At 67.1% G+C, this 922,746-nt stretch carries 809 protein-coding genes, 14 tRNA genes, 1 other RNA gene, 10 pseudogenes and 3 riboswitches (2 of these 837 running past the window's edge); of the genes and pseudogenes, 355 read left to right on the top strand and 479 right to left on the bottom strand.

The features are described from left to right. The 6 genes from POS15_RS04400 to POS15_RS04375 all read left to right on the top strand — a co-directional run. Nucleotides 1-233: the 3' portion of a GntR family transcriptional regulator gene (locus POS15_RS04400; protein WP_019185943.1), read on the top strand. It extends 130 nt beyond the left edge of the window; the window shows 233 of its 363 coding nt (coding positions 131-363); its start codon lies beyond the left edge, outside the window; the stop codon is at nt 231-233. Beyond that, nucleotides 230-1,105: an ABC transporter ATP-binding protein gene (locus POS15_RS04395; RefSeq protein WP_019185942.1), complete on the top strand. Its 876-nt coding sequence runs from the start codon at nt 230-232 to the stop codon at nt 1,103-1,105. Before POS15_RS04400 ends, POS15_RS04395 begins: the two co-directional genes overlap by 4 nt. Then, nucleotides 1,102-2,130 carry a hypothetical protein gene (locus tag POS15_RS04390; RefSeq protein ID WP_019185941.1) on the top strand — a complete coding sequence of 343 codons (1,029 nt, stop codon included), beginning with the start codon at nt 1,102-1,104 and terminating at the stop codon, nt 2,128-2,130. Before POS15_RS04395 ends, POS15_RS04390 begins: the two co-directional genes overlap by 4 nt. Before the next feature lie 28 nt (nt 2,131-2,158). After that, nucleotides 2,159-3,040, top strand: coding sequence for a DUF4097 family beta strand repeat-containing protein (locus tag POS15_RS04385; RefSeq protein ID WP_070470545.1), 882 nt, complete (start codon nt 2,159-2,161; stop codon nt 3,038-3,040). A 28-nt stretch (nt 3,041-3,068) separates the two neighbouring features. Then, on the top strand, nt 3,069-3,677 hold the full coding sequence (locus POS15_RS04380; RefSeq protein WP_019185939.1) for a DUF2884 family protein: 609 nt from the start codon (nt 3,069-3,071) through the stop codon (nt 3,675-3,677). A gap of 95 nt (nt 3,678-3,772) precedes the next feature. Next, nucleotides 3,773-4,198 carry a hypothetical protein gene (locus POS15_RS04375; protein WP_046273903.1) on the top strand — a complete coding sequence of 142 codons (426 nt, stop codon included), beginning with the start codon at nt 3,773-3,775 and terminating at the stop codon, nt 4,196-4,198. A 167-nt stretch (nt 4,199-4,365) separates the two neighbouring features. Here POS15_RS04375 and POS15_RS04370 read toward each other — a convergent pair whose 3' ends face one another. Next, nucleotides 4,366-5,778 carry a class II fumarate hydratase gene (locus tag POS15_RS04370; RefSeq protein WP_284129055.1) on the bottom strand — a complete coding sequence of 471 codons (1,413 nt, stop codon included), beginning with the start codon at nt 5,776-5,778 and terminating at the stop codon, nt 4,366-4,368. 295 nt (nt 5,779-6,073) lie between these two features. Between POS15_RS04370 and POS15_RS04365 the strand changes: the two genes are divergently transcribed. The 7 genes from POS15_RS04365 to lpdA all read left to right on the top strand — a co-directional run bounded on the left by POS15_RS04365 (nt 6,074) and on the right by lpdA (nt 17,028). Continuing rightward, complete coding sequence (locus tag POS15_RS04365; RefSeq protein WP_019185936.1) at nt 6,074-7,396, top strand: hemolysin family protein; 1,323 nt, start codon at nt 6,074-6,076, stop codon at nt 7,394-7,396. A gap of 37 nt (nt 7,397-7,433) precedes the next feature. Continuing rightward, complete coding sequence (gene purB / locus POS15_RS04360) at nt 7,434-8,801, top strand: adenylosuccinate lyase (protein ID WP_026070207.1); 1,368 nt, start codon at nt 7,434-7,436, stop codon at nt 8,799-8,801. A gap of 63 nt (nt 8,802-8,864) precedes the next feature. Beyond that, entirely contained in the window at nt 8,865-10,268 is a 1,404-nt protein-coding gene (locus tag POS15_RS04355; protein ID WP_284129054.1) for a cupin domain-containing protein, read from the top strand. A gap of 11 nt (nt 10,269-10,279) precedes the next feature. After that, a complete protein-coding gene (locus POS15_RS04350; RefSeq protein WP_019185933.1) occupies nt 10,280-11,188 on the top strand; it encodes a GNAT family N-acetyltransferase in 909 nt (302 codons plus the stop codon). A gap of 184 nt (nt 11,189-11,372) precedes the next feature. Continuing rightward, nucleotides 11,373-14,204 (top strand): 2-oxoglutarate dehydrogenase E1 component, encoded by a 2,832-nt coding sequence (locus POS15_RS04345; RefSeq protein ID WP_284129053.1) that lies wholly within the window; start codon nt 11,373-11,375, stop codon nt 14,202-14,204. A 43-nt stretch (nt 14,205-14,247) separates the two neighbouring features. Continuing rightward, the gene (sucB, locus tag POS15_RS04340; protein ID WP_284129052.1) at nt 14,248-15,456 is read left to right on the top strand and encodes a dihydrolipoyllysine-residue succinyltransferase; all 1,209 of its coding nucleotides are present in this window, start codon (nt 14,248-14,250) and stop codon (nt 15,454-15,456) included. A gap of 135 nt (nt 15,457-15,591) precedes the next feature. Continuing rightward, nucleotides 15,592-17,028: a dihydrolipoyl dehydrogenase gene (gene lpdA / locus POS15_RS04335; protein ID WP_019185930.1), complete on the top strand. Its 1,437-nt coding sequence runs from the start codon at nt 15,592-15,594 to the stop codon at nt 17,026-17,028. Between the two features lie 211 nt (nt 17,029-17,239). Here the strand turns inward: lpdA and POS15_RS04330 are convergent, their stop codons facing one another. From POS15_RS04330 to POS15_RS04295, 8 genes are all read right to left on the bottom strand, one after another. After that, nucleotides 17,240-17,455, bottom strand: coding sequence for a hypothetical protein (locus tag POS15_RS04330; RefSeq protein WP_102787997.1), 216 nt, complete (start codon nt 17,453-17,455; stop codon nt 17,240-17,242). 162 nt (nt 17,456-17,617) lie between these two features. Then, nucleotides 17,618-23,266: an autotransporter domain-containing protein gene (locus tag POS15_RS04325; RefSeq protein WP_284129051.1), complete on the bottom strand. Its 5,649-nt coding sequence runs from the start codon at nt 23,264-23,266 to the stop codon at nt 17,618-17,620. A gap of 231 nt (nt 23,267-23,497) precedes the next feature. Beyond that, a complete protein-coding gene (locus tag POS15_RS04320) occupies nt 23,498-24,922 on the bottom strand; it encodes a replicative DNA helicase (protein ID WP_019185928.1) in 1,425 nt (474 codons plus the stop codon). Nucleotides 24,923-25,136: 214 nt separating this feature from the next. Beyond that, a complete protein-coding gene (locus POS15_RS04315; protein ID WP_266085144.1) occupies nt 25,137-25,697 on the bottom strand; it encodes an NADPH-dependent FMN reductase in 561 nt (186 codons plus the stop codon). Between the two features lie 165 nt (nt 25,698-25,862). Continuing rightward, a complete protein-coding gene (gene asnB / locus POS15_RS04310; RefSeq protein ID WP_284129050.1) occupies nt 25,863-27,806 on the bottom strand; it encodes an asparagine synthase (glutamine-hydrolyzing) in 1,944 nt (647 codons plus the stop codon). Between the two features lie 3 nt (nt 27,807-27,809). Further along, the gene (locus POS15_RS04305) at nt 27,810-30,089 is read right to left on the bottom strand and encodes a thiamine pyrophosphate-dependent enzyme (protein WP_284129049.1); all 2,280 of its coding nucleotides are present in this window, start codon (nt 30,087-30,089) and stop codon (nt 27,810-27,812) included. A 109-nt stretch (nt 30,090-30,198) separates the two neighbouring features. After that, nucleotides 30,199-30,750 (bottom strand): GNAT family N-acetyltransferase, encoded by a 552-nt coding sequence (locus POS15_RS04300; RefSeq protein WP_284129048.1) that lies wholly within the window; start codon nt 30,748-30,750, stop codon nt 30,199-30,201. Between the two features lie 131 nt (nt 30,751-30,881). Then, entirely contained in the window at nt 30,882-31,712 is an 831-nt protein-coding gene (locus POS15_RS04295) for a glycine zipper 2TM domain-containing protein (protein WP_019185923.1), read from the bottom strand. Nucleotides 31,713-31,871: 159 nt separating this feature from the next. Between POS15_RS04295 and POS15_RS04290 the strand changes: the two genes are divergently transcribed. Beyond that, nucleotides 31,872-32,096: a DUF6116 family protein gene (locus tag POS15_RS04290; RefSeq protein ID WP_046274184.1), complete on the top strand. Its 225-nt coding sequence runs from the start codon at nt 31,872-31,874 to the stop codon at nt 32,094-32,096. Then, nucleotides 32,093-32,854 (top strand): TatD family hydrolase, encoded by a 762-nt coding sequence (locus POS15_RS04285; protein ID WP_284129047.1) that lies wholly within the window; start codon nt 32,093-32,095, stop codon nt 32,852-32,854. The genes POS15_RS04290 and POS15_RS04285 overlap by 4 nt, the downstream gene beginning before the upstream one ends. Before the next feature lie 19 nt (nt 32,855-32,873). On the opposite strand, the gene POS15_RS04280 is transcribed toward POS15_RS04285, so the two are convergent. Next, entirely contained in the window at nt 32,874-33,686 is an 813-nt protein-coding gene (locus POS15_RS04280; protein ID WP_019185920.1) for a tRNA threonylcarbamoyladenosine dehydratase, read from the bottom strand. A 96-nt stretch (nt 33,687-33,782) separates the two neighbouring features. Here POS15_RS04280 and POS15_RS04275 point away from each other — a divergent pair, with 96 nt between their 5' ends. Both POS15_RS04275 and POS15_RS04270 read left to right on the top strand, forming a co-directional pair. Continuing rightward, the gene (locus tag POS15_RS04275) at nt 33,783-34,223 is read left to right on the top strand and encodes a hypothetical protein (RefSeq protein ID WP_284129046.1); all 441 of its coding nucleotides are present in this window, start codon (nt 33,783-33,785) and stop codon (nt 34,221-34,223) included. A gap of 118 nt (nt 34,224-34,341) precedes the next feature. Continuing rightward, nucleotides 34,342-34,827 (top strand): glycine zipper 2TM domain-containing protein, encoded by a 486-nt coding sequence (locus POS15_RS04270; RefSeq protein WP_019185918.1) that lies wholly within the window; start codon nt 34,342-34,344, stop codon nt 34,825-34,827. An 85-nt stretch (nt 34,828-34,912) separates the two neighbouring features. Here POS15_RS04270 and POS15_RS04265 read toward each other — a convergent pair whose 3' ends face one another. Beyond that, nucleotides 34,913-35,116, bottom strand: coding sequence for a cold-shock protein (locus POS15_RS04265; protein WP_019185917.1), 204 nt, complete (start codon nt 35,114-35,116; stop codon nt 34,913-34,915). A gap of 232 nt (nt 35,117-35,348) precedes the next feature. Between POS15_RS04265 and POS15_RS04260 the strand changes: the two genes are divergently transcribed. From POS15_RS04260 to arsC, 3 genes are all read left to right on the top strand, one after another. Further along, nucleotides 35,349-35,834: a DUF456 domain-containing protein gene (locus POS15_RS04260; RefSeq protein ID WP_046274186.1), complete on the top strand. Its 486-nt coding sequence runs from the start codon at nt 35,349-35,351 to the stop codon at nt 35,832-35,834. 153 nt (nt 35,835-35,987) lie between these two features. Further along, nucleotides 35,988-37,154: a phospholipase A gene (locus tag POS15_RS04255; RefSeq protein WP_046274187.1), complete on the top strand. Its 1,167-nt coding sequence runs from the start codon at nt 35,988-35,990 to the stop codon at nt 37,152-37,154. Continuing rightward, nucleotides 37,154-37,507, top strand: a complete 354-nt coding sequence (gene arsC, locus POS15_RS04250) for an arsenate reductase (glutaredoxin) (protein ID WP_070425495.1) — start codon at nt 37,154-37,156, stop codon at nt 37,505-37,507. The genes POS15_RS04255 and arsC overlap by 1 nt, the downstream gene beginning before the upstream one ends. Before the next feature lie 117 nt (nt 37,508-37,624). On the opposite strand, the gene POS15_RS04245 is transcribed toward arsC, so the two are convergent. From POS15_RS04245 to POS15_RS04235, 3 genes are all read right to left on the bottom strand, one after another. Further along, nucleotides 37,625-38,008 (bottom strand): hypothetical protein, encoded by a 384-nt coding sequence (locus tag POS15_RS04245; protein ID WP_046274189.1) that lies wholly within the window; start codon nt 38,006-38,008, stop codon nt 37,625-37,627. Nucleotides 38,009-38,064: 56 nt separating this feature from the next. Further along, nucleotides 38,065-38,700 carry a glutathione S-transferase family protein gene (locus POS15_RS04240; RefSeq protein WP_284129045.1) on the bottom strand — a complete coding sequence of 212 codons (636 nt, stop codon included), beginning with the start codon at nt 38,698-38,700 and terminating at the stop codon, nt 38,065-38,067. Nucleotides 38,701-38,849: 149 nt separating this feature from the next. Next, complete coding sequence (locus POS15_RS04235) at nt 38,850-40,367, bottom strand: fumarate hydratase (protein WP_019185911.1); 1,518 nt, start codon at nt 40,365-40,367, stop codon at nt 38,850-38,852. Between the two features lie 154 nt (nt 40,368-40,521). On the opposite strand from POS15_RS04235, the gene POS15_RS04230 reads away from it, so the two are divergent. The 5 genes from POS15_RS04230 to POS15_RS04210 all read left to right on the top strand — a co-directional run bounded on the left by POS15_RS04230 (nt 40,522) and on the right by POS15_RS04210 (nt 45,615). Beyond that, a complete protein-coding gene (locus POS15_RS04230; RefSeq protein WP_284129044.1) occupies nt 40,522-41,418 on the top strand; it encodes an RNA polymerase sigma-70 factor in 897 nt (298 codons plus the stop codon). Between the two features lie 35 nt (nt 41,419-41,453). Continuing rightward, nucleotides 41,454-41,897: a carboxymuconolactone decarboxylase family protein gene (locus tag POS15_RS04225; RefSeq protein WP_026070203.1), complete on the top strand. Its 444-nt coding sequence runs from the start codon at nt 41,454-41,456 to the stop codon at nt 41,895-41,897. A gap of 234 nt (nt 41,898-42,131) precedes the next feature. Continuing rightward, nucleotides 42,132-44,003: an ABC transporter ATP-binding protein gene (locus POS15_RS04220; RefSeq protein WP_070470337.1), complete on the top strand. Its 1,872-nt coding sequence runs from the start codon at nt 42,132-42,134 to the stop codon at nt 44,001-44,003. A gap of 95 nt (nt 44,004-44,098) precedes the next feature. Beyond that, a complete protein-coding gene (locus POS15_RS04215) occupies nt 44,099-44,878 on the top strand; it encodes a ferredoxin--NADP reductase (RefSeq protein ID WP_046274192.1) in 780 nt (259 codons plus the stop codon). Between the two features lie 191 nt (nt 44,879-45,069). Next, nucleotides 45,070-45,615 carry a TlpA disulfide reductase family protein gene (locus POS15_RS04210; RefSeq protein ID WP_266085134.1) on the top strand — a complete coding sequence of 182 codons (546 nt, stop codon included), beginning with the start codon at nt 45,070-45,072 and terminating at the stop codon, nt 45,613-45,615. Between the two features lie 219 nt (nt 45,616-45,834). Here POS15_RS04210 and POS15_RS04205 read toward each other — a convergent pair whose 3' ends face one another. Continuing rightward, complete coding sequence (locus POS15_RS04205; protein WP_284129043.1) at nt 45,835-46,320, bottom strand: glutathione peroxidase; 486 nt, start codon at nt 46,318-46,320, stop codon at nt 45,835-45,837. 257 nt (nt 46,321-46,577) lie between these two features. Here POS15_RS04205 and POS15_RS04200 point away from each other — a divergent pair, with 257 nt between their 5' ends. Beyond that, nucleotides 46,578-48,749, top strand: coding sequence for a M3 family metallopeptidase (locus POS15_RS04200; RefSeq protein WP_019182903.1), 2,172 nt, complete (start codon nt 46,578-46,580; stop codon nt 48,747-48,749). A 75-nt stretch (nt 48,750-48,824) separates the two neighbouring features. Here the strand turns inward: POS15_RS04200 and cfa are convergent, their stop codons facing one another. From cfa to POS15_RS04185, 3 genes are all read right to left on the bottom strand, one after another. Further along, complete coding sequence (gene cfa, locus POS15_RS04195) at nt 48,825-49,943, bottom strand: cyclopropane fatty acyl phospholipid synthase (protein WP_046274196.1); 1,119 nt, start codon at nt 49,941-49,943, stop codon at nt 48,825-48,827. A 14-nt stretch (nt 49,944-49,957) separates the two neighbouring features. Further along, nucleotides 49,958-50,812, bottom strand: coding sequence for a DUF3298 and DUF4163 domain-containing protein (locus POS15_RS04190; protein ID WP_019182901.1), 855 nt, complete (start codon nt 50,810-50,812; stop codon nt 49,958-49,960). 65 nt (nt 50,813-50,877) lie between these two features. Then, entirely contained in the window at nt 50,878-51,180 is a 303-nt protein-coding gene (locus POS15_RS04185) for a GNAT family N-acetyltransferase (protein WP_019182900.1), read from the bottom strand. Between the two features lie 213 nt (nt 51,181-51,393). Here POS15_RS04185 and POS15_RS04180 point away from each other — a divergent pair, with 213 nt between their 5' ends. Continuing rightward, a complete protein-coding gene (locus POS15_RS04180; RefSeq protein ID WP_019182899.1) occupies nt 51,394-51,573 on the top strand; it encodes a hypothetical protein in 180 nt (59 codons plus the stop codon). A 201-nt stretch (nt 51,574-51,774) separates the two neighbouring features. On the opposite strand, the gene POS15_RS04175 is transcribed toward POS15_RS04180, so the two are convergent. Further along, nucleotides 51,775-52,398, bottom strand: coding sequence for a rhomboid family intramembrane serine protease (locus POS15_RS04175; protein ID WP_019182898.1), 624 nt, complete (start codon nt 52,396-52,398; stop codon nt 51,775-51,777). Between the two features lie 7 nt (nt 52,399-52,405). Next, the gene (locus POS15_RS04170) at nt 52,406-53,968 is read right to left on the bottom strand and encodes an oligopeptide:H+ symporter (RefSeq protein ID WP_070470348.1); all 1,563 of its coding nucleotides are present in this window, start codon (nt 53,966-53,968) and stop codon (nt 52,406-52,408) included. A 177-nt stretch (nt 53,969-54,145) separates the two neighbouring features. Between POS15_RS04170 and POS15_RS04165 the strand changes: the two genes are divergently transcribed. After that, entirely contained in the window at nt 54,146-54,994 is an 849-nt protein-coding gene (locus tag POS15_RS04165; RefSeq protein ID WP_019182896.1) for an endonuclease/exonuclease/phosphatase family protein, read from the top strand. An 80-nt stretch (nt 54,995-55,074) separates the two neighbouring features. Here POS15_RS04165 and POS15_RS04160 read toward each other — a convergent pair whose 3' ends face one another. Next, complete coding sequence (locus tag POS15_RS04160) at nt 55,075-55,686, bottom strand: superoxide dismutase (RefSeq protein WP_284129042.1); 612 nt, start codon at nt 55,684-55,686, stop codon at nt 55,075-55,077. Nucleotides 55,687-55,952: 266 nt separating this feature from the next. Here POS15_RS04160 and POS15_RS04155 point away from each other — a divergent pair, with 266 nt between their 5' ends. After that, nucleotides 55,953-56,417, top strand: coding sequence for a ribonuclease domain-containing protein (locus tag POS15_RS04155; protein ID WP_019182894.1), 465 nt, complete (start codon nt 55,953-55,955; stop codon nt 56,415-56,417). After that, entirely contained in the window at nt 56,414-56,860 is a 447-nt protein-coding gene (locus POS15_RS04150; RefSeq protein WP_284129041.1) for a barstar family protein, read from the top strand. Before POS15_RS04155 ends, POS15_RS04150 begins: the two co-directional genes overlap by 4 nt. 108 nt (nt 56,861-56,968) lie before the next feature. Here the strand turns inward: POS15_RS04150 and POS15_RS04145 are convergent, their stop codons facing one another. Both POS15_RS04145 and POS15_RS04140 read right to left on the bottom strand, forming a co-directional pair. After that, nucleotides 56,969-58,711 (bottom strand): hypothetical protein, encoded by a 1,743-nt coding sequence (locus POS15_RS04145; protein ID WP_284129040.1) that lies wholly within the window; start codon nt 58,709-58,711, stop codon nt 56,969-56,971. 9 nt (nt 58,712-58,720) lie between these two features. Then, on the bottom strand, nt 58,721-59,320 hold the full coding sequence (locus tag POS15_RS04140) for an NfuA family Fe-S biogenesis protein (RefSeq protein WP_019182890.1): 600 nt from the start codon (nt 59,318-59,320) through the stop codon (nt 58,721-58,723). A gap of 90 nt (nt 59,321-59,410) precedes the next feature. Here POS15_RS04140 and POS15_RS04135 point away from each other — a divergent pair, with 90 nt between their 5' ends. The 3 genes from POS15_RS04135 (at nt 59,411) to zupT (ending at nt 61,171) form a co-directional block, all read left to right on the top strand. Beyond that, complete coding sequence (locus POS15_RS04135) at nt 59,411-59,752, top strand: 4a-hydroxytetrahydrobiopterin dehydratase (RefSeq protein ID WP_019182889.1); 342 nt, start codon at nt 59,411-59,413, stop codon at nt 59,750-59,752. A 4-nt stretch (nt 59,753-59,756) separates the two neighbouring features. Next, nucleotides 59,757-60,176 (top strand): energy transducer TonB, encoded by a 420-nt coding sequence (locus POS15_RS04130; RefSeq protein ID WP_019182888.1) that lies wholly within the window; start codon nt 59,757-59,759, stop codon nt 60,174-60,176. Between the two features lie 185 nt (nt 60,177-60,361). Further along, complete coding sequence (gene zupT, locus POS15_RS04125; protein ID WP_019182887.1) at nt 60,362-61,171, top strand: zinc transporter ZupT; 810 nt, start codon at nt 60,362-60,364, stop codon at nt 61,169-61,171. Nucleotides 61,172-61,385: 214 nt separating this feature from the next. Here the strand turns inward: zupT and POS15_RS04120 are convergent, their stop codons facing one another. After that, nucleotides 61,386-62,324, bottom strand: coding sequence for an RluA family pseudouridine synthase (locus POS15_RS04120; RefSeq protein ID WP_019182886.1), 939 nt, complete (start codon nt 62,322-62,324; stop codon nt 61,386-61,388). A gap of 442 nt (nt 62,325-62,766) precedes the next feature. Here POS15_RS04120 and POS15_RS04115 point away from each other — a divergent pair, with 442 nt between their 5' ends. Beyond that, nucleotides 62,767-66,195 (top strand): Rne/Rng family ribonuclease, encoded by a 3,429-nt coding sequence (locus POS15_RS04115; RefSeq protein WP_284129039.1) that lies wholly within the window; start codon nt 62,767-62,769, stop codon nt 66,193-66,195. A 277-nt stretch (nt 66,196-66,472) separates the two neighbouring features. Here POS15_RS04115 and POS15_RS04110 read toward each other — a convergent pair whose 3' ends face one another. The 10 genes from POS15_RS04110 to POS15_RS04065 form a co-directional block, all read right to left on the bottom strand. Next, a complete protein-coding gene (locus tag POS15_RS04110; protein WP_235319029.1) occupies nt 66,473-67,282 on the bottom strand; it encodes an endonuclease/exonuclease/phosphatase family protein in 810 nt (269 codons plus the stop codon). A gap of 68 nt (nt 67,283-67,350) precedes the next feature. Next, nucleotides 67,351-70,533 carry a discoidin domain-containing protein gene (locus tag POS15_RS04105; RefSeq protein ID WP_261996995.1) on the bottom strand — a complete coding sequence of 1,061 codons (3,183 nt, stop codon included), beginning with the start codon at nt 70,531-70,533 and terminating at the stop codon, nt 67,351-67,353. Further along, nucleotides 70,530-71,366 carry a carbohydrate ABC transporter permease gene (locus POS15_RS04100; protein WP_019182882.1) on the bottom strand — a complete coding sequence of 279 codons (837 nt, stop codon included), beginning with the start codon at nt 71,364-71,366 and terminating at the stop codon, nt 70,530-70,532. The genes POS15_RS04105 and POS15_RS04100 overlap by 4 nt, the downstream gene beginning before the upstream one ends. Further along, nucleotides 71,363-72,244 (bottom strand): sugar ABC transporter permease, encoded by an 882-nt coding sequence (locus POS15_RS04095; RefSeq protein WP_019182881.1) that lies wholly within the window; start codon nt 72,242-72,244, stop codon nt 71,363-71,365. The genes POS15_RS04100 and POS15_RS04095 overlap by 4 nt, the downstream gene beginning before the upstream one ends. Then, the gene (locus tag POS15_RS04090) at nt 72,241-73,557 is read right to left on the bottom strand and encodes a sugar ABC transporter substrate-binding protein (RefSeq protein ID WP_046274201.1); all 1,317 of its coding nucleotides are present in this window, start codon (nt 73,555-73,557) and stop codon (nt 72,241-72,243) included. Before POS15_RS04090 ends, POS15_RS04095 begins: the two co-directional genes overlap by 4 nt. A gap of 33 nt (nt 73,558-73,590) precedes the next feature. After that, complete coding sequence (locus tag POS15_RS04085; protein ID WP_019182879.1) at nt 73,591-75,204, bottom strand: glucoamylase family protein; 1,614 nt, start codon at nt 75,202-75,204, stop codon at nt 73,591-73,593. Nucleotides 75,205-75,430: 226 nt separating this feature from the next. Further along, nucleotides 75,431-78,490, bottom strand: a complete 3,060-nt coding sequence (locus tag POS15_RS04080; protein ID WP_019182878.1) for a TonB-dependent receptor — start codon at nt 78,488-78,490, stop codon at nt 75,431-75,433. 90 nt (nt 78,491-78,580) lie between these two features. Further along, entirely contained in the window at nt 78,581-79,618 is a 1,038-nt protein-coding gene (locus POS15_RS04075; protein WP_019182877.1) for a LacI family DNA-binding transcriptional regulator, read from the bottom strand. Between the two features lie 148 nt (nt 79,619-79,766). Beyond that, nucleotides 79,767-80,036 carry a BolA family protein gene (locus POS15_RS04070; protein ID WP_070470362.1) on the bottom strand — a complete coding sequence of 90 codons (270 nt, stop codon included), beginning with the start codon at nt 80,034-80,036 and terminating at the stop codon, nt 79,767-79,769. Continuing rightward, on the bottom strand, nt 80,033-80,332 hold the full coding sequence (locus POS15_RS04065) for a YciI family protein (protein WP_019182875.1): 300 nt from the start codon (nt 80,330-80,332) through the stop codon (nt 80,033-80,035). The genes POS15_RS04070 and POS15_RS04065 overlap by 4 nt, the downstream gene beginning before the upstream one ends. A 220-nt stretch (nt 80,333-80,552) precedes the next feature. On the opposite strand from POS15_RS04065, the gene POS15_RS04060 reads away from it, so the two are divergent. From POS15_RS04060 to POS15_RS04050, 3 genes are read left to right on the top strand one after another with little or no spacing between them, the layout of a single operon-like run. Next, nucleotides 80,553-81,584 carry a ScpA family protein gene (locus tag POS15_RS04060; RefSeq protein WP_284129038.1) on the top strand — a complete coding sequence of 344 codons (1,032 nt, stop codon included), beginning with the start codon at nt 80,553-80,555 and terminating at the stop codon, nt 81,582-81,584. A gap of 15 nt (nt 81,585-81,599) precedes the next feature. Continuing rightward, nucleotides 81,600-82,637 (top strand): SMC-Scp complex subunit ScpB, encoded by a 1,038-nt coding sequence (gene scpB / locus POS15_RS04055; protein ID WP_019182873.1) that lies wholly within the window; start codon nt 81,600-81,602, stop codon nt 82,635-82,637. After that, nucleotides 82,630-84,390 carry a pseudouridine synthase gene (locus tag POS15_RS04050; protein ID WP_261996998.1) on the top strand — a complete coding sequence of 587 codons (1,761 nt, stop codon included), beginning with the start codon at nt 82,630-82,632 and terminating at the stop codon, nt 84,388-84,390. The genes scpB and POS15_RS04050 overlap by 8 nt, the downstream gene beginning before the upstream one ends. A gap of 150 nt (nt 84,391-84,540) precedes the next feature. Here POS15_RS04050 and POS15_RS04045 read toward each other — a convergent pair whose 3' ends face one another. From POS15_RS04045 to POS15_RS04035, 3 genes are all read right to left on the bottom strand, one after another. Then, entirely contained in the window at nt 84,541-84,975 is a 435-nt protein-coding gene (locus tag POS15_RS04045; RefSeq protein WP_019182871.1) for a hypothetical protein, read from the bottom strand. Between the two features lie 183 nt (nt 84,976-85,158). Beyond that, nucleotides 85,159-85,965, bottom strand: a complete 807-nt coding sequence (locus POS15_RS04040; protein ID WP_026069731.1) for an amidohydrolase — start codon at nt 85,963-85,965, stop codon at nt 85,159-85,161. A gap of 17 nt (nt 85,966-85,982) precedes the next feature. After that, a complete protein-coding gene (locus POS15_RS04035; protein WP_026069730.1) occupies nt 85,983-87,131 on the bottom strand; it encodes a pyridoxal phosphate-dependent aminotransferase in 1,149 nt (382 codons plus the stop codon). A gap of 102 nt (nt 87,132-87,233) precedes the next feature. Between POS15_RS04035 and ccmA the strand changes: the two genes are divergently transcribed. The 11 genes from ccmA (at nt 87,234) to POS15_RS03980 (ending at nt 95,612) form a co-directional block, all read left to right on the top strand. Further along, complete coding sequence (gene ccmA / locus POS15_RS04030) at nt 87,234-87,863, top strand: heme ABC exporter ATP-binding protein CcmA (protein ID WP_019182868.1); 630 nt, start codon at nt 87,234-87,236, stop codon at nt 87,861-87,863. After that, nucleotides 87,860-88,555, top strand: coding sequence for a heme exporter protein CcmB (gene ccmB / locus POS15_RS04025; protein ID WP_019182867.1), 696 nt, complete (start codon nt 87,860-87,862; stop codon nt 88,553-88,555). The genes ccmA and ccmB overlap by 4 nt, the downstream gene beginning before the upstream one ends. 123 nt (nt 88,556-88,678) lie before the next feature. Continuing rightward, nucleotides 88,679-89,443 (top strand): heme ABC transporter permease CcmC, encoded by a 765-nt coding sequence (ccmC, locus tag POS15_RS04020; RefSeq protein WP_019182866.1) that lies wholly within the window; start codon nt 88,679-88,681, stop codon nt 89,441-89,443. Continuing rightward, nucleotides 89,440-89,625 (top strand): heme exporter protein CcmD, encoded by a 186-nt coding sequence (gene ccmD / locus POS15_RS04015; protein ID WP_019182865.1) that lies wholly within the window; start codon nt 89,440-89,442, stop codon nt 89,623-89,625. Before ccmC ends, ccmD begins: the two co-directional genes overlap by 4 nt. Further along, nucleotides 89,622-90,083, top strand: coding sequence for a cytochrome c maturation protein CcmE (gene ccmE, locus POS15_RS04010; RefSeq protein WP_019182864.1), 462 nt, complete (start codon nt 89,622-89,624; stop codon nt 90,081-90,083). The genes ccmD and ccmE overlap by 4 nt, the downstream gene beginning before the upstream one ends. Further along, nucleotides 90,084-91,997, top strand: coding sequence for a heme lyase CcmF/NrfE family subunit (locus POS15_RS04005; protein WP_284129037.1), 1,914 nt, complete (start codon nt 90,084-90,086; stop codon nt 91,995-91,997). It abuts the gene before it with no gap. Nucleotides 91,998-92,006: 9 nt separating this feature from the next. After that, nucleotides 92,007-92,618: a DsbE family thiol:disulfide interchange protein gene (locus POS15_RS04000; RefSeq protein WP_019182862.1), complete on the top strand. Its 612-nt coding sequence runs from the start codon at nt 92,007-92,009 to the stop codon at nt 92,616-92,618. 64 nt (nt 92,619-92,682) lie between these two features. Next, nucleotides 92,683-93,069 carry a cytochrome c-type biogenesis protein gene (locus POS15_RS03995; RefSeq protein WP_046273306.1) on the top strand — a complete coding sequence of 129 codons (387 nt, stop codon included), beginning with the start codon at nt 92,683-92,685 and terminating at the stop codon, nt 93,067-93,069. Further along, complete coding sequence (locus POS15_RS03990; RefSeq protein ID WP_026069728.1) at nt 93,063-94,091, top strand: tetratricopeptide repeat protein; 1,029 nt, start codon at nt 93,063-93,065, stop codon at nt 94,089-94,091. Before POS15_RS03995 ends, POS15_RS03990 begins: the two co-directional genes overlap by 7 nt. A 73-nt stretch (nt 94,092-94,164) precedes the next feature. Continuing rightward, entirely contained in the window at nt 94,165-95,277 is a 1,113-nt protein-coding gene (locus tag POS15_RS03985) for a homoserine O-acetyltransferase (RefSeq protein WP_019182859.1), read from the top strand. Between the two features lie 50 nt (nt 95,278-95,327). Further along, complete coding sequence (locus POS15_RS03980; protein ID WP_284129618.1) at nt 95,328-95,612, top strand: DUF1294 domain-containing protein; 285 nt, start codon at nt 95,328-95,330, stop codon at nt 95,610-95,612. Between the two features lie 31 nt (nt 95,613-95,643). On the opposite strand, the gene POS15_RS03975 is transcribed toward POS15_RS03980, so the two are convergent. From POS15_RS03975 to cydD, 3 genes are all read right to left on the bottom strand, one after another. Further along, entirely contained in the window at nt 95,644-96,978 is a 1,335-nt protein-coding gene (locus POS15_RS03975; protein WP_284129036.1) for a S41 family peptidase, read from the bottom strand. A 106-nt stretch (nt 96,979-97,084) separates the two neighbouring features. Beyond that, nucleotides 97,085-98,755, bottom strand: coding sequence for a thiol reductant ABC exporter subunit CydC (gene cydC / locus POS15_RS03970; RefSeq protein ID WP_019182856.1), 1,671 nt, complete (start codon nt 98,753-98,755; stop codon nt 97,085-97,087). Continuing rightward, complete coding sequence (gene cydD, locus POS15_RS03965; protein ID WP_046273186.1) at nt 98,752-100,482, bottom strand: thiol reductant ABC exporter subunit CydD; 1,731 nt, start codon at nt 100,480-100,482, stop codon at nt 98,752-98,754. The genes cydC and cydD overlap by 4 nt, the downstream gene beginning before the upstream one ends. A 227-nt stretch (nt 100,483-100,709) precedes the next feature. Between cydD and POS15_RS03960 the strand changes: the two genes are divergently transcribed. From POS15_RS03960 to POS15_RS03940, 5 genes are all read left to right on the top strand, one after another. Then, nucleotides 100,710-102,299: a cytochrome ubiquinol oxidase subunit I gene (locus tag POS15_RS03960; RefSeq protein WP_019182854.1), complete on the top strand. Its 1,590-nt coding sequence runs from the start codon at nt 100,710-100,712 to the stop codon at nt 102,297-102,299. Between the two features lie 15 nt (nt 102,300-102,314). Next, nucleotides 102,315-103,469, top strand: coding sequence for a cytochrome d ubiquinol oxidase subunit II (gene cydB, locus POS15_RS03955; protein WP_019182853.1), 1,155 nt, complete (start codon nt 102,315-102,317; stop codon nt 103,467-103,469). 30 nt (nt 103,470-103,499) lie between these two features. Continuing rightward, entirely contained in the window at nt 103,500-103,613 is a 114-nt protein-coding gene (gene cydX, locus POS15_RS03950) for a cytochrome bd-I oxidase subunit CydX (protein WP_019182852.1), read from the top strand. A gap of 48 nt (nt 103,614-103,661) precedes the next feature. Beyond that, nucleotides 103,662-103,738 (top strand) — tRNA-Pro (locus POS15_RS03945). A gap of 139 nt (nt 103,739-103,877) precedes the next feature. After that, nucleotides 103,878-103,954 (top strand) — tRNA-Pro (locus tag POS15_RS03940). Nucleotides 103,955-104,269: 315 nt separating this feature from the next. On the opposite strand, the gene POS15_RS03935 is transcribed toward POS15_RS03940, so the two are convergent. The 6 genes from POS15_RS03935 to POS15_RS03910 are packed head-to-tail and all read right to left on the bottom strand — an operon-like array spanning nt 104,270 to nt 116,739. Further along, nucleotides 104,270-104,788 carry a hypothetical protein gene (locus POS15_RS03935; protein WP_152663728.1) on the bottom strand — a complete coding sequence of 173 codons (519 nt, stop codon included), beginning with the start codon at nt 104,786-104,788 and terminating at the stop codon, nt 104,270-104,272. 60 nt (nt 104,789-104,848) lie between these two features. Next, entirely contained in the window at nt 104,849-105,280 is a 432-nt protein-coding gene (locus tag POS15_RS03930; RefSeq protein WP_284129035.1) for a hypothetical protein, read from the bottom strand. Beyond that, nucleotides 105,273-105,686, bottom strand: coding sequence for a hypothetical protein (locus tag POS15_RS03925; protein WP_284129034.1), 414 nt, complete (start codon nt 105,684-105,686; stop codon nt 105,273-105,275). The genes POS15_RS03930 and POS15_RS03925 overlap by 8 nt, the downstream gene beginning before the upstream one ends. Before the next feature lie 28 nt (nt 105,687-105,714). Beyond that, the gene (locus tag POS15_RS03920; RefSeq protein WP_284129033.1) at nt 105,715-106,122 is read right to left on the bottom strand and encodes a hypothetical protein; all 408 of its coding nucleotides are present in this window, start codon (nt 106,120-106,122) and stop codon (nt 105,715-105,717) included. Beyond that, a complete protein-coding gene (locus POS15_RS03915) occupies nt 106,119-114,974 on the bottom strand; it encodes a hemagglutinin repeat-containing protein (protein WP_284129032.1) in 8,856 nt (2,951 codons plus the stop codon). The genes POS15_RS03920 and POS15_RS03915 overlap by 4 nt, the downstream gene beginning before the upstream one ends. Nucleotides 114,975-115,029: 55 nt before the next feature. Then, on the bottom strand, nt 115,030-116,739 hold the full coding sequence (locus POS15_RS03910; protein WP_284129031.1) for a ShlB/FhaC/HecB family hemolysin secretion/activation protein: 1,710 nt from the start codon (nt 116,737-116,739) through the stop codon (nt 115,030-115,032). A gap of 512 nt (nt 116,740-117,251) precedes the next feature. Between POS15_RS03910 and POS15_RS03905 the strand changes: the two genes are divergently transcribed. The 5 genes from POS15_RS03905 to pgaD all read left to right on the top strand — a co-directional run bounded on the left by POS15_RS03905 (nt 117,252) and on the right by pgaD (nt 124,489). Continuing rightward, nucleotides 117,252-118,463, top strand: a complete 1,212-nt coding sequence (locus POS15_RS03905) for an MFS transporter (RefSeq protein WP_284129030.1) — start codon at nt 117,252-117,254, stop codon at nt 118,461-118,463. Nucleotides 118,464-118,809: 346 nt separating this feature from the next. Continuing rightward, complete coding sequence (gene pgaA / locus POS15_RS03900) at nt 118,810-120,846, top strand: poly-beta-1,6 N-acetyl-D-glucosamine export porin PgaA (RefSeq protein WP_284129029.1); 2,037 nt, start codon at nt 118,810-118,812, stop codon at nt 120,844-120,846. A 10-nt stretch (nt 120,847-120,856) separates the two neighbouring features. Further along, the gene (gene pgaB / locus POS15_RS03895) at nt 120,857-122,752 is read left to right on the top strand and encodes a poly-beta-1,6-N-acetyl-D-glucosamine N-deacetylase PgaB (protein ID WP_284129028.1); all 1,896 of its coding nucleotides are present in this window, start codon (nt 120,857-120,859) and stop codon (nt 122,750-122,752) included. A 7-nt stretch (nt 122,753-122,759) separates the two neighbouring features. Beyond that, the gene (gene pgaC / locus POS15_RS03890) at nt 122,760-124,007 is read left to right on the top strand and encodes a poly-beta-1,6-N-acetyl-D-glucosamine synthase (RefSeq protein WP_019182844.1); all 1,248 of its coding nucleotides are present in this window, start codon (nt 122,760-122,762) and stop codon (nt 124,005-124,007) included. Then, nucleotides 124,004-124,489, top strand: a complete 486-nt coding sequence (pgaD, locus tag POS15_RS03885; RefSeq protein WP_019182843.1) for a poly-beta-1,6-N-acetyl-D-glucosamine biosynthesis protein PgaD — start codon at nt 124,004-124,006, stop codon at nt 124,487-124,489. The genes pgaC and pgaD overlap by 4 nt, the downstream gene beginning before the upstream one ends. Before the next feature lie 96 nt (nt 124,490-124,585). Here pgaD and POS15_RS03880 read toward each other — a convergent pair whose 3' ends face one another. From POS15_RS03880 to POS15_RS03830, 11 genes are all read right to left on the bottom strand, one after another. Then, nucleotides 124,586-125,848, bottom strand: a complete 1,263-nt coding sequence (locus tag POS15_RS03880; protein ID WP_284129027.1) for a glutamate-5-semialdehyde dehydrogenase — start codon at nt 125,846-125,848, stop codon at nt 124,586-124,588. A 115-nt stretch (nt 125,849-125,963) separates the two neighbouring features. Then, nucleotides 125,964-127,112, bottom strand: a complete 1,149-nt coding sequence (gene proB, locus POS15_RS03875; RefSeq protein WP_284129026.1) for a glutamate 5-kinase — start codon at nt 127,110-127,112, stop codon at nt 125,964-125,966. Nucleotides 127,113-127,125: 13 nt separating this feature from the next. Then, on the bottom strand, nt 127,126-127,386 hold the full coding sequence (locus POS15_RS03870; protein ID WP_019182840.1) for a YciI family protein: 261 nt from the start codon (nt 127,384-127,386) through the stop codon (nt 127,126-127,128). Between the two features lie 69 nt (nt 127,387-127,455). After that, on the bottom strand, nt 127,456-128,751 hold the full coding sequence (argH, locus tag POS15_RS03865; protein ID WP_070425538.1) for an argininosuccinate lyase: 1,296 nt from the start codon (nt 128,749-128,751) through the stop codon (nt 127,456-127,458). Nucleotides 128,752-128,825: 74 nt separating this feature from the next. After that, a complete protein-coding gene (gene argC / locus POS15_RS03860) occupies nt 128,826-129,779 on the bottom strand; it encodes an N-acetyl-gamma-glutamyl-phosphate reductase (RefSeq protein WP_284129025.1) in 954 nt (317 codons plus the stop codon). Then, on the bottom strand, nt 129,776-130,375 hold the full coding sequence (locus tag POS15_RS03855; protein WP_284129024.1) for a GNAT family protein: 600 nt from the start codon (nt 130,373-130,375) through the stop codon (nt 129,776-129,778). Before POS15_RS03855 ends, argC begins: the two co-directional genes overlap by 4 nt. A gap of 5 nt (nt 130,376-130,380) precedes the next feature. Continuing rightward, complete coding sequence (locus tag POS15_RS03850) at nt 130,381-131,706, bottom strand: acetylglutamate kinase (protein WP_046273198.1); 1,326 nt, start codon at nt 131,704-131,706, stop codon at nt 130,381-130,383. 73 nt (nt 131,707-131,779) lie between these two features. Continuing rightward, nucleotides 131,780-132,868 (bottom strand): acetylornithine deacetylase, encoded by a 1,089-nt coding sequence (locus tag POS15_RS03845; RefSeq protein WP_019182835.1) that lies wholly within the window; start codon nt 132,866-132,868, stop codon nt 131,780-131,782. Between the two features lie 158 nt (nt 132,869-133,026). Further along, nucleotides 133,027-134,220, bottom strand: a complete 1,194-nt coding sequence (locus tag POS15_RS03840) for an argininosuccinate synthase (protein WP_019182834.1) — start codon at nt 134,218-134,220, stop codon at nt 133,027-133,029. A gap of 131 nt (nt 134,221-134,351) precedes the next feature. Beyond that, nucleotides 134,352-135,362, bottom strand: coding sequence for an N-acetylornithine carbamoyltransferase (locus POS15_RS03835; RefSeq protein WP_019182833.1), 1,011 nt, complete (start codon nt 135,360-135,362; stop codon nt 134,352-134,354). A 360-nt stretch (nt 135,363-135,722) separates the two neighbouring features. Beyond that, nucleotides 135,723-136,295, bottom strand: a complete 573-nt coding sequence (locus tag POS15_RS03830; RefSeq protein ID WP_070425542.1) for a hypothetical protein — start codon at nt 136,293-136,295, stop codon at nt 135,723-135,725. 256 nt (nt 136,296-136,551) lie between these two features. On the opposite strand from POS15_RS03830, the gene cysS reads away from it, so the two are divergent. From cysS to POS15_RS03815, 3 genes are all read left to right on the top strand, one after another. Then, nucleotides 136,552-137,919 carry a cysteine--tRNA ligase gene (gene cysS / locus POS15_RS03825; protein WP_284129023.1) on the top strand — a complete coding sequence of 456 codons (1,368 nt, stop codon included), beginning with the start codon at nt 136,552-136,554 and terminating at the stop codon, nt 137,917-137,919. A gap of 149 nt (nt 137,920-138,068) precedes the next feature. Next, complete coding sequence (locus tag POS15_RS03820; RefSeq protein WP_070470164.1) at nt 138,069-138,509, top strand: SufE family protein; 441 nt, start codon at nt 138,069-138,071, stop codon at nt 138,507-138,509. Then, nucleotides 138,506-139,759 (top strand): MFS transporter, encoded by a 1,254-nt coding sequence (locus POS15_RS03815; RefSeq protein ID WP_046273203.1) that lies wholly within the window; start codon nt 138,506-138,508, stop codon nt 139,757-139,759. Before POS15_RS03820 ends, POS15_RS03815 begins: the two co-directional genes overlap by 4 nt. A 67-nt stretch (nt 139,760-139,826) precedes the next feature. Here the strand turns inward: POS15_RS03815 and dksA are convergent, their stop codons facing one another. Further along, nucleotides 139,827-141,098, bottom strand: coding sequence for an RNA polymerase-binding protein DksA (dksA, locus tag POS15_RS03810; RefSeq protein ID WP_284129022.1), 1,272 nt, complete (start codon nt 141,096-141,098; stop codon nt 139,827-139,829). A gap of 272 nt (nt 141,099-141,370) precedes the next feature. Between dksA and yidD the strand changes: the two genes are divergently transcribed. The 3 genes from yidD to POS15_RS03795 are packed head-to-tail and all read left to right on the top strand — an operon-like array spanning nt 141,371 to nt 143,817. After that, nucleotides 141,371-141,628, top strand: coding sequence for a membrane protein insertion efficiency factor YidD (gene yidD, locus POS15_RS03805; RefSeq protein ID WP_019182827.1), 258 nt, complete (start codon nt 141,371-141,373; stop codon nt 141,626-141,628). After that, a complete protein-coding gene (locus tag POS15_RS03800) occupies nt 141,629-142,975 on the top strand; it encodes a dihydroorotase (RefSeq protein ID WP_046273205.1) in 1,347 nt (448 codons plus the stop codon). After that, nucleotides 142,975-143,817 carry a M23 family metallopeptidase gene (locus POS15_RS03795; protein WP_026069721.1) on the top strand — a complete coding sequence of 281 codons (843 nt, stop codon included), beginning with the start codon at nt 142,975-142,977 and terminating at the stop codon, nt 143,815-143,817. The genes POS15_RS03800 and POS15_RS03795 overlap by 1 nt, the downstream gene beginning before the upstream one ends. Nucleotides 143,818-143,894: 77 nt before the next feature. Here POS15_RS03795 and POS15_RS03790 read toward each other — a convergent pair whose 3' ends face one another. The 5 genes from POS15_RS03790 to efp form a co-directional block, all read right to left on the bottom strand. Continuing rightward, the gene (locus tag POS15_RS03790) at nt 143,895-144,602 is read right to left on the bottom strand and encodes a squalene/phytoene synthase family protein (RefSeq protein ID WP_284129021.1); all 708 of its coding nucleotides are present in this window, start codon (nt 144,600-144,602) and stop codon (nt 143,895-143,897) included. Nucleotides 144,603-144,620: 18 nt separating this feature from the next. Continuing rightward, entirely contained in the window at nt 144,621-145,304 is a 684-nt protein-coding gene (locus tag POS15_RS03785; protein WP_284129020.1) for a phosphoglycolate phosphatase, read from the bottom strand. Next, nucleotides 145,297-146,028, bottom strand: coding sequence for a bifunctional 2-polyprenyl-6-hydroxyphenol methylase/3-demethylubiquinol 3-O-methyltransferase UbiG (ubiG, locus tag POS15_RS03780; protein WP_284129019.1), 732 nt, complete (start codon nt 146,026-146,028; stop codon nt 145,297-145,299). The genes POS15_RS03785 and ubiG overlap by 8 nt, the downstream gene beginning before the upstream one ends. A 16-nt stretch (nt 146,029-146,044) precedes the next feature. Further along, nucleotides 146,045-147,388, bottom strand: a complete 1,344-nt coding sequence (locus POS15_RS03775; protein WP_284129018.1) for a TRZ/ATZ family hydrolase — start codon at nt 147,386-147,388, stop codon at nt 146,045-146,047. A 253-nt stretch (nt 147,389-147,641) separates the two neighbouring features. After that, nucleotides 147,642-148,211, bottom strand: a complete 570-nt coding sequence (efp, locus tag POS15_RS03770) for an elongation factor P (RefSeq protein WP_019182820.1) — start codon at nt 148,209-148,211, stop codon at nt 147,642-147,644. A 126-nt stretch (nt 148,212-148,337) separates the two neighbouring features. Here efp and epmB point away from each other — a divergent pair, with 126 nt between their 5' ends. After that, nucleotides 148,338-149,342: an EF-P beta-lysylation protein EpmB gene (epmB, locus tag POS15_RS03765; RefSeq protein ID WP_284129017.1), complete on the top strand. Its 1,005-nt coding sequence runs from the start codon at nt 148,338-148,340 to the stop codon at nt 149,340-149,342. On the opposite strand, the gene POS15_RS03760 is transcribed toward epmB, so the two are convergent. Genes POS15_RS03760 through POS15_RS03750 form a run of 3 tightly spaced genes read right to left on the bottom strand, consistent with a single transcriptional unit; the run spans nt 149,343 to nt 153,224 of the window. Continuing rightward, complete coding sequence (locus POS15_RS03760) at nt 149,343-151,469, bottom strand: EAL domain-containing protein (protein ID WP_070425552.1); 2,127 nt, start codon at nt 151,467-151,469, stop codon at nt 149,343-149,345. Beyond that, on the bottom strand, nt 151,466-152,398 hold the full coding sequence (locus POS15_RS03755) for a phosphate/phosphite/phosphonate ABC transporter substrate-binding protein (RefSeq protein ID WP_139146270.1): 933 nt from the start codon (nt 152,396-152,398) through the stop codon (nt 151,466-151,468). The genes POS15_RS03760 and POS15_RS03755 overlap by 4 nt, the downstream gene beginning before the upstream one ends. 52 nt (nt 152,399-152,450) lie before the next feature. Next, nucleotides 152,451-153,224: an RNA methyltransferase gene (locus POS15_RS03750; RefSeq protein WP_284129016.1), complete on the bottom strand. Its 774-nt coding sequence runs from the start codon at nt 153,222-153,224 to the stop codon at nt 152,451-152,453. Between the two features lie 119 nt (nt 153,225-153,343). Between POS15_RS03750 and POS15_RS03745 the strand changes: the two genes are divergently transcribed. Beyond that, the gene (locus tag POS15_RS03745; protein WP_019182815.1) at nt 153,344-154,171 is read left to right on the top strand and encodes an inositol monophosphatase family protein; all 828 of its coding nucleotides are present in this window, start codon (nt 153,344-153,346) and stop codon (nt 154,169-154,171) included. 113 nt (nt 154,172-154,284) lie between these two features. On the opposite strand, the gene htpX is transcribed toward POS15_RS03745, so the two are convergent. Continuing rightward, a complete protein-coding gene (htpX, locus tag POS15_RS03740) occupies nt 154,285-155,157 on the bottom strand; it encodes a protease HtpX (protein ID WP_019182814.1) in 873 nt (290 codons plus the stop codon). A 93-nt stretch (nt 155,158-155,250) separates the two neighbouring features. Between htpX and gluQRS the strand changes: the two are divergent. The 3 genes and pseudogenes from gluQRS to phaR all read left to right on the top strand — a co-directional run. Next, nucleotides 155,251-156,153 (top strand): annotated as a pseudogene (gene gluQRS / locus POS15_RS03735) (tRNA glutamyl-Q(34) synthetase GluQRS); the annotation flags it as partial. 56 nt (nt 156,154-156,209) lie between these two features. After that, nucleotides 156,210-156,950, top strand: coding sequence for an acetoacetyl-CoA reductase (gene phbB, locus POS15_RS03730; RefSeq protein WP_019182812.1), 741 nt, complete (start codon nt 156,210-156,212; stop codon nt 156,948-156,950). A gap of 180 nt (nt 156,951-157,130) precedes the next feature. Continuing rightward, complete coding sequence (gene phaR, locus POS15_RS03725; RefSeq protein WP_019182811.1) at nt 157,131-157,670, top strand: polyhydroxyalkanoate synthesis repressor PhaR; 540 nt, start codon at nt 157,131-157,133, stop codon at nt 157,668-157,670. Nucleotides 157,671-157,772: 102 nt separating this feature from the next. Here phaR and POS15_RS03720 read toward each other — a convergent pair whose 3' ends face one another. From POS15_RS03720 to POS15_RS03695, 6 genes are all read right to left on the bottom strand, one after another. Next, nucleotides 157,773-158,735: a TraB/GumN family protein gene (locus POS15_RS03720; protein ID WP_019182810.1), complete on the bottom strand. Its 963-nt coding sequence runs from the start codon at nt 158,733-158,735 to the stop codon at nt 157,773-157,775. Between the two features lie 2 nt (nt 158,736-158,737). After that, nucleotides 158,738-159,679: a DUF1684 domain-containing protein gene (locus POS15_RS03715; RefSeq protein WP_019182809.1), complete on the bottom strand. Its 942-nt coding sequence runs from the start codon at nt 159,677-159,679 to the stop codon at nt 158,738-158,740. A 10-nt stretch (nt 159,680-159,689) separates the two neighbouring features. Continuing rightward, the gene (mutL, locus tag POS15_RS03710) at nt 159,690-161,564 is read right to left on the bottom strand and encodes a DNA mismatch repair endonuclease MutL (protein ID WP_284129015.1); all 1,875 of its coding nucleotides are present in this window, start codon (nt 161,562-161,564) and stop codon (nt 159,690-159,692) included. A 104-nt stretch (nt 161,565-161,668) separates the two neighbouring features. Further along, nucleotides 161,669-163,279 carry an N-acetylmuramoyl-L-alanine amidase gene (locus tag POS15_RS03705; RefSeq protein WP_152663737.1) on the bottom strand — a complete coding sequence of 537 codons (1,611 nt, stop codon included), beginning with the start codon at nt 163,277-163,279 and terminating at the stop codon, nt 161,669-161,671. 88 nt (nt 163,280-163,367) lie between these two features. Then, complete coding sequence (gene tsaE / locus POS15_RS03700) at nt 163,368-163,850, bottom strand: tRNA (adenosine(37)-N6)-threonylcarbamoyltransferase complex ATPase subunit type 1 TsaE (protein ID WP_284129014.1); 483 nt, start codon at nt 163,848-163,850, stop codon at nt 163,368-163,370. A gap of 2 nt (nt 163,851-163,852) precedes the next feature. Continuing rightward, complete coding sequence (locus POS15_RS03695; protein WP_284129013.1) at nt 163,853-165,331, bottom strand: NAD(P)H-hydrate dehydratase; 1,479 nt, start codon at nt 165,329-165,331, stop codon at nt 163,853-163,855. A gap of 72 nt (nt 165,332-165,403) precedes the next feature. Between POS15_RS03695 and queG the strand changes: the two genes are divergently transcribed. After that, on the top strand, nt 165,404-166,492 hold the full coding sequence (gene queG, locus POS15_RS03690; protein ID WP_046273216.1) for a tRNA epoxyqueuosine(34) reductase QueG: 1,089 nt from the start codon (nt 165,404-165,406) through the stop codon (nt 166,490-166,492). Between the two features lie 61 nt (nt 166,493-166,553). After that, the gene (gene xseA / locus POS15_RS03685) at nt 166,554-167,894 is read left to right on the top strand and encodes an exodeoxyribonuclease VII large subunit (RefSeq protein ID WP_284129012.1); all 1,341 of its coding nucleotides are present in this window, start codon (nt 166,554-166,556) and stop codon (nt 167,892-167,894) included. 30 nt (nt 167,895-167,924) lie between these two features. On the opposite strand, the gene POS15_RS03680 is transcribed toward xseA, so the two are convergent. Both POS15_RS03680 and POS15_RS03675 read right to left on the bottom strand, forming a co-directional pair. Continuing rightward, complete coding sequence (locus POS15_RS03680) at nt 167,925-168,827, bottom strand: M48 family metallopeptidase (RefSeq protein WP_284129011.1); 903 nt, start codon at nt 168,825-168,827, stop codon at nt 167,925-167,927. Nucleotides 168,828-168,930: 103 nt separating this feature from the next. Further along, the gene (locus POS15_RS03675) at nt 168,931-170,802 is read right to left on the bottom strand and encodes a formylglycine-generating enzyme family protein (protein WP_284129010.1); all 1,872 of its coding nucleotides are present in this window, start codon (nt 170,800-170,802) and stop codon (nt 168,931-168,933) included. Between the two features lie 252 nt (nt 170,803-171,054). On the opposite strand from POS15_RS03675, the gene rnd reads away from it, so the two are divergent. Continuing rightward, nucleotides 171,055-172,134 (top strand): ribonuclease D, encoded by a 1,080-nt coding sequence (gene rnd / locus POS15_RS03670; protein WP_070471061.1) that lies wholly within the window; start codon nt 171,055-171,057, stop codon nt 172,132-172,134. Nucleotides 172,135-172,220: 86 nt separating this feature from the next. On the opposite strand, the gene POS15_RS03665 is transcribed toward rnd, so the two are convergent. Then, entirely contained in the window at nt 172,221-174,566 is a 2,346-nt protein-coding gene (locus POS15_RS03665) for a TonB-dependent receptor (RefSeq protein WP_046273219.1), read from the bottom strand. Between the two features lie 365 nt (nt 174,567-174,931). On the opposite strand from POS15_RS03665, the gene POS15_RS03660 reads away from it, so the two are divergent. Both POS15_RS03660 and POS15_RS03655 read left to right on the top strand, forming a co-directional pair. After that, complete coding sequence (locus POS15_RS03660) at nt 174,932-175,120, top strand: hypothetical protein (protein ID WP_019182798.1); 189 nt, start codon at nt 174,932-174,934, stop codon at nt 175,118-175,120. Nucleotides 175,121-175,223: 103 nt separating this feature from the next. Continuing rightward, a tRNA-Ala gene (locus tag POS15_RS03655) sits at nt 175,224-175,299 on the top strand. 69 nt (nt 175,300-175,368) lie between these two features. On the opposite strand, the gene POS15_RS03650 is transcribed toward POS15_RS03655, so the two are convergent. Beyond that, a complete protein-coding gene (locus POS15_RS03650; RefSeq protein ID WP_019182797.1) occupies nt 175,369-175,539 on the bottom strand; it encodes a hypothetical protein in 171 nt (56 codons plus the stop codon). A gap of 124 nt (nt 175,540-175,663) precedes the next feature. After that, nucleotides 175,664-176,686, bottom strand: a complete 1,023-nt coding sequence (locus POS15_RS03645; RefSeq protein WP_284129009.1) for an NADP-dependent oxidoreductase — start codon at nt 176,684-176,686, stop codon at nt 175,664-175,666. Nucleotides 176,687-176,909: 223 nt separating this feature from the next. Here POS15_RS03645 and POS15_RS03640 point away from each other — a divergent pair, with 223 nt between their 5' ends. Then, the gene (locus POS15_RS03640) at nt 176,910-177,299 is read left to right on the top strand and encodes a hypothetical protein (protein ID WP_046273221.1); all 390 of its coding nucleotides are present in this window, start codon (nt 176,910-176,912) and stop codon (nt 177,297-177,299) included. Here the strand turns inward: POS15_RS03640 and POS15_RS03635 are convergent. Then, complete coding sequence (locus POS15_RS03635; RefSeq protein WP_052727519.1) at nt 177,289-178,095, bottom strand: helix-turn-helix transcriptional regulator; 807 nt, start codon at nt 178,093-178,095, stop codon at nt 177,289-177,291. The genes POS15_RS03640 and POS15_RS03635 overlap by 11 nt on opposite strands. A 92-nt stretch (nt 178,096-178,187) precedes the next feature. Here POS15_RS03635 and POS15_RS03630 point away from each other — a divergent pair, with 92 nt between their 5' ends. The 3 genes from POS15_RS03630 (at nt 178,188) to POS15_RS03620 (ending at nt 181,297) form a co-directional block, all read left to right on the top strand. Beyond that, on the top strand, nt 178,188-179,369 hold the full coding sequence (locus POS15_RS03630) for a YbfB/YjiJ family MFS transporter (RefSeq protein ID WP_046273222.1): 1,182 nt from the start codon (nt 178,188-178,190) through the stop codon (nt 179,367-179,369). Nucleotides 179,370-179,572: 203 nt separating this feature from the next. Beyond that, nucleotides 179,573-179,648: transfer RNA gene (locus POS15_RS03625), tRNA-Phe, on the top strand. A gap of 986 nt (nt 179,649-180,634) precedes the next feature. Next, complete coding sequence (locus POS15_RS03620) at nt 180,635-181,297, top strand: SOS response-associated peptidase (protein WP_284129008.1); 663 nt, start codon at nt 180,635-180,637, stop codon at nt 181,295-181,297. Between the two features lie 13 nt (nt 181,298-181,310). Here the strand turns inward: POS15_RS03620 and POS15_RS03615 are convergent, their stop codons facing one another. The 38 genes from POS15_RS03615 to POS15_RS03430 form a co-directional block, all read right to left on the bottom strand. Continuing rightward, nucleotides 181,311-182,285: a hypothetical protein gene (locus tag POS15_RS03615; RefSeq protein ID WP_284129007.1), complete on the bottom strand. Its 975-nt coding sequence runs from the start codon at nt 182,283-182,285 to the stop codon at nt 181,311-181,313. Nucleotides 182,286-182,377: 92 nt separating this feature from the next. Continuing rightward, on the bottom strand, nt 182,378-185,020 hold the full coding sequence (locus tag POS15_RS03610) for a hypothetical protein (RefSeq protein ID WP_284129006.1): 2,643 nt from the start codon (nt 185,018-185,020) through the stop codon (nt 182,378-182,380). Nucleotides 185,021-185,024: 4 nt separating this feature from the next. Then, complete coding sequence (locus POS15_RS03605; protein WP_284129005.1) at nt 185,025-185,723, bottom strand: DUF2612 domain-containing protein; 699 nt, start codon at nt 185,721-185,723, stop codon at nt 185,025-185,027. Continuing rightward, nucleotides 185,713-187,179: a hypothetical protein gene (locus POS15_RS03600; RefSeq protein ID WP_284129004.1), complete on the bottom strand. Its 1,467-nt coding sequence runs from the start codon at nt 187,177-187,179 to the stop codon at nt 185,713-185,715. Before POS15_RS03600 ends, POS15_RS03605 begins: the two co-directional genes overlap by 11 nt. A 3-nt stretch (nt 187,180-187,182) precedes the next feature. Then, nucleotides 187,183-187,545 (bottom strand): hypothetical protein, encoded by a 363-nt coding sequence (locus tag POS15_RS03595; RefSeq protein ID WP_284129003.1) that lies wholly within the window; start codon nt 187,543-187,545, stop codon nt 187,183-187,185. Further along, a complete protein-coding gene (locus tag POS15_RS03590) occupies nt 187,542-188,171 on the bottom strand; it encodes a Gp138 family membrane-puncturing spike protein (RefSeq protein WP_284129002.1) in 630 nt (209 codons plus the stop codon). The genes POS15_RS03595 and POS15_RS03590 overlap by 4 nt, the downstream gene beginning before the upstream one ends. Beyond that, nucleotides 188,168-189,088: a hypothetical protein gene (locus tag POS15_RS03585; protein WP_284129001.1), complete on the bottom strand. Its 921-nt coding sequence runs from the start codon at nt 189,086-189,088 to the stop codon at nt 188,168-188,170. Before POS15_RS03585 ends, POS15_RS03590 begins: the two co-directional genes overlap by 4 nt. Then, nucleotides 189,088-189,429: a hypothetical protein gene (locus tag POS15_RS03580; protein ID WP_019185006.1), complete on the bottom strand. Its 342-nt coding sequence runs from the start codon at nt 189,427-189,429 to the stop codon at nt 189,088-189,090. The genes POS15_RS03585 and POS15_RS03580 overlap by 1 nt, the downstream gene beginning before the upstream one ends. Beyond that, nucleotides 189,429-190,034, bottom strand: coding sequence for a phage baseplate protein (locus tag POS15_RS03575; protein ID WP_284129000.1), 606 nt, complete (start codon nt 190,032-190,034; stop codon nt 189,429-189,431). Before POS15_RS03575 ends, POS15_RS03580 begins: the two co-directional genes overlap by 1 nt. A 2-nt stretch (nt 190,035-190,036) precedes the next feature. Continuing rightward, nucleotides 190,037-191,023, bottom strand: a complete 987-nt coding sequence (locus POS15_RS03570) for a hypothetical protein (protein WP_284128999.1) — start codon at nt 191,021-191,023, stop codon at nt 190,037-190,039. 65 nt (nt 191,024-191,088) lie between these two features. Further along, the gene (locus tag POS15_RS03565) at nt 191,089-193,101 is read right to left on the bottom strand and encodes a phage tail tape measure protein (protein ID WP_284128998.1); all 2,013 of its coding nucleotides are present in this window, start codon (nt 193,099-193,101) and stop codon (nt 191,089-191,091) included. 2 nt (nt 193,102-193,103) lie between these two features. Beyond that, nucleotides 193,104-193,253 carry a hypothetical protein gene (locus POS15_RS03560; RefSeq protein WP_284128997.1) on the bottom strand — a complete coding sequence of 50 codons (150 nt, stop codon included), beginning with the start codon at nt 193,251-193,253 and terminating at the stop codon, nt 193,104-193,106. Further along, nucleotides 193,253-193,732 (bottom strand): phage tail assembly chaperone, encoded by a 480-nt coding sequence (locus POS15_RS03555; RefSeq protein ID WP_284128996.1) that lies wholly within the window; start codon nt 193,730-193,732, stop codon nt 193,253-193,255. The genes POS15_RS03560 and POS15_RS03555 overlap by 1 nt, the downstream gene beginning before the upstream one ends. Continuing rightward, nucleotides 193,732-194,163 (bottom strand): phage protein, encoded by a 432-nt coding sequence (locus POS15_RS03550; protein WP_284128995.1) that lies wholly within the window; start codon nt 194,161-194,163, stop codon nt 193,732-193,734. Before POS15_RS03550 ends, POS15_RS03555 begins: the two co-directional genes overlap by 1 nt. Before the next feature lie 11 nt (nt 194,164-194,174). After that, nucleotides 194,175-195,257, bottom strand: a complete 1,083-nt coding sequence (locus POS15_RS03545; RefSeq protein WP_284128994.1) for a DUF3383 family protein — start codon at nt 195,255-195,257, stop codon at nt 194,175-194,177. A gap of 69 nt (nt 195,258-195,326) precedes the next feature. Further along, nucleotides 195,327-195,833, bottom strand: a complete 507-nt coding sequence (locus tag POS15_RS03540; protein WP_284128993.1) for a hypothetical protein — start codon at nt 195,831-195,833, stop codon at nt 195,327-195,329. Then, complete coding sequence (locus tag POS15_RS03535; protein WP_284128992.1) at nt 195,830-196,201, bottom strand: hypothetical protein; 372 nt, start codon at nt 196,199-196,201, stop codon at nt 195,830-195,832. The genes POS15_RS03540 and POS15_RS03535 overlap by 4 nt, the downstream gene beginning before the upstream one ends. After that, nucleotides 196,201-196,605: a hypothetical protein gene (locus POS15_RS03530; RefSeq protein ID WP_284128991.1), complete on the bottom strand. Its 405-nt coding sequence runs from the start codon at nt 196,603-196,605 to the stop codon at nt 196,201-196,203. The genes POS15_RS03535 and POS15_RS03530 overlap by 1 nt, the downstream gene beginning before the upstream one ends. Before the next feature lie 32 nt (nt 196,606-196,637). Then, nucleotides 196,638-197,039, bottom strand: coding sequence for a DUF4054 domain-containing protein (locus POS15_RS03525; RefSeq protein WP_284128990.1), 402 nt, complete (start codon nt 197,037-197,039; stop codon nt 196,638-196,640). Between the two features lie 3 nt (nt 197,040-197,042). Then, on the bottom strand, nt 197,043-197,363 hold the full coding sequence (locus POS15_RS03520) for a hypothetical protein (RefSeq protein ID WP_284128989.1): 321 nt from the start codon (nt 197,361-197,363) through the stop codon (nt 197,043-197,045). Further along, on the bottom strand, nt 197,363-198,325 hold the full coding sequence (locus tag POS15_RS03515; RefSeq protein WP_284128988.1) for a DUF2184 domain-containing protein: 963 nt from the start codon (nt 198,323-198,325) through the stop codon (nt 197,363-197,365). The genes POS15_RS03520 and POS15_RS03515 overlap by 1 nt, the downstream gene beginning before the upstream one ends. A gap of 67 nt (nt 198,326-198,392) precedes the next feature. Next, complete coding sequence (locus POS15_RS03510) at nt 198,393-198,851, bottom strand: hypothetical protein (protein WP_284128987.1); 459 nt, start codon at nt 198,849-198,851, stop codon at nt 198,393-198,395. Between the two features lie 4 nt (nt 198,852-198,855). Beyond that, entirely contained in the window at nt 198,856-199,926 is a 1,071-nt protein-coding gene (locus POS15_RS03505; protein WP_284128986.1) for a DUF2213 domain-containing protein, read from the bottom strand. A gap of 10 nt (nt 199,927-199,936) precedes the next feature. Next, nucleotides 199,937-200,731, bottom strand: a complete 795-nt coding sequence (locus POS15_RS03500) for a phage minor head protein (protein ID WP_284128985.1) — start codon at nt 200,729-200,731, stop codon at nt 199,937-199,939. Next, nucleotides 200,728-201,969, bottom strand: coding sequence for a DUF1073 domain-containing protein (locus POS15_RS03495; RefSeq protein WP_284128984.1), 1,242 nt, complete (start codon nt 201,967-201,969; stop codon nt 200,728-200,730). Before POS15_RS03495 ends, POS15_RS03500 begins: the two co-directional genes overlap by 4 nt. A 38-nt stretch (nt 201,970-202,007) precedes the next feature. Beyond that, nucleotides 202,008-203,429, bottom strand: coding sequence for a phage terminase large subunit (terL, locus tag POS15_RS03490; RefSeq protein WP_284128983.1), 1,422 nt, complete (start codon nt 203,427-203,429; stop codon nt 202,008-202,010). A gap of 1 nt (nt 203,430) precedes the next feature. After that, on the bottom strand, nt 203,431-203,904 hold the full coding sequence (locus POS15_RS03485) for a DUF2280 domain-containing protein (RefSeq protein WP_046272767.1): 474 nt from the start codon (nt 203,902-203,904) through the stop codon (nt 203,431-203,433). Nucleotides 203,905-203,935: 31 nt separating this feature from the next. Next, nucleotides 203,936-204,556: a putative metallopeptidase gene (locus POS15_RS03480; RefSeq protein ID WP_284128982.1), complete on the bottom strand. Its 621-nt coding sequence runs from the start codon at nt 204,554-204,556 to the stop codon at nt 203,936-203,938. Nucleotides 204,557-204,558: 2 nt separating this feature from the next. Continuing rightward, nucleotides 204,559-205,029, bottom strand: coding sequence for a lysis system i-spanin subunit Rz (locus tag POS15_RS03475; RefSeq protein ID WP_284128981.1), 471 nt, complete (start codon nt 205,027-205,029; stop codon nt 204,559-204,561). Beyond that, on the bottom strand, nt 205,026-205,373 hold the full coding sequence (locus POS15_RS03470) for a holin (RefSeq protein ID WP_284128980.1): 348 nt from the start codon (nt 205,371-205,373) through the stop codon (nt 205,026-205,028). The genes POS15_RS03475 and POS15_RS03470 overlap by 4 nt, the downstream gene beginning before the upstream one ends. After that, a complete protein-coding gene (locus POS15_RS03465) occupies nt 205,370-205,846 on the bottom strand; it encodes a hypothetical protein (RefSeq protein WP_284128979.1) in 477 nt (158 codons plus the stop codon). Before POS15_RS03465 ends, POS15_RS03470 begins: the two co-directional genes overlap by 4 nt. Then, entirely contained in the window at nt 205,843-206,403 is a 561-nt protein-coding gene (locus POS15_RS03460) for a hypothetical protein (protein ID WP_284128978.1), read from the bottom strand. The genes POS15_RS03465 and POS15_RS03460 overlap by 4 nt, the downstream gene beginning before the upstream one ends. Before the next feature lie 14 nt (nt 206,404-206,417). Further along, a tRNA-Met gene (locus tag POS15_RS03455) sits at nt 206,418-206,492 on the bottom strand. 64 nt (nt 206,493-206,556) lie between these two features. After that, nucleotides 206,557-206,631: transfer RNA gene (locus POS15_RS03450), tRNA-Gly, on the bottom strand. Nucleotides 206,632-206,975: 344 nt separating this feature from the next. Next, nucleotides 206,976-207,060, bottom strand: a tRNA-Tyr gene (locus POS15_RS03445). Between the two features lie 119 nt (nt 207,061-207,179). Next, a complete protein-coding gene (locus tag POS15_RS03440) occupies nt 207,180-207,893 on the bottom strand; it encodes a hypothetical protein (protein ID WP_284128977.1) in 714 nt (237 codons plus the stop codon). Nucleotides 207,894-208,118: 225 nt separating this feature from the next. Then, nucleotides 208,119-208,559 (bottom strand): RusA family crossover junction endodeoxyribonuclease, encoded by a 441-nt coding sequence (locus tag POS15_RS03435; protein ID WP_284128976.1) that lies wholly within the window; start codon nt 208,557-208,559, stop codon nt 208,119-208,121. Beyond that, nucleotides 208,556-208,864, bottom strand: coding sequence for a nuclease domain-containing protein (locus POS15_RS03430; RefSeq protein ID WP_284128975.1), 309 nt, complete (start codon nt 208,862-208,864; stop codon nt 208,556-208,558). The genes POS15_RS03435 and POS15_RS03430 overlap by 4 nt, the downstream gene beginning before the upstream one ends. 50 nt (nt 208,865-208,914) lie before the next feature. Between POS15_RS03430 and POS15_RS03425 the strand changes: the two genes are divergently transcribed. Further along, nucleotides 208,915-209,481: a hypothetical protein gene (locus POS15_RS03425; RefSeq protein ID WP_284128974.1), complete on the top strand. Its 567-nt coding sequence runs from the start codon at nt 208,915-208,917 to the stop codon at nt 209,479-209,481. Between the two features lie 16 nt (nt 209,482-209,497). Here the strand turns inward: POS15_RS03425 and POS15_RS03420 are convergent, their stop codons facing one another. From POS15_RS03420 to POS15_RS03380, 9 genes are read right to left on the bottom strand one after another with little or no spacing between them, the layout of a single operon-like run. Then, nucleotides 209,498-209,917 (bottom strand): recombination protein NinB, encoded by a 420-nt coding sequence (locus POS15_RS03420; RefSeq protein ID WP_284128973.1) that lies wholly within the window; start codon nt 209,915-209,917, stop codon nt 209,498-209,500. Further along, nucleotides 209,917-210,204, bottom strand: a complete 288-nt coding sequence (locus tag POS15_RS03415; protein WP_284128972.1) for a hypothetical protein — start codon at nt 210,202-210,204, stop codon at nt 209,917-209,919. The genes POS15_RS03420 and POS15_RS03415 overlap by 1 nt, the downstream gene beginning before the upstream one ends. After that, nucleotides 210,201-210,506: a hypothetical protein gene (locus POS15_RS03410; protein ID WP_284128971.1), complete on the bottom strand. Its 306-nt coding sequence runs from the start codon at nt 210,504-210,506 to the stop codon at nt 210,201-210,203. The genes POS15_RS03415 and POS15_RS03410 overlap by 4 nt, the downstream gene beginning before the upstream one ends. Then, nucleotides 210,503-210,694, bottom strand: coding sequence for a hypothetical protein (locus POS15_RS03405; protein WP_284128970.1), 192 nt, complete (start codon nt 210,692-210,694; stop codon nt 210,503-210,505). Before POS15_RS03405 ends, POS15_RS03410 begins: the two co-directional genes overlap by 4 nt. Next, on the bottom strand, nt 210,684-211,133 hold the full coding sequence (locus POS15_RS03400; protein ID WP_284128969.1) for a hypothetical protein: 450 nt from the start codon (nt 211,131-211,133) through the stop codon (nt 210,684-210,686). The genes POS15_RS03405 and POS15_RS03400 overlap by 11 nt, the downstream gene beginning before the upstream one ends. Next, nucleotides 211,111-212,058, bottom strand: coding sequence for a DUF1376 domain-containing protein (locus POS15_RS03395; protein ID WP_284128968.1), 948 nt, complete (start codon nt 212,056-212,058; stop codon nt 211,111-211,113). The genes POS15_RS03400 and POS15_RS03395 overlap by 23 nt, the downstream gene beginning before the upstream one ends. Before the next feature lies 1 nt (nt 212,059). Next, nucleotides 212,060-212,377 (bottom strand): winged helix-turn-helix domain-containing protein, encoded by a 318-nt coding sequence (locus POS15_RS03390; RefSeq protein ID WP_019184971.1) that lies wholly within the window; start codon nt 212,375-212,377, stop codon nt 212,060-212,062. After that, nucleotides 212,374-212,556, bottom strand: coding sequence for a hypothetical protein (locus POS15_RS03385; protein ID WP_284128967.1), 183 nt, complete (start codon nt 212,554-212,556; stop codon nt 212,374-212,376). The genes POS15_RS03390 and POS15_RS03385 overlap by 4 nt, the downstream gene beginning before the upstream one ends. Further along, entirely contained in the window at nt 212,553-213,032 is a 480-nt protein-coding gene (locus tag POS15_RS03380) for a phage regulatory CII family protein (RefSeq protein ID WP_345782479.1), read from the bottom strand. The genes POS15_RS03385 and POS15_RS03380 overlap by 4 nt, the downstream gene beginning before the upstream one ends. Before the next feature lie 54 nt (nt 213,033-213,086). Here POS15_RS03380 and POS15_RS03375 point away from each other — a divergent pair, with 54 nt between their 5' ends. Together POS15_RS03375 and POS15_RS03370 are read left to right on the top strand one after the other, a co-directional pair. Next, nucleotides 213,087-213,284 carry a hypothetical protein gene (locus POS15_RS03375; protein ID WP_284128965.1) on the top strand — a complete coding sequence of 66 codons (198 nt, stop codon included), beginning with the start codon at nt 213,087-213,089 and terminating at the stop codon, nt 213,282-213,284. 70 nt (nt 213,285-213,354) lie between these two features. Next, nucleotides 213,355-213,840: a hypothetical protein gene (locus POS15_RS03370; RefSeq protein WP_284128964.1), complete on the top strand. Its 486-nt coding sequence runs from the start codon at nt 213,355-213,357 to the stop codon at nt 213,838-213,840. Nucleotides 213,841-213,971: 131 nt separating this feature from the next. On the opposite strand, the gene POS15_RS03365 is transcribed toward POS15_RS03370, so the two are convergent. Further along, nucleotides 213,972-214,214: a Cro/CI family transcriptional regulator gene (locus POS15_RS03365; protein WP_046273919.1), complete on the bottom strand. Its 243-nt coding sequence runs from the start codon at nt 214,212-214,214 to the stop codon at nt 213,972-213,974. Between the two features lie 74 nt (nt 214,215-214,288). On the opposite strand from POS15_RS03365, the gene POS15_RS03360 reads away from it, so the two are divergent. The 18 genes from POS15_RS03360 (at nt 214,289) to POS15_RS03275 (ending at nt 227,029) form a co-directional block, all read left to right on the top strand. Next, on the top strand, nt 214,289-215,008 hold the full coding sequence (locus POS15_RS03360) for a S24 family peptidase (protein ID WP_080114890.1): 720 nt from the start codon (nt 214,289-214,291) through the stop codon (nt 215,006-215,008). After that, nucleotides 214,920-215,492, top strand: coding sequence for a hypothetical protein (locus POS15_RS03355; protein WP_284129677.1), 573 nt, complete (start codon nt 214,920-214,922; stop codon nt 215,490-215,492). The genes POS15_RS03360 and POS15_RS03355 overlap by 89 nt, the downstream gene beginning before the upstream one ends. Before the next feature lie 638 nt (nt 215,493-216,130). Next, nucleotides 216,131-216,493 carry a hypothetical protein gene (locus POS15_RS03350; RefSeq protein ID WP_284128962.1) on the top strand — a complete coding sequence of 121 codons (363 nt, stop codon included), beginning with the start codon at nt 216,131-216,133 and terminating at the stop codon, nt 216,491-216,493. Further along, on the top strand, nt 216,490-216,702 hold the full coding sequence (locus POS15_RS03345) for a hypothetical protein (RefSeq protein WP_284128961.1): 213 nt from the start codon (nt 216,490-216,492) through the stop codon (nt 216,700-216,702). Before POS15_RS03350 ends, POS15_RS03345 begins: the two co-directional genes overlap by 4 nt. Next, nucleotides 216,699-216,836 (top strand): hypothetical protein, encoded by a 138-nt coding sequence (locus tag POS15_RS03340; RefSeq protein ID WP_284128960.1) that lies wholly within the window; start codon nt 216,699-216,701, stop codon nt 216,834-216,836. The genes POS15_RS03345 and POS15_RS03340 overlap by 4 nt, the downstream gene beginning before the upstream one ends. After that, a complete protein-coding gene (locus POS15_RS03335; protein ID WP_284128958.1) occupies nt 216,833-217,105 on the top strand; it encodes a hypothetical protein in 273 nt (90 codons plus the stop codon). The genes POS15_RS03340 and POS15_RS03335 overlap by 4 nt, the downstream gene beginning before the upstream one ends. Continuing rightward, nucleotides 217,102-217,902, top strand: coding sequence for a recombinase RecT (locus POS15_RS03330; RefSeq protein WP_284128957.1), 801 nt, complete (start codon nt 217,102-217,104; stop codon nt 217,900-217,902). Before POS15_RS03335 ends, POS15_RS03330 begins: the two co-directional genes overlap by 4 nt. Next, entirely contained in the window at nt 217,899-219,683 is a 1,785-nt protein-coding gene (locus POS15_RS03325; protein ID WP_284128956.1) for a lambda-exonuclease family protein, read from the top strand. The genes POS15_RS03330 and POS15_RS03325 overlap by 4 nt, the downstream gene beginning before the upstream one ends. Nucleotides 219,684-219,776: 93 nt before the next feature. Further along, nucleotides 219,777-220,052 carry a KTSC domain-containing protein gene (locus tag POS15_RS03320; protein ID WP_284128955.1) on the top strand — a complete coding sequence of 92 codons (276 nt, stop codon included), beginning with the start codon at nt 219,777-219,779 and terminating at the stop codon, nt 220,050-220,052. Nucleotides 220,053-220,077: 25 nt separating this feature from the next. Next, entirely contained in the window at nt 220,078-220,986 is a 909-nt protein-coding gene (locus POS15_RS03315) for a recombination-associated protein RdgC (protein ID WP_284128954.1), read from the top strand. A 2-nt stretch (nt 220,987-220,988) separates the two neighbouring features. Further along, nucleotides 220,989-222,071 carry a hypothetical protein gene (locus POS15_RS03310; RefSeq protein WP_284128953.1) on the top strand — a complete coding sequence of 361 codons (1,083 nt, stop codon included), beginning with the start codon at nt 220,989-220,991 and terminating at the stop codon, nt 222,069-222,071. A gap of 8 nt (nt 222,072-222,079) precedes the next feature. Further along, a complete protein-coding gene (locus tag POS15_RS03305; RefSeq protein WP_284128952.1) occupies nt 222,080-222,331 on the top strand; it encodes a hypothetical protein in 252 nt (83 codons plus the stop codon). Next, entirely contained in the window at nt 222,331-222,978 is a 648-nt protein-coding gene (locus POS15_RS03300) for a hypothetical protein (RefSeq protein WP_284128951.1), read from the top strand. The genes POS15_RS03305 and POS15_RS03300 overlap by 1 nt, the downstream gene beginning before the upstream one ends. Further along, nucleotides 222,971-225,001: a DNA cytosine methyltransferase gene (locus tag POS15_RS03295; protein ID WP_284128950.1), complete on the top strand. Its 2,031-nt coding sequence runs from the start codon at nt 222,971-222,973 to the stop codon at nt 224,999-225,001. Before POS15_RS03300 ends, POS15_RS03295 begins: the two co-directional genes overlap by 8 nt. Continuing rightward, nucleotides 225,001-225,186 carry a hypothetical protein gene (locus POS15_RS03290; protein ID WP_284128949.1) on the top strand — a complete coding sequence of 62 codons (186 nt, stop codon included), beginning with the start codon at nt 225,001-225,003 and terminating at the stop codon, nt 225,184-225,186. The genes POS15_RS03295 and POS15_RS03290 overlap by 1 nt, the downstream gene beginning before the upstream one ends. After that, on the top strand, nt 225,183-225,437 hold the full coding sequence (locus tag POS15_RS03285; protein ID WP_284128948.1) for a hypothetical protein: 255 nt from the start codon (nt 225,183-225,185) through the stop codon (nt 225,435-225,437). The genes POS15_RS03290 and POS15_RS03285 overlap by 4 nt, the downstream gene beginning before the upstream one ends. Further along, on the top strand, nt 225,434-225,745 hold the full coding sequence (locus POS15_RS03280) for a hypothetical protein (RefSeq protein ID WP_284128947.1): 312 nt from the start codon (nt 225,434-225,436) through the stop codon (nt 225,743-225,745). The genes POS15_RS03285 and POS15_RS03280 overlap by 4 nt, the downstream gene beginning before the upstream one ends. A gap of 180 nt (nt 225,746-225,925) precedes the next feature. Beyond that, a complete protein-coding gene (locus tag POS15_RS03275) occupies nt 225,926-227,029 on the top strand; it encodes a site-specific integrase (RefSeq protein ID WP_284128946.1) in 1,104 nt (367 codons plus the stop codon). A 56-nt stretch (nt 227,030-227,085) separates the two neighbouring features. On the opposite strand, the gene POS15_RS03270 is transcribed toward POS15_RS03275, so the two are convergent. From POS15_RS03270 to POS15_RS03260, 3 genes are read right to left on the bottom strand one after another with little or no spacing between them, the layout of a single operon-like run. Next, complete coding sequence (locus tag POS15_RS03270) at nt 227,086-227,379, bottom strand: hypothetical protein (RefSeq protein ID WP_284128945.1); 294 nt, start codon at nt 227,377-227,379, stop codon at nt 227,086-227,088. Continuing rightward, nucleotides 227,369-227,833 (bottom strand): type II toxin-antitoxin system HicB family antitoxin, encoded by a 465-nt coding sequence (locus POS15_RS03265; RefSeq protein ID WP_284128944.1) that lies wholly within the window; start codon nt 227,831-227,833, stop codon nt 227,369-227,371. The genes POS15_RS03270 and POS15_RS03265 overlap by 11 nt, the downstream gene beginning before the upstream one ends. Next, on the bottom strand, nt 227,830-228,111 hold the full coding sequence (locus POS15_RS03260; protein WP_284128943.1) for a hypothetical protein: 282 nt from the start codon (nt 228,109-228,111) through the stop codon (nt 227,830-227,832). Before POS15_RS03260 ends, POS15_RS03265 begins: the two co-directional genes overlap by 4 nt. A gap of 328 nt (nt 228,112-228,439) precedes the next feature. Between POS15_RS03260 and POS15_RS03255 the strand changes: the two genes are divergently transcribed. From POS15_RS03255 to dxs, 7 genes are all read left to right on the top strand, one after another. Then, nucleotides 228,440-229,126: a hypothetical protein gene (locus tag POS15_RS03255; RefSeq protein ID WP_284128942.1), complete on the top strand. Its 687-nt coding sequence runs from the start codon at nt 228,440-228,442 to the stop codon at nt 229,124-229,126. A gap of 126 nt (nt 229,127-229,252) precedes the next feature. Then, complete coding sequence (locus tag POS15_RS03250) at nt 229,253-229,969, top strand: hypothetical protein (RefSeq protein ID WP_019182791.1); 717 nt, start codon at nt 229,253-229,255, stop codon at nt 229,967-229,969. A gap of 123 nt (nt 229,970-230,092) precedes the next feature. After that, nucleotides 230,093-230,632 carry a lipocalin family protein gene (locus POS15_RS03245; protein ID WP_046273224.1) on the top strand — a complete coding sequence of 180 codons (540 nt, stop codon included), beginning with the start codon at nt 230,093-230,095 and terminating at the stop codon, nt 230,630-230,632. A gap of 174 nt (nt 230,633-230,806) precedes the next feature. Further along, nucleotides 230,807-231,292, top strand: coding sequence for an LEA type 2 family protein (locus POS15_RS03240; RefSeq protein ID WP_046273225.1), 486 nt, complete (start codon nt 230,807-230,809; stop codon nt 231,290-231,292). A gap of 47 nt (nt 231,293-231,339) precedes the next feature. Then, the gene (locus POS15_RS03235) at nt 231,340-233,133 is read left to right on the top strand and encodes an acyl-CoA dehydrogenase C-terminal domain-containing protein (RefSeq protein WP_284128941.1); all 1,794 of its coding nucleotides are present in this window, start codon (nt 231,340-231,342) and stop codon (nt 233,131-233,133) included. A gap of 260 nt (nt 233,134-233,393) precedes the next feature. Next, on the top strand, nt 233,394-234,053 hold the full coding sequence (locus POS15_RS03230) for an HNH endonuclease (RefSeq protein ID WP_019182787.1): 660 nt from the start codon (nt 233,394-233,396) through the stop codon (nt 234,051-234,053). 116 nt (nt 234,054-234,169) lie between these two features. After that, the gene (gene dxs, locus POS15_RS03225; protein ID WP_284128940.1) at nt 234,170-236,080 is read left to right on the top strand and encodes a 1-deoxy-D-xylulose-5-phosphate synthase; all 1,911 of its coding nucleotides are present in this window, start codon (nt 234,170-234,172) and stop codon (nt 236,078-236,080) included. A 116-nt stretch (nt 236,081-236,196) separates the two neighbouring features. Here the strand turns inward: dxs and POS15_RS03220 are convergent, their stop codons facing one another. The 3 genes from POS15_RS03220 to POS15_RS03210 form a co-directional block, all read right to left on the bottom strand. Further along, entirely contained in the window at nt 236,197-236,754 is a 558-nt protein-coding gene (locus tag POS15_RS03220; RefSeq protein WP_046273229.1) for a DUF3011 domain-containing protein, read from the bottom strand. 167 nt (nt 236,755-236,921) lie between these two features. Beyond that, nucleotides 236,922-237,182, bottom strand: coding sequence for a hypothetical protein (locus POS15_RS03215; RefSeq protein ID WP_284128939.1), 261 nt, complete (start codon nt 237,180-237,182; stop codon nt 236,922-236,924). Nucleotides 237,183-237,243: 61 nt separating this feature from the next. Beyond that, nucleotides 237,244-238,284 carry a linear amide C-N hydrolase gene (locus POS15_RS03210; RefSeq protein ID WP_343313038.1) on the bottom strand — a complete coding sequence of 347 codons (1,041 nt, stop codon included), beginning with the start codon at nt 238,282-238,284 and terminating at the stop codon, nt 237,244-237,246. Between the two features lie 282 nt (nt 238,285-238,566). Here POS15_RS03210 and POS15_RS03205 point away from each other — a divergent pair, with 282 nt between their 5' ends. After that, nucleotides 238,567-238,842: a peptidase gene (locus POS15_RS03205; RefSeq protein WP_284128937.1), complete on the top strand. Its 276-nt coding sequence runs from the start codon at nt 238,567-238,569 to the stop codon at nt 238,840-238,842. Between the two features lie 12 nt (nt 238,843-238,854). Here the strand turns inward: POS15_RS03205 and POS15_RS03200 are convergent, their stop codons facing one another. The 3 genes from POS15_RS03200 to POS15_RS03190 all read right to left on the bottom strand — a co-directional run bounded on the left by POS15_RS03200 (nt 238,855) and on the right by POS15_RS03190 (nt 241,208). Beyond that, the gene (locus POS15_RS03200; RefSeq protein WP_019182781.1) at nt 238,855-239,103 is read right to left on the bottom strand and encodes a hypothetical protein; all 249 of its coding nucleotides are present in this window, start codon (nt 239,101-239,103) and stop codon (nt 238,855-238,857) included. Nucleotides 239,104-239,172: 69 nt separating this feature from the next. Continuing rightward, entirely contained in the window at nt 239,173-240,537 is a 1,365-nt protein-coding gene (locus POS15_RS03195) for a HAMP domain-containing sensor histidine kinase (protein WP_284128936.1), read from the bottom strand. Further along, nucleotides 240,534-241,208, bottom strand: coding sequence for a response regulator transcription factor (locus POS15_RS03190; protein WP_019182779.1), 675 nt, complete (start codon nt 241,206-241,208; stop codon nt 240,534-240,536). Before POS15_RS03190 ends, POS15_RS03195 begins: the two co-directional genes overlap by 4 nt. Nucleotides 241,209-241,323: 115 nt before the next feature. Between POS15_RS03190 and POS15_RS03185 the strand changes: the two genes are divergently transcribed. The 4 genes from POS15_RS03185 (at nt 241,324) to POS15_RS03170 (ending at nt 243,688) form a co-directional block, all read left to right on the top strand. Continuing rightward, complete coding sequence (locus tag POS15_RS03185; RefSeq protein ID WP_019182778.1) at nt 241,324-242,112, top strand: MipA/OmpV family protein; 789 nt, start codon at nt 241,324-241,326, stop codon at nt 242,110-242,112. 2 nt (nt 242,113-242,114) lie between these two features. Continuing rightward, nucleotides 242,115-242,327 (top strand): hypothetical protein, encoded by a 213-nt coding sequence (locus POS15_RS03180; RefSeq protein ID WP_046273230.1) that lies wholly within the window; start codon nt 242,115-242,117, stop codon nt 242,325-242,327. 38 nt (nt 242,328-242,365) lie between these two features. Beyond that, nucleotides 242,366-242,782, top strand: a complete 417-nt coding sequence (locus POS15_RS03175) for a hypothetical protein (protein ID WP_284128935.1) — start codon at nt 242,366-242,368, stop codon at nt 242,780-242,782. A 135-nt stretch (nt 242,783-242,917) separates the two neighbouring features. Further along, the gene (locus tag POS15_RS03170) at nt 242,918-243,688 is read left to right on the top strand and encodes a transporter (RefSeq protein ID WP_284128934.1); all 771 of its coding nucleotides are present in this window, start codon (nt 242,918-242,920) and stop codon (nt 243,686-243,688) included. Nucleotides 243,689-243,782: 94 nt separating this feature from the next. Here the strand turns inward: POS15_RS03170 and POS15_RS03165 are convergent, their stop codons facing one another. From POS15_RS03165 to POS15_RS03150, 4 genes are all read right to left on the bottom strand, one after another. Further along, a complete protein-coding gene (locus POS15_RS03165) occupies nt 243,783-243,956 on the bottom strand; it encodes a DUF1328 family protein (RefSeq protein ID WP_019182774.1) in 174 nt (57 codons plus the stop codon). Nucleotides 243,957-244,052: 96 nt separating this feature from the next. Next, complete coding sequence (locus POS15_RS03160) at nt 244,053-244,508, bottom strand: GNAT family N-acetyltransferase (protein ID WP_046273232.1); 456 nt, start codon at nt 244,506-244,508, stop codon at nt 244,053-244,055. Nucleotides 244,509-244,880: 372 nt separating this feature from the next. Then, nucleotides 244,881-245,726: a 3-methyl-2-oxobutanoate hydroxymethyltransferase gene (panB, locus tag POS15_RS03155; RefSeq protein ID WP_019182771.1), complete on the bottom strand. Its 846-nt coding sequence runs from the start codon at nt 245,724-245,726 to the stop codon at nt 244,881-244,883. A gap of 31 nt (nt 245,727-245,757) precedes the next feature. Beyond that, nucleotides 245,758-246,375 carry a LysE family translocator gene (locus POS15_RS03150; protein ID WP_019182770.1) on the bottom strand — a complete coding sequence of 206 codons (618 nt, stop codon included), beginning with the start codon at nt 246,373-246,375 and terminating at the stop codon, nt 245,758-245,760. A gap of 119 nt (nt 246,376-246,494) precedes the next feature. Here POS15_RS03150 and POS15_RS03145 point away from each other — a divergent pair, with 119 nt between their 5' ends. After that, a complete protein-coding gene (locus tag POS15_RS03145; RefSeq protein ID WP_026069711.1) occupies nt 246,495-246,956 on the top strand; it encodes an Lrp/AsnC family transcriptional regulator in 462 nt (153 codons plus the stop codon). 82 nt (nt 246,957-247,038) lie between these two features. Then, nucleotides 247,039-248,001 carry a hypothetical protein gene (locus POS15_RS03140; protein WP_019182768.1) on the top strand — a complete coding sequence of 321 codons (963 nt, stop codon included), beginning with the start codon at nt 247,039-247,041 and terminating at the stop codon, nt 247,999-248,001. 86 nt (nt 248,002-248,087) lie between these two features. Here POS15_RS03140 and POS15_RS03135 read toward each other — a convergent pair. The 9 genes from POS15_RS03135 to thrS form a co-directional block, all read right to left on the bottom strand. Continuing rightward, a tRNA-Pro gene (locus POS15_RS03135) sits at nt 248,088-248,164 on the bottom strand. A gap of 67 nt (nt 248,165-248,231) precedes the next feature. After that, on the bottom strand, nt 248,232-248,588 hold the full coding sequence (locus POS15_RS03130; RefSeq protein WP_019182707.1) for a MerR family transcriptional regulator: 357 nt from the start codon (nt 248,586-248,588) through the stop codon (nt 248,232-248,234). Beyond that, nucleotides 248,569-248,868, bottom strand: a complete 300-nt coding sequence (locus POS15_RS03125) for an integration host factor subunit alpha (protein WP_005410432.1) — start codon at nt 248,866-248,868, stop codon at nt 248,569-248,571. The genes POS15_RS03130 and POS15_RS03125 overlap by 20 nt, the downstream gene beginning before the upstream one ends. Nucleotides 248,869-248,894: 26 nt before the next feature. Beyond that, complete coding sequence (pheT, locus tag POS15_RS03120) at nt 248,895-251,276, bottom strand: phenylalanine--tRNA ligase subunit beta (protein ID WP_019182706.1); 2,382 nt, start codon at nt 251,274-251,276, stop codon at nt 248,895-248,897. 90 nt (nt 251,277-251,366) lie between these two features. Beyond that, nucleotides 251,367-252,362, bottom strand: coding sequence for a phenylalanine--tRNA ligase subunit alpha (locus tag POS15_RS03115; RefSeq protein WP_019182705.1), 996 nt, complete (start codon nt 252,360-252,362; stop codon nt 251,367-251,369). Between the two features lie 196 nt (nt 252,363-252,558). Further along, nucleotides 252,559-252,918 (bottom strand): 50S ribosomal protein L20, encoded by a 360-nt coding sequence (gene rplT / locus POS15_RS03110; RefSeq protein ID WP_017355264.1) that lies wholly within the window; start codon nt 252,916-252,918, stop codon nt 252,559-252,561. A gap of 10 nt (nt 252,919-252,928) precedes the next feature. Further along, nucleotides 252,929-253,126, bottom strand: a complete 198-nt coding sequence (gene rpmI, locus POS15_RS03105) for a 50S ribosomal protein L35 (RefSeq protein WP_017355265.1) — start codon at nt 253,124-253,126, stop codon at nt 252,929-252,931. A 476-nt stretch (nt 253,127-253,602) separates the two neighbouring features. After that, nucleotides 253,603-254,142 (bottom strand): translation initiation factor IF-3, encoded by a 540-nt coding sequence (gene infC / locus POS15_RS03100; protein ID WP_172838068.1) that lies wholly within the window; start codon nt 254,140-254,142, stop codon nt 253,603-253,605. A gap of 48 nt (nt 254,143-254,190) precedes the next feature. Further along, a complete protein-coding gene (gene thrS, locus POS15_RS03095) occupies nt 254,191-256,095 on the bottom strand; it encodes a threonine--tRNA ligase (RefSeq protein ID WP_019182703.1) in 1,905 nt (634 codons plus the stop codon). A gap of 409 nt (nt 256,096-256,504) precedes the next feature. Here thrS and POS15_RS03090 point away from each other — a divergent pair, with 409 nt between their 5' ends. The 4 genes from POS15_RS03090 to POS15_RS03075 all read left to right on the top strand — a co-directional run bounded on the left by POS15_RS03090 (nt 256,505) and on the right by POS15_RS03075 (nt 259,828). Further along, nucleotides 256,505-256,801, top strand: coding sequence for a hypothetical protein (locus POS15_RS03090; RefSeq protein WP_046273234.1), 297 nt, complete (start codon nt 256,505-256,507; stop codon nt 256,799-256,801). Then, nucleotides 256,801-257,064 carry a hypothetical protein gene (locus tag POS15_RS03085; protein ID WP_019182701.1) on the top strand — a complete coding sequence of 88 codons (264 nt, stop codon included), beginning with the start codon at nt 256,801-256,803 and terminating at the stop codon, nt 257,062-257,064. Before POS15_RS03090 ends, POS15_RS03085 begins: the two co-directional genes overlap by 1 nt. 10 nt (nt 257,065-257,074) lie before the next feature. Further along, a complete protein-coding gene (locus POS15_RS03080) occupies nt 257,075-258,640 on the top strand; it encodes a PepSY-associated TM helix domain-containing protein (RefSeq protein WP_019182700.1) in 1,566 nt (521 codons plus the stop codon). A 108-nt stretch (nt 258,641-258,748) separates the two neighbouring features. Next, nucleotides 258,749-259,828 carry a serine hydrolase gene (locus POS15_RS03075; protein ID WP_019182699.1) on the top strand — a complete coding sequence of 360 codons (1,080 nt, stop codon included), beginning with the start codon at nt 258,749-258,751 and terminating at the stop codon, nt 259,826-259,828. Here the strand turns inward: POS15_RS03075 and POS15_RS03070 are convergent. Next, complete coding sequence (locus tag POS15_RS03070; RefSeq protein ID WP_037553027.1) at nt 259,797-261,395, bottom strand: winged helix-turn-helix transcriptional regulator; 1,599 nt, start codon at nt 261,393-261,395, stop codon at nt 259,797-259,799. The two genes, POS15_RS03075 and POS15_RS03070, sit on opposite strands and share 32 nt — an antisense overlap. A 50-nt stretch (nt 261,396-261,445) precedes the next feature. Continuing rightward, entirely contained in the window at nt 261,446-262,630 is a 1,185-nt protein-coding gene (locus POS15_RS03065) for a glycoside hydrolase family 18 protein (RefSeq protein ID WP_284128930.1), read from the bottom strand. Nucleotides 262,631-262,973: 343 nt separating this feature from the next. On the opposite strand from POS15_RS03065, the gene POS15_RS03060 reads away from it, so the two are divergent. After that, entirely contained in the window at nt 262,974-263,357 is a 384-nt protein-coding gene (locus POS15_RS03060; protein WP_216636719.1) for a VOC family protein, read from the top strand. A gap of 171 nt (nt 263,358-263,528) precedes the next feature. Here POS15_RS03060 and pnp read toward each other — a convergent pair whose 3' ends face one another. The 27 genes from pnp to POS15_RS02925 all read right to left on the bottom strand — a co-directional run bounded on the left by pnp (nt 263,529) and on the right by POS15_RS02925 (nt 291,438). Then, entirely contained in the window at nt 263,529-265,640 is a 2,112-nt protein-coding gene (gene pnp / locus POS15_RS03055; protein WP_019182695.1) for a polyribonucleotide nucleotidyltransferase, read from the bottom strand. A 147-nt stretch (nt 265,641-265,787) separates the two neighbouring features. Continuing rightward, the gene (gene rpsO, locus POS15_RS03050; RefSeq protein WP_019182694.1) at nt 265,788-266,048 is read right to left on the bottom strand and encodes a 30S ribosomal protein S15; all 261 of its coding nucleotides are present in this window, start codon (nt 266,046-266,048) and stop codon (nt 265,788-265,790) included. 173 nt (nt 266,049-266,221) lie between these two features. Continuing rightward, nucleotides 266,222-267,133 (bottom strand): tRNA pseudouridine(55) synthase TruB, encoded by a 912-nt coding sequence (gene truB, locus POS15_RS03045; RefSeq protein WP_019182693.1) that lies wholly within the window; start codon nt 267,131-267,133, stop codon nt 266,222-266,224. A gap of 118 nt (nt 267,134-267,251) precedes the next feature. Then, nucleotides 267,252-267,674 carry a 30S ribosome-binding factor RbfA gene (gene rbfA / locus POS15_RS03040; RefSeq protein ID WP_019182692.1) on the bottom strand — a complete coding sequence of 141 codons (423 nt, stop codon included), beginning with the start codon at nt 267,672-267,674 and terminating at the stop codon, nt 267,252-267,254. Nucleotides 267,675-267,749: 75 nt separating this feature from the next. After that, nucleotides 267,750-270,392: a translation initiation factor IF-2 gene (gene infB, locus POS15_RS03035; RefSeq protein WP_019182691.1), complete on the bottom strand. Its 2,643-nt coding sequence runs from the start codon at nt 270,390-270,392 to the stop codon at nt 267,750-267,752. 95 nt (nt 270,393-270,487) lie between these two features. Next, entirely contained in the window at nt 270,488-271,999 is a 1,512-nt protein-coding gene (gene nusA, locus POS15_RS03030) for a transcription termination factor NusA (RefSeq protein ID WP_019182690.1), read from the bottom strand. Between the two features lie 4 nt (nt 272,000-272,003). Continuing rightward, nucleotides 272,004-272,594, bottom strand: coding sequence for a ribosome maturation factor RimP (gene rimP, locus POS15_RS03025; protein WP_019182689.1), 591 nt, complete (start codon nt 272,592-272,594; stop codon nt 272,004-272,006). A 472-nt stretch (nt 272,595-273,066) separates the two neighbouring features. Further along, nucleotides 273,067-273,143: transfer RNA gene (locus POS15_RS03020), tRNA-Met, on the bottom strand. A gap of 217 nt (nt 273,144-273,360) precedes the next feature. Continuing rightward, nucleotides 273,361-273,437, bottom strand: a tRNA-Met gene (locus POS15_RS03015). Between the two features lie 121 nt (nt 273,438-273,558). Beyond that, nucleotides 273,559-275,019: an NADH-quinone oxidoreductase subunit NuoN gene (nuoN, locus tag POS15_RS03010; RefSeq protein WP_046273236.1), complete on the bottom strand. Its 1,461-nt coding sequence runs from the start codon at nt 275,017-275,019 to the stop codon at nt 273,559-273,561. Between the two features lie 36 nt (nt 275,020-275,055). Then, complete coding sequence (locus POS15_RS03005) at nt 275,056-276,564, bottom strand: NADH-quinone oxidoreductase subunit M (protein ID WP_019182687.1); 1,509 nt, start codon at nt 276,562-276,564, stop codon at nt 275,056-275,058. 23 nt (nt 276,565-276,587) lie between these two features. Continuing rightward, entirely contained in the window at nt 276,588-278,780 is a 2,193-nt protein-coding gene (gene nuoL, locus POS15_RS03000; RefSeq protein WP_284128929.1) for an NADH-quinone oxidoreductase subunit L, read from the bottom strand. A 7-nt stretch (nt 278,781-278,787) separates the two neighbouring features. Then, on the bottom strand, nt 278,788-279,093 hold the full coding sequence (gene nuoK, locus POS15_RS02995; protein ID WP_019182685.1) for an NADH-quinone oxidoreductase subunit NuoK: 306 nt from the start codon (nt 279,091-279,093) through the stop codon (nt 278,788-278,790). Continuing rightward, a complete protein-coding gene (locus POS15_RS02990) occupies nt 279,090-279,746 on the bottom strand; it encodes an NADH-quinone oxidoreductase subunit J (RefSeq protein ID WP_026069700.1) in 657 nt (218 codons plus the stop codon). The genes nuoK and POS15_RS02990 overlap by 4 nt, the downstream gene beginning before the upstream one ends. A 9-nt stretch (nt 279,747-279,755) precedes the next feature. Continuing rightward, the gene (nuoI, locus tag POS15_RS02985) at nt 279,756-280,244 is read right to left on the bottom strand and encodes an NADH-quinone oxidoreductase subunit NuoI (RefSeq protein ID WP_017355930.1); all 489 of its coding nucleotides are present in this window, start codon (nt 280,242-280,244) and stop codon (nt 279,756-279,758) included. A gap of 3 nt (nt 280,245-280,247) precedes the next feature. After that, nucleotides 280,248-281,354, bottom strand: a complete 1,107-nt coding sequence (nuoH, locus tag POS15_RS02980) for an NADH-quinone oxidoreductase subunit NuoH (protein ID WP_019182683.1) — start codon at nt 281,352-281,354, stop codon at nt 280,248-280,250. Further along, nucleotides 281,351-283,585: an NADH-quinone oxidoreductase subunit NuoG gene (gene nuoG, locus POS15_RS02975; RefSeq protein ID WP_019182682.1), complete on the bottom strand. Its 2,235-nt coding sequence runs from the start codon at nt 283,583-283,585 to the stop codon at nt 281,351-281,353. The genes nuoH and nuoG overlap by 4 nt, the downstream gene beginning before the upstream one ends. After that, nucleotides 283,582-284,922: an NADH-quinone oxidoreductase subunit NuoF gene (nuoF, locus tag POS15_RS02970; protein ID WP_019182681.1), complete on the bottom strand. Its 1,341-nt coding sequence runs from the start codon at nt 284,920-284,922 to the stop codon at nt 283,582-283,584. Before nuoF ends, nuoG begins: the two co-directional genes overlap by 4 nt. A 3-nt stretch (nt 284,923-284,925) precedes the next feature. Beyond that, the gene (nuoE, locus tag POS15_RS02965) at nt 284,926-285,453 is read right to left on the bottom strand and encodes an NADH-quinone oxidoreductase subunit NuoE (RefSeq protein WP_019182680.1); all 528 of its coding nucleotides are present in this window, start codon (nt 285,451-285,453) and stop codon (nt 284,926-284,928) included. A gap of 94 nt (nt 285,454-285,547) precedes the next feature. Then, the gene (locus POS15_RS02960; RefSeq protein WP_046273237.1) at nt 285,548-286,855 is read right to left on the bottom strand and encodes an NADH-quinone oxidoreductase subunit D; all 1,308 of its coding nucleotides are present in this window, start codon (nt 286,853-286,855) and stop codon (nt 285,548-285,550) included. After that, nucleotides 286,852-287,604, bottom strand: a complete 753-nt coding sequence (locus POS15_RS02955; protein ID WP_019182678.1) for an NADH-quinone oxidoreductase subunit C — start codon at nt 287,602-287,604, stop codon at nt 286,852-286,854. Before POS15_RS02955 ends, POS15_RS02960 begins: the two co-directional genes overlap by 4 nt. A gap of 32 nt (nt 287,605-287,636) precedes the next feature. Then, nucleotides 287,637-288,191 (bottom strand): NADH-quinone oxidoreductase subunit B, encoded by a 555-nt coding sequence (locus POS15_RS02950; RefSeq protein WP_019182677.1) that lies wholly within the window; start codon nt 288,189-288,191, stop codon nt 287,637-287,639. Continuing rightward, the gene (locus POS15_RS02945; RefSeq protein ID WP_026069699.1) at nt 288,182-288,538 is read right to left on the bottom strand and encodes an NADH-quinone oxidoreductase subunit A; all 357 of its coding nucleotides are present in this window, start codon (nt 288,536-288,538) and stop codon (nt 288,182-288,184) included. The genes POS15_RS02950 and POS15_RS02945 overlap by 10 nt, the downstream gene beginning before the upstream one ends. Nucleotides 288,539-288,650: 112 nt before the next feature. After that, nucleotides 288,651-288,735, bottom strand: a tRNA-Leu gene (locus tag POS15_RS02940). 49 nt (nt 288,736-288,784) lie between these two features. Then, entirely contained in the window at nt 288,785-289,225 is a 441-nt protein-coding gene (gene secG, locus POS15_RS02935) for a preprotein translocase subunit SecG (protein ID WP_026069698.1), read from the bottom strand. Nucleotides 289,226-289,280: 55 nt separating this feature from the next. Continuing rightward, the gene (tpiA, locus tag POS15_RS02930; protein ID WP_046273238.1) at nt 289,281-290,036 is read right to left on the bottom strand and encodes a triose-phosphate isomerase; all 756 of its coding nucleotides are present in this window, start codon (nt 290,034-290,036) and stop codon (nt 289,281-289,283) included. A gap of 466 nt (nt 290,037-290,502) precedes the next feature. After that, the gene (locus POS15_RS02925) at nt 290,503-291,438 is read right to left on the bottom strand and encodes a 2-oxoglutarate and iron-dependent oxygenase domain-containing protein (protein WP_019182673.1); all 936 of its coding nucleotides are present in this window, start codon (nt 291,436-291,438) and stop codon (nt 290,503-290,505) included. A gap of 92 nt (nt 291,439-291,530) precedes the next feature. Between POS15_RS02925 and POS15_RS02920 the strand changes: the two are divergent. After that, nucleotides 291,531-292,160, top strand: a pseudogene (locus POS15_RS02920) (glycosyltransferase family 4 protein); the annotation flags it as partial. Beyond that, entirely contained in the window at nt 292,147-293,001 is an 855-nt protein-coding gene (locus POS15_RS02915) for a polysaccharide deacetylase family protein (RefSeq protein WP_284128928.1), read from the top strand. The pseudogene POS15_RS02920 and the gene POS15_RS02915, both read left to right, overlap by 14 nt. Before the next feature lie 72 nt (nt 293,002-293,073). On the opposite strand, the gene glmM is transcribed toward POS15_RS02915, so the two are convergent. The 5 genes from glmM to trpB form a co-directional block, all read right to left on the bottom strand. After that, on the bottom strand, nt 293,074-294,426 hold the full coding sequence (gene glmM, locus POS15_RS02910) for a phosphoglucosamine mutase (protein ID WP_284128927.1): 1,353 nt from the start codon (nt 294,424-294,426) through the stop codon (nt 293,074-293,076). After that, complete coding sequence (gene accD, locus POS15_RS02905; protein ID WP_019182669.1) at nt 294,426-295,310, bottom strand: acetyl-CoA carboxylase, carboxyltransferase subunit beta; 885 nt, start codon at nt 295,308-295,310, stop codon at nt 294,426-294,428. The genes glmM and accD overlap by 1 nt, the downstream gene beginning before the upstream one ends. 138 nt (nt 295,311-295,448) lie before the next feature. After that, complete coding sequence (gene trpA, locus POS15_RS02900; protein WP_026069697.1) at nt 295,449-296,255, bottom strand: tryptophan synthase subunit alpha; 807 nt, start codon at nt 296,253-296,255, stop codon at nt 295,449-295,451. Between the two features lie 7 nt (nt 296,256-296,262). Continuing rightward, complete coding sequence (locus POS15_RS02895; protein WP_019182667.1) at nt 296,263-296,961, bottom strand: hypothetical protein; 699 nt, start codon at nt 296,959-296,961, stop codon at nt 296,263-296,265. Continuing rightward, complete coding sequence (gene trpB, locus POS15_RS02890; protein WP_019182666.1) at nt 296,958-298,184, bottom strand: tryptophan synthase subunit beta; 1,227 nt, start codon at nt 298,182-298,184, stop codon at nt 296,958-296,960. The genes POS15_RS02895 and trpB overlap by 4 nt, the downstream gene beginning before the upstream one ends. Nucleotides 298,185-298,279: 95 nt before the next feature. Here trpB and POS15_RS02885 point away from each other — a divergent pair, with 95 nt between their 5' ends. Then, complete coding sequence (locus tag POS15_RS02885) at nt 298,280-299,170, top strand: LysR family transcriptional regulator (protein WP_019182665.1); 891 nt, start codon at nt 298,280-298,282, stop codon at nt 299,168-299,170. A 140-nt stretch (nt 299,171-299,310) separates the two neighbouring features. Here POS15_RS02885 and POS15_RS02880 read toward each other — a convergent pair. The 7 genes and pseudogenes from POS15_RS02880 to prmB all read right to left on the bottom strand — a co-directional run bounded on the left by POS15_RS02880 (nt 299,311) and on the right by prmB (nt 307,343). Next, a pseudogene (locus tag POS15_RS02880) lies at nt 299,311-299,965 on the bottom strand (phosphoribosylanthranilate isomerase). After that, nucleotides 299,962-300,735, bottom strand: coding sequence for a tRNA pseudouridine(38-40) synthase TruA (gene truA, locus POS15_RS02875; RefSeq protein WP_046273243.1), 774 nt, complete (start codon nt 300,733-300,735; stop codon nt 299,962-299,964). The pseudogene POS15_RS02880 and the gene truA overlap by 4 nt, the downstream one beginning before the upstream one ends. A 146-nt stretch (nt 300,736-300,881) precedes the next feature. Beyond that, on the bottom strand, nt 300,882-302,945 hold the full coding sequence (locus POS15_RS02870) for a FimV/HubP family polar landmark protein (RefSeq protein ID WP_046273316.1): 2,064 nt from the start codon (nt 302,943-302,945) through the stop codon (nt 300,882-300,884). 88 nt (nt 302,946-303,033) lie between these two features. Next, nucleotides 303,034-304,059: an aspartate-semialdehyde dehydrogenase gene (locus POS15_RS02865; RefSeq protein WP_019182660.1), complete on the bottom strand. Its 1,026-nt coding sequence runs from the start codon at nt 304,057-304,059 to the stop codon at nt 303,034-303,036. Nucleotides 304,060-304,265: 206 nt separating this feature from the next. After that, entirely contained in the window at nt 304,266-305,321 is a 1,056-nt protein-coding gene (locus POS15_RS02860) for a D-glycerate dehydrogenase (protein WP_284128926.1), read from the bottom strand. Continuing rightward, on the bottom strand, nt 305,314-306,417 hold the full coding sequence (gene aroC / locus POS15_RS02855; protein WP_070425600.1) for a chorismate synthase: 1,104 nt from the start codon (nt 306,415-306,417) through the stop codon (nt 305,314-305,316). Before aroC ends, POS15_RS02860 begins: the two co-directional genes overlap by 8 nt. After that, nucleotides 306,414-307,343 carry a 50S ribosomal protein L3 N(5)-glutamine methyltransferase gene (gene prmB, locus POS15_RS02850; protein ID WP_019182657.1) on the bottom strand — a complete coding sequence of 310 codons (930 nt, stop codon included), beginning with the start codon at nt 307,341-307,343 and terminating at the stop codon, nt 306,414-306,416. The genes aroC and prmB overlap by 4 nt, the downstream gene beginning before the upstream one ends. A 147-nt stretch (nt 307,344-307,490) precedes the next feature. On the opposite strand from prmB, the gene POS15_RS02845 reads away from it, so the two are divergent. Then, nucleotides 307,491-308,141, top strand: a complete 651-nt coding sequence (locus tag POS15_RS02845; RefSeq protein WP_019182656.1) for an SCO family protein — start codon at nt 307,491-307,493, stop codon at nt 308,139-308,141. Next, nucleotides 308,138-308,980, top strand: a complete 843-nt coding sequence (gene asd / locus POS15_RS02840; protein WP_046273246.1) for an archaetidylserine decarboxylase — start codon at nt 308,138-308,140, stop codon at nt 308,978-308,980. Before POS15_RS02845 ends, asd begins: the two co-directional genes overlap by 4 nt. Nucleotides 308,981-309,079: 99 nt before the next feature. Here asd and POS15_RS02835 read toward each other — a convergent pair whose 3' ends face one another. Together POS15_RS02835 and POS15_RS02830 are read right to left on the bottom strand one after the other, a co-directional pair. After that, the gene (locus tag POS15_RS02835) at nt 309,080-309,421 is read right to left on the bottom strand and encodes a ribonuclease E inhibitor RraB (RefSeq protein ID WP_046273247.1); all 342 of its coding nucleotides are present in this window, start codon (nt 309,419-309,421) and stop codon (nt 309,080-309,082) included. A gap of 114 nt (nt 309,422-309,535) precedes the next feature. After that, the gene (locus POS15_RS02830) at nt 309,536-311,140 is read right to left on the bottom strand and encodes a transglycosylase SLT domain-containing protein (RefSeq protein WP_284128925.1); all 1,605 of its coding nucleotides are present in this window, start codon (nt 311,138-311,140) and stop codon (nt 309,536-309,538) included. A gap of 121 nt (nt 311,141-311,261) precedes the next feature. Between POS15_RS02830 and POS15_RS02825 the strand changes: the two genes are divergently transcribed. Both POS15_RS02825 and greB read left to right on the top strand, forming a co-directional pair. Beyond that, nucleotides 311,262-312,767 carry a helicase HerA-like domain-containing protein gene (locus tag POS15_RS02825; RefSeq protein WP_019182652.1) on the top strand — a complete coding sequence of 502 codons (1,506 nt, stop codon included), beginning with the start codon at nt 311,262-311,264 and terminating at the stop codon, nt 312,765-312,767. A 55-nt stretch (nt 312,768-312,822) separates the two neighbouring features. After that, entirely contained in the window at nt 312,823-313,326 is a 504-nt protein-coding gene (gene greB, locus POS15_RS02820; RefSeq protein WP_019182651.1) for a transcription elongation factor GreB, read from the top strand. Between the two features lie 110 nt (nt 313,327-313,436). On the opposite strand, the gene POS15_RS02815 is transcribed toward greB, so the two are convergent. Next, nucleotides 313,437-314,267, bottom strand: coding sequence for a DUF3025 domain-containing protein (locus POS15_RS02815; protein WP_284129617.1), 831 nt, complete (start codon nt 314,265-314,267; stop codon nt 313,437-313,439). Next, the gene (gene rimO / locus POS15_RS02810) at nt 314,267-315,631 is read right to left on the bottom strand and encodes a 30S ribosomal protein S12 methylthiotransferase RimO (RefSeq protein ID WP_261997113.1); all 1,365 of its coding nucleotides are present in this window, start codon (nt 315,629-315,631) and stop codon (nt 314,267-314,269) included. The genes POS15_RS02815 and rimO overlap by 1 nt, the downstream gene beginning before the upstream one ends. A 203-nt stretch (nt 315,632-315,834) precedes the next feature. Between rimO and POS15_RS02805 the strand changes: the two genes are divergently transcribed. Genes POS15_RS02805 through POS15_RS02795 form a run of 3 tightly spaced genes read left to right on the top strand, consistent with a single transcriptional unit; the run spans nt 315,835 to nt 317,111 of the window. Beyond that, nucleotides 315,835-316,512, top strand: coding sequence for a dienelactone hydrolase family protein (locus POS15_RS02805; protein WP_284128924.1), 678 nt, complete (start codon nt 315,835-315,837; stop codon nt 316,510-316,512). Next, nucleotides 316,509-316,931 (top strand): HIT family protein, encoded by a 423-nt coding sequence (locus POS15_RS02800; protein ID WP_019182648.1) that lies wholly within the window; start codon nt 316,509-316,511, stop codon nt 316,929-316,931. Before POS15_RS02805 ends, POS15_RS02800 begins: the two co-directional genes overlap by 4 nt. Nucleotides 316,932-316,946: 15 nt before the next feature. Continuing rightward, nucleotides 316,947-317,111 carry a DUF5668 domain-containing protein gene (locus POS15_RS02795; protein WP_167390309.1) on the top strand — a complete coding sequence of 55 codons (165 nt, stop codon included), beginning with the start codon at nt 316,947-316,949 and terminating at the stop codon, nt 317,109-317,111. Nucleotides 317,112-317,339: 228 nt separating this feature from the next. Here the strand turns inward: POS15_RS02795 and dcd are convergent, their stop codons facing one another. Next, nucleotides 317,340-317,912, bottom strand: a complete 573-nt coding sequence (gene dcd / locus POS15_RS02790; RefSeq protein WP_019182646.1) for a dCTP deaminase — start codon at nt 317,910-317,912, stop codon at nt 317,340-317,342. A 184-nt stretch (nt 317,913-318,096) separates the two neighbouring features. Beyond that, a complete protein-coding gene (gene apbC / locus POS15_RS02785; protein ID WP_087947494.1) occupies nt 318,097-318,939 on the bottom strand; it encodes an iron-sulfur cluster carrier protein ApbC in 843 nt (280 codons plus the stop codon). Between the two features lie 219 nt (nt 318,940-319,158). Between apbC and POS15_RS02780 the strand changes: the two genes are divergently transcribed. The 6 genes from POS15_RS02780 (at nt 319,159) to POS15_RS02755 (ending at nt 336,268) form a co-directional block, all read left to right on the top strand. Beyond that, nucleotides 319,159-321,960 carry a TonB-dependent receptor gene (locus POS15_RS02780; RefSeq protein WP_046273250.1) on the top strand — a complete coding sequence of 934 codons (2,802 nt, stop codon included), beginning with the start codon at nt 319,159-319,161 and terminating at the stop codon, nt 321,958-321,960. Nucleotides 321,961-322,381: 421 nt separating this feature from the next. Continuing rightward, complete coding sequence (locus tag POS15_RS02775; protein WP_026069695.1) at nt 322,382-325,189, top strand: TonB-dependent receptor; 2,808 nt, start codon at nt 322,382-322,384, stop codon at nt 325,187-325,189. 408 nt (nt 325,190-325,597) lie between these two features. Then, a complete protein-coding gene (locus POS15_RS02770) occupies nt 325,598-328,411 on the top strand; it encodes a TonB-dependent receptor (protein ID WP_284128923.1) in 2,814 nt (937 codons plus the stop codon). Nucleotides 328,412-328,631: 220 nt separating this feature from the next. After that, entirely contained in the window at nt 328,632-330,740 is a 2,109-nt protein-coding gene (locus POS15_RS02765; RefSeq protein ID WP_174704342.1) for a M13-type metalloendopeptidase, read from the top strand. A 220-nt stretch (nt 330,741-330,960) separates the two neighbouring features. Then, on the top strand, nt 330,961-334,053 hold the full coding sequence (locus POS15_RS02760; RefSeq protein WP_019182639.1) for a TonB-dependent receptor: 3,093 nt from the start codon (nt 330,961-330,963) through the stop codon (nt 334,051-334,053). 202 nt (nt 334,054-334,255) lie between these two features. Then, complete coding sequence (locus POS15_RS02755) at nt 334,256-336,268, top strand: M13 family metallopeptidase (protein ID WP_046273319.1); 2,013 nt, start codon at nt 334,256-334,258, stop codon at nt 336,266-336,268. Nucleotides 336,269-336,370: 102 nt separating this feature from the next. Here the strand turns inward: POS15_RS02755 and POS15_RS02750 are convergent, their stop codons facing one another. From POS15_RS02750 to POS15_RS02725, 6 genes are all read right to left on the bottom strand, one after another. Beyond that, a complete protein-coding gene (locus POS15_RS02750) occupies nt 336,371-337,045 on the bottom strand; it encodes a rhomboid family intramembrane serine protease (protein WP_019182637.1) in 675 nt (224 codons plus the stop codon). Between the two features lie 89 nt (nt 337,046-337,134). Continuing rightward, complete coding sequence (locus POS15_RS02745; protein WP_284129616.1) at nt 337,135-337,482, bottom strand: MGMT family protein; 348 nt, start codon at nt 337,480-337,482, stop codon at nt 337,135-337,137. A gap of 11 nt (nt 337,483-337,493) precedes the next feature. Further along, nucleotides 337,494-338,414 (bottom strand): DMT family transporter, encoded by a 921-nt coding sequence (locus POS15_RS02740; protein ID WP_284128922.1) that lies wholly within the window; start codon nt 338,412-338,414, stop codon nt 337,494-337,496. Nucleotides 338,415-338,675: 261 nt separating this feature from the next. Beyond that, the gene (gorA, locus tag POS15_RS02735) at nt 338,676-340,031 is read right to left on the bottom strand and encodes a glutathione-disulfide reductase (protein ID WP_019182634.1); all 1,356 of its coding nucleotides are present in this window, start codon (nt 340,029-340,031) and stop codon (nt 338,676-338,678) included. 154 nt (nt 340,032-340,185) lie between these two features. Continuing rightward, nucleotides 340,186-341,433, bottom strand: coding sequence for a DUF418 domain-containing protein (locus tag POS15_RS02730; RefSeq protein ID WP_070425613.1), 1,248 nt, complete (start codon nt 341,431-341,433; stop codon nt 340,186-340,188). An 83-nt stretch (nt 341,434-341,516) separates the two neighbouring features. After that, a complete protein-coding gene (locus POS15_RS02725) occupies nt 341,517-341,996 on the bottom strand; it encodes a peptidylprolyl isomerase (protein ID WP_019182632.1) in 480 nt (159 codons plus the stop codon). 111 nt (nt 341,997-342,107) lie between these two features. On the opposite strand from POS15_RS02725, the gene POS15_RS02720 reads away from it, so the two are divergent. The 3 genes from POS15_RS02720 (at nt 342,108) to POS15_RS02710 (ending at nt 345,139) form a co-directional block, all read left to right on the top strand. Next, entirely contained in the window at nt 342,108-342,647 is a 540-nt protein-coding gene (locus POS15_RS02720; protein WP_019182631.1) for a C40 family peptidase, read from the top strand. Between the two features lie 146 nt (nt 342,648-342,793). After that, the gene (locus POS15_RS02715) at nt 342,794-343,555 is read left to right on the top strand and encodes a C40 family peptidase (RefSeq protein WP_235318920.1); all 762 of its coding nucleotides are present in this window, start codon (nt 342,794-342,796) and stop codon (nt 343,553-343,555) included. A 246-nt stretch (nt 343,556-343,801) separates the two neighbouring features. Beyond that, nucleotides 343,802-345,139: a sigma-54 dependent transcriptional regulator gene (locus POS15_RS02710; RefSeq protein ID WP_019182629.1), complete on the top strand. Its 1,338-nt coding sequence runs from the start codon at nt 343,802-343,804 to the stop codon at nt 345,137-345,139. Nucleotides 345,140-345,170: 31 nt separating this feature from the next. Here the strand turns inward: POS15_RS02710 and POS15_RS02705 are convergent, their stop codons facing one another. The 6 genes and pseudogenes from POS15_RS02705 to POS15_RS02680 form a co-directional block, all read right to left on the bottom strand. Continuing rightward, nucleotides 345,171-346,487, bottom strand: coding sequence for a hypothetical protein (locus POS15_RS02705; RefSeq protein WP_284128921.1), 1,317 nt, complete (start codon nt 346,485-346,487; stop codon nt 345,171-345,173). A gap of 48 nt (nt 346,488-346,535) precedes the next feature. Continuing rightward, nucleotides 346,536-347,300 (bottom strand): hypothetical protein, encoded by a 765-nt coding sequence (locus tag POS15_RS02700; RefSeq protein WP_019182627.1) that lies wholly within the window; start codon nt 347,298-347,300, stop codon nt 346,536-346,538. Between the two features lie 9 nt (nt 347,301-347,309). After that, a pseudogene (locus POS15_RS02695) lies at nt 347,310-347,995 on the bottom strand (C39 family peptidase). A 159-nt stretch (nt 347,996-348,154) separates the two neighbouring features. Then, nucleotides 348,155-349,621, bottom strand: coding sequence for an adhesin (locus POS15_RS02690; protein WP_284128920.1), 1,467 nt, complete (start codon nt 349,619-349,621; stop codon nt 348,155-348,157). A gap of 56 nt (nt 349,622-349,677) precedes the next feature. Next, complete coding sequence (locus POS15_RS02685) at nt 349,678-350,316, bottom strand: hypothetical protein (protein WP_046273258.1); 639 nt, start codon at nt 350,314-350,316, stop codon at nt 349,678-349,680. Next, entirely contained in the window at nt 350,313-350,843 is a 531-nt protein-coding gene (locus tag POS15_RS02680; protein ID WP_019182623.1) for a hypothetical protein, read from the bottom strand. The genes POS15_RS02685 and POS15_RS02680 overlap by 4 nt, the downstream gene beginning before the upstream one ends. 694 nt (nt 350,844-351,537) lie before the next feature. On the opposite strand from POS15_RS02680, the gene POS15_RS02675 reads away from it, so the two are divergent. Continuing rightward, on the top strand, nt 351,538-352,758 hold the full coding sequence (locus POS15_RS02675; RefSeq protein ID WP_284128102.1) for an ISL3 family transposase: 1,221 nt from the start codon (nt 351,538-351,540) through the stop codon (nt 352,756-352,758). Nucleotides 352,759-352,815: 57 nt separating this feature from the next. Here the strand turns inward: POS15_RS02675 and POS15_RS02670 are convergent, their stop codons facing one another. Beyond that, the gene (locus POS15_RS02670) at nt 352,816-354,144 is read right to left on the bottom strand and encodes a dicarboxylate/amino acid:cation symporter (protein WP_019182622.1); all 1,329 of its coding nucleotides are present in this window, start codon (nt 354,142-354,144) and stop codon (nt 352,816-352,818) included. Nucleotides 354,145-354,293: 149 nt separating this feature from the next. Here POS15_RS02670 and POS15_RS02665 point away from each other — a divergent pair, with 149 nt between their 5' ends. From POS15_RS02665 to POS15_RS02645, 5 genes are all read left to right on the top strand, one after another. Beyond that, a complete protein-coding gene (locus POS15_RS02665) occupies nt 354,294-356,006 on the top strand; it encodes an alkaline phosphatase (protein ID WP_284128919.1) in 1,713 nt (570 codons plus the stop codon). Next, nucleotides 356,006-356,590 (top strand): WG repeat-containing protein, encoded by a 585-nt coding sequence (locus POS15_RS02660; RefSeq protein ID WP_284128918.1) that lies wholly within the window; start codon nt 356,006-356,008, stop codon nt 356,588-356,590. The genes POS15_RS02665 and POS15_RS02660 overlap by 1 nt, the downstream gene beginning before the upstream one ends. 64 nt (nt 356,591-356,654) lie before the next feature. Continuing rightward, nucleotides 356,655-357,944, top strand: coding sequence for a tRNA lysidine(34) synthetase TilS (gene tilS / locus POS15_RS02655; protein WP_284128917.1), 1,290 nt, complete (start codon nt 356,655-356,657; stop codon nt 357,942-357,944). Between the two features lie 36 nt (nt 357,945-357,980). Next, complete coding sequence (locus POS15_RS02650) at nt 357,981-358,241, top strand: exodeoxyribonuclease VII small subunit (RefSeq protein ID WP_019182618.1); 261 nt, start codon at nt 357,981-357,983, stop codon at nt 358,239-358,241. Then, entirely contained in the window at nt 358,231-359,109 is an 879-nt protein-coding gene (locus POS15_RS02645) for a farnesyl diphosphate synthase (protein ID WP_019182617.1), read from the top strand. Before POS15_RS02650 ends, POS15_RS02645 begins: the two co-directional genes overlap by 11 nt. 102 nt (nt 359,110-359,211) lie before the next feature. Here POS15_RS02645 and POS15_RS02640 read toward each other — a convergent pair whose 3' ends face one another. Then, nucleotides 359,212-359,589 (bottom strand): DUF4870 domain-containing protein, encoded by a 378-nt coding sequence (locus POS15_RS02640; protein ID WP_019182616.1) that lies wholly within the window; start codon nt 359,587-359,589, stop codon nt 359,212-359,214. A gap of 78 nt (nt 359,590-359,667) precedes the next feature. Beyond that, a complete protein-coding gene (gene pmbA / locus POS15_RS02635; RefSeq protein WP_019182615.1) occupies nt 359,668-361,035 on the bottom strand; it encodes a metalloprotease PmbA in 1,368 nt (455 codons plus the stop codon). 68 nt (nt 361,036-361,103) lie between these two features. Between pmbA and yjgA the strand changes: the two genes are divergently transcribed. Then, nucleotides 361,104-361,718 carry a ribosome biogenesis factor YjgA gene (gene yjgA / locus POS15_RS02630; protein ID WP_019182614.1) on the top strand — a complete coding sequence of 205 codons (615 nt, stop codon included), beginning with the start codon at nt 361,104-361,106 and terminating at the stop codon, nt 361,716-361,718. 78 nt (nt 361,719-361,796) lie between these two features. Here yjgA and tldD read toward each other — a convergent pair whose 3' ends face one another. From tldD to POS15_RS02610, 4 genes are read right to left on the bottom strand one after another with little or no spacing between them, the layout of a single operon-like run. Further along, nucleotides 361,797-363,242 carry a metalloprotease TldD gene (tldD, locus tag POS15_RS02625; RefSeq protein ID WP_284128916.1) on the bottom strand — a complete coding sequence of 482 codons (1,446 nt, stop codon included), beginning with the start codon at nt 363,240-363,242 and terminating at the stop codon, nt 361,797-361,799. A gap of 54 nt (nt 363,243-363,296) precedes the next feature. Beyond that, entirely contained in the window at nt 363,297-367,157 is a 3,861-nt protein-coding gene (locus tag POS15_RS02620; RefSeq protein WP_284128915.1) for a YhdP family protein, read from the bottom strand. Nucleotides 367,158-367,187: 30 nt separating this feature from the next. After that, a complete protein-coding gene (rng, locus tag POS15_RS02615) occupies nt 367,188-368,675 on the bottom strand; it encodes a ribonuclease G (RefSeq protein ID WP_019182611.1) in 1,488 nt (495 codons plus the stop codon). Continuing rightward, complete coding sequence (locus POS15_RS02610; protein WP_019182610.1) at nt 368,668-369,249, bottom strand: Maf-like protein; 582 nt, start codon at nt 369,247-369,249, stop codon at nt 368,668-368,670. The genes rng and POS15_RS02610 overlap by 8 nt, the downstream gene beginning before the upstream one ends. 130 nt (nt 369,250-369,379) lie before the next feature. Here POS15_RS02610 and POS15_RS02605 point away from each other — a divergent pair, with 130 nt between their 5' ends. Together POS15_RS02605 and POS15_RS02600 are read left to right on the top strand one after the other, a co-directional pair. Further along, on the top strand, nt 369,380-370,114 hold the full coding sequence (locus tag POS15_RS02605) for an SIMPL domain-containing protein (protein WP_019182609.1): 735 nt from the start codon (nt 369,380-369,382) through the stop codon (nt 370,112-370,114). Nucleotides 370,115-370,472: 358 nt separating this feature from the next. Continuing rightward, nucleotides 370,473-373,307, top strand: coding sequence for a TonB-dependent receptor (locus POS15_RS02600; protein ID WP_019182608.1), 2,835 nt, complete (start codon nt 370,473-370,475; stop codon nt 373,305-373,307). A 125-nt stretch (nt 373,308-373,432) separates the two neighbouring features. Here the strand turns inward: POS15_RS02600 and POS15_RS02595 are convergent. From POS15_RS02595 to POS15_RS02560, 8 genes are all read right to left on the bottom strand, one after another. Then, nucleotides 373,433-373,509: transfer RNA gene (locus tag POS15_RS02595), tRNA-Asn, on the bottom strand. A gap of 57 nt (nt 373,510-373,566) precedes the next feature. Continuing rightward, a complete protein-coding gene (gene rlmH, locus POS15_RS02590; protein WP_019183383.1) occupies nt 373,567-374,037 on the bottom strand; it encodes a 23S rRNA (pseudouridine(1915)-N(3))-methyltransferase RlmH in 471 nt (156 codons plus the stop codon). A gap of 84 nt (nt 374,038-374,121) precedes the next feature. Then, the gene (gene rsfS / locus POS15_RS02585) at nt 374,122-374,490 is read right to left on the bottom strand and encodes a ribosome silencing factor (protein WP_087947504.1); all 369 of its coding nucleotides are present in this window, start codon (nt 374,488-374,490) and stop codon (nt 374,122-374,124) included. A 121-nt stretch (nt 374,491-374,611) separates the two neighbouring features. Then, on the bottom strand, nt 374,612-375,277 hold the full coding sequence (nadD, locus tag POS15_RS02580; protein WP_019183385.1) for a nicotinate-nucleotide adenylyltransferase: 666 nt from the start codon (nt 375,275-375,277) through the stop codon (nt 374,612-374,614). Between the two features lie 4 nt (nt 375,278-375,281). Further along, nucleotides 375,282-376,319: a DNA polymerase III subunit delta gene (holA, locus tag POS15_RS02575; protein WP_019183386.1), complete on the bottom strand. Its 1,038-nt coding sequence runs from the start codon at nt 376,317-376,319 to the stop codon at nt 375,282-375,284. A 31-nt stretch (nt 376,320-376,350) separates the two neighbouring features. Further along, on the bottom strand, nt 376,351-376,941 hold the full coding sequence (lptE, locus tag POS15_RS02570) for an LPS assembly lipoprotein LptE (protein WP_019183387.1): 591 nt from the start codon (nt 376,939-376,941) through the stop codon (nt 376,351-376,353). A gap of 162 nt (nt 376,942-377,103) precedes the next feature. Next, nucleotides 377,104-379,752 (bottom strand): leucine--tRNA ligase, encoded by a 2,649-nt coding sequence (gene leuS / locus POS15_RS02565; RefSeq protein WP_019183388.1) that lies wholly within the window; start codon nt 379,750-379,752, stop codon nt 377,104-377,106. A gap of 186 nt (nt 379,753-379,938) precedes the next feature. Beyond that, complete coding sequence (locus tag POS15_RS02560) at nt 379,939-380,550, bottom strand: DUF998 domain-containing protein (RefSeq protein WP_284128914.1); 612 nt, start codon at nt 380,548-380,550, stop codon at nt 379,939-379,941. Between the two features lie 129 nt (nt 380,551-380,679). Here POS15_RS02560 and trxA point away from each other — a divergent pair, with 129 nt between their 5' ends. The 5 genes from trxA (at nt 380,680) to POS15_RS02535 (ending at nt 386,357) form a co-directional block, all read left to right on the top strand. After that, nucleotides 380,680-381,543: a thioredoxin gene (trxA, locus tag POS15_RS02555; protein WP_266085420.1), complete on the top strand. Its 864-nt coding sequence runs from the start codon at nt 380,680-380,682 to the stop codon at nt 381,541-381,543. Nucleotides 381,544-381,794: 251 nt separating this feature from the next. Continuing rightward, a complete protein-coding gene (locus POS15_RS02550; RefSeq protein WP_284128913.1) occupies nt 381,795-383,417 on the top strand; it encodes a FecR domain-containing protein in 1,623 nt (540 codons plus the stop codon). Then, nucleotides 383,414-385,045, top strand: coding sequence for a CHASE2 domain-containing protein (locus POS15_RS02545; RefSeq protein WP_284128912.1), 1,632 nt, complete (start codon nt 383,414-383,416; stop codon nt 385,043-385,045). The genes POS15_RS02550 and POS15_RS02545 overlap by 4 nt, the downstream gene beginning before the upstream one ends. A gap of 68 nt (nt 385,046-385,113) precedes the next feature. Further along, entirely contained in the window at nt 385,114-385,578 is a 465-nt protein-coding gene (locus POS15_RS02540) for a DUF4442 domain-containing protein (protein WP_019183393.1), read from the top strand. Between the two features lie 50 nt (nt 385,579-385,628). Continuing rightward, nucleotides 385,629-386,357 carry a hypothetical protein gene (locus POS15_RS02535; RefSeq protein ID WP_284128911.1) on the top strand — a complete coding sequence of 243 codons (729 nt, stop codon included), beginning with the start codon at nt 385,629-385,631 and terminating at the stop codon, nt 386,355-386,357. 22 nt (nt 386,358-386,379) lie between these two features. Here POS15_RS02535 and POS15_RS02530 read toward each other — a convergent pair whose 3' ends face one another. Further along, on the bottom strand, nt 386,380-387,651 hold the full coding sequence (locus POS15_RS02530) for a hypothetical protein (RefSeq protein WP_284128910.1): 1,272 nt from the start codon (nt 387,649-387,651) through the stop codon (nt 386,380-386,382). Nucleotides 387,652-387,749: 98 nt separating this feature from the next. Here POS15_RS02530 and POS15_RS02525 point away from each other — a divergent pair, with 98 nt between their 5' ends. The 8 genes from POS15_RS02525 (at nt 387,750) to rnfB (ending at nt 395,863) form a co-directional block, all read left to right on the top strand. Then, nucleotides 387,750-388,427 (top strand): DUF502 domain-containing protein, encoded by a 678-nt coding sequence (locus POS15_RS02525; RefSeq protein WP_019183396.1) that lies wholly within the window; start codon nt 387,750-387,752, stop codon nt 388,425-388,427. Nucleotides 388,428-388,558: 131 nt separating this feature from the next. Beyond that, nucleotides 388,559-390,475 (top strand): DUF885 family protein, encoded by a 1,917-nt coding sequence (locus POS15_RS02520; protein ID WP_284128909.1) that lies wholly within the window; start codon nt 388,559-388,561, stop codon nt 390,473-390,475. 18 nt (nt 390,476-390,493) lie between these two features. Beyond that, nucleotides 390,494-391,573, top strand: coding sequence for a serine hydrolase domain-containing protein (locus POS15_RS02515; protein WP_284128908.1), 1,080 nt, complete (start codon nt 390,494-390,496; stop codon nt 391,571-391,573). Continuing rightward, on the top strand, nt 391,570-391,989 hold the full coding sequence (locus POS15_RS02510) for a VOC family protein (RefSeq protein ID WP_046273280.1): 420 nt from the start codon (nt 391,570-391,572) through the stop codon (nt 391,987-391,989). The genes POS15_RS02515 and POS15_RS02510 overlap by 4 nt, the downstream gene beginning before the upstream one ends. Nucleotides 391,990-392,090: 101 nt before the next feature. Further along, nucleotides 392,091-392,534, top strand: a complete 444-nt coding sequence (locus POS15_RS02505; RefSeq protein WP_266085437.1) for a DUF2147 domain-containing protein — start codon at nt 392,091-392,093, stop codon at nt 392,532-392,534. 97 nt (nt 392,535-392,631) lie between these two features. Then, nucleotides 392,632-394,710 (top strand): methionine--tRNA ligase, encoded by a 2,079-nt coding sequence (metG, locus tag POS15_RS02500; RefSeq protein ID WP_046273281.1) that lies wholly within the window; start codon nt 392,632-392,634, stop codon nt 394,708-394,710. 60 nt (nt 394,711-394,770) lie between these two features. After that, nucleotides 394,771-395,412, top strand: coding sequence for an HAD-IB family phosphatase (locus POS15_RS02495; RefSeq protein ID WP_284128907.1), 642 nt, complete (start codon nt 394,771-394,773; stop codon nt 395,410-395,412). Between the two features lie 28 nt (nt 395,413-395,440). Next, entirely contained in the window at nt 395,441-395,863 is a 423-nt protein-coding gene (gene rnfB / locus POS15_RS02490) for an Rnf electron transport complex subunit RnfB (RefSeq protein ID WP_019183403.1), read from the top strand. An 80-nt stretch (nt 395,864-395,943) separates the two neighbouring features. On the opposite strand, the gene POS15_RS02485 is transcribed toward rnfB, so the two are convergent. After that, the gene (locus tag POS15_RS02485; RefSeq protein ID WP_019183404.1) at nt 395,944-396,291 is read right to left on the bottom strand and encodes a RidA family protein; all 348 of its coding nucleotides are present in this window, start codon (nt 396,289-396,291) and stop codon (nt 395,944-395,946) included. A gap of 195 nt (nt 396,292-396,486) precedes the next feature. Here POS15_RS02485 and mprF point away from each other — a divergent pair, with 195 nt between their 5' ends. Next, the gene (gene mprF, locus POS15_RS02480) at nt 396,487-399,051 is read left to right on the top strand and encodes a bifunctional lysylphosphatidylglycerol flippase/synthetase MprF (protein WP_070471012.1); all 2,565 of its coding nucleotides are present in this window, start codon (nt 396,487-396,489) and stop codon (nt 399,049-399,051) included. Between the two features lie 23 nt (nt 399,052-399,074). On the opposite strand, the gene POS15_RS02475 is transcribed toward mprF, so the two are convergent. From POS15_RS02475 to POS15_RS02460, 4 genes are all read right to left on the bottom strand, one after another. Continuing rightward, entirely contained in the window at nt 399,075-400,421 is a 1,347-nt protein-coding gene (locus POS15_RS02475) for an AcvB/VirJ family lysyl-phosphatidylglycerol hydrolase (RefSeq protein WP_102788086.1), read from the bottom strand. 78 nt (nt 400,422-400,499) lie between these two features. Next, nucleotides 400,500-401,147 (bottom strand): DUF998 domain-containing protein, encoded by a 648-nt coding sequence (locus tag POS15_RS02470; protein ID WP_019183407.1) that lies wholly within the window; start codon nt 401,145-401,147, stop codon nt 400,500-400,502. 14 nt (nt 401,148-401,161) lie between these two features. Beyond that, nucleotides 401,162-401,341, bottom strand: coding sequence for an oxidoreductase-like domain-containing protein (locus tag POS15_RS02465; protein WP_037553198.1), 180 nt, complete (start codon nt 401,339-401,341; stop codon nt 401,162-401,164). 60 nt (nt 401,342-401,401) lie between these two features. Next, nucleotides 401,402-402,007 (bottom strand): hypothetical protein, encoded by a 606-nt coding sequence (locus POS15_RS02460; RefSeq protein WP_019183409.1) that lies wholly within the window; start codon nt 402,005-402,007, stop codon nt 401,402-401,404. 229 nt (nt 402,008-402,236) lie between these two features. Here POS15_RS02460 and POS15_RS02455 point away from each other — a divergent pair, with 229 nt between their 5' ends. Beyond that, a complete protein-coding gene (locus POS15_RS02455; protein ID WP_019183410.1) occupies nt 402,237-403,379 on the top strand; it encodes a tetratricopeptide repeat protein in 1,143 nt (380 codons plus the stop codon). Between the two features lie 6 nt (nt 403,380-403,385). Here the strand turns inward: POS15_RS02455 and POS15_RS02450 are convergent, their stop codons facing one another. Next, nucleotides 403,386-403,721: a zinc ribbon domain-containing protein YjdM gene (locus POS15_RS02450; protein ID WP_019183411.1), complete on the bottom strand. Its 336-nt coding sequence runs from the start codon at nt 403,719-403,721 to the stop codon at nt 403,386-403,388. A gap of 119 nt (nt 403,722-403,840) precedes the next feature. Here POS15_RS02450 and POS15_RS02445 point away from each other — a divergent pair, with 119 nt between their 5' ends. The 3 genes from POS15_RS02445 (at nt 403,841) to POS15_RS02435 (ending at nt 406,004) form a co-directional block, all read left to right on the top strand. Beyond that, nucleotides 403,841-405,196, top strand: coding sequence for an Hsp70 family protein (locus tag POS15_RS02445; protein WP_284128906.1), 1,356 nt, complete (start codon nt 403,841-403,843; stop codon nt 405,194-405,196). Between the two features lie 317 nt (nt 405,197-405,513). Next, a complete protein-coding gene (locus POS15_RS02440; protein ID WP_080114834.1) occupies nt 405,514-405,813 on the top strand; it encodes a YkgJ family cysteine cluster protein in 300 nt (99 codons plus the stop codon). Between the two features lie 11 nt (nt 405,814-405,824). Then, nucleotides 405,825-406,004: a hypothetical protein gene (locus tag POS15_RS02435; RefSeq protein ID WP_019183415.1), complete on the top strand. Its 180-nt coding sequence runs from the start codon at nt 405,825-405,827 to the stop codon at nt 406,002-406,004. A 45-nt stretch (nt 406,005-406,049) separates the two neighbouring features. Here the strand turns inward: POS15_RS02435 and POS15_RS02430 are convergent, their stop codons facing one another. From POS15_RS02430 to POS15_RS02420, 3 genes are read right to left on the bottom strand one after another with little or no spacing between them, the layout of a single operon-like run. Then, complete coding sequence (locus tag POS15_RS02430; protein ID WP_019183416.1) at nt 406,050-406,931, bottom strand: DUF4097 family beta strand repeat-containing protein; 882 nt, start codon at nt 406,929-406,931, stop codon at nt 406,050-406,052. An 11-nt stretch (nt 406,932-406,942) separates the two neighbouring features. After that, the gene (locus POS15_RS02425) at nt 406,943-407,467 is read right to left on the bottom strand and encodes a hypothetical protein (protein WP_019183417.1); all 525 of its coding nucleotides are present in this window, start codon (nt 407,465-407,467) and stop codon (nt 406,943-406,945) included. Next, complete coding sequence (locus tag POS15_RS02420; RefSeq protein WP_019183418.1) at nt 407,464-408,048, bottom strand: sigma-70 family RNA polymerase sigma factor; 585 nt, start codon at nt 408,046-408,048, stop codon at nt 407,464-407,466. Before POS15_RS02420 ends, POS15_RS02425 begins: the two co-directional genes overlap by 4 nt. A gap of 135 nt (nt 408,049-408,183) precedes the next feature. Between POS15_RS02420 and POS15_RS02415 the strand changes: the two genes are divergently transcribed. Continuing rightward, on the top strand, nt 408,184-408,375 hold the full coding sequence (locus POS15_RS02415) for a hypothetical protein (RefSeq protein WP_019183419.1): 192 nt from the start codon (nt 408,184-408,186) through the stop codon (nt 408,373-408,375). Nucleotides 408,376-408,455: 80 nt separating this feature from the next. Continuing rightward, nucleotides 408,456-409,037 (top strand): mechanosensitive ion channel family protein, encoded by a 582-nt coding sequence (locus tag POS15_RS02410; protein ID WP_019183420.1) that lies wholly within the window; start codon nt 408,456-408,458, stop codon nt 409,035-409,037. A gap of 76 nt (nt 409,038-409,113) precedes the next feature. Here the strand turns inward: POS15_RS02410 and POS15_RS02405 are convergent, their stop codons facing one another. Both POS15_RS02405 and POS15_RS02400 read right to left on the bottom strand, forming a co-directional pair. Then, nucleotides 409,114-409,380, bottom strand: a complete 267-nt coding sequence (locus POS15_RS02405) for a DksA/TraR family C4-type zinc finger protein (RefSeq protein ID WP_019183421.1) — start codon at nt 409,378-409,380, stop codon at nt 409,114-409,116. Nucleotides 409,381-409,489: 109 nt separating this feature from the next. Continuing rightward, on the bottom strand, nt 409,490-410,044 hold the full coding sequence (locus POS15_RS02400) for a DUF2058 domain-containing protein (RefSeq protein ID WP_019183422.1): 555 nt from the start codon (nt 410,042-410,044) through the stop codon (nt 409,490-409,492). A 73-nt stretch (nt 410,045-410,117) separates the two neighbouring features. On the opposite strand from POS15_RS02400, the gene POS15_RS02395 reads away from it, so the two are divergent. From POS15_RS02395 to POS15_RS02385, 3 genes are all read left to right on the top strand, one after another. Further along, the gene (locus POS15_RS02395) at nt 410,118-410,615 is read left to right on the top strand and encodes a M48 family metallopeptidase (protein ID WP_019183423.1); all 498 of its coding nucleotides are present in this window, start codon (nt 410,118-410,120) and stop codon (nt 410,613-410,615) included. Between the two features lie 81 nt (nt 410,616-410,696). Continuing rightward, on the top strand, nt 410,697-411,407 hold the full coding sequence (locus POS15_RS02390; RefSeq protein ID WP_019183424.1) for an rRNA pseudouridine synthase: 711 nt from the start codon (nt 410,697-410,699) through the stop codon (nt 411,405-411,407). Between the two features lie 48 nt (nt 411,408-411,455). Next, nucleotides 411,456-413,033 (top strand): phospholipase D family protein, encoded by a 1,578-nt coding sequence (locus POS15_RS02385; RefSeq protein WP_019183425.1) that lies wholly within the window; start codon nt 411,456-411,458, stop codon nt 413,031-413,033. A gap of 1 nt (nt 413,034) precedes the next feature. On the opposite strand, the gene POS15_RS02380 is transcribed toward POS15_RS02385, so the two are convergent. Beyond that, nucleotides 413,035-414,141 carry an HDOD domain-containing protein gene (locus POS15_RS02380; RefSeq protein ID WP_152663735.1) on the bottom strand — a complete coding sequence of 369 codons (1,107 nt, stop codon included), beginning with the start codon at nt 414,139-414,141 and terminating at the stop codon, nt 413,035-413,037. Nucleotides 414,142-414,435: 294 nt separating this feature from the next. Here POS15_RS02380 and POS15_RS02375 point away from each other — a divergent pair, with 294 nt between their 5' ends. Beyond that, nucleotides 414,436-415,533 carry a Glu/Leu/Phe/Val dehydrogenase dimerization domain-containing protein gene (locus POS15_RS02375; protein WP_026069816.1) on the top strand — a complete coding sequence of 366 codons (1,098 nt, stop codon included), beginning with the start codon at nt 414,436-414,438 and terminating at the stop codon, nt 415,531-415,533. A 77-nt stretch (nt 415,534-415,610) separates the two neighbouring features. Here POS15_RS02375 and POS15_RS02370 read toward each other — a convergent pair whose 3' ends face one another. After that, nucleotides 415,611-418,553, bottom strand: a complete 2,943-nt coding sequence (locus tag POS15_RS02370) for an autotransporter serine protease (RefSeq protein ID WP_284128905.1) — start codon at nt 418,551-418,553, stop codon at nt 415,611-415,613. A gap of 176 nt (nt 418,554-418,729) precedes the next feature. On the opposite strand from POS15_RS02370, the gene POS15_RS02365 reads away from it, so the two are divergent. From POS15_RS02365 to POS15_RS02355, 3 genes are all read left to right on the top strand, one after another. After that, complete coding sequence (locus POS15_RS02365; protein ID WP_019183429.1) at nt 418,730-419,905, top strand: thiolase family protein; 1,176 nt, start codon at nt 418,730-418,732, stop codon at nt 419,903-419,905. Between the two features lie 124 nt (nt 419,906-420,029). Further along, nucleotides 420,030-420,371 (top strand): hypothetical protein, encoded by a 342-nt coding sequence (locus tag POS15_RS02360; protein WP_019183430.1) that lies wholly within the window; start codon nt 420,030-420,032, stop codon nt 420,369-420,371. Nucleotides 420,372-420,523: 152 nt separating this feature from the next. Then, the gene (locus tag POS15_RS02355; protein ID WP_019183431.1) at nt 420,524-420,928 is read left to right on the top strand and encodes a hypothetical protein; all 405 of its coding nucleotides are present in this window, start codon (nt 420,524-420,526) and stop codon (nt 420,926-420,928) included. Nucleotides 420,929-421,002: 74 nt separating this feature from the next. On the opposite strand, the gene POS15_RS02350 is transcribed toward POS15_RS02355, so the two are convergent. Continuing rightward, nucleotides 421,003-422,634 (bottom strand): isovaleryl-CoA dehydrogenase, encoded by a 1,632-nt coding sequence (locus tag POS15_RS02350; protein WP_019183432.1) that lies wholly within the window; start codon nt 422,632-422,634, stop codon nt 421,003-421,005. A 109-nt stretch (nt 422,635-422,743) separates the two neighbouring features. Here POS15_RS02350 and POS15_RS02345 point away from each other — a divergent pair, with 109 nt between their 5' ends. From POS15_RS02345 to pdeM, 4 genes are read left to right on the top strand one after another with little or no spacing between them, the layout of a single operon-like run. Then, nucleotides 422,744-423,751 (top strand): ligase-associated DNA damage response exonuclease, encoded by a 1,008-nt coding sequence (locus POS15_RS02345; protein WP_019183433.1) that lies wholly within the window; start codon nt 422,744-422,746, stop codon nt 423,749-423,751. Beyond that, nucleotides 423,748-425,352: an ATP-dependent DNA ligase gene (locus POS15_RS02340; protein ID WP_284128904.1), complete on the top strand. Its 1,605-nt coding sequence runs from the start codon at nt 423,748-423,750 to the stop codon at nt 425,350-425,352. Before POS15_RS02345 ends, POS15_RS02340 begins: the two co-directional genes overlap by 4 nt. Before the next feature lie 14 nt (nt 425,353-425,366). Then, nucleotides 425,367-427,814, top strand: a complete 2,448-nt coding sequence (locus POS15_RS02335; protein WP_284128903.1) for a ligase-associated DNA damage response DEXH box helicase — start codon at nt 425,367-425,369, stop codon at nt 427,812-427,814. Beyond that, entirely contained in the window at nt 427,804-428,448 is a 645-nt protein-coding gene (pdeM, locus tag POS15_RS02330) for a ligase-associated DNA damage response endonuclease PdeM (RefSeq protein ID WP_019183436.1), read from the top strand. The genes POS15_RS02335 and pdeM overlap by 11 nt, the downstream gene beginning before the upstream one ends. Before the next feature lie 44 nt (nt 428,449-428,492). Here pdeM and POS15_RS02325 read toward each other — a convergent pair whose 3' ends face one another. The 8 genes from POS15_RS02325 to POS15_RS02290 all read right to left on the bottom strand — a co-directional run bounded on the left by POS15_RS02325 (nt 428,493) and on the right by POS15_RS02290 (nt 434,250). Continuing rightward, the gene (locus POS15_RS02325) at nt 428,493-428,762 is read right to left on the bottom strand and encodes a hypothetical protein (protein ID WP_019183437.1); all 270 of its coding nucleotides are present in this window, start codon (nt 428,760-428,762) and stop codon (nt 428,493-428,495) included. Nucleotides 428,763-429,018: 256 nt separating this feature from the next. Next, nucleotides 429,019-430,275: an NAD(P)/FAD-dependent oxidoreductase gene (locus POS15_RS02320; protein WP_284128902.1), complete on the bottom strand. Its 1,257-nt coding sequence runs from the start codon at nt 430,273-430,275 to the stop codon at nt 429,019-429,021. A 63-nt stretch (nt 430,276-430,338) separates the two neighbouring features. After that, nucleotides 430,339-430,545: a cold-shock protein gene (locus POS15_RS02315; RefSeq protein ID WP_019183439.1), complete on the bottom strand. Its 207-nt coding sequence runs from the start codon at nt 430,543-430,545 to the stop codon at nt 430,339-430,341. 88 nt (nt 430,546-430,633) lie between these two features. Continuing rightward, nucleotides 430,634-431,380: an S-methyl-5'-thioinosine phosphorylase gene (locus POS15_RS02310; RefSeq protein WP_070425660.1), complete on the bottom strand. Its 747-nt coding sequence runs from the start codon at nt 431,378-431,380 to the stop codon at nt 430,634-430,636. Next, nucleotides 431,380-431,934: a hypoxanthine-guanine phosphoribosyltransferase gene (locus tag POS15_RS02305; RefSeq protein WP_284128901.1), complete on the bottom strand. Its 555-nt coding sequence runs from the start codon at nt 431,932-431,934 to the stop codon at nt 431,380-431,382. Before POS15_RS02305 ends, POS15_RS02310 begins: the two co-directional genes overlap by 1 nt. After that, nucleotides 431,934-432,941 (bottom strand): beta-N-acetylhexosaminidase, encoded by a 1,008-nt coding sequence (gene nagZ, locus POS15_RS02300; RefSeq protein WP_019183442.1) that lies wholly within the window; start codon nt 432,939-432,941, stop codon nt 431,934-431,936. Before nagZ ends, POS15_RS02305 begins: the two co-directional genes overlap by 1 nt. Nucleotides 432,942-433,008: 67 nt before the next feature. Beyond that, entirely contained in the window at nt 433,009-433,701 is a 693-nt protein-coding gene (locus POS15_RS02295) for a DsbA family oxidoreductase (protein WP_019183443.1), read from the bottom strand. 45 nt (nt 433,702-433,746) lie between these two features. Beyond that, entirely contained in the window at nt 433,747-434,250 is a 504-nt protein-coding gene (locus POS15_RS02290) for a CYTH domain-containing protein (RefSeq protein WP_026069817.1), read from the bottom strand. Nucleotides 434,251-434,330: 80 nt separating this feature from the next. On the opposite strand from POS15_RS02290, the gene POS15_RS02285 reads away from it, so the two are divergent. Further along, the gene (locus tag POS15_RS02285) at nt 434,331-434,942 is read left to right on the top strand and encodes a hypothetical protein (RefSeq protein ID WP_019183445.1); all 612 of its coding nucleotides are present in this window, start codon (nt 434,331-434,333) and stop codon (nt 434,940-434,942) included. Here the strand turns inward: POS15_RS02285 and rlmD are convergent, their stop codons facing one another. Further along, nucleotides 434,943-436,277, bottom strand: a complete 1,335-nt coding sequence (gene rlmD / locus POS15_RS02280; protein WP_284128900.1) for a 23S rRNA (uracil(1939)-C(5))-methyltransferase RlmD — start codon at nt 436,275-436,277, stop codon at nt 434,943-434,945. 137 nt (nt 436,278-436,414) lie between these two features. Between rlmD and POS15_RS02275 the strand changes: the two genes are divergently transcribed. Next, nucleotides 436,415-437,149 carry a hybrid sensor histidine kinase/response regulator gene (locus POS15_RS02275; RefSeq protein ID WP_284128899.1) on the top strand — a complete coding sequence of 245 codons (735 nt, stop codon included), beginning with the start codon at nt 436,415-436,417 and terminating at the stop codon, nt 437,147-437,149. A gap of 69 nt (nt 437,150-437,218) precedes the next feature. Here the strand turns inward: POS15_RS02275 and recO are convergent, their stop codons facing one another. The 9 genes from recO to rpoE form a co-directional block, all read right to left on the bottom strand. Beyond that, entirely contained in the window at nt 437,219-437,944 is a 726-nt protein-coding gene (gene recO / locus POS15_RS02270; protein WP_070471053.1) for a DNA repair protein RecO, read from the bottom strand. Between the two features lie 31 nt (nt 437,945-437,975). Continuing rightward, nucleotides 437,976-438,872, bottom strand: coding sequence for a GTPase Era (era, locus tag POS15_RS02265; RefSeq protein WP_019183449.1), 897 nt, complete (start codon nt 438,870-438,872; stop codon nt 437,976-437,978). Next, entirely contained in the window at nt 438,869-439,549 is a 681-nt protein-coding gene (gene rnc, locus POS15_RS02260) for a ribonuclease III (protein ID WP_019183450.1), read from the bottom strand. Before rnc ends, era begins: the two co-directional genes overlap by 4 nt. After that, a complete protein-coding gene (locus POS15_RS02255; RefSeq protein ID WP_046273302.1) occupies nt 439,539-439,922 on the bottom strand; it encodes a DUF4845 domain-containing protein in 384 nt (127 codons plus the stop codon). The genes rnc and POS15_RS02255 overlap by 11 nt, the downstream gene beginning before the upstream one ends. A gap of 32 nt (nt 439,923-439,954) precedes the next feature. After that, nucleotides 439,955-440,749, bottom strand: a complete 795-nt coding sequence (gene lepB, locus POS15_RS02250; RefSeq protein WP_019183452.1) for a signal peptidase I — start codon at nt 440,747-440,749, stop codon at nt 439,955-439,957. A 100-nt stretch (nt 440,750-440,849) separates the two neighbouring features. Beyond that, nucleotides 440,850-442,640, bottom strand: a complete 1,791-nt coding sequence (lepA, locus tag POS15_RS02245; RefSeq protein ID WP_019183453.1) for a translation elongation factor 4 — start codon at nt 442,638-442,640, stop codon at nt 440,850-440,852. 167 nt (nt 442,641-442,807) lie between these two features. Continuing rightward, entirely contained in the window at nt 442,808-444,334 is a 1,527-nt protein-coding gene (locus tag POS15_RS02240; protein WP_019183454.1) for a DegQ family serine endoprotease, read from the bottom strand. An 84-nt stretch (nt 444,335-444,418) separates the two neighbouring features. Next, complete coding sequence (locus POS15_RS02235; protein WP_284128898.1) at nt 444,419-445,321, bottom strand: sigma-E factor negative regulatory protein; 903 nt, start codon at nt 445,319-445,321, stop codon at nt 444,419-444,421. After that, nucleotides 445,318-445,938 carry an RNA polymerase sigma factor RpoE gene (gene rpoE, locus POS15_RS02230; RefSeq protein ID WP_019183456.1) on the bottom strand — a complete coding sequence of 207 codons (621 nt, stop codon included), beginning with the start codon at nt 445,936-445,938 and terminating at the stop codon, nt 445,318-445,320. Before rpoE ends, POS15_RS02235 begins: the two co-directional genes overlap by 4 nt. Nucleotides 445,939-446,175: 237 nt before the next feature. Between rpoE and POS15_RS02225 the strand changes: the two genes are divergently transcribed. The 4 genes from POS15_RS02225 to POS15_RS02210 all read left to right on the top strand — a co-directional run bounded on the left by POS15_RS02225 (nt 446,176) and on the right by POS15_RS02210 (nt 450,790). After that, entirely contained in the window at nt 446,176-448,239 is a 2,064-nt protein-coding gene (locus POS15_RS02225) for a 3-hydroxyacyl-CoA dehydrogenase NAD-binding domain-containing protein (protein ID WP_284128897.1), read from the top strand. Between the two features lie 159 nt (nt 448,240-448,398). Continuing rightward, on the top strand, nt 448,399-449,262 hold the full coding sequence (locus tag POS15_RS02220; RefSeq protein WP_284128896.1) for a pirin family protein: 864 nt from the start codon (nt 448,399-448,401) through the stop codon (nt 449,260-449,262). Nucleotides 449,263-449,375: 113 nt separating this feature from the next. Then, the gene (gene aqpZ / locus POS15_RS02215; RefSeq protein WP_019183459.1) at nt 449,376-450,098 is read left to right on the top strand and encodes an aquaporin Z; all 723 of its coding nucleotides are present in this window, start codon (nt 449,376-449,378) and stop codon (nt 450,096-450,098) included. 230 nt (nt 450,099-450,328) lie between these two features. Next, nucleotides 450,329-450,790, top strand: a complete 462-nt coding sequence (locus POS15_RS02210; protein WP_019183460.1) for a hypothetical protein — start codon at nt 450,329-450,331, stop codon at nt 450,788-450,790. Nucleotides 450,791-450,914: 124 nt separating this feature from the next. Here POS15_RS02210 and POS15_RS02205 read toward each other — a convergent pair whose 3' ends face one another. Then, a complete protein-coding gene (locus POS15_RS02205) occupies nt 450,915-451,766 on the bottom strand; it encodes a pirin family protein (RefSeq protein ID WP_284128895.1) in 852 nt (283 codons plus the stop codon). A 227-nt stretch (nt 451,767-451,993) separates the two neighbouring features. On the opposite strand from POS15_RS02205, the gene POS15_RS02200 reads away from it, so the two are divergent. Together POS15_RS02200 and POS15_RS02195 are read left to right on the top strand one after the other, a co-directional pair. Beyond that, nucleotides 451,994-454,075 (top strand): carbon starvation CstA family protein, encoded by a 2,082-nt coding sequence (locus POS15_RS02200; protein WP_070425673.1) that lies wholly within the window; start codon nt 451,994-451,996, stop codon nt 454,073-454,075. Next, a complete protein-coding gene (locus POS15_RS02195) occupies nt 454,075-454,299 on the top strand; it encodes a CstA-like transporter-associated (seleno)protein (protein ID WP_019183464.1) in 225 nt (74 codons plus the stop codon). The genes POS15_RS02200 and POS15_RS02195 overlap by 1 nt, the downstream gene beginning before the upstream one ends. A gap of 138 nt (nt 454,300-454,437) precedes the next feature. Here POS15_RS02195 and POS15_RS02190 read toward each other — a convergent pair whose 3' ends face one another. From POS15_RS02190 to POS15_RS02180, 3 genes are all read right to left on the bottom strand, one after another. Next, nucleotides 454,438-455,688: a DUF819 family protein gene (locus POS15_RS02190; RefSeq protein WP_019183465.1), complete on the bottom strand. Its 1,251-nt coding sequence runs from the start codon at nt 455,686-455,688 to the stop codon at nt 454,438-454,440. A gap of 114 nt (nt 455,689-455,802) precedes the next feature. Next, nucleotides 455,803-457,134: a HAMP domain-containing sensor histidine kinase gene (locus POS15_RS02185; RefSeq protein ID WP_284128894.1), complete on the bottom strand. Its 1,332-nt coding sequence runs from the start codon at nt 457,132-457,134 to the stop codon at nt 455,803-455,805. After that, nucleotides 457,121-457,822, bottom strand: coding sequence for a response regulator transcription factor (locus POS15_RS02180; protein WP_019183467.1), 702 nt, complete (start codon nt 457,820-457,822; stop codon nt 457,121-457,123). The genes POS15_RS02185 and POS15_RS02180 overlap by 14 nt, the downstream gene beginning before the upstream one ends. 130 nt (nt 457,823-457,952) lie before the next feature. Here POS15_RS02180 and POS15_RS02175 point away from each other — a divergent pair, with 130 nt between their 5' ends. The 4 genes from POS15_RS02175 to POS15_RS02160 all read left to right on the top strand — a co-directional run bounded on the left by POS15_RS02175 (nt 457,953) and on the right by POS15_RS02160 (nt 464,350). Then, on the top strand, nt 457,953-459,662 hold the full coding sequence (locus tag POS15_RS02175; RefSeq protein ID WP_284128893.1) for a glycosyltransferase family 39 protein: 1,710 nt from the start codon (nt 457,953-457,955) through the stop codon (nt 459,660-459,662). A gap of 101 nt (nt 459,663-459,763) precedes the next feature. Beyond that, nucleotides 459,764-460,534, top strand: a complete 771-nt coding sequence (locus POS15_RS02170; RefSeq protein WP_284128892.1) for a phosphatase PAP2 family protein — start codon at nt 459,764-459,766, stop codon at nt 460,532-460,534. Further along, on the top strand, nt 460,531-462,183 hold the full coding sequence (locus tag POS15_RS02165; RefSeq protein ID WP_284128891.1) for a phosphoethanolamine--lipid A transferase: 1,653 nt from the start codon (nt 460,531-460,533) through the stop codon (nt 462,181-462,183). Before POS15_RS02170 ends, POS15_RS02165 begins: the two co-directional genes overlap by 4 nt. Before the next feature lie 172 nt (nt 462,184-462,355). Then, nucleotides 462,356-464,350, top strand: coding sequence for a M2 family metallopeptidase (locus tag POS15_RS02160; RefSeq protein WP_284128890.1), 1,995 nt, complete (start codon nt 462,356-462,358; stop codon nt 464,348-464,350). A 142-nt stretch (nt 464,351-464,492) separates the two neighbouring features. On the opposite strand, the gene POS15_RS02155 is transcribed toward POS15_RS02160, so the two are convergent. From POS15_RS02155 to POS15_RS02145, 3 genes are all read right to left on the bottom strand, one after another. Further along, on the bottom strand, nt 464,493-464,903 hold the full coding sequence (locus POS15_RS02155) for a hypothetical protein (RefSeq protein ID WP_046273971.1): 411 nt from the start codon (nt 464,901-464,903) through the stop codon (nt 464,493-464,495). 80 nt (nt 464,904-464,983) lie between these two features. Beyond that, nucleotides 464,984-465,877 carry a siderophore-interacting protein gene (locus POS15_RS02150; RefSeq protein WP_037553227.1) on the bottom strand — a complete coding sequence of 298 codons (894 nt, stop codon included), beginning with the start codon at nt 465,875-465,877 and terminating at the stop codon, nt 464,984-464,986. A gap of 157 nt (nt 465,878-466,034) precedes the next feature. Continuing rightward, the gene (locus tag POS15_RS02145) at nt 466,035-467,258 is read right to left on the bottom strand and encodes a multidrug effflux MFS transporter (protein WP_284129615.1); all 1,224 of its coding nucleotides are present in this window, start codon (nt 467,256-467,258) and stop codon (nt 466,035-466,037) included. A 292-nt stretch (nt 467,259-467,550) separates the two neighbouring features. After that, nucleotides 467,551-467,652, top strand: a riboswitch (glycine riboswitch). Nucleotides 467,653-467,749: 97 nt separating this feature from the next. Here POS15_RS02145 and gcvP point away from each other — a divergent pair. Continuing rightward, nucleotides 467,750-470,620: an aminomethyl-transferring glycine dehydrogenase gene (gcvP, locus tag POS15_RS02140; protein WP_046273973.1), complete on the top strand. Its 2,871-nt coding sequence runs from the start codon at nt 467,750-467,752 to the stop codon at nt 470,618-470,620. 179 nt (nt 470,621-470,799) lie between these two features. Here gcvP and POS15_RS02135 read toward each other — a convergent pair whose 3' ends face one another. After that, nucleotides 470,800-472,194, bottom strand: a complete 1,395-nt coding sequence (locus POS15_RS02135) for an amino acid permease (protein WP_046273974.1) — start codon at nt 472,192-472,194, stop codon at nt 470,800-470,802. Between the two features lie 81 nt (nt 472,195-472,275). Beyond that, nucleotides 472,276-472,986 carry an AraC family transcriptional regulator gene (locus POS15_RS02130; protein ID WP_019183477.1) on the bottom strand — a complete coding sequence of 237 codons (711 nt, stop codon included), beginning with the start codon at nt 472,984-472,986 and terminating at the stop codon, nt 472,276-472,278. A gap of 182 nt (nt 472,987-473,168) precedes the next feature. Here POS15_RS02130 and POS15_RS02125 point away from each other — a divergent pair, with 182 nt between their 5' ends. Next, nucleotides 473,169-475,259: a catalase gene (locus POS15_RS02125; protein WP_019183478.1), complete on the top strand. Its 2,091-nt coding sequence runs from the start codon at nt 473,169-473,171 to the stop codon at nt 475,257-475,259. A 36-nt stretch (nt 475,260-475,295) separates the two neighbouring features. Beyond that, nucleotides 475,296-475,781 carry a HupB gene (locus POS15_RS02120; protein WP_284129614.1) on the top strand — a complete coding sequence of 162 codons (486 nt, stop codon included), beginning with the start codon at nt 475,296-475,298 and terminating at the stop codon, nt 475,779-475,781. Between the two features lie 75 nt (nt 475,782-475,856). Here the strand turns inward: POS15_RS02120 and POS15_RS02115 are convergent, their stop codons facing one another. From POS15_RS02115 to POS15_RS02100, 4 genes are all read right to left on the bottom strand, one after another. Further along, on the bottom strand, nt 475,857-476,645 hold the full coding sequence (locus POS15_RS02115) for a hypothetical protein (RefSeq protein ID WP_284128889.1): 789 nt from the start codon (nt 476,643-476,645) through the stop codon (nt 475,857-475,859). A 62-nt stretch (nt 476,646-476,707) separates the two neighbouring features. Then, nucleotides 476,708-477,973 (bottom strand): HAMP domain-containing sensor histidine kinase, encoded by a 1,266-nt coding sequence (locus POS15_RS02110; protein ID WP_284128888.1) that lies wholly within the window; start codon nt 477,971-477,973, stop codon nt 476,708-476,710. Then, the gene (locus POS15_RS02105) at nt 477,970-478,656 is read right to left on the bottom strand and encodes a response regulator transcription factor (protein ID WP_019183482.1); all 687 of its coding nucleotides are present in this window, start codon (nt 478,654-478,656) and stop codon (nt 477,970-477,972) included. Before POS15_RS02105 ends, POS15_RS02110 begins: the two co-directional genes overlap by 4 nt. A 3-nt stretch (nt 478,657-478,659) precedes the next feature. Continuing rightward, entirely contained in the window at nt 478,660-479,787 is a 1,128-nt protein-coding gene (locus POS15_RS02100; protein WP_284128887.1) for a DJ-1/PfpI family protein, read from the bottom strand. 190 nt (nt 479,788-479,977) lie between these two features. On the opposite strand from POS15_RS02100, the gene POS15_RS02095 reads away from it, so the two are divergent. Further along, entirely contained in the window at nt 479,978-480,838 is an 861-nt protein-coding gene (locus POS15_RS02095; protein WP_046273976.1) for a PA4780 family RIO1-like protein kinase, read from the top strand. A 95-nt stretch (nt 480,839-480,933) separates the two neighbouring features. Here POS15_RS02095 and POS15_RS02090 read toward each other — a convergent pair whose 3' ends face one another. Continuing rightward, on the bottom strand, nt 480,934-483,066 hold the full coding sequence (locus POS15_RS02090) for a methyl-accepting chemotaxis protein (RefSeq protein WP_284128886.1): 2,133 nt from the start codon (nt 483,064-483,066) through the stop codon (nt 480,934-480,936). A 206-nt stretch (nt 483,067-483,272) separates the two neighbouring features. Here POS15_RS02090 and POS15_RS02085 point away from each other — a divergent pair, with 206 nt between their 5' ends. Both POS15_RS02085 and POS15_RS02080 read left to right on the top strand, forming a co-directional pair. Further along, complete coding sequence (locus POS15_RS02085; protein WP_037553222.1) at nt 483,273-484,253, top strand: L,D-transpeptidase; 981 nt, start codon at nt 483,273-483,275, stop codon at nt 484,251-484,253. Between the two features lie 4 nt (nt 484,254-484,257). Then, complete coding sequence (locus POS15_RS02080; RefSeq protein ID WP_284128885.1) at nt 484,258-484,956, top strand: M23 family metallopeptidase; 699 nt, start codon at nt 484,258-484,260, stop codon at nt 484,954-484,956. Here the strand turns inward: POS15_RS02080 and POS15_RS02075 are convergent, their stop codons facing one another. After that, nucleotides 484,957-485,283, bottom strand: a complete 327-nt coding sequence (locus POS15_RS02075; RefSeq protein ID WP_284128884.1) for a hypothetical protein — start codon at nt 485,281-485,283, stop codon at nt 484,957-484,959. Between the two features lie 231 nt (nt 485,284-485,514). Here POS15_RS02075 and POS15_RS02070 point away from each other — a divergent pair, with 231 nt between their 5' ends. Next, on the top strand, nt 485,515-485,925 hold the full coding sequence (locus POS15_RS02070; protein ID WP_284128883.1) for a hypothetical protein: 411 nt from the start codon (nt 485,515-485,517) through the stop codon (nt 485,923-485,925). Nucleotides 485,926-486,015: 90 nt separating this feature from the next. On the opposite strand, the gene POS15_RS02065 is transcribed toward POS15_RS02070, so the two are convergent. The 4 genes from POS15_RS02065 to hflK form a co-directional block, all read right to left on the bottom strand. Beyond that, nucleotides 486,016-487,308, bottom strand: coding sequence for an adenylosuccinate synthase (locus tag POS15_RS02065; protein ID WP_019183490.1), 1,293 nt, complete (start codon nt 487,306-487,308; stop codon nt 486,016-486,018). A gap of 372 nt (nt 487,309-487,680) precedes the next feature. Continuing rightward, a complete protein-coding gene (locus tag POS15_RS02060) occupies nt 487,681-487,869 on the bottom strand; it encodes a DUF2065 family protein (protein ID WP_019186092.1) in 189 nt (62 codons plus the stop codon). Between the two features lie 69 nt (nt 487,870-487,938). Continuing rightward, nucleotides 487,939-488,802 (bottom strand): protease modulator HflC, encoded by an 864-nt coding sequence (locus POS15_RS02055; RefSeq protein WP_019186091.1) that lies wholly within the window; start codon nt 488,800-488,802, stop codon nt 487,939-487,941. Beyond that, nucleotides 488,799-489,920, bottom strand: a complete 1,122-nt coding sequence (gene hflK, locus POS15_RS02050) for an FtsH protease activity modulator HflK (RefSeq protein ID WP_284128882.1) — start codon at nt 489,918-489,920, stop codon at nt 488,799-488,801. The genes POS15_RS02055 and hflK overlap by 4 nt, the downstream gene beginning before the upstream one ends. 176 nt (nt 489,921-490,096) lie before the next feature. Between hflK and POS15_RS02045 the strand changes: the two genes are divergently transcribed. Both POS15_RS02045 and pilH read left to right on the top strand, forming a co-directional pair. Further along, nucleotides 490,097-491,092 carry a YhdH/YhfP family quinone oxidoreductase gene (locus POS15_RS02045; RefSeq protein WP_019186089.1) on the top strand — a complete coding sequence of 332 codons (996 nt, stop codon included), beginning with the start codon at nt 490,097-490,099 and terminating at the stop codon, nt 491,090-491,092. Between the two features lie 89 nt (nt 491,093-491,181). Continuing rightward, nucleotides 491,182-491,565 carry a twitching motility response regulator PilH gene (gene pilH, locus POS15_RS02040; RefSeq protein WP_019186088.1) on the top strand — a complete coding sequence of 128 codons (384 nt, stop codon included), beginning with the start codon at nt 491,182-491,184 and terminating at the stop codon, nt 491,563-491,565. Nucleotides 491,566-491,575: 10 nt separating this feature from the next. On the opposite strand, the gene POS15_RS02035 is transcribed toward pilH, so the two are convergent. After that, nucleotides 491,576-492,472, bottom strand: a complete 897-nt coding sequence (locus POS15_RS02035; RefSeq protein ID WP_019186087.1) for a DnaJ C-terminal domain-containing protein — start codon at nt 492,470-492,472, stop codon at nt 491,576-491,578. 250 nt (nt 492,473-492,722) lie between these two features. Between POS15_RS02035 and POS15_RS02030 the strand changes: the two genes are divergently transcribed. Both POS15_RS02030 and POS15_RS02025 read left to right on the top strand, forming a co-directional pair. Then, a complete protein-coding gene (locus POS15_RS02030; RefSeq protein ID WP_019186086.1) occupies nt 492,723-493,205 on the top strand; it encodes a peroxiredoxin in 483 nt (160 codons plus the stop codon). A 29-nt stretch (nt 493,206-493,234) separates the two neighbouring features. Beyond that, complete coding sequence (locus POS15_RS02025; protein ID WP_019186085.1) at nt 493,235-493,819, top strand: ferritin-like domain-containing protein; 585 nt, start codon at nt 493,235-493,237, stop codon at nt 493,817-493,819. A gap of 172 nt (nt 493,820-493,991) precedes the next feature. Here POS15_RS02025 and pbpC read toward each other — a convergent pair whose 3' ends face one another. The 10 genes from pbpC to prpB form a co-directional block, all read right to left on the bottom strand. Next, the gene (pbpC, locus tag POS15_RS02020; RefSeq protein ID WP_284128881.1) at nt 493,992-496,367 is read right to left on the bottom strand and encodes a penicillin-binding protein 1C; all 2,376 of its coding nucleotides are present in this window, start codon (nt 496,365-496,367) and stop codon (nt 493,992-493,994) included. Nucleotides 496,368-496,420: 53 nt separating this feature from the next. Continuing rightward, nucleotides 496,421-501,340 carry an alpha-2-macroglobulin gene (locus POS15_RS02015; RefSeq protein WP_284128880.1) on the bottom strand — a complete coding sequence of 1,640 codons (4,920 nt, stop codon included), beginning with the start codon at nt 501,338-501,340 and terminating at the stop codon, nt 496,421-496,423. Nucleotides 501,341-501,474: 134 nt separating this feature from the next. Next, nucleotides 501,475-502,932: a bifunctional 2-methylcitrate dehydratase/aconitate hydratase gene (locus POS15_RS02010; protein ID WP_046272707.1), complete on the bottom strand. Its 1,458-nt coding sequence runs from the start codon at nt 502,930-502,932 to the stop codon at nt 501,475-501,477. Nucleotides 502,933-502,952: 20 nt separating this feature from the next. After that, on the bottom strand, nt 502,953-504,143 hold the full coding sequence (gene prpF, locus POS15_RS02005) for a 2-methylaconitate cis-trans isomerase PrpF (RefSeq protein ID WP_284128879.1): 1,191 nt from the start codon (nt 504,141-504,143) through the stop codon (nt 502,953-502,955). After that, a complete protein-coding gene (locus POS15_RS02000; protein ID WP_284128878.1) occupies nt 504,140-504,574 on the bottom strand; it encodes a type II toxin-antitoxin system RelE/ParE family toxin in 435 nt (144 codons plus the stop codon). Before POS15_RS02000 ends, prpF begins: the two co-directional genes overlap by 4 nt. Then, on the bottom strand, nt 504,537-504,794 hold the full coding sequence (locus tag POS15_RS01995; RefSeq protein WP_019186079.1) for a type II toxin-antitoxin system ParD family antitoxin: 258 nt from the start codon (nt 504,792-504,794) through the stop codon (nt 504,537-504,539). The genes POS15_RS02000 and POS15_RS01995 overlap by 38 nt, the downstream gene beginning before the upstream one ends. Nucleotides 504,795-504,835: 41 nt before the next feature. Next, nucleotides 504,836-505,552, bottom strand: a complete 717-nt coding sequence (locus POS15_RS01990) for a hypothetical protein (RefSeq protein WP_284128877.1) — start codon at nt 505,550-505,552, stop codon at nt 504,836-504,838. 97 nt (nt 505,553-505,649) lie between these two features. After that, nucleotides 505,650-508,265 (bottom strand): Fe/S-dependent 2-methylisocitrate dehydratase AcnD, encoded by a 2,616-nt coding sequence (acnD, locus tag POS15_RS01985; protein ID WP_284128876.1) that lies wholly within the window; start codon nt 508,263-508,265, stop codon nt 505,650-505,652. A gap of 139 nt (nt 508,266-508,404) precedes the next feature. Then, complete coding sequence (prpC, locus tag POS15_RS01980) at nt 508,405-509,562, bottom strand: 2-methylcitrate synthase (RefSeq protein ID WP_123730477.1); 1,158 nt, start codon at nt 509,560-509,562, stop codon at nt 508,405-508,407. A 28-nt stretch (nt 509,563-509,590) separates the two neighbouring features. Continuing rightward, a complete protein-coding gene (gene prpB, locus POS15_RS01975) occupies nt 509,591-510,481 on the bottom strand; it encodes a methylisocitrate lyase (protein WP_284128875.1) in 891 nt (296 codons plus the stop codon). 157 nt (nt 510,482-510,638) lie between these two features. On the opposite strand from prpB, the gene prpR reads away from it, so the two are divergent. Further along, nucleotides 510,639-512,261, top strand: coding sequence for a propionate catabolism operon regulatory protein PrpR (gene prpR, locus POS15_RS01970; RefSeq protein ID WP_284128874.1), 1,623 nt, complete (start codon nt 510,639-510,641; stop codon nt 512,259-512,261). Here the strand turns inward: prpR and pdxH are convergent, their stop codons facing one another. Continuing rightward, nucleotides 512,262-512,861, bottom strand: coding sequence for a pyridoxamine 5'-phosphate oxidase (gene pdxH / locus POS15_RS01965; protein ID WP_046272701.1), 600 nt, complete (start codon nt 512,859-512,861; stop codon nt 512,262-512,264). A gap of 41 nt (nt 512,862-512,902) precedes the next feature. Here pdxH and POS15_RS01960 point away from each other — a divergent pair, with 41 nt between their 5' ends. Further along, the gene (locus POS15_RS01960; protein ID WP_019186072.1) at nt 512,903-513,730 is read left to right on the top strand and encodes a D-glycerate 3-kinase; all 828 of its coding nucleotides are present in this window, start codon (nt 512,903-512,905) and stop codon (nt 513,728-513,730) included. 27 nt (nt 513,731-513,757) lie between these two features. Here POS15_RS01960 and POS15_RS01955 read toward each other — a convergent pair whose 3' ends face one another. Further along, nucleotides 513,758-513,961, bottom strand: coding sequence for a dodecin family protein (locus tag POS15_RS01955; RefSeq protein WP_019186071.1), 204 nt, complete (start codon nt 513,959-513,961; stop codon nt 513,758-513,760). A gap of 95 nt (nt 513,962-514,056) precedes the next feature. Between POS15_RS01955 and POS15_RS01950 the strand changes: the two genes are divergently transcribed. From POS15_RS01950 to mdtD, 5 genes are all read left to right on the top strand, one after another. Next, nucleotides 514,057-514,599: a shikimate kinase gene (locus POS15_RS01950; protein WP_046272698.1), complete on the top strand. Its 543-nt coding sequence runs from the start codon at nt 514,057-514,059 to the stop codon at nt 514,597-514,599. Next, nucleotides 514,596-515,705: a 3-dehydroquinate synthase gene (aroB, locus tag POS15_RS01945; RefSeq protein ID WP_046272697.1), complete on the top strand. Its 1,110-nt coding sequence runs from the start codon at nt 514,596-514,598 to the stop codon at nt 515,703-515,705. Before POS15_RS01950 ends, aroB begins: the two co-directional genes overlap by 4 nt. Nucleotides 515,706-515,776: 71 nt before the next feature. Beyond that, nucleotides 515,777-516,028 (top strand): WGR domain-containing protein, encoded by a 252-nt coding sequence (locus tag POS15_RS01940; protein WP_019186068.1) that lies wholly within the window; start codon nt 515,777-515,779, stop codon nt 516,026-516,028. Nucleotides 516,029-516,089: 61 nt separating this feature from the next. Beyond that, nucleotides 516,090-517,163 carry a uroporphyrinogen decarboxylase gene (gene hemE, locus POS15_RS01935; RefSeq protein ID WP_019186067.1) on the top strand — a complete coding sequence of 358 codons (1,074 nt, stop codon included), beginning with the start codon at nt 516,090-516,092 and terminating at the stop codon, nt 517,161-517,163. Between the two features lie 184 nt (nt 517,164-517,347). Continuing rightward, nucleotides 517,348-518,751, top strand: coding sequence for a multidrug transporter subunit MdtD (mdtD, locus tag POS15_RS01930; RefSeq protein WP_019186066.1), 1,404 nt, complete (start codon nt 517,348-517,350; stop codon nt 518,749-518,751). Nucleotides 518,752-518,802: 51 nt separating this feature from the next. On the opposite strand, the gene POS15_RS01925 is transcribed toward mdtD, so the two are convergent. The 4 genes from POS15_RS01925 to POS15_RS01910 all read right to left on the bottom strand — a co-directional run bounded on the left by POS15_RS01925 (nt 518,803) and on the right by POS15_RS01910 (nt 533,163). Next, nucleotides 518,803-522,354 (bottom strand): ATP-binding protein, encoded by a 3,552-nt coding sequence (locus POS15_RS01925; protein ID WP_046272695.1) that lies wholly within the window; start codon nt 522,352-522,354, stop codon nt 518,803-518,805. Between the two features lie 53 nt (nt 522,355-522,407). Further along, nucleotides 522,408-525,917 (bottom strand): response regulator, encoded by a 3,510-nt coding sequence (locus tag POS15_RS01920; protein WP_192814296.1) that lies wholly within the window; start codon nt 525,915-525,917, stop codon nt 522,408-522,410. Beyond that, the gene (locus POS15_RS01915) at nt 525,914-529,420 is read right to left on the bottom strand and encodes a sensor histidine kinase (RefSeq protein WP_284128873.1); all 3,507 of its coding nucleotides are present in this window, start codon (nt 529,418-529,420) and stop codon (nt 525,914-525,916) included. The genes POS15_RS01920 and POS15_RS01915 overlap by 4 nt, the downstream gene beginning before the upstream one ends. Before the next feature lie 194 nt (nt 529,421-529,614). Further along, nucleotides 529,615-533,163, bottom strand: coding sequence for an ATP-binding protein (locus tag POS15_RS01910; RefSeq protein ID WP_284128872.1), 3,549 nt, complete (start codon nt 533,161-533,163; stop codon nt 529,615-529,617). Nucleotides 533,164-533,358: 195 nt separating this feature from the next. Between POS15_RS01910 and POS15_RS01905 the strand changes: the two are divergent. From POS15_RS01905 to POS15_RS01895, 3 genes and pseudogenes are all read left to right on the top strand, one after another. Beyond that, nucleotides 533,359-533,964, top strand: a pseudogene (locus POS15_RS01905) (YceI family protein); the annotation flags it as partial. 104 nt (nt 533,965-534,068) lie between these two features. Further along, the gene (locus POS15_RS01900) at nt 534,069-534,641 is read left to right on the top strand and encodes a cytochrome b (protein WP_019186060.1); all 573 of its coding nucleotides are present in this window, start codon (nt 534,069-534,071) and stop codon (nt 534,639-534,641) included. Nucleotides 534,642-534,643: 2 nt separating this feature from the next. Next, entirely contained in the window at nt 534,644-535,210 is a 567-nt protein-coding gene (locus POS15_RS01895) for a YceI family protein (protein ID WP_019186059.1), read from the top strand. Between the two features lie 80 nt (nt 535,211-535,290). On the opposite strand, the gene POS15_RS01890 is transcribed toward POS15_RS01895, so the two are convergent. Beyond that, nucleotides 535,291-535,509 (bottom strand): glutaredoxin family protein, encoded by a 219-nt coding sequence (locus POS15_RS01890; RefSeq protein ID WP_019185096.1) that lies wholly within the window; start codon nt 535,507-535,509, stop codon nt 535,291-535,293. A gap of 97 nt (nt 535,510-535,606) precedes the next feature. Here POS15_RS01890 and POS15_RS01885 point away from each other — a divergent pair, with 97 nt between their 5' ends. Both POS15_RS01885 and POS15_RS01880 read left to right on the top strand, forming a co-directional pair. Beyond that, nucleotides 535,607-536,989, top strand: coding sequence for an L-serine ammonia-lyase (locus POS15_RS01885; protein ID WP_019185097.1), 1,383 nt, complete (start codon nt 535,607-535,609; stop codon nt 536,987-536,989). 206 nt (nt 536,990-537,195) lie between these two features. Continuing rightward, nucleotides 537,196-538,197, top strand: a complete 1,002-nt coding sequence (locus POS15_RS01880) for an alpha/beta hydrolase (protein WP_284128871.1) — start codon at nt 537,196-537,198, stop codon at nt 538,195-538,197. Between the two features lie 119 nt (nt 538,198-538,316). On the opposite strand, the gene POS15_RS01875 is transcribed toward POS15_RS01880, so the two are convergent. From POS15_RS01875 to POS15_RS01865, 3 genes are read right to left on the bottom strand one after another with little or no spacing between them, the layout of a single operon-like run. Next, nucleotides 538,317-539,384, bottom strand: coding sequence for a homoserine dehydrogenase (locus tag POS15_RS01875; RefSeq protein WP_019185099.1), 1,068 nt, complete (start codon nt 539,382-539,384; stop codon nt 538,317-538,319). Next, nucleotides 539,381-540,625, bottom strand: a complete 1,245-nt coding sequence (locus tag POS15_RS01870) for an O-succinylhomoserine (thiol)-lyase (protein WP_284128870.1) — start codon at nt 540,623-540,625, stop codon at nt 539,381-539,383. Before POS15_RS01870 ends, POS15_RS01875 begins: the two co-directional genes overlap by 4 nt. Continuing rightward, nucleotides 540,591-541,652, bottom strand: coding sequence for a homoserine O-succinyltransferase (locus tag POS15_RS01865; protein WP_284128869.1), 1,062 nt, complete (start codon nt 541,650-541,652; stop codon nt 540,591-540,593). Before POS15_RS01865 ends, POS15_RS01870 begins: the two co-directional genes overlap by 35 nt. A 78-nt stretch (nt 541,653-541,730) precedes the next feature. Further along, nucleotides 541,731-541,852: riboswitch (SAM riboswitch) on the bottom strand. 126 nt (nt 541,853-541,978) lie between these two features. Between POS15_RS01865 and POS15_RS01860 the strand changes: the two genes are divergently transcribed. The 4 genes from POS15_RS01860 (at nt 541,979) to POS15_RS01845 (ending at nt 547,556) form a co-directional block, all read left to right on the top strand. Beyond that, a complete protein-coding gene (locus tag POS15_RS01860; protein ID WP_037553775.1) occupies nt 541,979-542,872 on the top strand; it encodes a M23 family metallopeptidase in 894 nt (297 codons plus the stop codon). Between the two features lie 75 nt (nt 542,873-542,947). After that, nucleotides 542,948-544,552: a peptide chain release factor 3 gene (locus POS15_RS01855; protein ID WP_019185103.1), complete on the top strand. Its 1,605-nt coding sequence runs from the start codon at nt 542,948-542,950 to the stop codon at nt 544,550-544,552. Nucleotides 544,553-544,652: 100 nt separating this feature from the next. Beyond that, on the top strand, nt 544,653-545,291 hold the full coding sequence (locus tag POS15_RS01850) for a hemolysin III family protein (RefSeq protein WP_026070085.1): 639 nt from the start codon (nt 544,653-544,655) through the stop codon (nt 545,289-545,291). A 282-nt stretch (nt 545,292-545,573) separates the two neighbouring features. Beyond that, complete coding sequence (locus POS15_RS01845) at nt 545,574-547,556, top strand: AsmA family protein (protein WP_284128868.1); 1,983 nt, start codon at nt 545,574-545,576, stop codon at nt 547,554-547,556. A 63-nt stretch (nt 547,557-547,619) separates the two neighbouring features. Here the strand turns inward: POS15_RS01845 and POS15_RS01840 are convergent, their stop codons facing one another. Genes POS15_RS01840 through mtgA form a run of 3 tightly spaced genes read right to left on the bottom strand, consistent with a single transcriptional unit; the run spans nt 547,620 to nt 549,819 of the window. Then, nucleotides 547,620-548,051 (bottom strand): CBS domain-containing protein, encoded by a 432-nt coding sequence (locus POS15_RS01840; RefSeq protein ID WP_019185106.1) that lies wholly within the window; start codon nt 548,049-548,051, stop codon nt 547,620-547,622. Beyond that, on the bottom strand, nt 548,011-549,030 hold the full coding sequence (locus POS15_RS01835) for a glycosyltransferase family 2 protein (RefSeq protein WP_284128867.1): 1,020 nt from the start codon (nt 549,028-549,030) through the stop codon (nt 548,011-548,013). Before POS15_RS01835 ends, POS15_RS01840 begins: the two co-directional genes overlap by 41 nt. 39 nt (nt 549,031-549,069) lie before the next feature. After that, nucleotides 549,070-549,819 carry a monofunctional biosynthetic peptidoglycan transglycosylase gene (mtgA, locus tag POS15_RS01830; protein WP_019185108.1) on the bottom strand — a complete coding sequence of 250 codons (750 nt, stop codon included), beginning with the start codon at nt 549,817-549,819 and terminating at the stop codon, nt 549,070-549,072. Nucleotides 549,820-549,898: 79 nt separating this feature from the next. Here mtgA and POS15_RS01825 point away from each other — a divergent pair, with 79 nt between their 5' ends. The 3 genes from POS15_RS01825 (at nt 549,899) to POS15_RS01815 (ending at nt 554,949) form a co-directional block, all read left to right on the top strand. Further along, on the top strand, nt 549,899-550,795 hold the full coding sequence (locus POS15_RS01825) for an Hsp33 family molecular chaperone HslO (RefSeq protein ID WP_019185109.1): 897 nt from the start codon (nt 549,899-549,901) through the stop codon (nt 550,793-550,795). Nucleotides 550,796-550,947: 152 nt separating this feature from the next. Next, nucleotides 550,948-551,772 (top strand): hypothetical protein, encoded by an 825-nt coding sequence (locus tag POS15_RS01820; protein ID WP_200899491.1) that lies wholly within the window; start codon nt 550,948-550,950, stop codon nt 551,770-551,772. 351 nt (nt 551,773-552,123) lie between these two features. Continuing rightward, nucleotides 552,124-554,949, top strand: coding sequence for a TonB-dependent receptor (locus POS15_RS01815; protein WP_019185112.1), 2,826 nt, complete (start codon nt 552,124-552,126; stop codon nt 554,947-554,949). Nucleotides 554,950-555,089: 140 nt separating this feature from the next. Here the strand turns inward: POS15_RS01815 and POS15_RS01810 are convergent, their stop codons facing one another. Then, the gene (locus POS15_RS01810; RefSeq protein ID WP_019185113.1) at nt 555,090-555,692 is read right to left on the bottom strand and encodes a TetR/AcrR family transcriptional regulator; all 603 of its coding nucleotides are present in this window, start codon (nt 555,690-555,692) and stop codon (nt 555,090-555,092) included. Between the two features lie 139 nt (nt 555,693-555,831). Between POS15_RS01810 and POS15_RS01805 the strand changes: the two are divergent. The 3 genes and pseudogenes from POS15_RS01805 (at nt 555,832) to POS15_RS01795 (ending at nt 559,762) form a co-directional block, all read left to right on the top strand. Continuing rightward, nucleotides 555,832-556,754, top strand: a pseudogene (locus POS15_RS01805) (alpha/beta fold hydrolase). After that, complete coding sequence (locus POS15_RS01800; protein WP_019185115.1) at nt 556,751-559,228, top strand: acyl-CoA dehydrogenase; 2,478 nt, start codon at nt 556,751-556,753, stop codon at nt 559,226-559,228. Before POS15_RS01805 ends, POS15_RS01800 begins: the two are co-directional and overlap by 4 nt. A gap of 63 nt (nt 559,229-559,291) precedes the next feature. Continuing rightward, nucleotides 559,292-559,762, top strand: coding sequence for a hotdog fold domain-containing protein (locus tag POS15_RS01795; protein WP_284128866.1), 471 nt, complete (start codon nt 559,292-559,294; stop codon nt 559,760-559,762). Between the two features lie 85 nt (nt 559,763-559,847). Here POS15_RS01795 and POS15_RS01790 read toward each other — a convergent pair whose 3' ends face one another. Both POS15_RS01790 and POS15_RS01785 read right to left on the bottom strand, forming a co-directional pair. Next, nucleotides 559,848-560,204, bottom strand: a complete 357-nt coding sequence (locus POS15_RS01790; protein ID WP_284128865.1) for a DUF1304 domain-containing protein — start codon at nt 560,202-560,204, stop codon at nt 559,848-559,850. Nucleotides 560,205-560,235: 31 nt separating this feature from the next. After that, nucleotides 560,236-561,570: an MFS transporter gene (locus POS15_RS01785; RefSeq protein ID WP_037553782.1), complete on the bottom strand. Its 1,335-nt coding sequence runs from the start codon at nt 561,568-561,570 to the stop codon at nt 560,236-560,238. A gap of 200 nt (nt 561,571-561,770) precedes the next feature. Here POS15_RS01785 and POS15_RS01780 point away from each other — a divergent pair, with 200 nt between their 5' ends. From POS15_RS01780 to POS15_RS01760, 5 genes and pseudogenes are all read left to right on the top strand, one after another. Next, nucleotides 561,771-563,360, top strand: coding sequence for a choline dehydrogenase (locus POS15_RS01780; protein WP_019185119.1), 1,590 nt, complete (start codon nt 561,771-561,773; stop codon nt 563,358-563,360). Nucleotides 563,361-563,525: 165 nt separating this feature from the next. Further along, nucleotides 563,526-564,920 carry a serine hydrolase domain-containing protein gene (locus tag POS15_RS01775; RefSeq protein ID WP_019185120.1) on the top strand — a complete coding sequence of 465 codons (1,395 nt, stop codon included), beginning with the start codon at nt 563,526-563,528 and terminating at the stop codon, nt 564,918-564,920. 262 nt (nt 564,921-565,182) lie between these two features. Continuing rightward, a pseudogene (locus POS15_RS20410) lies at nt 565,183-565,638 on the top strand (hypothetical protein); the annotation flags it as partial. Between the two features lie 89 nt (nt 565,639-565,727). Further along, nucleotides 565,728-565,919, top strand: a complete 192-nt coding sequence (locus POS15_RS01765; RefSeq protein WP_020424295.1) for a hypothetical protein — start codon at nt 565,728-565,730, stop codon at nt 565,917-565,919. A gap of 414 nt (nt 565,920-566,333) precedes the next feature. Then, the gene (locus POS15_RS01760; RefSeq protein ID WP_284128864.1) at nt 566,334-566,486 is read left to right on the top strand and encodes a hypothetical protein; all 153 of its coding nucleotides are present in this window, start codon (nt 566,334-566,336) and stop codon (nt 566,484-566,486) included. Nucleotides 566,487-566,563: 77 nt separating this feature from the next. Here POS15_RS01760 and gcvH read toward each other — a convergent pair whose 3' ends face one another. From gcvH to nudE, 8 genes are all read right to left on the bottom strand, one after another. Then, entirely contained in the window at nt 566,564-566,959 is a 396-nt protein-coding gene (gene gcvH, locus POS15_RS01755) for a glycine cleavage system protein GcvH (protein WP_019185123.1), read from the bottom strand. Nucleotides 566,960-567,056: 97 nt separating this feature from the next. Further along, nucleotides 567,057-568,169: a glycine cleavage system aminomethyltransferase GcvT gene (gene gcvT / locus POS15_RS01750; RefSeq protein ID WP_019185124.1), complete on the bottom strand. Its 1,113-nt coding sequence runs from the start codon at nt 568,167-568,169 to the stop codon at nt 567,057-567,059. 86 nt (nt 568,170-568,255) lie between these two features. Then, entirely contained in the window at nt 568,256-568,687 is a 432-nt protein-coding gene (locus POS15_RS01745; RefSeq protein WP_019185125.1) for an NfeD family protein, read from the bottom strand. Between the two features lies 1 nt (nt 568,688). Then, complete coding sequence (locus tag POS15_RS01740) at nt 568,689-569,651, bottom strand: SPFH domain-containing protein (protein ID WP_046272684.1); 963 nt, start codon at nt 569,649-569,651, stop codon at nt 568,689-568,691. A 93-nt stretch (nt 569,652-569,744) separates the two neighbouring features. Continuing rightward, entirely contained in the window at nt 569,745-570,068 is a 324-nt protein-coding gene (locus POS15_RS01735; protein WP_284128863.1) for a YnfA family protein, read from the bottom strand. Beyond that, nucleotides 570,065-570,877, bottom strand: coding sequence for a nucleoside triphosphate pyrophosphohydrolase (mazG, locus tag POS15_RS01730; protein ID WP_284128862.1), 813 nt, complete (start codon nt 570,875-570,877; stop codon nt 570,065-570,067). Before mazG ends, POS15_RS01735 begins: the two co-directional genes overlap by 4 nt. 16 nt (nt 570,878-570,893) lie before the next feature. Further along, nucleotides 570,894-571,697 carry a 3'(2'),5'-bisphosphate nucleotidase CysQ gene (gene cysQ / locus POS15_RS01725; RefSeq protein WP_070425744.1) on the bottom strand — a complete coding sequence of 268 codons (804 nt, stop codon included), beginning with the start codon at nt 571,695-571,697 and terminating at the stop codon, nt 570,894-570,896. Further along, the gene (gene nudE, locus POS15_RS01720) at nt 571,694-572,242 is read right to left on the bottom strand and encodes an ADP compounds hydrolase NudE (RefSeq protein ID WP_019185130.1); all 549 of its coding nucleotides are present in this window, start codon (nt 572,240-572,242) and stop codon (nt 571,694-571,696) included. The genes cysQ and nudE overlap by 4 nt, the downstream gene beginning before the upstream one ends. A gap of 50 nt (nt 572,243-572,292) precedes the next feature. On the opposite strand from nudE, the gene bioA reads away from it, so the two are divergent. Together bioA and POS15_RS01710 are read left to right on the top strand one after the other, a co-directional pair. Next, nucleotides 572,293-573,684, top strand: a complete 1,392-nt coding sequence (gene bioA / locus POS15_RS01715; protein WP_046272683.1) for an adenosylmethionine--8-amino-7-oxononanoate transaminase — start codon at nt 572,293-572,295, stop codon at nt 573,682-573,684. Beyond that, the gene (locus tag POS15_RS01710; RefSeq protein ID WP_284128861.1) at nt 573,675-574,409 is read left to right on the top strand and encodes a 16S rRNA (uracil(1498)-N(3))-methyltransferase; all 735 of its coding nucleotides are present in this window, start codon (nt 573,675-573,677) and stop codon (nt 574,407-574,409) included. The genes bioA and POS15_RS01710 overlap by 10 nt, the downstream gene beginning before the upstream one ends. A 94-nt stretch (nt 574,410-574,503) precedes the next feature. Here POS15_RS01710 and POS15_RS01705 read toward each other — a convergent pair whose 3' ends face one another. The 7 genes from POS15_RS01705 to pilG all read right to left on the bottom strand — a co-directional run bounded on the left by POS15_RS01705 (nt 574,504) and on the right by pilG (nt 586,466). After that, complete coding sequence (locus tag POS15_RS01705; protein ID WP_019185133.1) at nt 574,504-574,977, bottom strand: chemotaxis protein CheW; 474 nt, start codon at nt 574,975-574,977, stop codon at nt 574,504-574,506. A gap of 30 nt (nt 574,978-575,007) precedes the next feature. Next, complete coding sequence (locus tag POS15_RS01700; protein ID WP_026070089.1) at nt 575,008-576,294, bottom strand: chemotaxis protein CheB; 1,287 nt, start codon at nt 576,292-576,294, stop codon at nt 575,008-575,010. Further along, nucleotides 576,281-582,979, bottom strand: coding sequence for an Hpt domain-containing protein (locus POS15_RS01695; protein ID WP_284128860.1), 6,699 nt, complete (start codon nt 582,977-582,979; stop codon nt 576,281-576,283). Before POS15_RS01695 ends, POS15_RS01700 begins: the two co-directional genes overlap by 14 nt. Before the next feature lie 94 nt (nt 582,980-583,073). After that, nucleotides 583,074-585,110 (bottom strand): methyl-accepting chemotaxis protein, encoded by a 2,037-nt coding sequence (locus tag POS15_RS01690; protein WP_284128859.1) that lies wholly within the window; start codon nt 585,108-585,110, stop codon nt 583,074-583,076. A gap of 43 nt (nt 585,111-585,153) precedes the next feature. Beyond that, nucleotides 585,154-585,684 (bottom strand): chemotaxis protein CheW, encoded by a 531-nt coding sequence (locus POS15_RS01685; RefSeq protein ID WP_019185137.1) that lies wholly within the window; start codon nt 585,682-585,684, stop codon nt 585,154-585,156. Then, a complete protein-coding gene (locus tag POS15_RS01680) occupies nt 585,684-586,046 on the bottom strand; it encodes a response regulator (RefSeq protein WP_019185138.1) in 363 nt (120 codons plus the stop codon). The genes POS15_RS01685 and POS15_RS01680 overlap by 1 nt, the downstream gene beginning before the upstream one ends. A gap of 18 nt (nt 586,047-586,064) precedes the next feature. After that, entirely contained in the window at nt 586,065-586,466 is a 402-nt protein-coding gene (gene pilG, locus POS15_RS01675; protein WP_019185139.1) for a twitching motility response regulator PilG, read from the bottom strand. Nucleotides 586,467-586,725: 259 nt separating this feature from the next. Here pilG and gshB point away from each other — a divergent pair, with 259 nt between their 5' ends. Both gshB and POS15_RS01665 read left to right on the top strand, forming a co-directional pair. Continuing rightward, on the top strand, nt 586,726-587,676 hold the full coding sequence (gene gshB / locus POS15_RS01670) for a glutathione synthase (protein ID WP_019185140.1): 951 nt from the start codon (nt 586,726-586,728) through the stop codon (nt 587,674-587,676). Then, nucleotides 587,673-588,560: an energy transducer TonB gene (locus POS15_RS01665; RefSeq protein WP_046272680.1), complete on the top strand. Its 888-nt coding sequence runs from the start codon at nt 587,673-587,675 to the stop codon at nt 588,558-588,560. Before gshB ends, POS15_RS01665 begins: the two co-directional genes overlap by 4 nt. A 106-nt stretch (nt 588,561-588,666) precedes the next feature. Here POS15_RS01665 and tsaB read toward each other — a convergent pair whose 3' ends face one another. The 4 genes from tsaB to mrcB all read right to left on the bottom strand — a co-directional run bounded on the left by tsaB (nt 588,667) and on the right by mrcB (nt 594,494). Beyond that, a complete protein-coding gene (gene tsaB / locus POS15_RS01660; RefSeq protein ID WP_019185142.1) occupies nt 588,667-589,377 on the bottom strand; it encodes a tRNA (adenosine(37)-N6)-threonylcarbamoyltransferase complex dimerization subunit type 1 TsaB in 711 nt (236 codons plus the stop codon). 5 nt (nt 589,378-589,382) lie between these two features. Next, nucleotides 589,383-591,440 carry an ATP-dependent DNA helicase gene (locus POS15_RS01655; RefSeq protein WP_284128858.1) on the bottom strand — a complete coding sequence of 686 codons (2,058 nt, stop codon included), beginning with the start codon at nt 591,438-591,440 and terminating at the stop codon, nt 589,383-589,385. Between the two features lie 69 nt (nt 591,441-591,509). Then, nucleotides 591,510-592,037 carry a hypothetical protein gene (locus POS15_RS01650; protein ID WP_070471301.1) on the bottom strand — a complete coding sequence of 176 codons (528 nt, stop codon included), beginning with the start codon at nt 592,035-592,037 and terminating at the stop codon, nt 591,510-591,512. A 15-nt stretch (nt 592,038-592,052) separates the two neighbouring features. Beyond that, nucleotides 592,053-594,494 (bottom strand): penicillin-binding protein 1B, encoded by a 2,442-nt coding sequence (gene mrcB, locus POS15_RS01645; protein WP_284128857.1) that lies wholly within the window; start codon nt 594,492-594,494, stop codon nt 592,053-592,055. Between the two features lie 96 nt (nt 594,495-594,590). Here mrcB and POS15_RS01640 point away from each other — a divergent pair, with 96 nt between their 5' ends. Beyond that, entirely contained in the window at nt 594,591-596,690 is a 2,100-nt protein-coding gene (locus tag POS15_RS01640) for a glycosyltransferase (protein WP_019185146.1), read from the top strand. On the opposite strand, the gene POS15_RS01635 is transcribed toward POS15_RS01640, so the two are convergent. Together POS15_RS01635 and POS15_RS01630 are read right to left on the bottom strand one after the other, a co-directional pair. After that, nucleotides 596,687-598,252: a hypothetical protein gene (locus POS15_RS01635; RefSeq protein WP_284128856.1), complete on the bottom strand. Its 1,566-nt coding sequence runs from the start codon at nt 598,250-598,252 to the stop codon at nt 596,687-596,689. The two genes, POS15_RS01640 and POS15_RS01635, sit on opposite strands and share 4 nt — an antisense overlap. 29 nt (nt 598,253-598,281) lie before the next feature. Then, nucleotides 598,282-600,435, bottom strand: coding sequence for a bifunctional (p)ppGpp synthetase/guanosine-3',5'-bis(diphosphate) 3'-pyrophosphohydrolase (locus POS15_RS01630; protein WP_019185148.1), 2,154 nt, complete (start codon nt 600,433-600,435; stop codon nt 598,282-598,284). Between the two features lie 132 nt (nt 600,436-600,567). Here POS15_RS01630 and POS15_RS01625 point away from each other — a divergent pair, with 132 nt between their 5' ends. Beyond that, entirely contained in the window at nt 600,568-601,080 is a 513-nt protein-coding gene (locus POS15_RS01625; protein WP_019185149.1) for a hypothetical protein, read from the top strand. 45 nt (nt 601,081-601,125) lie between these two features. On the opposite strand, the gene hrpA is transcribed toward POS15_RS01625, so the two are convergent. Then, nucleotides 601,126-605,229 carry an ATP-dependent RNA helicase HrpA gene (gene hrpA / locus POS15_RS01620; protein WP_102788152.1) on the bottom strand — a complete coding sequence of 1,368 codons (4,104 nt, stop codon included), beginning with the start codon at nt 605,227-605,229 and terminating at the stop codon, nt 601,126-601,128. 96 nt (nt 605,230-605,325) lie between these two features. Here hrpA and POS15_RS01615 point away from each other — a divergent pair, with 96 nt between their 5' ends. The 6 genes from POS15_RS01615 (at nt 605,326) to POS15_RS01590 (ending at nt 611,924) form a co-directional block, all read left to right on the top strand. Beyond that, a complete protein-coding gene (locus POS15_RS01615) occupies nt 605,326-605,877 on the top strand; it encodes a Dps family protein (RefSeq protein WP_019185151.1) in 552 nt (183 codons plus the stop codon). 159 nt (nt 605,878-606,036) lie between these two features. Further along, nucleotides 606,037-607,842, top strand: coding sequence for a DNA helicase RecQ (recQ, locus tag POS15_RS01610; protein ID WP_019185152.1), 1,806 nt, complete (start codon nt 606,037-606,039; stop codon nt 607,840-607,842). 94 nt (nt 607,843-607,936) lie between these two features. Further along, nucleotides 607,937-608,335 carry a CopL family metal-binding regulatory protein gene (locus POS15_RS01605; RefSeq protein WP_046272672.1) on the top strand — a complete coding sequence of 133 codons (399 nt, stop codon included), beginning with the start codon at nt 607,937-607,939 and terminating at the stop codon, nt 608,333-608,335. A 104-nt stretch (nt 608,336-608,439) separates the two neighbouring features. Then, a complete protein-coding gene (locus tag POS15_RS01600) occupies nt 608,440-610,233 on the top strand; it encodes a copper resistance system multicopper oxidase (protein WP_046272671.1) in 1,794 nt (597 codons plus the stop codon). Nucleotides 610,234-610,247: 14 nt separating this feature from the next. Further along, nucleotides 610,248-611,312 carry a copper resistance protein B gene (locus tag POS15_RS01595; protein WP_284129613.1) on the top strand — a complete coding sequence of 355 codons (1,065 nt, stop codon included), beginning with the start codon at nt 610,248-610,250 and terminating at the stop codon, nt 611,310-611,312. A 99-nt stretch (nt 611,313-611,411) separates the two neighbouring features. Then, nucleotides 611,412-611,924, top strand: a complete 513-nt coding sequence (locus tag POS15_RS01590; protein ID WP_284128855.1) for a GNAT family N-acetyltransferase — start codon at nt 611,412-611,414, stop codon at nt 611,922-611,924. A gap of 18 nt (nt 611,925-611,942) precedes the next feature. On the opposite strand, the gene POS15_RS01585 is transcribed toward POS15_RS01590, so the two are convergent. Beyond that, the gene (locus POS15_RS01585; protein WP_019185157.1) at nt 611,943-612,239 is read right to left on the bottom strand and encodes a zf-TFIIB domain-containing protein; all 297 of its coding nucleotides are present in this window, start codon (nt 612,237-612,239) and stop codon (nt 611,943-611,945) included. Between the two features lie 152 nt (nt 612,240-612,391). Here POS15_RS01585 and POS15_RS01580 point away from each other — a divergent pair, with 152 nt between their 5' ends. From POS15_RS01580 to POS15_RS01570, 3 genes are all read left to right on the top strand, one after another. After that, nucleotides 612,392-613,156 (top strand): CPBP family intramembrane glutamic endopeptidase, encoded by a 765-nt coding sequence (locus tag POS15_RS01580; RefSeq protein ID WP_284128854.1) that lies wholly within the window; start codon nt 612,392-612,394, stop codon nt 613,154-613,156. Between the two features lie 122 nt (nt 613,157-613,278). Next, nucleotides 613,279-613,677 carry a response regulator gene (locus POS15_RS01575; protein ID WP_019185159.1) on the top strand — a complete coding sequence of 133 codons (399 nt, stop codon included), beginning with the start codon at nt 613,279-613,281 and terminating at the stop codon, nt 613,675-613,677. Between the two features lie 109 nt (nt 613,678-613,786). Further along, nucleotides 613,787-614,452: a DUF3011 domain-containing protein gene (locus POS15_RS01570; protein ID WP_019185160.1), complete on the top strand. Its 666-nt coding sequence runs from the start codon at nt 613,787-613,789 to the stop codon at nt 614,450-614,452. 21 nt (nt 614,453-614,473) lie between these two features. On the opposite strand, the gene POS15_RS01565 is transcribed toward POS15_RS01570, so the two are convergent. Then, a complete protein-coding gene (locus tag POS15_RS01565) occupies nt 614,474-615,142 on the bottom strand; it encodes a lysozyme inhibitor LprI family protein (protein WP_019185161.1) in 669 nt (222 codons plus the stop codon). Nucleotides 615,143-615,419: 277 nt separating this feature from the next. On the opposite strand from POS15_RS01565, the gene POS15_RS01560 reads away from it, so the two are divergent. Continuing rightward, nucleotides 615,420-616,895, top strand: a complete 1,476-nt coding sequence (locus POS15_RS01560; protein WP_284128853.1) for a S41 family peptidase — start codon at nt 615,420-615,422, stop codon at nt 616,893-616,895. A gap of 69 nt (nt 616,896-616,964) precedes the next feature. Here the strand turns inward: POS15_RS01560 and POS15_RS01555 are convergent, their stop codons facing one another. The 19 genes from POS15_RS01555 to aspS form a co-directional block, all read right to left on the bottom strand. After that, nucleotides 616,965-617,579, bottom strand: coding sequence for a DUF922 domain-containing protein (locus POS15_RS01555; RefSeq protein ID WP_046272668.1), 615 nt, complete (start codon nt 617,577-617,579; stop codon nt 616,965-616,967). Between the two features lie 85 nt (nt 617,580-617,664). Then, nucleotides 617,665-617,740, bottom strand: a tRNA-Lys gene (locus POS15_RS01550). Between the two features lie 72 nt (nt 617,741-617,812). Next, complete coding sequence (gene queC / locus POS15_RS01545; protein ID WP_019185214.1) at nt 617,813-618,478, bottom strand: 7-cyano-7-deazaguanine synthase QueC; 666 nt, start codon at nt 618,476-618,478, stop codon at nt 617,813-617,815. Nucleotides 618,479-618,553: 75 nt separating this feature from the next. Beyond that, nucleotides 618,554-619,252 carry a 7-carboxy-7-deazaguanine synthase QueE gene (queE, locus tag POS15_RS01540; protein WP_046272627.1) on the bottom strand — a complete coding sequence of 233 codons (699 nt, stop codon included), beginning with the start codon at nt 619,250-619,252 and terminating at the stop codon, nt 618,554-618,556. A 132-nt stretch (nt 619,253-619,384) separates the two neighbouring features. Beyond that, the gene (ybgF, locus tag POS15_RS01535; protein ID WP_046272626.1) at nt 619,385-620,191 is read right to left on the bottom strand and encodes a tol-pal system protein YbgF; all 807 of its coding nucleotides are present in this window, start codon (nt 620,189-620,191) and stop codon (nt 619,385-619,387) included. A 3-nt stretch (nt 620,192-620,194) separates the two neighbouring features. After that, nucleotides 620,195-620,710: a peptidoglycan-associated lipoprotein Pal gene (gene pal / locus POS15_RS01530; protein WP_019185217.1), complete on the bottom strand. Its 516-nt coding sequence runs from the start codon at nt 620,708-620,710 to the stop codon at nt 620,195-620,197. A gap of 64 nt (nt 620,711-620,774) precedes the next feature. Next, the gene (gene tolB / locus POS15_RS01525) at nt 620,775-622,094 is read right to left on the bottom strand and encodes a Tol-Pal system beta propeller repeat protein TolB (RefSeq protein ID WP_046272625.1); all 1,320 of its coding nucleotides are present in this window, start codon (nt 622,092-622,094) and stop codon (nt 620,775-620,777) included. Between the two features lie 216 nt (nt 622,095-622,310). Further along, on the bottom strand, nt 622,311-623,372 hold the full coding sequence (tolA, locus tag POS15_RS01520; protein WP_284128852.1) for a cell envelope integrity protein TolA: 1,062 nt from the start codon (nt 623,370-623,372) through the stop codon (nt 622,311-622,313). Next, entirely contained in the window at nt 623,362-623,790 is a 429-nt protein-coding gene (gene tolR, locus POS15_RS01515) for a protein TolR (protein ID WP_284128851.1), read from the bottom strand. Before tolR ends, tolA begins: the two co-directional genes overlap by 11 nt. 23 nt (nt 623,791-623,813) lie before the next feature. Then, nucleotides 623,814-624,593: a protein TolQ gene (tolQ, locus tag POS15_RS01510; protein ID WP_019185221.1), complete on the bottom strand. Its 780-nt coding sequence runs from the start codon at nt 624,591-624,593 to the stop codon at nt 623,814-623,816. 10 nt (nt 624,594-624,603) lie between these two features. Further along, the gene (gene ybgC / locus POS15_RS01505) at nt 624,604-625,047 is read right to left on the bottom strand and encodes a tol-pal system-associated acyl-CoA thioesterase (RefSeq protein ID WP_019185222.1); all 444 of its coding nucleotides are present in this window, start codon (nt 625,045-625,047) and stop codon (nt 624,604-624,606) included. Next, entirely contained in the window at nt 625,037-626,077 is a 1,041-nt protein-coding gene (gene ruvB / locus POS15_RS01500) for a Holliday junction branch migration DNA helicase RuvB (RefSeq protein ID WP_019185223.1), read from the bottom strand. The genes ybgC and ruvB overlap by 11 nt, the downstream gene beginning before the upstream one ends. 221 nt (nt 626,078-626,298) lie before the next feature. Continuing rightward, the gene (locus POS15_RS01495) at nt 626,299-628,149 is read right to left on the bottom strand and encodes a potassium transporter Kup (RefSeq protein WP_172407548.1); all 1,851 of its coding nucleotides are present in this window, start codon (nt 628,147-628,149) and stop codon (nt 626,299-626,301) included. 127 nt (nt 628,150-628,276) lie between these two features. Next, nucleotides 628,277-628,867: a Holliday junction branch migration protein RuvA gene (gene ruvA / locus POS15_RS01490; RefSeq protein WP_019186143.1), complete on the bottom strand. Its 591-nt coding sequence runs from the start codon at nt 628,865-628,867 to the stop codon at nt 628,277-628,279. A 10-nt stretch (nt 628,868-628,877) separates the two neighbouring features. Then, on the bottom strand, nt 628,878-629,399 hold the full coding sequence (ruvC, locus tag POS15_RS01485; RefSeq protein WP_019186142.1) for a crossover junction endodeoxyribonuclease RuvC: 522 nt from the start codon (nt 629,397-629,399) through the stop codon (nt 628,878-628,880). A gap of 129 nt (nt 629,400-629,528) precedes the next feature. Further along, nucleotides 629,529-630,260, bottom strand: coding sequence for a YebC/PmpR family DNA-binding transcriptional regulator (locus POS15_RS01480; protein WP_019186141.1), 732 nt, complete (start codon nt 630,258-630,260; stop codon nt 629,529-629,531). An 83-nt stretch (nt 630,261-630,343) separates the two neighbouring features. Beyond that, nucleotides 630,344-630,976 carry an alpha/beta fold hydrolase gene (locus tag POS15_RS01475; protein WP_026070240.1) on the bottom strand — a complete coding sequence of 211 codons (633 nt, stop codon included), beginning with the start codon at nt 630,974-630,976 and terminating at the stop codon, nt 630,344-630,346. 110 nt (nt 630,977-631,086) lie between these two features. Then, nucleotides 631,087-631,620 (bottom strand): GNAT family N-acetyltransferase, encoded by a 534-nt coding sequence (locus POS15_RS01470; RefSeq protein WP_019186139.1) that lies wholly within the window; start codon nt 631,618-631,620, stop codon nt 631,087-631,089. Nucleotides 631,621-631,791: 171 nt separating this feature from the next. Continuing rightward, complete coding sequence (gene aspS, locus POS15_RS01465) at nt 631,792-633,549, bottom strand: aspartate--tRNA ligase (RefSeq protein ID WP_019186138.1); 1,758 nt, start codon at nt 633,547-633,549, stop codon at nt 631,792-631,794. A gap of 219 nt (nt 633,550-633,768) precedes the next feature. Between aspS and POS15_RS01460 the strand changes: the two genes are divergently transcribed. Then, nucleotides 633,769-634,671 (top strand): DUF3011 domain-containing protein, encoded by a 903-nt coding sequence (locus POS15_RS01460; RefSeq protein WP_343313054.1) that lies wholly within the window; start codon nt 633,769-633,771, stop codon nt 634,669-634,671. Nucleotides 634,672-634,756: 85 nt separating this feature from the next. On the opposite strand, the gene POS15_RS01455 is transcribed toward POS15_RS01460, so the two are convergent. After that, nucleotides 634,757-635,392: a hypothetical protein gene (locus POS15_RS01455; RefSeq protein ID WP_051010555.1), complete on the bottom strand. Its 636-nt coding sequence runs from the start codon at nt 635,390-635,392 to the stop codon at nt 634,757-634,759. A 162-nt stretch (nt 635,393-635,554) separates the two neighbouring features. Between POS15_RS01455 and POS15_RS01450 the strand changes: the two genes are divergently transcribed. Together POS15_RS01450 and ggpS are read left to right on the top strand one after the other, a co-directional pair. Next, complete coding sequence (locus POS15_RS01450; protein WP_284128849.1) at nt 635,555-636,823, top strand: MFS transporter; 1,269 nt, start codon at nt 635,555-635,557, stop codon at nt 636,821-636,823. Beyond that, nucleotides 636,820-639,132, top strand: a complete 2,313-nt coding sequence (gene ggpS, locus POS15_RS01445) for a glucosylglycerol-phosphate synthase (RefSeq protein ID WP_019186135.1) — start codon at nt 636,820-636,822, stop codon at nt 639,130-639,132. The genes POS15_RS01450 and ggpS overlap by 4 nt, the downstream gene beginning before the upstream one ends. A 171-nt stretch (nt 639,133-639,303) precedes the next feature. On the opposite strand, the gene blaL2 is transcribed toward ggpS, so the two are convergent. After that, nucleotides 639,304-640,206, bottom strand: a complete 903-nt coding sequence (gene blaL2, locus POS15_RS01440) for a L2 family extended-spectrum class A beta-lactamase (protein WP_284128848.1) — start codon at nt 640,204-640,206, stop codon at nt 639,304-639,306. A 205-nt stretch (nt 640,207-640,411) separates the two neighbouring features. Between blaL2 and POS15_RS01435 the strand changes: the two genes are divergently transcribed. Next, complete coding sequence (locus POS15_RS01435; RefSeq protein ID WP_284128847.1) at nt 640,412-641,272, top strand: LysR substrate-binding domain-containing protein; 861 nt, start codon at nt 640,412-640,414, stop codon at nt 641,270-641,272. A gap of 107 nt (nt 641,273-641,379) precedes the next feature. On the opposite strand, the gene POS15_RS01430 is transcribed toward POS15_RS01435, so the two are convergent. Further along, nucleotides 641,380-643,236, bottom strand: coding sequence for an ABC-F family ATP-binding cassette domain-containing protein (locus POS15_RS01430; protein ID WP_019186132.1), 1,857 nt, complete (start codon nt 643,234-643,236; stop codon nt 641,380-641,382). Nucleotides 643,237-643,580: 344 nt separating this feature from the next. Between POS15_RS01430 and POS15_RS01425 the strand changes: the two genes are divergently transcribed. Continuing rightward, the gene (locus POS15_RS01425; RefSeq protein WP_284128846.1) at nt 643,581-645,974 is read left to right on the top strand and encodes a TonB-dependent receptor; all 2,394 of its coding nucleotides are present in this window, start codon (nt 643,581-643,583) and stop codon (nt 645,972-645,974) included. 283 nt (nt 645,975-646,257) lie between these two features. Then, nucleotides 646,258-647,961: a YbaL family putative K(+) efflux transporter gene (gene ybaL, locus POS15_RS01420; protein WP_019186130.1), complete on the top strand. Its 1,704-nt coding sequence runs from the start codon at nt 646,258-646,260 to the stop codon at nt 647,959-647,961. A 6-nt stretch (nt 647,962-647,967) separates the two neighbouring features. Here ybaL and POS15_RS01415 read toward each other — a convergent pair whose 3' ends face one another. The 4 genes from POS15_RS01415 to POS15_RS01400 all read right to left on the bottom strand — a co-directional run bounded on the left by POS15_RS01415 (nt 647,968) and on the right by POS15_RS01400 (nt 654,530). Continuing rightward, complete coding sequence (locus POS15_RS01415; RefSeq protein ID WP_284128845.1) at nt 647,968-648,849, bottom strand: AraC family transcriptional regulator; 882 nt, start codon at nt 648,847-648,849, stop codon at nt 647,968-647,970. 247 nt (nt 648,850-649,096) lie between these two features. Next, complete coding sequence (locus tag POS15_RS01410; protein ID WP_019186128.1) at nt 649,097-650,398, bottom strand: aminotransferase class I/II-fold pyridoxal phosphate-dependent enzyme; 1,302 nt, start codon at nt 650,396-650,398, stop codon at nt 649,097-649,099. Nucleotides 650,399-650,522: 124 nt separating this feature from the next. After that, complete coding sequence (gene clpB, locus POS15_RS01405) at nt 650,523-653,108, bottom strand: ATP-dependent chaperone ClpB (protein WP_046273851.1); 2,586 nt, start codon at nt 653,106-653,108, stop codon at nt 650,523-650,525. A gap of 105 nt (nt 653,109-653,213) precedes the next feature. Next, nucleotides 653,214-654,530, bottom strand: a complete 1,317-nt coding sequence (locus POS15_RS01400; protein ID WP_080114919.1) for a retropepsin-like aspartic protease — start codon at nt 654,528-654,530, stop codon at nt 653,214-653,216. A gap of 114 nt (nt 654,531-654,644) precedes the next feature. On the opposite strand from POS15_RS01400, the gene POS15_RS01395 reads away from it, so the two are divergent. After that, nucleotides 654,645-655,355, top strand: a complete 711-nt coding sequence (locus tag POS15_RS01395) for a glutathione S-transferase (protein ID WP_046273849.1) — start codon at nt 654,645-654,647, stop codon at nt 655,353-655,355. 247 nt (nt 655,356-655,602) lie between these two features. Here the strand turns inward: POS15_RS01395 and POS15_RS01390 are convergent, their stop codons facing one another. From POS15_RS01390 to POS15_RS01375, 4 genes are all read right to left on the bottom strand, one after another. Then, nucleotides 655,603-657,201 (bottom strand): membrane protein, encoded by a 1,599-nt coding sequence (locus POS15_RS01390; protein ID WP_046273848.1) that lies wholly within the window; start codon nt 657,199-657,201, stop codon nt 655,603-655,605. Between the two features lie 204 nt (nt 657,202-657,405). Further along, nucleotides 657,406-659,127, bottom strand: coding sequence for a thiamine pyrophosphate-dependent enzyme (locus POS15_RS01385; protein ID WP_284128844.1), 1,722 nt, complete (start codon nt 659,125-659,127; stop codon nt 657,406-657,408). Between the two features lie 84 nt (nt 659,128-659,211). After that, nucleotides 659,212-660,072 carry a hypothetical protein gene (locus tag POS15_RS01380; RefSeq protein ID WP_019186279.1) on the bottom strand — a complete coding sequence of 287 codons (861 nt, stop codon included), beginning with the start codon at nt 660,070-660,072 and terminating at the stop codon, nt 659,212-659,214. Between the two features lie 35 nt (nt 660,073-660,107). Beyond that, nucleotides 660,108-660,590 carry a DUF3574 domain-containing protein gene (locus POS15_RS01375; protein ID WP_019186280.1) on the bottom strand — a complete coding sequence of 161 codons (483 nt, stop codon included), beginning with the start codon at nt 660,588-660,590 and terminating at the stop codon, nt 660,108-660,110. A gap of 251 nt (nt 660,591-660,841) precedes the next feature. On the opposite strand from POS15_RS01375, the gene POS15_RS01370 reads away from it, so the two are divergent. The 4 genes from POS15_RS01370 to otsA all read left to right on the top strand — a co-directional run bounded on the left by POS15_RS01370 (nt 660,842) and on the right by otsA (nt 667,453). Then, complete coding sequence (locus tag POS15_RS01370) at nt 660,842-663,292, top strand: TonB-dependent receptor (protein WP_284128843.1); 2,451 nt, start codon at nt 660,842-660,844, stop codon at nt 663,290-663,292. Nucleotides 663,293-663,465: 173 nt separating this feature from the next. Further along, a complete protein-coding gene (gene otsB / locus POS15_RS01365) occupies nt 663,466-664,224 on the top strand; it encodes a trehalose-phosphatase (RefSeq protein ID WP_070427450.1) in 759 nt (252 codons plus the stop codon). A gap of 86 nt (nt 664,225-664,310) precedes the next feature. Further along, a complete protein-coding gene (locus POS15_RS01360; RefSeq protein ID WP_070471236.1) occupies nt 664,311-666,092 on the top strand; it encodes a glycoside hydrolase family 15 protein in 1,782 nt (593 codons plus the stop codon). Then, entirely contained in the window at nt 666,089-667,453 is a 1,365-nt protein-coding gene (gene otsA / locus POS15_RS01355) for an alpha,alpha-trehalose-phosphate synthase (UDP-forming) (RefSeq protein ID WP_284128842.1), read from the top strand. The genes POS15_RS01360 and otsA overlap by 4 nt, the downstream gene beginning before the upstream one ends. 71 nt (nt 667,454-667,524) lie before the next feature. Here the strand turns inward: otsA and pgeF are convergent, their stop codons facing one another. After that, the gene (gene pgeF, locus POS15_RS01350) at nt 667,525-668,304 is read right to left on the bottom strand and encodes a peptidoglycan editing factor PgeF (protein WP_019183948.1); all 780 of its coding nucleotides are present in this window, start codon (nt 668,302-668,304) and stop codon (nt 667,525-667,527) included. Continuing rightward, complete coding sequence (rluD, locus tag POS15_RS01345) at nt 668,304-669,299, bottom strand: 23S rRNA pseudouridine(1911/1915/1917) synthase RluD (protein ID WP_046273842.1); 996 nt, start codon at nt 669,297-669,299, stop codon at nt 668,304-668,306. The genes pgeF and rluD overlap by 1 nt, the downstream gene beginning before the upstream one ends. Before the next feature lie 116 nt (nt 669,300-669,415). Here rluD and POS15_RS01340 point away from each other — a divergent pair, with 116 nt between their 5' ends. Both POS15_RS01340 and POS15_RS01335 read left to right on the top strand, forming a co-directional pair. Next, on the top strand, nt 669,416-670,300 hold the full coding sequence (locus POS15_RS01340) for an outer membrane protein assembly factor BamD (RefSeq protein ID WP_026069896.1): 885 nt from the start codon (nt 669,416-669,418) through the stop codon (nt 670,298-670,300). Nucleotides 670,301-670,440: 140 nt separating this feature from the next. Then, a pseudogene (locus POS15_RS01335) lies at nt 670,441-671,669 on the top strand (lipase family protein). A gap of 26 nt (nt 671,670-671,695) precedes the next feature. On the opposite strand, the gene POS15_RS01330 reads toward POS15_RS01335, so the two are convergent. The 3 genes from POS15_RS01330 to sucC all read right to left on the bottom strand — a co-directional run bounded on the left by POS15_RS01330 (nt 671,696) and on the right by sucC (nt 675,761). Further along, nucleotides 671,696-673,330: an NAD+ synthase gene (locus POS15_RS01330; protein ID WP_284128841.1), complete on the bottom strand. Its 1,635-nt coding sequence runs from the start codon at nt 673,328-673,330 to the stop codon at nt 671,696-671,698. A 364-nt stretch (nt 673,331-673,694) separates the two neighbouring features. Next, the gene (sucD, locus tag POS15_RS01325; RefSeq protein ID WP_019183943.1) at nt 673,695-674,570 is read right to left on the bottom strand and encodes a succinate--CoA ligase subunit alpha; all 876 of its coding nucleotides are present in this window, start codon (nt 674,568-674,570) and stop codon (nt 673,695-673,697) included. Between the two features lie 21 nt (nt 674,571-674,591). Further along, the gene (gene sucC, locus POS15_RS01320; protein WP_019183942.1) at nt 674,592-675,761 is read right to left on the bottom strand and encodes an ADP-forming succinate--CoA ligase subunit beta; all 1,170 of its coding nucleotides are present in this window, start codon (nt 675,759-675,761) and stop codon (nt 674,592-674,594) included. A gap of 333 nt (nt 675,762-676,094) precedes the next feature. On the opposite strand from sucC, the gene POS15_RS01315 reads away from it, so the two are divergent. Together POS15_RS01315 and POS15_RS01310 are read left to right on the top strand one after the other, a co-directional pair. After that, nucleotides 676,095-677,708: an ATP-binding protein gene (locus POS15_RS01315; protein ID WP_284128840.1), complete on the top strand. Its 1,614-nt coding sequence runs from the start codon at nt 676,095-676,097 to the stop codon at nt 677,706-677,708. A 70-nt stretch (nt 677,709-677,778) separates the two neighbouring features. Then, nucleotides 677,779-679,164, top strand: a complete 1,386-nt coding sequence (locus POS15_RS01310; RefSeq protein ID WP_046273839.1) for a sigma-54 dependent transcriptional regulator — start codon at nt 677,779-677,781, stop codon at nt 679,162-679,164. A gap of 92 nt (nt 679,165-679,256) precedes the next feature. Here POS15_RS01310 and pilB read toward each other — a convergent pair. Further along, nucleotides 679,257-680,984, bottom strand: a pseudogene (gene pilB, locus POS15_RS01305) (type IV-A pilus assembly ATPase PilB). A 128-nt stretch (nt 680,985-681,112) separates the two neighbouring features. Beyond that, nucleotides 681,113-681,502, bottom strand: a complete 390-nt coding sequence (locus tag POS15_RS01300; RefSeq protein WP_284128839.1) for a prepilin-type N-terminal cleavage/methylation domain-containing protein — start codon at nt 681,500-681,502, stop codon at nt 681,113-681,115. 361 nt (nt 681,503-681,863) lie between these two features. Here POS15_RS01300 and POS15_RS01295 point away from each other — a divergent pair, with 361 nt between their 5' ends. The 3 genes from POS15_RS01295 to coaE are packed head-to-tail and all read left to right on the top strand — an operon-like array spanning nt 681,864 to nt 684,616. Then, complete coding sequence (locus POS15_RS01295) at nt 681,864-683,123, top strand: type II secretion system F family protein (protein ID WP_284128838.1); 1,260 nt, start codon at nt 681,864-681,866, stop codon at nt 683,121-683,123. Between the two features lie 7 nt (nt 683,124-683,130). Beyond that, nucleotides 683,131-683,994: an A24 family peptidase gene (locus POS15_RS01290; RefSeq protein WP_019183936.1), complete on the top strand. Its 864-nt coding sequence runs from the start codon at nt 683,131-683,133 to the stop codon at nt 683,992-683,994. 10 nt (nt 683,995-684,004) lie between these two features. Continuing rightward, nucleotides 684,005-684,616 carry a dephospho-CoA kinase gene (gene coaE / locus POS15_RS01285; protein ID WP_284128837.1) on the top strand — a complete coding sequence of 204 codons (612 nt, stop codon included), beginning with the start codon at nt 684,005-684,007 and terminating at the stop codon, nt 684,614-684,616. Nucleotides 684,617-684,675: 59 nt separating this feature from the next. On the opposite strand, the gene POS15_RS01280 is transcribed toward coaE, so the two are convergent. The 7 genes from POS15_RS01280 to POS15_RS01250 form a co-directional block, all read right to left on the bottom strand. Beyond that, on the bottom strand, nt 684,676-685,998 hold the full coding sequence (locus POS15_RS01280; protein ID WP_172838036.1) for a HAMP domain-containing sensor histidine kinase: 1,323 nt from the start codon (nt 685,996-685,998) through the stop codon (nt 684,676-684,678). 4 nt (nt 685,999-686,002) lie between these two features. Continuing rightward, nucleotides 686,003-686,680 carry a response regulator transcription factor gene (locus POS15_RS01275; protein WP_019183933.1) on the bottom strand — a complete coding sequence of 226 codons (678 nt, stop codon included), beginning with the start codon at nt 686,678-686,680 and terminating at the stop codon, nt 686,003-686,005. Nucleotides 686,681-686,823: 143 nt separating this feature from the next. Continuing rightward, a complete protein-coding gene (locus POS15_RS01270) occupies nt 686,824-687,291 on the bottom strand; it encodes a hypothetical protein (protein ID WP_026069893.1) in 468 nt (155 codons plus the stop codon). Between the two features lie 252 nt (nt 687,292-687,543). Next, nucleotides 687,544-688,437 (bottom strand): 30S ribosomal protein S6--L-glutamate ligase, encoded by an 894-nt coding sequence (gene rimK / locus POS15_RS01265; protein ID WP_019183931.1) that lies wholly within the window; start codon nt 688,435-688,437, stop codon nt 687,544-687,546. Nucleotides 688,438-688,583: 146 nt separating this feature from the next. Continuing rightward, a complete protein-coding gene (locus POS15_RS01260; protein ID WP_284128836.1) occupies nt 688,584-688,979 on the bottom strand; it encodes an SgcJ/EcaC family oxidoreductase in 396 nt (131 codons plus the stop codon). A 292-nt stretch (nt 688,980-689,271) separates the two neighbouring features. Then, nucleotides 689,272-689,345 (bottom strand) — tRNA-Gly (locus tag POS15_RS01255). A 124-nt stretch (nt 689,346-689,469) separates the two neighbouring features. Beyond that, nucleotides 689,470-691,299 (bottom strand): autotransporter domain-containing esterase, encoded by a 1,830-nt coding sequence (locus POS15_RS01250; protein ID WP_019183929.1) that lies wholly within the window; start codon nt 691,297-691,299, stop codon nt 689,470-689,472. 206 nt (nt 691,300-691,505) lie between these two features. On the opposite strand from POS15_RS01250, the gene thiS reads away from it, so the two are divergent. The 4 genes from thiS to POS15_RS01230 are packed head-to-tail and all read left to right on the top strand — an operon-like array spanning nt 691,506 to nt 695,145. Further along, a complete protein-coding gene (gene thiS / locus POS15_RS01245; protein ID WP_019183928.1) occupies nt 691,506-691,706 on the top strand; it encodes a sulfur carrier protein ThiS in 201 nt (66 codons plus the stop codon). 38 nt (nt 691,707-691,744) lie between these two features. Then, complete coding sequence (locus tag POS15_RS01240; RefSeq protein ID WP_019183927.1) at nt 691,745-692,539, top strand: thiazole synthase; 795 nt, start codon at nt 691,745-691,747, stop codon at nt 692,537-692,539. Next, entirely contained in the window at nt 692,539-693,273 is a 735-nt protein-coding gene (trmB, locus tag POS15_RS01235) for a tRNA (guanosine(46)-N7)-methyltransferase TrmB (protein ID WP_070425797.1), read from the top strand. Before POS15_RS01240 ends, trmB begins: the two co-directional genes overlap by 1 nt. A gap of 24 nt (nt 693,274-693,297) precedes the next feature. Next, entirely contained in the window at nt 693,298-695,145 is a 1,848-nt protein-coding gene (locus tag POS15_RS01230) for an SLC13 family permease (RefSeq protein WP_019183925.1), read from the top strand. Between the two features lie 136 nt (nt 695,146-695,281). On the opposite strand, the gene POS15_RS01225 is transcribed toward POS15_RS01230, so the two are convergent. Further along, complete coding sequence (locus tag POS15_RS01225) at nt 695,282-695,629, bottom strand: Rieske (2Fe-2S) protein (RefSeq protein WP_026069892.1); 348 nt, start codon at nt 695,627-695,629, stop codon at nt 695,282-695,284. A 179-nt stretch (nt 695,630-695,808) separates the two neighbouring features. Here POS15_RS01225 and POS15_RS01220 point away from each other — a divergent pair, with 179 nt between their 5' ends. From POS15_RS01220 to POS15_RS01205, 4 genes are all read left to right on the top strand, one after another. Then, nucleotides 695,809-696,084: a hypothetical protein gene (locus POS15_RS01220; protein ID WP_019183923.1), complete on the top strand. Its 276-nt coding sequence runs from the start codon at nt 695,809-695,811 to the stop codon at nt 696,082-696,084. A 108-nt stretch (nt 696,085-696,192) separates the two neighbouring features. Next, nucleotides 696,193-696,900, top strand: a complete 708-nt coding sequence (locus POS15_RS01215; RefSeq protein WP_019183922.1) for a fumarylacetoacetate hydrolase family protein — start codon at nt 696,193-696,195, stop codon at nt 696,898-696,900. Between the two features lie 58 nt (nt 696,901-696,958). Continuing rightward, on the top strand, nt 696,959-697,372 hold the full coding sequence (gene mscL / locus POS15_RS01210; RefSeq protein WP_019183921.1) for a large-conductance mechanosensitive channel protein MscL: 414 nt from the start codon (nt 696,959-696,961) through the stop codon (nt 697,370-697,372). Nucleotides 697,373-697,587: 215 nt separating this feature from the next. Further along, the gene (locus POS15_RS01205) at nt 697,588-699,009 is read left to right on the top strand and encodes a M28 family peptidase (protein WP_284128835.1); all 1,422 of its coding nucleotides are present in this window, start codon (nt 697,588-697,590) and stop codon (nt 699,007-699,009) included. Between the two features lie 308 nt (nt 699,010-699,317). On the opposite strand, the gene POS15_RS01200 is transcribed toward POS15_RS01205, so the two are convergent. The 7 genes from POS15_RS01200 to POS15_RS01170 form a co-directional block, all read right to left on the bottom strand. Further along, nucleotides 699,318-700,097 carry a TrmH family RNA methyltransferase gene (locus tag POS15_RS01200; protein ID WP_237740307.1) on the bottom strand — a complete coding sequence of 260 codons (780 nt, stop codon included), beginning with the start codon at nt 700,095-700,097 and terminating at the stop codon, nt 699,318-699,320. Between the two features lie 52 nt (nt 700,098-700,149). After that, the gene (locus POS15_RS01195) at nt 700,150-701,667 is read right to left on the bottom strand and encodes an alanine/glycine:cation symporter family protein (RefSeq protein WP_019183918.1); all 1,518 of its coding nucleotides are present in this window, start codon (nt 701,665-701,667) and stop codon (nt 700,150-700,152) included. Nucleotides 701,668-701,796: 129 nt separating this feature from the next. Then, complete coding sequence (locus POS15_RS01190) at nt 701,797-704,922, bottom strand: efflux RND transporter permease subunit (protein WP_019183917.1); 3,126 nt, start codon at nt 704,920-704,922, stop codon at nt 701,797-701,799. After that, on the bottom strand, nt 704,919-706,007 hold the full coding sequence (locus POS15_RS01185) for an efflux RND transporter periplasmic adaptor subunit (RefSeq protein WP_070471401.1): 1,089 nt from the start codon (nt 706,005-706,007) through the stop codon (nt 704,919-704,921). Before POS15_RS01185 ends, POS15_RS01190 begins: the two co-directional genes overlap by 4 nt. 248 nt (nt 706,008-706,255) lie before the next feature. Then, the gene (locus tag POS15_RS01180) at nt 706,256-708,313 is read right to left on the bottom strand and encodes a TonB-dependent copper receptor (RefSeq protein WP_284128834.1); all 2,058 of its coding nucleotides are present in this window, start codon (nt 708,311-708,313) and stop codon (nt 706,256-706,258) included. A gap of 70 nt (nt 708,314-708,383) precedes the next feature. After that, nucleotides 708,384-708,830, bottom strand: a complete 447-nt coding sequence (locus POS15_RS01175) for a hypothetical protein (protein WP_284129612.1) — start codon at nt 708,828-708,830, stop codon at nt 708,384-708,386. Between the two features lie 248 nt (nt 708,831-709,078). After that, nucleotides 709,079-710,062 (bottom strand): LysR family transcriptional regulator, encoded by a 984-nt coding sequence (locus POS15_RS01170; protein WP_019183912.1) that lies wholly within the window; start codon nt 710,060-710,062, stop codon nt 709,079-709,081. Nucleotides 710,063-710,300: 238 nt separating this feature from the next. On the opposite strand from POS15_RS01170, the gene cysK reads away from it, so the two are divergent. Then, nucleotides 710,301-711,260 carry a cysteine synthase A gene (cysK, locus tag POS15_RS01165; protein ID WP_284128833.1) on the top strand — a complete coding sequence of 320 codons (960 nt, stop codon included), beginning with the start codon at nt 710,301-710,303 and terminating at the stop codon, nt 711,258-711,260. Nucleotides 711,261-711,498: 238 nt separating this feature from the next. Next, nucleotides 711,499-712,098, top strand: coding sequence for an O-acetyl-ADP-ribose deacetylase (locus POS15_RS01160; protein ID WP_019183910.1), 600 nt, complete (start codon nt 711,499-711,501; stop codon nt 712,096-712,098). Here the strand turns inward: POS15_RS01160 and POS15_RS01155 are convergent. The 8 genes from POS15_RS01155 to gap all read right to left on the bottom strand — a co-directional run bounded on the left by POS15_RS01155 (nt 711,989) and on the right by gap (nt 723,555). Continuing rightward, nucleotides 711,989-713,419, bottom strand: a complete 1,431-nt coding sequence (locus POS15_RS01155) for a M1 family metallopeptidase (RefSeq protein ID WP_284128832.1) — start codon at nt 713,417-713,419, stop codon at nt 711,989-711,991. The two genes, POS15_RS01160 and POS15_RS01155, sit on opposite strands and share 110 nt — an antisense overlap. Nucleotides 713,420-713,546: 127 nt before the next feature. Next, a complete protein-coding gene (locus tag POS15_RS01150; RefSeq protein ID WP_019183908.1) occupies nt 713,547-714,551 on the bottom strand; it encodes a class I fructose-bisphosphate aldolase in 1,005 nt (334 codons plus the stop codon). A gap of 152 nt (nt 714,552-714,703) precedes the next feature. Continuing rightward, nucleotides 714,704-716,170 carry a pyruvate kinase gene (gene pyk, locus POS15_RS01145; RefSeq protein ID WP_019183907.1) on the bottom strand — a complete coding sequence of 489 codons (1,467 nt, stop codon included), beginning with the start codon at nt 716,168-716,170 and terminating at the stop codon, nt 714,704-714,706. Between the two features lie 213 nt (nt 716,171-716,383). Further along, entirely contained in the window at nt 716,384-717,025 is a 642-nt protein-coding gene (locus POS15_RS01140; RefSeq protein WP_284128831.1) for an HAD-IA family hydrolase, read from the bottom strand. Continuing rightward, nucleotides 717,022-718,197, bottom strand: a complete 1,176-nt coding sequence (locus POS15_RS01135; RefSeq protein WP_019183905.1) for a phosphoglycerate kinase — start codon at nt 718,195-718,197, stop codon at nt 717,022-717,024. The genes POS15_RS01140 and POS15_RS01135 overlap by 4 nt, the downstream gene beginning before the upstream one ends. Before the next feature lie 155 nt (nt 718,198-718,352). Continuing rightward, nucleotides 718,353-719,708 (bottom strand): DUF3999 domain-containing protein, encoded by a 1,356-nt coding sequence (locus POS15_RS01130; RefSeq protein ID WP_284128830.1) that lies wholly within the window; start codon nt 719,706-719,708, stop codon nt 718,353-718,355. Further along, on the bottom strand, nt 719,705-722,374 hold the full coding sequence (locus POS15_RS01125; protein ID WP_284128829.1) for a DUF2339 domain-containing protein: 2,670 nt from the start codon (nt 722,372-722,374) through the stop codon (nt 719,705-719,707). The genes POS15_RS01130 and POS15_RS01125 overlap by 4 nt, the downstream gene beginning before the upstream one ends. A gap of 179 nt (nt 722,375-722,553) precedes the next feature. Further along, nucleotides 722,554-723,555, bottom strand: a complete 1,002-nt coding sequence (gap, locus tag POS15_RS01120) for a type I glyceraldehyde-3-phosphate dehydrogenase (RefSeq protein ID WP_046273181.1) — start codon at nt 723,553-723,555, stop codon at nt 722,554-722,556. Nucleotides 723,556-723,755: 200 nt separating this feature from the next. Between gap and POS15_RS01115 the strand changes: the two genes are divergently transcribed. Continuing rightward, nucleotides 723,756-724,385, top strand: a complete 630-nt coding sequence (locus POS15_RS01115; protein WP_046273182.1) for an OmpW family outer membrane protein — start codon at nt 723,756-723,758, stop codon at nt 724,383-724,385. 125 nt (nt 724,386-724,510) lie between these two features. Here the strand turns inward: POS15_RS01115 and POS15_RS01110 are convergent, their stop codons facing one another. Then, nucleotides 724,511-725,212, bottom strand: a complete 702-nt coding sequence (locus POS15_RS01110) for an aspartate/glutamate racemase family protein (RefSeq protein WP_284128828.1) — start codon at nt 725,210-725,212, stop codon at nt 724,511-724,513. Nucleotides 725,213-725,333: 121 nt separating this feature from the next. Here POS15_RS01110 and POS15_RS01105 point away from each other — a divergent pair, with 121 nt between their 5' ends. Together POS15_RS01105 and POS15_RS01100 are read left to right on the top strand one after the other, a co-directional pair. After that, the gene (locus tag POS15_RS01105; RefSeq protein ID WP_284128827.1) at nt 725,334-726,149 is read left to right on the top strand and encodes a S1/P1 nuclease; all 816 of its coding nucleotides are present in this window, start codon (nt 725,334-725,336) and stop codon (nt 726,147-726,149) included. Nucleotides 726,150-726,159: 10 nt separating this feature from the next. Beyond that, entirely contained in the window at nt 726,160-726,972 is an 813-nt protein-coding gene (locus POS15_RS01100) for an MBL fold metallo-hydrolase (RefSeq protein WP_019183898.1), read from the top strand. A gap of 32 nt (nt 726,973-727,004) precedes the next feature. On the opposite strand, the gene POS15_RS01095 is transcribed toward POS15_RS01100, so the two are convergent. The 3 genes from POS15_RS01095 to POS15_RS01085 are packed head-to-tail and all read right to left on the bottom strand — an operon-like array spanning nt 727,005 to nt 729,110. Further along, the gene (locus POS15_RS01095; protein ID WP_026069889.1) at nt 727,005-727,577 is read right to left on the bottom strand and encodes a hypothetical protein; all 573 of its coding nucleotides are present in this window, start codon (nt 727,575-727,577) and stop codon (nt 727,005-727,007) included. Next, the gene (locus POS15_RS01090; protein WP_284128826.1) at nt 727,574-728,752 is read right to left on the bottom strand and encodes a TonB family protein; all 1,179 of its coding nucleotides are present in this window, start codon (nt 728,750-728,752) and stop codon (nt 727,574-727,576) included. Before POS15_RS01090 ends, POS15_RS01095 begins: the two co-directional genes overlap by 4 nt. After that, nucleotides 728,745-729,110: a BlaI/MecI/CopY family transcriptional regulator gene (locus POS15_RS01085; RefSeq protein WP_026069888.1), complete on the bottom strand. Its 366-nt coding sequence runs from the start codon at nt 729,108-729,110 to the stop codon at nt 728,745-728,747. The genes POS15_RS01090 and POS15_RS01085 overlap by 8 nt, the downstream gene beginning before the upstream one ends. Before the next feature lie 117 nt (nt 729,111-729,227). Between POS15_RS01085 and POS15_RS01080 the strand changes: the two genes are divergently transcribed. Together POS15_RS01080 and POS15_RS01075 are read left to right on the top strand one after the other, a co-directional pair. Beyond that, a complete protein-coding gene (locus POS15_RS01080; protein ID WP_046274000.1) occupies nt 729,228-729,785 on the top strand; it encodes a flavin reductase family protein in 558 nt (185 codons plus the stop codon). A gap of 31 nt (nt 729,786-729,816) precedes the next feature. Then, nucleotides 729,817-731,769 carry an acetyl-CoA hydrolase/transferase C-terminal domain-containing protein gene (locus POS15_RS01075; RefSeq protein ID WP_284128825.1) on the top strand — a complete coding sequence of 651 codons (1,953 nt, stop codon included), beginning with the start codon at nt 729,817-729,819 and terminating at the stop codon, nt 731,767-731,769. A gap of 198 nt (nt 731,770-731,967) precedes the next feature. Here POS15_RS01075 and tkt read toward each other — a convergent pair whose 3' ends face one another. The 13 genes from tkt to POS15_RS01010 form a co-directional block, all read right to left on the bottom strand. After that, nucleotides 731,968-733,977: a transketolase gene (tkt, locus tag POS15_RS01070; RefSeq protein WP_046274002.1), complete on the bottom strand. Its 2,010-nt coding sequence runs from the start codon at nt 733,975-733,977 to the stop codon at nt 731,968-731,970. Between the two features lie 151 nt (nt 733,978-734,128). Further along, nucleotides 734,129-735,472 (bottom strand): dicarboxylate/amino acid:cation symporter, encoded by a 1,344-nt coding sequence (locus POS15_RS01065; RefSeq protein WP_019183891.1) that lies wholly within the window; start codon nt 735,470-735,472, stop codon nt 734,129-734,131. A gap of 67 nt (nt 735,473-735,539) precedes the next feature. Beyond that, the gene (locus POS15_RS01060) at nt 735,540-737,243 is read right to left on the bottom strand and encodes a BatD family protein (RefSeq protein ID WP_284128824.1); all 1,704 of its coding nucleotides are present in this window, start codon (nt 737,241-737,243) and stop codon (nt 735,540-735,542) included. Further along, entirely contained in the window at nt 737,240-738,991 is a 1,752-nt protein-coding gene (locus POS15_RS01055; RefSeq protein ID WP_284128823.1) for a tetratricopeptide repeat protein, read from the bottom strand. The genes POS15_RS01060 and POS15_RS01055 overlap by 4 nt, the downstream gene beginning before the upstream one ends. Next, entirely contained in the window at nt 738,988-739,995 is a 1,008-nt protein-coding gene (locus tag POS15_RS01050; RefSeq protein WP_070425821.1) for a VWA domain-containing protein, read from the bottom strand. The genes POS15_RS01055 and POS15_RS01050 overlap by 4 nt, the downstream gene beginning before the upstream one ends. Continuing rightward, on the bottom strand, nt 739,992-740,453 hold the full coding sequence (locus tag POS15_RS01045; protein ID WP_019183887.1) for a DUF4381 domain-containing protein: 462 nt from the start codon (nt 740,451-740,453) through the stop codon (nt 739,992-739,994). The genes POS15_RS01050 and POS15_RS01045 overlap by 4 nt, the downstream gene beginning before the upstream one ends. Next, on the bottom strand, nt 740,450-741,373 hold the full coding sequence (locus POS15_RS01040) for a DUF58 domain-containing protein (protein WP_284128822.1): 924 nt from the start codon (nt 741,371-741,373) through the stop codon (nt 740,450-740,452). Before POS15_RS01040 ends, POS15_RS01045 begins: the two co-directional genes overlap by 4 nt. 5 nt (nt 741,374-741,378) lie before the next feature. Continuing rightward, nucleotides 741,379-742,401 carry a MoxR family ATPase gene (locus POS15_RS01035; RefSeq protein WP_026069886.1) on the bottom strand — a complete coding sequence of 341 codons (1,023 nt, stop codon included), beginning with the start codon at nt 742,399-742,401 and terminating at the stop codon, nt 741,379-741,381. Between the two features lie 138 nt (nt 742,402-742,539). After that, entirely contained in the window at nt 742,540-744,528 is a 1,989-nt protein-coding gene (locus tag POS15_RS01030) for a type IV pilus secretin PilQ family protein (protein ID WP_026069885.1), read from the bottom strand. A 20-nt stretch (nt 744,529-744,548) separates the two neighbouring features. Continuing rightward, nucleotides 744,549-745,085: a pilus assembly protein PilP gene (locus POS15_RS01025; protein WP_019183883.1), complete on the bottom strand. Its 537-nt coding sequence runs from the start codon at nt 745,083-745,085 to the stop codon at nt 744,549-744,551. Further along, nucleotides 745,082-745,756, bottom strand: coding sequence for a type 4a pilus biogenesis protein PilO (locus tag POS15_RS01020; protein WP_019183882.1), 675 nt, complete (start codon nt 745,754-745,756; stop codon nt 745,082-745,084). The genes POS15_RS01025 and POS15_RS01020 overlap by 4 nt, the downstream gene beginning before the upstream one ends. Beyond that, the gene (locus tag POS15_RS01015; RefSeq protein ID WP_019183881.1) at nt 745,753-746,589 is read right to left on the bottom strand and encodes a PilN domain-containing protein; all 837 of its coding nucleotides are present in this window, start codon (nt 746,587-746,589) and stop codon (nt 745,753-745,755) included. The genes POS15_RS01020 and POS15_RS01015 overlap by 4 nt, the downstream gene beginning before the upstream one ends. Then, nucleotides 746,589-747,647: a pilus assembly protein PilM gene (locus tag POS15_RS01010; RefSeq protein ID WP_019183880.1), complete on the bottom strand. Its 1,059-nt coding sequence runs from the start codon at nt 747,645-747,647 to the stop codon at nt 746,589-746,591. The genes POS15_RS01015 and POS15_RS01010 overlap by 1 nt, the downstream gene beginning before the upstream one ends. Before the next feature lie 223 nt (nt 747,648-747,870). Here POS15_RS01010 and POS15_RS01005 point away from each other — a divergent pair, with 223 nt between their 5' ends. Both POS15_RS01005 and POS15_RS01000 read left to right on the top strand, forming a co-directional pair. Next, on the top strand, nt 747,871-750,300 hold the full coding sequence (locus POS15_RS01005; protein WP_019183879.1) for a penicillin-binding protein 1A: 2,430 nt from the start codon (nt 747,871-747,873) through the stop codon (nt 750,298-750,300). A gap of 186 nt (nt 750,301-750,486) precedes the next feature. After that, nucleotides 750,487-751,134, top strand: a complete 648-nt coding sequence (locus tag POS15_RS01000) for a hypothetical protein (RefSeq protein ID WP_019183878.1) — start codon at nt 750,487-750,489, stop codon at nt 751,132-751,134. Between the two features lie 25 nt (nt 751,135-751,159). Here POS15_RS01000 and POS15_RS00995 read toward each other — a convergent pair whose 3' ends face one another. Continuing rightward, complete coding sequence (locus tag POS15_RS00995) at nt 751,160-751,924, bottom strand: alpha/beta hydrolase (protein WP_284128821.1); 765 nt, start codon at nt 751,922-751,924, stop codon at nt 751,160-751,162. Here POS15_RS00995 and POS15_RS00990 point away from each other — a divergent pair. After that, on the top strand, nt 751,923-752,795 hold the full coding sequence (locus tag POS15_RS00990; protein WP_284128820.1) for a helix-turn-helix transcriptional regulator: 873 nt from the start codon (nt 751,923-751,925) through the stop codon (nt 752,793-752,795). The two genes, POS15_RS00995 and POS15_RS00990, sit on opposite strands and share 2 nt — an antisense overlap. A 65-nt stretch (nt 752,796-752,860) precedes the next feature. On the opposite strand, the gene POS15_RS00985 is transcribed toward POS15_RS00990, so the two are convergent. From POS15_RS00985 to POS15_RS00940, 10 genes are all read right to left on the bottom strand, one after another. Continuing rightward, the gene (locus tag POS15_RS00985) at nt 752,861-753,226 is read right to left on the bottom strand and encodes a NirD/YgiW/YdeI family stress tolerance protein (RefSeq protein ID WP_019183875.1); all 366 of its coding nucleotides are present in this window, start codon (nt 753,224-753,226) and stop codon (nt 752,861-752,863) included. Nucleotides 753,227-753,293: 67 nt separating this feature from the next. Then, complete coding sequence (locus tag POS15_RS00980) at nt 753,294-754,571, bottom strand: citrate synthase (protein ID WP_019183874.1); 1,278 nt, start codon at nt 754,569-754,571, stop codon at nt 753,294-753,296. A gap of 315 nt (nt 754,572-754,886) precedes the next feature. Beyond that, entirely contained in the window at nt 754,887-755,147 is a 261-nt protein-coding gene (locus POS15_RS00975) for a type B 50S ribosomal protein L31 (RefSeq protein ID WP_019183873.1), read from the bottom strand. A 112-nt stretch (nt 755,148-755,259) separates the two neighbouring features. After that, nucleotides 755,260-756,195 (bottom strand): nucleoside hydrolase, encoded by a 936-nt coding sequence (locus POS15_RS00970; protein WP_019183872.1) that lies wholly within the window; start codon nt 756,193-756,195, stop codon nt 755,260-755,262. Nucleotides 756,196-756,361: 166 nt separating this feature from the next. Beyond that, nucleotides 756,362-758,473, bottom strand: a complete 2,112-nt coding sequence (gene recG, locus POS15_RS00965) for an ATP-dependent DNA helicase RecG (RefSeq protein WP_284128819.1) — start codon at nt 758,471-758,473, stop codon at nt 756,362-756,364. Between the two features lies 1 nt (nt 758,474). Next, complete coding sequence (locus POS15_RS00960) at nt 758,475-758,867, bottom strand: RidA family protein (RefSeq protein ID WP_019183870.1); 393 nt, start codon at nt 758,865-758,867, stop codon at nt 758,475-758,477. A 218-nt stretch (nt 758,868-759,085) separates the two neighbouring features. Further along, complete coding sequence (locus POS15_RS00955; RefSeq protein WP_070425831.1) at nt 759,086-761,245, bottom strand: bifunctional (p)ppGpp synthetase/guanosine-3',5'-bis(diphosphate) 3'-pyrophosphohydrolase; 2,160 nt, start codon at nt 761,243-761,245, stop codon at nt 759,086-759,088. A gap of 157 nt (nt 761,246-761,402) precedes the next feature. Further along, on the bottom strand, nt 761,403-761,702 hold the full coding sequence (rpoZ, locus tag POS15_RS00950; RefSeq protein ID WP_005410877.1) for a DNA-directed RNA polymerase subunit omega: 300 nt from the start codon (nt 761,700-761,702) through the stop codon (nt 761,403-761,405). 112 nt (nt 761,703-761,814) lie between these two features. Further along, nucleotides 761,815-762,480 (bottom strand): guanylate kinase, encoded by a 666-nt coding sequence (gene gmk / locus POS15_RS00945; protein WP_046274013.1) that lies wholly within the window; start codon nt 762,478-762,480, stop codon nt 761,815-761,817. Continuing rightward, the gene (locus tag POS15_RS00940) at nt 762,477-763,337 is read right to left on the bottom strand and encodes a YicC/YloC family endoribonuclease (protein ID WP_019183867.1); all 861 of its coding nucleotides are present in this window, start codon (nt 763,335-763,337) and stop codon (nt 762,477-762,479) included. Before POS15_RS00940 ends, gmk begins: the two co-directional genes overlap by 4 nt. A 120-nt stretch (nt 763,338-763,457) precedes the next feature. Here POS15_RS00940 and rph point away from each other — a divergent pair, with 120 nt between their 5' ends. The 7 genes from rph (at nt 763,458) to pepQ (ending at nt 770,805) form a co-directional block, all read left to right on the top strand. Continuing rightward, nucleotides 763,458-764,186, top strand: a complete 729-nt coding sequence (rph, locus tag POS15_RS00935) for a ribonuclease PH (protein ID WP_046274014.1) — start codon at nt 763,458-763,460, stop codon at nt 764,184-764,186. Next, complete coding sequence (locus POS15_RS00930; protein ID WP_019183865.1) at nt 764,183-764,572, top strand: VOC family protein; 390 nt, start codon at nt 764,183-764,185, stop codon at nt 764,570-764,572. The genes rph and POS15_RS00930 overlap by 4 nt, the downstream gene beginning before the upstream one ends. Beyond that, the gene (gene rdgB / locus POS15_RS00925; protein WP_019183864.1) at nt 764,569-765,162 is read left to right on the top strand and encodes an RdgB/HAM1 family non-canonical purine NTP pyrophosphatase; all 594 of its coding nucleotides are present in this window, start codon (nt 764,569-764,571) and stop codon (nt 765,160-765,162) included. Before POS15_RS00930 ends, rdgB begins: the two co-directional genes overlap by 4 nt. Next, the gene (hemW, locus tag POS15_RS00920) at nt 765,162-766,379 is read left to right on the top strand and encodes a radical SAM family heme chaperone HemW (protein ID WP_284128818.1); all 1,218 of its coding nucleotides are present in this window, start codon (nt 765,162-765,164) and stop codon (nt 766,377-766,379) included. The genes rdgB and hemW overlap by 1 nt, the downstream gene beginning before the upstream one ends. 196 nt (nt 766,380-766,575) lie before the next feature. Then, on the top strand, nt 766,576-769,047 hold the full coding sequence (locus tag POS15_RS00915; protein WP_284128817.1) for a DUF1631 domain-containing protein: 2,472 nt from the start codon (nt 766,576-766,578) through the stop codon (nt 769,045-769,047). Continuing rightward, a complete protein-coding gene (locus tag POS15_RS00910) occupies nt 769,044-769,394 on the top strand; it encodes a PilZ domain-containing protein (RefSeq protein WP_019183861.1) in 351 nt (116 codons plus the stop codon). The genes POS15_RS00915 and POS15_RS00910 overlap by 4 nt, the downstream gene beginning before the upstream one ends. Nucleotides 769,395-769,476: 82 nt before the next feature. Further along, a complete protein-coding gene (pepQ, locus tag POS15_RS00905) occupies nt 769,477-770,805 on the top strand; it encodes a Xaa-Pro dipeptidase (protein WP_019183860.1) in 1,329 nt (442 codons plus the stop codon). 218 nt (nt 770,806-771,023) lie between these two features. Here the strand turns inward: pepQ and POS15_RS00900 are convergent, their stop codons facing one another. Both POS15_RS00900 and POS15_RS00895 read right to left on the bottom strand, forming a co-directional pair. Then, nucleotides 771,024-772,349, bottom strand: a complete 1,326-nt coding sequence (locus POS15_RS00900; RefSeq protein WP_284129610.1) for an aminopeptidase P N-terminal domain-containing protein — start codon at nt 772,347-772,349, stop codon at nt 771,024-771,026. A 7-nt stretch (nt 772,350-772,356) separates the two neighbouring features. Next, nucleotides 772,357-772,905: a UPF0149 family protein gene (locus POS15_RS00895; RefSeq protein ID WP_019183858.1), complete on the bottom strand. Its 549-nt coding sequence runs from the start codon at nt 772,903-772,905 to the stop codon at nt 772,357-772,359. A gap of 165 nt (nt 772,906-773,070) precedes the next feature. On the opposite strand from POS15_RS00895, the gene POS15_RS00890 reads away from it, so the two are divergent. From POS15_RS00890 to POS15_RS00855, 8 genes are all read left to right on the top strand, one after another. Further along, a complete protein-coding gene (locus POS15_RS00890; RefSeq protein ID WP_019183857.1) occupies nt 773,071-773,292 on the top strand; it encodes a TIGR02449 family protein in 222 nt (73 codons plus the stop codon). Next, nucleotides 773,289-773,588, top strand: coding sequence for a cell division protein ZapA (locus POS15_RS00885; protein ID WP_019183856.1), 300 nt, complete (start codon nt 773,289-773,291; stop codon nt 773,586-773,588). Before POS15_RS00890 ends, POS15_RS00885 begins: the two co-directional genes overlap by 4 nt. A 130-nt stretch (nt 773,589-773,718) precedes the next feature. Continuing rightward, nucleotides 773,719-773,903, top strand: a non-coding RNA gene (gene ssrS / locus POS15_RS00880) — 6S RNA. A gap of 79 nt (nt 773,904-773,982) precedes the next feature. Continuing rightward, nucleotides 773,983-774,582, top strand: a complete 600-nt coding sequence (locus POS15_RS00875; RefSeq protein WP_284128816.1) for a 5-formyltetrahydrofolate cyclo-ligase — start codon at nt 773,983-773,985, stop codon at nt 774,580-774,582. A gap of 13 nt (nt 774,583-774,595) precedes the next feature. Continuing rightward, a complete protein-coding gene (locus POS15_RS00870; RefSeq protein ID WP_284128815.1) occupies nt 774,596-775,072 on the top strand; it encodes an EVE domain-containing protein in 477 nt (158 codons plus the stop codon). Between the two features lie 27 nt (nt 775,073-775,099). Then, nucleotides 775,100-775,747 (top strand): ribose-5-phosphate isomerase RpiA, encoded by a 648-nt coding sequence (rpiA, locus tag POS15_RS00865; RefSeq protein ID WP_070425838.1) that lies wholly within the window; start codon nt 775,100-775,102, stop codon nt 775,745-775,747. A gap of 47 nt (nt 775,748-775,794) precedes the next feature. Continuing rightward, nucleotides 775,795-776,247: a DUF192 domain-containing protein gene (locus POS15_RS00860; protein ID WP_070425839.1), complete on the top strand. Its 453-nt coding sequence runs from the start codon at nt 775,795-775,797 to the stop codon at nt 776,245-776,247. Between the two features lie 62 nt (nt 776,248-776,309). Next, a complete protein-coding gene (locus POS15_RS00855; protein ID WP_284128814.1) occupies nt 776,310-777,155 on the top strand; it encodes a tetratricopeptide repeat protein in 846 nt (281 codons plus the stop codon). Nucleotides 777,156-777,185: 30 nt separating this feature from the next. Here POS15_RS00855 and POS15_RS00850 read toward each other — a convergent pair whose 3' ends face one another. Next, a complete protein-coding gene (locus POS15_RS00850; protein WP_037553342.1) occupies nt 777,186-777,377 on the bottom strand; it encodes a rubredoxin in 192 nt (63 codons plus the stop codon). Between the two features lie 72 nt (nt 777,378-777,449). On the opposite strand from POS15_RS00850, the gene thiE reads away from it, so the two are divergent. Further along, nucleotides 777,450-778,082: a thiamine phosphate synthase gene (gene thiE, locus POS15_RS00845; protein WP_284128813.1), complete on the top strand. Its 633-nt coding sequence runs from the start codon at nt 777,450-777,452 to the stop codon at nt 778,080-778,082. 15 nt (nt 778,083-778,097) lie between these two features. After that, on the top strand, nt 778,098-779,387 hold the full coding sequence (gene hemL / locus POS15_RS00840) for a glutamate-1-semialdehyde 2,1-aminomutase (RefSeq protein ID WP_284128812.1): 1,290 nt from the start codon (nt 778,098-778,100) through the stop codon (nt 779,385-779,387). A gap of 103 nt (nt 779,388-779,490) precedes the next feature. Here hemL and azu read toward each other — a convergent pair whose 3' ends face one another. Then, nucleotides 779,491-779,949, bottom strand: coding sequence for an azurin (gene azu / locus POS15_RS00835; protein ID WP_284128811.1), 459 nt, complete (start codon nt 779,947-779,949; stop codon nt 779,491-779,493). A 113-nt stretch (nt 779,950-780,062) separates the two neighbouring features. Here azu and POS15_RS00830 point away from each other — a divergent pair, with 113 nt between their 5' ends. Next, nucleotides 780,063-780,674, top strand: a complete 612-nt coding sequence (locus tag POS15_RS00830; protein ID WP_284128810.1) for an HAD-IA family hydrolase — start codon at nt 780,063-780,065, stop codon at nt 780,672-780,674. Nucleotides 780,675-780,722: 48 nt separating this feature from the next. Here the strand turns inward: POS15_RS00830 and POS15_RS00825 are convergent, their stop codons facing one another. Then, a complete protein-coding gene (locus tag POS15_RS00825; protein ID WP_284128809.1) occupies nt 780,723-781,952 on the bottom strand; it encodes an acetylornithine transaminase in 1,230 nt (409 codons plus the stop codon). A 65-nt stretch (nt 781,953-782,017) separates the two neighbouring features. Here POS15_RS00825 and POS15_RS00820 point away from each other — a divergent pair, with 65 nt between their 5' ends. Continuing rightward, nucleotides 782,018-782,890 carry an ion transporter gene (locus POS15_RS00820; RefSeq protein WP_019183844.1) on the top strand — a complete coding sequence of 291 codons (873 nt, stop codon included), beginning with the start codon at nt 782,018-782,020 and terminating at the stop codon, nt 782,888-782,890. Between the two features lie 40 nt (nt 782,891-782,930). On the opposite strand, the gene POS15_RS00815 is transcribed toward POS15_RS00820, so the two are convergent. Together POS15_RS00815 and POS15_RS00810 are read right to left on the bottom strand one after the other, a co-directional pair. Beyond that, entirely contained in the window at nt 782,931-783,896 is a 966-nt protein-coding gene (locus POS15_RS00815) for a YiiG family protein (protein ID WP_019183843.1), read from the bottom strand. Nucleotides 783,897-783,986: 90 nt separating this feature from the next. After that, nucleotides 783,987-784,805 carry an NAD(P)-dependent oxidoreductase gene (locus tag POS15_RS00810; protein WP_070425847.1) on the bottom strand — a complete coding sequence of 273 codons (819 nt, stop codon included), beginning with the start codon at nt 784,803-784,805 and terminating at the stop codon, nt 783,987-783,989. 116 nt (nt 784,806-784,921) lie between these two features. On the opposite strand from POS15_RS00810, the gene POS15_RS00805 reads away from it, so the two are divergent. Then, nucleotides 784,922-785,593: a hypothetical protein gene (locus tag POS15_RS00805; protein ID WP_070473558.1), complete on the top strand. Its 672-nt coding sequence runs from the start codon at nt 784,922-784,924 to the stop codon at nt 785,591-785,593. Between the two features lie 19 nt (nt 785,594-785,612). Here the strand turns inward: POS15_RS00805 and POS15_RS00800 are convergent, their stop codons facing one another. After that, the gene (locus POS15_RS00800; RefSeq protein WP_019183840.1) at nt 785,613-786,275 is read right to left on the bottom strand and encodes a serine/threonine protein kinase; all 663 of its coding nucleotides are present in this window, start codon (nt 786,273-786,275) and stop codon (nt 785,613-785,615) included. A gap of 102 nt (nt 786,276-786,377) precedes the next feature. Between POS15_RS00800 and POS15_RS00795 the strand changes: the two genes are divergently transcribed. Beyond that, on the top strand, nt 786,378-788,381 hold the full coding sequence (locus POS15_RS00795; RefSeq protein WP_070473560.1) for a bifunctional DedA family/phosphatase PAP2 family protein: 2,004 nt from the start codon (nt 786,378-786,380) through the stop codon (nt 788,379-788,381). 51 nt (nt 788,382-788,432) lie between these two features. Here the strand turns inward: POS15_RS00795 and POS15_RS00790 are convergent, their stop codons facing one another. The 3 genes from POS15_RS00790 to POS15_RS00780 all read right to left on the bottom strand — a co-directional run bounded on the left by POS15_RS00790 (nt 788,433) and on the right by POS15_RS00780 (nt 791,285). Then, nucleotides 788,433-789,011 carry an LON peptidase substrate-binding domain-containing protein gene (locus POS15_RS00790; RefSeq protein WP_019183838.1) on the bottom strand — a complete coding sequence of 193 codons (579 nt, stop codon included), beginning with the start codon at nt 789,009-789,011 and terminating at the stop codon, nt 788,433-788,435. A 12-nt stretch (nt 789,012-789,023) separates the two neighbouring features. Beyond that, the gene (gene mpl / locus POS15_RS00785) at nt 789,024-790,388 is read right to left on the bottom strand and encodes a UDP-N-acetylmuramate:L-alanyl-gamma-D-glutamyl-meso-diaminopimelate ligase (protein ID WP_284128808.1); all 1,365 of its coding nucleotides are present in this window, start codon (nt 790,386-790,388) and stop codon (nt 789,024-789,026) included. Between the two features lie 333 nt (nt 790,389-790,721). Beyond that, nucleotides 790,722-791,285, bottom strand: coding sequence for an adenylate kinase (locus POS15_RS00780; protein WP_019183836.1), 564 nt, complete (start codon nt 791,283-791,285; stop codon nt 790,722-790,724). A 141-nt stretch (nt 791,286-791,426) separates the two neighbouring features. Here POS15_RS00780 and POS15_RS00775 point away from each other — a divergent pair, with 141 nt between their 5' ends. After that, nucleotides 791,427-792,683 carry a 6-phosphofructokinase gene (locus POS15_RS00775; RefSeq protein WP_284128807.1) on the top strand — a complete coding sequence of 419 codons (1,257 nt, stop codon included), beginning with the start codon at nt 791,427-791,429 and terminating at the stop codon, nt 792,681-792,683. 187 nt (nt 792,684-792,870) lie between these two features. Here POS15_RS00775 and POS15_RS00770 read toward each other — a convergent pair whose 3' ends face one another. Then, complete coding sequence (locus POS15_RS00770; protein WP_284128806.1) at nt 792,871-793,374, bottom strand: hypothetical protein; 504 nt, start codon at nt 793,372-793,374, stop codon at nt 792,871-792,873. A 363-nt stretch (nt 793,375-793,737) separates the two neighbouring features. Here POS15_RS00770 and POS15_RS00765 point away from each other — a divergent pair, with 363 nt between their 5' ends. Then, nucleotides 793,738-795,765 carry a sodium-translocating pyrophosphatase gene (locus tag POS15_RS00765; protein ID WP_284128805.1) on the top strand — a complete coding sequence of 676 codons (2,028 nt, stop codon included), beginning with the start codon at nt 793,738-793,740 and terminating at the stop codon, nt 795,763-795,765. A 62-nt stretch (nt 795,766-795,827) separates the two neighbouring features. Here POS15_RS00765 and POS15_RS00760 read toward each other — a convergent pair whose 3' ends face one another. From POS15_RS00760 to POS15_RS00740, 5 genes are all read right to left on the bottom strand, one after another. Then, the gene (locus POS15_RS00760; RefSeq protein WP_284128804.1) at nt 795,828-796,556 is read right to left on the bottom strand and encodes an energy transducer TonB; all 729 of its coding nucleotides are present in this window, start codon (nt 796,554-796,556) and stop codon (nt 795,828-795,830) included. Then, nucleotides 796,553-796,978 (bottom strand): TonB system transport protein ExbD, encoded by a 426-nt coding sequence (gene exbD, locus POS15_RS00755; RefSeq protein ID WP_019183831.1) that lies wholly within the window; start codon nt 796,976-796,978, stop codon nt 796,553-796,555. Before exbD ends, POS15_RS00760 begins: the two co-directional genes overlap by 4 nt. Before the next feature lie 9 nt (nt 796,979-796,987). Next, nucleotides 796,988-797,719 (bottom strand): tonB-system energizer ExbB, encoded by a 732-nt coding sequence (gene exbB / locus POS15_RS00750; RefSeq protein ID WP_284128803.1) that lies wholly within the window; start codon nt 797,717-797,719, stop codon nt 796,988-796,990. Nucleotides 797,720-797,833: 114 nt separating this feature from the next. After that, on the bottom strand, nt 797,834-798,226 hold the full coding sequence (locus POS15_RS00745) for a YbaN family protein (RefSeq protein ID WP_019183829.1): 393 nt from the start codon (nt 798,224-798,226) through the stop codon (nt 797,834-797,836). A gap of 49 nt (nt 798,227-798,275) precedes the next feature. Continuing rightward, on the bottom strand, nt 798,276-798,863 hold the full coding sequence (locus tag POS15_RS00740) for a biliverdin-producing heme oxygenase (protein ID WP_019183828.1): 588 nt from the start codon (nt 798,861-798,863) through the stop codon (nt 798,276-798,278). Between the two features lie 165 nt (nt 798,864-799,028). Here POS15_RS00740 and POS15_RS00735 point away from each other — a divergent pair, with 165 nt between their 5' ends. Beyond that, nucleotides 799,029-799,286 carry a DUF2789 domain-containing protein gene (locus tag POS15_RS00735; RefSeq protein WP_019183827.1) on the top strand — a complete coding sequence of 86 codons (258 nt, stop codon included), beginning with the start codon at nt 799,029-799,031 and terminating at the stop codon, nt 799,284-799,286. Between the two features lie 93 nt (nt 799,287-799,379). On the opposite strand, the gene POS15_RS00730 is transcribed toward POS15_RS00735, so the two are convergent. From POS15_RS00730 to POS15_RS00710, 5 genes are all read right to left on the bottom strand, one after another. Then, nucleotides 799,380-802,295, bottom strand: coding sequence for a TonB-dependent receptor (locus POS15_RS00730; RefSeq protein ID WP_284128802.1), 2,916 nt, complete (start codon nt 802,293-802,295; stop codon nt 799,380-799,382). 190 nt (nt 802,296-802,485) lie between these two features. After that, on the bottom strand, nt 802,486-803,430 hold the full coding sequence (locus POS15_RS00725; RefSeq protein WP_284128801.1) for a FecR domain-containing protein: 945 nt from the start codon (nt 803,428-803,430) through the stop codon (nt 802,486-802,488). Between the two features lie 134 nt (nt 803,431-803,564). Then, nucleotides 803,565-804,065 carry a sigma-70 family RNA polymerase sigma factor gene (locus tag POS15_RS00720; RefSeq protein ID WP_046274129.1) on the bottom strand — a complete coding sequence of 167 codons (501 nt, stop codon included), beginning with the start codon at nt 804,063-804,065 and terminating at the stop codon, nt 803,565-803,567. 104 nt (nt 804,066-804,169) lie between these two features. Further along, entirely contained in the window at nt 804,170-804,646 is a 477-nt protein-coding gene (locus POS15_RS00715; RefSeq protein WP_284128800.1) for a hypothetical protein, read from the bottom strand. Continuing rightward, on the bottom strand, nt 804,643-805,233 hold the full coding sequence (locus POS15_RS00710) for a hypothetical protein (RefSeq protein WP_284128799.1): 591 nt from the start codon (nt 805,231-805,233) through the stop codon (nt 804,643-804,645). Before POS15_RS00710 ends, POS15_RS00715 begins: the two co-directional genes overlap by 4 nt. A 169-nt stretch (nt 805,234-805,402) precedes the next feature. Between POS15_RS00710 and ppa the strand changes: the two genes are divergently transcribed. After that, entirely contained in the window at nt 805,403-805,939 is a 537-nt protein-coding gene (ppa, locus tag POS15_RS00705) for an inorganic diphosphatase (RefSeq protein ID WP_019183821.1), read from the top strand. A 153-nt stretch (nt 805,940-806,092) separates the two neighbouring features. After that, nucleotides 806,093-807,211, top strand: coding sequence for an HDOD domain-containing protein (locus POS15_RS00700; protein WP_284128798.1), 1,119 nt, complete (start codon nt 806,093-806,095; stop codon nt 807,209-807,211). 56 nt (nt 807,212-807,267) lie between these two features. Here POS15_RS00700 and POS15_RS00695 read toward each other — a convergent pair whose 3' ends face one another. The 6 genes from POS15_RS00695 to thiC all read right to left on the bottom strand — a co-directional run bounded on the left by POS15_RS00695 (nt 807,268) and on the right by thiC (nt 816,814). After that, nucleotides 807,268-807,474, bottom strand: coding sequence for a hypothetical protein (locus tag POS15_RS00695; RefSeq protein ID WP_019183819.1), 207 nt, complete (start codon nt 807,472-807,474; stop codon nt 807,268-807,270). A 172-nt stretch (nt 807,475-807,646) separates the two neighbouring features. Then, on the bottom strand, nt 807,647-810,505 hold the full coding sequence (locus tag POS15_RS00690) for a TonB-dependent receptor (RefSeq protein ID WP_284128797.1): 2,859 nt from the start codon (nt 810,503-810,505) through the stop codon (nt 807,647-807,649). A 69-nt stretch (nt 810,506-810,574) separates the two neighbouring features. Continuing rightward, nucleotides 810,575-811,456 carry a helix-turn-helix transcriptional regulator gene (locus tag POS15_RS00685; RefSeq protein WP_019183817.1) on the bottom strand — a complete coding sequence of 294 codons (882 nt, stop codon included), beginning with the start codon at nt 811,454-811,456 and terminating at the stop codon, nt 810,575-810,577. 113 nt (nt 811,457-811,569) lie between these two features. Then, complete coding sequence (locus POS15_RS00680) at nt 811,570-813,909, bottom strand: winged helix-turn-helix domain-containing protein (RefSeq protein WP_284129608.1); 2,340 nt, start codon at nt 813,907-813,909, stop codon at nt 811,570-811,572. 251 nt (nt 813,910-814,160) lie between these two features. Continuing rightward, nucleotides 814,161-814,838, bottom strand: coding sequence for an ion channel (locus POS15_RS00675; RefSeq protein ID WP_284128796.1), 678 nt, complete (start codon nt 814,836-814,838; stop codon nt 814,161-814,163). Nucleotides 814,839-814,936: 98 nt separating this feature from the next. Continuing rightward, nucleotides 814,937-816,814, bottom strand: coding sequence for a phosphomethylpyrimidine synthase ThiC (gene thiC, locus POS15_RS00670; RefSeq protein ID WP_019183814.1), 1,878 nt, complete (start codon nt 816,812-816,814; stop codon nt 814,937-814,939). 113 nt (nt 816,815-816,927) lie between these two features. Beyond that, a riboswitch (TPP riboswitch) is annotated at nt 816,928-817,029 on the bottom strand. Nucleotides 817,030-817,316: 287 nt separating this feature from the next. Between thiC and POS15_RS00665 the strand changes: the two genes are divergently transcribed. After that, complete coding sequence (locus POS15_RS00665; RefSeq protein ID WP_019183813.1) at nt 817,317-818,885, top strand: BCCT family transporter; 1,569 nt, start codon at nt 817,317-817,319, stop codon at nt 818,883-818,885. A 212-nt stretch (nt 818,886-819,097) separates the two neighbouring features. Here POS15_RS00665 and ggt read toward each other — a convergent pair whose 3' ends face one another. Continuing rightward, a complete protein-coding gene (ggt, locus tag POS15_RS00660; RefSeq protein WP_026069875.1) occupies nt 819,098-820,816 on the bottom strand; it encodes a gamma-glutamyltransferase in 1,719 nt (572 codons plus the stop codon). Nucleotides 820,817-821,474: 658 nt separating this feature from the next. On the opposite strand from ggt, the gene ilvC reads away from it, so the two are divergent. The 9 genes from ilvC to gdhA all read left to right on the top strand — a co-directional run bounded on the left by ilvC (nt 821,475) and on the right by gdhA (nt 831,860). Beyond that, nucleotides 821,475-822,449: a ketol-acid reductoisomerase gene (gene ilvC, locus POS15_RS00655; protein ID WP_019183812.1), complete on the top strand. Its 975-nt coding sequence runs from the start codon at nt 821,475-821,477 to the stop codon at nt 822,447-822,449. A gap of 39 nt (nt 822,450-822,488) precedes the next feature. Further along, nucleotides 822,489-824,222 (top strand): acetolactate synthase 2 catalytic subunit, encoded by a 1,734-nt coding sequence (gene ilvG, locus POS15_RS00650; RefSeq protein WP_046273524.1) that lies wholly within the window; start codon nt 822,489-822,491, stop codon nt 824,220-824,222. Further along, nucleotides 824,206-824,460 carry an ACT domain-containing protein gene (locus POS15_RS00645; protein WP_019183810.1) on the top strand — a complete coding sequence of 85 codons (255 nt, stop codon included), beginning with the start codon at nt 824,206-824,208 and terminating at the stop codon, nt 824,458-824,460. Before ilvG ends, POS15_RS00645 begins: the two co-directional genes overlap by 17 nt. 207 nt (nt 824,461-824,667) lie before the next feature. Beyond that, nucleotides 824,668-825,765, top strand: coding sequence for a threonine dehydratase (locus POS15_RS00640; RefSeq protein WP_284129675.1), 1,098 nt, complete (start codon nt 824,668-824,670; stop codon nt 825,763-825,765). A 2-nt stretch (nt 825,766-825,767) separates the two neighbouring features. Further along, nucleotides 825,768-827,315, top strand: a complete 1,548-nt coding sequence (locus tag POS15_RS00635; protein WP_037553334.1) for a 2-isopropylmalate synthase — start codon at nt 825,768-825,770, stop codon at nt 827,313-827,315. Nucleotides 827,316-827,355: 40 nt separating this feature from the next. Continuing rightward, on the top strand, nt 827,356-828,777 hold the full coding sequence (gene leuC / locus POS15_RS00630; RefSeq protein ID WP_026069872.1) for a 3-isopropylmalate dehydratase large subunit: 1,422 nt from the start codon (nt 827,356-827,358) through the stop codon (nt 828,775-828,777). Further along, complete coding sequence (gene leuD, locus POS15_RS00625) at nt 828,777-829,355, top strand: 3-isopropylmalate dehydratase small subunit (protein WP_019183806.1); 579 nt, start codon at nt 828,777-828,779, stop codon at nt 829,353-829,355. The genes leuC and leuD overlap by 1 nt, the downstream gene beginning before the upstream one ends. Further along, nucleotides 829,345-830,406: a 3-isopropylmalate dehydrogenase gene (leuB, locus tag POS15_RS00620; RefSeq protein ID WP_019183805.1), complete on the top strand. Its 1,062-nt coding sequence runs from the start codon at nt 829,345-829,347 to the stop codon at nt 830,404-830,406. Before leuD ends, leuB begins: the two co-directional genes overlap by 11 nt. 110 nt (nt 830,407-830,516) lie before the next feature. After that, the gene (gene gdhA / locus POS15_RS00615; RefSeq protein ID WP_019183804.1) at nt 830,517-831,860 is read left to right on the top strand and encodes an NADP-specific glutamate dehydrogenase; all 1,344 of its coding nucleotides are present in this window, start codon (nt 830,517-830,519) and stop codon (nt 831,858-831,860) included. A gap of 11 nt (nt 831,861-831,871) precedes the next feature. On the opposite strand, the gene POS15_RS00610 is transcribed toward gdhA, so the two are convergent. The 3 genes from POS15_RS00610 to POS15_RS00600 form a co-directional block, all read right to left on the bottom strand. Beyond that, nucleotides 831,872-832,948, bottom strand: a complete 1,077-nt coding sequence (locus POS15_RS00610; protein WP_157267042.1) for a hypothetical protein — start codon at nt 832,946-832,948, stop codon at nt 831,872-831,874. A gap of 201 nt (nt 832,949-833,149) precedes the next feature. Further along, nucleotides 833,150-836,314, bottom strand: coding sequence for an efflux RND transporter permease subunit (locus POS15_RS00605; RefSeq protein ID WP_284128795.1), 3,165 nt, complete (start codon nt 836,312-836,314; stop codon nt 833,150-833,152). A gap of 4 nt (nt 836,315-836,318) precedes the next feature. Continuing rightward, on the bottom strand, nt 836,319-837,464 hold the full coding sequence (locus POS15_RS00600; protein WP_284128794.1) for an efflux RND transporter periplasmic adaptor subunit: 1,146 nt from the start codon (nt 837,462-837,464) through the stop codon (nt 836,319-836,321). 121 nt (nt 837,465-837,585) lie between these two features. On the opposite strand from POS15_RS00600, the gene POS15_RS00595 reads away from it, so the two are divergent. The 5 genes from POS15_RS00595 (at nt 837,586) to mgtE (ending at nt 843,092) form a co-directional block, all read left to right on the top strand. Continuing rightward, nucleotides 837,586-838,251 (top strand): TetR/AcrR family transcriptional regulator, encoded by a 666-nt coding sequence (locus POS15_RS00595; RefSeq protein WP_019183800.1) that lies wholly within the window; start codon nt 837,586-837,588, stop codon nt 838,249-838,251. Between the two features lie 131 nt (nt 838,252-838,382). Next, nucleotides 838,383-839,030, top strand: coding sequence for a protein-L-isoaspartate O-methyltransferase (locus tag POS15_RS00590; RefSeq protein WP_019183799.1), 648 nt, complete (start codon nt 838,383-838,385; stop codon nt 839,028-839,030). Between the two features lie 16 nt (nt 839,031-839,046). Beyond that, nucleotides 839,047-840,408: a TolC family outer membrane protein gene (locus POS15_RS00585; RefSeq protein WP_019183798.1), complete on the top strand. Its 1,362-nt coding sequence runs from the start codon at nt 839,047-839,049 to the stop codon at nt 840,406-840,408. Between the two features lie 458 nt (nt 840,409-840,866). Beyond that, complete coding sequence (locus POS15_RS00580) at nt 840,867-841,535, top strand: hypothetical protein (RefSeq protein ID WP_284128793.1); 669 nt, start codon at nt 840,867-840,869, stop codon at nt 841,533-841,535. Nucleotides 841,536-841,709: 174 nt separating this feature from the next. Continuing rightward, nucleotides 841,710-843,092 carry a magnesium transporter gene (gene mgtE / locus POS15_RS00575; RefSeq protein ID WP_046273515.1) on the top strand — a complete coding sequence of 461 codons (1,383 nt, stop codon included), beginning with the start codon at nt 841,710-841,712 and terminating at the stop codon, nt 843,090-843,092. 45 nt (nt 843,093-843,137) lie between these two features. On the opposite strand, the gene waaA is transcribed toward mgtE, so the two are convergent. Continuing rightward, nucleotides 843,138-844,436, bottom strand: coding sequence for a lipid IV(A) 3-deoxy-D-manno-octulosonic acid transferase (waaA, locus tag POS15_RS00570; protein ID WP_019183795.1), 1,299 nt, complete (start codon nt 844,434-844,436; stop codon nt 843,138-843,140). Nucleotides 844,437-844,531: 95 nt separating this feature from the next. On the opposite strand from waaA, the gene POS15_RS00565 reads away from it, so the two are divergent. Continuing rightward, nucleotides 844,532-845,452, top strand: coding sequence for an LpxL/LpxP family Kdo(2)-lipid IV(A) lauroyl/palmitoleoyl acyltransferase (locus POS15_RS00565; RefSeq protein ID WP_019183794.1), 921 nt, complete (start codon nt 844,532-844,534; stop codon nt 845,450-845,452). Nucleotides 845,453-845,543: 91 nt separating this feature from the next. On the opposite strand, the gene POS15_RS00560 is transcribed toward POS15_RS00565, so the two are convergent. From POS15_RS00560 to POS15_RS00545, 4 genes are all read right to left on the bottom strand, one after another. Then, the gene (locus POS15_RS00560; protein WP_019183793.1) at nt 845,544-845,999 is read right to left on the bottom strand and encodes a transposase; all 456 of its coding nucleotides are present in this window, start codon (nt 845,997-845,999) and stop codon (nt 845,544-845,546) included. Between the two features lie 107 nt (nt 846,000-846,106). Next, nucleotides 846,107-847,429, bottom strand: a complete 1,323-nt coding sequence (locus tag POS15_RS00555; RefSeq protein WP_046273513.1) for an O-antigen ligase family protein — start codon at nt 847,427-847,429, stop codon at nt 846,107-846,109. Beyond that, nucleotides 847,410-848,522 (bottom strand): glycosyltransferase, encoded by a 1,113-nt coding sequence (locus tag POS15_RS00550; RefSeq protein WP_019183791.1) that lies wholly within the window; start codon nt 848,520-848,522, stop codon nt 847,410-847,412. The genes POS15_RS00555 and POS15_RS00550 overlap by 20 nt, the downstream gene beginning before the upstream one ends. A gap of 15 nt (nt 848,523-848,537) precedes the next feature. After that, nucleotides 848,538-848,735 carry a zinc-finger domain-containing protein gene (locus POS15_RS00545; protein WP_019183790.1) on the bottom strand — a complete coding sequence of 66 codons (198 nt, stop codon included), beginning with the start codon at nt 848,733-848,735 and terminating at the stop codon, nt 848,538-848,540. 385 nt (nt 848,736-849,120) lie between these two features. On the opposite strand from POS15_RS00545, the gene POS15_RS00540 reads away from it, so the two are divergent. Together POS15_RS00540 and POS15_RS00535 are read left to right on the top strand one after the other, a co-directional pair. Beyond that, nucleotides 849,121-852,477, top strand: a complete 3,357-nt coding sequence (locus POS15_RS00540) for a GH92 family glycosyl hydrolase (RefSeq protein ID WP_284128792.1) — start codon at nt 849,121-849,123, stop codon at nt 852,475-852,477. Between the two features lie 8 nt (nt 852,478-852,485). Then, the gene (locus POS15_RS00535) at nt 852,486-853,172 is read left to right on the top strand and encodes a basic secretory protein-like protein (RefSeq protein ID WP_284128791.1); all 687 of its coding nucleotides are present in this window, start codon (nt 852,486-852,488) and stop codon (nt 853,170-853,172) included. A gap of 426 nt (nt 853,173-853,598) precedes the next feature. On the opposite strand, the gene POS15_RS00530 is transcribed toward POS15_RS00535, so the two are convergent. Both POS15_RS00530 and POS15_RS00525 read right to left on the bottom strand, forming a co-directional pair. Continuing rightward, the gene (locus POS15_RS00530) at nt 853,599-855,893 is read right to left on the bottom strand and encodes an NADP-dependent malic enzyme (protein ID WP_019183787.1); all 2,295 of its coding nucleotides are present in this window, start codon (nt 855,891-855,893) and stop codon (nt 853,599-853,601) included. Between the two features lie 199 nt (nt 855,894-856,092). Then, entirely contained in the window at nt 856,093-857,442 is a 1,350-nt protein-coding gene (locus POS15_RS00525; protein ID WP_070425883.1) for a dicarboxylate/amino acid:cation symporter, read from the bottom strand. Between the two features lie 264 nt (nt 857,443-857,706). Between POS15_RS00525 and POS15_RS00520 the strand changes: the two genes are divergently transcribed. Next, nucleotides 857,707-858,873 (top strand): porin, encoded by a 1,167-nt coding sequence (locus POS15_RS00520; protein ID WP_046273511.1) that lies wholly within the window; start codon nt 857,707-857,709, stop codon nt 858,871-858,873. 56 nt (nt 858,874-858,929) lie between these two features. Then, nucleotides 858,930-861,593, top strand: a complete 2,664-nt coding sequence (locus POS15_RS00515) for a PAS-domain containing protein (protein ID WP_019183784.1) — start codon at nt 858,930-858,932, stop codon at nt 861,591-861,593. Here POS15_RS00515 and POS15_RS00510 read toward each other — a convergent pair. Next, nucleotides 861,590-862,240, bottom strand: coding sequence for a response regulator transcription factor (locus POS15_RS00510; protein WP_019183783.1), 651 nt, complete (start codon nt 862,238-862,240; stop codon nt 861,590-861,592). The two genes, POS15_RS00515 and POS15_RS00510, sit on opposite strands and share 4 nt — an antisense overlap. A gap of 111 nt (nt 862,241-862,351) precedes the next feature. Here POS15_RS00510 and POS15_RS00505 point away from each other — a divergent pair, with 111 nt between their 5' ends. Then, on the top strand, nt 862,352-863,653 hold the full coding sequence (locus POS15_RS00505) for a citrate:proton symporter (protein WP_070473624.1): 1,302 nt from the start codon (nt 862,352-862,354) through the stop codon (nt 863,651-863,653). A gap of 38 nt (nt 863,654-863,691) precedes the next feature. On the opposite strand, the pseudogene POS15_RS00500 reads toward POS15_RS00505, so the two are convergent. The 3 genes and pseudogenes from POS15_RS00500 to POS15_RS00490 all read right to left on the bottom strand — a co-directional run. After that, a pseudogene (locus tag POS15_RS00500) lies at nt 863,692-864,720 on the bottom strand (ABC transporter substrate-binding protein); the annotation flags it as partial. Next, on the bottom strand, nt 864,717-866,114 hold the full coding sequence (locus tag POS15_RS00495) for a sensor histidine kinase (RefSeq protein ID WP_235318946.1): 1,398 nt from the start codon (nt 866,112-866,114) through the stop codon (nt 864,717-864,719). The gene POS15_RS00495 and the pseudogene POS15_RS00500, both read right to left, overlap by 4 nt. After that, nucleotides 866,089-866,790: a response regulator transcription factor gene (locus POS15_RS00490; protein WP_019183779.1), complete on the bottom strand. Its 702-nt coding sequence runs from the start codon at nt 866,788-866,790 to the stop codon at nt 866,089-866,091. Before POS15_RS00490 ends, POS15_RS00495 begins: the two co-directional genes overlap by 26 nt. Before the next feature lie 156 nt (nt 866,791-866,946). Here POS15_RS00490 and POS15_RS00485 point away from each other — a divergent pair, with 156 nt between their 5' ends. Genes POS15_RS00485 through phbB (POS15_RS00475) form a run of 3 tightly spaced genes read left to right on the top strand, consistent with a single transcriptional unit; the run spans nt 866,947 to nt 870,263 of the window. Next, entirely contained in the window at nt 866,947-868,128 is a 1,182-nt protein-coding gene (locus POS15_RS00485; RefSeq protein ID WP_284128790.1) for a porin, read from the top strand. Between the two features lie 40 nt (nt 868,129-868,168). Then, nucleotides 868,169-869,497, top strand: coding sequence for a CitMHS family transporter (locus tag POS15_RS00480; protein WP_070427462.1), 1,329 nt, complete (start codon nt 868,169-868,171; stop codon nt 869,495-869,497). Between the two features lie 25 nt (nt 869,498-869,522). Continuing rightward, complete coding sequence (phbB, locus tag POS15_RS00475) at nt 869,523-870,263, top strand: acetoacetyl-CoA reductase (protein ID WP_019183776.1); 741 nt, start codon at nt 869,523-869,525, stop codon at nt 870,261-870,263. A 221-nt stretch (nt 870,264-870,484) separates the two neighbouring features. On the opposite strand, the gene POS15_RS00470 is transcribed toward phbB (POS15_RS00475), so the two are convergent. From POS15_RS00470 to rsgA, 3 genes are all read right to left on the bottom strand, one after another. Continuing rightward, complete coding sequence (locus tag POS15_RS00470) at nt 870,485-872,776, bottom strand: TonB-dependent receptor (RefSeq protein ID WP_284128789.1); 2,292 nt, start codon at nt 872,774-872,776, stop codon at nt 870,485-870,487. 177 nt (nt 872,777-872,953) lie between these two features. Beyond that, a complete protein-coding gene (locus POS15_RS00465) occupies nt 872,954-874,195 on the bottom strand; it encodes a flavohemoglobin expression-modulating QEGLA motif protein (RefSeq protein ID WP_284128788.1) in 1,242 nt (413 codons plus the stop codon). 31 nt (nt 874,196-874,226) lie between these two features. Further along, nucleotides 874,227-875,333, bottom strand: a complete 1,107-nt coding sequence (gene rsgA / locus POS15_RS00460) for a ribosome small subunit-dependent GTPase A (protein WP_019183772.1) — start codon at nt 875,331-875,333, stop codon at nt 874,227-874,229. A 176-nt stretch (nt 875,334-875,509) separates the two neighbouring features. On the opposite strand from rsgA, the gene POS15_RS00455 reads away from it, so the two are divergent. From POS15_RS00455 to POS15_RS00435, 5 genes are all read left to right on the top strand, one after another. Beyond that, nucleotides 875,510-876,784: a pyridoxal phosphate-dependent aminotransferase gene (locus POS15_RS00455; protein ID WP_019183771.1), complete on the top strand. Its 1,275-nt coding sequence runs from the start codon at nt 875,510-875,512 to the stop codon at nt 876,782-876,784. Next, entirely contained in the window at nt 876,784-877,404 is a 621-nt protein-coding gene (locus POS15_RS00450) for a GDSL-type esterase/lipase family protein (protein ID WP_019183770.1), read from the top strand. Before POS15_RS00455 ends, POS15_RS00450 begins: the two co-directional genes overlap by 1 nt. Nucleotides 877,405-877,421: 17 nt before the next feature. After that, nucleotides 877,422-878,105, top strand: a complete 684-nt coding sequence (locus tag POS15_RS00445; RefSeq protein ID WP_026069866.1) for a class I SAM-dependent methyltransferase — start codon at nt 877,422-877,424, stop codon at nt 878,103-878,105. A 68-nt stretch (nt 878,106-878,173) separates the two neighbouring features. Continuing rightward, the gene (locus POS15_RS00440) at nt 878,174-878,545 is read left to right on the top strand and encodes a hypothetical protein (protein WP_019183768.1); all 372 of its coding nucleotides are present in this window, start codon (nt 878,174-878,176) and stop codon (nt 878,543-878,545) included. Between the two features lie 35 nt (nt 878,546-878,580). Beyond that, nucleotides 878,581-878,904: a hypothetical protein gene (locus POS15_RS00435; protein ID WP_046273502.1), complete on the top strand. Its 324-nt coding sequence runs from the start codon at nt 878,581-878,583 to the stop codon at nt 878,902-878,904. A 30-nt stretch (nt 878,905-878,934) separates the two neighbouring features. Here the strand turns inward: POS15_RS00435 and POS15_RS00430 are convergent, their stop codons facing one another. Then, nucleotides 878,935-879,711: a polysaccharide deacetylase family protein gene (locus POS15_RS00430; RefSeq protein WP_019183766.1), complete on the bottom strand. Its 777-nt coding sequence runs from the start codon at nt 879,709-879,711 to the stop codon at nt 878,935-878,937. A 58-nt stretch (nt 879,712-879,769) separates the two neighbouring features. Between POS15_RS00430 and grxD the strand changes: the two genes are divergently transcribed. Then, nucleotides 879,770-880,696 (top strand): Grx4 family monothiol glutaredoxin, encoded by a 927-nt coding sequence (gene grxD, locus POS15_RS00425; RefSeq protein ID WP_046273500.1) that lies wholly within the window; start codon nt 879,770-879,772, stop codon nt 880,694-880,696. A gap of 77 nt (nt 880,697-880,773) precedes the next feature. Here grxD and POS15_RS00420 read toward each other — a convergent pair whose 3' ends face one another. From POS15_RS00420 to POS15_RS00410, 3 genes are all read right to left on the bottom strand, one after another. Then, entirely contained in the window at nt 880,774-881,313 is a 540-nt protein-coding gene (locus tag POS15_RS00420) for a DUF924 family protein (protein WP_019183764.1), read from the bottom strand. 52 nt (nt 881,314-881,365) lie between these two features. Next, the gene (locus tag POS15_RS00415) at nt 881,366-882,142 is read right to left on the bottom strand and encodes an AMP nucleosidase (protein ID WP_019183763.1); all 777 of its coding nucleotides are present in this window, start codon (nt 882,140-882,142) and stop codon (nt 881,366-881,368) included. A 110-nt stretch (nt 882,143-882,252) separates the two neighbouring features. Continuing rightward, nucleotides 882,253-885,834, bottom strand: a complete 3,582-nt coding sequence (locus tag POS15_RS00410) for an autotransporter serine protease (RefSeq protein ID WP_284128787.1) — start codon at nt 885,832-885,834, stop codon at nt 882,253-882,255. Between the two features lie 252 nt (nt 885,835-886,086). Here POS15_RS00410 and POS15_RS00405 point away from each other — a divergent pair, with 252 nt between their 5' ends. From POS15_RS00405 to POS15_RS00380, 6 genes are all read left to right on the top strand, one after another. Beyond that, complete coding sequence (locus tag POS15_RS00405; protein ID WP_046273498.1) at nt 886,087-887,493, top strand: amidohydrolase; 1,407 nt, start codon at nt 886,087-886,089, stop codon at nt 887,491-887,493. Beyond that, entirely contained in the window at nt 887,490-888,770 is a 1,281-nt protein-coding gene (locus tag POS15_RS00400) for an amidohydrolase family protein (RefSeq protein ID WP_046273497.1), read from the top strand. The genes POS15_RS00405 and POS15_RS00400 overlap by 4 nt, the downstream gene beginning before the upstream one ends. Before the next feature lie 72 nt (nt 888,771-888,842). Next, entirely contained in the window at nt 888,843-889,475 is a 633-nt protein-coding gene (locus POS15_RS00395; RefSeq protein WP_156785804.1) for a DsbA family protein, read from the top strand. Between the two features lie 90 nt (nt 889,476-889,565). Further along, entirely contained in the window at nt 889,566-890,510 is a 945-nt protein-coding gene (locus tag POS15_RS00390) for a DegV family protein (protein WP_046273496.1), read from the top strand. Between the two features lie 112 nt (nt 890,511-890,622). Beyond that, nucleotides 890,623-890,961, top strand: coding sequence for a hypothetical protein (locus tag POS15_RS00385; protein WP_026069862.1), 339 nt, complete (start codon nt 890,623-890,625; stop codon nt 890,959-890,961). A 142-nt stretch (nt 890,962-891,103) separates the two neighbouring features. Further along, a complete protein-coding gene (locus POS15_RS00380) occupies nt 891,104-891,667 on the top strand; it encodes a DUF3916 domain-containing protein (protein ID WP_284128786.1) in 564 nt (187 codons plus the stop codon). Between the two features lie 42 nt (nt 891,668-891,709). Here POS15_RS00380 and POS15_RS00375 read toward each other — a convergent pair whose 3' ends face one another. The 4 genes from POS15_RS00375 to POS15_RS00360 form a co-directional block, all read right to left on the bottom strand. Beyond that, nucleotides 891,710-893,125, bottom strand: a complete 1,416-nt coding sequence (locus POS15_RS00375) for an efflux transporter outer membrane subunit (protein WP_046273493.1) — start codon at nt 893,123-893,125, stop codon at nt 891,710-891,712. Further along, nucleotides 893,122-894,177, bottom strand: coding sequence for an HlyD family secretion protein (locus POS15_RS00370; protein ID WP_046273492.1), 1,056 nt, complete (start codon nt 894,175-894,177; stop codon nt 893,122-893,124). Before POS15_RS00370 ends, POS15_RS00375 begins: the two co-directional genes overlap by 4 nt. A 17-nt stretch (nt 894,178-894,194) precedes the next feature. After that, nucleotides 894,195-895,736: an MFS transporter gene (locus POS15_RS00365; protein WP_284128785.1), complete on the bottom strand. Its 1,542-nt coding sequence runs from the start codon at nt 895,734-895,736 to the stop codon at nt 894,195-894,197. 180 nt (nt 895,737-895,916) lie between these two features. After that, the gene (locus tag POS15_RS00360; RefSeq protein ID WP_046273490.1) at nt 895,917-896,831 is read right to left on the bottom strand and encodes a LysR family transcriptional regulator; all 915 of its coding nucleotides are present in this window, start codon (nt 896,829-896,831) and stop codon (nt 895,917-895,919) included. A gap of 148 nt (nt 896,832-896,979) precedes the next feature. Here POS15_RS00360 and POS15_RS00355 point away from each other — a divergent pair, with 148 nt between their 5' ends. Next, nucleotides 896,980-897,426 carry a universal stress protein gene (locus POS15_RS00355; RefSeq protein WP_284128784.1) on the top strand — a complete coding sequence of 149 codons (447 nt, stop codon included), beginning with the start codon at nt 896,980-896,982 and terminating at the stop codon, nt 897,424-897,426. A 120-nt stretch (nt 897,427-897,546) separates the two neighbouring features. On the opposite strand, the gene fghA is transcribed toward POS15_RS00355, so the two are convergent. The 5 genes from fghA to POS15_RS00330 form a co-directional block, all read right to left on the bottom strand. Then, nucleotides 897,547-898,377, bottom strand: a complete 831-nt coding sequence (gene fghA / locus POS15_RS00350; protein ID WP_284128783.1) for an S-formylglutathione hydrolase — start codon at nt 898,375-898,377, stop codon at nt 897,547-897,549. Nucleotides 898,378-898,425: 48 nt separating this feature from the next. Further along, nucleotides 898,426-899,535 (bottom strand): S-(hydroxymethyl)glutathione dehydrogenase/class III alcohol dehydrogenase, encoded by a 1,110-nt coding sequence (locus POS15_RS00345; protein WP_019183748.1) that lies wholly within the window; start codon nt 899,533-899,535, stop codon nt 898,426-898,428. A gap of 55 nt (nt 899,536-899,590) precedes the next feature. Next, entirely contained in the window at nt 899,591-899,866 is a 276-nt protein-coding gene (locus tag POS15_RS00340) for a metal/formaldehyde-sensitive transcriptional repressor (RefSeq protein WP_019183747.1), read from the bottom strand. A 96-nt stretch (nt 899,867-899,962) separates the two neighbouring features. Then, nucleotides 899,963-900,418 (bottom strand): hypothetical protein, encoded by a 456-nt coding sequence (locus POS15_RS00335; protein WP_152663753.1) that lies wholly within the window; start codon nt 900,416-900,418, stop codon nt 899,963-899,965. Between the two features lie 62 nt (nt 900,419-900,480). After that, nucleotides 900,481-901,365, bottom strand: coding sequence for a LysR family transcriptional regulator (locus POS15_RS00330; protein WP_019183745.1), 885 nt, complete (start codon nt 901,363-901,365; stop codon nt 900,481-900,483). A 106-nt stretch (nt 901,366-901,471) separates the two neighbouring features. On the opposite strand from POS15_RS00330, the gene POS15_RS00325 reads away from it, so the two are divergent. Beyond that, nucleotides 901,472-902,530, top strand: a complete 1,059-nt coding sequence (locus tag POS15_RS00325; RefSeq protein WP_019183744.1) for an NAD(P)-dependent alcohol dehydrogenase — start codon at nt 901,472-901,474, stop codon at nt 902,528-902,530. Nucleotides 902,531-902,593: 63 nt separating this feature from the next. Here POS15_RS00325 and POS15_RS00320 read toward each other — a convergent pair whose 3' ends face one another. Further along, nucleotides 902,594-903,958: a glutamate--cysteine ligase gene (locus POS15_RS00320; RefSeq protein WP_046273486.1), complete on the bottom strand. Its 1,365-nt coding sequence runs from the start codon at nt 903,956-903,958 to the stop codon at nt 902,594-902,596. Nucleotides 903,959-904,165: 207 nt separating this feature from the next. Here POS15_RS00320 and POS15_RS00315 point away from each other — a divergent pair, with 207 nt between their 5' ends. The 3 genes from POS15_RS00315 to POS15_RS00305 all read left to right on the top strand — a co-directional run bounded on the left by POS15_RS00315 (nt 904,166) and on the right by POS15_RS00305 (nt 906,774). Beyond that, nucleotides 904,166-904,864: a VIT family protein gene (locus tag POS15_RS00315; protein WP_070425924.1), complete on the top strand. Its 699-nt coding sequence runs from the start codon at nt 904,166-904,168 to the stop codon at nt 904,862-904,864. Nucleotides 904,865-904,867: 3 nt separating this feature from the next. Next, nucleotides 904,868-905,701 carry a helix-turn-helix transcriptional regulator gene (locus POS15_RS00310; protein WP_019183741.1) on the top strand — a complete coding sequence of 278 codons (834 nt, stop codon included), beginning with the start codon at nt 904,868-904,870 and terminating at the stop codon, nt 905,699-905,701. Between the two features lie 95 nt (nt 905,702-905,796). After that, nucleotides 905,797-906,774 carry an MBL fold metallo-hydrolase gene (locus POS15_RS00305; protein WP_284128782.1) on the top strand — a complete coding sequence of 326 codons (978 nt, stop codon included), beginning with the start codon at nt 905,797-905,799 and terminating at the stop codon, nt 906,772-906,774. 153 nt (nt 906,775-906,927) lie between these two features. On the opposite strand, the gene yihA is transcribed toward POS15_RS00305, so the two are convergent. Continuing rightward, a complete protein-coding gene (gene yihA, locus POS15_RS00300; protein ID WP_019183739.1) occupies nt 906,928-907,551 on the bottom strand; it encodes a ribosome biogenesis GTP-binding protein YihA/YsxC in 624 nt (207 codons plus the stop codon). A gap of 155 nt (nt 907,552-907,706) precedes the next feature. On the opposite strand from yihA, the gene POS15_RS00295 reads away from it, so the two are divergent. The 7 genes from POS15_RS00295 to betA all read left to right on the top strand — a co-directional run bounded on the left by POS15_RS00295 (nt 907,707) and on the right by betA (nt 916,323). After that, entirely contained in the window at nt 907,707-908,504 is a 798-nt protein-coding gene (locus tag POS15_RS00295) for a c-type cytochrome (protein WP_070473673.1), read from the top strand. Between the two features lie 129 nt (nt 908,505-908,633). Beyond that, the gene (locus POS15_RS00290; RefSeq protein ID WP_019183737.1) at nt 908,634-909,278 is read left to right on the top strand and encodes a thiol:disulfide interchange protein DsbA/DsbL; all 645 of its coding nucleotides are present in this window, start codon (nt 908,634-908,636) and stop codon (nt 909,276-909,278) included. 122 nt (nt 909,279-909,400) lie between these two features. After that, a complete protein-coding gene (locus POS15_RS00285) occupies nt 909,401-910,228 on the top strand; it encodes a thiol:disulfide interchange protein DsbA/DsbL (RefSeq protein WP_284128781.1) in 828 nt (275 codons plus the stop codon). Nucleotides 910,229-910,278: 50 nt separating this feature from the next. Then, nucleotides 910,279-911,016 carry an endonuclease/exonuclease/phosphatase family protein gene (locus tag POS15_RS00280; protein ID WP_026069860.1) on the top strand — a complete coding sequence of 246 codons (738 nt, stop codon included), beginning with the start codon at nt 910,279-910,281 and terminating at the stop codon, nt 911,014-911,016. A gap of 122 nt (nt 911,017-911,138) precedes the next feature. Continuing rightward, entirely contained in the window at nt 911,139-913,118 is a 1,980-nt protein-coding gene (betT, locus tag POS15_RS00275; RefSeq protein ID WP_019183734.1) for a choline BCCT transporter BetT, read from the top strand. A 36-nt stretch (nt 913,119-913,154) separates the two neighbouring features. Further along, nucleotides 913,155-914,627 carry a betaine-aldehyde dehydrogenase gene (gene betB / locus POS15_RS00270; protein WP_284128780.1) on the top strand — a complete coding sequence of 491 codons (1,473 nt, stop codon included), beginning with the start codon at nt 913,155-913,157 and terminating at the stop codon, nt 914,625-914,627. 25 nt (nt 914,628-914,652) lie between these two features. Further along, a complete protein-coding gene (gene betA / locus POS15_RS00265; protein WP_019183732.1) occupies nt 914,653-916,323 on the top strand; it encodes a choline dehydrogenase in 1,671 nt (556 codons plus the stop codon). A 202-nt stretch (nt 916,324-916,525) separates the two neighbouring features. On the opposite strand, the gene POS15_RS00260 is transcribed toward betA, so the two are convergent. Further along, nucleotides 916,526-917,404, bottom strand: a complete 879-nt coding sequence (locus tag POS15_RS00260) for an EamA family transporter (protein ID WP_046274420.1) — start codon at nt 917,402-917,404, stop codon at nt 916,526-916,528. A gap of 72 nt (nt 917,405-917,476) precedes the next feature. On the opposite strand from POS15_RS00260, the gene POS15_RS00255 reads away from it, so the two are divergent. After that, nucleotides 917,477-917,956 (top strand): Lrp/AsnC family transcriptional regulator, encoded by a 480-nt coding sequence (locus POS15_RS00255; protein ID WP_019186256.1) that lies wholly within the window; start codon nt 917,477-917,479, stop codon nt 917,954-917,956. 6 nt (nt 917,957-917,962) lie between these two features. Here POS15_RS00255 and POS15_RS00250 read toward each other — a convergent pair whose 3' ends face one another. The 3 genes from POS15_RS00250 to POS15_RS00240 all read right to left on the bottom strand — a co-directional run bounded on the left by POS15_RS00250 (nt 917,963) and on the right by POS15_RS00240 (nt 920,476). Next, nucleotides 917,963-919,000 (bottom strand): alpha/beta fold hydrolase, encoded by a 1,038-nt coding sequence (locus POS15_RS00250; protein ID WP_284129674.1) that lies wholly within the window; start codon nt 918,998-919,000, stop codon nt 917,963-917,965. Between the two features lie 41 nt (nt 919,001-919,041). Beyond that, on the bottom strand, nt 919,042-919,893 hold the full coding sequence (locus POS15_RS00245) for an AraC family transcriptional regulator (protein ID WP_284128779.1): 852 nt from the start codon (nt 919,891-919,893) through the stop codon (nt 919,042-919,044). A gap of 103 nt (nt 919,894-919,996) precedes the next feature. Continuing rightward, a complete protein-coding gene (locus tag POS15_RS00240; protein WP_284128778.1) occupies nt 919,997-920,476 on the bottom strand; it encodes a VOC family protein in 480 nt (159 codons plus the stop codon). A gap of 373 nt (nt 920,477-920,849) precedes the next feature. Here POS15_RS00240 and fhuE point away from each other — a divergent pair, with 373 nt between their 5' ends. Beyond that, nucleotides 920,850-922,746, top strand: partial view of a ferric-rhodotorulic acid/ferric-coprogen receptor FhuE gene (fhuE, locus tag POS15_RS00235; protein ID WP_046274408.1) — the 5' portion only. Its footprint extends 269 nt past the window's final position; the window shows 1,897 of its 2,166 coding nt (coding positions 1-1,897); it begins with the start codon at nt 920,850-920,852; its stop codon lies beyond the right edge, outside the window.

The following is a 922,746-nucleotide window of genomic DNA, read 5'->3' as shown; positions in this document are numbered from 1 at the left end:
AGTACCAGCTCAATCCCATCACCGTTTCGCGCGCCTACCAGGAACTGGCTGATGAAGGCCTGGTCGAGAAGCGCCGCGGCCTGGGCATGTTCATGACCGAAGAAGCGGCCACGCAGCTGCGCAGCAGCGAGCGCGACCGGTTCCTCAATGAAGAATGGCCGCTGGTCCTGGAACGCATCCAGCGCCTGGGCCTGAACCTCGACGAATTGCTGCCCCAGGGGAAATCCTCATGAATGCCGTTGCAAGTGATGTCGTCATTTCCGCTCGAGGCCTGCGCAAGGCCTATAAACAGACCGTGGCACTGGACAACACCAGTTTCACGATCGCGCCCGGCCGCATCACCGGCCTGATCGGCCCCAACGGCGCCGGCAAGACCACCCTGCTCAAGGCGCTGCTGGGCCTGACCTCGGTGGAAGGCGAGCTGCGCGTGCTCGGGCTGGACCCGACCGTACAGCGCAACGCCCTGATGAACGATGTGTGCTTCATCGCCGACGTGGCGGTGCTGCCGCGCTGGATGAAGGTGCGCGAGGCCATCGATTTCGTCGCCGGCACCCACCCGCGTTTCGACCGGGCGCGCTGCGAACGCTTCCTGGCCTCCACCAAACTGCATCCCAAGCAGCGCGTGCGCGAACTGTCCAAGGGCATGATCGTGCAGCTGCACCTGGCGCTGGTGATGGCCATCGATGCCAAGGTCCTGGTGCTGGACGAACCGACCCTGGGCCTGGACATCCTGTACCGCAAGGAGTTCTACCAGCGCCTGCTGGAGGACTACTTCGACGAGCAGAAGACCATCATCGTCACCACCCACCAGGTGGAAGAGATCGAGCACATCCTCACCGATGTGATGTTCATCCGCGATGGCCGCATCGTGTTGACCACCGACATGGAAGACATCGGCGAACGCTATACCGAAGTGCTGGTGTCGGCCGATGCGGTGGAGGCCGCACGCGCGCTCAAGCCGATCGACGAACGTGCCCTGCCCTTCGGCAAGACCGTGCTGCTGTTCGACGGGGTGCCACGCGCCCAGCTCACGCCCCTGGGCGAAATCCGCAGCCCGGGGCTGGCGGATCTGTTCGTGGCCATCATGAAGGGAACCTACGCATGAACACCGTCAACCATCCCATCAGCAAGGCCAGTGCGTTCAAGTGGCTGCTCAAGCGTGAGTACTGGGAAAACCGCGGCGGCTTCCTGTATGCGCCGGTGATCGCCGGCGGCATCTCGCTGGTGATGAGCCTGCTCGGCATCGTGTTCGGCCTGGTCGCCATGCACCGTGCGGTCAAGAGCGGCGGCATCCACATCGACAACGAAAGCGTCAACATCAACGGCCTTGACCTGAGCCTGCTGACCAGCAAGCTCGATGCCAAGGACCTGCACGACCTGGCCAATGGCCTGGACCTGACCCTGATCCTGAGCTCGGGCTGGCCGCTGATCGTGCTCGCCTTCGTGGTGTTCTTCTACTGCCTGGGCGCCCTGTACGACGACCGCCGCGACCGCAGCATCCTGTTCTGGAAATCGCTGCCGCTGTCGGATACCGCCACGGTGCTGTCCAAGGCCGTGAGTGCGCTGCTGATCGCCCCGATCATCGCGGTGATCGCCTCGGCCCTGACCATGCTCGGTTTCCTGGTGATGATCTCGATCGTGGTGATCGCCCACGGCGGTGATCCGATGATGCTGATCTGGGGCCCTGCCAGCCCGCTGACCATCATCGCCGGCCACCTGTCCTGGATTCCGGTCTACCTGCTCTGGGCGCTGCCGACCGTTGGCTGGTTGCTGCTGTGCTCGGCCTGGGCCAAGACCAAGCCGTTCCTGTGGGCGGTGATGCTGCCGCTGTTCGCCGGCATCATCGTCAGCACCACCAAGGTGATGACCCTGTTCGACCTGACCGGCGGCTGGTTCTGGAAGCATATCGTTGGCCGCCTGCTGCTCAGCGCGGTCCCGGCCAGCGACCAGTTCTACCGCGGTGAGTCCATGTTCAGTGGCAACGGCAACATGGACAACCTGGTCAACGAACTGGGCCCAAGCCACCAGCTGGCCGCCCTGGCCATGCCGGAACTGTGGATCGGGGCTGCCGCCGGCGTGGTGTTCCTGTTCCTGGCCATCCGCCTGCGCCGCCGCGCTGGCGAAATCTGATCCCCCGCCCTTCTTCGAGGAGCCACCCATGATCCGCAAGCTCGCTGTTGCTTCCCTGTTGCTGCTGCCGCTGACCGCGCTCGCCAATGAACCGCAGTGCAAGTTCAACGAACCGCGCGACCTCAAGCTCGACCTGGCCGGTGCCAAGGCCGTGGTGTTCGAAGTGAACCAGCACGACCTGGTGCTGCAGGCCGGCCCCGGTGCGGCCCAGCTCGGCGGGCGCGCCTGCGCCTCCAACGCGGACTGGCTGCGCCAACTCACGGTCACCCAGCAGAAGGTCGGCGACAAGCTCGTCGTCCGCCTGCAGCGCGAAGGGCGCAGCCTCACCATGAGCGGCAGCAGCTATGCCTACCTGGACCTGCGCGGCACGGTGCCGGACACGCTCCTGGTCCAGATGAAGGTCGGCTCCGGCGATGCCAGCGTCAGCGGTGCGCATTCGCTCAGCGCCGATGTCGGCTCCGGGGATATCAAGCTGGAGAACATCAAAGGGCTGGTGACCGCGGCAGTCGGCTCGGGCGATGTCATCCTCGATGGGGCCGGTGCACTGAACCTGCTCTCGGTCGGCTCGGGTGATTTCAAGGCCCGCAACGTACGCGGCGACGCCAAGGTCGGCACCATCGGCTCGGGCGACTTCGAGCTGGATACCGTCGGCGGCAATGTCGAGATCGGCGTGGTCGGCTCCGGCGACACCGACGTGCGCCAGGCCAAGGGCAACGTGCGGATCGGCACCGTCGGCTCCGGCGATACCGAGCTGCGCGACATCGGCGGCAGCGTCACGGTGGAACGCCATGGCTCCGGCGATGTGACGGCCCGTGATGTCGGTGGCGACCTGCGCGTCGCCAACAGTGGCAGCGGCGATATCCGCCACAGCAATGTACGCGGCCGGGTTGAACTGCCGCGCGGCAAGTAAGCCTCTTTACCCTCAACGGATACGGACCATGACAACTCGACTGCTGCTGCCTGCCCTGCTGTTGTGCCTGCCCATCGCAGCCTGTACCGCCCCGGACAGCGGAAAGGGCAAAGCCCCCGCCGACCAGAGCGCCGCCGCCCCGGCCACCAGCGCGCTGGATACCGACAGCATCGGCAAGACCGTGCAGGAAGCCACTGACAAGGCCCGCCGGGAAATCGCCCAGGGCAACATCTCCATCTCCAATGGCAAATCTCCCAAGGCCGAGATCAGCCCCCAGGGCGACCTGCTGATCGATGGCAAGGCGGTGCCGGTGGATGCCCACCAGCGTGCGCTGCTGCAGGACTACCGCAAGCAGGTCGAGTCGCTGGCCAGTGCGGGCATGGAGATCGGCGTGGCCGGCGCCAATCTCGGCGTGAAGGCGGCCGGTGAGGCGATCAAGGGCATGTTCTCCGGTGACACCCAGGGCATCGAAGCGCGGGTGAACGAGGAGGCCAGGAAGATCGAAGGCCAGGCCCAGAAGCTGTGCGGCCTGCTGCCCGGGATGATGGCCAGACAGCAGGCGCTGGCGGCCGCGCTGCCGGCCTTCCAGCCCTACGCGACCATGGACCAGAAAGACATCGACGACTGCGGCAAGTAAGCGGCCCCTGCCTGCGACGATGCGTCGCAGGCAGGCCCTTCCCGGCGCCAGGGGACTACAATCTGCGTTCCCGCCGCACGCGTTGTTGCCTGCTCATGAAGAAGCTGAGTCTGTTGCTGTTCGCCCTGTTCTGCCTCGTCGCCACCGGTTGCGACCAGGAGTACCGCAATCACCGCGCCGAGCGCAGCAAGCCGAAGATCACCGTCAGCGACGGCATGGTCACCGTGCGCCGCGCACCTGCGCCGAACATCATCATCCTGCCCAACGGGCACATGAAGATCGATGAGATCGAGATCCCGCTCAACGAAGAGCAGCAGGCGATGCTGCAGGGCATGTTCGGCCAGTTGCAGGTGCTGCGCCAGAACACCTTGACCGATGCTCCGCCGGACCCGGCCAAGCGCTCGGTGAAGATCCAGGTGCCCGATGGCATGCAGCCGATCCCGCCGGACCTGACCACGAAGATTCCCGAATTCAAGGATTACACCGAGACCTTCGGCAATCTGCAGGCCGACCGCCACTGACTGAGCCCCGCAGCGGCCGGCAGGCCCCTGGGCAAATGTCCCCCGTCCGCCGCCTGGCAGCGACGACCTCCTCCTTGATTTTGCCCTGGGGCCGACGGCCGCTACGGGGCTCACGCAGAAAAAAACGGGCCATTCGGCCCGTTTTTCGTTTCAGGTAGTACGCGCGCTCAACCGCCCCCGCCGCCGCCGGCGTGGATGCCACCAGCGGTCAGCGCGGCCGGATCGAGCAGCTTGCGCAGTTCGGCCTCGGACAGACCGCTGTCTTCCTTGGCCACCTCCAGCACCGGGCGCTGTTCCTTGTAGGCACGCTTGGCGATCGCGGCGGCTTTCTCATAGCCGATGATCGGGTTCAACGCGGTCACCAGGATCGGATTGCGGTCCAGTGCCTCGCGGACGCGATCCTCGCGCACCTTCAACCCGGCGATCGCGGTATCGGCCAGCAGGCGGGTCATGTTGGCCAGCAGATTGATGCCATCCAGCAGGTTCGCGGCGATCAACGGCAGCGTCACGTTCAACTGGAAGTTGCCGGTCTGGCCGGCCACGGTGATCGCGGTGTGGTGGCCGATCACCTGGGCGCACACCATCACGGTGGCTTCGGGAATCACCGGATTGACCTTGCCCGGCATGATCGAGCTGCCCGGCTGCAGCGCCGGCAGTTCGATCTCGCCAAGTCCGGCCAGCGGACCGGCATTCATCCAGCGCAGGTCGTTGGCGATCTTGATCAGTGCCACCGCCAACGCGTTGAGCTGGCCGGACAGTTCAACCGCATCGTCCTGCGCGGCCAGGCCTTCGAACTTGTTCTCGGCGCTGTCGAACTTGATGCCGGTCTGCTGCTTGAGCTGCCTGGCCACCTGCACGCCGAAACGCGGGTCGGCATTGATGCCGGTGCCGATGGCGGTGCCGCCCAGCGGCAGCCGACGCAGGCGCTTGAGGCTGTCTTCGATGCGCTCCTGGGCAGAGGACAACTGCGCCGACCACGCACCGAATTCCTGTTCGAAGGTCAGCGGCATCGCATCCATCAGATGGGTGCGGCCGGTCTTGACCACCTTGCGCAGCGCGCGGCCACGCTTGTCGATAGTCTTGCGCAGGTGCACCAGCGAAGGCAGCAGCTGCTCATGCACGCCCAGCAGCGCCGAAACGCGCAGCGCGGTCGGGATCACGTCGTTGGAGCTCTGCCCCTGGTTGACGTGATCGTTGGGATGCACCGCGGTCTTGCCCGCCTTGCCGGCACGGTTGGCCAGCGTGGCGATGACCTCGTTGGCATTCATGTTCGAGGAAGTGCCCGAACCGGTCTGGTACACATCGATCGGGAAGTGCGCGTCATGGCGCCCATCGGCGACTTCGGCAGCGGCCGCTTCGATGGCCTTGCCGATGTTGCGCGGCAGATGGCCCAGCTCGACGTTGACGTTGGCCGCAGCCCCCTTGACCAGGCCGAGCGCGCGGATGAAACCGCGCGGCATGCGCTGGCCCGACACCGGGAAATTATCGACGGCGCGCTGGGTCTGCGCGCCCCACAACGCATCGGCGGGCACCTGCAGTTCGCCCATGCTGTCGTGTTCAATCCTGAAACCCTTGCTCATTGCTTCAACTCCGCACATCTTTCGTGGATGAAAGGGAACCTGCGGCTGGCAACGGGCCTGATTCCCTGGCTGGCGGCTCTGATCACGATACTCCCAAGCACCGTTGAAACCCAACCACGCGGTGGATCGGCTAGACTCGGGATTCGTTTTCATTCAGACAGACTGCCGCCCCCATGGGTGACGATCCCGACAGTAGTACCGGGCGTGCGAGCGCGCACGCACCGATGACCGCCCTCGCCGCCCTGGCGACCGCGGGTGCCATTCCGCTCCAGGCAGCAGCGCTGCGGGGCCGCGGATGATCGGCAATCTCCTGCTTCTGCTGCTGGCCCTGCTGCTGGTGGTACTCAACGGCTTCTTCGTGGCCGCCGAGTTCGCCCTGGTGAAGCTGCGCCATACCCAGGCCGTCGGCCTGGCCGAGAACCATGGCTGGCGGGGGCGGCTGCTGCTCAACGTGCACTCGCACCTGGATGCGTACCTGTCGGCCTGCCAGCTGGGCATCACGCTGTCCTCGCTGGGCCTGGGCTGGGTCGGTGAGCCGGCCTTCGCACACCTGCTGCAGCCGTTGTTCGACACCTTGGGGCTGACCCCGGAAGCCTCGCGCCTGACGTCCTTCATCATCGCCTTCAGCCTGATCTCGTTCCTGCACATCGTGTTGGGCGAACTGGCGCCGAAATCGATGGCGATCCGTCGCCCCGAGGCGATGTCGCTGTGGACGGCCGCGCCGTTGTACCTGTTCTATTGGGCCATGTACCCGGCCATCTGGCTGCTCAACAACAGCGCCAATGCGCTGCTGCGCCTGGCCGGCTGGGGCGATGTGGAGCACACCTCGCACCGCTATTCGCGCGAGGAGCTCAAGCTGATCGTGGGTCGCCAGCAACCGGTCGGCAGTGCGCCGGACCAGGACCTCACCTTGATGAGCCACGCGCTGGAGCTGCCCGAGCTGGTGGCCGGCGACCTGATGCGCTCCCGCGACCACATGCGCTCGTTCCGCGAAGGCATGCGCCTGGCCGACGTCATGGCCGAGTTCGCCGAAAGCCGCTACAGCCGCTACCCGTGGTTCGACCGCGATGGCGAGGAAGTGCTGGGCATCCTGCACATGAAGGACCTGCTGGTCGAGATCGCTCGAGGCAATCCCACCGACGACCTGCGCCCGCTGCTGCGCCCGGCCAACCTGATCGCGCTGGAAACCCCGGTACCGCTGGTGCTGGAGCGCTTCCGCACCGGCACCACCCACCTGGCGCTGTGCGTGGAAGAACATGGCCGCATCCTGGGCTATTTCACCCTGGAAGACCTGCTGGAAGTGGTGGTCGGGGATATCGAGGACGAACACCCGCATATCGTCAAGGACGCCCCCACCCGTGGCGCCGACGGCACCCTGCTGGTGGCCGGCTCGACCTCGATCTTCCGGCTGGAGCGGCTGCTGGGGCACGACCTGAGCGCGCCTGACCACCTCAATTCGGTCGGCGGGCTGATCGTGCACCAGCTCCAGCGGCTGCCCGAGGAAGGCGAGCAGCTGGAGATCGACGGGCACCAGTTCACGATCAAGCGCATGGCCGGGCACCGGATCCAGGCCGTGACGGTGCGCATGGCACAGGCCGAGGACGCCGGGGCAGCGTAGAATGGCGGCCCCCGCTGCCACCGATCTGCGCCCTGCCATGTCCGAATTCGCCCTGCTCGCCCTGTCCCCGCTCGATGGCCGCTACGCCGGCAAGGTCGACGCCCTGCGCCCGATCTTCTCCGAATACGGCCTGATCAAGGCCCGCGTGAAGGTGGAAGTGGAATGGCTGCTGGCACTGGCCAATGAGCCGGGCATCGTCGAACTGGCGCCGTTCTCGGCTGCCGCCACCGCGCGCCTGCGCGCCTTGGCCGACGACTTTGCCCCGGCCCACGCCGCGCGGGTGAAGGAGATCGAGCGCACCACCAACCACGACGTCAAGGCCGTGGAGTACTTCATCAAGGAGCAGCTCACCGCCGATGCGGAGCTGGGCCCGGCGCTGGAGTTCGTGCATTTCGCCTGCACCAGTGAAGACATCAACAACCTCAGCTACGGGCTGATGCTCGAGCAGGCCCGCCGCGAAGTGCTGCTGCCCTCGCTGGACAACATCGCCGGCGTGCTGCGTGCCCTCGCCCATGCCCAGGCCGCCCAGCCGATGCTCTCGCGCACCCATGGCCAGACCGCTTCGCCGACCACCCTGGGCAAGGAAGTGGCCAACGTCGTGGCCCGCCTGGAGCGCCAGCGCCGCCAGATCGCCGCCGTCGAACTGACCGGCAAGATCAATGGCGCGGTGGGCAACTACAACGCGCACGTCATCGCCTACCCGGACGTGGACTGGCCGGCCTTCGCCCAGCGCTTCGTGGAAAGTCTCGGCCTGGTGTTCAACCCGTACACCACCCAGATCGAGCCGCACGACAACGTCGCCGAGATCGGCGATGCCGCGCGCCGCGCCAACATCATCCTGATCGACCTGGCGCGCGACGTCTGGGGCTACATTTCGCTGGGCTACTTCAAGCAGAAGCTCAAGGAAGGCGAAGTCGGCTCCTCGACCATGCCGCACAAGGTCAACCCGATCGACTTCGAAAACGCCGAAGGCAACTTCGGCATCGCCAACGCCCTGTTCGAGCATTTCAGCGCCAAGCTGCCGATCAGCCGCTGGCAGCGCGACCTGACCGACTCCACCGTGCTGCGCGCGGTCGGCACCGCCTTCGGCCATACCCAGGTCGCCCTGGACTCGCTGGCCAAGGGCCTGGGCAAGCTGACCGTCAATCCGGAACGCCTGGATGCCGACCTGGACGCCGCATGGGAAGTGCTGGCCGAAGCGGTGCAGACCGTCATGCGCCGCCATGGCCTGCCCAACCCGTACGAACAGCTCAAGGCGCTCACCCGCGGCCAGGGCATCACCACCGAATCGATGCAGGCCTTCGTTGAATCGCTGGACCTGCCCGCCGACGCCAAGCAGAGCCTGCGCGCCCTGACCCCGGGCGGCTACATCGGCCTGGCAGCGGACCTGGCCAAGGCGATCTGAAGGCATGGGCGCCGCCCTGCTGCGCCCCCGAACTACCGTCTACACGCTCCAAGGATCTCCCCCATGGCCGCACGCAAGATCAAAACCCCCGTCATCGAAATCCAGGCCCGCCCCGGCCTGCCGCTGGGCATGCCCGCCGCTACCTTCCTGCGCGATTACTGGCAGAAGCGCCCGCTGCTCATCCGCGGCGCCTTCCCCGATTTCGAGACCCCGGTGCAGCCCGAAGACCTCGCCGGTCTGGCCTGTGAAGAAGGCGCGCTGTCGCGGCTGATCACCCACGACCGCGCCACCGATGGCTGGACCGTGCGCACCGGCCCGTTCCAGGAAGAAGAATTCCCCGGCATGCCGGACCACGACTGGACCCTGCTGGTCCAGGACGTGGACAAGTGGGACGCCGACGTGCGCGCCCTGATCAGCCACTTCGATTTCCTGCCGCGCTGGCGCATGGACGATGTGATGATCAGCTTCGCCGCCACCGGCGGCTCGGTCGGCGCCCATGTGGACCAGTACGACGTCTTCCTGCTGCAGGCTTATGGCCACCGCCGCTGGCAGATCGACGCCAGCGAATCCATCAAGGGCAAGCGCCCGCCGCTGGACTTCCGCGACGACGTCGAGCTCAAGCTGCTGCGCCGCTTCAAGCCGACCCACGACTGGGTGCTGGCCCCGGGCGACATGCTCTACCTGCCGCCGAACGTGCCGCACAACGGCGTTGCCGAAGACCCCTGCCTGACGTTCTCCTTCGGCATGCGCGCCCCGGCCTCGGCCGAACTGATCAGCGACTACCTCGATACCCTGATCGAGGGCGCCGACGAGTCCATCCGTTACCAGGATCCGGACCTGAAGGTGCCGGAGGATCCGAACGAGATCGACGTGGTCTCCATGAACCGCGTCGTCGAAGCGCTCAACGCCATCCGGATGAACGATCCGGACAAGCTCGGCGACTGGTTCGGCCGCTTCATCACCACCTACCGTGCCGCCGGGGAAGTGATGGCGCAGGGCGAACCGCTGCCGCGCGAAGAGATCGAGGCTGCCCTCGCTGCCGGCGTGGAACTGCATCGCCATCCCTGGGCCCGCCTGGCCTGGCGCCGTGCCAAGCGTGGCGCCAGCCTGTACTGCAGCGGCCTGGACTTCGCCCTGCCGGTCAAGGATGCCCAGGCGCTGGCCGGCGCCGAACAGATCGACGCGGCGCTGTACCAGAAGCTCTCGGCCAAGGGCCGTGATGCCGTGCAGGCACTGGTCGCCGGCGGCTTCTACCAGCTGGTGGAAGACACCGGCCTGGAGGACGAAGACGACTACGTTGCCGAGTACGATATCGTCGACGGCACCGAGGCAGTCGACGTGGTCGATGACGAGGCTGTCGAGGCCGACGTGCACGAGGTGACCATCCATGACGACGGCATCGAGGTGATCGTCGATTTCGACGACAGCGACGAGACCGACGGCAAGGACGAGCCCCAGCGCGGCTGACCGCCCCCGCCATGACCGGCCCCGGCTTCCACGTTGATGTGGTCGACTACCCGGCGCAGCACGCCGCGCTGCACCGGGTCCGGTTCACCGTGTTCGTCGACGAGCAGCAGGTCCCCGCCGAACTGGAGATCGACGCGCTCGACCCCCTGAGCGTGCATGTCCTGGCCTGCGACACCGCCGGCACCCCGATCGGAGCCGGACGGCTCACCCCGGACGGCCGGATCGGCCGCATGGCGGTACTGGCCGCCTGGCGTGGCAAAGGCGTCGGCGAAGCCCTGCTACTGGCCCTGGTCGACCAGGCCCGGGCCCGGGGCTGGCGCGAGGTCGGGCTGCATGCGCAGCTGCCGGCCCGCGTGTTCTATACCCGGCAGGGCTTTCTGCCGGAAGGCGAGATCTTCGAAGAGGCCGGCATCGCCCACCAGCACATGCGGCTGGCCCTGTCCGGTGCAGTCGCGATCGAGCGCGCCGAAGAGGCCGTGGCGATCACTACGGCGCTGATCCACCGCGCCCGCCGCCAGCTGTGGATCCATAGCCGCCAGCTCGACCCCGGCCTGCTCGATGCACCGCCGGTGCTGGAAGCGTTACGCCGCTACGCCACCGCCCGCCACGACAAACAGGCCTGGCTGATCGTCCACGACAGCGCCGCCATCCGTCAGGCCGGCTCACCCGTGCTGAGCCTGCTCCAGCGGCTGCCGAGCGTCTTCCGGGTGCGCGAGGTGAGCGATCCGATCGACCGCGCGACGCCATCTGCCTGCCTGCTCAACGATACGGGCGACTACTACTTTCGTCTGAGCGGCCACCGCTTCGATGGCGAGGCCGGGCTGGCCCAACCGGCACGTTCACGACCGTTGCAGGAAGGTTTGCAGCGCGTATGGGAACGTTCGCGTGATTGCAGCGAACTGCGGGCACTCGGCCTGTAGCCCACCGCGCGGCCCCGAACCTGTCTGGGAATGACACCGCGGTTCCCGCACTGGACCGTACGGTGCCCCTTCCTGTCGCGTTGGGGGTACAATTTGGGGCGTTAGATACCGCCCGCGCAGGCTATTCACTTTTCCCTGCCGGATCATCGAAGCCTTACCCCACAAGCGAATCCGACTCTCCATCGTGGACAATCAACTGAAGCAGTTTGCGCAATCTTCGCAGCTCGCCGGCGGCAACGCCTCCTATATCGAGGATCTGTACGAGCAGTACCTCGTTTCTCCGGACAGTGTCGATCCCAAATGGAAGACCTACTTCGACGGCTTCCAGGGCCGCGAAGCCGGTGATATTCCGCATTCGGCCGTCATCGCCCACATTGCCGACGCCGCCAAAAACGCCATCAAGAGCGGCACCGCTGATGGTGCCGGCGACGAGCGCGAGCGCAATGTCGGCCGCCTGATCACCGCTTACCGGTCGCGTGGCCACCTCGGTGCCCGCCTTGACCCACTGAGCCTGACCGCGCCGACCAATCCGCCGGACCTGGGCCTGCCGTTCCACAGCCTGTCGGAAAGCGACCTGGGCAGTGAGTTCAGCACCGGCGGCGTCGCCGGCCAGCCGCGCATGAAACTGCGTGACCTGCTGGAGCGCCTGAAGAAGACCTACACCGGCTCGATCGGTGCGGAATTCATGCACATCTCCGAGGTCGAGCAGCGCCAGTGGCTGTACCAGCGCCTGGAAATGGCCGGTGGCAACTACAACCTGGACGCAGACACCCAGCGCCGTACCCTGGAGCGCCTGACGGCTGCCGAGGGTCTGGAGCGCTACCTGCACACCAAGTACGTGGGCCAGAAGCGCTTCTCGCTGGAAGGCGGCGATTCGCTGATCCCGATGATGGACACCATCATCCGTGACGCCGGCAAGGATGGCGTCAAGGACGTGGTGATCGGCATGGCCCACCGCGGCCGCCTGAACGTGCTGGTCAACACCCTCGGCAAGAGCCCGCGCAAGCTGTTCGACGAGTTCGAAGGCAAGTTCGAGCACGACGACCACGCCTCGGCCGGCGATGTGAAGTACCACATGGGCTTCTCGGCCGACGTCGCCACCACCGGCGGCGCGGTCCACCTGGCGCTGGCGTTCAACCCGTCGCACCTGGAAATCGCCGATCCGGTCGTGGCCGGCAGCGTCCGTTCGCGCCAGGAACGCCGTGGCGATACCGCCCGCAAGCAGGTGATGCCGATCCTGATCCACGGTGATGCGGCCTTCGCCGGTCAGGGCGTGGTGATGGAGCTGTTCCAGATGTCCCAGGCCCGCGGCTTCGCCGTTGGTGGCACGGTGCACATCGTGGTCAACAACCAGGTCGGCTTCACCACCTCCAATCCGGAAGATTCGCGCTCCACGCTGTACTGCACCGACGTGGCCAAGATGATCGCCGCGCCCGTGCTGCACGTGAACGGCGACGATCCCGAAGCGGTCGTGTTCGCCGCCAAGCTGGCCTTCGAGTTCCGCCAGAAGTTCAGCAAGGACGTGGTCATCGACCTGATGTGCTACCGCCGCTGGGGCCACAACGAAGCCGATGAACCGGCGATCACCCAGCCGCTGATGTACCAGGTCATCCGCAAGCACCAGACCACCCGCGAGCTGTACGCCGCGACGCTGGAAGCCGCCGGCGTGATCGAAGCCGGTGGCGGCAAGGCCCTGGTCGATGCGTACCGCAACAAGCTCGATGCCGGCGAAGTCACCACCGAGCTGGCCCAGGTCGAGAAGACGCCGGCCACCAGCAAGATGTACGTGGACTGGCCCAAGCTGCTCAACGGCAAGCTGTCCGACGCCGTCTCCACTGCCGTGGGCATGGAGAAGGTCAAGCAGCTGGCGCAGATGATCAACACCGTGCCGGAAGGCGTGGAACTGCACTCGCGCGTGGCCAAGGTCTATGACGACCGCCGCAAGATGGCCGCCGGCGAGATCCCGGGCGACTGGGGCTTCGCCGAGAACCTGGCCTACGCCACCATCCTCGACGAAGGCAACAACCTGCGCCTGGTCGGCCAGGACGTCGGCCGCGGTACGTTCACGCACCGCCACGCGATCCTGCACGACCAGAAGACCGACAACTACTACCTGCCGCTGCGCCAGCTGGTCGAGTCGCCGGAACAGGCCACCATCATCGATTCGCTGCTCAGCGAAGAAGCCGTGATGGCCTATGAGTACGGCTTCTCCACCACCGATCCGAACACCCTGTGCATCTGGGAAGGCCAGTTCGGCGACTTCGCCAACGGCGCCCAGGTCGTGATCGATCAGTTCATCGCCGCCGGCGAAGCCAAGTGGGGCCGCATCACCGGCCTGACCCTGCTGCTGCCGCACGGTTATGAAGGCCAGGGCCCGGAGCACAGCTCCGCACGCCTGGAGCGTTTCCTGCAGCTGTGCGCGCTGGAGAACATGCTGGTGTGCGTGCCGTCGACCCCGGCGCAGGCGTACCACATGCTGCGTCGCCAGATGCGCATGACCACCCGCAAGCCGCTGATCGTGATGTCGCCCAAGTCGCTGCTGCGCCACAAGCTGGCCGTGTCGACCCTGGACGAACTGGCCAACGGCGAGTTCCAGCACCTGATCGGCGATGCCAACGCAGACGCCAGGAAGGTCAAGCGCGTGGTGCTGTGCTCGGGCAAGGTCTACTACGACCTGCTGGAAGACCAGACCAAGCGTGGCCAGGACGATGTCGCCATCATCCGCGTGGAGCAGCTGTATCCGTTCCCGCGCGTGGCACTGGCAGCAGAGCTGAAGAAGTACGGCAAGGCGGCCGATGTGGTGTGGTGTCAGGAAGAACCGCAGAACCAGGGTGCCTGGTACCAGATCCGTCACCACCTGCAGGCGTGCCTGGCCGATGGCCAGAGCATCCATTACGCAGGTCGCGCCCGTTCGGCATCGCCGGCCGCTGGACACATGGCTGACCACATCATCGAGCAGCAGAAGCTGATCGCCGATGCCCTGGTCAACCCGTTCAACGACTCGGTCGCTGAATAACTCTCCCCCTCATTCTAGAAAAGACAAACCAGGAAGCTCCCGCATGGCCACCGAAGTCAAAGCCCCGGTACTGCCCGAATCCGTCGCCGACGGCACCATCGCCACCTGGCACAAGAGGGTCGGCGATGCCGTCAAGCGCGATGAAAACCTGCTTGATCTGGAAACCGACAAGGTCGTCCTGGAAGTGCCGTCGCCGGTCGATGGCGTGCTGAAGGAGATCAAGTTCGAGGTGGGCGCCACCGTGACCTCCAGCCAGGTCGTGGCCATCATCGAAGAAGGTGCGACCGCTGCTGCTGCGCCGGCCGAAGAGAAGAAGGCCGACGCCCCGGCCGCTGCTCCGGCACCGGCCGCTGCCGCGCCGGCCGCTGCCGCAGCGCCGGCCCCGGCGGCCAAGTCCGCTGCCGATTCGCTGCCCCCGGGCGCCCGCTTCACGGCCATCACCGAAGGCGTGAATCCGGCCGACGTGGACGGCACCGGCCGCCGCGGCGCGGTGACCAAGGAAGACATCGTCAACTTCGCCCGCAACGGTGGCGCCGGCAAGTCCGGTGGCGCACGTCCGGAAGAACGCGTGCCGATGACCCGCATCCGCAAGCGCATCGCCGAGCGCCTGATGCAGTCCAAGAACGGCACCGCGATGCTGACCACCTTCAACGAGGTCGACCTGTCCAAGGTCTCGGCCGCGCGCAAGGAGCTGCAGGACGAGTTCGTCAAGGCGCACGGCATCAAGCTGGGCTTCATGAGCTTCTTCGTGAAGGCCGCCGCCAACGCACTGCAGCGCTTCCCGCTGGTCAATGCCTCGATCGATGGTGACGACATCATCTATCACGGCTACTCGGACATCTCGATCGCCGTGTCGACCGAGAAGGGTCTGGTGACCCCGGTGCTGCGCAACGTCGAGCGCATGTCCTTCGCCGATATCGAAAAGACCATCGCCGACTACGCCAAGAAGGCCCGTGACGGCAAGCTGAGCCTGGAAGAACTGCAGGGCGGCACCTTCACCGTGACCAACGGCGGCACCTTCGGTTCGCTGCTGTCGACCCCGATCATCAACCCGCCGCAGAGCGCCATCCTGGGCATGCACGCCATCAAGGAGCGTCCGATCGCGCAGAACGGCCAGGTCGTGATCGCGCCGATGATGTATCTGGCGCTGTCCTACGATCACCGCATCATCGACGGCAAGGACTCGGTCCAGTTCCTGGTGGACATCAAGAACCAGCTGGAAAACCCGGGCCGCATGCTGTTCGGCCTGTAAGACCTCCCACCCCTCCGCGCCCGCGCGGAGGGGTTCTGGTTTTACGGCACTGCACCGCACTGCCCTGCTCTCTCCCCCGGCGCCTGCGCGCCACCGGCTTCAAGCGAAGCTCGGGAATGCAACAAGGAACTATCAATGGCTGAACAATTCGACGTCGTCGTCATCGGTGCCGGTCCGGCCGGCTACCATGCCGCCATCCGCGCCGCGCAGCTGGGTCTGAAGACCGCCTGCATCGATGCTGCGCTGGGCAAGGACGGCAAGCCGGCCCTGGGTGGCACCTGCCTGCGCGTGGGCTGCATCCCGTCCAAGGCGCTGCTCGATTCCTCGCGCCAGTTCTGGAACATGGGCCACATCTTTGGCGACCACGGCATCAGCTTCAAGGATGCCAAGATGGACGTCGAGGCGATGGTTGGCCGCAAGGACAAGATCGTCAAGCAGTTCACCGGCGGCATCGCCATGCTGTTCAAGGCGAACAAGGTCACCGCGTACTACGGTTTCGGTGAGCTGCAGCCGGGCAACATCGTCAAGGTCAAGCAGCACGACGGTTCGGAAGTCGAGCTGAAGGGCACCAACGTCATCATCGCCGCCGGTTCGGACTCGATCGAACTGCCGTTCGCCAAGTTCGATGGCGAAACCATCGTCGACAACGTCGGCGGCCTGGATTTCACCGAAGTGCCGGCTCGCCTGGCCGTGATCGGTGCCGGCGTGATCGGCCTGGAACTGGGCAGCGTCTGGAAGCGCCTGGGTTCGGAAGTGACCATCCTGGAAGCGCTGCCGGACTTCCTGGCCGCTGCCGATGCCGAAGTGGCCAAGACCGCCTTGAAGGAATTCAAGAAGCAGGGCCTGGACATCCGCCTGGGCGCCAAGGTCTCCAAGGCCGAGGTGACCGGCAAGGGCAAGAAGAAGGAAGTCGCCCTGACCTACGCCGATGCTGAAGGCGAAAAGAGCCTGGTCGTGGACAAGCTGCTGGTGGCCGTCGGCCGTCGCGCCGCCACCAAGGGCCTGCTGGCCGAAGGCACCGGCGTCAAGATCAACGAGCGTGGCCAGATCGAAGTGGACGCACACTGCCACACCGGCGTCGATGGCGTCTGGGCGGTCGGTGACTGCGTGCGCGGCCCGATGCTGGCGCACAAGGGCTTCGAGGAAGGCATCGCCGTGGCCGAGCTGATCGCGGGCCTGCCGGGCCACGTCAACTTCGACACCATCCCGTGGGTGATCTACACCGAGCCGGAGCTGGCCTGGGTCGGCAAGACCGAGCAGCAGCTCAAGGACGAAGGCATCCCGTACAAGGCCGGCAGCTTCCCGTTCGCCGCCAACGGCCGTGCCGTGGCGATGATCGAGCCGTCGGGCTTCGTGAAGGTCCTGGCACACGCCGAGACCGACCGCATCCTGGGCATGCACCTGGTCGGCGCGAACGTCTCCGAGCTGGTGCACGAAGGCGTGCTGACCATGGAGTTCAGCGGTTCGGCCGACGACCTGGCGCGCATCTGCCACGCCCACCCGTCGCTGTCGGAAGTGGTGCATGACGCCGCGATGGCCGTGAGCAAGCGCGCGATCCACAAGGCCAACTGAGCCTTGTTGGTGGCGTAACGAAAAACCCCGCTTCGGCGGGGTTTTTTGTGGGCGACAGGCAGCGCCGGCCGCTGCCCGGCTCCTCGCCTTGGTAGTGCCGGCCGCTCGCCGGCTCCCCGTCATTGGTAGTGCCGGCCGCTGGCCGGCTCCCCGTCATCCCGACAGCAAGAGCCGCCGGCCAGCGACCGGCACTACCCGATCCCATTCCTGTTCAGGCCGTTGCGACGCGCCCGCCACCCAGCAGCCGCGCCGGAAGCATCAACAGCGCGCGCAGGAAGGCAAACAGCGCCGAGAACGTGATGCCGACCAGGCGGAACGGCAGGCTGACCAGCCACACCAACGGCCACGCCACCAGGGCCAGGAGCGCCAGCGGCCAGCACAGCACGAACAGCAGGCACCACACGCCCAGCGCGAACAGGGTCTTCATCGTCGGTCTCCTTCGACTCGGGGCAACGTCGCCCACCGGGCCACGTTGCCCCGCGCCGGGGAACGCGACAAGCGCGCTGCGACGAACCACGCCCCAGCGCGGATGAAACTGCCGCTGCGGCGATGAAACCGGCGTGCCGACCGTGGCCGGCGCGCCGCCCACTCACGGTACCGGCGGTGACTCCACCGCGCCGCCCTGCCCGCCCGAGCTCAGGCGCAGGCCGATGCTGCTGGCACGATCCGCGCCGCGCGCCTGTTCATGGCCCAGCAGCAACGACAGGCTCCAGCCACGCTGGATCGCCAGATCCACGCCGGCCTGCAGCGACAACACATCATCGTTGTAGCTGCGGAGTGCTACCTGGTAGTCCTGCGGCCGTGACCACGTCGCGTAGTTCAGCGAAGCCATCCCGCGGTCCTGCAGCGCCCGCCGGTACTCGATGCTCCAGAACGGACGCAACCGGCTTTCGGCCGATACCTGCGCACTGCCCTCCACCCCGATGGCCAGCGCGCGGTTTTCCACGGTCTGGCGGCCATAGGCGAGATCCAGCACGCCCAGGCCGTGCTCGCGGTAGGCATCCAGGGTGGTACGGCTGGCATCCCAGCGGGCGTACCCGGTCAGTCGGGTTGCCGCCAGCATCTGCTCGTAGCCCAGGCCGAGCGAACCGAACCACTGAGTGCCATCGCGCCGCGCCTGCGCCTGCGCATCGGCATCGGTGCTCCAGCGCTGCAGATCGAACTGCAGGTTGCCGGTGGCGATCATCGCGTCCACGTACAGGTGCGCGTTGCCACGCCACAGTCCGTACAGCGCCAGCGAGCGCTGGTCGGCGCGCAGGCGGGTGCGATCGTCGTCCTGGTCGCTGTCGCTGCGGCCCACGCTGCCGGCCACGCCGAGCAGCGTGCGTTCGCCGAGACGGCGGTCCACACCGACGCTCAGCCCGTCGCTGCGCAGGTCATAGCGGCCACCTGCGGTGGCCCCGCCGCGGCCGTAGCTCGCGGTACCCGCGGCCCAGGTTCCCCAGCCGGCCGGCAACCACGCCGCGCCGGTACCGAGTGCGCTGCCCAGCGGCAGCGATGCGGCGTTGGGGCCGCCACCGCCACTGGACACCGACAGCGTGTTGCTGGCGGGGTTGCCGCCGTCGCGCAGCTGGCGCAGGCGATCGCGGATGTTGCCCTGTTGCGCGGCGGCGAAACGGACGCTCGCATCCACCTGCGCCTGCAGCAGTCCGGTGACGCCCGGGTCGCGGGTCGGGTCAGGGCGCACATTGACCACCAGCCGCAGTTCCACGCGGGCGGCGGCGTAACCACCACTGGCGGCCTGCTGTGCGGTGATCACGGCGCTGCCTTCAGCGTGTACCTGGACTGTGCGGCCGTCGATGCTGGCCACCGCCGGCGCACTGCTGTGGAAGGTGAACGCACCGGGGCTGACACTGGTCGGCAGCGGCAGCTCGAAGCTGCCCTGCTCCAGCAGACGCGACATGTCTGCCGGCCAGGCCAGCTCCGGCACCGCGGCGGCGATGTCCACGTCCAGGCGCTGCTGTGCCGCGACCTGGTGGTTGGCGTCGCCGGCCTGGTCGGCGGTCAGGCTGCACCGCCCGGACGCCAGCATGACCACGCGCGGGCCGTCCACGCTGCACACCGCCGGGGTGGTGCTGGCGAAGATGATCGGCTGCCCCGAGGCGCCGCCCTGGGCGCTCAACAGGAAGCTGCCTCCCGCGCTGAACACCGGGGCGCCGGGATCGGCGACGAAGGCGCTGATGGCCTGCGCGGCCTGCGCGACCACGAAGCGGTAGCCGAGCGCGGCGGTAAAGCCATGCGCATCGCGGACCTCGACCTGCACCTCGAACGTGCCGGCCTGGATGGCGGTGCCCTCAAGCAGCCCATCAGCGGTCAACCGCACGCCCGGCGGCAGCGCGCCGGACAGCAGCCGGAACGCATACGGGGCGACGCCGCCACGCACTGGCAGGCGCGTGCTCACTGCCTGCCCCAGGGCGACCTCCGGCGGTGCAGTGTCGCCGGGGATGATCTGCGGCGCGTCCACCAGCAGCACCATGCTGCGGCGGGCCTGGAACGGGCCGTCGCCGGTGCTGCTGTCGGTAACCTCGACATCGACCGCAAAGCGGCCCGCAACCACTGGTGTGCCGATCAGTTGCCCGCCCGGCGTCAGCGCCATCCCGGCCGGCAATGCGCCCCCCACCAGCGCATAGCGGTAGGGCGCACTGCCCCCGCGGCTGAGCAGCTGCAGCGTGTAGGGGCTGCCGGCGGTGGCCGCGTCGGGCACGATGTCATCGATCGCTACACTCGGCGCGGCCACGGTGATCGTCACGGTCGCCGGTGCGGAGGTGCTGAAGGCATCGCTGGCGGTGTAGTCCACGCTGTCGGCGCCGGCATAACCGGCGTGCGGGGTGTAGCGCAGCGTGGTGCCCTGCACCTCCAGCGTGCCATGCTGCGGCGCGCGGACAACGTCGATGCGGGTGACGGCACCCTGCAGCGTCAACGGCAGCACGATGCCCGCTGCGCCGTAGGCGATGCCGATGCGGCTGTCCGCCGCGCCCAGGACCGGCAACGGAGTGACCGCCGCCGAAGGCGCCGAGGCCGCGCCTTGGCCGTGTTCGCTGCGTGCGACCACGATGAAACGATACGCGGTGCCGTTGGCCAGCCCGGTCACGGCAATCGGCGAGCCGCTGCCGGTAGCGCTGATGCCGCCCGGTTGCGCGCTCACGGTGTAGTCGAGGATCGCGCCGCTGCCGGCGCGGGCCGGCGCAATGAAATGCACCAGCACCTGGCCATCGGCGGCCACGCCACGCACATCGGCCGGCGCGCCCGGCAGCTCGACGCCGACCAGCACCGCCACCGTGCTGCCGACACCGTGCAATGCGGTCGCCGCGTCGGTGCCTTGTACATTGCGCAGGCTGCCTGCAGCGGCCTGCAGCGCCTCCACGGCGATCCCATCCTCATCGAGGTCATCGGCCTGCACGGTGTAGCCAAAGCGCAGCACGGTGCCCTGCGCATCGGCCGCCTGCGCGAGCAGCACGGCCTCGCGCTGCTGTGCGCCGATACGCAACTGCAGTACCGGTGGCACGCCGACCTGCAGCGGCTGGTCGAAGCCGACCTGGAACGCAAGCGTCTGCCCCGCCAGATAGCGGCCCGCTGCAGGCGGAGTGACCCGCAGCACGCGCGGCGCATCCAGCACGGTCAGCGCGTCCGATGGCGCCGAGGCCGCGCCGCTGCCCACGCGGTTGATGGCGGTAACGGTAAAGCGCTGCGCGACGCCGGCAGGCAGGCCACCGATGCGCAGCGGGCTGCCCGCGCCGCGCACGCTCTGCCCGCCTGGCAGCGCCTGCACCAGGTAGCCGGTGATCGGGCTGCCACCGTCGAACGCCGGGGCCACGAAACGGATCTCGGCAGTCTGGCTGGACGCCAGCACGACCTGCACGATCGCTGGCGCACCCGGTGCCACCGCCCGCACTTCGAAGCGATGCGAGACGCGTACGGCGGCACGGGTGGCGGCATCGCCGGGCTGGTCGGCATCGATGCCGCAGGTGCCGGCCGCCAGCAGGGTCAGCGTGCCGTCGGGGCCCACGCTGCACACCGCCGGTGTGGTGGCCGTCCACTGCACCGGCAACTGGCTGCTGGCGGTGGCGGTCAGCCGCGGCGACGTGCCGAGGTCCTGCGGGCCCGGATCGGCGAACTGGATCTGCTGGTCGGCCATCGGCACCACCGGTGCCGACAGCGCCGAGGCCGCGCCCGTGCCGGCCGCGTTGCGCGCGGCGACGGTGAAGCGGTACGCCGTACCGTTGCGCAGGTTGGTCAGCACCGCCGGCGATTGTGCCACCGGTACCTGCAGGCCACCGGGCTGCACGGTGACGATGTAATCCAACACCGTGCCGCCGCCGTTCTGCTGCGGCGGATCGAAGGTCACCGTCGCCGTACCGTCGTCCGCACGGACGGCGGTGATGGTCGGCGCATCAGGCGCCACGGCCCCCACGGTGATGCCAGCGGTGGAACCGACGCCGGCCAGGACCAGCACCGCATCGACGCCGTCGGCGTTGCGCAACCTGCCCCCGTTCAATCCGAGCGATTCGATCGCGATCCCGTCCAGATCCCGCTGCCCGGGCAGTACGGTGTAACGGAAATCAAGCGTGGTGCCGCCCGAGCCGGCGTCGTACTGCGCCGCCACGCGCTCGCTGCCGATCACCAGCATCAGCTGCGGCGTACCCGTCACCTGCACCGGCTGGTCGAAGACAAGCTGGAAGTCGAGCGACTGGCCGGCAACATAGCGACCCCCGGCCGGTACCTGCACCGCGCTGATCCGCGGCACGGTCGGCAGGGTGACCGGGTTGGAGGCCACCGACATCGTCCCGGGACCGCTGGCCGTGCGTGCGCGCACATGGAACGTGTAACGTCCCCCTGCCTGCAGGCGCTCCACCCGTATCGGGCTGGCGGCACCGGAAACCACCGATGCACCTGGCAGGGTGATCACCTCGTAGGCTGTGATCGCGCTGCCGCCATCACTGCCAGGCGGGTCGAAGAATACGTCCACGCTGGTGGCGCCCGCGCGTTCGGCGCGCAACATGGTGGGTGCCGACGCGGTGCCGGGCACCACCATGAAACTGCGCGCTACCGGCGTGGCTGCGGTGATGCCGGCCGTGCCGGGCTGCTCGGCGAGCACGGTACAGGTGCCGGTGCTGAGCAGGCGGACGCTGGCAGGCGCTTCGGCCTGGCACACCAACGGAGTCTGGCTGCTGTACTGCACCGGCAGCCCGCTGCTGGCCGTGGCGGTGAGCGACAACAGGGTGCCGACCGGCTGTGGGGCCGGCAACGGGAAGGTGATGGCCTGGCTGGCCTGCGGGGTGACCGTGTTGCTCGGGTCCGAGTCGACACTCACCTCGGTGCCGTTGTCGGCACGCACGCGGAACTGTACCGGCACGCCATTGGCCAGCCCGGTGACGGGGATCGGCGAGGCGCTGCCGGTGGCCTGCGCGCCGCCGCTGGAGATCACGACGTAGTGCGCGATCGGCGCCCCGCCGTTGCGGGCCGGCGCCTGGAAGCTGATGCTGGCTTCGCCGTCTGCGGCGGAGGCGACCACCCGGGTCGGCGCGTCCGGTACACCCGCCGCGACGCTGCCCGCGTAACCCGAACTGGCGCTGGCCCTGGTCGCATCGGCCACGGTGATGGTGGCACTGAAGCCACCGGCCTGTTCGGGCACCCCGTGCACGCGGCCATCGGGCTCCAGCACCAGGCCGGCAGGCAGTTGCCCTGCCGTGATCGTGAAGGCGTAGGGCGCGGTGCCGCCGCGAACCCCCAGGGTCTGGTCGACGTTGCGGCCCACGGTCATCACTGGCGGCGTGATGGCGTCCAGCGTGAGCGGCGCGGCCGAGGCGTTCTCACAGCGTACGACCGCGTTCATGAGGTAGCCGCCGCGGGTACTCACGGAAAGGTACAGGCCGTTGGCCACCAGGTATCCGGCCGGCGTACTGCCCGTATGAGGGCCTGGCGTCCCGGTGAAACTGCGATAGTCGTATGCCACCGAGGAAAAGTTCGCCGCACGCAGGATGACGCTGTCCGACTGGGTCAGGTTGATACGTGGGTCCAGCCCGCTGTCGAGGAAGGTGACGGAGACGATGTCACCCGGCAGGAATTTCGTGGGCTGCTGACTGGTCGTCATCGTGACGCCACCGCTCAACGCGTTGACCGCCGCACACCCCTGTGATTCGGCCATGGCCATGCCGCTGCCCAGCACCAGCTGCAGCACACCGGCGCCCATCCAGATGGCGGCCCGCGCCAGCCTGCCCTTCCCTGCCCCTGACAGCATCCGCACTTCCCCTTGCCCGTCCGTTCAGCGCGCGCCGCCGTGGTCCGGTCGGCAACGCCGTCGCTGTGGTGATCGTCGAGATGGGGAAACGCACACGGCCGCACACCGCGTGGCGGTGGCGACATGGCTGGATTCCCCTGGTACCGGGTGCGGTAACGGCCCGGCGCAGGGGATCTTTAGCGGTTTGTGGGCGCCATCACAGTGCAGGCCAATGCGCGATGCCCCGGCCGCTTACTCGAACGAACCCACCGAATCGTGCGACAGATTGTCGAAGCGGGTGTATTCACCGAAGAACTTGAGCTTGCACGAGCCGGTCGGGCCGCCTCGGTGCTTGCCGATGATGATCTCGGCCAGGCCCTTGTCCGGGGAGTTTTCCTTGTTGTAGTAATCGTCGCGGTAGATGAAGACGATCATGTCCGCATCCTGCTCGATAGCGCCGGATTCGCGAAGATCGGCCATCACCGGGCGCTTGTCGGTACGCGTTTCCAGCGAGCGGTTGAGCTGGGACAGGGCGATCACCGGCACGTTGAGCTCCTTGGCCAGGCCCTTCAACGAACGCGAGATTTCCGAGATTTCGGTCGCGCGGTTTTCGCTGTTGCCCGGCACGCTCATCAGCTGCAGGTAGTCGATCACGATCAGGCCCAGGTCGTGCTCGCGCTTGAGGCGGCGGCACTTGGAGCGCAGGATTTCCGGCGACACGCCCGGCGTATCGTCGATGAAGATCTTGGTTTCCTTCAGCATCCGGATCGCGCCGGTGACGCGGCTCCAGTCCTCGTCTTCCAGCTGGCCGGTACGCAGGCGCTGGGCGTTGATGCGGCCATTGGAGGAAATCAGGCGCATCGCCAGCTGCGAGGCCGACATTTCCATCGAGAACACCGCCACGCCCTTCTTGGATTTGATCGCGGCGTACTCGGCGATGTTCAGCGCGAAGGTGGTCTTGCCCATGGCCGGACGCGCGGCCAGGATGATCAGGTCGGTCGGCTGCAGGCCGGCGGTCATCGCGTCGAAGTCGGCATACCCGGTCGGCAGGCCGGTGATGTTGCCGCCGTTCTCGAAGCGGATGCGGAGCTCTTCGAAGGCATCCTTCAGCGCGCCGGGCATCGCCACGAAATCGGTGCGGCCGCGCGCGCCCTGCTCGGCGATCGCGAACACGGACTTTTCCGCGGCCGAGAGCAGCTCGCTGCTCTCGCGCCCTTCGGGCTGGAAGCCATCGTTGACGATGTCGGTGCCGACCTGGATCAGCTGGCGCAGCACCGCCTTGTCGCGCACGATCTCCGCATAGGCGGCAATGTTGGCGGCCGACGGCGTGGTGCTGGCCAGTTCGATCAAGTAGGCGCCATCGCCGACCAGCTCCATCTTGCCCTGCGATTCGAACCACTCGCCCAGGGTCACCGCATCGAACGGGCGGTCGCGCTCGGACAGCTCGCGGATCGCGCGGTAGATCATCTGGTGATCGCGGCGGTAGAAGTCGGTTTCGGTCAGCTGGTCGTTGACCCGGTCATAGCTTTCCGGGGCCAGCATCAGCCCGCCCAGCACCGCCTGCTCGGCCTCGATCGAATGCGGCGGCACGCGCAGGGCGTCGATGCGCATCTCATCGCGATCAAAGCGGTCACCGCGGTCTTTGCGGTCGGAACGGAAACCAGAACGGGCGGACATGGGGGGCGTACTTCCTGCAGTGTGAGGCGTGGGACATGGTAGGCACGCGGGGAGCCCCGCAGCCATGCACAAACCTGTGGATAAGCAGTGGATGGGCTGGGGATACCGGCGCCTGCCGGAACGATCGGCCGGGGCCGTCGCATTGCATGCGACGGACGCCATTGCGACGCCCGTCCACGCCATTATCGCAGAAGCGCCACCCGCCCGCGGTGGATCAGTGCGTGCCGCCGTGGGTGCCGACCCAGGCGATGAACGTGTCCACGAAGCCCTGCAGGAAGTCCTTGGTGCCCTCGTTGCTGATCGTGCCCTGCTCGTCGATCAGCCCTTCCTTGAAGTGCAGGAAGGCCTCGGGCTGGCCCAGCACCGGCATGTCCAGGTAGGCCAGGATGTTGCGCAGGTGCTGCTGGGCCAGGGCGGTGCCGATCACGCCGATCGAGGCACCGATCACCGCCGCCGGCTTGCCGGCAAAGGCACTGTCGCCATACGGGCGAGAGCCGAGGTCGATGGCGTTCTTGAGCACGCCCGGCACCGAGCGGTTGTATTCGGGGGTGACGAACAGCACCGCATCGGCGTCACGGATCTGCTGTTTGAGGCGGACGCCCTGGCTGGGGTAGTCCTTGTCGAAATCCTGGTTGTACAGCGGCAGGTCGCCGATCTCCACGTAGGAGAACGCCGCCTTGCCGGCGGCCAGCTTTTCCAGCGCGCGCGCCAGCGCCTGATTGTGCGAGCCCTTGCGCAGACTACCGACGAGTACGGCGATCTTGTATTCGGCCATCACGTTTGCTCCGTTGGGGGGAAAGGTCCAGCCTAGGCGGACCTACCTTCGGCAACGGTGAAGGCGACGTCAGCCACGCATGGCGCGGCGCTACGGCCGACACCACATACGCTAGAGCCACCCCACGGGTGGCTGCCTTCCGTGTCCGGACCGGCACGCGTTGCGCTATGCGCGCGTCGCGTCCGCGCGTGCGTTGCGCCAATGCGCCTGCCAGGCCTGGAACATCAGCACGTTCCACAGGTGCGTGTGCCATTTGCGCTCGCCCTGCTTGAACTGCTGCCACAGCGGGGCGACCGCCTCGACATTGAACACGCCCTCCTCGGCCAGCCGCGCCGGATCCAGCAGTTCATCGGCCCAGCCGCGCAGGTCGCCCTTGAGCCACGCGCTGACCGGGGCACCGAAGCCACGTTTGGGGCGGTGCACCATGTCCTGCGGTACGTAGCGGCCCAGCACGCGCTTGAGCAGGTACTTGCTCACGCCATCGCGCTGCTTCATCGCCATCGGCAGCGACCAGGCAAACTCGGCCACGCGCCAGTCCAGCAGCGGTGCACGGGCTTCCAGGCTGACCGCCATGCTGGTGCGGTCCACCTTGCACAGCAGATCATCGGGCAGGTAGGTGCTGAAATCGGCCAGCATCATCGCGTCGGCCGGCGAGCCGGCACCGTGCAGCGGATCGGCCAGGTCGTAGAAGCTGCCGGCCGCCTGTGCGCCACGCACGGCCGCCACCGGGTCACGCCAGCGCGAAATGCGGTTGCGGTAGACATCGCCGATGCCGCGCGCGCCCGACTCGGCCAGCAGCGCGGCCAGCCCACCGGTGCGCGAGGCCTCGCCCTGCGTGTGTGAATGGCTGGCCATCCAGCGCCGCAGCGGCGCCGGCACCTTGCCCAGCAGCCGCCAGTTGCGCATCGCCCGCTGGTAGCGGGTGTAACCGAAGAACAGTTCGTCGCCGCCGTCACCGGACAGCGCCACCGTCACGCCCTGCCGCGCCAGCCTGGCGACCAGCGCCGTGGGCACCTGCGAGGCATCGGCGAAGGGTTCATCGAACATCGCCGGCAGGCTGGGCACCACGGCCAACGCATCGGCGCCGCTGACATACAGCTCGGTGTGATCGCAGCCCAGGTGCTGGGCCAGCGATTTGGCCAGCGGCGCCTCGTCATGGCCCGAACCGGTAAAGCCGATGCTGAAACTGTGCACCGCCTGGCTCGATTGCGCCTGCATCAACGCCGCCACCACCGAGGAATCGGTACCGCCGGAGAGGAACACGCCGACCGGCACATCGGCCACCATGCGCAGCGCCACCGCGTCGCGCAGCACCGCATCCAGGCGTTCTTCGGCCTCGGCATCGTTGCCCGTGAACGGGGCGGCCAGCGCCTGCTGCATGCGCTCGCGCGCATTCCAGAATGGCTGCTGCAGCTGATCCGGGCGATGCGCGGCAGCACCGGCGGCCACCGCCTCGGCATCGAGCCGCAGCACGCGGCCGGGCATCAGCTTGAAGCAGCGCTCGTGGATGCAGTGCGGCGCGGGAATGTAATCCAGCCGCAGCAGCAGCGTCAGCGCATCGCGGTCGACCTCGTTGTCGAAGGCCGGGTGCTGCCAGAGGGCCTTGAGCTCGGAGCCGAACACCAGCGTCTCACCGGCCCAGCCATAGTACAGCGGCTTCTTGCCGACCCGGTCGCGGGCCAGCCACAGACATCGCTCGGCGCGGTCCCACAGCGCGATGGCGAACATGCCGTTGCTGCGCTGCAGGGTTTCCTCGAAGCCCCACTGGGTGATCGCGGCGAGCAGCACTTCGGTATCCGAATGGCCGCGGAAGCCATGCCCCAGCGCTTCCAGCTCGGCGCGCAGCTCGGCGAAGTTGTAGACCTCGCCGTTGTAGGCCAGCACGTAGCGGCCATCCACCGAGGTCATCGGCTGATGGCCCAGCGGCGACAGGTCCAGGATGCTCAGCCGGCGGTGCGCCAGCGCAATCCCGGCCGAGGCATCGGCCCATACCCCGCTGTCATCCGGGCCACGGTGCACCAATGCGTCGCCCATGCGCCGCGCCTGTTCTTCCAGTGCTGCCTGCTCCCTTGCCGGAGCGGGCAGCAGCATGCCTGCCAATCCACACATGTATCAATGGTCCTGCGCCAGCGCGAGGGCGGCGTTCAATACCGCATTGTCGCTTGGAAGCACGCACAATGCTGCCCCCGCCAGTGGCGTGTAGGTATCGGCCCCGCACACCCGCTGGATCGGCAGGTGCCCCAGCCCGGCCTCGACCAGCGCGGTGATCACCCCCTCCCCCACCCCGGCGCTGTGCCGGCCCTCATCGACCACCAGCACGCGCTGGGCATCGGCGGCCTGGCCGCTGATGAACCCGGCGTTGAGCGGCACCAGCCAGCGCAGGTCGACAATGCGCACCTGCCAGCCCAGCTGCTGCTCGATCGCACGCGCCGCACGCAGGCTCATCGGCACGCCGTTGCCATAGGTGAAGACGACCAGGTCACTGGCCTCCGGCGCGTAGACCCGGCCCTCGCCGAGCACCAGTGCCTGGTCCGGTGCCGGATACGGGAACAGCCATTGGCCATCGCCCGGCGCGTGCAGGTCCTTGCTCATGTACAGCGCGATCGGCTCGAGGAACACCGCGACCCGGCCATCGACCGTCGCCAGCGCGGCCAAGGTCCGCAGCATCATCGCCGCATCGTCGCCGCGCGAGGGACAGCCGACCACCAGGCCGGGGATGTCGCGCAGCGCGGCGATGGAGTTGTCGTTGTGGAAATGCCCGCCGAAGCCCTTCTGGTAGCCCAGCCCCGCGATCCGCACCAGCATCGGGTTGCGGTACTGGTCATTGGAGAAGAACTGCAGCGAGCACGCTTCACCCCGCAGCTGGTCGGCCGCGTTGTGGAGATAGGCCAGGTACTGGATCTCCGGGATCGGCAGCATCCCCAGGTTGGCCAGCCCCTGCGCCATGCCCAGGATCATGGTTTCGTCCAGCAGGGTGTTGAACACCCGGCGCGGGCCGAACGCCTTGAGCAGGCCCTTGCTGACCGTATACACCCCGCCCTTCTGCGCGACATCCTCACCGAACAGCAGCGTGGCCGGGTACTTGGCCATCAGATCGTGCAGGGCCTGGTTGATCTGTATCGCCAGGTGGCGCGGCGGTTGTGTTTCGGGCAGCTGCGCCGCACCGCCAAACGCAGCGACGCGCGCCTCATCAGCGGCCGTGCGCGTGGCTTCTGCCTGGACGGCCGCCGGCGAGTACGGCGCCAGCGGCGCCACGACCTCGGCCAGATCGGTCAGCTTCGGCCGTCGATCCGCTTCGGCGGCCGCGGCGAAACAGCGCGCGCGCACGCGGTCGTAGAGATCGAGTACCTGCGCGGCGGTCATCCAGCCGGACTGCATCGCGATCGCCGCCGAGCGCAGCAGTGGATCGCTCGCTTCTGCCGCGCACAGCTCCGGCAACGGCCGCCATTCGATTTCGAAATCCGTACCGGCGTGGCCCATCAAACGCGTGGTGCGCAGGTGCAGGAAGGTCGGCCGCCGGGTCTGCCGGCAATGGGCCAGCGCGCGCTCCACCTGTGCATGCCCCTCCACCAGATCCAGGCCGTCAGCGTAGAAATAATCCAGGCCCGGGCGGTGCGCGAAACTCTGCGCGATCCAGCCATCCGGGGTCTTCACCGAGATACCGATGCCGTTGTCCTCGCAGACGAACAGGATCGGTGCCGGCAGCCGCTGGTACGCCGCCCACGCGGCGGTGTTGAACGCAGTCTGCGCGGTGGCGTGGTTGGCCGAGGCATCGCCGAAGGAGCAGATCACCACGCTGTCCTCGGGAATCGGCAGCGTGTGGCCGATGCGTCGCCCACTTTCGATGGCCAGCGCCGTGCCCAGGGCCTTGGGCAGGTGCGAGGCGATGGTGGAGGTCTGCGGCAGCACCCACAGTGGTTTGCTGCCCCACACCTTGTGGCGCCCACCGCTGGCCGGGTCGTCCCGGCTGGCCGCGAACGAGAGCGCCGCGTCCATCACCGGGTCCATGCCCGGCAGCTTGCGGAAGCGCTCGGCCATGAAACCGCCGGAGCGGTAATGCAGGAACGCCGGATCGGTATGCCGCGCCAACCGTGCCACCAGCGCATTGCCCTCATGGCCGGACGAGCCGATCGTATAGAAGACCTTGTTCTGCACGCGCAGCACGCGCGCCATCAGGTCAAGATGGCGGCTGACCAGCTGTGATTCGAACAGTTCGGCGAAACCTTGAGCATCCAGGGTGCTGCCGGGCAGGATCGGCGCGTCGGGTGCCGGCGTCGGCGCGGGATCGCCGCGCCACTGCTGCACGAAATCGATGAAGTTGGCGTCGCAGATTTCGGCCCGGTTGAGGCCCTTCATGCGCGCGGGAATCGGCTCGGGAACCACGGCAAACATGCATCACCCTCCGTGACGTGCTGCGTAGGCGGACAACCGGATGGGGCGGCCTGCCCACGATGCCGAGTCTGGCCTCACCCCATCGCATTTGCCAAGCGCGGGTGCAGCATCACCGCTGCGTGACGCGACGCTGCTGCCACTGCTGCCGCGACTGGCCCCAGATCTCGATCGGCTTGCCGGCGTGCGGCGGCGGCAGCTCGCCCATGCGCAGCAGCGAGCTGCCGAGCTTGCGCGCGACCACCTTGGAGTTTTCGTTGGCCGCATCGATGGTGTGGATGATCTCTTCCCAGCCGAGCGTGTCGAACGCCCAGTCCATGCTGGCCACCGCCGCTTCGGGCGCATAGCCCTTGCCCCAGCTCTCGCGGCGGATGCTCCAGCCGACCTCGGTGCCCGGCCAGTCCAGCGGTTGCCACGGGCCCATGCGGCCAACCCACTCGCCGCTGCTTTTTTCGATCACCGAGAACATCGAAAACCCATACAGGTGCCAGCTGCCCACCAGGCAGCTGAAACTGCGCCATGCCTGGGAGGGGGCCTGCACGCCACCCAGGTGCTGCATCACCTCAGGGTCCGAGCAGAAGCGCAGGAAATCATCGAAATCCTCGGCGCGCGGCGGGCGCAGGATCAGGCGCTCGGTCTCCAGCTGGAGGTCGAAAATGCTCATGGCGTCCTCGTCTGTTGCGTGTGTACCGCCATGATCGCAGACGCAGCCACCGGCATGCCGTGCCCCGTTCCCCACAACGCAACACGCCGGCAGTTGCCGGCGTGTTGGTGGTGCGTTGGAACGGCTGCGCTTTACTGGTTGTTCGCGCCCAGCGCGGCGGTCTGGGTGACCAGCTGACCGTCGATCACCGGCAGGCGATCGCTGCTCGGCTTGTTGTCCATCTTCACGGTCTTTTCGGCGCCGTCGTAACGGTAGGTCACGTTATAGCCGGTGACCGCATTGGTGGTGCCCATCGGGATGCGGTTGCCCGGCTTGCTGGCCATGCGCATCGTGCCGGTGGTGCCATCCTCATTGCGGTAGGTGACGTTGTAGCCGGTCACCCGGGTCGACTCGGAGGTCGCGGTTTCGGTATGGCACTGGCGCTCGGTACGGTTGACCACGCGGCCACCCACATGGCGCTTGTCCACCTGGTTGCCGATCATGCCGCCGGCAACGGCACCGGCGGCCGTGGCTGCCTTGCGGCCATTGCCACCGCCGACCTGGTTGCCCAGCAGGCCGCCGATCACGGCACCGGCGACGGTACCGCCAACGTTGCCGTCGCGTTCGGGCAGGCGTTCCTGGACCACCACGTCCTGGCAGACTTCATGCGGCGTCTGCGTGCTGGACGTCTCGCGCACCGGCTCGGTGCCGATCACGGTGGCATAGGCCTTTTCCTTCCTGGTCAGCGGATCGACCTTGACGATGTCGGCGTATTCCAGCTTGCCGGCCTTGTCTTCAATGGCCAGCTGGTCGGTGCGCGCGCCATCGTCGGCGAGTGGCGTGGTGTCCAGGGTGGGCCGGGTCTGAGCAGCGGTCACCGCATCGGGCGAGGCACTGCCGCCCTTCATGAAGGCAGCAGTGGCGATCCCGCCGACCAGCAGCGCACCTGCAGCGACCAAAGCAGTAGTAGTTGTACTTTTCATAACCGGCTCCTTGCGGACGATCCGCAACGTTCTTGAGTGAATTCCAGCACGGCCAGCCTGAACGGAATCTCGACGGATCGTGAACATCCTCCCGCCCATTCAGGTTCGGTGAGCCCCAGGCTCGTGATAGCGTTTACAGCATCTGCCCAGGAGTGCCCCATGTCCAACCCCATACTGTTGCCGGTGCTGGAATGGGCGCGTCGGCTGCGCTACCCCACCCTGTTCAAGATCACGGCCGCGCTGTTCGCGGTGACCCTGGTGATCCCCGACCCGCTGCCGTTCGTGGATGAAATCCTGTTCGGCCTGGGCACGCTGCTGCTGGCCAACTGGAAACGACGCGGCGACTCGACGCCACCGCCATTGCCGAGCAAGCGCCGCGCGTGAGGTTGGTCGACAGTCATTGCCACTTGGATGCGGGGGAGTTCGATGCCGATCGGCCTGAGGTGATCGCACGCGCCCGCACGGCGGGTGTTTTCGCGCAAGTGGTGCCGGCCGTCACCGCCGCCAGCTGGCCCGGGCTGCGGGAGGCCTGCAGGCTGGCCGACGGATTGCACCCGGCATACGGACTGCACCCGATGTTCCTGGATCAGCACCGCCCCGAGCACCTGGACGAACTACGCGCGTGGCTCGAGCGCGAGCGCCCCTGCGCGGTTGGCGAGTGCGGGCTGGATTTCTTCGTCGAAGGGCTGGACCCGGACACCCAGCAGCATTACTTCCTCGGCCAATTGAGGCTGGCGCGCGAATTCGACCTGCCGGTGATCGTGCATGCGCGCCGCGCGGTGGATGCGGTGATCGCGGCGATCAAGCAGATCGGCGGGCTGCGCGGCGTGGTCCACAGTTTCTCCGGCAGCTCCGAGCAGGCGCGGCAGCTGCACCAGCTGGGCTTCCTGATCGGGCTGGGCGGCCCGTTGACCTATGACCGCGCCCAGCGCCTGCACCGCCTGGTGGCCAACATGCCCCTGGAGCAGCTGCTGCTGGAGACCGACGCACCGGACCAGCCGGATGCAGGCATCCGCGGCGAGCGCAATGAGCCGGCGCGGTTGCCGGTGATCCTGGAGGCGGTGGCGCGGCTGCGCGGGGAGCCGGCCGCGGCGATTGCCGCGCAGACCACGGCCAATGCCGAGGCATTGTTCGGCCTGTGAGCGGACCGGTCCGCCCGGATCAAGCCTCGACGGCCGCTGCACCCTTCTTCGGCTTCATCAACATCTCCAGCGCCTTGCCCACCGCCGCAAACGCGAACGCACCGGTGATGTGGGTGGCCGCGCCCAGGCCCGCGCCGCAGTCCAGCTTCAGCGCCGCGTCCGCGCCGAGGTTCGGGCGGATGCCGCAGACACTGCCATCGGCCTGCGGATACTTCACGTTTTCCAGCGAGTACACCGCCGGCACGCCGAAGTAGCGCGAGGCGTTCTTGGGGAAGTTGAAGTCGCTGCGCAGTTTCTTGCGGATCAGCGCCATCATCGCGTCGTGCTCGGTGCGCGACACGTCCCGGATCCGCACCAGGGTGGGATCGGTACGGCCGCCGGCAGCGCCCACGGTCAGGATCGGCAGCTTGCGGCGGCGGCACCAGGCAATGGTCTCGACCTTGACCCGGAAGCTGTCGCACGCATCGATCACCAGATCGAAATCGCGGTCCAGCAGCTCGACCATGTTGGACACGGTCAGGAACGAGGCGATCGCATCAACGCTGATGTCCGGGTTGATCGCCCGGCAGCGCTCGGCCATCGCCTCGGCCTTGTTGCGGCCGTACTGGCCGGCCAGCGCGGGCAGCTGGCGGTTGGTGTTGGACACGCAGATGTCATCGGCATCGATCAGGGTCAGATGCCCGACCGCCGTGCGCGCCAGCGCTTCCACCACCCACGAGCCAACCCCGCCCATGCCCACCACCGCCACCCGGCGGGTGGCGAGCAGATCCACGGTGCCTACCCCATACAACCGGTCGATGCCGGCAAATCGTTCGCGCAGTACGTCGTTCATCCGGACATTTTAATGCGCGCAGGCCAGCGCCGGTACGCGCCGTGGACAGGACGCGTCGTACCATCGCCGCAGCCACCTCTCAAGGAAGCCTTCACCATGAACGACCCCGTGACGCCGTCCCACCGCCCCTCCGCCGCCTATCGCTACCTGTTCGTCGGCCTGCTCGGGCTGGTGATCGGCCTGATCGCCACGGTGATGGTCTCGCGCGCCATCCAGGCCCGCCAGGATCCCTTCCCGGATGCGCTGATGCACGTGATGAACCGCCAGGTGGAGCTGCTGCAGGCGGCGCAGGCGCAGAACCGCTGCAGCCTGGCCGATACCGTGCCGCGGCTGCAGACCCTGCGCTCGCTGTCCAATGATCTGGACCTGGCCTTTCCCGGCCTGAAGGACAGCCAGGGCTTCCAGCAGCACGCCAGCGCCCTGCGCGCCACGCTCAACGAGGCATTGGCCGCGCCGCCGACCGACTGCCCGGGCATGGCCACGCTGGTGGAAAAGATCCAGACCGCCTGCAAGGCCTGCCACCAGGATTTCCGCTGATTCATCTTCCAGCCACGCTGGCAGCCCGGGATTGGCACGCTGTTCACGCAGCACAGGACACGATCTGCCCCATGCGCACCAGACGCATTCGACCACCCCTCTGGCCAGGAGATACACCATGAAGATTCAACTGATCGCCGCCGCTGCTGTTGCCACCGTCGCCCTGGCTGGCTGTGCCACCACCTCGCCGGGCTACGGCAGCAGTGGCTACAACAACGGTTACGGCAATTCCGGCGGCAACTACAACACCAACCGCTGCGCTGACTGCGGCATCGTGACCCGCATCAACCAGGTCGCTTCGGGCCGCAGCGCGCCGAGCGCGACCGGCGCGGTCCTGGGTGGCATCGTCGGCGCGGTCGCCGGCCATGAAATCTCCGACCACACCGGTGGCAGCCGTGGCAACAAGAACATCGCCGCCGCCGCAGGCGCGGTGGGTGGTGCACTGGCCGGCAACCAGATCCAGAAGAACGTGACCAGCGATACCTTCGACATCACGGTACGCATGGATGACGGTCGCACGGTCGTGGTCAACCAGCGCGATCTGGGCGGGATCCGCGAGAACACCTATGTCCGCGTGGTCAACGGCAAGGTGATCCTGCGCTGATCTGCCCCGCACACGGCGTGCAATGAAAAGGGCCCGCTTGCGCGGGCCCTTTTCATGTCTCAACCAGGCAGGACCCGGCGTGCGCTCAGAGCGGCTTGACCTTGTCGGCCTGCAGGCCCTTCTGGCCAGTCACCACTTCGAACTCGACCGCTTGACCTTCCTTCAGGCTCTTGAAGCCCTGGGATTCGATCGCACGGAAGTGCACGAATACATCTTCGCCGCTCTCACGGCTGATGAACCCGAAACCCTTCGCGTCGTTGAACCACTTGACGGTGCCCTTCTCAGCCATCTCAGCTACTCCCTAACTGTCTTGTTGTTGGATACACCCGTACAGGCGGCTGACAGCAAGGGGGAAGCGAGGTGCAACGATGCAGCGGATCCGGAAGATCTACCATCATCAGGCCACGATCCACGGTGACCTTGCCAAGCTCAGCGCCTGCAACTTAACCCGAGCAAAACGAAAAAGCAACTAGCCAAAAGCTTGCGATGTCAACCCCATTTCAGGAACCATACTGGACAGCATGGACCCTTCATTCATCTTGTATCTGCTAGCCGTCCTCCTGGTGCTGGTTGGCATCGCCGGCATCATCCTCCCCGCCCTGCCCGGCATTCCGCTGGTGTTCGCCGGCCTGCTGCTGGCCGCATGGGCCGATGGCTTTGTGCATGTGGGCTGGCTGCCGCTGACGCTGCTCGGCCTGTTGACGCTGGTTTCCTTCGCCGTGGACATCCTGGCCACCGTGGTCGGCGCGCAACGCGTAGGTGCCAGCCGCAAGGCCCTGTGGGGTACGTTCCTGGGCAGCATCGCCGGCGTGTTCTTCATGCCGATCGGTCTGTTCGTCGGGCCGTTGGCCGGCGCCCTGCTGGGCGAGTACTGGCACACACGCGAGCTTGGGCGGTCCACCAAGGTGGGCCTGGCGACGTGGCTGGGCATCCTGCTCGGATTCGCCCTGAAGCTGGCGCTGGTGATCGCGATGCTGAGCCTGTTCGCCTTTGCCTGGATCTTCTGACCGCCCACGACACGCGGACGTTCACACCCCGAGCACACCACTGACCGGCATAAACCCGGTCAGATCCATGGCATCGCGTGCTGGCAGGAATGCCGGGCAGCGGCGACACTGTGCGATCAGACCCATTCATTTTTGTCACGCGGCCCTGCTCCCATGACCCTGCCCTATTCCCGCTCCGCCCTGTTCACTGCCCTGGCCTTGGCCGGCACCGCCCTGCCCGCTGCAGCACAGGAGGCGGCACCGAAGCCGGCGTCACCGGAGGCCTGCGCCCTGGTGGACACCGACGCGGCGCGTCTGGCGTGCTACGACACGCTGTTTGGTCGTACGCCGGACGTGACCTTGGCCGCCGATGCGGCGGCCACCGCCGCAAAGCAGGAACGCCGCGAAGAGCGCCAGGCCGCACGCGGGGCCGAGGCCGATGCGCCTGCGGCACAGCGGGTGAAGCAGCGTCTTGGCGAAGTGTTCAAGAACGACGGCCATCAGGACGCCCTGGCCAACGCCGGCAAGGGCTCGCTGCTGGACAGCCGCTGGGAACTGGCCCAGGACTCCAAGCTGGGCGCCTTCCAGCTGCGCGCCTACAAGCCGGTCTACCTGCTGCCCGCCTTCTGGACCAGCGACAAGAACCAGATGCCGCAGTCGCCCAACCCGGTCAATACGGTCACCACCTCGCAGCAGCTGGACAGCGCGGAACTGAAGTTCCAGCTCAGCTTCAAGACCAAGGTCGTGGAGAACCTGTTCGGCGACAACGGCGACATCTGGGCCGGCTACACGCAGAGCTCGCGCTGGCAGGCCTACAACGCCGACAACTCGCGTCCGTTCCGTGAGACCAATTACGAGCCGGAAGTGATGCTGATGTTCCGCAACGGCTACTCGATCGGCGGCTGGCGCGGGCGCATGAGCGGAATCAGTGTCAACCACATGTCCAACGGCCGCGCCGATCCCCTGTCGCGCAGCTGGAACCGGGTGATCGCCACCGTCGGCCTGGACCGCGAGAACTGGGCGCTGGTCCTGCGCCCGTGGTATCGCATCCCGGAAGACCGCAAGGACGACAACAACCCGGACATCTCCGATTACATGGGCCGCGGCGACGCCACCCTGACCTGGAACAAGAACGGTCACGAGGTCTCGCTGATGGCGCGGCACTCGCTGCGTGGCGGTGATCGCTCGCACGGTGCGCTGCAGCTCGATTACGGCTTCCCGATCAGCAACCTGCTGCGCGGTCACGTGCAGATCTTCGATGGCTATGGCGAGAGCATGATCGACTACAACCACAAGGCCACGTATGTGGGCCTGGGTGTGTCGCTGCTGGAGTGGTATTGATGGCGGTGACGATCTGGCACAACCCGCGCTGCAGCAACTCACGCGGGGCGCTGGAACTGCTGCGTGAGCACGGCATTGAGCCGGTGGTGATCGAGTATCTGAAGACGCCGCCCAGCCGTGCCACGCTGGCCACCCTGATCACGCGCATGGGCATCGCCCCGCGCGCGTTGCTGCGCAGCAAGGAGCCGGCCTATGGTTCGCTCGGGCTGGACGACGCCGCGCTATCCGATGCCGCGCTGATCGAGGCGATGGTCGCCCATCCCGAACTGATCAACCGGCCGATCGTGGAGACCCCGCGCGGGACACGCCTGTGCCGGCCGCCGGAGACGGTGCTGGAGATCCTGCCGGCGTAAGGCTGCGCCTCAGCTGCCTCCGCAGCGGCTGGTACACCGGTTGTTATCCTCGCCGCAGGTCAGTGCGGGCAGCCGGTTGCGGCAACAGCACTGCCGGCCAGCTTTGCAGGCAGGCGGTCAGCGCTCCACCATCGTCCCGCCACAGTCAAGTGCACAGAGCTCCCAGCGCTCCCTGCATGGCGAGGTGTTGGCCGTGGGAGTGATGCAGCTCGTGCCGCCATTGGCGGTTTCGCAGCGGTGCCGGTCGCTCTCGCTGGTATACGCCGAACAGCGGCTCGCCAGCCGCTGCTGGCTGAAGGCACACGAATCGCCCTCCGAACGCGCCACCGCCTCTGCCTGCCAGGTGCACTGATCCCGCCGCGCATCGCAGGTCTGCATGCACTGCTGTCCCGTAGCGCTGATCGGGCGCTGGATCTCGTAGCCCGCGCACCCGGCCAGCCCCGCCATCACCAGCAACGGCAACAGCCACAGCACGCTCCCTTTTACGCCCATCGCGATCATCCTTGAACGGCACACGCCCGACTTTAGCAGCACTTCTTTCCGACCTGCCATCGACCTCAGCGCCAGTCGGTGATGCCCTCGCGCCGGTAGACCTCGGCGAACGCCGGCCGTGCTTTCAGACGATCGGCGTAGGCCTTCAACGCCGGCCAGGTGTCACTCGGCGTGGGCATGTTGCGCGACCAACGCATCAGCATCACCAGCATGAAATCGACGACGCTCAACGCGTCGCCCAGCACATACGGCCCGCGCGTGGACAGATGCTCGGCCAGGTGCTGCCACGCGCCTTCCAGCCGCTCGCGCGCCCGCTGGCGGGTCGCCTCCGCATGCTCGGGGCCGGCCATTTCCTGCGGGTAGAACCATGCCCGGTACGCCGGCTGCACGGTGTTGGCACACCAGAACATCCAGCGGTAGGCCTCGGCGCGATCGGCAGTCCCCGGGGCTGGCAGCAGGGCCGCTTCCGGATGGCGGTCGGCCAGGTGCAGCGCGATCGCTGCCGCTTCGGTCAATACCTGCCCGTCCAGCACCAGCGTCGGCACCAGGCCCGCGGGATTCAACGCGAGATACGCGGCATCCTTGTGCTCGCGCTTGTCGAAATCCAACAGCACCAGATCGTGCTCGATCTGCAGTTCCAGCAACAGCCAATGGACGACCAGGGCGGCGGTACTCGGCGATCCATACAACGTGGTGCGCATGCGTGGGTGCCTCTCAGGGGAAGGCCCGCATTATGCGGGCGGCACGCGCAGGGGTGGGCAACGAAAAACGGCGCCCTCGGGCGCCGTTTTCGTTTCAGCAGCGTATCGACCCGTGGCCGATACCTGCCGTATTGCCGCGACCGGAAGCCTCAGGCAACCACGACCGGAATCTTGCCGATGCGGGCCTGCCATTCGCGCGGGCCGGTCTGGTGCACGGACTCGCCGGTGGAATCCACCGCCACGGTGACCGGCATGTCCTGCACGGTGAACTCGTAGATCGCTTCCATGCCCAGATCGGCGAAGCCGACCACCTTGGCTGCCTTGATCGCCTTGGACACCAGGTACGCCGAGCCGCCGACCGCCATCAGGTAGGCCGATTTGTTGTCACGGATCGCTTCGATCGCCGCCGGGCCGCGCTCGGCCTTGCCGACCATGCCCAGCAGGCCAGTCTGTTCCAGCACCTGGCGGGTGAACTTGTCCATGCGGGTGGCGGTGGTCGGGCCGGCCGGGCCCACCACTTCGTCGCGCACCGGATCGACCGGGCCGACGTAGTAGATGAAGCGGCCCTTGAGGTCGACCGGCAGCGGCTCGCCCTTGTCCAGCATTTCCACCATGCGCTTGTGCGCGGCGTCGCGGCCGGTCAGCAGCTTGCCGTTGAGCAGCAGGGTCTGGCCCGGCTTCCAGCTGGCGACGTCTTCCGGAGTGATCGTGTCCAGATCGACACGGGTGCCCTTGGAGGCGTCGTAGGTGATCTGCGGCCAGTCTTCCAGCGAGGGCGGGTCGAGCATCACCGGGCCACTGCCATCCAGGGTGAAGTGCGCATGGCGGGTGGCCGCGCAGTTCGGGATCATCGCCACCGGCAGATTGGCGGCGTGGGTCGGGAAGTCCTTGACCTTGATGTCCAGCACGGTGGTCAGGCCGCCCAGGCCCTGCGCACCGATGCCCAGCGCGTTGACCTTGTCGAACAGCTCCAGGCGCAGCTCTTCGGCGCGGTTGGAGGCGCCACGGGCCTTGAGCTCGTTGATGTCGATCGGCTCCATCAGCGATTCCTTGGCCAGCAGCATCGCCTTCTCGGCGGTGCCGCCGATGCCGATGCCGAGCATGCCCGGCGGGCACCAGCCGGCGCCCATGGTCGGCACGGTCTTGAGTACCCAGTCCACGATCGAGTCGGACGGGTTGAGCATGGCGAACTTGCTCTTGGCTTCCGAACCGCCGCCCTTGGCCGCGACGATCACCTCCACGGTGTCACCTGGCACCACCTTGACGTTGACCACGCCCGGCGTGTTGTCCTTGGTGTTGATGCGCTTGCCGGCCGGATCGGCCAGCACCGAGGCGCGCAGCTTGTTGTCCGGGTAGTTGTAGGCGCGGCGCACGCCTTCGTTGGCCATGTCCTCCACGCCCATGGTGGCGTCGTCCCAGCGCACGTTCATGCCGATTTCCAGGAACACGGTGACGATGCCGGTGTCCTGGCAGATCGGCCGGTGGCCTTCGGCGCACATGCGCGAATTGATCAGGATCTGGGCCATCGCCTCCTTCGCGGCCGGCGACTCTTCGCGCTCATAGGCAGCGTTGAGGCTCTTGATGTAATCGACCGGGTGGTAGTACGAGATGTACTGCAGCGCGTCGGCGATGGACTGGATGAGGTCTTCCTGCTTGATCGATGTCACGACTTGCTCGCTTGCTGGAGGCTGGCGGGGGTTGAACCGCCGATTTTAACAACTACCGCCCGGCGGCGTTGAGAATCGCTCGCGGTGGCGGGGTTTGGTGCACAGTGGGCGCCCCGCCTTGTCACAGCGGCCTGCCCGGCCGCGTCCTCCTGGCATGACCCCGACCGATACCTTCCAGACCCACCGCCCCCGCCTGTTCGCCCTGGCCTACCGCCTGCTGGGCAGCCGCAGCGACGCCGAGGACATCGTCCAGGACGCCTGGCTGCGCTGGCAGGGCGCCGACACCGGCGTGATCCGCGACCCGGAGGGCTGGCTGGTGACGGCCACCACCCGGCTCGGCCTGGACCGGCTGCGCGCCCTGCGCAGCGCGCGCGTGGAGTACGTCGGGCCGTGGCTGCCCGAGCCGCTGGAGATCGCCCTGGACCCGGACCCGCTGCAGGACCCAGCCGAGCGCCATGCCCTCGCCGACGAGGTCTCGGTGGCTTTCCTGGCGCTGCTGGAGCAGCTCAAGCCGGATGAGCGCGCCGCCTTCCTGCTCAAGGATGTGTTCGACTACGACTACCCGGACATCGCGCCCCTGCTGGAGCACTCCCCCGCCAACTGCCGGCAACTGGTGCACCGGGCGCGGCAGCGACTGCAGACGGGCGCCCCACGCTTCACGGTCTCGCCCGCCCAGCACCGCGACCTGCTGGCGCGCTTCATGGACGCCTCGCAGCAGGGTGATCTGGAAGCGATCCGCGCCCTGCTTGATGCCAATGCCGAGATGATCTCCGACGGCGGTGGCCGCGTGACCGCAGCGATCCGCCCCCTGCTCGGCGCCGAGCGCATCGCGCAGCTGTACTGGGCGATCGCGCGCCGCAACGGCCAGCATCCGGCGCAGCTCGGCCAGGTCAATGGCGAGCCGGCGATCCTGCGTTTCGCGGGCGACCAGCTGCACTCGGTGACGATGATCACGGTCGATGCCGGACGGATCGTGCGCGTGCTCAGCGTGCTCAATCCGGAAAAACTCACCGGCCTTGTCACAGCGCGCGATGCTGGCGCGTCCTCCTGATGAAGACGGCCATTGCGGCCGTCATGGAGTCCCCGATGTCCACCTCACCGCGCGTTCCATACACCCGCCTCGCCGCCGAGGCCTTCAAGGGCCTGCTCGCCACCAGCAAGGCCGTGCACGACAGTTCGATCGACCCCGTATTGATGGAACTGGTGTTCCTGCGTGTCTCGCAGATCAATGGCTGCGGCTACTGCATGGACATGCATGCCACCACCCTGCGCAAGGGCGGCATCGAACCGCGCAAGCTCGATACGCTGCCAGCCTGGCACGAGAGCCGCTTCTTCGATGCGCGCGAGCGCGCCGCGCTGGGCTGGGCCGAGGCGCTGACCCGCTTGAGCAGCGCCGCCCCGTCCGATGCCGCCTACGACGCCCTGGCACCGCATTTCGATGAGAAGGGCATCAGCGACCTGAGCATGGGCATCGCGGTGATCAACGCCTGGAACCGCCTCGGCGCCGGCCTGCTGCCGCCGCTGCCATAAGCAACGGGTAGTGCCGGCCGCTGGCCGGCTCCGCATGATCGTCATGCTGCACGGGTAGTGCCGGCCGCTGGCCGGCTCCGCACGATGCTGGATGCCACCTGGAGCCGGCCAGCGGCCGGCACTACCGGGTAGCGGTGTACCGGCTGCACCGTTCTGCGGGACGTACGCGTCTGCAATCTGCGCAGGCACTGACTTCATGCATCAACCACGGTCACGGCGCGCACAACACCGCCCATGCCCGCCTCCCCCGCTGCCGGTGCACCCGGCCAGAAGAATCCCAGCCTGCGTGAGCGCGTCAATGCGATGCGCAACCTGCCCCCGTTCCTGCGCCAGGTCTGGCAGACCAGCCCGGGGCTGACCCTGGCCAGCCTCGGCCTGCGCGTGATCCGTGCGTTGCTGCCGGTGGCGATGTTGTACGTCGGCAAGTTGATCATCGATGCCGCCGTGCAGCTCAGCCAGCATGATGCCGGCTTCCCGCCGTTCGGCGAGGCGCTGTCCAGTGGCCTGCTCAATCCCCTGCTGGGCCTGCTCGCGCTCGAGTTCGGCCTGGCGATGGCCTCGGACCTGCTTGGCCGCATGGTCAGCTACGCCGATACCCTGCTGTCGGAGCTGTTCACCAACGTCACCAGCGTGCGCTTGATGGAACACGCCGCCGAGCTGGACCTGGAGGATTTCGAAGACCCCGACCTGCAGGACAAACTGGACCGGGCACGGCGCCAGACCATGGGCCGGATGAACCTGATGAGCCAGCTGTTCGGCCAGGTGCAGGACAGCATCACGGTGGCCAGCCTCGCGGTCGGCCTGATCGTGTACGCGCCGTGGTTGATCCTGCTGCTGGCGGTCGCACTGATCCCGGCCTTCATCGGCGAATCGCACTTCAACGCAGCCGGCTACAGCCTCAACTTCCAGTGGACGCCCGAGCGCCGCCAGCTGGAGTACCTGCGCCAGATCGGGGCCAGCGTGGAGACCGCCAAGGAGGTGAAGATCTTCAACCTCCATCGCTTCCTGATCGATCGCTACAAACTACTCGCCGAGAAGTTCTATCTCGCCAACCGTGCGCTGGCCCGCAAGCGTGCGATCTGGGGCACGCTGCTGGCAGCACTCGGTACGCTGGGCTATTACGCCGCCTACGCCTACATCGCCTGGCGCACCGTGCGCGGCGATTTCTCGATCGGCGACCTCACCTTCCTGGCCGGCAGCTTCCTGCGCCTGCGCCAGCTGCTGGAAGGCCTGCTGATCGGCTTTTCACAGGTTGCCGGCCAGGCGCTGTACCTGGACGATCTGTTCTCGTTCTTCCAGATCGAACCGGAAATCCACTCGCGCCCGGATGCCATCGCCATCCCGCAGCCGATCACCCAGGGCTTCGTGTTCGAGAACGTCGGTTTCCGCTATCCCGACGCCGAAAGCTGGGCGGTGCGGCATCTGGATTTCGACCTGCGTGCCGGTGAAGTACTGGCGCTGGTGGGTGAGAACGGTGCCGGCAAAACCACCCTGGTCAAGCTGCTGGCCCGCCTGTACGACCCCGATGAAGGCCGCATCCTGCTCGATGGCCGCGACCTGCGCGACTACGACCTGGATGACCTGCGCGCCAACATGGGCGTGATCTTCCAGGATTTCGTGCGCTACAACCTCAGCGCCGGCGAGAACATCGGCGTCGGCCTGGTCGAGGCGATGGGCGACGACGCCCGCATCCGCGATGCCGCCCGGCGCGGCATGGCCGACGAGGTGATCGCCGGCCTGCCCGGTGGCTACGACCAGCTGATCGGCCGCCGCTTCAAGATGGGCGTGGACCTGTCCGGTGGCCAGTGGCAGAAGATTGCGATCGCGCGGGCCTACATGCGCGATGCGCAGGTCATGATCCTGGATGAACCGACCGCGGCGCTGGATGCGCGCAGCGAGTTCGAGGTGTTCCAGCGCTTCAAGGAACTGTCCGACAACCGCACTGCGGTGTTGATCTCGCACCGCTTTTCCTCGGTGCGCATGGCCGACCGCATCCTGGTGCTGGCCGGCGGCCGGATCGAGGCCAGCGGCACCCATGCCGAGCTGATGACCCAGGGCGGCCGGTATGCCGAACTGTTCGAACTGCAGGCGGCCGGTTACCGCTGAAACCCAGACACGACAGGCCTGTCCGGCCAGTCAATGAGAATTTATCTCATTTAAGATAAACTAGACCCGACGAAACCGACCAGAACCCCACCCCCATGTCTTCCGCTTTTGGCGCCGAAACGGTGCTTGAGGTCCGTCACTGGACCGACGCCTACTTCAGCTTCACCACGACCCGCGACAGCGGCTTCCGCTTCGAGAACGGCCAGTTCGTGATGATCGGCCTGGAAACCGAAGCGCGCCCATTGCTGCGCGCGTACTCCATCGCCAGTGCCAACTGGGAAGAAAACCTGGAGTTCTTCAGCATCAAGGTGCAGGACGGCCCGCTGACCTCGCGCCTGCAGCACATCAAGCCGGGCGACAAGGTGCTGGTCGGCAAGAAGCCTACCGGCACCCTGCTGATCAGCGACCTGCACCCGGGCAAGCACCTGTACCTGCTCGGCACCGGCACCGGCCTGGCGCCGTGGCTGTCGGTGATCAAGGACCCGGAAACCTACGAGCGCTTCGACAAGGTGATCCTCACCCACGGCGTGCGTTACGAAAAGGACCTGGCCTACCGCGAGCTGTTCGAGAAGGAACTGCGCGAGCACGAATTCCTCGGCGAGATGATCGGCGACAAGCTGCTCTACTATCCGGCCGTCACGCGCGAAGCCTTCCCCAACCAAGGCCGCCTGACCTCGCTGATGGAAAGCGGCGAGATGCAGAAGACCCTCGGCCTGCCGCCGCTGGATCCGGAAAACGACCGCGCCATGATCTGCGGCAGCCCGCAGATGCTGGCCGACCTGCGCACCGTGCTGGACAGCCGCGGCTTCCAGACCTCGCCGCGCATCGGCACCCCGGGCCACTACGTCTTCGAACGCGCCTTCGTCGAAAAGTAGGCTCCGCGCGGCTGATCGACCAACCTGCGCGCCAGCCGGACAGAGCCCGGCTCTACGGAGCTGATTCGCCGACCGCGGCCCTGCCGGGCAGAGCCGACCCTTGGTCGGCTCTCGCGGCAACGAACGCATGCACGTTGGGCTATATTCCGCGTCAGCCCGGCAACGGCCGGGCCTGACCTGGAGCCGTACCGATGATCAGGAAGATCCGCCCCGCCCTCGCCTGCCTGCTGCTCGCCATGAGCCTGGCTGCCAGCGCCGCCGCGCCCGCGACGCCCTCACCGAGAGCCGGCGATATCCCGCCGCAGATCCTGGGCAAGGACCGCCAGGGCAATGTGGTGGACCTGGCCAGCCAGCGCGGCAAGGTCGTCATCGTCACGTTCTGGGCCTCGTGGTGCGGCCCGTGCCGCAAGGAACTGCCGATCCTGGGCCAGCTGCAGAAGGTCATCGGGCATGACGCGCTGCAGGTCTACGCGGTGAACCTGAAGGAACCGCGCGCCGATTTCGCCGCCATCGCCCGCAGCCGCAAGGCCCCGCCACTGGACTACATCCACGACGCCAAGGGCGAGGTCAGCGACCAGTACGGCATCCAGACCATCCCGCACATGTTCATCATCGGCCACGACGGCAGCATCGCCGGCGTGCATCGCGGCTACTCCGAGAAGAGCCTGCCAAAGATCGTCGACGACATTCTCGCCCTCCTGCCCGAAGACGTGCGCAACCGGAAAGCAGGCAGCTGATTCCATCGCTGCGGTGTAGAGCCACGCCATGCGTGGCTGGAACGTTGGGCAATCCGGTGATGCGAGCCGGTAGAGCCACGCCATGCGTGGCTGGAACGTTGGGCGAACCGGTGATGCAAGCCGGTAGAGCCACGCCATGCGTGGCTGGGACATGTGGCCATCCGGTGATGCGAGGAGCCGGCCAGCGGCCGGCACTACCGGGACGCATTCCGGCCGGTATCAGCCGGCCAGCGCGGCCTCGATATCGCCGCGCAGCGACTCGGGCTTGTCGGTCGGCGCATAGCGGCCCAGCACCTGCCCATCGCGGCCGACCAAAAACTTGCTGAAGTTCCACTTGATCCCCCGCGTGCCCAGCACCCCGGCCTTCTCGGCCTTGAGCCACTGCCACAGCGGATCAGCGCCGTCGCCGTTGACCTCGACCTTGTCCGACATCGGGAAACTGACCCCATAGGTCAGCGAACAGAACTCCCCGATCTGCGCCGCATCGCCCGGCTCCTGATGCCCGAACTGATCGCAGGGAAACCCGATCACCACCAGCCCGCGCGGCCCGAATTCCCGCCACAACGCCTCCAGCCCCTCGTACTGCGGCGTGAAGCCACACTTGCTGGCCACATTGACCAGCAACAACACCTTGCCCCGGTACTGCGCCAACGCCTGTGGCTGGCCCGACAGGTCCACGAACGGGAAATCGAAGGCAGTGGTCATGGCAGGGGCTCCGGTGGAAAGGCCTCTCATCTTAGCTCGCCCAGCGTATTCGGCCTGGTGGGCTGAGGAGCCGGCCGGTGGGCCGAGGAGCCGGCCAGCGGCCGGCACTACGCCTCGGGACGGCAACGACCGGGCTGGCTCTTGCAGTGGTGCACCCTTCGCAATGCCCTGGCCTGGCCAAAACATGCCTTTCGACACAAGCCGCTCCCCAACGGCCCGGGTTACCCTCAAAGACTTGTCTGACCGGAGAATTCCCCTTGACCACCCGTCTTGCCCTCGCCGTCGCCGTGACCCTCGGCCTGGCCCTGCCCGCCTATTCCGCCACCGCCGCCACCCCGGCCGCGACCACCGCCCAGCAGGCCAACCCGTTCTTCGCCGACAGCCCGCTGCCGCTGCACTTCCCGCAGTTCGACAAGATCAAGGACAGCGACTTCGCCCCCGCCTTCGACGCCGGCATGGCCCAGCAGCTGAAGGAAGTGGAGGCGATCGCCAACAACAAGGCCAAGCCGACCTTCGACAACACCCTCATCGCCCTGGAAAAGAGCGGTGAGACCCTGGACCGCGCCACCACCGTGTTCTTCAGCCTGGTCGGTGCCGATACCAACGACGCACGCAAGAAGCTGCAGGCCGACTACTCCGCCCGCTTCGCCGCGCACAGCGACGCCATCGCGCTCAACGGCAAGCTGTTTGCCCGCATCCAGACCCTGTATGACACCCGCACCCAGCTCGGCCTGGACGCCGAAGGCATGCGCCTGGTCGAGAAGTACTACGAGAGCTACGTCCGCGCCGGCGCCAAGCTGTCCGAAGCCGACAAGACCAAGCTCAAGGAAATGAACGCCGAGCTGGCCAACCTGGGCACCAAGTTCAGCCAGAACGTGCTGGCCGAAGTGAATGCCTCGGCGATCACCGTCGATGACGTCAAGGACCTGGACGGCCTCTCGCAGGAGCAGATCTCCGCCGCTGCCGAAGCCGCCAAGGCCCGTGGCCAGGACGGCAAGTACGTCATCACCCTGCTCAACACCACCGGCCAGCCGCCGCTGACCAACCTGGCCAACCGCGCCCTGCGCCAGAAGATCTACGAAGCCTCCATCACCCGCGGCAGCCGCGGCGGTGAGTACGACAACACCGCCCTGGTCTCGCGCATCATGCAGCTGCGTGCCGACAAGGCCAAGCTGATGGGCTTTGCGAACTTCGCCGCCTACAACCTGACCAACCAGACCGCCAAGACCCCCGAAGCGGTCAACGCCATGCTCGGCCAGCTCGCCCCGGCCGCCGTCGCCAACGCCAAGCGCGAAGCCGCCGACCTGCAGGCGATGATCGACAAGGAGCAGAAGGCCGCCGGAAAGCCCACCTTCAAGCTGGAAGCATGGGACTGGGCGTTCTACAGCGAGAAGGTCCGCCAGGCCAAGTACAACTTCGACGAATCCCAGCTCAAGCCGTACTTCGAAATGAAGAACGTGCTCGAAAACGGCGTCTTCCACGCCGCCCAGCTCGAGTTCGGCCTGACTTTCAAGCAGCGCACCGACCTGCCGGTCTACCACGACGACGTCACCGTCTATGACGTGTTCGATGCCGACGGCAGCCAGCTGGCGATCTTCATCTTCGACCCGTATGCACGCGCCTCCAAGCGCGGCGGTGCGTGGATGAACTCGTACGTCTCGCAGTCCGAGCTGACCGGCTTCAAGCCGGTGGTCGCCAACCACCTCAACATCCCCAAGCCGCCGGCCGGCAAGCCGACCCTGCTGACCTGGGATGAAGTGACCACCACCTTCCACGAATTCGGCCACGCCCTGCACGGCATGTTCTCGAACGTGAAGTACCCCTACTTCTCGGGCACCTCGGTGCCGCGCGACTTCGTCGAGTTCCCCTCGCAGGTCAACGAGATGTGGGCCGATGACCCGGTCATCCTGAAGAACTACGCCAAGCACTACCAGAACGGCACGGCCATGCCGCAGGCCCTGCTCGACAAGGTCGTCGCCGCCGCCAAGTTCAACCAGGGCTTCGCCACCACCGAATACCTCGGTGCGGCCATGCTCGACCAGCGCTGGCACCAGATCGGTCCGGACCAGGTCCCGGCCGCCAAGGACGTGATGAAGTTCGAAGCCGAGGCCCTGGCCAAGGACGGCATCTTCTACGCGCCGGTCCCGCCGCGCTACAAGACCCCGTACTTCAGCCACATCATGGGCGGCTACTCGGCCGGCTACTACGCCTACATCTGGTCTGAAGTGCTCGACGCCAATACCCAGAAGTGGTTCCGCGAAAACGGCGGCCTGAGCCGCAAGAACGGCGATCACTTCCGCCAGACCCTGCTTTCCAAGGGCGGCAGCGTGGATGCAATGGAACTGTTCCAGAACTTCGCCGGCCATGCCCCGCAGATCGAGCCGCTGCTCGAAAAGCGCGGCCTGACCTCGGGTGACGGCAAGAAGTAAGCGTCCGCCTCAACGACGTGCACAACGAAAAACGCCCGGCACCGCCGGGCGTTTTTTTTGTGCCGCCAGCTCATCTCACCGTGGCGCTACGTAGCCTCCAGGCACGCCATTGGGCGACAACACCAGCTGCCACAACTGTGCATGCCGGCAGCGGAAACTCGCCATCGAACCGGCCAGATAGAACCGCCACATCCGGCGGAACCGTTCGTCATACCGCTGCGCATCCAGGCGCGGCCACGCCGCCTCGATGTTGGCCCGCCACGCCTGCAGGGTCCGGTCGTAATCGGTGCCGAAGTTGTGCCAGTCCTCCAGCACGAACAACCCTTCGAACGCGTCGGTCACCTGCGCCGCCGAGGGCAGCATCGAGTTCGGGAAGATGTACTTTGCGATCCACGGATCGGTGCGATGCCGCGACAGATTGCTGCCGATCGAATGCAGCAGGAACAATCCTTCCGGCCGCAGGCAGCGCCGCGCCATCTCGAAGTACCCGCGATAGTTCTTGTCGCCCACGTGCTCGAACATCCCCACCGACAGGATCGCGTCGAAGGACTCCTCCACGTCGTGGTAGTCCTGCAACCGTATCTCGACCGGCAACCCCGCGCACAACTGCCGCGCATAGTCCGCCTGCTCCTGCGAGATCGTCACGCCGACGCCGGAGACGCCATAGCGCTCGGCCGCGAACTTCAGCGCCTCGCCCCACCCGCAGCCGATATCCAGAATGCGCTGGCCGGGGCGCAGGCCCAGCTTGCGGCAGATCAGATCGAGCTTGGCCTCCTGCGCCGTGTCCAGGTCCGCAGCTTCGCGCCAGTAACCGCAGCTGTAGACCAGCCGCTGGCCGAGCATCGCCTCGTACAGATCATTGCCCAGGTCGTAATGGCGACGGCCGACCTCGAAACTGCCGGCGCCGGCCTGCAGATTGAACACCCGCGCCTTGATCGCATCGGCCAGATCGCGCCAGCCGTGCACGCGTTCGTCCAGATGCGCCTGCATCAGATGAAAGAGGAAGTCGTCCAGCGCGCGGGCATCCCACTGCCCGTCCATGTAACTCTCGCCCAGGCCCAGCGAGCCCTGGGCCATGACCCGTGCATAGAAGCGCGGGTCGTGCACCGTGATGTCCTGCGGCTGGTCACCGCCAACGGTGACCCCCGCTTCGTGCAGCAACCCCGTGACCCGTCGTTGCAGCCCAGCGTCCACATCGCCTCCGTCGATCAGCCCCGGGCGAACAACCCCGCGACATCCTGACCCACGTGCGGCACCAGCACGGCGGCCGGGACGTCCACGGTCTGCGTGCCGTCCGAGTACGGCCCTACCTGGTAGGGCGGGAACACGAAGCGTATCGCAGAGATGCGTCCGTCGGAACCGGTCAGCGGCTGGAACTGGCTGAAGTTGTCCGCGCTGGGCCCGGTGCCATCGGCGATCATCCGGCTGGCGTTGCGCAGGGATTCCTGCATCTGCGCAGGCTCCATCTCATCGCCGCTCAGGCGCGTGGCCACGCGTTCGCGCAGCTGGTCGGCCACGTAGTCGCTGATCGCCTTCCAGCCCTTGGCATCGGCCACCAGCTTGTCGGCGGTCAGCATCTGCTGCTGCTCCGGCAGCCATACGAAACGTGCCACCAGCGGCTCACCGTGGGCGCCACCGGTGTAACGGCTGCCATCGGCGGTCACCACCACCAGCTGCGGCGTCTCCAGCACCTTCTCGAAGGTCAGCGAGAGCTCGTAGGGCATGGTCGGCTTGTCGTTGCCCAGCCCGTCCAGCGCCTGCTGCAGCTCGGCCCGGGCGCTGTCGGCATAGCTGCCCAGCGTCTTGGCCAGGCCCGGATACCGCGCGATGTCCGGCGGATAGGTAATCCCGACCACCGCCTGCGGCGAGGTCTCGATCACGTCGCGCAGCTCGACCGGCGCATCCGGCGTCGCCGTCGGTGCAGCCGGTTCGGCGGCGGTATCTGCCGCTGCCACCGGCGCCTGTGCGTCACCGTCGCGCTTGCAGCCTGCCACCACCACCAAGCCCATAGCCAAGGCCAACGCGCTGGTGCGCAGCGCGCAACGGTTTCCTGCGATGTTCATCCTGAAATCCCCTTGTTGTAACCCACCATCATGATCGGCCATCCCTGAAGCATGACCCGCTGCCCTCATCGGACCAGCAGGTCGTCGTACTCCTCGTGCCGCTGCAGGAACGCTTCGGCGTACGCGCAGGCAGGCACTACCTTGAATCTGTGTTCGCGCGCGTAGCGCAGCGCCACCTTCGTCAACTCACCGGCCACGCCACGGCCGGCGATCGGCTCGGGCACCTCGGTGTGGGTGATGATCATCCGCTTGCGCTTGATCTGGTAATCCAGCAGCGCCAGATGCCCTTTGACCCGGGCCTGGAACCGGTGATGGGCCAGATCGTGCTCCACCTCGTAAGCCAGTCCGGGCGGCGTGACCGAAGCCATGAGCGGTGTCTCCTGCGGCGACTGCAGCGATAGTGCGCAGCCGGCCGCCATGATCGCGTGAAGCCTGAACAGGGGCAAGCAGCGACGTGGCGCGTCACATCCGGCCCTAAAGGCTGGAGCCGCCACGCCGATATCGGATCCGGACAGGGCGTAAAAGCTGGCATGGCTTTTGCGAAGACCTGCCTGCACGCACCCGCTCTTCCGGAGGTCCGCATGGACAACACCGCACCTGCCCCCGCCGCCCACGGCGATGCCGACAGCTCCCTGCTCGAGGGCCTGTTCCAGCTGGCCGTGAACGGCCAGACCCAGGGCTGGGAATTCGACCAGATCAACCACGAGGTCTACGCCCGGCTGCTCAGCACCTATGGCGTGGACGGCAAGAAGGCCGCCTGACGGTTGCCGGGCTCACGACCAACGGTCGTGAGCTCCCCCCCGGCGCGACGACGCATCGACCCACCGTCGGCAGGTACCGACCGTGGGTCGGTACGCCCGCCCCCCAGCGCGACGACGTAGGTACCGACCGTTGGTCGGTACGCCCCACCCCGCGCCAGATACCACGTCGTAGGTACCGACCGTTGGTCGGTACGCGCCGAATCAACCGCCGAGGCGGAAGGTGGGGTTGCTCAGCTCACGCAGGAAGTGGCTGAAGATGCTCGGCTGCATGGCCAGCATGAACAGCACGCCGAAGGCCGCACCGGCCAGGTGCGCGCTGTGGTTGATGCGGTCGCCGCCACGGCGGTCCATCCAGATGCTGTAGCCGACGTAGAACACCGCATAGATGATCGCCGGGGCCGGAATGAACAGCACCAGGATGATCGACCACGGCTTGATCAGGATGAAGGCGAACAGCACTGCCGAGACCGCGCCCGATGCCCCCAGGCTGAGGTAGTTCGGATTCTTCTGGTTCTTCAGGTAGCTGGGCAGGATCGAGACCAGCAACGCACCCAGGTAGAACGCCGGATAGGTCAGGTAGCTGCCGCTCAACTGCAGCATCACCTGTTCGATGAAGCCGCCGAAGAAGAACAGCGTGATCATGTTGAACGCCAGGTGGGACAGATCGGCGTGGATGAACCCGTAGGTGATCAGGCGATCGTACTGACGGTTGCGGTCCACTGCCGGCGGCCACAGGATCAGGCGGTCGGCGAGCGCACGGTTCTTGAACGCCATCCACGACACGATGACGGTGATGGCGATCAGCAGCAGGTTGACTGGGGTCATGTCAGGCTCAGGCGGTGCGGTAGTTGTCGACCATACGATAGCGCTTGGCATACCAACCGAAGGCCAACGCCGCCAGGAACGCAAAGCCGGCGAAGAAGAACATCAGGAACGCCGCCTCGCTCAAGCCGGTACTGGCGATCTGGTGGGTCACCGTGTCGTTGCGCACCGCCGCGTTGGACAGCAGCACCCACAGGTTGCCGATGGTGGTGGTCAGGTTCCAGAAGCTCATCACCACGCCCTTCATGGCCTGCGGCGCCTGGCTGTAGGCGAACTCCAGGCCGGTGGCCGAGACCAGCACTTCACCGAAGGTCAGCAGCGCGTAGGGCAGCATCTGCCAGAAGATGGACATGACGTTGCCGCCATCCATCATCACCTGGATACCGCCGACCACGATCCAGGCCAGGCCGCTGAAGGCGATGCCGGCGGTCATCCGGCGCAGCGCGGTCGGCTCGAAGCCGAAGCGGCGCAGCATCGGGTACAGCACCAGGTTGTTGAACGGGATCAGGATCATCACCAGCAGCGGGTTCAGCGCCTGCATCTGCGAGGCGGTGAACCAGCTCGGCATCGCCATCTGCTGGCCCTGCAGGACCCAGGTCGAGGCCTTCTGGTCGAACAGCGAGAAGAACGGCGTGGTCAGGGCGAAGATCACCAGCACGCGCAGCACCGAGCGCACGCCCTCCACCGCCTCGGCCGGGTGCACGGCGCGGGCGCGGTCCAGCTGGATCCAGGTGCCGCCACCGATGCCGGCCAACAGCAGGACCAGCGCGATGCACAGGCAGATCACGATGCCCAGGCTGCCGACCAGCCCCATCGAGGCCACCGCCAGCACCGCACCGAGGATGGCAAGGGTACGACCCGGACGGCCCTTGCCCGGCACCTGCGCCGACAGCGCGGTACGCACCACGTTGCCGAACGAATGCGGGTCCTTGGGCGGCAGCGGGACCAGCACGTAGCGCTTGCGGCCCATCCAGAACACGAAGGTGGCCACGAACATCAGGATGCCCGGGATGCCGAAGGCCCACGACGGACCCAGGTTCTTCAGCGCCAGCGGAATCAGCAGCGAGGCGAACAGCGAGCCGAAGTTGATGATCCAGTAGAAGGCGTCGAACACGACCTTGGCCAGATGCTTGTTGCTCTGGTCGAACTGGTCGCCCATGAACGAGGCCACCAGCGGCTTGATGCCGCCGGCACCCAGCGCGATCAGGCCCAGGCCGACGAAGAAGCCCTGGCGGCTGTCCTCGAAGATGGCCAGGCAGGCGTGGCCGGCGCAATAGATCAGGCTGAACCACAGGATGGTGTGGTACTTGCCGAAGAATTTGTCGGCCAGCCAGCCACCGAGCAGCGGGAAGAAATACACGCCGATCATGAAGCTGTGCATGATGTCCTTGGCCTCGCCGGCCCGGCCATCGGCGGTGATCTCCTGCAGCAGCAGCGAGGTGATCAGGAACTGCACCAGGATGTTGCGCATCCCATAGAAGCTGAAGCGTTCGCAGGCCTCATTGCCGATGATGTAGGGAATCTGGCGCGGCATCTTTCCTTTGCCGGCGCTGGCGGCTGCGATATTGCTCATCCTGTGGGGCTGTCCTGCGAACACGAAAGGACCAAGATTACCGGAAGCCCCCACCCCAGCGCACGCTGCACAGCTGCATGACAGGGGCCGCCGGACATGGCAGGCGGGCCGGAATCCCATCCGCGCGATGGCACCCGTGTCACGGATCGTCGACGGCGAAAGCGTAAACTTATCGTTATGCGCACGCACATCACCGGTGGGACCCGAGGTTGGACAGGCTGGATCCTGCTGCTGTTGCTGGCCGCGCCCGCCGCCGGCGCGCACGCGCGCCAGGCCGAGGACGCCCTGCCCTCGCTGAAGATCGCCACGCTGGAACTGCCGACCCAGGACGATGCCCAATGGCAACAGCGGCGTGACCAGGTGCTGCAGCTGCTGGAGTCGATGCAGCCGGACGTGATTGCGGTGCAGCGGGTGCTGCAGACCCAGGGCCGCAACCCCGCCTGCTGGCTGGCCAGCCGGCTGCGCTACAGCTGCGATTTCGTCACCGCCGATCCGCCCAGCCAGCCGCTGCGCCACGGCAGCGCCATGCTGACCCGGCTGCCGGTGACGGATGACGCCGTCACCCTGCTGCACCCGCCGGGGCAGTTCAGCGCGGCCGGGATGCTGCGGGTCAAGCTGCGCGAGGAACTGATCAACATCTACGTGGCCCGGCTTCGCCCGGAACCGGACGACGCGCAGATCCGCCGGCACCAGACCACCGATCTGATGACCTGGATCGGCGCGACCGCCGACGGCCTGCCTTCGCTGATCGCCGGCGACTTCTCGGCCGAGATCACCGAGCTGGTGGGAAGTACCCCGGGCTTCCAGCCGGCCCGCAAGAACCCCGGCGAACGCGTGGATCCGCCGTCGCTGGCCGGCGCGGCACGGGGGCACGGCCTGGACGTGCTGTTCCAGGTGAAGCACTTCGGCGGCATCCGCCAGGACAGCATCAAGCTGCCGGCCAGCGAGGGCGACGCTGCGGCGATGCGGCTGGGCACCATGGCCACCCTGCGCCTGCAGACGCCGGAAAGCACCAGCGCGCCCTGACCGGCACCGTTTGCGGAGGCCCAACGAAAAACGGCCAGGCATTACTGCCTGGCCGTTGGTGTTTCAGGCAACCGTGCCGATCAGGCGATGGCTTGCTGGTAACGACGCTCGACTTCGTTCCAGTCGACGACGTTGAAGAACGCGCCGATGTATTCCGGGCGACGGTTCTGGTACTTCAGGTAGTACGCGTGTTCCCACACGTCCAGGGCCAGGATCGGCGTGTTGCCGTCCATCAGCGGGCTGTCCTGGTTGGCGCTGCTTTCCACCACGACCTTCTTGTCCGGGGTGACGCTCAGCCAGGCCCAGCCGCTGCCGAAGCGGGTCAGCGCGGCCTTGGTGAAGGCCTCTTTGAACTTCTCGACACCGCCCAGCTGCGAATCGATCGCCTTGGCGACGTCACCGACCGGAGCGCCGCCGCCATTGGGCGACATCACGGTCCAGAACAGGGTGTGGTTGGCATGGCCGCCGCCGTTGTTGCGCACGACGCCCTGCAGGTTTTCCGGCAGCGACTTGGTCTTCTTGACCAGCTCTTCCACCGGCAGGTCGGCATATTCGGTGCCTTCCAGCGCAGCGTTGACGTTGTTGATGTACGTCTGGTGATGCTTGGTGTGGTGGATTTCCATCGTCGCTGCGTCGATATGCGGCTCGAGCGCGTCGTAGGCGTAGGACAGCTTGGGGAGGGTATAGGCCATGTGGTTCTCCTGGTAGCTCACTCACCCGGCAAAGACCGGGCGTTGCGGAGTCGATGATGGGGATGGCCGACAAGCTTACCAAGGGCGATGTAAAGGAAACTTCGTCCTGCGTGGTCGATGGCGTGTCGGCCGCGTTACGCGACAGTGACGGTGTACACCGGTGCGGCGCAGGCCCCGCGGTGCAGCATGCCTGTTCGGCTGGGCCTCACCGTGCCGGGCGATGATCGCAGTAGAGTAGTGGCCTCGCCCCTCTTCGCTGGCCCCTCATGCGCAAGCCGCTGTTGTTGTTGATCGCCATCGTGCTGCTGGTGGGAGGCCTGGCCGCCATCAAGCTGGCCCAGCGCCCGCCCGCGCCGCAGTTTGCGCCATCGCTGACCCAGCCCGACAGCGCGCCGGCCGCCCCTGCACCGACGTCATCGAGCCGGACGACGCGCGATCCCCTGCCCCCGTTCCTGCCGGCCGAAGCGCGCGACACCATCGCGCTGATCCAGCGTGGCGGCCCGTTCCCGCACCGCCAGGACGGCAGCATCTTCAGCAACCGCGAACAGCGGCTGCCGCAGCGGCCGCGCGGCTATTACCACGAATACACGGTGGACACGCCCGGCGCAGGCAATCGCGGCGCACGGCGCATTGTCACCGGCGGCACCCCCCCTACTGGCTGGTTCTATACCGATGATCACTATGAAACGTTCCGCAGTTTCGACGTTCCACCTGCCGGGAGCTGGCAATGACGCATGACGGATTCGAGTTGGGCCTGCACGACATCAACAACGCCGGCATCTATGCGATCGGCAACGATGATGTCGCCCCGTTGTCGGCGGCGATGCGCGATGCCGGCCTGCGTGTGATCCAGATCGACCTGGCCGGCTGCCAGGACAAGCGCACTTTGCTGATGCGGCTGGCCGCCCGCCTGGACTTCCCGACCGGCTTCGGCGGCAACTGGGATGCACTGACCGACAACCTGCGTGACCTGGCGTGGCTGCCGGCCAATGGCTATTCCCTGTTCTTCAACGACGCCGATACGCTGCGCAGCGAGGCGGGCGCGGAGTTCGACACGCTGCTGGATGTGCTGGACGAAGCCAGCCGCTACTGGGGCGAGAGCAACGTGCCGTTCTGGGCGTTCGTCGCGCTGCAGGACGCGGACGTGGAACCGGACGCGGACCCCGCAGCGTAACGCCCAGCATCCGGTAGAGCCACGCCATGCGTGGCTGCGAGGCGCCGTGACACCCGGCCGAAACCCAGCCACGCATGGCGTGGCTCTACCCGCCGCCGAGGCCGCGCCTCATCGGCTGCCGTTGTCTTCCTGCAGTTCCTTCTTGAACGGGATGTCCGGCGGCGGACGCGCGATGGCTGGCTGGTCCTGCATGTTCGGATCGCTCAAGCCACAGCCGCCGCCGAACTGCAGCACGGAGATCACGCAGGAAATCGACGAGCTCGTGCCAGGGATCGGAATCTCCACCGCCTTGATGCCCTTGCGGACCCATTCGGCCAGCAACGATTCGTTGGGCGCCCAGTACTTGTCGAACGAGGTCGGGGTGTAGTCGTACGGCGGGCGCTTGAGCCAGGTGCCGGACTGCGCGATGCGTTCTTTGCTCCAGCCATCTTTCTCGCCGCCCGGTGCGCCGCGCTCGCTGTTGCCGTGACCCTCCTGGCCGGGCACGCGCACACTGCCATCGGCCTTGAACAGACTGCTGCCATTGCCCTGGGTCGCACTGACGGCACGGCCGTTGAGATCGGCGTCCTGCGGATGATTGGCCGCGCCCCAGTCATCGGACCGGTTGGGCGTGGTCCAGCTGCCGGGCGGTGCCTTGGATGGGCTCGCCGGGGCGCGGGTCGCGGTCGGCGACGTGGACGTGCTGGCGGCCGTGCTGGCATTGGCGGCCGCCGGCGCCGTCGTCGTACTGCTCGCCGCGGCCGGTGATGGCGGTGCCGGACGCGGTGCGGCGTTGGGCACCGCGCGTTCGCGCACGGCGACCTCAGGCGATCGGCCCGGTACGGCCACCTCGCGCGTGGGCAGCGTGGCCACGTTCACCGCCGGCGCGGTCACCGGCCGGATCTCGCGTTCGCGCACCTGCACCTCACGTTGCGGCATGGTCGCCTCCACCCGGGGCCCGGCAATGGCCACGGTGGGGGTCGGGGCTTCGACCACCGTGACCTGCCGCTCCTGCACGGTCAGCTCGGGCGTGCGCAATTGCGGTTCGGCCGTTCGCGGAGTCGGCACGGTGGTACGCGGCGTCGGCGCTTCCACCGTGACCACGGTGCGCTCACGCACCGCGATGTCCTGCGGCTCGCGCGTCATCACCCGCACTTCGGTGCGCGGCACGCTGGTCGGCGGCACCACGAAATCGGTCGTGGCCTGGGCCACCTCGGTCGCCTGGACGGGCTGCTCCACCGCCGGCGTGGCGGGCGCCGGTGGCGCCGGTTGTGGCTCGCTTGGCGGTGCCGGCGCCGCGGCCGGCTGCGGGGCCGATGCTGTGCGCGCATCCGCTTCGGCCTGCGCCATCGCCTGCGCATTGGCCATCGCCGCAGCGATCGCCGCGTCCGCCGTGGCCGGCTCGGCAGCGGCCGGTGACGCCCCTTGCTCCTGCTGCGGGGTGCCGCGGCCGACTAACTCGACCTGCACGCGCCCGCTCTCGCCGCCCTGTTCGGGCTCGCTTGGCGGGCGGATCAAGGCCACCCACAGCAACAACAGCGCGAACATCAGATGCAGCAGCGCGCTGATCAGCGCAGAGGTCCAGCGCATCCAGCGCTGATCGCGCGGGGCCGGGTCCCAGCCCTGCCAGAGCAGCCGGCGCATCGCCTGGATGAAACTCAGTTCGGGCAGGCGCCCACCAGTGGGCATCGGCTCACGCTGGGCCAGTTCGGCAAGTACTTCGCTGGCCCGGAACGGCCGCGGCAATGGCGACAACGCGCGCAGCCACAGGCCCCACCCATAGGGGAGGCCCGTGGTTTTTTCGAGAATGCGCTTGTCCGGCTGGCGAGCCAGCAGCCAATCGAGGATGTCGTCAGCCCGGCGCAGTGGCACGCAGCGCGATCAGGCAGCCGTGCCGCGGGGAATGTACGGCGCGTCGCCACTCTCGTGGTCGGTCGCGTCGCGCACCGCGGTGATGCCGGGCACACGTCCCATCAAGGTCTTTTCGATGCCCTGCTTGAGCGTGACGTCGGCCATGCCGCAGCCCTGGCAGCCGCCGCCGAAGCGCAGCAGCACCACGCCCTCGGCCGAGACTTCCTGCACTGCGACCTTGCCGCCATGCGAGGCCAGCTGCGGATTGACTTCGTTCTCCACCACCCAGCGCACGCGCTCGACCAGGGAAGAACCTTCCGTCGGCGCCTCGCCCTTGATCTTCGGCGCCTTGATGGTCAGCTGCTGGCTGCCGGTGGCGTTGGTGACGAAATCGATCTCGGCGCCATCAAGCCAGGCCACGCTGGTGGCGGCCACGTAGAGGGTGAAGCCATCGCAGTCCACCGCCCACTCATCACCGAGCAGCTCGCCGGGATCGGCGAACTCCAGGCGGGCATCGGCGCGCGGGGTACCCGCATCGACGGCGGTAAGGCGCACACCCATGCCGGGCACGGCCTCACGCTCGATCAGCTTGCGGAAATAGGATTGGGCAGTGTCGGATATCTGGATCATCGGGCTATTCTAGCCAATCCCTTGTTATGCGCTCATTTGGTTTATACACCGGACCGCGCATTGTTCAGTCATCCAGATGTGGAGGAACCCATGGCCGACCTGATTCCGCTGGCGCAGGCCCATTGCGTGCCGCGCAAAGGCAGCGACCACAAGCTCGGCACCGCCCGGGTCACCGAGCTGCTGGCCCAGATTCCCGGATGGGAGCTGGCCGAGGCCGGCCAGGCGCTGACCCGCACCTTCCGCTTCGACAACTACCACGGCACCATGGCCTTCGTGAACGCCCTGGCCTGGGTTGCCCATCGCGAAGACCACCACCCGGACCTGGGCGTGCATTACGACCGCGCCGTGGTGCGATTCTCCACCCATGATGTGGGTGGCCTGAGCGAAAACGACTTCATCTGCGCGGCGAAAGCCTCGGCCCTGACGGAGTAAGCCCATGAAACTGCAGTACATCGTGCTGTCCAGCCTTGCCGTGGCGGCCCTGGCCGGCTGCAACAAGACGCCCGAACAACCGGCCGCCCCGGTCGCGGCGCCCACGGAGGTCGCCGCGGTCAAGACGCCACCGCCGGAGTACCCCATCGAACTGGCGTGCCAGGGCATCGGCGGCACCAGTACGTTCAAGGTCACCATCGCCGCCGACGGCCAGCCCAGCCAGGTCCAGCTCGCCAGTGGCAGCGGCAACGCCCAGCTCGACGAGCAGGCGCAGAAGGCGGTCCAGGCCTGGCAGTTCAAGGCCGGCACCCGTGCCGGGCAGACGGTCTCGACCACGATCCAGGTACCGGTCAGCTTCAATCCGCCGCAGCCCAAGCCGGACGAGTGCTTCGCGATCGAAGAACGGCTGCGTCGCGGCGGCTGATCGCCGCAGGGTGTTGAGGTCAGCCGCCGCAAGCCGCGCATCATGGATCGTCAAGGCGCCCGTCGGATCGACGCGTCGCCACGCGCCCGGTGAACACCGCCCCCACGGAGCCCCGCATTTCAGCGGCCCGGTGGGGAGGTGGGGACCGCACGGCGCACTTTTCTCGTACAAGGACGCGTTGGCGGATGCCTGATATTTCCAGTGAAAACGTATGGATCGCCCTGGCGGTCACCCTGGCCGCCGGCCTGGCCACCGCGCTGGGCAGCCTGATGGTGCTGTTCTCGCGCCGCCCCAACCCGCGCCTGCTGGCGTTCGGGTTGGCGTTTGCCGGTGGCGCGATGGTCTTCGTCTCGCTGACGGAGATCCTCAACAAGGCCATCGATTCATTCACCCAGGCCTATGACGCCCGACTGGGCTTCGCCTACGGCACCGCGGCCTTCCTGGTCGGCGTGCTGCTGATCGTGGTGATCGACCACCTGATCCCGAACCCGCACGAGAGCCTGGACAAGCAGGACCCGCTGTTCCGCGACAACAACAAGGCCTACATCAAGCGGGTCGGCCTGCTGACCGCCGTGGCGATCACCGCACACAACTTCCCCGAGGGGCTGGCGACGTTCTTCGCCACCCTGGAGAGCCCCTCGGTCGGCATGCCGCTGGCCTTCGCCATCGCCATCCACAACATCCCCGAGGGCATCGCGATCGCGGTGCCGGTGTATTTCGCCACCCAGAACAAGTTCTATGCGTTCGGCGCCAGCCTGCTGTCCGGGCTGGCCGAGCCGATCGGTGCGGCGATCGGCTATGTCGCCCTGTCCGGGGTGCTCAACCATGCCACCTTCGGCTGGGTGTTCGGGATCATCTCCGGCGTGATGGTGTTCCTGGCCCTGGACGAACTGCTCCCGGCGGCCAAGCGCTACGCCAAGGGCCACGAAACCGTGTACGGCCTGGTGGCCGGCATGGGCAGCCTGGCGATCAGCCTGGTGCTGTTCAAGTGGTGATGCCGAGGGCTCCATCCCGGCAACTCCGGGCCCTTTCAACCGGGTAACGTCGGCGCAGGGTCCCACCGCCCGGTAGTGCCGGCCGCTGGCCGGCGCTTCCCGACGTCGGATGTCGATCGACACCGTGAAGAGCCGGCCAGCGGCCGGCACTACCTTTATCGGTCGGGATTGTGCAGAGCCGGCCAGCGGCCGGCACTACCCTTGTCGGTCGGCCTTATTTGAGCCGGTTCAAGACCTCGACCAGCTCCTCGGCCAGCGGCGCATTGATCAGATAAGGGGTTTTGCCCGCATCCAGCGCGAACTCCAGCGAGGCCGCGTGCAGGAACAGCCGTTTCAGGCCGATCTGCTCACGAAGCCGCTTGTTGACGTCCGGATCGCCGTATTTGTCGTCACCGGCCACCGGATGACCCAGATGCTGGGCATGCACGCGGATCTGGTGGGTCCGGCCGGTTTCGATCCGCACTTCGCAGTACGAATGGCCGCCCTTGCGCTCCAGCACCTTGAAGTGGCTGATCGACTCCTTGCCGATCGGATTGACCTGCACGTGGCGCTCGCCACCCTGGCGCAGGCCCACGTGCAGCGGGGCGTCCACGGTCATGGTGCCATCGGGCATGCGGCCGGCCAGCAGCGTCAGGTAGCGCTTGCGGATGCCGGCGCCGTGGTCTTCACGCAGCAGCGCCTGCAGCTCGCTCAGGGCCGAGCGCTTCTTGGCCACGATCAGCAGGCCGGAGGTATCCCGGTCCAGGCGATGGACCAGCTCCAGGGTCTTGCCCGGCCGCAGTGCGCGCAGGGTTTCGATGGCGCCGAAACTGATGCCGCTGCCGCCGTGACTGGCCACGCCCGACGGCTTGTTCAGCGCCAGCAGCCGATCGTCTTCGAACACGATGGCATCTTCCAGCCGCTTCATGAACGCGGCCGGCGGGCCAGCCTTGTCGCCCTCTTCGTTGAGACGGACGGGCGGCACCCGGACTTCGTCGCCGCCCTCCAGCTTGCGCTCGGCCTTGGCGCGGCCGCCATTGACGCGGACCTGGCCACTTCGCACGAGCTTGTAGATCAGGCTGCGCGGTGCACCCTTGAGCTGGCCGAGCAGGAAGTTGTCCAGGCGTTGCCCGGCACGGTCGGCCGGAACAGTGATGATACGTACGCTGGTCATGGCTTCAGCGGCTTTGGGGGTGGGCTCGGTAACGGTCATTGGCCTTTTATTCTGTTACACTCGGCGGGCGAGATAAGGGATTGATTTCGTTGGAAGTTGCTCTGGGCCAGAAGCCCGACTTCCCGCGATTCCGGCACAGTGCGCAGCCACCGCCCCCGGGGCGGCCATGTTAGCGGCTCACCGGCGGTCCCGGCCATCGCCGGATGTCTGACACACATTCGCGCTGAACATGTCCCTGTGGCGCTCCAGCCTGGCTGAAAGCTGCCTCCGGCCCAGTTACACCCAAACCAAAACAAATGAAGCGCTCCCGCGGCCTGCCGTGGTGTCGTAGCGCTGGAAACCCAAACCGCCCTCCCCGCGCATGCGCGATGGGCGGTGAAGCGTGACCAGAAGCGAAACCCCATGGCGTTCCGCGCGGTAGCAGCGCGCGAGGAACGCAAGAATGAAGCGAATGCTGATCAATGCCACGCAGGCTGAAGAGCTGCGGGTAGCCATCGTGGATGGCCAGACGCTGTACGACATCGACATCGAACAGCCGTCCAAGGAACAGAAGAAGTCGAACATCTACAAAGGCCGCATCACGCGCCTTGAGCCTTCACTGGAAGCGGCCTTCGTCGAGTACGGCGGTGAGCGCCATGGCTTCCTGCCGCTGAAGGAAATCTCCCGCGATTACTTCCAGGCTGGCGTCGACCACAACAAGGCCGGCATCCGCGAGCTGCTGCGTGAAGGCCAGGAAGTCGTGGTCCAAGTGGACAAGGAAGAGCGCGGCAACAAGGGCGCTGCCCTGACCACGTTCATCTCGCTGGCTGGCCGCTACATGGTCCTGATGCCGAACTCGCCGAGCGCCGGTGGCGTCTCGCGTCGCATCGAGGGCGAAGACCGTGCCGCGCTGAAAGACGCGCTGGACAAGCTGAACATCCCCGACGACATGGGCGTGATCATCCGCACCGCCGGCGTCGGCCGCGATGCCGAAGAGCTGCAGTGGGATCTGGATTACCTGCTGCAGGTGTGGAAGTCGATCGCCGAAGCGGCGCTGACCAAGCCGGCCTCGTTCCTGATCTACCAGGAATCGCGCCTGATCGTGCGCGCCCTGCGTGACTACCTGCGCGCCGATGTCGGCGAGATCCTGGTGGACACCGAGGAGCTGTACGAGACCGCCCAGGAGTTCATGCAGCAGGTGATGCCGCAGACCCTGCGCAAGCTCAAGCATTACAAGGACGACATCCCGCTGTTCAACCGCTTCCAGATCGAATCGCAGATCGAAGGCGCGTATGAACGCAACGTCCGCCTGCCGTCCGGCGGCTCGATCGTGGTCGACCAGACCGAAGCGCTGACCGCCATCGACGTGAACTCCTCGCGCGCCACCAAGGGCAGCGACATCGAGGACACCGCCTTCCAGACCAACCTGGAAGCGGCTGAAGAAGTGGCCCGCCAGCTGCGCCTGCGCGACCTGGGCGGCCTGGTGGTCATCGATTTCATCGACATGGCCTCCAACAAGCACCAGCGCGAAGTCGAGAACCGCCTGCAGAACGCGCTCAAGTACGACCGTGCGCGCGTGCAGCTGGGCCGCATTTCGCGCTTCGGCCTGATGGAAATGAGCCGCCAGCGCCTGCGCCCGAGCCTGGGCGAATCCAGCCAGATCGTCTGCCCGCGTTGCGATGGCCATGGCCGCATGCGCAGCGTCGAGTCGCTGTCGCTGTCCATCATCCGCGTGGCTGAAGAGCATGCGATGAAGGAGAACACCGGGCAGGTGCTGGTCCAGGCCCCGGTCGAGATCGCCAACTACCTGCTCAACGAAAAGCGCAGCGCGCTGCGTGAGATCGAACAGCGCCATGACGCGCCGATCGTGATCGTGGCCGATGAGCAGCTGCACACCCCGCATTACGAAGTGACCCGCCTGCGCGAGAACGAGCTGGGCGAAGAGAGCGGCAAGCCGAGCTACCAGCGCGGCACCCCGCGCAAGCTGCCCGTGCATGCACTGACCAAGGCCCAGCTGAACATCCCGGTCGCCCCGGTGGTGACCCAGGTCAAGCACAGCCAGCCGGCCCCGGTGCGTGAAGCCCCGGAACCGGTGGCCGCACCGGCCCCGGTCGCCGCCCCTGTTGCCGCCCCGGCCGCCACCGGCGTGGTGGGTTGGCTCAAGCGCATCTTCGGTGGCGAACCGGCCCCGGCCGCCGCACCGCAGCCGAGCAGCCGCCCGGGCCAGGACGGCAACCGCAACGGTCGCAACAAGGACCGCAACGGCAAGGACCGCAACGGCCGCCGCGATGAGCGTGGCGAGCGCGGCGGTAACGGCAATGCGCAGGCGCAGGGCCGTGGCAAGGACCGTGGTGAGCGTGGCGAGCGCGGCCCGAAGGGCGAGCGTCGTGACGAGCGCCGCCAGGACACCGCCGCACCGGCCAATGGCAACGCAGCACAGGTGCAGGCGCCCAGCCAGGGCAAGCCGCGCAACGAGCAGCAGCCGGCCAAGCCGCGCAATGAAGCGCGCAATGACCAGCAGCAGCCGAAGCTGAAGCAGAAGCAGGGCCAGAACGGCCAGGCCAAGCCCCAGCAGAATGACGGCGACAAGCCGGCCGTGAGCGAAAAGCCCGCGCGCCAGCCGCAGGCCGATGCACCCAAGCCGACCACCGCTGCCCCGGTCGCCGCCGATGCCGCGGTGATCGCCGCCGCTGCCGTGGTCGCCACCGATACTGCTGCATCGGCTGCCCACGCGCAGGACGCGACCAAGGCCGTTGTGGCCGAGGATGCGCAGGCTGCAGTGAGCGAGGCCACCGAACAGGGTGACGCCCCGGCCAACGCCGAAGACGGTACCGGCGAAGGCGCTTCGCGTCGTCGTCGTGGTCGTCGCGGTGGCCGTCGTCGTCGTCGTGGCAACGGTGAGCAGGCCGCCGGCAGCGATGGCCTCAATGGTGACGAGAACGGTCTGGATGACGAGGGCGACGATCAGGATGGCGATCAGGACGGCGACACCGCCGCCCCGGCCGAGCGCCAGGTCGCCAACCATGGTCAGCCGCAGCCGGAGTTCGAGTTCGACGACGAATCCGGCAACGCGCCGGCCGCCACCCCTGCCCCGGTCCAGGCCCCGCGCCCGGCTCCGGCAGCCGCTGTCGCCGCTGCCGCTCCGGTGGCGGTGGTCAGCAGCCCGGTCGTGACGGCGGGCCACACCGAGCCGACTCCGGCGCCGGTGGCAGCACCGGTCGCCGAAAAGGCACCGACCCCGGTCGTTGAAAAGGCCGCTGCCCCGGCAGCCGAACCGGTCGCCGAGAAGGCCCCGGCCTCCTACAACGACCCGGTGCCGTTCGTGGAAAGCCCGAAGCCGACCCCGGCCGCTGCGCAGCCGGCTGCACCGGTGGAAGCACCGCGTGTGGTTGAACCGGTGGCTGCTCCGGCGGCTCCGGCTCCGGTGGCTGCTCCGGTGGCTCCGGCTCCGGTGGCTGCTCCGGCAGCTCCGGCCCCGGTCGCTGCTCCGGTGGCTCCGGCCCCGGTGGTTGCTCCGGCGGCTCCGGCTCCGGTGGCTGCTCCGGCAGCTCCGGCTCCGGTCGCTGCTCCGTCGGCCCCGGTCGTCGAGACCGCCCCGGAAGAAGTGAAGGAGCCGACCGCCGCGCCGGTGCAGACCAGCATGCTGGATGCCGTCGATGCGACCCAGGCCCCGGCACAGCCGGCAGCCCCGCAGGCCCGCACCGAATCGGCCCCGGCCGGCCCGGTCGTGCATAACGGCCAGCTGTTCGGTGCGACCGCCAGCGAAGCCCCGGCCACCACCAATGCCGCCGAACAGGCCGCCCAGGCCGAGGCCCGCGAGGACATCCCCACCGATGCCCCGCAGGCCGATGAAGGCGACAAGGCTGACCAGGAAAAGAAAGACACGCTCTGATCCTGGGTGAGTGACGCAACAAACAGACAGCGGCCTTCGGGCCGCTGTCTGCGTTTGGGCGGTTGGATGGCGGAGCCAGCGGCGCCGGTCAGGCAGTCATGATGGCGGCGTTGAGCGTATCCACGCACGGCGTGGATCTACACAGGCCGTGGGATGCAGCAAGGGTAGATCCACGCCATGCGTGGATCCCGGATCGGTCGCATCAAGGGCAGATCCACGTCATCCGTGGAGGCAGCCGGTAGCGCGCTACACCATCACCGACGACGCGGCGCGCGCCTCAGGGCGTCGTCGCGCCGGCGTTGCCGGTACCCGGCGCGAACTGCAGCCGGGTCCACACGCCGTAGTGATCCGAGGCCCAGCGGCCATCAGCGTACGGCTGATCGAACAGGAGCTTCGCTTCGCGGGCAAGCAGGCGATCCTGCTGGAAGAAGATATGGTCGATGCGCGATGGCGCATCGTAGTAATGCCGGTTGAGCGTGCTGACCTGGGCCAGCTCGTTGTTGACGTGCACGCTGCCGTAGCTGTCGCCGTAGTGATTGCGCAGCTCGCTCAGGTCACCTGCATCCACCAGCGCGTTGAAGTCCCCGGCCACGACCACCGGCGCATCACCTGCGGTCTGCGCGATGAACGTCAGCAGATCGGCCACCTGCTCGCCGCGGATGCGGCTGCCCACCTCGTCCGAGCGCTCGTTCAAGTGCGTGGCATAGACGTTGACCGGCCGACCGTCCACATCGATGCGCAGATGCGCCACGGTGCGGTAGTCGTTGATCGGTGCCAAGAGGTGGTCGTTGCGCGTCAGCACCGGGCGCCGGGTCAGCAGTGCATTGCCATAGCGCTTGAACCGCCCCGGCGGATCGGTGGAAACGAACTGGTACTCATAGCCCAGCTTGCGCGCCAGCCACGCGGCCTGGTTGCGCACATGGGGCTTCTGGATCACCTCCTGCAACGCGATCGCATCGGGCTGCAGGGTCTGCAGCTCACGCAGGATCACCTGGCGGCGGGCCGGCCAGTTTTCGCGGTCGTGGTGCAGGTTGAAGGTGACCATGGTCATCTCCTGCGTGGCCCCTGTCCCGTTGGCCTGCGCCATCGCGACCACCGGCGCGAACGCCAGCACGGCGGCCAGCAGGCCGCGCCTCAACTTCGTCATCTGCCGCATTACGGTGCCTTGCGTTCCGCCCGGCGTACCGATGCCGGAATTTCGATCTCGACTTTGGCCGGCACCTGCATCACCCGCAGCTCGCCGCCCACCCATTGCGCTGGTTCACCGTTGATGGTGGTGGCGCCCGGCTCGCCGCTGTACGGCCATGGCAACACCACGCCACCGGCGGGCGGAATCAGGCCGGCCGACACGGTCAGGGTGAGCTGTTTGTCATTGCGGACCAGTGCGTAGTTGAGCTGACCGTTCGGCGTACGCAGGCCCTGCACGCCGACCCCCTTGCCTTCCAGCCAACGCGACGGCACCCCGGCGGCCAGCACCAGGCTGTCGTCGATGTCGCGGCTGTAGGCGAACATGTCCAGCGCGGAGCGCACGAAGTCCGAGGCCACCCAGGCGTGTGGCAGGTCGCCCAGGAAGAACGGCTTGCGCGGCGTGCGCGAGACCACTTCGGCCCACTGGTTCCAGGGCTGCGGCGCGCGGTCTTTGAAGAAAAACTCGGTCGCCTGCCAGGCGCGGTCGCGCCAGCCCAGGCGCACGAACGCAGCCACGTTGCGCCACTCGTACGGGGTGTAGTCCTTCCACTCGCGCTTGCCATCACGACGCGCTTCGAACTCGCTCCAGTAGCGCTCGAAGGTGTTGTTCAAGTACGGCTGCGGCAGGCGCCCCTGCTCACCGGCAGGGGCCAGTGCGATGGTGGTCGAGGTCGCGTCGAAATCGCCCAGCTCGGCCGAACCGGGCAGGTAGTCGATGCTGTGCTGCGCGGTCGCTGCCAGCAACGAGGCCTGCAGGTCGTCACGGAACTGATCGCGCGACTCGCTGATCTGCATTGCCTCGGCCTTGCCCAGGGTGCTGGCGATGATCGCGGCATCCTTGTAGCCACGCAGCGCCCAGAAGTTGTCCCAGTAGGAATGCATCGGCTTGGCCGAATAGCCCTCGTGGCTGATCGAGACCGGCATCATTCCGTAGAAGGCTGGGTTGCGGGCGCGGTTTTCCTCGGTGCGCTCGCTCAGGCGCAGCTGCTCCATGTACTGGTAGGCGCCCTGCACGTGCGGCCACATCACTTCCAGGAAGGTGGTGTCGCCGGTGTAGCGCCAGTATTCGGCGATGTTGAAGATCAGCTCGCCGTGGCTGTCGTTCTCCGGCACCGGATCGCTGCCGCGCGAGTCCACGCAGCACGGCACCTTGCCGTTGTCGAACTGGTACGGCGCGTACCAGTTCACGTACTGGCGCACCGCATCACTACGGCCCATGCGCAGCAGGCCCTCGGAAATCATCGCGCCGTCGCGTATCCAGCTGCGCGAGTACGAGCGCGTGCCCGGCTGGATGCTCGGCCCGATCCGCGAGATCAGCATGTGCGCCAGCGCGGTGCGCAGGGTATCGGCCAGCGGCTTGCCGGCGGCCGGCACCTGCAGCGTCACCTGGTCCAGCTTGGTCCGCCACATCGAGGCGACCTGCTGTTGCGCCTTGGCGGCATCAAAGGCCTTGGGCATCGTCCAGTTGCCGGTCTGCGGCAGCACGATGGCGACCTCCCGGCTCTGGCCGGGCTCCAGTTTCCAGCGGTACAGCAGCGCGCCGGAGGCCAGGCCGGTGCCGTCCTTCACTTCGGTGGTGCCCGGCAGCTTGCCGCTGGCCAGGTGGACCACGTCCAGCTTGCTGTCGAAGGCGGTGGCGAAGGCCGCATCCGGCGCCTGCGCCGGATACAGGCGCGGCTTGCCGTTGACGTCCACATGGGTCGGGTCGACCGACAGGTTGTCGATCCGGCTCACACCGCCAACGGTGTTGAGGAACTGGGTCGGCGGGTTGACCTGCCACGGGCGCACCGCCAGGGCCAGGGTGTACTCGTGGGCGACCTTGTCCGGGTTGCGCAGGGTGTAACGCCCGACCAGCTGCGCATTGTCCGGCGTGCCCTGCACGAAGCCGGTGACCTGCAGGCCGGCCTTGTCGTGGGTCCAGCCGACATTGGCGATCGGCAGGTAATCATCCTGCAGCGACTGGCTCGTCTTGACGTCGGCCCAGCTCAGCAGCTTGTTGTCCACCAGCACGAACGGCTCCACGCTGAAGCTGGACTTGGCCACTTCCAGCGCACCGTCTTCGCCGATCAGGGCCTGTTCGCGACCGCCATCCAGGCCCAGCAGCGTCCAGTACGGTTGTTCACCGGTGAAGCCACGCGGCACCGAACCGCGCGGCAGGTCGGCGCCCACCGAGCGGACGAAATCATTCGGGGTGTCGGCGAACTCGAGCGGCTTGAGCGTGATGTCACGGATGCCGTAGCGCCAGCTCGGGCCGCCCTTGAGGTCGAAGCGCAGATAGCGCGCCTCGGTATCCGGCAGCGCCAGCCAGTCGCGGCCACCGCCGCCGGCGGTCACCTCGCGGCGCGTGTCCCAGCTGCGCCCGTCGGCCGAGGAGCGCACTTCATATCGCGTGGCCTCCAGCCCGGGCAGCCACTCGATCACCGCCCCGCCGAACTCACGCACCTTGTGCAGGTCCAGGGTGATGGTCTGCTCGGCCACGCCGCCGCTGATCCAGACCGTGTCCGGTTTGCCATCGACGATGCGGTTCTGCAGCGCGGTGGCGGTATCGGCGATCACCGATGGGCTCAGCGAAGAGGTATCGGCCGCCGGCAGTCCCTGCAGCGTGAGCCGGTCGAAACAGACCGTGCCCTTGCCGCCGACCTTGCTGTAGATGGTGAACTCGATCGCGGCGCTGCGCTTGAGCGTCGGGTCCGTTTCCGGCCCCCAGGCCTTGTCGATCTGGCGCTTGCGGTACTGCACCGGTGCCCAGGCCTTGGGGAAGGCATAGCCGGGCCGGTTGACCCACCAGACGTTGTCGCCGCTGGCGTCGATCAGCTTGAACTGCAGATCGTTGGCCGGGGAGTCACCGCGCAGCTGGAAGCCGAACTGGTAGTTCTCCGGGTACTGGATGCCCAGCTCGCGGCGGATGCCGACGTAGCCGGACACGTTGTGGAAGTCGTAGTCCAGGCAGAGCGCGCGCCCGCCGCCGTTGCCGGCGACGCTGCGCAGCGAGCCGCTGACCTGGTCGGAGACGACCAGCTTCCAGGGCGTCATGTCGTCGAAGCTGTCCAGCACCTTGGGTGCGGGCAGCACCGGCGTCGCCGGCGGTGCGGCCGAGGCCGCCAGTGACCAGACCAGACCCAGACCCACCGCGACGACGGCATGCTTCACCCTTTGACACTCCCCAGCAACAGACCTTGGATGTAATAACGCTGCAATGCCAGGAACAGCAGCAGCACCGGAACCACCGTGACCACCGCGCCGGCCATCATCATCTCAACGTCCATGATGTGCTCGCGCGAGAGCGTGGCCAGGGCCACCGGGAGAGTGTAGTGCTCCTGGTCGGTCAACACGATCAAGGGCCACATGAAATCGTTCCACGCGGCCATGAAGGTGAAGATCGACAGCGTCACCAGCACCGGCTTGAGCATCGGCAGCACGATCTGGAAGAAGATCCGCAGCTCCCCTGCCCCGTCGATCCGGGCCGCTTCGAGCAGCTCGTCCGGGATCGAACGGGCGTACTGGCGGACCAGGAAGATGCCGAACACGGTCGCCAGCGCCGGCACGATCACGCCACCGAAGTTGTTGACCAGGCCCAGCTGCTTCATCAGCAGGAACAGCGGCAGCATCGCCACCTGCGCCGGGATCACCAGCGCGGCCAGCAGCAGCTGGAAGATGCGCTCGCGGCCGGCGAAGCGCAGCTTGGCGAAGGCATAGCCGGCCATGGTGTTGAGCAGCAGCGAGCCGAAGGTGATCGCCAGCGACACCATCAGGCTGTTGACGAAGTTGTTGGCCATGCCGGTACGGGCGAACAACTCATGGTAGTTCGCGGTCGTCAGCGACGAGGGCAGCAGCGGCGGCGGGAAATGCGCCGCCTCGCCGGTCGGCATGAACGACACCGACAGCATCCACAACAGCGGCGCCAGGCTCAGCGCGGCCAGCACCAGCAGGCCACCATTGACCCACCAGGCGTGCCAGCGCGATTGACCGATTTCACGACTCATACCAACTGCCTCTTGCGGCCGAAACGCAGCATGATGCTGGTCACGCCCAGGATGATCAGGAACAGCAGGAACGCCACCGCGGAGGCGCGGCCCAGGTTCCACCACTTGAAGCCTTCTTCAAACATGAAGTACAGCACGCTGACGGTGCTCTGCAGTGGGTCGCCACGGGTCATCACGTAGGGCTCGGCGAACAGCTGGAAATAGCCGGACACGGTGATCACGCCGACCACCAGCAGCACCGGGCCGAGCATCGGCAGGGTGATGTGCAGGAACTGCTTCCAGCGCGAGGCGCCGTCGATCCGGGCCGCCTCGTACAGGTCATGCGGGATCGCCTGCAGGCCGGCCAGGAAGATCACCATGTTGTAGCCGAAGTTCTTCCACACCGCGAACAGCATGATGGTCGGCATCGCCCAGTTCGGGTCGCCCAGCCAGTCGATCGGGCTGATGCCCAGGTGGCCCAGGCCGTAGTTCACCAGGCCGTAGCTGGTGTGGAACAGGTAGCGCCAGATCACCGCCACCGCCACCAGGGTGGTCACCACCGGGGCGAACAGTGCGGTGCGGAACAGCGCCTTGAAGCGCGCGGCCGGGGCGTTGAGCAGGATCGCCGCGCCCAGCGACACCGCGATCGACATCGGCACACCGACGATCACGAAGTAGGTGGTGTTCCACAGCGACTTCCAGAACATCGGGGTCTGCAGCAGGTCGATGTAGTTGCCCAGGCCGACGAAGCGCAGGTTCTCGCCGTCGGCCAGCGCGTACAGATCGAAATCGGTGATGCTCAGGGCCAGTGCCGAGAACACCGGCAGGCCGAAGAACACCGCGATGACCAGGATGGCCGGGCCGGCGAACATCCAGCCGGCAAGCGAACGCTGCTTCATGGCGCCGCCTCCGTGGCGACCGCGCTGGAGTGCTGCTTGTCGCTCACCCCGGAGGCGTCGCGCCGGTGCTGCTCATGCATCCAACGGCGTTTGGCGAGGACCTTGTCCACGCGTTTGTCCAGTTCTTTCACTGCCACGTCCTGATCCATGCCACCACGCACCACCTGTTCGGTGATGATCCGCATTTCCTGCACGATGCGCTCCCACTCCAGCACCTTCGGCGTGGGCTTGACCCGCTCGAGCTGGTCGCGGAAGGGCTGCGCCAACGGGTCGTTGGCCAGCGAGGGGTAATCCCAGGTGCTGCGCCGGGGCGGCAGGTCACCGATGATCGAATGGAAGCGTTCCTGGATCGCCGGGCGCGACAGGAACTCGATCAGCTTCCACGACGCTTCCTTCTGCTGCGAGGAGCGGAAGATCACCAGGCTGGTTCCACCGGCGATGCCGGCGCCGGGGCCGTCCGGGCCCGGCAGCGCAGCGGTGCCCCACTGCCCTTCCAGCGCCTTGGGCTGCAGCTTCTTGAACTCGCGGATGTTCCAGGGGCCGGACACGTAGAACACGTTGAAGCCACGGAAGAATTCATCCCAGACGTTGGAGATCTGCGTCTCGGACATGCGCGGGGCCCAGCCCTGCGCGAACATGTTCTCGTAGAAGCCCAGCGTCCTGCGGAAGCCGGGGCTGCTGAAGTTGCCGCGGGTATCATCATCGCGCAGCAGCGGGTCCGGCTGCTGCAGGGCGAAGGACAGCTGCTGCTCGAACTCGTTGATCGGCATCAACACGGCATAGCGGTTCGCGCCCTGCATCTTCTTGATCGCCGCCATCATCGCGTTCCACTCCTCCCAGGTGCGCGGCGGATGGTCATAACCGGCCTTGGCGAGCATGTCCTTGCGGTAATACAGCAGGCGGGTATCGACGTACCACGGCACGCCGACCAGTTCGTCATGGATGACGTTGGTATCCCAGATGCCCTGGAAGTAATCGGCCGGGTCCACGACCTTGGACTGCGCAACGTAGGGCTGCAGCGGGGTCAGGGTATTGAGCTCGGCGAATTCGGGAATCCAGGTATTGCCCAACTGGCACACATCCGGCAGGCCGTCGGCCGCGAACGCGGTCAACAGCTTTTCATGCGCGGCCGTCCACGGGATGTTCTGCACATCCACATGGATACCCGGGTTTTCCGCCTCGAACTCACGGATCAGGCCGGTGACGACTTCGGCCTCGCGGCCCATCGCCCAGAAACGCACGGTCACGCCTTCCGGTTCTTTCCGGCAGGCACTCAACAACAGGCTGCCGACCAGCAGCAGCAACAGACTCAACCCCAGCTTCGGGCGCGACGACGATGGCACTGCTTACTTCCCCTGCTGCTGGTTGCGGTTCGAATTGGAATTGTTCTTCTGTTCCTGGGCGGCTGCCGCACGCGATTCGGCGATGCCGACCGAGCGGGCCGAGGCAGCCTTTTCATCTTTCTGCAGTTCCATCGGCTGGTCCTCGCCTTCCGGCGTCAACCAGCCACCGCTGAAGCCGGCGCGCTCCAGACCCTTGCGGATATGCGCGTTCTTCTTCATCACGTTCCAGACGAAATCGTTCCGGTAGTTGGCGATCATGGTCAGGATCGGGCCTTGGTCGATGCCGATGTAATCGCTGGCCACCCAGCCGCGATCCGGGACCAGGCGACCGGTCTTGATCGGGATGTCGTAGTTGAAGCTCGGGTTGAACGAATCCAGGAACCCGTAGCTGGAGTAGATGTAATCGCCGTAGCGCTTGTGCATCTCCACCGCGGCCGGGATCACCTCTTCCGGAGCGAACACGATCGAGGAGATCGCGGCGGTCGGTGCGATGGTGCCGTCATCGAAATTCTCGCGCAGGCCCGCGCCGCGCGAGGAGTAATGCCGGAACTGGCGCTGCTCGCCGCGGTATTCCTGGGTGGTGTTCTGCGGGCCGTCGCTGGCGGTCAGGCCCCACACGTTCTGGCCGTAATCCTTCCAGTTCATCGGGTTGGCGATCGCGTATTCGCGCTGCGCCAGGGCGGCCGAGCGGCTGTTGAGGAAGTAGGTGCTGCCCCGCTCGCGCATGTAGGCATCCTGGATGTCGCGGAAGTCCACCCACACGTGCGTGTACTGGTGGCCGAACAGCGGGCCGAAGGACAGGTATTCCTGGCCCTGGTAGACGCCCCAGTCGTTGTCGTAGGTGCGCGTCCAGACCGTCCAGGCGTCCGGGCTGACCGGGTGGGTCGGCGAGCCGAGCGCGAGGATGTAGACCATCATCGCCTCGTTGTAGCCCATCCAGTCGTGATCGATGAAGCCGCTCTCCGGGAACCAGCCCATCGAGATCAGCGGTGCGCGCTGCTGCAGCCAGGGCCAGTCCACGCGCTTGTAGAGCGTGTCGGCGATCTCGCGGATCTCTTTCTCGCGCGCGTCGTCACCGTCGTAATAGGACTGTGCGAACAGCACGCCCATCATCAGCAGCGCGGTATCCACGCTGGAGAGCTCCACCCAGCTGTCGTAGCGGCGGCCTTCCTGCATGTCCAGGAAGTGGTAGTAGAAGCCCTTGTAACCGGCCTTGCCGGTGCGCTGCGGGCCCATCGGCAGGTCGCGGAAATACTTCAGCGTCAGCAGGGTGCGGTCGATCGCCTGGGTGCGGCTGACCCAGCCGTTCTCGATGCCGATCGGATACGCGGTCAGCGCATAGCCCACCGAGGCGATGCTCGCGAACGGGCGCGACGGGTAACGGTCCGGGCTGAGCCCGTTGACCTCATTGGTGGTATCCCAGAAGAACTGGAAGGTGCGGCGCTCGATATCGTCGAACAGCGGCGGCAGTTCCGGCTTCATCGGCCGCGGCGGCACATCCGCCTCGACCAGGATCACGGGCGGCTTGGGCTTGGCCGGCTCCTGCTGGGCCTGCGGCTGACAGGCAACGGCGGCGACGCTGATCGCCGCAGCGGTCAACAGGTGGCGTGCCTGCATGGGCCAACTCCTTCTACGGTGTTCGTGACTGGGAAGCATAACGTCCAATGACCTGAAATCGTTTACAGAACGCCGCTTAAAAAAACCACGCGTGCGTGGTCCGAACAAGCGGGTCATTGCCCAGGCCGCTGCCACCCTCCGTGGCAGCGGCCTGGACAATGGACTGGCCCGAAGGCCAGCCATTGCCATGAAACCGGCCCCGTCCGAAGACGGGGCCGTTGTTGCATCAGAAGCGGAAGCCGACTTCTGCCTTGACCTGACGCGGCGTACCGATGATGTCGCCGGTCTCGTTGTAGCTGGCCTGCAGCTTGCCGTTGGTCTTGACGTAGTTGTAGGTCGAGAAGTTGTCGAAGTTGAACACGTTGATGATGTCGATACGAGCGTACAGCTCGGTCTCGCCCGGCATCTTGAACGTCTTCGTCGCCTGCAGATCGACCGAACGGTAGCCGAAGATCTTGCCACCCAGCAGGAACTTGCCATTGGCATTGGGCACGGCTGCCTGCGGGGTCGGCAGGTTGTAGCCACTGGCCTGCGGCACCGGGTACCAGTCGTTGACGGCGGTCGGGGTAGCCAGGGTGACCTTGCCACCGAAGGTGATGCCCCAGAAGCCCGCGTACGAACCGGTGACCACCAGGCGGTGGCGCGGCGCGCCGTTGGAACGGATGGTCGGATAATCTTCGATCAGGCCGCGGTCGAACGCGTACTTCTCGTTGATGTCACGGTTGTGGCGCGCGGTGGTCCAGGTGTAGGCCACCGAGGTGCCCCAGCCGCTTTCCTGGGTGAACGGCTTCTGCGCCGACAGCAGGACCTGGGTCGCACGGGTCTTGATGCCCTGCTGGCCGATGATCAGGCTGCCGAAGCCCGGCACGTTGCAGCTCCAGGCCTGGCTCAGGCCCGGGTCGGTGCCGCCGCACAGGCGCGGGTCATCGAAGAACTGGCCGGTCGGGTAACGGTTGCCCAGGGTGAAGGCGAAGCCGTCGTAGCTCAGGGTGCGGGAAATGGTGGCATCGGTCAGCCACTCACCGACCTGGTTGCTCATGCCGAAGCTGAACTGGTCCGAGTACGGCACCTTGAGGTTGTTGTTCAGCAGATCGACTTCCAGGCCGGCGTTGCTGGTCGAACCGACCAGGGCCTGCAGGTTGCCGATGCCGTTGAGCAGGTTCGGGTTCCAGTCATAGCAGGCGGCCTGGCCGTCGATGCAGGTGCCGGTGGCCGGGTTGCGGAAGTAGATGGTCGGCTGCGGCAGGGCCAGCTTGGTGGTTTCCAGTTGCAGGTTGTCGAACAGATCGCGGTCATACGAACGACCGGCACCACCGTGGAACACGTGCTGCTCGTCGGCGTTGACGTCATACGAGAAGCCCAGGCGCGGCTGCCAGGCATCCTTGAACGCCTTGCGGTTGTGGCCGTTGCTGATGTAGTCGCCGATGTTCAGGCCGCCCAGCGCCAGCGAATCGGCGTAGGTCTGGCCCGCGGCCGCGCGCGGATCCTGCGAATAGATCGCGTCGACCACCTGCTGCGGGGTCACGAAGTCCAGGTAGGACGGGGTCTTCTCGTAGTCCCAACGCAGGCCGAGGTTCAGCTGCAGATGGTCGTTGACCTGCCAGTCGTCCTGGATGAACAGGCCGATCTGCTTGGACTTCGAGCGCACTTCGCCCGACACGCCCGACACGCCGGTCACCGGCTTGACGAACTGCGCCTTGTACGGAATGGAAGACGGGAAGTCCGGATCACCCAGGCTGTAGGTGAAGGTCGGATTGATCTGCGCGGCATCGGATGCGTACAGATCGATCTGCTTGTACTTGGCGCCCATCTTGATGGTGTGGTCACCCTGCCACTCGATGCCGTCCAGGGTGAGGTTGTCTTCGATCGACCAGCCCTTCTGGCCCTTCACCTGCGAATCCAGCGCCGATGCGCCACCGATCTTCACCACGGTGCGGTCTTCGGTGCCGTCCGGTGCGGTGTAGGTGATGCCGTTGGCCAGGGTCAGCGGGGTCGGGTTGTTGAACGAATCTTCGTGGGTGACCATCAGTTCGTTGTAGTAACGCTCGCCGCTGTGGTTCCAGCGCAGGGCGTAACGACGGTCGGTGTTGACCACTTCACGGCCGGCTTCCGGCGAGGTCTGGCCGCTGAACTGCGACTGGGTTTCATCGCGGTCCTGGAAGGTCAGCTCGATGCGATCGTTGTCGGTCGGCTCGAAGTCGATCTTGCCGAAGATCAGATCCTGCTGGAACGGCTGGCTGGCCGGGCCGAGGCCGGCGGCGCCTTCCGGCGGAAGCAGGGCGGCAGCGCGGCCAACCGCGCCGTCCGGCGCGATGGTGACCGGCAGGTCGAAGCGCTTGGCTTCGTAGGTCACGAAGAAGTGCGCCTTGTCCTGGATGATCGGGCCACCCAATGCAAAACCGTATTCCTTCTCGGCCGATGCCTCTTTGCTCTGGCCAGCCTGGCGCTCGGCCGGGGTCTTGGCGCGCATGTCTTCGTTGGTGTAACGGTAGAAGGTTTCACCCTTGAACTCGTTGGTACCGGACTTGGTGGCCGCGGTCACGGCCGCGCTCGACACCTGGCCGTATTCGGCCTTGTAGTTGCCGCTGATGACCTTGTATTCGCCGATCGCCAGCTGCGGGAACGGGTTGCCGGCGCTGCCGGACTGGCCGGCCACGCCGCCGCCCTTGACGTAGCTCTTCTGGCCCACGCCGTCGATGTAGACGTTGGTGCCGTCGGAGTTGGTGGCACCGCCGCGCAGCGAGGTGTTGCCCTTGGCATCACGGGTGAAGATCAGGCCCGGGACCGCGTCGGCGAATTCCAGGAAGTTGCGCGACACCTGCGGGGTGGTCTGGATCTGCTGCAGGCTGACGGTCTTGCCCACTTCGGAGGTACGCACTTCCTGCAGCAGGGTCGGTGCAATGACGTTGACCGTGTCCAGGTTGGTGGCGTTGGCGGTGCCGCCGTTGGCCGGCGCGCCGCTGAAGTTCAGGGTCGCGGTGGAGGCCACGGTGACCGTCACCTTCTGCGTCTGGCCATTGGCCACGACGTTGTAGGTGCCCGGGTCCAGGCCCATCAGCGAGTAGCTGCCATCGGCACGGGTGGTGGCGCGGCGCACGGTGCCGCTGGCCACGTTGGTGGCGGTGACTTCGGTGCCGGCGGCAGCCTCGGCGACCTGGCCGCGCAGCGACGAGGTGGCCGACTGCGCCATCACGCTCGGGGCGGCGCCCAGCATCAGGCAGGTGACCAGCGCGCTGGACAACAGACTGCGTGCGGGCGCGCGGTTGCGGTGATTGGAATACGTCATGTAACTCTCCGGGTGGTGGTGGCCGTCTTTGCGGCCCCTGTCGTTTTATGTGGTGCGTTTTTTTAGGGCGTCACGACCAACGGTCGTGACCTACTGCTCGGTTCTGGCTCTGCTCGAATCACGCACGATCAGGGTCGGTACAAGCGTCTGCTTGTCGCCGGCCCCTTCTGTGTTGTTGCCATCCATCAACTGCAGCAGGCGCGTCGCGGCCTTATCGCCGAGGTCGGCGATACTCACCTGCATCGTTGTCAACGATGGGTGAACGAAACGTGCCAGCGGAATGTCATCGAACCCCGCCAACGCGACATCGAACGGGACACGGACGCCTGCCTGCGCGAACGCATACAGACACCCCAGCGCCATCATGTCGTTGGCGGCGAACACCGCGTCGGGCAGCGTGCCGGCTGCCAGCAACTCCTGTCCGGCGCGATGGCCGGAAGCTTCGTCAAAGTCACCGGGCAACTCGATCCCTTCGGCAGCATCGCCGAAGGCCGCCAGCGCATCGCGGAAACCGCGCAGGCGCTCACGGGCGTCGTAGTTGAGGTCCGGACCGGAAATGAAGGCGATGCGCCGATGCCCGACGTCCAACAGGTGGCGGGTCATGGCCATCGCGCCGGCATGGTCATCGATGCTCAGCACCGGATGATCCTGCTCGGGCAGATACGTGTTGATCAGCACCGTGGGCAACGACTGCGGCAGGTTGTCGGTCAGGAAGCCCGGGCTCTCGGCATACGGCGAGAGCACCAGCAACCCGTCGACACGGCCGCGCATGGCCCGCAGGGCCGCGCCCTGCTGCTCCTGGTCACCGTGGTAACTGGACACGAGCAGATGCTGGCGACGCTCGCGGGCCACCCCATCGATGCCGCGCATCAGTTCGGAGAAGAATTCGCCATAGAGATCGGGCAACACCACGCCAATGGTGTTGGTCCGTCGGCTGCTCAGGCTCCGGGCCGCTGCGTGCGGGGTGTAGCGCAGTCGCGCCGCCACCTCCAGCACCAGCTTGCGCACGGGCTCGGCAACATTTTCATGGCCATTGAGTGCGCGCGAGACCGTGGCAACAGAGACACGGGCTTCACGGGCGACATCTTTGATAGTGATCGCTGCCTTGTTCACTTCGCCGCCCTCCACGGCTTAGAGATCTGGGCTTGGCGCGGAATGTAAGCGTTTTCAAACCCGGATGTAAACACTACGTTAGCCTCATGTCGTACGGCGGTAACCAAAAGCTGTCCATGGCGGCCCTCTCCGGGACCTACCAGGACAAGGCGGGACAAGGGTTTCAGCGGTTTTTGACCGGTGTCTCGGCGCGAATGGACAACGCGTGGATATCGGTCTCCATCATCGTCCCCAGGGCCGCATAGACGGCCCGATGGCGCGCCAGCGGGAGCTTTCCTTCGAAGGCTGCGCTGACCACGTGCACCTTGAAGTGCCCCCGACCATCACGCGCGCCCTCGTGGCCGGCATGGCGATGACTGTCGTCCTTGACCTCCAGCAGCTCCGGATCCAGCGCCTGCTGCAGCGCCTCGCGGATACGCTCGACCCGGTTCATGGCAGGACCTTGCGGAACGGACGCACCTGGACGCGCACGTAGACGCCCGCCTCCACATAGGGATCGGCGGCGGCCCAGTCCTGGGCGTGGGTCAGCGAATCGAACGCGGCGATCACCACGCTGCCGCTGAAGCCGGCCGGGCCGGGATCTTCGCTGTCGATGGCCGGGCACGGGCCGGCCAGCAGCAGCCGGCCTTCATCCTGCAGGGCCTGCAGCCGGGCCAGATGGGCCGGGCGCGACGCCAGACGGGCGGCCAGCACATCGGTGCCGTCATAGCCTTCAATCACATACCACACGGGCAACTCCGAGGTCTTGTTGAATCGATCCCGCGCATTCTAGCGGGGCTGGCTGGACACTGGCGCCCCAACCCCGTAGTCTTAGCTCCATTGCACGTGGCTGGACGCAGCGCCCCGTCGGCCCCCGGCTCCACCGCCAGCCGACGACCGATCCACTGCCCCACACCGGCACACGTAGACGACCTCCCCGTAGTTCTGTCGCTGCCCATCGCGGCGCGCCTTGCTGTTTGAAGTGTGGAACCGCGCCGACCCAGGCGTGTCATGGCTTGCCATCCTGCCGCCCGGGACCGTTCCGGACGCTGGCATGGTGCGGCGACCGGTCCGTTGCAATACTGACGTCTATTTGATGACTGCCGAACTCGCGCCCGACGCGAACCCGCCAACCCGAGTGCCCGCCCCACAGCAGCAGGAAATGCCGCTGGCCGTGGTGCATGGACAGCCGGTCCTGCAGATCCCGCAGGACCTGTACATCCCACCGGACGCGCTGGAAGTCATCCTGGATGCCTTCGAAGGTCCACTGGACCTGCTGCTGTACCTGATCCGCCGGCAGAACCTGGACATCCTGGACATCCCGGTGGCCGAGATCACCCGCCAGTACGTCGAGTACATCAACGTCATGCAGGAGCTGCGCTTCGAACTGGCGGCCGAATACCTGGTGATGGCGGCGATCCTGGCCGAAGTGAAGTCGCGGATGCTGCTGCCGCGGCCGCCCAGCATCGAGGGCGAGGAAGCCGATCCACGCGCCGAGCTGGTGCGCCGGCTGCAGGAGTACGAACGTTTCAAGCAGGCCGCCGAAGGCATCGACAGCCTGCCCCGCCAGGACCGCGACACCACCGTGGCCCACGCCTTCGTCCCCGACCGCGCGGCCGTCAAGCTGCCGCCGCCGGTGGATCTGAAGGAAATGCTGATGGCGCTGCACGACGTGCTCAAGCGCGCCGAGCTGTTCACCGGCCACGCGATCAAACGCGAGGCACTGAGCGTGCGCCAGCGGATGGGCGACGTGCTGGGTCGTCTGGAAGACGGCAGGTTCTACCGGTTTGAAACGCTGTTCACCGCCGAAGAAGGCAAGCTGGGGGTGCTGGTCACCTTCCTGGCCCTGCTCGAACTGGCCAAGGAACAGCTGCTGGACATCGTCCAGGAAGCTCCGCTGGCGCCGATCTACGTCAAGTCCCTGGCCGCCGGCAACACCAACGAACCGCTGCAGTTCAACAGTGAGTTCGACGACAACGACGCCGCCAACGAATCCGACTGAGCACCCGACCCACGTATGGATCAACCGCTGATCAACCGTATTGTCGAAGGCGCCCTGCTGGCCGCCAGCGAGCCGTTGACGCTGGCGCAGCTGCAGGGTCTGTTCCCGGAAGAGGAACCGGCACCGCCGGGCAGCATCGAACGCGCGCTGGAACTGCTGCGCGAGGGCTGCCAGGATCGCGGCGTGGAACTGGTCGAGGTGGCCTCCGGCTTCCGCTTCCAGGTCACCAGCGAGGTGCACGGTTACATCACCCGGCTGTGGACCGAACGCAAGACCCGCTACACCCGCGCCACCCTGGAAACGCTGGCCCTGATCGCCTACCGCCAGCCGATCACCCGCGGCGAGATCGAACAGGTCCGCGGCGTGGCGGTCAGCAGCAACATCATCCAGGCCCTGGAAGAGCGTGAATGGATCCGCGTGATCGGCCACCGCGACGTGCCCGGCAAGCCGGCGCTGTTCGGCACCACCAAGGGCTTCCTGGATTATTTCGGCCTCAAGCGCCTGGACGAACTGCCGCCGCTGTCCGAGCTGCGCGACCTGGGTGAGCTGGAACCGCAGCTGCCGCTGGACAGCGAAGGCCAGCCGGCCGGCCGCCTGCCCGCAGGCGCGGCGACACCGGATGCGGCGCTGGACAGCGACGCGGCCAACGACGACGACGCCCCGGCGCCGACGGACCCTGCGGAGCCGCTGGATCCTGCAGCGCCGGTGGATCCTGCAGACCCGGTGGACCCGGCCGCCGCCCGCCTGGCCGCCCGCGTGGCGCTGGCCTCGGCGCGGCTGGCGGAGCAGCCGGCAGATCCGGACAATAGCGAAGCTTCCGCCGATGCGGACGCTTCGGACACCCCATCCCATGCGCCGTTGTCGCCTGCCGACGACGACGCGGATACGACCGCCAGCGATGGCGAACCCGATACCGCGCCGGGAGAGCGCGCGGCGCCCCAGAACGAAACCGAAAACAACGCCGTCGCGAAGACGACCGTGGCTGTTGACGAAGCCGATCCCGAACCAGAGGCCGACGCATCCGTTGCCGGCCGGAGCCAAGTAAATGAGTGACACCCCCCGCAAGCCGTCGTTGAACAAGCTTTCGCTCAAGCGCGAAACCGCCTCCGAACAGCCCAAGCTCGAAGAGCGCCTGCACAAAGTGCTGGCGCAGGCAGGCCTGGGTTCGCGCCGCGCGCTGGAACAGCGCATCGCCGATGGCCTGGTCAAGGTCAACGGCGAGGTCGCGCAGACCGGCCAGTCGATCAAGAGCGGCGACAAAGTCGAACTGGACGGCCGTGGCTTCGTGGCCACCGCGCTGACCGAAACGTCGCGCGTGCTGGCCTACAACAAGCCGGAAGGCGAAGTGACCACGCGCGAAGATCCCGAAGGTCGCCCGACCGTGTTCGAAGCGCTGCCTGCCCTGAAGGGCGCGCGCTGGATCGCGATCGGCCGCCTGGACATCAACACCACCGGCCTGCTGCTGGCGACCACCGATGGTGAGCTGGCCAACGCGATGATGCATCCCTCCTACGAGGTCGAGCGCGAATACGTGGTGCGCGTGCGTGCCCCGGAAGGCGAAGAGAAGGTGCCGGACAGCATCGTCGACCGCCTCGCCCGTGGCGTCGCGCTGGAAGACGGCCCGGCCAAGTTCGACGAGATCGAACGCATCGGCGGCACCGACTCGCACGACTGGTTCCGCGTGGTCGTCAAGGAAGGCCGCAACCGCGAAGTGCGCCGCCTGTGGGAATCGCAGGGCTGCCAGGTCAGCCGCCTGAAGCGCACCCGCTACGGCAAGGTGAGCCTGCCGCGCGAACTGCTGCGTGGCCAGTCGGTCGAACTGCCGGCCAAGCAGGTCGAAGCGCTGCGCGCCGAACTGAAGCTGGAAGAAGGCGCGCCGTCGGCGCTGACCCTGCAGCCGGTGATCGGCCAGCGCCGCGCCGCCAAGACCACTGTGCGCGTCTCGCGCGAGGGTGGCCGTGGCAACGCCTACGTCAACGGCCACAACTCGGCCGATGAAGGCCGCGAACTGCGTCGTTTCGACAACGTGCGCGAAGAGCGCGGCCGTGGCCGCGGCGGCAAGGGCGGCGGCTTCAAGGGTGGCCTGACGGTCAGCGGCGAAGCAGCAGCCAAGCAGTCGCAGCGCCCGTTCAAGGCGCGCCCGGACAAGGGCAACCGTGCGCTGCCGGAAGGCAACCCGGCCGCGTTCCGCAGCTGGTATGTGCCCGACGGTGTCAGCACCGGCCCGAGCGGCCACCGCAATGCCGGCCCGGGCGCTGCCCGTGGCCCGGGTGCGCGCGGTCCGGGTGCCGGCGCAGGCGCCGGCGGCCAGGGCCGTCCGTACGGCAAGCCGAAGGGTCCGGGTGGCGCAGGCGGCCCGGGTCGCGGCAGCTACGGTGGCGGCGCTGAAGGCCGCGGCGGTTATGCCGGCGGTGGCGAAAGCCGTGGCGGTTATGGCGGCCAGGGCCGTCCGGCCGGTCCGGGCGGCGGTGGCAACCGCGGCGCCCAGGGTGGCCAGGGTCCGTCCCGCCATCCGTATGGCCATCCGGGCAATGCGCCGAGCTTCCCGTCCGACCACGCCAATCCGGGCGCCAGCCCGTACGGCAGCGCGCGCCCGGCGGGCAACCGCGGTCCGGGTGGTCCGGGTGGCAACCGTGGCCCGGGCGGCGCCAATGCGCGCGGTCCTGGCGGCAATCGCGGCCCCGGTGGTCCGGGCGGCAACCGGGGCCCGGGTGGTCGCGGTCCGGGCGGCCCGGGCGGTCGTCCCGGCGGCAACCGTGGCCCGGGCGGCGGCGGTCACCGTGGTGGCGGCCCGCGCGGCGGCTGATCAGTGACACAAAAAAACCCCGGCTTCGGCCGGGGTTTTTTGTTGGGTCCGCGCGGGCGGCGATCAACCCGGTCGTGTAGAGCCACCCATGGGTGGCTGCGCGTCATGCCCGAGACGGTGGTGCAGCCACGCGTGGCGTGGCTCTACCCCTCAACGTCGCTCGATGGTGAAGCGGCCTACCCCCACGCCCAAGTCCCAGCCCTTGCCGGTGCCCGCCAGGGCCAGTGAGATATCGCCCTTGGTCATGACCTGGGCATTGCTGGATTTGTCAGCACCTGCGTGCGCTTCAACGGCGGCATAGGAGCCGATCAGGTCGTTGACCGAGTAGGCGCCGGAGAACTTGCCCTTGCCATCGACGATCTTGGACTTGCCCACGGTGAGGCCGCCGCCCTTGGCGGTGATCTTGACCGGAATGCGCGCGCCGTTGTCGCACTGGATGGTGCCCGTGCCGGAAGCGGTCTTGTACAGCACCGACCACCCGGCCAGGTTGTAGTGCAGTTCGCAATCGATGTTGCCGGCGGCCTGCGCAGCCGGGACGGCCGAGATACCGGCCAATGCGATCAATGCCAGGGAGAACTTCTTCATGCGGGTCCGCTCGTACTGAAGGGGTAACGCGCCGAATCTAGCAGCGTGCGCGTGTGGCGCGGATGATGCACACCGCGCGCATCGGGCATCTGTTCAGCCGTGCGGCCCGGGTAATGCCGGCCGCTGGCCGGCTCCAGGCAATCCTGCAACGTGCAGAGCCGGCCAGCGGCCGGCACTACCGTTTCAGCTGCGTTCCTGCAGGCTGAAGCTGTCCGCATCAAGCATCGCCGGGAAGCGCGCGCGGTGCGCGGCCAGGGCCGCTGCCGAGATGGCGGTGGTGACCACCTGCTCGCGTTCGCGCACTTCCACCTGTGGCTGGCCCAGGAAATCGATCACGGCACTGTCGCCGGCGTAATGCAGCTCGTTGCCGTCCACGCCGATCCGGTTGACCGCCGCCACGTAGCAGAGGTTCTCGATCGCGCGCGCGCGCAGCAGCGTCTTCCAGGCGTAGGCGCGTGCCGAGGGCCAGTTGGCCACGAAAATCTGCAGATCGAAATCCAGCTGGTCGGCGCGCTCTACGTTGTAACGGTTGCGGCAGAACACCGGGAAACGCAGGTCGTAGCAGACCTGAGGATTGATCCGCCAGCCCTTCCACTCCACGCTCAGGCGCTCCCTGCCGGCGGCATAGCGCTCATGCTCGCCGCCGTAACGGAACAGATGGCGCTTGTCGTAGTACTGCAGCTCGCCATCCGGCGTGGCCCACAGCAGACGGTTGTAGACGCCCTCGCCTACCCGCAGCTGCACGCTGCCGGTCACCGCCGCGCCCAGCCGCACGGCCTGCTCGCGGATCCACGCCACCGTGGGGCCGTCCATGCCTTCGGCCTTGTCGATGGCGTCGTTGGAGAAGCCACTGGTGAAGGTTTCCGGCAGGATCACCAGATCGGTCTGCCCGGCCAGCGGCGCCAACAGCGCGCCGTAATGGGCGCGGTTGCCGGCCGGGTCGTGCCAGCGAGTGTCGCCCTGGACCAGGGAAATGCGCAGGTCCTGCAGCTCGGTCACTGTGCTCATCACAGGGCCCGCAGGCGTTCGATCGCCGCGTCCATCGTGGCGTCGTTCTTGGCAAAGCACAGGCGAACCAGGCGCTGGCCGGCGGGCGCGGTCTCATAGAACGGCGACAGCGGGATCGCCGCCACGCCCTTCTCGATCGTCAGCCACTTCACGAATTCGTGGTCGGGCAGATCGCTGATCGCCGAGTAATCCACCAGCTGGAAATAACCGCCCGGCACCGGCAGCGCCTTGAGCCGGGTACCGGCCAGCTGCTCGCGGAAGCGGTCGCGCTTGGCCTGGTAGAACGCGCCCAGTTCCAGATGATGCTGCGGCTCGTCGCGGATCATCGCGGCGAAGCCGTACTGGGCCGGCCCGAAACTGGTGAAGGTGTTGTACTGGTGCACCTTGCGGAATTCGGCGGTCATCGCCGGCGGCGCGATCGCATACCCGATCTTCCAGCCGGTGCAGTGGTAGGTCTTGCCGAAGCTGGAAATCACGAACGCGCGCTCGCGCAGTTCCGGATGACGCAGCGAGGATTCGTGGCGGCGACCGTCGTATATGATGTGCTCGTACACCTCATCGGAGATCAGGTAGATGTCGGTGCCGCGCAGCACATCGGCCAGGGTCTGCATGTCATCGGCCGTGAGCATCGCGCCGGACGGGTTGTGCGGGGTGTTGACCATCAGCAGGCGGGTGCGCGGGCTGATCGCCGAACGCACGCGGTCCCAGTCCACCGCGAAGGTCTGCGGGTCCAGCGGTACGTGCACGGCGCGCGCACCGGCCAGGTCGATCGCCGGTTCGTAGCAGTCGTAGGCCGGGTCGAGCACGATCACTTCCTCGCCCGGGCGGACCACGGCGTGGATGGCATTGAAGATCGCCTCGGTGGCGCCGCTGGTGACGGTGATCTCGGTGTCCGGATCAACCTGCGCGCCGTACAGGTCCAGCGACTTCTGCGCGATGGCCTGGCGCAGCGGCGCCACGCCGGTCATCGGCGGGTACTGGTTGAGCCCGCCCTGCATCGCGGCGATGGTTTCATCGATCAGCCGCTGCGGTGCGGAGAAATCCGGAAAGCCCTGACCAAGGTTGACCGCGCCGTGTTCGGCAGCGAGCTGGGACATCACGGTGAAGATGGTGGTGCCCACCTTGGGCAGCTTGGTTTGCGGTTGCATCGGCAGCACGGAAAGAACCGGGGGAACTCCCAGTGTACGCAAATCATCCGGCCCGTTCCCCCGATACAATGGCGGCCCATTCCGGTGCAAAGATCCCGCCCCTTGAACGCCCCTCCGTTGCTGGCCGCGCATGGCCTTGGCTTCAGTCGCAACGACGAACCCGTCTTCGGCCCGCTGGACCTGCACGTGGATGCCGGTGAAGCCCTGCTGGTGCAGGGCGACAACGGTGCCGGCAAGACCACCCTGCTGCGGGTGCTGGCCGGGCTGCTGCGCGCCGGCAGCGGCCAGGTGGAGATCGATGGCAAGCGCGCCGGGCACAAGGAGCGCGCCCACTATGTGGCCTATCTCAGCCACCTGCCCGCACTCAAGCCGGACCTGGACACGCTGGAGAACCTGCATTTCCTGTGCGGACTGCACGGCCGCCGCGCCCGCCAGATGCCCGGCAACGCGCTGGCGATCGTCGGCCTGGCCGGCCATGAAGACACCCTGGTGCGACAGCTCTCGGCCGGCCAGAAGCGCCGCCTGGCGCTGGCCCGCATCTGGCTCTCGCCCGCGCCGCTGTGGCTGCTCGATGAGCCCTACGCCAATCTCGACCTGGACGGCATCAACCTGGTGAACCGCATGATTTCCGCGCACCTGCGCAGCGGCGGCGCCGCCCTGGTCACCACCCACGGCGCCTACGCGGCCCCCCCGGTGCGCACGCGCCTGCTGACCCTGGGAGCGGCGGCATGATCGCGCCAGGAACCGAACCGGGTCTGTGGCAGACCGCGCGGGCCCTGATTGCCCGCGACATGCGCCTGCTCTGGCGGCGCCGCGGCGATGCGCTGCAGCCCTTGCTGTTCGCACTGCTGGTGGTGGTGCTGTTCGCACTGGCGCTGGGCCGCGACCCGGAGGCGATGGCGCGCGTGGCCGCGGCGGTGATGTGGCTGGCGGTGCTGCTGGCCGGCCAGCTGGCGCTGGACTCGCTGTTCCGCAGCGATGCCGAAGATGGCTCGCTGGAGCAATGGCTGCTGGCCCCGGTTCCGCTGGCCTGGCTGGTCCTGGTGCGGGTGCTGGTGCACTGGGTCACCACCGCCCTGCCGTTGATCGTGATGTCGCCGCTGCTGGCGGAAATGCTGCATCTGCCGCATGACCAGCTGCCGATGTTGCTGGCATCGTTGCTGCTGGGAACGCCGTTGTTGAGCCTCATCGGCGGGGTGGTCGCCGCGCTGACGGTCGGCATCCGGCGCTCTGGTATTCTCGTGGCGCTGCTGGCCCTGCCGCTGTATGTGCCGGTGCTGGTGTTCGGCGCGGGCAGCGTGGCCGCGGTCGCCCGCGGCCAGGACCCGATCGGCGCCCTGCTGATGCTGGGCGCCGGGCTGGTGGTGGCGCTGGTGCTGGCCCCGCTGGCGACAGCCGCGGCGATCCGCATCTCGCTGAGTTGAGCGGTATGGCGTACTGTCGGTGGCGTGTGCTGTGTTGTGAGCGTCACCTGCCTCCGCGTCATCCGTTGCCGAGCCACTCCACGTCCGTTTCATCGCCGCCTTTCGTTGGATAGCCACTGCCGCATGCACCCGATCGTCCGCTGGTTCCACCAACTCGGTTCCCCGCCCACCTTCGACCGCTTCGCCGCGCGCTGGTCGCGGGTGTTCTACCTGGCGGCGGTACCGGTGCTGCTGGTCGGTATCTGGCAGGCGCTGGCCGTCGTGCCGGCCGATTCCAAGCAGCTGGACAGTTTCCGCATTCTTTACATCCACGTGCCCAGCGCGTGGATGAGCCTGTTCGTGTTCGCGCTGATGGCGCTGTACGCGGCGATCGCGCTGATCTGGCGGATCAAGACCTGCGAGGTACTGGCGATGGCCTGCGCCCCGCTCGGCGCCGGCTTCACCCTGATCACCCTGCTGACCGGCAGCATCTGGGGCAAGCCGACCTGGGGCACCTGGTGGGACTGGGACCCGCGCATGACCACCGAGCTGATCCTGCTGTTCCTGTACCTGGGCGTGATCGGCCTTTACCACGCCATCGAGGACCGTCGCAGCGCCGCGCGCGCGGCGGGCCTGCTGTCCATCGTCGGGGTGAGCCTGCTGCCGGTGATCCGCTATTCCGTGGAATGGTGGGGCAGCCTGCACCAGGGCCAGACCATCCGCCTGTTCGGCGAGTCCACGCTGGATGCCAGCATGGCGCTGCCACTGTGGCTGATGGTGATCGGCACCAAGCTGTGGTTCGCCGGCTCCCTGCTGGCCAAGGCCCGCGCCGACAACCTGCTGCGCGAGGCCGGCAAGGCCTGGGTCACCGCCGGCACCCGTGCACCGCTGGAGGACACCCGCCCATGACCCACCTGCCCTACGTGATCGCCGCCTATGCGGTGTTCGTGCTGGTGCTGGGCAGCGATGCCATCGGTTCCTGGCTGCGCCTGCGCTGGGCGCGCCGCCTGGCCGCGCGCCGCCAGCAGCGCCAGCAGGCCCGCACGGCCGCCGGCAGCGCACCGCCGCTCGCGCCGGAGCTGACCCGATGAATCCGGTCCGGCGTCGCCGCCTGCTCTGGGTGATGCTGCTGGTGCTGGCCTCCGGTCTGGCGACCGCGCTGGTGGCGATGGCCCTGCAACGCAATATCGCCTACCTCTACACGCCCTCCGAAGTGCTGCGCGGTGATGCCGGCGACCATGCCCGGTTCCGCCTGGGCGGCATGGTGGTCAAAGGCTCGCTGCAGCGTGCGCCCGGCTCGCTGGATGCGCACTTCGTGGTGACCGATGGCGATGCCACCCTGCCGGTGGTCACCTCGCGGATCCTGCCGGACCTGTTCGCCGAAGGCACCGCCGTAGTCGCGACCGGGCGCCTGCAGGACGGCCGCTTCGTCGCCGAAGAAGTGCTGGCCAAGCACGACGAAACCTACATGCCCAAGGAAGTGGCCGACAAAATGGGCCAGGCGCACACCAAGCACGATGTGCCCGTGCCGGCACCGGAGACGTACTGAGTGCTGCCGGAACTGGGGCAGATCCTGCTGGTCACCGCGCTGTTGATGGCCGTGCTGCAGACCGTGCTGCCGTTGTGGGGCGCCCATCGTGGCCGCGCCACGTGGATGGCGGTGGCGCGACCGGCGGCGTACGCCCAGCTGGCGCTGCTGCTGGGCGCGTTCGGCGTGCTGACAGCAGTCTTCGTCACCCAGGATTTCTCGGTGCGCTATGTGGCCGAGAATTCCAACTCGCTGCTGCCGCTGGCCTACCGTTACTCGGCGGTCTGGGGCGCGCATGAAGGCTCGCTGCTGCTGTGGGCGCTGGTGCTGGCGCTGTGGTGCGGCGCGGTTGCGCTGTGGTCCAAGCGGCTGCCGGCCGAGGTCTGCGCGCGCGTGCTCGGGGTACTCGGCATCATCAGCATCGGCTTCCTCGCGTTCCTGATCTTCACCTCCAATCCCTTCGCGCGGCTCATTCCGGCGCCGCTGGAAGGACGTGACCTCAACCCGCTGCTGCAGGATCCCGGGCTGATCATCCACCCGCCGATGCTGTACATCGGCTACGTGGGTTTCTCGGTGCCGTTCGCATTCGCGATCGCCGTACTGCTGGAAGGCCGCGTGGACGCGCGCTGGCTGCGCTGGACGCGGCCGTGGACCAACGTGGCCTGGGGCTTCCTGACCATCGGCATCGCACTGGGCAGCTGGTGGGCGTATTACGAACTGGGCTGGGGCGGCTGGTGGTTCTGGGATCCGGTCGAGAACGCCAGCTTCATGCCCTGGCTGGCCGGTGCGGCGCTGATCCACTCGCAGGCCGTCACTGAAAAGCGCGGCAGTTTCGCCAGCTGGACGCTGCTGCTGGCGATCGCTGCCTTCGCACTGTCGCTGCTCGGCACCTTCCTGGTGCGCTCGGGCGTGCTGACCAGCGTGCACTCGTTCGCCGCCGATCCCTCGCGCGGCACCTTCATCCTGATCTTCCTGGCGCTGGTGATCGGCGGCGCGCTGCTGCTGTACGCGCTGCGCTCCGGTGCGCTGACCAGTGACGACCCGCGCCGTGGCTTCCTGCCGACCTCGCGCGAGACCCTGCTGCTGGCCAACAACCTGCTGCTCGCCGCGGCCTGCGGCATGGTCCTGCTCGGCACGCTGTACCCGTTGCTGGCCGATGCCCTGGGTCTGGGCAAGGTGTCGGTGGGGCCGCCCTACTTCGGCACGCTGTTCGTGGTGTTGATGGCGCCGCTGGTGGCGCTGCTGCCGTTCGGGCCGCTGGTGAACTGGCAGCGCGACCAGGCCTCGCGCCGGTTGGCGATGCTGGCCCCGTGGGCCGGGCTGGCCGTGCTGCTCGGCGTGGTCGCCTACTTCATGGCGCCGCAGGGCGCATTGAAGACCGCCGCCGGCCTGACCGGCGCGGCCTGGGTGGCGCTGGGTACCGCGCGCTTCGTCTGGACCCGCCTGCGCGGCAACGGGAAGTTCACCGCCGAAATGGTCGGCATGCTGCTTGCCCACGGTGGCGTGGCCGTGTTCCTGGCCGGCGCGCTGCTGGTGGAGGCCTTGAACGTGCAGCGCGAAGTCGCGCTGGCCCCGGGCCAGTCGCTCGTGGTGGGCACGTACGAGGTGCGTTTTGAAGGCGTGGACCACCAGCAGGGACCAAACTACGTAGCCGATCGCGGCCACCTGCGCGTGTTCCAGCATGACCGCCAGCTGGCCCTGCTGCATCCGGAAAAACGCCTGTACGCCAGTGGCGGGCAGGTGATGACCGAGGCCGGCATCCACGCCCGTCTCAACGGCGATGTTTACGTGGCACTCGGCGAGTCGCTGGGCAACAATGCATGGGCCGTGCGCGTGCACATCAAACCGTTCGTCCGCTGGATCTGGCTGGGCGCGCTGCTGATGGCGCTGGGTGGTTTCGTCACCGCTGCCGATCGTCGTTTCCGTCGTCCCTAGGAGTTTCCCGTGTCCGATCCCCGCCCCGCCTCCCGTCCGCTGCCGCCCGTGGCCATCGTCATCGGGGTGCTGTTCTTCTTCGGGCTGCTGGGGCTGATGATCTACGGGGTGATGAAATCCGGCGCACCGGACCGCGACGTGCTGCCCTCGGCGCTGATCGGCAAGCCGGCCCCGGCCTTCGAACTGCCGGTGTTGCACGATCCACACATCAAGGTCAGCAGCACCGAGCTGCGCGGCGCCCCGTATGTGCTCAATGTCTGGGGCAGCTGGTGCGCGGCCTGCCGTGACGAACATCCGATCCTGACCCGATTCGCCGAAACCAAGCGCGTGCGCGTGATCGGCTACAACTGGAAGGACGAGCCGGCCGATGCGCTGCGCTGGCTGGAACAGCTGGGCAATCCGTTCGTGCTGGTGCTGAGCGACATCGAAGGCCGCACTGCGATCGACTGGGGCGTCACCGCCGCGCCCGAGACCTTCCTGGTCGACGCCAGCGGCGTGGTGCGCTGGAAGTACAGCGGCGCGCTCAGCCAGCGCGTGATCGATACCCAGCTGATCCCGGAACTGGAAAAGGTGGAGCGTGCCCATGCCGATGCCCAGCCGCAGCTGCCCGCTTCGCCGTAACCGCCTTGTCCGGCTGGCCAGCGTCGTGCTGATCGCGCTGACGCTGGCCGTGGCGTTGCCGGTGATGGCGCAGGCCGTCTCCGACCCGACCCCGTTGCAGTACCGCGACGCCGCCGAGGAAGCCCGTTTCCATGCGCTGGCTGCCGAGCTGCGCTGCGTGCAGTGCCAGAACCAGTCGCTGGCCGATTCCAATGCGCAGATCGCGCACGACCTGCGCCGGGAAGTGCTGGTGCTGATGCAGCAGGGCAACAGCGATGCACAGATCAAGCAGTTCCTGGTCGACCGCTATGGCGAGTTCGTGCTGTACCGGCCGCCGATGGAGGCCCGCAATGCGCTGCTCTGGTTCGGCCCGCCGGTGGCATTGCTGATCGGTGCCGGCGTATTGATCTGGGTGGTGCGCCGTCGCAGCCGTGGGATCGAACCGATGGACAAGAGCGAGGAGCGCTGGTGAGTCTCTGGATGGCCCTGAGCGCTGCGGTCGTCGCCGCTGCCGTCGCTGCACTCGTGTTGCGGCCGCTGCGTGCAGGCGGCCAACGCGGCCCCTTCGTGATCGCGATGCTGGCCCTTGGGTTGGCCGGTGGCGCGCTGTACCTGCTGGTCGGCACGCCGGATGCCGCCGAGCGGACCGCGGCCAACGACGAGCCCGCCACGCTGGAAGATGGCGTCCAGGCGTTGGAGCAGGCGCTGGCGAAAGATCCGCAACGCGCCGATGGCTGGGCACTGCTCGGCCGCTCGCAGCTGGCGCTGGGCAAGCTGGACGAGGCCACGGCGGCGTTCGACCGGGCCGTGCGGCTCGCGCCGGACGACCCTGGCGTGCTGGTCGAAGCGGCCCAGGCACGGGCCCAGGCAGCGCCGGGCAAACAATTCGATGACCAGGCCCTGCAGTGGCTGCGCCACGCCAACGCGCTCGCGCCGGAGAGCGAACGCGCTGGCTGGCTGATCGGCATCGCGCTGCGTCAGCGCGGGCAGGACGCCGAGGCTGCGGCCGCCTGGGAAGCCCTGCTGCCACGGCTGAAGCCGGGCGCGGCGCGCGCGCTGCGCGAGCAGATCGCCATCGCGCGCAGCAATGCCGGCCTCCCGCCCCTGCCGGAGACGCCGGCCCCTGCGGCGGCCCCTGCGGCGGCCGGGAACCACGCGCTCGCGGTACAGGTGCGGTTCGCGTCGGAAACCGCTCCGGATCCGGCGCTGGCCAACGCCACGGTGTTCGTGATCGCGCGCGCACCCGACGGCCCGCCGATGCCGATCGCCGTACAGAAACATCCGGCCAGCCGGTTGCCGTTGGTGGTCACGCTCGGCGATGGCGACAGCCCGATGCCGACCAGCACGCTGTCGCAGGTGCAGGAGGTGGAGGTCTTCGCGCGGCTGTCGCGTTCGGGCCAGGCCAACCGCCAGCCGGACGATGTGGAAACCGCCCCGGTACGGGTGCGCCTGCCGCATGCCGGGCCGGTGCCACTGGTGTTTGATCGCCCTTGATCGGTGCGCGGCCGCGACGCAGCGTGCCGCCCACCACCACGGCGCCATCGCGGCGCCCGGCTAAAATGCGCGCATGACTGAATTCATTCCCCCCGGCACCCGCTACCACGCCCTGCCCTCGCCGTTCGCGTTCAAGCGCGGCGGTGAGCTGCGCGATGCCCACGTGGCTTACGAAACCTGGGGCACGCTCGACGCGGACGCCGGCAATGCGGTGTTGATCGTCACCGGGCTCTCCCCCGATGCGCATGCCGCGGCCAACGCCGACAACCCGGCCGCCGGCTGGTGGGAGGCGATGGTCGGCCCGGGCAAGCCGATCGATACGGATCGCTGGTTCGTGATCTGCGTGAACTCGCTGGGCAGCTGCAAGGGATCGACCGGCCCGGCCAGCATCGATCCGGCCACCGGCGAGCTGTATGGCCTGCGCTTTCCCGAGCTGTCGATCGAAGATGGCGCGCGTGCGGCGGTGGAGGTGGTGCGCGCATTGGGCGTCACCGAACTGGCCTGCGTGATCGGCAATTCGATGGGCGGGATGACCGCGCTGGCGCTGCTGTTGCTGCATCCGGGCATCGCACGCAGCCATATCAACATTTCCGGCAGTGCCCAGGCGCTGCCGTTCTCGATCGCGATCCGCTCGCTGCAGCGCGAGGCGATCCGGCTTGATCCGCAGTGGAATGGCGGTCGCTACACCGACCAGGCCTACCCGGAATCGGGCATGCGCATGGCGCGCAAGCTCGGCGTGATCACCTATCGATCCGCCCTGGAATGGGATGGCCGCTTCGGCCGCGTGCGGTTGGATTCGGACCAGGCTGATGACGATCCGTTCGGCTTGGAGTTCCAGGTCGAAAGCTACCTGGAAGGCCACGCCCGCCGCTTCGTGCGCTTCTTCGATCCCAACTGCTATCTGTACCTGAGCCGCTCGATGGACTGGTTCGACCTGGCCGAATACGCCGACGGCGACGTCATGGCCGGGCTGGCGAAGATCCAGGTGGACAAGGCGCTGGCGATCGGCGCCAACACCGACATCCTGTTCCCGGTGCAGCAGCAACAGCAGATCGCCGACGGCCTGCGCGCCGGCGGTGCAGATGCGCAGTTCATCGGGCTGGATTCGCCGCAGGGCCATGATGCGTTCCTGGTCGACTTCGCCCGGTTCGGCCCGGCGGTCAGCGGGTTCCTGCACGGGCTGTGACGCGTGCGCGCCGCTATCTGGCGCTGGCGGTGATCGGCGCGGTGATCGCGATGGCGGTGACTGGGCTGTTACCGCAGTGGCTGGCCGCATGGTACGCACTCACCAGTGCTGTCGCCTTTGCGCTCTACGGGCATGACAAACGTGCCGCACGCCTGGGCAACTGGCGCACACCCGAACGCACCCTGCAACTGCTGGCCTTCGCGGGCGGTTGGCCTGGCGCGTTGCTGGGCCAGTCGGTGTTCCGCCACAAGCATCGCAAGAGCGCCTTCCAATGGGTGTTCGCCCTGTGCGTGCTGGCCAACGTCTTGGCGCTTGCGGTGCTGCTGCGGGCATGACCCTGGAACATTGCGTGCACGCAGCGCTGCTTCATGGCGACGAGCGAAGCCACGCAGCCGCCATGTCGATGGCGTCCTGATCACTTGAAACGCGCTCCTCGGGTTTTATCCCGTCCAGATAGGCTTCACCCGAGCGATCAAGCATCACGGCCCTCGTCAACCGCAGCGCGCCACCATCAGGCAGCGGATAGGAACGGTTGGCCGTTGCGAGACCGGCCGTCGGCTGCCCGAAGAATCGGGTGCCAGGGCGGGCCCGGAAGGCGACGGCCACCGCTTCTCCAGAGCTTGCCGTCTTCGGGCCGACGAGAACGGCCACGCGGCTGCTGGAAAGGTCGACTGCGCAGGCACGGCCGGCGCGTGGGCGCCACGCGGTGGCAACGCCCTCCCGGTCCCGGAATGCGCCGATGCTTCCGTTGCCCAGCAACGCGTGCAGCCCGCTCAGCATCGGCCACATGTTGCCGCCCGTGTTCTGGCGAAGATCGACGATCCAGCCCTTGGCTGACGTCGGCGCCAATCGTTCGATGTGCTCACAGAGCCCGGTGGTAAACGCTTCAGCGGCAGTGGCTTCGGTCCCGCGCAGGCCCGGCACCAGGACGTAGCCGATGTCCTGCATCTGTCTGGCCTCGATGTCTCTCGATGCAACAGCGGACTGGCGGTAGGCGGCGGCTTCCCTGGGGTGTTGCAGGAAGCTATGGCGATCTGCCAGCAGATCCAGAACCGCTCTGATGCTGCCATAGGCCTCTTGTGCGGGGAGGCGTTTCAGTGCCGGCGTCAGACGCGTCTGCTGCTCGGCTTCCCAATCGACGTTCGCGGCGTTCAACGCATTGTCGCGAATGGCAGCGAGGGCGTACTCCACCATGTCATAGGCGGACACTCCGCCCGACGTGGCCGCCTCCGCCGTCAGCGTCATCTTCTCGACAACGACATGCCCGGCACTGTCCAATGTTGCACCGAGCTTGAGGCTGGTCGTTCCGGACGGAATGTACAGCCGGAGTTCTCTCGCCTGTGGCCCCTCACCGGCGCGCACGGGCGTGCCAGCCGAGCTTGCAAACGCCAATCGGCCGTTTGCCCCGTCCGCACGCATCCACAGCGCGGCACGGCCTGCGCCATCCTTGACCGACATGGTGCCGGCCAGAACCACCTCCCGGCCCCGGTAAGGAGCTGCATCCATCGCGGTGATGGCGCCGACGAAGTTTTCCGTGCCGGTCGATTCGGCGGACACGCTGAGCGCCCCACCCTGGGTTTCCAGAATGTCGCCCGTGCCCCATGTGATCGAATTCACGCTGGTGCCTTTCCAGACGGTGTCCGCCGAAGCGCCACCGCTGAAGAGACCCAGCAAAAGGACGAATGCGACCCTGCGATTCATGCTCAACATCCTTGTTCACGTTGAACCACGATCCTAGGTTAAGCGCATTGCATTGGCCAGACAGTTCGCAGGCACTGTGCTTCCTGCGGTCCTTCAGGAAGAAGGCTTATGTCAGCTTTCCATCCCGCAAACGATAACTGCGATGCACGATGCCGTCCGGCAGTTCGTCGTGGGTGATCATCAACAGACTGCGGTTGCCCAGCGCCGCGACCATGTCGTGCAACAACGCATGCGCGGTATCCACGTCCAGGCCTTCGGTCGGTTCGTCCAGCAGCAGGATCGGCGCATCACGCAGCAGCGCACGTGCCAGCGCCAGGCGCCGCGCCTGCCCGGCCGACATGGTCGCGCCGTTCTCGCCCACCCATGCCGAGAGCCCGCCGATCTGTTCGGCCCACGCCTGCAGTCGTACCTCTGCCAACACCTGCCACAGGCGCGCGTCGCTGGCCGCTACATCGCCCAGCCGCAGGTTGTCCGCCACCGTGCCGGCGAACACCGGCGCATTCTGCGGCAGCCAGGCGATCTGGCGGTGCCAGTCGGCCTGCGCGAATCCGCGGATATCGGCATCGCCGTAACGCACGCTGCCCGCCTCGGGATCCCATAGCCGCAGCAACAACGAGGACAGCGTGGTCTTGCCACTGCCGCTGTCACCGCGGATCGCGATCCGTTCGCCCGGCGCGAGCTGCAGCTGCACCTGGTCCAGCAGCACCCTCGCCTGGCCGGGCCAACGGAACACTACCTGATCAAACTGCAGCGTGGCCGGCACCGCGGGCACGGCCACCGGCGCCTGCGCCTCGACCACGCCCGGCGCCTGATCCACGATGGCCTCCAGCCGCACCGCGGCGACGCGGCCAGACAACCACGACTGCCAGGCCAGACCGATGCCGGCCCACAGCTCCAGCAGTGCGACAGTGAGGAACACCAGCGCGGCGGCCAACGCGGCATCCACACTGCCGCGCTCGAAGGCCTGCAGGGCCAGCCACAGCATCGCCACCAGCCCCCCCGCGGCGCACAGGCCATGCAGCGCGTTGCCGCTGATCAGGCGCCAGCGACGGCGCTTGTCACGTGACTTCAGCTGCTTGGACGCCACCAGCACGCGCTGGTTCCAATGCTCGCGCGCCTGCAGCGCGGCGAGGTCGGCCGCGCCTTCCAGGCCTTCGAACGATTGCGTGCGCAGCTGCGCGCGGTGCAGCGCGCGGTCACGCTCCTGATCCGCGGCGCCGCGCACGGTCAACCACGGCACGCCGACGCCGATCAGCACTGCGAGCAGCGCCAGCAGACCGGCCGCCGGCGGATAGATGATGCCGGCCGCTACCACCGCGACCAGCGAGATGCCACCGAGCGCCAGCAGCGGGCCGATCGCGCGCACCAGCAGACCGTCGACCTCGCCGATATCGGACATCAGCCGCGCCAGCAGTTCACCGGTGCGCACCCCTGCCAACCGTGCCGGCGCCAGCGGCAGCGCGCGACGGAAGAACCACACGCGCAGGTCGCGGGCGATGCGCAGGGTGACATCGTGGCCCACCAGCTTTTCGAAGTAGCGCGACACGATCCGCGCCATGGTCAGCCCGCGGATGCCCGCTGAGGGCGAGAAGAAGTTGAAGCCATTGCCGAGCCCGGCGGCCCCGGCCAAGGCGGCGGCGGTCAGGAACCCGCCGGACAGCCCGAGCAACGCAGTGCCGGCCAGCATCGTGGTCCACAGCAGCAGCACGGTCAGCAGCAGCCGGCCGCGGTGCCGGGCGAACACCCCCTTCAGCGAATCGATCCGGGCAGCCTTCATGGCGACACCTCCGAGGCCAGGCGTGCACCGCCGGCGGTCAATGTCAGGCGGGTGTCGGCCCACCGCATGGCGGTTTCGCTGTGGGTGGCGATCACCACGCTGCGCCCACGCGCGAAGGCAGCCAGGGTGCGCAGCAGATCGGCTTCGGTCTCCGGATCGAGGAAGGCGGTCGGCTCGTCAAGCAGCAGCAGGTGTGGATCGCGCAGCAACAGCCGCGCCAATCCGATCCGGCGCGCCTCGCCGCCGGACAAGCCGAAGCCGCGCTCGCCGATCACCGTGTCCAGCCCCAGCGGCAACGCGGCGGCGAAGCGCATCACCTGCGCCGCCTCGGCCACCGCGTGCAGATGCGCGTCGGTCGCGCCCGGCGCGGCCAGGCGCAGGTTGTCGGCGATGGTGCCGTGGAACAGATACGGGCGCTGACCGGCATAGCCCACTTCCAGCCCGGGGCGCAGCACGATGCTGCCCTCGCGCGGTGGCAGCCACCCGGCCAGCGCTTCCAGCAGCGTGCTCTTGCCGCTGCCACTGGGCCCGACCAGCGCCACGCGTTGCCCCGGCTCGATCTGGAACGAAAGGTGCTGCACCACATCGTGGTGCGCACCGAGCGGGCGCAGGCTCACGTCGCGTACCACCACCGGGGGCGCGTGCTGTTCCAACAGCTCCGGCGCGCGCGCGGTGGCGGGCGGTGCGTCATCGACAACGGCTGCGGCAGGCAGCTCGCCAAGCAGGCGCTCCACTTCCGCCGCGGCGGCGAGCGCATTGGCGCGGTCGTGATAGTGCGCGGCCAATCGCCGCAGCGGCGCGTAGAACTCCGGTGCCAGCAGCAGGCAGAACATGCCCACGCCCAGGGTCGGCACCTGCGCATGCAGCGACATCAGGCCCAGGTAGCTCAGGCCCAGGTACAACGCGACCATCGCGACGCTCACCGACGCGAAGAACTCCAGCACCGTCGAAGAGAGGAAAGCGATCCGCAGCACTTTCAGGGTGCGCTCACGCACCCCTTCGGCCGCGCTGGCCACACCGTCCAGCTCGGCCTCGCCGCGCCCGTACAGGCGCAGCAGGCCCAGCCCTTTGATGCGATCAGCGAAGTGGCCACTCATCCGCGCCAGTTCGCCCAGCTGTGCGCGCCCGGCCGCTTCAGCGCCCCAGCCGACCAGCATCATGAAGAACGGCACCAGCGGCGCGGTGAACAGCAGGATCAGCGCGATCACCCAATCGGTCCAGGCCACCGCGATCGCGATCAGCAGCGGCACCACCACCACTTCGATACGAACCGGCTGGTACCCGGCGTAATAATTCTCGATCGCATCGGCATGGGCCAACATCAGCTCGCCGAGCTCACCGGTGCGCTGCTGGCGCAGCCACAGCGGACCGCGGCCGAGCAGCCGCTGGTACACCCGTTCACGCAGGGCCAGCCGCGCGGCATCGGCGACGTCCCCGGCGGCGGCCTGGGTCACGCTGCCCAGCAGGGTGCGGATCCCGAGCACCGCAAGCAGCCCCAGCAGGACGGGGGTGGCCTCGGCCAGCGGGCGGTGATCGACCAGCACGGCCTGGATCAGCCACGCAATGGCGGCCGCCTGGCCGATCAGCAGCGCGCCGGACAGGCAGATGCAGATCGCCGCCAGGCGTTGCTTGCCGCGCGCGGCGGCGGCCAGCCCGCCCAGCCAGTGCAGGCGCTGCCGGCGCAGGGCGGTTGTCTCAACAATCGACGCGTCGGGGGGTATGCTCAAAACAAGTCACTGGCGGCCACAGGGAGGTTCCGTCGATTGTAGTAGGTGCTGGCCCCGCCCCCGTGCGGCCAGCGGTCGCAGGGGCGGGATGGCATACGATCCCCGTGCGAGTGCGTTTGTACATTGATCTGAATCAAGGCTGTTTGAAGTTGCTGGTCACAGAATTCACCCCGTAGACCCCCCTTCCCGCCACCTGAAACGGCAAAACCCAACGAGGTAGCCAGGCCATGATTGATCAGACAGTCGTAGAACTGTCGCGGCTGCAATTCGCTCTGACCGCGATGTACCACTTCCTTTTCGTTCCCCTCACGCTTGGCCTGTCGTTCATGGTGGCCATCATGGAGAGCGTCTACGTCATGACCCGCAAACAGGTCTGGCGCCAGATGACGCTGTTCTGGGGCACGTTGTTCGGCATCAACTTCGCCATCGGCGTCGCCACCGGCATCGTGATGGAGTTCCAGTTCGGCATGAACTGGTCGTACTACAGCCATTACGTCGGCGACATCTTCGGCGCACCGCTGGCGATCGAAGGCCTGATGGCGTTCTTCCTGGAAGCGACCTTCATCGGTCTGTTCTTCTTCGGCTGGAAGCGCCTGAGCCCGGTCAAGCACCTCACCGTGACCTGGCTGATGGCCCTGGGCACCAACCTCTCGGCGGTGTGGATCCTGATCGCCAACGGCTGGATGCAGAACCCGACCGGCGCGATCTTCAATCCGGAAACGATGCGCATGGAGGTGGTGGATTTCGCCGCCGTGCTGTTCAACCCGGTGGCGCAGGCCAAGTTCGTGCATACGGTCAGCGCCGGCTACGTGACCGGCGCGGTGTTCGTGATGTCGATCAGCGCCCTGTTCCTGCTGCGCAACAAGCACAAGGACATGGCCCGTCGCTCCTTCGCGGTGGCGGCCGCCTTCGGCCTGCTCTCCTCGCTGTCGGTGGTGGTGCTGGGTGATGAAAGCGGCTATGCCGCCAGCGAACACCAGAAGATGAAGCTGGCCGCGATCGAAGCGATGTGGGAAACCGAGCGTGCCCCGGCCGACTTCACCGCCTTCGGCATTCCGAACCAGACCACCCAGCAGAACGATTACGCGATCAAGATCCCCTACCTGATGGGCCTGATCGCCACCCGTTCGCTGAACCAGCCGATCCCGGGCATCCTGGAGCTGGTGGAACGTGCCGAGCACCGCGTGCGGGGTGGCCAGCTGGCCTACGGCGCGCTGGAACGCGTGCGCAAGGACAAGAACGACGCCGAAGCGCGTGAGATGTTCGACCGTCATTGGCAGGATCTGGGCCACGGCCTGCTGCTCAAGCGCTACCGCGAGGACATCCTCAACGCCACCCCGGAAGAAATCTCCAAGGCCGCGATGGACACCGTGCCGCGGGTCGCCCCGCTATTCTGGACCTTCCGCATCATGGCCGGGCTGGGCTTCTATCTGATCGCCTTCTTCGCGCTGGCCTTCTACTACTCGTGCCGCCACAACTTCCAGGACAAGCGCTGGTTCCTCAAGCTCGCCCTGTGGTCGCTGCCGGCACCGTGGATCGCGATCGAATGCGGTTGGTTCGTGGCCGAGTACGGCCGCCAGCCGTGGGCGGTGGACGGCGTGCTGCCGACCTTCTACGCCGCCTCGGGCCTGGCCCTGCATGAAATCCTGACCACGCTGGCGGTGTTCACCGGGCTGTACACGGTGCTGCTGGTCATCGAAGTCAAGCTGATGCTCAAGGCGATCCGCAAGGGCCCGGACGACATCCTGCCGTCGCTGCAGGCTGCAGCCACGTCCCTTTCCCCCAATGCCGCTGCGCCGACCCACGGTCGGGCGTAAGGCAGGAGAACCCAGATGGAATTCATTGGACTCGATTACACCACGCTCCGCGTGATCTGGTGGCTGCTGCTCGGCATCCTGCTGATCGCCTGGGCGGTGATGGACGGTTTCGACCTCGGCGTGGGCACATTGCTGCCGTTCGTGGCCCGGACCGATGACGAACGCCGGCTGGTTATCAACACCGTCGGCCCGGTGTGGGAAGGCAACCAGGTGTGGCTGGTGCTGGGTGGCGGTGCGATCTTCGCCGCCTGGCCGCCGCTGTACGCGGTCAGTTTCTCCGGCTTCTACCTGGCGGTGTTCCTGATGCTGTTCGGGCTGATCCTGCGCCCGGTCGCCTTCAAGTACCGCAGCAAGATGCCCAGCAAGCGCTGGCGTGAGAACTGGGACCGTGCGCTGTTCGTCGGCGGGCTGCTGCCGGCACTGATCGCCGGCGTGGCGGTGGGCAACGTGCTGGTCGGCGTGCCGTTCCACTTCGATGACAGCATGCGCATCTTCTACACCGGCACCCTGATCGGCCTGCTCAACCCGTTCGCCCTGGTGGCCGGCCTGGTGAGCGTGGCCATGGTGGTCTCGCATGGTGCGGCGATGCTGGTGCTCAAGACCGACGGCCCGGTGGCCGAGCGCTCGGCCCGCTATGGCAGCGTCGCGGCGGTGCTGACCTTCGTGCTGTTCGCCCTGGCCGGCGTCTGGGTGGCCTTCGGCCTGCCGGGCTACCAGATCACCTCGCAGGTGGTCACCGATGGCCCGACCAACCCGCTGCTCAAGACCGCTGCCGTCGGTGCGGTGGCCGGTGGCTGGCTGCGCAACTACCAGAGCATGCCGCTGACCCTGCTGGCCCCGATCCTCGGGCTGGTGGGTGCGCTGGCCAGCGCGGTACTGCTGCGGGCCCGCCGTGGCGGCCTGGCCTTCGTGGCCTCGGGGGCCTCGATCACCGGCATCATCCTGACCGTCGGCTTTGCAATCTTCCCGTTCCTGCTGCCCTCCTCCAGCCAGCCGGGCTCCAGCCTGACCGTCTGGGACAGCTCGTCCAGCCACCTGACCCTGGGGATCATGCTCATCGCCACGGCCATCTTCCTGCCGATCATCATCGCCTACACCTCCTGGGTCTACCGCGTGATGAAGGGCAAGACCACGGCCGAAGACATGAGCGACAACCCCAACGCTTACTGATGCGCCCCACGGCGCCATAGGAGACTTACCATGTGGTACTTCGCTTGGATTCTGGGTGCAGGGCTGGCCTCGGTCGTGGCCATTCTCAACGGCATGTGGTTCGAAGCCCGCGAGCAGAGCCGTACGGATCACGAAGAAGGCTAAAAAAAGGTTGCCGATCGGGTCTTCACACCGTATCCTTGTCGGCTCCTTCGGGGTGTAGCTCAGTCTGGTAGAGCGCTACGTTCGGGACGTAGAGGTCGCAGGTTCGAATCCTGTCTCCCCGACCACTCCGGTGGTCGTATTGAAGCCTGGGAACACGTTTCCAGGCTTCTTTATCAAGGGCCGTGGCAACACGGCACCGAAGGTGAAAAACGCGATCCCCCCTTGCCGCCGACCGGCGGGATCGATACAATAGGCGGCTCCTTACGGGGTGTAGCTCAGTCTGGTAGAGCGCTACGTTCGGGACGTAGAGGTCGCAGGTTCGAATCCTGTCTCCCCGACCATCTGATGGTCACAATCAAGCCTGGAAGACATCACTGTCCTCCGGGTTTTTTTGTGTCTGGGGCCCAGGGCCTGCTGGATCGCCGCCGCGCTGGAACCCTCCGGCGTGGAGACGTGGTAAACGCCATTGGCGGCCCCGCCACAATCGCGCCAATCGGCATCGCGGGCCGCGCCACCGTTGCCTGGCTTCTCCCAGGTATCCCGCGGTGGCACGAGGATACGGCCGACCGATGGATCACCATTCATCCACATGCCGCCGATGCCGCAGACGCTGAGGCTGAGGGCCAGGCACAGGGCGGTGACGGCGTGGGTGCAGCTCAATCACACACGCCCCGAAGATACGCATCCGCCCGTGCCTCGGGTGATGCGGCCGAGCGTTCAGGGGTCGCCGCGCGGAAAGTGATGCCAAGCTGCTCGGCGCTGCGTTGCAGCCCTTGCATCTTCGGCGACTGGCCTGCGACCGTGAGGGTCAGATAGGAAAGGCGCTGCTGCTTGAAGCTGCCGAGCGCCGACTGGACTGCTTTTCGTGTGACATCTTCGCTCTCACCGGCGACGACCAGGCGGGTCATCGGTGGCTCGGCACCCCGGGCCATGAGCGCTTTCAACTGATCCATCCATGCAGCCTTGCTCACCACCGAGCCCAGCATGAGGTTGGCCACGGGATTGCCTGCCGAGGGAACATCAATGTAGAAGGCCGCGCATCGCACTGCTTGTGCAGACTGCGGCGCTTCGGGCAGCTCAGGATCAGCGCACGCTGCGCCGGCGATGCCCAGGAGAGTCAAACCAAGCGCGAGGCGGGCAGACGATCCAGATAGTGGACGAAAGAATGACTGCATGTTCTGGCTCCCAAGGATAGTGATACGCACTGGATGGAGGACCGCATACGCCTCGGCGCATCAGCGCTGCGGCACGGCCCCCTCCGCGCGCTGGCATGCAGGGAAACGACTGGGAATCTCACCCTGGCAGGTACCGGTGTACTGATACTGTCTACCCATCATGCAACGTTGAATCTGATCGAATTTCGCACCGGAGCGCGCGGCCGTCTCAGCACCTGTAGTGCCTGGCACCACCGCATAGCTCCCCTTCTCCGTCCCCCCGCAGGACACCCAGTCGAGCTGACGCGCTTCAGGTGTATTGGACGGGTGCTGCCAGCTTTCCATCAATGAAGGTGGGTTGGCCAGCCGCTCATACGCCGCTTTATCGCAGTAGATCATCGGTGTCTGCGGCCCACAGATGCGGCCATTGCCAATCACGCAACCGGACAGCAACGCGACTGCCAATGCAGCTCCAGCCGCTCTGAGCTGTCGTTGCGCAGACGGCTCAATCATGCAGCAATCTCCCCGAACCGGACTGGCAAGCGGGATAGCGGCCTGGAATATCGCCTTCGCAGGAACCGATGTAGTGATACTCCTTTCCCAACATGCAACGTTGCGCAGCGTAGAGTTTCTCGCGCGAAAGCTCGGCATCCTCTTGAGGAGTAGCCCCTCGCCGGTCTGCCGAAATGTTCCCACTTCGTTGGCCACCGCACGCCTGCCAATCCATGTCGCGTACCAGGACGCTCGCATCCGGCCGGGTCCACTCGTGGCCCGGCGGGCTGAGGTGCCGGGTCGCAGCGGGATTGCCATTCATCCACAACCCGCCTGCGCCGCAAGCGGTCACGCCCGTCAGCACGGCCAGCACGGTCATTGTGCGACAGATGCGCAAAGCGAAATGATCGCGGGAGATGAACGGCATGGGGAAAGCAGCATCCTGGTCACCGCACTCAGTCCACCGGGAACCCACCAGGCACGAACTCGAATCCTTTCCCGGTCATGCACGCGTCACTCAGCTGACTCAGCCGCGTGCCAATTTCCTTGTGCCGCTTTTTCTGCGCAGCGGTGCGATCAGCGTGCCAGATCTTGGTAATCACCGAGCTCTCCTTCAGCAGCCCGGCGTACTCTTCATTGTTCCGCATCTCCTGGCTGCATTGCTGCCGAGCCTGGTCTGCGTCGGCTTTGCTGGCACCTGCCTTACGCCAGTGCTGTTTGGTGGGCATGACGCGAACGGAACCCGCCGGAACGGGTCCAATGTCCGTTTTGGCCACCCGGCCCGGCGCCGCAGGTGCCGCGGCACATCCGGCAACGGTGATAAGCGCGGCCGCCGCCAGCATCGAGGTGTACTTCCTGATCATCGTTTTTCAGCCTCATGTTTGGGGACCTGCCTGACAGGTTGATTGATTTTACCGATGCCCCACACCTTGTCCGTGATGGACCGCAGCTCCGTACCGTCCGCGGGCAGGTAACCCACGTAGGCACTGTGCGACCCCGGGAAGCTGCCCTGATTCTTCTCGGAAGTCGCCGGGTTTCCGCCAAGAATGACGCGCCAGCTGCCGACGATGTCCGTCGGATGGGTGTTCTGCCATACCTCTCCCCTGGCGTCACCAATCAACTCGACCAACCCCTGTGCTTGCTGTGCATTAGCTGCAGCCCCGTTGTAGAGGATGTAGCCGATGGGGAACATCTTCTGGTCGTCGCCTCGAAGCTGCAACATCGCATTGGTGAAGGTCATGCTGCCGCGGCTGTGATTGACGGCATTGAACTCCCATCCCTCCTCCCTGGCACGCTTCAGCAGCGCAATGTTGGTCTGCGATGCGGCCGTCACAGGCAGCATGACGCCCGTAAGGCTGCCCAGGATGCCATTGGCTTTGTCGTACATCGCATACAGCCCTTCGGCCACCTTGTTGCCAGTGTAAGGGTTCAGGATGTAATACACCCCGGACGCGTTAGCTTCATTGGTGTTCTGCTTCGCACCTGTGGCAAGCGCGTAGGGCTCAGCGTTGAAAATGCCGTTGTTGAAGATGTACAGCTTGCCGTCAATGGCCTGGACATCCTCCAACGCCAGTTCGGTCTGACGGCAGTTGGTCCCGACCGCTTCACAGGTCTGCAGGACAATGCGACTTTGCTCCGTCGCTGCTTTATGCACCAGATCCGTCGTCCACGCAGTGCCTTGGCGGAAGGCTTCGCCGGTGATCGCGTGCTCCGCAGCGGCACGCTCCTCGAGACGTTCAAGATCGATCAGCGCGGCAGATTGATGGGCGTTCAGCGTGTCGCGATTCAGCCCGGCCACCTGTTGTTCTGCCCCCTTGCCAGTCAGCGCGCGCTGGAGCTCATCATCCGTGATCAATACAGCGCCATCGCTGATCGCCGCACGGGTTGTCCCCTGCGAGCCGTCACTGGCGTCGCCATGGATCAGCTTGTTGCCGATGATCGTCTTGGTGGCGCCGTACAAGCCGGAGAAGGTTTCATCGGTGACGCCGATTCCGCCGCTACTGGCCTTCGCGCTCGAAGCGTTCTCTATGTCGCTGACAACCAGTGCAGCTGTCTGAAGTCGATTCCTGCCGGCATCAATTGCTGCATCGCTGGAGCTGATTGCACCACCGACAAGCTGTGTCGTCCCATCCACATTGATCTGGAAGCCGCCGTCACCCGCACGAATGGCCGACTGCTCGGTGACACTGGCAAATTCACTGTCGCTCTTCTGGTTGAGCATGTAGGCACTGCCACTGAAACCCGCACCAAAAGTGACGCTGCCCCCGACGGTTCTGTCCTTGCTGTGGAAGCTGTGGGTATCCTGCAGACTCTCCACCGCCAGGTTGCCACCGACGTTCATTGCCACCTGCTCACCTGAAACTACCGCGCCACGCAGCGTGGTGTCGCCGCCCGATTCGATGACCAACGACTCTCCTGCAGTCAGGTGCGTAGTGTTCCAGTAGACGTCCTCGCCCTTGCCGCTGCCCCGCGAAGCACTGGCATTGGCCGTGATGCCGGCGCTGGCACCGCCCGAGCCCACAGCGATGGCCACGCCTACGCCGCCACTGGCGCTGCTGCTCTTGCGCTCCATTTCGATCACGTCACGGGACGCAAGAAGCGCGACGTCTCCGTCCGCCTTGAGGCGGATGTTGCCGTCTGCCGTTACGTCACTGCCCTGAATCGTGATATCCGACGCGTTGCCAGCGCCCGTGGCACTGATACGGACGTCGCCGCCGGCCCGGATCGATGACGCTGCCGCCGTGTCGCTCTGCGTTGTCGTCCGGCTGTCGCTCTTGCTGGCCCCCACGGTGATGGAAATGTTCAACCCGCCAGCCGCGCCAGGATCCGCGCCGACCGCATCGACGCCTTCCTTCACCGCACCCGCTGCTGTCGCAGCACCCATCGCCTGCTTACGCCAGTCAGAGGTCTTGCTGGTCGCACTTGCCATGTTGCCGGCGGTCTGCAGTGCAGTGATCACCGGCGCAGTGACCGCAACAGTGAGACCGGCCTGCCTGAACTTGCTCTCCTGCGCCGTCGTCTGCGTTTCGCGGCCCTCCAGAATCGCGACCTCACGCGCGTGGATGTCCACATCGCCCTCCGGCGCGAGGACGTCACTGCCAATCTGGCGATACGCCCCGCCCGCCAGCAGCACGACATCGCCTGCGAGCGAGCCGACGGTCGACCCCGCCGCGGTGTTGCGCGTGGCCTTGTTGTCGTCGCTCTGCATCTGCGTGCCGGCCGTGATCGCAGCGCCACCGTTGTAGATCAGGCCACTCTGCTCCTTCTTCTTGAAGTGGCTTTCCGTCGCCGATTCGCGAGCGGCCTGGATCACCAGATCCTGGTCGGCGGCAATCGTGGTGCCGACATCGGAGATCACATCGCTGCCGGTGACGGTGACGTTGCGTCCTTGGATGGCCACTGTGTTCCCGCCAACCGTGCTGCCCTGAGCAACGGTTTCATCGAGGCTGTCGCGGGTGGTGCGGGTCGTGGTGTTGAGCAGGCCGCTATGCCGGTGCTTTCGACCCTCGCTCCAGTTGTAACTGTCTTCGGACACCCCGATGTTGAGGTTGCCGCTCGCCACCGCGACCAGGGCACCCTCGGCGCTGTTGACCGTCGCTGCCTGCAACTCCATGTCCCGACCTGCCTGCAGCTGGACATCGCCGACAGTCCGGACATTGGTACCAACGCCACGGTTGTACCCGCTGCGCAGATAATTGTCGGCATTGCGCACGTTGTTCTCCTGCCGCGCCTCCCGTACGGTGCCCAGTGACAGGTCGCGGCCGGCGGCGATCACCGTTTGCCCACCGGAGCCCGCGTTGACGATCTCGGCTCCGTCAAGACGAACATCACGCACCGCGCTCGCCAGCAGCGTGCCACCAGCCTCACTCACGAACAACCCGGCCACGCGGTCGATGTTGGTCCGGCTGAAGTCGCTCAACCCCGCGGTGTTCTGACCGCTGCGGGTGGTGGTGACCATGTTGAGATCGCGGCCGGCACTGGCGACCAGCACGCTGCGCGCATCGATCAGGCCGCCGAGGTTGTCCAGATCGGTACGCGCGTTGGCGCTGACCGCATCACCGCTGATGCGGCCATCCAGGTTGCGCAGGTTCTGCGCGTCGATCTTCACCGCGGTGCGGCCAGCGATGGTGCCACTGTTGACCAGATCGCCGCGCAGGTTCAGCTCCACCGAGCGGCCGGCCAGCAGCGTGCCGGTGCCGTCGATATCGCCGGGGCGCACGCGCACATACACCTGCGGAACCAGTGCGGTGGTGGTGCTGCCATCGGCCAGGGTGACGCGCTGCTCGACCAGCCAGACGATGTCGCTGGTGAGCTGGGCCATCTGTGCCGGGGTCAGCGCCACGCCGGGGCGCAGGCCCCATGCGTCGGCGATGGTGGCCGCATTGTCGAGCAGCGCGCGGTATTGCGCTTCATCGTCGGCATAGCCATCCAGGAAGCGGCGGCCGGTGAGCTGGGCGACCTGATCGCGGACCAGCTTCTGTTCGTAGAACCCATCGCCCAACCGCTTCTGCACGTTGGCCGGGTCCACGCCCATCTTCTGCAGCAGGTACTCCGAACCGAGCCAGTTGCGGTAATCGGCAAAACGCGGATCGGTTTCGACCAGGTATTGGCCGGCATTCGGCCCGCTCTGGAACAGGCTGCTCTGCGGCAGTTCGGCCTCCACGCCGATGGTGCGGATCACGGTCGGCTGGTTGCCCGCCGCGCCCTGCGCACCGGTGCCCGCCGTGCTGTCGGGACCGGCCAGCGAGGCCACGCTGGCGCTGACTTCCGTCACCTGGCGCTGCCCACCCACGGCACCGGCATCGGCCGCGCCCCCGACCTGCCCACCGACGGAACCGGTGCTGACCCCGCCCACCTGGTAGCCGGTGCCACCATCGCGGGTGTGCTCGGCCGTCCGGGTCATGCCCAGATTGATGGTGCGCACTTCATCGGCCGGGCGATAGGCGATCTTCCGGTCCCACTTGCGCTCGTGATAGCGCTTGAAACCACCGCGCCAGCGACTGTAGGTGTATTGGCTGGTGCCTTCCTCGTGCACCCGGTACTCGCCGAATGCGTCGATGTTGCGGAGGTTGCCGAGATCGCCCAGCAACGCGCCGCCGGCCAGGATCTGGCTCTTGTCGTTGATCAGCTCATCGCCACGCAGCGTCATGTTGCCGCCGGAAATGATGCGACCCGGCGCGCTGGAGGTGACCTGGGTTTCGTACTCGGTGTGGGTGACGTCGTACTGGGTCCAGTCCTTGACGTCGCCGTTGCCGTTCTTCCACCAGTACTTGCCGGCACGGCTCCAGCTGGACCAGGTGAACTCGCTGGCATCATGCATGCCGGGCGTGCCCTTGGGCTGGATGTACAGCTTCTTGGTCGGGCCCACCACCATCACTTCAGAGGTGGCGAAATGCTCGTTGCTGTTGAGCAGGCGCGTGGCATCGATACTCAAGCCACCCAGCGACTCGATGGTCGCGCTGGCGTTGTGCACCGAGCCGGCGCGACCGACTGCATGGCCCTGCGCATCCAGCGCACCGCCGATGTTGAGTGCGCTCTCGCCACCGCCGGCACTGAAGATCAGCGCCTGCTCGCGGTTGACCACGTTGCCGGCGCCGATGTCCAGGCGCTCACGCGCAGCAATGGTGGCTGCGCGGGTGACGCCCTCCAGCGTTTCATCACTGTTGACCAGGGTGGTGGCACCGATCGACAGGCGGTCGCCGTAGATGCGGCCGGTGCCTACGTTGAGGATCACATCGGCATCGACGCGGGTATCCACGCCGTCGATCAGCCCGCGGTTGCCGAGCACGCCATCGGCGCGCACCTGGGTGCGGATGCCGCTGATCTCGCCAGTGGCCAGGTTGTCGATCTGGCCGGCGTGCAGGTCCAGATCGCCGGCCTGCACCTTGCCCGCGTTGGTCCACAGCCCCTGCGTGGAGACCGTGGCCTTGCCATTGGCGGTGATCTGGCCATCGTTGCGGTAATCCTGCTGCAGGGCCAGCACCAGGTCGCCCTGCGACAGCACCCGGCCGGTGCCATTGAGTGCGCTGGCATGCAGCGTCTGGTTGCCCGCCGACAGCAGCGTGCCATCGGCGTTGCCGACCTGGCCGGCGCGCACGTCCAGGCTGCCCGCCGAAGACACCAGCCCCTGCTGGTTGAACAGTGCATCGCCGGCCTGCAGCGCGATGAGCTTGTCGGCGGCGATCATGCCGGCGCTGTTGTCGATCTGCGCGGCGGCGAGATCCACGTTGCGACCCTGCAGGCCAAGTGCAGTGCTGCCGCCAGCGGTGGCGCGGTTGTCGATGCGCGCGGCATGGGCGACCAGATCGCCACTGGCCACGGCCAGGCCGGCCTGGTTGACCAGCTCACCGCTCAGATCCAGCGTCAGATTCTCGCTCGCCTGCAGGCGGCCGCCGCTGTTGTCCACGCGCTGCGCCTGCAGCAGCAACGAGGCCCCGCTGCCCACCTGCCCGCCGCTGCGGTTGTCCAGCGTGGCCAGCCGCGCGTCCAGCGCCGTCTGCGCCTGGACAAGGCCGGCACGATTGTCCAGCTCACCGGCACGCAGGGTCAGCCCGGCACCGCTGACGATGCCACCGCGCGCGCCCGCGTCGGTATTGCCCAGCCGCTGGCCGTGGGTATCGATGCGCATCGCCGCACTGGACTGCAGCAGGCCAGCGCGGTTCTCCAGCGCACCACTGCGGACATCCAGCGTGCCGGCGGTGGCGGCGAGGATGCCCTCGCTGTTGTCCACGCTGCCCAGGCCGGTGTCCAGTGCGAGGGATGCACCGGCCAGGGTGCCGCGCACGTTGGCCAGTCCCTGGCTGGCGACCGAGAGCGCACGTTCGGCCTGGATCACACCGGCGGTGTTGTCGATATCGGTTGCACTGTCGAGCGTGACATCCCCCTCGACCGAGGCCAGCGTGCCGGCGTCACGGTTGACGATGCGGCCGGCCTGCACCTGCAGCGTTTGCTCGGCGGCGAGGATGCCGGCGCTGTTGTCGAGGGTGTGGGCGACCGCCACGTCCAGCGTATCGCCCGCGTTGACGGTGCCGCCGCGGTTGTCGAGGCTGCCGGCGCGCAGCTGCTGCGCACCGCCGGAGGCAACCAGGCCGCCCTGGCGATTGTCGAGCAAGCCGTCCACGCCCAGCTGCAATGCACGGTCGCCGGCCGCCTGGACCGTGCCGGCCTGGTTGTCCAGCTGGCCGGCCCGAAGGCTCAGATCACCGGCGCTGGCCAGCGTCCCGCGCTGGTTGTCGATCGCGCCGCTCACCTGCAGCGTGGAGGCCGCCTCACCTGCCGCCAGCAATTTGCCGTCGCGGTTGGCCAGGCTCCCGGCCTGTACGGCGAGCGCACCGTTGCCGATGATCTGGCCGTTGTCGTTGAGCAGCGCGTTGGTCACCCGCAGGGCCAGCGCGTCGGTGCCGGTGGCGATCAGTTCGCCACGACGGTTGTCCAGCTGCCCGGCATCGATCGCCATGCGCGCCGCCGAGGTGATGCCACCGGAGACATCAATCGCCTGCCCCTGCAGCTGCAGCGCGCCATTGCTCAGCAGTTTGCCGCCCGCCCCGGCCAGCGTTGTGGCGTTGATATCCAAACGGCCGCTGCCGGCCTGCTGCACCTGGCCGCCCGCGTTGCGCAGCAAGGTGGTATCGATGGCCAGATCGCCGTTGCTGGCGAGCGTGCCGCCGTCGTTGTCCAGTGCACTCGTCGCCCCGATACGGTTGCCCTCGCTGCCCGTGGCCAGCAGCTGGCCGCCACGGTTGTCGAGCGTATCGACCTGGACATCGAGCCTGCCGGCCTGCAGTTCCGCCTGGCGGTGATCGACCGTCCCTGCGCGCAGGGTAAGTGTGCCGGCCGTGGCGATCTCGCCGCGCTGGCCGTCCAGCATGCCGGTGGTGAGCTGCAGGCCGTCGCTGCCGGCGTGCATCAGCTTGCCATCGGTGTTCACCAGCACCGCGCTGGTCAGTGCCAGCGCGGCAGCGTTGCTGGCGAGACTGCCGCCGGTGTTGTCGAACGTGCCCGCCACCTGCAGCTGCGCAGGTGCGCTGCCGCTGTGGGCGATCGTGCCGCTGCGGTTGGACAGCTGCGCGGTGCGCGCATCAAGCGCGCCGCCGACGTTCATGACGCCGGCGTCGTTGTTCAGCGCCTGGCCCTGCACAAGCAGGTCGCGCCCCGTGGTCAGCTCGCCCTGCCGGTTGGACAGGCCGCCCCCCTCCACGGCCAGGTCGCGCACCCCGAGGCGACCGCCGTCGTTGTCCACATCGCCCGCGCGCAGATCGATATCACCCCCGGCAAGGACCGCGCCGGCATCGTTGTCGAGCACGCCGGCAATCACCACGCGGCCCTGTGCGAGCGGCGCGGTGGCCGGCGGTGTCGAGCCCGGGGTGCTGCCATCGGTGCCACCGTTGCCGTTGCCGGTTCCCGTGCCCGGGCTGCCCGTGCCGTCGCCATCGCCCGGTGAGGTCGGCGCCGTACCGTCCTGCCGGGCCAGTGCGCCGATGCTGCCCTTGTCACGGTTCTGCAGGCGCCCGCTCTGCACCGCCAGGGCCTGCACGCCAGCCTGTTCGATGCTGCCGCCGCGGTTGACCAGCGACGCCGCCTCCAGATCCAGACGGGTACCATTGAGCTGGCCACCCGTGTTGTCCAGATCCTGACCGGTGCGCAGGTTCAGTTCACGCCCGGCACTGACCAGCCCTTCGTTGCGCACACCGCCGCTGGCAGCGATACGCGTATCGTCGCGCGCCTGCAGTTTGCCGGTGTTTTCCAGCCGGCCATCGACAGTCACGACCAGTTCGCCGGTCTGCGCCCCGAGGTTGCCCGCGTTGCGCACGCCCACGCCGTGCTCGGTGCCCATCAGCAGGATCTTGTTGGCGTACATGCCGCCCAGCTGGGCCACATCGAGCGCGTACTGCGGCGCATTGCCTTCGGCGGCCTGCGCCTGCACGCGGCCCAGATCGGCGCTCACCGTGTTCGCGCCGGTGGTGACCTGCAGCTGCTGTGCCCACAGGCCCGCATTGAGCTGCACCGAGCGTGCGATCAGATCGGTGTAGTCGACCCGGCTGGCATCCATGCCGGCACCGAAGATGTGGATCGCTCCGCCCTGCACGCGGTATCCCTCCAGCGCACCGCCATTGAACATCGGGGTGCCGGTGGTCAAGGTGATGCGGTTGGCGTTGATGAAGCCGCAGCCATCGCAATCGATGCCGGCCGGGTTGGCGATCACCACCTGCGCGCGGTCGCCGGCCACTTCCACATAGCCGCGCAGCTGGCTCGGGTTGGCGCCATTGACCTCGTTGAGGATCACCCGTGCGGTGCCGCCGGCCAACCAGGGATTGCCCTGCACCCAGCCACCGAGCTGCGACTGCGTATTGCCGCGTGAGTTGTTGAGGATGGCGCCCTGCTGGTCAACGTCGAAGCGCTGGTAGGTATTGCGCGAAACACCGGCGGCACTCGGCGTCTGGATATTGATCTGCGGCGTGCCGTTGGCGGTTTCCAGCACGGTCGGGCGCTGGTTCCCGGGGGCATTCGGGTCCGCGACCACCTGCGCCGCCGCCAGGCCGGTTACGCCTACCCAGCCCATCATCACCCACAGCGCGAACGCCATCGGGCGCAGTGCCGCCGTGCGATCGCCATCCTGCCCGGTACCGGCGCCGCCGGGGCGCGGGGTGATCTCCGCGGCGACCTGCCAGAGCATGAGGGCGTGGTTGAACACGAGGCGGTACAGATGCTTGTTCATGACAATTCCTTTGTATGCGTGCGGTCGGTGCGGCGCGAACGCGCCCGCACTGAAATCAGAACGACCAGCTCAGGGTGAATCCGGTGACGGTGTAGGCGTTCTGGAAACCAGAGGGCTTCTTCAGCGGGGCGCCGACGAAGCCGTCCCAGTACAGGCCGCGATACGACCCACGCAGGCCGATCACGCTGCCCGCCAGGTCGTTGCCTACCTGCCATTGCGTGGCGCTGCCGCCGACATGGCCGTAATCGGCGCCGACGTAGAATTCCTGCCCGCCGCCCAGGGCCAGGCCGATATCGTTGCGGATCAACCAGCCGCGCTCGCCCATCAGCGACATCTCGCCATCGAAGCCGCGCACGGTGTAGCGGCCGCCGATCGCGAAGCGGTCCTGCGGCACCAGCCCGCCACGGTTCCATTGCGCTCGCCAGCTGCCGGTGTAGCGCAGGCGCTGCTGGCCGAGCTGGAACGGGAGGCTGAGCTGTGCGTCGGCGAAGTAGATCTTCGGGTGCGAGGTGGCTTCACCGAACAGCTCCTCGGGCGCTGCGATCGAGCCGAAGGCCCCGGTGCCACGGCGGAAGCCGACAGTGCCATCGAGCGTGGCCTGGCCGATGAAGTGACGGTGGTTCAGGCCGAGCTCCCAGCCGCCCATGCGCCGGCGCTGGACCAGGATTTCGGTGTCGTCGATGAAGTTGCGCGAGTCGCGCTCCCAGGCACGCAGATACATGCTGGTCTTGCTGCTCGCGTTGCGGAACAGCAGGCGCGTGGCCCGTACTTCGGCGTTGTAGCTCTCGCCGCTGTAGAGATACGACTGCTGGTTGCCGGCCACGGTCTGCTCGTACTCGTAGCCGCTGCGCGTGGCGCCGAACAGCCAGTAGCCGACGGGCACGGAGTAGTGGAAGGTGAAGCCCTTGGTGCCGCGCTTGCCGCCGCTGAACACGTCATGGTTGAGGTTGACGTAGAACAGGTCGTTCTGGCGCAGCGCGTGGTCCAGCGACATCGTCGCACCGGCCTGGGTCTTGCCGGTGGCCTTGCTGCCGGAATCGTCCAGGCTGAGGTTGAAGCGGACCAGCCGTTGCTGCGACCACTGCACCACCAGGTCGCTCTGGCCAGGTGCGGCGTCGGCGCCTTCGGCCGGGCTGATCTGGATGTCGGCCTCGGCGGTCGGCACGCGCTTGAAATTCTCCAGCCCCTGTTCGATATCCCGCAGGTTGAGCAGGTCGCCACTGCGTGCCGGGATCGCGTTCCACAGGGTGGCGTCGCGATGGGTGCCCTCTGCGAAACGGATCTGGCGGAGCGTGCCGGGCACCACGGTCAGTGCCAGCGTGCCGGTGGTGAGGTCCTGCGGCTGGGCCAACACGCGCGTGGTGACGTAGCCGCGCTCGACGATCGCGTTCTGTACCCGCGACATCACCACGTTGATGCCGGTGGTGCCCAGGCAGCGGCCGAGCGCCGGATCGCCTTTGACGTTGGCTGCGGGCAACGCCCACTGGAAACGGTCGGCCTGCTCGCCTTCCAGGGTGATCCGGTTGATCACGAAGCAGGGTGCTTCGTCCTGGGGCAGCCGCTCCGGTGCGGCCACCGGTGCGTCCTGCAGACGTGCATCGGGCCGGGTTTCAAGCTGCTCGCGCAGGGCGCGTTCACGCTCCTGCTGGCGAAGCAGCTCCTGATCGGGGGCGGGCAGCTGCTGGGCATGCACCGGCGTGCAGATCAATGCGACGGCGGCGGCCAGCGGGGCCAGGAGCAGGGTGCGCCGGGAAGCGCGGTGCATACCGGCGCGAGCCGGGGTGGGTAGTGCGTTGTTTGGCATGCAGGATCTCGAACGTGGGCTGGCACGAACCATCGTTCGCTATAGACCGCCCCTATGGAGGCCCGCCAATTTAAGAGCTATTCGCGACATGAGAACCGTCAAAAACCCCACCCACCCCGTAAGAAAACTGCCCGCTCGCATGTAGGGATTTTCCTAAATAGTCATTTTTTTGACGCAGCGCACATGGAAGGGGACCGCGTGGCCCTTGTTGTGAAGGCGTTTTCACACGTAGCGCCTCGCACTGCGCGCGGCGCGGCATCGTGCCCGCGGCCGGGCCTGTCGCGTCGGCGCCGCATCACCTCGCCCACCCTGCGCGACCTGTCGGGATCGAACCCGTACAATGCCCGGTCCTGGCCCTGCTTACGGCAGCGGCCCAGTCCCCTACCCCGCAGCTGCCGGCCACTGGCCGGTCTCTGCCGTTGCACCCGCGCGCCGGCATGGCCGCAGTGCGCCACCTGTCAGGAAACATGCTGATGAATCACCCCACCCCACCGTCCCAGTCCCTGCTGCACGGGCGCCTTCTTGCATTCGCCGCGATCCTGCTGGCCGCGTTGAACCTGCGCACCGCGGTCACCTCGCTGACCCCGCTGCTGGATGTGCTCGGCCAGACCTTCGGCTTCGGCACCACCATGACCGGCGTGCTTGGCATGCTGCCGACCGCAGCGTTCGCCCTGTTCGGCGTGACCACCCCGGCAGTGGCGCGTCGCCTGGGCCTGGAACGGACCGCCCTGCTGGCCATGAGCCTGGCCACCGTAGGGCTGCTGCTGCGGTCGATGGCCGGCGGCGTGGGCAGCCTGCTGTTCGGCTCGGTGGTGGCGCTGGCCGGCATGGGCATCGGCAACGTGGTGGTACCGCCGCTGGTGAAGCGCTACTTCGCCAACCGCGTGGGCACCATGAGCACGCTCTACATCACCGTGTTGCAGATTGGCACGATGATGCCGGCCCTGTTGGCGGTCCCGGTCGCGCAGCAGGCGGGCTGGCGTGTGTCGCTCGGCATCTGGGCGCTGATGTCGCTGGCCGCGGCGCTGCCGTGGCTGATGCTCTCGCGTGCACGGCCGCACCCGGACACGATCAGCGCGGCCAACGATCCGTCCAGCGCGCCGCACGGCAAGGTCTGGAAAACCCCGCTGGCCTGGGGCATGACGCTGATGTTCGGCATGACCTCGCTGATGACGTACTCGATGTTCACCTGGCTGCCCCGGATCGTGGTCGAAGCCGGTGCGACGCCGGCCCTCGGCGGCGTCATGGTGGCCATCTTCGCGGCCTGCGGCCTGCTGCCGTCGCTGACCATGCCGGCCCTGGCCGTGCGCCTGCGCAACCCGTTCGGGCTGGTGCTGATCGGCTTCAGCGCGTTCCTGATCGCCTTCGCCGGCCTGTTGTTCGCGCCGATGAAGGCCCCGTGGCTGTGGGCGGTGCTGCTCGGCATCGGGCCGTCCACCTTCCCGCTGGCGCTGACCCTGATCAACCTCCGTACCCGCACGCCCGCCGGCTCTGCCGCGTTGTCCGGCTTCATGCAGGGCGTGGGCTATGCCTTCAGCTGCCTGGGCCCGTTCCTGTTCGGCTGGCTGCATGCCGTCAGCAACGGCTGGCACCTGCCGTTTGCTTTCCTGGTGCTGTGCGCGGTGGTGCTGTTGTGCGCCTCGTGGGTCGCCTGCAAACCGCAGAAGCTCGAAGACCAGTGGTAAGCGCCGCTGGCGCGTCCATCTACACGCGTTGTGCGCAACTGCTGACGTAGCGTGTCGCTAACTGACCCGGTGTGCTGCACCGGGCAGTGTTCGGAGCCGCTGGCGCCGCCAGCCGGCTGAACAGCTTCATCGCGATGGAGTGCGCTTTCCATGCCGGCGACATGGGTTGAACGTGTAGCAATTCAATGACTTGCCTCTCCCCTCCGGGTTCCACCCGGGGGCTGATCGGTCGTACCCGCGTCTTCACGATTTGGCAACAACTGCGCAGTCAGGCACGATTGGCATGTGATGTGCGTCACACTTTTGACGCTACGCACTTTTGAAAGGACGCTCCAAGGGGGGTTCCATGTACGACCATCGGCCGCTGGCGCTCAGCGTCGGCCTGGCATGCGCCGCACTCGCTTTCTCCGCTCCGGCTCCGGCAGCCGCCGACCCGCGGGCGGATGCGTTGGCCGAGATCGGCCACTACCGTGACCAGGCCCGTTGGCTGGATGCGCTGGCCGCGATCGAGCGGGCCCGGGTGCAATCGCCCGACGACGAACTGCTGTATCGGCTGCAGGTGCTGACCCTGTCCGACATCGGCAACGCGCACCGCGCCTGGCAGCTGTACCTGGCACGACCGGACCTGTTCGATGCCGCCCAGAAAGAACGGCTGGAAGGCAATTACCTGGCCAAACTCGTGGGCTGGAGCCTGGCCTACGGCCCCAGCGAGGACACCCGCCTGGATGAAGCCGATGCGGCCCTGGTGCAGATGCAGCAGTACCTCGAGCGCGACGGCACCACCGTGCAGCAGGCCCCGCTGAGAATCCGCTACGACCGCCTGATCCTGCTCAACCGGCTGGGCCGCCATGCACAGGTACGCGATGAGTACCGCAGCCTGCTCGCCGAGGGGCACCCCGTTCCCAATTACCTGCTGGCCGCCGTTGGCGATTCGCTGATGGCCACCCAGCATCCCGCCGAGGCGATCCCGGTACTGGAAGCGGCGCTCAAGGCCGATCCGTCGCTGCCGCAGGCGCGGTCGGAACTGGCCTACGCCTATCTGGAAGACGAGCAGGCTGATACTGCCATCGCCCTGCTGAAGAAGTGGCAGGCCGATGAGCCGGCCTGGCGCTGGGCAAACGGTGCCAAAGCGCCGTATGCAAACTGGCCGCGCTACGAGGCCGATCTCAACCTGGCCATGGTGCGCGCTTACAGCGGCGATCTGCCCACCGCCCAGCATGACCTGGAGAAGATGGTCGAGATCGGGCCGGGCAACACCGGCACGCAGTCTTCGCTGGGCAACATCTACCTGATGCGCGGCTGGCCACGCCGGGCGCTGGAGCGCTACAGCATGGCCAACACGCTGGACCCGCGTGACGTCCCGGCGCGGCTGGGCCAGTACGACGCCTACGTGCAGATCCAGCGCGATGACCTGGCGCGCCCCCTCCACGACACCCTGCTTGCCGCCTACCCCAACCAGCCTTCCGTGCAGCGCATGGACCGCAGCTGGCGTGCGCATCGCGGCTGGCAATGGCATGCCTACGCCGAAGGCGGCCGCAGCTCCGGCGGTGGCGGAGCCTCACCGCTGGGCAACGACGACGGCCGTTACGGCGTGGAAGTGCAGTCGCCGGTCCTGGACGACCGCTGGCGGCTGGTCGCCTTCGCCGACCGGCGCAGCGTGGATTTCCAGGACCAGACCATCGACCCGCTGCGGGTCGGCGTGGGCACGCGCTATCGCTACGGGCACGCCGATGCCGAAGCCTTCGTCAACCGCGCCAATGACCACATCGGCGATACCGGCCTCAGCGCCGGGTTCGGCTGGCAGTTCAGCGATCAATGGCATGCCGGCATCACGGCCGCACGCAACGATCCGGATGCCTCGATGCAGGCACGTGTCTCGGGCATCACCGCCGACAGCATCGCCCTGGCGGCGGACTATCGTCGCGATGAACGTACCCACTGGAGCCTGGGCGCCAGCCAGTTCCGTTACGACGACGGCAACCGCCGCGATACCGTCAGCACCGCCATCGAGCAGCGCCTGATGACGCGGCCCACCGTGTTCCTGGACGGCCTTGGCAGCCTGTACGCCAGCCGCGGCAGCCGCGACGACGTGCCCTACTTCAATCCGTCCGAGGATCACTCGGTGGAAATCGGCCTGCGCGTGGACCAGCAGCTGTGGCGCCACTACGAACGCCACTTCCGGCATCGCCTGACGGTCTCGGTGGGCCAGTACTGGCAGCAGGGCTATGGCAGCGCGATCGTGCCCTCGGCGGAGTACCGCCACGAATGGCAGCTCGGCGAAGGGCGCATTTTCGAGTACGGCATCAGCTGGTCGCGACCGGTCTATGACGGGCAGCGTGAACGACACATCGGCCTGGATGCCGGCCTGCGGTGGGGAGAATGACATGCGGCACATGGACTTGAAACGCTGGACCCACTGGCTGTTGCTGGCCCTGCTCACCGTCGTGCTGCCGGCCCAGGCCCAGCAACGACCGGCCGTGCTTGATGCGGCCGATAACGGGCTGCTGGTGCTCAGCTACCACGACATCCGCGATGAGGTGGCCGAACGTGGCGACCCGGATGCGTATGCCGTCAGCACGCAGAACTTCGCCGCGCACCTGGACTGGTTGTCCGCGCACGGGTATCACCCGGTCTCGCTGTCGCAGCTGATCACCGCCTCGCAGGGCGGCACGCCGCTGCCGCCCAAGCCGGTGCTGCTGACCTTCGATGACGGCCTGCGCAGTGTGTACAGCAAGGTCTTCCCGTTGCTGCGCGCCTACAACTATCCGGCGCTGGTCGCCGTGATCACCGATTACGTGGACATGCCGGCCGGGCGCCAGATCGATTACGGCTACCGCCCGTTCACCCGCGATGATTTCCTGACCTGGGCGCAGCTGCGTGAGATGCAGAAGAGCGGGCTGATCGAACTGGCCAGCCACACTGACAACCTGCACCATGGCGTGCAGTCCAACCCGCAGGGCAACTCCACGCCGGCGGTGATCACGCGCATCTACGACCCGACCCGCAAGACCTATGAAACCGCGGCCGAGTACGAAGCCCGCCTGCGCGCCGACCTGGGCCGCAGCGTGGAGCGTATCGAGCGCAATGTCGGGGTCAGCCCGAAGGCGATCGTTTGGCCGTACGCCGCCTACAACGCGTTGAGCAACGATATCGCCGAGCAGTTGGGCATGCCGGTGTCGTTCGACCTGGAAGGGCGCAGCACGCCGGTCAAACCCGATCTGCATGGCCTGGCGCGCCTGCTGGTGACCAACAACCCGACCGTGGTGCAGTTGGCCTACGAACTGCGCCGGGATGTGGAACGCGATGGCATGCGTGCGCTGCAGATCGACCTGGATGCCGTCTACGATGCCGACCCGTTGCAACAGGGCAAGAACCTGGATGCGCTGATCGACCGGGTCAAGAAGATCGGCCCGACCCACGTGTTCCTGCAGGCCTTCGCCGATCCGGACGGCAATGGCTCGGCCGATGCGCTGTACTTCCCCAACCGGCATCTGCCGATGCGTGCGGACCTGTTCAACCGCGTGGCGTGGCAGCTCAAGACCCGCGCCGGGGTGAAGGTGTTCGCGTGGCTGCCGGTGCTGGGTTACGAGCTCAAGGACCCGGCCATCCGCAAAGCCCTGGCCATCGAGAGCCCGGAAAGCGACGGCATCTTCCGGCTGGACTTCACCCGGCCGCAGGTCCGCAGGATCATCGATGACATCTACGAAGACCTGGCGATCAACTCCTACTTCGAGGGGCTGCTCTTCCACGATGACGCCTACCTGCGCGACACCGAGCTGACCCAGTTGCCGCCCGAAGGCGAGGATGGCGCACGTACACAGGCGCTGATCGACTTCACCCTGGAGCTGCGCAACGCCGCGCAACGCTGGCGGCCGAAGCTGGGGACCGTGCGCAACCTGTATGCCCAGCCGGTGCTGGAACCGCAGAGCGCCAGCTGGTTCGCCCAGCGCCTGGACCTGTTCAACAAGGCCTACGACCACACCGCCCTGATGGCGATGCCGTGGATGGAAGGCAGCCGCAGCCCGGAACGCTGGCTGGACCGGCTGGTGGTGGCGGTGAAGCAGCACGATCCGCAGTTGTCGCAGACGATGTTCGAGCTGCAGACGCTGGACTGGCGCACCGGCAAGCCGATCCCCGGCGACCGCCTGCGCGCGCAGATCCGTCGTCTACAGGCGCAGGGCGTGCGTCATTTCGCCTGGTATCCGGATGATTTCATCGCCGGACGTCCCTCCACGTATGACGCCCGCGCGGCCATGTCGGCCCGCAGCTTCCCGTACGAGGAAAAGTGAGGTCGCCATGCATCCTCTTCTCTACGCGCTGTTCCAGTTCGCCTTCTTCTACCCGATGGTGATGGCGTTCTTCTGGATGTCCGGCGGCCTGTATTACTTCTTCCGGCGCGAGCGAAAGGCCCGTGACCGTGATGACCCGCCGCCGATGGATGTCTATCCGTTCGCCTCGATCCTGATCCCCTGCCACAACGAAGCGGAGAATCTGGACGACACGATTGGCTCGGCGCTCAAGCAGAATTACCCGGATTTCGAAGTCATCGCCATCAACGATGGCAGCAGCGACGATACCGGCGCGCGGCTGGATGCCCTGGCCGCCCTGCACCCGCGGCTGCGGGTGGTGCACCTGGACCGCAACCTGGGCAAGGCCAATGCGCTGCGCATGGGCGCGCTGGCGGCACGTTCGGAGTTCCTGGTATGCATCGATGGCGATGCGATGCTGGAGGAGTACGCCACGCACTGGATGGTGTGGCACCTGACCTCGGGCCCGCGCGTGGGCGCGGTCACCGGCAACCCGCGCATCCGCAACCGCTCCACCCTGCTGGGCCGGCTGCAGGTGGCCGAGTTCTCCTCGATCATCGGCATGATCAAGCGGGCGCAGCGGGTGTACGGGCGCATCTTCACCATCTCCGGGGTGATCGCCGCGTTCCGTCGCACGGCCCTTCACCGGATCGGTTACTGGTCCGATGACATGGTGACCGAGGACATCGACATCAGCTGGCGCCTGCAGCTGGACCATTGGGACATCCGTTACGAGCCCAATGCGCTGTGCTTCATCCTGATGCCGGAAACCTTGAAAGGGCTGTGGCGGCAGCGCCTGCGCTGGGCCCAGGGCGGTGTGGAGGTGCTGCTGCGGCATGGCGGCTCGCTGTTCCACTGGCGCAAGCGCCGCATGTGGGGCGTGCTGCTGGAGTACATCCTCAGCGTGCTGTGGGCCTACACGATGCTGGCGATCATCGTGCTGTGGGCGGTGGGCAAGTTCATGGTGCTGCCGCCGGAGCTGTACATCGCCACGCTGCTGCCGCAGTGGCATGGCGTGATCCTGGCCCTGGTCTGCCTGATGCAGTTCGCCAGCAGCCTGATCATCGACCGCCGTTACGAAACGCATATTGGACGTAACTACTTCTGGGTGATCTGGTACCCGATGGCGTACTGGCTCATCAGTCTGTTCACGACCCTGGTGGCGTTCCCCAAGACGTTGTTCAAACGTCGTGGCAAGCGCGCGGTCTGGGTCAGTCCTGACCGGGGTATCCGATGAACACCGTCAAATCCACCCGCCGCTTCGATTCGCGGCTGATCCAGAAACCGCGCCAGCAACCGCGCCTGCAGCGCACCGCCTGGGGCTTTGTGACCATCGCCTTCTGGGCGTTCTACTTCTACCTGTGGGCACCGCTGGTAACGCTGATCTCGTGGCTGCTCGGCGGGCGGATGGCATGGGCGCAGCTGTACGAACAGAAGCAGACGGTCGATCCGTTCGTGGTGATCGCGCTGCCGGTGATGCTGGTGTGCTGCGCGGCGCTGCTGATCGCCTGGGCCGAGTACAACCGCATGCGGTTCACCGGCAAGGAGCGCCGGCTGCCGCATGACGATGTCACCCGCGAGGAGATGGCGCATGACCTCGGCGCGAGTGTGGCCGTGGCCGCGTCGCTGGCCGATGGCAAGTCGGTGACGCTGCACATGGACGAGCACGCGCGGCCGGTACGGGTCACCGCGGGGGCATTGGCGGTCGCATACCGGTAATCGCGCGGGTGTTGGCCGACCGGTAGTGCCGGCCGCTGGCCGGCGCCACGGATTGCCAGGATGCGAAGGAGCCGGCCAGCGGCCGGCTCTACCGGGTCACGCGCGCGTCTGGCCTTCGCCGCGGACGACGAAGCGTTCGACGGTGAGCGCCTCCAGCCCCATCGGGCCATAGGCGTGCAGGCGGGTGGTGGAGATGCCGATCTCCGCACCCAGGCCCAGCTCGCCCCCGTCGGAGAAGCGCGAAGAGGCGTTGACCATCACCACCGCCGAGCGCAGCGCATGCACGAAGTGCTCGGCTGCCGCGGCGTCTTCCGTGGCAATCACTTCGGTATGGTCCGAGCTGTACTGCTGGATATGCATCAGTGCCTGCTCGAGGTCATCGACCACGCGCACGGCGATGATCAGATCCAGATACTCGGCGGCGTAATCCTCCTCGCTGGCCGGCTCGGCATCGGGCAGCCACTGCCGCGCCACCGTGTCGGCGCGCACCCGCACGCCGCGCTCGGCCAGTGCCTGCGCGGCCAGCGGCAGGAAGCGCGGCGCAAGGTCGGCATGGACCAGAAGCGTCTCCAGCGAGTTGCAGGCCGAGGGTCGACTGCATTTGCCGTCCACCAGCAGGCGCAGCGCAAGCGCGGGGTCGGCGGCGCGGTCCACGTACAGATGGCAGACACCCTTGTAGTGCTTGATCACCGGCACACGGGCATGCTCGGCCACGAAGCGGATCAGGCCTTCCCCACCGCGCGGAATCGCCAGATCGATCACATCGTTGAGCTGCAGCAGGGCAAGCATGGTCTCGCGGCGCAGATCCTCCACCAGGGTCAATGCGGCATCGGCGACGCCCGCCTCGCGCAGCGCGCGCTTGAGCGAGGCGGCAATGGCAGTGTTGGAGTGGATCGCCTCCGAGCCACCGCGCAGGATCACGCCGTTGCCGGCCTTGATGCACAGCGCGGCGGCGTCGGCGGTCACGTTCGGGCGCGCTTCGTAGATCATCGCGATGACGCCCAGCGGCACGCGCACTTTCTGCACCCGGATGCCATTGGGACGCACGTCATCGCGGGTCACCTGCCCGACGGGATCGGGCAACGCAGCGACCTCGCGCAGCGCGGCGGCGATACCGGCCAGACGCTGCGGGTTCAGTGCCAGGCGGTCCAGCATCGCGGTGCCGATGCCCTTTTCCGTCGCCGCCGCAAGATCGCGTGCGTTGGCCGCGAGAATCGCATCGGTATCGGCTTCCAGCGCGGCGGCCATCGCGTCGAGCAGATCGGCCTTGGCCGACGCAGACAACTGCGCCAGCTGCCGGGCAGCGTCCCGGCAGGCCAGCGCCTGGCTGCGGATGTCGGTGGTGGAGCTGGCGACCATCTCAATATCCTCGGAAAAAACGGTAGGGCCACGCCATGCGTGGCTGGGGGATGTCGAACGGACCCAGGTTGCGCAGCCACGCATGGCGTGGCTCTACCGTGGATGTTCTTACGCTTTACAGCAACACCAGATCGTCGCGGTGGATGACATTGCCACCGTAGTTGTAGCCCAGCACGCTTTCGATGTCGCGCGAGTGGCGCCCGGCGAGGCGGCGGATGTCGCTGGCCGAATACTGGCTGACGCCGCGCGCCAGGCAGATCTCCCCACTATCAAGGCGCTGCCGGATCTCGACCATGTCGCCGCGGCGGAAGTCGCCCTCGGCGCCCAGCACCCCGCCAGGCAGCAGCGAAGCGCCCTTGCCGCGCAGCGCATCGGCTGCGCCGGCATCGATCAGGATCGCGCCCGGCTCCAGCGGCGCGTGCCGCAGCCAGTACTTGCGCGCGGCCACCCGGGTCTGCGCGGCATGGATGCGGGTGCCGAACAACCGCCCCTGGCTGAGCGCACGCACCACCTCGGCACTACGCCCGTTGAACAGGCAGGTCTCGATGCCCACCCGCCCGGCCTTGGCCGCGGCTTCCAGCTTGGTATGCATGCCACCGGTACCGGCGCCACTGCCGGCGCCGCCGGCCATCGCCAGGACCTCCACGGTCAACTCGGGCACGTCATGGATCGGCCGCGCCTGTGGATCACGCCGCGGATCGGCGCTGTACAGGCCGTCGATGTCGGTGGCGATGAACAGCACGTCGGCGTCGATCAGCGCAGCGACGGTCGCGGCCAGATTGTCGTTGTCGCCGAGCTTGAGCTCATCCACCGAGACGGTGTCGTTCTCGTTGACAACCGGCAGCGCGCCCAACCGCAACAGCTCGTTGAGCGTGGCGCGGGCGTTGAGGTAACGGCGGCGATTGCGCAGGTCATCATGGGTCAGCAGCACCTGCGCCACCGGGCGTTCGAAAAAGCGCTGCCAGAGCCCGATCAGCTGTGCCTGGCCCAGCGCGGCGAGCGCCTGCCGCGCTGCCATCGCCGCGCCGGCTTCCAGCGCGCGCGGCACGATTGCCCGGCCGGCCGCAACCGCGCCGGAGGATACGATCACCACCTCGCGCCCAGCCAATACGTTGGCCGAGACGAACTGGGCCAGGCCCAGCGCGTGGCGTGGCGAGAGGCCGCCGCCGTCAGCGGCCAGCAGGCTGCTGCCCACTTTGAGTACGGCGCGTTTCCACTGCGGGACGGCTTGTTCGGTAAACGGCGAAGGCACGGGCTGGTTCATGTGGTCGGCGCGCTCAGCGCGTGCTCCATTCGTGGATACGGGCGGTGGCGCTGCCGTGCACCAGCAGCGGATCGCTGTCCACCAGCGCCTGCGCAGCGGTCAGGTCAGCGATGTCCTGCAGCACGTAAGCGCCGCCGCTCTTGTCGGTGAAGCCACCGGTCAGCAGCAGCTGCCCGCGGGCACGCACCTCATCGAGAAAACGCGCGTGTTCGGCACCGACCTCATCGCGGAAGTCCGGCGTACGGGTGACCATCACCAGGTAACAGGTTTTCATAGAGATCCTTTCCCGGGCAGCACCCGGCAAGACGTTACAAAAACGGCGACCTTGCGGCCGCCGTCGTGATCACACCAGTGCCGCCCAGCGGGCGCGCAGTTCATCCAGCCGCAGGTCGGCCGCCGCGCCGGGCGATACGCGCGCGGCCAGGCTGCCTTCGGGGGTTCGCCCCTGCCCTGCCGTGTCCGCCGCCGCGGCGGCAGCCTTGTAGGCCTCGCGGAACGGCACACCGGCCACGGCTGCCTCCACCGCGACATCGGTGGCGTACATGCCCGAGTCGATCGCCGCGCGCAGCTTGTCGTCGCGCCATTCCAGGTTGGCCAGCAGCGCCGGCAGCAGTTCCAGCGCGGCCAGGCCGCGGCCGAAGCCGTGGAAGATCGCGCCCTTGCTGCTCTGCAGATCGCGGTGGTAGCCCGAGGGCAGCGACAGCAGCTGCTCGATCTCGGTGCGGGCCGCGGCCACGCTGGCATGGGTGGCGCGCATCAGTTCGATCACGTCCGGGTTGCGCTTGTTCGGCATGATCGAGCTGCCGGTGGTGTACTGCGCCGGCAACGCCACGAAGCCGAACTCGCCGCTGGTGAACAGCGACAGGTCCCATGCGATGCGGCGCAGGTCCAGGGTGGCGCCGCCGAGTGCTTCCAGCGCCGCCAGTTCGAACTTGCCGCGAGAAAGCTGCGCGTAGATCGGCGAGATCTGCATGCGCGCAAAGCCAAGCGCTTCAGTGGTATGCGCGCGGTCCAGCGGCAGGTTCACGCCGTAGCCGGCGGCCGTGCCGAGCGGATTGGCATCGACCAGGTTGAACGTGTCGTGCGCGCGGATCGCGTTGTCGATGAAGGCCTCGGCCCAGCCGGCCCACCACATGCCCGCCGAGGACACCACGGCGCGCTGGATGTGGGTGTAGCCCGGCACGGGGAGGTCCTTCTCGGCCTCGGCACGATCCAGCGCCACCTTGGCGATCTCGCGGCTCAGCTCGGCCACGCGCAGCAGCTTGTCCTTCAACCACAGCCGGGTCGCCACCAGGATCTGGTCGTTGCGGCTGCGGCCGGTGTGGATCTTGCGGCCGGCATCGCCGAGGCGCTCGGTCAGGCGCGCTTCGATCGCCGAGTGGCAATCCTCGAAGCGCTCATCCAGCACGAACGCGCCACTGCGGAAATCCTCGGCCAGCACGTCCAGCTCGCGCTGCAGGCCGATGCGCTCGTCATTGCCGAGGATGCCGATGTTCTCCAGGCCCTGCGCGTGCGCCTTGCTGGCCGCCACGTCGTAGAGGAAGAACTCGCGGTCCAGGATCACATCATCGCCGGCCAGGAAGGTCTGGATCTTGGCGTCTACCGCCACGCCGGGCTTCTGCCACAGAAGGTCTGCCATGTCTTGCTCCATAGGCGGAGTCGCTCCGCCGGGTTGTCAGGGCGCGCGCAGGGGGCCGCGCAGCGCCGTGGGAATCAGTGCGGGATCGAGGCCAGTTCGTCCAGACCCAGCGCCAGGTTGAGGTTCTGCATCGCCTGGGTGGCCGCGCCCTTGAGCAGGTTGTCCAGGGTCGCCACCACCACCACGCGCTTGCCGCCCGGGGCCACGTCGAAGCCGCCGATCTGCACGCCATGCCGGCCGGCGATCTGGCTGACCCACGGCGCTTCGTCGAGCACCTCGATCAGCGCCTCGTCGGCGTAGTACTTCTGGTAGAGCGCGATCACATCCTCGCGCTTGACCACCGTGTTGAGCCACAGGTTCACCGTCATGGTGATGCCGCGGAAATGCGGCGCCACGTGCGGCATGAACTCGACCGGCACGCGCAGGTGCGCGGTCACTTCGCGCTCATGCACATGGTTGGTCAGCGCATACGGCATCAGGTTGTCGCGCAGCAGCTCGGGGTTGTTCTTGTCCGAGGGCGTGGTGCCGGCACCGGAGTAACCGGAGACCCCGAAACACTGCGGCGGGCCGGCCAGCTGCTGCAGCAGCGGGCTGATCGCCAGCTGCATCGCGGTGGCGTAGCAGCCCGGATTGCTGATGTGCTTCTGGCCCAGGTAATCGCCGCGGGTCAGCTCCGGCAGGCCGTAATACCAGCTCGGCTCGAAGCGGTGATCGGCCGACAGATCGACGATCACCGTGTCCGGCCTGGCCGCATCCAGCGCGGTAACGAACGGTGCGGCCAGGCCATTGGGCAGCGCCAGGATCACCGCGTCCATGCCCTTTGCAGCGACGGCATCGGCATCCAGGTTTTCGAACTGCAGCTCACCCTGCCAGTCGCCGTGGTGATCGCTCACGCGCTGGCCGGCCAGCTCGCGCGAGGAGACGAAGCCCAGCTGCAGGCTCGGGTGGGCGGCGATCAGCTTGATCAGCTCGGCGCCGGTGTGGCCACGTGCGCCGACGATGCCGACGGTGAAGATCTTGGTACTCATGCGTGTGCGTCCAGGCGGTGCTGCAGGTGGCGTTTCACCCCCTGCCATTCCGCATCGATGATGGAGAAGATGACGGTGTCGCGCGGGGTGCCGTCCGGGTGGCGCTTGTGGTTGCGCAGCACGCCGTCCTGCTTGGCGCCCAGCCGCGCGATCGCGGTGCGCGAGGTGACGTTGAACCAGCTGGTCTCGAACACCACGCTCAGGCATTCCAGCCGCTCGAAGGCATGGGTGAGCAGCATCAGTTTGGTCTCGGTGTTGATGCCGGTGCGCTGGGCGGCTTCGCCATACCAGGTGTAGCCGATGCTCAGGCGCGGCACCTCGGCGTCCAGATCGTAGTAGCGGGTGGTGCCGACCACTTCATCGGCCTCGTTGAGGACCACGAACGGCAACACCTTGCCCTCGGCCTGCGCCTGCAGCGCGGCCTGGACATAGGCGGTCATGGTCTTCGCACTCGGCACCTGGGTGTACCAGAGCTTGGACAAGGTGCCATCCCCCAGTGCGCCGCGCAGGCCATCGATATGCGCCATCTGCAGCGGCTCCAGCCGGGCATGGGTGCCGGCCAGCGTGGGGACCTTGGTCCAATCGGCAAGATTCATCGGGTTCAGCCCTCCAGGCTGGGGGTGCGTGCGGCGCAATGCTCGACGTACGCTTTGATGCGGTCGAAGCCATCGGCGCCGAACCAGAACACCTTCCAGTGGCCCTGCTTGTAGCAGCCATCGGATTCGGCGTAATAGAAGTGATTGATCGGGTTGCCGTTGCGCGAGCGCCAGAACAGCTGCGGGGTTTCGTCCAGCATGACATTCCAGACCGCGCGGCCAAGGCCTTCGCCCTGCGCGTCATCCAGCACCGCGAACTTGTCCAGGTAGACCCCTTCCGCTTCATCGGTGAGGATCACCGCGGTGCGGTAGTTCTCGCTGACGTAGGCACGCAACAGCTTGGTCTTCTGGAAATAATCCGCCACCAGGGTGCGGCCGAAGCTGGATTCGATCAGCTGCTTGAGGCGCGGCAGATCGAGTTCGTCCCAGCGGGTGGCGCGCAGCACTTTCTCGCCCTTGCGCACCAGCGTGCCCGAGCCCTTGTGGGTGAACAGTTCCTTGGCCAGGTCCGCCGGGCGGGTGATGGAGACCGAGGATTCCAGCGGCAGCCGATCCAGCAGGTCCTTGATCTGTTCGATCTTGACCCGCATGCCGCCATGGATCCACGGCTGCTGCATCAGCTGGTCGTACTCGGTGGAGAGGTTGATCGAATCGATCACCTTGCCCTCTTCATCCAGCAGGCCGCCGGTGCCGGTCAGGAAGATGATCTTGTACGGCTGCAGTTCCTGCACCAGCTCGTTGGCGGCGAAATCAGCGTTGACGTTGAGGATCTGCCCGCAGCGCGTCTCGCCCAGGCTGGTGATCACCGGGATCGACCCGGCGCGCAGGCTGGCCTCGATCGGGGCCAGATTGACCTTCTTGACCTCACCGACCAGGCCGTAGGTGGCCTGGTCCAGGTACTCGGCTTCGAACACGCCCCCGGTGATCGAGGTCGCGCGCGCGCCATTCTGCTGCAGCGCTTCAACCAGTTGCAGGTTGGAGGCCTGGAACACCCGGCGCACGATCGCCAGGCCTTCGGCCGAGGTCACGCGCAGGCCGTTCACGGTCTGCTTCTCGATGCCGGCCGCCGAGAGCTCGGCGTCCAGCTGCGGGCCGGCACCATGCAGCACGATCGGGGTCAGGCCGACTTCCTGCAGGAACGACAGCGAGGAGGTCAGCGCGTCCAGGTCATCGCGCAGCACCGCGCCGCCGACCTTGACCACGGCGAAGCGTTTGGCGTCCAGCTGCGAGAAACGCTTGAGGTACTGGCTGATCTCCTTCGCGCTGGCCATGCTCGAGAGCAGGCGCACGATGGTCTGACGGGTCTGGCGGTGAGGCTGGGAAGAAGGCATTTCGATATCGTCGCAGGCGGCCGCAGCCGCGATGGGAGTTCCGTCAGTGGGGGACCACGACGGCGTCATTCGATCAGGCGCCGTGCGCGATGATGCGGTGCACGGACTCGGTGTAACGCTGCAGCTGCTCCAGCGTCACGAACTCATCGGCGGTGTGGGCCTGGGCGATGTCGCCCGGGCCGTACACCAGCGTGGTGTAACCGCCGGCCGAAAACAGCGAGGCCTCGGTCCAGAAATCCACCGCGTTGCCGATCGGGATATCCAAGGCATCGGCCACGTCACGCGCAGCCAGACGGCGGTTTTCTGCTTCGGCAATATCGCCGGCCGGGAAACTCGGCCCGCGGAAGGTCTCGGTGAACACCGCGGCCTCCGGTTCGGCAAAACCGGCAAAGGTGGTCAGCAGCGCATCGATATCCATCGACGGCAACGGGCGGAAGCCGAAACGCACTTCGGCCGCGGGTGCGATCATGTTGGCCTTGATGCCGCCTTCCACGCGCCCGATGTTGAAGCGCAGGCCGGTCAGCCCGCCAAAGCGCGCGTGCGACAGCGACTCGACGTGGTCCAGCGCGCGGTTGCCCCAGCGCATCGCCTGGTGCAAGGCACTGGCGGCCGCATCCTGCTTGCCCGAGGCATGCCCTGCGCGGCCCTTGAACTGCATCAGCACCGAGCTGATCCCACGGTGCGCGAGCACCGCTTCGCTCATCGTGGGCTCGGCGACCAGCACCGCTTCGTACGGAATGCCCCGGGCGAGGAAGGCGGCGATGCAACGCGGGTCGTTGGCCTCCTCGTCGCTGGAGAACAGGAACGCAGCATCGCCATCGCTGGCGTTGGCCGCGGCCACCAGGGCCGCCGCAGCGCCCTTGATGTCGCACACGCCCAGGCCGATCACGCGATCGTCCGCACGCCGCATCACGTGCGGGTCGGCCGTCCAATGCGGCGAGTCCGGCACGGTATCCAGGTGCACGTTGAACAGATACTTCGGCGTGCCACGCACCGCATACAGGCTGACCGCACCGTCACCATGGTCGAGCACCTCCACGTTGAACCCGGGCAGGTTCGCGCGCAGGTAATCGAAGATGCCGCCAGTGGTGATCGCACGCGGCGGGTTTCGCGTGTCGAAGGACACGAGCTGCTGCAGGTGATCGAGTGTCTGTTCAAGCATGTGTCTGAGTATCCGTAGGGTTCAACATCGGTAGTGCCGGCCGCTGGCCGGCTCTGCAATGATCCAGCCGTGCCACGAGCCGGCCAGCGGCCGGCACTACCATCCATCCATCGGCGTTGCGGGGTGCCGGCCAGGGGCCGGCACCCCGGTGCATCGCCTTAGCGGTTCACCTGCGCGTACAGGGTGGAGCTCATGCCGAACAGCTTGATGAAGCCTTCCGCTTCTTCCACGCCCCAGTCGGCCGACTGTGCATACGTGGCGCCCTTGGTGTTGAGCAGGTGCGGCGACTTCACCGCAACGGCGTCCACACGGCCACCACGGGTTTCCAGCACCACTTCGCCGTTGACCTTGGCCTGGGAGGACTTCAGGAAGGCCTCGATGTCGGTCTTGAGCGGGTCGTGGTAGAAGCCTTCGTACACCAGCTCCACCCACTTGCGCGCCACGTCCGGCTTGAAGCGGTTCTGCTGCTTGGTCAGCACCGCATCTTCCAGCGCGCGATGCGCGGCCAGCAGCGAGACCAGGCCCGGCGCTTCGAACACGATGCGGCCCTTCAGGCCGATCACGGTGTCGCCGGTGTACACGCCACGGCCCACGCCGTACGGGGCGAACAGCTTGTTGAGCTTGGCCAGGATCTGCTCACCCGGCAGCGCCTTGCCGTCCAGCTCGACCGCTTCGCCTTCGACGAACTTCAGGGTGACCGTCAGGGCCTGTTCCGGCCATTCGCTGCGCGGTGCGCACCAGCCGCGGGCACCCTCGCCCGGGGCTTCCCAACGGTCGATCTCGCCGCCGGACATGGTCAGGCCGAGCAGATTCTCGTTGATGGTGTAGGCCTGCTGCTTGGCCCGCACGCCGAAACCACGCTCTTCCAGGTACTTCTGCTCGTAGGCGCGGGTCTGGGTGTGTTCTTTCTGGATCTCGCGGATCGGCGCGACGATCTGGTAGTCGCCCAGTGCCTTCACGGCCAGGTCGAAGCGGACCTGGTCGTTGCCCATGCCGGTGCAGCCGTGGGCGATGATGTTGGTGCCCAGTTCCGCGGCGCGCTTGAGCGCGGCGTCCACGATCAGGTAACGATCCGAGACCAGCAGCGGGTACTGGCCCTGGTAGCCCTCACCGGCCCACACGAACGGCTTGACGAAACCGCTCCAGATGGCCGGGCCACCGTCGACGGTGACGTGGCTGGTGACGCCCAGTTCGGCGGCACGCTTTTCGATGAAATCGCGCTCTTCGTCATCCACGCCACCGGTATCGGCGAACACGGTGTGCACGTTGTAGCCGCGCTCCTGCAGGTAGGGCACGCAGAAGCTGGTGTCGAGTCCGCCGGAGAAGGCCAGGACGATGTCTTTCTTGCTCATGGGGGTCAGGTCCAAGTGGGAATGCGATGTGGAATGCGTTTTTCGAGGCGGTAGAGCCACGCCATGCGTGGCTGCTATTCGTTGGGCGCCGCGAAGCCACGCATGGCGTGGCTCTACGGCCGCCGTGCTGCTTATCGTCCTGCCAGCGCCGACATGATCGCCTTCTGCACATGCAGGCGGTTCTCGGCTTCGTTGATCGCGATGCACTGCGCCGAATCCATCACGCCGTCGGTCGCCTTCACGTTGCGGCGCAGCGGCAGGCAGTGGCTGAAGACACCGTTGTTGGTCAGCGCCATCTTGGCTTCGTCCACGATGAAGTGCTTGTACTGGTCGCGGATCGGCTTCTCCGGCTCCCAGTTGCCGAAGAACGGCAGCGCGCCCCAGCTCTTGGCGTAGACGACATCGGCGCCGGCGTAGGCGCTGGCGATGTCATGGCTCACCTGCAGCGAACCACCGCTCTCGGCCACGTTCTGCTCGGCCCAGCCCATGTAGCGCTCATCCAGGATGTAATCCGGGGTCGGGCACAGCAGGGTCACGTCCATGCCCATGCGGGTGGCGATGGTCAGCGCCGAGTTGGCCACGGCGGTGTTCAGCGGCTTGGGGTGGTAGGTCCAGGTCAGCACGTACTTCTTGCCGCGCAGGTCCTGGGTGCCGAAGTGTTCCTGCAGCGCCATCACATGGGCCAGTTCCTGGCACGGGTGGGTGATGGTTTCCATGTTGATCACCGGCACCGGCGAGTACTTGGCGAAGCTCTTGAGCACTTCGTCTTCGCGGTCCTTGGTCCAGTCGATGAACTTCGGGAACGCGCGCACGCCGATCAGGTCGACGTAGCGGCCCAGCACCCTGGCCACTTCGGCGATGTGCTCTTCGGTATCCCCGTCCATCACCGTGCCCAGGTTGAACTCGATCGGCCAGGCATCCTTGCCCGGCTGCAGCACGATCGCGTGGCCGCCCAGCTGGAACGCGCCCAGCTCGAAGCTGGTGCGGGTACGCATGGAGGGGTTGAAGAACACCAGGGCAATCGACTTGCCCTTGAGCTCGTCGCCCAGCTTGTTGCGCTTGAACAGCGCGGCCTGGGTCAGCAGGGCATCCAGGTCGGTGCGGCTCCAGTCCTGGGTGTTCAGGAAGTGCTTCAGGGACATCGATCGATCCTTTGCGGCTGGTTTTCCACCGTTTCCGGCGGAGGTTGGGGGCGCCGGGGCGCGGTCAGGGCTCAACAAAACACATACAGATGAAACTTTTCAGATCGCAGAAACGAAAAAACCCAGCGCGGGGGCTGGGTTTTCCGAACAGACAGCACGAAGCTCCGGTTACCCAGCGAAAATGTGGGGTTCCGGTCGGCGGGCACGCGACGTCATGCCCGTAGCCATACGGGCGGCGCTGGTGTCGTGCTGGAAGTCGGTGAGTTTCATGGCCGCCCATCTTTGCATGCACCCGGGGCGGGTGCAAGGCCTGAATGGAAATTCAGGTTGAAGGTGTCGCCGATGGGGCGACGGGAGGGGTCACGGATTGGCGCCGCCGGCCTGTTCATTGCCGACCCAGGGGGTTATCGAGACCCGGATCTTGAGCCGGTTGCCCGGATCTTCGGGCAGGCGCGAGCGGTACTTGGTGCCCTTGTAGACGTAGTCCACGTCGTAGGCGATCGGGCGCCGGAACTCACGGCCCACCGGAATGATCTTGCAGTCCCGGGTCAGCAGTGGACCGGTATTGGCCGGCGCGGCCTCCACCACGACGGTTTCCGAATAGCCACTCTCATCGGTGCTGCCATCTTCGCGGCGGAAGATCGAGCGCACCGAATCCATGAAACGTCCGAAACGACCCTTGTCTTCCTGCGGCTCTTCGCCGGTGACGTTGACCGGAGCCAGCGTGCGGGTGGAGACCGGCTCGCAGTGCTCCTCGGTACGCGTGGCGCGCAGGGTCTGGAAGACCGGCTCCACGTTGAGCACCTGGGCGTAGTCGAACTTGACGTTCTCCACGATCACCACCCGGTTGCGCACCTCACCGTCCTGGGCGCACGCCCCGAAGGCGGCACTTCCGAGCAGGCAGACCAGCGTCAACAACGAAGCGGATTTCATTGGCAACAAGGAAAAGGACAAGGGGGATAGTTTAGGCAGTGCCAGGCACAAGGGGCTGAACATTACCCTTCCGTGACGCGTATGCCCATAGGTCGGGCCCCAGCCGCGGCCCCGGGGCCCGCCTGCACGGGGCCGATCGGCTGAAGCCTTCAGCCGGCGGCCGTGGTGACGCGAACGCCTGCATGCCCTGCCCCGCATCCCCCCAAAGGCCCCGACACGTTCTAAAATCGACCGCTTACCCCCGCTCCCGACCCTCATGACCCTGCGCCTGCACAACAACCTGACACGCCAGCTCGAACCGTTTACCCCGCTCGATCCGACCTGTCCGACCCTGTATGTGTGCGGCCCCACGGTCTACAACTACGTCCACATCGGCAACGCCCGTGGCCCGGTGGTGTTCGGGGTGCTGGCCGACCTGCTCCGGCGCCGTTTCGGCGGCCTGCGCTATGCCCGCAACATCACCGACGTGGATGACAAGATCAACACGGCCGCGCGCGAGCAGCAGGTCCCGATCAGCACCATCACCGACCGCTTCGCCGCCGCCTACCGCGAGGACATGGCCGCGCTGGGCGTGGTCCCGCCGGACATCGAGCCGGAAGCCACCGCGCATATCCCGCACATCATCACGATGATCGAGCAACTGATCGCCAACGGCCACGCGTATGCGGCCGAAGGCCATGTGCTGTTCTCGGTGAGCTCCTACGCCGATTACGGCAAGCTCTCGCGCCGCGACCCGGACGAGATGCTGGCCGGCGCGCGCGTCGACGTGGCGCCTTACAAGCGCGACCCGGGCGACTTCGTGCTGTGGAAGCCATCCAGCGACGACCTGCCGGGCTGGGCATCGCCCTGGGGCCGTGGCCGCCCGGGCTGGCACATCGAGTGCTCGGCGATGGCCGCCGCGCATCTGGGGCCGACCATCGACATCCATGCCGGCGGCGTGGACCTGCAGTTCCCGCACCATGAGAACGAGATCGCGCAGAGCGAGTGCGCGCACGGCGGGCAGACGTTCGCCCGGTTCTGGCTGCACAACGGCATGCTCAACTTCGGCGGCGCCAAGATGAGCAAGTCGATCGGCAACATCGAGCGCGTGCACGACCTGGTCCGCCAGCATGCCCCCGAGGCGCTGCGCTATGCGCTGCTGTCGGCCCACTACCGCCAGCCGCTGGACTGGTCCGACGCGCTGATCGAGCAGTCGGTCCGTACGCTGGACCGCCTGTACGGCACCCTGCGCGACCTGGTCGACGTGGCGGCCGCTGCGGTGATTCCGGCCGAGATCGAGGCCGCGCTGGATGACGACCTCAACACGCCGCAGGCACTGGCCGAGCTGGCCCGCATCGCCGGCGAGGCACGCAGGGCCGGCGACGCCGACAAGGCGCACTGGAAATCCGCCCTGCTCGGCGCCGGTCTGGCGCTGGGCCTGCTGCAGCAGGCGCCGGCCGCCTGGTTCGGTACTGCAGGCGGCACCGATGACGATGCGGCCATCCAGGCCCTGATCGACGAACGCGCCGCCGCCAAGCAGGCGCGTGACTTCGCCCGCGCCGATGCGATCCGTGACCAGCTGGCTGCCGAAGGCATCGTGCTGGAAGACACCGCCCAGGGCGTGCGCTGGTCGCGCAAACGCTGAACGACCGCCCGGCTGACCGTCGGGCGCTGCCAGACACTGCCCGGACCGCCGGGCGTCGCCACGACACAGGCCCGGCCACGGACGGCCAGGCTGCTTCCCCCGCAAACGCACGGTCACCCACGGACGGCGAACACCGACCCGGAGCCCCCATGACCCCCACCTCCCCGTTCCCGCTCGAACCCACCGCCGCCGAAGCCCAGGCTGCCATCGCCGAGGAATTCGCGTTCTTCGGTGACTGGTCCGAGCGCTACCAGTACCTGATCGACCTGGGCCGCAAGCTGCCCACCTTCCCGGAAGAATGGAAAACCGAAGCGCACCGCCTGCTCGGTTGCCAGTCCATGGTCTGGATCGTGCCGGAGGGCAACGCCGAGGCCCTGCGCTTCCACGCGATCAGTGATTCGGCGATCGTCTCCGGGCTGATCTACCTGGCCCTGCGCGTGTACTCGGGCCGTTCCGCTGCCGAGATCCTGGCCACCGAGCCGAGCTACATCCAGGACATCGGGCTGTCGCGTCACCTATCGCCGACCCGCAGCAACGGCGTGGCGGCGATGCTGGCCTTCATCCGCGACACCGCGCAAGCGCAGTCGTGACGCTCTCCGCCGATCCGCAGGAGCCCGACAGCGCCCTGCAACTGCTGGCCCGCCCGGGCTTTTCGCTGGTGCTGGCGTATCGCATCTTCGCGATGCTCTCCTACCAGATCGTCGCGGTGACGGTCGGTTGGCACATCTACGAAGTCACCCGCAATCCGTTCTCGCTGGGCCTGATCGGCCTGGCCGAGGTACTGCCATTCTTCTGCGTGGCGCCATTTGCCGGCTACCTGGTCGACCACCTGCCCCGCCGCCGGCTGGGCATGGTCGCCTGCAGCGGGCTGGTGATGACCGCGCTGGTGCTCACCGCGGTGGCCCAGGGTTGGCTGCCGTTCCACGGGGTGTGGCCGATCTACGCGGCGATCGCACTGACCGGCATGGTCCGCGCGTTCCTCTCGCCGATCTACAACGCGCTGTTCGCCCGTGTGCTGGAGCGCACCCAGTACGCGCGCGGCGCGGGCCTGGGCGCGGTGGTGTTCCAAGCGGGGATGGTGGCCGGCCCCGCGCTGGGCGGCGTGCTGGTGGCCTGGGGCGGCAAGGGGGTGGCCTACGGCGTAGCGGTCGGCGTGTCGCTGATCGCGCTGGGCTGCCTGGCGGCGCTGCGTGTCTCCGAGCCGGTGCATACGGGCCCGGCGGCGCCGATCTTCAAGAGCATCGCCGAGGGCGGCCGCTTCGTGCTGGGCAACCGGATCATGGTCGGGGCGATGGCGCTGGACATGTTCTCGGTGCTGCTCGGCGGGGTGGTGGCGATGCTGCCGGCGTTCCTGCACGAGATCCTCCACCACGGCCCGGAAGGCCTGGGCGTGCTGCGTGCGGCGCCGGCGCTGGGCTCGGTGTGCGTGGGCCTGTGGCTGGCGCGTCGCCCGTTGCAGCGCAATGCGGGGCGCGTGCTGTTGTTCGCGGTGGCCGGTTTCGGGCTGTGCGTGATCGGGTTCGGGTTGTCGTCGAATTTCTGGTTGTCGGCGGCGATCCTGCTGTTCTACGGTGCCTTCGATGGTGTCTCGGTGGTGGTGCGTTCGACGATTCTGCAGTTGGCGACGCCGGAGGAGATGCGCGGGCGGGTGTCGTCGATCAATGGCATTTTCATCAGTTCGTCCAATGAGCTGGGCGCGTTCTATGCGGGCACGATGGCGAAGTTGTTGGGGCTGGTCCCGGCGGTGGTGCTGGGCGGCTTTGCGGTGTTGAGCGTGGCCGGCATCACGGCGTGGAAGAATCCGACGCTGCGGCGGTTGAATCTGCGCGATCTGCATTGAGGATACTGCCAAAAAAAACCCGGCCGAAGCCGGGTTTTTTCGTAGAACACCAACGCCAACAGCGCGATCAGTCGCCCTGCTGCTTCTGCAGGTGCTCCCAACGCTCCTGCGCATCGATCGTGCGCTCAGCGGTCAAACGGGCTTCCAGACGATCCAGACCGATCTCTTCGCCGGTATCCACGCAGAAACCGTAGTCACCGTCTTCCAGACGCTTCAGCGTGCTGTTGATCTTGCCGATCAGCTTGCGGTAACGATCACGGGTACGCAGTTCCAGCGAGTTCTCGGTCTCGCGGGTGGCGCGCTCGGCCTCATCGCCGATGTCACGCACTTCTTCCTGCAGATTCGCGATGGTCTGCTTGGATTCCTCGACCAGATCATTGCGCCAGTGCTGCAGGCGCTGGCGGAAGTACTCCAGCTGCAGCGGGCTCATGTATTCCTCTTCCGCGCTCGGCTTGTAACCGTCGGGCAGGATCGGACGACCGGTGGCTTCGTCAGTCTTGTATTCCACCACCTTCACCTTGGTGCGCGGGGCCGGGGCGGCCGAACGCGCTGCCACGGCAACGGCGACCTTGCCGACCGGGCGGGACACGGGCTTGGGGGCGGACTCGGACTTGGCGGGGGTTTTTGCAGGCGATTTCGAAACGGGCACGGGATTCTTGTTTTGCGGGGCCTTGGAGGCGGGGGCGGCTGCGACCGGCGCCGGCGCGGAGGCCGGAGGGGTGACAGGTTTGGCCGCGCTCTTGGCCGGGACAGACTTGGCCGGGGCCGGCGATGCCGGCTTCGGTGCGGACTTCACTACGGGTGCTGCAACCGGCTTGGCGGCCGGCTTGGATGCCACGGGCTTGCTGGCGGTCTTGCTGGCCTTCACCGGCGTGGCCGGTGCCTGCTTGACCGCGGTCTTCTTCGCCGGTGCCGGCTTGGATGCCGATTTGGCGGCAGCAGGCGTCACGGTCTTCTTGGCCGCCGTCTTGCTGGCAGCGGTTTTCTTGACGGGCGCTTTGCTCACCGGCTTGCCCGCCGCGCGCTTGGCGGGCGTGGCAACCGGCTTGGCGACCGTCGACTTCTTGGCAACGACCTTCTTGGCGACGGTCTTCCTGGCCACCACCGTCTTGGCAGCAGGCTTCTTGGCGACCGCCTTCTTGACGGCTTTGGCGGGCGACTTGCTGGCCGCCTTCTTGACGGGTGCCGTCCTGGCAGCCGGTTGTTTGGATGCAGGCTTGCCCGCCGGCTTGGCGGCCGGCTTCTTGGCAACGGACTTGGCCGCCAACTTCTTTACAACAGGCTTGGCGGTTTTCTTGGCGGCCTTGACGGCCTTCTTTGCAGTTTTTTTAGCAGCCACGAAACGCTCTTCCTTGGATTCCCCGGGGCCCGGGAAAGCGGGCCTTTATAGCCTACCCGACCAGCAGCAGCAACCACACCGCCTACTCCGTTCAGCCCCGGAGTCGCAAGGCGTGCGACCGGTCCACCTGGCTGGCGGGCCGACGTGCGCAGTTCGGTACCTGACCCGGCGACACCGCCGGGGCGGCCCGTCGCGCGCGTGGGTGCGGACGGGTCCAACGCCCCATCCTGCGACAAATGCGGCCTTCATGCCAACTGGAATAAGATTGGGGGGTGATCTCACGCCTGCTCATCGCCCTGCTGCGCTTCTACAAGCGCTTCATCAGCCCGCTGCTGGGGCCGCGTTGCCGCTTCATGCCCAGCTGTTCTGAATACGCCATGCAAGCCATCGCCACCCATGGCCCCGCGCGCGGCAGCTGGCTGGCCGCGCGCCGGCTGGGCCGCTGCCATCCCTTCCATCCCGGCGGTATCGACGAGGTGCCGCCGCGCGCCGCGCACGACGCCGCCTGCCGCTGCACAGGAAAACACTGAATGTCCTCCACGCTCATCGTCAACGCCCGCCTGGTCAACGAAGGCACCATCACCCAGGGCGACCTGCGCATCGAAGATGGCCGCATCGCGCAGATCGGCCCCGGCCTGGACGCCCGTCCGGGCGAAACCGTGGTCGATGCCGCCGGCCGCTGGCTGCTGCCCGGCATGATCGACGACCAGGTCCATTTCCGTGAGCCCGGCCTGACCCACAAGGGCGACATCGCGACCGAATCGGCCGCGGCCGTCGCCGGGGGCCTGACCAGCTTCATGGACATGCCCAACACCAACCCGCCCACGCTCAATGCCGAGATCCTGCAGGCCAAGTACGATGCCGCCGCCGGCCGTGCACGCGCCAACTACGGGTTCTACATGGGCGCCAGCAACGACAACCTGGCCCACATCCAGTCGCTGGACCCCAAGACGGCGCCGGGCATCAAGGTCTTCATGGGTGCCTCCACCGGCAACATGTTGGTGGACAACCCGGAAACGCTCGATGCGATCTTCCGCGATGCGCCCACGCCGATCATCACGCACTGCGAAGACACGCCGATGATCGACGCCAAGGCCAAGGAGTACGCCGAGAAGTACGGTGATGCCCTCAGTGCCGAGCAGCACCCGGACATCCGCTCGCGCGAGGCCTGCCTGAAGTCCTCCGAGCTGGCCGTGTCGCTGGCGAAGAAGCATGGCACCCGCCTGCACGTGCTGCACATCTCCACCGCCGATGAGCTGGCCCTGTTCGAACGTGGCCCGCTGATCCGCGCCGATGGCAGCCGCAAGCAGATCACCGCCGAAACCTGCATCCATTTCCTGCGCTTTGACCGCAGCGATTACGCGCGCCTGGGCAACCTGATCAAGTGCAACCCGGCGATCAAGGAAGCCAGCGACCGCGAGGCGCTGACCCGCGCCGTGGCCGATGACGTGATCGACGTGCTCGCCACCGATCATGCGCCGCACACCTGGGAAGAGAAGCAGAAGCCCTACGCACAGGCGCCGTCCGGGCTGCCGCTGGTGCAGTACGCGCTCGTGGCCGCGCTGGAGCTGGTGCACGAAGGCAAGCTGGAGATCACCCAGGTCGTGCAGAAGTTCGCGCATGCGCCGGCGCAGCTGTTCGACGTCAGCCAGCGCGGTTACCTGCGCGAGGGCTACTTTGCCGATCTGGTGCTGGTCGAAGACGTGCCCTTCACCGTCAAGCGTGAAGACGTGCTCTCCAAGTGCGGCTGGTCGCCGTTCGAGGGCACCACCTTCCGCTCGCGCATCGCCTCGACCTGGGTCAACGGGCAGTTGGCATGGGATGGCGAGAAGCTGGTGGGCTCGCCGAATGGCCAGCGCATGAGCTTCGACCGCTGATGCGGGCACGGTTGTTGAGTGCGGCCCTGGCGGCCACCGGCGTCGCGGCGATGGGCAGTCTGCTGCCCTCGCCCGTCATGGCCCAGGCCGAGGCGCGCGTGGTGTTCCCGGCCAGTGCCTCGCAGGGCGCGATGGTGATTGGCAAGGTGCCGGCCGGCAGCGTCGTGCAGTACGGCGGCCGCACCCTGCGCGTGAGCGGGTACGGCAGCGTGGTGTTCGGCATCGGCCGCGATGAGAAGGGCCCGCTGCAGGTGCAGGTGAAGCGCCCGGACGGCGGCAGCGAGACGGTCAGCATTGCGGTCACCCCCCGCGACTGGCCGACCGAGCGGGTCAACGGCGTACCGCCGAAAACGGTCAATCCGCCCCCGGCGATCGCCGAGCGGATCAAGCGTGAGCAGGCCCAGGTCACCGCCGCGCGTGCCCGCGATGACAACCGCGCCGACTTCGCACAGGCCTTCATCTGGCCGGTCCAGGGCCGGATCAGCGGCCGCTTCGGCAATGCGCGCGTCTACAACGGGCAGCCCGGCTCAGGCCATTCGGGCATGGACATCGCGGTGCCGACCGGCACCCCGGTGAAGGCACCGGCGGCGGGCGTGGTCACCTTCGCCGGCCCCGACCTGTATCTGACCGGTGGCACGCTGCTGCTCGATCACGGCTTCGGGATCAGCTCGAACTTCCTGCACCTGTCGCGTATCGACGTGAAGGTCGGCGACCGCGTTGAACAGGGTCAGGTGATTGCCGCCGTGGGCGCGACCGGCCGCGCGACCGGGCCGCACCTGCATTGGGGCATGAACTGGTTCGATACCCGCATCGATCCGCTGCTGGTGCTGGAACGGAAGTAACGCTGTGGTGGGTGCTGATCCTGGTCGGCACGATCGCACAGAGCGTGCGGACCAAGGTCCGCACCCGCCAGAAACAGTCAGCCGCGCGCCGCCCACCAGGCCAGCCACAGCGTACGCATCGGCGTGGCCTGGTACTGGCGGTCCTGCGCCCAGGTCTTCTGCCGGGCGCGCGCCAAGGCGGCGTATAGACGGCGCGGGCGCGGGCCTGCGACCCGGGCCGGCCACTTCGCCAGCAGCTGCTGCGCCCACCGGCGTGGCGCGGCGCTGTCGTCCTCGGCCAGCAGCGAACGCGGAATGGCCGCGACGCCACTCTCGTGCAGGCGCTGGGCCAGGGTCTGCACCAGCACCGGGGTGGCGACATCGCCACGCGCCGGCGTCTGGAACATCACCGCTTCCACCGCGGCCACTGCGGCCGCATAGGCCTGCAATGACCGCAGCGCCTGGGCCGGATCAACCGGTACCGCGCGCGCTTCGATCAGGTCCGGCAGGGTATCTGCCAGCTGCGCCCACGGCGCGCGGACCGGCTCGAGCACCCGGCCGAGCGGATGGCGCGAGCGCTGCACGGACCAGCTGCGCAGTTCCTCGCCCCACCACGCCAGCTTGGCGTCGGAGGGCATCGGGTCGCCGGCGGTGTTGAGGATGTCGTCGAACTCCTGCAGCAGCGAGAACCACGCCACCACCAGGGTGCGCTGGCGCTCGGGAACGAAGCGTTCGGCCACCTGCCACTCGGGCCAGCGGGTCCGCCACTTGTCCCGGAAACTGTCCAGGGCGCTGGAAGTACTCACGATGTATTCCTTGAAAGGCTAGAGCGTGCGCGGAAGCGGCCACGCCTTGGCATGTTGCAGGTGTTCGGGCAGTGCGACGAGGGTATCGGCACCCCACGCCAGCGGATCGTCGGCGTCCAGCCGGTAGCCCCACAACGCGGCGACCGAGGCCATGCCGGCGGCGTTGGCGGCGACGATGTCGCGCTCGTCATCGCCCACATAGACACAGGTGCCCGGGGCGATGCCCATGCGTTCGGCGGCGATCAGCAGCGGCAGCGGATGCGGCTTGCGCTGGGCCAGGGTATCGCCGCCGATCAGCACCTTGCAGCGCTGTTCCCAGCCCAGCTGCGGCACGATCAGCCGGGCCAGGTATTCGGGCTTGTTGGTGACGATGCCCCAGGCACAGCCGGCCGCATCAAGCGCCTCGAGCATGCCGGCGATGCCGTCGAACAACACGGCGTGCTGGCCGATCAGGCCTTCGTAGCGCTCCAGGAACTCCGGCACCAGCGCATCGCGCTCGACCTGCCCCAGCGCGGGGAACGCCACCGAGACCATCGCACGCGAGCCTTTGGAGACCACCGGGCGCAGCGCGTCCAGGGTGATCGGCGCGCGCCCGCGGGCGGCCAGCATCGCATTGGCGGTGGCCAGCATGTCCGGCGCGCTGTCCAGCAGGGTGCCGTCCAGATCGAACAGCACCGCCGGCGGGAAACCGGCCTCAGACACGTGCGACGTCGTCCGGCTTGACCGCGTGGGCCAGGTAATTGATGTCGGTGCGCGTGCTCAGGCGGGCACGGTTGCGCCACGGCTCATAGGCCATGCCGCTGACATCGCGCAGGTCGAAATCGGCCTCGCGCAGCCACTTGCCCAGCTCGGCCGGCTTGATGAAATCCTGGTAGTGGTGCGTGCCTTTGGGCAGCAACCGCGCCACGTACTCGGCGCCGACAATCGCCACGGCGAACGCGGCCGGGGTGCGGTTGACGGTGGAGAGGAACAGCTGGCCGCCGGGCTTGAGCAGGCGGTGGCAGGCGGCGATGATCGCGCCCGGGTCCGGCACGTGCTCGAGCATTTCCATACAGGTGACCACGTCGAAGCTGCCCGGCTGTTCGGCGGCCAGGTCTTCAGCGGCCTGCACGCGGTAGTCGACGGTGACGCCGGTCTCCAACCCGTGCAGGCGTGCGACCTTGACCAGCTCCGGGGCCAGGTCGATCGCGGTCACGTCCGCGCCTTCCTTGGCCAGCGCTTCGCTGAGCAGGCCGCCACCGCAGCCGATATCCAGCACGCGGGCGCCGCGCAGGGTCACGCGCCGGGCGACGTACTGCAGGCGCACCGGGTTCAGGGCATGCAGCGGCTTCTGCGGGCCGTCGACGTCCCACCAGCGGTTGGCGAGGGCGGCGAACTTGTCCAGTTCGGCCTGATCGAAATTGGTGGACGCATGGGGGGTGTTCATGGGGATCCTTGGTGCATCAAGCACGGATGTGTCGGATACGCTCGCGCCACTGGCGCGCGTTGGCGACGATCGCCGCGGTGTCCATGCCGACCAGTTCGCGCTGGACCAGCTTGGGCTGGCCGGCGATCCAGACATCGCTGACCTGATGGCGGCCGGCGGCATACACAAGCTGCGAGAGCACATGGTGCAGCGGTTGGGTTTCCAGTGCGGACAGGTCCACGCAGACCAGATCGGCCTGCTTGCCGACTTCGATCGAGCCGATGCGGTCACCGAAGCCCAGCGCGCGCGCGCCGCCCAGCGTGGCCGCACGCAGCGTGGTGGCCGCGTCCAGCGCGGTCGCGTCATTGGCGACGGCCTTGGCCAGGATCGCCGCAGTGCGGTTCTCGCTGAACATGTCCAGGTCGTTGTTGCTGGCGCAGCCGTCGGTGCCGATCGCCAGGTTCACGCCCGCACGCTGCAGCGCGCACGCCGGGCAGAAGCCGGAGGCCAGCTTGAGGTTGGATTCCGGGCAGTGCACCACGCTCACGCCGCGCTCGGCGCACAGGTGGATTTCGGCCTCGGTCAGCTGGGTCATGTGCACGGCGATCAGGCGGTCGTTGACCAGGCCCAGCCGGTCCAGGCGCGCCAGCGGGCGCTGGCCGTGCAGCTTGAGCGAGTCGCTGATTTCCTGCGCGGTTTCATGCGTGTGCAGGTGGACCTGCATGTCCAGCTGGTCGGACAGCATGCGCACGCGCTCGAAATTGGCGTCGTTGACGGTATACGGCGCATGCGGCGCGAACGAGGTGCCGATCAGCGGATCGTTGCGCCACTGGTCGTGCAGTTCGCCGGCCTTGGCGAAGTACTCGTCGTCGGTCTTGGCCCAGGCAGTCGGGAAATCGATGATCACCGCGCCGACCAGCGCACGGAACCCGTGCTGCTTGTAGACGGCGGCCTGGACGTCGGAGAAGAAGTAGTTCTCGTTGGCGCAGGTGGTGCCGCCGCGCAGCATCTCGGCGATGGCCAGGGTGGTGCCGTCGGCCACGAATTCCGGTCCGATCACCGCCGCTTCCACCGGCCAGATGTGCTGCTTCAACCAGACCATCAACGGCAGGTCGTCAGCGACGCCCCGCAGCAGGGTCATCGGGTTGTGGGTGTGCGCGTTGACCAGGCCCGGCATCAGCGCCGCATCGGGGCGCGAGACGGTCTGCTTCGGGGCAAAACGCGCACGCGCCTCGGCCCGCGGCAGGATCGCGATGATCTCGCTGCCACGCACGGCCACGGCATGGTCTTCCAGCACCACCGCATGCGGTTCGATCGGGACCACGTAACCGGCTTCGATCAACAGGTCACAGGCTTCGGGAATGCGGGCGGTGTCGGTCATGCGTGCTCACTGTGCTGGGCGGACGACCCGAAGGCGTGGGCGACCGGGACGCTTGGGGGGTAGAGCCGACCGTTGGTCGGCTTTACCGGGTGCGGTGACCGGTGGGTACCGCAGCCGACCAACGGTCGGCTCTACACGGTGCGGTGGCCGGTCGGTACTGCAGCCCACCAACGGTCGGCTCTACCCGGTGCGGTGACTGGCCGGTCCCGCAGCCGACCAGCGGTCGGCTCTACCGTAATCCGGCTTTGCCGGATTACTTGCCGGCGCGTGCGGAGTATTCGCCCGAACGGGTGTCGACCTTGATGATTTCATCCTGGTTGACGAACAGCGGCACGCGGACCACCGCGCCGGTTTCCAGGGTGGCCGGCTTGCCGCCGCCGCCCGAGGTGTCGCCACGGACGCCCGGATCGGTCTCGGTGATCTTCAGCTCGACGAAGTTCGGCGGCTGGACGAAGATCGGCTCGCCGTTCCAGAGGGTGACGATGCAGGACTCTTCGCCCTTCAGCCACTTCTCCGCGCCGCCCATGCCGGCCTTGGTGGCCTGGACCTGCTCGAAGGATTCCGGGTCCATGAAGTGCCAGAACTCGCCGTCGCTGTACATGAAGTCCATGTTGGTATCCACGACGTCGGCCTTCTCCACGTCATCGGTCGCCTTCATGGTCATTTCGACCACGCGGCCGGACTTGATGAAGCGGTACTTCATGCGGGTGAAGGCCTGGCCCTTGCCCGGCTTGACGTATTCGGTCTCGGTGATGACCGCTGGTTCATTGTTGACCAGGATCTTCATCCCGTTCTTGACGTCGTTCATGCCAACAGTGGCCATGCTGAAACTCCTGAATGGGCAAACGCCGCGCAGGCGCGGCGAGCCGGATAGAATGGGAAATCCCACCGACACCGGTGGGGTGACTCGATATTTCTGACCCACATGATAACCGCAGGCCCCCATTCCATGCAGCTTTCCGCCACGCCCCTGGCCGCCCCCGTCCGCTGGCAGCAACGGTGGCGCGAGGCAATCCGCGACCCGCGCGAGCTGCTGCGGCAGCTGGGGCTGGATCCGGTGGCGCTGGGGGTCTCGGATAAGGCGGCCGGCCAGTTCGCGGTGCGCGTACCGCAGGGCTTCGCGGCCCGGATGCGCCACGGCGACCGCCATGACCCCCTGCTGCGCCAGGTCCTGCCGATCACCGACGAGCTGAAGGTCGTGCCCGGCTTCAGCCTGGATGCGGTCGGCGACGGTGCGGCCAAGAAGGCCACCGGGGTCATCCAGAAGTACCGCGGCCGTGCCCTGCTGGTCACCACCGGCAGCTGTGCGATCAATTGCCGCTACTGCTTCCGCCGCCATTTCGACTACGGCACCGAAAACGCCGCCCGCGAGGGCTGGCGTGATGCGGTGGACGCGATCGCCCAGGACCCGGACATCGATGAGGTCATCCTGTCCGGGGGCGATCCGCTGTCGCTGGCCACGCACAAGCTGGTCGAGCTGACCGCGGCGCTGAAGCAGATTCCGCACCTGCGCCGGCTGCGCATCCACAGCCGCCTGCCGGTAGTCCTGCCCGAACGCGTGGATGACGAACTGGTGCAGTGGATCGCCTCGCTGCCGTGGCCGGTGGCGTTCGTGATCCATGCCAACCATGCCAACGAGTTCGATGCGTCGGTGGATGCCGCGATGGCGCGCCTGCGCGCGGCCGGTGCCACCCTGCTCAACCAGGCGGTGCTGTTGCGCGGGGTGAACGATTCGATCCAGGCGCTGCAGGCACTGAGCGAGCGCAGCTTCGCCGCCGGCGTGCTGCCCTATTACCTCTACCAGGTGGACCGGGTCGAGGGCGTGGCCCATTTCGAAGTGGCCGACGACACCGCCAAGGACCTGCATGCGCAGCTCACTGCGCGCCTGTCCGGCTACCTGGTGCCCAAGCTGGTCCGCGAGATCTCCGGCGACAGCAGCAAGCGCCCGGTCTGATCAGCTGCCCGATTCGAGCAGCTGCACCACATCGGTCGCGCTGACCGGATGGCTGAGCCAGTAACCCTGGGCCAGGTCGCAACCGCGCTGGGCCAGCAGGTCGAACTGCACTTCCTGCTCGATGCCCTCGGCCACCACGGTGATCCCCAGGGCATGGGCCATGGCGATGATGGCCGTGGTCAGGGCCAGGTCGTCCGCATCGCGCTGCATGTCGGCCACGAAACTCTTGTCGATCTTGACCCCGTCCACCGGCACCTGGCGCAGGTGGCTCAGGCCGGAGAAACCGGTCCCGAAATCGTCCAGCCACACCTTCACGCCGGTCCGGTGCAGCTTGTCCAGCAGGGCGGCGGCCAGCATTTCATCGCCGATCACCGCCGTTTCGGTCAGCTCCAGGTGCAGCCGCGAGGCCGGCAGGCCGGTGTCGCGCAGGCAGTCGGCGACCAGCGTGGGCAGTTCGCCGCCGCGCAACTGCCGCGGGGAGACGTTGACCGAAACGAACAGCCCTTCCCCATCGCCCCCGACCGGCCACTGCACCGCCTCGGTGCAGGCCGCGCGCAGCACCTTGGGGCCGATCACTTCGATCAGCCCGCTCTGCTCGGCCACTTCGATGAAGACCGACGGCGGGATCGTGCCCAGGGTCGGGTGCTGCCAGCGCAGCAGCACTTCCACGCCGACCATGCGGCGGTCGCGGGTGCGGAAGATCGGCTGGTAGGCCAGCCGCAGCTCGCCCCGCTCCCAGGCACCGCGCAGCTCCTGCTCCATGTGCACGCGGCGCTCGACCGCATGGTCCATCGCCCGGCTGTAGTAGCGGTAGCAGTTCTTGCCGGCCATCTTGGCCTGGTACATCGCGATGTCGCCGTTCTTGAGCAGCGTGGTGGCGTCGGCAGCGTCATCGGGGAACAGGGTCACGCCGATCGAGGAGCCCAGGAACAGCTCCCGGCCCTGCACCACCAGCGGCTTGCCCAGTTCGCGCACCAGGATCTCGGCCAGTTCGCGGGCCCCGGCAGCGACATCGCCCTCCCCGATCAGGATCACGAATTCATCGCCGCCAAAGCGCGCCAACAGCGCCTCGTCCCCACCGGCCTGGGCCACCGCCGCGCTGATGCGCTGGGCGAACTGCAGCAGCGCCTCGTCGCCGGCCTCGTGGCCGAGCGTGTCGTTGACGCGCTTGAAGTCGTCCATGTCCGCGAACAGCAGGCCCAGCCGGTGGCCGGAGGCCCGCGCGGCCATCAGCCGGTGGTCCAGCGCCTCGCGGAATGCCAGCCGGTTGGTCAGCCCGGTCAGGGCATCGGTATAGGCCATGTGCCGCACTTCGCGGTCGTGCCGGGCGATCGCCTGGCTCATCCGACCGAATGCACGCATCAGCTCACCGACTTCATCCTGGCGCCGGATCTCCGGCATCTGCAGGGTGTAGTCACCGGCCTCGATCTGGCGCGCCGCCCCGGCCAGCCAGCGGATCGGCGTCACCAGGGTGCGCTGCACGTAGATGATCACCACCGCACCAATCCCGACCAGCAGCCCGAGCATCAGCAGCAGCCAGCCCAGGTGGCGCTTGCCGACCTGCTGCAGGCGGTCGCCCAGGGTCTGGTTGGCCTGCTGCTCCATGGCCTGCACATCGTCCAGCGCCATGCCCACGCGCACCCCGCCGATCCGCTGGTTGCCGATCATGATCGGCATCGCGTTGTCGAGCACCTTGGGCGACTGCTGGACCACCAGCTCGCGCGCGCCGGCGGCACCGGCGGCGAGCGGGTCGGTCATCGGCTGGCCGAACTCCAGCACGTCCACCGTGCCGTCGTGGATCAGCCTGCCGTTCTCGTCGAACACCAGCACATAGCGCACCACCTGCTGCCGCGAGGTGTTGCGCACCAGCGCCCCGACCTGCTCCAGGTCGTTGTAGTACAGCGGGTTGGCCAGCGCATCGGACAACTCGCGGGCCAGTGCTTCACCACGGCTGCGCACACTGCGGTCGAACAGGTCATGGATGACCGTGCCGCTGAGATGCTGCACCTCGTCCTGCATCGTCGCCTGGCGCCCCAGCACCACGGCCACGATCGCCACCACGACCAGCATCGCGCCGCCCATCGCCAGCACGAAGCGGGCCTGCATTCCCGAACCCAAGCGACTCATTCCACTTCCATCCGCACGCGCGTCAAGCCTTGTTTCAATTCATCCAGCCGGTGCTGCATCTGCGCATCCACCCGGTGGAACCCGGAAGTACCAAAAAATGTCTTCAATGCCGGCTGCGCCTGGGGATCGGATGCGGCATCCAGCAGCACCTGCTGCAGCCGGTCGCGCACCTTCGGATCCAGCCCCTCGCGCACCATCTCCACCGCACGCGGATACGGTTCGGTGCGATGGATGACCCGGAAATCACGCAGGAAGTTGGCCGGAATGCGCTTGCCATCCGACCAGTCCACGCTGCTCACCGCACCGGCATCCACCAGGCCCTTGTGCACGAAGGTGGCGATGTTCGCTTCCGAACGCGCGAAGACGTAACCGACGGTGTCCGGGGCGGCGACATCGCCCAGCGAGGAGAGAATCTCCGGTGTCTCGCCATGCTGCAACAGGGTCATTACCGGCACCAGGTAGGCGCTGGTGGAGGCCGTGTTCTGCAGGGCCAGGGTATGCCCGCGTAGTGCTTCCAGCGTCTGGATGGGGCTGTCGCGGCGCACGAAGAACACGGTGTGGTACTCGCGCACGCCGCTGCGCTCGGTCAGCAGCAAGGGCCTGGCACCGCTGCGCAGCCCCAATGCGACGGCGGTGCCGGAGGTCTCGGTCACCCAGTCCACGCGGCCGCGGCGCAGGTAGCTGCCCATCTGCTGGGTATCACGCGCCATCAGGATCCGGCCTTCGGTGATGCCGACGTCGTGCAGGCGCGGAATCACGTAATCGAGCAGGGGCTGCAGCTGCGCATAGTGTGACCTCGGGTCGTCGCTGATCCGTCCCAGCACCAGGACATGGGCGGGTCCGGCAAACGCCGGACCGGTCATCGCGGCGATGGCCAGACACAGCAGTACGCTCTGCAGCAGCCTTCGCAGTCCCGACAAGCCCATCACTCCCCCCAAGGAATCGAGACAGACTACCCGAAAAAATGAGAACTGCGTCAGCTTACAGAGGCTTGTTGGTCGCCAATCGCGCCATGCGCTGTGCGTCGGACAGGATGCCGCGCAGCAGGCGCACTTCCTGTTCACTCAGTTCGGTGCGCAGGAACAGGCGGCGCAGCTTGCGCATCGCCGATTCAGGCGCACGGCCCTTGTGGAAGTCGATTTCATCCAGGGTGTCGCCAAGCTGGCCGAACAGGCCTTCGACCTGCGCATGGCTGGCCGGGGCTTCGCCGAAGCCGGGCTCGGCCGGCGCGGCAACCGGCGCATCGGCTGCGCCCAGGATCGCCATGCGCACTTCGTAGGCCAGGACCTGGACAGCGGCCGCCAGGTTCAAGGAGCTGAACTCAGGGTTGGACGGGATATGGACGGCGGCATGGCACAGCTGCAGCTCTTCGTTGGTCAGGCCGGTGCGCTCGCGGCCGAACACGAAGGCCACCTCGGCCGGTTCGGCGGCCTTGGCCAGCACGCGCTGGGCGGCCACGGCCGGCAGCAGTTCTTCCAGCTGGACCCGGCGCGAGCGGGCGGTACAGCCCAACACGAAGCGGCAGTCGGCCACGGCCTCGGCCAGGGTCGCCACCACCGGGGCATCGCCCAGGACATCCTCGGCGCCGGCCGAGCGGCGGAAGGCCTCCTCATCCAGCGGTTTCTCGGGCGCGACCATGACCAGGCGGCCCAGCCCCATGGTTTTCATGGCCCGTGCGGCCGCCCCCATGTTTCCGGGGTGCTGGGTGCCGACCAGGACGAAGCGGATGCGGGCGGGAGCGGTTTCTACGGACATGAACGGGCCAAATGCGAGCAGGACAGCGACAAATGGTAAACTGTGCGACCGGCCTCTGCGCCGGGACCGCTCTTTTCCCCCGCCAAACCCCTACTCTGCCTTTACGGGAGCTTTTCGCCATGCAGAAACCCGCCGTCACCGTCATGGTCAAGGCCGCCCGCCTCGCCGGCAACGTCCTGTTGCGCAACATCAACAAGCTCGAGGCGTTGAACGTCGTGCAGAAGGGCCGCATGGACTATGCCAGTGAAGTCGATGCAGATGCGGAAAAGGTCATCGTCAAGGAACTCAAGCGCGCCTATCCCGAGTACGGGATCATGGGTGAGGAAGGTGGCGTGCAGTCGGTCAACCGTTACATGTGGGTCATCGATCCGCTGGACGGCACCAGCAACTACCTGCGCGGCTTCCCGCATTACTGCGTCTCCATCGCCCTGGTCGAGAACGGTGAGCCGATCGACGCGGTGATCTTCGATCCGCTCCGCAATGAGCTGTTCACCGCCAGCCGGGGTGCCGGCGCGGTGTTCAATGACCGCCGTATCCGTATTGCCGAGCGCAAGGATCTGGGCGGCGCGATGATCCATACCGGTTTTGCCCCGCGTGAGCGCCAGCGCACGAGTGCACAGCTGAAGGCGGTGGACGCGCTGCTGGTGCAGGCCGAAGACGTGCGGCGCACGGGCTCGGCCGCGCTGGATCTGGCCTACGTGGCCTGTGGCCGTGCCGACGCGTATTTCGAGGCCGGCGTGAAGGCCTGGGATATCGCCGCCGGTGTGCTGCTGGTCCGCGAAGCCGGTGGCCGCGTATGCGACTTCAAGGGCGCCACGCCGGCCCGCATGGACAGCCGTGGTCCGGAAACCCAGCAGATCGTTGCCGGCAATGTGAAGATCAGCGATGCGCTGCAGAAGGTGCTGGTCAATACGGGCTACGCGGCCGAGTTCGACGCGAAGTTCTGATCGGGCTGGTTCTGGTCTGCATGACGACGGCGCCTTCGGGCGCCGTTGTTGTGTGTGGGAACAAAAACGCCCGGCGAAAGCCGGGCGTTGTGGTCAGCGCAACGCGGTGCGGATCACACCACGGTGTTGTTGGCAGCGCGCAGGGCGGCGATGCGCTCGTCCAGCGGGGGGTGGCTCATGAACAGCTTCCTGGCGGCGCCGCCAGCGATGCCGAACGCGGCGATCTGGGTCGGCAGGGTGCTCTGGCCGTGGTTGACCTTGAGGCGCTCCAGGGCGGCGATCATCTTCTGGCGGCCGGCCAGGTGCGCGCCACCGGCGTCGGCGCGGAACTCGCGGTGACGGGAGAACCACATGGAGATCATGGTGGCGAACAGGCCGAACACCATTTCCAGGACGAACACGATGATGTAGTAGGCAAAGCCGCGGCCGCCGCCTTCGCGGTTGCCGGACAGGGCGCTGTCGATGAAGCCACCGACGATGCGGGCCAGGACGATCACGAAGGTATTGAGCACGCCCTGCAGCAAGGCCATGGTGACCATGTCGCCGTTGGCGACGTGGGCGATTTCATGGCCCAGCACGGCTTCGGCTTCGTCTTCGCTCATGTTGTGCAGCAGGCCGGTGGAAACCGCGACCAGCGCCTTGTTTCGGTTGGCGCCGGTGGCGAAGGCGTTGATTTCCGGACCGTCGTAAACGGCCACTTCGGGCATGCCGATGCCGGCTTCACGGGCCTGGCGCTCGACCGTGGCCAGCAGCCAGCGTTCGGTCTGGTTGCGCGGCTCGGTGATCACCACCGCGCCGGTGGAGCGCTTGGCCATGAACTTGGAGAGCAGCAGGGAAATGAACGAGCCACCGAAGCCGAAGATCGCTGCAAAGATCAGCAGGCCGCTCATCTGGTTGGGATTGACGCCCGCCACCGACATCACGATGCCGGCCAGGATCAGCACCGCAAAGTTGGTCAGAAGGAATAGAGCAATGCGACTGAACATGGGAAAAGGACGCTCGTTGGAGGTTGATGACTGCAAATCTGCGGGGACTTCAGCTTGAATTCAAGTCGCAAACTGACCGACGATTCATAGTCCATGTCCGATTCCTCCTATTGCGGGCGCTTCGCGCCCTCGCCCACCGGCCCGCTGCACCCCGGCTCGTTGCTGGCGGCGCTGGGCAGCTGGCTGCTCGCGCGCCATGCCGGCGGCCGCTGGCTGGTGCGGGTGGAGGATGTCGATCCTCCTCGAACGGTGCCCGGTGCGGTGAACGGCCAACTGGCCGTGCTGGCAGCCTTCGGGCTGTGCAGTGACGGGCCGATCGTCCACCAGAGCCAGCGCGGCGCGCTGTACCAGGCGGCGCTGGACCGGCTGCTGCGCGAGGGCAAGGCGTTCGCCTGCCATTGCAGCCGCAGCGAGCTGGCCACTCAGGGCGGCATCCATCACCACTGCGTGGCCCGCGCCGCGCGTGCGCAGCCGGCGGTGAGGCTGCGGGTACCGCCGGGCAGCGTGGTGGGGTTCGAGGACGGCCTGCAGGGCCGGATCGTGCAGGACGTACACGCCGAGGTCGGCGACTTCGTGCTGCGCCGGGCCGACGGTTACTGGGCGTATCAGCTGGCGGTGGTGGTCGACGATGGCGCGCAGCACGTGACCGACGTGGTCCGGGGCGCGGACCTGCTCGATTCCACTCCACGCCAGATCCTGTTGCAGCAGGCGCTGGGCTTGCCGACCCCGCGCTACCTGCACCTGCCGCTGCTGCTGGGTCCCGATGGGCGCAAGCTCTCCAAGTCCGAGGCCGCTCTGCCGATCGACCCTGCCGACCCGCTGCCAGCCCTGCGCCGGGCCTGGGCGCAGCTCGGCCAGGACCCGGCGATCGGCGCGGGTGTCGAGGACGTTTCCGGTTGGCTGCACCAGGCGGCGGCCTGCTTCGATCCGGTGCGATTGCCACCGGGCGACATCCCCATGCGGCAAGCGGCTGACGGGGCTGCCCCTTTTGCCCGCTGATGTTGCAGAATCCTGTTCCCCCTTGTTGGCCCTGCCTTTCGGAGTAGCTGCTCATGACATCTCGCGTCGCACTGGTCACCGGTGGTACCGGCGGTATCGGTACTGCCATCTGCCAACGCCTGGCCGACCAGGGCCATCGGGTCGCCACCAACTACCGTGACGAAGCCAAGGCCAAGGCCTGGCGCGAGAAGATGCTGGCCCGCGGTTGCGATGTGGCGATCTTTCCGGGCGATGTATCCGAGCCGGACACGGCCGAAAGCATGGTGCAGGCCGTCGAAGCGGCGCTGGGCCCGGTCGAGATCCTGATCAACAACGCCGGCATCACCCGCGACACCACGTTCCATCGCATGCGTGCGGACCAGTGGCACGATGTCATCAACACCAACCTCAACTCGGTGTTCAACGTCACCCGCCCGGTGATCGAGGGGATGCGCCGCCGCGGCTGGGGCCGGGTCATCCAGATCAGCTCGATCAACGGCCTGAAGGGCCAGTACGGCCAGGCCAACTACGCGGCGGCCAAGGCTGGCATGCACGGTTTCACCATTTCCCTGGCCCGTGAGAACGCGGGTTTCGGGATCACCGTGAACACCATCTCTCCGGGCTACGTGGCAACGGACATGGTGATGGCCGTGCCGGACGAAGTGCGCGCCAAGATCATCGCCGACATTCCTACCGGCCGCCTCGGCAAGCCGGAGGAAATCGCTTACGCGGTGGCATTCCTGGTCAACGAGGAGGCCTCCTGGATTACCGGCTCCAACCTGGACATCAACGGTGGCCACCACATGGGGTGGTAAGGGCGGCGCTGCGCCGAGGGCGCGCGGACGGGCGGGATGCGCGGGCCAACGGCGGGCGAAGGGCCAAATTGCTGCACCCTATGCTGCGCAACATAAATGCGGGCGCTTGCTACTTATGGCGGTTGCATAGGCTGCTGCACTGCGCCATGCTGCGCGCCTACTGTGATGAGTGACTGCTTCATGGCTGCGACCCGCATTATCAAGAAGTATCCGAACCGCCGGCTCTACGACACGGAAATCTCCAGCTACATCACCATAGAGGATGTGCGCCAGCTGATCCTGGATGGTGAGGACTTCGAGGTGCGCGATGCCAAGAGCGGTGATGACCTGACCCGCTCGGTGCTGCTGCAGATCATCGCCGACCAGGAACAGGACGGCGAACCGATGCTGTCCACCCAGCTGCTCAGCCAGCTGATCCGCTTCTATGGCGATTCGCTGCAGGGCTTCATGGGCAATTACCTGGAGCGCAGCATGCAGGTCTTCCTGGACCAGCAGCAGCAGTTCCGCCAGCAGATGGGCAATCTGCTCGGCCAGACCCCGTGGGCGATGATGAACCAGCTGACCGAGCGCAACATGGAAATGTGGCAGGACTTCCAGCGCAACATGGGCACCGGCTTCGGCGGCCGCCCGGGCGGCACCGGAACCGGTACCGGTACCGGCACGGGAACCGGCAAGAAGCCGGAAACCCCGGCGCCGGGCGCAGGCAAGACCCGCCGCTGAGACCGGTTCCGCTGCAGAAAAGAAAAAGGCGCAGCCTCCGGGCCGCGCCTTTTCTCGTTCCGGGGCCAGGCGTCACTGTCGACGCCCCTGTGCCCGATGCCCTCAGCGCTTGGGCTTGGCGCAACCGGTGCAGACGCGCTCGACCTTGTAGCCCTTGGCGCGCAGCTTCTCCACGACCCCATCGTTGCCCAGCAGATGCAGCGTGCCGACCACCACCAGCGTGCCCCCCTGCCCGGCCTGCAGGTGCTGCTGCAGCTTCGGCACCCAGGCATCATTGCGGTCGGTGTTGATGCGCTTGTACAGCTGCGGGTACTGGCCGCGCATCTCGGTGGCCATCGAGGTCCACAGCAGCTTGTCGTCTCCGCGGCGCCAGGCATCGTGCAGCTTGCGCCCCATTTCATCGCCCTTGCCGGCCTGCTCGAGGGCTTCGGCCACCATCTGCTGCTGTTCCTTGGCCGACATGCCCGACAGCACCGCGATCTGCGTGTCGATATCCTCCAGACCGGCAGTCGCCTTGCCCGCGCTGGCGGCCCGTGTCATGAAATGCCGGTCCAGCCCCAGCGCCGGGTCCAGGCCCATCTTGGTGAACTGGCTCAGGGTGATGGTCAGGCCGACGAACCACGGTTTCATGCCCTGCAACTGGGCCAGCGGCAGCTTGTTTTCCTGCGCATAGGCCTGCAGCCGGGTCCAAGTGGCCGCATCGAGGTCGCGCTTGAGTTCCGAGCCATCGGTACGCATCGCCGCCTGCACCATCTTCTGTGCCAGTTCGGGCGACTCCATGTCCTGCGGCGAGAGTTCGAACACCACCCGCTGCGAGGCGGCGAAGGCCTGGTCGACATCCGCCGACAGCGGGTAGTCCGTGGGCTGCAGCAGATGGAACGAGCCCAGAAGGTACACGCGGCTGTCGCCCGGGCCGGTGACCTTCCACAGCAGTGGAACCGGCGGACTGGCCTTGGCGGCTGCGGGTGCACGCGGCGCGACCGGGCGCGCGTCGGCGCTGACCGTGCCGGCCAACAGGCCCGCAGCAATCAGCAACGGGGACAACAGACGCGACAACATCGACATGTTCAAGCCTCTCCTTCGGGGGCGTGGTACGCCTGCTCACCGGCGTCCACGCGCAGGTCCAGGCGGTTTTCAGGGGGCGTCAGCGGACAGGTGGCAAAGGGCGTGAACGCGCACGGCGGGTTGTAGGCCTGGTTGAAATCGATCACCACGCGGCCCTGGTCATCCGGCGCAGGCAGATCCAGATAACGGCCGGCCGGATAACTGCCGTGACCACTGGTACGGTCACCAAAGATCACGAACAGCGCGCGACCCGGCTCGCCGATGGCTTCCAGCCGCCAGGTGCGGCCGTCGCGCTCGAACTCCAGGGCGCCCGCATTGGGCATGTTCGTGGTCAGGCCGGTGATGTCCACGATCGGCAGCGTCTGGCCGGCCGGGTGCGGTACGAAGCGCGCCGTGACGCGCCACGACGCGCCGCCCGGCCAGTACGTCAAGCCGGTGAAGTTCGTCCGCGAAGGCGCGTCGGCGTGCTTGACCCGCAGCGCGAACCGCTCGCCGCGATGGATCAGGCTGAGTCGGCCCTTGCCGTCGTCGAAGGCGATGACGGTCGGGGTCGGATCGCGATCGCTGAAGAAGCGGATGCGGCCGGTGACCGGCTTGCCATCCACCTGCATCGCCACCCCACGCTCGGGCGTGAACCAGACGGTGTCACCCTCGCGCGCGACCATGCCCAGCTTGTCCGGGCCGACCGCCAGGCGGATGCCGCTGCCCGGGCCGCGACCGATGTAATGCGCTTTGTATTCCAGCCAATGCAGGCCGACCAGGCTGGTCCAGCCGTCGGCGGCATGCAGTTGCTCGTAGCGCTGTTGGCGCCACTGCTGCTGTTCGGCCTCGAAGGCTGGATCGATCGCCACCTTCGCAGGGGCATCCACCGCTTTTTCGCCACATCCCGACACGCTCACTGCCAGCAGCAATACCGCCGCCCACACTCCCCAGTGCTTGCCCATGACCGTCCTCTCAACGTCCGCGCAGGAACCAGCGGTCGATTTCCGCCAGCGAAAAACGGGCCCAGGTCGGCCGGCCGTGATTGCACTGACCCGAGCGTTCGGTGATTTCCATGTCGCGCAGCAGGCCGTTCATTTCCGGCACGGTCAGGCGCCGGTTCGCGCGCACCGCGCCGTGGCAGGCCATGGTCGACAGCAGTTCGTCGCGGGCGCTGGCGATGCGACGGCTCTGGCCATGCTCGCGCAGGTCGGTCAGCACATCGCGCAGCAGCGCCTCTGGCTCGGCATTGGCCAGCAGGGCGGGAATGCTGCGCACGTGCAGCGAGCCGGGGCCGGCGCGGGTGACTTCAAAGCCCAGCGAGGTCAAGGTCTCCGCTTCGCGTTCGGCGGTGTCGGCGTCGCGCTCGCCGACCGCCAGGGTGATCGGCACCAGCAGCGGCTGCGCATGCAGGCCCATGCCGTCGTGTGCGGTTTTCAGGCGCTCATAGCCGATGCGTTCGTGCGCGGCATGCATGTCCACCACGATCAGGCCTTCGGCATTTTCGGCGAGAATGTAGATGCCATGCAGCTGCGCGATCGCATAACCCAGCGGGGGTACACCACTGTCGGCCGCCGTGACCGGCAAACCACTTTCGCTCGGCATCGGCGGCAGGCTGCCGCCGGCGGCGGTGCCACCGGGCGCGCCATACAGCGCCGCATAGGCGGAGGGGGCATCGGCCACGCGCAGGCCCAGTGGCGATTGCTGCGGGCGCCAGTCGCCGCCCATGCCACCCCCACCGCCACCACTGCCGGCGAGTGCATAGCCCCCATTGCCTGACGACGGCAGACCGTAGGCCGGCGCCGCGGTCGCGGCACTCTCCGTGGCGTGCACCTGCGTGCCGGCAGCGGTCATGCCGGCGCGCGTTTCCGCCAGCGCTTCCTTGAGCGTGCGGTACACAAAATCGTGGATCAGGCGCGAATCGCGGAAGCGCACTTCATGCTTGGCCGGATGCACGTTGACGTCGACACGGGTCGGGTCCAGCTCCAGGAACAGCACATACGCCGGCTGGCGACCATGGAACAGCACGTCGCCGTAGGCCATCTTCACCGCGTGGGCGACGCTGCGGTCACGCACCGAGCGGCCGTTGACGTACAGGTACTGCTGATCGGTGCTGGCCCGCGAGTAATGGGGCTGCGCGATCCAGCCGTGCAGGCGCAGGCCGGCACCGCTGTGGTCCACGCGCAGCGCCTGGTTGGCGAAGTCTTCGCCGAGTGTTTCGCCCAGGCGCGCGTCCGAGTACAGATCGCCGGGCTTGTAGCGGCGCGAAGGTTTGCCGTTGTGCGACACGCGCAGCTCGACATCCGGCCGCGCCAGCGCGAGCGAGCGCAGCCACTCTTCGATATGGCCCAGCTCGGTGCGCTCGGCGCGCAGGAACTTGCGACGGGCCGGCACGTTGTAGAACAGCTCGCGCACTTCCACCGTGGTGCCCGGCGCATGCGCGCGCGGGGTCACCTCGCCAAGCCGACCGCCTTCGATCTGCAACGCCGAGCCGTGCTCGTCGATGGCACGGCGCGAGCTCAGGGTGAAGCGGCTGACCGAGGCGATCGACGGCAACGCTTCGCCGCGGAAGCCGAGCGTGGCCACCGACTCCAGATCATCCAGGCTGGCGATCTTGCTGGTCGCATGGCGCGACACCGCCAGCGGCAGCTCTTCCGGTGCAATGCCACCGCCGTCATCGCGGATGCGGATCAGCCGCACGCCGCCCTCTTCCAGGTCGATATCAACCCGCGTGGCGCCGGCGTCCAGCGCGTTCTCGACCAGTTCCTTGACCACGGACGCGGGCCGCTCGACCACTTCGCCAGCGGCGATCTGGTTGATCAGGATCTCGGGAAGCTGGCGGATGCTCATGCGCACCTCCGGCTGACGGAGGTGAGGGGCGCAGCGGCGAGGGGGATTCGGGAAACAGACGTCATCCCGTGATGATAGCGTGCGCCGGGCGGTGGCTGGCGGGCTTACTTGCTGCCGCCCGCCACGGTACCGGCGGCGTCGATCTCGGCCTGGGCGCGCGCAGCGTACAGGGTGCCCGGCGGCGGCTGGCGGCTGAAGAAGGTATGCACGCCATCTAGCACGGCCCCGGCGATCTGGCGCTGGTAGGCCGGATCGATCAGGCGGCGCTCTTCATCCGGGTTGGAGATGAACGCGGTTTCGACCAGCATCGCCGGCATGTCCGAGGTGCGCAGCACCGCGAAGTTGGCCCGTTCGATGTTGGGCTTGTGGTTCTTGCCGATCCGCTTCAGGCCGCCCAGCACATGCCCGGCAGCGTCTTCGGAGGCCTTCATGTAACCGCTCTGGGCCAGATCCAGCAGCACGTTGGCCAGGGTGCCTTCGGTCTGCTGCAGGCGCACGCCACCGACCAGATCGGCGGCGTTTTCCTTGTCGGCCAGCCAGCGCGCACGCTGCGAGGACGCGCCCTTGGTCGAGAGCACGTAGACCGACGAACCGGTGGCCGCGCGGTTCTCGGCGGCATCGGCGTGGATCGAGATGAACATGTCGGCCTTGGCGGCGCGCGCCTTCTGCGCACGCATCGGCAGCGGGATGAACACGTCGCTGTCGCGGGTGAGGTAAGCCTTCAGGCCGGGCGTTGCGTTGACCTGGCGGGCCAGTTCACGCGCCACTGCCAGGGTGATGTCTTTTTCGCGCTTGCCGGTCGGGCCGACCGCGCCGGGATCCTGTCCACCGTGGCCCGGGTCGATCGCGATCACCAGCGGGCGCATGCCGGCGCGCATCTTCACCCGCGAGGCGTCGCTGGGCATCGCCGGACGCGGGTTCTCCTGCGGCGTCACCGGGGTCGGCGTCGGCGCCGGGGTGGGCACCGGCGCACTGGCGACCACGGCCGTGGTCGACTGACCGGCGAGGATGGCGGCCGGTGAAGCGCTGTTGCTGGCGGCATTGGCAGTGCCGGCAGCGGCCACGTTGACGGTGGTGGCGGTGGTCGCCGCCGGGCCCGGCGCCGGTGCCGAGGTGGCGACGGTGGCGCTGGCCTGCTGGCGCACCGAGGCGGTCAGCAAGGCGGTGGCGCGCGCGGCATCGCTGCGCGCCTGTGCGGATTGGGCAGCGGCCTGCGCGGGGGTCGGAGCGGCTGCGGCCGGCGTGGAAGCAGCTGGCGCAGGCGTCGGCGTCGGCGCAGCAGCAGGTGTCGGGGTCGGCGCACTGGCCACGCGGGTGGACGTCGGCGCATCGCCCGGCCACTCGATCACCAGACGCGATTGATCCCCCTGCTTGATCATCTGCGGGCGGAACGGCGCGACCGATTCGGCCAGGTCGAACACCACGCGGAACGTGCCCGGCACCGGCTGCCCGGTTCGGACCGCCGTGACCACACCCTTGGGCGCCGGCAGTTTGAGGTTGCGGATCGCGCTGGAGTCCGGGAAATCGACCACCAGGCGGTTCGGGCCGGCCAGGGACAGGGTCTTGTAACCCCCGCTGCCGGCCAGCGAAATCTCCGCACGGGTACCGGTCGCACCGGTCTCCACGGCCACCTGGCGGACTTCGCCCGCCCACGACAGCGCGCTCGCCAGACAGAGTCCGACGGCAGTGCAGATGGCGGTGAGTGATTTCCCCATTGGCATGGGTCTGGATTCAATCACCGCGCTGAATGAAATGCAACTCCTTTTCCCTTAATAATCCGTAACCTGCCGGTGGTTCCTAGTGTCAGCCGACAGAAAGGGCCTGCAAGTCGCCCCCTTGGGGGAGCCGTTCGAGCCATTCGCGACCGGCAGGACTGGTCGCCGTGAGCCGGGCGCGCCGCCCCTGGCCATGGATCTCCAGTGCGACTTCCAGATCGGCCGGCGGCAGCGCACCGGCGCCGCGCTCGGGCCATTCGACCAGCCACAGCGAGGCGCTGCCCTCGTCCAGCCCCAGGAAATCCAGCTCCTGCGCATTGCCGATCCGGTACAGGTCCAGATGCCAAGCCTCGTGCCCGTCGGCCAGCGGGTAGCGTTCCACCAGGGTGTAAGTCGGGCTGCGGATCGCGCCCTGCACGCCCAGCGCGCGCAGCAGGGCGCGGGCCAGGGTGGACTTGCCAGCCCCCAGGTCGCCCTGCAGCTGCATCACCGCCTGCGGCGGACGGGTCGCGGCCAGCCATTGCCCGAGCAGGTCGGTGTCCTGGGTCTGCGCGAGGAAAAACTCGATCATGTTCAAACGTCCGGATTGACCAGCCGGCGCAGCGGCGCCAGCAGATCGGTGGGAAGCAGGCCCCGCTGGCCGTCACTGGCGGCGGCATCGCCGGCCAGGCTGTGCAGCAAAGCGCCGGTACTGGCCGCATCGAACGCGCCCAGGCCCTGCGCACGCAGGGCGGCAATGATGCCGGTGAGCAGGTCGCCCATGCCACCCACGGCCATGCCGGGGTTGCCGGCGGCGATCACCCGCGGCACCGAGTCGGGCGCGGCGACCACGCTGCCGGCGCCCTTGAGCACCACCACCGCGTGGAACCGGTCGGCCAGCGCTTTGGCGGCAGTGAAGCGGTCCGCCTGCACCTGCGCCGTGCTCAACCCGAGCAGGCGCGCGGCCTCGCCCGGGTGCGGGGTCAGGATCGCATCACCGAGCGGCTGCGGTGCCTTGGCCAACAGGTTCAGGGCATCGGCATCGATCACCAGCGGCTTGCCGCTGGCCAGCACCTGCCGCCAGAGTTCGTGGGCCCAGTCGTCCTGGCCCAGGCCCGGCCCGATCGCGATCACCCCGGCGCGTGGCAGCAGGGCCTGCAGCTCCTGCGCGTCCTGCACGCCATGCACCATGGCTTCGGGCAGGCGGGCCAGCAGTGGTGCGACATGCGCTGCCTGGGTCGCCACACTGACCAGCCCTGCGCCCGCGCGCAATGCCGATTCACTGGCCAGCATCACCGCGCCGCCGCTGCCGAGATTGCCGCCCACGCACAGCACGTGGCCGGATTCGCCCTTGTGGGTGTTGGCGCGGCGCGCCGGCAGTTGCGCGCGCAGGCGTGGTTGCTGCCAGCACTCGGCGCTGTGCTGCACGCCCTGGTCGGCGCCGGCGGGCAGTTCCAGCGCGGCCAGCCGCCGCCCGCCGACATGCTCCAGCGCCGCGCCGGTATACAGCCCCTGGTGGCGCACGATGAACTGCAGCGTGACCGTGGCGCGGATGGCGACGCCCGGCACGTTACCGGTCTGCGCATCCACGCCACTGGGCACGTCCAGCGACAGTACCGGCAGGCCCAAGGCAGTGATCGCGTTGATCAGATCGGCCGCCCCACCGGCTGGCGCGCGGTTCAGGCCGATGCCGAACATCGCGTCCACGAGCAGGTCCACCTGCGGCACGCCGCCATCGAAATGCGTCACGGCACCGCCGGCGGCGATGAACGCCTGCTCGGCCTGCTGCGACAACGTCGTGGCTGGGGCATCGTTCGCCAGCCGCAGCACCGTCACCTGGCGGCCGGCTGCACGGGCCAGACCGGCCAGCACATAGCCATCGCCGCCGTTGTTGCCGGCCCCCACCACCACGCCGATGCGCTGCGCCTGTGGCCAGCGCTCCAGCAGGCAGTGAAAGGCGGCCAAGCCGGCCTGTTGCATCAGCGAGGCTCCCCCATCGCCCAGCAGGGCGCTGGCCTGCGCATCCAGGCGGCGCGCGGCGGCGATATCGAACAGTTCAGCAAGCTCGGGCATGCCGGGATTCTATACTTGTCGCCCAGGCGCAGCCTTGCCGCGCCCTTCCCAGGCTCCGTTTCCGCCCAGGCCATGTCCGCCGTCCCCCTCCCCGCCCCCGTCCACCTGGCCCGCGCCGCCGACCGCATCCGTGCGATCGCGCGCGTGCATGGCTTCCAGCGCTGCGGCGTGTCCGGGATCGATCTGCGCGAGGACGAAGCCCACCTGGCCGACTGGCTGGGCAAGGGCCTGTACGGCACGATGGAGTGGATGGCGCGGCACGGCACCCTGCGCGCGCGGCCGGATGAACTGCTGCCGGGCACGGTGCGGGTGATCTCGGTCGGTATGGATTACGGCCACAAGGATGACGCCGAAGCCTGGAACACCCTGCATGATGGCGACCGCGCCTACGTAGCGCGCTACGCCTTGGGCCGCGATTACCACAAGCTGATGCGCAACCGGCTGCAGAAGTTCGCCGACAGCATCGCCGCCGAGATCGGTCCCTTCGGCTACCGCGTGTTCGTCGATTCGGCCCCGGTGCTGGAGCGCGCCCTCGCGCGCAATGCCGGGCTGGGCTGGATCGGCAAGCACACCTGCCTGATCGACAAGCAGGGCGGTTCGTGGTTCTTCATCGGTGAGATCTACATCGACCTGCCGCTGCCGGTGGATACACCCGCGAGCGCGCACTGCGGCACCTGCACGCGCTGCATCGATGTCTGCCCGACCCAGGCGATCATCGCCCCGCACCGCCTGGATGCACGCCGCTGCATTTCCTATCTCACCATCGAACATGACGGTGCGATTCCCGAGGAGATGCGCACCGCAATGGGCAACCGCATCTACGGCTGCGACGACTGCCAGCTGGTCTGCCCCTGGAACAAGTTCGCCAAGCGCACCGACGAGCCGGATTTCCGCGCGCGCAATGACCTGGACACTGCCTCGCTCGCCCAGCTGTTCGCCTGGGAAGAAGACGAGTTCCTGCGCCGCACCGAAGGCAGCCCGATCCGCCGCAGCGGGCATGAACGCTGGCTGCGCAACATCGCCGTGGCGCTGGGCAATGCGCCGACCCATGCCGAGACCCTGGCCGCGCTGCAGGCACGGCGCGAGCACCCTTCGGCGATCGTGCGCGAGCATGTGGCCTGGGCCCTGCAGCAGCACGCCGACCGCGCCACCGCGGGATGAAGCATCGCCGCCGACGTGCGACCATGGCCCCCCGTTCGTACCGTTTGGCCTGATGCCCCCCATGGACCGCAGCGCGCAGATTCTCACGCCCAGCCAGCTCAACATCCTGGCCCGCGACCTGCTGGAAGGCGCGTTCCCGCTGATCTGGGTGGAAGCCGAACTGGGCAGCGTTACCCGCCCGGCCTCAGGCCATATGTATTTCACGCTGAAGGACGCGCGCTCGCAGATCCGCGCGGCGTTGTTCAAGCCCAAGAGCCAGTGGCTGAAGTTCGTGCCGCGCGAAGGCATGCGCGTGCTCGCGCGGGGCCGGTTGACCCTGTACGAAGCCCGCGGCGAGTACCAGATGGTGCTCGACCACATGGAAGAAGCCGGCGAAGGCGCCCTGCGCCGCGCCTTCGAGCAGCTCAAGGCGCGGCTGGAGGCCGAGGGCCTGTTCGCGCCCGAGCGCAAGCGGCCGATGCCGGCCCATCTGCGCCGCCTGGCGGTGATCACCTCGCCCACCGGCGCGGCGGTGCGCGACGTGCTGAGCGTGCTGGAACGGCGCTTCCCGATGCTGGAAGTGGATCTATTGCCCAGCCTGGTGCAGGGCGACAGCGCCGCCGCGCAGTTGACCTCGCTGCTGCGTTCGGCCGATGCCAGTGGCCGTTACGATGTCATCCTGCTGACCCGCGGCGGCGGCTCGATGGAAGATCTGTGGGCGTTCAACGACGAGCAGCTGACCCGCGCGATTGCCGCCAGCCAGACACCGGTGGTCTCTGCGGTGGGTCACGAAACCGACTTCAGCCTCGCCGATTTCGCCGCCGACCTGCGCGCGCCCACGCCCTCGGTCGCGGCCGAACTGCTGGTACCCGACCAGCGCGACCTGCTGCTGCGCGTGCGCCGCCTGGATGCGCGCCTGGCACAGCTGCAGCGGCACAGCCTCGGGCAAGCGATGCAGCGCGCGGACCGCGCCCTGCTGCGCCTCAACGCACAGAGCCCGCAATCACGCCTGCAGCTGTTGCAGCGCCGCCAGCAGGATGTCGCGCGTCGCCTGCACGCAGCGTGGACGACACAGCATCAGGGCCGCCTGGCCCATCTGCGCCACGCCGCGGCTGTACTGCGCAGCGGTCACCCGCAGCGCCGGCTGGATGCCCTGCGTGAGCGCCTGCAACGGCTGCTGCCGCGTGCGGACAGTGCGATCGGCCGCCAGCTGCAGCGCGACAATCTGCGCCTGCGCGCGCTCGCCCGTTCGATGGAAGCGGTCAGCCCGCTGGCTACCGTCGCGCGCGGTTACGCCATCCTGACCCGCGAGGACGATGGCAGCCTGGTGCGTTCGCCGTTACAGGTGCGCCCCGGCGAGACGCTCAAGGCACGCGTGCAGGACGGCGTGATCGACGTAACGGTCAACGAACCGGCGCGCTGACCCAGCGCGCCCACGCCACGTCGTCCGCCTTCAACGCCCCGCGCTTTCGCAGAACTTCTGCCGGTATTCCATTGCCTTGGGCATCAACGCCTGCAGGTTCTGGATGCGCGTGCCCGGGTTGGGATGCGTGGACGCGAATTCCGAGGTCGACTGCCCCCCACTGGCCTGCCCCATCCGCTCCCACAGCGGAATCGCTTCCTGCGGGTCGAAGCACGCTGCGGCGGCCAGCATCAGGCCCACTTCATCGGCCTGGGTTTCATGGCTGCGCGCATAGGGCAACAGGTAGCCGTAGCCCATCGCCGACATCATCATCTGCTGCTGTTGCGGGTCCATGCCGCTGGCGGCGCCGGCCATCTGCCCGATCTGGGTCATCTTCTGCTGCGCCATGCGCTGGGCCCCATGACGCAGCAAGGCATGCGCGATCTCATGCCCCATCACCACCGCCATCGCATCCACCGTACGCGCGACCGGAATCAACCCGGTATAGACCGCCATCTTGCCGCCCGGCAGGCAGAACGCATTGGCCTGGTCGGACGGAATCACGTTGACCTCCCATTCGAAGTCACGCGCGAAGTGCGCAGGCTTCAGTCCGTGTTCCTCGGCGAGCGCGGTTTCCACCACGTCCACCTTGGCGATCAAGCGCCGGGCGATCGCCTGGATCTCGCGCGACTGTGGCGCATTGGGATCCAACGGCCGCTCCTGGGCCAGGATTTCCTGGTAGGCCTGCAGGCCGAGCGCCTTCTCTTGGCTCGCATCGAGCGAGCTGTCGATCAACACGCTTTCGCCGGTGTACGGATCCACCGCACGGTTGGAGAACCAGTAGAACGCGGCATAGCCGGCGAAGGCCAGCAGTACCCACCAGCGGATGTTGCCGAACAGGCGCGGCCGCCGGGCGCGGCCCTGCTGCTGACCGCCGAATGGATCGTTGCGCATGCGCTTGCTTCCTGAGATGGCCGCGGCACCCTGCCCGACACTGCGCCAATCCTAGAACGCGCGGTGGGTGGCCGGGTGAAAATCCGGCCCGGCGCGCCGTTGGTCAGATACCGCGGACCAGGCGGAAGCCGATCCGGGCGCTGGTGGTGTCCGAGTCCTGCGACTGCCGCCACGCCGCGCGGGTCTGTGCCGGTGCGTTGGCCCAGTTGCCGCCACGGATCACCCGCTGCCGGCAGCCGGGGTTGAACCAGGCCACGCCATCTGCAGGTGCCCGCCGGTAACTGGCATGCCAGCAGTCGGCCACCCACTCGCTCAGGTTCCCGGCGATGTCGTGCAGGCCCCAGGGGTTGGGATCGAAGCTGCCCACCGGCGCCGGCCCCCAGTATCCATCGCCGTAGCCGACGAAGGCGTTGTACCAGTGCCGGCCGGAGGGTGAGACATCCTCGGCGCCGGTGAAATTGCCGGCACGCGCGGGCGGCGTGCCCGCATCGCCCCACGGGTAGCGGCCACTGCTGCCCGCGCGCAGCGCGTATTCGAATTCGGCCTCGCTGGGCAGCCGGTACGAGCGTCCGGTCTGTTCGGACAGCCAGGTCGCGTAATTCTCGGCATCGCGCACGCTGACGTGCATCACCGGCAGGTTCGCGATCGCCTCGGCGCCGTTGTAATCGGACTGCCAGTCCACGCCGCTGCGGCGGACGAAGTTGCCGCTGCGCTCGTCGTACACGATCGAATGGCCGCGCCGCGTGGCACGTGGGCGCGCCTTGGTGGCCTGCACGTAGCGGCGGAAATCGGCGACCGTCACTTCGGTGATCGACATCGCAAAGCCGCGCTCGAACCGCACGTAATGCGAGGGTTTCTCGGCATCGGTCGCGCCCAGTTCGTTCTCGGCGGCGCCCATCTGGAATCCGCCATGCGGCACCACGATCATCTGGGGCCCGCGGCCACCATCGCGCAGGGCATCGCTGAACACCTGCCGCGGCCGGAAGCTGCCGTAATGGGTGACCAGTTCGATGCGCTCGCGCAGCTGGCCCACGACCGGATCGCCGGGCAATGCGATGCGCAGGGCATCTTCCAGTTTCTGCCGCGCCGGCTTGAGACCCTGCGGCGTGGCCAGATCACGCAGGCCCTCGTTGCGCAGCCGCGCCAGGGTGTCAGAGCGGATGTTCTCGATGCGCTCGAAGGCATCGGCGATGGTGATCGAAGAGTCACGCACCTTGGCCGCTTCGGCCAGCCACGTCCCCGCGGTCGCAAAGTCAGTGGCCCGCGCGGCCGTTTCCGCACGCCGGATCAGTGCGCTCTCTGCCGCGGCCAGCCCCTGCCGGGCACGCGGATTGTCCGCATCCAGCGCCAGCGCCTCGCGGAAATTGGGGATGGCGCCATCGCCGTCTTCGCCGATGCGATCGGCACGCAGATCCTCTTCACCGGCGCGGTTGTAGGCCACCACGCGCTGGGCGATCTCCACCCGTGACTGCAGCTCACGTACCTTGGCATCGTCGGGCGCCAGGGTCAGCAGGACCAGGGCCATCTCGCTGGCCTGGGCCAGCGCCTCACGCTGCTTGAGCGGGCGGTCCAACAAGGCGGACGCTTCCTCCAGCAGACGCTGACGGGCGCGCTTCAGGCCGGCCTGGGCCACCCTGTCCTTGGGATCGCGCTCCAGCAGCGCCAGCCAGATCGGAATCGCATCCTCGGCGCTGCGGTACAGCCGGTCTTCCTCGAAGGCGCGCGCGGCGTCACGGCGTGCCTGCGCGGCTTCGCCGTCGACGAGGGTGACCGCAGGTGGCTGCCAGCGCTCCACCGTCTCGGCCGCATCCTCGCCACCGATGGTGACCTGCGCCACCGGTGCGCTGGGCGTGGGCCGCGGCGCAGCGGGCGTGGCCGCTGGGGTTGCCGGGGCGGGCGCAGGCGCGGGCGAACAGGCGGCCAGCACCCCCAGCAGTGCGGTGAACAGCAGCGGCAATGTGCCTGACGGTCGCAAATGGGGGTCCTTGGGGCATGGCATCGTCTTGCAGCGCCTGCGCCCTGCCGCACGCCGTGTGCCCCGGGTGCAGTCGCGTTCCAGGCGGCATGCCGCAGGTGCGGACAGGCGATCATCATAATCGCCACCGTCGCGGGCGGCGACCGCTGGCGGCCCGGGCGTTCATCGCACTGCGCAGGCATGCCGGCCGTGGCACGGGGTTAGGCTATCCTCCCCGACCTGAGCACCCCTTTGCAGTACATGGAATCCCACGTGGCTTACTGGATCAAAACCCCGGCGGAACTGGACGAGCGCTTCCGCCAGCGCCCCACCCGCATCGGCCTGGATACGGAGTTCATCCGCGAGCGTACCTACTGGCCGCAACTGGCCCTGGTACAGATGGCGGTCGGCGATGAAATCCTGCTGATCGACCCGCTGATCCCCGGCATGAACGAGGCCCTTGCCCCGTGGCTGACGGATACCTCGATCCTCAAGATCATGCACAGCGCCAGCGAAGACCTGGTCACCTTCAAGGTCGCCTGCGGCGTGCTGCCACGCCCGCTCTTCGACACCCAGATCGGCGCTGCGCTGGCCGGCATCGGCGGCGGCATGGGGTACCAGAAGCTGGTCACTGCGGTCACCGGCGTCACCCTGGCCAAGGGCGAGACCCGTTCGGACTGGATGCGCCGCCCGCTCTCGGAGGCACAGCTGGAGTATGCCGCCGACGACGTGGAGTACCTGTTCCAGATCCACGACACCATCGACGCACGCCTGGAAGAACTCGGCCGCCGCCAGTGGCTGCAGGACGATGCCGAGCGCCTGCTCGCCAGTGTGGAACACGATGAAGAGCGCTGGCCGCATGTGGCGATGCGCTCGGCGCAGTTCATGGATACCCCGGCACAGCTGCGCCTGCTGCGCTTGCTGCGCTGGCGCGACGTGCAGGCCCGTGCCAGCGACAAGCCGCGCAGCTGGGTGCTCGACAACGAACTGGCCGCCGTGCTGGCACGCACGCCGCCGGCCGATGTGGATGCGCTGTCCAAACTGATGGAAGGCTTCCCCAAGGCCCCGCGCAAACTCGCCGCGCAGGTCTGGCAGGCGCTGATCACCCCGCTTGCCGATGAAGCCGAAGCCCCTTTGGCGCTGCCGGCCAACGATGCCAACAAGCAGGCCCTCAAGCGGCTGCAGGATGCGGTCAGCGCGCGCAGTGCCGAACTTGGCCTGCCCGACGGCGTACTGGCCTCGCGCAAGCACCTGGAAAGCTACATCGAACGCCGCCAGTGGCCCACGGCGCTGGCCGGCTGGCGCCAGGCGCAGCTCGAGCCGATCCTGGCCCCTCTGCTGCCACCTGCCTGAAACGACAACGCCCCGCATCTGCGGGGCGTTGTCTTTTGGATCCGACGCACCGGTGCCGCAGCAGCGCGGCACCGGCGACGTGGGCCTTACCAGTTCATGTTGAGCGAAACGCCCACGGTGCGCGGTTCGTTGTAGACCGCAGCCATGTAGTTCTCGATCACACCCTTGAGGTTCTTCTCATTGGTGATGTTGCGCGCGAACAGCGCCACTTCCCAGGCACCGTAGTTGGCGGAGTAGCCCAGCTTCAGGCCGCCTTCGAAGCTGCCCTTGGAGTTGAATTCGGCCGAGTCGTACAGCACGAAGCTGGTGTAGCCCTGCTTGTTCCAGTCGGTGGAGACGAAGAACACATCGGCGTCATTGACCGGCATGTCGTAACGCGCGGCCAGGTTGATGTTGTACTTCGGTGCATTCGGCAGCGGGTTGCCGTTGATCTGCGCGAAAGTGTTGGCACCGACCTTGATGGTCGGGTCATTCACGGTGCACACCACGGCGCCGTTCAGGGCGCAGACCTGCGCGTACACGCGGTCGTCCTGGATCTTGCTGTGCAGCAGGCTGACGCCGGCGCTCAGGGCCAGGTTCGGGATCGGACGCAGTTCCATGTCCGCTTCCAGACCATACGCCTTGGCCTTGTCGGCATTGAAGAGCACGCCGTTGCCGTCCGAATCGTTGCCGTTGAGCTGGATGTCGTTGACCACATAGGTGAACGCAGCCGCGTTCACGCGCAGGCGGTTGTCCCACAGGCTGCTCTTGATGCCCGCTTCCCAGGACAGGATGGTTTCCGAGTTCGCCGTGGTGAAGTCGGCATTGAACACGGCCGAACGGCCCTGGATGGTCGGGCCGCGGAAGCCGCGGGCCACGCGCGCGTACACGCTCAGCTGCGGGTTGAACGCATACATCGCGCTCAAATCCCAGCTCGGCGTGGTGTCGGACATCTCCACGTAGGTGCGGCCCTTGTAGGTCACGGCACCGGCGGCGGTATCGGCGGTCTTGAGCAGGCGGGTCTTCTTCTCGTCCTTGGTCTGGCGCAGGCCGGCGGTCAGGGTGAACTTGTCGGTCACGTCATAGCTGACCTGGCCGAAGCCGGCCCAGGAGGTGTTGACGTTGCGCAGGCGCACCCAGTTGTTCGGGTTGCGCGCGTTGCCCTGCAGGAACCAGGCGCGCTGGTAGAAATCGGTGGTGTCGCGACCGTCGAAGTAGAACGCGCCGACCTGCCACTTCAGGCGGTTGTCATCGGCGTTGGCCAGGCGGAACTCCTGGGTCCACTGGTCCAGATCGCGGATCTGGCCCATCGACTGGCCGTAACCGTTCGGCACGCCGTTGACCGGGTAGTTCACGGCTGCGCCGCCGTCGGTGTCACCGCGGCTGTAGCCGGAGGTGGTTTCGTAGGCGGTGATCGAGGTCAGCGAGACGTTGCCGAAATCGTAGATGGCCTTCACCGAGCCGCCGTAGGTCTTGTAGGCCTGCGGGTTGTTGTCGGCTTCGTCGTAGGCGACCTGGTCGCGCGGCACGTCGGTCTTGTTGGAGCCCTTGGTCAGCGCGCTGCGCAGGAACAGGGTCGAGGTGCCGTCATAGTCGCGTGCGTGGGCCGAGGCCAGCAGCGAGAAGTTCTCGGTCGGCTGCAGCAGCAGCTGCGCGCGCACGTTGCGGTCGTCGAAGCCGCCCATGGCGTTCTTCTTCGGCGAGACCGTGCCATCGGCGCTGGGGCCGCGGTAGGTGTTGTCGACGTAATCATCGCGGTGCTGGTACAGCGCCGACACGCGGAACGAGGCGATATCGTTGATCGGGCCACCGAAGCCGCCGTCGACCGCCACGCTGCCGTAGGTACCGTAGCTGGCCTGCACGCGGCCGCTGTAGTCCTGGCTCGGCTTGATGGTGTCGAACTTGACGATGCCGGCGGTGGTGTTGCGGCCGAACAGCGTGCCCTGCGGGCCGCGCAGCACTTCGATCTGGTCCACGTCATAGACCGGGTTGGACTTCAGCACCACGTGCTCGAGCACCACGTCGTCCTGGATGATCGAGACCGGCTGCGAAGCACCCAGGTAGAAGTCGATGTTGCCCAGGCCGCGGATGTAGAAGCGCGGGAAGATGCGGCCGGTGGTGGTTTCAGCGTAGAAGCTGGGCACCTTGCCCGACAGTGCCAGCAGGGTGTCGTCGCCGCCGGCGGTGTAGTCGCGGATCTTCTCGCCCTGCACTACACCGACCGAGACCGGCACTTCCTGCAGGTTGCGCTCGCGGTGGTCGGCGGTAACGGTGATGGTGTCCAGCGAGGTCGCGCTGGCCGACTGCGCGTCCTGCGCCGAGGCGGCAGCGGACAACATCAGCGCAGCCGAAGCGCAGGCCAGCGCCAGGGCGTGGCGGCGCGGCAGCAGGGCGGTCGGCAGGGAACGGGAAAGAAGACGCGTCGACACAGGGGCGTGGCGTAGAGCGGGCATGCAGAGGTCTCTGGTAGTACAGATCGGGGCAGCCGGCGAGATGGCCGGGCACCATAGGAAATCGACACCGCTGTGGAGACAGCGATGCGGCACGGTATTGGCTGGATGTTGCAGATTGGTGTCAGGGCGTTCTGGGCGACGGCTGTCCGGCCCCCCTGGTCCACTGGCTATGCGGCCGCGTTTTCTGGCGCGGATTATGCCCGGCCCACGCGCGCGCCGGAAGGGCAGCGTTCGGGTTTGACGCCTACCCGGCCATCGGTCACATGTCGCCCGGCACTTGTCGCCCTGGCGGCGGCGAACACTGAACCGGTCATCCATGAGCAGGCCACTCGCTGGAGGATGCCCTGCGCGCGGCCACCGCCGGGATGGCGCAGTGGCTGGAGCAGGACGACGGGTTGAGCCTGTCCGAGACAGCGCAGGTGCTGGGTAGTCCGGTCAGCTTCGTGGTGGCCAACCTGGCCGGGCGCAGCGTCGGCGTGGCGGCCAAGCTGGACAAAGCCCTGCTGCGGCAGGTCGAACGGGCACCTGGCAGGACACCCGGCGCCGGCCCGTGACCCAGACCAGGCACCCCTTGGCAGGCAACGCCGGTCGGCGCTAGACTAGGCCCATCGCGAGGTACGGCCGAGGTCGGGTACGCCACGCAGTTGCACCACCCGTGGGGCCATAGCTCAGCTGGGAGAGCGCGTCGTTCGCATCGACGAGGTCAGGAGTTCGATCCTCCTTGGCTCCACCACTATTCAAGACAACGCCCCGGAAACCAGGTTTCCGGGGCGTTGTTGTTTCTGCAGGTTGCGCGGGTTGCTTACGCGCCCTCGGGATTGTCCTTGCGCTCCGGCCGGCGCGTGCCTGCATCGTGGATCGCCTGATCGGTCTGCGCCGGCCGCTGCTTGGCGGTTTCATCCTGCTTGCGGTCCTGCTGGCTCTCTTCGATGCCTTCCTGCTTGCCTTGTTCGCTGGGCTTGGTGTCTGCCATGGTTCTACTCACTGATGCGGGCACCGGGACGGCGCCTTCAACGGCAGACTAACCAGCCGATCGTGATGCACGAATCATGATCGTCGCGCTCCTGCACACGTCGCGCTCACGCGCGATACGCCGGTCAAGCCAGCTTGACCACCAGCTTGCCGAAGTTGCGCCCCTTGAGCAGCCCGAAGAATGCCTCGGGCGCGTTCTCCAGGCCCTCCACGATGTCTTCGCGATACTGCACGCGGCCGTCCTTCAGCCACTGCCCCATCTCGCGCAGGAACGCCGGGAAGAAGGCGTGCAGGTCGGACTGGATGAAGCCGCGCACGGTCAGGCGCTGGCGCAGCACCTGGCTCATGAAACCCGGCAGCCGGTCCGGCCCGGGCAGCACCGCGCCGCGCGCGTTGTAGGTGGCGATGGTGCCGCACACGGGAATGCGCGCGAAATCGTTGAGCAGCGGCGCGACCGCATCGAACACATGCCCGCCGACGTTCTCGAAGTAGACATCGATGCCGTCGGGCACCGCCGCGCGCAACTGCGCGGCGAAATCGTCGGCGCGGTGATCCAGCGCCACATCGAAGCCCAGTGTTTCCAGGTACGCGCGCTTCTGCTCGCCACCGGCAATGCCGACCGTGCGCGCCCCCTGCAGCTTGGCGATCTGCCCCACCGTTGCGCCCACCGGGCCACTGGCAGCCGCCACCACGAGGGTTTCGCCCGGCTGCGGCTTGCCGATTTCCTGCAGGCCCACGTACGCCGTGAATCCGGGCATGCCGTACACGCCCAGTGCAGTGCTGATCGGCAGGTCGTTGTCCTCGAGCTTGCGGCTGAGCTGATCGCCATGGATGACCGCGTGCGTCTGCCAGTTGCCCGGTGCCAGCACATGCTCGCCGATGGCGAAACCGGGATGGTTGGAGGCGAGCACTTCAGCAACGGTGCGCCCTTCCATCACCGCATCCAGCGCAACCGGTGCGGCGTAGGACGGCCCCTCCTCCATGCGACCACGCATGTAGGGATCCAGCGACAGATAGCGATTGCGCAGCAGCACCTCGCCCGGGCCAGGCGCGGGCACCGGCACGTGCTCGATACGGAAGTTGGATGAGACGGGAGCACCGTTCGGGCGAGAAGCGAGCACGATGCGGGTGTTGGTGAGCGCGTTCATCAGCGGATCGCTCCGGGGAGACGGAAAAGGAATCCCGACAGTACGCCGTCCGGGCACGTGCGGGCGGGGGGTAAAACAGCGTTCCATCGGTGCAGGACGACGCGGCTGTGCAATCACCTTGTGCGACAGGGACCGATCGTCCCGATGGCGTCACAGCATTCCATCCGTACGCTGCACCGCGCATGCGTTGCCCGCGCCGCCGGCCAGGGCGCATGATCGCGTCATGAACGTTCCCGCTTCCCGCCGACGCCGCTACCTGCTGCCCGGGTTGATGTCCGCCACCACCGTGTTCGGCCTGGCATGCTGGGCAATCCTGGCGACCGAGCCCGGCTGCCTGGCCGCGCAGGGCCATTGGTCGTCCGGTGCAGGCAAGTGCCACACGCGCCTGTGCCTGCTGCAGGGCGACTGCGGCGAGATGGCTTCACCCATCGTGGCATGCAACAAGGTGCAGGTCGGCGACAGCCGTGGCCGCGTGTACTTCCACCTGGGCAATCCCCTGCCCGGTGCAGGGGCCGAAGCGGAGTGGCCCGCAGGCAAAGCCGACAACGGCATGATCCGCGCACGCTTCGAGGATGACCGCCTGGTCAGCCTGGCCTGCCCGGTCACGCCGTAGGGCGTGCGCGCCTCCATTGCAGCGGGCTCATGCCCATCTCGATCCGGAACATGTAGTTGAACGCCGACGCCGAGGCATAGCCCAGCTCGTGCGCGATTACCGTGGGCGAACGCCCCTGCGCCAGCCACTCGATGGCGCGCAGCAGGCGCAGCCGCAACCGCCACTCACGCAGGCGCATGCCGGTCTCGCGTTCAAAGTGGCGCGCCAGGGTACGCGGCGATGCACCCAGCAAGGGCGCCCAGTCCTCCACGCTGCGGGTATCGGCGGGTTGCTCGTACAGCGCCTGGCACCAGCGCTGCAGGCGCGCATCCTGCGGCCACGGCAGGTGCCGGGTGTGCTGCCGCTGGCGCGGCAACTGCGCAGTGATCAGGGTGCACAACGTGGCGTAGTAGGTGCGGTCGTGATCGGGCACGGTGCGATCGAGTTCAATGATCAGTTCGCGCAGCAGCGGTGACACATCGAGTACCACGCAATGCGTGGGCATACCCAGTTCCGGCCCATCGGCCACGTAAAGATTGCGGAACGCCGAGGTGTTCAACGCGCCCGTGTGATGGAGCGTGCCGGTCGGCACCCACAGCGCCTGCTGCGGGGTGATCACGTGACGTGCCTGCCCGGCGCTGGCCTGCAGCACACCCGTGCTGGCATGGACCAGCTGGTTCCAGCCGTGCACGTGCGGCGGGAAGCGCTCGCCGGCCTCCAGTCGCTGGCTGCGCGCCACCACCGGCCAGGGCAGACGCCGCAGCGGCGGCACCGGAACTTCGCGCCAACCCGGGGCAGTGGATTCAACCATGGCCATGTGACGTCTCATCGACAGGATGGGTCATTCTATCGAAAGACGCGATCACCTCCGTCCACGACGATGGGCCCTCCCCGCTGCCCTCCACATCCATGTCCCTCACGGTCCCACCTCCCCGCCGCGCCTGGCAGGTCATCACGGCCGGCATCTGCGCGCTGGTACTCACGGTTGGCCTGGCGCGCTTTGCCTACACCCCGCTGCTGCCGGTGATGCGGCTCGACGCCGGGCTCACGGCCGCCGCCGGCGGCTGGCTGGCAACGTTCAACTATCTGGGCTACCTGGCCGGCACCGTGCTGGTCGCCCGGGTCGGCGACATGCAACTGAAATTCCGCTTCTACCGCATCGGACTGGTCCTGGCAGTGGTATCCACCGGCCTGATGGGCACCACCACGGACATGGCCTTCTGGGGCGTGCTGCGCTTCGTGGCCGGCCTGTCCAGCACCGCCGGCCTGCTGCTCGCCTCCGGGCTGGTGCTCAACTGGCTGCTCGCCCATCAGCGCCGCCCACAGCTCGGCCTGCACTTCGCCGGCCTCGGGGTGGGGATCGCGGTCTCGGGCCTGGCAGCTGCGGCGATGGCCGATCAACTGGCGTCCTCCCGGCAGTGGATCGCCCTGGGCACCCTCGCGGTGGTGTTCCTGATCCCGGCCTGGGCATGGATGCCGCCGCCGGCAGCGATCTCCAGCACGACGGGTGCCAACGCTCCCCCGCCACCCGGGCGGCGCTGGCGCTGGCTGCTGATCGCCTCGTACTTCTGCGCGGGGGTCGGCTTCGTGGTCAGCGCGACCTTCATCGTCGCCATCCTGGTGCAGACCCCTGCCTTCGCCAGCCACGGCAGTTGGGTGTGGATGCTGGTCGGCCTCACCGCCATCCCCTCGACGTTTGCCTGGGACCGGCTGTCTAACCGGCTCGGCCTGATCCGTGCATTGATGCTCGCGTATGCGTTGCAGGCCACGTCCTTCGTATTGCCCTTGCTGGATGGCGGGCTGTGGGCCGGCGCGGCCAGCGCGGTGCTGTTCGGCCTGACCTTCGCCGGCATCGTCAGCCTGACCCTGACCGTGGTCGGTCGCCACTACCCGCACAATCCTGCCAAGGCGATGGCGACGTTGACGCTGAGTTACGGCGTCGCCCAGATCATCGCCCCCGCGATCGCCGGCACGCTGGCGCGCGACAGCGGCAGCTACCAGGGCGCATTGGTGCTGGCGGCGATCATGATGGTGATCGGCATCGTGCTGTTGTGGTGCATGCCCAACGACGCACGATCCACCCCGGGCTGATCAACTGCACCGGCGCAACGCATCCGCCTGAACCGACGTTCATGCGCTTCGGTGATGTGCTCGAGCCCGGTGGATCAAGCACTTGGATGTGGGCGGACAAGGGTTTGGAAACAAATGTGAAATTTTTTTCGCGAAACGCTTGCCGAACCCCTCATACCTCCGTATTATTCGCGTCCTCGCCAGCGGCAACGCAGCGATGAAGTGGCCGGGTAGCTCAGTTGGTAGAGCAGGGGATTGAAAATCCCCGTGTCGGCGGTTCGATTCCGTCCCCGGCCACCACTTTTTAAGGGCTCGCAGCGATGCGGGCCTTTTTCTTTTTGCCTGTTGCACGGAATTTGCACGGATTGCAGAAGGAGTCATGCGACTTGCTCGTCATCGACCGGGAGCAATCGCGCGGCGATGCCATCAAATTTCGCGGCCTCTGTTCGCAGACGATCAGCCCCGCGCCGGCGTGTCGCCCTAGCTCGCCAGTCGCCGCTGTGATTTCTGTCCAGGTCGTCGGCCTGCTGCCATAGCGAAGCCGCCCTCGCACGCGCCCAGCGCGCCTTGCCGATGCTCTTCTGATCCATGCAGCCACTGTCGCCGCCGGCGGTCGCACACGCCGATACGGAGGCAACGTCGGCTGACTGGCGCTACAGCTTCGGGTTCGGAATCGCGTCCAGTCGTCTCTGCTGTTGGATCTCGGTGCGGGAGAGCTTGCGGGCCGGCTCGTCGTTCGCCACCAGCCGTGCCACAGCCTCCCTCAGAGGCACTCCCTCCAGTACCCGGGCCGCACACCACCGCTCAGCGTAGCGTTTGCCCTGACGCACGCTGGCCGCCCTGACCTCCTTGTCTTCCCACAGTTTCCTGCAGGCCAGGACGACACGGACCCCGTGGGAATCAGGCTGCACGCTGGCGATCTGACGATTTCTCCACCACAGCCCCCAGTGCTCGCCGTACTGCACCCAGCCTCGAGGCTGAGGGGCGGTCATGAATCCGGTGAAGTTGCAGGGCGGGAGCATGGGCGCAGGATACGGGCCGGGGTCTCAGATTCCGCGACGCCGCGTCAGGGCCGTGCAAAGGTGCCGGCGGGGCGCTGCTCAGGCTCCCCAGCACCCGGGCTGAGCTGCCTGCGGCTCCCGGATCCGGCGAGCACAGTTTGCCCTGACCCGCCCTGCCGCGGCACAGGGCGACTGCCCGGCCTAGTGTGGGGATCGGCCGCCCCCGCCCGTCGGAGTGCAGGCCGCGCGAAGGCCCGGGGCACCGCGAAGGGGTATGGTTCGGCCATGTGCGGCCGATTCGTCCAGCTCCCGATCCGAAACGCTGACACCCTGGGCTTCCCCCAGCTGGTCGGCGACCTGATGTCGATTCCAGAGAGCTACAACCTGGCGCCGACGCAGCGCGCGTCCGTGATCCTCGATCGCGGCACCGGCCTACAGGTCACCCGCCTGTCGTGGGGCCTACTCCCCTTCTGGGCCAAGGCCAAGAAGCTGCAGGGCTCCACGATCAATGCGCGCATCGAGACGGTGGCCACCAAGCCGGCCTTCCGGTCGGCGTTCAAGAAGCGCCGGTGCCTGATACCCATGGCCGGGTACTACGAGTGGTCGGTCAACGCGGAGGACGGCAAGAAGGATCCTTGGTTCATTCACGCGGCCAGACCGCTGCTGGCGGCCGGCCTGTGGGAAGACACCAGTCCCCTGCTCGAACCGGACAACCTGGGCACGTTCACCGTGATCACTGGCGACAGCAGCGGCGTGTCGGCCGACATCCACGACCGCATGCCGGTGTGGCTGACGGCCGGCCAGGCCGATGAGTGGCTGGCGGCCGAGCCCGACGAAGCGATGGCGATGCTGCTGGCCAGCGAACCGCCGGCGATGGAGGCCTATCGCGTCAGCCGGGCAGTGAACACACCCCGGAACAACACCGATGCCCTACTACAGGCCATCTGACCACCCACTGGGGTCAAATGCTGGCGCCGGCCCTTGTACCAGCCCTGCTCTTAATCCTGTCCACCATGCTCAAGAGCCAGCTGAAGTCAAACGCCCACGGGAAGATTCGTCCGGCTGCAGCGCACGCAACCGAGATGACAAGCGCTAGAACCGACACCGCCACGACCTTTACAGAAAGCTGGAGCGTTGCAATCAGAGCGATTATGCCGAATGCGTACATCGCCTTCAGGACGTAGATGTGCCCAATGAAGATCGCAAGTGACTGGCGCCCGAGCGCCGCGAGCCTAGCCGAATCCGGGATCAACATGAAGACGGCAGCGGCCCCAATCACACCCAGTGCGAGCTGCGCAGCACGCAGTGCAAGGCCCTGCCCCGGGCTGACTCCGAACCCCTCGTAAGGCGTGTGCGCCCATAGCCACTGAAGGGAAACTCCGCGGGAAAGGTATGCGGCAGCACCTATGGCAACAAGCATGGCAACAGCGGCGATAGGCCTTGGCGACGGAAGCCTAGGCCCGCCACCCTTGGCGAACACGTGGCCTAGAACGAAGAACGGGAGCAGCGAGGCTGTCCGCCCTATCGACCAGGAATGGTTGAACTCAGGGGCCAAGCCGGAAAGCAAGCTGATGCATATGGCCACGAAGACAGGCGCACCCGTGGCAACCATCACAGGAAGCAGAAGCCGCCAGCAGAACAGGCTCACCAGATACCAAAGCGCCCAGTAGGGGTTGCTGATCTGGTAGGAAAAAGGCTCATTGCCGAGCACTGAGACCATCCCATTCGTGGCCAGCTGATGGGCCAAATAGGGAAGAACCACGAAAGAGACAAGCGCTCTTGCGCGTCTCACATCAAGGACGTCAGCACACACCAGTCCGGAAAGAAACACGAACGCCGGCATGTGGAACATGTAGATCCATCGATACACCACCTGGCCTGAGTCCAATGGCAACCACTCGATCAGATGACCTGCAACGACCAGCACCATGAGCACGAATTTCGCTGCGTCGATCCTTGTGTTACGCATACTTCCCCCTTCCTGAGGGGCGAATTCTAACCCAGGGCACATCCGTGTGCCCGGGTTGCTCAGGAGATCCGGGCAGCCCAGTGGTACTTCCCAGGGCCTCCGCCGATCGAGTTCACTGTAAAACCGTCCCGATCCAAACTTTCGATTCTGAGGTCTGCGGCACCGCCAATGGGGCTGATGAGGGGCTGAGGCACTTGGTTGCACGGGAAGGGGAACACAACCTCGGCACCAACATCGGCAATCCCTCCCATCTCGTTGTAGAGCGGGAACAGGCACCACCAGTACTCGCCACTATGCCGCCCTCCAGCCAAGAGGTAGCGACCACCGAAAATGCAGCAGTCTTCCGTCTCAATATCGTTCCGCGTCCCGTCCCGCTTGATGGCATCGTAGCGGAACTTTCGGCCGGTACGGAAAGTCCCGTTCTCTCGCATGGATACCTCGATCACCTCCAGCGCTTGGGAGGTCGATGTGATTCCGTAGTAGAGCTTTCCATCGTGGAAGCACATGCCTTGCGAAACGTTGTACTCCTTGCCTGTGTACACCTGATACACGAAGGCTGTGCCGTTGTACTCGTTATCTGAAAGACCAGGAATGAACGTGCCCCACCTCGTCAAATCGGTCCCAGTGCTGTCACTGAAGTCATTGGAGCCCATACCGAGCACAACCTTGAAGATGCGGTGGGCGTAAGTCCCCTGACCGGTCATCAAGTAGATGACGTGGTCTGCCTCTCCCCAGCAGCAGACCGCTCCGCTCCCGCCGATCTCCTTTGTCACTATGCCGCCGGGACCACGAACGAAGAATTCGATCGAGACTCGGGGCGTGCCGACGGGATCGTTGAAGTTGAGGAATGCTCCCTCGGAGTAGCTAGTCGCATCAAGAAGCAGGTCGATTCGTGGAAGCACACTGGTGGAGCTTTCCCCGTTACCCATCAGCAACACGCCATTCCGCGAGTTGAAGTCGGCCGTCGCAACATGGCCGAAGTTGTGGGTCAGGTTTCCGGCACCGCCGAATCCACCCTCAAGGTCCGCCCAGTACCGGATGATATTGGCCGGTGCGCTATGGTCGGCCGGAGCGGCATCAAAGGACCAGACTCGGTCCCTAACGATGGTGAGGCCTTGCGCGGAGAATTTGCCACGAACAACGATGCAGCGGCTTTCCGTACTGTCAGCCTGGCTATCGGCCAACGAGTACTGGGGGGTGCGGGCCTCATTCACCAACGGCAGCATTTCGCCCGATACAAATGCGCCGTTCTTGCGCATCAGGAGAGTAGCGAACTGGGACGGACGAGCAGCGTTGTTTCCGATCTTCCGGACGGTGTTTGTGTCCCAATCCCAGATCAGCACTTCATTGTCAGCAAAACTCCAGGTCGTCGTAATAGCTCCAGTCGTGCCGGGGCTGATCTGCTTGATGTTTGAGCCGTTCCAGCCCAAAGCGAACATCGTCAACCCCGTGACCGACACGGTGGCTCCATCCACGGAAATCGGCGAAGCGCCGCTGCCATCACGAGAGAAGGTGATATGCGAATAGAGGAGCTTAGTGCGCGAGTTCACGACCGACAGTGCGGCGTGGTCCCCGATCGCGTTGAATGAGTTTCGCGTATGAGCCAGATGTCCCACGGTGGAATAACCACCGCTACGGCAGTTCGTCATCAGCACGTGCGGCATCGGCTTACTGCCGTTGTTGGGGTATACAGCGATGACGTTCTGAACCAAATCCCATAGGAGAACAGAGTTCACCGGGATGCTGAACGGAGCCGCGTACGTCCCTGCGGCAATAGTTTGAAGCTGCTTCCCACTTGCTGCGACGAGAAAAAGCGCTGATGCCGCTAGGTTGACACTCATTGGCACAACACCCGACGAAATCATTCCGTCCGTGTACCACGGTGAAACCACAAGCTGAGATTCACGAAGGTCGTCAGCCATCCTCAGGATGACTCCCTGCAACAAGCCGGAGACGATCTGTCCAAACTTGTTGTAGGCAAGCAAAGCATAGCTGGCGGGGCGAGCAGAAAAATTGTTCTGCACCGCCATTTCATTCGTAGTGAAGTCCCAGATCAGCACTTGACCAACGCCCACGGCATAGACCGTATCCGACGCCAATGAAATCTCTCGATGGACGGTCACGCCACCGCGGCGGTCTCGGATGCCGATGGCGCCAGCAGAGAAGTGGAGATTGAGAAGACCTCCACTGCCGGGTACGAAGCCCTTGAAGAATGAACTTCCAGAACCAGACCCATTCAGCGTGGTGGTGATCAGTTCCAGCTGCAGGTCGACCTGTGAGTAATCGGATTTATCCAGCAGCAGGTCGCCACGCAGCCACTCCCATCCAGTCCTAGCAGAGGATCTCCTAACGAATCGACCATAGTTGGGGACAACCTGTCCTCCCGGCTTCACAGGATCTACATGCGATCCCGGGTCGGTAGCCATCGAAATATCCGCCTGCGCGCCGATCGGCTGGCTGATGCCTGGTTCGACGGAGATGAGGCGCGACCATGTCGATTCCCCGATGGCCCCCCCCGCCTGACCCGATTTAAGCGCCTCAACTTCGGCCGGGAGCCCGGATGCTTCGATCTGCCCCCCCACGAACACCTTCAGGACCGAAGCCGGGGCCTGAGCGTTCATGCCGTCTTGCAGTACCGCCAGCTTCGTACCCGCCCCAATCGCCGAAATGTCCTGATACTGGCTGAGCTCTTTCTCTGCCACGGTGTTACCCCTTTCCAATAAGTTGATAGCCGTCACGCCCGAGCAGGGGCACGCCGTCGCTGCCGATCAGCAGCTGCAGATACTTGGAGGTATCAAATTCGAAGGAATCGCCCGCCTCATAGGTTCGGAACTCCAAGGCCACGCCGGCGGCCGACGGCACCCACTGACCTACGTTCCCGAGGAAATAGTCGTCCTCCGTAGCCTTGCGGCCGATGTGCACCCGGATTCGCGCATTTCCCAGGTCTTCGACCGCGATCCGATCTACGGCGAACAGCACACGCAAAGCGCCTTCGATCTGGGCCGCAGTACCGAAGCCGCTGTCCACCAGGATCTTCCAGCGCAACAGCCGCCGATAGTTCTCGTCGTCGAGGGTGGATCCGCCGGTGAACAGGCCCGCACCCACCCGATACATGGGGAACTCCCCGAACCCGCCGATGTTCGGCTGCCCCTGAAAGCCGAAATGCCAGATGGCCCGCGTGTTTGTGATGCGACGCGGTCGGTCCAGCAAATCCCCGAGTCCGTCCAGTTGCGCCCCGACAGCGGCGTCCAGCCAGCGATCGTCGCGCAGCTGTTTCAACGCCCCCTGCACCGTCGTGAACGGTTGCAGCAGCGCCATGACCACCGACCGGAGCCGCGGCGAGTCCTTGAACTGCGCGGTCCAGTTGGACCAGGCAATGCGTCCATGGTCCTGGTCAAGATCCATTGCTCACCTCGACCCGGCTGGCATCAAACATTGCGCGCTGCTGCGGCTGGATGGTGATGTTGGCCGCGTGGTAAGCGCCAGGCGCCGGCGCGATCGCCGGATCCGTGGACGTCGCGAAGGTCAGATTGGCGTAGGCGACCCCCGGGACCGAGTAGACGGCCCTGAAGAACGACTGCCACACCACGTCATCGCCGATCTCGAGCTGACCACCGAACGCTGCCAGACCCTCCTCGATGTCGACCAGGCCGGCATCGGGGAAAGCTTGCTCGCCGGGGTCAAGCAGCGTGATGTCCGCCTTGATCCAGACATAGACGGGCACGGGTCGATCAAACCGCACGACGGTCTGGAGGCCCAGGGCACCGATGACCGGCACGGCAAAAGCACCGTGCGTGTCGATGCCGGCGGCCTTCGCATCGTAGATCGCCTGGGCGATCTCCACGTCCAGCCCGCCTTCTGCGATGACATGAACCGAGTGGGGCGGCCGGCGCGACATGTCCGTGTAGTCGCCAGTGTTCTCGTAGGCGACCACGTTGGTCACCCCGGCGGCCTTGGACCGGACATGGGCGATGATCGCCCGCAGCGTGGCGCCGCCGAGCGCATACAGACCGGTGCCGTACCGATTGCGCAGCGAAGAGTCGCTCTCCGCGATCGCGCCCGAGGATGCCGGCGAGGGATTGGTCACCGCGGCCCAACCGCTCACCACCGTCAGGATCTCCGTCAGCGTGTCAGGTTCCGCGCCCAGCGTGGAAGGATTGAGGGATTCCGCCAGAGCCGGGCTACCGAGGCCGGTGACCCGCAGGTTTGGCGTAATGCCAAGTGGGAAGCCCGTTCCCGCCGGTGCGGTCAGCTGCAGCTCGGCGCCGGTGGCCACCACGGTGATCGTGGTATCCGTGATTGCGGCGGCGATACCCAGGAGGATCTGCGTCGTGCTCTCGCCGATACCCGCCGCGTAGCTGTAGGGGACGCCATCGATGTAGATCGTGTAGGTGCCCGCCGCCGGCGCGCCGACCAGCCCGATCGTGGCACGCGCCGTGTTGGACCGGGTGATGCGCACCTCGTCGCCGAGTTGCCACACCTCCTGAGTCTCGACATTTCGGAGCTGCGAGCCAGCCGGCACCGTCGTGCCCCCCTCGCCGAACAGCACCACATAACCGCGGGAGCTGGTCGCCCCTTCGCGGACAACGCCGGTCAGGGACACGGCATTGTCCAGATTCACGCCACTGGCAGTGCTGGGGTACATGGCGCCGTAGACGCCCTCGGCCAGCTCCCAGACCGCTGCCTCGCGCTCAGCGAAGGTATCGATCAAGATGCCGAGCACGGAATCCGGCCGGGTCTCGATGTCACCGGACAGGCCGGCTACCTGAAGATTGTTCCGCAGCGCCGCGATGATCTCCGGCCGAATGTCGGCCAGGCGCTTGCGGATGAAGCCGGCGGGTGTAACGCCGAAGTCGGCCATGTACTACTCCGAGAGATTGATGGTGTCGGCCACAAGGCCCTCAAGGGTCGATGCCTCGAAGATGACCTGAAGCGAGCGATGCTCGCGGTCGATCGTCAGCTGCATGGTGTTGACCCGAGAGACGCTTGGCACGTCGTTGATCCTGCTGCGGAGCACGGCCTCGATCTCGGTTCGGCTGGGCCTCTTCACCAGGATCGATTCCAGGTAAGGCACGCCGAACGTGGTATCGAGGAAGTACTCTCCCAGCCAGGTCAGCAGAGTCACCTTGATCTGCTGCTTGATCCGCGCGGCGCCGTCCACCAGAACAGCACTGGTCATTTCGACCGCGAGGTCATGGCCCGCGTTGAGCTTGAGGTCCAGGGTCATTGCGCCGGCTTCCCTGACATGCCGGTTCCCGGCGTGACGTTGGTGGTGAGGTGGTTCATGAGGCTGACCCCGCCGCCCGTCACATCGCCGGTTGCTTCGATCATGCCGTTGACGGTGATGTCTGCGTTGATCGTCAGGCCTGCTGGGGCGGTCACTTCGGCGGCGCCCTGCGTTGAGATCACCACGGTTCCATCGGGCGATATCGTGATGCTGGCCTGATCCAGACGGACCACCAGATTCACCGTGTCGACCGAACTGCCCCCGGGCCGGCACACCGGCGTGGCAAAGGCGTCGGACAGGTCGAACATGCGGGGATCTCCAGGGGCACCGTCCTTGCCCGAAAGCCAGTTCTCCAGAGCACGCTCCGAGAAGTGCAGGAGGACGTCATCCCCGGCGCCCAGCGGCACGGAGATGATGGCCTTGCCGCCCATGCCGCGCGGGAAGCAGACCGGCACGCTCACAATCTGCGGCGCCGGCAAGTCGTCTCCCGATGCGAGAGCCTTGCTCAGAGAGGGCTGCACGACCGCCGCGAGGCCGTCGAAGCTGACGATCTTGCCCGGCAAGCACGTATGCACATCTGCCAGCTCGGTGGCGATCAGTCTGCGGATATCGCTGGCCTGGCTCATCCCACACGCTCCACAAGGTGCATTTCGGTCGTCCAGTCGCCGCCTTGGTAGTCCCCGTTGTGGGACACCGACTCGACACGCCACAGGCCCTGAACCTGTCGGCTGTCCATCTGGACACGGTCGCCGGGGTTGATCCACGGCAGCAGCAGCGACCGCACCCGCCATCCGTCGCGGCGCTGCCGCTCGGACACGATCGTCGCGGCCACACTTCGGTCCCTTTTCTTTTTCTTCTCGGCCGTGCCCGGCTCGGCGCTGGCGTCCATCTCCCGCGCCGACTCGCGAACGCGATCGGGCGAGCCGATCAGCCCCGAATCCGCACGCAGCACGACCACGGAGCGTTCCGTGGTCCCGCGAACGGCAACGACCTGCAGGGTCTGGTTCTGGACCGACCACTCGACACCAGAGCCCCGGCACAGCTTGTGCAGTGCCTGGCGTGCCGGGCCGTAGAAGCTGAAGCCGTGATCCCAGGTCCTCGACTGCAGGGACCGCGGCATGTTCAGCACGAGTCCCATCTGGAGGGCCACGGCTTCGATGATGGTCGCCGAGTTGGCTCCCGCCCCATAGCTCAAGCTGACCGCGCTGTCGCGCAGCTCGCCGTAGCCATCCACCACGGCCAGCTCGGTGACCACGTCAGGCGTGTCAAACCGGGTAAACGAGTCAACCACAGTACCCGCAGCGAGCAAGATTCCGCCGCTCTCCTCCTCGTACCCGGCATACAGGTACGCCCGGAGGTCCGGCTTCTCCAAGGCCGCGCGGGTCGATTCCTTGAGGTTGTAGATCCGGAGTGAATGAGCGTTCGGATCCTCCTTCGAGTCCTTGGTGACATCGAACTGAATCTGCATCGGCGGCTGGATGGTGATGCCCTGCCCTCCGGCCGGGCCAACGACGAGGCGGAAGGTACGACGGAAACGAGCCATCAGCGCGGCCCTCCCTTGATTGCCGACACTTCCGCCTCCGTCATGTAGATCAGGCTTGCCTTCCCAGTGAGAAAGCCGTCACGCGGGATGGTGCTGTCGTCGCCCGGCAGCAGAGCCATCAGCTCTCCCGGCGGTACATCCAGGTAGTGGAAGCGCGCAAGCAGCGGCACGTTCGGCACGACGATGACCCCGGCCACCAGCGTCTCCTGGTTGTAGTTCTGGATCTCCATGACCCAGAACGCGGCCTCACTGTTCCAGCTCAAGCGAACGAAGAAGGTCTCACCGTCCAGCTCAACTTCCAGCAGCTGGTCGTTTGCGTCGATCGTGGGAATGCTGAACATCACATCACCCCCGGGGGACGTAGGCGCGGGCCGATGCCCAGCGTGGCGTTGACGTAGTCGGTAGCCGCCTGCTGTTGCTTCTCGCTAAGGTCCGCGGCGTTGACCTTTCCGCCGCTGGTGCGGGTCGAACCAGCCTTGCCCTTGGCGCTTACAGCCGCCTTGTCCTCAGGAACCGTATCGGTCTGCAGCTGCGCCTTGAGGATCTTGCGGAAGTCGCACTCGACCGTGAAATGATCCCCTTCGTTGGTGCGCCCGATCCTGCACCGTTCCATCACCATGTCCGTGTAGTTGTCCATGCCGGTGGAGATGCTGATCGGCGTTCGAGCCTCGTGCAGCTGCCGAAACACGTCCTTGGCCTGGATCAGCTTCTGCCACCCGCCTGCGCCATAGACCGTGATCTCAGCCGAGGTAACTTGCCCTGTGAGCGAGAGCTTCTCGGCGTCGCTGGAGACGTTGTCTGTGATGCTCCCGCCGTCCTCGACCGGGTAGATGGTCGCGTAGCTGTCAAGGATGGTGTCCTCGCTCACAAGCGCATCCAGTTGCAGGGTGCCGATGACGGCGCGCGTGCCGAACACCGAATTGAACGTCAATGCGGTAAGCGACATGGTCAATACCCGATTGCGAACCAGAACATCCCAGACCAGTTCGCCGAGGCGTCACCTGGCTTCTGGATGTAGGTTTGAAATTGCGTGGCCGACGGGACACCCACGATCTGGAGGAAGGCGTCGATCCCGGCATTACCCGCCGCGATTCGCTCCGACGTGACCACCGTCAGGCACGCGCTGGGGAAAGGAATCGGGAACGTAATGGTCGGACCCGGACCTTCGGCCATGCCAGAAGCCGGGATAAATCGACCCCACTGAAGGATGAGGCCCTGCTGCCCGTTATCTGTACCGAGCCGTGCAAATCCATTCTCCGCCAGCGACAGTTCCGCCAGCTTCAAGAAGGTGCCCATGTCCAGGTTCGCGCGCGCCTGCCCGGCCGCCGTTGCTCCCGTCCCGCCCTTGGAGACAGCAAGCGTGCCTGGAACGTCACCAAGCGTGATGTCCAGCTGGTGACTGTGGCTTGTCCCGCCCGCCGAATTCGACGAGCTCGTCGTGATGGTGCTGGGCGTGCCCATGCTGATGACGCGGTCAGATCCGAACGTGCCGCCTCCGGTGAGCCCAGCACCCGCGGTGAACTGCCGACTCGCAAAGACGAAGGAGCCGAGGTCCGTCCCATCTACCTGTGCCTTCAGCCCGGCGCTCCCGCCCCACCCGATATGCACCTTGTTCGAAGACTGTCCGGCGCCGCCGCCCTGCTGCACAGGGGTAAATCCGATGTTGAACTTCGAGTAGAGGGCGTCCCACAGCGTACCGGTATCGTCCGGCACGAGCGTCATGCCCGCCGCGTCGGTGACGCCCTTGAGCTGACCAAACAGCCACTGCTGGCGCTGCCCGTCAAGATGGTGCACGGCGTTGAACTGCTCCACCGCCGGCGGCGTCTGGCCAATGAAGTTCCACCCGACCTTGACCGCCTCCTGGCTGAGCGTGGCAACCTGACCATCACTCGCCCAGGTGAACGAGAAGCCGTCGAAAAAGGTCATGTCTGCCATGAGGATCCATCTGGCCTTGTGTAGTGGGTGCCGCGGTGGGAGGTGACCACCAGCGCGGCACCGGGTTAGAACGCTTCGACCGCAGTCGGAAGCTGATACTGGAAGCTGCTCAGAGCCTTGGAGGTCCCTCGCTGGGCGGCAGCGCCGTGGGCGGCAGCGTTGGACCCCGCGGGAACAGACAGGTTCACCGTGGCGTGGTTAGTCACGCTTGGCGGAACCATCTGCCACGTGCGGGGAGAGTTCATTGCTCCTGGCGCCATCCAATTTGCCGCTCCCGTGGTTTTTGAGTCTCGGCTGACTGTTCCGCCCATCAGCATTTTCGCCACTTCTTCATTGGTGTACGAGTTGGCGATTCGATCCCATGCGGCCTTGAGGAAGTCTCCCGCGGAGAGATTTGTGGAAGCCTTAAGCCACTCTCCGCGCTTGACGTTCTCGGCGCCGACGCTATTCCCTTGGGCGGCAATTTCGTCCGGGGTGGGCAGTCCCAACATCCCAAGTCCAGCAATCGCAAGCTCAGAAAGCCCAGCTACCAGCCCGAGCTTAGCCAGGAAGCCTGCAATACCGGTTGTGGCTGCTCCCGCCACACCTGGTAGTCCGCCGATAGCCCCACTGAGTATCCGAAGGCGCGTGGCAGCGAGGCTCGCGATCTGAAGAGCGATGATTGCTGTCTTAAGGGCGAGAATTCCAACTATTGTCAAGACAATTGCCGCAGCGAGCCCGCGGTTCTTATCTATCCAGTCAGCCACCTTCTGGACTACGGGCGCCAGCGCCCGCGAGACGGCGGTAACGGCCGGCTCCAGCGCAGAGCCCAATGACTTCGAAAGATTATCGATGGCGATGTTGACTGACTTTAGCTGCTCTGCCTCAGTGCCAACCATCCTCTCAAAGTCGCGATCGGTTGTTCCGCTCGACTGCTGCAGCGACACCCGCTTGATACGCTGGTATTCGGAGTAGTTCTGCAGCATCGGACGCAAGAAGTTCTGGACCTGCATGTCTTGGAACAGCTCGCCCAGCTTCTTCTGATCGCCACCGGTTGCCTTTGCGATAGCCTCAATCGCCGCTTCTAGCGGATTTCTTCCGCCCTTCTGCGCATCAGTAACGACCTTGTAAAGGTCGAGGTTAAAGTTCTTCTCGGCCTTATTTAGTGTGTCAGGAGACAGAATCTTGGAAAGGAAATTTTGGAGGTTCGTAGCTGCCTCATCGGCAGTGGCAGCGCCCTTTCGGGCGATCTCCAAGGATGCCGCCATCGTTGCAGCCGCTTCCGTGCCTTGCATCTTCAATGCCTGGAACTGGGACCCGAGCACGGGCAGCACGCGAGCCATATCCTTCAACTCGACATTACCTTCCTTGCCAGCGGTAGCCAGGATGTCAATCGCTTGCTGCAGTCCCGCAGGGTCGATCTTCAAGGCGTCCTGCAAAGTGAAGGCTGCCTGCGCAAGATCCTGAATATCTGCACCTGCCGCGGTCGTGGCCCGGCCGATGGTCCTGATGCTTTCCTGTGCTGTTTTCGCATCCATGCCCGCCGCAACCAAATAGCCAAGCGCGGCCTGAAGGTCATCAGCGTTCTGGTTGGTCGCCCGGGCCTGACTCAGGATCGTGTCGCGGAGTCCTGCTATCTCTTTTGGGCTCATCTCTGCAGTATTGCCAATCAGCTGGTTTTCACGATTGAACCTAGCTGCGTTCAGAGTTGGCCTTACCAGCAAGGCGTATGCAGCAACGGTCGTCGCTGCCGCACTTCCCGCCAGTTTGCCGTTGAGCTTGGAAGCTCGGCTTTCGAGCTTGTTCAAAGATGCGGTAGCGTCCCTAGTTCCTTTCCTGACGCTTTCGCTGAAGTCACGACCGAATTGCTTCGCCTTCGAAGACATCCGGTCGATGGCATACGCCGCCTTGCCAACTCCTCGCTCCAGGCGACCAGTAGTAGCTACTGAGCCGTTAAGAGCAGTGTTGAGCTTATTGTTTGCAGCCTTTGCTGCGGAGTTGATTTTTAGCTCCGCCTTTTTGTAGCCATCCACGTATTTCTTGAGGTTGCCATCCTTCAGCTCGTAACGCAGCTGAGTGACAAGTTCGCGCAAGGCCATGGCTACTTCCCGGTTGTCTTCGCCGCCGCGGCTTCGGCCGCCTCGCGGGCGTCGATAAGGGCGTTGATCTTGATGAGGTCCATGAGGTCAACCGATCCTTGGTTGACCTCAGTCATGGTCACGTGCCCGGCCATGACCGGGCGGAAGATCATCAACTCTCGCTCGAGTTCCGGTTGGAACTTTCCAACTGGTTGCCCAGCTTCTCTTTCAGGCCCGGACCAGAGAGGCCGAGCCAGCGCCCCAAAGGGCCGGCGAAGTTCAGCTTGATGATGTGGAACAGCAACTCCAGGATCTCAGCGAAATCCTCGAATGCGTCATCCATATTGGCCTTGGTGAGCTTTCGAGCGTCCTTGCCGTTCTTTTCGTAGGTGACGCGCTCCGGATCGATCAGGCGATCGCACCAGGCGTCGAGCGCCTTGCCGTCCAGGGAGACCGAGAACGACTTGATGCCGGCGAGCAGGGTCTCGGGGTTGATATCCCCGCCATCCTCACTGGCCACCGAGGCGAGCACCCCGCCCAAGCTGGGGAGCAGGTCCTTCTGGAGGTCGCCGAAGATGCGCAGGGCGTCGCGCGGCGCGAAGGTCTGGAGGTAGAACGTCGTGGCGCCGATGACCACTTCCTGGCGGGCCATCAGCGTGCGCCTCCGACGTGGTAGATCGCGTCGTTGGACGTTTCGAGCGTCCACTCACGGGTGCCAACGGTTGCACCGAACTCCGAATTCGGCTTCTTCACCACCCACGAGCCGGCGTCCGCGATCAGCGTTCGACCGGTCAGATCGGTAATGGCCATCGGGAGCGCGCCCTGCCCGTGCGATGCCCGGTCGAACTCGGCGGCTGCCGACAGCACGTCGTTGCTCTTGCTGGTCTGCAGCAGGGTCAGGGTGACCTGCAGCGAGCGGTTCTGGGACATCGAACGGGCTTTTTCGCCGTTGGCGCCCACCACTGAGCTGATGCCATCGCCCATCTCCTCAACGGAGATGAACGTGTCCTCGGCATAGCCGGTGATGATGTGCGGCCCGAAGGTGATGATCACCTGCGAGGAATCGTAGGTCTTGACGCCCATGGGCGAGGTCCTCAGATGCTGTAAGAAAGAGTGCCGGTGATTTCGGTCGTGTGGATGGCGCCAGCCAGTCGGGCGGAGAAGCGGATGCCCTCCAGCAGGCGCTGGGACTTCACGCTGTCTGCGATCTCTGCCAGGCCTGGATAGGTGATCCGATACGACTCAAGGACGTTGTCACTGGCGTCGGTCTCCTTGGGCGCGATGCCGCCGGCAGTAACACCCGCATCGAGCGCGGCTCGAAGGGCGGTGACGATGACTTGGATGCCTGCACTGGTGTACGGGATCTTGCCGTCGGCCTTGGCCAACACGTCCACCACGCCGGTCTGCACTCGATCCTTGAGCCAATCGCGGAAGCGGATGATGTCGATCCACTCACCGCTGGCAACAGTTCCGTACTGGGTCAGGCCCAGGTTTCGGAACTGCTCGAAGGTGTTGGCGTTCTTCCCGCGCGCGATCTGCGACTGCCCCTCGGTCAGCGGATCGGTCTGCACGCCAGTCAGGCGCACGTTGGCCCACGTCTCGGCGCCGGGCTCATAGGTGAACCGATTGGCCGCCAACGCGGCCTCCAGCCACTCTGTGCCCGCGTTAGCGTGATACCAGAGCGCGGTGCGGTTGTAGTTGAGCGCCTTCAGCTGGCTTGCGATGTCTGCGTCGCCCGCGGCAATGATCGAGGCATCGCCACTGCTGGCAAGCTGCAGCTTTTCGTTGGCCTCGACCCACGCAGCCGCCTCCATGATGTCGGCGGCAGCACGAGACAGCTGGATCAGCGCGTACCAGCCGCTATGGGCGGCGCGGATTGCAACCAGCGCCTCTGTGATGGTCTCTGTCGGATCGCCGTCTTCGTCCAACGTCCGGCGGCCGATGTAGACCTGGTCAATGGCGCGATCCTGCTGGAAAACAGTCTGAACGGCCTTGTAGAGAGGGTCGGCCAGTTCAATGCCGTGATCCAGCAGCTCATCAGCCGAAGTGACCAGGAACACTCGTTCCTCGGTGTCCGGCAAGGCTGCGAGGAACAGCAGATCGCTGAAAGACTGCTGATTGATCGAGGTGGTCGCCAAGGAAATCTCGACCTTGGCGATGCGGTTGATGGATGCCATTGCAGGTTGCTCCTGGGCATGGAAACGAGCGCCTGATGGCGCTGGCGGGCTTTTTCTGTTGCTGGAGGCTCAGATGGCGATGGAGGCTTCGAACTTGTCGACCAACTCTGTCTGACCCTGCAGGGCTATCTCGCCCTTTACTGTTTTGATCAGCCCGACGACTTCGTCGTGCTGTTTGGTGTAGCGAATGCCGATGTCCATCACTGCGCGGGGCTCGTACTTGCCCCCATCGCGCAGCACTGGCACGTTCTGGACTGCATCCGCAGCGTAGACAGCGAGATTGGCTGCGAGCGCATGCGCGAGCATTCCCGGGCCTTTGAGACGCTGGCTGAGATCATCAAGTGCGTCGAAACCACCATCGCCGAAGCACTGAAGCTCGACGGTTGCGTCACGGTGGCCTGCGTAGGTCTGGACCCCCTCCTCAGACAGATCACCTTCCAGCACGCCCTGCCGCGGCGCGGTGCCGACCCGAAGCGTGATGTACGGCAGCTTGGGGCGAGGGCCGTTCTGATTCGCGAAGATCACCTGCAGCTGCGTAGCCTGGCTGACCAAGGCGAGAATCTCGTCTTCGATCATGAGCCCTCCTCCGCCGTGGGCTTCTGCCTGACCGCCAGATAGCGGTAGTGGTCCACGCCGCGCATACCGACGTTCCAATCGCCGCCGGCGGTGACCAGGTATCGATCGCCGCGATGAATGACCAGATCGCCGTTCTGCGCGGTATCGCCGGCCACCACCAGCTCGGTCCTGGTGTAGATCCGGATAGCCGACTCGACCCGCCGGCCCTCAGCGAGAGCCTGGAGCTGGTCGTAGTCGTCCTTTTTGGCCGGCTGGATGCTGGCCCGAAAGGTCGTCTCCGACTCTTCCCCATCAACCCAGCGGCCTTTGACATATCCACCGGCAGTCCGGGTGATACGCGGGAGTGTTCGTTCGCCGAGCATCGCCATCAAGTCTTCTCCCAGCGGATGGCGTTGACCAGGACCCCATCGTCGATAAGCGGCACATCGCTCCCCTTCACGTTGATAGTGGAGAGGGCGTTTGGCACCGCCCACGAGTTAGAGGCACGCACGTGCGCCCTCTGGTTGTTCTGCGCAAACTCACCAAGCTGCGCCAGACCTACATCTACCGGGGTGCCCCGCTCGATCAGCGTAGCAACGCGATCCATTGCCATCCCAAGCACCCTCTCATTCCTCTGTGCAAAGTCCCGGATGAAGGGCCGCGCAGGAATGGTCTCAGTGCCGAACTCGTTGTAGATGGCAATGTCCAGGATGCTGGTGCCTTGATGCGCCCCGGCATCGGACTGGATACCCACTTTCACGCCGTGGCCATCCAAGGCATGCACGTTGCGCACGAAGGCATCCAGCCCGTCGCTATTCGACCTCGTTACGGCGGACATCCGCAGCAACCTCCGACTACCGGACTGACGGTGATGGCACCCACGCGCGTGCAGATGTCATTGAGGGCCTTCCAGCGCCCGTAGTAGCCGGCGGGGTCGGAAACCCCGTCGGCGCCGGAGACGTCCCCGGTATAGGTGCGACTGAGGTCGCCGTCGGTCTGGGATTTCACCCCTACCGGGACGACCTCGCCGGCTTCATTCGCTGCCTTCGCCTGCTCCCTGGCGTAGAGCAGCCACGCTGCGTACAGCGCGACAGCTTCATCTGCCTTGGTCTTGGTCAGGCATGCGGGACGGTAGGCCTCCGCCAACGAGAGGGCCATCTCCTTCTCTTCCGGCGTGGCCGTCAGCCCCGGCGCAAGAAAGTCCAGGATCTCGATGACTTCGGCCATGGGTCAGGTCGTCCCGTTGCTGTCGTCGCCGCCGCTGGCCTTCTTCTCGGCTTCGGCGATGGCATCCCTCAGCTTTTCGATGCCCCAGTTGCCGCCGACGTTCGGAATGCCCAGCTCCTTGGCGCGCGCGACGAGTGCCGCCTTGTCCTCGCCGTCGCTGCCGCCGGCCGCCGCAGCCGAGCCGGCCGAAGCCAGCTGCAGAATCTCGGCCTTGACCAGCTTCTCGAGGTTGGGGGTCGGCTTTGCGTCGAAGGTTGCGCCAGGAGCGACGACCTTGCCACCGTGCACGTGGGCTCCGACGGAATTGTTCTTGTAGGTGGCCATCAGAGCACCGCCTTGGTGAATGCCAGGGGATAGAAGACCGACACGCCCGCGCTGCGGGCCATGCAGGGCACGACCAGCTCCAGGTTGCGCGGCTGGGCCGGCAGCTGGTTGAACTGCATCGGGACGTCGTGGGTGATGTTGTCCGGGGCAAACTCGCCGGCGATGATCAGATCATCCCCGCCCGGGCCCGCGCCGGTCAGCTCGGCCAGCTCCTCGAACACCAGCCCCGGGTGCTTGCGGCGGAAGAACTCGGCGACGGTCAGGCCGTTCGAATCCGGCAGGCGCTTGGAGCTGATGATCGACAGCGGCTCGGTGGCCATGGCGATCTTGTTGACCGTGTGCACGCCCTTGGACTGCACGCGCACCGCGTTGTAGATGAGGTCCAGGTCGGCCAGCATCACGTCGGCGTCGGTCGCCATGGTCCAGCCACCGGTGATGGTGGTGGTGCCGATGTTCGGGTGGTTGGTCAGGCCGAACAGGCCGTAATCGGCATCGCCGACCATGCCGATCAGGTTGAGCTTGATCTCGATCGCCAGGCGCGCGGCGTTGGCCTTGCGGGTCGGCAGGTTGGCGCCGGTGGCGTTGGAGGCGATCAGCTCATTGACGTTGTAGCCGTAGCTGTCGCCGATGGTCTTGACCCGGATGGTCTTCTCGATGCGGCTCACGTCGGCGCGCGGAAGGTCATCGGCATAGTTCGCGATGACCTTGGCGATACCGACCGAGTCATACACCGAGTGGGTGATGGTTTCGGCCCATTCCGGGACGTCGCTGGACGGCGGGACGAGCGTCAGCCCCTTCATCGGGGGCAGCTGGCGGTCGTAGGTGCGGGTGCGGACGTAGTCGAGCTGGCGGGCGGTGAAGATCCCAGCGTCCTGCCGGATCAGATCGGCTCCGGAATTCTGCTGGAACTGTCCCACGGCAACGACATCGGCCTCGTCGTAGTGCAGATGAGTGGCGGGCATTGGGGTTTCCTAAAAAAGGAAGCCGCCCGTAGGCGGCTGAGAGAGAGGGGTTGCTGGACCGACCCTGTTACGGGGCGGCCGGAGTGGTGGCGAAGGGGTTGTGCAGTTCGACCAGCGCGACGTTGCTGGACACGCCGGCGGCATCGGTCACAGCCACGATGCCGCTGCGGAATACCGCATTGGGCAGCGCGGTGCCGGCGTTGGCCACACGGCCATCGGCGTTGAACGACACAGGGCCATCCTCCGTGACCACGCCGGCCGGGGCAACCTGCGCCCAGACATGACCCTTGGTCATGACCGAGGCACAGTCGTACTGCACGTAGCCGGCACCGGTGATGGTGTGGCTGTGCAGGCTGATGCCGCGCACCTTGGTGCCGGCGCCCTGGACCAGGACCTTGCTGGCGTTGGTGCCAGTGACCAGGCCAAGGCCCAGCCCTGCGGCCCCCACCGGGAACGATTCGACACGGTCATCGCCTGCGTCGCCCTTCATGCCCGCAAATGCGCGGCTCTGATAATCCTCGTACATCGGTTCAGTCCTCGGTGGTTTCGCCGCTCGCGCGGGCGATCATGCGCTCACGCGCGGAACGGGCGTCCTGGCGGACTTCCGGCTTGCCGCTGGCCGGCGGGGTGATCTCGTGGCGCTGGTGGGCCACGGCGTCCTGGCGCTGACCCTTGTCGGCGACGGCCAGGTCGTAGGCCGCCTCGATGTAGCCTTCGGACTTGCCGGTCAGATCGAAGCTGTCGCCGCGCACCTTCTTGATCACCGCGGTGCGGATCTCGGTGTCGGTGGCGTCCTGCTTGAATTCGGCGCCGACCTTGGTGGCGGTGTCTTCGAGCTTGAGGCGGGCCTTGGCGGCGGTGGCCGCGTCCTGGCGGATCTTCTCGGCGTCCTTCTCCGCGTCCTTCAGCTTGGCCTCGGCGGCGTCGGCGCGTGCGCGCTCCTTATCGGCATCCGACCGGGATGCGGTCAGGGCGTCCTGGCTGGCCTGGTACGCATTGGCGACTTCGGGCGCCGCCTCGTAGGACAGGCCGCTATCCAAGCGAACTTGCACCATGTTCGTGGGCATGGGGTTGTCTTCCTCAGTTGTGTCGGCGTCTGCCGCATCGAGATTGAGCCGGGCGTTGCCCGCACGGCCACGGGGGACCAAGGCGATGTGATTCACCCTGATGTTTCGCTGCACGGCGTCGTAGCGCTCGCCGTTGATCTCGCCCGGGGTTTCGTCCAGGTCGAGCGTGTATCCGTTGCTCAGCTCCTTGGCGCCGGCATCGATCGCTGAGGTGTCGTAGATCATCAGATCGCCGAGCACGTCGTTGCCGTCCGCCCTCCCCTCGCCGAGACATGCGCCACAGGTGTGGAGCTTGGCGTTCTTCGACGTCACCAGCCCGGGATGGCCGATGGTGATCGGCTTGCCCTTGTAGCTGGCCAGGGAGTCGGCGTGGAACACCTCCTCCGGCGGACGGTATTCGCGGCGGATGGAGCCATTGGGCTGTCGGTATTCGAAGATCCCGGTTCGCGTGAGCACGGCCGTGTCCTGCACGAAGCCCTCGGCCGTGCGAGTGGCACGCAGCGGCATGCGGTCGAACCGCTGAACGGTTGGCATGGTTGATTCCTCAGTGAACGATCAGGGCGTTCAGGTCGTCCAGATCAGGCAGGACAGCCTCGGCGCTGCACCGGCACCGGATCGGCTGCCCGGGGTGCCCGTCTTCCGGCGGCTTGTCCCATCGGTAGGTCTTGCCCTCGCGGGCGACGTGCTCGGAGCGCTCGCGGCCGTCCAGAACACCGCGCCAGCGGTATTCCTCGACGCCGATGCCCTGCTGCCGAGCCTGGGTGATGTCCCCGTTCAACTTGCCGATCTGGTCCCGCGCGATCAGCTCGGCGCGGCCTTTCGTGACCTTGCCGGTCTTCTTCACCAGCGCGACCACGTCGCGCAGGCTCTTGCCGGACTGCACCGCCGCGGTCACCTGGCCGCGCAGCTGGTCGACGTACTTCGTCGGCAGCGACTTGATCAGCTCCAGATTCTCGGACTCCCAGACGCTCAGCATGTCCCGCAGCTCGGGATCGGCGGTCAGCACGTTCACGCCGTAGGCAGAACGCAGGACGCCGTGGAACTGCTGCTTGTTGAATCTGGTCGTCCGCCGGGCAAACTCGCTGATCAATGGCCCAAGCACCTGGTCCTGCACTGGCGAGAGGCTAGTGCCGGCCTGCAAGGCTTGGATCAGCCCCTGATACCAGCCAATGTCGATGGAAGGATCAGCGATATCGGCCCGGTAGCCCAGCGCCCGAAGCACTGCAGGCTCGATGGCCTGCACAGCCTCGTCGGCGATCGTCACCAGGCGGCGGGTGTAGTCGCGCTCCACGCCCGCCGGGTACAGCCAGCGCCGCGCCTTGCCGGGCTTCTTCTTCATGTCTGCGCTGCATAGGTCTTGGCCGTGCCCGGCGTGGTGTCATCGGGATCGAGGCCGAACAGGCCACGCTGCTTCACGTACTCCCGCGCCTCGTCTTCAGAGACCGCGCTGGTCCCCATGATGGCGACCACCGCATCCGCCTCGATCTTGAGCGTCTCGGCCTTGGTCTTGCCGATATCGGCCAGTTCCTTCTGCGTGAGCTGCTTCAAGGGCGACCACACCACAGTCCAGTTGTTTGGCGCCTTGCCGGCCATCGTGTTCTGAGCGCAGATCAAGGAGATGATCCGCTCCAGAGCAGGCTGCATGCGCAGGCTGCGCAGCTGCTCCACCAGGTTGTAGTAGCCCTCGAAGTCGGCATCGCCGGTGGCGTTCTGGCCGCCGGGCGAGCGCCCGAACAGCAGCGTCACGGGGATGCCGGACTCGGCCGACAGCGCAATCTGCATCTCCTGAAGGATCTGGTTGACCCCGCCGACGCTGGTATCGCGGATGTCGTAGTCGTCATCGGCATCAACGGCGACGCTGTTTCGAACACCGCGCGCCTGATCGACCATCGTCAGGCGCTTCTGGATCATTTCCTCCTGCTGCGCCTGGATGGCCTGGGCCATCCCCTTCATCTTGTGCACGGCCTGCTGCTTGCGCCGCAGGATCTCGCGCGCCAAACCGACGCTGTCGATGTAGTCGCGGATCCGCCGGAAGGCGCGAGCGGCGGCGGCGCGGCCCCGCCACGGAATGCTGTCCTGCTTCATGGACGCCGGCATCGGGTCGCCCGGCACCTCCACCAAGCGGGACTCGTGCACCACCACCTGCGTACCTGCGCCGCGTACCGAAAGGCGGTACAGCTCCGGCTGGCCGTAGGTGATCTCGTTCGGGTTGTTGTACGAACGGTCGACCGAAAGGTCATCGATGTCGTAGACGCGCAGCTCGTGAATGGTGTCCAGGCGATCGACATTCATCGGATCGCGCAGGAGACCGCCGTCGGCCACGATCAGCAGCAGGCACCCACCCCCGCGCAGTCGGGCCCATCGTGCTGCGTCCGCCAGCAACGGGAGCACCTTGAGGCGCTCGACCTCCGCGAGGATGACGCCATCGGTGTCGCCGGTGATGGTGATCCCACCCTTTACAGCGTTATCCGCCGGCAGGTCGACCACCCGCGCGGGCAGGCCGCCCTCGGCATACATGGCCGCGTCGCTCTGGCCCATCGCGCTGGTGAGGGCAGCAATCGCGCCTGCGCCCAGCACGGCATCCAGGTAGCCGTCCTGGCGGAAGGTCGGTGTGGTCATTGAGCCTGTGCCATGAAGAGGGCCAGTGAGTCGTCCAGGGAGTTGAAGGCGCGCGAACACGCATCCACTTGGTCGTCGTAGTGGCCGTTGGGAAACATCTTGAATTCGTTGAGCAGCGCGTCGTTCCAGGGCGCCCGGAGCATCTTCACGTTGCCGGCATTGACCTGGGCGGCGAAGCCTGCCGCGCGTGTGGCCTTGTCCCCGCTCTCAAGCGAGAAGGTGGCCGGCACGCCGTAGAGCTTGCGACTCAGGTGCATGACCTGCGCCTTGCCTGCCTGTCCGGGGTCCTGCGGGATCGACTGGAGGACCATATCGGCCTTGCCGGTGTTCCCGATCGCCGTCTCCACTTCGTCCGGGCCCATCCGCTCGCGCAGGACGTCCGCGATGTAGATGACGCCGTCCTGACTGCGGCCCAGCTTGGCGCCCACGGTCCAGTCACCCCGCTTCATCTTCGCCTCGGTTCCAGCCAAGTCCCACCCGCGCACGAACTGCAGGCCGGCGGGAAGCGCATCGACCGTCTCGATCTTGGCGGTCTTGATGATCCCGCCGTCGCCTGGAGATGGCTGCTGCTGGTACTGCCCCGAGAAGACGTAGGGCATCGATTCGCGCATGCGGTTGAGGTCGGCGGCAGTGTGCTTCTCAGGCCACAGGGCCTCGCCGTCCTCCGACAGCGCCTCGAAGCAGACGTGCTCCCACACCTCACCATTCCCACCCGGTCGCGGATCTTCGCCGGGCTTGCGGCCCAGGAGCCAGCCGGCCAGGTCCCGCTCGTGCAGGCGCTGCATGATCACGATGATCGGCGTGTCCGCGCTGTTCACGCGGGACTGCAGCGTGTTGTTGAACCAGTCCAGCACGCCCTGGCGGACCGTGTCGCTGTCGGCCTCGCCCGGCTTGTGCGGGTCATCGATGATGATCGCGCCGCCAAAGCCGGGCCGAGCCTTGCCCGCGCCGAAGCCGGTCACTGTGCCCTCGGCACCGGTGGCATAGACCACCCCGCCCTTGGTTGTCCGCCAGTCGCCCTTGGCGCTGCTGTCCTTGCGCAGCTCGACCTCGGGGAAGATCTCCCCGTAGACCTCGTGCTGCACCAGCTCGCGGGTATTGGCGCTGTTGTTCAGGGCCAGTGGTGCGGCATAGCTGATGTGGATGAACTCGGAGTCCGGCACCTTGCCCAGGCACCAGGACATCCAGTTCACGACCGCCAGCTCGGTCTTCGAATACCGCGGCGGCAGGTTGATCACCAGGCGCTTGCACTCGCCCCGATAGACCCGGTCCAAGGCCGCGCACAGAGGGGCATGGTGCTTGGCCCGCATCCACTGGAAGCCCTTCTTCCGCAGGAACGTGTAGCGGCTGTAGAAATAGAAGTCCTCCCGCGCCAGCTCGGCCGCAACCAGCTTTTGCTGAGCGGTCAGCTCGCCCACTTCACACCTCCTGCAGCAGCTTCTTCGCCTCCTCTCGGAACTGGCCGGGGGTCATGTCGGCGCTCTGGATCGGCCCACCGTTGGGGCCGCTGTGTTCGACTTGCTGGCGGTTCGTGTACGCCCCGCCTGTCTCCTTGGCCGCCTGCTCGATGAGCTGGGCGGCCAAGGCCATGTTCTTCATCCCTTCTGCCTTGTTGGCCATCCGGTTCAACGCGCGCAGTCGGACGGCTCGGTTGGCGATGGGAATGTCCGCCGTCTCGGCCTTGAAGCGCTCCCGGGTGGTGTTGAACAGCTCGACCCAGCGCTGCGCCAGCTTCCGCCCTGCGTGCTTGGTAGGGTCGTGCGATTCCACCGTCTGGCGGCTCACGGCCTGACCGAACTCAGTCTTGACCGCCTCCACCACCGTGCTGGGCGTGTCGAAGCACGCCAACTGCTGGACGATGAAGGTCTTCACCTGGGCGTCGAGCGCGGGCATCTGTATTCAGCCTTGTCGTGCCAGGTCGTGCCTACGCCGCCCTCAGCAGGCAGGTGCCACACGACCGGGCGATATCTAGTCTGGCCACCTCAGGCGGCCTCTGTGCTGCGTCTACGAGCTTCTGGACCTGTTCCCCTGCCCCATACCTGCGAACCACCCCGACGAACTCTTCCACGTCATGGGCTCGCATCGTCAGGGCGGCGGATCCATCCCTACGGAACTTCGGGGCTCCGTACTGATCGGTCTCTTGGGCAACGTGGTAGAGCTCGTGCTCCACCAGAGCGCAGAACTCCGTGTCGGTGCAGCTGGAGCAGTAATCGGCGGTCAGAGTGATGACCACCTCAGGTACGCGCCCGAACCAGTCCACCATCTGGCGCTCCATCCGGGCCTTCTGCCACCCACCCGCCCGGAAAGCCACTATCTCGGCCTGGCCGACAACGGTCCGGCCCTGCTTGGTGAAACAGGTGCCCGCCCAGAGGATGCCCACGTCTGCACCCTGTAGGTGCAGGTGATCGGGGTTGTGCAGGTTCCCGTCCTCGGACAGCACCTCGGCTTCGATCCACTCCCATACATCCGGAGCAGGCCGGAACCGCATTGCCATGTCCTCCAGATCGATTTCGTGTAGGTCGGTCGGGGGCTGAGGCCTGCCCATAGCTACTCCTGCCCTTCGTACTCTCGCACTACGGCTTGGCAGGCGATGACGTGGTCTTGGGCGTCGGTGACGATTTGAAGAGCAGCCCCTGCAACCTCTGGACGTAGTTCGGCTCGCGCATCACGTTCGACGGCGCCGGCAACGGCTTGGGACAGGCGGCTGGTCTCGCAGGTGGCGAGGTCGTCGCGCAGCTGGAGACTGCCATCACGCACCCCAGCAACAACAGCAGCAGGGACGGCCTGGGCCGTAGCGCGATCTTCTTCATGCTTCGCTCCGATGGTGGCCATGACCTCGGCCTGGGTGTGTTCGGTGCTGCGGGCTTGGTTTACCTCCTGCACCTGACCGGCGTTGGCGTCGGCCTGCTGCCGGGCTTCCGCGCCATCGGCGCGATCGCCTCGCCATGCCCAGCCAGCACCGAACATGCCAGCCGACCAAACCGCAACTGCCAGGAGGATGATCAGAGAGCGGTTCATGCCTGGGCACCAGCGGCATCAGCTTCAGCTGCGGCGATTCGCTGAATCCAGTTCCGCCAGGGAGCGAACCTGCCGACAAGGCCGAAGACCCCGGCGATACCCCACATGAGGAAGGTGCCCCGCCATGTGTAGAGGTCGGCACCCATCAGGCAGGCAGCCATCATCAGGAAGCTCATCGAGGCCATCAAGGCGAACGATGCACCGAGGGCCAGCTCCACCAGGCCTTGACCGCGTGCCAGTTGCCGGAGCTTCCGGATCTGGACGTCGTTCAAGCCGTAGAGGGCGGTCAGGAAAATCACGATCAGCGCTGGAACTGCTGCCAGCGACCACAGGGAGAACGTCATGGCTGGCCCTCCTTACGGGGCAAGTAGCGACGTAGCAGGGCCTTGAAGAACGGGCCAACACCACGGATAAGCTCAGGCCCCCAGTTCTGAGCGGTGAATCCCAGCAGCATGGCCGCCGAGGCATGCACCCCGGTGCTGGACCAGCCCATCGGCTGGTAGCCGTCGCCGAGCGCCCAGCGGCCCAGTGCATTCAGCACCTCCGGACCCAGCACGCTCATCGTTACCGCAAGGATTGTGCTGCCCAAGAAGGCGATCCCCAGCTCCTGCCGGGTGGGCAGCTTCTGGTTCCACACCCCGCCCAGGCTACCCAGTGCCGCGGCGAACAGGACATTGAAGGGAACGCCGAAAAAGGCGGTGGTGATTTCGAGGTGTAGCCATTCCACGTGGACCGACCCCGGGCTGATAGCGGTTGGAGCCGCCGCAGCGGCCAGGGCAAAGGCGAAGGCCTTGGCTGCGGTGAGGGGCTCGGTCATCGGGGCACCAATCTTGCGTAGCCAGCCTTGGCCAGCTTCAGCTTCTGCTTGCGGTCTTCGAGGCCGTTCGGCATGGCCTTGCTCGTGGGCGAGCCGAGATTCACCGCCCGGCTGACCGCCAGAACATCGTCCTTGTCGGCCCACGTGTTGATGAAATCTCGCTGCCAGAAGTACCCGGCGGCCAGTGCGGCGTCAGGCAGTGAGGCGACCATATCCGGGTTGCGGACGGCGCGATCGTCATCGTAGATGGCCCTGCTGTACTTCTCATAGTTGTCGCGGCCGGTCAGCTGGATGCCACCACGGCCACGGAAGCGGAAGCCATCTCCAGGCTGCGTATTGCCCAGGTCCCTGCGGCCTTCATACCGGCTCTGCGCAGGGGTCGGCCCCCACAGTTCCTTGAGCCAGCGTCCGGTTCCGCTCTCATGCGCTACCTGCGCCAGGAAGTGGCACACGCGAAGCTCGGTGTTGATGCCGAAGCGATGACAGGCCTGCTCAAGGGCCAGCGCCAACGCCGGCGAGAACCCCATCCCGGCGGCGACTGTTTCGATGCTCACCATGGTGTCCTCTGTACTGGTAGCAGCGGCCCGATTCGAACGGGCGACCTCCGGGATATGAGCCCGGCGAGATGCCGCTTCTCCACGCTGCAATAGGTGCCCGCCCCGCTGCCGGCTTGGCGCGAGGGTTGATCCGGTCGGGGAAGCGGGCATAGCTGGAGCGGGCCATGGGATTCGAACCCATGTGGTCAGCTTGGAAGGCTGATGCCTTAGCCACTCGGCCAGGCCCGCGCGAATTGGCTGGGAGGCGTCCGTTGACGGTTCCCACAGAACTGTTGTAGTGCAATCTCCATCACGGAGATCACTTCCATGAATACTCAAGCACCACTCGCCCCTTACCCCCGCCAGCAGCACTTGATCATCGTTGGCCGCATTCTGTGCGGCCCACGGTGGGAATCGGGGCTGGCAAACCTGCTTGGCCTATCGAAGGAAACAATAAGCGCTTGGGCAACGGGTTCCGAGCTTATGCCTGCCGAGGCGGTGTGGCCCCTCAACCGGCTTGCGCGCCGACACAATAGGCTGCTCACTGCTCAATGCGACTTCATCGAGAAGATCGAGCGCGAGTGAGTTGCTTGTGGTGGGGTGCCGCGGAGTTGAACCACGCGAGTCGAAGACGCCGGATTTACAGTCCGGCCCAGCGCCCATCTGGCAACGCACCCCATAAAGGAAAAAGCCCCGCTTGATGGCGGGGCTGATGAGTTTGGCCGGCGGCCAAGTCTCGCGATAGTGGCGAAATTACAGGGAATCCCGTTGCCTCAGCAAGACAATATTCTCAGTTGCTATGCAGCGCGTGACGTTGGCTCGTGGTCGATGTTGCTCAGTGCGCGGGAGAGCTGCTTTGCTGCCGCTTCCCCTGCGTGGTTAAGTTCCGTCAGCAGCCATTCGTAGACCGGCTTCCACCTGCGCATGTACGCCGGCGAGTCGGTGCCCATTGCCAGCGCTCGGCGCCGGTCCGGCGTCGGCTCGATTCCGGTGCACCTGCAATCCTTGCAGCCCATGTCGTTGACGATTCCGGCGCCCAAGCATGCCGGGCAGCGGTTGCCGCTGGCCAGCTCCAGCACCACGGCGTCGACCATGCGGGAGAGGTGCTGATAGGTATTCTTCGGCCAGGCCTGGTCCCGCGCCAGCACCACCGCGGCCTCCCGATCCCGAAGGATCCGTCGCTGGGCGTCGGACATGCTGCGTCGGCTGAGGCTGACCATCTCCTTGGAGAAGCTCAGATCATCCTCGGCCTCAGCCAGCGCGCGTGCGCGGCGGGTGAACTCCGGGCGCACGATTGCGAGCACGGCCTCGGCCAGCTTGCCGCGGTGCCGGATGGCACCGTCCGGCAAATACACCGCCTCCATCACTTCCCGTCCAAGCCCGGCCGGCACCATCCCCAGTGCTGCGGCGATATCGGACGTGGTCAGGCTGGGAGCGCCCCCACCCTGCCCTACGTCGAATCGCACGGTCTGTGCGTTCAGTCGGGCCAGCATCTCGCGGCGGTCAACCATGTGTGTTCTCTCCTCGGGTGGTGCTGGTGGTAGAAATGCCGCGCGCGCTCGCCAGTGCGGCGCGCCATCGGTAAGCAGTGGCTCTGTGCATTCCGAAGTCGTCCTGCAGCTCTTTGACGCTGGGCAGGCGACTCCGGTACTTGTCAGCGATCCGGCAAGCGACGACGAGTCTCACGATCGCCGTACCGCGCGGCCCGCCCACTTGCTCTGTGTAGGAACTGGCCATCACGCGCCGATCCTCTCGATCTCGATCACGCACCCGGGCGCGTCGAGGGCATCTGCGCCCTCCCCCGGGTAGCGCTTGGCAGCGCTGCATTCCACGACCCGGGCGTCATCCCGCCAGATCCCGGCGTCGGTCAGCGCGTCCTCGGTCGATCGGACCAGCTTGGAGAGGTCCGGCAGCTTGCAGGGGAAGACCCTACGGCGCTTCGGGGCGCTCAGCGGCTTGTGGAGGGTGAACGTCATGCGGACCACGAGGGGCTCATCAAGCATCTGCAACCCGAGCTGGCTGCGCAGCTGCTGGGCGGCCAGCTTCACGTCCTGCCGCCATGGCCGGACCTTCTTCGACGACTCAGCTAGGATCGCCCGGCCGCTCTTGGCCAGGCCCTTGAACGACTTGCTGCCCTGCGGCGCCGGCGAGCCATAGACCACAATCCGAATAATCATGCGGCCACCTGGATCAGGCCCATCTGCCACAGGGCCAGCATGGTCCGCTCATGACCGCGAAGCCAGATCTCGGCCTTCTCCTCGCGCGTGAAGCGCCGCCCCTGGTCCAGCTCACGGTGGCAGCTCCGGCAAGCGCTGGCCACGAAACAGTCGTGCGCCTTCAGGCCGCCTCCCTTCCCGTGCCGGCTCTGGTTGCTGTGCGCCGGCTCGCCGAAGCCGCCTTCACAGCACCCGTCGATCTGCAGGGTGCATTCGACTTGGTACACGGCGTCCAGCAGGGCGCGGTCGCGGTAGTTGCCGTGCATCAGTGAGCCCTCCCACTTACAATCCCGCAACGAAGCACAGGGGATATGAAATGGCTGATACGGTTAACTATTGCAGTTGGATTGCAAAATCCATCTGCATTTCTCAGAGCGAATGGGCCGCTTGGACACAGGCTCTTCTGACTATCGTGACCTTTGCAGTCGCTCTGTGGCGCCAAGAAATTTTGACAAAGTCTGCAGAACGAAAGCGCGATCTCACTGATAAGTCTCACAAAGACGAAAGGCAAAGGCTCGAGAAAATGAAGGCACGAGCTGTTGCAATCGCGATTCAAACTGATGTGACGGAGCTTCTCGCCATCACATCCGCCCTTTCCCGCTCCGACGCAAAAAAAGTTCCAAAGGCTGCCTTCGAGACAAGTAGTAAGGCACTCAACATTCGTCTTAGAGCGATCGAATCCGTCGAACTCAGTGATGCATATGACCCTGTCATCAAGGCAGTTCACGGCGCGCAAATGATCTACAACTATTTGATGGTCACCTCTGACAAAGCCGAGTACACGCCGGGCGAGACGGAGAAAATCGAAGATTTGGCAAAAACGCTGCATCATATTGCCAAAACTGCAAGCGCAGCATTGGACGCCCTGATTTACGATAACTAGCCGCTTTCCAGCCTCTTTAGCGGACATTGCGCACGCTCACTTCTTGGAAATCGCTTTCTTTGAATCCCAAACCAAGTAGCACCGTGTCCGACCATCGCACGGGCTTGGCGCGCATGCCCTGCTCTTCCGGGTGGTCACCGATCTGCACCAGGACGGTGATGGCGTCGCACGCCAGTGACTTGGTGAGCTTGAGGCTGGACCCGCCAAGCATGATGTGACCGGGCGCGCCCTGCCCGCGATCGATAGCCGGCATCAGGCGCCAGCCGAGCATCGTGCCAGCCACCATGTGGCGCCAGTCGTCCTTGGTCAGGCGCTGGCCGTGCCAAGACAGCCCGGCGGCGAGGTCGCCGCAAATGGCGTTGAGCATGCGCTGCTGCTTGGGCGTCATCATGCCCTCGCCGCGCTCCTGCCAATCGGCTGGTTTCAGCGCGTTCATTACGGCACCTCCGGGCGAGTGGCGAGCATCCCGGCCCACGTAATTGCAGCGGTTCGCGGGCCGCAATCGATATATGGCGAATTGAGCATCTCCGTAGTCGGCTCCACCGGCACCAGCACGTAGCCCTCGGGCGGCGTGAGGGCGGCGATGATGGCGCGCAGGGCGATGTATTCCGCGTGTGCTGTCAGGTCATGCCCCTGCATGGTTTCCTGCGCCGACACCGCGCGGCCTTCCTTCACGTATTCCGCAGCCAGCAGCTCCCGCGCCCTCTTCTCGATGTGGCTCATGCGTCACCGCCCGCGAGGTCGGCGCGGATGTAGCGGACAAGATCGCGGCTTGCGGTTCTGCTCGTGCCGCAGAAAAATCCACCGTCATTGAAGCCAACCCAGATATGGCGAGGCGCGGCCGGGCTTTCGTGATCTGCAAGGACCGCATACTGCATGCGCTCCCAATCCCATTGGGGGCTGCCGTGCTTGATCCACTGAGCGTCGCCATGCTGCCGACAGACGATTGCCCGTCCGCGCTCTGCAAGCTGCATCACACGGACCTTCCCCGCCGTCGTGCTGGTGTCGATCTGTTCCAAGTTCATGCCGCGATACCCCTCTGAATTTCGTAATCCCGCTGATCCCAGCCGGCTTCCCATTCCTTGCGCTGCAGGCGGACGGGCTCGCCCATTTCGAACAGCGGCACGGCGCTACGCGGCTTGTGGGCCTCGCGCATGTAGCGGCCGGACTGACGCGCCCGGTGCAGCAGTTCCTTGTCGACTTCAGGCTGCATGCCGCACCTCCGGCGTCTCGTCAGCATCAGCGGCCGGCTCGCCCGCGGCGATCGCCACGTTGAGCTCGCGCGCGATGTCGTCCATGTGCTTGGCCACCTGCTCGCGCGTGGCCGGCACGGCCTCCCGCACCTGGTGCTCGATCTCTGCCACCGGCGCAGCCGGCAGCTCGCCGCCGCGCATCACGAATTCCTTGGCCCGGTTGTAGGCCGCCAGCAGCAGCTTGTCGGCCTTCTCGGCGCTCGCCAGCCGGTAGCGGTGGCCGTCCAGGTACTGCCACACCAGACGGGTGAAGCCATCCTGCTGGCCAGCATCGGCGCGCACGGCGTCGAACGGCGGGATGCCCAGGCACATCATCCGGAACTGCGGCAGCGTCGGCGGCCAGGGCTCGGCGGTGGCGATGCAGGCGGCCAGCCCGTCAGCGAGCTGCCGACCCGACAACCCGGAAAGTCCCTTCGACCACGTCGCCGCCGCTGAGCCCGCCGGATTCGCCGTGTAGGCGCTGGTCCACTTGTGCCCGTAGATCTGAGCCATGTGTCTCCACAGCTGATCCATAGCGTTCTGCGATTGCAGGCGTGGCGTCGATGACGTTTCCGCCCTGCCCTCTGGCGCGGATGAAATGCTCGACTTCGTCGGCAGGTGCGAGGCGACGTGTTCCATGATGGGTTCCGGTGTTCTGTGGTGGTTGCTTGGGGCCTTCGGCATGACGGGCCCGGGCTGTGCTGATCGCCCAGGCGAATGGCTTGGCTACCGGAGGAGCTCGGCTCATTCCCTCGGCGACGGTGTCTGCGTAGGCCTCCGGCGTCACACCCTCCGCCAGCCCAGCAAGCAGGTCCGGGTGGCTCGGGTTGGTCGTTGGACATCCGGCCTGTCGCATCAGCAGGCATGCGCGCCCCGCCAACGTCGCGACCTCAGAGATCTCTGGTGCTTGCTTAGATCTATCTGGAGTAAAGGTGGTGTCTGGTGTTTGGTGAGCTTTCGATCCGGTTTCATTTCCAGAACCCAGCGGAAACCCATTGGGTTCCTCGTGGGTTTCATTCGGGTTCTTTTTGGGGGGTCTGCCGCCCTTTTTTCCGTTTGCGCGGGCGGTGGCGATCCGGCCGCGCGCCTTCTCCAGCTCCTCTTCCACACGGCCGTTAACCCAGAGGTTTCCCTCCAGACGGAAGAACTCGGCCAGGACCACATCGACCGCAGCGCGCTCGTCAGCTGACCGCGCGCGCGCGATGCGATGCGCCTGATCCTCGGGAATGCCGCTCTCCGTGGCGTAGTAGCGATCGAGAAGCAGCGTGTAGACGCCGTGCTCCAGCAGGCTCAGGTGGCCCGTGTCCTTCGCGTAATCGCCCAGGTGGCGCTCGTAGTAATTCATGTCAGGCAGCCAGCGGCACCGTGTCTTCGTCGGCCAGCACAGGCAGCCACGTCTGGCAGCGCTTGCGGCTCATGCTGCAGATGCGCGGCGCTCCGTGGACCACCAGGCCATCCGATTCGAGTTCCGGCAATCGGCGGGCGACCATGTGGCGGTCCAGGCCGGCGGAGAACGCCAGCTCCCGGCTGGTGAGTCCGGGATACTGTCGAACCGCCGTGGCAACCTGCGCCTGCTGCTGTGCCTGCGCGCCCGAATCTACGAGCTCGCGCGCCGCTTCATGGCTTGTGTCCGGATCGGTGTTGCGTGCGGGAAGGTGGCTCACTGCTCATTCCTCCGTGCCCACGTCAGGTCGCTGTACTCGCGCACCGTCATGAGCTTGCTGGGTGATGGCGTTCCCGGCCGTTCGATCTGGCCACCCTTGGCCAGGAATGCGTCTACGTCGCCGGTGAGGCGATCGCGCTGCGCCGACTTGGCGCGGATGTCGTTGTCGAACTGGTTCACAGCACGTCCTTCTGACCCTTCGACTCGCGCAGGCGCGTCATGAGGACGATCAGCGATGACTGCACCGCGGTCGCTGCGCTCTGCAGCTCGGAGAATTCGTTGTCAGTGATCAGGCCGTCCTGCAGGCACTTGTGCAGCATTTCGGCAAAATGACCCTTGCTGGCTGAGGTCGCCAGGATCGTGCTCGTGAGGCAACCGGCATCCGCTGGCGGCTCCAGACCATGCAGGCCATAGCCGTGCTCGGCCGCCAGAGCGACCAGGATCCGGTGGTCGCCCGTCAGGCCCATGATCTCGTTGGCCTCGGCCAGGGTGAGCCGGTGGGTCGTGTTGTTCGGGTTGATCTTGTTGCGGAGCACCGCCCCGGACATGGGCTTCTCTTCGCCTTTGTCGTTCACGGTGATCAGCCTGGTCGCCAGCGCCTCGGCGCCGCCCGGGTAGTCCTTCACGGTCTTGTGTGCTGCGTCAGTAATGTTCATGCGGCTGCTCTGTGAACGTGGTTAGGAGCGCTGTGGAGGCGCAGCATCAGCGCCATGGACAACAACAACTCAGGGATGGCCGCCAGAAATGGCGTGGTGACACTGGTGCGCATGTGCGGAAAGCCGTTCGTGCTTCGAAGGGTGGACGGACGGCCGAAGGCGTTCCCGCTCACCCTCCCCGACCTCGGGCCGGTGCCTGAAGGCGGCGGTAAAGTGCTGTGGATGTGGGACGGCATCGATGGCGACGCATAACGCTGCGGGTGCCGCCCTCCTTGCGATAGGCTGCTGTTTCCACACGAACAGCCCGCAAGGAGGGCGACAGATGGCCAAGGTCAACAAGGAACGCTTGCTTCGCATCCTGCAGATGGCAGAGGCTGCGCACCCCCAGCGGGTAGATCTCGTCACTGAGCTCGGAGACGAGTGCGACGCCGCTATCGTGGAGATTCTGTACCTCCGGGACCACGGACTCATCGACATCCATGTGTCCGGATATATGAACTCCAGCGAGCCCTCCCTGACGCCTGCTGCAATCACCACGGCGGGTCTGGACTACCTTGCGGAGGATGGCGGGCTCACTGCAGAGCTTGGTGCTTTGACGGTCAAGATTCATGCGGAGACCCTCCAGCAGATGCTTGAGCTGATGGTGCTTCGCTCAGATCTAGACCCGCCTCAAAAGCAGAGATACGTCGACCAGCTTCGTCAGCTGCCTGCCGAGACCACAAAACACCTCGCACTGAAGGCAGTTGATGCGGCGATTCAGCAGTCCGGAAAACTACTGCCGCTACTTCAAAGCATGTTTGATTCGTGACCATGCGCTTGAAGTGCAATGCAGTCGTCGGCGTCAGAGGTGCCAGGAACTCGTCAAACGGGATGGCATGTTCATCGTCCATCACGACCGCGCCCCAGTGCCCGAAAGCCAAGGACGCAGGTTTGAGGAACTCAGGCAGCACGGTCCACCTCCTGCCCTGCGTCGTTTGCCGGCGCGGGACCGAACACGTCCGGGCGGAGGTCGTGCCGGCTGACGCCGGTTGCGGTCTCGATCGCGATGCATCGATTCGCAGGCACTGCGCATCGCGCCTTCCATTCGCTGATAGAGGCAGATTTGATGCCAAGGATTTCGGCCAGGCGCTGCTGCGTGCCGACCGCGCGGATAGCTCTGTCGATGGGGGCTTGGGTGTCCATGCCTCGCATCTTAGGTCCAACCTAATCTATGGTCAACAGGGCAAGCCTAATTTAATTTCGGGCATCGTTAGGTAATGCCTAAGTCCAAGCCAAATAAGGGTGCCGAAGCTTTCGGCCGCCGCTTGATTGATCTCCTCGGCCGCCACGGCCAGCCACGCCGAGGCGCTGGTGCATTCTTGTCCCGCAAGTACAAGGTCTCAAACGTTGTTGCGAATGCCTGGCTCAATGGTGAGTACAAGCCCGGCATTCCAACAGCCAAGGCGATCGCGGACGACCACGGCGAGGACTTTGGAGCCCTCTACTTTGGGGATGACGCACCCAGCGAAATGAACCAACCGACTCAGTTCGCATCCACTGAGACAATCCCTGGATATGTTCGCTTCCCCCTGCTTGAGGGGTTCGTTTCCGCTGGGGGCGGTGGGTACATGCCAGATCATCCAGAAGTTGTTCAGTACATTGATGTTGCCGAAGATTGGGCTGAGCAGAACCTGCGGGCACCCAGGAACGCCGTTCGCGTGATCACGGCTCGCGGCGACTCTATGACCGGAGACATCGCCGATGGTGACGTCCTATTCGTTGATAGCAGGGTGCAGGACTTCGACACAGACGCCATCTACGTCATGAATTGGCAGGGTCGACCGTTGGTAAAAAGGCTACAACTGCGCCGCGATGGCTCCGTCTTAATCCGAAGCAGCAATCCCGCCTATGAGCCTGAAGTCGTCCCACCCGGTGAAATCGATCAGCTTTTCATTTCAGGCCGCGTTCTCGCTGCCTGGGGTTTCCGTAAATTTTGACGCAAGGAAGAAGGAATTCCGGATGGACTACAACAGAGGTCTAAGTAGCTTTGGCTCGTTGGCGCGTGCAGCACTGGTCGCCTTGGTGTGTTCACTCCTAGCCTGCACTGAGTCAACGGCGCCGCCGTCGGGCAGCGGACCGCAGGCAATTGCTGAGCAAGCTGATGTCTCTACGATGGACAGGTACGAGAACCTAGAGGGACAGGCATACGCCGGCGACTATCAGGCGCAAAGGAACCTTTCTTACACCCTATCGACCACAGCTCCGCGCAACCCTGTGCTAGGTTGCGCCTGGCGCATCGTAATCGTCGAATCGGGGAGTCCGATGGTGGACGAGTCAGATATCGCCAACAAGAAGCTGTATTGCGACGAGCGTCTTTCAAGCGACTCCGTAGCTGCCGCTGAGGCGCAAGCGAAAAGCATCGCAATGCGGATCAACGGGCAGCCTCCCCGCACCGATTCCGCGCCCCCCTCTACACCCTGACGCCCATAGAATTATCCTGGGCGGAGCTTGATTGACGCCCTCGTCAGGGTTTGCGTGAGAATGGCCTGGCGAGGAATCGCCACAGGCGCTGAGCAAAACGCTCACCGGGCATGAAGCCTTGATCTTGCGGATAAGCAGGGGCATCGCTTGGCTCGCCAGCATGAACTATCAGGTCATTCAGGTCGTCGAAATCGGGGAGGCAAGCCATTGCAATGCACATGCAGCCCTCTTCGCTTCCCGGATGCCCGCCCGACGGCGGGCCTTCCCAGCTATAGACCCTCCCGTCCCTGTCAGCGTGGGCGCATGCCCGTCTTGTCTGCATATAGAGCCACCGGTAGTGAGTGACCCCTGCACGACGCTGGCGATCTTCAACTTTCCCACGCGAAACCATCACCAAATCCTAAACGCAGCCTGAACGATTAGGTTAAACCTAATTTAATTAGGTTTGCCCTATTGAGATCAAATTAGGTTTGCCCTAATCTTTCTCCGTCGCCCCAATCCCGGGGCCGGAGAAAGAAGATGCCCCTTAAGCGTCGCCCCCTGTGGATTTGGATCGGTGCCGTCTATGCGCTGCTCGTGTTCGCCTCGGCGGCCGGCGTCGCCTTCGGCAACCGCCTGTTTGGGCTGGAGTGCTGATCATGGCCTGCGCCACGGAAATGCATCCCGAGGCTGAGGTCCGGCGGTTGCGCCAGAACCTCACCACTCTGCAGGGCAACCTGCGCAACACCGGCCTCAACATGCCCGGTGCCGACACCGCCTACCGCGCGGCCATCTTTGTCGGCGCCGATGCCGAGCAGGCATGGGAAGCGGCCCGCCGCCACGAGCTGGTGATGCTGGGCTTTGCCGACGAGATCGAAGAGCCGAAAGGCCTCAGTTTCCCGTCTCCCCGGAACTCGATCGACGAGCGCCGCGCAGCGCGCCAGCGGCAGATCGACAGCGTGCGCGCCCTGGTCAACCCCTTCTCGCTGTCCGCCCCGGTCAGTCTGGAGCGTGCTGCATGAGCGCCCAAGTCCTCGCCTTCCCCATCCAGACCAACAGCGACAGATACCTGCTGGAGAGCGTGCGAGCCGTTGCCGCCCGCTCCGGTCTGGACGTCAACGAGACAGCCCGCGAGTTCGTCGCGGCCGGCTGCTCCAAGGAAGCCCAGAACCGCATCTGGGAGCGCGCGCGCCGCAAGCGCATGGCACTGATCTACGGAGGTGACGCATGAAGTCGGACTTCAACCCGCGAGTGGAAGGCTTGAAGGATCTCGGGATCTACCTCGGCATGTTCGTCTGCTGCGCGGGGCTGGGTGCCATCGGATGCCTCATCGCGCAGGACCTGGCGAGGGTGAGCATCCCATGAGCCGCCATCCGATTCGCCTGCTTGTGCCGGCCTTCATCTGCGTCGTTGTCTTCGGATTCTGCGTCGCGCTCCTGGCCCGCGCCGTCTACACCCACGCCGACAGCTTCGTTCTGGTCGGCGGTGTGGGCGCCCTCTTCTTCGGCTGCCGCACCGTCACCGAGGCCCGCCAGGTCTGGCGGCAGTTCGTCGCCCAGCTCCAACAGCGCCGGTCTATGCGCCGCGCAGCACCCCTGACCCGCATCAACCTGCCCAAGGAAGACATTCAATGAGCACCGCCATTTCCACCCAGCAGCCCGCGATGAGCGGCGAAGTCCGGGCAAACGCCCTGATGCCGACCTCTATTCACGAGGCTATCCAGCTCTCCGAGATCATGGCCAAGGCCAACCTGGTGCCTGAGCACCTGAGGGGCAAATCGGGCGACTGCCTGCTGATCGTCATGCAGGCCCAGCGCTGGGGCATGGACGCGGTCAGCGTGGCTCAGTGCACGTCGGTCGTCCACGGCAAGCTCTGCTACGAAGGGAAGCTGGTTGCCGCCGCGCTGTATGCGATGGGCGCGATCGAAGGTCGTCTGGAATACGACATCCGGGGCGAAGGCCAGAGCTCCACGATCACCGTGATCGGCACGCCGCGCGGCGCAACCGGCCCTCAGTCGGTCACCGGCAACGTCAAGGACTGGCGCACTTTCGCCAAGGACAAGAACGGCAACCGGGTCGATAACGCTTGGGACAAGAGCCCGCACGACATGCTGGTCTACCGCGGCACCCGCCAGTGGGCGCGCCGCTACGCGCCGGAAGCACTGCTGGGCGTCTACACCCCGGACGAAATCGAGCCGGCGGCGGACGTGCGCGTGGTCGCCACTGTGTCCCACGGCGAGAGCAGCCCCTGCGCGTATCCGAAGGACCAGTTCGATACCAACCTGCCGACCTGGACCGGGCTCATCAAGGCAGGCAAGCGCACGGCAGATCAGATCATCGCGATGGTCGAAAGCAAGGGCTCACTCACCGATGAGCAGAAAAAGCTGATCCGTGCGTCCGAATCCGCAACGGCAACTGAGGTGGCCGCATGAATATCGTGAACTTGGTCCAGGGCACGCCGGAATGGCATGCCCACCGTGCGCAGTACCACAACGCCAGCGATGCGCCGGCAATGATGGGCTGCAGCCCCTACAAGACTCGCAACCAGCTGGTTCGCGAGAAGGCTTCCGGCGTTGCCGAAGAGGTCACCCCGGAACGTCAGCGGATCTTCGACAACGGCCACCGCTACGAGGCCCTTGCCCGCCCCCTCGCCGAAGATGTCTTGGGGCAGGAGTTGTATCCCTGCGTTGGCGTGCAGGCCAAGTACTCGGCCAGCTTCGACGGCCTAACGCTGATGGAAGAAATCGCCTTCGAGCACAAGAGCTTGAACGATGACCTTCGCCTGGCGATGCCCGTGGACGGCAGCGACGCTTGCTTGCCGATGCACTACCAGGTGCAGATGGAGCACCAGCTGATGGTGTCCGGCGCAGAGCGCTGCCTGTTCATGGCCTCCAAGTGGAACGGCGAAGAACTGATCGAAGAGCGGCACTGCTGGTATTCGCCGAATGCCGAGTTGCGGGCAAGGATCGTTGCTGGTTGGGCGCAATTCGAAGCTGACGTCGAGGCATATGAACCCGAGGCCCCTGTGGCACCGGCGCCGACCGGGCGTGCCCCGGACCAGATGCCGGCGCTGCGCATCGAGGTGACCGGCATGGTCACCGCCTCGAACCTCGCCGAGTGGAAGGGTCAGGCCATCGCTGTGTTCCAGAACATCAGCACGGATCTGACCACGGATCAGGATTTCGCCGACGCTGAGAAGACAGTGAAGTGGTGCAGTGACATCGAGGACCAGTTGAAAGCTGCCAAGCAGCATGCGCTCAGCCAAACCGAGAGCATCGAGCTCTTGTTCCGCACGATCGATGAGATCACCGCCGAGGCCAAAGCCAAGCGTCTGGACCTGGATAGGCTGGTCACGCGCCGCAAGGAAGAGCGCCGCACCGAAATCGGCAATGCCGCGCGCCGGGCTGTGCAGGACCACGTTCGAGCCATCAACGAGACGCTGGGCGAGCACGGTCTGCCGATGCCGGCAACGCTGGTCGCGGATATCAGCGCAGCCATGAAGGGCAAGCGGTCCTTCAGCAGCATGCAGGAAGCGGTCGACGCCGTGGCGGCCAACGCCAAGATAGCCTCCAGCCAAGCTGCCGATCGGGTTCGTGCCAATGCGGCCATCCTTGCGGAGCACCCTGCTCACTCCACCCTGTTTGCCGACCGGGTGAGCCTGTGCGCCTCGAAGACTGCCGAGGATCTGCGGAACCTGGTCGCCATGCGGATCGCAGCCTTCGAAAAGCAGGAAGAGGAACGACTGGCGGCCGAGCGCGAGAATATTCGCAAAGAGGAAGAGGCCAAGGCACAGAAGCGTGCCGATGACGAGGCCGCCGATCGACGCGCCAAAGAAGAGGAAGCACAGGTCGCACAGGCGGCAGCTCAGGCACCTGCTCCGGTAGTTGCAGAGCCTGTCGCCGAACCAGCCACCTCTCCCGCCGCCCCTGCTCCGCAGCAGTCCTACGTGCGCGCCGTTGCAGCTCCGGAGCCGGCGGAAGATCGCGCGCCGTGGGCGCCGGAAGGCCAGCGGATCAAGCTCGGCGAGATCAACGCGCTGATCGGCCCGCTGACCATCAGCGCCGAAGGCCTGCGCCAGCTCGGGTTCGAGCCGGTCAGCACCGAGCGCGGCGCGAAGCTCTACGCCGCCGACCAGGTGCCGGCCATGTGCGAGCAGATGATCCGCGTCCTCCGAGGCGCCGCCAACGGCCAGGGCTACCCGCTCGCCGCCTGAGTCCCCTGCCTGTCGCCCGCCTCCCCTGTAGGGCGACAGGAACCCGCGCCGGCCGGGCAAAGCCGGACCTCATTCCAACCTTCGGAGCTACCCATGGCAATGCGCATCGATATGCGGGACGTCGAGTCCTCCCAGATCCACAGCATCGGGCACGACCCGGCCACCAACACCCTGGCGGTCCGCTTCTACCGCGGCTCAGGCGACAAGCGCGGGCCCGGCTCGCTCTACCACTACGCCAACTTCGACGCCGCCGACTTCGCCGCCTTCAAGGCCGCCGACTCGGTCGGCAGCTACTTCGGCAAGAACATCAAGGCGTGCCCGCAGAAGTACCCGTTCAAGGCCATCGCCGAAACCACCTCCGCCGCCTGATCGGCCGCCAGCTCAAGGACCGCCCATGTTTTTCCGAAACCTGATCATGTTCCGCTTTCCGCCGGCCACTGACCTGGACGAGGTGGAGACCCTACTTCCGCAGGTCCAGCTCAAGCCCGTTGGCCCGCTGGAGATGTGCTCTCGCGGCTTCATCTCACCCTTCGGCCGCGAGGAGAAAGAAGCGCTGTCTCATCGCATCGGCGGGTGGCTGTGGCTGACCGTCGGCAGCGAGGACAAGATGCTGCCCGCCGCCGTCGTCAACAACAAGCTGGCCGAGAAGATCGAGCACATCGAGGCGAGCGAAGGGCGCAAGCCGGGAAGCCGTGAGCGCAAGCGCATCAAAGACGACCTTCTGCACGAGCTCATGCCCCAGGCCTTCGTGAAGACCGGTCGGACCGATGTGCTCCTGGACAGCGAGCGCGGCGTCGCCTTCGTGGATACCAGCAGCCGCCGGACCGGCGAGAACGTGATGTCTGACCTACGCGCCCTGCTGGGCAGCTTCCCGGCCCTGCCGCTGAACGCAGAAGTCGCGCCGCGCTCCGTGCTGACCGGCTGGATTGCGGGTGAAGCGCTGCCGGCTGGCCTCAGCTTGGGCGAAGAGTGCGAGATGAAGGACCCGGCCGAGGGCGGCGCAGTGGTCAAGTGCCAGCACCAGGAACTGCGCTGCGATGAGATCGATCGCCATCTGGACGCAGGCAAGCAGGTCACCAAGCTCGCCTTGGTGCTGCAGGACAACCTGTCCTTCGTCCTGGCCGATGACCTGACCGTGCGGAAGCTCAAGTTCCTGGATGGCGCACTGGATCAGCTGGATCACGCCGATGCCGATGGACGCCGCGCGGAGCTGGACGCCCGCTTCGCACTGCAGAGGGGCGAGCTGGGGTTGTTGTTCGACGCGCTGGCCGATGCATTCCGTGTCAGCAAGGTCGAGGGCTGATCATGGCAGCTGAAAACTACAGGGCACCTTCCGTTGCCCAATCCGCAGAGCTGGCCGAGCAGCAGGGGGTGTGGCCGTTCGTTGAATCCCCCGGCGAATTCACTGCGCGTCTGCGTGAAGCCATCGACAGCTTTCACCATTCAAACCTTCTCGGCGCCGTCCGGCACGTCCTGATTGAGAAACCGCCGACCCTCGCCGCAACTGGCAAGCAGCAGGTTGGCGAGGTGAAGGGGGATGCACTGGCACATGCACTGGAGGTCCTGCGCGTTGTGACGGGGCGCGCCATGCAAGGTAGCGAAACAAGGCTCGCATACGAAACGGTCAGGACTGCCCTTGCTCACCAACAGTCGGCGGCTCAGGTGGTCGGCCATGTGAGCCGTGACAGCTCCAAAGCACACATGTGCGTAAACCTGCCGGAAGGTTCGCCGCTCTATGCCCTCGCCGCCCGCCAGCCGCGTGATCAGGAGGCGGCAGTCAATGCCATAGCCGAATGTCTGTATTGCGCTGAAAGCTCCGCCACTATGGAGGATGCCCGAGAGCGGGCCGCGCTTCTCCTTGCTGAGGCATTGCCACACCTCGCCGCCCGCCAGCCGGGGGCGCAGGTGCCGGTGGCGTTCATGGTTCGCATTAGGGCTGAGGGCGACTTCGGTCTGGTCAGGCTGAAGGACATGCCGTACTACCGCCGCCACGCCAACGAATACGAAATCGTGCCGCTCTACGCCGCCCCGCCCGCGCAGGGCATCGGCCTGGGGCAGGTCCGCGAGATACGCATCCCTGCACGAAACAACCTCGATCCCATCAGCGTTTTCGTCCAGGACCAGGCCGCCGGCCGGGGCCGCATCGTCGTCACCTGCTACGGCAACGCCTGGCAAGCCTTCTGGGGCGCAATGGGCAACCGCACGGTGATGGAGTTCGTCGCCCAGTGCGATGCCGACTACGTGGCCGGAAACATGATCTCCGGTCGCCAAACCCGGATGACGAAGGCAGAGCGCGCCTACACCGAACGCATCGCGACGGAGGTGATCGCTGAGTTCCGGGCCCTGCGCGACGGGCAGCGCGATGCAGCGCCGGGGGTGTCGTCGTGAGCGGCGCAATGGCTTGGGTCCGGAAGAACTACGGCGTGCCAGCGCAGCGCGGCATGCGTGTGGAGTACACAGGCGACGGCAAGGTCGAGACGGGAACTATCCGATCCGCCAGCGGCGGCCGACTCAACATCCAACTCGACACCGCCAAGCACACCTGCCAGTTCCATCCCACATGGGAGCTGCGCTACTTGATGCCCGTCACCTTGGCCACCGTCAAGCCGCCGCGTGAGCTGCGCACCAGGCTGCGGGAGGACGTGTAATGCGCGAGCGCCCCATTCTCTTCAACGGCGCCATGGTGCGCGCCATCCTGGCCGGCCAGAAGACCCAGACCCGCCGTGCGGTGAAGCCCGATGGTGCAGTGGATGTTGTGCGCTTCATCGGCGCAGATAATCAGCCCACTGGCGAGTTCGGCTGGTGCTCCAATCCCTCCCTCATCACGCGCCATATTCGCTGCCCCTTCGGCCAGCCCGGCGACCGGCTGTGGGTGCGGGAGAGCTTCACCGACCTGCGCGGCACCGGTATCGAGCATCGACCCAATATCGATGGCCCAATCCAGCGCTATGCCTATTCCGCGGACACGCTGCCGGGCTCGCCTGGCGATTACGCCCGAAAGGACTACGGGATCAAGTGGCGGCCCAGCATCCACATGCCGCGCGAGGCCTGCCGCCTGGTACTGGAGATCATCGCCGTCCGCGTGGAGCGGCTGCAGGCGATCAGCGAAGTGGACGCCGTGGCGGAAGGCCTCTCCCAGTCCGAGAGCGGCAGCTGGCTCCCAGGACCTTGCGACCACCCCGAGTGGGCCTTCCACCAGCTGTGGGCTCAGGTCTACGGCGAGACCGCGTGGGAAGCAAACCCCTGGGTGTGGGTCATCGAATTCAACAAGATCAACGAGGTTTCCAATGGCTGATGGCTCCCGCTCGTTCAACTTCCCGCTGCCGCAGCGCTCGCGCCTGCGCGCCGGTGAGATCGTGGTTGATCTGTTCGCCGGCGGCGGCGGCGCCAGCGAGGCGCTGAAGCAGGCGCTGGGCCAAGACCCGGCGCTCGCCTACAACCACGACGCGCTGGCGATCGGCATGCACGCGGCGAACCACCCGCTCACCAGCCACCACCGCGAGGACATCTGGCATGCGGACCCGCGCGTAGACGTGGCCGGCCGCGCGATCGGGTGGTTCCATGCCTCCCCGGACTGCACGCACTTCAGCCAGGCTAAGGGCGGCCAGCCGCGCAGCCGGAAGACCCGTGCGCTGTCCTGGGTTGTGATTAAGTGGATCGGCATGCTGCTGCGCGCTGACTTGGTCAACGGCACCAACACCGCCCCGCGCATCTTCTCCATGGAGAACGTGTGGCAGATTCTTCAATGGGGTCCGCTGATCGCTAAGCGCTGCAAGTCCACCGGCCGCGTGCTGAAGATGGACGGCACCGTTGCAGCGCCCGGCGAGCGCGTGCCGGTAGAGCATCAGCAGCTGGTGCCGGACAAGAAACGCTCCGGTCGCACCTGGCGGCAGTTCATCGCCGCGCTGCGTGCGCTGGGCTACGTGGTCGAATGGAGAAAGCTGGTCGCGAGCGACTACGGCGCCGGCACCAGCCGGGAACGCCTGTTCCTGCTCGGCCGCCGCGACGGCGAGCCGATCGTGTGGCCGGCGGCAAGCCACGGCAACGCGCCGGGCCAGAAGCCGCGCGTATCCGCCGCCGACTGCCTGGACTTCAGCATCCCCTGCCCGTCCATCTTCGGGCGGAAACGTGACCTCGCGGACGCCACCATGCGCCGCGTCGCCAAGGGCGTGATGCGGCACGTACTGCAGGCCGCTGATCCCTTCGTGGTGCCGGTTCCGGCGAGCTGCGCGGACAACAGCGCATCTGCCGCAGCCTTCATTGCCGAGCACGCCAACGCCAGCAACCAGCGCACGATGGCGGGCGACGAGCCGCTCCGCACCGTTTGCGCCGGGGTGAAGGGTGGCCACTTCTCGGTGGTGACGCCGATCCTCGCGGGCGTCGGCGGGCGCGCGGGCCAGTCCGAGCCGCGCTCTGGCGCTGACCCGCTGTACACGATGACGGCGAAGGCTGACACCGCCCTTGTGGCGCCGGTGCTGGTGCAGACCGGCTACGGCGAACGGGAGGGCCAGGCACCGCGTGCGCTTGACCTGCAGCAACCGCTCGGCACGGTGGTCGCCGGCGGCGTGAAGCACGCGATCGCCGCCCCGCACCTGGTGAAATTCCGAGGCGACAGCATTGGCACGCATGCCACCGAGCCAGTGCCGACGATCACCTCTGGTGCAGGCGCCGCACGCCCGGCCGGCGCTGCGCATGCGCTCGGTCTGTCTGCCGCCACGCTGGTCACCCTGCGGAACAACATGGCCGGCGCTGACCCGCAAGAGCCGCTGTCGACCATTGCAGCGCAGGGTGAGCACCACGCGCTGGCCACTGCATTCCTGGAGCAGGCCAACGGCGGCTTCTACGAGGGCGGCGGGCGCGATGCGCGCGCCCCGGTCAGCACGATCACCGCCACCGGCAGCCAGCAGCAGCTGGTAACCGCAGACCTGGCCCAGCTGTCGCCGGAGCATCAGGAAGGCGCGCTGCGTGTTGCCGCGTTCCTGGTGAAGTACTACGGCACCGGCGCCAACGTGCCGAGCCTGACCGACCCCGCCGACACCATCACCACGAAGGACCGGCTGGCGCTGGTCACGGTGGTGATCAAGGGCACGCCCTACGTCATCGTCGATATCGGCCTGCGCATGCTCAAACCGCACGAGCTGTACCGCGCGCAGGGCTTCCCAGCGGGCTACATCATCGATCGCACCGCCAACGGCACCCCGCTGACCACCAGCGCCGCCGTGCGCATGGTCGGTAACAGCGTCAGCCCTCCGCCGCTGCGCGCCCTGGCCGAGGCCAACCTGGACCCGGTGGCGATGCCGCTGGCGGAGGCCGCCTGATGGATTTGACCACCCAGGCCAAGCACACAGCGCGCGTGCTGATCGGCGAAGCGCGCGCCCGGCGGCTGGCGGGCAACGGCTTCTGGTGCATGTTCCGCATGGCCCAGTCCGCCCGCCGCCGCGCTGCCTCCCTTCCCCGCCCGGCGCCGCCGGCGCTCCCCATCCAACCGGAGCTGTTCGCATGAAGATCGGCACTCCCGTCTGCCTCGTTGGAACGGATGGATTCATGCCCCCCGTAGGAGCCTGCGGGACGATCGTTGAACCCATCGATGAGACGGGGGACTACGGCGTCGAGTTCGATACCTACCCATGCCCCCACCCACCGGGAACCCACTGGTACGCGCACAAGACCTGGCTCGTCCCGCTTCTTCCCCTCCCTGACCACGCCCCTGCTGCGGCGGCCGATAAGACAGAAGTTCTGGAGATATCCCCATGACCCAGCGACACATCAGCCACCCCGAGCCGCTGCCGGCCTGCGCCGCCGGTCACAGCGCGCGCCACATCCACGACCTGCGCAGCATCGCCGCCGGCGGCGGCCACTTCGTTGAGTGCCGGTGCCGGGCGACCCGGAAGCACGCTGACGCGGATACCGCGATCGCGGAATGGAGGAGGGTCAACCGGCCGCCGCGCGCCGCGCGCAAGAGCGAGGCCCCGGCGGAAGCCGACAACGTGGTGCAGCTGCTGATGCCCCTCCGCGATGACGGGTCAGCCGCCGCACAAAGGAGGGCCCATGGGCGCCGCTGAGGTTCTTTGGCCGGACGTGATGGACTTGGAGACGGCCGCCGCATACCTGCAGTACCACCCGGTCACCCTGCGCAACTGGATGCGCAAGCGGAAAGGCCCGCCCGGCCGCAAGGTCGGCGGCAATTGGCGCTTTCTCCGCGCAGCACTCGACGCATATCTCACGGAAACGAAGCAACCCGAATGGCCCGCCATCCCTACAGACTTGAACCGCGCGGCAAGAAAGGCATCCTCTGGATCCGCTTCACCGCGCCCAACGGACGTGAAGTATTTAGAAGCTCTGGGACTGTCGACCGTGAGCTCGCTACCGAGTGGGCGTCGAAAATCCACACGGAGCAGTACCGCGTAGCACGCCTGGGCGAGAAGCCGCGCCGCCTCTGGACCGAGGCGGTCGTGGCGTGGTTCGAAGACCACAAGGGCAAGCGCAGCATCAAGAAGGACCAGCACAACCTGAAATGGCTGTCCCCCTACCTGGGGCACCTGCATCTCGACGAGATCAATTCCGACGTGCTGGCCATGGTATCCAGCCAGCGCAAGGCCGAGCCGAAGAACAAGAGGCGGAAGAAAGACGGGAGCACGTTCACCGATGAGCCCACCTCGCAGGCGACCGTGGACCGGATGATGGCCTTGATCCGGTCCATCTTGAAGGATGCCCAACGCCGCGGCTGGACCGATTCGTCCCCTTCCATTCAGATCAAGGAGGCGGACGGCGGTGATGACTACCGCTGGCTGACGCAGAACGAGGCCGTTCGCCTTCACGACGAGCTGGCGCCGCACCTGCGGCCGCCATTTCTCTTCGCCCTGGCCACAGGCTGGCGTGAGCAGAACGTGCTGCGGCTGATGTGGGACCAGGTAGACCTGGACCGGCGTGTGGCGTGGATCAAGGGGAGGCAGGCGAAGGCGAAGAAGGCCATCGGCGCACCGCTCAACAGAAACGCGATGGACATCCTGCTGGAGCAGCGCGCGAAGAGGGTGGCAGGGAACCCGTGGGTGTTCCCGAGTGGATCGGAGAAGGACAGCCAGCCGTACGTCCGGGCAAGCAACACCGGGTGGTACGCCGCACAGCGGCGGGCCAGGGTCGAACCGCTGGCCTGGCACGACCTGAGGCACACGTGGGCGAGCTGGCACGTCATGGCCGGCACCAGCCTGCGCAGCCTCATGGAGCTGGGCGGCTGGCGGTCCTATCAGTCCGTGCTGCGGTACGCCCACCTGTCGCCCGAGCATCTGGCAGCCGACGCAGGGCGCATTGAAACTCTGGCCGAGCCACTGCGTTCTCGGTCAAAGTAGCCTTTGGCTGAGAGAATATGGAGACGTAAAAAAGCCCCGCAATCGCGGGGCTTTTTTCACTTCTTAGATCTTTTTGGCTTCGGGACTTCGATACTCATGGTGCTGTCCGAAGTGCTTGGCCGGAGGCCGAATGCGCCAAAGCCTACGCCCATGGCGGGTACGGGACTATCAGTTTGCTCTTCTTTCATCTGGATTGGCCCCAGCTTGAACTGGACTACCACTTCGTATCTTCCAGGTGCCAGCCCAAGCTCCCTCGCCATGAGTAATCCCAGGTCCTGCACCGAGTACATCGGTGTGGCCATGTCTTCGGGAAGGCCGTCCCCAAACTCTTGCGTCTTCTCAGTGGACACCGGCAATCACCTTTGTCAAAGCCTTATTTGCTACAGCAGAAGTGTAAAGATCGAACACCTGCTCAGAGCTGTTGACGCTGATGTACTGGTGACTGTGAGTGTGGTTGTTGACCACGTGCTCAACGCCTATGACGTAGCACTGAATAGCTGCAGCCACCATTTCATTCAGACTGGTCTCGTCGGCTGCAGCGCGCACCCGCGCGGCCTTATGCAGCTCGGGAGAAATACGGACATTGAAGGTTCCACTCAGCGGCTTCTGTGGCTCGCGGCCGAGTTCTTCGCATGTAGCCACGTAGTCATCGACAGCCTCTTTAAAAGCTGCCTCTATATCTTTAGGCGAGTCTGCCTGATACGTCACAAGATCATCAATGAAGAGGATCTTGCCCCGGCAGACAAAGCTATCAAGATCCAGCTCAGCAGTTCCTTCATAGCCGGCGTACTTGATGATGTTCATTTTTTCTCTGTGCTCCCCAGGAACCCATGAGTTGTGAGGTGATCTACCACATCCACGATGCAGCCCTTGTCGACGTTGGGCTGAGGATGAGGCTCATGACAACAAATCAAAGCGTCCTTCTCTTTGTTGTAGAACTTGCGCCTTGATCCGCCGGACTTGCCGGGTTTCAATTGATCGTAGCCCAAGCTGCCAAGCAGCGCGGTGAGCGAATCCCAACTGACATCCGAAGGGGGCGGCCTTCGGCGCATCCGTTCCAGCGTTTTGTCATGCTTCGACATCCAGTCGCGCTCCAAGTTCAATCAGTGTAACTAAAAAATAGTTGCAAAACACCCGGTGCCGCAGCTTTGTGACGGCGATCGCTGAATGCTACGCGATCTTCACGCGGACAGATGGCTTGTTCTCGTTCATATTCATGACGAATTTGTTAAGAGAAGCCGGCCTATTGCGTCTTATAGCCTTTAAACGGCCAGGCTAGCTCCCGCCAGCAGTTGCACGGGATTTGCACGGGCGGGGGGGATAGCTACCACTATGGATCAAACACTTAGCGCTACAGGCATGAATTAGTAGGGCTACTAAAGTGTTTGATCTAAAAGAGTTTTTCTACTGGTGCATGGGATTGAAAATCCCCGTGTCGGCGGTTCGATTCCGTCCCCGGCCACCACAATTTCAGATGACCTGCAGAAATGCAGGTCATTTTTTTTGTCTGGCGTTCGCCCAGGCTACATCGCGCATCGTTCAAGGAAGGGGGGTCTGCACATGGTTCGTGCTCTGTTCGCCGCGCTGTTCGGCAAACGCCATGCTGTCTTCCACAGCACGCACCCGCTCGAGGCGACCGTGCTGCAGCTCAGGCAGTCGATCCAGCACGGCCCTCGCCTTTCTGCCGCGGGGATGCGCGGGAAGGTCTCCGCTCAACGGATCCGCCTGTGCTGGAAACGCCCCTTCGTCTCCAATTCGTTCAAGCCGTATTTCATCGGCCAGTGCATTCCCACCGAGCGCGGCGCGCGGCTGGAAGGTGCGTTCCAGATGCACCCCTTCATCCGCACCTTGGTGATCGGCATGTTCGTCAGCCTGCTCATCTTTCCGCTGGTGGCGGTGGTGAAGCACTGGCAGCTCACACACGAACTCGCCCCCGCACTGTTCGCCAGTCTGGTGGTCGTGCCTGCCGCCTACCTCATCGCCGCCGCGGTGCTGGTGATCGTCAGGATCAGCCGCTGGGCCGCACGCGACGACGAAGCGATGATCGATGCGGAGATCCATCGCGCATTGCAGAGCGGGCAAAGCGACCAGGGATGATGTCCTGCGTGACGCAATGGCATGCCTTGCCGTTCTTCGCCACGCGCTGGCATGCTCACCTGGCGGACAGGGCGTCTGCGGCCACGCTTGTTCGCACCTCATGGCCGCGCACACAGGGAGAAGTGAATGTCGAACGGCATCGACGTGCTGCAGGCGCAGATCGCGCAGCTGAAACGCAGTCAACGAAGACTCACGCTGGGCTACGCGGGGTTCGGCGTCCTGGCCGTGGCGGCGTTGATGATGGGGGCGACGTCGCAGCGCAGCGCCAGCTTCGACGTCATCGATGCCCAGCGCATCAACATCAAGGAACCTGATGGGACGTTGCGACTGGCGATCTCCAATCGCACGCTCTTTCCCGGGGTGCTCATCCACAACAAAGAGCAACCGCATCCGCGCCCGATGGCAGGCATGCTGTTCTTCAACGATGAAGGCACGGAAAACGGCGGGCTGATCTACAACGGCTCGCTCGACAAGAACGGCAAGCCCTCCAGCGGCATGAGCCTGACCTTTGATCGCTATCAGCAGGACCAGCAGATGCAGTTGCTGGGCGTGGACGAAGCAGGGACACACTCGGCAGGGCTGACCTTCAATGACGTTGCCGACGGCCTGGACCGTCCGTTCTTCTCCAAGCGGGACGAAGCACTTCATCGGAATGGCGTACCTGCGATCACCGAGCGCGTGTTCCTTGGCAAATCTGATGCGCGCGATGCCATGCTGACCCTGCGCGATGGTCAAGGAAAGCCGCGGCTCGAACTGGTGGTCACGCCCTCGGGAGACGCCAAGGTGCGCTTCCTGGACGAGAACGGCAACGCCACGCGGGAACTCTCCGCTGACAGTCGGTAGCGCGGGTGCCGCACGCTGCCACGCGCACGCCAGCGACGTGGGGCGGCCACTGCATGACGGAATATTCACAATTTCCGTCCTGCCTGTGCCTAAGCTCGCTGCGTCTTGTGTGGAGTGTCGACAATGCGCAGCCGCTATCTGATCAGTGCCCTGCTCGCCCTCGCCGCTACCGGGTCGGCCTGGGCGGCCGCGCCGGTGACCTCGGTGGAGGCGCTGGACATGGACCGCTACGCCGGCCAGTGGCATGAGATCGCGCACCTGCCGGTATCGTTCCAGAAGAAGTGCGTCGGCGACATCACCGCCACCTACAGCCTGCGCGCCGATGGCCGGATCAGCGTGCACAACGCATGCCGCCAGGCCGATGGCGATCGCGTCGCCGCGGATGGCGTGGCACGGCCCGTCGAGGGCCACCCTGGCAGGCTGCAGGTGCGCTTCGTGCCGGACTGGCTCTCCTGGGTCCCGCTGGTCTGGGCCGACTACTGGGTGATCGCCCTGGATCCGGGCTACCAGTGGGCGGTGGTCGGCGAGCCGGACCGCAGATACCTGTGGATCCTCTCGCGTTCGCCGAGCATGGACACCGCCCTGTTCGAGCAGCTCAAGGCGCGTGCCGAGGCGATGGGCTATGACCTGGCCCCGTTGCGGGTGATGGCGCCGCTGGACTGACCTGGCACGCCGGCCACGCGCCGCGCCGCCGCTCGGCCGTGTTCCCCCAGACTAAAAGCACGTGGCCCGGTCACCCCGGTGCCCTACCCTTGCCCCCTGCTGCCCCGGAGCAGCACGGACACCATACGCCGTAGTATGCTCATACCCATGCAGTATCCGCCCGAGGATTGCGCCATGTCCCACCGCTTCCGTTCCGCCCTGCCCATCGGCCTGATCGCCGTCGCCTGCCTGACCCTTGCCGCCTGCAACAAGACGGTCAAACGCGTCTCCGAGCCGGCCGCCAGCGTGCAGGAACTGACGGTGCGTGCCGATGGCAGCTGGACCGTCGCGCTGCGCCTGCAGAACTTCAGCTCCATGCCCATGACCTTCGACAACGTGTCCCTGCAGCTCAAGGTGAGCGATCAGGACGCCGGTGCGCTGCAGCTGCAGCCGGCGCTGTCGATTGGTGGCGTGTCGGCCGATGTGGTCAACGTCGACCTCAAGCCGAGCTCGGGCGCGCGCCTGGTGATGGCCGACGCGCTGGCCGGCAACCGTACCCTGGCCTATTCGCTGAAGGGTTCGGTGAGCGCGACCCCGCAGGAAAAGAAGCAACGCACCTTCGAGATTGACAGCCGCAGCACGCTCAACCAGGCCCCTGGCCTGCCCGGCGTCCTGCGCTGACCGGCGGGCTGTCCGCCACCCTTCGCCACTGATCGAGACCGTCCCCGATGAGCAGCTACACCGCCCCGCTTTCCGATATCCGTTTCGCCCTGCATGACGTGCTCAAGGTCGAGCCGCTGTTCGCGCGCCTCGGCCTGGCCGATGCCACCGCCGATGTGGTGGATGCCGTACTGGAAGAAGCCGGCCGTTTCAGTGCCAGCGTGCTGGCGCCGTTGAACAGCGTGGGCGATGAGATCGGCTGTGTACTGGACCAGAGCACCGGCGAGGTCACCACCCCGCCTGGCTTCAAGCAGGCGTACACGCAGTTTGTCGAGGGCGGCTGGACCGGCCTGACCGCTGCGCCGGAGCTGGGTGGCCAGGGTCTGCCGCACACGCTGGGCGTGCCGCTCAACGAAATGATCAATGCCGCCAACCTGGCGTGGGGCAACTTCCCGCTGCTCTCCCACGGCGCCATCGAGGCGCTCAAGCAGCACGGTGAAGCGTGGCAGCAGGAGGCCTTCCTCAAGCCGCTGATCGAAGGCCGCTGGACCGGCACCATGTGCCTGACCGAACCGCATTGCGGCACCGACCTGGGCCTGCTCAAGACCAAGGCCGAACCCAACGCGGACGGCAGCTACGCCATCACCGGCACCAAGATCTTCATCACCGCCGGCGAGCACGACCTGACCGACAACATCGTCCACCTGGTGCTGGCCAAGCTGCCGGATGCACCGGCCGGCGCCAAGGGCATCTCGCTGTTCGTCACCCCGAAGTTCAAGGTGGACCGCGAGGGCAAGATGGGCGAGCGCAATGCGCTGCGCTGCGGCTCGATCGAGCACAAGATGGGCATCAAGGGTTCGGTCACCTGCGTGATGAATTTCGACGGCGCCGAAGGGTATCTGGTGGGCCAACCGCACAAGGGCCTGCAGGCGATGTTCACCATGATGAACACCGCACGCCTGGGCGTCGGCCTGCAGGGCATCGGCCTGTCCGAACGCGCCTACCAGAACGCCCTGAAGTACGCCCGCGAGCGCCTGCAGTCGCGTTCGCTGAGCGGCCCGAAAAACCCGGAAAAGCCGGCCGACCCGATCCTGGTCCACCCGGATGTGCGGCGCATGCTGCTGACCATGAAATCGCTGGTGGAAGGCAGCCGCCTGTTGGCCCTGCACGCGGCCACCCTGATCGACGTCGCCCACCATGCGCAGGATGCCGGCGAACGCGAACGCGCCGACACCCTGGTGAGCTTCCTCACCCCGATCTCCAAGGCCTGCCAGACCGAATGGGGCATCGAGAACACCTACAACGCGCTGCAGTGCTTCGGTGGCCACGGCTACATCCGCGAGCACGGCATGGAGCAGCTGGCACGCGATGCCCGCATCACCACGCTGTATGAAGGCACCACCGGCATCCAAGCGCTGGACCTGATCGGTCGCAAGACCGCCTCCAGCCAGGGCGCCGGCCTGAAACTGATGCTGGCCGAGATCGAGGCCTTCGCCAAGGCCAATGAAGGCAACCCGGCGCTGGCCGAGTTCATCGCCCCGCTGCGCGCCAAGGCGGACGAATGGGGCAAGCTGACCCTGGCGACCCTGCAGCGCGCGGCCACCAACCCGGACGAACTGGGCGCGGCCAGCTTCGATTACCTGTTCTATTCGGGCTATGTGGTGCTGGCCTACTGGTGGGCACGCAGCGTCGCTGCCGCCGATGCCTCCGCGCAGAGCGCTGCGTTCAAGCAGGCCAAGCGCGAGACCGCCCGCTTCTACTTCGCCCGCGTGCTGCCCCGCACGCTCAGCCACGCCGCCGCGATCCAGGCCGGCGCCGAACCGCTGATGGCGATGACCGACGCGCATTTCGGCGAAGGTTGATCGGTCGCCGGACCACCGACGCCTGATCGTCGGCAGGTGCCGACCGCCAGTCGGAGCACCGATACCTGATCGTCGCTAGGTGCCGACCGTTGGTCGGCACCCCGATACACGTTCTGGAGAAAAGCCCCCTTGATGTTCAAGGGGGCGCGCCAACGGCGCGGGGATAAGGTGGAATGCCCGGGGCCGAATCGTTACCGAATGGGTAGGCGCTTGCCGCCTATACCCATTTGGTAACGATTCGGGTATAAGCTGTTTTCCCGATGGAGACAGACACTACACGCTTGGGTCTGATCGATACCGGAGCCTCGTCCGCCCCGGTCGCCGAGGTATCGCCGATCGTTACGCTGCATCGGCCCGGCTCGGTACGGTTATTGGCCCTGGACGCCCACGGGCGCGTGCTCGACTGGATCAATTGGCAGGACGCGTCCTGCCTCTACGCACGCGGTGCGGTCGCCTGGACCCTCGGTGACCCCTGCCTGCACATCCGCGGCGGCATCTGCCGCACCACTGGCCTGCAGAGCGGGCTGGACCTGCACCCGATCATCGCCGCCCGCGGGCATGCCCGTTCCCGTGCGATCGACCCCACCCCGAATCTCTCCAATCCGGCCCTGTTCGCGCGCGATGCGCATCTGTGCCTGTACTGCGGGCAACAGTTCAACCGCCCGCAACTGACCCGCGACCACGTCATGCCGATCTCCAAGGGCGGCCTGGACGTGTGGGAGAACGTGGTCAGTGCGTGCTTCCACTGCAACTCGCGCAAGAGCAACCGGACCCCGCAGCAGGCCGGCATGCCGCTGCTGGCCGTGCCTTACCGGCCCAGCTGGATCGAACACATGATCCTCTCCAACCGCAACATCCTGGCCGACCAGATGGCGTTCCTGAAGGCGCAGCTGCCCAAGCGGTCCAAGCTCTGCGCGTGAGTGCGCTGCGACGTTCTGTCGCAGCTGCCGTCACCGTTTACTCACTGAAAAGGCGGTTTGCTTGCCCCACCCCCATTTGGGGGGGAAAATAGGCGCTCAGAAGAAGCGCGATAAACATGATCGACTCCGCCCGCTATCCCCGCCTTGCGCGCATCCAGTCACCGGATGACCTGCGCAGGTTCGATGAATCCGAACTGCCCGCGATCGCGGATGAACTGCGTGCCTACCTGATTGAGTCGGTGGGCAAGAGCGGCGGCCATTTCGGCGCCGGCCTGGGCGTGATCGAATTGACCGTCGCCCTGCACTACCTCTATCAGACGCCCGTGGATCAGCTGGTCTGGGACGTGGGCCATCAGACCTACCCGCACAAGATCCTGACCGGCCGCCGCGACGAGATCCACACGGTCAAGCAGAAGGATGGCGTCGCGCCGTTCCCCAAGCGCGAGGAAAGCGAGTACGACACCTTCGGCGTCGGCCATTCCTCGACCTCGATCTCCGCAGCGCTGGGCATGGCGATCGCACGCCAGGCCGAAGGCGATGACCGCAAGGTCGTGGCCGTGATCGGCGATGGCGCGATGACCGCCGGCATGGCTTACGAGGCCCTCAACCACGCCGGCGGCATGGAGCAGGAACCGAACCTGCTGGTGATCCTCAACGACAACAACATGTCGATCTCCGAGGCCGTCGGCGGGCTGACCAAGATGCTCGGCCGGGCCACCGGCAGCCGCACGCTCAACGCGCTGCGCGAAGGCGGCAAGAAGATCCTCGGCGACAAGAAGCACAACCCGACCGCGCGCTTCGTCAAGCGCTGGGAAGAACACTGGAAGGGCATGTTCGTGCCGTCCACGTTCTTCGAGGAAATGGGCTTCCATTACACCGGGCCGATCGACGGCCACGACGTGCCGGCGCTGGTCGCCACGCTGAAAACGCTCAAGAGCCTGAAAGGCCTGAAGCTGCTGCACGTGATGACCACCAAGGGCAAGGGTTACGAGCGCGCCGAAGGTGACCAGATCGGTTACCACGCGGTTGGCCCGTTCGATCCGGACAAGGGCCTGGTCGCCAAGGGCGGGACCAAGAAGCCCACCTATACCGACGTCTTCAGCGACTGGCTGTGCGATGCCGCCGCAGCCGAACCGAAGCTGATGGGCATCACCCCGGCGATGCGCGAGGGCTCTGGCCTGGTGCGTTTCAGCAAGGAATACCCGGACCGCTACTTCGATGTGGCCATCGCCGAACAGCACGCCGTGACCCTGGCGGCGGGCATGGCCACCCAGGGCGCCAAGCCGGTGGTGGCGATCTACTCGACCTTCCTGCAGCGCGCCTACGACCAGCTGGTCCACGACGTGGCCGTGCAGGAGCTGGATGTGCTGTTCGCGATCGACCGCGCCGGTGTGGTCGGCCCGGATGGCGCGACCCATGCCGGCAACCTGGACTTGAGCTTCCTGCGCTGCGTTCCGCACATGGTGGTCATGGCCCCCTCCGATGAGGCCGAGTGCCGCCAGATGCTGACCACCGGCCTGCGTCATCCCGGCCCGGCAGCGGTGCGCTACCCGCGCGGCAGCGGCACCGGTGTTGCGGCCGGCACCGACCTGTCCACGCTGGAAATCGGCAGGGCCGAGCTGCGCCTGCCGGGCAGCCGCATCGCCCTGCTCGCCTTCGGCAGCACCGTGACCGCCGCCGAACAGGTGGGCCGCGAGCTGGGCCTGACCGTGGTCAACATGCGCTTCATCAAACCGCTGGACCGTGCCCTGCTGCTGGACCTTGCGCAGCGCCACGAAGGCTTCGTCACCATCGAAGACAACGTGGTCGCCGGCGGTGCCGGCTCCGGCGTGGCCGAGCTGCTCAATGCCGAGAACGTGCTCAAGCCGTTCCTGCACCTGGGCCTGCCGGACAGCTTCCAGCACCATGCCAGCCGCGAAGACCTGCTGGCCGAAGCCGGCATCGATGCCGCCGGCATCCGCCAGGCCGTGCTCAAGCGCTGGCCAATGCTGGTCAACAGCGGCCAGGCGCTCAGCGCAGCGGGCTGACGCGCTGTCGGCCACCGTCGGGTGGGCTCGCCGCAGAAACACCGAGGCCGCGTCTGATCGACGCGGCCTCGTTCGTTTCAGCCTGCATCACGCACCCTGGCGCTGTGCAGCGGCCCTCAGTAAATCTGGAACTGTGCCCGGCAGCCGCCGTCCACCCAGACCCCGGTACGGTCCCAGCCCCAGGTGCGGCCTTCGATGCAGGCGTTGCGCGAGGTCTGGCGGATCAGCCGCGCCTCGCGGCGCACATTGGCCACGCAGCGCTGACGGCGATGGTCATTGGAATCGCAGGTCAGGATCTGGCCCCGGCCACTGTTGCCGCCGCCGTTGTGCCCCCAGCCACCGCCGCCATTCCAGCGGCCGCCGCGGCCACCTTCGGCGATGAACTCGGCCCGGCAACCCTGCGTCACCCATACGCCGTTGCGGGCCTGGCCCCAGGTCTGCCCTTCCACGCAGGGCGAGCCGGAGATCTGCCGCACCAGACGGGCACGGCCCGGCAAGGCGCATTGCTGCGTGCGGTTCTTGATCGACTCGCAACGCACCGGTCCGCCGCTGTAACCGTCGTCGTAGTAGCGGTCGTAGTTCTGCGCCTGGGCGGCACCGGCCAGCGCCATCAGGGCCGGCACCACGGCCCAGCGCAATCGTCTGGCTGCCTGGGAAGGGCGGTTGTTGGACATGGGGGACCTCGATGCTGTGTGGGGAGGCGCACAGGATCGGTGATCGTCCGGCCGGGCGACATAGGCCAGAAGTCGCTGATTTCATGCCCTATTTAGGTACCCGACGCGAGGCTGACTGAGCCGACCGAAGCCGGTCACATCCGTTCTGGTGGCTGCTTCACGGCCGATCAGCCGTAGCGCACGGCGTCCACGTAGGTTTCCAGCACCTGCACCCGGACGGCGCTGCTGTTGCCGGTTTCGGCAAAATGCTCGCGCGCTAGGGCATCGGCGAAGTCAAAGGCGGTGGCACCGTTGCGGAATGCGATCGGTGCGGATTTGGCCGGATGCACGACGTGCCAGCGGCGTTCGATATGTTGCAGTTTGATCACCATGCGGATCGTTCCTTTGCGGCATGCCTGGGCGAGAAGCTCACGACGGGAGGGATCCATCCCTCAGCAGGAACGATAGAGCAGGCCGCAGCCTACGGGTATCGGATTAGTCTGATTTTGCTCAACTATCGGTACCAAGGAACCGGAAAGGTTCGGCCGGCTGGAATCGGGGCAGCGCGTCGCCGGCGAACACATTGCGCTGGTCCGGCCCCAGGTCGAGTTTCAGCACCGGCGCACCGCGCGAAAAATCGGCCTTGTTGAGATCCACCCAGAAGGTATTGGGGGTCATCGCCGATTCGAAGAAATACAGCTTGCGCTTGTGATCGGCGACAGTTCGCCAGCGGGTGGAAGAAATGTTCGGCTCCCCCGGCGTGGTGATTCCATAGGGCACGGACACATTGCGGATCACACTGAACACGCTCGCCAGCGCCACCACCGCCTCTTCACTTTTGGGAATGGCGTTGATGTAGAACTTCGCGCGTGCGAACCGATCGGCCGAGCGGTTGGTGCCGGGCAGCATCACGGTGCCACCAATCTCCTGCCAGTACGCGTTCAGCGCCAACTGCTGGTCGAACACGGGCGAGTTGGTCATCACCTGGTAAACGCGATCGTGATGGATCACCTGCCTGCCGTTGATGTATTCGACGATGGCGCTGTCGCCGCTGGCGTCGGACAAGGACAGGTGCAGCGTGGCCAGTCGCGATTCGCCCGGCACCTTGTCGGTCACGATGGAAAACGGCTCGCGTTCCAGCGCGGCGACGGCCTCGGCAACGGTGGCGAAATTGTCGAGCGCGTACTGCGCCCACAACGAAATCGCCAGCCCGGGTTTGCTGCCACGCTGCTGTGGGTACTCCGATTCGGCCAACCACAGCAGATTGGCTGACAGTCCCGCTTCGTTGAGGCCGTCGGTGGTGGAGATGTCGTAGCCGGTGGCGACGACGCTGCCGTAGCGCGACGTCCAGCGGATCGAGCGCGGCCCGGCCTGGCCATCGCGGCTGATGCCTTTGGGCAACACCCATAGATTGGTGGCGACATCGCTTTTCCAATCCATCGAGCGGGCGGTGATCACGTCCTGGTTGTCGCCCAGGTACACCACGCGCGTGCAGGCATCGGCCTGGGCGCAGACAAAGGTGAGTGCCGCAGCAAGCGTAATGTGACGCATCGAAAACAGCAGTTTCATGGCGTGCCTCCTGGCCGTGGCGCTGACAAGCTGGCGTCGAACCTGATACAGGCGATACCCACGCAGACTCGTCGCAAGCATCCTGCTTCAACGCATCATCGCTTCCACGGCGCTGGTCATGCACTACAACGCAGCATCGGCGGAACCGTTCCGCGTCATATCAGCCCACGCCAAGTGATGGAGGAGTGAACCCGGCATCCTGCACGTGGCATCGACGGACCCAGCGCGAGACTGCCTGCGACCTCAAGCGCCCATGGAGGGTCCATGTCCATTCGAGCCGCCCTGCTTCCCCTGCTTCCCCTGCTCGCCGCCCTCACCGCCTGCGCCCATCCTGCACCGCCACCCTCACCCACTGCGGGCGTACCGGGCGCAGACCGCGATGCGCACGGGTGCATCGGCTCGGCAGGCTACCGCTGGTGCGAACGCACACAGCAGTGCGAACGTCCTTGGGAGCTGGCGAAGGCCAAGGGGCTGGAGAATACCGCCGAGGTCATCACCGCCTACTGCGCTGAGCCGCCGGCCGGGCCGGCGAAACGCTGATCCCACACGGGATCAGCCGTCCTTGTTCTTGCCACCGAAATCGAGCGGCTTGCTGTCGCCACCGCCTCCGTCATTGAACCGGATGTTCAACTCATTGCAGCGGCTTTCACGGCGGGCGACCTGCGCCGGCAGGTCCTTCACCTGCGGCGAATCCTCGCACTGCGGGCGCGAGGCGACATCGTCATAGGTGGCGCACCCGGACAGGCCAGACAGGGCCAGGCCGGACATCACGATCACACCGAACAGCGAACGTACGCGCATCGAACCGGCACCTGAAAGGGGGACCTGTCCGTTGTCCCACGATGCCTCTGCCCGATCACCTGCCATTGGTCATGCCGGGGTCGCTGCCAGCACCGGCCGCGGATCCACCGGCAGCACCACCAGGAACCGCGCGCCACCACCGGGGGCGCTGTCCACGGCGATGGTGCCGGCATGCCGCAGCACGATCTCACGCGCGAGATGCAGGCCCAGCCCGCTGCCGCTGCCGCTGGGCCGCAACCGATGGAACGGCTCGAACACGGACAGCCGCTCGGCCTCGGGCACACCAGGGCCTTCATCGCTGACCGACAGGCTGCCGTCATCGTGCAGCGCCACCGCGATCATGCCGCGGCCACCGCCGTGGGCGATGGCGTTCTGCAGGAGGCTGGCGATGACACGGTGCAGTGCATGTGGATCGCCGCGGACCCAGATCGGCTGGTCGGGGGCGTCCACCGAGAAGCCGTAACCGGCATTCACGACCAGCGGCGCCACGTCGGCGGCAACCTCACGGGTCAGTGCGGAGAGGTCGATGCGCTGCGACTGGCTGCCGTGGCGGTCCAGCCGCTGCAGATCCAGCAGCTGCTCGGCGATGTTGCTCAGGCGGCTCAGGTCCAGCTGCAGGCGCGAGCGTGCCTCGCCGGGCGGGAGATCGGCCAGCCGCGTGGCCAGAATCGCGATCGGCATGCGCAGCTCATGCGCAGCGCCGGCGAGGAAGCGGTCCTGGGCGTCGTAGCTTTCACCGATGCGGCGCACCGCCGCGTTGAACGCATCCACCAGCGGGTAGATCTCCAGCGGTACCGCACGCGTATCCAGGCCGCTGCCACGCTCGTTGACCTGGATCGCGGCCGCCTGCGCTGCCACGCGGTTGACCCCGCGCAGCGCGCGGTGGATCACCCACGGCGCCACCACCAGCGTGATCACCAGCACCGGCAATGCGATCCAGCCCCCCAGATAGCGGAAGATCAACAGCAGCTGCCGCACGATGCTGCGTTCGGGAATGCCGCCCACCGCCACGTGCAATCGCCCTTCGGGCCGATCCACGACCACCACGCGCACGGCAAGCGCATCGGCATTGATGCGGGTGCGGATATCGGTCTGCTCGATGTGATCCAGCCGCGCGACCAACGGGCGGTACTGCACGGGCACCTCGCCATGCACCAGCCGCCGGCCGCGTTCGTCGGCGGCGGCGAACCAGAACGTGGCCGGCGGGCGCGGCACGGCCAGGGCGACCTTCGGTGGATCCGCCTCCAGCCCCTGGGCGCCAACGGAGATCGCCGATGCGATCTGGTCACTGGTCTTCCAGTCGATGTAGGCCGAGCGACGGTCGCCGTAGGTCAGCACCATCGCACTCAACGCCAGCGCGATGGTCGCCGCCTGGATCAGGCACACCTTCCAGACCAGGTTGAAGGCCAGGGAATCGGGTTTGAGCAGTCTCACGGCGTGTCCTTGAGCAGGTATCCGATGCCGCGCATGACATGGATCTCCACGCCGGCATCGGCTTCCAGCAGCGCCTTGCGCAGCTTGGAGACATGCGCATCCAGCGCGTTGGACTGGATGGCATCGTCAAAACCGTACACGGCCTCCAGCAACGAAGCGCGGCCCACCGTGCGCCCCTGGCGCAGCGCCAGCGCTTCGAGCACCAGCAGCTGCCGCCGCGGCAATGCCAGCAGCACATCGCAAACGCGTGCCTCGCGCGCCACGAAATCGAACTGCAGCCGGCCCAGTGACAACACCGGCAGGGTGATCTGCGAGGGGCGCCGGGAGATCGCGCGGATCCGTGCGAGCAGTTCTTCCACGGCGAAGGGCTTGGTCAGGTAATCATCGGCACCGACATCCAGCCCGGTGACCCGGTCGGCCACCGAAGCGCGCGCGGTCAGCATGATCACCGGCAGGTTCGGCACCCGCTCACGGGCGACCTGGACGAAACTGGCGCCATCGCCATCGGGGAGCTGGCGGTCCAGCAGGAGGATCTGGTGTACGCCGGCCTTGAGCGCTTCATCGGCCTGGGCCATCGAGCCGACCACGTCGACCACCATGCCATGGCGCGCCAGGCTGACCTGGATCGCGCTGGCCATTTCCGGATCATCTTCCAGGAGAAGAAGGCGCATGGGAGCGGTGCCTGCGGGGTACGAAGGAGGCGATGGTACCGCGCAGGCCGACGTAACGTTCCGACAATGTAGGGCGCCCACCATGAGGCTCCGGTTGTTCCCCTTCGGCAGGTCCATGCACGTCCGTTTCCGCTTTTCGCGTCCTTCTTCCGCTCTGCTTGGCCTGGCCCTGGGCACTGCGTTGACCGCCACCGGCGCCCAGGCCGCCGATGCCCCCGAAGCGGGCAGGAAAGGAAGCGTCGGCATCGCCGTTGTCGCCCTCAAGGCCCCGTACGCCGGCTATGACACCGACCGCCTGGCCGCCCCGATCGTCAGCTGGGAAGGCCGCTCGTTCTTCTTCCGCGGTGGCAGCGTGGGCTATCGCCTCCACCAGACCGCGCAGTCCGAACTGGCACTCACCGCCTCGCCGTACGTGATGCGCTTCAAACGCCGGGACAGTCATGACCCGCAGCTGCGCCAGCTGGACAACCGCAGCCTGTCCGGGATGCTGGGCGTGTCCTGGCGCCACCAGGCCGACTGGGGCGTGCTGCAGGCCAACGCGCAGGCCGAAGTGACCGGGCACGGGGGCGGCTTCTCGGCCGATGCCCGATACGCCTACCCGGTTCCCGCCGGCCGCGTGACCTTCATGCCTGCGGTGGGGGTGACCTACACCAGCGCCGATCTCAACGACTACTACTTCGGCGTGAGCCAGCGCGAAGCGGCCCGCAGTGGCCTGGCGCATTACTCGGCCGGCAGCGGCGTGTCGCCATACATGGACATCGCCGCGGTGATGCCGCTGGGCCCCCGCTGGACCGCGACCGCATCGATCCGTCGCACGTCGCTGGCCGATGCCGTGCGCGACAGCCCGATGACCCGTGGCGATCACATGGACACCGCCGCCCTCTCCCTCAGTTACGGATTCTGATCATGCGTCAGGGAATCGTACGTCGTGTCGCGGATCTGGCCTTGCAGATCGAACCGGACCGCGCCGCCGTTCTTGAATGGATTCTGCATTCCCCCCTGCCCGCGCTCGACGGGCAGACCACGTTCGAACTGGCCTGCCAAGGCCAGGGCGAACGCGTCGTCGCGCTGCTGGACACGCTGCTGCGGCAGGGCGGTCCGGCGCTGCCACGCGGCTGAACCCACGTTTTTCCCCCACCGGTGTCCTGGAGGCGCGAATGCACAACGCAACCGATACCCTGCTGCTGCGAGCAGCCAATGATGACCTGGCCGCGCATGCGATCGTGGCCAATCTCCACCGCGCGATCCAGCAGCGCATGGACCGTGACAGCCAGGCCCATGGCCGGTTCTCGCGTGCCTACATCGCCGAGCTGTTCGATATCGGGCGCACCATCAGTGCGCAGTGCCGGCCGCACCACGTCGACAGCGACTGGATCACCGCACGGCGTGCGTGGCTCGATGCGGTCCTGCGCGACCATCCGCTGGACCGTGGTGATGCGCGGCTGACCGCCGCGCGGCATGCCGCCGATGGCTTCCTGCTCCGCGCCTGCGTGCTCGGTTGTGACGCCACGCCGGACGCGGCGACCGAGCGCGTGCGTGATGCCCTCATCGCCATGACCCGGCCGGCGCGCTGAGCGACATCGCACACCGCCCTTCGGGCGGGTGTCGCCGACACCTGCACATGACCGCCGAAATCACCGTGCTACATTCTGGCCAAGGGGCAGGCTGACTGCGCCTGATGCCGGTATCGGCCGGCCTGGAGCGTGCGCATGCGGTGTTGGGCCCTGCTGGTTTCCCTGCTGTTCTCCGGTGCGGTGCACGCGCAGCAGGACGCGCCGCCGGACCTGGCCTTCGATCGCCCCGGCATGGGCTTTGCCGCCTCGACCCTGCCCCGCGGTGGCGTCGCGCTCGAGGCGGGGCTGCCCGCTTTCAGCCGCGACCGCGACGACGGGGGGGTGCTGAGCACGCAGTACAGTGCCGACATCAACCTCCGTATCGGGTTGGCCAGCCATGTGGAACTGCAGGCCTTCACCTCGCCCTGGAACCATCTGCGCGTGGCACCGCGCAATGCCCCCGCCGAGCGCAGCAGCGGTGCCGGTGATGTGGGCGTCGGCCTGAAGTTCGCCCTGCCCCTGCCCTCGGACACGCACGCCGTGGCGCAGTTGGCCAGTACCACCTTCGCCACCGGCTCGCGCGACTTCAGCGAAGGCGCCACGCAGTACGCGCTGGGTGCGAGCTACGAGTACGCGTTCAACGATCACTGGACCGGCGCGCTGTACGCCAATGTCACCCGCGGTGGCAGCGAGGACAGCGTGACCTGGGCACCCAGCCTGAGCTTTGCCGCCACCGATACCATCAGCACCTATCTGGAGGCGGGCTTCACCGATAGCGACGGTGAGCCTTCGACCGGAATAGCGGGGGCTGGCATCACCTGGATGGTGACCCCGACAGTCCAGCTGGATGCCTCGTTCGACGTGGGCCTGGATGAGGACAGCCCGGACACGCAGGCCGGGCTGGGGGTATCGGTGTATTTCCAGTGAGCTGCGTGCGCTGGAACGAGAGCCACCAATGAAAAGGCCTGCGCGAAATCGCGCAGGCCTTCGTTCCTGACCGTTGGCGCAGGCGCGCGCCCGGTCAGGTCACCTTCTTGGCGATGGTCATGCCCAGTACGAACAGCACGACGGCGATGATGATGCCCGCCCAGAACAGGAACTTGGCAATGCCGATGGCGGCGCCACCGATGCCCGCAAAACCGAGGGCGCCGGCGATCAGGCCGATGACAGCAAAAATGATGGCCCACTTGATCATGATGATCCTTTCCCCGAATCGGGTTGAATGACAGGACTCCACCGTAGCCACTGGGCTGTCTCACCTTCGTGAACGCGTCGGCTGAACGGTGTGAAGTCAGGGGCGGGCCATGAGCTGCATGTTCATCGGCTGATACCTCAGGCCGGAGGATTCGGCCGCCTCGCCTGCGCACGCAAAGCCATAGCGCTCATACGCCGGCACCGACGACAGCGAAGCGCTGACACTCAGCACATCCACGCGTGCGTGATCGATCATGGCGGCCATCAGCGCCTTGCCTATGCCCTGCTGCTGAGCGGCAGGGTCCACGAACAACATCGCCACGTGGCGGCCCTCCTTGAGCTCCGCCACACCGACGATACGGTCCTGCTGTTCGAACACCAGCATGAGGTTGTCGTGCGACATCCGCGTACGGAATCCTTCCACCGAAGCGATGCGGGAAAACGTCTCGATACCCACTGGGGTCAGTGAATCGGCCACCGATCCCATGAAGGCCGCCATACAGATGCGGCTGGCCTGTTCCAGATCCGCCGCTAGCAAGGTGCGCACCGCCATCTTTTTCTCTTTCCTCGTCCATGGGGTTGAGCAGTCACTCTACCCCGATGGCCCCTACCCGCCCATTCTTCGTCGCATGCGGGGGCAGGCCAGGGATCCTCACCCGGCACATCGGGCAGTGGCGAGCGCTCGGCAGTACTGCTGCCCCGGGCACGGACGAACCCGCCGCGTGCGGGCACCGGCAGCACCCAGGACACCGAGCGCCACGCGCCCTGCCCGGTCCAATCGCCAGCCCCGAACACCCGCGTGTGCATGCTCAGCCCCTGCGCATCGCCCTGCGCGCCCACGATCAGCTCCAGATGATCCAGCACCGGATGCTGACCGGCGGCATTGGGCGGGGTGGGCACGCGCCTCAGGCGATACGCCTGTCGATCAGAACGTGTGTTCCGGGCCGGGGAACGTGCCTGCCCCCACCTCAGCCGCGAACTCACGTGCCGCCTTCTGCAGCAGCCCGTGCATGTCCGCGTACTGCTTCACGAAGCGCGGCAGCTTGCCGGTGCGCAGCCCGGCCATGTCCTGCCAGACCAGCACCTGTGCATCGCAGTCGCTGCCCGCCCCGATGCCGACGGTGGGGATCTTCAGCGCCGCGGTGATCTGGGCGGCAACCGCGCCGGGCACCATCTCCATCAGCACGGCGAACGCACCTGCCGCCTCCAGCGCACGCGCTTCCTCGATCAGGCGCGCGCCATCGTCGCCCCGCCCCTGCACGCGGAAGCCACCCAGCTGATGCTCCGACTGCGGCGTGAAGCCAATGTGCGCCATTACCGGAATGCCACAGCTGACCAGTTTGCGTACCTGCGGCACCATCTCGATGCCGCCCTCCAGCTTGACAGCATGCGCCCCGCCTTCCTTCATGAAACGGACGGCGGTATGGAAGCACTGCTCCGGCGAGGCCTGGTAGGAACCGAACGGCAGATCGGCGATCACCAGCGGCCGGCGCGTGCAGCGGCTCACCGCGCGCACCAGCGGCATCAGCTCATCGACCGTGACCGGCAGCAGCGAGTCGTTGCCGAACACGTTGTTGGACGCCGAATCGCCGATCAGCAGCACCGGAATGCCGGCGTCTTCGAAGATCGCCGCGGTATACATGTCGTAGGCGGTGAGCATCGCCCACTTCTCGCCGCGCTCCTTCATCTGCTGCAGATGCGGGATACGCACGCGCGGGGCCGGGACCGGGGCACTGCCCGGGGTCGCGTAGGGATGGAGCTGTTCGGTCATGCGAAGGATCCTGGTGGGGAACAACGTGGGGTCAGAGTGTGCCGGTTCCGCTCAGCAAGAGCACCGCGATCAGGATCATCGCGGCGCCCGAGATGCGGCCGACCACGCGTGATGCACGGGGGCGGGTGCGCAGCACGGCACCGGCGCCATACCCGACGGCCAGATAGACCGCCGCGCAGCTGACCAGATGCACCATGCCCAGCGCGAGGATCTGCACAGGCATCGCCCATGCCGCGCTGGCGGAAATGAACTGGGGCAGCAGCGCCAGGAACAGCAACAGCACCTTGGGATTGAGCCCGCTCACGCAGGCGCCCTTGACCGCCCAGTGGCGCCAGCCCGCCACGGCCTGCCCCGCTTCGGCGGCGGCGACCGGCGGATGGCGCAGCAGCCCGATGCCCAGCCACAGCAGATACAGCGCGCCCAGGACGGTCAGTACGTGCAGCGCGACCGGTGCCTGGGCGAACAGCGCGCCGACGCCCGCAGCGACCAGCCCGATCGCCAGCAGGTGACCGGACAACAACCCGGCCACCGCCGGCACTACCGCGCGCCCGCGCAGGCCGGCAGCGATCGCGTGCGCCCAATCCGCGCCGGGGGTGAGCACGAAGAGGATCGAGACCGCCCAGAAGGCGGCAATGACGCTGGGTTGCATGGGGTCCAAAGGGCGGTCTTGCCGCGATCCGTGTGCCAGACAGAAGAATATTCCCGCTCCTTTGGAATGTGCTTCCAAATACTTGCCCGGCACGGCCACTCAGGAGGAAACTCTTGCGCATGGACATCACCGACCAGCGGATTCTTGCCGAGCTGCAGAAGGACGGCCGCCTCACCGTGACCGAACTGGCCGAGCGCATCGGCCTGAGCGTCTCGCCCTGCCACCGTCGCGTGCGGGCGCTGGAACAGTCCGGCGCGATCCGGGGCTACCGCGCCGAGCTCGATCCCGCCGCGCTGGGCCTGAAGTTCTCGGCGCTGGTGTTCATCACCCTGCGCGACGGCGACCGCCACGCCGTGGACGCTTTCGAGCAGGCTGTCGCCGAGGTGCCCCAGGTCCTGCAGGCGCAGCGCCTGTTCGGCGATCCGGACTACCTGCTGCACGTCATCACCCGCGACCTGGCCGCGTTCCGGCAGCTTTACGACGAACACCTTTCCGCCCTGCCCGGCGTGCAGCGGCTGACCTCGACCCTGGTGATGAAGGATGTGGTGATCGACCGGCCGTTGCCGTTGCACGCTCAGTGAGGCGACGGCTCTAAACCTTCTGGCCGCTGCCGGCATCCAACGGTGGGACAGCCACCGGACGAGGAACGACATGAAGCCATGGATGCGGATACTCCCGACGCTGCTCATCGCTGGCCTACTGCCGCTGGGCTCGGCCGCGGCCGAGCAACACGGCTCGGCGCAGGTGGTCACCGCCGACATCGAGAACTTCTGGATCGCCCACGATGCGATCCGCAGCGAACCAGACCCAGCGCGCAGACAGCAGCTCATCCAGTTGCTCTACATCGACAGGGGCACGCCCGGCCTGCATGCCTTGATGCAGGCCCGCGCCTATACCGCCGGGCAGTACGTGGCCGCGATCGATGCCTGGCCGCGCTACTGGGCGTCTGTGCGCCCGCTGACCCACCGGGCCTTCGCTGCGACCACCGGGCTGGAAGCTGACCTTGCCACGTTGAAACGCCTGTATCCGGCATTGCGCCCGGCCAGCATCACCTATGCGATCGGCGTGCTGCGCACCGGCGGCACCACGTTGGACGACAAGGTATTGATCGGCGCCGAACTCGCCCTGGGCGATGACACCGTGGACGTGTCCGAACTTCCCCAGCCGTTGCAGACGCGACTGCGCACGTTCTATGCCTCCCAGCCATTCCACAACAACGGCCAGAACAACATCCACGAGTACATCCACACCCAGCAGATCGAGGCCGGCGACACCTTGGCGCAGTACGCGCTGCGTGAGGGCGTGGCGGAACTGGTGGCCGAACGGGTCACCGGAAAGAAGCCCGACCTGCCGCTGTACGTGTATGGACCGACGCACGAGGCCGAGCTCAAGCGGCAGTTCCAGGCGGACCGTCGCGGCAACGACTACCGCGACTGGCTGTACAACAGCAGCGCCAACCGTTTCGGCGTCAGTGATCTGGGTTATTACGTGGGGTATCGCATCGCCAGCGCGTACTACGCGGCACAACCGGACAAAGCCAAGGCGATCGCCACGTTGATCGAGCTGCGGTACGACGATGTGGCGGCGGTGGATGAGGTGATCTTGCGGTCCGGGTACATTCGCTGAGCCGTGAGCACCGCCGCGGGTAAGCAGCCCACAAAGAAAAAAGGCCTGCGCATCGCTGCACAAGCCTTTGATCGAATCACCAACATTGGTCGGGACGGCCGGATTTGAACCGACGACCCTCTGCCCCCCAGGCAGATGCGCTACCAGGCTGCGCTACGCCCCGATGATGCTGGCAATGTCCCCGCCTCTCAGCGGGCCGACGAGTATAACGGGTTTGCGTGAAAAATGGTTCAGCGGCGCAGCAATTGAAGCACTTCTTCCAGTTCCATCCGCGTCTGCTTGATGATCTGGTTGCTCAGCGCCGATTCCTCGCGCGCATCGGCACCTTCCAGGCGCAGGCGCGCACCGCCGATGGTGTAGCCCTGCTCGTAGAGCAGGCCGCGGATCTGGCGGACCATCAGCACGTCGTGGCGCTGGTAGTAGCGGCGGTTGCCGCGGCGCTTGGCCGGCTCCAGGCTGGGGAATTCGGTTTCCCAGTAGCGCAGCACGTGCGGCTTGACGTCGCACAGTTCGCTGACCTCACCGATGGTGAAGTAGCGCTTGGCCGGTATCGGCGGAAGTTCTCGGTTACTGCCCGGATCCAGCATATGCCTCTACCCTTTCCTTGAGCTTCTGGCCCGGACGGAAGGTGACCACCGTACGGGCGGAAATCGGAATTTCCTCACCGGTCTTGGGGTTGCGACCCGGGCGCTGGTTCTTGCGCCGCAGGTCGAAATTCCCGAAGCCGGACAGCTTCACCTGACGTCCCTGTTCCAATGCTTCACGCAGCACATCGAAGAACGCGTCGACAAATTCCTTGGCTTCGCGCTTGTTCAGACCGACTTCGTCGAACAGCTTCTCGGCCATCTCCGCCTTGGTCAATGCCATTGCCTGCTATCCCCCATGCTTCCCGCTCAACCGCGGATCCGGGCGTGATGTTCACGCTCCATGGCAGAGACCGCCTCGGCCACCACCGCATCCACGTCGCGGTCCGTCAGAGTGCGCGACTTGTCCTGCAAAATCAAGCCCATAGCGAGACTCTTGAAGCCCGGCTCGACCCCCTGGCCGACGTACCGGTCGAACAGCGTGACCTCGCGCAGCAGCGGGCCGGCAGCCCGGCGCAGGGTCGCTTCCAGGTCGGCCCAGGCGGCGGCCTCGGGCACCAGGAAGGCCAGATCGCGGCGCATCGACGGGAAGCGCGACAGGTCGGTGGCGCGCGGCAGGGCGCGGGCGGCCAGCGGGGCCAGGTCCAGCTCGAAGGCGACCACGTCCACGTCGATATCCATGGCCTTGGCCAGCCGCGGATGGATCTGGCCGATCCAGCCCAGGCTCACGCCGTCACGGTAGACCTCGGCCGAGCGTGCCGGGTGGCCGTACGGACGCTGCGAGGGCCTGAACTCGAGCTCGGCGCCGCTGGCACCAGCCAGCGATTCCAGGTCGCCCTTGAGGTCATGGAAGTCGACCTTGCGGGTCGGCAGGCCCCATTGCTGGGTGTCGGCATCGCCACAGATCGCGGCAGCCACGCGCTGGGTTTCCAGCGGCGCGGGCTGGCCCTCGCCAGCCTGCTGGTGGAACACGCGCCCCAGTTCGAACAGGCGCACGCGGCCCAGCTGGCGGGCGGCGTTGCGGCCCAGGGTGGCGACCAGGCCCGGCAGCAGCGACGGGCGCATCACCGCCAGTTCGGCCGACAGCGGATTGGCCAGCGCGACCAGACCCTCGCTCAGCTGCCACTGCGCGAGCAGCGCGGCATCGACGAAGGCGTAATTGATGGTTTCCTGCAGGTCACGGGCCACCAGCTGGCGGCGCACGCTCAGGTCGTCCAGGCGGGTCTCGGTCGGCATGGCGATGCGCGAGGCACCGCCCGGCAGCGTGGTCGGAATCTGCTCGTACCCGTGGATACGGGCCAGCTCTTCGATCAAGTCTTCTTCGATGGCGATATCGAAACGGCGGCTCGGCGCGGTGACCTGCCAGCCATCAGCGGTCGGGGCCACGTCCATGCCCAGCGCGCGCAGGATGCGCTCCACATCGGCATCGGCGATCTGGATGCCCAGCACGCGCGCGATACGGGCGCGGCGCAGGCCGATGGTGGCGGTCGCCGGCAGGTCGGCGTCGCGCACGGCCTCGGTGACCGGCGCGGGGGTGCCGCCGGCCAGGTCCAAAATCAGGCGGGTGGCGTACTCGATCGCCGCGCGCGGCAGCACCGGGTCGACACCGCGCTCGAAGCGGTGGCCGGCATCGGTGTGCAGGCCCAGCTTGCGGCCACGGCCCATGATCGCGGCGGGCGCGAAGTGCGCGGCCTCCAGGAACACGTTGGTGGTGTCGTCGGTGACGCGCGTATCGAAGCCGCCCATCAGGCCGGCCAGCGCGATCGGGCGGTCGGCATCGGTGACCAGCAGGAAGCTGTCGTCCAGCGCGGCGTCGCGACCATCGAGCAGCTTCAGGGTCTCACCCGCACGCGAACGACGCACGCCGATGCTGCCCTGCAGGGTGCCCAGATCGAAGGCATGCATCGGCTGGCCGAGCTCGAGCATCACGTACTGGGTGACGTCCACCAGCAGCGACACCGGGCGCACCCCACTGCGGCGCAGGCGCTCGGCCATCCACAGCGGGGTCGCGGCACGGGCGTTGACGCCCTCGATCACGCGACCAACGTAACGCGGTGCTTCGGCGCCAGCGTCCAGCTGGATGGACAGTTCACGCGTGCCCACGGCGGCCACCGGCGCAGCGTCGAACGGCACCACTTCACTGGCGCACGCAGCGGCCACGTCGAAGGCGATGCCGCGGATGCTGAAGCAGTCGGCGCGGTTCGGGGTCAGCTTGATCTCGATGCTGGCGTCGGGCAGGCCGAGGTACTCGACCAGGGTCTGGCCGACGGGCGCATCGTCGGGCAGTTCGAACAGGCCGGACGCATCGGTGTCCAGGCCCAGCTCCTTGGCCGAGCACAGCATGCCGTTGGATTCCACGCCACGCAGCTTGGCCGGCTTGATCTTCAGATCACCGATCTGGGCGCCCACCATTGCCAGCGGTGCGACCAGGCCCGGGCGCGCGTTCGGCGCACCGCATACGATCTGCAGGTGCTCGCCCTGCCCCGCATCGACCTGGCAGATCTGCAGGCGGTCGGCTTCGGGATGGCGTTCGGCGGAAATGATCTTCGCCACGACCACATGCTGCAGGCCATCGCCCAGCGCATCGACCTCTTCCACTTCCAGACCGATCGCGGTCAGCACCGCGCTGAGTTCATCGCGCGAGACGGTGGTCGGGACGTGGCTGCGCAGCCAGTTTTCAGAGAATTTCATGGTGTCACCCTGGTGGGCCCGGCGCAGGCGCCTGGGCCGTGATGAATGGTGGTGCGACGTAGCGCCGGGGGCTGCCCGGCGGTTACGCTGTTACGCGAACTGCTTCAGGAACCGCACGTCGTTTTCGAAGAACGCGCGCAGGTCGTTGACGCCGTAACGCAGCATCGCAAAGCGCTCCACGCCCAGGCCGAAGGCGAAGCCGGTATAGCGCTCCGGATCGATGCCGACGCTGCGCAGCACGTTCGGGTGGACCATGCCGCAGCCAAGCACTTCCAGCCAGCGGGTGCTGCCGTCAGGCTGCTGCCAGGCGATGTCCACTTCCGCGCCGGGTTCCACGAAGGGGAAGTAGCTGGGACGGAAACGCATCTCGAAATCGCGCTCGAAGAACGCGCGCACGAACTCGGACAGCGTGCCCTTCAGATCGGCGAACGTGGAGTGCTCGTCGACCAGCAGGCCTTCGACCTGGTGGAACATCGGCGAATGGGTCTGGTCGCTGTCGCTGCGGTACACCTTGCCGGCCGCGATCATGCGCAGCGGCGGAGCGTGCTCGCCCATGTAGCGCACCTGCACACCGGAGGTATGCGTGCGCAGCAGGCGGCCATCGCCGAAATAGAAAGTGTCGTGCATCGCGCGCGCCGGGTGGTGCGGCGGGAAGTTCAGCGCTTCGAAGTTGTGCCAGTCATCTTCGATTTCCGGGCCTTCGGAGAGCTCGTAACCCAGGCGGCCGAAGATCTCGGTGATGCGCTCCAGGGTACGGGTCACCGGGTGCAGGCCACCGCGCTCTTCGCGACGGCCCGGCAGGGTGATGTCGATCGCTTCGGCGGCCAGGCGCGCGTCCAGCGCAGCGTCTTCCAGCACGGTCTTGCGATCACCCAGCGCGCTGGTCAGCGCGTCACGGGCACGGTTGATGGCTTCGCCGGCGGCTTTGCGCTCATCGGCCGGCAGGCCACCAAGCTGCTTGAGCTGGGCGGTGATGCTGCCGTTCTTGCCCAGCAGGGCCACGCGCAGGGCTTCCAGCGCGTCGGGGCTCTGGGCAGCGGCCACGTCGGCCAGTGCCTGCGTGGTCAGGGATTGGATGTCACTCATGGATAGCCGGAGCCTCGCGTCGGTATGCCATCGCGATGCGCGTCGGGCCGACCCCCCGTCGCCAGCGCTGTCGATCGATGGCACCGGGAGGGCCACCGCCAACACAAAAAAGAATGGGGAAGGACTTGCGCCCTTCCCCATGCATTTGCCTTACCCACAGCCGTTGCGCGTGAACGGCAACGGCAGGGGAATGGACTTATGCCGCCAGTGCGCCCTTGGCCTTTTCGGCCAGTGCAGCAAAACCAGCTGCGTCGTGCACGGCGATGTCAGCCAGAACCTTACGGTCCAGGGTGATGCCGGACTTGAGCAGGCCGTTCATGAAACGGCTGTAGCTCAGGCCGTTGATGCGGGCAGCCGCGTTGATGCGGGTGATCCACAGCGAACGGAAATTGCGCTTCTTCTGCTTACGGCCGATGTAGGCGTACTGCTGTGCCTTGATCACGGCCTGCTTGGCAACGCGGAAGACCTTGCGGCGAGCGTTGTAGTAACCCTTCGCCAGGGTCAGAATTTTCTTGTGGCGGCGACGCGCCTGTACGCCACGCTTTACTCGTGCCATGGGTCAGTCCTCAGAGGTAGGGAAGCATACGGTTCAAACGGCCTGCGTCTTCTGCACGAACATGGTTCGTCTGACGCAGATTGCGCTTCCGCTTGGTCGACTTCTTCGTGAGGATGTGGCTGCGGTTGGCGTGGCCAGCCTTGAACTTGCCGGAGGCGGTCTTGCGGAAACGCTTGGCCGCCGCCCGGTTGGTCTTGATCTTGGGCATTGCTATGTCCTTGATGATGTTTTGTCACTGACCAGGGCGGTGGCATTGCCACACTTTCCGTCCGTGCCCTTGCCTGCTTGTAAGCCCGGGATCCCCGATGGGAACCAGGCCGGTCCTGTTTGCCGTTGGAACAGCGTGCCTTTGTGGGGCGGGAAACCGTTCAAAACAGCACCCCCGCAAAACGGGGCCGCCCATTATGCCCGTGTATACGGACAGTTGCAAACGCTTGATTGGGCGGGTGTTTACCGCGGCGCGGCCGAACCTGAACGGAACGGGCGCGAGCCCGGCGTGACGCCAGGCCGCGCGCGGGAAACGACAGAAGGCGCCGATGGGCGCCCGCTGCGTGGTGCACGGAGAAGTGCGGCCGGGGCTGGGCAGCCGACCAACGGTCGGCTCTACCTTTGCCGCGGTGGGCTGTCCAGCCGACCAACGGTCGGCTCTACTTCCCGCCGGTTCGGGCCAGGCCCGATGGCCGGTTACTTCTTCTTCGGCGCGATCATCATCACCATCTGCCGGCCTTCAAGGCGCGGACGGGACTCGATCACGATGTCTTCGCCCAGATCACCCTCGATCCGGCTGGCCATCTCGCGACCCAGTTCCTGATGGCTCATTTCACGGCCACGGAAGCGGATGTTGACCTTGATCTTGTCGCCCTCTTCCAGGAACCCGCGCATCTTGCGCAGCTTGATCTGGTAATCACCTTCATCGGTGACCGGGCGGAACTTCACTTCCTTGATCTCGACCTGCTTGGTCTTCTTCTTGGCCTCGTTGGCCTTCTTCTGCGCTTCGAACTTGAACTTGCCGAAGTCCATGATCTTGCACACCGGCGGATCAGCCTGCGGCTGAATCTCGACCAGGTCCAGACCTTCGTCTTCGGCCATCGACAGCGCTTCGTCACGCGTCAACACACCAATCATTTCTCCGTCGCTGCCGATCACGCGGACGCGCGGCACCCGGATTTCCTGATTCTTGCGGTTCTGTTTGTTGTCAGGGGTACTGATATTGCAATCTCCCAGAGGAATCAAACCGGCCCATCGCGGAGCATCCGCAGGGCCGGGACTTTCTTACACGGACTGTTCTGCCTGCAACCGCTCGATGAAGGCCTGGACGGACATGCTGCCCAGATCTTCGCCAGAGCGCGTACGCACGGCCACGGCGCCATTTTCCTTCTCACGGTCGCCAACCACCAGCAGGTACGGGACCCGCTGCAGCGTATGCTCGCGAATCTTATATCCGATCTTCTCGTTGCGCAAATCGGCGTTCACGCGGAACCCTTGATCTGCAAGGGTTTTCCTGACTTCACTGACGTATTCAGCCTGAGCGTCGGTGATATTGGCCACCACCACCTGGGTCGGGGCCAGCCAGGCCGGGAACTGGCCGGCATGGTGCTCGATCAGGATGCCCAGGAAACGCTCCATGGAACCGACGATCGCGCGGTGCAGCATGACCGGATGCTTCTTCTGGCTGTTTTCGTCCACATACTCGGCGCCAAGGCGGCCAGGCATCATGAAGTCGACCTGCATCGTGCCCAACTGCCAGGTACGGCCGATGGCATCCTTGAGGTGGTACTCGATCTTTGGGCCGTAGAAGGCGCCCTCGCCCGGCAGCTCCTGCCATTCCACCCCGCAGCTGGACAGGGCCGAGCGCAATGCGCCCTCCGCCTTGTCCCACGTGCTGTCATCGCCCAGGCGCGATTCGGGGCGCAGCGCGATCTTGACCTGGATCTCCTCGAAGCCGAAGTGCTGGTACACCGCCAGCGCCTGCTGGTGGAACGCGGTCACTTCCGCCTCGACCTGGTCTTCGGTGCAGAACACGTGGCCGTCGTCCTGGGTAAAGCCACGCACGCGCAGGATGCCGTGCAGCGCGCCGGAGGGCTCGTTGCGGTGGCAGGCACCAAACTCACCGTAGCGGATCGGCAGATCGCGGTAGCTGTGCAGCCCCTGGTTGAACACCTGCACGTGGCCCGGGCAGTTCATCGGCTTGAGCGCGTAGGTACGCTTCTCCGACTCGGTGAAGAACATCGCGTCCTGGTAGTTGTCCCAATGGCCGGACTTCTGCCACAGCGACACGTCCAGGATCTGCGGGCAGCGCACTTCGCCGTAGCCGGTATTGCGGTACACCTTGCGCATGTACTGCTCGACCACCTGCCACAGCGCCCAGCCCTTCGGGTGCCAGAACACCAGGCCCGGGGCCTCTTCCTGCAGGTGGAACAGGTCCTGCTGCTTGCCGATGCGACGGTGGTCGCGCATCTCCGCCTCTTCGATGCGCTTGATGTACGCATCGAGCTGCTTCTTGTCGGCCCAGGCGGTGCCGTAGACGCGCTGCAGCTGCTCGTTCTGCGCGTCGCCGCGCCAATAGGCGCCGGAAATGCGGGTCAGCTTGAAGGCCTTCAGGAAGCGCGTGTTGGGCACGTGCGGGCCGCGGCACATGTCCACGTATTCCTGGTGGTAGTACATGCCCATCGCCTGGATCTCCGGCGACATGTCTTCGATCAGGCGCAGCTTGTAGTCTTCGCCACGCGCCTTGAAGATCTCGATGACCTCCGCACGCGGGGTAACCTTCTTGATCACGTCGTAGTCCTGCGCGATCAGCTCAGCCATGCGCTTTTCGATGGCGGCCATGTCCTCGGGCGTGAACGGACGCTCGGAGTAGATGTCGTAGTAGAAGCCTTCGGCGATGACCGGGCCGATCACCATCTTGACGTCCGGGTACAGCTGCTTGACCGCATGACCAACCAGATGGGCGGCGGAGTGGCGGATGATCTCAACGCCCTCCTCGTCCTTGGCGGTGATGATGCGCAGGCTGGCATCGTGGTCGATGACGTCACTGGCATCGACCAGCACGCCATCCACCGAACCGGCGATGGTGGCCTTGGCTAGGCCGGCGCCGATCGACTGGGCGACGTCCATGACACTGACGGGATGTTCGAATTCACGGCGGCTGCCGTCGGGGAGCGTGATCGCGATCATGAGAGTGCTTTGGTCTGGTGGCCCGCAGGGGGCCTGGAGAATCCGGGGGCGAGGCAATAAAAAAGCGCCACGAAGGCGCCTGCGTCAGGGGCCGTCGGGGGCGTTCAGCGGTGGGCGGTGGTAGTGCTCATGTCACACGCTAGACCGGCGCAGGGCGCGGGCCACCTTGTTGCCTCGATAGAGATGCCCTGATCTTAAACCAATCTGCCGATGAATGCGCCGCCGCGCGCCGGCGTGCCCCCCCGCCCAGGCGCCTGAATGTGTACGTGTGGCGCCCATAAACGGCAATGATTACCATGCGCGGGTTACTGTCCTGACCAGGACAGGGTTGCCGATTGGATTCCCCCATGCCCTGCCCCGCTTCCTTCCCGGCCTGCCGCGCCCTGCCGCGTGCGCTGGCGGCCACCCGATGATCACGGTCGCCCTGACCTCGCTTGGCTTCTGCAGCCTGGCGCTGGCCGGCTCGGCGTTCTCGGCGCTGGCGCTGTATGCCGCCTCGCCGCACTGCCGCTGGCCGCGCCTGCGCCGGGCCGGCCGCCTGGGCCGGCAGATCAGCCTGATCGCCGCGGTGGCGGCGCTCTGGCTGTGGATCGCCAATCTGGGCATCGCCACCGGCGTGGTGGTGATGCTGTGCAGCTGGATGCTGGTGGCGATCGCGCTGCCCCTGCTCGCCGCCTGGCACCGGCCGGCGCAGGTGACACGCTGATGTGGGCACGGGCCGGCGCCGGCGTCCTGGCGGGGTTCTTCGTGGCCGCCGCGGCGACCGGGCTGATCGCCTGGCTGCCGCCGGGGCCGTGGCAGAACGCGCTGGTACCCAGCCTGATCGCGTTCATCCCGCTGTGGATGCTGGCTGCGATCTGGGCCTTCAGCTTCCGCACCGGGCTGCGGGCGTGGGCCGTGATGAGTGCCACCGCCGTGGCCGGGTTCGGCCTGCTGTGGCTGCTGCGCCTGACCGGCGCGGTGCAATGAGAGCGATGCGATGAAGTTCAGTTCCCAGACCCTGCGTACCTTCACCACCGTGCACACGTGGGTCGGCCTGGTCGCCGGCTTCGCGCTGTTCGTCGCGTTCTACGCCGGCGCGCTGACCCTGTTCCACCACGATCTGCCGCTGTGGCAGACCCCGCATGCGGTGGACACGCCGGCCGCGAGCCTGGACGACGCGCAACGCCTGCTCGATGGCGTGCTCGAACGCCACCTGGCCGCGCGTGCCCACGTCGGCATGACCTTCCCCGGTGGCGATCACCCGCAGCCGATCGCGTATTGGCAGGATGCCAAGGGCACCTGGCTGTACGCGTGGCTGGACCATTACGACGGCAGTGTCACGCCCCCGCAGACCGGGCTGGCGGAGCTGGTCAACGAGCTGCATTACAGCCTCGGCCTGCCGGTCGCGGGCACCTACCTGATGGGCATCGTCAGCCTGCTGTATGGCGTGGCCCTGCTCAGCGGGCTGGTCATCCACCTGCCCAGACTGCTGGGCGATCTGTTCGCGCTGCGCCCGGGCCGCAACCTCAAGCAGATGTGGCAGGACGCGCACAACGTGATCGGCGTACTCAGCCTGCCCTTCCACCTGATGTTCGCGGTGACCGGCGCACTGCTCTGCCTGATCTTCCTGCAGATGGCGGCGCTCAATCCGCTGATCTTCGACGGCAAGTTGCTGCAGGCGGTGCCGGCAGCGATGGACACCGCGCCGATACGCGAGCCCAGCGGCCAGCCAGGCGATGAAACCAACCTGCGCATGCTGCATGCCCGCGCCATCGAGGTGGCCCGGGCGCAGGGCGTGGCTGATTTCGAGCCGGCCTTCCTCAAGCTCGCCCATGCCGGCGATGCCAACGCCACGATCGAGATCACCGGCGAATCCGGCGGCACCCTGGGGCCGCTCGGCGCGGTCGGCCTGGATGCGGCCAGCGGCCGCCTGCTGAGCAGCCAGTTGCCTGGCCAACGCGATGCCAACCACGCCACCCTGAGTGCCGCCTATGCGCTGCATTTCGGTGAATTCGGCAATGGCGTAGTGGTGTGGCTGTACTTCCTGCTCGGCCTGGGCGGCGCCTTCCTGTTCTACTCCGGCAACCTGCTGTGGATCGAATCGCGGCGCAAGCGACGCCAGGTCGAACAAGGTCGCGCGCAGATCAACATGGCCCGCGCGACCGTGGGGGTATGCATCGGGTTGTGCGTGGCGATCTCGGCCAGCTTCGTCGGCGCACAGATCCTGGAGCAGGTCGCGCCGCAGGCGGTGGACCACGGCATCCGCTGGATCTGTTTCGTCACCTGGGGCGTCTGCGCCCTGTGGGCGGCGCTGCGTCGCCCCGACCAGGCGGCCCGTGAGCTGCTGTGGGCGGCCGCGATCAGCACCGCGCTGGTAGCGGTAATGCATGGCGCCCTGACCGGCTTCTGGCCGTGGGCGAGCGCGGCACGGGGCTACTGGCCGCTGTTCTGGGTGGACGCGGTGGCGCTGGCACTGGCCTTTGGTTTTGCCACCCTGGCGCGTGCGAGCCTGCGCCGGGCACGGCATGGTGATCCGAACAGCGTCTGGAGTGCACCACGCTGATCGCCTCGAAGGCTTGCTGCGGCGGGCCTTCAGAATTCTTCAGCCGGGTTTCCAGCACTTCAGACCGCCCCATGGCGTAGTCGGCCCTCATCTCGAGGAGCCTTGCCCATGCACCCCTGTCGCCCCCGTTTTTCCGCCGCGCTGATCTTCGCCCTGGCGGTTGTCCTGCCACCGACCGCACTGGCCGGGCCCACCCAGTTGGACGCAGCCCGGATCACCGCGCTGGAGTCGGCGATCGCCACCCAGGACATCAAGCAAGTCACCAGCATCGTGTTGCTGGTGGACGGCCAGGTGGCGTACGAGGGCTACTTCAACGGCGGCTCGGCGGACACCCTCAACGACGTGCGCTCGGCCAGCAAGAGTGTCACCGCGATGCTGGTCGGCGCCGCCATCGGCGACGGCTCCCTGCCCGGCGTGCAGGCCCGCGTGTACGACTACTTCCCGGCGTTCACGGCCCACCATCCGGTCGACCCGCGACTGCGCGCCACCACCGTGGAAGACCTGCTCACCATGAGCACGCTGTGGGAATGTGATGACGAAAACGCGTTCTCGGCCGGCCACGAGGAACGCATGTACGTGACCGAGCACTGGCTGGACTTCGTGCTGTCGCTGCCGGTCAAGGGCTTCGCACCGTGGATGACGCGCCCGGAAGACAGCCCGCACGGTCGCGCGCATGCCTACTGCACGGCCAATTCCTTCGTGCTCGGCGCGGTGCTGGAACAGGCCACGAAGCAGCCCTTGGCCGACTACGCCGCGCAGGCGCTGGAACGACCGCTGGGGATCACGACGAGCAGATGGAACCGCTCCCCGGAAGGCATCGGCATGGGCGGCGGCGGGACGCGCTACCGTAGCCGGGACCTCGCGCGGCTGGGCGAGCTGGTGCTCGCCGAGGGGCGCTGGCAGGGCAAGCAGCTGATCCCGGCGCGCTATGTCCGCGCGATGGTCAGCGCCCAGGCCACCACCGGTGATGGCAGCGACTACGGCTATCAGTGGTGGGGGCTGAAGCTTCCGGTCGATGGGCACGAAACCACGATCTGGACCATGTCCGGCAACGGCGGCAACTACGTGTTCGTGATACCCGGCAAGAAGCTGGTCGCGGTGATCACCAGCCAGGCCTACAACCGCAGCTACGCCCACCCGCAGTCGCGCCGCATCCTTACCGAGTTCCTGCTGCCCGCGCTGCGCTGAGGCCATCGAGGTCTGTTGGCCGCCATGGGGCGGCCAACACCCGGGCGCGCTGGGCGGATACGTCTGTCTCGATCGTGTCGAGCAGTTCCTGCCAGCCGGCCGCACCGTGCAGCGGCGCAAACAAAGGGGTGGCGCGCAACCACGCCGCATCGCGGAAGCCGGCGTTCACCGCGTGATGCAGGGCCACCAGCGCAGCGGCCTCATCGCCCTGGGCCTGCAGCAACATCGCACGCTCCAGCGCGGTGTCGGACCAGCCATCATCGCCTTGCCCTTCCAGCATCTGCAGGCGCTCGGCGATCCAGGTCGGGGCAGGCGCCGGATCGCCATAGAGGCCGGCCAGGGTCTGCCCCATCGACTGCTGCGGGCGCAATGCCCGGCTCTGCTCGAAGGCTTCGGCGGCGCCCTTCCGATTCCCGCTCAACAACAGCATCTCGCCCTGCAGGCGCAGCAACTGCGGATGTGGCGTCCCGCGAGCCAGTGCCTGATCCAGCGCCTGCTGTGCTTTGGCCGACTCCCCCATTGCCAACAGGCTGTGCGGCCAGGCGATGTTGGCGAACACATTGTCCGGATAGAGCTGGAAGTTGTGCGCGTGCCGGCGAGCGGCCGCATCGGTGAACCCCAACAGCTCCAGTTCGCGTGCGACCTGTACGTCGCGGAACCGAACCCGCTCGGGCGCGCGCAGCGACAGGTTGTCCTGCAGGGCCTGCGCGAGGTCGCCTTTTTCCTGCTGCAGATAGGCCAGCGATGCGCGCGTGCGCTCGTCACCCGCGTCGCGCCGCAGTGCCTGCCGGTAGTCCGCCATGGCGTGCGACATCGCACCGAGGCAGTCGTGGGCATAGCCGCGTGCGGCCCAGCCGGCGGCATCTTCCGGCGCCTTGAGCACCAGCTGGCTGCTCAACACCAGCGCCTCCTGCGCACGCTCGCGCGCGCCGTTGAACAAGCAGGCATCGGCCGCCAGCGCTCGGGCGAGTCCACGCCGTGCGATAAGCGATTCAGGGTCGATCTGCAGCGCCTGGCGGTACAACGCGATCGCCCGTTCGTTGTTGCTGGCCTGGCCGATACCCGCGTAATAGGCGGCGCGCTGCAGCACCGCCTCCGCTGGCGACGCCGGTGCGCTGGCGGGACGTACCAAGGCGAACACGACGGCAGCAGCGGCGACCGTTACCCCAGCCAGCCAGACCCACCGTGCGGGTGCGCGCGCGCCGGGTGCGACGGGAGCGCCCTCCGTGCTGGCGCTGGCAACGGCATCACGCATCACCGGCTGCGGCGAGGCGCACAACTGGTAGCCACGGCCACGAACCGAGCGGATGTAGCGCGGCCGGCGGCCGTCATCGCCCAGCGCCTGCCGGAGCAGCTTCACCCGCTGGCTGATCGCATCCTCGCCGACCACCGCCGGTGCCCAGACCTGATCGGCGAGCGTGTCGAAATCGACGACGGCGTTGCCGTGGGCCAGCAGGCAGTCCAGCAGCCGCCAACTCAGCCCGCCGACCGGCAATACCTGATCCCCTCGCCGCACCTGCTGGGCAGGGCGGTCGATGTGCAGATCCAGCAGGCGGACGGTCTCCATGGCGGCAAGCATAGGGCACGCCGCGTGCGTGGCGGCGGCCTTCGGCGCGCTTACTTCGCAGGTTCCCGGAACGGTGCCACCATGGCCTTGAGCAGGCTGCCCTGCGCGTCGTCACCGGTCAGCTCCCACATGAAGACGCCGCGCAGACCGCTGTCCTTGGCGAAGCTGGCGCGCAGACCGATCGAGGTAGGATCCTCATAGCTGACGAAGACCTTCCCGGTGGCGTTGTACAGCCACGGCGTCTGCGCGACCGGGTGCCAGTGCCGCTCCCAGCCGGGCTGGCCGAGCATGCTGGCCTGGATCTGCCGCCAGTCGCCGGCCGGATGCGGCGCGCTGTAGTGCTGGTAGAGGCCCTGGTTGGCATCGCTCTCCAGCTGGAAGCCACGGCCGTAGAACGGCACGCCGAGCACCAGCTTGTCTTTCGGCACACCGTGCTGCTCGTAGTAGGCCACCGCCCCGGCCACGCTGTTCCAGCGTTTCAGTTCCGGCGACAGCGGATCCTCCGGCACCGCGTGCAGCGGCGCGTTGAAGGTGGACACCGCCGAGAAGCCGGTGCCCATGTCGTAGCTCATCAGGTTGATGAAATCGAGCGTGCGGCCGAGCTCCTTGAGTTCATAGCTGCGGGCCGGATCATACGGGCCATCTGTCTGCACGCGGCCGGCGGGCAGCGCGGCGGTGACCAGCCGGTGCTGGCCGTCTTTCTTGTCCAGCGCATCGAGCTGGCGGCGGAACTCGCGCACCAGGAGGGTCATGTTGCGGCGATCTTCCGGGCGGTCGGTGATCTGGGTCGGGCCGCCATATACCGGGAACTCCCAATCGATGTCCACGCCATCGAAGCTGCCGCGATGGCGCTCGAAGAACGTCGCCACGCAGGAGGCCACGAAGCGTTCGCGGCTTTCCGCGGTCAGCGCCGCATCGGAGAACCCGCCTGCGTTCCAGCCGCCGATCGAGATCAGGGTGTGCAGCGTCGGATGCGCACGCTTGAGCGCGGCCAGTGCCCTGAAATGCGCATCGGCCTGCGGCGCGACCAGGCATTGACCTTGGTCGATGGTGGCGAACGCATAGAACAGATGGGTGAGCGTATCGGCCGGAATGGTCTCCACTGGGTAGCGGTCTGCCGCCCCCCCCGGGTAGTACGCGCCGATCACCTTGGGCAACGACTCCATGGCGGAGGCGGCCTGCGGCATCACGCTGGCGATCAGAACGGCCAGGACAGCGACGGTTGGACGGAACATGGGATCTCCCGGGGCGAAGGCGAAGCCACGTTAGCAGCGTGCTGTGGTGCGCGGGCGCTTTGCGCGGTGATGTCCTGCGAATCCGTCCAGCGGACACTGACGGCTGACGCACGCAGGCCTGGCGGCTGTCCACAGGCCGTGCGGCAACACCCGGTACGCGCCACGGACGCGTCACTCGAAGTCGCCGCCCGCAGCGGACGACCGCGCGGTCTGTCCTGCTCTGCCGCGCCGCCCGCCCGTATGCCTGCATGCCTGACGGCGACAGGTGTTCACCCCCGCCTTGCGTCATCGGTTTTACAGTTCAGCGATAGTGACTGCCTGCTGCGTGACACCGATGACCGACCTGCATATCGACCGATTGGACCACCTGGTCCTGACCGTGGCGGATGTCGCCGCGACCTGTGAGTTCTACCACCGCGTGCTGGGCATGGAGGTGGATACCTTCGGCGAGGGACGCAAGGCGCTGCGCTTCGGCCTGCAGAAGATCAACCTGCATGCGCACGGCAACGAATTCGACCCCAAGGCCGAACGGCCGACACCGGGCTCGGCGGACCTGTGCCTGATCACCTACGCGACCATGGACGAGATCCTGGCGCACCTGCAGGCGCAGGGCGTGACCGTCGAAGAAGGACCGGTCCAGCGGACGGGTGCGACCGGACCGATCCTGTCGGTGTATTTCCGCGATCCGGACCGGAATCTGATCGAGGTATCGCGCTATCTGGCGTAATGCGCCCCACCCAACGGCAGTCATGCGTGGCATGGCATGGCACTCCACCGCGAACCGGCGCTGTTGGTTGGACATGCGGGCACAAAAAAAGCGGGCCGAAGCCCGCTTTTTTTGTCTGCGAAAGCGTGAGGACCAACGGTCCTCACCTACCCTCCGATCGGCGTGGGCCGATCACTCGGCGGCAGCGGCGCCTTCGCCTTCTTCGACGGCCTTCATCGACAGGCGGATACGGCCCTGCTTGTCGACTTCCAGGACCTTGACCTTGACCACATCGCCTTCCTTCAGCACGTCGCCGACCTTCTCGACGCGGTCGCTGGAGATCTGCGACACGTGGACCAGGCCGTCCTTGCCCGGCAGGATCGTGACGAACGCACCGAAGTCCATGATCTTGGCGACCTTGCCTTCGTAGATGCGGCCCGGCTCGACGTCCGAGGTGATCTGCTCGATGCGGGCCTTGGCAGCCTGCGCAGCGATGGCGTTGACCGAGGCGATGACGATGGTGCCGTCATCCTGGATGTCGATCTGGGTGCCGGTTTCCTTGGTGATGGCCTGGATGGTGGAACCACCCTTGCCGATCACTTCGCGGATCTTGTCCGGGTGGATCTTGATGGTCAGCAGGCGCGGCGCGTAGTCCGACAGCTCTTCGCGCGGGGCGGTCAGGCCGTGGGCCATTTCACCCAGGATGTGCAGACGGCCAGCCTTGGCCTGCTGCAGTGCCTGCTTCATGATCTCTTCGGTGATGCCTTCGATCTTGATGTCCATCTGCAGGGCGGAGATGCCCTCAGCAGTACCGGCCACCTTGAAGTCCATGTCGCCCAGGTGATCTTCGTCACCCAGGATGTCGGACAGGACGACGAAGCGATCGCCTTCCTTGACCAGACCCATGGCGATACCGGCCACCGGCGACTTGACCGGCACGCCGGCGTCCATCAGGGCCAGCGAGGAACCGCAGACCGAGGCCATCGACGAGGAGCCGTTGGATTCGGTGATTTCCGAGACCACGCGGATGGTGTACGGGAACGCTTCCAGCGACGGCATCACTGCCAGCACGCCGCGCTTGGCGAGGCGGCCGTGGCCGATTTCGCGACGCTTCGGGCCCATCATGCGGCCGGTCTCACCCACCGAGTAGGGGGGGAAGTTGTAATGGAAGAGGAAGTTTTCCTTGTACTCACCGGCAACGGCATCGATGACCTGGCCATCACGGGCGGTGCCCAGGGTGATGGTCACGATGGCCTGCGTTTCACCGCGGGTGAACAGCGAGGAACCGTGGGTACGCGGCAGGATGCCGGTCTTCACCGAGATCGGGCGGACGGTGTCCAGCGCACGGCCGTCGATGCGGACCTTGGTGTCGAGCACCGAGTTGCGCATGGTGCTGTATTCCAGCTCGCCGAATTCCTTCGACAGTTCGGCCGGGTTCCAGCCGTCAGCGGCCACACGGCCTGCCAGCGACTCGGTCACGTCCTTCTTGATCGCCGAGATGGCGTCACGGCGCTGCAGCTTGTCGCGCACCTGGAAGGCTTCGCCCAGGCGCGGGCCGATGGCTTCCTGCAGGGCGCTGATCAGCGCGGTGTTCTTGGCCGGGGCTTCCCAGGTCGACGGCTTGGTGCCGGCTTCCACGGTCAGCTCGTTGATCGCGTTGATGACCTTCTGCATTTCGCGGTGACCGAAGGTCACAGCGCCCAGCATCACGTCTTCGGACAGCAGCGCGGCTTCGGATTCCACCATCAGCACGGCGTTGGCGGTACCGGCGACAACCAGTTCCAGCTCCGAATCCTTCAGTTCGGTCACGGTCGGGTTGAGGATGTACTCACCGTTCTTGTAACCCACCTTGGCGGCGGCGATCGGACCCTTGAACGGGGTGCCGGCCAGCGACAGCGCGGCCGAGGCGCCGATCAGGGCAGCGATGTCGCCATCGATGTCCGGGTTCAGCGACATCACCGTGGCGATGATCTGAACTTCGTTCTTGTAGTCTTCCGGGAACAGCGGACGGATCGGGCGATCGATCAGGCGCGAAATCAGCGTCTCTTTTTCGGTCGCGCGGCCTTCGCGCTTGAAGAAACCGCCCGGGATACGGCCACCGGCGTAGAACTTCTCCTGATAGTCGCAGGTCAGGGGGAAGAAGTCCTGGCCCTCACGCGCGCTCTTGGCGGCAACGGCGGAGACCAGCAGCACGGTGTCGTCGAACTTGACGATGACGGCACCGCCGGCCTGACGGGCGATTTCGCCGGTTTCAAGCGTGACGGTGTGCTTGCCGTACTGGAAGGTTTTGGTGATTTTTGCCACGGGGGTTTCCTTGGATGATGCTTTCTTCAATGGACCGCGGGCGACCCTTGCCGCCGACGGGTGACCGGTTGTCCGGCCCAGGCGTTTATTGCGGTACTACCAAAACAAAACCGCGGCGCATTCCTGCGCCGCGGTGGGGGTTCGTGCTTAGCGACGCAGGCCGAGCTTTTCGATCAGGGCCTTGTAACGCGGAGCGTCTTTCTTCTTCAGGTAGTCGAGCAGGCTGCGGCGACGGTTGACCATCTGCAGCAGACCACGACGGCTGTGGTGATCCTTCTTGTGGGTCTTGAAGTGGCCGGTCAGCAGTTCGATGCGGGCGGTCAGCAGGGCGACCTGGACTTCCGGGGAGCCGGTGTCAGCCGCGCTGCGCTTGTTTTCTTCAATGACCTTCTGGGTGTCGATCGACATATCAGTTTTCTCTTGGATGCGTGGCCCGCAGAAACGTCAGGTTGACGTACCGCGCGACTCGCCGTTAACGAAAGGATGAACCCGCAGAACGCGGGAAGCCTGAAAAGGCCGCGAAATTGTAACGTCAGCGGCCGTCCGGGACAAGGACCGGGGTGGTGCCCGGCCGGGGCCGGTCAGAGGTTGAACAGGCGCTGCGGGGCCAGCAGACCGGTCTCGTCGACCTGCCCCAGGCCCTGGATCGCCTCGCCCGGCCCGAACACGACCACCCCACCCTGCGGCCAGCCAGCATCGCGGATGCGCTGGCCCACGCGGAAGCGAGGGGTCTGCTCCTCGTTCAGCGTGACCCGGGGGTAATGCGCCAGACCCGCGTCCAGCGGCAGCAGCAGGGCCTCCATGCCGGCCTCATCGCCCTGCTCGGCCAGGCCGCGCAGGGTCTCCAGGGTGACCATCGGCGCGTCACGGAAGGGATCCACCCACAGCCGGCGCAGGCCGGCGATATGGGCGCCGCAGCCCAGGGTCTCGCCCAGATCGCGGGCCAGGCTGCGGATGTAAGTGCCTGAACCGCAGGTCACCCGCAGCGACAGACGGGTCGGCTGCTGGTCCAGCACCTCCAAGGCGTGGACCTCCACGTCGCGTTCGGGAGCCTCGATCGCCTCACCGCGGCGCGCCTTCAGATACAGCGGCTCGCCGCCCTGCTTGAGCGCGGAGTAGATCGGAGCGCGCTGGCGGATGCGACCGCGCAGCGGTGCCAGGGCAGCCTCCAGCTCGGCCGCGCTGATGGCCGGCACCGGCCGCTCGCGCAGTACCGCGCCATCGGAATCATCGGTATCGGTGGTCTGGCCCAGCACCACCTCGGCGTCATAGGCCTTGGCCGAGCCGAGCAGCAGGCCGGCGATCTTGGTGGCTTCACCAAAGCACAGTGGCAGCAGGCCAGTCGCCAGCGGATCCAGGCTGCCGGTGTGGCCGCCCTTCTCGGCGCGGTACAGACGGCGTGCCACCTGCAAGGCTGCGTTGGAGCTCATGCCGGTCGGCTTGTCGAGCAGCAGGATGCCATCCAGGCGACGGAACGAAATTCGGGGTGCCATGCATTCAATTCAAATCGGCGCCGTGTGGCGCTGCCGGTCAATCCGGCCTCCGGCGGAGCGGTCGCACTGCGACAGGCCCCACCCCATAAGACAACAGCCCTTGCGGGCTGTTGGTCCATCAGGCGTTCTTTTCGCCTTCGTCGGCAGCATCGTCGCCACCGTCGTCATCGCCCTGCCGGCTCTTCTCTGCCGCCAGCGTATCGGGCAGATCGCGCAGGATGTTGTCGATGCGCTCGCCGCGATCCACCGAATCATCGTAGTGGAAGTGCAGTTCGGGCACGTGGCGCAGCTTCATCGCACGCGCCAGCTCCATGCGCAGGCCCCAGGCCAGTTCCTTCAGGCCCTTCATCGCTTCCACCGAACGTTCGGGCATCAGCGCCGTGACGAAGATCTTGGCATGCGCCATGTCACGGGTGATTTCCACGTCGGAGACGCTCACCGAAGGCAGGCCGTGTTCACGCACTGCGTTGTGCACGAGTGTTCCCAGTTCACGGCGGATCTGGGCGGAAACACGGTCGGTTCGATGGAAGGTCTTTGGCACGGTAGGCGGACTCGTCTTGAAGGGTGATGCGAAAGCGAAAAAGCCGGACCGCGAGATGCGGTCCGGCCTGGAACATTACAGGGTGCGCGGCACTTCGATACGCTCGAAGCACTCGATCTGGTCACCCGGCTTGACGTCGTTGTAAGCCTTCACGCCGATACCGCATTCGGTACCGTTGCGGACTTCCTCGACGTTCTCCTTGAAGCGACGCAGCGATTCCAGCTCGCCTTCGAAGACCACGACGCTGTCGCGCAGGACGCGGATCGGCTTGCTGCGCTTCACCGTACCTTCGATGATCATGCAGCCTGCGACCGCACCGAACTTCGAGCTGCGGAACACATCGCGGACCTGGGCGATACCGATGATCTCTTCGCGGATTTCCACGCCGAGCAGACCGGAGGCCACCTGCTTCACCTGATCGATCACGTCATAGATGATCGAGAAGTAACGCAGGTCCACACCGTTGGACTCGATGATGCGACGCGCGGAGGCGTCGGCACGCACGTTGAAGCCGATCACGGTGGCCTTGGAGGCAACCGCCGAGTTGGCGTCCGACTCGGTGATGCCGCCCACGCCGGAGTGGATCACGTTGATGCGGATGTCGTCGTTGGACAGCGCGACCAGTGCCTGGCTCAGCGCCTGCACCGAACCCTGCACGTCGGCCTTGATCACCAGGTTCAGCACCTGCTGGCCATCGCCCTTGCCCAGGGTCGCCATGATGTCTTCCATGCGGCTGCCAGCGGACTGCACCAGGCGCGATTCACGGCGCTTGGTTTCGCGCTGCTGCGCGACGTCCTTGGCCAGACGCTCGTCTTCGACCACGACGAAGTCATCGCCGGCATCCGGCACGCCGGACAGACCCAGCACCTGCACCGGAATCGACGGGCCAGCCTGGTCGGGCTGTGCGCCGGTTTCGTCGAACAGGGCGCGCACGCGGCCGTACTGGATACCGCAGACCAGGTAATCGCCCTTCTTCAGCGAACCCTGCTGCACCAGCACGGTGGCGATCGGGCCACGGCCCTTGTCCAGCGAGGACTCGATGACCACGCCGCTGGCGCGGCCGTCGGCCACGGCCTTCAGCTCCAGCAGTTCGGCCTGGATCGAGATCGCGTCCAGCAGGTCGTCGATGCCCAGGCCGGCCTTGGCCGAGATCTCGACCATCTGGGTATCGCCACCGAAGTCTTCGGACACGACCTGCTCGGTGAGCAGCTCGTTCTTGACGCGCATCGGATCGGCGCCGGACTTGTCGATCTTGTTGATCGCCACGATCAGCGGCACACCCGCCGAACGGGCGTGCTGGATGGCTTCCTTGGTCTGCGGCATGACGCCGTCATCGGCCGCCACCACCAGCACCACGATGTCGGTCAGCTTGGCACCGCGGGCACGCATGGACGTAAACGCCGCGTGGCCCGGGGTATCCAGGAAGCTGATCACGCCCTTCGGCGTTTCAACGTGGTACGCACCGATGTGCTGGGTGATGCCACCGGCTTCGCCCGTGGCGACCTTGGTGCGGCGGATGTAATCCAGCAGCGAGGTCTTGCCGTGATCGACGTGGCCCATGATGGTGACCACCGGCGGACGTGCCACCGGCTCGCCCTGGTTGCCACCGGCCAGCGCCAGCAGCGCGTCTTCGGCGTCGTTGGTGTTGGCACGGATCACGTTGTGGCCGAGTTCTTCGGTCACCAGCGCGGCGGTGTCGTGGTCGATGGTCTGGGTGATGGTCGCCATGACGCCCATCTTGAACAGCGCCTTGACCACATCGCCGCCCTTGACGGCCAGCTTCTGGGCCAGATCGGCGACGGTGATGGTGTCGCCGATGGTGACGTCACGCACGATCGGAGCGACCGGACGTTCGAAGCCATGGGCACCACCGCCGCTGCGCGACTGGTTGCTGTCACGGCGGCTGCCGTGCTGCACGCGCCCGGTCGGACGACCGCGCGAGTTGCTGTTGTTGCCGCGGCGGGCACGATCGGCGGCCGACAGATGCAGCTGACCGGCAAAGCGGTTGCCACCATCGTCGTCGCGCTTGGCGCCCGGACGGTTGTTGTTGTTGTTCGAGTTGCGATCGTCCGAACGCGGCGCCGGACGGGCAGCCGACGGTGCCGCCGGGCGCGCATTGCGCGCCGGTGCATCGGCAGCAGCCGGCTTGGCGGCAACCGGGGCCGGGGCCGGCGGTGCGTTCTTGGCCGCTTCGGCAGCGGCTTCAGCCGCCTTGCGCTCGGCTTCGGCACGTTCCTTGGCGTCGATTTCTTCCTGACGCTTGCGGGCGATCTCTTCATCGCGCGCACGGTCCTTCTCGGCCAGTGCGCGCTGCTCGTCCAGATTGCGCTGGCGGGATTCCTCCAGCTTGCGCAGGATGTCGGCGCGCTCCTCATCCGCGGTCATCGGCTTGCCGCTGGCGTCCTTCATGTAGGTACGCTTCTGGCGCACTTCCACGTTGACGGTGGTCTTGCTGCGGCCGGCACTGACGGTCACTTCCTGCAACTTGCGACGGTTCAGGGTGATCTTCTTGGCGGCTTCGTCGGTGCTCTCGACGGGCTGCTCGGTCTTGCCGTGCGAGCGACGAAGGAAGCCCAGGAGCTTCACCTTCTCGGTACTGGTCACGACCTGGTCGGGACCGCTGAACTTCATGCCGGCTTCGGCAAGTTGTACGAGCAGTTTATCGACCGGGGTATTGACCAGTTCGGCAAGCTTGCGGATGGTGGTTTGCTGCGACATTCGGATCCTATGATCTGGTTGGCGCTCCCTCGAAACGTGCGAAGGCAGCGCGGAGTCTAAGCCCTGAGCGGGTCAGGGCACTGTTCATCGCTGGCTCATTCGCCGCGCTCCAGGCGGGCGATCTCCTCGGCTCGGGCGGCAAGGATCAGGGCGGCGGCGCGCTCCTGGTCCATGTCCTCGATGCCGAACTCGAGGATCTCGTCGGCGGCCAGGTCCGACAGGTCCTCACTGGTACGCACGCCGTGACCGGCCAGGGCGTAGGCGGTTGCCTCGTCCATGCCTTCCAGGGCGAGCAGGTCTTCCGACGGCGAGCCGTCTTCCAGACCTTCTTCCACCGCCAGCGCTTCGTTGAGCAGCGCATCGCGGGCACGGGCACGCAGCTCTTCGACGATGTCTTCGTCGAAGCCTTCCACGGCCAGCAGTTCGCCGACCGGGACGTAGGCGATTTCTTCCACGGTGTTGAAGCCTTCGGTCACCAGGATGGCGGCGATTTCCTCATCCACTTCCAGCTTGTCCATGAACAGCTGGCGGGCAACGCCCTGCTCTGCCTCGGACTTGGCGGTCACCTGGTCCTGGGTCATCACATTGAGCTGCCAACCGGTCAGGCGGCTGGCAAGACGGACGTTCTGGCCGCCCTTGCCGATCGCCTGGGCCAGGCGTTCTTCTGCCACGGCCAGGTCCATCGAGTGCTTTTCTTCATCGACGATGATCGACTGCACTTCCGCCGGCGCCATCGCATTGATGACGAAGTTGGCCGGGTTCTCGTTCCACAGCACGATGTCCACGCGCTCGCCGTTGAGCTCGTTGGACACGGCCTGCACGCGCGAACCGCGCATGCCGATGCAGGCACCGATCGGATCGGTACGCGAATCGTGGGCCAGCACGGCGATCTTGGCGCGGTCGCCCGGATCACGTGCGCAGGCCTTGATCTCGACCAGGCCCTGGCCGACTTCCGGCACTTCGAGCTTGAACAGTTCGATCATGAATTCCGGGGCGGCGCGGCTGATGAACAGCTGCGGGCCACGCGGTTCCGAACGGACTTCGGCCAGGTAACCGCGCACGCGGTCGCCAGCGCGCAGCACGTCGCGCGGAATGCCCTTGTCCTTCGGAATGAAGGCCTCGGCGTTGCCGCCCAGGTCCACATAGATGTTGCCGCGCTCGGCGCGCTTGACCACACCGGTGACCAGTTCGCCAACGCGATCCTTCCACGCATCGACCACCTGCTGACGCTCGGCCTCGCGCACGCGCTGGACGATCACCTGCTTGGCGGCCTGCGCGGCGATACGGCCGAAGTCCGGGTTTTCGATCTGCTCTTCGATGAAATCGCCGACTTCCACGCCGTCGGCTTCATCGATGGCGTCCATCAGACGGATCTGGCGGTCCGGAGACTCCATGACCACGTCATCGGCCACCACTTCCCAGCGGCGGAAGGTTTCGTAGTTGCCGTCCTTGTGGTCGATCGACACACGGGCCAGCACTTCTTCTTCCGGGTAACGCTTTTTGGCAGCCGAAGCCAACGCTGCCTCGATGGCATCGAAGATGACTTCGCGCGGGACGCCTTTTTCGTTGGCGACCGCATCCACTACCAGCAAAAGTTCCTTGCTCATTGGCTCACTCCGCGCGCGGCTTTTTGGCCGCCGGCTCGTTGGATGGTTTCTTGTTCGCCTTGCCACCCTGTTTGGGTGCCGGGCCAGTCGGTTTGGTCGGAGCCAGGCCGAGGGCGGCCCAGTCCGGCATGATGCGTGCCTTGTCGATGTTTTCGATGTCGGCGGTGAACGGAGCATTGTCGACCTTGAAGGTCACCGTGCCCTGTTCGATATCCACGGCGAGGATCTCGCCCTGCAGACGGCGGCGGCCGTCCTGCGGCAGGCTGAGCGTCACCTTGGCCGATTCGCCGATGGCGCGCTGGAACTGCTCACCGGTGAACAGCGGGCGGTCCACGCCCGGCGAAGACACTTCCAGCGTGTAGTTCGCCGTGATCGGGTCTTCGACGTCCAGCTGGGCGGACACTTCGCGGCTGACGCGCTCGCAGTCGTCGATGTTGACGATACGCTCGGGCTGTTCGGCCAGCGGCACGTCGATGTACAGGCGCAGCGTGGCACCACCCGGGGCGGTCAGATATTCCACGCCCAGCAGCTCGAGACCCAGCGACTGAACGGTGGGGGCGAGCAGATTCGCGATTTCGGTTGCCTTGTCGCTCACAGTCGGCCTTGATTCGTTGAAAAGAAATACGGTCTGGTCCATGGCTTGGACCACCTTCCGGAAACAACAAAGGGCCCGTTGGGCCCCTGTCCGGTACAACTCCGGTCATGCTGGATTCCGGTGCAGATGCGCACGTGGTGCGAATCTGCGAGCCCAGCGTTCCGGGGGGTCACGGCGGCCTGGGTACAGGTTGCCGTTCCTGGAAGCCGGTCGCGGGGCCTGTTCATATCCCTTGAGGGGATAGGAAAAGACAGTCCGCTAAGCCACTGATGATAGCCGTTGCACCGCGCTGGTGCAATGGTTGGGGTGGCCTCTGGTGTCCCTGTTCGGAAAGCTGAACAGCCAAGCTGTGACCCTCGTCGTGGGCAGCGGCGCGGGCAGGTCCGCAGAAGGCGCCGTGACCCAACGAGAAAAGCGACCTCGTTACCGAGATCGCCTTTTCGTCTACTGCATCTGCACTGCAGATTTTCTGTGGTAGCGGGGGCAGGATTTGAACCTGCGACCTTCGGGTTATGAGCCCGACGAGCTGCCAGACTGCTCCACCCCGCAGCAGAAGCGGAATTGTAAGGGAGTTTTCATTCCCGTGCAACCCCATGTTGAAACGAATACCTCGCATCGAGGAACGGCAGCCGGGGGACGGTTTCCTCCCCTGCCCAGGAGAGCAGCCGACCAACGGTCGGCTCTACCGGGCCTGGAACGAAAAAAGCGACACCGTTTCCGGTATCGCTTGATTCGTCCACTGCCTCCGGTTTGCACCGGAGCTATATGGTAGCGGGGGCAGGATTTGAACCTGCGACCTTCGGGTTATGAGCCCGACGAGCTGCCAGACTGCTCCACCCCGCAGCAGAAGCGGATGAGTGCGGAAGGCCCGGGGGACTTCCTAGCAACGATCTTCTGGCGAAACCGCTGCATCAACAACTCAGGAGATGAATATTACACGAGTTGCGCACGTTTGTATCGTTTTTTACGAAATTTGTGCAAATGCCTGCTGGCACCACACCATGATCGGGTTCCACGCCACGCCCAGGGCCAGCAGCGCCAGCGCGTTCACGCCCAGCACCACGCCCAGCACGCGGTCGTTGTTGGCCGGCAGCGGCTCGCCCACCGGCTCATCGAAGTACATGACCTTGATGACGCGCAGGTAGTAGAAGCAGCCGATCACGGCGCAGATCACGCCGACCATGGCCAGCCACAGCATGTCGCCCTGGATCGCCGCGCCGAGGACGGCCAGCTTGGTCCAGAAGCCCAGGAACGGCGGGATGCCTGCCAGCGACGCCATGATGCACAGCACCAGGCCGGCCATCCACGGGTTGCGGGCGTTGAGGCCCTTGAAGTCTTCGATCTTCTCGGCTTCAAAGCCATTGCGCGACAGCGCGATGATCGCGCCGAACGCGGCCGTGGACATGATCGCGTAGCTCAGGGCGTAGAACAGCGCCGCCGAGTAGCCACGCTCGCCACCGCCGGCCATGCCCATCAGCAGGAAGCCGATGTGCGAGACGGTCGAGAAGGCCAGCATGCGCTTCAGGTTGGTCTGCGCGATCGCCATCAGGTTGCCGATCACCAGCGACAGTGCGGCCAGCCCACCGATCAGGTACTTCCACTCGTCGGCCAGCGGACCCACGCCCATCTCCAGCAGGCGGTAGGCCATGCCGAACGCGGCCAGCTTCGGGGCCGAGCTGATGAACAGCGCGACCGGTGCCGGGGCACCCTGGTACACGTCGGGAAGCCACATGTGGAACGGGGCGGCACCCAGCTTGAAGGCCACGCCGGCGATCATGAACACCGCGCCGGTCAGCAGCAGCATCTTCTCTTCGGTGTGCGGAATGGCAGCGTTGATCGCATCCAGATGCAGCGAGCCGGTGGCGCCGTAGATCAGCGACATGCCGTACAGCAGCAGGCCCGAGGCCAGCGAACCCAGCACGATGTACTTCATCGCCGCTTCCGAGGCCAGGCCGTTTTCACGGTTGCTGGCGACCAGTGCGTAGGAGCACAGCGCCAGCAGTTCCAGGCCGAGGTAGACCATCAGCAGGCTGCCGGCCGAGACCAGGATCATCATGCCTGCGGTGGCGAACAGGATCAGCACCGGGATCTCGCCCTGGTACAGCTTGCGCTCGCGCAGGTAGCTCCAGCCGTAGATCAGGGTCAGGCCGCTGCACAGCACGATCACGGTCTTCATCACATCGGCCGCGTTGTCGCGGACGAACATGCCGTGGAAGACCTCGCCCTGCCCGCCCACTCCGGTGGCGAGCATGAAGAACACGACCGCCAGCGCAGCGATCGAGAACAGGTGGGTCCAGATCTTGTTCTTCTCACTGATGAAAAGATCAAGCATCAACAGGGCGAACGCACTGCCGACCAGCACCAGCTCGGGAGCGAGCGGCGGGAGGTCAGCGGCGGTCAGTGGCAACAGCGGCGAGGTGGTCATCATCAAATCCTGGAATCAATACTCTCGACGGCCCGATTACAGCAGCTTGCTGGATGCGATCTGCATCGCCAGCTTCGCGATCGAGGGCTCCATCAGGTCGGTCAGCGGCTTGGGGTACAGGCCCAAGGCAAGGGTGCCCACGGCGAATACACCCAACACCAGCCACTCGCGACCGTTGATGTCCTTCAGCTCGGCGACATGGGCGTTGGCCACTTCACCGAAGAACACGCGCTTGTACAGCCACAGCGTATACGCCGCGGTGATCACCAGGGTGCTCGCCGCGCCGAGCGCCAGCCACGGATTGCGCTGGAAGCTGGCCATGATGATCATGAATTCACCGACGAACCCGCTGGTACCCGGCAGGCCGGCATTGGCCATGAAGAACAGCATGGCGAAGGTGGCGAACCAGGGCATCACGTTGACCACGCCGCCGTAATCGGCGATGCGGCGGCTGTGCATGCGGTCATACAGCACGCCAACGCAGGAGAACATCGCGCCGGACACGAAGCCGTGCGAGACCATCTGCACCATCGCGCCCTGCAGGCCCAGACGGGCGGCATCCGGGTTGCCGGCGTCGCGCACCAGCCACATGGCGATGAAGGTACCCAGGGTCACAAAGCCCATGTGCGCGATCGACGAATAGGCGATCAGCTTCTTCATGTCGTCCTGCACCAGGGCGACCAGGCCAACGTAGATCACCGCCACCAGCGACAGCGCGATCACCAGCCAGGCCCACTCATGCGAGGCGTCCGGCACGATCGGCAGGTTGAAGCGCAGGAAGCCGTAGCCACCGATCTTCAGGGCGATCGCGGCCAGGATCACCGAACCGGCGGTCGGCGCTTCCACGTGGGCGTCCGGCAGCCAGGTGTGGACCGGGAACATCGGCACCTTGACCGCGAAGGCGATCAGGAAGGCGAAGAAGATCCACGTCTGTTCCTTGCCCGACAGCTGCAGCTGGTACAGGTCGGCCAGCTGGAAGCTGCCGCCCTTCAGGTACAGGTAGATCAGGGCCACCAGCATCAGCACCGAGCCGAGGAAGGTGTACAGGAAGAACTTCAGCGCAGCGTAGATGCGGCGCGGGCCGCCCCAGACACCGATGATCAGGAACATCGGGATCAGCATCGCTTCGAAGAACACGTAGAACAGCATCGCGTCCGTCGCCGAGAAGATACCGACGGTGACACCTTCCAGGATCAGGAAGGCGGCCACGTACTGGTTCACGCGCTTGTCGATCGCGCTCCAGGCACCGATCAGGGCCAGCACCGAGACCAGCGTGGTCAGCAGGATCAGCGCGATCGCGATGCCGTCGACGCCGAGGTTGTAGCCGATGTCGTAGGCGGGGATCCAGGCGCGGGTCTCGACGAACTGCAGCGCGTCGATTCCCGTGTCATAGCCGCTGAGCAGCGACAGGCTGGCCACGAAGGTCAGCACCGCGACGCCCAGGGACGCCCACCGGGCGGTTTGGGCATCCCGGATGGCAAGGATCAATGCACCGCCGATGATCGGCAGCCAGATGAGAACACTAAGTAGGGGCCAGTTCGACACGTCTTCTTATTCCGTACAGGTCATCAACGCAGGTAATGCATCAGGACGCCCAGAAGGGCAATCAGGCCGATGATCATCGCGAAGGCGTAGTGATAGAGGAAACCGGATTGGGTGCGACGCAGCAGGTTGGCCGCCAGATCGATCAGGCGCGCCGAACCGTTGACCACCACACCATCGACCACATTCGTGTCGATCGCGCGCGAAACCTTGCCGAGCTTGATACCGCCGCCGGCGAAACCGCCGATCCAGAGCTTGTCGAAGCCGTACTTGTTCTCCAGCACCGACACGATCGGCGCGAAGGTCTTGCGGGCCTTGCCGGCCAGTTCCGGCTTCCACAGGTAGAACAGCGCCGCCAGCAGGAAGCCGACCACCGTCAGGATGAAGGCCGGGGCCATCATGCCGTGGATCGCGAAAGCCACCGGGCCGTGGAATTCTTCGGCCAGCGCACCAATGGTGTTGCGCGCCGGGTCGTAGAAATCAACGATGCCGGTGAAGAACGAATGCACCTGGCCCGGGATGGCGGTGTCGGCGTGGTGGCCGGCCCAGTCGGTGCCATACAGCATCGGACCGATGCTGAAGAAACCGATGACCATCGAGGGGATCGCCAGCAGGATCAGGGGCAGCGTCACCACCCACGGGGTTTCGTGCGGCTCATGCGCGCCATGGCCGTGGCCATGATCGTCATCATGCGCGTCGCCATGGTGGGCGTCGGCTGCGTGCGCGTCTGCGGCGTGATGATCGTCATGGCCATGGCCGTGATCGTCATGCGCATCGCGGAAGCGTTCCTTGCCATGGAAGGTCAGGAACAGCAGGCGGAAGCTGTAGAAGCTGGTGACGACCACGCCACCCAGCACCGCCCAGTACCCGTAGGTCGCCACCCAGCTCGAGGACACATGCGCGTGGTGCTGCGCGGCCTCGATGATGGTGTCCTTGGAGTAGAAGCCGGAGAAGAACGGGGTGCCGACCAGGGCCAGCGTACCGATCCACATGGTGATGAAGGTGATCGGCATGTACTTGCGCAGGCCGCCCATCTTGCGCATGTCCTGCTCGTGGTGCATGGCGATGATCACCGAGCCCGCGCCGAGGAACAGCAGCGCCTTGAAGAAGGCATGGGTCATCAGGTGGAACACGGCCGCCGAGTAGGCCGACACACCCAGGGCGACGGTCATGTAGCCCAGCTGGGACAGCGTGGAGTACGCGACGACGCGCTTGATGTCGTTCTGCACGATGCCGATCAGGCCGGTGAAGAACGCGGTGGTGGCACCGATGAACAGCACGAAGTTCAGCGCGGTCTGGGACAGCTCGAACAGCGGCGACATGCGGGTGACCATGAAGATGCCCGCGGTGACCATGGTCGCGGCGTGGATCAGGGCCGAGATCGGGGTCGGGCCTTCCATCGAGTCCGGCAGCCAGACGTGCAGCGGCACCTGGGCCGACTTGCCCATCGCACCGATGAACAGGCAGATGCAGATCACGGTGGCGACCGACCAGATCACCGGCTCGCTCATCACCGGAATGGAGGTGCCGAACAGGTTGATCGTGCCCGACCAGATCTGGATCAGCGCATCCGGGTGGCCCAGCACCTGCGCGTTGGCGAACACGGTGGCGTAATCCAGGGTGCCGAACACCCACAACACGCCGGCGATGCCGAGGATGAAGCCGAAGTCACCGACACGGTTGACCAGGAAGGCCTTCATGTTGGCGAAGATGGCGGTCGGGCGCTTGAACCAGAAGCCGATCAGCAGGTACGAGACCAGGCCCACCGCTTCCCAGCCGAAGAACAGCTGCAGGAAGTTGTTGCTCATCACCAGGGTGAGCATCGAGAAGGTGAACAGCGAGATGTAGCTGAAGAACCGCTGGTAGCCCGGGTCATCCTGCATGTAGCCGATGGTGTACACGTGCACCAGGAAGGACACGAAGGTCACCACGACCATCATCATCGCGGTGAGCTTGTCGACCATTAAGCCGACGTGCGCCGAGTACTGGCCCACTTCGAAGAACGTATAGATGTTCTGGTTGAACGGCTGGGCGCCGCCCCACAGCAGCATGTACAGCACATAGCTGGACAGCACGCAGCTGACCGCCACGCCGAGGATGGTGACCGCCTGCGCGCCAGCGCGACCGACCTGACGACCGAACAGGCCGGCGATGATGCTGCCGAACAGCGGTGCGAGCACCACTGCGATCAACAGACTCTTGGAGAGAGTGATTTCCATCTACGGATCAGCCCTTCAGCGAATCGACTTCGCCGACATTGATGGTGCGGCGAGTACGGAACAGGGTTACCAGGATCGCGAGGCCGATGGCGGCCTCGGCCGCGGCCACGGTCAGGATGAAGAAGACGAACAGCTGTCCGGCCGTATCACCCATCTCACGCGAGAACCCGACGAAATTGATGTTGACCGACAGCAGCATCAACTCGATGGACATCAGCAGCACGATGATGTTCTTGCGGTTGAGGAAGATGCCGGCAAGGCTGATGCAGAACAGCACCGCGCCGAGCGCCAGAATGTGGCCAAGCGTGATCATGGCTGCGCCTCCTCGTTGCTGGACGGCTTGATGTTGGTGTGCACGACCGGCTTCTCCGCGTCCATCTTGACCACGCGCAGGCGGTCGCTGCCCTTGACCATGGTCTGCTCGGACGGGTTCTGGGTCTTCAGGCCGGTGCGGCGACGCAGGGTCAGCATCACGGCGGCAACCACGGCCACGGTCAGGATGACGGCGGCGAACTCGAACGGCAGCAGGTATTCGGTGAACAGGCTGCGGGCCAGCCAGGTGATGTTGGACGTGTCGGCAGCCAGCGCGGCAGCGTTGTCGGCCGGGAACGGATTGACCGCCCTGCCCTTCACGCCGATCAGCACCAGCATCTGCACCAGCATCGTCACCGCCACCACCAGGCCGAGCGGCAGGTAACGCACCCAGCCCTCACGCAGGTTGGAGGGATCGATGTCCAGCATCATCACCACGAACAGGAACAGCACCATGACCGCGCCGACGTAGACCAGCACCAGGGCCACGCCCAGGAACTCGGCGCCGACCAGGATCCAGATGCAGGCCACGGAGAAGAAGGTCAGGATCAGGCACAACACGGCATAGACCGGATTGCGCACGCTGATCACCGCCGCAGCGGAAATGCCCGCCACGATGGAGAAGACCCAGAAACTGATATTTACCCAATCCATCATTCGACCTCAGCGGAAAGCGGCATCGGCGGCGCGACGCTCGGCGATCTCGGCTTCAAGCCGATCACCGATGGCCAGCAGCTGCGGCTTGGTAACGATGTTCTCGCCACGGTTCTCGAAGTGGTACTCGAGAATGTGGGTCTCGACGATCGAGTCCACCGGGCAGCTTTCTTCACAGAAGCCGCAGAAGATGCACTTGAACAGATCGATGTCGTAACGGGTGGTACGGCGGGTGCCGTCCTCGCGCTTGGCCGAATCGATGGTGATCGCCAGCGCCGGGCACACCGCTTCGCACAATTTGCATGCGATGCAGCGTTCCTCGCCGTTGGGGTAGCGGCGAAGCGCGTGCAGGCCGCGGAAACGCGGCGACTGCGGGAACTTCTCCATCGGGTACATCAGCGTGTACTTGGGCTTGAAGGCGTACTTCAGGGTCAGCCACAGACCACCGAGCAGCTCAAGGAGCAGCAGGCTTTTGAAGTAATGGGTAATTCGGTTCATCGCTTAGACGCCCTTCTGGATCACGCCGTAAAACACCATCAACGCCGTCACTGCAATCCAGAAGATGGTGAGCGGGATGAAGACCTTCCAGCCCAGACGCATGATCTGGTCGTAACGGAAGCGCGGGAAGCTGGCACGGAACCAGATGTAGGAGCTGGCGAAGAAGAAGACCTTCAGCAGCAGCCACGGCCAGCCGCCCACCCAGATCCACTCAACCCAAGGCGCAATGGCCTGGTTGCTGAGCTGGATGTCGAACCAACCTTGGAACGGGCTCAGCCAACCACCGAGGAAGAAGATCGAGATCAGGAAGCTGATCAGGATCATGTTGGCGTATTCGGCCAGGAAGAACAGCGCGAACGCACCACCGGAGTATTCGACCATGTGGCCGGCCACGATTTCCGATTCACCTTCCACGACGTCGAACGGCGCGCGGTTGGTTTCGGCAACGCCGGACACCCAGTACACGATGAACAGCGGGAACAGCGGCAGCAGGAACCAGTCGAACAGACCGGAGCTGCCCGCCTGCGCCATCACGATGTTGCTCAGGTTGAGGCTGCCCGAGGCGATCATCACGCCGACCAGGGCAAAGCCCATCGCGATTTCGTAGCTGATCATCTGCGCCGAGGCGCGCATCGCACCGAGGAACGCGTACTTCGAGTTGGAGGCCCAACCGGCCAGGATGATGCCGTACACGCCCAGCGAGGTCATCGCCAGCAGGTACAGCAGGCCGGCGTTGGCGTTGGAGAGCACGATCCGGGCGTCGAAGGGAATCACCGACCAGGCCGCGAAGGCCGGGCCCAGGGTGATCAGCGGCGCAAGGATGAACATCGCCTTGTGCGAGCTGCTCGGCTGGATGATTTCCTTGAACAGCAGTTTGAAGACGTCGGCGAAGGCCTGGAAGATGCCCATGCCGACATACATCGGGCCATGACGCACGTGCATCCAGCCGATCAGCTTGCGCTCCCAGACCACGTAGAAGGCCACCGAGATGATCACCGGCATGGCGATCACCAGGATCTTCAGGATGATCCAGAGCAGCGCGCCGATGTCGCCCAGTGACAGCAGCCACTGGTGCAGCGGGTCGACCGCGTTCAACAGCAATTCGTTCATGCAGCCACCACCGTTACGCGTGCGGCACCCAGCGGTGCGGTTGCACCGTGGCCCGATTCAATCCAGACCGACCCAGCGGCAACGCGGGCGTCGACCACCACCGGCAAGGTGGCACGGCCGGCATCGGTGCCGACCTTGGCCATCTGGCCTTCCACCAACTGCAGGCGGGCAGCGTCGTCGGCGTTGAGCACGATGCGCGGGGCGTTGTTGAGCGGATGCGACTGCAGCGCCTGGGCACGACGGACCACCGCATCGGTGCGGTAGATCGCGGCGGTCGAGGTCACTTCCAGGCCCTCGCCCGCTACCGGCGTGGCCGCCGAAGACGACACGTTGACGCTGACCGGGGCCAGGCTGGCGCGCAGGCCGGCCAGATCGGTGAACTCGAAACCGGTCAGCGACAGTTCGCCGCCCAGTGCACGCAGCACGCGCCAGCCTTCACGCGCCTCGCCCGGCAGCTTGCCGCCGGCACGCGCCGACTGCTCGCGACCATCGAGGTTGGTCAAGGTGGCATCCACTTCCGGCAGCGCGCCGATCGGCAGGATCACGTCGGCCACATCGCGGGTCGAGGCACAGGCGAACTGGCTGAAGGCCACCACCTGGGCACCGGCCAGTGCCTTGCGGGCAGCGGCGGCGTCGGCGAAGTCCAGGCCCGGCTCGATGCCGTAGATGGCGTAGGCCTTGCGCGGCTGCGCCAGCATGGCGTTGACGTCCTTGCCGGCCGGCAGCACGCCGGCGCGGGTCAGGCCCACGGCATTGGCGCCCTGCGGGATGCGGCACAGCTTGGCACCGGTCGCGGCAGCGAAATCACGCGCGGCGGCGCGGATCGCGGCAGCCTGCGGGTGGTTTTCGGCGATGCCACCGACGATCAGCACGGCATTGCTGGCGCCCTTGACCGCGTCGCGCAGGTCGGCATTGCCGAGCGCGTCGATGAAGGCCGACGGGGCAACGATCTGCTTGCTGGCCAGCTTGAACGCGAAATCGAAGTCGACCGGATTGACGGCATGGATCTTCGCGTTGCGCGTGGTCTGTGCCTTGCGCAGGCGGGCATGCAGCAGCGGCAGCTCGTGACGGATGTTGCTGCCGAGCACGACGATGCTGTCCGCGCCTTCGATCTCGGCCAGCGGCAGGCCGAAGACTTCGGCGGTGGCGGCGTCGGAGAAGTCGCGGTTGTTGATGCGGTGATCGATGTTGGTGGTGCCCAGGCCGCTGGCGAGGCGGGCCAGCAGCGCGCCCTCCTCGTTCGAGGCCGACGGGTGCACCAGCACGCCGAGGTCGTCGCCCTGGTTCGCGGCGAAGATTTCCTTGGCGGCGGCCAGGCCTTCAGCCCAGCTCACTTCCTTCCACTCGCCGTTGACCTTGCGCAGCGGCTTGACCGCACGGTCATCGCTGTACAGGCCCTGGTGCGAATAGCGGTCGCGATCGGACAGCCAGCATTCGTTGACGGCTTCGTTGTCGCGCGGAACTGCGCGCAGCACTTCGCCGCGACGCACGTGCAGGAACAGGTTCGAGCCCATCGCGTCGTGGTAACCCAGCGACTCACGCGCGGTCAGTTCCCACGGACGGGCGCGGAACTGGAACACCTTGTTGGTCAGCGCGCCGACCGGGCAGACATCGACGACGTTGCCGGACAGCTCGGTCGTCAACGGCTTGCCGTCGTAGGTGCCGATCTGCAGGTTTTCACCGCGGTACATGCCACCCAGTTCGTAGGTACCGGCAACGTCGGCAGTGAAGCGGACGCAGCGGGTGCACTGGATGCAGCGGGTCATTTCGGTGGCCACCAGCGGACCGATGTCCTCGTCGGGCACCACGCGCTTGCGCTCGTTGAAGCGGCTGACCGAACGGCCATAGCCCAGCGAAACGTCCTGCAACTCGCACTCGCCGCCCTGATCGCAGATCGGGCAGTCCAGCGGATGGTTGATCAGCAGGAATTCCATCACCGAGCGCTGGAACTTCAGCGCCTTTTCACTGCGGGTGGCGACCTTCATGCCATCCATGACCGGCGTGGCGCAGGCCGGTGCCGGCTTGGGCGACTTTTCCACGTCGACCAGGCACATGCGGCAGTTGGCGGCGATCGGCAGCTTCTCGTGGTAGCAGAAGCGCGGGATCGGAATGCCGGCCTTGTCGGCGGCCTGGATGATCATCGAGCCCTTGGGCACGACCAGGGACTGGCCGTCGATTTCGACGGTCACATGATCCGGTGGCACGCTCGGGTTTACGGGTTGCGCGCTCATGCGGCGGCTGCCTCCACCTTCTTGCCGTCAACCATCGAATGACCGTTGACGATGTAGTACTCGAATTCGTCCCAGAACTGGCGCAGGAAGCCCTGGATGGGCCATGCCGCCGCTTCACCGAACGCACAGATGGTGTGGCCTTCGATCTGGCCGGCCACCGTCTTCAACTGATGCAGGTCTTCCATCGTGGCCTTGCCGGCGACGATGCGCTCCAGCACGCGGTGCATCCAGCCGGTGCCTTCACGGCACGGGGTGCACTGCCCACAGGATTCCTTGTGGAAGAACTGGCTGATGCGGCAGGCGAACTTGACGCAGCAGACGCTGTCGTCCAGCACCACGATGGCGCCCGACCCCAGACCGGTGCCCAGGGCACGCAGGGTGTCGTAGTCCATCTGCAGGCCCTTGAGCTCCTCAGCCTTCAGCACCGGCATCGAGACGCCGCCCGGGACCGCGCCCTTGAGCGTGCGGCCCGGTTTCAGACCACCTGCCATTTCCAGCAGATCGTCGAAGGTGGTGCCCAGCGGCACTTCGAAGTTGCCGCCCTTCTGCACGCAGCCGGAGACCGAGAAGATCTTCGGGCCGCCGTTCTTGGTCAGGCTCAGGCCCTGGAACCACTCCGGACCGTTGCGGATGATCGCCGGCACCGAGGCATAGGTCTCGGTGTTGTTGATCGTCGACGGCTTGCCGTACAGGCCGAAGTTGGCCGGGAACGGCGGCTTGTAGCGCGGCTGGCCCTTCTTGCCTTCCAGCGATTCCATCAGCGCGGTTTCTTCGCCGCAGATGTACGCGCCGGCGCCCAGCGCACCGTAGATGTCGATGTCCACGCCGCTGCCGAGGATGTCCTTGCCCAGCCAGCCGTTCGCGTACGCGTCGGCCAGGGCCTGCTCGAAGTTCTCGAACGGCTCGTGGTGGAACTCGCCACGCAGGTAGTTGTAGCCCACGGTCGAGCCAGTGGCGTAGCAGGCGATCGCCATGCCTTCCACCACCGAATGCGGGTTGTAACGCAGGATGTCGCGGTCCTTGCAGGTACCCGGCTCGGATTCATCCGAGTTGCACAGGATGTACTTCTGCATCGTGCCCTTGGGCATGAAGGACCACTTCAGGCCGGTCGGGAAGCCCGCGCCGCCACGGCCGCGCAGGTTGGACTGCTTGACCATCTCGATGACCTGCTCCGGCGAGATCTTCTCTTCGAGGATCTTGCGCAGGGCGGCGTAACCGCCGGTCTTGAGGTAGTTTTCATACGACCACGGAGTGTCGTAATGCAGGGTGGTGTAGACCACCTGGTGCGGCAACGGTGCGGGACCGACCGGACCACTGGGTGCGTGATGATGTGCCATGTCTTACTCCAACCCGTCCAGCAGCTCGTCGACTTTCTCGACGGTCAGGCGCTCGTGGTAATGGCCGTTGATGACCATCATCGGCGCACCGGCGCAACCGGCCAGGCATTCTTCTTCGCGCTTGAGGTAGATGCGGCCATCGGCGGTGGACTGACCGGTCTTGCAGCCGAGCTTCTTCTCGGCGTGCGCGACCAGGTCTTCGGCGCCGTTCAACCAGCAGCTGATGTTGGTGCAGAAGGCGACGTTGTGGCGGCCGACCTTCTCCAGTTCGAACATCGAATAGAAGCTGGCGACCTCGTAGGCCCACACCGGCGGCAGGTCCAGGTACTTGGCGACGCCGGCGATCAGCTCGTCGGTCAGCCAGCCCGCATTCTGTTCCTGTGCGGCGTGCAGGCCCTGCAGGACAGCCGAGCGCTTGCGATCCGGCGGGAACTTGGCCAGCCAGTGATCGATGTGCGCACGGGTCTTGTCACTCAAGACCACCATCGGGTCGACGTCGCGCGCCGCCTCGAAATTACCTGTCGCCTTCATCGGCCGACCTCAGCGAATACGAAATCGTTAAAAACCAGAACCTGCAGCGCCGGCAGCAGCCGGCGGGTGTCAGGCATCGTGCAAGCGGATGCGATCACCGGTCCACCTCACCGAACACCAGGTCGTAGGTGCCGATCATGGCCACCACGTCGGCGAGCATGTGCCCGCGCACGACCGAGTCGATCGAGGACAGATGGGCGAAGCCCGGCGCGCGCAGGTGCACGCGGAACGGCTTGTTGGCGCCATCGGACATCAGGTAGCAGCCGAACTCGCCCTTGGGCGCTTCGACGGCGGCGTAGGTTTCGCCGGCCGGAACGCAGTAGCCTTCACTGAACAGCTTGAAGTGATGGATCAGCGCTTCCATGTCGTCCTTCATGTCTTCGCGGCTGGGCGGCGCGACCTTGAAGTTCTTGACCATGACCGGGCCCGGGTTGGCCTTCAGCCAGGTGACGCACTGCTTGATGATGCGGTTGGATTCGCGCATCTCGGCCACGCGGCACAGGTAACGGTCGTAGCAGTCACCTTCCTTGCCGAGCGGGATGTCGAACTCGACCGCATCGTACTTGGCATACGGCTGCTTCTTGCGCAGATCCCAGGCGATGCCCGAGCCACGCAGCATCACGCCGGTCATGCCCCAGGCATGGGCCAGTTCCGGGGTGACCACGCCGATGCCGACCGTACGCTGCTTCCAGATACGGTTGTCGGTCAGCAGGGTCTCGTATTCGTCCACGCGCTTGGGGAACTCGACGGTGAAGTTCTCCAGGAAGTCCAGCAGCGAACCTTCGCGCGAGGCGTTGAGGTTCTTCAGGGCCTTGCCCTTGTGCCAGCGCGATTCCTTGTACTTGGGCATGTGGTCCGGCAGGTCACGGTAGACGCCGCCCGGACGGTAGTACGCTGCGTGCATGCGCGCGCCGGAGACCGCTTCGTAGCAGTCCATCAGCTCTTCGCGCTCACGGAAGGCGTACAGCATGACCGCCATCGCGCCCAGATCGAGCGCGTTGGAACCCAGCCACATCAGGTGATTCAGGATGCGGGTGATTTCGTCGAACATGGTGCGGATGTACTGCGCACGCTCCGGCGCCTCGATCCCCATCAGGGTCTCGATCGCGCGCACGTAGGCGTGCTCGTTGCACATCATCGACACGTAATCCAGGCGATCCATGTAGCCGATCGACTGGTTGAACGGCTTGGACTCGGCCAGCTTTTCGGTACCACGGTGCAGCAGGCCCACGTGGGGGTCGGCACGCATGATGGTTTCGCCGTCCATTTCCAGGATCAGGCGCAGCACACCGTGCGCGGCCGGATGCTGCGGACCGAAGTTCATCGTGTAGTTGCGGATCTCCTGGCGCAGTTCGGCCGGGTTGCTCGCAAAGGCCTGGCTGGCCTGGGTGAATTCACTCACTTGCTTGCCTCCGACTGCGCGGATTCACCGGCAGCGGTCTGGAAACGGGCGTCGTCACGGATCACGCGCGGCACGCCGACACGCGGTTCGACCGAGGTCACCGGTTCATAGATGACGCGCTGTTTTTCTTCGTCGTAGCGCACTTCGACGTTGCCGATCAGCGGGAAATCCTTGCGGAACGGATGGCCGACGAAGCCATAGTCGGTCAGGATGCGGCGCAGGTCCGGGTGACCTTCGAAGATCACGCCGAACAGATCGAACGCTTCGCGCTCGAACCAGTTCAGGCCCGGCCAGATGTTGGTCAGCGAGGCGACCACTGGCAGTTCCTCGTTCGGCGCAAAGCAGCGGATGCGCATGGTGAGGTTGTGCTGGTAGGAACGCAGCTGGGCGACCACGGCAAACCGCTGCAGCGGGATCGGCTGCGGCTGGGCGCCATCGCTGGTTTCGCGGGTGGGGAATTCACCCCAGGCGAAACGGCCGACGGACTTGCCCTCGACGCCACGACTGAAACCCTGGGACGACACATCGGCCGTATCCCATTCGTCGCTGCCATAACCGAGATAATCCAGGCCGCACAGGTCAACGGCCTGCTCGAAACCGAATTCGTCGCGCAGCGCCAGAGCGGTGGCATGCCAGTCAGCGGCGGGCACTTCCAGCGTCACTTCGCCGCGGGGTTCGACCACGAAGACCTGCGCACCTGCGAAACGTGCGGAAAGTCGGTCGATGAAGGAATGTGCTTGCTCTGCCATGGGGGCTTGGCGTGCTCTTGTCAGGAGGGATGTCAGCGGGCGATGGTCTGCGTACGCCAGATCTTCTTCTGCAACTGCAGGATCCCGTACACCAGCGCTTCGGCGGTAGGTGGGCAGCCGGGGACATAGATGTCCACCGGCACCACGCGGTCACAGCCACGCACTACTGCATAGGAGTAGTGGTAGTAGCCGCCACCGTTGGCGCAGCTGCCCATCGAGATGACCCACTTCGGGTCCGGCATCTGGTCATAGACCTTGCGCAGGGCCGGAGCCATCTTGTTGACCAGGGTGCCGGCCACGATCATCACGTCGGACTGACGCGGCGACGGGCGGAACACCACGCCGTAACGGTCAAGATCCAGGCGCGCCGCACCGGCGTGCATCATTTCCACTGCGCAGCAGGCCAGACCAAAGGTCATCGGCCACATCGAACCGGTACGCGCCCAATTCAACAGCGCATCGACGCTGGTGGTCACGTAGCCCTTTTCGAGCAGGGGGTTGTCGCCTTCGGGGCGCAGGATGTCATCGACCCGCCCTTCCGGGACCGGGTTGTTCATCAGGCCGTCGAGCGTCTGAATTACTCCCATTCCAGCGCTCCCTTCTTCCAGACGTAAATGAAACCGAGGAAAAGCATGCCTACGAAGAGGCCCATCGTGACCAGCGAACGTGCGCCCAGTTCCATGAAGACCTGGGTCCACGGCACGATGAAGATGATTTCCAGATCAAATACGATGAACTGAATCGCGATCAGGTAGTAGCGCACATCGAACTTCATGCGCGCGTCCTCGAAAGCCTCGAAGCCGCATTCGTACGGCGAGAGCTTTTTAAGATCAGGACGTCGGGGACCGAGGAATCGGCCAACCAGCATCAGCGCAACGCCGATACCGGTGGCAACGATCAGAAACAGCAGAGACGGCAAATATTCGGCCAGCACAGCGATTCTCTCTTGCCTCTGCCGCTGCGCCTGCAGGCGCTTTGGCATGGGGGAGTGGACGGATACCGCTACCTGGCGCTTTGCGCGCCAGACGAACCCGCTTACAAACAAATGGTGCCCAAGAGGGGACTCGAACCCCTACGACTCTCGTCGCTACCACCTCAAGGTAGTGCGTCTACCAATTCCGCCACCTGGGCTTACGATCGCACCGGTTGTTCTCCAGTGCGCCTCATATTGTAACCGTCTTCAGCGAGTCTGGGTGCCTTCCGAAGGCTTTTCTTCACCAGATTTCGGAGTTTCCGCCTGAGCCGGCACAGTGGCCGACGGAACAGGCTGCTGCGCCGGGGTTTCCGGGGCCTTGGGCACGGCCGGAAGCTCGCCTGCCGGTGCGGCCGGCGCAGTGGCGGCCGGCGCCGACATCAGGCCGAGGTCCTGCTGCGCCGCCGGGCGCGAGCCATGGCTGGCGTACCAGGCCATGAAGAGGCTGATGCCGAAGAACACCACGGCCAGCCACTTGGTCGACTTGGACAGGAAGTTGGACGCGCCACGCGCGCCGAACACGGTGCCCGAGGCGCCGGCACCGAAACCCGACCCTGCGGCCGCGCCGGAACCACGCTGCATCAGGATGAGCGCGATCATGGCCACTGCGACCAGCACGTAGACCACATTGAGGATCAACATCAGCATTTCGAATCCGTCCTCGGACATGTCGTGCCGGCGGTTGGGCCGACAACGTAACTAATTAGCGCCCCGCCGCCGCGGCAGCGATGGCAAGGAAGTCCGCGGCCACCAGCGAGGCGCCGCCCACCAGCCCACCATCGACATCGGGCTGTGCGAACAGTTCCGCGGCGTTGTCGGGCTTCACGCTGCCGCCATAGAGGATCGACAGTGAATCCGCAATTCTAGCATCGAGCTTGGCCACTTCGCCACGGATGAACGCGTGGACCTGCTGGGCCTGCTCCTTGGAGGCGGTCCGGCCGGTGCCGATGGCCCAGACCGGCTCATAGGCGACCACGGCCTGGGCGAACCCTGCGGCCCCGACCAGATCCAGCACGGGGGCCAGCTGGGCGGCGATGACCGCCTCGGTCTGGTTGGCTTCGCGCTGCTCGAGCGTCTCACCGACGCACAGGATCGGGGTCAGACCGGCATGCAGAGCGGCGGCGAACTTGCGGGCGACCAGTTCGCTGCTTTCAGCGTGGTACTGCCGGCGCTCGGAGTGACCGACCAGGCCGTAGCGGGCCCCGACTTCGGCCAGCATGGTGGCCGAGACTTCACCGGTGTAGGCGCCCTTTTCATTGCTGCTGACATCCTGGGAGCCGAACGCGACGGCGCGGCCTTCGAAGGCTTCGACCAGCTCGCCCAGATACGGCAGCGGCGGCAGGACCACGACGTCGACGCCCTGCAGCGGGAGGTCGGCAACCAGGTCACTGACCAGGTCGGTGGCGAATTGGCGGCTGCCGTGCAGCTTCCAGTTACCGGCGACGATCTTGCGGCGCATGGCGGGGGCTCCTTTGGGTATCAGCCGGCCATGATAACGGATGCAACGAAATGGCGTTGGTGGGAAAACGCTTACATTTCAATTGGATATTTATTTTCCGCTGCGGACGAAAGTTAGAAGCAAGGGCGTCGGGCCGGTGGACGTGCCTGCCCTCTGACAGTGGGTCGGCCTGCATGGAACAGCTACGAAGCGCCCGGTCGGCATTGAGTCTGCCCTGCCCTGCCATCCGACGAGGAAATCTGTCGGGGGCGAGCGCTGCCGTGCCCAGCCGGGACCGTCGGGCGCCATGGATGGCGCACGTCGAGCCCCCATGGACGGGTTTACGGCGCGTCCCGGCTGGGCATGGCAGCGATCGCCCAACACGTAGCAGCGAATAGCTGAATGCAGCAGGGCCAGTATGTCTGGAGCCGGCCAGCGGCCGGCACTACTGGAATGAAGAAGGCCGCCTTTCGGCGGCCTTCGTGGCTCATTTCAGCTTGATCTCGCGCAGGCGCTCTTCCAGGAAGCCGTGGGCGGTGATCGGCTCCGGGTAGCGGCTCGGGTTCTCCGGGGTGATGCAGGTCGGCAGCACGTCGATCAGGAAATCCGGGTTCGGGTGCAGGAAGAACGGCACCGAGTAGCGCGGCTGGCGCGCCTGTTCGCCCGGGGGATTGACCACGCGGTGGATCGTGGAGGGGTACACATGGTTGGTCAGGCGCTGCAGCATGTCGCCGATGTTGACCACGATGGTGTCCGCGTCGGAGGTGAACGGCACCCACTTGCCCTCGTGCGACTGCACTTCCAGGCCGGCCGCACTGGCGCCGACCAGCAGCGTGATGAAGTTGATGTCGCCATGGGCCCCGGCGCGCACGTTCGGGATGTTCTCCGCCGTGATCGGGGGGTAATGGATCGGGCGCAGGATCGAATTGCCGTTGTTGGTCTTGTCGGCGAAGAAGTCCTCCGGCAGGCCAATGTGCAGCGCCAGCGCCGACAGGACGCGCGAGCCCAGCTTGTCCAGCGCCTGGTAGATCCCGTAACCCCGCTCGCGGAAGCCCGGCACCTCGCTCGGCCACAGGTTCGGGGCCATCACCTCACGGTACGGGGAGTCGTCCGGGATCTCCCGGCCGATGTGCCAGAACTCTTTCAGATCAAAGTGCTGCGAGCCCTTGGCGGTCTCCACGCCGAAGGCCGTGTAGCCGCGCGCGCCGCCACTGCCCGGCACGTGGTACTGGCGCTTGGTCTCTTCGGGCAGCGCGAAGAAGGCCTTGAAGACCTCGTAGGCGGCGTCGATATCGGCCTGCGGGATGCCGTGGTTGCGGATGCCAGCAAAGCCCCATTCGCGGTAGGCCGCACCCAGCTCAGCCACGAACGCATCGCGGTCGGTGTCGAAACGGGTGATGTCGAGGGTGGGGATCTGGCTCACAGCGATTCCTGCTTGTTCATGGTGGTCGGTGGGCCAGCTGTGGCCCGGCTGAACATTGTGCCAGATCGGGCCAACCCCGCCACCGATACATTCCGTGGCAGTGCCTGCAGGACACCCGCGCCGACGTGCGCGCCGAACTGGGCTTCAGCGACGAGCAGATCGTGGTCGGTTGTGTCGCAGTGCTGCGCGAACCCAAGGGCCACCTGGAGCTGCTCAAGGCGATGGCGCCACTTTGCCAGGCCAACCCGCGCGTGCAGCTGGTGATCGTCGGTGATGGCCAGCCGGTGATGGATCGCCTGATCGCCCTGCGCGAGCAGTTCGGCATCGCCGCGCAGGTGCACCTGCTGGGTTACCGCCAGGGCGCTTGCCGGTTGATGGCCGGCTTCGATATCTTCGCGCTGGCCACCCACAAGGAAGCGGCCGGCACGGTGTTCCTCGAGGCCGCCTACGTCGGCGTGCCGATCGTGGCCACGCGCGTGGGCGGCGTGCCGGAGATGGTGGTGGAAGGCAGCAATGCCCTGCTCGCGCCGCTGGGCGACCAGGCCGCGCTGACCAACGCACTGCGTACCCTGATCGAACAGCCCGACCGCCGCCAGCAGATGGGCCTGGCGGGCTGGGAATGGATGCGCAGCGCGCACCGCTTCACCCCGACCGGTCACACTGAAGCGACCGAACACTATTACCACCAGTGGTTGAAGGAACTGGGCCATGGCCAACGCTAGATCCGTCCCGGTGCTGATGCACCACCATGTCTCCCCGTCCCCGGGGATGATCACGGTCTCGCCGGAAAACTTCGAAAGCCAGATCGCCTGGCTGGCGGCCAATGGCTGGACCTCGCTGACGCTGGACCAGTACGCGGATTTCCTCGCGGGCAAGCCGACGCCGGCCAGGTCGATCGTGATCACCTTCGATGACGGTTACTTGGACAACTGGGTGTACGCGCATCCGATCCTGGCCAAGTACGGCATGCACGCGGTCGTGTTCGTGGTGACCGGCTGGATGGGCGAAGGCGATGTCCGCCCGCATGCGGGCCAGCCCGGCGCCACCCTGCCCGCGACACCGGACCATCGCGGCTGCGAGGAGGCGATCCTGCGCGACAACCGCCCGGACGAGGTGATGATGCGCTGGAGCGAGGCGCGCGCGATGATCGCCGCCGGCACCTTCGAAGTGCATTGCCACACGCACACGCACACCCGCTGGCTCAAGCAGGCGATCTCCCGCGAGCACAAGCGCCAGGGCATCGCCGGCGACCTGTCGGTAGCGCGCGATGTCCTGCAGCAGCAGCTGGGCGAGGTCTCGGACACCCTGTGCTGGCCGTACGGCGACTTCGACGAGGACTATGTGCAGATCGCGCGGGCGCACGGCTTCAAGTACCTGCATACCACCCATCCGTTCGGCCGCAACGTGGTCGGTGGCGATCCGGAACACATCTACCGCTTCGCGATCCGCAACCGCCCGGCGAGCTGGCTGCGCAAGCGCATCGCCCACAGTTACCACCCGCTGATCGCGCCGCTGTTCAACCGCTTCAAGGCGAAGAAAAAGAAGATGGTGCCGGGGCCGTAACGCGCTACCCCGCCGCAACGAAAACGCCCCGGTTTCCCGGGGCGTTTCCAGTTTCCGGCCGAGCTTACCGGCTCAGGCCGCGGCCGCCGCCTTCACCGCCGCCGAGAGGCTGTCCAGCGTGGACTGCATCAACTCGGCGCTGTCGGCCTCGACGGTGACACGCACCACCGGCTCGGTGCCCGAGGGCCGCAGGAACGCGCGGCCGTGCCCCTTCACTGCCTGCTGTGCAGCCAGCAGCGCAGCCTGCACGCTCTCGGCCTGTACGGTGGCCTTGGCAGCGCCCTGCAGGCGCACGTTGACGGTCTTCTGCGGCACCTTGTTGAGTACCGACAGCACCTGGCGCAGCGAGGTGCCGTCACGGCGCAGCACTTCCAGCACCTGCAGCGCACTGACGATCGCATCACCGGTGGTGGCGCGGTCCAGGCACAGCAGGTGACCGGACGCTTCGCCGCCGAGCACCCCGTTGTTTTCCACCAGCGCCTGATGCACGTACCGGTCACCGACGTCGCTGCGCTGGAACGGGATGTTCAGCCGTTCCAGTGCCTGCTCCAGGCCGAAGTTGGTCATCAACGTACCGACCACCGGGCCATGCAGGCGACCGCTGCGCTGCCAGGCCTGGGCCAGCACGAACAGCAGGTCATCGCCATCGACCGGATTGCCCTGGTCATCGGCCATCAGCACGCGATCGCCATCACCGTCGAAGGCGATGCCGAAATCAGCGCCGACTTCGCGCACTTTCGCGGCCAGATTGTCGATGTGCATCGAGCCTACGCCATCGTTGATGTTCAGCCCGTTGGGTGCATCACCGATGCTGACCACCTGCGCGCCCATCTCGCGGAACAGCAGCGGGGCAACGTGGTAGGTGGCACCGTGCGCGCAGTCGAGCACGATCTTCAGCCCACGCAGATCGAACCCGCGCGGCACGCTGGCCTTGCAGAATTCGATGTAGCGGCCGACCGCATCACGCGCGCGCATGGCCTTGCCCAGCCGCTCGGACTCGACCGTGGTGAACGGCGCATCGAGCGCCGCTTCCAGGGCCAGCTCGGTGGCGTCATCGAGCTTTTCGCCATCGGCGGAGAAGAACTTGATGCCGTTGTCGTAATGCGGATTGTGCGAGGCGCTGATGACGATGCCGGCATCCGCACCGAGGGTGCGGGTGAGGAAGGCCACCGCCGGCGTCGGCATGGGGCCGAGCAGCTGCACGTCCGCACCGGCCGCGACCAGCCCGGCCTCCAGCGCGGCTTCGAACATGTAGCCGGAGATGCGGGTGTCCTTGCCGATCACCACCACCGGGCGGTGCCCGTTGCGCTCGGTCAGCGCGCGCCCGAGCGCATTGCCCAGGCGCAGCACGAAATCGGCGGAGATGACGCCCTCACCGACCTTGCCGCGGATGCCGTCGGTGCCGAAATACTTGCGCGACGCCATCAGGCCGCCGCGTCCGGTGCCGGCGCCGGCTGGCGTGCCAGCATGGCCAGGATTTCGGACAGGCGATCGCGCATCTCGCGGCGGTCGCAGATCTGGTCGATCGCGCCGTGCTCGAGCAGGAACTCCGAGCGCTGGAAGCCTTCCGGCAGCTTTTCGCGCACGGTCTGCTCGATCACGCGCGGGCCGGCGAAGCCGATCAGTGCCTGCGGCTCGGCGATGTTGATGTCGCCCAGCATCGCGAACGAAGCCGACACGCCACCGGTGGTCGGGTGGGTCAGCACGGAGATGTACGGCAGGCCGGCATCGCGCAGGCGACCCAGCGCGGCCGAGGTCTTGGCCATCTGCATCAGCGAGAACAGGCCTTCCTGCATGCGCGCGCCGCCACTGGCGGAGAAGCACACGTAAGGCGCACCGATCTCCAATGCCTTTTCCGCAGCCAGCGAAAAACGCTCACCGACCACCGAGCCCATCGAGCCGCCCATGAAGGCGAAATCGAACGCCGAGGCGACCAGCGGGCGGCCCTTCATCAGGCCCTGCATGGCGATCAGTGCGTCGTACTCGCCGGTGTTCTTCTGCGAGGCCTTGATGCGCTCGCTGTACTTCTTCTGGTCCTTGAACTTGAGCAGGTCCGTCGGCCCCAGGCGCGCACCGATCTCGGTGGTGCTGTCCGCATCGAACAGCGCGGCCAGGCGCGCACGCGCGCGGATGGCCATGTGGTGGCCACACTTGGGGCAGACTTCCAGGTTCTCTTCCAGCTCAGGACGGTAGAGCGCGCTGCCGCAGCTGCTGCACTTCTCCCACAGGCCCTCGGGGACGCTGCGCTTCTTGCTGGGGACGTTGTCGGTGCGGATGCCAGACGGCATCAACTTGCTGAGCCAACTCATGCGGGATGCTACTTCCGTTCAGGGCGGCCCGTGGGCCGCAAAGGCGGACAGTCTAGCTCACCGTTTCCATGCTCGGGCACCCCCCGGCGGTTGCCGGGGGGCTGACGTAAACCATTCTGGTACGTACGTTTGCGTGCTTCAGGCGGCGTCGAGAGCGCGTCGCAGCGGCGTGAGGAATGCCTGCGCGGTCCGTGCTGCGCCCGTGGCATCGGGCGCCTCGCCCAATGCGGCCACCAGTGCACTGCCCACCACCACGCCATCGGCCTCCACGGCCATGGCCGCCGCACTGGCCGCATCCTTGATCCCGAAGCCGGCCACCACCGGCACGCTGGAGCGGCTGCGCAGGTCGCGCAGGCGGGCACTGGCGGCGCTGCTGTCCAGCCGTTCGGATGCGCCGGTCACACCGGCAAAGCTGACGTAGTAGAGGTAGCCTTCGGCCATCGCGGACAAGGTATCCAGACGAGCGTCGGCCGTGGTCGGCGAGGCCAGCAGGATCAGCGCCAGACCGGCCGCGGTGAAGATCTCACGGGTTTCGGCGGCTTCTTCCGGCGGCAGGTCGACCAGCAGGATGCCGTCCACGCCCGCGGCGATCGCCGACTGCGCGAAGCGGGCCGTGCCATGGATCTCGATCGGGTTGAGATAGCCCATCAGCACCACCGGGGTGGTGGCATCGTCCCGCCGGAAGGCTGCGACCGTTTCGAGCACGTAGCGCAGCCCTGCCCCGCGGCCCAGCGCGCGCTCGGAGCTGCGCTGGATGGTGGGGCCGTCGGCCATCGGGTCGGAGAACGGCACCCCCAGTTCGATCACGTCCGCACCGGCAGCCGCCAGGGCGTGCATCACCGGCACGGTGGCGTCCAGGCCAGGGTCACCAGCGGTGATGAAGGGAATCAGCGCCTTGCGACCTTCAGCGCGCAGGCGGGCAAAACAGGCATCGATACGGTCCACGGACATCTCAGGCACATCCTTCAATCAGTTCAACGGCGCCACTGGCGCCCCAGTACAGCTTCGATATCACCCCGTCGAAGATCTCCAGCCGGATCGCCAGATCCGAGCCGGGGTCCTGCCAGGTCAGGTATTCGCCCGTTTCCGGGTCATAGGCATGCGGTGCGCGCGTACTTCCCGGCGGCAAGCGCTTGAGCGCTTCATCCAGCGTCATGCCCAGGCGCAGCCCAAACGGCCCCGGCTGGGTGATGGCCTCGTAGGAATCCTCGATCGGGGCCAGTTCAAAGCGCTGCACGTGATCGTCCTCGACCATCATCGACACGCCCTCGGGCAGGTTGCCCCGCTCGTAGTACTCGCACGCACCGCTCGGCTCGCCCTCGCTCAGCCCGGCCGAATGCCAGGGGCCATCGGCGGCGAGCTCGGTGAAGCGCTGCCCGATCAGCACATCGCCTGCATGATCCAGCGCGACCGAGACCACCGAAGGGGCGGCCTCGTCAGCCACGGTGGCCTCCGCCGCGGCAGGCGGCGCCGGCTCGTCCTCGATCGGGCGATTGGCGATGTCATCGTCATTGCTGGCCAGTTGCCGCGCCGGTGCGACCGCACCGACCGCTGCGGCAGGCGCCGGCAGCACCGGCGGATCCGGCGGCGTGCATCCGGTCAGGCCGACCACCATCAGCAGCGCACTTCCCTGGCGCAGCAGCGGATTCACAGCACCAGACCCTCGCGCGCAGCGATGGTGTGTACATCCTTGTCGCCGCGGCCGGACAGATTGCACAGCACCAGCTTGTCGCGCGGCAGCTCGCGGGCGATCTTGATCGCCTGCGCCACCGCATGGCTGGATTCCAGCGCTGCCAGGATGCCTTCGCTGTGCGCCAGCTGGTGGAACGCGGCCAGCGCTTCGTCATCGGTGATGCCCACGTACTCGGCGCGCCCGGCATCGGCCAGGAAGGCGTGCTCCGGGCCGACGCCCGGGTAGTCCAGCCCGGCCGAGACCGAATGGGTCTCGGTGATCTGGCCGTCGTCATCGCAGATCACATAGGTGCGGTTGCCATGCAGCACGCCCGGGCGGCCGGCCGCGATGGAGGCGGCGTGACGGCCGGTCTCGATGCCATCGCCGGCCGCTTCGGCGCCGACGATGCGCACGTCGCGATCGTTGAGGAACGCGTGGAACAGGCCGATCGCATTGCTGCCACCGCCGACGCAGGCGGTGATCGCATCGGGCAGGCGACCGTAATCGGTGAGCATCTGCGCGCGGGCTTCGCGGCCGACGATCGCGTTGAAATCGCGCACCATGCGGGGATACGGATCCGGGCCGGCCACGGTGCCGATGATGTAGAAGGTGTCGCGCACGTTGGTGACCCAGTCGCGCATCGCCTCGTTGAGCGCGTCCTTGAGGGTGGCCGAGCCGGAAGTGACCGGCACCACTGTCGCGCCGAGCAGCTTCATGCGGTAGACGTTGATCTTCTGCCGCTCGATGTCGGTGGCGCCCATGTAGACCACGCATTCCAGGCCCAGGCGTGCGGCTACGGTGGCACTGGCCACGCCATGCTGGCCTGCACCGGTTTCGGCGATGATGCGCTTCTTGCCCATCCGCGCGGCGAGCAGCGCCTGGCCGATGGTGTTGTTGATCTTGTGCGCGCCGGTGTGGTTGAGGTCCTCGCGCTTGAGCAGGATCTGCGCACCGCCGACCTGCTGGCTCAGGCGCTCGGCATGGTAGATCGGGCTGGGACGGCCCACGTAGTGGGTCAGGTCCTTGTCATAGGCGGCGATGAAGGCCGGATCGCGACGTGCCTGGTCATAGGCGGCGGCCAGCTCCTGCAGCGGCCCGATCAAGGTCTCGGCGACGAAACTTCCGCCATAGCGGCCGAAATGGCCGTTGGCATCGGGGTAGGCGTGGAAATCGACGATGGGGGAAGTGGGGGAAGCGGACATAGCGCGACAGCCGGTGGAGACAGGCTGCCAATTTAACGCACCTGTCATGACAGGAATATCGATAATATCTGTCGCGACCTGTCAGGAAAACTCACATGACCGACGGACCGTTGCCCCCGCTCAATGCGCTGCGCAGCTTCGAGGCGGCCGCCCGCCTGGGCGGGGTCGGCCGGGCGGCCGACGCCTTGCATGTCACCCATGGCGCGATCAGCCGCCAGTTGCGTCTGCTCGAAGAGTACCTGGGCGTTGCGTTGTTCCAGCGGGAAGGCCGTGGGCTGCGCCTGACCCGCGCCGGCAAGGACCTGCAGGCCGCCTGCGAAGGCGCCTTCGAACAGATCCGCGAGGCGGTCGTGGCGCTCAAGCGCCAACAGCGGCCCGAAGCGCTGGTGCTCGGCTGCAGTGGCAGCATCCTGGCGCGCTGGATGATTCCGCGCCTGCAGGCGCTGCAGAGCGCCCTGCCCCAGCTGCCGTTGCACTGGTCTGCCCAGGACGGCAGCTTCACCAGCGAACAGCAGGGTCTGGATGCGGTCCTGCTGTTGGCCCAGCCACCGTGGCCGCGCGGGTGGCAGGTGCGGGAACTGGCCCCCGAGCGCGTGGGCGTGGTGATCAGCCCCCACCACCCAGCGGCGGCACGGTTGCGCCATCAGCCGCCGGCAGCGTTGCTGGCCGAGCCCCTGCTGCATACCACCTCGCGCCCGCAGGCATGGCCGGCATGGGCGCTGTCGCATGGGCTGGACCCGGCGCAGCTGCAGCTGGGCAGCGGCTTCGAGCATCTGTACTACCTGCTGGAAGCGGCGGTCGCGGGCCTTGGCGTGGCGATCGCGCCGGAGCCGCTGGTCGCCGATGACCTGGCCGCAGGTCGGTTGCTGGCACCGTGGGGATTCGGCGCGACCGGCGGGTTCTGGGTTCTGGCGACCCCGGAGGGCGCGGCGGACCCCCGGGTGGATGCGCTGGCGGACTGGCTCACGGCGCAGCTGGCGGGATGAGCGCGCCACGACCAACGGTCGTGGCCAGCCGGACGGCGGCAGATTTATCAGGTTGCCGGCCAGCGGCCGGTACTACCGCGCAGCGGGCGGAATGACGCCGCCACGACCAACGGTCGTGGCCTACGCGTGGGGCCTGCGGATCAATCCGCTTCGTGGCAATCGGCGCGGCGCACTTCTTCCACGAACTTGCGCATCTTGTACCCGTCCTTGATGCCCGGCTCGGACTCGATGCCGCTGGAGACATCCACGCCCCATGGCAGGGTCGCCACGATCGCATCGAAGACGTTGTCCGGGTGATTCCCCCGCCAGCAGGAACGGCCGGTGCAGACCGGTCGGCAGGCGGGTCCAGTCGAAGGCCACGCCGGTTCCGCCGCCGCCGCCGGGAGCGTGGCTGTCGAACAGGAACCCGGCCGCGCTGGGGTATCGCAGCTGCAGCTGACGGGCGTTGACCTCATCCTTGCCGCCCATCGCCACGGCCTTCAGGTAGGGCATGTTGAAGCTGCGGCAGAACGACTCGTCTTCGTCCCCGTGGAACTGCAGCAGGGTCGGCCGGACGGTACGCAGTACCTCGCGCACCTCTTCCTTGCTGTTGTCGCGGAACAAGGCCACCACATCCACCATCGGCGCGATCGCCTGGCGCATCGCGCGCGCTTCGGCCGGGGCGACCCGGCGCTTGCTCTCGCGGGCGAAGATGAAGCCGACCGCGTCCACGCCGAGCTCGCCGGCCAGGCGCACATCACCGGCACGGGTCATGCCGCAGAACTTGATACGGGTGCGGTAGAAGGAGCGGCTCATAAGGTGACCTCGGCAGGCAGCTGCCAGTTGTCGGGGTACAGGGGACCAACGAAGACCAATCCCTGCGGCGGAGCGGTCGGGCCGGCGACGGTACGGTCGCGCCCGGCCAGCAACTGCTCCATCCACGAGACCGGTTGCTCACCACAACCGACCAGAATCAGTGAACCGACGATATTGCGCACCATGTGATGAAGGAATGCATTGGCCTGAACGGCGACCTCCACCACCTCGCCCTGGCGGGTCACCGAGAGCGACTGCATGTTCCGGCGCGCGTGCAGGGCCTCGCACTGCACGCTGCGGAAGGCACTGAAGTCGTTCTCGCCCAGCAGGGCCTGCCCTGCCGCATGCATCAGCCCGGCATCCAGCGGCCGGCGCTCCCAGCTCAAGGTCTGCCGATAGAGCGCCGGGCGGACCTGGCGATTGAGCAGGCGATAGCGGTAGCGGCGCGCGCGCGCGGCGAAGCGCGCATGGAACTCATCGGCCACCGGAACGCACCAGCGCACGGCGATCGAACGCGGCAGGCGGGTGGTGGTGCCCAGCATCCAGCTGCGCGGATCGCGCACGACGTCGGTATCGAAATGCACGACCTGGCATTCGCCATGGACGCCGGCATCGGTACGCCCGGCACACACGACCTGGATCGGCGCATTGGCCACCGAGGACAGCGCTTCCTGCAGGCTGGCCTGCACGCTCGGGCAGCCGCTCTCACCGAGCTGCTGCCAGCCTTTGAATTCGCTGCCGTCGTATTCCACGCCCAGTGCGTAGCGCATGGTGAACCTCTGTGTTTTGGGGGACCGGCGCAAGCGCCGGGTGGTGCATCAGGCAGCGTCGCGCTCGGACCACACGGCCGGTTCGCTGGAAGCGAACGCGACGTGCTCCAGCGGGCGTGCGCGGATTGCCATCGGGCGGACGTGGCTCATCCCAGCCGCGCCAGCAGTTCGCGCGCCTCGGCCTGGCTGTGCGGGTCGGCACCGACGGCCACTTCGTGCAGCAGCGTGCGCGCGGTCTCGGCGTCACCGAGGTCCAGATAGGCAATGGCCAGTTCCAGGCGGTCGCGGCCAGGGCTGCCGACCGGGGCGATGGGGGCCTCGTCGGCTGGCGGAGCAGCAGCATCGGCAATGTCATCCGCGCGGGCCGTGTCGTCCGCACTGGCGATGACCGGCGCAGCGTCGAAGCCAGCGTGATCATCGCTCGCCTCTGAACCGTGCGCTTCGCCGGCCACGGATTCGTCCGGGAATTCGAAGACGCCGCGGAACGAGGGGTGCGCTTGGGCTTCCAACGCGTGCGCCGGCGGCTCGATCAGCGGTGCCGGGTCACGGAACAGCGCATCGTCCACGGTCACATGCTGCGCGTCGGCCTCGATGCCGTAGGCGGATGCAGCGGTGGGCTCGACCTCCGGCAACACCGGCGCTTCGTCCGTCGCGGGGGCGCTCCAGCGAGGATCATCGAGAGGAACCTGCGGCTCGGCGTCGTGCATGGAAGGCGTGGGCGAGAAGACCGGCTCACGGCGCAGCCCGGCATAGACGTCGGCGTCGGCAACGGCTTGCTCGTCGGGCAAGCGGTGCGCGTCATCGCGCTGTGCGGCCAGTTCGTCCCCCTGGTCGGCCGCCGGCACGGCCGCGGCCAGCGAGGCGCCGTCGAGCCCATCACGCGCCAGTGGCGGCAGCGGCGACGGCTTGCGGCGGCGCAGCAGCGCCCATCCCCCGACCACCAGCAGCAGCACGACCAGGCCCAGCCAGTACCAGCCACCGCCGGCGCTGTCGCGCGTACCGGGCGCCTGCTCCAGACGCTGTTGCGCGGCGGCCAGGTCGGTGTCCCTCATCTCGATCAGCGAGGCCTGCTGCGCCTTGAGCTTTTCCAGCTCGGCCACGCGCTCACGCAGTTCCTGGATCTCGGCATCGCGCGTGGCAACGTCTTCCTTGGCCTGTCGCAGTTGTTCGTTAGCCAGCATGTCGCCCTCGGTGCCGGCAGCGGTGCCGGTGGTTGTACCTGCGGTGGTGCCTGCGGCGGCAACGGCCGGCGCGATTTCAAGGCGAGCGCCCTGGGTGGCGGCCGGGGCCGCGGTGGCGGGTGCCGGCGCTGCGGCGACGCCACTGTCGGCCGGTTGCGGGATCGCCGCACGCGACTGCCGCCACTGCGCGGTGTGCTCGCGCACGATCGCCGCAGCCTGCTTTGCATCGATCTGCGCCACCCCGTCGGCGCCCGGCGTGCGCAGCACCGCGCCCTGTTTGAGCAGGTTCACGTTGCCACGGATGAAGGCATCGGGATTGGCCCGCAGCAGCGCGATCATCGCCTGGTCGCGGTTGATGCCCTGCTCGCGGGCCAGCGAGCCGGCGATCTGCGAGAGGGTCTGCCCGCGCTGCACCGTAACGCTGCCATCAGCGGCGACCGGCGCACTGGGTGCCGCACGTGGCGCGGCCGGGCGCGGCGTGGTGGCCGGTTGCGCACCACGCGACGGCGTGGCGGCAACAGGTGCGGCCTCTGGTGCGGGCTCACGGATGATGGCGTTGGACATCGCGCCGGCAGGGGCGACGATCTCCGGCTCGGCCACGGTGGCGGCGCTGTTGGGCGCGTCCACCAGGGCGGAATACTCACGGACCAGGCGGCCCTGCCCCCAGTCGGCTTCGATCAGGAAATTCAACGAGGGCGTGGCGACCGGTGCCTGGCTGCTCACGCGCACCACGGCGCGGCCCTGCGCATTGCGGGTCAGCTCGAACTGCAGCTCACTGACCAGCCCGGACGGCGGCTCCAGGCCCACCCGGGCGAACGTGGCCGACGAGGCCAGCGCGACGCGGAGGTTTTCCAGTTCCGAAGGATCGGCGGAAATGACGGGAATTTCGGCCAGCAGCGGCTGGCCCGGCTTGGACAGCACCCGGATATCGCCCAGGCCCAGGGCCATGGCCGAACTGCTGGCCAGGGCCAGCAGCAGCGTCGATACATACTTGAGCGGACGCACTGCGCCCGGAGCCCGGTTCTTCATGGCGGCCAATATAGCGGCTCCCCCCGTGATCGGCGATGTTTCAATGCGGGCTGTCGGCGGCATCCCCATGCCGCCGACCACCGCGCGATCAGCCTTCGGCGGCGACCAGCTCGGCCAGCTGCACCGCATTGAGGGCCGCGCCCTTGCGGATGTTGTCCGAGACGATCCACAGGTTCAGGCCACGCGGGTGCGACAGATCCTCGCGGATGCGCCCGACGTAGACGGCATCGGTGCCCGAGGCATGGGTGACCGGGGTCGGATAGCCACCGGCCTCGTGCTTGTCGACCACTTCCACGCCCGGCGAACGCGCCAGCAGTTCGCGCGCGGCATCCGGGGTGACCTTGTCGCGGGTTTCGATGGTGACCGCTTCGGAGTGACCGTAGAACACGGGCACGCGCACGGCGGTCGGGTTCACCAGGATGCTGTCATCGCCGAGGATCTTGCGCGTTTCCCAGACCAGCTTCATCTCTTCCTTGGTGAAACCGTTGTCCTGGAAGTCATCGATATGCGGGATCAGGTTGAACGCGATCTGCACCGGGAAGCGCTGCGGGTCGATGTCCTGGAAGCTGAGCAGCTGGCCGGTCTGCTTGCCGAGCTCTTCCAGCGCCGAGCGACCACCGCCGGAGACGGACTGGTAGGTCGCCACGTTGATGCGCTCGATGCCGTACTGGCGGTGCAGCGGGGCAAGTGCGACCAGCATCTGCATGGTCGAGCAGTTCGGGTTGGCGATGATGCCGCGCGGGCGGTGCTTCAGCGCCTCCGGGTTCACTTCGGAGACGACCAGCGGCACGTCATCGTCGTAACGGAAGGCCGAGGAGTTGTCGATCACCACCGCACCGGCGGCGGCGAACTTCGGGCCAAATTCCTTGGAGACGCTGCCACCGGCGGAGAACAGCGCGATGTCAACGCCGTTCGGATCGAAGGTGCTCAGGTCCTGGACCTTGATCTTCTCGCCCTGGTACTCGATCTCGCCACCTGCCGAACGCGAGGACGCGAGCAGGCTCAGCGTGGCGATCGGGAAGTTGCGCTCGGCCAGGATGGCCAGCATGGTTTCGCCGACAGCACCGGTGGCACCGACGACGGCGACGTGGAAACGACGATCTGGATTGCTCATGGGGGAACCTCGTGTTGGGCGTACCGACCAACGGTCGGTACCTGCCTTGTTTGGGGGATGTGTACCGACCAACGGTCGGTACCTGCCGGAATGTTGAATGTGCGTGCCGACCAACGATCGGTACCTGCCGTGCCTTGGGGATGTGTACCGACCGACGGTCGGCACCTTCCGGTTCGGGAACCTCGCCTGTTGGCCAGCGCGGTTCCCTATCGTTTTGCGTCGTCGATTTTTTTGCCGCCCACGGTCGCGCCGCCGGTTTTCACGGCAGCGACAGCGTCGGCGTTGATCGCGCTCGGCGGGTTGCCCGCGTTCGGCCCCTGCCCCAGTGCGGCGGTCAGGTTGTCCACGGCCAGCTGCACCATCGCCCGGCGCGTGGCCTGGCTGGCACTGCCGATATGCGGGGTCAGCACGATGTTGTGCAGGGCGAGCAGCTCCGGGCGCACCGTCGGCTCGCCTTCGAACACATCCAGCCCGGCCGCGGCCAGGCGACCCTTGGCCAGGGCATCGGCGAGCGCCAGCTCATCCACGATGCCGCCACGGGCGATGTTGACCAGGGTGGCGGTCGGCTTCATCTTCGCCAGCGCGGCGGCATCGATGATGTGATGCGAGGAGGCGTTGTACGGCAGCACCAGGACAAGGTGATCCACCTGCGCCAGCAGGGTGTCCAGGTCCACGTACTGCGCACCGACCTCGGCCTCGGTGGCCTCGGGCAGCCGCGAGCGGTTGTGGTACAGCACGCGCATGCCGAAGCCGTGCGCGCCGCGGCGGGCGATGCCCTGGCCGATGCGGCCCATGCCGAGGATGCCCAGCGTGCTGCCGTGGATATCCGCACCGAGCATGGTCTGGAACGACCACTGGCCCCATTGGCCATCGCGCAACCAGCGCTCGGATTCGGTGATGCGGCGCGCGGTGGCCATCAGCAGCGCGAACCCGAGGTCGGCCGTGGTCTCGGTCAGCACGTCCGGGGTGTTGCTGGCCAGGATGCCGGCGGCGCTGAGCGCGTCGATATCCAGGTTGTTGTAGCCCACACCGACGTTGGCGATCGCGCGCAGTCGCGGCGCGTTGGCGATCTCGGCCGCGCCGATGCGTTCGTTGAGGGTGATCAGCGCGCCATCGACGCCAGCCAACTGCTCGGCCAGCCCCTGCGGCGTATAGCGGGTGACGTCGCCGGTCATGGTCAGGTCGAAATGCTGCCCGAGCTGCTCGACGACATCGTCGAACAGGGGCTGGCTGACCCAGACCTTGGGGCGCGGGTCAGCCATCGATCGTGCCCGGGATGCGCGGGGTGATCTCGCCGACATCGCCGCACTGGGCGCGATGCCGCAGCGCCTGGTCCATCAGCACCAGTGCCATCATCGCCTCGGCGATCGGCGTGGCGCGGATGCCGACGCAGGGGTCGTGGCGACCGGTGGTGATCACCTCGACCGAGGCACCGCTGGCGTCCACCGTGGCACCGGGCAGGCGCAGGCTGGAGGTCGGCTTGAGCACGATCGAGGCGGTGACCTGCTGGCCGGTGGAAATGCCACCGAGGATGCCGCCGGCATGGTTGCTGGCAAAGCCCTGCGGGGTGAGCAGGTCACGGTGCTCGGTGCCCTTCTGCGCGGCGCTGGCAAAGCCGTCGCCGATCTCCACGCCCTTGACTGCATTGATGCTCATCAGCGCGGCCGCCAGATCGCCATCGAGCTTGCCGTAGATCGGCTCGCCCCAGCCCGGCGGCACGCCGTCAGCCACCACGTTGACGCGCGCGCCGACCGAATCACCGGACTTGCGCAGCGCATCCATGTAGCTTTCCAGCGCCGGCACCTGATCGGCGACCGGCCAGAAGAACGGATTGTCTTCCACCGCCGACCAGTCGAAGCCGGTCGGGGTGATCTCGCCCAGCTGCGAGAGATAGCCACGCACCGTGACGCCATGGCGCTGCAGCAGCCACTTCTTGGCGATGACGCCGGCAGCGACGCGCATGGTGGTTTCGCGCGCGGACGAACGACCGCCACCGCGCGGATCGCGGATGCCGTACTTCTGCCAGTAGCTGTAGTCGGCATGGCCCGGACGGAACTGCTGGGCGATGTTGGTGTAATCCTTGCTGCGCTGGTCGGTATTGCGGATCAGCAGGCCGATCGGGGTGCCGGTGGTACGGCCTTCGTACACCCCGGACAGGATCTCGATCTCATCGGCTTCGCGCCGCGCGGAGGTGTGCCGGCTCTTGCCGGTGGCCCGCCGCTGCAGGTCGTGGGCGAATTCGTCGGCGCTGATCTCCAGCCCCGGCGGACAGCCGTCCACCACGCAGCCGATCGCCGGACCGTGCGATTCGCCGAAGGTGGTGACGGTCAGCAGTTTGCCGAAGCTGTTGGAACTCACGGCCGCTGCGCTGCCAGTTCGGTGATGCGGGCACTGTGCGCGATCAGTTCGCGGCACTCGACGGCGAAGATGCCCATCTGGCCGACCTTGAACTCGACCCAGCGGAAATCCACTTCCGGCAGCAGCTTGTACAGGTGCTGCTCGGACTCGCCCACTTCACAGATCAGCAGGCCATCCTCGCTCAGGTGCAGCGGGGCATCGCGCAGGATCTTCAGCACCAGGTCCAGGCCATCGTCGCCGGCACGCAGGCCCATTTCCGGCTCGTAGGAGTATTCCTGCGGCAGGGCATCGGTCTCGTCGTTGGTGACGTACGGGGGATTGGTGACGATCAGGTCGTAATGACGGCCGGTCAGGCCGTTGAACAGGTCGGACTTGAGCAGGGTGACGTTCGGCGTCTGCAGCCGTTCCTTGTTCTCTTCGGCCAGCGACAGGGCCTCGTCGCTGAGGTCCACACCGTCCACTTCCCAGTTCGGGTAGTAGTGGCCCATGGCGATGGCGATGCAGCCCGAGCCGGTGCACAGGTCGAGGGCGCGATGGACATCGCGGCCGGCCAGCCACGGCTCGAAGCCGCACTCGATCAGTTCGGCGATCGGCGAGCGCGGCACCAGGGCGCGCGCGTCGCTCTTGAAGCTCAGGCCGGCGAACCAGGCCTCACCGGTCAGGTAGGCGGCCGGGATGCGCTCGTCGATACGGCGCTGGAACAGCTCCAGCACGCGGACCTTTTCGTCCTGCAGCAGGCGCGCCTGGCCATAGGCCGGGCCAAGGTCATGCGGCAGGTGCAGGCTGTGCAGGACCAGCTGGGTGGCTTCGTCCAGGGCGTTGTCGTAGCTGTGCCCGAAGGTCAGCCCGGCGGCGTTGAAACGGCTGGTGCCGTAGCGGATCAGGTCGATGATCGTGTGGAGTTCGGCGGCCGTTTCGGCAGTCATGGCGGGGCAACAGACAAAGTGGCCCTCGATTATAGGCGCTGGGGCGGGCCGGGGCATCCGTTGCAGTCGAAACGGGTGCGGCTGCCGCATGGGACGCCATCGCCCGCATCCCTCTATCATGGTGGCCACTTCCGGGACGGGGCCCTTATGTTCAATCGCAATGTCGGCATCATCCTGCTGATCGCCCTGGCCGCCGGGCTGGGCCTGGTCGTGGCCCAGAAGGTCTTCGCGCCCAAGCCGGGCGGTGAACGACCGGCCACGGAATCGATCACGTTCTACCCGCAGCCGCGCCCGCTGCCCGATTTCAACCTCGGCCAGTCCGACGGCACCCGCCTGATCCCCGGCGAGCTGAAGGGCCATTGGACCCTGGTGTTCCTCGGCTTCACCTTCTGCCCGGACGTCTGCCCGACCACGCTGGCCGATCTGGCCCAGGCCCAGAAGCAGTGGGAAGCCCTGCCTGAAACACTGCGCCCGCGGCTGGTCTTCATTTCGGTCGATCCCGAGCGCGACACCCCGGCGCGGCTGGGCGAGTACGTCCACGCCTTCCACAAGGACACGCTGGCGGCCACGGCGGATGTGCCCTCGCTGGAGCGCTTCGCCACCTCGCTGGGCTTCGTGTTCCAGAAGGTGCCCGGCAAGCATTTCGATGAAAACCCCGAGGACTACACCCTCGAGCACTCGGCCAGCCTGGCCGTGCTGGACCCGGAAGGCCGCCTGGCCGGCCTGATCCGCCCTCCTTTCCAAGCGCAGGCCATCGCCCGCGACCTGCAACTGCTGACCGAGAAATCCGCCCCATGAGTTTGATGACCACGCTGAGCTACGCCCTGCCCCACCGCCTGCTGTCGTCCATGGCGCGCAGACTGGCGTACTCGAGCAACCCGCGGATCTCGCGCTGGCTGATCGATACCGTGACCGCCAAGTTCGGCGTGAACCTGGCCGAAGCCGCCAACCCGGACCCGCGCAGCTACCGCACCTTCAATCAGTTCTTCACCCGTGCGTTGAAGCCGGGCGCGCGCGTGGCCGATGCCGATCCGCGCACGCTGGTCATGCCGGCCGACGGCCGGATCAGCCAGCTGGGCACGATCGAGGACGGGCGCATCTTCCAGGCCAAGGGGCAGTCCTTCACCGCCGCCGAACTGCTGGGCGATGCCAAGGATGCGGAAGTCTTCCACCACGGCCTGTTCGCCACGGTGTATCTCTCGCCGAAGGATTACCACCGCGTGCACATGCCGTGGACCGGCACGCTGCGCGAGACGGTGCATGTGCCGGGTCGGTTGTTCAGTGTCGGGCCGGCGGCGGTGAACAAGGTGCCCGGGCTGTTCGCCCGCAACGAGCGCCTGGTCTGCCACTTCGATACCGATTTCGGCCCGATGGTCTCGGTGATGGTCGGCGCATTGCTGGTCTCCGGCGTGGAGACGGTGTGGGGCGGCGAGGAGATCCCGGCCTACGGCGATACCATCACCCGCAAGGATTACCGCGGCAAGGGCATCACCCTGGAGCGCTTTGCGGAGATGGCGCGCTTCAATTACGGCTCGACCGTGATCGTGCTGCTGCCGCCAGGCGTGGCCGAGTTCGCGCCGCATCTGGACGCCGAGCATGCGGTGCAGTTGGGGCAGGCGCTGGCCACCCTGAAGTGACGGTAGGGCCGGCACATGGCCGGCACTACCCGGGCTCACGCCCATAAAAAAACGCCCTGGGAAACCGGGGCGTTTTTTTGTGTGCGATGTTCCGCTCGATCAGACCTCGACCGGGCCGACGTCCATGCCGTCGTAGTCTTCCACGCCGTTCGCTTCGGCCAGGGCCTGCAGCTCGTGGTTGCGGGCATCCAGCGAGGCTTCGGTGTGCACCTCGGCGCGCTCCACGTGCAGCACGTGGTACGGGGCTTCGCCCTCTTCCAGATCCGGTTCGAACACTTCCACCAGGGTGTACCCCAGTTCGACCAGCTTCTCGCCCAGGCCGTGCAGCGGCTCCGGGGTGGTGTTGACGAAGAAGTAGCCCCACAGCATCGGGCCGTTGAGGTCCCAATCGGTGTTTTCACGGATGTTGGCGAACATCTCGTTGATTGCGGTGATATCCATCTTGCTGTCCTGTATGCGTGTTGCGGTGAGCGCCGGCACGTGGCCGACGCTGCGATGGATGTGCTGGGCCGGGCGGCCGCAGGCGTGATGCCGGCGAGCCTACCCGGTTATGGCTTACTTGTCGCAGCCCTGCAGTTTGATGCTCTGGCCCTGCCTGAGCGAATAGGCCGGGGCCTTGAGGCCGTTGGCCCGCGCCAACGTGGGCACGTCGCACTGGAACCTGGCGGCGATCTTGCCCAGGGTCTCGCCCTTGCCGACCTTGTAGCTGCGCGCCGGCTTGGCCTTGGGCTTGGCGGCCGGGACCGCCACCGGGGCGGCCGGGGTCACCGCTGGCATCGCCTGGGCCTGGGCGACCGGCACCACGCTGCCGACCGCCACGTTGCCGGTGTAGCTCACCGCCGTGGGGCGAACGATCGCCGCATTGAGGTCGGCGGTGATCAGGGTGCGGGCCAGATCGGCACGCGGGCCGCTGACACAGAAGCGGTTGTACAGCCCGGCGATGCGGGTGGTCGCGTTGATGGTGGTGCCGGCCGGAATCCAGCCGTCGGCCTCATAGCGCGGGTTGAGGTTGCGCAGCGCGCGCATGTAGCCGTCGCGGGTGCCGGTGCTGCCCAGGCAGATGGTCAGTTCATAGATCGTGGTCGACTTGGCCAGGCGGATGGTGGCCGGCTGTGCGTTGATCTTCGGGAACTCCACGCCGTACTGCTGCGGGTGCAGATAGATCCAGGCCGCGGCGATCACCATCGGCACGTAGTCCTTGGTCTCGCCCGGGAACTGGTTGTAGACGCTGTCGGTCCAGAAGCTCTGGCCCGGATACTGGCGGAACACCCGGATGGCACGGCCCTCACCGCCGTTGTAACCGGCCAGCGACAGCTCGACGCTGTTGTTGAGCTCGCGCATGCGCTCGTTGAGGTAGGTGGCGCTGGCCTCGGCCGCGCTGCGCGCATCGAAGCGGGTGTCGAAGCCGGTGCCATCCGGGCCCAGGCCGAAACGACGGCCGGTGGCCGGCATGAACTGCATCAACCCCGCCGCGCCCGCACGCGAGGACGCATGCACCCGCCCGTTGGATTCCTTGGCCATGATGCCGAACAGCAACGCTTCGGGCAGGCCACGCTTTTCCCACTCCGGCCACATCACCGCCCGCAGGTTCTGGTAGTTCTCGTAGCTGGTGAGCAGCGCCGGGCGCATGTCGGTCAGCCAGCGGCGGATGCCCGCCTGCACGGCCGGGTTGTACTCGACCATGGTGTCGAAGGCGTGGCGCTTGTCATTGAGCAGCGCTGCGGCGCGGGCAGCTTCGGGCACGTCGGCAGCCAGCGGGCCGACATGGTCCGGGTCGGCCTCCAGCAGGGTGCCGTCGGCGATGACGGTGCCGTCCTCCCTGTCCTGCTGGCTGTCGGCGTTGCTCTTGAGCAGGCGCTTGTAGGTCGGCAGCAGGTTGCTGACCTGGCAGCCCTTCTGGGCCACGCAGGCGCTGATCACATCCTCCATGTCCTCCAGCGCGGCATCGGCCTCGTTGGTGCCTTTCGGGTCGGCATTGTTCACCAGCACCAGCGCCGCGTTGTAGCGCTTCTCGGCGGCTGTCATGCGCTGATCGAGCGCCTCCACCTTGGCCTTGTCGCGGGCGGAGACGCGCTGGGCATGGGCCTCGGGGACGAACGACAGCATCGCGGCGACCGCCAGCAACGGCCAACCACGGACAAGCAAGACAGGAACGGGCATTTTTGGCACTGTGTGCGAACGATGGGGCAGAGTAGCCGTGCCGCTTGCATCGGGGCAACCCGTCTGCCGGCCGGTCAGTGCCGACGTTTAGAATCCCGCCTATTCACACTGCGAGTTGACCATGGATCCGATTCTGCTCGGCAAAGGCATCACCGACGATATCCCCGTCACCCTGTTGCCGCGGCTGGGCAACCGGCACGGCCTGGTGGCCGGCGCGACCGGTACCGGCAAGACCGTCACCCTGATGACGCTGGCCGAAGGCTTCTCGCGGATCGGCGTGCCGGTGTTCCTGGCTGATGTGAAGGGTGACGTGTCCGGCCTCGCCGTAGCCGGTGCCGGGACGGATGCGCTGCTGCAGCGCGCGAAGGACCTGGGCGTGGCCGACTACGCGCCCGCCGCCAGCCCCACCATTTTCTGGGACCTGTACGGCAAGCTCGGCCACCCGGTGCGCACCACGGTGAGCGAGATGGGCCCGACCCTGCTGGCCCGCATCCTGGAGCTCAACGACACCCAGGCCGGCGTGCTGGACATCGTGTTCAAGCTCGCCGACGACCGCGGCCTGCTGCTGCTCGACCTGGATGACCTGCGCGCCCTGCTCGGCCTGGTCGCCGAAGAGCGCAAGGACATCTCCACCGAATACGGGCTGGTCAGCGCGCAGACGGTGGCGGCCATCCAGCGTTCGCTGCTGCGCCTGTCGCAGGACGGCGGCGAGGCCTTCTTCGGCGAGCCTGCGCTGGAGCTGGCCGACATCATGCGCGTCAACCACGACGGCCGCGGCGTGATCGGCATCCTCGCCGCCGACCAGCTGGTACTGAAACCGCGGCTGTACTCGACCTTCCTGCTGTGGCTGCTCTCGGAGCTGTTCGAAACACTGCCGGAAGTGGGCGATCTGGAGAAGCCCAAGCTGGTCTTCATCTTCGATGAAGCGCATCTGCTCTTCGATGACGCACCGCCCGCGTTGGCGCAGCGCATCGAGCAGGTGGTCCGGCTGATCCGTTCCAAGGGCGTGGGCGTGTATTTCTGCTCGCAGTTCCCCGATGACGTGCCGGCCAACATTCTTGGCCAGCTCGGCAACCGCGTGCAGCACGCGCTGCGTGCGTTCACCCCGCGCGACCAGAAGGCGGTGAAGGTCGCCGCCGAAACCTTCGTGCCCAATCCGAAACTGGACGTGGCTGCCACGCTGGCCAAGCTGGGTACCGGCGAGGCGCTGGTCTCCACACTGCAGGACAAGGGCATCCCCTCCCCCGTGCAGCAGACCCAGATCGCACCGCCGCGCTGCCGGATGGGTGCGATCAGCGAGGCCGAACGTGCGCAGGTGCGCGCCGGCAGCCCGGTCGGCACCCGCTACGACACCGCGATCAATCGCGAATCGGCGGCGGAACGGCTGGCGCAGCGCGCGCAGCAGGCGGTCGAGCAGGCCGATGCGCCCAAGGCCCGCACCCGCCAGCAGGATGAGGCGCAGGAAGGCGGCTTCGGCCAGTCGATCAAGGATGCGATCTTCGGCACCAAGCGCCGCCAGGGCATGATCGAAACCATGGCCAAGCAGACCACGCGCACCGTCGGCACCAAGCTGGGCAACCAGATCGTGCGCGGCCTGCTGGGCGGTATTTTCGGCGGAAAGCGCTGATACTCCGTGTCGCGCCGCATGGCGCGGCACCTTTTGACGAGCACAAGCAGACCTGATGTCGCGTTGGCGTCCCCCCGCGGAAAAAAGCACGGCCCTGATCACCGCACAGGGCCACCAGCGGCTGAAGACCGAACTGGATGAACTGTGGCGGCACAAGCGCCCGGAGGTGGTGAAGGCGCTGGCCGCCGCCGCCGCGGAAGGCGACCGCTCCGAGAATGCCGAATACACCTACCGCAAGAAGCAGCTAGGTGAGATCGACCGGCGCGTGCGTTACCTGACCAAGCGACTGGAGGCGCTGCGCATCGTCGATACGGCGCCGACCGATCCGAACGCCGTGTTCTTCGGCGCGACGGTCGAGCTGGAGAACGTCGACTCGGGCGATATCCACGTGTACCGCATCGTTGGTCCGGACGAGACCGACGCCGGTGCCGGCTGGATCAGCATCGATTCGCCCTTGGCCCGCGCATTGCTGAAGAAGCGCGTGGACGATGAGTTCGAAGTGGAACTGCCCAGTGGCCGCCATGGGTTTGCGATCCTGTCGGTGGCGTATCCCGGCTGACGGCAAGTGCATCGACGCGTGGCGTGGATCTACCGGGGATGTTGGAAACCACCGGGAGTAGTGCCACGCCCTACGTGAAATGCGCGCACATCATCACTGCAGCCGCCGAATCACCCCAGCGCTGTGGGATACACGCGCCCCGGGCGCAACGGGCGGAAGTAGTCGGCCTGCGCATAGAAGGCCGCCGCCTGCCGCGCGTGCCACCCGGGAATCCCCGCCAACGGCAACGGACGCAGCTCCAACGGATCACCAAGCCGCTCACCGTCCGCGATGGCCTGCGCCACCGCCGCGACCGCACTGGCATCGTCATCACTCGGTACCACCACGCACTTGCCGACCAGCAGGCGGTCCGGCAGCAGGGCCTGCTCCAGCAGCGCATGCCCGATCACCGCCGCGACGGCGATATCACCGTTGCGCCAGTGCCCTGCTCCGTCCACGAACAGCGCCGGCCAGTCGTGCCGGTCCCATGCGCCCAGCAGCGCAGGGTCGCGCACCCGCACGATCACGCCTGTTTCGTCGAACTGGGTCAGTGCAGCCTGCGCACGGTTGCGTTGCCCCGGCGCCATCGCCGCGATGTGCCGGCATTGCTGCTGGTTGAGCGCGCGCTTGATGGCAGGGTAACGCGCCCAGATCAGGGCGTTGAACAGGTCATGCCAGTTGTCCGCACGCGTGGCGATCCGGCCGCGCCCGGCGATGCGCGTTTCATAGTGCAGGCCGTCGGCCAGCAACGCCTCGTCCTGCTCGGCCAGATGCTTGTCTGGCAACGCGAGGCGCGCATCGAGTGCTGCGATGGTGGGCCAGTCGGATGCGCCCATCAGATCCTGGAACTCGCGCAGCCCGGCATAGATCGGCTGTGCGAAGCAGGCCGCATCCACCGCGTTGCGCGGTGGTGCGATGAAGCGGCGTCGACCGCCAGTATCGGCAGCCGACGCCGATACGATCACAGCACGTGCAGATCGAACGGCTTGCGCGCTTCGGCGGCGAGGATCGCGTCACCGAACAGATCGTGGTCGTCGCTCTCGGTGATCTCCACATCGACGAACTGACCCACGCGCAGCTTGGCTTCTTCCGCGTTCTGGATATGCACCAGACCGTCGATCTCCGGTGCATCGGCCTTGGAACGGGCCACCGCGATGCCGTCTTCGATGGCATCGACCAGGCACTGCTGCACGGTGCCGATCTTGGCTTCCAGGCGCGCGGCGGAAATCTCCGCCTGGCGCTCCATGAAGCGGGCCAGGCGCTCCTGCTTCACTTCTTCGGGCACCGCACCGGGCAGATCGTTGGCGGTCGCGCCGGTGACCGGCGAGTAAGCGAACGCACCGACGCGGTCCAGCTGCGCCTCGTCCAGGAAGCTCAGCAGCTCCTCGAACTCGGCATCGGTCTCGCCGGGGAAGCCGACGATGAAGGTCGAGCGCACCGTGATGTCCGGGCACAGCTGGCGCCAGCGCTGCACGCGCTCGAGCGTCTTGTCGACCGCGCCCGGGCGCTTCATCAGCTTGAGGATGCGCGGGCTGGCATGCTGGAACGGGATATCCAGGTACGGCAGGATCCGGTTCTCGGCCATCAGCGGCACGATCTCGTCCACGTGCGGGTACGGGTAGACGTAATGCATGCGGGTCCACGCATCCAGCTCGGAGAGGCCTTCGCACAGCGCCTTCAGGCGGGTCTGGTAGGCCTTGTCACGCCACATGCGCTCGGCGTACTTCACGTCCACGCCATAGGCCGAGGTGTCCTGGGACACCACCAGCAGTTCCTTGACGCCACCACGCACCAGCCGCTCGGCTTCGCGCAGCACCTCATCCACCGGGCGCGAGACCAGCTTGCCGCGCATCGAGGGGATGATGCAGAAGCTGCACTTGTGGTTGCAGCCTTCGGAAATCTTCAGGTACGCGTAATGGCGCGGGGTCAGCTTGATGCCGTAATCGGGCACCAGATCCACGAAGGGATCGTGCTTGGGCGGCAGCGCGGCGTGCACGGCCTCCATCACGCTCATGTAGTCCTGCGGACCGGACACCGCCAACACGTTCGGGTAGGCCTCGCGGATCTGCTCCGGGCGTTTGCCCAGGCAACCGGTGACGATCACCTTGCCGTTGGCGTTCATCGCCTCGCCGATCGCATCCAGCGACTCGGTCACGGCCGAATCGATGAAGCCGCAGGTGTTGACCACCACCACGTCGGCCGAGTCATAAGAGGGAACGATGTCGTAGCCCTCGGACCGCAGCTGGGTCAGGATGCGCTCGGAATCGACAAGGGCCTTCGGGCAGCCAAGGCTGACGAAGCCGACTTTGGGGTTCAGCTGGGACATGGATCGCAAGGACTCTGGGGGCCTGGGCCCATGCCGGAATGGCGTGGGGACCTGGGGCCGGAAACGGCGGCAAGTATACCGGCGTTCAGCCCGCGCCCCTGAACCGGATCGGGTCGATCCCGCCAGATACCGCATGCCCGCTGACATCACGCTAACCCGCGCGGGGCCGATAATGAATGCCTGAACCAACGGAGTCTCACACCATGGGTGAGTGGATCACGCTCGATACGCATTACGGACCGGTCCGCGCCTGGCAGGCAACGCCGGCAGGCAAACCGCGCGGGGGCCTGGTGGTGATCCAGGAGATTTTCGGCGCCAACCCGCACATCCGCGCGGTGGCCGACGACTATGCCGCCAAGGGCTATGCGGTGCTGGCCCCCTCGTTCTTCGACCTGGCCGAGTCGGCCCCGGACGGGACCGAACCGCCGGAACTGCCTTACGACAGTGAAGGCGTGGCCGCCGGCCTGCAGATGGTGGACGAACTCGGGGTGGAAAAAGCGCTGGAGATCGTCCGGGCCGCCGCGTCGCGGCTGGCACCGGCTGGCAAGGTCGGCACGGTGGGCTACTGCTGGGGCGGCAGCATCGCCCTGCTCTCCGCGCTGCGCCTGGGCCTGCCCTCAGTCAGCTATTACGGCGCCCGCAATGTGAAGTACCTGGACGAAGCGCCCAAGGCGCCGGTCATGTTCCACTTCGGCGCCCAGGACAAGAGCATCCCGCCTGAAGCGATCAAGGCCCACCGCGAGAAGCTGCCGCAGATGGCCACGTTCGTCTACCCGGCCGATCATGCCTTCAACCGCAGCGTCGGACATGCGTATGATCCAGACAGCGCCCACCTGGCGCTGGAACGCACCCTGGACTTCTTTGCGGAGCATCTTGGATGAGCGAGTTCGAACTGGATTCACGCCTGGCCACCGACAGCGTACTGGTAGCAGAAGGGCCGTTATCGCAAGTGCGATTGATGAACGATGAAAGGTATCCCTGGCTGATCCTGGTCCCACGCCTGAGTGGCGTGACCGAATGGATCGACCTGGATGGCGAGCAGCAGGACAAGCTGCGGACCGAGTTGAACCGGGCGTGCAAGGCGCTCAAGGGCACCGATGGGGTCGAGAAGATCAACATCGGCTCGCTGGGCAACATCGTGCGCCAGCTGCATTTCCATGTGATCGGGCGCCATGTCGGCGATCCGGCATGGCCGGGCCCGGTCTGGGGCCAGGGGCAGGCACACCGTTTTGACCCGGAGGTGCTGGCCGAGCGTGTCGCACTCTGGAAGGAACGGCTAGGATATTCGCCCCAGCCCTAGCGGACCCTGCCCCTGATGCGTTCCAACCTTGTCGCCGCCATCGTCCTGATCCTTGTCGGCCTGTTCCTGCTGGCCAGCAATCTGGGCTGGACCAACATGAACATGGGAAAGCTGATCCTCACCTGGTGGCCGGTCGTGCTGGTGGCGGTGGGCATCGGCCTGCTGTTCGGCCGCAAGTAGAGCGGACCGTTGGTCCGCTGCTTTTTGGCCCGCTGCTTTTGGGTCACCACGCCGCACGTCGGACCAAGCCACAAAAAAAGCGCGGAGTACTCCGCGCTTTTTTTGTGGTCGCCCCTTGATGGGTAACGGTAACCGCAGAAGCAGCCGACCAACGGTCGGCTCTACCAGGCGCGGACGCGGCAGCACGCCCGGGGATCGATCAGGTGCGCCGCGCCACCGGCGTGATCATCAGGTCCGCGGCAGCGTGACGCCGGTCTGGCCCTGGTACTTGCCACCGCGGTCCTTGTAGGACGTCTCGCAGATATCGTCCTTGTCGGCCTGGAAGAACAGCATCTGGGCCACGCCTTCGTTGGCATAGATGCGCGCCGGCAGCGGCGTGGTGTTGCTGAATTCCAGGGTCACATGCCCTTCCCACTCCGGCTCCAGCGGGGTCACGTTGACGATGATGCCGCAGCGCGCGTAGGTGCTTTTGCCCAGGCACACCACGAGCGTGTCGCGCGGGATGCGGAAGTACTCCACGGTGCGCGCCAGCGCGAAGCTGTTGGGCGGGATGATGCACTCATCACCCACGATGTCCACGAAGCTGCCCGGGTCGAAGTGCTTCGGGTCGACGATGGTGGAGTTGATGTTGGTGAACACCTTGAACTCGCGCGAGCAACGGACGTCGTAGCCGTAGCTGGAGGTGCCGTAGCTGACGATGCGCTGGCCATTGGCCTGCTTGACCTGGCCAGCTTCGAACGGCTCGATCATGCCGTGCTGCTCGGCCATCTGACGGATCCAGCGGTCACTCTTGATGCTCATGGGGGGGGTCCTGGGTGCGGAAGGAACAACGGCACCGCCAATGGGCGCCCGGGTGTCGATTCTAAACAGCGGCCCCGGCCGCGACCAGCGTCGAAGCCGTCGCGGCACTGCCTGGCCACTGAGGCCTGGAAACGAACAGGCCCGGCGGGGGCCGGGCCTGGACAATACGGGGGCGTTCCCGCGCTCAGATCAACGAGGACAGGATCGGGATGGCTGCCCGCGGCCGCTTGGCCACTTCCTCGATCAACCGCTCGGCCGCGCGCAGGTAGGCCTGGGCCGCAGAAGACGCCGGCGCGGCAGCAGTGATCGGCGTACCGGCATCGCCCTGCTCGCGGATGCCGATCTCCAGCGGCAGCGACCCCAGCAGCGGCACCCCGTACTGGGCGGCCATGCGCTCGCCACCGCCCTCACCGAACAGATGCTCGACCTGGCCGCAGTTGCTGCAGGTATGCACGGCCATGTTCTCGACGATGCCCAGCACCGGCACCTCCACCTTCTCGAACATCTTCAGCGCCTTTTTCGCGTCCAGCGTGGCGATGTCCTGCGGCGTGGTGACGATCACCGCGCCGGCCAGCGGAATCTTCTGGGTCAGGGTGAGCTGGATGTCGCCGGTGCCCGGCGGCAGATCGATCAGCAGGTAATCCAGGTCGTCCCACAGCGTGTCATTGAAGAACTGCGTCATCGCCGAGGTGGCCATCGGCCCGCGCCAGATCATCGGCGTCTCGTCCTCGATCAGGTAACCGATCGACATGGTCTCCACCCCGAACGCGCGCATCGGCTCGATCGACTTGTTGTCCGGGCTTTCCGGACGGCCACTCAGACCGAGCATGGCGGGCACGCTGGGGCCGTAGATATCGGCATCCAGCAGGCCCACGCGCGCGCCGAGCGCGGCAAGTGCGACGGCCAGGTTGACCGCGGTGGTGGACTTGCCGACCCCGCCCTTGCCCGACCCCACTGCGATCACGTTGCGCACGCGCGGATGCGGCGACAACCCCTTCTGCACTTGGCTGGCGTGGGGACGACGCACTTGGCTGGCAGTCACTGCGGGCACTCCGGGAACACAACAATTGGACGCAACACTATACAGCCTTGACTGCACCTGACTGAAAATCCCGATTGCTACGAAACCATGCAATTTTCGTTAAGTTCATGTTACGGTCGAAACGCACTACGTTGAGCGTTTTCCGCGCGTTCCGGGAGGGAATCATTGGCGTCAGTGCTTTCTGTTTTGTTCTATGGACTATCAATGAATTACAGCACCACCGCACGTCGCAACACGCTCGCCGCTGCACTGTTCTCCGCCCTGATCGCCACCGCAGCCGCTCCGGCCATGGCACAGGATAAAGCCACGACGCTGGACAAAGTCACCGTCACCGGCTCGCTGATTCCGCAGACCGATATCGAAACCCAGACGCCGGTGATGTCCATCACCGCGCAGGACATCCAGACCCGCGGCTTCACCAGCGTGGCCGAAGTCCTCCAGCAGTCCTCGCTGACCACCGGCGGCCTCCAGGGCGGCCAGACCTCGGCGTCCTTCACCCAGGGCGCGGAAGCCTCGGGCATGTTCGGCCTGAACCCGGGTTACACCAAGTACCTGATCAACGGCCGTCCGATGATGTCGTATCCGGCGCTGTACAACGGCGGCGATACGTTCAACAACATCAGCGGCATTCCGATCGACATCGTCGAGCGCATTGAAGTCCTGCCGGGCGGCCAGTCGTCGCTGTACGGTTCGGACGCCATCGCCGGCGTGGTCAACATCATCCTCAAGGAACGCATGGACGGTGGCAGCATCTCCGTGCGCGGCGGCACCTACACCGAAGGTGGCGGCAACAGCGTTCGCTTCAGCGGCGCGCACGGTTTCAGCGCGTTCGATGACCGCTTCAACGCACTGGTCAACGTGCAGATCGAGTCGAGCAACCCGATCTGGGGCTACCAGCGCGACCTGACCCGCACCACCAATGCCAACGGCTACACCGCGCAGCTGCCGAGCAACGATTTCGCCGTCATCGACGCCGATACCAACCGCCTGTACATGATGGACCCGAACAACTGCGCCAACGTGGCCAGCCAGTTCGGTGGCACCACCGTGTTGGGCACCCGCCCGACCGGCCAGTCGTGCGGCACCTACTTCGGCGCCGGCTACAAGACGCTCAAGAACGGCAAGGACAGCGGCCAGTTCTATTCGGCGATGACCTTCGACGTCAACGACAACCTGCAGCTGTTCGCCGACGTGCTGTACAGCAAGGAAAAGACCGAGTACACCTCCGGTTCGAGCTACCTGTGGTGGGGCACCAAGAGCGGCATGGGCGGCTTCTACGACCAGTCCTCGGGCAAGGTGGTGAACCTGCAGCGCGCGTTCGCCCCGGAAGACATCGGTGGCCAGGGCTACAACGACGTCCTCAACAGTGACGAGAGCCGCTCCTACCAGGTGACCCTGGGCGCGAAGGGCATGGCCGGCAACTGGGACTACAGCGCCAGCTTCACCCGCGGTGAGTACAAGCTCACCGAAAACAAGTTCATGCGTTGGAAGGACCCGATCAACAACTACTTCGCCGAACACGTACTGGGCCCGCAGCTGGGCACCACGGCCGACGGCTGGGGCATCTACAACCCGAACTACGACGCGTTCTACTCGCCGATCTCGCCAGAAGATTTCGCCAGCTTCACCGGCTACGCGACCAACCGCAGCCGTACCTGGCAGAACCTGGGCCGCGTGCAGATCACCAACGGCTCGCTGTTCTCGCTGCCGGGCGGCGATGCCGGCTTCGCCGTGGTGGTTGAAGGTGGCAGCGAAGGCTGGGACTACTCCCCCGACCAGCGCCTGCTGGACGGCCAGGTGTGGGGCTCCTCGGCCGTGGCCGGCAATGGCCACCGCAGCAATTATGCGGTGACCTCCGAACTGCGCATGCCGGTGCTGGAGCAGGTCACGGTGACCGCTTCGGGTCGCTATGACGCGTTCAAGATCGCCGACAACACCGTCGACAAGGCTACCTACAGCCTGGGCCTGGAATACCGCCCGATCGACAGCCTGCTGTTCCGCGGCAAGTACGGCACTGCCTTCCGCGCACCGACCCTGTCCGATGCCTTCCAGGGCAAGAGCGGGTACTACGCGGCCAACTCGACCGACTACTACCGTTGCGGCACCCTGGGCTATGCACCGGGCAACACCGCCGACTGCCGTTACCACGACAACGTCTCGGTGTACTCCGAGCGCGCCGGCAACCCGGACCTGGAGCCGATCACGGCCGACGTCTGGAATGCAGGCGTGGTCTGGGCACCGATGGCGAACCTCTCCATCTCGGCCGACTACTACAACTGGAAGATCGAGAACGAAGTCGATACGGCCAGCACCGACCAGCTTCTGCTGGCCGAGTACTACTGCCGCAACGGCCTGCCCAACGGCTCTTCGGCCAGCTGCCAGAATGTGGCCGACTGGGTCGTGCGCGACGCCGCCGGCAACCTGAGCAGCCTGTACACCCCGAAGATGAACGTGGCTCGCCAGAACCTGCAGGCCGTGACGGTCGGCTTCAAGTATCTGCAGGACATCGGCCGCTTCGGCTCGCTGCAGTTCTCGGCCAACTACACCAACATGCTCAAGCGTGAAGTGCAGTCGCAGCCGGGTGAGGAGTTCCAGGATCTGCTGGGCAACCCGATCGCGATGTGGAACTACGACAACTTCGCCAAGGTCCGCAGCGATGCCTCCGTTGGCTGGTCGGTCGACAAGTTCACCACCACGCTGTACGCGAACTACATCGGCAAGACCCCGAACTACCTGGCCGGCATCAACGGCTATGACTACGTCCACCCGGCGTCGGGCAAGGCGGCAGGCAAGTGGGGCTCGTACACCACGTACAACCTGAGCGTGAACTATCGCGCCCAGGATGACCTGACGCTGTCGGTGATGGTCAACAACGTGTTCAACAAGATGCCCGACGGCCAGGCTTACAGCTACCTGGGCACCTCGGGTGCGCCGTACAACACCGGCCTGTACAACGCGTACGGCCGTGCCGTGTACGTCCAGGCCAAGTACGACTTCGGCAAGTAACCGCCGCAGGCCACACCGGCGACCGTGCAGGGCCCTGCCCTGCCGGTTCGCCATCCGGAGCGCCCCGAAAGGGGCGTTTCGCGTTTGTGGGGCTGCCACGTCACCCGCGCCGCCACCGGCGCGAAAGGGGAAGCGAAACCGAAACGACGACCTCGGAAACAGTAATCGTTTTCAACCGCTACCATTCAGCATTGCGCCATCCACTCCGTTGTTACAAATTGTTACATTTTCATACACGACTGATTTTCAAACACTTTTTATCGAACCTCCAGCCTTATGGCCAATGGCTATGTGACTGAGCTGTGTAAGCCTCGTTAAGCCCGTGTTACGTTCGATGACGAAGCACGGAAAGCTTCACACGCAGATGTAATCGCTTCCATGGAAGGCCCTACCCACGTCGACACCGCACTCGGGGATGCCCATGTCTCGCCACAGCTCCACTCTGTCTCGCCACCCGCTGACCGCCGCCGTACTGACCGGCATGCTGCTGACCAGCGCCGTCACCGCCTTTGCCCAGGACACCGGTACCACCAACCTGGACAAGGTCACCGTCACCGGTTCGCTGATCCCGCAGACCGAGATTGAAACCCATACCCCGGTGGTGACCATCACCGCCGAAGACATCCAGACCCGCGGCTTCACCAGCGTGGCCGATGTGCTGCAGCAGTCCTCGCTGACCACCGGCGGCCTGCAGGGCGGCCAGACCTCCGCCTCGTTCACCCAGGGCGCTGAAGCGGCCGGCATGTTCGGCCTGAGCCCGAGCTACACCAAGTACCTGATCAACGGCCGGCCCATGCTGTCCTACCCCGCCCTGTACAACGGCGGCGATACGTTCAACAACATCAGCGGCATCCCGATCGACATCGTCGAGCGCATCGAGATCCTGCCCGGTGGCCAGTCCTCCCTGTACGGCTCGGATGCGATTGCCGGCGTGGTCAACATCATCCTGAAAGAGCGGATGGACGGCAGCGTACTCAACGTGCGCGGCGGCACCTACACCGAAGGCGGCGGCAGCACCTTCCGCGTCAGCGGCGCGACCGGCTTCAACAGCGCCGACGATCGCCTCAACGTGCTGGTCAATGCCCAGTTCGAGTCGAGCAATCCGATCTGGGGCTACCAGCGCGACGTCACCAAGACGACCAATGGCAAGGGCTACACCGCCCAGGTGCCGACCAATGACTTCCTGGTCGTCAATCCGGCGGCCGGCAACGCCTACCTGATGATGGATCCGAACCTGTGCGCCAACGTCGCCGGCCAGTTCGGTGGTACCACCGTGCTCGGCACGCGTGCGGCCGGCCAGTCCTGCGGCTCGATCTACAGCCCGGGCTACAAGACCGTCAAGAACGGCAAGGACAGCGCGCAGGTCTACAGCTCGTTCACCTTCGATGCCAGTGACAGCCTGCAGCTGTTCGGCGACGTGCTGTACAGCTATGAGGACGTGAAGTACGCCACCGGCTCCAACTACACCTGGTGGGGCACGGCCTCCGGTTACGGTCGCTTCTGGGACCAGACCAGCGGCCAGTGGATGAACCTGCAGCGCGCGTTCGCCCCGGAAGACATCAGCGCCAACGGCTACAAGGACATCCTCAACACCGACCGCAACAAGGCTTACCAGGTGACCCTGGGGGGCCGCGGCACGCTGGGCAACTGGGATTACAGCGCCAGCTTCACCCGCGGCGAGTACAAGCTGACCGAGCGCAATTTCGTGCGCTGGGCCGATCCGATCAACAACTACTTCGAAGAGCACGTACTGGGCCCGCAGTTGGGCACCCGCAGCGGCTACGCAGTGTTCGCGCCGAACTGGGACGCATTCTATGCGCCGATCCCGGCCGGCGACTTCGCCACCTTCACCGGTTACACGGAGAGCCAGAGCCGCACGTGGCAGAACCTGGGCCGTTTCCAGCTCACCAACGGCACGCTGTTCTCGCTGCCCGGCGGTGATGCCGGTTTCGCCGTCGTTGCCGAAGCCGGCAGCGAAGGCTGGGATTACACCCCGGACGAGCGCCTGATGGACGGCAGCGTATGGGGCACGACCGCGGTCGCCGGTGCAGGCCATCGCAGCAACTACTCGCTGACCTCCGAGCTGCGCCTGCCGCTGCTCGACTCGCTGACCGTCACCGGTTCGGGCCGCTATGACGCCTTCAAGATCGGTGACAGCACCGTCGACAAGGCAACCTACAGTGTCGGCGTCGAGTTCCGTCCGATCGAGAGCCTGCTGTTCCGCGGCAAGTACGGCACCGCGTTCCGCGCGCCCAGCCTGTCCGATGCGTTCCAGGGCCTGAGCGGCTACTACGCCAACGGCTCCACCGACTACTACCGCTGCGGCCAGCTCGGCTATGCGCCGACCGATACCACCGGCTGCGCCTATGACAGCGTCTCGGTGTTCGGCCAGCGTGCCGGCAACCCGGACCTGGAACCGATCACCGCCGATGTGTGGAATGCCGGCGTGGTCTGGGCACCGTTGAGCAACCTGTCCTTCTCGGTCGATTACTACAACTGGAAGATCAAGAACGAAGTCGACACGCTGAGCTCGGACCAGCTGCTGCTGGCCGAGTACTACTGCCGCAACGGCCTGGTCAACAACACCTCGGCCAGCTGCGACAATGTCAACGAGTGGATCACCCGTGATGCGTCCGGCGTTCTGGACGAGATCTACACCCCGAAGATGAACGTGGCCAGCCAGAACCTGCAGGCCATCACCGCCAGTGCCAAGTACGTGCAGGAACTGGGTCGTTTCGGTGCACTGCAGTTCTCCACCAACTACACCAACATGATCAAGCGCGAGCTGCAGCCGCAGCCGGGCGATGAATACCTGGACCTGCTGCGCGATCCGTACAACATGTGGATCTACGACTCCTACGCCAAGGTGCGCGCCGATGGCTCGCTGGCCTGGGCCTTGGACAAGTGGACCACCACGCTGTACTTCAACTATGTCGGCAAGACCCCGAACTACCTGGCTTACGCCGGCAACGGCTATGACTACGTGCACCCCTCGGGCGCCAAGGCTGGCAAGTGGGGTTCGTACACCACCTACAACCTGAGCGTGAACTACCGGGCAGCGGAGAACATGACCTTCTCGGTCATGGTCAACAATGTGTTCAACAAGATGCCCGACAACCAAGCGAGCAACTACCCGGGCACCTCCGGTACGCCTTACAACAATTACTTCTACAACATCTACGGCCGGGCCGTGTATGTGCAGGCCAAGTATGAATTTGGCGGGAAGTAACACCATAGCCACTCAGCGCTGACACCAGAAAGCCCCGCCGAAAGGCGGGGCTTTTTTCATGCGGCATCGCACATTCGGAATGCGATTACCGGTTTCATCCCACTTGTTAATCACGCCCCGGTTCAGCAGTCAGGCCGCAGCGCAATATGAATAAAGTTTCATGTTCATCCAGCCCATTGTTTTTCAAGATATTTCAATAACGCCTCGCCTTCGCCGCAGACAGGCCGAGGCCATTCAGCGTATTTCACGTTAAGCGCGTGTTACGTTCGCGGCACGCCGGTACGGACTGAACGCAGAATGAAACACCCAAGGACGGCCATGCAGGCCTGATACCGGATCGTTGTTGCACGCAATCAAGAGGTCCCACGGAAGGGAAAGCCACGACATCACCACTACATGGGGTTGCACATGTCTCGCCAAGGTAATTCGATCTCGCGTCATCCGCTTGCCGCCGCCGTCCTCACCGGCCTGCTGCTCACCAGCGCCACCGTCTTCGCACAGGACAACGCCGCCACCAATCTCGACCGCGTCACCGTCACCGGGTCCTTGATCCCGCAGACCGAGATCGAGAACCACACACCGGTGCTGACCGTCACCGCCGAGGACATCCAGACCCGCGGCTTCACCAGCATCTCCGAGGTGCTGCAGCAGTCTTCGCTGACCACTGGCGGCCTGCAGGGCGGCCAGACCGCCGCCTCCTTCACCCAGGGTGCCGAAGCGGCCGGCATGTTCGGCCTGGACCCGGGCTACACCAAATACCTGATCAACGGCCGGCCGATGCTGCAGTACCCGGCGCTGTACAACGGCAGCGACGCGTTCAACAACCTCAGCGGCATTCCGATCGACATCGTCGAGCGCATCGAGATCCTGCCCGGCGGCCAGTCCTCGCTGTACGGCTCTGACGCCATCGCCGGCGTGGTCAACATCATCCTCAAGGAGCGCATGGATGGCGGCGTGCTCAATGTCCGCGGCGGCGCCACCACCGAAGGCGGCGGCAACAACATCCGCGTCAGCGGCGCCAGGGGCTTCAACAGCGCCGATGACCGCTTCAATGCACTGGTCAACGTGCAGTACGAAAAGAGCAACCCGATCTGGGGCTACCAGCGCGACCTGACCCGCACCAACAACCGCATCGGCTACAGCGCGCAGGTGCCCGCCAACGATTTCCTGGTCTATCTGCCCGCCGACAACAACGCGTTCGTGATGATGGACCCGACCCGTTGCGCCAGCGTCGCCGGTCAGTTCGGCGGCACCACCGTGCTGGGCACGCGCGCGGCCGGCGAGTCCTGCGGCTCGGCCTACGGCGCCGGCTACCGCACGCTGAAGAACGACAAGGAGAGCAGCCAGTTCTACAGCTCGATGACGTTCGATGTGAACGACAACTTCACCCTGTTCGCCGATGCGCTGTACAGCCTGGAAGAGGTCAAGTACACGCCGGGTTCGGGGTATACGTTCTGGGGCAGCGACCTGAGCTTCGGCGCGTTCTATGACCAGGACACCGATCAGTACATGAACCTGCAGCGCGCGTTCGCGCCTGAGGACATCGGGCCGAACGGCTACAAGGACATCCTCAACACCGACCGCAACAAGGCCTACCAGGTCACCCTGGGCGGGCGTGGCACGTTCGGCAACTGGGATTACAGCGCCAGCTTCAGCCGCGGCGAATACAAGCTGACCGAGCGCGGCTTCGTGCGCTGGGCCGATGACATCGACAGCTACTTCGAGAACCGCGTGCTCGGCCCGGTGCTGGGCACCACCGATGACGGCTACAACATCTACAGCCCGAACTGGGGCGCGTTCTATTCGCAGCTGCCAGCCGGCGATTTCCAGACCTTCACCGGCTACACCTACAACCAGAGCAAGACCTGGCAGAACCTGGGCCGCTTCCAGCTCACCAACGGCTCGCTGTTCACCCTGCCCGGTGGCGATGCAGGCTTTGCCGTGGTCGCCGAAGCCGGCAGCGAAGGCTGGGACTACCGTCCGGATGAGCGCTTGATGGACGGCAGCGTGTGGGGCACCACCTCGGTGGCCGGTAATGGCCATCGCAGCAACTACGCGGTGACCTCCGAACTGCGCCTGCCGCTGATCGACTCGCTCACCGTGACCGGCTCGGGTCGCTACGACGCCTACAAGATCGCCAACAACACCGTCGACAAGGCCACCTACAGCGTCGGCGTGGAGTTCCGTCCGATCGAAAGCCTGCTGTTCCGTGGCAAGTACGGCACCGCGTTCCGTGCGCCGACCCTGCCCGACGCCTTCCAGGGCGAGAGCGGTTACTACGCCAACGGCGCGGTCGATTACTACCGTTGCGGCCAGCTCGGCTACGCCCCGGCCGATACCCTCGCCTGCCCGTACGGCAACGAGTCGGTGTTCGGCGTGCAGGCCGGCAACACGGAGCTGGAACCGATCACCGCCGATGTCTGGAACGCCGGCGTGGTCTGGGCACCGATGAACAACCTCTCGGTCTCGGTGGACTACTACAACTGGAAGATCGACAACGAAGTCGACACCCTGAGCTCGGACCAGCTGCTGCGCGCGGAGTACTACTGCCGCAATGGCCAGGGCAACCCGACCTCGGCCAGCTGCGAGAACGTCGCTGACTGGATCACCCGCGATGCGGCCGGCAACATCGAGCAGATCTTCACGCCCAAGCTCAACGTCGCGCGCCAGAACCTGCAGGCCCTGACGGCCAGCTTCAAGTACGTGCAGGACATCGGCCGCTTCGGCTCGCTGCAGTTCGCCAGCAACTACACCAACATCCTCAAGCGCGAGCTGCAGCCGCAGCCGGGCGACGACTATCTGGATCTGCTGCGCGACCCGTATGCGATGTGGTACTACGACGCCTACGCCAAGGTCCGTACCGATGGTTCGGTGGGCTGGGCCAAGGACCGCTGGACCACCACGCTGTACTTCAACTACATCGGCAAGACGCCGAACTACATGTCCTACCTGGGCGAGAGCTTCGACTACGTCCACCCGTCCGGTTACAAAGCCGGCAAGTGGGGCTCCTACACCACCTACAACCTCAGTGTGAACTACCGGGCGCTGGACAACCTGACCCTGTCGCTGATGGTCAACAACGTCTTCAACAAGATGCCCGACGGCCAGGCCCACAGCTACGCCGGCAATATCGCCTCGCCGTACAACAGCAGCATCTACAACCCGTACGGACGCGCGGTGTATGTGCAGGCCAAGTACGATTTCGGCACCAAAGCCAACTGAGCCAGACCCGGGCTGACACCCCCAGGCCCCGCCGCAAGGCGGGGCTTTTCCTTGGCCGCTGCCGGCCGGGGCCACGTCCGCAGTTGACCGGATCAGGCCTCTTGCCATCGGCCATGACCTTCGACACCCTTGCAGGCCGGGCCGGCGGCGTATCGTCTGGCCCACAGGCTCTTCGGGGCCATTCCTGCACGACTTTTCCGGCCTGGAGGCCAATCACGTGATCGCACGTACACCCAAACTGGTACTGCTGACCCTGGCCGTTTCGGCCGCGCTGGTCGGCTGCGGCAAGAACGAAACCCCGGCCACGGACAGCGCAGCCTCCACTGCCGCGCCGGCGGCCCCGGCCGCCACCGAGTACAAGCTCGACGAGAGCAAGCTGCCGGCCTACAACGCCTTCCACCCGTCCGATCTGGACACCAGCATGGACGCCTGTGGCGCGTTCGGTGACTACGTCAACAGCAAGTGGCTGGCCGCCAATGAGATCCCGGCCGACCGCACCAGCTGGGGCGCCTTTACCATCCTGGACGAGCGTTCGGTCGCCGTGCAGCACCAGCTCGCCGAGCAGGTCGCGGCGGTCAAGAACCCGGCCGGCATCGAGAAGATCGTCGGCGACTTCTGGGCCACTGGCATGGACGAGGCCAAGATCAACGCCCAGGGGATCGAGCCGATCAAGGCCGACCTGGCCGCCATTGACGGCCTGCAGGACAAGGATGCGATCGCCAACTACCTGCGCACCAGCGCCGCCAAGGGCGAGAACGTGCTGTTCGGCTTCGGTCCGGAAGCGGACTTCAAGAATTCCAGCATGAACCTGGCCTACGCCAGCCAGGGCGGCCTGGGCCTGCCGGACACCACCTATTACACCGACGCCAAGAACGCCGACAAGCTCAAGGCTTACCAGGCCCACGTGGCCAAGGTGCTGGAACTGGCCGGCGTGGCCACGGCCGACGCTGAGAAGCAGGCCGCCGATGTGGTCAAGTTCGAAACGCGCCTGGCCAAGGCGTCCAAGTCCAGCGTCGAGCTCTCGCGCGATGTCTCGCTGTTCTACAACCCGGTCACCGTGGCCGACGCGGACAAGCTGACCCCGAACTTCAGCTGGACCGAATTCTTCAAGGCCCAGGGCATCGCCGCGCCGGAGAAGTTCTCGCTGGCCATGCCCAGCTTCCACCAGGAAGTGAGCAAGGCACTGGGCGATACCGATCCGTCGGTGTGGCGTGCCTACCTGCGCTTCCACACCGTGGACAGCGCCTCGCCGTACCTGGCCGATGCCTTCGTCAATGAGAACTACAACTTCTACGGCAAGACCCTGAACGGTCAGAAGGAGCAGAAGCCGCGCTGGAAGCGCGTGCTGGGCACCATCGAAAACGATGCCGGTGATGCGTTCGGCCAGCTGTACGTGAAGGTCGCCTTCTCGCCCGAAGCCAAGGCCAAGATGGAAGAACTGGTCAAGAACCTGGCCGCCGCCCTCAAGGAGCGCATCCAGGGCCTGACCTGGATGAGCGATGAGACCAAGGCCAAGGCCATCGCCAAGTGGGAAACCTTCACCCCGAAGATCGGCTACCCGGACAAGTGGCGTGACTGGAGCGGCCTGACCACCGGCCGCGACAGCTACCTGGGCAACGTCCGCGCCGCCAATGCGTTCAACTACAAGTTCGCGCTGTCCAAGATCGGCCAGCCGGTGGACAAGACCGAGTGGGGCATGACCCCGCAGACGGTCAATGCCTACTACAACCCGCTGCAGAACGAGATCGTCTTCCCGGCCGCCATCCTGCAGCCGCCGTTCTTCGACCCCAAGGCCGATGACGCGCTGAACTACGGCGGCATCGGTGCGGTGATCGGCCACGAAATGACCCATGGTTACGACGACCAGGGCAGCCGCTTCGGGCCGACCGGCAACTTCGAGAACTGGTGGACCGAGGCGGACACCAAGAACTTCAGCGGCCTGACCGGCAAGCTGATCAAGCAGTTCGACGGTTACAAGGTGGACGGCCAGCCGGTCAACGGCAAGCTGACCCTGGGCGAGAACATCGCCGACCTGGGTGGCCTGGCCACCGCCTACGACGCCCTGCAGAAGGCCTCGGCCGGCAAGGAAGATCCGAAGGTCGACGGCTTCACCCGTGACCAGCGCTTCTTCTTCAACTGGGCCACCGTGTGGCGCACCAAGTACACCCCGGAGAACATGAAGGTCCGTCTGGCGACCGACCCGCATGCCCCGGCGCAGTTCCGCGCGATGGGTGCCCCGTCGAACCTGCCCACCTTCGCCGCGGCGTTCCAGTGCAAGGCCGGCTCGCCGATGGTGCGCGCTGGCGACCAGCAGGTCGTGATCTGGTAACAAGCGCCCTTTATTGAGCGTTGCCCATGCAAAGGCCCGGGGAAACCCGGGCCTTTGTCGTTTTCCCGATCTACGGCCGCATGCGTAACGAACGGGTGTTTTTGTCTCTGATGTAAAAATTGAATGACAGAATTGTTGCAACCAGGTGGTTTATTTGATATTCAGCTAACGGGGCTTCATTAAGCACCCGTTAATTCTTTCAATTGAATGGGGGAAGTTGATGATCAAGCAAGCCATGCCGCTTCGTCGGGCCACCCTGACCATCGCGCTGGGGCTGTGCCTGGCCGGGGCAGCGCACGCGCAGTCCGTTACCGGCAATATCTACGGTACCGGCGAACCCGGCAGCACCATCAGCGTGCAGAACCTGGACACCGGTACCAGCCGTACCGTGACCGTCGACCGCAATGGTCGCTACCGTGCCAGCGATCTGCCGAACGGCAATTACAAGGTGACCGTCGAGAAAGATGGCCAGGTGATCGCAGTCCGCGAACGGGTGCAGGTCGTGATCGCCAGTGGCACCGAGGTTTCCTTCTCCGGCACCGGCGTCCAGCAGCTGGACCGCATCGAGGTCAGGGCGACGGCCGTGCCCAAGATCGACGTCAGCCAGACTGACACCCGCACGGTATTCACCTCGGAACAGCTGAAGGAGATCGCGGTCGGCCGTGATATCGCCAGCGTGGCGCTGCTGGCGCCCAGCGTGATTTCCAACGCGAGCTACACCTCCGGTGGCGTCACGGTCCCCAGTTTCGGCGGTGCCGCATCGTCCGAAAACGCGTTCTACATCAATGGCTTCGCGGTGACCAACCCGCTGTCGTCGATCGGCTTCACCACGCTTCCCTTCGATGCGATCTCGCAGCAGCAGGTCCTGACCGGTGGCTACGGCGCCGAATTCGGTCGTGCCACTGGTGGTGTCGTCAACATCGTCACCAAGCGCGGCACGAATGAATGGAGTGGCGGCGGTTACGCCTACTGGAGCCCGGAAACCCTGCGTGCAAGCCCGCGCAACAGCAACTTCGCCGATACCGGTTTCTACGGTGCGGACAATCCGGATCCGACCAAGCGCACGGATGGCCAGCTGTACCAGCTGCGGAACAAGAACCAGAGCTGGACCCAGACCACCGGCGCTTACGTCGGCGGCCCGATCGTCAAGGACAAACTGTTCATCTACGCCAATGTCGAGGTGACCAAGCGTGAGGGTGCCGGCGTGGCATCGACGAGCCAGGCCGCTGCAACGACCACAAACGCATGGCAGGAATACTCCTACGAGTATCCGCGTTGGGCAGCGAAGATCGATTGGAACATCACTGACAATCACCTGCTTGAGTTCACCGGCATCTCCGACGTCACCAAGTACGACAGCGCCGGCTACACCTTCAACTACGCCGATTTCACCCACGGCAACGAGCAGAACGCGGGCACGAGCAATGAGGACAAGTCCAAACTGTACATCGGCAAGTACACCGGCTATCTGACCGATGACCTCACGGTGTCGGCGCTGTACGGCACCCAGAAGATCGATCACAGCCAGAATCCGTGGGGCTACGATCCGGCCTGCCCGCGCACGTCCGCCGTGGCGACCGCACGCGCACCCGGCATTCCGGCCGCAAACTATGCCGGCTGCTGGACGGCCGCCACGGTCAACGTCCCCGGTGCTTACGACGAAACCAAGGGCTGGCGCCTGGACGTGGGCTATCGCCTGGGCAACCATGACCTGCGCGCCGGCCTGGATGTCATGGAAGCAGAGTCGTACACCGGCAGCGAGTACGGCGGCGGGTTCATCTGGGTGTACAGCCGTTCCAACAACCCCAATGCCGCCATCGATGCTTCCCACGGCGTCGGTTCGCCGGCCTCGGCCGGTGGCCTGGGCAGCCAGGGGTACTACGTTCGCCAGCAGTACTACACCCAGATCGCCAAGGTAAGAACCGAACAGTCCGCGCAGTTCCTGGAGGACCGTTGGCAGGTCAGCGACAACGTCCTGCTGACGCTGGGCCTGCGCAACGAGACCTTCAAGAACTTCACCAGCGCCGATGAGGTGTACGTCAAGCAGGACAACCAGTGGGCACCGCGCCTGGGTGGCGTCTGGGATGTCCATGGCGATGCTTCGTTGAAGCTGTTCGCCAATGCGGGCCGTTATCACCTGGCCCTGCCCAACAACGTTGCGGTCCGCGCGGCCTCCGGCTCGCTGTATACGATGGAGTACTTCACCTATACCGGCGTTGCTGCCGATGGTACGCCGACCGGACTGGTCAACGTTCCCGTCGATCCGAGCCTGGGCTATACCTGCCCCGGCAACCCGAACGCCATCTCCTCCAACCTGGAATGCGGCGATGCACCCGATCCGCGCACGGTTGCCGCGGTCGACCTGAAATCGCATTACCAGGACGAATTCATCGTCGGCATGGAACAGGCCTGGGGCGAGAACGCCGTATGGGGTGCCAAGGTGACCTACCGTGACCTGAAAAGTGCGATCGATGACACCTGCACCCCGGCACTGGGAGGCGGCTGCTTCATCTTCAACCCGGGGGTAGGCAACACGTTCTGGGAAGAGCAGGCCGACGGAACGCTGGCCAAGCACACCTACTCCGCCGCCGAACTCGATCTGCCCAAGCTCAAGCGCCGGTACTACGCGGTTGACCTGTTCCTGGAAGGCTCGATCGGTGAAAGGTTCTACGGCAAGGTGAATTACACCTTCGCCCGCAACTACGGCAATACCGAAGGCCAGCTGGCATCGGATCTCGATACCGGCGCGGGCGGTCAGACCGACGTCTCGGTGACCCAGGACTGGGATCTGCCGCAGCTGATGGTCGGCGCCAATGGCCCGCTGCCGAACCACCGTGCGCACCAGATCAAGGCCTACGGTTCCTACCGGATCACGCCCGAGTGGCGCGTCGGTGGCTCCCTGCTGATCGATTCCGGCCGCCCGCGTTCGTGCACCAGCTATTACCCGACTGCGGACCAGGGCCTGTACAACGGCGCGTACTACCACTTCTGTGGCCTGGCCGGCAGCGGCACCGCCCCGGGGAGTGCCGGCTACATTCCGCCCTCGGCTGACTACCGGTTCTCGCCACGCGGCGACAACGGCACCACGCCGTGGGGCTTCAACCTCAACCTGTCCCTGGCCTACACGCCGAACTGGGCGGACAACAAGTTGAGCCTGCAGGCGGACGTTCTGAACGTGCTCAATCGCCAGGTTGCCGGGTCGTACTACAGCAATTACGCGACCGACCGGGTGACCCCGGATCCGCGTTACAACCAGCCACTGAACTACAACTCCCCGCGCCAGGTCCGCCTGAGCGCTCGATACGACTTCTGATCCACCCTGCAGGGCCCCGGCCACCTGGCCGGGCCCTGGTTGGCTTGGCCGTGCTCTCTCCTGCCCCGCTCCGGCGGGGCTTTTTTGTGCCTCAGCCCCCGCTTGGCCCACGGTGCCGCCTGCCTGCCCTTCCTTGCATGCCGCCATGCATCGCGGCTTGATACACTCGCGCGATCTTCAATCCTCGATGGATTTGCTTTACATGCCCAACTTCCGTCCGCTTGCCATTGCCCTGGGCATCAGCCTGGTCACCCTGGTCGCTGCTCCCGATGCGCACGCCGCGCCGAAGAAGAAGGCCGCCGCGCGTGCGCCGGCCGTCAGCGCCCAGTGCAGCGACTTCTACGAGGCCACCAATGCGACCTGGCTGAAAGCCAATCCGGTGCCGCAGACCGGTGCCACCACCGCACTGGGCCAGCTGGCCGACCGCGCACGCCAGCAGCAGCGTGAACTGCTGGATGGCGCGATGACCGCGCCGCAGGGCAACGTGCAGAAGCTGCTCGGCGACTTCTGGGCCAGCGGCCTGGACGAAGCCGCCGTGGAAGCCGATGGCTCCAACCCGATCGCCCCGCTGCTGACCCGCATCAACGCGATCAAGAAGGCCAAGGACGTGCCGGCCTCGATCGCCGCGCTGCACCAGGTGGGCATCCCGGTGGCCTTCAACTTCGCCCCGGACGTGGACCTGAAGGCACTGGACCGCCACATCGGCTACTTCATGCAGGGCGGCATGGGCTTGCCGGACCCGGCGTTCTACACCCGTACCGATGCCGACACCGTCGCGCTGATGGCGCGCTACCGCACCTACGTCAAGCAGGTGCTGGCGCTGACCGGCACCCCGGCGGACAAGCTCGATGCCGAATCGCAGTCGGTGATCGCACTGGAAACCGAACTGGCGCGCAATGCGCAGTCGCTGGCTGGCATCAACAACCCGTTCAACAACTACGCGCCGATCTCCACCAAAGAGCTCAACAGCCGTTACCGCAACCTGCAGCTGGACGCCTTCCTGAAGGCACAGGGCGTCAATGACGACCTGGTCTCGCTGTCCGATCCGGCGCTGTTCAAGCAGCTCGACGGCATGGTCACCCGGCTCAAGCCGGAGCAGTGGAAGGTCTACCTGCGCTGGCGCGTGGGTGATGCGATGGCCCCGTACCTGTCCAAGGCCTACCGCGACGCCGAGTTCGAGTTCCGCGGCCGCGTGATGCGTGGCCAGACCCTGCCGCCGGCACGCTGGGAGCAGGTGCTGGATGCGATCAACGTCGCCGCCGGCCCGATGGTCGGCCGCGAGTACGCCGCCAAGCATCTCTCGGCCGACGACCGTCGCAAGGCGGCGCTGGTGGTGGACAAAATCCGCGAAGTGCAGATCGATGCGGTCAAGCGCAGCACCTGGATGAGCGATGAGGCCAAGACCGAAGCGCAGGCCAAGCTGGCCGCGCTGAAGATCGAGATCGGCACCCCGCTGCGCGATCTGGACTACACCGTGCAGCCGATGGGCCGTGGCAGCTTTGGCGGCAACATGCTGATCGCCTCGACCTGGCGCCACCGCGAAGAGATGAAGCGCATCGGCAAGGGCAACGCCGACCGTCGCTGGGACGTGCTGCCGCAGCAGCCGGCCCTGGCCTACGACATCGCGCAGAACCGCCTGATCGTCACCGCCGCCGTGCTGCAGGGCCCGGTGTTCAATGCCAAGGGCGATACCGCCGACCTGTTCGGCAGCTACGGCGCGCTGGTCGCGCACGAGCTGACCCGCGCGATCGACGCCAAGGGCGCGCTGGTGGATGCCAAGGGCGAACTGCGCAGCTGGTGGACCCCGGCCGACAAGACCGCCTGGACCCTGTTCGGCAACCGCGTGGCCGCGCAGTACAGCGGCTATGACTACCCGGGCGTGAAGGGCGCCAAGGTCAACGGTGAACTCACCCGTGAAGAGAACTTGGCCGACCTGGCCGGCCTCGAACTGGCGTGGGAGGCCTACAAGGCCGTTGAGCCGGCCGCCAAGCCGGCCGCACAGCAGGGCTTCTTCCGTGCCTGGGCGAGCCTGTGGCCGCAGCAGCTCTCGCCGAACGTCGCCGCCCAGCGCCTGAGCTCGGATATCCTGGCCCCGGGCCGCTGGCGCACCAACGGCCCGCTGTCCAACCTGCCGGCCTTCGGTGCCACGTTCACCTGCAAGCCGGGCCAGCCGATGCAGCGCGTGGACAACGATCAGATCAAGGTCTGGCGCTGAGCCCCGCTGCACAGCAGAAACGAAAAGGGCGCCCACTGGGCGCCCTTTTCATTTAACAGGGACGGAGGTGGTTATTAACTACCTCCGTCCCTGTTATTTGCGTTACTTGATGCTTCGCAGATGGTTGGGCCGCTTCGGCGGGCCCGGCGGTCGCCGGTTGTTGAACGGCGGTTGGCCGCGCCAATAGCGGATCAGCAGCCAGCCGAACAGCATGCCGCCCAGGTGGGCGAAATGGGCCACGCCCGGCTGCCAGCCGGTGGCGCCCAGCATCAGCTCCATTGCACCGAACACGATCACGAACGTGCGCGCCTTCATCGGGATGGGCGGGAACAGCAGCATCACCCGCTGGTTGGGGAACAGCATGCCGTAGGCCAGCAGCAGGCCGAACACACCACCGGAGGCACCCAGCACCGTGGCCGGATCGGCCAGCATCATGCCGACCACCAACTGGCACAGGCCGGCGCCAGCGACACACACCAGGTAATAGGTCAGGAAACGCTTCTCGCCCCAGGTCTGTTCCAACGGCGCGCCGAACATGAAGAGCGCGAGCATGTTGAAGAACAGATGGCCGAAGCTGCCATGCAGAAAGCCATAGGTCAGCAGCTGCCAGGGCTGGAAGTTGCCGCCGGGCGAGAACGGATCGAAGCCGCCGCCCAGGGGCTGCAGCATGAAGGGCTCGAACGTGGCATTGCCGAGCAGGAACGGCTGCTGCAGCAGGAACAGCACGGCGTTGGCGATCAGCAACGCTTTGGTGACGGTAGGCAGGCGGGGAAACATGGGGGCATCCTTTGGAACTGCCTCCATCATAGCCGCAGCACCCCGCTGCGATCTGCGCGCCAGCGCCCGCGTTCAACCCGCAGGCAGCGTCAGCCCGGCCCCCACAGGGCGGCATCCAGATCGTTGGCACCGGCCACCGGCATTCCCTTGACCCGGCCGCGCTCCACCACCACGCCCTCGGCACGCAACCGCTGGCTCTGCTCCTTCCAGCCGGCCGAGCCTTCCCGCATCGCGATGCGGCCGTCCGAGCGCAGCACCCGGTGCCACGGCAGAGCTGGATCGTCATTCATGCCGAGCACGCGTGCGGTCAGCCGCGCCCTGCCCGGCAGCCCGGCCTTGGCGGCGACCTGGCCGTAGCCCATCACCTGCCCGCGCGGAATCGCATGGATCACCGCCAGGATCCGCGCCCGTGCCTGTGCGGCCGCGTCATCGCCCATGGCAGCGGCGTTCACGCGCGGACCCGGCTGACCAGCAGCACGCCGAGCAGGACCAGGGCCGTGCCGAGGATCTGCCACGTTCCCATGGGTTCGTCGAGCAGCCATAGACTCATCACGATGGTGGAGACCGGACCGAGCATACCGACCTGCGCGGCCAGCGACGAGCCGATCCGCTTCACCGCCAGCATGATCGCCATCACGGGCAGCACCGTGCAGACCGTCGCATTGATCAGCGACAGCCAGTACACCGGCGGGGGTGCCTGGCCCAGGGCGGACATCGGGTGCAGCACCGCGAAGTGCAGCACGCACAGCACGCAGGCTACGCAGCTGGCGTAGGCGGTCAGGCGGATCGCGCCGATCCGGGCCACCACCTGGCCGCTGCCGAACAGATACAGCGCATAGCTCAGCGCGCTGGCGAACACCAGCGCACTGCCCAGCACGATGCGCCCGCCTTCCAGCTGCAGGTCATGGCCGAACGCCAGCAGTACGCCGAGGTAGCTGAGCACCAGCGCGGCCACCTGCCAGCGGCCGGGGCGCTTTTTCAGCAGGACCAGGCTGATCAGCAGCACCAGGGTCGGGTTCAGATACAGGATCAGCCGTTCCAGGGTGACGCTGATGTACTGCAGGCCTTGGAAGTCCAGCAGGCTGGACAGGTAGTAGCCGGTGAAGCCCAGCCACACCACCCGCCCGCGGTCGCCCCAGGACAACGCCGGCGCGCGCCGTGCCGACCATACCGCCAGCACCGCGAACAACGGAAAGGCCATCAGCATCCGCAGTGCCAGCAGCGTGGTGGCATCCACCCCGTGCCGGTACGCAAGTTTGACGATGACCGCCTTGCCCGAGGCGGCAATGGCCCCGATCGCGGCCAAGGCGATGCCGCCGGCGGCGGTGCGACTGGAGGACGTGGGGAGCGAGGAAGCGGGTGACGACATCAGGACGGCGAACAGCCGCACGGAGGCGGCTGGGCAGCAGGTGGGGCGGCCATTGTCGCATGCTGGCGGCGGGTGTTCTGTCCCGGTAGACCCTGCAGGAACGGCGCTCCGAGCCTGTTTCAACGGCGGAAAGGGCTCGGCCGACCGACAGACCCGGCGCCTGCGGAAGGCTGTGCCGCTTCGTGCGCGGTTGCCACGCATGGCGTGGCACTACCCGGATCCCGGGCGCGGCTTCGGCGGCGACACGCCGCTGGCGCGCTTTCAGCGCATCAGTACGACTTCTTCTGCAGAGGTCGGATGGATGGCCACGGTGTCGTCGAACTGGGCCTTGGTCACGCCCATCTTCACCGCCAGCGCAAATCCCTGCAGGATTTCATCGGCGGATTCGCCCAGCAGGTGCACACCGACCACGCGCTCCTCCTCGCCCACGCAGACCAGCTTGAACACGCTGCGCTGGGTGCCGTCGGCCAGCGCCTGCAGCATCGGGCGGAAGTTGCTGCGGTACACGCGCACGTCGCCGTACTTCGCACACGCCTCCTCTTCACTCAGCCCCACGGCGCCGAGCGCCGGATGCGAGAACACCACGCTGGCCACGTTCTCATAGTCCATCTTCGCCTGGGGCTGGCCACCGAACAGGCGGTCCATCAGCTTGCGCGCCGCGGCGATCGCCACCGGGGTCAGGCCGACCTTGCCGGCGATGTCACCCACCGCGTGCACGCTGGGTACCGCGGTGGTCTGCCACGCATCGACCTCGACCTCGCCCTTGTCGCCCACCACCACGCCGATCGCCTCCAGCCCGAGATCGGCACTGTTGCCGCGCCGGCCGGTGGCAAAGAACACGGCATCGAATTGGCCATCCGCGGGTCCATCGTGCCCGAACGCCACAACGGCATCGCCGTCACGGCGCAGCTCGCGCAGGCGGTAGCCGAAGTGGACCTGCACGCCTTGATGGCGCAGATTCTCGGCAAGTTGCCCGGTGAGTTCCGCATCGAAGCGCTCCAGCAGGCGCTCGCCACGGACCAGCAGGGTCACGCGGCTGCCAAGGGCCTGCAGCAGCCCGGCCAGCTCGACCGCGATGTAGCCGCCACCGACGATCGCGACGCGTTCGGGCGCGCTGCACAGGTTGAAGAAATCATCGGAGACCAGGCCAAGCTCGGCGCCGGGAATGTCCGGGCGCTGCGGATGCGCACCGGTGGCGATCAGGATGTGCCCGGCGCTGATGCGTACACCATCGCTGCATTCCACGGTGTGCGCGTCGACCAGCCGACCACGGCGCGGCACGCGCACCACCTTGTTCTCGTCCAGGCGCTTGAGATAGCTGGCATGGATGTTGGCGATATAGGCCTGGCGGTGTACCACCAGTTCTTTCCAATCCAGCGAGGGGCGTACCGGGACATCGAATCCCATCGCCGCGGCAAGGCCGATGCGTGCAGACAGATCGGCGGCCAGCCACATCGCCTTCTTGGGGACACAGCCGACGTTGACACAGGTGCCACCGAGTTCGCCCGGCTCCAGCATCGCCACCCGCTGCCCATGCTGCGCAGCGCGGAAAGCCGCGGCCAGGCCGCCGGAACCACCGCCCAGCACGATCAGGTCATAGTCGTATTGCGTCGTCATTGGCATCGCTCAACTCGGTAAGGGGCAGGATCGATCGCCGGCGCGCGGGCAGTTGATCAGCTCTGCCATCAACCGCCGGTGCCGACGCTCATGCGCATTCCCAGCATGCCATGACCGGCCGCGATCCAGACGTGAGGGGCTGGGCGCGACGGGGTCAGGTCCGGCGCAGCGGCGGCCACTGCAGATAGGTCATCGCGCGCCAGATCCACTCCAGCGGCCCGAAGCGGAAGCAGCGCAGCCACACATGGCTGATGCCGACCTGCAGCGCGAACAGCGCCAGCGCAAAGGGGATCTGCCACAGCCGGGGCATCGCCTCGAACGCGCCCAGTCCGTATCCATAGAACACCCAGGTGCAGACCAGCGACTGCCCGATGTAGTGGGTCAACGCCATCCGCCCCATCGGCGCCAGCAACTGCAGCCGCGCGCGCCAGTGCACGATCCAGGCCAGGTACCCCAGGCACATCAGCAGCCCGGCCAATGCACTCACGGCGTAGGCCACGCCACCGGCAAGATCCAGCGTGCCTGGTGCCTGGTACGGATGCCAGATTGCACTGCCCAGCATCAACACCAGGCCGACCGGCAGGGCGATCCAGCGCAGCCGCGCATACAGCCGCGCGAACCGTTCCGGCTCGGCCAGCGCGCCGCTACGGGCGAACCAACTGCCGATCAGGAACATGCCCAGCACTTCCGGACCGATCACGAAGATGCCCGAGAGCATCGCGCCGAGGTCGCGCAGGCGTTGGCCGACGGCCTCGCCCCACGTGCCGTGCGCGTACGCCTGCCGTTGCAGTTCGATCGTGCGCTGGGCCTGGGCGATGGCCTCGCGCAGCGGGTCCTGCGCGTGCTCCATGCTGGCCATCCAACTCATCAGTGCACCCAGCACCAGCACCAGCCCGGCCGCGCCCAGGTAGCTGATCGCGCCCATCGCCGGCAGCCAACTGCGCGGCGCTTCGCGGCAGGCGAGCAACAGCAGCGAGATCAACGCGTAGATCACCAGGATGTCGCCGGACCACACCAGCAGCGCATGGCACAGGCCGATCAGCAGCAGGGCGGCGCTGCGGCGCAGATAGAACGGTGCGAACGCGCGGCCAGCCGTTTCGGCGCGCTGCGCCATGACGGAAAAGCCGGCGCCGAACAGCAGCGAGAACAGGGTGAAGAACTTGCCCTGGACCAGCACGTAGATCGCCGCGTCGGCCCAGTAGTCCGCGCCCTGCCAGTGCGGATCGATGCCGGTGAAGGACAGGTCCAGCGGACCGCTGAACGCCTCCATGTTCATCAGCAGGATGCCCAGCAACGCGAACCCGCGCAGGATATCGATGACGGCGATGCGCTCATGCGCGCCCACCGGCTGCAAAGGAGAAGAAGCTGCGTTCACAGGCAATCCGCTGACCAGGTCCGTCATTATGCCGTGCGCACGGCGGCCTGCCGCGGAAACGAAAACGGCCCGCCGAAGCGGGCCGTTGGATCAACGAGGGGGCGCAGCACTCAGTGCTGGTGGCCGCCGTCGCCGTGCACGTGGCCGTGCTCGATTTCTTCCTTGCTGGCTTCGCGCACGTCGACGATCTCGACGTTGAAGTGCAGGTCCTTGCCGGCCATCGGGTGGTTCAGGTCGACGTCGACCACGCTCATGCCGACCTTCTCCACGGTCACCGCGCGCGGGCCGAAGTTGGTCTGCAGCACGACCTGCTGGCCCGGGACCAGCTTGCTGGTACCGAAGTGCTTCTTGGGCACGCGCTGGGTCAGGCCTTCGCGGCGCTCGCCGTAGGCGTCGGTCGCCTTGACGTCCACCTCGAAGGTGGCGCCGGCTTCCTTGTCCATCATGGCGTTTTCCAGGCCGGGGATGATGTTGCCGTGGCCGATCAGGATCGCCAGCGGATCACGGTCCCTGGAGCTCTCGATCGGCTCCTGGCCCTGCTCGGCGACGGTGTAATGGAAACGGACGACGCGGTCTTTTTCGATCTTCATGCGCAACTCTGGTCTGGAGACTGCCGAGGGCAGACGGGTGAGGCGGGTTGTGGCCTGCCGGTTACGCCGCCATCATGACGGCCTTCTAAGGTCGCGCATTATCCGGACAACATGCACATGACGCCAGTTTCGCGCCTGACCCGCCTGCCCGGCCACGTGGCCCTGCTGGCGATCATCGCCCTGCTGAGCGCCTGCGGCGGCGGCAAGACCACCCGCCCGGCCCCGCCGCCCGCCTCGGCCCAGGTCTGGCCCAACGTCACCCCCAACGATCCGCAGGCTGCCAACTCGGTGCTGATGCGCGCGATCGGACTGGTCGGCACGCCCTACCGCTATGGCGGCAACACCCCCGAATCCGGTTTCGACTGCAGCGGCCTGGTCGCGTATGTGTACCGGGAAATGCTCGACCTGCGCCTGCCGCGGACCTCGCGCGATCTGGCCGCGGTGCAGGGGCCGAAGATCGACCCCAAACGACTGGCACCGGGCGACCTGGTGTTTTTCGGCGACAGGGGCAACGTCTTCCATGTCGGGATCTATGTGGGTGAAGGGCGCTTCGTGCATGCCCCGAGCACCGGGGGCACGGTCCGGCTGGACTCGCTCGGCGGCCCCTATTGGAAGGACCACTACACCGGCGCGAAACGCGTCCTTAACTAAGCTGAACAGGGGTAAGGTACAAATTTGTGACGCGAATCACATAGTTGTAAACGAAAAATTAACGGAATTTGTACCTAATCACTGCGCTTACACGGCATCATCACCCATCGTTTTTATTCAGTGACCGCCGCGTGACGACAGACGACCTGACTTGCAAAGGCCAGACCGCCGCAACCCGGCGACGTGCCCGACCCGCTTTCCTCGCTGCAGCGCTCTGCCTGGCCAGCCTTCCGGCCTGGGCGCAGTCCGCACCGACGATCGCCCCCGAAGCTTCTGCAACCCCTGTCACTGTTGCCCCCGATTCCTCCGCGCCGGCCAAGCCCAAGGCTGATGCGCCGGCCCGCAGCAAGGCCGATGCCGCTGCCAGCGCCACCCTCGCCGCCCTGCTTCCGCACCTGGCGGCCAACGACACCATCCCCCTCATGGACCGTTCGGCGATGTTCGCCGGCGATCTGAGTCGCCTGCTCGCCAATTACGATGCCAGCACCGGCGCGATTACCGTGGCCGGCGACGCCGCCGAAAACGGCAAGGTCCAGTCGCTGCTGCGCCGTGCGATGACCCTGCTGGGCACCCCGTACCGTTGGGGCGGCACCTCGCCGGACAGCGGTTTCGACTGCAGTGGCCTGGTCGGCTATGTGTTCCGTACCGCACTGGGCGTCGAGCTGCCGCGTGTCTCGCGCGAAATGGCCCATGACGGCGCCGCCCAGCTGATCAACGATCGCAACGCCCTGGCCGCTGGCGACCTGGTGTTCTTCGGCCGCAAGGGCCGTGTGGACCATGTCGGCATCTATGTGGGTGAAGGCCGCTTCCTGCACGCCCCGAGCACTGGCAAGGACGTCCGTGTGGACAGCCTGGTCAGCGGCTACTGGGGTGGCAAGTTCATGCAGGCCCGCCGCGTCGACCTCTGACCCGCCCTGCGGGACCACCGGATCGAAGGCCGCTGCCCTGCAGCGGCCTTTTTCGTTGGGCCGCGGCAGTGGCCGCTGATCGCCCCAACCCGCGTTCCCTTCTCTGTCACGGTCTTTTTCCCGACCGGCGACGCGCCCGGCGCACACGTGCTGCGGCGGGGGACGGACCCGGACGTGGGGCGGCACGTCCGTGGCAACCGATCAGGCAGCAGACACCGCCCGCGATTCCTGTCGACAAGGTGACGCATGGCGGCTGTCCCCGATTTTCCTGCCCGGTGTGTGATCTGGTTTGGGCAACCCCTCGCGCTTGAACGGGCGACGCTGGCTGCGGCCGGCTGGCAGGTCCGCAGCGTGGCCCCCGAACAATGCGCCGGGATCGGCATGCGCGGCAGCGACCAGGTGGTCGGCCTGCTGGACCTGCGCACGGTGGTGCCGGCCAACCTGGCCCACCTGCAGCAATTGCTGGTCGATCACCGCCACATGAGCCTGCTGGCGCTGTTGCCTGCTGCGCCGCTGCGCTCCTCGCCGGTGCTCGATGCGCTGCTGGCGGCGTGCGTGGATACCTATGTCGCCCCGATCGACCTGCCGCGCGTCGTGCAGCGGCTGCAGCAGCTGGCCGGCGCCGAATCCCTGCCCGCCGCCCATGGCCCGCAGTCCCTGATCGGCGACAGCGCGGTGCTGCAGGTCACCCGTGCGGCCATCCGCAAGTACGCGCCGGTGGACCTGCCGGTGCTCATCACCGGCGAGACCGGGACCGGCAAGGAACTCGCCGCCCAGGCGCTGCATGCGCTGTCGGCACGGCATGCGCGCCCGTTCCTGGCAGTGAACTGCGGGGCCATTCCGGCTGCGCTGGTCCAGTCCGAACTGTTCGGCCATGAACGCGGCGCCTTCACCGGCGCGGCGACGCGGCGCCTGGGCCTGTTCGAATCGGCCAGTGGCGGCACCGTGTTCCTGGACGAGATCGGCGACCTGCCGCTGGATGCGCAGACCAACCTGCTGCGGGTGCTGCAGGAAGGCACGGTCGAACGCGTCGGCAGCAACCGGCCGCTGGAGGTCGATGTACGCGTGCTCGCGGCCACGCACGTGGATCTGGAGAAGGCGGTCGAACAAGGCCATTTCCGTCGCGACCTGTTCTATCGGCTCAATGTGCTGCGCCTGCCGTTGCCGCCGCTTCGTGAGCGCGGCAGTGATATCGCACTGCTCGCCCACCATTTCCTCAGCAGCTTCCGGCATCGCCATGTCACCCGCGCGCGCGGCTTCACGGCCGAGGCGGTGCAGGCGCTCGAACGCTTCGGCTGGCCGGGCAACGTGCGCGAGCTGCTCAATCGGGTCCAGCGTGCGGCGATCGTCAGCGATGCCGAGCTGATCACGGCGGCGGACCTGGAGTTGAGTCAGCCGCTTCTGGCCAGCACCGAACGCGGCCTGCACGGCGCAAAGCAGGTCGCCGAACGCGAAACGCTGCTGCATGCACTGCGCCAGCACGATTTCAACGTCACCGCCTGCGCCCGTCACATGCAGGTCTCGCGGGTGACGGTCTACCGGTTGTGCCGCAAGCACCAGCTCGCGCTGCCCGAACTGCGCTGAGCCGCAGGGTGCAGCGTGTGAGCGGTCGCGCTCACAGGCTGTACGGCACTTTGAAGGCCAGGGTGAAGTCCGGCGCATCCGGGGTCAGGCCGATACCCAGCAGGCTGACCAGGGTCGTTTTCTGGTTGAGCGCATAGGTGATGCCCAGGTTGAGCGTGCCTGCATTGGCGTCGCTGCCGATCACCTTCAACCACTGCCCGTTCTTGTAGCGCGTGGAGGCACGCGCACTCAGCTTGTCACTGAAGGAAATGCTCAGGCTGGTGCGCTCATTGAACGCGAACGCCACGCCGGCGCCGAAGTAATAGGAGCCTCCAAGCTTCACGTCGCCCGGGTTGGTGGTGTCCGGGTTGGCATCAATGTCATCGAAGCTGCGCGGGAAGGAATGGATGTAACCGATGTTGGCGAACAGGATCGCCGGGTCGGCGGTCTTCACGGCCGACAGGCCGACGTTGGCCTGCCACACGCCGTTGCCGGTCGGTTGCTGCTCGGGCACGGCAAAGCGGATGAAGTCATCGTCATCGCGCTCGAGCACCTTCCAGTCCAGCCCGTACGGCGCCCGCCCGGTCGGCGCGGTCGCGCCCACGGTGAGCACGGTCTCGGGCAGCCGCCCGCGTTCGGCGAACAGCCGGTAGTTGGCGCTCAGGCCAACGTCGCCGATGCCGTTTCCCGTGGTCTCTTCCTGCGCGATGGCCGCGGCCGAGCCACCGGCACCGCCCTTCTGGAACACCGTCTTGCGCGCCAGGTACGGCACGTCCAGGTTCAAGGTCAGGCGCGGGCTGATGCCCCAGCGCGCGGCCACGTTGTAGGTCAGCGTGTCCGACTCCACGTTCTCGATGGCGATGTTGCCGAGGAAGATCGCATCCAGCGCCAGGAAGCCGTTGAGGCTGAGCTGCTTGCGGTCGTAGCGGGCGTAGGAAAGGCTGTTTTCAATCGTGAAGCGGCGGCTGAAGAGTGCGGCCTGCTGCTGTTTGACATCATCCACGCTGCGCCGCGACTCCTGCTTGGCCTGCTGCGCTTCGGCCGCCGAGCTGGCATAGCCATCGGCACTGGCCGGTGCGGCCGGGGTGCCCGCCGGCAGGGCCTGCTGCGGGGGAGGCGCGCTGGAGGCCACCGGCGCGGTCTTGCCGGTCAGCCGTGCCTGCATGGCCTGCACCTGCATGTCCAGTTCGCGCAGGCGACGTACTTCCTGCGCGTAGTTGGCCTTGAGGCTTTCCAGCTGCGCCATCAGTGCCTTGACGTCGGCCTCGTCAACCGGCGCAGGCTGTTGCGCCTGTGCCTGGGCGGACGCAGCCGCCATCAGTGCCAGCGCCGCCAGCGCCAGCGGTGTTGCGCGGATCATCGTGTGCATTGCCTTGGCCCACTGTTGTGTTGACGCTCCCCCTGCCGTGCCGATGGATCACTGGCCCGGCCCCATACCTACCCCGCGTACCAGCGTCATCGCCTGCGCCACGTTCTGGTTGAGCGGCACGTTGTTGGCCATTGACTGCCTGACAAGGTCGATCTGCAGCCGGTTGGTGACCGATTGCCCATCACTGCCCAGCGCGATGCTCTGCCCGACGCTGCCGTTGCGGATCCATTGCTGGACCGCGCCGACACCCTCGATCTGCAACTGCACCTTGGCCGTGTTGCCTTCCAGTTGAGCCAGCGCACTGACCCCGCCCTGGTGCACGCTGGCCAGGTTCACGCCTTCGCCGGTGGGCGTTGGCGCGGTGCCATCGCGCACGGTCAGCTGGGTGGCGTTGCTGGCCAGGTTGCCGTCACCGGCGACCTGGATGCTCTGGCTCAGGCCGGCCACGTTCTGCAGGCCGCTGGCGTCCACGCTGCGCCCGGGTGTCACGGGCAGTGGCGCATCCGCGGCGGTGACACTCACGCTGGGCGCGAAGCTGATCTTCGGCGCGTTGCCGCCGTGGCTGAAGTCCATGCCCAGCTTCAGCGCGCTCTGTGCCGACTGCCCACCGGCGGTCTGCCATTGCGAGACCATGGTGACCCCGAACCACGCCACGGTGTTGCCACCAACGGTGTAGCGGCCACGCATGAGGTTCAATTCCGGATCGGGGATTTCGCTCAATCCCTTGCCGGGCCGGCTGTCGTCGGCATGTGCCGGTGCGATGCCCAGCAGGGCAAGCAGCACGATGCCGGGCGTCCAGGTTGCGATGTTCATGTTGCCTCCTTAAAACAGATCGGCATGGGTGAATCCGAAATCGACGAGTTCCGCGTCGGTGATCGGTCCCTGCCTGGCGTACAGCGAACGGGCACTCGGCCGTTCACGGGCTGCAGCAGCACCGTGTTGCGATCGAAGTCACTGCCGATCACGACAAACACGGCGCGCGACGGCCACGCCTGGAGAAATTCGCTGACGGGAATGCTGCGGTTGCCCAGGATCGGGTCGGCCACATCCACCACATCGCCACGGACCTGCTTGAGGACCACGAAATGGCGGAAGCCCCGCACATCCATCAGCACCAGCCCGGGCACGCGCAGTGAGCGCAGGCGCTCTTCATTGACGCGGTAGCCGCGTCCACGCATGCCCATCGATTCGACATAACGCTTGATGTCCAGCAGCGAAAACCCACGCTGGTGCACCAGTTGTGGATCCGAGACCCCCATCATCCCTTCGATCACCGTGCCCTCATCCGCCTCCAGGTGGTAGGCGTAGCGCAGGATCGTGGCCAGCGCAGCGGCGCCACAGCTGTAATCGGTGTGTTGCCGTACGACATTGCGGAAGCGCCGTTCCTGCATGCTTTCCACGCGCTGGGTGAGCACTGCCCCGTTGGGCAGCACACCACTGAAGCCGATGTCGCCGGCCCGCACCAGCCCGATGGGCATCATCAGCATCGACAGTGCCCAGGCCAGCATCCAGGTGCGCATACGTGTGGACATGGTCTACTCCGGCTCAGGAAGGAGCCCCTGCCCCAAGGGGGAGAAGGGACAGGGGCTCCCGGGGAGCCCGGTCATTGGCGGATGACCGGGTTTGTTGCGCTCAACGCGTACTGCCTGCGAAAACGGACAACCTTCTTACTGTTCCGGACCGCCGCCGCCACCGCCGCCGGTGGAGGGCTGCGCAACCGCCAGGGCCAGGCTGTTGGCCTGCAGGTTGCCGGTACCGGAGGCCACGTTCACCCCGATGTTGCCGGAGGCGCCGGAGAACGCACTGCCGGACAACGCCGCGGTGTTGGTCGCATCCACGTTCACCCAGCGGGTGGTGGAGACGGTGCCGCTCAGGCTCGCGTAGAGATCGGCCACGCCCAGTTCGACGAACTGGCTGGTGCCGCGCTCATCGGTATCGAAGGCAATGCCGCCCACGCCCGGACGATTCGGGTTGGCGGTGGCATTCTGGATATCGCTATCCAGATCGATGTGGCCGTTCGCGCTGCCGCTCGGGTGATCCAGCGCGCCGCTCCAGCTGTCCAGGTAGTAGTTGTCTTTCTGGTAGGCACTACCCGTGCCGCTGTAACGACCCGCACCCACTGCCAACGTGGCGCCGGCGACGCGACCGCTCAGGTTCACGTCCACGGTGTCGGTCATCGACTGCAGGTAGCCGGCGTTGCTGACGGTGTTGCCGGAGGACACCTGGTTGGAGCTGATGCTCGAGGTCGCATAGGCGCTGGTGGCGACCGATGCGGCGAGCGCGTTCTTCTGCTCGTTGTTGTTGCCGGAAGCGACGTTGGCGCCGATGTTGCCCGACGCACCGCTGAAGGCATTGCCACCCAGGCCCGCAGCGTTGGTCACGCCGGAGTTGATCGTGGTGTTGCCACCGCCGAACTGGTTGACGAAGACTTCCGCATCGGCCATGCCGAAGCTGAAGGAGGCATCGGCGGCGGACAGCGAGGCGGCGTTGTCCTGCGCGTTGTTGTCACCGGCGGCGACGTTGAAGCCCAGGTTGCCGGAGGCATCGGCACCGACGTCGTCGGCGATCGAGGCGCTGTTGGTCACCAGGCTGTTGCCGGCCAGATTGTTGGTGACCGACTGGCGGTTGTCGATGACGGCGATGGCGGCCGAATCGATGTCGATCGAGCCGGTGATTTCCGGATCGCCCGAGAAGCTGATATCCGAGCTCAGGCGCAGGTCCTTTTCAATGTTGACGTCGACGCCGTGGTTGTTCTTTTCCTGGCGCTCGTCAGCCTGGATGTTGCTGGTCTTGTTGACGTTCTCGGTGACGTTGCGGTTGCTGGTCACGTTGCGGTTGCTGGTGACGTTGGTGTTGCTCGTCACGTTGTCGTTGATGGTGGTGTTGGTGGTGCTGTTGTTGTTGCGGGTGTTGTTCCAGGTCCGGTTCCAGGTGCGCGAATCGGTATCGGTGTTGGTGGTGGTATTGGTTTCGGTGTTGGTATCGGTGTTGGTGTTGGTGCGCGTTTCAGCCACGTTGTGCAGGTGGTTGATGTTGGCGCTCTGGTTCTGGTTGTCGCGGTCATTGCCCCAGCCATTGGCGCCGGCGGAGGCGGATGCAGCGGCGACGGCGATGGCCAGTACGGTCCGTTTCATGTTGGTGTTCATGGTGCCCTCTCTCTCATCACAGACAATCGGGTGGATGTGACTACTCACGGGGTGGACTGCACCGAAATGCTCAGTTGGTTTGCGGTGGCGTTGCCGGATCCCGCGATCTGATTGAGTTGCAGGACGCCGTCGAATCCCTGCAGTGCGGAGGCTTCGACCGCCACCCTGCGAGTTCCGGCCGACCGACCGCTGTTGACGGCCCCCTGCCCCCCTGCTGACGCGAGCGCGCCCGACGCGGCCAAGGCCTCGTCGTTCGTTTCGCGTATGCCCTGTTGCGCCAGCGTGGCGGTGACGACGTTGAGCGTCGCGTTACCATTGCCGCTGGCCTGGTTGATCGATGCGACGCCGCTGGCGCCGTTCAGTGCCTGGCCGCCGATCGTGGCGCTGGCGTCCATGGCGGTGTCGCTGATGCTGAGGTTGTTGGACTGCTGCTGGCGCGCATCGACATTGATGTGGGCGTTGCGGCCGTTGGCGATGCCCATCAGGTTGGCCTGCTGGTTGAGATCACCGGCGGCCATGTTGACGGTCATGGCGCCATCGGCGCCGGCCAGGGTGCGGCCGTCGATGCGGCTCTGGTTGAGATAGGACAGCATCGCGGCGTAGTCGTTGCCCTGCTGGGCATGCGCGGCCAACGGCGCGAGCATCAGGCCCGTGAGCAGTGCGGTGCGCAGGACGGTGTTCATTTGCCGGGCCCGCCCGCAGGCTGGCCGAGCGGGAACTGGGCCAGCGCACCGCGCACCTGGTCGCCAATGCCGCGGGTCGCGTTGCCGACCGCGCCCATGGGTCCGCCGATGGTGTTGCTGAACTGGCCGCTGGACAGCATGCCGCTGTCGGTGACCTTGCCGAGCGTGCCGTTGACGGTATGCCCGGTGACGCGCTCGATGGTGGTGGCGTTGCGCGGAATGCCGGCACCGGTGTTGGAGCCGAGCGAGGCGTAATCGTCATCGCTGAGTTCATCCATGCCGGTGGAGGTGCCGAGAGCGTGGCCGATTTCGCGGCGCGGCGAGGGGTCTGCGATGAGGGCCATGCCCGGAGGTGCGGGGCGATAGGCCGGTCGTGCGGAGACGTCACGCAGGAGGACGATTTCGCCGGGCTGGGCCTTGACGCCCTGGCGTGCGCCAGAGGCGTTGGCGGCGGCCGGCACGGCGAGTGCAGCGGCGAGCAGCCACAGGGTGGTGTGTCGTGTGCGGTGTGCGGCAACGCTGTCCATGGCGACCTCCGATGACATGCGGAGGGGTGGAGCAGCATTCGTGCCAAGTTCTGGACGCCCGTGCATCCTAGCTTTCCGTGCGGTTCGGGTTAGTCGCACGCAACATTGCTGTTACAGGGGCGTTGGCATTTGGGCGAATGAATGGGTCGGTGCGGTGATCACGCGTTGCTGACAGGTAGACGCGGTGCGGGTGTATCACGGGTGTTACACCGGGTGATACAGGGGTTTACGGTGCGGATTCAGGGTGGTTGCCTGGCGCGCGCAACGCTTCAACTGTTCACTGGCGGGGGCGGCCGGTGTGTCGAGCGCTGGGCCTCGCTACGCTTGTCGGCGAATGTCCCCCGGTGCCGGCCTGCGGCCGTCCCCTCCTCCTTGATTTCGCCCACAAGCGCAGCGAGGCCCATCGTATCCAGCCACTGGCGCCCCCCTCAGCAAGCACATGTTTGCAGTACGCCTACCACCGCGCACGAGCCCCGAAGCGGCCGGTAGGCTCCTGGGCAAAATCAAGGAGGAGGCCGTCGCCGCCAGGCGGCGGCCGGGGGACATTTGCCGAGGGGCCTGCCGGTCGCTTCGGGGCGTAACGCTCGCGGACACCCAAAGCGGAAAAAAAAGGTTCTTCTCCCATCTGAGGGGAGAAGGCGCACGGCCGACCAGCTAGATTTGTAGTTGTCGAGAAAACAAACCGAGGCCGGCCGTGGCCAAGCTGGATTGTATGCCGTTGCTGGGAGGCTGGGCGGGGTATCGCCTGGATGGATGGCGCCGCGAGGCACGTGGCGGAGCCACGTGGCTGGTGCTTTCGCTGTTGCCTGATTCACGCCGCCGACGACGCTGCAGTGGCTGCGGCAAGTGGGTCGTGGCCATCCACGACCAGACGCTCCGGCGCATCCGTGACTTGCCCGTGTTCGACGAGCCGGTGGAGTTGGAAGTCCAGCGGCAGCGGCTGGCCTGCCCTCGCTGCGGGCCGAAACTGGAGCACTTGGATTGGCTGGAGCGGCATGCCCGGGTAACGCAACGGCTTGCGCAGAGCGTGGCACGCATGTGCGCCACCACCTCGATCCATGCCACCGCAAAGTGGCATGGTCTGGACTGGAAGACGGTCAAAGCGCTTGATTTCAGGCATCTGATGCAGACGCTGGGCCCAGTGGACCTATCGGACGTACGCGTGATCGCGATGGACGAGTTTGCGATCCAGAAGGGGCATCGCTACGCCACCGTGGTCGTCGAGCCATCGCGCAAGCGCGTGCTCTGGGTCGGCCGAGGACGCAGCCGCGCTGACATCCGTCCCTTCTTTGAACTACTCGGCAGGGTCGGTTGCGAACGCATCCAAGCCGTAGCAATGGACATGAATTCGGCCTTTGATGTGGAGGTCAAAGCCCAGTGCCCCAATGCTGAAGTGGTCTACGACCTCTTCCATGTCGTGGCCAAGTACGGGCGCGAAGTCATTGATCGGGTGCGGGTGGACGAGGCCAATCGCCTACGCACCGACAAGCCCGCGCGACGGGTGGTGAAGACCTCGCGCTGGCTCCTGCTGCGCAACCGGCAAAACGTCCCGGCCGAGCAGCGCGTCCAACTCGAGGAGCTGCTGGCCGCCAACAAAGCCCTGCTGACCACTTATCTGCTCAAAGACGACCTGAAGCAGCTGTGGCGCTACCGAAGCCAGAGCTGGGCGGAGAAGGCCTGGCGGTCATGGAAGCATCGCGCCCTGCGAAGCGGGCTGGAGCCGCTGCGCATCTTTGTCCGCCGTCTGCAGCCTTATCTCCCGGGCATCCTGGCCCACTGCCGATGGCCGCTCGGGACGAACCTGGTGGAAGGCATCAACAACAAGATCAAGGTCATCAAGCGCGTTGCCTACGGATACCGAGATGACGCGTACTTCTTCCTGAAGATCCGGGCGGCCTTCCCCGGAGTTGGGTGAAGAACCAAAAAAAAGACCGGCTCTCGCCGGTCTTTGGGTGCTGCGTTCGTGCCTGCATCAGGACGTTCGTTCTTCGCCCTCATCCACGCCCAAGTTGGTGGATGGGTTGTCGTAGACCGCGCGGTCGAGCAGGCCGGTTTCCTTGGCAACGATGACCGGGACCAGCATCTGGCCGGTAACGTTGGTCATGGTGCGCATCATGTCCAGGATGCGGTCGATCGCGTAGAGGTAGCCGATGGTTTCCAGTGGCAGGTTGGCCGCGCTCAGCACGACGGTGGCCATGACCACGGCGGTGCCGGGGACGCCGGCGGTGCCGAAGCTGCCCAGGACCGAGGCGATCAGCACGACGATGTACTGCTCGGGGGTGAGCGGGACGCCGGTGTACTGGGCGATGAAGACGGCGCACAGGGCGGGATAGATCGCGCCGCAGCCGTCCATCTTGATGCTGGCACCCAGGGGGACGGCGAAGGAGGCGTAGTCCTTGTTGACGCCAAGGTTGTGGGTGATCGAGCGCATCGCGGCCGGCATGGCCGCGAAGCTGGAGGAGCTGACGAAGGCCACCTGCATGCCGGGGGCGGCGCCGCGGAAGAATTTCAGCGGGTTCAGGCCGTGCATGAGCAGGAGGCTGCCGTAGACCACCACGATGTGCAGCGCGCAGGCGATGTACAGGGCCAGGACGAAGTTGCCGAGCGGCAGCAGTTTCTCGAAGCCATAGCTGCCGACCAGGCCGGCGATCAGGCCGAAGGTGCCCAGCGGGGTGATCTCCAGCACGAAGCGGGTCACCTGGATCATGATGTCGCTCATCTGGCCGGTCAGCTTGCGTGCTTCGCTGACCTTGTCGCCCAGCTTGACCATGGCGAAGCCGAGCAGGCCGGCGAAGAAGATCACCGGCAGGATCGAACCGCGGCCGGCGGCCAGGACGGTTTCACCGGCGGCGTTGACGCGGGTGCCGATGCCGGTCAACGCGTAGAACACGTTGGAGGGCACGACATCCATCAGCACCTTGATCACGCTGGGTACTTCGCGCGGGGTGTAGCTGTGGTCCATGCTCAGGCTGAGCGCGCCGCTGCCCGGCTGCATGAGGGTGCCCACGCCCAGCCCCACGCACACGGCCAGGGCCGCGGTGATGATGAACCACAGGAAGGTGCGCCCGCCGAGTGCCGCCACGGACTTCTGCCCGTGCAGCGAGGAAATGGCGTTGATCACGGCGAAGAACACCAGCGGCACCGCGATCATCTTGATCAGGGTGACGTAGAGATCGCCGAGGGGGCCGAACCAGGTTTCGGCCGCCGGGCCGAGCAGCCAGCCGGCCAGTGCGCCCAGCACGAAGCCGCCGAGGACCCGTTGCCAGAAGGGGATCCGCAGCCAGGCAGAGACCAGCTTCATGTGCGTTCCAGAGATGATTTGACAGCTAGGCACCTTAGCCCAAGCCGGGCCGCGGAACGAGGCGTGGACGGAAAATCAGCGTGTCATCGGCGTGCCTTGCGGCGTTCTGCATAATGAACGCCCGTTTCACATGTGAGATTCATTCATCCATGTTCCGTTTCACGCCCCTGGTGGCTGCCGTCACCACCCTGCTGCTCGGCGCCTGCGCCAGTACCGCTCCCTCCTCCAGCGCCTCTGCCGGCGCGGTCCAGGTCGATGTGCCGGCCATTGCCCACCCTGCTGGGGAGACGCCGCAGTGGTGGTACCGCAGCGGCGCGGCACGGGCGGCCAGCACCGGTGCGATGGACGGCAAGGCCAAGAACGTCATCCTGTTCCTGGGCGACGGCATGAGCCTGACCACGGTGGCGGCGGCGCGCATCTTCGAGGGGCAGCGCAACGGGCACCCGGGCGAGGAGAACCTGCTGTCCTGGGAGCGCTTCCCGGCGACGGCGTTCAGCAAGACCTACAACACCGATTCGCAGACGCCGGATTCGGCGGGCACCATGACCGCGATCACCACCGGCGTGAAGACCCACATGGGCGCGATCGGCGTCAGCGCGGGCACCCGCAATGACTGCGCCGACAGCCTCGACAAGGGCCTGCTGACCTGGCTGCAGCTGGCCGACAGTGCCGGCATGGCGACCGGCGTGGTCTCTACCGCCCGCCTGACCCATGCCACCCCGGCAGCGACCTACGCGCACTCGCCGGAGCGCAACTGGGAGAACGACACCGATGTGCCGGAAGAGGCCAAGGCCGCCGGCTGCCGTGACATCGCCCAGCAGCTGCTGTCGACCTCGCGCTTCGGGCGCGGCCCGCTGGTCGCCCTCGGCGGCGGACGCGGTGAGTTCACCACGGTGGAAGAGCGCGATCCCGAGTACGACGACAAGGTCGGCCAGCGCCTGGACGGGCGCAGCCTGGTGACCGAATGGCAGCAGGCGCACCCGCAGGGCGCGTACGTATGGAACGCCAGGCAGCTGCAGGCGGCGGCCAATGCGCCGGCCATCCTGGGCCTGTTCGAGCCGGACCACATGCGCTACGAAGCCGAGCGCAAGGACGACCCGGCCGGTGAGCCGAGCCTGGCCGAGCTGACCAAGGCGGCGATCGCCAATCTGTCGCGCCATCAGGAAGGCTATGTGCTGATGATCGAGGGCGCGCGCATCGATCACGCCAACCACAGCGGCAACGCCTACCGGGCGCTGACCGATACGGTGGCGCTGTCCGATGCGGTGCGCGCCGCGGTCGAGGCCACCTCCGACCAGGACACGTTGATCATCGTCACCGCCGATCACTCCCACACCCTGAACTTCGTCGGTTACCCGGCCCGTGGCAACCCGATCCTGGGCAAGGTCAAGGACAAGGGGGGCGAAGACGGTGCCGGCAAGCTGGACCTGGCCCGCGACGGCCTCGGCCTGCCCTACACCACGCTGACCTACGCCAACGGCCCGGGCTACACCGGTGCCACCAACCAGCAGCCGGTCGGCCCGAAGCGCTACCCGCACAACCCGAGCAGCTTCGATCCGACCACGGGTCGGCCGGACCTGACCGCGGTGGATACCGAGCATCCCGATTACATGCAGGAAGCGCTGGTCCCGGCCAAGAGCGAATCGCATGGCGGCGAAGACGTCGGCATCTGGGCACGTGGCCCGGGCAGCAAGGCGGTCCGCGGCACGATGGAGCAGAACGCGATCTACCACATGATCGTGCAGGCCACCCCGCGCCTGCGCCAGCGCCTGTGCGAAGCCGGCACCTGCGATGCCAAGGGCGTGCCGGTCGAGCTGCCCAAGCCGACCGCGTTCGAGCGCCAGGCGGGCGACAGCAAGTAATGCATCAAATTCGTCGCAATGCAGCGAACAGGGGCCGCCTCGCGCGGCCCCTGCTGCTGGTGGCCGGTCTGTTCGCATCGCCGCTGACCTTGGCCGCCGACACCGGCACCGGCACCGGCGCCGGCACCGGCTGCACCGCCCTGACCCAGGAAGATGGGCTGCAGCCGCTGCCCGGTTGCCAGTGGCTCGATGGGCATCTGGAACTCGACGCGGCGTCCCTGGCGTCGCTGTCCTACGATCGGGACGGGCTGGCAGCGGTGTACGCCGGCGGTGGATTCCACTACGTCCGTGCCGATGGCCGTCAGTTGCCGGTGATCACCTTCGACAACGGCCCGGACTACGTCGTGGAGGGGTTGGTGCGTGGGCGTGTCGGGCAGCGCATCGGTTACTTCGATACCCAGCTGCGCCAAGCCTTTCCGGGCACGTTCGATTTTGGCTGGGCGTTCGATGACGGGGTGGCCCGCGTCTGCGAAGGCTGCCGTCCGGGCACGCCGGACGACCACGGCCACATCGCGATGGTTGGCGGCACCTGGTATCGCATCGATCGGCAGGGGCGCCCGGCGATGGATGCCGGCACACCGTGATTCCCGCGTGGCAACGTCGCCACGCAGCACCGATACTGCCGGTCTGCCTGAGATCGCACTTCCCATGACCTCCCTGCTGCCGCCACCGCCCTCTGTCGTCCACCCTGTGCTGGTCGGCTTCAGCGGTGGGCTCGATTCCACCGTCCTGCTGCACTGGCTGGCCACCTCGCCGGCACAGCGGACGGCCGGCCTGCGCGCCGTGCATATCCATCACGGCCTGCAGGAACAGGCTGACGCCTGGACCGTGCACTGCACGCAGCTCTGTGCGCGCTGGAACATCCCGCTGCGGGTGATCCGCGTGCAGGTGCCGCGTCACCAGGGACAAGGCCTGGAAGCCGCCGCGCGGCATGCGCGCCGTGAGGCGTTCGCTTCGCAGCTGCTGCCTGGTGAACACCTGGCCCTGGCCCATCACCGCGATGACCAGGCCGAGACCTTCCTGATGCGTGCGCTGCGCGGCTCCGGCGTGGATGGGTTGGCCTCCATGCAGGTCACCAGCGCGTTTGGCGCCGGCACCGTGTGGCGGCCCTTGCTGGAGGTTCCGCGCAGTGCGTTGCGCGCACATGCGCAGGCCGAGGGGCTGGAGTGGATCGAAGATCCCAGCAATGCCAGCGATGACGCCGATCGCAACTTCCTGCGGCTGCACGTGCTGCCGCAACTGCGCCAGCGCTGGCCGCAGGCCGATGCGGCATTTGCCCGGAGTGCCGCCTTGTGCGCGCAGTCCCAGCACCTGCTCGACAGTGCCGACCGCGACGCATTGGAACGCTGCAGCGTCGGCCCCGGCGTGATCGACTGCGCGCGGCTGCTGCGCCAGCCGCTCGAGCGCCGCGCACGGTTGCTGCGGCACTGGGTGCGCGGCAGTGGCCTGCCGCCGCTGCCGGCAGCGGGCGTGGAGGCGGTCGAACGCGAGCTGCTCCCGGCTGCCCACCACGCCGATGCGCAGTTCGCCTGGCAGGGGGCACGCATCCGCCGCTGGCGCGGCCAACTGCACCTGCTCTCGGCCAGCCTGGCCTTGCCGGCCGACTGGAGCGTGCACTGGGATGGCCGCGCGCCGCTGGCATTGCCAGACGGTGGCGAGCTGGTCCTGCTTGGCACGGACGCCGGTTTCGATAGCCCGGTGCAGATCCGCGCACGCCGCGGCGGCGAGCGCATCCAGCTGCCCGGGCGCACGCATTCCCATGCGCTCAAAGACCTGCTGCAGCAGCAGGGCCTGCCGCCGTGGCAGCGTCGCCAGCTGCCGCTGCTGTTCGACGAGGACACATTGCTGGCCGCCGGTGACCGGGTTATCGGTGCGGCCCTGCAACCGTGGCTGCTGGCCCATCACGCGCAGTTGCAGTGGACACCCGGCGCGGCGTGAATTGACCCCGCCCGGCCAGCAGCCCACACTTGGCACATGGCAAAGAAGTCCCCCAATGAAACCTCCCCGGTCGCCCACTTCGAGCAGTCGCTGGAAGAGCTGGAGCAGCTGGTGGAGAAGATGGAAACCGGCGAAATGAGCCTGGAGCAATCGCTCAGCGCCTACGAACGTGGCGTCGGCCTGTACCGCCAGTGCCAGCAGGCGCTGGAACAGGCCGAACTGCGCGTGCGCCTGCTCAGCGATCCGGCCCAGCCCGACACCGCGGTGCCATTCGACCCGCCCAGCCATGACGGTTGAGGCCACGTTCGCGCGTTGGCGCGACCGGATCGAAAGCCAGCTCGACGCCAGCCTGCCCTCCCCGTCCGATGCCCCGCGTGGACTGCACCAGGCGATGCGCTATGCGGTGCTCGGGGGCGGCAAGCGCATGCGCCCGCTGCTGGTGTATGCAAGCGGCCGGATTTTCGGCGCCGACGAGAACGCGCTGGACGCGCCGGCGATGGCGGTCGAGCTGATCCACGCGTATTCGCTGGTGCATGACGATCTGCCGGCGATGGACGATGACGCCCTGCGTCGCGGCCGCCCGACCACGCACATCGCCTTTGATGAAGCCACCGCGATCCTCGCCGGTGATGCCCTGCAGACGCGCGCGTTCGGCCTGATCGCCGATGCGCCGCTGCCCGCGTCACTGCGCGTGGCCTGCCTGCAGACGCTGGCCCACGCCTCCGGTGCCGCCGGCATGTGCGGCGGCCAGGCGCTGGATATCGACGCCACCGGTCATCAACAGCCGCTGCAGGATCTTGAGCGCATGCACGCGCTCAAGACCGGCGCACTGATCCGCGCGGCGGTGCGCATGGGCGCGCTGTGTGGCCAGGCACCCGCCGCCGATCTGGCAACGCTGGATACGGTCGCCTCGGCGCTCGGTCTGGCATTCCAGGTGCGCGATGACATCCTCGATGTCGAAGCCAGTTCCGAACAGCTCGGCAAGACCGCCGGCAAGGACGAGGCACAGGCCAAGTCGACCTTCCCGGCACTGCTCGGCATGGACGGGGCGAAGGCGCATCTGCGCACGCTGAGCGAGCAGATGTTCGATGGCCTGGCCGGATATGGCGAGCCGGCAGATGCACTGCGTGCGCTGGCGAAGCTGGCGGTTGAGCGGGACCACTGAGCGACCGTGCCGGCAGCCACGCATGGCGTGGTTGCACAACGCCAGGACACAGAAAAACGCCCGGGAATCCCGGGCGTTTTTCGTTCCAGCGCTGCGGATCGATTACTTGATCAGGCGCAGGGCGAACGGATAACGGTAGGCTTCGCCGTTGTTGGCCTTGACTGCTGCGATGATGCAGAAGATCACGTTGAGCAGGCCGACGATCGGCGCCAGCAGGCCGCCGATGATGACGATGGTCAGCACGATGCAGATCAGCATCGCGATGGTGATGGTGATCTGGAAGTTCAGCGCTTCCTTGGCCTGGTCGGTGACGAAGCGCTTGCTGCTGTCGTCCTTGTTGATCAGCCAGATGATCAGCGGGCCGAGGAACCAGGTGAAGATGCCCAGCAGGTGGGCCACCAGCGCCATGGTGCGCTGATCGGCCGGTGCCGGGGCGCTCACCGGCGGCGGCGGGGTGGTGACGTTGTCGAAATCGCTCACGTGAAACTCCTTGTTCGAGGTAATGGGTATTGCACGCGGCAGGCTCCCCGCCTGCCAGGGCAGCCCCAATAGAATACGTCAATCGTTACCCGCAACGGTCATTCGTCCTACAAGGATCGAACCGGTGTGCACGTGCGAGCGGGTGTCGATGTCGGCACCCACCGCTTCGATGCTGGCGAACATCTCTTTGAGGTTGCCGGCGATGGTAATGCCGTCCACCGGGTAGCTGATCTCGCCGTTCTCCACGCGGAACCCGCCGGCGCCGCGCGAGTAATCACCGGTCACGCTGTTGACGCCCTGCCCCATCAGTTCGGTGACCAGCAGGCCATTGCCCATCTGCCGGGCGATCGAGACCAGATCGTCCGCGTTGGCGGTGACCTTGAGGTTGTGCACGCCACCGGCGTTGGCGGTGGTCGGCAGGCCCAGCTTGCGCGCCGAATAGCTGCCCAGGATGTAACGCTCCAGCACGCCATCGCGGATCAGCGCCGAATTGCGCGTGGCCACGCCATCGCCGTCGAAGGCGGCCGAACGCAGCCCGCGGCGCAGCAGCGGCAGTTCTTCAATGCCGAACCACGCCGGGAACAGCCGGGTGCCAACGCTGTCGAGCAGGAAGCTGGCGCGGCGGTACAGCGCCCCGCCGGAGACGGCGCCGAGCAGATGCCCGATGAGCGAGCGGGCCACCTCCGGCGAATACAGCACCGGCATCTGCGCGGTGGTCATCGAGCGCGGCTCCAGGCGGGCGACGGTGCGTTCGGCGGCGCGGCGGCCGATCGAGGCGGCATCATCCAGGTCTTCCCGGGCCAGGGCGCTGCTGTACCAGCCATCGCGCTGCATGCCATCGCCCTGGCCCGCGATCAGCGCGCAGCCGATCGAGTGGTGGCTGCTGCGCTCGCGGCCGATGAAGCCATGCGAGTTGGCATACACCGACAGGCTCTGCGCGGTCGCGGCGGAGGCACCGTCGGAATTGCTGATGCGGGTGTCGGCCTCACGGCCGGCCGCTTCGCAGGCCAGCGCCAGGTCCAGCGCCGCATCGGCGCTGAGCTCCCAGGGGTGCCAGCCGTCCAGATCCGGGAACTCGCGGGCCATCAGCGCCGCCTCGGCCAGCCCGGCGGCTTCGTCGTCCTCGGTGTGACGGGCGATCGCGCAGGCCTGGGCCACGGTCGACTCCAGGCTGCTCTCGCGCAGGTCGGCGGTGCTGGCACTGCCCTTGCGCTGGCCGAAGTAGACGGTCACGGCGATGCCGCGGTCACGGGTGGACTCGACCGTTTCGACCTCGCCCAGGCGCACGTTCACATCCAGCCCGCGCTCATCGCTGCAGCTGACCTCGGCCTGGGTGGCGCCCAGGGCCTTGGCCCGCTCCAGCAGGCGCTGGGAGATGTCGGCCAGCTGCTCCAGGCGCTGCAGGCTGTCGTCGGCCGGGGAGACTTCAGGGGAGATCACGTTCAATGCTTTATCCTGTACAGGTGAGTGCCCGGCGCGACGCCGGCACAGTTTACGGATGTGGAAATAAGAAGATGCGCGGACGCGACGAAGAAACCGGTGAATTCCTTGATATCAGCCGCAGCCAGAACCGCCGGGCTGCGCTGGACGTGCTGGCCCTGGGCGAGAAGCTGGTCTCGCTGACCCCGGCCCAGCTGGCGCGCCTGCCGGTGCCCGAAGACCTGCTGCCGCACATCGCCGAGGCCAAGCGCATCACCGCTCATATCGCCCACAAGCGCCAGCTGGCGTTCCTGGCCAAGCACATGCGCCGCGAAGACGACGCCGTGCTGGATGCGATCCGCAACGCGCTGGATGCCAACAGCGAGACCTCGCGCCGTGAAGTGGCCACCATGCACCGCGTTGAAGACTGGCGCGAGCGCCTGCTCAAGGACGGCGACAAGGCGCTGGGTGCGCTGCTGGACGAGTACCCGCATGCCGACCGCCAGGAGCTGCGCACGCTGGTGCGCAACGCCCAGGCCGAGAAGGCCAAGAACAAGCCGCCGCGCGCCTACCGGGAGATCTTCCAGGTGCTGCGTACGCTGCTGCTGCCGGCCGCGCTCGGCCTGGAGGGCGTGAACGCCTCGTCCGACGATGACCTGGACGACGCGGTCGATACCGATACCGACGGCGACGAGAACGCCGAGGACTGAGCCTCGGCGCTCACGCGGCACCGCCAGCACCAGGCTGGCGGCCGCGTCGTCGGGCAGCACGAGGGCACGCATCCCGGCTCAGGCCTGGGTGCCGCCCACGGTGATGCCATCGATCAGCAGGGACGGCTGGCCCACGCCGACCGGCACGCTCTGGCCATCCTTGCCGCAGATGCCCACGCCTTCGTCCAGGGCCAGATCGTTGCCGATCATGCGCACTTTCTGCATGGTTTCCGGGCCATTGCCGATCAGGGTCGCGCCCTTCACCGGCGCGGTGATTTTTCCGTCTTCGATCAGGTAGGCCTCGGTAGCCGAGAACACGTACTTGCCGCTGGTGATGTCGACCTGGCCGCCACCGAAGTTGACCGCGTACAGGCCACGCTTGACCGAGCGGATCATCTCTTCCGGATCGTGCTGGCCGGCGCGCATGTAGGTGTTGGTCATGCGCGGCATGGTCATGTGCGCGAACGACTCACGGCGGCCGTTGCCGGTCGGCGCCACGCCCATCAGGCGCGCGTTGAGCGAGTCCTGCATGTAGCCGACCAGGATGCCGTCTTCGATCAGCGTGGTGCACTGGGTCGGGTGGCCTTCGTCATCGATGTTCAACGAGCCGCGGCGCCCGTCCAGGGTGCCGTCGTCGACGATGGTCACGCCCGGCGCGGCCACGCGCTCGCCGATCCGGCCGGCGTAGACGCTGGTGCCCTTGCGGTTAAAGTCGCCTTCCAGGCCGTGGCCGACCGCTTCGTGCAGCAGCACGCCGGGCCAGCCCGGGCCGAGCACCACGGTCATCACGCCGGCCGGGGCCGGGATCGCCTCCAGGTTCACCAGTGCCTGGCGCAGCGCCTCGCGGGCGAAGCCCTCTGGGCGCCCCTCGGCGAACAGCTCTTCATAGCTGTAGCGGCCGCCGCCGCCGGAGTAACCGGATTCGCGACGGCCGTGCTGCTCGACGATCACCTGCACGTTCAACCGCACCAGCGGGCGGATGTCGGCGGCAAGCACGCCATCGCTGCGTGCGATCAGCACCGTGTCCACACCCCCGGAGAGGCTGACCATCACCTGCTGCACGCGCGGGTCGGCGGCGCGCAGGTAGCGGTCCAGGCGCTTGAGCATCTCGACCTTGGCCTCGTTGCCCATGTCATCGATGGGGTCCAGCGCCGGGTACAGCGCGCGGCCGCTGCCACGCACCAGCGAGCGGGCCGACTGCGCCCCGCCCTCGCGCGAAATCGCGCGGGCCGACTGGGCGGCGGCCAGCAGCGCATCGCTGTGGATGTCATCGGAATAGGCGAAACCGGTCTTTTCACCGGCGATGGCGCGCACGCCCACGCCCTGTTCGATCGAATGCGCACCGTCCTTGACGATGCCATCCTCCACGCTCCAGCTCTCGCGGCGCGCGTGCTGGAAATAGAGATCCCCGAAATCGATGCCCGGCCCCAACAGGGTACCGAACGTGCGTTCCAGACCGCCCGCATCCAGCCCGGCGGGCAGCAGCAGACGGTCGGTGGCCAGCGAAAGTGCGTTGTTGTTCATGCTCTTTGATCTATGGGCGCCGGGCGCAATCGCAACCCGGGCGCGGGAAAGGGGTCAGCGCGCCGGGGGTGCGGCCGGCGCCGGCCTGGGCGCGGTGTCGCGGTCGATCACCTCGACCTTGGGTTCGGCCCAGGGGCCGGTCACGCGGTAGGTCTTGGCGCCGATCTCGCCCAGCGGCTTGGACAGCACCGCGTTGGCCGCCGCGCCCACCGCGGCGCCCACCGGGCCGCCGGCCACGGCGCCAACGACGGTCAGCAGGTTGCCCGCGCGCGGATTGACGTCGATCGTCTGGTCAAAGCGCTGCTGGCGCAGATCGGTCTGGCCGCGGATGGTGATGTTCGCCGCCGGGCCTTCGATCAGCACCTTGTCGGTGGTGGCCATGCCGTCGCCGAAGGCCACGCTGCCTTCGACCTGGTTGAAGGCGAAGCCCTTGGAGAAGAAATCGCGGAAATCGAACATCAACCGGCGCGGCAGCTGGGCCACGCTCAGCAGCCCGAGCACGCGACCGGCGCCCGGCTCCAGCTCCAGCAGCTGGCCGTTGCGGGCATGCACGTCGAGCTGCCCCTGCAGCGCGCCCAGCTGGAAATCCGACGGCCCCCCCTGCCACCCGGCAGTCATGCTCAACTGGCCCTGCCCGCCACGCAGCTGGCCGCCGTAATCCAGGTTCTGCATCAGCCCGCCCAGGTCCTCACTCCTGACCTGCACGTTGAACTGGCTGCGCGCAGCCGCGCCCATGCCCATCCAGCGGCCATTGACGTCGATCTCCTGCTTGGGCGCGCGGAACTGCAGCTGGTCCACGCTCAGGCCGTTGGCCATCGGGCGGGTGCGCAGCACCGCCTGGCCGAGCCTGGCCTTGCCGAACTGCAGGTCCTCGATATCCAGCGACAGCGGCGGCACCTTGGCCGGGTTGGTGTCATTGGCACTGGCCTGGACCCGTGCAGGCAACGCCACGTCCGGCGGCAGCAGGATCGGGGCGCCATCACTGGGCGCCTTGACCGGCGTGGGTAGCGATTGCCAGTGGACGCGGCTGAGCTCGCCGACGATGGTGCCGCCATCGGCATTTGGCACGCTCAGGCTGCCCGCCAGCGAGGGGCCATCCAGGCGCACGTCCACGCTGTTGCCGGTCGGGCGCAGCTGCAGCCGGGTCTGCTCGAACACCCCACCGGCCAGCAACAGCTGGCCGACCTGCACATCCACATGGCGCAGCGGCATCGGGTCCTTGTCATCGCCCCCCTCGGGCGAACGGGCCAGGCCGATCCATTCCAGCGCATCCAATGAGCCGCTGCGGCCGTTGACCACCAGCCCACTGGCGGGGGGATCCCGATCCACATGGTCACTGCCGAGCGTGACCTGTACGCCGGTCTGGTTGTCATGGGTACGGGCAGCCAGCGCCAAACGCTGGCCGAACGCCACGTCCACGCGGCCACTGCCCATCGGCAGCTGCGCGGTCACGGCCGTGGCCAGCGGCGTGGCGGCCGGTTTGTCCAGCGGCGCGGGCAGCTCCAGCGTGGTCCCGACCAGGTCCGAATGCAGCTTGAGCACGGTCGGCGGCTCGACCTTGCTGCCGGCGGCGACCTTGGGCAGGGTCACCCCGATGGTCCAGCGCGAGGTGCCTTGGATATAGGGCTTGAGCCAGTTCAATTCCGGCGCGCGGTCCAGCAGCGCACCCGCGGCCAGCGAAGCGGTCAACTCGGATTCAAAGGCCTGCTGCGGGTCGCGCACGAACTCGCCGGCGCGCAGGCTGAGCAGCCCGTCCTGGCCTTGATGCCGCACGGCAAGCTGTTCCGCATCGAAGCCGCCATGACCGTAACGGGCCTGGCCGCGCATGTTCTCGAAGACCAGGTCGAAACGCTTCTCGGTGAGCGTCGCACCGTTGAGATCGACCGTGCCCTGCAGGTGACCTCCCCCTTCGTCGTGGTGCAGCGGCTGCAGCAGATCGAAGGTGACCGCAGCCGGTCCCTTCGCGGTCAGGTTGTCCAGGGTCTCGCCGTAGGTGGCCTGCAGGGGGCTCTGCTTGAGCATGGCCAGCAGTGCACCGGCATCGCTGCGGCTGGTCGCCTTGACGTACAGATCGGTCACGCCGAAATCCGGGATGCCGGCGTCGAAGTGGTCCACCGCCACACCCGCCAGGTCGCCCTTGCCATGCAGTTCGAAGCCCGGCCCAACGAAGGCGATGTCCGCATCGACCTTGTTCATCGCCGGCCAGTCGTGCTGGAAACGGATGCTGCCAGCGTCGATATGTCCGGTCGCTTCGAAGCGGCCATTGTTCTTGTCGAAGGGCCAGTCTTCCAGATCACCGGTCACCAGGCCCACGCCGCCGCGCACCTGCCCGGAGACCAGCGCGGCGTCCAGCCAATCGGTGGCGGCCTTGCTCATCTTGGAATGGATCCAGAAGCGTTTGGCGGCGGTCATCGGTACATCGTCGATCTTGGCCGCCAGCTCCAGCCACGGGCGCGTGCCGTTGTTCTGGAACCAGATACCGCCGCGTACATCGGCCGCGTAATCGGTGCCCTGCACGCGCAGGGCCGGGGTGCCGATGCGCCAGCCACCGGCTTCATCGCGCCAGCCGACCAGGCGGCCAGCCAGGCGCACGTCGTGGCGCTCGCCGAAGCCGCTGGGCCAATCAAACTGCATGACCCGCTGCGGCTGCAGCTCCAGGGTGAAGCCATCGGCGTCGCCATCGAAACGGCCGCCCACGCCGCTGAGCCCTGGCGAATGCCCGACCGCGGCAAAACGGATGTCTTCCAGGTCGCCTTCGACCGACAGCGGGCCGCCTTGTTCGCCCGCCACCCGCACGCGGGTCATCCGGACCTGCGGCGCGGCGTCATGCAGCCACTCGCGCAGGCCGGGGTCGATCCTGTCGGTCAGCGCCAGGCCGCGCAACAGCGCGGTGGCATCGATGTTGTCGCCGGCCAGCGCGAAATGCTGCCCGCCGGCCAGCAACAGCCCATCCAGTTGCTGGGTGCTGCCTTCCATGCCGATCCGCAGGCGCGGCGCATCGGCGCGCCAGCCACCGTGCACCCAGCGCCAGCGCGCGCGCAGCTCCAGCGTGTCCAGCGCCAGCTGCGGGTGGGTGCCGTCTGCAAGCTTCACGCCGCGGACCTGCACGTTCTGCAGGTCCGCATCCGTGGTGACCATCACCACCCGGTGATCGCGCAGATCCACCCATGCATTGAATTCACCGGTGCCCTGCTGCAGACCGATGCCGCCGAACTGCAGCAGCGAGGACCACGCACGGAAATCGGCCGGATCGGCCGACAGCCACGCCTGCCCATCGCCGCGCTTGCGCTCGAACTCCAGCACCGCTGTAAGCGGCTGGGTGGCGGGATCGGCCCAGGCACGGGCGCCCACGCGAAGGCGCTGGCCGTTGACGCGCAGGCGAAGGTCGATCCGCGGCAGCGAGGCGTTCACGCCCAGCGAGGGCGCATCGACCCGCAGCCGCCCGCCGATCACCTGCAGCTCGCCCAAGCGGCGCAGCGTTTCCAGCGGATCACCCGCAGCCGACTGCGGCAGCCCCTGCACCGACCAGCGGCCGTCATCGGCGCGCTGCAGCACCAGCGCCAAGCCACGCAGGCGCAGCTCGGTCAGCGAGTGACCCGGCAGCAGCCCGGCATACATTGACACCAGCACCTCGGCCTCGCCGATGCGCAGGCCCTGCCCTTCACCGATCCGCAGCCCTTTGAGCTGCAGCAGCGGCCCACGCCGGGTCCAGGCGGTATCCAGCGCATCGAAACGCACCGGCTGGCCGGCACGCGCGCTCAGCCATGCCGCCACCCTGTCCGGATGTCGCTCGGCCAGCGGCAGCAGCTGGCTGGCGGTGCCGACCAGCAGGGCCACGCCCACGAGCAGGACCGCCACCGCATACACGGCATGGCGGCGGATCCGGCGCAGGCGCAGGCGCAGCGGTGTGCTCATCGGAACCTGGGAACGCCGGACCGGCCGCGGTCAGAGCAGCACGACATCGAACTGCTCCTGCAGGTACTGCTCGTCCGCCTGGAAGCGGATGCTCTTGCCCAGGAACTCCTCCAGTTCGGCCACCGCCGAGGACTCCTCGTCGGTGATGCGCGCGACCACCTTCGAGGAGGCAATCACCAGCAGGCGGGCCGCATCGAACTGGCGCACCGCCCGGGTGATCTCGCGGAAGATCTCATAGGTCACCGTCTCGGCGGTCTTGATCGAACCCCGCCCGCTGCACTCCGGGCACGGCTCGGACAGCTGTCGCTCCAGGCTTTCCACGGTGCGCTTGCGCGTCATCTCGACCAGGCCCAGCGGCGAGAAGTCGTAGACGGTGGTCTTGGCATGGTCGCGGGCCAGCGCCTTCTCCAGCGTGCGCAGCACCTGACGGCGATGCTCGGCATCATCCATGTCGATGAAGTCGATGATGATGATGCCGCCCAGGTTGCGCAGCCGCAGTTGGCGCGCCACGGCCTGCGCCGCTTCAAGATTGGTGCGGAACACCGTCTCTTCGAGATTGCGCTGGCCCAGGAACGAACCGGTGTTGACGTCGATCGTGGTCATCGCCTCGGTCTGGTCGATCACCAGATAGCCACCGGACTTGAGCGGCACCTGCTTGTCCAGCGCCCGGCCGATCTCGTCCTCGACCCCGAACATGTCGAAGATCGGGCGATCGCCGCTGTACAGCTCCAGCTTCTCGGCCAGCACCGGCATGTACTTGGCCACGAATGCCTGCAACTGGTTGAAGGTCTCCTTGGAGTCGACCTTGACCTTGTCCACGTCCTTGCGGATCAGGTCGCGCACCGAGCGCAGCGGCAGGCTCAGGTCTTCATAGATCACGCTGCACGGGGCGGCATCGCGGCCACGGCGCTCGACCACGTTCCAGACCCGCGACAGGTAGGCCACGTCCTCGGCGATCGCTTCGGCCGGCTGGCCTTCGGCGTTGGTGCGCACGATATAGCCATAACCGCCGTGCTGGGCCGACAGTTCGGTCACCAGGGTCTTCAGGCGCGCGCGCTCGGCCTCGTCTTCGATCCGGGCCGACACGCCCACCACCTTGGACTGCGGCAGCAGCACCATGTAGCGCGAGGGAATGCTGATCTGCGTGGTCAGCCGGGCCCCCTTGGTCCCGATCGGATCCTTGACCACCTGCACCACGATGTCCTGGCCATCGCGCAGCAGCTCCACGATCGGCACCGAGGACGGCGGCGGCAGGGTGGTGCCTTCGGTATCGGCGCTGGCCACCGGGGCCGGGCGGATCACGTCGTTGGCGTGCAGGAACGCGGCGCGCTCCAGCCCGACCTCCACGAACGCCGCCTGCATGCCGGGCATCACCCGCTGGACCTTGCCTTTGTAGATGTTGCCGACGACGCCACGGCGCCAGCCGCGTTCGATATGCAGCTCCTGCAGCATGCCGTTTTCGATGACGGCGACGCGGGTTTCCCGCGGGGTGACATTGACCAGGATTTCTTCAGACATGGGCGACTCCCTTCAGTTCAAACGCCTGCAGCAACTGCTCGGTCTGTTGCAGGGGCAAACCCATCACACCCGAATAGCTTCCCGCCAGGTGGCGGATATATCGTTCGGCGCCGCCCTGGATCGCATAGGCGCCGGCTTTGTCCATCGGCTCGCCCGTGGCCACGTAGGCGGCGATCCGGTCCTCGTCGATCGCCGCGAACGTCACCTCCGAGACCACCAGTACGCCCTGCTCCCGGCCGGCGGCGACCAGCGCCACGGCGGTCATCACCTGGTGGGTGCGCCCGGCCAGCGCGCGCAGCATCGCGCGCGCATCGTCGGCATCGACCGGTTTGCCGAACACGCGCCCATCCAGCACCACCTCGGTGTCCGAGCCGAGCACCACCGCGTCCGGGTCATGGGCGACCAGCGCCAGCCCGGCACGCGCCTTGTCGGCGGCGACCCGCTGCACGTAATCGGCGGCCGACTCGGCGGGCGCGCGGACTTCGGGCACGTGAAGGTCGAGCGCCTGGAACGGTCGGTCCAGGCGCGCAAGCAGTTCGTTTCGTCGGGGGGATCGAGAGGCGAGATAAAGCATCGAGGAAGCATAACCTGAGGCTACTGTCTGAATCGCAAGCAACACCCTCCAATCGTCATCAACCCCATCAAACCTCACGACGCGTTCATCGCCCCGACACCAACCTCAACGTCTTCACAAGGAGATGTACATGCGCCGCCCGTCCCTGTCCCCGTTGCTGCTCGCCCTGTCCCTTGCCCTGGGAGCTTCGATGACCGCCCACGCCCAGTCCCAGCCCGCCATCGCCGTGCCGGCCGACGGCACCCTGCTCAACATTTCGGCCAATGCCGAGGCCAGGCGCGTGCCGGACGTGGCCACACTGTCGGCCGGTGTCGTCACCCAGGCCGTGGACGGCAACACCGCCATGCGCCAGAACGCCGAGCAGATGACCAAGGTGCTTGCCGCGATCAAGGCCGCCGGCATTGCCGAGCGCGATGTGCAGACCAGCGGCGTCAACCTGAGCCCGCAGTACCGTTACGCCGACAACGAGGCGCCGAAGATCACCGGCTACCAGGCCAGCAATACGGTCAGCCTGAAGGTGCGCGACATCGCCAGGCTCGGCAAAGTGCTTGATGCACTGGCCGCGCAGGGCGCCAACCAGATCAACGGCCCGCAGTTCGAGATCGACCAGCCCGAGCCGGTCTACGACGAAGCCCGCCTGGCCGCACTGAAGAAGGCCCAGGCCCGCGCCGAAACATATGCCAAGTCGCTGGGCCTGCGCGTGCGCCGGATCGTGAGCATCTCCGAAAGCGGTGGCGGCAACTTCCGCCCGGTGATGATGCGTGCGGCGGCCGCGCCGATGGCGGCCGATGTCTCCACGCCGGTGTCGCCGGGCGAATCGACCGTGTCGGTCAACCTGGACGTGGTGTTCGATCTGGGCCGGTAACACGTCGCAGCAGAGCGGACCCACGGTCCGCTCCTGCCTGGCATGACGGCGCCTTAGGGCGCCGTCATGCTGTCCGCGGTCATAGCCCGACTGCACTCTGCGGCGCACCGCCATCGTCGATGGTCCGGTCGTCGAGGCCGATGGCCGGGTGTCGGTGGAATTCTCGTTGCCGCGTTGAGGCGTCCGGAGAGCCCCGCGACGGGGCTCTCCCCATTCATACAACGCCCTCACGCCATCTTTCCCGAATTAAGCAATTTTTCACACTTGCGTCACCTGCCGGAAACCTAGATTGGCGCCGTTGCCACCGTTCTGGTGCCGACTTATTGACATCTAGGTTTTCCCAGTCAGGAGAGAAGCTGTGAAACACCCGACCCAACGCCGCGACGACAGCCGCCGCAATACCCTGGCCCATTCCATTTCCACGATCCTGACCAGCGGCGCGCTGCTGCTGGTAGGGGCCATGGCGTCGTCCTCCGCGTTCGCGCAGGAGCAGGCGACCAACCTTGACCGGATCACCGTCACCGGGTCGAACATCCCCCGCACGAATACCGAAACTCCCTCCCCCGTCCAGGTGGTCACCCGCCAGGAGATCGACCGTACCGGCAAGACCACGGTCGCCGAGTATCTGCAGACCCTGACCGCGGACGGGTCAGGCTCCATTCCCAAGACCTTCGGCAACGGGTTTGCCGGCGGTGGCGCCGGCATCTCGCTGCGCGGCCTGGGCGCCGGCTCCACGCTGGTGCTGTTGAACGGCCGCCGCATGGCGACCTACGGCCTGGCCGATGACGGCCAGAAAGTCTTCACCGACCTGAGCACCATTCCGCTGGATGCGGTCGAGCGCATTGAAGTCCTGAAGGACGGCGCTTCTGCGATCTACGGTTCGGACGCCATCGCCGGCGTGGTCAACATCATCCTGCGCAGCGACTTCAACGGCGCCATTCTGCGCGCCTCCTACGGCCTGTCCGGCGACAGCGACGGCGATGCCAAGAAGGCCACCCTGACCGCCGGCACCGGCGACCTGGCCACCGATGGCTGGAACGCGTTCTTCAGTCTGGACGTGGGCAAGACCGACGCGATCAAGATCAGCGACCGCAAGAACCGCAAGTGGATCGGCACCGGTGATATCCGCCCGTGGGGCTATGGCAACAACGCCCAGTTCCTGGGTGGCGCCGCGCTCTCCGGCGGTACCCGTGGCGGTGTGGGTCCGAACGGTTCGGTGTTCGACGACCGTGCGGTGACGGATGACGACCCGGCCTTCCTCGTCGCGCTGCCGGGCTGCGCCGGTTTGACCACCATCCCCGGCCAGAACGATGTCACCGCCCAGCAGCAGGGCTGCCTGTGGGATCCGGCCCAGCTGTACCGTGACCTGACCCCGGAAGAGAAGTACGTCAACGTATTTGGTCGCGCCAGCTTCGCCTTCGGCGAGGGCGGTGAGATCTACACCGAAATCGGCTACTCCAAGAAGGAAACCACCTTCAGCAACACGCCCTCCGGCGTTTCCGGTGGCTGGGGCTATCCCGGTGGCCCGGTCAACGCCAACAGCGGCGATGGCGCCACCGTGCTCAGCCCGACCCACCCGGACAACCCGATCCCCGGCCAGGCCTCGCGCCTGCGCTACTCGGCCTGGGATGTCGGCCCGCGTGTGACCGAGAACACCAACGAGTTCAACCGCTTCCTGGTGGGCGTCAAGGGCAACTGGGGCGAGTGGAGCTACGACACGGCCTACCTGCATTCGGGCACCGACCTGGTCAACAAGCGTACCGGCTTCCTGAACTACGACGCCGTGCGTTGCGTGCTCGGCAATCCGGCCTGCCCGGCAGGCGTGTGGCGCATCGGCGACAACGCGGGGCTGAACTCCCAGGCCCTGTATGACTACATCTCGCCGGACATCAGCGCCCGCGCCAAGTCCAGCCTGGACATGTTCGACTTCACCGTGTCGCGCAGCCTGGCCGACCTCAAGGGTGGCCCGCTGGGCCTGGCGCTGGGTACCGAATGGCGCAAGACCAGCAACAGCCTGACCCCGCAGACCTTCACCGACCAGGGCCAGATCATCGGCCTGGGCTACTCGGCCTACGACGGTACGCAGAACGTGTACGCCGGCTATGTCGAGCTGTCCGCCCCGGTGCTGGAGCAGTTGGAACTGTCCGGCGCGGTCCGTTACGACAAGTATGAGAGCGGCGAAGGCAAGGCGACGCCGAAGGTCGGGATCAAGTGGACCCCGGCCGACTGGATCGCCGTCCGCGGCAGCTATGCCGAAGGCTTCCGTGCCCCCAACCCGGCCGAGAACGGCGACGGTGGCCTGGCCGCGTTCTCCAACGCTTCCGATCCCGTGCGCTGCCCCGGCGGCAACCCGGCCCCGGGCGCGAACGATGACGATTGCGGCGCACTGCCGGTCGCCATCATCACCCGCCCCAACGCCGATCTGAAGCCGGAAGAGTCCAAGAGCTACTCGGTGGGCCTGGTGCTGCAGCCGACCTCCAGCACCTCGATGACGGTCGACGCGTGGCAGATCAAGCGCACCAACGAAATCGCCCAGGGCAGTACGGCCGAAGCGATTGCCGCGGGCAATGTGCTGCGTGACAACAACCTGCTCAATGGCGTTCCGGGCACCGGCAGCATCCTGGCGGTCAATACGCAGTACATCAATGCGGCATCCACCCGCGTGCGCGGCATCGATACCGACATCCGCCAGACCTTCGACATCGGTCCGGGCCAGCTGGAAATGGACCTGCAGTGGAGCCACGTGCTCAAGTTCGAGCGCACCGATGCCGACGTGACCGTCGACTATGCCGGTACCCACGGCAACTGCGACGTCACCAACTGCATCGGCACCCCGAAGGACCGCATCAACTTCGGTACCACCTGGAAGCAGGGCCCGTGGAGCGTCAGCGGCGTGGCCAACTACATCTCCAAGATGGAGAACACCGACTTCCGCGGTCCGGACGGCTCGTATCAGTTCGCCTATGCCGACGGCACGGACGTCACCAAGATTTCCTCGTTCACCACCTTCGACCTGTCCGGTCGCTGGAACATCACCGAGGCCTTCGAACTGAATGCATCGGTGCAGAACCTGTTCGACCGCATCGCTCCGCTGGATCCGACCACCTACGGTGGCGTGAACTACAACCCGCTGCACTTCAGCGGTGCGATCGGCCGTTACTTCACCGTCGGTGCCAAGTACACCTTCGAATGAGGTAGCCGCACTTGGGGAACAAGGAGCCCGGGCAGTGCCCGGGCTTTTTGTTGCTCGGCCACGCGAGTTGCGCACATCGCAGGCAAAAAAAAGCCCCGCATCGCTGCGAGGCTTTTTTCAAATCTTGGCGCCCGAAGTTGGACTCGAACCAACGACCCCCTGATTAACAGTCAAGTGCTCTAACCGGCTGAGCTATTCGGGCGGGGTGCGCATTGTAGCCCGTTTTTCGCGAGATGTAACCCGTCTGGCGACAACTATTTCACGCACGGTGATACGGATGATTGGCCAGCATGGCCGCAGCGCGGTACAGCTGTTCGGCCACGACCAGGCGCACCAGCATGTGCGGCAGCGTCAACGGCCCGATCGACCATTTCTCGTCGGCCATCGCCGACACCTCGGCGGAGTGGCCTTCCGGCCCGCCGATCAGGAACGCCAGGTCCCTGCCCTGCCCACGCCAATGCTCCAGGCGCTGGGCCAGCTGCTCGGAACTGAGTTGGCGGCCCGGCACATCGAGCGCGACCACATAGGCATTCTTCGGCAGCGCGGCGATCACCCGCTTGCCTTCGTCATCGGTCGCGCGGCGCGCATCGCGGCCCTTGCCACGCAGGCCGGGCTCGATCTCGACCAGCTCGAACGGCAGCCAGTGCGAGAGCCGCTTCTGGTACTCGGCAAACCCCTGCGCGACCCAGGATGGCGCGCGCTCGCCGGTGGCGATCAACCTGGCTTTCATCAGTGTCCTCCGCAGCTACCGCAGGCGGCGCCGCAAAAGACAACGGCGCCATCGGCGCCGTTGTCGTGACCGGGCACGCTGCGATCAGCGTGCGTCGTAGTCGTCGTCCGCATCGTCGAGCAGCTCGATCGGCGGCTGGTCGCCCACCGTCCACAGGCGCTCGAGCGCGTAGAACTCACGCACGCGCGGCAGCATCACGTGGACGATCACGTCGCCCAGGTCGACCAGCACCCATTCGGCTTCGCGCTCGCCTTCCACGCCCAGCGGCATCACACCCAGCTTCTTGGCGAACTTCACCACTTCATCGGCAATCGACTTGACGTGACGGCTGGAGGTGCCCGAGGCGATCACCATGTAATCGGCGACGCTGGAGCGGCCGATGACGTCGATCTCAACGAGATCCTTGGCCTTCAGTTCTTCGGTGGCCCCGCGCACGCACTCGAGCAGCTGCATGACGGAGGGCGCCGGATTGGGCAGTTGGACCTTGATGGTCTGGGGCTGGGCTTGGTTGCTCAAAGCGGGTCAACTCGATAAATGTGGGGCCGATTATACGGGGCGGCGGGGCCGCGCGTATTCACGACGGTGTTGCGCCGTACAGGCGGTGACCGAGGATGTAGTCGGCCACCGGCGCCGGCAGCAGCGCCTGCCAGGGACCGTCGGCCTGGATCTGCGCCCGTACGGCGGTGGCCGATTCCTCGCGCAAGGGGGCCTGCAGACGCAGCAGGCGCCCGGCCGGGGCGGTGAACAGCGCGCGCTCGTGGCTGGCCCAGCGTCCTTCCAGGGCCTTGGCCAGGACCGGGTCGAGCGTGTCGGCCAGCGGGCTGCCCGGGCGGTCGGCCACGATGAAATGCGCCAGCTCGAACAGCGCGCCCCACTCGTGCCAGCTGGGCAGGGCCAACAGGCTGTCGGCCCCCACCAGCCAGGCGATGGGCTGGCGCGGGCCCAGTTCGGCGCGCAGCTCGCGCAGGGTATCCACGGTGTAGGACGGTACGCCGGGCTGGCGCTCGGCGCGGTCCAGCTCGTGCCGGTCCAGCAGCAGGCCCGGTTCGTCGCCGACGGCCAGGGCCAGCATGGCCAGGCGCTGCGCGGCATCGGCGCCAGGGGCGGCGCGGTGCGGCGGATCGGCGGCCGGCAGCAGGCGCACGGCCACCTGCAGCTGGTCGCGCGCGGCGCGGGCAATGGCCAGGTGGCCCAGATGAACCGGGTCGAAGGTTCCGCCGTAATAGATGCGCAGCCCCATGGGCTCAGGCCCGGGCGAGCAGGCGCACGGCACGGGCTTCGGACACGGCGATCAACAGCCGCTCCAGCGCCAGCCAGGCATCGCCATCGGCGCGCCCCTTGGCGATGCGGTCCACCAGCCCGGCCTCGGCCACGAAGCGCTCCCAGCGCTTGACCTCGGGATGGCGCTGCAGGGCGCGCTTGAACGGCGCCTGCCGCGACTCCCAGATGCCGCGGCTCTTCATTTCCGCGGCCAGGTTGCCACCGCGCGCCTGCACCCGCGCCAGACCGGCGGTGGAGAGCAGCTCGCGGATCACGATCGGGGTCAGGGCCGCCACGGCTTCGCCTTCGGCACGCAGCCCGGCGATCATGCGCAGCACTGCAGCAGGCTGGCCGGAGAAGGTGGCTTCCACCAGCCGGAACACGTCGTAGCGGGCGGCATCGGCCACCAGCGACTCCATCGTGTCCACGTCCAGCGTCTGGCCGTCGGCCAGCAAGGCCAGCTTGTCGATTTCCTGGGCGGCGGCCAGCAGATTGCCCTCCACCCGCTCGGCCAGGCGCTGCACGGCCTGCGGATCCGCGCGCAGGCCTTTGCCACGCAGGCGGCGCTCGATCCACTCGGTGAGTTCGTGCGGCTTGATCGCCCACGCCACCGAGATCACCCCGGCACGGCCCACCGCATCGGCCCACTTGGTCTGGTGGGCCTTGCTCCATTCGTTGCAGGTGATCAGCAGGATCACGTCCGGCGCCGGGTTGGCGCAGAACCGGCTGATCACCTCAGCGCCTTCCTTGCCCGGCTTGCCGCTGGGCAGCCGCAGTTCCATCAGGCGCCGGGCACTGAACAGGCTGGGCGCGTTGAAGCTGGCGTCGAGCTGGTTCCAGTCGAAGTCACGGCCATCGGCATCGAACACTTCGCGTTCGTTGACGCCATCGGCGCGTGCCCGCGCACGCACGGCGTCGGCCGCTTCCAGCACGCGCAGTGTTTCCGGCCCGGCGATCAGATACACCGGAGCCAGCGGCTGGCTGGCCGGTTGGCTGGCAAGCTGTTCGGGACGAAGTTCCATCCGGGCAGGCCGATCCGCGGGCGGACCGGGCTCAGTGCCCCTGCGGCACGTCGGCCGGCACCGCCGGCGTGGCCGGGGTGGTGGCCGGCGTCGTGCCGGGCTTGGCCGGGGCACGGCCGTGCTCCAGCTCGGCACGGACCACGCTGTCGATGCGGCGCATGATCGAGGCCGACATTTCACGACGCAGTTCGTCGGCAAGGATCTCGCGCTCGGTGGTGGTACCGGTGGCGTCGGTCGGCGGCGACACGTAATCGCGCGAGAGCTCGATCACCTGCTGCGGCACCAGTTCGCTGCCGTCTTCGCGGCGGAAGATGAAGATGACCGCGTAGCGCAGGCTGTATTCCTGGGCACGGCCCTGGGCATCGATCGCGATCGGCAGATCGCCCCAACGCTCGGACAGCACCTGGAGCTGTGCGGCAGGTTCAGTGCTGTCGCTGTCGGCAATCTGCGCGCCCGAGGCCTGCAGGCCACGACGCAGCAGCTTGACCAGTTCACTGTAGGGCGCGGTGGACACCACCTGCACCGCCGCCGTATCGGCTGGCAGCATCAGCTTGTTGCGCAGATGGAAGCCGCAGCCGGCGAGGGTTGCGGTCAAGACAAGGGCAAGCAGGAATCGGGTCATGGACACAGTCTGTAGGAGCCGGGCGGTCGCGGCAACAAGCAGTGATCGTGCCGGATGCCGCGTGAACAGGACTTGATACCGGGCGGCCTGCATGGCGCGTCCGGACCCTGCCCCTGGAGAACCGTGCCACCGGGCGCGCAGGCACCCGGCGGCACGACAGCATCAGCCCTGCGCAGCGGCCACGATGTTCACGATCTTGCCCGGCACGATGATGATCTTGCGCACGGTCAGACCTTCCAGGAACTTGGCCGCGTTCGGCTCGGCCAGGCCCAGCGCTTCGATCTGATCACGCGGGGCATCGGCAGCGACCTCGATGGTGCCGCGCAGCTTGCCGTTGACCTGCACGGCCAGCGTCACCGCATCGCGCACCAGCGCGGCCGGATCGGCCTGCGGGAATGCCTGGTCTTCCAGCAGTTCCTCGGCGTGGCCCAGCACCTGCCACAGCGCATGGCTGGCATGCGGGGTGATCGGGTTGAGCAGCAGCACGGTGGCGCGCAGCGCTTCCTGGCGGACCGCACGGCCCTGCTCGCTGACGTCATCGAACTTGGCCAGCGCGTTCATCAGTTCCATCACCGCGGCGATGGCGGTGTTGAAGCTGTGGCGGCGGCCGTAGTCGTCGCCGACCTTGCCGATGGTTTCGTGGGTCTTGCGGCGCAGCGCCTTCTGCTCGGCGTTGAGCGCGGCCACGTCCAGCGCCGGGGCGGCACCGTCGGCGGCGTGCTTCTGCACCTGCGCCCACAAACGGCGCAGGAAGCGGGCCATGCCGTCCACGCCGGCTTCGTTCCACTCCAGCGACTGTTCCGGCGGCGCGGCAAACATCGAGAACAGGCGCACGGTGTCGGCACCGTACTTGCCCACCATCACCTGCGGGTCCACGCCGTTGTTCTTGGACTTGGACATCTTCTCGGTGCCACCGATCACCACCGGCTGGCCGTCGGCGATCAGGGTCGCGCCGACGATGCGGCCGCGCTCGTCGCGCTGCACATCCACGTCGGCCGGGTTGATCCAGTCCTTGGAGCCGTCCGGGTTCTGGCGGTAGTAGGTCTCGGCGATCACCATGCCCTGGCACAGCAGGTTCTGCGCCGGTTCGTTGCTGTCCACCATGCGCGCATCACGCAGCAGTTTGTGGAAGAAGCGGAAGTACATCAGGTGCAGGATCGCGTGCTCGATACCGCCGATGTACTGGTCCACCGGCAGCCAGTAGTTGCCGCGCTTGTCCACTGCGTCGCGGGCACCTGGGGAGGTGTAGCGCGCGTAGTACCAGCTCGACTCCATGAAGGTATCGAAGGTGTCGGTCTCGCGCTCGGCCGCGCCGCCGCAGTCCGGGCAGGTGGTCTTGCGCCATTCCGGATCGGCCTTGATCGGCGAACCGGTGCCGACGAAATTGACGTTCTCCGGCAGGACCACGGGCAGCTGCTCTTCCGGCACCGGCAAGGCGCCGCACTTCGGGCAGTAGATCACCGGGATCGGGCAGCCCCAGTAGCGCTGGCGGCTGACGCCCCAGTCGCGCAGGCGGTAGTTCACGCGGCGCTGGCCCTGGGCCTTGCGCTCGAAGCGCTCGGCCAGTGCTTCGAAGGCGCCCTGGAAATCCAGCCCGTCGAACTCTTCGGAGTTGACCAGTTCGGTGTCGCGGGTCTTGTCGCCATACCAGTCCTGCCAGCGCGTGGCGTCGTAAGCGCTTTCTTCCTTGCGCAGCGACTTCAACGCGATGACCTGGCGGATCGGCAGGCCGTACTTGTTGGCGAATTCGTTATCGCGCTGGTCATGGCCCGGAACGGCCATCACCGCGCCGGTGCCGTAGCCCATCAGCACGAAGTTGGCGACCCACACCGGCACCTGGGCGCCGGTGACCGGATGGATGGCGCGCAGGCCGGTATCCATCCCGCGCTTTTCCTGGGTTTCCAGTTCGGCTTCGGAGACGCCGCCCTGCTTCATCTCGGCCAGCAGCGCCGCGAGCGCCGGGTTGGACTTGGCCGCGTGCTGGGCCAGCGGATGCTCACCGGCGATGGACACGAAGGTCACGCCCATCACGGTGTCCGGACGGGTGGTGAACACGCGCAGCGGGTCCAGCGTGCTGCCGTCGGCATCGCGCACGTCGAACTGGATCTCCAGCCCTTCCGAGCGGCCGATCCAGTTGCGCTGCATGGTCTTGACCGAATCGGGCCAGCCCGGCAGTTCATCCAGGCCGTCCAGCAGTTCCTGGGCGTAATCGGTGATGCGCAGGAACCACTGCGGGATCTCGCGCTTTTCCACCAGCGCGCCGGAACGCCAGCCGCGGCCGTCGATGACCTGCTCGTTGGCCAGCACGGTCTGATCGATCGGGTCCCAGTTCACCACCGCGTTGCGGCGGTAGGCCAGGCCCTTGCGCATCAGGCGGGTGAACATGCGCTGCTCGTGCACGTAGTACTCGGGCGTGCAGGTGGCGAACTCGCGCGACCAGTCGATCGCATAGCCCATGGCCTTGAACTGGCCACGCATGTGCTCGATGTTGGCGTAGGTCCACTTGGCCGGCGCGGTCTTGTTCTTGATCGCCGCATTCTCGGCCGGCAGACCGAACGCATCCCAGCCCATCGGCTGCAGCACGTTGTGGCCGGTCATCCGCTTGTAGCGGCTGATCACGTCACCGATCGTGTAATTGCGCACGTGGCCCATGTGCAGCGCACCGGACGGATACGGCAGCATCGAGAGGCAGTAGAACTTCGGCTTGTCCGAGGTCTCGGTGACCTCGAAGGCACGGGTGGCATCCCAGTACTGCTGGGCGGCGGATTCAACCTGCTGCGGATCGTAAACGTTGGGTTCGACGCTGGTCATAAAAACGCTAGTGCGGCGGCAAAGCGGCACAGGGTACCGCAGTGCGGCATAGGGCTCCAATCGAGGTGTCCCACCGCAGCGCCCAAACCCGTCATCTCATTGAATTGACTGGGGATTGGCCGAATACGTCATCGCCCTGCCCTGGCCCCGGCGCGGTGCCGGGGCGCAGCGGCAGGTGAACCGCACTCAGGCACGGCGCGCACCCGGGGCCAGCGGCAGTACCGCCACCAGCCAGACCAGCCACGCACCGAAGGCCACGCGCTGGGCCAGCGGTGCCGGCAGCAGGGCCTGCAGGGCGAACGCCGCCAGCAGCACGCCCAGCCCGCAGGCCAGGTGCAGCGCGCCCACCGCGCGCCACGCCGGCAGCCGCAGCGCGCCGATCCCGGACATCACTGCCCCGGGCACGAAGGCCAGCACCCAGACCATCCACGCGCTGGCGTGGTATTGGCTGGCCGGGTTGTCCAGGTCGCTGGTATCCAGCGGCAGCACGCCCATTGCGGTGAAGCCGACCCCGGCCAGCATCAGCAGCTGGGCGCCAACGCGCATCGACCACGGCGCCGTGCGCGGCACCCGCAGCAGCAGGCGTAGCGCCACCAGGCTGGCCAGCAGGCCGGGCAACGCGAACCCGACGATATTGAAGGCCAGCGCATGCGGCACCCCCATCGCGCCCAGCACCGCCACCGGGTGGCCGATCGGATCGAACAGCGGCAGCGCCGCGCCGAAACCCAGCACCGCGCCCACGAACAACACGGCGGCGGCAATGCCGAGCGCCCCTTCCCAACGTTGGATTCCCTGCATGTTGCTCACCCGGCTGCGTTACAAGGCCCGTATTGTCGCCGCTTACAGGCCGATCCGTCGGCCGGGGTTGCGTCCGGTCGTGGCCGGCACCATACACTTGCTCTCCAGTTTCCCGGTTGATTTGAAACCATGAGCGATCTGCCCCACGTCTTTGACGCCACCACCGAGACCTTCGAGACCGAGGTCCTGCAGAAGTCCCTGCAGACCCCCGTGCTGGTCGATTTCTGGGCCACCTGGTGCGGCCCCTGCAAGACCCTGGGCCCGATGCTGGAAAAGCTGGCGGGCGAATACCACGGTGCCTTCGAGCTGGCCAAGGTCGATGTCGACAAGGAACAGCAGATCGCCGCCGCGTTCCAGATCCGTTCGGTGCCCACCGTGTTCCTGGTCAAGGGCGGGCAGATCGTGGACGGCTTCCCCGGTGCGGTGCCGGAGGGTCAACTGCGCGAGTTCCTGACCCAGCATGGCGTGGTCCCGCTGGAGGCGGCCCCGGACGAGGAAGAAGCCCTCGAGGCGCCCCCGCTGGATCCGCAGGCCCAGGTCGACGTGCTGCGCGCGGCGATCGCCGCCGAGCCGGACAAGGAAGAACTCAAGCTCGACCTCGCCCTGGCCCTGCTGCAGACCGGCGCCACCGCCGAGGCCACCGCGCTGATCGATGCGCTCCCCGCCAATCTATCCACCGATGACCGCGCCGTGCGCGCCCGTGCCCGCCTGGAGTTCGCCAGTGCGCTGCAGGAGGCTCCGGCCGCGGAGGTGCTGGACGCGCGCATTGCGGCCAACGGCGACGACCTGCAGGCCCGCCACCTGCGCGGCGTGCAGCTGCTGCTGTCCGGCCAGGACGCCGCTGCGCTGGAGCAGTTCCTGGACATGCTGCGCCGGGATCGCACCTATGACGACGGGCGTCCGCGCAAACTGCTGATCGATGCCTTCAAGGTAATCGAGGATGAAGATCTGGTCGGCCAGTACCGCCGCCGCATGGCGTCGCTGCTGTTCTGATCGCCGGCGGCCAGCGCCTCTCGGGGCGCTGGCCAGTCGAACCTGCCTATCCCAACTGGCAGCTTTGATGTGTGACGTGAATCACGTTCAGAAACCCTGCACGGCTCCCGGGCAATAATGCCGCCGCGGCCCACTGGAGGCTGCGATCCATCGGGGAGGATGAGGTCTGGGCCATGGCGGCCTACTTGGCTGCGCCCCGCCTTGCAGGGCCGTGAATGACCGTGAGATTGACCCGATTGCCTCGTTTCCCTTTGGCTGCCCGCCTTGTGGTGCTGGTGGCGTTGCTGCTGTCCGCCGCGCCGCTGCTGGCACAGGACTGGACCTACCGGGTGCGTCCCGGCGACACGATCTGGGACCTGAGTGCCCGCTACCTCAAGCCGTCCATCGCCTGGGAACAGCTGCAGTCGCATAACGGCATCGCCGATCCCTACCGCCTGCCCCCCGGCAGCCAGCTGCGCTTCCCGGTGGCCTGGCTGCAGGTGCAGCCCGCGCCGGCACGCGTGCTCGCCGTGCGCGGCCCGGTGCAGAGCCAGGCCGACGGCCAGCCCCGTCGCGATGTGATCGAAGGCGATCTGCTGCGGATCGGCCAGGAGCTGGTCACCGGCGAGGACGCCAGCGTCACCGTGGTGTTCGCCGATGATTCGCGTCTTCAACTGCGCGAGCGCTCGCGCCTGCGCTTCGATCAGCTCTCGCGCTACGGGCACACCGGCATGGTCGATACCCGCCTGCGGCTGGAACAGGGCCGCGCCAGCAACCGGGTGACCCCTGCCAACGGACCGGCCTCGCGTTACATCATCGATGCACCGACCGCGACCAGCAGCGTGCGCGGCACCGTGTTCCGGGTCAGCGCCGGCCAGGACGGCCGTGGCGCGGCGACCGAAGTGCTGGAAGGCCGCGTGCAGGTCGGCAACCGCCGTGGCCAGCGCCTGGTCACCCGCGGCCAGGCCACCCGCAGCCCCTCACTGGACACGCGCCCGGCCGGCCTGGAGGCGTTGCTGCCCGCGCCCGTGATGGCGACCGAGCCCCAGCGGCTCGCCACCCTGCCGGCTGCCGTGGCCTGGCAGCCGGTCAACAACGCTGCCGGATACCGGGTCGAGGTGGTCCGCGCCGATCAACCCGAGGTGCTGCTGTTCGGGCGCGATACCGCTGCCACAACGCTCACCCTGCCCGACCTGCCGCCAGGCGAGCTGCGCCTGCTGGTACGGGCGGTCAGCGCGGCGCAGGTCGAAGGCCTGGACGCCAGGCAGGACTTCCTGGTGCGCGATCAGCCGGTCCCGCCGCTGACCGTGCGCCCGCTGCATGGGCAGACCCTCAACAGCGCGCGCCCGCGCTTCGAGTGGACCCGGGTGGCCGAGGCCGAGCGCACGGTGCTGCAGATCGCCCGCGATCCGCAGTTCCTCACTCTCCTGCTTGAACAGGACACCCGCGCCACCCACCTGCGTCCCATCCTGGATCTGGCCCCGGGGGACTATGTCTGGCGCGTGGCGTCGGTGGATCGCAACGGCGACCGCGGCCGCTTCGGCCAGCCGCTGCCGCTGACCATCACCGACGAGCCGGTCGACCCGGCGCTGCAACCGCCGGAAGCCGCCCAGGGCCAGCTGACCCTGCGCTGGCAGGCGGGCGAACCGGGCCAGCGCTATCGCGTGCAGCTGGACCGCCGCGGCGATTTCAGTGCGCCGCTGCTGGATCGCGAACTGGACCAGCCGGAGGTGTCGATCAAACGCCCCTGGCGCGGCACCCTGCATGTGCGCGTGCAGTACATCGACGACGACGGTTACGTGGGGCCGTTCTCGCCGGCACAGCAGATCGCCCTGCCGTGCCGCACCTGCTACGCCACCGGGGGCAGTGCGCTGCTGTTGTGGCTGCTGCTGTGACGCCGCTGCACCTGCCCTGGCCCCACCGCCTCCTGCTGGCCGCGCTGGTCGGTGCGCTGGCGGTCGCGGCCAGTCACTGGCAATGGTTCTGGAAGCAGGACGAGGCGGTCTACGACGCCTACGTCGGCGGGTGGGAGTACACCCCCGACGCCCGCCTGCTGATCGTGGCGATCGACGACAACAGCCTGCAGCAGCTGGGCCAGTGGCCGTGGCCGCGCGGCACCCACGCGCGCCTGCTGGACCGGCTCACCGACGCCCGCGCCGAGCGCGTGGTGCTGGACCTGATGCTGTCCGAGCCGGACCGGCAGGACAGCGCCCAGGATGCCGAACTGGCCGCGGCGATCCGCCGCAACGGGAACGTGGTGCTGCCGGTACTGGCGGCCCCGGCCAGTGGCCCGCGCATGGCCGAGGAACTGCTGCCGATCCCGCTGATCGCCGCCAACGCGGCCAGCCTGGGGCACAGCGATATCGAAGTCGACGGCGATGGCGTGGCCCGTGGCCTGTACCTCACCGCCGGGATCGGCTCACCGCACTGGCCGGCACTGGGGCTGGCGCTGGCCGACACGCGCGGCCCGCTGCCGGGCCTGCATGACCCCCAGCCCGATCTGGCCTCGCCCTATCAATGGCGGCGCGACCACTATGTGCGCGTGCGCTACGCCGGCCCGCCCGAGCGCTTCCCGCAGGTTTCCTATGCCGACGTACTCAACGGCGAGGTTGATCCGGCCTTGCTGCGCGGGCGCCGGGTGCTGGTCGGAACGACTGCCAGCGGGATCGCGCCGCGCTTGCTGACGCCCACCACCCGCGAGCGCTGGATGAGTGGCAGCGAGTACCAGGCCAACGTCGCTTCGATGCTGCTGGCCGACAAGGTCATCAACCCGCTGCCGTCGGCATGGCAGAGCGCCCTCGCCGGGGTGCTGGTCGCGCTGTGCTGCCTGTTGTTGACGCTGCCGCGGGCATGGCTCATCGGCGTGCTCGCCCTCCCGCTGACGCTGCTGCTCAGCTTCGTGCTGCTGCGCGCGGGCAACCTGTGGTTCGCACCGGCCGCGGCCCTGACCGGCATGCTGGCCGTGCTGCTGGCCTGGACGCTGTGGCGGGTCAGCGCCTGGCGTCGCCAGGCCAACAGCGATGCGCTCACCGGGCTGGGCAACCGGCTGCGCTTCGAGCAGACCCTGCAGGCCGAGCACGACGCCGGTCGGCGCAGCGGGCGGCCGCTGAGCCTGGTGTTGATCGATGTGGATCACTTCAAGCGCCACAACGACGAGTTCGGCCACCAGGCCGGTGACACCGTGCTGCGCCGGATCGCCCAGGAGATCCGTGCGCACGCGCGCCGCCCGCGCGACATGGCCGCGCGCTTCGGCGGCGACGAGTTCGCGTTGATCCTGCCCGACACGACGCCGGAAGGTGCGGTGCAGGTGGTGCAGGACCTGGTCGCACGGGCGCAGGGGCTGGAGATTCCGGCCGGCCGCGGTGCGACCACCCATATCACCCTGAGCGCCGGCGTGTTCACCCGGGTGCCGACGCCGGGCACCGAACCGCGTCACTTCTTCGAAGGAGCCGATGCGGCGCTGTACCAGGCCAAGGCGGCCGGGCGGAACGGCTATGCGGCCGATGACGGCGGCCCGGGCTGAGCCCCGCCAAGCACCATACGCAAGCGAATGGTAGACTCCGATCACTTCCCCAGCGTGACGTGATCCGAATGAAGGCCGCTGTCTTCCGCCACGGCATCAACCTGTGGCCGCCGTTCCTGTTCACCGGCATCCACGTGACCGATGTCAGCCCGGACTACCGCCATGTGCGCGTCGAGCTGCGCATGCGCCCGTGGAACCGCAACTACGTCGGCACCCACTTCGGTGGCAGCCTGTTCGCGATGACCGATCCGTTCTGGATGCTCACCGTGATGCAGAACCTGGGGCGCGATTACTACGTCTGGGACCGCGCCGGCGAGATCGAATTCCTCAAGCCGGGCCGCGGCACGGTGGCGGCCGAGTTCCGTCTGGACGAGCCACTGCTGGACCAGTTGCGCGCAGCCACCGCCGACGGCGGGAAATACCTGCACTGGTTCAGCAATGACATCGTCGATGCCCAGGGCGAGGTCATCGCGCGCGTGCGCAAGCAGGTCTACCTGCGCCTCAAGCCCGGGGCGCGCCAGCGCGCGGGGTGAACGACAGCGCGCTGCTATGCTCGCGCGCCGGCTCCACCCCACGGACGACCATGCGCCTGCCGCTTCTGATCACCCTGCTGCTCACCGCCCTGCCCGCCGTTGGCCAGGAACTGCGGATCCCGCCGGTCGACTACCCGGTGCTGCCGGCCAGTGCCACCTCCGCGGCCGGCTTCGTGCCCGCCGGCTGGCGTATCGAGCAGCAGTTGAGCGGCGACCTCAACGGTGACAGGCGCGATGACCTGGTACTGGTGCTGCGCCAGCAGGACCCGCGCAACATCGTCGAACACGATGGCTTCGGGATCAGCCCGCTGGACAGCAATCCGCGCCTGCTTGCCATCGCCTGGGCCACGCAGGACGGCTACGCGCTCGCCGCGCAGAACCACACGCTGATCACCCGCCATGAGGCGCCGAACCTGTCCGACGTATTCGAGGACGGCGCGGGCGTCTCGATCGTGCGCGGCACCCTGCGCACCACCCTGTTCTTCTTTTCCAATGCCGGCAGCTGGTCCACCGGCTCGGCCAGCTTCACCTTCCGCTGGCAGGATGGCGCCTTCGCGCTGATCGGCTACGACCGCAGTTCGTTGATGCGCAACTCCGGGCAGACCGAAGACCTGAGCATCAATTACTCGACCCGCCGGGTGCGCCACGCCGAGGGCAGCACCGACGCCGATCGCGAAACGGTGCGTTGGGAAACGCTGACCTCACCGCGCCGCTGGACCCTGGAGACGGTGGGCGACGGCAGCAGCTTCGAACCGCTGGCGGACGCCGAGGGGCGCTGAACCGCCGCGCACCGCGCGCGGTTCAATGTGCCGGCGCCTGCATCGGCACCTGCAGGGTCGGCCCGCTCTCGTCCTTCACCACGCGCCGGTCCACCTGCAGCCACAGGCCATCGTCGCTGAGCACCGGGGTCCGGGTGGGCGAACGCAGCGCCTCCGGCAACCTCTCAAGTGCCACGGATGCCTCGCCAGGCTGCTGGCGCAGCCAGCGCTGTGCCGCCACCAGGCGCAGCATCGCGGCGGCGTCCTGCGGGCGGCCCGCGTACTGCTGCATGTCCGGCCCGGGAATATTGGCCAGGCTGCAGCCCAGCGGATTGGCGATGCACGCAAAGCGATCCTGCGCCGGCCCGGGAATCGGGGTAGGCGCATCGCGCGCGGCCACCAGCTCGGCACTGGCAGCGCACGCCCACGCGTAGCGCGGCGCCATGCGCGCCTGGGTACGCGGCACATCCAGCAGCAGGCGATTGCCCTTCGGGTCTCCGCTGGCCAGGCGCAACCCCGCCCCGGCCAGCGCGAACTCACCGCGCATCGCCATGCACAGGCTCTGCTCGCCGGAGGTCATGGGCGTCAGTGCGGCCTCACAGGCCGCAGGCAGCGTCGCATCGGCGGGCAGTTCGACCAGGATGTCGGCCAGCAGCCGCGCGTTGGTCTCCACCACCGCCGCGCCGATCATGCTGGTGATCAGCGTATCGCCCTGCCCCGTCATCCGGCGCCCACTGAGGATGTCCGCACAGGCACCAGCGAGTGCGGCACCACTGTCGCCACGCACGTGGGCAAGCGCATGCGCCGATACCGGGTCGAGCATCGGGTGGAAGACCGGCAGCGGCACCATCGGGTCGGTATCGAACGGCATGAACGGGGAGACAAAGTGCCCATGGCCGGCAATCGCGGCCACGCGCTGGTGAAGCGCATCATGACCGGCATGCGCGGCGGCGAAACGCTCCGGGTCGGCGCGCACCGCCGCAAGGCAGCCCATGCCCCGTCGGCCACACCGCGCCAGCGCGGGCAGCGGCGTAGCGGGGTAGCGTCCTTCCGAGCTGGAGTCCACCGGCCGCTGGCCGGGCGTACCAGTGCGCCAACGCTCCACATCCTGCGCCAGCACCGCCTCGCGTGCGTTGGCATCCAGCCCGTCATAGCGCAGGGTCCACAACGCGGAGAAGCCGTTCCCGCCGTTCGTGGGCACGGGCGCCTGCAGCAGCCGCATCGCCTCGCGCTGTTGTGCCGGCAGCGGCCAGAACCGGGAGGCTGCCCACAGTCCCACCACGGCCAGCACCAGGCTCAGGATCGAGATGCCCACCCATTTCAGTCCATTCCTCAACACAGCATTCTCCCCGTACCCGCGTCCTGCGGGGATCGGCAGCGTAAACCGGGCATCGCCGCCGCTACAATGCGCGGATGTCGCCCGAAGCCCCCCAACTCGTTCCGCGCCCCTCCGTGCAACGCCTGTTCCTGACCGGCCTGCTGACCCTGCTGCCGATCTGGCTGACCTGGGTGGTGGTCAAATTCGTGTTCGTGCTGCTCTCGGGCATCTCCAGCCCGCTGGTGGTGCCGCTGTCGGAGCAGATCGCCGCCTCCTTCCCGCATTACCTGGGCTGGATCAAGGTCGAGTGGATGCAGGACATCATCGCCCTGGCCGCCACGTTGCTGGTCATCCTCTCGGTGGGTGTGCTCAGCCGCCGCGTGATCGGCCAGCGCCTGCTGCGCTGGTTCGGCGCGGTGATCAAGCGCATCCCGTTGGCCAGCATCATCTATGACAGCGCCAAGAAACTGCTGGACATGCTGCAGACCGAACCGGGCAGCACCCAGCGCGTGGTGCTGATCGATTTCCCGCACCGGGACATGAAGTCGGTCGGGCTGGTCACGCGGGTGATGAAGGAAGAAGGCAGTGGGCGCGAGCTGGCCGCGGTGTACGTGCCGACCACCCCCAATCCGACCTCGGGCTATCTGGAAATCGTGCCGGTCGAGCTGCTGACCCCGACCGACTGGACCGTGGACCAGGCGATGAGCTTCATTATCTCCGGCGGTGCGGTCGCGCCGGAAACCATGCCGTTCACCCGCGCCGGCGATCGTTGAGCGTGGCGGCAGCCTCGCGCTGCCGCAGCTGACCGCGCGCCGTACATGACAAAGCTGACCGGGGGCCGATGCTGGCCGTACGCAGGCGAATCGGGCAAGCTCCCTCGTCTGTGCGTTTACGGAAACAGCCGATGCCCCACCCCGCCCGCGCCCTGGCGCTTGCCATCGCCGTACTGATGGCCTTCAGTGCCGCCGCTCCGGCCGAAGCCGCCAAGAAAAAGGCCACCCGGCCCGCCGCGGCCCAGTCCCGGCCCGCCGCCAAGCCCAAGGCCAAGCCGCGTGCACGCCCGGCCGCCGCCCCTGCCCGCCAGCCGCTGGTACGCCAGCAGAGCAAGGCCGCGCAGCTGGACCGGATCTATGATGAGTACTGGGATGCCTCGATGCGGCTCAACCCGCTGCAGGCCACTTTCCAGGGCGACAGCCGCCACAACGATCAACTCCCCAACATCCTCTCGGCCGCGTACCGCCAGCAATCGCATGATTTCACCGTGGAATGGCTGGGCAAGGTCGAGAAGATCGGCCCGGATGGCCTGACCGGCCAGGACCTGCTCAGCTACGAAATCTTCGTGCGCGATGCGCGCATGTCGCTGGCGGCCGAACAGTTCCCGGGCTGGATGCTGCCGGTGAGCCAGTACTACAACCTGGGCAGCATCATGGCCATTCTCGGCTCCGGCTCCGGCGCCCAGCCGTTCAACACGGTGCAGGATTACGACGGCTGGTCGCGCCGTTCGCTGGGCATCTCCGCACTGTTCGAACAGGCCATCGCCAACATGCGCCAAGGCATGGCTGCCGGCGTGGTGCAGCCGCGCGACCTGATGGAAAAAGTGCTGCCGCAGCTGGATGCGGTGATCAAGCCCACCGCCGAGGAAAGCATCTTCTGGGCGCCGGTGCGCAATCTGCCCGAGGATTTCCCCGAGGCTGACAAGGCGCGCATCACGGCCGAGTACAAGCGCATGATCGAGTTGCGCATCATGCCGTCCTACCGCGCCCTGCGCGGCTTCATCGCCACCGAGTACCTGCCCGCCGCGCGCAGCACCGATGGCCTGGCCGGCCTGCCCGGCGGCAAGGCCTGGTATGCGCAGACCATCGTGCAGAGCACGGCCTCCACGCTGACGCCCGAGCAGATCCACGCACTGGCCGAACAGCGCGTGGCCTCGCTGCAGGCACAGATCGCCACGATCATGAAAGACAACCGGATCCGCGGCTCGCAGCAGAAGCTGCTGCGCACGATGCGCACCGACCGCGATTTCCAGTACGCCAACGCCGATGCACTGATCAACCGCTACAAGCAGCTGCAGAGCCAAGTCAATGCGCGCCTGCCGGCCCTGCTCGGCACGCTGCCCAAGGCGCCGATGGAGATCCGCGCGGTGGAGCCCGAGCGTGCCGCCACCGCCGGCGCAGTGAGCTACCAGCAGCCGCTGCCGGACGGCATGCGCCCGGGCGTGCTGTACATCAACACCGGCGACCTGCCGAGCCGCCGCCGCTGGGCCGCACCGATGCAGTTCCTGCACGAAGGCATTCCCGGCCACCACGTGCAGCTGGGCCTGCAGCAGGAGCTGGACAAGCTGCCGCGCTTCCGTCGCCTTGGCGGCGATATCGCCTTCGTGGAAGGCTGGGGCCTGTACGCCGAATCGCTGGGTGAGCAGTTGGGCGTCTATCAGGATCCGTACGAACGCATCGGCTATCTCCAGGCCGCATTGACCCGCGCCGCACGCATGTCCGCCGACACCGGCGTGCACGCGCAGGGCTGGAGCAAGCGCCAGGCCGTGGACTACCTGGTCAAGACTGCGGACATGAGTGCCAGCGATGCCAATGCCGAAGTCGAGCGCTTCATGGCCCTGCCCGGGCAGACCTTGGCCAACGGCCTGGGCGAGCTGAAGATGATGGAGCTGCGCGACAAGGCCAAGGCGGCATTGGGGCCGCGTTTCGATGCACGTCGCTTCCATGAGGAAGTGCTGCGCGACGGTTCGATGCCGCTGGATATCCTGGAGGCCAAGATCGCCCGCTGGATCGCCAGCCAGAACGGTGCGGCAACGCCCGCGCCCTGAGCGCAGAAGGAACCGGACATGCACATCGTGCGGCATCTACGTGGGTGGATCGGCGCGATGTGCATCGCCGGCAGCGGTTCAGTGATGGCCGCGCCGACGCTGACACCGCCGGATCCAGGCATTGATGCCCTGATGCAGCGCTACGACGGCCAGGTGCCGGGCGCCGCGGTACTGGTCCTGCACGATGGCAAACCGGTGTTCCGGCGCGGCTACGGGCTGGCGGTGCTGGAAGATCGCACCGCCGTGACCGCACAGACCAACTTCCGGCTGGCCTCGGTCAGCAAGCAGTTCACCGCCGCAGCGATCCTGCTGCTGGCCGAGGACGGCGCGCTTACTCTGGATGATCCGCTGAAGCGCTGGTTGCCCTCGTTGCCGGCCGCCGCCGATGCGATCACCCTGCGCCAGCTGCTCAGCCACACCAGCGGCCTGCTCGACTACGAAGACCTGATGGCCGCCGACGCGACCGCGCAGGTGCATGACCAGGATGTGCTGCATCTGCTGGAGGCTCAGGACCGGACGTACTTCACACCCGGCACGGCCTACCGCTACAGCAACAGCGGCTACGCGCTGCTGGCGCTGGTGGTCGGCAAGGCCTCCGGCAGCGATTTCGCGACCTTCCTGCGCCAGCGGATTTTCCTGCCGCTGGGCATGCGCGACAGCGTGGCCCATCAGGACGGGGTGGACGATATCGCCCGTCGCGCCTATGGCTACAGCGAGGTCGACGGGCGCTGGCAGCGCACCGACCAGAGCCTGACGAGTGCGGTGCTGGGGGATGGCGGCATCTATTCCTCGGTGGACGATCTGGCCCGGTGGGATGCCGCGCTGTATGACCAGCGGCTGCTGAAAGCGACATCGCTGACGCAGATGTTCTCCCCTGCCACGCCCACCGCCGAACCGGACGTGCCGTTCTACGGCTTCGGTTGGCGCCTCAACGGCGGCGCACACTGGCACAGCGGCGAGAGCATCGGTTTCCGCAACGTGATCCTGCGCTACCCGGCGCAGCGCCTCACCGTGATCGTGCTCAGCAACCGCAACGCACCCGAACCCTATCCGCTGGCGCTGCAGATCGCCCGGCGCTGGCTGGACACCCTGCAATGAACGCTTTGGACACCTCCCCGCTGACCGGCATCCACCACGTGGCCCTGATCGCCTCGGATTACGCCCGCTCCAAGGACTTCTATACCCGCGTGCTCGGTTTGCGGGTGATCGCCGAGAACTACCGCGCGGCGCGCGATTCCTGGAAGCTCGACCTGGCCCTGCCCGACGGCAGCCAGCTGGAGCTGTTCTCGTTCCCGGGGGCGCCGCCGCGCCCCAGCCGCCCCGAGGCCCAGGGCCTGCGCCACCTGGCCTTCCGCGTGCACCTGCTGGAGCCCATGATCGAACGCCTGGCCACGGCCGGGGTGGCCTGCGAGCCGATCCGGGTGGACGAGTACACCGGGCGCCGGTTCACCTTCTTCGCCGATCCCGACAACCTGCCGCTGGAGCTGTACGAGATCCCGGCCGACGCCGGCTGAACCGTGCGCCGGGCACGTTCCGTACCGGAGCGAATGGGTATACAGTCGGCCTTGTACCGGCCGCCTGCGCCGGCGTTCACGGACATCCCTGGGAGGGGAACATGCGCAAGACCTTCAAGACCCTGTTGCTGGCGTTGCCGCTGATGATGGCCGCCCTGTCGGCCAGCGCCGCCGATGGCGCCGTCGGCCGCTGGAAGACCATCGATGACAAGACCGGCAAGGTGAAGTCGATCGTGGAGATCACCCAGGCCACCAACGGCACCCTGACCGGCAAGGTCGTGGACATCCTGCACTCGGACAAGGGCCCCAACCCGGTCTGCGATGGCTGCGAGGGCGCCAACAAGAACAAGCCGGTCAAGGGCATGACCATCCTGTGGAACCTCAAGGCCGATGGCGCCAACGCCTGGTCCGGCGGCACCATCCTGGACCCGGGCAACGGCAAGACCTACAAGTCCAAGATGAAGCTGCAGACCGGCGGCGCCAAGCTGGACGTGTCCGGCTGCGTGGCCTTCATCTGCCGCGCCCAGACCTGGGTGCGCGAGTAAGCCCCGCGCAGGTTCCAGCCCCGGTAACCCGGCTTCGGCCGGGTTACTGCGTTTTGGCATGCGATAATCCCCGGTTCCCCTGGCAACAGCGCTCACCATGACCCGCACCGCTCTCGTCACCACCGCCCTGCCCTACGCCAACGGCCCGCTGCACCTGGGCCACCTGGTCGGCTACATCCAGGCTGACATCTGGGTGCGCGCGCGTCGAATGAGCGGCGGCAAGACCTGGTTCGTCTGCGCCGATGACACCCATGGCACCCCGATCATGCTCGCGGCCGAGAAGGCCGGCGTGACCCCGGAAGCCTTCATCGCCAGCATCCAGGCCAGCCATGAGCGCGATTTCGCCGCGTTCGGCGTCGCGTTCGACCATTACGACTCGACCAACTCGGCGGCCAACAAGGCGCTGACCGAAGCCTTCTACCTCAAGCTCGAGGCGGAAGGCCACATCGCGCGCCGCTCCGTGGCCCAGTTCTACGACCCGGCCAAGGGCATGTTCCTGCCGGACCGCTACATCAAGGGCATCTGCCCGAACTGTGGCACCCCGGACCAGTACGGCGACAACTGCGAAGTCTGCGGCGCCACTTACAGCCCGACCGATCTCAAAGACCCGAAATCGGTGATCTCCGGCGCGACGCCGGAAATCCGCGATTCGGAGCATTTCTTCTTCGAGGTCGGCCGCTTCGAAAGCTTCCTGCGCGAGTGGCTGGCCGGCGACGTCGCCCTGCCGGGCGTGAAGGCCAAGCTGGGTGAGTGGCTCAATGCCGACGGTGGCCTGCGCGCGTGGGACATCTCGCGCGATGCGCCGTACTTCGGCTTCCAGATTCCCGGCCACCCGGGCAAGTACTTCTATGTCTGGCTGGATGCACCGATCGGCTATCTGTCCAGCTTCCAGACGCTGTGCGCGAAGACCGGCGAAGACTTCGAGGCGCACCTGCGCGCGGGCACCAGCACCGAGCTGCACCACTTCATCGGCAAGGACATCGTGAACTTCCACGGCCTGTTCTGGCCGGCGGTGCTGCACGGCACCGGCCACCGCGCCCCGACCCGCCTGCACGTCAACGGCTACCTGACCGTGGATGGCGCGAAGATGTCCAAGTCGCGCGGCACCTTCGTGATGGCGCGCACCTTCCTGGATGCCGGGCTGGAACCCGAAGCGCTGCGCTATTACTTCGCGGCCAAGTCCTCCGGCGGCGTGGACGATCTCGACCTGAACCTGGGCGACTTCATCGCGCGCGTCAACGCGGATCTGGTCGGCAAGTTCGTCAACCTGGCCAGCCGCTGCGCCGGCTTCATCAGCAAGCGCTTCGAGGGCCGCCTGGCCGCTGCGCTGACCGATGCCGCCCAGTACGACCGCTTCGTCGCCGCGCTGGCGCCGATCCGCGAGGCGTACGAACGCAATGATCCGGCCAGTGCACTGCGCCAGACCATGGCGTTGGCCGATGAAGCCAACCGCTACATCGACGATGAAAAGCCGTGGGTGATCGCCAAACAGGACGGCGCCGATGCGCAGCTGCAGTCGGTCTGCACCCAGGGCCTGAACCTGTTCCGTGTGCTGGTTACCGCGCTCAAGCCGGTGCTGCCGGCCACCGCTGCGCAGGCCGAGGCCTTCCTGGCCGCGCCGGTGCAGGCCTGGACCGACATCGCCACCCCGCTGACCGCGCACACCATCGCGGTGTACGAGCCCCTGTTCACCCGTATCGACCCGAAAAAAATCGACGCCATGACCGACGCTTCCAAGGACACCCTGCAGGCCGCCACCCCGGCCCCCGCCGCCCCGGCCAAGCCGGCCAAGCCCGCTGCCGCACCGGCACCGGCGGTAGCCACCGATGGCGAGGCCGCGCCGGCCTACATCGGCATCGACGACTTCGCCAAGCTGGATCTGCGTATCGGCAAGGTGCTGGTCTGCGAGTTCGTGGAGGGCTCGGACAAGCTGCTGCGCTTCGAACTCGACGCCGGTGACCTGGGCAAGCGCCAGATCTTCTCCGGCATCCGCGCCAGCTACGGCGAGCCGGAGCAGCTGGTCGGCCGCAGCGTGGTGTTCATCGCCAACCTGGCCCCGCGCAAGATGCGCTTCGGCCTGAGCGAAGGCATGATCCTGTCGGCCGGTTTCGACGGCGGCGCACTCGCCCTGCTGGACGCCGACAGCGCCGCGCTGCCGGGCATGCCGGTCCGCTGACCGCGACGGCAGGGCGGCCACCCGGTCGCCCTGCCACGCTTTTCTGCCTGGAGGTGTGGGTTGGAACTGGCGCTGTTCGATTTCGACCACACGGTCACCACCTGCGATACCTACGGGCGTTTCCTGCGCCGTGTGGCCACCCCCGAACAGCTCGCGCAGGCCTGGTGGAAAGTGGGCCCGTGGCTGCTGGCCTATCGCCTGAAGCTGATCTCGGCCGAACGGCTCCGCCGCCGCGTCACCCGCCTGACCTTCACCGATCGCCATCTGGAGGACATCACCGCGCAGGCCGCCGGCTACGCGCGTGACGTGCTGCCCGGCGTGATGCGGCCGGAGATGCTTGAGCAGATCCAGTGGCACCTCAAGCAGCAGCACACGGTGGTGATCGTGTCCGGCTCGCTGGACCTGTACCTGCGCCCGTGGTGCGAAGCGATGGGGCTGGAGCTGATCTGCAACCGGCTGGAGAGCCGCGACGGGTGCCTCACCGGGCGCTATGCCGAGGGCGACTGTGCTCCGCACAAGGTGGCGCAGATCCGCCGTCGCTTCGACCTTCCGCGCTATCTGCGCATCCATGCCTACGGCGACAGCAGCGAGGACCGCCCGATGCTCGCCCTCGCCCACGAACGCTGGTACCGCGGCAAACCCATGAAGCCGCGCCGGACGGCGCCAGCCAGTGCCCCACCCGCCCGGGACAGCCGGGCCTGATGCCCCACCGCGCAGCCACCGCCACGCCATGAGTCTTCCCATCGACACCCTCACCGAACGCCTTGACCGGCTGTTGCCACAGACCCAATGCGGGCAATGCGGCTACGACGGCTGCCGCCCGTACGCCGAGGCGATGGCACGCGGCGAGGCGGGCGTCGATCATTGCCCACCAGGCGGCGATGCCGGCGCACGCGCGTTGGCGGATGTGCTGGGGGTCGTCGCGCTGCCGTTCGACCGCTCGCGCGGCGAACACAAGGCACCGCAGGTCGCGGTGGTGATCGAAGCGGACTGCATCGGCTGCACCAAGTGCATCCAGGCGTGCCCGGTCGATGCGATCGTCGGCGGTGCCAAGTACATGCACACGGTCATTGCCGATCTGTGCACCGGCTGCGAACTGTGCATCCCGCCGTGCCCGGTGGACTGCATCGCACTGGTCAGCGTAACGCGGTAGGGCCGGCTACGGCCCTGCTCGTGACAGCGGGGCGCATGGCGATGCGTCGATCTCCATGGCGCCCCTGCTTCACGGCACGGTTACGGCAGGGCCGCCGTCACCACGATCTCCACTTTCCAGCTCGGGTCGGCCAGCTTGGCTTCCACGGTCGCGCGCGCCGGGGTCATGCCTGCCACCACCCACTCATCCCACGCGGCATTCATGCCGGCGAAATCGCCGATGTCGGCCAGGAAGATTTCCGCGCGCAGGATGTGCTGCTTGTCACTGGCCACCAGTGCCAGCAGCTTGTCGATCTCTTCCAGCACCTGACGGGTCTGCCCGGTGATGTCCTGGCTGGTGTCTTCGGGGATCTGCCCGGACAGATACGCGACCTTGTTGTGCACGGTCATTTCGGACATGCGCGGACCTACGTCGAAACGTTCCAACATGGCGTTTGCTCCTCTGGATGAAACCGCATTGTCACCGATGCAGCGTGCGCCTGCCGGGGCCGGTGCGCAAAGCAGCCACAGCACGCACAGCGCCGCCGCTTGGCAAGCGTCGGCATCAGGCGCACGATTTGCCGGACCCGGCAGGCACGCCCGCCGTTGACTCTTTCATCGCCCATCCCGGAGCACGCTGTACCGATGACCGACACCGCCCCTGCTCCCACGCCGGCCCGCGCCCCCTGGCGTCGCGCCGCAACCGTCGTCATCCCGCTGGTGATCCTGGCCCTGGCCCTGCGCGGGCTGGCCAACGAATTCGACGAACACGGTTACCGCGCGATCCGCGAGGCGTTCCGTCATCTCGGCGCCGGCCAGATCGCATTGACCGTGCTGCTCGGCCTGGCCAGCTACGCCTGCCTGATCGGCTTCGATGCGATCGGCCTGCGCCGCAGCGGCAAACGCCTGCATCCAGCGCGGGTCGGCATCACCGCCTTTCTCGCCCATACGCTGGGGCAGACGCTGGGCTTTGCCGCGCTCACCGGCGGTGCGGTGCGCCTGCGTGGCTATGGTCGCGCGGGGCTGACGCTCGGCGAGATCGGCCAGGTGGTGTTGATGAGCACGCTGGGCTTCATGTTCGGCGCCTGGCTGCTGCTGGCGCTGGCCTTCGTGCTTGAGCCCGGCGCGGCCGCGCTGGCGTTGCCGATCCCGGTGCAGGCGGTGCGTGTGATCGGCGTCCTTGGCCTGCTGGCCTATGCCGGCACGGTGCTGCTGGTGGGGCGCGAGGGCCGCAGTTTCCGCATCCGCGGGCATGCGTTGTGGCTGCCGGATCGCCGCACGATGCTCGGCGTCACGGCACTGAGCGTGGTCGAACTGGTGCTGGCCAGCGCAGCCTTCTATGTGCTGCTGCCGATGGATACGCCGACCGGGCTGCCCGGTTTCGTCGGTCTGTACCTGGTCGCGGTGCTGGCCGGCCTGATCTCCAGCGTGCCGGCCGGCCTGGGCGTATTCGAGTGGAGCCTGTTGAAGCTGTTGCCACAGGTAGCCCCCGCTGCGGTGCTGGCGGCGGCATTGATCTACCGCGTGACCTACTACGTGCTGCCGCTTCTGCTGGCCACGGTGCTGGCGGTGGCGCCCGCGCTGCGTCGCCCGCTGCGCGCCGGTGCCGGTGCGACCCGGGTCGGCTGGACCGCCCTGCGCCCGTGGCTGCCGCAGATCATCGCGCTGGCGGTGTTCAGCGTCGGCGCCGCGCTGGTGATCGACGGCACCCTGCCGACCCCTCGTCGGCACCTGATCACCGCGTCGCTGCCCATCCTGGAAACCTCGCATCTGCTGGGCAGTCTGGCCGGTGTCGCGCTGCTGCTGATCGGTCAGGGCCTGCAGCGGCGCAGCCATGCCGCGTGGATGCTGGCACTCGGCATCTGCGTGCTGTCCCCGCTGCCGATCTGGCTGCGCGGCGGGCAGGTATTGATCGCGCTGTCGGCGCTGCTCGTGGCTGCCGCGCTGTGGGCCTCGCGCCGTGAGTTCTACCGCCAGGGCGCGCTGCTGGACGAGGCCTGGTCGTGGCCGTGGATCCGCAACCTCGGGCTGGTGCTGGTGGCGGTGATCTGGCTGCTGTTCTTCGTCTACAGCCACGTCGAATACCAGAACGAGCTGTGGTGGCAGTTCGCGCTGCAGGGCAACGCGCCGCGTGCATTGCGGGCGCTGTTGCTGGTGGCGATCGCGCTGACCATCTTCGGCCTGGCCCGGTTGCTGCACAGCACGCGCAGCCCGCTGCCGGCCGCCGATGCCGCCACGCTGGGCGCACTCGCCCCGATCCTCGCCGCCGCCGAGGACACCCAGGCCTGCCTGGTACTCACCGCGGACAAGGCCGTGCTGCGCGACGAGGCGCAGCGCGGCTTCGTGATGATGCAGCGCTACGGCGGCTCGCTGATCGCGATGGGCGATCCGGTCGGCCCGCCGGAGGTGGTGCGTGCGCTGATCTGGCGCTTCCGCGAGGAAGCCGACCGGCTCGGCCTGCGCCCGGTGTTCTACCAGGTGGGCGAAGCGCATTGGCAGACCTACCTCGATCTCGGCCTGACCCTGGTCAAACTCGGCGAAGAGGCGATGGTCCCGCTGCAGGACTTCACCCTGGAAGGCCGCGATCGCGCCGATCTGCGCCAGGCCTGGAACCGCGGAAAGCGCGGCGGGTTGAGCTTCCGCGTCGCGCCCCCCGAGGAAGTACCGGCCCTGCTGCCGGCCCTGTCGGTGGTCTCCCAGCAATGGCTGGACGACAAGGCCGGTGATGAAAAGGGCTTCTCCCTGGGCAGCTTCGACCCGGCCTACCTGTCCCGCTTCCCGGTGGCGCTGGTCGAGGCCGAGGGCCGCATCGTGGCCTTCGCCAATCTATGGCAGGCGCCGGCCGGCAATGAACTGTCGGTCGACCTGATGCGGCACGTCGACGATGCGCCCAAGGGCACCATGGATTTCCTGTTCATCGAACTGTTCCTGTGGGGCCGCGCGCAGGGCTTCCACCGCTTCTCGCTGGGCATGGCGCCGCTGTCCGGGCTCGCCCAGCATCGCCTGGCCGGGCGCTGGAACCGTTTCGCCAACGTGGTCGCGCGGCACGGTGAACGCTTCTACGGCTTCAGCGGCCTGCGCCGCTTCAAATCGAAGTTCGCCCCGGTCTGGCGCGCCCGTTACCTGGCCGCGCCCGGCGGCGTGCACCTGCCCGCCGCCCTGCTCGATGCGACCCGGCTGATCTCCCTGGATCCACGTCGGCACGATTGAGGCCGCACCGGGACTGCCGGCGCTCAGCGCGCCGGCAGGTGCTGCACGATGGTATCGGCGAGGCGATCGTAGTCACCTTTGAAATGATGATCGCCGGGCAGCTTGATGATCTGCGCGTTGCCCGCTGCAGGCAGCGACGGACACAGTGCATCGCGATCCTCTTCGCCATACACGCACAGTGTTTTGCCGGCGGGCAGCCGGGCCACTTCCGGCGCGATCGGCAGGCCGTCGCCACCGCCGCCGAGCCAGTTGCTGACATGGAACTCATAATCGGCGTTCTTGCCGACCGACAGCAGCGCGATCATCGAGACCGCCTCCCGCGTTGCCGGTGACAACTGGTTGATCGCCGCGGGCAACACGTCGGCGCCCTGCGAGAAACCGACCAGCACCACGTTGCGGCGCTGCCACTGGCGGCTGTAGTGAGTGGCGATGCGCTCCAGGTCGCGGGCGAACCCTTCCGGCGTGCGCGCGGTCCAGAAGTAACGCAGTGAATCCACGCCGACCACCGGCACTCCGGCCTCGCTCAGCGACGCGGCCACTTCCTTGTCCAGCCCCGCCCAGCCACCATCGCCCGAGACAAAAATGGCGAAGGTGTCACCGGCTTTGGTGGTCGGCACATCGACCACCGGCAGGCCGTTGAGGTCATCCGGCGGCGGCGCCAGGCTGACGCCCTTCTGGGCGCCGATCACCTTGGCCGCCGCCAACAGCCCGGGCAATGCGTCGCCCTGCGCGGTGCGCTCGAACTGGCGCCCCATGCCGACCTTGCGCACGAACGCGGCTGACTCGCCCGCCGGGCAATGCACATCGCCGGCCGCGTTCAACCACGGGAAATTCAGCTCGGTCGGCTGCAGGCGGCCATGGCTGCTGCCGGCCCCGCAGACCTTGCGCTCGCGCACGCCGGACGGGCAGAACCCCGTGGTGATCAGCCCGGCGAACACCTGGGTGTCGGCCTGGGCGGCCACCGCGTAGGCCAGCGCCGCCCCCTCACCATCGCCGCCGATCAGCGGCAGGTGGTAGCCGGGCACGTGCAGATACGCCTGGAACCAGCGCGAGAAATTCTCGACGTCGCCCGCACCGAAGGCGCAGTCACCGCTCTTCTCGCGGGCCAGCACCTGGCGCAGGTGCGCGACATCGACCTGCGCGACCAGCGCGCCCTCGGAACGCAGTGCGTCGATCCGCTGCTGGCTGTCGGCGCGGCCGGCCGCGCCGTCGAACCACACCACCACCCGTTGCGGGTGGCCGTCGGGCAGATGGACCGGCACGTTCTCGAAACGACCATGGCTGAGCTGCTGCGGTGGCGCGGCCAGCGCCGCCCCCGTCATCCCTGCCATCACCAGTCCCAGCATCACCCCCAAACCGGCTCGCCGCATCGTCGCGCATCCCATGGATAGAGTGCCAACGATACGCCCCTGCCCGGCCAAGGGCATGTACAGACCGTGGCCGGACGCTCAGCGCGGCTCACGGCGCGCCTGGCGCCACAGCTGCCAGGCCACCGACACCAGCCACACCACCACCACTGCGATCACCAGCTTCTGTCCCGCGCCGCGGGGTGGGCCCCGCCACAGCACGTGCAGCCACAGCAGTGCGAAGCACAACCAGGCCCACCACCAGGCCGGAGCGGCCCAATCGCGCCAGCGCGGGTCGGCCCGCAGATACCAGCTCTGCAGCAGCATCGCCACGCTCACGCACAGGAACGCGGTATTGGCCGACAGCCCGTGCACCAGCGGCGCCAGCAGCGGCGCGCGCTCGGGCAGCCAGCTGTCGCCGATCGCCACCCCCATCAGGCCCAGCGCGGCGACCCAGAACAGCAGCGGCGCCGCCGCACTGCGGCGCGGCGAACGACTGTTGGCATACAGTGAGACCGCCAGCAGCATGATCGCCAGCGCCAGCACGCAATAGGCGGTGCGCAGGGCCAGCCCCCAGGGGCCATGCAGGTACAGGCTCAGGGTGGCCTGCACCCAGTCCAGATCATCGCGTGCCCATTGCGTCCACAGCGCGGTGGCGACGAACAGCGCCAGCGCCACCAGGGTCACCATGGCGACGCGTCCATGATGCTGGGCGGGCCAGCGGGAGGGGCGTGGCAGCGGCAGCGACATCGCGGCTCCTGGGGTCAGTCGGTGGCCTCGGGGTGGCGCTGTTTCCATGCAGCCAGGGCAGCGCGGTAACGCTGCAGCTCATCGCTGTACAGATCCAGCACGCACAGCGGGCAGCCGCTGCCGCAGCACTCGTTGGGGCCGGGTTCTTCCGGCGGTTGCGGACGCGGATCGGAGGCTGGAACGGACACAGGCATGGCCACACAGGGAGGAAAAACAGCGCGCACAGTGTAACGGGCATGCTTCGCGCCGGGGCTTCAGCGCCCGACCCGCCGGCGCAGGTTGTCGCGCGCGGCCGCATCCAGCCGCTGGTGGAAGAAGTCGCTCAGGAAGATCCGCGGCTGCCCCAGCACCTGCTTGAGAAAGCGCCGCCGGTTGAGCCGGAACACAAAGCCCGGCACGTGTCCGGCGTATTCCTCGGCGATACCGCGGTCGTAGGCGTCGAACACTGCCGCCGGCGCCCCGAGAATGGCCATGTCGCAATCCAGGAACAGCGCCGCTTCGGGGTCGACATCGCCGGGCGCGAGCTTGCTGTGGCGGGCGGTCAGTTCGATCAGCTCGACCACCCGGCCCGCATCGATCCCGGCCGCCGGCAACCAGCGCGCGATCGCCTCGCGCGCCAGCCCCGCCGAACGGGCTTCGTTGTCGCCCCGTCCCGCCTCGTAGATGGCGTCGTGGTACAGCGCGGCCAACTGCACCTCGCGCGGCCGGGTCCAGCCCGGGCCGGCCTCGGCGACGGTGCTGCAGTGCTGCAGGACGGCCTGCACGTGCGACCAGTTGTGGTACGCCCGCGGCGGCAGGGCGTAGGCGGTTTCCAGCTCGGCACGCTGCCCGGCAGGCAGGGGGATCGGTTCGAAGCGCATGCACCATGATTGGCCGTCGCCGCGACGCTGGCAAGCCGGGCGGTGGTTTTTTGACCACCTTCCCAGAATCCTTGCCGTGCAGGCGGTGCGCGCGGTTATCCACACGTTTGTCGACCGCTGGTCCACATCCTCTGTGGATGGCGCGGACAGCCGATGAACGGCATGCCGGGGCCCATCAACGCGCCTAGACTGGACCCGACGGACCCCAGCGCCCTGCGAGGTGACGGCGATGACCGCGTGCAGATTCCTGCTGATGATGTGCATGGCCCTGGCCGCCGCACCGGCCTGGGCAGCCGACCCCGCGCTCGCCGTGAGCACCGCCGGGCCAAGCGCGACCGCCGCCCCGCCCACGCCCGCGCAGATCCTGGAGGTGCCCGCGCCGCTGCTGGCGCTGCTGCACGAACGGGTCATCGATCCCGGCTACTCGCGCGAGCGCCGCCTGCAGCGGCTGGTGGAGATGATCTTCGACGCACAAGGGCTGCACCTGGCCTACGACCCGGAGGCAACCTACACGATCACCGAAACCTGGCAGACGCGGCGTGCCAACTGCCTGTCCTTTACGCTGCTGTTCGTCACCCTGGCCAACCTGGCCGGCATCGACGCGCATGTCCAGGAAGTGGCGCAGGTGGTGAGCTGGTACCAGGCTTCCGGGGTGATCTACAGCGTGGGCCACGTCAACGCGGGCATCGTGCTGGACGGGCGCAGCGGCACCGTCGATCTGGACCACAACGTGCTCTACGACCACCTCGGCCCGCAGCGCATCAACCGGCAGCGCGCGCTGGCCCATTTCTACAACAACCGCGGCGCGGACCACATGACCGCCGGCGATGTCGATACGGCCCGCGCCTACTTCACCGCAGCCCTCGGCATGGCACCGGACTTCGTGGCGGCCTGGAACAACCTCGGCGTCCTCGATGCACGCATCGGCAACCTGGACCAGGCCCGCAGGGACTATGAAACCGCGCTGCGCCTGCAGCCGCGGCATGGCGCCAGCCTGAGCAACGCCAGCGCCCTGTACCGCCGCATGGGCGACACCCGCCAGGCTGGGCTGCTGGCGAGCCGGCTGGCGCGTGTGCAGCGCAGCGATCCGTTCGCCCAGTACATGTTCGGCGCCCAGGCCGAGCAGCGCCGGGACTATGCAGCAGCCGTGCGTTTCTACCGCCGGGCGGTCCATCTGTACGAGACGGCGCATCCGTTCCACTTCGCGCTGGCCCGGAGCTATTTCCTGGCCGGCGATGCACGCCGGGCCTCGATCGAAATGCAGCGCGCGCGGGACCTGGCCGGGGAGAGCGGCGATGCGCTCAGGTCCCGCTACCAGGCCAAGCTGGACAGCCTGCAGCGTTGGCGCCAGCGCGGCACCAACGCCAACTGAGCCCGCTCAGGCCTTCTTGAGGAAGCAGGTCTTCAGGACCAGACCCTTGATCTTTTCCGAGTTGCCCTCGATGTGCTCGGCGTCGTCCTCGACCAGGCGGATGTTGCGGATCACCGTGCCCTGCTTGAGCGGGATCGAGGAGCCCTTCACCTTCAGGTCCTTGATCACGGTGACCGTGTCACCGGCGGCCAGCACGTTGCCGTTGCTGTCGCGTACCACCAGGGCCTCGCCGCCGCCGTCACCGGCCGCCCACTCGTGGCCGCAGTCCGCGCAGATGAACAGCGCGCCATCGGCATAGGTGTTTTCCAGGGTGCACTGCGGGCAGGCGGGAATGGCGGACATCGACAGCTCTTCGGTAACGAAACGGCCACTAGTGTAACCGCCCGTTACCGCCTGCCCTTGCGTCGGCGGTCCCGTTGCCGCAAAGTGCGCGCCCCCTGACCACCGGCCCGGCCCACCGCATGAAACTCGGCATCGACTTTGGCACCAGCAACTCCGCCGCCGCCGTGGTGATCGACGGCAAGGTGGTGCCGATCCAGTTCGGCCAGGCCGAACAGTTCCGCACCACGGTGTATTTCCCCGAGGTGATGCGCGACCCGAACGACTTCGAACTGACCCCGGCGCTGGAGCACGATCTGGCCCGGCTGGTCGACGCGGCCGCGCGCGATGCCCGCGCCGCCGGCCAGGAGCGCGCGCCCGATGCACTGCGCCGGGAGGCCCTGCGCGTGGTGCGCCGGCAGTGGATGGAAGAGCAGATGCGGGCCCCGCTCAGCTCCACCACCCTGCTGCAGAACGCCGTCTACGGCGATGACGCGCTGGAGGCCTACTTCGAAGAGAACGAAGGCAACCTGGTGCAGAGCCCGAAATCGATGCTCGGCTACAACCTGCACCCGCGCGCGCGCCAGACCATCGCCGGCATCGCCACGCACATCCTCGAGCACATCCGCCTGACCGCCTCGCGCCAGCTGGACACCCCGATCCGCACCGCCACGCTGGGCCGTCCGGTCCAGTTCCGCAGTTCCATCGGCGAGGCCGGCAACGCCCAGGCGCTGGAGATCATGCACGGCGCGGCGATCGCCGCCGGCTTTGACAGCATCGATTTCCTCGAAGAGCCCGCGGCCGCGGCCATGCATTACCACGCCGAAAGCCCGCAGGAACACGACGCGGTGGTGGTGGACATCGGCGGTGGTACCACCGATATCGCCCATGCCCGGGTGGGCGGTGGCCAGGCCCCGACCATCCACCGTGCCTGGGGTATCGCCCGCGGCGGTACCGATATCGACCTGGCGCTGAGCCTGGGCGGCTACATGCCGCTGTTCGGCCGCGGCATCACCCGCGTGCCCGCGCATCACTACGTGGAAGCGGCGATGGTGCAGGACATGACCCGCCAGCGCGATTTCCGCCAGCACACCTACCGCGATGTGGACGCGCCGTTCGGCCCGCGCCTGACTGCCCTGCAGGACACCGGCAACACCGCGCGCCTGTACCGCGAGGTCGAACGCTGCAAGATCGCCCTGAGCAGTGTGTCCAGTCACGACAGCACGCTTGGGTTCATCGAACGCGACCTGCAGGTGCAGATCGATGCCTCGCGGCTGGAAACCGCCGCTGGCGGCTATCTGGGCGAACTGACCGCCCTGCTCGAGCAGGTCCGCAGCGATATCGGCCACGACCCGGCGGCAGTGTTCCTGACCGGGGGCATGTCGCGCGCCGGCTACCTGCAGCAGGCCGTCGCCAATGCCTTCCCGGGCTCGACCCTGGTCCGCGGCAATCCGTCCTTCGGTGTGGTCCACGGGCTGGCGCTGGCCGCCGCCAACTGACCCTTTTTTTGCACCAGGCCTTGTCGCACAAGGCCTGAAGAGGCGTGAACGGCCTTATTAACAAAACGTTACGCCGGAAGCGCTATCATCTTTCGGCTTCAAAGCGCAATGCGCTTGACGCAACAAGCACCATCTTCCGGGCCTCCCAGGCCACCGTCCTCTTCGATGCTGCCACCGTGCGGATTCGTCCGCGGTGCCGGGATCGCTCATCGCTGTGATCCGGCTCGTTCACAGCCTGCTGCACCCCGAGCCGCCAAGAGATCTTCAGATTGGGCGAACGCCTGGCTGCACTCCTTACATCGTCCGAGCCCGACCCCATCGACTGCCGTCGTTGCGATGCGGTGTGTTGTCGGCTCACCGTCACCGTCATGCCTGACGACAACGTGCCCGGCTACCTGCTGGACACCGATGCGCGTGGCGGCACGGTGATGGCACGCAACGAAGAAGGCTGGTGCGCCGCGATCGACCCGTATCACCTGCGCTGCACGATCTACTCGCAGCGACCCGCGATCTGCCGCCAGTTCGACATGGGCGGCGATGATTGCCGCCTCGTGCGGCAGGACTACCGTCGACAACAGCAGGATCTGTCGACGTTTTCTTCCACGCTTCATCCATAGCAGGAGCATCCATGGCTCGTACGCCAAAGACCTCCCCCAAGGCAAGCAACACCGTTCGCGTCGACCGCAAGCAAGGGTCCAACTCCGCCGTCAGCAGCCAGAGCATCGCTGCGGATCTGGCTGCCTTCCGTAAAGGTGGCGGCAAGATCGAAGTGCTGGGCAATACCCTGGCGCTGAAAAAAGCCGGCTGACGTTGCTGCCGACCGCACCGGCATCGGCCGGTGCGGTGGCCGCACTCAGCGTCCCAGGCTGACCCGCACGCTCCCGGAATGGGAGTTGATCGAAATATCCCCATCGCCCGAGCCCAGACGCGCATCCAGGCTGCTGCCCGGGCCATAGCGCGGCTTCTCCACCTGCCCGGCATCGGACTGGATACCCCCACTGAACGTCTTGACGTTCAGCTGCGCCGAGACATTCACCGGCAGCTTCAGCGCGACCGATCCGCTGACCGTCTGCATCGTCACCTTGCCGCCCGGCGCCATGCCGGTCGCGCTCACGTCCAGGCTGCCCGAGACGGTTTCCACCGCCAGCCGCTGGATCCGCCCGGCAGTGACGTTGACCCGGCCGGAGACCGATTCGGCCGCCACCTCGCCCGAGGCACCGCCGCCCGCCAGCAACTGGCCACTGACCGTGCGCGCGTCCAGCCGCGGGGTCTGCACCTGCGAGCGGATGCCGCCACTGACCGTGTTCAAGGTGGTTTCTCCGCTGCGCCCGGCCGCGGTGATGCTGCCGCTGACACTGTTGGCCTGCAGGCGACGCACGTCGATGTCGGCCACGTCGATGTCGGCGCTGACGGTGCCCAGCTGCACTTCCACCGCGCGCGGAACGCGCAGCTCCAGCGTGGCCCCACCGTTGCTGCGGCCGCGCGGATACTCCACTTCCCAGCGCACGCGGTTGCTGCTCCTGTCCTGTTTGAGGGTGAGCCCGTCGGCCATCGAACCGGTCAGTGCCACGTCGTTGCGATCCCAGCCACGCACGGTGACCTTGCCGGCGATGTTGCTGATTTCCACGCGCCCGCCGGCGCCCAGTGGATGGCGCTCATTGACGCTGGTGGCGGCCTGGGCGACCAGCGGCAGGCACAGCGCCAGGGCCGCGATCAGGGACAGAGGACTACGCATGGGGATCTCCTTCAGGTGGGCAGGCCGGCGGAGAACACCGCCTGCTGGGTGAGTTGCAGGCGCAGCGCGTAGGTGCGCTGCAGTTGCCCGAGCAGATAGCCCGAGCGGGGGTTTTCAGCGATGGCGGCGCGGATGTTGACCGCACTGGCATCGAGTTCGTGCAGGGCCGGGCGCCACTCCTCGGTGACACCGTCACTGGGCAAGGCGGCGATGGCCTGCTGGTATTCACCGGCCATGGCGTCGGCCTGGCGCTGCAGCAACGAGGGCGCCGGCGTATGCGGGACCGGCGTCGGCACCACCATCAGCAGCGCCAGCGCGGCGGCCAGGCCGAGCCCGATGCGCAGCGGCCAGCGCTCCCGCCGGCGGCGTGTCGACAGCGTTGCCACGGCAGCCGCCGGGGTCGGGGTCGGGGCCGGGGTCTGCGCCGGCAACTGTGCGGCAATGCCCTGCCACACCCGTGCCGGCGGGAGACGCTCGGCCGGCAGGGCGCGCAGCCGTGCGCTCAGTGCGTTGTCATCGGAATCATGGGGGTTCATGCGGTTTCTCCTAGGCGCGCGCGCAGCAGGCCACGCGCACGGTGCAACTGTGCTTTGGAACTGCCGACCGCCATCTGCAGCTGGTCGGCGATTTCCTGGTGTTTCCAGCCTTCTATGTCGTGCAGGACCAGCACTGCCCGGGCACGGGGCGGCAGTGTTTCCAGCGCGCGCTCCAGGTCCATGGAGGTACCGGCGCAGCGGTCCTGGGCCGGCAGCGTCGCCAGCGACTCCCAGCCCTCCTCGCCGGCATCGCGCGCATCGCCGGTGGCGTTGGCGCGCAGTTCCATCAATGCCGCGTTCACGCCCAGGCGGTGCAGCCAGGTGCCCAGGCTGCTTTCGAAGCGGAACCCCGGCAGGGCGCGCCATGCCTGCAGGAAGGCCTCCTGCAGGGCATCCTCGGCGCGGGCCGCGTGGCCGCCGCACAGCCGCCACAGTACGGCGTACACGCGCGGCGAATGCCGCCGGTAGATGCGCTCGTACGCGGTGACGTCACCAGCCGCCGCGGCACGCACCAGGGCGTGGTCATCGGCGGCGTCGGCCTCGGTCGGGGCGCTGGAAGGGGACATGGTCGTGTCGAGCATATCCGTTGGATGCGGGGGGCACGGAAAAGGTTTAAGCCGCCGCTGGATTTCTTTTTCTGCGCGGCCTTTAAACCTTTCCGGTGGCAGCGGCATCCAATCCCATGTCACTACCGGCGCTCGCCAAGGAGTATCCCCATGTCTTCCAGTTGCCTGGCCGTGCTGCTCTCGCTGGCCACCAGCTGCACGCTGCCGTGGAGCCCGCTGCAGATACAGCTGTCGTTGGCGCCCGCAGCACCCGATGTGTGTGTGCAATACGCGCAGAACGCGCCGCTGTGCGCCTCGGCGATGATTGCTGCATTGGATGTGTACGGCAGGCCGCTGCAGTAAGCCGATACCACGATGCGGTGACGCGCATCGGCATTACCATGGTGGGATCGGCACTATCGCTGCAAAGGAATTCCGCCCCCATGAAAGACCATCTGCCCGCCTGGACCCACGAATGGCTGCACTACGGGGTCCCTGCCCTGCAGATCCTGGTGACGCTGCTGGTGGCCTGGCTGCTGCGGCTGGTCGCCCGGCGCCTGATCCGCCGGGTCGGCGACCACTATACACTGCCGCCGGAAATGATCATGGGCGCGCGCCGGGTGTTCACCTTCGTGGTGTATTTCACGGTACTGCTGATCGTGCTCAACATCGTGGGCGTCTCGGCGACGGTACTGTGGACGGCGTTCACCGGCTTCGCTGCGGTGGGCGCGGTGGCGTTCTTCGCCGCCTGGAGCGTGTTGTCCAACATTTTCTGCACGCTGCTGATCTTCACCACGCGCCCGTTCCGCCTGCACGATTACATCGAGCTGCTGGAGAACGGTGAGAAGCCCGGGCTCAAGGGCCGGGTGATCGACATCAACCTGATCTACACCACGCTGCAGGAAACCGGCAGCGGCCACGAAGGCACGGTGCTGCAGATGCCCAACAACATGTTCTTCCAGCGCACCGTGCGTCGCTGGCGGGATCCGTCACAGGCACCGGGCGGAATCCAGGGGGACGGTTGAGGGCGCGTGCCAGGCCGCTTGTAGATACCGACCGCTGGTCGGTATGGGTTGTTGCGTGCCGACCAACGGTCGGCACCTACCGAAGCTGGCTGTCCTTGCTGCCGCGGCGGTTGTAGCCGCTGCCTTCGTGCTGGGCGGCGTCTTCTTCTTCCTGGCAGCGCACGCACAGGCGCACACCGGGCACGGCCTTGCGCCGCGCCTCGGGAATGGGCGCCTCGCAGTGTTCGCAGTGGGTCAGCCCGGGGCCGTCGCGCAGCTGTGCGCGGGCCCGCTGGATGGCGTCATCGACGGTGGCGTCGATCTGATCCTGGACGGCGCCGTCGCCTGCCCAACCTGTCGCCATGATGTGTCTCCCATGCCGGTGTCAGGACACCAGCATAGACCCGGCCCGACGCGGCCAGCCGACGTGGGGCTGAACGCGGACTGCGCCGGGTGAACGCTTCAGGCAGCGCTTACCAGACCAGGTCGTCGGGCACCTGGAACTGGGCGTAGTACGCATCATCCTCGGCGTTGCCGGTGCTCGGCTCGCTGCCGGCGGGCTGGCTGTTGTCGAGCACGATCACGCTCGCATCGCGCTCACGGACCTTCTCGGCCGCCGCGCGGGGCAGCAGTTCGAAGCCCTCGCCGTGGCGGGCGATCACCAGGCTGCCCGAGGCCAGTTGCCGGCGCAGCACGTTGTTGACCAGCAGGGTACGGATCACGGTGCCGTCGTTGAAGCGGTATTCGCTCTCGCCCTCACGCTTGACCTTGTGCGCCTCGATGATCTGGCGGACCTGGGCCTGCAGCTCCTGCGCGTGCGCCCTGGCCTTGCGCTCGGCTTCCAGCGCACGATCACGCTCGGCTTTTTCCGCACGCAGGCGCTCGGCCTCGCGCTGGCTTTCGCTGGGCGCGACCGGGGCCTTGCCGTGGCGGGCTTTCACCTGTTCACGGGCGGCCTGGGAGACCTGGGATTTCTTGACCAGCCCAGCCTTGAGCAGCTGCTCCTGGAGGGGATTTGCCTTCGCCATACGCCTAGCATCTGTTGTTGCGGGATTCCGGGGGCCATCATACTGGTCTGCCCGCCCCGCCCCAACCGCCCGCATGACCGCCCTGAAGTACCTCGCCGGCTATCCCGACGCCCTGCAGCAGCAGGTGCGCGAGCTGATCGCGGGCGACCGGCTGGGGCCGTGGCTGGAGCGCCGCTATGCGCAGCTGCACACCGTGCGCAACGACCGCCAGCTCTACGACTACACCCAAGGCCTGAAAGAGCGCTATCTGCGCCAGTCCGCGCCGTTGTCCAAGGTGATCTACGACAGCAGGCTGCAGGTGCTCAAGCATGCCCTGGGCACCCACACCACCGTCTCACGGGTACAGGGCAGCAAGCTCAAGGCCAGCCGGGAGATCCGCATCGCCACGGTGTTCCGCGAGGCGCCGGCGCCGTTCCTGAAGATGATCGTGGTGCACGAGCTGGCCCACCTGAAGGAATCGGACCACAACAAGGCGTTCTACCAGCTGTGTACCCACATGGAAGCGGATTACCACCAGCTGGAGTTCGATCTGCGCCTGTACCTGACCCACCTGGAACGCACCGCGGCCTGAGCCACGGCCGCCGTCATCGCGCAGCGCCGGGCCCCAGCCAGTACACTCCCCGCCCGCTTCCCGTTTTATGTTGCCTGCCCGATGACCGACCCGATCCGACTCGACAAACGCCTGACCAGCCTGATCGGCTGCTCCCGTGGCGACGCCCAGCGCTATATCGAGGGCGGCTGGGTGACCGTCAACGGCCAGGTGGTCGAGCAGCCGCAGACCCTGGTCACCGACGAAGTGATCGTGCTGCGCGAGAACGCCGAGGCAACCCGCACCGAGACCGTGAGCATGCTGCTGCACAAGCCGGCCGGCATGCGTTCGGACGAACTGTGCGCGCTGGTGACACCGGAAAGCCGCAGTGAGCTCGACGCCACCGGGGTGACCCTGCTGCAGCGGCATTTCCACGCCCTGCAACTGGTGATGCCGCTGTCCGATGACGAAAGCGGCCTGGTCGTGGTCAGCCAGGACGGGCGCGTGATCTCGCACCTGAAGGACCGCGGCGCGACGCTGGAGCAGGAGTACCTGGTGGAAGTGAGTGGCGAGCTGGCGCCTTACGGCATGAAGCGGCTCGCGCATGGCCTGAGCTTCCGCAACTGGCCGCTGCCGCCGTGCAAGGTGAGCTGGCAGAACGAAACGCGCCTGCGCTTTGCGATCAAGCCGGTGCATCCGGGCCAGCTGCGCGACATGTGCCGCCAGGTCGGGCTGGAGGTCGTCAGTATCCGCCGCCTGCGCATTGGCCGCGTGGCGATGGGCAAGCTGGTCCCGGGCCAGTGGCGTTACCTGGCGCCGGACGAGCGTTTCTAGACCGTCCCGGCACTCGCCCTGCACGCCCCTGCCGCTTACGATCGGGGCATGACCGAGAAACGACCGTTCTGGCGCCGGCTGCTGCGCTGGCTGGGGATCATCGTGGCCTTGCTGGTGCTGCTGGTGCTCAGTGGCCTGCTGCTGGCCGATCACCTCACCCCGCAGGCGCTCGGCGAGCGCTCCACGGTGCTGCCCACGCAGGCCGACCAGACCGCGATCGATCGCGAGCTGGTCCGCCTGCAGGCCGAGCATCCCGGCCAGACCGGCGTGGCCTTCCTCTCCGATGGGCTCGATGCCTACGCCGCGCGCGCGGTGATCACCCAGCACGCCGGGCGCAGCCTGGACCTGCAGTACTACATCTGGCAGGACGACCTGATCGGCCACCTGATGGCCAACGAGCTGTACCGCGCCGCCGAGCGCGGCGTGCGGGTGCGCATCCTGCTCGATGACATGAATGCCCAGGACAAGGACGCGCTGATGATGGCGCTCGATGCGCACCCCAACATCGAGATCCGCCTGTACAACCCGTTCCGCAACCGCAGCGGGCTGTGGCGGCTGGTCGAGATGGTCCAGCGCGTTTTCAGCGTCAACCACCGCATGCACAACAAGTCGTGGATCGCCGACGGGCGCGTGGCGATCGTCGGTGGCCGCAACATCGGCGAGGAATATTTCAGCGCGCGGCAGGACGTGAACTTCCGCGACCTGGACCTGCTCGTCGCCGGCGAAGCGGTAAAGCAGGCCAACACCATTTTCGACGACTACTGGAACAGCGACACCGCCGTGCCGATCCGCGCGCTGGCGTTCTACACCGAACCGCAGCTGCGCCTGCTGATCCGCGAAAGCGAGCACGAAGCGCGCCTGGACAGTGCCAGGCCCTACCTGGAGAGGGTCGCGCGCTCGCAGGCGCAGCGCTCGTACTACCGCGATGCACTGGACCTGCACTGGAGCGGCAAGGTGGAGATCGCCTCGGACCCGCCGATGAAGCACCGCCGCGACGACCAGGCCGGCTGGCTGGTGACGCGGCTGGTGGAGGAACTGGAAAGCACGCGGCACAAGGCGCTGTTGATCTCGCCCTATTTCGTCCCGGGCGAGGACGGCACCGAAGGGCTGGGCGCGATGGTCGCGCGCGGTGCCCAGGTCGGGGTGATCACCAACTCGCTGGCGGCCAACGACGTGGCCGCCGTGCACAGCGGCTACATGCACTACCGTGCGCCGCTGCTGCGCAGTGGCGTGCAGCTGTACGAGCTCAAATCACGCGGCAACGTGGATGGCGGTGGCCTGTTCGGCAGCAGCGGGGCCAGCCTGCACACCAAGGCGTTCATGATCGATGACCAGCGTGGCTTCGTCGGCTCGTTCAACCTGGATCCGCGCTCGGCGTACCTCAACACCGAGATGGGCGTGTTGTTCAACGATCCAGTGCTTGCCGCGCAACTGCGCCAGGAGTATCTGCGCCTGGCCAGCCCGAGCCAGAGTTACTGGGTGGCCCTGGGCCCGGAGGGCGACGTGCGCTGGCTGGAACGCGATGCACAGCCGCCGCACTGGCTGTACCGCGAACCGGACGCCGGTTTCTGGCTGCGCGCCAGCGCGCGAGCGATCAGCTGGCTGCCACTGGAATCTCAGCTCTAGCTCAGCCCGCCCGGGCCACGTCGTACTCGGCCTCGTCACTGTCCACGGTCTCCACCGCCCGGCCGTGGACCCGCCGCCAGATCCACTGCAGCGCGTGCGGCGGCGTGTCGTCCAGCTGTTCCAGCAGGGCCAGCGCCTGGGCCTGGCCGATCTGGCCGTGGCGGCACAGCAGGCTGGCCGCGGCCGCCGCGCGCGCCAGGCGCAGGCTGGCCGCCAGCCCACTGCCGCTCTGGCGGATCAAGGCATCGTGCACGGCCTTGGGCAGCTCCCACGCGGCGGCGATCCGGCTGGCCACCGGCAGGGTCCAGCTGTCCAGCAGTTCGGCCGCCAGCGCGCGCGGCGGCACCGCCACGCCCTGCTCGGCGCAGGCATCGAGCAGGTGCCGCATCACCAGCGCCGCCCCCAGGCCCTGGGTCAGACCAAGCCACTGCGCGGCGAAGCCATCTTCATGGGTCACCGTGCGTGCGTGATCAGCGGCGGCGCGCGATGCCAGCAGCGCGTGCTCCCAGATCACCGCGCTGAACTGCGGAAAGGCATCGCACTGCAGCTGCATCACCGGCTGCACCAGCACCGCGCTGATGATCTGGCGGATGCCATCGGTCCCTACCAGGGTGACGGCCCGCTGCAGCGTTTCCACCGGCCGTGTCTGTACCCGGTAGACCGGGCTGTTGGCGATGCGCAGCAGGTTGCCGGTCAGCACCGGGTCCTGGCTGATGATCCCGGCCATCGCGCGCGCCGAGGCATCGCTGTCGTTGACGGTCTGGATCAGCTGCGGCAGCAGTTGTGGGCGGCGAGGCAGGTGGCGGGCCGACCAGTCCCGCGCCAGCAGCGAGGCGGTGACCGCATCGCGCAGCTCAAGCGCGTGCGGGGCCGCTGCATCGGCAGCATCGCCACTGCGGGGCACCAGCGCCAGCGTGTGCAGCCCGGCCTGCAGCACCGCCACGGGGTCGGTGCCTGGCGGAACGCTGCCTGCGGGCAACGCTTCGCACGCCTGCGTGGCGGCTGCGCGCCCCGTCGCGGGTACCGGCGCGACACGCCGCTGGCGGAGCAGCGCGACCCCACCCAGCAGCACCAGCACCGCAGCCCCCACCCAGATCGCGACGCTCATGCCCATCGCCCCGGATGCACCGGGTCCCGCACCTGCCCTGTTGCGACTGCGCCCACGTGATCCTTCCTGCGATGACCGGCCATCCACACCGTTGCCACGGCATCGGCCTGCGCTTCAGCAACTTTAATGACGGCGCGACGGGAGATCCCCTGACAGCACCCTCCATCGGAATGGACTAGAATGGCGCCGCGCGACCCGTCCGAGACCCGACGACGTCGCTTTTTTTGTTTTACAACCCACCTTTTGCTGGCGCGTTCGCCGCTGTTCGCCACCGTTCGCACCATCGGAGCCACCATGTTATTTGAAACCCTCGAAACCACCGGTCACGAACAAGTGGTGTTCTGCCACAGCCGCGATGCCGGTCTGAGGGCGATCATCGCCATCCACAACACCACCCTGGGCCCGGCCCTGGGCGGTGTGCGCATGCGTCCCTACGCCAGCACCGACGAGGCCCTGGCCGATGCGCTGCGCCTGAGCCGCACCATGACCTACAAGAACGCCCTGGCCGGGCTCAACGTGGGCGGCGGTAAGGCGGTGATCATCGGCGATCCGAAGCGGGACAAGAGCGAAGTGCTGTTCCGCGCGTTCGGCCGCTATGTCGATTCGCTGGGCGGCCGCTACATCACCGCCGAGGACGTGGGCACCGATGTCAACGACATGGAGAACATCTACCTGGAAAGCGAGTACGTCACCGGCGTGCACCAGGTACATGGCGGCTCCGGCGACCCGGCCCCGTTCACCGCCTATGGCGCGCTGCAGGCGCTGATGGCGGCGATGCAGCACAAGCTGGGCCATGAGGAAGTGGGCAAGGCCAGCATCGCGGTGCAGGGCCTGGGGCACATCGGCATGGAACTGGTGAAGCTGCTGCGCGACCGTGGTGCCAAGTTGTACGTCAGCGACCTGGACAGCGCGCGCGTGGATCGCGCCGTCACCGAGTACGGTGCCGAAGCGGTCAAACCGGAGGACATCTACGACGTCAACGCCGACATCTTCGCGCCGTGCGCGCTCGAAGGCGCGATCAATCCGGACACGTTGCCGCGCCTGAAGTGCAGGATCGTCTGCGGCACGGCCAACAACCAGCTCTCCAGCCTGGAAGTGGGTGATGAACTGCATGCCCGCGGCATCCTCTATGCACCGGATTACGCGGTCAACGCCGGTGGCGTGATGAACGTTTCGCTGGAGATCGACGGCTACAACCGTGAGCGCGCGATGCGCCTGATCCGCAGCATCTACCACAACCTCGGCCGCATCTTCGCGCTGTCGCAGAGCGAGGGCATCGCCCCGCAGCGCGCCGCCGACCAGATCGCCGAGTCGCGCATCCTCTCCATCGGCAAGCTGAAAATGCCGCTGGGGCGCAGCACGCCGCGGCGGGGCACGCTGCGCGGCAACTGAGCCGGCGTGACAAACGAAGAGGGCGCGATCATCGATCGCGCCCTCTTTCTTCATACACGTCGCAGTGAGACCGGCCGTCAGAACCCGGCCGAGTAGCGCAGCTGCACCTGGCGCAGATCGCCGCGCGGGCCGAAGCGCTGGTCATAGCCGAACGCCAGGCGACTGCTGCGGCTCAGCCACGACTCCACCGAGAGCCCGAACAAGCCGCCCGAGCGCGCCGGCTGCAGGCCTGCCAACGGTGCCCAGGCCTCCACGCCGACGAAGCTCGCCTGCGGATCCAGCCCGGTGCTGGACAGCAGTTGCTGCCACTCGGCGTAACCGCGCAGCGACCAGCTGCCCCAGCGCGTCTCCGCCCGCAGGCCGGCCAGCGCCTGGCTGCGGCTGGCAACGTTGCCTTCGGCGCGCAGGCCGAAGCCAAAGCCGCCGTCCTCGCTGAAGCTGTCGCTGTCCACGCGGGCGTATTCCGCGCCCAGGTAGGGCGTCAGCCCCGCCACCGCCGAGCCGAAGCGGTAGCCGGACTCCATGCTGGCGGTGCTGAAGTGGCCGCCGTAACGCGCGTTGACGCCGTACTGCCCAGCGCCCAGCAGCAGTTGCCGGTCGATGTTGCGGGTGAACTGACCGACCCCGACCTGGCCGATGGCATAGCCGTTGCCGACATTCCAGCCGGCATATACCTGCGCCTGCGACTGACGATCGCGGCCACGGTCACCGCCCCAGTCACGACTGCTGTTGCTGCGCGTCTCGCCGAAGGCGACGCCCATCATGCCGCTGCTGCCCAGGGCCAGATCCTGACCCATCATCCAGCCTTGGGTCTGCGCCCCCGTGCCGGCGAAGCTGCCCTGCCCCGCCTCGCCCAGCGCGCTGTGCCATGCGCCGCGCAGACGGGGCGTGGCCATCGCTGCATCCAGACGCGCCGACAGACCGCGACGGTTCATGTCGATCGCATCGAACGTCATCGCAGCGGCCAGCCCGTGCGCCTTGCCGGACAAGCTGTCCAGCGTCTGGCTCAACGCCTGGTCGGTGGGCGTCTGTTGGATCGCCCCCGCCGCTGCGGTCAGGTCGGGATCCAGCACGATCGCGGTCGAGGGTGCCGACGGCTGCAGGCGCGCATCGAGCGCCTGGAACGCCGCTTCCACACGTGCGGCCGAGGCCAGTGTGCCGACATCGGATGTGCGGGCCGCCGCAGCAGTGGTGACCGACGTAGGCTCCACGTCCAGATACACGCGGTTGGGGTCGTAGTGCACGGTCGCCTGCAGCAGTGGCAACGTGGCCGCATTGAAGCCCAGCGAGGAAAACTGTCCGTTGACGCCCCCGTCGGCCACCAGCACCTCATGCTCCCGCCGTGCGACGTAGCCCTCCGCCAACCCATAGACGAACAGTCCGCCATCCAGCGTCGCCCGGCCGCCGATGTGGAGCGGATCGGTGCCCAGCAACATCCAGAACTCACCCGTCGCGCTCTGGATGAAGTTGCCGTTGAGGGTGCTGTTGGCGTGGTCGCGGTTGAACAGGATGCCGTTGTTGTACAGATCGCCGTTGTACTGCGTGGCGATCCGCGGGTTCGCGTTGGAGTTGATCTGCATGACGCCGTTGTTGGTGATCGTCCCGTTGGTGATCACATCCCAGGCGTAAAGATAGGAGTCGGCGTCCACCACGATGTCGGATTGATACAGGTCGTTGATGGCTACGGTCGCGCCGCCGGTGATGCGCAGTTGCCCGGCATTGCGGTTTTCCCCGCCGAGCGTCATGCCCGGATCATCGATCCCGTCGACCACGTTGCCACCGCCGTCAACGACCACCCCGCCCGCGCCCGACAGGCCTCCCCACCAGACGGTGTAGGCGGTGCCGAGCGCCGCATGGAAGTCGCCCCAGTCCAGCCGACCCGGCCCGCGCACGGCGCGACCCACGTTGAGCAGGCCATGCCCGAAGACCGCATCGGTACCGACCGCGCCCAGATCGGTCGCGGTGCCCAGCAATACCTGCCGGACCTGGTCCGTGGTCAACGTCGGGAAAGCTTCCCAGACCAGCGCGGCGGCCCCGGAGACCAGCGGCGCCGCGTAAGAGGTGCCAGACCCGTACAGCAACGGACCGCCAGGGTTCTTGGGATCGAGGAAGACGGCCGTGCCCGGCGCGGCCAGGCAGTAATTGGCTGCCACACCACAGGCATTGGCGTAGGACGCGAGGGTATCGGGCTTGTTGGTGTCCACGGCGGTCACCGCAAGCCACCCGCGCTCCAGATCCGCCGCCGGCCGGGTATTGCCCGGGCCCGGCTGGCTGGGCAGCGCGGCCATGCTGGACGGATTGGCGCGGCTCTCGTTGCCGGTCGCGAACACCACCAGACCGTTGTGGCCGACGATGAACGGGCGATACTCCGCGGCGATGGGTGCGGTGGCGGCCGTGTTGGTCCAATACAGCCCGCCCCACGAATTGTTCATGATCCGCACACCGTCGGTGATCAGATCCTGGTGGACGCCGGCCAGACCGAGCGCGCCGGTCACTTCGTTGCCATTGCCCGTGCCATCGTCGGCAGGCCGCTTGTCGGCGATGATCCGGGCCGAGACGATCAGCGCCTCCGGCGCGACGCCGCCCGGCCAGGCGCCGAACGCGCGTCCCGCCGCCAGCGAGGCCACCGTCGTGCCATGGCCGACCACGTCATCGATGTTGAGATTGTTGACCAGCGGATCGATGTAGGCGCGGCTGGACACCACCCGCCCGGACACCGCCGGATTGGTGCGGCTCACGCCGGAATCGACAACGCCGATGCGGATGCCCTTGCCGGTGAACTGCGCATCGCGCGCATTGATCACCGTCAGGTGTGCATCGACGGCCGGAGGCGGAGGCGTTACCGGTGGCGTTACCGGCGGCGTTGTGGGGGGCGTCGTTGGCGGCGGCGACGGGGGCGTGGTCGGGGGCGGCGACGGCTCCAGATCCCCCCGGACATTGCTGCCCCCACCTCCGCAGGCACTCAGTGCCAATGCCAATGCCGCGGCCAAGGCCGACCTGCCGATCACAACCTGCTTCATCCCTGTTCCCCTAGTGAATGGACCTTCCCCACCTGCCTGCCCCCCGGGCAGACACCGGCAGTCAATGCCGACCCTCTATACTGGGCCGACCCCCACGCAGTCTGCCGGGAAATGCGTCGGCTTCCAACGCCCGCGTTCCCATTCCGCTCTTAGCTCACGCACCAAAGAGATTGCACATGTCCAACATCGTCATCGCCGCCGCCAAGCGCACCGCCATCGGCTCCTTCCTGGGCCAGTTCAACGGCGTGCCCTCCCCGACCCTGGGCTCCACCGTGATCGCTGCGGCCCTGGAGCAGTCCGGAGTACCGGCCGCGGATGTTTCCGAAGTGATCATGGGCTGCGTGCTGCCGGCCAACCTCGGCCAGGCGCCGGCCCGCCAGGCCGCGATCGCCGCCGGGATTCCGGTGTCCACCGGCGCCACCACCCTGAACAAGGTGTGCGGTTCGGGCATGAAGGCCATCATGCTGGGGCATGACCTGATCAAGGCCGGCTCGGCCAGCATCGTGGTCGCCGGCGGCATGGAATCGATGTCCAACGCCCCGCACATGATCCCCAACTCGCGCACCGGCAACCGCTTCGGCAACTTCCAGGCCGTGGATCATATGGCCCACGACGGCCTGGTCAATGCGTACGACGGCAAGGCCATGGGCGAGTTCGCCGAATGCACCGTGGAGAAGTACCAGGTCAGCCGCGAGGACCAGGATGCCTTCGCGATTGAATCGGTCCGCCGCGCGCAGGCCGCGCAGGCCAACGGCGCCTTCGATGGCGAAATCGTCGCGGTCAAGGTCAGCACCCGCAAGGGCGAGGTCGAGTACGCGCAGGACGAGCAGCCCGGCCGCTCGGACATCGCCAAGATTCCGACCCTGCGCCCGGCCTTCAAGAAAGACGGCACGGTGACCGCCGCCAGCTCCTCGAGCATCTCCGACGGCGCCGCTGCCGTGGTGCTGCTCTCCGAGGACGATGCCGCCGCCCGCGGCCTGCAGCCGCTGGCGCGCATCGTCGGCCACGCCACCCACTCGCAGGCGCCGGAGTGGTTCACCACCGCGCCGATCGGTGCGATCCAGAAGCTGATGGACAAGACCGGCTGGACGCTGGACCAGGTGGACCTGTTCGAGATCAACGAAGCCTTCGCCGTAGTTGCGATGGCGCCGATCCGCGAGCTGGGCATCCCGCACGACAAGGTCAATGTCAATGGCGGGGCCTGCGCATTGGGCCATCCCATCGGTGCCTCGGGCGCACGCTTGGTGGTCACGCTGGTGAACGCATTGCGCACGCGTGGGGCCAAGCGCGGAATTGCTACCCTGTGCATCGGCGGCGGCGAAGCGACCGCCATCGCTATCGAATTGATTTGATTTGGTTTAACGCGCATTTCTCAAAACTGAATGCGCGATCGCTTGACAGCCAATCGTGGCTTGTCATCATGTTGCCGGGCGCGCAATAGCGCGTTGCCTAATCTAACGACGAGGATTCACAACAATGAGCATCAACAAGCTGCTGATCGCAATGGCCCTGGGCCTGGCTCTGACCGCCTGCTCGAAGCAGGAGCAGGCTGCTGACGCCGCCGCTTCGGCCAACGAAGCCGCCGCTGACGCCCAGGCCGCTGCTGACCAGGCCGCTGCTGCTGGCGCCCCGGCTGCTGACGCTGCCCAGGCTGCTGCTGACACCGCCACCACCGCTGCTGACGCTTCGGCTGATGCCGCTGCCCAGGCTGCTGGCGCTGCCACCGACGCTGCTGCTGAGCAGGCCAAGGACGCTGCCAAGACTGCGGAAAACACCGCTGAGCAGGCCAAGGACGCTGCTGAAGAAGCCAAGAAGTAATCACTTCTTTCTTCAAGCAAGTCTGAAGAAGCCGCTGGTTCGCCAGCGGCTTTTTCTTTGGGCGCGTTTTGGTGGCCGGGCCGCCACCCACCGGTTCTTCACAGGCGCATGAATAGGCTGGCCTCCCATCCATCGCCGTTCTGGAGCGCCACATGAAGATCCGTCCGCTGACCACCTCCCTGCTGGCCGCCTCCCTGCTGCTCGCACTGGCTGCCTGCAAGGGCCCGGAAGCCGAACAGGCGCGCCGTGATGCCGCCCAGGCCGCCGACAGCACCAACGCTGCCGCCCGCGAAGCAGTCGACAAGGCCGCTGCGGCGACCCGCAGTGCCGCCGACGATGCCGCCGCCGCCTCCGAGCGCGCTGCCGCCGATACCCAGCAGGCACTCGACCGAGCTGCCGCCGCCACCTCCGAAGCCGCCGGCGAAGCCAAGGTCGCGGCCAAGGATGCCGCGGCCCACGCGAGCGATTCCACCGCCGATGCCGCGCAGAAGGTCGCCGACAAGGCGCGCGACGTGGCCGATGATGCCAAGAAGAACGCCAACGAAGCCAAGCGCTGAGTCGGCGTTACGCACCGCCACAGCGTGGTGACCAACGCCCCCTCTCCGGAGGGGGCGTTTTCATTGGCGGCCGCTTACGGCAGAGCGCGGCCCAGCACGGCCGCGAAGTCCACATCGGCCGGCAGCGTGCCGAAGGCCATCCCATGCTCGGCCCCCAGCCGTGAGCGGATGAAGGCGGACGCGTTCGGGCTCTGCGCACGCAGCAGCACCGCGGCCTGCAACAACAGCGCCAGGCGCTCGGTGACCCGGCGTGCCTGCGCCTGCTCTGGTGGCACCGCCAACTGCGCCCGCAGTGCCCGCAACGCGGCGTCATAGAGGGCATCGGTCCCGGCCACCGCGTCCAGCTCAACCTGCAGCGCCTGCAGTACCTGCGGCTCGCGCGACAGCGCACGCAGCACGTCCAGGCACTGGATGTTGCCGCTGCCTTCCCAGATCGAATTCAATGGCGCCTGCCGGTACAACCGCGGCAGCATCGACTCCTCCACATAGCCCGCGCCGCCCAGGCATTCCTGCGCTTCGTTGACGAACACGGCAGCCCGCTTGCACACCCAGTACTTGCCCACCGCCGTGGCGATGCGCGCGAAGGCCGCCTGCTGCGGATCGCCTCCGGCCTGGTCGACCGCACGCGCCACGCGCATGGCGAACACGGTGGCCGCTTCGGATTCGATCGCCAGGTCGGCCAGCACATTGGCCATCAGCGGATGCTCGCTCAACCGCGTGCCGAAACTGCTGCGGTGCCGGGTGTGGTGCAGTGCCTGCGCCAGTGCCATGCGCATCTCCGCCGCGGCACCAAGCATGCAGTCCAGCCGCGTCATCATCACCATGCCGATGATGGTGGCCACCCCACGCCCTTCCTCGCCCACGCGCTGCGCCCAGGCCCCGCACAGTTCCACCTCGCTGGAGGCGTTGGACCAGTCGCCAAGCTTGTCCTTCAGGCGCATCAGACGGAACGCGTTGCGGTTGCCGTCGGCCAGGCGCCGCGGCATCAGGAAACAGCTCAGCCCACCCGGCGCCTGCGCGAGCACCAGGAAGCCATCGGACATCGGCGCGGAGAAGAACCACTTGTGCCCGATCAGCGCATGGCTGCCATCGGCCTGCGGCTCGGCGCGCGTGGTGTTGCTGCGCACATCAGAACCGCCCTGCTTCTCGGTCATGCCCATGCCCAGGGTGATCCCGGCCTTGTCGGCAATCGGGACGTCACGCGGGTCGTAGTGCGGTGCCGCCGCCTTGTCCGCCCATTCGGCGAGCGCCGGCGCCTGGCGCAGCACCGCGACCGCCGCATGGGTCATCGTCAACGGACAGCTGGTGCCCGCCTCGGCCTGGTGATGCAGGTAGCTCAAGGCAGCGCGCGCGACATGCGCGCCGGGGCGGCCGTCGTGCCAGGACAGCCCCGCCACGCCATGCGTCTTGGCCGTGCTCATCAACTCGTGGTACGCCGGATGGAACTCGACGGTATCGATGCGATGGCCCTGCGCGTCGTGCGTGCGCAGACGCGGGCGGTCGCGGTTGGCATCGAAGCCGAGCCGGTACAGCGCATCGCCGGCGAGGCCGCCGTAGCGCGCCAGCGGGCTCACGAAAACGCCACCTCCCTCGCGCTGGACGGCATCGGCCAGTGCACTGTCGTCGGCCCAGAGGTTCCGGCCTCCGAAGGGCGGCGGCTGGTTGCTCACCTCGTGCGTCTCGAACGCGGGCCAGGCAGACGTCATCACGGCGACCTCCTTGCAGACAGATGCACCGATTCTGCCGCATCCCCGTGCAGGCCGCCGTTCATGCGGATTCTCACCTCCTGCACGAGCGCGGCGGCACAGTGCAGGCATGAACGCCGATGCCGACAACGACGACCTGGTGGTGCTGCGCCCGGAGGGGCTGTACTGCCCGGCCGGTGACTTCCATATCGACCCATGGCGGCCGGTGCCGCGCGCGGTGATCACGCATGGCCACGGCGACCATGCGCGCAACGGCATGGGTCACTATCACTGCACCACGCAGACCCTGCCGATCCTGCGTTGGCGGCTGGGCGATGTGGACTGCACCGCGCACGCCTATGGTGAACGCTTCACCCTTGGCGACACCGAGGTCTCCCTGCACTCGGCCGGGCATGTACTCGGCTCGGCGCAGGTGCGGATCGCGCATGCGGGCCGGGTGTGGGTGGCCTCGGGCGACTACAAGCGCCAGCACGATCCGAGCTGCGCGCCGTTCGAGGTGGTGCCGTGCGATACCTTCATCACCGAAGCAACCTTCGGCCTGCCGGTGTATCGCTGGCCGGACACCGCACAGGTCGCCGCGGACATCGTGGCCTGGCGGCGGGAGTGCGAAGCGCGTGGCGAGGCAGCCGTGCTGCTGTGCTACGCACTCGGCAAGGCGCAGCGGATCCTCGCCGAACTGCTGCCGCTGGAAACGCAACCGGCGTTGCTGCATGGGGCGATCGCCACGGGCGTGGCGGTCTATCGCGAGGCGGGAATCCCGATGCTGGCCACCGAACCGGTCAGCGAGCAGGAACGCGGGGCGGCGTTCGCCGGCAAGCTGATCCTGGCGCCGCCCTCGGCGGCGGGCAGCGCGTGGATGCGCCGTTTCAAGCGCGCGCAGCTGGGCTTTGCCTCCGGATGGATGCGCGTGCGCGGCAACCGCCGCCGGCGCAATTACGATCGCGGTTTCGTCGTCTCCGATCACGCCGACTGGCCTGACCTGCTGCGCACCATCACCGAGACCGGTGCGCGCCGCGTCATCGCCACCCACGGCAACACCGACGCGCTGATCCGCTTCCTGCGCGAGCGTGGCGTCGCCGCCGAAGCCTTCGCCACCGGCTACGGGGACGAAGAATGAAACGCTTTGCCGCGCTCTACAGCGAGCTGGACCGCAGCACCGCGACCGGCGACAAACGCGCCGCACTGGTGCGCTACTTCCAGCAGGCCCCCGCGCACGACGCCGCATGGGCCCTGTTCCTGCTGGCCGGCGGCAAGGTCACCAGCGCGCGCCAGAAGATCGCCGGCAACGCCGAGCTGCGTGCGTGGGTGGCCGAGTTGTCCGATACGCCCGCCTGGCTGGTCGACGACAGCTATGACCAGGTTGGCGATCTGGCCGAGACGCTGACCCTGCTCATGAATGATCCGGCGCAGGCCGGCGCGGATATCGGGCTGGCCGACTGGATCGAGCAGAAGCTGCTGCCGGTGGCCAATCAGCCCGAACCGGTGCGTCATGCCGCCGTCACCGGGGCGTGGCAACAGCTCGCCTTCGATGAGCGGCTGGTGTTCAACAAGCTGCTGACCGGCGCGCTGCGGGTGGGCGTGTCACAGCGGCTGGTGCAGCAGGCGCTGGCCGAATGGTCGGGCATCGACATCGCACGCATTGCCCAGCGCATGCTCGGCAGCTGGGTGCCCGCGCCGGGCCTGCTGGCTGCCTTGTTGTCCCCCGAAGAGCGCCCCGAGGATCGCCAGCAGCCCTACCCGTTCTTCCTGGCATCGCCGTTGGAGGCGGAGGTCGACACGCTGGGCCCGATCGACGACTGGCTGCTGGAATGGAAGTGGGATGGCATCCGCCTGCAGGTGCTGCGCCGCCAGGGTGAGGTCGCGCTGTGGTCGCGTGGCGAGGAGCGGCTGGACGGTCGCTTCCCCGAGATCGAGGCGGCAGCGATGGCGTTGCCCGATGGCTGCGTGATCGATGGCGAGCTGCTGGCCTGGGCGGACGGCGACGATCTGCCGCTGCCCTTCACCGCCCTGCAGACCCGCATCCAGCGACTCAAGCCCGGCCCGAAGACACTGCGCGATACGCCGGTGCGCGTGCTTGCCTACGATCTGCTCGAGCTGGGCGGTGAAGACCTGCGCGCCCTGCCCCTCTCGCAACGGCGGGCGCGCCTGGCCGAGGTACTGGCCACGCTGGACGACCCGCGCCTGCGGCTGTCACCGGCGCTCAGCGTGGCGGACTGGCACGCGGCGGCACTGCAGCGCGACCTGGCCCGCGAGCGTGGCGTGGAAGGGCTGATGCTCAAGCGCGCCGAGTCGGTTTACCAGGCCGGGCGCCGGCGCGGCGACTGGTGGAAGTGGAAGATCGCGCCGCTGACCATCGATGCGGTGATGATCTATGCCCAGTCCGGCCATGGCCGCCGCAGTACGCTGTACACTGATTACACCTTCGGCGTGTGGGATGGCCAGACGCTGGTGCCGGTGGCCAAGGCGTACTCGGGCCTGGATGACAAGGAAATCCTCGCGCTGGACCGCTGGATCCGCGCGAACACGATCGAGCGCTTCGGGCCGGTCCGCAGCGTTCGTGGCGAGCAGGTGTTCGAGCTCGGCTTCGAGGCGGTGAACCGCAGCAAGCGCCACAAGTCCGGCATCGCCGTGCGCTTTCCGCGGATCCTGCGCTGGCGGCATGACAAACCGGCCAGCGAAGCGGACACGCTGGCCCAGCTGCAGGCACTGGCGCGGTGACGCGACGGGAGGCCATGGCCCGCCTGACAGCGTGGTTCGCCAGCCGGGGCTGGGCGCCGCTGCCGTTCCAGAAAGCGATGTGGAAGCATTACCTGGCGGGCGACTCGGGCCTGCTGCACACACCCACCGGTAGCGGCAAGACGCTGGCGATGTTCGGCGGGCCGCTGCTGCAGGCGCTGCACGATCCGCCACCACGCACCACGCGTGGCCGTGCCAAGACACCGGTGCCGGTCCTGCAGGTGCTGTGGATCACCCCGCTGCGGGCGTTGGCCGCCGATACCGCGCGCGCGCTGCGCGAGCCTTTGGATGCCCTCGGGCTGGACTGGCAGGTCGGCCTGCGCACCGGCGATGCCAGCGCGCGCGACAAGCGACTGGCGCGCGAGGGTCGGCTGGATGTGCTGGTGACCACGCCCGAATCACTGGCCCTGCTGCTCAGCTACCCCGACACGATGGCCCGCCTGCAGCACCTGCGCTGCGTGGTCGTGGATGAGTGGCATGAACTGCTGGGCAACAAGCGCGGCGTACTGTTGCAGTTGAATCTGCGCCGCCTGCGCGACGCCCTGCCCGCCCTGCAGGTATGGGGGCTGTCGGCCACGCTGGGCAATCTGGAGGAGGCGCGCGAGGTACTGTTGCGCGACGTGCCCGACGCGCCGCTGGTGGCCGGCGCACGCCCCCGTCCGGTCAGCGTGGAAACACTGCTGCCCGCGCAGGGCGAGCGTTTTCCCTGGGCCGGCCACCTGGGCTTGTCGCAGCTGCAGCGCGTGCTGGAGAAGCTGCTCACGGTGCGCACCAGCCTGTTGTTCACCAACACCCGCGCCCATGCCGAACTCTGGCACCAGGCACTGGCGGCAGTGTGGCCGGAAGACCCGGATACCCTCGCACTGCATCATGGCTCACTGGACCCGGCGTTGCGCCGCGCCGCCGAGCAGGGCCTGCGCGAAGGCCGCCTGCGCTGCGTGGTCGCCACCTCCAGCCTGGATCTCGGCGTCGATTTCCCCAGTGTCGACCAGGTGCTGCAGATCGGCAGCCCCAAGGGCATCGCGCGGCTGCTGCAGCGTGCCGGGCGCGCCAGGCATCGCCCCGGCGAATCCGGGCACATCGTGTGCGTGCCCTCGCACGCGCTGGAGCTGGTGGAGTATGCCGCCGCGCGTCGCGCGCTGGCCCAGGGGCACATCGAAGCCCGCCGGCCGCTGCGATTGTCGCTGGATGTGTTGGCGCAACACGCGGTGAGCTGCGCGTTGGGCGGCGGCTTCGATCCGGACGCGCTGCTGGAGCAGGTGCGGCGCACGCACGCGTTCGCCGGGCTGGACAGCACGCACTGGGAGGGCGTACTCGAGTTCATCGTGCAGGGCGGCCGCGCGCTGTCGCAGTACCCGGACTTCCACAAGGTGGTGCGCGATGACGATGGCATCTACCGCGTGCACGACCGTCGCGTCGCGCTGCGGCACCGGCTGTCGATCGGCACCATCACCAGCGATGGCAGTGTCATGGTGCAGTTCCTGCGCGGCGGCAGGCTGGGTGCGGTGGAGGAGCAGTTCCTCAGCCGGCTGCGCCCCGGTGATCGCTTCCAGTTCGCCGGGCGCCTGCTGGAACTGGTGCGGCTGGAGAACCTGACCGCGTATGTGCGCCTGGCCCGGGGCGGCGATGGCGTGGTGCCGCGCTGGCAGGGCGGCCGGCTGCCACTGTCCGACGCGCTGGGCCATGAAATGGAAACGGTGCTGGCCCGCCCTGCCGACAGCCCGGAGATGCGCTGGCTGGCGCCGCTGCTCGCGCTGCAGACGCGCCTGTCCGTCCTCCCCGGTCCGGAGCTGCTGCTGGTGGAACACGTGCGGCGTCGCGATGGCCAGTTCGTGTTCGTGTATCCCTTCGCCGGTCGCCAGGTCAATGAAGGGCTGGCCGCGCTGATGGCATTGCGCTGGACGCGACAGCACAGCAATACCTTCGGCTACGCGGCCAACGACTATGGATTCGTGCTCGCACCGGCGCGCCCGGTCGAACTCGATGCGGCGAGCGTGCGCACCCTGCTGGCACCGGAGGGACTGCTCACCGATCTGCGCGAGAGCCTCAACCTGGGCGAACTGGCGCGGCGCCAGTTCCGCGATATCGCGCGGGTGTCAGGCATGCTCGTACCGGCACTGCCCGGCCGCACGCCGCGCAGCCTGCGCCAGCTGCAGGCCTCCAGCGGGCTGCTGTACGACGTGCTGCGCCAGCACGATCCGGATCACATCCTGCTGACGTTGGCCGAACACGAAGTGCTGCACGATCAACTCGATCTGGGAAGCCTGGCCCGCGCTCTGTCGAGCTGCCAGGCCCGAACACTGAGCGTGCAGCATCCGACCAGCCTGGGACCGTTGTCTTTCCCGCTCTGGGCAGAACGCTTGCGCGGCCAGCTCAGCAACGAAGACTGGAAGACCCGCGTCCTGCGCGCCGCACAGCAACTGGAGAAGCGCCATGGCGCCTGAACTGCCGATCACCCTCGCCGGCGAAAGCGTCCATCTGCTCGGTGCGCGTGCGCTGTACTGGCCGGCGCGCGATGCACTGCTGATCGCCGATCTTCACCTGGGCAAAGCCGATCTGTTCCGGCGTTCGGGCATCGGCCTGCCCAGTGGCGGCACCTCCGATGACCTGCAGCGTCTGGGCGCGGTGGTGCAGCAGCGCGCCATCCGCCATCTGTGGATACTCGGCGATGTGCTGCATGGCGCTGCGCACCGCGCTGCGTGGTACCGCCAGTGGCAGGGATGGCGCGAGCAGCATCCACAGCTGTGGATCGGCGCACTGGAAGGCAATCATGACCGTGTGCTGCCCAAGGCCGACCTGGGCATCGAACTGCTGGGCGAGCGTATCCAGGAAGGACCGTTCCTGCTGCGTCATGCACCGCAGCCGCAGCCAGGGCTGCATGTGCTGTGTGGTCACCTGCATCCGCTGGCCCGCTTGCCGGGCATGCAGCGGCGTTGGCCAGCGTTCTGGATGCGCGAAGGAATGACGATACTGCCAGCGTTCTCGGGCTTCACTGCCGGCATCGCACCGGTACTGGCCTCGGGCGAAAGGCTGGTGGCCTGCGTCGAGGACCAAGCCATCGCGTTGCCGGCGCGCTGATCCGGACAGCGCGCGACGTCGGTGACGCAGTTACCTTGCCTGCATCAGGCAGCGGAGGCCAACAGGCTGGGCATCAACCGGATATCCGGTGCATTCGGATTGGGCCGCACGGGTTGCCGCTGGATCGCGGTCAACATCTCATGGGCAGCGCTGCGGATGCGCGGGTGGTGTTCCGGCGCAGCGTGCGTGATGAGGCTGGTGACATGGAACTCGAACACGTCTTCCATCACGTCCGGCTGATCCTCATGCAGCATCTGCAGCAGTCCGCGCAGTTTGCGGATTTCACTTTCCAGAGTTTCGGCCGAGAACAGCATTTCAATCTCCTTGGGTTGCGATCGGTCCACCGGACCGTAGGTCGCAAACGCAGCCCCACCCTACCACCCCGCAGTCGCGGGGCTCCAAGCGATCAGGCATCGGACAGCGCGTCCGTGGAAGCAGCAGGTCGTGCATGGATGAACCACATGCACGCTGCGTTTGCCTGAGTGTTGTCCCACGTGGGCGGTGAGTCCACCGTCAATGGATGTTATTCACGCCTTCACATCCGCTGCGATGGACTGCTACGCGGGGTTATCAGCAGATGCCGTCGCGCTCGCGCGTGTCCTGCAGCCCGTGCATCGCCTGCATGAACGCGGGCGACAACGGCAGTCTGCCGAGCCAGCCGCGCTGCGTTCCACTGAGGACGCGGAGCATGTGTCCACGCCCGCCCGGGATGCGGCCCATCGGCTGGAACAGCACATCGCGGGCGCGCGCCAGGCCATCCCGTTCGGACTGGAACAACGGCGTCAGCCAGCGGCTCCAGTACTGGTAGATCGCTACATGCGCGCGGCGCTGTGCCTGGTAGGCCTGCAGCGCATTGTCGCGATCAGCGTGCGCGCGCAGTGCATCGCGCAACGCCAGTGCATCCATCAGCGCCATGTTCACGCCCTGCCCCAGCTGGGGGCTCATCGCGTGGGCGGCGTCCCCCACCAGCACCAGCCGCTCGCGGTGCCAGCGCGCGAGCACCGCGTCGCGATACCCGGCGCGAGCCAACTGTGTGGGTTCACACACGCCCGCCAACCGCGCGTGCGCCTGCGGCCACAATGTGGCGATCTCATCCAGCCAGCGCGCCATGCCGTCACGCTCCCACTGGGCGAACCGGTCGCGTGGCAGGCTCCAGAAGAAGCTCAACTGCGGCTCATCGTTGCCGGGTCGCGTGCCCACCGGCAGCAGCCCGATCATCTTGCGCGCCGCCACATAGCGTTGGCGCAGCTCATCGATGTGCGGCCAATCGCCGCGCGGCAGCAGGCACCACAGCGCGCCCCACGGGTATTGGCGGTCATGCGATGTGCCCTGCACCTGCGCACGCAGCGACGAGGCCGCGCCATCGGCGGCGATCACCAGATCATAGGGGCCATGCCAGCGCCCCTGTGCGTCACGCACGCGCCCCTGCGCGGTGTCCACCTCGACGATGGACGTAGCGGGCTGCAGATTGCCCGGCTGCTCCCACGCAGCGGCCAGCAGCGAGAACAGCGCACCGCGCTGCATGCCCACGCCGTGCAGCGCTGGATTCAAGTCGGCATAGCGCATGTCCATCACCGTGCGCCCGCACGGGGTTTGGCCGTGCAAGCGGCGCACGGGGGCACCGTGCTGCATCACCGCGGGCAGCAGCCCCATCTGCCAGAGCACCTCCAGCCCGGTCGGCTGGAGCAGGAAGCCGGCCCCGACCGGACCGGGCCGCGCCGCGCGCTCGAACACGTGCACCTGGTGATGGTCACGTGAAAGCAGGATCGACAGGGCCTGGCCAGCGGTGCCGTAACCGACGATGGCGATGGTGCGACGAGGGGTCATGGGGGACTCACTGATGAAAAAAAACCCCGCCGAAGCGGGGTTTTCAATGCGCAGCCGAGAAAATCACTCAGCCGGCACGATGTTCGAGGCTTGGGCGCCCTTCGGGCCCTGGGTCACGTCATAGGTGACCTTCTGGCCTTCCTGCAGACTGCGGAAGCCCTTGGAGTTGATCGCGGAGAAGTGCGCGAAGACGTCGGCGCTGCCGTCCTCCGGCGAGATAAAGCCAAATCCCTTGGCGTCGTTGAACCACTTGACGGTACCGTTCGGCATGGTAATGCGAGACCTTCTTCTATGAATGGGTGGTGTACGCTCAACCAGCGCACTGGCGGAGTATGCAAACCTTGTACGGTAATGACAATCACCCCCGTGCCAATTCACCGATCAATTCGGGCAGGCCGGAGGAGGCGGCGTCCACATTGGCCAGCACTTCGGCCATCGTGATTTCATCGCCATCGCCACAGCCGGCGGCCCAGTTGGCCACGATCGCCAGGCAGGCGTAGTCCAGGCCGAGCTCGCGGGCCAGGCTGGCTTCGGGCATGCCGGTCATGCCGACCAGATCGCAGCCATCGCGGCGCATGCGCGCGATTTCCGCATTGGTTTCCAGCCGCGGGCCCTGGGTCGCGCCGTAGCAGCCACCGTCCTGCAGGCGCACGCCGGTCACTTTCGCCGCGGCCAGCACCTTGCTGCGCAGCATCGGCGTGTACGGGTGGCCGAAGTCCACGTGCAGCACGTCGGTGCCCGGCTCTTCGCACAGGGTGGAGATGCGGCCCCAGGTGTAATCGATCAGCTGGTCCGGGCAGGCCAGCACGCGCGGGCCGAACAGTTCGGTGATGCCGCCGACCGTGTTGAGCGCGAGCACACGCTGCGCGCCGATCTGCTGCAGCGCGGCCAGGTTGGCACGGTAATTGATCTTGTGCGGCGGCAGCGAGTGGCCTTCACCATGGCGGGCCAGGAAGGCCACGCGCTGACCCAGCAGCGTGCCGACGCGGATCGGGCCGGACGGCGTGCCGTAGCGCGTCTGCACCTGGTGGCTGCTCACATCGTCGAGCTGGGCCAGCTTGTAGACGCCGGTGCCGCCGATGACGGCAAGGGAAATGTGTTCCATCATTCCTTCATCGCGTAGATGGCCGGCACGCAGCGCAGCGTTTCGTTGACGTCCATGCCGAAACCGAACACATAGCGGTCCGGCAGGTCGATGCCGGCGTAGTCGGCCTTGACGTCCGGCAGCGCGCGGTCGTGCAGCTTGACCGTCAGCGCGGCGATGCGCACGTCGGTGGCGCCCTGCTCCAGGCACCAGGTGCGCACGCCCTGCAGCGTGTAGCCCTCGTCGAGGATGTCATCGACCAGCAGCACGCGGCGGCCGAACAGCGCGGTGGCCGGCTTGTGCTTCCAGACCAGGTCGCCGCCGGTGGTTTCACCGCGGTAGCGGGTGGCGTGCAGGTAATCGAACTGCACGTCCTGGCCGCGTGCGCCCAGTTCCAGTGCGAGCTGGCCGGCGAACGGCAGCGCGCCGTGCATGATCGACAGGAACAGCGGGACCTCGCCCTTGTAATCGCGCGCGATGGCGTCGGCGATGCCAGCGACGGCCTTGTCGATGGTGGGACGGTCGACCAGCAGGTCGGCCTGGGCCAGGGCCTGGGAAATGGTGAGGTTGGGCATCAGACGGTTCTTCCAAGGGTGTCAAGCAAACGGGATTGGGTGGTGCCGTGGCGGGAATCGGCCAGCAGGCCGTCCCAGCCCAGCGCGCCGCGGCCGATCAGGCCGAGCAGCGCAGCGGTGTTGAGGGTGCGACCTTCGACGGCGCGCAGCGATTCTTCCACCAGTTCGGGGTGGCAGACCAGCACCACGTCGCAACCGGCGTCCAGGTGTGCATCCACGCGCGCCTTCACGCCACCGGCGGCGAATGAAGCGGCCATGCCGATGTCGTCGGAGAAGACCACGCCGCGGAAGCCCATCTGTTCGCGCAGGATCTGCTGGATCCAGCGTGGCGAGTAGCCGGCCGGCTCCGGCGCGACCTGCGGGTAGACCACGTGGGCCATCATCACCGCATCGGCGCCGGCGGCGATGCCGGCCGCGAACGGGATCAGGTCCAGCGCGCGCAGTTCATCGAGCGAGCGCGGGTCGCTGGCGTCGTGGAAATGGGTGTCTTCCAGCACGGTGCCGTGCCCGGGGAAATGCTTGAGCGTGGCGGCCATGCCAACGCTGTGCATGCCGCGCACATAGGCGGCAGTGAACGCTGCGACCACCTGCGGGTCCGCGCTGAAGGCGCGATTGCCGATCGCCAGGTTGCCACGGCCCAGATCGACGACGGGGGCGAAGCTGAGGTCCACGCCACTGGCGCGCACTTCACTGGCCATCAGCCAGGCGTGCTGCTCGGCCAGGGCCAGCGCGGCCTCGCGATCGGAGGCATACAGCGCATCGAAGCCCTGCAGCGGCGGCAGCGCGCTGTACCCCTCGCGGAAGCGCTGCACGCGGCCGCCTTCCTGGTCCACGCAGATCAGCTGCGGGCGCGGCGCGGCGGCACGGATGGCCGCCGAGAGCTCGGCGATCTGCTCGCGCGAGGCGAAGTTGCGCTTGAACAGGATGACGCCGGCCACGGCGTCGTGCTGCAGCCACTCGCGTTCCTGGGCGGTGAGTTCGGTCCCGGCAACGCCGATCACGAGCATGGGGTGTCTCCAATACGGGGCGCCACCATGGCGCACTGCCGCATTGTCGCAGAACCCGCGCGCAGCGTCAGACCTCGCAACCGTCCGGGCCGCAGCCATCGCCGTGCCCCGCAGGGCCTGCAGGCGTGCGTTCGGCCGCGATCTGGCGCAGGGCCTGGGCGAACGCCTCCGGTGGCTGGGCCCCCTGGATGGCGTATTTATCGTCGATCACGAAGGTGGGCACGGACTGAATGCCGAAGCGCTGCGCCTGCGCCAGCTGCGCCTGGATCTCCTCCAGCCCCTCCTCTCCTTCCAGCAGCGCGGTGATGCGCTCGGCCTGGAGCCCGCCGGCGGCGCCGGCGGCAATCAGGGTCTGGGGATCGGCCAGGTTGCGCCCCTCCACGAAATGCGCGCGGAACAGTGCCTCGCCGACCTCGGCCTGGACGCCTTCACGCCCGGCCAGCCACATCAGCCGGTGCGCCGGCAGCGTGGTCACCCGGACCTGGCCCTGGTTGAAATCCATCGGCAGGCCCTCGGCGCGCGCCGCGGCCTGGGTCTGGGTCAGGATCTGTTCGGTGCGCTCGGCACTGCCGAACTTGGCCGCGTACGCCTGGCGCAGCGGTACCGGGGCCGTGCCGGCGTCGGGATCGAGCAGGAACGGGTGCCAATGCACCTCCACCTCGGGCGCGTCATCGCCGAGCAACGCCAGTCCCTGCTGGAACCGGTGCTTGCCGATCCAGCACCAGGGGCACACCACATCCGACCAGATATCGATTTTCATCTGGCCAGATTGTGGGCGGCAAGGCCGCTTCACAAGGGCCGCGGATCAGCCGCGTTCAGCGCTTGACCAGCGTGAAAAGGGGTGCGCGGCCAGGGCCAGGTTGTAATAGCGCACCTGGTCGGTGACCTCCTCGCCTGCCCACTCGGGCAGCGTAACCGTCTGCTCGGCGTGCTCGAGCTCCACTTCGGCCACCACCAGCCCGGCGTTCTCGCCCAGGAATTCGTCCACCTCCCAGAGCAGCCCGTCGTGCTCGACCAGGTGCCGGCGCTTGTCGATCAGCCCGCCGACGCACAGCGCCAGCAGCGCGCGCGCATCCTCCACCGGGATCGGATAATCGAACTCCTGCCGGGTGTGCCCTATCTCGCGCGACTTCATGTTGAGGAAGGCCTGCGCGCCCTGGATGCGCACGCGCACCGACGCCTTCTGCGCGCCGCTCTCCAGCGAGGCGGCATCGTTGAGATAGCCCTGTGCCATCGGGATCACCGCGTGCGCAGCGGTGCGCCAGCCCTCACCGGTGACGAGGTATTTGCGTTCGATTTCAATGCCCATGCGCACAGTATGCGGCGATCGCGGCACCGCGGCCACGGCGTGCTTCTATACTGCCCGGCTGCCTTGCAAGGACGCCCCCGATGAAACCGCTCTTCCCCGCCCTGCTGCTGACCCTGCTGCCGTTGGGCGCGCTCGCCGCCTCGCCGCCCACGCCTGCACAGATCGAGGCGGCGGTGATGGCCATGGTCGAGGCGGAAAAGACGCCGGCCGCCTCTACCCAGGATCTGCTGCTGCAGTCGATGTTCACCCCTCGCCGGTTCGAACATGGCCCGTGCTGGGCAAGCACCACGCTCGCCGGTGCATACGACTGCCTGGTCGGCATGGAGATCGGCCTCAAGAACCGCTACCGCATGCTTCGCTTCGTTCCGCAGGGCATGGGCTGGGCGATGCAGCGCGCCGATGTCGACGCGCCGGTGCCCCCGCGCGAACGTGTCCGCGAGCTGCTCAATGCGCAGCTTGATCGCCGTGCTGCGTCCATCGACGATGCCGCCACCCGCGAGGAACTGCGCGCGTTCCAGCAGCGCCTGCAGATCTTCGCGATCGACGACTGCGAACTGCGCAGCACCCAGGCGCCGGAGATCCGCTGCAATGTCACCGCCGGGGATGCGACCGAGCGCGGCACCGAACCGCAGACCTATGTGTTCGACGCACACGGCCAGTGGCAGAACGCCGCGCCCGGGGACGGGCGCTGATCAGCGCTTTTCGAACACCGCGATGCTTTCCACGTGCGCGGTGTGCGGGAACATGTCCATCGCGCCGGCCGAGACCAGGGTGAAGCCCTGCTCGTTGACCAGGTAGCCGGCATCGCGCGCCAGCGAGCCCGGATGGCAGCTCACGTAGACGATGCGCTTGAACTGCTTCAGCGGCAGCTGCTGCAGCACTTCGATGGCGCCCGAGCGCGGCGGATCCAGCAGCAGCTTGTCGAAGCCCTGGCGCATCCACGAGGCCTGGCGCTGGTCCTGGGTCAGATCGGCGGCATGGAACTCGGCATTCTCCAGCCCATTGCGCACCGCGTTCTCACGCGCACGCGCCACCAGGCCGGCATCACCCTCCACACCGACCACGTTGCGCACGGTGCGCGCCAGCGGCAGGGTGAAATTGCCCAGCCCGCAGAACAGATCGAGCACGCGCTCGTCCGGACCGGCATCGAGCAGGGCCAGCGCGTGCGCGATCATCTGCACGTTGAGCTTGGCATTGACCTGGATGAAATCCAGCGGGCGGAACGCCAGCTCGACATCCCACGGCGCCAGCTTGAACGACAACGGCACCTCGGCCGGCCACAGCGGCTGCACCGACTCCACGCCACCGGGCTGCAGCGAGATCGCAAAACCGTGTGCCTGGCCGAAGACGATCCACGCGGCACGGTCGGCATCGCTGAGCGGCTGCATGTGGCGGATGGTCAGCATGATCGCGTCATCGCCGGCGATTAATTCGATCTGGGGAATGTCGCGTTTGCCGTCCAGGGTCTCGATGAACTCGGAGAGCACGCCGACCTTCATCCCGATTTCCGGAATGACGGTCAGGCACTGGCTCAGGTCCGCGACGAAACGCGGGTCCAGCTCGCGGAAGCCGACCAGGGTCTTGTCCTTCTTCTCGACGCGGCGCACCGAGAAGCGGCCTTTGCGGCGGTAGCCCCAGCTGTCGCCCACCAGCGGCGGCAGCACCGTGCCCGGGGTGACGTGGCCGATCCGGGTCAGGTTGTCGATCAGCACCCGCTGCTTGGCCACGATCTGCTGCGACTCTTCCAGGTGCTGCAGCACGCAGCCGGCACAGACGCCGAAATGCGGGCAGCGCGGGGTCACCCGCTGCGGCGAGGCCTGTACGACCTCGATGGTCCGAGCTTCATCGAAATGACGATTGCGCGCGGTCGGCTCGGCGGTCACCACCTCACCGGGCAGCGCGCCGGTGATGAAGGTGACCTTGCCACCCTCGCCGTCGCGGCGGGCAACGCCACGGCCGTCATGGCTGAGGTCGAGGATGTCGGTCTGGAAGGGAGTACGGTCGAGGCGGGAGCGGGTTCGGGCCACGTGGCAACAGGCTGCGGGCAAAAAGGGTGCGTATTGTCGCAGATACCAACTGCCAACTGACTTGCCGCCCGCTGAAACCGCTTGCAGGCGGGGACTTCGCGTTTAATATGGGCGCAGCTGACATGGAGGCAGCCCCAATGCAGATGACCCCGAGGGATCCCATGCCCCGATTCCTGCTCGTCGAGGACGACACCATCAGCCGCGGCTTCTTCAAGGCCGCGCTGGAAACCCTGCCGGCGCAGGTGGATACCGCCGATTCCCTGGCCACGGCCATGGACCGCGCCCGTGGCAACCAACATGATCTGTGGCTGATCGACGTCAACCTGCCCGACGGTAACGGCACCCAACTGCTGCAGGAGCTGCGCCGCTCGCGGCCAGATACGCCGGCACTGGCACATACCGCCGATGGCGACACCTCGATCCATTCGCGGCTGCGCGATGCCGGCTTCAGTGAAACCCTTGTCAAGCCGCTGAGCCGTGAGCACCTGCTCAAGGCCGTCCGCCGCGCGTTGGTGCATACCGCTGGCAGCCTGTCCGCCCCGGTGCTTGCCGACGCCGAGGACGTGGAGGGCGAGCGCCAGGACTGGGACGAAACCACGGCCCTGGCCGCGCTGAACGGGCAGCGCCACCACCTCATCGCGTTGCGCGAGCTGTTCCTGGCCGAGTTGCCTGGGGTTCGCGACGCGGTGGCCCAGGCCCTGCGCGAGGAGGATGTGCGGGCCCTGCGCGGCCAGCTGCATCGGCTGCAGGCCAGCTGCGGATTTGTCGGCGCCGCGCGCCTGGCCCGGGCGGTCCGCCAGCTGCATCAGGCCCCGGACTCCACCGGGGCGCAGAGCCGCTTTCGCGTGGCGGTCGACGCCCTGCTGCAGTGAGCACGGGCGGCAGCGCGTGCAGCGTTGCCGCGTGAGTCCCCCCGCAACGGCGCCGCGGGCCGCCTGCGCTCAGGTGCCCCGTCGCGCCAGGTCCTCCAGCATTTCCCAGGATTTCAGCCCTCGCCCGCCCAGATGGTGCATCAGCACTGCGCGCATCGGCCGGCGCAGGCTGCCCAGATCCTCGGGCCCGGGCAGTTCATCGGCGGCCAGCGCCAGCAACGCACTGCCGGTCGCGGTGCCACGGCGCTGATCCACACCGCGGTCGCTGAGCAGCCGGCGCGGCCCCTCCTGCGGGTCCAGCTCATACCGTGCGGCCGGGTCGACCGGCTCCTCATCGCTGCCGTGCAGCAGATCGAAGCCGAAGCCCAGGGCCTCCAGCAGGTCGCGCTCGAAACGGCGCAGGGTCCAGGCCAGCGGCTCGCCATCGCGCAGCCGTGCGCGGACCTGCGCGTAATGGTCGTAAAGCTCGGGCAGCGGGTCCTGGCGGGGCGCCAGCCGCATCAGCAGTTCGTTGATGTAGAACCCGGCCAGCATCGCCTGGCCGGTCAGGCGTGGCGCAGCGTCCAGGGCCTCGGCCCCGCGCAGCTGGGCCAGCTCGCCCCGCTGCACGGCGGTCAGGCGGATCCACTGCAATGGCTGCAGGGCCGCGCGCAGCGCCTGGCTGCGCGGGCTGGATACGCCTCGGGCAAGCACCCCGATCCGGCCGTACTGCTCGGTCAGCACCTCCACGAGCAGACTGGTTTCCCGCCACGGGCGGGCGTGGAGCACGAACGCCGGCTCATCCTCGATGCGCATGGTTCAACCGCCCGGGGTTGGAGGGGCCGGCTTATTCGTAGCCGAACGCCTTGAGCGCGGCTTCATCGTCGGACCAGCCTTCGCGCACCCGGACCCAGGTTTCCAGGAAGACCTTGGCGCCGAACAGACGTTCCATCTGCAGGCGGGATTTGGCGCCGATCTCCTTCAGGCGGGTGCCGGCCTTGCCGATCACGATCGCCTTCTGGCCTTCGCGCTCGACCCAGATCACCGCACCGATGCGCAGCAGGTTGCCATCTTCGACGAAGCGCTCGATCTCGACCGTGGTCGCATACGGCAGTTCTTCGCCGAGCTGGCGCATCAACTGCTCGCGCACCAGCTCACCGGCGAGGAAGCGCTGGCTACGGTCGGTGATCTCGTCCTCGCCGAACATCGGCGGGGCTTCCGGCAACAGCTTCATCAGGTCGCGGACCAGCGATTCCAGGCCATTGCGCTTCTGCGCCGAGATCGGGTGCACCGCGGCGAACGTGCGGCCCTCGGTGACCTGCTGCAGGAACGGCAGCAGGGCGCCCTTGTCCTTGAGCCGGTCGATCTTGTTGACCACCAGCACCACCGGGATCCCCGAGTCGCTGAGCACGTTGAAGGCCAGCGTGTCTTCCTCGTCCCAGCGGCCGGCTTCGATCACCAGCATGCCGGCGTCCACGCCCTCGAGCGAGCCGCGCGCGGCGCGGTTCATCACCCGGTTCATGGCGCGCTTCTGCGCACGGTGCAGGCCGGGGGTGTCGACCAGCACGATCTGCCCTTCCGGGTAGCTGGCAATGCCGAGCAGCCGGTGCCGCGTGGTCTGCGGCCGGTTGGAGACGATACTGACCTTGGCGCCTACCAGGGCGTTGGTCAGGGTGGATTTGCCGACGTTGGGGCGACCGATGACGGCCACGCTGCCGGAACGATGGGGGGTTGCTTCGTTCACTTGGAATCCAGTTGCTCGAGGGCGGCGGCAGCCGCCTGTTGTTCGGCCAGCCGTCGCGAGGCACCTTCGCCTTCGGTGCTGACAGCGGGGTCGGTTACGCCGCAGCGTACCCGGAAGGTCTTGGCGTGATCGTCACCCGATTCTGACACCAGCTCGTACAGGGGCAATGCCTTCTGCCGCGCCTGCAGCCATTCCTGCAGTCGGGTCTTGGGGTCTTTCTCCGGCTTGCCGGTGGCCGGCAGGGCCTGCATCGAGGCGGTGAACCAGGGCAGCACCACGGTCCGGCAGGTGGCGAAGCCGGCATCGAGGTAGATTGCGGCGACGACCGCTTCCAGCGCATCGGCCAGGATGGAGTCGCGGCGATGGCCGCCGGTCTTCATCTCGCCCGGGCCCAGGATCAGGCGCTCGCCCAGGTGCAGCTCGCGCGCGATCACCGCCAGCGCGCCCTCGCGCACCAGTTCGGCACGGGCGCGGGTCAGCGCGCCCTCGTCGGCCTTGGGCCAGCGTTCGTAGAGCGCCTGGGCCACCATCATGTTGACGATGCTGTCGCCGAGGAATTCCAGCCGCTCATTGTTGGGCGTGCCGGCACTGCGATGCGTCAGCGCCTGCTGGAGCAGGCCCGGATCGTTGAAGGGGTGACCGATCAGGTCACCGCGTTGGAAGGTCTTAGTCGGCACCGCGGAGAGTCAGATCCTGGTTGGTGTCAAATTTGCCCACCACGTCGAGATTGCCGATCAGCTCACGGCGCACTTCGTAGTTGACCTTCAAGTTCCAGCCGCCGTCGATGCGGTCGAACTTGATATCGGAGGGCTTGAGATTCTCGGAATAGCTCATGTGGATGCGCTTGAAGAACAGCTCCTGGACCCTGGCCGGCTCCATGTTGGCCACCCCCGGCTCTTTGGCCAGGCTCTTCAGCGCCGTGCGCACGGCGTAATACTCCTGGTACATCGGGAACAGCTTCATCCCGATGTACAGGAAGAAGGCGACCACGATCAGCACCACCAGGAACGAGGTCAAGGTGATGCCGCGCTGCGATGTCATGTTCTTCATTGCGTTCTCCCCAGATACGCGTGTGCCATCAATCAATGGATACCCGTGCCGATCCGCGACGGCTCGAAACCGTCCTTGCAGAACCAGCCCGAGCAGTTCAGCCAGATCAGGAAGGCCTTGCCGCGGAGGTTTTCCTCCGGCAGCAGGCCCCAGAAGCGGCCGTCGTCGCTGTTGTCGCGATTGTCGCCCATCACCAGGTACTTGCCGGCCGGAACGGTCCACTGGCCTTCGCCGCGGGCGTAGTCGGTCTCCAGCACGGTATGGGTGCGGCCCGGCAGGTGCTCGACCAGCAGCGAGCTGCCCTCGCCCTGGCCGTTATGGCCGGCGTACAGGCCCTTGTTGTCGTATTTGACCGGCTCACCGTTGAGGATCAGGCCATTGCCCTGGAACTCGATCTGGTCGCCCGGCACGCCGATCACGCGCTTGATGAAGTTCTCACCCTTGGCCGGATCGTTGTCCGAGTGGCCCGGGAAGTGGAACACCACCACGTCGCCCCGCTTGGGCTCGCCGAACGGGATCACCTTGGCGTTGTTCAACGGCAGGCGCAGGCCGTAGGAGAACTTGTTGACCAGGATGAAATCGCCGATCAGCAGGTTGGGCATCATCGAGCTGGACGGGATCTTGTACGGCTCGGCGATGAAGCTGCGCACCACCAGTACGATCGCCAGCACCGGGAAGAACGCCCGGGCGTAATCGACCACCACCGGCTCGGTGTCCAGCAGGCCGGCGCGCTGGGCGCGGCGCTTGGCGAAGTACAGCTTTTCAGCCAGCAGGATCAGGCCCGAGGCCAACGTCAGTACGACCAGGAGGAACTCAAACAATTTCATGCAGTGTCCTTGGGAACGATTGCAGCGGTGTGGTGTGCCCCTGCGCGTCCGGCGACACCGATCCGGTGCCGCCCGCCGCTGCCGGGAAAGCCATCCGGCCTTACTTGTCCATCTGCAGCACGGCCAGGAAGGCTTCCTGCGGGATTTCCACGCGGCCGACCTGCTTCATGCGCTTCTTGCCTTCCTTCTGTTTCTCGAGCAGCTTCTTCTTGCGCGAAACGTCGCCACCATAGCACTTGGCCAGCACGTTCTTGCGCATCGCCTTGACCGTGGTGCGCGAGATGATCTGCGAGCCGACGGCGGCCTGGATGGCCACGTCGAACATCTGCCGCGGGATCAGTTCCTTCATCTTCTCGCACAGCTCGCGGCCGCGGCGATCGGCATGGCTGCGGTGCACGATCAGCGACAGCGCATCGACCTTGTCGCCGTTGATCAGCACGTCCACGCGGACGAACGGACCGGCATCGAAGCGCACGAAGTGGTAGTCCAGCGAGGCATAGCCACGGCTGACCGACTTGAGCTTGTCGAAGAAGTCCAGCACCACCTCGGCCATCGGCAGTTCGTAGCTGATCTGCACCTGGCTGCCCAGGTAGTTGATGCCAAGCTGGCTGCCGCGCTTTTCTTCGCACAGCTTGATGATGTTGCCGATGTACTCCTCGGGGGTGAGCACGTTGGCGCGGATGATCGGCTCGCGGATCTCATCGACCTGGTTCACCGGCGGCAGCTTGGCCGGGTTGTCCATGTTGATGATGGTGCCGTCGGTCTTGAGCACTTCATAGACCACGGTCGGCGCGGTGCTGATCAGGTCCAGGTTGTATTCGCGTTCCAGGCGCTCCTGCACGATTTCCATGTGCAGCATGCCCAAGAAGCCGCAGCGGAAGCCGAAGCCCATCGCCTCGGAGCTTTCCGGCTCGAAGCGCAGCGCGGCATCGTTCAGGCGCAGCTTGTCCAGCGCTTCGCGCAGGTCCGGATAATCCTCGGCATCGACCGGGAACAGGCCGGCGAACACGCGCGGCTGCATTTCCTGGAAGCCCGGCAGCGGCTTGGCGGCCGGGTCGGCGGCCATGGTCAGGGTGTCGCCGACCGGCGCGCCGTGCACGTCCTTGATGCTGGCCGTGACCCAGCCCACTTCACCGGCGCGCAGGGCCGGCAGCACCTTGCGCTTGGGAGTGAACACGCCAACGTTGTCGACCTGGTGGTTGCGGCCGGTGGACATCACCTGCAGCTTGTCGCCCGCCTTGATTTGGCCCTGCATCACGCGCACCAGCGAGACCACGCCCAGGTAGTTGTCGAACCACGAGTCGATGATCAGCGCCTGCAGCTTGTCGGTATCACGCGGCACCGGCGGCGGAATGCGATGCACGATCGCCTCCAGCACGTCCTGCACGTTCAGGCCGGTCTTGGCGCTGACCGGCACGGCATCGGTCGCGTCGATGCCGATCACGGCCTCGATCTCGGCCTTGGCGCGCTCGATATCGGCGGTGGGCAGGTCGATCTTGTTGATCACCGGCACCACTTCCAGCCCCTGCTCAACGGCCGTGTAGCAGTTGGCGACGGACTGCGCTTCCACGCCCTGGGCCGCATCGACCACCAGCAGCGCGCCTTCGCAGGCGGCCAGCGAGCGGCTGACTTCATAGGAGAAGTCGACATGCCCGGGGGTGTCGATGAAGTTCAGGTGGTAGGTCTGGCCGTCTTTGGCGACATACGGCAACGAGACCGACTGGGCCTTGATGGTGATGCCACGCTCGCGCTCGATCGGGTTCGAGTCGAGCACCTGCGCCTCCATCTCACGGGCCTGGAGGCCACCGCAAAGCTGGATGATGCGATCGGCCAGCGTGGACTTGCCGTGGTCGACGTGGGCGATGATGGAGAAGTTGCGGATGAACCGCATCGAATCAGAAGACATAGGTGGCGGCGGCGCGTCGCGTCGTCAGGATGACTGCGGATTATCGCATGGCCGGCCCGGTCCCGCGTGGGCCCGGCGGCGATTGTCGCCAACGGCCCCCTGGAAACGACCGGGCCCGCCGAAGCGGGCCCGGAAACACAGGCGGGGCGGGCTTACTGCCCGGCCTTGACCGCCACGAAGGCACTGTTGCCGTTGGCACGGACCAGCAACATGACCACGTCACCCTTGCTGTAACCGCCCAGCGCCTTGTTCAGCGCGGCCACGCTGCCGACCGGGGTGCGACCGACCTGCAGCACCACCAGCCCCGGCGACAGGCCGGCATCACGCGCCGACTGGCCGTTGACCCGGGTGATCCGCACGCCCTCGCCGGCCGACAGGCCCAGCTGCTGGCGCTGCGCGGCGGTCAGATCGGCCACGTCCAGCCCCAGCAGGGCATTGGCGCCGGTCTCCGGCTTGGCCGCTTCCGCGGCCGGACGGGTGGCGCCGCGCTCGGCGTCTTCGGCCAGTTCGGTCAGGGTGGCGGTGATTTCCCGCTCCTTGCCGTCGCGCAGCACGCTCAGGCGGACCTTGCTGCCCGGCGGCAGCGCGCCGATGGCCGGCGGCAGATCACTGAAGGTATTGATCGGGCTGCCATTGACCGAGCGGATCACGTCACCCGGTTCGATACCGGCCTTGAGCGCCGCGCTGCCCGCGACCACTTCGTTGACCAGCGCGCCGCGGCTGTCCGGCAGGCCCAGCCCTTGCGCCTTGAGGCTGTCGATCGGCCCGACAGCCGCGCCCAGCTGGCCCCGGCTGACCCGGCCGGTCTTCTTGATCTGTTCGACCGCGCCCATCGCCAGGTCGATCGGGATCGCGAAGCTGATGCCCATGTAGCCACCGGACGCGGAGAAGATCTGCGAGTTGATACCGACCACTTCGCCGCGGGTATTGAGCAATGGGCCACCGGAGTTGCCCTGGTTGATGGCCACGTCGGTCTGGATGAAGGGCACATAGCGCTGGTCCGGACCGCCGGTGCTGCGCCCGACCGCGCTGACCACGCCGGCGGTCACCGAGTTGTCCAGCCCGAACGGCGAACCGATCGCGACCACCCACTGGCCCGGCTTGAGCGTATTGGAATCGCCCACGCGCACCGTCGGCAGGTTCTTGGCGTCGATCTTGAGCAGGGCGACGTCGTACTGCTGGTCGCTGCCCACCACCTTGGCGGTGAACTCGCGGCGATCGCCGAGCTTGACCTTCACTTCACTGGCATCGGCAACGACGTGGTGATTGGTCAGCACGTAGCCATCGGCGGAGATGATGAAGCCCGAGCCCATGCCGCGGCCGCGGATGCTCGGCGTGCCGTCATCGGGGCCGTCGGCGCCCTGCCCCGGCATCTGGAAGTCCGGACCGAAGAAGCGGCGGAAGAATTCGGGCATGTCCTGGTCCGCCGGACCGGCCATGCGCGCCTGGCGGTTGCTGCGCACGATGGTGGTCTCGACATTGACCACGCCCGGACCGACCTGTTCGACCAGGTTGGTGAAGTCAGGCAGACCGCTGACCAGCTGCGGCGCCGGCGCCCGCGGAGCGGCGGCCGCCGCCGGGGCGGCAGCGGTGGCCGGCGACGGCGACTGGGCGCAGGCCACGAGCGGGAGCGTCATGGCGATCAGCGCCAGGGCGTGGGTACGGATACGGGCGGTCATCAGACACGAACCTCCGGGTCAGGAAAAAAAGGGGGGGGAACGCTCCGGCGCACGGGCCGGAGCGGAGCGTCGCCGCGACGATGCTCAGTCGCGGTGCCGGCGTGCGGGTTCGGCCGTTTCGTCTGACTCCTGCAGACGCGGCTCGAAGGGATAGAACGCAGCCTGCGGCGCCTGCGTGGAGAAGCTCGCATTGAGCGCCCCGCCCGCAGCCGGGGCCAGGCTGGACCGCGGCCAAGGCTTGGCCTGCAGGTTGCCGACCTCACCGAACGGGAACTGCCGCACGGTCGCCGCCGGGATGGCCGGGGTCAACGGCGCCTGACTGGCAACTGCCCGCTGCGGTTCGGCACTGCGTTCGGCGGCGCTGCCACGCGCGGCCTGCTGGGTGCGCGTGGCGCTGGCGCTGGCGCGGCGTGCGGTGGCCACGTCCTGGCGGCGGCTGGCCGCCGCCACCGCAGCCGCAGGCACCGCAGCCACGGCGAGCGCCTGTTCGGCGGCAGAGGCTTCGGTAACCGGTGCGGCCGGCAGTTCGGCCTGGCTGGCGATGATGGTGGTCGGCGCCTCCAGCGGAGCCTGGGCCGGCAGCTGTTCGCGCGTCATGAACATCGCCACCGCGGCCACGGAGGCGGCCAACGCCGCGCCACCGCCCCAGCGTCGCCAGCTGCCGCGCCGTTGCGCCTGCTCCGGGCCACGCTCCACTCTGGCCTGCATCGCCGGGGCGGGCTCTACGGCCACGGACGCGCGCACACGCTCGGCGAAATCGACCGGGGCCGGTGCGCAGGCCTGCCCGCGCAGCACATCGCCCAGCATCTGCCAGCGTTCGTTGCAGCTGGACAAGGCCTCATCGTGTTCCAGCCGACGCAGCATGAAGCGCGCTTCATCGGCCGACAGTTCACCATCGATCAGCGAGGACAGCTGCTGACGGTAATGGGCGTCGAATTTATCGGGGGACGCGCCCCGGGAAGCATCATTGGACATATCGTGGCTCATGCGCGGCTCTTCTCGCGGGTGGCGCTGCCCACATCGAGCAGCGGCCGAAGTTCAGTGTCGATCGCCTCGCGGGCACGGAAAATCCGCGACCGCACGGTGCCGATCGGGCACCCCATCTTCTGCGCGATTTCGTCGTAGCTCAGGCCCTCCACCTCGCGCATGGTGATGGCTGACCGCAGTTCTTCAGGCAGCGCGGACACTGCCTTCATCACCGTCTGTTCCAGTTCCTGCCGCATCAACTCGCGTTCGGGCGTGTCGGTGTCGCGCAGGCGGGTGCCGCTGTCGTACTGCTCGGCGTCCCCGATTTCGATGTCATCGGTGGGCGGGCGGCGGTTGTGCGCGGCGAGATGGTTCTTGGCAGTGTTCACGGCAATCCTGTGCAGCCAGGTATAGAACTGGGCGTCGCCGCGGAAACTGCCGATCGCGCGATACGCGCGGACGAACGTGTCCTGGGCGACGTCCTGACATTCACTCCAGTCCGCGATGTAGCGCCCGATCAGCGCGATGACCCGATGCTGGTACTTGCGCACCAGGACATCGAACGCCGCGCTCTCGCCACGCTGCACACGTCGGACCAGCTCCAGGTCCAGCTCCTGTGGTGTTTCAACCTCGGCCATGGGGGGCCGCACTCCTGTCAGCCCAACCGACGTCGGGCAATGAGACTGCCAATCCCGGGAAAAGTTCAGCGCTCGATCACACAGCGCCGCACCAGCTTTTAACCACCGTTCCGTTAAGGTTTCCGATCCAGGCAATGAATCGACGGTATCTCTCCCCAGCTATAGGGATTTGACGGGGAGGAAACAACCTCTGGATCATAGCCCCCTTCTCCATACACAACCGGATGGAACGTTCCCATGCTCTCAGGCTTCGATGGGCTCCGCTTCTCGCATTGGCACCCGCAGATCCGTGACGATGGCGTCGTGGTGCTCAGCCTCGACCGCCAGGACAGCAGCGTCAACGCCATGTCGCAGGACGTGCTGCTCGAACTGGGGGACCTGATCGAGCGGATCGCGATGGACCCGCCCAAGGCGGTGGTGATCCAGTCGATCAAGGCCGCCGGCTTCATTGCCGGGGCGGACCTGAAGGAATTCCAGGCGTTCGACCGCCGCGGCACCGTCAATGACGCGATCCGCCGTGGCCAGAGCACCTACCAGAAGCTGGCCGAACTGCCCTGCCCGACCGTGGCGGCGATCCATGGGCATTGCCTGGGCGGCGGCACCGAGCTGGCGCTGGCCTGCCGTTACCGCGTGGCCTCCAATGATCCGTCCACCCGGATCGGCCTGCCGGAAACCCAGCTGGGCATCTTCCCGGGCTGGGGCGGCAGCTCGCGCCTGCCGCAGCTGGTCGGCGCGCCGGCGGCGATGGACATGATGCTGACCGGCCGCAATCTGTCGGCCTCTGCCGCGCGCAACATCGGCCTGGTCGACAAGGTCGTCGCGCCTGCCGTGCTGCTCGATACCGCGGTCTCGCTTGCATTGAAGGGCACCACCCGCCCGTTCAAGCAGCGCGCGACGGCGTGGATAACCAACACCTGGCTGGCGCGCAGGCTGCTCGCCCCGCAGATGGCCAAGCAGGTCGCCCGCAAGGCGCGCAAGGAGCACTACCCGGCGCCGTACGCGCTGATCAACACCTGGGCGCGCACCGGTGGCAGCCCGATCCAGACCCGCCTGGATGCCGAGCGCCGCGCGGTGGTCAAGCTGGCCGGCACGCCGACCGCACGCAACCTGATCCGCATCTTCTTCCTGACCGAACGCCTGAAGGCCCTGGGTGGCAAGGACCATGGCATCCAGCACGTGCACGTGGTCGGTGCCGGCGTGATGGGCGGTGACATCGCCGCGTGGTCGGCCTACAAGGGCTTCAACGTGACTCTGCAGGATCGCGAGCAGCGCTTCATCGATCCGGCCATGGAACGCGCACAGGCGCTGTTCGCCAAGCGGGTGAAGGACGAGAGCAAGCGTCCGGCCGTGGCCGCGCGGTTGAAGGCCGATCTCGCGGGCGAGGGCGTGGCGCTGGCCGATCTGGTGATCGAAGCGATCATCGAGAATCCGGAAGCGAAGCGTGATCTGTACCAGTCGCTGGAGCCGAAGATGAAGGCCGATGCGCTGCTGACCACCAACACCTCCTCGATACCGCTGGACGAACTGCGCGACCACATCCAGCGCCCGGCGCAGTTTGCCGGCCTGCATTACTTCAACCCGGTCGCGCAGATGCCGCTGGTGGAAATCATCCATCACGACGGCATGGCCCCGGAAACCGAGCGTCGCCTGGCCTCGTTCTGCAAGGCACTGGGCAAATTCCCGGTGCCGGTCGCCGGTACCCCTGGCTTCCTGGTCAACCGCGTGCTGTTCCCGTACATGCTCGAAGCCGCCACCGCCTACGCCGAAGGCGTGCCCGGGCCGGTGCTGGACAAGGCCGCGGTCAAGTTCGGCATGCCGATGGGCCCGATCGAACTGCTCGATACCGTCGGTCTGGACGTGGCCGCAGGCGTGGGCAAGGAACTGGCGCCCTTCCTGGGGCTGCAGGTGCCGGCTGCCCTGGCGACGGTGGAACAGGGCAAGCGCGGCAAGAAGGACGGGCAGGGCCTGTACAAGTGGGAGAACGGCCGGGCGCAGAAGCCGGACGTCCCCGCCAACTACGAGATCCCGGCCGATCTGGAAGACCGCCTGATCCTGCCGCTGCTCAACGAAGCGGTGGCCTGCCTGCACGACGGCGTGGTCGCCGATGCGGACCTGCTCGATGCCGGCGTGATTTTCGGCACCGGCTTCGCCCCGTTCCGCGGTGGCCCGATCCAGTACATCCGTGCCACCGGTGCCGATGCCCTGGTCGAGCGCCTCAAGGTGCTGCAGCAGCGCTACGGCGATCGCTTCGCCCCGCGCCCGGGCTGGGACTCGCCGGTACTGCGTGAGCCCGTGATCTGAGGCGCGATGATGTGATGTGACGACGCCACCGTGAGGTGGCGTTGTCGTTTGTGCTGCCGTCCCTGTGCGACCAGAACAACCTGTTACCGATACAGGCCTCCCGCCCCCACACCCCGCATGCGATCCTCCCGCTCTGTCCCCGCCAGCGAGACCGCCCGCATGACGACCATCATCGCCCCCCGCATCCATGACATCGGTGGCCTGCAGGTACGCCGCGCCGTGCCGACCCTGCAGGCGCGCAGCGTCGGTCCGTTCGTCTTCGTCGACCAGATGGGCCCGGCCGTGCTCTCCCCCGGCACCGGCATCGACGTGCGCCCGCATCCGCATATCGGCCTGGCCACCGTCACCTTCCTGTGGTCCGGCGCCATCGGCCACCGCGACACGCTCGGCTCGGACCAGGTGATCCGCCCCGGCGACGTCAACTGGATGACCGCCGGCCGCGGCATCGCCCATTCCGAACGCACGCCCGCCGTCGAACGCGAGCACGACCATCCGCTGCACGGCATGCAGACCTGGCTCGCGCTGCCGAAGCATTTTGAAGAGACCGACCCCGCGTTCTACCACCATGCCGCCGCCACCCTGCCCCAGCAGCGCCGCAAGGGAGCCTGGCTGCGTGTCATCGCCGGCCGCGCGTACGGCGAAGAATCGCCGGTGAAGGTCTTCGCCGATACCCTCAACGTTGCCATCGATCTGGATGCCGATGCGGAAATCGATCTCGATACCGGCCACGCCGAGCGCTCGCTCTACATCCTGGAAGGCCAGGCCCAGCTCGATGGCGTGGATGTTCCTGCCCAGCACCTGATCATTCCCGAGCCCGGTGCCCGCGGCCGCCTGCGTGCCAAGACCCCGATCAAGGCGATGCTGATGGGCGGCGAACCGCTGGATGGCCCGCGCCACCTGTGGTGGAACTTCGTGTCCAGCTCCACCGAGCGTATCGAGCAGGCCAAGCACGATTGGGAATCCGGGCGTTTCGGCACCATTCCCGGCGACGACAAAGAGTTCATTCCGCTGCCCACGTACTGACCCGCGCACCGCCATCGACCGTTCGTCGGGTGTTGACGCCACCGTCACCCCGATGAACCCCGATTCAGCTACGTTGCGCCTGCCCACCCCGGGCATACACGTGGAGCACGTCGATGAGCATGGGCAAACGTCTGGCCGCCGAGTTCCTGGGCACGTTCTGGTTGGTGTTGGGTGGGTGTGGCAGCGCCGTGCTGGCCGCCACGTTCGGCGGCGATGGCAATCCGCTGGGGATCGGCTTTCTGGGCGTCGCGCTGGCCTTCGGCCTGACCGTGCTGACCGGCGCCTACGCGTTCGGGCACGTGTCCGGCGCGCACTTCAATCCGGCGGTCAGTGTCGGCCTGTGGGCCGGCGGCCGATTCCCCGCGCGCGAGCTGCTTCCCTACATCGTGGCGCAGGTGCTGGGCGGCGCATTGGCCGGCTTCATCCTGCTGCAGATCGCCTCCGGCGCGCCCGGTTTCCAGATCGATGGCAGCCAGGCCGGCGCATTCGCCAGCAACGGCTATGGCGCACTTTCGCCAGGGGGCTACAGCGTCGCCGCCGCCGCCCTCTGCGAAGTGGTGCTCACCGCGTTCTTCCTGATCGTTATCATGGGCTCCACCCATGGCAACGCACCGGCCGGCTTCGCCCCGATCGCGATCGGCCTGGCCCTGACCCTGATCCACCTGATCAGCATTCCGGTGACCAATACCTCGGTCAACCCGGCGCGCTCCACCGCCGTAGCCCTGTTCGCCGGCAGCGGCGCGCTCGGCCAGCTCTGGCTGTTCTGGCTGGCGCCGCTGCTGGGCGGGCTGATCGGCGGCACCCTCTACAAGTGGATGGGCACCGCGCCGCGCTGATGCTCAGGGCCGGGCGGGCAACCCCCGCCCGGCCGCTGACAAAAGAATCAACTGAAACCGTTATTTGTACACTGAGTCACATTCCGTTAAGGTCCCGAGCACTCGTCCGACACTGACGGCAGCGAGTGATCCGGTAGGCGCGCGGGGAATGCGCCACCACGGCCAGGGGTGTGGACGGCCACCGGAACGCCTGTCAGCGACGGACGCGATCATCGACCTTGGGGGAATGCATGAACGTCCTGCGCGCTGTCGTGTGTGTGTGTCTGCTGGTGTCTGCCGGCGCCGTCGCGGCGCAAGCGACCAGCGAATGTCCGTCCCTGCCCGCCAGCAGCGGCCTGCACTGGCAGCAACTGGCCCAGCGCGACCTGATCCTGTGCAGGGCCAGCACCGCCGATGGGCGTGAAGTGCTCAGCCTGACCTTGAGCGCACGCAATCCGGAGCTGCCGTTGAACCGTTCGCTGCGCCAGGAAAAAGGCAGCTTCGCCGGTGAAACCCTGTACTGGTACCAGCCCGACCTGGGCGGCCAGAAGCCGCCGGGGTATGAAACCCGCCGTATCACCGTGGTCAAGTTCGACAGGAACCGCTTTGCCCAGATCGCGCTGTATGCCGGTGACGCCAGCGAACTCGGCTCGCTGCAATCGTTGGCGCAGGGCATGAGCCTGACGCCCTCGGCCGTCGCCGCCGGGCGCTGAGCACGAGGCCGGGACAGTGCACCGCACTCATCCCGCCATCCACGGTAGCGCCGGCCGCTGGCCGGCGCCTCCCACACCGTCAGGTGTCATGCGTTTGTCGGCCAGCGAGCGGTGCCAGCGCCCCTCAGAAGCGGCCTTCCTGGAAATCCACGAAGGCCTGCATCAGCTCCTGCTTGGTGTTCATCACGAACGGCCCATGCCGCATGACCGGCTCGCGCAGCGGCCGGCCCGCCACCAGGATCAGGCGCGCCCCGGTTTCACCGGCACGCAGGACCAGCTGCTCGCCGCCGCCCAGCACCGCCATTTCCTGGCGGGCCACCGGGCGCGCATCGTCGCCTTCGCCGATCTCCAGCCCGCCTTCGAACACATAGGCGAACGCGTTATGGCCATCGGGCAGTACGTAGCTCCAGCCCGCGCCGGCATCCAGCGTGATGTCCAGGTACACCGGATCGGTGGCCGGCTGCACGATCGGCCCGACCGTGTCGCCCACCTGGCCGGCGATGACCTTCACCTGCACGCCCCCGGCCGGTGCCGTCACCGGAATATGGTCCGGCGCGAACTCCTGGTACTTCGGCTCGGTCATCTTCTCGCGCGCGGGCAGGTTCACCCACAGCTGGAAGCCGCGCATCTGCCCCGATTCCTGCTCGGGCATCTCCGAGTGGATCAGGCCGCGGCCGGCGGTCATCCACTGCACGCTGCCCGGCGTGAGCAGGCCCTCGTTGCCATGGTTGTCCTTGTGCCGCATGCGGCCATCGAGCATGTAGGTCACGGTCTCGAAACCACGGTGCGGGTGGCTCGGGAAGCCGGCGATGTAGTCCTCGGCGCGGTCCGTGCCGAATTCATCCAGCAGCAGGAACGGGTCCAGGTCGGGCAGCGAGGGGCCGCCGATCACGCGCGTCAGGCGCACGCCGGCGCCATCGGAGGTGGCCATGCCACGGATGGTGCGCAGCACGCGCACCGGGGTTGGGCTGCTCATGATGACTCCAGGATCGGTGAACTGCCTACAAGATGGGCGCGCCGGCCCCGCCGGCCAACCGCCACGCCCGCAACCGATTGTTCCAAGCGTGGTGTTCCGATGACGTGCACGGGCACGCACCGCGCCCACCCTACGACCAAAGTACTAGCGGCAAGCCCCCGCCATTGCATTGACCCCGTCAGTGCCAAGGCGGACTCTTACGACGATCTCCAGGGAGACGCAATCTCATGAAAGGTTTTTCGAAACTGGGTTGGGCAGTCATCGCACTGCTCGGCGCCTTCTGTCTAGGCACCGTCGCACTGCGCCGCGGTGAGCCCATCAATGCGCTGTGGATCGTCGTCGCTGCGGTCTCCATCTATCTCATCGCGTACCGCTTCTACAGCCTGTTCATCGCCGACAAGGTGATGCAGCTCGATCCGACCCGGGCCACGCCCGCGGTGATCAACAACGATGGTCTGGATTACGTTCCGACCAACAAGCACGTACTGTTCGGCCACCACTTCGCCGCCATCGCCGGTGCAGGTCCGCTGGTCGGCCCGGTGCTGGCCGCCCAGATGGGCTACCTGCCCGGCCTGCTCTGGCTGGTGGTGGGCGTGGTCGTGGCAGGCGCGGTGCAGGATTTCATGATCCTGTTCCTCTCCAGCCGCCGCAACGGCCGCTCGCTCGGTGACCTGGTGCGTGAGGAAATGGGGCCGGTGCCCGGCACCATCGCCCTGTTCGGTGCCTTCCTGATCATGATCATCATCCTGGCGGTGCTGGCGATGGTGGTGGTCAAGGCGCTGGCCGAAAGCCCCTGGGGCATGTTCACGGTCATCGCGACGATGCCGATCGCGATCCTGATGGGCGTGTACATGCGCTACATCCGCCCGGGCAAGATCGGTGAGATCTCCGTGGTCGGTCTGATCCTGCTGCTCGCCGCGATCTGGTTCGGTGGCAAGGTCGCCGCCGACCCGGTCTGGGGCCCGGCCTTCACCTTCACCGGTATCCAGATCACCTGGATGCTGATCGGCTACGGCTTCGTCGCCTCGGTGCTGCCGGTGTGGCTGCTGTTGGCCCCGCGCGATTACCTCTCCACCTTCCTCAAGATCGGCACCATCGTGGCGCTGGCGATCGGCATCCTGATCGTCATGCCCGAGCTGAAGATGCCGGCGCTGACCCAGTTCGCCGCCAGCGGCGACGGCCCGGTCTGGAAGGGCGGGATGTTCCCGTTCCTGTTCATCACCATCGCCTGTGGCGCGGTCTCCGGTTTCCACGCTCTGATCGCTTCGGGCACCACGCCCAAGCTGCTCGCCAATGAGCGCCACATGCGCTACATCGGCTACGGCGGCATGCTGATGGAATCGTTCGTCGCGGTGATGGCGCTGGTAGCCGCCTCGATCATCGACCCGGGCATCTACTTCGCCATGAACGCGCCGGCCGCCGTGATCGGCCCGGATGCGGTCTCCGCTGCGGCCTATATCAGCAACACGTGGGGCTTCATCATCACCCCCGAGCAGCTGGAGGCCACGGCCGCAGCGATCGGCGAGCCGACCATCCTGCACCGCGCCGGTGGCGCACCGACACTGGCGGTGGGCATCGCGCAGATCCTGCACGAGGCGATCCCGAGCGGCAGCAACGCGATGATGGCGTTCTGGTACCACTTCGCGATCCTGTTCGAAGCCTTGTTCATCCTCACCGCGGTCGACGCCGGTACCCGTGCCGGTCGCTTCATGCTGCAGGACCTGCTGGGCAACTTCATCCCGGCCCTGAAGAAGACCGAATCGTGGACGGCCAACATCATCGCCACCGCCGGTTGCGTGGCGCTGTGGGGCTACCTGCTCTATACGGGCGTGGTGGATCCCTTCGGCGGCATCCAGACCCTGTGGCCGCTGTTCGGCATCTCCAACCAGATGCTGGCCGGTATCGCGCTGATGCTGGGTACCGTGGTCCTGTTCAAGATGAAGCGTGACCGCTTCGCCTGGGTCACCGGTGTGCCGGCGGTGTGGCTGCTGATCTGCACCACCTATGCAGGGCTGATCAAGATCTTCGACAAGAACCCGGCGCAGGGCTTCCTGGCCCAGGCGCACAAGTACCAGGACGCGATCGCCACCGGCACCCTGACCGCCCCGGCCAAGACCGTCGGCCAGATGCACCAGATCGTGGTCAACGCCTACGTCAACACCGGCCTGACCGTGCTGTTCCTGTTCGTGGTGTTCTCGATCCTGTTCTACGCGATCAAGACCATCTTCATGGCCCGCCGCACGCCGCAGCGGACCGACAAGGAAACCCCGTACGTGGCACTGCAGCCGCACCAGATGGCGGACCTGTGATGAGCACCGAACTCGTCCCCGCCGGTCAGTACCAGGCCCACCGCCGCATCTGGCGGCGCCTGGTGCAGACCGCGCGGCTGTGCTGCGGCATTCCCGACTACGACAACTACGTCCGGCATGTGCTGGAAAAGCATCCGGACCGCGTGCCGATGGACTACAAGACGTTCTTCCGCGAGCGCCAGGAGGCGCGGTACAGCGGCAAGAACGGGGGGCGCTGCTGCTGAACGATGGCGGCCAGTGAACACGGAAACGGCGGCGCGCAGGCGCCGCCGTTTTTTTGGGTCAGGTTTGACCCCTGACCACCCGTCCAAAAAAGAGGCGGCCATCAAGGCCGCCCCGGGGGCACGACGTGGAGGCCGCGCTTACGCGCCCGCCATCCACTTCAGGATCAGGCCAGTCACATAGGCCAGCCCGGTACCGGTGGCGTAGCCCACGGTGCCCAGCAGCACGCCGACCGGCGCCAGGCTCGGGTGGAACGCCGCGGCCACCACCGGCGCCGAAGCGGCTGCACCGATGTTGCCCTGCGAACCGATGGCGAAGAAGAACAGCGGCGCGCGCATCAGCTTGGCCGCGATCCACAGCACCAGGATGTGGGTCAGCATCCAGATCGCGCCCAGCGCGAACAGCCACGGGCGGTCGAGCAGCGAGAGCAGGTCCATCTGCATGCCGATGCAGGCGATCAGGAAGTACAGGAACAGGGTGCCCAGGCGCGACGCACCGGCCGATTCGAGCCTGCGTGCACGGGTGAAGCTCAGGCCCAGGCCGAGCGCGGTGGACAACAGCACCACCCAGACGAACGCGCTGTCCAGGCTGAACTGGCTGGCCCAGCTCACATTCGCCTTGAACCAGCCGCTCAGCGGTGCGGCGATGGCATGCGCCAGCCCGACGCCGCCCAGCGCCACGCCGACGATCACCATCAGGTCGGTAAGGCTGGGAATACGGGCGTTCTGCGCCTCGTAGGCGGAGATCCGGGCCTTCATCTCATCGATGGCACGAGTATCGGCGCCATTGCGCGTATCGATCTGCTGGGCGCGGTTGGCCAGGAACAGCAGCACCGCCATCCACAGGCTCGCGCAGGCCACATCGACCACCGCGAACTGGCCGAAGGTGGTGGCATCGGTGCCGAACACTTCGCGCATCGCCACCATGTTGGCGCCGCCGCCGATCCAGCTGCCGGCCAGGGCGGCCATGCCCTTCCAGGTATCACCGGCCACGGTGGCCGGGTGGATCCAGGACATCGTCTGGAACGACACGATCGCGCCGAGGATGATGCCCAGCGTGCCGGCGCAGAACACCACCAGCAGCTTCGGGCCCAGCTTCATGATGCCCTTCAGGTCGATCGAGAGCGTCAGCAGCACCAGCGCTGCGGGCAGCAGCACGTCACGGGCGATCGGGTTGTACAGCGAGGTGTTGTGGCCGTCGATCAGGCCGGCGGTGTTGTAGATGGCCGGGATGAAGTAGCACAGCAACAGCGCCGGCACCCACGCGAAAATCTTCTTGAGGATCGGGGTCGGGCCACTGGCGGCCCAGAAGATCACGGCCAGGGTGGCGGCGATCAGGCCGAGGCCGACGATGTCATTGGTGATCAGGGCAGTACTGGGTTCGGTCGGCATCAAGCCATCCTCTGTCGATCGAAGGGATAAAAAAAAGCGCCGCATAGAGCGGCGCCTCCGGAGCTTAACATTGTCTTCACGACGCCACACTTTGCAGCGCAGCGCGCGGGCCGATCACGACGCGGGCAGCGATGCGCGTTCAGAGCGACCCGGCAGCGAAGCGCCCAGATCGAGGATCACACAGGTACCGCGCGGTACACGCGGCTGGATCTGCAGCGCCCAGCCCAGGTGCTCGCACAGCCGGGCGATCAGCTCCAGGCCGATGCCGCTCTGCTCGTTGCGGTCGCCGCGCGCCATGCGCGCATGTACGGCGGCGATCTCTTCCGGGCTCATGCCCAGCCCGGGGTCCTGCAGCGTCACCACGGCCTGCCCGGAGACCTGGATGTGGATGGCGCCGCGACCGCTGTTCTCGATCGCGTTGCGCAGCAGATTGCCGATCGCGGCCTGGACCACGCCGAGCGGGGCGATGATATCCACGCGCGCAAGACCGTCGATCTCGATGTGCAGGTCCTTGTCGCCCATCAGATGGCGATGGTCTTCGATGATGTCCGGCACCAGCAGGTCGAGCGGAATGCGTTCACCGAGCGCGGCCAGCCGGGCCGGGTCGCGTGCGAGCACCAGCAGCAGCTGGATCAGCTGCTCTACCCCCTGGGCCGTGCGGTGCACACGCTGCATCTGCTGGCGCACACGCTCTGGAATGTCCGGCTGGCCCAGCGCCAGTTCCGAGGCCCCGGTGATCACCGCGATCGGCGTACGCAGTTCGTGGCTGGCGGTGCTGATGAAGACCCGCTCGCGCTCGACGAACTGTTCGTTGCGCGCCAGGTAGTCGTTGAGCGCGTTGGCGATCACGTACAGCTCGGAGCTGGCGCGCGGGTCCACCTCCACCCGTTGCCCGGGCACCCCCGGGTGCAGATCGTCGATGCGCCGTGCCAGCGAGCTCAGCGGCCGCACCAGCCGCCCGACGCCGAAGGAGGCCATCAGCACGGTCACGATGATCATCAGCACGCCGGCCAGCAGCACCCAGCGCGTGGCGAACTGCTCCAGCTCGTGGAAATCGTTGATGTCCAGCACCAGCGCCAAGCGCCCAAGCTGGGTGGTTTCACGCACCATCACCGCGCTGGCGCGGCCGTTGACCTCCACGCCGTCGTGCAGCCCCGGGTGCAGCGTGCGCAGGCTGTCCGGCACCGTCGGGCTGCCGTTGATGTAGAACAGCCGCAGCGTGTCCGAATCCTGCCAGCGGTAGTGCGGCTCGTGTTCGATGTGGTTGACGATGCTGTCCAGCTCGGAGTTGAGCAGCGCCCGCCATGCCGAGTGTTCGGCGTGTTCGTGCACGTAGTTGCCCACGCTGAACACCGCCAGCGAAATCAGCGCCAGGTAGCCCAGCAGCCACCACACCATGCGCCGGTGCATCGGCGATGGCGTGGGCGGGCGCTTACGCCACTTCATCTGCACCGCCCGCCGCGGAAACGCCGAGGCGGTAACCGACCCGCGGCAAGGTGTGGATCAGCTTCTGCTGGAACGGGCCATCCACGCTGCGGCGCAGTTCGTACACGTGCGAGCGCAGCAGATCCCCGTCGGGCAGCTCGTCACCCCACAGTGCGAATTCCAGCTGCTGGCGGGTCACCGCGCCGGGGCTGGCGCGCATCAGCACCTCCAGCAGCTTGCGGCAGGCCGGATACAGGTGCAGCGGCTTGCCGTCGCGTTGCGCCTCCAGGGTGGCCAGATCCAGCTTGAGGTCGGCCACTTCCAGCACCTTGCGCGGGTTGCGCCCCTTGGCGCGCACCATCAGCGCTTCCAGCCGGACTTCCAGCTCGGGCAGTGCGAAGGGTTTGGTCAGGTAGTCGTCGGCGCCGGCGCGGAAGCCGGCGATCTTGTCGGGGAGTTCGTCGCGCGCGGTGAGCATGATCACCGGCACTTCCGAGCCGTGGTCGGCACGCAGCCGGCGCAGCACTTCGGGCCCTTCCATGCGCGGCAGCATCCAGTCCAGGATCAGGGCGTCATAGGGCTGCGACACGGCCAGGTGCAGGCCGGTCACGCCATCGGGTGCGACGTCCAGTACATGGCCCCGCGATTCGAAATAATCGAATAGATTGGCAACCAGCTGACGGTTGTCTTCAATGACCAGCAGCCGCATGGGAGACTCTCTTGACCGGTTGGGCGCATGGTAGCGGGAACCATGTCGGAATCCGGTCGCAATGGGGGTGGTTACGACGCTTTTCCTACGCTGTCGGGGAGACAGTGGCCGTTTTGCCAAAGAGCCTGGCGTGACCGAATCCTTCTTCCTGCGGCGCTGGCCGCGTGTGCTGGTCTGCCTTGCCCTGTTGCTGGCCCTGGCGGCGGGCATCGGCCTGCGCCAGCCCTCCCCGCCCGATGAACCCCGTTTCGTGCTGGCTGCACGGGCCATGGTCGCCTCCGGGCAATGGCTGCTGCCTCACCGTGGCAGCGAACTGTACGCGGAAAAACCGCCGGTGTTCATGTGGCTGCAGGCCGCCAGCCACCAGCTGTTCGGCGGCTGGACAATCGCCTTCCTGGTGCCTTCGCTGCTTGCCGCTCTGCTGACACTCTGGCTGACCTGGGACCTGGGCCGGCGGTTGTGGAACCGGCGTGTTGGCTGGTGGGCGATGCTCGCCTTGTTCAGCTGCCTGCAGTTCGGCCTGATGGCCAAGCGGGCGCAGATCGACATGGTGCTCGTGGCGATGACCACCCTGTCGCTGTGGGGATTGCTGCGCCACCTGCTGGAAGGCCGCAACCGGCCCGCGCTGTGGCTGGCCGGCTTCGCCGCCGGGCTGGGCACGGTGACCAAGGGCGTGGGCTTCCTGCCGCTGCTGGTGCTGCTGCCGTTCGCCGCCTGGCGCTGGCGCGTGCGCGGCGCCAGGCTGCCGGCCGGCACTGCCCGCGACCTGTGGTGGCTGCTGCCGGCCTTCCTGCTCGGCACGGCGGTGTGGCTGGCGCCGCTGGGCGTGGCGCTGCTGCACTCGGCCGACCCGGCCCTGCACGCCTATGCGCGCGAGCTGCTGTTCAAGCAGACCGGCATCCGCTACGCGAACGCCTGGCACCACGTGAAGCCGGCCTGGTACTACCTGCAGGTCATGGCGACCTTGTGGCTGCCGGGCAGCCTGCTGCTGCCCGCCCTGGTTCCGGCATGGTGGCGCCGCCTCAAGCGGCTGGATGGACGCTGGTGGCTGCTGCTGGGCTGGGCCCTGCTGGTGCTGGTGTTCTTCAGTGCCAGCCCGGGCAAGCGGGAGGTCTACATCTTCCCGATGCTGCCCGCGTTGTGCCTGGCCGCCGCCCCGCTGCTGCCCGGGCTGCTGCGCCGGGCCGGGCTGCGCTGGCTGCTGTGGGCCTATGTCGCCGTCCTCGGCGTGGCGGCGCTGTATGTCGGCACCCAGCTGTGGTCGGCCAGCGAATGGGCGCACGTGCAGCTGGCGCGGCGCGCGATGCCCGATACGCTGCTGCCCGTGCTTGGCGGCTGGCTGATCGCCTTCGGCGTGGTGTTGCTGGCGCTGGCCCTGTGGTGGCGCCAGCGCCGGGCAGGCGTGCTGGTGGTCGCGGCGGCCTTCCTGCTCTGGAATCTGTACGGCTGGGTGCTGATGCCGACCCTGGACCCGTACAGCTCCGCCTCGGCGGTGATGCAGCGCGTCGGCCTGCGGATCGGGCCGGAGGCCGAGCTCGGCGTGGTCGCCTGGCGCGAACAGAACCTGCTGCAGGCCGACCGCCCGGTGACCGATTTCGGCTTCAAGACCCCGTGGGACCAGCAATGGCAGGCCGCAGGGCCGTGGCTGTCACAGGCGCCGCGCCAGCGCTGGCTGCTGGTGCTCGATGAAGCGATCAGTCCCTGCGTGGACCCGGCGGCGGTGATCGAGATCGGCAGCGCCAACCGCAACCGGTGGCTGTTGTTCCCGGGTACTGCCTGGCAGGCCGACTGCCATGCCGCCGTCACGGCCACCGACACCGCGCAGGACGAGGAAGACTGAACGGCAGGCCGCGCTTAACCAGCGGCCAACATCGCTCCGACCGGTCTCCGACACTGCGCTGACGACCATGGCGCCGGAATCTCCCGCCGGCCCCTTTGTCCATGTTCCCAGCGTCCAGCGTTGCCCTTTCATCCACGTCGGCCACCGCGGTCACCCCACGCTTCCTCCGCGGCCACCTCTGGGTACCGCTGGCGCTGGCGCTGCTCGCCAGCGCGATGCTGATGGGCGCCGGTGGCGACCAGTGGCTGGCCGATCGCCTCTATCGACTCGAAGGGCAGCAGTGGGCGCTGCAGAACGCCTGGGTCACCACCCACCTGATCCACCAGGCCGGCAAGTGGACCAGCAGTGTCGCGGCGCTGGTCGCGATCGTGCTGTGCTTCCACGCCTGGCGCACCGAGCGCGCACCCGCATGGCGCTGGCCGCTGCTGTATCTGGTGCTGGCCGTCGCGCTGGGCACCGGCGTGGTCTCGCTGCTCAAGTCGCTGACCAACATGGATTGCCCGTGGGATCTGGCCCGCTATGGCGGCACCCGGCAGTTCATCGGCTTGTTCGCAACACGCCCACCCGGGATGCCGCGTGGGGTGTGCTTTCCAGGCGGGCATTCCAGCGCGGGGTTTGCGTGGGTCAGCCTGTACTTCTTCGCGCTGATGGTGCACCCGGCCTGGCGCTGGCGCGGCCTGGCCGTCGGCCTGCTGGCTGGCGGCGTGTTCGGCGTCTCGCAGCAGCTGCGCGGTGCGCATTTCCTGTCGCATGACCTGTGGACGCTGGCCATCTGCTGGACGGTTTCGCTTGGCCTGTATCTGCTGATCGAACCGGTGCGGCTGCGCGAACGCGGCACGTCACCAGGCATCGCGCAGGGAGAAGTGGCATGAGCACCACCCTTCCGCGCGCCACGCGCTTGTCGGCGTTGGCCACCCTGCGTGCCTGGCGGCCGCAGTGCACCACCGAAACCCTGATCCTGCTCACCAGCATCTTCTTCGCGGTGGCCTGCAATGGCCTGTTCTGGCACAGCGCGATGGCCACGCACCCGGGCAGCATCGGCTTCGCCGTCTCGCTGTTGCTGTTCCTGGTCGGCGCGCACTGTCTGCTGATGGGGCTGCTGGTGTGGCGCTGGAACGCCAAGGTGGTGCTCAGCGTGCTGCTGATCGGTACGGCGCTGGCCGCGCACTACATGAGCAGTTACCACATCTATCTGGATGCGGACATGCTGCGCAACGTGCTGGCCACCGACCACAAGGAAAGCCGCGAGCTGATCACGCCCACCTTGATCGCGCCCCTGCTGCTGTTGGCCCTGGCGCCGATGCTGCTGCTGTGGCGCGTGCAGCTGCGCCGACGCACGCTGGGCAGGGCGCTGCTGTGGCGCCTCGGTTTCCTGCTGCTGTCGGCGCTGATCGCCTTTGGCGGGGCGATGCTGTCCTTCCAGGAGATGTCCTCGCTGATGCGCAACCAGCGCGAGGTGCGCTATCTGGCCACGCCGGGCAACTTCCTGCTCGGCCTGCCCAAGGCGCTGCGCGGCGACAACCCGATCCAGCGCGCCGCGAAACTGCCGATCGGCACCGATGCCAAGGCCACCCCGCGTGCAGCCGGCAGCCGCCCGCGCCTGCTGGTGATCGTGATGGGCGAAACCGCACGCGCGCAGAACTGGGGCCTCAACGGCTATGCCAAGCAGACCACGCCGGAGCTGGCCCAGGCCGGGGTGATCAATTTCCCCGACATGCATTCGTGTGGCACCAGCACTGAAGTCTCCCTGCCCTGCCTGTTCTCGCCCTACGGACGCCACGACTACGACGAGAAAAAGATCCGCGCGCACCAGTCGCTGCTGCACGTGCTGGATCACGCCGGCATCGCCACGCTGTGGCGTGACAACCAGTCCGGATGCAAGGGCGTGTGCGAGGGCCTGCAAATGCAGCCGCTGGATGATGCCAAGCACCCGACCCTGTGCGCCAACGGGCGCTGCATGGACGAGATCCTGATCGACGATCTGGCCGCCCAGGTCCGCGCCAGGCCCGGCGACCGCGTGGTGGTGCTGCATCAACTGGGCAACCACGGCCCGAGCTACTTCGAACGCTACCCGGCGCGCTTCCGCCGCTTCACCCCCACCTGCGACACCCCGGACCTGGGCAAGTGCAGCCGCGCGCAGATCACCAACAGTTACGACAACGCGCTGCTCTACACCGATCACCTGCTGTCGCGCACGATCGGCACGCTGAAGGGCATGGACGACTACGACACCGCGATGATCTACCTTTCCGATCACGGCGAGTCGCTGGGCGAGAAGGGCCTGTACCTGCACGGGGTGCCGTACGCGATCGCCCCGCAGGAACAGACCCGCGTGCCGATGACGATGTGGTTCTCCCCTTCCTTCGCGGCCAACCGCGGGCTCAACCTGGCCTGCGTGCGGGAGCGCGCGGGCAAGTACACCGACCACGACAATCTGTTCCCCTCGGTATTGGGGCTGATGCAGGTCAAGACCTCGGTGTATGAGCGTGGCCGGGATCTGTTTGCTGGGTGCGAGGCATAAGCAGGCTAGTCCCATGCGCACCGCCCCGCCTCACGGAGCACGGACGCATCGCCGTTGACCTTGACGTTGACGTTGGCGGTGCCAATCGAACCGCCTCTGCTGCCCTGCCCCTTGCGGTGCGCCCGGCGCTTCACTAGCCTTCGCCGGTCTGACACCACCCAAGGATGTGCCCGTGAACCACCGCCCGCTCCTGCTGGCCCTGGCAGTCAGTGCTGCCGCACTGACGCTGGCGGCCTGCCAGAAGGAACCGTCCCCCGCCGATGCACCGGCCACGGGCACCACCCAGTCCAAGGAAACCGCGGACCAGTTCATCGCCCGCGTCAACGCCGAGTACAAGGCCATGTACCCGGAAATGACCTCGGCGCAGTGGCTGTCGTCGACCTACATCAACGACGATTCCGAGCGCGTCGCGGCCAAGGCCAATGAACGCTGGCTCACCGTCCTCAACGGCTGGATCGCCCAGACCGGCCAGTACGACGGCCAGCCCATGAGCGAAGACACCAAGCGCCAGATCCACCTGCTCAAGCTGATGACCTCCATGCCCGCCCCGCGCGACCCGGCCAAGCTCTCCGAGCTGACCCGCATCGCCAGCCGCATGGAGGGCGCCTACGGCTCCGGCAAGTACTGCACCGACGAGGCCAACCCGCAGAGCTGCCGCCAGCTGGGCGATCTGGAACAGGTGCTCGCGCGCAGCCGCGACTACGACGAGCAGCTCGACGCCTGGCAGGGCTGGCATGGCACCACCAAGCCGATGCGCGCCGACTACGAGCGCTTCGTCAGCCTGGTCAACGAAGGCGCCAAGGAAATGGGCTTCGCCGATGCCGGCCAGATGTGGCGCAGCGGCTATGACATGCCCGCCGACCAGATCGGCCCGGAAACCGACCGGCTGTGGGACCAGGTCAAGCCGATGTACGAGCAGCTTCACTGCTACGCGCGCACCAAGCTCGACGGCACGTACGGCAAGGACAAGGCCGAGGTCAACGGTGGCCTGATCGCCGCACACCTGACCGGCAACATGTGGCAGCAGGACTGGTCCAATCTGTGGGACCAGCTGGAACCGTATCCCGGTGCCGGCAACCTGGACATCACCGCCGCGCTGGAAAAGCAGTACCAGAGCAACCTGAGTGGTGCCCTGGCCAAGGCCGGCAGCGGCGCGAACGTGGAAGCGCTGTACAAGGCGCAGCGTGAGGCCGAACTGCGTACCGCCAAGCAGATGACCGAGCGCGCGCAGGACTTCTACGTCTCGCTCGGGATGCCGGCCCTGCCCAAGTCGTACTGGGACAAGACCCAGTTCATCAAGCCGCTGGACCGTGACGTGGTCTGCCACGCCAGCGCGTGGGACATGAACATGGACGGCGACGTGCGCACCAAGATGTGCATCAAGCCCAACGAAGAGAACTTCACCACGATCTACCACGAGCTGGGCCACATCTATTACGACCTGGCCTACAACCCGCTGCCGCCGTTGTTCCAGGGCGGTGCCAACGATGGCTTCCACGAAGCGATCGGCGACACCATCGTGCTGGCGATGACCCCGCAGTACCTCAACTCGATCGGCCTGGTCGACACCCCGCAGGAAAGCCGTGAGGCGACCATCAACGCGCAGATGCGCATGGCCCTGAGCGGCGTGTCGTTCCTGCCGTTCGGCCTGATGATCGACCGCTGGCGCTGGGGCGTGTTCGACGGCTCGATCACGCCGGACCACTACAACCAGGCATGGTGGGACCTGAAGGCAAAGTATCAGGGCGTGGCGCCGGCCACCGCGCGCGGTGAGGAATTCTTCGACGCGGGCGCCAAGTACCACGTGCCGGGCAACACCCCGTATACCCGCTACTTCCTGGCGCGCATCCTGCAGTTCCAGTTCTACAAGGGCCTGTGCGATGCCTCCGGTTACAAGGGTCCGCTGCACCAGTGCAGCTTCTACGGCAACAAGGAAGCCGGCCAGAAGTTCTGGGCCATGCTGAGCAAGGGTGCCAGCCAGCCGTGGCAGGCCACGCTGAAGGAGATCACCGGTGGCGACAAGCTCGATGCCGGCCCGATGATCGAGTACTTCACCCCGGTCAACGAATGGCTCAAGCAGCAGAACCAGGGCCAGATGTGTGGCTGGCAGGTGCCGGCGGCTACCGCTGCGGCGGCGCCGGCCGCAACCGCACCTGCGGCCCACTGACCGGTCGCGCTGGCCGCTGGTCCGCGCACCATGGCAAACGAAAAAGCCGGCCCTTGGGGTCGGCTTTTTCATGGGAACCGATCGGTGCGCTTTGCCGGGCAACGCGCCGCCGACCAGCAGCAGGCCCTGTGCGGTAGCGCCATCACTCGGCCGGCGCATCCCCCTGGCGGGCACGCGGCTTCAGGCTCGCGGCCAGTTCCACCTTGAACTGCTCGAAGTCCATGCCATCGGCCTTGGCCTCGGCATGTGCGGCGTCCTTGAGCGCATCCGAGTACACCAGGCGCACCGGGGTGCCCTGGCGTTCGTGCAGTTCGGCAGCCTGCATGATCAGGGCCAGCACCCGCGCCGCGCTGGGGGTCTGGCCGGCAATGCGGCCATCCATGCCCAGCACCCACTCGCCATCGCGGCGGACGATACCGGCCAGCAGCGTGCGCTGCTGGTCACGCAGCTCGGCATGCGGCTCAACCGGCGTGGCGTTGGCCTGCTCGCGGTTGGCGGCCTGGGTTTCGCGGCGCCGGCGGATGTCGCGGCGCAGTTTGGAGGTGGTCGACATGGGGAAATCCGGACTGCGGCAAAGCGCCAAGGATACCGCACGGGCCTTGGCGGGCCCGTCCTGGAGCCTGCGTGGCCAGCTCAATCGAGGACTTTTCCGTGCCGCCAATAGCCCATGAACGTGATGGCCCGACGGTCGATCCCGCATGTCTTCACCAGATGCCGGCGGATCGCCATGACTGCCCCGGCTTCGCCAGCGACCCAGGCATACAGCCCGTCCTGCTCGGCGCTGGCCTGCTCCCACAGGATGTCCTGGTCGATGTCGATCTCGGCCAGGGGCTGCTCACCGCCACCGATGCCCGACGGGCCGATCCGCGCCCGCACCGCGTCCTGCAGCCGCTGGCCATGCGCGGCGCCCTCGCGCGCGAGCCAGAACAACTGCGCACCATGCGGTGCCTGCAGCGGCAGCACATCCGCCTCGTGCTCGACCTCCAGGAAGGCCTGCACTTCCGGCGGCTGCGGCCACTGGGCCAGCGCCTCCAGAATGCCGGCCACGGCTGGCAGCGCGGTGTCGTCGGCGACCAGCAGCACCCGCTTCACCTGCGCCGGCGGCTTCCACTCGTAGCCCTCGCTGCTGGCCTCGACCTGCGCGTCCGGCGCCAGCAGGCCGACCCGATCACCGACGCGCGCCTGCATGGCCCAGCGCGAGGCGGGCCCGGTCGGGCCATGCAGCACGAAATCGACATCGACCTCGCCGGCGTCCGGGCGCAGCGCGCGGAGGGTGTAGGTGCGCATCGGCGCACGCTCGGTATCGGGCAGCGCGCGATAACGTGCGTACCAGTCCTCGCCTTGCGGCACCTCCGGTGCTGCCTGGCCGGGCAATGGGAAGAACACTTTGATGCGCTGGTCCGGTCCCTCGGTCTTCATGTTGGCCACGTCGGGCGCGGCGAAGACCATGCGGATCAGCGAGGGGGAGAGAACCGTGCGCTGCTTCAGCGCGACGTCGAACAGGCGGTAGGTCTGCTGTGCAGCCATGCAATCACCCTGGGTTGCGGCGGACATGGGGTCCGCAGGGGAGCGAAGTGGCTGTCGTGATGCACGAACTGGCTGGCGAGCGAACAGGATACGCCGCGGCGAGGCGTAGACAACGGCGCCACGCCTGCATTCTGTGCAGGCGGGGCGTGCGTGTGGCTCACTCGATCGGCGTGAGCAGGTCGCGGCGGCGTTCGCAGTGCCGCTCCCAGTACCAGAAGCTGCCGCCGATGGCGAAGAAGCCTGCGTAGCCCAGGGCCAGATGCAGCGGGTTGCTGCTGAGCATCGGCGAGACCACGCCGGCCACCACGGTGTTGATCATCAGCTGGATGAACATCTGCATGGACGAGGCCAGGCCGCGCTGATGCGGATACATGTCCAGCACGGCCAGCGCCAGGATCGGGAAGATCAGCGCCATGCCGACACCGCCAAGGAAGATCGGCATCACTGCCCACGGCAGCGCGATCTGCGGCACCGACACCACGTAACCGACGTTCAACAGCGCCGAGACCGCACACAGCCCGAAACCGATCGCGATCTGCCGCTGCGCGGTGAGCCGGCCCGCCATCCGACCGGACAGGAACGAGCCCATGGTCATGCCGCCGATGGTGGGGATGAACAACCACGCAAAGCCGCCCTCGCCCAGTTGCAGATGCTGCATCACGAACACCGGCGCGGACGCGATGTACAGGAAGATGCCGGAGAAGTTGAAGGCGCCGGCCGCGGCCAGACGGAGCAGGCGCGGGTTGGAGCCCATGCGGGCATAGCTGCGCAGCAGCGCGCGCATCGACAGCGGCGTGCGGGCCTCGACCGGATGGGTTTCGGGCAGCCACTTGCCGGTGGCCAGCAGCAGCACCACGCCGAACAGCACCAGGAACCAGAAAATCAGCGGCCAGTCGCCCCCGCCGAGCAGGATCCAGCCGCCGATGATCGGCGCGATCGCGGGGGCCACGCCGAAGATCATCGACACCTGGCTCATCAGCCGCTGTGCGTCGGCCCCGTGGTACAGGTCACGGATCACCGCGCGGCCGACGATCACCCCGACCCCGGCGGTAACGCCCTGCAGCGCGCGGAACACCAGCAGCGTGGTCATGTCGCGCGACAGCGCGCAGCCGATCGAGGCGGCGATGAACAGCACCAGCCCGCCGATGATCACCCGCTTGCGCCCGAACGCATCGGACAGCGGGCCGTGCGCCAGGCTCATCAGCCCGTAGAACAGCAGGTACACGCTGATGGTCTGCTGCACCGCGACCTGGTCCACCTGCATGCGGTCGCCCAGCAGCAGGAACGCCGGGAAAATGGTGTCGATCGAGAACGGACCGAACATCGCCAGGCCTGCGAGCAGCAGGGCCAGGCGGCGGGTCGAGGGCGAGGCGGGCGTCATGCGGGCTTCCGTCAGCGGCCATGCGCAATGCACGGCGGGCGCCAGCCCGGACGGGCGGCGCCAGATGAATACGAGGATCCGGTGATCATAGGCCTTTGTCACGGCCGGCACCATGCCCGGGCCGGACTTTGCGTGCCTGCGCGGCCTCGTATTCATGTGCGGGAAAGGCCCAGCGGCCCAAAGCGCTGGGCTATAATCGCCGGGCTACATGGTGGGAGAAGCGGCGCTTTGTTTTGAAGCACCCGCTGCCGAAGGCGCAACGCCCGTAATCGCTCAGGCCCGATACCACCCGTACCAAAACTCTGGAGAGACCGGCGAGTGCCGGCGCCGAAGGGGCACGAAGCACGCCGATGCGCGCTTTTAAACTCTCAGGCAAAAGGACAGAGGGGCACCCAGGAAGACCGCAAGGTCCGGTGGATCGCTGTCGCCCGCGACGCGCCCTGGCCCGGCCGCCTTCCGAACGTGCGTGCCCACTCTCCGAGATGCCAGCCATGTCCCAGAACACCCCCTCCCTGCGCGAGCTTGAACACAGCCACGCGTTCGTCGAACGCCACATCGGCCCCAACGATGCCGAAATCGCGCAGATGCTCGACGTGGTCGGCCACGCCTCGCTGGACGCGCTGACCGATGCGATCGTCCCGGCCGGGATCAAGTCGCCGGCCCCGCTGGACCTGCCCGAGTCGCTGACCGAAGTGCAGGCACTGGCCAAGATCCGCGCCATCGCCGACAAGAACCAGGTGTTCCGCACCTTCATCGGCCAGGGCTACTACGGCACGCTCACCCCGAACGTCATCCTGCGCAACGTGCTGGAAAACCCGGCGTGGTACACCGCCTACACCCCGTACCAGGCTGAGATCTCGCAGGGCCGCATGGAAGCGCTGATCAACTTCCAGACCCTGTGCGCCGACCTGACCGGCATGGAGATCGCCAACGCCTCGCTGCTCGATGAAGCCACCGCCGCCGCCGAAGCGATGACGCTGGCCAAGCGCTCGGCCAAGAGCAAGTCCGATACCTTCTTCGTGCACGACGCGGTGCACCCGCAGACGCTGGAACTGCTGCGCACCCGCGCCGAGCCGATGGGCATCGTGCTGCGCGTGGGCACCCCGGCCGAGGCGATGGAAGCCGAAGCCTACGGCGTGCTGCTGCAGTACCCGGACACCTTCGGCCATATCGGCGACTACAAGGCGCTGGCCGATGCCGTGCATGCGCGCGGCGGCCTGGTCGCGGTGGCCACCGACCTGCTCGCACTGACCCTGATCGCCGCCCCCGGCGAATGGGGCGCGGACATCGTGGTCGGCAACTCGCAGCGCTTCGGCGTGCCGTTCGGCTTCGGCGGCCCGCATGCCGCCTTCATGGCCTGCCGCGATGCGTACAAGCGCTCGATGCCGGGCCGCCTGATCGGTGTCTCGGTCGATGCGCAGGGCAATGCCGCCTACCGCCTGACCCTGCAGACCCGCGAGCAGCACATCCGCCGCGAGAAGGCGACCTCCAACATCTGTACCGCCCAGGTGCTGCTGGCGGTGATGGCGTCGATGTATGCGGTGTACCACGGTCCGGAAGGGCTGACCCGCATCGCCCGCCGCACCCATCGCCTGGCCGCGATCCTGGCCAGAGCGCTGCGCGCTGCCGGCGTCAACGTGGGCGAGCACTTCTTCGACACCCTGCACGTCAAGGATGTCGATGCCAAGGCGATCCACGCCAAGGCCGCCGCGGCGCGCATCAACCTGCGCGCGATCGACAGCGACGCGGTCGGCATCAGCCTGGATGAAACCACCACCCGCGCCGACATCGTCGCGCTCGGCCAGCTGTTCGGTGCCACGGTGGATGTCGATGCCCTCGACGCCGCCACCGCCGATGCGCTGCCGGCCGGCCTGGTGCGTACCAGCGAATTCCTGACCCACCCGGTGTTCAACACTCACCACAGCGAGCACGAACTGCTGCGTTACCTGCGTTCGCTGGCGGACAAGGACCTGGCGATGGATCGCACCATGATCCCGCTGGGCAGCTGCACCATGAAGCTCAACGCCACCGCCGAGATGATTCCGGTGACCTGGCCGGAGTTCGCCAACATCCATCCGCTGGCCCCGGCCGACCAGGCCACCGGCTACAAGGAACTGATCGACGGCCTGGAAGCGATGCTGGTGGAATGCACCGGCTATGACGCGGTCAGCCTGCAGCCGAACTCCGGCGCGCAGGGCGAGTACGCCGGCCTGCTGGCGATCCGCGCCTACCACCGCTCGCGCGGCGAAGGCCATCGCGACGTCTGCCTGATCCCGGATTCGGCGCACGGCACCAACCCGGCCTCGGCACAGATGTGCGGCATGAAGGTCGTGGTGACCAAGACCGATGCCAACGGCAACGTGGACCTGGACGACATCCGCGTCAATGCGGAGAAGTACAGCGACCGTCTGGCCGCGTTGATGATCACCTATCCCTCCACGCATGGCGTGTTCGAGGAAGAAGTGGTGGAAATCTGCGAGATCGTGCACAAGCACGGCGGCCAGGTGTATACCGACGGCGCCAACATGAACGCCCTGGTCGGCGTGGCCAAGCCCGGCAAGTGGGGCTCGGACGTGTCGCACCTGAACCTGCACAAGACCTTCTGCATTCCGCACGGCGGCGGCGGCCCGGGCGTGGGCCCGTGCGCGGTCAAGTCGCACCTCGCTCCGTTCCTGCCGAAGGTGCTTGGCGGCGAAGGCGATGTGGGCATGGTCAGCGCGGCCAGCTTCGGCAGCGCCTCGATCCTGCCGATCAGCTGGATGTACATCACGCTGATGGGCACCGCCGGCCTGCGCAAGGCGACCCAGGTCGCGCTGCTCAACGCCAACTACATCGCCAAGCGCCTGGCCCCGCACTTCAAGACCCTGTACACCGGCCGCAACGGCCTGGTGGCGCACGAGTGCATCCTGGACGTGCGTCCGCTGGAGAAGACCTCCGGCATCGGCGCCGAGGACGTGGCCAAGCGCCTGATCGACTTCGGCTTCCACGCCCCGACCCTGAGCTTCCCGGTCGCCGGCACGCTGATGGTGGAGCCGACCGAAAGCGAATCGCTGCACGAACTGGATCGCTTCATCAACGCGATGATCCAGATCCGCGAAGAGATCGCTGCGATCGAAGACGGCCGCCTGGACCGCGAGGACAACCCCCTCAAGCACGCCCCGCATACCGCCACGGCGGTCTCGGCCAGCGAGTGGGCCCACGCCTACCCGCGCGAACTGGCGGCCTTCCCGCTGGCCAGCCTGCGCCAGCAGAAGTACTGGCCGCCGGTGGCGCGCGTGGACAACGTCTACGGCGACAAGAACGTGATGTGCGCCTGCATCCCGGTCGATGCGTACAAGGAAGACGAGGGCGTGGAGGTGTAGGTGTAGGTGTCGACCGTTGGTCGGCACGATGCCTGACAGGCGTACCGACCAACGGTCGGTACCTACCTTGATCGGCATGCATCTGGAATGAAAACGGCCCGCATCGCGCGGGCCGTTTTTTGTTGCGTGCCCTTGCGGGGTGTGCCGACCAACGGTCGGCACCTACCACCCGCCCGGGGTCAGTCGGCCCGGCGGCTGGCGCGCACGCGGCGGGCGACTTCGCTGCTGATGGCGATCACCGCCGTCAGCGCGGCCATCGACAGGAACTGCAGGCGCGTGTGCGACTCGGACAGCAGCAGGCCGAAGATCAGCGCCAGCACCCCCAGGCCGATCACCGTGAGGTACGGATAGCCGGCCATGCGGAACGGCAGGCGGGTGCCGTCGCGGTTGGCACGGTGGCGCAGGATCAGCTGCGACAGCAGCGAGATGGTCCACACCAGCAGACAGGTCGAGCCGACGATATTGAGCAGTACCGGCAGTACCTTGTCCGGGAACAGCAGCTCCATCACCGTCGCCGCAAAACCGAACAGCACACTGGCCAGCACCGCGATGATCGGCACCTGGCGCGGATCGGTCCAGCCCAGCACGGCCGGCGCCTCGCGACGCTGGGCCAGCGAGTACATCATCCGCGACGCGCCGTACAGATTGGCATTGAGCGCCGACAGCAGCGCGATCACCGCGATCAACGTGATCGCCGTGGCCGCGCCAGGAATCTTGGCCGCTTCGAGCACCGCGGCGAACGGCGAACGGAGGGCCTCGCTGGTCCACGGCACCACCGCGATGATCACGCTCAGCGAGCCGATGTAGAACACCAGGATGCGCCAGGCCACGGTGCGGATCGCGCGGGCGATGCTGCGCTCGGGATCTTCGGTTTCCGCCGCCGCCACCGCCACGATCTCGGTGCCGCCGAAGGCGAATACCACCACCAGCAGCGCCGCGCCGATGCCGGCCAGGCCCTTGGGCATGAAACCGCCGTGCTCGGTGAAGTTGCGCAGGCCAGGCGAGGCCACGTCCGGCAGCCAGCCCATCAGCAGCGCCACGCCGATCAGGATGAAGCCGACGATCGCGGCCACTTTCAGGATCGCGAACCAGAATTCAAACTCGCCGAAGTTCTTCACCCCGAGCAGGTTGATCGCGGTGAAGAACAGCATGAAGGCCAGCGCAGCCATCGGCACCGGGATCGCCGGCCACACCGTGGCGAGCAGGCCAGCCGCACCGACCGCTTCAGCGGCGATCACGATCACCAGCTGCACCCACCACAGCCAGCCCACCGTGGCACCGGCAGTGGCCCCCATGGCATCAGCGGCGTACACCGAGAACGCGCCGCTGGTCGGCTTGGCTGCGGCCATTTCGCCCAGCGCGTTCATCACGATGATCACCAGTGCGCCGGCCACCAGATACGACAGCAGGACCGCCGGGCCGGCGGCCTGGACGCCCACGCCGGAGCCGAGGAACAGGCCGGCGCCGATCGCGCTGCCCAGGCCCATCATGATCAGCTGGCGGGGCTTGAGCGCGTGCCCGAGGCGGGTATCGGCGGGCGGAGTGGCAGGAGCCGGAGTCTGGGATGCGGGCATCGGAATCGATTGGCGGGCAACAAGTGCGACACCATACCCTGTCGGCCGCGCGGCGGCATAGGCCGGAAGCCCCACCCCGCCTCAGGCGGCGGCGCGCTCCCCGATCTGGGCGCGATAGGCCCGAGGCGACAGCCCGACCTCGGCCTTGAACTTGCGGGTGAACGCACTCTGGTCGGTGAAGCCACACGCCTGCCCGATGCTGGCAATGCTGTCCGGGCCGTGCAGCAGGTGCACCGCCATCTGGATGCGCAGCCGGGTCAGCACCTGCTGCGGGGTCATCTGGAACACCTTGCGGAAGGTGCGCTCCAGCTTGGACAGCGAGAAGCCGGTGATGTCGAGCAGGGTCTGCATGCGCACGTTCTCGGCGTAATGCGCATTCAGATGGGCCAGGGCCAGGCGCAGCTGTTCGTACTGGGTGCCCAGGCTGTCCTTCTGGCCGAGGTCGCGCGAGATGCCGATCAACCCGCGGATCTGCCCGTCCACCAGCAGCGGCCGCTTGCAGGTCAGGCACCAGCCCGGCTCGCGGTTGGCGAACAGATGGAGTTCCATCAGGTTCTCGATGACCTTGCCGGCCAGCACCTGCTCGTCCTGGGTGGCGTAATCGGCCCCCAGGCCGGTGGGATAGATCTCCGCCGCGGTCCGCCCGATCACCTCCTTGCGCGACTTCAGGCCCAGCCGGCGCAGCATGGTCTGGTTGATATGCGTATACCGCCCGTCGCAGTCCTTCATGAAGAACAGGACGTCGGGGATCGCATCAAACAGGGCTTCGATGTCGGCGGGTTCAACGCGCATGCGGCTGGGAAACACAGGAGAAGACGCGCCCAAGGATACCCGCCCGCGCGCGCCTCACCCAGCGCCCGGGCGCCGCATGTGAAGCGCGGGTGCAAGCAGCGTCGTGTTTTCGCACCTTCGATTAACGCCCGGCCCGCCAGTGTGAGGCGATCCCCCTTCCCGCCAGCTCCCGGAGTCGCCTCATGGCCGCCAGCAAGAAAAGCACGAAGAACGCCCCCGCACCCGCCACCGATGTCCGCGGCGAAGGGGATGAACTGCACCAGCGCGCGGGCAACGGCCACCCCGGGCTGACCACCAACCAGGGCATTCCGGTCGGTGACAACCAGAACTCGCTGCGCGCCACCCCGCGCGGGCCGACCCTGCTGGAAGACTTCATCCTTCGCGAGAAGATCACCCACTTCGATCACGAGCGCATCCCCGAGCGCATCGTGCATGCCCGCGGCAGCGCGGCGCACGGCTATTTCGAGCTGACCCGCTCCCTTGGCGAGTACACCCGGGCGCGGATCCTCAATGAAGTGGGCGTACGCACCCCGGTGTTCACTCGTTTCTCCACCGTGGCCGGTGGCGCCGGGTCGGTCGACACCCCGCGTGACGTGCGCGGTTTCGCGGTCAAGTTCTATACCAAGGAGGGCAACTGGGACCTGGTCGGCAACAACATCCCGGTGTTCTTCATCCAGGACGCGATCAAGTTCCCCGACCTGATCCACGCGGTGAAGATGGAGCCGGACCGGGCATTCCCGCAGGCAGCCAGCGCGCACGACACCTTCTGGGACTTCGTCTCGCTGATGCCCGAGTCGATGCACATGATCATGTGGGCGATGAGCGACCGCACGATCCCGCGCTCGCTGCGCACCATCGAGGGCTTCGGCATCCACAGCTTCCGCCTGATCAACGATGCCGGCGAGTCGACCTTCGTCAAATTCCACTGGCGGCCGAAGCTGGGCATCCAGTCCACCGTGTGGGACGAGGCGGTGAAGCTGCAGAGCGCGGACAACGACTTCCACCGCCGTGACCTGTTCGAGGCGATCACCACCGGCAACTTCCCCGAGTGGGAACTGGCGGTACAGCTGTTCACCGAGGAACAGGCCGAGGCCTTCCCGTTCGACCATCTGGATTCGACCAAAATCATTCCCGAGTCGCTGGTGCCGCTGACCGTGATCGGGCGCATGGTGCTGGACCGCTGGCCGGACAACTTCTTCGCCGAAACCGAGCAGGTCGCCTACTGCCCGGCCAACGTGCCGCCGGGCATCGACTTCAGCAACGATCCGCTGCTGCAGGGCCGCCTGTTCTCCTACCTGGATACCCAGCTCAGCCGCCTGGGTGGCCCGAACTTCCATCAGATTCCGGTCAATGCGCCCAAGTGCCCCTTCGCCAATCATCAGCGCGACGGGCACATGCAGATGAACATCCCCAAGGGACGGGTCGCCTACGATCCCAGTTCGCTGCAGGGCGACAGCCCGCGCGAGACCGCCGATGGCTTCCCGAGCCACGCCACCGCACCAGATGACGGCCGCAAGGGGCGCGTGCGGGCCGACAGCTTCGCCGATCACTACAGCCAGGCCCGTATGTTCTTCCGCAGCCTGGAGGCACCGGAACAGGCCCATCTGGCCTCGGCGCTGGTGTTCGAGCTGTCCAAGGTGGAGACGGTCAAGGTGCGCGAGCGCACCGTGAGCCATCTGCGCAACATCGATGAGGCCCTGGCCAAGCGGGTTGCCGATGGTCTGGCGATGCCGGCCCTGCCCGAGCCGGCCGCCACCCAGACCCCGGCGCAGGATTTCCCGAAGGCGCCGGAAGTGCGCATCATCGGCCGCACCAAGGACCTGCTGACCGGTCGCTGCATCGGCATCCTGTTCGACGAGGGCTCCGATGCGGCGCTGATCGCCAACCTGCGCAAGGCGGCCGACAAGGCCGGCGCCAGCGTCAAGCTGGTTGCGCCCAAGATCGGTGGCGCCAGGCTCAGTGACGGCAAGACGCTGGCGGCGGATGGCCAGCTGGCCGGTACGCCGTCGGTGGTCTTCGATGCGGTGGCCGTCGTACTCAGCCCCGAGGCGGCAAAGAAGCTGGGCAAGGAATCGGCCGCAATCGATTTCGTCAGCGATGCGTGGGTCCACCTGAAGGCGATCGCCGCCGATGATGGCGCGCAGGCGCTGTTGAAGATCGCGCGTGTCGGCAACGATGCCGGGGTGGTGGAAGCCGAGGATGCCAAGGCCTTCCTTGCCGCCGCCGCTACGCGGCAATGGGCCCGCGAACCGAAGGTGCGCACGCTCTCCTGAGCGGCGCCACCTTCGTCACCAGACAGGAGCATGACCATGCCGCGCGGTGATAAATCCAGCTATACCGACAAGCAGAAGCGCAACGCCGAGCACATCGAGGAAAGCGAGAAAGACCAGGGCCGCAGCGAAGCGGCTGCGGAGCGCATCGCCTGGGCCACGGTCAACAAGCAGGATGGTGGCGGGAAGAAGAGCGGTAGTGCGAACAAGACCGCCACCAAAACCACGAAGACCTCGAAGACCGCGGCGACGAAGAAGGCAGCGGTAAAGAAAACCGCTGCGAAGAAGGCCGCTGCGAAAGCAGCGCCCGGGAAGGCCACCAAGAAGACTGCAAAGAAGACGGCGACGCAGGCCGCTGAAAAAGCGACGACAAAAACCGCGATCAAGAAAACGGTAAAGAAGGCGGCGAAGAAGACCGTCGCCAAGCAGGCCACCGGCAAACCGGCCTCGAAAACCGCCTCCGGGGCGCCTGCGAAAAAGACGGCAGCGACCGGGGCCCGCAAGCGAGCGGCCGGCAAGTCCTGACATACGCGCAGGGCCGACCGTGCATCTACCGCGTGCTGCCTGAAGCAGCACGCGGCAGATCACCTACCGTTGCGCTTACCGCTGCGCTGGCGCGGTGGACGGCCTGGATGGGTTGACCGTTCGGGGCGCTACCGGTTTCACTGCCAAGGGCAACGACTGCAGCCGACGGATCGCGCTGATCGGCACGGCTTCGGCGCGCCGTTGCTCCGGCCACCACAGGAACACGAACGCACTGCTGGATCCCAGCAGTTTCGCGGTGCCCGGCAGCGCTGCAGCGTCACCTCCGAGCACGACCTGCACTGGTGTACCGCCCCTGCCATCGCGGATCTTCTCGGCCGAGCTCAGCGCATACAGCGCCGCGCCGAATGCCATGAAGCAGACCACCGCAATACACATGCCGGTCAGCGGACGCAGCCCGGAGAATTCCCAGTTCATCCACGGCGACTCCGAGAACAGCATCCGCCATCCCCAATGCCGCGCACGCAGGCGTGCCACCTTGGCTGGATTGCGCCGCCGCAGTGTTTCCGGCCAGCCCAGCAGCACTGCCAGCAACGCGCCCACCAGCAGGATCAGCACGTAGGCCGGATCACGCAGCCCGGCCACCAGGAAGTCGCTGACCTGCAGGTAATCCAGGATCGACAGCCGGAACTTGAAATAGAAGAAGTAGCTCGACCACAACCCCAGCACGGACAGGAATACGTAGCCCCCACTCACCATCAACGCCGGCTCCTGCCGCAGCAGGCGCCAGATCACAGCCACCATCGAGTCCTCATTGCCGTGCGTGACCGGCAGCAACGACCAATCGGTCGGCGTCTGCTCCGCCGGGACATCGCCGTGAATGCTGCCCTCGTCCCTGTTGCCCATGCGCCCCTCCCCCGTTCGGCAGAGCATCGCGCACTTTGGCGATGGACGGAAGCGGACCGGCCTTACTGCACGCTGAAACTGGCGACCGTGGCGTGCTCGGTTCCCTCGATGCGCAGATCGATGGCGAAGCGGTCGCACAGCCGGTGCACGATCGCCAGGCCGAGCCCGAAGCCGGCGCTGCCCTCGCCTTTCGCGAATGGCTGCATGATCGTGTCAGGGTCACCTGCCGGCGCCGTGTTGCGGATGCGCAGTCGTCCAGCCGCCACATCGATGTACACCTCACCCGCCCGGGTATGCGCGAACGCATTGCCGACCAGATTGGCCAGCAGCATGTGCAGCACCGGCCCCGGTACCGGCAGACTCACGTCGGCTGGCACGTCCACCCGCACCGCCACCGGCTTGCCCTCCAACAGCACGGCCTGCTCGACCACCACCTGTTCCAGCACCGGCAGCACCGCCAGTGGCGTCGCGTCCTGTTCCACGTTCTCTTCGCGGGCCAGTGTCAGCAGGGTGATGACGGTCTGTTCGAGTTGACGCGCCGAATGCTGGACATGCGCGAGCTGCCGCCGCCCGGCCCCGGACAGGCCAGGTTCGCTGGCCAGCTGTTCGGTGGCACTGCGGATCACCGCCAGGGGCGTGCGCAGCTCATGGCTGGCATCACGGGTAAAGGCATGCTCGCGCGCAATGAAGGCACGCACGCGCCCGCTCAGATTGTCCAGGCCGCGGGCGAGCACGCCGACCTCGTCATCGGGGAAGTCCCCGGCGAACCCCACCGGCAACCTGTCCGGCGCCATGCCGTCGACCAGCGCCGCCAGCTTCGACAAGGGACGCGTGGTCCGTCGCGCCAGCCATGCGCCGGCCAGGATGGCGACCACCACCACGGCCAGCCCGGACCAGGCCAGCAGCGCCAGAATCTGGCTGCGCATCGGCCGCACCACCAGCTGCTGGCTGACCTCGGCGACCAGCCATCCCGGTGTACCGGCTCCGCCCGGCGGCAGCGCGCGCAGGTGATAGTGCCGCCCTTCGGTGCCGCCGATCTCGCGGCGCCACGGCTCAGCATCGAAGGCGGCCTTGAGATCCGTGGGGAAGCTGGCAGGGCTGTCATGGACCGCCATGAACGCATTGCGCGGTGGCGACCAGGTCCCACTTGCGGCCCGCTGCTCCAGTTGCTGCTGCGCTTCCTGCTCAAGCATTGCGTCGAAGAACCGGTCTTCGACGCTGTACACGAACACCGCCACGTACAGGCCGAACAGGCCGGCCACCGCCAGCGCGAACACCGCGAAGGCCAGCATCAACCGGTTGCGCAGGCGATGCACCCGTGCCGTCATGTGTCGGCCTCCAGCCTGAAGCCGACCTCGTGCACGGTCTTGAGCATCGGTCGGTCGAAGGGCTTGTCCAGCCCCTGTCGCAGCAGATACAGATGCGAGCGCAGCGGATCCGAGGGCGGTGCTTCATCGCCCCAGAGGCGCCGGATCAACTCGCTGCGGGTCACCGTACGCGGCCAGGCTTCGGCGAGCAGCACCAGCAGGCGGTAGGCCGTCTGCGGCAACTCGATCGGCTGCTCACCGCGGTGTACGGTCCCGCTGCGGCGGTCGATGCCGAGAGATCCGATACGCAGCACATGCCCGTCGCGTCGGCCGTGCCGATGGGCCAGGGCCAGGCACCGCGCCAGCAGTTCCTCGCCTGCGAACGGTTTGACCAGGTAATCATCGGTACCGGCCTGGAAGCCGACCAGCTTGTCGGCCAGCGTGTCGCGCGCGGTCAGCATCAGGATCGGGATGTGGCGGTCGGCCTGCTCACGCAGATGGCTGCATACGCGCAGGCCATCCATGCCCGGAAGGGTGAGGTCCAGCACCAGCACATCCGGCGGCTCTTCCAATGCCATCTGCAGGCCACTGCGGCCATCGGCGGCAAAGGCCACGCGATGGCCGCGGGCTTCCAGCAGCGTGGCCATGCCGGCGCGCAGCGCCGGGTTGTCCTCGATCACCAGGATGTGCAGGCCATCGTCCATGGGTCAGCCTTCGATCGTGTCCTTGAGCTGCTTAGCTTCGGCCATGTCCGGGTGGGTTTCCAGCAGTTTGCCGAGTACCGTGCGCGCCTGTGCCACCTCGCCCAGCCGCCAATGCGCCTGTGCGATGCCCAGCGGCAGCTGCGGTTCGCTCATGTACGGGGCGGCCAGCTGCATGATCGACAGCGCATCACGTACAGCCGCATCGTCCTGCGCGGCCTGCAGCTGGTAGTAGCCGAGCACGCCGATCAGCTGATCGTGATAGCCGGTACGGTTGCTGGCCAGCTCGCGCTTGACCGCCTCGCCTTCACCGGCCAGCAGGCGCTGCACCAGCGCCATGCTGGCCTCATCGCGCCACGGCGTGCGCGCGATCGGCGTGCGGCCGGTGGCCCGCACGATCGCCTCGGCCACGGCCGGTGTCGAATAGGGGTTCTGCCCGGTGATCAGGCGCCCGTCCACCACCAGCTTGGGCATCATCAGCGGCGCCTGCTCCCAGCGCGCGCCACGCTCGCGCAGCGCGGTTTCCAGCAGGAACGGAAACTCCTTCGCCCAGCGCTTGCCGAACACCCCTTCCTCTGCATTGGTGAAGCCGGTCATGCGGCGCCCGGCGACCAGCAGCGATCCGTCCGCCAGCCGCACGTCCACCAGTGCGGCCGGGCCGTGGCAGACCGCCGCGACCACCGCGCCACGGTCGTGCATCGTGCCGAGCAGCCCCCGCAGCGCGGGGTCGGCCGGCAGGTCGAACATCGCGCCCTTGCCACCGACCACGTAGACCGCCGCATAGTCGGCGGCACTGAGGGTCGCGGTGGCGCGGGTATCGGCCAGCAGTGCGGCCGCGGCCGGATCGGCCAGGACGCGTGCGTTGAAGGGCTCCTCGGCGTTGAACTTGTCGGCCTCGACCGGTCCGCCTTGCGGGCTGGCGACCTGCACCGCCAGGCCGTTGTCGCGGAAGATCAGGTAGGCCTGCGCGAACTCGTCCATCTCGAAGCCGGGACGGGTCTTGCCCTGGTCGCGGCCTTCGCCGCTGACCACGATCAGCACGGTATCGGTGGCCGCGGGGCGGGCATGCACGGTGGAAACGGCCAGCAACATGGCCAGGGCGGCACCGGTGCGGCGCAGCAGGGACAGCATCATGGGCGACACTCCTTGGAAGGTGGCCCCAGCCTGCCGCGCCGATGTGAATCAGATTTCAAGCTGTCGCGCACGTACACGCAGCTGAACGACCTCACTGCGCCGGGCCGGGTCGATGGCTCCCCCGGCCCGAAGATGCGAAAATCCCTCCCCCTCCAGGGCAGGCCCCGCGCCAGCCGATTCCCGAGATACCGTGAAGACCCCCCAAGGCTTGCAGGCGCTGATCGACGACGGCGTGATCGATGAAGTGCTCCGCCCGCTCAAGAGCGGCAAGGAAGCAGCGGTATACGTGGTCCGCAGCGGCGACGACGTGCGCTGTGCCAAGGTCTACAAGGACATGGCCCAGCGCAGTTTCCAGCAGCGCGTGCAGTACCAGGAAGGCCGCAAGGTCCGTGGCAGCCGCGAAGCGCGCGCCGTGGGCAAGGCGAGCAATTACGGCCGCAAGCAGCAGGAAGCGGCCTGGAAGAACACCGAGGTCGAAGCGCTGTACCAGCTGCGCGATGCCGGCGTGCGCGTGCCCGAGCCGTACGGCTACTTCCACGGCGTGCTGGTGATGGAGCTGGTCACCGATGCCGAGGGCTATTCCGCCGCGCGCCTGGGCGAGGTCGAGCTCAGTCCTGAACAGGCCCGCGAGTTCCACCAGATCCTGGTCCGCCAGGTGGTGCGGATGCTGTGCTGCGGCCTGATCCACGGCGATCTGTCGCCGTACAACGTGCTGGTCGGCCCGGAAGGCCCGGTGGTGATCGATTTCCCACAGGTGGTCAGTGCGGCGGGCAACAACGCCGCGCGCACGATGCTGCTGCGCGACGTCAACAACCTCACCGCCTATCTGGGCCGCTGGGCGCCGGAACTGCTGGAGACCTGGTACGGCGAAGAGATGTGGGCGCTGTTCGAGGCCGGCGACCTGCTGCCGGACAGCGTGCTGACCGGCGAATTCGAACAGGATGAAAGCAGCATCGACCTGGATGGCGTACGCCATGCCATCAACGATGCGCGCGAAGAAGCGCTGATCCGCCAGCAGGGTCGCGAGGCGGCGGAAGAGAACGACGACTGAGCCCGTCCGCCGGCAGCGTGCGCCGGCGGACCGGTTCGACCGGCACAACGCCCCGCCGACGCGGGGCGTTCCGGTTTACCCGGCGGGCCGCACGATCATGCCGCCTGCAACGGCGCCGGCCGGACCCGCGCCGTGGCATCGGGTTCCAGGGTGAACACCGCCACCGACCCGGTCAGTGCGTGCGCCTGCTGCTCCAGCGCGCGGCTGGCGGCCGTGGCTTCTTCCACCAGCGCCGCATTCTGCTGAGTGACCTGGTCCATCTGCACCACCACCTGGTTGACCTGCTCGATGCCCGCGGCCTGTTCCTTGGTCGCCGCGGCGATGTCGCTCATCAGCTGGTTGGTGCGCGAACTGGCCTGGGTCAGGCGGGCGATCGCCGCTTCGGACTGCACCGTGACATTCAGCCCGGTCCTGACGTTGGCGCTGGCGTCGTCGATCAGCTCCTTGATCTCCTTGGCCGCGGTGCCGGCACGCTGGGCCAGGGTCCGGACCTCGGTGGCGACGACCGCGAAGCCGCGCCCGTTCTCGCCGGCGCGGGCCGCTTCCACCGCAGCGTTCAGCGCCAGGATATTGGTCTGGAACGCGATGCCGTCGATGACCGAGGAGATCTCGGCGATGCGCGCCGAGGACTGGTCGATCTGGCTCATCACCGCCGCCACCTGCGCGATCGCCTGCTCGGTCGCCTTGACCGCGGCACCGGCTGCATGGGCTTCAAGGTCGGCCTGGTTGGCCAGTTCGGCGTTCTGCCGGACCGTGGAGGTCAGCTCTTCCATCGACGCGGCCGCCTCCTCCAGATTGGCGGCCTGCTGCTCGGTGCGGCGCGACAGGTCATTGTGGCCAGCCGCCAGTTCCTGCGCGGCATCGTTGATGCTGCCGGCCGCGCCCTGGATCTGCCGCACGATGCCGGTCAACTGCCCGGCGGTCACGGTGGCATCGTCGCGCATCTGCGCGAAGACACCCTCGTAATGGCCCTCCATCCGCGCGGTCAGGTCGCCGGTGGAGATCGCGCGCAGCACCTGCGACAGGTCGGCGATGCTGCTCTGTGAGCTGGCCATCATGCCGTTGAGCTGGGCCACCATGGCCCGGAACTGGAACTGGAAGGCCTGCTCGCTGCCGCGCACCGAGAAGTCACCGGCACGCGCGGCGGCGGCCAACGTCTCGATCTGCTGGTTGATCGCCATCAGGCTGTCCTTGACGTTGGCCATGGTGGTGGTCAACACGGCCTTCTCGCCGGGGTAGCTGTCCAGGTCGCGACTGAGGTCGCCGATCGCGTAGCGCTGCATCACCTCGACCATGTGGAACTCGACGGCGACGTGGGAACCGACCAACGCGTTCGTGGCGTGGATCATCCGCCCGAAATCACCGGGGAAGGCCGTCTCATCCATGCGATGGCTGATGGCCCCGGCTTCATGCTGACGCGCCATGTCCAGCTGCGCGGCGATGGCGCCCTGGACGCTCTGCCGAACCGTGGCCATCGCGTTGCCGAGCTGGGTGATCTCATCGCGGCCGCCCAGATCGACGTCGTCGGCCAGATCACCCTTGGCCATGCGGTTCGCCAGGCCGACGGCGCGGGCGAGCGGACCGGTCAGGCTGCGGCCGATCAGCACGGAGGCGGCGATGCCGACCACCAACGCGATCGCCCCCAGCACCAGCAGCTGCAGCAGGGTCCGCTCACCCAGCCGGATCGCCTCGGCAGCGGCCTGGCGGCTTTGCTTTTCCTCGTAGACCACGCCATTGCTGAGCGCCTGGTTCCAGCCATTGGCCGCCTGCTGCACGGCGCCCAGGGTGAGCGCCGTCGCACCGGCAACATCGCCCTGCTGCAGCTGTTCGCTCATCTGCTTGTTGAGCGGACGCGCCACCGCGCGGGCCGCCGCGATGGCCTCGCCGATGGCCTTGTCCTGGGGCTGCGTGGGCAGCGCCAGGTAGGCGGCCCAGCTGGCTTCATAGCGCGCGACCAGCGCGGCGATGCGCGCTTCGTCATCGGCCAGACCGTCGCCCTGGCGGATCAGCATCTCCCGGCGCACGACCATCATCTGGTTGTTGGCATCGAGCATGTCCGAGAGCAGCCTCACCTTGGTCACGTTGACCTCGACCACCTGCTGCATCGCGCGCTTCTGCACGGCGCTGCCAGTCGCGCCGGTGGCCACCACGGCCGCCACCAGCAGCAACAACAGGCCAAAACCCATACCTAGACGCCAGACAACACTGACGTTGCGCAGATAATTCATGAGACATCCAAAAACGTGGGGGGTGGGCTGGTATCGGCGCCAGGGCCAGCGGCTTGACCGACTGCCGTGATCACGCTGTGAATGGATTCACCTTAGGCGCGCCGTAGGCGGGTTCCCGTACGCCACTCAGCCGCGCGTCAGGGTTTTCACGGCGAGTGCGCACACCGGGCAGGCATGGTGGAAACACGTTCCCGCTGGAGTTGCCGATGTCCCTTCGCCTGCACCGAATCGCCCGCCTCACCGCGCTCGCGCTCGCCTTGGGAGCGTCCTCCGGCTGGGCGGTCGCACAGACGGCACCCGCGCCCACTCCCACTGACACGGCCACCGCCAAGACACCCGTGGCGACCGGCGTCCGCTCTGATCTGCACGCGCAGGTGCTGCTGGATCGTGCCCATTTCTCGCCGGGGCAGATCGATGGCGAAGTCGGCTCGAACCAGAAACGCGCGGTCTCCGGCTTCCAGGCTGCACGAGGATTGAAGGTCACCGGCGAACTGGACGATGCGACGTGGAAGGCCCTGCAGCCGGACAGCGCTCCGCCCTTGGTGCGCTATACGCTGACCGCCGAGGACGTTGCCGGCCCGTTCCACCCCGTGCCGAAGGGCCCGGCCGAACAGGCCAAGTTGAAAGCGCTCGGCTTCGGCTCGGTGGAAGAGGCGCTGGGCGAACGCTTCCATGCCTCGCCGGAACTGCTCAAAACCCTTAACCCGGGCGTGGACCTGGGCAAGGCCGGCAGTGTGATCCAGGTACCGAACATCTCCGTCACGCCGTTGGCCAAGGCCAGCAAGCTGGTGATCGACAAATCCGACTCGACGCTGCGCCTGTTCGATGCCGACGGCAAGGTCTATGCGCAGTTCCCGGTTTCCTCGGGCAGCAAGCATGACCCGCTGCCGATCGGGAAGTGGAAGATCCTGGGCATTTCGCGCGATCCGACCTTCCACTACAACCCCAAGCTGTTCTGGGACGCCAAGGCCGGTGACAGCAAAGCGGTGCTGCCGCCCGGCCCGAACAACCCGGTCGGCGTGGTCTGGATCGATATCTCCAAGCCGCACTACGGCCTGCACGGCACCCCGGAGCCCGGCCACGTCGGCAAGACCGAATCGCACGGCTGCGTGCGCATGACCAACTGGGATGCGCTGCAGGTGGCCGACGCAGTGGATGCCTCCGTGCCGGTCGTGATGCAGGAGTAAGCAGATGAAGATCCTGCGACTGCTGGCGGTGGGCCTGGTCATCGGCGTGGTCGGGTATTGGCTGCTGGGGCCTGGCCCCTCTGCCCGCCTGGGAGCCGCCGAGCCGGCCAAGATAGGCTCGGCCACGAGTTCCACCCGCGCCGCACTCGATGCGCCACCGCCACCTGCTGCCACCCCGGCCCCGACGCCGGTACCGATCCAGACCACGCCCACACCGCCCGCGCCTGACGCGGGCGGTGCCGCACCGGCACCGGCAAACGCGGCCGGCGCCTTGCTGCTCCCGGTGCAGGGCATCGGTGCCGAGCAACTGCAGGACACCTTCACCGATGCACGCAGCGAAGGTCGCGTGCACGATGCGATCGACATCCTTGCGCCAAAGGGCACGCCGGTGCTGGCGGTTGCCGATGGGACGGTCGAAAAGTTGTTTGACAGCGTGCGGGGCGGGCTGACCGTGTACCAGTTCGAGCCGAGCGGCCGCTACTGCTACTACTACGCGCACCTGGACCGTTATGCCGACGGTCTGGCCGAGAAGAAGACCATCAAGCGTGGCGAGGTGATCGGCTATGTCGGCAGCACCGGCAATGCCAGCCCCGAAGCGCCGCACCTGCATTTCGAGATCCACGTACTGGGCCCGGAAAAGCAGTGGTGGAAAGGCGAATCCATCAACCCCTATCCGGTGCTGAAAGGTCAGCAGGCGCTCTGATCAACGGGGGCCGGGGGTACCGTCCCGGATCGCCCGCGCCAGTTCCCAGGCACGGCCGCGCAGCGCATCCAGGCGGTCATTGAGCTCGCCAGCGTCTGCCTTCCACTGGAAGTGGCCGTTGCTGTAATCCTGGCCAAGCGCGAGGTCGTTGAAAGACCCCATGCCACCGTAGGCGCGCAGCAGGCTTTCCGGCGCGCCGGGATTGCCCTGCTCGAGCTGGGTGATGACGCGCCGCATCCAGTCCGCCCAGTGGCGTTCGCCGTCGCCGCGCAACAGCGCTTCAAGCTCGGATACCACCGCATGCAGGGCGCGGTTCGCGCTGCTCATGCCGATGCCCGCCTGATCTCCCGTTTCCATGCCGCCCCGGTGTCTCGTTGAGTGGCTGCACAGCATGCCATGGTGTCGATGGCGCGGGCGCGAACGTTGCGGTCAGCTGCCCGGGCGCACTCAGTAAAACTACTGGCGCGAATGCGGGAAATTGCCGTTGTCGTGGTCATCCACGCGGCGGACACTGGGCCCTGACGGCACGCCCTGCCCGTTCTGGAGAAGACCGTGACGATGTCCGCGCCCCGTATCGCCCTGCTCGCGTTGTCTGGCGTACTCGCAGCAGGTGCTGCCGCGGCGCAGGACCTGCCTGCCACCGCATCGGACCGCTTCGCGATGCTGGATCGCAATGGCGATGGCAAGGTCAGCCGTGATGAGTATGACGGTGACGCGTTCTTCCGTCTGGTCGATGCGGATCACAACTACCGCGTGAGCGTCGATGAAGTACAGGCGGTACTGGGACCGCAACGCGACGGTGAGTTCTCCGCTACCGAGTGGCTACGCATCGCCGACCAGAATGGTGACGGTGAACTGAGTGCCGAAGAGATGCGCCGCTCCTCGGAGATGCGTTTCCAACAGCTGGATGCGAACCAGGACGGCAACCTGGAGTTGTCCGAAGTGCGGATGGGCATCGGCCAGCGCTGAGGCGCCCCCGCCACGAAAAAGCCCCGCTTTCGCGGGGCTTTTCCTGCACCTTCAGGCACTACCGGGCATGCCCGGCACGCCCGCGCCTGATCAGGCGAACGGGTCCTGCAGGACCATGGTGTGGTCGCGGTCCGGGCCGGTCGAGACGATGCTGACCGGGCAACCGGCCAGCTCTTCCAGCGCGCGCAGGTAAGCGCGGGCGGCCGGCGGCAGGTCATCCCAGTTGGTGATGCCGTGGGTGTTCTCGGTCCAGCCCGGGAACTCCAGGTACACCGGCGTGCATTCTTCCCAGCCCTGCGCGTCCAGCGGCGCGTACTCGGTACGCTTGCCACGGTATTCGTAGGCGATGCAGACCTTCAGCTTCTCCATGCCGTCGAGCACGTCCAGCTTGGTGATGCACAGGCCGCTGATGCCGTTGATGGCCACGGCGCGCTTGAGCGCGACGATGTCCATCCAGCCGCAGCGACGCGGGCGGCCGGTCGAAGCGCCGTATTCGGCACCGCGGTCGCGGATGCCCTGGCCGACTTCATCGTCCAGCTCGGTCGGGAACGGGCCACCGCCGACGCGGGTCGCGTAGGCCTTGGCGATGCCCAGCACGTAGTCGATCGCATCGGCGCCGACGCCGGCACCGGCCAGTGCACCACCCACGGTGGTGTTGGAGCTGGTGACGTACGGGTAGGTGCCGTGGTCGATGTCCAGCAGTGCGCCCTGGGCGCCTTCGAACAGCACGCGCTTACCCTGCTTGCGCAGGTCGTGCAGGATGCCGGCGACGTCGGACTTCATCGGCTCGACGTATTCGCCGAAGGCCAGTGCTTCGTCGTAGGTCTTCTGGAAGTCGACCGCGTCGGTATTGAGGTACTTGGTCAGCACGAAGTTGTGGTAATCCAGCGCGGTGCGCAGGAGTTCTTCCAGCTGGGCCGGGTAATGCAGGTCGGCGATGCGGATGCCGCGACGCGCCACCTTGTCTTCATACGCCGGGCCGATGCCACGGCCGGTGGTGCCGATCGCCTTGCCGCCGGCAGCGCGTTCGCGCGCCTGGTCCAGGGCGATGTGGTACGGCATGATCAGCGGCGCGGCCGGGGAGATCTTCAGGCGCGAACGCACTTCCACGCCGGAGGTTTCCAGCTCGGCGATTTCCTTCTGCAACGCGGCCGGCGAGATCACCACGCCGTTGCCGATCAGGCACAGCGCGTCTTCGCGCAGGATGCCCGACGGGATCAGGTGCAGCACGGTCTTCTTGCCATTGATGACAAGGGTGTGGCCGGCGTTGTGGCCGCCCTGGAAACGCACTACGGCACCGATTTCCTCGGTGAGCAGATCGACGATCTTGCCCTTGCCTTCATCGCCCCACTGGGCACCAAGCACTACGACAGACTGACCCATGACGGGCTCCTCATATGTTGCGGCCATCGGGGCCGCGGACGGGTAAACCGTGGCAGGGCTGGCCAGCGCGGTGATGGCGGCTCCAAACGGGGAGCGGCCGGCGATGGAAGGCCCAGACACGGAAAAAGCCGAACGGGGAGGCCCGTCCGGCTTTTTTGCATTATCCGGGTTTCCCTGGGCAGGTGCCACCCTGCTGGCGGCCCGTGTTGGCAACCGGTCAGGACGGGCCCATCGGGTAGTGCCGGCCGCTGGCCGGCTCCCGACCATGGCTGGGAGCCGGCCAGCGGCCGGCACTACCCGGTCAGAGGCGGGGCAGAGCGGAGCCGGCCAGTGGCCGGCATTACCGGGTCAGGGGCCGGGCAACGCCCGACGCTATGCGTGACGGATCCACCAGAGCGTGGTCAGGCCGGCCAGCAGGATCACCCCGCCCCACGCACGCAGGGCGCTGCTGCGCAGCATCAACAGCTGCTCGGCCATGCGCTTCCAGGCCAACGGGGCGGCGAACAGGAACAGGCCTTCCAGCACGGCGACCAGGCACAGCGCCGAGAACAGATCTTTCATGACATCTCCACAAACAAAACGGGGACCCGGTCTGCACCGGGTCCCCGTGGATGACTACCGCCTGCGGCCTCAGCGATCGCTCTTGAGGTACTGCAGGAACGGGTCGTTCTTGTCGAGCACGATCACGCCGTTGCCGTCGGTCATGGATCCACGGTAGGCCTCCAGGCTGCGGTAGAAGGCGTAGAACGACGGGTCGGCCGAGCCGGCCTTGCCGTAGATGCGGGCGGCATCGGCATCGCCGGCACCGCGCAGCTGCTGGGCGTCGCGCTCGGCTTCGGCCACGATCACGGTGCTCTCGCGGTCGGCCTGGGCACGGATGGTCAGCGACTGCTCTTCACCCTCGGCGCGCAGCTTGGCTGCTTCCTGCTTGCGCTGGGCGCGCATGCGCTCGTACACATCGTTGATCACCTGGCTGTCGGTCGGCAGGTCGATCTGCTTGATGCGCAGGTCGATGATCTGCATGCCGAGCGCCTTGACCGACTCGTTGATGCCGGTCAGCTGGTTGGCGATCAGTTCGCTGCGATCCCCGGAGACCAGCTGCTGCAACGAACGCGAGTTGATCTGGTTGCGCAGCGAGTCGGTGATGATCGGGGCCAGACGGGCGTTGGCCACGCGGGCATCGCCGCCGGTCGCACGGAAGTACGCGCGCACGTCGGAGATGTAACCGATGGCGAAGAAGTCGACGCTGACGTCCTTCTGCTCGGCGGTGAAGTAACGCGCCGGGGCGGTATCGAGCACCTGGAAGCGGCGATCGAACACGCGCACCGTCTCCACCAGCGGCACCTTGAAGTGCAGGCCCGGCTTGATGTCCGCACGGACCACCTTGCCCAGGTTCAGCACCATCGCGGTCTGGTCCTCACGGACCACGTAGACCGAACCCAGCAGGCCGAGCAGGACCGCTACGGCCAGACCAATCCACAGTGAACTTCTCATCGGCTGCCCTCCTCACGACCGGTCGGGCGCGTCGTCGGACGCTCCGGATTGCGAACGCCATCCACGGCCGTGCTGGCAGGCAGCGACGGCAGCATGACTTCCGGGGTCACCGCCGGAGCGGCGTTGGTGCTGGTGCGGGTGTCGCCCGGCATCGGCACGTAGATCAGCTGGCGGCCATCGCCGCCGATGATCTTGCGGTTCTCCGAGAGCACCGTCTGCACCGTTTCCAGCCACAGGCGCTTGCGGGTGACGTCCGGGGCGTCCTTGTACTGGGCCTGCAGCAGGCTGAAGCGCTCGGCATCACCCTCGGCCTTGGCAACCACGGCCTGCTTGTAGCCTTCAGCGGTGGTCCGGGCCCGCGAGGCCTGGCCGCGCGCTTCCGGGACCACCTTGGCCGCATAAGCCTGGGCTTCGTTGATCAGACGCTCCTTGACCTGCTGGGCACCGTTGACCTCGTCAAAGGCCGGCTTGACCTCCTCGGGCGGGCGGGCATCGGGCAGGGTCAGGCCGGTCACCGACAGACCGGTGCGGTAGATGCCGAGCGAGGCCTGCAGGCGCTCTTCGGCGGCCACGGCCAGCGGGCCACGGTTGTTGAGCACGTTGTTGAGGTCGGCACGACCCACCTGCTCACGCACCGCGCTCTGCGCGGTCTGCTCCAGCACCTGGTCGGCATCGACCGAGCCGAACAGGTACAGGCGCGGATCATCGATGCGGTACTGGACGTTGAGCGAGACGTTGACGATGTTCTCGTCGCGGGTCAGGACCGGCACCTGGCTGCTGAACGTCTTGATCTCGGTGGCATTGACCTTGGTGACCGATTCCAGCGGCCAGGGCAGCTTGAAGTTGGGGCCAGGCTGCAGGATGCGATGGAACTGGCCGAAGCGCAGGACCACACCGCGTTGCTGCTCGCCGATCAGCTGGAAGCTGGAGAACAGCAGCAGCAACACTGCAGCCACCGCGACCCACCGCAGGATGCCGCCATCGAACAGGTCTTTCAACGGACCGGGCAAACCGCCCCAACCGCCGCCATTGCCGCCACCGCGAGGACCGAACGGCCCACGTCGATTCTCGTCGGGGCCTTGTCCGCCCTTGTTGCCGCCGGGTGTATTCCAGGCCATGCACGCTCCATCAAGGTAAGGTTGCCTGCGGGCCACTCCCGCACCGTCAACCGTTAAAACGTTGTCGATTCTACTAGATGGGGCAGATCGACAGGATTGGAAGGGGTCACGCATCTCCGGGAACGATTCATAACCGCAGCGGGTAAGGTAGTGGTTTCCCCCCGTCAGGCATCTTCATGGCAATTCCCGACCGGTTCAACGCCTTCCGCATCCACCAGGACGATACCGGCTACCACGCCGGGCTGGAACCGATCGGGCTGGCGCAGCTCAACCCGGGCGAGGTGGTGATCCGCGCGCACTGGTCCTCGGTCAACTATAAAGATGCATTGGCTGGCACCGGCAAGGGCAGGATCCTGCGGCGTTTCCCGCTGGTCGGCGGCATCGACGTGGCAGGCACGGTGGTCGCCTCGACCGATCCGGCCTACCGCGAGGGTGATGCGGTGCTCGCTACCGGCTGCGGGCTGAGCGAGACCCGCGATGGCGGCTACAGCCCCTATGTGCGCCTGGCCGCCAGCGCAGTGATCCGGCAACCGACGGGACTGACCCCGCGCGAGGCGATGATCCTGGGCACGGCCGGCTTCACCGCCGCACTGGCCCTGGTGCGGATGCTGGACAACCGGCAGACCCCTGCCCACGGGCCGCTGGCCGTCACGGGGGCCACCGGCGGGGTCGGCTCGCTGGCCGTGGACATCTTTACCCGCGCGGGCTTCGAGGTGCATGCGATCAGTGGCAAGCCCGACCAGGCCGACTACCTGCGTGGCCTGGGTGCGCGCGAGGTCCTGCCGCGTGAGGTGCTGGCAACCACCCGCCCGATGGAGTCGGCGCGCTTCGGCGGTGGGCTGGACAACGCGGGTGGCGCGATGCTGACCAGCCTGCTGGCCCAGACCGTGCCTTACGGGTCCGTGGTCGGTGCCGGCCTGGCCGCCAGCGCGGAGCTGGAGATGACGGTGATGCCTTTCATCATCCGCGGCGTGTCGCTGATCGGGGTGTCCTCCTCCAGTGCACCGCGCGAGCTGCGCGAAGCGGTCTGGGAGAAGCTGGGTGGTGCGTGGAAGCCGGCGCATCTGGACGCGATCTGTACGGGCGAAATCGGGCTGGATGGCCTGCCGGCGGCGTTCGATACCCTGCTTGCGGGCGGCAACCACGGCCGCACGGTGGTACGAATCGACTGAGCGTGGCAGCCGGGCGACGGACGGCACGCCCGGCGCTTCACGACGGCGCGATGCCCGCACTACACTGCGGGCATCACACGGGGAACACCATGGCACGCATTCTGATCGTCGACGATTCACCGTCGCAGCTGTTGGGGATACAGCGGATCGTCGAGAAACTCGGGCACCAGATCCTGACCGCCACCGACGGCGCGGCCGGGGTGGAAGCGGCCAAGGCCGAGCTGCCCGATCTGGTGCTGATGGACGTGGTGATGCCCAACCTCAACGGTTTCCAGGCGACCCGGACGCTGGCCCGCGACGCCTCGACCAGGCACATTCCGGTGATCCTGGTGACCACCAAGGACCAGGACACCGACCGCATGTGGGGCATGCGGCAGGGGGCGAAGGCCTACATCACCAAGCCGTTCTCCGAAGACGAGCTGTCGGAGGTGCTGGAGCGCGTTTTCAGCCACCAGGAACCGCCGACGGCGTGATGCCGATGCCTCACACCTTCTCGCCGAAGGCCTTGGCCAGCGCCTTGTAGGCCTTCTTCTGCGCCTCATCGGTGGGCGCCGGTGCGATGATTTCCAGCTCCACGATCTGATCGCCATCCGGGTTGCCCGGCAGGCCACGGCCACGCAGGCGCAGCTTGCGCCCGGCATCGGACTCGGCCGGCACCTTCAGGTCCACCGCACCGCCCAGAGTCGGCACGCTGATGCTGGTGCCCAGCGCCGCCTGCCACGGGGTCACCTGCAGGGTGTACAGGATGTTGCGGCCATCCACCTCGAACTGCGGGTGCTCGGCGTACTCCACTTCCAGCAGCAGGTTGCCGCCACCGGTGCCCTGCCCGGTCAGGCGGATCACCTGGCCCGGGCGGATGCCCTTGGGCACGCGCACATCCAGCTGCTTGCCGTTGACGTTGATGCGCAGGCTGTCGCCCTGGTAGGCGGCCTCCAGCGGGACCGACAGCTTGGCGCGGGTGTCGCGGGTCGGCTGCGGGCCCTGGCTGGCACCGCCGAAACCGCTGGCACGCCCGCCGCCACCGCCGCGCTGGCGCGCGAACAGACTTTCGAAGAAATCGCTGAAGCCGCCGCCACCGGCGCCGCCCCCGAACACCTCCTCGAAATCATAGCCCTGCCCACCGCCGTAGTTCGGCGGGGTATGGAACTCCTCGCCGGGCCGGTAGCCCTGCGCCTTGAGCTGGTCATAGGCCGCGCGCTTCTGCGGATCGCGCAGCGCCTCATACGCCTCGTTGACCGCCTTGAATTTGTCCTCGGCCCCGGCTTCCTTGCTCACATCCGGGTGGTACTTGCGCGCCAGGCGGCGGTAAGCGGTCTTGATCTCAGCATCGCCCGCGGTGGGTTCCACCCCGAGCGTGGCGTAGTAATCCTTGAATTCCATCCAAACACCTCGACTAAGTTCGGCCACCCGCGTGGGCGGGCGCCGTCCGCGCAATTCTAGCTGCTGCGGGTCGGCCCACCGTGACGCCGGGGGCGAATGATCCTGCGCAATGCGGCGGACATCCCGGGCGGCTACGCTGCCCCCGTGGCCCGCCTTTCCCGCTGAAGATGGGTCTGCACGGCCGGTTTTCAACATGTTGACATGGCCATCCCATGCCCCTCACTACCCTGCCTGTGTCCAAGGAGTCCGCATGACCATCCACGTTGGCGACCGCATCCCCGAAGTCACCCTCAAGCGCATCCGCGAGGGCATGGAGACCATCGATACCCATGCCCTGTTCGATTCGCGCAAGGCGGTGCTGTTCGGCGTGCCCGGCGCATTCACCCCGACCTGTTCGGCCCGGCACCTGCCCGGCTTCATCGAGCAGTTCCCCGAATTCCGCCACCGCGGCATCGAGGTGTTCTGCATGGCGGTCAACGACCCGTTTGTCATGAAGGCCTGGGGCGAGAGCCAACAGGTCCCCGAGGGGCTGCAGATGCTGTCCGACGGCAACGGTGAATTCACCCGGGCGCTGGGCCTGGAAATGGATGCCAGCAGTTCGGGCATGGGCACGCGCTCGCGTCGCTTCGCGCTGTATGTGGAAGACGGTGTCGTGCGCGAAACCTTCATCGAGGAACCCGGAAAATTCGAGGTGTCTTCAGCGCAGTACGTGCTGGAGCATCTCCCCCGCTAGACCCACGCAACAAAGGAAACCGGCCAGCCATGTCCAAGCCAGCCAACAAGCAACACAACGCCGCTCCCGACAACGCCCGTCCGCCGGGCATCAGCGACACCGCGACCCTGCGCGCCAAGGCCCGCAAGGATATCGAAGACGGCGCGATCACCGACAGTTACAGCGCCGACCGCGAGGCGGTGATCAAGCTGCTCAACGATGCGCTCGCCACCGAATACGTGTGCGTGCTGCGCTACTACCGCCATTACTTCATGGCCAAGGGCATGCTCGCCGACTCGATCAAAGCCGAGTTCCTGGAGCATGCACAGCAGGAACAGGCGCACGCCGGCAAGCTGGCCGAACGCATCGTGCAGCTCGGCGGCGAACCGGACCTCAACCCGGATACGCTTACCGCGCGCTCGCACGCCGAGTACAAGGAAGGCAGCGACCTGCGCGACATGGTCCGTGAGAACCTGATCGCCGAACGCATCGCGATCGATAGCTACCGCGAGATGATCAACTTCGTGGGCGACAAGGACACCACGACCAAGCGCATCCTCGAAGAGATCCTCGCCCAGGAAGAGGAACACGCCGACGAATTCGCCGATCTGCTCGACGGCTGGATCGGGGAGTAACCCCGGCCACGTACCGGCTCCGCGCAGGACCCGAACAGACGTGTAGTGCCGGCCGCTGGCCGGCTCCGCACAGGATTCGAACGCACTGCAATGCCGGCCAGCGGCCGGCACTACCGGTCAGGGTGCAATGCCGGCCAGCGGCCGGCACTACCGGCGTCTTCGCGGCGCGACGTCAGCGCAGGATACGGAACCGCACCTGCGTCCAGGCACCGTCGGCGGCCAATGCGGTCAGCGTGTGCTCGCCCACCTCGTCGAAATCACGCTGGAACAGTCGCGCGCCTTCGGTGCGGGCGATCCAGCGGTCGTCCAGCAACCAATCGACCGTGGTCTCATTGCCCAGCGCCCGCAGTTGCAGGCGCACACCGTGTTCGGCATTCGGTGCGCGTGCGAGGGTGGCGCGGTCGTTCAACCCTTCGATGTGCAGGGTGCCACCGCTTTCACGCCCATCGTCGCTGCAATCCGGCGACAGGGCCGGCAACTGCGAGGCCTGGCGCTGGGCCTGCGGCAGCCACGGTGACAACAGCGCCGGCCAGCGCGCGATCTCGCGCTGCTCTGCTTCGTGCGGCCGACTGCACTCGGGCGACAGCCGCAGCCCGGTGCGCGCATCCACCTGGAACCGCTGCAGACCCGGTTGCCACAGCCGCGCCTCGCGCTCGGCAAAGGTCGGCGGCACCACGCCATCCAGCACGAAGGCCGGCATCCGCCGTTGGCATAGTGTCGCTGCAGTCTGTTCGGCGAGCCCACCGGTGGGCCAGCAGATGTCGGTCTGCGCCACGCTCGCCGACATCGGTGCCGCGCTCGCATCGCCGGCCTGGCGCGGCAGACTGTCGACCACTTCAAACATCAACGGCAGGGCGGTCACCGCACCGTACTGGCCGGGCAGCGGCGTGCCATCCGGTCGCCCGACCCAGACGCCCACCGTGTAATGCCGCGTGGTGCCGATCGCCCAGGCATCGCGGTAGCCGTAGCTGGTGCCGGTCTTCCAGGCCACGCGCGGGCGGCCGGTGACATCAAAGGTACCGGTGCCGTAGCCCGGGCGTGGATTGGACTCGAGCACCTCCCGCGTGATCCACGCCGCGCCGGGCGACATCAGGCGCCGCTCGATCACCGCATCCCCGGCGGTGTAACGCACCCGCCCGGCGATGCCGTTGCGGTTGAACGCGGCGAAAGTACCGACCAGATCCTCCAGCCGCGCACCGGTGCCGCCGAGGATCAGCGACAGGTTCGGCGCACTGCCGTGGGGAAACCGCAGGTTGATGCCGGCATGCGACAGGCGTGCGGCGAAACGGGCCGAGCCGACCCGGTCGAGCAGGTCCACCGCGGGCACGTTGAGCGACAAGCGCAGGGCCGTGGCGGCACTGACCGGCCCGTTGAAGGCCGCATCGAAGTTGCCGGGGCGATAGCCGCCAAAACTCTGCGGCGCATCCACCATCAGGCTTTCGGAATGGATCAGGCCATCGTCCAGCGCCATGCCGTACAGGAACGGCTTGAGCGTGGAGCCCGGCGAGCGCCACGCCTGGACCATATCCACATGGCCCAGCCGCTGCTTGTCACCGAAGGCCACCGAGCCGACGTACGCGCGGGCTTCCAGCGTGCGGTTGTCCACCACCAGCAGCGCCGCCGAGGTGCGCTCGGGCAGTTGCGAAAAGTACGAGGACACCCGTTCCTCCAGCGTGCGCTGCAGGCCGATATCCAGCGTGCTCTCGATCCGCGCGGCCCGTGGCTGTGCCGAACGCAGGCGCTGGGCGAGCAGTGCGGCATGCAGCGGCGGCTGCAGGGCGCGGGTGACCACCGGTTCGATGCGGGCGTCGTCGACCTCCTCGCGTGACCACACACCGAGGGACACCATGCGTTCGAGCACCTTGTCGCGCGCGCGTTGGGCCGCTTCCGGGTGGCGGTCCGGGCGCAACCGGCTGGGTGACTGCGGCAGCACCGCCAGCAACGCCGCCTCGGCGTGCGAGAGCTGCGAGGCCGGTTTGCCCAGATAGGCCCAGCTCGCCGCTTCCACGCCTTCGATGGTGCCACCGTAGGGCGCACGCTCCAGGTACAGCGCCAGGATCTGAGTCTTGCTCAGGTGCAGTTCCAGCTGCACCGCGCGCAGCAGCTGCTTGGCCTTTCCCCAGGGCGTGCGCGTATGCGGATCGAGAATACGCGCGACCTGCATGGTCAGGGTTGAACCACCGGAGACGATCCGCTGCTCGAACAGCCATTGCTTGCCGGCCCGCAGCAGCCCCCACGGATTGATACCCGGATGCCGCCAGAACCAGCGGTCTTCGTAGTTCAGCAGTGCCTGCAGATACAGCGGCGACACACTGTCGGCCGAGGCCGGGTAGCGCCACACGCCGTCGGCATCGGCGAACGCGCGCAACGGGGTGCCATCGCGCGCGACCACCAGGGTGCTGGTGTCACGCTGCCTGGGCAGCGGTGGCGGAAACGCGAGATCCAGCACCAGCAGCAGCGTGAGCACCGCAGCCGTACCCCAACGCAGGTACGGCAGCACGCTGCGTAGCGCCGACGCCCACCACCGCTTGGAAATAAGAGACGTCATGTCAGGTCAGCAACGAGGCAGGCGGGCCGTCAGGCGGACGGCCCGCCCTGCGATCAGGGCTGCACCACGGTCAGCGATGCCGGGAGGCTGCGCCCTACGCCGCGCAGGTCCGGACGGTACATGTCCTCCACCAGCGGTGGCGGCACGCGGTAGGTGCCCGGCGTGACCGCACGTACCAGGTAGAACACCTTGGCGGTGCTGCCACGGGAGAGTTTCAGCGCGGCCACATAGCGATCGTCGCGGAACTCTTCGTGCTTGATGTTGGCCGCATCGCCGCGGTCGTTGACGCTCAACCCATCGACCGCCACATCGGCCCACTGCTTGGCATCGCCCAGGTTGAAGTTCTCGATCTCCAACCCGGCCGGCAGCAGATCGGTCAGCAGTGCATCGGGCATGTCCACATTCGGGGTGACACTGACCCGCACGATCAGGGCCTCGCCTTCCTTCAGCGGACGCGGCGTCCACGGCTTGCCGTCGGTGGTGTACCAGCTGCGCTCCACGCCCAGCGTGCGGCTGTCCGGTTCCGGCGGGTTGCGCGGAATGCCGGCCACTTCCAGGCTGGCGAACATCGGCGGCTCCCCCTGCGGGGTGAAGCGCACGCCCTTGGCCAGCGCGGCGTAGTCGAAGCTGCGGCCGAACATGCGGCGCGCCGAGATGCTCTCGCTTTCGCCACCGACCACCAGCTCACCGGATACCAGCTTCTTCTGGTTGGCCGACAGCGCCTTGCCCATGCGCGCCAGCGCCACCTGCTCCTGGGTGCTCAGCCACATCCAGCCACTGTTGCGGCGGGCGTCCAGCGCGCGGCCGAGATCGACCGCACGTGCATCGTAGGCCGGCTTGGACAGCTTGCGCTCGTGCAGCAGTGCGATCATCAGCGCGTCATCGCGCACCGCGCTGCCGTAATCGCCGAAGTAGGCCGGACGGTCGTCCGCGCGCTTGGCAAAGCCGGCGGCAATGGCCGCATCGCCGCGCTTGTGATCGCCCTGCAGCGACAGCGCGATGCCCAGGTGCACCAGCGACAGGCCGGTCAGTGATTTGCTGCGCTCGTTGTCATACAGCGCGCGCAGTGTCCCCAGCGGCGCACGGTTGACCCGGGCCAGCACGTAGCCCGAATAGGCCTGGTTGGCGAACCTCAGGTTCTCGCGGCGATCCTCGCCATAGAACTGGTTGCCACCGGAGAGCAGGTCTTCGCTCAGCCGGTTCAGTGCCTTCTGCAGCACGTTGTCCGGCACGGCGAAGCCGGCCTCCTTGGCATCGAGCAGGAACTCGGCGATGTACGGGGTCAGCCAGGGGTTGATGTAGCCGTCGTCGCCCCACATCGAGAAGTTGCCGTTGGCGACCTGCATCGAGGCCAGGCGGCCGAACGCACCTTCCATGCGCTCGCGGCGGGTCTTGGCATCCAGCCCGTCCGCTCCGAGCATGGCCGAGGTCGCCTCATCCAGCATCAGCGCGGCGTAGCCCTTGCTGGTGGTCTGCTCGGCGCAGCCATACGGATAATTGAGCGCGCCGTTCAAGGCACTGGCGAACGGAATCGGCGGCAGCGCGCTGACCAGCATGCGCGCGGTCACCGAGTCGTTCATCAGGCCATCGGCCAGCCCGGCTTCCATCGTGACCGCGGCCAGCGGATCCAGCGTGCGGGTCTGTGCGCGCAGTACCTGCGGCCACGCCGCGCGCACCGGCAGGTCATAGCGGCGATCGACCTTGAAGCCGTTGCCATCCACGCGTACGCGCACCTTGGCTACCGTGTAGCCCTCGCGCGCGGTCAGCGGGAAGCTCAGCGTGCTCTTGGCGTCGGCGTTGAGCTTGAGCGTGCGGCTGGACTCGCCCAGGGTGAGCGGCCCGATGCCATCCACCTGCACCTTGAACTCGCCCGGCGTGCCGGTGAAGTTCTGCACGTCCAGGGTCACGGTGCTGGTATCGCCGGGCGCCATCACGCGCGGCATGCTCGCCTCGGCCAGGATCGGCGCGCGCACCACGGTCTCCACGTCACGCTTGCCATACTGGTCATCGGCATACACCAGCGCCGACACACGCAGGGTGCCGTTGAAGTCCGGCACCTTCAGCGCGACCCGGGCGATGCCCTTGGCATCGAGCTTCACCGGGCCGGAGAACAGGTCCACTGTCTGCACGCGCGCGGTCGGGCGCTTGGCCTGCGGCATCGCCGCCAGCGCCATGTCGCCGCCGAACTTCAACTTGCCGCTGCTGCCGTCGAAGCTTTCGATCACGCGGCTGTAGATGTCATAGGCATCCACACCCAAGCGGCGCTGCGCGAAGAAGTGCGCGGCGGCATCGGGCACCGGGAAGCGGGTGATGTTGAGGATGCCCACATCCACCGCCGAGACGGTCACATGCGCGACCTTGCCGGCCAGCTGCGGGGCACTCACGGTGACCGGCAGCGTCTGCTCCGGACGCATCTGCTTGGGTGCGACCAGGCCGACCGCGATCTGGCGTGCCTTGCGGTCCATCGGCACATGCACCACGCCGACCGCACGGGCCGGGGTGATCTTGCTCGGGGCACTGCCGCCACGGAACACCAGTGCGGTGATGTAGACGTCGTGGCGTTCCCACTCGGCCGTGACCGGAATGTCGTAGGTGCTGCCCGGCTTGGCGTCGATATCCTGGACGTAGAGCATCTTGTCGCTCTCGACCATCAGCACGCCCTTGCCGGCATGCGGCGGGGTCACGGTGACGCGCACGGTATCGCCGGCCTTGTAGCCGGTCTTGTCCAGGGCCAGCTTGACCTTGTCCGGGCGCGCATCCAGGCCGCGGTTGTCGTCGTTCCAGCTCCAGCCGGCGTTGAACGGATAGCGGCTGGTCAGCCCGGTGGCCGGGTCGAACACGTCCAGCCGGTACTCGCCCCACTCCACCGGGAAATCAACACCGACCGCGGCACTGCCGGCGTCGACGGTACGGGTGTCCTTGTTCTCGAAGCGACGGGTGAAGTCGTAATCCCAGCGGTTGTCGTTGAAGGTCCAGTGATAGTCGCGCAGCTCGCGCACCAGCGTGACCTTCAGGCCCTTGGCCGGCTGCGGCTTGCCCGCCGCGTCCACGCGCATCAGCTCGAAGCGCGCCGTGCTGTTGGCGTCGGCGCCGTCCTTGGGATCGAACAGCGGGCGCACACCGACCAGGGCGGCTGCTGGCCACATCACCCGCTTCAGGGTGCGGGTCACCGTGCGGCCACCGGTTTCATACACGCTGCCGGACAGTACGACGGCGATCGGCGCGGTCGGCTTCACCTCGGCCGGCAGCTCCACGTCCTGGCGCAGCTTGCCGTCGGCCGGGAACTCGGTATCGATGACGTCACGCGCCTCGCGCGGCAGCGCGGTGGTCGGGTCGCCGAAGAAATAGCCCGGCAGCGACTCGACCGGCGACTGTTCGGCCGCCACGGCCAACCGTGCGGTGAAGCGGTTGCCGTCAGCCGGTGCACCGTACAGATACGCGGCATCGGCCTGCAGTTTGAGCGGCTCGCCCGGCTTGAGCGTCTTCTGGGCGCTGTCCAGGTCCAGCTTCATGCGCTCGGGCAGGAATTCCTCGATGCGCAGGGTCATGCCCTGGATCGCTTCCTTGCTGGCCGGGTTGGTGCGGAACTCCACCTGCCAACGCCCAGTTGGCGCTTCGGCCGGGATCAGCTGTTCGAAGCTGAAATAGCCCTGCTCGCCCGGGGTCAGGCGGGTCTCGCGGAAGGTCTTGCCGTCGGGCTGCTTCAGGCGCAGGAACACCGGCTGTGGCTTCACCGGCTTGCCGTCGTTGTCGCGCAGGAGGGCGGAGATGCGCACGGTCTCGCCCGGGCGGTACAGATCGCGGCCCGACCAGGTGAACACGTCGAACCAGGCGTTGTCGCGCCCGGCCACGGCGAACTCGCTCAGGTCCAGCGCGGGCTGGTTGAACGGCAGCATCGAGGTGTCACCGCCACTGCTGGCGATCAGCACGTGGCTGGCATCCAACGTGTAATTGAGCAGCGCATTGCCATTGCCGTCGGTTGCGCCTTTGAGCACCACCTCGCCTTTTCCATCCAGGATGCGCAGCTCGATTTTCTTCAGCGACGCTCCGCTCTGCAGCGAGGCGGTGTGCACGAACAGTTTGTCCTTGTAGGCGCGCGTATGCAGGCCGATGTCGCTGACGGTGAAGAAGGCGGTGTCGTACTCACCTTCGAACGAACCGCTGCGCTTCATCACCGCGAAGTACAGGCCCGGCTGCTGCAGCTCCTTGATGTCCTGGGTCGGCAGGTAGGTGAGCACGCGCTCGTTCTGCTTGCCGCCGATCACGAAGCGGTTGACGTAGACCGGCTCGGCCAGCTGCGACATCGGCGTCTTGTCACCGTAGTCGCTGTCCAGCTCCCAGCTGCCGCGGCGGCCGCCGCGCTGGTACTGGCTGAAGAAGTTCGGCAGTTCCTTCTCGCGCACGCGCAGGAACTCCACGTCCACTTCCGGCACGTTGACCGAGACCACCGGCAGGCCGCGGCTGTCCTTGGCCGGCAGCACGCTGCCCTGTGAAGCAAACCCGGCCACCGGCTTGAGCTCGCCGGTGAAGACCTTCTGGCGCAGCTCCTTGCCGATCCGGCTGCCATCGGCGGCGAGCAGATCGGGGGAGACGATCAGCGAGTATTCCTTGGCCGCTTCCACGAACGGATAGCGCAGGGTCTTGCCGTCATCGGACAGCGACCAGCTGCTGTCCTCGGTGCCGACCTTCTCGGCGAAGCGGACCAGCGCATCGAAATCCTGGGTGCCGACCAGCGGGCGCGAGAACTCCAGCGCCAGCGACAGGCCGTCACTTTTCTGATCGGGGTAGGCCCGGACCAGGGTGAACTCGGTGATGGCCTCGGCCTTGGCCGCGATCGGTGCGCCGGACGGGGCTGGCAGCTGGCCACTGTCGTTGCGTTTGCAGCCCCCGACGCCGATGGCCAGGCCGACGACCAGCGCCAGGCCTGCGATTCCCTTCCAGCTCCACTGCCCGAACCGACTGCGGCTAGCCATGACGTCACTCCTTGAACAAGGCGGCCAGTATACGGGCCGTCCCGGTCCGTCCGGAGGGCGGGGAGCCCTGCCAGTGCGGGCGTCATGGTGGGCGGGCAGGTGCGCGGCGGACGGCAGCCGACCAACGGTCGGCTCTACGTGGCGAGGTAGAGGTCCACGTACTCGTGGACGGGCATTGCCTCCAGCGCGACCGGGTCCAGCGAGGCCTCGAGGATCTGGCGCTGCTGCACGGTCGGGAACACCCCGGCCAGGTGCCGGCGGAACTTGTCCTCCAGCAGCGGGATGCCCTCGGCCCGGCGCCGGGCGTGGCCCAGCGGGTACTCGACCACTGCGTCCACCGTGCTGCCGTCAGAGAAGGTGACGTGCAGCGCGTTGGCGATGCTGCGCTTGTCCGGGTCCAGGTAGTCGGCGGTGAACTGCGGGTCTTCCACGCAGGTGATCTTCGCCCGCAGCGGATCGATGCGCGGATCGGCAGCGACGTCATCCTCATAGTCCTCGGCGACCAGCCGGCCGAAGATCAGCCCGATCGCCACCATGTACTGCACGCAGTGGTCGCGGTCGGCCGGGTTATGCAGCGGGCCGGGCTTGTCGATGATGCGCAGGCAGGCCTGCTGGGTGCGCAGGGTGATCTGCGCGATGTCCTCGCTGCGTTTTCCGGTGGCGCGCATCTGCGCATGCACGTCCATTGCCGCTTCGACCGCGGTCTGGCCATGGAACTCGGCCGGATAGCTGATCTTGAACAGCACGTTCTCCATCACGTAGCTGCCGTACGGCCGCTGGAAGCGGAACGGCTGCCCGCCGAAGGAGACATCATAGAAGCCCCAGGTCGGCGCGGTCAGCGCGCTGGGGTAACCCATCTCCCCGGCCGCGGCCATCAGCGACAGGCGCACCGCACGGCTGGTGGCGTCGCCCGCCGCCCAGCTCTTGCGCGAGCCGGTGTTGGGCGCGTGCCGGTACGTGCGCAGCGACTGCCCATCCACCCACGCCAGCGACACGGCATTGAGCATGCGCTCGCGATCCAGGCCGAGCATATGCGACACGACCGCCGTGGAGGCCACCTTGACCAGCACCACATGATCCAGCCCGACCCGGTTGAAGGCGTTCTCCAGCGCCAGGCAGCCCTGGATCTCATGCGCCTTGACCATCGCGGCGAGCACATCACGCATGGTCAGCGGGGCGCGCCGCAGCGCCTCGGCATTGCGGCTGAGCCAATCGGCCGTGGCGAGGATGCCGCCGAGATTGTCGGAGGGGTGCCCCCACTCCGCCGCCAGCCAGGTGTCGTTGAAATCCAGCCAGCGAATCATCGCGCCGATGTTGAAGGCCGCCTGCACCGGGTCGAGCTCGAACCGGGTGCCGGGCACGCGTGCCCCGTTGATCACGCGCATGCCCGGCACCACCGGCCCGAGCAGCTTGCTGCAGGCCGGGAACGAGAGCGCGGCCAGCCCGCAGCCCAGCGTATCGATCAGGCAGTGCCGCGCGGTGGTATACGCCAGCGGCGAGCTGACCTGATAGTCGCGAACGTAATCGACGATGTCGGTCAGGACCGTGTCCCATGGTGGGCGCTGGTTGCTGTGGCTGTCATGACCGGACATCGTGATTCTCCTGTTGGGTGTTACAAGGTCGTCGCGGGCACCCGTACGGCACCGTCCATCAACACGCGGGCACTGCGGCTCATGATGGCCTTGGTGACCGCCCACTGACCGTCAACGAGGGCCGCCTGCGCGCCCACGCGCAAGGTGCCGGAGGGATGACCGAAGCTCACCGATTCGCGCTCGCCGCCCCCGGCGGCCAGGTTCACCAGGGTGCCCGGGATCGCGGCGGCAGTGCCGATGGCGACTGCGGCAGTGCCCATCATCGCGTGGTGCAACTTGCCCATGGACAGCGCGCGTGCGTGCAGATCGATATCACCGGCCGCGATCTGCTTGCCGCTGGAAGACACGTAGTCCTGCGCCGGGGCGACGAACGCGACCTTCGGCGTGTGCTGGCGGGTCGCGGCCTGCTCGATGGTCTCGATCAGCCCCATGCGCACCGCGCCGTGCGCGCGGATCGCCTCGAAGCGGGCCAGTGCGGCCTTGTCCTCGTTGATCGCCGGCTGCAGTTCGGTGCCGGTGTAGCCCAGGTCGGCTGCGTTGAGGAAGATGGTGGGAATGCCGGCGGTGATCATCGTCACCTGGAAGCTGCCCACGCCGGGCACGTCGAGCGTGTCGACCAGATTGCCGGTCGGGAACATCGACCCGCCCTCGCCGTCGCCATCATCGGACGGGTCGAGGAACTCCAGCTGGATCTCCGCCGCCGGGAAGGTCACCCCGTCCAACTCGAAATCGCCATCCTCCTGCACCTGGCCGTCCACGATCGGCACATGCGCCAGGATGGTCTTGCCGATATTGGCCTGCCAGATCCGCACGGTGCACAAACCGTTGTGCGGGATCCGGGCCGGGTCAATCAGTCCGTTGCTGATCGCGAACGGGCCGACCGCGGTGCTGAGGTTGCCGCAGTTGCCGCTCCAGTCCACGAAGGCGGTCTCGATCGAGACCTGGCCGTACAGGTAGTCCACGTCGTGATCCGGCACCGACGGCGCGGAAATGATCACGCACTTGCTGGTGCTGGAGGTCGCGCCGCCCATGCCATCGGTGTGTTTGGCATACGGATCGGGCGAGCCGATCACGCGCATCAGCAGCGCATCGCGGGCGGGTCCCGGCACCTGCGCCGCGGCAGGCAGATCGGTCAGCTTGAAGAACACGCCCTTGCTGGTGCCGCCGCGCAGGTAGGTGGCAGGGATGCGGAGCTGGGGGAGATGGGTCATGAAATCATGTCCGTGCAGGATGGATGGGGACGAGCGGATGCGTCATCCGCTTGAATGGCGCTGCGTGCACCGGAGGACGGTGATGGCGTCTGATCCATCAATGCATCGAGCCCGCGCGAGGTATCCCAGACGCGAAGGATGTCAACGCGGTCCGGAAGGTCAAGGTAATAGACCAAATAGCGATCAAAGATGGGCAAGATCACGAATCGCAGTGGGACCGGCAGGTCATCGCTGACCCAAGCGTGCCGAGCGGACCCTGACCCAGGAAATGCCGCGTTCCGCAGCAGTGTGGCATCCACCGTCGCGATGAACCGTTCGCCCAGCGCCAACCCTCCCTGACGCGCGAACCAGAGCGCAGCGTCGGCCACGTCCTGTTCCGCGCGTGGCCGCCACTCAATCCGCTTCACGGTCCAACCGCTCTGCCAGGTCACGGCGCATCCGCTCGAAAGTTGCCGAGGTGACCGGGGCACTTGGGCCAGACGCCAAGCCCTCCGCAATCAACCTGCGCAGCAGCTCTTCGGCCTTTTGCCGCTGGCGCTGGCGGATCAGGTCGCGCACGTAGTCGGACGTACTGGAGTACCCCCCCTGGCTGACTTCCTCATCGACAAACTGCTTGAGCGGATCGGTGAGCGAGATGTTCATCGTGGCCATGATCAGACCTCTTTGGCAATTTTTGCCATAAAAGTGTGCACCTACATCTCATTGATCGCAACTCCGCCTCGTTCATCCCGCCGCTTCGCTGTTTCGGCCAACGCGCTACGACGCTCCCAGCGGAACAGCCACAGGATGATCAGCTTGGTGCTCCCGCTGACCACGGCCAGCAGCAGCAACGGCCAGCCCAGACGCAGGCCCATGGCGAAGGCGAACACGATGGTGGAGATGTCCATCAGCAGGATCAGCTGGCTCATCCGCAGCGACACCGCGCCCGTGCGGCCGGAGCGCCAGATCAGCAGGATCTGGTGCGCATAGCCCTGGGCCAGCAGCGCGGTAACGGCCACGATCATCGCCGATGCGAGCACGCGGCCCTCATCCACGTGACGCTGCCCCCACACCAGGCCCAGCAGTGCGCACAACAGCGCCACGCACGCCACGACAAGGCTGGCGGTCGCAGCGCGGCTGCGCCGGTCCGTCCAGATCTCTCTCAGGATCAGCAACATAAGCACCGAGGCAAGCAGGCGCGGCCACACGATGAAGTGGTTGAACGGCTGGATGCTGTAGCCGTAGACGAAGAACGACAGGTAGGCGAGGAAACCGACCGTGAACTGGTTGAGCGACAGGATATCGGTGGCGACTGCGCCCGCCGTCGCGCTCGCGCGGCGCTGCCACACCTTGCGCAGCTGGGCCCACACACCCACCAGGCTCAGCAGGATGAAGGCGGTATTGATCGCGCCCGCCACGGTGTAAAACATGTCGCCGCCTGTCCCGGTTATTGTGGAACCTACGCGCCGATGGCCCCATGCCAGCGACGCGCCAGGCCCGCACCTCGCGGGCGGGCCTGGCATACCGTCACATCACCTGCGCCGATTCCAGGAAGTCCTGGGCGAACCGCTGCAGCACGCCGCCCGCCTCGTAGATCGAGACCTCTTCAGCGGTATCCAGGCGGCAGGTGACCGGCACCCGCAGCTGTTCACCGTTGCGGCGATGAATGACCAGGGTCAGCTCAGCACGCGGCACACGCTCGCCGAGCACGTCGAAGGTCTCGGTGCCGTCGATGCCCAGCGTCTTGCGGTTCACGCCTTCCTTGAACTCCAGCGGCAGCACGCCCATGCCGATCAGGTTGGTGCGGTGGATGCGCTCGAAGCCTTCGGCCGCGATCGCTTCCACACCGGCCAGGCGCACGCCCTTGGCGGCCCAGTCACGCGAGCTGCCCTGGCCGTAGTCGGCACCGGCGATGATGATCAGCGGCTGCTTGCGGTCCATGTAGGTTTCGATCGCTTCCCACATGCGGGTGACCTCGCCTTCCGGCTCCACGCGCGCCAGCGACCCCTGCTTGACCTGGCCATCAACCACGGCCATTTCGTTGATCAGCTTCGGGTTGGCGAACGTCGCACGCTGCGCGGTGAGATGGTCGCCACGGTGGGTCGCATAGGAATTGAAGTCTTCCTCGGGCAGGCCCATCTTGGCCAGGTACTCACCGGCCGCGCTGCTGGCCATGATCGCGTTGGAAGGCGACAGATGGTCTGTCGTGATGTTGTCGCCCAGCACCGCCAGCGGGCGCATGCCGGTCAGGCTGCGAGCACCGGCCAGCGCGCCTTCCCAGTACGGCGGGCGACGGATGTAGGTGCTCTGCGGGCGCCAGTCGTACAGCGGGCTGATCGGTGCGCCATGTTCCACCTTGAAAGTGAACATCGGGTCGTAGACCTTGCGGAACTGCTCCGGCTTGACGCAGGCCTTGACCACCGCATCGATCTCGGCATCGCTCGGCCACAGGTCCTTCAGCGTGATCGGGTTGCCATCGGCATCGTGGCCGAGCGCGTCCTTTTCGATATCGAAGCGCACCGTACCGGCGATCGCATACGCCACCACCAGCGGCGGCGAGGCCAGAAACGCCTGCTTGGCGTACGGATGGATGCGGCCGTCGAAGTTGCGGTTGCCCGAAAGCACGGCGGTGGCATACAGGTCGCGGTCGATCACTTCCTGCTGGATCTTCGGGTCCAGCGCGCCGCTCATGCCGTTGCAGGTGGTGCAGGCGAAGGCCACGATGCCAAAGCCCATCTGCTCCAGTTCGGTCAGCAGGCCGGCTTCTTCCAGGTACAGCTGCACGGCCTTGGAACCGGGCGCCAGCGAGCTTTTCACCCACGGCTTGCGGGTCAGCCCGGCGCGGTTGGAATTGCGGGCCAGCAAGGCGGCGGAGATGACGTTGCGCGGGTTGCTGGTGTTGGTGCAGCTGGTGATCGCGGCGATGATCACGGCGCCATCGGGCATCAGGCCATCGGCCTGTTCCTGCTTGCCCGAGGCCAGCTTGCCTTCGTCGGCGATGCCGCGCGCGGCCAGGTCGGTGGTCGCCACACGCTTGTGCGGGTTCGACGGGCCGGCCATGTTGCGCACCACGCTGGACAGGTCGAACTGCAGCACGCGCTCGTACTGCGCGGTGACCAGATCATCGGCCCACAGGCCGGTGGCCTTGGCGTAGGTTTCCACGAGTGCGACCTGGTCGTCCTCGCGGCCGGTCAGGCGCAGGTAATCCAGGGTCTGCTGGTCGATGTAGAACATCGCCGCGGTGGCGCCGAACTCCGGCGTCATGTTGGAAATGGTGGCGCGGTCGCCGATGGTCAGCGCGTTGGCGCCCTCGCCGTAGAACTCGATCCACGCACCGACCACGCGCTCCTTGCGCAGGAACTCGGTCAGCGCCAGCACCACGTCGGTGCAGGTGATGCCCGGCTGCGGGCGACCGGTGAGTTCCACGCCGATGATGTCGGGCAGGCGCATCCACGAGGCACGGCCGAGCATCACGCTCTCCGCTTCCAGGCCGCCCACGCCGATCGCGATCACGCCCAGCGCGTCCACGTGCGGGGTGTGGCTGTCGGTGCCCACGCAGGTATCGGGGAAGGCCACCCCGTCGCGCACCTGCACGACCGGCGACATTTTCTCCAGATTGATCTGATGCATGATCCCGTTGCCTGGCGGAATCACGTCGACGTTCTTGAACGCCTTCTTGGTCCAGTTGATGAAGTGGAACCGGTCTTCATTGCGGCGGTCTTCGACGGCGCGGTTCTTCTCGAACGCGGCCTTGTCGAAGCCCGGGAATTCCACCGCCAGCGAGTGATCCACGATCAGCTGGGTCGGCACCACCGGGTTGATCTGCGCCGGGTCACCGCCGGCATCGGCGATGGCATCGCGCAGGCCGGCCAGATCGACCAGGGCGGTCTGGCCGAGAATGTCATGGCACACCACGCGCGCCGGGAACCACGGGAAATCCAGGTCCTGGCGGCGCTCGATCAGCTGGCGCAGCGAGGCCTCCAGCGTGGCCGGGTCGCAGCGGCGCACCAGGTTTTCGGCCAGCACGCGCGAGGTATACGGCAGCGTGGCATAGGCACCGGGCTGGATCGCATCGACCGCGGCACGGGTATCGAAATAGTCCAGCGCGGTGCCGGGGAGGTTCTTGCGGTACTGAGTATTCATGGCTGGCGATAGCTGCTTGTTGGCGGGCCGGGGCGTCGTGACACCGGCGAAGAAGGAGTAGCGACGCCGCAACGGAGCAGACCGGCATCGCGCCGGCCTGTTCCGCAAAGCACCCGCGAACGGGTGCGGTACGTCGGTCTTACTTGCGCTGGTCGATCGGCACGAAGGCCTGGTCTTCCGGGCCGGTGTAGTTCGCACTCGGGCGGATGATCTTGCCGTCGATGCGCTGTTCGATGATGTGCGCGCTCCAACCGGAGGTACGCGCGATTACGAACAGCGGGGTGAACATCGCCGTCGGCACGCCCATCATGTGATAGCTGACCGCGCTGAACCAATCCAGGTTCGGGAACATCTTCTTGATGTCCCACATCACCGATTCCAGACGCTCGGCGATGTCGTACATCTTGACGTTCTGCTGCTCGGCGGACAGGTCGCGCGCGACCTCCTTGATGATGTTGTTGCGCGGGTCGCTGACGGTATAGACCGGGTGGCCGAAACCGATCACGACTTCCTTGCGCTCCACGCGGGCCTTGATATCGGCCTCGGCATCATCCGGGCTGTCGTAGCGCTTCTGCACTTCGAAGGCCACTTCATTGGCGCCACCATGCTTGGGACCGCGCAGGGCACCAATGCCGCCGGTGATCGCACTGTACATGTCGCTGCCGGTGCCGGCGATGACACGGCAGGCGAAGGTGGAGGCGTTGAACTCGTGCTCGGCGTACAGGATCAGCGAGGTGTGCATCGCCTTGACCCACGAATCCTGCGGCTTCTCACCGTGCAGCAGGTGCAGGAAGTGGCCACCGATGGAGTCATCGTCGGTCTCCACGTCGATCGCACGACCGTTGTGGCTCCAGTGGTACCAGTACAGCAGCATCGAGCCCAGGCAGGCCATCAGCTTGTCGGCGATGTCGCGCGCGCCTGGATGGTTGTGGTCATCCTTCTCCGGCGACACGCAGCCCAGCACGGAGACGCCGGTGCGCATCACGTCCATCGGGTGCGCCGACGGCGGCAGTTCTTCCAGCGCGGCCTTGACCGCGGCCGGGATGCCCCGCAGCGACTTCAGCTTGGTCTTGTAGGCCACCAGCTCGGCGCGGGTCGGCAGTTTGCCGTGAACCAGCAGATGCGCGATTTCCTCGAACTCGCTGGTGTTGGCCAGATCGGCGATGTCATACCCGCGGTAGTGCAGGTCATTGCCGCTGCGGCCGACGGTGCACAGCGCGGTGTTGCCGGCGGCGGTGCCCGACAGGGCGACGGATTTCTTCGGCTTGAAGCCGGGGGCGGTAGTGGTGTCGCTCATGATCCCTCCAGAAAACTAGTGTGCGGTCTTACTTCTTGGCGGCGAACAACGCATCGAGCTGCCGCTCGAAGGCGTGGTAACCGATACGGTCGTAAAGTTCCTCGCGGGTCTGCATCGCCTCCACCACATTACGCTGGTGGCCCTCGCGGCGAATGGTCTCATACACGTTCTCGGCCGCCTTGTTGGCAGCACGGAACGCGGACAGCGGGAACAGATGGATGGCGACGCCGGCCGAAGCCAGTTCATCGCGGCTGAACAGCGGCGTGGCACCGAACTCGGTGATGTTGGCCAGCACCGGCACCTTCACCGCATCGACGAAACGGCGATAGGTGTCCAGATCGTAGGCGGCCTCGGCGAAGATGCCGTCGGCACCGGCCTCGACGCAGGCGATGGCGCGCTCGATCGCGGCATCCACACCGTCCACCTGGATGGCATCGGTGCGCGCGATCAGGAAGAAGTCCGGATCGGTCTTGGCATCGGCGGCGGCCTTGACCCGGTCCACCATCTCCCCCTGCGACACGATCTCCTTGCCCGGCCGGTGACCGCAGCGCTTGGCGCCGACCTGGTCTTCGATATGGCAGGCAGCCGCGCCGGCCTTGATCAGCGACTTGACGGTGCGCGCGATGTTGAACGCGCTCGGGCCGAACCCGGTGTCGATGTCCACCATCAGCGGCAGGTCGCACACATCGGTGATGCGGCGCACGTCGATCAGCACGTCTTCCAGCGTGTTGATGCCCAGGTCCGGCAGGCCCAGCGAGCCGGCCGCGACGCCGCCGCCGGACAGGTAGATGGCCCGGTAACCGGCACGCTTGGCCAGCAGCGCGTGGTTGGCGTTGATTGCACCGATCACCTGCAACGGGGATTCGGCGGCCAGTGCGGCGCGGAAACGGGCGCCAGCGGAGGAAACAGGGGTGCTCATGCGGCATTCCATCGTGGTTGACCGGTGGATAAGCGCAAGGGCCGTGCCAGCTCGCAAGTAACTGATTTCATTGATTCAACACCGGGACGAGGATGTTTCACCTTGAAACATTGAAACACCTGTAACATGGCTGGAACTGAAACACTGAAACACGCCCATGTCGATCAGCCTGCCCCGCCACCGCTCCCGCCTGTCTGATCCGGAAGCCGGCCAGCTGCCGGTGATCTGGACGGTCAGCGTGTCGCGCTTGACCGGCCTGCTCGGCGATGTGATCCCGGAGTTCGACCGCCGCGCCCGCATCGTGCCCATCAACCTCGGCTTCGAGGAGGCGGTGGATGTGATCGGCCAGCGCCTGCGCCGCGAACACTGCGACGTGGTGATCGCCGGCGGCTCGAATGCGGCCTACCTGCGCAGCCGGCTGGAGGTGCCGCTGGTCCCGATCCAGGCCAACGGCTTCGACCTGATGGAAGCGCTGGCGCGCGCACGCCGGATCGCCCCCAGGATCGGCCTGGTCACCCATGCCACCGATGTGCCGACCTTCGGCAGTTTCCAGCACAGCTTCGGGCTGGACATCGAGCATCGCCGCTTCGTCACCCGCGAGGACGCGCGCGACTGCATCGCGGACATGCGCGCCAATGGCATCGAGGTCATCGTCGGCACCGGCATGGCGATCGACCATGCCGAGCAGGTCGGACTGCCCGGCGTGCTGCTGTACTCGGCCGACTCGGTACGACAGGCCTTCGAACATGCGCTGGAGCTGACCCAGACCCTGGCCCGCTCCGGTGCGTCCTCGCTGCGGCGGCGGGCACCGCCCAAGCGACGCGATGCCGACCATGCGCTGCTCGGCGACAGTGCCGCGATGCAGCAGGTGCGCGAGCACATCGCACTGTATGCGCCTTACGACAGCACGGTGCTGATCACGGGCGCCACCGGCACCGGCAAGGAACTGGTGGCGCGGCAACTGCACAGCGCCAGCGGCCGGCGTGGCCGCTTCGTCGCGCTGAACTGCGGGGCGATCAGCGAATCCCTGCTCGAAGCCGAGCTGTTCGGTTACAACGAAGGGGCGTTCACCGGGGCCCGCCGCGGCGGTCGCGTGGGCCTGGTGGAAGCGGCCGACGGCGGCACCCTGTTCCTGGATGAAATCGGCGAACTGCCGTTGCCGCTGCAGACCCGGTTGCTGCGTGTTCTGGAAGAGCGCGAAGTGCTGCGCGTGGGCGCCACCGAGCCGACGCCGGTGGACGTACGCGTGGTCGCCGCCACGCTGCAGACGCTGGAATCACTGGTGGAGGCGCAGCGCTTCCGCCGTGACCTTTACTACCGCCTGGCCGCACTGCGCATCGCGCTGCCGACGCTGCACGAACGGCGAGAGGATGTCCCCTTGCTGGTGAGCCACTTCTTCCGGCAGCTCGCAGGTACGGACGCCCCGCTCTCCGCCGAGGCACTGGCGCGGCTGCGCGACTACCCGTGGCCCGGCAATGTGCGTGAACTTCGCAACATGGTGGACCGGCTGCGCATCCACTGGCAGCAGCAGCCGGGTGAGCTGTCGTTGCCGCAGATGCTGCACTGGCTGCCGGAGCTGCATGCAGTGCACACCGTGCCCGCGAGCCGAGCCACCACCCCACCCGGGGCACTCACCGCTGCAACGGCGGCGCGGCCGGATGCGGACGCACTACAGCAACTGCTGGCCGACTGCGGCGGCAACCGCGAGCAGGCCTGCGCACAGCTGGGGGTTTCGCGGACCACGCTGTGGCGATGGCTGCGCGAGGCGACGCCGGGGTGATTACGGGAACAGCATCCGCTTGCTCCACTGGCCATCGGCGCCGACCTCATAGCACCAGCGCTCGTGCAGGCGGAACTGCGCGCCGTACCAGAACTCGATCCGCTGCGGCACCACGCGCAGGCCGCTCCAGCCGTCCGGGCGCGGCACATCGCGGCCGTCGAAGCTGGCCTCGGTGGTCGCCACGCGTGCATCGAACTCCTCGCGTGAGGCCAGCGTCTTCGATTGCAGCGACGCCCACGCGCCAATCTGGCTCATGCGCGGGCGCGAGGCGAAGTACGCATCAGCCTCGGCATCGCTGACCTGCTCCACCCGCCCTTCGATGCGCACCTGGATGCCGGCCTCGCGCAGGCTGCGCCACAGGAACAGCAGCGCGGCCTGCGGATTGGCCTGCAGCTCACGGCCCTTGTGGCTGTCCAGGTGGGTGTAGAACACGAAACCGCGTTCGTCGAACGCCTTGAGCAGCACTGTGCGCGCCGAAGGCTGGCGGTTCTGGTCGGCCGTGGCCACGGTCATCGCATTGGGTTCGACTTCCCGGCTCGCCTTGGCTTCTTCAAACAGCCCGGCAAAGGTGGACAACGCTTCGGCATACAGATCGGTCATGGCGGTTTTCTTGTCACGCGGTTTGGGTTTATTGTCGCTGCATGCCTGCACCTGCGTACATGCCCCCGACAAAAGGTTTTCCGGATGCGCTGGTCGCGCAGGCGCTGGATGACGCATTGAGCTGCGGTGCGGCCATCCCAGTATTGGCGATCAGCGGCCTGCAGGGGAGTGGCAAATCGACGCTGGCCGCCCAGGTCGTGGCGCTGGCGGAAACGCGCGGCCTGCGCGCGGCCATGCTTTCCATCGATGATGTCTACCTGACCCGTGCCCAGCGCCAACGCCTGGCGCGGCAGGTCCACCCGCTGCTGCTGACCCGCGGCCCGCCGGGCACCCACGATCTGGCCTTGGCCCATGCCACGCTGGACGCGGTCGCCGCTGGTGGGCCGGTCGCCTTGCCCCGGTTCGACAAGCTCGCTGACGAGCGCCTGCCGGAGAAAGACTGGACACGCATCGACGGTCCCCTCGACCTGCTGGTGTTCGAAGGCTGGTTCCTTGGCACGCCCGCGCAGGGTGAGGCCGAATTGGAGCCACCGCTCAATGCACTCGAGCGCGAGGCCGATGTGGATGGCCGCTGGCGGCGCTGGTGCAATCAGGCACTGGCCGAGCAGTACCCCGCGCTGTGGCAGCGATGCGACCGGCTGTGGTTCCTGCAGCCGCCGGATTTCTCGGTGATCCCGCGCTGGCGCTGGCAGCAGGAGCAGAACCTGCAGGCCGCCCAGCCCGACCGCAGCAGCATGAGCCGCGCCCAGTTGGAGCGGTTCGTGCAGTACTACGAACGGGTCAGCCGCCAGGCCCTGCGCACCCTGCCGGAACGGGCGGACAAGGTGATCGCGCTGGACGAGCAGCGCCGGATCGTCGCCACGCGCTGACCGGCGCCGGAGCCGAGCCCGCGGCGATCAGCTGACCAGGAAGGTCACGCGCAGGTTCACCCGCCACTCGGTGATGTTGCCTTCGCCATCGGTCACCACCTTGGTTTCATTGATCCAGGCGCCCTGGATGCCTTTGACCGTCTCGGAGACCTTCTTCAGGCCGCTGCGCACGGCGTCTTCGACGCTGGTCTTGGACGAGGCGTTGATCTCGATGATCTTGGCGACAGACATGGTTCGCTCCGGTGGCGCGCGGGACAGTCCGCACCCGCCCACCATGGGGGCCGCCGCGTAAAGGCGATGGCACGGAGATGTTAGGATCGAGGGTAATGAATCCCGCTCCGAACCTGATCCTGATTGGCCCGATGGGCGCCGGCAAAACCTGCATCGGGCGCCGGCTGGCCGAGCGCTTCACGCTGGACTTCGTGGATGCCGACCAGGCCATCGTGGACAGCACCGGGGCCAGCATTCCGGCGATCTTCGAACTCGCCGGGGAAGCCGGGTTCCGCCAGCACGAACGCCATGTCCTGCACGCTCTGCTGGACGGCCACGGCCAGTTGATCTCCACCGGGGGGGGCGCCGTGCTGGACCCGGACAACCGCGCGGCCATCGCCCGGCGCGGCTTCGTGGTCTACCTGCGGGTCAGCGTGCCGGCCCAGCTGGAGCGGCTGGCCCGCGACCGCGGCCGCCCGCTGCTGCAGCGCCCGGACCGCGAGCAGGTGCTGCACGAAATGGCCGCCGCCCGCGATCCGCTCTACCAGGGCCTGGCCGACCTCACGCTGGATACCGATCTCTACACGCCCGCCGAGGCCACTGCGCAGCTGGTGCTGCGCCTGGCCGCGCAGTGGCAGCGACAGGAAACACCTGAATGACCCCCGCCCCGCGTACCGTTGCCGTCAGCGGCGACACCCCCTACACCATCCACATCGGCCCCGGCCTGCTTGGCCAGGGAGAACTGCTTGCCCGCCATGTGCGTGGCCGCCACGTGCTGCTGCTCAGCGACTCCTCGGTCGCCCCGCTTTACCTGGCAGGGGTGAAGGCGGCGCTGCTGGCCACGCGCCCGGACCTGCTGATCGGCGAGCTGGTGCTGCCGGCCGGCGAAGCCTCCAAGACCCTGGCCCACTTCGGCGATGCGATCACCGCCCTGGCCGCCCTCGGCGCCACCCGCGATGCCTGCGTAATGGCCCTCGGCGGTGGCGTGGCCGGTGATCTGGCCGGCTTCGCCGCGGCCTGCTGGATGCGCGGCGTGGACTGCGTGCAGCTGCCGACCTCGCTGCTGGCGATGGTCGATTCCTCGGTCGGCGGCAAAACCGCGGTGGACATCCCCGAAGGCAAGAACCTGGTCGGGGCGTTCCACCCGCCGCGCGCCGTCATCGCCGACACCGCCGCCCTGCGCACCCTGCCGCCCCGCGAGCTGCGCGCCGGCCTGGCCGAAGTGATCAAGTACGGCGCGATCCGCGATCCGCTGTTCTTCCAGTGGCTGCAGGCCGAACATGCCGCGCTGCTGGCCGGCGATGACACCGCGCTGGCCCAGGCCATCGCGCGCAGCTGCGAGCACAAGGCCGAGATCGTCGCGCGCGATCCGCTGGAAAAGGGCGAACGCGCCCTGCTCAACCTCGGCCATACCTTCGGCCACGCGATCGAGACCGAACAGGGCTACGGCGCGCCGGGCAACGACAACCTCAACCACGGCGAAGCAGTCGCGGTCGGCATGGTGCTGGCCGCGCGCCTGTCGGCCCAGCTGGGCATGAGCGAGGAGGCAGACACCGAGCAGCTGCGCGAGCTGCTGCTGCGCTACGAACTGCCGGTGGCCATTCCGGCCGGCCTGGCGCCCGAGGCGCTGCTGGCCCGGATGCGGCTGGACAAGAAGAATGTCGCCGGCCGGTTGCGGCTGGTGCTGTGGCGTGGCATCGGCCGCGCCGAAGTCGTCGCCGACGTCGACGAGGCCGACGTGCTGCGCGTGCTGGCCGCCGGCTGAGCCTGCGACGTTCCGCCGCACCTGCCCCGTTGCTGACGGCCGCCTCCGGCGTTCACGGCTACAATCGGGGCATGCGCGTCTTCCTGCACCAACATCCCCGCGGTGCCGATCCGGCCCGCTATCTCCAGCTCACCCTGCAACCGGACCTGTTCGGCGGCTGGGAGCTGCTGCTGGAGTCCGGCCCGATCGGCGGGCGCGGGCAACTGCGCCGCGAGCTGTACCTGCAGGAAGACCTGGCGCTGGCCGCGTTCGAAAAGGCACGCGATGCGCACCTGCACCGCGGCTACGAAGTGACCTACACCAGCGGCGACGCGCCGCACTGAGCGGCCACCGCCGCACTGACCCCATTCGGCCCCGCGCCACCAGATCCCAAGGAAGCGTTCCGTGACCAGCCCCTCCCGCCATGATCGCCTGCTGCGCGCCCTGCGCCGCGAACCGGTGGACTGCACCCCCGTCTGGCTGATGCGCCAGGCCGGTCGTTACCTGCCCGAGTACCGCGCCACCCGCGCCAAGGCCGGCAGCTTCCTGGCGATGGCCAAGAACCCGGACATCGCCTGCGAAGTCACCCTGCAGCCGCTGCGCCGCTTCGACCTCGACGCGGCGATCCTGTTCTCGGACATCCTGACCATCCCCGATGCGATGGGCCTGGAGCTGTATTTCGTCGAAGGCGAAGGCCCGAAGTTCCGCCACCCCGTCCGCGACGCCGCCGCCATCGCCAGACTGGCCGTGCCGGACATGGAAACCGAACTGCGCTACGTGATGGACGCTGTACGCGTGATCCGCCGCGAACTGGACGGCAGCGTGCCCCTGATCGGCTTCTCCGGCAGCCCGTGGACGCTGGCCTGCTACATGGTTGAAGGCGGCGGCAGCAAGGACTTCGCCCGCATCAAGGCGATGGCCCTGAACGAACCGGCCGCCCTGCACCAGCTGCTCTCGGTCGTCACCGATGCGGTGATCGCCTACCTCGCCGCCCAGCGCGCGGCTGGCGCCCAGGTCCTGCAGGTCTTCGACACTTGGGGCGGGGTACTCAGCCCGACCATGTACCGCGAATTCTCCCTGCGTTACCTGACCCGCATCGCCCAGGAACTCGAACGCGGTGAAGGCAGCGACCGCACCCCGCTGATCCTGTTCGGCAAAGGCACCGGCCTGCACCTCGGCGCCCTGGCCGACACCGGCGCCGACGCGCTCGGCGTGGACTGGACCCTGGACCTCGCCGACGCCGTCGCCCGCACCGGCGGCCGCGTCGCCCTCCAGGGCAACCTCGACCCGACCACGCTCTACGGCAATCCGGCCGCCATCGAACGCGCCGCCGGGCAAGTGCTCGACAGCTACGCCCAAGGCAACGGCGGCTCCCGCGAAGGCCATGTCTTCAACCTCGGCCACGGCATGTCCCCGGACATGAATCCCGAGCACGTGCAGGTGCTGGTGGAAGCCGTACATCGTTTGAGCCGACGCTGATCGCCATCGGCAGGTAGCCGGCCAGCGGCCGGCACTACACGGGCACGGCCGACGAAGCACGCGTTCTGCACCCAGGACGCGTGCTTTCGTTGTTGCACGCCCCAATGCTTCGGCTTCGGCTCTTGACCACACCCTGATCCCACATCGGCGATCATATCGCCCTCGTTGACGAAGGCTCCGCACCATGACGACCAGCAGCTACGCCTCGATCCGGCCCCTGTTGTGGCTCGTATCGCTGGCCATCTTCATGCAGATGCTGGACTCCACCATCGTCAACACCGCATTGCCTGCCATGGCCCGCAGCCTCGGCGAAAGCCCGCTGCAGATGCAGTCCGTCGTCTTCAGCTACGCCCTGGCCGTCGCCACCTTCATCCCCGCCTCCGGCTGGATCGCCGACCGCTTCGGCACACGACGCACTTTCCTCGTCGCGATCATCCTGTTTACCCTCGGCTCGCTCGCCTGCGCTCTCGCCCAGACCCTGCACCAGCTCGTCGGTGCGCGCGTCCTGCAGGGCATCGGCGGCGCCATGCTGCTGCCGGTCGGGCGCCTGGCCGTCATGCGCTCCGTCTCGCGCGAAGAATTCCTTCGCGCGATGAGTTTCATCGCCATCCCCGCCCTGATCGGCCCCCTGATCGGCCCGACCCTCGGTGGCTGGCTGGTCGAAGTCGCCTCCTGGCACTGGGTGTTCCTGATCAACCTCCCGATCGGCATCATCGGCTACATCGCGGCGATGAAGATCATGCCGGACCACTACGCCGAACACCGCACCCGCTTCGACATCGCCGGCTACCTCATGCTTGCCTTCGGCATGGTCGTACTGTCCCTCGCGCTGGACGGCATCTCCGGCATGGCCACCCCGCATGCACTGGTCATGCTCATGACCGTCGCCGGCCTGGCCGCCCTCGTCGGTTACTGGCTGCACGCCGCCAACTCCACGGCACCGCTGTTCTCGCTGGCACTGTTCCACGTGCCCAGCTACCGCATCGGCATCCTCGGCAATCTGTTCTCACGCATCGGCAGCAGCGCCATGCCGCTGCTGATTCCACTGCTGCTGCAGGTCGGCATGGGCATGAGCCCGATGAAGGCCGGCCTGTTGATGATCCCGGTCGCTGCGGCGGGCATGGTCTCCAAGCGCTACGCGGTCAAGCTCGTCGAGCGCTTCGGCTACCGCCGCGTGCTGATGGTCAACACCGTGCTGGTCGGCCTGGCGATGGCCAGTTTCATCTTCATGACGCCCGGCCAGCCGCTGTGGATCCGCATCATCCAGCTGGCCCTGTTCGGTGCGGTCAATTCACTGCAGTTCACCGTGATGAACACCGTGACCCTGCGCGATCTGGACCGCGACTTCGCCAGTGCCGGCAACAGTCTTCTTTCGATGGTGATGATGCTCGCGACCGGTTTCGGTGCGGCCGCGGCCGGCAGCCTGCTGGCCGCGTTCAATCATCTCGATGCGTCGCACGGCGCGACGGCCGCGCTGCACGCCACCTTCGTCTGCGTCGGCGCCATTACCCTGACCTCCACGCTGATCTTCTGGCAGCTGCCGGACACGCGGCCCTCGCCGCGCGATGTCGAGGAAGTCGCCGAGTAACCGCGGGCAGACGTCCTGCGGTCTGCGGTCTGCGGTCAGCTATAGGGACCGTCAGCGGACCAACGGTCCGCTGCTACCGGGAGCGTGCAGCACCCGCGCGATCGCCTCCACCAGCAGATCGCCGGTGACCGGCTTGCGCAGGAAGGCATCGAAGCCTGCGTCGCGGGCCTGCTGCTCGATCGATGGATCGGTGCGCGCCGTGACCGCGATCAGCGGCATCTCGAACCCTTGGCTGCGCAGATGCTCAGCCAATGCGATGCCGCCCAGCCCGGGCAGATCCAGATCCATCAGCACCACCTCGAACGGCGCCTCGCTGACCTCGCGCAGCGCCGACAACGCGTGCTCGGCATGCACCACCTGGTGGCCACGCGCCGACAGCAGGCCGCTGACCACCTCGGCCACGGTCAGATCGTCCTCCACCAGCAGGATGCGCAGTGGCGGCAACACCCACTGCTCGCCCTCGGCCGCACCCGGCACGCCGGTGGTTCCCTGCTCCAGGGGCAACGGCAGGGTCACCGTGAAACGCGTTCCCACGCCGAGCTGGCTCTGCACGCCGATCTGCCCCTGCATCGCCAGTGCCAGTTCGCGGCAGATCGCCAGGCCCAGCCCGCTGCCCCCGTACTGCGCGGCGGTGCGGGCGCCATCGGCCTGCTCGAAGCGGCGGAACAATCGCTCCTGCTGATCGGTGCTGATGCCCGGCCCGGTATCGGATACCTCGATGTGCAACCCGCGGCCGGCCGTGATCGCGCGCAACGTCAACCGTACTTCGCCGTGGCTGGTGAACTTGACGGCGTTGCCCAGCAGGTTCAGCAGGATCTGGCGCACGCGCAGCTCGTCACCGACCGTGCGGGTGCCGGCCGGCAAGGTGTTGTCGACCACGAACCGCAGCCCCTTCTGCCCGGCCAGCGCGGCCATCAACGCACAGACATCGTCGATCGGTCGCTGCAGCTGGAACGGCTGCGCCTGCAGTTCCAGGCGCCCCGACTCGATCCGGGCCAGGTCCAGCGCGTCGTTGACCAGATGCAGCAGGTGCTCGCCGGCGTGGCGGATCGACTCGGTATAGCCACGCTGCTGGGGGTTCAATGGCGAGGACAAGAGCAGCTCGCTCATGCCCAGCACCCCGGTCATCGGCGTGCGCACCTCATGGCCCAGGTTCGCCAGGAAACGGGTCTTGGCCGCCGAAGCCTGCTCGGCCAGTTCCTGCTTCTGCAGGGCCAGCTGGTACGCATGCCGGCGCTGCAGCCGGCGCCGGTACAACCAGGCGAACAGACTGAGCAGCAGCAACACGGCCGAGGTCAGCAGCAGCAGGCCCGACAGGCTCCGCCACCACGGCGGCAGCACCCGGAACTCCAGCACCTGCACCCGCGACCAGATGTGGTCGGCCGAGCGAGCCTGCACTTCCAGCCGGTAGCGGCCCGGCGGCAGGCGCGAGAACAGACGTTCGCCGCCGGGTCCCACTTCCACCCAATCCGGGTCGTAGCCGGCCAGCCGGTAACGGTAGTTGTTCGAGGTGGAATCGGCGAAGGACAGCAGCCGCGCGACGATCCGCAGGTCGCGGTCGCCGTCGGCGATGTCCAGCGGCACCGCATGGGTCAGGTCCAGGACACGCTCGCCACGGCGCACCTCGACCCGCTCGATCACCAGGGGCGCGCGTCGCGTCGCCGGCTTGACCTGTGCCGGATCGAACACCACCACGCCGGCCGGCGTGCCACCCACGATGCGACCACTCGGGGTCAGCGTCAGCGTGCGGCGGCGGAATTCCTGGCTGGGCAGGCCATCATGGACGCCGTACTGGCGCACGCTGCCGGCTTCCGGATCGACACGCACCAGGCCGCGTGCATTCGCTGCCCAGACTACCCCCTGCCGGTCCACCACCAGACCGGTGGCGGTGATCGCGGGGTAGCCGGCACTGCTGCCGATCACTTCCTGCAGGGTCAGCCGATCGCCCTGCCAGCCGTAGTGCGAGAGCTTGCCTTCCTCGGAAAGCCAGACACTGTCATCGCCGGCCAGCGCCATCGCATGCACGCTCGCCGCGGGGCCACCGGGCAGCGGCTCGAAACGCGAGCGCGCCGCGACCCACTGCAGCAGTCCCTGCCCGGTGGCCACCCACAGGCGGTCCTGGGGACCGCACCGGATATCGAGCGCGTTCTGGCCCGCGCTCAATCCAGCGTGGCCCAGCGCGATGCGATGCAGGACGCGTCCATCGAGATCGCGCTGCTGCAGCCCGGTGGCCGACGCTGTCCACAGGCGCTGCCCGTCGCACAGCGCCAATGATTCGATCGCGCCCTCCATCGTGGCGTCCACCGCCGCGTCGCTGCCCCAGCGCCGCATCCGCTTCTGCCGGGGGTCATAGCGCAGCAGCGCGTCCCAGGAGCCGATCCAGACCTGCCCTCGCGGATCCTCCAGCACCGACTGCAGCCATTGCGTGCCGTCCACCCAGGTCCGGTGCTGTTCGATTTTCCCGCTGACCGGGTCGAACTTGTCCAGGGCGCCGTGCGTGCCCACCGTCCACACACCGCCGTCGGCGGCCGCGCCCATGCCCAGCACATACGCATTGCGCAGCGAGGCCGGGTCATCTTCCAACCGCGACAGCACCGAGAACTGCCACCATCGCGGCAGCAGATGCCACAGGCCGCCGTTGGTGCTGGCCAGCCAGATGCCACCCTCGCGGTCTTCGTAGGCGCCGGTCCAGTTCGGCCGCACCTGCCCGCGCGCGATCGCGCTGTACAGCGGCACCTGCTGGAACTGGCCGTCCATCGCACGGCCCAGGCCCGAGCGGGTATCCAACCAATACCCGCCCTGCTCGTCGCGCAGCATCATGCCCAGGATCTGATCGCCATCGGCAACGGCCCAGGGCGCCGGTTCGAAGCGGCCATCCGGGCGGCGCACCGCCACCCCGACATTGCTGCTGATCCACAGGCTGCCATCGGCCTCGGCGGTGAGGCCGTTGATGACGCGCGCCGACAACTGGGCACTGGGCACCGGTTCGAAATCGTGTCCGGTCCAGCGCGCCAGGCCGGCTTTGGATCCGATCCACAAGGTGCCATCCAGGGTGGTGGCCAGATTGCCGATCGATGCCGCCGGCAGGCTGCGCGGGTTGCCGGGCTCGGGCATGAAGCGGGTCAGCGTGCCATCACGCTCCAGCCGGTGCAGGCCGCCCTGGTAAGTGCCGAACCAGATCGCACCGTCCGGCGTGGAAGCCACGCTCCAGATCGTGTTGCTGCCCATCTCCGGATGGCTGTCGCGATCGTAGAAGCGGATCTCGCGGCGATCGGCCGACATCATCGCCAGGCCGGCGTTCTCCGTACCGATCCACAGCTGATTGCGCGCATCCACGTGGACGCTCCAGACGTGGTTGTCGCGCAGGCCGTCCTCGGCGCGCCAGATGCGGTAATTGCGACCGTCGTAACGGGCCAGCCCATCATTGGTGGCAATCCACAGATAGCCGTAGCGATCCTCGGCCATGCGATTGACGGTGTTGGATGGCAGGCCATCGAACACGGTGAGCTGCCGCGGCGTCGGCGGTACCGGCTGGGCCGACGCAAGCGCCGGCCAGAGCACACACAGGCCGATCAGCAGCGGCCACAGCACACGCAACACCACTGGCTCTCCCGGGTCTGTCCCTCGATTCACTGCCGTCGCCCGGAACGGGCCTGTCACCCCTGACCACCCCGGTCGTCGGGCAACGCCCCGCATAGTAAACCGTTCCCCGCGCCGGCACGATCCACGCGCGGCAAGGCGAGCCGTTGCATCGCTGTGTGCAGCGCATCGCCCTGCAGTGGCTTGTGCACCAGACCGTCCGCGCCGGCGGCGATGACCTGCAGCTCCAGGTCCAGCTCCCGTCGCGCCGTCAGCACCAGTATCGGCAGGCGTTTGCCCTGCTGACGCAGCAGGCGCAGCAGTGACAGCCCGTCCATGCCCGGCAGGTCCAGGTCCAACAGCATCAGCTGGGTGCCGGGGCGGGCCAGCGCGGTCAGTGCCGCCAGCGCGTGCGCGGCATGCACGACGGTGTGACCGCGCAGCCGCAGCAGTGCGCCGACCACCTCGGCCACCAGCGGATCATCTTCCACCAGCATGACCTGAAGGGCATCGAGCGCATCGCCCTGCGGTGCGGTCGCGTGGGGCCCGATCGCCTGGCAGCCTTCCAGCGGGGCACTCAGCGTCCCCTGCCAGCGGTGATCAGGCAACCGCGACACGCGCAGGTGCCCGTGCATCGCGCCGATCAGCACGTCGACATCGGCCAAGGCCTCGCGTACCTGCAACGGCGCTGGGGACGGACAGGCCCCCGGTTCGGCGAGCACATCCAGCAGCAGGCCACTGCAGCCCGGCCGCCAGGCGATGCGCAGGGTCAACCGGACAGCCCCGGTCTGCTCTGCCAACCCGCACGCGAGCAGTTCCACGGCTTGTCGCAACCGGTCCGGGTCGCCCACGGCGCTGGCACCGGGTTGCAATGGCGGGGCCAACACGAGGCGGCAGCCACCCGCCTCCAGACCCCCGGCCACGGCGGCATGTACCTCGTCCCACCACGGACCGATGGCAAAGCCCCGTGGATGCAGCATCACCTTGCCGGCCTGCAGCCTGGCCATCTCCAACGCCTCGTCGACCACCTGCAGCAATGCACGCCCGCCCTGCTGGATATGCAGCACCTGTTCGCGCGCGCCTGCGGGTAACGGCGTAGCCAACAGCAGTTCGCTCATGCCAAGCACGCCGGTGAGCGGTGTCCGGACTTCATGGCCCAGCGTGGCCATGTAGCGCGCCTTGGCCTGCGCGGCCTGCTCGGCACGTGCCTGGCGGCGCGTGGCCGCCCGCCAGGCGAGCGCGCGCTGCCGCCGCTGCCTCAGCGTCCACACCAGCAACGTGCCGGCACTGGCGGCGAGCAGCCACAGCAACGCCCACGCCCCGGGATGCGCCCAACCGTTGTAGGCCACGTGCAGGTGCACCTGCTGCAGGGCCGACCATTGCCCATCCACGTCACGTGCCTGGAATTCCAGTACATGCTCGCCGGCCGGCAGGCGGGGGAAGCCGCGCGCGCCGCGTCGCCCGGCGCGGACCCATTCGGGGTCTTCGCCCCGCAGCCGGAATCGATACCCGCTCACACCGTCGGGCCGGCCGCTCAGCAGGCGCGCCGACAACTGGATGTCGCGATCATCGGCGTTGAGCTGCAGTGGATCGGTGGAAGGCAGCTCGACCCAGCGCCGTTGTCGGCGCACCTTCACCCGGTCGATCACCAGCGATGCCGGCGTCGTGGCGTCGACCATGCCCGCCGGATGCAATGCGAGCACATCGCCGTTGGCTTCCAGGGCGAGCAGATGCGCTCCGGCAGCAACCAGGCCAGTATCGAACACCATCAGCGGCAGGCCATCATCGGCGGTGTACAGCCGCGCACTGCCTCGCTCCGGGGCCAGGCGCACCACCCCGCGCGCCGTGGTGGCCCATAAGGCACCATCCGGGGCGCCGCTCAATCCGCGTGGCAACGCGGCCGGTACTCCCTGCGCCGCGTCAACCCGTTGGCTGTGAGGCGGGCGGCCGGGCGCATGCTGGTAGGCCGACCAGCCCTCCGCATCGGCTGCCCACAGCCACCCATCGGAGGCTAGATGCAGCGCGCCGATCTCCCGCCGGCCGCTGCCCGGCACCGGGAGAAAACGGCTGGCCGCCACGTGCCACTGTTTGAGACCCTCGCCGTCCCCCAACCATACCTCTCCGCCAGGGCTGCACTGGAGCGCGAACTCCGCCACGCCCGGGCGCAGGCCCGCCGCCGCGTAGGCAGCACTGGCCAGGACGCGGCCATCGCCCGCACGCTGCTCCACGCGGCCATTGCCGGCCAGCCACACGTGATCGCCACAGGCCAGCAACGCGGCCTGCGGCGACGTGCCCGGCGACACACTGGCCGCCCCCACCTGCCAGCGCTGCCGACGCCGGCGCAGCGGATCGATCCGGGTTAGCCACGGCGCCGCGAAGACCCACACCACGCCCTGCGGATCTTCAACCACCACGTGGCGATCGGCACGTGCTGGATCCTGTGCATAGGACCACCGCGCGGGGGAGAAGCCCTGCTCCGGCGAGAGACGGGCGAGCGTGCCGCCGCGTGCCCACCATGCGTGTGCGTCTGCCGCCGGGGCCAGGCTGCCTGCCGCACCGGCGATGGGTCCGGCCGGTGCGGCGAAACGCTCGAAGTGCCGCCACTGGGCGCCGAGTCGCCATACGCCCTGGCGGCTTCCCGACAACCAGACCCGCCCCTGCCGGTCCTCGAACGCCTGCCCGATGCGCGACACCTCGCGCCCGTGCGGCCGGGGCAGTTGGAGCGCGTGGTGGTTCCGGCCGTGCTGATCCTGCCACCACACCTGGTCGCCATCGCCGAACCAGTCCCCGCCACGCCGCGCTGCGCCGAGCCAACGGGCCGGTGTGCGGTGCCCGGAAACGGGTTGCAAGGACGGCAGCTGCCGCACCCGCGAACCCTCGCCCGTGCTGGAATGCAGCCGCCCCTGCGAATCCAGGCCGAGCGCGGTCACCGGCCGAGGGGAAGCGCCGAGCATCGCAGGCGCCTGGAACCGGTCGTGCTGCCACCTCGCCAGCCCGGCGGCACTGCCGATCCACAGGCCGCCGTGCGGATCGGACACGAGCCGCTCCACCCGTGCCGACGGCAAACCACCACCGCCAGCGGCCGGCAGGTGCTGACGCAGGAAGTGATCGCGGTCGAGCCGGAACAGACCGGCATCGCGGGTACCAAACCAGACGCTGCCATCGTCCATGGGCTGGATCGCCAGGATCGGGCTGGCCGCCACCGTGGGTACCGCCGGCCCCGCCCACCGGGCGAACTGCTGGCGGTCAGCGGAAAGACGCTGCAGATAACCGTTGCCGGTGCCGATCCATAGCTGGTCACGAGCATCGAGGGCCAGGCTGCGCACCACGTTGTCGGCCAGGCCGTGTTCCATGCGCCAGATCCGGAAACCGCTGCCGTCATAGCGCGCCAGGCCGTCGCCCGTCGCGAACCAGAGATAGCCCTTACGGTCCTCCACGATCTGATGCACCACGTTGGACGGCAATCCGTCGACGGTCGTCATCCGTATGCCATGGCTGGGCAGCGCCAGCACCGGAAACGCCTGCAGCAGCCAGACCAGCAGCCCCCACCGCCCCCATCGGCACCCTCGGTGCGGCGTGCCGCTCATGCGCTGCGCCGGCATCTGGCCAGTCCATCGCCCAACGCCGCCCGGCTCACGGGCAGGCGCAGGAACAGCTCGAAGCCGGCCGCGATCGCCTCGCGCTGCGCAGCGGCATCCGCACGCGCAGTCAGTGCTACCCGTGGCACCCCCGGCCACCGCCGCGACAGCCGTGCCCCCACGCGTTCGCCATCCACCCTAAGGGCGGGATCGACCACGATGACGTCCCAACCCGCACCGTCCGCGGCGGTGGGCGGCAGTGCATCCGCGCCGGGAAAGTGGGTGGGCAGATGGCCCAGGGAGGCCAGCATGGCCAGCAGCACCTCGGCAACGACCGCTGAGGGATACACCACCAGCACGCGCAGTGCGCCGGCCGCAGCCGGCCCCGGCAGCGCACACGCTGCAACGATGCCGGTGGGGAGCTCACCGCGCGGCAAGGGCAGCGCCACCTGGAAACAGGTGCCCTGGCCGGGAACGCTGGTCACGGTGATATCGCCGTCCATGGCCACTGCCAGATCGCGTGAGATCGACAATCCCAGCCCACTGCCGCCGTAACGGGCCGCGGTCTGCGCGCCATCGGCCTGTTCAAAGCGCTGGAACAGGCGCTGGCACTGCGCCGGCGTCATACCCGGTCCGGTATCGCACACCCGCAGCACGATCCCTTGGCCATCGTGTCCGCCGTGCGCCTCCAGCCGCACCGTTCCCTGCGCGGTGAACTTCAGCGCGTTGCCGAGCAGGTTGAGCAGGATCTGGCGCAGGCGACGCGCATCGCCGATGACGCACGCCGAGGCCGGCAGCGTGCTGTGCCACTCCAACGCAAGCGCCTTGCCCTGCGCCACCGGCAGCAGCAGCGCGTGCAGTGCTTCGATCATCCGCTGCAGCACGAACGGTGCCGGCTGCAACTGCAGTTCCCCTGATTCGATGCTGGCCAGATCCAGTGCGTCATCCATCAGCCGCAGCAGGTGCTCACCGGCATGGTGCAGGCTGTTGACCCGGCTGCGCTGGTCTGGCGGAAGCGGTGAGCGCAGCAGCAGTTCGCTCCATCCCAGCACCGCGGTCATCGGCACCCGGATGCGGGTCCCCAGCGTGGTCAGGAAACGGGTGCGCTGCACGGATGCGCGCTCGGCATGCCCCTGCCGGGCACGCAACCAGCGCCAGCGCCGCTGGCGACCGCGGCGTACGTGAAAGCGCCATCCCCAGAGCCACACCGCGCCCAGCCCCGCGGCCGCGGCGGCCCACCGGGCCGGCGGCGCCTGCCACCATGCCGGGGCCACCTGCAATGTCACCCGGCGCACCGGCGACCATCGGCCGTTTCCCTGCCGGGCCTGCACCTCCAGCGTCTGCAGCCCCACCGGCAGACGTTCGAACACGCGCAGCCCGGCGGCATCACTTTCCTGCCACTGGGCCTCGTGATCCTGCAGCCGGAACCGATACTGCACGTGCGACGGCGCACCGCTGCTGAGCAGCCGCGCGGCAACGCGCACATGCCGATCAGCACCCGAGAGCGGCACCGGGCCGGCGCCGACCGGCAGCGTGATCTGCGCCTTGCCACGGCGAGCAGTGATCGCATGGATGACCAGACCCGGCGCGCGCTCAGGGCCCGTGACACCGGCCGGATCAATCAGCAACAGACCGCCTTCGCTGACCGCAGCGGCAAGCCGACCGTCGGCGGTGCGCACCAGCCCGTGCGGCACCACGCCCTGCGCCGGCAGCCCCTCATCGCCGCCGAAGTGGCGCACGCCGCCGCCGTGCGGGTCGACCCGGACCAGGCCACGTGCATCGCCTGCCCATGCAACGCCCGCTGCGTCGACCACCAGTGCGCGTGCCAGCAGACGCGGATACCCGTGCGCAGGGCCGAAGCTGTGCGTCTTGCGCAGCTGCTGGCCATCCCAGCGGTAGCGCCGCAGTACCCCGAGGCTGCTGATCCAGTAGTGGCCATCCTCGCCGCGGGCGATCGCCCCCACTTCGCCGCGCGGCGCTCCCTCCACGACCGCGAAGCGTTCCTGCGCCGGCAGCCAGCGTTTGACGCCGCTGCGGTCGGTTGCCCACAGCCGGCCATCGTCATCGCACAGCAACTGCGGGCCATGGCTCGGCGGCACCAGCCCGAGGGTGTGCGGCGCGGCGGACAACTGCAGCACACCGTCGGCATCGCGTCGCTGGATGCGGTCGGCACGCCCGAGCCACAACGATCCATCGCCGCAGGCCTGCAGATCGACCCTCCCCGCGTCGCCGCCCACGCCCAGCAACCAGTGACGGCGGCCACCGCTGCCCGGCAGGTAGCGCGACAACGTATTGCCACTGGCCACCCATACCTGGCCGCGACGGTCTTCGGCGATGGCCACGGTGCCCGCACGCAGGTGATCGGGGCGGTAGTCGACGCCCAGGTCGCTGCGCCCGCTCACCGTGTCAACGCGCTGCAGGCGCCCGCGATCGCCGGCGATCCACACCCGCCTGCCATGGGAGGGCGCCAGGGCCAGCACGTGGTCGCCATCGAGTCCGGGCCAACCATCACGGGCGGCCGCCAGCAGCGTGAACTGGCGCCACCGCGCGGGCAGGTGCCACAGGCCCTCGCCGCGGCCGACCCACCACAGGCCGCCGACCCGGTCCTCCAGGGCATGGCTGACCGCGGCCGTGCTCATCACGGCGCCGGCGTATCCACGCAGCGGCACCGGCTGCGGCGCCTGCCCGCGCGCGTGAAGCCGCAGTCCGGTTGCGCCGGCGCTCCAGAGGTCGCCCGCGCTACTGCGCAGCACCGGCATCGCCGTGCCCTCCGGCATCCGATGCAGCTCGCCATCGCGCCACCGGTGCACCCCCTGCGGTGTGTGCACCCACACCCCGCCGTCCGGATCGGGCCAGAGCACGCGCACGTCAACGCCCTGGTCGTCCTGCAGCGGCACCTGGGTGAAACGATGTTCCTCACGCCGCAATGCCCCTGCCGGCGTCCCGATCCACAGCCGGCCCTGGCGGTCGGTGACCAGGGCAGTCACCCGGCGCACGGGGCCACCGTGCAACTGCAACGGCACGCGTTGCCAGCGGCCGTCCGGATGCCGTGCGAACAGGCCGTCGTCGAGGGTACCCACCCACACCACACCGTCGGGGGTGCTGGTGATCTGCATGACGCCGATGCGGGGCAGGACCACCGCGCCATTGCCCGGCATGCTCTGGATCTCGCGGCGATCAGCAGACAGCGTCAGCAGGCCCTGCGAGGCGGTCGCCAGCCAGAGCTGGTTCTGCGCATCCAGATGCAGCGCGCGTACGTCCACATCCAGCAGCCCCTGCTCCCTTCGCCACGCGCGGAAACGGTGACCATCAAAGCGCAGGAGTCCATCGTCGCTGGCGAACCACAGATAACCGTCGCGGTCTTCCACGACCGCACGCAGCGCCGCGGTCGGCAGCGCCTCGGCGGGGCCCAGCGGCCGGGGCCAGGGTGCCGTGACGGGATCGCCGGCCAGAACAGGGACCGGCAGCCAGAGCGCGAGACCCAGCATCACCGCAGCCCAGCGATGGCCCATTGATGCGGATCGGCCTCCCCCCACGCGTACCCCGACCGTCCTCTCCTGCATGAACAGCAAGGTATGCCGAAGCCACGCGAAGCGGGCTGGCAGGGTCTGGACCCGGTCACAGTCCGATCAATCAAATTTCAGATCAAAAAAGAAACTACGAGGCATGGCATTGATCGCACCGGTGCGCGCAGTGCTTCGGCTGATCAGTGTCGGGGCGACTTCCCGGCGCGCGCCTGCACGATCGCATCGATCAGCATGTCACCGGTCACCGGCTTGCGCAGGAAACCGTTGAATCCGGCCGCCAGCACCTGCTGCTCGGCGTAGGCATCCGAGCGTGCGGTCACCGCGATCAGGGGCAGCTCATAGCCCATCGCACGCAGTTGTCCCGCGATCGCGATGCCGTCCAGCGCCGGCAGGTCCAGGTCCAGCAGACCCACATCGAAGTGGGCTGCCGCCACCTCGGACAACGCCGCCAGGCCGTGCAGCACGTGCACCACCTCGTGCCCGCGCGAGCGCAGCAGCCCGGCGATGACATCGGCCACGGTGGCATCGTCCTCAACCAGCAGGATGCGCAGCGGCGGCAGTTGCGTGCGCGTGTCGTGGCCCGCCTCACGCGGCGTGCCGAGCGGCTGTACGGTCCAGGGCAACGGCAGCGATACGGTGAATCGGGCGCCATCGCCCAGCCGGCTGTCGATCTCGATCCGGCCGCCCATCGCCACCGCCAGTTCCTGGCAGATCGCCAGGCCCAGGCCACTGCCACCGTAGCGCGATGCGGTCCGTGGGCCATCGGCCTGTTCAAAGCGATGGAACAACCGTTCCTGCTGGTCCTGGTTGATGCCCGGCCCCGTATCGGAGACCTCGAAAATGATCGCGCGACCCTCCTCGCCCAGTTCGACCCCCAGGCCGACATGGCCATGCTCGGTGAACTTGATCGCATTGCCGAGCAGGTTCATCAGGATCTGCCGCACACGCATCTCATCGCCGCTGACCTGCACCGGACCGGGCAGGTTGAAGCTGCGTTCGAACGCCAGCCCACGGTGGTGGGCCATCGGTTCCATCAGGGCTTCCACCTGCTCCAGCAACGACATCAGATCAAACGGACGCAGATCCAGCTCCAGCCGCCCTGCCTCGATACGGGCCAGATCCAGCGCGTCGTTGACCAGCCGCAGCAGATGTTTGCCGGCATGCTGGATCGAGCCGGCATACCCCCGCTGCACCTCATCCAGTGGGGTCGACAACAGCAGTTCGCTCATGCCCAGCACGCCGGTCATCGGTGTGCGCACTTCGTGCCCCAGCGTGGCCAGGAAGCGGCTCTTGGCCTGTGACGCCTGCTCGGCCAACTGTTGTTTGTGCACCGTCAATTGCCATTGCTGGCGACGGCGCAGGCGCGCACGTGCGACGTACGCCAGCGCGGCGATCCCGATCAGGCCCAGCAGCACATAGCCCACGATCGCCCAGCCACTGCGCCACCATGGCGGGCGCACCTCCAGGTCCAGCGTGCTGGGCGGCGTCCACGCGCCCTGCGGCGTCGCGGCCTGCACCTCGATGCGATAGTGCCCGGCGGGCAGGCGCGACAGCAGGCGTTCGCCATCGGCCGCCTGCATCACCCAGTTCTGGTCATAGCCGGACACCCGGTAGCGGTAGCGGTTGCCGTGCGGGTTGGCGAACGACAGCAGGCGTGCGGACACGATCAGGTCGCGGTCCTGCGGTCCCAGCACGATCGGTGCCTGCGGAGGCAGCATCTGCTGGCCCTCGGCATCGTCACGACGCACCTGCACGCTGTCGATCACCAGCTGAGATGGCGGCAGCACCATGTCCGCCGCGTCCGGATCGAAACCAACCAGCCCGGTCGCGGTCACTGCCAGCACCCGGCCGTCGCGTGTCTGCACGGGCGGGCGATTGCTGAACTCCACATCGGGCAAGCCGTCGCGTTCGCCATACAGCCGCAATCGACGTTCGCTGCCCTGCCAGCACACCAGGCCGCGTGGCGTGGTCGCCCATACCTGCCCGTGGCTGCCCAGCGCGAGCCCGCCCATCGACACCGCCGGCATCCCTTCGGCCGCGCCGACGCGTTCGCGCAGGCTCATGCTGAGCCCGTCCCAGCGGTACCGTTCCAGCGCGCCCTGGCGCGCCAGCCAGAGTTCATCCGGGCCGGTCCAGGCGGCATCATAGATGCTGCCGCGGGAAATCCCGGGCACCTGTTCGAAACGGTCGTTGCGCCACCGCATCAGCCCCATCTGGTCGCCCATCACCCAGAGCTGCCCGCGCGGATCGAACACCATCTGCTCGACCGGATTTTCGGTCAGCCCGCGGTTCTGGTCGTTGCGGATCGTATCGAGCACGTTGCCGCGGGCGTCGCGGCGCTGGATGCCGAAGTTCATGATCGACAGCCACAGCTCGCCATCCGGTGCCTGCCGGATCAGATCGATGCGCTGGCGTACATCGGCGCCACCGCCGATCTTCCATTCGCGCAGTGTGCCGGTGGCCGGCTGGTACAGATTCAGACGGCCCGCGCGACCGATCCACACGGCGCCGTCCTCGCGGGGCAACAGCGACCACGCCGCGCCCACTCCGATCTGTTTGTCGTCGGCGATCTGGCGCAGCTGCCCCTGCACATCGAGACAGTAGAGCCCGTGCGCGCCGGAAATGTAGAAGTCGTCCCCCGCCGCTGCCGCGCCCAGCAGGTACACACTGTCCAACGGCTTGCCGTCAAGCTGGTACCAGCTGGAGAAACGCTTCCAGTCCGGTGGCAGGTAGGCCAGTCCCTGGGTCAGCATCGCCACCCACAGGCCGCCTTCATGATCCTGCAGCATGTCCAGCACGCCACTGCGCGCGGTCAGGAAGCCACTGCCGGCATCACCGGCGAGCAGCCGCGCGGTGCTGGCATCGCCGCGGTACAGACCATCGGCCGTGCCCAGCCAATAGCCGCCGTTGCGGTCGTGGATCACCGTGGCCGCACGTACATCGGCGCTGAGCTTCCAGGGCGCCGGACGGGCCTGGTCATCGGCACCGATCTCGAACAGCCCGCCTTCGGTGCCCGCCCAGACCGTGCCATCGGGCTCGCGGGTCAGGCGGAACACGCTCTTGCCGCCCAGCAGGGCCGGCGCGATCCGGGTGAAACCGTCGCCATCCCAGCGGGTGACACCGTTGGAGGTCCCCACCCAGACCCGCCCCTGCGGATCGGCCAACAGGGTGTAGATGGTGTTGTCGGGCAGACTGCGCGGATCGCTCGGGTCGGCCTGGTACCTGACCAGCGCCCCGTCTTCGCTGCGCCGGCATATGCCGTGCTGGTTGGTGCCGATCCACAGCGACTGCGCGGCATAGGCCAGCGACCAGAACTGGCCCTCGCACGCCTCGCTCAGGGCGGTAAAGCGGGTGAACGCCGTCCGGTCCGGACCCAGCATGCCCAGGCCAGCGCCATTGCTGCCCACCCAGACGCGGTCCAGCGGATCGATCAGCAGCGTTTCCACCTCGTTGCCGGGAAGCGAGCCGGGGTCGGCCGGATCATTGCGCCACACCCGCAGGCCGACGCCGTCCACGCGAGCCAGGCCGTCATCGGTCCCGGCCCAGATGTAGCCCTGGCGATCCTGGGCCAGGGCCAGCACCATGCGCGACGGCATGCCCTCGGCCGCGCCCAGGCGGCGCAAGCGTGGCGTTTCCGCCGATATCCCTGCGGCTTCCAACACTGACGGCACTGCGCACAACCACAGCCCCAACAGCACGATGCCTGCACCCCAGCGGCGCGTGCTCATCGATCCGGTCTCCCTGTTGGTGCGGATTGTCACACAGCGATCAGGACGGTGTCCGCATTCCGGGCCGACGGCCGTGGATGGAACGGGCTGTTTCCGTCCTGCACAGGGAACACGGCACGGGCGCCCCGTGCTGTTGTCAGGTGCACCACGATCTGTTGCAGCCATGACGCTGCATCCCATGACACGGCTGTGCGTATGATCGCCCCAGACCCTCATGGAGCCAGCGCCTTGCTCAAGCGCCTGACCCTTTCGCTGCTGTTGTCGGCCCTGCCGCTGCTCGCCATCGCCGCCCCCGACAGCTACCGCCTCGACCCGGTGCATACCCGCGTGCTGTTCGCGGTGGAGCATGCCGGCTTCTCCCACGCGTTGGGCACCGTGTCCGGCAGCGAAGGCGTGCTGGTGTTCGACCCGGACGACTGGCGCACGGCACGCCTGGAGGTCAGCGTGCCGATCCAGCGCCTGGACCTGGGCGATGACAAATGGAACAAGGCCACGCTGGCGCGCAATCTGCTCGACGGTGAGCGTTTCCCGGACGCGCGGTTCGTCTCGACCCGGGTCGAACCAATCGATCCCACCCACGCCAACGTGATCGGCCAGCTCACCGTGCGCGGGGTGACCCGCGAGGTCACGCTGGCGGTCACCCTGAACGCGCTCAAGCGTCATCCGCTGCCGCCGTTCCGCCGCACCGCCGGCTTCTCGGCCACCGCCACACTCAGCCGCAGTGCCTTCGGCGTGGATGGCTGGGCCTCGATGATCGGCGATGAGGTGCAGCTGCGGATCGAAGCGGAGGCCGTGCGCGATCGCAACGCGAGCGACCCGGGCGATCCTGCCCCTGCCGATGTGCCGGGAACTCCGGCCCCGCCGATCGACTCAGATACCCCACAGCCGGTCCAGGAGACCACGCCATGACCGCCAAGAACACCCCGACCCGCTGGGGCGGCGTCAGCCAGACCCTGCACTGGCTCATCGCCGTACTGATCCTCGCCCTGGGCATCGTCGGGCTGACCATGGGCGAACTGCCCAAAACCCCGAAGTACTTCTGGGTCTACACCATGCACAAATCGATCGGCATCACCGTGCTGGCGCTGGTGGTGACCCGGCTGCTGTGGCGGCTGTACGCCGGCGCCCCGCAACCGGTGCCGGGCACGCCAACCTGGCAGGAACGCATCGCCTCGGCCACGCATTGGCTGCTGTACGTGCTGATGTTCGCCATTCCGCTGTCAGGCTGGCTGTACGACTCGGCCAGCGGCCTGCGCCCGTTCCGTTGGTTCGGTCTGGTCGATGTGCCCAAACTCAGCCCGCCCGATGAACGTGTCACCCAGATCTCCCACGCCATTCACGAGTGGGGCTTCTGGCTGCTGATCGCGGTGGTCGTGGCCCATGCCAGTGCTGCGCTTTACCACCATTTTTACCAACGCGATGCCACGCTTGCGCGCATGCTCCCGCAGCGCTGGCTTGCCTCCCCCCAGAAGGATTGACCATGAACATCAAGCTCACCTCTCCCGCCGCGGTCGCCGCCGCCCTGGCTGGCCTGCTGGCCACCGCCCCGGTGCTGGCCGCCGATTACGTGCAGGCGCCCGGCTCGGTGCTGGCCTTTGCCACCAAGTACGACGGTGAAGTGTTTACCGGCACCTTCCCCGGCTTCGACACCAGGATCAGCTTCGATCCGGCCAAGCTGGACGATGCCAAACTGGAAGTGACCATTCCGCTGGCCAGCGCCAAGAGTGGCAACAGCGACCGCGACTCGACCCTGCAGGGCGCGGACTTCTTCAACGTGGGCAAGTTCGCCCAGGCCAAGTACAGCGCCACCAAGTTCCGTTCGCTGGGCAACAACCAGTACGCCGCAGACGGCACCCTGGAGCTGCGCGGCGTGAGCAAGCCGGTCACGCTCACCTTCACCTGGACCCCGGGCGCGCAGCCGGTGCTGGCCGGCAAGGCGACGGTGAAGCGCCTGGACTTCGGTGTGGGCGGCGGCGACTGGGCCGACACCAAGACCATCCCGAACGAGACCGCGATCAGCACCAAGGTCGTACTGAAAGCAAAATAAGCCGCGCCGGCTACAGGTAGAGCCGACCGTTGGTCGGCTGCCGCAACGATGATCCCCGGGCAGCCGACCAACGGTCGGCTCTACCGGATCCAGGCTTCTACCGCGGGCACGTCGAACGGCCAGTCCAGTTCCCGGCCCCGTGCGTCGCGCAGCACCGGTACCCGGAGCCCGTAGCGGGCCTCCAGCGCGGCATCGTCATCGATGAACACACTGTTCAGATCGGCCACCCGGGCCTGGGCCAGTACCGCCAGGGCCTGGTCGCACAAATGGCAGTCATCACGCTGGAACAAGGTAAACACCGGCCCACCCGCCTTGGAAAATGTTGCGCCGCAGCCAGAGCCGGCGGCATGAAGCGCATAGAATAGCGCTCCATCCGATACCCGCAGTTTGGCAATCATGGCTGTCAGCACGTTCGACGTTTTCAAGATCGGCATTGGCCCGAGTTCTTCCCACACCGTGGGACCGATGAAGGCTGCCGAACGTTTCGTGCACCGCTGGCTGCTCGATCCGGGCCATCTGCAGGACGTGGTGCGCATCCGCGCCGACGTCTACGGTTCGCTGGCCCTGACCGGCCGTGGCCATGGCACCGACAAGGCCGTGCTGCTCGGGCTGGAAGGCCAGCGCCCGAACCTGATCGATCCGGACATCATCCCCGAGACCCTGGAGCGGATCCGCAGCAGCAAGCGGATCCGCCTGATGGGCCAGCACGAGATCGCCTTCGACGAGAAGCGCGACCTGGGCCTGAACAAGCGCCAGAAACTGCCATACCACACCAACGGCATGCGCTTCACTGCCTACGGCGCCGATGAGCAGGTGATCGCCACGCGCGACTACTACTCCGTCGGTGGCGGTTTCGTGGTCAACCAGGACGATGCGGCCGATGACCGGATCGTGCCCGATGAAACCCCGCTGCCCTACCCGTTCAAGAGCGGCGACGAGCTGCTTGCCCAGACCGCACGCAGTGGCTTGAGCATCGCCCAGATGATGTTCGAGAACGAGAAGTGCTGGCGTACCGAGGACGAGATCCGCGAGAGCCTGCGTGAAATCTGGAGCGCCATGCAGGCCTGCGTGGCACGCGGCATCCGCCAGGAAGGCACCCTGCCCGGCGGCCTGCATGTCTCCCGCCGCGCACCGGCGCTGTACCGCGAGCTGTCCTCCAAGCCCGAAGCGGCGATGCGCGATCCGCTGACCACGCTGGACTGGGTCAACCTGTACGCGCTGGCGGTGAACGAAGAAAACGCCGCCGGTGGCCGCGTGGTCACCGCCCCGACCAACGGCGCCGCCGGCGTGCTGCCGGCCGTGCTGCATTACTTCGACCGCTTCTGCCCCGGTGCCAACGAACAGCGCGTGTTCGATTTCCTGCTGACCTCGGCGGCGATCGGCATCCTGTACAAGGAAAATGCCTCGATCTCCGGTGCCGAAGTGGGCTGCCAGGGTGAAGTGGGCGTGGCCTGCTCGATGGCCGCCGGCGGCCTGGTCGCCGCGCTCGGCGGCAACCCGAGCCAGATCGAGAATGCCGCCGAGATCGGCATGGAACACAACCTCGGCCTGACCTGCGATCCAATCGGTGGCCTGGTGCAGATCCCCTGCATCGAACGCAACGCGATGGGCGCGGTCAAGGCGATCAACGCTTCGCGCATGGCGATGCGCGGCGATGGCAAGCACAAGGTCTCGCTGGACAAGGTCATCAAGACCATGCGCGACACCGGCCGCGACATGCAGGACAAGTACAAGGAAACCAGCCGCGGCGGGCTGGCGGTCAACGTCATCGAGTGCTGATCCACCGCCCCCGGCGGTAGAGCCGACCGTTGGTCGGCTGCTCCCGGTGGCCTCATCGGCACGCCCGCATACCGCCCGGGTGTTCGGCACCCCTGCACATCGCTCGGATGTAGAGCCGACCGTTGGTCGGCTGCTCCCGGTGGCCTCATCGGCACCCCTGCACGGCCACTCCGGTACAGTCAGGACTTCCCCCGATGGAGACCGCCATGCGCATCCTGGCCGCCGCCCTGCTCGCCTGCCTGCCGCTGACCACCCTCGCCGCCGACACCTACGGCCCGCGACTGGAAGGCTTCGACTACCCCTATCCGGTCAAGATCTTCCGGTTCGAGTCCCAGCGCCAGCCGCTGGAGATGGCGTACATCGACGTGCCCGCCGGCGGCAAAGGGTTCGCCGGTACGGTCGTGCTGCTGCATGGGAAGAACTTCTGCGCGGCCACCTGGAAGGACACCATCGCGGCACTGAGCGCGGCCGGCTACCGGGTGATCGCCCCGGACCAGATCGGCTTCTGCAAATCGAGCAAGCCCGAACGCTACCAGTACTCGTTCGGCCAGCTGGCCGCCAATACCGAAGCGCTGCTGGAGCATCTGGGCTACGGCGAGGGCAAGCTGCACATCGTCGGCCATTCGATGGGCGGCATGTTGGCGGCACGCTTCGCGTTGATGTATCCCCAGCGCTTGCTCAGCCTGTCACTGATCAACCCGATCGGACTGGAAGACTGGAAGGCCAAGGGCGTGCCGTGGCGCAGTATCGATGCCTGGTACGCAGGCGAGTTGAAGACCAGCTTCGACAGCATCAGGAAGTACCAGCTCGACGTTTATTACAACGGGCAGTGGAAGCCCGAGTACGAGCAGTGGGTGCGCATGCAGTCGCGCATGTACGACGGCCCCGGCAAACAGGCAGTGGCGTGGAGCCAGGCGCTGACCTCGGACATGGTGTTCAACCAGCCCGTCGTCTATGAACTGCCGAAACTCATGGTCCCGACCACCTTGTTCATCGGCCAGACCGACCGCACCGCGATCGGCCGTGACCTGGCGCCGCCCGCCCTGAAAGCGACGCTGGGCAACTACCCTGCGCTGGGCAAGGCGGCGGCCGCGGCGATTCCCGGCGCCACCCTGGTGAGCTTCGAGGACCTGGGCCACTCGCCGCAGGTGCAGGACCCTGCGCGATTCAATGCGGCACTGCTGAAGGCAATCTCACCACACGACTGACCTGCCCACCACCCCGGTACTGCCACGCCATGCGTGGCAGCAGCCGTCCTCACCATTATCCGCCGACGCAGCCAGCCCACCTTGGCGCTACCGCGTGCCTTGGTGGGATCTCGCGGCGGTCAGCCCCGCACGATCGCCAGCACGTCGTCCAGCAATGCGGCGGCGGTGACTTCCGCGCCGGCGCCCGGCCCCTGGATCAACAGCGGCTGGGCGTGATACCGATCGCTATGAATCGCCACCCGGTTGTCGGTCTGTGCACCGCCGGCCAGCGGATGGTCACGCGGGAGCACACGCAGCCCCACCGACGCACCCTCGTGATCGAAGCCACCGACGAAACGCAGGCAACCGCCCTGCTCGCTGGCCTGCCGCCAATACTGCTGCAGCGGGGCATCCAGCAGTGACAGCTGGGCCAACGCATCGGCCGGCGGCAACACCGCCAGCGCGTCGGGCACCAGTGAGGCGACCCGCACCTGCTCGGCCCGCAATGCGATGCCGCTGGCGCGCGCCAGGATCAGCAGTTTGCGACGGACATCTTCACCGGACAGATCCACACGCGGGTCCGGCTCGGTGTACCCGGCGCCCGCTGCCTCACGCACCCACGCAGAAAACGGACGCTGGCCATCGTAGTGATGGAACAGCCACGCCAGCGAACCGGACAGTACGCCCTCCACGCGATGGATGCGGTCGCCACCGGCAACCAGCGCGCGCAGGCTGCTCAGCAGCGGCAGGCCAGCCCCCACCGTCGCGCTGTCGCCGTAGCGCGCGTCGCCCTGCTGGCCGCTGTCGGCGATGGCCTGGGCACGTGCGAGCTGCGCACCCTGGCCGAGCTTGTTGGCGGTCACCACGTGCACGCCACGCGCCAGCCACTGCTCGTGCCAGTTGGCGACCTCGTCACTGGCCGTCGCATCGACCACCACGTCACCGCGCTGCAGGCCCTCGGCTTCCGCCCAGGGCTGCAGTGTCACCGCACCGCGTGCGGCCAGGTTGGCCTGGGCAAGTTCGTGCGCGGGGGCGTGTTCGCAGGTGCGCGCCGTGCGTGAATTGGCCAACCAGGAAAACGACGGCAGCGTGACGCCACGGTGCTGCAACGAGGCATACCGTTCCACGAAAGCGGTGCCGACCGTGCCGGTGCCGAGCAGCGCCAGTTTCCGGTTGGCAACCAGCGGCAGATTCAGCACCGCGCTCATGCATCCACCTGTTTACGGCGCTGCACGTCGCGGTGCTGATCGATCACGACCTGGGCGCGTTCCAGCCCGGCCTGCAGATCGGCCACCAGGTCTTCCGGCGATTCAATGCCGACCGACAGGCGCAGCAGCCCTTCGCTGATGCCGGCATGCGCGCGCGCTTCCGGGGTCATCGCTGCATGGGTCATGGTGGCCGGGTGCGCGACCAGGCTCTCGACGCCGCCCAGCGATTCGGCCAGGGTGAAACAGCGCAGGCCATCGACGAAGGCCCGCACCGCGGCGTGCGGATCATCGCCCGGGCACGAGGCCAGTTCGAAGGACAGCATCGCACCGAAGCCGCTCTGCTGGCGCGCCGCGATGGCATGGCCGGGATGATCGGCCAGGCCCGGGTAGTACACGCTGGCCACCGCATCGCTGGCGGTGAGCAGATCGACCACGGCCACCGTGTTTTCCTGGTGCGCGCGCAGCCGTGCACCGAGCGTGCGCAGGCCACGCAGGGTCAGGAACGCATCGAACGGCGAGCCGGTCAGGCCCAGTGCGTTGGCCCACCACACCAGCTGCTCGCGCACCGCCGGATCGCGCGCGACCACCGCGCCGCCGACCACATCGCTGTGCCCGTTGATGTACTTGGTGGTGGAGTGCAGCACCAGGTCGGCACCGAAGCTGATCGGCTGCTGCAGCGCCGGCGACAGGAAGGTGTTGTCGACGACGACCTTGGCACCGGCCTTGTGCGCGGCATCGATGACGAAGCGCAGGTCGGTGATGCGCAGCAGCGGGTTGGACGGGGTTTCGATCAGCACCAGCGTCGGCGACTGCGCCAGCGCATCGGCCAGCGAACGCGGATCGGTCAGGTCGGCGGTGATCAGGCCGAAATGGCCCTTCTTCGCCAGCGCGTTGAACAGGCGCCAGCTGCCGCCGTACGCATCATGCGGCACCACCAGGGTATCGCCGGGCTGCAGCAGCGCATTGAGCACCAGGTTGATCGCGCCCATGCCGGTGGACGTGATCACGCCACCGGCGCCCCCCTCCAGTTCGGCCAGCGCCTCACCCAGCAGATCACGGGTGGGGTTGCCGCTGCGCGTGTAGTCGTACTGGCGCTTGTTGCCGAAGCCATCGAAACTGAAGTTCGAGGACAGCACGATCGGCGGGGTCACCGCGCCATGGGCGGTGTCACGGTCGATGCCGGCACGCACGGCGGCGGTGACACGGCTACAGGACGGCTCGGTACCAGCGGAACGGCTCATGCGGTTCTCCGGGGGATCGAAAAGCGGTGGCGAGGATCGCGTCGATGCGATCGGTTTCTTTCAGGAAGGCGTCGTGGCCATACGGGGAGCGCAGCACGCGCAGGCTGCCGCGCGGGCCCAGCCCTTCCACCAGACCGACGCAGTCGGCCAGCGGGACCAGGCGATCGCCTTCCACGGCGACCACGACGGTCGGGACCTGGATGGCGGCCGGGTCGATGCGGTGCAGGTCGATCGATTCGGACAGGCGCAGGTAGGCATCGACGGGGGTACGGGCGACGTACTGCGCACCGGCGGCATCCAGATAGTCTTCAGCGGCGACGCGCACGCGGCCATTGACCACTTCCGGCGCGGCGTCGAAGCGTTCGCCGAATTCTTCCGGCGTGCGGTAGCTGAGCATGGCGAACTGGCGCGCCAGCGACAGCCCGTGGCTTTCGGCGCACTGCAGCTGGCCCAGCGCGACCGCGCGACGCTGCAGCGCGCGCCAGGCGGCGGCATACGGATGCGGGCGGTGCGCGCCGCTCACCGCGATCAGCTTCTGCAGGCGCTGGCGGTGACGGAGCGCGAACTGCTGGCCAACCAGCGCCCCGTAGGAGTAACCGACGAAGCACTGCAGGCGGGCGATGCCGAGATGATCGAGCAGCAAGGCCAGCGCGTCGGCCTGGTCGGCAGTATCGATCGGCAGGTCCAGCGCCCCATCGGCGCCAATGAAGTCGAACGCCAGGATGCGCAGGGAGGCCGGATCCAGCGCGCGGCCTGGGGCCACCAGGCCTTCGGCCCAGCCCTTTTCCGGGAATTCGGCATTGGCCGCCACGTGGCGGTGGGCGGAGATGCCACCGGCCAGCACCACCACCGGCGCCTCGGCGCGGCCCACGATTTCGTAGCGCAGTCGCACCGGCCGCGGTCCACCGTGACGCATCGACAGCACCGCCGCGATATCGCCGCGCACGGCGTTCAGCCCGGCGTCGACGGGGACGCTGAGCGGGGCGAAAGTTTCGGTGGCGGCAGGGGCGGCGGTGGCGAAGCTCATGGCGGTATCCAAAGGAGGAAAACGGCCATCGAGCTTTCGCGGAGCTCGCGTTCGAAGCGCACGCACGGTGCACGGTTCGAACCATCTTTCGGAAGACACCAACGGTCTCCGCAGGATTTGGCACCTACGCAGGGTCGCTTTCGCGTCTGCGGGCTGCCCCGGCTTCAAAGGGCCTGTCCCTCTGCCGGTCTCGATGGTGCAGCCACGATGCCAGCGCTTTTGGCTGATGTCAATCCCTTCATCTGCATGAAGAGATATATATTCCAGATCATCATCAGTCACGCATACTCCAACTCCCCTGCTTACCGGCGAATGCCTTGCGCTGCCTGCGTCTGCCCGTACTGACCGTGTTGATCCTGCCGGCGCTGAACGCCTGGGCCGGGCCGGGCGCAAACTGGCGGGACGGCTGGCGGATCGACCGGCCGACGCCCGCCACCTCCGCCCAACCGGCCGGCCAGGCAGATGCGTCGGCCTTGGCGGTGCTGACCCTGGAGGGGGAAGGCGACCGTTGGCAGGCACGCGTCGACAACCGCCTGGCGGGGCCGGTCCAGGTGGCACTGGCGTCCTCACCCGGTGCCCCCGCCCTGCCCGGGCTCCCCGTGCAGACCGTGGTGGCCGGTTCGGCCAGCGTCGTGGTGGTCCACGTGCAGCCGCCGGCCGGCACGACGACGATCCGGCTGGCGCTGACCGCCGTTCCCGGCGATCCCACCGCCCGCCCGCAGGACGTGGCCTACCAACTGCCGTTCGACGCTGCCCGCATCCAGGTCAGCCAGGCGCCGCAGGGCCGTTTCAGCCACAGCGACGCGGAAAGCCGCGACGCCATCGACTTCGCGCTGCCCGAGGGCACGGCCGTGCTTGCGGCGCGGGCGGGAACCGTCATGCAGGTCCAGGCCGGTTTCCAGGGCAATGGGCAGGACCGCGACCACGATCTGGGCCGGGCCAACCTGGTGCGGGTGCTGCACGAGGACGGCAGCATGGCCGTGTACGCCCACCTGCAGCACAACGGCGCGCTGGTCCGCCAGGGCGAGCAGGTCCAGGCCGGGCAGCGCATCGGCCTGTCGGGCAATACCGGCTACAGCGCCGCGCCGCATCTGCATTTCGCAGTCCAGGTCAATGCAGGGATGCGGCTGCGCTCGATTCCGGCCCGGATCGTCAGCCCGCAGGGCGAGCTGCGCTTCGCCCGCACCGCCGATGAGACCGGGGCGTCCGCCCTGCCCTGACCCCGGCCACGCCCGCCCCCGCTATACTGGGCGGCTCATCTCCATGAAAAGCGCCCCGGGCGGGCGCGTCACGCCATGTCCGAAGTCGCTACCGAAGCTGCGCGCCGCCGCACCTTCGCCATCATTTCCCACCCTGACGCCGGCAAGACCACGCTGACCGAAAAGCTGCTGCTGTTCGGCGGTGCGATCCAGATGGCCGGTTCGGTCAAGGGCCGCAAGGCCGCGCGCCACGCGACCTCCGACTGGATGGCGCTGGAAAAGGAGCGCGGAATCTCGGTCACCTCCTCGGTGATGCAGTTCCCGTACGAGGGCAAGATCGTCAACCTGCTCGACACCCCCGGCCATGCCGACTTCGGCGAGGACACCTACCGCGTGCTCACCGCGGTGGACTCGGCGCTGATGGTGATCGACGTGGCCAAGGGCGTGGAAGAGCGCACCATCAAGCTGATGGAAGTGTGCCGCCTGCGCGACACCCCGATCATGACCTTCATCAACAAGCTCGATCGCGAGGGCAAGGAGCCGATCGACCTGCTGGATGAAGTGGAAAGCGTGCTGGGCATCCAGTGCGCACCCGTGACCTGGCCGATCGGCATGGGCCAGCGCCTGAAGGGCGTGGTCCACCTGATCACCGGCGAAGTGCACCTGTACGAACAGGGCCGCAACTTCACCCGTCAGGATTCGACCATCTTCCCCTCGATCGATTCGCCCGGGTTGGCCGAGAAGATCGGCGAGCGCATGCTGGCCGATCTGCGCGACGAGCTGGAGCTGGTGCAGGGCGCCAGCCATCCCTTCGACGTGGAGGCCTACCTGGCCGGCAAGCAGACGCCGGTGTTCTTCGGTTCGGGCGTGAACAACTTCGGCGTGCAGCCGCTGCTGGACTTCTTCGTCGAGCACGCGCCCTCGCCGCAGCCGCGCGCCACCACCGGCCGGATGATCGCGCCGGAGGAAAACAAGCTGACCGGTTTCGTGTTCAAGATCCAGGCGAACATGGACCCGCAGCACCGCGACCGCGTCGCGTTCATGCGGGTGTGCTCAGGCCGATTCGTGGCCGGCATGAAGACCTTCCATGTGCGCACCGGCAAGGAAATGAAGCTGGCCAATGCGCTGACCTTCATGGCCAGCGACCGCGAGATCGCCGCCGAGGCGTGGCCGGGCGATGTGATCGGCATCCACAACCACGGCACGATCTCCATCGGTGACACCTTCACCGAAGGCGAAGCGGTCAGCTTCACGGGCATCCCGAACTTCGCGCCGGAACTGTTCCGCCGCGCACGCCTGCGCGATCCGCTCAAGCTCAAGCAGCTGCAGAAGGGCCTGGCGCAGCTGTCCGAAGAGGGTGCTACCCAGTTCTTCCGCCCGCTGATGAGCAACGACTTGATCCTGGGCGCGGTGGGTGTGCTGCAGTTCGATGTGGCGGCATACCGCCTGAAGGATGAGTACGGCGTGGAAGCGACCTTCGAGCCGGTCAGCGTGACCACGGCGCGCTGGGTCACCTGCAGCAACGAAAAGAAGCTGGAAGAGTTCCGCGAGAAGAACGCGGGCAACCTCAGCATCGACGCCGCCGGGCAGCTGGTGTACCTGGCACCGACCCGGGTCAATCTGCAGCTGGCCCAGGAACGTGCGCCGGACGTGCGCTTCGCGGCGACGCGCGAAGCGGCGCACAGCGTCTCGGTCGGCTGATCGCGCGACCGCGCTGCCGGCTGAACAGGCGCGCGTGCATGCGCGCGCCATCGCGGCGATGATAGGGGGGAGCGGGCTCCCCCTCCCCGCATCTCCCATCATCGCCATGACCTCTGTCGTTTCCGTTCGAGAAGAAATCGCCAGCGCCCTGACCCACGGGCTTGGCGCCGTCGCTGCACTGGCCGGTAGTGCGGTACTGATCACCCTGGCCGCCATCTATGGCGACGGCTGGCAGTTGGCCAGCGCGATCGTGTTCGGGGTGGCATTGCTGCTGTTGTACACGGCCTCGACGCTCTACCACGCGATCCAGCATCCGATCGCGAAGGGCCGGCTGAAGGTGTTCGATCACTGTGCGATCTACCTGCTGATCGCCGGCACGTATACGCCGTTCACGCTGATCGGCCTGCGCGGCCCCTGGGGCTGGGGGATGTTCACCGCGATCTGGGCACTGGCGCTGTTCGGGGTGGTCTTCAAGTTGTTCTATACGGGCCGGTTCAAACTGCTGTCGACGATCATCTATATCGCGATGGGCTGGATGGTGATGGTGGCGATCAAGCCGATGTGGAACTCGTTGGATGCGTGGACGCTGGGATGGCTGCTGGCCGGCGGCGTGTTCTATACGTTGGGGACGGTGTTCTATCACCGGGAGTCGGTGCCGTATTCGCATGCGATCTGGCATCTGTTCGTGATCGGCGGGAGTGTGTGCCACTTCGTTGCGGTGACGGCGCAGATTCTTTGAGTGTTGTTTTCCTGCAGTAAGAGCATCGGCAGCGACACCAGCAACAGCGGCAGAAGCAGCAACAGCGAAAGCGAAAGCGAAAGCAGCCAAGGCTTCAGGCATGCGCCAGGCTGGGGCGGCACGGGTGGGCTGGCGCGCACGGAAAGGTCAACGGCATGGCTGCCTGATCCAGTAGTGTCCGCGCCATGCGCCGGGTGGTTGAAGGCAATCCTCCAGCCACCCTGACACTACGCTTACCAATGCTTCGCGTTGCCTGCACGATGCAAGGGCAACCATGGGGATGTGAATACTGTCCCCTCCCCTGCTCCGTCCGATGTCTCTTCCCGTTCCCGCTGGCGCTGGAGCCGTCCCGGTAAGCGTGGGCAGCGGTGGTTGGCGATTCTGGTGTTTCTGTTCGCGGCACTGTTGATCCTGATCGCGTTATGGGACTGGAACTGGTTCAAGGGGCCGGTGGAACGGGCGGTGCAGGCAAAGACCGGCCGGGAGTTCCATATCAATGGGGATCTGGATGTCGATCTGGGCCGGGTGACGACGGTGCGAGGCGATGGGCTGACGTTCGCGAATGCGACCTGGGCCAAGCAGCCGCAGATGGCGACGGCGGATCGGGCGGAGATCGATCTGCGGGTATTGCCCTTGCTGCGCGGGCAGGTGCGGATTCCGGAGATCCGCTTGACGCGACCGGATCTGCTGCTGGAAACCGCGCCGGAGAAGAATCAGCCGGGCAACTGGGATTTCCTGGGCCCGAGCGACGGTGACCCGCCGGTGCTGCAACGGTTGCTGATCGAGGATGGGCGCCTGCAGTTCCAGGACACGGCCGGCAGGACGGATGTGCTGGTCTCGCTCAACAGCGGCAAGCCGCGGGACAAGGACAGTGGCCCGCCATTGCTGGTCAAGGGCAAGGGACGCTGGCAGGGCAATCCGTTCTCGCTGAATGGCAATACCGAGTCGCCGCTGGAGCTGACCAATACCGGGCATCCGTTCCGCATCCATCTGGATGGGCGCGCGGGGAACACGCATGCGATCGCCAGCGGCACGCTCACCAATCCCTTCCAGCTGCGGGTATTCGATTTGGAGCTGATGCTGAGCGGGCAGGACATGGAGGATCTGTTCCCGCTGATCGGCGTGGCAATGCCGTCCACGCCGCCGTACAAGCTCAAGGGCCGCTTGAAGCGCAACAACGCGGTCTGGCGCTATGAGTCGTTCACCGGCACCGCCGGCGACAGCGACCTGGGCGGGACCGCGCAGATCGATGTCAGTGGCGAGCGCCCATTCCTGACCGCGGATCTGGTGTCCAAGCGGCTGGACTTCGACGATCTGGCCGGCTTCATCGGGGCACCGCCAAAGACGGGTGCCGGCGAGTCGGCCAATGCCGAGCAGAAGGCCAAGGCGGCCGCACTGGCGGCCAGTGCCAAGGTGCTGCCGGACACGCCGTACAACCTGTCCAAGCTGCGTGCGATGGACGCCGACGTGCGCTGGAAGGCGCAGCGCATCAATTCGCCGACGCTGCCGCTGGATGACATGGATGCCCACCTCAAGCTCAATGACGGGCTGCTGCGCCTGGAGCCGTTGAACTTCGGCGTGGCCGGCGGCGACATCCGCAGTACGATCCGCATGGATGCGCGCAAGCAGGCGATCTCCACGCAGTTGCAGGCCACCATCCGCAAGGTGCAGCTGGGCAAGCTGTTCCCTGATGCGAAGCTGGCCGAACAAGCCTCCGGCGGCATCAGTGGCGACGTCAAACTGACCGGCCAGGGCAACTCCGTCGCGGCGATGCTGGGCAGCTCCGATGGCACCGTGGCGGTCGGGATCGGCCGCGGCCATGTCGGCAATCTGATCATGGAACTGGCCGGCCTGGATGTCGCCGAATCACTGAAGTTCCTGTTCACCGGCGACAAGCAGATTCCGCTGCGCTGCGCGTGGGGTGACTTCGGTGTCGACAACGGCGTGATGCAGTCGCGCTCGCTGGCCTTCGATACCACCGATACGTTGATCGTCGGCGAAGGCAAGGTCGATCTGAAACAGGAGCAGCTGGACCTGCTGCTGCGCCCGCGCCCGAAGGACATGAGCATTCTGGCGCTGCGCTCGCCGCTGCGCATCGGCGGCACCTTCAAGGATCCCTCGTTCCGCCCGGACTTCAAGGCGCTGGGCATCCGCGGGGCGATCGCGCTGGCGCTGGGCAGCATCGCCCCGCCTGCCGCGCTGCTGGCCACGATCGAGACCGGCCCGGGCGAAGACAGCAACTGCGGCGGCCGTTACGCCAAGTAAGCGCGGGGCCATCCGGGCAGGGACCGACGCTGCGTCGGCCTGCCCCGCCGCGCGCGGCCACGCTCAACCGGCAACGATGTACTGCTGCAGTTGATCCAGTTTCTGCGCCTGCTCGTCGATGACCGCCTTGACCAGATCACCGATCGAGATCACCCCGAGCACACCCGTGCCATCGACCACCGGAAGGTGGCGGATGCGGTAATCGGTCACCAGCTGCAGGCAGTGCTCGACCTGCTCGCCAGGGGCGACGGTCACCACCTTGGGGGTCATGATCTCGCGGACTTCGGTCGTCCGGGACGAGCGTTCGTGCAGCACGATCTTCCGTGCGTAGTCACGCTCGGAAAGGATGCCGACCAGTTGCCGGCCCTCCATCACCAGCACCGCGCCGATGCCCTTCTGGGCCATCAACCGGATGGCGTCGATCACCGCCGAGCTCGGGGTGACGGCGAATACCTCAGGGGACTTGCCTTCCAACAGCTGCCGTACCGTGGTCATCTCGCTGCTCTCCACCGATGGGATGCACGGCCGAGTCTGCCACGAACGGGGCCTGCCAGGTGTCAATCAGGTACAGCGGGCGCTGCTTGGATTCCTCGTACAGCCGGCCCAGGTATTCACCAATCAGGCCCAGGGCGATCAGCTGTATGCCGCCCAGGAACAGGATCACCGCCATCATGGTCGGCCAGCCCGCAACACGGTCGCCGTACAGCGCTGCCTTGGACACCACCACCAGCGCGAACACGAACGCGAACGTCGCTGCGGCCAGGCCCAGATAGGTGGTCACCCGCAGCGGCGCGGTGGAGAATCCGGTGATCCCTTCCAGGGCGAAATTCCATAGCCGCCAGAAGCCGAATTTGCTATCACCCACCAGCCGCGCATGCCGGTGGTAGGGCAAGGCCTTGCGGCGGAAACCCACCCAGCCGAACAGCCCTTTCATGAACCGGTGGCGCTCACGCAGCTGGCCCAGTGCCTGCACCGCGCGCGGCGACAGCAGCCGGAAATCACCGGTGTCGGCCGGGATCGGCGTTTTGGACAGCCGCCCGATCACCCGATAGAACGCCTTGGCAGTGGAGCGCTTGAGCCAGCTCTCGCCATCGCGCGCCAGGCGCGTGCCATAGACGTTGTCATAGCCCTGCTGCCACAGCGCGACGAACTCGGGAATCAGTTCCGGCGGATCCTGGCCATCGGCGTCGAGGATCATCACCGCGCCGTCGTCGACGAAATCCAGCCCCGCCGTGAGCGCGGCCTCTTTGCCGAAGTTGCGCGACAACCGCAGTACGCCGACGCACGAATCCTCGGCGGCCAATGCCTGCATGACGGCCCAGGTGGTGTCCGTGCTGCCGTCATCCACATACAGCACGCGGCCGTCGATGCCCTCCAGCCCAGCCAGCACTGCGCGCAGGCGCGGGTGCAGCATCGGCAAGGCGAGCGCTTCGTTGTGGGCGGCGACGACGACGGTCAGGCGAGGGCTGGTCATGCGGCGATTGTAGCGTCAGCCAATCACATGCATGAATGCTCACTCCTCGCCGAGGTACGCCCCTCCCCCGAGCTGCCTGGCCTGCCGCTGGATCCAGGCGGCGCGGCGCTGCACGTACGGGCCGGGCTTGGCCGCGCTGTAACGGCGAGGCGACGGCAGCACCGCCGCGAGCCGCGCACTTTCGGCCGGGCTCAGCCGGGACGCGTCCTTGTTCCAATACTGCTGCGACGCGGCCTGCGCGCCATAGATGCCATCGCCGAACTCGGCGATGTTGGCGTACATCTCCAGGATGCGCGACTTCGGCCACAGCGCTTCGATCAGCACCGTGTACCAGACCTCCAGCCCCTTGCGGATCCAGCTGCGGCCCTGCCACAGGAACAGATTCTTGGCGACCTGCTGGCTGATCGTGCTGGCCCCGCGCAGCCGCCCGCCGCGCGCGTTGTGGTCACGCGCCTTTTCGATGGCCTGCAGGTCGAAACCATTGTGCTCCGGGAAACGCTGATCCTCGGCAGCCACCAGCGAAATCGGCAGGCTTGGCGCCATCTGGTCCAGATCGCGCCAGTGGTAATGCAACCGATAGCTCCAGTCACCCTCCCCCAGCGCCTCGCCGTAGCGCCACAGCATCACGCTGGAAACAGGCGGGTCGATGAAACGCAGGACCAGCACCTGCAGCACACTGAACCCGACGAACAGCACCGGCAGCCACAGCAGGCGGCGCCAGCGCCAGCGGCGCCGCGGTGACGGTTCCAGATCCGGTTCGACCTTGAGGTTGCTGCGCTCTGCCCCCATTACTGGTGCATCCTTTACTTGCACGGTTGTCGGCGCATTATCCGGCAACCGGCACTCCTTTCGCGCAGCCACCGAACCGATGACCGCCCAATCCGACTCCCTTGTCCGTTTCCTGCTCCCCGATGCCGGCGTCCGCGGCGTGCATGTGCACCTCGATGACACCTGGCGGGAGATCCTCTCGCATGCGGTCTACCCGCCGGGCGCCGCCGAGCTGCTCGGCGAGGCCAGCGTGGCCTCGGCGCTGTTCACCGGCCACACCAAGGTCGATGGCCGCCTGTCGATCCAGCTGCGCAGCAACACTGCGATGCGCACCCTGTTCGCCGAGTGCACCGCCGCCGGCACCCTGCGCGGCATCGTCCAGCTGGCCGAGGGCGGTGGCGATGCCCCGCGTGATCTGACCGCGCTGGGCGAGGATGCGCTGCTGGCGATCACCATCGAAAACCCCGGCCTGGATCCGCGCGAACCGCAGCGCTACCAGAGCCTGGTCGGCTTGACCGCGGCCGGCCTGGACGAAGCCTTCGAAGACTATTTCCGCCAGTCCGAGCAGTTGCCGACCCGTCTGCTGCTGGCCGCCGATGGCACCCGCGCCGCCGGCCTGCTGCTGCAGAAGCTGCCCGGCGATGAAGGCGACCAGGACGGCTGGTCGCGGGCCAGCGCACTGTTCGAGACCCTGGGCAAGCAGGAACTGCTCGAGGTACCCGGCCACGATCTGCTGCACCGCCTCTTCCATGAAGAGACGCCGGAACTGCTGGGCGACAAGGCCCTGCGCTTTGCGTGCTCCTGCTCGCGTGAGCGGGTGGCAGGCATGCTGCAGTCCATTGGCGAAGAGGAGGCCCGCGCCGCCGCCGAGCCCACTGGCGCGGTGGAAGTACGTTGCGAATTCTGTGGGCAGGAGTATCACTTCCCGTTGACGGAATTCGACATACTGTTCCGCGAGATGGATATATCCTCGCCGGCACCTGAACGGCTTCAGTAAACTTGGCAAGCGTTTTGTTCTGGGGAGAACCAAGACTTGTTAAGAAATCATAAACGCCCTAGGATCAATGTCCCGCTTCGGCGGGAACTTGTGTTCACTGCGCTTGTCTGAGAGTTCCCATGCATCCCCTTCTGCGTCTACCGCTGGCCCTGATGATCGCCCTAGGCGCGATCCCGGGCGCGCATGCGCAGGCCAAGGGCAAGCAGGACGGCACGGTGCTGCCGGTCTGGAACAAAGGCAGTGGCAAGGTCGAAGCGTTGCTCTACCTGGAACCGACCGGCGAACAGGCCGCAGGGGCCCGCTGGCATTTCGGCCGCAGTTCGCTGGACGCGGCCTTCGGCCTGTCCTCGGGTGACTCGCTGGGCCTGCTGTGCAACAGCAGCCGCGGCACCAGCATCAGCGGATTGGCCAGCCATTGCATGCTGGCCACCTTGGGCGATGAAGAAGACAACACGCTCGGCCGTCGGGTCAGCGGCACCGCCGCGTTCAACCGCCCCGGCGGTCGCGTGGGCATCACCGCCGGCAGCGGCCGTGACACCCTGCCGGCCTGGCTGGCCGGCCCGAACAAATCGCCCTCACTGCGCGCCGAACAGAACGATCTGACCGTCTTCGGGCAGAAGAACATCGGCCGCGAAGGCTTCGTCTCCATCGGTGGCACCTATGCCAAGGCGCGTCTGGTGCCCATCGCGGACGCTTCGCCGGCGATCGTCGACCGCTGGGACAGCAAGAGCCTCACCATCGGTGCCGGCTATGGCAACTTCAGCGGCAACATCATTGGCCGCGTGGTCGATGTTCCCGGCCAGCCGGGCAAGTGGGAAGGCCTGGGGGTGGGCCTGACCTGGCGCACGCCGTGGAGCGGTCAGCTCACCGTGGGCGCCGAGAACGTGGTCACCCGCGGCAAGAACCCGTTCGCCCCCCGCAACGAGAGCACTGACGAGGGCACCGTGCCCTACGTCCGGTACGAGCAGGATCTCTGACCTGTCTTTGCGACCACCCGTCAATACACGTCACCCGAAGGGCGCCTCCATGAGGCGCCCTTTTTCGTTTGGGCTGGGTGTCAAGGGCGCGCACGGCCTATTCAGGGTGAATTTTTTTTAACAAAGATCTTAACAAATGAGACGTTTTATGCTGTAGATATCGCTTAAAGCCTTGTATCGCAAAGGCTTTGCCGAATTTCACTTAAATCACATGGAACATTAACGGCTCTTTAATTTTTAGTTGCACGTGGTTACTATCGAGTCAGCTTCACGGATTGGGAACGCCTTTCGTCCCCGCGCTGAAGCCCATCCCAACACGTTGCACCCAAGTCAACTTGGAGAGAGAGCCCAATGAACCGCAACAGCAACAAACTGCGCGACGCCGTCGTCCTCGCGCTGATCGCCAGCGCTGCCGGCACCGGCAGCGCCGTCGCTCAGGAAGCCACTGGCACCACCAATCTGGACCGCATCTCGGTCACCGGTTCGCGCATCCGCCAGGTTGACGTGGAAACCGCCCAGCCGGTGCTGACCATCTCGCGTGCGGATATCCAGAACCAGGGCTTCAGCTCGGTCGGCGATATCCTGCAGAACATCTCCGCCGCCGGTAGCCCGAACTTCAGCCGCGCCTCGCCGCTGACCTCCAACCAGGAAGCCGGTGGTCAGTACATCGACCTGCGCAACCTCGGCGCACAGCGCACGCTGGTGCTGGTCAATGGCAAGCGCCTGGGCATCAGCCCGGATGGTTACCAGGACATCTCGATCATCCCGACCTCGATGGTCGAGCGCATCGACGTGCTGAAGGACGGCGCCTCGTCGATCTACGGTTCGGACGCAATGGCCGGCGTGATCAACATCATCACCCGCAAGAACTTCGATGGTCTGGAAGCCAACGTCTACAAGGGCCAGTACAGCCAGGGCGACGGCGAGAAGGAAACCTACGACTTCGTCATGGGCTTCTCCGGTGACCGCGGCTCGCTGACCGTCGGCGCCGAGTACCACAAGGAAGAAGGCGTGTGGGCCAAGGATCGTCCGTTCACGGCCGACACCTACCCGGATTGGGATCCGGCAGCATCGCTGACGACCGTTGGCCAGTGGGGCAACTGGCGCGTCGGCAACGCAGGCAACTGGCAGGCTCCCAACCGTGGCGGCACCGCCCTGGGCCCGGGTCAGTTCCACAGCCAGACGTCGGCCGATACCAGCCGCTCGTCCGACCAGATGCACCTGCTGACCCCGCTGGAACGTCGTTCGCTGTTCGTCAGCGGCAACTACGACATCACCGACAACGTCCGCTTCACCACGGACCTGTCCTACACCAAGCGTGAGTCGCAGCGCCAGATCGCCGGTTACCCGCTGCAGTCTTCTGCGTACGGCATCCCGATGTCGGCTGACAGCTACTTCAACCCGACCGGCGGCGTCGCCGACGTCAACTGGCGTCGTCGTGGCTGGGAAGTGCCGCGTACCACCGACAGCACCCTGACCACCTGGCGTTTCGCAGCAGCCCTGGAAGGCTCCTTCGAAATCGGCGACCGGTTCTTCAGCTGGGACGTCGGCTCGCTGTACAACGAAAATGACAGCCTGCTGATCAACAACGGCAACTTCTACATCCCGGCCGTGGCCGATGCCGTGGGTCCGTCGTTCCAGAATGCTGCCGGCCAGATCGTCTGCGGCACTCCGGGCAATGAAATCGCCGGCTGCGTGCCGTGGAATCCGTTCGCAGGTTTCGGTACCGGCGCGGTTGCCAACTCGCTCGATGATCCGAACGTGCGCAACTACCTGTTCCGCGAAGAGCACGCCACCGGCAAGACCAGCACCCACAACTACTTCGCCAACCTGTCGGGCACCATCGTGCCGCTGCCGGCCGGCGACCTGGGCTTCGCGGTGGGTTACGAATACCGCAAGGAAAGCGGCGCCTTCAACCCGGATGCGATCGCCCAGTCGGGTGACTCGACCAACCTGGCGTCCGGCCCGACCAAGGGTTCCTACGCCCTGGATGAGTTCTACCTGGAATTGAACATCCCGATCCTGGCGGATCTGGCGTTCGCCAAGGAACTGACCCTGGACCTGGCCACCCGTTACTCGGACTTCACCAGCTTCGGTGATACCACCAACAACAAGTTCGGCCTGAAGTGGCGTCCGATCGACGACCTGCTGGTGCGTGCCACCTATGCCGAGGGCTTCCGCGCCCCGACCATCGGTGACCTGTACGGCGGCACCTCGCAGACCTTCCCGACCAACTTCGTCGATCCGTGCGACAGCGTCTATGGCGACGTCCGCGGCAGCGCACGCTGCGTCCAGGATGTCGGCCAGGGCTACCGTCAGCTGCAGCAGGGCTTCGTCCCGACCACCGGCCGTGCCGCGCAGAGCCCGGTGCCGTTCAACTCCGGCTCGAACCCGAACCTGACCCCGGAAACCTCCGAGTCCAAGACGGTCGGCTTCGTGTACAGCCCGAGCTACGTCACCGGCCTGAGCGTGGGTGTGGATTGGTGGAGCATCCGCATCGACAACACGATCGTCACCGACAGCCCGAACCTGATCATGGAAGACTGCTACGTCCGCCTGATCGAGTCGCGCTGCTCGATGTTCACCCGTGACCCGGCCAACGGCAACATCGTGGGCACGCTGAACTACGGCAACCGCAACGCCGGCTACACCGAAACCGAAGGCTTCGACTTCGACATCAGCTACAGCCGTGATACCGATTTCGGCCGCTTCTCGGCCAAGTCGTCGACCACGTACGTGGGCAAGTACGAAGAGAAGTCCACGGACGATGCCGACGCCGTGCCGTCCCAGAACAATGGCTTCGGCGCGTACTTCCGCGTGCGCTCGAACCTGGGCCTGGGCTGGAGCATGAACGACCTGTCGGTGAACTGGAACCTGCGTTACTACTCGGGCACCAAGGAAAGCTGCCGCTTCACCACCCGTTGCACGCTGCCCAACTACAGCGCACCGGACACCCTGGGCGTGATCTCGCCGCAGACCGAGCTGGGCGCAGTGACCTTCCACGACGTGCAGGTGTCCTATGCCACCCCGTGGAACGCCACCGTCGCCGTGGGTGCCAACAACGTGTTCAACAAGGTCGGCCCGATGATGACCTCGCAGCCGAGCTCGAACTTCTCGTACTACGGCGGCTACGACATCGGTCGCTTCCTGTACATGAAGTACTCGCAGAAGTTCTGATCGATCCACTGATCAACAACGTCTGATCCAACGGCCCCGAAAGGGGCCGTTGTTTTTTGTGGTGGTGCCCGCGTCCGGCAAACGACGCGCACAGAAAAGGCCGCGTTTCCGCGGCCTTCTGCATGCCTGTCACGGGCCGGTCAACCGAGCGGAATCAACGTCTCGATCACGTGCTCCACATAGGCTTCGAAATCCTCGCGGGCCTGCTTGGGCTGCTGCAGCTGCAGCGACAACTGCAGGAAACCCACATAGGCGGCGTAGGCCAACCGCGCACGGTGCTGCGCATCGGTACGGCTCAGGCCCGCCTGGCGGAACGAGGCGACCAGATACTCCAGGCGCCGGTGCGAAACACGGTCGATGACCGGGCGCACCATCGGGTGATCGAGCGCCTTGAGCAGTTCGCTGTAGATGATGTGCGGCTGCACTTCATGCGCGACCACCTGGAACAGCTGGCGCAGGCGCACGCGCGGATCGGTGACATCGGCCAGGCTGCCGAAGACCTGCTCCTGCTCGAACAGCTCCCAACGCTCCAGCGCCGCCTGCAGCAACGCGTCGCGCGAGGGGAAGTGCCAGTAAAAGCTGCCCTTGGTGACGCCGAGACGCCGCGCCAGCGGCTCCACCGCGACCGCGCCCACGCCTTGTTCGGCAATCAGATCCAGTGCGGCCTGGGCCCAGTCTTCGGCACTGAGGCGGCTGTTGCGGCCGGCACGTGGCTCGCCGGCGGAAGCTTCGGGTTCATTCATAGGTGGATTTAACCATACGCCGGGGTTGGTTGCAGTATGTGAATCGGGTGAACGCCGCTTCACGCCAGCTGGCACAAGGGATACACACACCATACTCCTAAGTATTGACATCGCACAGGGCAGGTCCATACTAGCGAGTATGGTCACTCCTTCTTCTTCTACCTTGCCGCGTTTTGACGATGAGCGACTGACCGGCGCACATGACACCGTGCTCGCCGCGACCCGCTCACCCCGGGACGCCGCGGCACCGTGATGTTCGCCCACGGCTTCGGCCAGACCCGGCACGCCTGGAACGCCACCGCGAGCGCTCTGGTCGAGGCCGGTTACCAGACCCTGGCCTACGACGCACGCGGCCACGGCGATTCGGACTGGAACCCGGCCGACCTTGCCTACCACGGCGAGCAGTTCGCCGATGATCTGATCGTGCTGGCCGGCGAACAGCCGCAGCCGCCGATCCTGATCGCCGCGTCGATGGGCGGCCTGTTCGGCCTGCTCGCCGAGTCGCGCTGGCCCGGCCTGTTCTCGGCGATGGTGCTGGTCGATATCACCCCGCGCTGGGATACCGCCGGGGTCGAAAAGATCCTGATGTTCATGACCGCGCACCCGGACGGCTTCGCCTCGCTGTCGCAGGCGGCCGATGTGATTTCCGCCTACATGCCGCACCGTCCGCGCAAGTCCGAAGATTCCCTGCGCGCATTGCTGCGCGAGGACGGCCACGGCCGTTGGCGCTGGCACTGGGATCCGCGCCTGGTCGCCGAGCTGGCGCGTGACAGCGAACAACACCAGGACGCGCTTGCCGATGCGGCGCGCCAGGTGAAATGCCCCCTGCTGCTGGTCAGCGGTGGCCGCAGCACCCTGGTCACCCCGCAGACGGTGGCCGAGTTCCTGGCGTTGGTGCCACATGCACGCCACGTGCAGCTGCCGGAGGCCACGCATATGGTCGCCGGTGATGACAACAACGCCTTTACCGCTACTGTGTTGGACTATCTGGACGTGTTGCCCTCGGCCTCCGCCGTCGCATCGTCCGCCATTACCGAGCACGTCACCGGAGCACGCTCATGAGCATTGTCGTTCCCTTCCTCGTCGTCCTGTTGGCAGGTGCGTTCGTCGCCTACCACCGGATGCGCCTGATCACCTGGACGATCATCAGTGTGGTGCTGCTGGCCGCCTGCTGGTTCATCCCGTACGTCAACCAGACCGCCACCATCGTGGCTGCGGCCATCGTCGCGGTGATCGCCGTGCCGCTGCTGCTGCCCTTCATCCGCAAGCCGCTGCTGACCGCACCGATGATGAAGGTGTTCCGCAAGGTGCTGCCGCCGCTGTCGCAGACCGAGCGCATCGCGCTGGAAACCGGCTCGGTCGGTTTCGAAGGCGAGCTGTTCACCGGTGACCCGGACTGGAACATCCTGCTCAACTATCCCAAGCCGCAGCTCACCGCTGAGGAACAGGCCTTCCTGGATGGCCCGGTCGAAGAGCTGTGCAGGATGGTCAACGACTGGGAAATCACCCACGTTTACGCCGACCTGCCGCCGGAACTGTGGAGCTTCATCAAGAAGAACAAGTTCTTCGGCATGATCATTCCGAAGGAATACGGCGGCCTGGGCTTCAGCGCGCTGGCCCACCACAAGGTGATCCAGAAGCTGGCCTCGGTGTCGAGCGTGGTCAGCTCCACCGTCGGCGTGCCCAACTCGCTGGGCCCGGGCGAACTGCTCAACCATTATGGTACCCAGGAGCAGAAGGACCAGTACCTGCCGCGCCTGGCCGATGGCCGTGAAGTGCCGTGCTTCGGCCTGACCGGTCCGTTCGCCGGTTCGGATGCGACCTCGATTCCCGATTACGGCATCGTCTGCAAGGGCGAGTGGAACGGCGAGCAGGTGCTCGGCGTCAAGCTCACCTTCGACAAGCGCTACATCACCCTGGCCCCGGTGGCCACGCTGATCGGCCTGGCCTTCCGCATGTACGATCCGGACGGCCTGATCGGCAGCACCCGCGACATCGGCATCACCCTGGCGCTGCTGCCGCGTGACACCGCCGGTGTGGAAATCGGCCGTCGCCATTTCCCGCTCAACTCGACCTTCCAGAACGGCCCGATCCGCGGCAAGGATGTCTTCATCCCGCTGACCCAGCTGATCGGTGGCGCCGAGAAGGCCGGCAAGGGCTGGAACATGCTCAACGAGTGCCTGGCCGTGGGCCGCTCGATCACCCTGCCCTCCACCGCCAGCGGCGGTGCCAAGGCCGGTGCGGTGGTGACCGGTGCCTATGCCCGCATCCGCAAGCAGTTCGGCCTGTCGGTCGGCCGCTTCGAGGGCGTGGAAGAGGCGCTGGCCCGCATCGGCGGCAAGGCGTACGCGATCAGCGCGCTGTGCCAGGCCACGGCCGCTGCGGTGGACCGCGGCGACGTGCCGTCGGTGCCGTCGGCGATCGCCAAGTACCACTGCACGACCATGAGCCGTGAAGTGATCTCGGACGTGATGGACGTGATCGGCGGCAAGGGCATCATCCTGGGGCCGCGCAACTTCGCCGGCCGCAGCTGGCAGGCCGCGCCGATCGCGATCACGGTCGAAGGCGCCAACATCATGACCCGCAGCCTGCTGATCTTCGGCCAGGGTGCGATCCTGTGCCACCCGTGGGTGCTGAAGGAAATGAAGGCCGCGCAGGATCCGGACACCCGTGCCGGCCTGCAGGAATTCGACCGCAGCCTGTTCGGCCACATCCGCTACGGCATCTCCAACGCGGTGCGTTCGTTCTGGTTCGGCCTCACCGGCGCCCGCTTCGGTGCCGCCCCGGGCGATGCCTACACCCGCCGTTACTTCCGCAAGCTGGACCGCTACTCGGCCAACCTGGCGCTGATGGCCGACATCTCGATGATGACCCTCGGCGGCAAGCTGAAGTTCAAGGAATCGCTGTCCGGCCGCCTGGGCGATGTGCTGAGCCACATCTACATGACCAGCGCCATGCTCAAGCGTTACCACGACGAGGGCGCGCCGGCGGCCGACCAGCCGCTGCTGGCCTGGGCCTTCCATGACAGCGTGCACAAGATCGAAGAATCGCTGTCGGCGGCGCTGCGCAACTTCCCGATCCGTCCGATCGGTTGGCTGATGTGGGCGCTGATCTTCCCGTTCGGCCGCCGTGCCGAGGCGCCGGGCGATCGCCTGGGCCACCGCGTGGCCGCGCTGCTGATGGCGCCAAACGAAGCCCGTGACCGCCTGGCCAGTGGTGTGTTCCTGACGCCGTGCGAGAACAACCCGGGTGGCCGCATCAACAGCTACCTGTCCAAGGCGATCATGGCCGAGCCGGTCGAGCGCAAGTTCATCAAGGCGCTCAAGACCAAGGGCATCGAAGCGCTGGACTTCGCCACCCAGCTGGACGAGGCCGTGGCCGAAGGCGTGATCACCCAGGATGAGCGCACCCTGCTCGAAGAGCTGCGCACGCTCACCCTGGAAACCATCACGGTGGACGACTTCGATCCGGAAGAACTGCGCTCGGCGGGCTACTACAAGCGCCAGCAGACGGACGCGCAGTCCCAGGCCGCGTGATCCCGGCCACCAGGTAAACGACAGCGGCGGACTTCGGTCCGCCGTTTTTTTAGGAGACTCCCGATGTCCGCTCCCCTGCTCACGCTTTACCGCCGCATGCAGCGCTGGCCCGCCGGCCGCTGGCTGTTCTCGCGCGCGGTGTGCTTCAAGGCGCCCTACTTCGCCAGCATCGCCCCGCGCATCACCGTGCTCGAGCCGGGCCGCTGCGAAGGGCGCATCGCGCACCGGCGCAAGGTCACCAACCACCTCGGCACGGTGCATGCGATCGCGCTGTGCAACCTGGCCGAACTCACTGCGGGGCTGATGGTGGACGCTTCGCTGCCCAAGGGCATGCGCTGGATCCCGAAGGGCATGGAGGTGCAGTACCTGGCCAAGGCGACCGGCACCCAGCACGCCATCGCCACCCCGGAGCAACCGATCGTGGCGGCCGAGGCAGGTTACGCGCTGCCGGTGAAGGTGCAGGTGCGCGATGACGCCGGCACGGTGGTGTTCCAGGCGCGGATCGCGATGTGGGTGTCGCCGGTCAGGCGATGAGCATTGGCGCAGCCACCCATGGGGTGGCTCTACGTTCAATCCGTCTGTCGCAGGGTAGCGCCACGCCGTGCGTGGCTGGCGCCTGTCAGGCCGGCACCATCCACCATGCCGCCACGGCCAGGATCGCCGGCACGGCCTGGATGAAGAAGATCCGCTTGTTGACGCTGTAGGCGCCGTAGCAGCCGGCCACGATCACGCAGCCGAGCATGAAGTTCACCAGCATCGGCAGGTGATCGAACAGCCCCCACAACAGGCCGGCAGCGAGGAAGCCGTTGTACAGGCCCTGGTTGGCCGCCAGCACGCGCGTGGTCTCGGCCTTCTCCGGCGTGTTGCGGAAGGCCTTCAGGCCCAGCGGCCGGGTCCACAGGAACATTTCCAGGACCAGGAAGTACACGTGCAGCAGGGCGACCAGCAAGGTCAACGACAGCGCGATCCAATACATGGGCCAAGGTTCCTGGAAGACTCCGGGGAGCTTACTCCGGTCGCTCGCCGGGCAGCTTCTTTTCTTCGCGCAGCAGGCCCAGCGCGGCAATCGTCATCGCCCCGGCCACCACCAGCCCACCGACGAAGACAATGTGCGAACCGAACAGGGACAGCCCCTTGTGCACCCAGGCGAACGTCAGGTCGCCGCCACGGTAGACCACGGTGTCGATCGCCGCGCCGGCCTTGTAGCGCCACTGGCGGTCCACACGGGTGTAGATGGTCTCGCGCGCGGGCTTGGCCAGCGAGAATTCGCTGGCGCGGGTCATCACCTGCACCATCGCCACCATCAGCGGCAGCGGCGATGCGGCCAGTATCGAAAACCCGATGATGATGGCGACACCCGGGATCAGCAGCGCCGGGGCGATGCCGTACCGCGACAGCAACCAGCGGGTGAAGCCGAGCTGCACGATCAGGGTCAGCGTGTTCACCGCCAGGTCCACCCGCGAGAAGAAGGCCGTGCTGGCCGCGGCGTCGGGATACAGGCGGCGCACGATCGAGGCCTGCTCGTTGTAGAGCATCGTGCCCACGCCCACGCCGAACAGCACCAGCACAGCCAGCCAGCGCAACAGCGGCTCACGCACGATCAGCTTCAGGCCGTCGAGCACGCTGCCGCCCATCGGGGTTTCACCCGACACCAACTTCTGCTCCTGCTCCCGTGCCACCGCCCACAACCGCAGCCGCCAGATGCAGACCAGGCAGGCACTCAGAAAGCCGGCCGAGACCAGCATCAGGTTGGCAATACCCACCCGCTCCACCAGCGCCGCCGTGATGATCGGCCCCAGGAACGCACCGAGCGTGCCTGCCGCGCCGATGTAGCCGTATACCTCGCGTGCCTGGGCGTTGGAGAACACGTCCGCCATGAAGCTCCAGAACACCGCCACCGCAAAGAGGTTGAACACGGCGGCCCAGAAGAAGAACGCCATGCCGCGCCCAGGCACGCCACTGTCGAACAGCAGGTAGAAACCCAGCAGGGAGATGATGAAGAAGACATACACCGCGGGCAGGAATACCCGCCGCGCATAGCGGCTGACCAGCGCGCCGTACAGCGGCTGCAACACCAGCATGATGAAGAACACCCCGGTGAACAGAAACTGCAGCACGAAGTCCTGCACCGCAATGCCATGCGCGCTGAACCAGTCGATCAGCACGGGCGGGAACACCGCCTTGGCGTCGGCCGAGGCAGCCATTGCCTCGCGCACCGGGCGCAGTACGTAGTAGCCGCTCAGCAGGCAGAAGAAGTACAGGCACGCCCAGATCAGGGGCGGCGACTGGCGCAGCGCCCCGCGCAGGCCCGATTGCACCGGTGCTGTTGCGGCAGCACTCATCGCACCCACTCCCGGCTAGGGCGGCGTGACAACGGCGGCATCGTGGAAACTCCGGGCAGGGAAGCGCGCAAGGTAAACGATGCACCGCAACATCGCCAGCGTCGGGCGCGGCCACCTGCGCAACGCTGCGTGGCCGATGCTGCAGCCCCTGCGCGGGGCAACCTGCCTTATGCTCGGCGGGCACCCCGTCCAGGAGCGGCATGTACGACTACATCGTCATTGGTGCCGGCTCGGCCGGCTGCGTGCTGGCCAACCGGCTCAGCGTAGACCCTGCCTGCCGGGTGCTGCTGCTGGAAGCCGGCCCGCGCGACACCAACCCGTTCATCCACATGCCGGCCGGGTTGGCGCGGCTGGTCAACAACTGCCGCATCAACTGGAACCTGGACACCGAGGCCGAGCCCGCGCTCGACGGCCGTCGCCTGTGGTGGCCACGCGGCAAGGTGCTGGGCGGCTCCAGCTCGATCAATGCGATGTGCTACGTGCGTGGCGTACCAGCCGACTACGACGGCTGGGAGGCCGCCGGTGCCACCGGCTGGGGCTGGGAGCAGGTGCTGCCCTGGTTCGTGCAGGGCGAGCGCAACAGCCGCGGTGCCAGCGCGCTGCACGGCGATGCCGGTCCGCTGTCGGTGTCCGACCTGCGCCACCACAACCCTCTCTCGGCTGCCTTCATCGCGGCCGCGCAGCAGGCCGGCCACGCCCATAACCCCGACTTCAATGGCCACCAGCAGCTCGGTGTTGGGCTGTACCAGGTCACCCAGCGCGAAGGCGCGCGCTGCTCGAGCGCGGACGCCTACCTGCGCCCAGCGCGCCACCGGCGCAACCTGACGGTGCTGACCGGTGCTCACGCCGTCGCGCTGAGCTTCGACGGCACCACCGCCACCGGCGTGCACTATCGGCGTGGCGGGCAGCACCTGCATGCACGCGCCGGTACCGAGGTGATCCTCAGCGCGGGCGCCATCCATTCCCCGCACCTGCTGATGCTGTCCGGCATCGGCGAGGCGGACACGTTGCGCTGCCACGGCATCACGCCGCGCGTGGACCTGCCCGGGGTCGGCCGCAACCTGCAGGACCACCTGGACATCTGCACCGTCGTGCACACCGGCCCAGGCGTCAGCTACGACCGCAGCAGCGAACTGCGCATCGCCATCGACTACTTCCTGCGTGGCCATCGCGGCGCCGGCACCAGCAACCTGGCCGAGGCCGGTGGTTTCGTGCGCTCATCGCTGGCCACCGATGCCCGCGCCGACGTGCAGTTCCATTTCGTCCCGGCGATGCTCGACAACCACGGCCGCCACCGCCTTCCCGGCGACGGCTACACCCTGCATGCGTGCCCGCTGCACCCCCGCAGCCGCGGCCGCTTGCGGCTGCGCGACGCCGACGCACGCTCAGCGCCCCGCATCCATGCCAACTACCTGGGCGATACGGGTGGCCATGACCTGAAGATGATGCTCGAATGCGCGCGCCTGGCGCGCACGATCCTGGCCCAGCCCGCCTTCGACCGTTGGCGCGGCACGCCCGTGTTTCCGTCGCACAGCAATCTCGATGACACCGCGCTCGAGGCGTTCATCCGGGCCAAGGCCGAGACCCTCTATCACCCGGTCGGCACCTGCGCGATGGGGCAGCATGCCCAGGCCGTGGTCGATCCGACCCTGCGCGTGCACGGCACCCGGCGGCTGCGGGTAGTGGACGCTTCGGTGATGCCCACCCTGATCAGCGGCAATACCAACGCGCCGACGATGATGATCGCCGAGCGGGCCGCCCACTGGATCCGGACCGCCGCGGCAGGCTGAACAGGGGTGCGCTGGCCGCCCTCCCGTGCCCGCGACCGACCGGGACCGGGATCGGTAAAACCCGCACGTTTTCAATGCGATACGCATTCATCTTCGATTCGTTTGTGCAATCACGAAAAGCGGCGCTAGAATCGGTCACAGCAGTCGCGCACGGGCACCCATACGATGAACCAGAACAACAGGCGCCGACCGATCCGTTCGGCGGCAACCGGGTTGTTGGGCATGTTGATGCCCATCGCCATGTCTTCCACCGCGCAGACCCCTGTCGCCTCTCCCGCCGCGTTGCCGGTCAACATCGAGGAGTCGGCGCCGACCGCGGCACCGCACACCCAGCCTGCAGCGTACCGCACGACCCCGGCCGGCCTGAAGGTGCAGCCGCCCGCGCCGGGCTTCAACGTCGCTTCGATCGAATCGATGGCGCAGCAGCTCACCTACGGCGAGCGCGTGCCCGGGATGGCCGTGGCCATCGTCCAGGGCGGCCGCGTGCTGAGCGCGCGCGGCTACGGCGTCACCGACGTCAACAACCCGCAGCAGGTCGATGCCCACACCGTGTTCCGCCTTGCCTCGCTGTCCAAGGCCTTCGCCGGCACGATGGCCGGACTGCTGGTCAACGACGGCACGCTGCGCTGGGACAGCAAGGTCACCGACTACGTGCCCGGCTTCCAGCTCAGCACGCCCGAGGCGACCGAGCGCCTGACCGTGGCCGATCTGCTCAGCCATCGCGTCGGCCTGCCGTACAACGCCTACGACCGCGACGTTGAAGCCAACGCCGAGTACTACACCCTCACCCACAAGCTGGCCGCCACCTCGCTCAAGTGCCTGCCCGGCGACTGCTATGCGTACCAGAACGTGGCCTTCAGCCTGATCGGCGATGTCGTCTACGCCGCCTCCGGCAGCTTCTACGAACAGTCCGTCGAGCGCCGCCTGTTCAAGCCGCTCGGCATGGACGATGCCAGCCTCGGCCTGGCCGGCATCCAGGCCAGCTCGCGCTGGGCCCGCCCGCACGTGCGCAGCCGCAACGGCTGGGTCGCGCTCACGCCCAAGCCGACGTATTACCGCCTTGCTCCGGCCGCCGGCGTCAACGCCAGTGCCAGCGACATGGCGCAGTGGTTGCTGGCCCACACCGGCCACCGCCCTGACGTGCTGCCCGCCCCGTTGCTGGCCACGCTGCACGCCAGCCTGATCAGCACCCCCGGCGAAATGCGCTCGGGCTGGCGCCGCGAGCGCCTCAACTCGGCCGGCTACGCCCTTGGCTGGCGCACCTTCGATTACGCCGGCCACGAAGTGATCTTCCATGCCGGTGCCGTCCAGGGCTATCGCGGCCTGGTCGCCCTCGTGCCCGAGCGTGACCTCGGCATCGCCATCATGTGGAACGGCGAGAGCAGCTTGCCCAGCGGCCTGCTGCCGACCGTGCTCGACCAGGCGATGGGCCTGCCGACCCAGCGCTGGCTGGACGTGGACACTGATTTCGGCAGCGACAACCTCATGGCCGAAGACGCCGCCCCGCAGGGCAAGCGCAAGGGCGTCTCATCGAACCGCGCCGTCGCCTCCCCGCGCTGATCCGCGCGCACAGTGGCATCGAAAAAGGCGGCCGGATGGCCGCCTTTTTCATGGTTTCTGTTTGCCTTGCCCATAAAAAAACTCCTTCCCCGCTGGGCTGCCAGGGAAGGAGTCTCAGGTACGGCTATCGGGAAAAACTCAGATCAGCGGTGCCGGGGTTGCCGGCAGAGCGACCGGTGCGGCCTTCTTCTTGCGAACGGCCGGCTTGCGCTTTGCAACCTTCTTCACCGCCTTCTTCGCCGATGCCTTCTTGGCCGGAGCCTTGCGGGCAGTCGCCTTCTTGGCGGTGGCCTTCTTGGCTACCTTGCGGGTGGCCTTCTTGGCGGTCTTCTTGGCAGCCTTCTTCGGAGCGGCTTTCTTGGCTACCTTGCGGGTCGCCTTCTTGGCCGTCTTCTTTACCGCCTTTTTCGCGGTCTTCTTGGTGGCTGCCTTCTTTGCAGTCTTCTTGGCGGCCTTCTTCGCCGTCTTCTTCACTGCCTTCTTCGCGGTCTTCTTGGTCGCGGCCTTCTTTGCCGTCTTCTTCACGGCCTTCTTCGCCGTCTTCTTCACGGCTGCCTTGCGGGCGGTCGCCTTCTTGGCCGCCTTCTTCACCGTCTTCTTGGCAGCAGCTTTCTTGGCTACCTTCTTGACGGCCTTCTTGGCAGTGGCCTTCTTAGCGACCTTCTTGGCTGCCTTTTTGGCGGCCGGCTTTTTCTTCGCAGCTTTCTTGGTTGCCATGGGATGGCTCCTCGTCAGTGATCTATGGAGTGGAAACGCCCAGGTAAAGCAAACCCGCCGTTGCTGCGTTGCGGGGACCGCCGTCGCGTCATGCGCGTCGTGACGGATACGGTGACACCCGCCGCATGTGGCCAGGCAGGTATCGAAGAGGAAAGGAACTTGCGGTTCGCCGGAGGAAGCGAAGCCATCTCCACCGTCATGGGACGCGAGGTGGATGTCCAGGTTGTGCTTCGCGACTTGATGTCGATTCTGCTCACTCTGTTCGCAGGCAAGGTCTGCTGAGGCGAAACCTAATCACGCTTTTTTTGACTGTCAACAACCCCGGCGAAAAATTTTCACACCGGCGCCTTGCCTCGCCCCCCTCGCTGCGCCCGCCTGCGACCTGCCAAACGCACGCTGCCGCCGCCGGCGCGAACGCCCTGCGCCCGCACACGCTGACAGCGCTGAAAAGAAAAACACTTAAAAGAAGCACTTTCGTGTCGCGACATCGCAACATCGCGGTGCATGCCATTGCGTGCCCGCGCGTGCAGCCTGCTCGACCACGCACCTCGCCAGCCTCCCCGTGCGCCCCTTAAACGGACCGGAAAACTTTTCACATCTGCGCGCACTTTTTTCGACCCGATTCGCGCAACTGCGCAAACTTTTGACCGCCCTGGCACCGGCGCGTCCGTCCGCGATGATCGACTTCGAGCGTCCGTGCGCGTCCATATCGATGCCGCATCGGTGCGCGATCGGGTGCGCGGCGCGGACCAGATCACCGGCATGCATCGGCACCGAACCGATCGTCATGAGCCCGTGGTCGCGATCGCGTGCCGCCGCGCGCGCACTGCAATCCTCACGTACTGCTAACGCCGTTCGCGCGCGCCCGGCGAACGGGCAAAAAAAAACGGCCGCACCAGGCGGCCGTTCTTCAGCGGAGGCGACGATCAGTGATCGTCGTTTTCCAGCAGCTCGGCGTAGTCGTCCGGACCCAGCAGGTCGTTGACTTCTTCCAGGCCGGCCACTTCGACGACATAGATCCAGCCGTCGCCGTAGGCGTCTTCGTTGATGGTTTCCGGCTTGTCGCTCAGGGCCGAATTGACCTCGACCACCGTGCCGGTGATCGGGCTGTACACGTCCGAGGCGGCCTTGACCGACTCGACCACGGCAGCCTGCTCGCCGGCCTTGACCTCCTGGCCAACCTCCGGCAGTTCAACGTAGACCAGGTCGCCGAGCAGGCCCTGGGCGTGGTCGGAAATACCGACGGTGACGCGGCCATTGCCTTCAACGCGCGCCCACTCGTGGGACTTGAGGAATTTGAGGTCGCCGGGGATCTCGCTCATGGGACTGCTCCGAGGAATATCAGGGGGGTCAAGAAACGGGGGTAGTGTAACCAACCGGCGCGGATGCGGAGGCATCCGCGCCGGGTAAAGCACGGCATCAGCCGTCGATCAGCACACCGGGCTGGGGCTGGCCTTCGCGCACGAACGGGAACTTCACCACGCGCACCGGAACCTGCTTGCCGCGGATATCCACGCGGACCTCGCCCAGTTCGCCGCCCGGCACGCGGGCGAACGCGATGCCCTTGCCCAGGGTCGGCGAGAAGGTGCCGGACAGGATCTCGCCCTCGCCGCCGGCGGTGAGTACCACCTGGCCGTGGCGCAGTACGCCCTTCTCGTCCATCACCAGGCCGATCAGCTGGCGGGCGTTGCCGGCCGCCTTCTGCGCTTCCAGCACGTCGCGACCGATGAAGTCGCGACCTTCGTCCAGCGCCACGGTCCAGGCCAGGCCGGCTTCGTACGGGGTGATCTCTTCGTCCATGTCCTGGCCGTAGAGGTTCATGCCGGCTTCCAGGCGCAGCGTGTCGCGCGCACCCAGGCCAGCCGGACGCACGCCGGCGGCGCTCAGGGCATTCCAGAAGGCGACCACGGCGCTCTGCGGCAACAGGATCTCGAAACCATCCTCACCGGTGTACCCGGTGCGGGCCACGAACAGCGCGGTGCCATCGGCGGTGGTGGTTTCCAGCGCGGCGAAACGGCCCAGCTTCTCCAGCGCGGCGCGGTCGCCCTCGCCGAGCAGGCTGATCACGCGCTCGCGCGCGGTCGGCCCCTGCACCGCGATGATGGCCAGGTCTTCGCGCTCGATGACCTCCACGTTGAATGCCGCGGCCTGCTGGCGGATCCAGGCCAGGTCCTTTTCGCGGGTGGAGGCGTTGACCACCATGCGGAAGAAATCGTCGGCCATGTAGTAGACGATCAGGTCGTCGATCACGCCGCCGCGGGCATTGAGCATGCACGAGTACAGTGCCTTGCCGGTGGCCTTGAGCTTGTCCACCGAGTTGGCCAGCAGCGTGCGCAGGAACGGCTTGACCTGGTCACCGCGCAGGTCGACCACGGTCATGTGGCTGACGTCGAACATGCCGGCGTCGCTGCGCACCAGATGGTGCTCGTCCAGCTGCGAACCGTAATGAATGGGCATGTCCCAGCCACCGAAATCGACCATCTTGGCGCCGAGTGCGCGGTGGGTATCGTTGAGAAGCGTCTTCTGGGTCATGACCGGTTCCGGGGGAATGAAGGCAAGACATCCATTATCCCAGAACCGTCTTCACAACGCCTGCGGCGGTGCGGGAAAACCGCGGATCAGGCCTGCTGCACCTTCAGCGTCATCCCTTCCACCGCCACCACCCGTACCGGGCTGCCGGCGGGCAGGTCGGGACCTGCGACAACCCAGAAGGCATCGTCCACCTTGGCCCGGCCCTTGCCGGCGATGATGGCCTGGTCGAGCACGACCACCCGCCCGATCAGCTGTTCGGCGCGGCGGTTCAACAGCGGCTGGTCGCTCTGGCGATCGTGCGACCGGCCCCAGCGGCGGTAGCACTGGATCGAGACCACGCTGAGCACCACGAACGCGACCACCTGCCACAGCAGCGGGATCTCGGCGAACACCGCCACCAGCACGAACACCGCAGCCGCACCGATCCCGATCCACAACATGAAGGCACCGGGCGCGAGCGCCTCGGCGGCGAACAGCACCAGTGCCAGCGCGCCCCAGGCCACCACTTCCCAGCGCATGTCAGCCTCCGATCCGCGGCGGGACGCCGCGCGTGGCTTTCTTCTCTTCCTGCTTGGCGAACGCTTCGCGGGCCAGCTCGGCGACGCCGGCGATCGAGCCGATCACCCCGCTGGCCTCCATCGGCATCAGCACCAGCTTCTGGTTCGGCGAGGTCGCCAGTTCCTTGAAGGCTTCCACGTACTTCTGCGCGATGAAGTAGTTGATCGCCTGCACGTCGCCCTGGGCGATCGCCTCGGACACCATCGTGGTGGCCTTGGCTTCGGCCTCGGCCAGACGTTCGCGCGCTTCGGCATCGCGGAAGGCGGCCTCCTTGCGTCCCTCGGCCTCGAGCACCGTGGCCTGCTTTTCGCCCTCGGCGCGCAGGATCTCGGACTGGCGCGAACCCTCGGCTTCCAGGATCTGCGCGCGCTTCTCGCGTTCGGCCTTCATCTGCCGCGCCATCGCATCAAGCAGGTCGCGCGGCGGCTGGATGTCGCGGATTTCGATGCGGTTGACCTTCACGCCCCACGGGTTGGTGGCATGGTCGACCACGCTCAGCAGCTGGGCGTTGATCACTTCGCGCTGGCTGAGCGATTCATCCAGGTCCATCGAGCCGATCACGGTACGGATGTTGGTCTGCACCAGGGCGATCATCGCCACCTCCAGGTTGGCGACCTCGTAGGCGGCCTTGGCGGCATCGAGCACCTGGAAAAACACCACGCCATCCACGCGCACGGCAGCGTTGTCCTTGGTGATCACTTCCTGGCTGGGCACATCCAGCACCTGCTCCATCATGTTCACCTTGCGCCCCACGCCGTAGACGATCGGGATCAGGAAATGCAGGCCCGGCGACATGGTGTGGGTGTAGCGGCCGAAGCGCTCCACGGTCCATTCGTAGCCCTGCGGCACCATGCGCACGGCCTTGAACAGGATGACAACGGCCACGAAGGCCAGCACCAGCGAGAACAGCATGGTCGGAAACATCAGGTCACTCCCTTTCCCCGGATTCGTAGCACCGAGTATAGCCACGCTGCCTTCACGCCGGCATCGGGGTGCCTGACGCGCCGCAGGTCAGGATCAGGCGCTGCGCGGGGCGAACATGATCACCATCATCCCGGCCAGGCACAGGCCGACGCCCAGCAGGTCCCAGCGGCTGGGGCGGATGCCGTCCACCAGCCACAACCACATCAGCGCGGTGCCGATGTAGACCCCGCCATAGGCCGCATAGACACGGCCGCTGGCGGCCGGGTGCAGGGTCAGCAGCCAGGCGAACAATGCCAGGCTGGCAGCGGCCGGCAGCAGCAGCCACGCGCTGCCCTCCCTGCGCAGCCACAGCCAGGGCAGGTAACACCCGACAATCTCGGCCACGGCGGTCAGCACGAACAGCAGCAGCGTTTTCACGGCTTGGGCTCGTCCGCCTTGGCCTGCTGCCAGAGGGCTTCCTGCGCGTCCAGATCGAGCGCGGCCATGGTCTGCCCGGCCGCGTGGGCCTGGGCTTCCATCGCGCGGAAGCGGCGCTCGAACTTCTGGTTGGCCTGGCGCAGTGCGGCGCCGACATCGACCCTGGCGTGGCGGGCCAGATTGGCGCAGACGAACAGCAGGTCGCCGAGTTCTTCCTGCAGGCGCGCGTGGTTTTCCTCGACCGGGCCGCGCGCGAATTCAGCGGCGACCTCGTCCAGTTCCTCGCGTACTTTATCCATCACCGGCGCCGGGCCCGGCCAGTCGAAACCCACCCGCGCCGCGCGCGCCTGCAGCTTCACCGCCCGCTGCCATTCCGGCAGGCCGCGCGAGATCCCGGCCAGCGCCGAGGTATCGGTGTGGCCCTTGGCGGCGCGCTCGGCGCGTTTGATCGCCTCCCAGTTGCTGTTGACGTCCTCCGCACCGTTCACCTGGACCTGGGCGAACACATGCGGATGGCGACGCTCCATCTTGTCGCTGAGCGCGCGGGCGACGTCGGCAAACCCGAACGCGCCCTGCTCCTGCGCCATCTGCGCATGGAAGACCACCTGGAGCAGCAGGTCGCCGAGTTCATCCTTCAGGTCATCCAGGTCACCCCGGTCGATCGCATCGGCGACCTCGTAGGCTTCCTCGATGGTGTACGGGGCGATGCTGGCGAAATCCTGCTGCAGGTCCCAGGGGCAGCCCTGCTGCGGGTCGCGCAGGCGCGCCATGATGCCCAGCAGGCGGTCCAGTTCGGGGGTGGCAGGCATCGTTGCTCCAGTCAGGTCAGGCGGGCAGCCACTCGCGCCACGGCAGGCGGGTATCGCCCAGCGCGATGAAGTCCCCGTTCAAGAGGGTCTCGCGGCGGTTGTAGCGGAATGGCTTGCCGGTCTCGGCCGAGAGCACCGCGCCACCGGCGGCATGCAGTACGCACTGACCGGCGGCGGTGTCCCATTCGGACGTCGGGCCCAGACGCGGGTAGACGTCCAGCGTGCCCTCGGCCAGCCGGCAGAATTTGAGCGAGGAGCCCTGCGCAAGCACCTCGATATCGCCCATGCGGTCCAGCAGCGCCTGGGTCTGCTCGCTGCGATGCGAGCGGCTGGCGGCGACCCGCAGCGGCGCCGAGGCCGGCGTGCGGGTGCGCAGTACCGAATCGCGCATGCCGTCGCGGCGATAGGCCAGCTCGCCGCGCATGGCGTGCCAGACCTGGCCGGTGGCCGGGGCCAGCACCACGCCGAAGGCGGGTGCGCCCTGGTAGATCAGCGCGATGTTGACGCTGAACTCGTCGTTGCGCTTGACGAATTCGCGGGTGCCGTCGAGCGGATCGACCAGCCAGTACGCCCCCCAGTGCTGGCGGACCTCCCACGGCACCTGCGCCGATTCTTCGGACAGGATCGGCAGGTCCGGGGTCAGCTGCGCCAGCCCGCGCTCGATCACCTGGTTGGCGCCGAGATCGGCGGCGGTGACCGGGCTGTGGTCGGACTTGATCTCCACATCGAACGGGGTGGCGTAGACGGCCATGATGGCGGCGGCCGCGTCCTGGGCGATGGCGATGACGGTTTCGCGCAGATCCGTCGTGAGTTTGATCATTCCTTCCGTCCCAGCCACTCGCGCGCGATGAACAGCGCCGCCAGCGATCGGCCCTCGGAGAAGTCCTCGCGCAGCATCAGCTGGTCCAGGTCGGCCAGCTTCCACGGCACGACTTCCAGTTCCTCCGGCTCGTCGCCGGCCAGGCGCTCGGGGTACAGATCGCGCGCCACCACAAGCCACGACTGGTGGCTCATGTAGGTCGGCGCCAGCGTCATTGCGCGCAGCACATCGACCCGACGGGCACCGTAACCGGCCTCCTCCTTCAATTCGCGGTCGGCCGCCTGTTCGGGCGTCTCGCCGGCATCGATGCGCCCTTTCACCAGGCCCAGCTCGTAGCGATGCATGCCGGCGGCGTATTCACGCACCAGCAGCACGGTCTCGTCGTCGAGCATCGGCACCACCACCACGGCGCCATGGCCGCGGGTCACCAGCCGTTCGAAGCGGCGGCGTTCGCCATTGGAGAATTCCAGATCCAGATGCTGGCGCTGGAACGGCCCGCTTTCCTCGTCCGTGATCTGGTGGATGATGGGCAGGCGACGGCTCATGCGAGCATCTCTAGAATGGGTACTGGTGAAAACGTGTTCATGAGCCCGAAATGCTAGCAGACCCAGCCCCCCTCACGCTGGCCGATCAGTGGCGGCAACGCGATCTGGCCGTGCTGTGGCACCCGTGCACGCAGATGCGCGAGCACCCCGACACCCTGCCCCTGCTGCCGATCGCCCGTGGCGAGGGCCCGTGGTTGATCGACCACGACGGCCATCGTTATCTGGATGCGGTGAGCAGTTGGTGGACCAATCTGTTCGGCCATGCGCAGCCGCGCATCGGCGCGGCCATCGCCCAGCAGGCCACGCAGCTGGAACAGGTGATGCTGGCCGGCTTCAGCCATGCGCCGGCGGTGCGGCTGGCCGAGCGCCTGCTGGCGATCGCGCCACGCCAGGCCGGGCGTGATCCGCTGGCCAAGGTGTTCTATGCCGACAACGGTTCGGCCGGGGTGGAAGTGGCGCTGAAGATGGCCTTCCACTATTTCCGCAACCGCGGGGAGAACCACCGCACCCGCTTCGTGGCATTGGAGAACGGCTACCACGGCGAAACCCTGGGTGCGCTGTCGGTCGGCGACATCCCCCTGTACCGGCGGGTATACGCGCCGCTGCTGACCGAGGCACTGTTCGCGCCCTCGCCCGACGCCTACCTGGCCGAACCCGGCCAGAGCGCGGCGCAGCGTGCGCACCAGGCGGCCGATGCGCTGGCCACGCTGTTCGACCAGCACCCGGGCGAGATCTGCGCGGTGATCCTGGAGCCGCGCCTGCAGTGCGCCGGCGGCATGCGCATGCATGACCCGGTCTATCTGCAGCGTGCGCGTGCGTTGTGCGATGCCAACGGTGCGTTCCTGATCGCCGATGAAATCGCCACCGGTTTCGGCCGCACCGGCACGATGTTCGCCTGCGAACAGGCCGGGGTGATGCCCGACCTGCTGTGCCTGTCCAAGGGCCTGACCGGCGGCTTCCTGCCGCTCTCGGCGGTGCTGGCCACGCAGGCGCTGTACGACGCCTTCCTCGACGATTCGCGCGAGCGCGCGTTCCTGCATTCGCACAGTTACACCGGCAATCCACTGGCCTGCGCCGCTGCGCTGGCGACGCTGGACATCTTCGCCGGCGAGGACGTGATCGCCCGCAACCGCAGCACCGCTGAAGTGATGCGCACCCTGGCCGCACCGTTCGCCGACCACGCGCATGTCGCCGATGTGCGCCAGGCCGGGATGGTGGTGGCATTCGAACTGACCCGCAACGGCGACAAGCGTACGCCGTTCCCGGCCGAGGCCAGAATCGGGCTGCACGCCTACAAGGCCGCGCTCAAGCGCGGCGTGGTGCTGCGCCCACTGGGCAATGTGCTGTATTGGATGCCGCCGTACTGCGTGGAGGACGACCATCTGGATCTGCTTGCACTGACCACCCTGGCTGCCATCGACGAGGCCGTCGCATGCGCGTGACCCGGAGCTACATCGATCATCCGCTGACTATCGGCCAGACCCTGTCGCTGCCCGAGGATGCGGCCAACCATCTGGTCCGCGTGATGCGCCTGCGCGAAGGCGATGGCTGCGTGCTGTTCAACGGTGATGGCCAGGACTACAGCGCGACCCTGGTGGTGGTGGGCAAGCGCGATGCGCAGGTGCGCATCGAGGCCGCCACCGCGCTGGACAACGAATCGCCGTTGCACATCACCCTGCTGCAGGGCATCGCCCGTGGCGAGAAGATGGACCTGATCCTGCAGAAGGCCACCGAACTGGGCGTGCAGGCCTTCGTGCCGGTCAATGCCGAGCGCACGGAAGTGAAGCTTGACGCGGCCCGCGCCGAGAAGCGCCTGGCGCACTGGCACAGCGTGGTGGTCTCGGCCTGTGGCCAATCCGGCCGCGCGCGCGTGCCAAGCGTGGTCGCGCCGCGATCGCTGCAGGACGCCGCCAACGCGATGCCGACCGAGGCGTTGAAGCTGACCCTGGATCCACAGGGCGAGCATCGCTTGTCGACGCTCTCGGCCGCACCGGGCGGTGTGGTGATCGCGATCGGCCCGGAAGGCGGCTGGTCGCCGCGCGACCGCCAGGCGCTGGCCGCGGCGGGCTTCCAGGGATTGCAGTTGGGCCCGCGCGTGCTGCGTACCGAGACCGCAGGGCTGGCGGCGATTGCGGCCGTGCAGGCACGCCTGGGCGATCTGGGCTGACGATCGCGCTTGCCTGACGCCTCAGCCCCCTTGATTCATCGGGAGCGATTGCGCCCTTGAGTCCAGGGGGCGCGCCGACAGGCGCGGGGACACTTCACCCCGCGACCGGGAAAGATTCGTCCAGCGCCGCTTCCAGGGCGTCCAGGTCCGGCAGCAGCGCACTCTGCTCACCCAGCAGCACGCGCATGTGTACGCCCTGCGGCAGGGTTTCTTCGGACGCGTCGGCGAGCAGGCCGTCGCGCGGCACCGCGATCAGCTGCGGGAACGTCTGGGTCAGCAGGGCGAAGTACGGGCGGCGCGGATTGCCGCCCAGTGCCTTGAGCACGACCACCTTGTTGTTGGTCACCACCGGCTCGTCGCCCTGCCCGGACAACCGGGCAAAGGACAGCAGCGGCACGTCCCAGCCGTGCCAGGCGATCTGCCCGACCAGCCAGGCCGGTGCGTCGGGCACGGTTTCGACCGGCACCTTGGACATCATTTCGGCGACGGTGGCATTGGGCAGCAGCACGCGTTCGTGCCCGGCCTGGATCAGGACACCGCGGATTTCGTCGTTGCTGGCGTAGCTCATGGAGATTCCTTCAAGGGTGCGTCGGCGCGCTTACGCGTCCACGCCCCAGCGTTCGGCGATGGTGGCGGCCAGCTGCGGCGGTTCACCGGCCTGCTGGCCGGCAGCGACCACGGTACTGGCCGCCGTCGGGTCATAGCAGCCCTCGCCGATCTGACCGCCCACCCAGGCCCCGGCGGCCGCCAGGGCGAGCACGGCGTCCACCTGGGCGGCATCGGCGCCGCTGAGCAGGACCACCCCGCTGTGCAAGGCCGGCAGTGCCGCGATCTGGATGCCGGTGGGCTCGGCGATGAAATGCAGCGTGCCCTGGCGCACGACGATGCCGATGTCATCAGGCAGGATGTAGGCATGCCCGGCTTCCACCGGCTGGGCGTCTTCGGCCAGCAGCACCGGCAGGGCGGACACCCGTGCCATCTGCTTGACCAGATTGCCGTAGCGGCCTCCGTCCAGGCGCATATGCACCAGCACCGCGGTGCTCAGCGATTCGGGCAGCGCGGCCAGCAGGCGGCGCAACGCATCCGGCCCGCCGATCCCGGCCAGGACCAGCACCGCACCCGTGCAGCCACCGGCGGCTCCCGGCTCGGGCTCAAGCTCGACCAGCGACAGACGTTCGATGTCGAAGCGCTCCGGCGCCGAGCCCGTGTGGGTGCTCGATGGTGAGCCAGTGACCACGGCGTCATCTTCGACCAGCGACCAGCGGCTGTGGTCCCCGATCGCGGCGATCGGGTCCGCCGGCGCACTGCTCGCCGCATCGTCCACCTCCAGCGCGGCCAATGCCTCTTCCAGCGACACCGGCTCGCTCAGCTCCGCCGGCACCTGGTACAGGCCATCGGCAGGCACGTCGGACGCCGCATCCTTCGCTTCGCGCAGGTGGAACTCCAGCGGCGCATCGGCATGCAACTGCGCCGGGGTGACCGGCAGGCCCGGTTCGGGCTGCAGTTGCTGGTCCTGTTCCGAGCCCGGCGGCAGCACGTCCTGGTGACCGTGCAGCTTGGCCACCAGATGCCGCGCCCAGCGCTGCGCTTCCCAGCCATCGCGGCGCGCGGCCAGCTCGGCCTCGTCGAAGATCAGGGTCAGTGACGGCGAGCCCAGCACCGGCTCCAGCCGTTCCAGTGCGTCTTCGATCGCCGGCTCCAGCGCGATCAGCACCGCGCCGGGGTCGGCATCACGCAGGGCCTGCAGCTCGAGCGTATTGGGGTCGTCCTCCAGCACCACGCGGGCGCCGGCATGGTCGAGCGCCTCGCGCAGCCGCTCACGCGCCGGCCCGGACCGGGCCAGCAGCGCCACCGACAACAGGGCGTGGACATCACTCGCGTGCACGGGCGATCCCCAGCAGGTCATACACGTTGCGCATCAGATCCAGCTCCTGGTACGGCTTGCCCAGGTAGCGCTGGACACCGAGTTCAAAGGCGCGCTGACGGTGCTTGTCGCCGCTGCGCGAGGTGATCATCACGATCGGCACGCCCTGGTAGCGTGGGTCGGCGCGCATGACACTGGCCAGCTCGTAGCCGTCCATGCGCGGCATCTCGATATCCAGCAGCATCAGGTCGGGCACGCGCTCGTCCAGCCGCTCCAGTGCTTCGATGCCGTCACGGGCAACCGTGACCTCGAAGTTGTGGCGCTCCAGGATGCGGCCGGTGACCTTGCGCATGGTCAGTGAATCGTCGACCACCATCACCAGCGGCACATCGCGGTCGCTGACCTTGGCGGTGGCGGTGATCGGCTTGTGCGGATTGGCCAGGTAACGACGCACCAGTGGCGCGACGTCCAGGATGACGACCACGCGGCCATCGCCGGTGATCGTCGCACCGTAGATGCCCGGTACCGACGCGATCTGCAGGCCAACCGGCTTGACCACGATTTCGCGGTTGCCCAGCACCTGGTCGATCGCCACGGCCACGCGCAGGTCACCGGCGCGGACCAGCAGCAGCGGCACCTGGGCCTGGCCTTCGGCACGGGCCTGGGCCTGGCCGATCAGGGTGCCCAGATCGTGAAGTGCGAACTCCTCGCCACCGTAGTGGTAGCCGCCGTTGGCGGTTTCGAAACGCTCGCGCGAGATCCGGCCGATACCGCTGACCGAGGCCACCGGCACCGCGAAGGTGGTCTCGCCGATCTGTACGAACACCGCCTGGGTGACCGCCAGCGTCTGCGGCAGGCGCAGGGTGAACGTCACGCCCTGGCCGCTGACCGAGTGGATGTCCACCGAGCCGCCGAGCTGGCGCACTTCGTTGTGGACCACGTCCATGCCCACGCCACGGCCGGCCAGCTGGCTGACCTGGTCGGCGGTGCTGAAGCCGGGCGAGAAGATCATCGCGTCCAGTTCGGCATCGCCCAGTACCGCATCGGCGGCGATCAGGCCACGCTGTTCGGCACGGCGACGGATCGCCCCGCGATCCAGGCCGGCGCCGTCGTCGGCCACTTCCAGCACGATTTCCGAGCCTTCACGGCGCAGGCGGATGGCGATCTCGCCCTCTTCCGGCTTGCCGGCGGCACGGCGCTGTTCCGGGGTTTCCAGACCGTGCGCCACCGAGTTGCGCAGCATGTGTTCCAGCGGCGCGACCATGCGGTCGAGCACGTTGCGGTCCAGTTCGCCGTGGGTGCCTTCCAGGGTGACGTGGACCTGCTTGCCGGTGTCCTGTCCGGCCTGGCGAACCACCCGGCGCAGACGCGGCACGAGCCCATCGAAGGGCACCATGCGCGCGCGCATCAGGCCGTCCTGCAGTTCCGAGCTGACCCGCGACTGCTGCTGGAGCAGCACGTCGTACTGGCGCGACAGATCGTCCAGCACGCCCTGCAGGCCGCCCAGATCGGCAGCCGATTCGTTCAGCGCGCGGCTGAGCTGCTGCAGCGTGGAGAAGCGGTCCAGTTCCAGCGGATCGAACGTGTGGTGGGCCTGGTCCTGTTCGCGCTGGTAACGGGCCACGATCTGCGCTTCGGTTTCCAGGTCCAGCCGGCGCAGCTGGTCGCGCAGACGGGCATTGGTGCGGTCCAGTTCGCCCATGGCGCCGCGGAAGGCCCCGAGCTGCTGTTCCAGCCGCGAACGGTAGATCGCCACTTCACCGGCGTGGTTGACCAGGCGGTCGAGCAGATCGGCGCGTACGCGCACCTGTTCCTGCTGCGGCCGCGGCAGGCCATCCTCTTCGCTGACGGTTTCCAGCGGAACCGGTGCCGACAGCGGCGCTGCGACAAGCGCGGCGATCGCCGCCTCGACCCTGGCATCGCCGGAGGGCAGCGCATCGTTGGCGGTGTCGGCCGGCGCCGGCGCGATGCGGCCCTGGGTGCGCTGCTCGAAGGCGGCGATCAGGTCGTCGGGCATGGCCACGGTGCGGTGCTGCCCGGTACGGGTCAGCAGCTGGTGCAGGCGATCGAACCCACGCTCCAGCAGGTGCACGTCGCTGCGGTCGATATCGGTGCGGTTGGCGGCCACGGCTTCCAGCAGCGACTCGATGCCGTGGCCCAGGTCGCCGATGGGATTGATCCCGGCCATGCGCGCGCCACCCTTCAGCGTGTGCAGATCGCGCTGCAGGCCAGCGATCACGTCGCGGTCCTGGGGCGCAGCGCGCAGCTCGCTGATCAGACCATCGCAGTGGTCAAGCAGGTCCTTGCCCTCCTCCACGAAGATATCGACCAGCTCCTGGTCGAGCTGGGTGAAGTCGAGTGCATCGCCCGGCCCGAGGTCGTCGCTGTCGGCCGATGCCGCCGCGAGGACGTCGGCGGGTTCCGGATCGTTGGTGAGGCTGGCCGCAGGCGCGTCTTCGAGTTCGAAGAAGCGGGCCGGGGTGGCCGCGTCGGCCGAAGTATCCGGCGCCGTGGTCTCGCTCACGTCGGCGAACGCGTCGGCTTCACCGGTGTTCTCGTCTGTGGCGTCCAGACCCAGCACCCGGGTGTCCAGCGCATCCGGCGCATCGACAACGGTCAGGCCGTCGTCCATCGCCTGCTGCGCGTCCACCACCTCGCCAAAGGCCGGCGGCGGTGGCAGGACGTCGGACAGCGCCTGCGCGTCCTCGTCGCTGTCTTCGTCGCGGCTCTCGTCGCTGCTCTGCTGGCTGACCTGCTCGCCATCGCTCCAGTTGTCGTTGGCCGCGTCATCCACGGAGGCCGCGTAGACGCTGCCCGGCGCAGGAGCATCGGCAGAGGTGTCGGCAGCCGGACCGTCGGGGCCGACCGGGCTCGCCGCTGCCGGATCGGCCTGAGTGTCGGCCTGGGTGTCGGCCGGAGCGTCGGCGTCGGCCCTGGTTTCAGTGTCGGCGTCGTCCTGGCTTGCCGGGGGGGTCGGCTCGGCGAGCTGATCGAAGTAGCGCGAGAGATCCTCGGCCGCGGTCAATTCGGCCGATTCCAGGCCTGCATGCATAGCGGCCGGATCGGCATCCTCGGCCACCGCATCGGATGCTGCCTGCGCATCGGCGGCATGCGTGCTGTCGGGCAGTTCCGCATCGAAGTAGGCGGACAGGTCGTCCGTGCCGGTCAGCTCCATGGCGATGAGCGCATCATCGTCGTTGGCCGGCGCGACCGCGTGACTGGACTCGATCACGCTCAGGCCATCGGCGTCGATCTCGGCCTCCAGCTCGTCGATGCCGGTGGTGTCATCGGCGCGCGCCAACACCGGTGCGGCGTCGTCCTCAACCTCATCGCCAATCACTTCGACCGCATCCGTCCGCGCATCGGCGACCGGGGCGAACTGCCCAGGCTCGGCGGCATACGCTTCAGCTGTTTCGCCGGCGTCGGTCGCTTCGTCCAATGCGTCCGTGCCGGCGGCGTCAGTCGCCTGGACGGGCAGTTCGTCGTGCACCAGGTCCAGATCGTCCTCGGCCAGCGCCGGCCAGCGCGCTTCGGGCAACGTATCGGCCAGGGCGACCAGACGGGCCGCCAAGGCGGTCTGCACGGGCACCCGCCGGGCCTCGTCCTGCAGGGCCGCCATGGTGGTGGTGATGGCGGCGCAGGTCTCGGCGAGCGCGTCCATGCCTGCCGCAGCCGGCAGCGCATCGGCCGCAAGCGAACGCTTGAGGTAACTTTCCGCCGCGCCGGTGACGGCCGTGATCTCCGGCACATCGGTCATGGCGAAAGCACCGTTCATCGTGTGCACGGCGCGCAGCAGGCCGTCGGTCACCGGCTGCGGAGCATCGGCAGCCGCATCCAGCCACGCCTGCAGCGTCGCCTGGTGCACCTCGACCTCGGCTTCCAGGATCTCGCGCAGCACGCTGTCGATGTTGGCCGGCGTACTCTCGATCACCGGCACAGCCTCGGCCGCAACGGTCTCCATGACCGTCGGCACCGCGGCGCTCGCCGCCCGCTGCAGCGGCACGTGGAAGGTCTCTTCGCCCGCGGCCACGCGATCGGCGATGGCCTGCATGGCCTGCAGATCGGCGGTGACACGACTGCCATCGCGCAGTGCCGCGTTGAGCTGCGGCAGCGCGTCGTAGGCCTGGCCGACCAGCGCAACCACGGCCGGCGAGGCCGGGCGGCTGCCATCGAGCACGCGGTTGAGCATGCCCTCGATCTTCCAGCTGAACTCGCCCAGGGTGCGCGCACCCACCAGTCGGCCACTGCCCTTGAGGGTATGGAACACGCGACGGATCGGGCGCAGGCGGTCCAGGTTGTCCGGCGCGGCGCGCCAGGCCGGAAGCAGGTTGCCCAGGTTCACCAGCTCTTCGTCGAACTCTTCGATGAACACCTCGCGGATGTCCTGGTCGATGTTCTCGCCATCGTCTTCGAAGCCCGCCTCGATGCTGATGTCATCGGCGGACGCGGCCACCGCCGGGCTCCCCGCTGCGGCGGCCGTCGGCACGGTCTCGGTGTCGGCGCCTTCCGGGCGGAACTGCGCCGCGGCGGCATCCAGCTCGGCCAGGAAGCGGGTAGCGGCATCGTCCAGCTCGATACGGCCGATCACCGCATCGCGCACCGTGGCGTTCGGCTGCGCTGCATCGGCTGCGGCCTCGGCGGCCGTGTCGACATCGTCGGCGAACGGGTCGAGCGGCGGCGCGGCGCTGTCCTGCGCCGATGCGACGGGAATCTCCTGCAGGAACGTCGGCAGCGCTTGCACATCCACCTCGCCCGGCGTGACGCTGGACGAAGCCGCGGCCCCTGCATCAATGCTGTCGCTGTCGGTATCAGTATCGGTACCGCTATGGGTATCGGTATCGATATCAGTACCGGTATCAGTATCGCTATCGATGTCAGCGTCAGTGTCATCGATCTGCAGCGAGAGCACGTCATCGGCGTTGCGCAGGCCGTCATCGAAGGTGAATTCGATCGGCTCGTCGCTCAGCGCCAGCAGCTCGTGCTCGGCAGCCACCGGATCGAACCCGGCGCCGGTGGCCACGAAGGCCGGCATCTCCAGCGGGGCGTCGGCGACGTCGTCGCCCATGCGATCGGCCTGCAGCGCGGGCGGCAGCGAGGCCCCCCCCCACGCAGCGCCGGGCGGCAGGTCGGCAATGATCGGGTCGAGATGGGCAAACGTCAGCCCTTCATCGGCGTCGTCCTGCTGGCCCAGCGTCCACTGCGGCGCATCGGCAGTGACCGGCGCGGTGGAGGCATCGAACACCAGCGCCACCGGCGGCGGTGTCACGGGCGCGGCGGCCGCCGGCGGCGGATCGAAGGTGAAGTCCGGCAGCGGCGGCGGCAGGTTGGCCGGGCGCGGTACCTCGGCGGTCACCGCGAGCTCGATCGGCTCGGGGGCCGGCGCGTCCCACGGTGTCAGTTCGATGGGTTCGGGCGCAACCGGCAGCGATTCCGGGCCGGTGTCGGCGGTTGGCTGGTTCGCATCCGGCAGCGGCCAGTAACGCAGGGTTTCCAGGCTGCTGCGGGTGATGTCCAGGATGTCGTCGCGGCCCGGCCGGCGTTCGCGCAGGGCTTCCAGGTAGTACTCCAGGCTGGCCATGGCATCGGCCAAGGTGTCCAGCTGGCGCCCACTGGGCACGCGCTGCTTGCCGAGCAGTTCCACCGCGATGTACTGGCGCACGCCCTGCAGGTAGTCGGCCGGGGCCGACAGATCGAGCATGCGCAGCGCGCCGGCCACCTCGCCGAGCAGGCGCGGCACTTCCTGCAGCTGCTGGTGATTCCAGTTGGTTTCGATGAAGGCGACGAAATGCTCACGCGCGGCAGCAAAATTGGCAATGGCTTCATGGGCCAGCACTTCCACCGTGCGGCGGTTCTCCACCGCGCTGGGATCGTCCTCGCCACTGCCGCCGGCGCCCAGATGGGCGACCTGGTCGTCCAGCGAGGCATCCACGTACAGCAGCGCGCCGGCGATATCCAGCAACAGCGTTTCATCGATCTGCTGCACGCCCTCGACCACCTCGCGCAGCGCATCGCGCTGCTGCACGACCACGCCACGGGCCACGCCCAGGCCCATCATGCCCAGCGTATCGGCGACCGCGCCCAGCTCGTTGACCTGGGTCTGCAATTGCACCGGCTCGCCGCCGGTACGCAGGTGCAGGTCCAGCGCGTCCTTGATCCGCAGCAGCTCTTCCTTGACCGCGTTGCCGACCGTATCGAGCAGCTCGCGGTTGCGGCCGCTCAGGCTGCCGCGCGCGTGGTCCAGCTCGGCCTCGGTGGCACTCGCGCTGTCCGGCGCGAAGGCGAACAGCACGCTTTCATTGATGCCCGGTGCCGCGCGTGCGGAGCGGATGTCGTTGAGCAGCGGCAGCAGCACGATCGGGATGTCGCGGTGGCCGTTCTGCAGGCGCTCCAGGTAATCGGGCAGCAGCACGCTGCCACGCATCAGCGTGGCGCAGGCTTCATCGCGGTCGGGCACGTCGCCGGCGCCGATCGCGTTGGCCAGCTGTTCCAGCTCCTCGGCCACCATCGCCGGGGCGTACAGCTCGACCATGCGCAGGGTGCCCTGCACCTGGTGCAGGTAGCCGGCGCAGAAGCGCATCCGGCTGCCGTCGGCAGGGTCTTCCACGTAGTACTCGACCTCGTTGCGCACCTGGCGCAGGGTCTCGTCCAGCTCCGGCTTGACCCAGCCCAGCGCAGCATGGCTCATGGCATCGCGCAGCGTGCTCATGCCAGGTCTCCCGGCAGCTCGGCGCACATGGCGTGCGGTGATTTCTCGCGATGCATCATCTGCTTGTTCCTTCCCTCTCCGCCCTGCCCGTGGCTCACGCCGGCAGCTTGAAGTCGGCAACCGAGCGGCGCAGGTCGGCCGCCAGCTGTGCCAGGTGGCCGATCGACTCGGCGGTCTGTCCCGCGCCCTGCGAGGTCTGGCCGGTAATCTGACGGATCACGCCCATGGTGCGGGTGATGTCCGATGCCGCGGCCGACTGCTGCTGGGCAGCGATCGAGATGTTCTTGATGAGGTTGTTCAGTGCGTTGGAGACGCGCTCGATTTCGGTCAGCGCGGTACCGGCGTCTTCGGCCAGGCGCGCGCCGGAGACCACTTCGGCGGTGGTCTGCTCCATCGAACTGACCGCTTCGTTGGTATCGGCCTGAATGGCCTGGACCAGATTCTCGATCCGTCGGGTCGCACCGGAGGTACGCTCTGCCAGGCGCTGCACTTCGTCGGCCACCACGGCGAAACCGCGACCGGCCTCACCGGCCGAAGCGGCCTGCACGGCCGCGTTCAACGCCAGGATGTTGGTCTGCTCGGAAATGTCGTTGATCAGTTCCACGATCGAGCCGATTTCCTGCGAGGACTCACCCAGTCGCTTGATGCGCTTGGAGGTTTCCTGGATCTGGTCGCGGATCTGGTCCATGCCCTGGATCGTCTCGCGCACCACGCCGGCACCTTCGGCGGCGATGATCACCGAGCGCTGCGCCACGTCGGCAGACTCGGCCGAGTTGCGCGACACCTGCTCGATGCTCGATGCGATTTCGCCGATCCGGTCCGAGGCGGAGGTGATCTGGTTGGCCTGGTGGCCGGCTGCTTCGGCCAGCTGCATCGCAGTGGCCTGGGTTTCCTGGGTCGACACGGCGACCTTGGCCGAAGTGTCGTTGATCGTGGTCACCAGATGGCGCAGCTCATCCACGGCGTAGTTGATGGCGTCGGCGATGGCGCCGGTCATGTCCTCGGTCACCGAGGCCTTCACCGTCAGGTCGCCTTCACCCAGCGAGCTGATTTCATCCAGCAGCCGCATGATGGCCTGCTGGTTGCGGCTGTTGTATTCCACCTGGGTCTGGTACCGCAGTTCCTGCTCGCGCGAGCGGCTGCGCACGGTGCTGCCGACGAACCCGACGATGGCGATCAGCGAGAACGCGCCGGAGGCCACGCCCAGCCAGAAGTTCGGGAACAGGCGGGTATCGCGCAGCGAGCCGAACGAGGAGAACGCTTCGAACAGCTTCTTGCTGTCGCGCAGCATGTCCGCCGAACCGCCGGTCAGGGCAGCGGCCGACGACTGCGCGGCGAACAGCTGGCGGGAGCTGGCCAGGATCGCGTCGGCGTCCTGCTTCATGGTGTCCCACTGCTTCTGCGACTGCTCCAGCGCGGCCAGTGCCGGGCCGTTGCGGACCGCGGCGATGCCCAGTTCCTCGTTGCCATTGCGCAGTGCGTCGAGCACCTGGGTGAACACGACCGAGTCGCGGGCGAGCGCATCGCCGGCGGCCGCGGCATTGGCGCCACCGGCGCGCATTTCCGTCACCCGGCGGGCCATCGAGCCGACCACCACCACCTGCTGCAGCGCGTTGTAGACCTGTGAGGACGGGGCGCCGCTGGCCGACATCGCGCGGACCACTTCGTTCAGCTGCGCCTGCAGTGCGGGCACGCCGTTGACGAAGTTGTTGGCATTGCCAGCCAGGGCCAGCACGGCCGGTTCGCTGGCGACCAGCTGGCCGGCGCTCTTGCCGAGCGGCTCCCAGGTCTGGATCAGCGTGTTCAGCGGCCCGGCGACATTGGTTTCGGTCCCGTAGCGGCCCTTCAGGCCACTGACGGTGGTTTCGATGTCACTCTTGGTCAGCTTGAACGCGGTGAACGCCTGGGCGTTGCCCGACACCGCTTCACGGCCCTGGTTGGCGAGCTGCTGCGAGAGCACCTGCAGGTTCGCGGCATCGGTACTGGCACTGGCCAGGCGACTGCCCTGCCAGGTCGCCACGCCGGTGTTGACGCCGAACACGATCATCGACACGGCCAGCAGGCCGAGCCAGAAATTGGTGCCCACCGAACCGAACTTGCCGGCCTTGGCGGATTCCGAAGTAGTACTCATCGTTCAACCTCGATCTTCAATACGGAGAGACAGGCGCCTGGGGTCAGGCCGCGGCCTGCCTGAATTCGGGGGTACGCGACAGCAGCGACAGCGAGAACACGCCCCAGTCATGGCCATCGCCATGGAAGGCGCGATCGATGAAATGTGCGTAGCGGCCGGTGGCCAGATCGCCGGCGACGATGTCCTGGTCCAGCTCGAAGCTGCGCTGGCCGAACAGTTCATCGATGGTCAGCGCCACGTCACCGCCGGCCTGGCGCATGATCAGCACGCGCTGGCCTTCCTGCTGCACGGTGCGCTCACCTTCCAGGAAGAACTTCAGGTCGACCACCGGGAACAGGTTGCCGCGCAGGTTGCCCACGCCCAGCAGCCACGGCTGCGCGCCGGGCACCGGGGTGACCGGCGGCATCGGCACGATTTCCACCACTTCGCGGAAATCCGACACCAGCCGGCGCTTGCCGACCCGGTAACCGACGCCACGCCACAGGTCCTGCGAGAACTGCCGCTCGGGCAGCTGCACCGCATGGGCCAGGCTGCGCCGCTCATAGCCCTGGAGGATGTCGAAAGGAGAACGCATCAGACCACCAACTGGTTGATCCGCGCGATCAGTTCCTCCTCGCGCGGCGGCTTGACGATGTAGTCGGCCGCCCCCTGGCGCAGCCCCCACGCCTTGTCGGTTTCCATCGCCTTGGTGCTGACGATGACCACCGGGATATGTTTGGTGGCCGCGTCGCGCGCCATCGCACGGGTGGCCTGGAAGCCACTCATGCCCGGCAGGACCACGTCCATCAGCACCAGCTGCGGGGACTGCTCGCGCACGAGCTTGAGCCCGTCCTCGGCGTTGTCCGCTTCCAGGACTTCATGACCGGCCTTGGTCAACCATTGCGTGAACACCGCACGGTCGGTCGGTGAATCCTCGATCAGTACGATTCGAGCCATTGTGCCTTTCCCCCCTGGTCAGGCGTTGACGTATGTGCGGATGGCACCCAGCAGTTCTTCACGCGTGAATGGCTTGGTCAGGTACTGCTCCGAGCCGACGATGCGGCCGCGCGCCTTGTCGAACAGGCCATCCTTGGAGGACAGCATGATCACCGGCGTGGCTTTGAACAGCTGGTTGCCCTTGATCAGCGCACAGGTCTGATACCCGTCCAGCCGCGGCATCATGATGTCCACGAAGATGATCTGCGGCTGTTGGTCGGCGATCTTGGCCAACGCCTCGAAACCATCGGTCGCGGTCACCACCTCGCAGCCTTCCCGCTTCAAGAGGGTTTCCGCGGTCCTGCGGATGGTCTTCGAATCATCGATGACCATCACGCGCAGCCCTGCGAGTTCCCCACCCGCAGCCATGTATTCAGTCATTACCTTTCCCCAAGCTCGCGACGCTTGCGCTGATCCCCGGCGCCGCTGCGAAAGCGTATCTATATCCCAATACCGGCGCGCGCTTCAAGCACACCCACCGCGGCCCCGCCGCGAGCGGGCCAGCCGGTGCGCGGCACGCCCCTTTTGCGCAAACCCGGCCCGTTCCCCGGCCGGGCCGGACACTGCGTTCCGGCCCCCGGGGCAGGCATTGCCGGGCCATTGTCGCTACCATCATCGGCCTGCCCGCCAGGTTGCGACCATGCCGTTGAATGTCATCGTGGTGATGGACCCCATCGCCCATATCAAGATTGCCAAGGACACCACCTTCGCGATGCTGCTGGAAGCCCAGCGCCGCGGCCATGCCCTGCACTACGTCAGCCCCGGTGGGCTGGCCCTGCGCGACGGCCAGGCCATCGCCCGCACCGCCCCGCTGCAGGTGCGCGAGGACAAGAACGACTGGTTCACCCTGGGCGACTTCAGCCAGACCGTGTTCGGCCCCGGCCAGGTCGTGCTGATGCGCAAGGACCCGCCGGTCGATGCCGAATTCATCTACGATACCCACGTGCTCAGCGTCGCCCAGCAGGCCGGTGCGATGGTGGTCAACGACCCGCAGGGACTGCGCGACTACAACGAGAAACTGGCCGCCCTGCTGTTCCCGCAGTGCTGCCCGCCGACCCTGGTCAGCCGCCGCAACGCCGACCTGAAGGCCTTCGTGCTCGAACACGGCCAGGCCGTGCTCAAGCCGCTGGACGGCATGGGCGGCCGCTCGATCTTCCGCAGCGGCACCGGCGACCCCAATCTCAACGTGATCCTGGAAACCCTGACCGACGGCGAGCGCACGCTGGCCCTGGCGCAGAAGTTCATCCCGGACATCACCGCCGGCGACAAGCGCATCCTGCTGGTGGATGGCGAGCCGGTGGATTACTGCCTGGCGCGGATTCCGCAGGGCGACGAATTCCGCGGCAACCTGGCCGCCGGCGGCCGCGGCGAAGGCCGCCCGCTGAGCGAGCGCGACCGCTGGATCGCCGCCCAGGTCGGGCCGGAAATGAAGCGGCGCGGCATGCGCTTCGTCGGCCTGGACGTGATCGGCGACTACCTGACCGAAGTCAACGTCACCAGCCCCACCTGCGTGCGCGAGCTCGACGCCCAGTTCGGGCTGAACATCGCCGGCACCCTGTTCGACGCGATCGAGGCCGGCCTGCCGCGATGAGCGCCAGCGTCGCCCCGGTGCCGACGTGGCAGGCGCGCGAATCCCAGCGGCTGGGCGCGACCCTGACGCTGTCGGTGCTCGTGCACGCCCTGCTGATCCTCGGGGTCGGCTTCGCGGTGAGTGACAGCGCCCCGCTGGTACCGACCCTGGATGTGATCTTCAGCCAGACCCAGACACCGCTGACGCCCAAGCAGGCCGACTTCCTGGCCCAGGCCAACCAGCAGGGCGGTGGCGACCACGACAAGGTGCAACGCCCGCGCGACAACCAGGCCGGGATCGTGCCGCAGGCGCAGGCCGGGCTGTCGCCGGTTCCGCAGCAGCGCCAGGAGGCGGCCAGCGTGCCGCCGCCGCAGACCCGCGTGGTCAACAGCCGCAATGGCACCGACACGGTTGCGGCAGCCCAGCCACAGCCGCTGCCCGAGCAGCCCCGCCCGGATGCGCCGATGACCGCGCGCGAGCAGCGTGACGTGGAGATGGCACGGCTGGCCGCCGAAGTGCACCTGCGCTCGGCGCAGTACGCCAAGCGCCCGAACCGCAAGTTCGTTTCGGCCAGTACCCGCGAATACGCCTATGCCAACTATCTGCGTGCCTGGGTCGACCGCGCCGAGCGTGTCGGCAATCTGAATTACCCCGACGAGGCGCGCGCGCGCCGGCTCGGCGGGCAGGTAGTGATCACCGTCGGGGTGCGCCGCGACGGCACGGTGGAAAGTGCCCGCATCCTGCAGTCCAGCGGCACCCCGCTGCTCGATGAAACCGCGCTGCGCGTGATCACGCTCGCCCAGCCGTTCCCGCCACTGCCCAAGACCGAGGATGCGATCGACATCCTGCAGGTCACCCGCACCTGGGTGTTCCTGCCCGGCGGGGAGCTGCGCGACGACCGCTGATCGCGCGCAAGGTCCAGCCACGCATGGCGTGGCTCTACAAGAACGCCGCGCAGGTAGTGCCACGCCATGCGTGGCTGGGGCTTACGATGCGATGCGCAGCTGGACGCTACGAGGCCGCCTGCTTCGCCGCCCGCGCGGCCTGCTGTTCCACCAGGGTCAGCGCCACGTTGTTGCGCAGATACGCCGGCTCCACCAACTCCGGTGCCACGCCTTCGCCGCGCTGGAACGCCGGCACCGCCAGCGCAAGTACGTCCGATGCACGCGGCAATGCCTGCGCGTCCACGCCGGTCAGCTGATCGGCCAGCCGCGTGGCCAGCACGCCCTCGGCCGCACCAAAGCCAGTCCCCACGCCGAACCAGCGCGAGCCCCCGGGCAACACCACCTGCTCGGGCGCGCAGACGATTTCCTCGCCCTGCAACTGCCACTGCCCGTCGATCCGGACATGGCGCGCGGCATAGACCTCGCCCATGCGCGCATCAATGCTGGCCAGCACTTGATCGGCGTCCGCCGGCGCACGCAGCGCCAGCGCCTGCAGGGTGGAGACCGCGATCAGCGGGCGGTCCAGCGCCAGGGCGATGCCCTGGGCGATGGCGATCGCCAGCCGCACCCCCGTGAACGCGCCCGGGCCGCGGCCCAGTGCGATCGCATCCAGCTGCGAACGGGCCACCCCCGCCTCGGCCAGCAGCGCCTCGGCCCAGGGCAGGCTGAGTTCGGCGTGGCGGCGCGGCGCGATCTCGAAGCGCTCAGTGACCTGCCCATCCACATACAGGGCGACGGAGCAGGCTTCGGTGGCGGTTTCAAAGGCGAGCAGTTTCATGGCGGTCAGAACAGGGAAGTAGGAAAGTCATCGGTCGGCGGTACAGCCCGCGCGGGCGGCGCAGCGACGGGCGCCGGTGCAGGCGGAGCGCCGACGACGGGCCATTGTGGCGCAAAGAAGGCCTGCACATCGGCCAGCGAGCGGGTGCGACGGAACGGCGGCAGCGAATCCAGGAAGATCCGGCCATAGCCGCGGCTGAGCAGGCGCGGGTCGCACAGCACCAGCACCCCGCGATCGGTCTCGCTGCGGATCAGGCGACCCACGCCCTGCTTGAGCGCGATCACCGCCTGCGGCAACTGCTCGTCGCGGAAGGGATTGCCACCATCGCGGCGGATCGCGTCCAGCCGCGCCTCGAACACGGGATCATCCGGCGCGGCGAACGGCAGTTTGTCGATCACCACCACGCTCAGCGCATCGCCCACCACGTCCACGCCCTCGCGGAAACTGGCCGAGCCCAGCAGCACCCCATTGCCCGACTCGCGGAACCGCTGCAGCAAGGTCGCACGCGGTGCCTCGCCCTGCACGAACAGCGGCCACGGTGCATCGCGCAGCGCCTCGGCGGCTTCGCGCAGCGCGCGGTGCGAGGCGAACAGCAGGAACGCGCGCCCGTGCGAGGCTTCCAGCACCGGGGTCAATGCGCGGATCAAGGCGGTGCCGAAGCCGCGCGCGGCTGGATCGGGCAGATCGGTCGGCAGGTAGCACAGCGCCTGATGGGCCCAATCAAACGGGCTGGGCTGCAGCAGGCTGACCGGATCATCCAGGCCCAGCCGTTGGGAAATATGCTCGAAACCGCCGTCCACGGTGAGCGTGGCCGAGGTGAACACCCAGGCTGCCATCGAGCGTTGCCGATGCTCGCGCAGCGGGCCGGACACATCCATCGGCGTGCGCTGGCAACGGAAGCCACGCGGGGTCAGCTCGTACCAGAGCACCTCGGCCGGTGGCGGCGCCTGCTCAGGGTCGGTGTCGAAATCCAGCATCGGTGCGTCCTCACCGAGCCAGCGCGACAAGCGGGCGACGGCGTCCATCGCACGCGCATGGCAGGCATCCAGGCCGGGCGATGCTTCACGCACGCCCGCCAGCGCATCGCGCAGCTGCACCAGCGTGCTCATCGCCGTGTCGAAGCCATCGCGCACCTGCGGCACGGTCAGCGCACGCCACTGGGTGCCGCGCGGCGGCAGCCCATCCATCGCCACGCGCAGGTCGCGCAGGGTCTGCTCGAGTGCGGCAGCCGGCACCTGCAACGCCGCCTGGGCACCGGCCACGCTGCGGCTCTCGGCCAGGCAGTCGCGCGCCAGTTCCTGCCACGGGCGCATGCCGAAGCCTTCACCGAAGAAGTTGGCGGCCAGTTCCGGCAGCTGGTGCGCCTCGTCGATCACGAACGCCTGCGCACCGGGGAGGATTTCGCCAAAGCCTTCCTGCTTGAGCGCCAGATCGGCCAGCAGCAGATGGTGGTTGACCACCACCACATCGGCGGCCTGCGCCCGCTGCCGTGCCTGCACGACGAAGCAGTCGTCCCAGAACGGGCATTCGGTGCCCAGACAGTTGTCGACGGTGGAGGTCACCATCGGGTACAGCGGCGAGTCTTCCGGCAGCGCGTCCAGCTCGGCCATGTCGCCGAATTTCGTGCGTCCGGACCATGCGAGGATCCGCTGGAACTGTGCGACCTGCTCGGGGGAGCTGAAGCGGGGTTCGCCGCGGGCCTGCTGCAACCGATAGCGGCACAGGTAGTTGGCACGTCCTTTCAGCAGCGCACTGCTGTGCCCCACGCCGAGCGCGGCACGCACCCGCGGCAGATCGCGGTGGTACAGCTGGTCCTGCAGCGCGCGGGTCCCGGTGGAGATGATGGTCTTCAGCCCGGACAGCAGCGCGGGCACCAGATACGCATAGGTCTTGCCGGTGCCGGTGCCTGCCTCGGCCAGCAGCACGTCGCGCTGGTCGAACGCTTCGGCGATCGCCGCGGTCAGGCGCAGCTGGGCCGGGCGCGGCACAAAGGCATCGAGCTGGCTGGCGAGCGCACCGCCCTCACTGAGGGCATCGCGGCTGGCGTGTGCGAGTTGGGACATGACGACAATGATAGAGGCTGCCGGGTTGCGCCCGGCGCTACGCCGTCACGCATCCGCTTTCGCGCTGCATCAGTAACGCATGATGCCCGGCACCGTGCAGCCTTCCAGCTGGGCATGCGCCGAGGCGGCATTCTCTTTTTCACCCCGGGCCAGGCGCGACTGTTCGATCGTCGCCCAATGGCGGCGGCACAGCGGGCCGGTCTTGGAGCCCAGCTCGACCGACTTGCGGGCGAAGGTTTCGGCAGCCGCCCACTCACCCTGCAGCAGCGCGATTTCGGCGCGGTCCTGCAGCACCGATGGATCCGAGGCCATGATCGCCAGCGCCTGGTCGAGCGCGGCCGCGGCACCGGCCAGATCATTGGCCTGGCGGCGGGCCAGCGCAGCCTGGCGCAGATCTTCCACTTCGCTGTCGCGCAGTGGCTGCACGGCCAGTTCCTTGTCGTCGTTGCCGGCGGCGGCATCCACGGCCGCCAGCCGCTGGGCTGGCGTGGTGGTATCGACGGGCGCCTTCACCACCGGCGGCGGGGTGACGCAGGCGGCCAGGGCCAGGCAGAGCGTGGCCAGCGAAGCGGAACGGATCAGGAATCGGGTGGTCATGCAGGCTGGCCTTGATCAGGGTTGACGGGCGGGGGAGGTGGCCGGTGCATTCTGCGCCGGTTCGGGGGCGGGCTCGGGCTTCTTCTCCAGGCCGAACCAGCTGCGCCAGCCACCGCCTTCGCTCTGCTCGCCGCCCTCGCCTTCGGGCAACGCGCTCGGCGCGGCGCACGGGACGTAGGCTGGGGTATACCCCACCACGAACGGGAAACGACGCGCGCCCGGGCAGCCTTCATCGGTGGTGGCGGTACCGCTGGCCTCCACGTACTGCCAGTCCAGGCCCTTGTTGCTCACCTTCAGGGGCGCGCTCGGCAGGCGCTGGAAGATGCCCGACCAGACCCGCATCGAGCCGGTCGCGCCATACAGCCCGGCCTGCTGGTTCTGGTCATTGCCCATCCAGATCACCGCCAGGTGGTCGCCGGTGTAGCCGGCGTACCAGCTGTCGCGACCATCATTGGTGGTGCCGGTCTTGCCCGCCGGCTGCAGGCGGCCCAGCCCATCGGCGTTGAGGCGCTGCGCGGTACCGCTGGCCACGACCTGCTGCAGGCCGATGCTGATCAGGTTCGCGGCGATCGAGTCGCCCTCCTGCGCCGGCGCCGGGGTCTTGTCGTAGCGCTTCATCAGCTTGCCCTGCGGATCGAGCACGCCGCGCACCGCATGCAGCGGCTGGATTTCACCGCCGGAGGCCAGGAACTGGTACAGCTGGGCCATCGCATACGGGCTCTGATCGGTGGAGCCCAGGATCACCGCTGGATTGGGGTCGGCCTTGATCCCGGCCAGGACGTGGATCAACTGCGTGACCCGCTCCGGGCCGACCTGCATGCCCACCCGCACCGTGGCCTGGTTGTAGGAACTGGCGAGCGCGTCGATAAGGCGGACCGTACCGTGGCTGCGGTTGTCCGCATTGCCGGGCGTCCATTGCTTGCCGCGGCTGAGCTGCACCGTCACCGGGGAATCGTCGACCCAGCTGGACAGCGAGTAGCGGTCCGGCTGCGCCAGCGCCAGCAGGTACACGAATGGCTTGAGCAGCGAACCCACCGGACGCTGCGCCTCGATGGCGCGGTTGAAGCCCGGCTCGGACACTTCCCGGCTGCCGACCACGGCCAGCACATCGCCGTTGTGGACGTCGGTCAGGACCAGGCCGGCCTGCAGCTCGGGGCGACGCTTGCTCTCCAGCGATTTGATCGTCTTGGTGACCGCACCTTCGGCATACGCCTGCGCCGACGGCGCCATGCCGGTCATCACGCTCAGCCCGGCGCCCTGCAACACGGACTCGGGGTAGTCGTGGCCGAGCTGACGGCGGACCAGATCCACATAGGCCGGGAAGCGGTTGGCCGCGATCAGCCCCGGGGTCTTGGGCACGCCCAGCGGCGCTTCGACGGCGCGCTTGTACTCGGCATCGTCGATCAGATTGGCTTCGCGCAGCTTGCCCAGCACGAAGTTGCGGCGGTCCAGCGCGCGTTCGGGATTGCGGCGCGGGTCGTAATAGGACGGGCCTTTGACCAGGCCGATCAGCAGCGCGACGTGCTCGGTGTTGAGCGAAGCCAGATCACGGCCGAACCAGAACTCCGCACCCGAGGACATGCCATGGATGGCCTGGCTGCCGCGCTGGCCCAGGTAGACCTGGTTGAGGTAGGCCTCCAGGATGGTGCGCTTGTCGTAGCGCGCCTCCATGATCAGCGCGTACAGCACCTCGTTGAATTTGCGGGTGACGGTCTGCTCTTTGCCGATCCCGAGCAGACCGCTGCGGGCCAGCTGCTGGGTCAGCGTCGAGGCACCCTGGCGGCTCTGGCCGCCGGAGCGCACGGTCACCCACACCGCGCGGGCGATACCGCTCAGATCGATACCGTGGTGGCGGCTGAAATCCTTGTCCTCCACCGCCTGCAGGCCGGTGACCAGCAGCTCGGGGGTTTCCTCGATGCGAACCAGCCGGCGCTCTTCCTGCTTCTGGCCGTACAGCGTGGCGATACGGGCCGGATCCAGGCGCGCGGCCTTGAGGGCCTTGCGGCTGTCGGGATCGCGCAGCGAGGCGATCGACCCGCCGGACAGGCTCAGCTCGACGCGGCGCGGGGCGACCCGGCCATCCACATCGTTGTAGCCACGGCTGGAAATGACGAAACGCCCGCCTTCCTGCGTGTACGTGGCCGGCGACTTGCCGATCCCGTCATCGCGGTAGGCCGACGCCGCCAGCTCGGTCTTGAGCGTGGCCGCATCCATGGCCACACCGGGCGCCAACGCCAGCGGGCGCGCATAGACACGGGTGGGAATCTGCCAGCGCAACTCGCCGAAGCGCTGGGTGACCTGTTGGTTCAGGTACACCGTATAGGGGATCAGGAAGCCCAGCCCCAGCGCGACAGCCGCCATGCCCCAGGTGATCAACCGGCGGCGCCACAGCGGGCCGCGGCTTTCGGTGTCGTCGTCGAACTCGTCGATGTCGTCGGAATCGTAGCGTCGGGGCACGGGGATGCGAGAATATGAAGTCCGGCGAGTCTAACGCAGCCACCGCGAGCGGCGCGTTCTCCCGGGTTCCCCCGCTTAAGCTGGAGTTGCAACGGGATGTCGATGTCCTTGGCCGATGCTCGCTATTTCCTGAACCGCATGCTCGGCCTGTTCCGTCGCAGTCTGGCCAGTCTGCGCACCCGGGGCTGGCGCGCCACCTGGCAGCGCATCCGGGTCCATACCCAGGCCGTGCCCGCCCCGCGCGGCGCACCGCTGTTCCTGCCGGAGGCCACACCGTTCGCGCCGTTCACGGTCCCGGCCAGCGAGCGCCCGGTGGTCAGCATCATCATTCCGGTCTACAACCATGCAGGCCACACGCTGGCCTGCCTGCGGGCGCTGGCGGCCCACCCGCCGCAGGTCGACTGCGAGATCCTGGTGGTGGACGACGGCAGCAGCGACGAAACCACCGCCTGGATGCCGCAGGTCAGCGGGCTGCGCTATGAGGTGCGGCCAACCAACGGCGGATTCATCGAGGCCTGCAACGATGGCGTGGCCCGCTCGCGTGGCCAGTACGTGGTGCTGCTCAACAACGACACCGTGCCCCAGCCGGGCTGGCTGGATGCCCTGCTCGCCACCTTTGCGCGGGTGCCGCGGGCCGGCCTGGTCGGTGCGCAGCTGCTTTATCCCGATGGCCGCCTGCAGGAATCCGGTGGCGTGATCTTCCAGGACGGCAGCGGCTGGAGCTATGGCCGCTTCGAGTCGCCCGAGGATCCCCGCTACAGCGCGCTGCGCGATGCCGACTACTGCTCCGGTGCGGCGTTGATGATCCCGCGCGCATTGTGGGACCAGCTCGGCGGCTTCGATCTACGTTACAAGCCCGCCTACTACGAAGATACCGACCTGGCCTTCGCTGTCCGCGCCAGTGGCCATCGGGTGCTGGTGCAGCCCGCCAGCCGCGTCGTGCATGACGAGGGCACCAGCAACGGCACCGATACCGGCAGCGGGGTCAAGGCCTACCAGGTCCGCAACCGCGGGGTGTTCGCGGCGAAGTGGGCCAAGGCGCTGGAAGCGCAGCCGAGCGTGGGCAGCGTGCCCTCGCCGGCCCTGCTGCATCGCGCCCAGCGCCAGGTCCTGATCCTGGATGAAGAAGTGCCGCAGCCGGACCGCGACTCGGCCTCGCTGCGCCAGTACAACCTGATCCGGATGCTGCTCGACGAGGGCGTCCATGTGGTGTTCGTGCCGACCCGGCGCGAGCATGCCGGCGCCGCCACCGAGGCGCTGCAGGCGCTGGGCGTGGAGGTCTGGTACGCGCCCTACCTCGATGGCGTGGCATCGTGGCTGCGGGCCAACGGCGCCCGCTTCGAGGTGGTGATGATGGTGCGCTACCACGTTGCCCACGAGTGCCTGCCGCTGCTGCGCAGCTTTGCGCCGCAGGCGCGCACCGTGTTCGATACCGTCGACCTGCATTACCTGCGCGAGCGCCGTGGTGCGGAGATCGCCGGCGATGCAGGGCTGCTGCGCAATGCCGAGCGCACCCGCGCACGCGAGCTGGCGGTGATGGATCAGGTCGATGTGACCGTGCTGGTCAGCGCGGCCGAGCGCGAGCAGCTGCGCATCGATGCGCCGGGCGCGACGGTGGAACTGATCTCCAACCTGCATGAAGTTGCAGGCGCGGGCCCCGACTGGGCCGAGCGTCGGGACCTGGTGTTCGTTGGCGGCTTCCGTCATCCGCCGAACCTGGATGCCATGCAGTGGTTCATCGGTGATGTCTTCGCGCGCATCCGCGCGCAGCTGCCCGATATCCGGTTCCACTGCATCGGCGCAGCCGTGCCCGATGCGCTGCGCGAGCTGGCCGCGACCCAGCCCGGTGTGGACATCCATGGCTTCGTGCCGGACGTGGTGCCGTACATGGACGGCGTGCGCATCGCCGTGGCGCCGCTGCGCTTCGGCGCGGGGGTCAAGGGCAAGGTGAATCTCAGCATGGCGCACGGCCAGCCCGTGGTCGCCACCACCTGCGGCGTGGAAGGCATGCACCTGCGCGATGGCGAGGATGTACTGGTGGCCGATGATGCCGAGGCGTTCGCCCAGGCCGTGGTCCGGCTGTACCAGGATGAGGCCCTGTGGCGCCGGCTCTCCACCGCCGGGCTGCAGAACATCGTGGACCACTTCTCGCTGGATGCCGCCCGCGCCACCGTACAGCGGGTGTTCCTGGCCTAGGCTCCCGCGCCACCACCGGCGCTGCGCAGGCGCTCGGCGAACGCCGGCAGCTCGGGCAGGTCCGGCTGCCAGCGGCGCGCCTGCACCAGCGCCTGCTGCGCGAAGGTGATATCGCCCGAGCCAAGCCGCTCGCTGCCGATCGCCAACCAGCGCTGCGCCAGCCGGCGCCTTGCCGCAGCCTGGCCTGCGTCGCTGGAGGACAGGGTCTGCCAGGCCTCCAGACAGGCTCCGGCCCCTAGTACCCGGTTCTCGCGCAGGCGATCCTCGAAACACTGCCGGCTCGCTGGCAACAACCGCTGCGCCGCCGCGCGAACACGCGGGTCCTGCGGCGCAACCCCCTGGGCCTCACGCAGGGCGTCGTACGCACTGCGGCCGGGGGGATCCAGGAAATTGCCACGGCCCTCGGCCTCTTCCAGGCGCGTGAGCAGGCCCTGCAGCGTGCGTTCGCGCTGCGCCCGCGGCACCGCCGGGGTCTTCAACGCGGCCTGCGAACGACGCGCCTGCTCGATGGCATGCCGCGCCGTCTCCAGCGCGCGCGTGGAAGCGCCCAGCGTTTCAGCCTGCTGCACCGCCTGGGCCGCTTCGTCGAAACGGAAATTGCCGGCCAGCCGCGTCGCACGCAAGAGCTGCGCATCGGCCACCTGCTGCTGGCCGCGGTGTGCGGCAGGATCGTCGGGCAACGCGGCAAGCACCGCGGCGAAGGCCTCCGCCGCAGCCTCCAGTTTCTGCCGGCGCAGCGCGGCTTCGCCTTGGCGCTGGCGCCGCTCCAGTGCGTTGTTCAGTGCCTCCTGGGTGGCCGGCAGATCGACATGTCCGGCGTCGAAGCCCCGGGCACTGCGCACGCGTTCGGCCGCGCGTGCGACATCGCCGCGCCCGGCCGCCATGCGCGCCTGCTGGAGGAGGTCGGACAGCGCATCCTCACGCCCTTCCAGCGCACGCACCTGGTTGGGCGAGAGCGTGAGCACCTGCTGGAACAGCGGCAGCGCGCTGTCCGGGCTGCCATCGAGCCGTTGCGCCTGCAGGGCCGCTTCGGCGCGGCCGAGCAAGGCGCCGATCCCCGCGCGTGCCTGGTCGTGCGCGTGCAGCTGCTGCGCCACCGCGTCGGCATCGGGCTGCGGTACCTGCAGCTCGCGCGCCAGGGCCAGCGCTGTCGTCGCGGCCGCCGGGTCGCCGCGTTCCAGTGCAGCACGCGCCTGCTGCAGTGCCGCCTGGCCGGTACGGGCCAGGCCGGTGCGTGCCTGCAGCCGGTCGTTGTCCAGCGCCAGCGCTGCTTGATAGGACTCACGTGCGCCGCTGCCGTCGGGCAGGGTCAGGCGGCCGGCCGCCAGCGCGCGATCGCCCTGGTCAAGCAGCTGCTCGATCTGCGGTTCATTCCAGAACCAGTTCGCCAGCGGCCGGCGCAACAGCGCCAGGGCCACGAACAGCAGCACGGCGATCAGCAACGCCCAGCGCCAGATGCGCTTGGCGTGGCGCGCCTGCACCCACCACCAGCGCCCCTCGCGGCGCACCCGCCGCAGCGCCTCATGCGCGGCATCATGCCTGTCATCGTCGTCCCGGCTCATGCCGCGAGCCTAGCGTGGGGCACGTGAGCTCAGCCTAGACGCCGGGCTTCGCTGACGCCGGGCAGTGCGTCCAGCTTGCCCAGCAGGGTGGAAAGCTGCCCGTAGTCGCTGACCTTCAGCCGCAGCCGCAGGTGCGCCCGGCCGCTGTTGCGGACGTTGTCGCTGTGGATGTCCAGGACGTAGGCATCCTCCTGCGCGATCAGGTTGGTGATGTCCTTGAGCAGCCAGCGCCGGTCGACCGCATCGACCACCACGTCCACTTCATAGCCACCGCCGGCCTGGCCCCACTCCACGGGAAGAATGCGCTGCGGGCTGGCTGCGGCCAGCCGGGCCAGCGCCGCACAGTCGGTGCGGTGCACGGTGACGCCACGCGCCCGCGTGAGGTAGCCGACGATCGGTTCGCCGGCCACCGGCTGGCAGCAGCGGGCCAGCTGCACCAGCAGGTTGCCCACGCCCTGCACGGTGAAGTTGGCACTGCGCACGCTGTCGCGCCGCGCCGTGGGCCGCGGCATCGCCGGCACCGCCGGCTGGCTGGCGGCCCGTTCGGCTTCCAGCAGCGCGCGGCTGACCTGGTTCGGCCCGGTGTCGCCCAGCGCGACCTGGATATAGAGATCGTCGACGCTGTCGGCGTGGAACTTCTTCACCGCGATGGCAAGGTCGGCATGCTGCAGGCCGAGCCGCTTCAGCTCGCGCTCGAGCAGTTCGCGTCCGGCCTGCACATTGCGTGCGCGGTCCAGCTTGTGGAACCAGCCGCGCACCTTTTCACGCGAGCGGTTGCTGGCCAGGAAGCCACTGGAGGCCAGCAGCCAGTCCCGCCGGGGGTCGGCCTCCTTGCCGGTCAGGATCTCGACGCGGTCGCCGCTGCGCAGCCGGTAGGTCAACGGCACGATGCGGCCATTGACCTTCGCGCCGCGGCAACGGTGCCCGACCATGGTGTGCACGTGGTAGGCAAAATCCAGCGGCGTGGCGCCCTGCGGCAGGTCCATCACCTCGTCCTTGGGGCTGAGCGCGTAGACCCGGTCCTCGGTCAGCTCGGCATCCAGCGCGCCGGCCAGCTCACCGCCGTGCCCCTCCTGGGATTGCTCCAGCAACTGGCGCATCCAGGTGATCTTGCGGTCGAAGGCCTTCTCCGCGCCCTTGCTGCCTTCCTTGTAGCGCCAGTGCGCGGCCACGCCGAGCTCGGCCTGGGCGTGCATGTCGTGGGTCCGGATCTGCACTTCGATGGTGCGACCTTCCGGGCCGACCACGGCGGTATGCAGCGAGCGGTAATCATTGGCCTTCGGGCGCGCGATGTAATCGTCGAACTCGCTCGGCACCGGCGCCCACAGTGCGTGCACCACGCCCAATGCGGCGTAGCAGGCGGCCACGTCGTCCACCATCACGCGTACCGCACGGATGTCGTAGAGCTGCTCGAACGCCAGCCGCTTCTTCTGCATCTTCCGCCAGATGCTGTAGATGTGCTTCGGGCGGCCGCTGACCTCGGCGCGGATGCCCTGCGCCAGCAACTCGCGCGACAGCGCCTTTTTGACGGCCTCGACATAGCGCTCGCGCGCCAACCGGGTTTCGTCGACCTCGCGGGCGATGCGGCGGTAGGTCTCCGGTTCGAGGTGGCGGAACGCCAGGTCTTCCAGCTCCCACTTCAACTGCCAGATGCCGAGCCGGTTCGCCAGCGGCGCGTGGATGTCGCGGGTGAGCTGGGCCAACGCGCGCCGTTCCTCCTCGGGCAGGCGATCGGCACCGCGCATGCGGGCCAGCTGGCGGGCGAGCAGGATCGGCACCACGCGCAGATCGCGGATGATCGACAGCAGCAGGCGACGCAGCCCCTCGCTGTTGCGACCGGCCTCACGCCCGGCATGCAGCGCCCAGACCTGGTCGGCCGCGTCCAGCCCGTCCAGCAGGCCGACCACCACCGGCTTGAGCGCACCGACCGGCAACGCGTCCAGCCCGGCGCGCAGCCACGGCAGATCGAACAGCAGGGTGGCCAGCAGCGCCGACTCGTCGGCCGACAGCAGCGACAGCGCATCAAGCGTGTCGGCCAGCACCGGCCAGCCCGCGCGCATGTCCAGATCGGCCTCGGGCTGCTGCCAGCGCTGCAGCAACGCCTCGCGCAGTTCGGTCGGCAGCGAAGCCACCGAGGGTCGGTTCAACAAGGCATCCAGGCCGGGGGCAGAAGCGCGGTTCACAGCATCGTACAGACAAGACAGAGGCCACCTACACTAGCGCCGCAGCGCCCCCCCGACAATCGCCGTCGCCTGCATGTGCACATGCCCGGGCGCTGGCACTACACTGCGGCCATCCCTAGGAGAGACCCTGCCATGCGCTTTTCCCGTCTGCGGTTGTTGGCCTGCGCGGCCATTGTGATGAGTGTGTCGCTGCCGGCGCTGGCCCAGCGCGTGGTGGAGGGCGATCTGCAGCAGCAGATGTCGCCGGCCGAGTTCAAGGCGGCCGGGCTGGAGAAACTCACACCGCAGGAACTGACCGAGCTCAACAACTGGCTGCAGGGCAAAGTGGCTGCCCTGGCGGCCGACGCTCGCGAGCAGGCCCGCGAAGAGGGGCGCCAGGAAGTCATCGTGAAGAACCACGGTTTCTTCGATTTCGGCACCAAGGAGCCGATCAAAAGCACCTTGACCGGTGAGTTCCGCGGCTTCGGCAAGGGCCAGCGTTACGTGCTCGCCAACGCGCAGGAGTGGGAGCAGATCGACGACGCCCAGGTCGGTGGCGTCCGCCGCCAGTCGCCCGAGGTCAGCATCGCTCCCGGCCTGGGCGGCGTGTGGTACATGCAGGTGCAGGGCGTCAACACCCGCGCCAAGGTCCGCCGCGTCAAGTAATCCGCACCCGGTTCCCCGTGCCGCACCGGCACGGGGGTTGCCGGATCAGGCCTTCTGCAGCGCGGCCACGCGCTGGGCCAGTTTCTTGGCCGAAATGCCGGTACGCGCCCCGAGCTCCTGGGCGAACAGCGAAACCCGCAGCTCCTCCAGGTCCCAGCGCAGGTCCTGCCACTGCGGCCGCTGGCGCAGGCCGCGCGCGTCGGCCTGCGCCAGCGCCTCCACGAACGGACGCAGCTCCAGCATGCGGGCCTGATCACGCGGTGGATCGCGCTTGGCACGCTCGGTGCGCAGGATCATCGCGCGCAGATAGCGCGGGTACTGCGCCAACGCGTCGGCCGGCGTGTCACGCAGGAACCCGGGATGGACCAGCGCGGCAAGCTGCTGCTCCATGTCATCGAGGTTGCCACGCGCCCACCCCATCAGCGGCGCTTCCAGCTGTGGTTTGAGCTCGGCCACGTGGGCGAGGATGTTCTCGGCCAGCTTCAGGCGCGCCATCGCCTCACCGAACAACGCCTTGCCCGCCTCGGCACTGCGTTTGGCGAACGCGGCAGGGTCGCGGATATCACCCAGCCCGTCGGCCAGCACGGCATTCATCGCCGCATCGACCAGATCGCCCCGCAGCCGCTCCTGCGATTCGATCGCGGCGTACAGCAGCCCGGTCTTGGGCGGCACCGGCAATTGCTTGCGCGCCTGCTTGGCCTTGTCGGCCAGCGCGATCTCCATCAATCGACGAACCCCGAGCGGATGCTGTTCCAGCGCTTCGTTGCGGTCGGCGAAGATCTTCAGCGCTGCGGTCTCACCCTGATCGACCAGCGCCGGGTACGCCGGCACGCCGGCTTCGCCGGGCACCTGCAGCGGGATCGGGGTAGCCGGGAAATCGCGTAGCCCTTCCGCGGCCAGCGCACGCCCTGCGCGTGCGGCGAAGGCCTCACCGGCCTTGTCGCCGAAGCGGGCACGCAGCGCCTCCAGATCGCGCGAGGTCGCCAGCACCTTGCCGTCGGCATCGCGCAGGCGCAGGTTCATGCGCAGGTGCGGCTCCAGCGAGGCTTCGTCGAAATCGGTTGCGGCCAGCTTGGCACCCGTCGCGCGCGCGAGGAACCGCGCCAGTTCGCCCCGGATGTCATCGGCGGTCGGTTCGGCGAAGGCCTCGGCAAACGCGCGGCCAAAGTCCGGTGCCGGCACATAGTTGCGGCGCATCGCCTTGGGCAGGCTGCGGATCAATGCGGCGGCCTTGTCAGCGACGAAGCCCGGCGCCAGCCACGACAGCCGCGCCGGATCCAGCGCGTTGAGCAGGTGCAGCGGCACCTCCAGCGTCACACCATCGTCCTCGGCACCGGGTTCGAAGGTGTAATGCAGCGCCAGCCGCGCATCGCCCAGCGGCAGGTACCTGGGATAGCGCTCGGCATCGCTGCCTTCGCCCGGCAGCAGATCGGCCAGCGTCCACGACAGCGCCCGGCGCTTCTCCGGCGCCAGTGCTTTCCACCAGGTATCCAGGCCCATCGCCGAATGGATCTCGGCCGGTATCCGGTCCAGGTACCAGCGCGCCTGCCAGCCTTCATCGGCAACGATACCGGCGCGGCGCAGCTTGGCTTCTTCTTCGCGCGCCTGCTCCAGCACCTTGAGGTTGTCGGCCACGAAGCCGGCCCGGGTGTTGATCTCGCCGGTCACCAGGCCCTGGCGCACGAAGATGTCATGCGCCTCGGCCGGCGCGATGCGGCCGTAATGCACCGGTTTTTTCGGGGCCAGCACCAGCCCGAACAGGCTGATCTGCTCCGAGGCCAGCACCTGGCCCTGCGCACGCGACCAGTGCGGATCGAAGTGCTTGCGCAGCAGCAGATGCGGCAGTTCGTTGATGACCCAGTCCGGCTCGATCGCCGCGTTGGTCAGACCCCAGATCTTCTGGGTGTCCAGCAGGGTTGCAGTGAGCAGCCACGGCGGCGGCCGCTTGGCCAGGGCCGAGCCCGGGAACGGCAGGAAGCGACGCTGGCGCGGCGCCAGGAAATCGCCCTTGTCGCTGCGATGGCCGATCTGCGTGGGCAGGCCGGCGATCAGCGCGCGGTGCAGGGTCTGGTACGCCGCGGCGCGCACCTTGTCGCTGAACGCGCTGCGTGCCTCTGGATCGGCACCGTTGCCGGGCGCGGCCTTGTCCTCGGCAGGCGCCGGTTCGGATTTTCCTTCGCGGGCCAGGCGCGCGGCACGGTGCTGCTGGCCACGCGTCGCCTTGATCCTGGCCTCGTCATCGCGCGCCGGCGCCGGTGCAGAGGAACCGGCCAGCAGCGGCGCCAACGAGGTCTCGGCCGGCTCTTCATTCCAGCCCAGTTCTTCGCACAGCACGCGCAGTTGGCGATGCAGTTCCCGCCATTCGCGCATGCGCAGGAAACCAAGAAAATGTCGCCCACACCAGTCGCGCAGCTTGGACTGGGTGAGATCTTCGTGGGCCTGGCGGTAGCCGTCCCACAGGCGCAGCACGCCGACGAATTCCGAGCGCCCATCGGCGAACAGCGCATGTGCGTTGTCCGCGGCGGCGCGCGCTTCCGGTGGGCGCTCACGCGGGTCCTGGATGCCCAGGAACGAGGCGATCACCAGCATCGGCCGCAGGCAGCCCTGTGCCTGCGCGGCGACCAACATGCGAGCCAGTTTGACGTCCACCGGCAGGCGCGCCATCTGGCGCCCGATCGGGGTCAGGCGGCGCTCGGCATCGACCGCACCCAGCTCACCCAGCTGCTGCCAGCCATCGGCGATGGCGCGTTCGTCCGGCGCCTCCAGGAACGGGAAATCCTCGATCCTGCCCAGGCCCAGCTGCAGCATCCGCAGGATCACCCCGGACAGGCTGGAGCGACGGATTTCCGGATCGGTGAACTCAGGGCGCGACTGGAAATCCGCTTCGGAATACAGCCGGTAGCAGATGCCTTCGGAGACACGACCGCACCGGCCCTTGCGCTGGTTGGCGCTGGCCTGCGAGACCGCTTCGATATGCAGCCGGTCCAGTTTCTGGCGCGGGCTGTAACGCTTGATGCGGGCGAAGCCGGGGTCGATCACATAGCGGATGCGCGGCACCGTCAGCGAGGTTTCCGCGACGTTGGTGGCCAGCACGATGCGCCGGTTGCTGCCCGGGTTGAACACCAGGTCCTGGTCCTTGACCGACAGCCGCGCATACAGCGGCAGCACGTCGGTGCCGCGGTACTTGCGCCGCTCCAGTGCCTGGTGCGCATCGCGGATTTCGCGCTCGCCCGGGAAGAACAGCAGGATGTCGCCGCGCGGATCGATGCGGGTGATTTCATCCACCGCCGCGACCACCGCATCATTCACGGTGCGCTCGCCGTCGCGGCCACCGTCGGCATCGCCGCCGCCCTCGCCTTCCAGCGGGCGGTAGCGCACGTCCACCGGGAAGGTGCGGCCTTCCACGCTGATCACCGGCGCATCATCGAAGTGCTGGGCGAAGCGCGAGGTATCGATGGTCGCCGAGGTGACGATCAGTTTGAGATCCGGCCGTTTCTTCAGCAGCTGCTTCAGATAGCCCAGCAGGAAATCGATGTTGAGGCTGCGTTCGTGCGCCTCGTCGACGATGATCGTGTCGTAGTTGGACAGCCAGCGGTCACTGCTGATCTCGGCCAGCAGGATGCCGTCGGTCATGAACTTGATGCGGGTATCGTCACCGACACGGTCGGTGAAGCGCACCTGGTAACCCACGGTGGTGCCCAGTTCGGACTGCAGCTCCTGCGCGACACGCGTGGCCACCGCACGTGCGGCAATCCGCCGCGGCTGCGTGCAGCCGATCATCCCGGCGGTGCCACGGCCGGCGGCCAGGCACAGCTTGGGCAGCTGGGTGGTCTTGCCCGAGCCGGTCTCACCGGCGATCACCACGACCTGATGGTCGCGGATCAGCGCGGTGATGGCCTCGGCTTCACGCGCAATCGGCAGCTGCTCGTCCAAAGTGATGGCCGGCTGATTCAGCGCACGCGCTTCACGGCGCTGCACGGACGCCTGCAAGGCCTGCTCGAACGCCGCAGCCAGCCCCGCATCCGCCGGTTTGGCCCGCCAACGCGAGAGCATCCCCAGCAAACGACCGCGGTCGCGGCTCATGGCCCCGTTGATCGCGGCCTGCTGCTGGGCCAGGCGTGCTGCATGTGGTTTTTCGATAGCGCTCATCAATCGATTCGTTTAGAACTTTTGTTTACTACTGAAAGGGTAGTCTGATCTATTGTGAAGGCCATCCGATTCATCCCATCCATAAGGAGTTCTCCCATGGCGAAGACGACCAAGACCCCGGCAAAGCCCAAGACGGCCAAGCAGAAACTCGGCGCGGCGGCCCCGTCGGCCCCGAACATTGATATCGGGATCAAGGAGGGCGATCGCAAGAAGATCGCCGATGGACTGTCGGCCTTCCAGGCAGATGCGTTCACGCTCTACCTGAAGACCCACAACTTCCATTGGAACGTGACCGGGTCGATGTTCAACTCGCTGCACACCATGTTCGAGACCCAGTACACCGAACAGTGGGCCGCCCTGGACGACGTCGCTGAACGCATCCGTGCACTGGGCTTCAACGCCCCGGGCTCCTACCGCGAGTTCGCGGCCCTGACCTCGATCGCCGAGGAGCCGGGCCTGACCGACAGCGCGGACTGGCGTGAAATGGTACGCCAGTTGGTCACCGCCAACGAGGCCGTGTGCCGCACTGCCCGGAAAGTGCTGGATGTGGCCGACGATGCCGATGACGCACCGACCGAAGATCTGATGACCCAGCGCCTGCAGACCCACGAAAAGTACGCCTGGATGCTGCGTTCGCTGCTGCAGTAATCCCTCTGGGGGCCTTGCCCCTGCGGGATTTCAAGGTTGCGCTGCGGCGCGCCCCCCTTGACTCCAAGGGGGGCTACCTGGTCGAAGGGTGTCCCGCTTACGTTCACATCCGGAATGGGATGACCCGCCCCGGGGCGCCCAGCCCTGTAAACTACGGCGATGTCTTCCCGCCCCGCGCACGACCTGCTCAGCCGCATCTTTGGTTACGACGAATTCCGCGGTCCGCAGCAGGCGATCGTCGAGCATGTCGCCGCCGGCAATGACGCGCTCGTCCTCATGCCCACCGGCGGCGGCAAATCGCTCTGCTACCAGGTCCCCTCCCTGCTCCGCGACGGCACCGGCATCGTCATCTCGCCGCTGATCGCCCTCATGCAGGACCAGGTCGAAGCCCTGCGCCAGCTCGGCGTCCGCGCCGAATACCTCAACTCCACCCTCGACGGCGAAACCAGTGCCCGCGTCGAACGCGAACTGCTCGCCGGCGAACTGGACATGCTCTACGTCGCGCCCGAGCGCCTGCTCACCGGTCGCTTCCTGTCGCTGCTCTCGCGCAGCCGGATCGCCCTGTTCGCCATCGACGAAGCCCACTGCGTCTCCCAGTGGGGCCACGACTTCCGCCCCGAATACCGCCAGCTCACCGTCCTGCACGAACGCTGGCCCGACGTGCCGCGCATCGCGCTGACCGCCACCGCCGATCCGCCCACCCAGCGCGAGATCGCCGAACGCCTGGACCTCACCAACGCCCAGCACTTCGTCAGCTCCTTCGACCGGCCCAACATCCGCTACACCGTCGTCCAGAAGGACAACGCCAAAAGGCAGCTGCTGGACTTCCTCAAGGTCCACCGCGGGGCCGCCGGCATCGTCTACTGCATGTCGCGGCGCAAGGTCGAGGAAACCGCCGAGTTCCTGTGCAAGGAGGGCATGAACGCCCTGCCCTACCACGCCGGCCTGCCGCCCGAGGTCCGCGCCGCCAACCAGCGTCGCTTCCTGCGCGAGGATGGCATCGTCATGTGCGCCACCATCGCCTTCGGCATGGGCATCGACAAACCGGACGTGCGCTTCGTCGCGCATACCGACCTGCCCAAATCGATGGAAGGCTATTACCAGGAAACCGGCCGCGCCGGTCGCGATGGCGAGCCCGCCGAGGCCTGGCTCTGCTACGGCCTGGGCGACGTGGTGCTGCTCAAACAGATGATCGAGCAGTCCGAGGCGGGCGAAGAACGCAAAGCGCTGGAACGCTCCAAACTGGACCACCTGCTCGGCTACTGCGAATCCATGCAGTGCCGCCGCCAGGTCCTGCTGGCCGGGTTCGGCGAGACCTACCCGCAGCCCTGCGGCAACTGCGACAACTGCCTGCTGCCGCCCGATGCCTGGGATGCCAGCGTCGCCGCCCAGAAGGCATTGAGCTGCGTCTACCGCAGTGGCCAGCGCTTCGGCGTGGGCCATCTGATCGACATCCTGCGCGGGGGCGAGAACGAGAAGGTCCGCCAGTTCGGGCATACCGAACTGAGCACCTATGGCATCGGCAAGGATCTGGACGCGCGTACCTGGCGCAGCGTGTTCCGCCAGCTGGTCGCCTCCAGCCTGCTCGAGGTGGACAGCAGCGCCTACGGCGGGCTGCGCCTGACCGATGGCAGCCGCGAGGTGCTCAAGGGCCAGCGCAAGGTCATGATGCGCCGCGAGACGCCCAAGGCGGCCCGCGAGCGCGATCGCAGCGGCCAGCGCACCGGCCTGTCGGTGCTGCCGCAGGACCTGGCGCTGTTCAATGCGCTGCGGGGCCTGCGCGCCGAACTCGCGCGCGAGCAGAACGTGCCGGCCTTCGTGATCTTCCACGACAGCACCCTGCGCAACATTGCCGAACAGCGCCCCACCAGCGTCGATGCGCTGGGCCGGGTCGGGGGCATCGGTGGCACCAAGCTGGCCCGTTACGGCGACCGCCTGGTCGAGATCGTGCGCGAGGAAGGCTGATGCGCCGGGGCGGCCAGACAGACCTTGCTCCAGAGTTGAACCGCGTGTTCAGCCATAGGTGCGACCGTGCGGATTTGGCAGTAAGGTGAGCCCCATGTCCGCCAGTGGCCTGCTCCTGCGAGTCGTCCTGATGCTCAGCCTGTTGCTCAACGGGCTGAACGTGGCCATGGCCGGCCCGATGGCGCTCGCCCTGGCCGAGCCGGCCACCGCAAGCCGTGCCGCACCGCCCTGCCATGGTGATGCACCGGCGGCCGCCCTCCCGCATGACCACCACGCCATGCCCGGTGCCGCCAGCGGAGTGCAGGCGCCTCACGATGGCGACCACTGCAAGATCAAGGACTGCCTGCGCAGCTGCGCGCAGCAACCCAGCCTGACCGCCCAGGTCGCCTGGCTGGCCACGCCCCCGCCGCTGTCGCTGGCCCCGCTGCCGGCCGCGCATCCGTCGCAACCGACACCGCCGCTGGACCGCATCACCCGCCCTCCGATCGCCTGATCCGCAGCGCTCTGCGAGCGCCTGCCTGATGCCCTGCCCGCATGGCCCCGCCTGCGGGCGTTGCCGGCACCCCGCGTGCCATTCGAATCGGATCCGGAGTTGCAATGTCTTTCCTTAAAACACCCGGCACGGGCACCCCGCCCATGCCGTCACGCCGCCTGTTCGTGCAGGGCGTGGCTGCCGGCGGCGTGGTCGCCGGTCTGGCCGCCACCGGCCTGAGCCCACGCGCCTTCGCGGCCGCCGGCCCCGGCCTGGCCGGTGCCCCGCAGGTGCTCAGCAGCCATGACGTGCAGCTGAGCATCGGCGAATCGCTGGCCAACTTCACCGGGCGCACCCGCCCGGCGATCACCGTCAACGGCAGCCTGCCGGCGCCGATCCTTCGCTGGCGCGAAGGCCAGACGGTCAACATCCGGGTGGCCAACACGCTGCAGGGGCACCCCACCTCCATCCACTGGCACGGCCTGCTGCTGCCGGCCAACATGGACGGCGTGCCCGGCCTGAGCTTCAACGGCATCGCCCCCGGCGAGGCCTACCAGTACCGGTTCACCCTCAAGCAGTCGGGCACGTACTGGTACCACAGCCATTCGATGTTCCAGGAACAGGCCGGCCTGTACGGCGCGCTGATCATCGACCCGCTCGAGCCGGCGCCGTACCGCTTCGACCGTGAGCACGTGATCGTGCTCTCGGACTGGACCGACATGGACCCTGGCGCGCTGTTCCGGCGCATGAAGAAGCTCGCCGAGTACGACAACTACTACAAGCGCACCCTGCCCGACTTCCTCCGTGATGTGCGCCGGGATGGCTGGGCCGCAGCCACCGCCGACCGCGGCATGTGGGGCCGGATGCGGATGACGCCGACCGACATCTCCGACATCAACGCCCACACCTATACCTACCTGCTCAACGGCACCGCACCGGCGGGCAACTGGACCGGGCTTTTCCGCAGTGGCGAGAAGGTGCTGCTGCGCTTCATCAACGGTGGCTCGATGACCTACTTCGATGTGCGCATCCCCGGCCTGAAAATGACCGTGGTCGCCGCCGATGGCCAGTACATCCACCCGGTCAGCATCGATGAGTTCCGCATCGCACCGGCCGAGACCTTCGATGTGATCGTGGAACCCAGTGGACAGGATGCCTACACGATCTTCTGCCAGGACATGGGCCGCACCGGCCATGCCGCCGGCACGCTGGCCGTCCGCCACGGCCTGCAGGCGCCGGTTCCCGAGCGCGACCCGCGCCCATTGCTGACCATGAGCGACATGGGCCATGACATGGGCCATGCCGGAAACGGTATGGCGGGTCACGACATGAAGGGCATGGAAGGTGGCTGCGGCGCGAGCATGGGCCACGGCGCGCACGGCGCTGATTCCAAGGCGCCGCGCCACCCGGCCAGCGAAAAAGGCAATCCGCTGGTCGACATGCAGAGCATGGCCACCGACCCAAAGCTCGATGATCCCGGCATCGGCCTGCGCGACAACGGTCGTCACGTGCTGACCTATGGTGCGATGCGCAGCCTGTTCGACGATCCCGATGGCCGCGATCCCGGCCGCGAGGTCGAGCTGCACCTGACCGGCCACATGGAGAAATTCAGCTGGTCCTTCGACGGCATTCCGTTCGCCAGCGCCGAACCGCTGCGCCTGAACTACGGTGAACGCATGCGCATCGTGCTGGTCAACGACACGATGATGCAGCACCCGATCCATCTGCACGGCGTGTGGAGCGATCTGGAAAACGCCGAAGGCGAGTTCCACCTGCGCAAGCACACCATCGACATGCCCCCCGGCACCCGCCGCACCTATCGCGTGCGCGCCGACGCGCTCGGCCGCTGGGCCTACCACTGCCATCTGCTGTACCACATGGAAGCGGGCATGATGCGCGAAGTGAGGATCGAAGAATGAGCCGCGCTCCTTTCATCGCCACATCGGCCTTGAGTACCGCCCTGCTGCTGGCATTGTCGGCACCGGCCTGGGCGCAATCGCATGCCGGCCATGCCGCGACGCCGACCGCAACCACGGCCGACACACCACCGGCAGATGGCGGCAACGTCGATCACAGCCAGATGGATCATTCGAAGATGGACCAAGGCAGCACTGATCACAGCCAGATGGATCATTCGAAGATGGACCACGGCAGCGCTGATCACAGCCAGATGGACCATTCGGCGATGGACCACGGCACGACCGATCACGGCCAGATGGATCATTCGAAGATGGACCATGCCGCGATGGGTCATGGCGTGCCGAAGGCGCCTGCGCCCACCGAACCGCTCGAACCGATTCCGGCGGTGACGGCCGCGGACCGCCTCGCCGCGTTCCCGCCGATCGACCACGGCGCGATGGAGCATGCACCGGAGATCCACAGCATGCTGCTGGTCAACCGCCTCGAACGCTGGGACGGCCAGCACGGTACCGGCCAGGCGTGGGAGGCCAGCGGCTGGGTCGGTGGCAACATCAACCGGCTATGGCTGCGCAGCGAAGGCGAGCGCGGTGACGGCCGCACCGAGTCGGCCAATCTCGAGGTGATGTACGGCCGCAGCGTCTCGCCGTGGTGGGACGTGCTGGTCGGCGTGAAGCAGGATTTCCGCCCGGCGGATTCGCGCACGTGGGCGGCGTTCGGCATCCAGGGCCTGGCGCCGTACAAGTTCGAGACCTCGGCCACGGCCTACATCGGCGAAGGCGGACAGTTTGCTGCGACGGTGGAAGTGGAGTACGAGCTGCTGCTGACCAACCGCCTGATCCTGCAGCCGCTGGTGGAGGCCACGTTCTCGGCCAAGGACGAGCCGGCGTACGGCAACGGTTCGGGACTCAACACGGTCGAGGCCGGGCTGCGCCTGCGCTACGAGTTCAGCCGCCGCTTCGCGCCTTACATCGGCATCAGCCACGAGCGGCTGTTCGGCGATACCGCTGATTACCACGAGACGGCCGGTGAGCGCGCGCGCGATACCCGCTGGGTGGCGGGCGTGCGCGTCTGGTTCTGATCCAGCGGCCGTGACAGGTTCCGGGTACCAAGGTGCCCGGAACCCCTGCCGCCTGCGCCGATGCCGTAAGCTGCCGGCCCCACCTGCCTTCCCTGCGCCATGACGTTGATCCTCCGCCGTGCCACCGTTGCCGATGCCGGCGCGCTGTCGGCGATCGCCATCGCCACTTACACCGAGACCTTTGGCGATTCGTATCCGCCGCAGGATCTGCGCGATTTTCTGGACACCCACTACGCGGTCGAGCCACAACGCCGCGAGCTCGCCGACCCACGCAATGCGGCGTGGCTGCTGGAAGACGGCGCACGTGTGGTGGGCTATCTCGCAGCAGGGCCGAACAGCCTGCCGCATGCCGATGCCGCCGAGGGCGATATCGAACTCAAACGTCTCTACCTGCTCGCCAGCCACCAGGGCGGTGGTCACGGCGCGCGCCTGATGGACGCGTTCCTGGCGTGGCTCGATCAACCGCAGCGGGGCACGCTGTGGGTCGGCGTATGGTCGGAAAATCTAGGTGCGCAGCGCTTCTATGCGCGCTATGGCTGCAGCAAGGTCGGCGAATACGATTTTCCGGTCGGCGACAGTGTCGACCGGGAATTCATCCTGCGCCGCGCCTGAGCACGGCACAGGCGCCTGTCAGAAGTCGAACAGGTCCGACAGGAAGCTTTCTTTTTTCTTCTTGCGGTAGCCGTGCTGGTCGCCGTACTGCTGCTGGCCCAGATGGCGGGTGTCACGGTGCTGCACGGCGGCCGGCGGCGGCGGAGCAGCCGCGCGTACCGGCGCCGGTGCTGCGGCACCGGCCGAGCGCTCGATGATCTTGTCCAGCTCGCCACGGTCCAGCCACACGCCACGGCATTGCGGGCAGTAATCGATCTCGATGCCCTGGCGCTCGGACATCTGCAGCGCTTGGGTCTTGCATACGGGGCATTGCATGGGCAGTTATCCAAGGGGCAAAGCCGCACTCTAGCCGGTCCCACCTGACCGTGGTGCAACGCGGCCATGACCGATGGCCCCCCGACCAATGCCCCATGCTGCCCGGCCTGTCCTCGCCAACAATCCACGCATCCCTGGATATGGAGCGTCCCATGCCGTCCTTCCGCCTGCCCACCTGGCTGGCCGCCTGCGTGGTCGTGCTGACCCTGGCCATCTCGATCAACCTGCGCGACATAGCCGCGTGGCTGGGCGCACCGATCCCGAAACTGCCGATTCCCTATGGCGGCGCCATCCTCGACAACGGCCTGGGCGTGCTGCTGGTGCTGCTCGTGGCCGCGCTGCTGGTGCGGCCGGGGCAGCGCCTGAGTGCGCTGCTCGGGTTGCGCTGGAATGGCTGGCAGGGGCCGGCCCTGGCGCTGCTGGCGACGCTGCCGTGCTGGCTGGGTCTGTGGTGGCTGGGGGGATTCAATCCGACCCAGGATGTGCTCGCCCTGCTGATGCTCGGCGTGCTGTTTCCACTCGCCGAAGAGATCATCTTCCGCGGTTTCGGTTTCATCTTCGCGCACCGCCAGCAGCGTTGGCCGTGGCTGGCGGCTGCGCTGGTCCAGGCCGTGATCTTCGGCGCCATCCACTGGTGGTCGTTCGGCGGTGGCGGCGGCATGGCCCTGCAGGTGTTCGCCATCACCGGCATCGGTGGGCTGGTGTTCGCCTGGCTCAATACTCTGGACGATTACACCCTATGGAGCGGGCTGGCCCTGCATGTCTCGCTCAACCTGGCCTGGAACGTGTTCGTGATCACCGAGGCCACGGCCGTCGGTTGGCCGGCTACCGTGCTGCGCCTGTCAGCAGCAGGACTGGCGGTGGCGCTGGTCTGGGCCTGGCACCGCCGCAGGCCCCGGTCCCTCACATCGGCATGAGCCACTCGAAGGCAGGCCACGCGGGGGGTTTACCCGGCATTTCGGTGCCGTCCACGGCCTCCTCACCGGCGGCCCGCGATACTTGCGCGCCCCTGTCCGGGGGTAAGCAGGAACCACGCTCCATGTTGTTGTCCAAGCACCATCCCGAACCCCGCGTGCTGTTGATCGAAGACACCGAAGACACCCGCGAACTGAGCCGCATGGCACTGGAAAGCCAGGCCTGCGAAGTGGTTGCGGTCAGTTCGGCGGAAGCCGCGCTGGGGCTGCTCCAGGCCGGCGAGCGCTTCGATCTGGTGTTCACCGATGTCTGCCTGGGCGCGGTCAGCGGCATCGAGGCCGCCCATCGGGTCAAGCAGGAACGGCCCGGGCTGCCGGTGCTGGTCACCTCGGGCCTGGAGCCTTCCGTCGTGGTGCCGCAGCTCGGCCCTGGCATGCATTTCCTGCCCAAGCCGTACAGCATGAGCGAACTGCTCGACGCGATCCGGGCCTGTTTCCAGCAACCGCTGGCCGCCTGCGCCTGAGGCGGCTGATCGGTTTGAACGGCGGGTGATCTTCATCCGGATTTCATGCCCGCGTGCCCATCGTCGGCGTCAGTGAAACGCGCTTCTTTTCCCTGCCGGAATCGACGTCATGCTTTTTCGTACGCTGCTGGCCACGCCCCTGCTGTTGCTGCTTCCGTTCGAGAACGCGCGTGCGGATGATTTCGTCACCTGCGAGAGCCGCGACAATCGCTATCAATCCTGCACCCTGCCCCGCGCCGGCTACGTCACCCTGGACCGCAAGCTGTCCGGTGCGGACTGCCGGCAAGGCCGCACCTGGGACTACGACCGCCGCGAGGTCTGGGTGGATGATGGCTGCCGGGCCTCGTTCCGGGTCCACGGCGGCAGCGACCGTGATGATCGCCACGATGATGACAACCACGACGCCAAGGTCGCCGCCGGCGTGCTGATCGGCGCGGCCATCCTCGGCGCGCTGGCGCACAACGCCAACAAGGATGACGCGCGCTACGACGACGACACCTACCAGGGCGCCCGGCATACCTCCTACGTACCCGGCTGGATGATCGGAGAATTCGAGGGCTACAACCCGACCTTCAATGCCGACATCCGCATGCGCATCGACAGCGATGGCCGGATGAGCGCGCAGACCCGCGGCCAGACGTTGAATGGCTGGATCAACGGCGGCCAGCTCAACGTCGGCAGCAGCGTGTTCGATATCAGCCAGAGCCGCGACGGGTTCGTCACCACCGAGGTCGGCGACCGGCAGAACGAGGTGCGCTACCGCCGCGTGCGCTGAGCCACGCGGCGGTGGCCGGCATCACCGGGCGATCTGGCACTGCAGCGTGGTGCCGTAGAAGTCCAGGGTGGTCTGGTCGTCGTGGATACGCAGGTCGACGCCCTCCCGGCCCCAGCGGCCGCCATTGTTCTCGTCCTTGCTCACGGGCATCGGGAAGACGATCGCCTGATCGTTGCCCCAGCTGACCACGGCCGCGGTCGGGTCGATGTCGTTGTAGAACACCGCCGTCACCGGCTTGCTGTTGTCGTCGCAGCGGTACTCGACCTTCGCCGGCACCTGGATGCCGCCGCCGTTGATGGTCAGCTCGACCAGACGGGTCTGATAGGACTCGACCAGGCAGCGCTTGGGATCCACCGCGCGCGAACAGGCATCGCGCCCTTTGATCCAGCCACGCTGTTCGGCCGCGATGTCCAGCTCGTCCGGGCTGGTCTGCACACGCTTGTAGAGCGCGGCCAGCTGACGGTCCAGCGCGGCCAGCCGTGGGTCGACGCACACCAGTTTCTCGGCCTCGGACTGTGCCTTGGCGCAATCGAACGACGGGGACTGGGTCGCGGCAGCGGCAGGGTCGGCAGGCTTGGCCGCGGTGGGGGCCTCGGCGGTGGCCGACGGGCCCGCCTGATCGGCGGATTCAGGCTTGGAGCACGCCGCGAGCGCAAGCGCCCCCAGGCTCAGCAGGACGACACGTTTCATGGCACCTCCAACAGCAATCAGCTCAAAGACGGCCTATTGTGCGCGATCGCGTGCGTAGCGGGTGTATGCGGCGCATCCTCCAGCCGACACGGTCCGCCGGGCGCAAGGATCGGCCCGTGGCGTCCTTCCCTGCGATGCTCATGGCGCTTCTCCGCCTCGACGTGCAGGTGTGCGCAGGGCACCGCTGCCACTACCTGCGAGGCGTCCCCTTGACTAAGATCGAGGGTGGACAGTCACGCGGAAGCCGGATGTGCCGGCCCGACTCAGGGAGGATGTGATGGCAACCATGCGATGGATGGCAGGCCTGTTGGCGGCGGTGGGCACGCTCTCGGCCAGTGGCGTGAGCGCGGCCGCGGCAGTGGATCGGGATGCCTGGCGGGCAGATTACGCGGTGCTCAAAGCAGCATTGCAGAGCGACTACGCACACCTGGCCTGGATGGCCTCGCCCGAGAGCGGCGTCGATCTGCCGACCCTTGATGCCCGGGCACAGCGCGACCTCGCCGAGGCACGCAATGACGCCCAGGCCACCCAGGCGCTGCGCAGTTTTCTGGCCGGCCTCCATGATGGCCATCTTGCGTTGCTCGACCGGCTGGATGCAGGCGGCACGTCCCAGCCACCACGGGCTGTCGATCCGCGCACGCTGGGCCCAGGTGCCGGTTGCGCCGCGCTCGGGGTCGCCGATGAAGGCCGGCAGGATTTCAGCCTTCCGCTGGAAACACTGCCCGGCTACACCCCCTTGGACGGCCAGGCAGACCCTGCGCTGCTCGCCGGCATCCTCGCGTTGCCCGAGGGACGCAAGGTGGGCGTGCTTCGGCTGCACGAGTTCGATGCGCTGCGCTATCCCGGTCTATGCCATGCGCTGTGGCCACAGCTGCGCCATGCCGATTCCATCGGCGACATGCGCAGCGTGCTGGTGAACGGCTGGGTGGCCATGATCGCCGGCAGCCTGCGCCGGTTCCAGCACGATGGCGTCGATGCCGTGCTGGTCGATGTCGGCGACAACCCGGGCGGGGATGACAGTGGCGACACGCTTGCGCGGTTGTTCACCCCGCGGCCGGTCACGTCGGCCACGCTGCTGGTCAGTCAGTCCGCCGCAGGCAGGCCCTATCTCGACGAACAGTACGAGCGACTCGACGATGCCCTGCGCCGCCATCATCCGGCCGCCACCGCCCGCCGCCTGCTGACGGCGGAGCGCGCCAGCTTCGATGCTTCGCGGCGTGCACTGAGCCTTCCAGCCTGTGACCTGTCCTGGGTGTGGCAGACCCAGCAGCCATGGAACGGCGGCCAGTGCCGCCGCCTGGTCGCGGCAGGCACCTCCGGTGGCCCGCTGCCAAGCCAGGCGGTGGATACGCTGGACGATTTCCTGATCGCCCACCGTCTCGACTGGGCACAGGACCTGCGCGCCCACTGGGGTGCGTGGGACGGGCCGGTCTACGTCATCACCAATGGCAAGACCGTGTCCTCGGCGGAGATGTTTGCCGCGCGCATGCAGGACAACCGCATCGCGCGCATCGTCGGCACCGGTAGTGGTGGCTACGGCTGCGGTTTCATGAGCGGCGCCCCATCGCGCGAGCTGCCCCACTCACACCTGCGCATGCGTATTCCGGACTGTGTCCGGTTGCGCGCCGACGGCACCGATGAAGTGGCGGGCATCGCGCCCGATCTACCGATCACGCCCCGCGCTGGCGAAGGGGCACGCGCACGCGCGCAACGACTGCTGGAGACCGTTGCCGAGGACATCACGCGGCACTGAGCCGCTCATCACTGCAGTGCCTCCTGCGCGTCGCGGAAAACGCGCAGGAGATGGCGGAAATCCTGCGCGCTAGAGACGCGCGCCCTGCGTGGCACCATGCTCGGTGATTTCGTCGTACTGTTTGTCGCGCGCGGCGTATTCCTCGAGAACCGCTTTCCCGATGCGGTTGAGTTCCTCACCGAGCTGCGGGCAGCGCATCCCGCCGCCGACGGCGGCGAATCGTCGCTGGATGTCCTCGGCAGCCTGATCGGCATGCGCTGCATGGCCGTCTTCATGTACCCGCAGCGCCTGGCTGTAGCGCGCCCATTCCTGTTGCAGCGAGGCGGGCGCCGTGTCCGCGCCGGTCCAGCGCGGCAGCACCATGGTGGCCCTCACCTCCATGCGCACCTTGCCGAGTCTGCAACCTGCACCTCGTGGGGCATAGTCGAAGTTCCACCCCACGTACCAGTCCACGTGGCCGTGATGGCGCACGCCGTCCTTGCCGACGGGCCCGTGCGCGTTCAGTGACGTGCGCAGTTCCTGCAGGGTGTCGCCCTGCACGTCGTAGTAGGTGATCGTCAGATCCTGCGCGGCGCCCGCATCCAGGGCAATCAGCGCAAGGACCAGTGCAGTGCCACGCAGCAGCGCGTGGGGACGGAAGGTAGACCGGGGATGTGGGAGCTGGTTGTTCACGACGCGTTCCATGCAGAAGGACGGGGCTTGATGCGATCCGGGCCGAACCGGAGGCATGAAAAAGGCGACCTCGCGGTCGCCTTGATCATGGATGCAATGGTGGGCCGTGATGGATTCGAACCATCGACCAAAAGATTAAAAGTCTTCTGCTCTACCAACTGAGCTAACGGCCCATTGCATCCCCGACATGACGCCGGGGGTGCGCATTCTAACGCATCTTCGCGCTCATGCGTACCCGTCCGGCATCACACGTAGTGGGTGGGATCCGGTACGCCGGCATCCGTGAAACCCTGCGCACGCAGGCGGCAGGCGTCGCAGTGCCCGCAGGCGCGGCCCTGGTCGTCGGCGTTGTAGCAGGACACGGTCAGGCCGAAGTCCACGCCGAGGCGAACGCCTTCACGCACGATGTCGGCCTTGCTCAGGAACTGCAGCGGCGCGTGGACCTGGATGCCCGCCCCTTCCACACCCGCCTTGGTCGCCAGGTTGGCCAGCGCCTGGAAGGCCTGGATGAACTCAGGGCGGCAATCGGGGTAGCCGGAGTAATCCACGGCGTTGACGCCACAGAAGATGTCGTTGGCGCCCAGCACTTCGGCCCAGCCCAGCGCGACGGACAGCATGATGGTGTTGCGGGCCGGCACGTAGGTGACCGGGATGCCCTCACCGCCCGCTTCGGGGACGTCGATATCATCGGTCAGCGCCGAGCCGCCGATGCTGCGCAGGTCGACGTTGACGGTTTTGTGGGCCACCGCGCCCAGCGCGCTGGCGACCGCCGCGGCGGCATCGAGTTCGGAGGTGTGGCGCTGCCCGTAGCGCACGCTCAGGGCGTGGACGGCGAAACCCTGCTCGCGGGCGATGGCGACGACGGCGGCGGAGTCCATGCCGCCGGACAGGAGGACGACTGCTTTCTTCATGGGGGTGTTTCCGGTGGTTTGCGGGGAACCAGCACGCTGTCCCGCGCCGGGTACATCAGGAAATGCCAAGGCGGCTTACCGGCCCGGCTCGTCATTCCACAGAAGCTTGTGCAGCTGCATCTGGAAGCGCACCGGCAGGCGGTCGGCGACGATCCAGTCGGCCAGCTCGCGCGGGCTGACCTCGCTCTTGCTCGGCGAGAACAACACCATGCTGCGCTCGTTGAGGCGATGCTCTCGGACCATGCCACGGGCCCATTCGTAATCTTCGCGGCTGCACAGGACGAACTTGATCTGGTCGCGCTTGGTCAGCAGCGGCAGGTTTTCCAGGCGGTTGCGGGCCATTTCGCCGGAGCCGGGGGTCTTCAGATCGACCACCCGCGATACGCGCGGATCGACGGCGCTGACATCCAGCGCACCGGAGGTTTCCAGCGAGACGTCCAGGCCGGCATCGCAGAGCTTCTCCAGCAGCACCAGGCAGCGCTTCTGCGCCAGCGGCTCGCCACCGGTCACGCAGACGTGGTGCACGCCCTGGGCCAGCACCTCTTCCACGATCGCGTCGATGTCCCACCAGGTGCCGCCATGGAAGGCGTAGGCGGTATCGCAGTACGTGCAGCGCAGCGGGCAGCCGGTCAGGCGCACGAACACGGTCGGCCAGCCGGCGGTATCGGCTTCGCCCTGCAGGGACAGGAAGATCTCGGTGATCTTCAGTCGCGGCAGCGGGGACTGCACGATCTCACTGGGGAGTGCGGCGGCAGCGGACAGGGTCGTGGTCATGGCGGTGATTCTTGGGGGACGGCTTCGGAAACGACAACAGCCGGGCATGGCCCGGCACGGAAGACCGGGCAACGCCCGGTTGGCGATCAATCATTATACCGGGCCCGGCCGCCTCAGCGGCCCGGGGCGGGTTCAGCGGATCTGCTGACCCAGCCGGATCGACTGCAGACGGTCCTGCGCGGTGCGCGCGGCGTCGGAGCCGGGGTACGTGGACACGACCTGTTCCAGGGTCGCCTGGGCCTGGTCGACCTTGCCTTCGCCATACTGCGACAGGCCGATCTTGAGCAGGCCACCGGACGCCTTGTCATGGGTCGGGTAGCGCGAGATGAGGTCGCGGAACTGCGCCTCAGCCAGCGGGAAATTGCGGGTGGCGTAATAGCTTTCGCCCAACCAGTACAGCGCGTTGGGGGTATAGACACCGTTGGGGTACAGCTCAAGGAAGCTCATGAACAGCTGCGCCGAGTCGTCGTACTTGCCGGCCTTGAGCGAATCGAAGGCGACATTGTAGGCCGTACGCTCGTCGCCACTGGCAGCCAGGCTGCCGGCATCGCCGTGCACGGAGGGCGGCCGCTCGGAAGCGGCCGTTGCCGGTTTCGGGGGTGCAGCGGGGGCAGTCGCGGCTGCGGCCGGGGCGGCGGGAAGCACGGGGGCTCCACCTTCCAGGCGGTTCAGGCGGCTGTCCAGGTCCAGGTACTGGTCCTTGCCGGTCTGCTTGAGCTGCTCATTGTCGTGCTGCAGCTGCTCGACCTGCGACTGCAGGGCCTGCAACTGGGTACGCAGCTGGTTCAGCTGGTTGAGCATGTCCATGTTGGACTGGTTGTTGTTCGCCTGCTGCTCAAGCGCGCCGACGCGGTCGGCCAGACTCTGGCGCTGCGCATTGGCCGGTGCGGCAGCCACGAGGGCTGCCGCAACGATCATCGATAGAAATCGAAAGCGCATCTATTACTGAGCCGTGTACACGATCTCGACGCGACGGTTCTGCGACCAGCAGGACTCGCCCGACTCGGTGCAGACCGGACGCTCTTCACCGTAGGACACGACGGTCAGCTGCGAAGCCGAACCACCGTTGGCCTGCAGTGCCGAGGACACGCCGTTGCCACGACGCTCGCCCAGGGCCTGGTTGTACGCGCGCGAACCGCGCTCGTCGGTGTGGCCCTGCAGGGTCATGCGCGAGGACGGACGGTCACGCAGGTACTTGGCGTGGCAAGCCATGATGGCCTGGAATTCCGGCTTCACGTCTTCCTTGTCCAGGTCGAAGTACACCACGCGCTGGCGCAGGCAGGAGTCGGTATCCAGATCGCCCGGGCCGTACAGGCCGGAGGTGGACGGGCCGGTCGGAGCGGTGGTGCTGCCGGTATCGACCGGGGCAACAGGCGCTTCCTTGACCTTCTTGGAACAACCGGCCAGGGCGGCCACGGACAACAGGGAGACAAGCAGAACGCGGGTGGTCTTGTTCATGGCGATACCTTTGAGGCTCCTAAAGCCGGATGAGGGATGAATACGGCGAAATCTTAACACTCTGTTAGCGCTTTGTACGGTATGGCGACCAAGAAGGCTCACGAACATCACCGTCGGCCAGAACCAGCCGCTGGCGCACGCGCGCATCGGCCGAAACGGCATACAACACTCCACGACCACCCTCGCGGGCGGCGTACAACACCATGCTCGCGTTGGGCGCAAAGCTCGGCGATTCATCCAGCGACCCTGGCGACAGCGTGTTCCAGCGGGCCGAGCCCGTGCTGCTGTCCATCATCGCGATCTTGTAGGTGTTGCCACTGCCCTGGGCGACCACCAGCTTCTTGCCGTCGTAGGACAGGCTCGGGGTGGCGTTGTAGTTGCCCTGGAAGGTCACGCGCGAAGCGCTGCCGCCGCTGGAGGCCACCTGGTAGATCTGCGGGCGGCCACCACGGTCGGAGGTGAAGTAGACGCTGCTGCCGTCCGGGCTCCAGGTCGGCTCGGTATCGATGGCGAAGTGGTTGGTCAGCTGGGTCAGCTGCTTGCTGCCCAGGTCCATCACGTAGATCTCCGGGTTGCCGCTGCGCGACAGCGACAGGGCCAGGCGACGGCCGTCCGGGGAGAACGAGGGGGCGCTGTTGATGCCGCGGAAGCTGGTGACCAGCTCACGGGCGCCACTGGAGATGTTCTGGATGTAGATCGCCGAGTTGCCGCGTTCGAAGCTGACGTAGGCCAGCTTGTTGCCGTCCGGGCTCCAGCTGGGCGAGAGCAGCGGCTCGGCCGAGCGCACGATGGTCTGCGGGTTGAAGCCGTCCGAATCGGCCACCATCAGCGCATAGCGCATGGCATCGCCCTTGCCGCTGGCGGTGACATAGGCGATGCGGGTCCAGAAGGCGCCGCGGACACCGGTGATCTTTTCGTAGATGGCATCGGCCATCTGGTGGGCGACATCGCGCATGGCGTTGCCACGGGCGGTCATCGCCAGGCCGAGCAGGCGCTCACCCTTGGGCACGTCGTAGAGCTCGTACTCCACGCGGTAGGCACCGGCACCGGCGTCCATGACCCGGCCGACGACGATGTAGTTCTGCTTCAGCGCGCGCCAGGTGGCGAACTGGATCTCGCTGCCACGGGTCGGTTTTTCGACGATCTGGGCTTCCGGCAGGTTGCGGAACTGGCCGGAACGGTCCAGATCGGCGCGTACCACGGCGGCCACGTCGGTCTGCGGGGCACCGGCCGAACCCTGGTAGGGCATCGGGACGACGGTGATCGGCGTGGCGGAGGCATTGCCGCCAATGATGTCGATATCCAGCCCCTTCTGCTGCGCCATGGCAGCAAAGGGCAACAACAGGGCCGCAACAACGGCAAGCCAGCGAGGCATTTTTTTCATGGAGCGCTCAATAGGGGGGAAACCAGAACGAGGGATAACAGGACCGCGGTGAACAGTTTCGCAATCATGAACCAAGGCAGTGTGAATTCCGAGTCACCGAGCGCACAAATCTCACGGCCCGTTAACCAACCGGCCGGATTCGGCGCGCTCCGCCCCCCAACTTGGCCATGAGCCCCTGTGCAGCGTGCCGGCGGAACTTCACCGGACCGCCCGGGATCAATCCTGGGCGGTGAAGGTGAAGTTGATCGTGCGCGCGAACACCGATTCGAAACCGCGGTACGGCAACGGCTGGGCATTCAATACGGCGGCCTCGATCGAGCGGCGGCCGGCTTCGTCGAACGGGCAGCTGCCGCTGACCTTGGCCTGGATGACCTGCCCGCCCGGAATCTGGGTGATCGAGACCTGGCAGCGCTGGCCCAATGGCACCGAATCCGGACGCGTCCACTGCGCGGAGACCTTCTGCTGGATCGCGGCGGCGTACTTGGCGCTCAGATCGTCGCTGGTCCCGCCCGCACCGGCCGCCGGCTTGGCGGCACCGGTGGCACCGGCGGTGGAGGCCGAAGCATTGGCGGCACGCGCGGCGGTGACCTGGCGCAGCTTCTGCTCGGCCAGCTTGGCTTCGTTCTCGGCCTGGGCGCGCTTGCGGCGGATCTCGGCCAGCTTCTTGTCGCGCTCGGCCTCGGCCTTGGCGTCGTTGGCCTTCTGTTCCTGCTCGGCCAGCTTCTTCTTCAGCTCGGCCTCTTCCTGCTGCTTGGCCAGGCGCAGCTTCTGCTCGGCCTGTTCCTGGCGCTTGCGCTCGGTCAGATCGATCTGTTCCTGGCGGCGCTTGGCTTCCTGCTCCTGTCTGGCCTTTTCAGCCGAGATCGCCAGCGCGTTGACCGCTTCCTGGTCGACCGTGTCCGGCTGGGCGATGCGCTCCTGCGCCTGCGACTGCTGCGGCGTCGGCGCGTCCTGCGGGCGCGGCTCGGGCAACGGCTGCGGCGGCGGCACGGTGTCTTCGGGAATGGGCTCGGGCTCGGCGACCGGTTCGGGCAGGTCCGGCAGCGTCTCGGAGGCGCGCAGGGCCTGGCGCGCGGCCGAGGCTTCGGAGGCGGACAGCTGCAGGCTGGCCTCGATGGCCGGATCGCCGGCGGCCGCTTCGGTGGTGCGTTGCGGCGACCACAACCAGGCGGCAATGAAGATCAGGGCCAGCAGCAGGTGCACGCCGAGCGCCAGCGCAATCGGCAGACCCCACTTCTCTTCAGGCTGACGCTGCGGTGGCAGGGCTTCAGCGTGCATCGGTCGCCAGGCCCACCTTTTCCACGTTGGCGCTCTTGATCACGTCCATGGCCGCGACCACCTTCTCATAGGCCACGGCCTTGTCGGCGGCAACGATCACGCGCAGGTTCTTGTCCTGCGAGGAAAGCGCGGACAGCTGGGCCTGCAGGCGGGCGGCATCCATCGGTTCCGGATCCTTGGCCTCGGGCAGCTTCAGGCTGAGCTGGCCATCCAGGCGGACGGAGACGATCACCGGATCCTGCTTGCTCTCCAGCGCCTTGGCCTGGGAGGTCGGCAGATCCACTTCAAAGCTCAGCGTGAGCAGCGGCGCGGTCACCATGAAGATGATGAGCAGCACCAGCATGACGTCGATGTAGGGCACGACGTTGATTTCGGATTTGAGCTTTCGGCGCTTGCGGCGGCCAATGGCTGCGGTCATGGCAGGACTCCTGTGCTGGGCGCTTACTCGTCGCCCGCGGTCTGACGCTGCAGGATCGAGCTGAACTCTTCTGCGAAGGTTTCAAAGCGCACCGACATGCGCTCCACGCGGGTGGTGAAGCGGTTGTAGGCCCACACCGCCGGGATCGCCACGAACAGGCCGATGGCGGTGGCGAACAGGGCTTCGGAGATACCCGGGGCGACCGAGGCGATACCGGCCTGCTCGCCGCTGTTGATCATGTCGTGCATGGTCACCATGATGCCGAACACGGTGCCGACCAGACCCACGTACGGGGCGGTCGAGCCGATGTTGGCCAGCAGCTCCAGGCTGCGCTCCATCTGGTCCACTTCGCGGGTATAGGTGGTGCGCATGGCGCGCTGGGCACCTTCCAGCTGGGCGCGGCCATCCAGGCGGCGCTTGTCGCGCAGGCGGGTGAACTCGCGGAAGCCCGATTCGAAGATCGCTTCCAGGCCACCGACCTGGCGGTTGCGGTCGGTCGCCGAGCTGTACAGCTTGCCCAGGTCCGCACCAGACCAGAAGCGGCTTTCGAACTCATCGGCAGCGCGGTTGGCGGCGTTGAACACGCGCGCCTTGCGGAAGATGATCACCCAGCTGATGAACGAGCCGGCCAGCAGCAGCAGCACGATGATCTTCACCGGGATGCTGGCCTTGACCATCAAGTCCAGGTAGTTGATGCCACCGCCGTGCGCGGCTTGGGCGACAGTCTGCGCCGCGGCGCTGGTGACTTCCTGCGGCAGCGCTTCGGTCACCGTGGCCTGCAGGGCCAGGAGCATTGCGATCATCCGTTGTTCCTCAGTATGCGGATTCTGGAAATTCGAGGTGTTTCAGCGCGGCATGCAGTGCATCGTCCATGCCACGCGGTTTGAAGGTGGCTGCATCGAGCGCGGCGATCTTCACCTGCGCGGTCAGCAGTGTTTCCTCGCCCCGGCACACGGCCTGGGCGAACACCATGCTGGCACGCTTGCACTGCACCAGCGTGGCGGTGACCGCCAGCGCATCGTCCAGCCGCGCCGGCTTGAGGAAATCCATGGTCATGCTGCGCACCGCGAACACCAGGCCGTGGTCGCAGCGCATGCGCTCCTGACCATACCCCAATGCGCGCATCCATTCGGTCCGCGCCCGTTCCATGAAGGCCACGTAGCGGGCGTGGTACACGACCCCGCCAGCGTCGGTATCTTCCCAGTAAATGCGTGTCGGCCAACTGAATCGGGGCTCAACCCGGGGATCAACCGACATCCGGGACCTCCGCGAACAGGTCGGCCGGCGGATTCTTCGGCTTCAGGCCCATGTGCCGGTAAGCCTTGTGCGTGCACATGCGGCCCCGGGCGGTGCGGATCAGGAAGCCCTGCTGGATCAGATAGGGTTCGACCACGTCTTCCAGCGTGCCACGCTCTTCGGAGAGCGCGGCGGCCAGCGATTCGATCCCGACCGGACCGCCGTCGAAGTAATCGACCATGGTCCGCAGCAGGCGCCGATCGAGCTCGTCGAAGCCTTCCGGGTCGACCTTGAGCATCTGCATGGCGGCCTGGGCGACGGCCTGGTCAATGTGGCCGGCCGCCTTCACCTGCGCGAAGTCGCGTACCCGGCGCAGCAGCCGGTTGGCGATACGCGGCGTGCCGCGCGAGCGCCGGGCGATCTCGGCCGCCCCTTCGGCGGTGCAGTCGATGTTGAGGATGCTGGCCGAGCGCCGGACGATCTTCGTCAGCTCTTCGGGCGTATAGAACTCCAGCCGATGCACGATGCCGAAGCGGTCGCGCAGCGGCGCGGTCAGCAGGCCGGCACGAGTGGTCGCACCGATCAGCGTGAACGGCGGCAGATCGATCTTGATCGAGCGGGCCGCAGGGCCTTCGCCGATCATGATGTCGATCTGGAAATCTTCCATCGCCGGGTACAGCACTTCTTCGACGACCGGCGAGAGGCGGTGGATTTCATCGATGAACAGCACATCGTGCGGCTGCAGGTTGGTCAGCAGCGCGGCCAGGTCACCGGCCTTCTCGATCACCGGCCCGGAGGTGACGCGCAGCGCGACCCCCAGCTCGTTGGCGATCACGTGGCTCAAGGTGGTCTTGCCCAGGCCCGGCGGCCCGAAGATCAGCACGTGGTCGAGCGCGTCGCCACGCGCCTTGGTCGCTTCGATGTAGATCGACAGCTGCTCGCGCACCGGCGCCTGGCCCAGGTAATCGGCCATGCGCTTGGGGCGGATGCTGGCGTCGGTGCCCTCGTCTTCGCGGGTGGCACCGGCACCGATGATGCGGTCGTCTGTCATGCGGCAATTATGCGGCAAAAGGAGCGCGATCCGCGCTCCAGGTAGTGCCGGCCGCTGGCCGGCTCCGCACGATGCAGGGGTCATGGGGAGCCGGCCAGCGGCCGGCACTACCGGTTACGCATCGGAGGGGCACACCGAAGGTGCGGAGTTTTAAGTGGAAGGCGCCCGGGTCCCAAGGTCTGCGCAGCAAACCTTGGGCCGCAGGCGGCGATCCGACGCAGTCAGATCTCCACCTGTGCGCCCAGCTCCACCAGCCGATTCCCCGGAATCCGGAAGAACCCGGTCGCCGGCGCCGCGTTGCGGTGCATCAGCGCGAACAGCTTGTCGCGCCAGATTGGCATGCCGCGGTTGGCGGTGGCCACGATGGTCTCGCGGCTGGCGAAGAAGGTGGTGTCCATCGGGTCGAAGTAGATCCCGCCGTGGTCGCACGAGCGCATCAGCGCCAGCGGCACGTCCGGGGTCTCCATGAAGCCGAAGCGCACGTAGATCCGGTAGAACTCATCGCCCACCGACTCGATCTTCAAGCGCTGGCCCGAGGGCGCGTACGGCACCGGCAGCGTCACCACATGCAGGAACACGTTGCGCTCGTGCAGCACCTTGTTGTGCTTGAGGTTGTGCATCAGCGCATGCGGCGCCACCGAGGGGTCGGCGGTCAGGAACACGGCGGTGCCCGGCACCCGCACCGGCGGGGCCAGCATCAGGCCCGGCAGGAAGGTGTCGATGCGGATGCCGTCCTTGCGGATCTCGTCGCGCAGCAGCTCGCGCCCACGCCGCCAGGTGCGCATCATGGTGAACAGCACGATGCCCAGCACCACCGGGAACCACGCGCCCTGCAGCAGCTTGGCGCCGTTGGCGATCACGAAGCCCAGGTCGATGACGAAGAACACCACGCACAGCGGGATGATCCAGTTGCGGGCCTTGGGCCACAGCGCACGGGCGACCAGCGCCAGCAGCAGGGTATCGATCAGCATGGTCGCCGAGACCGAGATGCCGTAGGCCACCGCCAGGTTGGAGGAGCTGCGGAAGGCCAGCACCAGCCCGATCACCATCACCGCGATGCCCCAGTTGATGCCCGGAATGTAGATCTGCCCGATGGTGTCGTGCGAGGTATGGGTGATGCGCATGCGCGGGATGTAACCCAGCTGCATGGCCTGGCGCGAGACCGAGAACGCACCGGTGATGACCGACTGCGAGGCGATCACCGCGGCCATCGTGGCGAGGATGATCATCGGGTACAGCGCCCAGTCCGGCACCGCTTCGAAGAACGGGTTCTTGACCGCCTCGGGGTTGTTGAGCACCAGCGCGCCCTGCCCCAGGTAGTTCAGCACCAGGCACGGCAGCACGAAGAAGTACCAGGCATGGCGGATCGGCTTGGCGCCGAAATGGCCCATATCCGCATACAGCGCCTCGCCACCGGTAACGGCCAGCACCACCGCGCCGAGGATGAAGATGCCGTGCCAGCCGTGCTCCATGAAGAAGCGCAGCGCCCACATCGGGTTGAAGGCCTTGAGCACTTCCGGCGCATCGACGATGTTCCAGATGCCGATCGCGGCCAGCGAAATGAACCAGATCGAGGTGATCGGGCCGAACAGCTTGCCGATCTTGGCCGTGCCGAAGCGCTGTACCGCGAATACGGCCAGCAGCACCACCACCGTGATCGGCACGATGAACGCATGCAGCCCGGGGGCTGCGACCTCCAGGCCCTCGACCGCGCCGAGCACCGAGATCGCCGGGGTGATCACGCCGTCGCCGAAGAACAGCGAGGCGCCGAAGATGCCCAGGATGCCCACCACGTAGGCCGAGCGCGAGCCGTTCCGCAGCGTGCGCTGGGTCAGTGCCATCAGCGCCATGATGCCGCCCTCGCCGTCGTTGTCGGCGCGCATGATGATGGTGACGTACTTGAGCGTCACCACGATGTTCAGCGCCCAGAACGCCAGGGACAGCACGCCCAGCACGGTGTCATGGTCGCTGTTGAGACCGTAGTGCGGGGAAAACGCCTCTTTCAGCGTGTACAGCGGGCTGGTGCCGATATCGCCGAACACCACGCCGATGGCGCCGATCATCAGCGCCATGCCGCCGGCCGCCGGCGCGTGGCCGTGCGGCGCCTGGCCGTCGCTGTGCTGGGGGGAAGTGGTGGACATGAGGCTCCGGGCGGACGCGGTCGGTGGTGTCGGTATCAGGCAATGGCAGGCGCGCGGCTCAGCGCAGCGCGGCCTGCAGGGCCTTGCGGATGACGGTGGCGACATCGTCGCCGTCGACGTTGGCATCGCGCGCCATGCGCGCGGCCTCGGCCGGCTTGTAGCCCAGCTGCTGCAGCGCCACGGTCGCCTCAGAGACCGGATCGGTGGCCGGTGCCGCGCCGGCGATGGGTGCCCCGCCGCCGCCGAAGTTGGCCGCGCGGTCGCGCAGCTCCAGCACCATGCGCTCGGCGGTCTTCTTGCCGATGCCCGGGATGCGGGTCAGCGCGGTGATGTCACCGGCCTGCAGCATGCGCGCGAACTCGTCCACGCTGACGCCGGAGAGCACCGCCAGCGCGATCTTGGCGCCGATCCCGCTGACCTTCTGCACATCACGGAACAGGCGGCGCTCACCCTCGCGCAGGAAACCGTACAGCGAGACGCTGTCTTCCTTCTGCGCGTAATGGGTGAACAGCGTGACCTCGCGGCCCAGCTCGGGCAGGTCGTAGAAGGTGCTCATCGGCGCCTCCAGTTCGTAACCGACGCCATTGACGTCGACCATGAGCCACGGCGGCGCCTTGTAGGCCACGATCCCGCGCAGACGACCAATCATGCAGTTTTCCTCATTTCCGGCTCCAGGCCTGGCGCGCATTGACGCCCAGGCGCAGCGCCGTGGCCCGGACATGGGCGTGGGTGATCGCCACGGCCAACGCGTCGGCGGCGTCGGCCTGCAGCTTGGTTTTCAGGTTGAGCATGAGCCCGACCATGTGTTGGACCTGTTGTTTTTCCGCGCCACCGCGGCCCACCACGGCCAGCTTGATCTCGGTGGCCGCGTATTCGCTGACCGGCAGGTCGCGCATCACCACGGCCGAGATGGCCGCGCCGCGGGCCTGGCCCAGCTTCAGGGCCGAATCCGGGTTGCGTGCCATGAACACCTTTTCGATGGCCACTTCGTCGGGGCGGTACTCCTCGACCAGGGCGGTCAGGCCCACCACCAGCAGCTTCATCCGCTGCGGGAAGTCGTCCGCGCCCAGCAGCACCAGTGGCAGGTGGTGGACATGGACCACCCTGCCGGCGGCGTCCACATCAATGATGCCCACCCCGGTGCGCTGCGAACCGGGGTCGATGCCGAGGATGCGTGTCATGCGGCACGCACACGGCCGCCCGCGGCCCGGAAGGGACACATGCGGCGGGGATAACAGGGAACGGCTGGAGTCATCATGGTCCGCATTGTCCGCTCACCGGTCGCGCAAAGCGACCGGTGAAGGGCCCGCTCAGGCGTAGGCGTCCGCGCCGAGATCGGCGTTGGAGAACACGTCCTGCACGTCGTCCAGGTCTTCGAGCATGTCCAGCAGCTTCTTGACCTGCAGGGCGGTGTCGCCCTCGACCTTGATGTCGTTGTCGGCACGGAAGGTGATTTCGGCATGGTCCGGCTTGAAACCGGCTGCTTCCATCGCGTCCTTGACGGCGTGATAGCTGTCGGCCGCGGTGAGCACATCGATCGCCCCATCTTCCGGGTAGACCACGATGTCGTCCGCACCGGCCTCGATCGCCGCTTCGGTGACGGCTTCTTCGTCCGCACCGGCGGCGAAGTGCAGCACGCCCAGGCGCTTGAACATGAAGGCCACCGAGCCTTCGGTGCCCATGTTGCCGCCGCACTTGCTGAACGCATGGCGGACATCGGCCACGGTGCGCACGCGGTTGTCGGTCAGGCAGTCCACGATCACGGCCACGCCACCGGGGGCATAGCCCTCGTAGCGGATCTCTTCGTACTCCACGCCTTCCAGCTCACCGGTCGCCTTCTTGATGGCGCGCTCGATCACGTCCTTGGACATGTTCGAGGACAGGCCCTTGTCCATGGCAACGCGCAGGCGCGGGTTGTTGTTGGGGTCGCCTCCACCGCCGCGCGCGGCAACGCCGATCTCGCGGATGATCTTGGTGAAAATCTTGCCGCGCTTCGCGTCAGACGCGTTTTTGCGGTTCTCGATGGAGGGGCCTCTACCCATGGGGTGACTCTCGTGCTTCTGTCAGGAACAGGGCGCGAATTCTACCTGATCCGCCGCCCCGCCCGTGTCACCACCCCACCCGCTCAGGCGGCGTGGGCCGCATCATCGCGCCGGAACCGGCCATCGCGCAGGAAAGCGGCGGTCTGCCGCGCGGCATCGGGCGAGAACACCAGCCCGCTATGGCTGGCCGGGATCACACAGTGGTCGGCGAGCCCAGGCAGCTGGGTCTCATCCAGCGCCACGGTGCCATCGGAGGCCTCGCCACAGGCGCCCAGCAGGCTGCCCAGCCCATGCGGGACCGAGCCAGCGATCAGCCCGACCTGGGCCCTGCCCTCCCAGGCCGGCAGCCCATCGAGCAGCAGTTCCGAGCTGCGCCCCAGCGCCAGCGACCAGCCGTGATCGCTCAGGGAGCGGGCGGTCACGCTGCCGCGCAGTGGCGAGCCCAGGCAGACCACGCGCGACACTGGCAGCTCCGGGGCGCGCCGCAGGGCCTCAAGGGCGACCAGTCCGCCCAGGCTGTGGCCGACCAGCGAGACCGGACCACTGTCCTTGAGCCGCTCCAGCAGCTGCGGCACTGCCACCTCGGGGCCACCGAACACGCTCGAATACCCGAAGGTATCCACGGTGAAGCCACGGGCGCGCAGGCGCCAGGCCAACGGGCCGACCCAGGCGCGTGCGTTCCAGATGCCATGCAGCAGTAAAACGGGGGGATTCATGATGTCAGCCTCGCCCATTGGGCGGGGCGCCTGCAGAAGGAAACAGCGTCATTAGACAAATGGGCCAGCCAACGGCAGGTGAAGCCGCTGCGGCCATGACGATGTCGTGCTCAGCCCGCCGTGGGCGGGCGGCGCAGGATGAACTCCAGGTCGCGCACGCTGCCGACCGGGAACTCGTAGGTGCCGACCTTGCTGAAGCCATAGCGGGCATAGAACCGCTGCGCGCCAAAGTTCTCCGACCAGACGCCCAGCCACAGCGTGCGCGGGCCTTCCCGTTCCAGCCAGGCCAGCGCGGTTTCGAACAGGCGGCTGCCCCAGCCGCAGCTCTGCTGGTCCTTGATCAGGTACAGCCGCTTGAGTTCGCCATCGCCGGGCTGCACCTCGGCATGCGGCAGGCCACAGGGGCCGGCGGCGGCATGGCCCACCGCGACGCCATCGAGCTCCAGCAGCCAGACCGCGTAATCGGGGTGCTCAAGGATGATGCGCTGGCGCTGCGCCGGGTACGCCTCATCCAGGAAGGCCTGCAGGTCTTCGGGCGGGTACAGGGAGCCGAAGGTTTCCACGAACGTGCGCGTGGCCAGGACCGACAGGGTCTGGGCGTCGTCCGGGGTGGCGCGGCGGATGGCATAGCGGCCTGGAGTCACGGCGGGAGCATCGGCATCGGCAAGAACCGCCAATTTACCTGAACGTGGCGGCGATGGCGCCCCACGACCCGCGAACCTGTCGATCCTGGCGGGCAGGATCCGCAGCAGGTACCGACCACCGGTCGGTACCTGCCACGTGTCGACGCCGACCGGGGGCCGGCGCGTCCCGGCTTATTCCTTGGCGGCGCGCGGGCGGACCTGCACGTGCACTTCGGCCAGCTGCTCGTCCGGGATCGGCGACGGGGCGCCGGTCATCAGGCACTGCGCGCCGGTGGTCTTCGGGAACGGGATGACGTCGCGGATCGACTCGGTACCGGCCATCAGCGCGGCGATACGGTCGATGCCGAAGGCGATGCCACCGTGCGGCGGCGCGCCGAAACGCAGCGCATCGAGCAGGAAGCCGAACTTGCCCTCGGCCTCTTCGGCACCGATGCCCAGCAGTTCGAACACCGCACTCTGCATGTCCGAGCGGTGGATACGGATCGAGCCACCGCCGATCTCGTTGCCGTTGAGCACCATGTCATAGCCACGCGACACGGCGGTCTTCGCATTCGCGCGCAGGTCGGCGATGTCGTCCACCGCCGGGGCGGTGAAGGGGTGATGCAGGGCGACGTAGCGCTGGGCTTCGTCGTCGTACTCGAACATCGGGAAATCGGTGACCCACAGCGGTGCCCAGCCGGCGGCGACCAGGTTGAAGTCCTTGCCGGCCTTCAGGCGCAGGGCGCCCATGAAGTCGGAGACCTTGTTGTAGCCACCGGCGCCGAAGAACACGATGTCACCGTTGCCGGCGCCGACGTGTGCGACCAGCGCGGCGAAGGCTTCTTCGCTGAAGAACTTGGCGATCGGCGAGCTGACTTCGCCGCTCTCGCTGATCTTGATGTAGGCCAGGCCCTTGGCGCCGTACTTGGCGGCATGCGCGGCGTATTCGTCGATCTGCTTGCGCGACAGGCTGGCACCGCCCGGGATGCGCAGCGCAGCCACGCGGCCGTCGGCATCGTTGGCGGCCGCGGTGAACACCGGGAACTCGCTGGTCTTGACCAGTTCGGCCACGTCCACCAGCTCCAGCGCGATGCGCAGGTCCGGCTTGTCCGAGCCATAGCGACGCATCGCCTCGGCCCAGGTCATGCGCGGGAAGCTGGCGGCCAGCTCCACGTCCACCACCTCCTTGAAGATGGCGCGGATCATGGTTTCCACGAAGTCCTGCACGTCGCGCTCGCGCACGAAGGCGAACTCCATGTCCAGCTGGGTGAATTCCAGCTGGCGATCGGCACGCAGGGCTTCATCGCGGAAGCAGCGCGCGATCTGGTAGTAGCGGTCGAAGCCGGCCACCATCAGGATCTGCTTGAACAGCTGCGGGCTCTGCGGCAGGGCGTAGAACTCGCCCGGGTGCATGCGCGCCGGCACCAGGAAGTCGCGGGCGCCTTCCGGGGTGGCCTTGGTCAGGATCGGGGTTTCAATGTCCTGGAAACCGGTGGCGTCCAGGTGGCGGCGCAGGGCCTGCACCAGCTTGATGCGGGTGCGCTGCATGCGCTGCATTTCCGGGCGGCGCAGGTCCAGGTAACGGTACTTCAGGCGGGTTTCCTCGCCCGGGTTCTCGTGCGCGTGGAACGGCAGCGGCTCGGCCTTGTTGAGGACGGTGATCGACGTGGCGATCACTTCCACGCTGCCGGTGCGGAGCTTGTCGTTGGCCGCATGCCGCGCACGCACCACGCCTTCGACCTGCAGCACGTCCTCGTAGCCCAGGCTGGCGGCCACGGCGAACACGGCTGCGTTGTCGACTTCCACCGTCACCTGCACGATGCCTTCATGATCGCGCAGATCGATGAAGACCACGCCGCCCTGGTTGCGAGCAACGTCGGTCCAGCCGGCGAGGGTAACGGTTTGGCCAATCAGGGTCTCGTCGACCAGGCCACAGAAGTGGGTACGCATGGGGGTAAAGCTCCGCAGGAGAGTGCCGGCGCCAAGCTGCGCCGGAAAGCCCGTTATTCTGCGGCCGCCAGCCCGGCGGGGCAAATCCGGGCGCCGCGGCCCGGCATCACACGCTCTGAACCGGGGGCATTCCTATAGTCCGCGCACCAACGACCGCACGGGGATGTAGCCATGCAACGCCGTCTGAGCACCGCCTGCCTCACCCTTGCCCTGGCCTGTATGGCCCCGGCCCTGCACGCCCAGATCAGCACCCGGGCCTATGCCCCGGAGAATCTGTCGCAGTTGTCCTCCTCCGACCGCAGCCGGGTCATCACCCAGGAATACGCCGACCAGTCCAATGGCCGCCGGATCCCGGATGACCAGCTGCGCTTCTACCTGGCCCAGGTCAACTCGGGCTGGAGCTTCTCACGCATCAAGCAGGACATCGCCACCTCGCTGCGCGGCAACGGCAACGGCGGCGGCTGGAATGGCGGCGGCAACGGATCCGGCAACAACGGCACGATCCGCTGCGAAAGCCAGGACAACCGCGAGCGGGTCTGCAACACCGGCTGGCGCAGCGCCCGGCTGTCCCGGCAGATTTCCGGCACGACCTGTACCGAGGGCCGCAACTGGGGCTCGCGCAATGGCACCGTCTGGGTCAGCGGCGGCTGCCGGGCCGAATTCGTCGAGGGACGCGGCAATGGCGGCAACTGGGGCGGCGGTAGCGGCACCGGGGCGACCATCCGCTGCGAGAGCCAGGACAACCGCGAGCGGACCTGCAACACCGGTTGGCGCAACGCGACCCTGGTCCGTCAGATCTCCGGCACGGCCTGTGTCGAAGGCCAGACCTGGGGCGTGCGCAATGGCGCGGTGTGGGTCAACCGCGGCTGCCGCGGCGAGTTCGCCGAGGCGCGTGGCAACAGCGGCGGCAACTGGGGCGGCGGTGGCAACAGCAACTACAGCGTGACCTGCAGCAGCAACGACAAACGCCAGCAGACCTGCGCGTGGGATGACCGCCAGGGGCGCCCGGCACTGGTCCAGCAGCTGTCCGGCACGGCCTGCGTGGAGGGCCGCAGCTGGGGCTACAGCAATGGCAGCCTGTGGGTCAGCGGCGGCTGCCGCGCCCGCTTCGGGGCGCGCTGAGCGGCCCAGCCCTGCACCCGGTGCCGACCGTGGGTCGGCACCCTTGCGTTGCCGGCCACCTGCGGCCGGCGCCGGGAGGCCGGGGTTACGGTGCCGGCGTCTCACTACCCCACGGCGCCGGCGGCAACGCCACCGGCTTGGTCAGGTCGAACACCACCTGGAAGTGGCGCCCGCCCGGCCGGGTGAGCTCGTAGACGAAGCGCTGGTCGGGGTCCACTTCCATCGCCCAGGTGTTCTGCACGGAGGCCAGCATGTCGGCCTTGCGGAACATCGCCACCGAATCCGAATCCACCGGGAACGACTGGCGCTGCGCGGTCCCCGGCGGCTTGCTGTCGCCGCCGTACATCGTGACCGCATCCGGGCTGCCATCCTCGTGGCGGTGATCATGCTTCAGGCGCAGGCCGTTCTCGGTGCGGCTCAGCACCCAGGTGCGCGAGTGGTCGTCGCCGACATGGAACGGGATCCGCAGCTCGTGTGCCGGATCCTCGCAGCCACGCACATGCATCACCAGGCGCTTGCCCTCGAAGGGATCGGGCGCATCGGTGCGCGGTTCGTTGACCGCGATGCGGCCTTCGAACGCCTTGCCGCAGTGCGCGGCTACGGCGGACATGAAGGCATCGGACGGTGCCATCGACACCTCGTGCCCGACGGTGTCATTGGTGCCGCTGCAGGCGGTGATCGCCAGCGCAGCGACCAAAGGAAGAAGTTTGACTGCGTTCATGCCCCCACCCTAACGGGCGCGAGCGGGCAGCGCAAACCGCGCGCTTGATGCGACAGACAGGGTTGCCAACGCATCCGCGCCGCTGCAACCAGCGCTTCATTGCCCCTGTGTTATGGTCGGTCACGTGATTCGTTCGCCTTCTTCCCCACGAAGGACGCACGCGTGTTGCGGCTGACCGCCCTGCTCACCGGTGTGGCGCTGTTGCTGACCGGCAGCGGCCTGCTCGGGACATTGCTGGCGGTGCGCGGTGGTGAAGCCGGCTTCGGTGCCGGCACGTTGGGGTTGGTGATGTCCGGCTATTTCGCCGGGTTTTTCATCGGCACCTTCTTCGCCCCCTCGCTGATCGGCCGCATCGGCCATATCCGTGCGTTTGCCTTCTTTGCCGCCCTCGCCGCCATCGCGGTGCTGCTGCACCCGCTGTGGATCAATCCGGTGGGCTGGGGCGTACTGCGCATCCTCACCGGCATCGCGCTGGTTGGCCTGTACACGGTGATCGAGAGCTGGCTCAACGCCGAACCCGACCCCCGGCTGCGCAGCCGCGCCTTCTCGCTCTACATGGTGGTCAATCTCTCGGCACTGGCCCTGGGCCAGGTACTGCTGATGCTCGGCGACGCCGGCGCGACCTCGATGTTCATGCTCACCGCCATCCTGGTCTGCGCGGCGGTGTTGCCGGTCACCGCCACGCGGCTGCGCCCGCCGGAGATTCCCTCGGTGCCGCGCCTGAAACTGGCGCGCCTGTACACGATGGCGCCGGTGGCGACCGTTGCCGCCGGCCTGTCCGGGCTGGCGATGGGCGCGTTCTGGGGCCTGCTGCCGGTGTACGCCGGCGAGGTCGGCCTGGATGGCAATGGCGTGGCCCTGTTCATGCTGACCGCCATCGCCGGTGGCGCGTTGCTGCAGTGGCCGCTGGGCCATATCAGCGACGGGCATGACCGCCGCACCGGGCTGGTCGCCCTCAGCCTGGCTGCGGCCGGCATCGCCGTCGTGGCGTCGCTGCCGATGATCCAGCTGCAGACCCATCTGCTGTTCGGCCTGTTCTTCTTCTACGGCGGGCTGGCCTTCGCCCTGTATCCCTTCGCCGTGGCGCACATGCTCGATTACCTGCCACGCGAAGACCTGCTGTCCGGGTGCTCCAGCCTGCTGCTGGTGCATGGCGTGGGCGCTGCGCTTGGCCCGGCACTGGCCGGTGCGGCCATGCAACGGTTTGGCGCGCCTGCGCTGCCGTTGTACTTCGCGGTGGTGCTGATGCTGCTGGCGTTGTTCACCACCGCGCGCCTGCTCAGTTTCCAGCGCCTGCGCACGCATCCGGTCGGGTTCCGGCTGATGCTGCGCACCACGCCCTCGGCCCTTGAGCTCATGCCCGAGACCGACACCGCACCGCCGGATCCCGATAACCCCCTCCCCTCTGACTCCGATAAGGAAGTGCATTGACTGTTTCGACACCGACCTCCCTCACTCCAACCCGTACACCGCCGGCGCCGCCGGCACCGCAACTGATCCTTGCCACCGATCTGGATGGCACCTTCCTCGCCGGCGATGCCGCCGCGCGCCATCGGCTCTACCGGCTGGTCGACCAGCACCCCGGCATCCGCCTGATCTTCATCACCGGCCGCGGCCTGGAAGCGGTGATGCCCCTGCTCTCCGATCCGGCTATTCCGCGCCCGGACTACGTGGTCTGCGATGTCGGCGCCACCGTCGTCGATGGCCACACCCTGCAGCCGCTGCAGCCCCTGCAATCGATGATCGACGCGCACTGGCCGGGTGAGCAGGTGGTCGCCGCGGCGATGCGTCCGTTCACCGCGCTGCAGCGCCAGGACGTGCCGCAGGAACGCCGCTGCTCTTACTTCTGTGATCCGGACACGCTGGCGCCACTGCGCTCGCAGATCCAGGCGGCCGCACAGGCGCTGGGCTGCGATGTGCTGTATTCGGCCGACCGCTATCTGGACATCCTGCCGCCGGATACCGACAAGGGCCGCACCCTGGCCGCGCTTGCGCGCCTGCTGGAACTGCCGCGCGACCGCATCCTGGTCGCCGGTGACACCCTCAACGACCTGTCGATGTACACCTCCGGTTTCCGCGGGGTGTGCGTCGGCGATTCCGAGCCGGCACTGACCGCCGCCACCGCCGACCTGGACCACACCTTCCACGCGCAGGCACCGGGGTGTGGCGGCATTCTCGAAGCGATCGAACATTTCCACCTGCTTGCCGATGACGATCCCTTCCTGCGCCCCCCGGCGCAGGCACGCGCCGACGGGGCGGACCTGGTGATGGTCTACCACCGCCTGCCCTTCGATGAAGTCATGGAAGACGGCGTGCTGGTGCAGCGCCCCCCGCGTTCGCCGAACGGCATCATTCCCTCCCTGCTGAGCTTCTTCGAAGGCGGCCAGAAAGGCTCCTGGGTGGCCTGGGGCATCGATGAGCCCAAGCGCGGCCCGTTCCAGACCCACCTGCCGGTGGATGCCGAGCGCTACCCGACCCTGACCGCCGCGCGCGTGCCGCTGAGCAAGCAGGAAGTGGACATCTTCTACAAGCGCTTTTCCAAGGAAGCGTTCTGGCCGATGCTGCATGTGTTCTGGGAGCGCGCCAAGTTCCGCGAGGAAGATTGGCAGGTGTTCCTGAAGGTCAACCGCAAGTTCGCCGAGGCCACTGCCGCCGAAGCCGCGCATGGCGCGACGGTGTGGATCCACGACTACAACCTGTGGATGGTGCCGGCCACGCTGCGCGAGCTGCGCCCGGACCTGAAGATCGCCTTCTTCCACCACACCTACTTCCCCTCGGCTGATGTGTTCAACGTGGTGCCGTGGCGCCGCGAGATCATCGGCAGCCTGCTCAGCTGCGATTACATCGGCTTCCACATTCCGCGCCAGGTGGAGAACTTCGTGGACGTGGTCCGCGGTGCGATGCCGGCCGAGCGCCTGGCGTGGGAAAGCTGCGCCCCGCGCTTCCTCACCTACGGGTGCGCGGTTGGCCTGGACACGATGACCACGCGCCTGCGTGTGGGCGATCGCGAAGTCGCTCTGGGTGCACATCCGGTGGGCACCGACCTGCGCCGCATCCACAACGTGCTCGCACGCAGTGACGTGCGCAACGACATCTTCAAGCTGCGCCGCGAGATCGGCGCGCGCAAGCTGGTGCTCTCGGTGGAGCGCCTGGATTACACCAAGGGAACGCTGGCCAAACTGGAGGCGTTCGAGCGCCTGCTGGAACAGCATCCGGATCGCCAGGGCAAGGTCACCCTGCTGATGATCTGCGTGCCGGCCGCACGCGAGATGACCATCTACCGCACGCTGCAGAACCAGATCGAGCAGGCGGTGGGGCGGATCAACGGGCGCTTCTCGCGGCTGGACTGGACGCCGGTGCGCTTCTTCGCCCAGGCGCTGCCGTTCGAAGAAGTGGTGGCCCATTACGCCGCCGCGCAGGTGATGTGGATCACCCCGCTGCGTGATGGCTTGAACCTGGTGTCCAAGGAGTTCGTGGCCACGCAGGGGATCGAGGGCAGCAACGGCGTGCTGGTGCTCAGCGAATTCGCCGGGGCGGCGGCCGAGCTGAAGGGCGCGGTGCTGACCAATCCGCATGACCCGGCCGACCTCACCGCTGGCCTGCTGCAGGCGTTGTCGATGCCCGACGAGGAAGCCACCGGACGCATGCGCCAGCTGTTCGGCAGCGTGGAGTACTACGACGTGGATCGCTGGGGCCGGGAGTTCCTGGAGGCCGTGCGCACCAGCCAATCCGAAGGCTGACGCGGGAACGGTAGTGCCGGCCGCTGGCCGGCGGCTCCAGGTAGTGCCGGCCGCTGGCCGGCTCCAAGCGGTGCCGGCTGCGGGCGATGCCGGTTTCATGGGTTGCCGGCCAGCGGCCGGCACTACGGCGTGCGCACCGACCAACGGTCGGTGCCTCCCGGGCGGTATCGCCTACCCGGCCTGCTGCATGATGCCTTCGGCGATCACGGCCACCTGCCGCAGCACATCGTTGCGGCCGGCATCGTCCACCGTCGCGCCCTGCAGGTAGCTGGTCAGCACCCACGGCGCACCGCCGGCGAGCGGCCACAGGATGGCGATGTCGTTGGTGGTGTCCTCCCCGTTGCTGCCGGTCTTGTCGCCGACCCGCCACGCCTTGGACAAACCGGCACGCAGCCGCGCATCGCCGGTTTCGTTGTCGATCAGCCAATCCGCCAGCTGCTGCCGCGAGGCAGGCTTCAGCACATCCCCGAGCACGAAGCGCTGCAGGCTCGCCGCCATCGCGGCCGGGCTGGTGGTATCGCGCGGGTCGCCGGGAGTGAAGCGGTTCATCTCCGGCTCGAGCCGATCATTGCGGGTCACCGCATCGCCATTGGCACGCAGGAACGCGGTCACCCCGGCCGGTCCCCCGACCACCCCCAGCAGCAGGTTCGCGGCAGGGTTGTCGCTGGTGATCATCGTTGCCCGGCACAGGTCGCGCACGGTGACATCCTTGCCGATGTGTCGCGTCGTCACCGGCGCATGCGAGAGCATGTCCTGCTGGCGCACGGGGATGCGCCGGTCCAGCGGGAGCGTGCCCTGGTCGGCCAGATGCAGGACCGCCGCAGACAATACGAACTTGAACGTACTGCACATCGGGAAACGTTCGTCCTGGCGGTTGCCGGTACGCCAGCCGGTGGCGGTGTTGAGCAGGGTCACGCCCAGGCGACCACCGCTTGCTGCTTCCAACGCTGCGAAGTCTTTCGCCGCGACGGCAGGTTGCGGCGAGGGCAGCGGCGTCTTGGCGAAGGCGGTGGCGGCCAATGCAGACGCGGCGGCCGCGCCGGTCCATTGCAGGAACTGTCGTCGAGCGATCATGGGGTTCTCCTTGGCGAAGGCCCGAGTATTGGCAGGTTGCGCGCCGGCCACCAGCGAGGATTTTCATCGGGAGCCATCAGCTCACCTAATACCATCAACGGAAGCACGCCTCCCAACCCCACGAAATCTGGTGTATCCGTGGTGATTGGCGTGCTGGCACCGCCCCGCGGTGCGATGATGCATCACCCCTGCTCACGGCTCGCCCATGCTCCGCCCCCAGCTGCCGCTCAATGCCCTGCGCGCCTTCGAGGCCGCTGCCCGGCACCAGAACTTCACCCGCGCCGCGCTGGAGCTGTGCGTCAGCCAGGCTGCGCTGAGCCATCAGATCCGGGCACTGGAGGATCGGCTGGGGGTGTCGCTTTTCACCCGCTTGCCGCGTGGCGTTGCACTGACCGACGAAGGCGCGCGCCTGTATCCGGTGCTCAACGAGGCCTTCGACCGTATCGCGGTGAGCCTGGACCGGTTCGTCGGCGGGCATTTCCGCGAGGTGCTGAGCGTGGGGGTGGTCGGCACCTTCGCCACCGGCTGGCTGCTGCCGCGCCTGGGGGATTTCAATGCGCGCCATCCGGATATCGAGCTGCGCCTGCAGACCCACAACAACCGCATCGACCTGGCCGGTGAAGGGCTGGACCTGGCGATCCGGTTCGGTGATGGCGATTGGCAGGGGCAGGTCAGCGAACCCGTACTGGATGCACCGTTCGCGCCACTGTGCGCGCCGGCGCTGGCACGTACGCTGCGGCAGCCGCGCGATCTGGCCAGCGTGCCGCTGTTGCGCTCCTACCGCAGCGATGAGTGGCCACGCTGGTTGCAGGCCGCAGGCGTACCGGAACTGGACGCCCGCGGCCCCGTGTTTGATTCGTCACTGACGCTGGCCAGTGCCGCCGCCGCAGGCGCCGGCGTGGCGCTGTTGCCGTTGAAGATGTTCGAGCAGGATCTGGCCCACGGCCGCCTGATCCAGCCCTTCGCGCAGACGCTGGAGCTGGGGCGGTACTGGCTGACGCGGCTTCGCTCGCGCGCCGAGAGTGATGCGGCGCGGCGGTTCCGGGAATGGCTGGACGCCCGGTAGATCCACGCCATGCGCGGATAGCCGAACGTCGGAACGCACCTCATCCACGCATGGCGTGGATCTACACGGGATGCGGCACGACCAGCGTGCCGCATCGCCCGCCCCGATCAGGCGTCCAGCAATTCCATCCACGTCTGCTCGGCCTTGCTGAGCAGGGTGGCAGTGGCTTCACGATCACGGCCGAGCACGGCCATGCGGGTCGCATCGGCGTAGTTGGACGGATCGGCCAGCTGGCGGTCCAGGTCGGCCAACAGCGCCTCCAGTTCGCCGACCTTGGCTTCAGCGGCGGCCAGCTTGTGCGGGTTGGCCGGCTTGCGCGCGGGCAGCGGCGGGGTCGGCGGTGCCGGCTCCGGGGCGGCCGCGGCGAGCTTGTGCTTGGTGCCCTGCGCGGCGGGACGCGAACGCAGCCAGGCCGCGTACGCATCCAGGTCGCCGTCAAACGGCTCGACCACGCCATCGGCGACGCGCCAGAAGGTATCGCAGACCAGGCCGATCAGATGGCGGTCATGCGAGACCATCACGATTGCGCCTTCGAAGTCGGCCAGCGCTTCAGCCAGCGCTTCGCGCATTTCCAGGTCCAGATGGTTGGTCGGTTCGTCGAGCAGCAGCACGTTGGGCTGCTGGTAGGCGATCAGCGCCAACGCCAGGCGCGCGCGTTCGCCACCGGAGAATCCATCCACCGGTTCGAAGGCGCGGTCACCGGCGAAGTTCCACTTGCCGAGGAAATCGCGGAAGGACTGGTTCGGCGCGTCCGGGGCGAGGTCGCGGAAGTGCTCCATCGGCGACTGCCCTTCGTGCAGCGATTCCACCGTGTGCTGGGCGAAGTAACCGATGCGCAGGTCCGGATGCGCGGCACGCTCACCACTGATCGGGTCCAGTTCACCCACCAGGGTCTTCACCAGCGTGGTCTTGCCGGCGCCGTTCGGGCCGAGCAGACCGATGCGCTGGCCGGCCTCCAGGCCGAAGCCCACGTTGTGCAGGATCACCGAATCGGCGCCGTAACCGGCCTCGACATGGTTCAGGCGGATCAGCGAGAACGGCAGCTTGGCCGGCGGGGCGAATTCGATGCGGAATTCGCGCTCGGCGCGCACGGCCTCGGTGCCGGCCAGCTTGGCCAGGCGCTTCATGCGGCTCTGCGCCTGGGCGGCCTTGCTGGCCTGCGCCTTGAAGCGGTCGATGAAGCTCTGCAGATGCGCGCGCTCGGCCTGTTCCTTCTCGTGGGCGAGCTGCTGCTGGCGCAGCTGTTCGGCGCGCTGGCGCTCGAAATCGGTGTAACCGCCAACGTACAGCTTGGCGCCGCCACCGTGCAGGTGCAGGGTGTGGGTGGCCACGTTGTCCAGGAACTCGCGGTCATGCGAGATCAGCAGCAGGGTACCCGGGTACTTGAGCAGCCACTGCTCCAGCCAGAACACCGCGTCCAGATCCAGATGGTTGGTCGGCTCGTCCAGCAGCAGCAGGTCGCTGGGCATCATCAGCGCGCGTGCCAGGTTCAGGCGCACGCGCCAGCCGCCGGAGAACGAGGAGACCGCACGCGAGTGCGTCTCGGCCGGGAAGCCCAGGCCATGCAGCAGCTTGCCGGCGCGCGCTTCGGCGTCATAGGCGCCGATCTCGGCCATGCGCTGGTGGGCGGTGGCAACGGCTTCCCAGTCTTCACGTGCCGCGGCCGCAGCCTCTTCACGCATGACGGCGGCCACCTCGGTGTCGCCTTCCAGCACGAACTGCAGCGCCGGGTCGGGCAGCGACGGGGTTTCCTGGGCCACGCTGGCGATGCGGATCTTGCCGGGCAGATCGACGTCGCCCTTGTCCGCCTCCAGCTCACCCTTCACGGCGGCGAACAGGCTGGACTTGCCGGCCCCGTTGCGGCCGACCACGCCCACGCGGTACCCCGCGTGCAGGGTCAGGTCGACATTGGACAACAGCAGCCGCTCGCCACGGCGCAAGGCGAAGTTACGAAGGGAAATCATCTTGGGGGTCCATATAACGGAATGGAATGTGCTCGTGAGCACCTTTCCTGCGACGTAATTCTAGCGTTAACGAATACTTGACGGGCCCCGGGATGCGCGGCAGGCCTCGTTTCTCTCTCCCACGACCCTGCCCGCGCTTCCCCGGGACCCTCCTGTCGAATCCCCCGCCTCACGTAAATGGTTGCTGCTGCAACGTTTTTTGCGAAAACGGCAAACATTTGACAAGCGATGAATATCCCGTTAATCCCTCTATTGCGCACCGCAACAACCGCCTTCGCAGACCCGATCCTCGATGTCGTGATGTCGCTTTGGTGCAGCACCGCCACTACCGGAGCCACATCCTGATGAACCGCAAGACCAGTACGCTCGCCGCCGCCGTAGCTGTCGCGCTCGGTATGTCCAGCTTCGCCGCTACGGCCCAGGATGCGCCCGCCCGCACGGCGGCCAACACCCTGGACACCATCATCGTCACCGGCACCCGCGTGGCCGACCGCACCGTGGCCGAGTCGCAGTCGCCGATCGACATCATCACCCCCGAGGCGCTGCAGTCCACCGGCACCACCGAACTGGCCACGGCCCTGGCCCGCGCCCTGCCCTCGCTGAACTTCCCGCGCCCGGCCCTGACCGACGGCACCAGCGGCATCCGCCCGGCGCAGCTGCGCGGCCTCTCCCCGGACCAGGTGCTGGTGCTGGTCAACGGCAAGCGCCGCCACACCTCGGCCCAGATCAACGTCAACGGCAGCATCGGCCGCGGCTCCTCGGCGGTGGACATCAACGCGATTCCGATCGCCTCGATCGAACGCGTGGAAGTGCTGCGCGACGGCGCCTCGGCGCAGTATGGCTCGGACGCCATCGCCGGCGTGATCAACATCGTGCTCAAAGGCTCGTCCTCCGGCGGCAGCCTGGCGCTGGACGCCGGCCAGTACTCGGCCGGTGACGGCAACAAGTACCAGCTCTCCGGCGATACCGGCATCGGCTTCGCCGACGGCCGTGGCAGCGTGCACGTGGCCGGCCAGATCATCCAGCAGGACGAAAGCAACCGTGCCGGTCCCTACCAGGGCACCACGCCGAACACGAGCAACTTCCCCAGCATCGGCCAGACCACCTTCGTGGTCGGCGATCCGCAGGTGGATGCGACCGCCGCCTCGGCCAACGCCAGCTTCCAGTTCAGCGACCACGTCGCGGCCTACGCCACGGCGATGGCCAGCAACCGTGACATCACCTCGTTCGCGTTCTACCGCTCGCGCAACCACCTCAGCCAGGGCGCGCTGCTGGCGCAGACCTACCCGGACGGCTTCGTGCCGGAGATCAACCAGTACTCCAAGGACCGCTCGCTGGTCGCTGGCGTCAAGGGCGATACGGACAGCGGCTGGAACTGGGATGTCAGCTACAACTACGGCGCCAACAAGATCGATTTCCACACCCGCAACAGCATCAACTACGCACTCGGCGTAAACAGCCCGCGCTCGTTCTACGACGGCGCGCTGGAGTACACCCAGAACATCGTCAATGCCGATGTGACCAAGACACTGGACTGGGGCCTGGCCTACCCGGTCACGCTGTCCTTCGGCGGTGAGTACCGCAAGGAGAAGTGGGAGCAATCGGCCGGTGAACTGAATTCCTACACCGGCAGCGGTGCGCAGGGCTTCGGCGGCTTCACCCCGCTCAACGCCGTGGACGCCGACCGCGACAACTACGCCGTCTACGCTGGCCTGGAAGCCGACCTCAGCGACAAGTTCTCCGCCGGTGTCACCGGCCGCTACGAGGACTACTCGGACTTCGGCGACAAGTTCTCCGGCAAGCTCTCCGCACGCTACGCCTTCACCGACAAGGTCGCCCTGCGCGCCACGGCGTCCAGCGGCTTCCGCGCGCCGTCGCTGGCCCAGCAGAGCTACCAGGCGGTGACCAGCACGATCGTCAACGGCGTGTTCGTCGAACGCGGCACCTTCCCGACCACCAGCCCGGCCGCGCAGGCGCTGGGCGCCAGCCCGCTGAAGGCCGAGAGCTCGACCTCCTACAGCCTGGGCCTGGTGCTGCAGCCGGTGGACCGGCTGTACCTGACCGTGGATGCGTACCAGATCGACATCGATGACCGCATCGTGCTGTCCACCAACATCACCACCAATGACGCCGCCAATGCGCTGCTGTCCAACCTGGGGCTGCCGGGTGTCACGGCGTTCTCCTACTTCACCAACGGCGTGGACACCCGCACCCGCGGCGTGGATGCGGTCTCCAGCTACACCATCCCCTTCGCCGCCAGTTCGCTGGAACTGACCGCGGCCTACAGCTACAACGAGACCGAGGTGAAGAAGTTCATCGCCTCGCCGGCGGTGTTCGGCGCGCTGGGCATCACCCAGTCGCTGATCGGCCGCGATGAGATCGGCCGCATCGAAGACAGCTACCCGCGCGACAAGACCATCCTCAGCGGCACGTGGCGTTCGGATCGCTGGGACCTCAACCTGGCCGCCACGCGCTACGGCTCGTTCACCGTGCGCAACTCGGCCACCGCCCTGCGTGACCAGACCTACGACGCCTCGTGGGTTCTCGATGCCTCGGCCAGCTACAAGCCCAGCGAGAACTGGACCCTGACCCTGGGTGCGGACAACATCCTGGACGAGTACCCCGACCGCACCGTGGACCTGCAGAACTCCACCTGGGGCATGCTGCCTTACAGCAACTACTCGCCGTACGGGTTCAATGGTGCCTACGTGTACGGCCGCGTGACCTACAAGTGGTAACAGGGTAGTGCCGGCCGCTGGCCGGCAGCCCATGAACCCCAGGCATCGCGTAGTTGCCGGCCGCCGGCCGGCAACACCGGTTTTCCCATGCCCCGGTCACCCGGGGCATGTGCGTTTGGGCCGCCGAAATGCCGGGATCTGCGCATTCATCGCAGCGCGCCTTCGCTGTCCCGGACAGCACATGACCTGACCACGGGGACATAGCAGCATTGCGAGCAAGGATGTTTGCCCGGACCGGCTGCATCGGTGAAAATCGGGGCACCCCCCATCTTTGCGAGCCCCGATGCACCATGACACCGACCTGATCAACATCGTTGCCGTTGGCCTTGGGCTCGCCTTCATCTTCGGCGCGCTGGCCAACAAGCTGCGTTTGTCTCCCCTGGTCGGTTATCTGATTGCAGGCATCTGCGTAGGCCCGTTCACCCCCGGCTTCGTTGCCGACCAGGCCCTGGCCAACCAGCTGGCCGAGATCGGTGTGATGCTGCTGATGTTCGGGGTCGGCCTGCATTTCTCGCTGAAAGATCTGATGGAGGTCAAAGCGATCGCCATCCCGGGTGCGATCGGCCAGATCCTGGTCGCCACGCTGCTCGGCTGGGGCCTGGCCGCGTTGATGGGCTGGCCGGTGATCTACGGCGTGGTGTTCGGTTTCTCGCTGGCCACCGCCAGTACCGTGGTGCTGCTGCGCGCGATGGAAGAACGGCGCCTGCTGGAAACCACGCGCGGCAAGATCGCGATCGGCTGGCTGATCGTGGAAGACCTGGCCTGCGTCCTGGCGCTTGTGATGATGCCGGTGCTGGCCGGCGTGTTCGGCCCCGATGCGGCCAATGAAACCCATACCGTCGGCAGCGTGCTGGCCAGCATCGGCTGGACCTTCGTGCAGCTGGGCCTGTTCGTGGCGGTGATGCTGGTGGTCGGGCGCCGGGTGATCCCATGGATCCTGGAACGCATCGCCGGTACCGGCTCGCGCGAGCTGTTCACCCTGGCCGTGCTGGCGATCGCGCTGGGCGTGGCATTCGGCTCGGCGATGCTGTTCGGCGTCTCCTTCGCGCTGGGCGCGTTCTTCGCCGGCATGCTGCTCAACGAATCGGAGCTGAGCCACAAGGCCGCCAACGATTCCCTGCCGCTGCGCGATGCGTTCGCGGTGCTGTTCTTCGTTTCGGTCGGCATGCTGTTCAACCCGGCCATCCTGATCGAGCACCCGTGGCAGGTGCTGGCCACCGCTGCGATCATCATGTTCGGCAAGTCTGCCGCCGCGTTCGTGATCGTGCGTGCCTTCGGCCACCCGACCGGTACCGCGCTGACCATCTCGGCCAGCCTGGCGCAGATCGGCGAATTCGCCTTCATCATCGCCGGCCTCGGCGTGACCCTGAAGATCCTGCCGCCGACCGGCCAGGCCCTGGTACTGGCCGGTGCGCTGATCTCGATCATGCTCAACCCGCTGGTGTTCGGCCTGCTCGACCGCTGGCTGCTGAAGAACCAGGAAACCACCCCCACTGCGGTGGAGACCGAGCTGCCGCCCGGCCCCTCGCTGGACCTGCACGACCATGCCATCGTGATCGGCTACGGCCGCGTCGGCAGCGCGCTGGCGCAGGTCCTGCGCGACCGTGGCGTGCCGGTGATGATCATCGACGACAACAAGGAGCACGTCGCCGAGGCGCATGCGGCCGGCCTGCCGGGCATCCGTGGCAGCGCGGCCTCCGATCGCGTGCTGGCCGAAGCACACCCCGAGCGCGCCAAGATCGCCGTGCTGGCGATTCCGCAGCCGCTGGAAGCCGGTGAGACCCTGGCCAAGTTGCGCGCGCTCAATCCGGGCCTGACCCTGCTGGCGCGCGCACACAGCGATGCCGAGGTGAAGCACCTGCTCGCCCACGGCGCCGATGGCACGGTCATGGCCGAGCGCGAGCTGGCCTACTCGCTGGCCGAGATGGTGATGTCCACCCCGCCGTACCGCACGATGGGGCAGCAGCACAGCATTCCGGTGGTCTGACCGCCGCTACCCCACCGGCACGCAGATATCGGCGCGCAGGATGGCGTCGGGCACCTGTTCGGGGTCATCCAGGTAGTGGTAGTACAGCTCTGCATCGCGCAGCGTGTGACCACTGTCGGGCAGCCAGTCGCGTAGCAGGGCATCAGTGGCCGCTTCCAGGCCCGCGTAACTGCCCACATGGCGCAGCACGGCATACGTGCCACCGCCCAGCGTCAGCGCACGCAGCGGGGTGGGTAGCGCCTGCGGCGTGCGCCCGAAGCCCATTGCGCAATCGAATACGCATTCCTGCGCCGGCGCATCGCGGTGGTCCGTCCGTGCGATGCCGATCAGCTGCTGCAGCTGTTCGACCCAGCCCTGCTCGGCGGCCCAGGTGAAGATCTCGCCGAACGCCTGATCCAGATCATCGAAGGCCCCTTGCGTGCGCAGCGCCACCACATCGAAGGGTTCCAGTGTGGTCACCGTGACCTGCAACGGCACCGTCCCGCCGGCGTGATCGCCCGCCGGCAGTGCCAGCCGCTGTTGCCAGTGGCTGCGCAGCCCGGCATTCTCGCGCAGGCTGCTCGGCGTGGCATCCAGCGCCTGGCGACAGGCACGGGCCAGCGCCTGTGGGCTTTCATAACCGACGTTCAAGGCCACCTCGGTCACCCGGCTGTCCGCCTTGCCGAGCAGCTGCAGCGCCTGCAGCAAGCGCAGGCGCGCCACGGTGCGCCCGGGCGTTTCGCCGGTCAGCGCGCGGTACAGGCGATGGAAATGGAACGGTGACTGGTGCGCGATCGCGGCCAGCGCTTCCAGATCCGGCAAGGGATCGCCAGCACGCAGGCAGGCCTGCAGATGGGCGATGACGCGATCGATACCGTGGCGCTGGCGGACCTGGGCAATGCGGCGCATGGCGGGCTCCCTCTCTAGGTGACGCTCAGCGTGCGTCTTGCCGCGCCCCTGCGCGTGGCCGATCTTGCGGAGTTGGGCGATCGTCAGCCGATCCTAACCCTGCCGGTAGCCACGCCATGCCTGGCTGCGGCGCCGGAAGAAGTAGCAGCCACGCATGGCGTGGCTCTACCCCATGGCGGAGAATCCCATGGCCGCATGGAAAAACCCCACGGCGGCCGGCCCGCACCGGCCGCCGTGGGTCCTGCCCCTACGCCTTGGCCAACGCCTGCTCCAGATCGGCGAGCAGGTCGTCGATGTGTTCGATGCCCACCGACAGCCGCACCGTGTCTTCGCTGACGCCCGCCTTCTCCAGCTCGGCCGCATCCAGCTGCCGGTGGGTGGTCGAGGCCGGATGCGTGGCCAGTGACTTGGCATCGCCCAGGTTCACCAGGCGAGTGAACAGCTGCAGCGCATCCAGGAAGCGCGCGCCTGCGGCGCGGCCACCGGGCAGGCCGAAGGTCAGCACGCCGGAACCGTGGCCGCGCAGGTACTTCTGCACCAACGCGTGCTCGGGATGGTCGGGCAGCGCGGCGTAGTTGACCCACGCCACCTTGGGATGGCGCTGAAGGTGTTCGGCCACCGCCAGCGTGTTGGCGTTGATCCGGTCCAGGCGCAGCGCCAAGGTCTCGATGCCCTGCAGGATCAGGAAGGAATTGAACGGTGAGATGGCCGCGCCGGTATTGCGCAGCGGGACCACCCGCGCGCGGCCGATGTAGGCCGCCGGCCCTAGGGCGTCGGTGTAGACCACGCCGTGGTAGCTCACGTCCGGCTCGTTCAAGCGGCGGAAGCGCTGCTTGTGCTCCGCCCAGGGAAAGCGCCCGGAATCCACGATCGCCCCGCCCAGGCTGGTCCCATGACCACCGAGATACTTGGTCAGCGAATGCACGACGATGTCCGCGCCGAAGTCGAACGAGCGCTGCAGGTACGGCGTGGCGACCGTGTTGTCCACGATCAGCGGCACGCCATGCGCATGCGCGATCTTTGCTACCGCCTCGATGTCGGTGATGTTGCCGCGCGGGTTGCCAATGGATTCGACGAACACCGCCTTGGTGCGCTCATCGATCAGCGCGCCGAACGCCTGCGGATCGCGGTAGTCCGCAAAGCGCGTTTCGATCCCGAACTGCGGCAGCGTGTGCGCGAACAGGTTGTAGGTGCCGCCGTACAGGGCACTGGCCGAGACGATGTTGTCGCCCGCCTCGGCGATGGTCTGGATCGCGTAGGTGATCGCGGCCTGGCCCGAGGCTAGTGCCAGTGCACCGATCCCGCCCTCCAGCGCGGCGATGCGCTGCTCGAGCACGTCCGTGGTCGGGTTCATGATGCGGGTGTAGATGTTGCCCGGCACCTTCAGGTCGAACAGGTCCGCGCCGTGCTGGGTGTCATCGAAGGCGTAGGCCACGGTCTGGTAGATCGGCACTGCCACCGCGCGCGTGGTGGGGTCGGGCCGGTAACCGCCATGCACCGCGATGGTCTCCGCGCGCCACTGTGATTCGGGACTGCCGTGTTCGGACATAGCGCATCGCCTCCAGGTGAATGCCGACGATACCGAACAAAAAACCCCCGCCGAGGCGGGGGTTCATGCCAAACATGCATGGTGTGAGGCTCAACGGTTATCAGGCCTCCGGTGCGCGCGGGGCTTAGCCCTTCACGAACACCAGCTTGCCCTCGGCCGCATCGACCCGGATCACATCGCCGTTGAGGAACTCGCCGGACAGGATCTTCTGCGCCAGCGGGTTCTCCAGCTGCGACTGGATCGCACGCTTGAGCGGACGCGCACCATAGACCGGATCGAAGCCGACGTTGCCCAGCAGCTGGAAGGCCTCGTCGCTGACCTCGATGCGCAGGCCGCGTTCGGCCAGGCGCTTTTCCAGGCCCTGCATCTGGATGCGGGCGATCTGCTTGATCTGCACCTTGTCCAGCGGGTGGAACACCACGATGTCGTCCAGGCGGTTGATGAATTCCGGGCGGAAGTGCGCCTGCACCACGCCCATCACCGCGGCCTTCATCTGCGTGTAGGCCTCCGGGCTGTCATCGCTGCTCATGTCCTGGATCTGGTGCGAGCCCAGGTTGGAGGTCATCACGATGACGGTATTGCGGAAGTCCACCGTGCGGCCCTGGCCATCGGTCAGGCGGCCATCGTCCAGCACCTGCAGCAGGATGTTGAACACGTCCGGATGCGCCTTCTCCACCTCATCGAGCAGGATCAGCGAATACGGGCGACGACGCACCGCCTCGGTCAGGTAGCCACCTTCTTCGTAGCCCACGTAGCCCGGGGGCGCACCGATCAGGCGCGCGACGCTGTGCTTCTCCATGAACTCGCTCATGTCGATGCGGATCATCGCGTCGGCGCTGTCGAACAGGAACTCGGCCAACGACTTGCACAGCTCGGTCTTGCCCACGCCGGTCGGCCCCAGGAACAGGAACGAGCCGCTGGGACGGTCCGGATCGGACAGGCCCGCACGCGAACGCCGCACCGCATCGGAGACCACCTTGATCGCCTCTTCCTGGCCGACCACGCGGTTGTGCAGCACCTCTTCCATGCGCAGCAGCTTGTCGCGCTCGCCTTCGAGCATGCGGTTGACCGGGATGCCGGTCCAACGCGAGACCACTTCGGCGATCTCCTCGGCGGTCACCCGGTCCTGGACCAGCTTGAACTCACTGGTTTCCACTTCCTGCGCGGCGGCCAGCTGCTTTTCCAGCTGCGGCAGCTGCCCATACTGGATCTCGCTCATACGGCCGAAATCCTGGCGGCGCTGCGCCGATTCCAGTTCCAGCTTGGCCTGTTCGATCTGTTCCTTGATCCGGGTGGCACCCTGCAGCGTCGCCTTCTCCGACTTCCAGATTTCATTGAGATCGGAGAACTCGCGCTCCAGCGCATCGATGTCGGTTTCCAGATCGGCCAGGCGCTGGCGCGAGGCGTCGTCCTTTTCTTTCTTGAGCATTTCGCGCTGGATCTTGAGCTGGATCACGCGGCGCTCCAACCGATCCAGTTCCTCCGGCTTGGAGTCGATCTCCATCCGGATGCGCGAGGCGGCCTCGTCCATCAGGTCGATGGCCTTGTCCGGCAACTGCCGGTCGGCGATGTAACGGTGCGACAGCGTGGCCGCGGCGACGATCGCCGGGTCGGTGATTTCCACGCCATGGTGCACGGCGTACTTTTCCTTCAGCCCGCGCAGGATCGCGATAGTGTCTTCCACGCTCGGCTCGCCCACCAGCACCTTCTGGAAGCGGCGCTCCAGCGCAGCATCCTTCTCGATGTACTTGCGGTATTCGTCCAGCGTGGTCGCACCGACGCAGTGCAGCTCACCGCGCGCCAGCGCTGGCTTGAGCATGTTGCCGGCGTCCATCGCGCCGTCGGCCTTGCCGGCGCCGACCATCGTGTGCAGTTCGTCGATGAACAGGATCACCTGCCCTTCGCTCTTGGCCAGGTCGTTGAGCACGCCCTTCAGGCGCTCTTCGAACTCGCCGCGGAACTTGGCACCGGCGATCAGCGCGCCCATGTCCAGCGACAGCACGCGCTTGCCGCGCAGGCCCTCGGGCACTTCGTCGTTGATGATGCGCTGGGCCAGGCCCTCCACGATGGCGGTCTTGCCCACGCCGGGCTCACCGATCAGCACCGGGTTGTTCTTGGTGCGGCGCTGCAGGACCTGGATGGTGCGACGGATCTCCTCATCGCGGCCGATCACCGGATCCAGCTTGCCGCTCTCTGCGCGCGCGGTCAGGTCGATGGTGTATTTCTCCAGCGCCTGGCGCTGGTCTTCCGCATTTTCCGACTGCACGGTCTCGCCGCCGCGCACCTTGTCGATGGCGGTTTCGATCTTCTTCCTGTCGGCACCGGCGGCGCGCAGCGCCATGCCCAGGGTGCCGCCATCGTCGACCGCGGCCAGCACGAACCACTCACTGGCGATGAAGGCATCGCCGTGCTGCTGGGCCAGCTTGTCGGTGTTGTTGAGCAGCCGGTTCAGATCGTTGCCGATCGACAGGTTGCCTTCCTGCCCGGAGACCTTGGGCAGGGCCTCCAGGGTTTCATTCAAACGTTCGCGCAGTACCGGCACGTTGACGCCGGCCTGGGCCAGCAGCGGGCGCGTGCTGCCACCCTGCTGGTCCAGCAGCGCGCTGAACACATGTACCGGTTCGATGATGTTGTGGTCGCGGCCCACGGCCAACGACTGCGCGTCGGCCAGCGCCTGCTGGAAACGCGAGGTGAGCTTGTCCATCCGCATGTTCTTGTCCTCGATGTAAACGGGGCTGGCCGTGCCAGCACTGTCCCTGAGATGCGGTTACGGGGGCGTGTTTCAAGGGTGGATGAGATGCCGATTCAGGCTTCGTCAGGCCCCTGGCGGGCGGTCCAGCAGGGGCGGTTCGGGCGGCAATGGCACCAGGCAGCCGATGCCGGCCGGCAGGTCCAGCGCCACGTCGTAGCCGCCGGTGACGCCGTAGCCGACCCGCCAGGACGAGGGAAACAGATCCGGCGGCTGGAAGGCGATATCCACCGGAATGTTCGCCAACGTATCGGCCACCTGCAATGGCGTGCTGGCCGGCGCGTACTCGATGTCCTCCGCGCCGCGCGTGGTGATGACATTCTTGCGCTGGATTGCGGCGCCCGGCACCGACGAACGCGGCGCACCCCGCATCTGGAATGCCCCATTGAAGCCGGTGTCGACCAGCATGAGCGTGTTTTCGCGACCGCGGATCGGGTAGCGGGCCTGCTGGAACGGCCCCCACAACGAGGAGGTGAACACCATCCGCCGTGTGCAGGCGGCTGGAGTCTGCGTCCCGAGCAGCGTCAGCGTGTCGCGGGAAAGGCGGATCCGTCCCAGCGCGCGCAGCACATCGAGGCCGATCAGGTTGAGCTCGCGCGTGGCTTCGCTGTTGAACGAGACGTCGCGCACCCGCTGCCCGCCCAGCTCGATATCGATCGGTGCAGCCAGCCCCGCCTGCTGGATGTCGCCGTCGATGATGCGTGAGACCACGAAGTTTTCGGTCACCGTCAGGCCCAGCGATTCGGCCAGCGCGCGCGTGATGTGCGAACGCGGGGCGCCGGTATCGACGATGAAGGCAGCCTCCTGGCTGACGGGATGGCCGTCGCGCGTGCCGTGCAGGGTAAGCGTGACCGAGGGCAGCTCGTTGCTGAACTGGATCGGCACCGCCACCTCCTGCTCGCGCTCGGCAACGGGCGGCGCACTGCGCGGCCAGGTGGTGAACGCCGCGAATGCCGGGCGGGTGACATCGGGCACCTCGTCGCCGGGCTTGAGCATCGGCACGATGGTGCGCTGGTAGTCCTCGCGCACGCGCAGCATCAGGCTCGCCCATCCAGCGATATCGCCCTCGATCAGCGCGTTGCCGGCCAAGGTGGATTCGCACAGGAAGGCCAGCCCCTGCAGCGCAGGCGGCGCATCGCGGGTTTCGTCCAGGCACTGGCGTGCAGCCCGATTGGAGGCGGCCAGCTCACCACGGACGCGGTGATAGCCTGCCGCACCCAGGTGCCGGCGTGCACCGGATACCCCGCTCATCTCGCGCAGCGTCGTCAGTTCCGCACGCAGCACTGCATCGCTGTAGCCGAAGCCATCGTGCAGGGCCACCGGGTCGGCCGCTACGGCAGCCGGCAACATCGCCACGCACACGCCCATCGCCCACATCCGCATCGCCTGCTCCCATCGACATCCCCGCCCGACCCTAGCACGGGAACCACGCTGCGCTCACGCCTGCTTTCGGCTGCGCGGGCCATGCTGGCCACCGGTTCCGCACGGAGTGGCTGCATGCATTACGAACTGTATTACTGGACCGGCATCCAGGGCCGCGGCGAGTTCGTGCGGCTGGCGCTGGAGGATGCGGGCGCGGGCTACACGGATATGGCGCGGGTCCACGGCGATGCCGTGATGCAGCCGTATCTGGACGGCAAGGTCGAGGGCCTGCAGCCGTTTGCCCCCCCATTCCTGCGCACCGGCCGGCAGGTGATCGCCCAGGTGGGCGCGATCCTGGATCATCTGGGACCGGAGCTCGGCCTGGTGCCCGATGCCAGTTCACGGCGGCAGCAGGCCCTGCAGTTGCAGCTGACCATCGCCGATCTGGTGGCCGAGGTGCATGACACCCACCACCCGATCGCAGCGTCGAAGTACTACGACGACCAGAAACACGAAGCCAGAGCGCGCGCGACGTCGATGCGCGGCGAGCGCATGCCCAAGTTCCTCGGTTACTTCGAGAACGTGCTCAAGCACAACGGTGGGCGTCATCCGCTGCGCGAGCACTCCTATGTGGATCTGTCGCTGTTCCAGCTGCTGAGCGGGCTGGAGTACATGTTCCCGCGCCGCATGCAGGCCCTTTGGCCGACGCTGCCGCAGCTGCGCGCCCTGAAGGACCGGGTGGAAACCCGGCCCAACATCGCCGCCTATCTCGCCTCGGAACGGCGCCTGGCGTTCAACACCAACGGCATTTTCCGGCATTACCCGGAGCTGGATGGCGAGCAATGATGCCGCGCCGGCCGCCGCGAGGCGTGCAGCGGTAGCTCACGACCGCTGGTCGTGAGCAGGTAGTGCCGGCCGCTGGCCGGCTCCCCAGCAGACCTGCCCCATTCGGTAGCTCACGACCGTTGGTCGTGAGCAGGTAGTGCCGGCCGCTGGCCGGCTCCCCAGCAGACCTGCCCCATTCGGTAGCTCACGACCGTTGGTCGTGAGCACAATGAAACGCAGCCGGCCAGCGGCCGGCACTACGAGAGCGCTACGCGCGTTCCGAAGGCTGCTTCTGCAGCGACAACAGCGCCAGCAACCCGGCCAGCGCCACGTACGCGCCGGTGAACTGCCAGCTGATGATCTTCGGCAGGCCCTCCAGCTGCCACGGCAGATAGATGCCACCGCGCGGGTCCACCGAGTGGATCAGGCCGAACAGGGTCAGCACCGCAGCCACCAGCAGGAACCCGGAGGCGCGCAGCAGCTTCCCATCGATCATCGCCACCACCGCCGCGATCCACAGCATCGAGGTGATGATGAAGCCGTTGCCCAGGGTGAAGATCACCGCCAGCTCCGGCAGGCCATGCCCGTCCAGCGTAGTGGTCATCGCCGCGAGCTGTTCCGGGGCGATCCAGCCCGGGGCCTTGATCGCCAGCAGGTAGGCCACCGAAGGCAGGAAGCCGAGCACCATCGCGCCCGCGTGCTCGCGCGGCGTGGCCTGGAAGGCCTGGGTGGTGATGTCGATCGCCACGTACACGATGATCGGCGCCAGCACGGCCAGCGGCAGCCACTGCACCAGCCCGGAAATCACCCCCAGCATGCCGCCGATGCCGACGAACAGACCGGTCAGCAGCGTGTAACCGCTGCGCGCGCCCATGTGCTTGTAGGCCGGCTGGCCGATGTACGGCGTGGTCTGCGCGACGCCGCCGCAGAACCCGGCCACCAGCGTGGCGACGGCCTCCACCAGCAGGATGTCGCGGGTGCGGTAATCATCACCGGCCGCACGCGCGCTTTCGGAAACGTTGATGCCACCGACCACCATCAGCAGGCCGAACGGCAGCAGCAGCGGCAGGTAGGTGATCGCGGTCGGCAGGCCGTCGATGAACCCCAGTGTCGGCCAGGGCAGCACCACCTGCGGCGGTACCCACTCAGGCACCTTGAAGCCCGGCGCACCCAGGCCGGCCAGGCCGAGTCCGTAGTACAGGATCGTGCCGAAGACGAAGGCGACCAGCACGCCGGGCGCGCGGATCGGCAGTTTGCGCTTGGCGATCAGCACGTACAGCAGCAGGCCCAGGGTGACGAAGCCGACGACCGGCGAGCGCAGCGTTTCCAGCAGCGGCAGGAAGCCCATCAGCACGATCGCGATGCCGGCGATCGAGCCGAGCAGCGAGGCGCGCGGCAGCGCGCGGGTCACCGCCTCGCCGAAGAACGACAGGATCACCTTGAGCACGCCCATGATCACCAGCGAGGCCATGCCCAGCTGCCAGGTGGCGATGGCCGCATCGTGCGGGGCCAGGCCCTGGCCCTTGAAGGCGAGGAAGGCCGGGCCGAGCACCAGCAGCGCCATGCCGATGCTGGTCGGCGCGTCCAGGCCGAGCGGCATCGCGGTGACATCATCGCGACCGGTGCGCGCGGCCAGGCGGCGCGCCATCCAGGTGTAGAGCACGTTGCCGACCAGCACGCCGAAGGCGGTGCCCGGGAACATGCGGCCGAACACCACATCCGCGGGGAACTGGAAGATGCCGACCAGGGCCATCGCGATGAAGCCGAGGATGGACAGGTTGTCGACCACCAGGCCGAAGAAACCGTTGAGATCGCCGGCGACGAACCAGCGGGGGCGTCCGGTGGGGACGGGAGCGGAGGCGGACATGCGCGGGGGGCGGCCATGGGGAGGGGGTAGCCGATGGTAGGGCCTCGCCGCCCCCAGTAACAGGCACATCAATGGAACGCCGGGATGTATGGGTCATCGCATACCCGATTGCGCTCGCGTAGTGCCGGCCGCTGGCCGGCTCCCGATACCGTCGGATGAATCCTGGGGAGCCGGCCAGCGGCCGGCACTACCGGAGCGTGGGGATCAGGGCTTGTTGAGGAAGTTGTTCGCCAGCAGGTCCCGTACATCCCCGACCCGCCCGCTCAGCAGCGCCTTGGCCGCGTACAGGGCAGTACCGGCCACCTGCTTGGCTTCCACCTGCGGCGGCATCACCAGCTCGGTCGGGCTGGTGTGCACGTCCAGCAGCGCCGGGCCCGGGTGCGCCAGGAAATCCTTCACCGCCTGCTCCAGGTCCTCCGAGCGGGTCACGGTGCGGCCGTAGAACCCGATCACCTCGGCCAGGCGGCCGAAGTCAGGGTTCTTCAGGTCGGTGTAGTTGTCCAGCAGGCCTTCGACCTTCTGCTCCAGCTCGACGAAATTCAGCGAACTGTTGTTGTAGACCACCACCTTGATCGGCAGGTTTTCCTGCACGGCGGTGAGCAGGTCGCCCAGCAGCATCGCCAGGCCACCATCACCGGACAGCGAAATCACCTGGCGGCCCGGGTAGGCCTTCTGCAGGCCCAGCGCCTGCGGCATCGCGTTGGCCATCGTGCCGTGCAGCAGGCTGGTCAGCGTGCGGCGGCGCCCATTGACGCGGATATGGCGCAGGATCCACACCATCGGCGAGCCGCCATCTGCGGTAAAGAGCGCGTCGTCGGCAGCGTGGCGGTCGATCAGCGCGGTGAGATGCTGCGGGTGGATCAGCTCGCCTTCGCCCGGTTGCTCTTCCTTGGCCCGCGTGGCCAGCGCCTTCTCGCGGTGCTCCATGCACTCATCCAGGAAGCTGCGGTCCTCGCGTTCGGGCAGAAGCGGCAGCAATGCCTCCAGGGTCGGGCCGATATCCCCCACCACGCCCAGATTCACCGGATGCCGGCGGCCCAGATGGCTGCCATCGCGGTCCACCTGGATCAGCGTGGCCTTGTCCGGGTAGTACTGGCCCCAAGCGAAGTCCGCGCCGAGCAGCAGCAGCGTGTCGCAGGCCATCAGCGTGTGATACCCGGACTCGATGCCGAAGATGCCGGTCATGCCCATGTTGTACGGGTTGTCGTACTCCACGAAGTCCTTCGCGCGCGAGGTATGCGCGATCGGTGCCTTGAGCCGGGCACCCAGCGCGACCAGGGCATCATGCGCATGTTCGCAGCCCGCACCTGCGTAGATGCCGATGCGCTTGCCCTCGCCGATCAGCGCGGCGATGCGCTGCAGTTCATCGTCCGACGGGCGCAGCACCGGCTGGGTGTAATGCACCGAGAACGGCACATCGTGCTTGACCTCCGCTTCGCTGATGTCGGCCGGCAGGATCACCACCGCGACCCCGCGGCGGCTGATCGCCGCCTGGCACGCCAACGTCACCACGCGGCGCGCCTGCTCGGCGCTCTGCACCTGCTCGCAGAACACGCTGCAGCTGCCGTACACCGCCTTGAAATCGACTTCCTGCGGGAACTCCATGCCCAGCTCGGCGGTGACCACCTGGCTGGCGATCAGCACCATCGGCGCGCGGTTGCGGTTGGTCTCGAACACGCCATTGATGAAATGCAGCCCGCCCGGGCCGCACGAGCCGGCGCAGGCGGTGAGCTGCCCGCTGATCAGCGACTCGGCACCGGCGGCAAACGCGGCCACTTCCTCATGCCGCGTGTGTACCCACTCGATCTCGCTGTGATGGATGGCATCGGTGACGTAGTTGAGGGTATCGCCGACGATGCCGTAACAGTGACGGACACCGGCGGCCTGGAGGGTCTCAACCACGATTTCGGCAACGCGCTTGCTCATGACATGCTTCCACGACGAGGGGGAAACGTCAGCCTAGTCCCGGGCAAGTGACACTCGTGTGGGTTTACGCGTGCCGGCGCTGGGTCACGGCTGCGTGTTCACCCAGCCCAGCACCGCGCCGCGCGTGGGATGGTCATAACTTACCTGCACCCAGCCATCGCGCTCATCGAGCAGCTCCACGCGGTCATCGCGCACCAGATACCGCGGGGTCGTGGCATCACCGGGCTGGCGGTACAACGGCAGCCGCGCCACCATCACATGCCCGGAAATGCGCAGCAGCGGCGAGCCGGCGCGCGGCGCCTCCAGACCATCGCCGATCGCGGTCTCCAGCACGTTGCCTTCAGGATCGAAGGTGCTCCAGACCGCCAGGGGACCGCTGTCGGCGGTCTGCTTCACGAACACGTACGGCTCGAGCAGATCGTCGAGCATCAACATGCGCTCGGCGCGGTACAGGTACAGGCGACCGCCGTCGTAGCGGTACTGATCCACGTACCACATCGGCCCGCTGCGGCAGCTGCTGCTCAGGGTGCGGTTGTCTGCCTCCACCGTCAGCCCCATCAGGTCACCGCACTGCGCGCGGTCGTTCGCGATGGGCGCCAGCGCCACCAGTTCCTGTCGCGCCGGAGCGTAGCGGTACACCGCGACCGCTTCGTTGACCATGCCGACCGCGGCGCGCGCGACCAGCTCCGGGTGACCATCGAAATCGACATCCTCGGCGGACAGGCGTGCGTTGCCGTCCGCGTCGGTCACCCCCGGCAGCACCTGACGCTTGCCCGACGGGGCCAGTACGACGGAAATACCGCCGTCGTCCTGCAGCGTCGCCTGCACCTGCACGCCGCCAGCCACCTCGAGCAGAAGCCGGGCCGGGGCGGCGTCCTGCGCGTGCGCGGATGCTGCCGCCACGCCCATCAACACCGCGGCCAGCATCGCATTGCCGTGTTTCATCATCGCTCCGTGCAGCGCCGCTGCGGCGCCCTGGCTCAGAACGATACTTCAACCGCCTGCTGCGCCCACAGCACCGACTGGTGGCCGGTGGCCTGCTTCCATGCCAGGCGGATCGCTTCGATGTCGGCGCGGCGCTGCGGGGTGTTCTCGTGCAGCACCACCAGCACCTTGGTGCGCAGGCGGTTCGGCTCGGCGGCGCCACGGAACAGCCACTGGCCGTAGGCATCGAACACGGTCAGGCCGTCCGGGAAGCGCGGGGTGACTTCCTTGTCGAGGAAGGCGCGCCACTGCGCGTCACTGATGCCCTCGGTCTGCGGGCGGTCGGCCACGCCGGTTTCTTCGCCCACGCCGAAATACAGCTCGCTGCGGACCCAGCCGGCGGCGGCATCCGGGCGCGCGGCGTCACCCTGCAAGGTGGCCGTGGCGGCGGCTGGCGGGGTGGATTTGGCGGCCGGGGCGGCGGTAGCACAGCCGCTGGTGGTCAGGACCAGGGCAATCAGGATGGCGCGGAACGACATGGACAACTCTCCGGAAACTCGGGGACAGGCAGGGGGAAGGAGCGTGCCGGACATCCCGGTCCAGCGCAGATCGCCAATCGCTATCTGCTGATAACCACCCCGATGGGACTTGCGTCACACAGGGACATCACGCGAAGATAATATATCGCTTCATCCGGATGGATTGGTAGTGCCGACCTTGGATCGGCAACGCCGGCTCCTCCCCCCTCCCCCCGCCCCTCCCTCCCCCTCGTCGTCCCGCTGGAGTCCGCATGTCCCGTCCGTCCGCGTCGCGCCTTGGCCTTGCCATCGCGCTCGTCCTTTCCTCCCCCCTGCTGGCCCAGGACGTACTTGCGCAGGACGCGCCGAACACCGCTAAAACGCTGGACACCGTGATCGTCACCGGCACCCGTGCCGTTGACCGGACCGTGCTGGAATCCACCTCGCCAGTGGATGTGCTCACCGCCGAGGACATCCGCAAGGCCGGCGTGGTCAATGGCGAGCTTGGCAGCGCCCTGCAGGCGCTGCTGCCCTCGTTCAATTTCCCGCGCCAGTCCAACTCCGGCGGTGCCGACCACATCCGGGCCGCCCAGCTGCGCGGCCTCTCGCCCGATCAGGTGCTGGTGCTGGTCAACGGCAAGCGCCGCCACAGCAGCGCCCTGGTCAACACCGACAGCAAGATCGGCAAGGGCACCACCCCGGTCGATTTCAACGCGATCCCGGTCAGCGCGATCAAGCGCATCGAAGTGCTGCGCGATGGCGCCGGTGCGCTGTACGGCTCCGATGCGGTGGCCGGCGTGATCAACGTGATCCTGGATGACGCGCCGGAAGGCGGTGCATTCGAAGCGAGCTTCGGCGCCAACCACACCGACCTCAAGCCGATCGACCGCACCCTCACCGACGGCCAGACCAGCTACGCCAGCGCCAAGGTCGGCACCCGGCTGGGCGATGAGGGCGGCTTCCTGCGCGTGGGCCTGGAGCTGAAAAATCACGAAGGCACCAATCGCGCCGGCTTCGACCAGATCCCGCCGTGGGACCAGACCCCGACCAACCTTGCCCTGCAGGGCAAGCGCAACTACGTGCTCGGCGATGGCAAGACCAAGGACCTGAACGCCTGGTACAACGCGCAGCTGCCGTTCGGTGAAACCTCCACCTTCTACAGCTTCGCCACCTTCAACCAGCGCGACAGCGAAGGCGCGAACTACTTCCGCTACCCGGACAGCGACGCCAACTGGGCGCAGATCTACCCGAACGGCTACCGTCCGATCTCCGAGGGCGAAAACCGCGACGTACAGGCCGTGGCCGGCGCGAAGGGCCAGTGGGGCGAGTGGAACTACGATGCGAGCCTGGATTACGGCATCAACACGTTCACTTACCGCCTGCGCAACTCGCTCAACGCCTCGCTGGGCCCGACCAGCCCGACCCGGTTCAAGACCGGTGATTACCGCAATGAGCTGACGGTCGCGAACGTCGACCTCGGCCGTGTGTTCTCGCAGGGCGAGAGCATCACCCACAGCCTTGGCCTGGGCCTGGAAGCGCGCCGCGACCATTACCAGACCCGTCCGGGCGATCCGACCAGCTATGCCGCGGGTCCGTTCACCGATCGCCCGACCGGCTCGCAGGCCGGTGGTGGCCTGACCCCGCAGGATGCGACCTCGCTCTCGCGCGATGTCGCCAGCGCCTACGCCAGCCTGTCCAGCCAGTTCGGTGAGCATTTCTCAAGCGATCTGGCCGCACGCTACGAGCACAGCGATGATTTCGGTGGCGAGCTCACCGGCAAGCTGGGGCTGCGCTACGAATTCACGCCGGCCTTCGCGCTGCGCGGTGCGATCTCCAACAACTTCCGTGCCCCGTCGCTGGCGCAGATCGGCTACGAATCCACGTCCACCGGCTACAACGCGGCCGGCCAGCTGGTGCAGGGCCGCGTGCTGTCGGTGAACAATCCGATCGCGCGTGGCCTGGGCGCCACCGACCTGAAGCCGGAGAAGTCGCTCAACACCAGCCTGGGTTTCACCAGCCGTATCGGCGAGCACTTCGATGTCTCGCTGGACTTCTTCCAGATCGACATCGATGACCGCATCGCACTGTCGGAAAGCATCACCGGTGATGCGCTGACCGACTACGTGCAGCAGCAGTTCGGCGTGGCTGGCCTGCAGAGCGCCAGCTTCTTCGTCAACGCCGCCGATACCCGCACCCGCGGCGCGGAACTGGTGAGCAACTGGCGGCAGTCGCTGGGCGATGGCGAGCTGGTGCTGACCGGCACCTACGCCTACACCAAGACCACGCTGAAGAACGTGCTCGCCACCCCGCCGGGACTGCTCGCGCTGGACCCGGACTACGTGCTGTTCGGCGTGGAAGAGACCAATACGCTGACCGATGCCACCCCGCGCACCCGCGCCGCGCTGGCCGCCAGCTGGGCCGATGATCGCTGGTCGCTGAGCAGCCGCCTGAGCCGCTATGGCAGCGTCACCCGCGTGTTCAACTTCGGTGATGGTTATATTCCGCGCCAGACCTACGGGGCCGAGTGGCAGCTGGATGCCGAGGTGGAATACAAGATCACCCCGCAGTGGAGCGTGGCGCTGGGCGGGCAGAACCTGACCGACAACTACTCGGATCTGTCCAACGACGATATCTACTACTTCGGCAACCTGCCGTATGACGTGCTGTCACCGATCGGTAGCAATGGTGCGTATTACTACGGGCGCGTGCGGTATACGTTCTGACGGGGTGCAGCCGACCAACGGTCGGCTCTACCGGGTTTGTGCAGCCGACCGACGGTCGGCTCTACCGGGTTTGGTGCAGCCGGCTGACCGTCGGCTCTACCGGTGGTGAACGGGAGGATGCGTGGGTGATGCCATGACCTGGCGATCACATCCACGCTGGCATGTTGGTCACCATGGCCAACGACTTCCCCCAACGTCCGCCGCCGCCGCTGCTGGACGATGCCTGTGCGCTGTTCCTGGACGTGGATGGCACCCTTATCGAATTCGCGGACGACCCCGAGTCGGTCGCGCTGCTGCCGGATGTGCGTGAGGCGATCGGGCGCATCAGCGACCGCCTGGATGGCGCGGTCGCGCTGATCAGCGGCCGACCGCTGGCGCAGCTGGACAAGCTGTTTGCGCCCCTGAGCCTGCCCGCCGCCGGCCTGCATGGCCACGAGCTGCGCAACCACGAGCAGCGCGCGCAGAGCAGTGATCCCTCCGCAGATACCAGTGAGTGGCTGCACGCCCTGCACCAGCAGGCGATGCGGTTCGCGCACGGCTACCCCGGCGTGCTCGTTGAAGACAAGGGCCGCAGCCTGGCCCTGCATTGGCGTGGTGCTCCGCATGCCGCCAATGACGTGCGTGCGTTTGCCGAACGGCATATCCGCGGGCATGGCGGCTATCGGCTGCAGCCGGGCGACCATGTGATCGAATTCCTGCCTGAGGGCAGCGACAAGGGGCGTGCGATGCGGCAGCTGATGCTGCAGCCGCCGTTCCGTGATCGCATGCCGGTGTTCGTCGGCGATGACCTCACCGATGAATTCGGCTTCGGCGCGGCCAATGATCTGCATGGCTGGAGCGTGCTGGTCGGTGCGCGCGAGCCGAGCGATGCGGTGTTCTCGCTGCCGACGATACGCAGCGTCCACGCCTGGCTTCGCGAGAATGCCTACTGATGCCTTGACCCCAAGGCCCCCTGACGCCGCGCGCAGGTCTCCCCCACCGGTGTGCCGCCGCGGCATGACACGAGACTTCCTGCATCATGAGCGAACCCGATCTGAATCTGGGCGTGGTCGGCAATGGCAGCTTCGGCGCGCTGATCGACAAGCACGCGCGCGTCGTCTGGAGCTGCCTGCCGACCTTCGACGGCGACCCCACCTTCTGCGCCCTGCTTGGCCCCAATCAACAAGAGGGCGGTGACTTCGGCATCGAGCTGGAGGACATGGTCGAGAGCGAACAGAGCTACCTGACCAACACCGCCATCCTGCGCACCGTGCTGCGCGACAAGCATGGCGGCGCGCTGGAAATCATCGATTTCGCGCCGCGCTGGCGCCAGAACGACCGCTTCTATCGGCCGGTCAGCCTGATCCGCCAGGTCCGCCCGCTGTCCGGCAACCCGCGCATCATCGTGCGCGCCCGGCCACTGGCCGACTGGGGCGCGCGCGTTCCCGATTCGACCTGGGGCAGCAACCACATCCGCTGGGTGCTGCCCGACCACGTGCTGCGCCTGACCACGGATGTGCCGCTGCGCTTCGTGCGCGACGGCCTGCCGTTCGTGCTCAACCATCCGGTGCACCTGGTGCTGGGGGTGGACGAATCGCTCAACCGTTCGCTCAGTGGTTACGTGCAGGAATCCTTCCAGCGCACGCGCGACTACTGGCGCGAATGGGTGCGCTATCTGTCCATCCCGCTGGAATGGCAGGACGCGGTGATCCGCAGCGCGATCACGCTGAAACTGTGCCAGTACGAAGACAGCGGCGCGATCATCGCCGCGATGACGACCTCCATTCCCGAAGCGCCCGGCAGCATCCGCAACTGGGATTATCGCTATTGCTGGCTGCGCGATGCCGCCTTCGTGGTGCGTACGCTGAACCGCCTCGGCGCCACGCGCACGATGGAGCAGTTCCTGGGCTACATCTTCAACCTGGCCACCGCCGATGGCAGCCTGCAGCCGCTGTACGGCATCAGCTTCGAGGCCAAGCTGGAAGAAAGCGAAGTCCCCTCGCTGTCCGGCTACCGCGGCATGGGGCCGGTGCGTCGCGGCAACCTGGCCTGGGTACAGCGCCAGCACGATGTCTACGGCAGCGTGGTGCTTGCCTCCACGCAGCTGTTCTTCGATCGCCGCCTGCAGGACCCGGGCGATGCACACACCTTCGCGCGGCTGGAGCCGCTCGGCGAGCAGGCCTTCACCCTGCATGACGTGCCCGATGCCGGGCTGTGGGAGTTCCGCGGCCGCACCGAAGTGCATACCTACACCAGCGCGATGTGCTGGGCCGCCTGCGACCGCCTGTGCAAGATCGCGGTGCGGCTGAAGCTGGATGACCGCGCCACCTACTGGCGCGAGCGAGCCGACATCATCCATGCGCGGATCATGCGCGACTCGTGGAGCGAAGCGCTCGGGCACTTCACCGATACCTTCGGTGGCCACCGCCTGGATGCCTCGTTGCTGCTGCTGGCCGACATCGGGTTCATCGACGCCACCGACGCACGCTTTGTCGCCACCGTCGAGGCGATCGGCCGCGATCTCAAACATGGCAACGCGCTGTACCGTTACGTGGCGCCGGATGACTTCGGCGAACCGGAAACCAGCTTCACCATCTGCACCTTCTGGTACATCGATGCGCTCGCCGCGATCGGTCGCCTGGATGAAGCGCGCGAGATGTTCGAGATGCTGCTGGAGCGCCGCAATCACCTGGGCCTGCTCTCCGAAGACCTGGCCTTCGACAATGGCGAGGCCTGGGGCAACTTCCCGCAGACCTATTCGCACGTGGGCCTGATCACCGCCGCCATGCGCCTGTCGCGCAGCTGGCAGGAGGCATCATGAGCCGCCTGGTCGTCGTGTCCAACCGGGTCGCCGTTCCCGGTGAATCCCGCGCCGGCGGCCTGGCGGTCGGCCTGCTCGCCGCGCTCAAAGAGCGTGGCGGCCTGTGGTTCGGCTGGAGCGGCAAGTCGGTACGCGACAACAGCGGCGCGCTGCACGAGCAGGTGGACGGTGACATCCGCTACGTCACCATGGACCTCAACAAGCGCGATGTGGACGGCTACTACAACGGCTTCGCCAATCGCACGCTGTGGCCATTGCTGCACTTCCGGCTGGACCTGGTCGACTACGACCGCGGGACGCGCGAAACGTACCGCCGGGTCAACGCGCTGTTCGCCGAGAAACTCGCCCCGCTGCTGCGCGAAGACGACATCGTCTGGATCCACGATTACCACCTGATCCCGCTCGCCTCGCTGCTGCGCGAGCGTGGCATCGGCTGCCGGATCGGCTTCTTCCTGCATGTGCCGATGCCCTCGGCGGACCTGCTGCAGGCCATGCCCGACCACCTGCGGTTGTTCTCCAGCCTGTACGCCTATGACCTGGTCGGCTTCCAGACGCAGCGCGATGCGGACCGTTTCCAGTCCTACGTGCGCCTGTTCGGTGGCGGCCGGGTGCTGCCCGATGGCGAGCTGGAAGCGCCCGGCGGCCGACGCTTCCGCGCCGCGGCCTTCCCGATCGGCATCGATACCGAGTTCATTGCGCGGCAGGCCAAGGCCGGGGCGAACAAGCCAGCGGTCAAGGACCTGCGCGGCAGCCTGCGCAATCGCCAGCTGGCGATCGGCGTGGACCGGCTGGACTACTCAAAGGGCCTGCCCGAACGCTTCCAGGGTTTCGAGCGGTATCTGGAACGCCACCCGGACCAGCATGGCTCGCTCACGTATCTGCAGATCGCCCCGGTATCCCGTGGCGATGTCACCGAGTACCGGCAGCTGCGCGGCCAGCTGGAACAGATCGCCGGGCACATCAACGGCGGGCATGCCGCGCCGGACTGGACCCCGCTGCGCTACGTCAACCAGAATTTCACCCATGCCACCCTGACCGGCTTCTACCGGGCGGCGGCGGTGGGCCTGGTGACCCCGTTGCGCGACGGCATGAACCTGGTGGCCAAGGAATACGTCGCCTCGCAGGATCCGGAGAATCCGGGCGTACTGGTGCTGTCACTGCTGGCCGGCGCTGCCGATGAACTCAAGCAGGCACTGCTGGTCAATCCACATGACCTCGATGGCGTGGCCGATGCGATCGCCACGGCCGCGACGATGCCGCTGAAGAAGCGCGTGGAGCGCTGGCAGGCGATGATGGACCACCTGCGCACCTACGACATCAATCATTGGCGGCAGACGTATCTTCAGGCCCTGGAAGGATGACGCCGCCGGGCTGCGGGAAGCGCGTACGGTAGTGCCGGCCGCTGGCCGGCTCGTCACGATCGTTCAGACGGTCACGGCGCGATCCACGCCAGGGTCGCCATGCGCCCGGTGCGGCGGTCGCGCCGGTGCGAGTAGAACCGCTGCGGATCGGCCAGCGTGCAGTACTGCCCGCCACTGATGCTGGCCGGGTCCAGCCCGGCGGCCTGCAGGCGCCGGCGGGCCAACGCGTACAGGTCGACCTTCCAGTGCCCCGGCCGTGTTGCCACGAACGCCGCCGCAGCGCCCTCGTCGCGCTCCACGAAGGCCTCGAACACGTCCTCGCCGATCTCGTACAGCGCCGGCCCGGCGGCCGGCCCCAGCCACGCCTGCAGCTGCGCGGGCGGGGTCTGCAGGGCGGCCACGGTGGCCTCCAGCATCCCATCGGCCAGCCCGCGCCACCCGGCATGGGCGGCGCCGATCTCACCGCCATCGCGCGCGGCGAACACCACCGGCAGGCAGTCGGCGGTGAGAATCGCCAGCACCACGCCTGGCACCGAGGTCACGGCGGCATCGGCAGTCGGTTCAGCCTCCACACCCGTGGCGGTCGGCGGCGCGGTGAAGCGGCGCACGCCGGTGCCATGCACCTGGCGCAGCCAATGCGGCGCCGAGGGCAGGCCCAGCCCGGGCACCAGCAGGTCACGGTTGCGCTGCACCTGCGCCGGGTCGTCACCATCGGCCGAGTACCGGTTGCCCATGTTGAACTGGTCGAACGGCGCCACCGAACCGCCCGCGCCGAAACGCAGGGTGGTCAGCGCATGGACCCCGCTCGGGGCCTGCCAGTCGGCGCGCAGCACGGGCACGGTGGCGTCCATCAGCGGCGGTTGCGTTCCTGCTCGGCGAAGCGCTTGCTGTCTTCGCGCAGGGCGTGCAGCAGGGCCTGCATGTCAGCCGGCGGCGGCGCGCTGTTGGTGATCTTCTCACCGGTGATCGGGTGCACGAATTCCAGCGTTTCAGCGTGCAGCGCCTGGCGCTTGAAGCCGCGCAGCTCGGCGACCAGTTCATCGCTGGCGCCCTTGGGCAGCTTCAGCGCACCGCCATACAGCTGATCGCCGATGATCGGGTGACGCAGGTGCGCCATGTGCACGCGGATCTGGTGGGTACGGCCGGTTTCCAGGCGGCACTCCAGCGCGGTGTGCGCACGGAAACGCTCGCGCAGGCGGTAATGCGTGATCGCTTCCTTGCCGTCTTCGCGCACGGCCATGCGGATGCGGTCGCGCGGGTGGCGGTCGATGCCGGCGGTCGCGGTGCCGCCGGAGACCAGCGCACCCACCACCACGGCCAGGTACTGGCGGTGCACTTCACGGGCGGAGAGCTGCTCCACCAGTGCGGTCTGCGCCTGGATCGTGCGGGCGATCACCATCACGCCGCTGGTGTCCTTGTCCAGGCGGTGCACGATGCCCGCGCGCGGTAGCACCGACAGCGAGGGGTCGCGGAACAGCAGCGCATTGACCAGGGTACCGGTCGGGTTGCCCGCGCCGGGATGGACCACCAGGCCGACCGGCTTGTTGATCACGAACACGTGCTCGTCCTCGTACAGGACCTCCAGCGGGATGTCCTCCGGCTCGGCATGGGTCTGGGTGTCGAGCACGACATGCAGGCTGGCCACCTCGCCGCCGCGCACCGGGTCGCGCCCGCGCACGGTGTTGCCGTCCAGCAGGACGTCCCCGGACTTGATCCACTCGGTCAGCTTGGACCGGGAGAATTCGGGGAACAGCTCGGCCAGGACCGCGTCGAAACGCCGGCCGGCGGCGGTATCGGGCACGATGGCCTGGCGGGGGGAATCGGAATCAGCAGGGGTATCGGACATGGGGGAACACCGCAATAGGGACAATTTTGGGGTCCGGCCGACCAGTTTCAGTCGCGGGACAGGCCACTAGGCTATCATCGACCCTTCGTATTCCAGCCGCGTCCCGCCCTGACCCCATGATCCGACGCTCCGTTATGCTGTCCGCGCCCGTCCGCCTCGCCGCCCTGATGCTGGTGCTGCTCTTCGTCGCCACCGGCTGTCACCGCGGCACCAAGGGCAAGAATCCGGATGAAGGCCTGCCGGTCGAAACGCTCTATGAGAAGAGCCACAAGCTCATGGAAGGGGGGAACTGGAGCGGTGCCGAAGCCAGCTTCCGCCGCCTGGTAGCCCAGTACCCGTATGGCCCGTACACCGAGCAGGCCATGATCGAGAGCGCCTACGCGCAGTACAAGGCCGGCAAGCACGATGACGCGGTGTCCAGCGTGGACCGCTTCATCCGTACCTACCCGACCCACCGCAACATCGCCTACATGTACTACCTGCGCGGCCTGGCCAATGGCAACCGCGACACGGTCTTCCTGCGCCGCGTCTGGTCGCTGGACCCGAGCCGCCGCGACCTGTCGAGCCCGCGCCAGGCCTATGCCGATTTCACCATCGTCACCGAGCGCTACCCCAACAGCCGCTACGCCGCCGATGCGCGCCAGCGGATGATCGCCCTGCGCGACGTGTTCGCCCAGTACGAGCTGGACAACGCCCTGTACTACCTGCGCCGCGAGGCGTACGTCTCGGCCGCTGGCCGCGCCAACTTCCTGCTGGAGAACTACCCGCAGAGCGCGTTCCAGTACGACGCCGTGGCCGCGCTGGGCGAGGCCTACACCCGCCTGGGCAACAAGACCCTGGCCGACGATGCCCGCCGCGTCCTCGAGCTGAACCAGCCCGACCACCCGTGGCTGCAGGGCAACTGGCCGAAGTATCCGTGGATGGTCCGCAAGCTGAACCCGTTTGCCGGCGAGAAGTCCGCCAGTACCGGTGAACGCAACGCCACGATGAATCGCAAGTAAGAAAAAAAGGCCCCGAAAGGGGCCTTTTCCGTCAAGGGACGTTTCCCAAGCCGCTCCTTTTGGGACTGGCATCTCAACGCCAACGATCCGCGCTATTCAGACTGACACCTCACGGCCACACCCGCCCGCAAGGAGTCTGCATGCTGTTCAAGATCGTCCATCTGCGCGCCGCATCCCTCGTGTTCGTCTCCGCCACCCTCGGCCTCGCCGCCGGTGCAGCCGGTGCAGCCGGTGCAGCCGGTTCCACTGCGCCGTCGCAGGCAGGCGATCTCATCTCGGCCGAGTCCTATCAGGCCAGTTGGGTGCCTTCCCGGGCCGCCCGTGCCTACAAACTGAGCTATCGCACGCCCGACCACCACGGCCACCTGGCCCAAGGCACGGGGCTTCTGTACCTGCCAGCGGGCACTGCCCCCCCGGTGGCTGGCCGGTTGTCTCCTGGGCGCATGGCACCCAGGGCGTTGCCGATCACTGTGCGCCATCGGTTTCCGGTCCCTTCCAGCCCGAGCGCGATGGCCGCTTCCTCGACCAGTTCCTGGCCCGGGGCTACGCCGTGGCAGCCGCGGACTACCAGGGGCTGGGCAGCCCCGGCGAGCATGCTTATCTCCACGTCGGGACCGCTGCGCGCAACACCATCGACATGATCAAGGCCAGCCGTCAGTACCTCGGCCCGGCGACCCTCGCCCCGCGCTGGGTCTCGGTGGGCCACTCCCAGGGAGGGGCGGCCGCGCTCGCCGCCGGCCATATCGGGCCTGGCTACGGCGGCCCGTCGCTGGAATACCGGGGCAGTTTCACCACCGGCACGCCCACCGCCGTGGAACTGACCGCACTGGTGATGAAACCTGACAACCTCACAGCCAATCCCGGCGCGCTCAATGCGTACCACGCCTACCTGCTGGAAGGTCTGCTGCAGCTTGCGCCACACATCGACCAGGTACTGTCCGAACACGGGCGCGCGCGCGTCGCGCTGGCCCGCCAGCACTGCCTGGGTGCCCTGAGCACGCTGTTGGAAGGCGCCAACACCGGCGAGATGTTCAGCGCGCCGCTGTACACCGTGCCTGGCATCTGGACGCTGCTGCACGACTATCTGGGCGTGCCACGGCGCGGCTTCAGCCAGCCATTGATGCTCGGCCACGGGCGCCAGGACCGCGATGTGCCCTATGTCACCACGCTTCTGTACGCCGCTGGCCTGGCGCTGCGCGGGGAACCGGTCGCGTTCCGCGCCTACCCGGTCGATCACCGCGGCACGCTGGACGCAGCGGCAGCCGATGGCCTCGCCTTCGTGCGCGCGCGCCTGGAGGCCGGCGCGCCGGCCTACGACGCGTTGGAAGAAATCACCGCACTGGAAGCGTTGCTGGATACGTCACCGTAACCGGCAATCGCTCCTCGCCAGGCAGCTCAGCCCTTGTACCCGTTACTGATCGGGTACCGCCGCTCACGCCCGAACGCCCGGCGCGAGACCTTCGGCCCCGGGGCTGCCTGGTGGCGCTTCCACTCGCTGGTGCGCACCAGGCGCAGCACACGGTCCACCACCTCGGCGGCGTAGCCGGCGGCCACGATCTCCTCGCGTGACTGCTCCTGGTCCACGTAGCGGTACAGGATGCCGTCCAGCACGTCATAGGCCGGCAGCGAATCCTGGTCGGTCTGGTTGGCGCGCAGCTCGGCCGAGGGCGGGCGGGAAATCACCGCCGGTGGGATCACCGGCGCACCGCCTACGGTGTTGCGCCACTTGGACAAGCCGAACACCTCGGTCTTGTACAGGTCCTTCAGCGGCGCATAGCCACCGCACATGTCGCCGTAGATGGTGGCGTAGCCGACCGCATACTCGCTCTTGTTGCCGGTGGTCAGCAGCAGCCCGCCGAACTTGTTGGACAGCGCCATCAGGATCACGCCGCGGCTGCGCGACTGCAGGTTCTCTTCGGTCACATCCGCCGCCTGCCCCTCGAACATCGGGCCGAGCGCGGCCATCAGGCCCTCGAACACCGGCTCGATCGAGACCGCTTCCAGCGTCACGCCCAGCGCGCGGCACTGTTCGGCCGCCAGGTCGTTGGACATGTCCGCCGTGTAGCGCGACGGCAGCCGCACCGCGGTGACGTTGGCCGCGCCCAGCGCGTCCACCGCCATCGCCAGCACCAAGGCCGAATCGATGCCGCCGGACAGGCCGAGCCAGACCTTCTTGAAGCCGTTCTTGCGGCAGTAATCCTGGATACCGCGGGTCACCGCGCGCCAGGCCAGCGCATCCATGCTTTCGTCGCCGTCGTCGATCCACTCGCGCGGCAGGAAGCGGCGCGCACCCGCGTCGTAATCCACGACCAGCCACTGGTCGGTGAAGGCCGCGGCAGCCGGGTGCACCGTGCCATCCCCATCGGCGACCACCGAGGCGCCATCGAACACCAGCGCGTCCTGGCCGCCCACCACGTTGAGGTAGGCGATCGCGGCCCCGCTCTCACGGGTACGCTCGGCCAGCAGCGCGTCGCGCTGGGCGTGCTTGCCGCGCTCATACGGGGAGGCATTGGGCACGACCACCAGCTGTGCGCCGGCGCGGACGGTATCGGCCAGTGGTTCGGCGAACCACAGGTCCTCGCAGACCAGTACACCGACCGGCACGCCCTTCAGTTCGAACACGCAGCTGCCGCCGTCCGGATCGACATCGAAATAACGGCGCTCATCGAACACCGCGTAGTTGGGCAGCTCGCGCTTGCGGTAGGTGTGCTCGACCTTGCCGTTGCGCAGCACGCTGGCCGCGTTGTAGACCACCGCGCCGGCGGCCTGGGGCCAACCGACCACGGCCGCGATTCCCGTGGTGGCCGCCGCGATGCGCTCCAGCGCCTGCTGGCAGTCGTACAGGAAGCCCGGGCGCAGCAGCAGATCCTCCGGCGGGTAGCCACTGATCGCCAGCTCGGGGAACACCACCAGCTCGGCACCGTACTCATCGCGCGCCTCGGCGATCATCGCGATGATGTTGTCGGTGTTCTGCGCCACCGCGCCAACCGGGAAATCGAACTGCGCCAGGGCAATGCGGAGCGACGTCATGGGGTTCCAGCCTGTAGGTGTACTGCGCTCATTGTAGTGCCGGCCGCTGGCCGGCAACCACGCATTCGGCGGCAGCACGATGCGGCGCCGGCCAGCGGCCGGGACTACGTGGTGTGCGTACCGGACAACCGTGGGGACCTACCGGTCCCGGTGTTGCCTTGAACGCAGAAAGGCCGCCCGGAGGCGGCCTTTCTGTTTAATGCAGCCGACCAACGGTCGGCTCTACCGGTAGCTGACCAACGGTCGGCTCTACCGGTAGCTGACCAACGGTCGGCTCTACCGGCAGCTGACCAACGGTCGGCTCTACCGGCAGCTGACCAACGGTCAGCTCTACCTACGCGTCGGCCGCGGTGCGGCCGGCGGTTTATTTCACCAGCTTGGCGATGGCAGCGCCCAGGTCGCCCGGCGAACGGACGGTCACGACGCCAGCAGCTTCCATGGCGGCGAACTTGCCTTCGGCGGTGCCCTTGCCGCCCGATGCGATCGCACCGGCGTGGCCCATGCGCTTGCCGGCCGGAGCCGAGGCGCCCGCGATGAAACCGACGACCGGCTTCTTCACGTGGTTCTTGATGTACTCGGCACCGGCTTCTTCAGCGTCACCGCCGATTTCGCCGACCATGATGATGCCTTCGGTCTGCGGATCTTCGTTGAACAGCTTCAGGCAGTCGACGAAGTTCAGGCCGTTGATCGGGTCACCACCGATGCCGATGCAGGTGGACTGGCCCAGGCCGACTTCGGTGGTCTGCTTGACCGCTTCATAGGTCAGGGTGCCCGAACGCGACACGATGCCGATCTTGCCCGGCTGGTGGATGTGGCCCGGCATGATGCCGATCTTGCACTCACCCGGGGTGATGACGCCCGGGCAGTTCGGCCCGATCAGCACGGTGTCCGGATGCGAACGGGTCAGCACGTTCTTGACGCGCAGCATGTCCAGCACCGGGATGCCTTCGGTGATGCACACGATGACCTGGATGCCGGCAGCCGCCGCTTCCAGGATCGCATCAGCCGCGTACGGCGGCGGCACGTAGATGACCGAAGCGTTGGCGCCGGTGCTCTGCACGGCGTCGGCAACGGTGTTGAAGACCGGCAGGTCGATGTGGGTGGTGCCGCCCTTGCCGGGGGTCACGCCGCCAACAACCTGGGTGCCGTACTCGATCATCTGAGTGGCGTGGAAGGTGCCCTGCTGGCCGGTGAAGCCCTGCACGATCACCTTGGTGTTCTTGTTAATCAAAACAGACATGGGAATTCCTTGGTGTCGGGATCAGGCGGCGTTCTTGACAGCTTCAACGATCTTCTTGGCGCCATCGTTGATGTTGTCAGCCGGGATGATGGCCATGCCGCTGTCGCGCAGCAGCTGCTTGCCTTCTTCCACGTTGGTGCCTTCCAGGCGCACCACGACCGGAACCTTGACGCCCACTTCCTTCACGGCGGCGATGATGCCTTCGGCAATCATGTCGCAGCGGACGATGCCGCCGAAGATGTTGACGAAGATGCCTTCGACCTTGTCCGAGGACAGGATCAGCTTGAAGGCTTCAATGACACGCTGCTTGTTCGCACCGCCGCCCACGTCGAGGAAGTTCGCCGGCTCGCCGCCGTTGAGCTTGATGACGTCCATGGTGGCCATGGCCAGGCCGGCGCCGTTGACCATGCAGCCGATGTTGCCGTCCATGGTGACGTAGTTGATGTCCAGCTCCGAAGCGATCACTTCGGTCGGATCTTCCTGGGTCTTGTCGCGCATGGCGACCAGGGCCTTCTGGCGGAACGCGGCGTTGTCGTCGCTGTCGAACTTGCCGTCCAGCGCGTACAGGTTGCCGTCGTCCAGGATGGCCAGCGGGTTGATTTCAACCAGGGCCAGGTCCTTTTCGTTGAACAGGCGGTACAGGTTCACCATGATGTTGGCGAACTGGCCGGCCTGCTTGGCGGTCAGGCCCAGCTTGAAGCCGAAATCACGGCCGTGGTAACCCTGCACGCCTTCAACGAAATCAACGTTGAGCGAGTGGATCAGCTCGGGGGTTTCAGCGGCGACCTGCTCGATCTCCACGCCGCCTTCCGAAGAGGCGATGTAGGTGATGGTCTTGGTGCCACGGTCAACCAGCACCGACAGGTACAGTTCCTTGACGATCTCGCCAGCGGTGGTCACCAGCACCAGGTTGACCGGCAGTTCAACGCCGGCGGTCTGGTAGGTGGCCATCTTGGTGCCGAGCATCTTGGCCGCAGCGGCCTTCACGTCGTCGGTGGTCTTGCAGAACTTGACGCCGCCAGCCTTGCCGCGGCCGCCAGCGTGGATCTGCGCCTTGACCATCCAGGGGCCCTGGCCCAGGGCGTTGGCAGCGTCAACCGCTTCGTCCGGGGTAGCCGCGACCTTGCCGGCCGGAACGGGAATGCCGTACTCGGCAAGCAGCTGTTTTGACTGGTATTCGTGGAAATTCATGCGTCACCGTGGGAATAGGAACGACCGCACGCATCTCCAAGGCTCCCTCACGGGGGCGCCGGTAAGGACCGCGGCGGGCCCACTATTGTGGACGACCCGGCGCGCAGGCGCAAAGAAGTCAGTGGCAAGACACCGGCCAGGCACCGTTTCCGGCGCAATTTCAGACAGTTGCGGCAGGTGCCGGAAACAGCCACCCGGGTCGCCCGCGGCACGCCCGCGCAGCCTGCAGGCACCCGCACGCGGTCCGGCCTTCACACACCCCGCCCCGGCCACCGGCCCCCAAACCCGGCCGGACCCCCTACACTGCCCCCATGCCAGAAGGGGAGTTCCGGCGTGTCACCCAGTGCTTCATTGATCGACCGCATCGAATCGATACCGCGGCGCGAGCTGTATTTCTTCGCGCTGTACCGCCTGCTGATGGCCACCGTCATCGGCGCGCTGCTGTTCAGCCCGCTGAGCGGACTGGTGGGAACCGCCGACCACCCCCGGCTGGCGACCTTCGTGGCCAGCGGCTATCTGGCGGTGGCCGTGCTGGTGCTGCTGTTCGGCCGCAACGAGCGCTGGCTGCGCACCATCGTGGTGTGGAGCGTGGCCGCCGACATCATCGCCGCCACCCTGCTCGCCCATGCCCTGCCCGGGGCCAGCGCGGGCATCTCGATGTCGTTGCTGTTCAACGTCGCCGCCGCCGCGACGCTGCTCCCATTGAGCATGGGGCTGGGCCTGGCCGCGGCCGCCAGTGCCGCCACCGCCGGCGAGTATCTCTGGAAACAGATCGAAGGCGGCGACCCGACCCGCACGCTGGCCGAACTGGCCATGTTCGTCACCAGCTACCTGGCCATCGCCTTCATCAGTTACCAGGTCGGCAACCGCGCCCGCATGAACCAGCAACTGGCCAACCAGCGCGGCGATGAAGTGGCCAACCTGTTCCAGATCAACGAACTGATCATCCGCCGCATGCGCACCGGCGTGATCGTGGTGGACGGGGCCAACCGCATCACGCTGGCCAACGAAGCGGCCTCCACCCTGCTTGGCGATGCCGACGGCAACAGTGGCAGCGGCCGGCTGGAACTGGGCAGTGCCGCGCCCGAGCTGAGCCGCCGGCTGCTGCGCTGGCGCAATGGCTGGACCAATGAAGAGATGCCCCTGCAGCTCTCGCCGGACCAACCCGAAGTACAGCCACGCTTCGCCCGCCTGCTGGCCGGCAGCGACCTCACCCTGGTGTTCCTGGATGACTCGACCGTGGTCTCGCGGCGTGCCGAGTCCTTGACGCTCTCGGCGATGGGACGGTTCTCGGCCAGCCTGGCCCATGAGATCCGCAACCCGCTGGCGGCGATCAACTACGCCGCGCAGCTGCTGGAAGAATCCACCGATATCGGCGACACCGACCGCCGCCTGCTGCAGATCATCAACCAGCAATGCCAGCGCACCAACGGCATCGTCGAAAGCGTGCTCGGGCTGGCACGGCGCGAACGCGCCAACCCGGAGAACGTGGACCTGGCCGCGTTCGTGCGCCGCTTCGTACTGGAGTACAAGCAGGGCCTGTCACTGGAAACCGACAGCGTGGAACCGATCATCAGCGAGACCTCGGTGCACGCGCTGGTCGATCCGCGCCACCTGCACCAGATCCTCACCGTGCTGGTCCACAACGCGCTCAAATACGGCCGCGTGGCCGATGAGCCGGCCCGCGTGCGGCTGCGCGTGGCGCGCCAGGAGCGCACCGCCATCATCGATGTGATGGACCGTGGCCCGGGCATTCCCGAGACGGTCGCCAGCCAGTTGTTCCGTCCCTTCTTCACCACCTCCGAGCACGGCACCGGGCTGGGCCTGTATATCGCCCGCGAGCTGTGCCGCGCCAACCAGGCACGGCTGGAGTACGTCTCGGTGCCTGCCGGTGGCGCCTGTTTCCGGCTCGTGCTGGCCGGCCCGCACACGATGATGGCCGGATGAGCGGCGCATACCCGGTCGCCTCCGTCAAACATTTGTCGCCAATGACCGCCCTCGGCTATCTTCCTTCCTTATGAATGACACCCGCAGCGCCCTCGTCGTCGATGACGAGCGTGACATCCGCGAACTGCTGGTACTGACCCTGGGCCGCATGGGCCTGCGCATCAGCACCGCGGCCAACCTCGCCGAAGCCCGTGAACTGCTGGCCAGCAACCCGTACGACCTGTGCATCACCGACATGCGCCTGCCCGACGGCAACGGCATCGAGCTGGTCACCGAGATCGCGCAGCACTACCCGCGCACGCCGGTGGCGATGATCACTGCCTTCGGCAGCATGGACCTGGCGGTGGAAGCCCTGAAGGCCGGCGCCTTCGATTTCGTCAGCAAGCCGGTCGACATCTCGGTGCTGCGCGGCCTGGTCAAGCACGCGCTGGAACTCAACAACACCGAGCGCCCCGCCCCTGCACCGCTCGCCCCGGAACAGGCCGCACGCCTGCTCGGCGACTCACCTTCGATGGATGTGCTGCGCGCCACCATCGGCAAGGTCGCGCGCAGCCAGGCGCCGGTCTACATCCTTGGCGAATCCGGCGTCGGCAAGGAACTGGTCGCGCGCACGATCCACGCGCAGAGCGCCCGCGCGCCCGGCGCCTTCGTGCCGGTCAACTGCGGTGCCATTCCGTCAGAGCTGATGGAAAGCGAGTTCTTTGGCCACAAGAAGGGCAGCTTCAGTGGCGCGCATGCCGACAAGCCCGGCCTGTTCCAGGCGGCGCATGGCGGCACCCTGTTCCTGGATGAGGTGGCCGAACTGCCGCTGCAGATGCAGGTCAAGCTGCTGCGCGCGATCCAGGAGAAATCGATCCGTCCGGTCGGCGCCGCCACCGAGGTACCGGTGGACGTGCGCATCCTCTCGGCCACGCACAAGGACCTGGGCGAGCTGGTCGAGGACGGCCGCTTCCGCCACGACCTGTACTACCGCATCAACGTGATCGAACTGCGCGTGCCGCCACTGCGCGAACGCCGCAGCGACCTGCCCGCACTCGCCGCCTCGATCCTGGCCAGGCTGGCCCGCACCCACGGCCGCCCGACCCCGCTGCTGGCGCCCTCGGCGCTGGACGCCCTGGCCCAGTACCACTTCCCGGGCAACGTGCGCGAGCTGGAGAACATCCTCGAGCGTGCCCTGGCGCTTGCCGAGGAAGACCGCATCGGTGCCAGCGACCTGCGCCTGCCCCAGCACGCCCCGCGCTTCGGGGCCGGCAGCGCGCCCGCCACCCAGGAAGAAGCCGTGGTCGACCTGCCGGCCGGCAACGGCGCCCTGCCCTCCTATATCGAACAGATGGAGCGCACCGCGATCCAGAAGGCGCTGGAAGAAAACCGCTGGAACAAGACGCGTACCGCAGCCCAGCTGGGCATCACCTTCCGGGCGCTGCGCTACAAACTGAAAAAGCTCGGCATGGAGTAGCGCCACCCCATGGGTGGCGACCCAGCATCCGCCAGCCCAGAACCAGAAAGGCCCGCTTGCGCGGGCCTTTCCGTATCAGCCAACCGCGCTGATCAATCCTTGGTGACCCGGTTGATCTCCGCCAGACCCGTCACCCCGGCAGCGGCCTTGGCCAACGCGGACTGGCGCAGATCGTTCACCCCGGCCTGCTGCGCGGCCTCGGCGATCTGCAGTGCATTGCCACCGCCAGCACGATCGTGGAGATCTTCGTCGGTCATCGGCATCACCTGGTAGATACCGGTACGGCCCTTGTAGCCTTCGGTGCACTCATCGCAGCCGACCGGCTCGAACAGCGTTGATGCTCCGCGTCCAGCTGGGCCTGGGTGAAGCCTTCGGCCAGCAGCGCGTTGGCCGGCAGCTCACCGGGCGCTTGCAGTGGTTGCATAGCCGGCGCGCCAGGCGCTGTGCGATCACCAGGGTCACCGAGCTGGTGATGTTGTACGGGGCGATGCCCATGTTCATCAGGCGCGCGATGGTCTGGGCGCATCATTGGTATGCAGCGTAGAGAGCACCATGTGGCCCGTCTGCGCCGCTTGATCGCGAGTTCGGCCGTTCCAGGTCGCGGATTTCGCCGACCATGATGATGTCCTGATCCTGGCGCAGGAACGAGCGCAGCGCCGCGGCGAAGGTCATGCCGCGCTTGACGTTCTGCTGCACCTGGTTGACGCCGGGCAGGCGGATTTCGACCGGTCTTCGGCGGTGGAAATGTTGCGCGTCTCATCGTTGAGGATGCCCAGGGCGGTATACAGCGACACCGTCTTGCCCGAGCCGGTCGGGCCGGTGACCAGCACCATGCCGTAGGGCTTGTGGATCGCATCCAGGAACAGCTTCTGCTGCGCCGGCTCATACCCGAGCTTGTCGATGCCCAGTTTGGCGGCACTGCCATCGAGGATACGCAGCACCACCTTCTCGCCGAACAGGGTCGGCAACGTACTGACGCGGAAGTCGATCTGGCGGGTCTTGGAGAGGTTGAGCTTGATGCGCCCATCCTGCGGCACCCGCTTCTCGGCGATATCCAGCTGCGCCATCACCTTCAGGCGCGCGGCGATGCGCTGGTTGAGCTTGACCGGGGCCTTGGCCACGTTCTTGAGCAGACCATCGATGCGCAGGCGCACGCGATAGTCGTCTTCGTAGGGTTCGAAATGGATGTCCGAGGCGCCCTTGCGGATGGCGTCGATCAGGACCTTGTTGATGAATTTGACGACCGGGGTGTCATCGCCCTTGGCGTCGATCCCCGCATCGGTGGTACCGCTTTCCTCGTCGCCGGCCGAGACATCCAGGTCGCCCATATCATCATCGCCGCCGCCCAGCGCCGAGCCCAGGGTGTCCTGGCTGGTCTGCCACTGCTCCAGCGTGCGGCGGATCTGTTCCTCGTCCACCAGGATCGGCTCGACCACCAGGTTGGTGTGGAACTTGATCTCATCCAGCGAATGGGTCGGGTTGCTGGTGCCCACGAACAGCCTGCCGCCGCGCTTGAACAGCGGCAGCACGTGGTGCTTGCGCAGCAACTCCTCGCTCACCAGCTTCATGGCGTTGTGGCTGCTGTCGAACGCGGACACGTCCAGCAGCGGCATGCCGAACTCCAGCGCGTTGGCGGCAGCCAGCTGCGCGGCGGTGACGAGCTTCTTCTCCGCGAACCACTGCGGCAGCGGCTGCCGGGCGGCGGTGGCGTCGGCCATGGCGGTGCGGGCGGCGGCCTCGTCCAGCGCGCCGTCCTGGACCAGGCGGCGGGCAATGCCGGTGATGCCGACGAGGTTGGCGGTGGCGGCGACAGTGTGCATTGAATGGGCTCGATCAGATTGGATCTAGGGTAACAACGCTATGACATAGTGAGACCAGAACAGAGATGCCCGCGATCTCTCGCGGGCATCTGCTAAAAAACTCACTACACAAACTGAAGCCAGCTCAATTACTGGCCATTCAGATTGTCACAGTCCTTGTCCACGTAACTTGCGGCACCGGAAGTGTCAACAACGCAAGCCCAAGTGATCGGCGTTTCGCCATCAGCGTTGATCGCCGGGGTGATGGTAACCGTGGCAGTGCCATCGTTCGAAGCACCAGCCAGCACACCATCACCAGTGCACTTGCCAGCAACGATGCCCGTGCACAGGTCGTCAACTTCGGAGCTGTGGTTCTCGCCAACCTTGATCTTCTCCCCAGCAACGCTGGCAACAGCTTGGGCGATCTTGGCGCGCGCGGTGTAGTTCTTGTACTGCGGCAACGCGATGGCGGCCAGGATCGCGATGATCGCCACGACGATCATCAGTTCGATCAGGGTAAAGCCCTTCTGGTTCTTCATGTGTACATCCCCTAGAGATAGATAATGTGTAGGGCACTGGGCCGTCGCCATGCCGGCAAGCCGGTTGAGCGGGGCGGGCGCCCTGTGCGGGTGGATCGAAGCAGGTTACATGCCAACTGGGTCGGCAATGCTCCCCAGCATTCCCCGGCGCAATGATGGCAGCAATCTTCCGGATTGGAACCCCCCGCGCAACAAATTGCGACGGACCCGGCAATGTGACCGGCCGCGTCACCTTCTGACCCACCCGGTCCCGCCAGCCCATCGCTTCGGGGCACCCCGAAGGACTGCCCAGCGCCCACGGAACCGGCTACCATGCCGCGAGATAGCCCGCCTGGGGATGGCGTGGCTGGGGAGCCAGAAAATGTCTGTCAGCCGTAGTGCGATCAAGAAAGAGCCCGTGGTCCGCAACACCATGGAGCTGCAACCGTTTGTCTGGGTGGGGACCGACAAACGCGGCGTCAAGATGAAAGGCGAGACGCCGGCCAAGAATGCCAATCTGCTGCGCGCCGAGCTGCGCCGCCAGGGCATCACGCCCAACGTGGTCAGGCCCAAGCCCAAGCCCCTGTTCGGGGCGGCCGGCAGTGCGATCAGCACCAAGGACATCGCCTTCTTCAGCCGCCAGATGGCGACGATGATGAAGTCCGGCGTGCCGATCGTCAGCTCGCTGGAGATCATCGGCAGCGGGCACAAGAACCCGCGCATGCGCAAGATGGTGGAGAGCATCCGCACCGATATCGAAGGCGGCTCCTCGCTGTACGAGGCGATCAGCAAGCACCCGGTGCAGTTCGACGAGCTCTACCGCAACCTGGTCCGGGCCGGCGAAGGCGCCGGTGTGCTGGAAACCGTGCTCGACACGGTGGCCAACTACAAAGAGAACATCGAGGCCCTGAAGGGCAAGATCAAGAAGGCCCTGTTCTACCCGGCCATGGTCATCGCGGTGGCCCTGATCGTCAGCGCGATCCTGCTGATCTTCGTGGTGCCGCAGTTCGAAGACGTGTTCAAGAGCTTCGGTGCGGACCTGCCCGCCTTCACCCAGCTGATCGTGGCCGCGTCCAGGTTCATGGTCGCGTGGTGGTGGCTCATTCTGCTCATCGTGATTGGCGGGATCGTGGGCTTCATCTTCGCCTACCGGCGCTCGCCCTCGATGCAGCACGGCATGGACCGCTTCATCCTGAAGGTGCCGGTGATCGGCCAGATCATGCACAACAGCTCGATCGCCCGGTTCGCCCGGACCACGGCAGTGACCTTCAAGGCCGGCGTGCCGCTGGTGGAGGCGCTGGGCATCGTGGCCGGCGCCACCGGCAACAAGGTCTACGAGGAGGCCGTGCTGCGCATGCGTGACGATGTCTCGGTCGGCTACCCGGTCAACATGGCCATGAAGCAGGTCAACATCTTCCCGCACATGGTGGTGCAGATGACCGCCATCGGCGAAGAGGCCGGCGCCCTGGACACCATGCTGTTCAAGGTGGCCGAGTATTTCGAGCAGGAGGTCAACAATGCGGTCGATGCCTTGAGCAGCCTGCTCGAACCGATGATCATGGTCTTCATCGGTGTGGTCGTCGGCGGTATGGTGGTCGGCATGTACCTGCCCATCTTCAAACTCGCCTCCGTGGTTGGATAATCAATAAATGGCATTTCTCGACCAGCATCCCGGCCTCGGCTACCCCGCCGCGGTCGGGCTGGGGCTGCTCCTTGGCAGCTTCCTCAACGTCGTCATCCTGCGCCTGCCCAAGCGGCTGGAGTGGGAGTGGAAGCGCGATGCGCGCGAAGTGCTGGAAGAGCCGGACATCTACGAGCCACCACCACCGGGCATCGTGGTGGAGCCTTCGCACTGCCCGCACTGCAAGCACAAGCTGTCCTGGTACGAGAACATCCCGCTGTTCAGCTGGCTGGTCCTGCGCGGCAAGTGTCGCCATTGCCATGCCCCGATCTCGATCCAGTACCCGCTGGTGGAGCTGCTGACCGCCCTGCTGGTGGCCGCCAGCGTCTGGCAGTTCGGGTTCGGCTGGCAGGGCTTCGGCGCGATCGTGCTGAGCTGCTTCCTGGTGGCGCTGTCGGGTATCGACCTGCGCACCCAGCTGTTACCGGACCAATTGACCCTGCCCCTGATGTGGCTGGGCCTGATCGCGGCCAGCGACAACCTCTACATGCCCGCCAAACCGGCCCTGCTGGGCGCCTTGGCGGGGTATCTGTCGCTGTGGTCGGTGTGGTGGCTGTTCAAGCAGCTCACCGGCAAGGAAGGCATGGGCCACGGCGATTTCAAGCTGCTGGCCGCGCTGGGGGCCTGGTGCGGGCTCAAAGGCATCCTGCCGATCATCCTGCTGTCGTCCATCGTGGGCGCCATCGTCGGCTCGATCTGGCTGTACTCGCGCGGCCGCGACCGGGCCACGCCGATTCCGTTCGGGCCCTATCTGGCCATTGCCGGCTGGATCGTCTTCATGTGGGGCGAGCCGTTGATCAACGGCTACCTGAGCTACGCCGGCCTGCGTTGAGGGCCACGCGATGAGCCGCTTCGTGATCGGGCTGACCGGCGGCATTGCCGCCGGCAAGAGCGAGGTCAGCCGCCGCTTCGAGGCGCTGGGCATCACCGTGGCCGACGCCGACCTGGCCGCACGCGCGGTGGTGGCGCCGGGCAGCGAGGGGTTGGCGCGGATCGCCGCCCACTTCGGAGACACCATCCTGCAGGCCAACGGCCAGCTGGACCGTGCCGCGCTGCGAGCCCGCATCTTCGATTCCGCGCAGGCGCGCCAGGCGCTGGAGGCGATCACCCACCCGGCGATCCGCCAGCTGCTGCGCGAGAGCTGCGAGCAGGCCGAGGGACCGTACGCGATTGCCGCCGTTCCCCTGCTCACCGAGGCCGGCGGCCGCCAGCAATACCCCTGGCTGGACCGCATCCTGGTGGTGGACGTGCCGGTGGCCGTGCAGCACGCGCGGCTGATGCAGCGCGACGGCATCGATGCCGCGCTGGCCGATCGGATGATTGCCGCCCAGGCCAGCCGCGAGGCGCGCCTGGCGCTGGCCGACGACGTGGTGGTCAATGATGGGCACCCGGACCACCTGCAGGCGCATGTGGAGCGGCTGGATCGGGCCTATCGGGAGTTGGCGGCGCGGTAGAACTGGGGGAGCCGACCAACGTCGGTGGCAGGAGCCGACCAACGGTCGGCTCTACCGTTTCAGGCGGGGGAGAAAGTCAGCGTGGCGATGACGCCGCGCCCGGCGCCTGGCCGCACGTTGACCTGCCAGCCGTAGAGATCGCACAGGCGGCTGACGATGGACAGGCCGATACCCCCACCCTGCGAATGACCCGCATGCGTGCCGCGGTAGCCACGCTGGAACAGCTTGGCGGCATCTTCTTCGCTCAGGCCGGGGCCGCTGTCGATCACCTCGACCGCGTTGTTGCCCACCCGCACGCGCACCGCGCCTTCCTTGGAGTACTTCACGGCATTGCCGATCAGGTTGCCCAACGCGACCGAGAGCGCCGATTCCGGTGCATCGATCACCAGGTCGTGGTTGCCTTCCAGGATCAGTTCGAGCGGCTTGCCGCCGAGCTGGGCACGGTGCGAATCCAGCAGCTGCTCGGAGACCCGGGCGACATTGCTGCTGCCCTGCCCGCGCTCGTTGCGCGAGAGCAGCAGCAGCGCGCCAATCAGATCGGTACATTGCTGCTCGGCGCGCTGGATGCGCTGCAGGCGCTGCAACACCTTGGGATCGAGATCCGGGCGGGTCAGCAGCAGCTCCGTAGCACCGCGGATCACGGCCAACGGCGTGCGCAGCTCATGGCTGACGTCGGCGTTGAACTCGCGGTCGCGCTGCACTACTTCGGTCAGCCGCGCGGAGTAGTCATCCAGCGCTTGGGCCAGCTGGCCCACCTCATCGTCCGGGAAGCGCGGTGCCAGCGGTTCGGGCTCACTGGTGCCACCGCGATACGCACGCAGGCGGGCGGCCAGATCGGAGACCGGCTTCATCACCTTGGAGGCGGACCACCAGCCCAGCACCAGGGACAGGGCGCTGAACACCAGCACGGAGAAGAACAGCGCGCGCTTGAGCTGCTCCTCGCCGCGGATGCTCTCGGTCATGTCATAGGCGAGGAAGAACCATGCATCCGGCGCTTTGCGGACGGCCAGCTTGTAGGAGAACGGTTCGTTGTGCTCGTCCACGCCGCTGAGCTTGTAGTTGCCTGTGGCAAACGCCGCCCACTCCGGACGCTCTTCGCGTACGCGGTCGAACTTGTCGCTGGGATAGGCGAAAGCACGGATCTGCTGCACGGGGACGGCGGGATTGCGCCCCGGGCTCTCGTAGAACCGGCGCGCGAACTCATCGATGTTGCGGTTCATCACGTCTTCGACGAGCTGGTTCTCCACCCGGGCCCGCGCCCAGTTGGTGGCAAACGCAAACAGCGTGGTCAGGCAGAAGCCCAACAGCACGAACGAGACGATGATGCGGCTGCGCAGCCGCCGCCGGTATGGCGCGCGGCGACGCTCCCCCTTCCCCGTCACCGGATCAGGCTTCCGGCGCGGCGATGCGGTATCCGATGCCATGGCGGGTCTGGATCATCGGGACTTCGAAGGGCTTGTCGACCACGGCGCGCAGGCCGTGGATGTGCACGCGCAGGGAATCCGAATCCGGCAGCTCTTCGCCCCAGACGCGGGTTTCCAGTTCCTGGCGGGTGACGACGGCCGGGGAGGCCTCCATCAGCGCCTGCAGGATCTTCAGCGCGGTCGGGTTGAGCTGCAGCAGCTTGCCCTGGCGGCGCACTTCCAGCGTGTCCAGGTTGTATTCCAGATCGCCGGTTTCCAGCACGCGGGTCTGCACGCCCTTGCCGCGACGCGACAGGGCGTTAAGACGCACCTCGACTTCCTGCAGCGCGAACGGCTTGATCAGGTAGTCGTCGGCGCCGGAGTCGAAGCCGGCCAGCTTGTTGTCCAGCGAATCGCGGGCTGTCAGCATCAGCACCGGGGTCTGCTTGCGCGCCTCGTTGCGGAGCTTGCGACAGACCTCGATCCCATCCATGCCGGGCAGGTTGAGGTCCAGCACGATCGCGTCGAACTCATGGACGACCGCCAGGTGCAGGCCGGTGACGCCATCGGCGGCGAAGTCGACGGTGTGACCGCGGTCTTCGAGGTAATCGCCGAGGTTGGCGGCAATGTCGCTGTTGTCTTCGATGACGAGAATTCGCACTGGGACCTCTGATTCGTGGGGGTTCAACGGAAAGAACGGAGCCGCAGGGCAGCGATGGGAACGGGACTGCGCGACCTCACGCTGACCATACAGCGTCGATTCTTAACATTAGACACCGTCGAATGCTGGCGCAGCGTCAAGAATCAGCGCTGATTGGACTGGGATGGCGTGAAATCCCGCATCATCTTGCGGGCATCCTCGGCAGCCTCGCGCCGCTGTGCCACCGTCATGCACACCCGCTGCGGCCGGTTGCTTCCCGTGGGGCGTTCGCTGCGGCAGATCATGCGGCTGTCTTCCCTCGCGTTGGTCATCATCGTGTTGATCAATTCTTGATCGTTGAACACATCCGTGCGGAGAAGCGGCGAAAGCTGCTCGACCCGCTCATTGCTGCCCATCTTGACCCTGATACGGTTCAGAGCGCCCTGGACGCGGCTTTTATCTTCCACGCTCATTTCGCTGTAGGCCTCGGTGCGCAGCGCACGTTCGACGTTCGCCAGCTGCTCGGCGACGGGCGCGTCGGAAGTGATCGCGACCACCGGCTCCGATGCCGGCTTGGCATGGGCGGAGATCGCCAGACAGGACAACAATGCAATAACGGTCAATCGAGACATCCCTGACTTCCTTATCCAAAAATGAATGAGAGCCAACTCTACGAGGATGAGCATCGGCCGACAAGTTACTCATGGCAGGGGCCGCAGGGCCTGCGCGGGCAGAAAAAGGCCCGGACAGACGAAGCTGGCCGGGCCTGAAGGTGTTTCCCGATTACCGATCCTGCTGAGGAGGGCAGAGCTGCGGTTCGACAGAGCCTACGCCGGGGGCGATTAAACCGATGTTAAGACCTCAAGCGGCATTGAAACACCCGATCAACCCTTTGTATTTGAAGGCTTTTTCAACGAAGCGACGTGGTCGATGATGCGCCCGGCCAGGTCGGCCTGGCAGATCGCCTCGATCCCCTCCAGGCCGGGGGTGGAGTTGACCTCCAGCACCAGCGGGCCGCGGCTGGAGCGGATCAGATCCACGCCGGCCACGCCCAGCCCAAGCGCCTTGGCCGAGCGCACCGCCACCAGCTGCTCGGCCCGGCTGGCCTTGGCGGCGCGGGCGCTGCCGCCGGCATGCAGGTTGGAGCGGAAGTCTCCCTCCGGCGCCTGCCGTTGCATCGCCCCGACCACCTGATCACCCACCACCAGGCAGCGCAGGTCGGCGCCCTGCGCCTCGCCGATGAACTCCTGCATCAGGAAGTTGGCGTAGAGCCCGCGCAGCGCCTCCACGATGCCGCGTGAGGCGCTGGCCTTCTCGGTCAGGATCACGCCGCGGCCCTGGGTGCCCTCGTTGAGCTTCACCACGTGCGGCGGCGGGCCGAGCATCGAGAGCAGATCGACGGTGTCGTCCGGGTTGTCGCCGAACACCGTGACCGGCATGTCGATGCCCTTGGAGGCCAGGATCTGGTGCGCGCGCAGCTTGTCCCGCGCGCGCAGGATCGCGTCGGAGGGGTTGGGCGTGCGGGCGCCCATCATCTCGAACTGGCGCAGCACGGCCGTCCCGTAGCGGGTGACCGAAGCACCGATGCGCGGGATCACCGCGTCCACCCCGGTGATCGGCCGGCCCTTGTAATGCATGGTGAAGCCATCCGCGGCGATGCGCATGTAACAGCGCAACGGATCGAGGATGCGCACGGTATGGCCCCGCGCACGCGCGGCCTCCACCAGGCGACGCGTGGAGTACAGCTTGCTGTTGCGGGACAGGATGGCGAGTTTCATCGCGGCGCAGGGGCTGGAAAGCGCGAAGCATAGCGCGTGGCGTGTAGGCCGCGATGACGGACGGCGCTCGCGATCCAGCTGCCCGCATCCGGCACTTTCCCGCTGTTAATGGGCTGGGTGCACGCCGCGAGACCGGGGCGCCGTCTTCAACTATCAAGCAGAGCAGTGCCGTACGAGTTGTCTACAGCGCAAAGCCAGTTGCCGTCCGGTTCCCGACGAAACACGTAGGTGGCCCGGCGAACCGTCGAGATCGGAGCGCCCTCTTCATCGGTGGTATCCAGCCAGGTTTCCATGACAACCAGCGCCGTTTCCCCGCCCTCAATCACTTCCATCTTGCCTTGGCGGACCTTCAGTTTGCCGTCGAAGTAAGAAGAGATTGCCTCGAATGCGCTTTTGATCTGGTCCTTGCCCCTGGCGTACATGCCCGGCTTCACCACCAGGGTGGCGTCATCTGTGTAGAACCGCATCAGGCCATCGAAGTCCTTCGCCGATATGGATCGGTCTGCGGCTTCGATAAGGGTCTTCAGGGGATGATCGGACATTCTTGACTCCAAAAATGGCCGCGGCGGAAAAACAAAACCCGCCTCGCGGCGGGTTGCGTTGTCTGATCACAAGACGCGCTCTACCCACCCTTATGGAGGGTGGCAATAATCAACGTGCGGGCGCGTACAAGTGGCATGCAGTGACCGTATCACTGGCGTCGAAAACTGGCAAACCCGCCAGCAAGCCCCAGCTGGAGGCTCGATCGAGACACAGGCCTGACCTGAGCACAAAAATTGCGGAGGGGATCGGAGGGTGCGGAGCGGCCGGCATCCCCGCAAGCACGGGGGGATATGGAGCGGGTGAAGGGAATCGAACCCTCGTCAGTAGCTTGGGAAGCTACAGCTCTACCATTGAGCTACACCCGCAAGGCGCGGCGTAAGTCTATTCGGGCGGGGCCCTCAAACGCAACGGGCGGCACTGGGCCGCCCGTTGTTTCACGCTTTCCGGCGCCGTGCGCGGCGCCCGCGAACGGGCACTGCGCACGTTGGATCAGAAGCTGCCGCCGAAGCTGGCGAACAGCGACACGTCACGTGCACGCTTCTGCATCGTGGTGGTGCTCATGCCGATGTTGCTGCTCAGGCCCCACAGGTTCAGGCGCGCACCCAGCACGGCGGTGGCGTAGTTCTTGTCGAACTCCAGGCCCGGCACCTTGTACATGCCCACGTCCGGCATGGACTGCAGCCAGGCGCTGGCCTGCTTGGTGTCCTCGAACTCATGGTCGTAGGTGACCTGCACATACGGCTTGACGTTGCCGCCGTCGAAGCGGGCCTGCCAGCCGACGCGGCCGACGGTGGAATCCGTGTCCTGGTCGCCATAGCCCAGCGCCGAGGCGCTCGGGTTGGACTCGGTGTAGCCGTCCAGCTTGACCTTCTGCCAGATCACGGCGGCGACCGGACCGTGGCGGAAGCCGCCCTCGGTACCGAACTCGTAGCCGGCGTTCAACGCAGCGGTCAGGTTGCTGCCTTCCGGCGAGCCCTTGTGGATGCGCGTGGCCGGGCCGAGCTGCAGCTTGCGGGTCACGTCGTAATCCAGCCAGCTGTAGCTGAGCTGGCCGTTGACCCAGGCGCGGTCGCCGTACCAGCCGGCGAACAGGCCCAGCGTGGTGTCGGACTGGGTGAAGTCACCCTTGTTGTTGCCGAAATCGGCGTCCATGCGGCCATAGCCGGCGAAGCCGCCGACCACCATGCCGTCACGCGCCCAATCCACGCCGAACAGGCCGGCCGGGGCCATGCCGTCGTACAGATCGGCGTGGGCGTAGCGCTGCATGTCGCCGCGCAGGTTGCCCCACCAGCTCAGGCCGTCGGCCGGACGGCCATCGACGTGCCAGCTGACCTGGTCGGCGCGCGAGCGACCGATGGTCTGCGCCGAGTGGGTCAGGACCTGCTGGTTGCGCGGGGCCTCCAGGATCGACAGGGTGTACTGGCCCAGCATCTCGTGGGTGGCGGTGGTCGGGTGCACGCCGTCGGCGAACACATAGCTGTTGGCCGCGTTCGGGGTGACGTAGCTGGTCGGGTTGCAGGTCAGCGAGGCGGCCGTGGTGCAGGCCGGGCTGGTCGCGTTGACGAAGCCGTACTGGCCCGGGTTGGCGACGATTTCCTGCAGGATGTGGAAGGTATCGACCGGGATCACCTGCAGGCCGGCGGCCTTCAGGCCACCGAACAGGGCATCGTTGTACGCCTTGGCCAGCGCGGTGCCGGCCGCCATGCCCGCCGGGCCACCGGCGCGGGCGCCCGGGGTCAGGCCAACGTCGGGGATGGTCGGCACCACGATGTACTCGGCGCCGGCCGCCTTCAGGGTGCCGACGATGCCGACCTGGTCGGTGACGGCACCGGTCAGGGTCGGGACCAGCGGTGCGCCGGCCTGGATTGCGAACAGGTCGTTGGCGCCGCCCCACACGGTGTACAGCGCCTTCGGATCGGCCTTGCCGCCGTTGGCCGCCAGGTACTGCGCGGTCTGGGTCTTGAGCGAGTACACCGGCACGGCCGGGGTACCCGGGATGAGCACCTGGCTGGTGTCCACGCCGACACGGGCGCCGCCGATGGCGTAGTTGTCACCGTTCTGGCCGTTGCCGTGGGCACCGGCATTGGTGCCGTAGTAGTTGGCGACATGCTCGGCCCAGGTCCAGCCGGGGTTGGTGGTGGACTTGCCGGTCACCGCCTGCACCGCCGCCGGCAGCAGCGGGCGGAAGTAGCCGGAGTCGGTCAGGCTGTCGCCGATGAAGACGGTCTTGGTATACGGCGACTGCGCCATGGCCGGCGCTGCCGCCAGGGCGATGGCCACGGCCATGAGGGAACGGATCGGGCGTTTGCTGAGCAACATGGAAACTCCTTGCAGGTGGGGAAGACGGCGGGACGTACGCCGGCGCACGGTGCCATGTTTCCACTGCACCCGGCCCGCATCACGCTGCGCTGCGGCATGAACGCCCCAGCCCCGCCGCCCGGCCATCGTTGGCCTGGCGCTCGCGGCACTGTTACCGCGCGGCGCACAGGGTACGCACTGACGGGTGATTGAAGGACAATAGCGTCATGAACATCCAGCTCAACGGCGAAAACCGCCAGCTTCCGCACACCGCGACCGTCCATGACCTGCTGCTCAGCGAGCAGCTGCTCGAGCGCCGCGTGGCGGTCGAGGTCAACGGCGAGATCGTGACCCGCAGCCAGCACGCCAGCCATGGGCTGTGCGATGGCGACGTGGTGGAGATCGTGCATGCGCTGGGCGGCGGCTGAGGCAGCATCGTGACGCGCGATAGGCGATAATTCGGGGCATGAACGCACCTGTCCCCACTGATTCGCTGGTGATCGCCGGCAAGACCTATGCTTCCCGCCTGCTCACCGGCACCGGCAAGTTCAAGGATCTGGAAGAAACCCGCCTGGCCACCGAGGCCGCGGGCGCCCGGATCGTCACCGTGGCGATCCGCCGCACCAACATCGGGCAAAACCCGGGCGAGCCGAACCTGCTCGACGTGCTGCCGCCGGACCGTTACACCATCCTGCCCAACACCGCCGGCTGCTACACCGCCGAGGACGCCGTGCGCACCTGCCGGCTGGCCCGCGAGCTGCTGGACGGCCACAACCTGACCAAGCTGGAAGTGCTGGGCGACCAGAAGAGCCTGTACCCGGATGTGGTGCAGACGCTCAAGGCGGCCGAGCAGCTGGTCAAGGATGGCTTCGAGGTGATGGTCTATACCTCCGATGATCCGATCCTGGCCAAGCGCCTGGAAGAGATCGGCTGCGCCGCGGTGATGCCGCTGGCCGCGCCGATCGGCTCGGGCCTGGGCATCCAGAACAAGTACAACCTGCTGCAGATCATCGAAGACGCCAAGGTGCCGATCATCGTCGATGCCGGCGTGGGCACGGCCTCCGATGCGGCGATCGCGATGGAGCTGGGCTGCGATGGCGTGCTGATGAACACCGCCATCGCCGGTGCACGCAACCCGGTGCTGATGGCCAGCGCGATGCGCAAGGCCGTGGAAGCGGGCCGCGAGGCTTTCCTGGCCGGCCGCATTCCGCGCAAGCGCTACGCCAGTGCGTCCTCGCCGATCGACGGGTTGATCGGCTGATGACCAATCCTTTCGACAGCGCCGGTGCCAAGGCACCGCCCAAGCCCTTCACCATCACCGAAGGCCGCCGCGAGGTCCGCAGTTTCGTGCTGCGCCAGGGCCGCTTCACCCCCGCCCAGCAGCGTGCGTTCGACGACCGCTGGCCGCGTTTCGGGCTGGACTTCACCGGTGAGCCGCGCGATCTGGATGCCACCTTCGGGCGCGATGCGCACAAGGTGCTGGAGATCGGTTTCGGCAACGGCGCGGCGCTGCGCTTCGCCGCCCAGCAGGACCCGAGCCGCGATTACATCGGCCTGGAGGTGCACGCGCCCGGCGTCGGCCGCCTGCTCAACGCGCTGGCCGACGACAACGCCGACCACGTGCGCCTGTACCACCACGATGCCGTGGAAGTACTGGAGAAGGAAATCGCCGATGGCGCGCTGGATGAAGTGCGCATCTATTTCCCGGACCCGTGGCACAAGAAGCGCCACAACAAGCGCCGCCTGATCCAGCCCGGCTTTGCCGAGCTGCTGGTACGCAAGCTGCGCGTCGGTGGCCGCCTGCACTGCGCCACCGACTGGGAAGACTATGCCGAGCAGATGTGGGAGGTGCTCGACGCCACCGCCGGGCTGACCAACCGGGCCGGTCCGCGTGGGCAGGTGGAGCGGCCGGAATGGCGCCCGCAGACCCATTTCGAAACCCGTGGCCAGAAGCTCGGCCATGGTGTGTGGGACCTGTTGTACGACCGCACCTGATCCGACTAGGAACCGCGCCACCCCATGGATACCGCGCTGACGCTGACTACCGACATGAAGCTCGTCCTCGGGCTGGTCGGCTTCACGATGGCGATGTTCCTGTTCGAGCGCATCCGCGCCGATGTGGTGGCGCTGGTGGTGCTGGTGGTGCTCGGCGTCACCGGCCTGATCGCCCCGGAAGAAATCTTCGGGGGCTTCTCCGGTAACGCGGTGATGAGCATCATCGCCACCACCATCCTCGGCGCGGGCCTGGACCGCACCGGGGCGTTGAACCGGTTGGCGGCGTGGCTGCTGCGGCGCGGGCATGGCGTGGAGACGCGCCTGCTGATGATGACCACCGCGATCGCCGGCTTGAACTCCTCGTTCATGCAGAACCCCTCGGTGATGGCGCTGTACCTGCCGGTCGCCTCGCGCCTGGCCGCGCGCACCGGGCTGACCCTGCAGCGCCTGCTGCTGCCGATCGCCGCGGCCATCGTGATGGGCGGCGCACTGACCATGGTCGGCAACTCGCCGCTGATCCTGCTCAACGATCTGCTGGCCTCGGCCAACAACAACCTGCCCTCCGGCCTGGCCACCATCGAACCGCTGCGCATGTTCGCGCCGCTGCCGATCGGCGTGGCGCTGCTGATCGCCTCGCTGCTGTACTTCCGCTACTTTGGCGACCGCAAGCTGGTCGAGGAAGAGACGCTGGCCAACGATGGCGTTACCCCCTCCCGCACGGAAAGCTACTTCGCCAAGACCTACGGCATCGAAGGTGATGTGTTCGAGCTGGTGGTCACTGCCGAAAGCCCGCTGGTCGGCATGACCCTGGGCGAAGCGGAGAACGTGCACGACGCGCCGCTGCTGCTGGCACTCAAGACCGGCAACGACACCCGCCTGGCGCCGCCGGCGGAGATGCGCATCTGGGTGGGCAGCGTGCTCGGCGTGATGGGCGCGCGCCAGCAGGTCAGCGATTTCGCGCAGAACCAGTTCCTGCGGATGTCCTCGCGGCTGAAGCACCTGGGCGATCTGTTCAACCCGAGCCGCGCCGGCATTTCCGAAGCGGTGGTGCCGCCGACCTCCGATGTGATCGGCAAGAGCGCCTCGGACCTGCGCCTGCGCAAGCAGCGCGGCATCAGCCTGCTGGCGATCAACCGCGACAAGCAGGTGATCCGCGAGGACGTGCGCAACGTGGCGCTGCGCGCCGGTGACATGCTGGTCTTCCACAGCATCTGGACCGACCTGGCGCAGGCGGCCAAGAGCCGCGACTTCGTGGTGGTCACCGACTACCCCAAGGGCGAACAGCGCCCGCACAAGTTCAAGATCGCGATGAGCATTTTCGCCATCACCATCCTGATCGCGCTGACCTCCAAGCTGCCTGTGGCGCTGACCCTGATGACCGGCGTGGCCGGCATGCTGCTGACCGGCGTGCTGCGCATGGACGAGGCCTATGCCTCGATCAACTGGAAGACGGTGTTCATGATGGCCGGGCTGATTCCGCTCGGCTGGGCGATGGACAGCAGTGGCGCGGCGGCGTGGATCGCCGGCCACACCATCGACCGCCTGCCGACCGGCATCCCGGTCTGGGTGCTGGAAATCGCGCTGGCGTTGTTGACCACGATGTTCTCGCTGGTGATCAGCCATGTGGGCGCGACGATCGTGATGGTGCCCATTGCGGTGAACCTGGCACTGGCGGCCGGGGGCAGCCCGACCGCGTTCGCGCTGATCGTGGCGTTGTCGGCCTCCAACAATCTGATGACGGCCTCCAACCCGGTGATTTCGATGATCACCGGCCCGGCCAATTACACCCCGCGCGAGCTGTGGCGCGTCGGCGCCCCGCTGTCGTTGATCTATACGGTGGTCGTGGTGCTGATGATCAACCTGATGTTCTAGGGAGTGCCGGCCGCTGGCCGGCTCCCGCAATGCATCAGGTAGTGCCGGCCGCTGGCCGGCTCCACGTAGCTTGGCCATCAAACGCAGCCGGCCAGCGGCCGGCACTACCAGATGGTGGGTGGCCGGCCGTTCGTCGTCATCCCAACCAGACCTGCCCATCGCGCACCTGCACGGGCACCGCGCGCAGGCGATCACCGCGGCACGGTCCGGCCACGCAGTCGCCGTTGTCCAGGGAGAACGAGGCCCCGTGTGCCGCGCAGACGAGGTGGCCTTCCTTGCTTTTCAGGAACTGACCCGGGGCCCAGTCCAGCCGGCGGCCGGCGTGCGGGCAGATGTTCAGCCACGCGCGCACCTGGTCGCCCTGGCGGTACAGCACCACCGATTCGCTGTCGCCCTCGATGCTGGCGTCGACCTCGGCGAAGCCCCCGTCGGCAATGGCCTGCAGGGTGATCAGGGCGGTGGCGGTGGTCTCGGGCGGGGACATGGCATCCAGCAGCAGGCAACGGAAACCGTAGTGTCTCACGCGCTCATGTCACTGGCTCCCGGATGAATACAAGTCATTGATTTGCAATGTGTGCGGGGTGCGTTTAACGATTTTTTCACTCAGTCACAAAGGCCAGCACGGATACTCATCCACTGCTGACCTCAGCCAAAAAGAGTGCCATGTACAGCCGCATCTTCCAGTTCAACCAGTTCCGCACCCTGTTCGCGCCGCGCAAGCCGCGCCACCCGCTGGTGCGCGTCGCGGTCGGTCTGTTGGGCTTGGCGATCCTGGCCGCGCTGGTGTTCGTTGGTGTATTCGTGGGCGCGGCGATGATCATCGCCGGCCTGGCATGGAAGCTGCTCGCCCAGCGCAAGAATGCGCGCACCGCTCCGTCGCAGGTCGTGGACGGTGAATACCGCGTGGTCCGCAAGCAGGCCTTGCCGATGTCGCGTTGATCGACGCGCTTCCCTCCTGATGACGGCCGCGCCCTGCGCGGCCGTTTCTGTTTGTGGGAGCGGAAAAACGCTCTAGACTGCGGCGAAACCTCTCCACAGGACGCGCGCATGACCGATGTAATCCCCACGCCCGAGCAGCCCCGCATTCCGGTCGCCGGTGGCGGTACTTTCCCGGTGCGCCGGATCTACTGTGTGGGCCGCAACTTCGCCGATCACGCGCGCGAAATGGGCGCGGCCGTGCCCGCCGCCGATGATCGCGGCCGCCCGATGTTCTTCAGCAAGCCGGCCGATGCGATCGTGGTCGGGCATGACGATGTGATCCCCTACCCGCTCGCCACCCAGGACCTGCACCACGAAGTGGAGCTGGTGGTGGCGATCGGCAAGGACGCGCCTGCCGGTGAACTGCCGGTCGACCAGGCCGAAGCGCTGGTGTTCGGGTACGGCGTCGGCCTGGACCTGACCCGCCGCGATCTGCAGGCGCAGGCCAAAGCCAAGGGCCACCCGTGGGACCCGGCCAAGGGCTTCGATCAGTCCGCCCCGGTGAGCGAGCTGGTGCCGGCTGGCGAAGTCGGCGATCTAGCCGCGCTCAACCTCTCGCTGGAGATCAATGGCGAAGTGCGCCAGCAGTCGCTGCTGGACCAGATGATCTGGAACGTGCCGGAGATCCTGCACGAACTCTCCAAACTATGGGCGCTGCGCGCGGGCGATCTGGTCTTCATGGGGACGCCTTCCGGCGTGGCCGCGTTGAAGCCCGGCGACCGTTTCAGCGCACGTCTGGAAAACGTGGCCGAGCGCCACGGCATCATCGCCGGATGACAATGGCTGCGTTACGCTGCGGCGTCATTTGATTCCCCCACTACGACAGGAGAGCCCGATGGGTGTACTGACTGAGTTCAAAGAATTCGCCATGCGTGGCAACGTCATCGACCTGGCGGTCGGTGTGGTCATCGGTGCGGCGTTCGGCAAGATCGTCACCGCGCTGGTGGACAAGATCATCATGCCGCCGCTGGGCTGGGTGATCGGCCGCGTGGACTTCTCCGAACTGGCGTGGACCCTGGCCCCGGCGCGCATTGCGCCCGATGGCAAGGAGATCCCGGCGGTGGTGATCGGCTACGGCGACTTCCTCAATACCGTGGTGCAGTTCGTGATCGTGGCCTTTGCGATCTTCATGGTCGTGAAGTTCATCAACCGCCTGGCCCGCAAGAAGCAGGCCGAGCCGGCCGCCCCGGCGGCACCGAGCGAAGAAGTGCTGCTGCTGCGCGAGATCCGCGACAACCTCAAGCAGTAAGACCCCACCCCCAGTAGTGCCGGCCGCTGGCCGGCTCACCCGACACCCTGCATCGCGCGGAGCCGGCCAGCGGCCGGCACTACCTGAAAACCCCGCTTCGGCGGGGTTTTCGCGTTTGGAAAACAGCATTCGCCGGAGCATGACCTCCCGCCCATGTACGCGCCGGACAGACTGGTAAGCTCGGACGCTTCCGCCCCGTTTCCCGGAGTTCGTCCATGCGTCGCCGCGTCCTTGCCATCGCATCTTCCCTCGCCCTGCTGGCCGCGCCCGCGTTCGCGGCGACCGGTATCACCACGCTGCCCCCCACATCGCTGGCCACCGCCGCCGAGCTGCGCGAGCAGGCCCTAAAGGATGACACCGGCTGGAAGGTCGTCGAGTCGCTGACCACCGAGATTGGCCCGCGCATCGCCGGCAGTGAAGCCGACGCGCGCGCCGTCGCGTGGGCGGTGGCCAAGTTCAAATCGCTGGGCTTCGACAAGGTCTGGACCGAGCCGGTCACCTTCCCCAAGTGGGAGCGCCGCAGTGAGCACGCCGAGGTGATCGGCAAGCATGCCCAGCCGCTGACCATCACCGCGCTCGGCGGCAGCCCGGGTGGCACGGTGGAGGCGGAAGTGGTGCGGTTCGCCGACCTGGCCGCGCTGCAGGCCGCGCCCGAGGGCTCACTGAAGGGGAAGATCGCCTTCGTCGATTACCAGATGACCGCCTACCGCGATGGCCGCGACTACGGCAACGGCGGCGCGGTGCGCAGCAAAGGCCCCTCCGAGGCGATCCGCAAGGGCGCGATCGGCTTCGTGATGCGGTCGGCCGGTACCGACTCGCACCGCGTGCCGCATACCGGCATCACCCGCTTCGATGACGGCCTGACCCCGGTACCCGCTGCGGCGCTGTCGGTGCCCGATGCCAACCAGTTGGCGCGCCTGGTTGCGCTGGGCAGCACCACGCTCAAGCTCAGCCTGGATTGCGGCTGGGACGGCAAGGCAACCTCGTACAACGTGATCGGCGAGATCACCGGGCGCAGCCTGCCCAAGGAAGTGGTGGTGATCGGCGGTCACCTGGACTCCTGGGACCTGGGCACCGGCGCGGTGGATGATGGGGCCGGCGTAGGCATCACCATGGCCGCCGGCCACCTGATCGGCCAGCTCAAGCAGGCGCCCAAGCGCACCATCCGCGTGGTCGCCTTCGCCAATGAAGAGCAGGGCCTGTATGGCGGCAAGGCATATGCCGAGGCACACGCCAAGGACGTGGTGCTGCACCAGCTCGCGGCCGAGAGCGATTTCGGCGCCGGCCGCATCTACGCCTTCAATACCGGCTCGCCGAATCCGGCCAATTCGCGCGAGGCGACCCGCCAGATCGCCGAGGTGCTCAAGCCGCTCGGCATCGAGTACGCCGCCGACAAGGGCGGCCCGGGCCCGGACGTGGGCCCGCTGGCCGCCAAGGGCGGCGCGTGGGCGTGGTTGGCGCAGGACGGCAGTGACTACTTCCACCTGCACCACACCGCCGACGACACCCTGGACAAGATCGACCCCGCCGCCCTGGCGCAGAACGTGGCCGCTTACACCGTGTTCGCTTACCTGGCGGCCGAGGCCGATGGCAGCTTCGGCAGCGAAGCCAAGCCGACCACGCCGCCGAGCGAGTAATCCCCACACACACGCGGCAGGTACAAAAAAAGCCCGGTCGCAATGCGACCGGGCTACCGGGATAACGTCACACCCCACGCGGTGAGCGCCGCTAGACCTTCGCGGTCCGGACAAGCGGATCGCCGCGCTGCGGGGGTGTCTCTCCTCATCCACGCAGCACAGCGTCCACTCCGCACTGTGCGCAGTTTTCACTGCATGCACTATGCGATTAATCCGAAAGCGATGTAGTCACGACGATTTCGGTGAAACCGATCACACCGTGGGTGGCGCGAATGACGCCGCGCTCCCCCCGAAATTGCACGCTGTGGTCAAACGCGACTGCGTCCGTACCACTGCGCCAACAGGACTGCCGTCGCCGAAGCGACGTTGAGGCTTTCCACGACACCGGTACCCGGGATCGAGACCTGATGGTCACAGTCCTGGGCCAGCGCGCGGTCCATGCCTTCGCCTTCGGCGCCCATCACATACACCAGCCGCGATGGCAGCGCCGTGGCGAACAGATCATCGCCGCCCTCCACCAGCGTGGCAGCGAGGCTCAAACCGGCGGCACGCAATTGGGCCATCGCCTCGGGCAGCGCCGGCAGGCGCACCAGCGGCACGGCCTCGGCACCGCCTTCGGCCACGCGCGCGGCCGCACCGGACAGCGCCAGCGTCGAGTCCGGCGGCAACAGCAGCCCGGCCACACCGAAGTGCGCGGCCGAGCGCAGGATCGCGCCGAAGTTGTGCGGGTTGCCCACGCCATCCAGCCACAAGGCCAGCACCGGCTTCCCGGCCGGCAGCGTGGCCAGCCATTCATCCAGCGCCAGCATCGGCGCGCGCAGCACGTCGGCCACCAGGCCTTCGTGATGCGTGGTGGCGGCGAGCTTGTTCAGATCGCCGTCTTCCACCACGCGGTAGCCGACGCGGTTGGCCACGCACCACTTCAGCACCGGCTGCATGCGCGGAATCAGCGCCTCGGTCAGGTACAGCTTGCGCAGCGCCTGCGGGCGATGCTCGAACAACGCCTGCACGGCGTTCCAGCCATACAGGCGCAGCTCGTCGCTGCCACGGCCGGGCGGCGGCGGGGTGCCACCTTCGCGGGGCGGCAGCGGCGTGGCGCGCGGCGGCCGCGAGGACGGACGGCGCGCATTCTTCCAGGGGTCATTCACTACGGGACAGCTCCAGCTTGCGGGTACGCCAGAAATCGGCGTTCTTGATGCCCAGGGCATCGGGGTCGAAAATCGGATCCAGGCCGAGTTTCTTCTGACGCTCATAGTCGCGCAGCGCCAGCATCGCCGGCTTCTGCACGATCAGGATCGCGATGATGTTCAACCACGCCATCAGGCCCACGCCGATGTCGCCCAGCGCCCAGGCCAGGCCGGCATTGTGGAAGGCACCGAAGATCACCATGCCGATGATGCCCAGGCGCAGCAGCAGCACGGTCAGCGGGCGCTTGGCGTTGTGGTTGATGTAGCTCAGGTTGGTTTCGGCCATGTAGTAATAGGCCATGATCGTGGTGAAGGCGAAGAAGAAGATCGCGATCGCCACGAAGCCTGCGCCCCAGCCCGGCAGCACGGTTTCCACCGCGGCCTGCGCGTAGCCGGCACCTTCAGCCACGCCGGCCAGGCCGGCGAACACCGGCGCGCCGCCGGCCACCGGCGAGTACACGTTGTAGGTGCCTGCGGCCAGGATCAGGAAGGCGGTGGCGGTGCACACCATCATGGTGTCGAAATAGATCGCGAAGGCCTGCACGTAACCCTGCTTGGCAGGGTGCGAGACCTCCGAGGCGGCTGCCGCGTGGGGGCCGGTACCCTGGCCGGCCTCGTTGGCATAGATGCCGCGCTTGACGCCCCACTCCACCGCCAGGCCCATCATGGCGCCGAACGCGGCGTGCGCGCCGAAGGCGCTGCTGAAGATGATGTTGAACATCTCCGGCACGCGCTCGTAGTTGAGGATCATGATGACGATGGCCATCAGGATGAAGCCGGCGGCCATGAACGGCACCACCACTTCGGCAAAGCTGGCGATGCGCTTGACCCCGCCGAAGATGACCACGCCCAACAGCAGCGCGACCACGATGCCGATGCCCAGCTTGAGTGCCTGCACCGATTCCAGGCCCATGACCTGGCCATCCAGCGGCCCGCACAGGGCACCACCACGGCAGGCGTTGATGATGCTGTCGGCGATGGCATTGGCCTGCACGCCCGGCATCAGGAAGCCGGCGGCGATGATGGTCGCCACGGCGAAGGCCAGCGCGTACCACTTCAGGCCCATGGCCTTTTCGATGTAGTACGCCGGACCGCCACGGTAGCGGCCTTCGGCATCCTTGGTCTTGTAGATCTGCGCCAGGGTGCACTCCACATACGACGTCGAGGCGCCGAGGAAGCCCATCACCCACATCCAGAAGATCGCGCCGGGGCCGCCGAACGCGATCGCGGTGGCTACGCCGGCGATGTTGCCGATACCCATGCGGCCGGCCATGGACATGGCCAGTGCCTGGAACGAGGACACACCCGCCTCGGATTTTTCACCCTGTACGGTCAGGCGGCACATCTCCACGAACCCGCGGATCTGCATGAAACGGGTGCGGGCACTGAAATACAGGCCTGCGGCAAGACACAGGAAAATCAGAGCCTTGCTCCAGATGATCCCATTGATGAAATGGACTACTTCTTCCACGCGCTCTCTCCAGTCGGCGGAAACAAAAGGAACGTCCCCGTCGGCTGGGACCCGGTCGATTCTCCACGATCCGCGCCGGGCTGCGTAGTGGCAATTTCGATGAATGGGCGGCAATGCCGCCCATTCCGGTCAGGCGTGGCCGCCCACGGAGGGTGTTTCCGCTTCCTGGCGGGCCAGTTCGCGCGCCACCGCTTCGGGCGAACGCGTGTACGGGGCCAGCAGCGAATAGAACGCCGGCACCACGAACAGCGACAGGAACGTGGACACGGTCACGCCGAAGATCACCACCACGCCGATCGTGCCGCGGCTGGCCGAACCGGGGCCACCGGCCACCACCAGCGGGATCGCACCGACCACGGTGGCGATGGAGGTCATCAGGATCGGGCGCAGGCGGACCATGGCCGATTCGACGATGGCCTGGTGGACGTTGCGGCCTTCATCGCGCAGCTGGTTGGCGAACTCCACGATCAGGATGCCGTTCTTGGCCGCCAGGCCGACCAGCATCACGATGCCGATCTGGCTGAACAGGTTGATCGTGCCGCCGCTGACATACAGCCCCAGCAGCGCGCCGAGCACGCCCAGCGGCACGGTCAGCATGATCACCAGCGGATGGATGAAGCTCTCGAACTGCGCGGCCAGCACCAGGAACACCACCAGCAGGGCCATGGCGAAGGTCAGCAGCACGGCGCTGCCGGCGTTCTGGTACTCGCGTGATTCGCCCTTCCAGCTGATCTGCGCGTGCTGCGGCAGCTCTTCGCTGGCCACCTGCTGGGCCCAGGCGATGGCTTCACCCAGCGGATAGCCCGGGGCCAGGCCGGCATTGATGGTGATCGAGCGCAGCCGGTTGAAGCGGTTGAGGCTGCCGGCCTCGGCCACTTCGCTGAGCGTGACCAGGTTGGACAGCGGCACCAGTTCGCCGCCACTGGCGCGCACGCGGATCGCAGCCAGATCCGACGGGGAGGCGCGGCCTTCGCGTCCGGCCTGGACCAGCACGTCGTACTCCTCGCCGTTGTCGACGAAGGTGGTGACGCGGCGCGAGCCCATCATGGTTTCCAGCGCGCTGCCGATCGCGGTGACCGACACGCCCAGATCGGCCGCACGCTGGCGGTCGATGTTCACGCGCATCTGCGGGCGCGTTTCCTTGTAGTCCGAATCCGTGCCGACCAGGCCGGGGTTGTCGGCCATGCGCAGCAGCATGCGGTCACGCCACTGCGCGATTTCCGCGTATTCCGGGCCACCGAGCACGATCTGGAACGGCTGCCCTTGGCTGCGGACCAGGCCGCCGCCGACCTGGGTGCGCACGCGCACGCCACGCAGATCATTGAGGTGGGTCTGCAGTTCGGCGGCCACGTCCGGGGTGGAGACATCGCGCTGGCGCCACGGCTGCAGGAACACGCTGATGCGGCCGGTATGCATTTCTTCGCTGGAGCCCCAGCCACCGGGCACGCGCGGGTTGGCACGCACGATCGGCTCGTCCTCGCCGACGAAACCGGAGACGATCTTCTCGACCTGCTGGACCTGGCCGACGGTGTAGTCGAAGCCGGCGCCTTCCGGGCCGTCGATCATGATCTGGAACGAGCCGCGGTCTTCGGCCGGGGCCAGTTCGGAGGGCAGCACCTTGAGCAGCAGCGCGCTGGCCAGCAATGAGAGGATCATCACCACGATGTAGACCCAGGTGCGGGTCACGTGCGCTTCCAGGAAGCGGCCGTACGCGCCCGACAGGCGATCCAGGTTGCGGTTGATGACCCCGTGCAGGCCCTTCGGCGCCTGGCCGGTGTGCGGCTTGAGCAGCTTGGAGGCCATCATCGGGGTGAGCGTCAGCGAGACGAACGCGGACAACGCCACCGCCGCGGCCAGCGCGACGGCCAGCTCACGGAACAGGCGGCCGGTGTTGCCTTCCAGGAAGCCGACCGGCAGGAACACCGCGACCAGCACGGCGGTGGTGGCGATCACCGCGAACGCCACTTGGGTGGTACCGCGTTTGGAGGCGACCAGCGGCGGCTCGCCCAGATCGATGCGGCGCTGGACGTTTTCCACGACCACGATGGCGTCATCCACCACCAGGCCGATACACAGCACCAGCGCGAGCAGGGTCAGCAGGTTGATCGAGAAACCGAAGGCATACAGGGCGATGAAGGCGGCGATCAGACAGACCGGCACCGTGACTGCGGGAATCAAGGCGGCACGGAAACTGCCCAGGAACAGCCAGATCACCGCCAGCACCAGCAGCATCGCCTCGACCAGCGTGGCGTAGACGCGATCGACAGCGGCCTCGATGAAGGTGGTGTTGTCGAAGGCGACGAAGATGCGCGTACCCTCCGGCAGCGTGCTGCTGATCCGGTCGGCTTCGGCGCGCGCTTCGCGGGCGACATCCAGCGCGTTGGCGGTGGAGGTCTTGACGATGCCCAGGCCGATGTTCGGCTCGCCGTTGCTGCGGTAGTAGGCGCGGCGCTCGGAGGAGGCCAGTTCGATCTTGGCCACATCGCCCATGCGCACCACGTAGCCGTCGGCGCCCTTGCCGAGCGGGATGCCGGCGAAGTCTTCGGGTTTGACGTAGTTGCGCTCCACGCGCAGGGTGAAATCGCGGTCGGTGGATTCGATGCGGCCGGCGGGCAGCTCGACGTTCTCGTTGCGCAGCGCGGTTTCCACATCGCCCACGGTCAAACCACGCGCGGCGAGCTGGTCGCGGTCCAGCCAGATCCGCATCGCATAGCGCTGGCGGCCACCGATGCGCACCTGGGCCACGCCATCCAGGCTGGAGAAGCGATCGACGATGTAGCGGTCGGCGTAATCGCTCAGCTCCAGCGTATCCATCGAGGTCGAGCTCATGTTGAGCCAGATGATGGGATCGGCGTCGCTCTCGACCTTGGCGATTTCCGGCGGCCGGGCCTCTTCGGGCATGCGGTCGGCGACACGGCTGACCGCATCGCGCACGTCGTTGGCGGCCGCTTCGATATCGCGGTTGGAGGTGAATTCGATGCTGACCTGCGAGCGCCCGTTGGAGCTGCGCGCGTTGATGGTATCGATGCCTTCGATGCCGGCCAGGGCATCTTCCAGCACCTGGGTGATGCGGCTTTCGATGACCGCCGCCGAGGCACCCGTGTAATCGACCGAGACCGAGACGATCGGCGGATCGATCGCCGGCAGTTCGCGCAGGGTCAGGCGGGTGAACGACATGAAGCCCAGCACCACCAGCAGCAGGCTCATCACCACGGCGAAGACCGGCCGCTGGATGGAAATATCGGAAAGCTTCATCCGGCGGTGTCCGGTTCAGCCGTGGCAGCGGCGGCCGGCGTGGCCGGTGCAGCCTCTTCGGCCTGGATCTTCAGGCCCGGGCGCAGCTTGCCGGTGCCATCCACGACGATGCGGTCGCCGGCGGCGAGGCCATCGCGGATTTCGACCACGCCGCTGCGGCGCGCGCCGGCGGTGATGTCCACGCGCTCCACCACCTGGTCCGGTTTGACCCGGAACACATACGAATCGCGCCCGACCTGCACCACGGCGATTTCAGGAATCACCAGCGCCTGGCGCTCGGGGCGGAACATGCGCACATCCAACAGCATGCCCGGGCGCAGGGCGTGGTCGGCGTTGATGAAATCGGCGCGCACGGTCACCGCACGCGTGCCCGGATCCACGCGGGTATCGATGGTGGCGACCTGGCCTTCAAAGTTGCGGCCCGGGTAGGCCACGCTGGTCGCGTTGACCTTGTCGCCGGTGCTCAGCGAGGCCAGCTCGGCTTCGGGCACCTGGAAGTCCACGTGCATGCGCTCGATGTCGTCCAGCGTGGTGATCGCGGTGCTGGGCGTGACCAGCGAACCGGCGCTGACCTGGCGGATGCCGAGCACGCCGGCGAAGGGCGCGCGCACGCGTCGATCACCGATATCCGACTGCATCTCACGCACACGTGCATCGGCGGCATCGCGGATGGCGCGCTGCGTATCCAGGGTGGAGCTGGCCACCAGCTGCTGGGCGGCGAGTTCGCGCTGGCGCTTGTACAGCTGGTCCGCTTCCAGGAAGGTGGCCTGGGCCTGCAGCAGCGCGGCTTCCTGGGCCTGCCCGCGCAGGGTCACCAGCGGCGTACCGGCACTGACCTGCTGCCCGCTTTCGAAGTGCACCGTCTCGATGATTTCGCTGACCTTGGCGGTGACCGTGACCGATTCGCGCGCCTTGGCCGTGCCCAGTGCCTGCAGGGTGTCGCTCCATGCCGAGGTCTGCACCACCTGGGTGGTGACCGGTACGGCGTCTGCCTGCCGGCGAGCGGCCTCGTCTTTGCTGCCACACCCAGCCAACGCGACCAGGGTGATGCCAGCGGCGAAGCGCGCTGCGATGCGTCCCAACATGTAATCCATTCCCGGTTGTTTCTCGACCGCCGAGTGTATAGAGGGGTCGAGCCGGGGCATATGTGCCAAGCGTTTACCGGCCTCTTCACATCCGCTGGTGACGGGCGAAAGCCTTTCCGTGCTGGGGCCTGCACCGGATGTATCGCCATGTATCGACGCATGTCGAAATGCGCGGGCGGCGCCGGGTGGTCGCGCCCGGCAGCGGCAGAGGCCGGGCGGGAGGCTTGGCCCCCGCCCGGCCGTGAGGCTCAGTAACGATAGTTCACTTTCAGCCAGGCGGTGCGGCCGGGCTCGTTGATGCGCACCGGGTCGGCCGGGAAGCCGAAATCGGCGCTGCCGGCCAGGTTCAGGTGCTCGCTGTAGGTGCGGTCGAACAGGTTGTCCACGCCGGCACTGACCAGCAGCGCTGCGTTGACCCGGTAGCTGGCGTTCAAGGCCAGGGTGGCGAAGCCGGCGCTGGGGCCCAGATCGCGGGCGACCACGTTGCCCTGCCCGGCTGCCACGCGCCCCTGGCGGGACACGGCACGCGCCAGGGCCCCCACGCTCCAGCGCTCGCCTTCCCAGGCCGTGCTGAACCGGGCTTCCAGCGGCGGCATCTGCGGCAGCGCGCCGCCGTCGGTTCGGTTCTCGCCCCAGGCGTAGGCCAGTGTGCCGCCGAGCTTCCACTGCCGGGCCAGCTGCCATTCCGCACCCGCCTCGGCACCGGCGATGCGCGCGTCGACGTTGGTGGCCTGGCTGCTGCTGCCCATCATGCCGCCGTCGCGGTAGGTGAACAGGATGTAGTCCTGGAGGCGCCCGGCATACGCCGAGACCCAGGCGTTGAGGCGATCGGTACGGTACTGCAGGCCCAGATCGAGCTGGGTGGTCTTCTCCGGCTGCACACCGGTGAAGGCGTTGATCGCGCCCACCGGGCCGAGATCGGGCGAGAACAGCTCCCAGTAGTCGGGCATGCGCTCGCTGTGGCCGATGCCGGCATACCAGGTCAACGCGGGCGCGATGTCGCGCTCGAACCGGACGAAGCCGCTGCCCAGGTTCTCGCGACGGGTCTGCCCGGCGGTCGGATTGGGCATCGCCATCATGCCGGCGGTGGCACGCTCGTCCTTCACTTCGGCGCGGTCGATGCGCAGGCCACCGACCCAGCGTTGCGCAGTGCCCTCGCCCAGGGTGATCTCGGTGAACGCCCCGAGGTTCTCCAAGCGTGCATCGGTACGCCACGGCTGCTGGCGGTACACGTTGCGACCCATCGCGTTGCGGCTGCGATGACGGCTGTCCTGCGCATCCACGCCGGCCACGATGGCGATGTCCTGCCAGCGCCATTCCGAAGCGATACGGCCACCGGTGGTGCGGCGATCGACATTGGAGGCCATCGGCATCGGCATGCTGCTGGCCGGGTTCGGCGTGCGCAGCGTGTAGTTGTCCATCACGTGGTCGGCGTCGTTGTAGTACAGGTTGGCCTGCAGCTTGTCCCAGGCACCGGGCAGGTTGTCCTTCTCGAAGCGGGCGGCGTAGCTGGTGCGCTTGAACGCGGCACCGTCCATGCCGCGGCCGGCGTAGCGCGCGATCGCATCGCCGGTGCCGGCCGACAGCTCCAGCACGGTATCGGCGTCGGGCGTCCAGCCGACCGCGACATCGCTGTTCCACTTGCGCCACCTGGAGGGCACCACATCGCCGTTGCCGTCCTTGTAGTCATCCGATTCGGAGCGGTTGCCGTTGACGCGCACATAGCCCGGCGATGCGCCGGCGGTGAGATCGAGCACCTGGTCGTTGCGGTTGCGCGAGCCGACCAGCGCGCTGGCGTTGATGTCCAGGCCCGGTTGATCGAAACGTGGCGTGTCGCGTTCGAAGCGCACTGTCCCGGCCGAGGCACCGGCGCCCCAGCGCACGCTCTGCGGCCCCTTGATGATGGTCAGCCGGTCGAAGGTTTCCGGGGCGATATAGGACAGCGGGTTGTCCATCCGCGAGGGACACGCGCCGATCAGGTTGCCTTCGTTGCTGACGATGTTCAGGCGCGAGCCGAACATGCCGCGCAGCACCGGATCGCCGTTGGTGCCGCCGTTGCGGACCGCGGCGAAGCCGGGAACCGTCTTCAGGTAATCGGCGCCATCGCTGGCCGGCACCGGCTGCCGCGGCAGGCGCGGATCGGTGACCCAGTGCAGCGGTGAGGACGGTGCGGTGGCGGTGACCACCAGCGTATCGAGGGTGCGGGCATCGTCATTGGCCGCATGCAGCGGCAGCGCGACCAGGGCCAGCGACAGGGAAACAGACAGGCGCGTCAGTGCGCCCGCGCTGCGGGAAGAAACGGTCATGGTGGAACTCCAGAAAAACACGCAGGCACGCGCCGCCATCACGGCGACACGGGCAGGAAGGGCGGTGGTTTCAGGAGATGGCGGGCGGGCCGCGCGCGGCGTGGGCCGGCCAGCGCAGGCTGCGAGGCGTGGGGACCGCGCGCAGCACGCGCGGTGCGATCACCGGCATCGCCGGCAACAGCAGGATCAGCACCGCCAGCCACGGCATCAGCCGCGAAGCCATCATGCAGTACTCGCAGGCGTCGCCATGCCCGGCATGCTCGCTCATCGGTGGCGACGATGCGGGGGTGTCGTGGGCGCTTGGCAGGGCGTGCGTCGGCATGGGCTGCATCGCCATGTCGTGCTGCTGCATGTCGTGGTGGTGCACGTCGCGCTGCGCGATGTCGTGCTGCATGCCGTGCCCCGCGTGCGCATCCGGCGGCGCAGGCAGCGCGTGGGTCATGCCGGTCGGCATCAGCATCACCGGCGCCCCGGCATGCGCCTGCTGCCAGCGGCTGAGCAGCGGCGCCAGCGCCATCAGCAGCGTCGCCACGAAGGCAAGCTGCAGAAAAACGGCATACGGGCGACGGCGGACGTTCACCCCGTCATGGTAGCGCCCGACCGTGCGCCGGGCAGCCCGAAACCCTGCGACCAACCGTCGCAGTGGCCTTCTCGAAGCACCCCACCGAACCCCTCAACCCTCTGGAGAAAAGCCCCCTTCTGTTGAAGGGGGCGCGCCAACGGCGCGGGGTAGAGGGGGAATGCGCGGGCAGACCATCACCGTCGTCAGACGGTGATGGTCTGCGTCAGCGATTCCCAGGTCGGCGGCAACGGCCAGTTGGCCTCCTGGTTGCCGTCGATCACCCGGCGCAGGTCGCGGGTGTCGATCTGCGGGGCCAGCACGTGCACCAACTCCAGCGCGTAGTCGCGCAGTACGCGGTCGCGCGGCAGCACCGCCCAGGCGATGCACTCGTCGATCGGGGCCGGGGCCGGCCAGGCGCGCAGGTCTTCATCGCTGGCGTTGACCGCCATTTCCGCGAGCAGGCCCACGCCCAGCCCGGTACGTACATAGGTCTTGATCAGGTCCGCATCGAGCGCGGTCAGCGCGATATCCGGGGTCAGCCCGGCGCTGGCGAAGGCGCGCTGGAGCGAGGAGCTCCCGCGGGTGGAGGATTCGTAGCTGATCAGTGGATGGCTGGCGAGCGCCTGCAGATCCGGCGCGGCACCTGGGCGGTCCAGCGCGTGCCCACGTGGCACCAGCACCAGCCGGCGCCAGCGGTACAGCGGAATGGCCAGGCCGGCAGTGGGCTCACCACCGGCGGTGCTGATGATGGCGATGTCCGCATCGCCCTGGCTGAGCAGGTCCAGCGCATCGCTTTCGGCGGCCTGCTGCAGGTGCACGCTGACCTGCGGGTAGGCCTGCTTGATCCGCGCCACCGCCGGCGGCAGCACGAAGCGCGCCTGGGTATGGGTGGTGGTGAGCACCAGCTGGCCCTGGCTCTCGCGGCGCTGGTTGGCCGCATAGGTCCGGATATTGTTCGCTTCGCCGAGGACGGCGCGGGCGCGGCCGATCACTTCCACCCCGGCCGGGGTCACCGCTTCCAGGCTGCGGCCCTTGCGTACGAACAGCAGAAAGCCCAGTTCATCCTCCAGCTGCTTGAGCTGCTTGGACAGGCCGGGCTGGGTGGCGTGCACGCGGGACGCCGCCAGCGTGATGTTCAGCTCGGCGTCGGCGATGGCGACCAGATAGCGAAGTTGGGTCAGCGTCATGGGCGGGCGATACGGCGCATGGAGAGGGGGCCATCCGACTGTAGGGCAAATGCCGTCACCAGCTTATAACCAAACGTTGTTTAAGAAGGTAATCAGGTCATTTCGCGCGGTCATATGCCGGCGGTACGGTCTGACCGACCCCGGCCCGGCCGCAAGCGGGCGCCCTGCGCCACCACCGGCCCGAGCCTCCCCTGCCGCTCGGCCTCCCGGGCGGCAACGACTTTTCCGGAGCATCCCCATGGCCCTGTACGACTCCATCCTGGACACCATCGGCAACACCCCGGTGGTGCGCCTGCACCGTCTCGCCCCCGAGCACGTCACCCTGTATGCCAAGGTCGAGTCGTTCAACCCCGGCGGCTCGGTCAAGGACCGGCTGGCGCTGGCGATCATTCTCGACGCCGAGGCCAAGGGCCTGCTCAAGCCGGGCGACACCATCGTGGAGGCGACCTCGGGCAACACCGGCGTGGCCCTGGCCATGGTGGCCGCCGCGCGCGGCTACAAGTTCGTGGCCACCATGGTGGAGACCTTCTCCATCGAGCGCCGCAAGCTGATGCGCGCCTATGGCGCCAAGGTGATCCTGACCCCGGCCGCCGAGCGCGGCTCGGGCATGGTGCGCCGGGCGAAGGAACTGGCCGAGGAACATGGCTGGTTCCTGGCCAGCCAGTTCGCCAACCCGGCCAACCCGGCCTATCACCGCAACACGACCGCCCCGGAAATCCTGCGCGATTTCGCCGGCAAGCGGCTGGATTACTTCGTGACCGGCTGGGGCACCGGTGGCACCCTGACCGGGGTCGGCGAGGTGCTCAAGGTCGCCCGCCCGGAAACCCGCATCGTCGCCACCGAGCCCGAAGGCGCCGCCCTGCTCAAGGGCGATGAGTGGAAGCCGCACAAGATCCAGGGCTGGACCCCGGACTTCGTGCCGGAGGTGCTCAACCGCGGCGTCTACGACGAACTGCTGACCATCGACGATGCACGGGCGATCGAGACCTCGCGCCGGCTGGCGGCCGAGGAAGGCATTTTCGTCGGCGTCTCGGCCGGCGCCACCGTTGCCAGCGCGCTGGACATCGCGGCCAAGGCCGCGCCGGGGTCGGTGATCCTGGCGATGCTGCCCGACACCGGCGAGCGCTACTTCTCCACCCCGCTGTTTGCCGATATCAATGAAGGCTCCGACGACGACTGGCTGGCCGGTCTGCCCTGATCCCCCCGTTGGTCCGGAAGAACGCAACGCCCGCCCTGACCGGCGGGCGTTTTGCATGCGGCGCTTCATCTGCGGTGAAGCGATCCGGCGGCATCGTGTGAAGGTCAGCCAGCGCTCGGGCGGGTCGCACTGCCTGAGACGATGATGACGCAGCCTAGATGTCCTGCCGGGTACCGTGCAGGTCAGGCACGTCATTCCGTTGTATGGACCCGGTAACAGTGAGTAAGGAGCGGTACGCATGAAGATCGAAGTGTGGCAGGGCGACATCACGACCCTGGCGGTGGATGCGATCGTCAATGCGGCCAACGAATCCCTGCTGGGCGGCGGCGGCGTGGACGGCGCGATCCATCGCGCGGCCGGCCCGCAGTTGCTCGACGCCTGCCGTGCCCTGCCGGAGATCCGCCCGGGCATGCGCTGCCCGACCGGCGAGGTCCGCCAGACACCGGCCTTCAATCTGCCGGCAAAGCATGTGTTCCACACCGTCGGCCCGGTCTGGCAGGACGGCCTGCGCGATGAGCCGGCACTGCTGGCCAACTGTTATTGGAAGTCGCTGCAGCTGGCCGAGAAGCTGGACGTGGAATCGATCGCGTTCCCGGCCATCAGCTGCGGGGTGTTCGGCTATCCGCTGCACCAGGCTGCGCACATCGCCGCCACCGAGACCCTGACCTGGCAGCGCTCGCACCGCCAGCCGCGCCGGATCATCCTGGTGGCCTACAACGCGGCGACGTTCAAGGCGTACCAGTCGGCGCTGGCTGCACTGGGGCAGCCGGTGGAACCCTCGACCTCGGCGATCTTCGCACCGCTGGCGTTGGGGCTGCCGCCGGCGGCGGCGCACTGACACCTTCGCCCACGCCATAGACCCACTGGGCGAAGAACGGCTGCAATGAGCGGCCGGCCGCTGCTTCCATCGCCCGCTGGAAATCGACGGTCACCACCGAGCGTCCATCGTTGGCCTGCGTGTAGTCATGGATGCCGCGCCAGAACGCGGCCTCGCCCATTTCCACGCGCAGCAGGTGCAGGACGTAGGCGCCCTTCTGGTACACGACCGCGCGGTCATCGCCGCTCGGCGCGCTCCAGTCGGCATACACCAGCGCGTGATCCGCCCCCTTGGCACGCAGCGCCTCCAGCCGCGTGCGCCAGATCGTCACCTGCGCCTGGTAGGCCGCCTCTCCCTGCGCGTGCTGGAGGTAGGCGGCGGTCATGAAGTTGGCCATGCCCTCGTTGAGCCAGAAATGCTCCCAGCCGGCGCAGGTCACCCGGTTGCCCCACCACTGATGCGCGGCTTCGTGTGCCATCAAGGCGGTCTGGGTGGGATCCTCCAGCAGTTGCTGGCCATAGCGCTCGGACATCAGCGACAACCCGGCCATCTCCTGTCCGATCGTGCGGGCCACCAGCGCCTGCTGGTAGTCGCCGCGATACGGCAGGCCGGCGCGGTCGGCGAAGAAGTCGAGCATCTCGCCCGTAGCGGTGAACACGCGCTGCAGCTGCTCGGGCGACCGCTGCATGGACAGGAACCGCAAGCCGGTCGCGCCATGGCGCTGCGTCGCTTCCTGATAGCGGCCGGCCGTGAAGCCATAGACATACCCCGGCATCGGCGTCTTGAGCTGCCAGCGATGTTCGATGCGCCCATCGGGAAGCGTGCGTACCGGCAGCGCGCGACCGGTGCCGGCAGCCAGCAGGCCCGCCGGCAGGGTCACGGACAGGTCCAGCGTGGCGCGCTCCTCGGGGGCATCCACCGAGGGCATCCACTGGCTGGTAGAGAAAATCGTGTAGACCTCATCGCGCTCGGGCGCGAATTCCAGGCCATACGGCGGTTCGCCCTGATAGCGGATCGTCACGCTGGCGGTGGCTCCCCGCGCGAGTGGTTCGGCCAGCGTGATCTGCACCTTCGCCGCGTGCTGCTCGAAGGCCAGCGCGCGATCCCCCTGCATCACGGCCGTCACTTTGAGCGAACCGCTGTCCAGGGTCACTGCGCGCAGTTCCTGCTCGGCTCTGAACCGCAGCGTCTGCTGCCCGGTGACGCGCTTGTTGGCGATGTCGGGCACCAGCGCGACGTCGTAATGCAGTACATCAAAGCCGCGCGGCGCCACTGCGTACGCTGGTGCGCTCCCCAGCAGCCATGGCACTACGCACAGCGAGACACAGAGACGTACGACCATGGGATCCATCCACGCGAAGATGGATCGCATCGTGCCAGACCACGCGTGCATGTGCGCACCACTGGCCCGCCCAAACAAAAACGCCGGCACAAGGCCGGCGTTTTCGTTGACGGTGGTCAGGCGTGAATCAGCCGTTCCACTTGCCCAGGGCGGCCTGGCCGTTTTCCTTGGCGCGATCGTAGATCGTCTGCTGCGCCTTGGCGACGTTGGCCTTGGTGTCCTTGGCCCACAGCTTCAGCGCGGCCTGCTGCATCGCGCGGCCGTAGGAGAAGCTCAGCGGCCACGGCAGGTTGCCCATCTGGTTCATGGCGTTCAGATGCGCGGTGGACTGCTCATCGCTCTGGCCACCAGACAGGAACACCACGCCCGGCAGGATCGCCGGCACGGTGCTCTTGAGGCACATCACGGTCGACTCGGCCACTTCCTCGACGTCGGCCTGCTCTTCGCAGCCCTTGCCGGAGATGACCATCGAGGCCTTCAGGATGGTGCCTTCCAGCAGCACGTTCTGCTGGTACAGCGCGTCGAACAGCGAACGCAGGGTGGCTTCGGTGACTTCGTAGCAGGTCTCGATGTCGTGGTCGCCGTCCATGATCACTTCCGGCTCGACCATCGGCACCAGGCCACATTCCTGGCACAGCGCGGCGTAACGGGCCAGCGCGTGGGCGTTGGACTCGATGCAGGTGCCCGAGGGGATGCTTTCACCGATATTGATGACCGCACGCCACTTGGCGAAGCGCGCACCCAGCTTGTAGTACTCCTGCAGGCGCTCACGCAGGCCGTCCAGGCCTTCGGTGACCAGCTCGCCCGGGCAGCCGGCCAGGGCATGGGCGCCCTTGTCGACCTTGATGCCCGGGATGATGCCCTGGGCCGCCATGTACTTGGCGAACGGGACGCCGTCCTTGGTGGACTGACGGATGGTCTCGTCGTACAGGATCGCGCCGGAGATGTGCTCGTTCAGCTTGGGCGTGGTGAGCAGCAGTTCGCGGTAGGCGCGACGGTTCTCCTCGGTGTTCTCCAGGCCGACGCTGGCGAAGCGCTTGCCGATGGTGCCGGTGGATTCGTCGATCGCGATGATGCCCTTGCCCGGGGCGACCATGGCCTGTGCGGTTTCAGCCAGCTGTTCGATGCTCATGTACTTCCTGTGGCGGGTGCGGGAAAACGCCAATTATAGACCCCCCCTCCCGTGAACTGACCGTCCACGGAATCTGGAAACGATTCCATCTGAAACGACGAACCCGCGCGGCCGTAAAGCCACGCGGGTCCGGGGGTTGCGCGGGGGGTCGGTTAAAGCTCGCCCAGGCCGCTGGCACGGCCGTCTTCGCCCACTTCCAGCAGGCGCAGCGTGTTGGTGGCGCCATGGGTTTCCATGTGTTCGCCACTGGTGAAGACCACGCGGTCGCCGCCCTGCAGCTGGTTCGCTTCGAACAGCAGGCGGATGCTGCCGCGTGCGGCTTCGCGCGGGGTCAGGCCGCGGCTGTCGAAGTTGATCGGGAACACATCGCGCATCAGCGCCATCTGGCGGCGCGCGCCGTCATGGCGGGTCACCGCGAACACCGGGGCCGAGGCACGGAAGCGCGACAGGTAACGCGCGGTGCCACCGGATTCGGTCATCGCCACGATCGCGCGCACGCCCACGTGCTGGGACAGGAACATGGTGGCCATGGCGATCGCCTGGTCGGCGCGTTCCAGGTTGCGCGGCGAGGCGCCGAAGTCCGTCTCGGTCTGGAACTGGCGTTCGGCACCCAGGCAGATGCGGGCCATCGCTTCGACCGCCTTGACCGGGTACATGCCGGCGGCGGTTTCGGCCGACAGCATCACCGCATCGGTACCGTCGATGACCGAGTTGGCCACGTCCAGCACTTCGGCGCGGGTCGGGATCGGGCTTTCCACCATCGACTGCAGCATCTGGGTGGCGGTGATCACCACCTTGTTCTGCGCCAGCGAGGCCTTGATGATCTTCTTCTGCAGGCCCGGGAGTTCGGCATCGCCGATTTCCACGCCCAGATCACCACGCGCCACCATCACCACGTCACTGGCGTCGACGATCTCTTCCAGGTTGTCGATCGCTTCGGTGCGCTCGATCTTGGAGACCAGCGCGGCGTAGCAGCCGTGCGACTCGGCGATCTCGCGCGCATCGTTCATGTCCTGCGCGTTGCGGCAGAACGAAACGGCGATGAAGTCCACGCCGATCTTGGCCACGATGCCGATCAGTTCTTTGTCACGCTCGGTCAGCGCGCCCAGCGACAGGCCACCGCCCTGCTTGTTCAGGCCCTTGCGGTCGGACAGCACGCCATCGTTGAGCACGGTGTTGATGATGCGCTCGCCCTGCACCTCGGTGACCTGCAGCTGCATCAGGCCATCGTCGAGCAGCAGGATGTCACCGGCGGTCACGTCCTGCGGCAGGCCCAGGTAGCTCACGCCGACCTGGGTGGTGTCGCCGGCCGGCGCATTCGGCGAGGCGACCAGGTCGAAGCGGTCACCGGCCTTGAGCTTGATCTTGCCTTCGGCGAAACGCTCGATGCGGATCTTCGGGCCCGGCAGGTCGGCCAGGATGCCCACTTCCACGCCCACGCGGGCGGCCGCGGCACGCACATCGGCGGCGCGCTTGGCCTGGCCGGACGGGTCACCGTGGCTGAAGTTGAGGCGAACCACGTTCACGCCGGCGCGGAAGAGATCCTCCAGCACGCCCGGCGGGTCGGTGGCCGGTCCGAGGGTGGCGAGGATCTTGGTGCGACGCTGACGCTCAATCATGGTTAATGGGCTCCCGTTAAAGGAGCGAAATTAGCACACCCTTCACGTCCCATGAATACGTTTACAGCATTGGCGCAGTTGGGTTTCGCTGTTGTCCTGCAGACAGCGCGAGACGACCGGGCGGACAGCGCATTGGCTGCCCGCCGGCCAGCGCCAGCCCCGGCGGGGCTTTGCGCAGGACATGCGGCGGCGTACGGCACGCCGCCGGGTGCCTCAATCGATCAGCGTGAGCAGCTCATCGGGGGCCTGCGCCAGGTGCGCCGCACCGGCCGCCTTGAGTTCTTCGGCACCGCCAAAGCCCCACAACACGCCGATATTGCGCAAGCCGTGATGACGCGCGCCTTCGATATCCATGCGCCGGTCGCCGATCATCCAGCACTGGGCCGGGGTCAACGACAGCCGGTGCAGGGCCTCGGCGACCAGCTGCGGCTTCTCGCTGCGGCTGCCGTCCGGGGTGGCCCCGATCACGTCCTCAAAGCAGTCGCCGAACGGCAGGTGCTCGACGATGCGCCGCGCGTGCGGCTCGTTCTTGGCGGTGACGATCGCCAGCCGGTGGCCGCGATCCTTCAACGCCTGCACGACCTGGCCGATCCGCGGGTAGACCTCATGCTCGCGCCAGCCGACCACGTCGAAGCGCTCGCGGTAGTACGTCACCGCCTGCTCGACCTGGGCCGGGTCAGTGAACAACGGCGCGAAGCTGGTCCGCAGCGACGGCCCGATCCATCGCCGCAGCTCGGCCTGCGGCGGGACCGGCCGGCCCATCTGCGTGAGCGCATGCGCCACGCACTGGGTGATCCCGACGGCCGAGTCGATCAGCGTGCCGTCGAGGTCGAAGAACAGCACATCGCGGCTCACGAGCCGCGGGCCTCCAGCGCGGCGACGGCCGGCAGGGTCTTGCCTTCCAGGAACTCCAGGAAGGCGCCGCCACCAGTGGAGATGTAGCTCACCTCGCCCGCGATGTCGTACTTGTCCACTGCGGCAAGGGTGTCGCCACCGCCCGCGATCGAGAACGCCGGCGAGGCGGCGATGGCACGGGCCAGCGCTTCGGTGCCATGGCTGAAGGCCTCGAACTCGAACACGCCGACCGGGCCGTTCCAGACCACGGTGCCGGCCTTGGCGATCAGGCCCGCATAGTGCTGGGCGGTATCCGGGCCGATATCCAGGATCAGGTCATCCTCGGCCACGTCGGCGACGGCCTTCACCGTGGCTTCGGCGTCAGGCAGGAACTGCTTGGCCACGACCACGTCGGTCGGCAGCGGGATGTCGGCGCCACGCGCCTTGGCATCGGCCACGATCTTCTTTGCGGTGTCCAGCAGGTCCGGCTCATACAGCGACTTGCCGACCGAATGACCGGCGGCCGCGATGAAGGTGTTGGCGATGCCGCCGCCGACGATCAGCTGGTCGACCTTGCCGACCAGGCTGGAGAGCAGCTCCAGCTTGGTGCTGACCTTGCTGCCGGCCACGATCGCCAGCAGCGGCTGGGCCGGGGCAAGCAGCGCCTTGGCCAGCGCGTCCAGTTCGGCCATCAGCAGCGGGCCGCCGGCAGCGACCGGAGCGAAGCGGATCACGCCATGGGTGGAGGCCTGTGCACGGTGCGCGGTGCCGAAGGCATCCATCACGAACACATCGCAGAGCGCGGCGTACTTCTTCGCCAGCGCTTCATCGTCCTTGCCCTCGCCCACATTCATGCGGCAGTTTTCCAGCAGCACGATCGAGCCCGGCGCGACCTGCACGCCGTCCACCCAATCGCGCACCAGCGGTACCTCGACACCCAGCAGCTGCGACAGGCGCAGCGCCACCGGCGCCAGGGATTCGGCCTCGCTCCACACGCCTTCCTTGGGACGCCCCAGGTGCGAGGTCACCATCACGGCAGCGCCCTTCTCCAGGGCCAGCTTCAGCGTCGGCAGCGAGGCGGTGATGCGCTGCTCGGAGGTGATCTGGCCGTTGTCGATCGGCACGTTCAGATCCTGGCGGATCAGCACGCGCTTGCCGGAGAGATCGAGGTCGGTCATGCGAACAATGGACATAAGCAACTCTTTGGCTCTGAAGAAGGAAAGGCGCCGCGCGGCGCAGACCGTCATTGTCCCGGCTGGCGCGGTGCATCGCAAATCCAGTGAGAAAGGCGCAGTGGCGAGTGTTGGTCGTCGCGCGCGGACAGGCCGTACCGACCAACGATCGGTACCTACCCGTTCCGGTGTGGCTGGCGCAGCAGGCTGAGCGCGAACCCGCCGACGATCAGCACGCCGATCACCAGCAGGGCCCACAGCAGCCACTGCTTCCAGTCGCGCTGCGGTGCCAGCGCAGCATCGCCGGCGAGCACTTCCGGTGCGCCGTGCACGGTGGCCTGTGCCGGCTGCCACTGCGCGCCATGCTGTTGGCGCAGTTGGGCGATCACGGTGGCGACCGGCGCATCCTGGCGCTCGGCGCGCACGCTGCCGGCGGCCACCGTATACGGCGGCTCGCCCTGGCTGAGGAACACCAGCGTTTCAGGCTGGTAACCGAGCTTGAGCGTTGGCGCCGGCATCGACTGCGGCTGGCCCGCGATCAGTTTCCAGTAACGATCGCGCGTGCTGCGCGTCAGCGGCTGGGTCTGGGATTGGCGGCGGTCGGCGGCGTCCTGCAGCTGATAGGCCACCCACGGGCCTGCGCGCACCTGCCATGGCTGGTCGGCGTCATCGCGGCTCAACAGCGTCCACTGCACCACGCTGTTGTCGGCGGTGGCGATGTCGGCCTGCGCGATCGGGAAGCGCCCATCGAGTTGATATTCAAACTCGCCCGGCTTGCCGGCGGTACCGCTCAACGATTGCCAGCGCCATGCGATCGCCTGCGCGGTCGGCACCAGCTCGGCCTGCACGGTGGACAGCGCCGGCAACGCATCCGCGCCGATCGGCAGGATCCGGAAATACCTGGCCTGGCGCGCGATCTCGATGCGGCGCTGCTGCAGGCGGCGGCCTTCGTGCTGCAGGTCGACCAGCGGCACATCGTCGGCGATGCGCAGCCAGTCGCGCAGGTCGTTGCTCATTTCCACCCGCACGCGCGCCTGCAGGGGCGCCTGGGCCTGCCAATCCAGGCGCAGTGCCTGCACCCCGGTCTTGAGCGCACTGGCATCGATCAGCCAGCCCGCCGGTTGCCCGGCCGCCCCACCCCGCCCCAGGCGCGCTTCCACCCGGCGCACGCTGCCATCGGTGTTGCGTTCGGTGAGCAACTGCAGGTCATCGCCGGAGGTGCCCGCCATGGGGGGCAGCGGGAACCAGGACAGCGTCTGCCATTGCGGTGCCTGGGCCAGCGGCTGGTCGGCCGCGAGCAACGCCGAGGGCAGTGCCTGACCTTGTGCATTGAACACCTGCACATCGGCCAGGCGCGGCGACACCGCGGTGCGGTACACCCCGTCGTCCAGCGTCAAGCGGTATGCACCGGCCTGGGGTTGCGCGAGCTGCAGCGGCCATTGCTGGCGGTACGCCTGGCGGTCATCGGCCGTCTGCGCCAGCGCCGGCAGTGCGAATGCGGCAAGGAGGATCAGCGTGCGGAAGGTCTTCAAGGGTGCGGCTCCACGGCAGGGTCCGGCGCGCGGGGCGGCGCCGGTGCCAGATAGCCCACGACCGTGCACAGCAGGCCGTAGGCGATGAAGGAAGAAATGCCGAGCAGGTTGCCCAGGTGCTGCCGGTCGATCAGCACCAGCTTCGCCAGCACGACGCCCATCAGCACCGCACCGACCAGCCACAGCGCGCGCTGCCCGCGGCGCGAGCCCCATACCCAGCTGATCACGCCGAGCACGCTCCACACCACGGTCAGGCTGGTCTGGGCCAGGGTGGAGGACCACAGGCGTTCGTTCCACGGCACCCCGCCCCAGTGATGCACGGCATGCAGGGTGATGCTGGTCAGCGCGACGAAGCCGGCAATGGCCAGCAGCGGAATGCGGAGGGCGCGCAGGCCGTTGGGCGCGTGCGCGGACCACAGCCAGCGCGCGGCCAGCACCAGCACCGCCAGCTGCGCCAGCTCCACCGGGTTGAGCAGCGGCAGCCACGGCAACGGCGCGGCGCCGGCCGGAACCAGCAACAGGCCGGCCCAGCTCACGCCCAGCACGGCGAACAAGGTGATCTGCAGCGGCGTACGCATCGGGTCGAAGCGCTCGCCCAGCGGCACCGTCAGCCAGCGCCAGCGCAACAACGCGACCACCGTGACCAGCAGCCACGGCAACAGCATCAGGGCCAGGCCCCAGCCCTGCGCCAGCGCGAAGCGATCGGCCAGCCACAGGCTGGCCAGCGACACCACCGACGGCCACAGCAGCCACCACAGGAACTGCGCCGCCAGCGAGGTGCGGTCGTCGCCCCCGCGCAGGCACCACAGGCTGCGCACGCCCAGCAGCGCGAACACCGCCCAGGCCAGCGCGCCATAGCCGGCGAACGGTTGGTCATGTACATCGGCCTGCCACAGCGCCAACGGGAAGGCGGCCAGCACCATCGCCAGCGTGGTCAGCACCAGCGCACGCGCCGGCCAGCGGCGATGCATCTCGGCGGCCAGCCAACCGGTCACGGCTGCGGCGATCAGCAGTGCATCAGGCTCGTTGCGGTGGGTGACGAAGCGCAGGATCTCGTGACTGAGGCTGCCCAGCCACCACAGCAGGCCCCACAGGTAGTACACGATGGCCGGCGCTTCGCGCTGCGCGCGGCGGTAGCTGAAGGCCGCCGCAAAACCGGCCAGCGCCAGCAGCAAGCCACTCATGAAGGTCGGGTTGGCGATGGCGGTGGCATCCAGGTGCCAGTAGTCCGCGCCCACGACGAAGCCGAACGCGGCCCCCAGGGTCAGCACTGCCCCGGTGACCTGTGGCAGCCAGCGTTGCTGGCGCAGGCCCAGCCAGGCCAGCGCGGCACCTTCCAGTGCGAACACACTGGCGGTGGCGCGTGCAGACAGCGCCAGCGGCACCGCCAACGTGGCGAAGCCGACTGCGAGTACCGCGTGCGACTGGCCGAGCGCAGCGTAGCGCTCACGCTTGATCAGCGCCCACGCCAGGCCTGCATACAACGCAGCCAGTGCCAGCGAGCACAACGCCAGCAGCAGGCGGTCGTCATGCAGCAGGCCGGCCTGCAGCGAGAAGGCGATCAGCGGCGTGCCGAACACCAGGCTGCCATCGATCAGGTCGCGCTTTTCCGCACTCTGCCGGCGCGCATACAGGATCGGGATCAGCAGATAGAAGGCGAAGAACAGCAGCAGGAACGGCTCGGTGCTGGCGAACTTGTCCGCGCTGTACTGGAGCACGCCCCAGGCCGTCCCGATGCCGAAGGTGAAGGCGAAACCGAGCAGGTTCAGGGCGCGCCACGGGCGCCACCAGGCAATCGCCAGGATCGCTGCATTGAGCACGGCGTAATACGAGAACAGCGCGACATGGTTGCCGCTGCCGGTGGACAGCCAGATCGGCGCCATGAAGCCGGCCAGGATGCCGAGCACGGCCAGCGTGCGCGAGTTCTGCACCACCGCCAGCACGCCCATGCCGGCGATCAGCAACACGCTGAGCACGAAAGCGGGCGCGGCAGGCATCAGGTCATAGCGTTTGAACGCGGCGAAAATGGTCAGCAACAGGATGCCGATCGCCCCGCCCTGCAATGCCAGCGCGAACATGCGCCGGGTATCGCGCTGCACCCAGCCGAACACCAGCCCGGCCAGCGCCGCCACGGCGATGGCGGCCAGGCGCAGCTCGATCGGTGCATTCAACCAGCCCTGGTCGCTGGCGTACTTGAGCAGTGCGGCCACGCCGGCCAGCAGCACCAGCATGCCGATCTTGACCGGCACATTGCCTTCGGTGAACCACTGTTTGAGGGTGCCGACAAGCCGCTCGCCGATGCCAGGGCCCTGCGGTTCGGGCGGGGCGACCGGCTGCGCGGGCGGGGGCGGCAATGGCGGCGGTTGCGCCACGTCGATCACCGGTTCGATCCTCGGCTCCAGCGCCTCGGCGGCCGTCGTGGAGACAGGCGCAGAGGTGGCCCTCGCGGCGCCGACGGTGTCGACCGATGCCAGGTCGGTCCAGTGCAGCGACGTTTCCCGCTCCGCCGGCGCCGGCGCCGGCGCAGCCTCCCAGGCGGCCCCGGCGGCGCGCTGCTCCAGCGCGGCGACGCGTCGGCGCAGGCCGGCGATCATCACCAGCGCCACGATCAGCAGCAGCGGGATCGCCAGCAGTACCAGCACCAGCAGGACAATCAGAGCTTCCATTCCAGGCCATCCTCAAGAGGTCGCCACGGCTGTACCCGGTAGGCACAGTGCCGGCGGCACGCGGGCCATGCTAATGGATCGGCGGCAGGCGCGGGATCAACGCCCCGCAGCGCCTGCCTGAAACGACAGACCCCGGCACGGGGCCGGGGTCTGTGGAATGACGCAGGGGACGCGCTGGCTTACGCCGCGACGACCTTGACCATTTCCAGGCACTTGTTGGAGTAGCCCCACTCGTTGTCGTACCAGGACACCAGCTTGACGAAGGTGCCGTCCAGCGCGATACCGGCATCGGCATCGAACACCGAGGTGTGGGTCTCACCGCGGAAGTCGGTCGCCACGACCTTGTCTTCGGTGTAGCCCAGGATGCCCTTCAACGCGCCTTCGCTCTGTGCCTTCACTTCAGCGCAGATCTCGGCGTAGGTGGCTTCCTTCTCCAGCTCGACGGTCAGATCGACCACCGACACGTCCGAGGTCGGCACGCGGAAGCTCATGCCGGTCAGCTTCTTGTTCAATTCCGGGATCACCACGCCGACGGCCTTGGCCGCACCGGTGGAGGACGGAATGATGTTTTCCAGGATGCCACGGCCACCGCGCCAGTCCTTGTTGGACGGGCCATCGACGGTCTTCTGGGTGGCGGTCGCGGCGTGCACGGTGGTCATCAGGCCACGCTTGATGCCCCACTTGTCGTTGATGACCTTGGCCAGCGGGGCCAGGCAGTTGGTGGTGCACGAGGCGTTGGAGACGATCGCCTGGCCGGCGTAGGTCTTGTCGTTCACACCGAACACGAACATCGGGGTGTCGTCCTTCGACGGTGCCGACAGGATCACCTTCTTGGCACCCGCGTCGATGTGCTTCTGCGCGGTTTCCTTGGTCAGGAACAGGCCGGTGGATTCGATGACGACGTCCACGCCGACCTCGTCCCACTTCAGGTTGGCCGGATCGCGCTCCTGGGTCAGGCGGATCTTCTTGCCGTTGACCAGCAGGTCGTTGCCGGAGACTGCCACGTCAGCCTTGAAGCGGCCATGCACGGAGTCGTACTTCAGCATGTACGCCAGGTAATCCGGCTCCAGCAGATCGTTGATGGCGACGATTTCGATGTCATTGCCGAAGTTCAGCACGGCCGAACGCAGCACGTTGCGCCCGATGCGACCGAAACCGTTGATGCCAACCTTGATTGCCATGTTCACAAGCTCCTGCAGCCGCGACGGTGCGGCGCCGATGGAAAGGGGTGTTCATTCTAGCAGGGCCAGACCCGGGCAGGCCCGCGCAAGCCGAATGGGAACCGGTTACAACGGCAAATACCCGGATTGATCCGGATCAAGGCGCGCAACCGCGCGGGCGGCAAAACTGGCGCCATTCCAACCCGCCACGAGACCGTCTCATGCGCAAGACCTCCCCCCTCCTGCTCACCAGCCTGGCCGCCGCCCTGGCGCTGGCCGCCGCCCCGGCCATGGCCCAGTCCAAGGGCGACTGGACGATCGGTGCCGGCGTGCACCAGGTCGCCCCGAAGTCCAACAACGGTTCGCTGGCCGGCGGCACGCTGAAGGTCGATGTCGACAACGACATCAAGCCGACCATCACCGGTGAGTACTTCATTGCCGACAACCTCGGCATCGAGCTGCTGGCCGCGCTGCCGTTCAAGCACGACATCAACATCGCCGGCCTGGGCAACGTGGGCAGCACCAAGCACCTGCCGCCGGTGGTGTCGCTGCAGTATCACTTCAACAGCAAGGGCAAGGTGTCCCCGTTCCTGGGCGCCGGCATCAACTACACCACCTTCTTCAGCGAGAAGACCGGCGGCGCGCTGGCCGGCAGCAAGCTGAAGATGGAGGACTCCTGGGGCCTGGCCGCCCATGCCGGCGTGGATTTCGCGATCAATGACAAGGGCTCGCTGCGCGTCGATGTGCGCTGGATGGACATCGACAGCAAGGTCAAGCTCGATGGCGAAAAGATCGGCACCGTCAACATCGACCCGCTCGCCTACGGCGTGTCGTACGTGTTCAAGTTCTGATCGGCGGATCAGAACCCAACCAGGCAACACCCTCGCAGCAAGACAGTTTCCCCGGCTTCGGCCGGGGTTTTTTTTTGGACAGGCGCGGCGGTCAGGGGGGGCACTGCGGGGCGTGACCCTCGCGGTTACGCTGCGGAAAGCAGATGCCGGGCCGCGGCCTGCGCATGCAGCGTGGTCGTATCGAACACCGGCACCGTTGCATCCTGCGCGCCGACCAGCAGCATGATCTCCGTGCAGCCCAGGATGATGCCCTGCGCGCCGCGATCCACCAGCCGCTGCATGACCGCGCGATACCTCTCGCGCGATGCCGGCAGCACCTGCCCCTGCACCAGCTCCTCATAGATGATCCGGTGCACCGCCGCGCGGTCGTCGGGCTCCGGGACCAGTACCTCCAGGCCATGCGCGTGCGTGAGCCGACCCTTGTAGAAATCGTGTTCCATCGTGAACGCGGTGCCGAGCAGGCCAATGCGCCGCAACCCGGCGCCCTTGATCGCTTCGGCCGTCGGGTCGGCGATGTGCAGCAGCGGAATCGCGATCGCCGCCTGCACCGCATCCGCCATGCGGTGCATGGTGTTGGTGCAGATCACGATGGCGGTGGCTCCGGCGCCCTGCAGGCGTTGGGCCGCATCGATCATCCGCTGCGTGGCACTGTCCCAGTCGCCGGCATGCTGCAGCGCCTCGATCTCGGCGAAATCGAACGACCACAGCAGGATCCGCCCGGAATGCAGCCGGCCCAGCGTGTCGCGCACCTGCTCGTTGATCAGGCGGTAATAGTGGGCCGAGCTTTCCCAGCTCATGCCGCCGATCAGGCCAACGATGTGGGCCATGGGGTCGCTCCTGCGTCCGCCCGATGCCGGGCACCCGCCGAGCCTAGCCGAACCCGAGCGGCACTGCAGCCGGCCAGATCGCGGCAAGCCCGCGCGTGGCCAGCCCGCTAGAATGCCGCGGATGAAAATGTCTTCCCTGCTCCCGGCCACCGCGCTCGCGCTGGCCCTCACCCTTGTTTCCACCGATGCCCTGGCCTGGGGCGCGCAAGGCCACCGCCTGGTGGCGCGGATCGCCGAGACCCGGCTGACCCCGCAGGCCCAGGCCGAGGTGGACCGTCTGCTTGCCGCCGAGCCGGATCCGACACTGCATGGCATCGCCCCGTGGGCCGATCAGCTGCGCGCCAAGGACCCCGGCCTGGGCAAGCGCTCGGCCGGCTGGCATTACGTCAATATCGGCGAGGATGATTGCCACTATGAAGTGCAGAAGCACTGCAGGAACGGCAACTGCGTGGTCGAGGCGCTGAAGGCGCAGACCGCGATTCTGGGCGACCGCAGCAAATCCGACGCCGAGCGTGCGCAGGCACTGAAATTCGTCGTGCATTTCGCTGGCGACATCCACCAGCCGATGCATGCCGGCTACGGCCACGACAAAGGTGGCAACGATTTCCAGGTGCAGTTCAACAACCGCGGTACCAACCTGCACTCGCTGTGGGACAGCGGCATGCTGAACGAGCAGACGCTGGATGACGACCAGTACCTCAAGCGCCTGCTGGCCCTGCCCAAGCCGGCGTTCGCAACGCGCTCCAACATCGATGCGGATGCAGTGCAGTGGGCCGAAGCCAGCTGCCGGATCGCCATTGCACCTGGCGTTTACCCGGACAAGCGTACGCTGGACCCCAGCTATGCGGCGACCTATCGCCCGGTCGCCGAGCGCGAGCTGCGCCTGGCCGGTGAACGTCTGGCGGTGCTGCTCAACGACACCCTGGGCAAACGCTGAGGTCCGCACCATGTCACTGCACGTCGCCAGTTTCTTCCACCCGGACAGTCACACGTTCAGCTATGTGGTGCATGACCCGGCGACGTTGCAGGCAGCGGTGATCGATCCCGTGCTGGATTACGACCCGGACACCGACGCGCTCGGTGCCGGGCCGCTGCAGCCGCTGCTGGCCCATGTGCGCGAGCACGGTCTGCAGGTGCGCTGGCTGCTGGATACCCATGCCCACGCCGACCACGTCAGCGCCGGGCGCTGGCTCAAGCGCCAATGGCCGGAAGCGACCCTGGCCATGGGCGCGGGCATCGTGCAGGTGCAGCGCACCTTCGCGCCCCGTTACGCGCTGGATGTGCCGACCGACGGCTCGCAGTTCGATCATCTGTTCGCCGATGGCGAACGCTTCACGCTCGGTCATATCGACGCCGAGGTGATCGCGGTCCCGGGCCATACCAGCGACAGCGTCGCCTATCGGATCGGCGATGCGCTGTTCACCGGCGATTCGCTGTTCATGCCCGACGGCGGCACCGCACGCTGTGACTTCCCGGGCGGCGATGCGGCGCAGCTGTACCGTTCGATCCAGCGCTTGCTGGCATTGCCGGACGCAACCCGTGTGTTCATCTGTCACGACTACGGCCCCGGTGGCCGCGAGGTCGCCAACGAAACCACCATCGGCGCGCAGCGCGCACACAACATCCACCTGCATGACGGCGTCAGCGAAGCCGAGTTCGTCGCCACGCGCCAGGCACGCGATGCCACGCTGGCCGAGCCCAAATTGATGGAACCCTCGGTGAAAGCGAACATCCAGGGCGGTGCCGTTCGCGGCGGATAGGTATCTCACCGCGTCGTGGGCGCACTGCTTCGCTACTTCGCCGGCGTCCCGCTGCGCACGGTCGCCTTGCCTTTCACGATTTCGAAGGTGAAGGCATACAGCAGGCTCACCGGCACGGGTTCGATGCGCGCGGCACCGTTGCAATCGCCCCGATCCGCTGGAACCTTCCCCTCCGCGAAGTGACACACCGCTGCGGGCACGTACTGCCAGGCCGCCACCGCATCCTGCGCGGACTGCAGCAACGGCGCATTCTCAGGGGCATTGCCAGCGGTGCATTCGTCGCGGTCCTGCACCGGCAGACTTCGCTCCACGCGACCCTGCGCATCGATGACCAACTGCAGGCACACCGTCGTGGGCGCAAGCTCACTGCGCGGATCGCGATCGCCCAGCACGGGGTCCGGACCTGCATTCAGTTGCGGCATCCGGTAACCCTCCGCAGCCTTCAGCTGGTAGCTCGCCACCTGCGCAGCCCCCGTGCCGGTGGTCGGATCCAAGCGCTGGTGACCCACGTTCTCCGCCCGCGTGTCCACTGACGTAAGCGTCTCATGGGTGGCACAGCCAGCCATCAACAGCGCCGCCACTGCCAGGACGGATGACTGCCTCATGGCGTTGGCACCTCATCATCCATGGCGTAGGTGACCGGAATCTTCAGCGCCGAGGCCACCGCCTTGCCATTCCGGATCGCCGGTTCGAACGTCCACTGTTTCGCGGCAGCGACCGTCGCGTCGTCGAATACACCCGCCGGGCTCGCCTGAAGTACGCGCACATTGGTCGCCCTGCCTTCGGTATCCACGTCCACCCTGACCACAACCTTGCCGACGATGCGCTGCTCGGCCGCCGTTTTCGGGTAGGACGGCGGCGGCATCTTGTGCGCGATCGCATCGCGATCAGCGGCGACCGCGGTGCCCTGGCCCGCCCAGGCCACCGTGCCCAGACCCACGCACATCCCGACCACCAGCACCTGCCCGGTCAACCACGGCAATGTCTTCCGCTTGTGTTCCTTCAACATGGCAATCCGCTCCTTCAACATCGGTTGGCTGCGCCAGTGGCAGGCCATCGGTGCAACCGGGTGGACCAACTGCGCCTTGAGCAGCGCGTTGGCGTAGAGCCGGCGCAGTGCCGGATGCGGATCGACCGTGCGGGCGTCGCAGGCCAGTTCCTGGTCACGCAGGAACCGGCGCGCCGCCCACGGCAGCAACGGGTGGAACCAGAACACGCACCGCAGCGCGGCCAGCGTGGCGTTTGCCCAGGGATCGCCATGGCGGCGATGGCTGTGCTCATGGCGCAGGATCAGCTCCTGCTCGGCCGGGCTGAATCGCTGCTCGAAGTCCGGGCTCACCACGATGCGCGGCTGCCACAGGCCGACCAGCGCCGGCAGGCCGGGATCGCCACTGGCCTGCCAGCTGCCATCCATGCGCGGCTGGAGCACGCCCAGTGCGTGCTCGAAGCGGCGCTGCGCGCGCCAGCTGACGCAGGCCACCGCTACCGCGCCCACCAACCACACCGTCAACAGCAGTAGCGGCCACTGCGAGGCGTCGGTGGGAACGGCCGGCGCGCGCAGGGCCGAAGCCATGACCATGACCGGGTCCGTTTCAGTCATCGGCAGCCGTGGCAGTGGCAGGTATGGCGCGACCAGCATCAACGGCAGCAACCACCAGCTGCGGTAGGCCAGCGCTGCGCCTCCGAGGCGCAGCAGCAGCGGCCTGGCCGCGGCCAGCACCAGCGTCGCCAGCGACAGCCACACGCTGGCCTGCAGCAGTCCATCAAGCAGCTCAGTCATGGCCCAGCTCCCGGATCAGCTGCTTCAGCTCGGCGATGTCCTGCGCGCTCAGCTCCCCGCGCTGGCTGAAGTGCGCCACCAGCGGCGCGACGCGACCGTCGAAGACCCGGTCCAGGAAGCCCTCGCTCTGCTCGGCCACCCAGGCCTGGCGCTGCAGCACCGGCGAGTACAGATAGCGACGCCCATCGCGGCTGGCGCTGATCGCGCCCTTGGTCAGCAGCCGGTTGAGCAGGGTCTTGATGGTGGGCTCGGCCCAGTCGCGGCTGGCCAGCGCGGTCACCACCTCGTCAGCGCCCAGCGGATGGCTGCGCCACAACACCTCCATCACCACCGCTTCGGCTTCACTGATCTGGCTCATCATTTACACCCGTAATCGACAGATCGATTACGCCCGTAATCAACCTGGGTGTCAACCCTTCGACAGCCGGTTCATGCAGCCGCTGCCAGCATCTGCGCACGCCCCACGGAGCCCTCGATGAGACGCTACCGAAAATTCGACTACCCGGTCGACGATGTGCGCCGCTTCCTGGAGCCGGGCCCGATCGTGCTGATCAGCTCGGCCTGGAAAGGCCAGCGCAACATCATGACCCTGGGCTGGCACATGGTGCTGGAGTTCACGCCCTCACGGCTGGCAACGATGATCTCCAGCGGCAACCACAGCTTCGAGCTGATCCGCCGCAGTGGCGAATGCGTCATCAATGTGCCCACCGCCGAGATGCTCGATACGGTGGTGGGCATCGGCAACAGCAGCGGCGCGGAGATCGACAAGTTCGACCACTTCGGCCTGGAGGCGGTGGCCGCCACGGAGGTCGCCGCCCCCTTGATCGCCCAGTGCCACGCCAGCTTCGAGTGCCGGCTGGCAGACCGCAGCCAGATCAAACGGCATGGCCTGTTCATCTGGGAGGTCGTCAAAGCGCACGTCGCGCGCTCCCCGAAAGTGCCGCGCACGGTGCATTACCGCGGCGATGGCCAGTTCATGCTTTCCGGCGATGAAGTCTCGCGTCGCCGTCTGTTCAAACCGGAAATGCTGTAATGACCCGCATGATTTCGCAGGATAGCGCCGCATGACCGAACACCTGACCGACCTGGACGCCGCCGTCGAGTGGCTGCTGCAGCGGGTCGATGGCCCCCTGCGCATCGGCGCCCCGCTCGCACTGGGCAAGCCGCACCGGCTGCTCAACGCGCTGTATGCCCGTGTTGAACACGATGCCTCGCGGCCGCTGCAGCTGTATACCGCGCTGTCGCTGAATCCGCCGCGTGGCGGTGCCGGGCTGGAAGCGCGCTTCATGACGCCCTTCGCCGAGCGTCATTTCGGTGCGGAGTTCCCGCGCCTGGCCTACGCCGATGCCATGATGCGCGACCAGCTGCCGGCGCATGTGCAGGTGGAAGAGTTCTACATGCAGTCCGGTGCGCTGCTCAATTCTTCGCAGGCGCAGCGCAGCTACACCAGCCTCAACTACACCCATGCCGCCGATGCGGTGGCGCAGCGCGCGCCGCATGCGATCGTGCAGAAAGTGGCGATGCGCGCGAACGACCGGCGCCTGTCGCTGTCGTGCAACAACGACATCACCCAGGACACGCTGGATGCGATGGTCGCGCGCGGGCTGCCACGCCCGTTGATGATCGCCGAGATCGATCCACAGCTGCCCTACCTGGCCGGTTCGGCCACGGTGGATGTGTCGTTCTTCGATCTGGTGATCACGCCACCGGGGCCCTACCCGGACCTGTTCGGCCTGCCGCGGCAACCGGTGAGCGATGCCGACTATGCGATCGGCCTGTACGCCAGCACGCTGGTGCGCGATGGCGGCACGCTGCAGATCGGCATCGGTACGCTGGCCGATGCGCTCAGCCATGCGCTGGTGCTGCGGCATACCGACAACGCCCGCTACCGGCAGATCCTGCAGGCGCTCGATCCCGGCCTGGCCAGCAACCCCACCGTCCTTGAGTGCGGTGGCCTGGAGCCGTTCGAGATCGGTCTGTACGGTTGCAGTGAGATGCTCAACGAGGGCTTCCGCCGGCTGGTCCAGACCGGGGTGATCCGGCGCAAGGTGCACGACGATCTGGCGATGCTGCAGCGGATCGAGAACGGCACCGCCTGGACCACCGACTACGCCACGCTCGAGGCCGAGGGCGAGTATCTGCACGGCGCGTTCTACCTGGGCTCGCCGGAGTTCTACCAGTGGCTGCGCGACCTGCCCGAGGAGGAGCGCAGCGCGATCGGCATGCGCCGCATCAGCGAGATCAACCAGCTTTACGGCGGCGATGAAACGCTGGAGCGGATGCAGCGCCGCGATGCGCGCTTCTTCAACTCCTGCATGATGGCCACTGCGCTCGGCGCGGCCGCTTCCGATGCGCTGGACGACGGCCGTGTGGTCTCCGGCGTCGGCGGCCAGTACAACTTCGTGGCGATGGCCCATGCTCTGCCCGGCGCCCGCAGCGCGCTGATCTTCCGTGCCACCCGCGAGGACAAGGGCACGCTGCAGTCCAACGTGCGCTGGAACTACGGGCACACCACGATTCCGCGGCATCTGCGCGACCTCTACATCAATGAGTACGGCATCGCCGACCTGCGCAACATGACCGACGAGGACTGCGTGATCGCCATGGCTGCGATCACCGATGCGCAGTTCCAGGCCGCCTTGCAGGACAAAGCGAAAGCCTCGAAAAAGCTGGCCGCCGGGTTCACTGCGCCCGACGATGGGCGGCGCAACACCGCGGCCGAGGTCAGCGCAGCACTGGCGCCATTCCGCCAGTCCGGCCTGCTGCCGGACTATCCGCTGGGCAGTGATTTCACCGAAGTCGAGCAGCATCTGGTCAAGGCGCTGGGCTGGCTCAAGCAGAACACGCAGACACCGATGGCCAAGCTGCGCACGGTGCTGGCTGCGCTGACGCAACCGGCCGGCGATGGCGACCAGGCCTATCTGCAGCGGATGGGGCTGGAAGCACCGAAGACGTTCGGCGAACGCATCGAGGCGCGGTTGGTGCGCTTGGGATTGGCGCGCACGGCAGCCGGGTGATGTAGATCCACGCCATGCGTGGATGCGTGGGGATCACGCGTCAGCCATGGTCGAGGGTTGCGCCAACAGCATCCACGCATGGCGTGGATCTACCTTCGATCAAGGATGGCGTGGTGTTTGCCCTTCAACAAACGAAAAGGCCGGGGAATGTCCCCGGCCTTTCGCGTTGCAGCTACCGGGCAGCGCCCGGCACCGCCATCAGTTCGCCAGCTGCGCCTTGGCCGCGGCCACGACGTGCTCGGCGGTGATCCCGAAGTGCTTGTACAGCGCTTCGGCCGGGGCCGAGGCACCGAAGGTGTCGATACCCACCACCGCACCGTCCAGGCCCACGTACTGGCGCCAGAAACCGGTGACGCCGGCTTCCACGGCCACGCGGTTGCGCACGGCATTGGGCAGCACGGACTCGCGGTAGGCGGCGTCCTGGCGCTCGAACACGTCGGTCGACGGCATCGACACCACGCGGGTCTTGATGCCGGCGGCATCCAGTTCCGCCTTGGCGGTCACGGCCAGGCCCACTTCCGAACCGGTGCCGATCAGGATCACGTCCGGCACGCCGCCTTCGGCGTCGGCCAGCACGTAGCCACCGCGCGCGATCTGGGCGACCTGTTCGGTGCTGCGCGGCTGGTGCGGCAGATTCTGGCGGCTGAAGACCAGGCAGCTCGGACCATCCTTGCGGGTGATCGCCGACTTCCAGCTGACCGCCGACTCGACCGCATCGCACGGGCGCCACACATCGTTGTTGGGGATGTAGCGCAGCGAGGCCAGGTGTTCCACCGGCTGGTGGGTCGGGCCGTCTTCGCCGAGGCCGATCGAATCGTGCGTGTACACGTGGATCGCGTGGGCCGGGATCAGCGCGCTCATGCGCACGCCGTTGCGGGCGTAATCGCTGAACACCAGGAAGGTGGCGTCGAACGGAATGAACCCGCCATGCAGGGCCAGGCCGTTGGCGATCGCGGTCATGCCGAACTCGCGCACGCCGTAATAGACGTAGTTGGCGTTCGGGTCATCTGTGGCGACCGACTTGCTGGCCTTCCACAGGGTCAGGTTGGAGTGCGCCAGATCGGCCGAACCCCCCACCAGTTCCGGCAGCAGCGGCGCGAACGCTTCGATCGCCAGCTGCGAGGCCTTGCGCGAGGCGATGGTCTGGCCGTCGGCCTGGACCTGGGCGATGTAGGCATCGGCCTTGGCGATGAAATCGGCCGGCAGCTCGCCGTGCGAACGACGGATCAGCTCATCGGCTTCGGCCGGGTACTGCGCGGCGTACTTGTCGAACTGCTGCTCCCACTCGGCCTGGCGCAGGGTGCCGGTACCGCCGGCACGCCAGCCGGCGTAGATCTCTTCGGGAATCTCGAACGGGCCGTACGGCCAGCCCAGCTGCTTGCGGGTCGCTTCCAGCTCATCCTTGCCGAGCGGGGCGCCGTGGCTGGATTCCTTGCCGGCCTTGTTCGGCGAACCAAAACCAATCGTGGTGCGGCAGCAGATCAGGGTCGGCTTGTCGAACTGCGACAGCGCGCTGTCGATGGCGGACTTGATGCTCTCCGGGTCGTGGCCATCGACGCCGCGCACCACGTTCCAGCCATAGGCCTCGAAACGCTCGGGGGTGTTGTCGGTGAACCAGCCATCGGTGTTGCCGTCGATGGAGATGTGGTTGTCGTCCCAGAAGCAGACCAGCTTGGACAGGCCCCAGGTGCCGGCCAGCGAGGCGGCTTCATGCGAGATGCCTTCCATCAGGCAGCCGTCGCCCAGGAACACCCAGGTGCGGTGGTCGACGATCTCGTGTTCCGGGCGGTTGTAGCGCTGCGCCAGCAGCTTCTCGGCCAGGGCGAAGCCCACGGCGTTGGCCAGACCCTGACCCAGCGGACCGGTGGTCGTCTCCACGCCGGGGGTTTCATGGTGCTCGGGGTGGCCGGCGGTCTTGCTGCCCAGCTGGCGGAACTGCTTGAGCTGCTCGATCGGCAGGTCGTAGCCGCTCAGGTGCAGCAGCGCGTACTGCAGCATCGAGCCGTGGCCGTTGGACAGCACGAAGCGGTCGCGGTTGAACCACTTGGGATTCTTCGGGTTGTGACGGAGATAGTCGTTCCAGAGCACTTCGGCGATGTCGGCCATGCCCATCGGCATGCCGGGATGACCGGACTTGGCGGTTTCGACCGCATCAGCGGCAAGGAAGCGGATGGCGTTGGCCAACTGGCGGCGGGTAGGCTGCGTCATGGTTCTGTCGGAGTCGGGAGGCTCCCGCGGAGCTGCGGGCAGCCCATTGTCCCACAGGTGATGGACGGGGTCAGGCCGAAGACAGGCCAGGCCCTTAACGACGACGCCCCGCACTGGGCGGGGCGTCAGGGCAGCTCGGGCCTGTGCAGGCTCAGTCGCGCGGGGCCGGCGCGGGGGCCGGGGCCACCGTGGCCACGACCGGGCCATCGTCCACCTCGCCCTTGGCCACCAGGGTGGTCAGGGCCAGATCGCCGGTGACGTTCAGCGCGGTACGGCACATGTCCAGGAAGTGGTTCACGCCCAGGATCAGGCCGATGCCCAGCGGGTTCACGCCGACCATGGCGCAGATCATGGCCACCACCGGCAGCGAGCCGGAGGGCACGCCGGCGGTGCCGATGCCGCCCAGGATGCAGACCGCCATCACCATGAACTGCTGGCCGATGCTCAGGTCCACGCCGAAGAACTGCGCCAGGAAGATCACCGTCACGCCCTCGAACAGCGCGGTGCCGTTCTGGTTGGCGGTGGCGCCCACGGTCAGCACGAAGCGCGAGACCTTCTGCGGCAGGCCCATCTGGTCGGCCACGCGCAGCGCGGTCGGCAGGGTGGCGTTGCTGGACGCGGTCGAGAAGGCCATCACGGTGGCCTCCTGGGTGTCGCGGAAGAACGCAAGCGGCGAGCGGCCGGACAGCCATACCGCGACGCCGTAGGTCACCACCATGTGCAGGCCCAGCGCCAGCACCACCACGCCGACGTAGGCGCCCAGGCGGATGATCAGCTCGAAGCCGAACAGCGCGGCCAGGTTGAACATGAAGCAGGCCACCGCGTACGGGGCCAGGCGGATGACCAGGTTGATCAGGGTCATGGAGATTTCGAAGATGCCTTCGATGGCGCGACGCAGCGGGGCGACCTTTGCCTCGTCGGTCAGCACCATGCCGATGCCGAACATCAGCGCGAAGAACATCAGCGAGAGGATGGCGCCATTGCTGGAGGCCGCCTCGACCACATTGCTCGGCACGATCGACAGCAGCATGTCCATGCCCTTGGGCGTGCCATGGATGCCAGCGACGATTTCCTTGCTGCGCTCGGCATTCTCGGTGAGCATCTGCGCGGCCACGACCGGGTCCACGCCCGCGCCGGGCTTGAGCACGTTGACCAGCACCAGGCCGATGCCCACGGCGATGCCGGAGAGCAGGATGGTGTAGGCCAGCGTCTTCCAGCCGATGCGGCCGAGGGCGCGGATGTCGCCCATCTCCGACACGCCCATGATCAGCGCCGAGAAGATCAGCGGCACGATCAGCATGAAGATCAGATTGAGGAACAGGCCCGAGGCCGGCGTGGTGACGTAGTCCATCACCCATTTGGCTGCGGCCTGCAGGCCGTCGATGCTGCCACCGAGCGCATGGACGGTCAGCCCGAGGACCAGGCCGATGATGAAGCCAATGCCCATTTTCCAGTGCAAAGGCAGTTTCTGCCGGGTCGTTGCGGCCTCAGTCATGGAGCGGCGTTCCTCGAAAAAATGAAATCAGCTTAGCAAAGGCGGCCGCCCTGACCGACACGCCTTTTTATGAATGCGCAGATGGGTACAGCGGCGCCAGGCCATTGTTCTGCGTGGCCGCAGGGGCCCGCCAGTGCGGTCCGTCATGGAAGGCGCGGCGCAGATCCTGTCGGGCCTGGCCGACATCGCCGCCCTGCCCGCCCCAGCGGACCTGCTGCATCTGGACCAGCGCCGCCCGCTGCTGTGCGTCGTCGAGGCGCTCGAGCACCTGCTCGAACGTCTGCACACCGCCCATTCCCGCCAGCACCGCGATGATCTCGTCCAATCCGCCGGCTTCCATCGCCCGGCGCAGGTCGGCGCGGGTGTACGGACTCCCCGACGCGGTGATGGATACGACCCCCTCGGCGCCCCGCACGACCGCCGGGCGCCGCCGTCGGCGCCAGCCCCAGGCCAGGGTCAACAGCCACAGCACGGCCAGGCCGGCCGACAGGGCGATCCAGCCCCAGGGACGTGGCGCGGCCTGCGCAGGCGCCAACTGCAGATCGGTGGACGCCGTGGCCGGCTCACCCGGCAGGGCCGAGGTGGTGTCTACCGGCAGGGGCGCTGCGGCACTGCCGCCCACGCCGGCGGCGATATCCAGCTGCAGGTCCGGCAGGCTGGCGGTGCGCGGCTGACCGGCCGCCACGTCCCACCACGCCATGCGCAGCCCCGGCACCGTCAGCGCCCCGGCCTGGCGCGGCACGATCGCGAAGCGCCGGGTCAGCGTGAGCTGCGGCGTGCTGCCGTTGAAGGTTTCATCGAACTGCGGCGGCTCGGCGAAGACCTGCGCACCTGGCCCGACATCGGGCACCGGCAGCTCCGGGAACTGCGCCTTGGTCGCGCCCTCGGCCACGGCTTCGACCACGATGGTGGCCGCTTCTCCGGCACGGCCGGTGGTGGGCGCGGCGGTGTAGCGCAGGCGCAGCCCATGCAGCGGCAGCCACGGCTGCGGGGCAGACGCGGGCTGCGCCTGGACCTGCAGCGTGCGCTCGGCCGATGCGGCGCGCAGGCGGCCATCGCCACCGAACATGTCGTTGAAAAAGCCGCCCGCGCTGCGCCCGTTGAACTGGGCCGCCGGCAGCACCAGCGCTCCGCTGCGCTCGGGGATCAGCAGGAAACGACGTTCCACCACGTTGTAGCGGCGGCCATTGACCTCGCGCACGAGGGTGCGGTCTTCGCCCACCCGCTGCAGCGATGCACCGGCCGGCGTATCGAGCACCAGTTCACCACTGAGCAGTTGCGCGGCGTAGAACAGGCGCACCACCACGCCGACACTCTGCTGCACGTACGGCGTCGGATCATCGACCTCGGTTTCCAGGAACACGGCGGCGTCGCCCGTGGCCGCGGCGGGGGCCGATGCGCTGCTGGCACCGACCTGCAGCGTCAGCGGCTGCGTACGGCTGCTGCCAACCTGCAGGGCGGGAACCTGCAGCGTGCCGCTCCGCTTCGGGCTGAGCGCCACCGCGTACAACGCGCGCGAGGTCATCGCGCCATTGCTCCACTGCACCTGGCGGCTGCTGGTCTGGCTGCTGAGATCGAAGTCGGTCCGCAGCGGTGCATAGTCCGGCGCACTCCCACCAGCATCGGATTCAATGTTGAGCGTGACGGTGTCGCTGTCGGTGATCTGGTCACGATCAAGCCATGCCCGGGTCTGTGCCTGCGCGGCCAGGCTCGCGCACAGCAGCAGGACGAGTCCGGCGCGCAACCAGCGCTGTATCGTGGAGTGTGTCATCGCCCTTCCCGTTTCCTGCGTTCGTTTTCCAGCTGGAACTTGGCCCGCAGCAGGCTGCCCGGATCATCCGGTACGCGCCGCATCCAGGCCTCGACTGCCTGCTGCTGCTCACGCTGCTGCGGGGTGCCGCTGACCTGGCCCTGGGCCTTGTCGTTGCCGTCGTTGTTCCCTTGGCGCTGCATCGCCTGCTGCATGCGCTCGCGCTGGGCGGCGTCGGCCTCGGCCTGCGCCTGGCTGTCGGCGGCCTGTGGTGACTTCTCGCCCTGGGAGCGGCCATCCTTCGGATCACCGGACGAGGGCGGCGGTAACTGCCCCGGCTCGCCCTTGTCCTGCGGCGGCGAACCGTCACCCTCCTTGCCCTGTCCCTGCCCCTGATTCCTGCCGGCGTCGGGCTTTTCGGGCGGGTTCTTTCCGTCCTTCTGATCGTTGTTCTGGTCGTTGTTCTGCGGCGGCTTGCGCTTCCGGGCGGCGTCGACCGCGGCGCGGTTGGCCACCGCATCAGCCATGCCGGGATGCTTCTTCAACGCGCGGTCATAGGCCTCGATCGCCGCGTCGTACTGCCCCTGGCGCGCCAATGCGTTGCCGAGGTTGTACCAGCCGGCGTCGGTGTCGATGCCCTCGAACTGCTGCTGCGCGGCCTTGAAGTCGCCCTTGCGGTACGCATCCACGCCGCTGGACAAGCGTTGCTGATCGACCTGGTCGGCGCGTTGCCACCACGTTCCTTCAGCGGCGTGCGCCGTCGTGGGCAGCGCCATCGGCACTGCCGCCATCATCACCAGCACCGCCAGTGCGCCGCGCCGCCGGAACGCAAACAGGGCCAGCACCATCAGCGGCGGCAGCAGCCAGAAACCTTCATCGCGCCAGGTGCGGCCCTGCCCTTCGCGGCTGTCATCGGCACTGACCCGCGGGATCAACACGTCCAGCGCGGCCAGATCCTTGTCGTCGGAGGCGATGCGGGCATAGCGACCGCCGCCGCGGCTGGCGACGCCGCGCAGGGTGCCCTCTTCCAGCCGCGCGGGCACGATCTGGCCTTCGCCATTGCGGTAGGCCGCGCCCTGCGGCGTACCCAGGCCGAGCACGGAGACCACGAAACCCTGCGCGCGTGCCGAGGCCGCCGCCTGTTCTGCATCGGCATCGGCGCGATCGGTCAGCAGCAGAATGTCGCCACCGCGTGCACCGGATTGCTGCAGCAGCTTCACCGCCGTTTCCAGCGCACGGTCCGCGCGCTGGCCATCGCGTGGCATCACGTCCGGTGCCAAGGCATCCAGGTACAGGGCGACATTGGCCATGTCGTCGGTCAGCGGCGCCACCGTGTAGGCGTCATCGGCGTACACCAGCAAGGCGACTTCACCGCCCTGGCGTTCGCGCAGCAGTGTGGCCAGTTTGGCGCGCGCCTGGAGCAGGCGCGACGGTGGCAGATCGGTCGCGGTCACCCGCGAAGAGAGATCCAGCGCAACCACCAGCGGCGACGGCGTCTGCCACAACGGTTGGGCGACCTGCCGCCACGAGGGACCGGCCAGGGCCACGATCGCGATCACCGTACCGGACAGCAACAGCACCAACCCGCCCCAGGCGCGACGGTCGCGGCCGACCAGCAGGTGGCGTAGCAGATGCGCATCCACGGTCTGCCGCCACACGTTGGCCCGGCGCCGGCGCAACCACCAGATCGCCACCAGCAGCGGCAGCGCGAGCAGCGCCCACAGGGCATCGGGGCGCATGAAATGCAGGGCGTTCCAGCTCGCGCTCATATCCAGCGCCTCGGCAGCAGCCAGGCCAGGCCGGCCAGAAGCAACGCCAATGCCAGCGGCGGCGCGTAGCGCTCGATCCGCGGCCGCACCGCCGGGCCCGTCGATTTGACCGGTTCCAGCCGCTCCAGCTCGGCATAGATGCCGGCCAGCTCATCGGTATTGCGCGCGCGGAACGAGCGGCCACCGGTGAGCTCGGCAATCCTGTTCAAGGTCGCCTCGTCCACCGGGTCGTCGCCCGGCGCGATCTGCACGCCGAACAGACTGATGCCACCATCGCCGCCGAAGGCCACGGTGTACACGCGCACGCCCTCAGCCTGGGCGAGTTCGGCCGCGCGCAGCGGTTCGAGGACGCCGGCATTGCTGACGCCGTCGGTGAGCAGGATCAGCACGCGCTGGCCCTGGGGTTGTTCACGCAGGCGTTTGACCGCCAGCGCGATCGCATCGCCGATCGCCGTCTCGCGCCCGGCCAGGCCGACCACGCTGTCGCGCAGCTGGTCACGCACGCTGGTGAGGTCGGCGGTCAACGGCGTGAGCGTGTAGGCGCGCTCGCCGAAGATCAGCAGACCGACACGATCGCCGACGCGGCGGTCCAGGAAGTCGGCGAGCACCGCCTTGGCCGCGGTCAGCCGCTCGACCACCTGGTTGCCGAGCATCATGTCCGCCTCGCTCATGCTGCCGGACACATCCACTGCCAGCATCATCTGTCGGCCCTGCTGTGGCGGCGTCACTGCATCGCCGAGCTGCTGCGGCCGCGCGGCGGCCACGCACAGGCAGGCCCAGGCCAGCCACAGCAATGCACGCCCCAGCCGTGGCCCCGCACCGCCCGGGGCAGCACCGAGCGACTGCAGCTGGTCGGCGGCATAGGGCACCCGCAGCGCGGCACCCGCGCCGGGACGCGACGGCCACCAGCGCATGAGGATCGGCAACGGCAGCGCCAGCAGCATCCAGGGCCAGGCCAGGCTGTCGACCCAGCTCAACCACGTCGGCAGCGTGATCGCGATCATCGGCGCCGCTCCGTAAGCAGCGACAGATAACGGCGGCGCGCGAGCACGCGCAGCCGCTGCACCGCCTCGGCATCCACGCTTGGCCGATAGCCACCGTCCAGCAGCAGTGCACCGTCGCCGTCGGAGAAGGCGCGGCTGTTGTTCTCATCCAGGAACGCCAGCCACGCCGGCCCCTGCAGGCGCTCCGCGCCTGGCTGGTACCGGCGCGCCGCACGGCGCAGCAGGGAAGCGATCGCAGCAACCTGCAGTACCGGCGAGCCGGCCTGGTCGACCTCGGCATCGAACAGCTCCAGCCACCGCTGGCGCGCGCGCCGCGCACGCCACTGCCAGACCCAGATCGCGGCCACCACCAGCACGAGCGCGGCGAACACCAGCCACCAGCCCGGTGCGGGCGGCCACCATGGCGGTGACGGCGGCAGCTGCACATCGCGCAGCGGCAGCGACGCGGCCGCGCTCATGCCACCACCGCGGTCGGCAGCGGGCTCAACCAGCTGTCGCTGGCGTCATCGGTAGAGACTACGTGCACCTGGATCCGGCGAGCGGACAAGGTGGCCTGCAATGCATCCAGGGGCGCGACGAATCGTTCGCGCCAGTGCTCGCGCACTGCCGCATTGCCCAGATCAAGCAGGACGCGACGTCCCTGCGAGAGGAACGGCAACGCATCGGCGGGAGGCGCCTTTTCCAGCGGATCAACCAGCAGCATCACCACCACTTCGTGGTGCATGGCCAGCGCAGCCCAGCGGGCACTGGTGATGGTGGAGGCGCGCGCCGGATCGGCCAGCACGACCACGCGTGCACCCGGACGCAGCAACCGGGCCGCCTGCTCCAGCGCGCGATCCAGCCCGGCATCTTCGGCAGGCGGTTCGGCGTACCAGCGGGTCAAGGCATCCAGCACGCGCAGCACCCCGCGGGTGCCACCGGCCGGTGCGATCGGCGGCTCCTGGGTACTGCCCCGCACGGCGGCGAGGCGATCGCCCTGGCGCTGCGCCAGCCATGCCGCGACCGCGCCGACGCGTGCGGCCTGCACGGATTTGAAGCGGACCCGGGTGCCGAAATACAGCACCGGATCGGTGTCGGCGACCAGCAGCGTCAAACGTTCGCGCTCGGCCTGGAACAGCTTGGTGTGGGCGCGCCCGGTGCGCGCGGTGACCCGCCAGTCGATATGCCGCGCATCGTCCCCCGGCACGTAGTCGCGGGACTCGGCGTACTCCATGCCCCGGCCCCGCGCCGGTGACGGCGCACTGCCGGCATGACCGAGGCGGCCACGGCGTGCCGGCGGTGCGCGATGCGCACTGCGGCGCAGCGCCACCAGCTCGGCCAGGCTCGGCCGCAGGCCATCGCCCTCCAGCGGCGTGGCCGTATGCACGGGGGTCTCCATCGCGCTCAGGGCGCCGGCACGCGGGCCAGCAGCTCGGCGACCAGGCGCTCGCCATCCCAGCCTTCGGCGGTGGCCTCGTAGCTGGGCAGCACGCGGTGGCGCAGTACGTCCGGCGCCACGTTGCGCACATCGTCCGGGGTGACGAAGTCACGCCCGGCCAGCCAGGCGCGCGCACGCGCACAGCGTTCCAGCGCGATCGAGCCACGCGGGCTGGCGCCCCAGGCGATGCGCCGGGCCAGCGCCGGGTCGTAGCGGGCGGCATCGCGCGAGGCCAGCACGATCTCGATCAGGTAACGCTCCAGCGCCGGTGCCACGTGCAGCGACAGCACCGCCTTGCGTGCGGCGAACACATCGCTCAGCGGCATGCGGGCTGGCGCGGCGGCCGGCGTGGACAGCGCCTCGCGGGCGCGCTCGCGGGCCAGGCGCAGGATTTCGGTCTCCGCATCCGAATCGGGATAGCCGATCCGCACATGCATCAGGAAGCGGTCCAGCTGGGCTTCGGGCAGCGGGAAGGTGCCTTCCTGCTCGATCGGGTTCTGCGTGGCCATCACCAGGAACAGCGAGGGCAGCGGATAGGTATGCCGGCCCACGGTGACCTGGCGCTCGCCCATGGCTTCGAGCAGCGCGGACTGCACCTTGGCCGGGGCGCGGTTGATTTCGTCGGCAAGCAGGATGGGATGGAAGATCGGGCCGGGCACGAACTCGAACCGCCCTTCCTGCGGGCGCCAGATTTCGGTGCCGGTCAGGTCGGCCGGCAGCAGGTCCGGGGTGAACTGCACGCGCGAGAAATCCGCATCCAGCCGGGCGGCCAGGGCACGGATCGCGGTGGTCTTGGCCAGGCCCGGGGCGCCTTCGACCAGCAGGTGGCCATCCGCCAGCAGTGCGGTCAGCAAGCGCTCGACGAGCGCGCTCTGGCCGACGATTTCGGACGACAGACCATCGCGCAGCGCGCGGAAGGCATCGTGCAGGCGGTCGTGCTCCACCGGAGCGGGCGTGGGGGTATCGGGCATGGGGGGCGGCAGATTCATGGCATCCATGTGACCTCCACGGTGGGCAGAGGTTCCATCGCCATGATGGCAGGACAGCGCCGGTTACGACATCAAGATTGGCTGAACGCAGAAAGGGCCGCACGCGGCGGCCCTTTCGTCACTGCATGAGGGTGCGTATCAATTCACGGCCGGGGTGGTCCGGGACACGCGCAGCACCTTGGGGGTCACGAACACCAGCAGTTCGGCCTTGTCCTTGTTGCGGCTGCGCTTCTTGAACAGATTGCCCAGGAACGGCACGTCGCCCAGGAACGGTACCTTGTTGACGCTGTTGCGGTCGGTGAACTCATACACGCCACCGATCACCACGGTCTGGCCATCATCGACCAGCACGGCGGTGTTCACTTCCCGGCGGTTGATGGTCGGCACGGTGCCGTAGCCATCCAGGACGATGTAGCTGTCCACTTCATCCTTCTTGACCGCCATGTTCAGGAACACGCGGTTGTCGTTGGTGATGGTCGGGGTGACCTTCAGCTCCAGCACCACTTCCTTGAACTGCACGTTGGCCTGGGCCACACCGCCGGCACCGCCACCGCTGATGGTGACGTAGCCGATTTCCTTACCCTGCTTGATCACCGCTTCGCGCTGGTTGGTGGTCACCACGCGCGGGTTGGAGATCACTTCGCCGCGGGATTCTTCCTGCATGGCCGACAGTTCGACGTCCAGCAGATAACCGGCATTGAGGATCGACAGCGCCAGCGAGCCGGGGCTCTTGAGCGCGTCCACCGGCAGGTTCCAGTTCAACCCGCTGTTGATGGTGGACGGCGCGCGGACCGGGATCGCGCCGGTGCGGCCTCCGGCCACCCACTCGTTGATGGCCTTCTGGTATTCGAAATCCTTGGCCGCACGGTCGTTGATGTTCTTGCCGTTCTGCCCGAGGTCGCCGCTGAAGTACACGTTGTCGCGGCTGCCGCTGATGCCGAACTTCGCGCCGAGCTCGCGTGCGAAGGTATCGGTGGCGATCACGATCCGGCTTTCGATCAGCACCTGGTCGACCGGACGGTCGATCACGTTGATCAGCTCGCGCATCCGCGCGATCTTCTTCGGGATGTCGCTGATCATCAGCGTATTGGTGCGCTCGTCGGCCACGATCCGGCCACGCGAGGACAGGAAGCCACTTTCTTCCTGCGAATTGCTGCCGCTGCCACTGCCGCCGCTGCCGCTGTTGCCGCCACCGATACCCTTGGCCTCGGTCAGCGCTTTGAAGATCACCGCAGCGTTGTGGTAGTTGATCTGGATGTAATCGGTGACCAGGTCCTCGCGATTCTCGATCGCGATGCGCGCGTCTTCCTTGTCCTGCTCGAACTTGGCCAGCTCCGGCTGCGGTGCAACCCAGATCACGCCGCCATCGCGGCGCTTGTCCAGGCCCTTGGCGCGCAGCACGATGTCCAGCGCCTGGTCCCACGGTACGTTGATCAGGCGCAGGGTCACATTGCCCTGGACGCTGTCGGAGGCGACCACGTTGAGGTTGGATTCCTCGGCCACCAGCTGCAGCACGGTACGTACCGGCACGTCCTGGAAGTTGAAGGTCACCGGCTTGCCGCTGTAGCCGCGCTGGGCGACGGACGCCGCCGCCTGGCTGACCGTGGCGGCATTGACCGCACCGGTTGCCGGGGCCGCCTGGCGCGGGCTGATCTCCACCACATACTCGTTGCCGCTCTGGTAGGCCAGCGATTCGAACGCGGTGTTGGTGTTGAGCACCAGCTGGGTGCCGCCGCCATACGGCTTGGCGTCGATGCGCTGCACCGGGGTGGCGAAGTCGGTCACGTTGATCGGCTTCTGCAGGCTTTCCGGCAGGCGCGCATTACCCACGTCGATGACGACGCTGTTGCCCTGGCTGCGCAGATCCGGGCTGGCGCCCTGACCGTCAAACTGCAGGATCAGCCGGCCGGCGCCATCGTCGCCGCGCTTGAAGTCGATCTTGGACACCGACAGCGAGGCCGGCGCAGTCGCCGGCGCGGTGGTGGCCGCCGGTTTGGGCACGGCGCCGCTGGGCGTGGCCGCCATCAGCGTGCCGTTGGCCACCATGAGCGCGACTCCCAGCGCGCACAGGTGGATCAGCTTCTGCCGCCGGACCGGACGCAGCCGCAGGGCGTTGGAAAAGGTCATCGTGCTATCCCCATAATCATTCATTGATCTTCAAGCGCGAGCGTTGCCGGCCGTTCCAGCCAGCCACCCGCGCCATCCGGCACCAGTTCAATCAGCTCAATCCGGTCCTCGAAGACCCCGGTCACCCGCCCGTCGCTCTGCCCCAGATAGACGCCCGGACGCACCCGATAGGTGACCTTGTCCGGTGCCATCACCAGCACGACGAGTCCGCCCCCACGGCCGATCGAACCCACCATGTCCAGGCTGTCCAGCGGGAAATCTTCCAGCGGCTCCTTGCGGCGGTTCGGATCCGGACGCAGCCCCGATCCCCCTTGCGGATTGGTCCAGGCGTCGGTGAACGGGTCGCGCATCCCCTGCGCGGAATACTCAAACGTCTCGAACTGCTGCATCACCGGCAACGGTTCAAGCGGCGGTGCCGGGCGTGCACGCACGTCGGCCACCCACTTTTCCAGGTTCGGTGCATCGCCGGGCGTGCTGGTCACGCCGCGAGCGCAGCCGGCCAGCAGCACCACGCCCAACAGGCCGCATACCCGTGCGGTCGGGTTCAAGCGGCTCATTTCCGGCCTCCCTTGGCGGCCTTTTCCTGCTCGGCAGCGGCTTTCTCCTGGGCTTCCATCTCCACGTCATCCAGGTAACGGTAGGTCTTGACCGTCCCGGACAACTCCAGCGCACCGCTGCGGGCGGTGATGCCGGTCTTGGGATCCTTGGGCTTCAGGTTGATGTCGTGCATGGTCAGGATGACCACGCGCGGCAGCGAGGCCACGCCACTGACGAAGGCACCGAACTGGTGGTAACTGCCCACCATGCGCAGGGCGATCGGCTTCTCGGCGTAGAACTCCTTGGGCTGCTCGGCACCGGGCTGGAACAGCTCGTTGGCCAGCCCGCTGGAGAGCGCCGTCTGCGAGATGTCGATGATCAGATCCGGCATTTCGGTCTTGCTCGGCAACTGGCGCAGCATCTGCTGCAGCACCTGCTCCATCTGGGTCAGCTGCTGCTTGAGCGGCTCCAGATTGACGGCACGGCCCTGTTCTTTCTCGAACTCGGTGCGCAGCTCGGCTTCCTTGTTGACCAGGGCCGAGAGCTCGTCGCGCTTGCCGCTGATCAGCAGGAACCAGCCCATGACCACGATGAACAGGGCGAGGACGACGCAGAACACAACCTTGGCCTGCTGCGGCCAGTTGCCGATGTTGTTGAAATCCAGCTCTTTGAGGTTGATCTTCTGGCTCATTGCTGGCTCCCCTCCGGCGCATTGGCAGGCGCCGGCGGAGGTGCGGGCGGCGTGGTCGGAACAATGCGGCTACCGGTCGGCTTGGCCGGTGCGGCTGCGTCCGGAGCGGTCGACCCTGCCGGTGCGGCGGCCGGATCCTGCGATGGCGCGGCCGGGGCGGCGGACAGCGGGGCGACCGGGGCAACCGGCGCGGCGGCGGATGGTTCTGTGGTATCGACCACCGAACCATCCGCGGACAGGGCGGCATCGCTCTGTGCGGGCAGGTTCACCTTGACCACGAACATGTACGGCAGGGACTTGATGTCCAGCAGCTGCCCGGGGGCGGCGGAGGTCTTCTCCTTGTCCGGCGCCTTCGCCTCGATGATCGACAGCTCCGGGTTGGTCATCCAGCCCGAGCTTTCCAGGTTGCGCATGTAGGCACTGACGCGCGCATTGGACTGCGTGCGCCCTTCCAGGGTCAGCACGTCGCCTTCCTGCTTGAGCGTGGTCAGCACCACCCCGTCCGGAATGGTCCGCACCAGCGCATCGAACAGATGCACCATCTGCGAGCGCTTGGCCTGCAGTTCCTCGATCACGCCCTTGCGGGCCAGCAGGCGGTCCTTCTGGCGGTCCAGGCGTTCGATTTCCTTGTTCTGCTCCTTGACCTTGTCGATCTCGGCCTGCAGGAAGGTGTTGCGATCCACCTGCCCGCTGACCTGGCGGTCGTAATAGAACCAGATCAACAGCGACAGCAGCAGACCGCCGATGGCGGCGGCACCGAGCATCGCGTAGAAGTCGCGCTGGCGTTGCTTGCGCCGCTCGGCGCGCCAGGGCAATAAATTGATGCGCGCCATCAGTCAAAGCTCCTCAGCGCCAGACCGGTGGCGATCATCAGCGCCGGGGCGTCCTGGGCCAGGGCGTGTGCCTGCACCTTCGGGCCCAGGGTCATCTGTGCCAGCGGGTTGGCCACCACAGTGGCCACGCCCAGCTGCTCTTCCACCATGTCCGGCAGGCCGGTCAGGGCCGCGCAGCCGCCGGCGAGCACGATGTGGTCGACCCGGTTGAACTCGCTGCCTGCATAGAAGAACTGCAGCAGGCGACTGATCTGCTGGACCGTGGCTTCCTTGAACGGCTCGAGCACTTCCATCTCGTAGCTTTCCGGCAGCCCGCCCTGGCGCTTGGCCAGGCCGGCCTCTTCGTAGGTCAGCCCGTAACGGCGCATCACTTCGTCGGTCAGCTGCTTGCCGCCGAACACCTGTTCGCGGCTGTACAGGCTGCGGCCGCCACGCAGGACATTCAGGGTGGTCATGGTGGCGCCGATGTCCACCAGCGCGACCACGCCATCACTGGCCACCGGCAGCTCGCTGGCGACCAGGGCAAAGGCGTTCTCGACCGCGAAGGCCTCCACGTCCATGACCCGCGCCACCAGCCCGCCCAGCTCCAGTGCCGACTGGCGCAGCTCGACGTTCTCTGAACGCGAGGCGGCCAGCAGCACCTGGACCATTTCCGGGTTGTTCGGAATCGCGCCCAGCACTTCGAAGTCGAGGTTCACTTCCTCGATCGGGTACGGGATGTAGTTGACCGCCTCGAGCTCGACCTGGGCTTCCATGTCGTTCTCATCCAGGTCGGCGGGCATCGGGATCAGCTTGGTGATCACGGCCGACCCGGCCACGGCTGCCGCCGCATGGCGTGCCTTGGTTCCGGAGCGGTTCACGGCACGTCGAATGGCCTCCCCGACCGCTTCGACCTCCACGATGTTCTTTTCCACGACCGCATTCGGCGGGAGTGGTTCCACGGCGTAATGTTCCACGCGGAAACGATTGCCGCTGCGGGATAACTGCAACAGCTTTACTGCAGTCGAGCTGATATCGACGCCGATAAGAGGCGACTGGCTTTTTGGGATAAGCCCCACGGTTTCTCCCCTGCCGATGGGCACTTGGACGCAGAACCTGCGACCGCGCATTAATAACGTTTTTTTTGCAAATCGCAACCGTCAAGCTGTAAAACGGGCATCACTGCTCGTTTCACGCGTCCCCAGACGGTGATCGACTGCTCTCCCCGGGAACACCCCCAGCCGTTCCCTTGCGTAATCTATACTCTGCGACCACGAAATTCGCAATCGGAATCTGTCACTGATGACACGTCTTCGCCGTTGGCTGCGCTGGATGCTGGTCGCGTTCCTGGTCCTGGCATTGATCGGCGCCGCGGTTGCCGGCGGCCTTTACTACGCCGTCTCCTCCAAGCTCCCGGACGTGCAGACCCTGCGCGACGTCGAGATGCAGGAGCCCATGTACGTCTATGCCAGCGATGGCAAGCTGATGGCGGTGTTCGGCGAGACCCGGCGCACCCCCATCACCATGAAGGACGTCCCCGAGCGCCTCAAGCAGGCCTTCCTGGCCACCGAGGACGCGCGCTTCTACGAGCACGGCGGCGTGGACTACAAGGGCATCGGACGCGCGGTGTGGCTGCTGGCCACCACCAACGACAAGCGCGTGCCCGGTGGTTCGACCATCACCCAGCAGGTCGCCCGCCAGTTCTTCCTGAGCTCGGAGTACAGCTACACCCGCAAGCTGGCCGAGATCCTGCTGGCGCGGAAGATCGAGAGCGAGCTGAGCAAGGACGAGATCTTCGAGCTGTATCTCAACAAGAGCTTCTTCGGCAACCGCGCCTACGGCGTGGCCGCCGCGGCCGAGTTCTACTACGGCAAGAAGCTGGGCGAGCTGGACCTGGACGAAATGGCCTCGCTGGCCGGCATCCCCAAGTTCCCCTCCAGCGGCAACCCGCTCAGCAACCCCGAGCGCGCCCGCGAGCGCCGCGACTTCTATGTGCTGCAGCGCATGGCCAGCCTGGGCTTCATCTCCCAGGCCGAGGCCGACGCGGCCAAGGCCGTGCCGATGCACGCCACCGCGCATGAGCCGCCGCTGCAGGTGGAGGCCCCGTACGTGGCCGAGCTGGTCCGCCAGGAAATGATCGCCCGCTTCGGCGGCGACGTGGTCAACAAGGGTTACCACGTGACCACCACGATCAACGCCGAACTGCAGACCGCGGCCAACCTCTCGGTGCGCGACGGCCTGCTGGCCTATGACCACCGCCACGGTTGGCACGGGGTGGAGCAGCACGTGGAGGTCCCGGCCGACGCCGACGCCGCCGCGTTGGCCACCAAGCTGTCCGGCATTCCGGCGCAGACCGGCCTGCTGCCGGCGATCGTCGCCGCCACCGCGGCCGATGGCAGCGCCACCGTGGTGCTGGGCAACCGCAGCGAAGTGGTGCTGCCGGCCAACGCCGCGCGCTGGACCAACAAGACCCCGGCCAAACTGGTCACCCGCGGCGACATCGTGCGCGTGCGCGCCGGCGAGAAAGAAGGCGAGTGGCTGCTCGACCAGATCCCGCGCGGCCAGGCTGCGCTGGTCTCGCTGGATGCCGAAAACGGCGCACTGAAAGCGTTGGTCGGTGGCTTCAGCTTCTCGGGCAACAAGTTCAACCGCGCCACCCAGGCACGCCGCCAGCCGGGCTCGAGCTTCAAACCCTTCATCTACGCGGCGGCCTTCGACAAGGGCTTCAACCCGGCCTCGATCGTGCTCGACGCCCCGGTCGTGTTCCGCGACCGCCGCGGCAAGACCTGGTCGCCGCAGAACGATGGCGGCGGCTTCCGTGGCCCGATGCGCCTGCGTGAAGCGCTGGTGCAGTCGCGCAACCTGGTCTCGGTGCGCCTGCTCGACGGCATGGGCGTGGATTACGCGCGCAAGTACATCAGCGAATTCGGCTTCGCCGAGGCCGAGCTGCCGCCGAACCTGTCGATGTCGCTGGGCACCGCGTCGCTGACCCCGCTCTCGGTGGCCCGCGGTTACGCGGTGTTCGCCAACGGCGGCTCGCGGGTCGATACCTGGCTGATCGATCGGGTCACCGACCGTGATGGCGTGGAAGTGTTCAAGGAAAACCCGGCTGTTGCCTGCCGCGATTGCGCCGGCAACAGCGGCGTGCCGGTCAGCCAGGTGGTGGACGGCTTCAACTTCGGCTCCGCGCCGGCGGCAAACACCGCACCGGCCAAGCCCCAGCAGGCGACCGCCGCTGCCGAGGCACCGGCGCCGGTGCCGGTCAACCCGGATGCCAAGGTCGCGCCGCGCGCGATCGATGCGCGTACCGCGTACCAGCTGAACTCGATGATGCGCGACGTGGTCCAGCGCGGCACCGGCACCGCGGCCAAGGTGCTCGGCCGCGAGGACGTGGGCGGCAAGACCGGCTCGACCAACGATCACCGCGATGCCTGGTTCTCTGGTTTCGGTGGCCCGTACGCGACCACCGTGTGGGTCGGCCGCGACGACTTCCGCTCGCTCGGCTACCGCGAATACGGCGGCCGCGCCGCCCTGCCGATCTGGATCGAGTACATGCGCGTGGCGCTCAAGGACACGCCGATCGCACAGAACGAGCCGCCGTCGGGCATGGTCCAGGCCACGCTCAACGGCGCCACCGAGTGGGTCAAGGTCGAAGACATGGAGAAGCTGGAGGAGTACGACTTCAACAGCCACACCCCGCAGGCCGACGACGCCGCGTTCGATATCTTCTGACTGCGTGCGCCGGGTACGCCCGGCGCCCCCCTCCTGCGTATCGTCCGCCCCATCGCCCGGTAGAGCCACCCCATGGGTGGCTGCACGCAATCCCTGATCGCAGGCACAGCCACGCATGGCGTGGCTCTACCCGCCTGTCACATCGCCGGTGTACATTGCCGTGCAGGTCGCCAAGGAGTACCGGTCATGCATCGAGCCCGTCAGCATGCAGCCACGCAGACCCGTGAGCGCCGCCACCAGTTGGCGCATGAGGCCGCCCGCCTGATGGCCGAGGGCGGCATCCGCGATTACCACCAGGCCAAGCTCAAGGCCGCGACACGGCTCGGCATCCATGACGATGCCTCCCTGCCCCGCAACACCGAGATCGAAGACGCCCTGCGTGAGTACCAGCGCCTGTTTGCCGGTGCCGACCACGGTGCGCAGCTGCGCCAGCGCCGCGAGGCCGCCCTGCGCGCGATGGAGTTCCTCAAGGCGTTCTCGCCGCGCCTTTGCGGCCCGGTGCTCGATGGCACCGCCGATGCCAACAGTCCCGTGCAGCTGCAGGTGCACAGCGACGATGCCGATGCGGTGCAGCGCTTCTTCGACGAACACGGCATCCCGGCCGAATCGCGTACGCGCCGGCTGCGGCTGGACCGCGAGCGCAGCCTGGATGCACCGGTCTGGATCTTCAGTGCCGAAGCGCTGACGTTCGACATCGCCGTGCTGCCCTACGATGGCCTGCGCCAGCCGCCGCTCTCGGCCATCGATGAAAAGCCGATGCGGCGTGCCTCGGCGGCGCAACTGCGCGAGCTGCTGGCCGACAGTGAGATCGAGGGGTACCTCGGCAGCCGCTGAGGTCCCCCTGCTCCGGTGGGTCAGGTCAGGCATCGCCGAACGGGGCGAGAAACCGCTCGATGGCCGTGACCAGGGCCAGCGGGGTTTCATTCATCGGGTAATGCCCGGCGTTGCCCAGTACCTCGAGGGACGCGTGCGCATAGCGGCGCAGGTACGTCCGCTCCATCAGCGCAGCGTTGAACACCGGATCGTGCTCGCCGACCAGCACCTTCAGCGGATGTCGGCCGACGATCCCGGCACTGAAATCGGTGTCGGCCCATGCCGGGAAATAGGCCGCGAAGGCCTCCGCTGAGGCGCGCTGCATCGAGTACTGCGCCTTCCAGTCCAGCCACGTGCCGGGCAGCCGCCCGCCGGTGCTGCGATCGATGATGCCGCGACGGATCTCCGCACTGCCCGCTGCCGCCTCCTGCAGTCGTCGCGTCGGCGGCTCATGCGCGATGCCCCCACAAGGTACCGGTGCAACCGCGACCAGCGCACGCACACGGTCCGGTGCGAGCACCGCGATGCGCTCGATGGCCATGCCACCCATGGAATGGCCGACCACGCTGAAGGTGTCGATGCCCAGCGCATCGGCCAGGGTGAGCGCGTCCGTGGCGATCTCCTCGATCGTGAATTCGCCGCGCGCAGCGTGCATGCCACCGTAGCCGCGGCAATCCATGAAGACGTAGCTGAACACTTCGCCGGACAGCCAGGGCTCGATCGGCGCGAACGCATGCGCGTCGCCGAACCAGCCATGCAGCACCAGGACAGGGTGCGCGCCGGTGCCGACGCGGTGAAAGGTATTGGCCATGGCTGCAGCATCAGGAAGGAAGCGGGGGGTGATGCTAAGCCGGCCGCGCATGGCCCACCTTCGATGCCAGGTCAATGACGATAGAATCCGGGCCATGCGCAACGCCCTGCTCGATCCCTACGAAGACCTCCCGCGCGCCGTGGTCGTTACCGCGAACGACCATGCCGCCGGATCGGTCTTTCCGGCGCACGCGCACCGGCGCGGCCAGTTCGCTTTCGCCTCGCGCGGCACCATCAGCCTGAGCACGTCCGAGGGGCACTGGCTGGTACCGCCGCAGCGCGCATGCTGGGTGCCCGCGGGCATCACGCATGCGATGACCATGCGCGGCCCGGTCACGATGCTCAATGTGTTCGTGGCCGCCGAGGAAGTCGCCGCGGTCCAGTTGCCTGCGCGCTGCGGCGTCTACGGCGTCTCGCCGCTGCTGCGGCATCTGCTGGACGATGCAATCGACCTGCCGGCGATGTACGACCAGCGCGGTCGCGCCGGCCGGCTGATGCAGCTGCTTGTCGCAGAGATGGCCGCCATGCCGCGCCTGTCCCTGCATGCACCGCTGCCCTGCGAGCCGCGCCTTGTCCGCGCCTGCCAGCAGGTATTGGACCGGCCTGCGATCACGACGGGCCTGGACGAGATCGCCGGCGACGCCGGCATGAGCCGCCGTACCTTCACGCGCCAGTTCCGCGTGGAAACCGGGGTGAGCTTTGCCGAATGGCGCCAACAGGTCTGCCTGCTCGCCGCGATTGAACGGCTGGGTCACGGCCAGCCGGTTACCCGGGTCGCACTGGACCTGGGCTACGCCAGCCCCAGTGCGTTTTCATCGGCGTTCCGGCGCGTGCTGGGGACATCGCCCAGCCGCTACGCTCACACGCGCTGACACGCGGAACTGCAGGCAGAACGCCCCGGGGTGCGGGGCGCCAGGCAGTCCGGCGGTTCAGCGGCTCAGCGCGGGCCGACGATGCTTACGTGCTCCACATCGATATCGGTGGGCTTGAAGCGATGCGTATCCACTTCGCCGTGCAGTTCCACCACCGTCGTCGCGCTCACCGCCTGGTGGGCGGGCAGATCCTTGTCATCGATCTCGACATCGATCTCGCCGGTGGCGTCCTTGAAGCGATAGCGCTCGTGCCCGATCTTGGCGATCAGCGCGCCGCGCAGCACGACGGGCTGGTCGTCACGCTGGCTGCGGGCTTCCGCCACCGTGGTGACGGCGCTGGTGGCACCCGGGCCGGTGTACTGGGCATGCACACCGGGACTGAACACGCTCACCGGTACGGCGAAGGCAAAAAGGGCAATCAGACGGTTCATCTGGACTCCATGGAAAAAGAAAACGCCCCGCGATGCGGGGCGTTTTCATCACGACCTGCCGGGGCGATCAGCCCTGGTAGTCACGCACGTCGCTGCCGGTGTAGACCTGGCGCGGACGGCCGATCTTCATTTCCGGATCGACCTGCTGTTCCAGCCAATGGGCGACCCAGCCGGAGGTACGGCCCAGGGCGAACATGACGGTGAACATTTCGGTCGGGATCTGCAGCGCCTTGTAGATGATGCCGCTGTAGAAATCGACGTTCGGGTACAGCTTGCGGGCGACGAAGTAGTCATCCTGCAGCGCGGCCTGCTCCAGCTTGACGGCCACGTCCAGCAGCGGATCCTGCACGCCCAGCTGTTCCAGCACCTTGCCGGTCATCACGCCGATGACCTTGGCACGCGGGTCGAAGTTCTTGTACACGCGGTGGCCAAAGCCCATCAGGCGGAAGCCGGAGGTCTTGTCCTTGGCCTTGAGCACGGCGGACTCGACGTTGTCGGCGGTGCCGATTTCTTCGAGCATCTTCAGCACGGCTTCGTTGGCACCGCCGTGGGCCGGACCCCACAGCGCGGTGACGCCAGCGGCGACCGACGCATACGGGTTGGCACCGGTCGAACCGACCAGGCGCACGGTCGAGGTCGAGGCGTTCTGCTCGTGATCGGCGTGCAGGATGAACAGCAGATCCAGCGCCTTGACCACGTCCTGGTTCAGCTCGTACGTGCCATCGGCCGACTCGAAGGTCTGCTTCAGGAAGCGGCTGACGTAATCCAGCGAGGTGTCCGGCTTGTTGGCCGGCAGGCCCTTGCCGTGGCGGTAGATCAGGGCCGACAGGGTCGGCACCTTGGCGATCAGGCGCACGGCGGCGTGGCGACGCTGTTCGGCGTCGGACAGATCCAGCGAGGCGTGGTAGATGCCCGACAGCTGCGCGATGGCGGCGGTCAGGATGGCCATCGGATGGGCATCCTTGGCGAAGCTGCCGATCAGCGTGTTGATCGACGGATCCACATCGGCCTCGGCGGCCAGCTCGTCGGTGAAGGCCTTCAGCTGCTCGGCGCTCGGACGCTCGCCGTTGATCAGCAGGTAGGCCACTTCGACGTAGCTCGACTTTTCCGAGAGCTGCTCGATGGGATAGCCGCGATACAGCAGCACGCCCTTGTCACCGTCGATGTAGGTGATGGCGGACTTGCAGCTGGCGGTGGCGGTGAAGCCGGAGTCGTACGTGAAGAGACCGGTTTCCTTGGTCAGCTTCGAGATATCGACGCAATCGTTGCCGAGCGTGGGTTTGATGACTGGCAGAACAACCGACTTGTCGCCGGCGTTGAGCGTGACCTGATCAAGATCGGACACTGTGTGCGCTCCTCGAGGGAAGGCGCCCGCCCAAGCGCATGGGTCAGGCACGTGAAGGAAGTCCACGATCGTTATCGTGGATCCCGCCATTATCGCACAGCAACATTTTCGACGCCCTAGGACGGAAGTCGTAGACGCAGGTTCCGGGTCTCGGCAAAGGCGCCGTTGCAGTCGTCCCAAGGCATGGCGCCCGATCACGGACACAGCGTTCCGTCGGCGGGCGCACGGGCCTCACCTGGCGTTCAGCAATCCGGAAACAACAAAAAACAACGGCCGCCAAGGCGACCGTTGTTTTCATGCAGCTGCGTTGACAGCTCAGGCCGCGGTCGGCGCCGGCTTGCCGAAACGCTTCTGGAACTTGTCGATACGGCCGCTGGTGTCGATCACCTTGTGCTTGCCCGTGTAGAACGGATGCGAAGCCGAGGAGATTTCAACCTTGACGAGCGGGTACTCGTTGCCGTCTTCCCACTTGATCGTGTCCTTGGTGGACATGGTCGAACGGGTCAGGATCTTGAAATCAGAGGTAACGTCGTGGAAAACCACGTCGCGGTAAGCAGGATGAATATCGGCCTTCATGGGCGCGCACCGTAATAAGGGCTGGTGGTCAAGAGCGGCATTATAGTCCCGGCCGCCGCAAAGGGCAAGCCGGGCCCATCAACCGTGCGAAAGGTCCGCCGCAGCGGCGTCGTCAGACGCCGAGTGCCGCCCTCACCTGGGCCTCGAAGCGACCCTGGTCGTAGGCCATCAGCAGCTGGGTGTTGTCAGGCTGCCCGGTCTGGCGGTTCCAGTCGACAATGGTAGCACCCCGGCTGTGCACGCCGGCCAGTTCCACGTTCAGGGGACGCGATTCGACCCGCAGGGCACCCTCGGGCTGCAGCGCCCAGGCCATGGCCAGGGCATCGGCGGCGAACCAGCGCTCGCCACGGCTGTCTTCGGACCACAGGCGGGTCTGCCGCGAGATCAACTCGTAGAAGCGGGCCTTGTCGGTATCGGCCGCCAGCCACTTCTCGACATCCGCATGCAGCAGGCCGTGGGCGACCGTGGCTTCCCAATCGGCCACTTCAATGTGCGGGAAGCCGGTGAACACCACGTGCGCCGCTTCGGGATCGAAGGCGATGTTGAACTCGGCCGCCGGGGTGATGTTGCCGTGGCAGGTCACCGCCCCGCCCATCACCAGGAAGCGCTTCACGCGCTGCGGCAGGGTCGGGTCGAGTTTCAGGGCCAGGGCCAGGTTGGTCAGCGGGCCGAGCGCGACCAGGAACAGTTCACCGGCGTATTCGTGCGACAGGCGCAGGATCGCCAGCGCGGCATGCTCGGCCTCGGCCTGGCGCTTGGCGGCCGGCAGGTTCACATCGCCAAAGCCATCGGCGCCATGCACGTGGGCGGCATCAACGGAGGGGTGCAGCAGCGGATCGGCGGTACCGGCGTAGACCGGCACATCGTCGCGGCCAGCCACTTCGCACAGTTTCAGGGCATTGCGGACCGTGTGGTCCAGGCCAACGTTGCCGGCGGCGATGGTCAGGCCAACGATATCGTGGCGCTCATCGGCGAAGGCCATCAACAGGGCCAGGGCATCATCGACACCCGGGTCGGTGTCGATCAACAGCGGAATCTTCTTGCTCATCGTTGCCGTCTTGATAATCGGCAAGGGACTTTCGCACCCTGCCATGACAAATACAAGGCGGGGGGTGCTCGGGCGCAGGCAGGTACCGACCGTTGGTCGGTACAGGGTTGAATGGTGCCGCGTCGATCGGTCCGCCCACGACCGGATGGGCCGTTTCGGCGCTGCTTTACGCCGACGCGTAGCGCACGGCCGTGCCGATCCAGCGCCGCACCACCTGGTCGGCCACGTCAGGCGCGTCCGCCAGCAGCCGCTCGGCCAGATCGTGCACGCCCGGCAGCAGGTCCGCATCGCGGGCCAGATCGGCCATCCGGAACCCGGCCAGGCCGGTCTGCCGCGTCCCCAGCAGTTCGCCGGGGCCACGCAGTTCCAGGTCCTTCTCCGCGATCAGGAAACCATCGTTGGTCTGCCGCATCGTCTCCAGCCGCTCGCGCGCCATGTTCGACAGCGGCGCCTGGTACAGCAGCACGCAGCGCGACACCGCCGAGCCGCGCCCTACCCGGCCGCGCAGCTGGTGCAACTGGGCCAGGCCGAGGCGCTCGGCGTTCTCGATGATCATCAACGACGCATTGGGCACGTCCACGCCCACTTCGATCACGGTGGTGGCGACCAGCAGATCGATCTCGCCGGCCTTGAAGGCAACCATCGTGGCCAGCTTCTCGCTCGCCTTCAGCCGCCCGTGCACGAGCCCGACGCGCACACCGGGCAACAACGCCTGCAGCGATTCGAACGTGGCCTGGGCCGGCGTGGCATCGAGTTCTTCGCTTTCTTCGATCAGCGTGCAGACCCAGTACACCTGCTGGCCTTCGCGGCACGCCACCGCGATGCGTTCGATCAGCTCCGGGCGACGGTCGTTGTTGAGCGCCACGGTCTGCACCGGCGTGCGCCCGGGGGGCAGTTCGTCGATGGCCGACACGTCCAGATCGGCGTATTCGGACATTGCCAACGTGCGCGGAATCGGCGTGGCCGTCATCACCAGCTGGTGCGGCACGCTGCGTCCGTCGGCGCCCTTGTCGCGCAGGGCCAGGCGTTGATGCACGCCGAAGCGGTGCTGCTCATCGACGATCGCCAGCGCCAGGTCCTTGAACACCACGCTTTCCTGCATCAGCGCGTGCGTGCCGACCACCACCTGCGCCTCGCCCGAGGCGACCTCGGCCAGCACCTTGGCGCGCGCCTTGCCGGTGACCTTGCCGGCCAGCCATGCGGTGCGCACGCCCAGCGGGGCCAGCCAGGCGCGAAGATTGTTCATGTGCTGCTCGGCCAGCAGTTCGGTCGGCGCGGCCAGCGCGACCTGCTTGCCCCGCTCCACCGCCAGCATCGCCGCCAGGGCGGCGACCACAGTCTTGCCCGAGCCGACATCGCCCTGCACCAGCCGCAGCATCGGATGCGCCTTGGCCAGGTCCTTGCGGATCTGCTCGAACACGCGCTGCTGCGCACCGGTCAACTGGAACGGCAGGCTGTCGCGCAGCTGGGCCACCAACGCGCCCTGCCCGCGCAGCGAAGGCGCGTGATGGGCCTGCAGCGCCATGCGCTGACGCCGCAGGCTGAGGTGATGTGCCAGCAGTTCTTCCATCGCCAGCCGGCGTTGCGCCGGATGCCGCCCCGCGGCCAGCGCCGCCAGATCCGCATCCGGCGGTGGCCGGTGCACCGTCAGCAACGCACTGCGCAGCGAGGGCAGGCCCAGCCCGGACAACCAGCCAGCCGGCAGCAGTTCCAGCGTGGATTCTTCCGGCAACCGGTCCAGCGCCAACCCGATGAACCGGCGCATCGTCGCCGGCCCGACCCCTTCGACCGCCGGATAGACCGGGTCGAGGCTGTCACCGAGCTCGTCATCGTCATGGCTGCCCATCACCCGGTAGCTGGGGTGGACGATCTCCAGCCCGAGATGACCGGGCTTGGCGGTGCCGTAGCAGCGGATGCGCGTGCCCACGGCGAACTGCGAGACCTGCTGGGCGCGGAAGTGGAAAAACCGCAGCACCAGCGTGCCATAGGAATCATCTTCGATGGCGACCTTGAGCACCGGCCGACCACGGAAACCGCGCTCGACCGCACTCACCCGCCCTTCCACCTGTGCCGCCACGCCCGGCTGCAACCGGGCGATGGTGGTCAGCCGGGTCCGATCTTCATAGCGCAGCGGCAGGTGCAGCCACAGATCCTGCAGCGAGGACAGGCCACGGGCAGCCAGCTTGGTCGCCACCGCCGGCCCGATGCCGGAGAGCATCGACAACGATGCCTCCCCGGCAGCGGCCAGCGCCGGTGCGGGAGCCCGTGACCGCGCCACGTCAGGCCTGGTCGAGCACCATCACCGCATCGACTTCGAAGTTGGCCGCCTTCGGCAGGCCCGACACTTCGATGGTCGAACGCGCCGGGAACGGCGCCTTGAAGTAGTCCTGCATCACCGCATTGACCTTGGCGAACTCGCCCAGATCGGTCAGGTACAGGCCCAGGCGGACGATCTGGTCCAGCGAACCGCCGGCTTCTTCGGCCACGGCCTTCAGATTGTCGAACGCACGGCGGGCCTGCGCCTCGATGTCGCCGGCACCAACGATGTCACCGGTGGCCGGGTCCAGCGGGATCTGGCCGGAGAAGTACACGGTATTGCCGGCGCGCACGGCCTGCGAATACGGACCGATCGCGGCCGGGGCGTTGGCGCTGGTGATGATCTGGCGGGACATGGAAGCTCCACGATTCAAAAGGGGAACGCGATTGTACCGCCGGAACGGGTAGAGCCACGCCATGCGTGGCTTGGCGGTGCCGGAACGGGTAGAGCCACGCCATGCGTGGCTTGGCGGTGCCGGAGCGGGTAGAGCCACGCCATGCGTGGCTTGGCGGTGCCGGAGCGGGTAGAGCCACGCCATGCGTGGCTTCGTCATCCGGCCGGTCGCCGGGGCAATTACTGCCGCCGTACCGACTGCACCACCGAAAGACGCCGCAACCTGCGCATCACTTCCGCCAGATGGTTCCGATCACGGACCTGCACGTTGAAACACAGCACCGCCGCATTGAAATCGCGGTCCAGGTAATCCACCCGCTCGATGTTGGAATGGCTCTGCGCGATCGCCGCGGCCAACTGGGCCAGCACGCCGGTCCCGTTCTCCACTTCCACGATCAAGGACGTGTCGTAATCACCCGACACCGTCGTATCCCACCCGATCGGCACCCAGCGCTCGGGCGACTTGCGCAGCTCGGCCAGGTTCGGGCAATCCAGACGGTGCACCACGATGCCCTTGCCGGCGGTGTGGTAGCCCATGATGTCGTCGCCCGGGATCGGCTGGCAGCAGTTGGCGAAGCTGACCACGCCGCGCTCGCTGCCATTGATCAGGATCTTCTCCTGCGAATGCTTCGAATGCGCCCCACCGCGCAGCTCGGCGTAGGCCATCAGCGCCTGCGCGGCCTGGTTGGGCATCCAGTTGCCCAGCGCCACTTCGGCCAGCAGGGCCTCCAGGCGGGGGTAACGGTGTTCGGCCAGGAACGCATCCAGGCGCCCCTTCGGCAGGCGCTCCAGCGAGCTGTCCATCGCCTCCAGCGCGCGGTCGAGCATGCGGTGGCCCAGCTGGACCGCGTCTTCGTGCTCCAGCTGTTTGAGCTGGTGGCGGATGGCGGTGCGCGCCTTGGAACTGACCACGAATTCCAGCCACTGCGGCTTGGGCGTGGCCGAGCGCGCGGTGATCACTTCCACGGTCTGGCCACTGACCAGCTTGGTGCGCAGCGGCACCAGCTTCTTGTCCACGCGCGAGGCCACGGCCATGTTGCCCACATCGGTGTGCACCGCATAGGCGAAATCGAGCGCGGTGGAATTGCGCGGCAGGGCCAGGATCTTGCCCTTCGGGGTGAACAGGTAGACCTCGTCTGGGAACAGGTCCACCTTGACGTTGTCCAGGAACTCCAGCGACGAACCGGCGGCGCGCTGGGAATCGATCAGCTCCACGATCCAGGCATGCGCACGGCTCTGCGCACTGTTGGGCGAATCGCCACCGAACTTGTACGTCCAGTGCGCCGCCACACCGCGCTCGGCGATCAGGTCCATCTCTTCGGTGCGGATCTGCACCTCGATCGGCGAACCATACGGCCCGAACAACACCGTGTGCAATGACTGGTAGCCGTTGGCCTTGGGGATGGCGATGAAATCGCGGAAGCGACCGTCCAGCGGCTTGAAGGTGGCATGCACCGAGCCCAGCGCGTGATAACAGTTGGGCACGTTGCGCACCACCAACCGGAACCCGAACACATCCATCACCTGATCGAAGGATTTGTTCTCGTCGCGCATCTTGTTGTAGATGCTCCACGGCGTCTTGATGCGGCTGACCAGGCGGTGCTCCAGCCCTTCCTTGGCCAGGCGCTGGCTCAACTGCACCTCCACCTGCGCCATCGCCTCGCGGCGGACCACCGGCTGGCTGCGGATGTGCTTTTCCAGGATGGCATGGCGCCACGGATACAGCGCCTTGAAGCCCAGGTTCTGCAGCTCGCTCTTGACCAGGCTCATGCCCAGCCGCTGCGCGATGGGCGCGTAGATTTCCAGCGTCTCGCGCGCGATCCGGCCACGCGCCTCGCGGCTCTGCGCGCCGAGGGTACGCATGTTGTGCAGGCGGTCGGCGAGCTTGATCATGATCACGCGCAGGTCGCGCGACATCGCCAGCAGCATTTTGCGGAAGCTCTCGGCGGCCGCTTCCTGGCGGTCGCGGAACTTCAGCTTGTCCAGCTTGGTGACACCGTCGACCAGCTCGGCCACGGCCTCGCCGAACTCGGCGGCCAGCTCTTCGCGGGTCAGCGGGGTGTCTTCGATGGTGTCGTGCAGGATCGCCGCGATCAGCGCCTCCACGTCCAGGCCGAGCTCGGCCAGGACCTGGGCCACGGCGACCGGATGGGTGATGTACGGCTCGCCCGACTTGCGGGTCTGGCCGGCATGCGCGGCGGCGCCTACTTCCCAGGCGCGGCGCAGCAGCGGCAGTTGGTCGGGCGGCAGATAGTGCGCTGCGCGCTCAAGCTGGAGGACATAATCGGGTACGGCCGCGCCGGCGGGCGTGGCGACCTTGGCAGTGGGGCCTGGGTTCATGCTCAAAGACTATGCCAGCGGCGTGATATCGGCAAACCCCTGAACAGGGAGTTTCACCTGCAACAACACGCCTGCACCGGATCGACCGGCGGCGCAAACGAAACAGCCCGCCAAACGGCGGGCTGTTCGCAGCAACAACAACGAACGCGCGGGGCGATCAGTCGTCGTTCTTGGACATGTCTTCGTCGGCGACGACTTCGGCAGCGGCCCATTCCAGTGCTTCACGCTCGGCACGCTCGCGCTCGGCCTTCTCGACTTCGTCGATCAGGGCGTTGTCGATCTTGCGGGCGGCAATTTCGCGCAGCGCCAGCACGGTCGGCTTGTCTTCGGTTTCGCTGTTGTCCAGGGTGGCCTGGACGCCATTGGCCAGCTGACGGGCGCGCTTGGACGCCATCATGACCAGTTCGAAACGGTTGTTCACGACTTCCAGACAATCTTCTACGGTGATGCGGGCCATGCGGGCTCCCGGCAGCCGGTGAGGGCTGCTCAATCGAATGAGGGAAAGGGGACGGATTGTACCGGCCGGGGCTGGACAAAATCAAGCCAACCGGCTAGCACCCCGTTGAGAATCAGTCGGTTGTGGCCGGGTCCTGGGTCAGCAGGGCCTGGATGAGGCCCGCGTGGCGGACCTTCTGGGCCTCCCGGCGCAGGCGGCTGGCCGTGAAGATCGCGCACAGCTCGTCGACCGCGGTCTCAAAGACCTCGTTGACGATCACGTAATCGAAGTCGTTGAAGTGCAGCATCTCTTCACGTGCGGCGGCCAGGCGCTGGGCGATCACCGCCTCGCTGTCCTGCCCGCGCTTGCGCATCCGGTCCTGCAGCGCCTGCCTGGAGGGCGGCAGGATGAACACGGTGACCGTGCCCGGCACCAGCTGGCGGACCTGCTGGGCGCCCTGCCAGTCGATCTCCAGCAGCACGTCCTGGCCAGCCGCCAGCTGCGGCTCGACCGACTGCCGCGCGGTGCCCTTCCAGTCGCCATGTACCCAGGCATGCTCGAAGAAGTCACCGGCGGCGATCATTTTTTCGAACTCGGCGGCGCTGACGAAGTGGTAGTGCTCGCCGTTGATCTCACCCGGGCGGGTGGCGCGCGAGGTGAACGAGATCGACAGCGCGATCTGCGGGTCACGGGCCAGGGTGGCGTTGACGATGCTGCTCTTGCCGGCCCCGGAGGGCGCGGCCACGATGTACAGGGTGCCGCGCGCGGGCTCGGCGGCCGGAGGGGTCTGGCTGCTCATTCGATGTTCTGCACCTGTTCGCGGATCTGGTCGATCAGCACCTTCAGCTCGACGGCGGCATTGGAGGTACGGCTGTCCACCGATTTGGAGCCCAGCGTGTTGGCCTCGCGGTTGAATTCCTGCAGCAGGAAATCCAGGCGGCGGCCGACCGGCTCGCGCTGCTTGAAGACCCGGCGGATCTCGGCGATGTGGCTGCCCAGGCGGTCCAGTTCCTCATCCACGTCCAGCTTCTGCAGCCACATCACCAGCTCCTGCTCGGCACGGCCGGGATCGACCGGGTGCGGCAGATCGGCCAGGCGGGCCGACAGCTTGGTGCGCTGGCCTTCACGGATCAGCGGAATCAGCGTGGTGACCTCGGCGGCGATGCGCTCGATGCTGTCCACGCGCTCCTGGATCGCGGTGGCCAGCTTGTCGCCTTCACGCTCGCGCGCGGCCACGAAGCCATCCAGGGCGGTATCCAGCAGGGCCAGGGCCTCGGCATGCAGGGCGGCCGCATCCACTGCCTCGCCCTGCATCACACCCGGCATCTGCAGCAGTTCGGTGAAGCTCACCTGCAGGCTGGGGAAGCCGGAGGACAACCGGGTGGCCAGCTCACCGAGCTGGCCCAGCAGCGCATCGTTGACCACCAGGGCACCGGTGACGTCCGGCGCACGCAGGCGCATGACCAGATCGATCTTGCCGCGGCTGCAGCGCGAAGCGACGCGCTCGCGCAGTTGCGGCTCCAACGCACGCAGTTCTTCAGGCAGGCGTACGCCGACCTCCAGGAACCGGTGGTTGACCGAGCGCAGCTCACAGGCCAGCGTCCCCCAGCGGGTGGCGCGCTCGCCGTTGGCGTAGGCGGTCATGCTTCGAATCATGCGGGTTTCCGGTGCTCTCAAAGTGCAAATGGTACCCTAGCGGTCTCCTTAGAGCCTCCTCGCCCGCCGGTCTCCGGCCCGGGCGTGGCCCCGCATCCCCCGTCTTACCGGAACTTGAGCATGACTGATTCCCGTCCCAGCGGCCGCCAGGCCGACCAGCTGCGCGAAGTGCGCATCGAGCGCGCCTTCACCCGTCACGCCGAGGGCTCGGTCCTGGTCAGCTTCGGGCAGACCCGCGTGCTGTGCACGGCCAGCGTGGAAAACCGCGTGCCGGGCTTCCTGCGTGGCAAGGGCGAAGGCTGGGTGACCGCCGAGTACGGCATGCTGCCGCGTTCGACCCACACCCGTAACGACCGCGAAGCCGCCCGCGGCAAGCAGGGCGGCCGCACGCTGGAGATCCAGCGCCTGATCGGCCGCACCCTGCGTGCCTGCATCGACCGCGGCGCGCTCGGCGAGCGCACCATCACGCTCGATTGCGACGTGCTGCAGGCCGATGGCGGCACCCGCACCGCGGCCATCACCGGTGCCTACGTGGCCCTGGTGGATGCGGTGAACTTCCTGATCAAGCGCGGCGACATCAAGCGCAACCCGATCTTCGGCGCGGTGGCGGCGGTGTCGGTGGGCGTGTACCGCGGCACCCCGGTGCTGGACCTGGACTACGCCGAAGACAGCGATTGCGATACCGACATGAACGTGGTGATGAACGACGGCGGCGGCTTCATCGAACTGCAGGGCACCGCCGAAGGCCATGCCTTCCGCCGCGATGAACTGGATGCGCTGCTGGCACTGGCCGAAAAGGGCATCAAGGATCTGTTCGCCGCCCAGCAGGCGGCCCTGGCCCAGGCATGAACCGTCGCATCGCCCTGACCACCCTGGTGGTGGCCGACTACGACGAGGCGATCGCCTGGTACACCGGCGCGCTGGGCTTCAGCCTGCTCCAGGACATCGACCAGGGCGACAAGCGCTGGGTGGTGGTCGGGCCGGCCGACGGCAACGCGGCAGCCCTGCTGCTGGCACGCGCCAGCAACGACGAACAGCGCGCGCGGATCGGCAACCAGACCGGTGGCCGGGTCGGTTTCTTCCTGAACACCGATGATTTCTGGCGCGACCACGCGGCAATGACCGCGCGTGGCGTGGTCTTCCTCGAAACCCCACGCGAAGAGGTCTACGCGACGGTCGCGGTGTTCCGCGATCTGTACGGCAACACGTGGGACCTGCTGGAGCCCAAGCAATGAAACTGGTACTGGCCAGCGGCAACGCCGGCAAACTGAAGGAACTGCAGGCCATGCTCGGTGGTCTGCCGCTGGAGATCGTGGCGCAGGGCGAACTGGGCGTCAGCGACGTGCCGGAAACCGGCCTGACGTTCGTCGAGAACGCGCTGATCAAGGCACGCCACGCCTGCCAGAGCACCGGCCTGCCGGCGCTGGCCGACGACTCCGGCCTGATCGTGGACGCACTCGACGGCGCGCCCGGCCTGTACAGCGCGCGCTATGCCGGCAGCCCGACCAACGATGCTGCCAACAACGCCAAACTGCTCGAGGCGATGCGCGAGGTGCCGGCCGAACGCCGCACGGCCCGCTTCTACGCGGTGATCGTGCTGCTGCGCCATGCCGATGATCCGCAGCCGCTGATCTGCGAAGGCAGCTGGGAAGGCGTGATCCTCGACGAACTGCGTGGCAGCCACGGCTTCGGCTACAACCCGCTGTTCCTGGACCCGGTGCTGGCCCAGACCGCGGCCGAAATGGCGCCGGACCTGAAGAACGCGATGAGCCACCGCGCCAAAGCCCTGCAGCTGCTCAAGCAGAAACTGCCCGCCCTGCTCTGATGTCACACGACCACTGCTCCCACCTGCCCGGCGAAGCCTGCGCCGGCGATCACGATCCCGCCCCGCGGCTGGTGACGCCGCCGCTGGCGCTGTACGTGCATCTGCCGTGGTGCGTGCGCAAATGCCCGTACTGCGATTTCAACTCGCACGCGGCCAAGGGCGAACTGCCGTTCGATGCCTACATCGACGCACTGATCCGCGACCTGGACCAGGATCTGCCGCTGGTCTGGGGACGCGTGGTGAGCAGCGTGTTCTTCGGTGGCGGGACGCCGAGCCTGTTCCCGCCCGAAGCGATCGACCGCGTCCTGCAGGCAGCCTCGGCCCGGCTGCGCTTCGCGCCGAACCTGGAAGTGACCCTGGAGACCAACCCGGGCACCGCCGAGCATGGCCGTTTCGATCGTTACCGCGCCGCCGGGGTGAACCGGATCAGCTTCGGGATCCAGACGTTCAACGACGAGGCGCTCAAGCGCCTGGGCCGCATCCACGACAGTGGCGAGGCCGAGCGCGCAGTGAAACTGGCGCAGGACGCCGGCTACGACAACTTCAACATCGACCTGATGTACGCGCTGCCGCAGCAGACGCTGGCCCAGGCCGAGCATGATCTGGAGCGCGCCTTCGCGCTGCAGCCCACGCACCTGTCGCATTACCAGCTCACGCTGGAGCCGAACACCGTGTTCTTCGCGCGGCCGCCGCAGGGGATTCCCGACGAGGATTCGGCGTGGGACATCCAGGAGCACTGCCAGCGCCTGCTGGCCGAGGCCGGCTACGCACAGTACGAAGTCAGCGCCTACGCCAAGCCGGGCCGGCAGAGCCAGCACAACCTCAATTACTGGCGCTTCGGCGATTACCTGGGCATCGGCGCCGGTGCGCACGGCAAGATCAGCAGCGGTGCCGAACAGCACGTGCTGCGCCGCTGGAAGCACAAGCATCCGCAGACCTTCATGGACACTGCCGGCACCCTGGCCTCGATCGGTGGCGACGATGTGATCAGCGCCGAACGCCTGCCGTTCGAGTACATGCTCAACCTGCTGCGCCTGCACGAGGGTTTCGGGCTGAAGGATTTCGAATCGCGCACCGGCCTGGACCGCGCGCAGATCGCCGCGCCGCTGGGCGTGGCCGTGGCCAACGGCTGGATGACCGTCAGCGGCGATCGCGCCACCCCGACCGAACTGGGCCGGCGCTTCACCAACGATGTCGTCGAGCTGTTCCTGCCCTGAAGGCACGACGCCCCCTGTAGTGCCGGCCGCTGGCCGGCTCCCCCACACCCCGGTACTGCCGGCCGCTGGCCGGCTCCCCACACGCCCCGGTAGTGCCGGCCGCTGGCCGGCGCCAGACCTCCCGACGGGCCGTTATGGCAGGCATCCAGCGAAACCGTTAGATTCCGTGTTCTCAGGGGAGCTGGAAGCACATCGGATGTCTGCGCCCGCACTTTCGTCGTCCCAGCCCGACATGACGCGCTTTGCGGACGTGGCCGCACCACCGCGCGTGCGCCGCCTGCTGGCCGCGTTGCACGGGCTGGCGGTACAGACCCTCACCACGCCGCTCAGACTGACCATCGTGGAACTGGAACGCGAGCTGTTCCGCGACGCCGAGCGCGCGCGCAACAGCCAGATCCAGGCCGACATCTTCGCCCAGGCCCGCCAGCTGCACGAGGTCAACGCGCAGTTCGGCCCGCGCTTCCTGGACGCCCTCGGTGACCGCCTGGCCACCCTGCGCGGCCCGCGCCATACCCAGCGCATCGTGCCAACCGAGGTGTCCGTGTCGGCGACCGCGCTGACCCTGGTCAACGACACCGACGTGGACCGCGACATCGTGCTGGTGGACATCATCCGCCGCGAGGCCCAGCGCTCGGCCACCGCCCTGCAGCTGCTGGGCCAGCGCTTCGGCGTGCTTGCCGCCGGCCCGGCCTTCGATGTCGATGACCTGCCGTTCGGCCCCCAGGCCTTGTGCCGGATCGTGCGCGAGCTGGGCGAGCAGTTCGCGCTCGGGCTGGAAACACAGCTGGCGCTGTACCGCGTGTTCGACCGCCAACTGCTGGAGCGGCTGGGCGAACTGCTGGAACGCGCCAACATCCTGCTCGCGCACGAAGGCGTGCTGCCCGGGCTGGTCTACACCCCGTACCTGGCGCGCTCGGCCACCACCCGCCGGATCATCACCGGGCCCGAGCGCGGCCTGCCCGGCGCGCGCGGCGGCGCCGCCGCGCGGCCCTTGACCGCCTGGAACGGCAGCGCCCCCAGCGCGGGCTGGGCCGCAATGACCCAGGCGGCAATGGCGCCGCCGGCCGCTGGGCCGGCCCATGGCATGTCCAACGGCGACGCAGCAGCGCCAGGTCCAGCAGCCGCCACGTCTGCATCGGCGCCAGCCACCAGCGCCCCGCCTGCGGCAACCGATCTCGGTGCACCGGCGATGTCGGCCCTGCACCAGATGCTCGGTGCCGCCCGCCAGGCGCACGCCGCGGGCACCGTGCCGGGCGGCGGTGCCATGGCCGCACAGGCTGTCGCCGCGACGACCGGCGCGCCCACGCCCGCCGCCGACAACGCGTTTCTCGCCCCGGACGCCCCCCCGGCATTGGCGGTTCCCGCCGAAGCGGTGCATGCCACGCTGGCGCGCCTGCAGAGCCAGGCCATTCCCCCCGGCGGCGCCCGCCGCAGCATGGCCGACCTGCACAACGCCCTGCTCGCCCAGGTCCGCGCCGACCATGGCGCGCACGCGGCCCTGACCGTGAAGGACAGCGACACGTTCGACCTGCTCGACATGCTGTACGGGCAGATCCAGCGCGAGGTGCGGCCCGAGGCCGTGGCCGCCGACCTGCTGACCCGCCTGCAGGTACCGGTCGCCCGCGCGGCCCTGACCGATCCGGCCTTCTTCGTGCGCGACCAGCACCCGGCGCGGGAACTGCTCAACGCCGTCGCCGAGGCTGGTGCCAACTGGTTGGGCGAGGAGGACGTGGACCCGCTGCTGGTGCAGAAGCTCGGCCACGCGGTCGACCAGGTAGTGAACGACTACGACGGCGATGTGGCGGTGTTCGACACCGCCAACGAAGAGATCCAGCAGCACTTTCGCGCGCTGGCCCACAAGGCCGAGCTGGCCGAGCGTCGTCATGTCGAAGCCGCCCGCGGCAAGGAACGGTTGGAGGCGGCCAAACAGCAGGCCAGTGCCAGCATCGAGCAGCTGTGCACGCAGGCCGCGCCCCCGCGCTTCGTGCAGGCGCTGCTCAAGCAGGCGTGGTCGGATGTGCTGACCTTGACCCTGCTGCGCAATGGCGAAACCTCGCCGCAGTGGCAACAGCGCCAGCAGGAAACCACCCGGATCGCCGAGGTCACCTGCCTGGCCCCGGGCGCAGGCGCGCGCGATGACGCGCTGGGCAACGAGGTCGAGGCCGCCCTGCTGCAGGTCGGCTATCACCAGGATGAAGCGGCCGCGATCGCGCGTCGCCTGTCCACGCCGGGCGGCGAGGACGACAGCAGCTCGCGCACCGAACTCACCGCGCGCCTGCGCGCGCGCACCCGGCTGGGCGAACAGGCCGACGCCAGCGACCCGCGCAAGGTCGCCCCGCTCGCGCGCAGCACCGCGGAAGACGATTGTTACCGCCAGTTGCGCACACTGCCGTTCGGTACCTGGTTCGAGTTCACCACCAACCAGCAGGGCGACGTCCGCCGCCAGCGGCTCTCGTGGTACAGCCTGATCACCGACAACGCCCTGTTCGTCAATCAGCGCGGGCAGAAGGTTGGCGAGCATTCGCTGGACGCACTGGCCCGGCTGATGGCGCACGGCCAGGTGCGGATCGTCACCGAAGACAAGGGCCGGCTGATCGACCGCGCCTGGCAGGCCACCCTGCGCACATTGCGCTCGCTCGCCGGCAGCCCCGTGGAGAACGCTGGATGACCACGCCCGATACCCGCCGTGCACCGCGCCGCCAGGTGACCGAGCTGGTGCCCGTCACCGACCTGATGGCCGAGACCGTGATCGGCCGGCTCGGCAATGTCTCCGAAACCGGGATGTTGATGCTGGCCTCGGTACCGATGCACGAGGACGCGCTGTACCAGCTGCACTTCGCCATTCCCGGCCCGCAGGGAGAGCCCCTGCGGATCGACGTGGGCGTGCACCTGCTGTGGAGCGAGCAGACCCATGCGCCGGGCCAGGCCTGGGTGGGTTTCCGCTTCCTGACCTTGGCACGCGACGCACGCGAACAGCTGCGCCACTGGATCGCCGAGGAAACTTCGGCAGTCTGAGCGCCGGTTCCGGCACAGCGCCCGCGGGCGGATTGCGGCAGAATCCAAGGCTGCATTCCGCACTGCCAGCGAGCTTCATGCCATGAACCAGCCAGACCTCGGCGCCCTGTATTCCCACCACGCCAGCGTCATGCGCCAGCGCGCCGACGAAGCGCTCGCGCGTGGCGGCTTCGATCATCTGGTGATTCCCAGCGGCACCCAGCATTACCAGGCCTTCGATGATCGCGACTACCCGTACGCGGTGAACCCGAACTTCAAGGCGTGGCTGCCGCTGACCAAGCTGCCCAACAGCTGGCTGGTGTACACCCCGGGCCAGCGCCCGAAAGTGATCTTCTACCAGCCGTTCGACTACTGGCACGTAGTGCCGGATGCGCCGAACGGCTGGTGGGTCGAGCATGTCGATATCGAGATCATCCGCAAACCCGACGATGCGCTGGCGCTGCTGCCCAAGGACGCGGCCCGCTGCGCGATTCTCGGCGAGCCGCAGAGCGCGCTGGGCGCGTTCGTGCCGAACAACCCGACGCCGGTCATCGATTACCTGGACTGGCAGCGCGGCTACAAGACCCCCTATGAAATCGCCTTGATGCGCGAAGCGCAGCGGTTGGGCGTGCGCGGTCATCGTGCCGCCGAGGCGGCCTTCCGCGCCGGCGCCAGCGAGTTCGAGATCCACATGGCCTACTGCCGGGCGGTCGGCCAGGACGCCAATGAGCTGCCGTACGGCAACATCATCGGCCTCAACGAACATGCCGCAGTGCTGCACTACACCGACCTGGGCCGCAGCGCGCCGACCCCGCTGCGCAGCTTCCTGATCGACGCCGGCGCCAGTGCCTACGGGTACGCCAGTGACATCACCCGCACCTATGCGGCCGGCGGCCACGACGAATTCCAGGCCCTCATCGACGCGGTGGACGCGGCCCAGCAGACGATGGGCGCCGGCGTACGTGCCGGGGTGGATTACAAGCAACTGCACATCGATGCGCACCTGTCGCTGATGGGCATCCTCAAGGACTTCGGGGTGCTCAACGTCTCGCCGGAAGCAGCGTTGGCGACCGGCGTGAGCGCGGCCTTCTTCCCGCACGGCCTGGGCCATCTGATCGGCCTGCAGGTGCACGACGTGGCGGGTTTCGCGGCCAGCGACCGCGGTGGCCGCATCGAGCGCCCGCAGGGTCACCCGTACCTGCGCATGACCCGCGTGCTGGAGCCGGGCATGGTGGTCACCATCGAACCGGGCGTGTACTTCATCGACATGCTGCTGGACGAAGTGAAGCAGGCCGGCCACGGGGCCAGCATCAACTGGGACCGCGTGGACTTCTTCCGCCCGTATGGCGGCGTGCGCATCGAGGATGAAGTGCTGTGCACCGAAGGCGATGCCGACAACCTGACCCGCCCGGTGTTCGCGGCCGCGAGCTGAGCGGACATGCAGGTGCCGACCCACGGTCGGCACCTGCGCGACATCGCGGTAGTGCCGGCCGCTGGCCGGCTCCCCAGGATGCCGGATTCCATGCGTAGTGCCGGCCGCTGGCCGGCTCCCCACGATGCCGGGATTTCATGAGGAGCCGGCCAGCGGCCGGCACTACCGGGTGGCTGCACCGCGCAGCCACCCATGGGGTGGCTGCACCCTGAAGCGGATCAGCGCTTGGCCATCTCGTCTTCTATCTCATCGGCACTGCGCGCCAACGCAGCGGTGAGCACCTGATGGCCGTCCTCGGTGATCAGCACATCATCTTCGGTACGAATGCCGATACCGCGCCAGCGCGCTTCCACGCTGCGGTCGTCCGGTGAGACATACAGGCCCGGCTCGATGGTGAACACCATGCCCGGCTCCAACATCCGCGAATCGCCCGCCAACCGGTAATCGCCGACGTCATGCACGTCCAGGCCGAGCCAGTGCCCGGTCTTGTGCCGATAGAAACGCTGGTAATGCGCTTCGGCGATGTTCTCTTCCAGCGTGCCCTTGAGCAGGCCCAGCCGCAGCAGCCCCTCGGTCAGGGTTTCCACCGCGGCCAGATGACCGGCCTCATAGGCATTGCCCGGGCGCGCCTGCGCCAGTGCCGCGGCCTGCGCGGCGCCGACCAGGTCATGCAGCGCGCGCTGCTCGGCACTGAAGCGGCCGTTAATCGGGAAGGTGCGGGTAATGTCGCTGGCGTACCCGCGGTACTCGGCACCGGCATCGATCAGGACCAGCTCGCCGTCCTGCGAGCGCGCGTTGTTGTCGCGGTAATGCAGGATGCAGCCGTTGGCACCGGCACCGACGATGCTGCTGTACGCCGCACACGCGTCATTGGCACGGAACACCCGCTCCAGGTCGGCCTGCAGCTCGTACTCGTGGATGCCCGGCCGCGCCGCGTGCATCGCGGCGCGATGCGCCTGCACGCTGATATCGGCAGCGCGCTGCATCACGGCGATTTCCGCCGTGGATTTGAACAGCCGCTGTTCGTGCAGCAGGTGGCCCAGTTCCAGGAATTCATGCGGCGGCTGCGCGCCATGCCGCACCTGCGAACGCACACGGTTGACCCAGCCGATCAGCTTGAGATCGAACTCGGCATCGCGGCCGAAGTGGTAGTACACCCGCGAGCGCCCTTCCAGCAGGCCGGGCAGGATGTCGTCCAGATCGTCGATCGGATACGCATCGTCCATGCCGTACTGCGAGACCGCCCCTTCCTGGCCGGCGCGCGCGCCATCCCAGGCTTCACGGTCGGCGTCGCGCTCGCGGCAGAACAGGATCACCTCGCCATGGCGACGGCCCGGGATCAGCACCAGCACGGCCTCCGGTTCCGGGAAGCCGCTCAGGTACCAGAAATCGGAGTCCTGCCGGAACGGGTAATGCGTATCCAGGCTGCGCACCCGCTCGGCGGCGGCCGGCAGCACCAGGATCGCGTCGTCGCCGGCCATCTCCATCAACTGCTGGCGGCGACGCGTGTATTCGGCGGCGGAGATGCCGGTCAGCTGCCGGATATCCATCTCAGTTCAGGCGCTGCCGATGGCGCGCCGCCATGACGCAGTCGCCGTGCAGGAGCAGCACCGCCACGCGGATGAACTCCTCGATCTCGGCCAGCGCGTCTTCGTCATCGTCGTTGCCGCTTTCGAAGTCTTCACTGGAGGCCTGGGCCAGCTTGGCCAGATCAGTCAGCGCCTCGTCGCCCTCTTCGGACAACGCCGGGCGGTTCTGCCCCGAGCCCAGCCCGAAACCGCCCAGGAACGCACGCGCCCAGGTGAACAGGGCATCGGCCTGGGTGGCGGTGTCGCTGGCATCGCTGAGCAGCAGTTCGAACGCGAAATCGCGGTCTTCCAGCTGCGCCACGCTGGCATCGAGCAGGCGTGCCAACGCATCGCCCTCGGCCGGGGTCGGCAGGTTGTCATCGGCCAGCACGCGGGCCGGCCATTCACGCACCGGCGCACCGCCGGCAGACAGCCAGCCGCACAGGCCACCGTGCAGTTCAGCGGCGCTGGCGCCCAGGCCCAGGGCCTGGCTGGCCTGGTTTACGTCGTCGACACTCGGGAGTTCGGTCATCTTGGGGCTACGGTTTGTGAGCGCCACAGTGTACCAATCCACCCGTGTCCGCCGGGTTGCGATGGCCGTCCCCGCGGCCGGCCCCGGCACCCCGGGGGCGACCGCCCCCAGGCCCCGTCATTATTCGCTTGACCGCCCCGTCCGCCCTTGCCTATCGTGCCGGTCATGGAACCCGCCGACGCCATCGCCCAGTTGCAGGCCTTCGCTGCCCGCGTGGAGGCGTTGCTTGAGCGCAACCAGCGCCTGGCCGACGAGAACCGCAGCCTGCGCCATCAGCAGGAACAACTGGTGGCCGAGCGCTCCCAGCTGCTGGCCAAGAACGAGCAGGCCCGCTCCCGGGTCGAAGCGATGATCACCCGCCTCAAATCCCTGGAGCAGCACACATGAGCCAGACCGAACCGGTCAGTGTCCGCATCCTGGACCGTGAATACACGGTGGGCGTGGGCGCGGAGGAACGGGAGAGCCTGACCGCCGCCGCCCGGCTGCTGGACGCCAAGATGCGCGAGATCCGGGGCAGCAACCGGATGGCCGCGGTGGACCGCGTCGCGGTGCTGGCCGCGCTGAACCTGGCCCATGAGCTGCAGCAGCTGCGCGATGAGCACGCCCGCCAGGCGATCGCGCTGCAGCAGACGCTGAGCGATCTCAACCGCCGCCTTGACCGGGCGTTCGACAGCGCCGGGTGATCCACGGTCGTGGTTCCACGCCATTCGATTGCACACGTACATCGCGTGGCCTTCATCCATCTGAATTGATGTGCAATTCGACCGACGAACGGACTGGTCGAATTGCCCAAGAACGCTATAATCCTCGTCGCGTTCTCTGCTGTGAACGACGGCGTGTGCAAACATTCGCCTTGTCCCTTAATTACGACCACGGGTGCGCGACGGCGCCGGGAGTGCAAGTCCGCCTTGTAGCGGGAAGCCCGATGGAACCCCAGCGTACCCACTTGAACCCCGGGTTCAAGGTCGTTTCGCATGCATCGTCACGGCGGAGAATGCAATATTCCAGCAAGAGCGGCGTTCCCCTGGGACGTCGCTCTTGTTTTATCCGCTTCCCCCGCACGCTCCGGACCCAGGCATGACCGACCCGCGCTCCGCACTGCGCCAGCAGCTGCGCCAACGCCGCCGTGATCTCCCCGCCGCCGTGCGCCTGGCCGCCGCCGAACCGTTGGCCGATGCCCTGCTCGCCCTGCCGTTTGCGCCTGCCCAGGGGCATGTTGCCGGGTACTGGGCGATGGATGGCGAGATCGCACTGCACCGCTGGCAGATGCAGTTGCCCGCCGGCCTGACCTACTGCCTGCCGGTGCTGCACGAGCAGACGCTGCGCTTCGCGCCATGGCGCCCGGGGCAGGCGCTGACCGCCAACCGCTTCGGCATTCCCGAACCCGACCTGTCGCTGGACGACACGCTCGCGCCGGAACAGATGGGGCTGGTCGTCGCGCCGCTGGTCGGTTTCGACGCGCAGGGCCGCCGGCTGGGGATGGGAGGCGGCTGGTATGATCGCAGCTTCGCATTCCGCCACCAGCGCCCGGCGCCGCCGTGGCTGGTCGGGGTCGGCTTCTCGGTCCAGCAGGTCGATGACCTGCCGGTACAACCGTGGGACGTCGCGGTGGATGCGATCTGCACCGACGTCTCCACCCTTGTCTGCGTACCGACCAACGGTCGGCACCTACCGTAATCAAAGACTCCGCATGACCGCACGCAAGCGCTACTGGCTGATGAAGTCCGAACCGGACGCCTTTTCCATCGATGATCTGCAGCGCGTGGGCCGCGAGCCCTGGAACGGCGTCCGCAACTACCAGGCGCGCAATTTCATGCGCGATGGCATGAAGGTCGGCGACGGGGTGATGTTCTACCACTCCAACACCAAGGTGCCGGGCATTGTCGGGCTGGCCACGGTAGCCAGCGAGGCCTACCCGGACGACACCCAGTTCGATCCCAGGTCCGATTACTACGACCCCAAGGCGACCCGCGAAGAACCGCGCTGGATGCTGGTGGACGTGGCGTTCGAGCGCAAGCTGCGCGACACCATTTCGCTGGACGAGATCAAGCTGCACGCCGATGCGCTGGGCGAAGGTTTCCCGCTGACCGCGCGCGGCAACCGCCTCTCCATCCTCCCGGTGACCGCCGCGCAGTGGAAGCTGCTGCTGTCGCTGGAAACGCACTGATTCCCTTTCCTCCAAGAGTTGCCCGCCATGTCCGAAGCCAAACGCCTCGCCGCTGAAAAAGCCATCGAATACGTCGAAGACGGCATGATCGTCGGCGTCGGCACCGGCTCCACCGTTGCCTACTTCATCGACGCCCTGGCCAGGATCCAGCACCGCATCAAGGGCGCTGTCTCCAGCTCGGACCAGAGCACCGCGCGCCTGAAGCAGCACGGCATCGAGGTGCTCGAGCTCAACCACACCGGCAACCTCTCGCTGTATGTGGATGGTGCCGACGAATGCGATGGCAACAAGAACCTGATCAAGGGCGGCGGCGCCGCGCTGACGCGTGAGAAGATCATCGCCGAGGCCAGCGAGCGCTTCGTGTGCATCATCGACCCGAGCAAGCAGGTCAAGGTGCTGGGCAGGTTCCCGCTGCCGGTGGAAGTGATCCCGATGGCACGCAGCCTGGTCGCCCGCCGCATCATGGACATGACCGGCGGCCAGCCGGCCTGGCGTGAGGGCGTGGTCACCGACAACGGCAACGTGATCCTGGACATCCACCACCTGGAGATCACCGATCCGGTCAAGCTGGAGCGCGAGCTCAACCAACTGCCCGGCGTGGTCAGCGTCGGCCTGTTCGCGCGCCGCCCGGCCGATGTGGTGATCATCGGCGGCGAGCCGCCGGTCGTGATCTGACCCCCGTGGCCGGCGCCCGCGCCGGCTGCCCCCAACGAGGCAATCCCATGTCCCTGTCGCGCCTGCTGCCCCTGCTTCTGCTGCTCACCCTGGCCGGCTGTGCCAGCACCAACGCCCGTCACTGGGTGGAGCTGGACGGCAACCGCTACCACGTTGAACTGGCCACCAATGACGACACCCGCGCCCGCGGGCTGATGTTCCGCGACCAGATGCCGGAGGACCACGGCATGCTGTTCATCCATGAACGCGAAGAGCTGCAGGCGTACTGGATGAAGAACACCAAGATCGCCCTGGACATCCTGTACTTCGATGCACAGCGCCGCCTGGTCAGCCAGCAGCGTGACGTGCCACCGTGCTCGGCCGGTGACCGTTGCCCGCCCTACCCCAGCAGCGAGCCGGCCCGTTACGTGCTGGAACTCAATGCCGGTCAGGCCGAAAAGATGAAGCTCAAGGACGGTACCGAACTGAAGTTCGGCCCCGGCATCGCCGACGGTAAATAAAAGGGACCCGATAAACGCGCCGCGCCCTTGAATCGCGGCGCGTTTGTCGCCAGTCTTGTCCCATGCAGGGGCAGATCACATTGCCGACGTGGGAATCGCTGGCCGAGCTGGATGACGAGGCGCTGCCTTTGTTGCCGACCGCGCTGCTGATCGCCCGGGACGAATACCCGGACCTGGACCCTGCCGTCTACGACGCGGTCCTGCAGAGCCACGCCGACCACCTGCGCACCGAGATCGCCACGATCGACATGTGGCCGCTGAAGATCGCCGCGGTCAACCGCCATCTGTTCGACGAACTGGGCTACAGCGGCGACCATGGCGAATACTACGACCCGCGCAACAGCTATCTGAACCAGGTCTTCGAGCGCCGCCTGGGCAACCCGATTTCACTGGCGCTGGTGCAGATGGAAGTCTCGCGCCGGCTCGGCATCCCGCTGGACGGGGTGTCCTTCCCCGGCCATTTCCTGGTGCGCCTGCCGCTCAACGACGGCGTGCTGGTGATGGACCCGTTCAACGGCGGCCGCCCGCTCGGCGTGGAAGAACTGCGCGAACGCGCCCGCTCGCACCTGGGCGGTGAAGTGCCCGACGACGATGTGCTGGCACAGATCCTGGACCCGGCCCCGGCGCGCGCGATCCTGATGCGGATGCTGCGCAACCTGCATGGGGTCTATGTGGAACGGGGTGAATGGGACCGTGCCGCACGCAGTGCCGATCGCCTGCTGAAACTGGCGCCCGAACAGGACGATGCGCTGCGCGACCGCGGCATGGCCTACCTGCAGCTGGACTACGAGGCGGGCGCGCGCAACGACCTGGGGCTGTACCTCAAGCGCAATGCCAGGGCCAGCGACGCCCAGTACGTGCGCGAGAAGCTGGTCAGCCTGGGTGGCGCGGTGCCGCGCCTGCATTGAAAGGCGCCATGACGCGGCGCCGGCCCGGCCTCAGTCGACTTCGACCATCTCGAAATCGTCCTTGGTCACGCCGCAGTCCGGGCACGTCCAGGTATCGGGAATGTCTTCCCAGCGCGTGCCCGGGGCGATGCCCTCTTCCGGCAACCCGTCTTCTTCCCGGTACAGGAAGCCGCAGACAACGCACATCCAGGTGCGGAAGGTGGTGGCGGTAGCGTCGGTCATCGGATAATCACGGCAGGACAAGAGCTGACAGCGCTCATTGTCCCACTCCCGTTGCGCTACCGGTAGCCATTGATGAATCACGCTTCAGCCCCCACGCCGCCCCGCGGCGTCTACCTCATCACCCCCGACGAACCCGATACCGCACGATTGCTGGCGCGAACCGCGCCGCTGTTGGCGGCCGGCGCCACCTGGCTGCAGTACCGCAACAAGACCGCCGATACCGCCCTGCGCCTGGAGCAGGCGACCGCGCTGCAGGCGCTGTGCGCGCCGCACGGCGTGCCATTGATCATCAATGACGACCCGGCGCTGGCCCATGCCGTGGGCGCCGCTGGCGTACACCTGGGCGGCACCGACGGCGACATCGGCGCGGCGCGCGCCCTGCTGGGCCCCGACGCCATCATCGGCGCGTCCTGCTACGACCAACTGGCCAATGCCGCGCGTGCCGTGGCCGAAGGGGCCAGTTATGTGGCCTTCGGCGCGTTCTTCCCTACCACCACCAAGGTCACCGCCAGCCGTGCCACGCCGGACCTGCTGCGGCAAAGCGCCGCACTGGGCGTGCCGCGGGTGGCGATCGGCGGGCTCAGCCCGGACAATGTGGGTCCCATCATCGCGGCCGGCGCCGACCTGGTGGCCGTGGTCAGCGGCATATTCGCCGCCCCCGACCCGGTTGCCACCCAGCGCGCCTTCCTCGCCCAGTTTCCGTAAGACCCAGGACACCCCATGAACCACGACCAGTCCCACGCCCTGTTCACCCGCGCCCAGAAACTGCTGCCGGGCGGCGTCAACTCGCCCGTGCGCGCGTTCAAGTCGGTCGGCGGCGAGCCGTTCTTCGTGCAGCGTGCCGATGGCGCGTACCTGTACGACGTGGACGGCAACCGCTACATCGATTACGTCGGCTCCTGGGGCCCGATGATCGTCGGCCACAACCACACCGCGGTGCGCCAGGCGGTCAAGCAGGCGATCGGCAACGGCCTGTCCTTCGGTGCGCCGTGCGAAGCGGAAGTGACCATGGCCGAAACGCTGACCCGGCTGGTGCCGTCCTGCGAGATGGTGCGCATGGTCAACTCCGGTACCGAGGCCACACTGTCGGCGATCCGGCTGGCGCGCGGCGCCACCGGCCGCAGCCGCATCGTCAAGTTCGAAGGCTGCTATCACGGCCACGGCGATTCGTTCCTGGTCAAGGCTGGCAGCGGCATGCTGACCCTGGGCGTGCCGACCTCGCCGGGCGTCCCGGCCGGCCTGAGCGAACTCACCCTGACCCTGCCCTACAACGATTTCGAGGCCGCCACCACGCTGTTCGCCGAACAGGGCGAGCACATCGCCGGCCTGATCATCGAGCCGGTGGTCGGCAACGCCAACTGCATCCCGCCGCGCGAGGGCTACCTGCAGCACCTGCGCGCGCTGTGCACGCAGTACGGCACGGTGCTGATCTTCGACGAAGTGATGACCGGCTTCCGCGTGGCCCTCGGCGGCGCGCAGGCGCACTACGGCGTCACCCCGGACCTGACCACCTTCGGCAAGATCATCGGCGGCGGTATGCCGGTGGGTGCCTATGGCGGTCGCCGCGAGCTGATGTCGCAGATTTCCCCGGCTGGCCCGATCTACCAGGCGGGCACGCTCAGCGGCAATCCGGTGGCGATGGCCGCGGGCCTGGCGATGCTGGAACTGGTGCAGGAACCGGGCTTCCATGATCGCCTGGGCGCGGCCAGCGCGCGCCTGTGCGCCGGGTTGGAAGCGGCCGCGGCCGAGGCCGGCGTGGCCGTGACCACCACCCAGGTGGGCGGCATGTTCGGCCTGTTCTTCACCGACCAGAAGGTGGACACCTACGCCCAGGCCACCGCCTGCGACATCACCGCGTTCAACACCTTCTTCCACGCGATGCTGGAGCGCGGCGTGTTCCTGGCCCCGTCGGCGTACGAAGCCGGCTTCATGTCCAGCGCGCACGACGACAGCGTGATCGACGCGACCATCGACGCGGCGCGCGAAGCGTTCAAGGTCGTCAAAGGCTGATCGAACACGGCAGGTGACGACCGTTGGTCGTCACCGCGTGCGTGCCGATCACCCGGTCTACCGACCAGCGGTCGGTAGCTACCGGTTGGTTTCAGTTCGGCGCTCAGCCGAACAGAAAACGGCCTTTCATCATCGCAAAGTGCCCCGGGAACGAGCAGAAGAACGTGTAGTCGCCGCCCTTGGCCAGCTTCGCGGTCGAGAACGTCACGCTGGTGGTCTGCCCACCGCCGATCACCGCGGTATGCGCCAGCACGCGCGCATCGCCCTTGGGCAGGTAGCTGTCGGCCAGGGACGTGCGCATGCCGGCCATCGCCACCGGCTGGTAGTCCGGGGTCCGCGTGAGCACCCAGTTGTGGCCCATCGCGGTAGCGGCCAGCTTGCCGGTGTGGCGCAGGGTCAGCTTCACCTGGCTGCAGTCCGCGCCGACCTTGATCTCCTTCTGGTTGAAGCTCATCTGGTCGGTGCTGTCGATGCTGACCGCGCACACGCGGGCATGGGCAGCCGGGGCCAGCATCAGGCCGGCGAGCAACACGGGAACAAGCAGTTTCACGGCGATCTCCATCGAACAGTCCACGCGATTCTAGAGTCCGTGCCCGCGCCCGGCCTGCGACGCGATGTCGCAGCGCGCGCCCCGAGTGGGGTACGGTCAGCATTGGACCTGGACGAGAGTGCGCGATGGCCGTCGCCGTGGAATGCCTGCTGCTGGATTTCGATGGTGTGCTGGTGCGTCATGCGCGGCACCTGCGCGTGCGCCACCTGGCGGCCAGCACCGGCTGCAGTGTCGCGCAGGTACAGGCGGCCTTGTTCGACAGCGGCCTGGAGCAGCAGCACGACGCCGGCCTGGACAGCACGCGGTACCTGCACCAGTTGGGGGCGGCATTGGACAGCACGGTGAGCATCGCGCAGTGGCAGGACGCCCGCATCGCCGCGTCCGCGCCACAGACCGGGGTGATCGAACGCATTGAACAGGTCGCGCGCCGCCTGCCGATTGCGATCCTCACCAACAACGGCGCGCTGATGGCGGACACCATTCCGCGCATCCTGCCGACCCTTGCCCCAGCGCTGCAGGGGCGCATCCTGTGCAGCGGCGCGCTGGGCGGACGCAAACCGGACCCGGCTGTATTCGTGCACGCGATGGCGCTGCTGGGCGCACGCGCCGGGCGCACGCTGTTCATCGACGACCTGTTCACCAACGTGCGCGGTGCGCGTCAGGCGGGATTGCAGGCGGAAACCGCCACCGACAGTCGCAGCATCGGCAAGGTGTTGAAACGGTACGGCCTGGCGTAGAGCCGACCAGCGGTCGGCTCTGCCACAGCAGCCGACCAACGGTCGGCTCTACCGGGAGGCGATGAAGGATTGCACCGCCGCGCGCAGGCGCTTGAGGCCTTCGGCGATTTCTTCATCGGTGATGTTCAGCGACGGCACGAAACGCAGCACGTCCGGGCCGGCCTGCAGGGTCAGCAGGCCGTGTTCGGCGGCGTGGTCGAGGATGAGACCGGCCTGGCCGGCAAAATCCTTGTCCAGCACCGCGCCCAGCATCAGGCCGCGACCGCGGACCTGGCTGAACACCTTGAACTCGTCGTTGATCCTGCCCAGCCCATCGCGCAGCGCCTGCGACTGACGGCTGACGTTGTGTGCGATCTCCGGCGAGGACAGCTTGCGCAGCGCCACGCGGGCGACAGCCGCGGCCAGCGGGTTGCCGCCGAAGGTGGTGCCGTGGGCACCGAACTGCATCACCTCGGCCACCTTCGGGCCGGCCAGCATCGCGCCGATCGGGAAGCCGCCGCCCAGCGCCTTGGCCAGGGTGACGATGTCCGGCTTGATGTTGTCCTGCCAATGCGCGAACAGCGTGCCGGTACGGCCCATGCCCGCCTGGATCTCATCGAGCACCACCAGCGCGTTGTGCTGGTCGCACAGCTCGCGCACGCGCTGCAGGAAGCCCGGCTTGGCCGGCATCACGCCACCCTCGCCCTGGATCGGCTCGAGCATCACCGCGGCGACATCACCGGCGGCCATCGCGGTTTCCAGCTGGACCTCGTCGTTGAAGTCGACATAGCGGAAGCCACCGGGCAGCGGTTCGTAGCCTTCCTGGTACTTCGGCTGGGCGGTGGCGGTGACCGCGGCCAGCGTGCGGCCGTGGAAGCTGCCGCGGAAGGTCACGATCACGCGCTGGTGCGCCGGGCGGCCCAGCGAAGAGGCCCACTTGCGGACCAGCTTGATCGCCACCTCATTGGCTTCGGCGCCTGAGTTGCACAGGAACACGCGCTCGGCGAAGCGCGAGGCGGTGACCAGCTCCTCGGCCAGGCGCAGCGGCGGCTCGCTGTAGAACACGTTGCTGGTGTGCCAAAGCTTGCCGGCCTGCTCGATCAGCGCCGCCTTCAGGTCCGGATCGTTGTGGCCCAGGCCGCACACGGCGATGCCGGCGGCCAGATCGATGAACTCGCGGCCCTGGTTGTCCCAGACGCGCGCGCCCTGGCCGCGCTCGAGCACCACCTGGCGCGGTTTGTAGACCGGCAGGTAGTAATGCGACAGGGACAACAGCGGATCGGTGGCAGCGGCGGTCATGGCAGTCAGGGGCTCAGGAAAGATCCCATTCTCGCGCTTTGGGCCGGTGGGGCACAATGCGGCCCATGCGACCGTTCACCGCCCCCCAGCTCAACCCCGCCACCGAGACCGGCTGGCGCCGCCAGTGGTTCGACATCATCTACCGCCACGACACCCGGCCCTCGCGCAATTTCGACCTGCTGCTGGTCTACGCGATCATCGCCAGCGTGGTGGTGGTCATGTTCGACAGCGTGCAGCGCTTCCATGCAGCCTACGCCGACTGGCTGTACGTGCTGGAATGGGGCTTCACGATCGTATTCACCGCCGAGTACCTGCTGCGGCTGGTGGTGGTCAAACGCCCACTGCGCTACGCATTCAGCATCTGGGGCATCATCGATCTGGCCTCGATCCTGCCCACCTACCTGTCGCTGTTCATCCCCGGCGCGCAGAGCCTGCTGGTGGTGCGCGCGCTGCGCATCCTGCGGGTGTTCCGGATCCTCAAGCTGACCCGCTACATCGAAGAAAGCGGCGTGCTGATGGAATCGCTGTGGCGCAGCCGCCGCAAGGTGCTGCTGTTCCTGTTCACGGTGATCACCATCACCATCATCGCCGGCACGATGATGTACGTGATCGAAGGCCCCAACCACGGCTTCACCAGCATCCCCAGCAGCATGTACTGGGCGGTGGTGACCATGGCCACGGTGGGCTTCGGCGACATCGTGCCGCAGACCGTGCTCGGCCGCTTCGTCACCTCGGTGCTGATCCTGATCGGCTACAGCATCATCGCCGTGCCGACCGGCATCTACACCGCCGAACTGGCCAACACCATGCGCGATGCCGAGCATGCCGCGCGCCGTGATGCGCGCGGCTGCCCGCATTGCGGGCTGGAAGGCCACGAACCGGACGCCGTGCATTGCCGCCATTGCGGCGAAAAACTGCCCCCGGTCTTCAACGTCTGATGCTTGCGGCGGGCCGCCAGGCAGCCCGCCGCGCGATCACTCAACGCGCGCCGCTGGTCCGCGCCAGGCGGTTGCTCATGTCGACCAGGTCGTTGTAGCTGGCCAGCAAGGCTTCGGCCGAGCCCTGCGGGTTGCTGATCCGCCCACCGCTCTCCATCAGCATCTGCTCGCTGCGGGTATACGGCTTCTTCGACTCGACGCGCTCGATGCGGCGGCCGGCATCGCGGGCCAGTGCATCGGCGGCGCGCTCCACGTGGCCCCACATCGCATCGCCCTTGCCGATCTTGTCATCCTGCGCCTGCTGCAGCAGCGCCTGGAACGCCGCGAGCTGGGTGCGTGCCACCGCCAGATCGGGCGTCTCGCTGTTGAGCAGCTGCGTGAGCTGCTTGCCATCACCGAGGATCTTGATCTGGTAGTACGCCATCGAGCGGCCTTCGGAAGCTTCAATCTCCTTGAGCTGTTCCGCACGGCGTTCGTCTTCGCGCTTTTCCAGCGCGGCATCCAGCGCGGTGCCTGCGTCGAAGAACGCCGTGTACGCCTTCATCAGCGGGGCATGCTGGCTGCGCATCCCGGCATGGTCATCGCGCAGGTAGTCCTCGCGGCTGTAGTAACGGTCGGCCTGCTCGATAAGGGCGTACAGGTCGACGAACGTCTTCTGGTAAGCGCTCGCCGCCGGATCCAGCTCGGGCTCGGCCGGCGTCATCGCCAGCGCGGCGACCATCGGGGCGTTGCACGCCTCCACGCGATGCGACAACACCGTGCCCGGCCCACGCACCTGCTTCTCATTGCCGGTAGGGCCAGCCTCCGGATCCTGCATCCAGCCAATGTACTGCTGGAAGCCTTCGTGGATCGGCTGTTCAACGGCGTTGAAGCAGGCGATGTAGGCGTTCACCTTTTCCACGCCCTGGGTATCGGCAACGCTGCCCGGGCCCTTGCTGCAGGCGCCGAGCAGGCTGATCAAGGCGATGGCGGCGGCGAGCGGTGCGGTCCGTGTGCGGAATGACATGCATGTGTCCATACGATTTGGGGCCCGCACCATAGCAGCCCGGCCTGTGCAGCGTTTGTCATCGCGCACGCGGCGCGCACCGCGCGCGCGTCAATCCAGGAACAGATCGGGCATCAACGGACGCGACGGATCGACGGCATAGCCACTCAAATCAGTGATGCCGGCCTGCGCCAGCACCTCGTCATCCAGCAGGAACTGCCCACTGAAGCCGGCCGCCTCGCGGGTCAGCACCGCGTGTGCGGCATCGGCAAGAATGGCCGGCGTGCGGCAGCCGCCGATGTCCACGCCGGGAATCATGTTGATTGCGTCAGTGGCGATCACGGTACGCGGCCACAACGCATTGACCGCCACGCCCTGTGGGCCGAACTCCGCGGCCAGGCCAAGCGTGACGAAGCTCATGCCCATCTTCGCCAGCGTGTAGCCGGTATGCGGCGCCCACCACTTCGGGTCCAGGCTTGGCGGCGGCGCGAGGGTGAGAATGTGTGGATTGGGTGCCTGCAGCAGGTGCGGCAAGCAGGCCTGCGCGCACAGGAAGCTGCCGCGTGCGTTGACCTGCTGCATCAGGTCGAAACGTTTCATCGGCGTGTCCAGCGTGCCGCGCAGCCAGATCGCGCTCGCGTTGTTGACCAGGATGTCGATGCCACCGAAGGTATCCACGGTGGCGGCGACGGCCGCACGCACCTGGTCTTCTTCGCGGATGTCGCACTTCAGCGCCAGCCCCTGGCCGCCGGCGGCGGTGACCGCCTCCGCTGCGCTGTGGATGGTGCCGGGCAGCTTGGGGTTGGGCACCGAGGACTTGGCCGCGATGGCGATGTTGGCCCCGTCCCGTGCAGCACGCAGTGCGATGGCCAGGCCGATGCCGCGCGAGGCGCCGGTGATGAACAGGGTCTTGCCTTGCAGACTGGCCATGCGCGGATTCCTTCGATGCGATTGCAGTGAACCGGCATTATGCCGCCCCGGCGCACACACCGGATTCATGCGCCGCGTCGATACTGGGCGTTCACGTTCTGCATGGAATGAGCGACATGACGGCGATCCGCCTTCCCCTGACCGCGCTGGCGCTGGTACTGGCCATGGCTGCCTGCCAGCCCGCCGGCGACCCGTCCACCGCCCCTGTGCAGGCGGCCGCCACCGTTCCCGGTACGGCAGGTGGCGCCTCCCCCTTCAGCGAAGCGGCGATCTGGGACGGCGAGGTGGACGCCTGCCGCGGCCAGGCGCCGGTTGCCGATGATTGCCTGTCCAAGGCGATGCAGGCGGCCAAGGCCAGCCCGCAGGCGATCGCCGCGGCCCATCAGCTGGGCGCGCAGGGGAATCCCGGCTACGTCAGCGCATGGCGTGACCAGGACGGCGTGGGCATTGCCACCATCGAGTACCCGTTCCGTGCCAATACCAATGAAGGCACGCTGCTGGTCGACAGTGCCGGGCATACCGTGGATGTGGATGCGGATGTCCTGCCGGAAATGTCGCGCGCCGATGCAACGGTCAAACCCTTCCTTGATGCGCACCCGGACGCCTCACCGTTCGCCCCCGCCGAGGCCAGCGGCAGTGAAGCGCTGCCCAACGGCGGGCTGCGCCTGATCTACAGCACGCCGCTGCGCACCTGCCATGCCTGCGCGGACGAGGGCATGCTGCGGGTCGCCTACGAGTTCGACGCGCAACGCCGCTTCACCGGCAAGCAGATCCTCGACCTGCGCTGAGCGCAGGCATCGGCCCCTGCTACGGCTTGGGGCCCTGCCCTTCGTTGTCTTCCCAGTGCAGGATCCTGCGGGTGACGAAGCGGTAGACCGGCTTGCCGGTGCGGAACCAGAGGTCACGCACCCACGAGGTGCGCTTGAGCAGCCGCTTCTCCACCGGCGTCAGCGACGGCCGGCAGTACATGCGCTTGTGCTTGAGCAGGTGGCGCAGGTCCTCGCGGGCCAGCAGGCGCATCCAGCGTGAGCGCGGATTGCCGATCACCGCCAGCTGGAAATCGATCAGGGCCGGCGAGCCGTCTTCGCGCACCAGCCAGTTGGCTTCCTTGGCCAGGTCGTTGTGTGCGATGCCGTGGCGATGGACCTGCTGCAGCAGACGGCGCGCCGCACGGAAATAGGCAAGGTCGCCATGCGGCGGACGCTGGTACATCGCATCGCCGGCCATGAAGCTGCGGTCCAGCCAGCGCCCGTTCCAGCCCAGCAACCGCGGCGTGGCGGGCATCCCATCCAGATGCGCCAGCGCGCGCGCCTCGCGCCGGGCCAGCCACCATGCCGGCAGGCGCAGCCACCACGGGGTGGCCTCCAGATCACGGCGCACGAAGCGCTGGCCGTCCTGCTCCATCAGCAGGATGCGGCCGAAGCTGTCGGCTTTGAGGGCGGTCGGGGCGGGATCGGCAGGGCGTGTCATGGCGCCATTCTAGGCGGCTGATCGCGCTCATTCACTGCAGATGCCGCACATTGCCCGCCGCTGGCCGGCAGTCAGTCACTTTGCCCCCCCTATAATCCTCCGATGGACTCGTCATGGATCGATGCCACGCTTGCGTGGATCTCAGCTCACCCCGTGCTTGCCGGTGCGGTCATTTTCCTCATTGCCTTCTGCGATGCAGTCATCGTGCTGGGCGCGATCGTGCCCGCGTTGCCGCTGCTGTTCGCCGTGGGTGTGTTCATCGGCCTGGGCCAGATCTCCGGGCCGTACGCGGTGGCCTGCGCAGCGCTGGGCGCGTTTGCCGGCGACGGCATCAGCTACTGGGTAGGCCGGCGCTGGGGGGATCGCCTGCGCGGCTTCTGGCCCTTCAGCAAGTATCCGCAGCTGCTCGACCGCGGCGAGACGATGTTCCGCCGCAACGCGTTCAAGAGCATCCTGGTGGCGCGCTATGTCGGCGCGATCCGCCCGTTCGTGCCGGCCATCGCCGGCATGATGAAGATGCCGCTCTCGCGCTACTTCCAGGCCAGTGGCATCGCCAGCCTGTCCTGGGCGGTGCTGTTCCTGGCCCCCGGCTGGGTGCTCGGCGAGGCGTATGACGCGGTCGCCGCTGTTGCCGGCCGGCTGGTGATGGTGCTGGGCCTGCTCGGCGTGATCATGGGCCTGGTCTGGGCGATCGTGCTGTACGGCTACCGCTGGTCGGCCTCGCGCATGGACAGCTGGCTGGCCATGCTGTTGAACTGGTCGCAGCGCCATCCAACGCTGGGCCGTTACTCGGTGGCGGTGTTCGATCCCCAGCGGCGTGAATCGGTGCCGCTGGCGATGCTGGCGGTGATGCTGCTGCTGCTTGGCTGGGGCTGGTTCGCCCTGTTGATGGCGGTGGTCGCGCATGGCGAACCGCTGCGGGTCGATCTGGCCGTGCACCACGCCATGCTGGCCCTGCGCAATCCGCTGGCCGATTACCCCATGGCCGCGCTGGCCTCGCTGGGCGCCTGGCAGGTCCTGTTGCCGGCCACGGCCGCCGGCATGGGCTACCTGGTCTGGCGCCGGCGCTGGATGGCGGCCGGTCACTGGCTGGCCGCGCTGGCCTTCGGCCTGGCCCTGTGCAAGCTGCTCGGCGCAACCGTGGACGTGGTCCGGCCGCCGGATGCGAGCAGCGGCTTCGGCTTCCCGTCGGTCTCGGTAACGATGGCCACGATCACCTTCGGCTTCTTCGCCGTGCTGATCGCGCGCGAACTGCCCGGCCGCACCCGCGTGTGGCCCTACCTGCTGTCGGGCATCATCGTCAGCCTGATCGGCTTCGCCCGCATCTACCTCGGCGCCCATTGGCTGAGCGATGTGATCGGCGGCATGCTGTTCGGCCTGTTCTGGCTGCTGGTGCTCGGCATCGCGTACCGCCGCCGCTTCAACCGCTCGTTCTGGGTCAAGCCGGTGGCGTGGCTGTTCTACGGTACCTTCGCCGTGGCCGCGCTCTGGTACGCCCCGCGCAACATCCCGGTGAAACTGGCGCGCTTCGAACCGGCGCAGCCGAGCCCAGCGCCGCTGGATGCACAGGCCTGGTGGACGACCGAGTGGCAGCACCTGCCCTCGCGCCGCAATGAATTCGACGACGACCAGCGCTGGCCGCTGGATGTGCAGGTGGCCGGCCCGCTGGCACCGCTGCAGCGCCGCCTGGAAAGCCAGGGCTGGCGCGTTCAGCCGCAGGCCGGCTGGGAGCAGGCGCTGTTGATGCTCGACAAGTCCTCGGACAAGGACAAGGTGCCGGTCCTGCCAGCCACCCTGGACACGCAGGTCGAATCGCTGCTGATGCTGCGCGCCGGCAATGCCCCCAACGAGATGTTCGCGCTGCGCCTGTGGCCGGCACCGGCGCGGCTGTCAGCGCCGGTGGATGAGCCGTTGTGGCTCGGCAGTGCGCAGACCCTGCACTACCAGCAGCACTTCAATCTGATCGGGATGTGGCGCCCGATGCGTGGCATCGACCCCTCGCTCAATGCGGTGCGCCAGGCACTGGATGGCCTGCCACAGCAGGTCGACACCCATCCGGATACGCAGATGCCGGTGCTGCGCGTGCGCATGCCCGCGGCCGAATGAGGCAGCGCCGGGATCATCCCGGCCGTTCGTGCAGCGGGGCCTCGCCCCGCGTTACGGCATCCAGTCCAGCAACGCCTGCAGGCGCTGGTGCGGGTCATCGTGCTGCAGCAGCTGCAGGCGCTGCGCATCCTGCAGGGGCAGCAGCTCAGCCAGGCGCCAGCCGACCCAGCTGGCCTGCTCCATCTGCGCCGGGCTGACCGGAGCAAACGCGGCACCGGCCTGTTCGATGATGTGCTCAAGCACGGTCGCCATCAGCGCATGTTCGGGCTGCAGCTCATCGTCGCTGTCGGCCGCACACCAGGTCACCTCGGCAATGATCAGCCCGTTGTCGCGCACGCGCGTGCGATCGACATGGAAGCGACGCTGGCCACGCAGGCGCAGCACCAGCACGCCATCGGCGCCCACGTCGAAATCCTCGATCCGCGCCTCCACGCCGTAGGCGGCCGGCACCGCGGGGGCGCCGGTTTCCTCACCGTGCAGGATCATGCAGACACCGAACGCGGTACCGGCGCGGCTGCATTCGCGCAGCATGTCCAGGTAGCGCCGCTCGAACACGCGCAGGCCCAGCGCGGCGCCGGGCAGCAGCACGGTGTGCAGCGGGAACAGGGGCAGTGACGCGGTGTCGGTCATGGCCAGGCCCGCTCAGGACGGCTGCAGCTGTGCCAGGAAGCGCCGCGGCGCGCCGTCGAAGCCACCATTGGACATGAACACCACGTGGTCGCCGGGCATGGCGATCGCGTCCAGGCGGGCCAGCAGCGCATCGGTATCCGGCACGGCATACGCCTCGCCTCGCACGGCCGCGATCACGCCGGCCGCATCCCAGGCCAGCTCGGGGCGGTGCAGGAACACCACGGCATCGGCACCGTCCAGCGACGGGGCCAGCGCCTGCGCATGCGCGCCCAGCCGCATGGAATTGCTGCGCGGTTCCATCGCCACCACGATGCGGGCTTCACCAACCCTCGCACGCAGGCCCTCAAGGGTGGTGCGGATCGCGGTGGGGTGATGCGCGAAGTCATCGTAGACGGTGACATCGCGTGCCTGGCCGATCACTTCCAGGCGGCGCTTGACGCTGCGGAACGCGGCCAGCGCCGGCATCACCGTGGCCAGTTCGACACCTACCGCATGCGCGGCGGCCAGCGCAGCGAGCCCGTTGAGCACGTTGTGCCGGCCGAGCAGCGACCAGCGCACTTCACCGACGCGCGCGCCCCGATGGTGCACCACGAACACGCTGCCGTCGGCCTCCACCAGCTCGGCGTGCCATTCCAGCGCAGGATCGAAACCGAAGCGCTCCACCGGCGTCCAGCACCCCATCGCCAGCACCTCGGCGAGATAGGCATCTTCGCCGTTGACGATCAGGCGCCCGCGCGCGGGCACGGTGCGGATCAGGTGATGGAACTGGCGCTGGATCGCGGCCACGTCCGGGAAGATGTCGGCGTGGTCGTACTCGAGGTTGTTGAGGATCGCCACCAGCGGCCGGTAGTGCACGAACTTGCTGCGCTTGTCGAAGAACGCGGTGTCGTACTCGTCGGCCTCGACCACGAACTCGCGGCCGCTGCCGATGCGCGCGGAGACGCCGAAATCCTCCGCCACGCCGCCGATCAGAAAGCCCGGCTCACGCCCGGCGCTGTGCAGCAGCCAGGTCAGGATGGTGGTGGTGGTGGTCTTGCCGTGCGTGCCGGCCACAGCCAGGGTGTCGCGGCCCGGCAGCACCTGCTCGGACAGCCACTGGGCCCCGGAGATATAGCGCTGGCCTGCATCCAGCACGGCTTCCACGGCAGGGTTGCCGCGCGAGAGCGCATTGCCGATCACCACCTCGTCGCAGTCCGGTGCCACGCTGTCGGCGCGGTAGCCCGGATCCAGGGCGATGCCCAGGCGTTCGAGCTGGGTGGACATCGGCGGGTAGATCGCCTGGTCGCTGCCGCGGACCGCATGGCCCTTCTCGCGTGCCAGCGCGGCCACGCCGCCCATGAAAGTGCCTGCAATACCAAGAATGTGGATCGTGCTCATGCCTGCGATTGTCGCCGATCATCACCGTCGATGGACATCGCCGTCAGATAACTCCTAGTCGAGTATCAGAGAAGTCCATCACGGTGTCAGGGAAATCCCGATAGCGCCGTACTGTGAAGACGGACACAATTCCATGGGCCAGCCGCAGCACCCCATTGGTCCTACTCCCCAAGAGGCCATCCCCAGGGGGGCTCATGCTGCGGGGCTCTGAGCAAGCCCGCTCGCTGGCACCTTCAAACCACACGCCTGGTCCCTTCGGGGGCCGGGCGTGTGTGTTTCAGGCACTGGGCAGCGCACTGCCCGTGCGGTGCCGCCGTAGCGGCACCGACCGGATCAGGCCTGGATCGCGGCGCGGATGCGCGCTTCCACGTCGTTCAGTTCACCCACGCCATCAACGCGTGCGAGCGTGCCACGGCCGGCATAGAAATCCACCACGGGCGCGGTCTGGTCGTTGTAGACCTGCAGGCGCTGACGCACCGATTCGGGGTTGTCATCGGCACGGCCCTGCTCGGCGGCGCGGCCGGCGATGCGCTCGACCAGCAGTTCGGTCGGCACGTCCAGCTGCACGACCGCATCCAGCGGCTGGCCGATCTTGGCCAGCAGGCTGTCCAGCGCATTGGCCTGGGCCACGTTGCGCGGGTAACCATCCAGGATGAAGCCCTTGGCCACATCGTCCTGGCCCAGGCGCGACTCGAGCATGCCCAGCAGGATGTCATCGGACACCAGGTTGCCGGCATCCATCACGGCCTTGGCCTGCTTGCCCAGCTCGGTCCCCGCAGCCACTTCGGCACGCAGCAGGTCGCCGGTGGAAATGTGCGCAATCGAAAGATGTTCCTTCAGGCGCGTCGCCTGCGTCCCCTTGCCCGAACCGGGCGGTCCCAACAGAACCAATCGCATCAACCTGACTCCAACGTGGTAAGAAAATGGAAGGGCGCGCGCCCCGGGATTGTCCACAATCACGCTGCACCGCAATACGCGCACTTTACCCCATACCGGTAATGTCTCTGCAATGTCCTTCCCCCAGACCAAGGTCGCACCATGCCCAACGGTACCCTGCTCTACGCCCAGTCAGGCGGCGTCACCGCCGTCATCAATGCCACGGCCTCGGCGGTCATCAGCACGGCAAGGGCCAAAGGAATCAAGGTCTTGGCCGCACGCAACGGTATTCTCGGCGCGCTCCGCGAGGACCTGATCGACACCTCGAAGGAAACCGCTGCCGCGATCGCCGCCCTCGCCCATACCCCCGGCGGCGCGTTCGGCTCGTGCCGCTACAAGCTCAAATCGCTGGAGGCCGACCGCGGCAGGTACGAGCGGCTGCTCCAGGTGCTGCGCGCGCACGATGTGCGCTGGTTCCTCTACAACGGCGGCAACGATTCGGCCGATACCGCCTGGAAGGTCTCCCAGCTGGCCAAGGCCTTCGACTACGACCTGACCTGCGTCGGCGTGCCCAAGACCATCGACAACGATCTGGCCGTGACCGATACCTGCCCGGGCTTCGGCTCGGCGGCCAAGTACACGGCGGTCTCCGTGCGCGAAGCGGCGCTGGACGTGGCCGCGATGGCCGAGACCTCGACCAAGGTGTTCGTGTACGAAGCGATGGGCCGCCATGCCGGCTGGCTTGCGGCGGCCGCGGGCCTGGCCGGCCAGGGCGCCGATGACGCCCCGCACATCATCCTGCTGCCCGAGCGCGCCTACGACGAGGCCGCGTTCCTGGCCAAGGTGAAACAGGTGGTCGAGCGCGTGGGCTACTGCGTGGTGGTGGCCTCCGAGGGCATCCAGACGGCCGATGGCCGTTTCGTCGCCGATGCGGGCGGTGGCACCGATTCGTTCGGGCATACCCAGCTCGGCGGCGTGGCCTCGCAGCTGGCTGCCCGGGTCAAGGATGGACTGGGCTACAAGGTCCACTGGACCCTGCCCGACTACCTGCAGCGCTCGGCGCGCCATCTGGCCTCCAAAACGGACTGGGAGCAGGCACAGGCGGTGGGCAAGGCGGCGGTGCAGTTCGCGTTGAAGGGCCAGAACGCGGTGATGCCGGTGATCGTGCGCACCAGCGATAAACCCTATCGCTGGAAAATCGAGGCCGCCCCGCTGCACAAGGTGGCCAACCACGAGAAGAAGATGCCGGCCGGCTTCATCCGCCGCGATGGCTTCGGCATCACCGACAAGGCCCGCGCCTATCTCGCCCCGCTGATCAAGGGGGAAGCCCCGTTGCCCTACGGGCCTGATGGGCTGCCGAAGTACGTGACGCTGAAGAACGTGGCAGTGAAGAAGAAGCTGCCTGCCTTCGAAGCATGAGCAACCCGTCGGTGCCGGCCGCTGGCCAGCATCGTTGTGTTCCCAGGCGCTCAGGTAGTGCCGGCCGCTGGCCGGCGCCGCGGTGTCTCCGGCCCTGAGGTAGTGCCGGCCGCTGGCCGGCACCGCGGTGTCCCCGGCAGATTCCCGGGAGCCGGCCAGCGGCCGGCACTACCGGTGCGTGGTCAGGTCAGTTGCAGGCCTTGCCCTCGACCTTCATCTGCGCGGCGAACATCGGCACCTGCGCGATCTTGCCGGCGGCGGCCTGCTTCTTGGCGTCTTCCAGGTAGATGCGCGACTGGCCCTGGCCATCGAGTTCGGGCGTGGTGGTGACCGGCATGCGCCACACGCGCACCACCGCCTGCTGCGCCGGGCAGCCTGCATTCGGCACACGGATCACATCATTGAGTTTCCAGCCCTTGGCCTCGCTGGGCTGCGCCTTGTCGTAGTCGACGAAGCGGGCCCGCGGCCGGCACTGCTCGCTGGTACGCACCACGGCGAATTTGTACGGCTGGGCCGCTTCGCCGGTGAACACGCCTTCCAGCCGCGCGCAGGCTTCGGGAATCTGGCGGAGGGTGTGGGCCGCGCCCACCGCCTGCGGGGTGCCCGCGGCGCGCTTCAGTTCGGGGGTCTCGGCGGCGAAAGAGGACACGGCGGGCAACAGGGCCAGCCACAACAGATGACGGGAGGACATGGCAGGACTCCAACGGCGGGGGGATGGGCCGAGGCTGCCAGTGGGTGGCTGAACGGCGTGGCAAAGGCGGCCCGTCGTCCGGATCTGCGTGGTTGCCGGCCAGCGGCCGGCACTACCCATGCCACTGGTCGGCGCTACCCATGTCACTGACAGTTCGGCCTCACGCATGCGGTTTGTAATCCTTGCTGGCTTGCATCGAGGATTTGCCCGCATACTCGGGCCACCAGGGATTGCTGAACACCGCCACACGCTTGACGACCGGGCACGGTCTGAACGGGTTGGTTCATGGTTGCAGCCCGTTGTGCCCCCGCGTGGAGAAGTTCATCCGTTCACTGGATGTCATTCCATCACCCGGGAGGGGACATGCTGGAACGTTATGGGCTTTCTCTGGCGCTGTTCTGCGCCATCCTCGCGATTCTCTATGGCATCGTGTCGGCACGCTGGATCCTCCGGCAGCCGGCTGGCAATGCGCGCATGCAGGAAATCGCCGCCGCCATCCAGGAAGGCGCGCGCGCCTACCTCAACCGCCAATACCTGACCATCGCCATCGCCGGTGCCGTGCTGTTCGTGCTGGTCGGCATCTTCCTCAGTTGGTACACCGCGATCGGCTTCGCGATCGGCGCCGTGCTCTCCGGCGCGGCCGGCTACATCGGCATGAACGTTTCCGTCCGCGCCAACGTGCGCACCGCCGAGGCCGCCCGCAACGGCCTGAGCGCGGCCATGGACGTGGCCTTCCGCGGCGGTGCGATCACCGGCATGCTGGTGGTCGGGCTGGGCCTGCTGGGCGTGGCCGGGTACTACGCGCTGCTGTTGAAGCTCGGGCTGGATGTCGCGCAGACGCTGCACGCGCTGGTCGGGCTGGCGTTCGGTTCGTCGCTGATCTCGATCTTCGCGCGGCTGGGCGGCGGCATCTTCACCAAGGGCGCCGACGTCGGCGCGGACCTGGTCGGCAAGGTCGAAGCCGGCATTCCCGAGGACGACCCGCGCAACCCGGCGGTGATCGCCGACAACGTGGGTGACAACGTCGGCGACTGCGCCGGCATGGCGGCGGACCTGTTCGAAACCTACGCCGTCACCGTGATCGCCACGATGCTGCTCGGCAACCTGATGATCGCCGAGGCCGGTGCCAATGCGGTGCTGTATCCGCTGGTGCTGGGCGGTGTTTCGATCATCGCCTCGATCGTGGGCGCGCTGTTCGTCAAAGTAAAACCGGGCGGCTCGATCATGGGCGCGCTGTACAAGGGCGTGATCGTATCCGGGGTGCTGGCGGCGATCGCGTTCTACCCGATCACCACGCAGTTGATGCCGGACAACGCGCATGGCGCGCTGAACCTGTACTTCTGCGCGTTGATCGGGCTGGTGCTGACCGGGTTGATCGTGTGGATCACCGAGTACTACACCGGCACCCAGTACAAACCGGTGCAGCACGTGGCGCAGGCCTCCACCACCGGGCATGGCACCAACATCATCGCCGGCCTCGGTGTCTCGATGAAGTCCACCGCCCTGCCGGTAATCGCGGTGTGCGTGGCGATCTGGCTGGCACACCATTTCGGCGGCCTGTACGGCATCGCCATCGCCGCCACGGCGATGCTCTCGATGGCCGGGATGATCGTCGCACTCGATGCCTACGGGCCGATCACCGACAACGCCGGCGGTATTGCCGAGATGGCCGAACTGCCCCCGGAAATCCGCGACATCACCGACCCGCTGGATGCGGTCGGCAACACCACCAAGGCGGTGACCAAGGGCTACGCCATCGGCTCAGCGGCCCTGGCCGCGCTGGTGCTGTTCGCCGATTACACGCACAACCTGCAGGCCGCCAATCCCGGCGAGACCTTCGCCTTCGATCTGTCCAACCATGAAGTGATCATCGGCCTGCTGATCGGCGGCCTGATCCCCTACCTGTTCGGTGCGATGGCGATGGAAGCGGTGGGTCGCGCGGCGGGTGCGGTGGTGGAGGAAGTGCGCCGCCAGTTCCGCGAGATTCCCGGGATCATGGAAGGCACCGGCAAACCGCAGTACGACCGTGCGGTGGACATGCTCACCCGCTCGGCGATCCGCGAAATGATCATCCCCTCGCTGTTGCCGGTCGCCGTGCCGGTGGTGGTCGGCCTGCTGCTCGGGCCCCGTGCGCTCGGTGGCCTGCTGATCGGCACCATCGTCACCGGTCTGTTCGTGGCGATCTCGATGACCACCGGCGGCGGCGCCTGGGACAACGCCAAGAAGTACATCGAAGATGGCCATTTCGGCGGCAAGGGCAGCGAGGCGCACAAGGCCGCGGTGACCGGCGATACCGTCGGTGATCCGTACAAGGACACGGCCGGCCCGGCGATCAACCCGCTGATCAAGATCATCAACATCGTGGCGTTGCTGCTGGTGCCACTGCTCTGAGGCAGGACGGCGCGCTGGCCTCGTTGGCCGGCGCGCCCCAAGGGGTGTTCTCCTGCCGCGCCTCACCGCCGCCGGATGAAGAACGTCACCGGCACCATGACCTCCACCGGATCACCGGCCACCTCGGCGGGCGGCGGCGGCAGCGGGCTGCCGCGGCGCACCGTGGCCAGGGTTTCCTCATCCAGCAGCGGATGACCGCTGCTCTGGCCCAGCCGGATGTTGGAGGCGTTGCCCTGGCGGTCCACCGAGAAGCGCACATAGGCCACGCCCTGCTGGCGCAGGCGCTCGGCCTGGCGCGGATAGCGGCGGTACTGTTCCAGATGGCCGAGCAGCAGCCCCTGCCAGGTGACCGCCGCGTTGCCCTGGTGGCCGGCCACGGTCTGCGTGGCAGCGTAGCGTTCGGACGGGCGCGCGGAGACATCCGGCGGTGCCAGCGTCTGATCGACGTTGTGCTGGTCGGTCGGCTCCTCTTCGCGCGGCGTCTGGCGACGCAGCACGTCCTGCGCGTCCGGGGTGTCGGCCGGCGGCAGATCGATCTTCGGCACCGGCGTGGGCTCGGGCCGATGCTGTTCGTGCTGCAGCGGCCCGGGCGGCATCTCCTTCGGTGGCGCGGATGGCGCCTCAGGCACCGGCGCCAGTTCCACCATCACCGCTTCCACGGGCGTGTCGCTGGCCAGCACCGGCGCACGCTGCTGCCACCACAGCGCGCCGCCGATCAGCGCGCCATGCACGGCCAACACGAGGGCCAGGCTGCCCACCCAGCGCAGCGTCGCGGCAGGGTCGCGGCTCATTCGCGGCGCTGCTCCAGCCCGACCAGCGCGATCCTGCGATACCCCGCCGTGCGCAGGGCATTCATGGTCTGCATCAGATCGCCATAGGGCACCGCCTGGTCGGCGCGCAGGTAGATGCGCTGCTCGTGGTCACCGGCGGTCAGCCGCTCCAGCGCGGCTTTCAGGCCATCACGGCCCACCGGCACGTCGTTGATGCTCAGTGACAGATCGGCCTGCACCGAGAGGAACACCGGTTCGCCATCGCGTGGCTGCGGCTGCGCAGTGCTGGCCGGCAGGTCCACCGGCGTGTCCACGGTGGCCAGCGGCGCGGCGACCATGAAGATGATCAGCAGCACCAGCATGACGTCGATGAAGGGCGTGACATTGATCTCGTGGCTTTCTTCCAGCGCGTCGTCGTCGTGGCGGGCGGTCTTGATGGGCATGGCCGGTCCTCAGCGCGCGTCGTGCACGGCCGGCGCCTTGCCAAGCCGGTCCAGATCGCGCGAGACCAGTTGCTGCACGCCCGCGGACAGATCCCCCAGCAGGCCGCGGATACCGGCCAGCACGCGGGTGAAGTGGTTGTAGATCACCACGGCGGGAATCGCCGCGACCAGGCCCAGTGCGGTGGCAAGCAGCGCCTCGGCGATGCCCGGCGCGACGACGGCAAGATTGGTGGTATTGGCATGGGCGATGCCGATGAAACTGTTCATGATTCCCCATACCGTGCCGAACAGGCCGACGAACGGCGCGATCGCGCCGATGCTGGCGAGCAGGCCCACGCCGGTGCGCAGCTGGCGCGCATGCGCCAGTTCGATGCGTTCCAGGCGCGACGCGACGCGCTCCTTGATCCCGACCGGATCATGCGCGTCATGCGAGAGGCGCAGCTCGGTGCGGGCGGCATCGATCAACGCATGCGCGACCCCCTCGTCCAGCAACCGCTGCGTCTGCGGCGCCGGCAGGTGCGCGGCCTGCAGCAGCAGCGCACGGGCCGCGCGCAACGTCGTGCGCTGCCGCGCCAGCTCCCAGGTCTTGGCGACCAGCACGGTCCAGGTGGCGATCGAGGCGAGCGCCAGCCCGATCATCACGGCCTGCACCACGCCATCGGCGGCCTGGTACATGCCCCAGGGAGTCAGGTCATGCGGCAGCGCCGCCACGGTGGCAGGAAGAGCGATGGGCAGGGTCATGGGCGGAGTCGTCGGTCAGGGCATCGCGGCGCGTGACAGGGCCGGAGGCAGGCAAAGGGCGGAGGAGTATCGGGGGGCGAAGCAGTGGGAATCAGTGCGGGGCGGACAGCACGTTCAGCGCTCCGACGGGCGATCCGGCGTGGCCAATGGCCGCGGCGCTGGCCGTGACAGCACATAGGCCGCGCTGGCGGCGAAGAACAGGCCGACGCCGAGCAGCAGCGGCCAGGACGGATGCGCGCCCCAGCAGAACATGACGAAGCCGAACGCCATGCCGGCGCCGGCAAAGGCCTTGCCCTTGCGGCTGATCGCGCCCTGCTCGCGCCACAGGCGCAGCGGTGGGCCGTAACGAGGATGCTCGAGCAGCCGACGCTCGAACTTCGGCGAGCTGCGCGCGAAGCATCCGACGGCCAGGATCAGGAAGATGGTGGTCGGCATCACCGGCAGCAGGGCGCCGATGACGCCCAGCGCCACCATGATCCAGCCCAGGCCGAACCAGAGCCAGCGCATCACGGGTGGCCGTGGCGGTCCGGCACGGCGGAGCTGTGCCGAGCGGTGCTCATGCGAATTCTTCCTCGACATGACCGTGCACGCTGCGGAAAGCGGCATCGGCGGCATCGATCACCTGTTGCTCCTGCGCCCGGGTGAGCGCGACGCCGTCGAGCGCGGCGGTGAACGCGCGCCAATGGCGGGCCGCGCCATCGGGATGTGCGGCCAGGTGGCGCGCGCCGAAGTCACTATCCAGGCCGAGCCTGGCGGCCATCTTGTACAACACGGTGCCCCCCAGGTTGGAGCCTTCGGCCACATACAGCCAGCCGAGCGCGGCCGGCAGCGGCAGGTCGCCATCCAGGCCGGTGGATGCCGGCAGTGGCAGGGTCTGTTCCAGATCCGCCAGGTCGCGGGCGATCAGCGGCAGCCGGCGGCGCTCGTCCAGGTCAGGCAGCAGCGCGTCCAGCGCGGGGTTGCCATACAGCGCGTCGATGTCGCGGTGAAAGCGGAACTGCACGCGCACGAATTTCGCGAACAGGTCGCGGCTGGCGAAGATGTCGCCGGCCATGATGCGCTTGTCCAGCGCGCCGTGGCTGTCACGGGTGGCGGCCTTGAGGCGTTGGCTGCGGGTGGCTTGGGGAGTATCGATGACGATCATGGCACTGCTTGGATGGGGAAGTGGGGCGCGGTTCTCTGTTGAAGACGTCTGTCACGGCTGCAACCCCAAGCCCATTGTCGCGTGGGGAGCGTTGCGTCCGTCACATGCCACCGTCACGGCCTTGCCCCGATAATACGGGCCACGCCCTGCCACTGGAATGACACGATGATCACCACCGAACCGCGCATGACCAATCTGTTCCTGCAGCTCGGGCTGGAGGCCAGCGAGGAGGCGATCGCCGCCTTCATCCGCGACCACCAGCTCTCCAACGATATCCGCCTGATCGAAGCGCCGTACTGGAACGATGGGCAGCGCCAGTTCCTGACCGAGCAGCTGCGCTCGGATGCGGAGTGGGCGATCGTGGTCGATGAGCTCAGCGAAGCCCTGCACGCCGATGCGACCGCGCAGGCCAACGCCGGCTGAGCGATCACGGGCATCTGATGCCGGCCGGCCCAGGATGGCCAGGCTGGATGCACGACAGGGGCCGGCCATGCCGGCCCCTGTCGTGTCCGGGCATCAGTAGCGGTAGGTCAGCGCCAGCCGCACCGTCCGGCCCGGTGCGGGCATCACGCCCAGCGCCAGCGGATCGAGATAGTAGCGGTCGGTCAGGTTGTCCACGTTGAGGTCGACCGCGAACTGCTCGCTGGCCTGCCAGCTGGCGAACAGATCCACGATGGTCGCCGAGCGGTACAGCTGCTGGATCGCCGACAGGCCCACGTTCCATTCCTTGTCCAGCGTGCTGATCGGGCCGGCGTTGTGGATCACCCGGGTGCCGAAGCTCAGGCGCTGGTCGAACAGGCGCGAGCCCAGGGTCAGGTTGACGTTGTAGCGCGGCGGGTTCTGGGTGTTGCTGTAGGACCCTTCGAAGCCACCATCCACGCAGTCCGGCGTGTTCTTCAGTTCCTCTATCTTCCGCTGGATGCCGTAGGCACGACGCTCGGCGGCGATGTCCGGCGCGCAGGTCTTGGCCTGAATGTAGTAGTGCGCGGACAGATCGGCGAACACCATGCCGCTGTCATAGCTGGACTGGAACTCCACGCCGGAGACCTTGAAGCGGTCCACGTTGCGGATCAGCCCGGCCGACAGGGTGCGGTAGTCGCGGGTGATCAGATCAGCGATGCGCGTGTTGAAGTAGGCCAGCTTGAAGCCGGCCTGGTCGCCCTCGGTGAACAGGCTGTGGCGCACCGTGCTCGCACCGACCTCCCAGGTCCCTGCCCGCTCCGGCTTGAGCTCACCGGTCGGCTTGGCCGCGGTGAACAGGCCCAGGGTCGTCTCGAACAGGCTCGGCAGCTTCACGCCCTCGGCGTACTTCACGTACACCATCGTGTCTTCGTCGAAACGGTAGGCGACGCTGGCACTGGGCATGAAGGCGCTGTCGCGCCGACGGATCGGTTGCGACCAGGTCCAGCTGACCGGCACGCTCAGATCCTCCGCATCATCGGCGTCGTAGAAGTTCCAGCCGGTGATGTCGGCCACCGTGCCCTTCTCATACGGTGATGCCAGCAGCGAGGCCTCGGTGAACTGGCCGTTGGCATCCGGATACCAGTTGAGCATGGCGATGCGCTTGGCGCGCCATGCCGGCAGATTGGGGTTGCCGTCCAGCAGCTGGGTGTAGCGGTACTGACCGATCACCCCGTACGTTTCCGGCGTGGCCAGGCGATTGCGGTCGTGCACGTTGACGCGATTGTAGCGGCCACCGAGCACCACTTCCCAATGCTCGTCCGGCTGCCATTTGACCGAGGCCACCGCGCTGTATTCCTTGCGCTCGGCGTTGCGCAGGAAGCGGTTGTTGACCAGGTCGTCGTGCATGACCGGCGAGTGCGGGCCCGGGCCGACGTCCTCGTCGCTGAAGGACAGGCCGTAGTCCAGCGTGAACAACCCGGCGCGACCGTCAAGATGCGTGGTGTTGCCCACATCGAAACCAAGCCGGGTCTGGGTCAGCTCATTGCGGTAGGCATCCTTGTAGCCCGGATCGGTGTTGAACGAGGGGCCGTCGTACCACTCGGTGCGGCGATCGAAGTACCACGGGGTGATGCCGGTCAGGCCGTTGTACATCAGGCTGTCGGCATCGGTGTACCAGAGGTTGGCCTTCAGATCGATCCGCTCGTTGTCCGGGTTGAAGCGGTAGCGCAGGTTGTAGGCATCCATGTCGACATGGCCCGGGTCCCACTGCGGCACGCGGTCGCGGTCCACGCGGATGATCTGCGAGGCCATGATCTCGCCGGCGGTGCCTTCATAACGGCGGTAGCCCGCTTCCAGCGTCTGGTCATCGTCGATGCGCCAGGTGCCCTTGAGCAGGAAGGACTCCGAGCGCGAGGAGGTGTTGAACACCTCGGTATCCGGCGGATTCAACGGCGCCAGCGTGCGCCGGGTCTGTGGAAAGTCGTCGTAGCCGTGCTTGCCGGAGAAATAGTTGCCGTTCTCGCGCCATGCGTAGGCGGCGACCAGGTCGAAGCGATCCCAATGCTTGGCGGTGGCGATGTTGAAGAACTGGCTGCCCAGGGCGCTGCGGTCGGTGCGCGGTGCGGCGTCGTAGGCGGGCACGTTGTTGGCGCTGGCATTGGCCATGCCGGTGCGCACGCGCAGCCCGGCGTCGCGGCCCTCACGCAGCACGTCCTCGATCTTCAGGGTGTCCATCTCGACCACGCCACCGATGCCGCCGGAGGCGTTGACGCCCAGGCTCGGCCCCTTGGTGATGGTGATGTTGGAGATCAGGTCCGGATCCAGATAGGTGCGCTGCGACTGGCCTGCGTAACCCCGGTAGGTATCCATGGTCGACTGCCCGCCGTCGATGATCACCGGAATGCGGCTCTGGCCCTGGATGCCGCGGATGTTCACGTCCAGCGCGTTGGCGGTGCGCGGATCGCCGGCGGTCACACCGGCCACGCCCTTGACGATGTCCGAGGTGGAGGTGCCGCGAAAGCGCTCGATGGTGGTGCGGTCGATGTAGGCGCTGGAACCGGCGGTGCGGTACACGTCCAGCGCGCGCTCGGCGTCGCTGCCGCCCTCGATGCGATCACCTGCCACGCTGAGCGCATCGGTGACGATCAGGCCGTCGTCGTTGGCGGCCACCCGTGCGCGCTCCAGCGTTACCGCTTCCGGCCCGACCTGGCGCATGTTCAACCCACTGCCCTGCAGCAGGCGCAGCAAGGCCGACGGTGCATCCATCTGCCCGGCCACCGCCGTGGAGGTCAGCCCTTCGGCCAGTGCTGCCGGATAGGCGACCTGGACACCGGATTGCCGCATGTAGGTGCGCAGCGCGTCGGCCAGCGGCTGGGCGGGAATGTCGAAACGCAGCGTGGCCGCAGCGGAGGCCGGGCTGGACTGGGCCAGGGCCGGCAGTGCCGGCGCGGTGGCCAGGCCGGCGCTGAGCAGGGCGATGCAGAGACGTGACGGGCGCAGGCGATGCCCCGCGCGGGTGGAAGTACGCATGAAAAAACCTGTCGAAAGATCAGTGCCGCAGAGGCGGGTCATCCGCACGCAGGTGCGGATGCAGCGGACGTACGTGGCGGCGGCGGGTACGTTATGCCGGGTAAGACGAACGAACAGGTCGCTGCCCCAAGACCAATGCGCCGCCCCCGACTGGACGCACGCCACGCCGCCTCCGCAGCAGGCCGCCGCGCTACGGGTGGGTGGCCGGTGCCACGATCGCCACGCCCATCGGCAGGCGGGTCACGCTCAACCCGGCGCTGACCGCCAGGGCATCCAGGGCCTGCTCCGGTCGGTCGATGCGGAAGGCCGCATTGATCGCGGGCAGACTGGCCAGATCCCCGCGCACGAAGGTGGGCCCGGACCGATAGCGCGCGATGCGCCGCACCGCCTCTTCCACCCCGGTTGCGTCGAGCAGCAGTTCGCCCTCACGCCAGGCCGCGATCGTGTCCAGCGCGACGTCTTCCTGCCGCGTGACCCGCCCGCCCGGTGCGAAGCGCGCACGCTGGCCCGCGTCCAGATAGGTCCAGCCACCCCGATCGGCCGCCGCGACCCGGACCCGGCCCTGCGCCACGACGGTGTCCACGTGGTCGCCTTCGCGTGCGACCGCGAACGCCGTGGAAATGTCCTCGATCACCCCGCCCTGCGCATCCACCTGGAATGGGCGCGCCGCGTCGGGTGTCACCTGGAACCACGCTTGGCCGCGCAGCAGCGCGATGCGCCGCACCTGCCCGTCGTAGCGGATGGCGATGGCGCTGTCGGCATCAAGCACGGCGCGGCTGCCATCGGGAAGCACCACGGAGTGGATGGCCGTGCCGCTGCGGTGATCGGCTTGCAGCCGCAACCAGGCTTCCGGCGCCACCCAGGCCAACGCCACCAAGGCGGCCGTGGCCGCGCCAACGGCGGGCCAGCGCAGGCGGCGCGGCGGCCGGCTGGCCACCACCGCCGGGGCCGGTTGCGGCCCGAGGCTGCGCCACAGCTGGCGTTCGTATTCGAAGGTGCGCCGGTTGTCCGGCTCGGCCAACCACTGCTCGAAGGCCTGCATCTGCCCGGGCTCGACCGCACCGGAGGCCAGCCAGGCAATCCAGGCGCGGGCCTGGACGGCAGCAGGGTCGGACGGTGGCAAGGGTCGGGACATCGGAGGCTGTTCGTGCGGGCTCATGGCTGGCAGTGGGTGCGCAGGCGCGCGCGGACGAAGAAGAGGCCGGAAGGGTCGGCATTATGATCAAGACGGATGGGAAACGGGCTTCCCCAAGCCCGGATGCGCGCCGCTCAGCGCCCGCTGCGCGCCCAAGCCAGGCGCTGCAAGGCGCTGCGCACGTGGTTTTCGACGGTCGTCACCGACACGCCCTGGCGCTTGGCGACCTCGACCTGGGTCATGCCCTGCAGGCGGTTGAGGCGGAAGATCGTGCGGGTCGGCTCGGGAAGATGTTCGGCCGCCGCCAGCACGCGCTGCAGTTCGTCCTGCGCCATCGCCTGCTCTTCGGTGGAGAGCACCTCGTCCGGCCCCCACAGGTAATGCTCGGCCAACAGGCGCGTGCGTCGCGTGCGCTCACGGCCGTGGTCGGTGGCCAGATTCGCCGCCAGCCGATACAGGTACGCCCGGGGGTTGCTGATCGGCTGGCCGCCGTCGACACCCCGGGCCTTGAACCAGATTGACTGGATCACATCCTCCGCGCCGCCATCACTGCCCAGAATGCGCTGCACCAGGCGCAGCAGCGCCGGGCGTTCGCGTATCAACAGCTCGGTGAGAGTGGTGGCGTTGGAGGACATGGGCCAGTGCACAAAGCGGGACCGCAGGGAGACGGCAACCCGTAAGGCGCGGCATGTTACTCCGCAAATGAGAATGAGTCACGTTTGGCCAAGCCTCATGCCGGTCACAGGCATCCGGTCAGCCCTTCGTAGAGACTGGTCGTGGTGCCGGGCAGCCGCACGTGCAGTGGATCGTCCTGTTCCAAGGCCTGGAGCAGTATCGGCAGGGGCGTCCTGGCGGCCAGCGGGACGGGGCAGGCCCAGCTGCGCGCATCGACGATGATCCGCCCGCTCGATCCATCCACCTGCGCGGTGCTGCCGGTGAACGTCCATACGCACTCCTCCACACCGCCATCGGCGGCGTTGACCGAACAGCGGAAACGCAGTGACTGCAGGTTGTGATACTCCCCTTCGCAGAAGGTATCGCCGCAGACCTCATCGAAGCCGCGGACCAGTCGCGTTTCCAGCGCGAGGAAGCGCTCCCGGCCGGCGGCCGGGGTCGGATAGCTGCGCGCATCGATGAAGGTCTCCGCAGTGGTGCCCCCTGCCGGGAAGCTGGCGGCTGCAAGTACAAGCGCGACGCTCGCGAGGAAGCGGTTCATGGGTGTCTCCTGTGGGACGCGGCAAGCGAACCGCCTTCGCCGAGGCAGCCCAGAAGCGCGTCATGGACCGACCGTCCGGTACCCGGCAGCGGCAGGATCAACGCGTCACGACGTCCCAGGGCGGCATGCAGGGCCTCCACAGGCGTATGCGGGGCCAGTGGCACGGCGCACGCCCAGGTACGGTTGTCTGGCATGACCTTGCCGGTGGCGGCGTCCACCTCCAGGTTGCCGGCCGCAATGACCAGCGCGCATTCCGTCACGGTGCCCGTGGCCGCGTGCACCGAACAGCGGAACTGCAGCAGGACATGGTTGGCATAGACACCCTGGCAATAGGTGACGCCGCACAGGTCATGAAACTCCCGCATCAAGTGGCCCTCGAGGGCGTAGAAACGGTCCCAGTTCGCCTCCTTGTAGGGAAAGTCGACCAGGTCCACGTACGGTCTGGACGAGGCATGGGCCTCGGCGGCCGGGGCCACCAGGCAGAGTGCCGCCGCCATCGAAAGGCCGGCCATCGGGGTCATCTTGGGCATCGCCAGGCTCGGAGTGGGTTCCATGCCATGATCGCCAGCGGCGCCGGGCTCGGCCATCAGGCCTCAACCCAGCGCCGCGTCGGGATGGAAGGGGCCACCGTGTGGCGATTCTTCCCTGCCGGGCGGACCGATTCGGCGCCCCGGCGGCCGGGCCGCTGCACGTTGGCCGGCAAAGGCATAAAATGGCGGACTTTGCGCCCTACCCCCTCTCAGCTGGAGCACACCCATGGGTCTGGAACTCGTTTCGCCGGGCAAGAACCCGCCGGAAGAAATCAACGTCATCATCGAGATCCCGAAGGATTCCGAGCCGGTGAAGTACGAAGTGGACAAGGAAACCGGCGCGATCTTCGTCGACCGCATCCTCTCCACCCCGATGCGCTACCCCTGCAACTACGGCTACGTGCCGAGCACCCTGTGCGGCGACGGCGATCCGGCCGACGTGCTGGTGGTGCTGCCGCTGCCGCTGGTCCCGGGCTCGGTGGTGCGTTGCCGTCCGGTCGGCGTGCTCAAGATGAGCGATGAGGCCGGCAGCGACGAAAAGATCCTGGCCGTGCCGATCTCCAAGGTCTTCAGTGGCTATGCCCACGTGGAAGACATCGAGCAGGTGTCCAGCCACTGGCTGGAGCGCATCGGCCACTTCTTCGAGCATTACAAGGACCTGGAAAAGGGCAAGTGGGTCAAGCTCGATGGCTGGGGCGGCGCCGCCGAAGCCAAGAAGATCCTGGTCGAAGCGCACCAGCGCTACCTCGGCAACATCGCCTGAGACTGACCGGCATCGCTCCGGCACCGCCTGCCGGAGCGATGTGCATCACGTTTTTCCAATGCGGCACATCACTATTCGTGCCGGATTGGGTACATTGCGTCTCTTCACACCGTCCACGGTGCGTTTCACCGTGGTCAGCCAGGGGACCGTGTCGTGCGCATTCTGCTTGTTGGGGACGAAGCCAGCCTGTCGGCTGAGCTGTTGGAATTCATTGCCGATCTTGGGGAAGAGTGGCAACCGCTGACCGCCGCCGATGGCCAGAGCGCCATGGGCATCGTTGCCGGCTCGCCGGTGGATACGGTGATCGTGTGCCCGCAGTTGCCCGATCTCAACGCCACCACGCTGCTCGGCCAGATCCGCACGCTGCGCCCTGAGACCATCCGCATCGCACTGGTGGATGCCGAGCACGGCAACCGCCCGCCGCCGGCGCGCCTGATCGGTGTCGCCCACCGCTTCCTGCCGATGCCGCTGGCCCCGGAAGTGCTGCTCGAAGCGCTGACCAGCCTGGAAGAGCTGCGCGAACTGCTCGACAGCGCGCGCCTGCGCAGTGCCATCGGCCGGATCGAGAAGCTGCCCTCGCCACCGCACCTGTATCTGTCCCTCACCCAGGCGCTGGAACACGACGACGACACCAATACCGCCGACGTGGCCAAGCTGGTCGCGGCCGACCCGGCCATCGCGGCGAAGGTGCTGCAGTTGTCCAACTCGGCGTTCTTCAACAGCGGCCGGATCATTTCCGACCTGCGCACCGCCGTGACCCGACTGGGACTGTCGACCCTGCGCGACCTGGTGCTGGCCAGCGAAGTGTTCTCGGCCCAACCGCTGTCCGGTGCCGAGCGCAACTCGCTGCAGCAGCGCGCACTGCTGGCCTCGCGCCTGGCCGCCAAACTGCTGCCCGATTCCAGCGCCGAACTGGGCGCCACCGCGGCCCTGCTGGCCGACATCGGCCTGCTGCTGCCGGGCGTGCGCAACGAGCGCACGCCCGAAGACGCGGCCGACAATCGCCCCGGCCATGCCGAGGCGGGCGCCTACCTGCTGGGGCTGTGGGGCCTGCCGATGCCGATCATCGAAGCCGTGGCGTTCCACCTGCAGCCGCATCGCTCCACCACCCGCAGCTTCTGGGTGACCGGTGCGGTCCACGTGGCCCTGGCGCTGATCAACGGCGACCCGGTCGACGAGGAGTATCTGCAGCGGGCCGGCGTGCTCAACAAGCTCCCGCAGTGGCGCGATCACGCCAACGCACTGATGGGGCTGGTGGCCAGCGACGCCTGAGTGTGGGGCGGAGCATGCTTGAAGGATGGCGCGCCCCGTGGCGCGCCATCGTCGTTTCAGCGCTGCGGACAGGCGTCCAGCACGCACAAGCGCCACAGGCGCTCGCACATGGCGGCCGAGCCACCGTCGGCGAGGCATTCGATGCGGACGTCTTCGCAGTAGCGCCCTCCCCCGCAGATGATCAGGCCGGGCGACGCACTGGCCGCGGTTGCCAGGGAGGCAAGCAGAACAGCGGAAATCTTCTGAGCGAGCGTCATTTTCATATCGATCTCTCAATCGTCCACGATTGGACCGATTGACGGTATCAACTGCATTTCCGCTCGAATTGTGAGGCGGATCACCGTTCGCTGAAACTCAGACTTTCCCTACCCCACAACGCAAAGAGGGCGGACCTTGCGGCCCGCCCTCCTTTTTTTACGCCATTGCTTCGATGGATCAGAAGCGCTGGGTGTACTTCAGGTAGTAGAACCGACCGATGTCGAAGCCGCCGTAGTAGGAGAAGCTCGAGTTCGGCTGGCTGTACATCACCGGGCCTTCGTGGTTGAACACGTTGTTCGCGCCAGCCGAGATGGTGGCATCCCACGGGGTGTTGTAACGCACCTGCAGGTCATGGAACGTGTTCGAGCCGGTGTTGCGCACCGGGATCGCCAGCGTGTAGGCCGAGGAGTAGCTCGGGTTGTTGCACTCCGGACCGCCTTCGCGATCGTAGGCGCACTCTTCCTTCAGACCGGAGTAGTAACGCATGCCCCAGTTGACGCCGAAGTTGCCCAGGCTCCAATCGATGTTCAGGTTGGAACGGACGCGGAAGTTGCCGCCCCAGTCGCCCGTGCCCCAGCCGGTGTGCTGCTCGACGGCGGTTTCAGCTTCGTTGTCGCGCTTGTACTCGAGGTAGTCCACATAGGTGGTCTTCCAGTCGATGACGATGTTGCCGAAGGACAGTTCCGGCAGACGGTAACGGATACCCAGGTCGTAACCTGCGGTTTCCTGGTAGCCGCCGTTGATCAGCGTACGGGTCACGTCGACGACCTGGCCCGAATCGGTGTCACGGGTGACACGGTCACAGGCGTTGGCGTTGTTCAGCACGTAGCACTGGTTGAGGATCGAGGTGACCGACTCCGCCGCGATGACGTTGTCGATGCGGATCTTCCACCAGTCCAGGCTGACGTCCAGGCCCTGCACGAAGTTCGGGCTGTACACCAGGCCGACGGTCCAGGTCTTGGAGGTTTCCGGCAGCAGGCCGTCATTGGAACCGGACAGGTACGGATAGTTCGACTGTGCGCCCGGGCCGGTGGCATCGATGCCACCCGACGCTTCCTGACGGAAGTTGGCCGGCACGGCGCCGCCGCAACGGGCAGCGACGTCGGGGTTGCGCACGGCAGCACCGAAGAAGGTGTCGCACGGGTCGGTGTACTTGTCGAAGCTCTGCGAGGTGCCACCGTACAGGTTGGCCACGGTCGGCGCACGGAAGCCGGTGGCATAGGTGCCACGGACCAGCAGGTCGTCGATCGGCTTCCACTTCAGGCCGAACTTGGAGTTCACCGTGTCGCCGAAGGTGTTGTAGTCCGAGTAACGGCCGGCCATGTCGACCGACAGTTCCTTGGCGAACGGCAGATCGGCGAGGATCGGCACGTTCAGTTCCAGGTAGAACTCGTCCAGCTTGTAGCCACCGGCGGTCGGCGCACCGGCCAGGTCGGTGCTCAGGCCCGACTGCAGCAGTGCATCCGGGTTGTACTCGGCGTCTTCTTCGCGGTGCTCGTAGCCGGTCGCGAAGGACAGGTCACCGGCCGGCAGGGTCACGATGGCGCCGCTCAGGTTGGCGCTGTAGACCTTGCTGGTGGTCAGCGAGGTATCGTGGGTCGGCAGGAACAGGTACTTCTGCAGGTCCGGGTTGGACAGCGAACCGTCGGCGGTGGAGCCGTACGGCAGCAGCGGGTTCCACGGGGTGCAGCCGGCGATCGGAGCAGCAGCGGTACCGCACTGGGCGATACCGTTGGCATCCAGGTACGACGGGCCCACGGCATTCTTCACGTTCGGAATGAACAGGTTGCCGGTGCCGGTCTTGACGCCCTTGTTGCGGTTGTAGACGTAGCCCACATCCCAGTCGAAGTACTTGTCGGCGAACTCGAACGAGCCTTCCAGACCACCGCTGAAGCGGAAGGTGTTGAGCTCGGACTTGGTCTGGCGCGGCACTTCCCACGTACGACGCATGAAATCAACGTCGGTATCGAGCGGGTTGAAGACGCTGTTGGCGTCCATCTGGGTGTCGTAGGCGGCCGAACGGTACGGGTAGCCGGCGATCTGCTGCAGCGCTTCGCGTTCGGTGTACAGGACGCTGGCGGTACCGCGGATGTTGTCGGTGAAGTCGAACTGACCGTTGGAGAAGACCGAACGACGCTTGATGCCGGTCGACAGGTACATCTGCTGCGACGGGTTGGACAGATCGGCGTTGCCCAGCTCGTGGTAGTCGCCGAAGTTGTTCGACGCGCCGCCCGGGTTCAGGACGTAGTTGCCATCATCGGTAACCAGCACGCCCTTTTCGGTGATCGCGCTCCAGCCGTTGGTGTCGTCGTCGGTCGGAACCGGATGACGATAGCCGTTGGCAGAGGCGCTGTAGCGACGGTTCTTGGCCAGAACCGGCTCTTCTTCGCTGTACTCGGCGCCAAGGGTGATCGAACCGCGATCGCCGGTCTGGCCGTAGACGAAGTTGTAGGTGGTCTTGTCGCCGTCGCCCTGGCCGTACTGGCCCTTGTAGACGCTGGCTTCCAGGCCGTCGAAATTCTTGCGGGTGATGATGTTCACCACGCCGGCGATCGCGTCGGAACCGTAGATCGCCGAGGCGCCGTCGGTCAGCACTTCGATGCGCTCCACGACCGAGGTCGGGATCGAGGCCAGGTCGGTGTAGCCGCCGGAGCTGACGCCCATGCGCTTGCCGTCGAGCAGCACCAGGGTGCGCTCCGGGCCGAGGTTGCGCAGGTCGACGTACTGGCCGCCGACTTCTTCGCCCGAGGACAGCGCATCGGCGCGGCTGATCGCCGGCGAGCCGGTGGCCGACAGGTTCTGCACGATGTCGGCGACGCTGGTGAAGCCCTGCTTCTCGATGTCGGCGCGCTGCAGCGCGATCACCGGCTGCGCGGTTTCAGTGCTGGCCTGACGGATACGCGAACCGGTGACCTGGATGCGGTCCAGGTCGGTCGTGCCGCTTGCTTCCTGAGCCGAAGCAAAGGCCGGCGTCAGGGCAAGCGCAATGCCGGCGGGCAGAAGGCCCAGCCGCACTGCGGGAGTACGAAAATTCATTTATCTCTCCGAGGTACGTTAGTAGCGTGTTAAAAACGCCTCGGAAAGTTACGATTGCGTTGCAGTGAATTATTTGCGGGAGACAACCGAAGACTTTGCCGAATCTGGCGAGAGATTCGCACCGGCCTCACGATAGCGTGACGCAGACAACCCGAAGCGGGCCCGAAACGCCCGTGCGAAGCTGCAGCAGTTGTCAAATCCGCTGGCGGCCGCCACTTCGCCCACCATCATGTCCGTATCGCGCAGCAGATCGGCGGCCCGCTCCAGGCGCAGGCGCGCGGACAGCGATTGCGGACTCTCGGCATACAGGCTCTGGAACGTCTTGGACAGGTACCAGCTGGAGAAGTTGGTCAGCTCGGCCAGCTCCCCGATGCGCACCACCCGGTGGCTGTTGCCCTCCAGATACAGGCGCGCGCGCTGCATGCGTCCAAACACCTGGCGCTTGCGGCTGCGGGAGCGGCCCGGGCAACGCTGCACTCCGGTCGCCATGCCCTGCTGCAGGGCCGCCAGGTGCAACAGCACCGGGCGCAGCGCCTGGGTCGGGTGGCCGCTGGCCAGCACATCACGCCACAGGCGCAGGGCGACACGGGCATCGCTGCGGCTCATGCTGCCGCGGCCGGCGTAGAGGCTGCAGTCGGTAAGCTCACCCAGCGCGCGCAGTGCGTCCGGGGCCAGGCTCAGGCCGATGCACAGGCCATCGCGACCGGCCTGGACCATCGGGCGGGATTCCTTTTCGAAGGCGATCCACTCACGCTGGCGCAGCCGGAAGCGCCCCTCTTTGGATTCCACCCATGCGCTGCCGCGCAGCTGGATCCAGACCGTGAAGGTCGTGCCAGGGCTCTGCAGGCTGCCCAGGCGGGCCACGCCAAGGCAGGTTGGCAAGGGACCGTCGTCGACGACCTTGTCCAGAGAGAGCGCTTGACCGCGATCGGCCAGGGAGAGCTGACGCATGACGACACCGTGAGTTTGCCTTTGCTGGCCTGCAGTGTTGCCAAATCAGGCCACTGCCTCAGGAAGTCCTGGCGAGATTGATCCGAATTCGAGGCGAGAACCTTACGAAGAACTTACGAAGGGTCTTTCGTCTTGAAAATCATGGACTTGACGAAGCCGGGGAACAGCGACGGGACGCGTTCGGGAAGCGACATCACGCCAATGTCCGTGCCGTCGGCCACGGCCAGCGCCAGGTACAGCGCTTCGCCGCCCGGGCCCGCGCTGAATCCATTGCTGGCACTCAGCCGCTCTGCGTCCAGGCAGTGCTCCTGGTCGGCGACCGGCTGTGCGATGCGCGTGAATACAGTCGCGCAATCGGCACGGTTGGACAGGTAGTCGATGCTTCCCTGCGCCGATACGGTCCAGGTGCGATAGCGCCAGCGCGTGGGCCGGTCTTCACTGATCTGGCGGATGCTGCCCGGCGACAGGGCGGCATCGGCCTGCCACAGGCCCCCGGCCGAGAGGCGGGTGAACAGCACACGTTCGCCGGCGATGTCATAGCGTGCCTGCGAGACCCCTTCGATGCTGCCGAGCAGGCGCCATGGCGTCACGCTGCGATCGAACAGGGACAAGCGCATGCGTTCGTCACGGTCGCGCTCCACCACCAGCAGCTGCTGCCCATCCCTGCCGTACAGCGCCTGCAGCGGCTGCCGTACCGGCACGGGCAGGCGCACGGTCTGCTCATCGCGCGGAGACACCTCATAGATGCCGGGGTTGGCATGTTCATCGCGGCCCAGCACCAGCACGCGTTTACCGTCGTGCGACCAGTCGGAGGACTGGCGCGCCTCAGGCCGCAGCCCTTCGATCGGACGCAGCGAATCCGGCCGCTGCATGTCGGCCCACCACAGCGCGTAGCTGCCCGAACGGTCCGACGAAAACACGATCTGCTGGCCATCCGGCGACACCATCGGCTGCGCATCGCGTCCACTGGAGGGGAACAAGCGCTCCGGTGCGCCCAGCCCCCCGGCCGTCACCGGAACCCGGAACAGGCCGAACTGCGGGCGGCGGTGCACGAAGGCGAGCATGTCGCCGGTGCGCGAAACGGTCGGCGACTGCGCATCGTCTAGGCCGACATCACGCAGCACGCGGGTGTCGGTGTCCAGTTCATACAGGCGCGATTCGCTGTCGACGCGGCGGCCGAACACGAGGTGGCGGCTGTCGCTGCGCCAGGCCCAGCCACGGATCTCCGCCGAATCGTCGGTCAGCTGCTCCGGGGTGCCTCCTTCGGCAGGCATCCGCCACAGATCGCCGATCTGGGGATTGCGGACGAACACGATCCAGCGACCGTCCGGCGAATAGCGTGGCGCGTATTCGAAGTTGTCACGGCCGAGATCGTAATCAAGCGACTGCCATCGTCCGCTGGCGATATCAAGGGTGCGGATACCGCGCTGCGCATACCGGCCGGACAGCGAGCCGAACACCAGACCCCGCCCATCGGGCGTCCAATCGAAGCTGAGCAGTTCGGTACCGTCGCACCGGGTGACATGGCGCACTGCGCCGCCGGTCGCGCTGGCGATCAGCACTTCGCAACTCTCGGCAGGGCCGAACCGGGCGAACGCAATCTCACGACCGTCGGGCGACCAGCTCGGGAACCGGTCCGACATTCCCTTGGGAGGCTCGACCAACAGGCGTGCAGGCGTATTGCCGGAGGTCTGCACTTTGATGACGCTGCCCGGGCGGCTGGGCACATCGACCTCATAGGCGATCTGCGATCCATCCGGGGACAATGTGGGATACGTCTCGAACCCTGCCGTTGCGGTGATCAGCCGGTAAGGCCGCTGCGGGCTGCCGATCACCCGCGTGCCATCTTCCACCGCCGCGTCCACCGCCGAGGCGGGCGGATCGCGCTGCATCAGCATTCCCGCCATCACCAGCAGCGCCACCAGCATCGCCATGCCGACCGCCACCACCGCATAGCGACGCAGGCGACGCCGACGGCGTTTGATCGGGTCCAGCTCGGTCAGCACCGGCGGCAATGCCGCAGGCACTTCAGCCACGGTGAGCACGCTTGCGGCCGGCTGCTGGAGGTCAGGCTCGATCAGCAGTGCAGGCGCCGCATCCTCGACCACGCTGACGGCCACCAGAAGCCGGTAACCGGTCTTGGCGATGGTTTCGATATAGGGCGCGGCCGCGTCATCATCGCTGGCGAACGCCTTGCGCAGCTGGGTCACCGCCTGGGTCAGCACGTCGTTGGTCGGCAGGGTATCCGGCCAGACCTCCGCGAACAGTTCATCCCGGGTCACGACCGCGCCCGGCGATCGCAGCAGCATCCTGAGCACGCCCAGCGCCTTGGGTGTGAGCCGACGTGGGCGACGCATGCCTTCGCTCATCACTTCCCGCGAGGAGAAAGTGACGATGAAGTCGCCGATTCGAATCACATCGGCGGAGGGGCGCTCACTGTCGTTGCTGATCATCCAGAACACGTGGAAATGCAAAAAAACCACTGGAATTCACGCGATCGTCACAATCGATACAGCCAGACGAACCGCCAGATTCCGCACACGCCATCGGCGCAAACCGCAAAAACACCAAGGCGCGCGAATACTAGCCTATGCCGGTTAACCACGCCTATGCGCGCGGGTGACGACAGGCTCTCTCTCGCCGATGAATTCACATAAATCGCATCACCATTCGCGCCTTCTGGCGCGAATTTTTTATCCTGGATTCAGTTTCGTGCACGCGCCAGCATGGTCAGCCCGACGAGCCGCGAGACCACCAGGGCGACGTACATCACGCCTGAAAACTGCTCCAGCATTACCAATGCACGCGCTTGGGAATGGATCGGCACGACGTCGCTCAACCCCACCCCGGACAACAAGCTGAAGCTGAGATAAAGCAGCTCCATCCAGGTCCTCAATTCGCTCTCGCTGGTCGCCACGAAACTGCCCGGGTACCACTGCTGGCAGACCGCGAACGCGAAGGCGAAGGCCCAGGCCAAAAGCGTGAACGTGGCGCCCGCAGCGAACAGTTCGTCACGGGTCACCTTGTGGTCCTGCAGCATGTAGGCGATCAGGCTGCCGGCCGTATAGAAATACAGCAGGCATTCGAGCAGCTGTGCGGTGATGACCAGTGCAGGGCGCTCCAGCAGGGCGCCTGCAATGGAGAACACCACCGAGGGAATCGCCAGCACCAGCGCCACCCACATTCCAAGCGGACTGCGCCGCACCACCCACAGCGCCAGGCCGAGCACGGCGATGCCGAACGCGCCGAACAGCGCGCGGCTGGCGCCGGCCTCGTCCATCGCGGGGTAAAGCAGCACGCCCAGCAGCTGCACGGCCAACAACCAGGCCGAGGGATGCCGGCGCGCGATGGCCAGCCATTTGGTGCTGCGTGCTATCGCCATTGTGGTCCCCCACCCCTGCCTGGTCGCGCCGAGCTTAGCCGGAATCGTGCGCGCGCCGGATGATGGCCGGGACGGGCGCGCCCGCCCCGGCCGATGCGTTACTCCTGCCGGTACACCTCTGCGCCCAGATCGCGGAACTGTGCCGACTTCTCGGCCATGCCGGCCTCCAGCGCCGTGCGCTCATCCAGGCCCTGCCCCGCTGCATAGTCACGCACGTCCTGGGTGATTTTCATCGAGCAGAAGTGCGGGCCGCACATCGAGCAGAAGTGGGCCAGCTTGTGCGCGTCCTTGGGCAGCGTTTCGTCGTGGAACTCCTTGGCCTTCTCCGGATCCAGCCCGAGATGGAACTGGTCTTCCCAGCGGAATTCGAAGCGTGCCTTGCTCAGCGCGTTGTCACGCACCTGCGCGCCGGGATGGCCCTTGGCCAGGTCCGAGGCGTGCGCGGCGATGCGGTAGGCCATGATGCCGTCGCGCACGTCCTGGCGGTTGGGCAGCCCCAGGTGCTCTTTCGGCGTGACGTAACAGAGCATCGCCGTGCCGTACCAGCCGATCATGGCCGCGCCGATCGCACTGGTGATGTGGTCATAGCCCGGGGCGATATCGGTGGTCAGCGGGCCGAGTGTGTAGAACGGCGCCTCACCGCACTCACGCAGCTGCTTGTCCATGTTTTCCTTGATCAGCTGCATCGGCACGTGGCCGGGGCCTTCGATCATGGTCTGCACGTCGTGCTTCCAGGCGATCTTGGTCAACTCACCCAGCGTTTCCAGCTCACCGAACTGCGCCGCGTCGTTGGCGTCGGCGATGCACCCCGGGCGCAGGCCGTCGCCAAGCGAGAAGGTCACGTCGTAGGCCTTCATGATCTCGCAGATGTCTTCGAAGTGGGTGTACAGGAAGTTTTCCTTGTGGTGTGCCAGGCACCACTTGGCCATGATCGAGCCGCCCCGCGAGACGATCCCGGTCACGCGCCCGGCGGTCAACGGCACATAGCGCAGCAGCACACCGGCATGGATGGTGAAGTAGTCCACGCCCTGCTCGGCCTGCTCGATCAGCGTGTCGCGGAAGATGTCCCAGGTGAGTTCCTCCGCGCGGCCATCGACCTTTTCCAGTGCCTGGTAGATCGGCACGGTGCCAATGGCCACCGGCGAGTTGCGCAGGATCCATTCGCGGGTCTCGTGGATGTGCTTGCCGGTGGACAGGTCCATCACGGTGTCACCGCCCCAGCGGATCGCCCAGACCAGCTTTTCCACTTCCTCGGCGATGCCCGAGGAAACCGCGCTGTTGCCGATGTTGGCGTTGATCTTGGTGAGGAAGTTGCGGCCGATGATCATCGGTTCGCTTTCCGGGTGGTTGATGTTGTTGGGCAGCACCGCACGGCCGCGGGCGATTTCATCGCGGACGAATTCCGGTGTGATGCGCGCCGGGATGGACGCGCCGAAGGCTTCGCCGGGATGCTGCCTGAGCAGCGCGGCATCGACGATGGCCTCGAGACGCTGGTTTTCGCGGATGGCGACGAATTCCATTTCCGGGGTGATGATGCCGCGGCGTGCGTAGTGCATCTGGGTGACGTTGGCACCGGCCCGCGCGCGCCGTGGCTGCAGCCGCGACGGGAAGCGCACCGCATCCAGGCGCGCATCGGTTTCGCGGGAGCGGCCAAACGCCGAGCTCAGGCCGTCGAGCACATCGGTATCGCCCCGCTCGGCCACCCAGCCGGCACGCAACGGCGGCAGCCCCACGGAGAGGTCGATCCGCGCATTCGGATCGGTATACGGGCCGGACGTGTCATACACGGTGACCGGCGCGTTCTCTTCCCCACCAAACAGGGTCGGCGTGCGGGTCAGCACGATCTCGCGCATGGGCACCTGCAGGTCGCTGCGTGAGCCGGGCACATGGATCTTGCGTGAGCCGGGAATCGGGCGGGTGACCGATTCGGACAATTGCTGGGCCTGCTGCTGCAGGGAGGAAAGCGCTGCGTTCATGACGTCGTCCTGGATCGGGTCCCGCCCGGGAATGGGCGGAACGGACGAAGCGGCGGCGCACGGCAGACGCAACACGGGCGGTCTTCGGGCGGGGCAGCCCTACGGCGCAGTGCATCAGCAATTGCGAAGCTTCCCTACGCCGGTATCAACCGGATCAGGTTCGAAGGGACTGTCTCAACCTTGGCCACTGGGCCGCGGTACCCCCGCTTCGGGGCGAATTAGAGCACAAAGCGGTGACCCTCGGCGCGCTGGGGCAGACCAACCAAGCTGCTTGGCCCTGGGTGTGAACAGCGTGCCGACATCCGATGCACTACGATGCTGCAGCGCGGTATGCGGTGCGATCGGGGGTAGCGTCCCGATCACGCGCGCATTGCGCATTGTTCGACGCCATTGACGTCCGTACTGACCGGCCTCGACCGGCTTGATCCGCCCCAGTCGTTGCCGCCGTGCCGCTGGAGATTGCAAGCCTCGGCTCGCCCCTACTGATCGGAGACACGCCTGCATGGTGTTCCGCATTTCCATCGCACTGGTTGCACTGCTGGTGCTGATCGCCGGCCTCGCGCCGGGCCCCTTCAACGAGGTCGTCCAGAGCGGCCTGTCCACCATCATCCGCAGTACCGGCTGGCTGTACCTGCTGGTGGTGTTCATTACCCTGTCGTTCCTGATGTACCTGGCCTTCGGCCGCTTCGGTTCACTGCGCATCGGCGGCGAAGACGCCGAACCCGACTTCTCCAACGCGAGCTGGATGTCGATGCTGTTCGCGGCCGGCATGGGCATCGGCCTGGTGTTCTGGGGCGCGGCCGAGCCGATCTCGCATTTCGTGAAGCCACCGGAAGGGTTGGCCCCGCAAAGCATGGAGGCGGCGCGCGCATCGATGCGCTATGCGTTCTTCCATTGGGGCCTGCACCCCTGGGCGATCTACGCCCTGATCGGCCTGGCGATGGCGTGGTTCCAGTTCAACCGCAACGGCCGCGGGCTGATCAGTGATCTGCTGCAGCCGATCATCGGTGCGCATCACCGGGGCTGGATGGGCACTGTCGTCAACGTCGCTGCAGTGGTCGCCACGGCGATCGGTGTGGCAACGACGCTGGGCTTCGGCACGATCCAGATCGCCGCCGGTCTCGAGCGCGTGTTCGGCATCCAGGCCTCGGTACCGGTGCAGCTGACCATCATCGCGGTGGCGTTCGTGCTGTACATGGCCTCCACCACCAGCGGCGTCAACCGTGGCATCAAGTGGCTCTCCAACTTCAACCTGGGTCTGGCGGCGGTACTGCTGGCGCTGGTGATGGTGCTGGGGCCCACCGGTTTCATCTTCGATACGTTCACCACCACGATCGGCTCCTACCTCAATTCGCTGGTCACCATGAGCCTGCGCATGTCACCGTTCTCGGGCAGCACCTGGGTGGCGGACTGGACGATCTTCTACTGGGCCTGGTGGATTGCATGGGCACCGTTCGTGGGCTCGTTCATCGCCCGCGTCTCGCGTGGGCGCAGCATCCGTGAGTTCGTGCTGGGCGTGGTGATCGCACCGAGCGTGCTGGGCTTCCTGTGGTTCTCGGTATTCGGCGGCACCGCGCTGTGGTCGCAGATCTTCGGCCACGTGGACCTGGCGCAGGCGCTGGGCAATGGCTATGAGACGGTGTTGTTCACCATGTTCGACAGCCTGCCGATGCCGATGGTGTTGTCGGCAATCGCGCTGGTGCTGTTAATGATCTTCTTCGTGACCTCGGCCGATTCGGCGGTGCTGGTGCTGGCGACGATGTCGACCGAGGAATCCGGTGATCCGCCGCTGGCGCGCCGGATGGTGTGGGGAGTGGCGATTGCGTTGATCGCGGGCGTGCTGCTGTTGGCCGGTGGCCTCAATGCGCTGCAGGGGATGATCACGATCGCGGCACTGCCGTTTGCGTTATTGATGTTGGCGGTGATGTGGTCGTTGTACCGGGTGCTGGACATGGAGCATGCGCTGCAGCGACGCCGTGCACAGCGCGCGCGGCGGTTGATGGATGAGTGGATCGAGCGGGAAATCGCGGCGCAGGAAGAAACGCGCGATGAGGCAGCTCGGGCGCCTTGAGCTGAACGCTTGAAGCGTCCCGCCTTCCGGGCTATCGGTGGACGGGGCGGGTGGGTTGCAGTGAGAGGAGCCACGCATGGCGTGGCTCTACCGCTTCGGCCATATGCGCATTTGCCATGCGCACCGCCCCCCCGAAGCCCCGAAGCGTCCTGCTCTACGCTCTGCTCTGCGCTAGTGCCGACCAACGGTCGGCACTACGGAGTGCGAGAAAATCAGTAGCCCGCCGCCTGCCCATCCTTGCGGCTTTCCGACGCCCCGTAATACACCCCGGTCTCCGGATCACGCAGGATCGCCTGATACCCGCCATACGGGCCATCCGCAAACACAACACGGTGGCCCTTGCGCATCAGCGCCCGCACCGTCTCGTACGGGAAGCCCGTTTCCAGATTCACCTCGCCGCCATCGCTCATCGCCGTCGCCTGCCCGGTTGGCTCGGTCGAGCCCTCATGCTGGATGCGCGGCGCATCGCCGGCCTCCTGCAGATTCATCCCGAAGTCGACCATGTTCATCACGATCTGCGCATGGCCCTGCGGCTGCATCGCGCCGCCCATCACCCCGAAGCTCATCCACGGCTTGCCATCCTTGGTGACGAACCCCGGAATGATCGTCTGGAACGGACGCTTGCCAGGTGCATACCCGTTCGGATGATCCTTCTGCAGCACGAACATTTCGCCACGGTCCTGCAGGATGAAGCCCAGGCCCGGGGGCGCCATGCCGCTGCCCATGCCGCGGTAGTTGGACTGGATCAGCGAGACCATCATGCCGTCGGCATCGGCCACGGTCATGTAGATCGTGTCGCCTTCCTGCAGCTGCTTGGGCGTGCCCGGTTGCACTTCGCTCAGCGCCTTGTCCATCGAGATCAGCTTGCGGCGCTCGGCGGCGTAGCCCTTGGAGATCAGCCGGTCGACCGGGGCCGGATGGAAGGCCGGGTCGGTGTAGAAGCGCGCGCGGTCGGCGAAGGCCAGCTTCTTGGCCTCCACGAACAGGTGCACGTGTTCGGGTGAGCCAAAGGGAATCCTGGAGAAGTCGTAGCCTTCGAGCACATTGAGGATCTGCAGCGCCGCGATGCCCTGGCTGTTCGGGGGCAGTTCCCACACGTCATAGCCACGGTAGTTGCTGCTGACCGGCTCCACCCACTCGCCGTGGTGGCTGGCCATGTCGTCATAGCTCAGGTAGCCGCCGTTGGCCTTGAAGTAGGTGCCGATGGTGCGGGCGATGTCGCCCTTGTAGAAGGCATCGCGACCGCCCTGGGCGATCTGCTCCAGGGTGTGGGCCAGGTTTGGGTTCTTCCACATCTCGCCCTTGCGCGGGGCGTGGCCGTCGATGGTGAACTGCTCGGTGAAGCCGGGGTACCTGGACAGCCGCGGCACCGAGCGGTCCCAGTAGTAGGCGATGACCTCGGCGACCGGGTGACCTTCGCGGGCGTAGCGGATCGCCGGGGCGAGGTTGTCGGCCATCGGCTTGCGGCCGAAACGGTCATGCAGGGCGAACCAGCCGTCCACCGCGCCGGGCACCGAGACCGGCAGCGGGCCGGTGGCGGGGATTTCCTTCAGGCCGCGGCGCTGGAACTCGGCCAGGGTCAGCGACTTGGGCGAGCGCCCCGAGCCGTTGTAGCCATACAGCTTCTCGGTTTTGGGGTCCCAGACGATCGCGAACAGGTCGCCACCGACGCCATTGCCGGTCGGCTCCATCAGGCCGAGGGCAGCGTTGGCGGCGATCGCGGCATCCACGGCCGAGCCACCGGACTTCATCACGTCCAGGGCGATCTGCGTGGCCAACGGCTGGGAGGTGGCGGCCATCGCGTGCGGGGCGATCACCTCCGAGCGCGTGGCGAAGGTGTGGCCGGTGATCCGGTCGGCGGCGATCGCCGCGGCGGGCAGCGTGGACAGCAGGGCGGCGGCGAGCAGGCCGCGGGCGAGGCGTGGGGACACGGGGGAATTCCTGAAGGATGGTAGCGACATCGATGGTGGCGGCAGATGCCCTGTGATGGCATCCCACAATGGTCATGTGCCGGGGTGGAAATCGGCCCCGGATCCGCGCAATCGACAGCGCCAAAATACTGAATTCCGGTTCACCGGAACGCTTTCAGCCGCAACCATCCTTGTCTGGCGGGGCATTGCGGTGGATGCAGACGAAACCGATGGAAATTGTCCTGCCAGGGTTGACACCGCCAAAACCCGTGTGGTTTTCTCGATCTCATGTTGCAGCGCACAGCCACCCGCGAATCCATCCAGCACGCCGACCCCGGCGCGGCCGCGATCCATTCGCTTCTCGTCCTCGTACTTATTACCCAACCAACAGGTGCGGGACGGACCGGCGTGTAAGCAAGACTGCCAGGTATCCATCAAAACCCGCACCCGACCAGGTGCGGGTTTTTTCGTTTCAGAACCCTTTGTTTTCCATCCTCCCCTCCGAGTTGCCTTCCACCATGACCCGCCAGCCCGCCCCGAGCCAGCCGACGCCCACCGCCCCCACGGCGGGTGCGTTCGCGTGTGGTCGCGGCCAGGCCGGTGCCACCCCTTCCCCTGATGGGCCGACGCGTCGCTGACCGTCGGCCCTCTTTTTTCTTGCCTCCAAAGGACCTCCCCCATGAGCACCAACGACCTGCCCCAGATCAAGATCGCTGTTGTCGGCTACGGCAGCCAGGGCCGCGCGCACGCGCTGAATCTGCGTGAATCCGGTTTCGATGTCGTCGTCGGGCTGCGCCCGGGCGGTCCGACCGAGGTCAAGGCACAGGCCGACGGCTTCACCGTCAAAGCGCCGTCCGAAGCGGTGAAGGATGCCGATCTGGTCGCGGTGCTGACCCCGGACATGGTGCAGAAGAAGCTCTACGAAGATGTGCTCGCACCGAACATGAAACAGGGCGCGGTGCTGCTGTTCGCGCATGGCCTGAACGTCCACTTCGACATGATCACCCCGCGCGAGGATCTGGACGTGGTGCTGGTCGCACCGAAGGGCCCGGGTGCGCTGGTCCGTCGCGAGTATGAAATCGGCCGCGGCGTACCGTGCATCTGGGCGGTCTACCAGGACAAGAGCGGCAAGGCCGCCGAGTTCGCCCTGGCTTACGCCGGTGGTCTGGGCGGCGCGCGCGCCAACCTGATCCAGACCACCTTCAAGGAAGAGACCGAGACCGATCTGTTCGGCGAACAGGCCGTGCTGTGCGGCGGTGCTTCGGCACTGGTCCAGGCCGGGTTCGAAACCCTGGTCGAAGCCGGCTATCAGCCGGAAATCGCCTATTACGAAGTACTGCACGAATTGAAGCTGATCGTGGATCTGTTCTACGAAGGCGGCATCACCCGCATGCTGGAATTCATCTCCGAGACCGCGCAGTACGGCGACTACGTCAGCGGCCCGCGCGTCATCGATGCCGGTACCAAGGCGCGCATGAAGGACGTGCTGACCGACATCCAGAACGGCACCTTCACCAAGAACTGGGTGGCCGAGTACGAAGCGGGCCTGCCGAACTACAACAAGTTCAAGCAGGCCGACCTGGAGCACCCGATCGAGAAGGTAGGCAAGGAACTGCGCGCCAAGATGGTCTGGTTGCAAAGTCAAGCCGCGTAAACGCGCGGCTCCCCCACCCGCTTTCGTAAAGGTCACCGCATGAACACCTCCGCACACAGCACCGCGCCCCGCAACGGCGCACGCTGGTTGACGCAGGCCCTGGAAGCCGAGGGCGTGCATACGCTGTTCGGCTATCCGGGCGGCACCATCATGCCGTTCTACGACGCCCTGGTGGATTCCGGGCTGAAGCACATCCTGGTCCGCCACGAGCAGGGCGCCGCCCTGGCTGCCAACGGCTTCGCCCGCGCCAGTGGCCGGGTCGGCGTCTGCGTCGCCACCTCCGGCCCGGGCGCCTCCAACCTGGTCACCGGCATCGCCGATGCGATGCTGGATTCGGTGCCGATGGTCTGCATCACCGGCCAGGTCGCCACCCCGCTGCTGGGCACCGACGCGTTCCAGGAACTGGACGTGTTCGGGCTGACCCTGCCGATCGTCAAGCACAGCTGGCTGGTGCGCTCGGTCGATGACCTGCCGCAGGTGGTCGCCGATGCGTTCAGGATCGCCCGCGAGGGTCGCCCGGGTCCGGTGCTGATCGATCTGCCCAAGGACGTGCAGGTCGCCGATGCGTCGCATCTGCCCGACCACGTCCCCTCCACCGTGGTGGCACCGCCTGCGCCGCAGGACGAGGCCATCGCGCATGCCATCGCCGCCATCGCCGAGGCCGAGAAGCCGGTGATCTATGCCGGTGGTGGCGTGGCGCTGGGCGATGCGGTGGAGGACTTCCGTGCCTTCGTCGAGGCCACGGCGATCCCGACCGTGCTGACCCTGCGCGGGCTGGGTGCGCTGCCGCCGCAGCATCCGCACTACCTGGGCATGCTGGGCATGCACGGTACCCGCGCGGCGAACATGGCGGTGCAGGAAAGCGATCTGCTGGTGGTGGTCGGCGCCCGTTTCGATGACCGCGCCACCGGCAAGTTGAACGAGTTCGCTCCGTTTGCGCGCGTCGTGCATATCGATGCCGACGCGTACGAAATCTCCAAGCTGCGCACCGCCGACATCGCGGTGCCGGGCAACGTGGGTACGGCGTTGCGCGCCCTGACCGCCGCGGCCACCGCCCCGGCCACGCAGGAGGCCTGGGCGAAGCGCTGCCAGGGCCATCGTGAACGCTTCGCGCCGCGCTACGACGCACCGGGCAAGCACATCTATGCACCGGCGCTGCTGAAGCGCCTGAGCGAACTGGCCCCGAGCGACGCGATCATCGCCTGCGATGTCGGCCAGCATCAGATGTGGGTCGCCCAGCACTGCCGCTTCAACCACCCACGCAACCACCTGACCAGCGGCGCGCTGGGCACGATGGGCTTCGGCCTGCCGGCAGCGATGGGCGCGCAGTTCGCCTGCCCCGACCGCACCGTGGTGCTGGTCTCCGGCGATGGCAGTTTCATGATGAACGTGCAGGAGCTGGTCACCATCGCCCGCTGCCGCCTGCCGGTGAAGATCGTGCTGCTGGACAACAGCTCGCTGGGCATGGTCCGCCAGTGGCAGGAGCTGTTCTTCGCCGAGCGCTACAGCGAGATCGATCTGTCCGACAACCCGGACTTCGCTGCGCTGGCGCAGGTGTTCGGCATTCCGGCCACGCGCATTGAAGCACGTGACGATGTCGAAGGTGGCCTGGCCGCGATGCTGGCCCAGCCCGGCCCGGCGCTGCTGCATGTGGCCATCGATGCCCGTGCCAACGTGTGGCCGCTGGTGCCGCCCAACAACGCCAACAGCACGATGCTGGAAAGCAACCCCGCCCATCAGTCCCAGGAGTTCCCCAATGCAATACCGGCTTGACCTGGTGCTGACCCCGGCCGAAGGCGCGCTGCTGCGCGTGATCGGCATGGCCGAACGCCGCGGCTTCGCGCCGCGCGCGATCGCCGGCGCGCCCAATGCCGCCGACGATGGCCGCTGGCACCTGCAGCTGGTGGTGGACAGCACCCGTCCACCGGAAACGCTGCGCCGCCAGATCGAGAAGATCTACGACTGTGTTTCGGTGCGCATCAGCGCACTGGAACCCGGGGTATCCGCATGAACGCCCGCACCGCTGCATCGGTGCCGGTACGGAGGTCTCTTCTCGCAGCACAGGGATGTGCAAGTGGTGCGCGTGCAGGATGCATGGCGTCGCACCGCGCAGCACAGGGATGTGCAAGTGGTGCGCGTGCAGGATGCACGACGTCGCACCACGGCGCGCCGTCGCAGCGCGTACCGCATGGCGACGATCACCGTGGCCGGGTGCACGATGCCGGCTAGCCGTACCCCGCAGGAACCGGATGTAGGCGACGTAAGCGTCGCCGACGTGCTGGCCGCGCAGGCGCGGCTGCGCCGCTTCCTGCCGCCCACGCCGCTGCATTACGCCGAACGTTTCGGCGTGTGGCTGAAGCTGGAAAACCTGCAGCGCACCGGGTCGTACAAGGTGCGCGGCGCCCTGAACGCACTGCTGGCCGGGCGTGAGCGCGGCGATGACCGCCCGGTCATCTGCGCCTCCGCCGGCAACCACGCCCAGGGCGTGGCCTGGGCCGCCTACCGTCTGAACATCCCCGCGATCACCGTGATGCCACACGGTGCGCCCGCCACCAAGATTGCCGGTGTCGCCCACTGGGGCGCCACGGTCCGCCAGCACGGCGAGAGCTACGACGAGGCCTACGCCTTCGCCCGCGCCCTGGCCGACCAGCACGGCTACCGTTTCCTGTCCGCCTTCGACGACCCCGACGTGATCGCCGGCCAGGGCACCCTGGGCATCGAACTGGCCCCGCATGCGCCCGACGTGGTGATCGTGCCGATCGGCGGCGGTGGCCTGGCTTCGGGCGTCGCGCTGGCGCTGAAATCGCAGGGTGTACGCATCGTCGGCGCGCAGGTCGAGGGCGTCGATTCGATGGCCCGTGCGATCCGCGGCGACGTGCGTGAGATCGCCCCGGTCGCTACCCTGGCCGACGGCGTCAAGGTGAAGATCCCCGGTTTCCTGACCCGCAGGCTGTGCAGCGCATTGCTGGACGATATCGTCATCGTCCGCGAAGCCGAGCTGCGCGAAACCCTGGTGCGGTTGGCGCTGGAAGAACACGTCATCGCCGAAGGCGCCGGCGCGCTGGCGCTGGCGGCCGGCCGCCGCGTGGCCGGCAAGCGCAAGTGCGCGGTGGTCTCCGGCGGCAACATCGATGCGCTGGTCCTGGCCCAGCTGCTGGCCGACATCCGTCCCCGCCCCCCGCGCAAACCGCGCCGCCGCGCCAGCGAGCGAACACGCCCGCCCCTACCAACCGTGCTCGCGACACCCCCGATTTCCGTTTCGATTCCTACCTCTGCCATCCCATCCGACATTGCCGTCGAGGAGACCTCCTGGTGACCATGCCCAACTCCCCCCGAATCAGAATTTTCGACACCACCCTGCGCGACGGCGAGCAATCGCCCGGCTGCAGCATGAGCCCGCAGCAGAAGCTGGTGATGGCCCGCGCGCTGGACGAGCTGGGCGTGGATGTCATGGAAACCGGCTTCCCGGCCAGTTCCCAGTCCGACCGCGAAGCAATGGCGATGATCGCCCGTGAGGTCCGTCGCCCGACCCTGGCCGTGCTGTCGCGCTGCCTGGCCGCCGATATCGAAACCTCGGCCAAGGCGCTGGAGGCCGCCGCGAACCCGCGCCTGCATGTATTCCTGTCGACCAGCCCGCTGCATCGCGAGCACAAGCTGCGCATGAGCCGCGAGCAGGTGCTGGAGTCGGTGCACAAGCACGTCAGCCTGGCCCGCAGCTACGTGGGCGATGTGGAGTTCTCCGCTGAAGATGCCACGCGCACCGAGGAGGATTTCCTGATCGAGGTTGCCCGCGTGGCCGTGGCCGCCGGCGCCACCACCATCAACCTGCCCGACACCGTGGGGTTCACCACGCCCGAAGAGATCCGCGGCATGTTCCAGCGCGTGATTGCGGGTGTGCCCGACAGCGACCGCATCATCTTCAGCGCGCACTGCCACAACGATCTGGGCCTGGCCGTGGCCAACTCGCTGGCCGCCATCGAAGGCGGCGCACGCCAGGTCGAGTGCACCATCAACGGCATCGGGGAGCGTGCGGGCAACTGCTCGCTGGAAGAGATCGCGATGGTGCTGAAGGTACGCAACGCCTTCTACGACGAAGACACGCGCATCAACACCCAGCGCATCGTGGCCACCTCCCAGCTGCTGCAGCGCCTGGTCGGCATGCCGGTCCAGCGCAACAAGGCGATCGTCGGCGCCAACGCCTTCGCGCACGAGTCGGGCATCCACCAGCACGGCATGCTGCGCCACCGCGGCACCTACGAAATCATGCGACCGGAAGACGTGGGCTGGGAGTCCTCGCAGATGGTGCTGGGCCGCCACAGTGGCCGCGCCGCGGTCGACCAGCGCCTGCGTGCGTTGGGCTTCTGGCTGGAAGAAGAAGAGCTGAAGCTGGTCTTCGAGCAGTTCAAGGCGCTGTGCGAGCAGCAGCGCGTGGTCACCGATGCCGACCTGCAGACCCTGATGCAGGGCAGTGCCACCCAGAACGGCTACCGCCTGGCGTCGATGACGATCAGCGATGTCGGCAGCCGCGCCAATGCGCTGGTGGAGCTGTCCGATCCTGAAGGCAACCGGGTTGCCGAAACCGCCCAGGGCGATGGCCCGGTGGATGCGTTGTTCGGCGCGCTGTCGGCCGCCACCGGCGTGCAGTTGATGCTGGACAGCTACCACGTGCACAGTGTGGGCATCGGCGCCGATGCGCGCGGCGAAGCCAACCTGAGCGTGCGCCACGAAGGCGTGGAGTACGAAGGCACCGGCACCAGCCGCGACATCATCGAAGCCTCCGCATTGGCGTGGCTGGAGGTGGCCAACCGTCTGCTGCGCCAGCGCAGCGCGACGACCGAGCAGCCCACGGCCACCGCCGCGGCCTGAGCACCCCATGACGTACCCCGAATCGCAGCAAGGCCAGTCCATGACCCCAGCTCCCCGCACCCTGTACGACAAACTGTGGGACGCCCACGTCGTCGTGCCCGAAACCGACAGCGCCCCCGCCGTGCTGTACATCGACCTGCACCTGATCCACGAAGTGACCTCGCCGCAGGCCTTCACCGAACTGCGCGAGCGCGGCCTCTCCCCGCGCCGGCCGGACCGGACCAAGGCGACGATGGACCACTCCACCCCGACCCTGCCGGCCGCTGCCGACGGCAAGCTGCCGTATGCCAGCGCCGCCTCCGAAGCCCAGGTGGCGATGCTGGCCGACAACTGCGCCACGCACGGCATCGAGCTGTTCGACCTGCAATCGGCCAGCCGCGGCATCGTGCACGTGATCGCCCCCGAGCAGGGCTTTACCCAGCCGGGGATGACCATCGTCTGCGGTGACAGCCACACCTCCACCCACGGCGCGTTCGGTGCGCTGGCCTTCGGCATCGGCACCAGCGAGGTCGGCCACGTGCTGGCCACCCAGTGCCTGCTGCAGCGCAAGGCCAAAACGATGGCGATCACCGTGGATGGCACGCTGGCGCAGGGCGTCGGCGCCAAGGACGTGGTGCTGCATATCATCGGTGTGATCGGCGTCAACGGTGGCACCGGCCATGTGCTGGAGTTCCGTGGCAGCGCGATCGAAGCGATGGACATGGAGCAGCGCATGACCTTGTGCAACATGTCCATCGAAGCCGGGGCACGTGCCGGCATGGTCGCCCCCGACCAGGTCACCTTCGACTGGGTGGCCGCCACCCCGCGTGGCCCCAAGGGCACCGACTTCGATGCCGCGGTCAGCGCGTGGTCGCAGCTGCGCAGCGATCCCGGTGCGCGCTTCGACGTGGAGGTCCACATCGACGCCGCCGACATCCGGCCGACCCTGACCTGGGGCACCCACCCCGGCACCGCCATCGCCGTGGACCAGCCGATTCCGGCGGCCAACGATGCGGCCGACCAGAAGGGGCTGGATTACATGCACTTCCACGCCGGGCAGACGCTGGCCGGCACCCCGGTGGATGTGGTCTTCGTCGGCTCCTGCACCAACGGCCGGCTGAGCGACATGCGCGAAGTGGCGCAGGTACTCCAGGGCCGCCGCGTCGCCCCGAGCGTGCGCATGCTGGTGGTGCCGGGCTCGGAAATCGTCAAGCGCCAGGCCGAAGCCGAAGGCATCGATGTGGTGGTGCGCGCTGCCGGTGCCGAATGGCGCGAGCCCGGCTGTTCGATGTGCATCGCCATGAACGGCGACCTGGTTGCCCCGGGGCAGCTGGCGGTCAGCACCAGCAACCGCAACTTCGAAGGCCGCCAGGGCCCCGGCTCGCGCACCCTGCTGGCCTCGCCGATGACGGCCGCTTGGGCGGCGGTGAACGGCCGCGTTGCCGACCCACGTGAACTGTATGCCACGCTGGAGGTGGCCTGATGAGCGGCTTCCGTACCCTGACCTCGACCAGCGTGGTGCTGCGCGAGACCAACATCGATACCGACCAGATCATCCCCGCGCGCTTCCTGTCCACCACCGAGCGCGTCGGGTTGGGCAAGCATGCGTTCAATGATTGGCGCTGGCAGAGCGAAGGCGTGCCGAACCCGGCGTTCGCCTTCAACCAGCCGCACAACGCCGGCCGCAGCATCCTGCTGGCCGGCCGCAACTTCGGCTGCGGCTCTTCGCGCGAGCATGCGCCGTGGGCGCTGACCGACCTGGGCCTGCGTGCCATCGTCAGCAGCGAGATCGCCGATATCTTCCGCGGCAATTCGCTGAAGAACGGCCTGCTGCCGATCGTGCTGGACGAAGCCGACGTGCAGACGCTGATGCAGCGCCCGGACGACGCACTGACCATCGACGTGGCCGCACGCGAACTGCGCACGCCCGACGGGCGTGTCTATACCTTCCCGCTGGACGGCTTCTCGCAGACCTGCCTGCTGGAAGGCGTGGACCAATTGGGGTATCTGTTGGGCCGTACCCCTGATATCGAACGTTACGAGAGTGAACATGCACGCTGAGATTGTCGTATTGCCGGGTGACGGCATCGGTCCGGAAGTCGCCGCCGCCGCCGTGGCGGTGCTGGAGGCCGTTGCCACCCGTTTCGGGCACACCTTCGGGTTCCAGGAGCACGACATCGGTGGCATCGCCATCGATCGCCACGGCGAACCACTGCCGGCCACCACGCTGGAGGCCTGCCGGAAGGCGGATGCCATCCTGCTCGGTGCGGTGGGCGGGCCGAAGTGGTCCGATCCCAACGCCAAGGTGCGCCCGGAACAGGGCCTGCTGGCGATCCGCAAGGCACTGGGGCTGTACGCCAACCTGCGCCCGGTGCGCACGCACGCGGCCGCGCTCGGCGCTTCGCCGATCAAGGCCGAACTGCTGGAGGGCGTGGACTTCGTCGTCGTGCGCGAACTGACCGGCGGCATCTACTTCGGTGAGAAGACCCGCACCGCCGACACCGCCAGCGACCTGTGCAGTTACAGCGTGGGCGAGATCGAGCGCGTCATGCGCACCGCGTTCCGGCTCGCGCAGACCCGCCGCGGCAAGGTCACCTCGGTGGACAAGGCCAACGTCCTGGAGACCTCGCGCCTGTGGCGCGACGTCGCCGCACGGATCGGCCGCGAGGAATTCCCGGAGATTGCCCTGGAGCACCAGCTGGTCGATTCGATGGCCATGCATCTGCTGGCCAAGCCGCGCGAGTACGACGTGATCGTGACCGAGAACATGTTCGGCGACATCCTCACCGACGAAGCCTCGATGCTGGCCGGCTCGCTCGGCCTGCTGCCCTCGGCCTCGCTGGGCGAGCCCGGCGCGGTCGGCATCTACGAGCCGATCCACGGCTCGGCGCCGGACATCGCCGGCAAGGGCATCGCCAATCCCTACGCCACGATCTTCAGCGCGGCGATGCTGCTGCGGCATTCACTGGGGCTGGACGAAGAGGCTGCTACGGTCGAGGCAGCGGTGTACGCCGTGCTGGATGACGGCGTGTTCACCGCCGACCTCGCCGCCAAGGGTTTCGCGGTGAGTACTGCCGCAGCAACCGACGCGGTCCTTGCCAAGCTGCAATGATTGTAACGAGCGCGGCCTGAGGGCCGCGTTCGTGTTTCTACATCCCGCACGGCCTCCCTGTCCCGTCGGCCACGTCGCAGTCAGCGGCCGGCCCCCAACAAGGAAAGCCCTTGAACCATCGTTCCTCTGACGACTTTCTCAACCACGTGGCCCAGCGTGATCCGCACCAGCCGGAATTCCTGCAGGCCGTCAAAGAAGTGATCCAGAGCCTGTGGCCGTTCCTGCAGCGCCACCCCCGCTACCTGGAACAGGGCCTGCTGGAGCGGCTGGTGGAGCCGGAGCGGGTGATCCAGTTCCGCGTTGCCTGGGCCGATGATGCCGGCAAGACCCATGTCAACCGTGGCTGGCGCGTGCAGCACAGCTCGGCGATCGGCCCGTTCAAGGGCGGCATGCGCTTTCATCCCTCGGTGAACCAGTCGATCCTGAAGTTCCTGGCGTTCGAGCAGACACTCAAGAACGCGCTGACCACCCTGCCGATGGGCGGTGGCAAGGGCGGTTCGGATTTCAATCCCAAGGGCCGCAGCGACACCGAGGTGATGCGCTTCTGCCAGGCGCTGATGCTGGAACTGCATCGCCACCTGGGGGCAGACACCGATGTACCGGCTGGCGATATCGGCGTGGGCGCGCGCGAGGTCGGCTACATGGCCGGCATGATGAAGAAGCTCACCAACAATGCCGCCTGCGTGTTCACCGGCAAAGGCCTCTCCTATGGTGGCAGCCTGATGCGCCCGGAAGCGACGGGCTTCGGCACGGTCTACTTCGTCGAGCAGATGCTGCACCATGCGCGGCGCGATACCGATGGCGCGAAAGTGCTGATTTCCGGCGCTGGCAACGTGGCCCAGCATGCGGCGATCAAAGCCATCGAGCTCGGCGCGAAAGTCCTCACGCTTTCCGATTCCGGCGGCACGCTGTACGCCCGGGACGGCTTCGACGAAGCGGGCCTGCAGGAGGTGATGGAACTGCGCAACGAACGTCGCGGCTGCCTGTCCGAACTGGCCGACGACACACGCTTCGAGTACCTGGACGGCAAGCGCCCCTGGCACATCCCGGCTGAGATCGCCCTGCCCTGCGCCACCCAGAACGAACTGGACGAGAACGACGCCCGCGCCCTGGTGGACAACGATGTGCTGTGCGTGGCCGAAGGCGCCAACATGCCGTCGACACTGGAGGCCATGGAGGTCTTCCTCAAGGCAGGCACCCTGTATGCACCGGGCAAGGCCAGCAACGCCGGCGGCGTGGCCACCTCGGGGCTGGAAATGAGCCAGAACGCGCAGCGCCTGTCATGGCACCACGCCGATGTCGATGAGCGCCTGCACGGCATCATGAAGGATATCCACGCCAACTGCGTGCGCCACGGCAAACGGGCCGATGGCAGCGTGAACTACGTGGATGGCGCCAATATCGCCGGCTTCGTCAAAGTGGCCGATGCGATGCTGGCGCAGGGCGTTTACTGATCCTGCCGGCTCTACCGGCGCGGGGCGACGAGGGTGCCATCCATCCTGTCGCCCGGCCACCAGCCGAACTCGCTGACGCGCTCTTCGTAGCCACACCCCACCAGGGTTGCGCCGTCTTCTTCGTCCAGTATCCACAGACGTCGTTGCTCTTCCCAACCATCCGGCGCGACCCGTACCGGCATATCCTTCAGATAGACCGGCTCGCCAAAATCGTTCTCCGCTGACGATAGACCCCAACGCCGCGCCAACTCAGCGGCGGGCACATCCTCTACGACGCCAAATGCAATCGAATCCACGAGCCGCAGGCTGCGCACGGTCACATCGCGCAGCGGCAACGGGCGCGGCAGTGCCCATTGGAAGCGCTCCGCATCGGATTCATCTCCCCACGTCGCGAACGGTGGGCTGGGCGGTCCATTCATCAACAAAGAGGTCGCAAGCGTCACCGAAGCCCGCCGGTCGGCCTTGCACTCCAGTATGTTTCCCACCAGCGGCATCACGTCCGTGCCGGCGGGATACGTCATGGGCGCCACGTCGCCCGCTCGCTCCTGCTGCTGCCGGCGGCTGTCGATGACCTCTGTGCACGCCACCCGCAGATCGCCCGGGCGCTGCGGATCCACATCCACCTCGATCACGCGCTGCCGGATCCATCCGTCGCCGTCATTGCGCACTGCCACGGGGGTGAGCCACCTACCCTGGCGCTGCGGATAGTGGTGCGGCTTCAGGGCACCGGTACCAGTGAGGTTGCCGATCGGGGTGTCGGCCAGAATGGCGTGGATGCCATCGCCGCCAACCGCGATCAGGTCCGTAGGCGTGCCAAGCACCGTGACCGCGGCGGGGAGGCGAAAGCGTTGGGCTGCACCGGGAAGATCCTCCGCACGCGTGCCAGCGCGCTGCAGCAGCTCGGCGGCCAACGCCGTCTCGGTATACGCCGTCGGTTGGCAGGACACCAGGGCGGTTACGGCGGTCATCGCGCGCGCATCGGCCGGAAGTGCGACGGGCGCCAACGCCGCTTCGCTGGCAGCCGCTGACGCTACAGCCGAGCCCAGCAACGTCGAACCCGTCAGCAGCATGGGGTGCAGAAACTTCATGGAGAACCTGTGGCGGTTGGGCAGACAACTGCCTACGCTGACCACTGCGCGCACAGGAGGCAATGCAACTTCTACGAAAATTGCGCGTGATGCACCACCGCGAGGAAACAACTGCCGCCGGCCAGGCAACCGCCCATATGCCCGGACGCGGAACCGGTGGCGCCGACCAGTGGTCGGCCCACCCAATGGCATGGCCGCGGGTCAGCCAGCGCCCGCCTCATCCGGCTTCACCCGGAACCACGCCGCATACAGTGCGGGCAGGAATACCAGGGTCAGCACGGTGCCGACGATCAGGCCACCCATGATGGAGATCGCCATCGAACCGTAGAACGCACTGCGCGACAGCGGGATCATCGCCAGCACCGCGGCCAGCGCGGTCAGCACGATCGGTCGGAAGCGGCGCACGGTGGCATCGATGATCGCGTGCCAGCGGTCGTGCCCGGCATCGATGTCCTGCTGGATCTGATCGATCAGGATCACCGAGTTGCGCATGATCATGCCGGCCAGCGCGATCGTACCCAGCAGCGCCACGAAGCCGAACGGCGCGCGGAACAGCAGCAGGAACAGGGTCGCGCCAATGATGCCAAGCGGCGCGGTGACCAGCACCATCGCCGCACGCGAGAAGCTGCGCAGCTGCAGCATCAGCAACGTGGCCACCACGATCAGGAACAGCGGCATGCCGGCCTTGATCGAATCCTGGCCACGCGTGGAATCCTCCACGGTGCCGCCGGTTTCAAGCAGGTAGCCGGACGGCAGCCCGGCACGGATTCCCTCCAGTGTCGGCAGGATCTGCTGCACCACGTCCAGCGGCTGCTTCGCATCGGCGATGTCGGCGCGCACCGTCACCGTCGGCAGGCGGTTGCGGTGCCAGATGATGCCGTCCTCGAACACGTACTCCAGGCGCGCCACCTGCGACAGCGTCACCGAGGTGCCGCTGGCCGTCGGAATGGCCAAACTGCCCAGCATGTCCAGCCGCACGCGTTCGTCGTCCGGGCCACGCAGCAGCATTTCGATCAGGCGGTTGCCTTCGCGGTAGGTGCTCACGCTCATGCCCGACAACGAGGTGCCCAGCAGCTGGCTCACCTGCGCACTGGTCACGCCCAGTGCGCGTGCCCGGTCCTGGTCGATCACCAGCCGTACCACTTTGCTCGGCTCGCTCCAGTCCAGGTTGACGTTCATCACGTGCGGGTTCGCACGTACCTTGGCTTCCACCTGCCGGGCGATGGCCTGCACCTGCTCGATATGCTCGCCGGAGATGCGCATCTGCACCGGGTAGCCGACCGGCGGGCCGTTCTCCAGGCGGGTCACGCGCATCTGCACGTCCGGGAACTGCGGAATCACGTCCTTGAGCAGCCAGTCGCGGGTCGCCTCACGTGCCGTGGTGTTCTCGGTCAGCACCACGAACTGCGAGAAGTTGGTGGCCGGCAGCTGCTGGTCCAACGGCAGGTAGAAGCGCGGCGAGCCGGTGCCCACGTAAGCGACATAATTGCTGATGCCCTCGCGGTCCTTGAGCAGTTTTTCCAGCTTGGCCGCCTGGGCCTGGGTCGCCTGCAGCGAGGCGCCCTCGGCCAGTTCGATGTCCACCATCAGTTCCGGGCGGGTCGAATCCGGGAAGAACTGCTGCGGCACGAAGCGGAAGATCAGCAGCGAGAACACGAACAGCGCGGCGGTGGCGGCGATCACCCACCAGCGATGGCGCAGGCAGACATCGAGGAACCTGCGGAAGCGCACGTAGAACGGACGCTGGTACGGATCGTGGTCGTGCGCATGCACCTTCGGTGCGATCCAGCGCGCGAACGCGGGATGGCGGTCGGCCCACTGCAGGCGACGCGCGTGCCAGCGCCCGGCCAGGCTGTCCGGCCTGGGCGGCTGCGGGTTGAACAGGTCCGGCAACATCTTGTCGCCCAGGTACGGAATGAACAGCACCGCGGCGATCCACGACACCACCAGTGCGATGGTCACCACCTGGAACAGCGAGCGGGTGTATTCGCCCGTGCTGGAGGCTGCCGTGGCGATCGGCAGGAAGCCGGCCGCGGTGATCAGCGTGCCGGTCAGCATCGGGAACGCGGTCGACTCCCAGGCGAAGCTGGCCGCGCGCAGGCGGTCGTACCCCTGCTCCATCTTGGTGGCCATCATCTCCACGGCGATGATCGCATCGTCCACCAGCAGGCCCAGCGCCAGCACCAGCGCGCCCAGGGAAATCTTGTGCAGGCCGATGCCGAAGTAATGCATGACGAAGAACGTCATCGCCAGCACCAGCGGAATGGTCACACCCACCACCAGGCCGGTGCGCAGGCCGAGCGAGAAGAAGCTCACCAGCAGCACGATCACCACCGCTTCGGTCAGCACCTGCACGAACTCGCCGACCGACTCTTCCACCGCATGCGGCTGGTCGGAGACCTTGCGCAGCTGCATGCCGGCGGGCAGTGTCTTCTGCAGCCGTTCGAACTCGGCGTCCAGCGTGCTGCCCAGCTTGAGGATGTCGCCGCCGTCTTTCATCGCCACGGCGATGCCGATCGCGTCTTCCCCCATGAAGCGCATTTTCGGCGAGGCCGGATCGGCAAAACCACGTTTGATCTCGGCGATGTCACCCAGGTGCACGGTGCGGTCGCCAGCCTGGATCGGGAAGCTGCGGATGTCCTCCACGCTCTGGAACTGGCCGGTGACGCGCAGCTGCACGCGATCGGTCGGGGTTTCAAAGAAGCTGGTGGCGGCAATCGCGTTCTGGTCGGCCAAGGCCTGCTGCACCTGCTGCAGCGATACGCCCAGCGTGGCCAGCTTGGTGTTGGACAGCTCGATCCAGACCTTTTCGTCCTGCAGGCCTTCCAGCTCGATCTTGCCCACGTCGGGCACGCGCTGCAGTTCCAGCTGGATGCGGTCGGCGTAGTCGCGCATCACGGCGTAGTCGAAGCCCTGCCCGGTCAACGCGTAGATGTTGCCGAAGGTGTCGCCGAATTCGTCGTTGAAGAACGGACCGACGATCTCGCGCGGCAGGGTCGGCTTGATGTCGCCCACGCGCTTGCGCACCTGGTACCACAGGTCGGGAATCGCCTTGGAGCGCAGGCTGTCGCGCGCCACGAAGATCACCTGCGATTCGCCCGGGCGCGAGTAGGAGCGGATGAACTCGTACTGCCCGGTGTTCAGCAGGGCTTTTTCGATCGGCTCGGTGACCTGGCGGGAGACCTGTTCGGCGGTCGCGCCGGGCCAGTTCGTGCGCACCACCATCACCTTGAAGGTGAACGGGGGATCTTCGGACTGGCCCAGGTGCTTGTACGACCACGCGCCGATGATCGCAAAGGCCAGCATCGCGAACAGCACCAGGGGCCGGTTGCCCAGCGCCCATTCGGAAAGATTGAAGCGGCGCACGGGATCAGTTCCCCTTGCCGGCAGCAGGCGCGTCGGCCGCGACAGGCTTGGCTGCCGGTGCCAGCACCGGGCGGTTCTGGCGGTCCACCGCCGTCACCGGCTGGCCCTCGCGCAGCAGATGGCCGCCGGCGGCGACCACCCAGTCGTTCGCGTTCACCCCGCTCAGCACCGGAACCGATTCGACGGCGTACGCCCCGACCGTCACCGGCGTGGCCTTCAAGGTGCGCTTGGCCGGATCGACCACCCACACGCTGCTGCGGCCGTCGGCGCCGCGCTGTACGGCGGCCAGCGGCAACTGCAGCGTGCCCTGGCGTCCTGCGGCGGCGAACACGCGCGCGCTCTGGCCCAGTTCCACTTCGGTCAACGCTTCCGGTGCCAGGCTGACGCGGGTGGCATAGGTGCGCCCTTGTGCATCGGCGGCCGGGGCGATCTCACGGATCGTGCCCGGCAGCATCTGGCCGGGGCGGTTCCACAGTTCCACCTGCACCGGCTGGCCGACCTGGTAATCGCGGATGTTGCTCTCCGGCAGGGCGATCACGACTTCGCGGCCACCGTCGGCGGCCAGGGTGAACACGGTCTGCCCAGCGCTGACCACCTGCCCGGCTTCGGCCTGGCGACTGGCGATCACGCCATCGGCCGGCGCGCGCAGCTGCGCGTACTCGGCCTGGTTGCGGGCCACGGCCAGATTGGCGCGGGCAGCATTGGCCTGGCCCTGCGCGGCCTTGAAGGCAGCAGTCTGGCTGTCCAGCGCGGACTGGCTGACCAGTTGCTGCTCGGCCAGGGTGGCGTAGCGCTTCTGGTCATCACGGGCACGGATCAGGTCGGCTTCGGCAGCGGCCAGCTGCGCCTGTGAGGCGCTGGCCTGGGAGGCGTAGTCGGCGGCGTCCAGCTCGGCCAGCAACTGGCCCTTGCGCACGCGCTGGCCGGCATCGACATGACGCTTGATCAGATTGCCGCCGACGCGGAAGGAGAGCGGGCTTTCCTCGCGGGCCCGGATCTCACCGGGGTAGGCGGCCACTTCCTGGCCGGCCACGGTGCCCGGGTGGACAACCAGCACCGGCATCGGTGCGGCCGGTTCGGCATCCTGCTTGCCACATGCTGCCAACGCCAGCGCCAGCAACCCACCACCCATCCATCGCATGTTTTTCATGAGGTCCTGGACCTGAAAGTAACCCGGGAAAAGCCATTGGAAACGCTCTGTTCCAATCGCTTCAATATTGAACCAGTCGGTATAGTATAAATATCGAACCGATTGGTCTAGTATTGATTGGATGACTGATCCGACCTCCTCCAAATCGCCCTCCAAGCCGGTCGCCAAGGCCGCCGGGCCGGGGCGCCCGAAGGATCTGGGCAAGCGCGCGGCCATCCTGGAAGCGGCCAAGTCGCTGTTCGTCGACCAAGGCTACAACGGGGTGAGCATGGACAGCATCGCCGCCCAGGCGGGCGTGTCAAAGCTGACCGTTTATAGCCATTTCGGCGACAAAGAGACGCTTTTCACCGAAGCAGTGCAGTCCAAATGCGTCGAGATGCTGCCTGACGAACTGTTCGTCACCGACATTGAAGGCCCGCTGCGCGACCAGCTGATGGGCATCGGCCACGCCTTCTTCACCCTGATCACCTCCGATGCGGCCGTCGCCGTGCAGCGGGTGATGATGTCGCCCGATACCGATGATCGGATCCGCGAGATGTTCTGGCTGGCCGGCCCGCAGCGGACCACCGATGCGCTGGCCGACTTCCTGCGTGCCCGTACGGCCCGCGGCGAGCTGGAGATCACCGATTTCCCGACGGCCGCCATCCAGTTCCTGACCTTGATCAAGGGCGAGCTGCATACGCATATGATGTGCGGGCTGCGGCCGGCCCCGGCCGAGTGCGATGCCAACGCTCATGTGAGCGCCAGCGTCGACTTTTTCCTGCGGGCGTATGCCCGGCGGCACTAAACTGAATGGACCGGAGGTCGCGGTGACTTCCGGCACTGCGACCCCGGCGCGACGGCAGCGATGCTCTCAGCGCGCCGCCGGCTCCCGGCACCGGTAAAATGGCCGGCCCACTGCGCTGGATATAGAACCTCATGACGATCGATTACTCCCACGCCCGCGAACTGATGGTCGAACAGCAGATCCGCCCCTGGGATGTGCTGGAAATCCGCGTGCTCGATGTACTGGCACGCTTGCCGCGGGAGGCGTTCGTCGCTGAATCGCACCGGGCCCTGGCCTATGCCGACATCGAGCTGCCGCTGGGCAACGGCCAGAAGATGATGAAGCCGGTCATCGAAGGCCGCACCCTGCAGGCGCTGGATCTGCAGCCGGGTGATGAAGTGCTGGAAATCGGCACCGGCAGCGGCTACCTGAGCGCCTGCATGGGCGAACTGGCCCGCGAAGTGCTGAGCCTGGAGATCGATGCCGAGCTGGCCACCACCGCGCGTGCGCGTCTGGACGCCGCCGGCCTGGGCAACAACGTCCGCATCGAAACCGCCGACGCGCTGAGCTGGGATACCGAGCGCCGCTTCGATGCGATCTGCGTCACCGGCGCGGTGGATGTCATCCCGTCACGTTTCGCCCAGTGGCTGCGTCCGGGCGGTCGACTGTTCGTGATCCGTGGCCGGTCCCCGGTCATGGAAGCGGTGCTGGTCAAGGCGGACGGCACCACTGAATCGCTGTTCGAAACCGATATCGACTACCTGCGCGGTGCCGCCCCGGCACCCCAGTTCCAACTCTGAGTCCAAGGAAGCCGCAATGATCCGCCGATCCCTCGCCCTTGCGCTGGCCGCCGCCCTGCTGCCGATGACCGCCTCTGCCGCCGACCTGCTGCAGGTCTACGAAATGGCGCGCAACGGCGATCCGCAGCTCTCGGCTGCCGAGTCGACCCGCCTGTATGACAAGGAAGGCGCCGTGCAGGCGCGTGCCGCATTGCTGCCGCAGCTCAATGGCGAGGCCTCGCTCAACCGCAGCCGCACCAACCCGAACCATGATCTGACCTCCAGCTCGTTCACCACCAAGAGCCGGAACTACACGATCAACGGCAGCCAGACGGTCTTCAACTTCACCCAGTTCGCCAACCTGCGTTCGCAGCGCGAACTGAGCCGCGCAGCGGATTTCACCCTGGATTCGGCCAACGACGACCTGATCGTGCGCACCTCGGCGGCGTACTTCAACGTGCTGGTGGGCATTGAATCGCTGTCGGCCGCGCAGACCAACGAAGCCGCTGCCAAGAAGCAGTTCGACTTCGCCGACAAGCGCCTGGAAGTGGGCCTGGCCCCGATCACCGACGTGCACGAAGCCCGCGCCCAGTACGACCAGGCGCGCGCCAACACGATCATCGCGCAGAACACCCTGGCCGACGCCTACCAGGCGCTGACCGAACTGACCGGCCAGCCGGTCACCGACCTGCGCGCCCTGCCGGCCGATTTCCGTCCGGAGCTGCCGGCCAAGTACGCCACCATCGATACGCTGGTGAACGAGGCCGTTGCGCAGAATCCGGCGCTGAAGGCGCAGGAACTGAAGGTCAACGCTGCCGAATCCGGCGTCTCGGCCGCCCGCGGCGCGCACTACCCGACCCTGTCGATCGGTGCCACTGCCGGCAAGTCGGCCAGCTGGGGTGATGTGGTCGGCGACAGCGGCAGCTTCAGCCCGGACCGCCGCACCAACAGCGTCGGCCTGACTCTGAACGTGCCGATCTTCTCCGGCGGCGCCACCCAGTCCGGCGTGCGCCAGGCGCTGGCCCAGCGTGACATCGCCCAGGACGGTTACGAGCAGCAGAAGCGTGCCCTGGACCGCAACACCCGCAACGCCTACCAGACCCTGGTGGCGGGCATCAGCGAAGTGGAAGCGCGTCGCCTGGCGGTCGTGTCGGCACAGAGCGCCTATGACGCCTCGCAGGTCGGCCTGGAAGTCGGTACGCGTACCGTGCTGGACGTGATCCAGAACCAGCGCATCCTGTTCTCCGCGCAGCTGGACTACGCCAACGCCCGCTACACCTTCCTGCAGAACCGCCTGCAGCTGGGCCAGGCCGTCGGCACGCTGGACATCGCCGAACTGCAGGACATCAACCGCCTGCTGACCCAGAAGGCGGCCACGCCGAGCACCACCGTCAACTGATCGACGGCGCACGGCGAGAGAAAAAACCACCCGCCTGCGGGTGGTTTTTTTTTGCGTGCAAGGTGGTGATCGCGACATGCCACAGATGCTGCCCATGTGGCGGCCGCCATCGCGACCGCTTCGTGCGATGCCTACCCGCGCACACTCTCCACCGTGAACCGGTCCCCAGTCCGGCACGTGCCGTGAAAAAGGGCTTGACCCTCCGGCAGCGGCCGACTAAGGTCCGCCCCGCACCACCTTCCCTTTCCCTCCAGAGGCCCCCTCCTTGGACAGTCATAGTCGATCTCGTTGCTGCTCCTGAGCCGACGGACCCACTGACCCCAAGGTCGGTTCCGTCCGCACAGGACGGGGCCCACCGGCGCAGCTGACACGCTCGCCCGCCTCGCATCATCCGTATCGCCGTTCCACCGACCCCAAGAAGGGTGCCGCTGGCGTTTCCGTTTGCCTGGAGATTGCCCATGCACGTTTCCCGTGTGTTCGCCCTGCCCCTCGTGGCCGTGGTGATGCTTCCGCTCGACACCCGCGCCGCCGCCAGCCTGATGGTGGACGACGCCTCCATCACCGATGCCGGTCGCTGCCAGTTGGAAAGCTGGGGCCGCCATACCGATGCCGGCAACGACTGGACGGCCCTACCGGGCTGCACGTTCGCCGATACCGAATGGTCGCTCGGCGTCAGCCATCAACACGCCACCTCGACGACGCAGTGGGCCGTGGGCGCCAAGCGGGTACTGCGTGATCTGGCTCAGCGCCGCTGGGGCGTGGCGATCAGTGCCGGCCTCGGCAGCGACTGGCACCGCCCGCGCGCCGACGATTGGAGCCTCAATGCACCGCTGACGGTGGTGCTCGGCGCGTCGGATCGCACCCTGCTGCACCTCAACCTGGGCTGGGCACGCACGGACGATACACGGGGCCGCACCGATGGCATCGGCGTGGAAGTCGTCGCTGCACCGCAGTGGTCACTGCTGGCCGAAACCGCCCGCGATGCGGCGCGCCAGCGCAGCAGCCAGTTCGGCGTGCGCCACGAACTCTGGCGGGGCGCCAGCGTGGATCTGCTCGCGGGACGTGCCCACCACCGGCGCGACGGGCAGTGGATCACGCTGGGCCTCAATCTCGCCGCCGCGCCGTAATGCCGCGCGTGCCGGCTGACCGCACCGACTGATCCTGCCGGCCACCTGCGCTGCGTACGCGGCGCGCACGCACTCCCTGCCTGCCTCGCCCGGGCGCACGCCGATGCGTCCCACGCCTGTACCTCATCACTGCGCGTTGTCACCCCACGCGCCGCTTTCTGCTGGAGAACCACCATGAACCGCGAAGACCTCCTGTTCTCGATCCGCACCCTCTCGCTCTCCCTCGACGCCGCTGGCTTTGCCAGCATCGCCGCGACCACCCATCCGTCCGATCTGGTCGATGCGCTCGACGCGCTGAGCGTGGACAGGACGCTGCCCTTGCTGATGACGCTCGCGCCACCGGCGCGCGCGGCTCTGTTCGCGCACTTCGCCGAGCTCCGCCAGGATCAACTGCTGGCCGCGATGCCGCGCGAGGCGGTAGTGCAGCTGTTCGAACACATGCCATCGGATGATCGTGCCGATCTGTTCAACCGCCTTGGCGATGACGCCAAGCAGGCACTGCTGCCGGCGCTGACCAAGGTGGAACGCGACGACATCCTCAAGATGGCGTCCTATCCCGAGGGCACGGTCGGTTCGGCGACGACGTCCGACTATGTCTGGGTCTCGCCGGAAATGACGGTCGCGCAGGCGCTTTCACACATCCGCGCCACCGCGCTGCACAGCGAGACGGTGAACATCCTGTTCGTGCTCGACCACACCCTGCGCCTGCGCGGCACCGTGGCGCTGCGCGATCTGGTCCTGGCCAACGAGAACCGCACGGTCGCCTCGGTCATGCATGAGCAGCCGATCGCCGCGAAGGCACATTGGCCGCGACTGCAGGCCGCCGAGCTGATCCGTCGCTACGATCTGCTCGCGCTGCCGGTCACCAACGGCGGAGACCGCATGATCGGCATCGTCACCGTCGACGATGCGATGGACATCGACAAGGAACAGGACGCCTCGCAGCTGGCGCGCTTCGGCGGCACGGTGAGCGCGCACGGCAACGACCTGGACGTTCGCAGCACGCCACTGAAGCAGATGTTCCGAGTGCGGGTGTTCTGGCTGGCGATCCTGACCTGCTTCGGCATCGTCACCAGCACCTTCGTGGCCGCGCAGGAAGAGCTGCTGTCGCAGGTGATCGTGCTGGCCGCCTTCATCGCCCCGATCGTGGACATGGGCGGCAACACCGGCAGCCAGTCGGCCACGCTGGTGATCCGCAGCATGGCACTGGGCGAATTGAAACTGAGCTGGCGCGATGTGGCGTTCGTGATCAAACGCGAACTGCCGGTGGCCGCCGCGCTGGGCATCAGCATCGCCGTGCTGGAAGCGGTCCTGGCCTATTTCAGCAAGGGCGTGGGCATGGACGTGCTGCTGGTGGTGGGCTCGAGCATGCTGGTGTGCACCGCGCTGGGCGGCATCATCGGCGCATTGCTGCCGTTCGCCGCACGCCGCATCGGGGCGGATCCGGCCACGCTGTCGGCCCCGATGATCACCTCGGTGATGGACCTGGTCGGCGTGTTCATCTACTTCGGCTTTGCCTACGCCTTCCTGGGCGACCTGCTGGTCGCCGCTGCCTGACGCACGCGCGGGCCTGGTCGTCGCATCGCGCGATCAGGCCTGCGATCAGGCCACCGGCGGCGGCAACTGCGGGGCGATCAGGGCCACGGTGCGCTTCAGTGCGCCGCGCCCGTTGCTCACCAGCGCGCAGCCCGCCCGGGCCATGTCCTCGCGGGCCTGCGGATCACGCAGCAGGGTCAGCAGTGCATCGCCGACCCCGTTGGCATCCTCGGCAATGACCACCGCACCGGCCTCGCGCATGCGCCGGGAAATCTCGGCGAAGTTGTGCAGGTGCGGGCCGGTGACTGCTGCGGTGCCCATTGCCGCCGGCTCCAGTAGGTTGTGCCCCCCGATGGCCTGCAGGCTGCCACCGACGAAGGCCACCTGGGCGCACCCGTAGAACGACATCAACTCGCCAAGCGTATCGATCACGAACACATCGGTATCGGCCTGCGGCCACTGCTGCTGGCGGCGCGTGGCCACCTTCCAGCCCTGCTCGCGGGCCAGCGCTTCCACCCTTGGGAAGCGCTCGGGATGCCGTGGCGCCCACAACAGCAGCAGGCCCGGCACCGCCTCGCGCAGGCGGCGGTGCAGATCGATGGTGGCCTGCTCTTCGCCCTCGTGCGTACTGGCGGCGATCCAGACCGGATGCTGGGCGGGCACCAGCTCATGGAAGCGCGCGATGAAGTCCTGCACGTTCGGCGTGGCGATATCGAATTTCAGATTGCCCAGCGGCTGCACCTGGTCCGGGCGGGCGCCGAGCTGGATGAAGCGCTCGGCATCGTCGGCCGATTGCGCCGCCACACAGGTCACGGTACGCAGCGCGCGGCCGATCAGCGGCCGCAGCAGGCGGTAGCCGCGCAGCGAGCGCGCCGACAACCGCGCGTTGAGGATGTAGACCGGGATCCTGCGGTCGCGGCACCCGAACAGCAGGTTCGGCCACAGCTCGGTTTCCAGGATCAGCGCCAGGCTCGGCTTGAAGTGGCCGAGGAAGCGACCGACGCTGCCCGGCACGTCGTACGGCAGGTACACGTGGTCGACCGCATCGCCCCACAGCGCGCGGACCCGTTCGGAGCCGGTCGGGGTGATGGTGGTGATCACCCAGCGGATGTCCGGACGCAGCGCACGCAAGGCGTTCACCAGTGGCGCTGCGGCGTTCACCTCACCCACCGAGACCGCGTGCAGCCAGACCCGGGGCTGGCCGCTGGAGTGCGGATAGGAGGCATAGCGCTCATCCCAGCGCTGGAAGTACTCGCGCACCCGGAAGCCCCGCCACACCAGGTGGTACACGGTGATCGGCAACAGCAGGTAGAGCACGGCCGAGTACAGGCCGCGCAGGATCCATTCGACAGGGCTTTTACGCATGGGCAAAGGATACGGGAGCGGCGCGGGGAAGACACGCCGCGCCGCCGTGATGGCCCTGCCGGGACGCATCCGGGCGCATCCATTAGAATCGAGGCATGTCCGATAACGCTTCCACCGCCACCCGGCCGTCCCTGCGCAATCCGCGCCACTGGCCGACCTTCGCTTTCATGCTGGTCGCCTTCGCGATCGCCCGCCTGCCGTGGATGCTGCAGCGTGCGCTTGGCCGCGGTGTCGGCACGGTCGCCTACCGGCTGGCCAGCAGCCGCCGGCGTGCCGCCGAGGTCAACCTGAAGCTGTGCTTCCCCGAGAAGGACGACGCCTGGCGCCAGCGCCTGCTGCGCGACAGCTTCGACGCGCTGGGCGTGGGCATCTTTGAATTCGCCCGGGCCTGGTGGGGCAGCATCGACAGCATCCGCCCGCAGGTGCAGATCGAGGGGCTGGAGCACCTGCACCGCATGCAGGCCGAGGGCCGTGGGGTGCTGCTGGTGTCCGGCCACTTCATGACGCTGGAGATGTGCGGCCGCCTGCTGTGCGACCACGTCGAGCTCTCCGGCATGTACCGCAAGCATCGCAACCCGGTGTACGAGTGGGCGGTGAAGTTCGGCCGCCTGCGCTACGCCAAGGCGATGTACGCCAACGAAGACATCCGCGCCACGGTGCGGCATCTGAAGAAGGGCGGCTTCCTCTGGTACGCGCCGGACCAGGACATGCGCGGCAAGGACACGGTGTTCGTGCCGTTCTTCGGCCACACCGCTTCGACCATCACCGCCACGCACCAGCTGGCCCGGATGACCGGCTGCGCGGTGATCCCGTATTTCCACCGTCGCGAAGGCGGCAAGTACTTCCTGAAGATCGGCGCGCCGCTGGAGAATTTCCCCAGCGAGGATGTCGAGGCCGATACTGCGCGCGTCAACCAGGCCATCGAAGCGATGGTGCGCGAGGCCCCGGACCAGTACCTGTGGATCCACCGCCGCTTCAAGCGCCAGCCCGGCGGCCGCAGCGATTATTACCGGTAGAGCCACCCCATGGGTGGCTGCCCCCTCGGTAGAGCCACCCCATGGGTGGCTGCAGGGTGCCTGACCGCGAACAGCCACCCATGGGGTGGCTCTACGCTTCCATGGGCCACCGCGACCAGGCGTGCGGGTACTCCCCCAACGCACTGGCCAATCCCGCACGTATCGGGTTGGCGAGGATGTACAGCGCCTGCCGGCGCAAGGATGCCTCATTTCTCACGGCGTGGTCGAAGTACCCGTGCTGCCAGAGCTTTCCCTTTCGCTGCAGACGCTCATTCAACAATCGGCTGCTGCGTGATTTGAACAGCAGCATGCAACGAGCCAAGGTGTCTTGCCGCAATTGGATCAACCAATGCACGTGGTCCGGCATTACCACCCAAGCTAACGTGCAACTGACCCCGCAACGATCCATGTAGCGCAGCGTGTCGATGATTACCTCTGCATTGAGGGGATCCTCGAACCACTTGCGCCTGTCGTGCGTGGTGGTGGTGAGCGCGTAGCAATACCCTGGATGCGAGTATCGGCCGCGTTGGAGGCGTTGGCTGGCCATCGCACGAGAGTGCGTTGGCCGGGGCGTGGAGCCCATCGGTGGATGGCGCGCATGTGCGTCGGCATGTCCCCATACCCGGGCCACAAGCAGCCACGCATGGCGTGGCTCTACCCGTCGTCGCGTGCCAACAGACTGCCGGCATACAGCGCGGCCAACAACAGCGTGAGGCCACCCCAGAAGGTGGAATAGAACGCCAGATGCGTGTTGAGCGGGAACACGGTCACCGCCAGCGCCAGCATCGCCGGGCGTGCGCGCTCACGGGCCTGGGCCGGCGCGAAGCGCCACGCGCGCCACGCCTGTGCGACCGCCGCCAGCCACAGCAGCAGGCCGAGGATGCCGGTTTCAGACAGGATCTCGAGCACGATCTGGTGCGCGTGCAGTGCCGGACCCGCGCCCCAGACTTCCTGGGCAGCAGGGTCCGGGTTGCAGGCCGGGTAGGCGTCGCGGAAGCCACGCGCGCCGACGCCGTTGATGGGGTGCGCTTCGATCATGCAGGCAGCTGCCGCCCAGATCTGCGCGCGGCCGGACAGGGCTTGGTTGACGCCATCGCTCTCACCCTCCCAGGCCATGGCGGTACGCGCAACGCGGTCGCCGACCTGGGGCACGGTCACGGTCAGGACGACCGCTGCCACCGCACCGAAGGCGACGCAGGCCAGCAGCCCGCGCACGCCGATCAGGCGCCAGCCGGAGAACACCAGCACCAGCGCATAGGTCAGCCAGGCCGCGCGCGAACCGGCCAGCACCAGCACCACGCCCACCGCAGCCGCTACCAGCGACCAGCCGAGAATGCCGGCGCGGCGGGAGGCAGCGAACAGCAGGAACGGCGAGAGGCTGGCCAGCACCTGGCCGAATTTGAGATTGCAGGGGCCGAGCACCCCGCTGAGCCGGTCCACCAGCGCCATCTCTTCAGGCGAGCACAGGCCGTGACCACTGACGGCCCACTTGAGCTGGTCCATCGACCAGAACAACGGACTGCTGCCGAGGAGGGCCTGCGCCAATGCATCGAGGGTCCACAGACCGGTGATCGCGGCCAGACCGCCCAGGGTCAGCGCGCGCCGCTGCGGGGTGGCCACGGCTATCGCCACCAGCCACATGAAGGGCAGGTAGCGCAGGCCGGCGGCGGTTTTGCGCCACGCGGTGCCAGGGTCGATCGCATCGAAGGCGGACACTGCCTGTGGCAGCCAATAGCCCAGGAACAGGATGCTGGTCAGCGCCCACGCCGGGCTGCTGAGCAGGCGCTGATTGCCCTGCAGCCGCAGCTGCACCATGCGCACTGCCGCATACAGCGCGCCGAGCACCAGCACGCCTTCGGCGATGCCCGGCAACGGCCACAGCGCAACGAACGCGATGACCCACCACGGCGCCCAGCGGCCAGCGCGGGAGGCCGGCGACCCGGGCACGAGGGTCGTCTCAGCCGACGAGGGAGGCATAGAGCTGGAGCGTGTCACGCTGCATCGCCTGCAAGGTAAACGGGATCCGCGACGGCAAGGCCGGCGGCTGCAGCAACAGCTGCTGCGCGCGCGCCAACAGCGCATCGGCGTCGCCCAAGGGTACCGCGCCGGAGGGTTGCAGCTGAGTCAACAACTCGCCCACGCCGCCGTGGTTCCAGCCCAGCACGGGGCGACCCACCGACAGCGCTTCGACCACGGTGCGGCCGAACGCTTCGGCCTTGTCCGAGAGCTGCAGCACCAGATCGCTGGCGGCATAGGCCTGCGCGATGCGCGAGGTCGGCGCGGTCATCAGCACCGCATCGTACACACCCAGGCTGCGTGCCTGAGCGTCCAGTTCGGCGACATAGGATTCGCGGCCCGGCTCGCGCGTGCCCGGCATCCACAGTCTGGCCGGCACGCCGGCAGCATGCAGCCCGGCCAGCAGGGTCAGGGCGTGGCGATGCCCTTTCAGGCGGGTGCCGCGGCCAGGCAGCAACAGCAGCGGCGCATCGCCGGCCAGCGCCGGATGCTGCCCGGCCACCGCCAGACGCGCGCGCCTGTCCTGGCGGCCCACGCGCGGGAACTGCGCGACATCGACACCGCGGGGGATCACCTGCAGCCGCTCGGCCGGGACACTGGGGTAATGCGTCTGCACGAACTCGCGCACGCTGTTGGACACGCAGATCACGCGCTCGCCGCTGGTCATCACCGCGCTGTAGCGGCCCGGGGAATTGAGGCCGTGCACGGTGGTGACCCAATGTGGGCGGGTCGCCGCAGGCAGATTGCGCACCGCGTACAGGCCCAGCCATGCCGGCAGCCGCGAGCGCGCGTGCACGATGTCCGCGCCCACCTCGTTGAAGAGATTGCGCAGGGTCAGCACGTGACGCAGGGTCAACAGCGATTTGCGGCCGATATCCAGGGTCAGGTGTTCGGCGCCACTGGCCAGCAGCGGCTCGACCAGGCGCCCACCGGCGGACACGACGATGGCCCGGTGGCCGGCGGCAACCAGGGCGGAGGCGATCTCAAGGGTGGAGCGTTCGACCCCGCCGGAGTGCAGCGCCGGCAGCAGCTGCACCACGGTCAGTCGGCGCACAGTGTGGTCCGCGGATCAGTCGGCGAGCACGAACACGGCGCCGCAGTACGGGCACGCGGCCTCGCAGTTGGGCTCGTCTTCGATCGGCAGGTACACGCGCGGGTGCGAGTTCCACAGCGCCATTTCCGGCGTCGGGCAGCTCAGCGGCAGGTCGCTGCGGTGCACGGTGTAACGCTTCTCGGCGTTGGCGGGCGCAGTGGCGGTATGGCTCATGGCGTGGACACACAAAGGGGGTTGCGAGACCGTGGATTCTAGCATCTGGTGGCCGCGTCAGGCCGCAGGGGCCCTGCGGATGCCTCGCGCCGCCGCGGGCCCCGGCGACGCATCATCGGTCCTTTTAAATCGATCCAAATTGCTTGTCAACAATTCGATACGAAACGGATTTGCCGGATTTAGATCGAACTAATTGCACTTGTCAGGGCCAGTTGCGGTGATGCAGGATCGACCGGTACCGATCATCGACCCGATCGCCTGCCCGCCCCCACCGGACATGCATCGCCTCTTTACCTGCCGTCCGCCGATGGCTGGGGCGACGCCGTCCGCCGTGGCCATCGATGCGGGTCCTGCCTGCCGCCTGCCCTTCCCGGGAGACCCTTGCATGACCCTGTCCGACCTGCGCCCCGCCCGCCGCGCCCTTCCCCTCGCCCTGGCCCTGGCCTGCGCATCCATCGCGTTGCCGGCGGCCGCGCAGGGCCTGCAGACTTCCTTCGAGCCGGGCCAGCCAGCCCCGGCCGCGGCGGCGGGCGACGGCGCCCTGCAGGTCCGGATCGGCAATGGCCCCGCCGCGCCCTACGCGGCCAAGCCCGGCGTCGGTTACAGCGGCCTGCATGCGCTGCATTACGCCAGCACCGGCGGCCAGGCGCGCCGCCAGCTCTTCAAAACCCATCTGACCATCGACGCCGACACCACGCTGTCCTGGCTCGTGCTGCCCGAGATCGTCGGCAAGGACACCGTGGCCTCGACCTACGTCTCGCTTGACCTGGTCCTGGACGACGGCACGCGCGTTTCGGCCAGTGCCGCGCGCGATCACCATGGCGTGGCGCTGGGCGCGCGTGCGCAGGGCGATTCGAAGACGCTGTACCCGCAGCAGTGGGCGCGCAAAGCCGTGCGCCTGGGCGACACCCCGGCCCTGCGCGGGCGGCGCGTGGTCGCACTGGAGCTGGAGGTCGCCAGCGCCGAGGGCGCCCCGGTCGCCGGTTGGATCGACGACGTCCGCCTGCAGGCGCAGCCGCGCAGCACGCCGCAGCGTCCCTCGGACTGGGTGCTGACCACCCGCGGCACGCAGGCCAACGGCACCTTCTCGCGCGGCAACAATTTCCCGGCCACCGCCGTGCCGCATGGCTTCAACTTCTGGACACCGGTGACCGATGCCGGCTCGCTGACCTGGCTGTACCGCTGGAACGAACAGAACGACGCGGCCAACCGGCCGCGCCTGCAGGCGCTGGCACTGAGCCACCAGCCCAGCCCCTGGATGGGCGACCGCCAGACCTTCCAGGTGATGCCGTCGGCGACCCGTGGCGTGCCAGAGGCCGACCGCAGCAAGCGTGCGCTGAGCTTCTCGCGCGACAACGAACAGGCCCGTCCGTACCGCTACGACGTACGCTTCGACAACGGCATCGCGGCGTCGATCGCGCCAACCGACCACGCCGCGGTGTTCCGCTTCGCATTCCCGGAAGGGGGCGATGCCAACCTGCTGTTCGACAATGTCGATGCCCGCGGCGGGCTGACCCTGGATGCGGCGACGCAGACGCTCTCCGGCTACACCGACACCCGCAGCGGCCTGTCCACCGGCGCCACCCGCATGTACGTGGTGGCCAGCTTCGACCGGCCGTGGCGCAGCAGCGGCACCGTGGAGACCGGCCGCCCGACCGGCTACATCAAGTTCGATGCCGGTGCCGACCGCCGCGTCTCGATGCGCATCGCCACCTCGCTGATCTCGGTCGAGCAGGCGCGCCACAACCTCGCGCTGGAGCTGTCGGCCGCTGACGATGTCGACCGCGTAGCCGCACGCGCGCAGGATGCCTGGGACCAGCGCCTGGCCCGTTTCGACGTGGGCGACGCCACCGACGACCAGAAGACCACGCTGTATTCCAACCTGTACCGCCTTTACCTCTATCCCAACTCCGGGCACGAGAACGCCGGTACTGCGGCGGCACCTGACTGGCGCTATGCCAGCCAGGCCAGTGCCTCGGACGAGAACACCGACGGCAGCGCCACGCGCAGCTTCGCGCCGGTGCGCGACGGCAAGGTCTACGTCAACAACGGCTTCTGGGACACCTTCCGCACCACCTGGCCGGCGTATGCGCTGTTCACCAAGGACGATGCCGGTGCGCTGGTGCAGGGCTTCCTGGAGCAGTACCGCGCCGGCGGCTGGGTCGCCCGCTGGTCCTCGCCCGGCTATGCCGACCTGATGGTGGGCACCAGTTCGGACGTGGCCTTCGCCGATGCGTGGCTGAAGGGGATCGGCGGTTTCGACGCGCAGGAGGCCTATGCCGCCGCGCTGAAGAACGCGACCGTGGTTCCGCCGGACCGCCATGTCGGGCGCAAGGGCATGGACCGTTCCACCTTCCGCGGCTACGCCACTGCCGATGTGCATGAAGGCATGTCGTGGACGATGGAAGGCGCGCTCAACGATTTCGGCGTGGCCAACATGGCCGAGGCCCTGGCCAAACAGGCCGATACCCCGGCCGCCCGCGAACGCTATGCCACTGAAGCCGATTATTTCCGTCACCGCGCTGGCACCTACGCCACGCTGTTCGATCCGGCCGCGGGCTTCTTCCAGGGGCGCAAACCGGATGGCAGCTGGCGGCTGGATGCCAAGGACTACGACCCGCGCGTGTGGGGCCATGACTACACCGAATCCAACGGCTGGACCTTCGCCTTCACCGCCGCGCACGACGGCGAAGGGCTGGCCGCGCTGTACGGTGGCCGCGAGCAGCTGGCGGCCAAGCTGGACACGTTCTTCGCCACCCCGGAAACCGCCGATGCCGCGTTCTCCGGTTCCTACGGCGGCACCATCCATGAAATGACCGAGGCGCGCGATGTGCGCATGGGCATGTACGCGCACAGCAACCAGCCGGCGCACCACATCCCGTGGATGTACCTGTATGCCGGGCAGCCGTGGAAGACCCAGCAGCATGTGCGCGAGATCCTGTCGCGCCTGTACCTGGGCAGTGAGATCGGCCAAGGCTACCCGGGCGATGAGGACAACGGCGAGACCTCGGCGTGGTACCTGTTCGCGTCGCTGGGCATCTATCCGCTGCGCATGGGCGCGCCGGAGTACGTGATCGGTTCGCCGCTGTTCCGCCACGCCCGTGTCGAGCTGCAGGGCGGCGCGGTGCTGACCGTCAACGCGCCGGAGAACTCGGCCACCAACATCTACGTGCAGTCGTTGAAGGTGAACGGCACGCCGTGGACCAGGACCTGGCTGCCGCACGAGCTGCTCGCCAAGGGCGCCACGCTGGACTTCGTCATGGGCCCGGAACCTTCGCGCTGGGGCACCGGCCCGGATGATGCACCGCGCTCGCTCACCGCGCGCGGCCAGCAGCCGGCCCTGCTGCACGACCTGCTTGGCAGCGGCGCCACCGCCCAGCTCGGCGACGGCCGGGCGGCCACGCCGCTGATCGATGACGACGCGGCCACGGCGCTGCCGCTGGGCGGCTCCAGCACGATCACCTTCAGCAACGTCGCCGCGGGTACACCCTCGATGTACACCCTGACCAGCGGCAATGGCCCGATCCGCGGCGGCGAATGGACGCTGGAGGCACGCACCACCGGGGGCCGCTGGGTGCAGGTCGACCAGCGCCGGGGCGAAGCCTTCGCCTGGGCCATGCAGACCCGTCCGTTCCGCATCGCCCAGCCGGGCCGCTATGCCGAGTACCGCCTGCGCATTGCGGCACCCGGCCGCCTGCAGCTGGCCGAAGTCGAACTGCTCGCCCCGGCCACCACCCGATGAGGCCCCGCATGCCGATCTCCCGTTGCCTGTTGGCCGCCCTGCTGGTCGGCGCCGGGCTGGCCGATGCCCACGCGTTCGAGGCCACACAGACCCGCGAGGATGTGACCCTGCACTACCGCGACCCCAGCGATGCGCTGGCCGCGAAGGTGCGCGAGCGCATCATCGAGACGTTTTTCGGCGCCTACCTGCGCGAGCGCGCCGATTTCCATCCTGCCGCGCCGACGCAGGTCGGCATCGTGATCGACCCCGGTTACGACGGCATCGCCTTTGTCGGTGAGAAGGCGCAGGCGGCGACGATCACGATCAACCCGGCGTGGCTGGCCAAGCACCCGGGCGACATCGATCTGGTCACCCATGAAGCCATGCATATCGTGCAGGGCTACCCGGAGTACGCCAATGCGCGCGTGCCGGGCTGGCTGGTGGAAGGCATCGCCGATTACGCCCGCGACCGCTACGGCGAGGACAATGCCGGGGCCGGCTGGGCGTTGCCCACGCAGGTCAAGCCGGAGCAGAACTTCGATACCGGCTACCGGGTGACCGGTGCGTTTCTCGCCTGGAGCGAGGCGCAGCATCCCGGGCTGGTGAAGGCCCTCGATGGCGCCCTGCGCGAGGGGCGCTACACGCCGGCGTTGTGGGAAACGCTCAGTGGCGTGGCGTTGCCGGCGTTGTGGGAACAGTACGTGCGGGCACGCTGATTGCTCCGGGTGCCCGATCGGCGTCTGCGAGGCGCCGGCCAGCGGCCGGCACTACCGGTGCCATCGGTGCCCACGGGGTGTTGGCAGGTACCGACCGTTGATCGGTACGCTTTCGTGGGTCAGCGCGCGCCCACCAACCCGGCGTACAGCGCGAACAACTGCTGGAAATACCGCTTCGTGCGTGGATCGCGCATGACACCGTTCCCGTGGCTGACCGTGGAGGATATGGTCGGGCCCAGGGTGGCGGCGCCCCCACCGGAGCGCCACCACGGCCGGGCCGCGTGGTGCTATTGGGCGCCTGGGAGGTTGCAGGGCGGTGACGTCTGTGCGGCGCGCGTGTGGCAGAGCCACCGGTTTCGCTGCCCGAAACGAGAACGCGCCCCGAAGGGCGCGTTCTGGCAACTGGGGGTCAAAAAGACCGGCGGGTTACGCGCCGTTCTTTTCCGCCTCCAGTTGTTTCCGGATCTGCGCATCCACGGCCGCGATCGCGGTCATGTTGAGCACGCGGCGCGAGGTCGCGCTGGTGGTCAGGATGTGCACCGGCTTGGCCACGCCCATCAGGATCGGGCCGATCGCCACGCCGTCGGTGAACACGCGTACCAGGTTGTAGGCGATGTTGGCCGCTTCCAGGTTGGGGAGCACGAACAGGTTGGCGCGGCCCTTCAGCGTGCTGTTGGGCAGCAGCTTCTGGCGCAGGGCTTCATCCCATGCAGTGTCGCCCTGCATTTCGCCATCCACATTCAGACGCGGGTTGCGCTTGAGCAGCATCTCGCGGACCGCACGCATCTTCAGCGCGTCCCTGGAATCGTGGCTGCCGAAGTTGGAGTGCGACAGCAACGCCACCTTCGGCTCGATGCCGAACAGCTTCATGCGGTACGCCGCCTGCAGCGTGGCTTCGGTGATCTGCTCGGCGGTCGGGTCTTCCTGCACGTGGGTATCCACGAAGAAGAACACGCCCTGCTGGTTGATCACGCCGGTCATCGCCGAGGTGGAGGTCACCTTGGCTTCCAGCGGCAGCACGCTGCGCACGTAGCCCAGCTTCTTGTGGAAGCGGCCGACCACGCCGGTCAGCATCGCGTCGGCTTCGCCACGCGCCACCATCACCGCCGCGATCAGGGTCGGGCGCGAGCGCATCAGGTTCTTGGCCGCGGCCACGGTCACACCGCGGCGGCCGGTGAGGTTGTGGTAGTACTGCCAGTAATCGTTGAAGCGCGGGTCGTCGTTGATGTTGGTGATGTCGAAGTCGACACCGGCCTTCATGCGCAGGCCCAGGCGCTCGATACGCGATTCGATCACGTCCGGGCGGCCGATCAGGATCGGCTGCGCCAGGCCTTCATCGACCACGTTCTGCACCGCGCGCAGCACCACTTCTTCTTCGCCTTCGGCGTACACCACGCGCTGCTTGTCCGAACGTGCACGGTCGTAGACCGGCTTCATCATCAGGCTGGTGCGGTAAACGAACTGGGCCAGCTTCTCGCGGTAGGCGCCCATGTCGGCGACCGGACGCGTGGCCACGCCCGAATCCATCGCGGCCTGGGCCACGGCGGCCGACAGCTCCACCAGCAGGCGACGGTCGAACGGACGCGGAATCAGGTAGTCACGGCCGAAGCTCGGGGTCTCATCGCCATAGGCCGAGCCCAGGTCGCTGGCCTCGCGGCGTGCCATCGCGGCGATCGCGTGCACGCAGGCGATCTTCATTTCCTCGTTGATCGCGGTCGCGCCGACGTCCAGCGCACCACGGAACAGGTACGGGAAGCACAGCACGTTGTTGATCTGGTTCGGGTAGTCCGAACGACCGGTACCGATCAGCGCGTCCGGGCGGACCGAACGGGCCACTTCCGGCATGATTTCCGGGGTCGGGTTGGCCAGGGCGAAGATCACCGGATCCTTGGCCATGGTCTTGACCATGTCCGCGGTCAGGATGCCCGGGGCCGACAGGCCCAGGAAGATGTCCGCCCCATCGACGATCTCGGCCAGCGTGCGCTTGTCGGTATCACGCGCGTAACGCGCCTTCTCCGGGTCCAGATCGCTGCGGCCGGTGTGGATCACGCCGTCGCGGTCGAAGGCGAGGATATTTTCTTTCTTCAGGCCCAGCGAGACCAGCATGTTGACGCAGGAGATGCCCGCCGCGCCCATGCCGGTGGTGGCCAGCTTCACCTCTTCGATCTTCTTGCCGGTGACCAGCATGGCGTTGAGCACGGCCGCACCGACGATGATCGCGGTGCCGTGCTGATCGTCATGGAACACCGGGATGTTCATGCGCTCGCGCAGCTTGCGCTCGACGATGAAGCACTCCGGTGCCTTGATGTCTTCCAGGTTGATGCCACCGAAGGTCGGTTCCAGCGAGGCGATGATGTCGACCAGCTTGTCCGGGTCGTTTTCATCGATCTCGATGTCGAACACATCGATGCCGGCGAACTTCTGGAACAGCACGCCCTTGCCTTCCATGACCGGCTTGCCGGCCAGCGGGCCGATGTTGCCCAGGCCCAGCACGGCGGTGCCATTGGAGATCACGGCGACCAGGTTGCCGCGTGCGGTGAGCTCGCTGGCCTGCTGCGGGTCGGCCATGATCGCCTCGCAGGCGTGTGCCACGCCCGGGGAGTACGCCAACGACAGATCGCGCTGGGTCAACATCGGCTTGGTCGCGGTGACCTTGATCTTGCCGGGCGGCGAGAGCCGGTGATAGTCGAGGGCTGCCTGTTTGAAATCTTCGTTGGACATCGCTTTCTGCAGATGAATGGGCGAGAGGAACAGGGGATCATACCCCCGTTGGCGTGGACGGACCTGTCGCTACGCTGTCGCGGTCATGCTGCAACCGCACATAATCCAGCAGCGCGCACCGGGCCTTCAAAACAAAACATGGCCGTGCCGCCCCGGCAGGAACGGCACGACCATGCACCACACAATCAGCTCATCGGGCTCAATGCGCCGGGGCCGGCAGCGTCGCCGGCAGGTCATCGACCACCAGCGGCGGCAGCTCGGCTTCACGGCCATCGAGCACCATCGCCAGGCGGTCACGATCCAGCGCGTTTTCCCAGCGCGAGACCACCACCGTGGCCACGGCATTGCCGATGAAGTTGGTCAGCGAGCGGCATTCGCTCATGAAGCGGTCCACGCCCAGGATCAGCGCCATGCCGGCCACCGGCACTTCCGGCACCACGGCCAGGGTGGCGGCCAGGGTGATGAAGCCGGCGCCGGTGACGCCGGCGGCGCCCTTGGAGCTGAGCATCGCCACCAGCAGCAGGGCGATCTGGTGGCCCAGGGTCAGCTCGGTGTTGGTGGCCTGGGCGATGAACAGCGCCGCCAGGGTCATGTAGATGTTGGTGCCGTCCAGGTTGAACGAGTAACCGGTCGGGACCACCAGGCCCACCACGGACTTGCTGCAGCCAGCCTTTTCCATCTTCTCCATCAGCGAGGGCAGCGCCGATTCCGAGGACGAGGTGCCCAGCACCAGCAGCAGCTCGGCCTTGAGATAACGGGCCAGCTTGAACACCGAGAACCCGCACAGGCGGCAGACCACGCCCAGGATCACCGCCACGAACAGGAAGGCGGTCAGGTAGAACGAGCCGACCAGCCAGGCCAGGTTGACCAGCGAGCCGACCCCGTACTTGCCGATGGTGAAGGCGATCGCGCCGAACGCGCCGATCGGGGCGGCCTTCATCAGGATGTGGACCAGGCGGAACACCGGCGCGGTCAGCGCCTCCAGGAAGGTCAGCACCGGGCGGCCCTTCTCGCCGGTCAGGGCCAGCGCGATGCCGAACAGCACCGCCACGAACAGCACCTGCAGGATGTTGCCCTCGACGAAGGCACTGACCAGGGTGGCCGGGATGATGTCCATCGCGAAGCCGACCAGGGTCAGCTCATGGGATTTCTGCACATAGCCGTTGACCGCGGTCTGGTCCAGGTCGGCCGGGTTGATGTTCATCCCCGCGCCCGGCTGCACCACGTGCGCCACCACCATGCCGACCACCAGGGCCAGCGTGGAGAAGAACAGGAAGTAGGCCATCGATTTGGCGAACACCCGGCCCACGGTGCGCAGGTGGGTCATGCCGGCAATGCCGGTGACGATGGTCAGGAAGATCACCGGGGCGATGATCATCTTCACCAGCTTGATGAAGGCGTCGCCCAGCGGCTTGAGCGATTCGGCGAAGGCCGGCTCGTAATGGCCGAGGATGGCACCGAGGACGATCGCCACCACCACCTGGAAATACAGTTGGCGGTAGAACGGCAGCGGCTTGGCCGCCAGCGGGGCGGTGGTGGGAACGTGCATGGGAAAGCTCCGGCAGTGTCACGAAGGATGCCGGCCGCGTTGGGCGGCATCTGGCGTGGCCTTTTTACGCCCGCATCTCGCCAACGCAGATAACCTATTGGTACTAGCCCCCCGGTTCAGCTGGCCGGACTGCCTACACTGCCCCGGCACCGCGCCCCCACGGCGGCGGGTGGCCCGGCAGCGGATCAAGGGGGACAGACCCACAGATTTGCCGTCCGCGGCCGTTGTTGTTCTGCCCCACCCTTATTCAAGCAGCTACCGCCCATGCGCCCTACGCCCCTGTTCATCGCCCTGGCCCTGACCACTGCCCCGCTCGCCGCCACCGCGGCCGACTGGGACAACTGGCCGACCAAGACCACTTTCAGTGACGGTACCGAGCTGGCAGCGACTGCCAACATCGCCTATGACCTCAACGACTTCTCCGGCGGCAGCGGCATCGAAGACGCCGACGCCGTGCGCCGCAAGGAATTCGGCGCGACCCTGAAGAAGAAGGGCGTGTACGACGCCATGGTCTATTACGACTTCCAGGCCGACACCTGGCTGGACGTGTTCGTCCGCTTCGAGAGCAAGGCCTTCTTCGCCAGCGACATCGGCCGCTTCCGCTTCGGCTACATGAAGACCCCGGTCGGCCTGGATGCCGGCACCTCCTCGCGCGCCGGCAGCTTCCTGGAAACCGCCCTGCCCGTGCAGGCGTTCTACGAAGGCCGCCGCACCGGTGCCGAATGGGTGCTGGAGCGCCCGCAGTACCTGCTGCAGGCCGGCGCCTACGGCGGCAAGGACCTGCAGGGCGACAACCCCGGCACCACCCAGGCCGTGCGCGGCGTGTGGACCCCGGTCAAGGCCGCAGGCGACGTGGTCCACCTGGGCCTGGCGTATTCGCAGGAAAACCCGCGCGGCTACCGCGATGGCCGTGATGTCTCGCACGCCGCCAGCGCGCGCCTGCGTGCGCGTCCGGAAGCCGGCCTGACCGACATCCGCCTGGTCGACTCCGGTGCCCTGACCACCGCCGACAAGATCGTGCGCACCGGACTGGAAGGCATCTGGATCCGCGGCCCGTTCTCGCTGCAGGGCGAAGCGCTGCAGACCACGGTCAGCCGTGACGGCAAGCCGGATTACACCGGCAGCGGCCAGTACGCGATGGCGAGCTGGATCCTGACCGGCGAATCGCGCCCGTACAGCGCCGGCGCGGTGGCCAACGTCAAGCCGGCCCACGGCTACGGCGCGGTTGAGCTGGTCACCCGCTACAGCCGCATCGATCTGGACGATGCCGACGTGTTCGGCGGCCGCCAGCACGATTGGACCCTCGGCGCCAACTGGTACCTGACCTCGCACTTCAAGTTCCAGGCGAACTACGTCAAGGTCGACGCCAGCCGTCGCGGCGTGCGCAGCCAGCCGGAGATCTTCGAACTGCGCGCGCAGATGCATTTCTGAGCCCGTCCGGCGGACGCGTTGACGCGCGTCCGCCCTGCCCTGCCTAGACTGGCGCCATGTACCGCGTCTCCCGCTATCGCCCCTGGTGGCTGCTCATCGTCCTGATGCTCGGCGGCACGGCGCTGTGTGCGCTGCTGGCCGGGCGCTATGCGCAACAGCGGGCGCTGGATGACGAAAGCCTGCAGGTGCGGCGTCAGCTCGGCCTGTATGCGCAGACCCTGCAGCAGCGCATCGATCGCTTCGGCACGCTGCCGCAGGTGCTGGCACTGGACCCGGACCTGCACCAGGCGGTGTCCCATCCGCTCACCGCCGCCGAGCGGCAGCGCCTGAACCTCAAGCTGGCCCAGGCCAACAGCGTCACCCGTGCCTCGACCCTGACCCTGATCGACCGGCACGGCATCGCCGTGGCCGCCAGCAACTGGGACCAGCCGACCAGCAATGTCGGCGAGGACTACAGCTACCGCCCCTACTACCAGCAGGCGATGGCGCGCGGCAGCGGGCATTTCTACGGCATCGGCATGACCACGGCCGTGCCGGGCTACTTCCTCTCGCAGGCGATCTACGACGATCGCGGCACCGTGCTGGGCGTGGTGGCGATCAAGATCGAGCTGCGCGCACTCGAACAGGAATGGCTGCAGAGTCCGGACATCGTGCTGGCCACCGACGCGCATGACGTGGTGTTCCTGGCCAACGGCGATGCCTGGCGCTACCGCCTGCTGCGCCCGCTCGGCCCGCAGGAGCGCAGCGAGATGCTGGCAACCCGCCAGTACGCCGACCGCTCGCTGCAGCCGCTGCAGGCCCGCACCGCGGAGGTGCTCGCCGACGGCGGGCGCATGGTGCGTGTGGAGCAGCCCGCCCTGCCACGGCCGGTGCTGTGGCAGACCCTGGCGCTGAACGAACCGCAGTGGAAATTGCACCTGCTGCATGACGCCAGCGCCAGCACGGCCGTCGGCCGCAGCGCCGCGCTGGCCGCTGGCGGGATCTGGTTGGCGCTGTGTTTCCTGGGCCTGTTCGTGCAGCAGCGCCGACGCCTGGCCGCGCACCGCCAGCGCAGCCGGCGCGAGCTGGAAAGCGTGCTCAAGCAGCATGCACAGGAGCTGCGCACCGCCCAGGACGGCGTGCTGCAGGCCGCGCAGCAGGCCGACAGCGGTCTCAGCCGCAGCCTGGCCCACCTGCCACAGGGCGTGGTGGTGATCGACAACGAGCAGAAGCTGGTGGCGTGGAACGCACGCTACCTGGAGCTGTTCCGCTTTCCGACCGGGCTGATCCGGGTCGGACGCCCGATCGAGGAGATCTTCCGCTACAACGCGCGCCGTGGCCTGCTTGGCCCCGGGCCGATCGATGAAGCCATCGAACGCCGGTTGAACCATCTGCGCAGCGGGCGCCCGCACATGCGCGAGAGCGAGAAAGACGACGGCACGGTGCTGGAGATCCGCGGCAACCCGCTGCCCGACGGTGGCTTCGTCACCAGCTATGCCGACATCACCGCCTACAAGAACACCGCGCGCGAACTGCGCTCGCTCGCCGATGCGCTGGAGCACCGCGTCGCCGAGCGCACCCGGGATCTGGATGAAGCGCGCCGCGAAGCCGAACGGGCCAACCGCTACAAATCACGGTTCGTGGCCTCGGCCGTACACGATCTGCTGCAGCCGCTGAACGCCGCGCGGATGTTCGTTTCGGTGCTGCGCGGCAAGCTGCAGGGCGACGCGCGCGAGCTCAGCGAGCACGTGGATGCCGCGCTCGCGGCGCAGGACGCCATCCTCAACAGCCTGCTCGACATCTCGCGGCTGGAATCGGGTGCGCTGCAGACCCATGTGCGCGCCTTCGCGCTGTCGCCGCTGCTGGAAACGCTGGCGCGCGAGTTCGGCCTGGCTGCCGAAAGCCGCGGCCTGCAATTGCGCTGGGTGGATACGCGGGCGGTGGTGGTCAGCGACGAGGCGTTGCTGCGCCGGATCCTGCAGAATTTCCTGTCCAATGCGCTGCGCTACACCCCGCGGGGCCGGGTACTGATCGGCTGCCGCCGCGACGGTGCCCAGCTGCGCATCGAAGTGCATGACCAGGGGCCGGGCATTCCCGACAGCCTGCAGGGCGAGATCTTCGAAGAGTTCCGGCGGCTGGACGATGGCGTGGACCAGGAACGCGGGGCCGGGCTGGGCCTGGCGATCGTGGAGCGCATCGGCCGCCTGCTCGGCCACCCGATCCGCCTGCGCTCGACGCTGGGGCGTGGCAGTGTGTTTTCGGTAAGCCTGCCCATGGGCGAGGCGGCAGACGTGGTGCCCGCATCGGCACCCGCGGCTGCCCCGGTGGTCGACACCGGCGATGACAGCCCGCTACGCCATTGCCGGGTCTGGAGCATCGATGATGATCCGCGGGTCTGCGCCGCCACCCGCGCGCTGTTGGAACGCTGGGGCTGTGCGGTTGAACTGGCCGATGGCCCGCAGGCCGCGCTGGACCTGGCCACGCCCGCCACGGTGCCGCAGCTGCTGCTGCTCGATGTGCGCATGGGCGAGTTCCATGGCCCCGATCTTTACGAGGCGCTGTGCGTGCAATGGCAGGCGCGGCCCCCGGTGATCCTGGTCACGGCCGAACGCGACGATGCACTGCGCGCACAGGCGGCCGAAAACGGGTGGGGATTCCTGTCCAAGCCGGTGCGTCCGCCGGCCTTGCGCGCGCTGATGACGCAGGTGCTGCTGCGCCATCGCGGTGATGCCACGCGCTAGATGCCGGGGCCTGCGTCCCCTTCCGGCTCCAGCGCCTTCACCAGCACCGCCGCCTGCGTGCGGCTGTGGCACTCGAGCTTCTTCAGGATCGCGGTCACGTGCACCTTGACCGTGTTTTCGGCCAAGCCCAGTTCATAGGCGATCTGCTTGTTGAGCAGGCCGTCGGCCAGGCACAACAGCACCCGGAACTGCTGCGGGGTCAGTTGCGCCAGCCGCGTGGCCAGCAGCGCATCGGATTCGGACCGCTCTGCCGCCATCGCCGGGAACCACACGCCGCCATCGAGCACCGCCGCCACCGCCTGGCCGAGCGTTTCGGCCGGCGCTGATTTGGGAATGAACCCCGCCGCGCCGAACTGCTGCGCCCGCCGGATCACGCGCGGGTGGTCGTTGGAGGACACGATCACCACCGGTATGTCCGGATGCGCACCGCGTACGTGCAGCAGCGAGGAGAATCCGCGCGCACCGGGCATGGTCAGGTCGAGCAGGACCAGTTCGATCTCGGCGTGCTGATCGAGCGCGCTTTCCAGTGTCGCGGCACTGGCCACTTCGATCACGTGGACCTGCGGCAGCGCCTGACGCAGGGAATGCACGACCGCAGCGCGGAGCAGCGGGTGGTCATCGGCGACCAGGACGGTGATGTCACTCATGCACGAAGTGTGGCATGCCACCCGGCGCACTGTCGCATTCGGCCGCTGACAGCTGGATGACAGCTCACCGGTGACAGGGTCGGATCGACATTTCCTTGTACTGGAGGCTGCATGCTGACACTCATCGGGCTATTGACCATTGCTGCACTGGTGGCTCTGCTGATCACCGGGCGAACGACGGCCATCATCGCCCTCGTGTTGGTCCCGCTGGTGGCTGCGCTGATTGTCGGAACCGGCACGGATGCGCTTGCTGGCTACTTCAATGACGGCTTGAGGCGGGTCGCCCCGATCGCTGCGATGTTCATGTTCGCGATCACTTTCTTCGGGGTGCTGCAGGATGCGGGGCTGTTCCGCCCCCTGGTTGACGGGCTGGTGCGGATGACTGCGGGCAATGTCGTCGCGGTCGCCATGATGACCGCACTGCTGGGGATGGTGGCGCATCTGGACGGTGCCGGTGCCACTACCTTCCTGCTCACCGTGCCGGCGCTGCTGCCGCTGTACCGGCGCCTGCACATGAGTCCGTACCTGATGCTGCTGCTGCTGGCGACCGGTGCAGGCATCTTCAACATGCTTCCGTGGGCGGGGCCGCTCGGGCGCGCTGCCGCCGTGACCGGCATCGACGTCGGCGTGCTGTGGCAGCCGCTGGTGCCGGTGCAGGTGGTCGGTGCGGTGTTGCTGCTGGCGATGGCGGCCGTGCTGGGGCTGCGCGAACGCGGGCGTGCGGCCCGCCTTGCCGCCAGTGGTGGCGACCTGGCGCCTGCCGGGACTGCTGCGCCGCTGCCCCGCGCAGCGGCGCCAGTACCCGTGCGCCATGCGGGGTTGAACGCGCTGCTGTTCGTCGCGGTCCTGGGTGCGCTGGTCGGTAGTCTGTTGCCCTCGGCCTACATCTTCATGATCGGTTTGGCGCTGGCCCTGCTGATCAACTACCGGGGCCCCGCGCAGCAGATGGAGGCGATCGCCGCGCATGCGCCGGCGGCACTGAAGATGGGTGCGATCATCCTGGCCGCGGGCTCGTTCCTGGGGGTGATGGACGGCAGCGGGATGCTGCGCTCCATCGCGGCGGACCTGGCCCATGTGCTTCCCGATTCCATGCTGCCATGGCTGCATGTGCTGCTCGGCGTGGTCGGCTTGCCGATGGAACTGCTGCTCAGTACCGATGCCTACTATTTCGGACTGCTGCCGGTGGTACTGGAGATCACTACGCCGCTCGGCGTGGACCCCGCGCACAGCGTGTATGCACTGACCATCGGGAACATCGTGGGGACCTTCATCAGCCCGTTCTCACCGGCGCTATGGCTGGCGCTGGGGCTGGCCGGAGCGGACATCGGGCGCCACATCCGCTACTCGCTGGGGTGGATGTGGGGCTTCTCTCTGCTTCTGTTGGGGGCTGCCTGGTTGCTGGGCGTGTTCTGATCTTCGCGCGGCGTGCTGTCACTGCCTGCGGGCAGCACGCTGGCGCGCCAGGCTTCCAGGAACTGGCGACGCTTGAGTGCGTCCAGATACACCAGCAGGCCGGGGCCGAGCTGGATCGGGCGAAGGTTGCTGGATGGCCCGCCGCCAGTAGTGGCTGCGGGCAGGATCGAGGTCAGGCGTGCCTCCCGTGAGAGGACCTGCTGCCCGCGCGGAGACAGCAGGTAATCCAGGAATCGGCCCGCTTCCTCGGGGTGCCGGCTGCTGCGCGGTATGACCGCCGTACGCAGCACCACCAGGGTGTAGTCCTCCGGTTCGACGATGGCCAACGGCGCGCCGGCCTCGATCCGTGCGCGTGCATAGGACCCCAGCACGTTGTAGACAAGCGCCAGTTCGCCCCGGCTGACCCGGTCCAGCAGCACGCCGGTCCGTTCCTCCAACTGCACCGCGTTGTCGCCCAGTGCACCCAGCAGCGCGCCGGCAATGCTGCCGCGCTGGCTGTCCTGGGTGGCCATGAGGTAGCCCACGTTGCTGCGCTCGATATCGTAGGTGCCCACCCGCCCTTTCAACGGTGCATCGGCAGCGTGCAGCAGATCGAGCAGTTGCCGGCGCGTGCGCGGCACCCGGTTCGCCGCCAGGCGGCGGGTGTTGTAGACCATGACCACCGGCTCGTAGCTGATCCCGAACGCCTCGTGCCGCCACTGCGCCCAGGAGGGCAAAGCATCGGTCTGCGCCGAGCGGTGCGGCAGCGCGTGTCCATCGTTGACGAGCTTGGTCTGCAGGTCCATGCCGCTGCTGATGAGCAGATCCGGTGCCGCACCAGGCCCCGGCACGTGCAGGTAACGGCTGTAGATATCCTGGGTGATGATGTCTTCGTAGATCACCTCCGTCCCCGGATGCAGCCGCTGGTAGTCGGCGATCACCGTGGCGAACACCTCGATGTCGGTCGAGCCATGGATGCGCAGCTGCGCGGTGGGCGTGCCCTGCGCGGGAAAGCGCTGCACGTCACCGGGGTCGGCCGCTGCAGTGAAAGCCACCAGCATCAACCACAGACCAGATAGAACCTTCATGCGTGCCTCCTCGGCAGCCGGATCGTGGCGATCAGGCCGCCGCCCACCCGGTTGGACAGATCGATATGGCCGCCATGGCTGTCAACCACGCGCTTGACGATCGCCAGTCCGAGCCCGGCGCCACCGGCGGCCGCACCTTCGCCACGCGCGAAACGCTCGAAGACCCGCTCCGCATCGGCCGGCGCGATGCCCGGGCCGTGATCGGCGATGGTCAGTACGCAGTGGGTGTCATCGGTGGTCAACGCGAGCTGCAACGCGCCGTCCCCACCGTACTTGAGCGCGTTGTCGATCAGGTTCTTGATCGCTTCGCGCAGCAGCAGTGCATCGCCGTTGACCCAGGCCGGCTCGCGGGTCACCGCCAACTGCACGCGGGGTGCGGGCAATGCCTGCGGGAGCGCCTCATGCAGGGCCTGGTGCACGGTCTCGGCCAGGTCCACCGGCGCGAACCGCTGCAGGTTCGCGCGATGGATCACGCTGGCATCGCTGAGCAGCTGGTTGAGCAGGCGGCTCATGTGGGTGGCGTTGCGCTCGATCGCCTGCAGGCTGCGGCGCATGTCCTCCGGATCATCGTCATCCAGTGCCAGCTGCGCCTGCGCGCGCAGCGCGGCCAGCGGCGTACGCATCTGGTGCGCGGCCTCGGCCATGAACGCGCGCAGGGTTTCATTGCTGGTCGACAGCCGCCCCATGAAGCGGTTCAGCGCACCGACCATCTGGTCCATCTCCTGCGGCGTGGCCGCATCCAGTGGCCGCAGATCGGAGGGCTCGCGCCGGGACAGCTCGCGTTCGACCCGCACCAGCGGCCGCAGCGCGCGGTGCACGCCGAGCGCGACCAGGGCCAGCGACAACAGCGAGAGCACCACGATCGCGACCAGGGCGCGGGTCACCATGTCCTGGGCAAGCGCCTCACGTGCGCGCCGGGTCTGCCCGACCTGCACACGGACTTCCGCCTGCGCGGACGGGGAGGAGACCCGCCGCGACACCACGACGAAGCGCACGGTCTCGCCGCTGTACGGCGCATCGAACAGCTGCGGACGATCGGTCGGCGTGCGGGGCGGTGCCGGCAGATCGTCGTAGCCGGTCACGGTCTGGTTGCGTGCATCGGAGACGCGATAGAACACGCGGTCTTCCGGCGCCATCGCCAGCAGGTCGAGCGCGGCGTAGGGCAGATCGACCTGCCACTGCGCCTCCACCAGCGCCACCGAATCGATGATCGACAGTGCCGAGGACACCAGCAGGTGATCGTAGGAACGATTGGCGGCGCGCTGGCCATAGTCGCGTGCACCGAAGAACAGCGCCACGGCGAACAGCGCCATCAAGCCGCCGAGATAGAGCCACAGCGTGCGCCGGATCGAGCTCGGCGCGCGGGCATCACCCGCCATCGGGACGGCTGCCATCGGGCGTGGCGTCGTGTGCTTCGAGCAGATAGCCGCTGCCGCGTACGGTGACGATGCGCAGCGGTGCATCGGCCAGCTTGCGCCGCAGGCGACCGACGTAGAGTTCGATCGCGTTCGGGCCGGCCTCGTCATCGAAGCCGAACAGGCCGTTGCCGATCTCGTCCTTGCCCACCACCTGCCCCAGCCTCCCCATCAGGATCTCAAGCAGGCGGTACTCGCGGTTGGGCAGCTCGATCGGCTGGCCGTCCAGGCTGACCCGGTGCGCGGCGTTGTCGAACTGGAAGCCACCAATCTGCACCACCTCGCTGGCCTGCCCGCGGGTGCGGCGCAGCAGCACGCGGCAGCGCGCCTCGAACTCGCGGAAATCGAACGGTTTGCCGAGGTAATCATCCGCGCCGACATCCAGCGCCTGCACGCGATCTTCGATCCCGTCACGCGCGGTGAGCATCAGCACCGGCGTGCTGTCGCCGCGCTCGCGCATGCCGGCCAGCACGCGCAGACCGTCCAGCTTGGGCAGGCCGATATCGAGCACGACCAGATCGAAGCTCTGGTAACGCAGCACGCTCGCCGCGGCCAGCCCGTCGCTCTGCCAGTCCACGGCATGCCCACTGCGGCGCATGCGGCGGACGATCGCGTCGGCCAGGTCCGGGTTGTCTTCCACCAGCAGGATGCGCATCGGTCGGGATCGGGAAAGGTGCGGGAATGCTAGCGCGTGCGGCCGCCTCCGTGCGCTTCGCTGCGGTGCAGCAATGACTGACAGGTGGATGACAGCATCCCGGCACTAGGCTGCGCCCTCGCGTCACCACTGAACATCCGGCACCTGGGAGGGTCCATGGAACTGAACGCATTGCGCTGCTGTCTGCCGGCTGCCTGCACGCTGTTGTTGGCCGCGCCGGCCTGGGCCGCCGACGACCGTGATGACGAGCGCCCGGTCACCGCCAGCCTCGGCGGCCGCCTGCACCTGGATTTCGCCGATTTCCACAACGACCGCCGCGGTATCCCGAACAAAGACGACACCGAGATCCGCCGCGCGTGGCTTGACGTATCCGGCAAGTTCTTCGTGGTCGACTACAAGATGGAAGCGGATTTCTCCGGCGACCGGGTCGAGGCCAAGGACGTGCTCGTCAGCCGCAGCTTCGGCGAAGCAGGCAAGCTGACCGTGGGCCAGTTCAAGCAGTTCTTCTCGCTGGATGACCGCACCAGCTCCAACTACGGCACCTTCCTGGAGCGCGGCAACGCCGGCACCACGCTGGCCCCGCTGTATCGCCTCGGCGCGTCCTGGCAGGCTGCACGCGGCGACATGACGTGGGCGGCCAGCGCCTACAGCCTGGAGAGCATCGACGCATGGCAGGTCAAAGGCCGTGCCGCCGGTGGCCGCGCTACCTGGGCGCCGGGCGCCACCGCCGGCGACGTGCTGCACCTGGGCCTCTCGCTGGCCCATGAGCGCTACGACAACCCGGGCGCGAACGGCGTGCCTGCCCTGCGCATCCGCCCGCGCCCGGCCGGCCACCTCTCCGATAACAGCCGCCTGACCCTGGTCGATTTCTCGGCCGGGCGCGATACCGACGTCAACAAGTGGTCGCTGGAATACGCTCAGGTGAACGGGCCGCTGTCCTGGCAGGGCGAGTTCAGCGGCGCCACCTTCGACGATGGCAGCCAGCGCGGCAAGGTGCTGGCCGGCTACGGCCTGGTCAGCTGGTTCGTCACCGGCGAATCGCGCGTGTACGACCGCAAGACCGGGCGCTTTGGCCGGGTCAAGGATTTCCAGCACCGGGCCGGCGCGTTCGAACTGGCCCTGCGCTACGACCAGATGCGCGGCGACCAGCACCTGATCGGCCAGCCCGACCTGCGTGACGGCCAGACCGAAGCCTGGACGCTGGGCGGCAACTGGTACATGCGCCCGAACCTGCGCTTCATGCTCAACCTGATCGAAAGCCGCAACCGCGACCGTCTGGCCGACGCCACCGTGGACCGCACCCGTGCCGTGACCGGCCGCCTGCAGTACGACTTCTGATCCCCTCCTTCCCCTCTGTTGCTTCTGGAGAATGCAGATGATGCTGAGCATCCTCGGCTTTGGCATGGTCATTACATTCATGTACTTGATCATGAGCAAGCGGCTCTCGCCGCTGGTTGCCCTCATCACCATTCCGATCCTGTTCGCGCTGATCGGCGGCTTCGCAGCCGGTATCGACGACATGATGCTGGAAGGCATCAAGAAGATCGCGCCGACCGGCGTGATGTTGATGTTCGCCATCCTGTACTTCGGGGTGATGATCGATGCCGGGCTGTTCGATCCGCTGGTGCGGATCATCCTGCGCTTCGTCAAGGGCGACCCGATGAAGATCGTGCTCGGCACCGCCATCCTGGCGATGCTGATCTCGCTCGACGGCGATGGCTCGACCACCTACATGATCACCGTGTCGGCGATGCTTCCGCTGTATCAGCGGCTGGGCATGAACGCGTTGAACATGACCTGCGTGACCATCCTCGCCGGCGGCGTGATGAACCTCACCCCGTGGGGTGGCCCGACCGCGCGTGCCGCCACCGCGCTGCACGTGGACCCGGCCGACGTGTTCGTGCCGCTGATCCCCTCGATGGTGATTGCCTGCGCCGGCGTGCTGGTCCTGGCCTGGTACCTGGGCATGAAGGAGCGCCGCCGCCTGGGCGTGGTCACCCTGCCGCAGGGCGGCAGCTGGATGGACAACAGCGTCTCCGATGATGGCAACACCCTGCCGACCGTGGAAGACGCCGAAGACATCAAGCGGCCGAAGCTGCTGTGGGTCAATCTGGGCCTGACCATCGCCCTGATGACCGCGCTGATCATGGGCCTGCTGCCGATGCCGGTGCTGTTCATGGTCGGCTTCGCGATCGCCCTGGTCATCAACTACCCGAACCTGGCCGAGCAGCGCCGCCGCGTGGTCAACCACGCCGGCAACGTGCTGTCGGTGGTGTCGCTGATCTTCGCGGCCGGCATCTTCACCGGCATCCTCAACAACACCGGCATGGTCGAGGCGATGTCGCACAGCTTCCTGGCGGTCATTCCCGACAGCTGGGGTCCGTACCTGGCGGTGATCACCGCGTTGGCCTCGATGCCCTTCACCTTCTTCATGTCCAACGACGCCTTCTATTTCGGCGTGCTGCCGATCCTGTCCGAGGCGGCCGGCAACTACGGCATCACCCCGGTGGAAATGGCGCGTGCCTCGCTGGCCGGCCAACCGGTGCATCTGCTCAGCCCGCTGGTGCCCTCGACCTATCTGCTGGTCGGCCTGGCCAAGGTGGAGTTCGCCGACCACCAGAAGTTCACCCTGAAATGGGCCATCGGCATTTCGCTGCTGCTGATGTTCGGTGGGCTGCTGTTCGGTCTGTATCCGCTTGCGTCCTGACCCGTTTACCAAGGAGCGTTCCGCCATGACTCTTCGCATCGCCTACGTCACCAGCGCCATGGGCAGTGTCGGCACTGCCATCTGCCAGAAGCTGGCCCGCAACGGCCACACCGTGGTGGCCGGCTGCGCACCCAATTCGCCGCGCAAGGCTGCCTGGCTGCGCGAACAGCGCGAGCTCGGGTTCGATTTCATCGCCTCGGAGGGCAACGCAGCGGACTGGGCCTCCACGGTGGCGGCGTTTGCGAAAGTGAAAGCCGAGGTGGGCGAGATCGACGTGCTGGTCAACAACGCCGGGGGCAGCCGCGACGTGTTGTTCCGCCAGATGAGCCCGGACGACTGGAATGCAGTGATGGGGTCCAACCTGCACGCGCTGTTCAACATCACCAAGCAGGTGATCGATGGCATGAGCACGCGCGGCTGGGGCCGGATCGTGAACATCGGCTCGGTCAGTGCGCACAAGGGCCAGATCGGCCAGGTGAACTTCGCGACGGCAAAGGCGGCGATGCATGGTTTCAGCCGGGCGCTGGCCAATGAGGTGGCAACGCGCGGGGTGACGGTGAATACGATTTCGCCCGGGTATATCGCGAGCCAGTCGATCAGCAGTTTCCCGCCGGATGTACTGGATCGCCTGGCGGGGTCGGTGCCGATCCGTCGTCTGGGCAAGCCGGAGGAGGTGGCCAGTCTGTGCGCGTGGTTGGCGTCGGATGACGCGGCGTATGTGACGGGTGCGGATTATGCAGTGAATGGTGGTCTGCACATGTTCTGAGGATTTTGCGCGTCCTGCTTGATGCGTGACCTCCCCCACGAGGTGAGCCGCGATGCTGATTGGCGTCGCGGCTTTTTTTTGGCTGGTTTGCGTTGTGTGGGCGTCGTTTCGGCAGTGCCGGCCGCTGGCCGGCACCTCGCGATGGCGGGTTCAGGGGGTTACCGGCCAGCGGCCGGCACTACCGGCACCACCGACCGACGGTCGGTGGCTACCCCACCGGATCAGAACTCCGCAGCGACCGTCATGAACAGCTGGCGCGGCGCGCTGGCGTGGATCGCGTATCGGGTGCCGGTCGGGTCGGTCGGGGCGAACGAACTGAGCTGGCCGGCGTAGCGCTTGTTGGTCAGGTTGGTTGCGTTGAGCGAGACCTTGATGTCGCGCAGGCCCATGCCCGGCCCGAACGAGTACCCCATGCCCGCATCGAAGGTGGTCACACCCGGCACCGACTGGTCGTTGGTGTAGGTGTAATACCGCTTGCCCGTGTACTTCGCGCGCAGGCTGGCGAAGAAGCCATCGCGGTTCCAGCTGATTTCACTGGAGGCCATGCGCTCGGGCGTATCGACCGTGATCTTCCCGGCCACCGGCACGATCGCACCGCCCGAGGTGTAGTTGTCCTCGTAGGTGGTCTTGTTCCACGAGAGCGCGTTGTACCACTGCAGGCCGTCCATCGGCTTGAGGATGAAGGTCAGTTCCGCACCGCGGCTCTTCACCGAACCGACGTTGATGAAGCGCGTGATGCACTCCGGTCGCGTACCCACTTCGATGCTGGTGCACGGGTTGAGCGAGAGCAGGCGGTTGTCGAACATCACGTGGTAGGCCGCGATCGAGGCCTGGTACTTCTCGCCGAAGGTGCGGAAGCCCGCTTCCAGCGTCTTGGACTTCTCCGGCTCCAGCCCGGCGCTGGCGGCGAAGGACTCCGGCGAGACCTGCAGCGGGCCACCGCTGCCGCCACCGACGAAGGCGGCGATGTTCTCCGAGTACGAGGCGAATACTTCCTGGTTCGGGCTCAGCTTGAAGCCGATACCGGCCTGCGGCAGCACCGATTCCTTGGCGGTCAGGGTGCCGGAGGCGTAGCTGGCTTCGGTGCCCGGCTTCGCATTGGCGGTCATGCGGGTGTTCGGGCTCTTGATGCCCACATCCACGGTCAGGCGGTCGTCCAGGAAGCGCATGCGGTCCTGCACGTAGAACTGGCGCGTGCGGATGTCGAAGTCCTGGTCGAACAGGCGGCGGTCCGGGTGGTTGAGGTAGCCGTCATCCAGGAACGGACCGGTGATGTAGTAGAAGTTGCGCTCCACGTTGTGGTCGTTGCGCTCGTACCACAGCCCTGCTTCCAGCGAATGGATGCCCCACTGCCAGCTCAGCGCGGCGGTGATGCCCTGGCGGTTGATGGTGTAGTTGGTGCTGCGGATGGAGATCGGCAGCATCTCCGGCGTGCCTGGGTTGGACGGCTGGCCCGGTGCCCACCAGTGGCCCTGGCCGCGGTTCTCGTGGTGATAGCCGAGCAGCTTCAGGCGGGCGCTGTCGCCCAGGGCGAGGTCGGCATCGAGCGAATACAGGTTGTCATCACGCAGGGCGCGGCTCTGGTAGTACGCATCATCGATGCTGTTGACGCCACCGGTGAACGCACACTTCTGGGCGTTGTAGGTGCCTGGTGCGCAATAGGCGGCGGCGACGGCGCGATCCCAGTCCGGCGCGTAGATGTTCCAGTCCCAGCCCAGGCCGCGTGCCAACATGCTCTTGGAGAGGTAGGCGTAGTTGGCCTGGCTCACGCGCGAGGTCGCGGCGAACGCGCCGAAGCGGTTGTCACCCACGTTCCAGATCGCCTTGGCATTGAACTGGCGGGTGGTCTGGTTCTGGTTCGGCTCGGCCCACATATCCGCGTCCTGGTGCACGCCGGACACGTAGGCAGAGAAGCCATGGATATCGCCGGTGTCCACGCGCAGGTAGCCACGGCGCTGGTTGTCATCGCCCACGGTGACACTGGCCTTGCCGCCAAACTCGGTGGACGGGTCCTGCGAGAAGTACTGGATGGTGCCACCGAGGTTGCTGGTGGAGGCCACGCCCAACGAGCCGATGCCCTGCGACAGCTCGGCGCCGGCCAGGTTCTCGGCGATCAGCGCACGCGCGATGCTCAGGCCGTTGTAGTTGCCGTAGCTGTTGTCACCCAGCGGGATGCCGTCCAGCGTGTAGCCCAGGCGGCTCTTGTCGAAGCCACGCAGGCTGATCGTCTGCGATTCTTCATTGGCGCCGAAGGCATCATTGGACTGCACGGAGACGCCCGGCAGGCGGTCGAGGATCTTCTGGCCGCTGGTACCCGGCGGCAGCACTTCCTTGTCCACGGCGGTAATCCGCTGCACCTGGCGGGTCTCGCCCTGGCCGATCACCGAAACGGTGTCCAGGGTCTGCGCGCTGAGCGCGACGTTGGCAGCGGCGGTGGCGTCTACATCGACAGCGTGGGCGTTGGCGGCGCACAGCGCGAGCGCCACCGCGATCGTCAGGGGTCGGGTAAGCATGGTCGTCCGTTACATGGGGGAAGATGACCTGCGCAATGCAGGTGCATGACCAGCATGCGAGCGGAACATGAAAGGATGTTTACGGTGCGGGTCATCGCAGATGAATTGCGATGCAGTGCTCATTAACGCACTGAGTGCAGGTGGAAGGCGCGCGAGCTTGCCGGCCAGCGGCCGGCACTACTCGGGGGCGAGCTGGTCCATGCGGATGCGGTTGGCGAACAGCGAGAAGGCGAGCATTCCGGCCAGCCCATTCGCGCGGCTGACCCAGTGCGGGAGCCAGCGCGGCGGGCGCAGGATGCCCTCTTCGAACAGCGGCGCGAACGCGATCGCATCGGTGAGCGACATCTTGCCGGCAAACAACCAGCGGCAGACCTGCAGGCGGTCTTCGGCCAGCATGTGGCGGAAGAAGGTGTGCACCGAGACCAGCCCGCGCAGGTACACGGTGTCCTTGGTGAAGGCTGCGCCGCCGCTCGGCGGCACGCCGCGGAACACGCGCTGGGCCGAGGCAAAGCTCTCTTCGTTGTTCTGCCCCGCCGCGCAGAAATAGCGGAACACCTCGATGAAATCGGCGCCCTCGCGTGCCATCGCGATGGCTTCGGTACGCAGGCTGATGCGCTTGAGGCGCTCGATGTCGATGCTGCCGGTGATCTGTTCGGCGAACGTGGCCAGCCCCTCCTGAGTGGCGGTGACCCGCGGCGAGGACAGCGCCAGGCTGGGCAGGTGCGGCTGCTCGCGTCCGTTGAGTGCGGTCAGCGAGTGCACCAGTGCTTCATGGTGGAACAGCTGCGCGCGGTCATAGGCGCTGAAGCGGGCACTGGTGCGCAGGCGGATCCGGTTGGGGCCGGCGGCGGCCTTGGAAATCAGCTCCGGGTCCAGCTGCACGGTGATGATGCGCGACTCGAAGAAAGCATCCAGATCGCTCTGCAACTGCAGCTGCAGCGCAGTGGCCGAGACCGGCACCTGCTCTTCGGGTGCGAGCAGTTCGTGGTCCAGCTCCTGCGCGATCTGGATGAAGTGGCGGGCAGCATCGCGGGTACTGGGTCCATTGCCTGGCAATGGCTGCTCCGGCGCGCCGAACAACTCCACCGAATAACGGTCGACCTCGGCGGTGCCCAGCGATTCGAGCAGGCCGGCGGCCTGGTCCCAGCTGTGCGCCGAGCGCTGCACATACAGGCCGATGGGATGGTCGGGATCGCATTGGGCGCTGATCGCGGCCAGCCGGTGGCGGGTATCGCTGAAATCGAGCCGGGGGTAATCGACCTGCGGCAGCACCGGCTGGCCGCGGGCGACGCTGGCCAGGAACGGGGCCTGCAGCGCGGCCGGCCAGCTGGTCAATCCCAGCAGTTTGATCCCGCCCACCGCCTCGACCAGTTGGGCATCGAGCGCGGTGTGGTGGGCAACGTCACGATCCACGATCATTGGCGTGTCCATGGACGGACAGTAGCAAAAGCTATCGCCGGCCGCCCTTACCGCCCGGGCGCCACTGGGCGCCCTTGCCCACGTGCTTGCGTTCGATCGCCTGCTGCGCCTGGCGCACGGCCAGCTTGGCAGCGGCGGCGGCCACTTCTTCTTTCAGCTTGAAGTAGTTGAGCAGGCGCTCTTCATCCAGCGTGCCGTCCTCGATGGCCGCGCGGATCGCGCAGCCTGGCTCACGCTGGTGGGCGCAGTCGCGGAAACGGCATTGCGCCGACAGGGCTTCCACGTCGGAGAAGCCGCCTTCGCTCAGGGCCTCCTCACCGGTCGGCTTGAGTTCGCGCATGCCGGGGGTATCGATCAGGCAGGCGCCGGCCGGCAGCGGGATCAGCGCGCGGTGGGTGGTGGTGTGGCGCCCGCGCGAGTCATTGACGCGCACATCGGCGGTCTTCATCCGCTCCTCGCCCAGCAGCGTATTGGTCAGGGTCGACTTGCCGGCCCCGGAAGATCCCACCAGCACCACGGTCTGGCCGGCGGCCAGCCACGGCAGCAGGGCCGAGGCACTGGCCGGGTCCTTGCCGTTGATGGCCAGCAGCGGGATGTTCTGCGCCGCCAGTTCTTCCAGCACGTCCAGGGCGTCCTGACTGTATTCGGTCTGGTCGGCCTTGGTCAGCACCACCACCGGCTGCGCGCCGCCCCCGCCGACCAGCAGCAGGTAGCGTTCGATCCGGCGCGGATTGAAGTCCGCATCCAGGCCGCAGACGATGAACACCGTATCGATGTTGGCCGCGATCACCTGCTGGTGGTAATGCTCGCCGGCCGCGCCACGCTTGATCGCGGTGCGCCGCGGCAGCAGGGCCACGATCTTGATCCCCTCCAGCAGCACCCAGTCGCCCACCGCCGCGCGCTCGTGGCTGGGGAAGCGCGGGCGCTGCCACTCCGGCGGCGACTCGGTCTTGATCGCCGCGTCCGGCGCATCGGACACGATGTAGCCGGTGCGATGCTGCTCGATCACCCGGCCCGGGCGCGCCTGCGGGAACTGCTCGAACAGGGCCTGCCAGGCCGGCAGTTCAGGGCCGCCCGGCCAGGGCCAGCCGATGGTCTGCAGGGCACGGTAATCAGTGGGTTCGCTCATCGTGCCCATTCTAAAGGGTGTGGCGGCCGGGCGTCGCCGCGATGGGTCGGCGCCGCGGTGGAGCGGTGGAAATCCTTTCACTTGAAACCGCCTTGCCAGCGCAGGGAATGCGGCCGGAAACGCTTGCCCTGCAACGCAACAATTCCGCTACCATGCGGTTTCCATGCCTGAATGACGGCCCGTTCATGTCCACGCCCCCGCTGAAGCCGCTCGCCACCCGCGAGCGCCTGTCCGAAGTCCGCTACGAGATCCGGGGCGAACTGGCGCGACGAGCGCGGGAGCTGGAGGCCCAGGGCCGCAAGCTGATCAAGCTCAACATCGGCAACCCGGGCAATTTCGGGTTCCGTGCGCCGGAGCACCTGCAGCGCGCGATCGCCGACGACATGGGCCGCACCGATCCCTATACCCACCAGCAGGGCCTGCCGGAGGCGCGCGAAGCCATCGCCGCCGCGTACGCCCGGCGCGGCGCACCCGATGCGCACCCGGACCGGGTATTCATCGGCAACGGCGTCAGCGAGTTGATCGACCTGTCATTGCGCGCCCTGCTCAACCCGGGCGACGAAGTGCTGGTGCCCTCGCCCGATTACCCGCTGTGGTCGGCGGCGACCATCCTCAACGATGGCCGCCCGGTCTATTACCGCTGCGCGCCGGAGAACGGCTTCCAGCCCGACCCGGTCGAGATCGAGGCCCTGGTCTCCTCGCGCACCCGCGCGATCGTGCTGATCAACCCGAACAACCCCAGCGGCGCCAGCTACTCGCGCGAGCTGCTTGAGCGCATCGTCGCCATCGCGGCCAAGCACAACCTGCTGCTGATGGTCGATGAAATCTACGATCAGATCCTCTACGACGATGCGCAGTTCCATGCCGTCGCGCCGCTGGCCGGCGAGCACCCGTGCATCACCTTCAGCGGCCTGAGCAAGGTGCATCGCGCCTGCGGATGGCGGGTGGGCTGGGCGATGCTGTCCGGCGCGGCCGAGCGGCTGGGCGAGTTCCGCGCGGCGATGGACCTGCTCAGCGCGCTGCGCCTGTGCGCCAACGTGCCCGGCCAGTACGCCATCGACGCGGCGGTGAACGGGCCGGACACCATCTCGCCGCTGTGCGCGCCCGGTGGCCGCCTGTATGAAACCCGCCGCGCGGTGATCGAGGCCTGCGATGCCAGTGAGCATCTGTCGCTGGTGGCGCCGGCCGGCGCGCTGTATGCGTTCCCGGCGGTGGTCGGTGCGGCGGCACGCAGTTTCGACGACCATGATTTCGCGCTGGAACTGATGAACGAGGAAGGCGTGCTGGTGGTGCCGGGTTCGAGCTTCAACGTGCCCTACCGCCACCACTTCCGCGTGACCCTGCTGCCCGAGCCGGAGGTGATGCGCGATGTGTTCGCACGCATCGACCGCGCCCTGGCACGCCGTGCCGAGGCCAACACCAAGGTGGTGCCGCTCAAGCCGCGCAGCGCGGTGGCCTGATGGGCCTGCCGTATCTGGCGCTGGGCGACTCCTACACGATCGGCGAAGGCGTCGCGCCGGCCGGGCGCTGGCCGACGCAGCTGGCGGCAGCGCTGCGCGACATCGGCGTTGCGGTGGATGATCCGACGATCATCGCCACCACCGGCTGGACCACCGACGAACTTGAAGCCGGCATCGATGCAGGCGCACCGCAGGGGCCGTTCGAGCTGGTGAGCCTGTTGATCGGGGTCAATGATCAATACCGTGGGCGCAGCGTGGACGAGTACCGCCCGCGCTTCACCGCGCTGCTGCAGCGCGCGCTCGCCTTCGCCGGTGACCGTGCCGCGCGGGTGCTGGTGCTCTCGATCCCCGACTGGGGCGTGACCCCGTATGCCGTGGCATCCGGGCGCGACCGCGTGCAGATCGGGCAGGAACTGGATGCCTACAACGCGGCGGCGGCAGCGATCTGCGCCGAGCACGATGTAGCGTTTGTCGACATCACCGACCTGAGCCGCCAATGGGGGGGCGAGACGGTGATGCTGGCCGACGATGGCCTGCACCCCTCCGCGGCGATGTACACGCTGTGGCACCAGCGCGCGTTTGAGGTAACGCGCGTGCTGTGGGCGGAGCCGAGCCGCTGAGCGAGGCCACGCTGCCGCTGGCCAGGGAGCAGGCCCGCCGGATCGCCACGGCGTTCCTGCCGGCACAGCGCTTCGGCAACCGCCGCGATTATTACTACAGCCGCGGCAAACTTGGCAGCGATCCGCTGTATCCCGGGGTGCTCGCCGCGCTGGATGCTGCTCCTGCCGCGCCTTTGCTGGATATCGGCTGCGGCCTGGGCCTGCTGGCCCACGTGCTGCACCAGCACGGCAGTGCGCTGGCGTACCACGGCCTGGATATCGACGCCGACAAAGTGGCCCGCGCCGAGCGGGCCAGCGCACGCGCCGCGCTGCCGCACGCCCGGTTCACCTGCGTGGATGCCAGCGCCGCCCTGCCCGCACACCACGGCAACGTCGCGCTGCTGGACGTGTTGCAGTACCTGCCCGCCGCGGCCCAGACCCGGTTGCTGCACGAGGCCGCCGCACGCGTGGCGCCCGGTGCGCGGCTGGTGATCCGCACCGTGCTGGCCGACAACAGTGGCCGCGATCGCACCACGCGCATCACCGACATGCTCGCGCACCTGGTCGGCTGGATGGGCACGCGGCCACGCCATTACTCCGATGCCGGGAGCCTGCGCGCCCCCCTGGAGCGGGCCGGGCTGCAGCTGCGGATGACACCGCTGTATGGCAACACCCCGTTCAACAACTGGCTGATCGTCGGCGATCGGGCGCGCGTCGCTTGACCGACGTGGCTCGCGCCACCGGCCGCACGCGCGCATACTCGCGCCCCCCTTCCGGCACGGAGCCACCCATGCCTCGACAGACCCGACATTCCGCGCTTGGCACCGCCGCGCTGATCGTCAGTGGCGTGGGCCTGGTGATGCTGCTGCTGAGCATGCATTACGCCCATGCGCCCGAACACGCGGCGATGCGCGAGCTGCCATGGTCGCTGGCCGCACTGCTGGGCAGCAGCGTCGGCCTGGCGATCCTGGCCCTTTTGCTCGGCCTGGGCAGCGTGCTGCAACCCCGCCGGCGCCGCCTGTTCGGCATCATCGCGCTGCTGGTGACCCTGGGCCTGCTGATCGCCCAGCTCTCGCTCGGGGGCTGGATCAGCGACCAGTGGCATGCGTCGCACCCGCCCGCAGGCGCCACGACCCCGACCACGCCCGCCCTGGCCCACTGACACCGTCCGTTCCACCGCATCGACAAGGAGCCCTGATGCACACCCCTCATTCCGGCATGGGTATTGCCGCGTTCATTACCGCCGTGTGCGGCGCCGTGTTGATGCTGGGCCTGGTCGTCATCGCCGGCATCATCGAGACCACGACGCCAGGCGGCATGGAAGAAACCTCGATGTCGGCGATCCTGGTCGGTCTTGGCCTGATGCTCACCGCCCTGATGCAGCTGGTGGCCTTCGGCCTGGGCGTGGCCGGCGCATTGCAGGCGGACCGCCGCCGCGTGTTCGCCGTGCTCGGCCTGGTGTTCTCGATCGGCAGCATGCTCGGCGTGGTGCTGCTGATGGTCATCGGCTCGCTGAGCTGAGCCCGGCCTGCGCCGGTCCCCGGTCTGGCGTCAGTCCGGCAGGCCGGCATGCAGGCCACGCGCCTGCACCGCCTGCAGCACCGCTTCGATGATGGCCAGGTTGTGGCCATGCGCGGCGCCCTCATGCAGCAGCACGATGCTGCCGGGCGCCAGATCACGGGTGATCCGCTCGACCACCTGGCCGGGCGTGCAATCGACACCGTCGAAACCACGGGCGCTCCAGCCGACCCGGGTCAGCTGCCACTGCTTCAATGCAGGGGCCACGAACGGATTGGTCATCCCCACCACCGAGCGATACCAGCGCGGCGGCGTGCCGGCGATCGCGGTGAGGGCCTGCTGGCACAGCGCGATTTCCTCCGCCATGGCCTGCCGCCCCAGCCGCCAGAAGCGGCTCTGCGGGTGGCGGTGGCTGTGGTTGCCCAGGCTGTGCCCGCGGGCCAGCATCGCCTGCACCAGCTCCGGCCGCGCCTGCGCGCGTTCACCGACCAGGAAGAAGGTCGCCTTGGCCTCGTAACGGTCCAGCAGCTCGAGCACCGCCGGGGTTTCTTCCGACGGCCCATCATCGATGGTCAGCCAGACCTTGCGCGCCTGGCCGGGCAGGCGGCTGAGCACCGGGGCATAGAAGCGGCTGTTGGGCAGGAACACCGGCACCATGAACAGGGCATGGGACGCCACCATCAGCGGCAGCCCACAGCGCCAGCCCCAGGCGACCCAGGCCAGCACCACCAGCACCTGCGACAGCACCAGCCACGGCAGCCAGCGCCAGGGGCGCCGGGGAATGCGATACAACGTTTCCGGTACGGTCATGCCCCATGATGCCATGCCGCGTAGAATAGGCGGTTCGCATATCCGGACCCCGACCGTCATGTCCCTTGATCCCGCCCTGCGCTCGCGCATCGAATCCATTCTCAACGCCAACCGCGTCGTGCTGTTCATGAAGGGTCAGCCGAGCATGCCGCAGTGCGGTTTCTCGGCCAAGGCCGTCGGCGCCCTGCAGGACCTCGGCGTGGAGTTCGACCACGTCAACGTGCTGGCCGACGCGGAGATCCGCGAAGGCATCAAGGCCTACGGCGAGTGGCCGACCATCCCGCAGCTGTACATCGATGGCGAGCTGATCGGTGGCAGCGACATCATCCTGCAGATGGCCGGCAGCGGTGAGCTGAGCAGCGTGCTTGGGCTTGCCGCCCCGGACCGCACCCCGCCGCGCATCACCGTGACCCCGGCCGCCGTGGAAATGCTGCGCGGCGCGCTGGCCGATTCCCCGGGTGCTGCGCTGCAGCTGGGCATCGACGCGCGCTTCCAGCCGAACTTCCAGCTGGCCCCGCACGACGACAACGCGATCGCCGCCGAGTCCAACGGCCTGCGCGTGCAGTTCGACCTGGCCAGCGCCCGTCGCGCCGAAGGCATCACCATCGACTGGGTGGACGACATCCGCGGCAAGGGCCTGGCGATCGACAACCCGAACGCCCCCAAGGCGGTGCAGGAACTGAGCGTGCGCGACGCCGACGACCAGCTGCGTGCCGGCAGCATCACCGTGGTCGACGTGCGCCCGGCCGACGAGCGTGCGATCGCGGCGATCAACGCCCCGTTCGAAACGTTCGACGGCGACAACCGCGCCCGCCTGGAAGCCCTGCCCAAGGACACCGCGCTGGCCTTCCTGTGCCATCACGGTGGCCGCAGCGCACAGGCCGCCGAGCAGTTCCGTGCCCTGGGCTTCACCAAGGTGTCCAACATCACCGGCGGCATCGATGCCTGGTCGAACGAGGTGGACAACGGCGTGCCGAAGTACTGATCTTCAGCACGTAGCGCGATACGAAAAACGCCGGCAATGCCGGCGTTTTTTGTGCGTGGCGCCCGGGCGTCCATCGGTTATCCCGCAAACCCGCCTTCGGCCAGGTAATCCAGTTCCTCCGGCGTCGGCATCCGGCCCAGCACCGCATTGCGGTGCGGGAAGCGGCCGAACCGGCGGATGATGTCGCGGTGCAGTTCGGCGTACTGCAGGTATTCCTTGTCGCCGAGCGCATCGAACATCGCCACCGAGCGTTCCTGGTCCTGCGGATCCTCGGAGTGCTCGAACGGCAGATAGATGAAGGCCCGCAGCTTGGGTACCAGCTGCAGGTCCAGGCCTTCTTCCACCGCGCGCATGGCGTAATGACGCGCCAGGCCATCGGTGGCATAGGAATGGGCCGTATCGCGGAAGCAGTTGCGCGGGAACTGGTCGAGCAGGATCATCAGCGCCAGTGCGCCATCGGCACTGCTGAGCCAATGCTCGCGGGCACGCCGGGCGGCGGCGAAATGCGCGTCCTGGAACTGCTGGCGAAACCGCGCATCGAACGCGTCATCGCGCGCGAACCACTTCTGCGGTCCGGCGTCGCGCCAGAACTCCACTACTTGTGCCGCCACGTCCATTCACTACCCCTGTGGATGGCCCGCCCCAAGACGCCCATCCGTTCCATTGCCGTTACTCGTCAAAACGCAGGTGGCGGACCGACTTGCCGTTGCGCCGTATCAGCTTAAGTGCCTCGATACCGATCTGGATATGGTTCTCGACGAACTGTGAGCTGACCTTGGCATCGGAGACCTCGGTCTTCACGCCGTCGGGAATCATCGGCTGGTCGGACACCAACAGCAAGGCCCCGATCGGGATGTGGTTGGCAAAGCCGGCGGCGAACAGGGTTGCCGTCTCCATGTCGATGGCCATGCAGCGCATCACCCGCAGCTTTTCCTTGAAGGCTTCATCGTGCTCCCAGACCCGGCGGTTGGTCGTGTAGACGGTACCGGTCCAGTAGTCGTGGCCGAGGTCGCGGACCATGGTCGAGACCGCCCGCTGGAGGGCAAAGGCCGGCAGGGCCGGGACTTCCGGTGGCAGGTAATCGCTGGAGGTGCCCTCGCCACGGATCGCAGCGATCGGCAGGATCAGGTCACCCAGCTGGTTCTTGCGCTTGAGCCCGCCGCACTTGCCCAGGAACAGTACGGCCTTGGGCATCACCGCCGACAGCAGGTCCATGATGATGGCCGCGTTGGGGCTGCCCATGCCGAAGTTGATCAGGGTGATGTCGTCACTGGTGACGCTGGCCATCGGCCGGTCCGCACCCTGGATGGGCGCCCCGGTGAGCTGGGAAAAGGTATGCAGGTAGCCACCGAAGTTGGTCAGCAGGATGTGCTGGCCGAAGTGTTCCAACGGCACGCCGGTGTAGCGCGGCAGCCAGTTTTCAACGATGTCCTGCTTGGTTTTCATGGGGCAATTGCCTGCGGTCGTACTGAGCATGCAATTTTGAGCGAGATCAACGAATACGCAAGAAAAAGGCGGCCCATGGCCGCCTTTTCCCGTTTACCGGTACCGCTGGATCAGAACTGCACGGACCAGCGCGCGGTGACGCTGCGGTCGCGGGCGTCGTCACCGAAGGTGCCGTTGTAGCCCAGCTCCAGCTGGTTGCGCGGGCTCAACCAGGCCGACAGGCCCAGCTCGGCGACCACGGCGTTGTCGGCAATCGCCGCACCGCTGACCGCGAAGCTGCTGCCGCCGGTCCAGGCCAGATCGGCGACCTGGCTGCGGTCGCCGGAGGCACGGCGGTAGCCGACGCCACCGCGGACATGCAGCCAGCTTTCCTGCTGCCACGAGGTCTTCAGGCCCTTGTCGAACCGAACGCCGGCGGTCGCCACGTTGGTGCGGGTGTCGGCGACCTGGCCGTGCAGTGCCGCAGCGCCCCCCTGCTCGGTGATGCCGTCCACATCCACCTCGACCCGGGCGAACTGCAGGTACGGCTCCAGCCCGGCCTCGCGACCACCGAAGCGGTACGCGCCCTCGATGAAGCCCTGGCGGGTGGTGGCGTCGTACTTGGCCGACAGTGCGTCCTGGTAGCCGGCAAACGTCAGCTGGCGCTTGCTGTCCACGTCATGGCGGGAATAGCCCAGACCGGCGCGCAGGCCAAATGCCCCCCACTGGTTGCCCACGTAGGCACCGAAGTGGGTGTTGTCGATCTCCGACCGGGCGCCGCGACCCGCGGCCTGCTTGATGTCGGTACGGCCGGTGCCGACCAGCCCACCGACCTGCCAGCCACCACCGAACACATGATCGGCGCCGACCAGCAGCCCGTTGCTGTTGGAATCGGTGCGCGCAGCGTTGGCATCGCCATCGAGCTTGCCGCTGCCCCCGATCGCCTGCACCCATGCACCACCGGCAGCCTCATCCGCGGCACCCGGCGAACGCACGCCGACCGCACGGCTCAGGGCCGCATCACGCAGGTAGCGGCTGCTTTCCACCAGCGCCATCGGCGTGGCGGCGTGGAGCTCACCACTCAGCGCATCCAGTGCTGCACCGACCTGGGCCGGGAACAGCTGGGTCAGCGGCCTGGGCAGGCCCTGGGTGATGGCCAGGCCATCGGCGCTGGTGGCCACGGCGATCTGGTTCGGCGTGACCGCAGCGCTGGCCAGCGCGTTGCCGCGGGCGACGTCGATGCGCAGCCCATTGGCGCTGTAGCCCAGGCTGAACTTCAGGAACGGCGAGAAGGCCGAGAAGTCGGTCGTGGCGAACTGACCGTTGATGCCACCGGCGGCCTGCAGGAAGTTGAACTGCTCGCCGAGGTAGTACACGCCGGCCTCCGGCAGCGCCTTCAGCGTGCCGCCCAGCGTAGCCGTACCGGTGACGCGCAGCAGATCGCTGCGGCTGCCCGGCGCCAGCTCGGCCTGGTAGATGCCGGTGGCGGTCTGCACGTAATCGCCGTTGACGGTCAGCGTGCCGATCGAGTTGCCCGGGGCGATGATGCCTTCCACGCGGGTGCTGCCCAGCGTACCGACGCCCTTCAAGGTGCCCTTGGCACCGACCACCGTCGCGCCATCCTGCTGCACACCGTCGAAGGACACGGTGCCGGCGGTGACGAACAGGTCCGAGCCGTCCAGCAGGGCCCCGGCATCGACGCGGGTGGCACCCGCCGAGGTCAGCGAGCTGTCGACCAGCCGGCCATTGAGCACGAAGCTGCCGCCGCTGCCGACGCTGGTGGCGCCGGCCTGCTGCAGACCGTTGAACGTGACCGAGCCGCCGGTCACGTTGAGCGCCGAGCCCTCGAGCACGCCCGTGGTGGAGATCACGCTGCTGCCCCCCTGGCTGTTGAGCGTGGTGGACACCAGCCTGCCGTTGAGCAGGAACTGGCCGCCCTGCACATCGACCGAAGCGGTCAGTGCATTGGCACCGTCCAGTTCCAGCACGCCGTCGCGCACGATGGCGCCGTTGAAGCTGTTGTCACCGCTCAGGCGCAGCCAGCCGATGCCGGACTTGGTCAGCTTGCCCGGGCCGCCGATGTCATTGGTCCAGTCGTCCCACGCATCGCCTTCCCACACCTTCAGGCCACCGGCCTTCTGGTTCATGACCACGTCGGTGTCCACGCGCAGCAGGCCGTAGCCTTCGATGGCGGTCTTCAGATCGACCATGCCCCAGCCGTAGATCGCGTCGACGCCGGGCGCGCCCAGGTCGCGTGCCGTGGTCAACAACACATCGCGTACCTGTGCGTTGTCCAGGTACGGGAAGCGCTCCATCAGCAGACCGAGCGCACCGGTGATGTGCGGTGCCGCCATCGATGTGCCGGTCTTGTAGCCGTAGGTGTATTCAGGACTTTCGCTTTCGATGAGAAAACGCAGGTAATCCTCGGTCAGCTCCATGCGACCGTTGATCTCGCCGGCCACGATCGTGCTGGCGATGTTGGTGCCCGGTGCGGACAGGCACCAGTTGGCCGAAGCACCGCAGATGCTGGAACTGGCATCAATGACGTAGTCCGTTTCCCCTGCGGTGGGGAGGCGGACATTCGCGACGGCCAGCCAGTACGGCTCGATCTCCGGGTTCCAGCGCGGCAATGCCGCCGTGATGCCGGCCATCCCCCCGGCCGAGTTGCCTGCCGACCACACCTGGATCAGCTTGGAACCCGGTGCACCCTCGGTATCACCGTAAATGCTGCCGTAAACACCATAGTCCGCGCCGATCGCTGCGTACTGCGCGTCCAGACTGGCCACCGTGGCATGGCGGGTCGAGATACCCCAACTGTGATTGAGCACGCGCACGCCCTGTGCCTCGGCCTGTGCATACATGTCCAGTGTTGCTGCATCGTCCGGGTCAGTGCGATACAGCGCACGCGGCCGGTAGAAGTTGTCAGGATCCAGGCGCCACTCGTAATACGTGTCGCCAAAGACCCGGGCAGCGGTCAGGTTGGCGCCAAAGGCCACGCCATGCATCCCGGTGCCATCGCGGTTGGCGCCAACGGTACCCAACACGTGCGTGCCATGGTCGGCGTAGCTGAAGCCGTACGGCTGGCCCGCCGCGATCAGTCGATCAGCAAGCGCGGGAGGCACACCGGGACCCAGACCGTAGTAGTTGTACCCGGGCTGGTCGCCGCGGGTACTGCCGCAGGCGCCTTCGCCCGCCACGATGCTCGGGTCGGCGCAGCCGCCGTTGCCGATGGAGATGCTGGAGGTGTTGCGTCCGGCGAATTCGTCGTGGGCAAGGGCAGAGCCCGAATCGAACACGCCCAAGCGCACGCCCTGACCTGTAAGGCCGCGCGCATACGCGTAATCGGCCCCCATCGCGGCCAGACCCCAGTCGGCATTGAACTCATCGCTATGCCAGCTTTCCACATCACCCGGCTTGCCCAGAATGGGGCCGGCGGCCTCGGCGCTGGTGCGCGGGCTCGTGAAGGAAACGGTCTGGTCGTTGGCGCCGATCGGCGCAACAAAGGTCGCCGCCAGCGAAGCGCTGTGCAGGTCACGCGCGAACGCGACGGACTGCTCTGCGCGCTGCTGCTGGTAACGCTGCAGGACATCGGTGGTTGGGCTGGCCAGCGCCGGAACGGCGATGGCGGCAAGCAGGGTGCCGGTGATGGCCGAGGCCAGCAGGGACGGCGAAGGACGGCGGGACGCCGCGCGGGACAGGGAGTGCAGGGTCATGTACTGAGAACTTCCTTGATCTGGTTCGAGTGTCGGAATCTGGAACGGGAGGATCAGCAATGCTTCTGGAACCGGCATCGATCACGCCGATGCCGACCTGAGCGTAACCGAAAAATTCATGGAAAGTTCACAATTGTTTCTCATAACGATGCTAGGTCCCATTTGATAAAAATATGCAAAAGGTCACTTGGCAAGGCGCCCCGCTCCCGGCTAGCGTCGAGTCATTGTGTCCATGCGGCTTCGGGGAGAACCATGCAGAAGTTGTTGAGCGTCGGCGTTGGCCTGGCGTTGATGTCGATCGTGTCCGCGCCGGCGCCCGCCGCGTCGCGTTTCCTCCAGGATCCCTACCCCAGCACCTATGCGCCGATCGCCTCGGTCCCGGTGTTGATCAGCAATGCCACTGTGCTCACCGGCACCGGCGTGCGCCTGGACAACGCCGATGTGCTGCTGCGCGACGGCCGCATCGCGGCGGTGGGTACCGGCCTGACGGCACCGGCCGATGCGGTGCGTGTCGATGGCCAGGGCAAGTGGGTCACTCCGGGCATCATCGATGTGCACTCGCACCTGGGCGTGTATCCCAGCCCGGGCGTCAGCGCGCACAGCGACGGCAACGAGATGACTGCCCCGGTCACCGCCAACGTCTGGGCCGAGCACTCGGTGTGGCCGCAGGATCCGGGCTTCGCTGCGGCACTGGCCGGAGGCGTGACCTCGATGCAGGTATTGCCCGGCTCGGCCAACCTGGTCGGCGGCCGCGGCGTGACCTTGAAGAACGTACCCGCGACGACCTACCAGTCCATGAAATTCCCCGGTGCGCCGTGGGGCCTGAAGATGGCCTGCGGCGAAAACCCCAAGCGTGTCTACGGTGGCAAGGGCACCGCCCCGGGCACGCGCATGGGCAATGTCGCCGGTTACCGTGCAGCCTTCATCGATGCCAGCGAGTACATCGCCAAGAACACCCCGAAACAGCCGAAAAAGAAGCGCTGGTTCAGCGGTGACGACAAGGGCGACAGTGCCGGCGACAGCGGCGGCAAGCGCGACCTCAAGCTGGATACGCTGGCCGGCGCGATCCAGGGCGATATCCGCGTGCACATCCACTGCTACCGCGCCGATGAGATGGCCACGATGCTGGATCTCTCCAAGGAGTTCGGCTTCAAGATCGCCGCCTTCCATCACGCGGTGGAGGCCTACAAGCTGGCCGACCGGCTCGCCGAGGAAGGCGTGTGCGGTGCGCTGTGGGCCGACTGGTGGGGCTTCAAGATGGAAGCCTTCGATGGCATCCAGGAGAACATCGCGCTGGTCGACCGCCCGGCCAACAGCTGCGCGATCGTGCATTCCGATTCGCCCGAGGGCATCCAGCGCTTGAACCAGGAGGCGGCCAAGGTGATCGCCAACGCACGTCGTGCCGGCATCGAGATCGCCCCGGAGCGGGCCATGATGTGGCTGACCTCCAACGCAGCGCGCTCGCTCGGCGTGGAAACGCAGACCGGCAGCCTGGAGGCCGGCAAGATGGGCGATGTGGTGGTGTGGAACGGCAGTCCTTTCAGCTCCTATGCGCTGGCCGAGAAAGTCTACGTCGATGGCCACCAGGTCTATGACCGCCAGGACGTGAGGCGGCAGCCGCTGTCGGACTTCATGCTTGGCCAGGAGGCACGCCCATGAGCCGCCGCGTCCCGATGCGCCTGCTGCCGCGCGCACTGCTGTTGCTTGCGGGTACCTGCGTAGCGACATCCGTGTCCGCGCAGGACCTGCTGATCCGCAACGCCACCGTACATACCGCCGCGGCGCGCGGCAGCCTGGAGCACAGCGACGTGCTGGTCCAGGGCGGCGTGATCCGCGCCGTCGGTCCGGGCCTGTCGGCGCCGGCCGGCGTGGCCGTGGTCGAGGCGGCGGGCAAGCCACTGACCCCGGCGCTGTTCGGCGGCATCACCGATATCGGCATCGAAGAAGTCTCCGGGGAGTCAGCCACGGTGGACAGCACACTGAAACTGGACGACCAGCCGCTGCGCCCGGAATTCGACGTGACCCTGGCCTTCAATCCGGACTCGGTGCTGATCCCGGTCGCGCGGCTGGACGGCATCGGCTTCACCATGCTCGGGGCGAATACCGGCGGCGGCTTCATCGCCGGCCAGGGCGGGGTGGTGCGGCTGGACGGCAGTGCCGATCCGGTCGGCCCGCAGGCGTTGTTCATTCGTCTCGGCGCGTCCGGTGCGGAGCTGACCGGCACCTCGCGCGCCGCGCAGTGGATGCTGCTGGAGCAGATGGTCAGCGAAGCACGGGGCCGCGTTCCGGCCGATTCGCCGCATGCCCTGCTGACACCGGCCGGGCGCGCCACGCTGGCGCGTTACCTGGCCGGCCAGGGGCGGATCGTGGTGCAGGTCGACCGCGCCGCCGACATCCGCCAGTTGCTGCGCTGGGCCGGCCGCGAGAAGGTCAAGATCGCCATCGCCGGCGGGGCCGAGGCGTGGCGCCTGGCTCCGCAGCTGGCCCAGGCCGGCGTGCCGGTGTTCGTGGATGGGCTGGGCAACCTGCCGACCAGCTTCGATCAACTCGGCGCGACCCTGCAGAACGCCGCACGCCTGCAGGCGGCCGGCGTGCCGGTCAGCTTCGCCCAGCGCGACGATGCCTCGCACAACGCGCGCAAGATGCGCCAGCTGGCCGGCAATGCGGTCGCCAACGGGCTGCCCTGGGGGGATGGCCTGGCCGGCCTGACCCGGGTCCCGGCACAGGCGCTGGGCGTCGGCGACCGCCTCGGCACCATCGAGCCCGGCAAGCTGGCCGACCTGGTGCTGTGGGAGGGCGATCCGCTGGATGTCGGCCACTATGCCGAGCAGGTCTGGCTGGGGGGCCGCGCGATGCCGATGCGTTCACGCCAGACCGAACTGCGCGACCGCTACCAGGCCCCGGCGTCGAGCGAACCACGCGCATACTCGCGCTGAGCCCCTGCACAGGGCCGCTGCCTGCGGCGGCCCTGTTTGCGCACCCCTGTCGTCCTGCAACGTGAGCACCCGATCATGGCCCTGCGCTGGTACTTCGATTTCGTCTCACCGTTCGCCTATCTGCACTGGCAACAGCTCAAGGCGTTGCCGCAGTTCAAGAGCATCGCCCCGGTGCCGATCGCCTTGGGCGCGGTACTGCATCACCTGGGCAACCTGGGCCCGGCCGAGATTCCGGCCAAGCGGGTGTTCACCTACCGGCAGGCGTTGTGGCAGGCGCGCAGCGCCGGGGTGACACTGCGCTTTCCGCCGGGCCATCCGTTCAACCCGCTGGCGGCGCTGCGTCTGTGCCTGGCCGCCGGTGCCAGCCACGAGGCGGTCGAGATCCTGTTCAACTGGATCTGGCGCGATGGCCACGCCGGCGACAGTGCCGCCGCGCTCGCCCTGCCCGGCGCGATGCTGGACATCGCCGATGTCGCCGCGGCGATCGGCGCACCGTCGGTCAAAGAGGAACTGCGGCGCAACACGGATGCCGCGCTGGCCGCGGGGGTGTTCGGCGTGCCGACGCTGGCGATCGGCAGCGAACTGTTCTGGGGCAACGACGCCCACCCGCTGATGCAGGCGGTGCTGGCCGACCCGGGCCTGCTTGAGCAGGGGGAGTGGGCCCGGATCAAGGACCTGCCGGTAGCGGTGGAACGCAGCCGCTGACGCCCGGCCCCTCTCCCCGGTCAGGCAAGCCGAGCCGTTTTGCGATAGCGTTCACGTTTCCGAACCTACAACCTGCCGGAGGGGCACAGGATGCGCATCGGAATCGTGGTCGACTCTGCGTGCGATCTGCCGCAGGATTTCATTGAACAACACAACATCGTGCTGCTGCCGATCACCGTCCGCATCGGCGAAGCCATGCTGGCCGACCATCGCGACGAACAGGCCACGCTGAGTTTCCTGCATGCCCACGTGGCCGAGCACGGCGCCGAGGCGGAGACCATTCCGTTCACCGTCAACCAGATCCGGGACCTGTTCCTGGGCAAGCTGGTGATCGACTACGACCATGTCTTCTGCATGACGATCACCAAGACCCGCAGCCCGATCCACGACAACGCGATGCAGGCGAGCTTCGCGATCCTCAACGACTACAAGCCGGTACGGCAGGCGGCAGGGTTCAACTCACCGTTCGCGCTGCGCGTGCTCGATACCCAGAACCTGTTTGCCGCCCAGGGCGTGACCGCGGTGGAAGCAGTGCGCCTGCGCGACAGCGGCGCGAGCGTGCAGCAGATCCGCGAGCGGCTGGAACTGCTGGCGCACAACGTGCACGGCTACATGATCACCCGCGATCTGTACTACATGCGCGCCCGCGCACGTCACAAGGGCGATCGCAGCGTGGGGCTGATCAGCGCCGCGCTGGGCAGTGCGCTGGACATCAAGCCGGTGCTGCATGGCTACCGCGGCGAGACCGGGCCGGTGGCCAAGATCAAGGGCTTCGACAACGCCGTGCAGAAGCTGTTCGATTTCGTCGGGCAACGGGTCAAGGCCGGCCTGATGACGCCCACGGTGTGCATCAGCTACGGCGGCGAGCTGGCCGACCTGCGGGCCCTGCCCGGTTATGCCGCGCTGCGTGAGACCTGCCAGGCGCAGGGCGTGGATGTGTTCGAGGCGGTCATGAGCCTGACCGGGATGGTCAACGTGGGCAAGGGCGCGGTAACGATCGGCTTCGCCGACGGCCCGCATGTCTTCAGCGGCTGAGCACCCTGGCCAGCCCTGCAGCGGCCATGCCACGATCCGGGCACGGCCGCCGGTTCTGCACGCGGATTCCACCGCGTCTCTGCCAGCCTTGCCGCATTCAATGGAGGTCACCATGCCAGTTAGTTACGACATCAGCCTGCCGGATCCGGCCAAGGCGCGCGGCAACGATCCGGACCTGTCCTTCCGCGCCCAGGGTGCGGCCGGGCTGGCCGAAGAACTCGAGAACGCCCTGCGCACCACGGTGCTGTTCGACCGTTGGCGCGCCAAGCAGGACGATCCCGATGCGGTCGATCCGCAGTGGGGCGCGACCGATCCGGCCGCGACCGTGACCGGCGCGCAGGATGATCTGCGCATCAACCTGTGCGCCACCACCAGCATCGACAGCGAGGTGTTCAAGCAGCGCCTGCGCATGCTGGCCGGCAGTCACTGGGAACTGCGCAACGTGCGTTGAGGCATCCGTCCGCGCCGGGCATGGCCCGGCGCTACCAGCGCGGCGTCGCGATCACCCCGATCCCGATCGCTACGCTCCGGTAGACGCCAACCTTGGTTGGCGCTTTCCAGCGCACCGATCATGCGGCTGGCACACTGTCGGGATGAGAAACAATCATGCCATCACCCGGCCGGGTACGCGCGGCAAGAAGAAGCTGCGCGACGCTCCACGCCGGCTGCGCAACCTGCAACAGTGGGCCGGCTCCTTCAGCGGTGCATTTCCCTCCCCAGAAGCCCTGGGCAATGAAGCCCGCTACTGGAATTACAAGATTCCCACCCGTGCCGACCTGATCGAGGGTCCTGCCTCCACACGGGAAATCCAGCGGGCCTGCGCCCAATCGCTCATTGCCGCATGCACCAACCTGATCCAGTCACGCCCTGTTTCGCAGGCGGCCGTGCGGGTGACCTGCTGCATCGCTTGGCCAGGCATGTTCGCAAGCGAGATCTGCCTCTATCTCGACGAAGACTACTTCCAAGGGCATGTGGCCACCACAGCGGATGGCCAGGTTACCGCAATCACCTCACGCAGCCTGGCCGACGAGTGGCAACTCGCCCTGCCCGAAGGCGTTCAGGAGCGCGGCGTGCAGGTCAGTATTCCTCCTACCGAACACGATGACGGATTGGAGCAGGAATACTGGTTCTACGGCGAGGTGGCGGAGGAGCATTGATGTATCCGCCGGGTCCGCAGCACATGGCCCGGCGTTTCCATGTCATTGCCAGCCGCCGCCCAGCGCGCGGTACAGATCCACCCGGGCGATGGCGGCAGTGGCCTGGCTGTTGGCCAGCGCGGCCTGGTTGTCCAGCGCGATGCGCTGGGTGGTAAGCACGTCCAGCATGTCCACCACACCCGCCTGGTATTGGCGGCGCGCCGCGTCCAGCGCGCGTTCGCTCTGGTCCACCGCAACCTGCAGCGCGGCCCCGCGCTGCTGCTCGGCGGCGTAGCCATCGATCGCATCGTCTACTTCGTGCCAGGCCTGCAGCACGGTGCGCTGGAACTGCAGCCCCGCCTGCTGCTGCTGCAGCCGGCTCAGCGCGAGGTTGGCCTTGAGCCGGCCGCCCTGGAAGATCGGCAGGCTGATCGACGGCCCGATGCTGAAGCGATGCGCGTTCCAGCCATCCAGATCGTCCAGCTGCTGCGCCTGGTAGCCGATGTCGCCGTTGAGGGTGATCCGTGGCAGGAAGCTGGCCTTGGCCACGCCGATCGAGGCGGTGGCCGCATGCAAGGCCGCTTCGGCGCGCCGGATGTCCGGGCGGCGCTCGGCCAGCTCGCTGGGCAGTCCGGTGGCCATAGTGGGCAATGCCGGCCAGTCGCGGCGGATGTCGGCAAGGTCTGCATCCAGCGTTCTCGGGGGGTAGCCAAGCAGCATCGCCAGTGCGTTGCGCAACTGAGCATCGCGATGCCGCAACGGCACTAGACGGGCCTCCAGCGCCGCCACCTGGGCGGCGGCACTGGCCACCTGCAGGGTGCTGGCCACGCCCTGCGTTTGACGGACGCGGGTCAATCGCGCGATGTCGCGTGCAATGCGCAGGTTGTCCTCGGTAATGGCCAACAGCTGGCGGGTCGCACGCAGCTGCAGGTAGTCACGTGCGGTTTCGGCCAGCACGGCGGTCTGCACCGCATGGGCGTCCTCATCGGCTATCTGGATGCGCGCGTCGGCTGCCTCCACCTGGCGCCGCACGCGGCCCCACAGGTCCAGCTCCCAGCTCATGCCGACACCGGCCTGGAACAGGCCGTAATCCTCCCGCCCGCCGTTGCCTGACGGATCGTTGAGGCCCATTTCGCTGTTGCGTGCGCGCACGCCGCTGGCGCTGGCACTCACCGCGGGCGCGCGGTCGGCGGCGATGACGCCGCGCGCGGCACGGCTCTGCTGCACGCGGTTGGCGGCCAGCTGGATGTCCAGGTTGGCCTGCAGCGCCTGCGCGGCCAACGCGGCCAGGGTGGGATCCTCGAAGCCGGCCCACCACTGTGCATCGCTGGCCAGGGCGTCCGCGCTGACCGCAGCGCCCTGCCAGCCGGCGGGTAGCTGCGCGGTCGGGCGCACAAAGTCGGGGCCCAGCGTGCAGGCCGTCAAGGCCGCACACAGCGCGCCCAGCGAAAGCGCGCGCCACGCTGCCTTGCCGGTCATGCGCCCTCTCCTTCCAGGCCGCGATGGCCGCTGTCCAGGTCGACGCTGGCCTCCACCGACATGCCCGCGCGCAGCTTGTTCGCCAGCGGCTGGCCTTCGTCGAGCACGATCTTGACCGGAATCCGCTGCACCACCTTGGTGAAGTTGCCGGTGGCGTTCTCCGGCGCGATCGCGGCGAAGGTCACGCCGGTGGCCGGGGCGATGCTGTCGATCCGGCCGTGCAGCGGCTGGCCGGGGAACACATCCACCTGTACATCCACACGTTGCCCGGCATGCATCCGGGTCATCTGCGTTTCCTGGAAGTTGGCGACCACGAAGGCCTGCTGCAGCGGCACCACCGCGAGCACCGGCGTGCCCGGGGTGAGGTAAGCGCCCACGCGTACGGCGCGGCGGCCGACCATGCCATCGATCGGCGCACGCAGCTCGGTGTGCGACAGATCCAGTTCGGCTCGGGCCTGCGCGGCTTCAGCCCGCTGCACGGCGGCCTGCGCGGACTGCACGCTGGCGCTCAGCAGCGCGATGCGTTGGCGCGCATTGAGTACGGCAGCGGTGCCCTGCTGCAGGTGCGCACCGGCCACGGCCTGGCGCGACTGCGCCTGCTGCGCGTTCTGCACGGTGCCTGCGCCATCACTGGCCAAGGCCTGGTAACGGCGTTGATCGGCTTGGGCGAGACGGAGTTCGGCGCGACTGACATCCACACCGGCCTGGGCCTGGTCGATCACCGAGCCCTGCTGCGCCAGTGCGGCCTGCGCGCTGGCCAGTTGCGCCCGCGCATTGGCAAGATCCGCCCGGGCCGTGGCCAGCGCGACCTGGTAATCGCGGTCATCGATGCGTGCGAGCACATCGCCCGCCTTGACTCTCTGGTTGTCCTGCACGCGGACCTCGCTGACGAAGCCAGCGATCTTCGGCGCGACCACGGTGAAGTCCGCGGTGACATAGGCATTGTTGGTGGTTTGATGGCGGCCGTCGCGCAGCAGCCACCAGGCACCGCCAGCGAACAGCAGCAGGCCGGCGGCGATGACGAAGGGAACGGAGTTGCGATGCAGGGACACGGGGGAGTTCCTTGGATTCAAGCCACGGCACGTGGCGGATGGATGCGTGTGGGCAACCACGGAATCAGCGCGATCAGCGCCACCGCCACCCACGCCACGATGAGATAGAGATCGGCCGAGGTCAGCGCCACCACCTGCGCGTGCAGGCGAGCACCCAACCCTGGCGCGGTGCTGGCGTCGAGCCAGGGCGCGTTGCCGATCCGGTCGACCAGCACGGTCGAATGCAGGTGGCTGCGCACGGTGGTGACCGCCTCGAGTACGCCGCCGGCAAGCACCGCGGCAAACCCTTTGACCGTGTTGAACCACGCCGAGGCGAACGGGCCATCGGTCGGCGCCAGGCTGCCGGTGGCCAGCAGCAGCAACGGCAGCACCGCCATCGGCTGGGCGATGATCTGGATCACCTGCAGCCATGCGAAGTTGTCGCGGTGCCACTCGGTGGTCAGCTGCGCACCGAGGCCGCAGGCCAGTGCCAGCAGGCCCAGGCCGATCGCCTGCACCCAGCGGCTGTCCACCCGGCGCTGGTTGAGCAGGGTGGCCACCAGCGGCAATGCAATCAGCTGCGGCAGCGCGACCCACAGCAGCATCGGCGCGGTCTGCAGCGGTCGGTACCCCTGCACTTTGGCAAGGAAGCTGGAGGGAATCATGATCACCGCCAGCAGCACGAACAGCACGCCACCCAGCGTGATCAGGGCGTAGCTCAGATTGCGGTTGGCCAGCAACTGCAGCTTGAAGAACGGCAGCGGGTGCGACCATTCGTTGTAGAGGAACAACGCCAGCAGTCCGCTGCCGCCACCGAGCAGCAGGCAGATCAACGGCGAGGCGAACCACTCCAGGCGCGGGCCCTGCACCAGCCCGATCACCAGCATCACCAGCGCCGGAAACCCGAGTGCCAGGCCGACACCGTTGAACTGCGCGAACCGTTCAAGACGCAGTGGATCCTGTGGCAGCCCCCAGGCCACCATGCCCAGCGCGGCCAGGCACCACGGCACGATCTGCCAGAACGCCCACTGCCAGCCCACGAACTCCACCCACAGGGCCGCCATCGGCGTGCCCAGGCTCGGCCCGAAGGTCGCGGTCAGTGCGTAACCGGCCAGGCCGTACAACTTGATGCCCGGCGGCAGGAAACGCAGCGCCACACTCATCAGCAGCGGCGGCAGCGCCCCACCGGCCAGGCCCTGCAGCGCACGCAGGATCATGAACGAGGGCAGGTCCGGCGCGAACGGGCACACCACGCCCAGCACCATGAAGGCGCCGATCATCACCATCGCAAAGCGGCGCAGCGAGAAGGTCACCGCACACCACGGTGCGAACGCCATCGCACTGACCGACATCGCCGTGTACAGCGCGATGATCCAGCTGCCGTCATCGACGCTGAAGCCCATCGCGCCCCGGATGTCGGCCAGCGCTACCTTGGTGACGTTTTCGTTGATGCCCGAGATCAGCACGGCCAACAACACACCGCACAGGCCGACCACCAGGCGCAGGCCGAACGCCGTCTGCGCCGGCAGTGCAGCCGGTGCAGCAGTCGCCATCGGCAGCGGCGCGGGCACGGCAGTCATCGTGCACCGCCGGCGGGCGGATGGGGCAGTGGGAACAACAGGGACATGAGGCCACTCCACGACGGGGAGCGGCAGTCTAGGCAGGGCCGATGTTGCGAAAAATGCTGCGTCGGCCATCGCTGGCGTGCGTCACGCGCACGCCTCGCCGGTCGCCTTGCGGGTGGACCTGGCCGTTGCCGGTCAGGCCTGCGTGGGCTCCGCGTCGCACATCGCCTTGATGCTGCGGCGCAGCCAGCGATGCGCCAGGTCGCTGTCCAGGCGGGGATGCCATGCCTGCACGACAATCGCGCTACGCACCGGAATCGGCAGCTCGAACAGGCGCAGCGGAACCCCGAGGCGTTCCAGCCGGGCCAGCATCACACTGGGCATCTGCGGCAGGATCAGGTCCGAATCGGCTGCGGCGAAGATCGCCGAGTGGAAGGTCGGCATGATCTGCGCGACCCGCCGGCTCAGGCCCAGCGCCTCCAGATCCTCATCGATCGGGCCATACCAACGGCCACGACGCGATACGGCAATGTGGTCGAAGGCCACGAAGCGCTCGGCGGTGATCTCCCCGGCGAAGATCGGGTGGGCCTCGTGCGCGGCACCGAAGAACGAGGTGCTGAACAGGTTCTGCACCTTGGTATCGGCACTGAGTTTGCCGGCGGCGCTGATGTGCAGATCGATCCGGCCCTGCTCCATCGCGTCGTCATCACCATCGCCCTCGGGGACGAAGCGCAGCACCGAACACGGCGCCTGCGCCTTGAACAGTTCGCGCATCCGCCCACCGTAGGTGCCGACGAACACATCATTGGCGCGGATGCTGAAGGTGCGTTCCAGCGTCATCATGTCGACCTCGCGGCCGGCGTTGAACACCAGGTGTGCCTGCTCGATCACCCCACGCACCTGCTCGCGCAGCTGCAGCGCGCGCGGGGTCGGAGCCAGCCCGCGGCCGGCACGGACCAGCACCGGATCGCCGAGCGCCTCGCGGATGCGGCCCAGGGTGCGGCTCATCGCCGGGGCACTGAGGTTCATCCGCCGCGCCGCACCCACGACGCTGCCCTCCTCGATCAGGGCATCCAGGGCGATGAGCAAGTTCAGATCGGGCATGGTCACGGCAGTATCACCTTCAACGTGTGGCGGTGACTTTACTGCACTCCAAACCCCCTATTCGTGCGTTGCACGCACTACTCGCCTGCGGCACACGGTATGGGTCCAGTGCGGGCAGTAGGCGACCCTAGCGGCCCCTCTTCCGAGAATGCCGATGTTCACCAAGATCCTCGTTGCCCTGGATGGCGGCCCCCAGCATGCGCAGGTACTGGAGCTGGCGGCCTCATTGGCCGGCCCTGCCTCGCGCCTGCACCTGCTGTGCGTGCTTGACCCGGCCTTCGCGCTGGCCGACGACGCGCCCCGTGCCGAGCACGCCGAGTATCCGGCCGCCGACGCCCAGGTCCACCAGGCCGAACAGCTGCTTTCCAACGCGCTCGGCCGCCTTCGCGAGCGCGGCATCGATGGCCTCGGGCATCACCCGGCCGGCGAACCGGCGCAGGTGATCTGCGACCATGCCCGCCAGCACGGCTGCGACCTGATCGTCATCGGCCACCGCCACCTGTCACGGATGGAGCGCCTGCTGGACCGCTCGGTCGGGCAATGGACGGTGGACCATGCGCCGTGCCCGGTGCTGGTGGAAGTGCGCGGTGGCGAGACCTGAGCGGGGCACGCCGAGTGAGGTGCCAGGCCCAGGCGCGCACCCCCGGGCCGTGCCGGGCCCCTTGCCCGGCCCGGTTCGGCGCGCGTTGCCGCCGCCCAGCGGCGGGTCCACCGGTGTGCCTCAGGCGTACAGCGCCTTGGCGTGATGTGCGATGTGCTCGCCGATGAAGCTGCTGATGAAGTAGTAGCTGTGGTCGTAACCGGGCTGCAGGCGCAACGTCAGCGGATGACCGGCCGCCGTGCAGGCGGCCTGCAGCCATTGCGGCTGCAGCTGGTTGTCGAGGAACTCATCGCCACCGCCCTGGTCGACCAGCAATGGCAGGCGCTCGGTGGCCGTGACCACCAGTTCGCTGGCATCCCAGGCCGCCCAGCTGGCGCGGTCCTCGCCCAGGTAGGCAGTGAACGCTTTCTGGCCCCACGGCACGCGTGTCGGCGCGACGATCGGCGAAAACGCCGACACACTCTTGTAGCGACCGGGGTTCTTGAGGGCGATCACCAGCGCACCGTGGCCCCCCATCGAGTGGCCGCTGATGCCGCGCGCGCCGGTGGTCGGGAAATGCGCGTCGATCAGGGCCGGCAGTTCGTCCACCACGTAGTCGTACATGCGGTAGTGCGCCGCCCACGGCTGCTCGGTGGCGTTCAGATAGAAACCAGCGCCCTTGCCCAGGTCGTAGCCTTCGGCATCGGCGACGTCATCGCCGCGCGGGCTGGTGTCCGGCGCGACCAGGATCACGCCGTGCTCGGCGGCATAGCGCTGCGCGCCGGCCTTGGTGATGAAGTTCTGTTCGTTGCAGGTCAGCCCGCTCAGCCAGTACAGCACCGGCAGCTTCTGCGTGGCCGCCTGCGGCGGCAGGTAGACGGCGACATTCATCTCGCAGCCCAGCACCTGCGAGGCATGGCTGTACACGTCCTGCCAACCGCCGGACGCGGCGCGGTGTTCGATGCGTTCCATGGGGATTCTCCGTAGGGGCGGCGCGGATCGCGCGCCGCCCGTGGTAGCTCAGAAATGCACGACCGAGCGGATCGACTTGCCTTCGTGCATCAGGTCGAACGCATCGTTGATCTCGTCCAGGCCCATCGTGTGGGTCACGAACGGCGCCAGTTCGATATCGCCCTTCATGGCGTCTTCGACCATGCCCGGCAGCTGGCTGCGGCCCTTGACGCCACCGAAGGCGGTGCCCTTCCACGAGCGGCCGGTGACGAGCTGGAACGGACGCGTCGAGATTTCCTGGCCCGAGCCGGCCACACCGATCACCACCGACTGGCCCCAGCCACGGTGCGCGCATTCCAGCGCGGCGCGCATCACGTTGACGTTGCCGATGCATTCAAACGTATGGTCCACGCCCCACGTGGTCATCTCCACGATGACCTGCTGGATCGGCTTGTCATGGTCCTTGGGGTTGATGCAATCGGTCGCGCCGAACTGCTTGGCCAGTTCGAACTTGGAGGGGTTGGTATCGATCGCGAAGATGCGGCCGGCCTTGGCCTGGCGCGCGCCCTGGATCACCGCCAGGCCGATGCCGCCCAGCCCGAACACCGCCACCGAATCGCCTTCCTGCACCTTGGCGGTGTTGTGCACCGCGCCGATGCCGGTGGTCACGCCGCAGCCGAGCAGGCAGACGTGTTCCGGGTTGGCTTCCGGATTGATCTTGGCCAGCGAGACTTCGGCCACCACGGTGTACTCACTGAAGGTGGAGCAGCCCATGTAGTGGTAGATCGGTTCGCCGTTGTAGCTGAAGCGGGTAGTGCCATCGGGCATCACGCCCTTGCCCTGGGTGGCGCGCACGGCCACGCACAGGTTGGTCTTTCCGCTCTGGCAGAACAGGCACTCACCACACTCGGCGGTGTACAGCGGGATCACGTGGTCGCCCGGCTTGACGCTGGTGACGCCCTCGCCCACTTCGACCACGATGCCCGCGCCTTCATGGCCGAGCACCGCCGGGAACAGACCTTCCGGATCATCGCCGGACAGCGTGAACGCATCGGTGTGGCAGACACCGGTGTGGGTGATCTTGACCAGCACTTCGCCCTTCTGCGGCGGCGCGACATCGATCTCGACGATCTTCAACGGTTCGCCAGCGGCGAAGGCAACGGCGGCACGGGATTTCATGGGAAGCACTCCAAGGCAGGGAACAAAGATGGGCAGTACGCGGGCACCCGCGCACTCATTTCAGATAGGAACGGATCAGCATGCTCATCTCGCGCACGCGCTCATCGCGCTGCGCATCGGATTGGGCCGGTTGCCCGAACTCTTCGCGCAGATGCGCCTCCATCACTTCGGACATCAGCCCGTTGACGGCACCACGGATCGCGGCGATCTGCTGCAGCACCGGCCCGCACTCGGCCCCGGCTTCCAGCGCGCGGTCGAGTGCATCGCACTGGCCGCGGATCCGACGGACCCGGGCGAGAACGCGCTTTTTTTCCTGCGGGGAATGGGGCATGGGGCAAAAGGCCGGTTAACTATACTGGGGGTGAGTATACAGCATCCACGGAATCCCCTTCGCGGTGGGTTCCGCAGCAGGGCTGATCAGGGCTGATCAGGGCTGATGACCCGAGGGTCGGCGGCGGCGTACCAGATAGATGCGACCGGCAACCAACACCGCAAACGCCACTACCGCCGTCCGAACGAGCGGATCAGGCGTGATGGTCGGCTGGGGCCAGAACGCGAGCCAGCCCGCGAGCACTGCGAAACTGACCAACGCCAGCAGCGCGAGCGCCCTTGCAAAACGCGGGAAGAATGGCAGGGCCAGCAACGGCGCCGCGACAAGCAGCAGCCCTGCCCCGCCACACGCCAGTGCTGCGCGACCCTGCGTAACATTTCCCGTCGTTGCGATCGTCAGGATCAGCACCGCGTACAGCGCAAGGACGGCACCGCCGACCATCGCCAGAATGTTCACAAATCGTCGGTTACGCATCCATTTCACCGTTGATGAGGACAGGCCGTGGATCTGCACTACTCGACGCCAGATACGTCCAGCAGATGCGAGGTGCATGCGCAGAATGCAGCATCCGCCTTTGAAGAACGAGCATCCAGGGCAGATGCCGCCCGCAGCCGCTACCCCCGCAGCAGATCAATGAACGCCCGCAGCGCAGACGACATCTGCCGCTGCCGTGGGTAATACACCGCAAAGCCGGCGAACGGCTCGCTCCAGTCCTCCAGCACGGCAACCAGCCGGCCGTCGTCGAGATACGGGCGTGCGGAATCTTCCAGCACGTAGGCCAGCCCCAACCCGTCCACCACCGCCTGCAGGATCGTGTTCTGATCACCCAACGTGAGGCGCCCGGGCACGTCGATCTCCAGAGCCTGGCCATCGCGTTCGAACTGCCACTTGTAGAGATGGCCGCTGGCGAAGCGGAACCGCACACACTCGTGCCGATGCAGATCACGGGGGTGCTGCGGTATCTCCCGCCCCGCCAGATAGGAGGGCGCACCCACGATCAGGCCGCGCAGCGCCGGCCCCAGTGGCACGGCCACCATGTCTTCCGGCACCGATTCGTGCAGGCGCACGCCAGCGTCGTAACCGCCGGCGACGATGTCCACCAGGCCATCGTCCTGGGCCAACTCCAAACGCACATCCGGGTGCGCGAGCAGGAACTTCGCCAGGCGTGGGCCGAGCTGGGTCTGGACGGCGGCGCGGGTGGCGTTGATGCGCAGAAGGCCGGCCGGTGCCGCGCGGAAGTGGTTCATCTCTTCCAATGCGTCATGCACCTGCCCCAGCGCGGGCTGCAGGCGCTCGAGCAGGCGCTGGCCGGCTTCGGTGAGGGCGACGCTGCGGGTCGTGCGATGGAACAGACCCACGCCCAGACGTTCTTCCAGCGCGCGGATCGCGTAGCTGACCGCCGAGGTGGACAGCGCCAGCTCCGCCCCGGCCTTGCGGAAGCTGCGGTGGCGGGCCACGGCGGCGAAGGCGGCGAGGTGGGTCAGGTTGTCAGTGGCCATGATTATCCCGTTTCACTTGATGAATCATGCCGATATCCTGACTTTTTGTGCACGGGATCGGGGCGTATTGTAAAGCGCCTTTCTACAAACCTGCCAAGGATTCCCCATGTCCCTCGCCCATGGTTATGCGGTGCACGACCAGACCGCGCCGCTGGTGCCGTTCTCCTTCGAACGTCGCCCGGCCGGTCCCGATGACGTCCGCATCGAGATTCTCTTCAGTGGCATCTGCCACTCCGACCTGCACCAGGCCCGCGACGATTGGGGTGGTTCCAAGTTCCCGATGGTGCCCGGCCACGAGATCATCGGCCGCGTGACCGAGGTCGGTGCCAACGTCACCCGCTTCAAGGTGGGTGACTTCGCCGGCGTCGGCTGCATGGTCGATTCCTGCCGCCACTGCGCCGCCTGCGACGAAGATCTGGAGCAGTACTGCGAGAAGGGCGCCACCTTCACCTACAACAGCACCGAGCGCGAGAGCGGCCAGCCGACCTTCGGCGGATACTCGGACCACATCGTGGTCGAGCAGCGCTTCGTGGTGAAGGTGTCCGAGACGCTCGACCTCAAGGCCGCCGCACCGCTGCTGTGCGCAGGCATCACCACCTACTCCCCGCTGCGCCACTGGAAGGTCGGCCCCGGCCAGAAGGTCGGCGTCATCGGCCTGGGCGGCCTGGGCCACATGGGCGTGAAGTTCGCCAAGGCGATGGGCGCCACCGTGGTGATGATCACCACCACCCCGGAAAAGGGTGCCGATGCCAAGCGCCTGGGCGCCGATGAAGTACTGGTCTCGCGCGATCCGGCGCAGATGAAGGCCCACGCCGGCAGCTTCGATTTCCTGCTCAACACCATCCCGGTCAGCCACGACACCAACCCGTACATGGGCCTGCTCAAGCGCGATGCGACGATGTGCCTGGTCGGTGTGTTGACCGAGCTGGATCCGCCGCTGATGGGCGCTGCGATGATGTTCGGCCGCAAGCACATCACCGGCTCGGCGATTGGCGGCATGGCCGAAACGCAGGAGATGATGGACTTCTGTGCCGAGCACAACATCGTCAGCGATGTGGAAGTGATCGACATCAAGACCGTCAACGAGGCCTGGGAGCGCATGGCGAAGAACGACGTTCGCTACCGCTTCGTGATCGACATGGGCACGCTGGAAAAGGCCGCCTGATCTTTACGCACAGGCATGAAAAAACCCCGGCAATGCCGGGGTTTTTTGTTGATCAATGCGAACTCAGTACGCAAATTCCTTGAACACCGGATCGATGTTGCCGCCCCACTCGCCGTGGAAGAGCGCCAGCTTGCGGTCGGCCGGAGTCAACCCGGAATCGACGATCTCCTGCAGCACCTCCAGGAACTTGCTTTCGTCCTGGCCATCGGCGTTGCGCGCAGCGCGGCGCTTGAGGCCGGCCACGGCGATCTTCAGGGCCTCGCGCGACAGGTCCAGCACGGTGCCGTTGCGGAACGGCAGCTTCAGCCCATGGCGCGGCACGCCATCACGCAGGACGTTGCGTTCGACCAGGCTGAAATCACGCACCAGGTCCCAGGCGGCATCCAGCGCGGCATCGTCGTACAGCAGGCCCACCCAGAACGCGGGCAGCGCGCACAGGCGGCTCCACGGGCCGGCATCGGCGCCGCGCATTTCCAGGTACTTCTTCAACCGCACCTCGGGGAAGGCGGTGGTCATGTGGTCCGACCAGTCGCGCAGCGTGGGCAGCTGGCCCGGCAGCACCGGCAGCTTGCCGACCATGAAATCGCGGAAGCTCTGGCCGCTGGCATCGTGGTACCTGCCATCGCGGTAGGAGAAGTACATCGGCACATCAAGCAGGTAATCCACGTAACGCTCGTAACCGAAGCCGTCCTCGAACACGAAGTCGAGCATGCCGGTGCGATCGTTGTCGGTGTCGGTCCAGATGTGCGAGCGGTAGCTCTGGTAGCCGTTCGGCGCGCCTTCGGTGAACGGCGAATCGGCGAACAGCGCGGTGGCGATCGGCTGCAGCGCCAGCGACACCCGGAACTTCTTCACCATGTCCGCTTCGGTGGCGTAGTCCAGGTTGACCTGCACCGTGCAGGTGCGGGTCATCATGTCCAGGCCGAGCGTGCCGACCTTGGGCATGTACTCGCGCATGATCTTGTAGCGGCCCTTGGGCATCCACGGCATTTCATCGCGCGTCCACTTCGGCTGGAAGCCCATGCCGAGGAAGCCCAGCTGCAGTTCGCCGGCCACCTGCGCCACCTCGTTGAGGTGGGTGCCGGTTTCCACGCAGGTCTGGTGGATGGTTTCCAGCGCCGCGCCGGAGAGCTCCAGCTGGCCCGCCGGTTCCAGCGTCACCGAGGCGTTGTCGCGCAGCAGTGCGATGGTGCGTCCGTCTTCCTGCACCGGGTCCCAGCCGAAGCGGGTCAGGCCGTTGAGCAGCGCTTCGATGCCGCGGTCGCCATCAAAGGTGGGCGGGCGCAGATCGTCCAGGCGGAAGCCGAACTTCTCGTGCTCGGTGCCGATGCGCCACTGCGCCTGGGGCTTTTCGCCGGAGGCCAACGTGGCGACCAGTTCATTACGGTCGGTGATCGGCGTCTCGGCGACGTGGCTGGGGCTCGACAAGGGGAGGCTCGCAGAATTCTGGTCAGGGCGGGGATGTGGGGTTCGCGCCCCCGCATCGCAAGGGCGCACTATATCGTGGCGTCCCCTGCCGTCGTGTCACCGTGACGGTTTTCAGCATCCTACTGGCATGGGCTTGACGCTGCGTCGCCCCCGCCGCGGCTGCGAGTCATTCCGCCGCGGGCCGTCGCGACCCCCTAAACTGATCCAATGAGTCGATCCCGACATCCGGAAGTCCATCGCTCCGACCGCGTCGGCTGGCTGCGTGCCGCCGTGCTTGGCGCCAATGACGGCATCGTCTCGGTGGCCGGGCTGGTGGTCGGCATCGCGGCCAGTGGTGCCACGGCGTCGACCATCCTGGCCACCGGCATCGCCGGGACCGTGGCCGGTGCGATGTCGATGGCGGCTGGCGAGTATGTTTCGGTGCAGTCGCAGGCCGATACCGAGCTGGCCGACCTGGCGGTGGAAAAGCGCGAGCTGCACGAAGACCCGCACAGCGAGCTGGAAGAGCTGGCGGCCATCTACCGGCAGCGTGGGCTGAGCCCCGCGCTGGCGCACGAGGTAGCCACCCAGCTGACGGCGCACGACGCGCTGGGCGCCCACGCCCGTGATGAGCTGGGCATCACCGAAGAGCTGCGCGCGCGCCCGATGCAGGCAGCGATGGCCTCGGCCGGTGCCTTCGTCAGCGGCGCGGCGTTGCCGGTGCTGACCGCCCTGCTCGCCCCGCATGCCTACGTCGGCCAGGCAACCACCATGGTGACGCTGCTGGGGCTGTGCCTGACCGGCACGCTGGCCGCGCACGCCGGCGGTGCCCCGCGCCTGCGCGGTGCGTTGCGCGTCACGTTCTGGGGTGCCATTGCGATGGCTGCGGCGGCGCTGGTCGGACACCTGTTCAACGTGGCAGGCTGAGCCATGTCCATCCCGATCGATACCACCGCTTCGCTGCTGGCGAGACTGGCCAGCCTGGCCGACTGCCAGCGCGCCGATGGCTACGCCTGCATCACCGCACGCCGCGAGCATGGCGCCTCCTCGGTGGACATCCCGCAGCCACAGTTCGCCATCCTCCTGCAGGGACGCAAGCAGGTTCGCACCGCGCAGCAATCCCTGGAATTCGCCCCGGGCGATCTGTTCCTGATCACCCGTCGCTGCCGCATCGATGTGGTCAACATTCCCGATCCGCACAGCGGCCTGTACCTCAGTGCGATCGTGCCGCTGTGCGCCGAAGCGCTCACGGCCGCCCGGGCGCTGTGGAACGAGCCCCTGCCCGACGCCGGTGACGCGCTGGCACGGCTGCCGCTGGCCGAGCATGGCGCGACGCTGCTGCAATGGCGGCAGGCGCTGGAGCAGGGCCACTACACCGAAGCGCGGTTGGCGCTGGCCGGGCTGGCCGTGGCGTTCTGCCGGCGCGGACATGGCAGCCTGCTGATTCCACCCGAGCCCAGCGTGGCTGATCGCATCCGCGATCTGATCGCGGCCCAGCCCGAGCGCGACTGGCAGTCACGCGATTTCGAAGCGCAGCTCGGGCTCAGCGGTGCGACCCTGCGGCGGCGCTTGGCCAGCGAGCAGTCCAGCGTGCGCGAGCTGATCACCGATGCGCGGCTGGCGCATGCCATGAGCCTGCTCTACACCACCCGGTTGCCGCTGAAAACGGTGGCTGCGCGCGTGGGCTACCGCTCGCTGGGGAGCTTCAACAAGCGCTTCGCCGAACGTTACGGGTTGGAACCGGCGGCGATCGGCAACAGCTGAGGCGAGCGGATCGCGCGGCATTCTGAGCGGATCGCAGCAGGCGGCACGCGCAGCATGGAGACACCGCGGCACTGCCGCTCCGTTCGGATCCTGACATGTCGTTTCCCCGCATTCGCACGCTCGCCACGGCGCTGCTGCTGGCCGTTGCCGCCGGCCCGGCACTGGCCACCACCACACACACCCCGCGCGGGCAGGTGCCCGGCGTCTACCACCAGCAGATCGGCACGTTGCAGGTCACTGCCCTGTTCGACGGCACGGTCGCACTGGGCCGACAGGAACTCGTCGGGATCGCTCCCGGCGCGGTCACCCGCCTGCTCGATCACCGCTACGTGCCCGAGGATGGCAAAGGCCTGCAGACCGCGGTCAACGCCTACCTGGTGCAGCAGGGCGATCACCTGACGTTGGTCGATACCGGCACCGCGCAGTGCTTCGGCCCCGGGCTGGGCCAGGTGCTGGGCAACCTGCGCAAGGCCGGCTATGACCCGGCCGAGGTGGATGATGTCGTGCTGACCCACGCCCACCCCGACCACCTGTGTGGCCTGCTGGATGCGCAGGACACGCTGGCCTACCCGAATGCCACGGTGTGGCTGTCCGCCGCCGATGCGGCGTTCTGGCTGGATCCGGCCAGTGAAGCCACCGCGCCGCAGGGCGTCCGGTTTGCCTTCGCATTGGCACGCAAGGCGGTGGCACCGTATGAAGCGAGCGGGAAATTGAAGCGCTTTGCCCCTGGCGACACGTTGCCGACCGGGATCACCGCATTGGACAGCCACGGCCACACCGTCGGGCATGTGTCTTACCGGATCGATGGTGGCGCCGGCCAGCAGCTGCTGGTGTGGGGCGACCTCGTGCATTTCCATGCCGTGCAGTTCGCCCAGCCGCAGGCCTCCTATGAAGCCGACAGCGACCGCACGGCTGCGATCGCCAGTCGGCGCCGGATGATGGCGCAGGCTGCGGATCAGGGCTGGTGGGTGGCCGGCGCGCACCTGCCGTTCCCAGGGCTGGGCCATGTCCGGCGTGAAGGAGAGGCGTTCGCCTGGGTGCCGGGCGAATTCGCGCCGTTACCGGCGAAATGAGGGGACACGACCGCGCCGTACACGGGGCGTCAGGCGCATTCGGGTGGTGCCGACCGCTGGCCGGCTCCCGATACATCTGATGGAAAGAGCAGCCGGCCAGCGGCCGGCACTACCCGGCGCCGCGCGGCCCGTTGGACCGCGGCAACGCCCGGATCAGGCCGCTTCGGGCGCCGGCTTGTTCAGGCCCAGCCAGCCGCCGATGATCCCGCGGGCTTCATCCACGCCCTGGCGGGCGGGGCCGGAGAAGGTCTGCACGCTGACGGTGTCGCCGAACGAGGAATGCAGTTCCTTGCGCACCTTCTGCAGGGCGATGCCCTGCTGGCCACGGCCAAGCTTGTCGGCCTTGGTCAGCAGCGCGTGCGCGGGCAGGCCGCGCTGCACGGCATAGGCCAGCATCTGGCGATCGTAGTCCTTCAGCGGGTGACGGATGTCCATCACCACCACCAGGCCACGCAGGGCCTCGCGGGTACGGAAGTACTGGTCGATGAAGGCCTGCCAGTGCGCCTGCAGGTCCAGCGGGACCTTGGCGTAGCCGTAACCGGGCAGATCGACCAGCTTGGCCTCCGGGGTGACCTCGAAGAACACCAGCTGCTGGGTGCGGCCGGGGGTCTTGGAGACCCGGGCCAGGCTGTTCTGGCGGGTGAGGGCGTTGAGGGCACTGGATTTGCCGGCGTTGGAGCGACCGGCAAAGGCGACTTCCGCGCCCACGTCTTCCGGCAATTGCCGGGTGTTGTGGGCCGAAAGCAGGTATTGGGCGCGTTCGAGGAGCAATGACATGGGCATAGGATCGCATGTCCGGGGCTGCTCCGCGCTGTCTGCCCCCGGTTTTGCTGCGCCCTGCGTTGACCGTGGCGTGAAACGGCGTTGATAATCGGGCGATCCCCGTGGTTGCGGTCCCGCAACCGCCAGGCCGGTCCACACGGAGCTTCCGCATGCGCCATGCTCGCGTTCTTGCCGTTTCCGCACTTGCTGTCTCGCTGCTCGCCGCCGTTGCCGTTGCCCAGACCTCGATCACCCCGTTGCCGGACAACGGGCCGATCAGGACCGCCTCGCTGGAGGTCGATTTCAGCAAAACCACCTGGGGCGATCCCAAGGCCGGGCAGACCAAGGCCGCGGCCTGCGCAGCCTGCCACTCGGCCGATGGCAACTCCACGGTGGAGATGTACCCGAGCATCGCCGGCCAGAGCGAGCGCTACAGCGCCCAGCAGATGGCCCTGATCGCCAATGGCCAGCGCACCTCCGGCGCCTCGGCGGCAATGGTGCCGTTCGTGCAGGACCTCACCCCGCAGGACATGCGCGACATCGGCGCCTATTTCGCCACGCAGAAGGCCACGGCCGGCATCGCCGACGATGGCGCGGTCACCGAAGGCCCGTATGCCGGCAGGAAGTTCTATGAGATCGGCCAGCAGCTGTATCGCGGGGGTGATGCCGAGCGTGGCATCCCTGCCTGCATGGCCTGCCACGGCCCCACCGGCGCCGGCAACCCGGGCCCGGCCTACCCGCATATCAGTGGCCAGCACGCGGCCTATGTCGCGCGTCGCCTGCAGGAGTACCAGGCCGGGACCACCCAGGAAACCGACAAGGCCCACTTCCAGATCATGGCCACGATCGCCAAGTCGTTGACCGAGCAGGAAATCCAGGCCTTGGCCAGTTACCTGCAGGGCCTGCACAACCGCGCCGATGACGTGGCTGCGGCAACGCCGGTCGCGGGGGGCGCGCAGGCACCCTGACCACCGCCCACACCGCAGCGCATCCCCTTGGTCGGATGACAGATGCGGCCGCCTTGGCTGGCGGGGTATGTTCACTGCCACGCCGGCGACTGGGCCGGCGTCGTTTTTTCTGTATGGAGATGGATGTAGATGACGTTGATGCCCCGCCTGATGCTGTTGCTGCTGGCCCTGAGCCCGTTGAGCACCCTCGCTGCCCCCCCGGCCCCGCTGGTGGAGGGCAAGGATTACGACCGCATCGCCGACGCCGGACCGTTCGCGCCGCTGGCCGGCAAGATCGAAGTCGTGGAGATGTTCGGCTACACCTGCCCGCACTGCGCGCATTTCGAGCCGCAGTTGGAAGCCTGGGCCGCCAAGCTGCCCAAGGACGTCCGTTTCACCCCGGTGCCGGCCGCCTTCGGCGGTGTCTGGGATTCGTTTGCCCGCGCCTACTACGCTGCCGATCAGCTGGGCGTGGCCAAGCGCAGCCACCGCGCGATGTTCGATGCCCTGCATGAGAAGGGCTCGCTGCCGATGCAGAACGTCTCGCCGGACGAACTGGCCGCGTTCTACCAGGGCTTCGGCGTGGCGCCGCCGCAGTACATCGCCGCGCTCAGGAGCGATGCGGTGGATGCCAAGGTCAAGGCCGCCCGCGCCTTCGCCCTGCGCACCAAGGTGCCGGGTACGCCGACGCTGATCGTCAACGGCGTGTACCTGGTCAAAGGCGACTCGTTCGAGTCCATGTTGCGCAATGCAGATGCCCTGATCGCCCGCGCGCGCAGCGGCAAGGCGCTCTGACAGCGCTCGCTGAACCATCACGCACCGTGCACGCGGGACGCTCGTTTCCGCGTGTCATCATGCTTCCGTGGCCGACGCTCCCAGCGTCGGCCCCAACATGCTCATCCGCTGGAGATGCTTCGATGAAGACCCGTTTCGCCATTACGCTCATGGCCCTGCTGCCGATCCTGGCCGCCTGCAAGGCCCAGGACGGTACCGCCAACACCACCGCCCCGGCCGAACCGGCCGCCCCGAGCAGCACCCCGGCTACCGAAACGGCCACGCCGACCGAGCAGGCCCCGGCCGCCAGCGGTGAAACCGCCGCCGCCGAGACCGCCGCTGCCGACGCCACCACCCCGGCGCCCGCCCCCGCCTCCTCGCGCCCGACCGGCCCGGAACCGGTCGCCGGCACCGACTACGTGGTGATCGAAAACGGCCAGCCGTTCCAGCCGGCCACCGGCAAGATCGAAGTCGCCGAGATCTTCGGTTACGTGTGCCCGGCCTGCGCCGCGTTCCAGCCGCTGATCGGACCGTGGAAGGCCGGCCTGCCGAGCGACGTCAGCTTCGTCTACGTGCCGGCCATGTTCGGCGGTACCTGGGATGACTACGGCCGTGCGTTCTATGCCGCGCAGGCCATGGGCCTGCAGGAAAAGACCCACGAAGCCATGTACGCGGCGATCCACGCCGAGCAGAGCCTGAAGGGCGAGCGCGGCCGTGATTCGGTCGAAGATATCGCCAACTTCTACGGCAAGCACGGCGCCGACCCGAAGCAGTTCGCCGCGATGATGGGCAGCTTCGCCATCAACGCCAAGACCAACTCGGCCAAGCAGTTCGCCCAGCGCAGCAAGATCAGCGGCACCCCGTCGGTGATCGTCAATGGCAAGTACCTGGTCAAGGGCAAGGGCTTCCCGGACATGCTGCGCATCGCCGATCACCTGATCGCGCGCGAACGCGCGGCCAAGGCCAACTGATCCTGCGATAGCCAACCGTCGTGACCTCCCCCCACACGCGGACCCTGCGCCTGCTGACGGCCAACATCCAGGCCGGTTCGAGCACCCGCCGTTACAGTGATTACGTGACCCGCAGCTGGTCGCACGCACTGCCGGCCGGGCGCAAGCGAACCAGCCTGGATGCCATCGCGCAGATGGCCCGCGAACACGACATCGTCGGCCTGCAGGAGGCCGACCCCGGCAGCCTGCGCTCGGGCTTCACCAACCAGACCCACTATCTGGCCGAGCGTGCCGGCTTCAATTACTGGAGCCACCAGCCCAACCGCCGCATGGGCGGGGTGGCCTCCAGCGCCAACGGCCTGCTCAGCAAGCTGGAGCCGGTCGAGGTGCAGGACCACGCCCTGCCCGGCCGGATCGGTGGGCGCGGCGTGTTGCTGGCCAAGTTCGGCGAAGGCAGCCAGGGCCTGGCGGTGGCGGTGGCGCATCTGTCCTTGGGGACCAATTCGCGAATGTCGCAATTGGCCTTCATTGCCGATCTGCTGTCCGACCACCCCAACGCCGTGCTGATGGGCGATTTCAATTGCCTGGCCGAGCGACCGGAAATGCAGGTGCTGTACCAGAAGACGACGCTGCAGCCGCCGGGCTGCGTGGTGCCGACCTTCCCCAGCTGGCGCCCGGACCGGGCGATCGACCACATCCTGCTCAGCGATGGCCTGCAGCAACGCAGCGCCGAAGCCGTGCCGGCCGCGTTCTCCGATCACCTCGCACTGGCGATGTCGATCGATGTGCCGACCAGCGCGCTGCGCTGACCCCCTGGTCACCCGCCGCCCTTGCGCGGCGGGCATCGTGAGCGTGTAAACAGGCTGTCCACAGCGCCTGTGCGATAAATCCCGCCGTCTGCCGCTCCGGCACCGGGAGTATCCCCCACCCCATGAGTACCGTGGAGCCGCCTCTGTCCGAGGTGCGCACGCTTCGACCCGTGTTCCTGCTTGCCGCCACGATCGTGGCGGCATTCGCCATTCTGGTCACCGTGTTTCCGATCGATGCCGGCGTGATGCTGCTCGATGCCCAGACCTGGGCCTCGCGCAATGTCGGCTGGTATTACCTGTTGGCGATGACCGTGTACCTGGTGTTCGTGGTCGGCGTGGCGTTGTCCGGCTATGGCAGCGTCAAGCTGGGCGCGGACCATGACGAACCGGAGTTCAGCTATCTGTCCTGGGCCGGCATGCTGTTCGCCGCCGGCATCAGCATCACCCTGTTCTTCTTCTGCGTCTCCGAGCCGCTGACCCATTACCTGCTGCCGCCGCAGGGCGGCACCGGCAGTGGCGAGGCCAGCGCGCGCCAGGCGATGCAGCTGCTGTTCCTGCACTGGGGCCTGCATGGCTGGGGCGTGTTCGCGCTGGCGGCGATGGCGCTGGCCTACTTCGCGTATCGCCACAACCTGCCGCTGGCACTGCGCTCGGCGCTGTATCCGCTGATCGGCAAGCGCATCAACGGGCCGATCGGCTACACCGTGGATGCCTTGGGCATCGTGGCCACCGTGTTCGGCCTCGGCGCGGACATGGGCTTTGGCGTGCTGCATCTCAACGCCGGCTTGAACACCTTGTTCCCGGTGCCGCATGCGGCCTGGGTGCAGGTCGGGCTGATCGTGCTGATGATGGGCGCGGCGATCACCGTGGCCGTCTCCGGGGTGGAGAAAGGCGTGCGCTGGATGTCCAACATCAACATGCTGCTGGCGATCTCGCTGCTGCTGTTCATGCTGTTTGCCGGCCCCACCCAGTACCTGCTCAACGCCTTCATCCAGAACATGGGCGACTACCTGGGCAACGTGGTCGGCAAGAGTTTCGATGTGTACGCCTACGGCGGGCGCCCGGACTGGCTGGGCAACTGGACGGTGTTCTACTGGGCTTGGTGGATCGGCTGGGCGCCGTTCGTGGGCCTGTTCATCGCGCGCATCTCGCGCGGCCGCACCATCCGTGAGTTCGTGCTGGGCGTGCTGCTGATCCCGCTGGGGTTCACCCTGGCCTGGCTGTCGATCTTCGGCAACAGCGCGCTTGACCAGATCCTGCACCATGACCAGGTGCACCTGGCGCAGATGGCGGTGGAGAACCCACCGACCGTGCTGTACGCGCTGCTGGAAAGCTACCCATGGAGCCGCGCCGTCATCGCCGTCACGGTGATCGTCAGCTTCATCTTCTTCGTCACCTCGGCCGATTCCGGCACGGTCGTGCTGTCCACGCTGTCCTCGCAGGGCGGCAATCCCGAAGACGACGGCCCGCGCTGGCTGCGCGTGTTCTGGGGCGTGATGACCGGGCTGGTCACCGCCGGGCTGCTGCTGGCCGGCAGCATGGATGCACTCAAATCCGCCGTGGTGCTGGCTTCGCTGCCGTTCTCGGTGGTGCTGCTGCTGATGCTGTGGGGGCTGACCCGTGCGCTGGGCGAAGAGTCGCAGCGCAAGAAGGCCTCGCAGTACTCGCCGATCCCGTTGATCGGGCAATCGCGGCATCAGCGCGGCTGGCGCCAGCGCATCACCCAGGCAGTGCATTTCCCGGTACGCGACGAGGTGTACCGGTTCATGGATACCGATGTGAAGCCGGCGATCGAAGCGGTTGCCGCGCAGCTGCTCGAACAGGGCCTGGACGTGCAGACGAAGTTCGAGCCGGGCCACATGGAACTGCTGGTGGACCATGGCGAGCAGCAGGTGTTCACCTACCAGGTGATCATGCGCGGCTACCTCACGCCTTCGTTCGCCGCGCAGCGCTTCCGCAACCAGCGTTACTACCGCGCCGAAGTGCACCTCTATGAAGGTGGACAGGACTACGAGCTGTTCGGCTACAGCCGCCAGCAGATCATCAACGACATCATCGACCAGTACGAGCGTCACCTGCAGTTCCTGCATCTCACGCGCTGACGCCCGCTGGTCTCCCGCTGCAAAGGAGTCATCGACATGCCCACCTTCCCCGACCAGCTGCTCTACATCGGCGGCCGCTACGTCCCCTCCCGGGGCGGCAAGACCTTCGAGGTCATCAACCCGGCCAATGGCGAGCTGCTCGCCAACGTCCACAGCGCCAACAGCGACGATCTCGACGCTGCGGTGGAGAGCGCACAGGCCGGCCAGAAAGTGTGGGCGGCGCTGACCACCGTGGAGCGCTCGCGCATTCTGCTGCGTGCGGTGGCACTGCTGCGCGAGCGCAACGATGCGCTGGCCGAGCTGGAATCGCGCAACACCGGCAAGGCGCTGAGCGAAACACTCAGCGTGGACGTGGTCACCGGCGCGGACGTGCTGGAGTACTACGCCGGCGTCATGCACGGGCTGGAAGGCAGCCAGGTACCGCTGCGGGAGAGCAGCTTCTTCTACACCCGCCAGGAGCCGCTGGGCGTGGTCGGTGCGATCGGCGCCTGGAACTACCCGATCCAGATCGCGCTGTGGAAGGCCGCCCCCGCGTTGGCCGCAGGCAATGCGATGATCTTCAAGCCCAGCGAAGTCACCCCGCTGACCGCGCTGAAGCTGGCGGAAATCTTCACCGAGGCCGGCCTGCCCGATGGCGTGTTCAACGTGCTGCCCGGCGATGGCGCCGGTGTGGGCTCGGCGCTGACCGAGCACCCGCTGATCGAGAAGATCTCTTTCACCGGCGGCACCGCCACCGGCCGCAAGGTCATGGCCAGCGCATCCAGTTCCACGCTCAAGGACGTCACCATGGAGCTGGGCGGCAAGTCGCCGCTGATCATCTGCGCCGACGCCGATCTGGACCTGGCCGCCGACGTGGCGATGATGGCCAACTTCTACAGCTCCGGCCAGGTGTGCACCAACGGCACCCGCGTGTTCGTGCCACGCAGCACCCTGGCCGCGTTCGAAGCCAAACTGATGGAACGGGTCAAGCGCATCCGCATCGGCGACCCGCTGGCCAAGGACACCAACTTCGGCCCGCTGGTCAGCGCCGCGCACATGCAGCGCGTGCTTGAGCACATCGCCAGCGGCAAGGCCGAGGGGGCACGCCTGGTCTGCGGCGGCGAACGGCTGACCGACGGCGCGCTGGGCAAGGGCTGCTATGTGGCACCGACGATCTTCAGCGATTGCCTCGATGACATGCGCATCGTGCGCGAAGAGATTTTCGGACCGGTGATGAGCCTGTTGGCGTACGACGACGAAGACGAGGCCGTGCGCCGCGCCAACGACACCGATTACGGTCTCGCCGCCGGTGTGGTGACGCCGGACCTGGCGCGCGCGCATCGCCTGATCCATCTGCTCGAGGCCGGCATCTGCTGGGTCAACAGCTGGGGCGAATCGCCGGCGCAGATGCCGGTGGGCGGCTACAAGCAGTCCGGCGTCGGCCGCGAGAACGGGCTGGCCACGCTGCGCGCCTACACCCGCACCAAATCCATCCAGATCGAACTGGACCGCTACGCGTCGGTGTTCTGAACCGGCCTTACCAGGAGACACCGCGATGAAGCGTGAGTACGACTACATCATCATCGGCGCCGGTTCAGCCGGCAACACGCTGGCCGCTCGCCTCACCGAAGACGCCGGCGTCAGCGTGCTGCTGCTGGAAGCCGGCGGGCCGGATTACCGGATGGATTTCCGCACCCAGATGCCGGCCGCACTGGCTTATCCGCTGCAGGGCCGGCGCTACAACTGGGCCTATGAAACCGAGCCGGAACCCTACATGGACAACCGGCGCATGGAGTGCGGCCGCGGCAAGGGCCTGGGCGGGTCCTCGCTGATCAACGGCATGTGCTACATCCGCGGCAACGCGATGGACTTCGACCAGTGGGCCAGCTTCGACGGCCTGGAGGACTGGAGCTACCACGACGTGCTGCCCTACTTCCGCAAGGCGGAAACGCGCGACATCGGCGCCAACGATTATCACGGCGGCGACGGCCCGGTCAGCGTGGCCACGCCGAAGAACGGCAACAACGTGCTGTTCCACGCGATGGTCGAGGCCGGGGTGCAGGCGGGCTACCCGCGCACCGACGACCTCAACGGCTACCAGCAGGAAGGCTTCGGCCCGATGGACCGCACGGTGACCCCGCGCGGGCGCCGCTCCAGTACTGCGCGCGGTTACCTGGACATGGCCAAGGACCGCGAGGGGCTGGAGATCGTGGTGCACGCCACCACCGACCGCATCCTGTTCGCCGGCAAGCGCGCGGTCGGTGTGCGCTACCTGGCCGGCAACAGCGCCGAGCCGATCGACGCCACCGCACGCCGCGAGGTGCTGCTGTGCGCCGGTGCGATCGCCTCGCCGCAGATCCTGCAGCGCTCCGGCGTGGGCGCGCCGGCATTGCTGGCCGCCCTCGGCGTTCCACTGGTGCACGACCTGCCCGGCGTCGGCGAGAACCTGCAGGACCACCTGGAGGTGTACATGCAGTACGCCTGCAAGAAGCCGGTCTCGCTGTACCCGGCGCTGCAGTGGTGGAACCAACCGGCGATCGGTGCGGAGTGGCTGTTCGCCGGCACCGGGATCGGCGCCAGCAACCAGTTCGAAGCCGGTGGCTTCATCCGTACCCGGGAGGAGTTCGACTGGCCGAACATCCAGTACCACTTCCTGCCGGTGGCGATCAATTACAACGGCACCAACGCGGTCAAGGAGCACGGTTTCCAGGCGCACGTCGGTTCGATGCGCACGCCCAGCCGCGGCCGCGTGCATGCGAAGTCGCTGGACCCGCGCGAGCACCCTTCCATCCTGTTCAACTACCAGTCCACCGACCAGGACTGGCAGGAGTTCCGCGACGCGATCCGCATCACCCGCGAGATCATCGCCCAGCCCGCGCTGGACGAATACCGTGGCCGCGAGATCAGCCCGAGCGCCGCGTGCCAGACCGATGCGGAACTCGACGCGTTCGTGCGCGCGCATGCCGAAACCGCCTACCACCCCTCCTGCTCGTGCGCGATGGGCACCGATGCGATGAGCGTGGTCGATGGCCAGGGCCGCGTACATGGCATGGAAAGCCTGCGCGTGGTGGATGCTTCGATCATGCCGCGCATCATCACCGGCAACCTCAACGCCACCACGATCATGATCGCCGAGAAGATCGCCGACCGGATCCGCGGGCGTGCCCCGCTGCCGCGCAGCACGGCGGCGTATTACGTCGCCGGGGACGCACCGGCAAGGCGCTGAGGAATGGGTGATTGACCGGTGGGCGCCGCCCGTTGGTCGGCGCGCGAACCCCGGCAATGCCGGCTCCTCGCATCCTGGTAGTGCCGGCCGCTGGCTGGCATCGCGCGAATCCTGGTAGTGCCGGCCGCTGGCCGGCTCCGCAGCACCGTTGGATCGTGAGGAGCCGGCCAGCGGCCGGCACTACCGATATCATCGCGCGCGATTACGCCGGCGCACCGGGCAACGGCACCACCGCCCGTTTCGCAGTCAACGTACTGCCCACCGACGCCACCACCGTGCAACCGATCGCCGCCCATTGCAGCGGGGTCAGGTGCTCGGCCAGCAGCCCCATCGCCAGCAGCGCGGCGACCGCCGGTTCCATGCTGATCAGGATGCCGAAGGTCTCTTTCGGCAGCCGCTTGAGCGCCATCATCTCCAGCGACATCGGGATCGCGCTGGAGACGATCGCCACTCCCAGGCCGAACAGCAGGATCCTCGGCTCCAGCAGCGCCATGCCCGCGTGCGCCACGCCGACCGGCACCACCACCAGCGCGGCCGCGCACAGCCCCAGCGAGACCGTATGCCCGGCCGGCAGATGCCCGGCGCGCTTGCCGAAGATGATGTACAGCGCCCAGCACACCGCCGCGCCCAGCGCGAACATCACCCCCACCGGGTCCAGCGGCTCGCCATGGCCCAGCGGCAGCAGCAGCAACAGACCGACCAGCGCGCAGCCGACCCACACAAAATCGACCGGCCGCCGCGACGACCACATCGCCACCGCCAGCGGCCCGCAGAATTCGATCGCCACGGCGATACCGAACGGGATCGTGCGCAGCGCCATGTAGAACAGCAGGTTCATTACCCCCAGCGTGATGCCATAGCGGAAGATCGCCCCCGCATCGGCGCGCGAGGTGGTCCAGCGCCACGGCCGGAACACCATCAGCAGCACCAGCGCCGAAAAGCCCACGCGCAACGCGCTGGTGCCCTGCGCGCCGATCAGCGGAAACAGCTGTTTGGCATACGAGGTGCCCACGGCCAGCGAGGTGACCGAGCCGAGCACGGCCAGGGCGGGGAAGAAGCTGGAGAGGCGGGAGGTCGACATCCGCACAGGATATTGCGCAACGACCGAAGGAGATGCTCAATTGCAGGGGCCTTCCTGCATGTTTCACTCGCCATGTCCGCCACGCCTTACCTCCCCGACAGCTTCGACCGCGCGATCCTGGCGATCCTGCAGCGCGACAACGCCACCCCGCAGCGCGAGATCGCCGAGGCGGTCAGCCTGTCCGCCCCGGCCGTGCAACGGCGGATCAAGCGTCTGGAAGACACGGGCGTGATCCGCGCCAATGTCGCCGTGCTGGACCAGGCACGCCTGGGACGGCCACTGACGATCATGGTCGAGGTCCGGGTCGCCAGCGAGCAGCCGCACCGGGTCGCGCCGTTCCGCCGGCGCGTGCAGGAAGACCCGGCCGTGCAGCAGTGCTACGCGATTACCGGCGACGCCGATTTCCTGTTGATCCTCACCGCCGCCTCGATGGAGGAATACGAGGCGATCAGCGAGCGGCTGTTCGGCAACGACGACAACATCGAGCGCTTCCGCACCGCGGTGGCACTGAGCACCCTCAAGCGTGGGCTGGACGTGCCCCTCGCGGAGTAATCCGCGTCAGCGCGTGGCCGACAACGCCGCGTCGAACAGCGCTTTCGCTTCCGTGATCGCAGCGCCGTGCGTGGCCTGCTGGTCTGCCGCCACCTGGCACAGTGCACCGATGCGCTTGCGGCCCAGCGCGGTACAGCTGGACAGGAAGTCGTAGTGGCCGACGGCCGGCAGGGTGGTCAACGTCGCCTTGGGCAGGGCCGCCGCCGCGATGTCGCTGTTGGTGGCCGGCGAGGCCACCGTGTCGGCCGCACCAACGATGATCGATACCGGCTGCGCTACCTTCTCCAGCGCCTCCGGCGCGAAGGCCTGGATCATGGCCGGCGCGATCAGGAAGACGGCGCCCACCCCTTCAATGGCGCGGTCGTCACCGGCCTGGGCGACCCACGGTGCCAGTGCCGGCGTCTGCGCGGCGGTCATGCGCTGCGCCAAGGTCAGTGTCGGGTTCTCCGCCTGCGGGACGCAGACTCCATCCGCGGGATGCGCGCGGCAGAACGCCAGCAGGCGCTGCAGTTGCGGGTCGGCCCCGGCCGCGACCAAGGCGGTGAACCCGCCGGCCGAGTAGCCCGCCACGCCCAGCCGCGTGGCATCCATCGCCTTGGCCAGCACGGGATCGGCCTGCACCGCGGCCAGCGCCGCCGCCAGATCGTCCGCGCGGTTCCACATCAGGATGCTGCCGGCCTCGGTCATCGGGTCCACGCCGTTGTTGCCCGGGTGATCCACCGCGATGACCACGTAGCCGGCCCGCGCCATGGCGATGCCGAACCAGCCCATCATCCGCGCACTGCCGCCATTGCCATGCGAGAGCAGCAGCACCGGCCAGTGTCCCTCCGCGATGGCCGCATCGGCGGCGGCGGTGCCGACCTCGAACAGCGGCGCACCGGGTGGCCCGATCGTCAGCGCAGCTTCCCGTACGCCGGCCTGGGCCGGATACCACACGGTGTACCGCACGCTGTCGCGGTGCCCGGCATCGCGCACGGCGGCGCTGGGTGTGTGCGCAACGCCGTGCCGCTCGCCAACGGGCGGCACCGCCCCAACGGCAAACATCGGCAGGCACAGCGCGAGCAGCGCAGCACAACAACGGGCGGTCATTCGCATGGGTCAGTCTCCTTGAGGTGCAGCATGTCGGTCAGCGGCAGCCAGATCTCCACCCCACCGTGGCCGCTGCGGTCATCGAAGCGCGCATCGTAGCGCTCCAGGTCCGGCGCATCGGCCAGGGTCAGGCCGGAGGCCGGCAGATAGTCGTTCAACAACCAGAGCCAGGTGGAGCGGATCGCCGAGATGTGCCCGGCATGCCACGCCACCAGGTACTCGCGCGGCGGGATTGTGATCGCCTGCCAGCCTGGGGGCACGGGCGCGGAGGCACTGATCTCCACGCCGGCGATGTAATCAAAGCCTCCCTCGGCATCACTGTTGCCGCACACGCCATAGGCGATCTCCGCGCCGAGGCCATGCGCCTCCTCCAGGCGCTGCCATTGCGAGGGAATCGAGGCGACGCTCGCAGACGTGTGGCGCGCACCGATCCCGGCCACGCGCAGGCCGCCGCGGTGCTCGCGTCGGGGTTCGATCGTGCAGGGCGCCGAGGTGTCGATGAGTTTCAGCGCCTCGACCAGCACCACCCCCGCCAGCCCCCGCTCGCGCACCTGCTCGGGCGATCGCCCGAACTGCTCGGTGAACGCGCGGGTGAATGCGGCGTGCGAGGCGTAGCCGGCGGACAGTGCGACACCGAGAATGTCACCGGCGCCGCCCGCCAGTTGGCGCGCGGCCTCGGTCAGCCGGCGGCCGCGCAGATGACGCACCACCGAGGTACCGGTGCTGAGCTGGAACAGCCGCGAGAGATGGAACGGCGAGAGCCCCACCACGCCGGCGATATCGGCCAGCGACGGATTCCCGGCGAAGTGGCTTTCGATGTACCAGAGCGCCCTGCGTGCCGCACCCATACCGCCAGATCCATGCCGAAGAACGGGTGCGCAGCGTAACCCAGCCTGCAGCACGTCATTTGATCGTTCTTGCTGTCCGCTGCAACACGCCGCGCCTGTTGTCTCAGCCCCTCACCGCCGCTTCGATGGCCGCCACGTCGATCCTGCGCATGGTCATCATCGCCTCGAACGCGCGCCGGGCCACCGCGGGATCGGTACTGGTCACCGCCTCGGTCAGCACCCGCGGGGTGATCTGCCAGGACAGGCCCCACTTATCGCGGCACCAGCCGCAGGCGCTTTCCTCGCCCCCATTGCCGACGATCGCATTCCATAGCCGGTCCGTTTCGGCCTGGTCATCGGTGGCGATCTGGAAGGAAAACGCTTCGCTGTGCTTGAACGCGGGGCCGCCATTGAGCCCGATGCAGTCAATGCCGGCCACGGTGAAGTCCACCGTCAGCACATCGCCCTGCTTGCCGGAGGGGAAGTCACCAGGGGCATGGTGGACGGCGCGTACCGCACTGTCCGGGAAGGTGGCGGCATAGAACGTTGCCGCGTCCAGTGCGGTGCCATTGAACCAGAGGCAGACCGTGTTTTTGCTGGCCATGAGCGTCTCCTGCAAGGGATGGATAGCGCCTGCTCACGGTAGGCGCGGAGGTGTTAAGCCTGCGCGCGGGCATCGCGAGGGTGGCCGGCGCGCGCCGTGCGGCCACGCGCCGTCAGGTCCCGAAGCTGAATACGCAGTTGCCTTGCGCGGCATGGGGTACGGCCCGGACGCCTCGCAGGATGCGGTTGATGATGCGAATCATTGCCATTACCATAGTGTGATCCGGGTCGCGCAAGGGATGCGCACCCGTGAACAGTTATCGAGCCCGCGCCGGGTCACCGCCCCCGCCAGCCGCTTCCTGCCCCCACCCCCGCTCCGCCGCAGGCCACCCAGGACGCCGGCCATGCCCGTTGCCGCCCTTCTGGAAACGCCGATGACCCGCTCCGCCCACGTGCTGTCCCGCCCGTCGATGCTCCGTCGCCCGCTGCCGCAGGCATTGATGCTGGCGCTGTGCACCCTCGCCGCCGCCCCCGCATTCGCGCAGGACGCCGCCCCCGACGCCACCACCCTGGACAAGATCGTGGTCAAGGGCGAGCGCGCCGAAGGCTATTCGGTCCGCAAGACCTCGGCCGGTACCCGCTTCGATCTGGCCCCGCGCGAGATCCCGCAGTCGGTGAGCATCATCAGCCACCAGCGCATCGAGGATCAGAACCTGGATGACATCATCGACGTGCTGGGCAACACCACCGGCATCAGCAGCACCCAGTCCGATACCGAACGCACCGAGTTCTACGCGCGCGGGTTCTACATCGACAGCTATCAGTTCGACGGCCTGCCGACCCAGATGGTGCAGAACTGGAGCTACGGCGATTCCGGCCTGGACCTGGCCCTGTATGACCGCGTGGAAGTGGTGCGTGGCGCCACCGGCCTGCTCAGCGGCGCCGGCAACCCGTCCGCCTCGGTGAACCTGATCCGCAAGCATGCCGACAGTGCCGAACTGACCGGCAGCGTGTCGGTGAACGTGGGCAGCTGGGGCCGCACCCGCAGCACGGTGGATGTGACCACCCCGCTGAACGCCAGCGGCTCGGTGCGCGCGCGCGTGATCGGCAGCTACCTGGATACCGAATCACAGATGGACCGCTACGACCAGCACAAGACGCTGGGCTATGCGGTGATCGACGCCGACCTGACCCCGGACACGCAGCTGAGCGTGGGCTACGACTACCAGCAGAAGCGCGCCAACGGCGCGACCTGGGGTGGTTTCCCGATGCTGTTCTCCGATGGCAGCCCGACCCCGTTCGACGAATCCTTCAGCGCCAACCCGCGCTGGACCTATTGGGACACCACCAGCAAGCGCCTGTTCGCCACGCTGGAGCATGCGTTCACCAACGACTGGAAGGTCAAGCTCGGCGCAACGCACGACACGACCAAGGCCGACGACAAGCTGTTCTACCCGGCCTACAACGACTGGACCAGCGGTGCATCGCTGCTGGACAAGACCACCGGCGCCGGCGTTACGCCCTCGGCAGGGTTCTACAACACCGAGCGCAAGGTCAATGCGGTGGACGGCTTCGTGGAAGGTCCGTTCCAGCTGTTCGGTCGGCAGCACCAGTTCATGGCCGGCCTGAGCTACAACAAGCGCGAGTTCGCCAACTACGGCGACTACCAGATGGGCTGGGCGCCGCTGGACAACTATCTGGCCGGTGTGGCCGATTTCCCCGAACCGAACTGGGTCGGCACCCTGCCGCTGCAGAGCGAAGGCACCATTACCCAGAAGGCTGGCTACGTCGCCACCCGCCTGTCGCTGGCCGATCCGCTGAAGCTGATCCTCGGCGCGCGCTACACCGACTGGAAGAGTGAAGGCGAAGGCGCCGACCGTTCGCACAAGGTCACCACGCCGTATGCCGGCCTGGTGTTCGACCTCAACGACACCTACTCCACCTACGCCAGCTACACGGAGATCTTCCAGCCGCAGACGGCGCGCGACCGCAGCGGCAGCTACCTCGATCCGGTGGACGGCAAGAGCTACGAAATCGGCGTCAAGGGCGCATGGTTCGACAACCGCCTGAACGCCTCCGTCGCTGCGTTCCGCATCGAGCAGGACAACGTCGCGCAGGTCACCAGCGAGCTGATCCCCAGCCGCCCGGGTGAGTTCGCCTACATCGCCGCACGCGGCACGGTAAGCCGTGGGTTCGAGTTCGAGCTCAACGGCGAACTGGCGCCGGGCTGGAACGCGACCTTTGGTGCCTCGCGCTACGTGGCCAAGGACATCAACGATGCGGACATCAACACCAACCTGCCGCAGACCACCATCAAGCTGTTCACCAGCT

Source organism: Stenotrophomonas sp. BIO128-Bstrain (assembly GCF_030128875.1).
GTDB classification, from domain to species: domain Bacteria; phylum Pseudomonadota; class Gammaproteobacteria; order Xanthomonadales; family Xanthomonadaceae; genus Stenotrophomonas; species Stenotrophomonas bentonitica_A.
The sequence above is the reverse complement of the archived record's forward strand: the minus strand, read 5'-3'. Positions and strand labels throughout refer to the sequence as shown.

Coding starts and splice junctions, on each gene's coding strand:
- POS15_RS04395 (WP_019185942.1), top strand. CDS start 230: ATGAATGCCGTTGCAAGTGATGTCGTCATTTCCGCTCGAGGCCTGCGC.
- POS15_RS04390 (WP_019185941.1), top strand. CDS start 1,102: ATGAACACCGTCAACCATCCCATCAGCAAGGCCAGTGCGTTCAAGTGG.
- POS15_RS04385 (WP_070470545.1), top strand. CDS start 2,159: ATGATCCGCAAGCTCGCTGTTGCTTCCCTGTTGCTGCTGCCGCTGACC.
- POS15_RS04380 (WP_019185939.1), top strand. CDS start 3,069: ATGACAACTCGACTGCTGCTGCCTGCCCTGCTGTTGTGCCTGCCCATC.
- POS15_RS04375 (WP_046273903.1), top strand. CDS start 3,773: ATGAAGAAGCTGAGTCTGTTGCTGTTCGCCCTGTTCTGCCTCGTCGCC.
- POS15_RS04370 (WP_284129055.1), bottom strand. CDS start 5,778: ATGAGCAAGGGTTTCAGGATTGAACACGACAGCATGGGCGAACTGCAG.
- POS15_RS04365 (WP_019185936.1), top strand. CDS start 6,074: ATGATCGGCAATCTCCTGCTTCTGCTGCTGGCCCTGCTGCTGGTGGTA.
- purB (WP_026070207.1), top strand. CDS start 7,434: ATGTCCGAATTCGCCCTGCTCGCCCTGTCCCCGCTCGATGGCCGCTAC.
- POS15_RS04355 (WP_284129054.1), top strand. CDS start 8,865: ATGGCCGCACGCAAGATCAAAACCCCCGTCATCGAAATCCAGGCCCGC.
- POS15_RS04350 (WP_019185933.1), top strand. CDS start 10,280: ATGACCGGCCCCGGCTTCCACGTTGATGTGGTCGACTACCCGGCGCAG.
- sucB (WP_284129052.1), top strand. CDS start 14,248: ATGGCCACCGAAGTCAAAGCCCCGGTACTGCCCGAATCCGTCGCCGAC.
- lpdA (WP_019185930.1), top strand. CDS start 15,592: ATGGCTGAACAATTCGACGTCGTCGTCATCGGTGCCGGTCCGGCCGGC.
- POS15_RS04330 (WP_102787997.1), bottom strand. CDS start 17,455: ATGAAGACCCTGTTCGCGCTGGGCGTGTGGTGCCTGCTGTTCGTGCTG.
- POS15_RS04325 (WP_284129051.1), bottom strand. CDS start 23,266: ATGCTGTCAGGGGCAGGGAAGGGCAGGCTGGCGCGGGCCGCCATCTGG.
- POS15_RS04320 (WP_019185928.1), bottom strand. CDS start 24,922: ATGTCCGCCCGTTCTGGTTTCCGTTCCGACCGCAAAGACCGCGGTGAC.
- POS15_RS04315 (WP_266085144.1), bottom strand. CDS start 25,697: ATGGCCGAATACAAGATCGCCGTACTCGTCGGTAGTCTGCGCAAGGGC.
- asnB (WP_284129050.1), bottom strand. CDS start 27,806: ATGTGTGGATTGGCAGGCATGCTGCTGCCCGCTCCGGCAAGGGAGCAG.
- POS15_RS04305 (WP_284129049.1), bottom strand. CDS start 30,089: ATGTTTGCCGTGGTTCCCGAGCCGATTCCCGCGCGCATGAAGGGCCTC.
- POS15_RS04300 (WP_284129048.1), bottom strand. CDS start 30,750: ATGAGCATTTTCGACCTCCAGCTGGAGACCGAGCGCCTGATCCTGCGC.
- POS15_RS04295 (WP_019185923.1), bottom strand. CDS start 31,712: ATGAAAAGTACAACTACTACTGCTTTGGTCGCTGCAGGTGCGCTGCTG.
- POS15_RS04290 (WP_046274184.1), top strand. CDS start 31,872: ATGTCCAACCCCATACTGTTGCCGGTGCTGGAATGGGCGCGTCGGCTG.
- POS15_RS04280 (WP_019185920.1), bottom strand. CDS start 33,686: ATGAACGACGTACTGCGCGAACGATTTGCCGGCATCGACCGGTTGTAT.
- POS15_RS04275 (WP_284129046.1), top strand. CDS start 33,783: ATGAACGACCCCGTGACGCCGTCCCACCGCCCCTCCGCCGCCTATCGC.
- POS15_RS04270 (WP_019185918.1), top strand. CDS start 34,342: ATGAAGATTCAACTGATCGCCGCCGCTGCTGTTGCCACCGTCGCCCTG.
- POS15_RS04265 (WP_019185917.1), bottom strand. CDS start 35,116: ATGGCTGAGAAGGGCACCGTCAAGTGGTTCAACGACGCGAAGGGTTTC.
- POS15_RS04260 (WP_046274186.1), top strand. CDS start 35,349: ATGGACCCTTCATTCATCTTGTATCTGCTAGCCGTCCTCCTGGTGCTG.
- POS15_RS04255 (WP_046274187.1), top strand. CDS start 35,988: ATGACCCTGCCCTATTCCCGCTCCGCCCTGTTCACTGCCCTGGCCTTG.
- arsC (WP_070425495.1), top strand. CDS start 37,154: ATGGCGGTGACGATCTGGCACAACCCGCGCTGCAGCAACTCACGCGGG.
- POS15_RS04245 (WP_046274189.1), bottom strand. CDS start 38,008: ATGATCGCGATGGGCGTAAAAGGGAGCGTGCTGTGGCTGTTGCCGTTG.
- POS15_RS04240 (WP_284129045.1), bottom strand. CDS start 38,700: ATGCGCACCACGTTGTATGGATCGCCGAGTACCGCCGCCCTGGTCGTC.
- POS15_RS04230 (WP_284129044.1), top strand. CDS start 40,522: ATGACCCCGACCGATACCTTCCAGACCCACCGCCCCCGCCTGTTCGCC.
- POS15_RS04225 (WP_026070203.1), top strand. CDS start 41,454: ATGTCCACCTCACCGCGCGTTCCATACACCCGCCTCGCCGCCGAGGCC.
- POS15_RS04220 (WP_070470337.1), top strand. CDS start 42,132: ATGCCCGCCTCCCCCGCTGCCGGTGCACCCGGCCAGAAGAATCCCAGC.
- POS15_RS04215 (WP_046274192.1), top strand. CDS start 44,099: ATGTCTTCCGCTTTTGGCGCCGAAACGGTGCTTGAGGTCCGTCACTGG.
- POS15_RS04210 (WP_266085134.1), top strand. CDS start 45,070: ATGATCAGGAAGATCCGCCCCGCCCTCGCCTGCCTGCTGCTCGCCATG.
- POS15_RS04205 (WP_284129043.1), bottom strand. CDS start 46,320: ATGACCACTGCCTTCGATTTCCCGTTCGTGGACCTGTCGGGCCAGCCA.
- POS15_RS04190 (WP_019182901.1), bottom strand. CDS start 50,812: ATGAACATCGCAGGAAACCGTTGCGCGCTGCGCACCAGCGCGTTGGCC.
- POS15_RS04185 (WP_019182900.1), bottom strand. CDS start 51,180: ATGGCTTCGGTCACGCCGCCCGGACTGGCTTACGAGGTGGAGCACGAT.
- POS15_RS04180 (WP_019182899.1), top strand. CDS start 51,394: ATGGACAACACCGCACCTGCCCCCGCCGCCCACGGCGATGCCGACAGC.
- POS15_RS04175 (WP_019182898.1), bottom strand. CDS start 52,398: ATGACCCCAGTCAACCTGCTGCTGATCGCCATCACCGTCATCGTGTCG.
- POS15_RS04170 (WP_070470348.1), bottom strand. CDS start 53,968: ATGAGCAATATCGCAGCCGCCAGCGCCGGCAAAGGAAAGATGCCGCGC.
- POS15_RS04165 (WP_019182896.1), top strand. CDS start 54,146: ATGCGCACGCACATCACCGGTGGGACCCGAGGTTGGACAGGCTGGATC.
- POS15_RS04160 (WP_284129042.1), bottom strand. CDS start 55,686: ATGGCCTATACCCTCCCCAAGCTGTCCTACGCCTACGACGCGCTCGAG.
- POS15_RS04155 (WP_019182894.1), top strand. CDS start 55,953: ATGCGCAAGCCGCTGTTGTTGTTGATCGCCATCGTGCTGCTGGTGGGA.
- POS15_RS04150 (WP_284129041.1), top strand. CDS start 56,414: ATGACGCATGACGGATTCGAGTTGGGCCTGCACGACATCAACAACGCC.
- POS15_RS04140 (WP_019182890.1), bottom strand. CDS start 59,320: ATGATCCAGATATCCGACACTGCCCAATCCTATTTCCGCAAGCTGATC.
- POS15_RS04135 (WP_019182889.1), top strand. CDS start 59,411: ATGGCCGACCTGATTCCGCTGGCGCAGGCCCATTGCGTGCCGCGCAAA.
- POS15_RS04130 (WP_019182888.1), top strand. CDS start 59,757: ATGAAACTGCAGTACATCGTGCTGTCCAGCCTTGCCGTGGCGGCCCTG.
- zupT (WP_019182887.1), top strand. CDS start 60,362: ATGCCTGATATTTCCAGTGAAAACGTATGGATCGCCCTGGCGGTCACC.
- POS15_RS04120 (WP_019182886.1), bottom strand. CDS start 62,324: ATGACCAGCGTACGTATCATCACTGTTCCGGCCGACCGTGCCGGGCAA.
- POS15_RS04115 (WP_284129039.1), top strand. CDS start 62,767: ATGAAGCGAATGCTGATCAATGCCACGCAGGCTGAAGAGCTGCGGGTA.
- POS15_RS04110 (WP_235319029.1), bottom strand. CDS start 67,282: ATGGCGCAGGCCAACGGGACAGGGGCCACGCAGGAGATGACCATGGTC.
- POS15_RS04100 (WP_019182882.1), bottom strand. CDS start 71,366: ATGAGTCGTGAAATCGGTCAATCGCGCTGGCACGCCTGGTGGGTCAAT.
- POS15_RS04095 (WP_019182881.1), bottom strand. CDS start 72,244: ATGAAGCAGCGTTCGCTTGCCGGCTGGATGTTCGCCGGCCCGGCCATC.
- POS15_RS04085 (WP_019182879.1), bottom strand. CDS start 75,204: ATGCAGGCACGCCACCTGTTGACCGCTGCGGCGATCAGCGTCGCCGCC.
- POS15_RS04080 (WP_019182878.1), bottom strand. CDS start 78,490: ATGACGTATTCCAATCACCGCAACCGCGCGCCCGCACGCAGTCTGTTG.
- POS15_RS04070 (WP_070470362.1), bottom strand. CDS start 80,036: ATGAACCGGGTCGAGCGTATCCGCGAGGCGCTGCAGCAGGCGCTGGAT.
- scpB (WP_019182873.1), top strand. CDS start 81,600: ATGGATCAACCGCTGATCAACCGTATTGTCGAAGGCGCCCTGCTGGCC.
- POS15_RS04050 (WP_261996998.1), top strand. CDS start 82,630: ATGAGTGACACCCCCCGCAAGCCGTCGTTGAACAAGCTTTCGCTCAAG.
- POS15_RS04045 (WP_019182871.1), bottom strand. CDS start 84,975: ATGAAGAAGTTCTCCCTGGCATTGATCGCATTGGCCGGTATCTCGGCC.
- POS15_RS04035 (WP_026069730.1), bottom strand. CDS start 87,131: ATGCAACCGCAAACCAAGCTGCCCAAGGTGGGCACCACCATCTTCACC.
- ccmB (WP_019182867.1), top strand. CDS start 87,860: ATGATCGCGCCAGGAACCGAACCGGGTCTGTGGCAGACCGCGCGGGCC.
- ccmC (WP_019182866.1), top strand. CDS start 88,679: ATGCACCCGATCGTCCGCTGGTTCCACCAACTCGGTTCCCCGCCCACC.
- ccmD (WP_019182865.1), top strand. CDS start 89,440: ATGACCCACCTGCCCTACGTGATCGCCGCCTATGCGGTGTTCGTGCTG.
- ccmE (WP_019182864.1), top strand. CDS start 89,622: ATGAATCCGGTCCGGCGTCGCCGCCTGCTCTGGGTGATGCTGCTGGTG.
- POS15_RS03995 (WP_046273306.1), top strand. CDS start 92,683: ATGGCGCAGGCCGTCTCCGACCCGACCCCGTTGCAGTACCGCGACGCC.
- POS15_RS03985 (WP_019182859.1), top strand. CDS start 94,165: ATGACTGAATTCATTCCCCCCGGCACCCGCTACCACGCCCTGCCCTCG.
- POS15_RS03980 (WP_284129618.1), top strand. CDS start 95,328: ATGGCGGTGACTGGGCTGTTACCGCAGTGGCTGGCCGCATGGTACGCA.
- POS15_RS03975 (WP_284129036.1), bottom strand. CDS start 96,978: ATGAATCGCAGGGTCGCATTCGTCCTTTTGCTGGGTCTCTTCAGCGGT.
- cydC (WP_019182856.1), bottom strand. CDS start 98,755: ATGAAGGCTGCCCGGATCGATTCGCTGAAGGGGGTGTTCGCCCGGCAC.
- POS15_RS03960 (WP_019182854.1), top strand. CDS start 100,710: ATGATTGATCAGACAGTCGTAGAACTGTCGCGGCTGCAATTCGCTCTG.
- cydB (WP_019182853.1), top strand. CDS start 102,315: ATGGAATTCATTGGACTCGATTACACCACGCTCCGCGTGATCTGGTGG.
- cydX (WP_019182852.1), top strand. CDS start 103,500: ATGTGGTACTTCGCTTGGATTCTGGGTGCAGGGCTGGCCTCGGTCGTG.
- POS15_RS03935 (WP_152663728.1), bottom strand. CDS start 104,788: ATGCAGTCATTCTTTCGTCCACTATCTGGATCGTCTGCCCGCCTCGCG.
- POS15_RS03930 (WP_284129035.1), bottom strand. CDS start 105,280: ATGATTGAGCCGTCTGCGCAACGACAGCTCAGAGCGGCTGGAGCTGCA.
- POS15_RS03925 (WP_284129034.1), bottom strand. CDS start 105,686: ATGCCGTTCATCTCCCGCGATCATTTCGCTTTGCGCATCTGTCGCACA.
- POS15_RS03920 (WP_284129033.1), bottom strand. CDS start 106,122: ATGATCAGGAAGTACACCTCGATGCTGGCGGCGGCCGCGCTTATCACC.
- POS15_RS03915 (WP_284129032.1), bottom strand. CDS start 114,974: ATGAACAAGCATCTGTACCGCCTCGTGTTCAACCACGCCCTCATGCTC.
- POS15_RS03910 (WP_284129031.1), bottom strand. CDS start 116,739: ATGCACCGCGCTTCCCGGCGCACCCTGCTCCTGGCCCCGCTGGCCGCC.
- POS15_RS03905 (WP_284129030.1), top strand. CDS start 117,252: ATGAATCACCCCACCCCACCGTCCCAGTCCCTGCTGCACGGGCGCCTT.
- pgaA (WP_284129029.1), top strand. CDS start 118,810: ATGTACGACCATCGGCCGCTGGCGCTCAGCGTCGGCCTGGCATGCGCC.
- pgaB (WP_284129028.1), top strand. CDS start 120,857: ATGGACTTGAAACGCTGGACCCACTGGCTGTTGCTGGCCCTGCTCACC.
- pgaC (WP_019182844.1), top strand. CDS start 122,760: ATGCATCCTCTTCTCTACGCGCTGTTCCAGTTCGCCTTCTTCTACCCG.
- pgaD (WP_019182843.1), top strand. CDS start 124,004: ATGAACACCGTCAAATCCACCCGCCGCTTCGATTCGCGGCTGATCCAG.
- POS15_RS03880 (WP_284129027.1), bottom strand. CDS start 125,848: ATGGTCGCCAGCTCCACCACCGACATCCGCAGCCAGGCGCTGGCCTGC.
- proB (WP_284129026.1), bottom strand. CDS start 127,112: ATGAACCAGCCCGTGCCTTCGCCGTTTACCGAACAAGCCGTCCCGCAG.
- POS15_RS03870 (WP_019182840.1), bottom strand. CDS start 127,386: ATGAAAACCTGTTACCTGGTGATGGTCACCCGTACGCCGGACTTCCGC.
- argH (WP_070425538.1), bottom strand. CDS start 128,751: ATGGCAGACCTTCTGTGGCAGAAGCCCGGCGTGGCGGTAGACGCCAAG.
- argC (WP_284129025.1), bottom strand. CDS start 129,779: ATGAGTACCAAGATCTTCACCGTCGGCATCGTCGGCGCACGTGGCCAC.
- POS15_RS03855 (WP_284129024.1), bottom strand. CDS start 130,375: ATGAATCTTGCCGATTGGACCAAGGTCCCCACGCTGGCCGGCACCCAT.
- POS15_RS03850 (WP_046273198.1), bottom strand. CDS start 131,706: ATGCCTTCTTCCCAGCCTCACCGCCAGACCCGTCAGACCATCGTGCGC.
- POS15_RS03845 (WP_019182835.1), bottom strand. CDS start 132,868: ATGCTTGAACAGACACTCGATCACCTGCAGCAGCTCGTGTCCTTCGAC.
- POS15_RS03840 (WP_019182834.1), bottom strand. CDS start 134,220: ATGAGCAAGAAAGACATCGTCCTGGCCTTCTCCGGCGGACTCGACACC.
- POS15_RS03835 (WP_019182833.1), bottom strand. CDS start 135,362: ATGTCCCTGAAGCACTTCCTGAACACCCAGGACTGGAGCCGCACCGAC.
- POS15_RS03830 (WP_070425542.1), bottom strand. CDS start 136,295: ATGAAATCCGCTTCGTTGTTGACGCTGGTCTGCCTGCTCGGAAGTGCC.
- cysS (WP_284129023.1), top strand. CDS start 136,552: ATGACCCTGCGCCTGCACAACAACCTGACACGCCAGCTCGAACCGTTT.
- POS15_RS03820 (WP_070470164.1), top strand. CDS start 138,069: ATGACCCCCACCTCCCCGTTCCCGCTCGAACCCACCGCCGCCGAAGCC.
- POS15_RS03800 (WP_046273205.1), top strand. CDS start 141,629: ATGTCCTCCACGCTCATCGTCAACGCCCGCCTGGTCAACGAAGGCACC.
- POS15_RS03795 (WP_026069721.1), top strand. CDS start 142,975: ATGCGGGCACGGTTGTTGAGTGCGGCCCTGGCGGCCACCGGCGTCGCG.
- ubiG (WP_284129019.1), bottom strand. CDS start 146,028: ATGAACACCCCCCATGCGTCCACCAATTTCGATCAGGCCGAACTGGAC.
- POS15_RS03775 (WP_284129018.1), bottom strand. CDS start 147,388: ATGACCGACACCGCCCGCATTCCCGAAGCCTGTGACCTGTTGATCGAA.
- efp (WP_019182820.1), bottom strand. CDS start 148,211: ATGGCCACTGTTGGCATGAACGACGTCAAGAACGGGATGAAGATCCTG.
- epmB (WP_284129017.1), top strand. CDS start 148,338: ATGCAGCTTTCCGCCACGCCCCTGGCCGCCCCCGTCCGCTGGCAGCAA.
- POS15_RS03760 (WP_070425552.1), bottom strand. CDS start 151,469: ATGAGTCGCTTGGGTTCGGGAATGCAGGCCCGCTTCGTGCTGGCGATG.
- POS15_RS03750 (WP_284129016.1), bottom strand. CDS start 153,224: ATGTCCGTAGAAACCGCTCCCGCCCGCATCCGCTTCGTCCTGGTCGGC.
- POS15_RS03745 (WP_019182815.1), top strand. CDS start 153,344: ATGCAGAAACCCGCCGTCACCGTCATGGTCAAGGCCGCCCGCCTCGCC.
- htpX (WP_019182814.1), bottom strand. CDS start 155,157: ATGTTCAGTCGCATTGCTCTATTCCTTCTGACCAACTTTGCGGTGCTG.
- phbB (WP_019182812.1), top strand. CDS start 156,210: ATGACATCTCGCGTCGCACTGGTCACCGGTGGTACCGGCGGTATCGGT.
- phaR (WP_019182811.1), top strand. CDS start 157,131: ATGGCTGCGACCCGCATTATCAAGAAGTATCCGAACCGCCGGCTCTAC.
- POS15_RS03720 (WP_019182810.1), bottom strand. CDS start 158,735: ATGTCGATGTTGTCGCGTCTGTTGTCCCCGTTGCTGATTGCTGCGGGC.
- POS15_RS03715 (WP_019182809.1), bottom strand. CDS start 159,679: ATGGGCAAGCACTGGGGAGTGTGGGCGGCGGTATTGCTGCTGGCAGTG.
- mutL (WP_284129015.1), bottom strand. CDS start 161,564: ATGAGCATCCGCCAGCTTCCCGAGATCCTGATCAACCAGATCGCCGCT.
- POS15_RS03705 (WP_152663737.1), bottom strand. CDS start 163,279: ATGGGGAAATCACTCACCGCCATCTGCACTGCCGTCGGACTCTGTCTG.
- tsaE (WP_284129014.1), bottom strand. CDS start 163,850: ATGATCGAGTTTTTCCTCGCGCAGACCCAGGACACCGACCTGCTCGGG.
- POS15_RS03695 (WP_284129013.1), bottom strand. CDS start 165,331: ATGCCCGAGCTTGCTGAACTGTTCGATATCGCCGCCGCGCGCCGCCTG.
- queG (WP_046273216.1), top strand. CDS start 165,404: ATGTCCGCCGTCCCCCTCCCCGCCCCCGTCCACCTGGCCCGCGCCGCC.
- xseA (WP_284129012.1), top strand. CDS start 166,554: ATGGACCGCAGCGCGCAGATTCTCACGCCCAGCCAGCTCAACATCCTG.
- POS15_RS03680 (WP_284129011.1), bottom strand. CDS start 168,827: ATGCGCAACGATCCATTCGGCGGTCAGCAGCAGGGCCGCGCCCGGCGG.
- POS15_RS03665 (WP_046273219.1), bottom strand. CDS start 174,566: ATGCCCGCTCTACGCCACGCCCCTGTGTCGACGCGTCTTCTTTCCCGT.
- POS15_RS03660 (WP_019182798.1), top strand. CDS start 174,932: ATGGCGCAGTGGCTGGAGCAGGACGACGGGTTGAGCCTGTCCGAGACA.
- POS15_RS03650 (WP_019182797.1), bottom strand. CDS start 175,539: ATGGCAGACACCAAGCCCAGCGAACAAGGCAAGCAGGAAGGCATCGAA.
- POS15_RS03645 (WP_284129009.1), bottom strand. CDS start 176,686: ATGAACGCGCTCACCAACACCCGCATCGTGCTCGCTTCTCGCCCGAAC.
- POS15_RS03640 (WP_046273221.1), top strand. CDS start 176,910: ATGAACGTTCCCGCTTCCCGCCGACGCCGCTACCTGCTGCCCGGGTTG.
- POS15_RS03635 (WP_052727519.1), bottom strand. CDS start 178,095: ATGGCCATGGTTGAATCCACTGCCCCGGGTTGGCGCGAAGTTCCGGTG.
- POS15_RS03630 (WP_046273222.1), top strand. CDS start 178,188: ATGTCCCTCACGGTCCCACCTCCCCGCCGCGCCTGGCAGGTCATCACG.
- POS15_RS03620 (WP_284129008.1), top strand. CDS start 180,635: ATGTGCGGCCGATTCGTCCAGCTCCCGATCCGAAACGCTGACACCCTG.
- POS15_RS03605 (WP_284129005.1), bottom strand. CDS start 185,723: ATGGATCTTGACCAGGACCATGGACGCATTGCCTGGTCCAACTGGACC.
- POS15_RS03600 (WP_284129004.1), bottom strand. CDS start 187,179: ATGGCCGACTTCGGCGTTACACCCGCCGGCTTCATCCGCAAGCGCCTG.
- POS15_RS03595 (WP_284129003.1), bottom strand. CDS start 187,545: ATGACCCTGGACCTCAAGCTCAACGCGGGCCATGACCTCGCGGTCGAA.
- POS15_RS03590 (WP_284129002.1), bottom strand. CDS start 188,171: ATGAGCCAGGCCAGCGATATCCGCAGACTGATCGCCACCGAGCTGGCA.
- POS15_RS03585 (WP_284129001.1), bottom strand. CDS start 189,088: ATGGCTCGTTTCCGTCGTACCTTCCGCCTCGTCGTTGGCCCGGCCGGA.
- POS15_RS03580 (WP_019185006.1), bottom strand. CDS start 189,429: ATGTTCAGCATTCCCACGATCGACGCAAACGACCAGCTGCTGGAAGTT.
- POS15_RS03575 (WP_284129000.1), bottom strand. CDS start 190,034: ATGTCGCTTACCGCATTGACGTTCAATTCGGTGTTCGGCACGCGCGCC.
- POS15_RS03570 (WP_284128999.1), bottom strand. CDS start 191,023: ATGGCAGACATGACCTTTTTCGACGGCTTCTCGTTCACCTGGGCGAGT.
- POS15_RS03565 (WP_284128998.1), bottom strand. CDS start 193,101: ATGGCCTTGCGCGAACTTGTCACTCAGCTGCGTTACGAGCTGAAGGAT.
- POS15_RS03560 (WP_284128997.1), bottom strand. CDS start 193,253: ATGATCTTCCGCCCGGTCATGGCCGGGCACGTGACCATGACTGAGGTC.
- POS15_RS03555 (WP_284128996.1), bottom strand. CDS start 193,732: ATGGCCCGCCAGGAAGTGGTCATCGGCGCCACGACGTTCTACCTCCAG.
- POS15_RS03550 (WP_284128995.1), bottom strand. CDS start 194,163: ATGGGCGTCAAGACCTACGATTCCTCGCAGGTGATCATCACCTTCGGG.
- POS15_RS03545 (WP_284128994.1), bottom strand. CDS start 195,257: ATGGCATCCATCAACCGCATCGCCAAGGTCGAGATTTCCTTGGCGACC.
- POS15_RS03540 (WP_284128993.1), bottom strand. CDS start 195,833: ATGATCGAAGACGAGATTCTCGCCTTGGTCAGCCAGGCTACGCAGCTG.
- POS15_RS03535 (WP_284128992.1), bottom strand. CDS start 196,201: ATGGCGATGCTCGGCGAACGAACACTCCCGCGTATCACCCGGACTGCC.
- POS15_RS03525 (WP_284128990.1), bottom strand. CDS start 197,039: ATGGCCGAAGTCATCGAGATCCTGGACTTTCTTGCGCCGGGGCTGACG.
- POS15_RS03520 (WP_284128989.1), bottom strand. CDS start 197,363: ATGGCCACCTACAAGAACAATTCCGTCGGAGCCCACGTGCACGGTGGC.
- POS15_RS03515 (WP_284128988.1), bottom strand. CDS start 198,325: ATGCCCGCCACTCATCTGCACTACGACGAGGCCGATGTCGTTGCCGTG.
- POS15_RS03510 (WP_284128987.1), bottom strand. CDS start 198,851: ATGTACGAGGATTATCAGAGCCGCGCATTTGCGGGCATGAAGGGCGAC.
- POS15_RS03505 (WP_284128986.1), bottom strand. CDS start 199,926: ATGCCAACCGTTCAGCGGTTCGACCGCATGCCGCTGCGTGCCACTCGC.
- POS15_RS03500 (WP_284128985.1), bottom strand. CDS start 200,731: ATGAAGAAGAAGCCCGGCAAGGCGCGGCGCTGGCTGTACCCGGCGGGC.
- POS15_RS03485 (WP_046272767.1), bottom strand. CDS start 203,904: ATGCCCGCGCTCGACGCCCAGGTGAAGACCTTCATCGTCCAGCAGTTG.
- POS15_RS03480 (WP_284128982.1), bottom strand. CDS start 204,556: ATGGGCAGGCCTCAGCCCCCGACCGACCTACACGAAATCGATCTGGAG.
- POS15_RS03475 (WP_284128981.1), bottom strand. CDS start 205,029: ATGAACCGCTCTCTGATCATCCTCCTGGCAGTTGCGGTTTGGTCGGCT.
- POS15_RS03470 (WP_284128980.1), bottom strand. CDS start 205,373: ATGACGTTCTCCCTGTGGTCGCTGGCAGCAGTTCCAGCGCTGATCGTG.
- POS15_RS03465 (WP_284128979.1), bottom strand. CDS start 205,846: ATGACCGAGCCCCTCACCGCAGCCAAGGCCTTCGCCTTTGCCCTGGCC.
- POS15_RS03460 (WP_284128978.1), bottom strand. CDS start 206,403: ATGGTGAGCATCGAAACAGTCGCCGCCGGGATGGGGTTCTCGCCGGCG.
- POS15_RS03440 (WP_284128977.1), bottom strand. CDS start 207,893: ATGGTTGACCGCCGCGAGATGCTGGCCCGACTGAACGCACAGACCGTG.
- POS15_RS03435 (WP_284128976.1), bottom strand. CDS start 208,559: ATGATTATTCGGATTGTGGTCTATGGCTCGCCGGCGCCGCAGGGCAGC.
- POS15_RS03430 (WP_284128975.1), bottom strand. CDS start 208,864: ATGCACGGCAACTACCGCGACCGCGCCCTGCTGGACGCCGTGTACCAA.
- POS15_RS03425 (WP_284128974.1), top strand. CDS start 208,915: ATGGCTGATACGGTTAACTATTGCAGTTGGATTGCAAAATCCATCTGC.
- POS15_RS03420 (WP_284128973.1), bottom strand. CDS start 209,917: ATGAACGCGCTGAAACCAGCCGATTGGCAGGAGCGCGGCGAGGGCATG.
- POS15_RS03415 (WP_284128972.1), bottom strand. CDS start 210,204: ATGAGCCACATCGAGAAGAGGGCGCGGGAGCTGCTGGCTGCGGAATAC.
- POS15_RS03410 (WP_284128971.1), bottom strand. CDS start 210,506: ATGAACTTGGAACAGATCGACACCAGCACGACGGCGGGGAAGGTCCGT.
- POS15_RS03405 (WP_284128970.1), bottom strand. CDS start 210,694: ATGCAGCCTGAAGTCGACAAGGAACTGCTGCACCGGGCGCGTCAGTCC.
- POS15_RS03395 (WP_284128968.1), bottom strand. CDS start 212,058: ATGAATTACTACGAGCGCCACCTGGGCGATTACGCGAAGGACACGGGC.
- POS15_RS03380 (WP_345782479.1), bottom strand. CDS start 213,032: ATGAACATTACTGACGCAGCACACAAGACCGTGAAGGACTACCCGGGC.
- POS15_RS03375 (WP_284128965.1), top strand. CDS start 213,087: ATGGACAACAACAACTCAGGGATGGCCGCCAGAAATGGCGTGGTGACA.
- POS15_RS03370 (WP_284128964.1), top strand. CDS start 213,355: ATGGCCAAGGTCAACAAGGAACGCTTGCTTCGCATCCTGCAGATGGCA.
- POS15_RS03365 (WP_046273919.1), bottom strand. CDS start 214,214: ATGGACACCCAAGCCCCCATCGACAGAGCTATCCGCGCGGTCGGCACG.
- POS15_RS03360 (WP_080114890.1), top strand. CDS start 214,289: ATGCCTAAGTCCAAGCCAAATAAGGGTGCCGAAGCTTTCGGCCGCCGC.
- POS15_RS03355 (WP_284129677.1), top strand. CDS start 214,920: ATGAGCCTGAAGTCGTCCCACCCGGTGAAATCGATCAGCTTTTCATTT.
- POS15_RS03350 (WP_284128962.1), top strand. CDS start 216,131: ATGGCCTGCGCCACGGAAATGCATCCCGAGGCTGAGGTCCGGCGGTTG.
- POS15_RS03345 (WP_284128961.1), top strand. CDS start 216,490: ATGAGCGCCCAAGTCCTCGCCTTCCCCATCCAGACCAACAGCGACAGA.
- POS15_RS03340 (WP_284128960.1), top strand. CDS start 216,699: ATGAAGTCGGACTTCAACCCGCGAGTGGAAGGCTTGAAGGATCTCGGG.
- POS15_RS03335 (WP_284128958.1), top strand. CDS start 216,833: ATGAGCCGCCATCCGATTCGCCTGCTTGTGCCGGCCTTCATCTGCGTC.
- POS15_RS03330 (WP_284128957.1), top strand. CDS start 217,102: ATGAGCACCGCCATTTCCACCCAGCAGCCCGCGATGAGCGGCGAAGTC.
- POS15_RS03325 (WP_284128956.1), top strand. CDS start 217,899: ATGAATATCGTGAACTTGGTCCAGGGCACGCCGGAATGGCATGCCCAC.
- POS15_RS03320 (WP_284128955.1), top strand. CDS start 219,777: ATGGCAATGCGCATCGATATGCGGGACGTCGAGTCCTCCCAGATCCAC.
- POS15_RS03315 (WP_284128954.1), top strand. CDS start 220,078: ATGTTTTTCCGAAACCTGATCATGTTCCGCTTTCCGCCGGCCACTGAC.
- POS15_RS03310 (WP_284128953.1), top strand. CDS start 220,989: ATGGCAGCTGAAAACTACAGGGCACCTTCCGTTGCCCAATCCGCAGAG.
- POS15_RS03305 (WP_284128952.1), top strand. CDS start 222,080: ATGGCTTGGGTCCGGAAGAACTACGGCGTGCCAGCGCAGCGCGGCATG.
- POS15_RS03300 (WP_284128951.1), top strand. CDS start 222,331: ATGCGCGAGCGCCCCATTCTCTTCAACGGCGCCATGGTGCGCGCCATC.
- POS15_RS03295 (WP_284128950.1), top strand. CDS start 222,971: ATGGCTGATGGCTCCCGCTCGTTCAACTTCCCGCTGCCGCAGCGCTCG.
- POS15_RS03290 (WP_284128949.1), top strand. CDS start 225,001: ATGGATTTGACCACCCAGGCCAAGCACACAGCGCGCGTGCTGATCGGC.
- POS15_RS03285 (WP_284128948.1), top strand. CDS start 225,183: ATGAAGATCGGCACTCCCGTCTGCCTCGTTGGAACGGATGGATTCATG.
- POS15_RS03280 (WP_284128947.1), top strand. CDS start 225,434: ATGACCCAGCGACACATCAGCCACCCCGAGCCGCTGCCGGCCTGCGCC.
- POS15_RS03275 (WP_284128946.1), top strand. CDS start 225,926: ATGGCCCGCCATCCCTACAGACTTGAACCGCGCGGCAAGAAAGGCATC.
- POS15_RS03265 (WP_284128944.1), bottom strand. CDS start 227,833: ATGAACATCATCAAGTACGCCGGCTATGAAGGAACTGCTGAGCTGGAT.
- POS15_RS03260 (WP_284128943.1), bottom strand. CDS start 228,111: ATGTCGAAGCATGACAAAACGCTGGAACGGATGCGCCGAAGGCCGCCC.
- POS15_RS03250 (WP_019182791.1), top strand. CDS start 229,253: ATGTCGAACGGCATCGACGTGCTGCAGGCGCAGATCGCGCAGCTGAAA.
- POS15_RS03245 (WP_046273224.1), top strand. CDS start 230,093: ATGCGCAGCCGCTATCTGATCAGTGCCCTGCTCGCCCTCGCCGCTACC.
- POS15_RS03240 (WP_046273225.1), top strand. CDS start 230,807: ATGTCCCACCGCTTCCGTTCCGCCCTGCCCATCGGCCTGATCGCCGTC.
- POS15_RS03235 (WP_284128941.1), top strand. CDS start 231,340: ATGAGCAGCTACACCGCCCCGCTTTCCGATATCCGTTTCGCCCTGCAT.
- POS15_RS03230 (WP_019182787.1), top strand. CDS start 233,394: ATGGAGACAGACACTACACGCTTGGGTCTGATCGATACCGGAGCCTCG.
- dxs (WP_284128940.1), top strand. CDS start 234,170: ATGATCGACTCCGCCCGCTATCCCCGCCTTGCGCGCATCCAGTCACCG.
- POS15_RS03220 (WP_046273229.1), bottom strand. CDS start 236,754: ATGTCCAACAACCGCCCTTCCCAGGCAGCCAGACGATTGCGCTGGGCC.
- POS15_RS03215 (WP_284128939.1), bottom strand. CDS start 237,182: ATGGATCCCTCCCGTCGTGAGCTTCTCGCCCAGGCATGCCGCAAAGGA.
- POS15_RS03210 (WP_343313038.1), bottom strand. CDS start 238,284: ATGCGTCACATTACGCTTGCTGCGGCACTCACCTTTGTCTGCGCCCAG.
- POS15_RS03205 (WP_284128937.1), top strand. CDS start 238,567: ATGTCCATTCGAGCCGCCCTGCTTCCCCTGCTTCCCCTGCTCGCCGCC.
- POS15_RS03200 (WP_019182781.1), bottom strand. CDS start 239,103: ATGCGCGTACGTTCGCTGTTCGGTGTGATCGTGATGTCCGGCCTGGCC.
- POS15_RS03190 (WP_019182779.1), bottom strand. CDS start 241,208: ATGCGCCTTCTTCTCCTGGAAGATGATCCGGAAATGGCCAGCGCGATC.
- POS15_RS03185 (WP_019182778.1), top strand. CDS start 241,324: ATGCACGTCCGTTTCCGCTTTTCGCGTCCTTCTTCCGCTCTGCTTGGC.
- POS15_RS03180 (WP_046273230.1), top strand. CDS start 242,115: ATGCGTCAGGGAATCGTACGTCGTGTCGCGGATCTGGCCTTGCAGATC.
- POS15_RS03175 (WP_284128935.1), top strand. CDS start 242,366: ATGCACAACGCAACCGATACCCTGCTGCTGCGAGCAGCCAATGATGAC.
- POS15_RS03170 (WP_284128934.1), top strand. CDS start 242,918: ATGCGGTGTTGGGCCCTGCTGGTTTCCCTGCTGTTCTCCGGTGCGGTG.
- POS15_RS03165 (WP_019182774.1), bottom strand. CDS start 243,956: ATGATCAAGTGGGCCATCATTTTTGCTGTCATCGGCCTGATCGCCGGC.
- POS15_RS03160 (WP_046273232.1), bottom strand. CDS start 244,508: ATGGCGGTGCGCACCTTGCTAGCGGCGGATCTGGAACAGGCCAGCCGC.
- panB (WP_019182771.1), bottom strand. CDS start 245,726: ATGACCGAACAGCTCCATCCCTACGCGACCCCGGGCAGTGCCCCGGTC.
- POS15_RS03150 (WP_019182770.1), bottom strand. CDS start 246,375: ATGCAACCCAGCGTCATTGCCGCCTTCTGGGCGGTCTCGATCCTCTTC.
- POS15_RS03145 (WP_026069711.1), top strand. CDS start 246,495: ATGGACATCACCGACCAGCGGATTCTTGCCGAGCTGCAGAAGGACGGC.
- POS15_RS03140 (WP_019182768.1), top strand. CDS start 247,039: ATGCGGATACTCCCGACGCTGCTCATCGCTGGCCTACTGCCGCTGGGC.
- POS15_RS03130 (WP_019182707.1), bottom strand. CDS start 248,588: ATGCTGGATCCGGGCAGTAACCGAGAACTTCCGCCGATACCGGCCAAG.
- POS15_RS03125 (WP_005410432.1), bottom strand. CDS start 248,868: ATGGCATTGACCAAGGCGGAGATGGCCGAGAAGCTGTTCGACGAAGTC.
- pheT (WP_019182706.1), bottom strand. CDS start 251,276: ATGAAATTCTCTGAAAACTGGCTGCGCAGCCACGTCCCGACCACCGTC.
- POS15_RS03115 (WP_019182705.1), bottom strand. CDS start 252,362: ATGAGTGACATCCAATCCCTGACCACGCAGGCACTGGCCGACGTGGCC.
- rplT (WP_017355264.1), bottom strand. CDS start 252,918: ATGGCACGAGTAAAGCGTGGCGTACAGGCGCGTCGCCGCCACAAGAAA.
- rpmI (WP_017355265.1), bottom strand. CDS start 253,126: ATGCCCAAGATCAAGACCAACCGGGCGGCGGCCAAGCGTTTCCGCAAG.
- thrS (WP_019182703.1), bottom strand. CDS start 256,095: ATGATCGCGATCACGCTCCCCGACGGCAGCCGCCGTGAATTCGAACAT.
- POS15_RS03090 (WP_046273234.1), top strand. CDS start 256,505: ATGATCACGGTCGCCCTGACCTCGCTTGGCTTCTGCAGCCTGGCGCTG.
- POS15_RS03085 (WP_019182701.1), top strand. CDS start 256,801: ATGTGGGCACGGGCCGGCGCCGGCGTCCTGGCGGGGTTCTTCGTGGCC.
- POS15_RS03080 (WP_019182700.1), top strand. CDS start 257,075: ATGAAGTTCAGTTCCCAGACCCTGCGTACCTTCACCACCGTGCACACG.
- POS15_RS03075 (WP_019182699.1), top strand. CDS start 258,749: ATGCACCCCTGTCGCCCCCGTTTTTCCGCCGCGCTGATCTTCGCCCTG.
- POS15_RS03070 (WP_037553027.1), bottom strand. CDS start 261,395: ATGGAGACCGTCCGCCTGCTGGATCTGCACATCGACCGCCCTGCCCAG.
- POS15_RS03065 (WP_284128930.1), bottom strand. CDS start 262,630: ATGTTCCGTCCAACCGTCGCTGTCCTGGCCGTTCTGATCGCCAGCGTG.
- rpsO (WP_019182694.1), bottom strand. CDS start 266,048: ATGTCGATCGACACCCAGAAGGTCATTGAAGAAAACAAGCGCAGCGCG.
- truB (WP_019182693.1), bottom strand. CDS start 267,133: ATGGCACCCCGAATTTCGTTCCGTCGCCTGGATGGCATCCTGCTGCTC.
- infB (WP_019182691.1), bottom strand. CDS start 270,392: ATGTCGCAGCAAACCACCATCCGCAAGCTTGCCGAACTGGTCAATACC.
- nusA (WP_019182690.1), bottom strand. CDS start 271,999: ATGAGCAAGGAACTTTTGCTGGTAGTGGATGCGGTCGCCAACGAAAAA.
- nuoN (WP_046273236.1), bottom strand. CDS start 275,019: ATGACCACCTCGCCGCTGTTGCCACTGACCGCCGCTGACCTCCCGCCG.
- nuoL (WP_284128929.1), bottom strand. CDS start 278,780: ATGGAAATCACTCTCTCCAAGAGTCTGTTGATCGCAGTGGTGCTCGCA.
- nuoK (WP_019182685.1), bottom strand. CDS start 279,093: ATGATCACGCTTGGCCACATTCTGGCGCTCGGCGCGGTGCTGTTCTGC.
- POS15_RS02990 (WP_026069700.1), bottom strand. CDS start 279,746: ATGGATTGGGTAAATATCAGTTTCTGGGTCTTCTCCATCGTGGCGGGC.
- nuoI (WP_017355930.1), bottom strand. CDS start 280,244: ATGAACCGAATTACCCATTACTTCAAAAGCCTGCTGCTCCTTGAGCTG.
- nuoH (WP_019182683.1), bottom strand. CDS start 281,354: ATGAACGAATTGCTGTTGAACGCGGTCGACCCGCTGCACCAGTGGCTG.
- nuoG (WP_019182682.1), bottom strand. CDS start 283,585: ATGAGCGCGCAACCCGTAAACCCGAGCGTGCCACCGGATCATGTGACC.
- nuoF (WP_019182681.1), bottom strand. CDS start 284,922: ATGGCACATCATCACGCACCCAGTGGTCCGGTCGGTCCCGCACCGTTG.
- nuoE (WP_019182680.1), bottom strand. CDS start 285,453: ATGAAGGCGACAGGTAATTTCGAGGCGGCGCGCGACGTCGACCCGATG.
- POS15_RS02955 (WP_019182678.1), bottom strand. CDS start 287,604: ATGGCAGAGCAAGCACATTCCTTCATCGACCGACTTTCCGCACGTTTC.
- POS15_RS02950 (WP_019182677.1), bottom strand. CDS start 288,191: ATGGGAGTAATTCAGACGCTCGACGGCCTGATGAACAACCCGGTCCCG.
- secG (WP_026069698.1), bottom strand. CDS start 289,225: ATGCTGATGTTGATCCTCAATGTGGTCTACGTGCTGGTCGCAGTGGCC.
- tpiA (WP_046273238.1), bottom strand. CDS start 290,036: ATGCGCCGCAAGATCGTCGCCGGTAACTGGAAGCTGCACGGCAGCCGC.
- POS15_RS02915 (WP_284128928.1), top strand. CDS start 292,147: ATGGCCAACGCTAGATCCGTCCCGGTGCTGATGCACCACCATGTCTCC.
- glmM (WP_284128927.1), bottom strand. CDS start 294,426: ATGGCGTCGCGCAAGTATTTCGGCACCGACGGCATCCGCGGCAAGGTC.
- accD (WP_019182669.1), bottom strand. CDS start 295,310: ATGAGTTGGCTCAGCAAGTTGATGCCGTCTGGCATCCGCACCGACAAC.
- trpB (WP_019182666.1), bottom strand. CDS start 298,184: ATGTCCGCTTCCCCCACTTCCCCCATCGTCGATTTCCACGCCTACCCC.
- POS15_RS02885 (WP_019182665.1), top strand. CDS start 298,280: ATGACCGACGGACCGTTGCCCCCGCTCAATGCGCTGCGCAGCTTCGAG.
- truA (WP_046273243.1), bottom strand. CDS start 300,735: ATGCGCTACGCACTGGGCGTGGAATACGACGGCAGCGAATTCAAAGGC.
- POS15_RS02870 (WP_046273316.1), bottom strand. CDS start 302,945: ATGAAGAACCGGGCTCCGGGCGCAGTGCGTCCGCTCAAGTATGTATCG.
- POS15_RS02865 (WP_019182660.1), bottom strand. CDS start 304,059: ATGAGCAATCCAGATCGTCGTTTCCACGTCGCCGTCGTCGGTGCCACC.
- POS15_RS02860 (WP_284128926.1), bottom strand. CDS start 305,321: ATGGCTGACCCGCGCCCCAAGGTCTGGGTCAGCCAGCCCCTGTTCGAC.
- prmB (WP_019182657.1), bottom strand. CDS start 307,343: ATGACTGCCGAAACGGCCGCCGAACTCCACACGATCATCGACCTGATC.
- POS15_RS02845 (WP_019182656.1), top strand. CDS start 307,491: ATGTTCAATCGCAATGTCGGCATCATCCTGCTGATCGCCCTGGCCGCC.
- asd (WP_046273246.1), top strand. CDS start 308,138: ATGAGTTTGATGACCACGCTGAGCTACGCCCTGCCCCACCGCCTGCTG.
- POS15_RS02835 (WP_046273247.1), bottom strand. CDS start 309,421: ATGGATATCACCGCAATCAACGAGATGTTCGCCAACATCCGTGAAAAC.
- POS15_RS02830 (WP_284128925.1), bottom strand. CDS start 311,140: ATGCCCGTTCCTGTCTTGCTTGTCCGTGGTTGGCCGTTGCTGGCGGTC.
- POS15_RS02825 (WP_019182652.1), top strand. CDS start 311,262: ATGGATCCGATTCTGCTCGGCAAAGGCATCACCGACGATATCCCCGTC.
- greB (WP_019182651.1), top strand. CDS start 312,823: ATGTCGCGTTGGCGTCCCCCCGCGGAAAAAAGCACGGCCCTGATCACC.
- rimO (WP_261997113.1), bottom strand. CDS start 315,631: ATGTCCCAGCTGAACCCCAAAGTCGGCTTCGTCAGCCTTGGCTGCCCG.
- POS15_RS02805 (WP_284128924.1), top strand. CDS start 315,835: ATGGGTGAGTGGATCACGCTCGATACGCATTACGGACCGGTCCGCGCC.
- POS15_RS02800 (WP_019182648.1), top strand. CDS start 316,509: ATGAGCGAGTTCGAACTGGATTCACGCCTGGCCACCGACAGCGTACTG.
- POS15_RS02795 (WP_167390309.1), top strand. CDS start 316,947: ATGCGTTCCAACCTTGTCGCCGCCATCGTCCTGATCCTTGTCGGCCTG.
- dcd (WP_019182646.1), bottom strand. CDS start 317,912: ATGAGCATCAAGAGTGACCGCTGGATCCGTCAGATGGCCGAGCAGCAC.
- POS15_RS02780 (WP_046273250.1), top strand. CDS start 319,159: ATGAATTACAGCACCACCGCACGTCGCAACACGCTCGCCGCTGCACTG.
- POS15_RS02775 (WP_026069695.1), top strand. CDS start 322,382: ATGTCTCGCCACAGCTCCACTCTGTCTCGCCACCCGCTGACCGCCGCC.
- POS15_RS02770 (WP_284128923.1), top strand. CDS start 325,598: ATGTCTCGCCAAGGTAATTCGATCTCGCGTCATCCGCTTGCCGCCGCC.
- POS15_RS02760 (WP_019182639.1), top strand. CDS start 330,961: ATGATCAAGCAAGCCATGCCGCTTCGTCGGGCCACCCTGACCATCGCG.
- POS15_RS02755 (WP_046273319.1), top strand. CDS start 334,256: ATGCCCAACTTCCGTCCGCTTGCCATTGCCCTGGGCATCAGCCTGGTC.
- POS15_RS02750 (WP_019182637.1), bottom strand. CDS start 337,045: ATGTTTCCCCGCCTGCCTACCGTCACCAAAGCGTTGCTGATCGCCAAC.
- POS15_RS02745 (WP_284129616.1), bottom strand. CDS start 337,482: ATGGGCGATGACGCGGCCGCACAGGCACGGGCGCGGATCCTGGCGGTG.
- POS15_RS02740 (WP_284128922.1), bottom strand. CDS start 338,414: ATGTCGTCACCCGCTTCCTCGCTCCCCACGTCCTCCAGTCGCACCGCC.
- gorA (WP_019182634.1), bottom strand. CDS start 340,031: ATGACGACGCAATACGACTATGACCTGATCGTGCTGGGCGGTGGTTCC.
- POS15_RS02730 (WP_070425613.1), bottom strand. CDS start 341,433: ATGACGGACCTGGTCAGCGGATTGCCTGTGAACGCAGCTTCTTCTCCT.
- POS15_RS02725 (WP_019182632.1), bottom strand. CDS start 341,996: ATGAAGATCGAAAAAGACCGCGTCGTCCGTTTCCATTACACCGTCGCC.
- POS15_RS02720 (WP_019182631.1), top strand. CDS start 342,108: ATGCACATGACGCCAGTTTCGCGCCTGACCCGCCTGCCCGGCCACGTG.
- POS15_RS02710 (WP_019182629.1), top strand. CDS start 343,802: ATGGCGGCTGTCCCCGATTTTCCTGCCCGGTGTGTGATCTGGTTTGGG.
- POS15_RS02705 (WP_284128921.1), bottom strand. CDS start 346,487: ATGCACACGATGATCCGCGCAACACCGCTGGCGCTGGCGGCGCTGGCA.
- POS15_RS02700 (WP_019182627.1), bottom strand. CDS start 347,300: ATGAACATCGCAACCTGGACGCCCGGCATCGTGCTGCTTGCCCTGCTG.
- POS15_RS02690 (WP_284128920.1), bottom strand. CDS start 349,621: ATGAAACGGACCGTACTGGCCATCGCCGTCGCCGCTGCATCCGCCTCC.
- POS15_RS02685 (WP_046273258.1), bottom strand. CDS start 350,316: ATGAACACCGTCCTGCGCACCGCACTGCTCACGGGCCTGATGCTCGCG.
- POS15_RS02680 (WP_019182623.1), bottom strand. CDS start 350,843: ATGGACAGCGTTGCCGCACACCGCACACGACACACCACCCTGTGGCTG.
- POS15_RS02670 (WP_019182622.1), bottom strand. CDS start 354,144: ATGAAGCTGGTCTCTGCCTGGCTGCGGATCCCCTTCTGGCAACGGGTC.
- POS15_RS02665 (WP_284128919.1), top strand. CDS start 354,294: ATGTTCCGTTTCACGCCCCTGGTGGCTGCCGTCACCACCCTGCTGCTC.
- POS15_RS02660 (WP_284128918.1), top strand. CDS start 356,006: ATGCATCAAATTCGTCGCAATGCAGCGAACAGGGGCCGCCTCGCGCGG.
- tilS (WP_284128917.1), top strand. CDS start 356,655: ATGACCTCCCTGCTGCCGCCACCGCCCTCTGTCGTCCACCCTGTGCTG.
- POS15_RS02650 (WP_019182618.1), top strand. CDS start 357,981: ATGGCAAAGAAGTCCCCCAATGAAACCTCCCCGGTCGCCCACTTCGAG.
- POS15_RS02645 (WP_019182617.1), top strand. CDS start 358,231: ATGACGGTTGAGGCCACGTTCGCGCGTTGGCGCGACCGGATCGAAAGC.
- yjgA (WP_019182614.1), top strand. CDS start 361,104: ATGCGCGGACGCGACGAAGAAACCGGTGAATTCCTTGATATCAGCCGC.
- tldD (WP_284128916.1), bottom strand. CDS start 363,242: ATGAACAACAACGCACTTTCGCTGGCCACCGACCGTCTGCTGCTGCCC.
- POS15_RS02620 (WP_284128915.1), bottom strand. CDS start 367,157: ATGAGCACACCGCTGCGCCTGCGCCTGCGCCGGATCCGCCGCCATGCC.
- rng (WP_019182611.1), bottom strand. CDS start 368,675: ATGTCTGAAGAAATCCTGGTCAATGTCACCCCGCGGGAAACCCGCGTC.
- POS15_RS02610 (WP_019182610.1), bottom strand. CDS start 369,249: ATGCTTTATCTCGCCTCTCGATCCCCCCGACGAAACGAACTGCTTGCG.
- POS15_RS02605 (WP_019182609.1), top strand. CDS start 369,380: ATGCGCCGCCCGTCCCTGTCCCCGTTGCTGCTCGCCCTGTCCCTTGCC.
- rlmH (WP_019183383.1), bottom strand. CDS start 374,037: ATGAAAGCCAGGTTGATCGCCACCGGCGAGCGCGCGCCATCCTGGGTC.
- rsfS (WP_087947504.1), bottom strand. CDS start 374,490: ATGCAGCTGCTCGAGTGCGTGCGCGGGGCCACCGAAGAACTGAAGGCC.
- nadD (WP_019183385.1), bottom strand. CDS start 375,277: ATGGGGCTGCGCATCTATTACGGCGGAACCTTCGACCCGGTTCATCTG.
- holA (WP_019183386.1), bottom strand. CDS start 376,319: ATGGAACTTCGTCCCGAACAGCTTGCCAGCCAACCGGCCAGCCAGCCG.
- lptE (WP_019183387.1), bottom strand. CDS start 376,941: ATGACCCGATTCCTGCTTGCCCTTGTCTTGACCGCAACCCTCGCCGGC.
- leuS (WP_019183388.1), bottom strand. CDS start 379,752: ATGACCAGCGTCGAACCCAACGTTTACGATCCGCAGCAGGTTGAATCC.
- POS15_RS02560 (WP_284128914.1), bottom strand. CDS start 380,550: ATGCAGGGAATCCAACGTTGGGAAGGGGCGCTCGGCATTGCCGCCGCC.
- trxA (WP_266085420.1), top strand. CDS start 380,680: ATGAGCGATCTGCCCCACGTCTTTGACGCCACCACCGAGACCTTCGAG.
- POS15_RS02540 (WP_019183393.1), top strand. CDS start 385,114: ATGAAGGCCGCTGTCTTCCGCCACGGCATCAACCTGTGGCCGCCGTTC.
- POS15_RS02535 (WP_284128911.1), top strand. CDS start 385,629: ATGCGCCTGCCGCTTCTGATCACCCTGCTGCTCACCGCCCTGCCCGCC.
- POS15_RS02525 (WP_019183396.1), top strand. CDS start 387,750: ATGTCGCCCGAAGCCCCCCAACTCGTTCCGCGCCCCTCCGTGCAACGC.
- POS15_RS02520 (WP_284128909.1), top strand. CDS start 388,559: ATGCCCCACCCCGCCCGCGCCCTGGCGCTTGCCATCGCCGTACTGATG.
- POS15_RS02515 (WP_284128908.1), top strand. CDS start 390,494: ATGCACATCGTGCGGCATCTACGTGGGTGGATCGGCGCGATGTGCATC.
- POS15_RS02510 (WP_046273280.1), top strand. CDS start 391,570: ATGAACGCTTTGGACACCTCCCCGCTGACCGGCATCCACCACGTGGCC.
- POS15_RS02505 (WP_266085437.1), top strand. CDS start 392,091: ATGCGCAAGACCTTCAAGACCCTGTTGCTGGCGTTGCCGCTGATGATG.
- metG (WP_046273281.1), top strand. CDS start 392,632: ATGACCCGCACCGCTCTCGTCACCACCGCCCTGCCCTACGCCAACGGC.
- rnfB (WP_019183403.1), top strand. CDS start 395,441: ATGAGTCTTCCCATCGACACCCTCACCGAACGCCTTGACCGGCTGTTG.
- POS15_RS02485 (WP_019183404.1), bottom strand. CDS start 396,291: ATGTTGGAACGTTTCGACGTAGGTCCGCGCATGTCCGAAATGACCGTG.
- mprF (WP_070471012.1), top strand. CDS start 396,487: ATGACCGACACCGCCCCTGCTCCCACGCCGGCCCGCGCCCCCTGGCGT.
- POS15_RS02475 (WP_102788086.1), bottom strand. CDS start 400,421: ATGCGGCGAGCCGGTTTGGGGGTGATGCTGGGACTGGTGATGGCAGGG.
- POS15_RS02470 (WP_019183407.1), bottom strand. CDS start 401,147: ATGTCGCTGCCGCTGCCACGCCCCTCCCGCTGGCCCGCCCAGCATCAT.
- POS15_RS02465 (WP_037553198.1), bottom strand. CDS start 401,341: ATGCCTGTGTCCGTTCCAGCCTCCGATCCGCGTCCGCAACCGCCGGAA.
- POS15_RS02460 (WP_019183409.1), bottom strand. CDS start 402,007: ATGCGCTTCGAACCGATCCCCCTGCCTGCCGGGCAGCGTGCCGAGCTG.
- POS15_RS02455 (WP_019183410.1), top strand. CDS start 402,237: ATGACCGCGTGCAGATTCCTGCTGATGATGTGCATGGCCCTGGCCGCC.
- POS15_RS02450 (WP_019183411.1), bottom strand. CDS start 403,721: ATGTCCGCCATTCCCGCCTGCCCGCAGTGCACCCTGGAAAACACCTAT.
- POS15_RS02445 (WP_284128906.1), top strand. CDS start 403,841: ATGAAACTCGGCATCGACTTTGGCACCAGCAACTCCGCCGCCGCCGTG.
- POS15_RS02435 (WP_019183415.1), top strand. CDS start 405,825: ATGGCTCGTACGCCAAAGACCTCCCCCAAGGCAAGCAACACCGTTCGC.
- POS15_RS02430 (WP_019183416.1), bottom strand. CDS start 406,931: ATGCGTAGTCCTCTGTCCCTGATCGCGGCCCTGGCGCTGTGCCTGCCG.
- POS15_RS02425 (WP_019183417.1), bottom strand. CDS start 407,467: ATGAACCCCCATGATTCCGATGACAACGCACTGAGCGCACGGCTGCGC.
- POS15_RS02420 (WP_019183418.1), bottom strand. CDS start 408,048: ATGCTCGACACGACCATGTCCCCTTCCAGCGCCCCGACCGAGGCCGAC.
- POS15_RS02415 (WP_019183419.1), top strand. CDS start 408,184: ATGTCTTCCAGTTGCCTGGCCGTGCTGCTCTCGCTGGCCACCAGCTGC.
- POS15_RS02410 (WP_019183420.1), top strand. CDS start 408,456: ATGAAAGACCATCTGCCCGCCTGGACCCACGAATGGCTGCACTACGGG.
- POS15_RS02405 (WP_019183421.1), bottom strand. CDS start 409,380: ATGGCGACAGGTTGGGCAGGCGACGGCGCCGTCCAGGATCAGATCGAC.
- POS15_RS02400 (WP_019183422.1), bottom strand. CDS start 410,044: ATGGCGAAGGCAAATCCCCTCCAGGAGCAGCTGCTCAAGGCTGGGCTG.
- POS15_RS02395 (WP_019183423.1), top strand. CDS start 410,118: ATGACCGCCCTGAAGTACCTCGCCGGCTATCCCGACGCCCTGCAGCAG.
- POS15_RS02390 (WP_019183424.1), top strand. CDS start 410,697: ATGACCGACCCGATCCGACTCGACAAACGCCTGACCAGCCTGATCGGC.
- POS15_RS02385 (WP_019183425.1), top strand. CDS start 411,456: ATGACCGAGAAACGACCGTTCTGGCGCCGGCTGCTGCGCTGGCTGGGG.
- POS15_RS02380 (WP_152663735.1), bottom strand. CDS start 414,141: ATGAGCGTCGCGATCTGGGTGGGGGCTGCGGTGCTGGTGCTGCTGGGT.
- POS15_RS02375 (WP_026069816.1), top strand. CDS start 414,436: ATGTTATTTGAAACCCTCGAAACCACCGGTCACGAACAAGTGGTGTTC.
- POS15_RS02370 (WP_284128905.1), bottom strand. CDS start 418,553: ATGAAGCAGGTTGTGATCGGCAGGTCGGCCTTGGCCGCGGCATTGGCA.
- POS15_RS02365 (WP_019183429.1), top strand. CDS start 418,730: ATGTCCAACATCGTCATCGCCGCCGCCAAGCGCACCGCCATCGGCTCC.
- POS15_RS02360 (WP_019183430.1), top strand. CDS start 420,030: ATGAGCATCAACAAGCTGCTGATCGCAATGGCCCTGGGCCTGGCTCTG.
- POS15_RS02355 (WP_019183431.1), top strand. CDS start 420,524: ATGAAGATCCGTCCGCTGACCACCTCCCTGCTGGCCGCCTCCCTGCTG.
- POS15_RS02350 (WP_019183432.1), bottom strand. CDS start 422,634: ATGACGTCTGCCTGGCCCGCGTTCGAGACGCACGAGGTGAGCAACCAG.
- POS15_RS02345 (WP_019183433.1), top strand. CDS start 422,744: ATGAACGCCGATGCCGACAACGACGACCTGGTGGTGCTGCGCCCGGAG.
- POS15_RS02340 (WP_284128904.1), top strand. CDS start 423,748: ATGAAACGCTTTGCCGCGCTCTACAGCGAGCTGGACCGCAGCACCGCG.
- POS15_RS02335 (WP_284128903.1), top strand. CDS start 425,367: ATGGCCCGCCTGACAGCGTGGTTCGCCAGCCGGGGCTGGGCGCCGCTG.
- pdeM (WP_019183436.1), top strand. CDS start 427,804: ATGGCGCCTGAACTGCCGATCACCCTCGCCGGCGAAAGCGTCCATCTG.
- POS15_RS02325 (WP_019183437.1), bottom strand. CDS start 428,762: ATGCTGTTCTCGGCCGAAACTCTGGAAAGTGAAATCCGCAAACTGCGC.
- POS15_RS02320 (WP_284128902.1), bottom strand. CDS start 430,275: ATGACCCCTCGTCGCACCATCGCCATCGTCGGTTACGGCACCGCTGGC.
- POS15_RS02315 (WP_019183439.1), bottom strand. CDS start 430,545: ATGCCGAACGGTACCGTCAAGTGGTTCAACGACGCCAAGGGATTTGGC.
- POS15_RS02310 (WP_070425660.1), bottom strand. CDS start 431,380: ATGGAACACATTTCCCTTGCCGTCATCGGCGGCACCGGCGTCTACAAG.
- POS15_RS02305 (WP_284128901.1), bottom strand. CDS start 431,934: ATGCCCAACCTCACCATTTCCCAGGCCCTGGCCCAGGCCGACCTGCTG.
- nagZ (WP_019183442.1), bottom strand. CDS start 432,941: ATGCTCGTGATCGGCGTTGCCGGGACCGAACTCACCGCCCAGGAACGC.
- POS15_RS02295 (WP_019183443.1), bottom strand. CDS start 433,701: ATGAAAATCGATATCTGGTCGGATGTGGTGTGCCCCTGGTGCTGGATC.
- POS15_RS02290 (WP_026069817.1), bottom strand. CDS start 434,250: ATGGGCATTGAAATCGAACGCAAATACCTCGTCACCGGTGAGGGCTGG.
- POS15_RS02285 (WP_019183445.1), top strand. CDS start 434,331: ATGAAACCGCTCTTCCCCGCCCTGCTGCTGACCCTGCTGCCGTTGGGC.
- POS15_RS02275 (WP_284128899.1), top strand. CDS start 436,415: ATGCAGATGACCCCGAGGGATCCCATGCCCCGATTCCTGCTCGTCGAG.
- recO (WP_070471053.1), bottom strand. CDS start 437,944: ATGCGCATCGAGGATGAGCCGGCGTTCGTGCTCCACGCCCGCCCGTGG.
- POS15_RS02255 (WP_046273302.1), bottom strand. CDS start 439,922: ATGAAGAACATGACATCGCAGCGCGGCATCACCTTGACCTCGTTCCTG.
- lepB (WP_019183452.1), bottom strand. CDS start 440,749: ATGAAATTGTTTGAGTTCCTCCTGGTCGTACTGACGTTGGCCTCGGGC.
- lepA (WP_019183453.1), bottom strand. CDS start 442,640: ATGCGGTTCATCCGCAACTTCTCCATCATCGCCCACGTCGACCACGGC.
- POS15_RS02240 (WP_019183454.1), bottom strand. CDS start 444,334: ATGACCGCCCGTATCCGTACCCACGCCCTGGCGCTGATCGCCATGACG.
- POS15_RS02235 (WP_284128898.1), bottom strand. CDS start 445,321: ATGAGCCACGATATGTCCAATGATGCTTCCCGGGGCGCGTCCCCCGAT.
- rpoE (WP_019183456.1), bottom strand. CDS start 445,938: ATGGCCGAGGTTGAAACACCACAGGAGCTGGACCTGGAGCTGGTCCGA.
- POS15_RS02225 (WP_284128897.1), top strand. CDS start 446,176: ATGCTCTCAGGCTTCGATGGGCTCCGCTTCTCGCATTGGCACCCGCAG.
- POS15_RS02220 (WP_284128896.1), top strand. CDS start 448,399: ATGACGACCATCATCGCCCCCCGCATCCATGACATCGGTGGCCTGCAG.
- aqpZ (WP_019183459.1), top strand. CDS start 449,376: ATGAGCATGGGCAAACGTCTGGCCGCCGAGTTCCTGGGCACGTTCTGG.
- POS15_RS02210 (WP_019183460.1), top strand. CDS start 450,329: ATGAACGTCCTGCGCGCTGTCGTGTGTGTGTGTCTGCTGGTGTCTGCC.
- POS15_RS02205 (WP_284128895.1), bottom strand. CDS start 451,766: ATGAGCAGCCCAACCCCGGTGCGCGTGCTGCGCACCATCCGTGGCATG.
- POS15_RS02200 (WP_070425673.1), top strand. CDS start 451,994: ATGAAAGGTTTTTCGAAACTGGGTTGGGCAGTCATCGCACTGCTCGGC.
- POS15_RS02195 (WP_019183464.1), top strand. CDS start 454,075: ATGAGCACCGAACTCGTCCCCGCCGGTCAGTACCAGGCCCACCGCCGC.
- POS15_RS02190 (WP_019183465.1), bottom strand. CDS start 455,688: ATGCCGACCGAACCCAGTACTGCCCTGATCACCAATGACATCGTCGGC.
- POS15_RS02185 (WP_284128894.1), bottom strand. CDS start 457,134: ATGAAGTGGCGTAAGCGCCCGCCCACGCCATCGCCGATGCACCGGCGC.
- POS15_RS02180 (WP_019183467.1), bottom strand. CDS start 457,822: ATGCGGCTGCTGGTCATTGAAGACAACCGTCAGCTGGTTGCCAATCTA.
- POS15_RS02170 (WP_284128892.1), top strand. CDS start 459,764: ATGTTCCCAGCGTCCAGCGTTGCCCTTTCATCCACGTCGGCCACCGCG.
- POS15_RS02165 (WP_284128891.1), top strand. CDS start 460,531: ATGAGCACCACCCTTCCGCGCGCCACGCGCTTGTCGGCGTTGGCCACC.
- POS15_RS02155 (WP_046273971.1), bottom strand. CDS start 464,903: ATGTCGACCACCTCCAAACTGCGCCGCGACATCCGCCGGCGCCGCGAA.
- POS15_RS02150 (WP_037553227.1), bottom strand. CDS start 465,877: ATGGCTGCACAGCAGACCTACCGCCTGTTCGACGTCGCGCTGAAGCAG.
- POS15_RS02145 (WP_284129615.1), bottom strand. CDS start 467,258: ATGACGCCCGCCTCGCCCTCGACCCGCCGCCTGGCCCTGCTGCTCGCA.
- gcvP (WP_046273973.1), top strand. CDS start 467,750: ATGTCCCAGAACACCCCCTCCCTGCGCGAGCTTGAACACAGCCACGCG.
- POS15_RS02135 (WP_046273974.1), bottom strand. CDS start 472,194: ATGCCCGCATCCCAGACTCCGGCTCCTGCCACTCCGCCCGCCGATACC.
- POS15_RS02130 (WP_019183477.1), bottom strand. CDS start 472,986: ATGCGCGTTGAACCCGCCGACATCGAAGCCCTGTTTGATGCGATCCCC.
- POS15_RS02125 (WP_019183478.1), top strand. CDS start 473,169: ATGGCCGCCAGCAAGAAAAGCACGAAGAACGCCCCCGCACCCGCCACC.
- POS15_RS02120 (WP_284129614.1), top strand. CDS start 475,296: ATGCCGCGCGGTGATAAATCCAGCTATACCGACAAGCAGAAGCGCAAC.
- POS15_RS02115 (WP_284128889.1), bottom strand. CDS start 476,645: ATGGGCAACAGGGACGAGGGCAGCATTCACGGCGATGTCCCGGCGGAG.
- POS15_RS02110 (WP_284128888.1), bottom strand. CDS start 477,973: ATGACGGCACGGGTGCATCGCCTGCGCAACCGGTTGATGCTGGCCTTC.
- POS15_RS02105 (WP_019183482.1), bottom strand. CDS start 478,656: ATGGACGATGGCCTGCACATCCTGGTGATCGAGGACAACCCGGCGCTG.
- POS15_RS02100 (WP_284128887.1), bottom strand. CDS start 479,787: ATGATGCTGTCCCTGCTGCGCCGCACCGGTGCCGCCCTGGCCATGTTG.
- POS15_RS02090 (WP_284128886.1), bottom strand. CDS start 483,066: ATGAATTATCTGCGCAACGTCAGTGTTGTCTGGCGTCTAGGTATGGGT.
- POS15_RS02085 (WP_037553222.1), top strand. CDS start 483,273: ATGTCCCTTCGCCTGCACCGAATCGCCCGCCTCACCGCGCTCGCGCTC.
- POS15_RS02080 (WP_284128885.1), top strand. CDS start 484,258: ATGAAGATCCTGCGACTGCTGGCGGTGGGCCTGGTCATCGGCGTGGTC.
- POS15_RS02075 (WP_284128884.1), bottom strand. CDS start 485,283: ATGAGCAGCGCGAACCGCGCCCTGCATGCGGTGGTATCCGAGCTTGAA.
- POS15_RS02070 (WP_284128883.1), top strand. CDS start 485,515: ATGTCCGCGCCCCGTATCGCCCTGCTCGCGTTGTCTGGCGTACTCGCA.
- POS15_RS02065 (WP_019183490.1), bottom strand. CDS start 487,308: ATGGGTCAGTCTGTCGTAGTGCTTGGTGCCCAGTGGGGCGATGAAGGC.
- POS15_RS02060 (WP_019186092.1), bottom strand. CDS start 487,869: ATGAAAGATCTGTTCTCGGCGCTGTGCCTGGTCGCCGTGCTGGAAGGC.
- POS15_RS02055 (WP_019186091.1), bottom strand. CDS start 488,802: ATGAGAAGTTCACTGTGGATTGGTCTGGCCGTAGCGGTCCTGCTCGGC.
- hflK (WP_284128882.1), bottom strand. CDS start 489,920: ATGGCCTGGAATACACCCGGCGGCAACAAGGGCGGACAAGGCCCCGAC.
- POS15_RS02045 (WP_019186089.1), top strand. CDS start 490,097: ATGGCAATTCCCGACCGGTTCAACGCCTTCCGCATCCACCAGGACGAT.
- pilH (WP_019186088.1), top strand. CDS start 491,182: ATGGCACGCATTCTGATCGTCGACGATTCACCGTCGCAGCTGTTGGGG.
- POS15_RS02035 (WP_019186087.1), bottom strand. CDS start 492,472: ATGGAATTCAAGGATTACTACGCCACGCTCGGGGTGGAACCCACCGCG.
- POS15_RS02030 (WP_019186086.1), top strand. CDS start 492,723: ATGACCATCCACGTTGGCGACCGCATCCCCGAAGTCACCCTCAAGCGC.
- POS15_RS02025 (WP_019186085.1), top strand. CDS start 493,235: ATGTCCAAGCCAGCCAACAAGCAACACAACGCCGCTCCCGACAACGCC.
- pbpC (WP_284128881.1), bottom strand. CDS start 496,367: ATGACGTCTCTTATTTCCAAGCGGTGGTGGGCGTCGGCGCTACGCAGC.
- POS15_RS02015 (WP_284128880.1), bottom strand. CDS start 501,340: ATGGCTAGCCGCAGTCGGTTCGGGCAGTGGAGCTGGAAGGGAATCGCA.
- POS15_RS02010 (WP_046272707.1), bottom strand. CDS start 502,932: ATGTCCGGTCATGACAGCCACAGCAACCAGCGCCCACCATGGGACACG.
- prpF (WP_284128879.1), bottom strand. CDS start 504,143: ATGACCCATCTCCCCCAGCTCCGCATCCCTGCCACCTACCTGCGCGGC.
- POS15_RS01995 (WP_019186079.1), bottom strand. CDS start 504,794: ATGGCCACGATGAACATCTCGCTCACCGATCCGCTCAAGCAGTTTGTC.
- POS15_RS01990 (WP_284128877.1), bottom strand. CDS start 505,552: ATGTTTTACACCGTGGCGGGCGCGATCAATACCGCCTTCATCCTGCTG.
- acnD (WP_284128876.1), bottom strand. CDS start 508,265: ATGAATACTCAGTACCGCAAGAACCTCCCCGGCACCGCGCTGGACTAT.
- prpC (WP_123730477.1), bottom strand. CDS start 509,562: ATGAGCGACACCACTACCGCCCCCGGCTTCAAGCCGAAGAAATCCGTC.
- prpB (WP_284128875.1), bottom strand. CDS start 510,481: ATGAGCACCCCTGTTTCCTCCGCTGGCGCCCGTTTCCGCGCCGCACTG.
- prpR (WP_284128874.1), top strand. CDS start 510,639: ATGTCGATCAGCCTGCCCCGCCACCGCTCCCGCCTGTCTGATCCGGAA.
- pdxH (WP_046272701.1), bottom strand. CDS start 512,861: ATGACCGATCTGTATGCCGAAGCGTTGTCCACCTTTGCCGGGCTGTTT.
- POS15_RS01960 (WP_019186072.1), top strand. CDS start 512,903: ATGCCTGCACCTGCGTACATGCCCCCGACAAAAGGTTTTCCGGATGCG.
- POS15_RS01955 (WP_019186071.1), bottom strand. CDS start 513,961: ATGTCTGTCGCCAAGATCATCGAGATCAACGCCTCGTCCAAGACCAGC.
- POS15_RS01950 (WP_046272698.1), top strand. CDS start 514,057: ATGAATCCCGCTCCGAACCTGATCCTGATTGGCCCGATGGGCGCCGGC.
- aroB (WP_046272697.1), top strand. CDS start 514,596: ATGACCCCCGCCCCGCGTACCGTTGCCGTCAGCGGCGACACCCCCTAC.
- POS15_RS01940 (WP_019186068.1), top strand. CDS start 515,777: ATGCGCGTCTTCCTGCACCAACATCCCCGCGGTGCCGATCCGGCCCGC.
- mdtD (WP_019186066.1), top strand. CDS start 517,348: ATGACGACCAGCAGCTACGCCTCGATCCGGCCCCTGTTGTGGCTCGTA.
- POS15_RS01920 (WP_192814296.1), bottom strand. CDS start 525,917: ATGAGCGGCACGCCGCACCGAGGGTGCCGATGGGGGCGGTGGGGGCTG.
- POS15_RS01915 (WP_284128873.1), bottom strand. CDS start 529,420: ATGGGCCATCGCTGGGCTGCGGTGATGCTGGGTCTCGCGCTCTGGCTG.
- POS15_RS01910 (WP_284128872.1), bottom strand. CDS start 533,163: ATGAGCACGCGCCGCTGGGGTGCAGGCATCGTGCTGTTGGGGCTGTGG.
- POS15_RS01900 (WP_019186060.1), top strand. CDS start 534,069: ATGACCGCCAAGAACACCCCGACCCGCTGGGGCGGCGTCAGCCAGACC.
- POS15_RS01895 (WP_019186059.1), top strand. CDS start 534,644: ATGAACATCAAGCTCACCTCTCCCGCCGCGGTCGCCGCCGCCCTGGCT.
- POS15_RS01885 (WP_019185097.1), top strand. CDS start 535,607: ATGGCTGTCAGCACGTTCGACGTTTTCAAGATCGGCATTGGCCCGAGT.
- POS15_RS01880 (WP_284128871.1), top strand. CDS start 537,196: ATGCGCATCCTGGCCGCCGCCCTGCTCGCCTGCCTGCCGCTGACCACC.
- POS15_RS01875 (WP_019185099.1), bottom strand. CDS start 539,384: ATGAGCGCGGTGCTGAATCTGCCGCTGGTTGCCAACCGGAAACTGGCG.
- POS15_RS01870 (WP_284128870.1), bottom strand. CDS start 540,625: ATGAGCCGTTCCGCTGGTACCGAGCCGTCCTGTAGCCGTGTCACCGCC.
- POS15_RS01865 (WP_284128869.1), bottom strand. CDS start 541,652: ATGAGCTTCGCCACCGCCGCCCCTGCCGCCACCGAAACTTTCGCCCCG.
- POS15_RS01855 (WP_019185103.1), top strand. CDS start 542,948: ATGTCCGAAGTCGCTACCGAAGCTGCGCGCCGCCGCACCTTCGCCATC.
- POS15_RS01840 (WP_019185106.1), bottom strand. CDS start 548,051: ATGACCACGGTACGGCAGCTGTTGGAAGGCAAGTCCCCTGAGGTATTC.
- POS15_RS01835 (WP_284128867.1), bottom strand. CDS start 549,030: ATGACCAGCCCTCGCCTGACCGTCGTCGTCGCCGCCCACAACGAAGCG.
- mtgA (WP_019185108.1), bottom strand. CDS start 549,819: ATGGGGGCAGAGCGCAGCAACCTCAAGGTCGAACCGGATCTGGAACCG.
- POS15_RS01825 (WP_019185109.1), top strand. CDS start 549,899: ATGACCGCCCAATCCGACTCCCTTGTCCGTTTCCTGCTCCCCGATGCC.
- POS15_RS01820 (WP_200899491.1), top strand. CDS start 550,948: ATGATCGCCCTAGGCGCGATCCCGGGCGCGCATGCGCAGGCCAAGGGC.
- POS15_RS01815 (WP_019185112.1), top strand. CDS start 552,124: ATGAACCGCAACAGCAACAAACTGCGCGACGCCGTCGTCCTCGCGCTG.
- POS15_RS01810 (WP_019185113.1), bottom strand. CDS start 555,692: ATGAATGAACCCGAAGCTTCCGCCGGCGAGCCACGTGCCGGCCGCAAC.
- POS15_RS01800 (WP_019185115.1), top strand. CDS start 556,751: ATGAGCATTGTCGTTCCCTTCCTCGTCGTCCTGTTGGCAGGTGCGTTC.
- POS15_RS01795 (WP_284128866.1), top strand. CDS start 559,292: ATGTCCGCTCCCCTGCTCACGCTTTACCGCCGCATGCAGCGCTGGCCC.
- POS15_RS01790 (WP_284128865.1), bottom strand. CDS start 560,204: ATGTATTGGATCGCGCTGTCGTTGACCTTGCTGGTCGCCCTGCTGCAC.
- POS15_RS01785 (WP_037553782.1), bottom strand. CDS start 561,570: ATGAGTGCTGCCGCAACAGCACCGGTGCAATCGGGCCTGCGCGGGGCG.
- POS15_RS01780 (WP_019185119.1), top strand. CDS start 561,771: ATGTACGACTACATCGTCATTGGTGCCGGCTCGGCCGGCTGCGTGCTG.
- POS15_RS01775 (WP_019185120.1), top strand. CDS start 563,526: ATGAACCAGAACAACAGGCGCCGACCGATCCGTTCGGCGGCAACCGGG.
- POS15_RS01765 (WP_020424295.1), top strand. CDS start 565,728: ATGCGCGTCGTGACGGATACGGTGACACCCGCCGCATGTGGCCAGGCA.
- gcvH (WP_019185123.1), bottom strand. CDS start 566,959: ATGAGCGAGATCCCCGGCGACCTCAAATTCCTCAAGTCCCACGAGTGG.
- gcvT (WP_019185124.1), bottom strand. CDS start 568,169: ATGACCCAGAAGACGCTTCTCAACGATACCCACCGCGCACTCGGCGCC.
- POS15_RS01745 (WP_019185125.1), bottom strand. CDS start 568,687: ATGCGCTGGGAAGTGGTGGCCTGGGGCGCGCTGGCACTGGTGCTGTTC.
- POS15_RS01740 (WP_046272684.1), bottom strand. CDS start 569,651: ATGTTTCCGACCATGCTGTTCTCGCTGGTGCTGGCCTTCGTGGCCGTT.
- mazG (WP_284128862.1), bottom strand. CDS start 570,877: ATGCCTGCCACCCCCGAACTGGACCGCCTGCTGGGCATCATGGCGCGC.
- cysQ (WP_070425744.1), bottom strand. CDS start 571,697: ATGATCAAACTCACGACGGATCTGCGCGAAACCGTCATCGCCATCGCC.
- nudE (WP_019185130.1), bottom strand. CDS start 572,242: ATGAGCCGTCGCCTGCCCATCATCCACCAGATCACGGACGAGGAAAGC.
- bioA (WP_046272683.1), top strand. CDS start 572,293: ATGCTAGCAGACCCAGCCCCCCTCACGCTGGCCGATCAGTGGCGGCAA.
- POS15_RS01710 (WP_284128861.1), top strand. CDS start 573,675: ATGCGCGTGACCCGGAGCTACATCGATCATCCGCTGACTATCGGCCAG.
- POS15_RS01705 (WP_019185133.1), bottom strand. CDS start 574,977: ATGAGCTACGCCAGCAACGACGAAATCCGCGGTGTCCTGATCCAGGCC.
- POS15_RS01695 (WP_284128860.1), bottom strand. CDS start 582,979: ATGAGCACGCTGCGCGATGCCATGAGCCATGCTGCGCTGGGCTGGGTC.
- POS15_RS01690 (WP_284128859.1), bottom strand. CDS start 585,110: ATGAGTACTACTTCGGAATCCGCCAAGGCCGGCAAGTTCGGTTCGGTG.
- POS15_RS01685 (WP_019185137.1), bottom strand. CDS start 585,684: ATGCGTTCTCCTTTCGACATCCTCCAGGGCTATGAGCGGCGCAGCCTG.
- POS15_RS01680 (WP_019185138.1), bottom strand. CDS start 586,046: ATGGCTCGAATCGTACTGATCGAGGATTCACCGACCGACCGTGCGGTG.
- pilG (WP_019185139.1), bottom strand. CDS start 586,466: ATGACTGAATACATGGCTGCGGGTGGGGAACTCGCAGGGCTGCGCGTG.
- gshB (WP_019185140.1), top strand. CDS start 586,726: ATGCCGTTGAATGTCATCGTGGTGATGGACCCCATCGCCCATATCAAG.
- POS15_RS01665 (WP_046272680.1), top strand. CDS start 587,673: ATGAGCGCCAGCGTCGCCCCGGTGCCGACGTGGCAGGCGCGCGAATCC.
- tsaB (WP_019185142.1), bottom strand. CDS start 589,377: ATGAAACTGCTCGCCTTTGAAACCGCCACCGAAGCCTGCTCCGTCGCC.
- POS15_RS01655 (WP_284128858.1), bottom strand. CDS start 591,440: ATGTCCCAACTCGCACACGCCAGCCGCGATGCCCTCAGTGAGGGCGGT.
- POS15_RS01650 (WP_070471301.1), bottom strand. CDS start 592,037: ATGACCACCCGATTCCTGATCCGTTCCGCTTCGCTGGCCACGCTCTGC.
- POS15_RS01640 (WP_019185146.1), top strand. CDS start 594,591: ATGTCGATGTCCTTGGCCGATGCTCGCTATTTCCTGAACCGCATGCTC.
- POS15_RS01635 (WP_284128856.1), bottom strand. CDS start 598,252: ATGAGCCGGGACGACGATGACAGGCATGATGCCGCGCATGAGGCGCTG.
- POS15_RS01625 (WP_019185149.1), top strand. CDS start 600,568: ATGCGCTTTTCCCGTCTGCGGTTGTTGGCCTGCGCGGCCATTGTGATG.
- hrpA (WP_102788152.1), bottom strand. CDS start 605,229: ATGAGCGCTATCGAAAAACCACATGCAGCACGCCTGGCCCAGCAGCAG.
- POS15_RS01615 (WP_019185151.1), top strand. CDS start 605,326: ATGGCGAAGACGACCAAGACCCCGGCAAAGCCCAAGACGGCCAAGCAG.
- recQ (WP_019185152.1), top strand. CDS start 606,037: ATGTCTTCCCGCCCCGCGCACGACCTGCTCAGCCGCATCTTTGGTTAC.
- POS15_RS01605 (WP_046272672.1), top strand. CDS start 607,937: ATGTCCGCCAGTGGCCTGCTCCTGCGAGTCGTCCTGATGCTCAGCCTG.
- POS15_RS01600 (WP_046272671.1), top strand. CDS start 608,440: ATGTCTTTCCTTAAAACACCCGGCACGGGCACCCCGCCCATGCCGTCA.
- POS15_RS01590 (WP_284128855.1), top strand. CDS start 611,412: ATGACGTTGATCCTCCGCCGTGCCACCGTTGCCGATGCCGGCGCGCTG.
- POS15_RS01585 (WP_019185157.1), bottom strand. CDS start 612,239: ATGCAATGCCCCGTATGCAAGACCCAAGCGCTGCAGATGTCCGAGCGC.
- POS15_RS01580 (WP_284128854.1), top strand. CDS start 612,392: ATGCCGTCCTTCCGCCTGCCCACCTGGCTGGCCGCCTGCGTGGTCGTG.
- POS15_RS01575 (WP_019185159.1), top strand. CDS start 613,279: ATGTTGTTGTCCAAGCACCATCCCGAACCCCGCGTGCTGTTGATCGAA.
- POS15_RS01570 (WP_019185160.1), top strand. CDS start 613,787: ATGCTTTTTCGTACGCTGCTGGCCACGCCCCTGCTGTTGCTGCTTCCG.
- POS15_RS01565 (WP_019185161.1), bottom strand. CDS start 615,142: ATGAAACGTGTCGTCCTGCTGAGCCTGGGGGCGCTTGCGCTCGCGGCG.
- POS15_RS01560 (WP_284128853.1), top strand. CDS start 615,420: ATGGCAACCATGCGATGGATGGCAGGCCTGTTGGCGGCGGTGGGCACG.
- POS15_RS01555 (WP_046272668.1), bottom strand. CDS start 617,579: ATGGAACGCGTCGTGAACAACCAGCTCCCACATCCCCGGTCTACCTTC.
- queC (WP_019185214.1), bottom strand. CDS start 618,478: ATGAAGAAAGCAGTCGTCCTCCTGTCCGGCGGCATGGACTCCGCCGCC.
- queE (WP_046272627.1), bottom strand. CDS start 619,252: ATGACCACGACCCTGTCCGCTGCCGCCGCACTCCCCAGTGAGATCGTG.
- ybgF (WP_046272626.1), bottom strand. CDS start 620,191: ATGCGCTTTCGATTTCTATCGATGATCGTTGCGGCAGCCCTCGTGGCT.
- pal (WP_019185217.1), bottom strand. CDS start 620,710: ATGAACAAGACCACCCGCGTTCTGCTTGTCTCCCTGTTGTCCGTGGCC.
- tolB (WP_046272625.1), bottom strand. CDS start 622,094: ATGAAAAAAATGCCTCGCTGGCTTGCCGTTGTTGCGGCCCTGTTGTTG.
- tolA (WP_284128852.1), bottom strand. CDS start 623,372: ATGCACGCTGAAGCCCTGCCACCGCAGCGTCAGCCTGAAGAGAAGTGG.
- tolR (WP_284128851.1), bottom strand. CDS start 623,790: ATGACCGCAGCCATTGGCCGCCGCAAGCGCCGAAAGCTCAAATCCGAA.
- tolQ (WP_019185221.1), bottom strand. CDS start 624,593: ATGATCGCAATGCTCCTGGCCCTGCAGGCCACGGTGACCGAAGCGCTG.
- ybgC (WP_019185222.1), bottom strand. CDS start 625,047: ATGTCGGTTGATCCCCGGGTTGAGCCCCGATTCAGTTGGCCGACACGC.
- ruvB (WP_019185223.1), bottom strand. CDS start 626,077: ATGACAGACGACCGCATCATCGGTGCCGGTGCCACCCGCGAAGACGAG.
- POS15_RS01495 (WP_172407548.1), bottom strand. CDS start 628,149: ATGGCGCTGATGATCGGCGCCATCGGCGTGGTGTTCGGCGATATCGGC.
- ruvA (WP_019186143.1), bottom strand. CDS start 628,867: ATGATTGGTCGTCTGCGCGGGATCGTGGCCTACAAGGCGCCGCCGTGG.
- ruvC (WP_019186142.1), bottom strand. CDS start 629,399: ATGACACGCATCCTCGGCATCGACCCCGGTTCGCAGCGCACCGGGGTG.
- POS15_RS01480 (WP_019186141.1), bottom strand. CDS start 630,260: ATGGGTAGAGGCCCCTCCATCGAGAACCGCAAAAACGCGTCTGACGCG.
- POS15_RS01475 (WP_026070240.1), bottom strand. CDS start 630,976: ATGAATCCCCCCGTTTTACTGCTGCATGGCATCTGGAACGCACGCGCC.
- aspS (WP_019186138.1), bottom strand. CDS start 633,549: ATGCGTACCCACTTCTGTGGCCTGGTCGACGAGACCCTGATTGGCCAA.
- POS15_RS01460 (WP_343313054.1), top strand. CDS start 633,769: ATGGCCCCGGCCCTGCACGCCCAGATCAGCACCCGGGCCTATGCCCCG.
- POS15_RS01455 (WP_051010555.1), bottom strand. CDS start 635,392: ATGAACGCAGTCAAACTTCTTCCTTTGGTCGCTGCGCTGGCGATCACC.
- blaL2 (WP_284128848.1), bottom strand. CDS start 640,206: ATGATCGCTCGACGACAGTTCCTGCAATGGACCGGCGCGGCCGCCGCG.
- POS15_RS01435 (WP_284128847.1), top strand. CDS start 640,412: ATGCTCCGCCCCCAGCTGCCGCTCAATGCCCTGCGCGCCTTCGAGGCC.
- POS15_RS01430 (WP_019186132.1), bottom strand. CDS start 643,236: ATGATTTCCCTTCGTAACTTCGCCTTGCGCCGTGGCGAGCGGCTGCTG.
- POS15_RS01425 (WP_284128846.1), top strand. CDS start 643,581: ATGAACCGCAAGACCAGTACGCTCGCCGCCGCCGTAGCTGTCGCGCTC.
- ybaL (WP_019186130.1), top strand. CDS start 646,258: ATGCACCATGACACCGACCTGATCAACATCGTTGCCGTTGGCCTTGGG.
- POS15_RS01415 (WP_284128845.1), bottom strand. CDS start 648,849: ATGCGCCGCATTGCCCAGGTCCGCCAGCGCCACGGTATCGATCGCGTC.
- POS15_RS01410 (WP_019186128.1), bottom strand. CDS start 650,398: ATGTCCGAACACGGCAGTCCCGAATCACAGTGGCGCGCGGAGACCATC.
- clpB (WP_046273851.1), bottom strand. CDS start 653,108: ATGCGGATGGACAAGCTCACCTCGCGTTTCCAGCAGGCGCTGGCCGAC.
- POS15_RS01400 (WP_080114919.1), bottom strand. CDS start 654,530: ATGCGGATGTGGGCGATGGGCGTGTGCGTGGCGATGTTGCCGGCTGCC.
- POS15_RS01395 (WP_046273849.1), top strand. CDS start 654,645: ATGCATTACGAACTGTATTACTGGACCGGCATCCAGGGCCGCGGCGAG.
- POS15_RS01390 (WP_046273848.1), bottom strand. CDS start 657,201: ATGTCCGCCTCCGCTCCCGTCCCCACCGGACGCCCCCGCTGGTTCGTC.
- POS15_RS01385 (WP_284128844.1), bottom strand. CDS start 659,127: ATGAGCAAGCGCGTTGCCGAAATCGTGGTTGAGACCCTCCAGGCCGCC.
- POS15_RS01380 (WP_019186279.1), bottom strand. CDS start 660,072: ATGAAACACGGCAATGCGATGCTGGCCGCGGTGTTGATGGGCGTGGCG.
- POS15_RS01375 (WP_019186280.1), bottom strand. CDS start 660,590: ATGTCGTTCCGCGCCATCCTGATTGCCCTGGTCCTGACCACCAGCGGC.
- POS15_RS01370 (WP_284128843.1), top strand. CDS start 660,842: ATGTCCCGTCCGTCCGCGTCGCGCCTTGGCCTTGCCATCGCGCTCGTC.
- otsB (WP_070427450.1), top strand. CDS start 663,466: ATGGCCAACGACTTCCCCCAACGTCCGCCGCCGCCGCTGCTGGACGAT.
- POS15_RS01360 (WP_070471236.1), top strand. CDS start 664,311: ATGAGCGAACCCGATCTGAATCTGGGCGTGGTCGGCAATGGCAGCTTC.
- otsA (WP_284128842.1), top strand. CDS start 666,089: ATGAGCCGCCTGGTCGTCGTGTCCAACCGGGTCGCCGTTCCCGGTGAA.
- pgeF (WP_019183948.1), bottom strand. CDS start 668,304: ATGGACGCCACCGTGCCCGTGCTGCGCGCCGACTGGCAGGCCCCGAGC.
- rluD (WP_046273842.1), bottom strand. CDS start 669,299: ATGTCCGATACCCCTGCTGATTCCGATTCCCCCCGCCAGGCCATCGTG.
- POS15_RS01340 (WP_026069896.1), top strand. CDS start 669,416: ATGATCCGACGCTCCGTTATGCTGTCCGCGCCCGTCCGCCTCGCCGCC.
- POS15_RS01330 (WP_284128841.1), bottom strand. CDS start 673,330: ATGACGTCGCTCCGCATTGCCCTGGCGCAGTTCGATTTCCCGGTTGGC.
- sucD (WP_019183943.1), bottom strand. CDS start 674,570: ATGTCTGTTTTGATTAACAAGAACACCAAGGTGATCGTGCAGGGCTTC.
- sucC (WP_019183942.1), bottom strand. CDS start 675,761: ATGAATTTCCACGAATACCAGTCAAAACAGCTGCTTGCCGAGTACGGC.
- POS15_RS01310 (WP_046273839.1), top strand. CDS start 677,779: ATGAATGACACCCGCAGCGCCCTCGTCGTCGATGACGAGCGTGACATC.
- POS15_RS01300 (WP_284128839.1), bottom strand. CDS start 681,502: ATGAAGAACCAGAAGGGCTTTACCCTGATCGAACTGATGATCGTCGTG.
- POS15_RS01295 (WP_284128838.1), top strand. CDS start 681,864: ATGTCTGTCAGCCGTAGTGCGATCAAGAAAGAGCCCGTGGTCCGCAAC.
- POS15_RS01290 (WP_019183936.1), top strand. CDS start 683,131: ATGGCATTTCTCGACCAGCATCCCGGCCTCGGCTACCCCGCCGCGGTC.
- coaE (WP_284128837.1), top strand. CDS start 684,005: ATGAGCCGCTTCGTGATCGGGCTGACCGGCGGCATTGCCGCCGGCAAG.
- POS15_RS01270 (WP_026069893.1), bottom strand. CDS start 687,291: ATGTCTCGATTGACCGTTATTGCATTGTTGTCCTGTCTGGCGATCTCC.
- rimK (WP_019183931.1), bottom strand. CDS start 688,437: ATGAAACTCGCCATCCTGTCCCGCAACAGCAAGCTGTACTCCACGCGT.
- POS15_RS01260 (WP_284128836.1), bottom strand. CDS start 688,979: ATGTCCGATCATCCCCTGAAGACCCTTATCGAAGCCGCAGACCGATCC.
- POS15_RS01250 (WP_019183929.1), bottom strand. CDS start 691,299: ATGTTGCTCAGCAAACGCCCGATCCGTTCCCTCATGGCCGTGGCCATC.
- thiS (WP_019183928.1), top strand. CDS start 691,506: ATGAACATCCAGCTCAACGGCGAAAACCGCCAGCTTCCGCACACCGCG.
- POS15_RS01240 (WP_019183927.1), top strand. CDS start 691,745: ATGAACGCACCTGTCCCCACTGATTCGCTGGTGATCGCCGGCAAGACC.
- trmB (WP_070425797.1), top strand. CDS start 692,539: ATGACCAATCCTTTCGACAGCGCCGGTGCCAAGGCACCGCCCAAGCCC.
- POS15_RS01230 (WP_019183925.1), top strand. CDS start 693,298: ATGGATACCGCGCTGACGCTGACTACCGACATGAAGCTCGTCCTCGGG.
- POS15_RS01225 (WP_026069892.1), bottom strand. CDS start 695,629: ATGTCCCCGCCCGAGACCACCGCCACCGCCCTGATCACCCTGCAGGCC.
- POS15_RS01220 (WP_019183923.1), top strand. CDS start 695,809: ATGTACAGCCGCATCTTCCAGTTCAACCAGTTCCGCACCCTGTTCGCG.
- POS15_RS01215 (WP_019183922.1), top strand. CDS start 696,193: ATGACCGATGTAATCCCCACGCCCGAGCAGCCCCGCATTCCGGTCGCC.
- mscL (WP_019183921.1), top strand. CDS start 696,959: ATGGGTGTACTGACTGAGTTCAAAGAATTCGCCATGCGTGGCAACGTC.
- POS15_RS01205 (WP_284128835.1), top strand. CDS start 697,588: ATGCGTCGCCGCGTCCTTGCCATCGCATCTTCCCTCGCCCTGCTGGCC.
- POS15_RS01190 (WP_019183917.1), bottom strand. CDS start 704,922: ATGAAGCTTTCCGATATTTCCATCCAGCGGCCGGTCTTCGCCGTGGTG.
- POS15_RS01185 (WP_070471401.1), bottom strand. CDS start 706,007: ATGTTGGGACGCATCGCAGCGCGCTTCGCCGCTGGCATCACCCTGGTC.
- POS15_RS01180 (WP_284128834.1), bottom strand. CDS start 708,313: ATGACCGTTTCTTCCCGCAGCGCGGGCGCACTGACGCGCCTGTCTGTT.
- POS15_RS01175 (WP_284129612.1), bottom strand. CDS start 708,830: ATGGCGCTGGCGCCGCTGCTCAGCCGCTGGCAGCAGGCGCATGCCGGG.
- POS15_RS01170 (WP_019183912.1), bottom strand. CDS start 710,062: ATGACGCTGACCCAACTTCGCTATCTGGTCGCCATCGCCGACGCCGAG.
- cysK (WP_284128833.1), top strand. CDS start 710,301: ATGGCCCTGTACGACTCCATCCTGGACACCATCGGCAACACCCCGGTG.
- POS15_RS01160 (WP_019183910.1), top strand. CDS start 711,499: ATGAAGATCGAAGTGTGGCAGGGCGACATCACGACCCTGGCGGTGGAT.
- POS15_RS01155 (WP_284128832.1), bottom strand. CDS start 713,419: ATGGTCGTACGTCTCTGTGTCTCGCTGTGCGTAGTGCCATGGCTGCTG.
- POS15_RS01150 (WP_019183908.1), bottom strand. CDS start 714,551: ATGAGCATCGAACAGCTGGCTGAAACCGCACAGGCCATGGTCGCCCCG.
- pyk (WP_019183907.1), bottom strand. CDS start 716,170: ATGATTGAGCGTCAGCGTCGCACCAAGATCCTCGCCACCCTCGGACCG.
- POS15_RS01135 (WP_019183905.1), bottom strand. CDS start 718,197: ATGTCCATTGTTCGCATGACCGACCTCGATCTCTCCGGCAAGCGCGTG.
- POS15_RS01125 (WP_284128829.1), bottom strand. CDS start 722,374: ATGGAAGCTCTGATTGTCCTGCTGGTGCTGGTACTGCTGGCGATCCCG.
- gap (WP_046273181.1), bottom strand. CDS start 723,555: ATGGCAATCAAGGTTGGCATCAACGGTTTCGGTCGCATCGGGCGCAAC.
- POS15_RS01115 (WP_046273182.1), top strand. CDS start 723,756: ATGCGCAAGACCTCCCCCCTCCTGCTCACCAGCCTGGCCGCCGCCCTG.
- POS15_RS01110 (WP_284128828.1), bottom strand. CDS start 725,212: ATGGCCCACATCGTTGGCCTGATCGGCGGCATGAGCTGGGAAAGCTCG.
- POS15_RS01105 (WP_284128827.1), top strand. CDS start 725,334: ATGAAAATGTCTTCCCTGCTCCCGGCCACCGCGCTCGCGCTGGCCCTC.
- POS15_RS01100 (WP_019183898.1), top strand. CDS start 726,160: ATGTCACTGCACGTCGCCAGTTTCTTCCACCCGGACAGTCACACGTTC.
- POS15_RS01095 (WP_026069889.1), bottom strand. CDS start 727,577: ATGAGGCAGTCATCCGTCCTGGCAGTGGCGGCGCTGTTGATGGCTGGC.
- POS15_RS01090 (WP_284128826.1), bottom strand. CDS start 728,752: ATGACTGAGCTGCTTGATGGACTGCTGCAGGCCAGCGTGTGGCTGTCG.
- POS15_RS01085 (WP_026069888.1), bottom strand. CDS start 729,110: ATGAGCCAGATCAGTGAAGCCGAAGCGGTGGTGATGGAGGTGTTGTGG.
- POS15_RS01080 (WP_046274000.1), top strand. CDS start 729,228: ATGAGACGCTACCGAAAATTCGACTACCCGGTCGACGATGTGCGCCGC.
- POS15_RS01075 (WP_284128825.1), top strand. CDS start 729,817: ATGACCGAACACCTGACCGACCTGGACGCCGCCGTCGAGTGGCTGCTG.
- tkt (WP_046274002.1), bottom strand. CDS start 733,977: ATGACGCAGCCTACCCGCCGCCAGTTGGCCAACGCCATCCGCTTCCTT.
- POS15_RS01065 (WP_019183891.1), bottom strand. CDS start 735,472: ATGACTGAGGCCGCAACGACCCGGCAGAAACTGCCTTTGCACTGGAAA.
- POS15_RS01060 (WP_284128824.1), bottom strand. CDS start 737,243: ATGACACACTCCACGATACAGCGCTGGTTGCGCGCCGGACTCGTCCTG.
- POS15_RS01055 (WP_284128823.1), bottom strand. CDS start 738,991: ATGAGCGCGAGCTGGAACGCCCTGCATTTCATGCGCCCCGATGCCCTG.
- POS15_RS01050 (WP_070425821.1), bottom strand. CDS start 739,995: ATGATCGCGATCACGCTGCCGACGTGGTTGAGCTGGGTCGACAGCCTG.
- POS15_RS01045 (WP_019183887.1), bottom strand. CDS start 740,453: ATGAGCGCGGCCGCGTCGCTGCCGCTGCGCGATGTGCAGCTGCCGCCG.
- POS15_RS01040 (WP_284128822.1), bottom strand. CDS start 741,373: ATGGAGACCCCCGTGCATACGGCCACGCCGCTGGAGGGCGATGGCCTG.
- POS15_RS01035 (WP_026069886.1), bottom strand. CDS start 742,401: ATGAATCTGCCGCCCCCCATGCCCGATACCCCCACGCCCGCTCCGGTG.
- POS15_RS01030 (WP_026069885.1), bottom strand. CDS start 744,528: ATGACCTTTTCCAACGCCCTGCGGCTGCGTCCGGTCCGGCGGCAGAAG.
- POS15_RS01025 (WP_019183883.1), bottom strand. CDS start 745,085: ATGAGCCGCTTGAACCCGACCGCACGGGTATGCGGCCTGTTGGGCGTG.
- POS15_RS01020 (WP_019183882.1), bottom strand. CDS start 745,756: ATGAGCCAGAAGATCAACCTCAAAGAGCTGGATTTCAACAACATCGGC.
- POS15_RS01015 (WP_019183881.1), bottom strand. CDS start 746,589: ATGGCGCGCATCAATTTATTGCCCTGGCGCGCCGAGCGGCGCAAGCAA.
- POS15_RS01005 (WP_019183879.1), top strand. CDS start 747,871: ATGACACGTCTTCGCCGTTGGCTGCGCTGGATGCTGGTCGCGTTCCTG.
- POS15_RS01000 (WP_019183878.1), top strand. CDS start 750,487: ATGCATCGAGCCCGTCAGCATGCAGCCACGCAGACCCGTGAGCGCCGC.
- POS15_RS00990 (WP_284128820.1), top strand. CDS start 751,923: ATGGCTGCAGCATCAGGAAGGAAGCGGGGGGTGATGCTAAGCCGGCCG.
- POS15_RS00995 (WP_284128821.1), bottom strand. CDS start 751,924: ATGGCCAATACCTTTCACCGCGTCGGCACCGGCGCGCACCCTGTCCTG.
- POS15_RS00985 (WP_019183875.1), bottom strand. CDS start 753,226: ATGAACCGTCTGATTGCCCTTTTTGCCTTCGCCGTACCGGTGAGCGTG.
- POS15_RS00975 (WP_019183873.1), bottom strand. CDS start 755,147: ATGAAGGCCGATATTCATCCTGCTTACCGCGACGTGGTTTTCCACGAC.
- POS15_RS00970 (WP_019183872.1), bottom strand. CDS start 756,195: ATGAGCAAGAAGATTCCGCTGTTGATCGACACCGACCCGGGTGTCGAT.
- POS15_RS00960 (WP_019183870.1), bottom strand. CDS start 758,867: ATGTCCCGCCAGATCATCACCAGCGCCAACGCCCCGGCCGCGATCGGT.
- POS15_RS00955 (WP_070425831.1), bottom strand. CDS start 761,245: ATGAACCCAGGCCCCACTGCCAAGGTCGCCACGCCCGCCGGCGCGGCC.
- rpoZ (WP_005410877.1), bottom strand. CDS start 761,702: ATGGCCCGCATCACCGTAGAAGATTGTCTGGAAGTCGTGAACAACCGT.
- gmk (WP_046274013.1), bottom strand. CDS start 762,480: ATGAGCAGCCAGACCCCTCCGGCCGCCGAGCCCGCGCGCGGCACCCTG.
- POS15_RS00940 (WP_019183867.1), bottom strand. CDS start 763,337: ATGATTCGAAGCATGACCGCCTACGCCAACGGCGAGCGCGCCACCCGC.
- rph (WP_046274014.1), top strand. CDS start 763,458: ATGACTGATTCCCGTCCCAGCGGCCGCCAGGCCGACCAGCTGCGCGAA.
- POS15_RS00930 (WP_019183865.1), top strand. CDS start 764,183: ATGAACCGTCGCATCGCCCTGACCACCCTGGTGGTGGCCGACTACGAC.
- rdgB (WP_019183864.1), top strand. CDS start 764,569: ATGAAACTGGTACTGGCCAGCGGCAACGCCGGCAAACTGAAGGAACTG.
- hemW (WP_284128818.1), top strand. CDS start 765,162: ATGTCACACGACCACTGCTCCCACCTGCCCGGCGAAGCCTGCGCCGGC.
- POS15_RS00915 (WP_284128817.1), top strand. CDS start 766,576: ATGTCTGCGCCCGCACTTTCGTCGTCCCAGCCCGACATGACGCGCTTT.
- POS15_RS00910 (WP_019183861.1), top strand. CDS start 769,044: ATGACCACGCCCGATACCCGCCGTGCACCGCGCCGCCAGGTGACCGAG.
- pepQ (WP_019183860.1), top strand. CDS start 769,477: ATGAACCAGCCAGACCTCGGCGCCCTGTATTCCCACCACGCCAGCGTC.
- POS15_RS00895 (WP_019183858.1), bottom strand. CDS start 772,905: ATGACCGAACTCCCGAGTGTCGACGACGTAAACCAGGCCAGCCAGGCC.
- POS15_RS00890 (WP_019183857.1), top strand. CDS start 773,071: ATGGAACCCGCCGACGCCATCGCCCAGTTGCAGGCCTTCGCTGCCCGC.
- POS15_RS00885 (WP_019183856.1), top strand. CDS start 773,289: ATGAGCCAGACCGAACCGGTCAGTGTCCGCATCCTGGACCGTGAATAC.
- POS15_RS00875 (WP_284128816.1), top strand. CDS start 773,983: ATGACCGACCCGCGCTCCGCACTGCGCCAGCAGCTGCGCCAACGCCGC.
- POS15_RS00870 (WP_284128815.1), top strand. CDS start 774,596: ATGACCGCACGCAAGCGCTACTGGCTGATGAAGTCCGAACCGGACGCC.
- rpiA (WP_070425838.1), top strand. CDS start 775,100: ATGTCCGAAGCCAAACGCCTCGCCGCTGAAAAAGCCATCGAATACGTC.
- POS15_RS00860 (WP_070425839.1), top strand. CDS start 775,795: ATGTCCCTGTCGCGCCTGCTGCCCCTGCTTCTGCTGCTCACCCTGGCC.
- POS15_RS00855 (WP_284128814.1), top strand. CDS start 776,310: ATGCAGGGGCAGATCACATTGCCGACGTGGGAATCGCTGGCCGAGCTG.
- POS15_RS00850 (WP_037553342.1), bottom strand. CDS start 777,377: ATGACCGACGCTACCGCCACCACCTTCCGCACCTGGATGTGCGTTGTC.
- thiE (WP_284128813.1), top strand. CDS start 777,450: ATGAATCACGCTTCAGCCCCCACGCCGCCCCGCGGCGTCTACCTCATC.
- hemL (WP_284128812.1), top strand. CDS start 778,098: ATGAACCACGACCAGTCCCACGCCCTGTTCACCCGCGCCCAGAAACTG.
- azu (WP_284128811.1), bottom strand. CDS start 779,949: ATGGAGATCGCCGTGAAACTGCTTGTTCCCGTGTTGCTCGCCGGCCTG.
- POS15_RS00830 (WP_284128810.1), top strand. CDS start 780,063: ATGGCCGTCGCCGTGGAATGCCTGCTGCTGGATTTCGATGGTGTGCTG.
- POS15_RS00825 (WP_284128809.1), bottom strand. CDS start 781,952: ATGACCGCCGCTGCCACCGATCCGCTGTTGTCCCTGTCGCATTACTAC.
- POS15_RS00820 (WP_019183844.1), top strand. CDS start 782,018: ATGCGACCGTTCACCGCCCCCCAGCTCAACCCCGCCACCGAGACCGGC.
- POS15_RS00815 (WP_019183843.1), bottom strand. CDS start 783,896: ATGTCATTCCGCACACGGACCGCACCGCTCGCCGCCGCCATCGCCTTG.
- POS15_RS00810 (WP_070425847.1), bottom strand. CDS start 784,805: ATGGCCAGTCTGCAAGGCAAGACCCTGTTCATCACCGGCGCCTCGCGC.
- POS15_RS00805 (WP_070473558.1), top strand. CDS start 784,922: ATGACGGCGATCCGCCTTCCCCTGACCGCGCTGGCGCTGGTACTGGCC.
- POS15_RS00800 (WP_019183840.1), bottom strand. CDS start 786,275: ATGACACGCCCTGCCGATCCCGCCCCGACCGCCCTCAAAGCCGACAGC.
- POS15_RS00795 (WP_070473560.1), top strand. CDS start 786,378: ATGGACTCGTCATGGATCGATGCCACGCTTGCGTGGATCTCAGCTCAC.
- POS15_RS00790 (WP_019183838.1), bottom strand. CDS start 789,011: ATGACCGACACCGCGTCACTGCCCCTGTTCCCGCTGCACACCGTGCTG.
- mpl (WP_284128808.1), bottom strand. CDS start 790,388: ATGAGCACGATCCACATTCTTGGTATTGCAGGCACTTTCATGGGCGGC.
- POS15_RS00780 (WP_019183836.1), bottom strand. CDS start 791,285: ATGCGATTGGTTCTGTTGGGACCGCCCGGTTCGGGCAAGGGGACGCAG.
- POS15_RS00775 (WP_284128807.1), top strand. CDS start 791,427: ATGCCCAACGGTACCCTGCTCTACGCCCAGTCAGGCGGCGTCACCGCC.
- POS15_RS00770 (WP_284128806.1), bottom strand. CDS start 793,374: ATGTCCTCCCGTCATCTGTTGTGGCTGGCCCTGTTGCCCGCCGTGTCC.
- POS15_RS00765 (WP_284128805.1), top strand. CDS start 793,738: ATGCTGGAACGTTATGGGCTTTCTCTGGCGCTGTTCTGCGCCATCCTC.
- POS15_RS00760 (WP_284128804.1), bottom strand. CDS start 796,556: ATGAGCCGCGACCCTGCCGCGACGCTGCGCTGGGTGGGCAGCCTGGCC.
- exbD (WP_019183831.1), bottom strand. CDS start 796,978: ATGCCCATCAAGACCGCCCGCCACGACGACGACGCGCTGGAAGAAAGC.
- exbB (WP_284128803.1), bottom strand. CDS start 797,719: ATGACCCTGCCCATCGCTCTTCCTGCCACCGTGGCGGCGCTGCCGCAT.
- POS15_RS00745 (WP_019183829.1), bottom strand. CDS start 798,226: ATGCGCTGGCTCTGGTTCGGCCTGGGCTGGATCATGGTGGCGCTGGGC.
- POS15_RS00740 (WP_019183828.1), bottom strand. CDS start 798,863: ATGATCGTCATCGATACTCCCCAAGCCACCCGCAGCCAACGCCTCAAG.
- POS15_RS00735 (WP_019183827.1), top strand. CDS start 799,029: ATGATCACCACCGAACCGCGCATGACCAATCTGTTCCTGCAGCTCGGG.
- POS15_RS00730 (WP_284128802.1), bottom strand. CDS start 802,295: ATGCGTACTTCCACCCGCGCGGGGCATCGCCTGCGCCCGTCACGTCTC.
- POS15_RS00725 (WP_284128801.1), bottom strand. CDS start 803,430: ATGTCCCGACCCTTGCCACCGTCCGACCCTGCTGCCGTCCAGGCCCGC.
- POS15_RS00720 (WP_046274129.1), bottom strand. CDS start 804,065: ATGTCCTCCAACGCCACCACTCTCACCGAGCTGTTGATACGCGAACGC.
- POS15_RS00715 (WP_284128800.1), bottom strand. CDS start 804,646: ATGAACCGCTTCCTCGCGAGCGTCGCGCTTGTACTTGCAGCCGCCAGC.
- POS15_RS00710 (WP_284128799.1), bottom strand. CDS start 805,233: ATGGCCGAGCCCGGCGCCGCTGGCGATCATGGCATGGAACCCACTCCG.
- ppa (WP_019183821.1), top strand. CDS start 805,403: ATGGGTCTGGAACTCGTTTCGCCGGGCAAGAACCCGCCGGAAGAAATC.
- POS15_RS00695 (WP_019183819.1), bottom strand. CDS start 807,474: ATGAAAATGACGCTCGCTCAGAAGATTTCCGCTGTTCTGCTTGCCTCC.
- POS15_RS00690 (WP_284128797.1), bottom strand. CDS start 810,505: ATGAATTTTCGTACTCCCGCAGTGCGGCTGGGCCTTCTGCCCGCCGGC.
- POS15_RS00685 (WP_019183817.1), bottom strand. CDS start 811,456: ATGCGTCAGCTCTCCCTGGCCGATCGCGGTCAAGCGCTCTCTCTGGAC.
- POS15_RS00680 (WP_284129608.1), bottom strand. CDS start 813,909: ATGATCAGCAACGACAGTGAGCGCCCCTCCGCCGATGTGATTCGAATC.
- POS15_RS00675 (WP_284128796.1), bottom strand. CDS start 814,838: ATGGCGATAGCACGCAGCACCAAATGGCTGGCCATCGCGCGCCGGCAT.
- thiC (WP_019183814.1), bottom strand. CDS start 816,814: ATGAACGCAGCGCTTTCCTCCCTGCAGCAGCAGGCCCAGCAATTGTCC.
- POS15_RS00665 (WP_019183813.1), top strand. CDS start 817,317: ATGGTGTTCCGCATTTCCATCGCACTGGTTGCACTGCTGGTGCTGATC.
- ilvC (WP_019183812.1), top strand. CDS start 821,475: ATGAGCACCAACGACCTGCCCCAGATCAAGATCGCTGTTGTCGGCTAC.
- ilvG (WP_046273524.1), top strand. CDS start 822,489: ATGAACACCTCCGCACACAGCACCGCGCCCCGCAACGGCGCACGCTGG.
- POS15_RS00645 (WP_019183810.1), top strand. CDS start 824,206: ATGCAATACCGGCTTGACCTGGTGCTGACCCCGGCCGAAGGCGCGCTG.
- POS15_RS00640 (WP_284129675.1), top strand. CDS start 824,668: ATGCCGGCTAGCCGTACCCCGCAGGAACCGGATGTAGGCGACGTAAGC.
- POS15_RS00635 (WP_037553334.1), top strand. CDS start 825,768: ATGCCCAACTCCCCCCGAATCAGAATTTTCGACACCACCCTGCGCGAC.
- leuC (WP_026069872.1), top strand. CDS start 827,356: ATGACCCCAGCTCCCCGCACCCTGTACGACAAACTGTGGGACGCCCAC.
- leuD (WP_019183806.1), top strand. CDS start 828,777: ATGAGCGGCTTCCGTACCCTGACCTCGACCAGCGTGGTGCTGCGCGAG.
- leuB (WP_019183805.1), top strand. CDS start 829,345: ATGCACGCTGAGATTGTCGTATTGCCGGGTGACGGCATCGGTCCGGAA.
- POS15_RS00610 (WP_157267042.1), bottom strand. CDS start 832,948: ATGAAGTTTCTGCACCCCATGCTGCTGACGGGTTCGACGTTGCTGGGC.
- POS15_RS00600 (WP_284128794.1), bottom strand. CDS start 837,464: ATGAAAAACATGCGATGGATGGGTGGTGGGTTGCTGGCGCTGGCGTTG.
- POS15_RS00595 (WP_019183800.1), top strand. CDS start 837,586: ATGACTGATCCGACCTCCTCCAAATCGCCCTCCAAGCCGGTCGCCAAG.
- POS15_RS00590 (WP_019183799.1), top strand. CDS start 838,383: ATGACGATCGATTACTCCCACGCCCGCGAACTGATGGTCGAACAGCAG.
- POS15_RS00585 (WP_019183798.1), top strand. CDS start 839,047: ATGATCCGCCGATCCCTCGCCCTTGCGCTGGCCGCCGCCCTGCTGCCG.
- POS15_RS00580 (WP_284128793.1), top strand. CDS start 840,867: ATGCACGTTTCCCGTGTGTTCGCCCTGCCCCTCGTGGCCGTGGTGATG.
- mgtE (WP_046273515.1), top strand. CDS start 841,710: ATGAACCGCGAAGACCTCCTGTTCTCGATCCGCACCCTCTCGCTCTCC.
- waaA (WP_019183795.1), bottom strand. CDS start 844,436: ATGCGTAAAAGCCCTGTCGAATGGATCCTGCGCGGCCTGTACTCGGCC.
- POS15_RS00565 (WP_019183794.1), top strand. CDS start 844,532: ATGTCCGATAACGCTTCCACCGCCACCCGGCCGTCCCTGCGCAATCCG.
- POS15_RS00560 (WP_019183793.1), bottom strand. CDS start 845,999: ATGGCCAGCCAACGCCTCCAACGCGGCCGATACTCGCATCCAGGGTAT.
- POS15_RS00555 (WP_046273513.1), bottom strand. CDS start 847,429: ATGCCTCCCTCGTCGGCTGAGACGACCCTCGTGCCCGGGTCGCCGGCC.
- POS15_RS00545 (WP_019183790.1), bottom strand. CDS start 848,735: ATGAGCCATACCGCCACTGCGCCCGCCAACGCCGAGAAGCGTTACACC.
- POS15_RS00540 (WP_284128792.1), top strand. CDS start 849,121: ATGACCCTGTCCGACCTGCGCCCCGCCCGCCGCGCCCTTCCCCTCGCC.
- POS15_RS00535 (WP_284128791.1), top strand. CDS start 852,486: ATGCCGATCTCCCGTTGCCTGTTGGCCGCCCTGCTGGTCGGCGCCGGG.
- POS15_RS00530 (WP_019183787.1), bottom strand. CDS start 855,893: ATGTCCAACGAAGATTTCAAACAGGCAGCCCTCGACTATCACCGGCTC.
- POS15_RS00525 (WP_070425883.1), bottom strand. CDS start 857,442: ATGCACGTTCCCACCACCGCCCCGCTGGCGGCCAAGCCGCTGCCGTTC.
- POS15_RS00520 (WP_046273511.1), top strand. CDS start 857,707: ATGCGCCCTACGCCCCTGTTCATCGCCCTGGCCCTGACCACTGCCCCG.
- POS15_RS00515 (WP_019183784.1), top strand. CDS start 858,930: ATGTACCGCGTCTCCCGCTATCGCCCCTGGTGGCTGCTCATCGTCCTG.
- POS15_RS00510 (WP_019183783.1), bottom strand. CDS start 862,240: ATGAGTGACATCACCGTCCTGGTCGCCGATGACCACCCGCTGCTCCGC.
- POS15_RS00505 (WP_070473624.1), top strand. CDS start 862,352: ATGCTGACACTCATCGGGCTATTGACCATTGCTGCACTGGTGGCTCTG.
- POS15_RS00495 (WP_235318946.1), bottom strand. CDS start 866,114: ATGGCAGCCGTCCCGATGGCGGGTGATGCCCGCGCGCCGAGCTCGATC.
- POS15_RS00490 (WP_019183779.1), bottom strand. CDS start 866,790: ATGCGCATCCTGCTGGTGGAAGACAACCCGGACCTGGCCGACGCGATC.
- POS15_RS00485 (WP_284128790.1), top strand. CDS start 866,947: ATGGAACTGAACGCATTGCGCTGCTGTCTGCCGGCTGCCTGCACGCTG.
- POS15_RS00480 (WP_070427462.1), top strand. CDS start 868,169: ATGCTGAGCATCCTCGGCTTTGGCATGGTCATTACATTCATGTACTTG.
- phbB (WP_019183776.1), top strand. CDS start 869,523: ATGACTCTTCGCATCGCCTACGTCACCAGCGCCATGGGCAGTGTCGGC.
- POS15_RS00470 (WP_284128789.1), bottom strand. CDS start 872,776: ATGCTTACCCGACCCCTGACGATCGCGGTGGCGCTCGCGCTGTGCGCC.
- POS15_RS00465 (WP_284128788.1), bottom strand. CDS start 874,195: ATGATCGTGGATCGTGACGTTGCCCACCACACCGCGCTCGATGCCCAA.
- rsgA (WP_019183772.1), bottom strand. CDS start 875,333: ATGGGCACGATGAGCGAACCCACTGATTACCGTGCCCTGCAGACCATC.
- POS15_RS00455 (WP_019183771.1), top strand. CDS start 875,510: ATGTCCACGCCCCCGCTGAAGCCGCTCGCCACCCGCGAGCGCCTGTCC.
- POS15_RS00450 (WP_019183770.1), top strand. CDS start 876,784: ATGGGCCTGCCGTATCTGGCGCTGGGCGACTCCTACACGATCGGCGAA.
- POS15_RS00440 (WP_019183768.1), top strand. CDS start 878,174: ATGCCTCGACAGACCCGACATTCCGCGCTTGGCACCGCCGCGCTGATC.
- POS15_RS00435 (WP_046273502.1), top strand. CDS start 878,581: ATGCACACCCCTCATTCCGGCATGGGTATTGCCGCGTTCATTACCGCC.
- POS15_RS00430 (WP_019183766.1), bottom strand. CDS start 879,711: ATGACCGTACCGGAAACGTTGTATCGCATTCCCCGGCGCCCCTGGCGC.
- grxD (WP_046273500.1), top strand. CDS start 879,770: ATGTCCCTTGATCCCGCCCTGCGCTCGCGCATCGAATCCATTCTCAAC.
- POS15_RS00420 (WP_019183764.1), bottom strand. CDS start 881,313: ATGGACGTGGCGGCACAAGTAGTGGAGTTCTGGCGCGACGCCGGACCG.
- POS15_RS00415 (WP_019183763.1), bottom strand. CDS start 882,142: ATGAAAACCAAGCAGGACATCGTTGAAAACTGGCTGCCGCGCTACACC.
- POS15_RS00410 (WP_284128787.1), bottom strand. CDS start 885,834: ATGACCCTGCACTCCCTGTCCCGCGCGGCGTCCCGCCGTCCTTCGCCG.
- POS15_RS00405 (WP_046273498.1), top strand. CDS start 886,087: ATGCAGAAGTTGTTGAGCGTCGGCGTTGGCCTGGCGTTGATGTCGATC.
- POS15_RS00400 (WP_046273497.1), top strand. CDS start 887,490: ATGAGCCGCCGCGTCCCGATGCGCCTGCTGCCGCGCGCACTGCTGTTG.
- POS15_RS00390 (WP_046273496.1), top strand. CDS start 889,566: ATGCGCATCGGAATCGTGGTCGACTCTGCGTGCGATCTGCCGCAGGAT.
- POS15_RS00385 (WP_026069862.1), top strand. CDS start 890,623: ATGCCAGTTAGTTACGACATCAGCCTGCCGGATCCGGCCAAGGCGCGC.
- POS15_RS00380 (WP_284128786.1), top strand. CDS start 891,104: ATGAGAAACAATCATGCCATCACCCGGCCGGGTACGCGCGGCAAGAAG.
- POS15_RS00375 (WP_046273493.1), bottom strand. CDS start 893,125: ATGACCGGCAAGGCAGCGTGGCGCGCGCTTTCGCTGGGCGCGCTGTGT.
- POS15_RS00365 (WP_284128785.1), bottom strand. CDS start 895,736: ATGACTGCCGTGCCCGCGCCGCTGCCGATGGCGACTGCTGCACCGGCT.
- POS15_RS00355 (WP_284128784.1), top strand. CDS start 896,980: ATGTTCACCAAGATCCTCGTTGCCCTGGATGGCGGCCCCCAGCATGCG.
- fghA (WP_284128783.1), bottom strand. CDS start 898,377: ATGGAACGCATCGAACACCGCGCCGCGTCCGGCGGTTGGCAGGACGTG.
- POS15_RS00345 (WP_019183748.1), bottom strand. CDS start 899,535: ATGAAATCCCGTGCCGCCGTTGCCTTCGCCGCTGGCGAACCGTTGAAG.
- POS15_RS00340 (WP_019183747.1), bottom strand. CDS start 899,866: ATGCCCCATTCCCCGCAGGAAAAAAAGCGCGTTCTCGCCCGGGTCCGT.
- POS15_RS00335 (WP_152663753.1), bottom strand. CDS start 900,418: ATGCACCTCGCATCTGCTGGACGTATCTGGCGTCGAGTAGTGCAGATC.
- POS15_RS00330 (WP_019183745.1), bottom strand. CDS start 901,365: ATGGCCACTGACAACCTGACCCACCTCGCCGCCTTCGCCGCCGTGGCC.
- POS15_RS00325 (WP_019183744.1), top strand. CDS start 901,472: ATGTCCCTCGCCCATGGTTATGCGGTGCACGACCAGACCGCGCCGCTG.
- POS15_RS00315 (WP_070425924.1), top strand. CDS start 904,166: ATGAGTCGATCCCGACATCCGGAAGTCCATCGCTCCGACCGCGTCGGC.
- POS15_RS00310 (WP_019183741.1), top strand. CDS start 904,868: ATGTCCATCCCGATCGATACCACCGCTTCGCTGCTGGCGAGACTGGCC.
- POS15_RS00305 (WP_284128782.1), top strand. CDS start 905,797: ATGTCGTTTCCCCGCATTCGCACGCTCGCCACGGCGCTGCTGCTGGCC.
- yihA (WP_019183739.1), bottom strand. CDS start 907,551: ATGTCATTGCTCCTCGAACGCGCCCAATACCTGCTTTCGGCCCACAAC.
- POS15_RS00295 (WP_070473673.1), top strand. CDS start 907,707: ATGCGCCATGCTCGCGTTCTTGCCGTTTCCGCACTTGCTGTCTCGCTG.
- POS15_RS00290 (WP_019183737.1), top strand. CDS start 908,634: ATGACGTTGATGCCCCGCCTGATGCTGTTGCTGCTGGCCCTGAGCCCG.
- POS15_RS00285 (WP_284128781.1), top strand. CDS start 909,401: ATGAAGACCCGTTTCGCCATTACGCTCATGGCCCTGCTGCCGATCCTG.
- betT (WP_019183734.1), top strand. CDS start 911,139: ATGAGTACCGTGGAGCCGCCTCTGTCCGAGGTGCGCACGCTTCGACCC.
- betB (WP_284128780.1), top strand. CDS start 913,155: ATGCCCACCTTCCCCGACCAGCTGCTCTACATCGGCGGCCGCTACGTC.
- betA (WP_019183732.1), top strand. CDS start 914,653: ATGAAGCGTGAGTACGACTACATCATCATCGGCGCCGGTTCAGCCGGC.
- POS15_RS00260 (WP_046274420.1), bottom strand. CDS start 917,404: ATGTCGACCTCCCGCCTCTCCAGCTTCTTCCCCGCCCTGGCCGTGCTC.
- POS15_RS00255 (WP_019186256.1), top strand. CDS start 917,477: ATGTCCGCCACGCCTTACCTCCCCGACAGCTTCGACCGCGCGATCCTG.
- POS15_RS00250 (WP_284129674.1), bottom strand. CDS start 919,000: ATGTTTGCCGTTGGGGCGGTGCCGCCCGTTGGCGAGCGGCACGGCGTT.
- POS15_RS00245 (WP_284128779.1), bottom strand. CDS start 919,893: ATGGGTGCGGCACGCAGGGCGCTCTGGTACATCGAAAGCCACTTCGCC.
- POS15_RS00240 (WP_284128778.1), bottom strand. CDS start 920,476: ATGGCCAGCAAAAACACGGTCTGCCTCTGGTTCAATGGCACCGCACTG.